823 protein-coding genes, 22 tRNA genes, 3 rRNA genes, 1 other RNA gene, 6 pseudogenes and 1 riboswitch (2 of these 856 cut by a window edge) are annotated in these 904,146 nt (G+C 66.5%); of the genes and pseudogenes, 487 read left to right on the top strand and 368 right to left on the bottom strand.

Annotated elements, in window-relative coordinates; translation table 11 throughout:
* On the bottom strand, window positions 1–1,384 hold the beginning of the coding sequence (locus ACPTTF_RS14530; RefSeq protein WP_423371552.1) for a transglycosylase domain-containing protein. Its footprint begins 1,724 nt before the window's first position; 1,384 of the gene's 3,108 nt are visible here — the first part of the coding sequence; the start codon lies at window positions 1,382–1,384; its stop codon lies off the left edge, out of view.
* A 420-nt stretch (window positions 1,385–1,804) separates the two neighbouring features.
* Between ACPTTF_RS14530 and ACPTTF_RS14525 the strand changes: the two genes are divergently transcribed.
* Window positions 1,805–2,197: an MAPEG family protein gene (locus ACPTTF_RS14525; protein WP_423371551.1), complete on the top strand. Its 393-nt coding sequence runs from the start codon at window positions 1,805–1,807 to the stop codon at window positions 2,195–2,197.
* A gap of 9 nt (window positions 2,198–2,206) precedes the next feature.
* On the opposite strand, the gene ACPTTF_RS14520 is transcribed toward ACPTTF_RS14525, so the two are convergent.
* Window positions 2,207–3,124, bottom strand: a complete 918-nt coding sequence (locus tag ACPTTF_RS14520; RefSeq protein WP_423371550.1) for a LysR substrate-binding domain-containing protein — start codon at window positions 3,122–3,124, stop codon at window positions 2,207–2,209.
* Window positions 3,125–3,323: 199 nt separating this feature from the next.
* Here ACPTTF_RS14520 and ACPTTF_RS14515 point away from each other — a divergent pair, with 199 nt between their 5' ends.
* From ACPTTF_RS14515 to ACPTTF_RS14500, 4 genes are all read left to right on the top strand, one after another.
* Complete coding sequence (locus ACPTTF_RS14515) at window positions 3,324–4,640, top strand: MFS transporter (RefSeq protein WP_423391165.1); 1,317 nt, start codon at window positions 3,324–3,326, stop codon at window positions 4,638–4,640.
* 51 nt (window positions 4,641–4,691) lie between these two features.
* The gene (locus ACPTTF_RS14510; protein ID WP_423371548.1) at window positions 4,692–6,164 is read left to right on the top strand and encodes an amidase; all 1,473 of its coding nucleotides are present in this window, start codon (window positions 4,692–4,694) and stop codon (window positions 6,162–6,164) included.
* A 116-nt stretch (window positions 6,165–6,280) separates the two neighbouring features.
* On the top strand, window positions 6,281–7,483 hold the full coding sequence (locus ACPTTF_RS14505) for a porin (RefSeq protein WP_423371547.1): 1,203 nt from the start codon (window positions 6,281–6,283) through the stop codon (window positions 7,481–7,483).
* A 138-nt stretch (window positions 7,484–7,621) separates the two neighbouring features.
* Window positions 7,622–7,906, top strand: a complete 285-nt coding sequence (locus ACPTTF_RS14500) for a PAAR domain-containing protein (protein WP_166963454.1) — start codon at window positions 7,622–7,624, stop codon at window positions 7,904–7,906.
* Window positions 7,907–7,964: 58 nt separating this feature from the next.
* On the opposite strand, the gene ACPTTF_RS14495 is transcribed toward ACPTTF_RS14500, so the two are convergent.
* Both ACPTTF_RS14495 and ACPTTF_RS14490 read right to left on the bottom strand, forming a co-directional pair.
* Window positions 7,965–8,276, bottom strand: coding sequence for a cupin domain-containing protein (locus ACPTTF_RS14495; protein ID WP_166963452.1), 312 nt, complete (start codon window positions 8,274–8,276; stop codon window positions 7,965–7,967).
* A 59-nt stretch (window positions 8,277–8,335) separates the two neighbouring features.
* Window positions 8,336–9,019 carry a DJ-1/PfpI family protein gene (locus ACPTTF_RS14490; RefSeq protein WP_423371546.1) on the bottom strand — a complete coding sequence of 228 codons (684 nt, stop codon included), beginning with the start codon at window positions 9,017–9,019 and terminating at the stop codon, window positions 8,336–8,338.
* Between the two features lie 117 nt (window positions 9,020–9,136).
* On the opposite strand from ACPTTF_RS14490, the gene ACPTTF_RS14485 reads away from it, so the two are divergent.
* The 3 genes from ACPTTF_RS14485 to ACPTTF_RS14475 all read left to right on the top strand — a co-directional run bounded on the left by ACPTTF_RS14485 (window position 9,137) and on the right by ACPTTF_RS14475 (window position 12,425).
* Window positions 9,137–10,108, top strand: a complete 972-nt coding sequence (locus ACPTTF_RS14485; protein WP_423371545.1) for a GlxA family transcriptional regulator — start codon at window positions 9,137–9,139, stop codon at window positions 10,106–10,108.
* Between the two features lie 181 nt (window positions 10,109–10,289).
* Complete coding sequence (locus ACPTTF_RS14480; RefSeq protein ID WP_166963446.1) at window positions 10,290–11,264, top strand: LysR family transcriptional regulator; 975 nt, start codon at window positions 10,290–10,292, stop codon at window positions 11,262–11,264.
* Between the two features lie 372 nt (window positions 11,265–11,636).
* Window positions 11,637–12,425 carry a hypothetical protein gene (locus tag ACPTTF_RS14475; protein ID WP_423371544.1) on the top strand — a complete coding sequence of 263 codons (789 nt, stop codon included), beginning with the start codon at window positions 11,637–11,639 and terminating at the stop codon, window positions 12,423–12,425.
* Between the two features lie 57 nt (window positions 12,426–12,482).
* On the opposite strand, the gene ACPTTF_RS14470 is transcribed toward ACPTTF_RS14475, so the two are convergent.
* Window positions 12,483–12,812, bottom strand: a complete 330-nt coding sequence (locus ACPTTF_RS14470; RefSeq protein WP_423371543.1) for a hypothetical protein — start codon at window positions 12,810–12,812, stop codon at window positions 12,483–12,485.
* Window positions 12,813–12,830: 18 nt separating this feature from the next.
* Window positions 12,831–13,205 (bottom strand): hypothetical protein, encoded by a 375-nt coding sequence (locus tag ACPTTF_RS14465; protein WP_423371542.1) that lies wholly within the window; start codon window positions 13,203–13,205, stop codon window positions 12,831–12,833.
* A 269-nt stretch (window positions 13,206–13,474) separates the two neighbouring features.
* On the opposite strand from ACPTTF_RS14465, the gene ACPTTF_RS14460 reads away from it, so the two are divergent.
* Together ACPTTF_RS14460 and ACPTTF_RS14455 are read left to right on the top strand one after the other, a co-directional pair.
* The gene (locus tag ACPTTF_RS14460) at window positions 13,475–13,852 is read left to right on the top strand and encodes a cytochrome c (RefSeq protein ID WP_423371541.1); all 378 of its coding nucleotides are present in this window, start codon (window positions 13,475–13,477) and stop codon (window positions 13,850–13,852) included.
* A gap of 88 nt (window positions 13,853–13,940) precedes the next feature.
* Window positions 13,941–14,179 (top strand): annotated as a pseudogene (locus ACPTTF_RS14455) (transposase); the annotation flags it as partial.
* Window positions 14,180–14,322: 143 nt separating this feature from the next.
* On the opposite strand, the gene ACPTTF_RS14450 reads toward ACPTTF_RS14455, so the two are convergent.
* A tRNA-Ser gene (locus ACPTTF_RS14450) sits at window positions 14,323–14,412 on the bottom strand.
* A gap of 150 nt (window positions 14,413–14,562) precedes the next feature.
* Between ACPTTF_RS14450 and ACPTTF_RS14445 the strand changes: the two genes are divergently transcribed.
* The 3 genes from ACPTTF_RS14445 to ACPTTF_RS14435 all read left to right on the top strand — a co-directional run bounded on the left by ACPTTF_RS14445 (window position 14,563) and on the right by ACPTTF_RS14435 (window position 18,364).
* A complete protein-coding gene (locus ACPTTF_RS14445; RefSeq protein ID WP_423371540.1) occupies window positions 14,563–15,711 on the top strand; it encodes an ImmA/IrrE family metallo-endopeptidase in 1,149 nt (382 codons plus the stop codon).
* On the top strand, window positions 15,698–16,180 hold the full coding sequence (locus ACPTTF_RS14440) for a DUF4411 family protein (RefSeq protein WP_423371539.1): 483 nt from the start codon (window positions 15,698–15,700) through the stop codon (window positions 16,178–16,180). The genes ACPTTF_RS14445 and ACPTTF_RS14440 overlap by 14 nt, the downstream gene beginning before the upstream one ends.
* A 333-nt stretch (window positions 16,181–16,513) precedes the next feature.
* Window positions 16,514–18,364, top strand: coding sequence for an ATP-binding protein (locus ACPTTF_RS14435; protein WP_423371538.1), 1,851 nt, complete (start codon window positions 16,514–16,516; stop codon window positions 18,362–18,364).
* 59 nt (window positions 18,365–18,423) lie between these two features.
* Here ACPTTF_RS14435 and ACPTTF_RS14430 read toward each other — a convergent pair whose 3' ends face one another.
* From ACPTTF_RS14430 to ACPTTF_RS14375, 12 genes and pseudogenes are all read right to left on the bottom strand, one after another.
* Window positions 18,424–18,639, bottom strand: a complete 216-nt coding sequence (locus ACPTTF_RS14430) for an antitoxin MazE-like protein (RefSeq protein ID WP_423371537.1) — start codon at window positions 18,637–18,639, stop codon at window positions 18,424–18,426.
* A gap of 38 nt (window positions 18,640–18,677) precedes the next feature.
* Window positions 18,678–18,902: pseudogene (locus tag ACPTTF_RS14425) on the bottom strand (conjugal transfer protein TraD); the annotation flags it as partial.
* A 156-nt stretch (window positions 18,903–19,058) separates the two neighbouring features.
* On the bottom strand, window positions 19,059–19,580 hold the full coding sequence (locus ACPTTF_RS14420) for a hypothetical protein (RefSeq protein WP_423371536.1): 522 nt from the start codon (window positions 19,578–19,580) through the stop codon (window positions 19,059–19,061).
* Window positions 19,581–19,620: 40 nt separating this feature from the next.
* Window positions 19,621–19,851, bottom strand: a complete 231-nt coding sequence (locus ACPTTF_RS14415) for a type I toxin-antitoxin system ptaRNA1 family toxin (RefSeq protein WP_057392195.1) — start codon at window positions 19,849–19,851, stop codon at window positions 19,621–19,623.
* 67 nt (window positions 19,852–19,918) lie between these two features.
* Window positions 19,919–21,370, bottom strand: coding sequence for a P-type conjugative transfer protein TrbL (gene trbL, locus ACPTTF_RS14410; protein WP_423391164.1), 1,452 nt, complete (start codon window positions 21,368–21,370; stop codon window positions 19,919–19,921).
* Window positions 21,367–21,555, bottom strand: a complete 189-nt coding sequence (locus ACPTTF_RS14405) for a hypothetical protein (RefSeq protein WP_081082787.1) — start codon at window positions 21,553–21,555, stop codon at window positions 21,367–21,369. The genes trbL and ACPTTF_RS14405 overlap by 4 nt, the downstream gene beginning before the upstream one ends.
* Window positions 21,556–21,565: 10 nt before the next feature.
* A complete protein-coding gene (gene trbJ / locus ACPTTF_RS14400; RefSeq protein WP_423371535.1) occupies window positions 21,566–22,342 on the bottom strand; it encodes a P-type conjugative transfer protein TrbJ in 777 nt (258 codons plus the stop codon).
* An 85-nt stretch (window positions 22,343–22,427) separates the two neighbouring features.
* Window positions 22,428–22,790, bottom strand: a complete 363-nt coding sequence (gene traJ / locus ACPTTF_RS14395) for a conjugal transfer transcriptional regulator TraJ (protein WP_038937626.1) — start codon at window positions 22,788–22,790, stop codon at window positions 22,428–22,430.
* Between the two features lie 329 nt (window positions 22,791–23,119).
* Window positions 23,120–23,359 (bottom strand): TraK family protein, encoded by a 240-nt coding sequence (locus tag ACPTTF_RS14390; protein ID WP_166658414.1) that lies wholly within the window; start codon window positions 23,357–23,359, stop codon window positions 23,120–23,122.
* Window positions 23,360–23,363: 4 nt separating this feature from the next.
* Window positions 23,364–23,600 (bottom strand): hypothetical protein, encoded by a 237-nt coding sequence (locus ACPTTF_RS14385; RefSeq protein WP_423371534.1) that lies wholly within the window; start codon window positions 23,598–23,600, stop codon window positions 23,364–23,366.
* 173 nt (window positions 23,601–23,773) lie between these two features.
* Window positions 23,774–24,388 carry a helix-turn-helix domain-containing protein gene (locus ACPTTF_RS14380; RefSeq protein WP_423371533.1) on the bottom strand — a complete coding sequence of 205 codons (615 nt, stop codon included), beginning with the start codon at window positions 24,386–24,388 and terminating at the stop codon, window positions 23,774–23,776.
* The gene (locus ACPTTF_RS14375; protein ID WP_026051425.1) at window positions 24,385–24,618 is read right to left on the bottom strand and encodes a hypothetical protein; all 234 of its coding nucleotides are present in this window, start codon (window positions 24,616–24,618) and stop codon (window positions 24,385–24,387) included. The genes ACPTTF_RS14380 and ACPTTF_RS14375 overlap by 4 nt, the downstream gene beginning before the upstream one ends.
* A 99-nt stretch (window positions 24,619–24,717) precedes the next feature.
* Between ACPTTF_RS14375 and ACPTTF_RS14370 the strand changes: the two genes are divergently transcribed.
* Entirely contained in the window at window positions 24,718–25,725 is a 1,008-nt protein-coding gene (locus ACPTTF_RS14370) for a hypothetical protein (protein ID WP_423371532.1), read from the top strand.
* Here ACPTTF_RS14370 and ACPTTF_RS14365 read toward each other — a convergent pair.
* From ACPTTF_RS14365 to ACPTTF_RS14345, 5 genes are all read right to left on the bottom strand, one after another.
* Window positions 25,672–26,718, bottom strand: coding sequence for a tyrosine-type recombinase/integrase (locus ACPTTF_RS14365; protein WP_423371531.1), 1,047 nt, complete (start codon window positions 26,716–26,718; stop codon window positions 25,672–25,674). The two genes, ACPTTF_RS14370 and ACPTTF_RS14365, sit on opposite strands and share 54 nt — an antisense overlap.
* A 144-nt stretch (window positions 26,719–26,862) precedes the next feature.
* A tRNA-Met gene (locus tag ACPTTF_RS14360) sits at window positions 26,863–26,939 on the bottom strand.
* Between the two features lie 158 nt (window positions 26,940–27,097).
* Entirely contained in the window at window positions 27,098–28,756 is a 1,659-nt protein-coding gene (locus ACPTTF_RS14355) for an MFS transporter (RefSeq protein WP_166963438.1), read from the bottom strand.
* Window positions 28,757–28,982: 226 nt separating this feature from the next.
* Window positions 28,983–30,530 (bottom strand): sensor histidine kinase, encoded by a 1,548-nt coding sequence (locus tag ACPTTF_RS14350; RefSeq protein WP_423371530.1) that lies wholly within the window; start codon window positions 30,528–30,530, stop codon window positions 28,983–28,985.
* A gap of 17 nt (window positions 30,531–30,547) precedes the next feature.
* On the bottom strand, window positions 30,548–31,276 hold the full coding sequence (locus tag ACPTTF_RS14345; RefSeq protein WP_166963434.1) for a response regulator transcription factor: 729 nt from the start codon (window positions 31,274–31,276) through the stop codon (window positions 30,548–30,550).
* Here ACPTTF_RS14345 and ACPTTF_RS14340 point away from each other — a divergent pair.
* From ACPTTF_RS14340 to ACPTTF_RS14295, 10 genes are all read left to right on the top strand, one after another.
* On the top strand, window positions 31,275–31,415 hold the full coding sequence (locus tag ACPTTF_RS14340; RefSeq protein WP_153488778.1) for a hypothetical protein: 141 nt from the start codon (window positions 31,275–31,277) through the stop codon (window positions 31,413–31,415). The two genes, ACPTTF_RS14345 and ACPTTF_RS14340, sit on opposite strands and share 2 nt — an antisense overlap.
* Before the next feature lie 50 nt (window positions 31,416–31,465).
* Window positions 31,466–32,539: a recombinase RecA gene (recA, locus tag ACPTTF_RS14335; RefSeq protein ID WP_166963432.1), complete on the top strand. Its 1,074-nt coding sequence runs from the start codon at window positions 31,466–31,468 to the stop codon at window positions 32,537–32,539.
* Window positions 32,539–33,405 (top strand): recombination regulator RecX, encoded by an 867-nt coding sequence (gene recX, locus ACPTTF_RS14330; protein ID WP_423371529.1) that lies wholly within the window; start codon window positions 32,539–32,541, stop codon window positions 33,403–33,405. The genes recA and recX overlap by 1 nt, the downstream gene beginning before the upstream one ends.
* 146 nt (window positions 33,406–33,551) lie before the next feature.
* Window positions 33,552–34,160, top strand: coding sequence for a DUF2889 domain-containing protein (locus ACPTTF_RS14325; RefSeq protein WP_423371890.1), 609 nt, complete (start codon window positions 33,552–33,554; stop codon window positions 34,158–34,160).
* Between the two features lie 68 nt (window positions 34,161–34,228).
* Window positions 34,229–35,395, top strand: coding sequence for an ADP-forming succinate--CoA ligase subunit beta (sucC, locus tag ACPTTF_RS14320; protein ID WP_014896152.1), 1,167 nt, complete (start codon window positions 34,229–34,231; stop codon window positions 35,393–35,395).
* A 69-nt stretch (window positions 35,396–35,464) separates the two neighbouring features.
* Window positions 35,465–36,346: a succinate--CoA ligase subunit alpha gene (gene sucD / locus ACPTTF_RS14315; protein ID WP_006477916.1), complete on the top strand. Its 882-nt coding sequence runs from the start codon at window positions 35,465–35,467 to the stop codon at window positions 36,344–36,346.
* Window positions 36,347–36,508: 162 nt separating this feature from the next.
* Window positions 36,509–37,213 (top strand): TerC family protein, encoded by a 705-nt coding sequence (locus tag ACPTTF_RS14310; protein ID WP_423371889.1) that lies wholly within the window; start codon window positions 36,509–36,511, stop codon window positions 37,211–37,213.
* Between the two features lie 97 nt (window positions 37,214–37,310).
* Window positions 37,311–37,907 (top strand): pilin, encoded by a 597-nt coding sequence (locus ACPTTF_RS14305; protein WP_423371528.1) that lies wholly within the window; start codon window positions 37,311–37,313, stop codon window positions 37,905–37,907.
* Between the two features lie 153 nt (window positions 37,908–38,060).
* The gene (locus tag ACPTTF_RS14300; RefSeq protein ID WP_166963424.1) at window positions 38,061–39,839 is read left to right on the top strand and encodes a PglL family O-oligosaccharyltransferase; all 1,779 of its coding nucleotides are present in this window, start codon (window positions 38,061–38,063) and stop codon (window positions 39,837–39,839) included.
* A 453-nt stretch (window positions 39,840–40,292) separates the two neighbouring features.
* Entirely contained in the window at window positions 40,293–40,643 is a 351-nt protein-coding gene (locus ACPTTF_RS14295; RefSeq protein ID WP_089426248.1) for a TonB family protein, read from the top strand.
* A 121-nt stretch (window positions 40,644–40,764) separates the two neighbouring features.
* Here ACPTTF_RS14295 and ACPTTF_RS14290 read toward each other — a convergent pair whose 3' ends face one another.
* Window positions 40,765–41,970: a hypothetical protein gene (locus tag ACPTTF_RS14290; protein WP_423371527.1), complete on the bottom strand. Its 1,206-nt coding sequence runs from the start codon at window positions 41,968–41,970 to the stop codon at window positions 40,765–40,767.
* A 91-nt stretch (window positions 41,971–42,061) separates the two neighbouring features.
* Entirely contained in the window at window positions 42,062–42,550 is a 489-nt protein-coding gene (gene moaC / locus ACPTTF_RS14285; RefSeq protein WP_166963420.1) for a cyclic pyranopterin monophosphate synthase MoaC, read from the bottom strand.
* A gap of 270 nt (window positions 42,551–42,820) precedes the next feature.
* Here moaC and ACPTTF_RS14280 point away from each other — a divergent pair, with 270 nt between their 5' ends.
* Window positions 42,821–44,515 carry a M48 family metalloprotease gene (locus ACPTTF_RS14280; RefSeq protein WP_423371526.1) on the top strand — a complete coding sequence of 565 codons (1,695 nt, stop codon included), beginning with the start codon at window positions 42,821–42,823 and terminating at the stop codon, window positions 44,513–44,515.
* A 28-nt stretch (window positions 44,516–44,543) separates the two neighbouring features.
* Here ACPTTF_RS14280 and ACPTTF_RS14275 read toward each other — a convergent pair whose 3' ends face one another.
* From ACPTTF_RS14275 to ACPTTF_RS14250, 6 genes are all read right to left on the bottom strand, one after another.
* Window positions 44,544–45,131 carry a DUF2946 family protein gene (locus ACPTTF_RS14275; RefSeq protein ID WP_423371525.1) on the bottom strand — a complete coding sequence of 196 codons (588 nt, stop codon included), beginning with the start codon at window positions 45,129–45,131 and terminating at the stop codon, window positions 44,544–44,546.
* A complete protein-coding gene (locus ACPTTF_RS14270) occupies window positions 45,124–46,161 on the bottom strand; it encodes a hydrolase (protein ID WP_166963414.1) in 1,038 nt (345 codons plus the stop codon). Before ACPTTF_RS14270 ends, ACPTTF_RS14275 begins: the two co-directional genes overlap by 8 nt.
* A gap of 33 nt (window positions 46,162–46,194) precedes the next feature.
* Window positions 46,195–46,641 carry a nuclear transport factor 2 family protein gene (locus ACPTTF_RS14265; RefSeq protein WP_006749968.1) on the bottom strand — a complete coding sequence of 149 codons (447 nt, stop codon included), beginning with the start codon at window positions 46,639–46,641 and terminating at the stop codon, window positions 46,195–46,197.
* 115 nt (window positions 46,642–46,756) lie between these two features.
* Window positions 46,757–47,794 carry a lipopolysaccharide heptosyltransferase II gene (gene waaF, locus ACPTTF_RS14260; protein WP_027785312.1) on the bottom strand — a complete coding sequence of 346 codons (1,038 nt, stop codon included), beginning with the start codon at window positions 47,792–47,794 and terminating at the stop codon, window positions 46,757–46,759.
* Between the two features lie 141 nt (window positions 47,795–47,935).
* Window positions 47,936–48,130 (bottom strand): zinc-finger domain-containing protein, encoded by a 195-nt coding sequence (locus tag ACPTTF_RS14255; protein ID WP_006749970.1) that lies wholly within the window; start codon window positions 48,128–48,130, stop codon window positions 47,936–47,938.
* Window positions 48,131–48,180: 50 nt separating this feature from the next.
* Window positions 48,181–49,104, bottom strand: a complete 924-nt coding sequence (locus ACPTTF_RS14250; RefSeq protein ID WP_011353071.1) for a branched-chain amino acid transaminase — start codon at window positions 49,102–49,104, stop codon at window positions 48,181–48,183.
* A 206-nt stretch (window positions 49,105–49,310) separates the two neighbouring features.
* Between ACPTTF_RS14250 and ACPTTF_RS14245 the strand changes: the two genes are divergently transcribed.
* From ACPTTF_RS14245 to ACPTTF_RS14235, 3 genes are all read left to right on the top strand, one after another.
* On the top strand, window positions 49,311–50,066 hold the full coding sequence (locus ACPTTF_RS14245; RefSeq protein WP_423371524.1) for an AzlC family ABC transporter permease: 756 nt from the start codon (window positions 49,311–49,313) through the stop codon (window positions 50,064–50,066).
* Window positions 50,063–50,386: an AzlD domain-containing protein gene (locus ACPTTF_RS14240; protein WP_059523415.1), complete on the top strand. Its 324-nt coding sequence runs from the start codon at window positions 50,063–50,065 to the stop codon at window positions 50,384–50,386. The genes ACPTTF_RS14245 and ACPTTF_RS14240 overlap by 4 nt, the downstream gene beginning before the upstream one ends.
* Before the next feature lie 279 nt (window positions 50,387–50,665).
* On the top strand, window positions 50,666–51,862 hold the full coding sequence (locus ACPTTF_RS14235) for a phosphoglycerate kinase (protein WP_027789226.1): 1,197 nt from the start codon (window positions 50,666–50,668) through the stop codon (window positions 51,860–51,862).
* A 157-nt stretch (window positions 51,863–52,019) separates the two neighbouring features.
* Here the strand turns inward: ACPTTF_RS14235 and ACPTTF_RS14230 are convergent, their stop codons facing one another.
* Window positions 52,020–52,148 (bottom strand): hypothetical protein, encoded by a 129-nt coding sequence (locus tag ACPTTF_RS14230; protein WP_021164118.1) that lies wholly within the window; start codon window positions 52,146–52,148, stop codon window positions 52,020–52,022.
* Here ACPTTF_RS14230 and pyk point away from each other — a divergent pair.
* The 6 genes from pyk to ACPTTF_RS14200 all read left to right on the top strand — a co-directional run bounded on the left by pyk (window position 52,147) and on the right by ACPTTF_RS14200 (window position 59,095).
* On the top strand, window positions 52,147–53,583 hold the full coding sequence (gene pyk / locus ACPTTF_RS14225) for a pyruvate kinase (protein ID WP_166963406.1): 1,437 nt from the start codon (window positions 52,147–52,149) through the stop codon (window positions 53,581–53,583). The genes ACPTTF_RS14230 and pyk overlap by 2 nt on opposite strands.
* Before the next feature lie 317 nt (window positions 53,584–53,900).
* Window positions 53,901–54,965 carry a class II fructose-bisphosphate aldolase gene (fba, locus tag ACPTTF_RS14220; RefSeq protein WP_047898922.1) on the top strand — a complete coding sequence of 355 codons (1,065 nt, stop codon included), beginning with the start codon at window positions 53,901–53,903 and terminating at the stop codon, window positions 54,963–54,965.
* 231 nt (window positions 54,966–55,196) lie between these two features.
* On the top strand, window positions 55,197–56,087 hold the full coding sequence (locus ACPTTF_RS14215) for a phosphoribosylaminoimidazolesuccinocarboxamide synthase (protein ID WP_166963404.1): 891 nt from the start codon (window positions 55,197–55,199) through the stop codon (window positions 56,085–56,087).
* A gap of 163 nt (window positions 56,088–56,250) precedes the next feature.
* Entirely contained in the window at window positions 56,251–56,772 is a 522-nt protein-coding gene (purE, locus tag ACPTTF_RS14210; protein WP_006477946.1) for a 5-(carboxyamino)imidazole ribonucleotide mutase, read from the top strand.
* 86 nt (window positions 56,773–56,858) lie between these two features.
* Window positions 56,859–58,055: a 5-(carboxyamino)imidazole ribonucleotide synthase gene (locus ACPTTF_RS14205; protein ID WP_166963402.1), complete on the top strand. Its 1,197-nt coding sequence runs from the start codon at window positions 56,859–56,861 to the stop codon at window positions 58,053–58,055.
* A gap of 11 nt (window positions 58,056–58,066) precedes the next feature.
* Window positions 58,067–59,095 carry an L-threonylcarbamoyladenylate synthase gene (locus ACPTTF_RS14200; RefSeq protein WP_423371523.1) on the top strand — a complete coding sequence of 343 codons (1,029 nt, stop codon included), beginning with the start codon at window positions 58,067–58,069 and terminating at the stop codon, window positions 59,093–59,095.
* A gap of 80 nt (window positions 59,096–59,175) precedes the next feature.
* Here the strand turns inward: ACPTTF_RS14200 and ACPTTF_RS14195 are convergent, their stop codons facing one another.
* From ACPTTF_RS14195 to dacB, 3 genes are all read right to left on the bottom strand, one after another.
* Window positions 59,176–60,306: an SGNH/GDSL hydrolase family protein gene (locus ACPTTF_RS14195; RefSeq protein WP_166963398.1), complete on the bottom strand. Its 1,131-nt coding sequence runs from the start codon at window positions 60,304–60,306 to the stop codon at window positions 59,176–59,178.
* A gap of 95 nt (window positions 60,307–60,401) precedes the next feature.
* Window positions 60,402–61,316, bottom strand: coding sequence for a sterol desaturase family protein (locus ACPTTF_RS14190; protein ID WP_423371522.1), 915 nt, complete (start codon window positions 61,314–61,316; stop codon window positions 60,402–60,404).
* A gap of 396 nt (window positions 61,317–61,712) precedes the next feature.
* Window positions 61,713–63,245: a D-alanyl-D-alanine carboxypeptidase/D-alanyl-D-alanine endopeptidase gene (dacB, locus tag ACPTTF_RS14185; protein ID WP_423371521.1), complete on the bottom strand. Its 1,533-nt coding sequence runs from the start codon at window positions 63,243–63,245 to the stop codon at window positions 61,713–61,715.
* Window positions 63,246–63,431: 186 nt separating this feature from the next.
* On the opposite strand from dacB, the gene ACPTTF_RS14180 reads away from it, so the two are divergent.
* The 6 genes from ACPTTF_RS14180 to ACPTTF_RS14155 all read left to right on the top strand — a co-directional run bounded on the left by ACPTTF_RS14180 (window position 63,432) and on the right by ACPTTF_RS14155 (window position 68,810).
* Window positions 63,432–64,094 carry a response regulator gene (locus tag ACPTTF_RS14180; RefSeq protein ID WP_039360640.1) on the top strand — a complete coding sequence of 221 codons (663 nt, stop codon included), beginning with the start codon at window positions 63,432–63,434 and terminating at the stop codon, window positions 64,092–64,094.
* A 3-nt stretch (window positions 64,095–64,097) separates the two neighbouring features.
* Window positions 64,098–65,444, top strand: a complete 1,347-nt coding sequence (locus ACPTTF_RS14175; protein WP_423371520.1) for an ATP-binding protein — start codon at window positions 64,098–64,100, stop codon at window positions 65,442–65,444.
* Between the two features lie 111 nt (window positions 65,445–65,555).
* The gene (locus tag ACPTTF_RS14170) at window positions 65,556–67,040 is read left to right on the top strand and encodes a DegQ family serine endoprotease (protein ID WP_166963390.1); all 1,485 of its coding nucleotides are present in this window, start codon (window positions 65,556–65,558) and stop codon (window positions 67,038–67,040) included.
* Window positions 67,041–67,144: 104 nt separating this feature from the next.
* The gene (locus ACPTTF_RS14165) at window positions 67,145–67,582 is read left to right on the top strand and encodes a carboxypeptidase-like regulatory domain-containing protein (protein ID WP_166963388.1); all 438 of its coding nucleotides are present in this window, start codon (window positions 67,145–67,147) and stop codon (window positions 67,580–67,582) included.
* A gap of 132 nt (window positions 67,583–67,714) precedes the next feature.
* On the top strand, window positions 67,715–68,074 hold the full coding sequence (locus ACPTTF_RS14160) for a DUF427 domain-containing protein (RefSeq protein WP_166963386.1): 360 nt from the start codon (window positions 67,715–67,717) through the stop codon (window positions 68,072–68,074).
* Window positions 68,075–68,102: 28 nt separating this feature from the next.
* Window positions 68,103–68,810 (top strand): CoxG family protein, encoded by a 708-nt coding sequence (locus ACPTTF_RS14155; protein ID WP_423371519.1) that lies wholly within the window; start codon window positions 68,103–68,105, stop codon window positions 68,808–68,810.
* 42 nt (window positions 68,811–68,852) lie between these two features.
* On the opposite strand, the gene ACPTTF_RS14150 is transcribed toward ACPTTF_RS14155, so the two are convergent.
* Window positions 68,853–69,869 (bottom strand): helix-turn-helix domain-containing protein, encoded by a 1,017-nt coding sequence (locus tag ACPTTF_RS14150; RefSeq protein ID WP_423371518.1) that lies wholly within the window; start codon window positions 69,867–69,869, stop codon window positions 68,853–68,855.
* A 152-nt stretch (window positions 69,870–70,021) separates the two neighbouring features.
* On the opposite strand from ACPTTF_RS14150, the gene ACPTTF_RS14145 reads away from it, so the two are divergent.
* The gene (locus ACPTTF_RS14145; protein WP_423371517.1) at window positions 70,022–70,699 is read left to right on the top strand and encodes a cysteine hydrolase family protein; all 678 of its coding nucleotides are present in this window, start codon (window positions 70,022–70,024) and stop codon (window positions 70,697–70,699) included.
* A gap of 94 nt (window positions 70,700–70,793) precedes the next feature.
* Here the strand turns inward: ACPTTF_RS14145 and ACPTTF_RS14140 are convergent, their stop codons facing one another.
* Window positions 70,794–71,435 carry a TetR family transcriptional regulator gene (locus ACPTTF_RS14140; protein ID WP_166963378.1) on the bottom strand — a complete coding sequence of 214 codons (642 nt, stop codon included), beginning with the start codon at window positions 71,433–71,435 and terminating at the stop codon, window positions 70,794–70,796.
* A gap of 402 nt (window positions 71,436–71,837) precedes the next feature.
* On the opposite strand from ACPTTF_RS14140, the gene ACPTTF_RS14135 reads away from it, so the two are divergent.
* Genes ACPTTF_RS14135 through ACPTTF_RS14125 form a run of 3 tightly spaced genes read left to right on the top strand, consistent with a single transcriptional unit; the run spans window position 71,838 to window position 77,854 of the window.
* Window positions 71,838–73,115, top strand: a complete 1,278-nt coding sequence (locus ACPTTF_RS14135; protein ID WP_423371516.1) for an efflux RND transporter periplasmic adaptor subunit — start codon at window positions 71,838–71,840, stop codon at window positions 73,113–73,115.
* 15 nt (window positions 73,116–73,130) lie between these two features.
* Window positions 73,131–76,331: an efflux RND transporter permease BpeB gene (gene bpeB / locus ACPTTF_RS14130; protein ID WP_423371515.1), complete on the top strand. Its 3,201-nt coding sequence runs from the start codon at window positions 73,131–73,133 to the stop codon at window positions 76,329–76,331.
* The gene (locus ACPTTF_RS14125; RefSeq protein ID WP_423371514.1) at window positions 76,331–77,854 is read left to right on the top strand and encodes an efflux transporter outer membrane subunit; all 1,524 of its coding nucleotides are present in this window, start codon (window positions 76,331–76,333) and stop codon (window positions 77,852–77,854) included. The genes bpeB and ACPTTF_RS14125 overlap by 1 nt, the downstream gene beginning before the upstream one ends.
* A 511-nt stretch (window positions 77,855–78,365) precedes the next feature.
* Here the strand turns inward: ACPTTF_RS14125 and ACPTTF_RS14120 are convergent.
* On the bottom strand, window positions 78,366–79,742 hold the full coding sequence (locus ACPTTF_RS14120; RefSeq protein ID WP_423371513.1) for a nucleobase:cation symporter-2 family protein: 1,377 nt from the start codon (window positions 79,740–79,742) through the stop codon (window positions 78,366–78,368).
* Between the two features lie 5 nt (window positions 79,743–79,747).
* Window positions 79,748–80,131 (bottom strand): hypothetical protein, encoded by a 384-nt coding sequence (locus tag ACPTTF_RS14115; protein WP_423371512.1) that lies wholly within the window; start codon window positions 80,129–80,131, stop codon window positions 79,748–79,750.
* Between the two features lie 50 nt (window positions 80,132–80,181).
* Between ACPTTF_RS14115 and ACPTTF_RS14110 the strand changes: the two genes are divergently transcribed.
* From ACPTTF_RS14110 to fghA, 3 genes are all read left to right on the top strand, one after another.
* A complete protein-coding gene (locus ACPTTF_RS14110) occupies window positions 80,182–81,663 on the top strand; it encodes a xylulokinase (protein ID WP_423371511.1) in 1,482 nt (493 codons plus the stop codon).
* 275 nt (window positions 81,664–81,938) lie between these two features.
* The gene (locus tag ACPTTF_RS14105) at window positions 81,939–83,045 is read left to right on the top strand and encodes an S-(hydroxymethyl)glutathione dehydrogenase/class III alcohol dehydrogenase (RefSeq protein WP_011353045.1); all 1,107 of its coding nucleotides are present in this window, start codon (window positions 81,939–81,941) and stop codon (window positions 83,043–83,045) included.
* A 16-nt stretch (window positions 83,046–83,061) separates the two neighbouring features.
* Window positions 83,062–83,910: an S-formylglutathione hydrolase gene (fghA, locus tag ACPTTF_RS14100; RefSeq protein WP_423371510.1), complete on the top strand. Its 849-nt coding sequence runs from the start codon at window positions 83,062–83,064 to the stop codon at window positions 83,908–83,910.
* 127 nt (window positions 83,911–84,037) lie between these two features.
* Here fghA and ACPTTF_RS14095 read toward each other — a convergent pair whose 3' ends face one another.
* From ACPTTF_RS14095 to ACPTTF_RS14080, 4 genes are read right to left on the bottom strand one after another with little or no spacing between them, the layout of a single operon-like run.
* Window positions 84,038–84,820 (bottom strand): metal ABC transporter permease, encoded by a 783-nt coding sequence (locus ACPTTF_RS14095; RefSeq protein ID WP_166963362.1) that lies wholly within the window; start codon window positions 84,818–84,820, stop codon window positions 84,038–84,040.
* Entirely contained in the window at window positions 84,813–85,706 is an 894-nt protein-coding gene (locus ACPTTF_RS14090) for an ABC transporter ATP-binding protein (protein WP_423371509.1), read from the bottom strand. Before ACPTTF_RS14090 ends, ACPTTF_RS14095 begins: the two co-directional genes overlap by 8 nt.
* A gap of 13 nt (window positions 85,707–85,719) precedes the next feature.
* On the bottom strand, window positions 85,720–86,640 hold the full coding sequence (locus ACPTTF_RS14085) for a metal ABC transporter solute-binding protein, Zn/Mn family (protein ID WP_423371508.1): 921 nt from the start codon (window positions 86,638–86,640) through the stop codon (window positions 85,720–85,722).
* Window positions 86,641–86,686: 46 nt separating this feature from the next.
* Entirely contained in the window at window positions 86,687–87,148 is a 462-nt protein-coding gene (locus tag ACPTTF_RS14080; RefSeq protein WP_011546084.1) for a Fur family transcriptional regulator, read from the bottom strand.
* 328 nt (window positions 87,149–87,476) lie between these two features.
* Here ACPTTF_RS14080 and ACPTTF_RS14075 point away from each other — a divergent pair, with 328 nt between their 5' ends.
* Window positions 87,477–88,253, top strand: a complete 777-nt coding sequence (locus ACPTTF_RS14075; RefSeq protein WP_423371507.1) for an L-iditol 2-dehydrogenase — start codon at window positions 87,477–87,479, stop codon at window positions 88,251–88,253.
* Between the two features lie 18 nt (window positions 88,254–88,271).
* Here ACPTTF_RS14075 and ACPTTF_RS14070 read toward each other — a convergent pair whose 3' ends face one another.
* Window positions 88,272–89,324, bottom strand: coding sequence for an RNA-guided endonuclease InsQ/TnpB family protein (locus tag ACPTTF_RS14070; protein WP_423371506.1), 1,053 nt, complete (start codon window positions 89,322–89,324; stop codon window positions 88,272–88,274).
* A 170-nt stretch (window positions 89,325–89,494) separates the two neighbouring features.
* Here ACPTTF_RS14070 and ACPTTF_RS14065 point away from each other — a divergent pair, with 170 nt between their 5' ends.
* The 7 genes from ACPTTF_RS14065 (at window position 89,495) to ACPTTF_RS14035 (ending at window position 96,957) form a co-directional block, all read left to right on the top strand.
* Window positions 89,495–90,451: a sugar kinase gene (locus ACPTTF_RS14065; protein WP_423371505.1), complete on the top strand. Its 957-nt coding sequence runs from the start codon at window positions 89,495–89,497 to the stop codon at window positions 90,449–90,451.
* A complete protein-coding gene (locus ACPTTF_RS14060; RefSeq protein ID WP_423371504.1) occupies window positions 90,439–91,800 on the top strand; it encodes a D-tagatose-bisphosphate aldolase, class II, non-catalytic subunit in 1,362 nt (453 codons plus the stop codon). The genes ACPTTF_RS14065 and ACPTTF_RS14060 overlap by 13 nt, the downstream gene beginning before the upstream one ends.
* Before the next feature lie 70 nt (window positions 91,801–91,870).
* Window positions 91,871–93,196 (top strand): ABC transporter substrate-binding protein, encoded by a 1,326-nt coding sequence (locus ACPTTF_RS14055; RefSeq protein WP_166963347.1) that lies wholly within the window; start codon window positions 91,871–91,873, stop codon window positions 93,194–93,196.
* A 113-nt stretch (window positions 93,197–93,309) separates the two neighbouring features.
* Window positions 93,310–94,257, top strand: coding sequence for a carbohydrate ABC transporter permease (locus tag ACPTTF_RS14050; RefSeq protein ID WP_166963345.1), 948 nt, complete (start codon window positions 93,310–93,312; stop codon window positions 94,255–94,257).
* Window positions 94,254–95,105: a carbohydrate ABC transporter permease gene (locus ACPTTF_RS14045; RefSeq protein ID WP_085041038.1), complete on the top strand. Its 852-nt coding sequence runs from the start codon at window positions 94,254–94,256 to the stop codon at window positions 95,103–95,105. The genes ACPTTF_RS14050 and ACPTTF_RS14045 overlap by 4 nt, the downstream gene beginning before the upstream one ends.
* Entirely contained in the window at window positions 95,102–95,785 is a 684-nt protein-coding gene (locus ACPTTF_RS14040; RefSeq protein WP_423371503.1) for an HAD family hydrolase, read from the top strand. The genes ACPTTF_RS14045 and ACPTTF_RS14040 overlap by 4 nt, the downstream gene beginning before the upstream one ends.
* Before the next feature lie 62 nt (window positions 95,786–95,847).
* Entirely contained in the window at window positions 95,848–96,957 is a 1,110-nt protein-coding gene (locus tag ACPTTF_RS14035; RefSeq protein ID WP_423371502.1) for an ABC transporter ATP-binding protein, read from the top strand.
* A 13-nt stretch (window positions 96,958–96,970) separates the two neighbouring features.
* Here ACPTTF_RS14035 and ACPTTF_RS14030 read toward each other — a convergent pair whose 3' ends face one another.
* Window positions 96,971–97,855, bottom strand: coding sequence for a LysR family transcriptional regulator (locus ACPTTF_RS14030; protein WP_423371501.1), 885 nt, complete (start codon window positions 97,853–97,855; stop codon window positions 96,971–96,973).
* A 114-nt stretch (window positions 97,856–97,969) separates the two neighbouring features.
* On the opposite strand from ACPTTF_RS14030, the gene ACPTTF_RS14025 reads away from it, so the two are divergent.
* The 5 genes from ACPTTF_RS14025 (at window position 97,970) to ACPTTF_RS14005 (ending at window position 104,210) form a co-directional block, all read left to right on the top strand.
* Window positions 97,970–99,166, top strand: coding sequence for a serine hydrolase domain-containing protein (locus ACPTTF_RS14025; protein WP_423371500.1), 1,197 nt, complete (start codon window positions 97,970–97,972; stop codon window positions 99,164–99,166).
* Window positions 99,163–100,374 carry an MFS transporter gene (locus ACPTTF_RS14020; protein ID WP_423371499.1) on the top strand — a complete coding sequence of 404 codons (1,212 nt, stop codon included), beginning with the start codon at window positions 99,163–99,165 and terminating at the stop codon, window positions 100,372–100,374. The genes ACPTTF_RS14025 and ACPTTF_RS14020 overlap by 4 nt, the downstream gene beginning before the upstream one ends.
* Window positions 100,375–100,886: 512 nt before the next feature.
* Entirely contained in the window at window positions 100,887–101,903 is a 1,017-nt protein-coding gene (locus ACPTTF_RS14015) for an L-tyrosine/L-tryptophan isonitrile synthase family protein (RefSeq protein WP_423371498.1), read from the top strand.
* Between the two features lie 100 nt (window positions 101,904–102,003).
* A complete protein-coding gene (locus ACPTTF_RS14010) occupies window positions 102,004–102,474 on the top strand; it encodes a protein tyrosine phosphatase family protein (RefSeq protein WP_423371497.1) in 471 nt (156 codons plus the stop codon).
* Window positions 102,471–104,210 (top strand): L-tyrosine/L-tryptophan isonitrile synthase family protein, encoded by a 1,740-nt coding sequence (locus tag ACPTTF_RS14005; RefSeq protein ID WP_423371496.1) that lies wholly within the window; start codon window positions 102,471–102,473, stop codon window positions 104,208–104,210. The genes ACPTTF_RS14010 and ACPTTF_RS14005 overlap by 4 nt, the downstream gene beginning before the upstream one ends.
* A 224-nt stretch (window positions 104,211–104,434) precedes the next feature.
* Here ACPTTF_RS14005 and ACPTTF_RS14000 read toward each other — a convergent pair whose 3' ends face one another.
* Window positions 104,435–105,913 (bottom strand): efflux transporter outer membrane subunit, encoded by a 1,479-nt coding sequence (locus ACPTTF_RS14000; RefSeq protein ID WP_423371495.1) that lies wholly within the window; start codon window positions 105,911–105,913, stop codon window positions 104,435–104,437.
* Between the two features lie 104 nt (window positions 105,914–106,017).
* Here ACPTTF_RS14000 and ACPTTF_RS13995 point away from each other — a divergent pair, with 104 nt between their 5' ends.
* From ACPTTF_RS13995 to ACPTTF_RS13980, 4 genes are all read left to right on the top strand, one after another.
* Window positions 106,018–106,635, top strand: coding sequence for a TetR/AcrR family transcriptional regulator (locus ACPTTF_RS13995; RefSeq protein WP_423371494.1), 618 nt, complete (start codon window positions 106,018–106,020; stop codon window positions 106,633–106,635).
* A gap of 80 nt (window positions 106,636–106,715) precedes the next feature.
* Window positions 106,716–107,807, top strand: coding sequence for an efflux RND transporter periplasmic adaptor subunit (locus ACPTTF_RS13990; RefSeq protein ID WP_407062445.1), 1,092 nt, complete (start codon window positions 106,716–106,718; stop codon window positions 107,805–107,807).
* The gene (locus ACPTTF_RS13985; protein WP_423371493.1) at window positions 107,804–110,920 is read left to right on the top strand and encodes an efflux RND transporter permease subunit; all 3,117 of its coding nucleotides are present in this window, start codon (window positions 107,804–107,806) and stop codon (window positions 110,918–110,920) included. Before ACPTTF_RS13990 ends, ACPTTF_RS13985 begins: the two co-directional genes overlap by 4 nt.
* Before the next feature lie 37 nt (window positions 110,921–110,957).
* Window positions 110,958–111,671, top strand: a complete 714-nt coding sequence (locus ACPTTF_RS13980) for a LuxR family transcriptional regulator (RefSeq protein ID WP_423391163.1) — start codon at window positions 110,958–110,960, stop codon at window positions 111,669–111,671.
* A gap of 75 nt (window positions 111,672–111,746) precedes the next feature.
* Here ACPTTF_RS13980 and ACPTTF_RS13975 read toward each other — a convergent pair whose 3' ends face one another.
* From ACPTTF_RS13975 to ACPTTF_RS13960, 4 genes are all read right to left on the bottom strand, one after another.
* Window positions 111,747–112,745 (bottom strand): sugar-binding transcriptional regulator, encoded by a 999-nt coding sequence (locus tag ACPTTF_RS13975; protein ID WP_166963318.1) that lies wholly within the window; start codon window positions 112,743–112,745, stop codon window positions 111,747–111,749.
* 56 nt (window positions 112,746–112,801) lie between these two features.
* Window positions 112,802–114,283 carry a xylulokinase gene (gene xylB / locus ACPTTF_RS13970; protein WP_423371491.1) on the bottom strand — a complete coding sequence of 494 codons (1,482 nt, stop codon included), beginning with the start codon at window positions 114,281–114,283 and terminating at the stop codon, window positions 112,802–112,804.
* Between the two features lie 83 nt (window positions 114,284–114,366).
* Entirely contained in the window at window positions 114,367–115,776 is a 1,410-nt protein-coding gene (gene dalD, locus ACPTTF_RS13965) for a D-arabinitol 4-dehydrogenase (protein ID WP_423371490.1), read from the bottom strand.
* A 164-nt stretch (window positions 115,777–115,940) separates the two neighbouring features.
* Window positions 115,941–116,852, bottom strand: a complete 912-nt coding sequence (locus ACPTTF_RS13960; protein ID WP_423371489.1) for a LysR family transcriptional regulator — start codon at window positions 116,850–116,852, stop codon at window positions 115,941–115,943.
* A 99-nt stretch (window positions 116,853–116,951) separates the two neighbouring features.
* Here ACPTTF_RS13960 and mdlC point away from each other — a divergent pair, with 99 nt between their 5' ends.
* The 4 genes from mdlC to ACPTTF_RS13940 all read left to right on the top strand — a co-directional run bounded on the left by mdlC (window position 116,952) and on the right by ACPTTF_RS13940 (window position 122,662).
* A complete protein-coding gene (gene mdlC, locus ACPTTF_RS13955) occupies window positions 116,952–118,559 on the top strand; it encodes a benzoylformate decarboxylase (RefSeq protein ID WP_423371488.1) in 1,608 nt (535 codons plus the stop codon).
* Window positions 118,560–118,588: 29 nt separating this feature from the next.
* Window positions 118,589–120,040, top strand: a complete 1,452-nt coding sequence (locus tag ACPTTF_RS13950; RefSeq protein ID WP_423371487.1) for an aldehyde dehydrogenase — start codon at window positions 118,589–118,591, stop codon at window positions 120,038–120,040.
* A gap of 14 nt (window positions 120,041–120,054) precedes the next feature.
* Window positions 120,055–120,999 (top strand): ketopantoate reductase family protein, encoded by a 945-nt coding sequence (locus ACPTTF_RS13945; protein WP_423371486.1) that lies wholly within the window; start codon window positions 120,055–120,057, stop codon window positions 120,997–120,999.
* Window positions 121,000–121,264: 265 nt separating this feature from the next.
* Window positions 121,265–122,662 carry an MFS transporter gene (locus tag ACPTTF_RS13940; RefSeq protein WP_423371485.1) on the top strand — a complete coding sequence of 466 codons (1,398 nt, stop codon included), beginning with the start codon at window positions 121,265–121,267 and terminating at the stop codon, window positions 122,660–122,662.
* 30 nt (window positions 122,663–122,692) lie between these two features.
* On the opposite strand, the gene kynA is transcribed toward ACPTTF_RS13940, so the two are convergent.
* The 3 genes from kynA to kynB form a co-directional block, all read right to left on the bottom strand.
* On the bottom strand, window positions 122,693–123,625 hold the full coding sequence (gene kynA, locus ACPTTF_RS13935; RefSeq protein WP_423371888.1) for a tryptophan 2,3-dioxygenase: 933 nt from the start codon (window positions 123,623–123,625) through the stop codon (window positions 122,693–122,695).
* An 89-nt stretch (window positions 123,626–123,714) separates the two neighbouring features.
* Complete coding sequence (kynU, locus tag ACPTTF_RS13930) at window positions 123,715–124,968, bottom strand: kynureninase (RefSeq protein ID WP_208102180.1); 1,254 nt, start codon at window positions 124,966–124,968, stop codon at window positions 123,715–123,717.
* 25 nt (window positions 124,969–124,993) lie between these two features.
* Window positions 124,994–125,635 carry an arylformamidase gene (gene kynB / locus ACPTTF_RS13925; protein WP_423371484.1) on the bottom strand — a complete coding sequence of 214 codons (642 nt, stop codon included), beginning with the start codon at window positions 125,633–125,635 and terminating at the stop codon, window positions 124,994–124,996.
* A gap of 130 nt (window positions 125,636–125,765) precedes the next feature.
* Between kynB and ACPTTF_RS13920 the strand changes: the two genes are divergently transcribed.
* A complete protein-coding gene (locus tag ACPTTF_RS13920) occupies window positions 125,766–126,266 on the top strand; it encodes an Lrp/AsnC family transcriptional regulator (protein WP_006477992.1) in 501 nt (166 codons plus the stop codon).
* Here the strand turns inward: ACPTTF_RS13920 and ACPTTF_RS13915 are convergent.
* The 3 genes from ACPTTF_RS13915 to ACPTTF_RS13905 all read right to left on the bottom strand — a co-directional run bounded on the left by ACPTTF_RS13915 (window position 126,253) and on the right by ACPTTF_RS13905 (window position 129,167).
* The gene (locus ACPTTF_RS13915) at window positions 126,253–126,762 is read right to left on the bottom strand and encodes a flavin reductase family protein (RefSeq protein ID WP_166963299.1); all 510 of its coding nucleotides are present in this window, start codon (window positions 126,760–126,762) and stop codon (window positions 126,253–126,255) included. The genes ACPTTF_RS13920 and ACPTTF_RS13915 overlap by 14 nt on opposite strands.
* A gap of 336 nt (window positions 126,763–127,098) precedes the next feature.
* Window positions 127,099–127,764: a hypothetical protein gene (locus ACPTTF_RS13910; protein ID WP_423371483.1), complete on the bottom strand. Its 666-nt coding sequence runs from the start codon at window positions 127,762–127,764 to the stop codon at window positions 127,099–127,101.
* Window positions 127,761–129,167, bottom strand: coding sequence for a selenium-binding protein SBP56-related protein (locus ACPTTF_RS13905; protein ID WP_423371482.1), 1,407 nt, complete (start codon window positions 129,165–129,167; stop codon window positions 127,761–127,763). The genes ACPTTF_RS13910 and ACPTTF_RS13905 overlap by 4 nt, the downstream gene beginning before the upstream one ends.
* A gap of 582 nt (window positions 129,168–129,749) precedes the next feature.
* On the opposite strand from ACPTTF_RS13905, the gene msrA reads away from it, so the two are divergent.
* Window positions 129,750–130,310, top strand: coding sequence for a peptide-methionine (S)-S-oxide reductase MsrA (gene msrA / locus ACPTTF_RS13900; protein ID WP_041492935.1), 561 nt, complete (start codon window positions 129,750–129,752; stop codon window positions 130,308–130,310).
* Window positions 130,311–130,344: 34 nt separating this feature from the next.
* On the opposite strand, the gene ACPTTF_RS13895 is transcribed toward msrA, so the two are convergent.
* The 3 genes from ACPTTF_RS13895 to pdxH form a co-directional block, all read right to left on the bottom strand.
* A complete protein-coding gene (locus ACPTTF_RS13895) occupies window positions 130,345–131,640 on the bottom strand; it encodes a DUF72 domain-containing protein (protein ID WP_423371481.1) in 1,296 nt (431 codons plus the stop codon).
* Between the two features lie 23 nt (window positions 131,641–131,663).
* A complete protein-coding gene (locus ACPTTF_RS13890; protein WP_166963291.1) occupies window positions 131,664–132,884 on the bottom strand; it encodes an SAM-dependent methyltransferase in 1,221 nt (406 codons plus the stop codon).
* Window positions 132,885–133,005: 121 nt separating this feature from the next.
* Window positions 133,006–133,650, bottom strand: a complete 645-nt coding sequence (gene pdxH / locus ACPTTF_RS13885; RefSeq protein WP_166963289.1) for a pyridoxamine 5'-phosphate oxidase — start codon at window positions 133,648–133,650, stop codon at window positions 133,006–133,008.
* 128 nt (window positions 133,651–133,778) lie between these two features.
* On the opposite strand from pdxH, the gene ACPTTF_RS13880 reads away from it, so the two are divergent.
* Entirely contained in the window at window positions 133,779–134,636 is an 858-nt protein-coding gene (locus ACPTTF_RS13880; protein WP_423371480.1) for a tRNA threonylcarbamoyladenosine dehydratase, read from the top strand.
* A gap of 105 nt (window positions 134,637–134,741) precedes the next feature.
* Here the strand turns inward: ACPTTF_RS13880 and trxA are convergent, their stop codons facing one another.
* Window positions 134,742–135,590, bottom strand: a complete 849-nt coding sequence (gene trxA / locus ACPTTF_RS13875) for a thioredoxin (RefSeq protein ID WP_423371479.1) — start codon at window positions 135,588–135,590, stop codon at window positions 134,742–134,744.
* A gap of 52 nt (window positions 135,591–135,642) precedes the next feature.
* Window positions 135,643–136,524, bottom strand: coding sequence for a pirin family protein (locus ACPTTF_RS13870; protein WP_423371478.1), 882 nt, complete (start codon window positions 136,522–136,524; stop codon window positions 135,643–135,645).
* A 262-nt stretch (window positions 136,525–136,786) separates the two neighbouring features.
* On the opposite strand from ACPTTF_RS13870, the gene ACPTTF_RS13865 reads away from it, so the two are divergent.
* Window positions 136,787–137,665, top strand: coding sequence for an EamA family transporter (locus tag ACPTTF_RS13865; RefSeq protein WP_208102182.1), 879 nt, complete (start codon window positions 136,787–136,789; stop codon window positions 137,663–137,665).
* Between the two features lie 69 nt (window positions 137,666–137,734).
* Here ACPTTF_RS13865 and ACPTTF_RS13860 read toward each other — a convergent pair whose 3' ends face one another.
* Entirely contained in the window at window positions 137,735–139,267 is a 1,533-nt protein-coding gene (locus ACPTTF_RS13860) for an N-acetylmuramoyl-L-alanine amidase (RefSeq protein ID WP_423371477.1), read from the bottom strand.
* Window positions 139,249–139,800 (bottom strand): tRNA (adenosine(37)-N6)-threonylcarbamoyltransferase complex ATPase subunit type 1 TsaE, encoded by a 552-nt coding sequence (gene tsaE, locus ACPTTF_RS13855; protein WP_166963277.1) that lies wholly within the window; start codon window positions 139,798–139,800, stop codon window positions 139,249–139,251. The genes ACPTTF_RS13860 and tsaE overlap by 19 nt, the downstream gene beginning before the upstream one ends.
* Before the next feature lie 17 nt (window positions 139,801–139,817).
* On the opposite strand from tsaE, the gene queG reads away from it, so the two are divergent.
* The 3 genes from queG (at window position 139,818) to xerD (ending at window position 142,535) form a co-directional block, all read left to right on the top strand.
* Entirely contained in the window at window positions 139,818–141,053 is a 1,236-nt protein-coding gene (queG, locus tag ACPTTF_RS13850) for a tRNA epoxyqueuosine(34) reductase QueG (protein WP_423371476.1), read from the top strand.
* A gap of 64 nt (window positions 141,054–141,117) precedes the next feature.
* Window positions 141,118–141,585, top strand: a complete 468-nt coding sequence (locus ACPTTF_RS13845) for a methylated-DNA--[protein]-cysteine S-methyltransferase (RefSeq protein WP_166963264.1) — start codon at window positions 141,118–141,120, stop codon at window positions 141,583–141,585.
* Window positions 141,585–142,535 carry a site-specific tyrosine recombinase XerD gene (gene xerD, locus ACPTTF_RS13840; RefSeq protein ID WP_423371474.1) on the top strand — a complete coding sequence of 317 codons (951 nt, stop codon included), beginning with the start codon at window positions 141,585–141,587 and terminating at the stop codon, window positions 142,533–142,535. The genes ACPTTF_RS13845 and xerD overlap by 1 nt, the downstream gene beginning before the upstream one ends.
* A gap of 48 nt (window positions 142,536–142,583) precedes the next feature.
* Here the strand turns inward: xerD and ACPTTF_RS13835 are convergent, their stop codons facing one another.
* On the bottom strand, window positions 142,584–144,146 hold the full coding sequence (locus tag ACPTTF_RS13835) for a class I adenylate-forming enzyme family protein (protein ID WP_423371473.1): 1,563 nt from the start codon (window positions 144,144–144,146) through the stop codon (window positions 142,584–142,586).
* 245 nt (window positions 144,147–144,391) lie between these two features.
* On the opposite strand from ACPTTF_RS13835, the gene ybaK reads away from it, so the two are divergent.
* Together ybaK and plsY are read left to right on the top strand one after the other, a co-directional pair.
* A complete protein-coding gene (ybaK, locus tag ACPTTF_RS13830) occupies window positions 144,392–144,883 on the top strand; it encodes a Cys-tRNA(Pro) deacylase (RefSeq protein WP_423371472.1) in 492 nt (163 codons plus the stop codon).
* A 114-nt stretch (window positions 144,884–144,997) separates the two neighbouring features.
* Window positions 144,998–145,636: a glycerol-3-phosphate 1-O-acyltransferase PlsY gene (gene plsY / locus ACPTTF_RS13825; protein ID WP_166963256.1), complete on the top strand. Its 639-nt coding sequence runs from the start codon at window positions 144,998–145,000 to the stop codon at window positions 145,634–145,636.
* Window positions 145,637–145,715: 79 nt separating this feature from the next.
* On the opposite strand, the gene ACPTTF_RS13820 is transcribed toward plsY, so the two are convergent.
* Window positions 145,716–146,201: a YajQ family cyclic di-GMP-binding protein gene (locus tag ACPTTF_RS13820; RefSeq protein ID WP_006482217.1), complete on the bottom strand. Its 486-nt coding sequence runs from the start codon at window positions 146,199–146,201 to the stop codon at window positions 145,716–145,718.
* Window positions 146,202–146,337: 136 nt separating this feature from the next.
* Between ACPTTF_RS13820 and murB the strand changes: the two genes are divergently transcribed.
* Window positions 146,338–147,387 carry a UDP-N-acetylmuramate dehydrogenase gene (gene murB / locus ACPTTF_RS13815; RefSeq protein ID WP_423371471.1) on the top strand — a complete coding sequence of 350 codons (1,050 nt, stop codon included), beginning with the start codon at window positions 146,338–146,340 and terminating at the stop codon, window positions 147,385–147,387.
* A gap of 90 nt (window positions 147,388–147,477) precedes the next feature.
* Here murB and argF read toward each other — a convergent pair whose 3' ends face one another.
* On the bottom strand, window positions 147,478–148,407 hold the full coding sequence (gene argF, locus ACPTTF_RS13810) for an ornithine carbamoyltransferase (RefSeq protein WP_166963252.1): 930 nt from the start codon (window positions 148,405–148,407) through the stop codon (window positions 147,478–147,480).
* A 413-nt stretch (window positions 148,408–148,820) separates the two neighbouring features.
* On the opposite strand from argF, the gene ACPTTF_RS13805 reads away from it, so the two are divergent.
* Window positions 148,821–149,141 carry a DUF3579 domain-containing protein gene (locus ACPTTF_RS13805; RefSeq protein ID WP_166963250.1) on the top strand — a complete coding sequence of 107 codons (321 nt, stop codon included), beginning with the start codon at window positions 148,821–148,823 and terminating at the stop codon, window positions 149,139–149,141.
* A gap of 156 nt (window positions 149,142–149,297) precedes the next feature.
* Here ACPTTF_RS13805 and rpsT read toward each other — a convergent pair whose 3' ends face one another.
* The gene (gene rpsT, locus ACPTTF_RS13800) at window positions 149,298–149,570 is read right to left on the bottom strand and encodes a 30S ribosomal protein S20 (RefSeq protein ID WP_047898858.1); all 273 of its coding nucleotides are present in this window, start codon (window positions 149,568–149,570) and stop codon (window positions 149,298–149,300) included.
* Window positions 149,571–149,874: 304 nt separating this feature from the next.
* On the opposite strand from rpsT, the gene murJ reads away from it, so the two are divergent.
* Both murJ and ACPTTF_RS13790 read left to right on the top strand, forming a co-directional pair.
* Window positions 149,875–151,425, top strand: coding sequence for a murein biosynthesis integral membrane protein MurJ (gene murJ / locus ACPTTF_RS13795; protein WP_423371470.1), 1,551 nt, complete (start codon window positions 149,875–149,877; stop codon window positions 151,423–151,425).
* 8 nt (window positions 151,426–151,433) lie between these two features.
* Window positions 151,434–152,276, top strand: coding sequence for a SirB1 family protein (locus ACPTTF_RS13790; RefSeq protein WP_166963246.1), 843 nt, complete (start codon window positions 151,434–151,436; stop codon window positions 152,274–152,276).
* A 66-nt stretch (window positions 152,277–152,342) separates the two neighbouring features.
* Here the strand turns inward: ACPTTF_RS13790 and ACPTTF_RS13785 are convergent, their stop codons facing one another.
* From ACPTTF_RS13785 to lpxK, 5 genes are all read right to left on the bottom strand, one after another.
* Entirely contained in the window at window positions 152,343–153,101 is a 759-nt protein-coding gene (locus ACPTTF_RS13785) for a 3-hydroxyacyl-CoA dehydrogenase (RefSeq protein WP_423371469.1), read from the bottom strand.
* A gap of 394 nt (window positions 153,102–153,495) precedes the next feature.
* Window positions 153,496–154,158, bottom strand: a complete 663-nt coding sequence (adk, locus tag ACPTTF_RS13780; RefSeq protein WP_011352990.1) for an adenylate kinase — start codon at window positions 154,156–154,158, stop codon at window positions 153,496–153,498.
* Between the two features lie 210 nt (window positions 154,159–154,368).
* The gene (kdsB, locus tag ACPTTF_RS13775; RefSeq protein WP_423371468.1) at window positions 154,369–155,160 is read right to left on the bottom strand and encodes a 3-deoxy-manno-octulosonate cytidylyltransferase; all 792 of its coding nucleotides are present in this window, start codon (window positions 155,158–155,160) and stop codon (window positions 154,369–154,371) included.
* A 111-nt stretch (window positions 155,161–155,271) separates the two neighbouring features.
* Window positions 155,272–155,466, bottom strand: a complete 195-nt coding sequence (locus tag ACPTTF_RS13770) for a Trm112 family protein (protein ID WP_010090898.1) — start codon at window positions 155,464–155,466, stop codon at window positions 155,272–155,274.
* Window positions 155,447–156,475: a tetraacyldisaccharide 4'-kinase gene (gene lpxK / locus ACPTTF_RS13765; protein ID WP_423371467.1), complete on the bottom strand. Its 1,029-nt coding sequence runs from the start codon at window positions 156,473–156,475 to the stop codon at window positions 155,447–155,449. Before lpxK ends, ACPTTF_RS13770 begins: the two co-directional genes overlap by 20 nt.
* A gap of 450 nt (window positions 156,476–156,925) precedes the next feature.
* On the opposite strand from lpxK, the gene xseA reads away from it, so the two are divergent.
* Together xseA and sodB are read left to right on the top strand one after the other, a co-directional pair.
* Window positions 156,926–158,308 (top strand): exodeoxyribonuclease VII large subunit, encoded by a 1,383-nt coding sequence (xseA, locus tag ACPTTF_RS13760; protein WP_423371466.1) that lies wholly within the window; start codon window positions 156,926–156,928, stop codon window positions 158,306–158,308.
* 226 nt (window positions 158,309–158,534) lie between these two features.
* Window positions 158,535–159,113: a superoxide dismutase [Fe] gene (gene sodB, locus ACPTTF_RS13755; RefSeq protein WP_011352986.1), complete on the top strand. Its 579-nt coding sequence runs from the start codon at window positions 158,535–158,537 to the stop codon at window positions 159,111–159,113.
* Between the two features lie 105 nt (window positions 159,114–159,218).
* Here the strand turns inward: sodB and chrA are convergent, their stop codons facing one another.
* Window positions 159,219–160,430 (bottom strand): chromate efflux transporter, encoded by a 1,212-nt coding sequence (gene chrA, locus ACPTTF_RS13750; RefSeq protein WP_423371465.1) that lies wholly within the window; start codon window positions 160,428–160,430, stop codon window positions 159,219–159,221.
* An 86-nt stretch (window positions 160,431–160,516) separates the two neighbouring features.
* Window positions 160,517–161,224 carry a Crp/Fnr family transcriptional regulator gene (locus tag ACPTTF_RS13745; protein WP_423371464.1) on the bottom strand — a complete coding sequence of 236 codons (708 nt, stop codon included), beginning with the start codon at window positions 161,222–161,224 and terminating at the stop codon, window positions 160,517–160,519.
* Between the two features lie 81 nt (window positions 161,225–161,305).
* Between ACPTTF_RS13745 and ACPTTF_RS13740 the strand changes: the two genes are divergently transcribed.
* From ACPTTF_RS13740 to ACPTTF_RS13730, 3 genes are all read left to right on the top strand, one after another.
* On the top strand, window positions 161,306–161,830 hold the full coding sequence (locus ACPTTF_RS13740; RefSeq protein WP_423371463.1) for a DUF962 domain-containing protein: 525 nt from the start codon (window positions 161,306–161,308) through the stop codon (window positions 161,828–161,830).
* Window positions 161,823–162,869: a 2-dehydropantoate 2-reductase gene (locus tag ACPTTF_RS13735; RefSeq protein WP_423371462.1), complete on the top strand. Its 1,047-nt coding sequence runs from the start codon at window positions 161,823–161,825 to the stop codon at window positions 162,867–162,869. Before ACPTTF_RS13740 ends, ACPTTF_RS13735 begins: the two co-directional genes overlap by 8 nt.
* Window positions 162,870–162,977: 108 nt before the next feature.
* A complete protein-coding gene (locus tag ACPTTF_RS13730; RefSeq protein WP_423371461.1) occupies window positions 162,978–163,583 on the top strand; it encodes a class I SAM-dependent methyltransferase in 606 nt (201 codons plus the stop codon).
* 19 nt (window positions 163,584–163,602) lie between these two features.
* Here the strand turns inward: ACPTTF_RS13730 and ACPTTF_RS13725 are convergent, their stop codons facing one another.
* Together ACPTTF_RS13725 and mdtD are read right to left on the bottom strand one after the other, a co-directional pair.
* Window positions 163,603–164,874, bottom strand: a complete 1,272-nt coding sequence (locus ACPTTF_RS13725; RefSeq protein ID WP_423371460.1) for an EAL domain-containing protein — start codon at window positions 164,872–164,874, stop codon at window positions 163,603–163,605.
* 179 nt (window positions 164,875–165,053) lie between these two features.
* Window positions 165,054–166,490, bottom strand: coding sequence for a multidrug transporter subunit MdtD (mdtD, locus tag ACPTTF_RS13720; RefSeq protein WP_423371459.1), 1,437 nt, complete (start codon window positions 166,488–166,490; stop codon window positions 165,054–165,056).
* A gap of 205 nt (window positions 166,491–166,695) precedes the next feature.
* Between mdtD and ACPTTF_RS13715 the strand changes: the two genes are divergently transcribed.
* Window positions 166,696–167,019, top strand: a complete 324-nt coding sequence (locus tag ACPTTF_RS13715) for a DUF2917 domain-containing protein (protein ID WP_423371458.1) — start codon at window positions 166,696–166,698, stop codon at window positions 167,017–167,019.
* Here the strand turns inward: ACPTTF_RS13715 and ACPTTF_RS13710 are convergent.
* Window positions 166,992–168,224: a citrate/2-methylcitrate synthase gene (locus ACPTTF_RS13710; protein ID WP_423371457.1), complete on the bottom strand. Its 1,233-nt coding sequence runs from the start codon at window positions 168,222–168,224 to the stop codon at window positions 166,992–166,994. The genes ACPTTF_RS13715 and ACPTTF_RS13710 overlap by 28 nt on opposite strands.
* A gap of 140 nt (window positions 168,225–168,364) precedes the next feature.
* Here ACPTTF_RS13710 and ACPTTF_RS13705 point away from each other — a divergent pair, with 140 nt between their 5' ends.
* Window positions 168,365–169,756, top strand: a complete 1,392-nt coding sequence (locus ACPTTF_RS13705; protein ID WP_423371456.1) for a CoA transferase — start codon at window positions 168,365–168,367, stop codon at window positions 169,754–169,756.
* 33 nt (window positions 169,757–169,789) lie between these two features.
* Here ACPTTF_RS13705 and ACPTTF_RS13700 read toward each other — a convergent pair whose 3' ends face one another.
* Window positions 169,790–170,536: a GntR family transcriptional regulator gene (locus ACPTTF_RS13700; protein WP_021156386.1), complete on the bottom strand. Its 747-nt coding sequence runs from the start codon at window positions 170,534–170,536 to the stop codon at window positions 169,790–169,792.
* Window positions 170,537–170,702: 166 nt separating this feature from the next.
* Here ACPTTF_RS13700 and ACPTTF_RS13695 point away from each other — a divergent pair, with 166 nt between their 5' ends.
* Entirely contained in the window at window positions 170,703–171,548 is an 846-nt protein-coding gene (locus ACPTTF_RS13695) for an aldo/keto reductase (protein WP_423371455.1), read from the top strand.
* Between the two features lie 27 nt (window positions 171,549–171,575).
* On the opposite strand, the gene ACPTTF_RS13690 is transcribed toward ACPTTF_RS13695, so the two are convergent.
* From ACPTTF_RS13690 to ACPTTF_RS13665, 6 genes are all read right to left on the bottom strand, one after another.
* Window positions 171,576–173,426 (bottom strand): hypothetical protein, encoded by a 1,851-nt coding sequence (locus ACPTTF_RS13690; RefSeq protein WP_423371887.1) that lies wholly within the window; start codon window positions 173,424–173,426, stop codon window positions 171,576–171,578.
* 289 nt (window positions 173,427–173,715) lie between these two features.
* Window positions 173,716–174,720: a HoxN/HupN/NixA family nickel/cobalt transporter gene (locus ACPTTF_RS13685; RefSeq protein ID WP_423371454.1), complete on the bottom strand. Its 1,005-nt coding sequence runs from the start codon at window positions 174,718–174,720 to the stop codon at window positions 173,716–173,718.
* Window positions 174,721–174,884: 164 nt separating this feature from the next.
* On the bottom strand, window positions 174,885–176,996 hold the full coding sequence (fusA, locus tag ACPTTF_RS13680) for an elongation factor G (protein WP_166961343.1): 2,112 nt from the start codon (window positions 176,994–176,996) through the stop codon (window positions 174,885–174,887).
* A 228-nt stretch (window positions 176,997–177,224) separates the two neighbouring features.
* Window positions 177,225–177,725 carry a DUF192 domain-containing protein gene (locus ACPTTF_RS13675; protein WP_423371453.1) on the bottom strand — a complete coding sequence of 167 codons (501 nt, stop codon included), beginning with the start codon at window positions 177,723–177,725 and terminating at the stop codon, window positions 177,225–177,227.
* Between the two features lie 160 nt (window positions 177,726–177,885).
* Window positions 177,886–178,101, bottom strand: coding sequence for a hypothetical protein (locus tag ACPTTF_RS13670; RefSeq protein ID WP_011352970.1), 216 nt, complete (start codon window positions 178,099–178,101; stop codon window positions 177,886–177,888).
* A 283-nt stretch (window positions 178,102–178,384) separates the two neighbouring features.
* Window positions 178,385–178,960 (bottom strand): pseudouridine synthase, encoded by a 576-nt coding sequence (locus ACPTTF_RS13665; protein ID WP_423371452.1) that lies wholly within the window; start codon window positions 178,958–178,960, stop codon window positions 178,385–178,387.
* 277 nt (window positions 178,961–179,237) lie between these two features.
* On the opposite strand from ACPTTF_RS13665, the gene icd reads away from it, so the two are divergent.
* Both icd and ACPTTF_RS13655 read left to right on the top strand, forming a co-directional pair.
* Window positions 179,238–180,494, top strand: coding sequence for an NADP-dependent isocitrate dehydrogenase (icd, locus tag ACPTTF_RS13660; RefSeq protein WP_006478026.1), 1,257 nt, complete (start codon window positions 179,238–179,240; stop codon window positions 180,492–180,494).
* A gap of 281 nt (window positions 180,495–180,775) precedes the next feature.
* Complete coding sequence (locus ACPTTF_RS13655; protein WP_423371451.1) at window positions 180,776–183,004, top strand: NADP-dependent isocitrate dehydrogenase; 2,229 nt, start codon at window positions 180,776–180,778, stop codon at window positions 183,002–183,004.
* A gap of 123 nt (window positions 183,005–183,127) precedes the next feature.
* Here ACPTTF_RS13655 and ACPTTF_RS13650 read toward each other — a convergent pair whose 3' ends face one another.
* Together ACPTTF_RS13650 and ACPTTF_RS13645 are read right to left on the bottom strand one after the other, a co-directional pair.
* Window positions 183,128–183,352 (bottom strand): hypothetical protein, encoded by a 225-nt coding sequence (locus tag ACPTTF_RS13650; RefSeq protein ID WP_043190017.1) that lies wholly within the window; start codon window positions 183,350–183,352, stop codon window positions 183,128–183,130.
* A 196-nt stretch (window positions 183,353–183,548) separates the two neighbouring features.
* Complete coding sequence (locus tag ACPTTF_RS13645; RefSeq protein WP_423371450.1) at window positions 183,549–183,941, bottom strand: hypothetical protein; 393 nt, start codon at window positions 183,939–183,941, stop codon at window positions 183,549–183,551.
* A 71-nt stretch (window positions 183,942–184,012) separates the two neighbouring features.
* On the opposite strand from ACPTTF_RS13645, the gene ACPTTF_RS13640 reads away from it, so the two are divergent.
* Window positions 184,013–185,620: a multicopper oxidase family protein gene (locus ACPTTF_RS13640; protein WP_423371449.1), complete on the top strand. Its 1,608-nt coding sequence runs from the start codon at window positions 184,013–184,015 to the stop codon at window positions 185,618–185,620.
* 181 nt (window positions 185,621–185,801) lie between these two features.
* Here the strand turns inward: ACPTTF_RS13640 and ACPTTF_RS13635 are convergent, their stop codons facing one another.
* Entirely contained in the window at window positions 185,802–186,005 is a 204-nt protein-coding gene (locus ACPTTF_RS13635; RefSeq protein ID WP_006478030.1) for a cold-shock protein, read from the bottom strand.
* A gap of 546 nt (window positions 186,006–186,551) precedes the next feature.
* On the opposite strand from ACPTTF_RS13635, the gene clpS reads away from it, so the two are divergent.
* From clpS to ACPTTF_RS13615, 4 genes are all read left to right on the top strand, one after another.
* Window positions 186,552–186,866 carry an ATP-dependent Clp protease adapter ClpS gene (clpS, locus tag ACPTTF_RS13630; protein WP_006398529.1) on the top strand — a complete coding sequence of 105 codons (315 nt, stop codon included), beginning with the start codon at window positions 186,552–186,554 and terminating at the stop codon, window positions 186,864–186,866.
* Window positions 186,863–189,163 (top strand): ATP-dependent Clp protease ATP-binding subunit ClpA, encoded by a 2,301-nt coding sequence (clpA, locus tag ACPTTF_RS13625; RefSeq protein ID WP_423371448.1) that lies wholly within the window; start codon window positions 186,863–186,865, stop codon window positions 189,161–189,163. The genes clpS and clpA overlap by 4 nt, the downstream gene beginning before the upstream one ends.
* A 103-nt stretch (window positions 189,164–189,266) precedes the next feature.
* Window positions 189,267–190,646 carry an amino acid permease gene (locus ACPTTF_RS13620; protein WP_423371447.1) on the top strand — a complete coding sequence of 460 codons (1,380 nt, stop codon included), beginning with the start codon at window positions 189,267–189,269 and terminating at the stop codon, window positions 190,644–190,646.
* 136 nt (window positions 190,647–190,782) lie between these two features.
* The gene (locus ACPTTF_RS13615) at window positions 190,783–191,553 is read left to right on the top strand and encodes a hypothetical protein (RefSeq protein ID WP_423371446.1); all 771 of its coding nucleotides are present in this window, start codon (window positions 190,783–190,785) and stop codon (window positions 191,551–191,553) included.
* A 51-nt stretch (window positions 191,554–191,604) separates the two neighbouring features.
* Here the strand turns inward: ACPTTF_RS13615 and dut are convergent, their stop codons facing one another.
* The 5 genes from dut to ACPTTF_RS13590 all read right to left on the bottom strand — a co-directional run bounded on the left by dut (window position 191,605) and on the right by ACPTTF_RS13590 (window position 197,821).
* Entirely contained in the window at window positions 191,605–192,051 is a 447-nt protein-coding gene (gene dut / locus ACPTTF_RS13610) for a dUTP diphosphatase (protein WP_059531700.1), read from the bottom strand.
* A gap of 55 nt (window positions 192,052–192,106) precedes the next feature.
* Window positions 192,107–193,318 (bottom strand): bifunctional phosphopantothenoylcysteine decarboxylase/phosphopantothenate--cysteine ligase CoaBC, encoded by a 1,212-nt coding sequence (coaBC, locus tag ACPTTF_RS13605; protein ID WP_166961319.1) that lies wholly within the window; start codon window positions 193,316–193,318, stop codon window positions 192,107–192,109.
* Window positions 193,319–193,385: 67 nt separating this feature from the next.
* On the bottom strand, window positions 193,386–193,886 hold the full coding sequence (gene lspA, locus ACPTTF_RS13600) for a signal peptidase II (protein ID WP_166961316.1): 501 nt from the start codon (window positions 193,884–193,886) through the stop codon (window positions 193,386–193,388).
* Between the two features lie 2 nt (window positions 193,887–193,888).
* Complete coding sequence (ileS, locus tag ACPTTF_RS13595) at window positions 193,889–196,726, bottom strand: isoleucine--tRNA ligase (RefSeq protein ID WP_423371445.1); 2,838 nt, start codon at window positions 196,724–196,726, stop codon at window positions 193,889–193,891.
* 102 nt (window positions 196,727–196,828) lie between these two features.
* Window positions 196,829–197,821 (bottom strand): bifunctional riboflavin kinase/FAD synthetase, encoded by a 993-nt coding sequence (locus ACPTTF_RS13590; RefSeq protein ID WP_166961310.1) that lies wholly within the window; start codon window positions 197,819–197,821, stop codon window positions 196,829–196,831.
* A 122-nt stretch (window positions 197,822–197,943) separates the two neighbouring features.
* Here ACPTTF_RS13590 and purN point away from each other — a divergent pair, with 122 nt between their 5' ends.
* The 6 genes from purN to nadC all read left to right on the top strand — a co-directional run bounded on the left by purN (window position 197,944) and on the right by nadC (window position 204,992).
* Window positions 197,944–198,606 (top strand): phosphoribosylglycinamide formyltransferase, encoded by a 663-nt coding sequence (gene purN, locus ACPTTF_RS13585; RefSeq protein WP_423371444.1) that lies wholly within the window; start codon window positions 197,944–197,946, stop codon window positions 198,604–198,606.
* Entirely contained in the window at window positions 198,603–199,868 is a 1,266-nt protein-coding gene (locus tag ACPTTF_RS13580; protein WP_166961304.1) for an RsmB/NOP family class I SAM-dependent RNA methyltransferase, read from the top strand. The genes purN and ACPTTF_RS13580 overlap by 4 nt, the downstream gene beginning before the upstream one ends.
* 18 nt (window positions 199,869–199,886) lie before the next feature.
* On the top strand, window positions 199,887–201,251 hold the full coding sequence (locus tag ACPTTF_RS13575; RefSeq protein ID WP_166961301.1) for a mechanosensitive ion channel family protein: 1,365 nt from the start codon (window positions 199,887–199,889) through the stop codon (window positions 201,249–201,251).
* A 221-nt stretch (window positions 201,252–201,472) separates the two neighbouring features.
* On the top strand, window positions 201,473–202,669 hold the full coding sequence (locus ACPTTF_RS13570) for a DesA family fatty acid desaturase (RefSeq protein ID WP_166961298.1): 1,197 nt from the start codon (window positions 201,473–201,475) through the stop codon (window positions 202,667–202,669).
* Window positions 202,670–202,974: 305 nt separating this feature from the next.
* On the top strand, window positions 202,975–204,111 hold the full coding sequence (gene nadA / locus ACPTTF_RS13565; protein WP_423371443.1) for a quinolinate synthase NadA: 1,137 nt from the start codon (window positions 202,975–202,977) through the stop codon (window positions 204,109–204,111).
* Entirely contained in the window at window positions 204,108–204,992 is an 885-nt protein-coding gene (gene nadC, locus ACPTTF_RS13560) for a carboxylating nicotinate-nucleotide diphosphorylase (protein WP_423371442.1), read from the top strand. Before nadA ends, nadC begins: the two co-directional genes overlap by 4 nt.
* Window positions 204,993–205,083: 91 nt before the next feature.
* On the opposite strand, the gene nadB is transcribed toward nadC, so the two are convergent.
* From nadB to radC, 4 genes are all read right to left on the bottom strand, one after another.
* The gene (gene nadB, locus ACPTTF_RS13555) at window positions 205,084–206,670 is read right to left on the bottom strand and encodes an L-aspartate oxidase (RefSeq protein WP_046544591.1); all 1,587 of its coding nucleotides are present in this window, start codon (window positions 206,668–206,670) and stop codon (window positions 205,084–205,086) included.
* A 160-nt stretch (window positions 206,671–206,830) separates the two neighbouring features.
* Window positions 206,831–206,998: a 50S ribosomal protein L33 gene (gene rpmG, locus ACPTTF_RS13550; RefSeq protein ID WP_006478046.1), complete on the bottom strand. Its 168-nt coding sequence runs from the start codon at window positions 206,996–206,998 to the stop codon at window positions 206,831–206,833.
* A gap of 17 nt (window positions 206,999–207,015) precedes the next feature.
* Window positions 207,016–207,249, bottom strand: coding sequence for a 50S ribosomal protein L28 (gene rpmB / locus ACPTTF_RS13545; protein ID WP_004186391.1), 234 nt, complete (start codon window positions 207,247–207,249; stop codon window positions 207,016–207,018).
* 237 nt (window positions 207,250–207,486) lie between these two features.
* Entirely contained in the window at window positions 207,487–208,260 is a 774-nt protein-coding gene (radC, locus tag ACPTTF_RS13540; RefSeq protein WP_166961289.1) for a RadC family protein, read from the bottom strand.
* 135 nt (window positions 208,261–208,395) lie between these two features.
* Between radC and ACPTTF_RS13535 the strand changes: the two genes are divergently transcribed.
* The 8 genes from ACPTTF_RS13535 to ACPTTF_RS13500 all read left to right on the top strand — a co-directional run bounded on the left by ACPTTF_RS13535 (window position 208,396) and on the right by ACPTTF_RS13500 (window position 215,596).
* The gene (locus tag ACPTTF_RS13535; RefSeq protein ID WP_046544593.1) at window positions 208,396–208,851 is read left to right on the top strand and encodes an FKBP-type peptidyl-prolyl cis-trans isomerase; all 456 of its coding nucleotides are present in this window, start codon (window positions 208,396–208,398) and stop codon (window positions 208,849–208,851) included.
* Window positions 208,852–208,853: 2 nt separating this feature from the next.
* Window positions 208,854–209,834 (top strand): 4-hydroxy-3-methylbut-2-enyl diphosphate reductase, encoded by a 981-nt coding sequence (gene ispH, locus ACPTTF_RS13530; RefSeq protein WP_011352949.1) that lies wholly within the window; start codon window positions 208,854–208,856, stop codon window positions 209,832–209,834.
* A 269-nt stretch (window positions 209,835–210,103) separates the two neighbouring features.
* A complete protein-coding gene (locus tag ACPTTF_RS13525) occupies window positions 210,104–210,781 on the top strand; it encodes an amino acid-binding protein (protein ID WP_423371441.1) in 678 nt (225 codons plus the stop codon).
* 213 nt (window positions 210,782–210,994) lie between these two features.
* On the top strand, window positions 210,995–211,945 hold the full coding sequence (locus tag ACPTTF_RS13520; RefSeq protein ID WP_006488946.1) for a branched-chain amino acid ABC transporter permease: 951 nt from the start codon (window positions 210,995–210,997) through the stop codon (window positions 211,943–211,945).
* A gap of 18 nt (window positions 211,946–211,963) precedes the next feature.
* The gene (locus ACPTTF_RS13515) at window positions 211,964–213,133 is read left to right on the top strand and encodes an ABC transporter permease subunit (protein WP_423371440.1); all 1,170 of its coding nucleotides are present in this window, start codon (window positions 211,964–211,966) and stop codon (window positions 213,131–213,133) included.
* Between the two features lie 24 nt (window positions 213,134–213,157).
* On the top strand, window positions 213,158–213,934 hold the full coding sequence (locus ACPTTF_RS13510) for an ABC transporter ATP-binding protein (RefSeq protein ID WP_011352945.1): 777 nt from the start codon (window positions 213,158–213,160) through the stop codon (window positions 213,932–213,934).
* Window positions 213,934–214,650 (top strand): ABC transporter ATP-binding protein, encoded by a 717-nt coding sequence (locus ACPTTF_RS13505; RefSeq protein WP_423371439.1) that lies wholly within the window; start codon window positions 213,934–213,936, stop codon window positions 214,648–214,650. Before ACPTTF_RS13510 ends, ACPTTF_RS13505 begins: the two co-directional genes overlap by 1 nt.
* A 274-nt stretch (window positions 214,651–214,924) precedes the next feature.
* A complete protein-coding gene (locus tag ACPTTF_RS13500; RefSeq protein ID WP_166961277.1) occupies window positions 214,925–215,596 on the top strand; it encodes a DUF2278 family protein in 672 nt (223 codons plus the stop codon).
* Between the two features lie 31 nt (window positions 215,597–215,627).
* Here the strand turns inward: ACPTTF_RS13500 and ACPTTF_RS13495 are convergent, their stop codons facing one another.
* From ACPTTF_RS13495 to ACPTTF_RS13485, 3 genes are all read right to left on the bottom strand, one after another.
* Window positions 215,628–216,083, bottom strand: a complete 456-nt coding sequence (locus tag ACPTTF_RS13495) for a GNAT family acetyltransferase (RefSeq protein ID WP_166961275.1) — start codon at window positions 216,081–216,083, stop codon at window positions 215,628–215,630.
* Window positions 216,084–216,096: 13 nt separating this feature from the next.
* A complete protein-coding gene (locus tag ACPTTF_RS13490) occupies window positions 216,097–217,281 on the bottom strand; it encodes an acetylornithine transaminase (RefSeq protein ID WP_166961273.1) in 1,185 nt (394 codons plus the stop codon).
* A gap of 293 nt (window positions 217,282–217,574) precedes the next feature.
* On the bottom strand, window positions 217,575–218,606 hold the full coding sequence (locus ACPTTF_RS13485) for a CDP-6-deoxy-delta-3,4-glucoseen reductase (RefSeq protein ID WP_166961271.1): 1,032 nt from the start codon (window positions 218,604–218,606) through the stop codon (window positions 217,575–217,577).
* A 107-nt stretch (window positions 218,607–218,713) separates the two neighbouring features.
* Between ACPTTF_RS13485 and ACPTTF_RS13480 the strand changes: the two genes are divergently transcribed.
* On the top strand, window positions 218,714–219,751 hold the full coding sequence (locus tag ACPTTF_RS13480) for an NAD-dependent epimerase/dehydratase family protein (RefSeq protein ID WP_423371438.1): 1,038 nt from the start codon (window positions 218,714–218,716) through the stop codon (window positions 219,749–219,751).
* Here the strand turns inward: ACPTTF_RS13480 and ACPTTF_RS13475 are convergent.
* Both ACPTTF_RS13475 and ACPTTF_RS13470 read right to left on the bottom strand, forming a co-directional pair.
* Window positions 219,734–219,922 carry a hypothetical protein gene (locus ACPTTF_RS13475; RefSeq protein ID WP_166961267.1) on the bottom strand — a complete coding sequence of 63 codons (189 nt, stop codon included), beginning with the start codon at window positions 219,920–219,922 and terminating at the stop codon, window positions 219,734–219,736. The genes ACPTTF_RS13480 and ACPTTF_RS13475 overlap by 18 nt on opposite strands.
* 106 nt (window positions 219,923–220,028) lie before the next feature.
* Window positions 220,029–220,745, bottom strand: a complete 717-nt coding sequence (locus ACPTTF_RS13470; RefSeq protein WP_423371437.1) for a pseudouridine synthase — start codon at window positions 220,743–220,745, stop codon at window positions 220,029–220,031.
* 114 nt (window positions 220,746–220,859) lie between these two features.
* Here ACPTTF_RS13470 and copC point away from each other — a divergent pair, with 114 nt between their 5' ends.
* The 4 genes from copC (at window position 220,860) to ACPTTF_RS13450 (ending at window position 223,886) form a co-directional block, all read left to right on the top strand.
* Window positions 220,860–221,234 carry a copper homeostasis periplasmic binding protein CopC gene (gene copC / locus ACPTTF_RS13465; RefSeq protein ID WP_423371436.1) on the top strand — a complete coding sequence of 125 codons (375 nt, stop codon included), beginning with the start codon at window positions 220,860–220,862 and terminating at the stop codon, window positions 221,232–221,234.
* Between the two features lie 63 nt (window positions 221,235–221,297).
* A complete protein-coding gene (locus ACPTTF_RS13460) occupies window positions 221,298–221,798 on the top strand; it encodes a DinB family protein (RefSeq protein WP_423371435.1) in 501 nt (166 codons plus the stop codon).
* A 179-nt stretch (window positions 221,799–221,977) separates the two neighbouring features.
* Entirely contained in the window at window positions 221,978–222,751 is a 774-nt protein-coding gene (locus tag ACPTTF_RS13455) for an SDR family oxidoreductase (protein WP_166961259.1), read from the top strand.
* Between the two features lie 187 nt (window positions 222,752–222,938).
* Window positions 222,939–223,886 carry a LysR family transcriptional regulator gene (locus ACPTTF_RS13450; RefSeq protein ID WP_423371434.1) on the top strand — a complete coding sequence of 316 codons (948 nt, stop codon included), beginning with the start codon at window positions 222,939–222,941 and terminating at the stop codon, window positions 223,884–223,886.
* A 41-nt stretch (window positions 223,887–223,927) separates the two neighbouring features.
* Here ACPTTF_RS13450 and ACPTTF_RS13445 read toward each other — a convergent pair whose 3' ends face one another.
* Window positions 223,928–224,824, bottom strand: a complete 897-nt coding sequence (locus ACPTTF_RS13445) for a LysR family transcriptional regulator (protein WP_423371886.1) — start codon at window positions 224,822–224,824, stop codon at window positions 223,928–223,930.
* Window positions 224,825–224,930: 106 nt separating this feature from the next.
* Here ACPTTF_RS13445 and ACPTTF_RS13440 point away from each other — a divergent pair, with 106 nt between their 5' ends.
* A complete protein-coding gene (locus ACPTTF_RS13440) occupies window positions 224,931–225,821 on the top strand; it encodes an alpha/beta fold hydrolase (protein ID WP_423371433.1) in 891 nt (296 codons plus the stop codon).
* Between the two features lie 30 nt (window positions 225,822–225,851).
* On the opposite strand, the gene ACPTTF_RS13435 is transcribed toward ACPTTF_RS13440, so the two are convergent.
* A complete protein-coding gene (locus tag ACPTTF_RS13435) occupies window positions 225,852–226,751 on the bottom strand; it encodes an SDR family oxidoreductase (RefSeq protein ID WP_423371432.1) in 900 nt (299 codons plus the stop codon).
* A 40-nt stretch (window positions 226,752–226,791) separates the two neighbouring features.
* A complete protein-coding gene (locus tag ACPTTF_RS13430) occupies window positions 226,792–227,529 on the bottom strand; it encodes an SDR family oxidoreductase (protein WP_423371431.1) in 738 nt (245 codons plus the stop codon).
* A 118-nt stretch (window positions 227,530–227,647) separates the two neighbouring features.
* On the opposite strand from ACPTTF_RS13430, the gene ACPTTF_RS13425 reads away from it, so the two are divergent.
* Window positions 227,648–228,550, top strand: a complete 903-nt coding sequence (locus tag ACPTTF_RS13425) for a LysR family transcriptional regulator (RefSeq protein ID WP_423371430.1) — start codon at window positions 227,648–227,650, stop codon at window positions 228,548–228,550.
* Between the two features lie 44 nt (window positions 228,551–228,594).
* Here the strand turns inward: ACPTTF_RS13425 and ACPTTF_RS13420 are convergent, their stop codons facing one another.
* From ACPTTF_RS13420 to ACPTTF_RS13405, 4 genes are all read right to left on the bottom strand, one after another.
* Entirely contained in the window at window positions 228,595–228,762 is a 168-nt protein-coding gene (locus ACPTTF_RS13420) for a hypothetical protein (protein WP_166961247.1), read from the bottom strand.
* Between the two features lie 148 nt (window positions 228,763–228,910).
* Window positions 228,911–228,995: transfer RNA gene (locus tag ACPTTF_RS13415), tRNA-Leu, on the bottom strand.
* A 96-nt stretch (window positions 228,996–229,091) separates the two neighbouring features.
* A complete protein-coding gene (locus ACPTTF_RS13410) occupies window positions 229,092–230,249 on the bottom strand; it encodes an ABC transporter substrate-binding protein (RefSeq protein WP_423371429.1) in 1,158 nt (385 codons plus the stop codon).
* Window positions 230,250–230,313: 64 nt separating this feature from the next.
* Window positions 230,314–231,255, bottom strand: a complete 942-nt coding sequence (locus ACPTTF_RS13405) for a CysB family HTH-type transcriptional regulator (RefSeq protein WP_166961243.1) — start codon at window positions 231,253–231,255, stop codon at window positions 230,314–230,316.
* Window positions 231,256–231,473: 218 nt separating this feature from the next.
* On the opposite strand from ACPTTF_RS13405, the gene ACPTTF_RS13400 reads away from it, so the two are divergent.
* The 6 genes from ACPTTF_RS13400 to cobA all read left to right on the top strand — a co-directional run bounded on the left by ACPTTF_RS13400 (window position 231,474) and on the right by cobA (window position 237,693).
* The gene (locus ACPTTF_RS13400) at window positions 231,474–233,153 is read left to right on the top strand and encodes a nitrite/sulfite reductase (RefSeq protein ID WP_423371428.1); all 1,680 of its coding nucleotides are present in this window, start codon (window positions 231,474–231,476) and stop codon (window positions 233,151–233,153) included.
* Between the two features lie 25 nt (window positions 233,154–233,178).
* Window positions 233,179–233,736 carry a DUF934 domain-containing protein gene (locus tag ACPTTF_RS13395; RefSeq protein WP_166961238.1) on the top strand — a complete coding sequence of 186 codons (558 nt, stop codon included), beginning with the start codon at window positions 233,179–233,181 and terminating at the stop codon, window positions 233,734–233,736.
* Window positions 233,733–234,479, top strand: a complete 747-nt coding sequence (locus tag ACPTTF_RS13390) for a phosphoadenylyl-sulfate reductase (RefSeq protein WP_423371427.1) — start codon at window positions 233,733–233,735, stop codon at window positions 234,477–234,479. Before ACPTTF_RS13395 ends, ACPTTF_RS13390 begins: the two co-directional genes overlap by 4 nt.
* A gap of 76 nt (window positions 234,480–234,555) precedes the next feature.
* Window positions 234,556–235,518: a sulfate adenylyltransferase subunit CysD gene (cysD, locus tag ACPTTF_RS13385; protein ID WP_166961232.1), complete on the top strand. Its 963-nt coding sequence runs from the start codon at window positions 234,556–234,558 to the stop codon at window positions 235,516–235,518.
* Window positions 235,519–235,540: 22 nt separating this feature from the next.
* Complete coding sequence (locus ACPTTF_RS13380; protein ID WP_166961229.1) at window positions 235,541–236,857, top strand: sulfate adenylyltransferase subunit 1; 1,317 nt, start codon at window positions 235,541–235,543, stop codon at window positions 236,855–236,857.
* Window positions 236,858–236,943: 86 nt separating this feature from the next.
* Complete coding sequence (gene cobA, locus ACPTTF_RS13375) at window positions 236,944–237,693, top strand: uroporphyrinogen-III C-methyltransferase (RefSeq protein ID WP_423371426.1); 750 nt, start codon at window positions 236,944–236,946, stop codon at window positions 237,691–237,693.
* Between the two features lie 81 nt (window positions 237,694–237,774).
* On the opposite strand, the gene ACPTTF_RS13370 is transcribed toward cobA, so the two are convergent.
* From ACPTTF_RS13370 to lptF, 3 genes are read right to left on the bottom strand one after another with little or no spacing between them, the layout of a single operon-like run.
* Window positions 237,775–238,155, bottom strand: coding sequence for a sirohydrochlorin chelatase (locus tag ACPTTF_RS13370; protein ID WP_423371425.1), 381 nt, complete (start codon window positions 238,153–238,155; stop codon window positions 237,775–237,777).
* A 27-nt stretch (window positions 238,156–238,182) separates the two neighbouring features.
* Window positions 238,183–239,331: an LPS export ABC transporter permease LptG gene (gene lptG, locus ACPTTF_RS13365; RefSeq protein ID WP_166961220.1), complete on the bottom strand. Its 1,149-nt coding sequence runs from the start codon at window positions 239,329–239,331 to the stop codon at window positions 238,183–238,185.
* A gap of 3 nt (window positions 239,332–239,334) precedes the next feature.
* A complete protein-coding gene (gene lptF, locus ACPTTF_RS13360) occupies window positions 239,335–240,426 on the bottom strand; it encodes an LPS export ABC transporter permease LptF (protein ID WP_166961217.1) in 1,092 nt (363 codons plus the stop codon).
* Window positions 240,427–240,548: 122 nt separating this feature from the next.
* Here lptF and ACPTTF_RS13355 point away from each other — a divergent pair, with 122 nt between their 5' ends.
* From ACPTTF_RS13355 to ACPTTF_RS13345, 3 genes are read left to right on the top strand one after another with little or no spacing between them, the layout of a single operon-like run.
* The gene (locus tag ACPTTF_RS13355) at window positions 240,549–242,060 is read left to right on the top strand and encodes a leucyl aminopeptidase (RefSeq protein WP_423371424.1); all 1,512 of its coding nucleotides are present in this window, start codon (window positions 240,549–240,551) and stop codon (window positions 242,058–242,060) included.
* A gap of 34 nt (window positions 242,061–242,094) precedes the next feature.
* A complete protein-coding gene (locus tag ACPTTF_RS13350; protein WP_176050655.1) occupies window positions 242,095–242,511 on the top strand; it encodes a DNA polymerase III subunit chi in 417 nt (138 codons plus the stop codon).
* A gap of 25 nt (window positions 242,512–242,536) precedes the next feature.
* Complete coding sequence (locus tag ACPTTF_RS13345) at window positions 242,537–243,298, top strand: DUF2486 family protein (RefSeq protein ID WP_423371423.1); 762 nt, start codon at window positions 242,537–242,539, stop codon at window positions 243,296–243,298.
* Window positions 243,299–243,427: 129 nt separating this feature from the next.
* Here ACPTTF_RS13345 and ACPTTF_RS13340 read toward each other — a convergent pair whose 3' ends face one another.
* Together ACPTTF_RS13340 and ilvD are read right to left on the bottom strand one after the other, a co-directional pair.
* The gene (locus ACPTTF_RS13340; RefSeq protein ID WP_423371422.1) at window positions 243,428–243,754 is read right to left on the bottom strand and encodes a c-type cytochrome; all 327 of its coding nucleotides are present in this window, start codon (window positions 243,752–243,754) and stop codon (window positions 243,428–243,430) included.
* A gap of 127 nt (window positions 243,755–243,881) precedes the next feature.
* Complete coding sequence (gene ilvD, locus ACPTTF_RS13335) at window positions 243,882–245,555, bottom strand: dihydroxy-acid dehydratase (RefSeq protein ID WP_166961205.1); 1,674 nt, start codon at window positions 245,553–245,555, stop codon at window positions 243,882–243,884.
* Window positions 245,556–245,690: 135 nt separating this feature from the next.
* On the opposite strand from ilvD, the gene ACPTTF_RS13330 reads away from it, so the two are divergent.
* Both ACPTTF_RS13330 and lgt read left to right on the top strand, forming a co-directional pair.
* Window positions 245,691–246,605 (top strand): LysR substrate-binding domain-containing protein, encoded by a 915-nt coding sequence (locus ACPTTF_RS13330; protein WP_423371421.1) that lies wholly within the window; start codon window positions 245,691–245,693, stop codon window positions 246,603–246,605.
* Window positions 246,606–246,694: 89 nt separating this feature from the next.
* A complete protein-coding gene (gene lgt, locus ACPTTF_RS13325) occupies window positions 246,695–247,585 on the top strand; it encodes a prolipoprotein diacylglyceryl transferase (RefSeq protein ID WP_166961199.1) in 891 nt (296 codons plus the stop codon).
* Window positions 247,586–247,695: 110 nt separating this feature from the next.
* Here lgt and ACPTTF_RS13320 read toward each other — a convergent pair whose 3' ends face one another.
* From ACPTTF_RS13320 to ACPTTF_RS13300, 5 genes are all read right to left on the bottom strand, one after another.
* The gene (locus tag ACPTTF_RS13320; protein WP_166961197.1) at window positions 247,696–248,436 is read right to left on the bottom strand and encodes an SIMPL domain-containing protein; all 741 of its coding nucleotides are present in this window, start codon (window positions 248,434–248,436) and stop codon (window positions 247,696–247,698) included.
* Between the two features lie 181 nt (window positions 248,437–248,617).
* Entirely contained in the window at window positions 248,618–249,079 is a 462-nt protein-coding gene (locus ACPTTF_RS13315) for an EVE domain-containing protein (protein WP_423371420.1), read from the bottom strand.
* A 71-nt stretch (window positions 249,080–249,150) separates the two neighbouring features.
* Window positions 249,151–249,332: non-coding RNA, 6S RNA (ssrS, locus tag ACPTTF_RS13310), on the bottom strand.
* Between the two features lie 81 nt (window positions 249,333–249,413).
* Window positions 249,414–249,728 carry a cell division protein ZapA gene (locus ACPTTF_RS13305; protein ID WP_006478091.1) on the bottom strand — a complete coding sequence of 105 codons (315 nt, stop codon included), beginning with the start codon at window positions 249,726–249,728 and terminating at the stop codon, window positions 249,414–249,416.
* Complete coding sequence (locus tag ACPTTF_RS13300) at window positions 249,725–250,075, bottom strand: ATPase (RefSeq protein WP_166961172.1); 351 nt, start codon at window positions 250,073–250,075, stop codon at window positions 249,725–249,727. Before ACPTTF_RS13300 ends, ACPTTF_RS13305 begins: the two co-directional genes overlap by 4 nt.
* Before the next feature lie 154 nt (window positions 250,076–250,229).
* Window positions 250,230–250,483: riboswitch (cobalamin riboswitch) on the top strand.
* Between the two features lie 283 nt (window positions 250,484–250,766).
* Between ACPTTF_RS13300 and ACPTTF_RS13295 the strand changes: the two genes are divergently transcribed.
* The 5 genes from ACPTTF_RS13295 to cobC are packed head-to-tail and all read left to right on the top strand — an operon-like array spanning window position 250,767 to window position 255,023.
* Window positions 250,767–251,765, top strand: coding sequence for a FecCD family ABC transporter permease (locus ACPTTF_RS13295; protein ID WP_423371419.1), 999 nt, complete (start codon window positions 250,767–250,769; stop codon window positions 251,763–251,765).
* Complete coding sequence (locus ACPTTF_RS13290) at window positions 251,762–252,577, top strand: ABC transporter ATP-binding protein (protein ID WP_166961162.1); 816 nt, start codon at window positions 251,762–251,764, stop codon at window positions 252,575–252,577. Before ACPTTF_RS13295 ends, ACPTTF_RS13290 begins: the two co-directional genes overlap by 4 nt.
* A 55-nt stretch (window positions 252,578–252,632) precedes the next feature.
* The gene (cobT, locus tag ACPTTF_RS13285) at window positions 252,633–253,688 is read left to right on the top strand and encodes a nicotinate-nucleotide--dimethylbenzimidazole phosphoribosyltransferase (protein ID WP_423371418.1); all 1,056 of its coding nucleotides are present in this window, start codon (window positions 252,633–252,635) and stop codon (window positions 253,686–253,688) included.
* The gene (locus tag ACPTTF_RS13280; RefSeq protein ID WP_166961372.1) at window positions 253,678–254,454 is read left to right on the top strand and encodes an adenosylcobinamide-GDP ribazoletransferase; all 777 of its coding nucleotides are present in this window, start codon (window positions 253,678–253,680) and stop codon (window positions 254,452–254,454) included. The genes cobT and ACPTTF_RS13280 overlap by 11 nt, the downstream gene beginning before the upstream one ends.
* A complete protein-coding gene (gene cobC, locus ACPTTF_RS13275; RefSeq protein WP_423371417.1) occupies window positions 254,439–255,023 on the top strand; it encodes an alpha-ribazole phosphatase in 585 nt (194 codons plus the stop codon). The genes ACPTTF_RS13280 and cobC overlap by 16 nt, the downstream gene beginning before the upstream one ends.
* A 103-nt stretch (window positions 255,024–255,126) precedes the next feature.
* Here the strand turns inward: cobC and ACPTTF_RS13270 are convergent, their stop codons facing one another.
* The 4 genes from ACPTTF_RS13270 to cobU are packed head-to-tail and all read right to left on the bottom strand — an operon-like array spanning window position 255,127 to window position 258,545.
* Window positions 255,127–256,044 (bottom strand): cobalamin-binding protein, encoded by a 918-nt coding sequence (locus ACPTTF_RS13270; protein WP_423371416.1) that lies wholly within the window; start codon window positions 256,042–256,044, stop codon window positions 255,127–255,129.
* A complete protein-coding gene (cobD, locus tag ACPTTF_RS13265; protein ID WP_423371415.1) occupies window positions 256,041–257,060 on the bottom strand; it encodes a threonine-phosphate decarboxylase CobD in 1,020 nt (339 codons plus the stop codon). Before cobD ends, ACPTTF_RS13270 begins: the two co-directional genes overlap by 4 nt.
* On the bottom strand, window positions 257,053–257,997 hold the full coding sequence (gene cbiB, locus ACPTTF_RS13260; RefSeq protein ID WP_423371414.1) for an adenosylcobinamide-phosphate synthase CbiB: 945 nt from the start codon (window positions 257,995–257,997) through the stop codon (window positions 257,053–257,055). The genes cobD and cbiB overlap by 8 nt, the downstream gene beginning before the upstream one ends.
* Window positions 257,991–258,545, bottom strand: a complete 555-nt coding sequence (gene cobU / locus ACPTTF_RS13255) for a bifunctional adenosylcobinamide kinase/adenosylcobinamide-phosphate guanylyltransferase (RefSeq protein WP_423371413.1) — start codon at window positions 258,543–258,545, stop codon at window positions 257,991–257,993. The genes cbiB and cobU overlap by 7 nt, the downstream gene beginning before the upstream one ends.
* 74 nt (window positions 258,546–258,619) lie before the next feature.
* Here cobU and ACPTTF_RS13250 point away from each other — a divergent pair, with 74 nt between their 5' ends.
* From ACPTTF_RS13250 to ACPTTF_RS13235, 4 genes are all read left to right on the top strand, one after another.
* Complete coding sequence (locus ACPTTF_RS13250) at window positions 258,620–260,122, top strand: cobyric acid synthase (RefSeq protein ID WP_423371412.1); 1,503 nt, start codon at window positions 258,620–258,622, stop codon at window positions 260,120–260,122.
* A gap of 94 nt (window positions 260,123–260,216) precedes the next feature.
* Window positions 260,217–260,354: a hypothetical protein gene (locus ACPTTF_RS13245; protein WP_166961138.1), complete on the top strand. Its 138-nt coding sequence runs from the start codon at window positions 260,217–260,219 to the stop codon at window positions 260,352–260,354.
* Between the two features lie 150 nt (window positions 260,355–260,504).
* Window positions 260,505–260,918 (top strand): DoxX family protein, encoded by a 414-nt coding sequence (locus ACPTTF_RS13240; RefSeq protein ID WP_423371411.1) that lies wholly within the window; start codon window positions 260,505–260,507, stop codon window positions 260,916–260,918.
* A 136-nt stretch (window positions 260,919–261,054) separates the two neighbouring features.
* The gene (locus ACPTTF_RS13235; protein WP_166961133.1) at window positions 261,055–261,723 is read left to right on the top strand and encodes a ParA family protein; all 669 of its coding nucleotides are present in this window, start codon (window positions 261,055–261,057) and stop codon (window positions 261,721–261,723) included.
* A 126-nt stretch (window positions 261,724–261,849) separates the two neighbouring features.
* Here the strand turns inward: ACPTTF_RS13235 and panD are convergent, their stop codons facing one another.
* From panD to ACPTTF_RS13215, 4 genes are all read right to left on the bottom strand, one after another.
* On the bottom strand, window positions 261,850–262,236 hold the full coding sequence (gene panD / locus ACPTTF_RS13230) for an aspartate 1-decarboxylase (protein WP_011545962.1): 387 nt from the start codon (window positions 262,234–262,236) through the stop codon (window positions 261,850–261,852).
* A gap of 45 nt (window positions 262,237–262,281) precedes the next feature.
* Window positions 262,282–263,121, bottom strand: coding sequence for a pantoate--beta-alanine ligase (gene panC / locus ACPTTF_RS13225; protein ID WP_166961130.1), 840 nt, complete (start codon window positions 263,119–263,121; stop codon window positions 262,282–262,284).
* A gap of 265 nt (window positions 263,122–263,386) precedes the next feature.
* Window positions 263,387–264,259: a segregation/condensation protein A gene (locus ACPTTF_RS13220; protein WP_166961127.1), complete on the bottom strand. Its 873-nt coding sequence runs from the start codon at window positions 264,257–264,259 to the stop codon at window positions 263,387–263,389.
* A gap of 4 nt (window positions 264,260–264,263) precedes the next feature.
* Window positions 264,264–264,452, bottom strand: coding sequence for a DUF3460 family protein (locus ACPTTF_RS13215; RefSeq protein WP_166961124.1), 189 nt, complete (start codon window positions 264,450–264,452; stop codon window positions 264,264–264,266).
* A 265-nt stretch (window positions 264,453–264,717) separates the two neighbouring features.
* Here ACPTTF_RS13215 and ACPTTF_RS13210 point away from each other — a divergent pair, with 265 nt between their 5' ends.
* Window positions 264,718–266,532, top strand: a complete 1,815-nt coding sequence (locus ACPTTF_RS13210; RefSeq protein WP_423371410.1) for an autotransporter assembly complex protein TamA — start codon at window positions 264,718–264,720, stop codon at window positions 266,530–266,532.
* Between the two features lie 25 nt (window positions 266,533–266,557).
* On the top strand, window positions 266,558–270,595 hold the full coding sequence (locus ACPTTF_RS13205; RefSeq protein WP_423371409.1) for a translocation/assembly module TamB domain-containing protein: 4,038 nt from the start codon (window positions 266,558–266,560) through the stop codon (window positions 270,593–270,595).
* 43 nt (window positions 270,596–270,638) lie between these two features.
* On the opposite strand, the gene ACPTTF_RS13200 is transcribed toward ACPTTF_RS13205, so the two are convergent.
* From ACPTTF_RS13200 to ACPTTF_RS13185, 4 genes are all read right to left on the bottom strand, one after another.
* Window positions 270,639–271,763 carry a DNA methyltransferase gene (locus ACPTTF_RS13200; RefSeq protein ID WP_423371408.1) on the bottom strand — a complete coding sequence of 375 codons (1,125 nt, stop codon included), beginning with the start codon at window positions 271,761–271,763 and terminating at the stop codon, window positions 270,639–270,641.
* Window positions 271,747–272,901: a hypothetical protein gene (locus tag ACPTTF_RS13195; RefSeq protein WP_423371407.1), complete on the bottom strand. Its 1,155-nt coding sequence runs from the start codon at window positions 272,899–272,901 to the stop codon at window positions 271,747–271,749. Before ACPTTF_RS13195 ends, ACPTTF_RS13200 begins: the two co-directional genes overlap by 17 nt.
* A gap of 292 nt (window positions 272,902–273,193) precedes the next feature.
* Window positions 273,194–275,350: a methionine--tRNA ligase gene (gene metG, locus ACPTTF_RS13190; protein ID WP_423371406.1), complete on the bottom strand. Its 2,157-nt coding sequence runs from the start codon at window positions 275,348–275,350 to the stop codon at window positions 273,194–273,196.
* A gap of 376 nt (window positions 275,351–275,726) precedes the next feature.
* On the bottom strand, window positions 275,727–276,371 hold the full coding sequence (locus ACPTTF_RS13185; protein WP_282505762.1) for an OmpA family protein: 645 nt from the start codon (window positions 276,369–276,371) through the stop codon (window positions 275,727–275,729).
* Window positions 276,372–276,719: 348 nt separating this feature from the next.
* On the opposite strand from ACPTTF_RS13185, the gene apbC reads away from it, so the two are divergent.
* The 5 genes from apbC to ACPTTF_RS13160 all read left to right on the top strand — a co-directional run bounded on the left by apbC (window position 276,720) and on the right by ACPTTF_RS13160 (window position 282,434).
* Window positions 276,720–277,811, top strand: coding sequence for an iron-sulfur cluster carrier protein ApbC (gene apbC / locus ACPTTF_RS13180; protein WP_166961103.1), 1,092 nt, complete (start codon window positions 276,720–276,722; stop codon window positions 277,809–277,811).
* 133 nt (window positions 277,812–277,944) lie between these two features.
* Window positions 277,945–278,481 (top strand): superoxide dismutase [Cu-Zn], encoded by a 537-nt coding sequence (sodC, locus tag ACPTTF_RS13175; protein ID WP_166961101.1) that lies wholly within the window; start codon window positions 277,945–277,947, stop codon window positions 278,479–278,481.
* Window positions 278,482–278,676: 195 nt separating this feature from the next.
* Entirely contained in the window at window positions 278,677–279,246 is a 570-nt protein-coding gene (gene dcd / locus ACPTTF_RS13170; RefSeq protein WP_047898759.1) for a dCTP deaminase, read from the top strand.
* A gap of 81 nt (window positions 279,247–279,327) precedes the next feature.
* Window positions 279,328–281,607 (top strand): arginine/lysine/ornithine decarboxylase, encoded by a 2,280-nt coding sequence (locus ACPTTF_RS13165; RefSeq protein ID WP_166961097.1) that lies wholly within the window; start codon window positions 279,328–279,330, stop codon window positions 281,605–281,607.
* Complete coding sequence (locus ACPTTF_RS13160; RefSeq protein ID WP_423371405.1) at window positions 281,607–282,434, top strand: lysozyme inhibitor LprI family protein; 828 nt, start codon at window positions 281,607–281,609, stop codon at window positions 282,432–282,434. Before ACPTTF_RS13165 ends, ACPTTF_RS13160 begins: the two co-directional genes overlap by 1 nt.
* Before the next feature lie 82 nt (window positions 282,435–282,516).
* On the opposite strand, the gene ACPTTF_RS13155 is transcribed toward ACPTTF_RS13160, so the two are convergent.
* The 3 genes from ACPTTF_RS13155 to ACPTTF_RS13145 form a co-directional block, all read right to left on the bottom strand.
* Entirely contained in the window at window positions 282,517–283,206 is a 690-nt protein-coding gene (locus ACPTTF_RS13155) for an HAD family hydrolase (protein WP_423371404.1), read from the bottom strand.
* Window positions 283,207–283,300: 94 nt separating this feature from the next.
* The gene (gene argH, locus ACPTTF_RS13150) at window positions 283,301–284,710 is read right to left on the bottom strand and encodes an argininosuccinate lyase (protein WP_122946021.1); all 1,410 of its coding nucleotides are present in this window, start codon (window positions 284,708–284,710) and stop codon (window positions 283,301–283,303) included.
* Window positions 284,711–284,848: 138 nt separating this feature from the next.
* A complete protein-coding gene (locus tag ACPTTF_RS13145; RefSeq protein ID WP_423371403.1) occupies window positions 284,849–285,664 on the bottom strand; it encodes a helix-turn-helix transcriptional regulator in 816 nt (271 codons plus the stop codon).
* Window positions 285,665–286,237: 573 nt separating this feature from the next.
* On the opposite strand from ACPTTF_RS13145, the gene ACPTTF_RS13140 reads away from it, so the two are divergent.
* Complete coding sequence (locus tag ACPTTF_RS13140; RefSeq protein ID WP_423371402.1) at window positions 286,238–286,990, top strand: class I SAM-dependent methyltransferase; 753 nt, start codon at window positions 286,238–286,240, stop codon at window positions 286,988–286,990.
* Between the two features lie 146 nt (window positions 286,991–287,136).
* Here ACPTTF_RS13140 and ppc read toward each other — a convergent pair whose 3' ends face one another.
* The gene (ppc, locus tag ACPTTF_RS13135) at window positions 287,137–290,163 is read right to left on the bottom strand and encodes a phosphoenolpyruvate carboxylase (RefSeq protein WP_423371401.1); all 3,027 of its coding nucleotides are present in this window, start codon (window positions 290,161–290,163) and stop codon (window positions 287,137–287,139) included.
* A 207-nt stretch (window positions 290,164–290,370) separates the two neighbouring features.
* Here ppc and hemC point away from each other — a divergent pair, with 207 nt between their 5' ends.
* From hemC to ACPTTF_RS13120, 3 genes are read left to right on the top strand one after another with little or no spacing between them, the layout of a single operon-like run.
* On the top strand, window positions 290,371–291,375 hold the full coding sequence (hemC, locus tag ACPTTF_RS13130; RefSeq protein WP_423371400.1) for a hydroxymethylbilane synthase: 1,005 nt from the start codon (window positions 290,371–290,373) through the stop codon (window positions 291,373–291,375).
* Window positions 291,375–293,345 (top strand): fused uroporphyrinogen-III synthase HemD/membrane protein HemX, encoded by a 1,971-nt coding sequence (gene hemDX, locus ACPTTF_RS13125; RefSeq protein WP_423371399.1) that lies wholly within the window; start codon window positions 291,375–291,377, stop codon window positions 293,343–293,345. The genes hemC and hemDX overlap by 1 nt, the downstream gene beginning before the upstream one ends.
* Before the next feature lie 2 nt (window positions 293,346–293,347).
* Window positions 293,348–294,535, top strand: a complete 1,188-nt coding sequence (locus tag ACPTTF_RS13120; protein ID WP_166961074.1) for a heme biosynthesis protein HemY — start codon at window positions 293,348–293,350, stop codon at window positions 294,533–294,535.
* A gap of 114 nt (window positions 294,536–294,649) precedes the next feature.
* On the opposite strand, the gene ACPTTF_RS13115 is transcribed toward ACPTTF_RS13120, so the two are convergent.
* The 5 genes from ACPTTF_RS13115 to ACPTTF_RS13095 all read right to left on the bottom strand — a co-directional run bounded on the left by ACPTTF_RS13115 (window position 294,650) and on the right by ACPTTF_RS13095 (window position 300,231).
* Window positions 294,650–295,876 carry an alpha/beta fold hydrolase gene (locus tag ACPTTF_RS13115; protein ID WP_423371398.1) on the bottom strand — a complete coding sequence of 409 codons (1,227 nt, stop codon included), beginning with the start codon at window positions 295,874–295,876 and terminating at the stop codon, window positions 294,650–294,652.
* Window positions 295,873–296,286, bottom strand: a complete 414-nt coding sequence (locus ACPTTF_RS13110; protein ID WP_423371397.1) for a helix-turn-helix domain-containing protein — start codon at window positions 296,284–296,286, stop codon at window positions 295,873–295,875. Before ACPTTF_RS13110 ends, ACPTTF_RS13115 begins: the two co-directional genes overlap by 4 nt.
* Before the next feature lie 225 nt (window positions 296,287–296,511).
* The gene (locus ACPTTF_RS13105) at window positions 296,512–297,816 is read right to left on the bottom strand and encodes an MFS transporter (protein ID WP_423371396.1); all 1,305 of its coding nucleotides are present in this window, start codon (window positions 297,814–297,816) and stop codon (window positions 296,512–296,514) included.
* Window positions 297,817–297,947: 131 nt separating this feature from the next.
* Window positions 297,948–298,706, bottom strand: coding sequence for an SDR family oxidoreductase (locus ACPTTF_RS13100; RefSeq protein WP_069248588.1), 759 nt, complete (start codon window positions 298,704–298,706; stop codon window positions 297,948–297,950).
* A gap of 85 nt (window positions 298,707–298,791) precedes the next feature.
* Entirely contained in the window at window positions 298,792–300,231 is a 1,440-nt protein-coding gene (locus tag ACPTTF_RS13095; protein WP_423371395.1) for an aldehyde dehydrogenase family protein, read from the bottom strand.
* Window positions 300,232–300,403: 172 nt separating this feature from the next.
* Between ACPTTF_RS13095 and ppa the strand changes: the two genes are divergently transcribed.
* On the top strand, window positions 300,404–300,931 hold the full coding sequence (ppa, locus tag ACPTTF_RS13090; RefSeq protein ID WP_011352863.1) for an inorganic diphosphatase: 528 nt from the start codon (window positions 300,404–300,406) through the stop codon (window positions 300,929–300,931).
* Window positions 300,932–300,985: 54 nt separating this feature from the next.
* Here ppa and ACPTTF_RS13085 read toward each other — a convergent pair whose 3' ends face one another.
* Together ACPTTF_RS13085 and ACPTTF_RS13080 are read right to left on the bottom strand one after the other, a co-directional pair.
* Complete coding sequence (locus tag ACPTTF_RS13085) at window positions 300,986–301,864, bottom strand: GIY-YIG nuclease family protein (RefSeq protein ID WP_423371394.1); 879 nt, start codon at window positions 301,862–301,864, stop codon at window positions 300,986–300,988.
* 101 nt (window positions 301,865–301,965) lie between these two features.
* Window positions 301,966–303,144, bottom strand: coding sequence for a GNAT family N-acetyltransferase (locus ACPTTF_RS13080; RefSeq protein WP_423371393.1), 1,179 nt, complete (start codon window positions 303,142–303,144; stop codon window positions 301,966–301,968).
* 110 nt (window positions 303,145–303,254) lie between these two features.
* Between ACPTTF_RS13080 and ACPTTF_RS13075 the strand changes: the two genes are divergently transcribed.
* On the top strand, window positions 303,255–304,955 hold the full coding sequence (locus ACPTTF_RS13075; RefSeq protein WP_423371392.1) for an NAD+ synthase: 1,701 nt from the start codon (window positions 303,255–303,257) through the stop codon (window positions 304,953–304,955).
* 83 nt (window positions 304,956–305,038) lie between these two features.
* Window positions 305,039–305,377 (top strand): P-II family nitrogen regulator, encoded by a 339-nt coding sequence (locus tag ACPTTF_RS13070; RefSeq protein WP_006398637.1) that lies wholly within the window; start codon window positions 305,039–305,041, stop codon window positions 305,375–305,377.
* Window positions 305,378–305,513: 136 nt separating this feature from the next.
* Here the strand turns inward: ACPTTF_RS13070 and ACPTTF_RS13065 are convergent, their stop codons facing one another.
* On the bottom strand, window positions 305,514–306,593 hold the full coding sequence (locus ACPTTF_RS13065) for a porin (RefSeq protein WP_166961047.1): 1,080 nt from the start codon (window positions 306,591–306,593) through the stop codon (window positions 305,514–305,516).
* Window positions 306,594–307,156: 563 nt separating this feature from the next.
* A complete protein-coding gene (locus ACPTTF_RS13060; RefSeq protein WP_166961044.1) occupies window positions 307,157–308,083 on the bottom strand; it encodes a LysR family transcriptional regulator in 927 nt (308 codons plus the stop codon).
* Between the two features lie 133 nt (window positions 308,084–308,216).
* Here ACPTTF_RS13060 and ACPTTF_RS13055 point away from each other — a divergent pair, with 133 nt between their 5' ends.
* Window positions 308,217–308,714: a GNAT family N-acetyltransferase gene (locus tag ACPTTF_RS13055; RefSeq protein ID WP_166961041.1), complete on the top strand. Its 498-nt coding sequence runs from the start codon at window positions 308,217–308,219 to the stop codon at window positions 308,712–308,714.
* A gap of 65 nt (window positions 308,715–308,779) precedes the next feature.
* Here the strand turns inward: ACPTTF_RS13055 and ACPTTF_RS13050 are convergent, their stop codons facing one another.
* The 4 genes from ACPTTF_RS13050 to ACPTTF_RS13035 form a co-directional block, all read right to left on the bottom strand.
* Window positions 308,780–309,559, bottom strand: a complete 780-nt coding sequence (locus ACPTTF_RS13050; RefSeq protein WP_423371391.1) for an ABC transporter ATP-binding protein — start codon at window positions 309,557–309,559, stop codon at window positions 308,780–308,782.
* Between the two features lie 18 nt (window positions 309,560–309,577).
* Window positions 309,578–310,291 (bottom strand): ABC transporter permease, encoded by a 714-nt coding sequence (locus ACPTTF_RS13045; protein WP_423371390.1) that lies wholly within the window; start codon window positions 310,289–310,291, stop codon window positions 309,578–309,580.
* Complete coding sequence (locus tag ACPTTF_RS13040; RefSeq protein WP_011352852.1) at window positions 310,288–310,977, bottom strand: ABC transporter permease; 690 nt, start codon at window positions 310,975–310,977, stop codon at window positions 310,288–310,290. Before ACPTTF_RS13040 ends, ACPTTF_RS13045 begins: the two co-directional genes overlap by 4 nt.
* Window positions 310,978–311,206: 229 nt before the next feature.
* On the bottom strand, window positions 311,207–311,989 hold the full coding sequence (locus tag ACPTTF_RS13035) for an ABC transporter substrate-binding protein (RefSeq protein WP_423371389.1): 783 nt from the start codon (window positions 311,987–311,989) through the stop codon (window positions 311,207–311,209).
* A 368-nt stretch (window positions 311,990–312,357) separates the two neighbouring features.
* Here ACPTTF_RS13035 and ACPTTF_RS13030 point away from each other — a divergent pair, with 368 nt between their 5' ends.
* On the top strand, window positions 312,358–313,053 hold the full coding sequence (locus tag ACPTTF_RS13030; protein ID WP_423371388.1) for a pirin family protein: 696 nt from the start codon (window positions 312,358–312,360) through the stop codon (window positions 313,051–313,053).
* Between the two features lie 69 nt (window positions 313,054–313,122).
* Here the strand turns inward: ACPTTF_RS13030 and ACPTTF_RS13025 are convergent, their stop codons facing one another.
* Window positions 313,123–313,674, bottom strand: coding sequence for a periplasmic heavy metal sensor (locus tag ACPTTF_RS13025; RefSeq protein ID WP_166961029.1), 552 nt, complete (start codon window positions 313,672–313,674; stop codon window positions 313,123–313,125).
* 224 nt (window positions 313,675–313,898) lie between these two features.
* Here ACPTTF_RS13025 and ACPTTF_RS13020 point away from each other — a divergent pair, with 224 nt between their 5' ends.
* Both ACPTTF_RS13020 and ACPTTF_RS13015 read left to right on the top strand, forming a co-directional pair.
* Window positions 313,899–314,624: a response regulator gene (locus ACPTTF_RS13020; protein WP_021158495.1), complete on the top strand. Its 726-nt coding sequence runs from the start codon at window positions 313,899–313,901 to the stop codon at window positions 314,622–314,624.
* Window positions 314,608–315,924 carry an ATP-binding protein gene (locus ACPTTF_RS13015; protein WP_423371387.1) on the top strand — a complete coding sequence of 439 codons (1,317 nt, stop codon included), beginning with the start codon at window positions 314,608–314,610 and terminating at the stop codon, window positions 315,922–315,924. The genes ACPTTF_RS13020 and ACPTTF_RS13015 overlap by 17 nt, the downstream gene beginning before the upstream one ends.
* 42 nt (window positions 315,925–315,966) lie before the next feature.
* Here ACPTTF_RS13015 and ACPTTF_RS13010 read toward each other — a convergent pair whose 3' ends face one another.
* The gene (locus tag ACPTTF_RS13010) at window positions 315,967–316,233 is read right to left on the bottom strand and encodes a hypothetical protein (protein ID WP_027786765.1); all 267 of its coding nucleotides are present in this window, start codon (window positions 316,231–316,233) and stop codon (window positions 315,967–315,969) included.
* Between the two features lie 509 nt (window positions 316,234–316,742).
* On the opposite strand from ACPTTF_RS13010, the gene ACPTTF_RS13005 reads away from it, so the two are divergent.
* The 3 genes from ACPTTF_RS13005 to ACPTTF_RS12995 all read left to right on the top strand — a co-directional run bounded on the left by ACPTTF_RS13005 (window position 316,743) and on the right by ACPTTF_RS12995 (window position 320,622).
* Window positions 316,743–318,500 (top strand): ABC transporter permease, encoded by a 1,758-nt coding sequence (locus ACPTTF_RS13005; RefSeq protein WP_423371386.1) that lies wholly within the window; start codon window positions 316,743–316,745, stop codon window positions 318,498–318,500.
* Between the two features lie 22 nt (window positions 318,501–318,522).
* Window positions 318,523–319,860: an AAA-associated domain-containing protein gene (locus ACPTTF_RS13000; RefSeq protein WP_166961023.1), complete on the top strand. Its 1,338-nt coding sequence runs from the start codon at window positions 318,523–318,525 to the stop codon at window positions 319,858–319,860.
* A 291-nt stretch (window positions 319,861–320,151) separates the two neighbouring features.
* Window positions 320,152–320,622 (top strand): hypothetical protein, encoded by a 471-nt coding sequence (locus ACPTTF_RS12995; protein WP_166961021.1) that lies wholly within the window; start codon window positions 320,152–320,154, stop codon window positions 320,620–320,622.
* Between the two features lie 122 nt (window positions 320,623–320,744).
* Here the strand turns inward: ACPTTF_RS12995 and ACPTTF_RS12990 are convergent, their stop codons facing one another.
* Together ACPTTF_RS12990 and ACPTTF_RS12985 are read right to left on the bottom strand one after the other, a co-directional pair.
* Window positions 320,745–321,239, bottom strand: a complete 495-nt coding sequence (locus ACPTTF_RS12990) for a hypothetical protein (RefSeq protein ID WP_166961018.1) — start codon at window positions 321,237–321,239, stop codon at window positions 320,745–320,747.
* Window positions 321,236–321,787: a hypothetical protein gene (locus ACPTTF_RS12985; protein ID WP_166961015.1), complete on the bottom strand. Its 552-nt coding sequence runs from the start codon at window positions 321,785–321,787 to the stop codon at window positions 321,236–321,238. Before ACPTTF_RS12985 ends, ACPTTF_RS12990 begins: the two co-directional genes overlap by 4 nt.
* Before the next feature lie 288 nt (window positions 321,788–322,075).
* Here ACPTTF_RS12985 and ACPTTF_RS12980 point away from each other — a divergent pair, with 288 nt between their 5' ends.
* From ACPTTF_RS12980 to ACPTTF_RS12970, 3 genes are all read left to right on the top strand, one after another.
* Window positions 322,076–322,273 (top strand): hypothetical protein, encoded by a 198-nt coding sequence (locus ACPTTF_RS12980; protein WP_423371385.1) that lies wholly within the window; start codon window positions 322,076–322,078, stop codon window positions 322,271–322,273.
* A 141-nt stretch (window positions 322,274–322,414) separates the two neighbouring features.
* On the top strand, window positions 322,415–323,836 hold the full coding sequence (gene otsA, locus ACPTTF_RS12975) for an alpha,alpha-trehalose-phosphate synthase (UDP-forming) (protein ID WP_423371384.1): 1,422 nt from the start codon (window positions 322,415–322,417) through the stop codon (window positions 323,834–323,836).
* Window positions 323,829–324,422, top strand: coding sequence for an AAA family ATPase (locus ACPTTF_RS12970; RefSeq protein WP_423371383.1), 594 nt, complete (start codon window positions 323,829–323,831; stop codon window positions 324,420–324,422). The genes otsA and ACPTTF_RS12970 overlap by 8 nt, the downstream gene beginning before the upstream one ends.
* A 33-nt stretch (window positions 324,423–324,455) precedes the next feature.
* On the opposite strand, the gene ACPTTF_RS12965 is transcribed toward ACPTTF_RS12970, so the two are convergent.
* Window positions 324,456–325,823 (bottom strand): MFS transporter, encoded by a 1,368-nt coding sequence (locus tag ACPTTF_RS12965; RefSeq protein WP_423371382.1) that lies wholly within the window; start codon window positions 325,821–325,823, stop codon window positions 324,456–324,458.
* 159 nt (window positions 325,824–325,982) lie between these two features.
* The gene (locus tag ACPTTF_RS12960; RefSeq protein ID WP_423371381.1) at window positions 325,983–326,363 is read right to left on the bottom strand and encodes a DUF5594 family protein; all 381 of its coding nucleotides are present in this window, start codon (window positions 326,361–326,363) and stop codon (window positions 325,983–325,985) included.
* A gap of 117 nt (window positions 326,364–326,480) precedes the next feature.
* Here ACPTTF_RS12960 and ACPTTF_RS12955 point away from each other — a divergent pair, with 117 nt between their 5' ends.
* On the top strand, window positions 326,481–326,882 hold the full coding sequence (locus tag ACPTTF_RS12955) for a hypothetical protein (protein ID WP_011352835.1): 402 nt from the start codon (window positions 326,481–326,483) through the stop codon (window positions 326,880–326,882).
* Window positions 326,883–327,062: 180 nt separating this feature from the next.
* On the opposite strand, the gene ACPTTF_RS12950 is transcribed toward ACPTTF_RS12955, so the two are convergent.
* The gene (locus ACPTTF_RS12950; RefSeq protein ID WP_034190701.1) at window positions 327,063–327,377 is read right to left on the bottom strand and encodes a hypothetical protein; all 315 of its coding nucleotides are present in this window, start codon (window positions 327,375–327,377) and stop codon (window positions 327,063–327,065) included.
* Window positions 327,378–327,520: 143 nt separating this feature from the next.
* Here ACPTTF_RS12950 and eco point away from each other — a divergent pair, with 143 nt between their 5' ends.
* Window positions 327,521–328,021 (top strand): serine protease inhibitor ecotin, encoded by a 501-nt coding sequence (gene eco / locus ACPTTF_RS12945; RefSeq protein WP_166961000.1) that lies wholly within the window; start codon window positions 327,521–327,523, stop codon window positions 328,019–328,021.
* 39 nt (window positions 328,022–328,060) lie between these two features.
* Here eco and ACPTTF_RS12940 read toward each other — a convergent pair whose 3' ends face one another.
* Window positions 328,061–328,675: a TetR/AcrR family transcriptional regulator gene (locus ACPTTF_RS12940; RefSeq protein ID WP_423371380.1), complete on the bottom strand. Its 615-nt coding sequence runs from the start codon at window positions 328,673–328,675 to the stop codon at window positions 328,061–328,063.
* A gap of 115 nt (window positions 328,676–328,790) precedes the next feature.
* On the opposite strand from ACPTTF_RS12940, the gene ACPTTF_RS12935 reads away from it, so the two are divergent.
* Window positions 328,791–329,531: an SDR family NAD(P)-dependent oxidoreductase gene (locus ACPTTF_RS12935; protein ID WP_423371379.1), complete on the top strand. Its 741-nt coding sequence runs from the start codon at window positions 328,791–328,793 to the stop codon at window positions 329,529–329,531.
* Window positions 329,532–329,574: 43 nt separating this feature from the next.
* On the opposite strand, the gene ACPTTF_RS12930 is transcribed toward ACPTTF_RS12935, so the two are convergent.
* The 8 genes and pseudogenes from ACPTTF_RS12930 to ACPTTF_RS12895 all read right to left on the bottom strand — a co-directional run bounded on the left by ACPTTF_RS12930 (window position 329,575) and on the right by ACPTTF_RS12895 (window position 335,770).
* The gene (locus ACPTTF_RS12930) at window positions 329,575–329,907 is read right to left on the bottom strand and encodes a hypothetical protein (RefSeq protein ID WP_423371378.1); all 333 of its coding nucleotides are present in this window, start codon (window positions 329,905–329,907) and stop codon (window positions 329,575–329,577) included.
* A gap of 212 nt (window positions 329,908–330,119) precedes the next feature.
* Window positions 330,120–330,196: transfer RNA gene (locus tag ACPTTF_RS12925), tRNA-Met, on the bottom strand.
* A 462-nt stretch (window positions 330,197–330,658) separates the two neighbouring features.
* Window positions 330,659–332,134, bottom strand: a complete 1,476-nt coding sequence (locus tag ACPTTF_RS12920; RefSeq protein ID WP_423371377.1) for a hypothetical protein — start codon at window positions 332,132–332,134, stop codon at window positions 330,659–330,661.
* Window positions 332,135–332,137: 3 nt separating this feature from the next.
* Entirely contained in the window at window positions 332,138–333,457 is a 1,320-nt protein-coding gene (locus tag ACPTTF_RS12915) for a tyrosine-protein kinase family protein (protein WP_423371376.1), read from the bottom strand.
* 820 nt (window positions 333,458–334,277) lie between these two features.
* A pseudogene (locus ACPTTF_RS12910) lies at window positions 334,278–334,785 on the bottom strand (DDE-type integrase/transposase/recombinase); the annotation flags it as partial.
* Between the two features lie 2 nt (window positions 334,786–334,787).
* Window positions 334,788–334,970 (bottom strand): phage integrase central domain-containing protein, encoded by a 183-nt coding sequence (locus tag ACPTTF_RS12905; RefSeq protein ID WP_423371885.1) that lies wholly within the window; start codon window positions 334,968–334,970, stop codon window positions 334,788–334,790.
* Between the two features lie 392 nt (window positions 334,971–335,362).
* Window positions 335,363–335,437, bottom strand: a tRNA-Arg gene (locus ACPTTF_RS12900).
* Between the two features lie 150 nt (window positions 335,438–335,587).
* Complete coding sequence (locus ACPTTF_RS12895; RefSeq protein WP_045567368.1) at window positions 335,588–335,770, bottom strand: rubredoxin; 183 nt, start codon at window positions 335,768–335,770, stop codon at window positions 335,588–335,590.
* Window positions 335,771–335,969: 199 nt separating this feature from the next.
* Here ACPTTF_RS12895 and ACPTTF_RS12890 point away from each other — a divergent pair, with 199 nt between their 5' ends.
* The 5 genes from ACPTTF_RS12890 to ACPTTF_RS12870 all read left to right on the top strand — a co-directional run bounded on the left by ACPTTF_RS12890 (window position 335,970) and on the right by ACPTTF_RS12870 (window position 343,860).
* Window positions 335,970–336,374, top strand: a complete 405-nt coding sequence (locus ACPTTF_RS12890) for a DUF4399 domain-containing protein (protein WP_166960952.1) — start codon at window positions 335,970–335,972, stop codon at window positions 336,372–336,374.
* Window positions 336,375–336,585: 211 nt separating this feature from the next.
* Window positions 336,586–338,535, top strand: coding sequence for an ATP-binding cassette domain-containing protein (locus ACPTTF_RS12885; RefSeq protein ID WP_423371375.1), 1,950 nt, complete (start codon window positions 336,586–336,588; stop codon window positions 338,533–338,535).
* A gap of 242 nt (window positions 338,536–338,777) precedes the next feature.
* Entirely contained in the window at window positions 338,778–340,760 is a 1,983-nt protein-coding gene (locus tag ACPTTF_RS12880; protein ID WP_423371374.1) for a DNA topoisomerase IV subunit B, read from the top strand.
* 69 nt (window positions 340,761–340,829) lie between these two features.
* A complete protein-coding gene (parC, locus tag ACPTTF_RS12875) occupies window positions 340,830–343,151 on the top strand; it encodes a DNA topoisomerase IV subunit A (RefSeq protein WP_423371373.1) in 2,322 nt (773 codons plus the stop codon).
* A gap of 250 nt (window positions 343,152–343,401) precedes the next feature.
* Complete coding sequence (locus ACPTTF_RS12870) at window positions 343,402–343,860, top strand: CopD family protein (RefSeq protein WP_011352817.1); 459 nt, start codon at window positions 343,402–343,404, stop codon at window positions 343,858–343,860.
* A 57-nt stretch (window positions 343,861–343,917) separates the two neighbouring features.
* On the opposite strand, the gene ACPTTF_RS12865 is transcribed toward ACPTTF_RS12870, so the two are convergent.
* Window positions 343,918–344,802: a LysR family transcriptional regulator gene (locus ACPTTF_RS12865; RefSeq protein ID WP_166960941.1), complete on the bottom strand. Its 885-nt coding sequence runs from the start codon at window positions 344,800–344,802 to the stop codon at window positions 343,918–343,920.
* 113 nt (window positions 344,803–344,915) lie between these two features.
* Between ACPTTF_RS12865 and ACPTTF_RS12860 the strand changes: the two genes are divergently transcribed.
* Window positions 344,916–345,362 carry a multidrug/biocide efflux PACE transporter gene (locus tag ACPTTF_RS12860; RefSeq protein WP_166960938.1) on the top strand — a complete coding sequence of 149 codons (447 nt, stop codon included), beginning with the start codon at window positions 344,916–344,918 and terminating at the stop codon, window positions 345,360–345,362.
* Window positions 345,363–345,419: 57 nt separating this feature from the next.
* Here the strand turns inward: ACPTTF_RS12860 and ACPTTF_RS12855 are convergent, their stop codons facing one another.
* The 7 genes from ACPTTF_RS12855 to ACPTTF_RS12825 all read right to left on the bottom strand — a co-directional run bounded on the left by ACPTTF_RS12855 (window position 345,420) and on the right by ACPTTF_RS12825 (window position 353,771).
* Entirely contained in the window at window positions 345,420–346,628 is a 1,209-nt protein-coding gene (locus ACPTTF_RS12855) for a chromate transporter (RefSeq protein WP_166961369.1), read from the bottom strand.
* 194 nt (window positions 346,629–346,822) lie between these two features.
* Entirely contained in the window at window positions 346,823–349,162 is a 2,340-nt protein-coding gene (locus tag ACPTTF_RS12850; protein ID WP_166960935.1) for a bifunctional diguanylate cyclase/phosphodiesterase, read from the bottom strand.
* A 218-nt stretch (window positions 349,163–349,380) separates the two neighbouring features.
* Window positions 349,381–350,265: a PhzF family phenazine biosynthesis protein gene (locus ACPTTF_RS12845; RefSeq protein ID WP_423371372.1), complete on the bottom strand. Its 885-nt coding sequence runs from the start codon at window positions 350,263–350,265 to the stop codon at window positions 349,381–349,383.
* 13 nt (window positions 350,266–350,278) lie between these two features.
* Window positions 350,279–350,737: a RidA family protein gene (locus ACPTTF_RS12840; RefSeq protein ID WP_006478174.1), complete on the bottom strand. Its 459-nt coding sequence runs from the start codon at window positions 350,735–350,737 to the stop codon at window positions 350,279–350,281.
* Between the two features lie 42 nt (window positions 350,738–350,779).
* Window positions 350,780–351,961: a PLP-dependent aminotransferase family protein gene (locus ACPTTF_RS12835; RefSeq protein ID WP_166960929.1), complete on the bottom strand. Its 1,182-nt coding sequence runs from the start codon at window positions 351,959–351,961 to the stop codon at window positions 350,780–350,782.
* A 152-nt stretch (window positions 351,962–352,113) separates the two neighbouring features.
* The gene (locus ACPTTF_RS12830; RefSeq protein WP_423371371.1) at window positions 352,114–353,022 is read right to left on the bottom strand and encodes a DMT family transporter; all 909 of its coding nucleotides are present in this window, start codon (window positions 353,020–353,022) and stop codon (window positions 352,114–352,116) included.
* A gap of 56 nt (window positions 353,023–353,078) precedes the next feature.
* Complete coding sequence (locus ACPTTF_RS12825; RefSeq protein ID WP_423371370.1) at window positions 353,079–353,771, bottom strand: VOC family protein; 693 nt, start codon at window positions 353,769–353,771, stop codon at window positions 353,079–353,081.
* A 229-nt stretch (window positions 353,772–354,000) separates the two neighbouring features.
* On the opposite strand from ACPTTF_RS12825, the gene ACPTTF_RS12820 reads away from it, so the two are divergent.
* From ACPTTF_RS12820 to ACPTTF_RS12805, 4 genes are all read left to right on the top strand, one after another.
* Window positions 354,001–355,461: a PLP-dependent aminotransferase family protein gene (locus ACPTTF_RS12820; RefSeq protein WP_166960920.1), complete on the top strand. Its 1,461-nt coding sequence runs from the start codon at window positions 354,001–354,003 to the stop codon at window positions 355,459–355,461.
* 158 nt (window positions 355,462–355,619) lie between these two features.
* Window positions 355,620–357,518, top strand: a complete 1,899-nt coding sequence (gene htpG, locus ACPTTF_RS12815) for a molecular chaperone HtpG (RefSeq protein WP_423371369.1) — start codon at window positions 355,620–355,622, stop codon at window positions 357,516–357,518.
* An 8-nt stretch (window positions 357,519–357,526) separates the two neighbouring features.
* Entirely contained in the window at window positions 357,527–358,126 is a 600-nt protein-coding gene (locus ACPTTF_RS12810; protein ID WP_423371884.1) for a chorismate--pyruvate lyase family protein, read from the top strand.
* On the top strand, window positions 358,126–358,602 hold the full coding sequence (locus ACPTTF_RS12805; protein WP_423371368.1) for a DNA-deoxyinosine glycosylase: 477 nt from the start codon (window positions 358,126–358,128) through the stop codon (window positions 358,600–358,602). Before ACPTTF_RS12810 ends, ACPTTF_RS12805 begins: the two co-directional genes overlap by 1 nt.
* Before the next feature lie 35 nt (window positions 358,603–358,637).
* Here the strand turns inward: ACPTTF_RS12805 and ACPTTF_RS12800 are convergent, their stop codons facing one another.
* From ACPTTF_RS12800 to ACPTTF_RS12785, 4 genes are all read right to left on the bottom strand, one after another.
* On the bottom strand, window positions 358,638–359,441 hold the full coding sequence (locus ACPTTF_RS12800) for a hypothetical protein (RefSeq protein WP_423371367.1): 804 nt from the start codon (window positions 359,439–359,441) through the stop codon (window positions 358,638–358,640).
* A 118-nt stretch (window positions 359,442–359,559) separates the two neighbouring features.
* Complete coding sequence (locus ACPTTF_RS12795; protein ID WP_166960909.1) at window positions 359,560–359,814, bottom strand: hypothetical protein; 255 nt, start codon at window positions 359,812–359,814, stop codon at window positions 359,560–359,562.
* Window positions 359,815–359,828: 14 nt separating this feature from the next.
* Window positions 359,829–360,137, bottom strand: coding sequence for a type II toxin-antitoxin system RelE/ParE family toxin (locus tag ACPTTF_RS12790; protein ID WP_423371366.1), 309 nt, complete (start codon window positions 360,135–360,137; stop codon window positions 359,829–359,831).
* On the bottom strand, window positions 360,134–360,412 hold the full coding sequence (locus tag ACPTTF_RS12785) for a YlcI/YnfO family protein (RefSeq protein WP_423371365.1): 279 nt from the start codon (window positions 360,410–360,412) through the stop codon (window positions 360,134–360,136). The genes ACPTTF_RS12790 and ACPTTF_RS12785 overlap by 4 nt, the downstream gene beginning before the upstream one ends.
* Before the next feature lie 170 nt (window positions 360,413–360,582).
* On the opposite strand from ACPTTF_RS12785, the gene ACPTTF_RS12780 reads away from it, so the two are divergent.
* The 4 genes from ACPTTF_RS12780 (at window position 360,583) to ACPTTF_RS12765 (ending at window position 364,450) form a co-directional block, all read left to right on the top strand.
* Window positions 360,583–361,500 carry a spermidine synthase gene (locus tag ACPTTF_RS12780; RefSeq protein ID WP_423371364.1) on the top strand — a complete coding sequence of 306 codons (918 nt, stop codon included), beginning with the start codon at window positions 360,583–360,585 and terminating at the stop codon, window positions 361,498–361,500.
* Between the two features lie 198 nt (window positions 361,501–361,698).
* Window positions 361,699–361,941 carry a DUF3311 domain-containing protein gene (locus ACPTTF_RS12775; protein WP_011657556.1) on the top strand — a complete coding sequence of 81 codons (243 nt, stop codon included), beginning with the start codon at window positions 361,699–361,701 and terminating at the stop codon, window positions 361,939–361,941.
* Window positions 361,938–363,488, top strand: coding sequence for a monocarboxylate uptake permease MctP (mctP, locus tag ACPTTF_RS12770; protein ID WP_166960900.1), 1,551 nt, complete (start codon window positions 361,938–361,940; stop codon window positions 363,486–363,488). Before ACPTTF_RS12775 ends, mctP begins: the two co-directional genes overlap by 4 nt.
* A gap of 431 nt (window positions 363,489–363,919) precedes the next feature.
* Window positions 363,920–364,450, top strand: a complete 531-nt coding sequence (locus tag ACPTTF_RS12765) for a hypothetical protein (RefSeq protein ID WP_423371363.1) — start codon at window positions 363,920–363,922, stop codon at window positions 364,448–364,450.
* A gap of 54 nt (window positions 364,451–364,504) precedes the next feature.
* Here the strand turns inward: ACPTTF_RS12765 and ACPTTF_RS12760 are convergent, their stop codons facing one another.
* The 5 genes from ACPTTF_RS12760 to ACPTTF_RS12740 all read right to left on the bottom strand — a co-directional run bounded on the left by ACPTTF_RS12760 (window position 364,505) and on the right by ACPTTF_RS12740 (window position 369,634).
* Window positions 364,505–364,960, bottom strand: coding sequence for a VOC family protein (locus tag ACPTTF_RS12760; protein ID WP_423371362.1), 456 nt, complete (start codon window positions 364,958–364,960; stop codon window positions 364,505–364,507).
* A 240-nt stretch (window positions 364,961–365,200) separates the two neighbouring features.
* Window positions 365,201–366,154 carry a transaldolase gene (gene tal / locus ACPTTF_RS12755; protein ID WP_423371361.1) on the bottom strand — a complete coding sequence of 318 codons (954 nt, stop codon included), beginning with the start codon at window positions 366,152–366,154 and terminating at the stop codon, window positions 365,201–365,203.
* A gap of 168 nt (window positions 366,155–366,322) precedes the next feature.
* Entirely contained in the window at window positions 366,323–367,534 is a 1,212-nt protein-coding gene (locus ACPTTF_RS12750; protein ID WP_166960890.1) for a benzoate/H(+) symporter BenE family transporter, read from the bottom strand.
* A 54-nt stretch (window positions 367,535–367,588) separates the two neighbouring features.
* Window positions 367,589–368,764 carry a vWA domain-containing protein gene (locus ACPTTF_RS12745; RefSeq protein ID WP_423371360.1) on the bottom strand — a complete coding sequence of 392 codons (1,176 nt, stop codon included), beginning with the start codon at window positions 368,762–368,764 and terminating at the stop codon, window positions 367,589–367,591.
* A 27-nt stretch (window positions 368,765–368,791) separates the two neighbouring features.
* Window positions 368,792–369,634 carry an AAA family ATPase gene (locus ACPTTF_RS12740; protein ID WP_048249424.1) on the bottom strand — a complete coding sequence of 281 codons (843 nt, stop codon included), beginning with the start codon at window positions 369,632–369,634 and terminating at the stop codon, window positions 368,792–368,794.
* Window positions 369,635–369,880: 246 nt separating this feature from the next.
* Here ACPTTF_RS12740 and ACPTTF_RS12735 point away from each other — a divergent pair, with 246 nt between their 5' ends.
* Together ACPTTF_RS12735 and ACPTTF_RS12730 are read left to right on the top strand one after the other, a co-directional pair.
* Window positions 369,881–370,240 (top strand): c-type cytochrome, encoded by a 360-nt coding sequence (locus ACPTTF_RS12735; protein ID WP_043189035.1) that lies wholly within the window; start codon window positions 369,881–369,883, stop codon window positions 370,238–370,240.
* Between the two features lie 39 nt (window positions 370,241–370,279).
* Complete coding sequence (locus ACPTTF_RS12730; RefSeq protein WP_011352792.1) at window positions 370,280–370,639, top strand: c-type cytochrome; 360 nt, start codon at window positions 370,280–370,282, stop codon at window positions 370,637–370,639.
* Between the two features lie 99 nt (window positions 370,640–370,738).
* On the opposite strand, the gene ACPTTF_RS12725 is transcribed toward ACPTTF_RS12730, so the two are convergent.
* A complete protein-coding gene (locus ACPTTF_RS12725; protein WP_011352791.1) occupies window positions 370,739–371,173 on the bottom strand; it encodes a DUF1841 family protein in 435 nt (144 codons plus the stop codon).
* A 339-nt stretch (window positions 371,174–371,512) separates the two neighbouring features.
* On the opposite strand from ACPTTF_RS12725, the gene ACPTTF_RS12720 reads away from it, so the two are divergent.
* On the top strand, window positions 371,513–372,442 hold the full coding sequence (locus ACPTTF_RS12720; RefSeq protein ID WP_423371359.1) for a DMT family transporter: 930 nt from the start codon (window positions 371,513–371,515) through the stop codon (window positions 372,440–372,442).
* 143 nt (window positions 372,443–372,585) lie between these two features.
* On the opposite strand, the gene nth is transcribed toward ACPTTF_RS12720, so the two are convergent.
* Window positions 372,586–373,230 (bottom strand): endonuclease III, encoded by a 645-nt coding sequence (gene nth / locus ACPTTF_RS12715; RefSeq protein ID WP_085041993.1) that lies wholly within the window; start codon window positions 373,228–373,230, stop codon window positions 372,586–372,588.
* Window positions 373,227–374,231 (bottom strand): electron transport complex subunit RsxB, encoded by a 1,005-nt coding sequence (gene rsxB, locus ACPTTF_RS12710; protein ID WP_423371883.1) that lies wholly within the window; start codon window positions 374,229–374,231, stop codon window positions 373,227–373,229. The genes nth and rsxB overlap by 4 nt, the downstream gene beginning before the upstream one ends.
* 156 nt (window positions 374,232–374,387) lie before the next feature.
* On the opposite strand from rsxB, the gene ACPTTF_RS12705 reads away from it, so the two are divergent.
* Window positions 374,388–375,020: a TetR family transcriptional regulator gene (locus ACPTTF_RS12705; protein WP_129512661.1), complete on the top strand. Its 633-nt coding sequence runs from the start codon at window positions 374,388–374,390 to the stop codon at window positions 375,018–375,020.
* An 88-nt stretch (window positions 375,021–375,108) separates the two neighbouring features.
* Here the strand turns inward: ACPTTF_RS12705 and ACPTTF_RS12700 are convergent, their stop codons facing one another.
* Complete coding sequence (locus ACPTTF_RS12700) at window positions 375,109–376,590, bottom strand: polyhydroxyalkanoate depolymerase (protein ID WP_423371358.1); 1,482 nt, start codon at window positions 376,588–376,590, stop codon at window positions 375,109–375,111.
* A gap of 317 nt (window positions 376,591–376,907) precedes the next feature.
* Window positions 376,908–378,737, bottom strand: a complete 1,830-nt coding sequence (locus tag ACPTTF_RS12695) for a glycoside hydrolase family 15 protein (RefSeq protein ID WP_423371357.1) — start codon at window positions 378,735–378,737, stop codon at window positions 376,908–376,910.
* Between the two features lie 166 nt (window positions 378,738–378,903).
* Between ACPTTF_RS12695 and ACPTTF_RS12690 the strand changes: the two genes are divergently transcribed.
* Window positions 378,904–380,148 (top strand): lactonase family protein, encoded by a 1,245-nt coding sequence (locus ACPTTF_RS12690; RefSeq protein WP_423371356.1) that lies wholly within the window; start codon window positions 378,904–378,906, stop codon window positions 380,146–380,148.
* 100 nt (window positions 380,149–380,248) lie between these two features.
* Here ACPTTF_RS12690 and ACPTTF_RS12685 read toward each other — a convergent pair whose 3' ends face one another.
* Complete coding sequence (locus ACPTTF_RS12685; protein ID WP_423371355.1) at window positions 380,249–385,183, bottom strand: DNA translocase FtsK; 4,935 nt, start codon at window positions 385,181–385,183, stop codon at window positions 380,249–380,251.
* Between the two features lie 177 nt (window positions 385,184–385,360).
* On the bottom strand, window positions 385,361–385,906 hold the full coding sequence (locus tag ACPTTF_RS12680; RefSeq protein ID WP_423371354.1) for an META domain-containing protein: 546 nt from the start codon (window positions 385,904–385,906) through the stop codon (window positions 385,361–385,363).
* 213 nt (window positions 385,907–386,119) lie between these two features.
* On the opposite strand from ACPTTF_RS12680, the gene purT reads away from it, so the two are divergent.
* The 4 genes from purT to ACPTTF_RS12660 all read left to right on the top strand — a co-directional run bounded on the left by purT (window position 386,120) and on the right by ACPTTF_RS12660 (window position 389,954).
* Window positions 386,120–387,334, top strand: a complete 1,215-nt coding sequence (gene purT / locus ACPTTF_RS12675) for a formate-dependent phosphoribosylglycinamide formyltransferase (RefSeq protein ID WP_423371353.1) — start codon at window positions 386,120–386,122, stop codon at window positions 387,332–387,334.
* Window positions 387,335–387,352: 18 nt separating this feature from the next.
* Window positions 387,353–387,538 (top strand): DUF6726 family protein, encoded by a 186-nt coding sequence (locus ACPTTF_RS12670; RefSeq protein WP_166960866.1) that lies wholly within the window; start codon window positions 387,353–387,355, stop codon window positions 387,536–387,538.
* An 80-nt stretch (window positions 387,539–387,618) separates the two neighbouring features.
* Window positions 387,619–387,999 carry an MliC family protein gene (locus tag ACPTTF_RS12665; protein ID WP_069257242.1) on the top strand — a complete coding sequence of 127 codons (381 nt, stop codon included), beginning with the start codon at window positions 387,619–387,621 and terminating at the stop codon, window positions 387,997–387,999.
* Between the two features lie 386 nt (window positions 388,000–388,385).
* Window positions 388,386–389,954: a DEAD/DEAH box helicase gene (locus tag ACPTTF_RS12660; protein ID WP_166960864.1), complete on the top strand. Its 1,569-nt coding sequence runs from the start codon at window positions 388,386–388,388 to the stop codon at window positions 389,952–389,954.
* Window positions 389,955–390,149: 195 nt separating this feature from the next.
* Here ACPTTF_RS12660 and gluQRS read toward each other — a convergent pair whose 3' ends face one another.
* On the bottom strand, window positions 390,150–391,043 hold the full coding sequence (gluQRS, locus tag ACPTTF_RS12655) for a tRNA glutamyl-Q(34) synthetase GluQRS (RefSeq protein ID WP_423371352.1): 894 nt from the start codon (window positions 391,041–391,043) through the stop codon (window positions 390,150–390,152).
* A gap of 22 nt (window positions 391,044–391,065) precedes the next feature.
* Window positions 391,066–391,920, bottom strand: coding sequence for a sulfurtransferase (locus ACPTTF_RS12650; protein WP_423371351.1), 855 nt, complete (start codon window positions 391,918–391,920; stop codon window positions 391,066–391,068).
* 215 nt (window positions 391,921–392,135) lie between these two features.
* On the opposite strand from ACPTTF_RS12650, the gene dnaE reads away from it, so the two are divergent.
* From dnaE to ACPTTF_RS12635, 3 genes are all read left to right on the top strand, one after another.
* On the top strand, window positions 392,136–395,669 hold the full coding sequence (dnaE, locus tag ACPTTF_RS12645; protein ID WP_423371350.1) for a DNA polymerase III subunit alpha: 3,534 nt from the start codon (window positions 392,136–392,138) through the stop codon (window positions 395,667–395,669).
* 307 nt (window positions 395,670–395,976) lie between these two features.
* A complete protein-coding gene (locus tag ACPTTF_RS12640) occupies window positions 395,977–397,068 on the top strand; it encodes a glycosyltransferase family 9 protein (protein WP_423371882.1) in 1,092 nt (363 codons plus the stop codon).
* 178 nt (window positions 397,069–397,246) lie between these two features.
* The gene (locus ACPTTF_RS12635) at window positions 397,247–398,425 is read left to right on the top strand and encodes a glycosyltransferase family 9 protein (protein WP_423371349.1); all 1,179 of its coding nucleotides are present in this window, start codon (window positions 397,247–397,249) and stop codon (window positions 398,423–398,425) included.
* Window positions 398,426–398,560: 135 nt separating this feature from the next.
* Here the strand turns inward: ACPTTF_RS12635 and ACPTTF_RS12630 are convergent, their stop codons facing one another.
* The 3 genes from ACPTTF_RS12630 to ACPTTF_RS12620 all read right to left on the bottom strand — a co-directional run bounded on the left by ACPTTF_RS12630 (window position 398,561) and on the right by ACPTTF_RS12620 (window position 401,718).
* A complete protein-coding gene (locus tag ACPTTF_RS12630; RefSeq protein ID WP_423371348.1) occupies window positions 398,561–399,841 on the bottom strand; it encodes an O-antigen ligase family protein in 1,281 nt (426 codons plus the stop codon).
* 161 nt (window positions 399,842–400,002) lie between these two features.
* The gene (locus ACPTTF_RS12625; protein WP_423371347.1) at window positions 400,003–400,845 is read right to left on the bottom strand and encodes a glycosyltransferase family 2 protein; all 843 of its coding nucleotides are present in this window, start codon (window positions 400,843–400,845) and stop codon (window positions 400,003–400,005) included.
* A gap of 120 nt (window positions 400,846–400,965) precedes the next feature.
* Entirely contained in the window at window positions 400,966–401,718 is a 753-nt protein-coding gene (locus ACPTTF_RS12620) for a glycosyltransferase family 2 protein (protein ID WP_423371346.1), read from the bottom strand.
* A gap of 225 nt (window positions 401,719–401,943) precedes the next feature.
* Here ACPTTF_RS12620 and msbA point away from each other — a divergent pair, with 225 nt between their 5' ends.
* Both msbA and ACPTTF_RS12610 read left to right on the top strand, forming a co-directional pair.
* A complete protein-coding gene (msbA, locus tag ACPTTF_RS12615) occupies window positions 401,944–403,695 on the top strand; it encodes a lipid A export permease/ATP-binding protein MsbA (RefSeq protein WP_423371345.1) in 1,752 nt (583 codons plus the stop codon).
* A 94-nt stretch (window positions 403,696–403,789) separates the two neighbouring features.
* The gene (locus ACPTTF_RS12610) at window positions 403,790–404,170 is read left to right on the top strand and encodes an RcnB family protein (protein WP_166960841.1); all 381 of its coding nucleotides are present in this window, start codon (window positions 403,790–403,792) and stop codon (window positions 404,168–404,170) included.
* Window positions 404,171–404,234: 64 nt separating this feature from the next.
* On the opposite strand, the gene ACPTTF_RS12605 is transcribed toward ACPTTF_RS12610, so the two are convergent.
* The 14 genes from ACPTTF_RS12605 to upp form a co-directional block, all read right to left on the bottom strand.
* Window positions 404,235–404,801 carry an FUSC family protein gene (locus ACPTTF_RS12605; protein WP_423371881.1) on the bottom strand — a complete coding sequence of 189 codons (567 nt, stop codon included), beginning with the start codon at window positions 404,799–404,801 and terminating at the stop codon, window positions 404,235–404,237.
* A gap of 41 nt (window positions 404,802–404,842) precedes the next feature.
* Window positions 404,843–406,102, bottom strand: coding sequence for an MFS transporter (locus ACPTTF_RS12600; protein WP_166960838.1), 1,260 nt, complete (start codon window positions 406,100–406,102; stop codon window positions 404,843–404,845).
* Window positions 406,099–407,061, bottom strand: coding sequence for a PRC-barrel domain-containing protein (locus ACPTTF_RS12595; RefSeq protein WP_423371344.1), 963 nt, complete (start codon window positions 407,059–407,061; stop codon window positions 406,099–406,101). Before ACPTTF_RS12595 ends, ACPTTF_RS12600 begins: the two co-directional genes overlap by 4 nt.
* A gap of 259 nt (window positions 407,062–407,320) precedes the next feature.
* The gene (locus ACPTTF_RS12590) at window positions 407,321–408,550 is read right to left on the bottom strand and encodes a collagen-like triple helix repeat-containing protein (RefSeq protein ID WP_423371343.1); all 1,230 of its coding nucleotides are present in this window, start codon (window positions 408,548–408,550) and stop codon (window positions 407,321–407,323) included.
* Between the two features lie 488 nt (window positions 408,551–409,038).
* Window positions 409,039–409,374 carry a YggL family protein gene (locus ACPTTF_RS12585; RefSeq protein WP_166960829.1) on the bottom strand — a complete coding sequence of 112 codons (336 nt, stop codon included), beginning with the start codon at window positions 409,372–409,374 and terminating at the stop codon, window positions 409,039–409,041.
* Between the two features lie 126 nt (window positions 409,375–409,500).
* Window positions 409,501–410,970, bottom strand: coding sequence for a ribonuclease G (gene rng, locus ACPTTF_RS12580; protein WP_166960759.1), 1,470 nt, complete (start codon window positions 410,968–410,970; stop codon window positions 409,501–409,503).
* An 8-nt stretch (window positions 410,971–410,978) separates the two neighbouring features.
* Window positions 410,979–411,611 (bottom strand): Maf family protein, encoded by a 633-nt coding sequence (locus ACPTTF_RS12575; RefSeq protein ID WP_423371880.1) that lies wholly within the window; start codon window positions 411,609–411,611, stop codon window positions 410,979–410,981.
* 51 nt (window positions 411,612–411,662) lie between these two features.
* A complete protein-coding gene (gene rlmH, locus ACPTTF_RS12570) occupies window positions 411,663–412,133 on the bottom strand; it encodes a 23S rRNA (pseudouridine(1915)-N(3))-methyltransferase RlmH (RefSeq protein WP_006484265.1) in 471 nt (156 codons plus the stop codon).
* Between the two features lie 25 nt (window positions 412,134–412,158).
* Complete coding sequence (rsfS, locus tag ACPTTF_RS12565) at window positions 412,159–412,605, bottom strand: ribosome silencing factor (RefSeq protein ID WP_027786832.1); 447 nt, start codon at window positions 412,603–412,605, stop codon at window positions 412,159–412,161.
* Window positions 412,606–412,609: 4 nt separating this feature from the next.
* Window positions 412,610–413,335 (bottom strand): nicotinate-nucleotide adenylyltransferase, encoded by a 726-nt coding sequence (locus tag ACPTTF_RS12560; RefSeq protein WP_423371342.1) that lies wholly within the window; start codon window positions 413,333–413,335, stop codon window positions 412,610–412,612.
* A gap of 12 nt (window positions 413,336–413,347) precedes the next feature.
* Complete coding sequence (gene hemF / locus ACPTTF_RS12555) at window positions 413,348–414,271, bottom strand: oxygen-dependent coproporphyrinogen oxidase (RefSeq protein WP_166960756.1); 924 nt, start codon at window positions 414,269–414,271, stop codon at window positions 413,348–413,350.
* Window positions 414,272–414,389: 118 nt separating this feature from the next.
* A complete protein-coding gene (gene purD / locus ACPTTF_RS12550; RefSeq protein ID WP_423371341.1) occupies window positions 414,390–415,667 on the bottom strand; it encodes a phosphoribosylamine--glycine ligase in 1,278 nt (425 codons plus the stop codon).
* A gap of 104 nt (window positions 415,668–415,771) precedes the next feature.
* On the bottom strand, window positions 415,772–416,500 hold the full coding sequence (locus ACPTTF_RS12545; protein ID WP_262535237.1) for a YebC/PmpR family DNA-binding transcriptional regulator: 729 nt from the start codon (window positions 416,498–416,500) through the stop codon (window positions 415,772–415,774).
* Window positions 416,501–416,718: 218 nt separating this feature from the next.
* Complete coding sequence (gene upp, locus ACPTTF_RS12540; protein WP_011352740.1) at window positions 416,719–417,369, bottom strand: uracil phosphoribosyltransferase; 651 nt, start codon at window positions 417,367–417,369, stop codon at window positions 416,719–416,721.
* 226 nt (window positions 417,370–417,595) lie between these two features.
* On the opposite strand from upp, the gene ACPTTF_RS12535 reads away from it, so the two are divergent.
* The 16 genes from ACPTTF_RS12535 (at window position 417,596) to ACPTTF_RS12460 (ending at window position 434,898) form a co-directional block, all read left to right on the top strand.
* The gene (locus tag ACPTTF_RS12535; protein WP_423371340.1) at window positions 417,596–418,375 is read left to right on the top strand and encodes an SDR family oxidoreductase; all 780 of its coding nucleotides are present in this window, start codon (window positions 417,596–417,598) and stop codon (window positions 418,373–418,375) included.
* Window positions 418,376–418,430: 55 nt separating this feature from the next.
* A complete protein-coding gene (locus tag ACPTTF_RS12530) occupies window positions 418,431–418,823 on the top strand; it encodes a methylglyoxal synthase (RefSeq protein WP_060172963.1) in 393 nt (130 codons plus the stop codon).
* Window positions 418,824–419,000: 177 nt separating this feature from the next.
* On the top strand, window positions 419,001–419,975 hold the full coding sequence (locus ACPTTF_RS12525) for a quinone oxidoreductase family protein (protein WP_423371339.1): 975 nt from the start codon (window positions 419,001–419,003) through the stop codon (window positions 419,973–419,975).
* 300 nt (window positions 419,976–420,275) lie between these two features.
* Entirely contained in the window at window positions 420,276–420,368 is a 93-nt protein-coding gene (gene kdpF / locus ACPTTF_RS12520; RefSeq protein ID WP_006752209.1) for a K(+)-transporting ATPase subunit F, read from the top strand.
* Window positions 420,365–422,170 (top strand): potassium-transporting ATPase subunit KdpA, encoded by a 1,806-nt coding sequence (gene kdpA, locus ACPTTF_RS12515; RefSeq protein ID WP_423371338.1) that lies wholly within the window; start codon window positions 420,365–420,367, stop codon window positions 422,168–422,170. The genes kdpF and kdpA overlap by 4 nt, the downstream gene beginning before the upstream one ends.
* A 54-nt stretch (window positions 422,171–422,224) precedes the next feature.
* Window positions 422,225–424,309, top strand: coding sequence for a potassium-transporting ATPase subunit KdpB (gene kdpB, locus ACPTTF_RS12510; RefSeq protein WP_423371337.1), 2,085 nt, complete (start codon window positions 422,225–422,227; stop codon window positions 424,307–424,309).
* A gap of 25 nt (window positions 424,310–424,334) precedes the next feature.
* Window positions 424,335–424,916 (top strand): potassium-transporting ATPase subunit KdpC, encoded by a 582-nt coding sequence (gene kdpC, locus ACPTTF_RS12505; RefSeq protein ID WP_423371336.1) that lies wholly within the window; start codon window positions 424,335–424,337, stop codon window positions 424,914–424,916.
* 157 nt (window positions 424,917–425,073) lie between these two features.
* Window positions 425,074–427,917, top strand: coding sequence for a DUF4118 domain-containing protein (locus tag ACPTTF_RS12500; protein ID WP_423371335.1), 2,844 nt, complete (start codon window positions 425,074–425,076; stop codon window positions 427,915–427,917).
* Window positions 427,910–428,608, top strand: coding sequence for a two-component system response regulator KdpE (gene kdpE / locus ACPTTF_RS12495; protein WP_048249307.1), 699 nt, complete (start codon window positions 427,910–427,912; stop codon window positions 428,606–428,608). The genes ACPTTF_RS12500 and kdpE overlap by 8 nt, the downstream gene beginning before the upstream one ends.
* 158 nt (window positions 428,609–428,766) lie before the next feature.
* Window positions 428,767–429,051 carry a putative hemolysin gene (locus ACPTTF_RS12490; RefSeq protein WP_166960731.1) on the top strand — a complete coding sequence of 95 codons (285 nt, stop codon included), beginning with the start codon at window positions 428,767–428,769 and terminating at the stop codon, window positions 429,049–429,051.
* A 162-nt stretch (window positions 429,052–429,213) separates the two neighbouring features.
* Window positions 429,214–429,534 (top strand): quaternary ammonium compound efflux SMR transporter SugE, encoded by a 321-nt coding sequence (sugE, locus tag ACPTTF_RS12485; RefSeq protein ID WP_021161112.1) that lies wholly within the window; start codon window positions 429,214–429,216, stop codon window positions 429,532–429,534.
* A 226-nt stretch (window positions 429,535–429,760) separates the two neighbouring features.
* The gene (locus ACPTTF_RS12480; protein WP_021161113.1) at window positions 429,761–430,378 is read left to right on the top strand and encodes a DUF4126 domain-containing protein; all 618 of its coding nucleotides are present in this window, start codon (window positions 429,761–429,763) and stop codon (window positions 430,376–430,378) included.
* Complete coding sequence (locus ACPTTF_RS12475) at window positions 430,375–432,990, top strand: ABC transporter permease (RefSeq protein WP_423371334.1); 2,616 nt, start codon at window positions 430,375–430,377, stop codon at window positions 432,988–432,990. Before ACPTTF_RS12480 ends, ACPTTF_RS12475 begins: the two co-directional genes overlap by 4 nt.
* A 43-nt stretch (window positions 432,991–433,033) precedes the next feature.
* Window positions 433,034–433,444 carry a group II truncated hemoglobin gene (locus tag ACPTTF_RS12470; protein WP_166960725.1) on the top strand — a complete coding sequence of 137 codons (411 nt, stop codon included), beginning with the start codon at window positions 433,034–433,036 and terminating at the stop codon, window positions 433,442–433,444.
* Between the two features lie 105 nt (window positions 433,445–433,549).
* On the top strand, window positions 433,550–434,281 hold the full coding sequence (locus ACPTTF_RS12465) for an alanyl-tRNA editing protein (protein WP_423371333.1): 732 nt from the start codon (window positions 433,550–433,552) through the stop codon (window positions 434,279–434,281).
* On the top strand, window positions 434,278–434,898 hold the full coding sequence (locus tag ACPTTF_RS12460; RefSeq protein ID WP_423371332.1) for a DUF924 family protein: 621 nt from the start codon (window positions 434,278–434,280) through the stop codon (window positions 434,896–434,898). Before ACPTTF_RS12465 ends, ACPTTF_RS12460 begins: the two co-directional genes overlap by 4 nt.
* Window positions 434,899–435,083: 185 nt before the next feature.
* Here ACPTTF_RS12460 and ACPTTF_RS12455 read toward each other — a convergent pair whose 3' ends face one another.
* The 11 genes from ACPTTF_RS12455 to ACPTTF_RS12405 all read right to left on the bottom strand — a co-directional run bounded on the left by ACPTTF_RS12455 (window position 435,084) and on the right by ACPTTF_RS12405 (window position 444,578).
* Complete coding sequence (locus ACPTTF_RS12455) at window positions 435,084–436,976, bottom strand: ArnT family glycosyltransferase (RefSeq protein ID WP_423371331.1); 1,893 nt, start codon at window positions 436,974–436,976, stop codon at window positions 435,084–435,086.
* A 229-nt stretch (window positions 436,977–437,205) separates the two neighbouring features.
* Window positions 437,206–437,967, bottom strand: a complete 762-nt coding sequence (locus ACPTTF_RS12450) for an SDR family oxidoreductase (RefSeq protein ID WP_423371330.1) — start codon at window positions 437,965–437,967, stop codon at window positions 437,206–437,208.
* A 22-nt stretch (window positions 437,968–437,989) separates the two neighbouring features.
* Window positions 437,990–438,571: a TIGR00730 family Rossman fold protein gene (locus ACPTTF_RS12445; RefSeq protein WP_166960709.1), complete on the bottom strand. Its 582-nt coding sequence runs from the start codon at window positions 438,569–438,571 to the stop codon at window positions 437,990–437,992.
* On the bottom strand, window positions 438,568–439,326 hold the full coding sequence (locus ACPTTF_RS12440; protein ID WP_423371329.1) for a TetR/AcrR family transcriptional regulator: 759 nt from the start codon (window positions 439,324–439,326) through the stop codon (window positions 438,568–438,570). Before ACPTTF_RS12440 ends, ACPTTF_RS12445 begins: the two co-directional genes overlap by 4 nt.
* Before the next feature lie 206 nt (window positions 439,327–439,532).
* Entirely contained in the window at window positions 439,533–440,069 is a 537-nt protein-coding gene (locus ACPTTF_RS12435) for a diacylglycerol kinase (protein ID WP_011352720.1), read from the bottom strand.
* Window positions 440,066–441,100: a glycosyltransferase family 4 protein gene (locus tag ACPTTF_RS12430; protein WP_166960703.1), complete on the bottom strand. Its 1,035-nt coding sequence runs from the start codon at window positions 441,098–441,100 to the stop codon at window positions 440,066–440,068. Before ACPTTF_RS12430 ends, ACPTTF_RS12435 begins: the two co-directional genes overlap by 4 nt.
* A 30-nt stretch (window positions 441,101–441,130) precedes the next feature.
* Window positions 441,131–442,069 (bottom strand): UDP-2,3-diacylglucosamine diphosphatase, encoded by a 939-nt coding sequence (locus tag ACPTTF_RS12425; RefSeq protein WP_423371328.1) that lies wholly within the window; start codon window positions 442,067–442,069, stop codon window positions 441,131–441,133.
* Between the two features lie 225 nt (window positions 442,070–442,294).
* Window positions 442,295–442,801, bottom strand: a complete 507-nt coding sequence (locus ACPTTF_RS12420; RefSeq protein WP_166960700.1) for an RDD family protein — start codon at window positions 442,799–442,801, stop codon at window positions 442,295–442,297.
* Between the two features lie 6 nt (window positions 442,802–442,807).
* Window positions 442,808–443,566: a DUF3106 domain-containing protein gene (locus ACPTTF_RS12415; protein ID WP_423371327.1), complete on the bottom strand. Its 759-nt coding sequence runs from the start codon at window positions 443,564–443,566 to the stop codon at window positions 442,808–442,810.
* A gap of 26 nt (window positions 443,567–443,592) precedes the next feature.
* The gene (locus tag ACPTTF_RS12410) at window positions 443,593–444,018 is read right to left on the bottom strand and encodes a DUF3619 family protein (protein ID WP_423371326.1); all 426 of its coding nucleotides are present in this window, start codon (window positions 444,016–444,018) and stop codon (window positions 443,593–443,595) included.
* Window positions 444,015–444,578, bottom strand: a complete 564-nt coding sequence (locus ACPTTF_RS12405; protein ID WP_166960692.1) for an RNA polymerase sigma factor — start codon at window positions 444,576–444,578, stop codon at window positions 444,015–444,017. Before ACPTTF_RS12405 ends, ACPTTF_RS12410 begins: the two co-directional genes overlap by 4 nt.
* Window positions 444,579–444,933: 355 nt before the next feature.
* Between ACPTTF_RS12405 and ACPTTF_RS12400 the strand changes: the two genes are divergently transcribed.
* From ACPTTF_RS12400 to ACPTTF_RS12375, 6 genes are all read left to right on the top strand, one after another.
* The gene (locus tag ACPTTF_RS12400; RefSeq protein WP_043188873.1) at window positions 444,934–446,697 is read left to right on the top strand and encodes an acetolactate synthase 3 catalytic subunit; all 1,764 of its coding nucleotides are present in this window, start codon (window positions 444,934–444,936) and stop codon (window positions 446,695–446,697) included.
* 112 nt (window positions 446,698–446,809) lie between these two features.
* On the top strand, window positions 446,810–447,301 hold the full coding sequence (gene ilvN, locus ACPTTF_RS12395) for an acetolactate synthase small subunit (RefSeq protein WP_011352712.1): 492 nt from the start codon (window positions 446,810–446,812) through the stop codon (window positions 447,299–447,301).
* A gap of 94 nt (window positions 447,302–447,395) precedes the next feature.
* Window positions 447,396–448,412: a ketol-acid reductoisomerase gene (ilvC, locus tag ACPTTF_RS12390; RefSeq protein WP_014896490.1), complete on the top strand. Its 1,017-nt coding sequence runs from the start codon at window positions 447,396–447,398 to the stop codon at window positions 448,410–448,412.
* 127 nt (window positions 448,413–448,539) lie between these two features.
* Window positions 448,540–449,184: a phosphatidylserine decarboxylase gene (locus tag ACPTTF_RS12385; protein WP_011352710.1), complete on the top strand. Its 645-nt coding sequence runs from the start codon at window positions 448,540–448,542 to the stop codon at window positions 449,182–449,184.
* Window positions 449,185–449,199: 15 nt separating this feature from the next.
* On the top strand, window positions 449,200–450,072 hold the full coding sequence (gene pssA / locus ACPTTF_RS12380) for a CDP-diacylglycerol--serine O-phosphatidyltransferase (RefSeq protein ID WP_423371325.1): 873 nt from the start codon (window positions 449,200–449,202) through the stop codon (window positions 450,070–450,072).
* A 314-nt stretch (window positions 450,073–450,386) separates the two neighbouring features.
* On the top strand, window positions 450,387–451,931 hold the full coding sequence (locus ACPTTF_RS12375) for a 2-isopropylmalate synthase (RefSeq protein WP_166960681.1): 1,545 nt from the start codon (window positions 450,387–450,389) through the stop codon (window positions 451,929–451,931).
* A 70-nt stretch (window positions 451,932–452,001) separates the two neighbouring features.
* On the opposite strand, the gene ACPTTF_RS12370 is transcribed toward ACPTTF_RS12375, so the two are convergent.
* From ACPTTF_RS12370 to ACPTTF_RS12360, 3 genes are all read right to left on the bottom strand, one after another.
* Window positions 452,002–453,552 (bottom strand): SulP family inorganic anion transporter, encoded by a 1,551-nt coding sequence (locus ACPTTF_RS12370; protein WP_423371324.1) that lies wholly within the window; start codon window positions 453,550–453,552, stop codon window positions 452,002–452,004.
* Between the two features lie 38 nt (window positions 453,553–453,590).
* A complete protein-coding gene (locus ACPTTF_RS12365) occupies window positions 453,591–454,232 on the bottom strand; it encodes a carbonic anhydrase (RefSeq protein ID WP_423371323.1) in 642 nt (213 codons plus the stop codon).
* Window positions 454,233–454,614: 382 nt separating this feature from the next.
* On the bottom strand, window positions 454,615–455,127 hold the full coding sequence (locus ACPTTF_RS12360; protein ID WP_122945904.1) for a hypothetical protein: 513 nt from the start codon (window positions 455,125–455,127) through the stop codon (window positions 454,615–454,617).
* Between the two features lie 169 nt (window positions 455,128–455,296).
* Here ACPTTF_RS12360 and ACPTTF_RS12355 point away from each other — a divergent pair, with 169 nt between their 5' ends.
* The 28 genes from ACPTTF_RS12355 (at window position 455,297) to ACPTTF_RS12220 (ending at window position 482,137) form a co-directional block, all read left to right on the top strand.
* Window positions 455,297–456,556: a branched-chain amino acid ABC transporter substrate-binding protein gene (locus ACPTTF_RS12355; protein ID WP_423371322.1), complete on the top strand. Its 1,260-nt coding sequence runs from the start codon at window positions 455,297–455,299 to the stop codon at window positions 456,554–456,556.
* 107 nt (window positions 456,557–456,663) lie between these two features.
* Window positions 456,664–456,933 carry a 30S ribosomal protein S15 gene (gene rpsO, locus ACPTTF_RS12350; protein WP_043188860.1) on the top strand — a complete coding sequence of 90 codons (270 nt, stop codon included), beginning with the start codon at window positions 456,664–456,666 and terminating at the stop codon, window positions 456,931–456,933.
* Window positions 456,934–457,223: 290 nt separating this feature from the next.
* Window positions 457,224–459,371 (top strand): polyribonucleotide nucleotidyltransferase, encoded by a 2,148-nt coding sequence (gene pnp / locus ACPTTF_RS12345; RefSeq protein ID WP_423371321.1) that lies wholly within the window; start codon window positions 457,224–457,226, stop codon window positions 459,369–459,371.
* Window positions 459,372–459,523: 152 nt separating this feature from the next.
* Complete coding sequence (locus tag ACPTTF_RS12340; protein ID WP_423371320.1) at window positions 459,524–460,543, top strand: NAD(P)H-quinone oxidoreductase; 1,020 nt, start codon at window positions 459,524–459,526, stop codon at window positions 460,541–460,543.
* 141 nt (window positions 460,544–460,684) lie between these two features.
* The gene (tpiA, locus tag ACPTTF_RS12335) at window positions 460,685–461,440 is read left to right on the top strand and encodes a triose-phosphate isomerase (protein ID WP_423371319.1); all 756 of its coding nucleotides are present in this window, start codon (window positions 460,685–460,687) and stop codon (window positions 461,438–461,440) included.
* Between the two features lie 72 nt (window positions 461,441–461,512).
* The gene (secG, locus tag ACPTTF_RS12330) at window positions 461,513–461,890 is read left to right on the top strand and encodes a preprotein translocase subunit SecG (RefSeq protein ID WP_166960657.1); all 378 of its coding nucleotides are present in this window, start codon (window positions 461,513–461,515) and stop codon (window positions 461,888–461,890) included.
* Window positions 461,891–462,002: 112 nt separating this feature from the next.
* Window positions 462,003–462,087 (top strand) — tRNA-Leu (locus ACPTTF_RS12325).
* Window positions 462,088–462,241: 154 nt separating this feature from the next.
* On the top strand, window positions 462,242–462,601 hold the full coding sequence (locus tag ACPTTF_RS12320; protein WP_006398798.1) for an NADH-quinone oxidoreductase subunit A: 360 nt from the start codon (window positions 462,242–462,244) through the stop codon (window positions 462,599–462,601).
* A 62-nt stretch (window positions 462,602–462,663) separates the two neighbouring features.
* Entirely contained in the window at window positions 462,664–463,143 is a 480-nt protein-coding gene (locus ACPTTF_RS12315; RefSeq protein WP_006398799.1) for a NuoB/complex I 20 kDa subunit family protein, read from the top strand.
* 21 nt (window positions 463,144–463,164) lie between these two features.
* Window positions 463,165–463,767, top strand: a complete 603-nt coding sequence (locus tag ACPTTF_RS12310) for an NADH-quinone oxidoreductase subunit C (protein WP_043188849.1) — start codon at window positions 463,165–463,167, stop codon at window positions 463,765–463,767.
* 9 nt (window positions 463,768–463,776) lie between these two features.
* The gene (locus ACPTTF_RS12305) at window positions 463,777–465,030 is read left to right on the top strand and encodes an NADH-quinone oxidoreductase subunit D (protein ID WP_043188847.1); all 1,254 of its coding nucleotides are present in this window, start codon (window positions 463,777–463,779) and stop codon (window positions 465,028–465,030) included.
* 172 nt (window positions 465,031–465,202) lie between these two features.
* Window positions 465,203–465,688, top strand: a complete 486-nt coding sequence (gene nuoE / locus ACPTTF_RS12300; protein WP_006750460.1) for an NADH-quinone oxidoreductase subunit NuoE — start codon at window positions 465,203–465,205, stop codon at window positions 465,686–465,688.
* Window positions 465,685–466,995 carry an NADH-quinone oxidoreductase subunit NuoF gene (gene nuoF / locus ACPTTF_RS12295; RefSeq protein WP_176050374.1) on the top strand — a complete coding sequence of 437 codons (1,311 nt, stop codon included), beginning with the start codon at window positions 465,685–465,687 and terminating at the stop codon, window positions 466,993–466,995. The genes nuoE and nuoF overlap by 4 nt, the downstream gene beginning before the upstream one ends.
* A gap of 82 nt (window positions 466,996–467,077) precedes the next feature.
* Complete coding sequence (gene nuoG, locus ACPTTF_RS12290; protein ID WP_423371318.1) at window positions 467,078–469,408, top strand: NADH-quinone oxidoreductase subunit NuoG; 2,331 nt, start codon at window positions 467,078–467,080, stop codon at window positions 469,406–469,408.
* Window positions 469,409–470,476 (top strand): NADH-quinone oxidoreductase subunit NuoH, encoded by a 1,068-nt coding sequence (gene nuoH, locus ACPTTF_RS12285; protein WP_166960648.1) that lies wholly within the window; start codon window positions 469,409–469,411, stop codon window positions 470,474–470,476.
* A gap of 10 nt (window positions 470,477–470,486) precedes the next feature.
* Window positions 470,487–470,975, top strand: coding sequence for an NADH-quinone oxidoreductase subunit NuoI (gene nuoI, locus ACPTTF_RS12280; protein WP_014896508.1), 489 nt, complete (start codon window positions 470,487–470,489; stop codon window positions 470,973–470,975).
* Window positions 470,976–471,087: 112 nt separating this feature from the next.
* Complete coding sequence (locus ACPTTF_RS12275) at window positions 471,088–471,738, top strand: NADH-quinone oxidoreductase subunit J (protein ID WP_166960645.1); 651 nt, start codon at window positions 471,088–471,090, stop codon at window positions 471,736–471,738.
* Window positions 471,739–471,756: 18 nt separating this feature from the next.
* The gene (gene nuoK / locus ACPTTF_RS12270; protein ID WP_006478272.1) at window positions 471,757–472,062 is read left to right on the top strand and encodes an NADH-quinone oxidoreductase subunit NuoK; all 306 of its coding nucleotides are present in this window, start codon (window positions 471,757–471,759) and stop codon (window positions 472,060–472,062) included.
* Between the two features lie 17 nt (window positions 472,063–472,079).
* Window positions 472,080–474,134 carry an NADH-quinone oxidoreductase subunit L gene (gene nuoL, locus ACPTTF_RS12265; RefSeq protein WP_423371317.1) on the top strand — a complete coding sequence of 685 codons (2,055 nt, stop codon included), beginning with the start codon at window positions 472,080–472,082 and terminating at the stop codon, window positions 474,132–474,134.
* Window positions 474,135–474,150: 16 nt separating this feature from the next.
* Window positions 474,151–475,641: an NADH-quinone oxidoreductase subunit M gene (locus tag ACPTTF_RS12260; RefSeq protein WP_166960639.1), complete on the top strand. Its 1,491-nt coding sequence runs from the start codon at window positions 474,151–474,153 to the stop codon at window positions 475,639–475,641.
* Window positions 475,642–475,677: 36 nt separating this feature from the next.
* Window positions 475,678–477,132 carry an NADH-quinone oxidoreductase subunit NuoN gene (nuoN, locus tag ACPTTF_RS12255; RefSeq protein WP_423371879.1) on the top strand — a complete coding sequence of 485 codons (1,455 nt, stop codon included), beginning with the start codon at window positions 475,678–475,680 and terminating at the stop codon, window positions 477,130–477,132.
* Window positions 477,132–477,428, top strand: a complete 297-nt coding sequence (locus ACPTTF_RS12250) for a DUF2818 family protein (RefSeq protein ID WP_423371316.1) — start codon at window positions 477,132–477,134, stop codon at window positions 477,426–477,428. The genes nuoN and ACPTTF_RS12250 overlap by 1 nt, the downstream gene beginning before the upstream one ends.
* A gap of 36 nt (window positions 477,429–477,464) precedes the next feature.
* Entirely contained in the window at window positions 477,465–478,055 is a 591-nt protein-coding gene (locus tag ACPTTF_RS12245; RefSeq protein WP_085042066.1) for an NUDIX domain-containing protein, read from the top strand.
* A gap of 136 nt (window positions 478,056–478,191) precedes the next feature.
* A complete protein-coding gene (locus tag ACPTTF_RS12240; protein ID WP_166960630.1) occupies window positions 478,192–478,614 on the top strand; it encodes a DUF1178 family protein in 423 nt (140 codons plus the stop codon).
* 201 nt (window positions 478,615–478,815) lie between these two features.
* Window positions 478,816–480,012, top strand: a complete 1,197-nt coding sequence (locus ACPTTF_RS12235; protein ID WP_423371315.1) for an acyl-CoA dehydrogenase family protein — start codon at window positions 478,816–478,818, stop codon at window positions 480,010–480,012.
* A gap of 19 nt (window positions 480,013–480,031) precedes the next feature.
* Entirely contained in the window at window positions 480,032–481,165 is a 1,134-nt protein-coding gene (locus ACPTTF_RS12230; RefSeq protein WP_423371314.1) for an acyl-CoA dehydrogenase family protein, read from the top strand.
* A gap of 37 nt (window positions 481,166–481,202) precedes the next feature.
* Window positions 481,203–481,664, top strand: a complete 462-nt coding sequence (locus ACPTTF_RS12225; RefSeq protein ID WP_166960621.1) for a MaoC/PaaZ C-terminal domain-containing protein — start codon at window positions 481,203–481,205, stop codon at window positions 481,662–481,664.
* The gene (locus tag ACPTTF_RS12220; protein ID WP_423371313.1) at window positions 481,661–482,137 is read left to right on the top strand and encodes a MaoC family dehydratase; all 477 of its coding nucleotides are present in this window, start codon (window positions 481,661–481,663) and stop codon (window positions 482,135–482,137) included. The genes ACPTTF_RS12225 and ACPTTF_RS12220 overlap by 4 nt, the downstream gene beginning before the upstream one ends.
* A 47-nt stretch (window positions 482,138–482,184) precedes the next feature.
* Here the strand turns inward: ACPTTF_RS12220 and ACPTTF_RS12215 are convergent, their stop codons facing one another.
* Both ACPTTF_RS12215 and ACPTTF_RS12210 read right to left on the bottom strand, forming a co-directional pair.
* Window positions 482,185–482,877: a glutathione binding-like protein gene (locus ACPTTF_RS12215; RefSeq protein WP_166960615.1), complete on the bottom strand. Its 693-nt coding sequence runs from the start codon at window positions 482,875–482,877 to the stop codon at window positions 482,185–482,187.
* Window positions 482,878–483,081: 204 nt separating this feature from the next.
* Window positions 483,082–483,873 carry an oxepin-CoA hydrolase, alternative type gene (locus ACPTTF_RS12210; RefSeq protein ID WP_423371312.1) on the bottom strand — a complete coding sequence of 264 codons (792 nt, stop codon included), beginning with the start codon at window positions 483,871–483,873 and terminating at the stop codon, window positions 483,082–483,084.
* 200 nt (window positions 483,874–484,073) lie between these two features.
* Between ACPTTF_RS12210 and ACPTTF_RS12205 the strand changes: the two genes are divergently transcribed.
* Window positions 484,074–484,730 (top strand): glutathione S-transferase, encoded by a 657-nt coding sequence (locus tag ACPTTF_RS12205; RefSeq protein ID WP_423371311.1) that lies wholly within the window; start codon window positions 484,074–484,076, stop codon window positions 484,728–484,730.
* A gap of 45 nt (window positions 484,731–484,775) precedes the next feature.
* Here ACPTTF_RS12205 and ACPTTF_RS12200 read toward each other — a convergent pair whose 3' ends face one another.
* Both ACPTTF_RS12200 and ACPTTF_RS12195 read right to left on the bottom strand, forming a co-directional pair.
* Window positions 484,776–485,948 carry a pyridoxal phosphate-dependent aminotransferase gene (locus ACPTTF_RS12200; RefSeq protein WP_423371310.1) on the bottom strand — a complete coding sequence of 391 codons (1,173 nt, stop codon included), beginning with the start codon at window positions 485,946–485,948 and terminating at the stop codon, window positions 484,776–484,778.
* 33 nt (window positions 485,949–485,981) lie between these two features.
* Window positions 485,982–486,461, bottom strand: a complete 480-nt coding sequence (locus tag ACPTTF_RS12195) for a putative toxin-antitoxin system toxin component, PIN family (protein WP_166960603.1) — start codon at window positions 486,459–486,461, stop codon at window positions 485,982–485,984.
* A 57-nt stretch (window positions 486,462–486,518) separates the two neighbouring features.
* Here ACPTTF_RS12195 and yaaA point away from each other — a divergent pair, with 57 nt between their 5' ends.
* Together yaaA and ACPTTF_RS12185 are read left to right on the top strand one after the other, a co-directional pair.
* Window positions 486,519–487,301: a peroxide stress protein YaaA gene (gene yaaA, locus ACPTTF_RS12190; protein ID WP_423371309.1), complete on the top strand. Its 783-nt coding sequence runs from the start codon at window positions 486,519–486,521 to the stop codon at window positions 487,299–487,301.
* Between the two features lie 88 nt (window positions 487,302–487,389).
* Window positions 487,390–488,544 (top strand): M14 family metallopeptidase, encoded by a 1,155-nt coding sequence (locus ACPTTF_RS12185; RefSeq protein WP_423371308.1) that lies wholly within the window; start codon window positions 487,390–487,392, stop codon window positions 488,542–488,544.
* 83 nt (window positions 488,545–488,627) lie between these two features.
* On the opposite strand, the gene ACPTTF_RS12180 is transcribed toward ACPTTF_RS12185, so the two are convergent.
* The 4 genes from ACPTTF_RS12180 to ACPTTF_RS12165 all read right to left on the bottom strand — a co-directional run bounded on the left by ACPTTF_RS12180 (window position 488,628) and on the right by ACPTTF_RS12165 (window position 492,435).
* Entirely contained in the window at window positions 488,628–489,281 is a 654-nt protein-coding gene (locus ACPTTF_RS12180; RefSeq protein WP_423371307.1) for a BspC domain-containing protein, read from the bottom strand.
* A gap of 139 nt (window positions 489,282–489,420) precedes the next feature.
* Complete coding sequence (locus ACPTTF_RS12175) at window positions 489,421–490,095, bottom strand: energy-coupling factor ABC transporter permease (RefSeq protein WP_423371306.1); 675 nt, start codon at window positions 490,093–490,095, stop codon at window positions 489,421–489,423.
* Window positions 490,096–490,170: 75 nt separating this feature from the next.
* The gene (locus ACPTTF_RS12170; RefSeq protein ID WP_166961347.1) at window positions 490,171–491,007 is read right to left on the bottom strand and encodes a LuxR C-terminal-related transcriptional regulator; all 837 of its coding nucleotides are present in this window, start codon (window positions 491,005–491,007) and stop codon (window positions 490,171–490,173) included.
* A 210-nt stretch (window positions 491,008–491,217) separates the two neighbouring features.
* Window positions 491,218–492,435, bottom strand: coding sequence for a DUF2863 family protein (locus ACPTTF_RS12165; protein ID WP_166960588.1), 1,218 nt, complete (start codon window positions 492,433–492,435; stop codon window positions 491,218–491,220).
* Window positions 492,436–493,002: 567 nt separating this feature from the next.
* Here ACPTTF_RS12165 and ACPTTF_RS12160 point away from each other — a divergent pair.
* The 8 genes from ACPTTF_RS12160 to ACPTTF_RS12125 all read left to right on the top strand — a co-directional run bounded on the left by ACPTTF_RS12160 (window position 493,003) and on the right by ACPTTF_RS12125 (window position 499,833).
* Window positions 493,003–494,535, top strand: a 16S ribosomal RNA gene (locus tag ACPTTF_RS12160).
* A gap of 62 nt (window positions 494,536–494,597) precedes the next feature.
* A tRNA-Ile gene (locus ACPTTF_RS12155) sits at window positions 494,598–494,674 on the top strand.
* Window positions 494,675–494,761: 87 nt separating this feature from the next.
* Window positions 494,762–494,837, top strand: a tRNA-Ala gene (locus ACPTTF_RS12150).
* 345 nt (window positions 494,838–495,182) lie between these two features.
* A 23S ribosomal RNA gene (locus tag ACPTTF_RS12145) occupies window positions 495,183–498,064 on the top strand.
* A 154-nt stretch (window positions 498,065–498,218) separates the two neighbouring features.
* Window positions 498,219–498,331: ribosomal RNA gene (gene rrf / locus ACPTTF_RS12140) — 5S ribosomal RNA — on the top strand.
* Together the 16S, 23S and 5S rRNA genes with 2 tRNA genes alongside form the textbook arrangement of a ribosomal RNA operon.
* A gap of 251 nt (window positions 498,332–498,582) precedes the next feature.
* Window positions 498,583–498,987 (top strand): Cu(I)-responsive transcriptional regulator, encoded by a 405-nt coding sequence (gene cueR / locus ACPTTF_RS12135; RefSeq protein WP_041493104.1) that lies wholly within the window; start codon window positions 498,583–498,585, stop codon window positions 498,985–498,987.
* A 216-nt stretch (window positions 498,988–499,203) separates the two neighbouring features.
* On the top strand, window positions 499,204–499,350 hold the full coding sequence (locus ACPTTF_RS12130) for a DUF3563 family protein (protein WP_006478295.1): 147 nt from the start codon (window positions 499,204–499,206) through the stop codon (window positions 499,348–499,350).
* Between the two features lie 114 nt (window positions 499,351–499,464).
* The gene (locus tag ACPTTF_RS12125) at window positions 499,465–499,833 is read left to right on the top strand and encodes a hypothetical protein (protein WP_208102085.1); all 369 of its coding nucleotides are present in this window, start codon (window positions 499,465–499,467) and stop codon (window positions 499,831–499,833) included.
* Between the two features lie 15 nt (window positions 499,834–499,848).
* On the opposite strand, the gene ACPTTF_RS12120 is transcribed toward ACPTTF_RS12125, so the two are convergent.
* Both ACPTTF_RS12120 and ACPTTF_RS12115 read right to left on the bottom strand, forming a co-directional pair.
* Window positions 499,849–500,694 (bottom strand): 23S rRNA (adenine(2030)-N(6))-methyltransferase RlmJ, encoded by an 846-nt coding sequence (locus ACPTTF_RS12120; RefSeq protein WP_423371305.1) that lies wholly within the window; start codon window positions 500,692–500,694, stop codon window positions 499,849–499,851.
* A gap of 112 nt (window positions 500,695–500,806) precedes the next feature.
* Window positions 500,807–501,778: a potassium channel beta subunit family protein gene (locus tag ACPTTF_RS12115; protein WP_423371304.1), complete on the bottom strand. Its 972-nt coding sequence runs from the start codon at window positions 501,776–501,778 to the stop codon at window positions 500,807–500,809.
* Between the two features lie 163 nt (window positions 501,779–501,941).
* Here ACPTTF_RS12115 and ACPTTF_RS12110 point away from each other — a divergent pair, with 163 nt between their 5' ends.
* Complete coding sequence (locus tag ACPTTF_RS12110; protein WP_423371303.1) at window positions 501,942–502,730, top strand: 3-hydroxybutyrate dehydrogenase; 789 nt, start codon at window positions 501,942–501,944, stop codon at window positions 502,728–502,730.
* A gap of 125 nt (window positions 502,731–502,855) precedes the next feature.
* On the opposite strand, the gene ACPTTF_RS12105 is transcribed toward ACPTTF_RS12110, so the two are convergent.
* A complete protein-coding gene (locus ACPTTF_RS12105; protein ID WP_423371302.1) occupies window positions 502,856–504,055 on the bottom strand; it encodes an amino acid aminotransferase in 1,200 nt (399 codons plus the stop codon).
* Between the two features lie 263 nt (window positions 504,056–504,318).
* Here ACPTTF_RS12105 and uvrB point away from each other — a divergent pair, with 263 nt between their 5' ends.
* The 5 genes from uvrB (at window position 504,319) to ACPTTF_RS12080 (ending at window position 509,864) form a co-directional block, all read left to right on the top strand.
* Complete coding sequence (gene uvrB / locus ACPTTF_RS12100) at window positions 504,319–506,409, top strand: excinuclease ABC subunit UvrB (protein WP_423371301.1); 2,091 nt, start codon at window positions 504,319–504,321, stop codon at window positions 506,407–506,409.
* Between the two features lie 220 nt (window positions 506,410–506,629).
* Window positions 506,630–507,181, top strand: a complete 552-nt coding sequence (locus tag ACPTTF_RS12095; RefSeq protein WP_011352665.1) for an iron transporter — start codon at window positions 506,630–506,632, stop codon at window positions 507,179–507,181.
* A 55-nt stretch (window positions 507,182–507,236) separates the two neighbouring features.
* Complete coding sequence (locus tag ACPTTF_RS12090; protein WP_021163416.1) at window positions 507,237–507,569, top strand: cupredoxin domain-containing protein; 333 nt, start codon at window positions 507,237–507,239, stop codon at window positions 507,567–507,569.
* Window positions 507,570–507,627: 58 nt separating this feature from the next.
* Window positions 507,628–508,470, top strand: a complete 843-nt coding sequence (locus ACPTTF_RS12085) for an FTR1 family iron permease (RefSeq protein WP_166960528.1) — start codon at window positions 507,628–507,630, stop codon at window positions 508,468–508,470.
* A complete protein-coding gene (locus ACPTTF_RS12080) occupies window positions 508,467–509,864 on the top strand; it encodes a 4Fe-4S binding protein (RefSeq protein ID WP_423371300.1) in 1,398 nt (465 codons plus the stop codon). Before ACPTTF_RS12085 ends, ACPTTF_RS12080 begins: the two co-directional genes overlap by 4 nt.
* 274 nt (window positions 509,865–510,138) lie before the next feature.
* On the opposite strand, the gene hemP is transcribed toward ACPTTF_RS12080, so the two are convergent.
* The 3 genes from hemP to ACPTTF_RS12065 form a co-directional block, all read right to left on the bottom strand.
* Window positions 510,139–510,384: a hemin uptake protein HemP gene (gene hemP / locus ACPTTF_RS12075; protein ID WP_021163412.1), complete on the bottom strand. Its 246-nt coding sequence runs from the start codon at window positions 510,382–510,384 to the stop codon at window positions 510,139–510,141.
* A 138-nt stretch (window positions 510,385–510,522) separates the two neighbouring features.
* A complete protein-coding gene (locus ACPTTF_RS12070; RefSeq protein WP_423371299.1) occupies window positions 510,523–511,005 on the bottom strand; it encodes an SRPBCC family protein in 483 nt (160 codons plus the stop codon).
* 99 nt (window positions 511,006–511,104) lie between these two features.
* On the bottom strand, window positions 511,105–511,977 hold the full coding sequence (locus tag ACPTTF_RS12065; RefSeq protein ID WP_166960519.1) for a pirin family protein: 873 nt from the start codon (window positions 511,975–511,977) through the stop codon (window positions 511,105–511,107).
* A gap of 122 nt (window positions 511,978–512,099) precedes the next feature.
* Here ACPTTF_RS12065 and ACPTTF_RS12060 point away from each other — a divergent pair, with 122 nt between their 5' ends.
* A complete protein-coding gene (locus ACPTTF_RS12060; RefSeq protein ID WP_166960516.1) occupies window positions 512,100–513,074 on the top strand; it encodes a LysR family transcriptional regulator in 975 nt (324 codons plus the stop codon).
* 368 nt (window positions 513,075–513,442) lie between these two features.
* Here ACPTTF_RS12060 and ACPTTF_RS12055 read toward each other — a convergent pair whose 3' ends face one another.
* The 9 genes from ACPTTF_RS12055 to ACPTTF_RS12015 form a co-directional block, all read right to left on the bottom strand.
* A complete protein-coding gene (locus ACPTTF_RS12055; RefSeq protein WP_021163407.1) occupies window positions 513,443–513,871 on the bottom strand; it encodes an ExbD/TolR family protein in 429 nt (142 codons plus the stop codon).
* Between the two features lie 13 nt (window positions 513,872–513,884).
* Window positions 513,885–514,616 (bottom strand): MotA/TolQ/ExbB proton channel family protein, encoded by a 732-nt coding sequence (locus tag ACPTTF_RS12050; protein WP_059528373.1) that lies wholly within the window; start codon window positions 514,614–514,616, stop codon window positions 513,885–513,887.
* Window positions 514,617–514,652: 36 nt separating this feature from the next.
* Window positions 514,653–515,384: an energy transducer TonB gene (locus ACPTTF_RS12045; protein WP_423371298.1), complete on the bottom strand. Its 732-nt coding sequence runs from the start codon at window positions 515,382–515,384 to the stop codon at window positions 514,653–514,655.
* Between the two features lie 217 nt (window positions 515,385–515,601).
* Window positions 515,602–515,838, bottom strand: coding sequence for a (2Fe-2S)-binding protein (locus ACPTTF_RS12040; protein ID WP_011352654.1), 237 nt, complete (start codon window positions 515,836–515,838; stop codon window positions 515,602–515,604).
* Between the two features lie 150 nt (window positions 515,839–515,988).
* The gene (gene murI, locus ACPTTF_RS12035; RefSeq protein ID WP_423371297.1) at window positions 515,989–516,849 is read right to left on the bottom strand and encodes a glutamate racemase; all 861 of its coding nucleotides are present in this window, start codon (window positions 516,847–516,849) and stop codon (window positions 515,989–515,991) included.
* A 39-nt stretch (window positions 516,850–516,888) separates the two neighbouring features.
* Window positions 516,889–517,365, bottom strand: a complete 477-nt coding sequence (bfr, locus tag ACPTTF_RS12030; RefSeq protein WP_011352652.1) for a bacterioferritin — start codon at window positions 517,363–517,365, stop codon at window positions 516,889–516,891.
* 194 nt (window positions 517,366–517,559) lie between these two features.
* Complete coding sequence (locus ACPTTF_RS12025) at window positions 517,560–519,083, bottom strand: fumarate hydratase (protein ID WP_122945864.1); 1,524 nt, start codon at window positions 519,081–519,083, stop codon at window positions 517,560–517,562.
* A gap of 35 nt (window positions 519,084–519,118) precedes the next feature.
* Entirely contained in the window at window positions 519,119–519,742 is a 624-nt protein-coding gene (locus tag ACPTTF_RS12020) for a TIGR00645 family protein (RefSeq protein ID WP_166960507.1), read from the bottom strand.
* A gap of 113 nt (window positions 519,743–519,855) precedes the next feature.
* The gene (locus ACPTTF_RS12015; protein ID WP_423371296.1) at window positions 519,856–520,749 is read right to left on the bottom strand and encodes a DMT family transporter; all 894 of its coding nucleotides are present in this window, start codon (window positions 520,747–520,749) and stop codon (window positions 519,856–519,858) included.
* 316 nt (window positions 520,750–521,065) lie between these two features.
* Here ACPTTF_RS12015 and acs point away from each other — a divergent pair, with 316 nt between their 5' ends.
* The 3 genes from acs (at window position 521,066) to ACPTTF_RS12000 (ending at window position 525,495) form a co-directional block, all read left to right on the top strand.
* Complete coding sequence (acs, locus tag ACPTTF_RS12010) at window positions 521,066–523,048, top strand: acetate--CoA ligase (protein ID WP_423371295.1); 1,983 nt, start codon at window positions 521,066–521,068, stop codon at window positions 523,046–523,048.
* 83 nt (window positions 523,049–523,131) lie between these two features.
* Entirely contained in the window at window positions 523,132–523,476 is a 345-nt protein-coding gene (locus tag ACPTTF_RS12005) for a DUF4212 domain-containing protein (protein ID WP_423371294.1), read from the top strand.
* Between the two features lie 3 nt (window positions 523,477–523,479).
* Complete coding sequence (locus ACPTTF_RS12000; RefSeq protein ID WP_423371293.1) at window positions 523,480–525,495, top strand: sodium:solute symporter family protein; 2,016 nt, start codon at window positions 523,480–523,482, stop codon at window positions 525,493–525,495.
* Between the two features lie 64 nt (window positions 525,496–525,559).
* Here ACPTTF_RS12000 and ACPTTF_RS11995 read toward each other — a convergent pair whose 3' ends face one another.
* Both ACPTTF_RS11995 and ACPTTF_RS11990 read right to left on the bottom strand, forming a co-directional pair.
* Window positions 525,560–526,213 (bottom strand): hypothetical protein, encoded by a 654-nt coding sequence (locus ACPTTF_RS11995; protein WP_423371292.1) that lies wholly within the window; start codon window positions 526,211–526,213, stop codon window positions 525,560–525,562.
* Between the two features lie 105 nt (window positions 526,214–526,318).
* On the bottom strand, window positions 526,319–526,927 hold the full coding sequence (locus ACPTTF_RS11990; protein ID WP_423371291.1) for a DUF2939 domain-containing protein: 609 nt from the start codon (window positions 526,925–526,927) through the stop codon (window positions 526,319–526,321).
* 127 nt (window positions 526,928–527,054) lie between these two features.
* Here ACPTTF_RS11990 and ACPTTF_RS11985 point away from each other — a divergent pair, with 127 nt between their 5' ends.
* Complete coding sequence (locus ACPTTF_RS11985) at window positions 527,055–527,297, top strand: hypothetical protein (RefSeq protein WP_423371290.1); 243 nt, start codon at window positions 527,055–527,057, stop codon at window positions 527,295–527,297.
* 35 nt (window positions 527,298–527,332) lie between these two features.
* Here the strand turns inward: ACPTTF_RS11985 and ACPTTF_RS11980 are convergent.
* Together ACPTTF_RS11980 and ACPTTF_RS11975 are read right to left on the bottom strand one after the other, a co-directional pair.
* A tRNA-Ser gene (locus ACPTTF_RS11980) sits at window positions 527,333–527,423 on the bottom strand.
* A gap of 57 nt (window positions 527,424–527,480) precedes the next feature.
* A complete protein-coding gene (locus ACPTTF_RS11975) occupies window positions 527,481–529,661 on the bottom strand; it encodes a TonB-dependent receptor (RefSeq protein ID WP_423371289.1) in 2,181 nt (726 codons plus the stop codon).
* A 347-nt stretch (window positions 529,662–530,008) separates the two neighbouring features.
* Here ACPTTF_RS11975 and ACPTTF_RS11970 point away from each other — a divergent pair, with 347 nt between their 5' ends.
* From ACPTTF_RS11970 to ACPTTF_RS11935, 8 genes are all read left to right on the top strand, one after another.
* Window positions 530,009–530,638, top strand: coding sequence for a LysE family translocator (locus ACPTTF_RS11970; protein ID WP_423371288.1), 630 nt, complete (start codon window positions 530,009–530,011; stop codon window positions 530,636–530,638).
* A gap of 45 nt (window positions 530,639–530,683) precedes the next feature.
* Entirely contained in the window at window positions 530,684–531,100 is a 417-nt protein-coding gene (locus ACPTTF_RS11965) for a hypothetical protein (protein WP_423371287.1), read from the top strand.
* Between the two features lie 353 nt (window positions 531,101–531,453).
* The gene (locus tag ACPTTF_RS11960) at window positions 531,454–532,545 is read left to right on the top strand and encodes a toxic anion resistance protein (RefSeq protein WP_423371286.1); all 1,092 of its coding nucleotides are present in this window, start codon (window positions 531,454–531,456) and stop codon (window positions 532,543–532,545) included.
* A 20-nt stretch (window positions 532,546–532,565) separates the two neighbouring features.
* Window positions 532,566–533,312: a VWA domain-containing protein gene (locus ACPTTF_RS11955; protein ID WP_166960463.1), complete on the top strand. Its 747-nt coding sequence runs from the start codon at window positions 532,566–532,568 to the stop codon at window positions 533,310–533,312.
* Between the two features lie 45 nt (window positions 533,313–533,357).
* A complete protein-coding gene (locus ACPTTF_RS11950; RefSeq protein ID WP_423371285.1) occupies window positions 533,358–534,374 on the top strand; it encodes a DUF475 domain-containing protein in 1,017 nt (338 codons plus the stop codon).
* A gap of 100 nt (window positions 534,375–534,474) precedes the next feature.
* The gene (locus ACPTTF_RS11945) at window positions 534,475–535,131 is read left to right on the top strand and encodes a TerD family protein (RefSeq protein WP_089450923.1); all 657 of its coding nucleotides are present in this window, start codon (window positions 534,475–534,477) and stop codon (window positions 535,129–535,131) included.
* Between the two features lie 51 nt (window positions 535,132–535,182).
* On the top strand, window positions 535,183–536,049 hold the full coding sequence (locus ACPTTF_RS11940; RefSeq protein WP_423371284.1) for a hypothetical protein: 867 nt from the start codon (window positions 535,183–535,185) through the stop codon (window positions 536,047–536,049).
* A 142-nt stretch (window positions 536,050–536,191) separates the two neighbouring features.
* Window positions 536,192–536,812, top strand: a complete 621-nt coding sequence (locus ACPTTF_RS11935; RefSeq protein ID WP_423371283.1) for an HAD family hydrolase — start codon at window positions 536,192–536,194, stop codon at window positions 536,810–536,812.
* 33 nt (window positions 536,813–536,845) lie between these two features.
* Here the strand turns inward: ACPTTF_RS11935 and ACPTTF_RS11930 are convergent, their stop codons facing one another.
* Window positions 536,846–537,955: a fatty acid desaturase gene (locus tag ACPTTF_RS11930; RefSeq protein WP_423371282.1), complete on the bottom strand. Its 1,110-nt coding sequence runs from the start codon at window positions 537,953–537,955 to the stop codon at window positions 536,846–536,848.
* 204 nt (window positions 537,956–538,159) lie between these two features.
* On the opposite strand from ACPTTF_RS11930, the gene ACPTTF_RS11925 reads away from it, so the two are divergent.
* Entirely contained in the window at window positions 538,160–539,197 is a 1,038-nt protein-coding gene (locus ACPTTF_RS11925) for an AraC family transcriptional regulator (protein WP_166960448.1), read from the top strand.
* A 61-nt stretch (window positions 539,198–539,258) separates the two neighbouring features.
* On the opposite strand, the gene ACPTTF_RS11920 is transcribed toward ACPTTF_RS11925, so the two are convergent.
* The 5 genes and pseudogenes from ACPTTF_RS11920 to cysD (ACPTTF_RS11900) all read right to left on the bottom strand — a co-directional run.
* On the bottom strand, window positions 539,259–540,305 hold the full coding sequence (locus ACPTTF_RS11920) for a lactonase family protein (protein ID WP_423371281.1): 1,047 nt from the start codon (window positions 540,303–540,305) through the stop codon (window positions 539,259–539,261).
* Complete coding sequence (locus ACPTTF_RS11915) at window positions 540,292–541,659, bottom strand: MFS transporter (RefSeq protein ID WP_423371280.1); 1,368 nt, start codon at window positions 541,657–541,659, stop codon at window positions 540,292–540,294. The genes ACPTTF_RS11920 and ACPTTF_RS11915 overlap by 14 nt, the downstream gene beginning before the upstream one ends.
* 298 nt (window positions 541,660–541,957) lie before the next feature.
* On the bottom strand, window positions 541,958–543,145 hold the full coding sequence (locus ACPTTF_RS11910) for a helix-turn-helix transcriptional regulator (RefSeq protein ID WP_166960439.1): 1,188 nt from the start codon (window positions 543,143–543,145) through the stop codon (window positions 541,958–541,960).
* Window positions 543,146–543,274: 129 nt separating this feature from the next.
* Window positions 543,275–545,191: a sulfate adenylyltransferase subunit CysN gene (gene cysN, locus ACPTTF_RS11905; RefSeq protein WP_423371279.1), complete on the bottom strand. Its 1,917-nt coding sequence runs from the start codon at window positions 545,189–545,191 to the stop codon at window positions 543,275–543,277.
* Window positions 545,191–546,111, bottom strand: a pseudogene (gene cysD / locus ACPTTF_RS11900) (sulfate adenylyltransferase subunit CysD); the annotation flags it as partial. The gene cysN and the pseudogene cysD (ACPTTF_RS11900), both read right to left, overlap by 1 nt.
* Before the next feature lie 190 nt (window positions 546,112–546,301).
* On the opposite strand from cysD (ACPTTF_RS11900), the gene ACPTTF_RS11895 reads away from it, so the two are divergent.
* From ACPTTF_RS11895 to ACPTTF_RS11880, 4 genes are read left to right on the top strand one after another with little or no spacing between them, the layout of a single operon-like run.
* Entirely contained in the window at window positions 546,302–547,411 is a 1,110-nt protein-coding gene (locus ACPTTF_RS11895; RefSeq protein WP_423371278.1) for a DUF1214 domain-containing protein, read from the top strand.
* Complete coding sequence (locus ACPTTF_RS11890; RefSeq protein WP_423371277.1) at window positions 547,408–548,601, top strand: sulfotransferase family protein; 1,194 nt, start codon at window positions 547,408–547,410, stop codon at window positions 548,599–548,601. Before ACPTTF_RS11895 ends, ACPTTF_RS11890 begins: the two co-directional genes overlap by 4 nt.
* 41 nt (window positions 548,602–548,642) lie before the next feature.
* On the top strand, window positions 548,643–549,434 hold the full coding sequence (locus tag ACPTTF_RS11885; protein WP_423371276.1) for an SDR family oxidoreductase: 792 nt from the start codon (window positions 548,643–548,645) through the stop codon (window positions 549,432–549,434).
* 17 nt (window positions 549,435–549,451) lie between these two features.
* A complete protein-coding gene (locus ACPTTF_RS11880; RefSeq protein ID WP_423371275.1) occupies window positions 549,452–550,432 on the top strand; it encodes an acetyltransferase in 981 nt (326 codons plus the stop codon).
* A gap of 75 nt (window positions 550,433–550,507) precedes the next feature.
* Here the strand turns inward: ACPTTF_RS11880 and ACPTTF_RS11875 are convergent, their stop codons facing one another.
* Together ACPTTF_RS11875 and ACPTTF_RS11870 are read right to left on the bottom strand one after the other, a co-directional pair.
* Window positions 550,508–550,960 (bottom strand): nuclear transport factor 2 family protein, encoded by a 453-nt coding sequence (locus tag ACPTTF_RS11875; protein ID WP_423371274.1) that lies wholly within the window; start codon window positions 550,958–550,960, stop codon window positions 550,508–550,510.
* Window positions 550,961–550,973: 13 nt separating this feature from the next.
* Complete coding sequence (locus tag ACPTTF_RS11870) at window positions 550,974–551,453, bottom strand: SRPBCC domain-containing protein (protein ID WP_166960415.1); 480 nt, start codon at window positions 551,451–551,453, stop codon at window positions 550,974–550,976.
* Window positions 551,454–551,794: 341 nt separating this feature from the next.
* On the opposite strand from ACPTTF_RS11870, the gene ACPTTF_RS11865 reads away from it, so the two are divergent.
* Window positions 551,795–553,273, top strand: coding sequence for a cryptochrome/photolyase family protein (locus ACPTTF_RS11865; RefSeq protein ID WP_423371273.1), 1,479 nt, complete (start codon window positions 551,795–551,797; stop codon window positions 553,271–553,273).
* A gap of 22 nt (window positions 553,274–553,295) precedes the next feature.
* On the opposite strand, the gene ACPTTF_RS11860 is transcribed toward ACPTTF_RS11865, so the two are convergent.
* The 3 genes from ACPTTF_RS11860 to ACPTTF_RS11850 form a co-directional block, all read right to left on the bottom strand.
* On the bottom strand, window positions 553,296–553,418 hold the full coding sequence (locus ACPTTF_RS11860; RefSeq protein ID WP_006478335.1) for a hypothetical protein: 123 nt from the start codon (window positions 553,416–553,418) through the stop codon (window positions 553,296–553,298).
* A complete protein-coding gene (locus ACPTTF_RS11855; protein ID WP_423371272.1) occupies window positions 553,409–554,641 on the bottom strand; it encodes an MFS transporter in 1,233 nt (410 codons plus the stop codon). Before ACPTTF_RS11855 ends, ACPTTF_RS11860 begins: the two co-directional genes overlap by 10 nt.
* Before the next feature lie 188 nt (window positions 554,642–554,829).
* Window positions 554,830–555,771, bottom strand: coding sequence for a LysR substrate-binding domain-containing protein (locus tag ACPTTF_RS11850; RefSeq protein ID WP_423371271.1), 942 nt, complete (start codon window positions 555,769–555,771; stop codon window positions 554,830–554,832).
* Window positions 555,772–556,211: 440 nt separating this feature from the next.
* Here ACPTTF_RS11850 and ACPTTF_RS11845 point away from each other — a divergent pair, with 440 nt between their 5' ends.
* Window positions 556,212–557,252 (top strand): alpha/beta fold hydrolase, encoded by a 1,041-nt coding sequence (locus ACPTTF_RS11845; RefSeq protein ID WP_423371270.1) that lies wholly within the window; start codon window positions 556,212–556,214, stop codon window positions 557,250–557,252.
* A gap of 183 nt (window positions 557,253–557,435) precedes the next feature.
* Window positions 557,436–558,197 (top strand): 4'-phosphopantetheinyl transferase family protein, encoded by a 762-nt coding sequence (locus ACPTTF_RS11840; RefSeq protein ID WP_423371269.1) that lies wholly within the window; start codon window positions 557,436–557,438, stop codon window positions 558,195–558,197.
* Between the two features lie 30 nt (window positions 558,198–558,227).
* On the opposite strand, the gene ACPTTF_RS11835 is transcribed toward ACPTTF_RS11840, so the two are convergent.
* On the bottom strand, window positions 558,228–559,148 hold the full coding sequence (locus ACPTTF_RS11835) for a glutamate/aspartate ABC transporter substrate-binding protein (RefSeq protein ID WP_423371268.1): 921 nt from the start codon (window positions 559,146–559,148) through the stop codon (window positions 558,228–558,230).
* 213 nt (window positions 559,149–559,361) lie between these two features.
* On the opposite strand from ACPTTF_RS11835, the gene hutH reads away from it, so the two are divergent.
* From hutH to ACPTTF_RS11780, 11 genes are all read left to right on the top strand, one after another.
* Entirely contained in the window at window positions 559,362–560,885 is a 1,524-nt protein-coding gene (gene hutH, locus ACPTTF_RS11830) for a histidine ammonia-lyase (protein ID WP_423371267.1), read from the top strand.
* Window positions 560,886–560,889: 4 nt separating this feature from the next.
* Entirely contained in the window at window positions 560,890–561,585 is a 696-nt protein-coding gene (hutC, locus tag ACPTTF_RS11825; protein ID WP_423371266.1) for a histidine utilization repressor, read from the top strand.
* 38 nt (window positions 561,586–561,623) lie between these two features.
* On the top strand, window positions 561,624–563,312 hold the full coding sequence (gene hutU, locus ACPTTF_RS11820; protein ID WP_166960392.1) for a urocanate hydratase: 1,689 nt from the start codon (window positions 561,624–561,626) through the stop codon (window positions 563,310–563,312).
* Between the two features lie 2 nt (window positions 563,313–563,314).
* Entirely contained in the window at window positions 563,315–563,938 is a 624-nt protein-coding gene (locus tag ACPTTF_RS11815; protein WP_423371265.1) for a HutD family protein, read from the top strand.
* Window positions 563,939–563,942: 4 nt separating this feature from the next.
* Entirely contained in the window at window positions 563,943–565,166 is a 1,224-nt protein-coding gene (gene hutI, locus ACPTTF_RS11810) for an imidazolonepropionase (RefSeq protein ID WP_423371264.1), read from the top strand.
* Between the two features lie 4 nt (window positions 565,167–565,170).
* Window positions 565,171–566,547 (top strand): formimidoylglutamate deiminase, encoded by a 1,377-nt coding sequence (locus ACPTTF_RS11805; RefSeq protein WP_423371263.1) that lies wholly within the window; start codon window positions 565,171–565,173, stop codon window positions 566,545–566,547.
* A gap of 59 nt (window positions 566,548–566,606) precedes the next feature.
* The gene (gene hutG / locus ACPTTF_RS11800) at window positions 566,607–567,404 is read left to right on the top strand and encodes an N-formylglutamate deformylase (RefSeq protein WP_423371262.1); all 798 of its coding nucleotides are present in this window, start codon (window positions 566,607–566,609) and stop codon (window positions 567,402–567,404) included.
* A gap of 363 nt (window positions 567,405–567,767) precedes the next feature.
* On the top strand, window positions 567,768–567,992 hold the full coding sequence (locus ACPTTF_RS11795) for a hypothetical protein (protein ID WP_166960379.1): 225 nt from the start codon (window positions 567,768–567,770) through the stop codon (window positions 567,990–567,992).
* 168 nt (window positions 567,993–568,160) lie between these two features.
* Window positions 568,161–568,967, top strand: a complete 807-nt coding sequence (locus ACPTTF_RS11790; protein WP_423371261.1) for a gamma-glutamyl-gamma-aminobutyrate hydrolase family protein — start codon at window positions 568,161–568,163, stop codon at window positions 568,965–568,967.
* Window positions 568,968–568,979: 12 nt separating this feature from the next.
* A complete protein-coding gene (locus ACPTTF_RS11785; protein WP_166960373.1) occupies window positions 568,980–570,317 on the top strand; it encodes a glutamine synthetase family protein in 1,338 nt (445 codons plus the stop codon).
* Window positions 570,318–570,345: 28 nt separating this feature from the next.
* On the top strand, window positions 570,346–571,740 hold the full coding sequence (locus ACPTTF_RS11780; RefSeq protein WP_423371260.1) for an aspartate aminotransferase family protein: 1,395 nt from the start codon (window positions 570,346–570,348) through the stop codon (window positions 571,738–571,740).
* Between the two features lie 22 nt (window positions 571,741–571,762).
* On the opposite strand, the gene cysC is transcribed toward ACPTTF_RS11780, so the two are convergent.
* The 3 genes from cysC to ACPTTF_RS11765 form a co-directional block, all read right to left on the bottom strand.
* Window positions 571,763–572,332 carry an adenylyl-sulfate kinase gene (cysC, locus tag ACPTTF_RS11775; protein ID WP_423371259.1) on the bottom strand — a complete coding sequence of 190 codons (570 nt, stop codon included), beginning with the start codon at window positions 572,330–572,332 and terminating at the stop codon, window positions 571,763–571,765.
* Between the two features lie 324 nt (window positions 572,333–572,656).
* Window positions 572,657–572,731: transfer RNA gene (locus tag ACPTTF_RS11770), tRNA-Val, on the bottom strand.
* A gap of 98 nt (window positions 572,732–572,829) precedes the next feature.
* Complete coding sequence (locus ACPTTF_RS11765) at window positions 572,830–573,732, bottom strand: LysR family transcriptional regulator (RefSeq protein ID WP_423371258.1); 903 nt, start codon at window positions 573,730–573,732, stop codon at window positions 572,830–572,832.
* Between the two features lie 173 nt (window positions 573,733–573,905).
* Between ACPTTF_RS11765 and ACPTTF_RS11760 the strand changes: the two genes are divergently transcribed.
* The 3 genes from ACPTTF_RS11760 to ACPTTF_RS11750 all read left to right on the top strand — a co-directional run bounded on the left by ACPTTF_RS11760 (window position 573,906) and on the right by ACPTTF_RS11750 (window position 578,446).
* Window positions 573,906–575,657 carry an acyl-CoA dehydrogenase family protein gene (locus ACPTTF_RS11760; protein WP_423371257.1) on the top strand — a complete coding sequence of 584 codons (1,752 nt, stop codon included), beginning with the start codon at window positions 573,906–573,908 and terminating at the stop codon, window positions 575,655–575,657.
* On the top strand, window positions 575,654–576,856 hold the full coding sequence (locus ACPTTF_RS11755) for a CaiB/BaiF CoA transferase family protein (protein ID WP_423371256.1): 1,203 nt from the start codon (window positions 575,654–575,656) through the stop codon (window positions 576,854–576,856). Before ACPTTF_RS11760 ends, ACPTTF_RS11755 begins: the two co-directional genes overlap by 4 nt.
* A gap of 171 nt (window positions 576,857–577,027) precedes the next feature.
* Window positions 577,028–578,446 carry an MFS transporter gene (locus ACPTTF_RS11750; protein WP_423371255.1) on the top strand — a complete coding sequence of 473 codons (1,419 nt, stop codon included), beginning with the start codon at window positions 577,028–577,030 and terminating at the stop codon, window positions 578,444–578,446.
* A gap of 139 nt (window positions 578,447–578,585) precedes the next feature.
* Here the strand turns inward: ACPTTF_RS11750 and ACPTTF_RS11745 are convergent, their stop codons facing one another.
* Both ACPTTF_RS11745 and argA read right to left on the bottom strand, forming a co-directional pair.
* Window positions 578,586–578,861 carry an oxidative damage protection protein gene (locus ACPTTF_RS11745; RefSeq protein WP_006478357.1) on the bottom strand — a complete coding sequence of 92 codons (276 nt, stop codon included), beginning with the start codon at window positions 578,859–578,861 and terminating at the stop codon, window positions 578,586–578,588.
* A 50-nt stretch (window positions 578,862–578,911) separates the two neighbouring features.
* Window positions 578,912–580,291, bottom strand: coding sequence for an amino-acid N-acetyltransferase (argA, locus tag ACPTTF_RS11740; protein WP_039364826.1), 1,380 nt, complete (start codon window positions 580,289–580,291; stop codon window positions 578,912–578,914).
* Between the two features lie 23 nt (window positions 580,292–580,314).
* Between argA and hrpA the strand changes: the two genes are divergently transcribed.
* The 5 genes from hrpA to ACPTTF_RS11715 all read left to right on the top strand — a co-directional run bounded on the left by hrpA (window position 580,315) and on the right by ACPTTF_RS11715 (window position 588,426).
* Complete coding sequence (hrpA, locus tag ACPTTF_RS11735; RefSeq protein ID WP_423371254.1) at window positions 580,315–584,514, top strand: ATP-dependent RNA helicase HrpA; 4,200 nt, start codon at window positions 580,315–580,317, stop codon at window positions 584,512–584,514.
* 180 nt (window positions 584,515–584,694) lie between these two features.
* Window positions 584,695–585,684 (top strand): beta-propeller fold lactonase family protein, encoded by a 990-nt coding sequence (locus ACPTTF_RS11730; protein WP_166960350.1) that lies wholly within the window; start codon window positions 584,695–584,697, stop codon window positions 585,682–585,684.
* Between the two features lie 16 nt (window positions 585,685–585,700).
* Window positions 585,701–586,675: a sterol desaturase family protein gene (locus ACPTTF_RS11725; protein WP_423371253.1), complete on the top strand. Its 975-nt coding sequence runs from the start codon at window positions 585,701–585,703 to the stop codon at window positions 586,673–586,675.
* Between the two features lie 111 nt (window positions 586,676–586,786).
* Complete coding sequence (locus ACPTTF_RS11720) at window positions 586,787–587,614, top strand: EI24 domain-containing protein (RefSeq protein ID WP_166960344.1); 828 nt, start codon at window positions 586,787–586,789, stop codon at window positions 587,612–587,614.
* Window positions 587,611–588,426 carry a competence/damage-inducible protein A gene (locus ACPTTF_RS11715; RefSeq protein ID WP_166960341.1) on the top strand — a complete coding sequence of 272 codons (816 nt, stop codon included), beginning with the start codon at window positions 587,611–587,613 and terminating at the stop codon, window positions 588,424–588,426. The genes ACPTTF_RS11720 and ACPTTF_RS11715 overlap by 4 nt, the downstream gene beginning before the upstream one ends.
* A gap of 115 nt (window positions 588,427–588,541) precedes the next feature.
* On the opposite strand, the gene ACPTTF_RS11710 is transcribed toward ACPTTF_RS11715, so the two are convergent.
* Window positions 588,542–589,006: a rhodanese-like domain-containing protein gene (locus ACPTTF_RS11710; RefSeq protein WP_085039235.1), complete on the bottom strand. Its 465-nt coding sequence runs from the start codon at window positions 589,004–589,006 to the stop codon at window positions 588,542–588,544.
* Window positions 589,007–589,411: 405 nt separating this feature from the next.
* On the opposite strand from ACPTTF_RS11710, the gene glnA reads away from it, so the two are divergent.
* From glnA to ACPTTF_RS11690, 4 genes are all read left to right on the top strand, one after another.
* Window positions 589,412–590,827: a type I glutamate--ammonia ligase gene (gene glnA / locus ACPTTF_RS11705; protein WP_129512515.1), complete on the top strand. Its 1,416-nt coding sequence runs from the start codon at window positions 589,412–589,414 to the stop codon at window positions 590,825–590,827.
* 160 nt (window positions 590,828–590,987) lie between these two features.
* Window positions 590,988–592,130 carry a nitrogen regulation protein NR(II) gene (gene glnL / locus ACPTTF_RS11700; protein WP_166960338.1) on the top strand — a complete coding sequence of 381 codons (1,143 nt, stop codon included), beginning with the start codon at window positions 590,988–590,990 and terminating at the stop codon, window positions 592,128–592,130.
* A 46-nt stretch (window positions 592,131–592,176) separates the two neighbouring features.
* Entirely contained in the window at window positions 592,177–593,709 is a 1,533-nt protein-coding gene (ntrC, locus tag ACPTTF_RS11695; RefSeq protein ID WP_423371252.1) for a nitrogen regulation protein NR(I), read from the top strand.
* Between the two features lie 90 nt (window positions 593,710–593,799).
* Window positions 593,800–595,908, top strand: a complete 2,109-nt coding sequence (locus tag ACPTTF_RS11690; RefSeq protein ID WP_423371251.1) for a prolyl oligopeptidase family serine peptidase — start codon at window positions 593,800–593,802, stop codon at window positions 595,906–595,908.
* Between the two features lie 21 nt (window positions 595,909–595,929).
* Here ACPTTF_RS11690 and xth read toward each other — a convergent pair whose 3' ends face one another.
* Window positions 595,930–596,706: an exodeoxyribonuclease III gene (gene xth, locus ACPTTF_RS11685; protein WP_423371250.1), complete on the bottom strand. Its 777-nt coding sequence runs from the start codon at window positions 596,704–596,706 to the stop codon at window positions 595,930–595,932.
* Window positions 596,707–596,889: 183 nt separating this feature from the next.
* Here xth and ACPTTF_RS11680 point away from each other — a divergent pair.
* The 9 genes and pseudogenes from ACPTTF_RS11680 (at window position 596,890) to ACPTTF_RS11640 (ending at window position 606,652) form a co-directional block, all read left to right on the top strand.
* Window positions 596,890–596,966: transfer RNA gene (locus ACPTTF_RS11680), tRNA-Met, on the top strand.
* Window positions 596,967–597,832: 866 nt separating this feature from the next.
* Entirely contained in the window at window positions 597,833–598,102 is a 270-nt protein-coding gene (locus tag ACPTTF_RS11675) for a hypothetical protein (protein ID WP_423391162.1), read from the top strand.
* A gap of 90 nt (window positions 598,103–598,192) precedes the next feature.
* Complete coding sequence (locus ACPTTF_RS11670; RefSeq protein WP_423371248.1) at window positions 598,193–598,762, top strand: hypothetical protein; 570 nt, start codon at window positions 598,193–598,195, stop codon at window positions 598,760–598,762.
* Between the two features lie 123 nt (window positions 598,763–598,885).
* The gene (locus ACPTTF_RS11665) at window positions 598,886–599,950 is read left to right on the top strand and encodes an acyltransferase family protein (RefSeq protein WP_423371247.1); all 1,065 of its coding nucleotides are present in this window, start codon (window positions 598,886–598,888) and stop codon (window positions 599,948–599,950) included.
* Between the two features lie 109 nt (window positions 599,951–600,059).
* Window positions 600,060–600,495, top strand: a pseudogene (locus tag ACPTTF_RS11660) (transposase); the annotation flags it as partial.
* A gap of 300 nt (window positions 600,496–600,795) precedes the next feature.
* A complete protein-coding gene (locus ACPTTF_RS11655) occupies window positions 600,796–601,314 on the top strand; it encodes a sigma-70 family RNA polymerase sigma factor (RefSeq protein WP_423371878.1) in 519 nt (172 codons plus the stop codon).
* Entirely contained in the window at window positions 601,311–602,276 is a 966-nt protein-coding gene (locus ACPTTF_RS11650) for a FecR domain-containing protein (protein WP_423371246.1), read from the top strand. The genes ACPTTF_RS11655 and ACPTTF_RS11650 overlap by 4 nt, the downstream gene beginning before the upstream one ends.
* Window positions 602,277–602,390: 114 nt before the next feature.
* Entirely contained in the window at window positions 602,391–604,862 is a 2,472-nt protein-coding gene (locus ACPTTF_RS11645) for a TonB-dependent siderophore receptor (RefSeq protein ID WP_423371245.1), read from the top strand.
* Between the two features lie 8 nt (window positions 604,863–604,870).
* Window positions 604,871–606,652 (top strand): alpha/beta hydrolase-fold protein, encoded by a 1,782-nt coding sequence (locus ACPTTF_RS11640; protein WP_423371244.1) that lies wholly within the window; start codon window positions 604,871–604,873, stop codon window positions 606,650–606,652.
* 163 nt (window positions 606,653–606,815) lie between these two features.
* Here ACPTTF_RS11640 and ACPTTF_RS11635 read toward each other — a convergent pair whose 3' ends face one another.
* Window positions 606,816–607,508: an aspartate/glutamate racemase family protein gene (locus ACPTTF_RS11635; RefSeq protein WP_423371243.1), complete on the bottom strand. Its 693-nt coding sequence runs from the start codon at window positions 607,506–607,508 to the stop codon at window positions 606,816–606,818.
* 137 nt (window positions 607,509–607,645) lie between these two features.
* On the opposite strand from ACPTTF_RS11635, the gene dinB reads away from it, so the two are divergent.
* Window positions 607,646–608,857: a DNA polymerase IV gene (gene dinB / locus ACPTTF_RS11630; protein ID WP_423371242.1), complete on the top strand. Its 1,212-nt coding sequence runs from the start codon at window positions 607,646–607,648 to the stop codon at window positions 608,855–608,857.
* 60 nt (window positions 608,858–608,917) lie between these two features.
* Here the strand turns inward: dinB and ACPTTF_RS11625 are convergent, their stop codons facing one another.
* From ACPTTF_RS11625 to fixL, 4 genes are all read right to left on the bottom strand, one after another.
* Entirely contained in the window at window positions 608,918–611,005 is a 2,088-nt protein-coding gene (locus ACPTTF_RS11625) for a M3 family metallopeptidase (protein WP_423371241.1), read from the bottom strand.
* Between the two features lie 232 nt (window positions 611,006–611,237).
* The gene (folD, locus tag ACPTTF_RS11620; protein ID WP_423371240.1) at window positions 611,238–612,098 is read right to left on the bottom strand and encodes a bifunctional methylenetetrahydrofolate dehydrogenase/methenyltetrahydrofolate cyclohydrolase FolD; all 861 of its coding nucleotides are present in this window, start codon (window positions 612,096–612,098) and stop codon (window positions 611,238–611,240) included.
* A 268-nt stretch (window positions 612,099–612,366) separates the two neighbouring features.
* Entirely contained in the window at window positions 612,367–613,005 is a 639-nt protein-coding gene (gene fixJ, locus ACPTTF_RS11615) for an oxygen response regulator transcription factor FixJ (protein ID WP_006493245.1), read from the bottom strand.
* On the bottom strand, window positions 613,002–615,518 hold the full coding sequence (fixL, locus tag ACPTTF_RS11610; protein ID WP_166960304.1) for an oxygen sensor histidine kinase FixL: 2,517 nt from the start codon (window positions 615,516–615,518) through the stop codon (window positions 613,002–613,004). Before fixL ends, fixJ begins: the two co-directional genes overlap by 4 nt.
* Before the next feature lie 273 nt (window positions 615,519–615,791).
* On the opposite strand from fixL, the gene aceE reads away from it, so the two are divergent.
* The 3 genes from aceE (at window position 615,792) to lpdA (ending at window position 622,237) form a co-directional block, all read left to right on the top strand.
* Window positions 615,792–618,488: a pyruvate dehydrogenase (acetyl-transferring), homodimeric type gene (gene aceE, locus ACPTTF_RS11605; RefSeq protein ID WP_423371239.1), complete on the top strand. Its 2,697-nt coding sequence runs from the start codon at window positions 615,792–615,794 to the stop codon at window positions 618,486–618,488.
* 68 nt (window positions 618,489–618,556) lie between these two features.
* Window positions 618,557–620,194 carry a dihydrolipoyllysine-residue acetyltransferase gene (aceF, locus tag ACPTTF_RS11600; protein ID WP_423371238.1) on the top strand — a complete coding sequence of 546 codons (1,638 nt, stop codon included), beginning with the start codon at window positions 618,557–618,559 and terminating at the stop codon, window positions 620,192–620,194.
* Between the two features lie 276 nt (window positions 620,195–620,470).
* The gene (gene lpdA, locus ACPTTF_RS11595; RefSeq protein ID WP_423371237.1) at window positions 620,471–622,237 is read left to right on the top strand and encodes a dihydrolipoyl dehydrogenase; all 1,767 of its coding nucleotides are present in this window, start codon (window positions 620,471–620,473) and stop codon (window positions 622,235–622,237) included.
* 152 nt (window positions 622,238–622,389) lie between these two features.
* Here lpdA and ACPTTF_RS11590 read toward each other — a convergent pair whose 3' ends face one another.
* Both ACPTTF_RS11590 and ACPTTF_RS11585 read right to left on the bottom strand, forming a co-directional pair.
* Entirely contained in the window at window positions 622,390–622,836 is a 447-nt protein-coding gene (locus ACPTTF_RS11590) for a hypothetical protein (protein WP_423371236.1), read from the bottom strand.
* A 164-nt stretch (window positions 622,837–623,000) separates the two neighbouring features.
* Window positions 623,001–623,567 carry a phasin family protein gene (locus tag ACPTTF_RS11585; RefSeq protein WP_048248776.1) on the bottom strand — a complete coding sequence of 189 codons (567 nt, stop codon included), beginning with the start codon at window positions 623,565–623,567 and terminating at the stop codon, window positions 623,001–623,003.
* A 654-nt stretch (window positions 623,568–624,221) separates the two neighbouring features.
* On the opposite strand from ACPTTF_RS11585, the gene pbpG reads away from it, so the two are divergent.
* The gene (gene pbpG / locus ACPTTF_RS11580) at window positions 624,222–625,388 is read left to right on the top strand and encodes a D-alanyl-D-alanine endopeptidase (RefSeq protein ID WP_423371235.1); all 1,167 of its coding nucleotides are present in this window, start codon (window positions 624,222–624,224) and stop codon (window positions 625,386–625,388) included.
* A gap of 102 nt (window positions 625,389–625,490) precedes the next feature.
* Here pbpG and ACPTTF_RS11575 read toward each other — a convergent pair whose 3' ends face one another.
* On the bottom strand, window positions 625,491–626,300 hold the full coding sequence (locus tag ACPTTF_RS11575; RefSeq protein ID WP_166960293.1) for an IclR family transcriptional regulator: 810 nt from the start codon (window positions 626,298–626,300) through the stop codon (window positions 625,491–625,493).
* Between the two features lie 183 nt (window positions 626,301–626,483).
* On the opposite strand from ACPTTF_RS11575, the gene ACPTTF_RS11570 reads away from it, so the two are divergent.
* From ACPTTF_RS11570 to iscX, 12 genes are all read left to right on the top strand, one after another.
* Window positions 626,484–627,206, top strand: coding sequence for a (Fe-S)-binding protein (locus ACPTTF_RS11570; protein ID WP_069248359.1), 723 nt, complete (start codon window positions 626,484–626,486; stop codon window positions 627,204–627,206).
* A 34-nt stretch (window positions 627,207–627,240) separates the two neighbouring features.
* A complete protein-coding gene (locus ACPTTF_RS11565; protein WP_423371234.1) occupies window positions 627,241–628,653 on the top strand; it encodes a lactate utilization protein B in 1,413 nt (470 codons plus the stop codon).
* Window positions 628,654–628,782: 129 nt separating this feature from the next.
* The gene (locus ACPTTF_RS11560) at window positions 628,783–629,010 is read left to right on the top strand and encodes a hypothetical protein (RefSeq protein WP_124455453.1); all 228 of its coding nucleotides are present in this window, start codon (window positions 628,783–628,785) and stop codon (window positions 629,008–629,010) included.
* Window positions 629,011–629,111: 101 nt separating this feature from the next.
* A complete protein-coding gene (locus tag ACPTTF_RS11555) occupies window positions 629,112–629,594 on the top strand; it encodes a low molecular weight protein-tyrosine-phosphatase (RefSeq protein ID WP_423371233.1) in 483 nt (160 codons plus the stop codon).
* 114 nt (window positions 629,595–629,708) lie between these two features.
* The gene (iscR, locus tag ACPTTF_RS11550) at window positions 629,709–630,248 is read left to right on the top strand and encodes a Fe-S cluster assembly transcriptional regulator IscR (RefSeq protein WP_009691731.1); all 540 of its coding nucleotides are present in this window, start codon (window positions 629,709–629,711) and stop codon (window positions 630,246–630,248) included.
* A 64-nt stretch (window positions 630,249–630,312) separates the two neighbouring features.
* Window positions 630,313–631,536 carry an IscS subfamily cysteine desulfurase gene (locus ACPTTF_RS11545; RefSeq protein ID WP_166960285.1) on the top strand — a complete coding sequence of 408 codons (1,224 nt, stop codon included), beginning with the start codon at window positions 630,313–630,315 and terminating at the stop codon, window positions 631,534–631,536.
* A 68-nt stretch (window positions 631,537–631,604) separates the two neighbouring features.
* On the top strand, window positions 631,605–632,012 hold the full coding sequence (gene iscU, locus ACPTTF_RS11540; protein ID WP_006481982.1) for a Fe-S cluster assembly scaffold IscU: 408 nt from the start codon (window positions 631,605–631,607) through the stop codon (window positions 632,010–632,012).
* A 65-nt stretch (window positions 632,013–632,077) separates the two neighbouring features.
* Window positions 632,078–632,401: an iron-sulfur cluster assembly protein IscA gene (gene iscA, locus ACPTTF_RS11535; protein ID WP_014896627.1), complete on the top strand. Its 324-nt coding sequence runs from the start codon at window positions 632,078–632,080 to the stop codon at window positions 632,399–632,401.
* Window positions 632,402–632,498: 97 nt separating this feature from the next.
* Window positions 632,499–633,026, top strand: coding sequence for a Fe-S protein assembly co-chaperone HscB (gene hscB, locus ACPTTF_RS11530; RefSeq protein ID WP_423371877.1), 528 nt, complete (start codon window positions 632,499–632,501; stop codon window positions 633,024–633,026).
* Window positions 633,027–633,080: 54 nt separating this feature from the next.
* Window positions 633,081–634,949 (top strand): Fe-S protein assembly chaperone HscA, encoded by a 1,869-nt coding sequence (gene hscA / locus ACPTTF_RS11525; RefSeq protein WP_423371232.1) that lies wholly within the window; start codon window positions 633,081–633,083, stop codon window positions 634,947–634,949.
* 88 nt (window positions 634,950–635,037) lie between these two features.
* Window positions 635,038–635,379, top strand: coding sequence for an ISC system 2Fe-2S type ferredoxin (gene fdx / locus ACPTTF_RS11520; RefSeq protein WP_011352558.1), 342 nt, complete (start codon window positions 635,038–635,040; stop codon window positions 635,377–635,379).
* A gap of 19 nt (window positions 635,380–635,398) precedes the next feature.
* On the top strand, window positions 635,399–635,608 hold the full coding sequence (iscX, locus tag ACPTTF_RS11515; protein ID WP_423371231.1) for a Fe-S cluster assembly protein IscX: 210 nt from the start codon (window positions 635,399–635,401) through the stop codon (window positions 635,606–635,608).
* Between the two features lie 141 nt (window positions 635,609–635,749).
* Here the strand turns inward: iscX and ACPTTF_RS11510 are convergent, their stop codons facing one another.
* The 5 genes from ACPTTF_RS11510 to ACPTTF_RS11490 form a co-directional block, all read right to left on the bottom strand.
* Complete coding sequence (locus tag ACPTTF_RS11510) at window positions 635,750–636,478, bottom strand: glycine zipper 2TM domain-containing protein (protein WP_166960278.1); 729 nt, start codon at window positions 636,476–636,478, stop codon at window positions 635,750–635,752.
* A gap of 348 nt (window positions 636,479–636,826) precedes the next feature.
* The gene (gene lysS, locus ACPTTF_RS11505; RefSeq protein ID WP_423371230.1) at window positions 636,827–638,353 is read right to left on the bottom strand and encodes a lysine--tRNA ligase; all 1,527 of its coding nucleotides are present in this window, start codon (window positions 638,351–638,353) and stop codon (window positions 636,827–636,829) included.
* 83 nt (window positions 638,354–638,436) lie between these two features.
* Window positions 638,437–639,541, bottom strand: a protein-coding gene (gene prfB, locus ACPTTF_RS11500) for a peptide chain release factor 2 (protein ID WP_111941483.1) whose coding sequence is annotated in 2 segments (ribosomal slippage) — window positions 638,437–639,459 and window positions 639,461–639,541 — 1,104 coding nt in all. Because the reading frame shifts where the segments join, the coding sequence is not laid out codon by codon here.
* 154 nt (window positions 639,542–639,695) lie between these two features.
* A complete protein-coding gene (gene recJ / locus ACPTTF_RS11495) occupies window positions 639,696–641,393 on the bottom strand; it encodes a single-stranded-DNA-specific exonuclease RecJ (protein WP_423371229.1) in 1,698 nt (565 codons plus the stop codon).
* A gap of 14 nt (window positions 641,394–641,407) precedes the next feature.
* The gene (locus ACPTTF_RS11490) at window positions 641,408–642,484 is read right to left on the bottom strand and encodes a regulator (protein WP_423371228.1); all 1,077 of its coding nucleotides are present in this window, start codon (window positions 642,482–642,484) and stop codon (window positions 641,408–641,410) included.
* Window positions 642,485–642,634: 150 nt separating this feature from the next.
* Here ACPTTF_RS11490 and ACPTTF_RS11485 point away from each other — a divergent pair, with 150 nt between their 5' ends.
* The 9 genes from ACPTTF_RS11485 (at window position 642,635) to ftsB (ending at window position 653,687) form a co-directional block, all read left to right on the top strand.
* Window positions 642,635–643,888, top strand: coding sequence for a lipoprotein-releasing ABC transporter permease subunit (locus tag ACPTTF_RS11485; protein ID WP_423371227.1), 1,254 nt, complete (start codon window positions 642,635–642,637; stop codon window positions 643,886–643,888).
* Complete coding sequence (gene lolD / locus ACPTTF_RS11480) at window positions 643,881–644,639, top strand: lipoprotein-releasing ABC transporter ATP-binding protein LolD (RefSeq protein WP_407062438.1); 759 nt, start codon at window positions 643,881–643,883, stop codon at window positions 644,637–644,639. The genes ACPTTF_RS11485 and lolD overlap by 8 nt, the downstream gene beginning before the upstream one ends.
* A gap of 68 nt (window positions 644,640–644,707) precedes the next feature.
* On the top strand, window positions 644,708–645,496 hold the full coding sequence (locus ACPTTF_RS11475) for a TatD family hydrolase (protein ID WP_423371226.1): 789 nt from the start codon (window positions 644,708–644,710) through the stop codon (window positions 645,494–645,496).
* 57 nt (window positions 645,497–645,553) lie between these two features.
* Window positions 645,554–648,037, top strand: coding sequence for a DNA internalization-related competence protein ComEC/Rec2 (locus ACPTTF_RS11470; RefSeq protein ID WP_423371225.1), 2,484 nt, complete (start codon window positions 645,554–645,556; stop codon window positions 648,035–648,037).
* A 217-nt stretch (window positions 648,038–648,254) separates the two neighbouring features.
* Complete coding sequence (locus tag ACPTTF_RS11465) at window positions 648,255–649,100, top strand: alpha/beta fold hydrolase (protein WP_166960254.1); 846 nt, start codon at window positions 648,255–648,257, stop codon at window positions 649,098–649,100.
* Between the two features lie 179 nt (window positions 649,101–649,279).
* Window positions 649,280–650,932, top strand: coding sequence for a CTP synthase (locus tag ACPTTF_RS11460; RefSeq protein WP_059233729.1), 1,653 nt, complete (start codon window positions 649,280–649,282; stop codon window positions 650,930–650,932).
* A gap of 3 nt (window positions 650,933–650,935) precedes the next feature.
* A complete protein-coding gene (kdsA, locus tag ACPTTF_RS11455) occupies window positions 650,936–651,790 on the top strand; it encodes a 3-deoxy-8-phosphooctulonate synthase (protein WP_047898480.1) in 855 nt (284 codons plus the stop codon).
* Between the two features lie 106 nt (window positions 651,791–651,896).
* Window positions 651,897–653,180 (top strand): phosphopyruvate hydratase, encoded by a 1,284-nt coding sequence (gene eno, locus ACPTTF_RS11450; protein ID WP_006751590.1) that lies wholly within the window; start codon window positions 651,897–651,899, stop codon window positions 653,178–653,180.
* Between the two features lie 81 nt (window positions 653,181–653,261).
* Window positions 653,262–653,687 (top strand): cell division protein FtsB, encoded by a 426-nt coding sequence (gene ftsB, locus ACPTTF_RS11445; RefSeq protein WP_166960251.1) that lies wholly within the window; start codon window positions 653,262–653,264, stop codon window positions 653,685–653,687.
* Between the two features lie 86 nt (window positions 653,688–653,773).
* On the opposite strand, the gene ACPTTF_RS11440 is transcribed toward ftsB, so the two are convergent.
* The 3 genes from ACPTTF_RS11440 to ACPTTF_RS11430 all read right to left on the bottom strand — a co-directional run bounded on the left by ACPTTF_RS11440 (window position 653,774) and on the right by ACPTTF_RS11430 (window position 655,765).
* Window positions 653,774–654,130, bottom strand: coding sequence for a hypothetical protein (locus tag ACPTTF_RS11440; RefSeq protein WP_166960248.1), 357 nt, complete (start codon window positions 654,128–654,130; stop codon window positions 653,774–653,776).
* Between the two features lie 134 nt (window positions 654,131–654,264).
* Window positions 654,265–655,215, bottom strand: coding sequence for an Hsp33 family molecular chaperone HslO (gene hslO, locus ACPTTF_RS11435; RefSeq protein WP_166960245.1), 951 nt, complete (start codon window positions 655,213–655,215; stop codon window positions 654,265–654,267).
* A 25-nt stretch (window positions 655,216–655,240) separates the two neighbouring features.
* Window positions 655,241–655,765 carry a gamma carbonic anhydrase family protein gene (locus ACPTTF_RS11430; protein WP_423371224.1) on the bottom strand — a complete coding sequence of 175 codons (525 nt, stop codon included), beginning with the start codon at window positions 655,763–655,765 and terminating at the stop codon, window positions 655,241–655,243.
* Between the two features lie 149 nt (window positions 655,766–655,914).
* Here ACPTTF_RS11430 and ACPTTF_RS11425 point away from each other — a divergent pair, with 149 nt between their 5' ends.
* The 10 genes from ACPTTF_RS11425 (at window position 655,915) to ACPTTF_RS11380 (ending at window position 664,992) form a co-directional block, all read left to right on the top strand.
* The gene (locus ACPTTF_RS11425) at window positions 655,915–656,772 is read left to right on the top strand and encodes a ferritin-like domain-containing protein (RefSeq protein ID WP_423371223.1); all 858 of its coding nucleotides are present in this window, start codon (window positions 655,915–655,917) and stop codon (window positions 656,770–656,772) included.
* A gap of 176 nt (window positions 656,773–656,948) precedes the next feature.
* Window positions 656,949–657,839 (top strand): alpha/beta fold hydrolase, encoded by an 891-nt coding sequence (locus ACPTTF_RS11420; RefSeq protein ID WP_423371222.1) that lies wholly within the window; start codon window positions 656,949–656,951, stop codon window positions 657,837–657,839.
* A gap of 91 nt (window positions 657,840–657,930) precedes the next feature.
* A complete protein-coding gene (locus ACPTTF_RS11415) occupies window positions 657,931–658,761 on the top strand; it encodes a 3',5'-nucleoside bisphosphate phosphatase (RefSeq protein ID WP_423371876.1) in 831 nt (276 codons plus the stop codon).
* 72 nt (window positions 658,762–658,833) lie between these two features.
* Complete coding sequence (locus ACPTTF_RS11410) at window positions 658,834–659,466, top strand: L-threonylcarbamoyladenylate synthase (RefSeq protein ID WP_166960230.1); 633 nt, start codon at window positions 658,834–658,836, stop codon at window positions 659,464–659,466.
* Window positions 659,467–659,515: 49 nt separating this feature from the next.
* Window positions 659,516–660,178 carry a site-2 protease family protein gene (locus ACPTTF_RS11405; protein WP_423371221.1) on the top strand — a complete coding sequence of 221 codons (663 nt, stop codon included), beginning with the start codon at window positions 659,516–659,518 and terminating at the stop codon, window positions 660,176–660,178.
* Window positions 660,179–660,186: 8 nt separating this feature from the next.
* Window positions 660,187–661,389: a tryptophan--tRNA ligase gene (locus ACPTTF_RS11400; protein WP_011352534.1), complete on the top strand. Its 1,203-nt coding sequence runs from the start codon at window positions 660,187–660,189 to the stop codon at window positions 661,387–661,389.
* A gap of 8 nt (window positions 661,390–661,397) precedes the next feature.
* Window positions 661,398–662,000, top strand: a complete 603-nt coding sequence (locus ACPTTF_RS11395) for a class I SAM-dependent methyltransferase (protein ID WP_423371220.1) — start codon at window positions 661,398–661,400, stop codon at window positions 661,998–662,000.
* A gap of 48 nt (window positions 662,001–662,048) precedes the next feature.
* The gene (dapA, locus tag ACPTTF_RS11390; RefSeq protein ID WP_166960221.1) at window positions 662,049–662,954 is read left to right on the top strand and encodes a 4-hydroxy-tetrahydrodipicolinate synthase; all 906 of its coding nucleotides are present in this window, start codon (window positions 662,049–662,051) and stop codon (window positions 662,952–662,954) included.
* Window positions 662,955–663,065: 111 nt separating this feature from the next.
* Window positions 663,066–664,211: an outer membrane protein assembly factor BamC gene (bamC, locus tag ACPTTF_RS11385; RefSeq protein WP_166960218.1), complete on the top strand. Its 1,146-nt coding sequence runs from the start codon at window positions 663,066–663,068 to the stop codon at window positions 664,209–664,211.
* 4 nt (window positions 664,212–664,215) lie between these two features.
* Window positions 664,216–664,992: an MBL fold metallo-hydrolase gene (locus tag ACPTTF_RS11380; protein WP_423371219.1), complete on the top strand. Its 777-nt coding sequence runs from the start codon at window positions 664,216–664,218 to the stop codon at window positions 664,990–664,992.
* Between the two features lie 306 nt (window positions 664,993–665,298).
* On the opposite strand, the gene ACPTTF_RS11375 is transcribed toward ACPTTF_RS11380, so the two are convergent.
* Together ACPTTF_RS11375 and ACPTTF_RS11370 are read right to left on the bottom strand one after the other, a co-directional pair.
* Complete coding sequence (locus ACPTTF_RS11375) at window positions 665,299–665,544, bottom strand: hypothetical protein (RefSeq protein WP_075122947.1); 246 nt, start codon at window positions 665,542–665,544, stop codon at window positions 665,299–665,301.
* 56 nt (window positions 665,545–665,600) lie between these two features.
* Complete coding sequence (locus ACPTTF_RS11370; protein ID WP_423371218.1) at window positions 665,601–666,821, bottom strand: JmjC domain-containing protein; 1,221 nt, start codon at window positions 666,819–666,821, stop codon at window positions 665,601–665,603.
* A gap of 32 nt (window positions 666,822–666,853) precedes the next feature.
* Here ACPTTF_RS11370 and ACPTTF_RS11365 point away from each other — a divergent pair, with 32 nt between their 5' ends.
* On the top strand, window positions 666,854–667,396 hold the full coding sequence (locus ACPTTF_RS11365) for an FKBP-type peptidyl-prolyl cis-trans isomerase (RefSeq protein ID WP_166960209.1): 543 nt from the start codon (window positions 666,854–666,856) through the stop codon (window positions 667,394–667,396).
* On the opposite strand, the gene ACPTTF_RS11360 is transcribed toward ACPTTF_RS11365, so the two are convergent.
* Together ACPTTF_RS11360 and mutS are read right to left on the bottom strand one after the other, a co-directional pair.
* Complete coding sequence (locus ACPTTF_RS11360) at window positions 667,376–668,647, bottom strand: hypothetical protein (RefSeq protein WP_423371875.1); 1,272 nt, start codon at window positions 668,645–668,647, stop codon at window positions 667,376–667,378. The two genes, ACPTTF_RS11365 and ACPTTF_RS11360, sit on opposite strands and share 21 nt — an antisense overlap.
* A complete protein-coding gene (mutS, locus tag ACPTTF_RS11355) occupies window positions 668,628–671,285 on the bottom strand; it encodes a DNA mismatch repair protein MutS (protein WP_423371217.1) in 2,658 nt (885 codons plus the stop codon). The genes ACPTTF_RS11360 and mutS overlap by 20 nt, the downstream gene beginning before the upstream one ends.
* 581 nt (window positions 671,286–671,866) lie before the next feature.
* On the opposite strand from mutS, the gene ACPTTF_RS11350 reads away from it, so the two are divergent.
* The 4 genes and pseudogenes from ACPTTF_RS11350 (at window position 671,867) to ACPTTF_RS11335 (ending at window position 673,503) form a co-directional block, all read left to right on the top strand.
* Window positions 671,867–672,151, top strand: coding sequence for a hypothetical protein (locus ACPTTF_RS11350; RefSeq protein WP_423371216.1), 285 nt, complete (start codon window positions 671,867–671,869; stop codon window positions 672,149–672,151).
* A gap of 47 nt (window positions 672,152–672,198) precedes the next feature.
* The gene (locus ACPTTF_RS11345; protein ID WP_166960200.1) at window positions 672,199–672,408 is read left to right on the top strand and encodes a hypothetical protein; all 210 of its coding nucleotides are present in this window, start codon (window positions 672,199–672,201) and stop codon (window positions 672,406–672,408) included.
* 33 nt (window positions 672,409–672,441) lie between these two features.
* The gene (gene rpsU, locus ACPTTF_RS11340) at window positions 672,442–672,654 is read left to right on the top strand and encodes a 30S ribosomal protein S21 (RefSeq protein WP_166960198.1); all 213 of its coding nucleotides are present in this window, start codon (window positions 672,442–672,444) and stop codon (window positions 672,652–672,654) included.
* 520 nt (window positions 672,655–673,174) lie between these two features.
* Window positions 673,175–673,503, top strand: a pseudogene (locus tag ACPTTF_RS11335) (hypothetical protein).
* A gap of 43 nt (window positions 673,504–673,546) precedes the next feature.
* Here ACPTTF_RS11335 and ACPTTF_RS11330 read toward each other — a convergent pair.
* Window positions 673,547–673,762 (bottom strand): hypothetical protein, encoded by a 216-nt coding sequence (locus ACPTTF_RS11330; protein ID WP_423371215.1) that lies wholly within the window; start codon window positions 673,760–673,762, stop codon window positions 673,547–673,549.
* 199 nt (window positions 673,763–673,961) lie between these two features.
* Here ACPTTF_RS11330 and ACPTTF_RS11325 point away from each other — a divergent pair, with 199 nt between their 5' ends.
* Window positions 673,962–674,246, top strand: a complete 285-nt coding sequence (locus ACPTTF_RS11325; RefSeq protein ID WP_166960565.1) for a hypothetical protein — start codon at window positions 673,962–673,964, stop codon at window positions 674,244–674,246.
* A 52-nt stretch (window positions 674,247–674,298) separates the two neighbouring features.
* Here ACPTTF_RS11325 and ACPTTF_RS11320 read toward each other — a convergent pair whose 3' ends face one another.
* On the bottom strand, window positions 674,299–674,559 hold the full coding sequence (locus ACPTTF_RS11320) for a hypothetical protein (RefSeq protein WP_423371214.1): 261 nt from the start codon (window positions 674,557–674,559) through the stop codon (window positions 674,299–674,301).
* A 1,056-nt stretch (window positions 674,560–675,615) separates the two neighbouring features.
* On the opposite strand from ACPTTF_RS11320, the gene ACPTTF_RS11315 reads away from it, so the two are divergent.
* On the top strand, window positions 675,616–676,311 hold the full coding sequence (locus tag ACPTTF_RS11315) for a methyltransferase family protein (RefSeq protein WP_423371213.1): 696 nt from the start codon (window positions 675,616–675,618) through the stop codon (window positions 676,309–676,311).
* A 116-nt stretch (window positions 676,312–676,427) separates the two neighbouring features.
* On the opposite strand, the gene ACPTTF_RS11310 is transcribed toward ACPTTF_RS11315, so the two are convergent.
* The 3 genes from ACPTTF_RS11310 to ACPTTF_RS11300 all read right to left on the bottom strand — a co-directional run bounded on the left by ACPTTF_RS11310 (window position 676,428) and on the right by ACPTTF_RS11300 (window position 679,173).
* The gene (locus tag ACPTTF_RS11310) at window positions 676,428–678,050 is read right to left on the bottom strand and encodes an NAD(P)/FAD-dependent oxidoreductase (RefSeq protein WP_423371212.1); all 1,623 of its coding nucleotides are present in this window, start codon (window positions 678,048–678,050) and stop codon (window positions 676,428–676,430) included.
* A 114-nt stretch (window positions 678,051–678,164) separates the two neighbouring features.
* A complete protein-coding gene (locus ACPTTF_RS11305; RefSeq protein WP_166960183.1) occupies window positions 678,165–678,350 on the bottom strand; it encodes a hypothetical protein in 186 nt (61 codons plus the stop codon).
* A gap of 19 nt (window positions 678,351–678,369) precedes the next feature.
* Window positions 678,370–679,173 (bottom strand): inositol monophosphatase family protein, encoded by an 804-nt coding sequence (locus ACPTTF_RS11300; RefSeq protein WP_423371211.1) that lies wholly within the window; start codon window positions 679,171–679,173, stop codon window positions 678,370–678,372.
* A gap of 279 nt (window positions 679,174–679,452) precedes the next feature.
* On the opposite strand from ACPTTF_RS11300, the gene ACPTTF_RS11295 reads away from it, so the two are divergent.
* Window positions 679,453–680,277, top strand: coding sequence for an RNA methyltransferase (locus ACPTTF_RS11295; RefSeq protein ID WP_423371210.1), 825 nt, complete (start codon window positions 679,453–679,455; stop codon window positions 680,275–680,277).
* A 308-nt stretch (window positions 680,278–680,585) separates the two neighbouring features.
* Window positions 680,586–681,359 carry a serine O-acetyltransferase gene (gene cysE, locus ACPTTF_RS11290; RefSeq protein ID WP_166960176.1) on the top strand — a complete coding sequence of 258 codons (774 nt, stop codon included), beginning with the start codon at window positions 680,586–680,588 and terminating at the stop codon, window positions 681,357–681,359.
* 46 nt (window positions 681,360–681,405) lie between these two features.
* Here cysE and ACPTTF_RS11285 read toward each other — a convergent pair whose 3' ends face one another.
* From ACPTTF_RS11285 to ACPTTF_RS11270, 4 genes are all read right to left on the bottom strand, one after another.
* Window positions 681,406–682,206, bottom strand: coding sequence for a UDP-2,3-diacylglucosamine diphosphatase (locus ACPTTF_RS11285; protein WP_176047393.1), 801 nt, complete (start codon window positions 682,204–682,206; stop codon window positions 681,406–681,408).
* A 23-nt stretch (window positions 682,207–682,229) separates the two neighbouring features.
* A complete protein-coding gene (locus ACPTTF_RS11280; RefSeq protein WP_128845247.1) occupies window positions 682,230–682,721 on the bottom strand; it encodes a peptidylprolyl isomerase in 492 nt (163 codons plus the stop codon).
* Between the two features lie 88 nt (window positions 682,722–682,809).
* The gene (locus ACPTTF_RS11275; RefSeq protein ID WP_011352517.1) at window positions 682,810–683,391 is read right to left on the bottom strand and encodes a peptidylprolyl isomerase; all 582 of its coding nucleotides are present in this window, start codon (window positions 683,389–683,391) and stop codon (window positions 682,810–682,812) included.
* 39 nt (window positions 683,392–683,430) lie between these two features.
* Window positions 683,431–684,153, bottom strand: a complete 723-nt coding sequence (locus ACPTTF_RS11270) for a tetratricopeptide repeat protein (RefSeq protein ID WP_166960170.1) — start codon at window positions 684,151–684,153, stop codon at window positions 683,431–683,433.
* Between the two features lie 234 nt (window positions 684,154–684,387).
* Between ACPTTF_RS11270 and cysS the strand changes: the two genes are divergently transcribed.
* From cysS to ACPTTF_RS11180, 18 genes are all read left to right on the top strand, one after another.
* A complete protein-coding gene (cysS, locus tag ACPTTF_RS11265) occupies window positions 684,388–685,785 on the top strand; it encodes a cysteine--tRNA ligase (protein ID WP_423371209.1) in 1,398 nt (465 codons plus the stop codon).
* A 43-nt stretch (window positions 685,786–685,828) separates the two neighbouring features.
* Complete coding sequence (locus tag ACPTTF_RS11260; RefSeq protein ID WP_166960164.1) at window positions 685,829–686,656, top strand: DNA-3-methyladenine glycosylase family protein; 828 nt, start codon at window positions 685,829–685,831, stop codon at window positions 686,654–686,656.
* A gap of 103 nt (window positions 686,657–686,759) precedes the next feature.
* On the top strand, window positions 686,760–687,731 hold the full coding sequence (locus tag ACPTTF_RS11255; protein WP_006478433.1) for an acetyl-CoA carboxylase carboxyltransferase subunit alpha: 972 nt from the start codon (window positions 686,760–686,762) through the stop codon (window positions 687,729–687,731).
* Window positions 687,732–687,777: 46 nt separating this feature from the next.
* Window positions 687,778–689,199, top strand: a complete 1,422-nt coding sequence (gene tilS / locus ACPTTF_RS11250; RefSeq protein WP_423371208.1) for a tRNA lysidine(34) synthetase TilS — start codon at window positions 687,778–687,780, stop codon at window positions 689,197–689,199.
* A gap of 342 nt (window positions 689,200–689,541) precedes the next feature.
* Window positions 689,542–690,795: an aspartate kinase gene (locus tag ACPTTF_RS11245; RefSeq protein ID WP_166960143.1), complete on the top strand. Its 1,254-nt coding sequence runs from the start codon at window positions 689,542–689,544 to the stop codon at window positions 690,793–690,795.
* A gap of 110 nt (window positions 690,796–690,905) precedes the next feature.
* A tRNA-Ser gene (locus tag ACPTTF_RS11240) sits at window positions 690,906–690,999 on the top strand.
* A 260-nt stretch (window positions 691,000–691,259) separates the two neighbouring features.
* Entirely contained in the window at window positions 691,260–691,535 is a 276-nt protein-coding gene (locus ACPTTF_RS11235; RefSeq protein ID WP_423371207.1) for a hypothetical protein, read from the top strand.
* A gap of 627 nt (window positions 691,536–692,162) precedes the next feature.
* Window positions 692,163–693,692, top strand: coding sequence for a complex I subunit 4 family protein (locus ACPTTF_RS11230; protein WP_423371206.1), 1,530 nt, complete (start codon window positions 692,163–692,165; stop codon window positions 693,690–693,692).
* Between the two features lie 270 nt (window positions 693,693–693,962).
* A complete protein-coding gene (gene cyoA, locus ACPTTF_RS11225) occupies window positions 693,963–694,850 on the top strand; it encodes a ubiquinol oxidase subunit II (protein WP_423371205.1) in 888 nt (295 codons plus the stop codon).
* Between the two features lie 3 nt (window positions 694,851–694,853).
* Window positions 694,854–696,860 (top strand): cytochrome o ubiquinol oxidase subunit I, encoded by a 2,007-nt coding sequence (gene cyoB / locus ACPTTF_RS11220; protein ID WP_166960131.1) that lies wholly within the window; start codon window positions 694,854–694,856, stop codon window positions 696,858–696,860.
* Window positions 696,860–697,468 carry a cytochrome o ubiquinol oxidase subunit III gene (gene cyoC, locus ACPTTF_RS11215; RefSeq protein WP_011352505.1) on the top strand — a complete coding sequence of 203 codons (609 nt, stop codon included), beginning with the start codon at window positions 696,860–696,862 and terminating at the stop codon, window positions 697,466–697,468. Before cyoB ends, cyoC begins: the two co-directional genes overlap by 1 nt.
* Entirely contained in the window at window positions 697,469–697,801 is a 333-nt protein-coding gene (gene cyoD, locus ACPTTF_RS11210) for a cytochrome o ubiquinol oxidase subunit IV (protein WP_011352504.1), read from the top strand. It begins immediately after the preceding gene.
* A 361-nt stretch (window positions 697,802–698,162) separates the two neighbouring features.
* Window positions 698,163–698,525 carry a hypothetical protein gene (locus ACPTTF_RS11205; protein WP_166960128.1) on the top strand — a complete coding sequence of 121 codons (363 nt, stop codon included), beginning with the start codon at window positions 698,163–698,165 and terminating at the stop codon, window positions 698,523–698,525.
* 141 nt (window positions 698,526–698,666) lie between these two features.
* Entirely contained in the window at window positions 698,667–700,538 is a 1,872-nt protein-coding gene (locus ACPTTF_RS11200; protein ID WP_423371204.1) for an extracellular solute-binding protein, read from the top strand.
* A gap of 50 nt (window positions 700,539–700,588) precedes the next feature.
* Complete coding sequence (locus ACPTTF_RS11195; RefSeq protein ID WP_042977074.1) at window positions 700,589–701,632, top strand: microcin C ABC transporter permease YejB; 1,044 nt, start codon at window positions 700,589–700,591, stop codon at window positions 701,630–701,632.
* A 48-nt stretch (window positions 701,633–701,680) separates the two neighbouring features.
* On the top strand, window positions 701,681–702,778 hold the full coding sequence (locus ACPTTF_RS11190) for an ABC transporter permease (protein WP_423371203.1): 1,098 nt from the start codon (window positions 701,681–701,683) through the stop codon (window positions 702,776–702,778).
* Window positions 702,775–704,397: an ABC transporter ATP-binding protein gene (locus ACPTTF_RS11185; RefSeq protein WP_423371202.1), complete on the top strand. Its 1,623-nt coding sequence runs from the start codon at window positions 702,775–702,777 to the stop codon at window positions 704,395–704,397. The genes ACPTTF_RS11190 and ACPTTF_RS11185 overlap by 4 nt, the downstream gene beginning before the upstream one ends.
* Before the next feature lie 128 nt (window positions 704,398–704,525).
* Window positions 704,526–705,200 carry a C40 family peptidase gene (locus ACPTTF_RS11180; protein WP_011352498.1) on the top strand — a complete coding sequence of 225 codons (675 nt, stop codon included), beginning with the start codon at window positions 704,526–704,528 and terminating at the stop codon, window positions 705,198–705,200.
* Between the two features lie 148 nt (window positions 705,201–705,348).
* On the opposite strand, the gene ACPTTF_RS11175 is transcribed toward ACPTTF_RS11180, so the two are convergent.
* The gene (locus tag ACPTTF_RS11175; RefSeq protein ID WP_423391161.1) at window positions 705,349–706,275 is read right to left on the bottom strand and encodes a patatin-like phospholipase family protein; all 927 of its coding nucleotides are present in this window, start codon (window positions 706,273–706,275) and stop codon (window positions 705,349–705,351) included.
* A gap of 280 nt (window positions 706,276–706,555) precedes the next feature.
* Between ACPTTF_RS11175 and gltX the strand changes: the two genes are divergently transcribed.
* From gltX to ACPTTF_RS11130, 9 genes are all read left to right on the top strand, one after another.
* Window positions 706,556–707,965: a glutamate--tRNA ligase gene (gltX, locus tag ACPTTF_RS11170; RefSeq protein WP_423371200.1), complete on the top strand. Its 1,410-nt coding sequence runs from the start codon at window positions 706,556–706,558 to the stop codon at window positions 707,963–707,965.
* Window positions 707,966–708,093: 128 nt separating this feature from the next.
* A tRNA-Ala gene (locus tag ACPTTF_RS11165) sits at window positions 708,094–708,169 on the top strand.
* Window positions 708,170–708,310: 141 nt separating this feature from the next.
* Window positions 708,311–708,386: transfer RNA gene (locus tag ACPTTF_RS11160), tRNA-Glu, on the top strand.
* Window positions 708,387–708,466: 80 nt separating this feature from the next.
* Window positions 708,467–708,543 (top strand) — tRNA-Asp (locus ACPTTF_RS11155).
* A 63-nt stretch (window positions 708,544–708,606) separates the two neighbouring features.
* A tRNA-Glu gene (locus tag ACPTTF_RS11150) sits at window positions 708,607–708,682 on the top strand.
* Between the two features lie 78 nt (window positions 708,683–708,760).
* Window positions 708,761–708,837, top strand: a tRNA-Asp gene (locus tag ACPTTF_RS11145).
* A gap of 66 nt (window positions 708,838–708,903) precedes the next feature.
* Window positions 708,904–708,979: transfer RNA gene (locus tag ACPTTF_RS11140), tRNA-Glu, on the top strand.
* Window positions 708,980–709,052: 73 nt separating this feature from the next.
* A tRNA-Asp gene (locus ACPTTF_RS11135) sits at window positions 709,053–709,129 on the top strand.
* Between the two features lie 353 nt (window positions 709,130–709,482).
* The gene (locus ACPTTF_RS11130; RefSeq protein WP_027787064.1) at window positions 709,483–709,947 is read left to right on the top strand and encodes a GNAT family N-acetyltransferase; all 465 of its coding nucleotides are present in this window, start codon (window positions 709,483–709,485) and stop codon (window positions 709,945–709,947) included.
* Between the two features lie 26 nt (window positions 709,948–709,973).
* Here the strand turns inward: ACPTTF_RS11130 and ACPTTF_RS11125 are convergent, their stop codons facing one another.
* Window positions 709,974–710,849: an AraC family transcriptional regulator gene (locus tag ACPTTF_RS11125; RefSeq protein ID WP_423371199.1), complete on the bottom strand. Its 876-nt coding sequence runs from the start codon at window positions 710,847–710,849 to the stop codon at window positions 709,974–709,976.
* A 268-nt stretch (window positions 710,850–711,117) separates the two neighbouring features.
* On the opposite strand from ACPTTF_RS11125, the gene ACPTTF_RS11120 reads away from it, so the two are divergent.
* The gene (locus ACPTTF_RS11120; protein ID WP_166960106.1) at window positions 711,118–711,531 is read left to right on the top strand and encodes a gamma-glutamylcyclotransferase family protein; all 414 of its coding nucleotides are present in this window, start codon (window positions 711,118–711,120) and stop codon (window positions 711,529–711,531) included.
* A 126-nt stretch (window positions 711,532–711,657) separates the two neighbouring features.
* On the opposite strand, the gene aceB is transcribed toward ACPTTF_RS11120, so the two are convergent.
* Window positions 711,658–713,250: a malate synthase A gene (aceB, locus tag ACPTTF_RS11115; protein ID WP_423371198.1), complete on the bottom strand. Its 1,593-nt coding sequence runs from the start codon at window positions 713,248–713,250 to the stop codon at window positions 711,658–711,660.
* A gap of 65 nt (window positions 713,251–713,315) precedes the next feature.
* Window positions 713,316–714,077, bottom strand: coding sequence for a haloacid dehalogenase type II (locus ACPTTF_RS11110; protein WP_166960100.1), 762 nt, complete (start codon window positions 714,075–714,077; stop codon window positions 713,316–713,318).
* Between the two features lie 154 nt (window positions 714,078–714,231).
* On the opposite strand from ACPTTF_RS11110, the gene ACPTTF_RS11105 reads away from it, so the two are divergent.
* A complete protein-coding gene (locus tag ACPTTF_RS11105; protein WP_423371197.1) occupies window positions 714,232–715,137 on the top strand; it encodes a LysR family transcriptional regulator in 906 nt (301 codons plus the stop codon).
* Between the two features lie 168 nt (window positions 715,138–715,305).
* The gene (locus ACPTTF_RS11100) at window positions 715,306–715,740 is read left to right on the top strand and encodes a universal stress protein (RefSeq protein ID WP_031399397.1); all 435 of its coding nucleotides are present in this window, start codon (window positions 715,306–715,308) and stop codon (window positions 715,738–715,740) included.
* A 187-nt stretch (window positions 715,741–715,927) separates the two neighbouring features.
* On the opposite strand, the gene aceA is transcribed toward ACPTTF_RS11100, so the two are convergent.
* From aceA to ACPTTF_RS11085, 3 genes are all read right to left on the bottom strand, one after another.
* A complete protein-coding gene (gene aceA, locus ACPTTF_RS11095) occupies window positions 715,928–717,235 on the bottom strand; it encodes an isocitrate lyase (RefSeq protein WP_423371196.1) in 1,308 nt (435 codons plus the stop codon).
* Window positions 717,236–717,632: 397 nt separating this feature from the next.
* Complete coding sequence (locus tag ACPTTF_RS11090; protein ID WP_166960091.1) at window positions 717,633–719,186, bottom strand: DEAD/DEAH box helicase; 1,554 nt, start codon at window positions 719,184–719,186, stop codon at window positions 717,633–717,635.
* A gap of 370 nt (window positions 719,187–719,556) precedes the next feature.
* On the bottom strand, window positions 719,557–719,826 hold the full coding sequence (locus ACPTTF_RS11085; protein WP_166960088.1) for an acyl-CoA-binding protein: 270 nt from the start codon (window positions 719,824–719,826) through the stop codon (window positions 719,557–719,559).
* Between the two features lie 147 nt (window positions 719,827–719,973).
* Here ACPTTF_RS11085 and tsaB point away from each other — a divergent pair, with 147 nt between their 5' ends.
* Genes tsaB through ACPTTF_RS11065 form a run of 4 tightly spaced genes read left to right on the top strand, consistent with a single transcriptional unit; the run spans window position 719,974 to window position 723,206 of the window.
* A complete protein-coding gene (tsaB, locus tag ACPTTF_RS11080) occupies window positions 719,974–720,741 on the top strand; it encodes a tRNA (adenosine(37)-N6)-threonylcarbamoyltransferase complex dimerization subunit type 1 TsaB (RefSeq protein ID WP_423371195.1) in 768 nt (255 codons plus the stop codon).
* Window positions 720,738–721,238, top strand: coding sequence for a ribosomal protein S18-alanine N-acetyltransferase (gene rimI, locus ACPTTF_RS11075; RefSeq protein WP_166960081.1), 501 nt, complete (start codon window positions 720,738–720,740; stop codon window positions 721,236–721,238). Before tsaB ends, rimI begins: the two co-directional genes overlap by 4 nt.
* Window positions 721,225–722,244 (top strand): uracil-DNA glycosylase family protein, encoded by a 1,020-nt coding sequence (locus tag ACPTTF_RS11070; protein ID WP_423371194.1) that lies wholly within the window; start codon window positions 721,225–721,227, stop codon window positions 722,242–722,244. Before rimI ends, ACPTTF_RS11070 begins: the two co-directional genes overlap by 14 nt.
* Window positions 722,241–723,206: a DUF1853 family protein gene (locus ACPTTF_RS11065; RefSeq protein ID WP_423371193.1), complete on the top strand. Its 966-nt coding sequence runs from the start codon at window positions 722,241–722,243 to the stop codon at window positions 723,204–723,206. Before ACPTTF_RS11070 ends, ACPTTF_RS11065 begins: the two co-directional genes overlap by 4 nt.
* Before the next feature lie 18 nt (window positions 723,207–723,224).
* Here ACPTTF_RS11065 and thiD read toward each other — a convergent pair whose 3' ends face one another.
* Together thiD and lplT are read right to left on the bottom strand one after the other, a co-directional pair.
* A complete protein-coding gene (gene thiD, locus ACPTTF_RS11060; RefSeq protein ID WP_423371192.1) occupies window positions 723,225–724,034 on the bottom strand; it encodes a bifunctional hydroxymethylpyrimidine kinase/phosphomethylpyrimidine kinase in 810 nt (269 codons plus the stop codon).
* Between the two features lie 58 nt (window positions 724,035–724,092).
* Window positions 724,093–725,400, bottom strand: coding sequence for a lysophospholipid transporter LplT (gene lplT, locus ACPTTF_RS11055; protein ID WP_166960072.1), 1,308 nt, complete (start codon window positions 725,398–725,400; stop codon window positions 724,093–724,095).
* Window positions 725,401–725,618: 218 nt separating this feature from the next.
* Here lplT and alr point away from each other — a divergent pair, with 218 nt between their 5' ends.
* From alr to ACPTTF_RS11040, 3 genes are all read left to right on the top strand, one after another.
* Window positions 725,619–726,689 (top strand): alanine racemase, encoded by a 1,071-nt coding sequence (gene alr, locus ACPTTF_RS11050; protein ID WP_166960069.1) that lies wholly within the window; start codon window positions 725,619–725,621, stop codon window positions 726,687–726,689.
* A gap of 11 nt (window positions 726,690–726,700) precedes the next feature.
* Entirely contained in the window at window positions 726,701–728,077 is a 1,377-nt protein-coding gene (gene radA, locus ACPTTF_RS11045) for a DNA repair protein RadA (RefSeq protein ID WP_166960066.1), read from the top strand.
* Window positions 728,078–728,223: 146 nt separating this feature from the next.
* Window positions 728,224–728,490, top strand: a complete 267-nt coding sequence (locus ACPTTF_RS11040) for a DUF2866 domain-containing protein (protein ID WP_011352477.1) — start codon at window positions 728,224–728,226, stop codon at window positions 728,488–728,490.
* A gap of 198 nt (window positions 728,491–728,688) precedes the next feature.
* On the opposite strand, the gene ACPTTF_RS11035 is transcribed toward ACPTTF_RS11040, so the two are convergent.
* Window positions 728,689–730,620, bottom strand: a complete 1,932-nt coding sequence (locus ACPTTF_RS11035) for an ATP-binding cassette domain-containing protein (protein WP_423371191.1) — start codon at window positions 730,618–730,620, stop codon at window positions 728,689–728,691.
* A 137-nt stretch (window positions 730,621–730,757) separates the two neighbouring features.
* On the opposite strand from ACPTTF_RS11035, the gene ACPTTF_RS11030 reads away from it, so the two are divergent.
* Window positions 730,758–731,237 (top strand): glutathione peroxidase, encoded by a 480-nt coding sequence (locus ACPTTF_RS11030; protein ID WP_423371190.1) that lies wholly within the window; start codon window positions 730,758–730,760, stop codon window positions 731,235–731,237.
* A gap of 63 nt (window positions 731,238–731,300) precedes the next feature.
* Here the strand turns inward: ACPTTF_RS11030 and cls are convergent, their stop codons facing one another.
* From cls to dapC, 6 genes are all read right to left on the bottom strand, one after another.
* Window positions 731,301–732,740, bottom strand: coding sequence for a cardiolipin synthase (gene cls, locus ACPTTF_RS11025; protein ID WP_423371189.1), 1,440 nt, complete (start codon window positions 732,738–732,740; stop codon window positions 731,301–731,303).
* Window positions 732,741–732,848: 108 nt separating this feature from the next.
* Window positions 732,849–733,757 carry a 50S ribosomal protein L3 N(5)-glutamine methyltransferase gene (prmB, locus tag ACPTTF_RS11020; RefSeq protein ID WP_423371188.1) on the bottom strand — a complete coding sequence of 303 codons (909 nt, stop codon included), beginning with the start codon at window positions 733,755–733,757 and terminating at the stop codon, window positions 732,849–732,851.
* An 11-nt stretch (window positions 733,758–733,768) separates the two neighbouring features.
* Window positions 733,769–734,908: a succinyl-diaminopimelate desuccinylase gene (gene dapE / locus ACPTTF_RS11015; RefSeq protein WP_423371187.1), complete on the bottom strand. Its 1,140-nt coding sequence runs from the start codon at window positions 734,906–734,908 to the stop codon at window positions 733,769–733,771.
* A gap of 90 nt (window positions 734,909–734,998) precedes the next feature.
* Window positions 734,999–735,367, bottom strand: a complete 369-nt coding sequence (locus ACPTTF_RS11010; protein ID WP_166960048.1) for an ArsC family reductase — start codon at window positions 735,365–735,367, stop codon at window positions 734,999–735,001.
* Entirely contained in the window at window positions 735,367–736,194 is an 828-nt protein-coding gene (gene dapD, locus ACPTTF_RS11005) for a 2,3,4,5-tetrahydropyridine-2,6-dicarboxylate N-succinyltransferase (protein ID WP_014896723.1), read from the bottom strand. The genes ACPTTF_RS11010 and dapD overlap by 1 nt, the downstream gene beginning before the upstream one ends.
* Before the next feature lie 48 nt (window positions 736,195–736,242).
* A complete protein-coding gene (gene dapC / locus ACPTTF_RS11000; protein ID WP_423371186.1) occupies window positions 736,243–737,475 on the bottom strand; it encodes a succinyldiaminopimelate transaminase in 1,233 nt (410 codons plus the stop codon).
* A gap of 159 nt (window positions 737,476–737,634) precedes the next feature.
* On the opposite strand from dapC, the gene ACPTTF_RS10995 reads away from it, so the two are divergent.
* From ACPTTF_RS10995 to def, 5 genes are all read left to right on the top strand, one after another.
* Complete coding sequence (locus ACPTTF_RS10995) at window positions 737,635–738,576, top strand: DMT family transporter (protein ID WP_423371185.1); 942 nt, start codon at window positions 737,635–737,637, stop codon at window positions 738,574–738,576.
* A gap of 139 nt (window positions 738,577–738,715) precedes the next feature.
* The gene (gene smc / locus ACPTTF_RS10990; RefSeq protein WP_423371184.1) at window positions 738,716–742,228 is read left to right on the top strand and encodes a chromosome segregation protein SMC; all 3,513 of its coding nucleotides are present in this window, start codon (window positions 738,716–738,718) and stop codon (window positions 742,226–742,228) included.
* A gap of 85 nt (window positions 742,229–742,313) precedes the next feature.
* Window positions 742,314–743,588: a cell division protein ZipA C-terminal FtsZ-binding domain-containing protein gene (locus tag ACPTTF_RS10985; RefSeq protein WP_423371183.1), complete on the top strand. Its 1,275-nt coding sequence runs from the start codon at window positions 742,314–742,316 to the stop codon at window positions 743,586–743,588.
* A 166-nt stretch (window positions 743,589–743,754) separates the two neighbouring features.
* Window positions 743,755–745,830, top strand: coding sequence for an NAD-dependent DNA ligase LigA (gene ligA / locus ACPTTF_RS10980; protein WP_423371182.1), 2,076 nt, complete (start codon window positions 743,755–743,757; stop codon window positions 745,828–745,830).
* Entirely contained in the window at window positions 745,827–746,360 is a 534-nt protein-coding gene (def, locus tag ACPTTF_RS10975; protein ID WP_423371181.1) for a peptide deformylase, read from the top strand. Before ligA ends, def begins: the two co-directional genes overlap by 4 nt.
* A gap of 87 nt (window positions 746,361–746,447) precedes the next feature.
* On the opposite strand, the gene ACPTTF_RS10970 is transcribed toward def, so the two are convergent.
* The 3 genes from ACPTTF_RS10970 to map are packed head-to-tail and all read right to left on the bottom strand — an operon-like array spanning window position 746,448 to window position 752,037.
* Window positions 746,448–748,583, bottom strand: a complete 2,136-nt coding sequence (locus tag ACPTTF_RS10970) for a pseudouridine synthase (RefSeq protein ID WP_423371180.1) — start codon at window positions 748,581–748,583, stop codon at window positions 746,448–746,450.
* A gap of 16 nt (window positions 748,584–748,599) precedes the next feature.
* Window positions 748,600–751,176, bottom strand: coding sequence for a [protein-PII] uridylyltransferase (locus tag ACPTTF_RS10965; protein WP_166960027.1), 2,577 nt, complete (start codon window positions 751,174–751,176; stop codon window positions 748,600–748,602).
* 45 nt (window positions 751,177–751,221) lie between these two features.
* The gene (map, locus tag ACPTTF_RS10960) at window positions 751,222–752,037 is read right to left on the bottom strand and encodes a type I methionyl aminopeptidase (protein ID WP_166960024.1); all 816 of its coding nucleotides are present in this window, start codon (window positions 752,035–752,037) and stop codon (window positions 751,222–751,224) included.
* A gap of 377 nt (window positions 752,038–752,414) precedes the next feature.
* Between map and rpsB the strand changes: the two genes are divergently transcribed.
* From rpsB to ACPTTF_RS10880, 16 genes are all read left to right on the top strand, one after another.
* Entirely contained in the window at window positions 752,415–753,155 is a 741-nt protein-coding gene (rpsB, locus tag ACPTTF_RS10955; RefSeq protein WP_011352461.1) for a 30S ribosomal protein S2, read from the top strand.
* 162 nt (window positions 753,156–753,317) lie between these two features.
* On the top strand, window positions 753,318–754,199 hold the full coding sequence (tsf, locus tag ACPTTF_RS10950; RefSeq protein ID WP_166960022.1) for a translation elongation factor Ts: 882 nt from the start codon (window positions 753,318–753,320) through the stop codon (window positions 754,197–754,199).
* 163 nt (window positions 754,200–754,362) lie between these two features.
* Complete coding sequence (gene pyrH / locus ACPTTF_RS10945; RefSeq protein ID WP_011352459.1) at window positions 754,363–755,076, top strand: UMP kinase; 714 nt, start codon at window positions 754,363–754,365, stop codon at window positions 755,074–755,076.
* 91 nt (window positions 755,077–755,167) lie between these two features.
* Complete coding sequence (gene frr, locus ACPTTF_RS10940; RefSeq protein ID WP_014896735.1) at window positions 755,168–755,728, top strand: ribosome recycling factor; 561 nt, start codon at window positions 755,168–755,170, stop codon at window positions 755,726–755,728.
* A gap of 49 nt (window positions 755,729–755,777) precedes the next feature.
* Window positions 755,778–756,560: a polyprenyl diphosphate synthase gene (uppS, locus tag ACPTTF_RS10935; RefSeq protein WP_423371179.1), complete on the top strand. Its 783-nt coding sequence runs from the start codon at window positions 755,778–755,780 to the stop codon at window positions 756,558–756,560.
* Entirely contained in the window at window positions 756,554–757,375 is an 822-nt protein-coding gene (locus ACPTTF_RS10930) for a phosphatidate cytidylyltransferase (protein ID WP_166960018.1), read from the top strand. Before uppS ends, ACPTTF_RS10930 begins: the two co-directional genes overlap by 7 nt.
* 15 nt (window positions 757,376–757,390) lie before the next feature.
* A complete protein-coding gene (locus ACPTTF_RS10925; RefSeq protein WP_423371178.1) occupies window positions 757,391–758,587 on the top strand; it encodes a 1-deoxy-D-xylulose-5-phosphate reductoisomerase in 1,197 nt (398 codons plus the stop codon).
* Window positions 758,588–758,598: 11 nt separating this feature from the next.
* Window positions 758,599–759,984 carry an RIP metalloprotease RseP gene (gene rseP, locus ACPTTF_RS10920; protein WP_423371177.1) on the top strand — a complete coding sequence of 462 codons (1,386 nt, stop codon included), beginning with the start codon at window positions 758,599–758,601 and terminating at the stop codon, window positions 759,982–759,984.
* 61 nt (window positions 759,985–760,045) lie between these two features.
* On the top strand, window positions 760,046–762,355 hold the full coding sequence (gene bamA / locus ACPTTF_RS10915) for an outer membrane protein assembly factor BamA (RefSeq protein WP_423371176.1): 2,310 nt from the start codon (window positions 760,046–760,048) through the stop codon (window positions 762,353–762,355).
* Between the two features lie 64 nt (window positions 762,356–762,419).
* Entirely contained in the window at window positions 762,420–762,917 is a 498-nt protein-coding gene (locus ACPTTF_RS10910) for an OmpH family outer membrane protein (protein WP_043190836.1), read from the top strand.
* Between the two features lie 16 nt (window positions 762,918–762,933).
* Window positions 762,934–764,013, top strand: coding sequence for a UDP-3-O-(3-hydroxymyristoyl)glucosamine N-acyltransferase (lpxD, locus tag ACPTTF_RS10905; protein ID WP_423371175.1), 1,080 nt, complete (start codon window positions 762,934–762,936; stop codon window positions 764,011–764,013).
* Between the two features lie 129 nt (window positions 764,014–764,142).
* The gene (fabZ, locus tag ACPTTF_RS10900) at window positions 764,143–764,610 is read left to right on the top strand and encodes a 3-hydroxyacyl-ACP dehydratase FabZ (RefSeq protein WP_166960010.1); all 468 of its coding nucleotides are present in this window, start codon (window positions 764,143–764,145) and stop codon (window positions 764,608–764,610) included.
* Window positions 764,611–764,668: 58 nt separating this feature from the next.
* Window positions 764,669–765,457: an acyl-ACP--UDP-N-acetylglucosamine O-acyltransferase gene (lpxA, locus tag ACPTTF_RS10895; RefSeq protein WP_166960008.1), complete on the top strand. Its 789-nt coding sequence runs from the start codon at window positions 764,669–764,671 to the stop codon at window positions 765,455–765,457.
* A 3-nt stretch (window positions 765,458–765,460) separates the two neighbouring features.
* A complete protein-coding gene (gene lpxB / locus ACPTTF_RS10890) occupies window positions 765,461–766,630 on the top strand; it encodes a lipid-A-disaccharide synthase (protein ID WP_166960006.1) in 1,170 nt (389 codons plus the stop codon).
* On the top strand, window positions 766,627–767,271 hold the full coding sequence (gene rnhB / locus ACPTTF_RS10885) for a ribonuclease HII (RefSeq protein WP_166960004.1): 645 nt from the start codon (window positions 766,627–766,629) through the stop codon (window positions 767,269–767,271). The genes lpxB and rnhB overlap by 4 nt, the downstream gene beginning before the upstream one ends.
* Complete coding sequence (locus ACPTTF_RS10880) at window positions 767,268–768,050, top strand: TrmH family RNA methyltransferase (protein WP_423371174.1); 783 nt, start codon at window positions 767,268–767,270, stop codon at window positions 768,048–768,050. Before rnhB ends, ACPTTF_RS10880 begins: the two co-directional genes overlap by 4 nt.
* A gap of 100 nt (window positions 768,051–768,150) precedes the next feature.
* On the opposite strand, the gene ppsR is transcribed toward ACPTTF_RS10880, so the two are convergent.
* Complete coding sequence (gene ppsR, locus ACPTTF_RS10875) at window positions 768,151–768,966, bottom strand: posphoenolpyruvate synthetase regulatory kinase/phosphorylase PpsR (protein ID WP_011352445.1); 816 nt, start codon at window positions 768,964–768,966, stop codon at window positions 768,151–768,153.
* A 376-nt stretch (window positions 768,967–769,342) separates the two neighbouring features.
* Here ppsR and ppsA point away from each other — a divergent pair, with 376 nt between their 5' ends.
* From ppsA to ACPTTF_RS10860, 3 genes are all read left to right on the top strand, one after another.
* Window positions 769,343–771,745 (top strand): phosphoenolpyruvate synthase, encoded by a 2,403-nt coding sequence (gene ppsA, locus ACPTTF_RS10870; RefSeq protein ID WP_166960000.1) that lies wholly within the window; start codon window positions 769,343–769,345, stop codon window positions 771,743–771,745.
* A gap of 204 nt (window positions 771,746–771,949) precedes the next feature.
* A complete protein-coding gene (locus ACPTTF_RS10865) occupies window positions 771,950–772,384 on the top strand; it encodes an NfeD family protein (protein ID WP_166959998.1) in 435 nt (144 codons plus the stop codon).
* Between the two features lie 33 nt (window positions 772,385–772,417).
* The gene (locus tag ACPTTF_RS10860) at window positions 772,418–773,353 is read left to right on the top strand and encodes an SPFH domain-containing protein (RefSeq protein ID WP_166959996.1); all 936 of its coding nucleotides are present in this window, start codon (window positions 772,418–772,420) and stop codon (window positions 773,351–773,353) included.
* 253 nt (window positions 773,354–773,606) lie between these two features.
* On the opposite strand, the gene smpB is transcribed toward ACPTTF_RS10860, so the two are convergent.
* On the bottom strand, window positions 773,607–774,053 hold the full coding sequence (gene smpB / locus ACPTTF_RS10855) for an SsrA-binding protein SmpB (protein WP_014896751.1): 447 nt from the start codon (window positions 774,051–774,053) through the stop codon (window positions 773,607–773,609).
* Window positions 774,054–774,151: 98 nt separating this feature from the next.
* On the opposite strand from smpB, the gene ACPTTF_RS10850 reads away from it, so the two are divergent.
* Window positions 774,152–774,589, top strand: coding sequence for a type II toxin-antitoxin system RatA family toxin (locus ACPTTF_RS10850; protein ID WP_048248602.1), 438 nt, complete (start codon window positions 774,152–774,154; stop codon window positions 774,587–774,589).
* A 4-nt stretch (window positions 774,590–774,593) separates the two neighbouring features.
* Window positions 774,594–774,917, top strand: a complete 324-nt coding sequence (locus tag ACPTTF_RS10845) for an RnfH family protein (RefSeq protein ID WP_423371173.1) — start codon at window positions 774,594–774,596, stop codon at window positions 774,915–774,917.
* 57 nt (window positions 774,918–774,974) lie between these two features.
* Here ACPTTF_RS10845 and ACPTTF_RS10840 read toward each other — a convergent pair whose 3' ends face one another.
* From ACPTTF_RS10840 to ACPTTF_RS10830, 3 genes are all read right to left on the bottom strand, one after another.
* Window positions 774,975–775,958 (bottom strand): DMT family transporter, encoded by a 984-nt coding sequence (locus tag ACPTTF_RS10840; protein ID WP_423371172.1) that lies wholly within the window; start codon window positions 775,956–775,958, stop codon window positions 774,975–774,977.
* 136 nt (window positions 775,959–776,094) lie between these two features.
* Window positions 776,095–776,781 carry a DUF5074 domain-containing protein gene (locus ACPTTF_RS10835; protein ID WP_423371874.1) on the bottom strand — a complete coding sequence of 229 codons (687 nt, stop codon included), beginning with the start codon at window positions 776,779–776,781 and terminating at the stop codon, window positions 776,095–776,097.
* 31 nt (window positions 776,782–776,812) lie between these two features.
* A complete protein-coding gene (locus ACPTTF_RS10830) occupies window positions 776,813–778,033 on the bottom strand; it encodes a helix-turn-helix domain-containing protein (RefSeq protein ID WP_423371171.1) in 1,221 nt (406 codons plus the stop codon).
* A gap of 114 nt (window positions 778,034–778,147) precedes the next feature.
* On the opposite strand from ACPTTF_RS10830, the gene ACPTTF_RS10825 reads away from it, so the two are divergent.
* From ACPTTF_RS10825 to ACPTTF_RS10800, 6 genes are all read left to right on the top strand, one after another.
* A complete protein-coding gene (locus ACPTTF_RS10825) occupies window positions 778,148–778,912 on the top strand; it encodes a DUF899 domain-containing protein (protein ID WP_423371170.1) in 765 nt (254 codons plus the stop codon).
* Between the two features lie 30 nt (window positions 778,913–778,942).
* On the top strand, window positions 778,943–779,749 hold the full coding sequence (locus ACPTTF_RS10820; RefSeq protein ID WP_423371169.1) for a DUF2182 domain-containing protein: 807 nt from the start codon (window positions 778,943–778,945) through the stop codon (window positions 779,747–779,749).
* 278 nt (window positions 779,750–780,027) lie between these two features.
* The gene (gene guaB, locus ACPTTF_RS10815) at window positions 780,028–781,488 is read left to right on the top strand and encodes an IMP dehydrogenase (RefSeq protein WP_166959983.1); all 1,461 of its coding nucleotides are present in this window, start codon (window positions 780,028–780,030) and stop codon (window positions 781,486–781,488) included.
* 6 nt (window positions 781,489–781,494) lie between these two features.
* Entirely contained in the window at window positions 781,495–782,106 is a 612-nt protein-coding gene (locus ACPTTF_RS10810) for a hypothetical protein (protein ID WP_423371168.1), read from the top strand.
* 116 nt (window positions 782,107–782,222) lie between these two features.
* Window positions 782,223–783,842, top strand: a complete 1,620-nt coding sequence (gene guaA / locus ACPTTF_RS10805; protein ID WP_423371167.1) for a glutamine-hydrolyzing GMP synthase — start codon at window positions 782,223–782,225, stop codon at window positions 783,840–783,842.
* A gap of 965 nt (window positions 783,843–784,807) precedes the next feature.
* A complete protein-coding gene (locus ACPTTF_RS10800) occupies window positions 784,808–786,163 on the top strand; it encodes a glycosyl hydrolase family 18 protein (protein ID WP_423371166.1) in 1,356 nt (451 codons plus the stop codon).
* Window positions 786,164–786,561: 398 nt separating this feature from the next.
* Here ACPTTF_RS10800 and ACPTTF_RS10795 read toward each other — a convergent pair whose 3' ends face one another.
* Both ACPTTF_RS10795 and ACPTTF_RS10790 read right to left on the bottom strand, forming a co-directional pair.
* Window positions 786,562–787,179, bottom strand: a complete 618-nt coding sequence (locus ACPTTF_RS10795) for a 3'-5' exonuclease (protein WP_166960553.1) — start codon at window positions 787,177–787,179, stop codon at window positions 786,562–786,564.
* A 235-nt stretch (window positions 787,180–787,414) separates the two neighbouring features.
* Window positions 787,415–788,080 carry a DJ-1/PfpI family protein gene (locus ACPTTF_RS10790; RefSeq protein ID WP_423371165.1) on the bottom strand — a complete coding sequence of 222 codons (666 nt, stop codon included), beginning with the start codon at window positions 788,078–788,080 and terminating at the stop codon, window positions 787,415–787,417.
* Between the two features lie 96 nt (window positions 788,081–788,176).
* Between ACPTTF_RS10790 and ACPTTF_RS10785 the strand changes: the two genes are divergently transcribed.
* Window positions 788,177–788,731 (top strand): TetR/AcrR family transcriptional regulator, encoded by a 555-nt coding sequence (locus tag ACPTTF_RS10785; RefSeq protein ID WP_423371164.1) that lies wholly within the window; start codon window positions 788,177–788,179, stop codon window positions 788,729–788,731.
* 130 nt (window positions 788,732–788,861) lie between these two features.
* Here the strand turns inward: ACPTTF_RS10785 and ACPTTF_RS10780 are convergent, their stop codons facing one another.
* The 8 genes from ACPTTF_RS10780 to ACPTTF_RS10745 all read right to left on the bottom strand — a co-directional run bounded on the left by ACPTTF_RS10780 (window position 788,862) and on the right by ACPTTF_RS10745 (window position 795,184).
* Window positions 788,862–789,326, bottom strand: a complete 465-nt coding sequence (locus tag ACPTTF_RS10780) for an acetyltransferase (protein ID WP_423371163.1) — start codon at window positions 789,324–789,326, stop codon at window positions 788,862–788,864.
* Window positions 789,327–789,430: 104 nt separating this feature from the next.
* Window positions 789,431–789,922 (bottom strand): NUDIX hydrolase, encoded by a 492-nt coding sequence (locus ACPTTF_RS10775; RefSeq protein ID WP_423371162.1) that lies wholly within the window; start codon window positions 789,920–789,922, stop codon window positions 789,431–789,433.
* A gap of 51 nt (window positions 789,923–789,973) precedes the next feature.
* Window positions 789,974–790,858: an NAD(P)-dependent oxidoreductase gene (locus tag ACPTTF_RS10770; RefSeq protein ID WP_423371161.1), complete on the bottom strand. Its 885-nt coding sequence runs from the start codon at window positions 790,856–790,858 to the stop codon at window positions 789,974–789,976.
* Window positions 790,859–790,955: 97 nt separating this feature from the next.
* Window positions 790,956–791,270, bottom strand: coding sequence for a gamma-butyrobetaine hydroxylase-like domain-containing protein (locus ACPTTF_RS10765; protein WP_423371160.1), 315 nt, complete (start codon window positions 791,268–791,270; stop codon window positions 790,956–790,958).
* Window positions 791,267–792,262 (bottom strand): HEAT repeat domain-containing protein, encoded by a 996-nt coding sequence (locus ACPTTF_RS10760; protein WP_166959951.1) that lies wholly within the window; start codon window positions 792,260–792,262, stop codon window positions 791,267–791,269. Before ACPTTF_RS10760 ends, ACPTTF_RS10765 begins: the two co-directional genes overlap by 4 nt.
* Before the next feature lie 158 nt (window positions 792,263–792,420).
* Complete coding sequence (locus tag ACPTTF_RS10755) at window positions 792,421–792,666, bottom strand: 4Fe-4S dicluster domain-containing protein (RefSeq protein WP_166959947.1); 246 nt, start codon at window positions 792,664–792,666, stop codon at window positions 792,421–792,423.
* 11 nt (window positions 792,667–792,677) lie between these two features.
* Window positions 792,678–794,417, bottom strand: coding sequence for a fumarate reductase/succinate dehydrogenase flavoprotein subunit (locus ACPTTF_RS10750; protein WP_423371159.1), 1,740 nt, complete (start codon window positions 794,415–794,417; stop codon window positions 792,678–792,680).
* Entirely contained in the window at window positions 794,414–795,184 is a 771-nt protein-coding gene (locus ACPTTF_RS10745) for a GntR family transcriptional regulator (protein WP_059694668.1), read from the bottom strand. The genes ACPTTF_RS10750 and ACPTTF_RS10745 overlap by 4 nt, the downstream gene beginning before the upstream one ends.
* Window positions 795,185–795,508: 324 nt before the next feature.
* On the opposite strand from ACPTTF_RS10745, the gene ACPTTF_RS10740 reads away from it, so the two are divergent.
* The 11 genes from ACPTTF_RS10740 to ACPTTF_RS10690 all read left to right on the top strand — a co-directional run bounded on the left by ACPTTF_RS10740 (window position 795,509) and on the right by ACPTTF_RS10690 (window position 805,681).
* Window positions 795,509–796,729, top strand: coding sequence for an MFS transporter (locus ACPTTF_RS10740; RefSeq protein WP_423371158.1), 1,221 nt, complete (start codon window positions 795,509–795,511; stop codon window positions 796,727–796,729).
* A gap of 277 nt (window positions 796,730–797,006) precedes the next feature.
* A complete protein-coding gene (locus ACPTTF_RS10735; RefSeq protein ID WP_423371157.1) occupies window positions 797,007–797,408 on the top strand; it encodes a DnaJ family domain-containing protein in 402 nt (133 codons plus the stop codon).
* Window positions 797,405–797,989: a tRNA adenosine(34) deaminase TadA gene (gene tadA, locus ACPTTF_RS10730; protein ID WP_091920961.1), complete on the top strand. Its 585-nt coding sequence runs from the start codon at window positions 797,405–797,407 to the stop codon at window positions 797,987–797,989. Before ACPTTF_RS10735 ends, tadA begins: the two co-directional genes overlap by 4 nt.
* A 99-nt stretch (window positions 797,990–798,088) precedes the next feature.
* Window positions 798,089–799,027 (top strand): muramoyltetrapeptide carboxypeptidase, encoded by a 939-nt coding sequence (gene ldcA / locus ACPTTF_RS10725; RefSeq protein WP_166959931.1) that lies wholly within the window; start codon window positions 798,089–798,091, stop codon window positions 799,025–799,027.
* Window positions 799,028–799,333: 306 nt separating this feature from the next.
* On the top strand, window positions 799,334–800,038 hold the full coding sequence (locus ACPTTF_RS10720) for a GntR family transcriptional regulator (RefSeq protein ID WP_423371156.1): 705 nt from the start codon (window positions 799,334–799,336) through the stop codon (window positions 800,036–800,038).
* 150 nt (window positions 800,039–800,188) lie between these two features.
* Window positions 800,189–801,673 (top strand): NCS1 family nucleobase:cation symporter-1, encoded by a 1,485-nt coding sequence (locus tag ACPTTF_RS10715; RefSeq protein ID WP_423371155.1) that lies wholly within the window; start codon window positions 800,189–800,191, stop codon window positions 801,671–801,673.
* Between the two features lie 10 nt (window positions 801,674–801,683).
* Complete coding sequence (locus tag ACPTTF_RS10710) at window positions 801,684–802,475, top strand: aspartate/glutamate racemase family protein (RefSeq protein ID WP_423371154.1); 792 nt, start codon at window positions 801,684–801,686, stop codon at window positions 802,473–802,475.
* A 149-nt stretch (window positions 802,476–802,624) separates the two neighbouring features.
* Window positions 802,625–803,578: an allantoinase PuuE gene (gene puuE / locus ACPTTF_RS10705; protein ID WP_166959919.1), complete on the top strand. Its 954-nt coding sequence runs from the start codon at window positions 802,625–802,627 to the stop codon at window positions 803,576–803,578.
* Entirely contained in the window at window positions 803,575–804,096 is a 522-nt protein-coding gene (uraD, locus tag ACPTTF_RS10700) for a 2-oxo-4-hydroxy-4-carboxy-5-ureidoimidazoline decarboxylase (protein WP_423371153.1), read from the top strand. The genes puuE and uraD overlap by 4 nt, the downstream gene beginning before the upstream one ends.
* A 62-nt stretch (window positions 804,097–804,158) precedes the next feature.
* Window positions 804,159–805,172, top strand: a complete 1,014-nt coding sequence (alc, locus tag ACPTTF_RS10695) for an allantoicase (protein ID WP_423371152.1) — start codon at window positions 804,159–804,161, stop codon at window positions 805,170–805,172.
* Window positions 805,169–805,681: an ureidoglycolate lyase gene (locus ACPTTF_RS10690; RefSeq protein WP_423371151.1), complete on the top strand. Its 513-nt coding sequence runs from the start codon at window positions 805,169–805,171 to the stop codon at window positions 805,679–805,681. The genes alc and ACPTTF_RS10690 overlap by 4 nt, the downstream gene beginning before the upstream one ends.
* Before the next feature lie 81 nt (window positions 805,682–805,762).
* Here ACPTTF_RS10690 and ACPTTF_RS10685 read toward each other — a convergent pair whose 3' ends face one another.
* Window positions 805,763–806,728, bottom strand: a complete 966-nt coding sequence (locus tag ACPTTF_RS10685) for a LysR substrate-binding domain-containing protein (RefSeq protein WP_423371150.1) — start codon at window positions 806,726–806,728, stop codon at window positions 805,763–805,765.
* Window positions 806,729–806,881: 153 nt separating this feature from the next.
* Here ACPTTF_RS10685 and ACPTTF_RS10680 point away from each other — a divergent pair, with 153 nt between their 5' ends.
* Entirely contained in the window at window positions 806,882–807,286 is a 405-nt protein-coding gene (locus ACPTTF_RS10680) for a RidA family protein (RefSeq protein ID WP_166959904.1), read from the top strand.
* A 26-nt stretch (window positions 807,287–807,312) separates the two neighbouring features.
* On the opposite strand, the gene ACPTTF_RS10675 is transcribed toward ACPTTF_RS10680, so the two are convergent.
* A complete protein-coding gene (locus tag ACPTTF_RS10675; RefSeq protein ID WP_423371149.1) occupies window positions 807,313–808,128 on the bottom strand; it encodes an aminotransferase class IV family protein in 816 nt (271 codons plus the stop codon).
* A 134-nt stretch (window positions 808,129–808,262) separates the two neighbouring features.
* On the opposite strand from ACPTTF_RS10675, the gene ACPTTF_RS10670 reads away from it, so the two are divergent.
* Together ACPTTF_RS10670 and ACPTTF_RS10665 are read left to right on the top strand one after the other, a co-directional pair.
* Complete coding sequence (locus ACPTTF_RS10670) at window positions 808,263–809,183, top strand: LysR substrate-binding domain-containing protein (RefSeq protein ID WP_166959898.1); 921 nt, start codon at window positions 808,263–808,265, stop codon at window positions 809,181–809,183.
* Window positions 809,184–809,255: 72 nt separating this feature from the next.
* Window positions 809,256–809,666, top strand: coding sequence for an ACT domain-containing protein (locus tag ACPTTF_RS10665; RefSeq protein ID WP_166959896.1), 411 nt, complete (start codon window positions 809,256–809,258; stop codon window positions 809,664–809,666).
* Between the two features lie 100 nt (window positions 809,667–809,766).
* Here ACPTTF_RS10665 and ACPTTF_RS10660 read toward each other — a convergent pair whose 3' ends face one another.
* Complete coding sequence (locus ACPTTF_RS10660; protein WP_423371148.1) at window positions 809,767–810,960, bottom strand: urate hydroxylase PuuD; 1,194 nt, start codon at window positions 810,958–810,960, stop codon at window positions 809,767–809,769.
* A gap of 52 nt (window positions 810,961–811,012) precedes the next feature.
* Window positions 811,013–811,366: a hydroxyisourate hydrolase gene (gene uraH / locus ACPTTF_RS10655; protein ID WP_166959890.1), complete on the bottom strand. Its 354-nt coding sequence runs from the start codon at window positions 811,364–811,366 to the stop codon at window positions 811,013–811,015.
* Window positions 811,367–811,878: 512 nt separating this feature from the next.
* On the opposite strand from uraH, the gene ACPTTF_RS10650 reads away from it, so the two are divergent.
* On the top strand, window positions 811,879–813,291 hold the full coding sequence (locus ACPTTF_RS10650; RefSeq protein ID WP_423371147.1) for an 8-oxoguanine deaminase: 1,413 nt from the start codon (window positions 811,879–811,881) through the stop codon (window positions 813,289–813,291).
* A gap of 152 nt (window positions 813,292–813,443) precedes the next feature.
* On the opposite strand, the gene ACPTTF_RS10645 is transcribed toward ACPTTF_RS10650, so the two are convergent.
* Both ACPTTF_RS10645 and ACPTTF_RS10640 read right to left on the bottom strand, forming a co-directional pair.
* Window positions 813,444–814,373 (bottom strand): LysR substrate-binding domain-containing protein, encoded by a 930-nt coding sequence (locus ACPTTF_RS10645; protein WP_006490213.1) that lies wholly within the window; start codon window positions 814,371–814,373, stop codon window positions 813,444–813,446.
* A gap of 221 nt (window positions 814,374–814,594) precedes the next feature.
* On the bottom strand, window positions 814,595–814,804 hold the full coding sequence (locus ACPTTF_RS10640; protein ID WP_006493215.1) for a dodecin: 210 nt from the start codon (window positions 814,802–814,804) through the stop codon (window positions 814,595–814,597).
* 135 nt (window positions 814,805–814,939) lie between these two features.
* Between ACPTTF_RS10640 and ACPTTF_RS10635 the strand changes: the two genes are divergently transcribed.
* Window positions 814,940–815,833 (top strand): NAD(P)-dependent oxidoreductase, encoded by an 894-nt coding sequence (locus tag ACPTTF_RS10635; RefSeq protein ID WP_423371146.1) that lies wholly within the window; start codon window positions 814,940–814,942, stop codon window positions 815,831–815,833.
* Between the two features lie 66 nt (window positions 815,834–815,899).
* Here the strand turns inward: ACPTTF_RS10635 and ACPTTF_RS10630 are convergent, their stop codons facing one another.
* The 4 genes from ACPTTF_RS10630 to ACPTTF_RS10615 form a co-directional block, all read right to left on the bottom strand.
* Window positions 815,900–816,346, bottom strand: a complete 447-nt coding sequence (locus ACPTTF_RS10630) for a hypothetical protein (RefSeq protein ID WP_027784713.1) — start codon at window positions 816,344–816,346, stop codon at window positions 815,900–815,902.
* A gap of 333 nt (window positions 816,347–816,679) precedes the next feature.
* Window positions 816,680–817,111 (bottom strand): large conductance mechanosensitive channel protein MscL, encoded by a 432-nt coding sequence (gene mscL, locus ACPTTF_RS10625; protein ID WP_039342842.1) that lies wholly within the window; start codon window positions 817,109–817,111, stop codon window positions 816,680–816,682.
* Window positions 817,112–817,354: 243 nt separating this feature from the next.
* Window positions 817,355–818,521: a tetratricopeptide repeat protein gene (locus ACPTTF_RS10620; protein ID WP_423371145.1), complete on the bottom strand. Its 1,167-nt coding sequence runs from the start codon at window positions 818,519–818,521 to the stop codon at window positions 817,355–817,357.
* Between the two features lie 90 nt (window positions 818,522–818,611).
* A complete protein-coding gene (locus ACPTTF_RS10615) occupies window positions 818,612–819,292 on the bottom strand; it encodes a PspA/IM30 family protein (protein WP_059687356.1) in 681 nt (226 codons plus the stop codon).
* Window positions 819,293–819,735: 443 nt separating this feature from the next.
* Between ACPTTF_RS10615 and ACPTTF_RS10610 the strand changes: the two genes are divergently transcribed.
* Window positions 819,736–822,249: a penicillin-binding protein 1A gene (locus tag ACPTTF_RS10610; protein ID WP_423371144.1), complete on the top strand. Its 2,514-nt coding sequence runs from the start codon at window positions 819,736–819,738 to the stop codon at window positions 822,247–822,249.
* Window positions 822,250–822,331: 82 nt separating this feature from the next.
* Here the strand turns inward: ACPTTF_RS10610 and ACPTTF_RS10605 are convergent, their stop codons facing one another.
* The 4 genes from ACPTTF_RS10605 to mfd all read right to left on the bottom strand — a co-directional run bounded on the left by ACPTTF_RS10605 (window position 822,332) and on the right by mfd (window position 828,824).
* On the bottom strand, window positions 822,332–822,859 hold the full coding sequence (locus ACPTTF_RS10605; RefSeq protein ID WP_423371143.1) for a DUF3574 domain-containing protein: 528 nt from the start codon (window positions 822,857–822,859) through the stop codon (window positions 822,332–822,334).
* A gap of 88 nt (window positions 822,860–822,947) precedes the next feature.
* Window positions 822,948–823,967 (bottom strand): threonine/serine dehydratase, encoded by a 1,020-nt coding sequence (locus tag ACPTTF_RS10600; protein ID WP_166959872.1) that lies wholly within the window; start codon window positions 823,965–823,967, stop codon window positions 822,948–822,950.
* Window positions 823,968–824,027: 60 nt separating this feature from the next.
* Entirely contained in the window at window positions 824,028–825,248 is a 1,221-nt protein-coding gene (gene argE, locus ACPTTF_RS10595; RefSeq protein WP_166959869.1) for an acetylornithine deacetylase, read from the bottom strand.
* A gap of 105 nt (window positions 825,249–825,353) precedes the next feature.
* Window positions 825,354–828,824: a transcription-repair coupling factor gene (gene mfd / locus ACPTTF_RS10590; RefSeq protein WP_423371142.1), complete on the bottom strand. Its 3,471-nt coding sequence runs from the start codon at window positions 828,822–828,824 to the stop codon at window positions 825,354–825,356.
* 107 nt (window positions 828,825–828,931) lie between these two features.
* On the opposite strand from mfd, the gene ispD reads away from it, so the two are divergent.
* Window positions 828,932–829,642 (top strand): 2-C-methyl-D-erythritol 4-phosphate cytidylyltransferase, encoded by a 711-nt coding sequence (gene ispD / locus ACPTTF_RS10585; RefSeq protein WP_166959863.1) that lies wholly within the window; start codon window positions 828,932–828,934, stop codon window positions 829,640–829,642.
* Window positions 829,643–829,670: 28 nt separating this feature from the next.
* Entirely contained in the window at window positions 829,671–830,156 is a 486-nt protein-coding gene (ispF, locus tag ACPTTF_RS10580) for a 2-C-methyl-D-erythritol 2,4-cyclodiphosphate synthase (protein WP_043188034.1), read from the top strand.
* 136 nt (window positions 830,157–830,292) lie between these two features.
* Here the strand turns inward: ispF and ACPTTF_RS10575 are convergent, their stop codons facing one another.
* The 4 genes from ACPTTF_RS10575 to ompR form a co-directional block, all read right to left on the bottom strand.
* Entirely contained in the window at window positions 830,293–830,820 is a 528-nt protein-coding gene (locus ACPTTF_RS10575; protein ID WP_011352388.1) for a carboxymuconolactone decarboxylase family protein, read from the bottom strand.
* 76 nt (window positions 830,821–830,896) lie between these two features.
* Complete coding sequence (locus ACPTTF_RS10570; RefSeq protein ID WP_048248514.1) at window positions 830,897–831,445, bottom strand: peroxiredoxin; 549 nt, start codon at window positions 831,443–831,445, stop codon at window positions 830,897–830,899.
* Between the two features lie 189 nt (window positions 831,446–831,634).
* Complete coding sequence (locus ACPTTF_RS10565; RefSeq protein ID WP_166959860.1) at window positions 831,635–832,996, bottom strand: ATP-binding protein; 1,362 nt, start codon at window positions 832,994–832,996, stop codon at window positions 831,635–831,637.
* A gap of 40 nt (window positions 832,997–833,036) precedes the next feature.
* A complete protein-coding gene (gene ompR, locus ACPTTF_RS10560) occupies window positions 833,037–833,771 on the bottom strand; it encodes a two-component system response regulator OmpR (protein ID WP_006478565.1) in 735 nt (244 codons plus the stop codon).
* Window positions 833,772–834,029: 258 nt separating this feature from the next.
* Here ompR and ACPTTF_RS10555 point away from each other — a divergent pair, with 258 nt between their 5' ends.
* The 3 genes from ACPTTF_RS10555 to ACPTTF_RS10545 all read left to right on the top strand — a co-directional run bounded on the left by ACPTTF_RS10555 (window position 834,030) and on the right by ACPTTF_RS10545 (window position 837,228).
* Window positions 834,030–834,308: a hypothetical protein gene (locus ACPTTF_RS10555; protein ID WP_166960550.1), complete on the top strand. Its 279-nt coding sequence runs from the start codon at window positions 834,030–834,032 to the stop codon at window positions 834,306–834,308.
* Between the two features lie 141 nt (window positions 834,309–834,449).
* Window positions 834,450–835,952 carry a DUF1800 domain-containing protein gene (locus ACPTTF_RS10550; protein ID WP_423371141.1) on the top strand — a complete coding sequence of 501 codons (1,503 nt, stop codon included), beginning with the start codon at window positions 834,450–834,452 and terminating at the stop codon, window positions 835,950–835,952.
* A gap of 67 nt (window positions 835,953–836,019) precedes the next feature.
* Window positions 836,020–837,228, top strand: a complete 1,209-nt coding sequence (locus tag ACPTTF_RS10545; RefSeq protein WP_423371140.1) for a DUF1501 domain-containing protein — start codon at window positions 836,020–836,022, stop codon at window positions 837,226–837,228.
* A 10-nt stretch (window positions 837,229–837,238) separates the two neighbouring features.
* Here ACPTTF_RS10545 and hpnD read toward each other — a convergent pair whose 3' ends face one another.
* The gene (gene hpnD / locus ACPTTF_RS10540) at window positions 837,239–838,072 is read right to left on the bottom strand and encodes a presqualene diphosphate synthase HpnD (RefSeq protein ID WP_166959853.1); all 834 of its coding nucleotides are present in this window, start codon (window positions 838,070–838,072) and stop codon (window positions 837,239–837,241) included.
* 235 nt (window positions 838,073–838,307) lie between these two features.
* Here hpnD and ACPTTF_RS10535 point away from each other — a divergent pair.
* Window positions 838,308–838,394, top strand: a tRNA-Leu gene (locus ACPTTF_RS10535).
* 192 nt (window positions 838,395–838,586) lie between these two features.
* On the top strand, window positions 838,587–838,892 hold the full coding sequence (locus ACPTTF_RS10530; protein ID WP_423371873.1) for a hypothetical protein: 306 nt from the start codon (window positions 838,587–838,589) through the stop codon (window positions 838,890–838,892).
* Window positions 838,893–838,997: 105 nt separating this feature from the next.
* Here ACPTTF_RS10530 and ACPTTF_RS10525 read toward each other — a convergent pair whose 3' ends face one another.
* The 4 genes from ACPTTF_RS10525 to ACPTTF_RS10510 all read right to left on the bottom strand — a co-directional run bounded on the left by ACPTTF_RS10525 (window position 838,998) and on the right by ACPTTF_RS10510 (window position 842,745).
* Window positions 838,998–839,228 (bottom strand): hypothetical protein, encoded by a 231-nt coding sequence (locus ACPTTF_RS10525; protein WP_166959851.1) that lies wholly within the window; start codon window positions 839,226–839,228, stop codon window positions 838,998–839,000.
* Between the two features lie 114 nt (window positions 839,229–839,342).
* Window positions 839,343–840,452 carry a class II histone deacetylase gene (locus ACPTTF_RS10520; RefSeq protein ID WP_423371139.1) on the bottom strand — a complete coding sequence of 370 codons (1,110 nt, stop codon included), beginning with the start codon at window positions 840,450–840,452 and terminating at the stop codon, window positions 839,343–839,345.
* Window positions 840,453–840,468: 16 nt separating this feature from the next.
* Window positions 840,469–841,677, bottom strand: coding sequence for an MFS transporter (locus tag ACPTTF_RS10515; protein ID WP_423371138.1), 1,209 nt, complete (start codon window positions 841,675–841,677; stop codon window positions 840,469–840,471).
* A gap of 21 nt (window positions 841,678–841,698) precedes the next feature.
* Window positions 841,699–842,745, bottom strand: a complete 1,047-nt coding sequence (locus tag ACPTTF_RS10510) for a porin (protein WP_423371137.1) — start codon at window positions 842,743–842,745, stop codon at window positions 841,699–841,701.
* Window positions 842,746–843,047: 302 nt separating this feature from the next.
* On the opposite strand from ACPTTF_RS10510, the gene ACPTTF_RS10505 reads away from it, so the two are divergent.
* A complete protein-coding gene (locus tag ACPTTF_RS10505; RefSeq protein ID WP_423371136.1) occupies window positions 843,048–844,193 on the top strand; it encodes a response regulator transcription factor in 1,146 nt (381 codons plus the stop codon).
* Between the two features lie 99 nt (window positions 844,194–844,292).
* A complete protein-coding gene (locus tag ACPTTF_RS10500) occupies window positions 844,293–845,291 on the top strand; it encodes a 2-dehydropantoate 2-reductase (RefSeq protein WP_423371135.1) in 999 nt (332 codons plus the stop codon).
* A 171-nt stretch (window positions 845,292–845,462) separates the two neighbouring features.
* Here the strand turns inward: ACPTTF_RS10500 and ACPTTF_RS10495 are convergent, their stop codons facing one another.
* Window positions 845,463–845,912: a MarR family winged helix-turn-helix transcriptional regulator gene (locus ACPTTF_RS10495; RefSeq protein ID WP_039367176.1), complete on the bottom strand. Its 450-nt coding sequence runs from the start codon at window positions 845,910–845,912 to the stop codon at window positions 845,463–845,465.
* Window positions 845,913–845,974: 62 nt separating this feature from the next.
* Window positions 845,975–847,120: a glycerate kinase gene (locus ACPTTF_RS10490; protein ID WP_423371134.1), complete on the bottom strand. Its 1,146-nt coding sequence runs from the start codon at window positions 847,118–847,120 to the stop codon at window positions 845,975–845,977.
* 387 nt (window positions 847,121–847,507) lie between these two features.
* Between ACPTTF_RS10490 and tig the strand changes: the two genes are divergently transcribed.
* The 7 genes from tig (at window position 847,508) to ACPTTF_RS10455 (ending at window position 856,165) form a co-directional block, all read left to right on the top strand.
* Window positions 847,508–848,854 carry a trigger factor gene (tig, locus tag ACPTTF_RS10485; RefSeq protein ID WP_166959834.1) on the top strand — a complete coding sequence of 449 codons (1,347 nt, stop codon included), beginning with the start codon at window positions 847,508–847,510 and terminating at the stop codon, window positions 848,852–848,854.
* A 140-nt stretch (window positions 848,855–848,994) separates the two neighbouring features.
* Entirely contained in the window at window positions 848,995–849,648 is a 654-nt protein-coding gene (gene clpP / locus ACPTTF_RS10480; RefSeq protein WP_010092137.1) for an ATP-dependent Clp endopeptidase proteolytic subunit ClpP, read from the top strand.
* A 164-nt stretch (window positions 849,649–849,812) separates the two neighbouring features.
* Complete coding sequence (clpX, locus tag ACPTTF_RS10475) at window positions 849,813–851,084, top strand: ATP-dependent Clp protease ATP-binding subunit ClpX (RefSeq protein WP_006489345.1); 1,272 nt, start codon at window positions 849,813–849,815, stop codon at window positions 851,082–851,084.
* Between the two features lie 197 nt (window positions 851,085–851,281).
* Complete coding sequence (gene lon, locus ACPTTF_RS10470) at window positions 851,282–853,705, top strand: endopeptidase La (RefSeq protein ID WP_039367161.1); 2,424 nt, start codon at window positions 851,282–851,284, stop codon at window positions 853,703–853,705.
* Between the two features lie 202 nt (window positions 853,706–853,907).
* A tRNA-Val gene (locus tag ACPTTF_RS10465) sits at window positions 853,908–853,983 on the top strand.
* A 23-nt stretch (window positions 853,984–854,006) separates the two neighbouring features.
* Window positions 854,007–854,083: transfer RNA gene (locus tag ACPTTF_RS10460), tRNA-Asp, on the top strand.
* A gap of 147 nt (window positions 854,084–854,230) precedes the next feature.
* On the top strand, window positions 854,231–856,165 hold the full coding sequence (locus ACPTTF_RS10455) for a SurA N-terminal domain-containing protein (protein WP_423371133.1): 1,935 nt from the start codon (window positions 854,231–854,233) through the stop codon (window positions 856,163–856,165).
* 70 nt (window positions 856,166–856,235) lie between these two features.
* Here the strand turns inward: ACPTTF_RS10455 and ACPTTF_RS10450 are convergent, their stop codons facing one another.
* Window positions 856,236–856,910, bottom strand: coding sequence for an arylesterase (locus ACPTTF_RS10450; protein ID WP_423371132.1), 675 nt, complete (start codon window positions 856,908–856,910; stop codon window positions 856,236–856,238).
* On the opposite strand from ACPTTF_RS10450, the gene ACPTTF_RS10445 reads away from it, so the two are divergent.
* On the top strand, window positions 856,909–857,622 hold the full coding sequence (locus ACPTTF_RS10445) for an ABC transporter ATP-binding protein (protein WP_423371131.1): 714 nt from the start codon (window positions 856,909–856,911) through the stop codon (window positions 857,620–857,622). The two genes, ACPTTF_RS10450 and ACPTTF_RS10445, sit on opposite strands and share 2 nt — an antisense overlap.
* A 67-nt stretch (window positions 857,623–857,689) precedes the next feature.
* On the opposite strand, the gene pgi is transcribed toward ACPTTF_RS10445, so the two are convergent.
* The 3 genes from pgi to ACPTTF_RS10430 form a co-directional block, all read right to left on the bottom strand.
* On the bottom strand, window positions 857,690–859,312 hold the full coding sequence (gene pgi / locus ACPTTF_RS10440; protein WP_423371130.1) for a glucose-6-phosphate isomerase: 1,623 nt from the start codon (window positions 859,310–859,312) through the stop codon (window positions 857,690–857,692).
* A 111-nt stretch (window positions 859,313–859,423) separates the two neighbouring features.
* Window positions 859,424–860,959: an NAD(P)H-hydrate dehydratase gene (locus ACPTTF_RS10435; RefSeq protein WP_423371129.1), complete on the bottom strand. Its 1,536-nt coding sequence runs from the start codon at window positions 860,957–860,959 to the stop codon at window positions 859,424–859,426.
* 53 nt (window positions 860,960–861,012) lie between these two features.
* Window positions 861,013–862,314 carry an FAD-dependent oxidoreductase gene (locus ACPTTF_RS10430; RefSeq protein WP_423371128.1) on the bottom strand — a complete coding sequence of 434 codons (1,302 nt, stop codon included), beginning with the start codon at window positions 862,312–862,314 and terminating at the stop codon, window positions 861,013–861,015.
* Window positions 862,315–862,803: 489 nt separating this feature from the next.
* On the opposite strand from ACPTTF_RS10430, the gene purL reads away from it, so the two are divergent.
* The 3 genes from purL (at window position 862,804) to ACPTTF_RS10415 (ending at window position 868,786) form a co-directional block, all read left to right on the top strand.
* Window positions 862,804–866,868, top strand: coding sequence for a phosphoribosylformylglycinamidine synthase (gene purL / locus ACPTTF_RS10425; protein ID WP_423371127.1), 4,065 nt, complete (start codon window positions 862,804–862,806; stop codon window positions 866,866–866,868).
* A 5-nt stretch (window positions 866,869–866,873) separates the two neighbouring features.
* The gene (locus ACPTTF_RS10420; protein WP_423371126.1) at window positions 866,874–867,419 is read left to right on the top strand and encodes a GNAT family N-acetyltransferase; all 546 of its coding nucleotides are present in this window, start codon (window positions 866,874–866,876) and stop codon (window positions 867,417–867,419) included.
* Window positions 867,420–867,565: 146 nt separating this feature from the next.
* A complete protein-coding gene (locus ACPTTF_RS10415; protein ID WP_423370796.1) occupies window positions 867,566–868,786 on the top strand; it encodes an ISL3 family transposase in 1,221 nt (406 codons plus the stop codon).
* Between the two features lie 116 nt (window positions 868,787–868,902).
* Here ACPTTF_RS10415 and ACPTTF_RS10410 read toward each other — a convergent pair whose 3' ends face one another.
* The 5 genes from ACPTTF_RS10410 to ACPTTF_RS10390 form a co-directional block, all read right to left on the bottom strand.
* Complete coding sequence (locus ACPTTF_RS10410; protein WP_069248208.1) at window positions 868,903–869,685, bottom strand: peptidylprolyl isomerase; 783 nt, start codon at window positions 869,683–869,685, stop codon at window positions 868,903–868,905.
* 18 nt (window positions 869,686–869,703) lie between these two features.
* Window positions 869,704–870,012: a BolA family protein gene (locus ACPTTF_RS10405; RefSeq protein WP_166965877.1), complete on the bottom strand. Its 309-nt coding sequence runs from the start codon at window positions 870,010–870,012 to the stop codon at window positions 869,704–869,706.
* A gap of 1 nt (window position 870,013) precedes the next feature.
* Window positions 870,014–870,544, bottom strand: a complete 531-nt coding sequence (locus ACPTTF_RS10400; RefSeq protein ID WP_166965875.1) for a septation protein A — start codon at window positions 870,542–870,544, stop codon at window positions 870,014–870,016.
* 157 nt (window positions 870,545–870,701) lie between these two features.
* The gene (gene msrB, locus ACPTTF_RS10395; RefSeq protein ID WP_423371125.1) at window positions 870,702–871,133 is read right to left on the bottom strand and encodes a peptide-methionine (R)-S-oxide reductase MsrB; all 432 of its coding nucleotides are present in this window, start codon (window positions 871,131–871,133) and stop codon (window positions 870,702–870,704) included.
* Window positions 871,134–871,178: 45 nt separating this feature from the next.
* Window positions 871,179–872,747: a protein adenylyltransferase SelO gene (locus ACPTTF_RS10390; RefSeq protein ID WP_423371124.1), complete on the bottom strand. Its 1,569-nt coding sequence runs from the start codon at window positions 872,745–872,747 to the stop codon at window positions 871,179–871,181.
* A 151-nt stretch (window positions 872,748–872,898) separates the two neighbouring features.
* On the opposite strand from ACPTTF_RS10390, the gene ACPTTF_RS10385 reads away from it, so the two are divergent.
* The 9 genes from ACPTTF_RS10385 (at window position 872,899) to ACPTTF_RS10345 (ending at window position 887,696) form a co-directional block, all read left to right on the top strand.
* The gene (locus ACPTTF_RS10385) at window positions 872,899–874,542 is read left to right on the top strand and encodes a 3-(methylthio)propionyl-CoA ligase (protein WP_166965871.1); all 1,644 of its coding nucleotides are present in this window, start codon (window positions 872,899–872,901) and stop codon (window positions 874,540–874,542) included.
* 189 nt (window positions 874,543–874,731) lie between these two features.
* A complete protein-coding gene (locus ACPTTF_RS10380) occupies window positions 874,732–876,816 on the top strand; it encodes a 3-hydroxyacyl-CoA dehydrogenase NAD-binding domain-containing protein (protein WP_423371123.1) in 2,085 nt (694 codons plus the stop codon).
* Window positions 876,817–876,856: 40 nt separating this feature from the next.
* Window positions 876,857–877,489: a bifunctional nicotinamidase/pyrazinamidase gene (gene pncA, locus ACPTTF_RS10375; protein WP_423371122.1), complete on the top strand. Its 633-nt coding sequence runs from the start codon at window positions 876,857–876,859 to the stop codon at window positions 877,487–877,489.
* Between the two features lie 51 nt (window positions 877,490–877,540).
* Window positions 877,541–878,719: an acetyl-CoA C-acyltransferase gene (locus tag ACPTTF_RS10370; protein WP_423371121.1), complete on the top strand. Its 1,179-nt coding sequence runs from the start codon at window positions 877,541–877,543 to the stop codon at window positions 878,717–878,719.
* A 261-nt stretch (window positions 878,720–878,980) separates the two neighbouring features.
* Window positions 878,981–880,381, top strand: coding sequence for a GGDEF domain-containing protein (locus tag ACPTTF_RS10365; RefSeq protein WP_166965865.1), 1,401 nt, complete (start codon window positions 878,981–878,983; stop codon window positions 880,379–880,381).
* Window positions 880,382–880,762: 381 nt separating this feature from the next.
* Window positions 880,763–883,471 carry a type VI secretion system Vgr family protein gene (locus ACPTTF_RS10360; RefSeq protein WP_423371120.1) on the top strand — a complete coding sequence of 903 codons (2,709 nt, stop codon included), beginning with the start codon at window positions 880,763–880,765 and terminating at the stop codon, window positions 883,469–883,471.
* Window positions 883,472–883,480: 9 nt separating this feature from the next.
* Window positions 883,481–885,580: a hypothetical protein gene (locus ACPTTF_RS10355; protein ID WP_423371119.1), complete on the top strand. Its 2,100-nt coding sequence runs from the start codon at window positions 883,481–883,483 to the stop codon at window positions 885,578–885,580.
* 44 nt (window positions 885,581–885,624) lie between these two features.
* Window positions 885,625–886,698 carry a formylglycine-generating enzyme family protein gene (locus ACPTTF_RS10350; RefSeq protein ID WP_423371118.1) on the top strand — a complete coding sequence of 358 codons (1,074 nt, stop codon included), beginning with the start codon at window positions 885,625–885,627 and terminating at the stop codon, window positions 886,696–886,698.
* A gap of 23 nt (window positions 886,699–886,721) precedes the next feature.
* Window positions 886,722–887,696, top strand: coding sequence for a DUF3592 domain-containing protein (locus ACPTTF_RS10345; protein WP_423371117.1), 975 nt, complete (start codon window positions 886,722–886,724; stop codon window positions 887,694–887,696).
* A gap of 124 nt (window positions 887,697–887,820) precedes the next feature.
* Here ACPTTF_RS10345 and ACPTTF_RS10340 read toward each other — a convergent pair whose 3' ends face one another.
* Together ACPTTF_RS10340 and ACPTTF_RS10335 are read right to left on the bottom strand one after the other, a co-directional pair.
* Window positions 887,821–889,962, bottom strand: coding sequence for a hypothetical protein (locus tag ACPTTF_RS10340; protein ID WP_423371116.1), 2,142 nt, complete (start codon window positions 889,960–889,962; stop codon window positions 887,821–887,823).
* 1,459 nt (window positions 889,963–891,421) lie between these two features.
* Window positions 891,422–891,715 (bottom strand): hypothetical protein, encoded by a 294-nt coding sequence (locus ACPTTF_RS10335; protein WP_166965861.1) that lies wholly within the window; start codon window positions 891,713–891,715, stop codon window positions 891,422–891,424.
* Window positions 891,716–892,012: 297 nt separating this feature from the next.
* Between ACPTTF_RS10335 and ACPTTF_RS10330 the strand changes: the two genes are divergently transcribed.
* The 5 genes from ACPTTF_RS10330 to ACPTTF_RS10310 all read left to right on the top strand — a co-directional run bounded on the left by ACPTTF_RS10330 (window position 892,013) and on the right by ACPTTF_RS10310 (window position 895,058).
* Window positions 892,013–892,489: a hypothetical protein gene (locus ACPTTF_RS10330; protein WP_423371872.1), complete on the top strand. Its 477-nt coding sequence runs from the start codon at window positions 892,013–892,015 to the stop codon at window positions 892,487–892,489.
* Window positions 892,490–892,633: 144 nt separating this feature from the next.
* Window positions 892,634–892,948 (top strand): Dabb family protein, encoded by a 315-nt coding sequence (locus ACPTTF_RS10325; RefSeq protein ID WP_027787175.1) that lies wholly within the window; start codon window positions 892,634–892,636, stop codon window positions 892,946–892,948.
* Window positions 892,945–893,424, top strand: coding sequence for a PaaI family thioesterase (locus tag ACPTTF_RS10320; RefSeq protein WP_011352338.1), 480 nt, complete (start codon window positions 892,945–892,947; stop codon window positions 893,422–893,424). The genes ACPTTF_RS10325 and ACPTTF_RS10320 overlap by 4 nt, the downstream gene beginning before the upstream one ends.
* Window positions 893,425–893,629: 205 nt before the next feature.
* Window positions 893,630–894,589, top strand: coding sequence for an alpha/beta hydrolase (locus tag ACPTTF_RS10315; RefSeq protein WP_423371115.1), 960 nt, complete (start codon window positions 893,630–893,632; stop codon window positions 894,587–894,589).
* A 28-nt stretch (window positions 894,590–894,617) separates the two neighbouring features.
* Window positions 894,618–895,058, top strand: coding sequence for a GNAT family N-acetyltransferase (locus ACPTTF_RS10310; RefSeq protein WP_423371114.1), 441 nt, complete (start codon window positions 894,618–894,620; stop codon window positions 895,056–895,058).
* Window positions 895,059–895,078: 20 nt separating this feature from the next.
* Here ACPTTF_RS10310 and ACPTTF_RS10305 read toward each other — a convergent pair whose 3' ends face one another.
* Together ACPTTF_RS10305 and ACPTTF_RS10300 are read right to left on the bottom strand one after the other, a co-directional pair.
* Window positions 895,079–895,924, bottom strand: coding sequence for an NRDE family protein (locus ACPTTF_RS10305; protein WP_301811136.1), 846 nt, complete (start codon window positions 895,922–895,924; stop codon window positions 895,079–895,081).
* A 76-nt stretch (window positions 895,925–896,000) separates the two neighbouring features.
* A complete protein-coding gene (locus ACPTTF_RS10300) occupies window positions 896,001–897,035 on the bottom strand; it encodes a YgfZ/GcvT domain-containing protein (protein WP_423371113.1) in 1,035 nt (344 codons plus the stop codon).
* A 77-nt stretch (window positions 897,036–897,112) separates the two neighbouring features.
* Here ACPTTF_RS10300 and mltG point away from each other — a divergent pair, with 77 nt between their 5' ends.
* From mltG to ACPTTF_RS10260, 8 genes are all read left to right on the top strand, one after another.
* Window positions 897,113–898,132 carry an endolytic transglycosylase MltG gene (gene mltG, locus ACPTTF_RS10295; RefSeq protein WP_423371112.1) on the top strand — a complete coding sequence of 340 codons (1,020 nt, stop codon included), beginning with the start codon at window positions 897,113–897,115 and terminating at the stop codon, window positions 898,130–898,132.
* On the top strand, window positions 898,132–898,752 hold the full coding sequence (gene tmk, locus ACPTTF_RS10290; RefSeq protein WP_423371111.1) for a dTMP kinase: 621 nt from the start codon (window positions 898,132–898,134) through the stop codon (window positions 898,750–898,752). The genes mltG and tmk overlap by 1 nt, the downstream gene beginning before the upstream one ends.
* Before the next feature lie 19 nt (window positions 898,753–898,771).
* Window positions 898,772–899,800, top strand: a complete 1,029-nt coding sequence (locus ACPTTF_RS10285) for a DNA polymerase III subunit delta' (protein WP_423371110.1) — start codon at window positions 898,772–898,774, stop codon at window positions 899,798–899,800.
* A gap of 141 nt (window positions 899,801–899,941) precedes the next feature.
* A complete protein-coding gene (locus tag ACPTTF_RS10280; RefSeq protein ID WP_166965847.1) occupies window positions 899,942–900,721 on the top strand; it encodes a TatD family hydrolase in 780 nt (259 codons plus the stop codon).
* A 43-nt stretch (window positions 900,722–900,764) separates the two neighbouring features.
* Window positions 900,765–901,475, top strand: coding sequence for an ankyrin repeat domain-containing protein (locus ACPTTF_RS10275; RefSeq protein WP_423371109.1), 711 nt, complete (start codon window positions 900,765–900,767; stop codon window positions 901,473–901,475).
* A 119-nt stretch (window positions 901,476–901,594) separates the two neighbouring features.
* Window positions 901,595–901,951, top strand: coding sequence for a Rap1a/Tai family immunity protein (locus ACPTTF_RS10270; RefSeq protein ID WP_059506076.1), 357 nt, complete (start codon window positions 901,595–901,597; stop codon window positions 901,949–901,951).
* Between the two features lie 87 nt (window positions 901,952–902,038).
* Window positions 902,039–903,211 carry a mechanosensitive ion channel family protein gene (locus ACPTTF_RS10265; protein ID WP_423371108.1) on the top strand — a complete coding sequence of 391 codons (1,173 nt, stop codon included), beginning with the start codon at window positions 902,039–902,041 and terminating at the stop codon, window positions 903,209–903,211.
* Between the two features lie 30 nt (window positions 903,212–903,241).
* Window positions 903,242–904,146: the 5' portion of an AAA family ATPase gene (locus ACPTTF_RS10260; RefSeq protein WP_423371107.1), read on the top strand. The gene runs 274 nt beyond the window's last position; the window shows 905 of its 1,179 coding nt (coding positions 1–905); its start codon is at window positions 903,242–903,244; the stop codon falls past the right edge of the window.

Raw genomic sequence — 904,146 nt, 5'->3', positions numbered from 1 at the left:
CGTCCTTCGGTGCAAGCATCTCGAAACCGTACAGGCCGGCTGCCTGCGCGCCGTCGCGCGTCGACGCCTGCGCGAGCCGTTGGGCGACGGCCTGCTGTACGCCGTTGTCGAGCGTGCTGGTCGCCTGCAGGTCGAACTGGTCGAGCTGGTACAGGTCGCTGATGCCCAGCGCCGACAGCAGCGACGCGCGCGCGGACGTCACGGCCTTGCGCGACACGAACGATTGCACGTGCGCGGCGGCCGGCGGCGCGCTGCGTTCGATCTGCGCGGCAAGCGCAGCGTCGCGCAACGCCGGAGAGATCACGCCACCGGTCGACAGCAGCCTCAGGTAGCTGTCGGTCAGCCGCTCCAGGGCCGGATAGCCGCGGTTGAGGAAGTACGACGGCGCGCGCTGCGCGATGATCAGCGACAGCACCTCGCGGAACGCCTTGCCCTGTTCGTCGACGTTGTCGCCGGTCGTCGGCGCGGACAGGATGCGGTTCACGTCGTTGAAGTCGCGGCCGTACCACGCGGCGAGACCGTCGCCGATGCCGGTGATCTCGCCGATGTGCGGCCGTGCGGCGAGCGGGACGGAATTCAGGTAGCGCACGACGATCGTGCGGCGCGCGAGCATCGTCTGCGGGCCGTTCAGGTACGCGCGCACCGACGCGGACGCGATCTGCCGCAGCTTCTCGGGCGGCGTCGCGGTGCGGCCCTCGGGCGAATGGCGGAACTTCTCGATCTGCGTGGCGAGCGTGCTGCCGCCCGGGCGCGCCTGGTGGCGGTTGACGACGTGCAGCGCCTGGTCGGCGAGCGCGCGGCTGAAGCGCCCCCAGTCGATCGCCGGGTTACGGTTCGGCTCGTTCGCGTCGAGCAGGTAGCGATCCTCGATGAACAGCAGCGAATCGGCGACCACGCGCGGCACCGTGTCGAAGTCGGCATAGACGCGCTGCGGGAACACGGTCGCGAACAGCGGCGCGCCGGTCGAGTCGAACAGCATCAGGCCCGCCTGGTCTTTCTCTTCGAACGGGAGGAACAACCCGCGATCGCCGAGCGACAGCATCCGCTGCGAATCGCGCGCCTGCTTGCTGACGACGAAGCCGCGCGCGAGCAGCCGCTCCTGGAATGCCGGAATCATCGCGTAGCCGAGGCGCTGGTCGTACGGGCCGTTCGCGGGGAAGCGGATGTGATCGCTCGGGCCCGTCTCGACCGTGTAGCCGACGTCGCGGGTGAGCTCGGACAGATAGTGCGCCTGCAGCCGGGAGGTTTCGATCTCGCTCTGCACGAGTCGCGCGACGATCGCCACGGCGATCAGCAGCGCGGCCAGCAAAGACCACTTGACCCACGTCCAGACCGATGCGGGACCGGTCACGCGCGGCAGGATACGATTCAGCGGCCGATTCATGGCGGCGTCTCCCTGAAGGCGCGGGCTCCGGCCGCACCCCATTAAGGATTAGTGTAGTCCTCCGCAGCGGGCTGCCAAGGGCGTTGACTACCGAGATGCGTCGACGCAACGTGCGTGCCTGTGACGCGCTGTAACCCGCGTTGCGTTGCGGCGGTGCATGCCGTCGCAGGGCAACGTTTGCGCGTTTCGTGCCGAGGCATCCGCGTGGCGGGCGTGTCGGCGGGCAGGCCCGGACGGCCGGGCAGGCGGGCAATGCACCGGTTTCGTGCGGTGCGGCGGAGCAACAATTGGGATCGGAACCCGACCGTAAAATTGTGTCCGGCGAACGGCGATGCTGCGGGTTTCCGTGATAGCCGCGCGAGCCGGCCACGGGTACGATCGCCGGATGTGCGGCGCATTTCCGCTTTTGCCGGGAGTCCCATGCCGATCCATCCCGTCGCGCTCGTTTGCACGGCCATCCTCGGCCTGCTGCTGTTCGGGCTCGGGCTCATCGTGTCCGTCACACGCTTTCGGTGCACCACCGGATCCGGGGGCGCGTCCGATCCGGCGAACGGGCTGCACAAGATCGTGCGCGCGCACGGCAACACGGCCGAATACGCGCCGTTTCTCGCGGTGCTGTTTCTCTATTTCGGCGCCCACGATCCGTCGCGTGCGATCCTGGCGCTGATCGTCGCGGCGACCGCGTGCCGCTGCCTGCTCGTCGTCGGATTGCTCGCGTGGCCGACGATGGCCAACCCGAATCCCGTGCGTTTCATCGGCGCGCTCGGCACCTATCTGTGCGGCGCCGCGCTGTGTATCGCGTTGTTCGTCTGAATGGCGGCGCTACCGCCATAGCAGCGTCGCGTGATCGTGCCGGCGCACGGCTTCGACGAAGCAGTGGATCAGGTAGTCGCAGGCAATCGTGTTCAGCGCATCGCGGCGCGTGAGCACGCCGACCGACACGGCCGGGATCGTTTCCTCCACGTCGATCGCGACCATCCGCTCGCGAATCCAGTCGACTTCCATGAAGCTCTTCGGCGCGCACGACACGGTGTCGGTGTGCACCGACAGCGAAAACGCCGCGCTGAACGACGTGCATTCGACGATCGGCTGCGGCGCCGGATAGCCGTGCGCGACGAACACGTCCTGCAGCAGCCGGCCGATGCTTTCAGGCGACGTGTTGAGGATCCACTGCGCGTCCTGCAACTGCGCGAGCGACGTGCAGTGACGCAGCGGATTGCTCGCGCGCGTCATCAGGATCAGTTCCGATTCGAGCAGCGGCCGGAACGTGAATTCCGGCGACAGCCGAGTCGCATCGACGATCGCGATCACGAAGTCGAGCGAGCCGTCGCGCAGCCGCGGCAGCGCCGTGTCGAGAAATCCTTCGCGCACGTCGAGGCGGATCGTCGGCATGCGCTGGCGGAACGCGTCGAGCGCGGCCGGCAGGAAGCCGAGCGACATCAGCGGCGTCAGCGCGCATGCGAGCGCACCTTCCTTGCCGCCCGACAGCTGGATCACGTCGTCGCGCGCGTGCTGCATCTCCGCAAGGATCAGCCGCGCGCGTGCATAGACGGCCTGCCCGAAACGCGTGAGCTGCGCGCCGCGCGCATTGCGCGTGACGAGCGGCACGCCGAGATCGAGTTCGAGTTCGCGGATCGCTTTCGTCAGCGCGGGCTGCGACAGGTGGATCGCGCGCGCGGCCGCGCGCAGGCTGCCATGTTCGGCGATGGCGGCAAGCGCCCGGAGCTGGTGGTGTTTCACGGCGAGGCGGGGCGCGGCGGCAGTGGCGACGTTCGTATCCTACACCGCGTTTCCGCATGGAAAGCACGCGATAACCGTGCGTTATCACGATCGAAAAATGTCGCTCCGGGCTGCGTATTTTGAATGCCTAGACTGCATGCGCAGGCCGTCGAACGGGCCGCGCACACGACACGCATAACCAGTACGGAGACACACCTTCATGAAGGCGCCCCGAGCGGACAGCATGTTCGGCGGGCATGTCGGCGACGTTGCCGCATCCCCGTCCAATCGTCAGCTGATTGTCGCGATCACGATCGGCAACGGCCTCGAATTCTTCGATCTCACCGTGTTCAGTTTCTTCGCGGTGCTGCTCGGCAAACTGTTCTTTCCCGCGGTCTCCGCGCAGCAGCAGTTGCTGATGTCGGTCGCGACCTTCGGCGTCGGCTTCATCGCGCGGCCGATCGGCGGTGTCGTGATCGGGCTCGTCGCCGACCGGTTCGGCCGCGTGCCCGCGATGAACCTCACGCTCGTCACGATGGCGATCGGCACCGGGATGATCGGCGTGCTGCCGACCTATGCGCAGATCGGTATCGCGGCGCCCGTGCTGGTCGTCGTCGCGCGGCTGCTGCAGGGCTTTTCGGCCGGCGGCGAGGTCGGCGTATCGACGTCGCTGCTCGCCGAGCGCGCGCCGGCCGGCGAACGCGGCTACTACACGAGCTGGCAGTTCGCGAGCCAGGGTGCCGCGGCGCTGGCCGGTTCGTTCGTCGGCTTCCTGCTGTCGTATTTCCTCGATACCGCGTCGCTCGAATCGTGGGGCTGGCGCGTGCCGTTCCTGCTGGGCGTGCTGATCGCGCCGATCGGCCTCTACCTGCGCGCACGCTTCAGCGCGATCGAGCAGCATGCGCCGGCCGCGGCCGCGCGGCGTTCGTCGGCGGTGCTGGGCACCGTGCTGCGGCGTGACGGCGGCGCCGTGCTGACCGCGCTCGGCCTCGTGGTCGGCGGCACGGCCGCGCACTTCATCGTGCTGTATTACATGTCGACGTACGCGATCAAGGTGCTGCACCTGCCGATGGACACCGCGCTGTGGTGCGGGATCCTGTCCGGCGTCGTGATGTTCGTCGCCGCGCCGGTCGGCGGGCGGCTGTCGGATCGCACCGGCAGCAAGCGCGTCGCGTTGTGGTCGCGCATCGCGCTGACCGTGCTGATCCTGCCGGGGTTCTGGCTGATGCGCGCGGTGCCGTCGATCGCGACGATGTACGCGGTCGTGATGCTGCTCGCCGCGCTGCACTCGATCAACGCCGGCGCGAACGGCGTGATCCTCGCCGAGCTGTTCCCGAAGAGCACGCGCGCCACCGCGCTGTCGATCGCGTATGCGGGCGGCGTGTCGATCTTCGGCGGCTTCGCGCAGTTCATCGTCACGTGGATGATCGGCGCGACCGGCAATCCGGCGGCGCCCGCGTGGTACGTGATCGTCTGCGGCGTGCTGTCGCTCGTCGCGCTCGCGTTCGCATCGGATCGCAGCGAACACGATGCGTGACCGCTGCCGCCGCCTTCCTTCCCGCTTTCCTTCCTCTTCGCCCCGAACCGTATGACCGCCACCGTTTCGCTATCGTCCCCGCCCGCCGACGTCATGGCCGGCGACCTGTGCGACCTGTCCGCCCGCACGATGCTCGACCTGCTGAAGACACGGCGGATCAGCGCGTGCGACCTGCTCGATGCGCATCTCGCACGGATCGCGACGGTCAACCCGCGCGTGAATGCGCTCGTGACCGTCATCGATCCCGACGTGCTGCGCGCCCGTGCGCGCGACATCGACGCCCGCTGGATGCGCGGCGAATGGCAGGGGCCGCTGCACGGGTTGCCGGTGTCGCAGAAGGATCTCACCGCGACGCGCGGCGTGCGCACGACCTACGGTTCGCCGTTGTTCGCCGATCACGTGCCGCTGCATGACGCGCTCGTCGTGCGCCGCTGCGCGAGCGCCGGCGCGCTGATGATCGGCAAGTCGAACACGCCCGAATTCGGCGCCGGGTCGCATACGTTCAACGACGTGTTCGGCGCGACGCGCAACCCGTGGGACCTGACGCGTTCCGCGGGCGGCAGCAGCGGCGGCGCGGCGGCCGCGCTCGCGTGCGGGATGAATCCGCTCGCGTGCGGCAGCGACATGGGCGGGTCGCTGCGCAACCCGGCCGCGTGGAACAACGTCGTCGGATTGCGGCCGTCGCCGGGCCGCGTGCCGCGCGCGCCCGACCTGAACGGCTGGACGACGCTCGGCGTCGACGGGCCGATGGCGCGCGACGTGGCCGATACCGCGTTGCTGCTGTCGGCGATCGCCGGGCCGAGCGGCGAGACCGCGACCGAACTCGCGGAACCGGGCGCGCGCTTCGCGCAGCCGCTCGAACGCGACTTCCGCGGCACGCGCATCGCGATGTCGCGCGGCCTGCCCGGCGTGCCGGTCGATCCGGAGATCGCGCGGGCGGTCGATGCGCAGGCGCGTGTGTTCGAGGCGCTCGGCTGCGAAGTCGAATTCGACGATCCCGATCTGTCGGACGCCGAGGACGTGTTCCGCATCGAGCGCGCGTGGATGATCGGCACGCTGGTCGACGGGTTCGACGATGCGCAGCGTGCGGCGCTGAAGCCCGAGATTCACGATGAATACCGGCTGCATCGGTCGCTGACGGCCGCCGATCTCGGCCGGATGTTCGTGCGCAAGACGCGGCTGTTCGAGCGGATGCGCGCGTTCATGCAGCGCTACGCGTTCTACGTGCTGCCCACGACACAGGTGATGCCGTTCGACGTCGACCTGCGCTCGCCTGCGCATGTGCAGGGGGCCGCGAGCACGTCATACATCGACTGGATGCGCGTGTGCTGGTACCTGTCGTCGACCGAGGCGCCGATCCTGTCGGTGCCGTGCGGCTTGGGCGCGACCGGTTTGCCGATCGGCATGCAGATCGTCGGCCGCTATCGCGACGACTGGGGCGTGCTGCAGTTCGGTCACGCGTACGAAGTCGCGGCCGGCCGCCGCTGGGCCCCGCCGGCGGTTGTCGCCGACGCGATGCGCTAGCCGTCTTCCCCGATTTACCCCTGACCGTTCCGGTTTGCTCCGGAGCAGGCCGCGCGCCTGCGGGGGACGCGCACGCCTGCGTTTTGCCATTCGACCCGCGCAATGGAGACCTTCCGATGAAAAAACGGCTGTTGGCAGGCGCGGGCGTCGCGCTGATCGCGGGTGCGGCGCACGCACAGAGCAGCGTGACGCTGTACGGCATTATCGACGAAGGGCTGACCTACACGAGCAACCTTGCGGTCGCCGGCCCGAACGGCACCGTGAGCGGCAAGCCGGCGTGGCGGATGCTCGGCGGCGTGCAGCAGGCGAGCCGCTGGGGGCTGCGTGGCGTCGAGGATCTCGGCGGCGGGCTGGCGGCCGTCTTCACGCTCGAGAACGGCTTCGACCCGAGCACCGGCAAGCTCGGGCAAGGCGGGCTGATGTTCGGCAAGAAGGCGTTCGTCGGGCTGTCGGGGCCGTTCGGCACCGTCACGCTCGGGCGCCAGTACGATACCAACGTCGACTTCCTCGGGCCGCTCGAGGCCGCCGCGCTGTTCGGCGGCTACATGGTTGCGCACCCCGGCGATCTCGACAACGTGAACAACGCGAACTCGACCAACAACGCGATCAAGTTCACCAGCAACGACTACGGCGGATTCCGTTTTGCAGCCATGTACGGTGTGGGCGGCATCGCGGGCGCGACGACACGCAACCAGGTGTGGTCGATGACGGCCGGCTACACGCGCGGGCCGCTCGTGGTCGCGGCCGGCTACCTGAATGCGCGCAACCCGAACGTGTCGTTCTTCGGCACGACCGGCAGCCCCGCGCCGGTCGTCGGCGGCGTGCCGGGCAACAACATGCTGTCGCCCGTGTATTCCGGCTATGCGTCGGCGCGCACGCTGCAGGTCGCGGCGGCGGGCGGCACCTACGCGTTCGGCGCGGTGACGCTCGGCGCGATGTATACGAACACGTCGTTCCGCGGGCTCGGCGACCTGTCGTCCGGGCCGAACCCCGGCGGCGTGTCCGGCAACGCGGTGTTCAACAACGTCGAGGCCAGCGTGCGCTACCAGTTCACGCCCTATCTGTTCGGCGGCATTGCGTACGACTACACGCGCGGCGGCGGCGTGGACGGCCGCGACGGCGCGACCTACCACCAGGTGGCGGCCGGGCTCGACTATTTCCTGTCGAAGCGCACCGACGTGTATGCGACCGCCGTCTTTCAGCGCGCATCGGGCACCGATTCGACGGGGCACGCGGCGGTTGCCGCGATCAACGGCCCCGGCGCGTCCGCGAACGACCGCCAGTTCGAGGCGCGGATCGGTATCCGGCACAAGTTCTGACGAGCGCGGCGATCGGCAGGCGGCGGCCGCGAGCGGTGATATGCTCGCGGCACGCCCGCGATCGACGGGCGGATTCCGATTGCCCGTGTGCGGCCGCGCTGCGGCGCTGCACGGCATTTCCGAGGGAAGAACCGACACATGAGCCGCAAATTCATTCTGAAGGGCGACACGACCGACCACGGCGGTGTCGTGCTCGACGGGATCGCCAATTCGTCGTTCGACGGACGCGAACTCGCCTATCTCGGCGCGCCGGTGTTCTGCGCCGCCTGCAAGTCGCCGGGCGTGATCGTGTCCGACGGCGGCGAGCGGACGATGACCGTGATGGGCAAGGTCGTCGCGCTCGAACACGACCTGTGCCAGTGCCTGTGCACGCCGCAGCCGAAGCTGATCGCGTCGCAGGCCACGGGGACGATCACCGGATGAAACCCGCCGCGCGGAGGCGCTTGCCGTCCGCGCGACCCCGGCGCATGGCCACCGGCCGTCAGACGCTGCCTGCGGTTTCGATCACGAGGATGCGTGCTTCGCCGAGCGGGTGCGCGACGTGCTCGGTGCCGGCCGCCGCGTGGAACACGTCACCCGTTTCGAGCACCGTCGCGTGCTCGACGCCTGCTTCGCGATAACGCATCTCGACGCGGCCGTCGAGCACCGCGAACACTTCCTCGTCGTCGTTCACGTGCCATCGATACGGCTGGTCGGTCCAGTGCAGGCGGACCGTGATGCCGTTCAGGTTCGCGATGTCGAGCGCGCCCCACGCGCGGTCCGCGGTGAACGTGGCGCTGCGGATGATGTTCATCGATGGGTTCTCCGGCGCGAATGCGCGTTGTCTTTCCGTCAATTTCCCCGTTCCCGCATTCAAAGCGACATCGCGCGCAGCGCTCGTTCGATTATCTCCTTGCGCTTCGCGAAGCCGGCCGCCGAGCGTTCGGTGACGCGCTCGACGACCGTTGCCGGCGCGGTGTCGGGCGAACCGGCGTCGAACGGCGGCGCGGGCGCGTATTCGAGCTGCAGCTGGATCGCCTGCGCTTCTTCTTCGCCGGCCAGTTCCGCGGCGATCGTCAATGCGAAGTCGATGCCGGCCGTGACGCCGCCTCCCGTGATCAGGTTGCCGTCGCGCACCACGCGCTCGCGCACCGGCACCGCGCCGAGCGGTTCGAGCAGCGCGTGGAACGCCCAGTGCGTCGTCGCGCGCCGCCCTCGCAGCAGGCCGGCTACGCCGAGCAGCAGCGCACCCGTGCAGACCGACGTCACGTAACGCGCGGCGGCAGCGCGCTGCTGCACGAAGGCGATCGTTTCGGCATCGAGCAGCAACTCGTTGATCCCGATGCCGCCCGGAATGCAGATCACGTCGAGCGGCGGGCAATCGTCGAACGTGCAGGTCGGCGCGAGCGCGAGCCCGCTGCTCGACGCGACGGTGTCGCGCGTCTTCCAGACCAGATGGACGGTTGCGCCGGGCAGCGACGCGAGCACATCGTGCGGGCCGGTGAGGTCGAGTTGCTGGACACCAGGAAACACGAGAAGGCCGATATGCAGGGTCATGCGAAGACTCCGGTTGGAAGGGGATCGCACCGTTGCCGGCACGGGATGGACAGATGAATTCTAGGCGCGTAGTGTTTGGCGAAATTGCCATATCACCCACGTTTTCAGCCAATCGCCATGCCTGCCGCCCCGCGTTCGATCTTGGTCCTCGCATTCCCTCGTGCACAGCTGCTCGACGTGTCGGGGCCGCTGCAGGTGTTTGCGTCCGTCAACGAGCTCGCGCTGGAGCGCGGCCAGCCGGCGCCGTATGCGCCGCGCGTCGTCGCGGCCGAGGCGGGGCCCGTCGAGACGTCGTCGGGTCTCGTCGTGATGGCCGAGTCGCTGCGCTCGGCAGCACGCCATCCCGATACGCTGATCGTCGCCGGCGGCAAGGGCGTGCATGCGGCATCCCGGGATGCGCGGCTGGTGCGCTGGGTGCGGCAGCAGGCGGCGTGCACACGGCGCGTGGCATCGGTCTGCACCGGCGCATTCCTGCTCGCCGAGGCCGGCCTGCTCGACGGGCGGCGCGCGGTCACGCACTGGGCGCGCTGCGACGAATTCGCGGCGCGCTATCCGAACGTGCGCGTCGAATCCGATCCGATCTTCATCCGCGAAGGTGCGCTGTGGACCTCGGCCGGCGTGACGGCCGGCATCGATCTCGCGCTCGCGCTGGTCGAGGAGGATCTGGGGCGGGCGGCCGCGCTCGACGTCGCGCGCGAACTCGTCGTGTTCCTGAAGCGCCCGGGCGGGCAGGCGCAGTTCAGCACGATGCTGTCGATGCAGCGCACCGACGACCGGTTCGGCGAACTGCATGCGTGGATGGCCGAGCACCTGACGGCCGACCTGTCGGTGCCCGCGCTGGCCGAGCGCGTAAGCATGAGCGAGCGCAGCTTCGTACGCCATTACCGCGCGGAAACCGGCCGCACGCCCGCGCGTGCGGTCGAGCAGATCCGCGTCGAGGCCGCGCAGCGCCTGCTCGGCGAAACGGCATGGCCCGTCAAGCGGATCGCCGCGCGTTGCGGCTTCGGCTCGGAAGAGACGCTGCGGCGCTGTTTCGTGCGCTTGCTGGGCGTGTCGCCGCAGGGGTATCGCGAGCGATTCGTGCGGTAATGCATGGCGAGCTGTCGTGATCGGGGCCGGAACGATCGCCGGGTGAGACTGAACGGAATTCGATCGCTTTCCAGTCCGAAATGCCGAAACTATTCAGGATCGGAGAACAATGGGTGGGGGCTTGTGCCGTGCCCGTCGCGCGCTCTATGCTGTTTCGTTGGCGATTCGAAGGGGGAGCAGCATGGACCGAATCCAGGCAATGGAAGTTTTTACCCGCGTGGTCGACGCGAACAGCTTCACACGCGCGGCTGACACGCTCGCGATGCCGCGCGCGTCGGTGACGACCATCATTCAGAACCTCGAGGCGCTGCTCGGCGTGCGCCTGATGCACCGGACGACGCGCAGGCTGTCGCTCACGCCGGAAGGCGCAGCGTACTACGAGCATTGCACGAAGATCATCACGGAGATCGCGGAGGCCGACGCGAGTTTCCAGACCGGCAACCGCAAGCCGAGCGGCGTGTTGCGTGTCCACATGCCGAGTTCGCTCGGGCGGCGCATCGTGCTGCCGTCGCTGTCGATTTTCCGGCAGCGCTACCCGGACATCACGCTCGAACTGGGGCTCTCCGACCGCTACGTGGATCCGGTCGAGGAGGGCATCGACTGCATGATCCGGGTCGGGCCGCTCGAGGATTCGTCGATGGTCGCGCGGCGGATCGGGATGCTGAAGCGCGTGACCTGTGCGTCGCCCGATTACCTGGCGCGTCACGGCGAGCCGCACGAGATTGCCGATCTCGCCGACCATCAAGCGGTGAATTTTCGTTCGAGCCACGGTGCGCGTGCGATTCCGTGGGTGTTCATGATCGACGGCAAGCCGTTCGAGGTGCGGATGAACGGTAGCGTCACGGTCAACGATTCGGATGCCTATGTGACGTGCGGGCTCGAAGGGTTCGGGATGATCCAGCCGACGCTGTTCATGGTGCTGCCGCACCTGCTCGACGGTTCGCTGGTCGAGGTGCTGCCGGACTGCAATCCGAAGCCGAAGCCGATTTCGATCGTCTATCCGCACAACCGGCACCTGTCGCAGAAGGTGCGCGTGTTCGCCGACTGGGTCGCGGAGGTGTTCGAGGCGACGCCGTCGCTGGAGGGCGGGGAGAACTGGCGGGGGCGGGTGGAGGCGCACGCGGCGAAGCTGCAGAGAGGCGCGGTGGCCGCGTGATGTAACGCATGGCGTGCGACGGACACGCCCGGCGGGCATGGGTGTACGAATCGAGGCGAGGACTGAATGCGATGGTGATGCCGCCGGGTACGGATGCGAAGCGCGTCGTGTCCGGCCGCGCGTGCCTGTCGACGCGTCGCAATGACTCGACGATCCCGCGTTTGACCGCCGTCCGTACTTCCTCGACATACCTTCCGCCCCGGCGATTTTGCCCGGAACGGTTGACCGCCTGACAAACCCGACAGTTATCTTTTGATCGACCGATTCGCTAAATTCGCGCAGCGGCTTTCCGCCTCGGGTGAAGAGCCGCGGCAAGGATGACTGCGGCCAGAAGAACGATTCACGATCACCGGGGGAACGATGTCGAAGTCCATGAAGATCATTCGGCGCCTGGCGTGCCTGACAGGCGCGCTGGCGCTCGGTGCATGTTCGAGCGAATGCAGCAACGTGTTTTCCAGCAGCCATTCAACGGCGTGCAATCTTGCGTGGGGCGCAGCGATCGTGGCCGTCGCGCCGGTTGCATTGGTGTCCAACGCGATCGACGATCACCGGCGAAACGCGCGCGACGAGGAAACCTGGAAGCAGTGGAAAGCGGGCGATCCGCCGGTCGTTGCGCAATGCGTGGTCGACTGTCAGCTGCCGTTGCGCGTGACTCAGTCCAAATCGGACGAGTTGCAGCAGCTTTTCGCACGCAGTCTCGACCAGATCATCGCGTGGTGGGGCGAGCACCCGACGCCCGGCCAGCTCCCGGTGGTGGCAGTGGCCTACAAATTCAAGGGGCAGCGCCTGATGGCGTCGGATCCCGCTGCGGCCGAGGCGTATCTGCGCAAGGCGGCCGAGATGGTGGCCGAGCCGGAAATGGCCGAAGGCCTCACATCGGACTATTTCCCGCCCGGCGTCGTATTCAACCGCAAGCCGTACTACGAGAAGGCGGCGCAGGAGATTCAGGAAAGCCTGATGATCCTGCGTTTCAAAAAGAACGGGGCGGGCGCCGACGATTTCAGGTGTCAGCCTGTTGCGGCATGGCCACCGAGTTACCCGGTGGAGCTGGACGGCGCTTGCCGTGACGCGTATCAGCGTCTTTACGATCCGGAGAACAAGACGTTTTCCTATACGTATCAGCGTATCGACAGCGTTTATGAGCCGGTTCAGTCGAAGTGATGCGCGCGTCTCGTCGCACGGGCGGCGTGCGCGATCGGCCGCGCGAGTCGCGCCCGATCAGAACGGCCGTATGCCGATGCGCGGATTCAGGCACGCGTAGACGAGGCTGACGGCGAGCAGCGCGAACAGCAGCGACGTGACGATGCGGGCGATCGTGCGTGTGCGTTCGATCCGGATGAAGAGCGTGCCGCCGACGAGCATCAGCGCCACGCTGGCGTAGAAGTTGTTGGCGAAATCGCCGAAGTCGCGTTCGACGAGGCTATCCGCGACGCTCATGTAGTCGTAGCTCAGCAGACGGCGCAACTGGTCGGGTGTCGACAGATTGGCGAACGTGCCGGCGACGGACACGAGCCCGATCAGAGTGACCAGCGTGGCGATGACGATCATGATGCGCCGCTTCATCGGTCAGCCCACGTTGTAGAACGCCTGGACCTGCGCGTTGACGAGCACGATCAGCATGACGAGGGCCCAGCCGAGCAGGAATGCGAAGCGCCTGCGGCTGCGATGGGCATCAAGTGCAACCAGCGCGGCTACAGCGTTGAGTGCGGCCAGCACCAGAACGTAGAAGCGGCTCGCGAACAGATCGGCCTCGGGGATCGCGCAGTCGATGCGATTGACCCAGTGATAGGTGATCGGCTTGAGGGCGAGGCCTTCGCCGATGACGGCAGGGTCGAGCAGGCGGGAAAGCGTCGGCGCGCCGGCGCCGGCATAGCAGAGCACGACGGCAGCCAGTGCGAGGGCGGCGATGCGCCATGTCTTGTCGGGAGTGGTCTGGATCATCGCGTGACGTCGGCCGTGTGCTGGACGGCGTCATTGTGCCTGCGAATCAGCAAGGTTTTTCCAATTTGACAAAAGATCCTTTCCCGTCAAAAATTCAGCCCGAAAAAGGCGGGCCGGTTTATAAAAAACGGACATGCGTGGATTCGCGTATTCGTCCCGACGGGTAACCCACCTGCAAGAACTTGAGATCGAAGATTCGAGGGCTGCCGTGGTAATTATCGCAGCACGAAACGCTGATTCAAGCTGATTCCATCGGGGGCACGGAGTGTATGAAGGCTAAAGGAAATTTCATCGTCGCGTTGATCGTGTTGTTTCTGGCGCCGTCCATGTCCTTTGCAGATGCTATCAATGGGGAGAGGATTTTTTTGAAGAGATGCGCGATGTGCCACGGAGCTGACATTAAAGGCACTGGGCCATTGGCTAACAAAAGCGCGCCTCCAACACCTGATCTCACCACGCCTGCGTTCAAGAAACGCCTGCTCGATTATCCGGGCGTCATTGTCTCATCCGTAATACTTCGTCCAAACGGAGATCTGATTCCGAAAACATTGCGAGAAAATGGTGTAAAGCTGCCCGCATTCACATGGACGGTTAAGGATTTTCGCGATCTGAATGAGTATATGGCTGGCGTAATCTTGAAGAAATGATTGACTGCATTGCTGTTCAAGCTTTCGCGATCATCTGGAAATTCGGAGCGAGAAATCAGTTGATCTGCTTTGGAAATCCTGGACACAAATGAGTGTTGGTGTTTCGTGGGCAATTTCCCCCGACAGGAACGGGAGCTTGGCGACGAAGCGCGAGCAATACTCGGTGAGGAGATCGTGGCAGCGCTCAAGCAGGCGAGGCAGGGTATGCCGGAGTCGGACTGGGATCGGTAACCGGGGATATCCGGACAGACGTATTACCGATGGAAGAAGCAGTACGCGGTGCTGGAGTCGAACCAGATACGTGTACTGAAGCAACGCCCGGACGAGCAGGGGTGTTTCACGGGTGCCTGCGCTTCCCGAACCGCCTCATACCTGAAACGTTCGCGCTGCTGGCGCCCGGCTCAGGAGAATTTCACGGCACGAAAAGCGGAAAAGCCCGGCAGATCAAAGATCTACCGGGCTTTCGCATTTGGTGGCGAATCAGGGATTCGAACCCCGGACCTGCGGATTATGATTCGGCGTGTGACGCGGTAAGTTACTGAAAACTAAGAGAATTCGACCGTAAACGACCGAAATCAAAAGTTGTTTGACGTCAGTAGTTTACCGTAATTTGGGCGGGGTTAGAAAAGCTGAGCTATGCACCGCTCATGCACTTCGGACAGGCGCCGGAAGCACAGCAAGCCGGCACCCCGCCGGTATAATGAACTGCTATGGAGCGCATACAGTCGATCAACCCCGAGCGGATAGCTTGGTGCTGTGCCGATCACGGCACAACACCAGGCGAACTCGCGTCCGCGGTCGGCATCTCGCCGGCGACAATGGAGCGCGTTCTGGCGGGGGCAGGGGGCTTGACGTTTCCTCAGCTCAGCAAGGTGGCGAGCTTCTTCGGCCGGGGGGCGCTCTTTTTCCTAGAGCCCGGGCCGGTCGATGAAGCTCAGGTACACACCGCGGCTTTCCGGACCTTGGCAAACCAAAAGCCGGAACTGACGCCTAGGCTGAAGGTGCTCATAGAACGTGTCGAGAGACAGCGCGAGATATATCTGAGCCTTCGTGAGGACCTGGACGACGCCAACTTGCCTCGGTTCGAGGAACCGGATCTTCCGCGCGACAACCCGGCAGAGGCAGCGAGAATTGCACGCCGGTGGCTGGGCCTTGGCGACGACAACACGTTTGACAGTTACAGGTCGGCAATAGAAGCGCGCGGTGTGCTGGTATTCCGTAGTAACGGATACAACGGTAAGTGGCAGATTGCCAAAGAGAGCCCAATTCTGGGCTTCAGCATCTACAGCCCTGACTGCCCCCTCATCGTTGTAAAGAAGCAGACCTACGAATCCCAGCAATCCTTCACGCTGATGCACGAGCTGGGGCACCTGCTGCTGCATCGGAGCAGCTCGATCGACGATGAGCGCGACATGCAGTCCCACCAAGGTAATGAGCGCGACGCGAACGCTTTCGCTGGTCACTTGCTTGTGCCTGCGGCGTTCTTGGCAAGGGTGGACGATCTGGGTCGCCCGCGACAAGTCGCTGAGTACGACGAGTGGCTTAAGCCACTGCGGCGAGAGTGGGGTGTCAGCACGGAGGTCATATTGCGCCGACTGCTTGATGCGGGTCGGCTGCCGCAGGAGCAATACGGTGCTTATCGACACTGGCGGACCGCTCAGCCTTCGCCCGAGCAAGATGGCGGTACTCGGATGTACCGTCATCGGGAGCCCTCGCATATTTTTGGCGACAGATTCGTGCGTACGGTACTGGATGCACTGAATGGCCGATACATCACGTTGGCAAAGGCGAGTCGGTATCTCGATGGCCTGAAGATCAACGACCTGCATCAATTGGAACGCTTCTATGCAGGTGTTTGACGCCTCTTCGATGATTTATGCTTGGGACAACTACCCCGTAGATCAATTTCCAGGACTGTGGACATGGATAGCGGCCGAGATCAACGCACGAAGGCTCATGATGTCTATCGTGGCTTACGGAGAGGTATGCGCAGGGACGCCGGACTGTGGTGATTGGCTTGTGACGGCCGGTCTTGAACGATTGGATGTTACGAACGAAATTGCACAGGATGCCATGCGCATCAAGGGGCTACTTGGGATTGTGGGCGATAACTATCACCCGAAGGGCGTGGGCGAGAACGATTTGTTGATCATTGCTACAGCTCGGGCCCACGGGAGAGAGCTGGTATCAAATGAGGCTCAACAAAACAATCCACCGGACGTGAATTCGAAACGAAAGATACCGTCCGTTTGTTCCATGCGTGAGGTTGCCGTACCTTGCATCGACTTCGTTCAATACATACGTCGATCGGGAGCGGTTTTCCGCTAAGTTTTGCTGGGGGCCGGCAAGGTGGGCTCGCGGTGCATCGTCTTCGGGTTGTTGACAGATGGGGGATTCTGAGCGCCTGTCGGCCGCCTGTGGCGACTCGTTGATGGGACGGGGGCTTGCACCGGCGATACGACTCAAAGCCTAATCCCCCAAGTGTCAATCACTCAGTCCAAGCGAGTGTGCGAACTAGGCTGGGGCACGCGTTGGCAAGGGGGACGTAGCTCGAAGGTCATGCGGCGAATATTTGGTTGACATATCGCGGTTGCGGTCGGGGCATCGATAAGAGCGGCGTTAACACGTATGTTTGCTGGACCACATTCCATCGGGGGCGGTGTGAAACTCTCAGCGGTGATTCTTGAAAATTTCCGTGGGTATGCTCAAAGTACTCGAATTGAGATCGACGATCTGACGGCGTTCATTGGTAAGAACGACGCGGGTAAGTCAACGATCCTCGAAGCACTCGAAATTTTCTTTAACGATGGCAAGCCAGAACGTGGTGACGCATGCGTGCATGGCGCTGGCACGATGATCCGCATCGGCTGCGCTTTCACCTGTTTGCCTGCCGAGATAGTTATCGACACTGCTGCACGCACTTCTCTCGCCACCGAACACTTGCTGAACGAAAAAGGCGAGCTGGAGATTTCCAAGGAGTGGGACTGTTCGGGAAAAACTCCGAAAGAGGCTGTCTTCGCGGTTGCTCTGCATCCGACCAATGCCGATGCGGCCGACTTGCTCACGCTCAAGAATACTGACCTGAAAGCCAGGGTCAAGAAGCTGGGCATAGATGAATCGACCGTAAATTTGACGGTGAATGGCAGCATGCGGCAAGCGATTCGCGATGCCTGTCAACCACTAGCCTTCGAGCGCCGGCTACTTCCGCTTGACAAGGAGGATGCCAAAAAGGTCTGGGAACAGCTCAAGCCGCAGCTTCCAATGTATGCGCTGTTCCGCTCGGATCGGCCGAGCCAGGACGGCGATGAGGAGGTTCAAAGCCCGCTTAAGTTCGCGATCACACAAGCGCTCAAGGAGATGGCAGACGATCTGAAGAAGATCGAGGATGCGGTGAGGCTCCGGGCAGAGGATGTTGCGAAGCGGACGCTGGAAAAACTGAATGAGATGGACGGTCGCCTGGCGAGCGAGCTTAAGCCGTTTTTCAAGACCGATCCTAAATGGGATGTATTCAAATTCGGTCTCGTGGGAGACAACGACATACCCATCAACAAGCGCGGGAGCGGCGTTCGCCGCCTCATTCTTCTGAACTTCTTTCGGGCTGAAGCGGAGAGGCGACGTACAGAAAAGGGGGCGCTGAGCGTCATCTATGCCATTGAGGAGCCGGAGACGTCGCAACACCCCGACAATCAGCGGCTGCTTGTTCAGGCGCTCAAAGAACTTGCTGTTGACGAAAACACGCAAGTCCTGGTCACGTCGCATACGCCGGGCTTGGCGGGGCTGCTGCCCAGCGATAGCCTGCGGTGCGTGCGCAAACAGGCCGATGGTACGGCGACCGTTGTTCATTGCACTGACGACGATCTGGCCACGATTGCGAACGAACTCGGCGTGTTACCTGATCGCCGAGTCCAAGCGCTGGTCTTCGTTGAAGGGACCAACGATATCGAGTTCCTTGAGCGCATCAGCTCGATGCTGAAACCAGGCATGGCTGATGTCGTCGATTTCGCCGGCGACAACCGCGTGGCGCTCGTCCCTCTCGGCGGGGGCTCGCTCAAACAATGGGTTGCCAAGCACTATCTGCGAAACCTGAACCTCCCGGAAGTTCATATCTATGATCGTGACGACGCCGTGCCGCCGAAGTATCAGGCGGAATGCGATACCGTCAACGCACGCACTGATGGATCTTGGGCGGTCGTAACGACGAAGCGGGAGCTTGAGAACTATTTGCATGCCGACGCTATCGCGGAAGGCATGAACGGTATCGTGGTCACGTATACCGATACCTGTGACGTTCCGTTAATCGTGGCGAAGTCCGTTCACGAATCGTCCGGTAGCACGAAGCCGTGGGCAGATGTGTTGGCTGACGCCAAGGAGCTGTCTGACAAGATCAATCGGGCAAAGAAGCGTCTCAACCGCGACGCTGCCGCGAAAATGACTGCGGCGAGGCTTGCAGAGGTCGACGCGGCTGGCGAGGTGTCGGGTTGGCTCAAAAGGATTCACGCGATGCTCGTTTAGCGGGCGGAAATCGCGCAATTGCCAGTCAACTTGCGCATTCGAGTTCGGCGCGTGCAAAGTCATTCCCAGCTTTCAATGAGGCCGCCAGCGGTTTCCCCGAAGCCAATAGCGTTGGCCTCGCCAGGGTCACCGTGCAGGTTATGGCACTGACGGCGGAGTGTGGCGGCGAACTCCGGCGAGTCGGTATCGAGTACCCGAAACCGTGCTGGCCTGTACCCGGCCGCATGCATCCGCTCTCGATAGCGCGCAATCTTGTTCGCCGGTTCCTTTGGCATGGTCCGCTTTCGTTGTACGCGACATGACTGTGGCACGTTCAACCTTCCGCCGCCTTGCGCGCTGCTGCCTGGGCTACCGTCTCACCGGGACGTAGGTCGAATAGTTCGCGAGCGTTGGTCTTCGTAATGAACAGGGGAACGTCAAGGCTAGGGCCTTCGTCGTCCAGGAAGGTTGGCTCTGGCGTATCAGCCAAGACGGTACCGCTTGAGATGGCAGCTTGCTCGCTCAAGGCATTTTCCATGAACGTGCCGGTCGTGTTCGCCGCCTTGTCGCTCGGCTCGGTAATGACATGGAGGTTCAATTTCTTCTCATTGCCGCTTTCGATCATAATCGCTCCAGCTCAGTTCAATGCATTGCCCAGTGTTGCGGAAGCCGGTAAGAATAATAATATTCCTATTATTCTTACCGGCTCGGCGCGCTACATGTCGGCTGAACGGTTCGCTCTAACTCGAAGGTCATTCGATGTAGCTCTCGGTAACGAGATGAAGTCGCGCTCGGCCATCGTCTCGTAGGTGCCTCGAAAGGGTAAGTAGACATCCACAACCCACGAATCAGCTTCTTTTCGCCCCGCAAAAGGGTGAAGAACTTCGCCATCTGGACGCTTGCGGTCAAATCGCAGAACCCCTTCGTGCGGGTACGGGTGTGCGTGCCGAATCTCCATCATCCGTATGACGACTTCGTGGGGAAAGCCGGGGTGCGCAGAAGTATGCGCGGCGTGGACCGCCGCACGAATCGATTCCTCGACGGCGAGGTAACAACGTGCAATATCCTCTTCATCGAACACCTCTTCTTTGGCAATATAGGGCGGCCCTTCATACCAGTGCGGATCGTCGTGGTCCAACCGGATCGCCAGGATGGTCCGCGCCCCAACATCGGTGCAACGCCACCACCCGGTGCAATCCATGAAGGTCAGGCCGATATGAAAGTCGGTGTGTTTCATGAAAACTCCTCGTGCCGATAGCATACCGCTCGCCCACTACTCAATGGGGCTGCAAGGTTTCGCGTACAGCAGCCATTGCCTCACTGAAATCCAGGCGCGTCGCTCGTCCAGTTTCGGCCTGGTAGAAAACGACCATGAACAAGTTCGCAACAGCCTCGGCCATTTTCGATAGCTCCCGAGCGGTGCGCTGGTCCATGAAGTCCAGGTCAGCGAGTTGCGTTGCGGCGTGATGGATAACTTGCTGCGCTTCGGTATTATGCGTAGTTGCCATGCTTCACCTCTCTAGCAGGTGTTGATACGTGGAAGTGCCGGCCGGTTGCCGCCGGTCGGTGCGCTTTCTAAGCATCGTCTTGCGTTGGGCGTTGCCTGTTCACGAACGCGGCTACCTCGTCGTTCGTGGTGGTGCCGGCCGTCGCATTTTGCTGACCCCCACCGAGACTGTCGCCGGCGAAACTCGGTCCGGTGTCGATGCCGGCGCCGCTCTTGCTCGAAATTGCCGATGCGATTTTGCCGCCCGTCGTCTGCGCGATTCGTTCCTTCGCGGTATCCGCGATGTTCGCGGCTTTGCCCTTGGCGATTTCGCCTGCACCCTTGGCGAGATTCCCACCCATGTCAGCCGCGAATCGACCGGCCGTGCTCATCGCCGATGCGAAGCCACCGCTGCCACTCGAACCACCAAGCGAAGCACCGCCCGAACCACCGCTGATAGCGCTCGAGCGGCCGCCGCCGTCCGAGAACATGCCGCGACCCTCGGCCATGTTCTGCTGCGCTGACTGAAACGCTGCCTTGAGCGCCGACGCCCCACCGGCCGCGCTTGTCGCGCCAGCCATCGCAGCAGAACCGACCGAAGCCGCCGCGCTCGCAGTCATGGCGGCTGCACCCATAACCGAACCAACCCCTACGCCACCTATGGACCCAGCGCCGCCAACCCCGACGATGCCTGCGATCCTCGGCGGCACCTTGTTCGTGAGATACATCAACACGAATGCGGCGATGAGCATGATCGCCATTTCCTTGAGGTCGATGCCGGCTCTCATGCTGGCGTAGTACTCGTTGATGAACGTTCTGCCGATGCCGATGAGCAGCAGCATCACCATCATCTCGGCACCGATCGCCAGGACATGCTTGTAGTAGCTGATTGCGATGTCCGACGTCCAGCGCGCCCCGCCAAAGCCGAGGAAGAACACTCCGCCGTAGATCATGATCCAGGCAGACACGAAGACCAGCAGCAGGTTCACACCGACAATCGTGAGAACAATCATCACGACCAACGCCATGAGAAGGCCTACCACGCTGTCCGTTGGCGACCAGACCGACGACTGATCGAACGCCTTGGTAAAGATGTCGTAGCCGATTTGCACGATACCTCCTGGCGTAAAATCGGTTGACTGGCCGATGGCCTTGGCACCGATCATCCACATCGACTTGACGATCGAGTCGGCAATCGCGGGGCCATTGAACAGAATCCACCAGAAGAAGCCGAGCACGGCGAAGAAGCGAACGATTTCGGCAAACGCCTCCTGAATGCCGGCGTTTCGCAACGCCATCATTCCGAAGGTCCACACCATGCTTATCAGCGCGAGGCCCCAAAAGAGCCACGATGCGTAATTGACCATGACGCTGCCCCACGCGCTGGCTGCGGCCTGGTATTTCCCCATCACCGAATCGACCACATCGGCATTCATCGGCGCGGCCGTCACAGTCGCCGAGTACGCGACGGCCATCAAGCCGAGCACTGAGAGTTTGCCGCCGTTGGAAAACATCGTTTTCATAGCGCTGTCCTTCGTCATTGATCGTTTTTCTGCGGTTGTGACGGCGTATCGCCCCATGACCAGTTTTTTGGAGACGGGATGACGATGTTGCTGCCATCATGCAGTTGTTTCGCTGCGGCAGCCCGCTGGGAATCGGTCTGGGTGCTCTTGTCATTGCAGCCTGCAAGGAGCCCGATCAGTGAGAGCGAGATAATGAATTTCATCGTCGCCCCCTTATTGAAAGCTCCAGTTTTTCGGTGTCGGGGTGGTGATGTTGCTGCCATCACGAAGCTGCTTTGCCGATGCTGCCTGCTGAGCCTCTCGATCTGCAATCACCTGTGCGCGGGTGGCGGCCGCTGTTGCCTGCGCTGTCAGCATGCCCCGGATTTGCAGGAGCTGGTTTGTCTGCGCGCTAGCGAGCTGGTTCGCAGCCTGCAGCGCCTGCATTTGTCCCTGCGCACTCGTCGCTTGTGACTGCAACTGGCGAAGATTCGCGGCGTCTGTCGCAAGCGTTTGTTGCTGCTGATCGACACCCTTCAATACGGCATCGTTCGCCTTTTTTTGCGCCTCAGAGCCGTTCGCTTGCGCATCAAGCAATGCTTGCCGCTGCGCGTCTGTGCAACCAGTCGAGGTGAAGCACGGCGACGAGCGGTAATAGGCCACGTCTTGGTAACGCGACAGATACCCGTCGATGCTCCCAGCTTGGTTCTTGTAGTAGTTCAGCGTGTCCTGTGCTTGTAGGAGCTTGCTGATGGTCTGGTTTGCCTGATCCCACACGTAGGCAGCCGGCGCGAGCGTGTTTTGCAGCATGTTTTGGTATTGCTGCAACTGCGTCTCGTACTGCTGAATCTGCTTCGTGACCGCCGCCACGTTTTGCATGGCACTGATCGTCGTTTGAACAACGTTCGTCGCGTCGATAACGGGGATGCCGGCGTGTACCGGGCCACCGAATGCTGCTGTGATTCCGATAGCCAGTGCCATCTTGATGGCGTGGCGCGTTGCTCTACGCATCTTGCTTCTCCTTCGGTTTGTGAGACGCCGCGCCGCGAACCGAACATCAGTAGCGATGGGATCCTCGTTTTAGCGGCTAAAAAATTCATCCGCGCACTATTCGACTCATGACAGCCCGCAATTCGTCCTGCGTGGCCTCGATCTTCGCCAGCAGGGCACGGATGGTCGCTGGCGTGAAGCTGGCCGTTCGCTCATCGTTCGTCAGCCAGAGCTTCAACAGGCCACCGAGGCGACCGAGGTCGCCATTGACTCGGGCCAAATCCTGCACCTGAACGAGATCAAGGATGCCGCGGACCTCATAGCCCACACCCACGTTGCGCAAGTAGGCGGCGATGCTCAAGCCGGTAGCCGCCGCATTGCGCTTTATTGCTGCCTCTTCGTCGGGCAAGACGGGCACGCGGAGGTGACGACCATGCTTGCGCGTTGTCATCTTTTTCTCGTCGTTCATCGCTTCTCCAAGCCGGTGTGAACCGGCACTGAGCGGCGGTAGCCGCTGCCTCGCAGAGCAGGATTCCCGTTGAGCGCCAAGGGCGCGAATAAGGGGAGTGAAGATAGATAGCCGGCTTGCCGGTTAGCTAACTTCACCTATCCTGCCCGGTATGCAACCGCTTCCGAAACGAAACCGGACCTTTCCACGATTGACATGCCGGTGTTGATTTGCCATTCCCCTTTCGATCAATCGAAAGAACAACGTGCGAATGCCACATTGGCCGAAAAAAGACCTGTTTTGTTCGACTCCAGGAAGGCAATGACCGAATGCAGCAAGGTTGCTGACCATTACCGAGCCACTTCCCGATTGCGCGTCAGCTCGTCGGCGTATCTGCGGAAAGCCTGGTAGCCGTAGCGGATGTGTCCTTCCTCCACCAGTGCCTCCCAGATGCTCATCAGCGAATGCCCGTCATCGATGGCTGCTTGAATTTCGGTGCGCATAAGAAGAAACGCTGCGCGGTTCCTTGCATTGCGACCAACGGCACGCCTCAGCGCTCTCTCCGCTATGCGCTCGGATAGTGTTTTCATGGCCTCAGACGGCATAACCGTGAGACGACAGAACATTGGCCATGCTGGCCCCTTCCCAGCTTCCCGGCCGACTGACTACCAGGCCGGCATCTTCAGCGAGCATGGCAAGAAGGCTCGCTCGGGTGAGACGGCCATGACTGCTATACCGGTCGATGGATTCATGGTGATCGTTGAGTAGCCCCACGAGCTCGTCGAGTTCGGTGGCCGTCTTGTCACTCACGGTGACGATGAGTCGTTTCATGTGCGTCCCTCAATTCAGGTTTCGCAGGTTGTCCACAGCACGCTGCTGGCTGCTGCATTTCTTGTTAAATAGATTTATCTATCTTGTTAGGGTGTCCGGCTGACACTGATTCGCGGCCAATCGGTATCTGCCGGACACCAATGTGGATATGTCAGGTGTCAGGCGGACACGTATCAGCCTGAGCTGTGTACAACTTCCTCCTGCCGTCGAGCCTCGATCTTCGTTCGCAGCGACATCAGGATGTCTCGCATGTCCTGCGGTAGGCAGGCGATGTCCTGAGCGTTGAACACGACGGCGTTGCCGCTCGCGTGCGTGACGTTGACCTGTAGCCGTTCGATTTGAACGATCCTTGATCCAGCGAAGTCACCTGAAACCAAGACGTTCTTCAGGTCGGCTGTCGCGGCCTGTACCGACGAGGGGAGGTAGTCCCATGTCGCCACGGCGGTTGGTCGACCGGCGCCGTCTTGAATGCAGACTTTCTCGCGCAGCCGATATTCGTTGCGCCGGCCGTCGCGGGTCTTGGTGATGTAACCGAATGCCTCAAGCGTCTTCAGCTCGCGGATCACTTGGCTGCGGCTGATGCCTGACTCCACAGAAATCGTGTCGATTGCCGGGAACGAGCGTCCGGTCTTGAAATTGGTGTGAGCCTTGATGACGAGATAGACCGTTACTGCATACGGTCCCATGCGAGCTATGTCGCCGGTTTCGATCATGGAGTGGAACACGTGGAACCACGTCGTCTCCGCGCGAAACAGGTCGCCTTGCTCGTGTATGACGTTGGCCTTCATGACTGCACCGAGAACTGCTCGTCGATCAGCTTCGCGATCGCTTCGGTGCGGAAGTAAATCCGGCGTCCTATATGAACCTTCGTCGCGTTGATGTGGCGTGCCCAATCGGCTCGCGACGTGCTCAAGCTGATGCGCAGGCCTTCCGGGCTGCGGTCGAGAATTTCCGCGAGCTGATCCAGCGTTAGCAATACGGAATATCGCTCCTTCAATGCGGCAAGCGTCGTTGTCACGGTAGCTCCGGGGACATCTGCAAGTTACGTTTGGTATCGCTAGTTTTCGCTGAACTCAGCTATATTGGGCGGTAAAAGAAATTCGCCGCGAGTCCGCCGATGCCCAAAGCCTTTTCCACTACGTTGAGTGCGGTGCCTGTCCGTCCAAGACGCGGACGGCCGCTTGGCTCGATCAAGGACGATCAGGCGCGCTTGCGCGACCGCATCCGCGTGGTCGCAACATTGAATGAGTTGCTGATGCGGGTCACCACCGTAGAGAATGCAAACCAGTTCGCGCGCTGGTTCGACGGGATTATGCGAAAGCAGCATCCGCTGCTTCCGTGGGAGACCGAGCAGTCAGGCAAGTGGCGCAAGAATTTCGCCGGCAGCGTCGCGCTGAATCCGGAGTCGATTGAGCACTTGCAGGAACTGTTTCCAGATAATCGCTACTACAGTGCCGTTGGTTCGTGTGGGCGAGAGCAGGAAACGAGAGTTGCGTATCCGGTAGAGCACGGATCTGTACCAATGCGTGTGCGTGAGCTTTACGATGCCGGCCGCGGTAGGTTGTGGGAGGCTCTTTGGGCGCACAGCGAGGCTTTGTCGAAGCTGTGGGAGATCTACCCCCCGAATAGTCTATGGGGGCCGAGCGACCGTTTTACCGATGTGCTCGCAGAGCTCTCGATGAAGCTATGGAGTGATTCGCGCTGCGGTGTGGAGATCGAGTTCGAAGACCTCGGGCGCGCAATCGTGCTTTACCGACTTGAGCTTGCCGGGATAGCCGGGAGTCCGGACGATGGCGTTGATGCATACCTGTTGGTCAGGCTTGCGATGGCGGAGCTGTCGCCGATGCTTCGATGTCTTGGCGTATGGGATGATCTCGCATCCTACCTAACCGAGATGGAGCATGACCGGGTTCGATTGCACCCGGAATATGCGGCCGTTATCGAGGCGAGATATTCGACCGGACAGCCGTTCGATGTGTATGCCTACGTCGAAAACCCGTTTCTTGCGATGCTGGATGCGATGCAAGGCGAGCCATGGCTGGCTCGCCACATGGAAGACTTGGCCGGATTGTCATCGTGTCGCGCAAAGCCCATCGAGCTTCGCAACAAGGTCTTCCGCTCGTAGGTGTGTATATCGCCGGAGCATCTGCATCGACTTGTGCCCGCTGATCGAGGCTACTTCCTGGTCGCTCAGGCCAGCTTCAACAAGCCGGCTAACGGCCTCGTGACGCAGATCATGAAAACGGAAATCGACCAGCCCTGTACGCTTCTTGATCCCGTTCCAGACTTTCGTGAACTGGTACGCGCGCCGTTTCTTGTCGCGGCCAGGCTCTCCGAAAAACACCAGGTCGGTGTCGATTGGCCGAATGGGGTTGGCGAGAGCGCTTTCCAGCACTGATGCCGCGACTTTGGTCAGCGGCACCGTGCGAGCAGCATTGTTCTTGGTGTCCGTCAGTCGTACGACGCGGCGCTCCAAATCGACCTGACCACGGCGTAGGCCAAGTATCTCGGATTGCCGCATGCCGGTTTCGATCGCCAGGCGCACGATCCATCCCAGCATCGGGTTGGTGTGCTCATCGACGGCTGCAAGCAAGGTGGCTTGTTCGCGGCCGGACAGACGCCGATTTCGCCCCTCGCCGGGCTTGGGCTTACGGATGTTCGAGACCGGGTTGAAGATCAACCCGATGTGCCATTCCTTGATCGCTACGTTGAATAGGTGGCCGAGCAGGGCGAGTTCGAGGCGGACAGTGTTGTTCGCCTTACCCTGAGCCAATCGGTCGTCTCGATACCGGCCCACGAGGTCCGGCGTGACCGCCGCAAGAGAATACTTGCCGAAGTGCTCCTTAAGCTCGCGAATGCGCGCGCCTTCGCGGCGCTGCGTGCTGGCTTTCTTGGTGGGGACGATTTCTCGCTCGTAGCGGTCGAGCGCATCGGCTACCGTGGTCTTTTCCGAGGGCGCGCGCTGGATGAACACGCCGCGTACCATCTCGTCCTCGGTGCGCCGCGCCCAATCCTCAGCATCACGCTTCGTGCGGAATGTCTTGGCGACGGTCGGCCAACCAACGCGCCGGATGGTTGCCTTCCACGTGCCAGAGGGGGTTTTTGTCAGTGCTGCCATGGTGCTCCTTCCGTGAGGTCTGCACCGCGTATTGCACCGAATTTGCACCGCGAGGGGCCGGTAAAAGAAAAGGGCTCGCAGCGAAGCCGCAGAGCCCTTAGTGAAAAAGCCCTGTAAATCAAAGATTTACAGGGCTTTCGCATTTGGTGGCGAATCAGGGATTCGAACCCCGGACCTGCGGATTATGATTCCGTCGCTCTAACCGACTGAGCTAATTCGCCGAAGAAATGAATTATGTAGATTGGCGGTCAGGCTGTCAACACCTTTTTTCATCTTCCGTGAAAAAAGGTGCCGGCGGCCCGTGCCGGCCTCGCCGCGGGGCGGGTTGCCGCTCACGGGAACCCGCGTCCGGCAGCAACCGCTAGCCCGCCCCTCGACCTCAATCCTGCGCGTAGATGTTCGAGTCCTTCGTCTCCTTGACGAACAGCAGGCCGATCACGAACGTGGCCAGCGCGATCACGATCGGATACCAGAGGCCCGAGTAGATGTCGCCCTTCGCCGCGACGATCGCGAACGCGGTGGCCGGCAGGAAGCCGCCGAACCAGCCGTTGCCGATGTGATAGGGCAGCGACATCGACGTGTAGCGGATTCGCGTCGGGAACATCTCGACCAGCATCGCGGCGATCGGGCCGTAGACCATCGTCACGTAGATCACGAGGATCGTCAGGATCACGATCGTCATCGGCCAGTTGAGTTGCGCCGGGTCCGCCTTGGCCGGATAGCCGGCCGCCTTCAGCGTCGACGCGAGCGTCTTGTCGAACGCCGCGCCCTGCGCCTTCGCGTCGGTCGCCTTGCCCTCGTAGGCCGGGATCACCGTGTCGCCCACCTTGATCTCGGCCATCGCGCCGGCCGGTGCCGCGACGTTCTCGTAGTTCAGGCCGGCCTTCGCGAGCGCGCTCTTCGCGATGTCGCACGAGTTCGTGAACTTCGATGTGCCCACCGGGTTGAACTGGAACGAGCAGGTGGCCGGGTCGGCGACGACGGAGATCGGTGCCTTCTGCGTCGCGAGTTCGAGCTGCGGATTCGCGTAGTGCGTGAGCGCCTTGAAGAGCGGGAAGTAGGTGAGTGCCGCGATCAGGCAGCCCGCGAGGATGATCGGCTTGCGGCCAATCTTGTCCGACAGCGAACCGAAGAACAGGAAGAACGGCGTGCCGATCAACAGCGCGATCGCGATCAGGATGTTCGCGCTCGCACCGTCCACCTTCAGCGTCTGCGTGAGGAAGAACAGCGCGTAGAACTGGCCCGTGTACCACACGACGGCCTGGCCGGCGGTCAGGCCGACGAGCGCGAGGATCACGATCTTCAGGTTCTTCCACTGGCCGAACGCTTCGGTCAGCGGCGCCTTCGACGTCTTGCCTTCCGCCTTGATGCGCAGGAATACCGGCGATTCGTTCAGCTGCATCCGGATCCACACCGACACCGCGAGCAGCAGGATCGACGCGACGAACGGCACGCGCCAGCCCCAGCTGCCGAACGCTTCCTCGCCGATGAACGTGCGCACGCCAAGGATCACGAGCAACGACAGGAACAGGCCTAGCGTGGCGGTCGTCTGGATCCACGCGGTGTAGAAGCCGCGGCGGTTGGCCGGCGCATGCTCGGCGACGTAGGTCGCCGCGCCGCCGTACTCGCCGCCGAGCGCGAGACCCTGCAACAGCCGCATCGCGATGAAGATCACGGGCGCGGCAATGCCGATCGACGCGTAGCCGGGCAGGAAGCCGACCACGAACGTCGAGATGCCCATGATCACGATCGTCACGAGGAACGTGTGCTTGCGGCCGACCATGTCGCCGAGCCGGCCGAACACGATCGCGCCGAACGGCCGCACCGCGAAACCGGCCGCGAAGCCGAGCAGCGTGAAGATGAAGGCGGCGGTCGGATTGACGCCGGAGAAGAAACTCTTGCTGATGTAGGCCGCGAGCGAGCCGGCCAGGTAAAAGTCGTACCACTCGAACACGGTGCCGAGCGACGACGCGAAGATCACCTTCTTCTCTTCGCCCGTCATCGGCGAGTGGGAAATTTGCCCGCCTAACGTTGCCATGAGTCGTCTCCAAGTCCCTTGATATAGGTGTGCGGCCGCCTTGGGTGGGCGGGCCTGTCGACGATTATTGGTACGGAAACTTACGGCGGACTGACTCGCGCGTGCAAAACGGCTGCACGTTAACCCGCGCCGAACTGGCCGCTTCGGGTGCTTATCGTGCGGGCAACGTCCGGTAAAACGCCGGTTTTGACGCGGTCGCGGCGTGCTGCGGCGGCGCGCGTCAGGGTTAATCCGGGGCGGTTTCGGTCAGCGGCAGGCTGACGCGCACGAGCGTGCCGGCGAGGCGCGGTGCGTGCTGGTAGACGTGATCGTCGAGCGTCAGCGTGCCGCCGTGCTGCGTGGCGATCTCGCGCACGATCGCGAGCCCGAGGCCGCTGCCGTCGCCTTCGCGGCCGAGGATCCGGTAGAAGCGCTCGACGACGCGCTCGCGTTCGGCGGCCGGGATGCCCGGCCCGGTGTCCTCGACTTCGAGATGCACGAACCGCGCCGCGGGCTCGGCGCGCACGCGCACCGTGATGCGGCCGCCGTCCGGCGTGTAGCGGATCGCGTTGTCGATCAGGTTGCCGAGCATCTCGCGCAGCATCACCGGATTGCCGTCGACGTCGAGCGGCGTGTCGTCCGGCGGGCCTTCGTAGCCGAGATCCATGCGTTTCGCGAGCGCGGCCTGCACCCAGTCGCGCACCGCGCGCCGCGCAAGCGCGGCGATCTCGACCGGCTCGAACGTCAGCCCGCTCGCGCGGTTCTCGGCGCGTGCCAGCGCGAGCAGCTGCGTGACGAGCCGAGCGGCCTGCTCGGAGCTCGTTGCGATCTGCTCGAGCGAGCGCTGCACGTCGGGCGGGACGGGGTGGCGCAGCGCGAACTCGGCCTGCGTGCGCAGGCCCGCGAGCGGCGTCTTCATCTGGTGGGCGGCGTCGGCGATGAAGCGCTTTTGCAGCGCCATGTTCTGTTCGAGGCGGGCGAGCAGGTCGTTGAACGACGTGACGAGCGGCTCGATCTCGGGCGGCGCGCGCTGCGCCTCGACCGGCGACAGGTCGTCGGGCCGCCGCGCGCGGATGTGCGCCTGCAGCGCGTTGAGAGGTGCGAGCCCGCGCGACAGCCCGAACCAGACCAGCAGGATCGCGAGCGGCAGGATCACGAACTGCGGCAGGATCACGCCCTTGATGATGTCGTTCGCGAGCGCGTTGCGCTTGTCCAGCGTTTCGCCGACCTGCACGAGCACGGGCTGCGTGCTGTCCGATTGCGGCAGCGCGACCGTCGTATACGCGACGCGCACGTCGTTGCCGCGCAGCAGGTCGTCGCGAAACATGACGACGCCTGGCGGCGGGCGGTCCTCGTCGCGCGGCAGCGGCATGTCGGCTTCGCCCGCGACCAGCTCGCCGCTTGTGCCGAGTACCTGGAAGTAAACACTGTCGACGTTGTCCGCGCGCAGGAAGTCACGCGTCTGTTCCGGCAGCGTCAGCTCGGCAACGCCGTTCACCGGATGGATCTGCCGCGCGAGCACGTACGCGTTGGTCTCGAGCGCGCGATCGAACGGGCCGTTTGCGATCGTCTTCGCGACGAGGTAGGTGACGGCGATGCTCATCGGCCACAGCAGCAGCAGCGGTGCGAGCATCCAGTCGAGGATCTCGCCGAACAGCGAGCGCGGGCGCGGTGCCTCGGGCGCGTCGGTTTCGTCGGGAGGCGCGAACGGGTTCTCGTAGCGCGCGTCGCGCGCCTCGTCGGCGGCCGACGACGGCGCGCCGGTTGGGTGGCGGGTAGGGGCCGGCGTGGCCATCGCGGCGACGCCCGGTTTCAGCGCAGCGGCGTGCCGGCCACCGCGGGCTGGGGCGCGGCCGTGTCGGCCGGCGCAGCGGGCGCGACCTTCTCGAGGCAGTAGCCGAGGCCGCGCACGGTCGAGATCCGTACGCCGCTGGGTTCGATCTTCTTGCGCAGCCGGTGCACGTAGACTTCGATCGCGTTGTTGCTGACTTCGTCGCCCCATTCGCACAGATGGTCGACGAGCTGCTCCTTCGACACGAGCCGGCCGATCCGCTGCAGCAGCACCTCGAGCAGGCCGAGCTCGCGCGCGGAGAGGTCGAGCACGCGATCGTTCGCATACGCGATGCGGCCGACCTGGTCGAACGCGAGCGAGCCGTGGCGCACGACGGTCGGGCCGCCGCCCGCACCGCGCCGGGTCAGCGCGCGCACGCGCGCCTCGAGCTCGTTGAGCGCGAACGGCTTGGCCATGTAGTCGTCGGCGCCGAGGTCGAGCCCCTTCACGCGCTCGTCGACGCTGTCGGCGGCGGTCAGGATCAGTACGGGGAGGTTGGAATTGCGGGCGCGCAGGCGCTTGAGCACGTCGAGCCCGGGCATTTTCGGGAGCCCGAGATCGAGGATCAGCAGGTCGAACGTCTGCATCGACAGCGCCGTATCGGCGTCGACGCCGCTCTTCACGTGGTCGACTGCATAGCCCGATTGGCGGAGTGACCGGGTGAGGCCGTCCGCGAGTATGCTGTCGTCTTCCGCGATGAGAATTCGCATGGTGCTGACCGATGGCCGGCAGGGCGTTCGCGCCGGCCGGCTGTCTCCGAAGTTATTCGTGTACAACGCAGCCTGCATTGCGGGCTTGCACAAAACACTGTTTTTTTATACAGTGTCTGCATTCGTGGGCGGCGCTTGAAAGCGGGCGCGCCTCTAACAGACGCTGCTCATCATAGCAAAGGACGATTCATGGAAGATAGCAAGAAGGGCTCCGGGATGACCGCCGAGAAGAGCAAGGCGCTGGCCGCCGCGCTTGCCCAGATCGAGAAGCAGTTCGGCAAGGGCTCGATCATGCGCATGGGCGACGGCGAGGCGGCGGAAGATATCCAGGTCGTCTCCACGGGTTCGCTGGGTCTCGATATCGCGCTTGGCGTCGGCGGCTTGCCGCGCGGCCGGGTGGTCGAGATCTACGGCCCGGAATCGTCCGGTAAAACCACGCTCACGCTGCAGGTCATCGCCGAACTGCAGAAGATTGGCGGCACGGCCGCGTTCATCGACGCCGAGCACGCGCTCGACGTTCAATACGCGGCGAAGCTCGGCGTGAACGTGCCGGAACTGCTGATCTCGCAGCCGGACACCGGCGAGCAGGCGCTGGAAATTACCGATGCGCTGGTGCGCTCGGGCTCGATCGACATGATCGTCATCGACTCGGTCGCGGCACTCGTGCCGAAGGCCGAAATCGAAGGCGAGATGGGTGATTCGCTGCCGGGTCTGCAGGCCCGCCTGATGTCGCAGGCGCTGCGCAAGCTGACCGGCACGATCAAGCGTACGAACTGCCTCGTGATCTTCATCAACCAGATCCGGATGAAGATCGGCGTGATGTTCGGCAATCCGGAAACCACGACGGGCGGCAATGCGCTGAAGTTCTATGCGTCGGTGCGTCTCGACATCCGCCGGATCGGCTCGATCAAGAAGAACGACGAGGTGATCGGCAACGAAACCCGCGTGAAGGTCGTCAAGAACAAGGTGTCGCCGCCGTTCCGCGAAGCGATCTTCGACATCCTGTACGGCGAAGGCATTTCGCGCCAGGGCGAGATCATCGATCTCGGCGTGCAGGCGAAGATCGTCGACAAGGCCGGCGCCTGGTACAGCTACAACGGCGAGAAGATCGGCCAGGGCAAGGACAACGCGCGTGAATTCCTGCGCGAGAATCCGGAAATCGCACGCGAGATCGAGAACCGCATTCGCGAATCGCTCGGCGTTGTTGCCATGCCGGATGGTGCAGGCCACAACGAAGCCGAGGCGATGGACGAAGAAGAGTGATGGTCGGGCGCCGAGGTCAGGCTGGCAAGCCGGAGGAGTGCGACACGCCCGAAACGGTGGGTCGCCCCGGCCGGCGAGCCGGATCCTCGGGCGCCGATCGGCGGGGCGCGGGCAGCCATGCCACGAACCGCACCGCGACGAGGGCATCCGACGATGCCCTCGTTTCGTTTGAGATAACCGCACCGGACGATCCGTTCGACGACGATGAATCGTTCGACTCGCACGACCGCTCCCGTCGTCGCGTGTCCGGTGTCAGTTTCCCGGGCGATCGCGCAGCCGATGCGTCGGCGCCGGCCAGGGAAGATGTCTACACGCGCAGCAGCCAGCATCCGCGCCGCACGCGTCGAGCGTCGGGCACTTCTGCCGGCACGTCTTCCGGTGACGCCGCCGCCGGTGAGCGCAAGTCGTCGAAGCCGCCGCGATCCTTGAAGGGACGTGCGCTCGGCTATCTGTCCAGGCGTGAATACAGCCGTGCGGAACTCGCGCGCAAGCTCGCTCCCTACGTCGGCGAAGACGAATCCGTCGAACCCGTGCTCGATGCGCTGGAACAGGAAGGCTGGCTGTCCAATGCGCGCTTTGCCGAGAGTCTCGTGCATCGCCGCGCGTCGCGTGTCGGCGTCGCACGCATCGTCAGCGAGCTGAAGCGGCATGCGGTTGGCGACACGCTCGTCGAGGAGGTGAACGCCCAGCTTCGCGAGACCGAATGGGCGCGTGCGCAGGCGGTCTGGCGCAAGAAATTCGGTGCACTGCCGCAAACGCCGGCCGAGCGCGCGAAGCAGGCGCGCTTTCTCGCCGCGCGCGGCTTCTCGAGCGCGACCATCGTGAAGTTGCTGAAGGTCGGCGACGATTTCCCGATCGACGACTGACCATGCCGATCGCGCGCGTGGCGCGCGATTTTGCTGCAACGCAACGGCTTCCGGACAGGCGGGAATACCCGCCGTCGCGTCAAAGTGTCTCAAATACCCAATATGCTAAAATCCGTGGGTTTTCCTCTTCGGCCTCAACCTCCAGCATGCCGCTATCCGAGCCCGTGCCCCGTCAGTTGCGACATCGACGCGCAATCCGAGCGGAAGCTTACGAGCGCGGCGACGGCTTGTGGGACATCGAAGCCTGCCTGACCGACCACAAGCCGCGCGATGTCGCGCTTGCGTCGGGCATCCGGCCCCAGGGCCTGCCGATCCACGAACTCTGGCTGCGCGTGACTATCGATCGTGACCTCAATGTCGTCGACGCGGAAGCGTCTTCGGAATGGGTTCCCTATCCCGGTCACTGTCAATCCGCCCCTCCTGCCTATCGGGCCCTCATCGGGCTCAATCTCTTCCGCAATTTCCGCCGCAACGCGAACCGGCTGCTCGCCGGCGTCGCAGGCTGTTCCCATCTCACCGAACTGTGCGCCGTGCTGCCGACGGCAGCGATCCAGGCGTTCGCCGGTGATGTATGGAACGTGCGCGAGGAGGGCGGCGAAGAGCCGGATCATGACGACGCACACGCCGAACCGCCTTTCCAGCTTGGCCGCTGCCGGGCGTTGCGGTTCGACGGCGAGGTCGTGCGGCAGTACTACCCGCGGTGGTATGGCCCGATTCGGCCGGATCTGCCCGGTGATGGCAGCACGAAGGAATGAACGGAAATCATTCGAAGAAGCGTCTAAAGCGACTTTTCATCCAACTCTCAGACTGAAGGGAATCACGCATGAAGATTCACGAGTACCAGGGTAAGGAAATCCTGCGGAAATTCGGAGTCGCGGTACCGCGCGGCAAGCCGGCGTTCTCGGTTGACGAGGCCGTCAAGGTGGCAGAAGAGCTCGGCGGCCCGGTATGGGTCGTGAAGGCTCAGATTCACGCGGGTGGCCGTGGCAAGGGCGGCGGCGTGAAGGTGGCGAAGTCGATCGAGCAGGTCCGCGAATACGCGAACCAGATCCTCGGCATGCAGCTCGTCACGCACCAGACCGGTCCGGAAGGCCAGAAGGTCAACCGTCTGATGGTCGAGGAAGGCGCCGACATCAAGCAGGAACTGTATGTCAGCCTCGTCGTCGATCGCGTGACGCAAAAGATCGTTCTGATGGGTTCGAGCGAAGGCGGCATGGACATCGAGGAAGTTGCCGAAAAGCACCCGGAACTGATCCACAAGGTCATCGTCGAGCCGTCGACGGGCCTGCTCGACGCGCAAGCTGACGACCTCGCCGCGAAGATCGGCGTGCCGGCTGCTTCGATCCCGCAAGCGCGCGCGATCCTGCAAGGCCTGTACAAGGCATTCTGGGAAACCGACGCATCGCTGGCTGAAATCAACCCGCTGAACGTCGCCGGCGACGGCAAGGTCATCGCACTCGACGCGAAGTTCAACTTCGACTCGAACGCGCTGTTCCGTCACCCGGAAATCGTCGCGTACCGCGATCTGGACGAAGAAGATCCGGCTGAAATCGAAGCGTCGAAGTTCGACCTCGCGTACATCTCGCTCGACGGCAACATCGGCTGTCTCGTGAACGGCGCAGGCCTCGCGATGGCAACGATGGACACCATCAAGCTGTTCGGCGGCGAGCCGGCGAACTTCCTGGACGTCGGCGGTGGCGCGACGACCGAGAAGGTCACGGAAGCGTTCAAGCTGATGCTGAAGAACCCGGACCTGAAGGCGATCCTCGTGAACATCTTCGGCGGCATCATGCGCTGCGACGTGATCGCGGAAGGCGTGATCGCCGGTTCGAAGGCCGTGAACCTGAACGTGCCGCTCGTCGTGCGCATGAAGGGCACGAACGAGGACCTCGGCAAGAAGATGCTGGCCGATTCGGGCCTGCCGATCATCTCGGCGGACAGCATGGAAGAAGCTGCGCAGAAGGTCGTCGCGGCTGCCGCAGGCAAGTAAGCGCGCGCTAATGAACACGCATGGCGGCGCGGTTCGCACGCGACGCCAATCGAACAGAGGTCAAAATACATGTCGATTCTGATCAACAAGGACACGAAGGTCATCACGCAGGGCATTACCGGCAAAACCGGTCAGTTCCATACGCGCGCCTGCCGTGAATACGCAAACGGCCGCGAAGCATTCGTCGCGGGCGTGAACCCGAAGAAGGCCGGCGAAGATTTCGAAGGCATTCCGATCTACGCGAGCGTCAAGGAAGCGAAGGCAGAAACCGGCGCGACCGTGTCGGTCATCTACGTTCCGCCGGCAGGCGCAGCTGCTGCGATCTGGGAAGCGGTCGAAGCCGATCTGGATCTCGCGATCTGCATCACGGAAGGCATTCCCGTCCGTGACATGATCGAAGTGAAGGACCGCATGCGTCGCGAAGGCCGCAAGACGCTGCTGCTCGGGCCGAACTGCCCGGGCACGATCACGCCGGACGAACTGAAGATCGGCATCATGCCGGGTCACATCCACCGCAAGGGCCGTATCGGCGTCGTGTCGCGTTCGGGCACGCTGACGTATGAAGCCGTTGCGCAGCTGACGGCACTGGGCCTCGGCCAGTCGTCGGCAGTCGGTATCGGCGGCGACCCGATCAACGGTCTGAAGCACATCGACGTGATGAAGATGTTCAACGACGATCCGGATACGGATGCGGTCGTGATGATCGGCGAAATCGGTGGTCCGGACGAAGCCAACGCGGCAGAGTGGATCAAGGACAACATGAAGAAGCCGGTCGTCGGCTTCATCGCTGGCGTCACGGCGCCTCCGGGCAAGCGCATGGGCCACGCCGGCGCGCTGATCTCGGGCGGTGCGGATACGGCCGAAGCGAAGCTGGAAATCATGGAAGCGTGCGGTATCACCGTCACGCGCAACCCGTCGGAAATGGGCCGTCTGCTGAAGAAGGCGCTGTAATATTTCCCCCTGGGTTCGTCCTGCAGAAAACGCCGGCTTTGCCGGCGTTTTTTGTTATGCTCGCGCAATGAATTCGTAAGCACCCACCGGACATGCGTCGTGCATGTGCCGGCGATGAACCAGGCCGCCCGCCAGGCCGCCACTGCCCTGCACATCACCCCCATGCTCGAATTCCTGACGTCGCTGCACTGGGGCGCCGTTCTCCAGATCATCATCATCGACATCCTGCTCGGCGGCGACAACGCGGTCGTGATCGCGCTCGCCTGCCGCAACCTGCCGGCAAACCAGCGACTGCGCGGCGTCATCTGGGGCACCGCGGGGGCGATCCTGCTGCGTGTCGCGCTGATCACGTTCGCGGTCGCGTTGCTCGACGTGCCGTTCCTGAAGCTCGGCGGCGGGTTGTTGCTGCTGTGGATCGGCATCAAGCTGATGGCGCCGGCCGCCGACGCGCACGACGACATCAAGCCGGCCAGCCGGCTGTGGGACGCCGTGAAGACGATCGTGATCGCCGATGCGGTGATGAGCCTCGACAACGTGATCGCGATCGCCGGCGCGGCCGAGCAGGCCGACCCGTCGCACCGGATCCCGCTCGTGATCTTCGGGCTCGTCGTCAGCGTGCCGATCATCGTGTGGGGCAGCACGCTGGTGCTGAAGCTGCTCGACCGTTTCCCGGTCATCGTGGCGCTCGGCGCCGGGCTGCTCGGCTGGATCGCGGGCGGGCTGATCGTGAACGACCCGGTCGGCGATCGCTGGCCGGTGCTCGATACGCCGCAGGTGCTCTACGGTGCGAGCATCGCGGGCGCGCTGTTCGTCGTGGCGATCGGTTACGCGCTCAGGCGGCGCAGCGGCGCACCGCGCGTGCACTGACGCTGGCCATCCGGCCGACTGCCGGATTCACGGCCCGCTGGCTACGATCGAGACGCCTGCCTTTACCGGCAGGCGTTTTTCGTTTCCGGAGCCTGCCATGTTCGAAGCCTTTTCCGTTTCCCTGTTCCGTCGCGTGGCCGCCGATCTGCGGCGCGCGAACCGGTCGTCGCCGCGCTGGCGGCCGGCCGGCTTCACGCTGATCGAACTGATGATCGTGCTGGCGATCGTCGGCGTGATCGCCGCCTATGCGATTCCTGCGTACCAGGATTACCTCGCGCGCTCGCGCGTCGGCGAGGGGCTCGCGCTTGCGTCGTCCGCGCGGCTGGCCGTCGCCGACAACGCCGCGAGCGGCGCGAGCCTCGACGGCGGCTATAGCCCGCCGGCCGCGACCCGCAACGTCGAATCCGTCGCGATCGACGGCGAGACCGGCCAGATCACGGTCGCTTTCACGACGCGCGTCGCCGCAGGCGGCGCCAATACGCTGGTGCTCGTGCCGTCCGCGCCCGACAAGGCCGACGCGCCCACCGCACGCGTGCCGCTCAAAAAGGGCGCGATGCAGGCCGGTGCGATCGCGTGGGAGTGCTTCGCCGCCGGCAAGAATGCGTCGTCGCTGCCGGCGCCGGGAGCCGGGCCGTTGCCGGGCGACGCCGCTACACTGCCGGCGAAATATGCACCGGCGGAGTGCCGCGCGTAGTACCGGCGGCGCAGCAGGGCGGCGCGGGCCGCATGCCGGCCGCCGCTTCAGTCGGCCGGGGTGGCCGCCCTGCGGCGGGTCGCGGCGCGAAGGCCCCGCACAGAGGGGAGAAAGTTTTGTATAGTGCGCCGGTTGCTGACATCCGGTTCGCTCATGCCTTCTACTTTTTCCCGTTCGTTGCCGCTCGTTGCGCTGGCTGTCGCCCTGATCGTGCCGTACGCGATCACGAATCACACGTATCCGATCCCGACTTTCTATTCCGAGTTTTCCGCACTGGTGCTGTATCTGCTGGTGGGGGTGTCCGTCGTGCTGCTCGCGAGCACGGGTCGCCCGGCCGAGCCGTTTGCCGCGCCGGCCGCGTTCGTCGCGCCGCTCGGGTTCGCCGTGGTGCTCATCGCGCAGGTCGCGCTGATCCCGCTCAAGGTGCCGTCGATGAACTGGCTTGCGGTCGGCTATCTTGCCGCCGCGCTGGTCGCGATGCAGGCCGGCTATGCGCTCGCGCGCGACGGGCTGGCCGAGGCCGTGTCACGGATGATGGCCGGCGCGCTGCTCGTCGGCGGCGTGTTCGCGGTCGGCACCCAGATCGTGCAGTTGTTCCACCTCGAGTCGGCGCTGTCGCCGTTCGTCGTGATGTACAACGTCGCGGTCGATCGCCGCCCGTACGGCAACATGGCGCAAGCGAACCACCTGGCCAGCTACATCGCGTTCGCGCTCGCGGGCGCGCTGTATCTCGTGCAGACGCGCCGGCTCGCGGTATGGGCGTGGTTCGCGCTGTCGATCGTGCTGTCGGTCGGTCTTGCGCTGACGGTGTCGCGCGGGCCGTGGCTGCAGGTCGCGGTGATGGTCGTCGCGGGCTTCTGGATGGCGTGGCTCGAATCGCGCCGCGCGCCGGGCAATGCGCGCGCATGGGCAATCCCGGTCGTGCTTGCGGTGGCGTTCATCGCGGTGAACGTCGCGGTACGCTGGGCCAACGTGCACTACCACCTGGGTCTCGCGGAATCCGCGGCCGACCGGATGCGTGACGCGGGGCAGATCGCGCCGCGCCTCGCGCTGTGGAAGTACGGGCTCGCGATGTTCCGCGAGCATCCGCTGCTCGGTGTCGGCTGGGGCGAGTTCCCGTCACACCAGTTCGCGCTGGTGCGTTCGCTCGGCGGTGTCGAGATCGCGAACAACTCGCACGACATCTTCATCGACCTGCTCGCGAAGTCCGGCCTCGTCGGCCTGGGCGTGCTCGTCGTCGCGCTCGTGACGTGGTTCGTGCGTGCGGTGCGCGCGCCGCAGTCGAGCATGCGCGTGTTCGGCTTCGCGCTGATCGGCATCCTGCTGATGCATGCGCTGGTCGAGTATCCGCAGCAGTACATGTTCTTCCTGTTGCCGGCGATGTTCGTGATCGGGCTGCTCGAAGTAAAGCCGCTGCGTATCCTGCCGGGGCGCGCAGCCTTCGGGCTGTTCGCGGTGCTTTCGGTCGGCGGCGTGCTGGCGGCGGTGCCCGTGCTGCGCGACTACCAGCGCGCGGAGGTGCTGTATTACGGCAGCAATCCGGCCGCGCAGTACCGCGATGCGCCGTCGTTGCTGTTCGGCGCCTGGGGCGAATACGGCGCGGCTACGCTGCTCCCGATTTCGGCGGACGACCTGCCGGCCAAGCTCGCCGCGCATGAGCGCGCGATCGCGCTGCTGCCCGGCGAGACGGTGCTGCGCCGCTATGCGGCGCTGCAGGCGCTGGCCGGCCGCGAAGCCGACGCGCTCGACACCGTCGCACGCCTGCATGTGTTTGCGAAGGAGTTGAAGGACTGGCCGCAACAACTGGCGGCGCTGTACAAGCTGTGCGATCAGCAGCCTGCACTGAAGCCGTTCAAGGCGGCGGTCGTCGCGAAATACGGCGAAGTTCCGGCCGATGCGGCCGACGACGAGGACGACGACGATTCGGATTGATACGCGCAGCGCCTGCCGGAACGGGGAATTCCGGCAGGTGCCGCGCCGTGAGGAAGCAGCGGTGCGCGCGGGGCGGAACCGCCCGGCGTGAACCGGGCGAATCGACCGTGTATCGATTACCTCGTGGATTGCGCGGATTCCGGCTGAAGGCGCGGCGATTCGCGTCAACCATTGTCAAATCGCCGCCGCTCGCCGGGCGGCGCGTGCACAATGCGCGAAAGCGCTCGCGTGCCGGCCCGTGCGAGGCAGGGGCTGGCGCGAACACCGGCAACACCGGGCCAACCGGGAAGTCCGTCAAGCAGGATCGCGGCCGAGCATCGATCGGCCGCGCGGCCGTAACGGGGCGCCGGTCCGATGGCCGCGGCGCAGTGTGACGCATGCGATGCGGTCGGGCGATGTTTCCCGGTGCGCGGCGCGTTCGTCCGGAACAGTGCTGAAGAACGATATTCGACCATGGCCATTCGCTCGACCTACCTGATCCTGCCCGCCGTCGCGATGCTGTTTTCCGGCTGCGCGATGCTGTCGTCATCGCAGGAAAGCAAGCTGACCTGCCACATTCCGCGTGCCGTCTATCCGGATACCGCGAAGCCGCTCACGCGCCCGGCGACCGTGCTCGTGCGCGCGCTGATGACGACGTCCGGCGAAGCGCAGAACGTCACCGTGACCACGAGCAGCCGCAATGCGGCGGCCGATCGCGCGGCCGTCGACGCGATGACGCACGCGACCTGCGTGCAGACGGGCGCGACCGCGAATCCGTTCCTGCTGACACAACCGTTCGTGTTCGAGCCGCAGCGCGGCCAGTGACGCGCGGGCGGCGCGGCCCGCACGCGGCCGTCCGTCCGGTTTCGTTTCCTGCCAGCCGCGTCGCTGTGCATGGCCGCCGAAGGTCGATGCACGCGGCCGTCGGGCCGCGCGTGCCCGGCGTTCAGTGCCGCGGCATCAGGTTCGCGCCGCGGCAAGCCGGCTCGGCCGCCGTGCTCAGCCCGAGCAGCGTGAACCCGTTGCGTTCCTGGCGAATCTGCGCATAGTGCCGCGCAACCGTTTCCCCGGTGTTGCCCGTCAGGTCGAGTTCGACCTGAAAGCGGTCCTTGCTGTCCGAGCAGCCACGCACCGGGCCGTACTCGAACCCGGTACCGGGCGCCTTGCGGGCCTTGTCGAACGCCTGCCGACCTTTCAGCGCGGCAGCCGCGGCGACGGGTTCGCTCCATTCGCGCGCCTGCGTATCGTCCACATTCAGCCATTCGTCGACGAAATCGCGGCCGTTGAGCGCGACAGGTTGTACGCGCTGCACGGTGCCGCCGTCGACGCGATAGCGGAAGACGCCGGGCCGCGTCATCACTTCGCTGTCCATCGAGCCGACCGTCGCACGCACCTCGAAGCCGTCGGGGCGCACCTTGAACCGGATCGGGTTTTCGTCGAGCACGTAGCTGTTCTCGGCATGGAACAGCACGTGCTGCGCGGCCGGGCCGTTGGCCGGTGCGACCACGTCCGCGGCGAACTGGCTCCAGCGCGACGCGCACCACGGCGTGCCGTGGACGACCGCAACCTGCCCGCCGGGCAGCGCCGAGAACCAGAAGCCGCCGCCGTACGCGCCGCCGATGTCCTTGTAGTCGTCGGCCTGCCAGCGCAGCACGCGCCGCCAGCCGCCGTTTTCCCATGCGTAAGCGGTCAGCAGGTTGTCGTCGCCGCATGCGATGTCGAAGCCGGCGCGCACGAAGAGCAACGGGCGCGACGTGCCGCCGCGTTCGACGTCGACGTCCGGATTGCGGCCGAACGCGGATTCGCCGTCTTTCGGCTGGACCGGCCGGGCCGGCACGCCGAGCGCGGCCGCAAGCGTGTGTTTCAGCGCGGCCGGGTCGACCTGTTCGTCACTGCATGCGAGCCGCGCATCGATCGCGCCGGCGAGCGCCTGCTTGTACGCACGCAGCGCGTCGCGCAGCGGCGGCGAAATGTCGACGCCGGCGCCGTCGCTCGGCGGATTGCGGACCTGCTGTACGCGGTGCTGCGCGTCGATGGCCGCGCGCGCGGCAGTGTCGGCGGCGGGGCAGGCGCCGGCGGCCGAAGCGGCGGCCGGCAGCAGCGAGAGCGCGCACAGCAGCGGCGCGGCGTATTTCAGCGTGCGGTTCTTCATCGGTAATGTGTTCTTCTGGCTTCTTATCGTTCGAACGGGGCATCGCTACGGCCGACGATGCCTCGTGAATGGCTGCTGTTGCCGCCGGCGGTCAACCCGCGACGTCTTCCGCCTTCCAGTCTCCGGACTTCCCGCCGCGTTTCTCGCGCACGCTCACGTCGGTGATCACCATCCCGCGATCGACGGCCTTGCACATGTCGTAGACGGTCAGCAGCCCGACCTGCACGGCGGTCAGCGCTTCCATCTCGACGCCGGTTCGTCCGAACGTTTCGACCTGCGCGACGCAGTGGACGCCCGGCAGCGTGTCGTCGAGTTCGAAATCGACGGCCACGCGCGTCAGCGCGAGCGGGTGACACAGCGGAATGAGGTCGGACGTGCGCTTGGCGCCCTGGATGGCCGCGATGCGTGCGACGCCGAGCACGTCACCTTTCTTGGCCTTGCCGTCGCGGATCAGCGCGAACGTGGCCGGCAGCATCCGGATCGTGCCGCGCGCGATCGCGATGCGTTGGGTTTCCTGCTTGCCGCCGACGTCGACCATGTGCGCATGGCCGGCGGCGTCGAAATGGGTGAGTCCTGACATGTCATGCTCCAGTGGAACGGCGTGCTCGCACGAGCACGTTCCTCGATTCTGCTTCGCGATCGGGCAGGGCGCTGAATCCGATCCCGGCTCCCGACCCGATGCTACGTTTCAACGGGCGCTTATCATAGCAGCGGCGTTCGCGTTGCCGGAGCGCAGATGGCACCGGCGTGGCACGGGACAGTCACCGTGGCGCCGGTACAATGACCCGAATATTCAGACCAAACGCCGCGATGCGCGCCCGGCGCGGGGCGGCGTCGCTTTCATCCTGCCATGCGTGTCAAACAGTTGCTTGCCGTGTCGCTGTCGGCGGCGCTCGCCTTGCCGCCGAGCGGCCATGCGCAGAGTGCGTCCGCACCGCCGCTCGAATCGGCGGCCGGCGGCGCCCGGTCGATTTCCACCGTGCCGTCCGGTATCGCGGCCGGCGTGTTCGGTACGTACGGCGGCGCGGAGAGCCGGTTCTCCGGTGCGGGCGGTGCATCGGCACCGGCCGCGAGCCTGCGCGCGCCGCTTCGCGCGCTCGAGTTGCCCGACCTCGGCGACGGCTCCGGCGGTTCACTGACGCCGCAGGCCGAGCGCCGGCTCGGCGAGCGGGTGATGCGCGAAGTGCGGCGCGATCCCGACTATCTCGACGACTGGCTCGTGCGCGACTACCTGAATGCGATGGCGGCGCGGCTCTCGGCCGCGGCGGCCGCGCGCTTCATCGGCGGCTACACGCCGGATTTCGACCTGTTCCCGGTGCGCGATCCGCAGATCAACGCGTTCTCGATGCCGGGCGGCTTCATCGGGATCAACAGCGGGCTCGTCGTCACGACGCAGACGGAGTCGGAACTCGCGTCGGTGGTCGGCCACGAGATGGGGCACGTGCTGCAGCGGCACATCGCGCGGATGATCGGCGCGAACGAGAAGACCGGCTATACGGCGCTCGCGACGATGCTGCTCGGCGTGCTGGCCGGCGTGCTCGCGAGAAGCGGCGATCTCGGCAGCGCGATCGCGGTGGGCGGGCAGGCGTACGCGGTGGACAACCAGCTGCGCTTCTCGCGCTCGGCCGAGCGCGAGGCCGATCGGGTCGGCTTCCAGTTGCTCGCAGGCGCGGGCTATGACCCGTACGGGATGCCGGGCTTCTTCGAGCGGCTCGACCGCGCGTCGATGGGCGATGCGGGCGTGCCGGCGTATGCGCGCACGCACCCGCTGACCGGCGAACGGATCGCCGACATGGAGGATCGCGCGCGCCGCGCGCCGTACCGGCAGCCGCGCCAGTCGCCCGAATACGGGTTCGTGCGCGCGCGGCTGCGGGTCCTGCAGAACCGCGCGCCGACCGACATCGCGGCCGAAGTGCGCCGGATGCAGTCCGAGATCGACGATCGCACGGCGCCGAACGTTGCGGCGAACTGGTACGGCATCGCGCTCGCGAACGCGCAGCTCGGCGAGTACGACGCGGCCGGCAAGGCGCTCGCGTCGGCACGCACGGCGTTCGATGCGCGCGAGCGGCGCGAGGACGATCCGGCGACGAGTTCGCCGAGCCTCGATGTGCTGGCCGCCGACCTCGCGCGCCGTGCGGGGCGGGCCGACGAGGCGGTGCGGCTCGCGGCGCTCGCGCAGCGGCGCTGGCCGGCGTCGCACGCGGCGATCGTCGTGCATCTCCAGGCACTGATCGCGGCGCGCCGTTTCGCCGACGCGCAGGCGCAGGCACGCGCGCAGGCGAAGGCCGACCCCGAGCAGCCGGACTGGTGGGACTATCTCGCGAAGGCGAGCGACGGCAAGGGCGACGTGCTGGCGCGGCGCCGCGCGCTCGCGGAGAAGCTTGCGCTCGACGGCGCATGGCCGTCGGCGATTCGCCAGCTGAAGGAAGCGCGCGACGCGAAGGACGTCTCGTTCTACGAGCAGTCGATGATCGGCGCGCGGCTGCTGGAATTCGAGGCGCGCTACAAGGAAGAGCGCGAAGACGAGAAGAACGGCCGCGGGTAGCGTCCGGCGCGGGCGAAGCCGCTGCAGGTCAGGTGCTGGCGCCGGCCGCGTCGCGAGCCTGTTGCGCCGGGCTGGCGACGTAGCCGAACCGCGCAGGCACGTCCGCGCAGACGATGCTGCCGAGCGGCAGCATGCGGCCGTCGCGCCAGCGCAGCACCGGCGGTGCGGCATCGAAATCCACGTGATCGGCGAACAGCCCGAGATCGTGATCGTGCAGCGCCGCGATGCGCGGCGCCGTGCCGGCCGCGCGAAACAGCACGCCGCCCGCGTCGTCGAGCCATGCTTCGTCCGGTTCGAACGGCGTGCCGGTCTGGTCGGTGAGCGCGAGTTGCCCGTCGCGTTCGGCGAGCCGGACGACCCACGGCGTATAGGCAAGCTCGACGTACACGCGCTGCGGCCCGTTCTGGAAGAACCACTGGCCCTGCGCGTCGCATTCGTAATTGCGGCCGATGAACGCGTTCAGCGCCGCATGCCGGATCGGCGAGCCGAGCTCGCCGGCCGCCTGGGCCGCGTCGTCGCGCAGCCGCCATTCGCCGCGCCGGTCGAGCAGCAGCCAGCCGGTACAGTGCGGCACGTTCGGCCATTTGGCGAGGGCCTGCCTGACGATGTCATCCATGGTCGACGAATTTGGAGCAATAGCCGAACACCCGCGCCGACAGCCAGTCGAGGCGGCCGGGGAACGGCCCGGTCATGAATCCCGCGTGTCCGCCGTCCGCGGGCTGGTCGAGCTCGACGGCCGGCGATACGTCGGCGGGGCCCGGCAGCGCGGACTCGGGCAGGAACGGGTCGTTGCGGGCGTTGAGGATCAGCGTCGGCACGTCGATCGCGGGCAGCAGCGGCCGTGTCGTCGCCTTCGTCCAGTAGTCGTCCGCGTTCGCGAAACCGTGCAGCGGCGCGGTCACGATCTCGTCGAAGTCGCGCATCGTCACGGCCTGCAGCATCGCTTCGCGGTCGAACAACCCCGGATACTGGTCGAGCTTCGCGAGCGCCTTGCGCTTGAGCGTCTTCAGGAAGCTGCGCGTGTAGACCATCGCGAACCCCTGAGACAGCGCGCGCCCGCCCGCGTGCACGTCGATCGGCGTCGAGATCGCGGCGGCCGCCCGCAGGATCGACGTGTCGCTGCGATGCTCGCCGAGCCAGCGCAGCAGCACGTTGCCGCCGAGCGACACGCCGGCCGCAACCAGCGGCCCGCGATGCTGCGCGGCGAGCCGGCGCAGGATCCAGTCGACTTCGGCGCTGTCGGCGAGATGGTAGAAGCGCGGCTGGCGGTTGATCTCGCCGCTGCAACTGCGGAAGTGCGGCACGACCGCGTGCCAGCCCTTCGCGCGCGCGGCGGCCATCATCGCGAGCGCGTAGTGCGAGCCGGAGCTGCCTTCGAGGCCGTGGAACAGCACGAACAGCGGCGCGTCGGGCGGCGGCGCCGCGCTGTCGAGATGCGCGACCCAGTCGAGATCGATGAAATCGTGGTCGGGGGTTTCCCATCGCTCTCGTCGGTAAGCGACGACCGGACGCCGTGCGAACAGCGCGGGCACGATGGTCTGGGCATGGCTGTTCGGCAGCCAGCGCGGTGCGCGATAGCGCGATGAATCGTCGTCGGGGGCCGGAGCCCCGGTCAGCGGCGAGGTGGGCGGAGAAGCCGTACTCATGATCGCCCCGCAAATGCGTTGCTTCTTTCTTCGTCAGTGCAGCGGACCCTGCCCGTGACGGATCTTCGCGGCGAATTGTCCGGCCGCCTGTTCGGGAATCGGGCTCGCGTGAATATGCGCGATGCGCCACTCGCCGCGTTCGTGAATCATCACGTACGTGGCGAAAACCATGTCGGGTTCGGCCGTCAGGTCGGCCTGCTGATGCGCCTCGGCAATCGTGTAGACGACGGTGCCGAGACTGTCGTATACGCGGATGTCGAGCGGCTCGATCGTCACGGGGCGCGTGGCGAGCCGGTTGGCGAGCCCGCTGCGGATCTGGTCGAGGCCATGCAGATGCTCGCCGTCCGCCCATACGCAGCTGGCGAAATCCTCGTCGATCCACAATCCCAGCAGCGCGTCGAGATTGGCATCGGCGACGGCCTGGTAGTAGGCATTCAGCGTATCGGCGGCGGCTTCGAAGAGGCGGGCAAAACGTGGCATCGGGGTTATCTCTCGCGCGCGTCGCGCGCCGTATTCAGCACGGCGGCCCGGATGGAGCCGCCGTACACCGGTGAATCGGATTGCCCGGCGCGTCGTGCGACGCTGCCGGCCAGGGTCAGCGCTGCCCGACGAGCATGCCGCGCAAATCGCCGAATACCTGCTCGGGACCGAGTTCGCGCAGGCACTTCAGGTGGCCGAGCGGGCACTCGCGTTCGAAGCAGGGACTGCATTCGAGATGAAGCCATTGTACCTTCGCCAGGTCCGACAGCGGAGGGGTGTGGCGCGGATCCGTCGAGCCGTACAGCGCGACGAGCGGCCGGCGCAGCGCGGCGGCGACGTGCATCAGCCCCGAATCGTTGGTGACCACCGCGTTCGCGCGCGCGATCAGCGCGCATGCCTCCGACAGCGATGTCTGCCCGCACAGGTTGCGCACGTTCGGTGCGTGGTCGGCGATCGCCTGCGCGGCCGCAGCATCTTTCTGCGAACCGAGCGCGACGATCTGCGTGTACGGGAACGACTGGTGGACGATCGTGGCGAGCGACGCGAAGTGTTCGGGCGGCCAGCGCTTGGCCGGGCCGTATTCCGCGCCGGGGCAGAACACGACGAGCGGCTTGCGCGTATCGAGATTGAAACGCGCGGACACGCGCGCCGTCTCGTTCAGGTCGGCGTCGAGGCGCGGCGCGGGCAGCGTCTTCATCGACTCGGGCAGCTTGGCGCCCGGCGCGTACGCGAGCGCCGCGTAGTGGGTTGTCATCGGCGGCCGCTCGCCCGACTTGGTCGGGTTCGCGTGCCGCACGTTCAGCAGCCCGTAGCGGTGCTCGCCCGTGTAGCCGATTCGCAGCGGGATGTTCGCGAGCCACGGGATCACCGCGGACTTCAGCGAGTTCGGCAGCACGTACGCCGCGTCGTAGCCGACGTCGCGCAGGTCGCTCGCGAGCTGCCAGCGGCGCAGCAGCTGCAGCTTGCCGTGCGCGAGATCGGTCGCGTAGACATCGTGGATCTCGGGCATCCGCTCGAGCACGGGCGCGACCCACGAGGGCGCGACGGCATCGATCGCGATGCGGGGATGGAGTTTCTTCAGCAGCGCAAAAAGCGGCTGCGCCATCAATGCGTCACCGATCCAGTTCGGTGCGATAACCAGCGCTCGACGCATCAGGTCGACTTCCGATGTCGTAATGAAGCACGGCGCCCAAGCGCCGCGTTCGGGTTGTCAGAATGGAGAAGGGCGGCGCGCCGGGGATCCGGCTGCGCCGCCTTTGCGGGTCGGCGGGCCTGCAAGCCCGGCCGCCGGAGCTCAGTGGCCCTTGACGACCTCGCCGTCGCGCAGCTTGTAGCGCGTGCCGCAGTACGGGCAGCGTGCTTCGCCGTGCGAGACGTCGATGAAGACGCGCGGATGCGCGCTCCAGCGCGCCATGGCCGGGTTCGGGCAGTACGCGGGAAGATCCTTCGCCGTCAGCTCGACCAGCGGCATTTCCTTGATTTCACTCATGAGACTTTCTCTTATCACTCTTTTGTGGGGCGGTCGGTGGCGCGGTGCGCTCAGACCTTCGTCAGCCAGTGCGCGTACTTCGCGTTCTTGCCCGACACGATATCGAAAAACGCCGACTGGAGCTTTTCCGTGACGGGGCCGCGCGCGCCGCTGCCGATCGTACGGTTGTCGAGCTCGCGGATCGGCGTGACTTCAGCGGCCGTGCCGGTGAAGAACGCTTCGTCGGCCGTGTAGACCTCGTCGCGCGTGATGCGCTTCTCGATGACCTCGATGCCGGCGTCCTTCGCGAGCGTGATGACCGTGTCGCGCGTGATGCCGTCGAGGCACGACGACAGGTCGGGCGTGTACAGCTTGCCGTTGTTCACGAGGAAGAAGTTCTCGCCGGAGCCTTCCGACACGTAGCCGTCGACGTCGAGCAGCAGCGCTTCGTCGTAGCCGTCGGCCGTTGCTTCCTGGTTCGCCAGGATCGAGTTCACGTACCAGCCCGACGCCTTCGCGCGCACCATCGATACGTTCACGTGGTGGCGCGTGAACGACGACGTCTTCACGCGGATGCCCTTCGCGAGGCCTTCCTCTCCGAGGTATGCGCCCCACGGCCATGCGGCGATCGCGACGTGGATCGTGTTGCCCTTCGCGGCCACGCCGAGCTTTTCCGAGCCGACCCAGATGATCGGGCGCAGGTAGCACGACTCGAGCTTGTTCTCGCGCACGACTTCGAGCTGCGCGGCTTCGAGCGTCTCCCGGTCGAACGGCACGTCCATCTGGAAGATCTTCGCCGAATTCAGCAGACGTTTCGTGTGCTCGTACAGGCGGAAGATCGCGGTGCTGCCGTCGGCCGACTTGTACGCGCGCACGCCCTCGAAGACACCCATGCCGTAGTGCAGCGTGTGGGTCAGGACGTGGATCTTGGCGTCGCGCCAGTCGATCAGCTTGCCGTCCATCCAGATCTTGCCGTCGCGGTCGGCCATTGACATAGGATTCTCCTGGGAAGCAGTGGTACAGCGGGTTGTATGCAGCGTTGAGCCGGAAAGACGCTTATTTTAGCGTCATTTGAAGGCGATCCGGTCGGTCGGCGCGGGGCCGGCGCTATAATCGCCCGGTACCGATTCCAATAACGACGGGTCGTACCGGCAGGAGGCGCCGGCGGCCCGACGAACCGCCCGCCGCGGCCCGCTTTCCCATGCTCGCTCGATTGTCCGCCACCGACCGCTTCGCGCTGATCCAGGGCGCGCGCGACTATTCCCCGACATTGATGGCGATCCTCTCCTGGGGGCTCGTCACCGGCATCGCGATGAGCAAGTCGGTCATGACGCTCGGGCAGGCGAGCGCGATGTCGATCTTCGTCTACGCGGGTTCGTCGCAGCTGGCGGTGCTGCCGCTCCTCGCGGCGAAGCTGCCGATCTGGACCATCCTGCTCACGGCCGCGATGGTCAACACGCGCTTCGTGATCTTCAGCGCCGGGCTTGCCCCCCATTTTTCCTACCTGCCGCTGTGGCGGCGTCTCGCGATCGGCTATTTCAACGGCGACGTCATCTACCTGCTGTTCCAGAAACAAGGTTTCGGGTACGGCCACGTGCCGGGCAAGGAAGCGTATTTCTGGGGGATGGCGCTCGCGAGCTGGGTGTCGTGGCAGGTGTCGTCGCTCGCCGGCATCCTGCTTGCGAGCTTCTTCCCCGCGAGCTGGGGGCTGGAGCTGGCCGGCACGCTCGCTTTGATCCCGATCATGGTGTCGGCCGTCGCGAACCGCTCGACGCTTGCGGCCGTCGCGGTCGCCGGCGTCGTGTCGCTGATCGCGTTCGACCTGCCGTACCGGCTCGCGCTGCCGCTCGCGGTGCTCGCCGCGCTCGCGGCCGGCTGCACGGCCGATTTCTTCGTCGAGCGGGCCGACTGGCGGCGCATCCGCACCGAAACCGTGCACGAAAAGGAAATCGAATGAGCGCGACGGAGATCTGGATCGTCATCATCGGGATGACGATCGTCACGGCCGTCACGCGCGCGCTGTTCCTGATCGGCGGCGAACGTACCGTGCTGCCCGAACGGGCGCAGCGCGCGCTGCGCTATGCGCCGGCCGCCGCGCTGGTCGCCGTCGTGCTGCCCGATGTGCTCGAAACGCCGGCCGGGCTGTCGTTCGCGCTGTCCAACCATCCGTTTTACGCGGCGCTCGCCGGTCTCGGCTGGTTCCTGTGGCGGCGCAGCATGCTCGGCACGATCGTCGTCGGGATGCTCGTGTTCACCGCACTGCGCCTGATCTTCTGATGGGCCGCCGCTGCGGTCCGCCGGGCGCCGCCCGCCCGTGCACCTGCATTGCTGCGTTGCGGCAATGTGTCCGTTGCCGCGTGCGATCCCAAATAGGCGGAATTCGCCGCCCGCGGGTCAGTCTGCCGGGTGGATCGGCTAGAATGCCCGTTCGAGATTTTTTACCCGTGCGCGTCATGCGAACCGCCAGCCACGGCCGCATCCGGCGCCCTTTCGCGGCAGCCCGCGCACGTCCCGCGTGAACCCCCTTTCCCCATCCACTACTTCAATTTGTCCAACATGAGCCAAGTCAAGCGTCTTACCGACCTGATCGCCGCCGGCCAGCTCGCCGGCAAGCGGGTGTTCATCCGCGCCGACCTGAACGTCCCGCAGGACGACCAGGGCAACATCACCGAAGACACGCGCGTGCGCGCGTCCGTGCCGGCCATCCAGGCCGCGCTCGACGCCGGCGCGGCCGTGATGGTCACGTCGCACCTGGGCCGCCCGACCGAAGGCGAATTCAAGCCGGAAGATTCGCTCGCGCCGGTCGCGAAGCGCCTCGCCGAGCTGCTCGGCCGTGACGTGCCGCTGGTGTCGAACTGGGTCGAGAACGGCGTGAACGTCGCGCCGGGCCAGGTCGTGCTGCTCGAGAACTGCCGCGTGAACAAGGGCGAGAAGAAGAATTCGGACGAGCTCGCGCAGAAGATGGCGAAGCTCTGCGACGTGTACGTGAACGACGCGTTCGGCACCGCGCACCGCGCGGAAGCGACCACCCACGGGATCGCGAAGTACGCGCCGGTCGCGTGCGCGGGCCCGCTGCTGGCCGCCGAACTCGACGCGCTCGGCAAGGCGCTCGGCAACCCGGCGCGCCCGCTGGTGGCGATCGTCGCGGGTTCGAAGGTGTCGACCAAGCTGACCATCCTGAAGTCGCTGGCCGGCAAGGTCGACCAGCTGATCGTCGGCGGCGGCATCGCCAACACGTTCATGCTCGCGGCCGGCCTGTCGATCGGCAAGTCGCTCGCGGAAGCCGACCTCGTCGCCGAAGCGAAGGCGATCATCGACGAAGCGCGCGAGCGCGGCGCGTCGGTGCCGATCCCGACCGACGTCGTGACGGCCAAGGAATTCTCGCCGACGGCCGTGGCCACGGTGAAGCAGGTCGCCGACATCGAAGCGGACGACATGATCCTCGACATCGGCCCCGATACGGCCAAGGCGCTCGCGAGCCAGCTCGAGAAGGCCGGCACGATCGTGTGGAACGGCCCGGTCGGCGTGTTCGAGTTCGACCAGTTCGGCAACGGCACCAAGACGCTCGCCGAAGCGATCGCCAAATCGTCCGCGTTCTCGATCGCGGGCGGCGGCGACACGCTCGCGGCCATCGCGAAGTACGGCATCCATGACCAGGTCAGCTACATCTCGACGGGCGGCGGCGCCTTCCTCGAGTTCCTCGAGGGGAAGAAGCTGCCGGCGGTGGAAGTGCTCGAAACGCGGGCGGCCTGAGCGTGGCGGCGCGCGCAGGGGTGACGAAGGCCGTGCGCTCCGCGAAAGCGGAGCAGCCGGCCGGCGCGGGCAAGCGCAAACGCGCGCCCGCGCGGGCGAACTCCGCCCCGCGCGCACCGGCGGCTGCCGGCGACGCGGCCGACCAGCACCACGAGATTCAGAACAAAGCGATGCCGGGCGCAAGCACCGGCACGCCCCCCGGAACGGCCGCCGCTGGGCCTGCCGCTTCCGGCTCTCGCAGCGTTTCACCCAGCGCATCCACCTTGATCCAGATGAGGAGTTTCATGCAGCGCGCCACCAAGATAGTCGCCACGATCGGCCCGGCTTCCAGTTCGCCGGAGATTCTGCTGCAGATGATGCAGGCGGGCCTCGACGTCGTGCGGCTCAATTTTTCGCACGGCACGGCCGACGATCACCGCCAGCGCGCCGAGATGGTGCGCGAGGCCGCCCGCAAGGTTGGCCGCGAGATCGCGATCATGGCCGACCTCCAGGGCCCGAAGATCCGCGTCGGCAAGTTCGAGAACGGCAAGACCACGCTCGTGCCGGGGCAGCCCTTCATCCTTGACGCTGCCTGCGAGCTCGGCAACGACGAGCGTGTCGGCCTCGACTACAAGGAACTGCCGCGCGACCTGCGCCCGGGCGACCTGCTGCTGCTGAACGACGGCCTGATCGTGCTGACCGTCGAGCGCGTGCTCGGCGACGAGATCCACACGACCGTCAAGGTGGGCGGCGAGCTGTCGAACAACAAGGGCATCAACCGCCAGGGCGGCGGCCTGTCGGCGCCGGCGCTGACCGCGAAGGACATGGAAGACATCCGCACCGCGATGTCGCTCGGCGCAGACCTCGTCGCGGTGTCGTTCCCGAAGAACGCGACCGACATGGAAATGGCGCGCCAGCTCGCGAATATCGCGGGCGCGCCGTACGGCATCAAGCCGAAGATGATCGCGAAGATCGAGCGCGCGGAAGCGATCCCGGCGCTGCAGAGCATCCTCGACGCATCCGACGGCATCATGGTCGCGCGCGGCGACCTCGCGGTGGAAGTGGGCAACGCGGCCGTGCCGGCGCTGCAGAAGCGGATGATCCGGATGGCGCGCGAGTCGAACAAGCTCGTGATCACCGCGACGCAGATGATGGAATCGATGATCTACGCACCGGTGCCGACCCGCGCGGAAGTGTCGGACGTCGCGAACGCGGTGCTCGACGGCACCGATGCGGTGATGCTGTCTGCCGAGACGGCCGCCGGCAAGTACCCGGTCGTCACGATCGAGACGATGGCGGCCGTGTGCGTCGAAGCGGAAAAGTCGGAACACGTCGAACTCGACAAGGATTTCCTCGACCGCACGTTCACCCGGATCGACCAGTCGATCGCGATGGGCGCGTTGTTCACCGCGTACCACCTGGGTGCGAAGGCGATCATCGCGCTGACCGAATCGGGCGCGACCGCGCTGTGGATGTCGCGTCACTACACGCACGTGCCGATCTTCGCGCTGACGCCGCGCGTCGGCAGCGAGCGCACGATGGCGCTGTACCGCAACGTGACGCCGCTGCACGTCGACTTCAACAGCGACCGCGACTCGGCGCTGCAGGCGGCGCTCGAGATCGTCGTCAAGCAGGGCTACGTGCAGCACGGCGACATGGTCGTGCTGACGGTCGGCGAGCCGATGGGGCAGGCGGGCGGCACCAACACGCTGAAGATCGTGCGGGTCGGCGAACACTATTGAGCGCCGACTGAGCATCGGGCCGGCCTGCGCGCCGGCAGCCCGGATCGGCTGAAAATTCGATCCGGCACCGTTTTTCACGCGAAAGCCGCGTGGGGTCCGAAGCCCCGCGCGGCTTTTTTTCTCTTTTTTGGCCGCATTGTGCCGTGCGAACGTAACAAATTGCGAGTCGGCGCCACGGGGCGGTCGGAATCGGAGGCGCTTCGCGATAAAATGCGGCTATTCGACGCTCAGCCGCGCCGCGCCACCCCGGATTCGAACGGGAGCGAGCGCCGCGCCGGCGTCAGGGCGCACCGGTTTTCATTCCAAGGAGTTCCACAATGCCTCTCGTATCAATGCGTCAATTGCTGGACCACGCGGCAGAGCACGGTTACGGCCTGCCGGCCTTCAACGTGAACAACCTGGAGCAGGTCCAGGCGATCATGGCGGCGGCGGACCAGGTCGGCGCGCCCGTGATCATGCAGGCATCGGCCGGCGCGCGTAAGTACGCGGGCGAGCCGTTCCTGCGCCACCTGATCGAAGCAGCAGTCGAGTCGTACCCGCACATCCCGGTCGTGATGCACCAGGATCACGGCCAGTCGCCGGCGGTCTGCATGGGCGCGATCCGCAGCGGCTTCACCAGCGTGATGATGGACGGTTCGCTCGAAGCCGACGGCAAGACGGTCGCGTCGTACGAGTACAACGTCGACGTATCGCGCAAGGTCGTCGAGATGGCGCACTCGATCGGTGTGACGGTCGAAGCCGAACTCGGCGTGCTCGGCTCGCTCGAGACGATGAAGGGCGACAAGGAAGACGGCCACGGCGCGGAAGGCACGATGACCCGCGAGCAGCTGCTGACCGATCCGGAGCAGGCCGCCGACTTCGTGAAGCTCACGCAGTGCGATGCACTCGCGATCGCGATCGGCACGTCGCATGGCGCGTACAAGTTCTCGAAGAAGCCGACGGGCGACATCCTGTCGATCCAGCGCATCAAGGAAATCCACGCGCGCATCCCGAACACCCACCTCGTGATGCACGGTTCGTCGTCGGTGCCGCAGGAACTGCTGGCCGAGATCCGCGAATTCGGCGGCGACATGAAGGAAACCTACGGCGTGCCGGTCGAGGAAATCCAGGAAGGCATCAAGCACGGCGTGCGCAAGATCAACATCGACACCGACCTGCGTCTCGCGATCACCGGTGCGATCCGTCGTTACCTGTTCGAGAACCCGGGCAAGTTCGATCCGCGCGACTACCTGAAGCCCGCACGTGAAGCGGCGAAGCAGGTCTGCGTCGACCGCTACCTCGCGTTCGGCTGCGAAGGCCAGGCCGGCAAGATCAAGCCGGTGTCGCTCGACAAGATCGCCGAGCAGTACAAGTCCGGCGCGCTCGCGCAGGTCGTGCGCTGAGACTGTAGTACGATTGCCCCGCCCGATTCTGCGATCGGGCAGGGTGGGCCGCCCGGCCGGATCTGATCCGGCCCCGGGCAGCCGCTCCGTCCGGCCGAACGAGGGCCGGCCGGCAACCGCCCGGGCGCTGCTGCCCGGCCGGTTCGCCGACGTATTGCAAGACCGCCGTTCCCGCCTGCCGCGGGGAACGGCGTTTCCCTTTTTGTTTGGCTCCTTATCTGCGAAAAGACGATGTCTACCCTCTACGAATCCACGCTCCGCTCGCTGCCGCTCCTCGGTCGCGGCAAGGTCCGCGATAACTACGCGGTCGGCAACGACAAGCTCCTGATCGTCACGACCGATCGCCTGTCGGCATTCGACGTGGTGATGGGCGAGCCGATTCCGAACAAGGGCCGCGTGCTGAACCAGATGGCGAACTTCTGGTTCGACAAGCTCGCGCACATCGTGCCGAACCACCTGACGGGCGACGCGCCCGAAGCGGTCGTCGCGGCCGACGAGGTCGAGCAGGTGAAGGGCCGCGGCGTGGTCGTCAAGCGCCTCGAGCCGATCATGATCGAAGCGGTCGTGCGCGGCTACCTGGCCGGCAGCGGCTGGAAGGAATACCAGGCGTCGGGCGCCGTGTGCGGCGTGCAGCTGCCGGAAGGCCTGCAGAACGCGCAGAAGCTGCCCGAGCCGATCTTCACGCCGGCCGCGAAGGCCGAGATGGGCGAGCACGACGAGAACATCACGTTCGAGGAAACCGAGCGCCGCATCGGCACCGAGCTGGCTGCAACGATCCGCGACATCTCGATCAAGCTGTACAAGGAAGCGGCCGACTACGCGGCGACGCGCGGCATCATCATCGCCGATACGAAGTTCGAATTCGGCCTCGACAACCACGGCCAGCTGTACCTGATGGACGAAGTGCTGACGGCCGATTCGTCGCGCTTCTGGCCGGCCGACCAGTATGAAGTCGGCACGAACCCGCCGTCGTTCGACAAGCAGTTCGTGCGCGACTGGCTCGAGACGCAGCCGTGGGGCAAGACGGCGCCGGCGCCGGCGCTGCCGGCCGACGTCGTCGAGAAGACGGCCGCGAAGTACCAGGAAGCGCTCGAGCGCATCACGGGCCAGTCGCTCGCCTGAGCGAGCTTTGCATGGGACCAGATGCGAAGCATGGGGCCGGAGTCAGTGCTGAAGCACTGACTCCGGCTGACACAAGTGCTTCAGCACCAACTCTGGTCGACCGCTTTGCATGGGACCAGAGTAAGTGCTGAAGCACCAACTCTGGTCGACAGGAACTGACGAAATGAGTGAAATCCAGACTGCCCACACGCACAGCGCGCCGCTCATCGGCGTGCTGATGGGTTCGAGTTCCGACTGGGACGTGATGAAGCACGCGGTCGCGATCCTGCAGGAATTCGGCGTACCGTACGAAGCGAAGGTCGTGTCCGCGCACCGGATGCCCGACGAGATGTTCGACTATGCGGAGAAGGCGCGCGAGCGCGGGCTGCGCGCGATCATCGCGGGCGCCGGCGGCGCCGCGCACCTGCCCGGCATGCTGGCCGCGAAAACCACGGTGCCGGTGCTCGGCGTGCCGGTCGCGAGCAAGTACCTGAAGGGTGTCGATTCGCTGCACTCGATCGTGCAGATGCCGAAGGGCGTGCCGGTCGCGACGTTCGCGATCGGCGAGGCCGGCGCCGCGAATGCCGCGCTGTTCGCGGTGTCGATCCTGTCCGGCAACTCGGTCGACTATGCGAACCGGCTCGCCGCGTTCCGCGTGCGCCAGAACGAAGCCGCGCACGCGATGGTGCTGCCGCCGCTGGAATGACGGCGCACCGGTGGCCGCACTGCCTTCCCGCGGCTGCCTGACCTCCCCACTGCGGCGGGCAGCGCCCGCCGCGACCGACCACTGACATGACCGCAACTCCTGATTTCGTTTCCCCGATCCTGCCCGGCGCGTGGCTGGGCATGGTCGGCGGTGGCCAGCTCGGCCGCATGTTCTGCTTTGCCGCCCAGTCGATGGGCTATCGCGTCGCCGTGCTCGATCCCGATCCGACGAGCCCCGCCGGCGCGGTCGCCGACCGCCACCTGCGCGCGGCGTATGACGACGAAGCCGCGCTCGCCGAACTGGCCGACCTGTGCGATGCGGTGTCGACGGAGTTCGAGAACGTGCCGGCCGCGAGCCTCGATTTCCTCGCGCGCACGACGTTCGTCGCGCCGGCCGGCCGCTGCGTCGCGGTCGCGCAGGACCGGATCGCGGAGAAGCGCTTCATCGAAGCGTCGGGCGTGCCCGTTGCGCCGCACGTCGTGATCGAATCGTCGGCGGCGCTCGCCGCGCTCGACGATGCCGCGCTCGACGCGGTGCTGCCGGGCATCCTGAAGACGGCGCGCCTCGGCTACGACGGCAAGGGCCAGGTGCGCGTGAGCACCGCGCAGGAAGCGCGCGATGCGCATGCGGCACTGAACGGCGTGCCGTGCGTGCTCGAGAAGCGCCTGCCGCTGAAATACGAAGTGTCGGCGCTGATCGCGCGCGGCGCGGACGGCCGCTCGGCCGCGTTCCCGCTCGCGCAGAACGCACACCACAACGGCATCCTCGCGCTGACGGTCGTGCCCGCGCCGGCCGCCGATGCCGCGCGCGTCGAAGAGGCGCAGCAGGCCGCCGTGCGGATCGCCGATACGCTCGGCTACGTCGGCGTGCTGTGCGTTGAATTCTTCGTGCTGGAAGACGGTTCGTTCGTCGCGAACGAGATGGCGCCGCGCCCGCACAACTCCGGCCACTACACGGTCGATGCGTGCGCAACGAGCCAGTTCGAGCAGCAGGTGCGCGCGATGACGCGCATGCCGCTCGGCAACCCGCGCCAGCATTCTCCGGCCGCGATGCTGAACATTCTCGGCGACGTGTGGTTCCCGAACGGTGCGGCGGCCGATGCCGTCACGCCGCCGTGGGACACGGTCGCCGCGATGCCGGCCGCGCACCTGCACCTGTACGGCAAGGAGGACGCGCGCGTTGGCCGCAAGATGGGCCACGTGAACTTCACGGCCGAAACGCGCGACGAAGCCGTTGCCGCGGCCACCGCGTGCGCGCAGCTGCTGCGCGTGCCGCTCGACTGAGGCGCGGGCCGATGTCCATCGATCTCCCGAACGCCGTGACGGCCGCGCAGATCGACGCGGCCGCCGCGTTGCTCGACGCGGGCCAGCTCGTCGCTTTTCCGACCGAAACCGTCTACGGGCTTGGCGGCGACGCCGCGAATCCCGAGGCCGTCGCGCGCATCTACGCGGCGAAGGGGCGGCCTGCGAATCATCCGGTGATCGTGCACCTGCCGCCGGGCGGCGATCCCGGTTACTGGGCCGACGATCTGCCGGCCGATGCGCAGGCATTGATCGATGCATTCTGGCCGGGCCCGCTGACGCTGATCCTGAAGCGTCATGCGCGCATTCCGGACGCCGTGAGCGGCGGCCAGGATTCGGTCGGGCTGCGCTGCCCGTCGCATCCGGTCGCGCAGTCGCTGCTGGCCGCGTTCAGCGCGCGGCGCGGCGGGCATGGTGGCGTGGCCGCGCCGTCCGCGAACCGGTTCGGCCATGTGAGCCCAACCACCGCACAGCACGTGCGCGACGAATTCGGCGACACCGTGCACGTGCTCGACGGCGGCGCGTCCGAAGTCGGCATCGAATCGACGATTCTCGACCTGTCGCGCGGTTTCCCGGCGCTGCTGCGCCCGGGCCACGTGACGCCGCAGCAGATCGCCGACGTGCTCGGCCGCGCGCCGAAGCTGCCGGACGGCAGCGACGCGACCGCGCCGCGCGCATCGGGCACGCTGAAAGCGCATTACGCACCGCGCACGCCGCTCGCGCTGCTGCCGTTCGATGCGCTCGAGCCGCTGCTCGCGGCCGCGCAGACCGACGGCGAACGCGTCGCGCTCGTCGCCCGTGCGTCGCGCGCGGGGCGCTGGGCGCAGGCCGACGGCGTGCATTTCGTCGCGGCGCCGGAAGATCCGCAGGCGTATGCGCGCGACCTGTACGGGATGCTGCGCGCGCTCGACCGCGCGCAAGTCGCGCGGATTCTCGTCGAGAAGCTGCCCGAGACCGTCGAATGGATCGCGGTCAACGATCGTCTCGGCCGCGCGGCGGCCGCGTTCGAAGCGCGCGACTGACGCTCATCGCAATTCAGGAATGAAAAACGCCCGACCGGCGAACCGGTCGGGCGTTTTTGTTTGGGCGCATGGCCGGCGGCTTACTTGCCGACGCCCGACTTCGCGATCTGCTGTTCGACGAACTGCGCGAACATTGCATGCAGGCGCGTCGTCGGGTGGACCGTGTCGGCGAACATGTAGGTTTGATCCGCGTTTGCGACCGTGTAGGTCTGCGGCGAGCAGAACAGCGACGAACCGAATGCGGTCGCGTTCGCGACGCCGTACTGCGTGGCAGCCTGGACCATTGCCTTCAGGTTGCACGCGGTGTCGGTGTTCGACACGCTGAAGCCGTTCGCCTTGTAGTTCGCGAGGATGCCGTCCTGCCACGTGAACGTATCGAGCAGCGCGTACTTGGTCGTGTCGACCTTGAGCGCCTGCAGCGTCGCGGCGAGCGTGCCGTTGAACAGCATCGACAGTTGCGTGAGGGTCGTCTGCGAACCGCCCTGGAGCGCGAGCGGCGTGCCGCCGATATCGGGCACGTTCGACACGAACACGTGCGTCGCGCCCGACGCGACGATCTGCTGCACGACACCCGCGAGCTGCTGCGCAGCGGCGCCGATGTTCTGCTGCAGCTGCGTCGGCGTGATCGCGCCGGCCTGCAGCGCGGCGACCTGGTAGAAGATGTCGTTCGCGCCACCGTTCAGCAGCACGATCTGGTTCGCGTTGAAGCTGCCATGCTGCTGCAGGTATTGCGTGAGCTGCGTCGCGATCGGCGTCGTGGTTGCCTGCGCGTAATCGGCGTTCGGCACGCTCGCGTCCGCATGGCCGATGCCCGGCTGCAGCGTCACGCGCGCGCCGCCCTGTGCGTAGCCGAGACCGCCGGTGGCCTGCAGCGGAATGCCGAACCCGCCCTGGTTCGCGGGCTGCAGCGTGTCGCCGTAGTACTGCGCGACGTTCTGCGTCCACACCTGGCCCGGGTTGGTCGTGAAGCGGCCGCCGCCGAAGCCGAGCTTGATCTGCGAGTAGGTGCCGGCGTCGGACAGGCTGTCGCCGAACGAGACGATCTGCATTTTCACGCCCGACGGCGGCGTGTTCGATGCGTTGTTGCTGTTGTTGTCGTCACCGCCGCCGCATGCGGCGAGCAGCGCGAGCGCGGCGCCGGCGATCGCGACTTGCGCGGTGCGCAGCATGCGCTGCCGGGTGCGGGAAGGTGCGTGTTGTTGTGTCTGCATCGTTCGATCTCCTCGTAGATATGGCCTGATGTGTTTCTCATCTGCCGCGTGCCTGCTCGGTTCCGGGCTGCGCGGCGGCCGTTGGCTGAAACGGTTTATTGGTCTCGCGCAGCCGCAAGCGGCACGGTGCGCGGATCGGGGTTCGCGGCCTCGGCAATCTGCGCATGATAAGCGCTCGCCCATTCGGGCGGGCCGAAAATCGCGCGCAGCTTGTTGCGCCAGCCGTTGACGCGCAACGCGTCGCCGGCCATCGATACCCACTCGTGGAACGTCGCGACGAGCGGGTTGTTCGAGCCGAGCCGTTCGACGATCCCGTACTGCGGCGGATCGTCGGGCGTTTCCTCGACATAGCTGCCGAACAGGCGATCCCAGATCACCAGGACGCCTGCGTAATTGCGGTCGATGTAGCGCGGATTGCGCGCATGGTGCGCGCGGTGGATCGATGGCGTGTTCAGCACGTATTCGAGCCAGCCGAGCTTGCCGATCGCCTGCGTGTGCACGAAGAACTGGAACGCGAGGTTGATCAGCACGATGCCGACGACCTGTTGCGGCGGAAAGCCGGCGAACGCGAGCGGCAGCCAGAACACCCACATTCCCGCGACGGGGTACATCAGGCTCTGGCGGAACGCGGTCGAGAAATTCATCCGCTCGGACGAGTGGTGCACGACGTGCGCGGCCCACAGCCAGCGCACGCGATGGCTCGCGCGATGGAACACGTAGTAGAGGAAATCCTGCGCGACGAACAGCACCGCGAACGACAGCCAGCCGTCGTGCCACGTGAACAGGCGGTAGTGCCGGTAGCAATACGCGTAGACGGGAATCACGAACAGCCACGCGATCTTGTCGGCGCCCTGGTGCATCAGCGCGAGCGCCGCGTTGCACAGCGTATCGCGCCACGCATAGACATGATCCTGCGCACGAGTGCGGGCGAGGTGCCAGGCCTCCCACGCGATGCAGAGCAGGAAGACGGGCGCCAGCGCGAGCAGAAGCAATTCGACGTCGAATCGCATGGGCGTGTCTCCTTCTTTCCCCTGCAAGCCTTGAGGCCGGGCGTATGGCCCGTTGTAGATATCGGTCAGGCCAACAGCCTACGCAATCGCCACGCGCTAGGCGAGGGGGCAGCGTAGAGGGTTCCCTCTGAGGACAGGGTTTCTACGGAAGCCGCGCGGCACGGGGCCGGGCGGTGTGGCCCTGTTTTATGGGCGCGATTGGCGCGCGGTGCGGCGCGCGCGGGTGGCGGCTGCCGTTTCAAACCGGGGAGGGCGGGATTCCGTGTGCGGAGGCGCTTGCAGACCGCCCCGGCTACCCGCCGGGGCGACCCGCTGCGCAGTGCGGCCGCGTGGCCGGCGCAAGTCGGCGCGAGCCGGCGGCCGGCGGTGCCGCACCATGCAGCGGTGCGCGGCTCGTCAGTGCGCGCCCGCGTAGATCCACTCGAGCAGCGTGTCGTGTGCGGCGCGTGCCCCTTCCGCGTGATCGTTGTTGATGAAGCTCACGACGATGTAGCTCTGGCCGTCGGCGCCGGCAACGTAGCCGGCGATCGCGCGCACGTCGCGCAGCGTGCCGGTCTTGATGTGCGCGTTGCCGAGCACGCCGGCGTTGGTGAGGCGGTTCTTCATCGTGCCGTCGATGCCCGCGATCGGCAGCGAATCGACGAAGGCCTGCGCGACGGGGCTCGCGTTCGCGGCCTGCAGCAGCGCGGCGAGCGACTGCGCGCTCACGTGTTCTTCGCGCGACAGGCCCGAGCCGTTTTCGAGCACGAGGTCGGGCATCGCGATGCCGTTCTTCTGCAGGAACGCCTGAATCACGCGGCTCGACTGTTCGGGCGTCGCCGGCGGCTTGCCGCCGACCGCGCCGATCGTCAGGAACAGGTTGCGCGCCATCACGTTGTTGCTGAACTTGTTGATGTCGTAGACGATGCTGCCGAGCACCGGGCTGTGATGCACGGCCAGGGGCCGCGCGGTGGTCGGCACCTTGCCTTCGCTCACGGGCCCCGTGATCGTGCCGCCGTCCTGCTGCCACAGCGCGAGGAAGCCGCGCGCGAAGAACGTCGTGTGATCGAGGATCGCGAGGTTGGTCGTGTGCGCGCCGCAGCGCAGCGGATAGTCGCCGGCGAACGATGCGGTCATGATCCCGCTGCCGGCCGTCAGCGTCGGGCGCGCGGCCGCGGCGGCCGCGCTGCACGAGCCGGTGCCTTCGACCAGCTGGTTGTCGATCGACAGGTCCGCGAGCGGCGGCAGCACGTCGACGGCCACCTTGCCGTCGTCGCCCGGCGTGACGGTGAACGTCACGGCCTTGAATGCGTACAGCAGCGGATCGGGGCCGACGTTGTACGGCGCGCTCGCATCGTCGTCGAACGAAGGGAGATCGCGCGTCGACGCCGCAAAGTAGCTCTTGTCGAGCACGAGGCCGCCGGCCACGCGCTTCACGCCGGCCTTGCGGAGCTTGTCGACGAGGTCGATCAGCTCTTCGGGCACGAGCTTCGGATCGCCGGTGCCCTTGATGTACAGGTTGCCCTGCAGCGTGCCGTCGGGGTCGATCGTGCCGTCCGAGTAGGCGGTCGTGCGCCAGCGGTAGTCGGGGCCGAGGATCGACAGGCCCGAGAAGGTCGTCACGAGCTTCATCGTCGATGCGGGCAGCATCGGCCGGCTCGCGTTCCACGCGATCAGCGGTTCCGGATCGCCGACGCGCTCGACGACGACGCTCATTGCCGACGCCGGCACCTTCGCGCGCTGCAGCGCGACGAGTACGGACGCCGGCAGGCCGGCCGCGCGCGCGGCCGGCGACACGACCGTGGTCTTGCGTGCTTCCTTGTGGGATTTCTTGCGGGCCTGCGCGGCAGGCGCGAAGGCGAGGGCGGTGCAGGTGGCGACGATGGCGGCCGCCCGCAGGCAGACGCGGGCGCGGGGGGCGAACCGGGTGGAAAGATCGGAAATCGGCATGAGCGAATACGGGAGAAGCACGACGTTCGGGCAGGGCGCGCGCGGCGCCAAAGCGCACATTGTAGAGACAAGTCCGGACAGCCCCCTTGCAATCCGCCTTTCTGTTGCATTGCACGGTGCCGCGCGCACGGTTCGCGGCGCTACAATGGTCGCCGTGTTTGACTCGCCCCATGGATGCCTGTCCCGATGCGGATACTGCTTGTCGAAGATGATCGAATGATTGCCGAAGGCGTGCGCAAGGCGCTGCGCTCGGACGGCTTTGCAGTCGACTGGGTGCAGGACGGCGACGCCGCACTGACGGCGCTCGGCGGCGAGACGTACGACCTGCTGCTGCTCGATCTCGGCCTGCCGAAGCGCGACGGCATCGACGTGCTGCGCACGCTGCGCGCGCGCGGGCTGGCGCTGCCGGTGCTGATCGTCACCGCGCGCGACGCGGTTGCCGATCGCGTGAAGGGCCTCGACGCGGGCGCCGACGACTACCTCGTCAAGCCGTTCGACCTCGACGAGCTCGGCGCGCGGATGCGTGCACTGATCCGTCGCCAGGCGGGGCGCAGCGAGTCGCTGATCCGCCACGGCGCGCTGACGCTCGATCCCGCTTCGCACCAGGTGACGCTCGACGGCGTGCCCGTCGCGTTGTCCGCGCGCGAGTTCGCGTTGCTCGAAGCGCTGCTCGCGCGGCCCGGCGCGGTGCTGTCGAAGAGCCAGCTCGAGGAGAAGATGTACGGCTGGGGCGAGGAGATCGGCAGCAACACGGTCGAGGTCTACATCCACGCGCTGCGCAAGAAGCTCGGCTCGGACCTGATCCGCAACGTGCGCGGGCTCGGCTACATGGTCGTCAAGGAAAGCTGACGCGTGAGGTCGATTCGTCATCAATTGCTGATCTGGCTGCTCGCGATCGTCGTCGCAGGCGTGGGCATCGCGGGCTGGCTCATCTACCGGCAGGCGCTCGCCGAGGCGAACGAGCTGTTCGACTACCAGTTGCAGGAAATCGCCGCGGCGCTGCCGTCCGAGCCGTTCTCGCAGGTGTTCGGCTCGCGCACCAACGGCGACGAAGGCATCGTCATCCAGATCTGGAACCGCAACGGCGTGCTGATGTATTTCTCGCATCCGCGTGCGCCGATCGCGCCGCGCGCGGAGCTCGGTTTCTCGACCGAGCGCACCGATCGCGGCGAATGGCGCGTGTACGGTGCGATCGTCGGCGACAACGTCGTGCAGCTCGCGCAGCCGCTGTCGGTGCGCAACCGGCTCGCGGCGAACGTCGCGCTGCGCACGCTGTGGCCGCTGATCGTGCTGCTGCCGTTCCTCGGCGCGGCCGTGTGGGTGATCGTCGGGCGCGGGCTCGCGCCGCTCGGCCGTGTGACGCGCGCGGTCGAGGCGCGCCGGCCGGAAGCGCTCGATCCGCTGCCCGATGCGCGCCTGCCGCTCGAGGTGCAGCCGCTCGTGCGGGCTTTGAACGGGCTGCTCGCGCGGCTGTCGGCCGCGCTCGACACGCAGAAGGCCTTCGTGGCCGATGCCGCGCACGAACTGCGCACGCCGCTCGCGGCCGTGCAGATCCAGGCGCAACTCGTCGCCCGCGCGAAGGACGACGCATCGCGCCGCGAGGCGGTCGCGGATCTTCAGGATGGCGTGTCGCGTGCGACGCGTCTCACGGAGCAACTGCTTGCGCTGGCACGCGCCGAACCCGATGGCGCGACGATGCGCGAGCCGGTCGACCTGCAGGCACTGCTCGTCGAATGCGTGGCCGCGCTTGCGCCGCTCGCGCAGCGGCGCGACATCGATCTCGGCTTCGAGGAGACGCGCGCGGCGAGCGTCGTCGCGGACGTCGGCGCGCTGCGCGTGATGTTCGGCAACCTGCTCGACAACGCGGTGAAATACACGCCGGACGGCGGCCGCATCGACGTGTCGCTGACCCGCGACGCGGCCGGCCGCGCGTGCGTGCAGATCGGCGACAGCGGGCCCGGCATCCCGGCCGACGAGCGTGAGCGCGTGTTCGACCGCTTCTATCGCGACAGCTCCGCGCGGGCGCGCACCGACGTGGCGGGCAGCGGGCTCGGGCTCGCGATCGTCAAGCGCGTGGCGGCGCAGCAGGGTGCGACGGTGTCGCTCGGCGACGCGGCCGCGGGCGGCCTGCTCGTCAGCGTCGTGTTCCGCGATGCCGAGATGCCGGTCGAGGCGCCGCAGCCGTCCGAATCCGTGTGAAGAACGCCGCCGAGCGGGCGCCGGCGGCCGCTTAAGCCCCGCTTAAGGCTGATTAAGCCTCCTTTAAGTCAGGGTCGTTACGCTGCGTCCTAACAAAGAGGAGGTCCTACGATGAACACCCGATTCCTTGCGCGCGGCGCCGTCGCGGTCGCCGTGGCGGCCGCCCTGTCCGCCGGTTATGTCGCCGGCACCCGCCGCGCCGATCCGCAGATCATCACGCCCGCGCAGGCTGCCGCACTGATGCCGGCCGAGGCGGCCGCCAAGACCGGCATCCCCGATTTCTCCGGGCTCGTCGAGACCTACGGCCCGGCGGTCGTGAACATCAGCGCGAAGCACGTCGTGAAGCAGGTGTCGCGGCGCGTGCAGCAGCCGCAGCTGCCGATCGACCCGAGCGACCCGTTCTACCAGTTCTTCAAGCATTTCTACGGCCAGGTGCCGGGCATGGGCGGCGACGCGCAGCCGGACGACCAGCCGAGCGCGAGCCTCGGTTCCGGGTTCGTCATCAGCTCCGACGGATACATCCTTACCAATGCGCACGTGATCGACGGCGCGAACGTCGTCACGGTCAAGCTGACCGACAAGCGCGAATACAAGGCGAAGGTCGTCGGCGCCGACAAGCAGTCCGACGTCGCGGTGCTGAAGATCGACGCGAGCGGCCTGCCGACCGTGAAGATCGGCGACCCGGCGCAGAGCAAGGTCGGCCAGTGGGTCGTCGCGATCGGTTCGCCGTACGGCTTCGACAACACGGTCACGTCGGGCATCATCAGCGCGAAGTCGCGCGCGCTGCCGGACGAGAACTACACGCCGTTCATCCAGACCGACGTGCCGGTGAACCCCGGTAACTCGGGCGGCCCGCTGTTCAATCTGCAGGGCGAGGTGATCGGCATCAACTCGATGATCTATTCGCAGACGGGCGGCTTCCAGGGCCTGTCGTTCGCGATCCCGATCAACGAGGCGATCAAGGTAAAGGACGAGCTCGTGAAGACGGGCCACGTGAGCCGCGGCCGCCTCGGCGTGGCAGTGCAGGGGCTGAACCAGACGCTCGCGAGCTCATTCGGACTGCAGAAGCCGGATGGCGCGCTCGTCAGCTCGGTCGATCCGAACGGCCCGGCTGCGAAGGCCGGCCTGCAGCCGGGTGACGTGATCCTGTCGGTCAACGGCTCGCCGGTTGCCGATTCGACGTCGCTGCCCGCGCAGATCGCGAACCTGAAGCCGGGCTCGAAGGCCGACCTGCAGATCTGGCGCGACAAGTCGAAGAAGTCGATCAGTGTGACGCTCGGCGCAATGGCCGACGCGAAGCTCGCGTCGAATGACGGCGGACCCGTCGAGCAGGGGCGCCTGGGCGTCGCGGTGCGTCCGCTGTCGCCGCAGGAGCGCAGCGCCGACAACCTGTCGCACGGCCTGATCGTGCAGCAGGCCGGCGGGCCGGCCGCCAACGCGGGCATCCAGCCCGGCGACGTGATCCTCGCGGTCAACGGCCGCCCGGTCACGAGCCCCGAGCAGTTGCGCGACGCGGTCAAGGGTGCGGGCAACAGTCTTGCTCTGCTGATCCAGCGCGATAATGCACAGATCTTCGTGCCGGTCGACCTGAGCTGACCGGCCACGGCCGACGGCCGGCCTGGCCGGCCGCGGCGGGCGCCGCCGAGGTTCGATCGCATGACGCAGCGCCCTGTATGTGTTCCGACCCCAAGGAGAGAGCCATGCAATATCTACGCAACGTGTCCCGATTTGCCGTCGCCGCGGCGCTGGCCGCCGGCCTCGCCGCCGGCGCGACCGGCGCGTACGCGCAGTCGGACGGCTTGCCCGCCGCGCGACAGCAAGGCGACGTCACCTTCGTGTCCGGCGGCGTCGGGCAGGACGAATCGACGGCGTTCCAGCGCAACGAGCCGAAATGGCCGATGGCGCTGCGTTTCACCGGCAAGGGCGGCGAGTTCCTGGCCGACGTTCATGTGCGGATCGTCGACGGCAAGGGCGACGAGGTGCTGAAGACCGACGCGCGCGGCCCGTACATGCTCGTGAAGGTGCCGCCGGGCCGCTATACGGTGCATGCGTCGTACCAGGGCAACGAGGAATCCCGTGCCGTCACGGTCGGCTCGAAGGGCGGCGCGAAGGCTGCGTTTCAGTGGAGCGCGCAGTAGCCCGCCGCGCGCGGCTCCGGCCGGGGGCGCGCATTCGGCTGCGGTTTCGCCCATAATGAAAGCCACGGCACCCGTGCCGTGGCTTTTTCGTTTCCTGAGCCCGGCTTGGCCGTGCCGCCCCAAGGAGAAACGATGTCCGACGCAGCCGACCCACGTCTCGAAATCGTGCCGAACCGTCATCGCGTGCGCGTGATCCATCGTGGCATCACGTACGCCGATTCGCACGGCGCGCTGACCGTGCGCGAAACGGGCCTGCCGGACACCCACTACCTGCCGCGCCGCGACGTCAACATGCGCCGGCTCGTGAAATCAGGTGTCACGTCGGCCTGTCCGTTCAGGGGCGAGGCCGTGCACTTCGACTTGCAGACGGAAGACGGCGTGATCGAGAACGCCGCATGGAGTTACGAGGAACCGAAGGCGGCTGCGTCGGCGCTCGCGCACTACGTCGCCTTCGACGCTGCACGGATCGACAGTCTCGTCGAGACGTCCTGATGCGGCGCACGTTCATCGGGGAGGCGTCATGGAACTGAACGACACGTTACGCATACCGGTCGCGCCGCCTGTCGTGCGGGAGGCGTTCGAGGATCTCGCGTTGCTGCGCGCGAGCTTCGACCATTGCGAATCCTTCGTGAAGCTTGCGGACGGCGAGTTCGCGCTGACGATCACGGTGCCGCTCGGCCCGCTGCGTGCCCGCTACGACGTGCGTGCGCATGCGGCCGCCGAGCAGGGCGACGCGGAAGGGCAGCCGCGCCGCGTGCTCAATTTCAAGGCGCGCGCCGATGGACTCGGCGCACTTCGCGGCCAGGTCGAACTCGTGCTGATGCCGGACGACGACGCGAACGCCACGCGCATCGAATACGTGGTCTGGGCGACGGCGAGCGGCCCGCTCACCGAGCTGCCGGGGCGGCAGATCGAAAATACGCTACGCGAATGGACCGACGATTTCTTCCGTGAATTCTGCGCGGTCGTACAGGCGAAGCACGGTCTCGCACCGAATCGCGCGCGCTCGGCTGCGCCGCGGCGCCAGCATGTGTTCCTGCGGCCGGCGTCTCTGGTGGCCGCGACGAAGCGTTCGCTGCCGTCGCACCTCGGCGGCGCGCTGACCGGGCGTGCGGCCAGCGCGCTCCCGCATCGTGGCTCCGGCACGGTGCCCGTCTGGGCGTGGGCCGCGATGATCGTCTTCGTCGCGCTGCTGCTTTACGCGGCGCGCTGGATCAACGGCGGCTGAGCGGCCGGCCGGTTCCGCTGCAAGGTCCGCCCGCCGCGCGCATTACCGCCCGGCATCGGCGCCGGCTCCGGCGCCGCGAAATTCCCTTCGATACGCCGACGGAGACGTGCCGAGCGCGCCCGCGAAATGCTGGCGCAGCGATACGCTCGACCCGTAGCCGGCCGCCTGCGCGATCGCATCGATCGATTGCCCGGTGGTTTCCAGCAGATGCTGCGCACGCGCGAGCCGCTCGGCCTGCAGCCACGCGGTGACGGTCGTGCCGGTTGCCTGGCGGAAGTGGCGCGTGAACGTGCGCCGGCTCATCAGCACGCGTTCGGCGAGCGAATCGACGCTGTGCGCGGCGTCGAGGTGCGCGCGCACCCAGTCGAGCAGGCCCGCGAGCCGTGCATCGCGCGGGTGCGCGGCGACCGGCTGCGGCACGTATTGCGCCTGCCCGCCCTGGCGGTGCGGCGGGATCACGAGGCGGCGCGCGATCTGGTTCGCGGCGTCCGAGCCGAAGCGCCGCCGCACGACGTGCAGGCAGCAGTCGAGCCCCGCGGCCGTGCCGGCCGACGTCATCAGGTTGCCGTCGTCCACGTACAGCACGTCCGGATCGAGCCTCACGCGCGGAAAGCGTTGCGCGAAGTCGTCGGCCCATGCCCAGTGCGTGGTGGCCGGGCGGCCGTCGAGCAGGCCGGCCGCGGCGAGCACGTAGGCGCCGAGGCACAGCCCGACGAGCTGCGCGCCACGCGCGGCGACGGCGCGGACGGCGTCGAGCAGCACGTCGGGCGGCGCTTCGTCCGGGTCGCGCCACGCCGGCACGATGACGATGTCCGCGTCGTCGAGCCCGTCGAGCCCGTATGGCGCGGTGATCGTGAAGCCGCCCGTCGTCGACAGCGGACCGCGCTCGGCCGAGCAGACGCGGAACTCGAACGCGGGCGAGGCGGCCGCGTCGCGTTCCTTGCCGAACACGACGGACGGCACCGACAGGTGGAACGGGCTGATGCCGTCGTACGCGATCACGGCAACGACGGTCGGAACGGGCGGGGTGGACCGGGTAGGCGAGGCGGCGGCGGGCATGGCGGGCTCCGGATAGGCGATGGCCCGATTTTATCGAAGAATGGCTATCGGGCCACTGTCCGCGTGAGCGATGCGCCCCGACAATGCATCGCATCGCGCCGCTCGCCGCCCCGTTCCGGGGCGGGGCCGCGCCTCCGGACCAGGAGCCCGCCATGTCGAACGCCGTCCCGCATTCCGTTTCCCGTTCCGCTTCCCGTCCGGCTTCCCGCCGCGCGCTGATCGTGATCGACGTTCAGAACGAGTACGTGACGGGCAACCTGCCGATCGAGTATCCACCGCTCGACGTGTCGCTGGCGAACATCGGCCGCGCGATCGATGCCGCGCATGCGGCCGGCGTGCCCGTGATCGTCGTCCAGCACGTCGCGCCTGCCGGCGCGCCGATCTTCGCGCCCGGCACCGACGGCGTCGCACTGCACGCGGTCGTCGCCGGCCGGCCGTACGCGCACCTGATCGAGAAGGCGCAGGCAAGCGCGTTTGCCGGGACCGATCTTGCTGCGTGGCTCGATGCACACGGGATCGACACGCTCGCGGTGGCCGGCTACATGACGCACAACTGCAATGCGTCGACGGTCTATCACGCGGCGCATGCGGGGCTGAATGTCGAGTACCTGGACGACGCGACGGGCGCGCTGCCATACGAGAACGAAGCCGGCGCGGCGAGCGCCGAGGAGATTCACCGCGCGTACACGGTGGTGTTCCAGTCGAATTTCGCGGCCGTGATATCCACCGATGCGTGGATCGCGGGACTGGCCGGTGCGCCGATGCCAAAGCGCGATTCGGTCGCCGCGTCGAACCGGCGGGCCCGCGCGCAGCGCGCGAAGGCGGCCTGAACCAGGCGGGGAGAAGCGGGCGCGGGCAGTGCGCTGGCGAGGTTGGCGCGCCGCCCGATGAAACGAAAACCGCGGGCGAACGCTCGCCGCGCGGTTATTCGCCGTCCTTCAGCATCGCCGGGCTGTAGCGCAGCATGTCGAAACAGCCGTCGACGAGCTTTTCCGCATGCTGCTCGGCGTCGATCTCGTCGGGCAGCATCAGCATGTCGCGCACGAAACCGCTGACGAGCGTGTGCAGCATCAGCGTCGCGCGCCACGTATCGAGTCGCTCGGGCAGCAGCTTGAGCCGCACCGCCCCCGCGAGGTCGGCGTCGATCGCGTGCAATGCCTCGCTCATCCCCGCGCGGTTGCGCTGCAGCAGCGGCTCCAGGTCCGCGACGTATTCGCACTTCATGAACAGGATGCTGAACACGCGGCGCAGCTGAGCGTCGCGCTGCACGCCGAGCAGGCACCAGATCAGGATCTGGCGGATCTTGTCGAGCGGATTGCCGCCCGGTGCGTCGAGCGGCATCCGCTTCAGCTCGTCGATCGGCAGAAACACGCGGTCGAACATCGCGTCGAACAGCTCGCTTTTATTCGCGAAGTGCCAGTAGATCGCGCCGCGCGTCACGCCGGCGTGCTGCGCGATGTCCGCGAGCGACGTGTGCGACACGCCCTTCTCGAAGAACACGTGTTCGGCGGCGTCGAGAATGCTGTTGCGCGTCTCGAGCGCCTCCTCCTTGGTACGTCTGACCATGTGCAGGCCTGATTGGATCGATCGTAGGTGAATATAGGGTCTGCAACCCTCGTCGCAGTCATATAGACTGGCTATGCTTGCGGCTGGTAACAATTCGTAAGACTGGACAGCCGGCGGCGCATAAACGGGCTTTTTACATACATTCATGAATGTATATACAATACCACCCTACGATCGAATGACCCAAGTGGCAATCAGTTAATATCCCACTCTGCTGATTCCCGCCAAAGTACCAGTCCGCAGTTGCGGGGCAACCTGTCGGCACGGAGGTTTCGTGCCGCTTGCTGTATCTAGCAGTCCAGTATTTCAGGTGTTCGATCTGCGCCGTGAGGCGCATCCGTGTTGCGCTCGCTCCGGTCGGGTGCGGCACTTATTCCATTGGTTATACACAGAGGTCGCTCCATGCGCGTCGAACGGGTTCCATACCGCTTAATCACTGTCGCGACGGCCGCCGTTTTCCTGGCCGCGTGCGGGAAAAAAGAATCGGCACCGCCGCCGCAAACGCCGGAAGTCGGCGTCGTCACCGTCCAGCCGCAAGCCGTACCGGTCTTCACCGACCTGCCGGGCCGCACCAGTGCGTTCCTCGTCGCGCAGGTGCGCGCGCGGGTCGACGGCATCGTGCTGCGCCGCGAATTCACCGAAGGCACCGACGTCAAGGCCGGTCAGCGCCTCTACAAGATCGATCCGGCGCCGTACGTTGCTGCGCTGAACAGCGCAAAGGCGACGCTCGCGAAGGCGCAGGCGAACCTCGTCACGCAGAACGCGCTGGTCGCACGCTACAAGGTGCTGGTGGCCGCGAACGCGGTCAGCAAGCAGGACTACGACAACGCGGTGGCCACGCAGGGCCAGGCCGCGGCGGACGTCGCGGCCGGCAAGGCAGCGGTCGATACCGCGCAGATCAACCTGGGCTATACCGATGTCGTTTCGCCGATCACCGGCCGCGTCGGCATTTCGCAGGTGACGCCGGGTGCATACGTGCAGGCGAGCCAGGCGACGCTGATGTCGACGGTACAACAGCTCGACCCGGTGTACGTGGACCTCACGCAGTCGAGCCTCGAAGGGCTGAAGCTGCGCCAGGACGTGCAGAGCGGTCGCCTGAAGACGTCTGGCCCGGGCGCGGCGAAGGTGTCGCTGATTCTGGAAGACGGCAAGACCTATTCGGAGGCCGGCAAGCTGCAGTTCTCGGACGTGACGGTCGACCAGACCACCGGCTCGGTGACGATCCGCGCGGTCTTCCCGAACCCGGGCCGCGTGCTGCTGCCGGGCATGTTCGTGCGTGCACGGATCGAGGAAGGCGTGAACGAGAACGCGTTCCTGGTGCCGCAGATCGGCGTGACGCATGACCAGAAGGGCCAGGCGATCGCGATGGTGGTGAACGCCAGCAACAAGGTCGAGCCGCGTCCGCTGAAGACGACGGGCATGCAGGGCCAGAACTGGGTCGTCGAAGGCGGTCTGGAAGCGGGCGATCACGTGATCGTGCAGGGCGTCGACAAGGTGCGCCCGGGTGCGACCGTGAAGACGGTCGCGGCGCAGCTCGCACCGGCGGCCGCTGCCGCTCCGGGTGCTGCTGCCGCCTCCGCCGCGCCGGCCGCTGCCGGTTCCGGCGCCGCTGCCGCTTCCGGTGCTGCCGCATCGGGTGCCGCGCCGGCGAGTGCTGCCGCTGCTTCGAGCGCGCAATAACAGGGAGCCTGTTTCATGGCAAAGTTTTTTATCGATCGCCCGATCTTCGCGTGGGTGATCGCCATCATCCTGATGCTGGCCGGGGTTGCAGCGATCTTCACGCTGCCGATCTCGCAGTATCCGACGATCGCACCGCCATCGATCCAGATCACGGCGAACTACCCGGGCGCTTCCGCGAAGACGGTGGAAGACACGGTGACGCAGGTGATCGAGCAGCAGATGAGCGGTCTCGACAACTTCCTGTACATGTCGTCGACGAGCGATGACTCGGGCAACGCGACGATCACGCTGACCTTCGCGCCGGGTACCAACGCCGACATCGCGCAGGTCCAGGTGCAGAACAAGCTGTCGCTCGCGACGCCGGTTCTGCCGCAGGTCGTGCAGCAGCTTGGTCTGTCGGTGACGAAGTCGAGCAGCAGCTTCCTGCTGGTGCTCGCCTTCAACTCCGAAGACGGCAGCATGAACAAGTACGACCTCGCGAACTTCGTGGCGTCGCACGTGAAGGATCCGATCAGCCGGTTGAACGGCGTCGGTACCGTCACGCTGTTCGGCTCGCAGTACGCGATGCGGATCTGGCTCGACCCGAACCGCCTGACGAACTATGGCCTCACGCCGGTCGACGTCAGCTCCGCGATCACCGCGCAGAACGTGCAGATTGCGGGCGGCCAGATCGGCGGCACGCCGGCTACGCCGGGCACCGTGCTGCAGGCGACGATCACCGAATCGACGCTGCTGCAGACGCCCGAGCAGTTCGGCAACATCCTGCTGAAGGTCAACCAGGACGGCTCGCAGGTTCGCCTGAAGGACGTCGCGCAGATCGGCCTCGGCGGCGAAAACTACAACTTCGACACGAAGTACAACGGTCAGCCGACCGCGGCACTCGGTATCCAGCTCGCGACCAACGCGAACGCCCTCGCGACCGCGAAGGCCGTGCGCGCGAAGATCGACGAACTGGCACCGTTCTTCCCGCACGGCCTCGTCGTGAAGTACCCGTACGACACGACGCCGTTCGTGAAGCTGTCGATCGAGGAAGTGGTCAAGACGCTGCTCGAAGGTATCGTGCTCGTGTTCCTCGTGATGTATCTGTTCCTGCAGAACCTGCGGGCGACGATCATCCCGACGATCGCGGTGCCGGTCGTGCTGCTCGGCACGTTCGCGATCATGTCGATGGTGGGCTTCTCGATCAACACGCTGTCGATGTTCGGCCTCGTGCTCGCGATCGGCCTGCTGGTGGACGATGCGATCGTGGTGGTGGAGAACGTCGAGCGGGTGATGGCGGAAGAGGGTCTGTCACCGAAGGAGGCGACCCGCAAGGCGATGGGCCAGATCACCGGCGCACTCGTCGGCGTGGCGCTCGTGCTGTCGGCGGTGTTCGTGCCGGTGGCGTTCTCCGGCGGGTCGGTCGGCGCAATCTATCGTCAGTTCTCGCTGACGATCGTGTCGGCGATGGTGCTGTCGGTGCTGGTCGCGTTGATTCTGACGCCGGCACTGTGCGCGACGATCCTCAAGCCGATCCCGCAAGGGCATCACGAAGAGAAGAAGGGCTTCTTCGGCTGGTTCAACCGCACGTTCAACAACAGCCGCGACAAGTACCACGTCGGCGTGCACCACGTGATCAAGCGCTCGGGCCGCTGGCTCATCATCTATCTGGTCGTGATCGTCGCGGTCGGGCTGCTGTTCGTGCGCCTGCCGAAGTCGTTCCTGCCCGATGAAGACCAGGGCCTGATGTTCGTGATCGTGCAGACGCCGTCGGGTTCGACGCAGGAAACGACCGCGAAGACGCTCGCGAACATTTCCGACTACCTGCTGAAGGACGAGAAGGAAATCGTCGAATCGGCGTTCACGGTCAACGGCTTCAGCTTCGCGGGCCGCGGCCAGAACTCCGGTCTCGTGTTCGTGCGCCTGAAGGACTACTCGCAACGTCAGCATGCGAACCAGAAGGTGCAGGCGCTGATCGGCCGGATGTTCGGGCGCTACGCGGGCTACAAGGACGCGATCGTGATCCCGTTCAACCCGCCGTCGATTCCTGAACTCGGTACCGCTGCCGGCTTCGACTTCGAGTTGACCGACAACGCGGGTCTTGGCCACGATGCGCTGATGGCCGCGCGTAACCAGCTGCTCGGGATGGCCTCGAAGGATCCGACGCTGCAGGGCGTGCGCCCGAACGGCCTGAACGATACGCCGCAGTACAAGGTCGACATCGACCGCGAGAAGGCGAATGCGCTCGGCGTCACGGCTTCTGCGATCGACCAGACGTTCTCGATCGCGTGGGCGTCGCAGTACGTGAACAACTTCCTCGACGTCGACGGCCGGATCAAGAAGGTCTACGTGCAGGCCGATGCGCCGTTCCGGATGACGCCGGAAGACATGAACATCTGGTACGTGCGCAACAGTTCGGGCGGGATGGTGCCGTTCAGCGCGTTCTCGACCGGTCACTGGACGTACGGTTCGCCGAAGCTCGAGCGCTACAACGGTGTATCGGCGATGGAAATCCAGGGTCAGGCCGCACCGGGCAAGTCGACGGGTCAGGCGATGACCGCGATGGAAGGGCTCGCGAAGAAGCTGCCGGTCGGTATCGGCTATTCGTGGACCGGCCTGTCGTTCCAGGAAATCCAGTCCGGTTCGCAGGCGCCGATCCTGTACGCGATCTCGATCCTCGTCGTGTTCCTGTGTCTGGCGGCGCTGTATGAAAGCTGGTCGATCCCGTTCTCGGTGATCATGGTGGTGCCGCTCGGCGTGATCGGCGCACTGCTCGCGGCAACGATGCGCGGTCTGGAAAACGACGTGTTCTTCCAGGTCGGCCTGCTGACTACCGTGGGCTTGTCGGCGAAGAACGCGATCTTGATCGTGGAGTTCGCGCGCGAACTGCAGCAGACGGAGAAGATGGGGCCGATCGAGGCCGCGCTGGAAGCGGCGCGCCTGCGGCTGCGTCCGATCCTGATGACGTCGCTCGCGTTCATTCTCGGCGTGATGCCGCTCGCGATCAGCAACGGCGCGGGTTCGGCGAGCCAGCACGCAATCGGTACGGGCGTGATCGGCGGGATGATCACGGCGACGTTCCTCGCGATCTTCATGATCCCGATGTTCTTCGTGAAGATCCGTGCGATCTTCAGCGGCGAGAAGGAAGACGTCGACGAGGCGCTGCGCCTGGCTCAGGAGCACTCGCACCACGAAGAGAAGCCGGGCAACGGCGACGAAGGCAACAAGGGACAGTGATGATGCAAAAACACGCTTTGACTGCAATCGCGGTCGCGCTCTTTGCCACGGGCTGCACGATGGCGCCGCATTACAAGCGGCCCGACGCGCCCGTCGCGCAGGCGTACCCGGCCGGCGGCGTCTACGCGACGCAGCCGGGCGCTGCCGGCGCGCGCAGCGCGAACGGCCAGGCGGCGACCGCCATCGGCTGGCGCGAGTTCTTCGTCGATCCGCGCCTGCAGCGGCTGATCGAGATCGCGCTGAAAAACAACCGCGACCTGCGCGTGTCGGTGCTGAACATCGAGGCGGCGCGCGCGCAGTACCAGATCACGCGCGCGGGCCTGTTCCCGACGCTGAACGGTACGGGTACGGGCAACATCCAGCGCTATCCGGCCGGCGTATCGACGACGCAGGCGCCGTTGATCTCGCGCGCCTACAACGTCGGGCTTTCCGCTTCGTGGGAACTCGACCTGTTCGGCCGCGTGCAGAGCCTGAAGGACCAGGCACTCGCGCAGTACCTGTCGACCGCGTACGCACGGCAGGCGTCGGAAATCTCGCTGGTGTCGTCGGTGGCTGACCAGTACCTGACGCTGCTGTCGACCGACGACCTGTTGCAGGTGACGGAGAACACGCTGAAGTCCGCCCAGGCGCAGTACGACCTGACGAAGCTGCAGTTCGACAACGGCACAGGTTCCGAGCTCGAGCTGCGTCAGGCGCAGACGGTGGTCGAGACGGCGCTCGCGAACCAGCAGCAACAGGCGCGTGCGCGTGCACAGGCGCTGAACTATCTGGTGCTGCTGATCGGCGAGCCGCTGCCGGACGACCTGCCGGCGGGCATGCCGCTCGACGCGCAGAACCTGCTGACGGATGTGCCGGCAGGCCTTCCGTCTGACCTGCTGACGCGTCGCCCCGACGTGATGCAGGCCGAGCAGACGCTGCTGGCTGCTAACGCGAACATCGGCGCGGCGCGCGCGGCGTTTTTCCCGAAGATCTCGCTGACGGCCGCGTTCGGCACCTCGAGCCCGACGCTGGGCGGCCTGTTCAAGGCCGGCACGGCGGCGTGGTCGTTTGCGCCGAGTATTGCGCTGCCGATCTTCGAGGGTGGGTCGAACATCGCGAACCTCGATCTCGCGCACGTGCAGAAGCGCATCGAGATCGCCAACTACGAGAAGGCGATCCAGTCGGCATTCCGCGAAGTGTCGGACGGCCTGGCCGCACGCGGCACGTACGACCAGCAGATCGCGGCGCTCGAGCGCAACGAGCACGCGCAGCAGCGCCGCTTCGACCTGTCGGACCTGCGTTACAAGAACGGTGTGGACAGCTACCTGTCGGTGCTGACCGCGCAGACTGACCTGTATTCGGCGCAGCAGACGCTGATCAGCGCGCGTCTGGCGCGCTGGACGAACCTGGTCGACCTGTATCGCGCACTGGGCGGCGGCTGGGTCCAGCGGGCCGGCGAGACGCCGCGCGCGCCGGATGCGCCGGTCGACTACGACAAGGCGGCCGCCCCTGCGCCTGCGTCGGTAGCAGCGACGAACGGGTAAGCGAAAGGAAGGGCTGGCGCGGCCTATCGCGCCTGTCCTTCGAACCGGCTGTATGCGGAAACGAAAACGCCACGGATGAAAGTCCGTGGCGTTTTCTTTTATGCGGCCGAGTCGCGCGAGATCACGACGGTTGGCGTGACGATGACTGCACCGGGCACCGGGCACCGGGCACCGGGCATCGGGCATCAGGCATCGGGCATCGGGCATCGGGCACCGGGCACCGGGCACCGGGCATCGGGCATCGGGCACCGGGCATCAGGCATCGGGCACCGGGCACCGGGCATCAGGCATCAGGCATCAGGCATCAGGCATCGGCAGCGTCCATCACGGCAGACAGGTCGCCCGACGCGGCCAAACGGCAGCCTGCATCGCGTCGCTGGCGGCCTGCCAGCGAGCACCCTGAGCGCGCACGCGGGCACTGCGCGTCGTCCGCCCCCCGCCAAGCAAAAACGCCACGGCATGCCGTGGCGTTGTTCGTTACCGCTTCGCGCCGTCGCCCGGCGCGTCGTGATCAGTGGTGCACGTCGGCCGGGCGGCCGTCGAAGTCATGTCCGGCGCGGCGGATGTCGCAGCGCGCGTCCTTTTCGCCTTTCACGCCGTTGAACACGATGTTCAGGATCACGGCCGTGGCCGATGCCAGCAGGATGCCGCTGTGCAGGATCGGTGCGAGCGCGGGCGGCAGCTTCGAGAAGAAGTGCGGCGACACGACCGGCACGAGGCCCATGCCGACGCTCACGGCGACGATGAACAGGTTGTGCGAGTTGTTCACGAAGTCGACCTTCGACAGCACCTTGATGCCGTTCGCGGCCACCATCCCGAACATCACGATGCCCGCACCGCCGAGCACGAACGGCGGCACCGATGCGACCACCTGCGCCATCTTCGGGAACAGGCCGAGCAGCACGAGGATCACGCCGCCCGTCGCACACACGAACCGGCTCTTCACGCCCGTCACGCCGATAAGGCCGACGTTCTGCGAGAACGACGTATGCGGGAACGAGTTGAAGATGCCGCCGATCAGCGTGCCGAGGCCGTCGACGCGCAGGCCGCGCACCAGGCGCTCCTGGTTGACCGGACGATCGACCATGTCGCCGACCGCGAGGAACATGCCGGTCGATTCGATGAACGTGACGAACATCACCGTGACCATCGTCACGATCGACAGCGGGTCGAAGTGCGGCAGGCCGAAGTGGAACGGCATCACGATGCCGACCCACGGTGCGTGCGCGACGCCGTCGGTATTCACGCGGCCGATCGCGAACGCGATCGCGAAGCCGGCGACGATGCCGAGCAGCACCGAGATGTTCGCGATGAAGCCGCGGCCGAACTTGTTGATCATCAGGATCAGCGTCAGCACGAGCAGCGACAGGCCGAGATAGACGGGGCTGCCGTACTCGGGGTTGCCGACGCCGCCGGCCGCCCAGTTGATGCCGACTTCCATCAACGACAGCCCGATCACCGCGATCACGGTGCCGACGACCACCGGCGGGAAGAACCGCAACAGCTTGCCGATCATCGGCGCGAGCACGATGCCGATGATGCCGGCCGCGATCGTCGAACCGAAGATGTCGAGAATGCCGAGGCCGGGGTTCGTGCCGATCGCGATCATCGGGCCGACTGCCGCGAACGTGCAGCCCATGATGACGGGCAGGCGGATCCCGAAGATCCACAGGCCCAGCGTCTGGATCAGCGTGGCGACGCCGCACGAAAACAGATCGGCGCTGATCAGGAACGCGATCTGGTCTTTCGGCAGCTTGAGTGCGGCGCCAACGATAAGCGGCACGGCGACAGCGCCGGCGTACATGACGAGGACGTGCTGGAGACCAAGCGTTACAAGCTTGCCGGTCGGCAGCACCTCATCGCACGGATGGACCGTGTTCGATTGCATCTGTCTCACTCCATGATCTTGTTTTCGGGGTGATACGAAGTTATGCGGAATGAATCCGCGCAACAAGAGCGCTGGGTACTATTCCGTTCTTTGCTGGTTCGATATGCCATTTCGGCATGAAACAGGGTGTCGATCATCGGGAAACTGCCGCAGGAGTGAGGTTTCCCGGTTTTATAGCCCTTCAAAATAGCGCTGGCCCCCGTGTCAAATATAGGCCGCTTTATGGTGTGTATCGGGCGGGTCGCATAGTGGCAAAAAGTGCCTGGGAAAAATCGTGCCGGGTTAACCCGCGAGCGGCCGCTTTCGCCGGCAAGGTGCAGCCGGGTGAAACCCGGCACGCAACTGCGTTTTCGGCCCGCCGCGGCGGCGGCAAAAAACGGGGCGCGCATCGCGATCCCGTTATCATCGACATCCGTTCATTCGAATTCACCGTCACGTCATGCGCCTGCTCGGAATCGACCTCGGCACCGGCTCCGTCAAACTCGTCACGCTCGATGCCGACGGCGTCGAGCGTGCGGTTGCGAGCGAACCCTATGCGTTGTCGTCGCCGCAGCCCGGCTGGGCCGAGATCGCGCCCGACACGTGGTGGCAGGCGCTCGTGCGCGCGGCCGCACGGCTGCCGGCCGACGAGCGTGCGCAGGTCGCAGCGATCGGGTTCTCGGGGCAGATGCACGGCGTCGTGTTGATCGACGCGGCCGGGCGGCCGGTGCGGCCCGCGCTGCTGTGGCCCGACACGCGCGCGGTGCGCGAAGCGGAAGCGGCCGGCTGGTCCGCAGCCGGAATGCCCGCAGCCGGATTGCCCGTCGCCGGAATGCCCGTCGCCCCGAACCCCGTTGCGCCCGGCATGGCCGGCCCGCTGTTGCGCTGGCTGGCCGCGCACGAACCCGATGCGCTGCACGCCGCGCGCTGGGCCGTGCAGCCGAAGGACTGGTTGCGCATCGCGCTGGGCGGCGACGTCGCGGCCGATCCGAGCGACGCGTGCGCGACCGCGCTCGCGACGCCTGACGGCGCATGGGATCTCGCATTGATTGACGCGCTCGGCCTGCCGACCGACCGGTTCGCATCGGTCCATCCGTCGACTGCGCGCTGCGGCACGCTCGGCACACTGGCTGCCGCGGCACTCGGCCTGCCGGCCGGCGTGCCGCTGGCGACGGGCGCGGCCGACACCGCATGTGCGGCACTCGGCAGCGGGCTCGCCGCCGCGGGCGATGCGCTGCTGACGACGGGCAGCGGCGGCCAGATCGTCGTGCTCGCGGATGCGCTGCCGCCCGCGCGACGTGGGCTGCATCGCTATCGCGCGGCGGCCGGCGGCGGCTATTACACGATGGCCGCGATGCAGAACGTCGGGCTCGCGCTCGAAGCCGTGCGCGGCTGGCTCGGCTACGCGCAGTGGGCCGATGCGTATGACGGTGCGTTTGCCCAGGCTGCGTCGGAACGCCTGTGCTTCCTGCCGTACCTGACGGGCGAGCGTTCGCCGTGGATGAACCCCGATGCGCGCGGCGGCTGGCTCGGCCTCGGGCTCGGCGACACGCGCGCCGCGATGATGCGTGCCGCGTTCGAAGGCGTCGCGTTCGCGTTGCGCGCCGGGCTCGATGCGATCCGCGACGCCGATCGCGGCGACCCGGTGACGATGCTGCGTCTCGCGGGTGGCGGCTCGGTCGATCCGCGTTGGCGCCAGTTGCTTGCCGACTCGCTGGGCGCGTCGCTCCACGCGATCGACTGCCCGAACGCCGCGACGCGCGGCGCCGCGTTGCTGGCGGGCGTCGCGATCGGGCACTGGCGCGAAGACGCGTTGCACGCGCTGGCGCCGGCCGCGTCGCCGGTTGCCGAGCCGCGCGAGGATCGCTTGCTGGCCGCGCGCCACGCGCGCTTCATCGACCTGTATGCGCGTACGGATGCATGGTTCACGACGGGCGTTTAAACTCGAACACTTGTTCTTTTGCGTCAGCGATGACGCATCGTGGCAAGCCGGCGACCGTTTGCCGCAAGCGATGCGCGGCCGGACCGGCCATCATGGCGAGCACGAGATTCTCTCGCCGAGCCGCGCGCGATGCCGCGCGGCTCGGTTTCGACAGCTTTGCATGGAACCCGGTGCGAAGCATTGGGCCGGCGTCGGCGCTGGCGCACCCACGCCGGCCGGCATGAGCGCTGACGAGCCAACCCGGGCAGACCTCACACACAGACAGGAGTCACACGATGAAGACGAAAGCAGCGATTGCATGGAAGGCGGGCGCGCCGCTGACGATCGAGGAAGTCGATCTGGAAGGGCCGCGCGCAGGCGAGGTGCTGATCGAGGTGAAGGCGACGGGCATCTGTCACACCGACTACTACACGCTGTCGGGCGCCGATCCGGAAGGGATCTTCCCGGCGATCCTCGGCCATGAGGGCGCGGGCGTCGTGGTCGACGTCGGCCCCGGCGTCGGCACCTTGCGCAAGGGCGATCACGTGATTCCGCTCTACACGCCCGAATGCCGCGAGTGCAAGTTCTGCCTGTCGCGCAAGACCAACCTGTGCCAGAAGATCCGCGCGACGCAGGGCAAGGGCCTGATGCCCGACGCGACGTCGCGCTTCTCGCTCGACGGCAAGCCGCTGTTCCACTACATGGGCACGTCGACGTTCTCGAACTACATCGTCGTGCCGGAAATCGCGGTCGCGAAGGTGCGCGAGGACGCGCCGTTCGACAAGATCTGCTACATCGGCTGCGGCGTGACGACGGGCGTCGGCGCGGTCGTGTACTCGGCGAAGGTCGAGGCCGGCGCGAACGTCGTCGTGTTCGGCCTCGGTGGCATCGGCCTGAACGTGATCCAGGGCGCGAAGATGGTCGGCGCGGACAAGATCATCGGCGTCGACATCAACCCGAAGCGCGTCGAGCTCGCGAAGAAGTTCGGGATGACGCACTTCATCAACCCGAACGAAGTCGAGAACGTGGTCGACCACATCGTGCAGCTGACCGACGGTGGCGCCGACTACTCGTTCGAATGCGTGGGCAACGTGAAGCTGATGCGCCAGGCGCTCGAGTGCACGCACAAGGGCTGGGGCCAGTCGTTCATCATCGGCGTGGCGGCAGCGGGCGAGGAAATCAGCACGCGTCCGTTCCAGCTGGTGACGGGCCGCGAGTGGAAGGGCTCGGCGTTCGGCGGTGCACGCGGTCGTACCGACGTGCCGAAGATCGTCGACTGGTACATGGAAGGCAAGATCAACATCGACGACCTGATCACGCACACGCTGCCGCTCGAGCGGATCAACGAAGGCTTCGACCTGATGAAGGCCGGCGAGTCGATCCGTTCGGTCGTGCTGTACTGACCGGGAGCGCACCGCGATGCTCGAACTCGTTTCCTCGCATGCGTGCCACGGCGGCGAGCAGCGTTTCTACCGTCACGATTCGGCGGCCATCGGCCTGCCGATGAAGTTCTCGGTGTACCTGCCGCCGCAGGCCGCGCACGGCCGCGTGCCGGCGCTGTTCTATCTCGCGGGGCTCACGTGCACCGACGAGACGTTCGCGATCAAGGCCGGCGCGCAGCAATACGCGGCGCAGCACGGCATCGCGCTCGTGATGCCCGACACGAGCCCGCGCGGCGCGGGCGTGCCGGGCGAGACCGATGCGTGGGACTTCGGCGTCGGCGCGGGCTTCTATGTCGACGCGACCGAAGCGCCGTGGTCCACGCATTACCGGATGGAGTCGTACGTGACGGGCGAGCTGCGCGAGCTCGTCGCGGCCGAACTGCCGATCGACGGCGCGCGGCTCGGGATCTTCGGGCACTCGATGGGCGGGCACGGCGCGCTGACGCTTGCGCTGCGCCATCCCGGGCTGTACCGGTCGGTATCGGCGTTCGCGCCGATCGCCGCGCCGACACGCTGCCCGTGGGGCGAGAAGGCGTTCTCGGGCTATCTCGGCGCCGATCGCGATGCATGGAAGGCACACGACGCGAGCGAACTCGTCGCGCGCGCCGATGCGCCGAAGTTCGCGGACGGCATCCTCGTCGATCAGGGCCTCGCGGATCAGTTCCTCGCGAACCAGCTCAACCCCGACGTGTTCGAAGCCGCATGCGCGAAGGCCGGCCAGCCGCTGACGCTGCGCCGCCATCCGGGCTACGACCACGGGTACTACTTCATCTCGACGTTCATCGCCGATCACCTCGCGCATCACGCGCGCGTGCTCGCACGATGAGCGGGAAGGGAAGCACGTAACGCACACGGCGCGCCGCACGATCGCAGGCGCATAAAAAACGCCGGCGCTGCCCTCGGGCATGCCGGCGTTTTTCATTTTCGTTGGGCGGCGCTCCGCTTCGCGCAGATCAGTCGCGCCGCAACAGGCTTGCGCCGTACACGAGCGCCGACAGCGCGGTGATCCAGAAGCTGGTCGGCCAGTCGGTGTGATACGCGAGCACGATGCCGAGCCACGCTTCGAACAACGCAAACAGCGCGGCGAGCAGCACACCGGTCGACAGCCGCGTCGTCACGTTCTGCGCGGCGGCAGCCGGCCCGACCAGCAGCGTGAACACCAGCAGCACGCCGACGATCTGCGTCGCCGCGGCTACGGCGAGCGCGCACACGGCGAGGAACAGCATCGACACCGTGCGCAGCGACACGCCCTTGGCTTCGGCCAGTTCGGGCTGCAGCGACGCGAACAGCAGCGGCCGCGCGATCAGCGCGAGCGCGAGCAGGCTCACCGCGCCGATGCCGGCGAGCACCGCGAGCGTGTCATGGCTCACCGCGAGCACGTTGCCGAACAGCAGCGCGGTGACCTGCGTCGCGAACGACGTGTAGAAATGCAGGAACAGCAGGCCGAAACCGAGCGCGCCCGACAGGATCACGCCGATCGCGACGTCGCGGCCCGCGAGCTTCTCGCCGAGCGCACCCATCCCGATCCCGGCCACGAGCGTGAAGCCGACCATCCCCCAGATCGGCGAGATGCCGAGCAGCACCGCACCCGTCGCGCCGGTGAAGCCGACGTGCGACAGCGCATGGCCGGCGAAGGTCTGCCCCCGCAGCACCAGGAAGTAGCCGACGATGCCCGCGAGCACCGCGACGATCCCCGACGCTGCGAAGGCGTTGATCATGAAGTCGTATTCAAACATCTTGCGAATGCCCGGGATGAGCGTGTCCGTGGTGGTGATGGCCGTGGCCGCCGCCACCGCCGCCGTGCGAGTGGCCGTCGTCGTCCTCGTGTTCGTGATCGTGCTTCTCGACCTCGACGTCGCCCGACATCACGAAGATCTTGCCGTTCACGCGCATTACGTCGATCGGTGAACCGTAGAGCCGCGACAGCACGGGCTTCGTGATCACCTCGTCGACGGTGCCGAGCGCCGCGACGCCATTGCCGAGATACAGCACGCGGTCGAGCGCATTCAGCAGCGGATTCAGTTCGTGCGCGGAGAACAGCACGGTGATGCCGAGCTCGCGCTGCACGTTGCGCACGAGCTCGACGACGCCGCGCTGGTGGTTCGGGTCGAGGCTGATCAGCGGCTCGTCGAGCAGCAGCAGCTTCGGGCTGCCGAGCAAGCATTGCGCGAGCAGCAGGCGCTGCCGCTCGCCGCCGGACAGTTCCGACAGCGGCCGGCGGGCAAGCGTCGGGCCGCCGACGAGATCGAGCACGCGGTCGACGTCGCGGCGCGTCGCCGCGTTCGTGTGCGGCAGCCCCCAGCGGTGGCCGTCGGCGGCCATCGCGACGAAGTCGTAGCCGCGCATCCGGCGGTTCGCGAGGCCGCTCCTGATCTGCGGCATGTAGCCGATCGACGCGTTGCCGCGCACGACCGGCACACCGCCGACGGACAGCGTGCCGGCCGACACCGGCACGAGGCCGAGCACCGCGCGCATCAGCGTCGTCTTGCCCGCGCCGTTCGGCCCGAGCACGCCGACGAATTCGCCGGGTTCGATCGAGAAGCTGACGTCGCGCAGGATCGTGCGTCCGCCCAGTTCGAGCGTGACGCGATCGACGGCGAGTGCGTGGGGAGTGGCAGTCATGTCGTTGCGTCGTTTATTTCTTGCCGGCAGCGAGCGCGGCGGCGAGCGCGTCGAGCTGGCCGGCCATCCACTGCTGGAAGGTCTTCCCGGCCGGCTGCGTCTCGGTGACGCTGACCGTCGGCACACCACCGTCGCGCGCGATCTTCAGCATGCGCTTGGTCATCGGTTCTTCGGCCTGGCTGTTGTAGATCAGCACGCGTACCTGCTTCTTGCGCAGGTCGTTCTCGAACGCGGCGACGTCCTGCGCGCTGGCTTCGGTGTCGTTCATCGTCGCGAGCTGGAAGCGCTGGTTGCGCATGTCGAGGCCGATCGCGTCCGACATGTAGCCGAACACCGGCTCGGTGGCCGTCACCGGCACGCCCTTGTACTGCGCGCGCAGCGCGGCGACCTTGTCGTCGACGGGCTTCAGCGATGCAACGAATTTCTGCAGGTTCGCATCGTATTCGGCCTTGTTCGCCGGATCGGCGCGACCGAGCTCGGCCGCGATCGCGCGCGCGGCGGCCGGCATCGTCGCCGGGTCGTACCACAGGTGCGGGTTGTCGCCGGCCTTCTTGCCGACCAGGTCGGCGACGACGATCGTCGCGCGCTTCGCCTGTTTCGACGCGCCGAGCAGCTTGCTCATCCAGGGATCGTAGTTGGCGCCGTTGTAGATCACGACCTGCGCGTGCTGGAGCGCGCGGGCCGTCTTCGGGCTCGCTTCGAACAGGTGTGGATCCTGGTCGGGATTGCTGAGGATGCTCGTCACCGCGACATGACTGCCACCGATCTGCGTCGCGACATCGCCGTAGAAATTCTCGGCGGCCACGACGTTGACGGTCGCGGCCTGCGCGAACGCGGGCGCCGCGAGCGACAGGGCGGCAGTGGAGATAGCGGCGGCGAGCCAGCGGGCAGGCGACAGGGCACGCCGCGGCGCGCGCTTCAGGGCAATGGACATGGAACTCCTCGTGGGAAGGGGCGGCGCGTGGCCGCGCGATTCGGCGTCAGCGTTGCGCGGGCTTGCGCTTGCAGTGCCCGCACAGGCCGCTCAGCTCGACGACCTGGTGGTGGACTTCGAAACCGTGCGCGGGCTCGCTCGCGGACAACTGCTTCGCGAGGTCGCCGCCGGGAATCTCGACGGTGTCGCCGCACGAATCGCAGATCAGGAACTGGCCTTCGTGCGGTACGCCGATCTCGCAGCACGCGAAGAACGCATTCTTCGATTCGATCCGGTGGATGAAGCCGTGCTCGACGAGGAAATCCAGCGCGCGATAAACGGTCGTGGGCGGTACGCGGCCGCGCTGCGGCTCGAGCTCGGCGAGCAGGTCGTACGCGCCGATCGGGCGCTGCGCGGCCAGCACGCGCTCGTAGACCTGACGGCGCAGCGGCGTCCACGCGAGCCCGTGCTCGGCGGCGAATGCGTCGGCCCGGGACAGCCGGGCGTCAATGGACGATGAGGTAGCCATGGCATGAAGCAGGGCGTGAAACAAAGTACGGCGATGATATAACGTATCGTCGCGCCGTGCAGCGCGAAATCTCCTTTCCGTCCTCGCTCCGTCCCCTTCATCGACTATCCGGCTGCGCCGCACCGCGCGCGCTGCGCCTTGCCGGACGTGCGCAGCGGCCCACCACGGTGTGCCGTTGTGCCGCAGCGCATCATAGAAAGCCGTTACGTCGCCTTGACAGCGCGAATCGCGTATCCGATCATTCGATCACCAACAGAGCAATTGATCGGTCGCAGAGCGTTCGCTCACCTCGTGACCGTCAACCAGCAGAACGAACCGGAGACAACCAGTGAGACTGGCAGACAAGGTCGCGATCCTGACGGGCGCCGCAAGCGGCATCGGCGAGGCAGTCGCGCAACGCTATCTGGACGAAGGCGCGCGCTGCGTGCTCGTCGACCTGAAACCGGCAGGCGGGTCGCTCGCTCGGCTCATCGAGGCGAACCCCGGCCGTGCGGTGGCCGTCACCGCGGACGTCACGCGCCGCGACGACATCGAGCGCATCGTCGCTACGGCGGTCGAGCGCTTCGGCGGCGTCGACATCCTGTTCAACAACGCGGCGCTGTTCGACATGCGCCCGATCCTCGACGAATCGTGGGACGTGTTCGACCGGCTGTTCGCGGTCAACGTGAAAGGGCTGTTCTTCCTGATGCAGGCCGTCGCGCAGCGGATGGTCGAGCAGGGGCGCGGCGGCAAGATCGTCAACATGTCGTCTCAGGCCGGGCGTCGCGGCGAGGCGCTCGTTTCGCACTACTGCGCGACCAAGGCCGCGGTGATCAGCTACACGCAATCGGCCGCGCTCGCGCTCGCGCCGCACCGGATCAACGTGAACGGCATCGCGCCGGGCGTCGTCGACACGCCGATGTGGGAGCAGGTCGATGCCCTCTTCGCGCGCTACGAGAACCGGCCGCTCGGCGAGAAGAAGCGGCTCGTGGGCGAAGCCGTGCCGCTCGGCCGCATGGGCGTGCCGGGCGACCTGACGGGTGCCGCGCTGTTCCTCGCGTCGTCCGACGCCGACTACGTTACCGCCCAGACGCTGAACGTCGACGGCGGCAACTGGATGAGCTGACTTGACGTCCTCCGCCGCCTAAAGGCGGCGGATTCCCACACCTGGCGATGCACGTCCGCATCGGAGAATGTTCAGCGCAGCGTTGGTATCACGATCATGCTCGACACCACAGTCACTGCAGGCCCACTCTCTTACTCGCAGTCCCGCGATACCTTTCGGCCGCGTCGTGCTGTCTTTCGACCCGCACGCCGAACAGGACTGGGTAGAACCGCTTTCGCCGACTTCCTCGTACGTGGCTCCGTGCGCGATCGCTTTGTAACGGAGCATGTTTCGGAAAGACGACCAGGATGCGTCGTAGACGCTCTTCGCCATTCTGGTTCTGGCGAGTTTGACGGCGGAGACATTGCCGACCGCGATGTAATCGAACCGCCGCACCAGATCGAGTGCGAGCTTGTGCTGGGAATCGGCACGGGCATTCGCAACCTTGGCGTGCAGCTTCGCAATATGCCGCTTGTGCTTGCGTGCACGCTGCGCCTTCGCCAGCCTTTCAGCCGCGCATCGGCCAAACCGATCATTGGGCAACTTTTCGCCGGTCGAAAGTGTAGCGAAATCTTTCAGGCCGAGATCGATGCCGACGCCGGAACGGATCGGGCGCGCTTGAACATCGGGCATCTCGATCACGATGTTGAGAAACCAGTTGCCACGCGCATCCTGCGCGAAGTTGGTGCCGTCTTTGATCTTGCCTTCGGGAAGCGGTCGACTGTTGAACACGCGGAAAGTGTTGCCGGCGAAACGGAACGCGTCGCCTTCACGCTTCAGGTCGCGCCCTTTCAACGGTACCCATCCAAGCGTTCTCTTGCCGCGATAGCGCAGGTAAGGGCGTCGGTGCTGGCTACGGGATTGTGCGTACTGCAAGCACGTTGCGTTGATCGTGCCGGAGTGAATGCCAAGCTCCTTGCTGCTGCCGCTCGTCAGTCCGTTCAGGTCGAAACCTGTTGGCCACTTCTTGCTCCACTTGAGCGCGTGCTTTTGCGTGTCGTTGCAGAAGTTCCAGACGTAGTTCACCGCACGGCTCTGCTGGTTCAGCAGGCCGTTGAGCGACTTCACCCGGTAGCGGTAGACAAGGATCATGCAAATGATCCTACCCCGTGGACGAAGCGGCCTGTCAAGCGCATATCGTTCCTTCTGGCCGCCGATAACAGTTTGTCGGAGCAACGGATGAAGTGGCATCCATGTTCGCCTCGATGGCCGCTGGCACAGGCTGAGGCCCTTTGCACGCCAGTCTCGGGAGGGCACGCCTGATGGCCGAGATCGTCGTTGCCGGCGAACTGCTCGCCGAATTCGTCGCCGCCGAGCGCGGCCAGGGTTTCGACACGCCGGGCCTGTTCGCCGGGCCGTTCCCGAGCGGCGCGCCGGCGATCTTCGCCGACCAGGCCGCGCGGCTCGGCGCGCGCGTCGCGTATGCGGGCTGCGTCGGCCGTGACGCGTTCGGCGATGCGATCGTTGCGCGGCTCGAGCGCGACGGTGTCGACGTCGCGCGCATCCGTCGCGTCGCGCGCCCGACCGGCACCGCGTTCGTCGCATATCGCGACGACGGCTCGCGCAGCTTCGTCTACAGTCTGTCCACCAGCGCGGCCGCGTGCGTCGAAGCGTCCGATGTCGATACCGCGATGTTCGACGGTTGCCGCTATTTTCATGTGATGGGCTCGTCGCTGACGAGCGAATCGGCGATCGCGGCCGTGCAGCGCGGCGTGATCGAGGCCGCGCGCGCCGGCGCGAAGGTGTCGTTCGATCCGAACGTGCGGCCCGAAATGCTGGGTTTTCGCCCGATGCGGGCAGCACTCGACGCGATGCTCGCCGCGTGCCACCTGTTCCTGCCGAGCGAAGCCGACCTGCCGTTCTTCTGCGGACCGCAGCCGGCCGAGCGCGCGATCGCGGGCCTGCTCGCGACGCATCCGCTGCTCGAGCGTGTCGTACTGAAACGCGGCGCGCAAGGCAGCGTCGCGTTCGACCGTGCGAACCGCGTCGAAGCGCCGGCCTTTCCGGTCGACGAAATCGACCCGACCGGCGCCGGCGACTGCTTCGGCGGCACGCTGGTCGCGAGCCTGGTCGCGGGCGTGCCGATCGATGTCGCGCTGCGCCGCGCGAACGCGGCGGGTGCGATCGCGGTCACGCGGCGCGGCCCGATGGAAGGCAACAGCAGCGCGGCCGAGATCGACCGCTTCCTGACCGAACGAGGTATCGCATGTCCGGCCTGACGACCTTCGCCGAACGTCCTCGCACCGCCCATGCGGACGCGGTGCTGCGGATGATCTTCGACGCGAACCGCGCTGACGCGCAGCGCGGCATCTATTCGATCTGCAGCGCGCACCGGCTCGTGCTGGAGGCCGCGTGCGAGGCGGCGCGCGCGGACGGCTCGCCGCTGCTGATCGAGGCGACCTGCAACCAGGTGAACCATCTCGGCGGCTATACGGGCATGACGCCTGCCGATTTCCGCCGCGACGTCGACGCGATCGCCGCGCGTTGCGGGCTCGCGCCGTCGGCACTCGTGCTCGGCGGCGATCACCTCGGCCCGAATCCGTGGCGGCATCGCCGCGCGGCCGATGCGATGCGCGAGGCGTGCGCGATGGTCGCCGCCTATGTGGAAGCCGGTTTCGAAAAAATCCACCTCGATGCGAGCATGGCGTGCGCGGATGATCCGGTGCGGCTCGACGATCGCACGATCGCCGTGCGCGCGGCCGAACTGTGCCGCGTGGCGGAAGACGCGGCGGCGCGCGCCGGCATGGCGCCCGTCTACGTGATCGGCACCGAGGTGCCGACGCCGGGCGGCGAAGTGAGCGGCAGCGCGAACGAAGGGGGCGATGCGGCAATCGCGCAGATCGCGGTCACGCGCAGCGACAGCATCGCGGCGACGCTCGATGCGCACCGCCATGCGTTCGCGACGGCCGGGCTCGACGATGCATGGACGCGCGTCGTCGCGATCGTCGCGCAGCCGGGCGTCGACTTCGACGATCGCCACGTGCTCGACTACGACAGCGCGAAGGCCGCGTCGCTCGGCGCGAGTATCCTGCAGACACCACGCCTCGTGTTCGAGGCGCATTCGACCGATTACCAGACCGAGGGCGCGCTCGCCGCGCTCGTGCGCGACCACTTCGCGGTGCTGAAGGTCGGCCCCGCGCTGACGTTCGCGCTGCGCGAGGCGCTGTTCGCGCTGACCTTCATCGAGGACGCGCTGACCGGCGACGTCGCGCAACGCTCGCGGTTGCGCGATGTGGTCGATGCCGCGATGCGCGCGCAGCCCGAGCACTGGGCGCCGTACTATCGCGGCGACGAATCCGAGCAGCGGCTCGCGCGCCAGTTCAGCTACAGCGACCGGATCCGCTACTACTGGCTGCAGCCGGCCGTCGCGGCCGCGGTCGAGCAACTGTTCGACAACCTCGCGCGGCAGCCGGTGCCGGAGACGCTCGTCGCGCAATGGTTGCCGGATGTATACGCGGCGTGCCGCGCGGGCGGCCTCGCAAAGGAGCCACGCGCGTGGGTGCGCCACCGGATACGCGACGTGATCGCGCACTATGCGCGCGCGTGCGGAATGCAGCGGCCGGCATGACGGGCCGCGAAGGAAACGACGCAACACGCAGTACCGAGACGACACTTCGAAAAAACACAGGAGACATGCCATGCAACGAAAGATGCTCGCCGCCGCCGCACGCCGCTGCGCCGGAGCCGCGCTCGCGACGGCCGCCTGCGCCGCGTCCGCCGGCACGCTGACGATCGCGACGCTGAACAATCCCGACATGATCGAGCTGAAGAAGCTGTCGCCGGCATTCGAGAAGGCGAACCCGGACATCAAGCTGAACTGGGTGATCCTCGAGGAAAACGTCCTGCGCCAGCGCGCGACGACCGACATCACGACCGGCAGCGGCCAGTTCGACGTGATGGCGATCGGCACCTACGAGACGCCGCAGTGGGGCAAGCGTGGCTGGCTCGCGCCGATGACGGGCCTGCCCGCCGACTACGACCTGAACGACATCGTGAAGACCGCACGCGACAGCCTGTCGTACAACGGCCAGCTGTACGCGCTGCCGTTCTACGTCGAGAGTTCGATGACGTTCTACCGCAAGGACCTGTTCGCGGCGAAGGGGCTGAAGATGCCCGACCAGCCGACCTACGACCAGATCGCCGAGTTCGCGGACAAGCTCACCGACAAGGCGAAGGGCACCTACGGAATCTGCCTGCGCGGCAAGGCCGGCTGGGGCGAGAACATGGCGTTCGTATCGACGGTGGTGAACACGTTCGGCGGGCGCTGGTTCGACGAGAACTGGAACGCGCAGCTCACGTCGCCCGAATGGAAGAAGGCGATCACGTTCTACGTGAACCTGCTGAAGAAGGACGGCCCGCCGGGAGCGAGCTCGAACGGCTTCAACGAGAACCTGACGCTCACCGCATCGGGCAAGTGCGCGATGTGGATCGACGCGACGGTCGCGGCCGGGATGCTCTATAACAAGCAGCAGTCGCAGGTGGCCGACAAGATCGGCTTCGCACCCGCGCCGGTCGCCGTCACGCCGAAGGGTTCGCACTGGCTGTGGGCGTGGGCGCTGGCCGTGCCGAAGACGTCGAAGCAGCAGGATGCCGCGCGCAAGTTCATCGCGTGGGCGACGTCGAAGCAGTACATCGAGATGGCCGGCAAGGACGAGGGCTGGGCGTCGGTGCCGCCGGGCACGCGCACGTCGACTTATCAGCGCCCCGAGTACAAGGCCGCCGCGCCGTTCTCGGACTTCGTGCTGAAGGCGATCGAGACGGCCGACCCGAACGATCCGTCGCTGAAGAAGGTGCCGTACACGGGCGTGCAGTACGTGGGGATTCCTGAATTCCAGTCGTTCGGTACGGTGGTCGGCCAGTCGATCGCGGGTGCGGTCGCGGGCCAGATGACGGTCGACCAGGCGCTCGCCGCCGGGCAGGCCGCCGCCGACCGCGCGGTACGGCAGGCCGGCTACAAGAAGTAACGCGCAAGAAGCCGTGCAGCCCGCACCGTGCGCCGTCGCGGACGGTGCGGGCCGGCGAAGCTGAAAGGCGGGCGGCCGTTCGTGCCCGCGCATCAACCGGAGGAACGCCGATCATGCGTCATTTACGTCTTCCCCTGAGCCACGCGCCGTCGGTCGGCGACGCGTCGTCGCCGCCTGGCGCGCCGCGCCCTGCGCGCGGCGGTGCGAGCTGGCTCGTGTCGCCGTCCGTCGCGGTGCTGCTGCTGTGGATGTCGATTCCGCTCGCGATGACGATCTGGTATTCGTTCTCGCGCTACAACCTGCTGAACCCGGACGTGAAGGGTTTCGCGGGCTTCGACAACTACCGCTTCCTCGCGACCGATCCGTCGTTCCTGCCCGCGATCTGGCACACGCTCGTGCTGATCGGAGCGGTGCTCGCGATCACGGTGGTCGGCGGCGTGCTGATGTCCGTGCTGTTCGACCGCAAGTTCTACGGGCAGGGCGTGGCACGCCTGCTCGCGATCGCACCGTTCTTCGTGATGCCGACGGTATCCGCGCTGATCTGGAAGAACATGATCCTGCACCCGGTGTACGGGCTCGTCGCGAACGCGATGCGCGCGCTCGGGATGACGCCGATCGACTGGTTCGCCGATTACCCGCTCACCGCCGTGATCATCATCGTCGCGTGGCAGTGGCTGCCGTTCGCGTTCCTGATCCTGTTCACCGCGATCCAGTCGCTCGACCAGGAGCAGAAGGAAGCCGCGCGCATCGACGGCGCGGGCCCGATCGCGATGTTCTTCTACATCACGCTGCCGCACCTGAAGCGCGCGATCGCGGTGGTCGTGATGATGGAGACGATCTTCCTGCTGTCGATCTTCGCGGAGATCTACACGACGACCGGTGGCGGCCCGGGTAATGCGACGACCAACCTGTCGTACCTGATCTACGCGCTCGGCCTGCAGCAGTTCGACGTCGGCCTCGCGTCCGCGGGCGGCATCATCGCCGTCGTGGTCGCGAACGTCGTGTCGTTCTTCCTCGTGCGGATGCTCGCGCGCAACCTGAAGGGAGAGTACGAGAAATGAGCGACCTGACCTTCGAAGGCCGGCGCGTGCCGGCCGTGTTCGACCTCGTGCGGCGCGCGCTGCCCGGCACGCTCGCGTGGCTGATCGCGCTCCTGCTGTTCTTCCCGATCTTCTGGATGGCGATCACCGCGTTCAAGACCGAGCAGCAGGCGTATGCGTCGACGCTGTTCTTCATGCCGACGCTCGACAGCTTCCGCGAGGTATTCGCGCGCAGCAACTACTTCGCGTTCGCATGGAATTCGGTGCTGATCTCGGCGGGCGTCACGGTGATCTCGCTGCTGTTCGCGGTGCCGGCCGCGTACGCGATGGCGTTCTTCCCGAACCACCGCACGCAGAAGGTGCTGCTGTGGATGCTGTCGACGAAGATGATGCCGTCGGTCGGCGTGCTCGTGCCGATCTACCTGCTGTGGAAGAACGCGGGGCTGCTCGACTCCGTGTCGGGCCTCGTGATCGTCTACACGCTGATCAACCTGCCGATCGCGGTGTGGATGACCTTCACGTACTTCAACGAGATCCCGAAGGACATCCTCGAAGCCGGGCGCATCGACGGCGCGTCGACGTGGCAGGAGATCGTCTACCTGCTGATGCCGATGGCGCTGCCGGGGCTCGCGTCCACCGCGCTGCTGCTCGTGATCCTGTCGTGGAACGAGGCGTTCTGGAGCATCAACCTGTCGAGCTCGAACGCGGCGCCGCTCACCGTATTCATCGCGTCGTACTCGAGCCCCGAAGGATTGTTCTGGGCGAAGCTGTCCGCAGCTTCCCTGCTGGCGGTCGCGCCGATCCTGATCGTCGGATGGCTGTCGCAGAAGCAGCTCGTGCGCGGGCTCACGTTCGGGGCCGTCAAATGACAGCGAACGTCCTGATCTGCGATTGCGACGGTGTGCTGATCGACAGCGAGGCCGTGGCGGCCGACGTGATCGTGCGCGAACTCGACGGCCGCTGGCCGGGCGTCGATGCGCGGCCGGCCGTGATGCCGTTGCTCGGGCTGCGCATCGAGCGCGTGCTGGCCGGTGCGGGCGAGGCGCTCGGGCGCACGTTGTCGGCCGACGATGTCGACGCGATCCGCCGCGCGGTCGAGGCGGCGGCCGTGAATGCGCCGATGGTCGACGGCATCGATGCGGCGCTGGACGCGATTCAATTGACGACGGCTTGCGCGAGCAACAGCTACCGCGCGTACGTCGAGGCGGCACTGGCACGCACGGGCCTCGCGCGCTTCTTCGGCGACCGGCTGTTCTGCGCGGATGCCGTCGCGCGGCCGAAGCCCGCGCCCGACGTGTATCTCGCGGCCGCGCGCACGCTCGGTGCGGCGCCCGCACAGTGCCTCGTCGTCGAGGACAGCGTGACCGGCATCACCGCGGCGGCCGCGGCCGGCATGACCGTGCTCGGCTTCGTCGGCGGCGGGCATGCGTCGGCCGCGCAGATCGACGCGCTGCGCGGGATCGGCGCGCGTCACGTATTCGACGACATGCACGAGCTGCCCGGTTACGTCGCGCGCTGGCAGGCGACCGGCGCGGTGCTGCCGAACTAGCAACCCCGAATGATGGCGCGCCGCGTACCGCGCGGCGCATCACGAACGAACGGAGACAGATCATGGCAAGCGTGCTCCTGCGCAACATCGCGAAGCGCTACGACGACACCGAAGTGCTGCGCAACGTGAACCTCGACATTGCCGACGGCGAATTTGTCGTGTTCGTCGGCCCGAGCGGCTGCGGAAAATCCACGCTGATGCGGATGATCGCGGGCCTCGAGGACATCTCGAACGGCGACCTGCTGATCGACGGCGCGAAGGTCAACGACGTGCCGAGCGCGAAGCGCGGCATCGCGATGGTGTTCCAGTCGTATGCGCTGTACCCGCACATGACGCTGTACGACAACATGGCGTTCGGCCTGAAGCTCGCGGGCGCGAAGAAGCCCGAGATCGACCAGGCGGTGAAGAACGCGGCGAAGATCCTGCACATCGATCACCTGCTCGACCGCAAGCCGAAGCAGCTGTCGGGCGGCCAGCGGCAGCGCGTCGCGATCGGCCGCGCGATCACGCGCAAGCCGAAGGTGTTCCTGTTCGACGAGCCGCTGTCGAACCTCGACGCGGCGCTGCGCGTGAAGATGCGGCTGGAGTTCGCGCGGCTGCACGACGAGCTGAAGACGACGATGATCTACGTGACGCACGACCAGGTCGAGGCGATGACGCTGGCGGACAAGATCGTCGTGCTGTCGGGCGGCGCGGTGCAGCAGGTCGGCACACCGAACGAGCTTTACCATGCGCCGGCGAATCAGTTCGTCGCCGGCTTCATCGGCTCGCCGAAGATGAACTTCCTGAAAGGTACGGTTGAATCGGTCGATGCCGGCGGCGTGCTCGTGCGTTTCGACAGCGGCGAGACGCAGCGCGTCGCGGTCGACGCGGCGGGGCTGCAGCGCGGTGCGGCGGTGACGGTCGGCGTGCGGCCCGAGCACCTGAAAGTCGAAGCGGCGGCCACCGGCGTGGCCGCGCGGACGATGGCCGTGGAGTCGCTCGGCGACTCCGCCTATCTGTATGCGGAGTCGGCCGTCGCGCCGGACGGGCTGATTGCGCGGATTCCGCCGCTCGATACGTACCGCACCGGCGAGGCGCTCCGCGTGCACGCGCAAGCCGAGCACTGCCACCTGTTCGACGAGCACGGGCAGGCGTTGCGCCGGCTGGGCGTGCACGCAAAGGCCGCATGACGGCCGGCCGCGGTCACAGCGGCAGGTGTGCGGCCATGTAATCGACGAACGCGCGCAGTTTCGGCGTCGGGTGGCGGCCCGACGGCCACAGCACGTAGGCCGGCGTGCAGCTCGCGACGTGTTCGTCGAGCACTGCGCGCAGCGTGCCGTCCTCGAGCGCCTCGCGCACGAAGAAGATGGGCAGGCACGCGATGCCGAGCCCGCGCAGCGCGAAGCACAGGCGCGCTTCGGCGCTGTTGCTGACCATCGTGACCGGCACCTCGGGCGGCATGCCCGCGCGTGGCACGCGCAACGGCCAGGTTTCGAGCTTGCCGCTGGTCGGGAAACGGTAGTGCAGGCAGCGGTGCTGCGCGAGATCGGCCGGCGTGCGTGGCGTGCCGTGCCGGTCGAGATAGCCGGGGGACGCGACGAGGTGCTGGCGGAAGTGGCCGAGCAGCCGCGACGACAGCCGTGAATCCGACGGCTGGCCGGTGCGCAGCACCGCGTCGAACCCTTCGTCGACGACGTCGACGAGCCGGTCGCTGAAATCGATGTCGAGCTCGATCTCCGGATACGCGGCCATGAAATCGGCGAGTACCGGCAGCAGCAGCGTGCCGATTGTCGGCAGGCTCACGCGCAAGCGCCCGCGCGGCGCTTCGGCGCTGTGCGTCAGTTCCTGCTCGGCCGCGTCGAGCTCGGCGATCACGCGCCGGCACCGTTCGAGAAAGCGCGTGCCTTCGGCGGTCAGCGTGATGCTGCGCGTGCTGCGGTGAAAGAGCCGCACGTTCAGGCGCGTCTCGAGCCGCGCGATGCGTTTGCCGATCGCCGAGGCCGATAGCCCGAGCGCACGGCCGGCCGCGACGAAACTGCGCGTTTCCGCGACCTGAACGAACACGACGAAGCCGCCGAGGTTTTCCATGCGAGTTTCCGATTGCGGACGCCAGCGTCCGGATTGTCCGGAACTCTACCCCGGTTTTTCTTCTGGCGTCGGCTCCCTACGATGAGCGCTCGTTCATTGTTGAGAGGTCACGTCATGTCATCCCTGCCTGTCACCGCTTTGCGCCTGGAACCGGACGTCGCGTTGCGCCACCGGCTCGACGACGCGCTCGATCGCGCGCTCGCCGACGAGCGCATCGTCGGCGCGGTCGTGCTGGTCGCGCAGGACGGCGAGCTGCGCTACGCACGCGCCGTCGGCCTTGCCGATCGCGAAGCCGGCACGCCGATGCGGGACGACGCGCTGTTCCGCCTGTCGTCGGTCACGAAGCCGGTCGTGGCGGCCGCCGCGATGCGGCTGGTCGCGGCGGGGCGCATCGCGCTCGACGAACCGGTTGTTCGCGCGTTGCCCGGGTTCCGCCCGACGTTGACCGACGGCACGCCTGCCGTCATCACGTTGCGTCATCTGCTGTCGCATACGGCCGGACTCGGCTACCGCTTCCTCGAAGCGGACGGCGACGGCCCGTATGCGCGCGCCGGCGTGTCGGACGGCATGGATCGCTCGGGTCTCTCGCTCGCCGAGAACCTGCGGCGCATTGCCAACGTGCCGCTGCAGTTCGCGCCGGGCACGTCATGGGGCTATTCACTCGCGATCGACGTGGTCGGCGCGCTGATCGAGGCGGTCGACGGGCGGCCGCTCGCCGACGCGGTGGCCGCGTTCGTCACGACCCCGCTCGGGATGACCGACACCGCGTTCGTCGCGCACGACGCCGCACGCTTCGCGACGCCTTACGTGAGCACGCCGGGCGCCCCGCGCCGGATGGCGGACGTCGATCTCGTGCCGGTGTTCGACGGCACGATCGGCATCCGCTTCGAGCCGGCGCGCGTGTTCGATGCCGATGCGTGGCCGTCGGGCGGCGCGGGAATGGTCGGCACCGCGCGCGATTGCGTGACGCTGCTCGACGCGCTGCGCACGGGCCGCGACGGCTGGCTCGAACGCGCATGGGCCGACGAGATGGCGCGCGTCCAGCCGGGGGCGAGCGAACTGCGGGATGCCCCCGGTTTCGGGTTCGGGCTCGGCTTTTCGGTGCTGCGCGATCCGGTGGCCGCGCAGTCGCCGGAGACGGTCGGCACCTGGCGCGGGGGCGGCGCGTACGGGCACACGTGGTTCGTCGACCGCGCAGCGGGGCTGACGGTCGTCGCGCTGACCAACACGCTGTACGCGGGCCTCGACGGGCGGATCGTGACCGCGGTGCGCGATGCGGTCTACGGCGTCGAAACCGGGAGCGCGGCATGAGCGACTGCACGTCGATCGATGACGAACTGGCCGTTCGACCGGTGCAGGCCGGCGCGCGCCTGCCGGTCGCGAACCTGCTGGCGCTCGCGATGGCGGGGTTCATCACGATTCTCACCGAGGCGTTGCCGGCCGGCCTGCTGCCGCTGATGAGCGCCGACCTGCGCGTGACCGAGGCGCTGATCGGCCAGCTCGTGACCGTGTATGCGCTCGGCTCGATCGTCGCGGCGATTCCGCTCGTCGCCGCGACGCGCGCGATGCGCCGGCGCAGCCTGCTGCTCGCAGCCTTGGCCGGCTTCGTCGTATCGAATGCGCTGACGGCTGTGTCGCCGTACTACGCGCTCACGCTCGCCGCGCGCTTCGTCGCCGGGATGGCGGCCGGGCTGCTGTGGGCGCTGCTGGCCGGCTACGCGAGCCGGATGGTCGATGCGTCGCTGCGTGGCCGTGCGATCGCGGTCGCGATGCTCGGTGCGCCGGTCGCGATGTCGATCGGCATTCCGGCCGGCACCGCACTCGGCGCGGCGCTCGGGTGGCGCGTCGCGTTCGCGGGTATCACGCTCGCGGCACTCGTGCTGATCGGCTGGATCCGTTGGCGCGTGCCCGATTATCCGGGGCAGCAGGCCGGCGGGCGCGAGCCGGTGCTCGGCGTGATGACGCTGCCCGGCGTGCGGCCGGTGCTGACCGTGATGTTCGCGTACGTGCTGGCGCACAACATGCTGTACACGTATGTCGCGCCGTTTCTCGCGGGCGTGCGGATGGGCGCTCAGGTCGATGCGGTGCTGCTCGTGTTCGGTATCGCGTCGCTGGTCGGCATCGCGCTGACGGGCGCCTGGATCGGCGCCGCGCAGCGCCGCCTGACGCTCGCCAGCATCGCGATGTTCGCCATTGCGGCGGCGATGCTCGGCGCCGGTTCCGGCATGGTGATCGTGTATGCGGGCGTCGCGCTGTGGGGGCTCGCGTTCGGCGGCGCGCCGACGCTGTTCCAGACGGCCACCGCGAACGCGGCGGGGGAGGCGGCCGATGTCGCGCAGTCGATGCTCGTGACGGTGTGGAACCTGGCGATCGCGGGTGGCGGCATCGCGGGCGGGATGCTGCTCGGCGCAACGGGCGCCGGCGCGATTCCGTGGGTGCTCGTCGTGTTGCTGGCGGCCGCGTGGGTCGGCGCGTGGCGTGCTCGCCGGCATGCGTTTCCGGCGCCGCGGGCCGCTTGAGCTTGCGGTGTGCAGGTGCGGGCGCGATTCGGGATGACCGAATGTCCGGCGCCGCCCTGGCGCGTAGCGCGTCTGTACCGCGCGCGGATAGCCGTGCCGTCGCCATCCTGTCGTGCGTCCCGCCGTTCCTGAACCCTGCCGCGCACTGCCGGTGTGCCGCCGGCTGACGACCCGTCCCAATCTACCCGATCGTTTCCCATCGACCGTCCGGCGCGATCGACGCTTGCGCGTCGCGCCGGGCGGGAACAATCGTGCTCAGTAGCACGTTTCCTTTTGACAAATCCTGCCCGAAAGGACAGCTATCGCGCGCGAAGCGTTTGCTTTGTAATTCCCCGGCGTTTGATTGACGAATTCGCTTATATCGCGTCCCGCACGCGAGGACGCGCCGCGTCAGGCCGATCGATCGTGCCAGTGCCAGCGCGATTTCAAAAATTACGAGGAGTGCAGCGGTTGCGCGACCGCCTGCCGATGCCGGGAAAAGCACATCCTCAGCCATTCACGAGAGGGCCGAAATGTCGTGCGATCTATACGAGACCCAAGCACGCGCGGTGGAGTGCGACGCGCTATCGATCGCCCGTGCGATCGTGCGCGAGGTGTTCAAGCTTCGCAAGCTGCATCCGACGGAAGACGGTCGACCCGGCGACGTCGAAGCCGAGATGGACTGGCATGTCGAGGCGATCCTGCCCATCGTTGCGAGCGATCGGCAGGTCAGGCTGATCCTGCCCGCGTTTCCGGGCAAGTCGCCGAACCGGATGAAGACGCTCGGGGTGTTGCCCGATCTCGCGGAGAAGCACGCGCTGAAGAACCTGGCCGCGTTGTGCACCCGTATCGGCACGATCTACAAGCCGGGCGTCAAGTTCGTCATCTGCTCGGACGGCTACTGTTTCTCGGACGTCGTCAGCATCGGCGACGATGAAGTCGCGCAATACCTGAAGAGCCTCGAAGAGCATGCGGCCGTCCATTTCGAAGGCAGCTTCGAGTTCTTCGACCTGAAAGGCCACTTCGGCTATCTCGACGACCTCACGTCGAAACGCGAGGAGTTGCTGATCGCATACAGCGATCCGGTCGAGCGGATCCGGCGGCAATGCCAGGACGATCCGGCGATGAGCGCGATGTATCGCGGCATCACGCGTTTCCTGTACGAAGATTCGCTCGGCATCGAGCGGTTCCGGACGTGGAGCAACACCGCGATCCAGAAAATGAGCCGCTGCAACGCGTATCGCGTGATCCAGCGCAGCAATGCGTGGAGCCGGCTGATCGAGGACGCGTTTCCGAACAGTCTGCGGCTGTCCATTCATCCGCAGTTCCGCATGTCGAAGAAGATCGGCATCCGCCTCGTCGACTGCGACGACGTGTGGCTCACGCCGTGGCATTCGGTGGCGGTGCGCGAGAACAACCGGATCGTGCTGAAGAAGCGCTCCGAGGTCGACGAGCGCAATTCGGTGCTGGTGTTCTCGGACGGCGTGCCCTGCCATTTCGTCCATCACCCGCATCTGTTCGCCGGTGCTGTCGAAGCCGTTTCTGCTTGAGCGGCGCGCTGCGTGTTCCACCCGATTGGCGTTCGTCGGCAGCCGCGTCGCACCACGGGCGCGGGCGACGAATGCGTTCCATCTGCAATGGAGGCACAACGTGAATCTTTCCGACATGCGCAACGCGAAATGGATCGATGCGCATACGCTGACGGCCGGCCAGCCGACCGAGGCGCAGTTCGCCGAGCTGGCACGGGACGGCGTGACGACGATCATCAATCTCGCACCGTTCGACACGCGCTACTCGATCGACGACGAGGAAGGCTGCGTGCGGCGCAACGGCATGCAGTATCACTTCCTGCCGGTCGATTTCAAGCAGCCCGCGCTGGAGGACTTCGATCGCTTCGCCGAGCTCTTCCGGCAAGCGGCAGGCGGCAGGACGCTCGTGCATTGCGCGGCAAACTATCGGGTCTCGGTGTTCGTGTCGCACTACAAGATGATGCATGACGGCTGGTCCGCCGGGCAGGCGGACGAATGGATCGCCGGCATCTGGAATACCGCGGAGTTTCCCGTCTGGCAAACCTTCATCCAGACGCTGCGTGCGAACCTGAGCACGCGCTGTGCGACATGAGCAGTGCAGCGACGGTGGCCGAATTTCGGCGCGCGTTCGGACAACTGTGCCGCAGCGGAGATGTCGACCGTTTGTCTGTTGCGCAGCGCGAAGCGCTTGATGCAGAAGTCGGCGCGTGCGTGACGCACGGACAGCCGATCCGGCTGACGTTGCCGGGTTTCCCGCTGAAGTCACCGGACCGGCACGGCAAGGTGCTTGGCAGGCTGCCCGACTGCGGCGAACAACTCGCGCTCGGTTATCTCGACGCGTTCTGCGAGACGGTGCGCGGGTTCTACCCGCCGGGATGCGTGGTCGACCTGTTCAGCGACGGGCTGACGTTCTTCGATCTGCTGGACGTGAGCCGGGCGGACGCGAATGCGTATCACCGCGCGCTGCGTGAGCTGATCGTGTCGCGCAACATCGTCTGGCATTCGTATGCGACGGTGGATCCGTCGTTCGATCGCGATGCGTCCGACGTCGACGCCGCGCTTGCGCCGTACTGGCCTGCCGACGACGACAAGCGTTGCGATGCCCGCAGCGAACGCGTCGGCGAGCTGACGGCATTGCTCGCCGGCGAACGGCAGATCGTGCTGGCCGACGCGGACACCGAGACGCGCGCGCGGCTTTCGCGGGCCGCGCAGCGGATGGCGGAGCGCGGCGTCGCGCTCGATGGCTTTCTCGATGCGAAGCTGCCTGCCGGCCTGCGGCTGACTGTCCATACGGCGCCGCCCGGGAGCAAAAAGATTCCGATCAGGTTGCATGCCGGGGGCGGCAATGGTGCGCTGCCCTGGCGCAACGTACTACTTCAAAAAAAGAATGGAGAATTTGCCATGCTGAGCAAATCGCAGGTCAATCAAACCGTCAACGCCGCGCTCGTCACGAAAGGCGGTGAACCATGGTATTTCGCGGAAGGCGACGATCCGGTCCTGAATCGCTGTGCGATCAGCGTCGTGCATCGCGACGACTTCGGCTTGCTGGTCGAGCCGAACGCCGACGAGGCCGGCCAGATCGATTGCTGCGCGCTGTCGAAGGATGCGCTCGCAACGATGCTGCGGCGTCACGGTTTCGTCGTGCTGCGTGGCTTCCGGGTCGACGACGAGGCTGCGCTCGTGAAGTTCACCGAGCAGTTCGGCCAGCTGTACGTGTGGCAGTTCGGGCCGGTGCACAAGGTGAAGCCCGAAGAAGACGCGAACGGCTACGTACATTCGTTCGAGGCGGTGCCGCTGCACTGGGACCTGAGCATGCTGCCGCTCACGCATCCGCTCGTGCAGCAGGACGAATACTTCTCCGCGAAGATGTTCGCGCTTTACTGCAAGACCGCGCCGAAGCGCGGCGAGGGCATGACGACGCTGGTCGATGCGCGTCGTATCGTCAGTCAGCTCGACGCTGGCACGCTGGCCGCGTGGGAGCAGACGAGTCTGACCTACGACACGAAAATGACCTACTTCGGCGGCGTGCCGCGGACGTTCCCGCTGATCGCCACGCATCCGGATACGGGCGAAAAGGTGCTGCGCTACCAGGAGGGCAGCGAGTCGACGCTGCAGCGTTTCGAAGTGAGCATCACGACGCCGGGCACCGTGCCCGATGACAGCGTGCAGCGGATCAATGCGCTCGCATACGCAAGCGAGTACCTTGTCGAGCACGACTGGGTGGACGGCGATATCGTGCTGGTCGACAACTACAGTGTGCTGCATGGCCGTCGTGCGATGTCGCGCGAATCGGCGGCGCGCGAGCTGTGGCGGGTGCAGGTGTATTGAGCGCGCTGTCGGGTGTCGGCCGGTCCGGCGTTTGCCGGCGGACCGGCTGGTTGCATCGTCGCCGGCCCGTCGTGACCGGCCGGCACGGTGGGCATCGGCACGAAAATGCCGCGGCGCAAGCCGCGGCATTCGTTTGTCGGTGCAGCGCACGCGGGACGCGCGCCTACGTCGTGCAGCTCGCGGGCGGTTCGAGCGCGCGGCACGTGACGACGCCGACGTCAGCGTCAGCGTGCCGAGACATTGAGTGGAGCATCGTTTTGCGCGTTCTGCGCGGCTTCCCAGCCGCCACCCAGTGCGCGGAACGATGCGATGGCCGCCCGGGCCGCCTCGGCCTGCGCCTGGGCTTTCGCATCGCGCGTCTGCAGCAGGTCGCTGTCGGCGTCGAGCACTTCGATGAGGCTCACGATACCGCTCTGGTACGCAGTGAACGACGTTTCCCGCGCGCGCGCCAGCGCGGTTTCACCCCGTGCGAGCGTATGCATCTGGGCCTCGCGCTTCACGAGTGCCGAAAACGCATCCTCGACGTCCTCAGAAGCGCGCAACGCCGCCTGCCGATAGGCGGCGAGTGCCTCGGAGGTCTGCCCGCGCGCAGCCGCGATCTGCGCATCGATGCGCCCGAAGTCGAACAGGCGCCAGCGCAGGCCGAGGATCCCTTGCGCTTGCGTTGCGCCATGCGTGAACAGGTCGCCGGATGCGGTGGCGGCCGTGCCGATCAGGCCGCTCAGCGACAGCTTCGGATAGTACTCGGCGATCGCTGCGCCGATGCGTGCATTCGCGGCCGCGAGTCGTCGCTCGGCGACGATCAGGTCGGGGCGGCGGCGCAGCAGGTCGCCCGGCGTGCCGGCATCCGCGAGACGCGGGGCGACCGGAATCGGCGCGGCCGTGTCCAGTTCGGGCCGATGGGTGCCGGGTTGCGCGCCGACCAGCACGTCGAGTGCGTTCTGCGCTGCGTCGAGCCCGGTTTCGAGCACCGGCACCGTGGCCTCGACCTGGGCCAGCGCGCCTTCCGCCTGGCGAACCTGCAATTCGGCCGCGACGCCATTGCGGTGCTGCATTTGCACGGTTGCCAGCAGGCGCCGGCGGGTGTCGACCTGCTGCCTTGCGACTGCGAGGCGCGCCTGCAGCCCGCGGATCGTCACATAGGTATCCGCGGTCTGCGCGGCGACGGCCAGCCGGGTGGCGACCGCGGCGGCCGCCGACGCCTCGTATTCGGCGCGCACGGCCTCGCGGCTGCGCCGCAACCCGCCGAACAGGTCGATTTCCCAGCTCGCGCCGACGTCACCCTCGTAATAGGCGGCATTGCGGGAGAAGCCGGGGGTCGAGTCGAGCAGCCGTCCGAGCGGCGTATCGACCGACTGGTAGACCTTCTGGCCCTGCGCGGTCACGCTGCCGCTCGGCAGCAGCGCCGCGGTGGCGGCGCCCAGCGCGGCGCGCGCCTGTGCGACGCGCGCGGTCGCCTGGGCGATGTCGAGGTTCTGTTGCAGCGCGAGATCGACGAAGCGCGTCATCAGCGGGTCGTCGAAGCCGGTCCACCACGCGCCGAGGTTCGCGACCGTCGTGACGGGGCGCTGTTCGACCGCGGCTTGCCCGATGAAGCGATCGGGTGCGGCCATGGCCGGCCGTTGGTAATCGGGGCCGACCGCGCAGCCGGCCAGCGCGCCGACGGCGAGGAACGATGCAAAAAATCGATGGGAAACCGGCATGACGACCCTTCAGGGTAGAGAATAGAGGCGATGTTTCGAGTGTGACCATTGTACGAATTGGTCACATGGTGTCAATCACGTCCTGATGTTCCAGATTTCCAACCATGACTGAAAGCGTGTCTCTCCCCGCAGGCCGGCGCGGCCCAGCGGACCACGCCGTCCGCGACCAGATCGTGAATGCGGCAAACGAACATTTCCGGCATTACGGGTACGGCAAGACGACGGTGTCCGATCTCGCCAAGGCGATCGGTTTCTCGAAGGCGTACATCTACAAGTTCTTCGATTCGAAGCGCGCGATCGGCGAAGCGATCTGCGCGACGAGCCTCGGCACGATCATGACGGCGGCGGACCAGGCGATCGCCGGTGCCGAGTCCGCGACCGACAGGCTGCGCGGGATGTTCCAGGCGATGACCGCCGCCTGCGTGGGGTTCTTCTTCACCGATCGCAAGCTGTACGACATTGCCGCGTATGCGATCGAGGAAGGCTGGCAGACCACGATCGAACACGACGAGAAGATCAGGGGCGCGATCGTGCGGATCGTCCGCGAAGGGCGGGAAAGCGGCGAATTCGAGCGCAAGACACCGCTCGACGAGACCTGCCGCGCGATCTTTCTCGTGCTGCAGCCGTTCGTGAATCCGGTGATGCTGCAGTACCACCTCGACCACGCTGAAGACGCGTCGAAGGCCGTCTGCAACCTGGTGTTGCGCAGTCTGTCGCCTTGACGTCATTTTGATTGTGACCATTGACGATATTGGTCACATGATTCACACTCGGGCCTCCTTCAGTCTGGAGATTGCCCATGTTGCTCATTCGCGCGGCCGCGCCGGCTGTTCTCGCCGCTTCGATTGCGTTCGGCCTCGTCGCTTGCGGTCCCGCGAAACAGGACGATCCGCGCGCGGCGATGCCGCTCGTCCGGACGGACATCGCGCGTGACGCGGGGGCCGTCGGCCGGACCTTCACGGGTACCGTCGTCGCGCGGGTGCAAAGCGACCTCGGTTTCCGCGTGCCGGGCAAGATTGTCGAGCGCCTGGTGGATGCCGGTCAGACCGTGCGTCGCGGGCAGCCGCTGATGCGGATCGACGCAACCGATCTGCAACTCGCGACGCGCGCCGAAGACGACGCCGTGGCGGCAGCGAAGGCACGCGCCAACCAGACTGCGGCCGATGAAATGCGCTACAGCGGGCTTGTTTCCGCCGGCGCGGTGTCGGCATCCGCGTACGACCAGATGCGGGCCGCCGCCGACACCGCGCGGGCGCAGCTTCGTGCCGCGCAGGCGCGTGCGGACGTCGCGCGCAACGCGGCAGGTTACGCGGTGCTGGTCGCCGATGCGGACGGTGTCGTGATGAGCACGCTCGGCGAGCCCGGACAAGTGGTGGCCGCGGGTCAGACGGTCGTGCGGCTCGCGCGTTCCGGCCCGCGTGAAGCGGTTGTCGACCTGCCCGAGACGTTCCGGCCCGCGCTCGGCTCCATGGGCCGCGCGATGCTGTACGGCGGCGCCGACCTGACGGGCGACGCTCGGCTGCGGCAACTTTCCGATGCGGCCAATCCGCAGACGCGGACATTCGAGGCGCGCTACGTGCTGGAGGGGCCGATCGCGCGCGCGCCGCTCGGCGCGACGGTGACGGTCAATGTGCCCGACGCGCGCGCCGCGACCGGCGACGCCGCAATGCGGGTGCCGCTCGCGGCTGTCTACGATCGCGGGAACGGCCCGGGCGTCTGGGTCGTCGATGGGGCGAAGCCGCGAGTGGTCTGGCGGCGCGTGCGGCTGGCCGCGATCGGCGACGAGACCGCCACGGTCGCGGAAGGGCTCAAGGCAGGCGAGCGCTTCGTCGCGCTCGGCGCGCACCTGCTGCACGACGGCGAGAGCGTGCGCATCGCGGGAGCGCAGCAATGAGCGGTTTCAATATTTCCGCGCTCGCGGTGCGCGAGCGCGCGGTCACGCTGTTCCTGATCGTCGCGGTATCCGTCGCCGGTGCGCTTGCGTTTCTCAAGCTCGGGCGCGCGGAGGATCCGGCATTTACCGTCAAGGAACTGGCCTTCATGACTGCGTGGCCCGGCGCGACTGCGCAGGAGATGCAGGACCAGGTCGCCGAACCGCTCGAGAAGCGGATGCAGGAGTTGAAGTGGTACGACCGCACGGAAACCTTTACGCGGCCGGGGCTCGCTTTCACGACCGTCACGCTGCGCGACGACACGCCACCGTCGGCGGTTCAGGAAGAGTTCTACCAGGCGCGCAAGAAGCTGGGCGACGAGGCGGCGAAGCTGCCGCAGGGCGTGGCCGGCCCGTTCGTCAACGACGAATACGCGGATGTGACGTTCGCGCTCTACGCGCTCAAGGCGCGCGGCGAGCCGCCGCGCGTGCTGGTGCGTGAGGCGGAAGCGCTGCGCCAGAGGCTGCTGCACGTGCCGGGCGTGAAAAAGATCGATATCGTCGGCGAGCGGCCCGAGCGCATTTTTGTCGAGTTCTCGTATGCACGGCTCGCGAATCTCGGCATGTCGCCGCGCGATATCTTTGCCGCGCTGAACGACCGGAATCTCGTGACGCCCGCCGGCTCGATCGACACGGCCGGGCCGCACGTGCTGATTCGCCTCGACGGCGCGTTCGACGATCTTCAGAAGATCCGCGACACGCCGATCGTCGCCGGCGGCCGCACGCTCAGGCTGTCCGACATCGCGGACGTCAAGCGCGGCTACGAGGATCCCGCCACCTTCCTGATCCGCAACCAGGGCGAGCCGGCGCTGCTGCTCGGCGTCGTGATGAAGGAGCGCTACAACGGCCTGCAGCTCGGCAAGGATCTCGACAAGGAGGTGGCGGCGATTTCGGCGGACATGCCGCTTGGCCTGTCGCTGACGAAAGTCACCGACCAGGCCGTCAACATCGAGGAAGCCTACGACGAGTTCATGCTGAAGTTCTTCGTCGCGCTGGCCGTCGTGATCACCGTGTGCCTGATCAGCCTCGGCTGGCGGGTGGGGATCGTCGTCGCGGCGGCCGTGCCGCTCACGCTCGCGGGTGTCTTCATCATCATGCTCGCGACCGGGCGCGATTTCGATCGCATCACGCTCGGCGCGCTGATCCTGTCGCTCGGGCTGCTCGTCGACGACGCGATCATCGTGATCGAGACCATGGTCGTGAAGATGGAGGAGGGGTTCGACCGCATCGCCGCCTCCACGTATGCGTGGAGCCACACGGCCGCGCCGATGCTCGCGGGCACGCTCGTGACCGCGATCGGGCTGATGCCGGTCGGCTTCGCGAAGTCGAGTGCCGGCGAATACGCGGGCAACATCTTCTGGGTCGTCGCCTTTGCGCTGCTGACGTCCTGGGTTGTCGCGGTCGCCTTCACGCCCTATCTTGGCGTCAAGCTGCTGCCGCGGATCCGGCCGGTCGCGGGCGGGCATGCTGCCGTCTACGATACGCGGGCCTATCGCCGGTTTCGTGCGTTGCTCGCGTGGACGGTCGCGCACAAGAAACGCGTCGTGTTCGCGGTCGTGGTTTCGTTTGCGGCCGCTGTGCTCGGCCTCGGTCTCGTCAAGCAGGAGTTCTTCCCGATCTCGAGTCGGCCGGAAGTGCTGGTAGAAGTGCGGATGAGCGAAGGAACCGGCATCGCCGCCACCAGCGCGGTGGTCGGCAAGGTGGAAGCATGGCTGCGCAAGCAGCCCGAGGCCCGGCTGGTCACGAGCTACATCGGCCAGGGCGCGCCGCGCTTCTTCATTGCGATGTCGCCCGAGCTGCCCGACCCGTCGTTCGCGAAGATTGTCGTGCTGACGCAGGACGAGAAGGCGCGCGAGGCGCTGAAGCTTAAGCTGCGCACCGCCGTCGCGCAGGGCCTCGCGCCCGACGCGCAGGTGCGCGCGACGCAGATCGTGTTCGGGCCGTATTCACCCTTTCCCGTCGCGTTTCGCGTGATGGGGCCCGACGAGGGCAAGGTCCGGGAGATCGCCGCGCAAGTCGAGCGTGTGATGCGTGCGAACCCGTCGATGCGGCAGGTGAACACCGACTGGGGGCCGCGCGTACCGACGATCCGCATCTCGCTCGATCAGGATCGGCTGCGCGCGATTGGCCTGAGCACGCACGATGCGTCGCAGCAGCTTCAGTTCCTGCTGACGGGCGCCCCTGTCACGCAGGTGCGCGAGGACATCCGTTCGGTCGAGGTGGTGGCGCGTAGCGCCGGCGCCGACCGGCTTGATCCGGCGAAACTCGGTGCGTTTACGCTGACGGGAAGCGCTGGCCAGAAGGTACCGCTCGACCAGCTCGGCGAGGTCGGGATTCGCATGGAAGACCCGATCTTGCGGCGTCGCGACCGCCTGACGACTATGACCGTGCGTGGCGATATCGGCGAGGAATTCCAGCCGCCCGAGATCTCGAACGAAATCATTCAGGCGATCCGGCCGATCGTCGCCGCGTTGCCGCCGGGGTACCGGATCGAGACAGGCGCGGCGCTCGAGGAAGCGAACAAGGCGAACGCCGCGCTCGCCGCCGTGTTTCCGATCATGCTGATCCTGATGATGATCGTCGTGATCTTCCAGGTGCGTTCGATCGCGGCGATGGCGATGGTGCTGTTGACGGCACCGCTCGCGCTGGTGGGTGTCGTGCCGATCCTGTTGCTGTTCCGTCAGCCGTTCGGGTTCAACGCAATCCTCGGGTTGATCGGTCTTGCCGGCATCATCATGCGCAACACGCTGATTCTGATCGGGCAGATCCATCAGAACGAAGCCGATGGCCTCGATCCGTACGACGCGATCATCGAAGCGACCGTGCAGCGTGCGCGCCCGGTGATCCTGACGGCGCTTGCGGCTGCGCTCGCCTTCATTCCGCTCACGTTCTCGGTGTTCTGGGGGGCGCTCGCGTTCACGCTGATCGGCGGTACGATCGGCGGCACTGCGTTGACGCTCGTGTTTCTCCCTGCCCTGTATGCGATCTGGTTCCGCATTGCTCCGAAGGCGACCGACGAAGCGGCGCACATGCCTCCCCCGGCATATCGGCGCGAAGAGACGTCCGTCAGTTCCTGACCGGGCACGTGCGAACCGGAAACAGGGAGGCGAGAAAATGACGAACAAATCGAGCGTGGGCTACGGGAACATGTTTTCCGAGCTGAATTCGGAATCGGAGCTGGTCGAGCGCATGACGTACGTGACGCGTGAGCTCGGCTTCGAGCATTTCTACTATGTGATGCGCATTCCACTGCCGATCTCGAACCCGAGGAGCTACATCTTTTCCGATTGTCCGGACACGTGGATCCGGAGCTACGTCGAGCGCGACGGCTTCAGGAGCGATCCGGCCGTGCAGCGCGGGTTGCGGGAAACCGTTCCGTTCCTGTGGTCGGCCGTCAGCGGGGAGGCGGCGGATTTCTGGGCCGATCCGTTGCAGCAGCGGTTTCGTCACGCGTGGAGCATGCCGCTGCGTGGGCAGTTCGGCACGATCGGCTTGCTGTCGCTGCTGAGGAAATCCGCGCCGATCCTCCAGGACGAACTCCTGTCCAAAGAGCCATACGTACTGTGGTTGACGACGCTGGCTCACCGGGCGATGACGCGTCTCGTCGTCTCCACGGCGATGCCCGAGGTGTGCCAGACGCTGACAGCGCGCGAGAAGGAGGTGCTGAAATGGACTGCGGCAGGCAAGACGTATGCCGATATCGGATTGATTCTGTCCATCTACGACCGGACCGCGAAGTTTCACCTGATGAACGTGATGCGCAAGCTTCGTGCGGCCAACAAGGCGGAGGCCGTCATGAAGGCCACGATGCTCGGGTTTATTCAGTGATGTCCGGTTCGTCCGGATGGGTCGGCGATCCGGTGTGCGGAGACCGCATGCGGTGACGCGAAGCCGGCACGCCGGCTACGCTTCCAGCGCCGCCCTCGCGCAGGTCTCGTCGGTGACGAGCCCCGACATCCAGCCGCCGCGCAATGCGGCGATCACCGCATCGCGTTTCTTCGGGCCGCCAGCGAACGCGATCGTCGGGCGCTTCGGCGGCGTGGCGAGCGACACGCTCGTCACGCGCGCGCCGGTCGACACGTCGATCAGCTTGCCTTGCGCGTCGATCGGCACGCCGAGCAGTTCGGCCACCGCGCCTAGCGCGGTCATCTCGTCGCGCTCCTGTTCGGTGATGAAGCCGTCTTCGTAGAGCGGGCAGTGCGGGCCGATGTTGCCGATCCCGACGAACGCGACGTCAGCCTTGCCCGACAGCGCCTCGACGATCCGGTACAGCCGGTGATTGCACCACTGCGCGCGCTCGGCGGCGCTGTCGGCGAACAACGGCGCGGGCAGCAGGAAGTGCTTGCTGCCGGTTTTCTCGGAGATGTACTGCGCGACGTCGTAGCGGTTCGACGAACCGTCGGCCGCGATCGCGCCGACCATCGACACGAGCCGGTGCTGCGGACGGTCGATCTGCGCGATCTGCGCGACCGCGGCCTTCAGCGTCCGGCCACTGCTGACCGCGATCACCATCGGCCGCGTTTCGTTCAGGTAGCGCTCCATCACCTGTGCGCCGGCGACCGAGAGCTTGCGGTCGATCGCGTCGGGCGCATCGGCATCGACGGGCACGACTTCGCACATCGCGAGGCCGTAGCGCTTCGACAGCTGCGCGCCGAGATCGAGACAGTCGGCGAGCTGGTGGTCGACGCGCACGCGAATCAGGTTCTTCTCGACCGCGAACGCGACGAGGCGCTGCGCGACCGGGCGCGACACCTGCAGCTTTTCCGCGATTTCGTTCTGCGTGTCGCCCGCAACGTAGTAGAGCCACGCGGCACGCGTGGCGAGATCGAGTTTTTCTGAGGACTTGGACACGATAGCGATTCGGTTCGGATCGGGGCCGGCCGGCGGGCCGCATGACGGCATCCACTGTACCGCATGTCGCACGCGCGGCAACGGCCGGCACGCGTGACATGCGGCGCTTACGCGAGCCGTGCGCGCGACGGTTCGTACAGCGGCCGCACGTGGCGGTACAGCGAGCGGAACGCATCGAGGCGTTCGCGCAGCAGCGCATGGCGGGCAGCATCCGGCGTGTATTCGGCCCGCACCGGCGGCTTGGCCAGCACCGCATGCGGATCGCCGCCGACAGCCAGCCAGCCGAGCCGCGCCGCGCCGAGCGCCGCGCCCGTTTCGCCACCGCCGTGCTGGCGCGTGCGCACGTTCAGCGCATCGGCGATCAGTTGCGCCCAGAACGCACTGCGCGCGCCGCCACCGATCAGCGACAGCTGGTCGGTTTCGACGCCGGCCGCATGCAGCGCGTCGAGACCGTCGGCGAGGCCGAGCGTCACGCCTTCGAGCACCGCGTAGCCGAGATGCGCGCGTTCGGTCGCATGCGTCATCCCGAAGAACACGCCCTGCGCATACGGATCGTTGTGCGGCGTGCGCTCGCCGGACAGGTAGGGCAGGAACAGCGGGGCCGTCGCGAGCGCGTCGGCGTCGAGCGCTTCGATTTCGGCGAGCAGCGCGGGCTCGTCGGTGCCCGTCAGCTTGCAGACCCAGCGCAGGCAGCTCGCGGCCGACAGCACGACGCTCATCAATTGCCAGCGATCGGGAATCGCATGGCAGAACGCATGCACGGCCGACGCGGGATTCGGCATGAAGCGGTCGCCGACCACGCTCAGCACGCCGGACGTGCCGAGCGACACGAAGCCGTCGCCTGCGTGGATCGCGCCGATGCCGAGCGCGCTCGTCGCGTTGTCGCCGCCGCCGCCGGCCACCACGACGGCCTCCGACAGCCCGAGTTCGCGTGCGATGTCCGCGCGCAGCGTGCCGGACGGCGCATTGCCTTCGACGATGCGGGGCATCTGGTCACGCGTCATCCCGCACGCGGCGAGCAGTGCGTCGGACCAGTCGCGGCGCGCGACGTCGAGCCACAGCGTGCCGGCGGCGTCGGACGGGTCGGACACCTTCGCGCCGGTCAGCCGGAACCGCAGGTAATCCTTCGGCATCAGCACGCAGGCGGTGGCCGCGAACACGTCGGGTTCGTGCTTCGCGACCCACAGCAGTTTCGGCGCGGTGAAGCCCGGCATCGCGAGATTGCCGGCCAGTGCATGGAGATCGGGCGCGCGTTCGGTGAGCAGCGCGCATTCGTCGGCGCTGCGCATGTCGTTCCACAGGATCGCGGGGCGCAGCACGCGGTCGTCGCGGCCGAGCAGCACGGCGCCGTGCATCTGTCCTGACAGGCCGATGCCGCGCACGACCGCGAACGCTTGCGGATGCCGTTCGCGCAATGCCGCGAGCGCGGCGAGCGTGCCTTGCCACCAGTCGTCCGGATGCTGTTCGGCCCAGCGCGGATGCGGCCGCGACACGGTGAACGGCGAGCCGGCGGTGCCGACGACCGTGCCGTCCGGGGCGAGCAGCAGCACCTTCACTTCCGAAGTGCCGAGGTCGATGCCGAGATACATGAGCGATCCGTTGCGTCAGTGGGGAGTCGCTACTTTAGCCGCGCGGCCGTGCGCGTGCCAAGGCAGGTTCGCCCGGATGCGCGTCAGCGCGCAGCGAGCCATGCATCGACCCGCGCGAGCCCGGCGCGCAGCGCCTCGAACAGTGCCGCGTTGCCGGCGAGCGAGCCCCACAGCGCGCGGCTTGCGCATAGTGCGACGACCGGGTCGTCGCCCCCCGGATGGCCGGCCCCGACGATCGCGCGCGCGGCGCTTTCGTCCATCACGCCGTCCTGGTACTCGTACGGCAAGGTGCCGCGCGCCCAGCGTTCGAGAAAGCGCAGGAACAGCGCGGGCAGCACGGCGGTGGCGACCGGCGCCGCGCCGCGTGCGAACGATTCGACGAGCGTCGGCGCGATGAAGCCGGGGATCTTCGAGAAGCCGTCGGCCGCGACGCGCTGGTTCGTGTCGAGCACGTACGGGTTGCCGAAGCGTTCGAGCACGACGTCGCGATAGCGCGCGAGATCGAGCGGGCTCGGCGTAAGGCACGGGATCACGTCCTGCGTCACGTAGTCGTGTGCGAAGCGCCGGATCGCCGCGTCGTGCGTGCCTTCGTGAATATAGGTGTGGCCCGCGAGCGTGCCGGCCCACGCGATGCAGCTGTGCGTCGCGTTGAGGATGCGGATCTTTGCTTCCTCGTACGGGTGCACGTCGTCGACGAGTTCGGCGCCGGCCAGCTCCCAGCGCGGCCGGCCGGCCGCGAAGCGGTCCTCGATCACCCACTGGATGAACGATTCGCCCATCACCGGGCAGGCGTCGTCGATGCCGGTGGCCGCGAGTACGCGCTCGCGCACGTCGGCGGTCGGGCGCGGCGTGATGCGGTCGACCATTGCGCTGGGTGTCGCGACGTTCGCATCGAACCACGCGAGCAGGTCGGTCTGCCCGCGTCGCTCGAGAAATTCGCGCATCCCCGCGCGAAAACGCGCGCCGTTGTTGCGCAGGTTGTCGCAGCTCTGCAGCGTGAGCGGGCCCGCGCCGCGCTTCATGCGTTCGGCGAGCAGCGCCGCGAGCGCGCCGTACAGCGTCGTGCGCGCGCCCTGCAGGTCGGCCGCGAGATCGGCGTTCGCGACGTCGAGCCGGTTGTGTTCGTCGAGATAATAGCCGCCTTCGGTGACGGTGAACGACACGATCCGACAGGCCGGATCGGCGCCGGCGTCGATCAGCGCGGCGAGGTCGTTCGACCACGGCAGCACGCGCGTGATCGCGCGGATTGTTTCGTACGCGCGTTCGCCCTGCGGCGTGACGGTTTCGAGCGTGTATTCGCCGTGCTGCACGGCGAGCGCGTCCATCGTCGTGCGCATGTCGTCGCGGATGTTGCCGACGGTCAGCGACCAGCGCTCGTCGGCCGGTACGGCCGCGTTCACGCGATGCAGATACCACGCCTGGTGCGCGCGGTGAAACGAGCCCGCGCCGATGTGCAGCAGCACGGGCGTGCGGGCGGAGGGCGATGCGCTCATCCGTTGTCTCCTGTTCGTGCCAGACTTTCCTGTCGAATACGATCATTTGCTCTTTATGTGAGCGAATGATCGTATTCGGGCGAGCGAAAGTCAAGGCGGGGAAACGGCATTTCGATGGTGCGCTGCGGCGGCGGTCGGGAAGGGCGGATGTGCGGGAAGTGCCGTCAGCGTCCTTCGCGTGTCAACGCGACAAGTTCTTCGAGCAGCTTGCCGGCCGGCCCCGGCAGGATGCCGTGGCGGCGCCGGAACGCGGTGAGCGTGCGAACCGCGACGACCTCGCGCATGGGCAGCGTGTCGATCGTGCCGGCGCGCTGCTCGGCGCCGTACATCGGCTCGGCCATCCAGCTCAGGAAACCGGCGTGCGCGACGAGGCTCTTCAGCGTCGTGACCGAGCGCGTCTCGACCGCGATGTCGGGCAGCGCCAGCCCGTGCGCGTCGAAGGTCGCGCGCATGTGGTCGAACGGCGCGGTGCCGCGCGGAGGAATCGCCCAGCGTGCGTGCAGCGTATCGGCGAGCGTCGGCGCGCGGCCGAGCGCGCGCAGCGGATGGTGCGGTGCCGCAACGATATGGCTGCGATCTTCCCAGCGGCACTCGAGAATGGCGACGATCTCGTCGGTGTCGGGCCCGTGTGCGGACAGCGCGAGATCGATCTCGTGTTTGTTCAGCCCTTCCGCGAGCCGGTCCCACACGCCTTCGATGATCTCGACGCGCAGGTTCGGCCAGCGGTCGAGCACGCGGCCCACTGCGACCGGCAGCACGAGGCTCGCGATGCTGCCCACCGCGCCGACCTTGATCGTGCCCTTCGCCAACCCGCGCATCGCGTCGAGCTCCTCCCGCGCGTGCTCGGCCTCGTGCTGCAGCAGCGTCGCGTGCGGCAGCAGCGCCTCGCCGAACGCGGTGAGCTGCACGCCCTTCGAGTGGCGTTCGAACAAGGGCGCACCGACCTGGTCCTCGAGCCGCTTCAGGATCCGGCTCAGCGCCGGCTGCGTCACATGCAGCGCGTCGGCGGCGCGGCCGAGGCTGCCGCACGCGACGATCGTCGTGAAGGCGCGCAATTGTCGGAGATCGAAAGTCATGCCGGTCTGTAATGGCTTTTCGCAGAAAATACAGTATCCGTGAATGGCTTGCGCTTCGATACTGTGGAAACCGCCAAGCCATTGAGGAGACAACCGAGCATGTCCGGCCATCCGCCCCCTTCCGCCGCATCGATCACCGTTCGCGATTCGGTCATCGACCTGCTTCGCCAGTTCGGCATCGACCGCGTGTTCGGCAATCCCGGCTCGACCGAGCTGCCGATGTTCCGCGATTTCCCGGACGATTTCCGTTACGTGCTCGGTTTGCAGGAAGCCGTCGTGGTCGGGATGGCTGACGGCCATGCGCAGGCCACCGGCAACGCGGCGGTCGTCAACCTGCATTCGGCGGCGGGCGTCGGCAACGCGATGGGCAATCTCTTCACCGCATTCAAGAACCGTACGCCGCTGATCGTCACCGCGGGCCAGCAGGCGCGCGCGATCCTGCCGTTCGATCCGTTCCTTGGCGCGACGCAGGCCGCCGAGCTGCCGAAGCCGTACGTGAAGTGGAGCATCGAGCCTGCGCGTGCGCAGGACGTGCCGGCCGCGATCGCGCGTGCATACCGCATCGCGATGCAGGAACCGCGCGGCCCCGTATTCGTGTCGATCCCGGTCGACGACTGGGACCAGCCGGCCGAACTGCTGCCGCGGCGCGAAGTCAGCAGCGTCGTGCGGCCCGATCCGGACGCGCTCGCGCGGCTCGGCGACGCGCTCGACGCCGCGCGGCGTCCCGCGTTCGTCGTTGGCGCGGCCGTCGATCGTGCCGGTGCGTGGGACGAAATCGTGCGGCTCGCCGAGCGGCACCGTGCGCGCGTGTACGTCGCGCCGATGTCGGGCCGCTGCAGTTTCCCCGAGGACCACCCGCTGTTTGCCGGCTTCCTGCCCGCGATCCGCGAGAAGATCGTCGCGCGGCTCGACGGGCACGATCTCGTGTTCGCGTTCGGCGCGCCTGCGTTCACCTATCACATCGAGGGCTTCGGCCCGCACGTGCCACCCGGCGCCGCGCTCGTGCAACTCGTCGACGATCCGGGCGTCGCCGCGTGGACGCCGTCGGGCGACGCGGTTGTCGGCAACCTGCGGCTTGCCGCGCGCGACTTGCTCTCGCGCCCGGCGCCGCCCGAGCGGCCGATGCCCGCGCCGCGCGCATCGCGTGCGCGCGTCGAACCGCCAGCCACCGGCGAGCGCATGTCGGCCGCGTTTGCGCTGCAGACCCTTGCCGACGTGCGCGACGCACACGACATCGTCGTCGAGGAAGCGCCTAGCGCGCGACCGGTGATGCAGGAACACCTGCCGTTCACGCGCAGCGGCACGTTCTACACGATGGACAGCGGCGGGCTCGGTTACGGGATGCCGGCCGCCGTCGGCGTCGCGCTCGCGCAGCCGGGCCGGCGCGTGATCGGGCTGATCGGCGACGGTTCGAGCCTGTATTCGATCCAGGCACTATGGAGCGCTGCCCAACTGAAGCTGCCGGTCACGTTCGTGATCCTGAACAACCGGCGCTACGCGGCGCTGCAGGATTTCGCGCCCGTGTTCGGCTTTGGTCCCGGCGACGCCGTGCAGGGCACCGATCTGCCCGACCTGGATTTCGTCGCGCTCGCGCAAGGGATGGGCTGCCGCGGCGTGCGCGTGACGGATGCCACGCACCTGCGCGACACCCTGACCGACGCGCTGCGCGCCGCGACGCCGGTCGTCGTCGAAGTCGAGATTGCGTGACGCGCGGTGCGCGTCCTCCCGGAGATTCCATGCAAACCGTATCGATGCTGATCGGCGGCGAACGCCGCCATTCGTCCAGCGGCGCGACCTTCGTGCGCCGCAACCCGCTCGACGGCGAAGTCGCGTCGGCCGCGCCCGCGTGCACCGTCGACGATGCGCGTGCGGCGGCCGACGCGGCCGCCCGCGCGTTTCCCGACTGGGCCGCGCTCGGCCCTGGCGCACGCCGCACGCTGTTGCTGAAGGCGGCCGCCGCGCTCGAAGCGAAGCACGACCAGTTCGTTGCCGCGATGGCGGCCGAGACGGGCGCATCCGCGCTGTGGGCCGGTTTCAACGTGCACCTTGCCGCGAGCGGGCTCGTCGAGGCCGCGTCGCTGACCACCCAGGTCGGCGGCGAGCTGATCCCGTCCGACGTGCCCGGTTCGCTCGCGATGGGCGTACGGCAGCCGGCGGGCGTCGTGCTCGGCATCGCGCCGTGGAACGCGCCGGTGATCCTCGCGACGCGCGCGCTCGCGCTGCCGCTCGCGTGCGGCAACACGGTCGTGCTGAAGGGCTCGGAGCTGTGCCCGGTCACGCACGGGCTGATCGTCGAGGCGCTGCAGGAGGCCGGGTTGCCGCCGGGCGTCGTCAATTTCGTGACGAACGCGCCCGAGGATGCGGGTGCCGTCGTCGATGCATTGATCGCGCATCCGGCCGTGCGCCGCGTCAATTTCACGGGCTCGACGCGTGTCGGCAGGATCGTCGCCGAAGCGTGCGCGCGCCACCTGAAACCGTCGGTGCTGGAGCTCGGCGGCAAGGCGCCGTTCGTCGTGCTCGACGATGCCGATCTGGACGCGGCGGTAGCGGCGGCCGCGTTCGGCGCGTTCGCGAATTCCGGGCAGATCTGCATGTCGACGGAGCGCATCGTCGTCGACGCGTCGATCGCTGATGCGTTCGTCGCGAAGCTCGCCGGCAAGGCCGCGTCGCTGCCGCTCGGCGATCCGCGCAACGGGCCCGTCGTGCTCGGTTCGCTGATCGACATGAAGGCGGTCGAGCGCTGCAACGCGCTGATTGACGATGCGCTCGCGCACGGCGCGACGCTCGTGTGCGGCGGCAAGACCGACAGCACGCTGTTCCCGGCCACGCTGCTCGACCATGTGACGCCGGCGATGCGCATCTACGCGGAAGAATCGTTCGGCCCGGTGAAGGGCATCGTGCGCGTCGACGGCGAGGACGCCGCGATCCGTTGCGCGAACGACAACGCGTTCGGGCTGTCGTCGGCCGTGTTCAGCCGCGACGTCGCGCGTGCGATGCGCGTCGCGGCACGCATCGAATCGGGCATCTGCCACATAAACGGTCCGACCGTGCACGACGAGGCGCAGATGCCGTTCGGCGGCGTGAAGGACAGCGGCTTCGGCCACTTCGGCGGCAAGGCCGGCATCGCGGCGTTCACCGACCTGCGCTGGATTACGGTGCAGACCGCACCGCGCCACTATCCGTTCTGACGAGGCCACTGAAGATGAGAATTGCGATTCTGGGCGCGGGCGCGATGGGCTCGCTGTTCGGCGCGCTGCTGGCCGAAAGCGGCGAGGCCGTCACGTTGATCGACGTGAACGACGCGCATCTCGATGCGATTCGCCGCGACGGGCTGCGTATCGACGACGATCGCGGTGAACGGCGCGTTCGTACGTTGCAGGCCGTGCGGCCGGAAGCCGCGAATGCGGATGCGGTCGCATCGGCCGATGCACCGTTCGACCTGCTGATCGTCTTCACGAAGTCGCTGCATACGCGCACCGCGCTCGACGGCGTGCGTGCGCTGCTGACGCCGCACACGCATGTGCTGACGCTGCAGAACGGACTCGGCAACGTCGAGACGCTGAGTCCGTTCGTGCCGCTCGAACGCATCCTGGTCGGCGTGACGACGTGGCCGGCCGACGCCGCGGGGCCCGCGCACGTGCGCTCGCACGGCGCGGGCACGATCCGCATGATGATGGCTGACGGCGTGGCACGCCCGTTCGCGACGGCCGTGGCCGATACGCTGTCGCGCGCAGGGCTCGCGTGCACGCTGGATGTCGACGTTTGGGCCGCGATCTGGGAGAAGGTCGCGTTCAACGCGGCGCTCAACACGCTGTGCGCGGCGACGGGCTGCACGGTCGACCAGCTCGGCAATCACCACGACGGGCCGCGGCTCGCGCTCGCGATCGCGGCCGAGGTGGCCGCCGTCGCCCGCGCGAAGGGGATCGCGGTAGACGGCGAACGCATCGCGCGCAACGTCGAGCATGCGATCCGCGAGCATCGCGGCCATCGCCCGTCGATGCTGCAGGACGTGCTTGCGGGCCGTCGCACGGAAATCGACGCGATCAGCGGCAAGGTCGTCGCGGCCGCGCGGGAAGCCGGTGTCGCGGTGCCGCATGCCGAGACGCTGCTCGCGCTCGTCCGGCTGATCGACGCACGGATCGACTGAGCATCAGGCCGGCGGCCGGCTTGCGCCGCACGACGAGACGGGTGCGTCGCGCGCAGGCGACGGCGCCGGATCGGGACGGGTTGGACGAGACACCGGGGCCGGCGCCGATGCGTTGACGCCGGCCGACTGCGCAGCACGAGATTCGGGCACGCGCCACCGCGCCAGCCCGGACAACCGGAGACACCATGAAAACCATCGAATGCCGTTGTCTTGCCGCGCGCTGCTCGCGCACGTTGCCGCCAGCATGCGGTGCACCGGAGGCCGCATGAGCACGCGCGACGGATTGCAGCCGCCGCCGGTCGACATCGGCACGACCCTCGACGACGGGCCGTTCACGGCGATGCAGCGTGGTGTGGTGCTGCTCTCCGCGCTCGCGATCGTGCTTGATGGCTTCGACGGCCAGCTGATCGGCTTCGCGATTCCGGTGCTGATCCGCGAATGGGGCATCACGCGCGGCGCATTCGCGCCAGCGGTGGCTGCCGGACTGATCGGGATGGGCATCGGCAGCGCGTGCGCGGGGATCGTCGCGGACCGCTTCGGCCGTCGCCAGGCCGTGATCGGCAGCGTGTTCCTGTTCGGCATCGCGACCTGCGCGATCGGTTTCGCACCGGACGTCACGGCGATCGCGGTGCTGCGTTTCTGTGCCGGGCTCGGGATCGGCGGTGCATTGCCGACCGCCACGACGATGACGGCCGAATACACGCCCGCGCGGCGCCGCACGATGATGGTGACCGCGACGATCGTCTGCGTGCCGCTCGGCGGGATGCTGGCCGGCCTGTTCGCGCACGAGGTGCTGCCGCGCTACGGCTGGCGCGGGCTGTTCTTCGCGGGCGGCGCGTTGCCGCTCGTGCTCGGCTTCGTGCTCGTGCGTGCGCTGCCCGAATCGCCGCGCTATCTTGTACGGCGCCCCGCGCGCTGGCCGGAACTTGGCGCGCTGCTCGCGCGGATGGAGCGGCCCGTTGCGCCGGGCACCGCATTTACCGACCTGAAGGACGCACGCGCGGCAGGCGGCCGCGGTGGCTTCGGCGCGCTGTTCGCGAGCGGTCAGGCGCGTGACACGATCGCGCTGTGGTGCGCCTTCTTCATGTGTCTGCTCGCCGTGTATGCGGCGTTCAGCTGGCTGCCGACGATGCTGGCCGCAAGCGGGCTGAGCGTGTCGGTCGCGGGTTCCGGGCTCACCGCGTACAACCTCGGCGGCGTGATCGGCGCGCTGCTGTGTGCGTGGGTGATCACGCATGCCGGGTCGCGCTGGCCGCTCGTGCTGTGCAGCATCGGCGGCGCGGCGAGTGCGGTGTGGCTGATGGGTGTCGATGCAAGCCGCCACACGGGCTGGCTGATCGTCGGGCTCGGCCTGCACGGGCTGTTCGTCAACGCGGTGCAGTCGACGATGTATGCGCTCTGTGCGTACATCTACCCGACCGCCGTGCGCGCAACGGGCACGGCAAGCGCGCTCGCGTTCGGCCGGCTCGGTGCGATCCTCAGTGCGTTCGCGGGCGCGATCGTGATCACCACGGGGGGCGCCACGGCCTATCTGACGATGCTGGCGATCGCGATGGGCGTTGTCTGCGTCGCGCTGCTCGTCGTGCGACGGCATATCCCGCGACTTTCACGAGCCGCGGTGCAGCCGCGCGAAGGGGAGGAACTGGCCCGCACGTCGTCGTGACGGCGGGCGGGCCCACGGGCGCGTGGCGCGTTACAGCGTGGTGCGCACGTGCCAGAGCTCGGGGAACAGCACGACGTCGAGCATCTTGCGCAGGTACGGCGCGCCGCTGGTGCCGCCCGTGCCCTGCTTGAAGCCGATGATGCGCTCGACGGTCGTCACGTGACGGAAGCGCCACTGGCGGAACGCATCCTCGAGATCGACGAGTTCCTCGGCCATCTCGTAGAGCTCCCAGTGCTGCTGCGGATGACGGTAGACCTCGAGCCACGCGGCCTCGACCGTTTCGTCGTGCTGCGTCGGTTGCGTCCAGTCACGCTCGAGCCGCGCTTGCGCGATCGGGAAGCCGCGCCGCGCGAGCAGGCGGACGACTTCGTCGTAGAACGACGGCGCTTCGAGCGTCGCGCGCACTTGTTCGAGGATGTCGGGCCGGTGCGCATGCGGCTGCAGCATCTGCACGTTCTTGTTGCCGAGCAGGAATTCGAGCTGGCGATACTGATACGACTGGAAGCCCGACGACTGCCCGAGATACGGCCGCATCGCCGAATACTCGGACGGCGTCATCGTCGACAGCACGCTCCACGCCTGCACGAGTTGCTCGAGGATCCGCGACACGCGCGCGAGCATCTTGAACGCGGGCGGCAGCGCGTCGGTGCGCACCGCGTCGAGCGCGCCGCGCAGCTCGAACAGCGCGAGCTTCATCCACAGCTCGCTCGTCTGATGCTGGATGATGAACAGCATCTCGTTGTGATCGGGCGACAGCGGATGCTGCGCATCGAGGATCGAATTCAGCGACAGGTAGTCGCCGTAGCTCATCGACTTCGAGAAATCGAGCTGCGCGTTGTGCCAGCCGGCTTCAGCGGCATCGCCGGGCACGTGCGGCGCTTCGTGCGCGGATTGTGCCGGTTGAGCGGCGCGTGCGCCCGAGAACGGGCAGCCCGCCGGCGCGTCGCCGCCGGGTGGCTGCATATGACCAGAATTCACGACTATCTCCAGATTTGAATGACGGGGCGCGGCGCGCAATCCGCGTGGTTGCGCGCCGCGCCGGGCAAGGCCGGTCAGGTCACCGCGCCGCGTTCGGCGAACTCGGGCGCCTTCCACGCGTCGGTGGCGAGGATGTCGCGCAGCGTCTCGACGGCGTCCCACACGTCGGCGAAGCGCACATAAAGCGGCGTGAAGCCGAAGCGCAGCACGTACGGCTCGCGGTAGTCGCCGATCACGCCGCGCGCGATCAGCGCCTGCATCACCTCGTAGCCGTGCGGATGCTCGAAGCTCGCCTGCGAGCCGCGCTGGTGATGCGCGCGCGGCGTCACGAGCTTCAGCGACAGGCCCGCGCAACGCGCTTCGACGAGCGCGATGAACGCATCGGTCAGCGCGAGCGACTTGCGGCGGATCGCCTGCATGTCGGTTTGCAGGAACACGTCGAGCCCGCATTCGACCATCGACATCGACACGATCGGCTGCGTGCCGCACAGGAAGCGCGCGATGCCCGGATCGGGCGCGAAGCCCGGCTGCATCGCGAACGGTGCGCGGTGGCCCCACCAGCCGGACAGTGGCTGCGAGAAGTGCGCATGATGGCGCTGCGGCACCCACACGAATGCAGGCGAACCGGGGCCGCCGTTCAGGTACTTGTACGTGCAGCCGACCGCGCCGTCCGCGCGCGCGCCGTTCAGGTCGACCGGCACCGCGCCGGCCGAGTGCGCGAGATCCCACAGCATCAGCGCGCCCGCGTCGTGCACGAGCTGCGTGACGGCCGGCATGTCGTGCATGTAGCCGGTGCGGTAGTTCACGTGCGTGATCATCGCGACGGCCGTGTCTGCGCCGAGCGCGCCGGGCAGGTCGGCCGGGTCGTCGATCAGGCGCAGTTCGTAGTCGCCGCCGAGCTGTTCGATCAGCCCCTGCGCGATATACAGGTCGGTCGGGAAGTTCGAGCGTTCCGACACGATCACGCGGCGCTCGGGCGCGCGCTCGGCCTGGTGGCGCACCATCGCCGACAGCAGCTTGAACAGGTTGATCGAGATGGTATCGGTGACGACCGTTTCGCCGGGGGCGCCGCCGATCAGCGTCGCGAGCTTGTCGCCGAGACGGCGCGGCAGCGCGAACCAGCCGGCCGTGTTCCAGCTGCGGATCAGGCCTTCGCCCCATTCGGCGGCGATCACCTGCTGCGCGCGGGCGGCCGACGCGCGCGGCTGTGCACCGAGCGAGTTGCCGTCGAGGTAGATCACGCCGTCGGGCAGGGAGAACTGGTCGCGCAGCGGGGCGAGCGGATCGTCGCGGTCGAGCGCGAGTGCGTCTTCACGGGTCTTGATCATGATGTGGGGTTGTCAGTCGGGGTAATCAGGAGGCACGCGCGGGCAGCGCGCGCAGCACCGCGCGCACGGGGCTCGCGTCGAGCGTCGCGAACTTCAGCGGCAGTGCAATCAGTTCGTAGTCGCCGGGCGGCACGTCGTCGAGCACGATGCCTTCGAGGATTGCCATCCGGTGCGCGCGCACACGGTGATGCGCATCCATCGTCTTCGATTCCTGCGGGTCGAGCGACGGCGTATCGATGCCGATCAGCTTCACACCGTGCGCGGCGAGCAGGTCGACGGTCTCGGGCGCGACTGCGCAGAAGTGGCTGTCCCACTGCTCGACGCTGGCGCGCGCATAGGTGCGCAGCAGTACGCGCGGCGGCACGCCGTCGAGCGCGGCCACGACATCGGCCGGTTGCACGACCGGCGAGGCGCCAATGCAATGGATCACGCGGCACGGGCCGAGGTAGGTATCGAGCGGTACGGCGCCGATCGGCGCGCCGTCGGCGTCGTAGTGCAGCGGCGCGTCGCAGTGCGCGCCGGTGTGCGGCGACAGCGTCAGGCGTGCGACGTTGACCGGCGAACCGGCCTCCATCCGCCACACGCGTTCGACGGAAACCGGCGTATCGCCCGGCCACACGGGGGTGGCTGGGCTGACGGGCGGCGAGATGTCCCAGAGGGTGTCCATGGCATGACGATTCGGTGAGTCGATGCTTCGAATGATAGGTGGACGCTCGCAGAAAGTGCTTGCGAAATAAACATGGACAATCCGCCGGATTGGCAGATAATTCGACTCAGAGGGAAAACGGGGACCATAAATGCACGCGATCACGCTCGATGCCACCGACTGCCGGATTCTGGCGGTACTGCAGGAAGAGGGCAGAATCAGCAATCTCGACCTGGCGGAACGGATTTCGCTTTCGCCATCCGCCTGCCTGCGCCGCATGCGCCTGCTCGAGGAGCAGGGCGTGATCGAGCACTATCGCGCGTGCCTGAGCCGCGAAAAGCTCGGCTTCGAGCTCGAGGCGTTCGTGCAGGTATCGATGCGCAACGAAGAAAATCAATGGCACGAGCGCTTCGCGGAAGCGCTGCGCGAATGGCCGGAGGTGGTCGGCGCGTTCGTCGTGACGGGCGAGAGCCACTATCTGCTGCGCGTGCTCGCGCACAACCTCAAGCACTATTCGGATTTCGTGCTGAACCGGCTCTACAAGGCGCCCGGGGTGATGGACATCCGTTCGAACATCGTGCTGCAGACGCTGAAGGACGAAGCCGGCGCGCCGGTCGGGCTGGCGCGCACGGGGGCGATCAAAGCGGTGTAAGGCCGTGGAAGCCGCCGCCGTGGAACACGAGCGGCGGCGTCGTGTCCGAGGCGGCGCGCACGCCGCAGCGTTCGACTTCGCCGACGAAGATCACGTGGTCGCCTTCGTCATAGCGGCTGCGGTTGTGGCATTCGAACCATGCCAGCGCGCCGTCGAGCACGGGCATCCCGGAGTTGCCGGCCGCATGCGCGATCCCTTCGAAGCGGTCGCCCTTGTAGGTCGAGAAGCGCTTGCACAGGTCGAGCTGCGATGCCGCGAGTACGTTCACCACATAGTGGCTGTTGCCGCGGAACACGGGCGTCGACGCCGATTTGTGCGCGAGGCTCCACAACACGAGCGGTGGATCGAGCGATACCGAGTTGAACGAGCTGGCGGTGATGCCGATCAGCTGCCCGGACGGCGCGCGCGTCGTGATCACCGTCACGCCCGTTGCGAACTGGCCGAGTGCTTGCCGGAAGGCGGCCGCGTCGAAATCCGGGGGATTGGCCTGGCTCATCGGGCAGCCATCCGGCACGAGACGGGCGGGCGCGGCGCGACGCGAGCATGACGGGCGCGGCGGACGAAAGGCGACAGGGCGGTCGAGTGGGAAGTGGTGCGCATCGCTCGATTTTAGCGGAATCGGGGCCGTCGGGCCCGGCCGGACGGTGCATTGCGGGGATAGGGTGACGTAGCGAACACTGCGGCGCGCGGCCGGGATCGCGATGGGGCGCGAGTCGGGGAGCCCGTTTTGTCGCGGTTTCGTGCCGGGTAGCGGGTTCAGTCACCTGCCGCTTCTCTGATCTACCAAACCGCGAAACAGCGAAACCGCGAAACCAAGCCACCGACTCCCTCGCTATCGCGCCGCCGCAAACCCGAGCGACAGCGCGCCCGTCACGATCAGGCTCGACGCCCACACCGCGTCGAGATTGAACCAGCTCCGCGACACGAACTTCAGCCCGAGATAGCGGTACACGAGCCACGCGAGCCCGCCGCCGGCGCCGATCATCGCGATCGCATGCACGGCCGCGACGACGAGCGCCATCCCGAGATGCGCATCGACGAGCGCGGCCGCCGCCCGGTGGCCGGCGTCCTGGTCGAGCCCGCAGAGCCCGAGGTAGATCGGCACCAGCATCAATCCCGCGCCATGCGCGATCGCGACCGCGAACGACCACAGGCCGAGCCGCGCGGGCGGGATCCGCGCGAGCGCACGCGGATGCCGGCGCCGGATCAGCAGCACGGCGCCGAAGCCGATTACGAGCGCGCTCGCGCCGATCCGGATCGCCGACTGCCAGGCGAGCAGTGCGGCGAGCAACCCGAACGGCAGCATCACCGCGAAGACCGCGAGCGCGTGGCCGAGCGCGAGATAGCCGAGCGCCGCGACGAGCGCGCCGCCGCGGCGCGTCATCAGCGCGTTCGACACCGCGAGCGGCCAGCCCATCGCGGGGTTGAGCCCGTGATACACCCCGCTCACGAGCACGGCCGCCCACAGCGCGAACTGGGCGTGAAGGCCGGCGTTCAACGCTTGACCGACGGATAGCAGAACGAGTCGGTCGAGCAGTCGCCGCCTTCGAGCCGGATCTGGTGCGCGCGATAGCCGTCGGGGAACTCGACCCAGTAGTCGTTGGCGAGCGTCAGCCCGCCTTCCGGCCCCACATGCGCGAGCACCTGCGCGCCCGGCACGCCATCCGGATAAAACTGGTCGTCCCACGTCGAATAGAGCGAGTTGGTCCAGTACACGCGCCGGCCGTCGCGGCTGATCTCGACCATCTGCGGGCCGCCCGCGAATGCGCGGCCGTTCGAGTGCGGCGCACGGCGCGCGATGCCGCCGATGCGGACCGACCCCGCGAGCACCGGGTTGTGCGGGTCCGATACGTCGTACTGGCGCATCTCGCCGGTGCCCCAGCACGACACGTAGAGGAAGCGGTCGTCGAGCGACAGGTCGATGTCGGTCACGAGCGGCGGCACGGCGCCGAACGATTTCAGCAGCGGCGGCAGTTCGTCGGCCGCGGCCGGCTCGGCCGGGATCGTCGCGGTCTTCTTCACATGGAATTTGCCGCCTTCGCGCCACCAGGTCCAGATCGAACCTTCGAGATTCGTCGTGTCGACGACGACGCCGACGAACCCGTATTCGCGCGCCGGGTCGTGCGCGGGCCGCACCTCGAGCGCCATCTGGTGCTGCGCACCGAGATCGATCGTCTGCACGTTGCGCCGCGCGCGCAGGTCCCAGAAATGCAGCCGGTGCCCGTATTTGTTCGCGAGCAGGTCCTCGGGCACGATCCCGTTCTCGAATTGCGGCGGCAGCGCCCATTCGCTCGACACCATGTAGTCGCGCGGCAGGTTCCACCAGAAGTCGTAATGCTTGTCCTGCGGGCCGCGGTCGATCTCCCAGCGGCCGAGCACGTCGAAGGTTTCGCAATCCATGATGAAGATGCCGGGCGCACCGTCGGTGCCGTCCTTGCCCGCACCGCCGAGCGTGCTCACGTAGATGCCCTCGGGCCCGCAGTGAACGGTATGCGGCCGCGAATAGCCGGTCTTCGCGAAGATCTCGTCGGGTTCGATGATCTTGTGGATGCGCGCCTGCGTCGGATGCGGTTTCGTGTCGATCACGTAGATGCGCGACGAGCGCAGGCCGGGGATGATCAGGAAGCGGCGTTCGAGGAACGCGTGCCCGGTCAGCGGCGACAACGACGACGAACAGGCATTCCAGCCGAAGTGGTGAAACTCGTCGCCGGTGTTCGGCATCGTCACCGTATGCACGATTTTTCCGTAGGTCGGCGAGCCGGGCTTCACGTCGATCACGGCGAGCGCGTCGGGTCTGGAAAAATCGGGGCTCAGCAACAACGTATAGGCAAACTCTTCCGCCGGCGCCTGCATCGCAAGCTCGGGCGAAGCGTGAAACGTCGGGTCTGGCCGCATGCTCATGGTGATGCCCTCTCGATGGTGTCGGATCATGGACGCACGGCCGTTCGTTGCGGGCGTGCGGGTCGGGGTTGCCGCACGGCGCGCATCACGCCGGCGGGAGCGATCGGCAGGCGGATGCACGCGTCGGCGACACGTGCGGCGCCGCGCATCAGATCGTGGAAGCGAATAAAGGCGGTGTACCGGATCGCCGCACGCGGGGTGAGACGGATGCACGACAAGGTGGTGGCGCAGTCGAAGCGGCGGCCCGCGACGCGGCGACGGCCGGGCGGGCGATGTGGGTGATTGCTGTTAAGGCATGCATATCGATGTTCCGGCAGATGATGTTTGCATCAGGGTCGGGCACGCATCGGGCGCCTTGCGCGGGACGACGGGTTGGCCGTCGCATTTGCGCGTGCCTAAGTGTAGACGAGAAAAGGGCGTGCCGGTCGCGTGCGGCACCTGTCCGAACGGCCAGGTTCGCACGCGAGTGAGATACTTGTCGGCGTGCCGCTGCGCCGCGCACCACGCGCGGGCAGCGGCGAGGCGTAACGACGGCGCCGGCGCATGCGTGCCGGCTGCCGACATCAACGAGGGACTGATTTCATGGTGAACGAGATGCTTGAAACCGCGACATTGGGAGGCGGGTGTTTCTGGTGCACGGAGGCGGTGTTTCTCGACGTCGACGGCGTGACGGCCGTCCAGTCGGGCTACGCGGGCGGCCATACGCGCAATCCCGGCTATCGCGACATCTGCGAAGGCGACACGGGCCATGCGGAAGTCGTCAACGTGACGTTCGATCCGGCGCGCATCGGCTATCGCGAGATCCTCGAGATCTTCTTCGCGACGCACGATCCGACCCAGTTGAACCGGCAGGGCAACGACGTCGGCACGCAGTACCGGTCGGTCGTGTTCACGCATTCGGACGCGCAGCGCGACACGGCGCTCGACGTGATCCGCGAGCTGGAACGCGAGCAGGTGTTCGGCCAGCCGATCGTCACGCAGGTCGTGCCGCTAGACGGCAACTACTGGCCGGCCGAGGATTATCACCAGAACTATTACGCGCGTAACCCGGGGCAGGGCTACTGCTCGGTCGTGATCGGGCCGAAGCTCGCGAAATTCCGGCAGAAGTTCTCGCACCGGCTGAAGTCGCTGCGCGGCGCGTAAGCGCGCGAACGGCGGGAACCGCCGCAACCGCGCGTCAGGCCGCCTCGTTGCGCCACTGCGCGCACGCGGCGGCGATCTCGCGCGCGAGCGCGATGCACGACAGCGGCGCGGAGCCTTCCGCCTTGTTGTTGATCGTGATGATCACCGGCTGCCCGGCCAGCGCATAGCGCGCGGCCAGTTCGGCGAGCGCCGAGCGCGTGGCCGGATCTTCGTCGACGAGCTTGTCGAACGGCTCGTATTTCGCTTTCGCCTGTTCGTACTTGAAGCCGCCGTGCAGGCTCCAGCGCACGATCAGCGGGCCCGGCGCGTCGCCGTCGAGCAGCGCGAGCGCGGCCGCCTGGCGCAGCGGGTCGGGCATCCGCGCATGCAGGCCGACGCAGTAGCGCACGCCGAGCGCGGCGAGTGCGCGGATGAAGCGCGGCGTGAGCAGGCTCGCGTCGCGAATCTCGATCGCATAGCGGGTGCCGTCGGCTTCCGGCGGCAGCGGCGGCAGCGCCGCGAAGAACGCGGCGAGGCGGTCGATCAGCGCGGCCGGCCGGGCGAGCAGCGAGTCGGGCAGCGGCGAGAACTGGAACACGAGCACGCCGGCTTTCCGGCCGAGCCCTTCGAGGCACGGCTGCACGAATTCGCGGGTGGCGAGCTGCGCGTCGAGGAAGGTCGGGTTCGGCCCCGACGGCTCGCCGCGCCGGCCGCGGACGACCGCGTCGGTCACCGATGCCGGTGCCTTCACGACGAAGCGGAAATCGTCGGGCACCTGCTGCGCGTAGCGCAGGTAGTCGGCGACGGACAGCGGGCCGTAGAACGACCGGTCGAGGCTCACGCTCCTCAACAGCGGATGCGCGCCGTATGCTTCGAGCCCTTCGCGCGACAGCTTGGTCTGCGCGAAATCGCCGTCGTAGACGATGCCGTCCCAGCCGGGGAAGTACCACGACGACGTGCCGAGCCGAACGTTCGGCGGCAGGCCGGCCGCTGCGTCGGCCACATCCGGCGCGATCGGCGCGGGCAGCACGCCGCGTCGGCGCCGGCCTTTCTTCGGCGGCGCGGCCGGCGGGGACGGTTCGTCCCACAGCAGGCCGGAAGCGGCAGGCGGTGTTTCGTCGGAGGAAGGGGCGCTGGTGCGGGTGCGCGGTGCCGGCTGCGCGTCGTCAGGCGCGTCCGGTTTCACGTGTTCGTCGGTGTTGGCGGGCAGGCCATCGTCCTCCGGCGACGCACGTGCAGCATCGGCCGGCACGCCGAACAGGTCGAATTGCCCGTCGGCGTGCGGCGCGTGCTCGTCGTCGTGCTGCTGTCGTTCGGGCGGCGTCTTGCGCCGCGTCCTGCCGTCACCCATGCATGCCCAGCGTGAAGCGCCGCCTAGCGCGGCAGCGCGTGTTCGTACATATAGCGCCGCGACCACGGCAGCGTTTTCGCGCTGCGCCCGGCCTTGCGGCACACGATCTGGAAGATCGACACGTCGTCGTGCTCGAACGCATACGCGCAGCCGGCGAGATACACGCGCCAGATGCGGAATTTCTCGTCGTCGACGAGTTGTCGCGCGGCTTCCGCCTTCGCCTCGAAGTTTTCCGTCCAGATGTCGAGCGTGCGCGCATAGTGCCGTCGCAGGCTTTCGACGTCAATCGCTTCCAGTCCGCCGCGCTGCGCGGCTTCCAGCGCGAGGCTGATGTGCGGCAGCTCGCCGTCCGGGAACACGTAGCGATCGATGAACTCGCCGCCACCGAGCGCCGTCTCGCCGCTTTCCGCATCGGTCGACGTGATCCCGTGGTTCATCGCGATGCCGTCGTCGGCAAGCAGGTCGTGGACCCGCGAGAAATAGAGCGGCAGGTTTTTGCGCCCGACGTGCTCGAACATCCCGACACTCGTGATGCGGTCGAACTGGCCGTCGATCTCGCGGTAATCCTGGAGCCGGATCTCGATCCTGTCCTCCAGCCCGGCGGCCTTCACGCGCGCGGTCGCGAGGTCGAACTGGTTTTGCGACAGCGTGACGCCCAGGCACTGCGCGCCGAACTTCTGCGCGGCGCGCAGCACGAGCGCCCCCCAGCCGCAGCCGATGTCGAGCAGGCGCTGGCCGGGCTGCAACTGGATCTTCGTCAGGATGTGGTCGATCTTCTTGATCTGCGCGGTGGCAAGATCCTCGTCGCCGTTCTCGAAGTAGGCGCACGAGTACACCATGTTCTCGTCGAGCCACAACTTGTAGAACTCGTTCGAGACGTCGTAGTGATACTGGATCGCCTTCCTGTCGGTGTTCTTCGTGTGGCTGAAGTAGCGCTTCACGCGCGCGAGCTTGCTCGCGCTCGTCACCGTGCTGCGAGCGAGCGAGTAGCCGATGTTGATGATGTCCGACACCTTGCCCTCGATGTCGATCTTGCCTTTCACGTACGCCTCGCCGAGATTGTCGAGGCTCGGTTCGAGCAAGAGCGGCAATGCCGACGCGCTGTTCACCTTCAGCGTGACCTGCGGCGCGCTGAAGGTGCCGAAATCGAGTTGATCGCCGTTCCACAGCACGAGGCGCGCCGGTATGTTCGCTTTCGCCCGTACTTCGTCCGCCCACTGTGCCAGCTTCTTTTCCCAGAACATTTGGATTCTCCGTTTGTTCGTTGAATCGAATACAGCCAAGTATCTTGACCGGCGCCCGTCGCTTGCGAGGCGGGCGCCCGGATGCAACACGAGACACGACCGGCATGCGCCGGCGCCGCGCTTACGGCGACAGGCGCGAGATCGACCAGCCCGGCGACGTGTCGACGTCGCGCGTATAGAGCAGGCGGTCGTGCAGCCGCGACGGGCGGCCCTGCCAGAACTCGATCGAGTCGGGCACGAGACGGTAGCCGCCCCAGTGGGGCGGGCGCGGCGGGTTGTCGCCGTAGCGTTCGCTGACGGCCTTTTCCTGCGCTTCGAGTGTCGCGCGGCTGTCGATCACGGCGCTCTGATCGGACGCCCATGCACCGATGCGCGAGCCGAGCGGGCGCGACGCGAAGTAGCGGTCGCTTTCCTCGGCGCTGGTTTTCTCGATCCGGCCTTCGATGCGCACCTGGCGCTCGAGCTCGATCCAGTAGAACAGCAGCGCTGCCTGCGGATGCACGGCGAGATCGTGCCCCTTGCGGCTTTCGTAATTGGTGAAGAAGACGAACCCGCGTTCGTCGACGCCCTTGATCAGCACGATGCGTGCCGACGGCCGGCCGTCGTCGCCGACGGTCGCGAGCGTCATCGTGTTCGGCTCGGGCAGCTTGGCGGCGAGCGCCTCCTTGAACCAGCGATCGAACTGGGCGAAGGGGTCGTGGGCGACATCGGCTTCGTCGAGCGAAGCACGTGAGTAATTGATGCGGAGATCGGCGAGAGTCGTCATGTTATGCAAACGCTTCAATCTGGAACCATTGTAGCCAACGCGTGAGAAACGTGCGTGCACAGTGGCGCGTGCGAGCGGGGAGTTCAGGCAAAATAGAGGGCTGCACGACTTACGATTTCCTTGCTGCCATGTCTGCCGCCGACACTGCCCCGCCCAGTTCCTCTGATCTTACCCCGACCCCGGAAATCCAGCTTGACGTGGATCGAGCGCGGCGTTTCGGCGGCGTCGCGCGGCTGTACGGCGCGCCGGCCGCCGCCGCGTTCGAGCGCGCGCACGTTGCGGTGGTCGGGATCGGCGGCGTCGGGTCGTGGGTGGCCGAGGCGCTCGCGCGCAACGCGGTCGGCACGCTGACGCTGATCGATCTCGACAACGTCGCGGAAAGCAATACGAACCGGCAGATCCACGCGCTCGACGGCAATTACGGCAAGCCGAAGGTCGACGCGATGGCCGAGCGGATCGCGCTGATCGATCCCGCGTGCCGGGTGAACCGGATCGAGGATTTCGTCGAGCCCGACAATTTCGACGCACTGCTCGGCGGCGGTTTCGACTACGTGATCGACGCGATCGACAGCGTGCGCACGAAGGTCGCGCTGATCGCGTGGTGTGTCGCGAAGCGTCAGCCGCTCGTCGTGGTCGGCGGCGCGGGCGGCCAGCTCGACCCGACGCGCATCCGGATCGACGATCTCGCGCTGACGATCCAGGATCCGCTGCTGTCGAAGGTGCGCGCGCAGTTGCGCAAGCAGCACGGCTTTCCGCGCGGGCCGAAGGCGCGTTTCAAGGTCAGCGCCGTGTATTCGGACGAGCCGCTGATCTATCCGGAAGCCGCCGCTTGCGACCTCGAGGACGGCGCCGAGCCGTCCGCGGCCGCGCACGTCGCGGGGCTCAACTGTGCAGGATTCGGTTCGAGCGTGTGCGTGACCGCGAGCTTCGGCTTCGCGGCCGCCGCGCATGCGCTGCGCGCGATCGCGGCGCAAGCCGCCGGCTGAGGCCGCGACGCGCGGGCGTCGACGCGATGTTGCGGCGCGTGATGTGCGTCACATGCCGTGCGGGGCTGCCCGCAGCCGGGCCGTTGCGGCCCGGCCGGTCGACCATCAGTTGAGCGCCATGCTCAGCCTGCGCCGCCACCCGGCGACGAGGTCCGGGCGATCGCCGGCCAGCTCGAACACCGAGATCATCGTGCGGCGGCCGAGATCGTCGCCGTACGCGCGGTCGCGCGTGACGATTTCCAGCAACTGCTCCAGTGCACCTTCATACGCCCGCCGCGCGATCAGGCTCTGCGCGAGATCGAAACGCGCGTCGAGATCGGCCGGGTTGGCCGCGATGCGCGCTTCGAGCGCGTCGGTCGGCGGCAGGTCGGCCGTGGCCTCGAGTGCGTCGAAACGGGTCTTGATCGCCTGGAAACGCGGGTCGCCGGCTTGCACGATCTGCGGCGACAGGCGTTCGGTTTCGGCGCGCGCCGCGTCGACCTGGTTGCTCGCGAGCAGCAGTTCGATCAGGTCGAGGCGTGCGTCGTCGAAGCCGGGGTTCAGTGCGAGCGCCGCCTCGAGGTGCGTGAGCGCGTCGTCGTAGCGCTCTTCGGCCATCGCGTACTGCGCGGCACGCCGCTCGGCTTCCTCGGGGGCCGGCAGCAGCCGGTCGAGAAAGGCGCGCAGCTGGCCTTCGGGCAGCACGCCGACGAACTGGTCGACGGGGCGCCCGTCGGCGAACGCGATCACGTGCGGGATGCTGCGGGTCTGGAAGTGCGCGGCGAGCTCCTGGTTCTCGTCGACGTTGACCTTCACGAGCTTCCAGCGGCCTTCGTAGTCGCCTTCGAGCTTTTCCAGCAGCGGGCCGAGCGTCTTGCAGGGGCCGCACCACGGCGCCCAGAAGTCGACCAGCACGGGTGCGTCCAGCGACGCCTCGATGACGTCTTTCTCGAATGTGGCAAGCGTGGTGTCCATGTCGTTCTCTTCCGTTCGAATGTCGTCAGGATGGGGGCGGTGCGCCCCTTTTTCAACGCGGCTTCGACTCGGGCAGCGGAATCCACTCGGTCTCGCCCGGCACCTTGCCCATTTCCTGGCGCGTCCATGCCGCTTTCGCGCGCTCGATCGCTTCGCGGCTGCTCGCGACGAAATTCCATTCGATGAAGCGCTCGCCGTCGATCTTGTCGCCGCCGAGCAGCATCGCGCGCGCGCCGCTGCCGCTCGTCAGCGTGACTGCGGCACCGGGCGCGAGCACGGCCATCTGCTCGGCCGGCACCGGCGTGCCGTCGATCGCGAGGTCGCCGTCGACCACGTAGACCGCGCGCTCCTCGTGAGACGCGTCGAGTTCGAGACGGCCGCCGGCCGCGAATTCGGCCGCGACATACAGCGTGCGCGAGAACGTCGTGACCGGCGAGCGCAGCCCGAACGCATCGCCGGCGATCACCGTCAGCGACACGCCGTCTTCGTTGCGCTTCGGCAGCGTGTCGGCTGCATGGTGCTCGAACGACGGCTCGGTCGTCTCGTGCGTGCGCGGCAGCGCGACCCAGGTCTGGATCCCGTGCACGGTGTGGCCGTTTTCGCGCTGCGCGTCGGGCGTGCGTTCGGAGTGGACGATCCCGCGGCCGGCCGTCATCCAGTTCACGTCGCCCGGCACGATCTCCTGCAGCGATCCGAGGCTGTCGCGGTGCAGGATCGCGCCGTCGAACAGGTAGGTGACGGTGGCGAGGCCGATATGCGGATGCGGGCGCACGTCGAGCCCCGTGCCGGGCGGCAGCGTGGCGGGCCCCATGTGATCGAAGAAGATGAACGGGCCGACGAGGCGTGCGGCGAGTGCGGGCAGCGTGCGGCGCACCTGCAGGTTGCCGATGTCGCGCACGTGCGGTTTCAGCAGGGCTTTGATCGGAGCGGTCATGGCGGATCCTGTGGGGCGGCGGGGGCGATGCCGGTCATTGTACTGGCCGTCCGCCGCCGATTCCATTCGCGCCGCGAGGGTATCGGGCCGGGTGCCGAAACCCGGTAGACTGACCGGCTTCTCGAGAAAACGCCGGGCCGCCCCGAGTTTTTTGCCCTGCAGGCAGTCCCTTTGGGGGATCGCCGCCTCGGGAGCCTGGCGCGAAGCGACCGGGCTCGAGAACACCTTCCACAACAATTCGACAATCGAGGAGACGCCGATGATGGCCCCGAAGGACTTGCTGCTTGCGCTGGTCGTGATCCTGGCGTGGGGCGTGAACTTCGTCGTGATCAAGGTCGGCCTGCACGGCATGCCGCCGATGCTGCTCGGCGCGCTGCGCTTCACGCTCGCGGCCGTGCCCGCGGTGTTCTTCGTGCGCCGGCCGCAGATTCCGTGGCGCTTGCTGGTGCTGTACGGCGCGACGATCCAGCTCGGCCAGTTCGTGTTCCTGTTCACCGGCATGTACGTCGGCATGCCGGCCGGCCTCGCGTCGCTCGTGCTGCAGTCGCAGGCATTCTTCACGCTCGTGTTCGCGATGCTGTTCCTCGGCGAGCGGCTGCGCATGCAGAACCTGTTCGGGCTCGCGATCGCCGCGGGCGGGCTCGTCGTGATCGCGGCGCAGGGCGGCCGCGCGATGACGCTCGCGGGCTTTCTGCTGACGATCTGTTCGGCGGCGATGTGGGCGTTCGGCAATATCGTCACGAAGAAGGTCGGCCGTGCGAACCTCGTGTCGCTCGTGGTGTGGGCAAGCCTCGTGCCGCCCGTGCCGTTCTTCCTGCTGTCGCTGTGGTTCGAAGGGCCGCAGCGGATCGCGGCCGCGCTCGCCGGGCTGAACGGTGCGTCGATCTTCGCGGTCGTCTATCTCGCGTTCGTCGCGACGCTGCTCGGCTACGGGCTGTGGAGCCGCCTGCTGTCGCGCTATCCGGCCGCGCAGGTCGCGCAATTCTCGCTGCTGGTGCCGATCGTCGGCCTGGCTTCCTCGGCGCTGCTGCTCGACGAGCATCTGACGCGCACGCAGCTGATCGGCACGGCGCTCGTGATGGGCGGGCTCGCGGTGAACGTCTTCGGCGGGAAACTGATGCGCCGCTTCGCGGCATCGTGACGCGCCGGCACGCACTGCGTGCCGGCGGCGGGGCGGGGCGGGGCGGGGCGGGGTGGCCGGGTACGGCCGTCAGGCCATCCGGTTCTTCGCGAGCGGCGGATTCGCGGAGAAATAGCGCTTGATGCCGCGGAAGATCGCGTCGGCCATCTGGTCGCGATAGCTGTCGTCGTTCAGCCGGTTCTCCTCTTCCGGGTTGCTGATGAACGCCGTCTCGACGAGGATCGACGGGATGTCGGGCGCCTTCAGCACCGCGAACCCGGCCTGCTCGACCGAGCCCTTGTGCAGCTTGTTGATGCCGCCGACTTCCTTCAGCACGTAGTTGCCGTAGCGCAGCGAATCGCGGATCTGCGCGGTCGTCGACATGTCGAACAGCGCGCGGTTCACGGCCGCGTCCGCCGTCTTGATGTTGATGCCGCCGATCAGGTCGGACGAATTTTCCTTGTTCGCCATCCAGCGCGCCGCCGCGCTCGTCGCGCCGTGGTCGGACAGCGCGAACACGGACGAGCCGCGCGCGGACGGCGTTGTGAACGCGTCCGCGTGGATCGACACGAAGAGATCCGCACCCACGCGGCGCGCTTTCTGCACGCGCACGTTCAGCGGCACGAAGAAGTCGGCGTCGCGCGTCATCATCGCGCGCATGTTCGGCGCGCCGTCGATCTTCGCGCGCAGCTTCTTCGCGATGTCGAGCGCGATGTGCTTCTCATACGTGCCGCCGCCGCCGATCGCGCCCGGATCCTCGCCGCCGTGGCCCGGATCGATCGCCACCGTCAGCAGGCGGACGGTGCCGCCCTTGCCGGATTTCGGTGCGGTGAACTTGTAGGTGTCGCCGTCGTCGTCGCTGTCGTCGCGGCGCGCGATGACGGGCGGCGGCTTGACGGCCGGCTTCGCGGGTGTCGAAGGCGTGCCGGCGGCGGGCGGCGTGTGCGGCGCGGCCGGCGTGTTCTGTGCGAATCGCTGGAAGAACGCGTCGCTGCCGTCGCCCGCGGCGGGCGGCGGCAGGGGCGTGCCCGGCCCGTTCAGCGCGGTCGGCGGCTGCATCTGCTGCGCGCGCGCGGTATCGTTGAGCGCCTGCTCCTTGCGTTCCGTCTGCGCGATCAGGTCGGTCAGCGGATCGGGCGCGACGGCCGGATACAGGTCGAACACGAGCCGGTACTTGTAGGTGCCGACGGGAGGCAGCGTGAACACCTGCGGCTTCACCGAACCTTTCAGGTCGAACACCATCCGCACGACGTGCGGCTGATATTGGCCGACGCGCACCGACTGGATCTGCGGGTCGTTCGGCGCGATCTTCGACACGAGGTCGCGCAGCGCCTGGTCGAGATCGAGGCCGCTCAGGTCGACGACGAGGCGGTCGGGACCCTGCAGCAGCTGTTGGGTATTCTGCAGCGGCTGGTCGGATTCGATCGTGACGCGCGTGTAATCGCGTGCGGGCCACACGCGCACGCCGAGCACCGACGACGCGTGCGCGAGACGCGGCGCGACGAGACCGAGCACCAGCGTCGACGCGCCCGCGCACAGGATCTGGCGACGCCGCCAGTTGTGCGTCGCGGTGGCCGCCGATTCGATCGAGCGGAACGGTTTGATCAACATCTTTCGAGACATGCCTTTCCTGAAGCGCTGTACGCCCGAACGGTGAGGGCGCGGCCGTCGCCATCCACGTCGAGCGAGAAAACCAGATCGGGTACGCCGAGCAGCGTGCCCGCCTGTTGTGGCCATTCGACGAGGCAGATCGCGCTGGAATTGAAATATTCGCGAAAGCCTGCATCGGACCATTCGGCCGGATCGTTGAAACGATACAGATCGAAGTGATAGACCTCGAGTTCCCCATCGTCGCGTTCGAGCGCGTACGGCTCGACGAGCGTATAGGTCGGGCTGCGCACGCGCCCCGTGTGGCCGAGGCCGCGCAGGATCGCGCGCACGAGGGACGTCTTGCCCGCGCCGAGATCGCCGACCAGCTGGATCTGCAGCCCGTCGAACGCATGCGCGCGGGCGAGATCGACGCGCGCTGCGTCGAGCGCGTGCGCGAAGCGGGTGCCGAAGGCCTCGGTCGCCGCTTCGTCGGCGAGCGCGATCACGCGCTCCGCGAACGGGGCAGGCAGCGTGATGGCATGAGGCGTATGGGACGTGGCTGGCATTCTCGTAAAATAGTGCGATGAACCGATTACCGGAACTCGCCGCATCCGACAGGCCTTCGACTCGTGCCGAAGGCGCGGCACCGTGCGCGCTCGACGATGCGGCGTTGACTGCGCTCGCCGCGCGCATCAGGGCGTGGGGGCGCGAATTGGGTTTCGGGGCGATCGGCATCAGCGATACCGATCTCTCGGATGCCGAAGCAGGCCTCGCCGCCTGGCTGGAAGCCGGCTACCACGGCGAAATGGATTATATGGCGAAACATGGGATGAAACGCGCGCGTCCGGCCGAACTTGTGGCCGGTACGCGACGCGTGATCTCCGCGCGGCTCGCCTATCTGCCGGCCGAAACGCTCGCTGCCGGCGCGCCCGACGATGAGCCGGGCGCGCTCGCGCCGCACGACTGGCGCGCGCGCGAACGCGCCCGGCTCGACGATCCGCAGGCGGCCGTCGTGTCGATCTATGCGCGCGGCCGCGACTATCACAAGGTGCTGCGCAACCGGCTGCAGACACTCGCCGAGCGCATCGAGCAAGAGATCGGCGCGTTCGGCTACCGCGTGTTCACCGATTCGGCGCCCGTGCTCGAGGTCGAGCTCGCGCAGAAGGCCGGCGTCGGCTGGCGCGGCAAGCACACGCTGCTGCTGCAGCGCGATGCGGGTTCGCTGTTCTTCCTCGGCGAGATCTACGTCGACGTTCCGTTGCCGACCGACGCGCACACGTCGCCGGACACCGCGCCCGAGACGCCCGGTGCGCATTGCGGCAGCTGTACGCGCTGCATCGGCGCGTGCCCGACCGGCGCGATCGTCGAGCCGTACCGCGTCGACGCGCGCCGCTGCATCTCGTACCTGACGATCGAACTGAAAGGCAGCATCCCCGAGCCGCTGCGGCCGATGATCGGCAATCGCGTGTACGGCTGCGACGATTGCCAGCTCGTGTGCCCGTGGAACAAGTTCGCGCAGGCCGCGCCCGTCGCCGATTTCGACGTGCGGCACGGCCTCGACCGCGCGACGCTGGTCGAGCTGTTTGCGTGGGATGCGGACACGTTCGATACGCGGATGCAGGGCAGTGCGATCCGGCGCATCGGCTACGAAAGCTGGCTGCGCAATCTCGCGGTCGGACTCGGTAATGCGCTGCGCGCGGCCGAGGGCCGGCTCGCGCCGCAGGCGCGCGACGCGATCGTCGCCGCGTTGCGCGCGCGGGCCGACGATCCGTCGCCGGTCGTGCGCGAGCATGTCGAATGGGCGCTGCGTTCCGCGTGAAGGCGGCGTACAGTGTCGTCGGCGCGCGGTGGTGCCGCGCGCATCCGTCGGTCAGGAGAGGGCCATGTTCAATGCAGTCATCGACGCACCGTTCGGCAAGGTCGGCGTCCGCACGGATGCCGCGGTGGTGCGCGAGATCGTCTATCTGCCCGAATCGGTGAAGTCGATCGATCCGGATTCGCCGCTCGCGAAGCGCGCGGTCAAGCAGATCGAACGTTATTTCGAGCGCGCGTCGGCGCGCTTCGACCTGCCGCTCGCCGAAGTCGGCAGCGCGTTCCAGCACCGCGTGTGGGACGTGATCAGCGATATCCCGCCCGGCACGGTGCTGACCTACGGGCAGGTCGCGAAGCGGATCGGCAGCGCGCCGCGCGCGGTCGGTCAGGCGTGCGGCGCGAACTATTTTCCGCTCGTGATCCCGTGCCATCGCGTCGTCGCGGCGGGCGGCCTCGGCGGCTTCGCGAACCACGACGACAACGGTTATTACCAGAAAGTGAAGCGCTGGCTGCTGGCGCACGAAGGCGTGCCGTACTGATGAGTGAATCGCTGATTTCCCCCGAAGCCGACGGCGATGCCGCCGCGGCGTCCCCCGCGCTGCTGGCGAGCCGCGCATCGATCGACGTGTTTTGCGATGCGCTGTGGCTCGAGCACGGGCTCGCACGCAACACGCTCGATGCTTACCGACGCGATCTGGTGCTGTTTTCCCAATGGCTGGCCGAGACGCACGACACGTCGCTCGATTCGGTCGACGAAGCGATGGTGACGGGCTACATTGCCGCGCGCAGCGACGGCAAGGCGACGTCGTCGAACCGGCGGCTGTCCGTGTTCCGGCGCTATTACGGCTGGGCCGTGCGTGAGCATCGCGCGAGCGCCGACCCGACGCTGCGGATCACGTCCGCGAAACAGGCCGCCCGGTTTCCGTCGACGTTGTCGGAGGCGCAGGTCGAGGCGCTGCTCGGCGCGCCCGACATCGGCACGCCGCTCGGCCTGCGCGATCGCACGATGCTCGAGCTGATGTATGCGAGCGGGTTGCGCGTGAGCGAACTCGTGACGCTGAAGACCGTCGAGGTGGGGCTCAACGAGGGCGTCGTGCGCGTAATGGGCAAGGGCTCGAAGGAACGGCTCGTGCCGTTCGGCGAAGTCGCGCACGGCTGGATCGAGCGCTATCTGCGCGAGGCGCGGCCGGCGCTGCTCGGCGCGCGCGCGGCCGACGCGCTGTTCGTGACCGCACGCGGCGACGGGATGACGCGCCAGCAGTTCTGGAACATCATCAAGCGTCACGCGCAGCACGCGGACGTACGCGCACACCTGTCGCCGCACACGCTGCGGCACGCGTTCGCGACGCACTTGCTGAATCACGGCGCCGACCTGCGCGTCGTGCAATTGCTGCTCGGTCACAGCGACATCTCGACCACGCAGATCTATACGCACGTCGCGCGCGAGCGGTTGAAGACGCTGCACGCGCAACACCATCCGCGCGGTTAGCGCACACTTCGCCGCACAGGCTCCGGCGGGCGCACCGGCCCGCCAGCGTCAGACCAGCTCGCGCAGCTTGTGCTTCAGCACCTTGCCCGTCGACGCGGCCGGCAGCGCGTCGAGGATGCGGATGTGTGCGGGGCGTTTGTAAGGCGCGAGCCGCTCCGCGCACCATGCGTGCAAGGCTGCTTCGCCCGCGGTCGCATTGGGCACCAGTTCGACGAACGCGAGCACTTCCTCGTTACCTTCGACCGCGCGGCCGATGACGGCCGCCTGCACGACGTCCGGATGCGCGTTCAGCACCTGCTCGACTTCGACCGGATAGACGTTGAAGCCCGACCGGATGATCAGCTCCTTGCTGCGGCCCGCGATCGTCACCGCGCCGTCCGCTTCCTGTCGCGCGAGATCGCCGGTGCTCAGCCAGCCGTCCGGCGACACGGCCGCGCGCGTGGCGTCCGCGTTGCGGTAGTAGCCGAGCATCACGTTCGGCCCGCGTACGCGGATTTCGCCGACTTCCCCGGGCGGCACGTCGGTGCCGTCCGGTGCGACGATCCGCATTTCCACACCGGGAATCGGCACGCCGACCGAGCTGTCGGCGCGTGGCGCGTCGAGCGGCGTCTGCGTGATCGTCGGGCTGCTTTCGGTCATCCCGTAGCCGTTGTGCAGCGGCACGCCGTACAGGCGCTCGACGCGTGCCTTCAGGTTCGCGTCGAGCGGCGAGCCGCCCGAATACGCGAAGCGCAGGCGCGGCGCGCGCCACGCGTGGCCGTGCGTGTGCAGGTGTTCGAGCAGCTTCGCGTGCATCGCGGGCACGCCCTGGAAGATCGTGACGCCTTCGTCGGCGAGCGCAACGCGCACGGCTTCCGGCGAGAAGCGCGGGGCGAGCCGCAGCGTCGCGCCAGCGTACAGGCTGCCGAGGCAGACCGACGCGAGCCCGTACACGTGCGACACGGGCAGCACCGTGTAGACGACGTCGTCAGGCGACACGCGGCGCAGCGTGCTCGACGTCGCCGCGATGAACAGCAGGTTGCGATGCGACAGCATCACGCCTTTCGGCGTGCCGGTCGTACCGGTCGTGTAGATCAGCGCCGCGCATTGCGCGGCGCCGTCGGCGGCAACCGGTTCGCCCGGCGCGCTCGCGTCGACGCGATACGACCACGCGCCGATGTCGACCGGCAGTGTGCCGGCAGGTGTCGCGCCGTGCCGCGAGGCATGCGTGCGCGCGTCGGGCGATGCGTCGGTGGTGAACGCGATCAGCTTCGGACGCGCGTGCGCGGCGATCGCGTCGAGTTCGCCGGCCGACAAGCGCGCGTTCGACACGAGCGCCCACGCGTCTAGGCGGGCGACCGCGAACAGCAGCACGATCTGCGCGACGCAGTTTTCGGCGACGATCATCACGCGGTCGCCGCCTTGCACGCCGAGGCTGGCGAGCAGCGCGGCCGCCGCATCGACGGCCTGCGACAGCTCGCCGTACGACAGGCGGCGCGCGTCCTCGATCAGCGCCGGATGCTCGGGCGCTTGCGCGGCCCGGCGTGCGGGCACGTCGGCGATGCGGCGAGGCAGCGCGGCGAGCAGCGCATCGACGTCGAGCGGCTCGGAAGAACGGGGGGACGAGGACATGGCGTCTCCAGAAAAGGGGCGGGCGGCGGCTGACGAGGTTGGCGAACGATCGTGCCATGACGGCGCGTGCGCCACAATCGGCCATTCGGGCAATAGCGCTTCGCGATGTCCGCAATGATGATGGACGGAATCGTTGCGGCGACGCAGCAGGCCGCCCGGCGGAAAACGGGCCGCGAGTATACCGTCGGCGCGGGCGCGAGGGCGCCATTGCGCGCCCGCCGGTCGTTCACCATTAAAATGCCGCCATGAGCAAATCCAGACACGTGTCCGAAACCCCTGCGACCCAGCTGTTGCGCCGCCACGGCGTTGTGTTCGGCGAGCATCCGTACGACTACGTCGAGCACGGCGGCACCGGCGAATCGGCGCGCCAACTCGGCGTCGACGAGCACAGCGTCGTGAAGACGCTCGTGATGGAAGATGAACAGGCGAAGCCGTTGATCGTGCTGATGCACGGCGACCGCATGGTATCGACGAAGAACCTCGCGCGGCAGATCGGCGCGAAGCGCGTCGAGCCGTGCAAGCCCGAGGTCGCGAACCGTCATTCGGGCTATCTCGTCGGCGGCACGTCGCCGTTCGGCACGCGCAAGACGATGCCCGTCTACGTCGAGGCGACGATCCTCGAGTTGCCGACGATCTACCTGAACGGCGGCCGTCGCGGCTACCTCGTCAGCCTCGCGCCGGCCGTGCTCACGTCGCTGCTCGGCGCGCAGCCCGTGCAGTGCGCGAGTGTCGACTGAGGGTTTCACCTTCGTGGCACCCCGCGCCCGTTCGGTAGAATGGGCGCCGTTTCGGCTTGCCGGCTTGCCGCGCAGCCGTCCCTTTACCGATACGTTGAAAGAAGAGTCCTCCGCATGCAGATCCTGCTCGCTGCCCTTGTTGCCTACCTGATCGGTTCGGTGTCGTTCGCCGTCGTCGTCAGTGGCGCGATGGGCCTGGCCGACCCGCGTTCGTACGGGTCGAAGAATCCCGGCGCGACCAACGTGCTGCGCAGCGGCAACAAGAAGGCCGCGATCCTGACGCTCGTCGGCGACGCGTTCAAGGGCTGGGTTGCCGTCTGGCTCGCCCGCCGCTTCGGCCTGCCCGACGTCGCGGTCGCATGGGTCGCGATCGCCGTGTTCCTCGGTCACCTGTATCCGGTGTTCTTCCGCTTCCAGGGCGGCAAGGGCGTCGCGACCGCGGCCGGCGTGCTGCTCGCCGTGCACCCGGTGCTCGGGCTCGCGACCGCGCTGACCTGGCTGATCGTCGCGTTCTTCTTCCGCTATTCGTCGCTCGCGGCGCTGGTGGCGGCCGTGTTCGCGCCGGTGTTCGACGTGTTCCTGTTCGGCACGGGCCACAACCCGGTCGCGTGGGCCGTGCTCGCGATGAGCGTGCTGCTCGTGTGGCGTCACCGCGGCAACATTTCGAAGCTGCTGGCGGGGCAGGAAAGCCGGATCGGTGACAAGAAGAAGGCGGCCGCGGACGGCGGCGCGCAGGGCGGCGGGAAAGCCTGAGAACGCGCAGCGCTTGCCGCATGCCGGGCGCACCGCGCGTGCGGGGCCCGGCAGGATGACGTGAAGGATCGTCTGGCGATCAGTCGCGGAAGTTGTTGAAGTCGAGCGGCGTGTCGGTCACGTCCTTGCGCAGCATCGCGATCGTGCTCTGCAGGTCGTCGCGCTTGGTGCCCGAGATGCGCACCGCGTCGCCCTGGATGCTCGCCTGTACCTTGATCTTGCTGTCCTTCACAAGCCGCACGATCTTCTTCGCGAGATCGCCGGTCACGCCCTTCTTCACGGTGACGATCTGCTTGACCTTGTCGCCGCCGATCTTCTCGACCTTGCCGTAGTCGAGGAAGCGCACGTCGACGTTGCGCTTGGCCAGCTTGCCGATCAGCACGTCCTTGACCTGGCCGAGCTTGAAATCGTCGTCGGCGAACAGCGTCAGCTCGCGCTCCTTCTGCTCGACGCGCGCGTCGGAGCCCTTGAAGTCGAAGCGTGTCGAAATTTCCTTGTTCGACTGCTCGATGGCGTTCTTTACTTCGATCATGTTCGCTTCGGAAACGACGTCGAACGATGGCATGGTTTTCTCCCTTGAGATGCGGGCACCCGGCTCGCGCGCAGGCACTCGCTATAATTGCGGACTGTTTGCCATTTTACCGATGCCCCTCCGTTTGCCCAAGGCCGGCCATGTGCCGCCCGGGCGGACGTGACCGCGAATGCCGATGCCTCCTGACGATTCCGCCCTGTCGCTGCTTCCCGACCATCCGCTCGCCGCGCACAACACGTTCGGCATCGCCGCGACCGCGCGCGTTGCCGCGCGCGTCACGCATGCGTCGCAATTCGAGGCGCTCCATCGCGACCCGCGCGTCGCGAACCTGCCACGGCTCGTGCTCGGCGGCGGCAGCAACGTCGTGTTCACGCGCGATTTCGACGGCGTCGTGCTGCTCGACGAGATCGCGGGCCGCCGCGTCGTGCGCGAGGAGGAGGACGCGTGGTACGTCGAGGCCGGCGGCGGCGAGAACTGGCACGCATTCGTCGCATGGACGCTCGAACACGGGATGCCGGGTCTCGAGAACCTCGCGCTGATTCCGGGCACCGTCGGCGCCGCGCCGATCCAGAACATCGGCGCATACGGCCTCGAGATGAAGGTGTATTTCGACTCGCTGGTCGCGGTCGAGCTGGCGACGGGGCGTAGCGAGCGCTTCGACGCCGCGCGCTGTGCGTTCGGCTATCGCGACAGCTTTTTCAAGCGGGAAGGGCGCGGCCGGTTCGCGATCGTATCGGTGACGTTCCGGCTGCCGAAGCAATGGGCGCCGCGGCTCGGCTACACGGACGTCACGCGCGAACTCGATGCCCGTGGCATCGCACCCGATGCGGCCGCGCCGCGTGACGTGTTCGATGCTGTCGTCGCGATCCGCCGCGCGAAGCTGCCCGATCCGCTTGTCCTCGGCAACGCGGGCAGTTTCTTCAAGAATCCGGTGATCGATGCCGCGCAATTCGATGCGCTGCGCGCCCGTACGCCCGAGGTCGTGTCGTATCCGCAGCCGGACGGGCAGGTCAAGCTCGCGGCCGGCTGGCTGATCGACCGCTGCGGCTGGAAGGGGCGCGCACTGGGCGCGGCGGCCGTGCACGACCGCCAGGCGCTCGTGCTCGTCAATCGCGGCGGTGCGACAGGCGCCGACGTGCTCGCGCTGGCGCAGGCGATCCAGGCCGACGTGCGCGCGCAATTCGGCGTCGAGCTCGAGCCGGAACCCGTCTGCCTGTAACGCGGATCTCGCCCCGCTGTTCGCGTGCCCAAACAAAAAGCGCCGATCGTCGATCGGCGCTTTTTTCATGGGTTGCCGGGTGCCGGCGCGTCAGTGCTTGAGGCGGCCGAGCAGCAGGAACTCCATCAACGCCTTCTGCACGTGCAGGCGGTTTTCCGCTTCATCCCAGACGACGCTCTGCGGGCCGTCGATCACGCCGGCCGTCACTTCCTCGCCGCGGTGCGCGGGCAGGCAGTGCATGAAGAGGGCGTCCGGGTTCGCGTGGCCCATCATTTCCTCGTCGACGCACCAGTCGGCGAATGCCTGCATGCGGGCCTCGTTCTCGGCCTCGAAGCCCATGCTCGTCCACACGTCGGTGGTGACGAGATCGGCACCCTTGCACGCTTCGTTCGGATCGTCGAACACCTCGTAGAACGGCGCGCTGCCGGGCGACACGAGCTTCATGTCGAGCGCGTAGCCGGGCGGCGTGGACAGGCGCAGCTTGAAGCCGAGGATCTGCGCGGCTTCGATCCACGTGTAGAGCATGTTGTTCGCGTCGCCGACCCACGCGACGGTCTTGCCGGCGATCGGGCCGCGGTGCTCGTAGTACGTGAAGATGTCGGCGAGCACCTGGCACGGGTGGTAGTCGTTCGTCAGGCCGTTGATCACCGGCACGCGGGAGTTCTCCGCGAAACGCTTGATGACCTCCTGCTCGAACGTGCGGATCATGATGATGTCGACCATCCGCGAGATGACCTGCGCGGAATCCTCGACGGGTTCGCCGCGGCCGAGCTGCGTGTCGCGCGTGCTCATGAAGACGGCGTGGCCGCCGAGCTGGAAGATCCCGGCCTCGAACGACAGGCGCGTGCGCGTCGAGCTCTTCTCGAAGATCATCGCGAGCGTGCGGTCGTGCAGCGGGTGATAGGTCTCGTAGTTCTTGAACTTGCGCTTCAGGATACCCGTGCGTTCGAGCACGTACTCGTAGTCTTCCAGCGAGAAATCCTTGAACTGCAGGTAGTGACGAATGGTTTTGGCGGTCATGAAGCGGGATACGGCGGGTTGCACCCGGCAGCAAGGCCGGACGGCGCCACCGTCGGGTGTGGATAACTCAAAGCAGCATAAAGGATTTTCTGTGCTTTGACGAGCCGCGGGGAGAAGCGGGGCGCGATCGCCGCGCGCGGCAGACGGTGCGGGAGGACGGGTGTCGGGACGACGCGCGATGGCGCGCTGCGGTATAATCCGAAAGTTTTCTCCAGCCCGGCAGGCAAGCCTCCTCGCGCTCTGCCGGACACAAGCCGTGCGCTGCACAAATCCGGTGCAGTCCACCGGCGGCGCGCATCGACGCCCCGTTTTCGGGATATCGGAATGCTTGCGCCGCCGTCCGTTTCAGCTTTGTGTTCGCGTATCCAGGCGCCGTTGCCTGGACATCGCCGGGCCGTCACTTGGGTAACCACATGGCTGAAACCCCTCCGACCGAATTCTTCATCCAGGGCATCACGAAAGACGGGAAAAAGTTTCGCCCGAGCGACTGGTCGGAACGTCTGGCCGGTGTGATGGCCTGCTTCGGGCCGGGGGCGAGCGGGCGGAACGCGCGTCTCAAGTATTCGCTCTATGTGCGTCCGACGATGCTCGGCGACCTGAAATGCGTGATCCTCGATTCCCGGCTGCGCGACGTCGAGCCGATGGCTTTCGATTTCGTGCTGAATTTCGCGAAGGACAACAACCTCGTCGTCACCGAGGCGTGCGAACTGCCGGACTACGACGCGAAGAAGTGATGCCGGTATGGGCGAGGGCGCTTGTCGCGCCCGCCCTGGCAAATGCCGTCGGCCCGCAGGATGCACGCCGGCGACAGACGACAAAAAAGCCCGCCTAGGCGGGCTTTTTTGCGATCGCAGGAAACAGGAGCGCCCGCGTGAGCGGGCGCACCGGATTTACGCTGCTGCCTGCAGACCCTTGACGGCTGCGGCCAGGCGGCTCTTGCTGCGAGCGGCCTTGTTCTTGTGAACGATCTTCTTGTCGGCGATCGTGTCGATCGTCTTCACGGCAGCCTTGAACAGATCGGCAGCCTTTGCGTGGTCGCCGGCTTCAACAGCCTTGCGAACCGACTTGATCGCGGTACGGAATTTCGAGCGCAGCGCCGAGTTGTGCGAGTTTGCCTTCGCGGCCTGGCGGGCGCGCTTGCGTGCTTGTGCGGAGTTAGCCATGACGGTTCCTTATCCTGTCCTGTTTCCAGAGCTTGGAGCCTGACGGCCAAGCGCTGCTTTTCGATCCGTCCCCTGAGAACGATTGCCCAGGGGCGCATAAAAAAACGGTGATTTTAACCGAGGCCGGGACATGAAAACGGCAGTTGCCGTGCATGTACGAGCCCAGAAACCGGAGATTATAGCAACAAAATCAAGCGAGTGGCAAGCTCGACGTGATTCCCGTCGGGATGGGCGCCGGCGGCGTGTGCGCTTTTCGGCATCGACCGCTGGCCGGGCCACGCAACGTCCGTATAATAAGCGCCCCATGAATCTATTCCGAGCCCTGCTGACGGTCAGCGGCTTCACGCTGCTGTCGCGCGTGACCGGACTGGCCCGCGAGACGCTGATCGCCCGTGCGTTCGGCGCCAGTCAATACACCGACGCGTTCTACGTCGCCTTCCGTATCCCGAACCTGCTGCGCCGCCTGTCCGCCGAGGGCGCGTTCTCGCAGGCGTTCGTGCCGATCCTCGCCGAGTTCAAGAACCAGCAGGGGCACGATGCGACAAAAGCGCTCGTCGACGCGATGTCGACCGTGCTGGCGTGGGCGCTTGCCGTGCTGTCGGTCCTCGGGATCTTCGGCGCGTCGTGGGTCGTGTTCGCGGTCGCGTCCGGCCTGCACACCGACGGGCAGGCGTTCCCGCTCGCGGTCACGATGACGCGGATCATGTTCCCGTACATCGTGTTCATTTCCCTGACGACGCTCGCGTCCGGCGTGCTGAACACATACAAGAGCTTCTCGCTGCCCGCGTTCGCGCCGGTGCTGCTGAACGTCGCGTTCATTGGCGCGGCCGTGTTCGTCGCGCCGCACCTGAAGGTGCCGGTGTTCGCGCTTGCATGGGCCGTCATCGTCGGCGGCGTGCTGCAGTTCCTCGTGCAGCTGCCGGGCCTGAAGAAGATCGACATGGTGCCGCTGATCGGCCTCAACCCGCTGCGCGCGCTGCGCCACCCGGGCGTGAAGCGCGTGCTCGCGAAGATGGTGCCCGCGACGTTCGCGGTGTCGGTCGCACAACTGTCGCTGATCATCAACACCAACATCGCGTCGCGGCTCGGGCAGGGCGCCGTGTCGTGGATCAACTACGCCGACCGCCTGATGGAATTCCCGACGGCGCTGCTCGGCGTCGCGCTCGGCACGATCCTGCTGCCGAGCCTGTCGAAGGCGCACGTCGACGCCGATTCGCACGAGTATTCGGCGCTGCTCGACTGGGGGTTGCGCGTCACGTTCCTGCTCGCGGCACCGAGCGCGCTCGCGCTGTTCTTCTTCGCGACGCCACTCACCGCGACCCTGTTCAACTATGGCAAGTTCGACGCGCATACCGTCACGATGGTCGCGCGCGCGCTCGCGACCTACGGGATCGGCCTCGTCGGCATCATCCTGATCAAGATCCTCGCGCCGGGCTTCTATGCGAAGCAGGACATCAAGACGCCCGTGAAGATCGCGATCGGCGTGCTGATCGTCACGCAGATCTCGAACTACGTGTTCGTGCCGCTGATCGGCCACGCGGGCCTGACGCTGAGCATCGGGGTCGGTGCGTGCCTGAACTCGCTGCTGCTGTTCATCGGGCTGCGCAAGCGCGGCATCTACCAGCCGTCGCCGGGCTGGCTGCGCTTCTTCATGCAGCTGATCGGCGCGACGCTCGTGCTCGCGGGCGTGATGCACTGGCTGTCGATCAGCTTCGACTGGACCGGGATGCGCGCGCAGCCGCTCGATCGCATCGCGCTGATGGCCGCGTGCCTCGTGCTGTTCGCTGCACTATATTTCGGTATGTTGTGGGTGATGGGCTTCAAATACGCTTACTTCAGAAGGCGCGCCAAGTGACGACCGCTATGACCCGCGTCCTCGACTACTTCAGCACGCTCGTGGCAGACGACGACAGCCTGCCTGTCACGGAGGCGGCGCTGTCGCTGGCGCAGGACGCGTATCCCGACCTCGACCTGCAGGGCACGCTGGCCGAACTCGACATGCTGGCGGCGCGGCTGCGCCGGCGGCTCACCGACGATGCGGACCTGAAGGGCCGCGTCGCCGCGCTGAACGACTTCTTCTTCCGCGAGCTCGGCTTCGCGTGCAATCACAACGATTACTACGACCCCGATAACAGCCACCTGAACGCCGTGCTGAAGCGGCGGCGCGGGATCCCGATTTCGCTATCGGTGCTGTACCTGGAACTCGCCGAGCAGATCGACGTGCCGGCGCGCGGCGTATCGTTCCCGGGCCATTTCCTGCTGCGCGTCACGCTGCCGGACGGCGACCTGATCATCGATCCGGCCAACGGCCATTCGCTGTCCGAAGCCGAGATGGTCGAGATGCTCGAGCCGTACGTCGCGCGTGCGGCCGGTGCGGTCGACAGCGCGTTGCGCGCGCTGCTGCAGCCGGCGACGAGCCGCGAGATCATCGCGCGGATGCTGCGTAACCTGAAGACGATCTATCTTCAGACGGAACGCTGGCAGCGACTGCTCGCGGTGCAGCAGCGGCTCGTGATCCTGTTGCCTGAGCATCTCGACGAAGTCCGCGACCGCGGTTTCGCGTATGCGCGGCTCGATTACCTGCGCCCCGCGCTCGAGGATCTCGAGCAGTATCTCGGCGAGCGGCCCGACGCGGACGACGCGACCGTCGTCGAATCGCAAGTGACCGAATTGCGGCAGCGGATGCAGCGCGACGGCGAGGACTGAGCCGCCGCCGTGCTGACGGAACCCTGAATGAAAAAACGCCCGCATCGCGGGCGTTTTTTTGCGCGCTTACTTCGGCTGCATCCGGATCGCGCCGTCGAGGCGGATCACTTCGCCGTTGAGCATCGGATTCTCGACGATCTGGCGCACCAGCAGCGCGTATTCGGCCGGTTTGCCGAGCCGCGGCGGGAACGGCACCATCGCGCCGAGCGCGTCCTGGACGTCCTGGGGCATGCCGAGCAGCATCGGGGTCTCGAACAGGCCGGGCGCGATCGTCATCACGCGGATGCCGCTGCGTGACAGGTCGCGCGCGATCGGCAGCGTCATGCCCGCGACGCCGGCTTTCGACGCCGCGTACGCGGCCTGGCCGATCTGCCCGTCGAAGGCGGCGACCGACGCGGTGCTGACGATCACGCCGCGCTCGCCTTCCGCGGTCGGCGCGGTGGCGGCCATCGCGGCGGCGGCGAGCCGGATCATGTTGAACGTGCCGACGAGGTTCACGTTGATCGTCTTCGCGAACACGTCGAGCGGATGCGCGCCGTCCTTGCCGACGGTCTTCGCGGCGGGCGCGATGCCGGCACAGTTCACGAGGCCGCGCAGCGTGCCCGTGCGCGTCGCCGCGTCGACGGCCGCCTGCGCGTCGGTCTCGCTCGACACGTCGCAGTGCACGAAGCTGCCGCCCAGCTCGGTTGCGAGCGCGGTGCCCGCCGAGTCGTTGAGGTCGGCGAGCACGACTGTGCCGCCTGCCTGCGCGAGCATCCGCGCCGTGCCGGCGCCGAGGCCCGATGCGCCGCCCGTGATCAGAAATACGTTGCCGCGAATTTCCATGACTGTCTCCGTGTCGACCGCCCTTGGCGCTTTAGCGCTTAGGGCGGTCCCATGCAAGGCGGTCGACCGCCCTTGGCGCTTTAGCGCTTAGGGCGGTCCCATGCAAGGCGGTCGATCGCCCTTGGCGCTTCAGCGCTTGGGGTGGTTCGATACAAAGCGGTCGACCGCCGTTGGCGCTTCAGCACAAGTTGCGCTTCCAGGGCTAAGCGGTTGCCTGGTTCGATGCCTCGTGATCGGTTGAAATGCGGGCACGCCGGTTGTTGGAGGCGCCCGCACTCGACCGATTGTACGGGGTGCCATCGCGCGGCGGCGAGATCAGGACGGCCACGCGAATTCCGCCTGCGCAAAAAAAAGCCGCCCGAAAGGGGCGGCTTGCGGGTGCGCGACGCGTTGCTTACTTCAGTGCGCCAAACGCGCGCTCGCGAATTTCCTCGACACTGCCGAGACCCGAGATCTTGCGATACTGCGGGGCCTTCAGGCCGTTTTCCTCGCCGCGCTGCGCCCAGTCGCCGTAGTACGTGATCAGCGGCTTGGTCTGCGCTTCGTACACTTCGAGACGCTTCTTGACGGTTTCTTCCTTGTCGTCGTCGCGCTGGATCAGCGGCTCGCCCGTCACGTCGTCGTGCCCTTCGACCTTCGGCGGGTTGAACTTGACGTGGTACGTGCGGCCCGATGCCGGGTGCGTGCGGCGGCCGCTCATGCGCTCGATGATTTCCGAGAACGGCACGTCGATCTCGAGCACGTAGTCGATCGCGACGCCGGCTTCCTTCATTGCATCAGCCTGCGCGATCGTGCGCGGGAAGCCGTCGAACAGATAGCCGTTCGCGCAGTCGGATTCTTTCAGGCGCTCTTTGACGAGGCCGATGATCAGCGCATCCGGCACGAGCTTGCCGGCGTCCATGTAGCCCTTCGCCTCGACGCCGAGCGGCGTGCCGGCCTTCACGGCCGCGCGCAGCATGTCGCCAGTCGAAATTTGCGGGATGCCGAACTTTTCCTTGATGAAGTTTGCCTGGGTGCCCTTTCCCGCGCCGGGCGCGCCCAACAGGATCAAACGCATGGTGATATCTCCAAGTATGTAGATTCGTGTGGCGAGACGCAAAAAATCGCCGGCGACGGTGTGCGCGGGGCTTGCCTGGCGCGCGGCGGATCGGTCTGATGCGGCGCGTCGGGTTGGGCGACGCGCGGCTGCCGGCAGGGCCGCGGGCGGGGTCAAGCGAGGACGCGCTGGTCGCGGACGGCTCGCACAATCGCCTGATTATGCCACGGGTTATTTTGAACCCGGCTGAAAAAGGGCCTGCACGCGTGCGAGATCGGCCGGCGTGTCGATTCCGGCTTCGGGCGCGGATTCGGTGATCAGCACGGCGATGCGCTCGCCGTGCCACAGCGCGCGCAACTGTTCGAGTTGCTCGGCCTGTTCGATCGGCGCCTGCGCGAGCGTCGGATACGTGCGCAGGAAACGCGCGCGATACGCGTAGAGGCCGATGTGCCGGTAGACCGGGAAAGCGGGCGCAGGCATGGCTGCGACGTCGGGCCAGTGCGGCTGGTATGCGTCCCGGCTCCATGGAATCGGCGCGCGCGAGAAGTACAGCGCGACGCTTTGAGCGTCGAGCGCGACCTTGACGACGTTCGGATTGAACACGTCGGCCGCGTCGTGGATCGGATGGGCCGCCGTCGCAATCGCGTAGGCCGGATGCGCGGCGAGGTGCGACGCTACGTCGCGCACGAGGACGGGGTCGATCAGCGGTTCGTCGCCCTGAACGTTGACGACGACGGTGTCGTCGCTCCACCCGAACGTCGCGGCGACTTCCGCGAGCCGGTCGGTGCCGGACGGATGGTCGGCGCGCGTCAGCACCGCTTCGAAGCCGTGATCGCGTGCCGCATCGAGCACGCTCTGCGCGTCGGACGCGACAAGCACCTGCTGCGCGCCCGCTTCGCGCGCACGCTCGGCGACGCGCACGACCATCGGCTTGCCGCCGAGATCGGCGAGCGGCTTGTTCGGGAGCCGCGTCGACGCGAGCCGGGCGGGAATGACGGCGATGAAGGGTTGCGGGTGAGTCATCGGGGAGGGCGGAGAAAAGAACGGAGCGGGCGGCGCGTCTGGCGCGGGTCGCCCGGCGGGGTTCGGCGCCGTGGCCGCGGACGGGCCGCGGCTCGGGCTTGGTCGGGCGGCTTAGCGGCCGGCCGGGTCGACCGGCGTGCCTTCGACGGTCTGGCGCGCTTCGTCGACCAGCATCACGGGGATGCCGTCGCGGATCGGGTAGGCGAGCTTGTCCGCGTTGCAGATCAGCTCCTGCGCGGCACGGTCATAGTGGAGCGGGCCTTTGCAGATAGGGCACACAAGGATTTCAAGCAGGCGAGCGTCCACGGAGTTTCTCCACAACGAGGGCAATGAGGCGAGGGTCGAGCGCGGCTTCGACGGGGACGACCCACAGTCGAGCGTCGCGCCAGGAAGCGCCCAATTTTACTGCATCCTTCTCGGTGATCAGGATCGCGTCGACGGCGTCGTCGACGAACGGATTGTCGGCGAACGCATAGTGGTCGGGCAGCGCGCGCGTCGCGGGCGCGAGACCGGCCGCGCGCAGCGTCGCGAAGAAGCGTTCCGGCGCACCGATGCCGGCCGCGGCGAGTACGCGCTCGTTCGCGAATTGCGACAGCGGGCGGCGCAGCGCGGGCTGGTCGAGGTGCCACGCGGCGCCCGGCGTGAGCGCGAGCGAATAGGTGTCGGGCCACGGCGGCAGCGCGCCGCTGTATGGATCGTTGACGAGCGTGGCGTCGCGGTGCCGCGACAGCGGCTCGCGCAGCGGGCCGGCCGGCAGCAGGAAGCCGTTGCCGCCGAGCCGGTGGTCGAACACGACGAGCTCGACCGTGCGCGCGAGGCGGTAGTGCTGCAGGCCGTCGTCGCTGACGATCACGTCGACGTCCGGATGCGCGGCGCGTAGCGCCTGCGCGGCCGCGACGCGATCCGGGCATACCCAGACGGGCGCACCGGTGCGGCGTGCGATCAGGAGCGGCTCGTCGCCGCCCGCGCTGGCGCGCGACGCGGGCGTGACGGCGGTCGGCGCCTTCACGTTCGCGCCGTAGCCGCGCGACACGATGCCGGGTGTGAAGCCGGCCGCCCGCAAAGCATCGACGAGTGCGATCACGGTCGGCGTCTTGCCGGTGCCGCCGACGGTCACGTTGCCGACCACGACGACGGGCACGCCGACGTCGACCGGCTTCTTCCAGCCCTGCGCGTAGGCAGTGCGCCGCAGCGCCGCGCACAAGCCGAACACGCACGCGAACGGCGTGAGCGCCCACGCAAGCGCGCCGCGGCGCTGCCATTCGCGCGTCAGGCGCGCTTCGAGCCGGGCGAGCGGGCCGTCGGGCGTGCTCATCGGGCCGGGCGCGGCAGGTCGTGCGCCGCGGCGTGGGACGGATTCGTCAAGGCGGATTCTCCGTTGGGCGGCGCATGCCGCGGGGTCTGCGGAAGGCGGCACTCTAGCGCGCCGCGGGCGGGCGCGGCAAGCGCGACCGGCCGACGCAACCCACGGGGCCGGATCGCGGCGGCTTGTGGATAACTCTGTGAAGAACTCCCCGTTCGATTGCGTCAAACGCCCGTGGGGTGGGCCTCGAATCGGATGAGAATCGTTTCGAAAGTTTTAAAAATGTATAAAAATCAATGTGTTATTGCAAATCGTCTGGATTTTTCCGCGGTTTTCGAGCGTTTTAGGCCGACGATTGCCAAAGTGTGGACACCTTCCGCGCGTCACGGCGCATGCGCCCGGCGCTGGACGTCGCGCGCGTGTCGGACTATCGTGTCGCCGCCAGCATTCATCCGACCGTCCATGCCTTCCGACTCCCCATTTGCCGCACCGGGCGCGACCCGCGGCGGCGACGAAGTGATCCCCGTCTCGGCGCTCAATCGTGCGATTTCGACGATGCTCGAGCGCTCGTTTCCGCTGCTGTGGATTTCGGGCGAAGTATCGAATTTCACGCGCGCCGCGAGCGGCCACTGGTATTTCTCGATCAAGGACCAGCAGGCGCAGATGCGCTGCGTGATGTTCCGCGGCCGTGCGCAATACGCGGAGTTCACGCCGCGCGAAGGCGACCGGATCGAGATACGCGCTGTCGTCACGATGTACGAGCCGCGCGGCGAAGTGCAGCTCAACGTCGAGGCCGTGCGACGCACCGGGCAGGGGCGCCTGTACGAGGCGTTCCTGCGGCTGAAGGCGCAGCTCGAGGGCGAGGGACTCTTCGCGCCCGAGCGCAAGCGGCCGCTGCCGGCCCACCCGCGCGCGATCGGCATCGTCACGTCGCTGCAGGCGGCCGCGCTGCGCGACGTGCTGACCACGCTCGCCCGCCGCGCGCCGCACATTCCGGTGATCGTCTATCCGGCGCCCGTGCAGGGTGCCGGTTCCGCCGAAAAGCTCGTCGCGGCCGTCGAGACCGCGAATGCGCGCCGCGAGGTCGACGTGCTGCTGGTCTGTCGCGGGGGCGGCTCGATCGAGGATCTGTGGTCGTTCAACGACGAGGCGCTGGCGCGCGCGATCGCGGCGAGCGAACTGCCGGTCGTCAGCGGCGTCGGGCACGAAACCGATTTCACGATCGCGGACTTCGCGGCCGACCTGCGCGCGCCGACGCCGACCGGCGCCGCCGAGCTCGCGAGCCCGCAGCGCGCACTGCTGCTGCGCGAGGTCGGCGAGCGCCAGCGTGCGCTCGCGCGCGGCATGGAACGCCGGCTGGAGCAACGCGCGCAGCAGCTCGACTGGCTTGCGCGCCGGCTGGTGAGCCCGGCCGAGCGGCTGCAGCGGCAGCGCACGCACGTCGAGCAGCTCGCCGTGCGGCTTGCCTCCGCGGCGTCGCGGCCGGTCCGTGATGCGCGCGCACGGTTCGCGCTCGCGCAGCTGCGCTGGCAGCGCGCGCGCCCCGATCCGTCGCAGGCGCGCCAGGCGCTCGCGGGGCTGTCGCAGCGTCTTGTGCTGGCATTGCAGCGCCGTCACGAACGCGACACGGCTCGCGTGTCAGCCTGTGCGGCAAGGCTCGAGGTGCTGAGCCCGCAGCGCACGCTCGAGCGCGGCTATGCGGCGCTGATCGATGCACAGACGGGCCGCGCGGTGCGCACGCCGAACGCGCTGAAGCCGCAGCGGCGCCTGACCGTGCATCTCGCCGAAGGCTCGGCCGACGTGTCGCTCGCGGATGTGCAGCCGCGGCTGACCGATACGATCTGACGTAACCGGCGCGAGCGCAGCGGAGGTCGCGCAACGGGCGAACCTCGCGCCGGAACGGATGCTGCGCAGTGTCGGCTCACCCCGCCGGACGATGCGCGAACATCGCTTTTCCGCATACCGCGGATAAATGGCCCGTGAGTTTGCGGGGTTATTCGGTCTCGCCTACAATCGGACGCTCGGCAGCATTCAACACAAGCCCCCCTACATACTCAACGAAGGAATCGCCATGGCTCATACGCTCCCGCCGCTCCCGTACGCTGAAGACGCACTCGCACCGACCATCTCGCTCGAGACGATCCAGTACCACTACGGCAAGCACCATCAGGCTTATGTGACGAACCTGAACAATCTGATCCCGGGCACGGAATTCGAAAACCTGTCGCTGGAAGAGATCGTGAAGAAGTCGTCGGGCGGCATCTTCAACAACGCCGCGCAAATCTGGAACCACACGTTCTTCTGGAACAGCCTGTCGCCGAACGGCGGCGGCGCACCGACGGGCGCGCTGGGCGACGCGATCAACGCGAAGTGGGGTTCGTACGACGCATTCAAGGAAGCGTTCACGAAGGCCGCAGTCGGCACGTTCGGCTCGGGCTGGGCATGGCTCGTGAAGAAGGCTGACGGTTCTCTCGACATCGTGTCGACGAGCAACGCAGCGACGCCGCTGACGACCGCCGACAAGGCGCTGCTGACGATCGACGTGTGGGAACACGCGTACTACATCGACTACCGCAACGCACGTCCGAAGTTCGTCGAAGCGTTCTGGAACATCGTGAACTGGGACTTCGCAGCGAAGAACTTCGCGTAAGGTCCGGCGCTTGCGCGCCGCCATGGCGCGCGGCACCCAGCAAAAAAGCCCTCGTTTCGAGGGCTTTTTGTTTTTGTCGCGGTGGAACGTGCCGCGCGTGCCCGGTCAGGCCAGGATGCCGAGCCCCCAGCCGAGCGCCGCGCTCGCGATCACGACGGCCCACGGCGGCACGCGCCAGAACACCAGCGCGACGAATGCGACGAGCGCGGCGGCCAGGTCGCGCGGCGCCATGATCGTGTCGGTCCAGACCGGATGATAGAGCGCGGCGAGCAGCAGCCCGACGACGGCCGCATTCACGCCGGCGAGCGCGGCCTGCATCCGCGTGCTGCGGCGCAGCCGCTCCCAGAACGGCGCGGTGCCGGCCACCAGCAGGAACGACGGCGCGAAGATCGACACCAGCGCGATCGTGCCGCCGAGCCAGCCGTTTGGCGCGGTGCGCAGCGACGCGCCGAGAAACGCCGAGAACGTGAACAGCGGCCCCGGCACGGCCTGCACGACGCCGTATCCGGCCAGGAACGCCGCATCGCCGACCCAGCCGGGCGCAACCACGGCCGCTTGCAGCAGCGGCAGCACCACGTGCCCGCCGCCGAACACGAGCGCGCCCGTACGGAAGAATGCATCGACGACGGCGAGCGTATCGGAGCGCAGCGCGTGGGCCGCGAACGGCAGTACGACGAGGAGCGCCGCGAACAGCGCGAGCCACAGCACGCCCGCGCGGGGCGACACGTGCAGCGGCAACGGATCGTGGGCGCCGCGCGCCGGCTGCGGCAGCAGCACGAGGCCGGCCAATCCGGCCGCGATGATCACTGCAACCTGTGTCCACGCGGCCGGCGCGAGCAGGGCGACGCAGGCGGCTGCGGCCATCAGCGTGACGCGGCGTGCATCCGGGCACAGCGTGCGTGCCATGCCCCACACGGCTTGCGCGATCACGGCGACCGACACGATGCGCAGCCCGTGCAGCGCGCCGGCTTCGATCGGCGCGCCGCTCGCGTGCACACCGAGCGCGAACAGCATCATCAGCAACGCCGACGGCAGCGTGAAGCCGAGCCACGCGGCGAACATTCCCAAGTAGCCGGCGCGCGCGAGGCCGATCGCCATCCCGACCTGGCTGCTCGCGGGCCCCGGCAGGAACTGGCACAGCCCGACGAGATCCGCATACGCGCGCTCGGTGAGCCAGGCGCGCCGCGTGACGAACTCGGTGCGGAAGTAGCCGAGATGTGCGACCGGGCCGCCGAACGACGTGAGGCCGAGCCGCAGGAATGCGATGAACACCGGCCAGGGATGGCGCGAGGGGGCGGAGGCGGTCGACGTGCTCAAGGCGGTGCGGGCGGATGAACGGACGAGCCGCCACGATAGCGCAACGCGGTGACGGCGGGGCGGCCGCGCAACGGTGGTGCCGGGGCTCAGCGCATGCCGTCGGGCAACCCGCTCGCGCGCCGCAGCGCGTCGACGTCGACGAGCTCGATCTCGCCGACGTGCAGCCGCACGACGCCGTCGGCCTGCAGCGCCTTCAGCAACTGGTTGGTGGTTTGCCGCGTCAGCGACAGCATTGCCGCGAGCTTTTCCTGCGACAGCCGGATGCGCGTGCGGCCGGCGCTGATCCCGCCGTAGCCGTCGGCGATCATCAGCAGGCGGGCGGCGAGCCGTTGCGCGGCCGGCATCACGCTCATCGATTCGACGGTCAGGAAGCTCAGGCGCAGCTTCTGCGCCATCAGCAGCGCGAATTGCCGCCAGTATTGCGGCGTCGCGTCGAGGATCGCGAGCAGCGCGGCCTGCGGGACGTGCAGCAGCAGCGCGTCGTCGAGTGCGATCGCGTCGTGCGTGCGCGGCTGGCCGTCGAACAGCGCGATTTCGCCGAACCAGGTGACGGGCTCGGCGACCGTCAGCAGCGCTTCCTTGCCCTGCGGGTCGACCGCACCTATGGTGAGTGAACCGGTCAGCACCGCGTACAGCCCGCACGGCGGGTCGCCGCGCCGGAACAGCGCGTGGCCCGCGGGCAGGCGGCGCAGCACCGCACCGGCAACCAAGTCCGCGCGCAACGCGGGCGGCAGCGCGGCGAACCACGGGTTCGCTTCGATCTGCGGCAGGTACGGGGCGAGCGGAGCAGGCATGGATACGCGATGTCGGGTAGCTGACAGAGGTTCTCGGGCGTGACGCGCATCATAGCGCTCAACAACCGACCAGGAGACGTGATGAAGACGCTCGAAGACCATCTTTCGCAATATGCGGCCTACCACCGTGACGCGCGCAACATCGCGACGCATCTGGTCGGGATCCCGATGATCGTATTCGCGGTCGAGGTGCTGCTGTCGCGACCGGTGCTCGGGATGCTGGCCGGCATCGCGCTGTCGCCGGCGCTGCTGCTCGCGGTCGCGTTCGTCGTGTTCTACCTGCGCCTCGACCTGCGGTTCGGGCTCGTGATGACCGCGCTGTTCGTGCTCGGCCTGTGGGCCGCGCAGTCGCTCGCGTTGCTGCCGACGACACAATGGCTTGCGGTCGGCATCGGCGCGTTCGTCGTCGGCTGGATCGTGCAGTTCGTCGGGCACTGGTTCGAAGGACGCAAGCCCGCCTTCGTCGACGATCTGGTCGGGCTGATGGTCGGGCCGCTGTTCGTCGTCGCCGAGGTCGCGTTCTTCGCGGGACTGCGCGGCGAAGTGCGCCGCGAAGTCGAGCGGCGCGCCGGCCCTGTGCACGGCGGCGCGCATTCGCATGTCTGACGCACCGGTCTGCGTGATTGGTGCGGGCACCGTCGGCTGCTATCTCGGCGGACGGCTCGCGGCGGCCGGCGCGAATGTCACGCTCGTCGGCCGCGCACGGATCGGCGACGCGATTCGTCTGCACGGGCTGACGCTGACCGACCAGCGCGGCTATCGCGCGACGCTCGCCCCGGCCGATGTCGTGTTCGAGACCGATCCGGCGGCGGCCGCGGCCGCGCGGCTCGTGCTCGTGGCGGTGAAATCGGCCGCAACGCGGGACACGGCCGCGCAGCTGGCCGGCGTGCTGCGGCCTGGCACGGTCGTGATCAGCTTCCAGAACGGCCTGCACAATGCCGACGTGCTGCGCAACGCGCTGCCGCAAGCGACCGTGCTGGCCGGCATGGTGCCGTTCAACGTGATCGAGCGCGGTCCCGGCGCCTTTCACCAGGGCTCGGCCGGCGTGCTCGCGGCCGAAGCGTCGCCCGCGCTGCAGCCGTTCGCCGGCGCGTTCGCGCGCGCCGGGCTGCCGCTCGCGCTGCATCGCGACATACCGGCCGTGCAGTGGGCGAAGCTGCTGCTCAACCTGAACAACGCGGTCAATGCGCTCGCGAACCTGCCGCTGCGCGACGAACTCGCGCAACGCGCGTACCGTCGCTGCGTCGCGCTGGCCCAGCGGGAGGCGCTGCACTGGCTGGCGCGGGCCGCGATTCGCCCGGCGCGGCTGACGCCGTTGCCGGCCGCCTGGATCCCTGCCGTGCTCGATCTGCCCGATGCGGCTTTCCGTGTGCTCGGCGGCCGGATGCTTGCGATCGACCCGCTTGCGCGTTCGTCGATGTCCGACGATCTTGCGGCGCGCCGCGCGACGGAAGTCGAGTGGATCAACGGTGAGATCGTGCGGCTGGCCGCGCGTTTCGGCGCACCGGCGCCTGTCAATGCGAGACTGTGCGCGCTTGTCCACGACGCCGAGGGCGCGGCCGTGCGCCCGGCATGGCGCGGCGACGCGCTGTGGGCCGAGCTGACCGCGCAGGTGCCACGCGCGGGCGACGTGCGGGCCGCGTAGCCCGGCGTCAGACGATCGCCTGTGCGGGCCTCGTGTGCGGCACCACAGGCCGGGCGCAACGGCTAAGATGCGGAGTGCGTCATACGACGCCTATGCGGAGCACTCACCATGGTGGATCGCCCGACGCTCGATGCGTACGACGCCCATGCCGCGCAATACGCGCAGGACTGGCTCGACCAGGCCGCACCCGACGACATGTACGCGCTGCTGGAGCAGCATTTCTCGCCGGGGCCGACCGCGGACGTCGGTTGCGGCGCGGGCCGCGATACGGCCTGGCTTGCGTCGCGCGGCTTCGACGTGCGTGGCTACGACGCGAGCGCCGCGCTGCTCGCCGAGGCGCGGCGGCACCATCCGGACCTGAGCTTCGAACTCGCCACGCTGCCGGCGCTGGCCGGCGTGCCATCCGGCGCGTTTCGTAACGTGCTGTGCGAAACGGTCGTCATGCATCTCGAACAGGCCGATGCGGCCGCCGCCGCCGCGCGGCTGGGCGATCTGCTGATGCCGGGCGGCACGTTGTACCTGAGCTGGCGGGTGGCCGGAAACGGCACGTTGCGCGACGAGCGCGGTCGCCTCTACACGGCACTGGATTCGGCGCGGATGCATGCGGCGCTCGGCGCCGGCGTGTACGTGCTCGACGAGCACGAAGTCGTCAGCGCCTCGTCCGGCAAGCGCGTACACCGGTTGATCGTCCGCAAGGCGGCCGGCGCCGCGTGAAGGCGGCGCGCGGTCGCACTTACTGGTTGAGCGCCGCTTCCCAGTTGATGTCGACGCAGAGCACCTGCATGCCGGTCGCGGCGGGTGCGGCGATCGACGCGGTCACGCACAGGTGCGCCTCGTTGATCGACAGGTAGGGCGGCGTCAGGTGCACGCGGCCCGGCGCGCGCATCGCGTCGATGAAGTACGGGCGCCGTTCCCAGCTCGCGCCTTCGGAGTGCAGCAGTGGCCGGAATCGCTTGGCGCGCTGCGATACGCTGCCGCGTGCAAGCACGTTGTCGCCGATCTGGCGCCCCGATGCATCGAGCAGGAAGCAGCGCGCGGTTTCGGGCAACCCGAGCACGGCGGCCGCCGCGTCGGTAAGCGATTCGCCCGCGACGAGCTTCCGGCTTGCTTCCTCGAGCGCGGCGACGTACGGCGCGAGCCGTTCCGCCTGCGTGCGTTCACGCTGCGCGACGCGCAGCCGCAGCGCGGCCGACAGCGTATCCATGCAGCCCGCGGCGGCCTGCGGCTGCACCGGTTCGACGCTCGGCCCCGCAAAGTACTGGCCCTGCACGAAATCGACGTCGCATTCCAGTGCGATCAGCGCGTCGCGCTCGGTCGCGAGCCCGCCCATCAGCACGAGCTGGCCGGATTCGTGCAGCAGCGACACGAGCCCCGGCAGCACGCGTTCGAGATGCGAGTGCTCGCTCGCCTGCGCGAGGATGCCGCGGTCGAGCGTGACGATGTCGGGATGCAGGTGCCACACGCGGTCGATGTTCGAATGCTTCGCGCCGAACCCGACCAGCGCGATCAGGAAGCCGGCCTTGCGCAGCCCGTCGACGATTGCCGCGTAGCGCGGTGTCTCGCCGCCCGCCTGTTCCGGCACCTCGAGCACCACGCGATGCGGAGGCAGCCCGAGCGCCTTCAGGTTCGCGAGCATGGCGTCGCTGTAGACGGTGTCCATCAGTGCGGCCGGATGCAGGCTCAGGAAGAGCCATTCGTCATGACTGTCGAACGCGTGGAAGTTGCCGAGATGCAGGGATTCGGCGAGCCGGCCGAGCTCGAGCAGGTCGCCGCGCCGCGCCGCCTGTGTGAACACCTCGTGCGACGCCACCTGGCGGCTTTCCTCGTCGTGCGCACGCAGCGACGCGTGATAACCGATCGCGCGGCGGTGCGACACCGAGAAAACGGGCTGGAACACGCTGAACACGGTGTAGCCGCCGTACAGCACGGTGCGCCGGTTCCCGTCGTCGCCGGCGACGGGGCGGGGCGGCTGAAAGCCGGGGGGATCGATTTCGATCATGCTCATGATGTCGGCCGAAGGAAGACTGCCAGTTTACCTAGAGAATAGGCGAGCAAGAAGCGTGCACGGCATCGTACCCCGTGCGGCGGCGCGTCGCGCTCGAGCCGCCGGGCATCGCCGGCGCATCGCGGGGCCGCGCTGCACCGCAATGGTGCGCGCCGACCCGGTTCGGCGCGCGCCGCGCGTCACGCGCGCTCGGACGGGTCGGTCTTGCGCGCGGTGCTGCGGATCTCGGGCGCGAGCTGCGCGAAGATCCACGCGGAAGCCGCCGTGATGATCCCGACGCAGATGAATGTCGCATGGAACGCCGGCAGCGTGTTGCTCGGCGTCACGGTGCGCAGCATGCCCGTGAACGTCGCGAGCAGCGCGCCCGCGACCGTGACGCCGAGGCTCATCGACAGCATCTGTACGAGCGAGAACAGGCTGTTGCCGCTGCTCGCGCCCCCCGTGCCGAGATCCTTCAGCGTCAGCGTGTTCATCGCGGTGAACTGCATCGAGTTGAAGCCGCCGAACAGCGCGAGATGCACGACCTTCACCCAGACGGGCACCGTGTCGCGCATCAGCGCGAAGCTCGCCATCATCACGCCGACCATGATCGTGTTCGCGAGCAGCACCTTGCGGTAGCCGTGTTGCGTGATCAGCCGCGTGATGATCCGCTTCGAGAACATCCCGGCCGCCGCCACCGGCAGCATCATCAGCCCGGCCTCGAACGCCGAGTAGCCGAGGCTCACCTGCAGCAGCAGCGGGATCAGGTACGGCATCGCGCCGCTGCCGATCCGCGCGAACAGGTTGCCGAGCAGCCCGACGCTGAACGTGTGGATCCTGAACAGCTCGAGCGAGAAGATCGGCTGCGGCGCGCGCACCGCATACAGCCCGTACGCGACGAAGCACGCAAGGCTCAGGATCAGCAGCACGAGCACGGCCGCGTGCTGCATCCCGAGATCGGCGAGGCCGTCGAGCGACAGCGAGATCGCCACCATGCCGATCGTCAGCAGCAGGTAGCCCTTCAGGTCGAAGCGGCCGACTGCCGGGTTGCGCGAATCGGGCATCGAATAGAAGGTCGCGACGCAGCCCGCGACGCCGACCGGCACGTTGATCAGGAAGATCCAGTGCCACGACGCGATCTTCACGAGCCAGCCGCCGAGCGTCGGCCCGATCAGCGGGCCGATCAGGCCGGGAATCGCGACGAACGACAGCGCGGGCAGGTAGCGTTCGGCCGGGAACGTGCGCAGCACCGCGAGCCGCCCGACCGGCAGCAGCATCGCGCCGCCGACCCCCTGCACGACGCGGAACGCGACGAGTTGCGTCAGCGTATGCGCGTTCGCGCACAGCAGCGAGCCGAGCGAGAACACCAGGATCGCGCTGAAGAACACGCGCCGCGTGCCGAAGGTATCGGCGAGCCAGCCGGACACCGGGATCATCACCGCCATCGTCAGCGAGTACGCGATCACGACCGACTGCATCCGCAGCGGCGACTCGCCGAGGCTCGCGGCCATCGACGGCAGCGCCGTGTTGACGATCGTCGAATCGAGCGTCTGCATGAAGAAGCCCGTCGCGACGAGCCACAGCATGACGGTAAGGTTCTTTTCGCCGGGAGCGGCGGCAGGTGGGCGCTGGAACATGGAGGCAGGGCGGTGGCGCGGGACAGCCGACATTGTAGGGAAAGCCGCCGCGCGGCGCAGGTTCGGCGCGAAGCCCGCCGGCGATACCTGTCCCAGTCCAGTGACCAGTACGGTTCGGTCAAAAGTGTCTGCAGGCGTATCTGTCCGTGTGCTGCCACTGTCCGAAATACTGGTGGCATCGAACTCGTGCGACCAGGAGGCTGCCATGCGCGAACTGCGACTCTACGTGATGGACGGCGACGAGCCGGCCGGGCGGTGGCGGATCGTCGATCGCACCGTGCTCGAGGTGGCCGAAGGCGAAGCGTGGGCGACCGTCGAAGGGCAGGCAGACGACCACTGGCTCGGCGCGGGCGATTCGCTGACGCTTTTGCCCGGCATGCGCGTGTGGGTCAGCGCGGGGCCGCCCGGCGCGACTTTCGCGTTCGGCCCGCTCGCGGTGCCGGCCACGCGTGCTGCGCACGTATGGTGGCGGCCGCTCGTCGCGTGGCGCGACGGTCGGCGTCACGCGGCCGCGTCGCTGCCGATGTAGCGCGCGCGGGGGCGGATCAGCTTGCCTTCCGCATGCTGTTCGAGCGCGTGCGCGATCCAGCCGGCCGTGCGGCCGGCCGCGAACAGGGTGAACGCTGCGCCATCCGGCAGCGCCAGCGCGCGTTCCAGCAACGCGAGCGCAAAATCGATCGCCGGGCGCAGGCCCGTCGCCGCTTCGACGCGCGCGATCAGCGCGCTGGCCGCGTGCAGCGCCGGACAGTCCGGCGCCGCTGCGTGCAGCGCGTCGAGCAGGGCCTTCGCGCGAGGATCACCGTCGGGGTAGAGCGGGTGTGCGAAGCCGGATAGCGCGGTGCGGCCGCCGTCCGCGCGCTCGTCGTGTGCGAGCCGCAGCGCGAGGTAGCGATCGAGATCGGCGGCGCGGGCCGCCTCGTCGAGCAGCGTGCCCGCGCGGAACATCTCGCCGCCGTGGCGCGGGCCCGACAGCGCCGCGAGCCCGCCGGCGATCGCGCCGAACAGGTGGGTGCCGGTCGACGCGATGCAGCGCACCGCGAAAGTCGAAGGATTCAGTTCGTGATCGGCGCTTAGCACCAGCGCGCGGCGCAGCAGGTCGATTTCGGCGGGCTGCCGCACGTGCCATGCAACCGCAAGCTGCTGGTGGAGGGGCGCGTTGCCCGGTGCGATGCCGGCGAGCGCGGCGGCCGCGACGCGCAGCAGCAGCGCAGCCGAATCGAGCTGCGCGTCGCGCCCCTGCGCCCACAGGCGCGGCAGCGACGCGGCCGCGGCAGGTAACAGCACCAGCGTGCGTTCGAGCGGCGCGAGATGCGCCCAGCGGCGCGCCCAGTCGTCCCACTGCGCGACGTCGAAACCGGACGACGCGAGCGACGCGGCGGCAAGCCGCGCGGGCGGACAGTCCCAGAGCCGCGCGGCCGTTTCTTCCAGCGTCGCGGCGTCGGCCAGCGCGATTGCGTCGGCGCCGCGGTAGCGCAGGCGGCCGCCGGCGATCTGCGTGATCCGCGATTCGAGCACCGGTACGCCCCAGTCGAGCGAGCGCTCGGCGACGCCGCCTGCGCGTTTCGCATCGGCGCGGCGGCGTGCGAGCAGGCGCACTTCGTCGGCGTCGTAGCGGCGGCGCTTGCTCGCACCGTCAGGCAGCGAGCGCAGCAGGCCGCGGCTCACGTACGCATAGAGCGTGCTTACGCCGACACCGAGGATGCCGGCGGCTTCCTGCGCGCTGAGGGATGTCATGCCGATCGCTCCCGGCGGGGCGCATGAAGCGCGGCCCCGCTACAACTATTCGTTATGTATTGATTCGTGCAATCAAGATTGATCGCGCCTGTCGCGAATTCTAGACTCGATTTCGTCTTCTCTACTGCACCCATCCCACCATGACACCCGAACTCGCATTGACCCATCTGTGGCGACTCGCGCACGGCGACTCCGAGGCCCTGACTCGCGTGACGCTGACCGGGCAGGACCCGACGCTGCCGTCGACGTTTCAGGTCGGCACGCTCGCCGCGGCGACGATCGCGGCAGCCGGCCTCGCAGCGGCCGAATGCCACCGGCTTCGCACGGGTGTGGCGCAGACGGTCGACGTGTCGGTGCGCGATGCACTCGTTGCGTTCCGCAGCGAACGCTACCTGCGCGTGGACGACGGCCCGCCGCCGGAGTTGCGTCATCCGGTGACGGGTTTCTTCGAGACGCGCGACGGGCGCTGGATTCAACTGCACGCGAACTTCGCGCATCACCTGCACGGAATACTCGACGTGCTCGGCTGCGGCCCGCAGCCGTCCGACGTCGCTGCGGCGATCCGCACATGGGACGGCGCAGCGCTCGATACCGCGCTGGCCGAGGCCGGCCTGTGCGCGGCGTTGATCAGAATGCCTGACGAATGGGCGGCGCACGAACAGGCGCGCGCGATCGCATCGCTGCCGTTGTTCGAGATCGAGCGGATCGGCGACGCGCCGGTCGAGCCGATCGGTCGCGGCGAAGCGAGCCAGCCGCTCGCCGGCGTGCGCGTGCTCGATCTCACTCGCATCATCGCGGGGCCGGTCGCGGGCCGCACGCTGGCGTCGCACGGTGCGCAGACGCTGCTCGTCAACGGCCCGCACCTGCCGAACATCGCGCCGCTCGTGATCGACAACGGACGCGGCAAGCGCTCGACGTGGATCGACCTGCGCGACGCGGCGGGCGTCGATACGTTGCACGCGCTCGCGCGCGACGCGGATGTGTTCCTGCAGTCGTACCGTCCCGGCGCGCTCGCGGCGCGCGGTTTCGCGCCGCAGATGCTGGCGGAACTGCGGCCGGGGATCGTCTGCGTATCGGTGTCCGCGTACGGGCACGCGGGGCCGTGGGCGCAGCGGCGCGGTTTCGACAGCCTCGTGCAGTCGGCGAGCGGGATCGCGTGGCAGGAGCAGCAGGCTGCGCACGCGAACCGGCCGCGCCACCTGCCGTGCCAGGCGCTCGATCACGCAACGGGGTATCTCGCGGCGTTCGGCGCGATGATCGCGCTCGCGCGTCGGGCGCGCGAAGGAGGGAGCTGGCACGTGCGGCTGTCGCTCGCGCAGACGGGCCGCTGGCTGCAGTCGTTCGGCGTCGTGCCGGACGGCTTGCGCGCACCCGATCTCGCGCTTGCCGACGTGCGCGACCGGATCGACCGTACGGTGTCGCCGTTCGGCGCGATCGACGCCGTGTGGCCGGCCGAACGCTTGTCGGCGACGCCGCCGTCGTTCGCGCGGCCGCCCGTGCCGCTCGGCACCGACGACGCGCGCTGGCTGTGAGCGCTGGCGACCGCCGCCGGCCGCGCACGTGCGTTACTTGCGCAGCTCGACGACGAAGTCGTAGTAGTCGTTGCGGCAGTAGGTATCGGTGAGCTCGATCGCGCGCTGGTCCGACGTATAGCCGATCCGCGTGATCAGCAGCAGCGCGTCGTGCGGCGCGATGCCCATCTGTTCGGCGATTTCGTCGGTCGCGTTGACCGCGCGGAAATGCTGCAGCGCGCGCACGATCGGCGTGCCGCGCGCCTCGAGATAGCTGTACAGCGACCCGCCGATCGCCTGCGGATCGGGAATCAGCGTCGCGGGGAACGTCGAGTTCTCGACGGCCATCACGATGCCGTCGGCGAGGCGCAGGCGCTTCAGGCGCGTGACCGATGCGGCCGGCGAAAGCCCGAGCTGGATCACTTCGTCGCGGTTTGCCGGCTGGATCTCACGCGCGATCCATTGCGAACTCGGCTTGAAGCCGCGCCGTTCGAGCATTTCGCTGAAGCTCGACAGCCGCGACAGCGGATCCTCGTAGCGCGGCTGGATGAAGTTGCCGGCGCCCTGCGTGCGGCGTATCAGGCCTTGCTCGACGAGCAACGCGATCGCCTTGCGCGCGGTGATGCGCGATACGCCGAGCGCATCGGACAGCACGCGTTCGGAGGGCAATGCCTCACCGGCCGTCCAGCGGTTGTCGTGGATCGCGTCGCCGAGCTTGCGGGCGAGCTGCAGGTAGAGCGGCGTGTCGTTGTCGGGGTCGGGGCGCAGGTCCTGCCAGCGGTCGTCCGTGGATGCCTTCATGGAGTGGGTATCGATCAGGTTGCGGCCATTCTAAGTCATCACGTGGCGCCGTTATAGCCGGTTTTCGCCGTGCAATAGGTGAATTGCGCGCCGATTGACTACACTGATGCGTCGTATTCCATGCCTGGGCCGCGGTGCGCGGCCACGAATCCGCAACGAGGAACGCATGACAGACACGATCGCCACGGTCGTCCTGCCGGACGGCGAGACGATTCCGAAGCTTGGCCTGGGCACGTGGGAAATGGGCGAGCGGCCGGCCCGGCGCGCGGACGAGATCGCCGCGCTGCGCGAAGGCGTCGCGCTCGGGATGACGCTGGTCGATACCGCCGAGATGTACGGCGACGGCGCGACCGAGGAACTGGTCGGCGAGGCGCTCGCGGGCCTGCGCGACGACGTGTTCCTCGTCAGCAAGGTGTATCCGCACCATGCGAGCCGGCGCGGCGTCGTTGCCGCGTGCGACGCGAGCCTCAAGCGCCTGCGTACCGATCGCCTCGACCTGTATCTGCTGCACTGGCGCGGCTCGGTGCCCCTCGATGAAACGGTCGAAGGCTTCGAAGCGCTGCAGCGCGCGGGCAAGATCCGTCACTGGGGTGTCAGCAACTTCGATACGGCCGACATGGTCGAACTCGTCGATGAAGCCGGTGGCGGCGCATGCGCGACCAACCAGATCCTCTACAACATCGCGCGGCGAGGCCCGGAATTCGACCTGCTGCCATGGCTTGCCGAGCACCGGATGCCGGCGATGGCCTACAGCCCGGTCGACCACGGACGGTTGCCGAAGCGCTCGCCGCTCGACGAGATCGCGCGACAGCGCGGGGTGTCGGTGATGCGCGTCGCGCTCGCTTGGGTGCTTGCGCAGCCGGGGGTTTTCGCGATCCCGAAGGCGTCGCGGATCGAGCACGTGCGCGACAACCGGGCCGCGCTCGATTTCATGTTCAGCGATGACGAGCGCGCGCAGCTTGACGCGTACTTTCGTCCGCCACGCAGCAAGCGCGCGCTCGAGATGCTCTGACGACACCCGGTCGGGCAACGCGGCAGGTCAGTGGTGGCCTCCGGACGATCCGCCGTTGCCGTGACCGCCGCCATTGCCGTTCCCGCTGCCATGGCCATTGCCGACACCGTTGGCCCCGCCATTGCCGGCGCCGCCGCTGCCGTTTCCATTGCCGTTGCCGCCGCCATTGCCGTGGCCACCGCTGCCGCCGGTAGCGCCGCCGTTACCCGAACCGCCGCCGCCACTACCGCCTTGGCCACTGTTGCCGCCAGCGCCACTTCCATTTCCATGACCGTTGCCGACGCCGTTGGCCCCGCCATTGCCGGCGCCGCCGCTGCCGTTTCCATTGCCGTTGCCGCCGCCATTGCCGTTGCCGCCGCTGCCGCCGGTAGCGCCGCCGTTACCCGAACCGCCGCCGCCACTACCGCCTTGGCCACCGTTGCCGCCAGCGCCACTTCCATGACCGTTGCCGACGCCGTTGGCCCCGCCATTGCCGGCGCCGCCGCTGCCGTTTCCATTGCCGTTGCCGCCGCCATTGCCGTGGCCACCGCTGCCGCCGGTACCGCCGCCGTTACCCGAACCGCCGCTGCCACTACCGCCTTGGCCACCGTTGCCGCCAGCGCCACCGCCATTGCCGCGACCGTTGCCGACGCCGTTGCCGTTTCCATTGCCGCTGCTGCCGCCATCACCGTGACCACCGTTGCCGTGGCTGCCGCCATCACCGTTGCCATGGCCACCGCCGTTGCCGTGGCTGCCGCCATCGCCGTCGCCATGGCCACCGCCGTTGCCGTGGCTGCCGCCGTCACCGTCGCCGTGGCCGCCGCCGTTACCGTGACCGCCGCCATCACCGTCACCATGGCCACCGCCGTTGCCGTGGCTGCCGCCGCCACCGTCGCCGTGGCCATTACCGTTGCCGTGACCGCCGCCATCGCCGTCGCCACCACCACCACCGCCATGGCCACCATGTCCGCCATGACCTCCACCACCCGACGAGCCGCCACCGGAAGAACCGCCACCGGAAGAACCGCCACCGGACGAACCGCCACCGGACGAACCGCCACCGGACGAACCGCCACCAGAAGAACCACCGCCGGAAGAACCGCCACCGGACGAACCACCACCGGACGAACCACCACCGGACGAACCGCCACCGGAAGAACCACCGCCGGACGAGCCGCCGCCGGACGAACCACCGCCGGACGAACCACCGCCGGACGAACCACCACCGGACGAACCACCACCGGAAGAACCACCACCGGACGAACCACCGCCGGACGAACCGCCACCGGAAGAACCACCGCCGGACGAGCCGCCGCCGGAAGAACCACCACCGGAAGAACCACCACCGGAAGAACCACCGCCGGACGAACCACCGCCGGACGAACCACCGCCCGAAGAGCCGCCCGACGAACCGCCGCCGGACGAACCACCACCCGAACCACCGCTGCCAGACGCATTGCCACCGCGGCCCGAGCCACCCGAACCGCTCGTGCCGCCGGATGTTCCGCTTGTCGTTCCGCCGACGCCGGCAGGTCCGACGGTACCGTTCCCGTTGTTGCCGCTGCCGCCGCTATTGCCATTTCCGCTGCCGCCGCTATTGCCATTTCCGCTACCGGGGCTGCCGCCGCTGCCACTGCCGCTAGCGCCTGCGCCATTACCGCCGACGCGTCCGCCCGCGAAGACGTGCACCGCGCACGCATCCGGATTGGCTGCGCACGGCGAAGCGTCGTCGACCTGCATCATGATGGTGTCCGCGCTGGCAGCTGCATCGGGCGCGGCGTCCGGTGCCGCATCTTGTGCGACGGCATACGAGCAGCAGCAAGCGAACGCGGCTGCGGCGAGCAAGGTTGCGCGATGGCACCGTCCCGTCTTGCGGAACGGTCGTTTCGTCTTGAGCATCATGGCCTCCCCATGCGCGCGATGCCTCGTCGCCGCGCGGCGATCTACGTGTGGTGCAGGGGGCCGGTAAATGTTCGTAGTCCTGTCGGTAGCCGATTGCCTTCGGTCCGGCGCTGGACACCAGCCGCGATTGCGGAACGGCATGCGGGCCCGCCGTGCGAAGCCCTATCTGCGAGATTCGTGCCACCGGCCGCTTGCGCCCGAGGCGCAAGGCGCGCGCAGTCGCACGACGGCGCATGCAACGTCGTTGGGGGAGTTTTGTTTCCGGATTGAAACGTCTGAGCTAAGTTCAGCGCGCAGGCGCATCGGCCGCGCGCTGCCAGCGGTGGAACAGGATCGATGCAATCCAGCAGACGAGGAACAGTGCGACGATGCCGTAGCCGATCGCGCCGAAGCGTTCGCCGAGCGCATCGAGCACGTCGCGCACGGGGCCCGTCAGCGACAGCTTGTCGGCCAGCAGGCCGGCCGCCTCGATCCCGCCGATCGCCAGCGCGACGGCCGCCGAGACGAACGTGATGCTCGCGTTGTAGAGCAGTTTGCGCTGCGGATCGTCCATCGCCCAGCCGTACGCGTGAATCATCAGCACGTTGTCGGTCGAGTCGATCAGCGTCATGCCGGCGGTGAAAAGCGCGGGAAACAGCATGACCGTGTAGACCGGCAGCCCCTGGCTCGCCTGCGCGGCAGCGATCGCAAGCAGGCCGATTTCGGTTGCAGTATCGAAACCTAACCCGAACAGCACGCCGACCGGATACATGTGCCAGCTCTTCGACACGAACCGGAACAGCGGACGCAGCAGCCGGGACACGAGCCCGGCAGGACGGTGCACATGCGCGGCGTCGTGCCCGTGCGTGCCGCGATAGCGCCGCCACACGTCGCGCAGGATCGCCAGGTTCACGCACGCGAGCACGAGCAGGAAGGTGGCCGACACCGCCGTGCCGATCGTGCCGCCGATCTCGCGGAACGCATCGAACCGGTCGCGCAGCGCGAATGCCGTCAGCGCGATGCCTAGCGTCGCGGCGATCACGATCGTCGAATGGCCGAGCGAGAAGAACAGGCCGACGCTCACCGGACGCTGGCCGTCCTGCATCAGCTTGCGCGTCGCGACGTCGATCGCGGCGATGTGATCGGCGTCGACCGCATGACGCAGCCCGAGCCCGTAAGCGATCGCCGCGGTGCCGAGCAGCAGAGGATGATCGCGCAACACGGCGAGCGCCCACAGCCAGACGGCGGCGTTCGCGGCGATCAGACCGGCATAGAGGATCAGCAGGCGGCGCAGGGCAGGGGTGGGCGGCATCGGGATGGTTCCATCTGACGAATCGCGATGCATTGTGGCACGCGAAAAAAATACCGGACGTGCCGGTCAAAATAGTCCGCGTGCACGGCGTGCAGGAATGAAAAAAGCCCGTCCGGAACCGGACGGGCCTTGCCTGCGTGCGGCAGCGCGAGATCGCGCCGCGCTTACTTCACTTTCGCGCTGATCACGCCTTCCGATACGTTGGCCGGCGTTTCCGCGTACTGCTTGAACTCCATCGTGTAGGTTGCGCGGCCCTGCGTGGCCGAACGCAGCGACGTCGAATAGCCGAACATCTCCGCGAGCGGCACCTCGGCGCGCACGAGCTTGCCGCCGCCACCGGCGATATCTTCCATCCCCTGCACGATGCCGCGCCGGCTCGACAGGTCGCCCATCACGTTGCCCATGAATTCCTCGGGCGTCTCGACCTCGACGGCCATCATCGGCTCGAGCAGCACGGGTTTCGCCTTGCGCATCGCTTCCTTGAACGCCATCGAGCCGGCCATCCGGAACGCGTTTTCGTTCGAGTCGACGTCGTGGTACGAGCCGAACGTCAGGTGCACCTTCACGTCGACGACCGGGTAGCCCGCGAGCACGCCGCTCTTCAGCGTTTCGGTGATGCCCTTGTCGACGGCCGGGATGAACTCGCGCGGAATCACGCCGCCCTTGATCTCGTCGAGGAACTCGTAGCCCTTGCCGGGGTTCGGCTCCAGCGTGATCACCGCATGGCCGTACTGGCCGCGGCCGCCCGACTGCTTGACGAACTTGCCCTCGACGTCGGACGCCGTCGTGCGCACCGTCTCGCGATACGCGACCTGCGGCTTGCCGACCGTCGCTTCGACGCCGAATTCGCGCTTCATCCGGTCGACCAGGATTTCGAGGTGGAGCTCGCCCATCCCCGAAATGATCGTCTGGCCGGACTCTTCGTCGGTCTGCACGCGGAACGACGGATCTTCCTGCGCGAGGCGGTTCAGCGCGAGGCCCATCTTTTCCTGGTCGGCCTTCGTCTTCGGCTCGACGGCCTGCGAGATCACCGGTTCCGGGAATTCCATCTTCTCGAGGATGATCGGCTTCGCCGGATCGCACAGCGTGTCGCCGGTGGTCGCTTCCTTCAGGCCGACGGCCGCCGCGATGTCGCCCGCGCGCACTTCCTTGATTTCCTTGCGCTCGTTCGCATGCATCTGCAGGATCCGGCCGAGCCGTTCCTTCTTGTCCTTGGTCGCGTTGAGCACCGTGTCGCCGGATTCGACGACACCCGAATACACGCGGAAGAAGATCAACTGGCCGACGAACGGGTCGGTCATGATCTTGAACGCGAGCGACGAGAACGGCTCGTCATCGCTCGGATGACGTTCCGCCGGCTTGTCCGGGTCGTGGAAGTCGTGGCCGAGGATCGCCGGCACGTCGACGGGCGACGGCAGGTAGTCGATCACCGCGTCGAGCATCGCCTGCACGCCCTTGTTCTTGAACGCGCTGCCGCACAGCATCGGCACGATCTCGTTCGCGACCGTGCGCTTGCGCAACGCGGCCTTGATTTCGTCCTCGGTCAGCGATTCATGGTCGTGCAGGTACTTCTCGAGCAGTTCCTCGCTCGCTTCCGCTGCGGCCTCGACCATCTTCTCGCGCCATTCGTGCGCGAGCTCGACGAGGTTCGCGGGGATCTCCTCGTACGTGAATTTCACGCCCTGGCTTTCGTCGTCCCACACGATCGCCTTCATCTTCACGAGATCGACGACGCCCTGGAAATGATCTTCCGCGCCGATCGGAATCTGGATCGGCACCGCGACGCCTTTCAGGCGCTCGCCGATCTGCCGCTGCACGCGGAAGAAATCGGCGCCGACGCGGTCCATCTTGTTGACGAACGCGATGCGCGGCACCTTGTACTTGTTGGCCTGGCGCCAGACGGTTTCGGATTGCGGCTGCACGCCGCCGACCGAGTCGTAGACCATGCACGCGCCGTCGAGCACGCGCATCGAGCGCTCGACTTCAATCGTGAAGTCGACGTGCCCGGGCGTGTCGATGATGTTGATCCGGTGTTCCGGATAGTTGCCGGCCATGCCCTTCCAGAAGGCCGTGGTCGCAGCCGACGTGATCGTGATGCCGCGTTCCTGCTCCTGCTCCATCCAGTCCATCGTGGCCGCGCCGTCGTGCACTTCACCGATCTTGTGGCTCACGCCGGTGTAAAACAGGATGCGCTCGGTCGTCGTGGTCTTGCCGGCATCGATGTGAGCGCTGATCCCGATATTGCGATAGCGCTCGATGGGGGTTTTGCGGGGCACGTGAACCTCCTTGGGTTCGGATCGTAAGCGGGCCGGCCGGGCCGGCCCGGGATGGACAAGCGAGATTTAAAGGATAGCGCTTGTCTGTGGCTTTTGCAGATGCGGGCAGCGTTTGCCGAATCAAGGCGGGCGCCGCCCGCGGCAGGCGAAAAAAAAGCCGGCGCGCAACAGGCGGCCGGCTTCGGTCGGTGCGCGGCGCGATGCGGGTCGGCGGCGCGGCGATGCCCGTTACTGGGCCTGAGGCAGGCCTTCGAGCTTCATGCCGGGCTTGATGCCCTTCGCCGCGAACCAGCCCTTGCTCATTTCGAGTGCATAGACGCCGTTGTTGCGCGGGCAGTGGTTGTCGGTCGTCTCGGCCTTCATCTCGTCGATGTCGGTGATCGTGCCGTCCGCACGGATGAATGCGATCGACAGCGGGATCAGCGTGTTCTTCATCCAGAAGCAGTGCACCGCGTTCTCGTTGAACACGAACAGCATGCCTTCGTTCGGCGCGAGCTGCGAACGGTACATCAGCCCCTGTTCGCGGTCGGGGTCGTTCGCGGCGACGGCCGCGTCGATCACGTACATGCCGGCGCGCAGCTTCACGCGCGGGAATTCGCTCGGCTGCTTGGCGCCGGGCGGCACTTGCGCGCTGGCGGCTTGCATGCCGACCGCGAGGACGGCGAGCGCGGCGGGAAACACGGCGGCGCGCGCAAGGCGGCCGAGCGACGAGCGCAGGGAGAATTGCACAGCAAGGCTCCTATCTGGAAAACAAGACCCGCATGGTACGCGATGCGTGCCGGCGGGCACACAAAAGAAAAAGGCAGATCGCCTTGCGGTGATCTGCCTTTCAACGCCGTAAGAACGGCAAGACTGCGTGTTCTTGACTGCGTTATTACAGCAAGCTTACTTAGTTCGAAGCAGCTGCCGGTGCTGCTGCGTCGCTTGCTGCAGCCTTCTTCGATGCCTTGTGGTGCTTCTTAGCTGCGTGGTGCTTCTTGGCAGCGTGCTTAGCCGGTGCCGAAGCAGCTTCAGCAGCAGCCGGAGCAGCTTCCGGAGCCGATGCTTGTGCGAAAGCAGCCGTTGCGAAGAGGCCAGCGACCAGAGCGGCGATCAGTTTGTTCATGTTGTGTTCCTCAGCTTTAGTTAATTAACCAAATGACCCGGCAATAGGAGTCATGTCGTCTAACGGTGCCATCCACCTTTCGGTTGACAGACGCTTCGAGAAATTTCTCATTGCGCTGCGGGCGCCGAATCGTATTCGATAAAAACGTCGCTTTTGTGACGCAAACACGGCTCGGCTGCCAATGCCGGATAGCTAAGGTTGGCATCTGCGTGGTTTAACGCGCGATCTTCGCAGGCGGTTGACGAAAAAGATGACGAAAAATTCGTACGTCCCGAATTCGTCATCAGGCGGGCGCGAAACCGTCCCACGGCGCGCGTGGCGGCAGTGCAATTGTTTCTCCCGGTGCAATGCCGAGCGCAAATATATCCAGTGCGCCGATGCCGACGCGCACCAGGCGCAACGTCGGGAAGCCGACGGCCGCCGTCATCCGGCGCACCTGCCGATTCTTGCCCTCGGTGATCGCGAGTTCGATCCACGTGGTCGGGATCGCGGCGCGGAAACGGATCGGCGGGTTGCGCGGCCACAGCGTATCGGGCGGTTCGATGAATTCGGCGCGGCATGGGCGCGTCACGTAGTCGCCGAGGTCGACGCCGCGCGCGAGCGCCTTCAGGTCGCCGGGGCCGGGCGCGCCCTCGACCTGCGCCCAGTAGCGCTTGACGAGCTTGTGGCGAGGCTCGGCGATGCGCGCCTGCAGCGCGCCGTCGTCGGTGAGCAGCAGCAACCCCTCGCTGTCCGCGTCCAGCCGGCCGGCCGCGTAGACGCCGGGCGTTTTTACCCAGTCGCCGAGTGACGGGCGCGTCTCGTGCGCGGAAAACTGGCAAATCGTGCCGAACGGCTTGTTGAGGGCGATCAGGTTCATGGCGGGGCGCCCACCCGGCGCGCCGCAGGAAGCGGGGGCGGGCGGTCTATGGCAAATGGCGGAATCTTAATGCATAATACGGAACGGCAAGTCCTCTGTCTTATATAAGACATAAGTGGGGTCTTGATACGCAGTGCTGCGCTTCGTGCCGAAGTGCCCGGTTGGGGCGCTAGAATAGCGGCTCGCTGTTGCCGTCACGGGGTGGCCATGCCGCGCCCCCGCCGCGCGCGCAGCTTCGACCAGCATCACCTGCTCAGCCACGTCACTGGAGTCGATCATGCCGTATCAGCACATCAAGGTTCCGGAAGGCGGTGACAAGATCACCGTCAACAAGGACTTCTCGCTCAACGTTTCCGATCAGCCGATCATTCCCTATATCGAAGGCGACGGTACGGGCTTCGATATCACGCCGGTCATGATCAAGGTCGTCGATGCGGCGGTCGCGCATGCCTACAAGGGCAAGCGCAAGATCCACTGGATGGAGATCTTCGCGGGCGAGAAGGCGACGAAGGTGTACGGCCCGGACGTGTGGCTCCCGGACGAAACGCTGCAGGTGCTCAAGGAATACGTGGTATCGATCAAGGGGCCGCTCACGACCCCGGTCGGCGGCGGCATCCGTTCGCTGAACGTCGCGCTGCGCCAGGAACTCGATCTCTACGTGTGTCTGCGCCCGGTCCAGTACTTCAAGGGCGTGCCGTCGCCGGTGCGCGAGCCGCAAAAGATCGACATGGTGATCTTCCGCGAGAACTCGGAAGACATCTACGCAGGCATCGAATGGGCCGCGGGCTCCGAGCAGGCGAAGAAGGTGATCAAGTTCCTGCAGGACGAGATGGGCGTGAAGAAGATCCGCTTCCCGGAAACCTCGGGGATCGGCGTCAAGCCCGTGTCGACCGAAGGCACCGAGCGTCTTGTGCGCAAGGCGATCCAGTACGCGATCGACAACGATCGCAAGTCGGTCACGCTGGTGCACAAGGGCAACATCATGAAGTTCACGGAAGGCCTGTTCCGTGATGCCGGCTACGCGCTTGCACAGAAGGAATTCGGCGGCGAGCTGATCGACGGCGGCCCGTGGATGCGCGTGAAGAACCCGAAGACGGGCAACGAGATCGTGATCAAGGATTCGATCGCCGACGCATTCCTGCAGCAGATCCTGCTGCGCCCGGCCGAATACGATGTCATCGCCACGCTGAACCTGAACGGCGACTACATCTCCGACGCGCTGGCCGCGCAGGTCGGCGGCATCGGGATCGCGCCGGGCGCGAACCTGTCGGATTCGGTCGCGATGTTCGAAGCAACGCATGGCACCGCGCCGAAGTACGCAGGCAAGGATTACGTGAACCCGGGTTCCGAGATCCTGTCGGCGGAAATGATGCTGCGCCACCTCGGCTGGACGGAAGCGGCCGACACGATCATCGCCGCGATGGAGAAGTCGATCCTGCAGAAGCGCGTCACGTACGACTTCGCGCGCCTGATGGAAGGTGCGACGCAGGTGTCGTGCTCGGGCTTCGGTGAAGTGCTGATCGAGAACATGTAAGACCCCTTCCGGGGTGGGCCGGCAGGTTGCCGGCCGCCCCGGCGCTGACTGCCGGCGCCGGAGCGTTTCGTGGATGGCAGGTTTGTTGGCAGGGCGGTCCGGCATGCGGGCCGCGGCGCTGCGATGCGGCCCGGAGGCCCTGCAAGGTAGAACATGACGGCCCTCGCAACACCACCGCCCGGCTGAGCCGGCGTGCCCCTTTCGCGACCGACCCGGTCGCTCCCCGCCGGTTACCGCCGGCGCTCCTCAGTCCAAAATTTTCACGTAGCAACGCATCGACCATGTCCACTTCGCCCAAGATCATCTACACCCTCACTGACGAAGCGCCCGCGCTCGCGACCTATTCGCTGCTGCCGATCGTCAAGGCCTTCACGCGCTCGTCCGGCGTCGCCGTCGAAACGCGCGACATCTCGCTCGCCGGCCGCATCATCGCGGCATTCGCAGACGTCCTGCCGCCCGAGCAGAAGGGTTCCGACGATCTGGCCGAGCTGGGCCAGCTCACGCTGAAGCCGGAAGCGAACATCATCAAGCTGCCGAACATCAGCGCATCGGTGCCGCAGCTGAAGGCCGCGATCGCCGAACTGCAGGCGCAGGGCTTCAAGCTGCCGGCCTACCCGGAAGATCCGTCGACGGACGAAGAGAAGGCGGTCAAGGCCCGCTACGACAAGATCAAGGGCAGCGCGGTGAACCCGGTGCTGCGCGAGGGCAACTCCGACCGCCGCGCGCCGCTGTCGGTCAAGAACTACGCACGCAAGCACCCGCACAAGATGGGCGCGTGGCAGGCCACGTCGAAGGCACACGTCGCGCACATGAGCGAAGGCGACTTCTACGGCAGCGAGAAGTCGGCGCTGATCGCCGATGCCGGCAGCGTGAAGATCGAACTCACGACGACCGACGGCGCGAAGAAGGTGCTGAAGGAAAAGACGGCCGTGAAGGCCGGTGAAGTCATCGACGCATCGGTGATGAGCCGCAATGCGCTGCGCAGCTTCATCGAAGCGCAGATCGCCGACGCGAAGGCGCAGGATGTGCTGTTCTCGGTGCACCTGAAGGCGACCATGATGAAGGTCTCGGACCCGATCCTGTTCGGTCACTTCGTGTCGGTGTTCTACCGCGACGCGCTCGCGAAGCACGCGGACGTGCTGGCGCAGGCAGGCTTCAACCCGAACAACGGGATCGGCGATCTGTACGCCCGCCTGAAGGACCTGCCGGCCGACACGCGCGAAGCGATCGAAGCCGACATCAAGGCCGAATACGCGGTGCGCCCGCGCCTTGCGATGGTCAACTCGGACAAGGGCATCACGAACCTGCACGTGCCGAGCGACGTGATCGTCGACGCGTCGATGCCGGCGATGATCCGAGATTCGGGCGGCATGTGGGGCCCGGACGGCGCTCTGTACGATGCGAAGGCCGTGATTCCGGACCGTTGCTACGCAGGCGTCTACCAGGCCGTGATCGAAGATTGCAAGCAGCACGGTGCGTTCGATCCGGTCACGATGGGCAGCGTGCCGAACGTCGGCCTGATGGCGCAGGCGGCCGAAGAATACGGTTCGCACGACAAGACGTTCCAGATCCCGGCCGATGGCGTCGTGCGCGTCACCGACGAAGCCGGCAACGTGCTGCTCGAGCATGCAGTGGAATCGGGCGACATCTGGCGCATGTGCCAGACGAAGGACGCACCGGTGCAGGACTGGGTCAAGCTCGCGGTCAACCGCGCGCGTGCGACCGGCGCACCGGCCGTGTTCTGGCTCGATCCGGCGCGTGCGCACGATGCGCAGATCATCGCGAAGGTCGAACGCTACCTGAAGGATCACGACACGAACGGCCTCGATATCCGCGTGTTGACGCCGGTCGAAGCGACGCGTTTCTCGCTCGAGCGCATCCGCGCGGGCAAGGACACGATCTCGGTCACGGGCAACGTGCTGCGCGACTACCTGACCGACCTGTTCCCGATCATGGAGCTCGGCACCAGCGCGAAGATGCTGTCGATCGTGCCGCTGATGGCCGGCGGCGGGATGTTCGAAACGGGTGCGGGCGGCTCGGCGCCGAAGCACGTGCAGCAGTTCGTCGAGGAAGGCTTCCTGCGCTGGGATTCGCTCGGCGAATTCCTCGCACTGGCTGCGTCGCTCGAACACCTCGGCAACGCGTACCAGAACCCGAAGGCGGTCGTGCTCGCGAAGACGCTCGACCAGGCGACCGGCAAGTTCCTGGACGAGAACAAGTCGCCGGCGCGCAAGGTCGGCGGCCTCGACAACCGCGGCAGCCACTTCTACCTGTGCCTGTACTGGGCGCAGGCGCTGGCCGAGCAGACCGAGGACGCCGCGCTGAAGGCGCAGTTCGAAGGTGTGGCGAAGGCATTGTCCGACAACGAAGCGCGCATCCTGGAAGAACTGGCGGCCGCGCAGGGCAAGGCGCAGGCGATCGGCGGCTACTACCGTCCGAACGTCGACCTGACGAGCCAGGCGATGCGCCCGAGCGCGACGCTGAACGGCATCGTCGACGCAGTCGCCTGACGCGGGCCGCGCAATCGCGCGAGCCAATGCGTGTGTCGACACGGCGCGGTTAGCCGTTCGCCGTCCGACACCCAATAAAAACGCCCCGGTCGCCCGGGGCGTTTTTCGTTGCAGGCTTGCCATTCAGACGTGAACGATTTCCCATTCGGCGATTTCGTGCGGCACTTCGAGCGTTGCCGTGTCGAGTTCGGACGGTTGCTCGCAGTCGCCGCGGGAGATGTGGTCGGCCGCCACTTCGGGGCACGAGAATGCACCGAGCAGGGCGTTGCCGAACGTCGCTTCCCAGCCACCGTTACCCGGCAGGATGTAGAACGACCCGAGCGCTGAACCAAAGCGAAATCCCTTCATTTCCGTTCTCCCTTTCTGATTACAAGCGATTCTGTTGTGCCGCTTGCCGGCTCGCCCGGCTGTGTCCCGACTGGCTGCTTGCGCCGGGTTCCGTATCGAACGTCGTGGCGAAGCGTCAGTGCATGGGACAAAGTCTACGTCCGCGACCCGGTCGGATGGTGCATGTAGAACGCCTTCACTAAACAAAAATTCTCGTTTAAAAACAAATAATTGCGATCGTCGTTTTGTATTGTGGAACGTTTTTCGGCATCGCGAAACGGGAAATTTGTGCCCTGCACCACGAATTTTTACAACGCAGAGACTTGTTCCACATCGTGAAAAATCGGCGGTTTTGCGAACCGGTGGCGCGACCGGCGCCGAACGGCAGGCGCCAGGCGACCGCCTGGACGCTGCAAGGGGCAGGGTTGAGTGGTGTTGCGGTCGCGAGCGAGGGGGCGTGCATCGTCGATCGACGATGCCGCTCGATGCGTGCCGAATCCGGTGGGGCGTTGTCGAGCCCTGCGGCGTATCGCCGCCCGGCCGGCGGCGAAGCGTCTCGATATGAGCCTGCGGTTATGATGACGCGGGCATCAGGATTTGCGTCGCGCATCGGCGCTTCAGCCGGCCGGCGCGGGCGTCGTGGCGGCTGCGCGACGCAGCATGGATAACGAGGAACGATTGATGATACGGAGAACCTTCCTGTCGCGCGCCATCGGTGCCGCGGCCGCGTCGCTGTTCGCGCGCGCCGCGTGGGCGCAGCATGCCGGTCACGCTGGCATGGCCGGCATGGACTCGATGGACGACATGTCGGGCATGTCGGGCATGCCAGGGATGGCGGGTCATGGGCAGCACGGCAAGTCCGCACCGGCCGCGCTCGCGGCCGCCGACGCGCTGCCGGCCGGCGCGCCGCTCGCGGCGCTGCGCACGCTCGCGAACGAAAGCCGCGAGCCCGGCATGTTCCGGGCTACGCTGGTCGCGCAGCCGGTGGCGCGACCGATGCTGCACGGTGCACGGCCGACCACGTTCTGGCAGTTCGGCGCGGGCACGCAGGGGCCGGTCGTGGGTCCACTGATCGACGTGCGCGAGGGCGACACGGTCGAGATCAAGTTCGTGAACAAGCTACCGCAGCCGTCGACGATCCACTGGCACGGCCTGCCGGTGCCGCCCGATCAGGACGGCAACCCGTCCGACCCCGTCGCGCCCGGCGCATCGCGCGTGTATCGCTTCACGCTGCCGAAGGGGAGTGCCGGCACCTACTGGTACCACCCGCATCCGCACATGATGACGGCCGAGCAGGTGTTTCGCGGGCTCGCCGGCCCGTTCGTCGTGCGCGCCGCGGACGATCCGCTGGCGGGCTGGCCCGAACGCAACCTGTTCGTGTCGGACCTGAAGCTTGCGCGCGACGGCACGATTGCACCGAACGACATGATGGACTGGATGAATGGCCGCGAGGGCCAGTTCGTGCTGGTCAACGGCGCGCGCCGGCCGCGGATCGACGTCGCGGGCGACGAGCGCTGGCGCGTGTGGAACGCGTGCAGCGCGCGCTACCTGCGCGTCGCGTTCGACGACGGCCGAGCGTTCGAGCACGCGGGCACCGACGGTGGGCTGTTCGATGCCCCGCGTCGCGTGACGTCGCTGCTGATCGCGCCGGGCGAGCGTGCGGAACTGCTGGTGCGCGCCGGCGACCGTGCGTCGCGCGCGGTGCTGCAGGCGGCCGAGTACGACCGCCGCAAGATGGCGATGTCACACGACGACGGTCACGGCAGCCTGCCGCCCGATCCGGCGCTGGCGCTGGCCGATGTCGCGTTTGCGCCCGCCGCCGCACGCGCATTGCCGGCCACGCTGCGCGCGGTGCCGCCGTTGGGCGAGCCGGTCGCGCACAAGACGGTCGCGTTCGGCGAGGAAATGGACATGGACGCGATGATGAAGGGCGCGGCGCACGGCCGACCGGCCGGCATGCGTTTCACGATCAACGGCGAAACCTACGCCGCGCACCGCGTGACATTGACGAGCCGCCGCGGCGACATCGAGCGCTGGGAGATTCGCAATACCACCGACATGGATCACCCGTTCCACCTGCATGGCACGCAGTTCCAGGTGATCGAGCGAGCGTCGGGCGGCGCGCGCTCGACCGAACCGTTCCGCGCATGGCGCGATACCGTGAACGTGCGCAGCGGCGAAACGGTGTCGATTCTCGTCACACAAGACATGCCCGGCGAGCGCATGTTTCATTGCCACATTCTCGAACACGAGGATCTCGGCATGATGGGCACGCTGAAGGTCGTGTAACGATGTGGTGAATATGTTTCACGCGCAGGACCGATAACCTATCTGCATGTGTGACAAGACAATATGTGTTCAATTATCGGGATTGAACGAAAAGGCCGGCCAATCGATTATCGATTGGCCGGCCTCAAAAAAAGAAACCCGGCGCAATGCGCCGGGTTTCTTCGTCCGATATCCGATGCCTTTATGCGGCCTGGATGTTCGACGCTTGCTTGCCCTTCGGTCCTTGAACGACGTCAAAGCTCACCTTCTGGCCTTCCTTCAGCGTCTTGAAGCCATTCATGGTGATAGCCGAGAAGTGCGCAAACAGATCCTCACCGCCCTCGTCGGGAGTGATGAAACCGAAGCCCTTCGCGTCGTTGAACCACTTAACGATACCAGTTGCCATTTTCCTACTTCCCCTGTCACACAGTCGCTGCTACTTACCACGAGCACGCTCGAAAAGCTAAACGACCGGAAAATGCAGTCGTTCCCCCCTCACAAGCTCACCTCGGCCTCTTTCATTTCGCCAACTGGCAAATTGAAAAAAGTGCCAGCTTGATTGTTGGCGCTCTTTATTGGAGTGTCAAGAGGAATTTTTAGACGTTTAGAGGGACGTTGTAAAGAACCCATTTTCAGGGTTTTTCCGGCTTTGCTTTGCAGCACGCGGCCAAGCGCGAGGACTTGAAAAGCAGCATAATCGGCTCATATACCAGGCTCGAGTGACACGCGTTCGAGTCGTGCCGGCTTGTGGGATACTGGATGCGGATACGACGTTCCGGTGCGGTTCCCCCTGACGGTTCGTGTTCCACGCCACGCGTGAAAGCCGGCACCGCAGCCGGCTTTCGTATGGCGCGAAGAAGATCGCGTGTTCCGGGATTCCGGGGAGGGCGCCGGCCGGTCGGTCGGGTAATGGCAGGATTGCGGGCCTGTCCGAGTTGTTTAGAATGGGTGTATGGCGATTATCCCGGACAAGCAGGACAGCACCGTCCTGGAACGCAAGCAGCAGAAGCTCAAGCCGCCTTCGATGTACAAGGTGGTGCTGCTGAACGACGACTTCACGCCGATGGAGTTCGTCGTGATGGTGGTCCAGGAGTATTTCAAGAAGGATCGCGAGACGGCCACGCAGATCATGCTGAAGGTCCATCGCGAAGGGCGAGGGGTTTGTGGGGTCTATACGCGGGACATCGCGTCGACCAAGGTTGAGCAAGTCGTTACCCATGCGCGGCAGGCCGGGCATCCGCTGCAGTGCGTGATGGAGGAAGCATGATTGCCCAGGAATTGGAAGTCAGCCTGCACATGGCGTTCATGGAAGCACGCCAGGCGCGCCATGAGTTCATTACGGTCGAGCATCTGCTGCTGGCCCTGCTGGATAATCCGACGGCAGCCGAGGTGTTGCGCGCGTGCGCGGCCAACATCGAGGACTTGCGTCAGAACCTGCGCAATTTCATCCACGACAACACACCTACCGTCCCGGGCACCGACGATGTCGATACCCAGCCGACGCTCGGTTTCCAGCGCGTGATTCAGCGCGCGATCATGCACGTCCAGTCGACGTCGAACGGCAAGAAGGAAGTCACCGGCGCGAACGTGCTGGTCGCGATCTTCGGCGAGAAGGATTCGCATGCCGTGTACTACCTGCAGCAGCAGGGCGTCACGCGCCTCGACGTCGTGAACTTCATTTCGCACGGCATCGCGAAGACCAACGGCGGCGAAGCCGCCAAGTCGGCCGACGCGAACGCGGAAAGCGAAGACGCGAATGCGCAGAAGGAAACGCCGCTCGCGCAATTCACGCAGAACCTGAACCAGATGGCGAAGGACGGCCGCATCGATCCGCTGATCGGTCGCGAGCCCGAGGTCGAGCGCGTGGTCCAGGTGCTGTGCCGTCGCCGCAAGAACAATCCGCTGCTCGTCGGCGAGGCCGGCGTCGGCAAGACCGCGATCGCGGAAGGGCTCGCCTATCGCATCACGCGTGGCGAAGTGCCGGACATCCTCGCGAACGCGCAGGTCTACTCGCTCGACATGGGCGCGCTGCTCGCGGGCACCAAGTACCGCGGCGATTTCGAGCAACGTCTCAAGACGGTGCTGAAGGAGCTCAAGGAGCGTCCGCATGCGATCCTGTTCATCGACGAAATCCACACGCTGATCGGCGCGGGCGCCGCGTCGGGCGGCACGCTCGATGCGTCGAATCTGCTGAAGCCGGCGCTGTCGTCGGGCACGCTCAAGTGCATCGGCGCGACCACGTTCACCGAATATCGCGGCATCTTCGAAAAGGATGCGGCGCTGTCGCGGCGCTTCCAGAAGGTTGACGTGAGCGAGCCGACCGTCGAGCAGACGGTTGCGATCCTGCGCGGCCTGAAGTCGCGCTTCGAGGAGCATCACGGCGTCAAGTATTCGTCGGGCGCACTGTCGGCCGCGGCGGAACTGTCGGCGCGCTTCATCACCGACCGTCACCTGCCGGACAAGGCGATCGACGTGATCGACGAGGCGGGCGCCGCCCAGCGCATCCTGCCGAAGTCGAAGCAGAAGAAGACGATCGGCAAGAGCGAGATCGAGGAAATCATCTCGAAGATCGCGCGTGTGCCGCCGCAGAGCGTTTCGCAGGACGATCGCAGCAAGCTGCAGACGCTCGACCGCGACCTGAAGAGCGTCGTGTTCGGCCAGGATCCGGCGATCGATGCGCTCGCGGCCTCGATCAAGATGGCGCGCGCGGGCCTCGGCAAGATGGACAAGCCGATCGGCGCGTTCCTGTTCTCCGGCCCGACGGGTGTCGGCAAGACCGAAGTGGCGCGCCAGCTCGCGTTCACGCTCGGCATCGAACTGATCCGTTTCGACATGTCGGAATACATGGAGCGTCACGCGGTGAGCCGCCTGATCGGCGCGCCGCCGGGCTATGTCGGGTTCGACCAGGGCGGCCTGCTGACCGAAGCCGTCACGAAGAAGCCGCACTGCGTGCTGCTGCTCGACGAAATCGAGAAGGCGCATCCGGACATCTACAACGTGCTGCTGCAGGTGATGGACCACGGCACGCTGACGGACAACAACGGCCGCAAGGCGGATTTCCGCAACGTCATCATCATCATGACGACGAACGCGGGCGCCGAGTCGATGCAGAAGGCGACGATCGGCTTCACGACGCGCCGCGAGACGGGCGACGAGATGACCGACATCAAGCGCCTGTTCACGCCGGAGTTCCGCAACCGCCTGGATTCGATCATCAGCTTCCGCTCGCTCGATGAGGAAATCATCATGCGGGTGGTCGACAAGTTCCTGATCCAGCTTGAGGAGCAACTGCACGAGAAGAAGGTCGACGCGCTCTTCACCGACGCGTTGCGCAAGCATCTCGCGAAGCACGGCTTCGATCCGCTGATGGGCGCGCGGCCGATGCAGCGGCTGATCCAGGACACGATCCGGCGCGCGCTGGCCGACGAGCTGCTGTTCGGCAAGCTCGTCAACGGCGGCCACGTGACGGTCGACGTCGACGAAAACGACAAGGTGCAGTTGTCGTTCGACAAGCTGGCGAATCCGCCGCACAAGCCGAACGAAGAGACGGTCGAAGTCGAGTAAGCGATAATTCGTTGTTCATGCGAACGGCGCGGGAAGTTCTCCGCGCCGTTTCGTTTTATCCGGCGCCGGCGGCGCAATGGTGGTGCAGGGGAGTGGTAACGCAGTGACACAACAACAACGGTCGTTCGACGATATCGTCGCGCGCGAACAAGGGTTGCGCCATGCGCTGACGTCGGGGCAGATGGCGATGATCGCGATCGGCGGCGCGATCGGCACGGGCCTGTTCCTCGGCAGCGGGTTCGCGATCGGGCTCGCCGGCCCGAGCGTGCTGGTCTCGTATGCGATCGGCGCGCTGATCGCGCTGCTGCTGATGGGCGCGCTCGCGGAAATGACGGTCGCGCATCCGACCGCCGGCTCGTTCGGCGCGTATGCCGAGCACTATGTCGGCCCGCTCGCGGGCTTCCTGGTGCGCTATGCGTACTGGTTCGCGGTGGTGTTCGCGATCGGCACCGAGATCAGCGCGATCGCCGTGTTCATGAAGTACTGGTTTCCGGCCGTGCCCGGCTGGTACTGGGTGATCGGCTTCTCCGCGCTGCTGATCGCCGTGAACCTTGCCAGCGTCACGCTGTACGGTTCGGTCGAATACGCGTTTTCGCTGCTGAAGATCGCGGCGATCGTCGTGTTCATCGTGCTCGGTGCGTATCTGGTCTGGTCCGCGCCGGCCGCATCGGGCATCGGTTTCGCGAACTACACCGCGCACGGCGGCTTCATGCCGAAGGGGCCGTGGGGCACCTGGGTCGCGGTGATCGTCGCGATCTTCAGCTACATGAGCATCGAAGCCGTCGCGATCGCAGCCGGCGAGGCGCGCGATCCGCAGCACGCGGTCACGCGCGCATTCCGCTCGACCGTGTTCCGGCTCGTGCTGTTCTACCTGCTGACGCTGTCGCTGATGCTCGCGATCGTGCCGTGGACCCAGGCCGGCACCGACGAAAGCCCGTTCGTGAAGGTGATGGCCGCGACCCACGTGCCGTACGCGGCAGGCGTGATCAACTTCGTGCTGCTGATCGCGGCGCTGTCGGCGATGAACAGCCAGCTTTACGTGACGACGCGGATGATGTTCAGCCTGTCGCGCGCACGGCTCGCGCCCGCGGTGTTCGGCCGGCTCGGCACGAACGGCGTGCCGCGCGCGGCGCTGTGGATCTCGACGAGCGGCGTCGCGGTGGCGGCCGTGCTGGTTGCGCTCGCGCCAGACACCGCGTTTACCGTGATGATGGCGATCGCGATGTTCGGTGCGCTGTTCACGTGGATGATGATCTTCGTCACGCACCTGCGCTTCCGCGCGCGGTATCACGGCCCCGCGCTCGCGTTCCGGATGTGGGGGCACCCGTTCGGCAGCTTGCTCGGTGCGGGGCTCGTCGCGGCGATCCTGTTCACGACCGCGTTTACGCGCGAATTCCGGATGACGATGGTGGTCGGCGTCGTGTTCGTCGTCTTGCTGACGCTCGCATACGCGCTGCATTACCGGCACGAACACGCACGCTGACCGCGCCGGCGTACCCCCGCACCGTTCTTCACGCCCGCTAAGGTTCCGTTAAGCCCGGGGCGACTACATTCGATCCTGTCTGCAAGGCGGGCCGGCATGCGCCGGCCCGCCGCTTTCCTGCAAAAAAGGGGTTCGAATGAACAAACTTCCCGAAATCACGCTCGCGTTCTGGATCATGAAGATCTGTGCGACGACGCTCGGCGAAACCGGCGGCGACCTGCTGTCGATGACGCTGAACGTCGGCTACGCAGTGAGCTCGATCTTGCTGTTCGGTTTCTTTCTCGTGACGCTGGGCGCGCAACTCAGGACGACACGCTATCGCCCGGCGATCTACTGGGCCGTGATCGTCGCGACGAGCACGGCCGGCACGACGATGTCCGATTTCATGGACCGCACGCTCGGCCTTGGCTATGCGGCCGGCTCGTCGATCCTCGTCGCGATCCTGCTGGCCATTTTCGCCGTGTGGCGCCTCAGCGGCGAATCGCTGTCGGTCGACCTGATCCGCACGCGCAAGGTCGAGTTGCTGTACTGGATCGCGATCCTGTTCTCGAACACGCTGGGCACCGCACTCGGCGACTTCCTCGCGGACAGCTCGGGGCTCGGCTTCGGCGGCGGCGCGCTGCTGATCGGCGGGCTGCTCGCGGTGATCGTGCTCGCGCACTATTTCACGCGGATCTCAGGCGTGCTGCTGTTCTGGGCCGCGTTCGTGCTCACGCGTCCGTTCGGTGCGACGGTCGGCGATCTGCTCACGAAGCCGGTTGCGAAGGGCGGCCTCGCGCTCGGCACGATCGGTTCGTCGGCCGTGCTGCTCGGCGTGCTGGTCGCACTGGTGATCTACGCGATCGTGGCCCAGGCGCGGCAGCGCGACCTGATGCCCGCGCGGATCGCGCAACCCGTCGAGGAATGACGGCGAAGGACAAGAAAAAGGGGCCGCGAGGCCCCTTTTTCATTGCGTCGTTCAGTGACGGCCGGTGCTGCCGAAGCCGCCCTCGCCACGATCGCTTTCCGCGAAGTCGTCGACGATGTTGAACTGTGCCTGCACGACCGGCACGATCACGAGCTGGGCGAGCCGTTCGAACGGATTCAGCACGAACTCGGTCTGGCCGCGATTCCACGTCGAGATCATCAGCTGGCCCTGGTAGTCGGAATCGATCAGGCCGACGAGGTTGCCGAGCACGATGCCGTGCTTGTGGCCGAGGCCCGAGCGCGGCAGGATCAGCGCCGCATAACCGGGATCGGCGAGATGGATCGCGAGGCCGGTCGGCACGAGCGTCGTTTCGCCCGGTTGCAGCGTGACCGGCGCATCGAGGCACGCGCGCAGGTCGAGGCCCGCGCTGCCGGTGGTCGCGTAGGCGGGCAGGTAGTCGCGCATGCGCGCGTCGAGAATCTTCAGGTCGAGTTTCATGCGGTCGTCGGATGAGGCGGGAAGGGCGCGGCAGCGACGGCCGCCGCGCGGGAGATCAGATCAGGCGGTTGTCGGGCAGGCGCTTCGCGATTTCCGCGACGAGCGTGTGCGCGAGTTCGTCCTTCGGTGCGCGCGGCAGGCGCGTGAGGCCGGCGGCCTCGAACAGCACGACTTCGTTGTCGTCGCGACCGAACGTCAGCGGGCCGAGGTTGCCGACCAGCAGCGGCACGTTCTTGCGCTTGCGCTTCTCGTCGCCGTGCACGTCGAGGTCGCCGCTTTCGGCCGCGAACCCGACGCAGTACGGCGGATCGGGCAGCGCCGCGACCGACGCGAGGATGTCGGGGTTCTCGACGAACGTGAGCGCCGGCATCTTGCGATCGGCCGTCTTCTTCATCTTGTGCTCGGCCGGCTGGGCGACGCGCCAGTCGGCGACCGCGGCCACCGCGATGAAGATGTCGGCGTTGTTCACGGCATGCATCACCGCGTCGTACATCTGCTGGGCGGTCTGCACGTCCTGGCGGTAGACACCCCACGGCGTGTCGAGCGCGACCGGCCCCGCGACGAGATGAACGTCGGCGCCGGCCTGCTGCGCGGCGCGCGCGAGCGCGAAGCCCATCTTGCCGCTCGAGCGGTTCGTGAGGCCACGCACGGGGTCGAGCGGTTCGAACGTCGGGCCGGCCGTGATCAGCACGCGCCGGTGCGCGAGCACCTTCGGAGCGAAGTGCGCGACGATCGCTTCATAGATCGCCTCGGGCTCGAGCATCCGGCCGTCGCCGACTTCGCCGCATGCCTGTGCGCCCGAATCCGGGCCGAGCACCGACACGCCGTCGGCGCGCAGTTGCGCGGCGTTGCGCTGCGTGGCCGGGTTCTGCCACATCTGGCGGTTCATCGCGGGGACGACGAGCAGCGGGCAATCGCGCGCGACGCACAGCGTCGACAACAGGTCGTCCGCGAACCCGTGCGCGAGCTTCGCGAGGAAATCCGTCGACGCGGGCGCGATCACGATCGCGTCGGCTTCGCGCGACAGGTCGATGTGCGCCATGTTGTTGTCGATGCGCGCGTCCCACTGGCTCGTGTAGACGGGCCGGCCGGACAGCGCCTGCATCGTGACGGGCGTGATGAACTGGGTAGCGGCTTCGGTCATCGCGACCTGCACGGTCGCGCCGGCCTTCACGAGCAGCCGCGTGAGCTCGGCGATCTTGTAGCAGGCGATGCCGCCCGTCAGGCCGAGAACGAGGTGTTTTCCTGCGAGTTCTGCGTGTGCCAACTCAGGCCTCCAAGGGTCAAACGGAACGGCCGGCGCGAAGCCGGCCGTCGACGCCGAGTATGCGCGCTTAGCGAGAGCCGCGCACGCGACGCAGTTCGTCGTAGATCAGCAGCACCGCGCCGACCGTGATCGCGGAATCGGCGAGGTTGAACGCCGGGAAGTGCCAGGCGCCGAGATGGAAATCGAGGAAGTCGATCACGTGGCCGTACACGAGCCGATCGATCACGTTGCCGAGTGCGCCGCCGAGGATCAGCGCGAGCGACACGCTGAACAGCCGCTGGTGGCCGTGGCGCTTCAACAGGAAGCAGATCACGAGCGTTGCGCCGATGCCGAGCGCGGTGAACGCCCAGCGCTGCCAGCCGCTCGCGGTCGACAGGAAGCCGAACGCGGCGCCGCGGTTGTAGACCAGCACGAGGTTGAAGAACGACGTCAGCGCATGCTGCGCGCCGTACACGAACGTTTTCAGGATCGCGATCTTCGACAGTTGATCGAACAGGATCACGATCAGCGAAATGCCGAGCCAGGGAGCAAGTGCGCCGCTGGCCGGTTTCGACAGGGTTTTCGCCATATTTAAGCAGCGCTCCGGATTTCGCCGTTTTCAAACAGGTTCGAGAAGCAGCGGCCGCACAGCGTCGGATGATCGGCGTGTGCACCGACATCTTCGCGGTAGTGCCAGCAGCGTTCGCACTTCTGGTACTTCGACGCGGCTACGTCGACGCTTTCCTGCGCTTCGTCGTCGACCTTGACGACCGTCGCGGCCGACGTGATCAGCACGAACTTGAGATCATCACCGAGGCTCGTGAGCGCGTCGTAGCGTGCGCCGCTCGCGTGCACGGCGACTTCGGCCTGCAGCGACGAACCGATGCGGTTCGCGGTGCGCGCTTCCTCGAGCGCCTTCGTCACGTTGCCGCGCACGTCACGCAGCAGCGCCCACTTCTCGATCAGCGCGGCCGAGCCGGCGACTTCCGGATACGCGTAGTAGGTTTCCGTGAAGATCGTGTCGCTGGACGGCTGGAACACCTTCCACGCTTCTTCCGCCGTGAACGACAGGAACGGCGCGAGCACGCGCAGCAGGCCGTGCGTCAGGTGGTACAGCGCCGTCTGCGCGGAGCGGCGTGCGCGCGAATCGGCCGCGCTCGTGTACAGGCGGTCCTTCAGCACGTCGAGGTAGAAGCCGCCCAGATCTTCCGAGCAGTACGTCTGCAGCTTCGCGACGACCGGGTGGAATTCGTACTTTTCGTAGTGGCCGAGCAGTTCCGTCTGCAGTTGCTGCGAGAACGCGACCGCATAGCGGTCGATCTCGAGCCATTCGTCGACGGGCACCGCGTGCTGCGCGAAGTCGAAGTCCGACAGGTTCGCGAGCAGGAAGCGCAGCGTGTTGCGGATGCGGCGATAGCCTTCGGTCACGCGCTTCAGGATTTCCTCGGAGATCGCGAGCTCGCCCGAATAGTCGGTCGATGCGATCCACAGGCGGATGATTTCCGCGCCGAGGCGGTTCGCGACTTCATGCGGATCGATGCCGTTGCCGAGCGACTTGCTCATCTTGCGGCCTTCGCCGTCGACCGTGAAGCCGTGCGTGAGCAGGCCCTTGTACGGCGCGCGGCCGTCGATCATCGACGCGGTCAGCAGTGACGAGTGGAACCAGCCGCGATGCTGGTCCGAGCCTTCGAGGTAGAGGTCGGCCGGGAATTGCAGCTGATCCTTGTGCGAGCCACGCAGCACGTGCCAGTGCGTCGTGCCCGAGTCGAACCACACGTCGAGCGTGTCGCGGTTCTTTTCGTACAGGTTCGCGTCGTCGCCGATCAGCTCGCGCGGGTCGAGCGTCTGCCACGCCTCGATGCCCGACTGCTCGACGCGCTTCGCGACTTCCTCGAGCAGCTCGAGCGTGCGCGGATGCAGCTCGCCGGTTTCCTTGTGCACGAAGAACGCCATCGGCACGCCCCACTGACGCTGGCGCGACAGCGTCCAGTCGGGACGGTTCGCGATCATGCTGAACAGGCGCTGCTTGCCCCACGACGGGTAGAACGCGGTCGCGTCGATGCCTTCGAGCGCCGTTTCGCGCAGCGTCTTGCTGCCGTCGCGCGGCGTCACGTCCATGCCGGCGAACCACTGCGACGTCGCGCGGTAGATGATCGGCGTCTTGTGGCGCCAGCAGTGCATGTAGCTGTGCGTGTACTTCTCGCTGCGCAGCAGCGAGCCGGCCGCGTTCAGCGCTTCGACAATCTTCGGGTTCGCGTCCCAGATCGACAGGCCGCCGAACAGCGGCAGCGATTCGATATAGCGGCCGTCGCCCATCACCGGGTTGATGAAGTCCGAGTCGGTCATCCCGTGCGCCTTGCAGGACATGAAGTCCTCGATGCCGTACGCGGGCGACGAGTGCACGACGCCGGTACCCGTGTCGGTCGTCACGTAGTCGCCGAGGTAGACGGGCGCGGTGCGCTTGTAGCCGGGGTGGGCCGATGCGAGCGGGTGGTGGAAGCGCAGGTTCGCGAGCTTCACGCCCGGCGCGGTCGCGACGACGCGGCCCGTCAGCTTGAACTCTTCCATGCACGCGGCCACGCGCTCTTCCGCGATGATCAGCAGCCCGCGCTCGGTGTCGACCAGCGCGTAGACGATTTCCGGATGGAGGTTCAGCGCCTGGTTCGCCGGGATCGTCCACGGCGTGGTGGTCCAGATCACGATGCCGCCCTCGGCGCGCGGCAGTGCCGGCAGGCCGAATGCCTGCGCGGTCTTTTCCGGTTCCGCGAACGCGAACATCACGTCGATCGTCGGATCGGTGCGGTCCTTGTATTCGACTTCCGCTTCGGCGAGCGCCGAGCCGCAGTCGAAGCACCAGTTCACCGGCTTCAGCCCGCGATACACATAGCCCTTCTCGATGATCTTGCCGAGCGCGCGGAGCTCTTCCGCCTCGTTGACGAAGTTCATCGTCTTGTACGGGTTGGCCCAGTCGCCGAGCACGCCGAGGCGCTTGAAGCCGACCTTCTGCTTCTCGATCTGCTCGGTCGCGTACGCGCGCGCCTTGCTCATCACTTCAGCCGCCGGCAGCGACTTGCCGAACTGCTTCTCGATCTGGATCTCGATCGGCATCCCGTGGCAATCCCAGCCGGGCACGTACGGCGCGTCGAAGCCGGCCATGTTGCGCGACTTGACGACGATGTCCTTCAGGATCTTGTTGACCGCGTGGCCGAGGTGGATGTCGCCGTTCGCATACGGGGGGCCGTCGTGCAGGATGAACTTCGGCCGGCCCTTGCTGGCTGCGCGGATCTTCTCGTAGAGGCCGCGCTCTTCCCATTCCTTGACCCACTGCGGCTCGCGCTTGGGCAGGTCGCCGCGCATCGGGAACGGCGTGTCGAGCAGGTTGACCGGATACTTGGCCTGCGGTTTCGAATCGGCTTTCTTGTTGCTCATGATGGGATCGCTATCTAAATCGGGAGACGCGCGAGCGTCGTGAATCGGGGATGCGCGCGAGTGAGCGGCGCGAGGGTGCGGCGCCAGGCGCCGCCGTCCGGATCAGCTAATTCGGTCGGTGGCCGACGTCGAGAAGCCCGTGGCGCGGCTGCCCGGCGCACGGTCGCGCTCGATGAAGTACGCGCGTGCATTCGCGACGTCCAGCGCGATCGCGCGCGACAGCGCCTCGAGATCGTCGAATTTCGCCTCGTCGCGCAGCTTCTTCAGGAATTCGACGCGGATGAGCTTGCCGTACGCATCGCCGTGCCAGTCGAGCAGGTGGACTTCGAGCAGCACGCGGCCGGAATCATCGACGGTCGGGCGCAGCCCGAGGCTCGCGACGCCCGGCAGCGGAGCGGGGCCGAGGCCATGCACCTGCACGACGAAGATGCCCGCGAGCGCCGGCCGCTTGTGTGCGATCGGCAGGTTCAGGGTCGGGAAGCCGAGGTCGCGGCCGAGCTTCAGCCCGTGCGCGACGTGCCCGCTGATCGCATAGCCGTGGCCGAGCGCTTGCGCGGCCGCGTCGAGATCGCCCGCGGCGAGCGCGGCGCGCACGCCCGAGCTGGAGATGCGCGTGCCGTCGCTGCCGGCCACCGTACCCATCTGCTCGACCTCGAAGCCGTACTGCTCGCCGGCCGCCTTCAGCGTGTCGAAGGTGCCCGCGCGTTTCGCGCCGTAGCAGAAATCGTCGCCGACCATCATCCAGCGCGTGTGCAGCCCGCCGACCAGCGTGCGTTCGACGAACGCCTGCGGCGACTGGCTCGCGAACGTGTGGTTGAAGTGCTCGACGACGACGCGATCGACGCCGTGGTCGCGCAGCGCTTCCAGCTTGTCGCGCAGCATCGCGATGCGCGGTGGCGCGCCGGCCGGGTTGAAGAATTCGCGCGGATGCGGCTCGAAGGTCATCACGCACACGGGCAGGCCGCGCGTGTCCGCTGCCGCGCGCACGCGCGCGAGCAGGGCCTGGTGACCGCGATGGACACCGTCGAAGTTGCCGATCGTCAGCGCGCACGGCGCGCGGCTCTCGGCGTTGGGCAGGCCGCGGAAGACTTTCACGATAGCGGATGCAGCGTCGGGGAATGGGCGGTGGGGTGCCGCAAAGCAGAAGATTATAAACGTTCGGGCGAGCCGGCGGCCGAGAAGGCGGGAAACGCGGGGGCGAATGGTAAAATTCGCGGATGAAAAAACTCGTGATCCTGATTTCCGGTCGCGGCAGCAACATGGAGGCCATCGTCCGCGCGTGCGCGCAGGAACGCTGGCCGGCCGAGATTGCCGCCGTGATCGCCAACCGGCCCGATGCGGCCGGGTTGGCTTTTGCCGCGTCGCACGGGGTGGCGACGGCGGTGGTCGACCACCGGTCGTTCGACGGCCGCGACAGCTTCGACGCGGCACTCGCCGCCGAGATCGACCGTTTCGCCCCCGATCTCGTCGTCCTCGCCGGCTTCATGCGCATCCTTACGCCGGCATTCGTCAGACGATACGAGGGCCGGCTGCTGAATGTCCACCCGTCGCTGCTGCCGAGCTTCAAGGGCATTCACACGCACCAGCAGGCGCTCGACGCGGGCGTCGCACTGCACGGCGTGACCGTTCACTTCGTGATTCCCGAACTCGACAGCGGCGCGATCGTCGCGCAGGGCGCGGTGCCCGTGTGCGCGGGCGACGACGCGGCCGCGCTCGCGCAGCGCGTGCTGACGGTCGAGCACGTGTTGTATCCGCGCGCGGTGCGCTGGTTCGTCGAGGGGCGCTTGCGCCTCGAGAACGGCCGTGCCGTCGTGGCGCCGGAAGAAGCACGCTGGATTTTCGCGGATCAACCGCATACCGAAACGAGTGAGGGTGTATGAAGCTGCACGGATTCCTGATTGGCCAGACCGAGACCTTGCTGGCCGAGGTGCTGAAGTTCGCCGGCCCCGCCGATGCGACGACGAGCCGGTTCTTCCGCGCGCACCCGAAGCTCGGGCATGCCGAGCGCGGCGTGATCGCCGAGGCTGTCTTCGCGGTGCTGCGCCGGAAGATGGAGTTTTCTCACCTGGCCGAAAGCGGCACGGGCACGCCCGCACGGCGCCTGACGCTGCTCGGCCTGATGCAGACGGCCGGCCGCAACGCGCTGAGGCCGTTTTTGTCCGACACCGAGTCCGCATGGCTCGAGCACGTGTCGAAGATCGATCCGGCGAGCCTGCCGGTGCGCGTGCGCACGAACCTGCCCGACTGGATTCACCAGGCGCTGTCGGCCCGTTTCGACGCCGAGGAGCTCGCGCAGCTCGCCGCCGCGCTGAACTACCCGGCGCCGCTCGACCTGCGTGCCAACGCGCAGAAGGCGACCCGCGACCAGGTGATCGACGCGCTGCGCGCGAACGGTATCGAGGCGGGCGCGATGCCGTTCGCGCCGTTCGGCGTGCGCGTCGTCGGCAAGCCGGCGCTGACGCGCCTGAAGCTGTTCGAGGAAGGCCAGATCGAGGTGCAGGACGAAGGCAGCCAGCTGTTGTGCTCGCTCGTCGCGCCGCGCCGTGGCGAGATGGTCGTCGATTTCTGCGCGGGCGCCGGCGGCAAGACGCTCGCGCTGGGCGCGATGATGCGCTCGACCGGGCGCCTCTATGCGTTCGACGTGTCGGAAAAGCGCCTCGCGAAGCTGAAGCCGCGCCTCGCACGCAGCGGGCTGTCGAACGTGAACCCGGTGCTGATCGACAGCGAGCACGACGCGAAGATCAAGCGGCTCGCCGGCAAGATCGACCGCGTGCTGGTCGACGCGCCGTGCAGCGGCCTCGGCACGCTGCGCCGCAATCCGGACCTGAAGTGGCGCCAGACGCGCACGGCGATCGACGAACTGACGCCGAAGCAGGCGTCGATCCTCGCGAGCGCCGCGCGCCTCGTGAAGAAGGGCGGCCGGCTCGTCTACGCGACCTGCAGCGTGCTCGACGCCGAGAACGAGCGGATCGTCGAACAGTTCCTGGCCGATCATCCGGAGTTCGTGCTGGTGCCGGCGCAGAAGGTGCTGGCCGACCAGCGCATCGAGCTGGAGATGGGCGACTACCTGTCGCTGTGGCCGCATCGTCACGCGACCGACGGCTTCTTCGCCGCGGTGCTCGAACGGCGCGCCGCGCAGTAACGGCGGGCCGGACGGACGATGGAAAATCTGCAGAGCCGCCTGCTGTCGCACCGGCTGGCATCGGTCATTCGTGATTTCCACCAGCCGGTGATGATCTGGCAGGCGGCGATCCTCATTGGCGCGCTGTGCTTCGCGTGGGTGGCCGCGCGCTTCGTGCACGGCCGGATCGATGCGCGCCGCCGGGCGGCCGGACGCGCGCCCGGCGCGGGCGCGCAAAGCCTGAAGCGCGCGTTGTTCCCGTTGTTCGGTGCCGTGTTCGTGGGCGGCGCGCAGCTCGCGTTCGACCCGTTCATGTCGACGTCGCTGCTGTCGCTCGCGCTCGTGCCGCTGTTCGGCATCGGGCTGATCTACGTGCTGTTCTTCTTCGCGCGGCGCGTGTTCGCGCGCGACGGCCACACGCATGCGTGGCTGTCGATCGTCGAGAAGATCGTGTCGACCGTCGTGTGGGCCGCGATGGTGCTGACCGTGCTCGGCATTCAGCGCGACGTGCTCGGCTGGCTCGACAGCGTGCAGTTCCGTGTCGCCAATGCACACCTCACGCTGCTGTCGGTGATCTCCGGCGCGCTGTGGGTGTGCGTGACGCTGATGGTCGCGATGTGGCTGGGCTCGGTGCTCGAGGATCGCCTCACGCGCGCGAGCACGCTCGACGCGAACCTGAAGGTCGTGCTGTCGCGGGTCGGCCGCGCGCTGCTCGTGTTCGCGGCGATCCTGATCGGGCTGTCGCTGGTCGGCATCGACGTGACGGTGCTCGGCGTGTTCGGCGGTGCGGTGGGTGTCGGTCTCGGTTTCGGGCTGCAGAAGATCGCGAGCAACTACGTGTCGGGTTTCATCATCCTGCTCGACCGCTCGCTGCGGCTCGGCGACGCGATCAGTGTCGGCGGGCTGCAGGGCATCGTCACGCAGATTCGCACGCGCTATACGGTCGTGCGCGGCCTCGACGGCAACGAGACGCTGATCCCGAACGAGAAGCTGATCACCGACGTCGTGCAGAATCAGTCGTCGTACCTGACGCGCGGCTATGCGAAGGTCGCGGTGCAGGTCGCGTACACGAGCGATGTCGAGCACGCGCTCGCGCTGCTCGCCGATGCGGCCAAGGGCGTGCCGCGCGTGCTGGCGGAGCCTGCTCCGACCCCCTATCTGGTGAGTTTCGGTGCGGACGGAATCGACCTGGAGCTCGGTTTCTGGATCGAGGATTCGGCGAAAGGCACGTCCGGCGTGCGTTCGACCGTCAACCGCAATATCTGGCGGCTGTTCAGCGAGCAGGGGATTTCGATTCCGTTCCCGCAGCGCGAAGTGCGCGTCGTCGGGTTGCCCGACGGTTTTCCCGCTGCGGGCGCGGCGGCCGGCAACGGCGCGGTGGACGGGCGCGCACCGGCTGCGTAGCGCTCGCCGGTCGTCAAACGTATCGACCCCGCGGTCAGAACCGGATCGCGGGCCATTCCAAGTCCGCCCATGGACTGCGCTTGTTGCGTCAGGGCAAGAAAATGTTCATTTTTTACAAAGACTTGGAACGGTTGAAGTAAAATTCTGGTCTACACGCGGTATGCTTTCATTTTTCTGACGCTTGGCGCGGGCCGGCGTCGCTCTCTTCACAGGTAACTGCCTTGTTGAATTCCCTGCTCGATTTTCTTTCCCACGGGCTCCTGCATTTTTCGTGGTGGCAGGTCGCGCTGTTCGCGCTCGCCGTCACGCACGTCACGATTATCGGCGTGACGGTCTACCTGCACCGCTGCCAGGCGCATCGCGCGCTCGAGTTGCATCCGATCGCGAGCCACTTCTTCCGCCTGTGGCTGTGGATGACGACCGGCATGCTGACGGGCCAGTGGGCCGCGATTCACCGCAAGCACCATGCGAAGTGCGAGACCGAGGAAGATCCGCACAGCCCGCAGACGCGCGGCATCTGGAAGGTGTTCCTCGAGGGCGCGGAACTGTATCGCGCGGAAGCGAAGAACGAAGAGACGATGCGCAAATTCGGCCACGGCACGCCGAACGACTGGGTCGAGCGCAATGTCTATTCGAAGTACCCGATTCTCGGCATCAGCATCATGATGGTGATCGACGTCGCGCTGTTCGGCGTGCTCGGCCTGACCGTGTGGGCCGTGCAGATGGTCTGGATTCCGTTCTGGGCGGCTGGCGTCGTCAACGGCTTCGGTCACTTCTGGGGCTATCGCAACTTCAACTCGGCCGACGCGAGCACGAACCTGTTCCCGTGGGGCATCGTGATCGGCGGCGAAGAGCTGCATAACAACCACCATACGTTCGCGACGTCGGCGAAGCTGTCGAACAAGTGGTACGAGTTCGACATCGGCTGGATGTACATCCGCATCATGTCGGCATTCGGTCTTGCGAAGGTGAAGAAGGTCGCGCCGACCCCGCGCCTGAACAAGCCGAAGACGGTACTCGACCAGGAAACGCTGCAGGCCGTGCTGTCGAACCGCTACGAAGTGATGGCGCGCTACGGCAAGGCCGTGAAGCGTGCGTATGCCCAGGAGCTCGCACACCTGAAGGAACTCGGCTCGAGCGAGAAGTACCAGCTGATGCGTGGCGCGCGCAAGTGGTTCCACAAGGATGCGGACGGCCTCGACGAGCCGCAGAAGAAGCTGCTGCCGGAAATCTTCGCGAACAGCCAGAAGCTGCAAACGTATTTCCAGCTCCGCCAGGATCTCGCCGCGATCTGGGATCGTTCGACCGCATCGCGCGAACAGCTTCTCGCGCAATTGCAGGATTGGTGCCATCGCGCAGAACAAAGCGGCATCAAGGCGCTGCAGGAATTTGCGACGCGCCTGCGCCGCTACGCCTGATTCGAAATCGATTAGAATCTAAGGACGTCAAAAACCCCGCGTTGGCGGGGTTTTTTATTTGGGCCGCCGGTTTTTGAAGGGTGACCGGCCGGGCCGGATTTTGTATGAGGCTTGGGGCAGCGGTGAATGGGTGCCCTGGGGCGAGCGCAGGGGATGAGGCTGGACGGAGCGCGAAAGCGCCGACGCTGGCCGACCGCGAAGCATGGGATCAGAGTAAGCGCTAAAGGGCTAACTCTGATCGACCGCGAAGCATGGGATCCAAGTAAGCGCTAAAGCGCTAACTTGGATCGACAGGAGATATGGAGATGCAATCGACGATCAAACCCGTCGAATACGATCGGCCCATCGCAGCAGGGACCGTGTGCGGCGTGGGGCAGGCATGGGCCAAGGTGCCCGACGCCCCGTCCGCCGAAGAACGCGCTGCACTGAAGGCGCGCATCAAGACGCTGCTCGTGCGTGAAAAGGCCGTGCTCGTCGCCCACTACTACGTGGATGCCGAACTGCAGGAGCTGGCTGACGAAACGGGCGGCTGTGTCGCCGATTCGCTCGAAATGGCCCGCTTCGGCCGCGATCACGACGCGCAGACGCTGGTCGTCGCCGGTGTGCGCTTCATGGGCGAAACCGCGAAGATCCTGAGTCCGAACAAGCGGATCCTGATGCCCGACCTCGATGCGACCTGCTCGCTCGACCTCGGCTGCCCGGTCGACGAATTCTCGGCGTTCTGCGATGCGCATCCCGATCGCACCGTCGTCGTCTACGCGAATACCAGCGCCGCCGTGAAGGCGCGCGCGGACTGGATGGTCACGTCGTCGATCGGCCTCGAGATCGTGGCCGACCTGCACGCGCGCGGCGAGAAGATCATCTGGGCGCCGGATCGCCATCTCGGCAGCTACATCCAGAAGAAAACCGGCGCGGACATGCTGCTGTGGCAAGGCTCGTGCCTCGTCCACGACGAATTCAAGGGCATCGAGCTCGACCTGCTGCGCGCCGAGTATCCGGACGCGAAAGTGCTCGTCCACCCCGAATCGCCGGAAAACGTCGTCGCGCAGGCAGATGTGGTCGGCTCGACCACGCAGCTGATCGACGCCGCCGTCAAGTTCGACGCGACGCGCTTCATCGTCGCGACCGATCTCGGCATCCTGCACAAGATGCAGCTTGCGGCGCCCGGCAAGACCTTCATCGCCGCACCGACGGCCGGCAACAGCGCAACCTGCAAGAGCTGCGCGCACTGCCCGTGGATGGCGATGAACGGCCTCGCGAACCTCGCCGACGTGCTCGAACGCGGTCACAACGAGATCTTCGTCGAGCCCGCGATCGGTGAGCGCGCACGCCTGCCGATCGACCGGATGCTCGCTTTCGCAGCGGCGCACAAGAAGCGCGTGCAGGCGAGCGGCGATCTGCAGCGCGACCAGCAACTGTTTGCGAACGTGGGGGCTGCATGACGAACGCAGCCGTATCCCCGCTGTTCGGCATCGTCCGCGAGCAATACGGCGCGGCATTCGACGACGCAATCGCGCGCAACGTGGCCGATGCGATCGCGGAAGACGTCGGCACGGGCGACCAGACCGGGCGGCTCGTACCGGCCGGCGGGCGTCGCCGCGCGCGCATCATCGTGCGCGAGGAGGCCGTGTTGTGCGGTGTGCCGTGGTTCGAGGCCGTGATCGCCCGGATCGATCCGGCGATCGTCGTGCAATGGCGCTATCGCGAAGGCGACCGGATGACGCCGGATTCGACCGTCTGCGAACTCGAAGGGCCGGCGCGCGCGCTGCTGACGGCCGAGCGCAACGGGCTGAACTTCCTGCAATTGCTGTCGGGTGTCGCGACCGCGACGCGTCGTTACGTCGATCGCGTCGAAGGCACGCGCACGAAGATCCTCGACACGCGCAAGACGCTGCCGGGCCTGCGGCTCGCGCAGAAGTACGCGGTGCGCGTCGGCGGCGGCGAGAACCAGCGTCTCGCGCTGTATGACGGCATCCTGATCAAGGAGAACCACATCGCAGCGGCGGGCGGTGTAGGCGAGGCGCTCGACGCGGCGTTCGCGCTGGAGTCGGGCGTGCCGGTGCAGGTCGAGGTCGAGACGCTCGCGCAACTCGATACCGCGCTCGCGCATCGCGCGCAGTCGGTGCTGCTCGACAACTTCACGCTCGACATGATGCGTGAAGCGGTGCGTGTCGCAGACGGCAAGGCCGTGCTCGAAGTGTCGGGCGGGGTCAATTTCGATACGGTGCGAGCATTCGCGGAAACGGGTGTCGACCGTATCTCGATCGGCGCGCTGACGAAGGACGTGCGCGCGACCGACTATTCGATGCGGATCGTCGACTGACCGAACGCCGTCGATCAGACGAAAAAGCCGTTGGCGCGCAAACGCCAACGGCTTTTTTCCTGTGCGACCGCAGCCGGGAAGGGCGTGCGGCTCAACGACGCGCGCGCGGTGTGAGCACGCTCGGCAGCGCCTTCGGCAGCGAATTCGGCCAGTCGCGGCTGTAGTGCAGCCCGCGGCTTTCGCGGCGTGAGTGTGCGCTTTTCACGATCAGTGTCGCCACGTCGACGAGGTTGCGCAGTTCGAGCAAGTCGCGCGTCACGCGGAAGTTCGCGTAGTACTCCTGGATCTCGTCGCGCAGCAGCGACAGCCGGTGCTTCGCGCGTTCGAGGCGCTTGTCGGTACGCACGATGCCGACGTAGTTCCACATCAGGCGGCGCAGCTCGTCCCAGTTGTGCGCAACGACGACTTCCTCGTCCGCATCCGACACGCGGCTTTCGTCCCACGCGGGCAGCGTGGCCGGCGTTTCGGCATCGAAGCCGGCCGCCTCGATCGCCTCGGCCGCCGCGCGGCCGATCACGAGACATTCGAGCAGCGAGTTGCTCGCGAGCCGGTTCGCGCCGTGGAGCCCCGTGTACGACGTTTCGCCGACCGCATACAGGCCCGCGAGATCGGTGCGCCCGGCGAGGTCGGTGACGACGCCGCCGCATGTGTAGTGTGCGGCCGGCACGACGGGAATCGGCTCTTTCGCGATGTCGATGCCGAATTCGAGGCAGCGCGCGTGGATCGTCGGGAAGTGTTCGCGCAGGAACGCTTCCGGCTGGTGGCTGATGTCGAGATACACGCAATCGATCCCGCGCTTCTTGATCTCGAAGTCGATCGCACGCGCGACGATGTCGCGCGGTGCGAGTTCGGCGCGCGGATCATGCGCGGGCATGAAGCGCGTACCATCGGGCAGCTTCAGCAGGCCGCCTTCGCCGCGCACGGCCTCCGAAATCAGGAACGACTTCGCATAGGGATGGAACAGGCAGGTCGGGTGGAACTGGATGAATTCCATGTTCGACACGCGGCAGCCCGCGCGCCACGCCATCGCGATGCCGTCGCCGGTCGCGGTGTCGGGGTTCGTCGTGTACAGGTAGACCTTGCCGGCGCCACCGGTTGCGAGCACCGTATGTGGTGCCTCGATCGTGATCGTCCGGTCGTTGTCGACGTCGAGCGCGTACAGGCCGTGACAGCGGCGGCCGGGCAGGCCGAGCCGGTCCGACGTGATCAGGTCGATCGCGTGGTGGTTTTCGAAGAACGTGATGTTCGGATGCTGGCGCGCACGTGCCGACAGCGTCGCGAGCACCGCATGGCCGGTCGCGTCGGCCGCGTGGATGATCCGGCGATGGCTGTGGCCACCCTCGCGCGTGAGGTGGAAGCCAAGCTCGGCGGCGTCGTCCTTCGTGAACGGCACGCCTTGCGAGATCAGCCATTCGATCGCTTCGCGACCGTGCTCGACGATGTAGCGCGTCGCGCCTTCGTCGCACAGCCCGCCACCGGCGACCAGCGTGTCGTCGACGTGGTTCTCGATGCTGTCCGCCGAATCGAGGACAGCCGCGATGCCGCCCTGCGCGTTATCGCTCGCGCCCTCCATCATCGACCGTTTCGCGATCAGCGCGACACGTCGCGTGCTGGCCAGGTTGAGTGCGACTGACAGCCCTGCCAGGCCGCTGCCGACGATCGCCACGTCGAATTTCATGCTGCATCTCCATCGTTACGCTTTTGATCTTGTGCGTTCCGGCGGCCGTGGCCGCGGAAAGGGGAGAGCATACCGCGTCGCGCCGGAGCGTGCGCGCAAAACAAAAAGCCCCGCATGTGCGGGGCTTTTTGGTCGCCGTCAGGCTGGCAGAAACCGGAGATTACTTGATCTTGGTTTCTTTGTATTCCACATGCTTGCGGACGACGGGATCGAACTTCTTGATCGCCATCTTTTCCGGCATGTTGCGCTTGTTCTTCGTGGTCGTGTAGAAGTGACCCGTACCAGCGGTCGACTCGAGCTTGATCTTGTCGCGTGCGCCTTTTGCCATGATTGTGCTCCTTGGGCTTAGGCTTCGCCGCGTGCGCGCAGGTCAGCGAGCACGGAATCGATGCCGTTCTTGTCGATCAGGCGCAGGCCGGCGTTCGAGACGCGCAGGCGCACCCAGCGGTTTTCACTCTCTACCCAGAACCGGCGGTTTTGCAGGTTCGGCAGGAAGCGACGCTTGGTCTTGTTGTTGGCGTGGGAAACGTTGTTGCCGCTCATCGGCGCTTTCCCAGTTACTTGGCATACGCGTGCCATGAGAGCACTCCTAATACGCTAAATTCGGGGTTCGATCGCCGATGAAGGTTCCATCGCACCGCCACGTGATCCATGGCTGCACTCAGAACGCCGAAGCCCTTACAGACAAGGCCCTTCGATGGCTAGAACTGGTTGGAAAAAAGACAGACGGCGATTCTAGCAGAAAAAGTTCAGAAAAATCAAACCTAATTTCGCTTCACCGTTGCGGCGCCCTCAGGCGGGCCGCAACCGCACAGTCTACAGCCATCCGGCCCGTGCGAACGAAAAAGTATCACTGGTGCCGATGACGACGTGATCGAGCAGTTGCACGTCGACGAGCGCGAGTGCGTCGTGCAGCACGCGGGTCAGGCGGCGATCTTCCGCGCTCGGCTGTACAGCACCCGACGGATGGTTGTGCGCGACGATCAGCGCAGCGGCGTTGTGCACCATCGCGCGGCGCACGATCTCGCGCGGGTAGACGGCCATGCGCGTCAGCGAGCCGCGCGTGATTTCCTCCGTTTCGATCAGGCCGTGGCGCGCGTCGAGGTAGACCGCGGCGAACACTTCGTACGGACGCGCGCCGATCTTCATCCGCAGATAGTCCTCGACCGCGCCGGGCGAATCGATATGCTTCTTCTCGTGCGCTTTCTCCTTCAGCACGCGCCGTGCGATCTCGGTGACCGCGACCAGCCGCGCGGAACGCGCGGGGCCGATGCCGGGATGCGCCTCGAAATCGTCGGTGCTTGCCTCGAGCAGCCCGCGCAACGTCCTGAACTGCCCGACCAGTGCGCGGGCGGTGACGAATACGTCGTGCCCGGGCTTGCCCGTGCCGAGCAGCAGGGCGATCAGTTCGTCGTCGGTCAGTGCAGCCGGCCCGCGCTCAAGCAATCGCTCGCGCGGCCGCTCGGGCCGCCAGTCGCCCGGGCGGCGCTTGCGCCGGTGGATCGGGAGGCCGCGGCCGGGCGGATCGGCCGGCAGATCGGCGGTGTCGCGGCACTCGACGGGCGGCGGGGCGAGGCAGGGTGACAGCATGCTTGGAACTCCATTGGCGGCGGGCGGTGTGCGCGACGTCGTCGCACTTTCCGCCTTGCGCGCTCAGGTGACTTACAATATTGGCTTTGCGCCGGGCCTTTCGGCCGTATCGGGCGCCGACTGAACGAGTAATTCATGAGCCTCATCGATCTATCCGAAGTGAAGCCCGGTTCCCACGTCACGTTGCATTACCGGCTGGCACTGGCCGACGGCGCCGACATCGTCAACACCTTCACCGACAAGCCGGCCACGCTGCTGCTCGGCGCGGGGCAACTGGCGCCGTCGCTGGAACAGATTCTGATCGGGCTCAGGGTCGGCGACCACTCGACTTTTCAGCTAGCGCCCGAGCAGGGGTTCGGTCCCCGCAATCCCGACATGCTCCAGCGCGTCACGCTGTCGACGCTGCGCGAGAACGGGATGGTCGGCGACGATTTCACGCCGGGCGAACTGATCGAGTTCAACGCGCCGGACGGCGGTCGATACGCGGGGGTGCTGAAGGAAGTCAGCGAGACCTCGGCGCTGTTCGACTTCAATCATCCGCTCGCGGGCCAGGCGCTCACGTTCGAAGTGAAAATCATCGGAATCCTGTAATCATGAGCACCACCGATACGCTGTCCGGGCAGACCGTCGCAGCCGACGCCGAAATCCTGCTGGCCCAGCCGCGCGGTTTCTGCGCGGGCGTCGATCGCGCGATCGAGATCGTCGAGCGCGCAATCGCGATGCATGGTGCGCCGATCTACGTTCGTCACGAGATCGTCCACAACAAGTACGTGGTCGAGGATCTGAAGAAGAAAGGCGCGATCTTCGTCGAGGAACTCGAGGAAGTGCCGGCCGGCAATACCGTGATCTTCAGCGCACACGGCGTGTCGAAGGCCGTGCGCGACGAGGCCGACGTGCGCGGGCTGCGCATTTACGACGCAACCTGCCCGCTCGTCACGAAGGTGCACGTCGAAGTGGCGAAGATGCGCCAGGACGGCGTCGACATCGTCATGATCGGGCACAAGGGTCACCCGGAAGTCGAAGGTACGATGGGTCAGGTCGAGCGCGGCATGCATCTCGTCGAGAGCGTCGAGGACGTGCAGAAGCTCGAGCTTGCCGATCCGGAACGCATCGCGCTCGTCACGCAGACGACGCTGTCCGTCGACGACGCAGCCGAGATCATCGGGGCGTTGAAGGCCAAGTATCCGAAGATTCGCGAGCCGAAGAAGCAGGACATCTGCTACGCGACGCAGAACCGCCAGGACGCAGTGAAGTTCATGGCGCCGCAGTGCGATGTCGTGATCGTCGTCGGCAGCCCGAACAGCTCGAATTCGAGCCGCCTGCGTGAAGTGGCCGAGAAGCGCGGTGTGGACGCGTACATGGTCGATGCACCCGACCAGATCGATCCGGCATGGGTCGCAGGCAAGCGCCGCATCGGCGTGACGGCCGGCGCGTCGGCGCCCGAAGTGCTCGCCCAGGCCGTGATCGCGCGTCTGCGCGAGCTCGGCGTGCGCAACGTCCGCGCGCTCGACGGCATCGAGGAAAACGTGTCGTTTCCGCTGCCGCGCGGGTTGAACCTGCCGCCCGCCGCCTGATTGACGCATCGCACTCGCGGAACACCGAAGCGCGCCTCCCGGCGCGCTTTTTTTTGCCTGTCGGAATTGTAATCGCAACCATTATTCGCGTTCATGGTGCAACCGGGTTGCTCTGCGCGTCCCCAAGCGTCTCTCAAAATTGGTTGCAATGCAGGAAAACCCCATCGAATCAGGATTATTGGCGTCCTATAAATGGAGTTACAATGCGCCCGTTTTCAGGCCGGAATGGCTTTGAGATCGGGTTTTGGCAAGGCGCGGGAGACCACTCAATGCATGTGAAGTTGGCTTACGCCATGTCCGTCGCCGCACCGGTTGCAATGCTTGCCGGCCGCAGCAAAAAGAGCGACGACGGGGCGGGGAGGGAGGCTGCGGTGTTCGTGGCACCGCCGGCCAGCGGCGTGCGCGTCGCCGGAGCCGGTCGTGCGGCATCCTTCGCGTGCCGCATCGCGCGATTGGGCAAGGACAAGGAAAACGGGGCACGTTTGGCGATCGAGGAAATCAACGCGCTTGGCCTGGCGAACGGCCGGGCAGCGGGCACGCAGGTTGCAACACAGCAGGCCGCCGGTCGTGGCGTGACAGCGACCGTGCGCGCCGATCGACGCAGGCCGGCCATGGTGCCCGGCGATGCGGGCAGCGTGCCGATGTCGCCGGCCCCCTTTCATTTCGATTCGACGAAACAGCGCGTTGCCGCGAGCAATGGTGTCGCGGCGCGCGGTCTGGTTCGTACGATGGATTTCGACGCAGTCCTGACGAATGTCGGGCGCGGCGCTCGCGGTGCCTTGCGAGGCAGCGCGACACGGAATCCGATCTGTCCGGGCGCGGGGCTTGCCTCGTACCGGGCGGGAAAAGGCACGGATGCCGGGCAACCGGACGATGGCCGTCTCGGCATGCTGCCCTACGACTTCAAGGAGGCCACGAACACCGTCCTCGACGTCGTGACGATTTAGCGACGGGACTCATGACGGCACCGGAGAACAGTGCGGTGCCGTTTTTGTATCCGCTCCGGCGGCAGGTTCGGCCGTACAGGCCGGGCGGCGCGCGCCGGGACGATCCACCCTTACCGGTATCGACTAGTACCCGCAGTGTCGCCGAGAAGGCGCGATTCCTCGCTTACCCGCGGGGCGCACCGTCCTCCGGCAGCACGGGCCAAGGAGCTTTAAATGGATATTTTCGTCCAGCAGGTTCTCAACGGGCTGGTGCTCGGCAGTGTCTACGCCATCATCGCGTTGGGCTACACGATGGTGTACGGCATTCTCGGCATCATCAACTTCGCGCATGGCGACGTGCTGATGATCGGCGCGATGGTCGCCCTGTCGGCCATCACCGTGCTGCAGAACCATTTCCCCGGACTCGGCAACGTTGCGACGCTGACGATCGGCCTGGGCATCGCCGCAGTCGTCTGTGCGTTCGTCGGCTTCACGATCGAACGGGTCGCATACCGGCCGCTGCGTCGCGCCCCGCGCCTCGCCCCGCTGATCACCGCGATCGGCGTGTCGATCCTGCTGCAAACCGCCGCGATGATCATCTGGTCGCGCAACCCGCTGCCGTTCCCGCAATTGCTGCCGACCGATCCGATCAACGTGATCAAGGCGACCGACACGACGCCCGGCGCCGTGATCTCGGTCACTGAAATCGTGATCATCGCGGTGGCGTTCATCGTGATGGGCGGCCTGCTGCTGCTCGTGCACAAGACCAAGCTCGGCCGCGCGATGCGCGCGATCGCCGAAAGCCCGAACACCGCGAGCCTGATGGGCGTGAACCCGAACTTCGTGATCTCCGCGACGTTCATGATCGGCTCCGCGCTCGCCGCGCTGGCCGGCGTGATGATTGCTTCCGAATACGGCAACGTGCACTTCTACATGGGCTTCATCCCCGGCATGAAGGCATTCACGGCCGCGGTGCTGGGCGGGATCGGCAACCTCGGCGGTGCGATGGTCGGCGGCGTGCTGCTCGGCCTGATCGAGCAGCTCGGGGCCGGCTACATCGGCAACCTTACGGGTGGCGTATTCGGCAGTAACTACCAGGACGTGTTCGCCTTCATCGTGCTGATCATCGTGCTGGTATTCCGTCCGTCCGGCCTCTTGGGCGAACGTGTCGCGGATCGCGCGTAACGGAAGGGAGCAAACAACATGACATCCATTCAACCGATCGAATCCTCGACGTCGCTCGTCGAAGAGCGCAACACCACCAAGACGATCATCATCGGCATCCTGACCGCTGCCTTCGTGATTGCCGCGCCGATCATCATCGGCTCGGCCGGCGGCAATTACTGGGTCCGTGTGCTCGACTTCGCGATGCTGTACGTGATGCTCGCGCTGGGCCTGAACGTGGTGGTCGGCTTCGCGGGCCTGCTCGACCTGGGCTACATCGCGTTCTACGCGGTGGGCGCGTACACGGCGGCATTGCTGAGCTCGCCGCACCTGAGCTCGCAGTTCGAGTGGATCGCGGCGATCGCGCCGAACGGCCTGCACGTGCCGTTCCTGATCATCGTGCCGATCGCGATGGCGCTGGCGGCGACCTTCGGGATCCTGCTCGGTGCGCCGACGCTGCGCCTGCGCGGCGACTACCTGGCGATCGTGACGCTCGGCTTCGGTGAAATCGTCCGGATCTTCATGAACAACCTCGACCGTCCGGTGAACATCACCAACGGCCCGAAGGGGATCACGGGCATCGATCCGGTGCACATCGGCGGCTTCAACCTGTCGCAGACGCACTCGCTGTTCGGCCTGCAGCTGCCGTCGGTCTACATGTATTACTACCTGTTCGTGCTGTGCTCGCTGCTGGTGATCTGGGTGTGTACGCGTCTGCAGCACTCGCGTATCGGCCGTGCATGGGCAGCGATCCGCGAGGACGAAATCGCCGCGAAGGCGATGGGTATCAACACCCGTAACGTGAAGCTGCTCGCGTTTGCGATGGGCGCATCGTTCGGCGGCCTGTCGGGCGCGATGTTCGGTTCGTTCCAGGGCTTCGTGTCGCCGGAATCGTTCACGTTCTGGGAATCGATCGTGGTGCTGGCGTGCGTGGTGCTCGGCGGCATGGGCCATATCCCGGGCGTGATCCTGGGCGCGGTGCTGCTCGCGATCTTCCCGGAATTCCTGCGCTCGACGATGAGCCCGCTGCAGCATGCGCTGTTCGGTCACGACATCGTCGATACGGAAGTGATCCGTCAGGCGCTGTACGGCCTCGCGATGGTGGTCATCATGCTGTATCGCTCGGAAGGCCTGTGGCCCGCGCCGAAGCATGAGGACAAGATCGCGAAACTGGCGAAGCGCGCCAGCAAGAAGCCGGTGCGCGCTTAACCTACGGACACAGGGGATATACACATGAGCGACAAGCAAATCCGACTGTCCGTCAAGGGCGTGAACAAGCGCTTCGGCGGGCTGCAGGCGCTGTCCGACGTCGGCCTCGAGATCAAGGAAGGCGAGATCTACGGGCTGATCGGCCCGAACGGCGCCGGCAAGACGACGTTCTTCAACGTGATCACGGGCCTTTATACGCCGGACTCCGGCGAGTTCAAGCTCGACGGCACGGAATACAAGCCGACGGCGGTGCATCAGGTCGCGAAGACGGGCATCGCGCGTACGTTCCAGAACATCCGCCTGTTCGGCGGGATGACGGCCCTCGAGAACGTGATGGTGGGCCGCCACGTGCGCACCAAGCACGGGCTGCTCGGCGCGGTGTTCCAGACGCCGGCCGAACGCCAGGAAGAGCGCGAGATCAAGGAACGTGCGATCGAGCTGCTCGAGTACGTCGGCGTGCTGCAATACGCGGACTACACGTCGCGCAACCTGTCGTACGGCCACCAGCGCCGTCTCGAGATCGCGCGGGCCCTGGCGACCGACCCGAAGCTGCTCGCGCTCGACGAGCCGGCGGCCGGGATGAACGCGACCGAGAAGGTCGAACTCACGCGCCTGCTCGACAAGATCCGCTCGGACGGCCGCACGATTCTCCTGATCGAGCACGACGTGAAGCTCGTGATGGGGCTGTGCAACCGGATGACGGTGCTCGATTACGGCAAGGTGATCGCCGAGGGTCTGCCGCAGGACGTGCAGAAGAATCCGAAGGTGATTGAGGCATATCTCGGCGCAGGGGTGCACTGATGGCAGCGGCAATGTTGAAAATCAAGGGCTTGCAGGTCAACTACGGCGGCATCCAGGCCGTCAAGGGCGTTGACATGGAAGTCCGTCAGGGCGAGCTCGTGACGCTGATCGGCGCGAACGGCGCAGGCAAGACCACGACGATGAAGGCGATCACGGGTCTGAAGGCGTATTCGGCAGGCGACATCGAGTACGACGGCAAGTCGATCAAGGGCGTGCCGTCGCACGAGCTGCTCAAGCGCGGCCTCGCGATGGTGCCGGAAGGCCGCGGGATCTTCGCGCGGATGTCGATCATCGAGAACATGCAGATGGGCGCGTACCTGCGCAACGACAACGACCAGATCAAGAAGGACGTCGAGCGGATGTTCGGCTTCTTCCCGCGCCTGAAGGAACGGGCGACGCAGCTCGCGGGCACGCTGTCGGGCGGCGAGCAGCAGATGCTGGCGATGTCGCGCGCGATCCTGTCGAAGCCGAAGCTGCTGTTGCTCGACGAACCGTCGATGGGGCTGTCGCCGATCATGGTCGAGAAGATCTTCGAAGTGGTGCGCGAAATCTCGAAGGAGGGCATCACGGTGCTGCTCGTCGAGCAGAACGCGCGCCTCGCGCTGCAGGCGGCCGACCGCGGCTACGTGATGGATTCGGGCACGGTCACGATGGAAGGCGATGCGAAGCAGATGCTCGACGATCCGAAGGTGCGTGCCGCGTATCTGGGTGAATGAGTGAGTGAATGAGCGGGCCCGGTGGCGCGCGACGGCAGATGCCGGGCGTGCCGCACACGGGCTTTCGAAAGGCTGTCACGGGATGCCGTGACAGCCTTTTTTTTCGTGTCCTGCGATTCGGGTCGAACTTGTGCGTGCGGGTGCGACTCCATTCGACTGTTGCGCCGCGTATGCGGCGCGGGAGCGATGGGGGCGGCCGCCCGAAGCCGGTCGCCTGCAAACCGACACACGGGCCGTGTAGCATCGGCGGCCCATCGGGACATGGAGAGCACGCATGAGTCTGGACTACGGTTTCGTGAAGGCGAAGGTGACATCGGTGGCGCAGCTGAAGGGCTCGCCGCACGGCAGCGAGATTCAATATCACATCCACCTGACGCTGGCGTTGCCGGGCGGCAACTGGGATGTCGCGATCAACGTCGGCACCAGCGACGCGGACGACTTGCTGAACTACAAGCTCGTCTACGATTTCCACCACCCGATCACGCAGACGCTCGCGGCCGCGGCCGAAGGCTATACGGACCTGACGGGGCAGGCGGCATTGCCCGCGCTCGACTACATGCGCAGCGACATCCTGAACGAAACGGGGGCGTGGCGCGCGAGCGCCGTGATGGACGGCACCGAGAATCCGGAGCCGATCCCGTCGCTGCTGCGGCTTGTGAGCGCCGCGCAGTCGCAGGGGCTCGACGTCGTCGTGTTCGGCCGCTCGTATGCCGAAGGCAACGGCATCCACGACACGCACATGAACCAGGGTTCGACCGGCTCGAACTACCTGCACCGCGCGGGCGACGACCACAACGACCACAACGACATCTGGCAGGACGGCGCGCTGATCGTGCGCGTGAGCGACACGCAGTGGGCCGCGTATTTCGCCGCGTTCGAGCAGCAGGCCGTGCCGACCGACGCGCTCGGCAATCCGCTGCCGGGCGCGGGGCCGATCACGCGCTGAGATCGCCGGCGGCCGGCTGCCGGCTTTCGCGTCATGCGGCCGGCAGCGTCTTGCCGAACGAGATGCGCTCCTCGACGCGGTAGCCTAGCGCCGCGTAGAAGCGGCACGCGTCGTCGTTGCCGGGCAGCACCTGCAGGTTGATCTTCAGGCAGCCGCGTGCGGCGAGCGCGCGTTCCGCATGCGCGATCAGTGCGCGGCCGATGCCGAGCCGCCGCGCGTCGTTCGATACGCCGAACGAGTAGAGCCAGCCGCGATGTCCGTCGAAACCCGCCATCAGCGTGCCGACGACGCGTGCGCCGCTAGTCGCGACGAAGAACAGCTCCGGCTGCGTCGCGAGCTTCAGCTCGATCGATCGCAGCGGATCGCGGTGCGGCGGCGCGCCGGCTTCGTCGTACTGCGGGAATGCGTCGCACCATACCGCGAGCACGGCTTCGGTGTCGGCGCGTTCGAACGGGCGGATTGCGACAGTATCGTTGGCGGCATCCATCGGCGGGCTCTCCTCAGAGCGTGTCGAGAACCGACCGCAGCATCGCCATCATCTGGTCGATTTCTTCGGTCGTCACGTTCAGTGCGGGCATGAAGCGCAGCAGGTTCGGCCGCGCGGCGTTCAGCAGCAGGCCGTCGGGCTGCATGTCGCGTGCCTTCTCGACGATCTGCGGGCCGATGTCCTTGCCGAGCAGCAGTGCGCGCAGCAGGCCTTCGCCGCGTTCGCCTTCGAAACCGCGCTCTTCCGACAGCTCGAGCAGCTTGCGCTTCAGGTATTCGCTGCGCGCACGCACGCCTTCGAGGAAACCCGGCGCGACGAGCTGCGAGATCACCGAATAGCCGACCGCCGTCATCAGCGGGTTGCCGTTGTACGTGCCGCCCTGGTCACCGGCCTCGAACACCGCGACGTCGGCCTTCGACAGCAGCGCGCCGAGCGGGGCGCCGCCGCCGATGCCTTTCGCGAGCGTCATGACGTCCGGCTCGATGCCCGACAGTTCGTATGCGAACAGCGTGCCCGCGCGGCCGCAGCCGCTTTGCACCTCGTCGACGATCAGCAGCAGGTTGTGCTGCTTCGTCAGCGCGCGCAGCGCCTGCATGAATTCACGCGTCGCCGGAATCACGCCGCCTTCACCCTGGATCGGCTCGAGCATCACCGCGACGGTCTTGTCGGTGATCAGCTTCTCGACCGAGTTGATGTCGTTCAGCTCGGCCTTCGGGAAGCCCGGCACCTGCGGCGCGTAGATCGTGTCCCAACCCGGCTTGCCGCTGGCCGACATCGTCGCGAGCGTGCGGCCGTGGAAGCTGTGGTCGAACGTGATGATCTCGTATGCGCCGTTCTTGAACTTGCGGCCCCACTTGCGCGCGAGCTTGATCGCGCCTTCGTTCGCTTCCGCGCCGCTGTTCGTGAAGAACACCTTGTCGAATACGCTGTGCTGCGTGAGCAGGCCGGCGAGCTTCGCCATCGGTTCGTTGTAGAACGCGGGCGACGGGTTCAGCAGCTTTTCCGCCTGCGTCTTCAGTGCTTCGACGATGCCGTCGTTGCAGTGGCCGAGGCTGTTGACGGCCCAGCCCTGGATGAAGTCCAGATAGCGCTTGCCCGTGTGATCGTAGAGCCACGAACCCTTGCCGTGCGTAAACACGATGTCGGGGCGGTTCGTGATGTACATCAGCGAGTCGATCGGATAATCGTTCAGGGGCATGGCAGCAGACTCCAGCGGACGTTGAAAGGGAAACAGGCAATAAAAAAGCCACGGAAGGCCGTGGCTGGTGGGTCGAACAGCTTGTGCGTAACCGGTGAAGCAGTGTGGGGGTTACGCGCGAGTCCGTGACGAGCCTGCGGCATCCGGGCGGAGCGGCGAGCGGCGACGTCGAAGGGCGGACAGGAAGCAGTTCATGTGCGCAAGCATAAGGCATCCCGCGCCCAACTGTAAACCGCCGCGATGCCACGGATGTGACATCGCGGTGCGCAACGCGGGACGCGGGTGCGCGGGTGTCAGACCGGATGCGCGAGATCGGCGGCGCTCGTGAACGAGTCGGCGTAGAACTCGTCAGCCGGGAGCGCGTGGTGCTGCGTGAAGTCGCGCTGCGCGGATTCGACCATCACCGGCGCGCCGCATGCGTACACCTGGTGGCCCGACAGATCGGGCAGGTCTTCGATCACCGCGCGATGGACGAAGCCCGTGCGGCCCGTCCACTGGTCGCCGGCGTCCGGCTCGGAGAGCACCGGCACGTACGTGAAGTTCGGGATCTCGCGTGCCCACTGCTCGGCGAGCTCGCCGAGGTAGATGTCCTTCTTGCGGCGCGCGCCCCAGTAGAGCGTCATCGGGCGGGTGATGCCCGTGTGCTTCACGTGCTCGATGATCGCCTTGATCGGCGCGAAGCCCGTGCCCGATGCGAGCAGCACGATCGGCTTGTCGGAATCCTCGCGCAGGAAGAACGTGCCGAGCGGGCCTTCGAAGCGCAGGATGTCGCGCTCCTTCATCGCGCCGAACACGTGGTCGGTGAACTTGCCGCCCGGCATGTGACGGATGTGCAGCTCGACCGGGCCTTCCTCGTGCGGCGCGTTCGCCATCGAGTAGCTGCGGCGCGAGCCGTCCTTCAGGATGAACTCGACGTACTGGCCCGCGAGATACTGCAGGCGTTCGTTGGCCGGCAACTGCAGCTTCACGACCATGACGTCGTCGGCCTTTCGTTCGAGCGCGGCGATCCGGCACGGCAGCTTCTTGACCTGCACGCCGTCGACGCCGGCGATTTCGCGCACGTCGATTTCGAGATCGCACTGCGCCTTCGAGCAGCACAGCAGCGCGAGGCCGCGCGTGCGCTCGTCGTTGGACAGCGCCGACGCGGCGTGCGGGCCCTGTTCGATCTGGCCCGACACGATCTGGCCCTTGCAGGAGCCGCACGCGCCGTTCTTGCAGCCGTACGGCAGATGGACGTTCTGGCGCAGCGCAGCCGCCAGCACGGTTTCGTCCGACTCGACCTGGAATTGCCGGCCGCTTTGCTTGAGAGTGACGTTGAATGCCATAGAACCAAACTAGAACAAAATGTGGGGACCGTGCCTGTCGAGCACGGCAGCTACAATGCAAGCCCGTTGCGCGTCGCGCAACGGTGGCTACTGATTTCGCAACCAACATGATCGCGACTCGAATCCTGCGCCGGCCGCGCGCACTGATCGTCGGCTGCGGCGACGTCGGCATGCGCTGCGTCGCGCAATGGCGCGACTCGCACCGCAACCTGCGGATCTTCGCGCTGACGAGCCACCCGGCCCGCCGCGACGAACTGCGCGCCGCGGGCGCGACGCCGATCGTCGGCGACCTCGATCGCCGGGCGACGCTCGGCCGCCTCGCGGGTCTGGCCCGCACGATCCTGCATCTCGCGCCGCCGCAGTCCGACGGCCGCGACGACCGGCGCACGCGTGCGCTGATCGCCGCAACGACCGTGCCTGCACGACGGCCACCGGTGCCGCCGGCATCGGCGGTCGGCCGGCTCCGAACGCTGCGCACCGCTACCCGACAGGCCGGCGCGCCCGTTCGGGCAGCGCGTATTGTACCCGACGGCCTTCGTGCGCCGAGGCTCGTCTACGCCAGTACGACGGGCGTATACGGCGACTGCGGTGGCGCACGCATCGACGAAACGCATCCGCTGCGCCCCGCGAATCCGCGGGCCTTCCGGCGGGTGTCGGCCGAGCGGCAACTGCGCGCGGCGACGGTGCGCGGCGTGCTGTCCGCGCGCATCGTGCGCATTCCGGGCATCTACGCGGCGAACCGTCTGCCGGTCGCTCGGCTTGAGCGCGGCACGCCGGCGCTCGAGCCGGCCGACGACGTCTACACGAACCACATCCACGCGGACGATCTCGCGGCGATCCTGCGCCGCGCGGCCGAACGCGGCAAGCCGGCGCGCGCCGTGCATGCGTCGGACGACAGCGAGCTGCGGATGGGGGAGTATTTCGACCGGGTTGCGCAGGCGCTCGGCCTGCCGAGGCCGCCACGCGTCAGCCGCGCGGACGCCGAGCGTCAGCTCGAACCGACACTGCTGTCGTTCATGCGCGAGTCGCGGCGCCTGTCCAACACACGGCTCAAGGCCGAATTGTGCGTGACGCTGCGGTATCCGACCGTAGACGATTTCCTTCAAACGCTCGCGCCGGGCAGCGCGTCAGGTCAGCGCCGGTAACGCCTCGATCAGCAGGAAGCAAAGCAGCGCGCCGATCAGCGCGCCAATCAGGTTCGGATGGTATTTGTGCTTCGCGTGCATCATGGCCAGCAGGCCGCCGATCACGACGACACCGATGACCGCGAACGCGATCATCACGGACGACAGTTCGAAAGAATGGTTGATGTTCATGGTATCTCCCCCTGCATCGCTGCTCTTGCAGCTTGTGATTTCAGTATAGCGGGGGAACATGCGGCCGAGACGCGGCCGGGCACCGAACGGTCGTGCGGATTTTCCCTTACAGGGTTTTGACGGGATTGCGGAGTGATGAAAGGTCGGCTTCGTCAAGCCAGCGCCACGCGCCCGGTGCGAGGTCGTCCGGCAGCGTGAAGCCGCCGATGCTTTCGCGGTGCAGCAACTCGACGCGATTGCTCGCTGCCGCCACCATGCGCTTGACCTGGTGGTATTTGCCTTCGAGGACGGTCAGCGCGAGCGCATGCGTGTCGCGCGCGTCGGCGGCGACGGCCGCGATCGGCTTCGGCTCACCGTGCAGCTGCACGCCGCTACGCAGCGCATTCAGCTGCACATCGTCGAGCGGGTGACGCACGGTCGCGACGTAGGTCTTCGGCACCTTGCGCTTCGGCGACGTGTACGCGTGCACGAACTGGCCGTCGTCGGACAGCAGCAGCAGGCCCGTCGTGTCCTGGTCGAGACGGCCGACGCACTGCACGCCACGCGCGACGAGCGGCGCGGGCAGCAGGCTGAATACGCTCGCGTGGTGTTGCGGGTCGCGCGAACACTCGTAGCCGGCCGGCTTGTTGAGCACGAGATACGCATGCGCGTGGAACGGCCACGTCGTATCGTCGACCGAGAACACGAGGCCATCGGTGTCGAACGCGGCGTCGGGGTCGGTCGCGCTGGCGCCCGCCACGGCGACGCGGCCTGCTTCGATCAGGCCGCGGCACTGGCGGCGCGAGCCGAAGCCCTGGGTGTAGAGAATGCTTTCGAGATCCATAGCGCGCGCATTCTATCAAGCGGCGGCCGAGGACCGGCATGAACGCGCATGCGCTGGTAAGCTGCCGGAACGCCGCGCAGGGTGCGGCGCCCGTTCATTCTTCACGGAAAGTCCATGCGTTTCGATTCATTCCCGTTCGGCCACCAGGCAGCCGCCCTCATCGTTGCCGCGACCGTCTCGTCGGCCGCGTTCGCGCACGCGCATCTCGCGAAGAGCGATCCAGCGGCAGGCGCGGCGGTGGCCGCCGCACCGGCTGCCGTCACCATCGACTTCACCGAGCCGCTGGAACCGGCATTCAGCTCGATCGTCGTCGTCGATGGCGACGGCAAGACGGTGTCGGACGGCCACGCGCGCATCGACGCGTCGAACCGCAAGCGGATGACGGTGCCGCTCACGGCAGTCGGCACCGGTGCCTATACGGTGAAATGGGTGGCCGTCGCGACCGACGGGCACCGCACGCAGGGTGCGTACGGCTTCAGCGTGAAGTGACGCAACGGCGGCAGCAGGCCCGTGCCAGGGCTGCGGTCGCCCCTATTCGACAGGAAGTCCCGCATGAATCCGACGACGCTCGACGCACTCGCCGATTTCCCCCGTCTGCTCGAAGCGCACTTCGCGGCCGTTCCCGACGGCTATGCACGCTGGACGCCCGACGATTGGGCCGGGATCCCGAGCGAGCACTTCTCGCCGCTCGGGCAGCTTTGCCACGTGCGCGACATCGAGACTGACGGTTATCACGTGCGGTTGCGGCGGATGCTCGACGAAGACCGGCCGCTGCTCGTGTCGATCGATGGCGACGCACTCGCGATCGAGCGCCGCTACAACGACGCGTATGCGTCCGACGTGCTCGCGGCGATCCGCGAAGCGCGGCGCGAGACGCTGGAGTTGCTGTCGCGCGTGACTCCCGAGCAGTTCGGGCGCACCGGCGAGTTCGACGGCTATGGTTCGCTGACTGTGCGCGGGCTCGTCCACTACCTGTGCAGCCACGACCAGCAGCATCTCGCTGGCATGCAGTGGCTGCTTGGCAAGATCGACGCGGAACTGTACGCCCGCTGAGCCGGCTGGCATGCGCTGCATCGGTGTCAGATTCCGGTGCTGTTGTCCGTACGGCAGGCAACATTACCTCGCTGCGATTGGATCGCTTTTCTGGATAATCCATCCAGCCGCGACCGGCTGACCGGCGCGTCGCGCGTGCCTACACTCCTAGCTTCGTTCAACGGAAAAAGGAGTCAACCGTGGCAACTCATACGCTCGCAGACAAGGTCGTCCTGATCGCAGGCGGCGCAAAGAATCTCGGCGGCCTGATCGCGCGGGACCTGGCGAGCCACGGCGCGAAGGCGGTGGCGATTCACTACAACAGCGCGGCGTCGCAGGCTCAGGCCGAGGAGACGGCCGCCGCAGTGCGCGCGGCCGGCGCGGAAGCTGCCACGTTCCAGGCCGACCTGACGACGGCCGCTGCGGTCGAGAAGCTGTTCGACGACGCGAAGCAGCGCTTCGGCAAGATCGACATCGCGATCAACACGGTCGGCAAGGTGCTGAAGAAGCCGTTCACCGAGATCAGCGAGGCCGAATACGACGACATGTTCGCGGTCAACAGCAAGTCGGCGTTCTTCTTCATCAAGGAAGCGGGGCGGCACCTCGAGGATCACGGCAAGCTCGTCACGCTCGTGACGTCGCTGCTTGGCGCGTTCACGCCGTTCTATGCGGCGTACGAAGGGTCGAAGGCGCCGGTCGAGCATTTCACGCGCGCGGCGTCGAAGGAATACGGCGCGCGCGGGATCTCGGTGACGGCCGTCGGGCCGGGTCCGATGGACACGCCGTTCTTCTATCCGGCCGAGGGTGCCGATGCGGTCGCGTATCACAAGACGGCGGCCGCGCTGTCGCCGTTCAGCAAGACGGGCCTGACCGACATCGAGGACGTCGTGCCGTTCATCCGCCATCTCGTCACCGACGGCTGGTGGATCACGGGCCAGACGATCCTGATCAACGGCGGCTATACGACCAAGTAACCTGCCCGGCAACGGGCCGCGCCGGCGGCTGTCGCGGGCGCGTGGCGCACCGCAATGGCGCGTTTGCGTGGACAATGGACGGGCGCGCGGCCCTGCAGCTGCGCGCCCGTTTTCTCTGTGCCGCCGGACCTTGCCGCGACGCGCGACAGCCGGCGGCGACGATCTTCCGAACCTACGTTCCCCGCCGATGGACAAGCTGGATCAGGTCAGAATCTTCCTGCAGGTTGCCGAGATGGGCAGCTTCATCAAGGCCGCGCACGCGCTTGACGTGCCGCGCGCGACCGTGTCGGCGGCCGTCCAGCAGCTCGAAACGGGGCTCGGCACGCGCCTCCTGCACCGCACGACGCGCCAGGTGCAGCTCACTGCCGACGGCGCGCTGCTGCTCGAACGCGGCCGGCGCCTGCTCGCGGAAGCCGACGAACTCGACCGCCTGTTCCGCCGCCGCGACCACGACGTGATCGGACGGCTGAACGTCGACGTGCCGAGCCGGATCGCGCGCCGCATGGTGGCGCCTGCGCTGCCGTCGCTGTTTCGCCGTTACCCGAAGCTGCAACTGTCGCTCGGCTCGACGGATCGTTCGATCGACCTGGTGCAGGAGGGCGTCGACTGCGCGATCCGCGTCGGGCGGCTCGCGGACAGCAGCCTCGTCGTGCGGCCGCTCGGGCAGTTCACGCTGATCAACTGCGCGAGCCCCGACTACCTGCGCGAAAGCGGCGTGCCCGAGCATCCGGACGCGCTCGCGCACGGACACTGGGCGATCGGTTATGCGTCGCCGACGACAGGACGCGAGCTCGACTGGGAATACTGCGCGGACGGCCAGAGGCACACACTCACGCTGCCGAGCCGCGTGATCGTCAACAACGCCGAAACCTATATCGCGAGCTGTATCGCCGGGATGGGGCTGATCCAGATTCCGCGCTTCGACGTCGAGCATCTGCTCGACAGCGGCGCACTCGTCGACGTGATGCCCGGCCACCGCGCCGCACCGATGGACGTGTCTGCCGTGTATCCGCACCGGCGCCATCGTTCGCGCCGGCTCAATGCGTTCGTCGAGTGGTTCGGCGAGCTGATGGCGAGTGCACTGACTAGGGGCGGGGAAGGCGGGGAAGGCGGCGAGGACGGAGAAGGCGACTGACCGACGCGCGCGGTTTGCGCCATGTGCGCGCCGCGCCAGTTTCAACCGGGCAGCGCCGCGAACTGGCGGCTGCGCCCGGTATCCCGCACCGCGTCGATCAATGCCGCACCCGCGCCGTCCGGTTTTGCCGCGAACGCATAGAAGCGCGCGGCCGGTAGCGCCGGCAGACCGTCTTGCGGCCCGCATTCGCGCAAGCCGTCGCGCAGCTGGCTGCGTGCCAGCGCGGTGACCGCGAAGCCGGCGAGCGCGGCCGACACGCAGCCGGCCATGCTGCTGCTCTCGAACAGCACGCGGAACGGTCGCAGCGCGGCGGCGAGTGCCGCGACGGCGGCTTCGCGATACACGCATGGCTGCGGAAACAGCGCGAGCGGCACTTCGCCGCCGGCGTCGAGCGCGCGGTCCGATGCGAACGCCCACACGAGCGGCTCTTCCCACAGCAGTTCGCCCGGTGTGTCGACCTGCCGGCACTGCTTGCCGAACACGACGTCGAGCCGGCCGAGCGTCTGCTCGCGCAGCAGCGACGCAGTGATGCCGACCTTCAACTCGATCGACGTGCGCGGGTGGCGGTCGCGAAACGTGCGCAGCACATGCGGCAGCCACGCGCCCGCGAAATCCTCCGACGCACCGACCCGCAGCGGCCCGTGCGCCGGCGCGCCGCGCAGCCTCGCGCGCACTTCGCGCTCCATGTCGACGATGTTGCGCGCGTACGCGTACAGCGTGTCGCCTGCCGGCGTGAGTGCGATACGGCGTGTCGTGCGCGCGAGCAGCACCGCGCCGGCCGCCTGTTCGAGCCGCTTGATGTGGCCGCTGACGGCGGAGGGTGTGAGCGCGAGACGTTCCGCGGCCGGAGCGAATCCGTGGCTGTCGACGACTTCGAGGAAGGTGCGCAGCAGCGTGATGTCGAGCGCGGTCGACGCGGGATCGGTCAGCGGTTCCATCAGTCGATTCAACGTGAAATTCAAAGAATGAATCATGATACTCCGTGAATCGTGATGAAATGCCGACCTACCATCGTGCGCTCAGGCTGACCCAACGGAGTACACGATGACGACCTATGCGCATGCGATGACCGCGTCGCTCGATATTGCCTATCTCGAATGGAACCCGCGCGGCGAGCGCGTGGCCGTGCTGCTGCACGGCTGGCCGGACAGTCCGGTCGGCTGGGAAGCGGTGGCAGCAGCGCTGGCGGCGCGCGGCTACCGCGTGCTGGTGCCCGCGCTGCGCGGTTTTGCGCCGACCCGTTTTCGCGACGCGTCCGTGCCGCGCAGCGGCGAGCTCGCGGCGCTCGGACGAGATGTGCTCGACTTCGTCGATGCGCTCGGTATCGAGCGGCCCGTGCTGGTCGGGCACGACTGGGGCACCCGGGCGGCCGCGAACGCGTGCGGGCTGCGCGATGACGCCGCATCGCATCTCGTGATGCTGTCGGTCGGGTACGGCACCAACGATCCCGGGCAGCCACTGTCGCTGCAGCAGGCGCGCAATTACTGGTATCACTGGTTCATGGCGACGCCGCGCGGCGAGCAGGCGTTGCGCGACGATCGCCGTGCGCTTGCCCGCTTGATGTGGGACACGTGGTCGCCGCCGGGCTGGTATCGCGACAGCGATTTCGAGGCGGCCGCCGCCGCGTTCGACGGGCCCGACTGGATCGACGTGGTCCTGCATTCGTACCGGCATCGCTGGGGATTCGCGCCGGGCACGCCGGCCTATGCCGACGACAATGCGCGACTGAATCCCGCGCCGGTGCTGGTGCTGCCGACGCTCGTGCTGCACGGCGGCGCGGATACCTGCAATCATCCGGACAGCTCGGCCGGGCGTGAGCGTTTCTTTACGGGACGCTACGCGCGGCAGGTGCTGGACGGTGTCGGTCACTTTCCGCAGCGCGAGGCGCCGGCGGCGGTCGCTGGTGCGATCCTCGGGTTCTGCGAGCAACGCTGACGCGCGCCGGCGTGCCCGGCGCGCAGCGGATCAACTGCCGACGCGGGCGGCGAGCAGGTCGGCGAGGCCGATGTTCCTGAACATCTCGCGGCGGATGCGATCGCCGACGCGGAACACTTCCTCCGCGCCGTCCTGCGACGGATCGACGAATACGCGGTACGGGCGCTTGCCGGCGGGTGCGGCGACGATGTCGGCAATTGCCGTCGCGACGGTGCCGGCATCGGCGTCCGCCGGTTCGAGCGCGGCGAGGCCCTGGAGCGCCTGCTCGGCGACGCCCGCATAGGGGCCGTCGTCGTAGGCGGCCTGCACGGTCGCATCGGCCGGCTTGCCCGCGTGGGCGAAGTGATTCGTGCCCTGGGTGAAGGCGCCCGGCACGACGATCGACGTTTCGATGCCCCAGCGGGCGAGTTCGGCTGCATAGGACACCGCGAGCGAATCCATCGCGGCTTTCGCGGCGAAGTAAGGGGCGAGGAACGGCGGCGTACCGCCGCGTGCGGACGATGACGACACCCAGACGAGCAGGCCGCGGCCCTGGCGGCGCAGGTGCGGCAGCGCCGCGCGGTTGACACGCTGGGTCGACACGACGTTGATGTCGTAGAGCCGGGCGATCTGCTCGGGCGTGAACGCTTCGGCCGGGCCGAACACCATGTGCCCGGCATTGTGGACGATGACGTCGAGGCGGCCGTTGTCCGCGATCACGCGATCGATGGCGGCATTGACGGACGCGTCGTCGCCGACGTCGAGCTCGACGGTGCGCAGGTCGACGCCGTGTTCCTGCGCATAGGCGGCGATGGCGGCGACGCGCGGCGCGTTGCGGCCGGTGCTTTCGCGCATCGACGCGTAGACGGCATGGCCGGCGCGGGCGAGCGCCTGGGCCGTCAGCAGGCCGAAGCCGCTGGACGCGCCCGTGACGAGAATGACTTCCTTCATGATCGATCTCCGGTAACGGGGGGGCGCGGCAGGCGGCCCGTCAGCACATGCCGCCGTTGGCGCGCAGGACCTGACCGTTGACCCATGCGCCGTCGGGGCCGGCGAGAAACGCGACGACGCTGGCGATGTCCGCGGGCTGGCCGAGCCGCTCCAGCGGGTTCATCTTCGCCATCCGGTCGACGAGTTCGGCGCTCTTGCCGTGCAGGAACAGCTCGGTCGCGACCGGCCCCGGCGCGACGGCGTTCACGCTGATGTTGCGGCCGCGCATCTCCTGCGCGAGCACCTGCGTCATGCCCTCGACGGCGGCCTTGGTCGCGATGTACACGCCGTAGGTCGGCAGGCGCATGCCGATCACGCTCGAGGTCAGGTTGACGATGCGGCCGCCGTCGCGCACGCGCTTCGCCGCCTCGCGGCTGACGTTGAACGCCCCCTTCAGGTTGATCGCGACGGTCTGGTCGAATGCTGCGTCGTCGAATTCGGCGAGGGGCGCGAGTTTCATCACGCCCGCGCTGTTGACGACCACGTCGATACGGCCGAATGCCTGCTCGGCCGCGTCGAACAGCGCGGCCACCGCCGCCGGATCGGCGACGTCCGCTTGTACCGCGACGGCGGTGCCGCCGTCGGCGACGATCGCGTCGACCACTTCCCGGGCCGGGCCGGCGCCGCCGGCATAGTTCACGACGACCCTGAAGCCGTCGCGGGCGAGACGGCGGGCGATTTCCGCGCCGATGCCGCGCGACGAGCCCGTGACGAGGGCGACCTGTTCCGATGTGCTCATGTCCTGCTCCCTGGTTCGTGAGTTGCCGTGCGATCCGGCGACAGGACTAATGTAGGCTTCCTCGGTCAATAAAAATAATGAATAATTAGCAGATCAAGAATGACTGAAAGTATGTCTAATGGCATTCGACAGCAGGCTTTTGAGCGGGATCGGCGTGCTCTCGGCGGTAATCGAGGCCGGCACTTTCGCGCGCGCCGGCGAGGCGATGGGGTTGACGCAGCCGGCGGTGAGCCGTGCGGTCGCCCGGCTGGAAGAGCGCGTCGGCATCCGGATCTTCAACCGCACGGCGCGCGCGATCACGCTGACCGACGAAGGCCGGCGTTTCTATGAGGCGGTCGCGCCGCTGCTGGCCGGCATCGAGGACGCGGCGATCGACGCCGGCCAGTCGAAGGCGCGTGTCAGGGGGCGGCTGCGCGTCAACGTCGACGCGACCTTTGGCCACTACGTGCTGGCGCCGAAGATGGCGGAGTTTCTCGACCGCTTCCCCGATCTGTCGGTCGAGATCAGCGTGCGCGACCGGATGGGCGACCTCGTCGCCGACGGGTTCGACGTGGCGGTGCGGTTCGGCATTCCGGAACCGTCGTCATATCGTGCGCGGCTGCTGCTGGAAACGCGCGTGCTCACCTGTGCGTCGGCGGCCTATGTCGCGCGTCACGGCGAACCGCGGCACCCGCGGGATCTTGCGAGCGGGCATCGCTGCGTGCTGATCCGCGATCCGGTGACGGGGCGGCCGTTCGAATGGGAGTTCCATCGCGGCAAGGAGGTGGTGCCGTTCGATGCCGCCGGCCGGCTGATGGTCAACGATACGGGCATGCTGCTCGGCGCATGCCTGGGCGGCGCGGGTGTCGCGCAGTTGCTGGAACTCTATGCGCGGGACATCCTGGCCGACGGGCGGCTGGTGCTGCTGTTGCCGGAATGGGCGGACGAGACGTTTCCGCTCTACGCGTATCACCACGCGTCGAATCTCGTTTCCGCGAAGGTGAGGGTGTTCCTCGACTTCGTTCGGGCGTTGATGGCCTGAGCACGGGCTTGAGTCGAAGTGCCGACGGCGGCCTTCCCGTCCATTCATTCGGTGCGATGCGGAATGCTGTCCGGGAACGGGTAGGGCGCGTGCGGGCCCGGCCAGTCGGGCACCGGCGGCGCGGTCAGTACGTCGCATCCGGCCAGCATGAACGACAGCGCCACGGCGAGCACGCGGCGGCAGAGCGGAGATGAAATCGTGCGCATGGACATGGCGTGCCTCCGTGCCGCGCATCCTCATAGTGCTTGGACTGCTGCGCGGGGGTACGCGTTGCGCGTGCGTGCGGCAAAAACAAAAACCCGCGAAGCGGCGAGCTTGCGCGGGTTTTGGGAGACGCAGCGCTTCACGCTGCGAGAATTCTGGTGCCCAGGGCCGGAATCGAACCGGCACGCCTTGCGGCGGGGGATTTTGAGTCCCCTGCGTCTACCAATTTCACCACCTGGGCTTGATCCTGGCCGCGCATGCGATGGTGCGCGGCGAAACGCGGATTATGTCCGAAATCCCGACGCCGGGCAAGCTGCCCGAATGCCGGTCGCGCACGTCACTGGCTCAGGTAGACGAACCGGCCCTGCTTGACGATTCCCATCACGCTCGCGCGCTGGTCGAGTCCCACATGATCCTTGTCGCTGGTATTGACGACGCCGTTCGGCACGACGAGTTCGTGCGCGTGTTCCAGCTCGCGCCGCAGCGCCGCGCGGAACGCGGGCGTGCCGGGCTGCGCGGCCTTCAGCGCGCGGCCGACCGCGTCGGCGAGGCGTGGGTAGACACCCGCCGCGTCGCCCGCGAACTGCGTGACCGTGCCGGCGCCGTACTTCGCCTCGTATGCGTCGACGAATGCGAGCGCGGCCTTGCGGGCCGGATGATCGGCCGGCAGCGTGCGCGCGACGACCACCGGCTGGGTCGGGAACAGCGTCCCGTCGACGTCCTTGCCGCCAAGCTTGATGAATTCCGGTGTCGCGATTCCGTGCGTCTGGTAGATCGGGCCCTTGTAGCCGCGTTCGATCAGCGTGCGCTGCGGCAGGACGGCCGGCGTGCCCGAGCCCGCGATCAGGATCGCGTCGGGCTTCGCCGCGATCAGCTTCAGCGCCTGGCCCGTGACGCTCGCGTCCGTGCGGTTGTAGCGCTCGGTCGCGACGACGCGGATCTTGCGCAGTTCCGCGAAGCGCGTGAACTCGTTCAGCCAGCTGTCGCCGTAGCTGTCCGCGAAGCCGATGAAGCCGACCGACTTCACGCCATGGTTCGCCATATAGCGCGTCATCACGTCGGCCATCGCGCGGTCGCTCTGCGCCATCTTGAACGCCCAGGTCCGTGCGCCTTCCTGCGGCTCGACGATCGCGCCGGAGCCGACCAGCGTGATCATCGGCGTCTGCCCGGCGGCCACCGCATCGAGTGCCGCGAGCGCGGCCGGCGTGATGTTCGGCCCGACCACGACGTCGACGTGATCCTCGTCGACCAGCTTGCGGATGTTGCGCACCGCGGTGCCCGGGTCGGACGCATCGTCGAGCACCGTCACCTGCACGGGCTGCCCGGCGATCGTCTTCGGCCACATCAGGATCGCGTTCTTGCTCGTGATGCCGATCGCGGCGGCCGGGCCGGTCGACGACAGGTCGACGCCGACCTTCAGGTCGGCATGCGCGGCCGCGCAGGTCAGCACGAGGGCGGCGCAGGCGGCGCGGCGCAACAGGGCGGAAAGCGTCATGCGGGAATCTCCGTCGGGCAGCAAAAAGGGGCGCGATGTGCGCCCCTTCGTTTATACACGCGGCTCAGAGCTCGTACGATTCGGCTTCACCCTTGAGCGCCTGTTCGATCAGCTTGCGGTTCAGCGTCGGCGACAGCAGTTCGACGAGCGTATACACATAGCTGCGCAGGTAGGCGCCCTGCTTGAGCGCGACGCGCGTCACGTTGCTGCCGAACAGGTGGCCGACCGGGATCAGCCGCAGGTTGCGGTCGCGTTCGGGATTGAACGCGATGTCGGCCATGATGCCGACGCCGAGGCCGAGTTCGACGTAGGTCTTGATCACGTCGGCGTCGATCGCCTCGAGCACGATGTCCGGCGACAGCCCGCGCAGCGCGAACGCGTGATTGATCTTCTTGCGGCCCGCGAACGCACCCTCGTATGTGATCAGCGGGTACTGCGCGAGATCGTCGAGCGTGATCGGCTTGCGTTCGAGCAGCGGGTGGTCGGCCGGCACGACGGCCGCGTGGTGCCACTGGAAGCAGGGCAGCGACACGAGTTCCTTGTAGTCGGAGATCGCCTCGGTCGCGATCGCGAGATCGGCCTGGTCGTGGATCACCATCTCGGCCACCTGCGTCGGGCTGCCCTGCAGGATCGACAGGTGCACTTTCGGGAAGCGCTTCTTGAATTCGGCGATCGCGGCCGGCAGCGAGTAGCGGGCCTGCGTGTGGGTCGCTGCGATGGTCAGGTTGCCCTGATCCTGTGCGGCATAATCTTTCCCGACCCTTTTAAGGCTTTCAACCTCCTGGAGAATCCGCTCGACCGACGCGAGGATGATCCTGCCCGGCTCGGTGAGCGAGCGCACGCGCTTGCCGTGCCGCGTGAAGATCTCCACGCCCAGCTCGTCCTCGAGTTCGATGATCGCCTTCGATACCCCCGGTTGCGACGTGTAGAGCGCCTTGGCGGCCTCGGTGAGGTTGAAATTCTGCCGGACGGCCTCGCGCACGAAGCGAAATTGGTGCAGGTTCATTTATAACCCTTCCGCATATCAACAGAATTTTTTAGTCGTTTGAAATATAAGGCGAGTTTATTACGATTCACCGGAGTTTTTCAAATATGGATATCTGTTTTCGTCATTAGCAATCCACCCGGCAGCGGATGCCGGCGACAGTGACGGTGGAACGGAGATTCGGGCGCGACGTGGCTAGGACGTCGCGCGGTCACCACGAAAACCCCTGGGGTCCCCGAATGTATCAGTACGACCAATACGACCAGACGATCGTCGACGAGCGTGTCGCGCAGTACCGCGATCAGGTGCGCCGCCGCCTGTCGGGCGAGTTGAGCGAAGAAGAATTCCGTCCGCTGCGCCTGCAGAACGGCCTGTACATGCAGCGCCACGCATACATGCACCGCATCGCGATTCCTTACGGCAACCTGCGCAGCGACCAGCTCCGGATGCTGGCGCGCATCGCCCGCGAACACGACCGCGGCTACGGTCACTTCTCGACCCGCTCGAACATCCAGTTCAACTGGATCGAGCTGGAAGACACGCCCGAGATCCTCGCGAAGCTCGCGTCGGTGCAGATGCACGGCATCCAGACTTCGGGCAACTGCATCCGCAACATCACGGCGGACCAGTTCGCCGGCGTTGCCCAGGACGAAGAGATCGATCCGCGTCCGTGGTCGGAAATCCTGCGCCAGTGGTCGACGTTCCATCCCGAATTCGCATGGCTGCCGCGCAAGTTCAAGATCGCGGTGTCGGGCTCGAAGGACGACCGCGCGGCCGTGCAGATTCACGACCTCGGCGTGTACCTGAAGAAGAACGCGCAGGGCGAAGTGGTCGCGAGCATCCTCGCGGGCGGCGGCCTCGGCCGCACGCCGATCATCGGCGCGGTGATCAAGGAAGACCTGCCGTGGCAGCACCTGCTGACCTACTGCGAAGCCGTGCTGCGCGTATACAACCGTTACGGCCGCCGCGACAACCTGTACAAGGCGCGCATCAAGATCCTCGTGAAGGCGCTGTCGCCCGCGAAGTTCGCGCAGCAGGTCGAGGAAGAGTGGCAGCACCTGAAGGACGGCCCGTCGACGCTCACGCAGGCGGAAGTCGATCGCGTGTCGCAATATTTCCAGCCGCCCGTCTACGAGAAGCTGGCCGACACCGACGCATCGTTCGAACAGCACCTGCTCGAAAACAAGGCATTCGCGCGCTGGGTCGAGCGTAATGTTGCGCCGCACAAGGTGGCCGGCTATGCGGCCGTCACGCTGTCGCTGAAGGATCACCGCGTGGCGCCGGGCGATGCGACCGACGCGCAGATGGAACTGGTGGCCGACTGGGCCGACGAATACTCGCTCGGCGAGCTGCGCGTGTCGCACGAGCAGAACCTGATTCTCGCGAACGTGAAGAAGCGCGACCTGTTCGCGGTGTGGGAAAAGGCGAAGGCGGCGAGTTTCGCGACGCCGAACATCGGCCTGCTGACCGACATCATTGCGTGCCCGGGCGGCGATTTCTGCTCGCTCGCGAACGCGAAGTCGATCCCGATCGCGCTGGCGATCCAGCAGCGTTTCGACGATCTGGACTATGTGTACGACCTCGGCGACCTGTCGCTGAACATTTCCGGTTGCATGAACTCGTGCGGTCACCACCACGTCGGCAACATCGGCATCCTCGGTGTCGACAAGGACGGCGCCGAGTGGTACCAGGTGTCGCTCGGCGGCGAGCAGGGCACGGGCCGGAACGGCGCGCGTCTCGGCCGCGTGATCGGGCCGTCGTTCTCGGCGGAAGAAGTGCCCGACGTGATCGCGAAGCTGATCGATACGTTCGTCGAATCGCGCATCGACGGCGAACGCTTCGTCGAAACGTACGACCGCATCGGCATCGCGCCGTTCAAGGAGCGCGTGTATGCGGCGCGCCAGGCAGTGAACGCGTAACCAACCGGGTACAAGGAATTAGCAGATGGCTTCGATTATCAAGAACCGCGCAGTGATCGACGATGCATGGCAGGTCGTGCGCGCGGCGGAAGACGGTGCACTGCCCGCGGTCGACGCGTTGCCGGCCGGCAAGGTGCTGGTGCCGTTCGCGTTGTGGCAGGCCGAGCGCGCGGCGCTCGTCGCCGCGAAGACGAAGGACGAGCTCGGCGTGTGGCTCGCCCCGGACAGCGAGCCGGCCGATCTCGTGGCCGACTTCGGCGCGATTTCGCTGATCGCGGTCGACTTCCCGCGCTTCGCGGACGGCCGCGGCTACAGCATCGCGCGCCTGTTGCGCGAGCGCCACGGCTGGACGGGCGAACTGCGCTCGATCGGCGACGTGCTGCGCGACCAGTTGCTGTACATGTCGCGTTGCGGCTTCGACGCGTTCGCGGTGCGCGCCGACAAGGACATCCACGACGCGCTGAATGCGTTCACGGAATTCACGCAGCGTTATCAGGGCGCGTTCGACCAGCCCGAACCGCTGTTCCGCCGCCGCGCCGCGACGGCCGACGTAGCGACGCCCGAAGCGAAGGTGAGCGCATGAGCGCCGCCGCCACCGCGCTGAGCCCGGAACTCGCCGCGAAGGTCGAGCGCCTCGACGCGCTGCTCGCGCAGATCGGTGCCCGTCACGAGAAGGTAAAGTTCGCGAGCAGCCTCGCGGCGGAAGACATGCTGCTGACGCATGCGATCCTGTCGAAGGGTGCGCGGATCGGCATCTTTTCGCTGAACACGGGCCGCCTGCACGCGGAAACGCTCGGCATGATCGACCGCGTGCGCGAGCGCTACGGCTACGAGATCGAGCAGTTCCATCCGCGGCAGGACGCAGTCGACCAGTACGTCGCCGAGCACGGCCTGAACGCGTTCTACGAGAGCGTCGAGCTGCGCAAGTCGTGCTGCCACATCCGCAAGGTCGAGCCGCTGAATCGCGCGCTCTCGGACGTCGGTGCATGGGTCACGGGTCAGCGCCGCGAGCAGTCGGTCACACGTGCCGAGCTGCACGAGGAAGAACAGGACGAAGCGCGCGGGATCGCGAAGTACAACCCGCTCGCCGACTGGACGGAAGCCGACGTGTGGGCGTACCTTAACGCGTTTGAGGTGCCGGTGAACCCGCTGCACGCACGCGGCTACCCGAGCATCGGCTGCGAGCCCTGTACGCGGGCGATCCGTCCCGGTGAGGACAGCCGCGCGGGCCGCTGGTGGTGGGAGTCGCGCGATACGAAGGAATGCGGCCTGCACATCACGATCACGCCGATTCCCGCGGAAGCCGTCGCCGGCGCCACGCACTGAAAGCCTGACAAGAAACTGAATATTGCGCCGCCTGCGACAGCGGGCGGCACGAACCCAGAAGAGAAGGACTGAAATCATGAGCACGACGCTCGAGCAATCCGCCTTTGCCCCGCCCGCCGGTGCTGACAACCGCATGGGCCACCTCGACTGGCTCGAAGCCGAGTCGATTCATATCCTGCGCGAACTGGTCGCCGAATGCAGCAAGCCGGCGCTGTTGTTCTCGGGCGGCAAGGATTCGGTCGTCGTGCTGCATCTGGCACTGAAGGCGTTCGGCCTCGGCGCGAACCGCAAGACGACGCTGCCGTTCCCGCTCGTGCACATCGACACGGGCCACAACTACGAAGAAGTGATCGACTTCCGCGATCGCCGCGCGCAAGAGCTCGGCGCCGAGCTGGTCGTCGGCCACGTCGAGGATTCGATCAAGCGCGGCACGGTCGTGCTGCGCCGCGAAACCGATTCGCGCAATGCCGCGCAGGCCGTCACGCTGCTCGAGACGATCGAACAGCACGGCTATACGGCGCTGATCGGCGGTGCGCGCCGTGACGAAGAGAAGGCACGTGCGAAGGAGCGCATTTTCTCGTTCCGCGACGAATTCGGCCAGTGGGATCCGAAGGCACAGCGCCCGGAACTGTGGAGCCTGTACAACGCCCGCCTGCACAAGGGCGAGCACCTGCGCGTGTTCCCGATCTCGAACTGGACCGAACTCGACGTGTGGCAGTACATCGCGCGCGAGAACCTCGAACTGCCGTCGATCTATTACGCGCACGAGCGCGAGATCGTGCGCCGCAACGGGCTGCTCGTGCCGGTCACGCCGCTCACGCCGATGCGTGAGGGTGAAACGAGCGAGCTCGCGCAGGTGCGCTTCCGCACGGTCGGCGATATTTCCTGCACGTGCCCGGTCGAGAGCGACGCGGACGACGTCGAGAAGATCATCGCCGAGACGGCGGTGACCGAGATCACCGAGCGCGGCGCGACCCGGATGGACGACCAGGCCTCCGAAGCCGCGATGGAACAGCGCAAGAAGCAAGGTTATTTCTGAAGCACACGAGGACATTCACATCATGAGCATCATCGAGAACACCGAAGACCTCGGCGTGCTGCGCTTCATCACCGCAGGCAGCGTCGACGACGGCAAGAGCACGCTGATCGGCCGCCTGCTGTACGACAGCAAGGCCGTGCTGTCCGACCAGCTGTCCGCGCTGTCGCGTGCGAAGAACAAGCGCACGGTCGGCGACGAGCTCGACCTCGCGCTGCTGACTGACGGTCTCGAAGCCGAGCGCGAGCAGGGCATCACGATCGACGTCGCGTACCGCTACTTCGCGACCGCGAAGCGCAAGTTCATCATCGCCGATACGCCGGGCCACGAGCAGTACACGCGCAACATGGTGACGGGCGCATCGACCGCGCACGCGGCGATCATCCTGGTCGACGCGACGCGCGTGACGGTCGAGAACGGTGTCGCCGACCTGCTGCCGCAGACCAAGCGCCACAGCGCAATCGTCAAGCTGCTCGCGCTGCAGCACGTGATCGTCGCGATCAACAAGATGGACCTCGTCGACTACAGCGAAGCGCGCTTCAACGAGATTCGCGACGCGTACGTCACGCTGGCGAAACAGCTCGGCCTCACCGACGTGCGCTTCGTGCCGGTGTCGGCGCTGAAGGGCGACAACATCGTCGGCGCGAGCGAGCGCATGCCGTGGTACGCAGGCGAGCCGCTCCTCGATGTGCTCGAGTCGCTGCCGGTCGAGACGCAGGCGCATGACGCGCTGCGCTTCCCGGTGCAGTGGGTCGCGCGCCAGGACGGCAGCTCGGCCGACGATTTCCGCGGCTACATGGGCCGTATCGAGTCGGGCGAAGTGAAGGTCGGCGACGAGATCGTCGTGCTGCCATCGAACCGCACGGCAACGATCGCCGAGATCGTCGCGCCGGTGCCGGGCGGCACCGCGTCCGTCGCGCACGCGTTCGCGGGCCAGGCCGTGACGATCCGCCTGGCGGAAGACGTCGACGTGTCGCGCGGCGACATGTTCGTCACGACCGCCGAGCCGGTCGAGCCGGCCAAGAAGCTCGAGGCCGACCTGTGCTGGTTCGACGAGACGCCGCTGTCGCCGCAGCGCAAGTACCTGCTGAAGCAGACCACGAGCACGGTGTTCGCGAAGATCGGCGCGGTCAAGCAGGTGCTCGACGTGCATACGCTGTCGCACGCGACCGACCGCCACGACCTGAAGATGAACGACATCGGCCGCGTCGCGCTGACGCTGCAGAAGCCGATCGTCTGCGATACGTACGATGCGCATCCGGGCACGGGCGCGTTCGTGCTGATCGACGAAGCGACGCACCACACGGTCGCCGCCGGCATGATCCGGGCGTTCTCGGCGTAATCGTCAATCTGCGCGGCAAACCGCGCCGCCACACGGCGGCGCGGGCCGTACGCAAACGTCCGCACGGACGAAGCGAAGCGACAAACATGGGCAAGGTGTATCTGATCGGAGCAGGGCCGGGCGCGGCGGACCTCATCACGGTGCGCGGCGCGCGCCTGCTCGCGCAGGCCGACGTCGTGCTGCACGACGCGCTCGTCGAGCCCGCGATGCTCGACTACGCGCCGAATGCGCGCCGGATCGCAGTCGGCAAGCGCTGCGGGCAGCGCTCGACCGCGCAGCATTTCATCAACAAGCAGATCATCGATGCGGCGCGCGAACATGCGTGCGTCGTGCGGCTGAAGGGCGGTGACCCGATGCTGTTCGGCCGCGCGGAAGAGGAGATGCGTGCGCTGGAAGCGGCCGGCATCGACTACGAGGTCGTGCCGGGCATCACCGCGGCGCTGGCCGGTGCGGCGACGCTGAAGCGGTCGCTGACGTTGCGCGGTGTGTCGCGCAGCGTCGCGTTCGCGACCCACAGCCGCGCGCCGGGCAGCGACGAGATCCGCGAAGCCGCGCGCGCCGACTCGATCGTCTACTACATGGGCCGCGACAGCGCGCCCGGCATCGCGCAGGAACTGATCGACGCAGGCCGTGCGCCGGCGACGCCCGTGGCGATCGTCGAGGCGTGCAGCACCACGCGCGAGCGCACGCTGACGCTGACGCTTGCGCAGATGGCGGCGGGCGACGCACAGGCGTGGCTCGATCCCGCGGAACCGAGCCTGCTGATGATCGGCGACGCGTTCGCCGAGCGCGCCGGTCAGGCGAAAGAGGGCGATTCGCTGCGAAATGCGGCCTGAGCGGGATCCGGCTGGAGTCTGAAACGAAAAAAGCGCTGGCTTAGGCCAGCGCTTTTTCTTTGTGTGCCGTGACTGTGCGGCTTACGCGCTGCCGATCTGGTCGATGCAGTAGCGGGCGATCGCGTCGAGCACGCCGTCGTCTTCGCCGACGGCCGTCGCGCAGCGGATCTCGATGCCGGGATGGGCGGCGCGGCATGCGTCGACGAGCTGCGGCAGATCGCGGCGGACATGGCCGCCCTGGCCGAAGAACACGGGCACCACGGTGATGCGCGAGCAGCCGGCCGCGACCTGCGCGGCGACGGCGTCGGCGAGCGACGGCGTCATCAGTTCGAGGAACGCGAGCGACACGTGCGGGGCAGGGGAGGCGGCGCCGCGCAGCCGCGTGGCGAGCCGCTCGAACGGCTCGGCCCAGCGCGGATCGCGGGCCCCGTGGCCGAACAGGACGATGCCGTGCGAACTCATGTCGAAGCCTCCGTCATGACGCGGCGCTCAGTGCCGGTCGACCCACTTGAGCGAGAACAGGCCGAGCGCGAGATAGATGAGGCCCGGTGTCGCAGCGGTGAGCGGCGCGGGCCACGCGCTCAGCGTGCCGATGTGCGAGAACAGCGTATTGAGCAACTGGAAGCTCATGCCGAGCATGATGCCGCCGAACACCTTCACGCCGACCACGCCCGCACGCGTGTGCAGGTACGCGAACGGCAGCGACAGCACGAGCATCACGAACACCGCGAACGGATACAGCAGCTTGCGCCACAGTGCGATGTCGTAGCGCTGCGTGTCCTGCTGGTTCTCGCGCAAGTGCTGGATGTAGCGGAACAGGTTGATGATCGACATGCGCTCCGGCGACACGAGCAGCACCGACAGGATCTGCGGTGTCAGGTCCGAACGCAGCCGGTATTCGGGCAGCGATACCTGCTGCGACCGGTACACGGGGTTCAGCGCGTCGGCCGGCTGGCCGCTGATCGGCTTGATCGGCGTCAGCTCGGTCTCGGTGACGCCTTTCAGCAGCCAGTGGCCGGGCGGCTCGTAGCGTCCCGTTTGCGCGATCCGCACGTTCTGCAGCTGGAATTTCGAATCGAATTCGTAGATGCGCACGTTGCTGATCGTCGAATCGGGCGACAGGCTGCCGACGTTGACGAAGCGCGTGACCTGCTCGCCGTTGTTGCGGGCCGCGAGCGTGTCCTTCACCCACACGCCCGACTGGAAGTTCGACGACACCGACGCGCCGAGGGCCTGCAGCCGCACGCGTTCGGACAATTGATCGGCGTACGGGCCGACGAATTCGCCGATCAGGTAGGTGACGATCACGAGCGGAATACCGATCTTCAGCAGCGAGCGCAGCGCCTGGTTGGTCGCGAGACCCGACACGCGAAAGATCGTGAATTCCGAGTTCGCGGCCATTTGTGCGAACACGTAGATCGCGCTGATCAGTGCGGCGACCGGGATGATCTCGTAGAAGCGCGACGGGGTCTGCAGCGCGACGCGCAGCACCGCGTAGCCGAACTTGTAGTTGCCGTGCCCGACCGAGTTCAGTTCGCTGATCAGGTCGAAGAAGAAGAACAGGCCCGAGAACGCGAACAGGATGAAGACGAACGTGATGTAGATCTGTCGCGCGAAGTACTTTTCATAGAGCCGCATCGATCATGCTCCCGAGCGGCCGAACAGCGCGCGTGTAAACAGCGGACGATTGCGCACGCGCAACCAGAAGATGACCGCGACGATCGCCGCGACGACCAGGTGCAGGCCGACCAGGCCGACGACGAACGACATCTTGCCCTGTTCGATCTGCGACTGCACGACGTTCAGCAGGTTCGAGTACGTGAGGTAGATCAGCACGGCCATCACGAGGTTGATCGTGCGGCTGCGGCGCGGGTTCTGGTACGACAGCGGGATGCCGAGCACCAGCAGGTTGATCGCGATCAGCGGCAGCCCGGCGCGCCACGCGAATTCCGCGAGGTTGTCGCGCGTCGGGTTGCGCAGCAGGTCGGGCGTCGACGTGCTGTTCGTGGTCGGCACGTTGGTGACCGGCGTGCTCGTGATCTTCACGCCGTAGCGCTCGAACTCCATGATCTTGAAGTTCGGCTGGCCGGGCGTGCCGTCGTAACGGCGGCCGTCTTCCAGGACGACGAAGCGGCTGCCGTCGTGCGTTTCCGTGTGACCCGTCTGCGACACGACCACGTTGACCTTGCCGTTCTCGGTCGACGTGACGAACACGTTCTGCACCTTGCTCTGGTCGGGCGTCATCTTCTCGATGAAGAACACGCGGTGGTTCGTGGCCGACTCGCGGAACTGGCCCGGTGCGAGCAGCGAGATTTCATCGCGCTGCTGGAAGCGCGCCTTGATCATCTTGCTTTGCTGGTTCGACCACGGCCAGCCGACGAACGCGAAGAACGCGATCAGCAGGATGATCGGCGTGGCAAACACGCCGATCGGCTTGATGAGGCGCGTGAGGCTCACGCCCGACGCGAGCCACACCACCATTTCGGAATCCCGGTACCACCGGGTCAGCACGAACAGGATCGATACGAACAGCGTGACGACGAGCATCACGGCGAGGTAGCCGATTACGGTCAGGCCGATCAGCACGAGCACGTCCCGCGGATCGATTTCACCGGACGCGGCATAGCCGACGATGCGGATCATCATCGTCGTGAGCATGATCGTGAGCAGCACCATGAACACGGCGCCAGCCGTATACGCAAGCTCGCGCTGGAGGGAGCGTTCGAAGATCATTCTTGATGAGAAGAGGGCGGGAGGCTGCGCACGCGTAGCGGAGCGCTCGCGCCGCCACGGGAAAAATAGCGGATAATTGCGGCTTTCATCCTTAGCCCAGATTTTATCCGAGGACAAGCGCGATGGACTTTAGCATAAAAGGCTGTGATTGGAGCAAAGGCGAGGCCAAGGGGTTCCTGACCGGGAAGTCCGACTGCATCGTGCTCGGCATCTTCGAGGCGCAGACGCTTTCGGGCGCGGCGCTCGACATCGACACGGCCACCAAGGGGCTGATTTCGCGCGTGGTGAAGGCCGGCGACATGGACGGCAAGCGCGGCAAGACGCTGTTCCTGCACGAAGTGTCGGGCATCGGCGCGTCGCGCGTGCTGCTCGTCGGCCTCGGCAAGCAGGATGCTTTCAACCAGAAAGCCTATAACGATGCAGTGACGTCCGCGTGGCGCGCGCTGCTGGCGACCAAGGTCGTCCAGGTCACGTTCACGCTCGCGCAACTGCCGGTCGACGAGCGCAGCTCCGACTGGGGCGTGCGTGCGGCGATTCTCGCGCTGCGCAACGAGACCTACCGCTTCACGCAGATGAAGAGCAAGCCGGAACCGGCGTCGCACACGCTCAAGCGCGTCGTGTTCAGCGTCGATCCGTCCGACGAAAAGGCCGCGAAGGTCGCGGTCAAGCAGGCCGTCGCGCTCGCGAACGGGATGGATCTCACCCGCGACCTCGGCAACCTGCCCGGTAACGTGTGCACGCCGACCTACCTCGGCAACACCGCGAAGAAGATCGCGAAGGATTGGGGCCTGAAGGCGGACGTGCTCGGGCTCAAGCAGATCCAGGCGCTGAAGATGGGCTCGTTCCTGTCGGTCGCGCGCGCGTCGGTCGAGCCGCCGCAGTTCATCGTGCTGCACTACCAGGGTGCCGCCGCGAAGGCCGCGCCGGTCGTGCTGGTCGGCAAGGGCATCACGTTCGACACGGGCGGCATCTCGCTGAAGCCGGGCGAGGGCATGGACGAGATGAAGTACGACATGTGCGGCGCCGGTTCGGTGCTCGGCACGATGCGCGCGGTCGCCGAGATGGGCCTGAAGATCAACGTCGTCGCGATCGTGCCGACCTGCGAGAACATGCCGGGCGGCAACGCGACGAAGCCGGGCGACATCGTCACCAGCATGAAGGGCCTGACGATCGAGGTGCTGAACACCGACGCCGAAGGCCGCCTGATCCTGTGCGACGCGCTCACGTATGCCGAGCGCTTCAAGCCGGCCGCCGTGATCGACGTTGCAACGCTGACGGGCGCCTGCGTGATCGCACTGGGCGGCCACAACAGCGGCCTGTTCTCGACGGACGACGCGCTCGCGGGCGAACTGCTCGACGCGTCGCGCGAGGCGAACGACCCGGCGTGGCGCATGCCGCTCGACGACGAGTACCAGGATCAGCTGAAGTCGAACTTCGCGGATCTCGCGAACATCGGCGGACGCCCGGCCGGCGCCGTGACGGCCGCGTGCTTCCTGTCGCGCTTCACCGACAGCTATCCGTGGGCCCACCTCGACATCGCGGGCACCGCATGGAAGGGCGGTGCGGCGAAGGGCGCGACGGGCCGTCCGGTGCCGTTGCTCGCGCAGTTCCTGATCGACCGCGCCGGCCAGTGATGGCGGTGTTGACGACGCTGCGGGTACGCGGGCAATGACGCGGATCGATTTCCACTCGAACGTCGGCGATTCGCTCGCGTACGCGTGCCGGCTGCTGCGCAAGGCCTACCAGGCCGGGCAGCCGGTCGTCGTGCTCGCCGAGCCCGCGCGCCTGCGCGCGCTCGACGAGCAGCTCTGGACGTTCTCGCCGCTCGATTTCATCCCGCATTGCGGTGTCGACAGCGAGCATGCAGCCGGCACGCCGATCGTGCTGGCCGCGGATCTCGATCGCGCACCGCATCATCACGTGCTGCTGAACCTCGGCGCTGCCGTGCCTGCGCAGTTCGCCCGCTTCGAGCGCCTGCTCGAAGTGGTCGGCAACGCGCCGGACGAGCTGGCCGCGGGCCGCGACCGCTACCGGTTCTACCGCGACCGCGGATACGCGCTGAACAACTACAAGCAGGGCAGCTAGCCGCAACCGTCGACGGAGTGTTGCCGTGACAGAAGCCGATTCATCCTCGATCCCGACCCTCACCGACGTGCTGGTGCCGGGCAAGCCGGTGCCGGCGCGTTCGCCCGCGCCCGACGCGCCGCAGCCGCCCGCCGGTGCGGCGATTCCGGTGCTCACCGACGTGGTCGCACCACACACCACGGGTGCTGCGCCGGCTGATTCCATGCCCGGCGCGCTCGATGCCGATTCCGTCGTGGTCGAACTCGTGCCGACGCCGTACGTGCCGGCAGTCGAATTGCCGGGCGACGAGGCGGTGGCTGGTGCTGCCGCGATGGGCGAGACCGATGCGCCGGCCGAACCCGGCGCCGCGGAACACGTGGTCGCCGAAGATTCGGTGGCGATGAGTGCGCCGCTGCGCTCGTCGCTGGCCGGCGACGATGTGCCGCAGCACGCGTTCACCGCGGTCGCGCACGAAGCGATCGGGCACGCGCGCGAAGCGCACATGCCGGAGGCCGCCGTAGCGGCCGCCGCGCCGCCGCCGGATGCGCAGGCAGCGGCCGGACTGACGCCGGAAGATGCACAGCACATTGCCGAGCGCCTGCGCAATCGGCTGACGAATTACCTGACCGGGGAAGGGCGCGACGCCATCGAGGCCCGCTGCCGCGACGCGCTGCATGAGCATTCGGCCTGGCTGGTCGGCCAGATCACGCGCGAAGTGGCGCTGGCACTGGAAACCGAGGTGATGGACTGGGTGCGTGACGCGGTCGACGAAGAGATCGCACGCCGCCGCACCGGCCATGCCGGTTGAGCGCGCGGCCGATCCGGTGAAAAACGGGGTGCGATTCCAGTAAGAGCCGGCGAAGCGGCCGGCGAGCTGCTGGTCAGCTGGGGCTGGCTCGCGCTGCCGGCAGAGGCTACCCCGCCCGGGGCGTCTGGATCAGCGCACCGACAGCACCCATTGCGCGAGTGTGTGGGCTTCGGTGTTCGTCAGTTGCGTATTGGCGGGCATCGGCACGCTGCCCCATACGCCGACGCTGCCTTTCACGATCGACTGGGCAAGGTAATCGACGGCGTCGCCGCGCGCCGCATACTTGCCGGCGATGTCGCGGAACGACGGGCCCATCAGCGGCTTGCTGATCGCGTGACAGGCCATGCAGTTCTTGCGCTGGGCAAGCGCGAGCCCGTCGGCCTGGTCGGCACGCGCAGCCGCCGCGCTGCCGATCAGCAGCGTGGCGAGCAGGACGCGCAATATCGAGTGTTTCATGCGGTTCTCCGCCGGCGGGGACGGCCGGCTTCATGACCCGCGCATTATAAAAGCAAAGGGAAAGCGCGTTTTGCGCGTTCCCCCGGCGGCCATGGTTATCGGGGTCGCATGCCGTGATACATCCGCGTCAACCGGTGACGGCACCCTGGTTCGCCGGGCCGGCGAGTGCCGCGAATTTCGCGAGCACGCCGCGCGTGTAGCGTGGCGCCGGTTGTTGCCACGCGGCGCGGCGGCGCGTGAGTTCCGCGTCGTCGACGTTCAGCTGCAGCAGCAGCCGGTGCGCATCGATCGTGATCGAGTCGCCTTCCTGTACGAGCGCGATCGTGCCGCCGACGAACGCCTCGGGCGCGACGTGGCCGACCACCATGCCCCAGGTCCCGCCCGAGAAGCGGCCGTCGGTGATGAAGCCGACCGATTCGCCGAGCCCCTTGCCGATGATCGCGGACGTCGGCGCGAGCATTTCCGGCATGCCGGGGCCGCCCTTCGGGCCGAGGTAGCGCAGCACGAGGATGTCGCCTGCGCGGATCCGGTCGCCGAGAATCGCATCCATCGCGCTTTGCTCGTCGTCGAACACGCGCGCCGGACCGGTGATGACCGGGTTCTTCAGGCCGGTGATCTTCGCGACCGCGCCGTCCTCGGCGAGATTGCCTTTCAGGATCGCAAGGTGGCCTTCCTTGTACAGCGCGCGGTCGATCGGGAAGATCACGTCCTGGTCGGCCCGCGGCACACCGGGCACGTCCTTCAGTTCGTCGGCGATCGTGCGGCCGGTGATCGTCATGCAGTCGCCGTGCAGCAGCCCTGCGTCGAGCAGGATCTTCAGCACCTGCGGAATCCCGCCGGCCCGATGCAGGTCGGTCGCGACGTACTTCCCCGACGGCTTCAGGTCGCAGATCACGGGCACGCGCTTGCGGATGCGCTCGAAGTCGTCGATCGTCCAGTCGACCTCGGCCGCGTGCGCGATCGCGAGGTAGTGCAGCACCGCATTGGTCGAGCCGCCGGTCGCCATGATCACCGACACCGCGTTCTCGATCGATTCCTTCGTGATGATGTCGCGCGGCTTCAGGTCGCGCTTCACGGCCTCGACGAGCACGCGCGCCGATTCGGCGGCCGAATCGACCTTCTCCTCGTCGGGGTTCGCCATCGTCGACGAGTACAGCAGCGACATCCCGAGCGCCTCGAACGACGAACTCATCGTGTTCGCGGTGTACATCCCGCCGCACGAACCCGACGTCGGGCATGCGTTCTGCTCGACCCCTTCGAAATCCTCCTGCGACATCCGGCCCGCGGTGAATTCGCCGACCGCCTCGAACGACGAGACGATCGTCAGGTCCCGGCCTTTCCAGTTACCGGGGCGGATCGTGCCGCCGTACACGTAGATGCCCGGCACGTTCAGGCGCGCGAGCGCGATCATCCCGCCCGGCATGTTCTTGTCGCAGCCGCCGACGACGACCACGCCGTCCATCCATTGCCCCTGCACGCAGGTCTCGATGCAGTCGGCGATCACCTCGCGCGACACGAGCGAGTACTTCATGCCTTCGGTGCCCATCGACATGCCGTCCGAAATCGTCGGCGTGCCGAAGATCTGCGGGTTCGCGCCGGCTGCCTTCACGGCCGCGACGGCCGCGTCCGACAGGCGCTGCAGGCCCGAATTGCACGGCGTGATCGTCGAATGGCCGTTCGCGATGCCGACCATCGGCTTGTCGAAATCGTCCTTCTGGTAGCCGAGTGCGTAATACATCGAGCGATTCGGCGATCGGGCCACGCCTTGCGTGATGTGCTTCGAGCGACGGTTGTAAGCCATGGGGGACTCCATCGTTGTCTGGGCTACGCCGGTGAGCGGCGCGCCGGTTCGGATCAATCAAGAATGGAGTTTCCGGATTGGGATGTCCAATATATTATTTGTCGCTTATTAAGTCGTTTTACGAATGAGAGAGGCATGGCCGATCCGACTCCCGACCTGCGCCAGTGGCGCTATTTCGCGACCGTCGCCGACGAGCGCCATTTCGGCCGCGCGGCCGAACGCCTGTCGATGACGCAACCGCCGCTGTCACAGGCGATCCGCGCGCTCGAGGACGCGCTCGGCGTCGCGTTGTTCGTGCGCACCAAGCGCTCGGTGGCGCTGACGGCGGTCGGGGCTGCGCTGTTGCCCGATGTGCGCCGGCTGCTTGCGTCGGCCGATGCGTTGCCGCCGCTTGCGCGACGGCTCGCGCGCGGCGAGGCCGGCTCGCTGTCGCTCGCGTTCGTGTCGACCGCCGATTACGGGCTGTTGCCTTCGCTGCTGCGTGCGTTCGGCGCGCGCTACCCGCAGGTGCGCCTGCAACTCGCGGAGGCGACGAGCGACGTGCAGATCGACGAACTCGTCGCCGGCCGCATCGACGCGGGGCTCGTCATTCCGCCCGTGCCGCCGCGCCACGCGGCCGGGCTGTCGTACCTGCCCGTCGTGCGCGAGCCGCTGGTGGTGGCGATGCCGGCGGCTGCGAGCGACGCGCCTGAAGACGAGCCCGTCCATCTCGCGGAGGTCGCCGCGTTGCCGCTCGTGATCTTTCCGCGTCGTTTGGCGCCCGGCTTTTATGACATCATTACGGGCTGCTACGGCGCGGCGGGGGAAACCCCGCGCATCGGCCAGGAGGCGATCCAGATGCAGACGATCGTCAGCCTCGTGTCGGCCGGCATGGGCGTCGCACTGGTGCCGCAATCGCTGCGTAACCTGCGGCGCACCGGCGTGGTCTACCGGCCGCTCGCCGGTCACGCGCCGGTCGTCGAGACGGGCCTCGTGTGGCGTACCGGTGACGTGAGCCCCGTGCTGGCCGGCTTCATCGACGTCGTGCGCGCGCAGGGTCTCGCCACGTGACGTGAACGATGCTGCGCCGGTGCCGTCCAACGCGCGGTGCTGCGCGTTTGCGACGGCCGTACCGCATTCGAAAACTTCTTCGCTAACCCATGATCATTCACCCGAATTTCGACCCCGTTGCGATCCATCTCGGGCCGCTGGCCGTGCGCTGGTACGGCCTCATGTATCTCGTCGGCTTCATCGCGGCGATCGTCGTCGGCCGGATCCGCCTGAAGCTGCCGCACGTCGCGGCGCAAGGCTGGACCGCGAAGGACATCGACGACATGATGTTCTACGGCGTGCTCGGCACCGTGCTCGGCGGCCGGCTCGGCTATGTGCTGTTCTACAAGGCCGATTTCTACCTCTCGCATCCGCTCGACGTGTTCAAGGTGTGGGAAGGCGGCATGTCGTTTCACGGCGGCTTCCTCGGCGTGACGCTCGCGATGGTGCTGTTCGCGTGGCAGCGCAAGCGCCACTGGCTGCAAGTCACCGATTTCGTCGCGCCGATGGTGCCGACGGGGCTCGCGGCCGGGCGGCTCGGCAACTTCATCAACGGCGAACTGTGGGGCCGCGTGACCGATCCGTCCGCACCGTGGGCAATGCTGTTCCCGGGTGCGATGCGCGACGATGCGGCATGGTTGCCGAAGCATCCGGAGCTCGTCGAGAAGTGGCATCTCGCCGACGTGTTCATGCAATACCAGATGCTGCCGCGCCATCCTTCGCAGCTCTATGAAATCGCGCTCGAAGGCATCGTGCTGTTCTTCGCGCTGTTCTTCTTCTCGCGCAAGTCGCGGCCGATGGGCGCCGTGTCCGCGCTGTTCCTGATCGGGTATGGCCTCGCACGCTTCACGGTCGAGTTCGCACGCGAACCCGACGACTTCCTCGGCCTGCTCGCGCTCGGCCTGTCGATGGGGCAATGGCTGTCGCTGCCGATGATCCTCGCGGGTATCGCGTTGATGGTCTGGGCGTATCGCCGTCGCGCGGCGAATGCCGCTGCGTGATGCGATGCCGATGCACGTGCGATCGGCGCGTGCATCGGCACACGCAGGGAAATGAAAAACGCCGGCCCGAGGGCCGGCGTTTTTCATTTCGGACTGCCGCGCGCCGCGCGTTACTTCATCTGCACGGAGCCGTTGACGGTGACCGACACGGTGGCCTTGCCGCCTTCGACCGCGATCGGTGCGCTCATCTTTGCGCTGTCCATCGGCGCCGCGGCCATCGCCATCATGCGCGGGTACGGCTGCACGTTGCGGCCGCCGCCGACGTTCACGTCGCGGATCGTGTAGCTGTTGTAACCGAATGCCTTCGCGGCTTCGTCCGCACGGGCGCGGAACGACTTGATTGCCTCGGTCGTCAGCTTCTGCTCGGCTGCGCGCTGCGCTTCGGGCGACAGCGAGAACTCGACGTTCGCGACCTGCATCAGGTTCGACAACTGGCCGGCCAGCTTCGACGCCGCGGCGAAATCGCGCGATTCGAGCGCGACCTCGGTGCGGCCGCGCCATGCGGAGATCTTGCCGTCGCGATCGGTGCTCGGATAGACGGAGAATGCGCCCGTGTGTGCCGTGACGCCCGATACGCCCTTCGCCTGCGACAGCGCTGCGTCGGCGCGCTGGTTCAATTGCGCGGTGAGGCTGCCCGGATCCTTGGCCTGCTGCTCGTAGAACAGCGTGATGTGGATGATGTCCTGCGGCACGTCGGCGCTGGCCTGTGACGACAGCGACAGCACGCCTGCCGGCTCCGGAAAGTGCGGGTTCGCGGTTTGCGCGTGCGCGGCGGGCGACGCGAGCGTCAGCGCGACGGGAACGGCGGCGGCAAGGGCGAGCGACAGCGCGAGTGCGGATTTCTTGGTCATTGTTGGACTCCTTGTGCGAGGGCGTGCACGCGGATCGCGCGTGCACGACGCGGGCGTACCGCGCGACGAAAAAACGACAGCCGGCTCGATCGAGCCGACAGCGGTTGCTTAGGCCGCGCGAAAGTGCCGCGAGTTCCGTGGCGGCGGCACGTACTGACCAGATTTGACCTTTGGCGTGCGCCTACTTCATCAGCTTTTCGGTGATGAACTTCCATTCGGCGCGCGTGACGGGCGTGATCGACAGCCGGTTGCCACGTGCGAGCACGCGCATGTCGGCGAGTTCGTCGTGTTCGCGCAGCGCGGCAAGCGGCACGAGCGGTGATTTTTTCACGTAGCGCACGTCGACGAGCAGCCAGCGCGGCGCTTCCTGGCTCGACTTCGAATCGTAATAGGGGCTTTTCGGATCGAACTGCGTGGGATCGGGGTAGGGCGTCGACGACACTTCGGCGAGGCCCGCGATGCCCGGCTCGGGGCAGCTCGAGTGATAGAACAGCACGCCGTCGCCGATCTTCATCGTGTCGCGCATGAAATTGCGCGCCTGATAATTGCGCACGCCCGTCCACGGCAGCGAGCGCTGCGGTGCGTTGGCGAGATCGTCGATGCTTGCTTCGTCCGGTTCGGACTTCATCAGCCAGTATTGCATGGATCGTGATCGACGCAGAAAGAGGCTGCTACAAAAGAAAACGGCATCGGGCTTCGCCCGATGCCGTTGGATAGGCCCCCGCCTTGGCCGCTAGGCCGGCATCCTGAACCTGAGGTTCAGAATTGGTCGCAGTTAGCAGCACTTCGGGTACATCAGACAGAGTGACGCGCGCGCCCGTGCTACAAATTTCCGCAACCGTGCACATGGCATTGGTTCAAGGAATATATGACCTTGGCGAACCAGGCAGGGAAGCTGACTGAACTGTGAATCGATGCGCCAATTTGACCACCGTTGATCGCCGAGATCAAGGGGAATCGACGTATCGATTAAAACGTTACTGCGTCTCGTGCTGTGCGAGCACCGCGCCGAGCTGTTCGTTCATCTGGTGCATTGTACGACGGATTTCCTCCGCCGGAAATGCTTCACCGTGCCGCACGCTCGTTTGCAGCCGCAGCAATTCGGAAGCGAGCGACAGCGCCGCCATCACGGCGATGCGATCGGTGCCGCGTACCGAGCTGTTCGAGCGGATTTTCGACATTTCGGCGTCGACACGCGCGACCGCTTCGAGCAGCGCCGCTTCGGTCTCGGCCGAACAGGCGAGCCGATAGGGCTGACCGAGAATCGAGACTTCGATCTGCTTGGTGCTCATGCATGTTCTCCGTGGCTGGCCGCGTCATCGCCATCCGTACGCGCCTGCCCATCCAGCAGGTCGAGCTGGTTGTCGGCTTGCTCCGCACTTTTCGAGCGCGGCAGCTTTTCGAGAATCGCGTTCAGCTTCACCTGGGCGTCGTCGATCTTTGCCGACAGTGTGTCGCGCTCGGCTGCGAGCGCATTGCGTTCGTCGCGCAGTTGCGCGAGTTCCGCGCGGACTGTGTCCGCGTCCGCGCGCAATTGCGCGACTTGCTCCTCGAGCGCGAGCCGTTCCGAGTGATAGCGCTTGTTCAGCGAAATCAGACGGCCAATATTTTGAGATAAGGTTTCGAGTTCGTTGAGCATTTGCTGCGTCCTCTAAAGACCCAGCATTTTAGCGCGGAATAACGCGCAAACCGACATCTGTAACGTTTCCAGTCGTAACACCCCTGCTTCTTGCCGCGAATCAGCGCGTCCCGTGCGTGCCCGGACGCTTCCTTGACGCTCGTGCGAGCGGCTCCTAAACTGGCGCCGCCTCGGTGCTCGCGCGTGGAACGCGCGGTTAAACGGGAAGCAGGGCGTGGGCTCCGCCAGGAAGCCGCCAACCTGCGCTGCCCCCGCAACGGTAAGCGGCCGCGTCGCATGACGCAGGCCGGCTCGGGCGCGTTTCGCATGCGGTTACCGCAGGCGGGCGCGGGCCACTGCGCGTTTTCGCGCGGGAAGGCGAGCCGGACCGCCGCCAGCCCGGATACCGGCCGAGGCGGGAAGCCCGCACGGGCTTCGTGACGCGCGGCCTGCGGGGAAGCAGGGTGCGCAATGCTTCACGGGATGGATCTTCGATGCCGACCCCAATCGTCGTCGGCGCCGATTTCTGCCATCTTGGTGACGTTTGCGAACGAGGCGAGCGCCGAAGGCCGCCGCGCACGTCGACCACCTGACCGACAAGGATCACGAGCTTGGGGATGCCTGCAACACGTCGCACTGTGCCGATGTCGCACCCGGCCGGCAGCAGTAGCGCGCCGATGCGCGCAGCGTCGTCCGTCGCGCGGAGGGCCGCATGAGCGCCGCGCGCGCCGCGGCGATCTGGGCCGCGCTGGCCGCCGTGGTCGCGTTGCTGTTCGTCGCGTCGCTGTCGATCGGCAGCGTGCCGATGTCGCCGTGGCAGGCGCTCGCGTCGCTCGTGCCGCATGGCGGCGACACATTGTTTTCCGATATCGTTCGCACGCTGCGTTTGCCGCGCGCACTCGCGGGCTTCGCGTGCGGCGCGCTGCTCGCGCTGGCCGGCGCACTGTTGCAGGTGTTGCTGCGCAACCCGCTTGCCGACCCGTACGTGCTCGGTGTGTCCGGCGGTGCGGCCGGTTTCGCGCTTGTCGCGATGATCGCGGGCGGCGCGTGGTGGCTCGTCGATGCGTCGGCGTTCGCGGGCTCGCTCGTGTCGGTCGCGCTCGTGCTCGGCCTCGCGCGCCGCGAGCTGTGGCGCGGCGAGTCGCGCGACGCGTCGCCGCGGCTGCTGCTCACGGGTGTCGTGATCGCGGCCGGGTGGGGCGCGCTCGTCACGCTGTTGCTGTCGCTCGCGCCCGATGCACGGCTGCGCGGGATCATCTTCTGGCTGACCGGCGACCTGAACGGCGTGACCGCGCCATGGTTCGCGTGGGGTGCGCTGCTGCTGGCCGCATGCATCGCACTGCCGGCCGCGCCGCAACTGAACGTGCTGCTGCGCGGCGATGCGACGGCGCTTGCGCTCGGCGTGCCCGTTGCGCGCCTGCGTGTGCGGATCTATCTCGTCGCGTCGCTGGCCGCCGCGGCCGCGGTGACGACGGCCGGCACGATCGGCTTCGTCGGCCTCGTCGTGCCCCATGCGCTGCGGCTTGCCTTCGGCAACGACCAGCGGATGCTGCTGCCGGCCGCGATGCTCGCGGGCGGCGGCGGCGTGATGGCGGCTGACCTGCTCGCACGCACCGCGATCGCGCCCGCGCAGTTGCCGGTCGGCGTGATGACTGCGTTGATCGGCGTGCCGGTGTTCCTGTGGATGTTGCTCAGGAGGCCGATGCGATGACCCATGCCGCATTGCACGCCACCGGCGGCGAGATGCGCTACGCGGCCGTCGACCTGACGCTGAAGGCCGGCGCGCGCACGCTGCTCGACGGCTTCACGCAGGCGTTCCGCCCGGGCGAGATCTGGTGCATCGCGGGGCCGAACGGTGCGGGCAAGACGACGCTGCTCGCGACGCTCGCGGGGTTGCAGACGCCGGCCGGCGGACGAGTCGAGATCGATGGCCGGCCGCTCGCCGCGTGGCAGCCGGCGCCGCTCGCGCAGCGCCGCGCGCTGATGCCGCAGCAACTGCACGACGCATTCAGCGCGACCGTGTTCGACACGGTGCTGCTCAACCGCTTTCCGTATCTCGGCGGCTGGGGCTGGGAGCGAGACGGCGACCGCGCGGCCGCGCGCGACGCGCTGGCGACCTTCGACCTGGCTGCGCTTGCGTCGCGCGACGTGCTGTCGTTGTCGGGCGGCGAGCGGCAGCGAGTCGCGCTGGCCGCGACGCTGTGCCAGGACGCGCCGTTGATGCTGCTCGACGAACCGCTCGCGCACCTCGACCTGCATCACCAGATCGATTGCCTGACCGCGCTGGCCGCGTGGCTCGACGCGGGCCCGCGCACGGTGCTGTTCTCGTGCCATGATCTGAATCTCGCGCGGCGTTTCGCGACGCATGCGCTGTTGCTCGACGGCCGCGGCCACGCGTGGGCCGGCCCCGTGCATGACGTGCTGACGCCCGAGCGCGCCAGCGATGCGTTCGGTTATCCGCTCGTGCTGATCCGCGAGAACGGCCGCGATGCGCTGCTGCCGGCGTGGCCCGAGCGACAATGACGTTTCCTTTTCCGATGCGCGGCGCATACCGCCGCGCCAACGACACGGCTCCTTGATGACGACCCCGACCCACTTCCCGCCCGCGATCGCGCCGCTCGACGACGCGCTGCGCAAGCGCCTGCAGCACGTAATCGACCACAAGACCAAGCCGCCCGGCAGCCTCGGCCAGCTCGAGGCGATCGCGCTGCAGATCGGCTTGATCCAGCACACCGAGCGGCCGGTCGTGCAGCGTCCCGTGACGATCGTGTTTGCCGGCGATCACGGGATTGCCGCCGAGGGCGTGAGTCCTTATCCGCAAGCGGTGACCGCGCAGATGGTCGCGAACTTCCTCGCCGGCGGCGCGGCAATCAACGCGTTCTCGGGCGTCGCGCAGAGCACGCTCGAGATCGTCGATGCGGGCGTCGCGTCGCCGCTGCCGCTGTCCGACCGGCTGGTGTCGCTGCCGGTCGCGCGCGGGACGCGCAACTTCGCGGCGGAGCCGGCGATGACGCGCGACGAGGCGATGACGGCGCTCGCGGCCGGCGCGGCGCGCGTGCGCCTGCATCGGTCGCTCGGCACGAACACGATCGGCTTCGGCGAGATGGGGATCGCGAACACGTCGTCGGCCGCGTGCCTGATGAGCCGCCTGCTCAGCGTGCCGATCGACGCCTGCGTCGGGCGCGGCACGGGCCTCGACGACCAGGGCCTCGCGCACAAGCGCGCGGTGCTCGGCCGTGCGCTCGTCAAGCACTCGCACGCGATTGCACCGCTCGACGTGCTCGCGACGTTCGGCGGCTTCGAGATCGCGATGATGACGGGCGCGTATCTCGCGGCCGCGAGCGAGCGGATGACGATCCTCGTCGACGGTTTCATCGCGACGGCCGCGCTGCTCGTCGCCGAGCGCATCGCGCCCGGCGTGCGCGACTACTGCGTGTTCTCGCATACGTCGCACGAGGCCGGGCACCGGCGCATGCTCGAGCATTTCGGCGCGAAGCCGCTGCTCGCGCTCGACCTGCGGCTCGGCGAAGGCACCGGCGCGGCGCTTGCGCTGCCGCTCGTGCGTGCGGCTGCTGCGTTCCTCACGGAAATGGCGAGCTTCGAATCCGCGGGTGTCGACAATCGTGACGCCTGATCGCGCGCGCGGCGTGCGAGCCGAACTGCGCTACTTCTTCGTCGCACTCGGCTACTTCACGCGCGTGCCCGTGCCGCGCACGATCGGCTACGCGGCCGGCGATCTCGACCAGGCCGCGCGTTATTTCCCGCTCGTCGGCGCATGCGTCGGCGCGTGGGGCGCGCTCGTGTATCTGGTCGCGCTGCGCGCGTTGCCCGTGTCGATCGCGGTCGGGCTGTCGATGGCCGCCACGCTGCTCGCAACGGGTGCCTTTCACGAGGACGGCCTGGCCGACAGTTGCGATGCGTTCGGCGGCGGCTATACGCGCGACGACGTGCTGCGCATCATGCACGACTCGCGGATCGGCACGTTCGGCGCGGTCGCGCTCGTGATCGCGCTCGGCGTGAAATGGCAGGCGCTTGCGTCCATGCTGCCGCTGCGTGCCGCATGGACGATGATCGCCGCGCACGCGGCGAGCCGCGCGGCGGCCGTGAGCTTGCTGATGACGCTCGACTACGTGCGGCCCGAAGGCAAGGCGAAACCGGTCGCGCAACGGATGGGGGCACGCGCGGCGTGCGTCGCCGCGCTGTTCGGATTGCCCTGGCTGTTCTGGCCCGACTGGCGCATGGGGGTCGCCGCATGCGTTGCGCTCGTGCTCGTGCGCGCGTGGGCAGCCCGCTATTTCGTGAAGCGGATCGGCGGTTATACGGGCGACTGCCTCGGCTTCACGCAACAACTGTGCGAACTGGCGATCTATCTCGTGGTGCTCGGGTGGACGTCGTCCTGATCCGTCATCCGTCCGTCGGCGTCGAGCCGGGCGTCTGTTATGGACGCAGCGACGTGCCGCTCGCCGCGCCGGCCGATGCGGGGGCGCATGCCGTGCGCGCGCATCTGTCGGCTCTCGGCGCGCCGCCGCCCGAACAGATCTGGACGAGCCCGCTGATGCGATGCGCGTCGGTTGCCGAACGGCTCGCGCAGGCATTCGATGTGCCGCTGCAACGCGATGCCGGCTGGCAGGAAATGGATTTCGGCGCGTGGGAAATGCAGCGCTGGGACGATATCGATCGCGCCGCGCTCGACGCGTGGGCGGCCGACCTGATGCATGCGTGCGCGCACGGCGGCGAAAGCGTCGCGCGGTTCGCTGCCCGGGTCGCACGGCAGGCCGATGCCGTGGCGCAGTTCGACCGACCGCAATGGGCCGTCACGCATGCGGGTGTGATCCGCGCGTTTGCATCGCATGTACTGCGCGTGCCGCTCGATACACTGTTGTCGCGGCCGGTGCCGACAGGGGGTGTCGTCTGGCTGCGGGCCGATGCCGCCACGCGAACGTGGGAAGTGGTGCACTGGGACGAATAGGCGCGCCGGCGTCCGCATGCGAACGACGCAGCGCGCGTTCGATCTGTGTCAAACACGGGCGCATCGGGCGCAGGTGCGCAATGCGCGCGCAAGTCTCCGGAAATCAGCGCACCGGCCGCCGTGCACGCGCGGCATCGAGATCCTCGCACAGCGCGGCCGCGCCCTGCGCGATCCGCGGCGACGGCCGCGTCAGCAGATCGCCGTCGATCGCGAACAGGTTGTTGCGCGCCACGGCCGTCAGCGCGGGCCACGTGCGCCAGCGCGCCAGGCTCGGCAGCGGTTCGTCCGTGCGCGATGCGCCTACGCCGGTCGTCACGATCGCCTCCGGATTCGCCGCGAGCACCGCTTCGTCGGTGACGGTCGGCACGAGCGGCTTGAGCGATGCGAACACGTTGCGGCCGCCGCACAGCTCGATCACGTCGTTGATCAGGTGCGCGCCGTTGAGCGTCATCAGCGGCCGGTCCCAGACCTGGAAGAACATCGTGACGGGCGCTCGCGCGGCATAACGTGCGCGCAGTGCCGCGATGTCGCGCGTATAGGCGGCCGCGGCCGTATCGGCAGCCGGTTGCGTGCCGAGCAGCGTGCCGAGCCGGCGCAGCGACGCCGCTACGTCGTCGAGATGCTTCGGTTCACTGAAGAACAGCGGGATATGCAGCGCGCGCAACGCGTCGGTCTGCCGCTCGGCATTGCCGTGCCGCCAGACGACGATCAGGTCGGGCTTCAGCGCCGCGATCCGCTCGAGGTCGAGCGCCTTGTTGTCGCCGACGCGCGGTATCGCTTGCGCGGCGGGCGGATAGTCGCTGTACGTGACCGTGCCGACGAGCTTCGCGCCGCCGCCGGCCGCGTAGACCAGCTCGGTCGCGTGGGGTGCGAGGCTGATCACGCGCTGCGCGGGCGCAGGCAGCGTGACGGTGTTGCCGGCGTCGTCGCGCGTCGTGACATCGGCATGGACAAGCGGCGCGTGAGCGAGTGCGGCCAGCATCGCGACCGGTGTCAGCCGGCGAAACATGCGCGCATTCATGCGGATTCCCGTTGCAGCAGCGGCACGCAGTGGGCGAGTGCGTCACCGAGGCGCTGCCATTCGGCTTCGCTGCCCGGCAGGCCGACGCGTGTGCTCGACGGTGCCGGGAAGTGCCGCGTCCAGATCCCGCGTGCCGCGAGTGCCGCATGCAGTGCCGCTGCCCGCGGGTCGTCGGTCCAGCTGAAGAGCGGCGTCGCACGGACTGCGAAGCCGTGCGCGCGCAGCAATGCTGCCAGCCGCTCGCCGTCGGCCGCGAGCCGCTCGCGGGCGGCGGCCTGCCATGCGCGATCGGCGAACGCCGCCGCGACCGCGTGGCGTGCCGGACCGCCGACCGTCCATGCGCCGAGCATGTCGCGCAGCGCGGCGATCTGGTCGGGGCACGCGAGCACGAAGCCTGCGCGGATGCCGGCGAGCCCGAAGAACTTGCCGACCGAGCGCAGCACGACGAGCCCCGGGCGATCGACCTGCGGCGCGAGCGATTGCGTCGCGCCCGTATCGGCGAACGCCTCGTCGACGATCAGCGTGCCGCCGCGCGCCGCCAGTTGCGCATGCCAGCCGAGCAGGCGCCCGGCCGGCACGAATTCGGCGGTGGGATTGTTCGGATTCCCGACGATGACGTGGCGCAACGTTGCAGGCAACGTATCCGTGCCGATGTCGAGCGCGACGACGCGATGGCCGTGGCGCGCGAAAGCGGGCGCATATTCGCCGTACGCGAGCGCCGCGACGCCGGCGTCGCCGGTCGGCAGCAACGCGGGCAATGCGCGGATTGCTGCCTGGCTGCCGGCAACCGGCAGCACGTGTGCGGGATCGGGCGCGTGGTAGTACTGCGCGGCGCAGGCCGCGAGGCCGTCGCCGTCGTCGGGCAGCCGGCGCCATGCGTCGGCCGGGACGGGGGGCACCGGATAGCCGACCGGATTGATGCCGGTCGACAGGTCGAGCCATGTGTCGTACGGAATGCCGTGGCGGCGTGCGGCTTCATGCAGGTTGCCGCCGTGCGCGATGTGGATGTCAGACATGATGGGTGGCCATGACGAGTGCGCCGCTCGCGACCAGCAGCGCGAGCCACAGGGCAAGCGTGCGCGTGACGAGCGACAACGCGGCGACGATGTGGATGGCGGTCGCCGTTGCGCCCGTGCCGAGCGCGGGACGATCCTCGATCTCGCCGTGATAGACGGCCGGGCCGCCGAGCTGCACGTTCAGGCTGCCGGCGCCGGCGGCCATCACCGGGCCTGCGTTCGGGCTGTCCCAGTGGCGCGCCTGCGTGCGCCAGCAGCGCCATGCGGCGGCCGTATCGCCGAGCAGCGCGTAGCTCGCGGCCGTGAGGCGCGCGGGAATCCAGTTGAGCGCGTCGTCGAGGCGCGCGGCGGCCCAGCCGAAGGTCAGGAAGCGCGGCGTGCGGTAGCCCCACATCGCGTCGAGCGTGTTCGCGAGCCGGAACAGCAGCGCGCCGGGGCCGCCTGCGACGACGAACCAGAACAGCGCGCCGAAGATCGCGTCGTTACCGTTCTCGAGCGCGGATTCGACGGCCGCACGCGACAGCGCGCCTTCGTCCGCGTCGCTCGTGTCGCGCGACACGATGCGCGCGGTCAGCGTGCGGGCGGCGCCGAGGTCATTCCGCAGCAGTGCCGCGGCGATCGGCGCGACGTGGTCAGTGAGGCTTTTCGCGCCGAGTGCGAACCACAGCAGGGCGATGTGCAGCGCGGCCGCGAACGGCCACGGCAGCACGGCCGCGAGCCATGCCGCGACGGCGACCGGCGGCACGACCGCCGCGATCCACGCGGCAACGCCGACCACGCGGCCGCGCCGGCCCGTGTTCAGCGCGCCTTCGATGCGCGCAGCGAGGCGGCCGAACGCGACGAGCGGATGCCAGCCGGCCGGTTCGCCGATCGCGCGGTCGATGATCGCGGCCACGACCGCGAACATCGCGACAACGGGCAGCGACAGCATCAGCATGACGGCGCTCCCGTCTTGAGGTCGAGCGGCAGCCCGGCGACGAGCAGCGTCACGCGCGTCGCGAGCGCGGCGACACGCTGGTTCAGGCGCCCGAGTTCGTCGACGTAGCGGCGCGTGACCGACCCGAGCGGCACGACGCCGAGCCCGATCTCGTTGCTGACGACGATCACCTTCGCGCGCGCGCCGCGCAACGCCTGCTCGAGCCGGTCGACCTGCGCCGCGTACTGCGCATCGTCGAGCGGTTCGCCGTCGGCCGGGCACAGCAGGTTCGTGAGCCACAGCGTCAGGCAGTCGACGAGCAGGCACGCGTGCGGATCGTCGAGCCGCGCGAGCGTGCCGGCGAGGTCGACGGGGGCGTCGGCGAAACCCCAGGCGGCCGGCCGGCGCGCACGATGGTGCGCGATGCGCTGCGCGAATTCGGCATCGGCGGCGGTCGCGGTCGCGATGTAGGTGACGGGGCGGCCGCTGTCGGCGGCGAGCTGCTCGGCGTAGGCGCTCTTGCCCGAGCGCGCGCCGCCGAGGACGAAGGTGAGGTCGTGCGGAATCATCGCGTGATTGTAACGGCGCGGGCATACCGGCGCGGGCGATAATGCGGCCTTTGCTTCGCAATGACCTTTACACGATGAATGCACCCGAGCCGCGGCCGCGCGGCACGCTGATGATCCAGGGCACGACGTCCGACGCGGGCAAGAGCACGCTGGTCGCGGGATTGTGCCGCCTCGCGCGCCGTGCGGGCGCGCGCGTTGCGCCGTTCAAGCCGCAGAACATGGCGCTCAACAGCGCGGTGACGGCCGACGGCGGCGAAATCGGCCGCGCGCAGGCGCTGCAGGCACTGGCCGCGGGCGTCGCGCCGCATACGGATTTCAACCCCGTGCTGCTGAAGCCGACGAGCGACCGCGGCGCGCAGGTGATCATTCACGGCAAGGCGCGCATGAACCTCGATGCGCGCGCGTATCACGACTACAAGCCGGTCGCGTTCGAAGCGGTGCTCGAGTCTTACGCGCGCCTGCGCGCCGGCTACGACACGGTGATCGTCGAGGGCGCGGGCAGCCCGGCCGAGATCAACCTGCGCGCCGGCGACATCGCGAACATGGGTTTTGCCGAACGCGTCGACTGCCCGGTCGTACTGGTCGCCGACATCGACCGCGGCGGCGTGTTCGCGCACCTGGTCGGCACGCTCGCGTGCCTGTCGGACAGCGAGCGCGCGCGCGTGCGTGGCTTCGTGATCAACCGCTTCCGCGGCGATGTCAAGCTGCTCGAACCGGGGCTCGACTGGCTGCGCGCGCAGACGGGCAAGCCGGTATTCGGCGTGCTGCCGTACCTGCACGGGCTGACGCTCGATGCCGAGGACATGCTGCCCGCACAGGCGCGCAGCGCCGCCGCACGCGGCGACGCCGGCGTGCTGCGCGTCGTCGTGCCCGCGCTGCCGCGCATCAGCAACCACACCGATTTCGATCCGCTGCGCGCGCATCCGCAGGTCGAGTTCACGTACTGGAAGAGCGGCCCGGTGCCGGACGCCGACCTGCTGATCCTGCCCGGTTCGAAGAGCGTGCAGCGCGATCTGGCATGGCTGCGCGACGCGGGCTGGGACACGCTGATCCGTCGCCACCTGCGTTACGGCGGCAAGGTGATCGGTATCTGCGGCGGGATGCAGATGCTCGGTCGCACGCTCGACGATCCGCTCGGTCTCGAAGGCGCACCCGGCAGCGTGCCGGGGCTCGGGCTGCTCGATTTCGACACGACGCTGCAGCGCGACAAGACGCTGAAGAACGTGACCGGGCAGCTCGCGCTGGCGGGCGGGGCCGCCGTGAGCGGCTACGAGATCCACATGGGCGACACGCATGGGCCCGCGCTCGCGGCGCCTGCGCTCGCGCTCGCAGCCGACGCCGCGCAGGGCGGCACGCGCCCGGACGGTGCGGTGTCCGCCGACGGCCAGATCCTCGCGACTTACGTGCACGGGCTGTTCGACTCGCCCGACGCATGCACGGCGCTGCTCGCGTGGGCCGGGCTCGACGGCGCGGAGCGCATCGACTATCCGGCGCTGCGCGAGGCATCGCTCGAGCGGCTCGCCGACACATTCGCCGACCATCTCGACCTCGACGCGCTGTACGCGGAATTCCGCTGACGCCCCAGTCGGGGCCCGATGCAACAGGCCTCGCATTTTTCGCCGGATCGCGTACAACACAGGTGGGCGGTGGTTCGTCCGGAGGAGTGCGGCGATGAAGGTTCGGTGGTGGTGGAGCGTGCTGCTGGCGGCGCTGCTGGGCGCGTCGGCTTATGCGCACGCGTGCGATTCGTACGGCGCGGGCGGCAGCCCGTCCGGCGCCGATTCGTCACAAGGCAAAAGCGGTTACTGAAGTTCGCATCGGGGCATGGTCGGTCATGCCCTTTTTTATGGCCTGATTCGTTCTTTTCGGGAATCAGTTAAAGCGGATTGGCGTGTTTATCGGCCAAATCGATTCGAATAGAGTGCGATCCATTCTCATCCACTCACGAAGGAATTTGCCATGAACCCCAATCGCCTCAACGATTTCGCCGCGACACTGCTGCGCGTCGCGCTCGGCGTGCTGCACCTCGCGCACGTCGCGCAGAAGGTGTTTGTCTTCACGCTGCCCGGCACCGCGCAGTTCTTCGCGTCGATCGGCCTGCCGGGCTGGCTCGCGTACCTGACGACGTTCGTCGAACTGGCCGGCGGCCTGGCGCTGCTCGCGGGCTTCCGTGTGCGCGTCGCCGCGCTCGTGCTGCTGCCGTTCATGCTCGGCGCAATCGCCGCGCATCTGCCGAACGGCTGGAGCTTCACGTCACCGAACGGCGGCTGGGAATATCCGGCGTTCTGGGCCGTCACGCTTGCCGTGCAGGCGCTGCTGGGCGGCGGCGCGTACGCGCTCGGCGCACGGGAGGCCGCGGTTCAGCGTGCGTAACGGGTAGCTCGGCGTCCGCGGTGCGGCGCAACCCGTTCCGGTGACACCCCGTTTGCCGATATCATCGCTCCCTGTATCCGCATTCGAGCGGCGCCTGCCATGCGGCGGGCGCCGCGCGGCTTTTTCGGGGGAATTCATGACGGTGATCGTGGTGGCGAATCCGAAGGGCGGCGTGGGGAAGAGCACGCTGTCCACCAATCTTGCCGGCTATTTCGCGGCGCAGGGCGCGTGGGTCGCGCTTGCCGACCTGGACCGGCAGCAATCCGCGCATGCGTGGCTCGACCTGCGGCCGGCCGGATTGCCGGCGATCGAGGCATGGGAACTCGACCCGGACGCGCCGACGAAGCCGCCGCGCGGCCTCGAATATGCGGTGATCGATACGCCGGCCGGCCTGCACGGCAACCGGCTCAACGTTGCGCTGCAATTGGCCGACAAGGTGATCGTGCCGCTGCAGCCGTCGCTGTTCGACATTCTGGCCACGCAGCAGTTTCTGGAGCGCCTCGCCGGCGAGAAGGCGGTGCGCAAGGGCAGCGTCGAGGTCGGGATCGTCGGGATGCGGGTCGATGCGCGCACGCGTTCGTCGGATCAGCTTCACCGGTTCGTCGAAGGGCTCGGCCTGCCGGTGCTCGGCTACGTGCGCGACACGCAGAACTACGTGCAGATCGCCGCGCACGGCCTCACGCTGTGGGACGTCGCGAAGAGCCGGGTCGAGAAGGATCTCGAACAGTGGCGGCCGATCGTCGAATGGGCCGAACGCCGCGCGCCGAAGGCAGAGAAGACGGAGAAGGCCGCCAAGGCGTCCTGATCGCGCGGCCGCCGGGCCGGTACGCGATGAAATGAGAAAGGGCCGGATCCCGCGGTACACGGAATCCGGCCCTTCGACCGCAGGCGGCGCAGCCGCTCCCGCGCGCCATGGCACGCGGGCGGCTGGTCAGGTCCAGTTCTGCGTCGGCACGTGGTCGCGATGGCCCTTGATCTTGTTGCCGTCGTCGATGAACACGAGCTTCGGCTTCCAGCCGGCCTGCAGCTCGGCTTCGTCGACCATCGCGAATGCCGCGATGATCACGAGGTCGCCGAGCTGCGCGCGACGCGCGGCCGAGCCGTTCAGCGAGATCATCCCGCTGCCGCGCTCACCCTTGATCGCGTACGTCGAGAAACGCTCGCCGTTGTTGATGTTCCAGATGTCGATCCGTTCGTTTTCGATGAGGCCCGCCGCTTCGAGCAGGTCTTCGTCGATCGCGCACGAGCCTTCGTAGTGCAGCTCGCAGTGCGTGACGGCCGCGCGGTGGATCTTCGATTTGAGCATGTGGCGCTGCATGGTGTCTCCGTGATGCGTCGTGAGAGGCGCGGGCGGGGCGGCCCGTCAGATTTCCAGGTTATCGATGAGGCGCGTCGCGCCGAGCTTCGCGGCCGCGAGCACGACGAGCGGCTCGCCGGCTTCGAGTTCGGCGGCGCTCGGTGCGATCAGGTTCGCGCGGCGGCGGATCGCAATGTAGTCGGGTGCCCAGCCGCGCTCGGCCAGGTGCGTGCGCGCGTGCTGCTCGAGCTTGCCGAGGTCGCGTTCGCCGCCGAGCACGCTGTCGCGCACGCGCTGCAGCGTTTTCGCGAGCTCGGGCGCTTCCTTGCGCTCGTCGGCCGTCAGGTAGCGGTTGCGCGACGACAGCGCGAGGCCGTCCTCGTCGCGCACGGTTTCGGCCGCGATGATCTCGACCGGCAGCGCGAGCTGCTGGCACATCCGGCGCACGATCATCAACTGCTGGTAATCCTTCTTGCCGAACACCGCGACGCGCGGCTGCACGCAGGACATCAGCTTCGTGACGACCGTGCACACGCCGGCGAAGAAGCCGGGCCGGAATTCACCCTCGAGAATCCCGCCGAGGTCATCCGGCGGCAGCACGCGGTATTCCTGCGGTTCCGGGTACATGTCGCGCTCGGTCGGCGCGAACAGCACGTAGACGTTTTCCTTCTGCAGCTTCTCGATATCGTCCTGGAGCGTGCGCGGATACTTGTCGAAATCCTCGTTCGGGCCGAATTGCAGCCGGTTGACGAAGATGCTCGCCACGACCGGGTCGCCGTGCTGGCGCGCGAGGCGCATCAGCGACAGGTGCCCTTCGTGCAGGTTGCCCATCGTCGGCACGAACGCCGTGCGGTTCTGTCCGCGCAACTGGTCGCGCAGTTCATGGATCGAGCTGATGACTTTCATGATCGGGTAGCGGGTTCCTCGCGCATGCGCGCGTTGGCGCCGCAGCGGCGGCGTCGGGGTCGAAGCGGAGAACGCCGGCGCGCGGGCGGCGCATCGGGCGTCGGCGGATTGTAGAGGATTTGGCCGCCAAACGCATCGAAAAAAGAACGATCGTTCACTTTTAAATCGGGCGTGCCGGCACCGGCCCACGCGGCCGCGTCGGGCTGCGGTGAGGCGGCAAGTGTGCCGGGATGAATCGGGAGAACGGGAAGGGCGGGCGCGGGCGTTACGCGGGCAGGTACGCGAGGCGCACGTAGATCGGCGCGAACGGTTCGGCCTGCGTGATCTCGAGGAGCGATTCGCGCGCGAGTTCGAGCATCGCGATGAAATTCACGACGACGACCGGCACGCCGCGCGACGTGTCGAACAGCTCGGCGAACTCCATGAAGCGCGCGTTCTGCAGCCGGCGCAGGATCAGGCTCATGTGTTCGCGCACCGACAGTTCCTCGCGGGAGATCTTGTGGTGCTGGACGAGCTTCGCGCGCTTGAGCACGTCGGCCCATGCGGCGCGCAGGTCGTCCGAATTCACGTCGGGGAAGCGCGGCGTGACGCTCTGCTCGATGTAGACGTCGGCGCGCAGGAAGTCGCGGCCGAGCTGCGGCAACCGGTCGATACGTTGTGCAGCGAGCTTCATCTGCTCATATTCGAGCAGGCGGCGCACGAGTTCGGCGCGCGGATCCTCGGCTTCCTCGCCGGTGTCGGCCTTCTTGACCGGCAGCAGCATCCGCGACTTGATCTCGATCAGCATCGCGGCCATCAGCAGGTACTCGGCTGCGAGCTCGAGGTTCGACGTGCGGATCTGGTCGACGTAGCCCAGATATTGCGCGGTGACCTGCGCCATCGGGATGTCGAGCACGTTGAAGTTCTGCTTGCGGATCAGGTAGAGCAGCAGGTCGAGCGGGCCTTCGAAGGTCTCGAGGAAGATCTCGAGCGCATCGGGCGGGATGTAGAGATCCTGCGGCAGCTTGAAGAGCGGCTCGCCGTACAGGCGAGCGAACGCCGCGACACCGTCGACCGTGTCGGGCGTCGAATCGGCGCCCGCGGGCGCGGCGATCGCGTCGTCCTGCCGGGCGGCGCTGGCCTCGTCGGCGGCGCTCACGTCGTCAGAAGTTCTGGTAGTAGACGTACGACGTTTGCTTCACGCGCGATTCCTGCTGCTCGTCGCGCTCGTCGAGGTCGATCGGCTGCTTGTCCCACAGCAGGGAACGGCCCTTGCGCTGCTCTTCCTCGAGCGTCGGCTTCTGCTGCTTGAGCTGGTTCAGGAACTGCGTGACATCGGACTGGTACGGCATGGCTGGTTTTCCGTTTCGGGCGGCGCACGATGCGCCGGATTCACGATGGCGGGATTTTACCGCATCGCGGGAACAGCCGGCGGCAATCGCGCGTCGAATCCGCGGGCCGGCGCGCAGCCGGTGCCCGCAAGCGCGCCGTCAGGCATGACGCCGCGGCCACGCTCGCGCGCGCAGCGGTTTACAAACATTAAGCTTTGACGCTGGCACGCTGTGGTCAAATACAGGGTTTTCCACAAAACCGTGACAACCGAGGGCGAGGTCATATTTGGCGGGGCAGTCGAACCATCAAGCACATCCGGCACATGACGCGGGCCCGCGCGTGGAACGCAATCGCGCCGGCGTCGCGGCCCGCGCCGCGCGAGCGACCCTCGCGGGTTGCCTGGCCGCGTGCTTCGCGCTGCCGGCCCACGCGAAGTACGACGTCGACATCGACGCGCCGCGCTCGGTTCGCAAGCTGCTCAAGACGCATCTCGACATCGCGCGCTTCGCGAAGCGCGACGACATCAGCGACGACCAGTTCGACTTCCTCGTGACGGCCACGCCGCAGCAGGTGCGCGACCTGACCGCGACAGCCGGCTATTTCTCGCCGGTCGTGCGCACCGACGTGCGCACGCGCGACGGCAAGCGCGACGTGCGCATCGCGGTCGATCCGGGCAAGCAGACCGTCGTGTCGAGCGTCGACCTGACGTTCAAGGGGCCCATCGGCACCGAGGATCCGAAGCAGGAAGCCGCGACCCGTTTCGCGTTTTCGCTGAAGCCGGGCGATCCGTTCACGCAATCCGACTGGGATGGCGCGAAGGGAGCGGCGCTCAGGCAACTGCAGTCGCGCCGCTATCTCGGCGCGAAGATCGCGTCGTCGGAGGCGCGCATCGACCCGCGCACGCAGCGCGCGACGCTCGCGGTCACGTTCGACAGCGGCCCGACCTTCACGATCGGCAAGGTCGACGTCGACGGTGTGCGCCGCTATCCGGAAAAGATCGTCACGAACGTCAATCCGTTGTCGGAAGGCGAGATCTACGACGTGCAGCGGATCACCGAATTGCAGCGGCAGTTGCAGAACACGCCGTACTACGCGAGCGTCGCGATCGACGTCGGCGACGATACGGCGAAGCCCGAGCGCACGCCCGTGCACGTGAAGGTCAGCGAGTTCCCGTACAACAACATCCGCGGCGGTGTCGGCTTTGCCACCGATACCGGGCCGCATGTGCAGGGCTCCTACACGTATCTCGACACGTTCGGCGCCGCGTGGCCGCTGACCGTGTCGGGCCGGCTCGACCAGATCCAGCAATACGGGCAGGTCCAGCTGTCGATGCCGCCGGGCGAGAAGGGGTGGACCAACAGCGTGCTCGCGTCGTACACGAACACCAACGTGTCGGATACGCGCATCTACAGCGCGCGGGTCGGCGTGCAGCGCACGCGCACGGGCCAGTTCATCGACTACACGTATTCGCTGATGTTTTACCAGGACCGGCTCGACCAGAACGGCGCAGGGCCGACCACGAGCCGCGCGCTGGTGCCGCAATGGGCGTGGACGCGCCGCAATGTCGACGATCCGCTGTTCCCGCGTTCGGGCAACCTGATCCACGCGGAGGCCGGCTTCGCGGTCAAGGGCGTGTTGACCGACCAGACCTTCGTCCGCGGCTACGCGCGTGGCCAGCAGTACCTGCCGGTCGGCAAGCGCGACCTGTTCGTGTTCCGCGCGGAGCTCGGCGGCGTGTTCACGGGCGGCGGCTCGACCGGCGTGCCGGCGTCGCTGCTGTTCCGCGCGGGCGGCTCGAACTCGGTGCGCGGCTACGGCTACCAGAGCATCGGCAACAGCGTCGACGGCTCCGTCCTGCCGACCAAGTACCTGATGACGGGCACCGCCGAATACCAGCACTGGTTCAACCGCGACTGGGGCGCCGCGACGTTCTTCGACATCGGCACGGCCACCGATGCGTGGGGCGAGCGCGTGTTCTACCCGGGTGTCGGCATCGGCGCGCGCTGGCGCAGCCCCGTCGGCCCGATCAACGTCGACGTCGCGTACGGGTTGCGCAACCATAGCGTGCGCCCGTACCTGACGCTCGGTATCGCTTTCTGAACGTACTGCTTCATCGACCAACCGCATGACGAAGGACCCGAACGACACGCCGCCGCCTCACGATCCGGATACGCCCGACGGCGCGCCCGACGCGCCGCCGCGCGCGCCGCGTCGCGGGCTCGTCGCGCGCATCGGGCGTGTCGTCGCGTGGACGCTCGCGACGGTCGTGCTGCTCGTCGTGCTGGCGGTCGGGCTCGTGCTGGCCGCAGTGACGACCGAGCACGGCACGCGGCTCGCGTGGCAGGTGGCGGAGCGGGTGCTCGGCACGCGGCTCGCGGGCACGCTCGAAGGTGGCTCGCTCGCGACCGGCGTGCGGTTGCGCGGGTTCGCCTGGACGAGCCCCGACGGTACCGGCACCGAAATCCGCATCGACCGGCTCGACGGCCGCTGGGCACTGACCCGCGCGCCGTGGCGGCTGTCCATCGCCTATCTTCGCGCCGGCACCATCGACGTGCGGATCGCGCCGGGGCCGTCGACGCCGAGTACGACGCCGCAGGACCTGAGCCTGCCGCTGCAGTTGCGGATCGACGACCTGCGCGTCGATCGCCTGGCGATCCACGACGGCGGCTCGACGACGCAGCTCGACCATCTCGCGCTGAACGGCCGCAGCGACGGCCGCCACCATGAACTCGTGCTCGACGGCGTCGATACGCCGTTCGGCGCGCTGACCGCGCGTGCGAAGCTCGACGGCGTGAAGCCGTTCGCGCTGACGGGGGAAGCCACATATGCGGGCAAGCTGTCCGACGAGCCGGTCGATGCGCGCGCTCGCGTGTCGGGCTCGCTCGAGGCGCTCGTCGCCGAAGTCGACGCGAGCGGGATGAAGCTGAACGGGCGAGCGCACGTCGAGGCCGCGCCGTTCGGCGCGGTGCCGCTCACGCGCGCGTCGCTCGCGTTCGATCACGTGAATCCGCAGGCGCTCGCGCCCGGCGCACCGGCCGCCGATCTCGCGGTGCGCGCCGAACTCGCGCCCGTGACCGCGCCGGCGGGCGCCGCGCCCGCGACCGGTTTCGCGGTGACGGGGCCGGTGTCGATCGTCAACGCGAAGCCGGGCACGCTCGGCGACCACCTGTTGCCGGTGATCGACGCGCACGCGAACGTGCATCTCGACGCGCACGCGCAGCGGATCGATGCACTCGCGCTGAAGCTGATCCGCGACGGCAGCGTGACGGGCAACGGCACGCTGGCGGGCGGCAAGGGCCGCTTCGACCTGAAGGTCGCGAACCTCGACCTGAACGCCTTCGTCGCCGAGCTGCGGCCGATGCGCCTCGCCGGCCCGCTCGGCGTGACGCTCGCGGGCGACGTGACGACCGTCGACTTCAACCTGAACGATCCCAAGCTCGCGCTCGGCGCACGCGCGAAGGTTGCGCTGACGCCGCAGCAGACCGTGCTGACCGACGCGCGCGTGACGGCGGACAAGGGCCGAATCGACCTGACGGGGGTGTTCCGCCACGATGCGCATTCGAGCTACGACGCGAAGGCGACGCTGACCGCATTCGATCCACTGCTGCTCGCCGCGATGAGCGCACCGAAGGCCGGCGGCAAGGCGGCCAAGGCGCCGGCCAAGCGCGGCGAGACGCGCGTGTCGGGCACGCTGACGGCGTCGGGCGCGTTCGCGCCACAGGTGTCGACGAAGGCGACCTTCAAGCTCGGCGACAGCCTGTACGACGGCGTGCCGCTGACCGGCGCCGGCGTCGTGCAGCTTGCCGGCTCGCGGATCCTGCCGAGCAACGCGACCCTGTCGATCGCGGGCAATCATGTCGACTTGCGCGGCAGCTTCGGTGCGCCCGGCGACCGGCTGCGCTTCGTCGTCGACGCGCCGCAGCTCGACCGGCTCGGCTTCGGCGTGGAAGGGCTCGTGCAGGCGCAGGGCGACCTGACCGGCAGCTTCGCGCACCCGAACGTGACGGCCACCTACAAGGCCGAGCACGTCGTCGTCGGCTCGAACCGGATCGGTGCCGCGCAGGGGCGCGCGGACATCCGCGACGGCGCGCACGGCGCGCTCGTGTTCACGGCCGACGCGACCGACATCGCGCTCGGCTCGCTGAAGCTGAAATCGCTGCGCGCGAACCTCGACGGCACGCGCGCGAAGCACACGCTCGACGCGTCGGCGCTCGGGACGGCCGGCGGCCGCGTGATCGACGTGACGCTCGCGGCGAACGGCGGCGTGGTCGAGAACCGCGACGGGATGCGCTGGGACGGCACCGTCACGCGTCTCGCGAACCGCGGCACGCCGGCCGTCGCGCTGCAGGCGCCGCTCACCGTGTCGGCCGGCGCCGGCCGCGTGACGCTCGGCGCGACGCGGCTCACGCTCGAAGGCGCGGCGATCGACCTGAAATCGTTCGTGTTCGATCACGGCCAGATGCGCTCGGCGGGTTCCGTGAGCGGCGCGTCGATTGCACGCTTCCTCGAAGTCCGCCAGGAGCTGACGGGCCAGCGGCCGCCGCTGCGGACCGACGTCGTGCTCGACGCCGACTGGGATTTCTCGCTCGGCGCGAACGCGACGGGCTACGTGCAGGTGAAGCGCCGCGGTGGCGACGTGACGATCGAGAGCGGGCGCGGCATCGCGTCGCTCGGGCTGACCGACTTGTCCGCGCGCGCGAGCTTTGCGCCCGGCAACCGGCTCAACGTGACGGCGCTCGCGAAGGCGAACCGGGTTGGCACGCTCGACGCGAATGTCACGGTGCCGTTCGCGCTGCGCGACGGCATGTTCGGCGTCGTCGACGACGGCGCGCTGTCGGGCCGCATCGACGCCGACATCCCGGCACTCAAGACGACCGGCAACCTGTTCGGCCCGAGCTACCTGCTCGGCGGGCGCGCGGCACTGAAGCTGTCGGTCGCCGGCACGCCGACGAAGCCGAACCTGTCGGGGATGCTGACGGGCGACGACCTGTCCGCGACGCTCATCGACCAGGGTGTGCAGCTGAAGGACGGCATCGTGCGCGTGAAGCTTGCGGAAAACCTCGTCGAATTCCAGCAGGTCGAGTTCCACGGCGGCGACGGGACGCTGCGGATGCTCGGCCGCGTGCGCCTCGACGGCGAGGCGCCCGACCTGACCGCGAGCATCGTCGCGGACAAGCTCGAGCTGTTTGCGGCGCCGGATCGCAAGCTGTCGTTGTCGGGCAAGGCGACGGTCGCGAACGACGGGCCGCGCGGCGCGCTGTCGATCGACGGCAAGTTCGTCGTTGACCGCGCGCTGTTCGACCTGCCCGAGGAGTCGGCGCCGCACCTGTCCGACGATGTCGTGGTCATGCAGCCGGACGGCACGGTGCGCGGCGAGACGCCGACGGGCACCGCGGTCGCGAAGCCGCAGCCGGCCGCGGACAAGCCGGCGCCGTCACTCGCGCCGCGCGCGAACATCGACATCGGTCTCGGCAACGACTTCCGCTTCAAGGGCCACGGCGCGGATCTCGGGCTGCGCGGCACGATCACCGTGATGAGTGCACCGGGCGTGCCGCTGCGCGCGGTCGGCAACGTGCGCGTGACCGAAGGATCGACGTACACGTCGTTCGGCCGCAAGCTCGCGATCGAGAACGGCTTCTTCACGTTCAACGGCCCCGTGTCGAACCCGGGCGTCAACATCCTTGCGATGCGACGCAACCAGGAGGTCGAGGCCGGCGTGCAGGTGACGGGCACGATCCAGTCGCTGACGGTCAAGCTCGTGTCGGAGCCGAACGTCACGGACAACGAAAAGCTGTCGTGGCTGCTGTTCGGGCACGGCACCGACCAGGGCAACAACGTCGGCCAGCAGGGGGCGATGACGGCGGCGCTCGGGCTGCTCGGCAGCGTGACCGGCAAGCGCGTCGCGCAGACCTTCGGTCTCGACGAGGTCTCGGTCGGCCGCAGCGAAGTCGGCCTGACCGATCCGCAGGTCGTGCTGGTGTCGAAGGCGATCAACGAGCGGTTCGTGCTGGGCTTCGAGCAGGGGCTGCAATCGGCGAGCAACGCGTTCAAGGCGACGATCAACCTGTCGCGCTTCTGGTCGGTGTCCGCCTACGGCGGCACGTTCCAGGGCGTCGACCTGAACTACACGCGGCGTTTCGACCGGTGGTTCGGGCAGCGGTGACGGGGGCGCGTCGCCAGTCGCGTGTCACTCGCGGCAGATGTTGTCATACCGGGTTCGCTGCCGCGTACATAGCGAATCCCTCGTGTGTATCGGCGACCGTGACGTCGACTTGCAGCAGCCGGCCGTACGCATCGATCCGCCGTGCGCGAAAGTAGTGGCGGTATCGCAACGCGGCGGCCGCGACCGGCGGCGTGATCCGGGAATTCCACGATTCGATCGAGAAGCCGCCGGCATCCATCCATTGCAGTAGTCGCGACACGTCCGCATCGTCGGGCGGCACGACGAGGTCGACGTCGTTCAGCGGCGCGGCGACATCGATGTTGCGCGTGCCGGTTGCGAGCCGGCGTGCGAAACCGCCGAACACGGCGAACGTGAAGCCGTCGCGTGTCAGTGCGGCAACGAGTGCGTGTGCCGCGTCGGCATCGCTGGCAAGCGGCGCCTTGCGACACACGAGCGCGTATTCATGCGTGCGATCGGACGGCCCGTTGCCGTGCGGCGCGGGGCCGTCCGGGCGTTCGTAGATCAGCACGCGCTCCTCGTGCAACACGAAGCGTTCGCCGAGCAGCCGCGCGACATCCCATGCGAGCGGCACGAACCGGCCGCCGAGCCGCAGGTTTTGCGCCATCGCGATACACCAGCCGCCCGGTTCGAGCAGCGCATGCACGCCCGCGAACACGTCGCGCATCCGCTCCAGATAAGGCGCGTAGTTCGCGGCGCCGTACAGCTGCCCGTCGGCAGGCTTGCCGGGCAACGCGTCGCAGCCGAAGTACGGCACGTTCGTCAGGCACAGCGTGAACGGGCCGCCTGCTCCGCGTGCGGCGGCCTGCGTCGCGGCGCGCGACAGGTCGCCGGCGAGCACCGGATGGCGGGCGGCTGTCGCGCCGACCCGCGCGAGCCGCTCGCGTGCGAACGCCGCGCGCTCCGGGTCAATCTCGACGCCGAGCGCGAGCGCATCGCAGTGCGCGGCTGCGACGAGCGTCGTGCCGAAGCCGCAGAACGGGTCGACGATCCACCCGCCGGGCGTCGCGTGGCTGCCGATGAACGGCGTCATCTGCTCGACCCAGCCGCAATCGCGCGCGGCGAACGAATCCCGTGCGCGCAGGTCGGCAGGCAGGGCCGTGTCGGCGGCCTCGCGGGTCAGGCGCAACCAGCTAGTCACGGCAGTCATCGTCGCTCCACAGGATGTCGCGCATCGGTTGCCAGCCGGCACACAGATTGCCGTTCGGATGGAAGACGAGTTTGTACACGGCGTCGCGCAGCTCGTGTTCACGCATTGCACCGTAGTCGGACGTCTCGAACACGACTTCGACACCGTCGCGATGCGCCCACCGCGCATTCCAGAAGTAGTAGCCGCCCGTCAGCGCAACCGGTTCGTACTGCGCGGAAAACACCGGATCCGCGATGCATGCAAGCAGCAGTGCATCGATCGCGATGCGCGCGCGGTCGATGTAGCGCCGCGTCGCGTTGTGCCGGTACGTATCGGGCAGTACCGAGAATTCGCGGAAGATCACCGCGCTGGCGCCGAGCGTGCGCGCACGTTCGAGGTAGCGCAGCACGTCTGTCGGCGTTTCGATGCCGCCGCGCTGCACGATACAGACGAGCTTGACCGGGAAGCGGGCACGCGCGGCCGTGAACGCGGCCTCGAATGCGGCGTCTCGCATCACGCGCTGACCGGCGCGAAAACGCATGATCGACTGGTTCACGTCGTCGCGATCGTGATGGCGCGACCATTCGAGCCACGACAACCCGAGATTCGCGAGCGCAGGCAGCAGGTGGCCGCCGTGCTCGACGAGGCCCGCGCCGTTCGTGTACAGCACGCTGCCGCCGACATCGGGGCCGTCGTCCCCGGCAGCACCAAGCGTTGCCGCGAGCGACAACAACCAGGCCGGATCGTCGGTGTTTTCGAGCCCCGACAGCGAGTACGACAGCGGCACGCCTTGCAGTGCGCGCAGCGCGCGGCCGAGCCGGTCGAAGTAGTCGGTTGGCGGGCGCAGGCTCGCCGCCATCGGGCCATGCGCGGTCGCGTCGACAAGTGTTTCCGAGCAGAAACGGCAGCGCGCGGAGCAGGGCTGCGCGGCCGCGTAGGGGGTGAAGGTGAGCGGCTGCGCGAAGCGGATCGTGCGCTTGCCGAGCGTGTGCGTGTGCCAGCGCGTGCGATCGTCGGTGGGCGGCTCGCGCAGCGCGAGCCACACAAAGCGGTCGGACAGCATGCCGAATGCGCGGCTGCGCGATATGAGCGGCGCGGCGCTGCCCGCATCGGCAATTGGCACGAGCGGAATCGTTGCCCGCGAGCGGGTATCACTCATGCGATGGGTAACGCGCGTCCGGCCGGCCGGAAGGGCATCGGGTGTGTTCTCATGTCGTCGTTCGGTGGGCAGACCCGGTGTTGACGGCCTGCGGCCGACAGTGTCCGCCGTGCGCCGCCACGGGCAGGCGCAATGTCACAGGATAGCCGAACCGCCCGGGGGCATCGTGCGGGTTCCCGGTCGAACGAACGAGAATGACACCCCCCGTTTATTCGCGATGCGCGATGAAAAAAGCCCCGCACGAATCGAATCGTGCGGGGCTTTTTTTCACGCAAGCGGCTGCGTGTGCGGCTTACTTCACGCGCATGCCGGGCTTCGCGCCGCTGTGCGGCTCGAGGATGTAGAGGCCCGGTTCCGCCTTCTCGTCGGTGGCCGACGCGGCGAGCACCATCCCTTCGGACAGGCCGAACTTCATCTTGCGCGGCGCGAGGTTCGCGACCATCACCGTCAGCTTGCCGACGAGCTGCTCGGGCTGGTACGCCGACTTGATGCCCGAGAACACGTTGCGGGTCTTTTCCTCGCCGACGTCGAGCGTGAGCTGCAGCAGCTTGTCCGAACCCTCGACGGCCTGGCACGCGACGATCTTCGCGATGCGCAGGTCGATCTTCGCGAAATCGTCGATCGAGATGGGTGCGTCGTCGGCGCCGTTCACGACCGCCTGCTTCGCGTTCGCCTTGGCGTTGTTCTTCGCGTCCTTCGCGGCGTTGGCGCTAGCGGCGGCCGCACCGGTAGCCTCGGCCTGCAGCGAATCGCGGTTCGCGGCGAGCAACGCCTCGATCTGCTTCGGGTCGACGCGCGTCATCAAGTGCTGGTACGCCTTGATCGGCTGTTCCGACGACAGCGGCTTCGCGGCATCGGCCCATGCGAGCGGCGCGATCCCGAAGAACGACTCGACGGCCACGGCCACGCGCGGCATCACCGGCTTCAGCGCGAGCGACAGCAGGCGGAAGGACTCGAGGCTCACGCTGCAGGTTTCGTGCAACGCGACCGCGTTGGCTGGATCCTTCGCGAGATCCCACGGCTTCGCGCCGTCGACGTACGCGTTCACTTCGTCCGCGAGCTCCATCGTCTGGCGCAGCGCGCGGCTGTATTCGCGTGCTTCGTAGTGCGCGGCGATCTGCGGAATCGCATCGCGCAGCTTCGCGACGAGTGGGTGGTTCATCGCGCTGTCCTGCACGCGGCCGTCGAAACGCTTGATCAGGAAGCCGGCCGCGCGGCTCGCGATGTTCACGTACTTGCCGACGAGGTCGCTGTTCACGCGCGCCTGGAAATCGTCGAGGTTCAGGTCGATGTCTTCCATCGTCGCGTTCAGCTTCGCGGCGAAGTAGTAGCGCAGCCATTCGGGGTTCAGGCCCGTGTCGATGTAGCTCTGCGCGGTGATGAACGTGCCGCGCGACTTCGACATCTTCGCGCCGTCGACCGTCAGGAAGCCGTGCGCGAATACGTTGGTCGGCGTGCGGTGGCCCGAGAACTCGAGCATCGCGGGCCAGAACAGCGTGTGGAAGTACAGGATGTCCTTGCCGATGAAGTGGTACTGCTCGGCCTTCGTGCCCGGGCGGATCCATGCATCGAAGTCGATGCCGTTGCGCTCGCACAGGTTCTTGAAGCTCGCGTAGTAGCCGACCGGCGCGTCGAGCCACACGTAGAAATACTTGCCGGGCGCGCCCGGGATCTCGAAGCCGAAGTACGGCGCGTCACGCGAGATGTCCCAGTCGGCGAGCTTGGCTTCGCCGGCGTCGCCGAGCCATTCGCGCATCTTGTTGGTCGCTTCGGGCTGCGCGAGGCCGCTCACCCATTCGCGCAGGAACGACTCGCAGCGCGGATCGGACAGGCGGAAGAAGTAGTGCTTCGACGTCTTGCGCACCGGCGTCGCGCCCGACACGACCGAATACGGGTTCAGCAGTTCGGTCGGCAGGTAGGTCGAGCCGCACACCTCGCAGTTGTCGCCGTATTGATCCTTCGCGTGGCACTTCGGGCACTCGCCCTTGATGAAGCGGTCCGGCAGGAACATTTCCTTGACGGGATCGTATGCCTGCTCGATCTCGCGCTCGGCGATGAAGCCGGCTTCCTGAAGCGCGAGGTAGATCTTCTCGCTCAGCACGCGGTTCTCGTCCGAATCGGTCGAGTAGAAGTTGTCGAACGACACGCCGAAGCTGTCGAAGTCGCGCTTGTGCTCGTTCCACACGCGGTCGATCAGCTGCTTCGGGGTCAGGCCTTCCTTCTCCGCGCGCAGCATGATCGGCGTGCCGTGCGTGTCGTCGGCGCCGATGTAGTAGACCTCATGGCCATGCATTCGCAGCGTCCGCACCCAGATGTCGGTCTGGATGTACTCGACCATGTGGCCGATGTGGATCTGCCCGTTGGCATAGGGCAGTGCGGACGTAACGAGGATCTGGCGGTCACCTTGCGGCGCCGCAGCCTGCACGGAAGTGAGGTCGGATGCGGACATAGGGTCTGTAGAGGAACGGCGGAAAAACGACGGGAAATTGCGATTCTAGCAGGGGCGCGCGGCAGCGACGCGGGCGGGCGCCGTTGACCGGGTGCTGGAACGGGCGGGGCCGCGCAAGCGGCGTACCCGACGGCGGGGTGCTGCGGTGCAGCACGAATTCTGCGGGCAAAAAAAACCGGGGCGGATACGGCCCCGGAGCAACAACGACAAGAGGAGAATGGTGACGCGCCGGCAACACCAGCCGCGTACCGTAAATACTGACCACGGCCCGCGACAGAAGTTCGAAAATATTTTCGATTTGTTACCGGCTCCGCCGGAAGCATTGTCCGGCAGCGCTGCGCGGGCGGCGGGCCCGCGCCTTCCCCTCGTCGTGCGCTTACTGCGCCTGCGCTGCGCGCAGGTAGATCTCGACGCGGCGGTTCTGTGCGCGGCCGGCTTCGGACGCGTTGTCCGCGATCGGGTTCGACGCACCCATGCCTTGCGCCGACAGGCGGCCGCCGTTCACGCCGCGCTGTGCCAGTGCGTTCACGACGCTTTGCGCGCGGTTCTGCGACAGCGTCTGGTTCAGCTGCGCCGAGCCCGTGCTGTCCGTGTAGCCGACGATCGATGCCGTCACTTGCGGGTTCTGGTTCAGCGTCGTCGCCAGGTCGTTCAGCAGCGGCGTGAAGGCCGGCGTGATCGCGTACTGGTTCGTCGCGAACGTCACCGAGCTCGGCACGTTCAGCTTCAGCGAGCCGTCCGGCTGCTCGGTCACTTGCGTACCCGTCTTGGCTGCCGACGGCGCAAGCTTGTTCTTGATCGCCTGCCAGTTGTAACCCGTCACGCCGCCGACCAGTGCGCCGACGCCCGCGCCGATCGCCGCGCCCTTGCCGCCGCCCGCCAGCGCGCCGATGCCCGCGCCCAGCGCCGCACCCGTGCCGGTACCGACGGCCGTGTTGTTGCCTTGCTGCGTGGCGCAGCCTGCCAGCAGCGCGCCGGCCAATGCGAAGACGGACAGGCGGGTCGCGATTTTCATGTTCATCTTGGATTCCTCTCTTGGTTGAACGAGTCGACAACGACGACAACAGTTACGGCTCCCCGCGCGGGCCGCCCGATAAAGGCGGGCAGGCCTGCGCTCGCGGCAGCCGCCGAGGCGGCCGCATGCCCTGTCCGTCAGCGTGGCTGTTGGGACAGTGCGACGCGTCAGCCTCTACAATATAGGCGGTTGGTGGCCGATTTGGCCCCATAGCATGCCGCACGCGAAGAGTGCGCCGGGTTGCGCGTTCGCGCAATGGCGTGCAACAGATTCTTTCACTTTTCCCGATTTTCGCAGCGTAATTTGATATTTTTTGACGTTTGCGCGCGAGAAAAACGTTTTCACGGAGTTTCAATGAGCATTGACCGGGCACAAGTCGACGCCGCTTTGGCGGCCGTCGTCGACCCCAATACCGGCCGTCCGTATGCGGCGAGCAAGGGCGTGCGCAACGTCGCGATCGACGGCGACGTCGTGGCGCTCGACGTGGTGCTCGGTTATCCCGCGCGCAGCCAGCACGACGATGTGCGCGCACGCGTCACCGCGGCGCTCCAGGCCGTGCCGGGCGTGCGCGATGCGCGCGTCGCCGTGTCGCAGGAAATCGTCGCGCACACGGTGCAGCGTGGCGTGAAACTGCTGCCGAACGTGAAGAACATCGTGGCGGTCGCGTCGGGCAAGGGCGGCGTCGGCAAGAGCACGACGGCCGTGAACCTCGCGCTCGCGCTCGCCGCCGAAGGCGCGTCGGTCGGCATCCTCGACGCCGACATCTACGGCCCGTCGCTGCCGACGATGCTTGGCATCCACGGCCAGCGCCCCGAATCGCCCGACAACCAGTCGATGAATCCGCTCGTCGGCCACGGGCTGCAGGCGAACTCGATCGGCTTCCTGATCGAGGAAGACAACCCGATGGTGTGGCGCGGCCCGATGGCGACCTCCGCGCTCGAGCAGTTGCTGCGCCAGACCAACTGGCGCGAGCTCGACTACCTGATCGTCGACATGCCGCCCGGCACCGGCGACATCCAGCTCACGCTCGCGCAGCGCGTGCCCGTCACCGGCGCGGTGATCGTCACGACGCCGCAGGACATCGCGCTGCTCGACGCGAAGAAGGGCCTGAAGATGTTCGAGAAGGTCGGGATTCCGATCCTCGGTATCGTCGAGAACATGAGCATCCACATCTGCTCGAACTGCGGCCACGAAGAGCACATCTTCGGCGCCGGCGGCGCCGAGCGGATGGCGAAGGATTACGACGTGAACGTGCTCGGCAGCCTGCCGCTCGACATCGCGATCCGCGAGCGCGCCGACAGCGGCACGCCGACGGTGGCGGCCGATCCGGACGGCGCGCTGGCGCGCCGCTACCGCGACATCGCGCGCGGCGTCGCGCTGGCGATTGCCGAGCGATCGCGCGACATGACGTCGAAGTTCCCGTCGATCGTTGTTCAAAATACGTAAAACCCTTGCGGGGCGGGCCCTTCCGCTGTTTACGGCGCCACGAGGCGCGGTATCATGGCGACTTTTCCCGGGTCCCTTTACCCGCCCGGCGCGGCCGTCGTGTCAAACGGCCGCCAGCCGGCATGAGGATCGAATGAAACAACGACATCACGGCGTGCGCGCCGGCCGCGCGCAGCGCGCGCTGCTGGCCGCCGCCGCGCTGGGCCTGCTGGCCGGCTGTACCTCCTTTTCCTCGTCGCACGAAAAACGGGCCGATGCACAACTGCAGCCGACGGTCGGCTCGCAGGCGCGCGGTGCGGTGACGTTCGTCGAGCGTCCGGACGGTGTGCAGGTCACCTACAACCTGGCCGGCCTCCCGCCGAACAGCGATCATGCGCTGCAGGTGCACGAACGCGGCGACTGCAACGCGGGCGACGGCTCGAGCGCCGGCCAGGTGTTCGCGCCGGCCGCCGACCGTCTGCGCGCGGGCGCCCGCGTCGCCGGCGATCTCGGCAACATCCATGCGGACGCGAACGGCGTCGCGGCCGGCTTCATCGTCGCACCCGATCTGGCCCTCGATGGCGTGCGCTCGGCGATGAACCGCGCGGCGCTGGTGCACCGCGACCCGAGCGATCCCGCATTTCCGCAGCATGGCGCGGGGCCCGCGCTGGCCTGCGGCGTGATCCGTTGACGGCCGCCGCGTGCGCCGGCCGATGATCGCGTAAAATGTCCGCCTTTCCCGGCCGCCGTCTCGTATCGGCGGCTTTCGTTTTCCGTCACGCAGCGTTTCCTGGCGCCCCGATATGAATCGACCCCCACGCTCACTTTGTTCGCTGCCCCCCGAGGGGGCGGTCAGCCTCCTTGGGGCGGCCCGGCGGAGGCCGACATGAGTATCAAGTCCGACAAATGGATTCGGCGCATGGCCGAAGAGCACAAGATGATCGAGCCGTTCATGCCCGATCAGGTTCGCGAGTCCGCGGACGGCCGCCGGATCGTCAGCTACGGCACGTCGAGCTACGGCTACGACATCCGCTGCGCAGACGAATTCAAGATCTTCACGAACATCAACTCGACGATCGTCGATCCGAAGAACTTCGACGAGGGTTCGTTTGTCGATTTCAAGGGCGACGTGTGCATCATCCCGCCGAACTCGTTCGCGCTGGCCCGCACCGTCGAATATTTCCGCATCCCGCGCACCGTGCTGACCGTCTGCCTCGGCAAGTCGACCTATGCGCGCTGCGGGATCATCGTCAACGTGACGCCGTTCGAACCCGAGTGGGAAGGCTACGTCACGCTGGAATTCTCGAACACCACGCCGTTGCCCGCGAAGATCTACGCGAACGAAGGCGTCGCGCAGGTGCTCTTCTTCGAGAGCGACGAAGTGTGCGACGTGTCGTACGCGGATCGCGGCGGCAAGTATCAGGGGCAGCGCGGTGTCACGCTGCCGAAAACCTGATCTGGTTGCATAACGTCTCACCAGTTTCCGGGTGACCGCTGCGCGTGACGCGCCGCGGTCGTTCTTTTTGGAGAATCGCCCATGAAGTTTCGTTTCCCCGTCGTCATCATCGACGAAGATTTCCGCTCCGAGAACATCTCGGGCTCCGGCATCCGGGCGTTGGCCGAAGCGATCGAGAAGGAGGGCGTCGAAGTCCTCGGTCTCACGAGCTACGGTGATCTGACGTCGTTCGCGCAGCAATCGAGCCGTGCGTCGTGCTTCATCCTGTCGATCGACGACGACGAACTCATGCTCGGCGAAACCGGCGCGGACGGCGAGCTGCCCGAGCTCGCGACCGCGATCATCGAGCTGCGCGCGTTCGTCACCGAAGTGCGCCGCCGCAACGCGGACATCCCGATCTTCCTGTACGGCGAGACGCGCACGTCGCGCCACCTGCCGAACGACATCCTGCGCGAGCTGCACGGCTTCATCCACATGTTCGAGGACACGCCGGAGTTCGTCGCGCGCCACATCATCCGCGAGGCGAAGGTCTATCTCGACTCGCTCGCGCCGCCGTTCTTCAAGGAACTGGTGAAGTACGCGGACGAAGGTTCGTACTCGTGGCACTGCCCGGGCCACTCGGGCGGCGTCGCGTTCCTGAAGAACCCGCTCGGCCAGATGTTCCACCAGTTCTTCGGCGAGAACATGCTGCGCGCGGACGTCTGCAACGCGGTGGACGAACTCGGCCAGCTGCTCGACCACACGGGCCCGGTCGCGGCGTCCGAGCGCAATGCGGCGCGCATCTTCAGCGCCGACCACCTGTTCTTCGTGACCAACGGCACGTCGACGTCGAACAAGATCGTCTGGCATGCGACGGTCGCCCCCGGCGACATCGTGCTGGTCGACCGCAACTGCCACAAGTCGATCCTGCACGCGATCACGATGACGGGCGCGATTCCGGTGTTCCTCACGCCGACGCGCAACCACTTCGGCATCATCGGGCCGATCCCGCGCGACGAATTCAAGCCGGAGAACATCCGCAAGAAGATCGAGGCGAACCCGTTCGCGCGCGAAGCGATGCGCCAGAACCCGGACATGAAGCCGCGCATCCTGACGATCACGCAGAGCACGTACGACGGCGTCGTCTACAACGTCGAGATGATCAAGGATCTGCTGGGCGACCTGCTCGACACGCTGCACTTCGACGAAGCGTGGCTGCCGCACGCGACCTTCCACGATTTCTATCGCGACATGCACGCGATCGGCGACGGCCGGCCGCGCACGGGCGCGCTCGTGTTCGCGACGCACTCGACGCACAAGCTGCTCGCGGGCATCTCGCAGGCATCGCAGATCGTCGTGCAGGATTCGGAGAACCGCACGTTCGACAAGCACCGCTTCAACGAGGCGTACCTGATGCACACGTCGACGAGCCCGCAGTACGCGATCATCGCGTCGTGCGACGTCGCGGCCGCGATGATGGAGCCGCCGGGCGGCACCGCGCTCGTCGAGGAATCGATTGCCGAGGCGATCGACTTCCGCCGCGCGATGCGCAAGGTCGACGCCGAATACGGCGACGATTGGTTCTTCAGCGTATGGGGCCCGGATGAGCTGTCGGAAGAAGGCATCGGTTCGCGCGAAGACTGGATGCTGAAGCCGAACGACCACTGGCACGGCTTCGGCCCGCTGGCGGAAGGCTTCAACATGCTCGACCCGATCAAGGCGACGATCATCACGCCGGGGCTCGACGTCGACGGCGAGTTCGGCGAGACGGGCATTCCGGCCGCGATCGTCACGAAGTACCTGGCCGAGCACGGGATCATCGTCGAGAAGACCGGCCTGTACTCGTTCTTCATCATGTTCACGATCGGTATCACGAAGGGCCGCTGGAACTCGATGGTGACCGAGCTGCAGCAGTTCAAGGACGACTACGACAACAACCAGCCGCTATGGCGCGTGCTGCCGGAATTCGTCGCGCAGCATCCGCGCTACGAGCGTGTCGGCCTGCGCGACCTGTGCGCGCAGATCCACGACGTGTACCGCGCGAACGACATCGCCCGCCTGACGACGGAGATGTACCTGTCGGACATGGAACCGGCGATGAAGCCGTCGGACGCGTTCGCGAAGCTCGCGCACCGTAAGATCGACCGCGTGCCGCTCGACGAACTCGAAGGCCGCGTGACGAGCATCCTGCTCACGCCGTACCCGCCGGGCATTCCGCTGCTGATCCCGGGCGAGCGCTTCAACAAGACGATCGTGAACTACCTGCGGTTTGCGCGCGACTTCAACGAACGCTTCCCGGGCTTCCACACCGACATCCACGGCCTCGTCGCGGAAGAGGTGAACGGCCGCGTCGAGTACTTCGTCGACTGCGTGCGCGACTGATGGCGACGCACGGACGAATCCAGGCGATGCGTGCGGCGGTGGCCGCGCTCGTCGTCTGGGCGGCAGGCGCGTCGGGGCTGGCAGGGTCGGGCGTCGCACACGCGGAAGTCGCGGCGGCCGACCCGATCGACGTCGCGATGCGGCAATGCCTCGCGCGACGCGACCGGTCTTCGCCGGCCGGCCAGATCCAGTGCATGGGCGAAGCGCAGCAGCAGTGGCAGGTCGTGATGGACGGCGCGTACCAGCGCCTGTTGAAGGATGCGCCGGCCGACGCGAAGCGCGGCTGGCAGGACAGCCAGCGCCATTGGCTCACGTGGCGCAAGGACGAAGTGCATCTGCTGAAGGCCGTGTACGACACCACGCGCGGCACGTCGTACGCGATGTCGAGTGCCGACCTGCAACTGCAGCCCGTGCGCGATCGCGCGCTGGCGCTGCGCGGCGCGGCCGATCGCTATGCACCGCCGCCCGCCGCCGTGCCGGTAGTGGCCACGAGCGGCGCGCAGGGTGGCGCGAGTGCGGCCCAGGGTGTGGCCAAACCGAACGGCAAGCCGGCGAACGCGCCGCGCGATCCGGCCGTGCGCCGCGTGCGGCCGTGTGAACAGGACGCCGCGTGCGAGCACGCGCTGTTCGACCTGAACCGCTATTACCAGAAGCTGCGCCGCAAGATGCCTGCGCATTCGGCCGCGACGCTCGTACGCGCGCAGCGCGCGTGGGTCGGGTTCCGCGATGCGACGGCGCCGCTCGTCGGCGAGGACGGCCGCGTCGACCTGATCGGCGCACGCATCGCGACGATGAAGCGGCTGTCGGAGACGGCCGGCAACAAGTAATCGCAATCGCGATGCCGGTGGTTCGGCGATAAGGCAAAACGGGCACCCGAAGGTGCCCGTTTTGCATTGAATGGCACGCGATCTAGGCGGGCCGTTGCGTATCGTTATCGTGCCCGCCGAACCACGAGGGCACGAGCGCGAGCGCATCGTCGAGCGATGCGAGCACGTGCAGGCTCAGCGCGACGATTTCGGGCGTCGGTGCTTTCAGATCGGGCACGGTGACGACCGAGGCGCCCGCGCCGGCGGCCGACTGCGCACCGAAGTCGCTGTCCTCGAACGCGACGCATGCGTGTGCCGGCACGCCGAGGCGTTCGGCCGCGAGCCGGTAGACGGCCGGGTCGGGCTTGCCGCGCGCGACTTCGTCGCCGCCCGCGATCGCGCGGAAGAACGGCAGCACGCCGACCGCGTCGAGCCGCGCGCGGATCACGTCGCGCGCGGACGACGACGCGACCGCGCACGGAATGCCGGCTTGCGCGAGCGCGTCGAGCAGAGCGAACGCGCCGGGCTTCAGCGGAAACTTCGGATGCGGTTCGGGTGCCGCGAGTTGCTCGCGCACGCGGGTGCGCACCGCGTCGAACGTATCGGGGTTGCCGATCAGCCGCGCCAGGATCACCTGGCCCTCGGCGAACGAGCGGCCGACGATCTGCAGGTAGTCGGTGGTGGTCAGCGTGACGCCGTGTGCATTCGACACGTCGATCCACGTGTTCATGATGGTCCGCTCGGAATCGACGAGCAGGCCGTCCATGTCGAAGAGCGCGGCGGAAAAGGTCATCGGCGGCATTCGGGAGGCGGGGCAGGCAATGGGCGGCGCGACGGCCGCCCGAATGAAAAACGGACGCCGATGGCGTCCGTCCGGAACAGCGGGCTTACTGGCCGAGCGCGGCGCGGGCAGCCTTGACCGCCGCACGCACCTGGTCGGGTGCGGTGCCGCCCGGGTGATTGCGGCTGGCGACCGAACCTTCGAGCGTCAGGTAGCCGAACACGTCTTCGCCGATCAGGTGCGCGACGTTCGGCAGATCCTGCTTCATCTCGTCGAGCGTCAGGTCGGCCAGGTCGATGCCACGGTCGTCGCAGATCTTCACTGCGTGCGCGACGGCTTCGTGCGCATCGCGGAACGGCAGGCCGCGCTTCACCAGGTAGTCGGCGAGGTCGGTGGCGGTCGAGAAGCCCTGCAGTGCGGCCGCGCGCATCGCGTCCGGCTTCACGGTGATGCCGGCCACCATCTCGGCGAAGATCCGCAGCGTGTCGGCGACGGTGTCGACCGTGTCGAACAGAGGTTCCTTGTCTTCCTGGTTGTCCTTGTTGTACGCGAGCGGCTGGCCTTTCATCAGCGTCAGCAGCGCCATCAGGTGGCCGTTCACGCGGCCCGTCTTGCCGCGCGCGAGCTCGGGCACGTCCGGGTTCTTCTTCTGCGGCATGATCGAGCTGCCGGTGCAGAAGCGGTCGGCGATGTCGATGAAGCCGACGCGCGGGCTCATCCACAGCACGAGCTCTTCGGAGAAGCGCGACACGTGCGTCATCACGAGTGCCGAAGCCGCCGTGAATTCGATCGCGAAGTCGCGATCCGACACCGCGTCGAGCGAATTCGCGCAGATACCGTCGAAGCCGAGCGTCTTCGCGACCGCGTGGCGGTCGATCGGGTAGCTCGTGCCCGCGAGCGCGGCCGCGCCGAGCGGCAGGCGGTTCACGCGGGTGCGGCAGTCGCGCATGCGTTCCGCGTCGCGCGAGAACATCTCGACGTACGCGAGCAGGTGGTGGCCGAACGTGACGGGCTGCGCGACCTGCAGGTGCGTGAAGCCCGGCATGATCGTGTCGGCGTTCTGTTCCGCGAGGTCGAGCAGCGCGCCGCGCAGGTCGTTCAGCAGGCCGCCGATGCGGTCGATCTCGCCGCGCAGCCACAGGCGGATGTCGGTCGCGACCTGGTCGTTGCGCGAGCGGCCCGTGTGCAGGCGCTTGCCGGCGTCACCGATCAGCGCGGTCAGACGCGCCTCGATGTTCAGGTGGACGTCTTCGAGGTCGAGCTGCCATTCGAATTCGCCGCGCTCGATTTCGCCCTTGATCTGCGCCATCCCGCGTTCGATCGCGGCCAGGTCGTCGGCGCTGATGATCTTCTGCGCGGCGAGCATGTTCGCGTGCGCGAGCGAGCCGGCGATGTCGACGAGCGCGAGACGCTTGTCGAAAAACACCGACGACGTGTAGCGCTTGACCAGCTCCGACATCGGTTCCGAGAAGCGGGCCGACCAGGCCTCGCCCTTTTTGTGCAGTTGGGACGTCATGGCGATTCTTCGAAGGGGATGTTGGGCGGCGTGCGCCGCCGAGGGAATCCCGCGATTCTAACATTCGCGGGCCTGCCCGCCGCGGCGCGCAGCCGTTCGCGGCGGGCCGCCGGCCGTGGCCGGCGCGGGCCGGCCCGTTCAGTCGCGCACGAGCACGACCAGCTTCAGGTCTTCGCGGTGCGCGGGCTTCAGCGTGATCTGCTGGTACACGAGGCGGCCGTCGGCCGGATGGTCGAATTCGCGCAGGCCGCCTTCGCGCTCGAACACGTCCTGTGATGCCCAGTACTGCGCGAACGCATCGCTCCCGGCGGTCAGCGCGTCGATCAGCGCGCGCGTGGGCGCGTCGGTCAGGTGACGGATCGAATCGGCGCGGAATTCGGCCGCGAGCCGCCGCGCGCGGGTTTCCCAGTCGACGATCAGCGTGCGCGCGGCCGGCGACATGAACGTGAAGCGCAACAGGTTGCGGTCGTGCTCGCCGTCGAGCCAGCCGGAAAAGAGCGCGGCGGCCGGTGCGTTCCATGCGAGTGCGTTCCATTGCCGGTCGAGCACGTACGCGGGCGTCGCGATTGCCGCGACGGTTGCGGCGAGTGTCGGGGGCAGGTCGCCGCCGGCGACGTCGGGCTCGGCCGGGTCGCGCTGCGCGGCCAGCTCGAACAGGTACGCGCGCTCGGCCTTCGACAGTTGCAGCGCGACGGCGATCCGCGCGAGCGCGTCGGCGGACGCGGAGACGGGGCGGCCCTGTTCGATCCACGTGTACCAGGTGGGGCTGACGCCGCAGAGCTGAGCGACTTCCTCGCGCCGCAGCCCCGGTGTGCGGCGGCGCGGGCCGGGCGGCAGGCCGACGGCCTGCGGCGACAGCCGCTCGCGGTGGGCGCGGATGAATTCGCCGAGCGCACGGGCGGGCGTGGCGTCGAGCGGCGGGACGGGGACGGGGGCGGAGGACGGCTGGTTCATGCGGAAACGGCGAAGTGGAAGCGGGGACACGGCAACGATCAGACAGGTGTATCGAATACCAGAATAACTGCTTAACTTGTACTGGTACAAGCGCAGGCCTATTGTAGCGGCTCAAGCGCTGGCAGGGGAGCGGGTGTCCTGAAAGATGCGTTGCAGGGGGCTGGAACAAGGGCCGGGGCGACTGTCGCACCGGTTTGGTTGGACAAGGCATGGGATCGCAGTAAGCGCTGAAGCGCGAACTGCGGTCGATCGCGCAGGGCATGGGATTGCGGCAAGCGCTGAAGTGCGAACGGCAGTCGACCGCACAAGGCATGGGACCGTAGTAAGCGCTGAAGCGCCAACTGCGGTCGACCGCACAAGGCATGGGATCGCAGTAAGCGCTGAATCGCGAACGGCAGTCGACTGCACAAGGCATGGGACCGTAGTAAGCGCTGAAGCGCCAACTGCGGTCGACCGCACAAGGCATGGGATCGCAGCAAGCGCTAAAGCGCCAACTGCGGTCGACCGCACAGGGCATGGGACCGCAGTAAGCGCTAAAGCGCTAACTGCGGTCGACACACAAAGGAGCGAACGATGAAACACCACGACCAGGTCGCCGACGCATTCGGCACCACCGCCGCCGCCTATCTGACGAGCACGGTCCACGCGACGGGCGCCGATCTGCAGACGCTCGCCGACGCGGTACGCGCGACGCCCGATGCCGCGGTGCTCGATCTCGGCTGCGGCGCCGGCCACGCGAGCTTCGCGGTCGCGCCGCACGTGCGCGACGTGGTCGCCTACGATCTCGCCGCGCAGATGCTCGCGACCGTCGACGCCGCCGCGCACGAGCGCGGGCTCGCGAACATCCGTACGCAGCAGGGCCCGGCCGAGAAACTGCCGTTCGATACAGCGACGTTCGACTGGGTCGTGAGCCGGATGAGCGCGCACCACTGGCACGACATGCGCGTGGCGCTCGCCGAAGTGCGCCGCGTGCTGAAACCGGGCGGCCGCGTGCTGATGATCGACATCGCCGGCAACGACCATCCGCTCCTCGATACGTACCTGCAGGCCGCAGAAGTGCTGCGCGACGCGTCGCACGTGCGCGACTACCGCGCGGACGAATGGCTCGCGATGTTCCGCGAGGCCGGCTTCGACGCGCACGTGCACAGCCGCTGGCGGCTGCCGATCGATTTCGATACGTGGGTCGCGCGCATCCGCACGCCGGCCGACAGCGTCACCGGCATTCGCGCGCTGTGGGCGCATGCGCCCGACGAGGTGCGTGGCTACTACGCGGTGCAGCCCGACGGTTCGTTCGAGCACGACGCGCTGCTGATCGACGCGCACTGAGCGTACTGAGCTTGCGGTGCGCTGGCACTGTTTCGTCGACGCATGCACGCATGAAAAAAACCGCGATACGCACACCGTGTGCACGGTGGCGTATCGCGGCTTTCACGACGCCGGCCGGCGTGGCATCCCGCCGCGCCGCATGCGGATCAGCCCGTGTTGCGCAGGCCGGCCGCGATCCCGTTGATTGTCAGGTGAATCCCGCGGCGTAGCCGCGCGTTCGTGTCACCCGCGCGGTGGCGCTTGATCAGCTCGACCTGCAGGTGGTTCAGCGGATCGAGATACGGGAAGCGGTTCTTGATCGAGCGCGCGAGCAGCGGGTTGGTCGCGAGGCGGCCTTCGTGCCCGGTGATTTCCGCCAGCGCCTGCGACGTGCGCTCCCATTCCGCGACAATCCGCTCGAACACGTGCTTGCGCAGCTTGCGGTCGGCGACCAGTTGCGCGTAGCGCGACGCGACCGCGAGGTCGGTCTTCGCGAGCACCATGTCCATGTTCGACAGCAGGTTCGAGAAGAACGGCCAGGTCTTGTTCATCTTCTTCAGCAGCGCGACGCGCTTCGTGCGTTCGGTGTCGTCCTGCGCGCCGTCGAGATACGCGCTCACCGCGCTGCCGAAGCCGTACCAGCCCGTCAGCAGCAGCCGGCACTGGCCCCACGAGAAGCCCCACGGAATCGCGCGCAGATCCTCGATCTTGCGCTGCTTCGGATCCTGCAGCTTGCGCGAGGCCGGGCGGCTCCCGATGTTCAGCTCGGCGATCTCGGTGATCGGCGTCGACGAGAAGAAATAGTCGGTGAAGCCCGGGGTTTCATAGACGAGCGCGCGGTACGCGGCCATCGCCGAATCGGACAGCGTCTGCATCGCGGCCTCGAACGCCGGCAGCTGCGCGGGCGCGTTGTTCTGCGGCAGGAGCGTCGCCTCGAGCGTCGCGGCGACGACCGTCTCGAGGTTCCGGCGGCCGATCTCCGGGTTCGCGAACTTGCTCGCGATCACCTCGCCTTGCTCGGTCAGGCGGATCTGGCCGTTCACGGTGCCCGGCGGCTGCGACAGGATCGCCTGGTAGGTCGGGCCGCCGCCGCGGCCGACCGTGCCGCCGCGGCCATGGAACAGCCGCAGCGTGATCTTGCGGTCGCGGAACAGGTCGACGAGCGCGAGTTCCGCACGGTACAGCTCCCAGTTCGACGTGAGGAAGCCGCCGTCCTTGTTGCTGTCCGAATAGCCGAGCATCACTTCCTGCTCGGCGCCCTGGTGCGCAATCAGCGCATCGACGCCCGGCAGTGCGAAGTATTCGCGCATGATGCGCGATGCGTCGCGCAGGTCGGGGATCGTCTCGAACAGCGGGATCACCATCAGGCTGTTCCGCACATTGCCGCCGGGCACGCCGAGCGTGCCTTCGAGCAGGCCCGTTTCCTTCTGGAGCAGCAGCACTTCGACGAGGTCGCTGACGGTTTCCGTATGCGAAATGATGTAGTTGCGCACCGCGCGAGCGCCGAATTGAGCGCGCACGTCGCGCGCCTTCTCGAACACGCCGAGCTCGCTTTGGGCGAGCGCCGAGTATTCGATGTACGGCGAGCGCAGCGGACGCGGATCGGCGAGTGCGGCGAGCAGCACGCGCAGCTTGTCTTCCTCGGCGAGCGCCGCGTAGTCGGCCTCGACGCCTGCGCGCGCGAACAGTTCGGCGACCACGGCTTCGTGGATGTCGGAGCTCTGGCGCAGGTCGATGCTCGCGAGATGGAAGCCGAACACTTCGGCCGCGCGCACGAGCGGCGCGAGGCGCGGCGCGGCGAGCGACGTGCCGTGGTGTTCGTCGAGCGACGCGGTCAGCACCTTCAGGTCGGCGACGAACGCTTCGGAATCCGCATACGGCACCGCGCGCACGGGCGGCGCGCCGCGGCCCGCGCTGCGCACGGGCACCGTGCCTTCGCCGAGGCGCACGCGTGCGCTTGCGGCGAGCCGCGTGTAGATGCCGATCAGCGCGCGACGATACGGCTCGTCGACGCGGTGCGGCGACTGGTCGGGGGACGCTGCCGCGAGCGCCTTCACGGCGTCGTTCGCACCGACGAGCAGGTTCGACACCGACAGTTCGGCGCCGAGCTTGTGCACCTGTTCCAGATAGTGCTCGAGGATCACCGCGGCCTGGCGGTTGATCGCTTCGTCGAGCGTGGGCGCGGTCACGTTCGGGTTGCCGTCGCGGTCGCCGCCGATCCAGCTGCCCATCTGGAAGAACGCGGGGACGCGCGCGGACAGGCCGTGCTCGGCGAGCGCGGCCTCGATGTCGCCGTACAGCGCGGGCAGTTCTTCGAGGAAGGTCGCGCGGTAGTACGACAGCGCGTTCTCGATTTCGTCGCCGACCGTCAGGCGCGCGTCGCGCAGCATGCGCGTCTGCCACAGCGTGGTGACGCGTGCACGCAGCATCGATTCGTTGTACTGGCGCTCACGGCCGGTCAGCTCCTGGTCGCGCTCGGCGAGCAGGCGCGCGATGTCGTGCTGCGCGTCGAGGATGCTCTTGCGCTGCACTTCGGTCGGGTGCGCGGTCAGCACCGGCACGATCAGCGCATCGTCGAAGAAGCGCTGCAGCAGGCGCTTCGACGCATTGCCGGTCGTTTTCAGTTGTTCGAGTGCGTACGCGACCGTGCCGGGCTGCGACGCGGAGCCGGCCAGTGCGTGGATGCGGCGGCGGCGGTTGTGGTGGCGGTCTTCCGCGATGTTCGCGAGATGCGAGAAATAGCTGAACGCGCGCACGACGCTCACCGTCTGCTCCGGCGTCAGTTTGCGCAGCTTCTTCTCGAGCGTCTGCGCGGCTTCGCTGTCGTCCTCGCGGCGGAACTTGACCGCGGTCTGGCGGATCGTCTCGACGACGTCGAACACGGTGTCGCCTTCCTGCTCGCGCACGACGTCGCCGAGCAGGCGGCCGAGAAAGCGGATGTCGTCGAACAGCGGGCCGTCCTTGTCGTCGCGCGTGCGGGTGCCGGACTTCGTCGCACCGGCCGTGCGGGCCGCGGTGCGGGCGGCCGGGCCGGCGGCCTTCGTCGTGCGTTTGGTCTGACGTATCGGGTCTTTCGGTTTCGTTGCCGTTTTCGCACGGCCGTTCGCGGCGGTGGCGACGGTGTCCGTCGAGGCGTCGGAGGAGGACAGGGCAGCATTGCGGCGCGCCGTACGCGCCGATCCGGAAGACTTCACGATGGGTTTCCTTGGGAAAGCTCGAGTCAAAAGGAACTGCGGAAACTGCGAAACTGCGGTCAAGCAACCAGCTACGTGCGGCACATCCGCACATCGGCGCCGCGACCCGCTCGACGGCAGGCCGGGCGCAGGCTCCGGGCCCGGGCGGGCGGGGGCGTGCGTGCTACCATTGTTCGATCTTCAATCCCGTCCTTCGATGTTCCAGCAATGAATTCCGAGACCCCTGCGGCCGGGCCGCAACAGGCACAGCCGCCCGCGACGTTGACGATTGCTTCGCGCGAGAGCCGCCTGGCGATGTGGCAAGCCGAACATGTGCGTGATGCGCTGCGCAAATTATATCCAGCTTGTGACGTGAAAATCCTCGGGATGACGACGCGCGGCGACCAGATTCTCGATCGCACGCTGTCGAAGGTCGGCGGCAAGGGCCTGTTCGTGAAGGAACTGGAGGCCGCGCTGGCCGACGGCCGCGCCGATCTCGCCGTGCATTCGCTGAAGGACGTGCCGATGGCGCTGCCGGAAGGCTTCTCGCTTGCCGCGATCATGGAGCGTGAAGACCCGCGCGATGCATTCGTGTCGAACGACTACGCGGCGCTCGACGCGCTGCCGGCCGGCGCCGTGGTCGGCACGTCGAGCCTGCGCCGTGAGGCGATGCTGCGCTCGCGCTACCCGCATCTGAACGTGCTGCCGCTGCGCGGCAATCTCGACACGCGCCTGTCGAAGCTCGATCGCGGCGATTACGCGGCGATCATCCTCGCGGCCGCCGGCCTGAAGCGCCTCGGCCTCGAAGCGCGGATCCGCGCGCTGCTCGACGTCGAGGCGAGCCCGCCCGCCGCGGGCCAGGGCGCGCTCGGCATCGAGATCGCCTCGCACCGCGACGACGTCGCCGCATGGCTCGCACCGCTGCACGACTCGCAGACCGCACTCGCGGTCGAGGCCGAGCGGATGGTGTCGCGCGCACTTGGCGGCAGCTGCGAGGTGCCGCTCGCCGCACACGCGGTATGGCGCGCGGGCGAACTGTACCTGACGGGCCGCGTGTCGACGACCGACGGCAAGCGCGTGCTGACAGCCGAAGAATGCGGGGCCGTCATGACCGTCGCCGATGCGCTCGCGCTCGGCCGTGCCGTGTCCGACGAACTCGAGGCGCAAGGCGCGCTCGAGATCGTCCAGGCGCTGCTCGCGGGCTCGCAGGCCGCCGGCAAGGGCGACGCCTGATGGCGGGCGGCGCGCGCGCGTTCACCGCTGTCCTGACGCGCCCGGACGGCCAGTCCGGCGCGCTCGCGTCGCAACTGGCCGAGGCCGGCTGCGACGTGCTCGAATTCCCGTTGATCGATATTGCGCCGGTCGACGATCCGGCGCCGCTCGACGCAGCCTTCGCGGCGCTTGCCGATTACGCGCTGGTGATTTTCGTGTCGCCGAACGCGATCGACCGCGCGCTCGCGCAGTACGGCGCGATCTGGCCGAACGCGCTGCCGGTCGGCGTGGTCGGGCCCGGCAGTGTCGCGGCGCTCGAGCGTCACGGCATCGCGGCGCCCGCGCATCGCGTGATCGCGCCGCAGGCGCCGGCCGACGGAGGCGTACCCCATTACGATTCCGAAAGCCTGTTCGCGAGCATCGAGGCCGCGTTCGGCGGCGCGCAGGCGCTGGCGGGCAAGCACGTACTGATCGTACGCGGCGACGGCGGGCGCGAATGGCTTGCCGACCGGCTGCGCGAGGCCGGCGCGGACGTCACGCTCGTCGCCGCGTACCGGCGCGTCGTGCCCGAGCCGCGCGTCGGCGCGTGGGAGCGCGTGCACGCGCTGCTCGACGGCGAACCGCATGCGTGGCTCGTCACGAGCTCGGAAGGTGTGCGCAACCTGCACGAACTCGCGCGGGCGCACCTGAACGATGCCGAGATCGACGCGCTGAAGCATGCGCCGCTCGTCACGCCGCATCCGCGGATCGAGCAGACCGCGCGCGCATTGGGTTTTGATAGGATTACGCTGACCGGCGCGGGCGATGAGCGCATCGTCCGCGCGTTTCGAACGATGGCCGACGAGGCCGTCCAACCGGCGACAGCCGCACCGGTGACTAAACGCATGACAGATACCAACGATTCCAAAAGCGTCGCTTCCCAGCCGGCCGCGGCCTCCGCACCGCCGTCCCGTCCCGCCTATATGGCGTCCGAACCGCCCGCGCGCCGTGGCGGCAGCGCGGTGCTGTGGTTCGTCGTCGTCGTGCTCGGCTGCGCGGCGGGCGTCGGCGGCTACGCGCTGAACCGCAAGATCGACCGGCTCGACGGCACGTTCGTGACGCGCCAGAAGGCGCTCGACGCGCAGACAGCCGAAACGCGGATGAAGACCGAGCAGGCGCTGGCGAGCACGCACCAGGTCGACACGCAGCTCGCGCAGCTCGACGGCAAGCTCGCCGACGCGCAGAGCGCGCAGCAGGCGTTGCAGCAGCAATACCAGGACCTGTCGCGCAACCGCGATGCGTGGATGCTCGAGGAAGTCGACCAGATGTTGTCGAGCGCGAGCCAGCAGCTTCAACTGACCGGCAACACGCAGCTCGCGCTGATCGCGTTGCAGAACGCCGATGCGCGCCTCGCGACCTCGCAGAGCGCGCAGGCCGTCACGGTGCGCAAGGCGCTCGCGCTGGACATCGAGAAGCTGAAGGCCGCACCGGCGGCCGATCTGACGGGCCTTGCGATCAAGCTCGACGATGCGATCGCGAAGATCGACGCGCTGCCGCTGTCCGGCGAGGCGATCGTCCCGCACGAAGCACCGAAGGCCGCGCCGGCCGATGCCGCGTCGTCGGCCGTGGCCGGCGAGCCGCGCTGGAAGGTGTGGTGGCACGACTTCTCGGCCGGTCTCGGCCAGCAGTTGAAGGGGCTCGTGCAGGTGCGCCGGATCGACAACGCGGACGCGATGCTCGCGTCACCCGACCAGGGCTACTTCGTGCGTGAGAACGTGAAGCTGCGCCTGCTGACCGCGCGCCTGTCGCTGCTCGCGCGCAACGACAGCGCGATGAAGGCCGACCTGCACGCCGCGCAGGCGTCGCTCGGGAAGTATTTCGACCAGGCATCGAAGGACACGCAGACCGTCGAGGATCTGCTCAAGCAGGTTGACGGCGCGTCGCTGACGGTCGCGGTGCCGAACCTGAACACGAGCCTGAACGCCGTTCAGCAGTTCAAGAGCCGGGGGTAACGATGACGCTTCGAGGAATCGTCTGGCTCGCGGTCCTGTTCGCGATCGCCGCTGCGCTCGCCACCGTTGGCCGTTTCGACGCGGGGCAGGTGCTGCTCGTCTATCCGCCGTACCGGATCGACGTGTCGCTGAACCTGTTCGTGATCGCCATCGTCGTGCTGTTCATCGTCGTGTATGCGCTGCTGCGCATCGTGCGCAACATCTGGCGCATGCCGCAGCGGGTCGCCGCGTATCGGGCGCGTTCGCGCAACGAGAAGGCGCAGGCATCGCTGCGCGACGCGATTGCGAACCTGTACGCGGGCCGCTTCTCGCGCGCGGAGAAGGCCGCGCGTGAAGCGCTGTCGGTCGACGCGAACCAGGGTGCGGCGAGTCTCGTCGCGGCGACTGCCGCGCACCGGATGCACGAGTACACGCGTCGCGACGACTGGCTGTCGAAGGTCGACGCGCCCGAATGGCAGGATGCACGGCTGCTCGCCGCGGCCGACATGCGCGCGGACGCGCGCGATGCCGACGGCGCGCTCGCCGCGCTGGCCGACCTGCAGGCGGGCGGCAAGCGTATCCATGCGCAGCAGGTCGCACTGCGCGCGCAGCAGCAGTTGAAGAACTGGGCCGAGGTACTGAAGCTTGCGAAGGCGCTCGAGAAGCGCGAGGCGCTGCATCCGGCAGCCGCCGTGCGGCTGCGCCAGCAGGCTGCGGAAAACCTGCTGCGCGAACGCCGGCACGACCCGGATGCGCTGCTCGAGGTGTGGCAGTCTCTGTCGGCGGTCGAGCGCCAGTCGCCGCGTCTCGCCGATCTCGCGGCCGATCTCCTCGTTCCGCTCGAGCGTCGCAACGAAGCGCGCCGCATCGTCGAGGACGCGCTTGCGCACAACTGGGATGCCCGCCTGCTGCGCCGTTACCCGGATACGGCCGGCGCCGATGCGCTGCCGCTGATCCAGAAGGCGGAAGGGTGGAAGAAGGATCACCCGGAGGACGCCGACCTGCTGTTCGCGCTCGGTCGCCTGTGCCAGCAGCAGCAACTGTGGGGCAAGGCGCAGTCGTTCCTCGAATCGGCGCTGAAGCTCGCCGATAACGAGGCGCTGAAGGTGCGTGCGCATCGTGCGCTCGCGCGCCTGTTCGAGCATCTCGGTGAAACCGACAAGGCCGCAAAGCACTACCGCGAAAGCGCGCTCGCGATCACCGTGGTCTGACGCGGGCGGTGTGGCTGCCTGCTGCAGGCGGCCCGCGAAATCCGCGTAAGAAAGCCCCGAATGCCGGAAGGCCGTCGGGGCTTTTTTGCGTCCAGGGTGAGCCTGGACGACACGTCATGCGCCGAGTTTGCGCAGCAGGTCGTCCTCGCTGGCGACGAACCACACCGACTGCCCGCGATTGGATTCGCGCACGAGTGCGCGGAACGCTTCGCTGCGCGAGAGCCAGTGCTCGATGTCGCCGACCACGCCGAGCCTGACGCCGTAGTTGACGAGCTTCTGCAGGACGGCGCCCGCGAGGCCGCTTTCGAGCCGATAGAAATCGTCGTGCAGCGCGTCCGCGGGCACCGCGACCCAGTCGGCTTCGTGCTCGTGCGCGAGGGCGACGAGGTCGAGTGCATCGCTTTCCCGCTGCACGCGAGCGGCGGAGGGATCACGGACCAGCACGCGGCTGCCGGCTGCCTGGACGATTCGGTGGTGCATGTCGATGGATTCCGTCGATGCGAGAAACGCGAGCACGCAGTCGCGCTGCCCGCGGATGAAGTGGGGCTGCTCGGGAAGAAACAGGACCTGCGCGTGCGGCACGAGACACGTCAGGCGATCACGCGTGTCTCGCGAATCGAGCATCACGTCGCGGCCGCCGACGATCGCGAGCGTGGGCGCCGACAGCGTGCGCAGCACGTTGTCGGGAAACACGGGGATCGGTTCGATACGCGGGCGAAACCCACGATCGACAGCACGCATCAGCGCGAGCGTGTCACGCTCGGCCGGCGTCGACGCAGGCGGCAGACGGCCGAGCACGCGCCGTCGCACGCATGCGCGCCCGGCATCGCCGAGCAGCAACAGCGGCAGCGCCCACCACAGAAACGGCTTCTGCCGGCCGATGCCGGACGGGCAGAGCAGCGCGAGCCGCGTCACGCGTGCCGGCCGCCGCAACGTGAAGTCGAGCGCCGTTCGCGCGCCGAGCGAGATGCCGACGAACGCGGCGCGCGGCACCTGCAGGCCGTCCAGCACGTCGTCGAGCCACTGCGCATGCGCGTCGCCCGCGAGCGGCGGCCGCGACGGCGCGCTCGGTCCCGCTTCGCCGATCACGTCGATCGCGTAGAGCCGGAAGTGCGCAGACCATGCGGCCGCGTAGTGCTGCCAGCTCGCCGCCGTCGTCTGCGCGCCGTGGATCAGCACGACCGGCGGCGCGTGTTCGGGGCCGCAGGCGATCACGTGCGTCGCGCCATGGCGCGTCTGCACCGTGACGCGTCGATGCCCGGCCGGCCAGTGCGACAGCGCGGCTTCGTAAGCCGCGCGAATGGCGCGTGCATGGTGCGGCGACCTGAAGATCGCGCTCATGTACCGCTTTGCTGCAGCAGCGCCTCGAGCGACGACATCAGCGCGGCCGTGTCGGCTGGCGTCGCGGCGACGATGATCTTGACCTGGCTCGCGGCGGGATCGAACGCGACGTCGATCCGCACGGAGTCGACGTACGACGTGCGGCCGGACGCCATCGCATGCAGCGATCGCGACAGGTACTGGTGCAGCGACTGCGACGCGTCCGGAATGTCGACGATGCTGGTGACGCGCACCACACGCGGCACGGGCGCGGCCGGCTCGGTTCGCGCGAACGCGGCGAGGTCGGTGTCGAGGATGCGGTAGGCGCGGCCGACCCGCGTTGCACGCAGCTTGCCCTCGCGAATGAAGCGCAGGACGGTCTTCGGGTGGAGGCGCAGGCGGGCGGCGGACTCTTCAACGGTATGGAGCATGATTGGCTCGCGGTGCTCAATATCTTCCATATTGTTCCATGAAATTCGGATCGATAGGGAAGATTGCGGAAATCATGGCATCAGCGCTAGCGGGATGCCGAGCCTGCATCGTCCGGGCGGCACCCACGTGGAAGCAGAAACGCCCCGCTGGCCGGAGCGGTTCCGGCCAGCGGGGCGTTTCGGGGGCGGATCATCCGCCGGCAGGGGGCGCCGATGCGCCCCGCATCATTTGTCGACCAGCCGCTTCGGCACCGACAGCGCGAGCAGCCCGCCGAGCACGAGGAACCCGGCGAGCACGACCATGCCCGAATCGTTGGCGCCCGTTGCCTGCTTGAGCCAGCCCATCATGTACGGGCTCAGGAAGCCGGCGAGGTTGCCGATCGAGTTGATCATCGCGATACCGGCCGCGGCCGCCGTACCGCCGAGGAACGCGGTCGGCAGGCTCCAGAACAGCGGCAGCGTGGTCAGGATGCCGATCGTCGCGAGCGTGAGGCCGAGCATCGCGAGCGCGGTCTGGTGCGCCCAGATCACCGACAGCACGAGCCCGAGCGCGCCGATCGCGGCCGGAATCGCGACGTGCCAGCGGCGTTCGCGGTGCCGGTCCGCGCTGCGTGCGATCAGGATCATCGCGACCACCGCGGCCGCATACGGAATCGCCGACAGCAGGCCGATCATGAACGTGTCGGTCACGCCGGTAGCCTTGATGATCGTCGGCAGCCAGAAGCCGACGCCGTAGAGCCCCATCACGAACGAGAAATAGATCAGCGCCATCAGCCACACGCGCGGGCTCGACATCACGGCGCCGAGCGGCAGGTCTTCCTTGGTCGCTTCCTCCGCGTCGACGTTGCGGGTGAGCAGCGCCTTTTCCTCGTCGGTCAGCCACTTCGCCTTCGCGATTCGCTCGTCGAGCTTGAAGAACACGAGCACGCCGACCAGCACCGACGGGATGCCTTCGAGCAGGAACAGCCATTGCCAGCCGTGCCACCCGCTCATGCCGTCGAACGCCTTCAGGATGAAGCCCGAGAGCGGTCCGCCGATCACGCCGGACAACGCGACGGCCGTCATGAAGAACGTCGTCATCCGGCCGCGCCGGTGCGCGGGATACCAGTAGGTGAGGTAGAGGATCACGCCGGGGAAGAAGCCTGCCTCGGCGACGCCGAGCAGGAAGCGCATCACGTAGAACATCGCGGGCGTCGTGACGAACATCGTCAGGATCGAGATCACGCCCCACGTCGCCATGATGCGTGCGATCCACACGCGCGCGCCGACCTTGTGCAGGATGATGTTGCTCGGCACTTCGAAGAGGAAATAGCCGAAGAAGAAGATCCCGGCGCCGAGCCCGTAGACGGTGTCGCTGAGGTTCAGGTCGCTCGCCATCTGCAGCTTCGCGAACCCGACGTTCACACGGTCGAGATAGGCGACCACGTAGCACAGCAGCAGAAGCGGCACGAGCCGCCACGACACCTTGCGATAGGTTGCTTCCTCGAATGCGCCGGACGAACCCGGCAGCGACTGCGTCGATGTTGCCATGTTGTCTCCTGGTTTTGTTGTTGACCGGAACCGGCGCATCGGCGGCCGATCCGGTTTCGTGCGAAGCAATGCGTGGATGTCGTGCCGGCCGGCGAGCCCGGGCGCGGCGCGACGGATGCGGCTAGATGCAGCTAGATGCAGCGCCCGCCGTCGACTTCGAGGCAGACGCCCGTGATGAACTCGGCCTCGTCGGATGCCAGGTACAGTGCCGCGTTCGCGATGTCCTGCGGCGTCGAGAAGCGGCCGAGCGGGATCGTCGCGAGGAAGCGGCTGCGGTTCTCGGGGGTATCCTCGCAGCCCATGAACTCGGTCATCAACGCGGTTTCGCCGAGCACGGGGTTGATGCAGTTCACGCGGATGCGGTCGGCACCGAGCTCGGCCGCGAGCGACTTGCTCGCGGTGATCATCGCGCCCTTCGTGCTGTTGTACCAGACGAGGCCCGGCCGCGGCCGCACGCCGGCCGTCGACGCGACGTTCACGAAGACGCCGCCGCCCTGTTCGCGGAAGTACGGAACGAAGGTCTGCACGCACCAGAACAGGCTCTTCATGTTGACCGCGTACACGCGGTCGAATTCGGCTTCCGTCACGTCGAGCACCGGCTTGTTGCGATGCGTGGTGCCCGCGTTGTTCACGACGATCTGCACCGCGTGGAAATCGTCGAGCGCGGCCTGCAGCAGCGCGTGCCAGTCGTCCTGCCGTGACACGTCGCCGGCCACCGCGATTGCCTTGCCGCCCGCGAGCGCGATCTCGCTCGCGACGCGCTCGGCTGCCGCGCCGTTCAGGTCGTTGACGACGACGTTCGCGCCTTCGCGCGCATACGTCTTCGCGATGCCTTCGCCGAACCCCGAGCCGCCGCCCGTGACGATTGCCGTCTTGCCGCTCAACCGCATGGTCTGTCTCCTGTGCTGGATATGAGTGTCGTCGTGCTTCGGCATGCGGCCGGTCGCTACCGGCCGCGTGTCGCGTGTCGCGTGTTCAGCCGTGCCGGATCGCGATCGTTTTCAGCGCGGTGAAGCCGTACAGCGCCTCGAAGCCTTTCTCGCGGCCATGCCCTGAATGGCCGACACCGCCGAACGGCAGCTCGACGCCGCCGCCCGCACCATAGTTGTTGATGAATACCTGGCCCGCCCGCAGGCGCCGGGCGAGACGCATCTGGCGTGCGCCGTCGCGCGTCCAGATGCCCGCGACGAGGCCGTACGGCGTGCCGTTCGCCAGCGCGACGGCTTCGTCTTCGTCGACGAACCGCATCGCGGCGAGCACGGGGCCGAACACTTCCTCCTGCGCGAGCCGGTGCGACGGCGGCACGTCGCGCAACAGCGCGGGCGCTTGATAGAAGCCGCTTTCGGGCGCGTCGGCGACGACCTGCCCGTGCGCGGCCATCGGAATGCCGTCGTGCTGCGCGTCGGACAGGAAATCCCACACGCGCTGCTGCTGCTTCGCGTTGATCAACGGGCCGCAGTCGAGATCGGCGCGGCTCGGGCCGACGCGCAGCCCGTTGAACGCGGTGGCGAGCCGCTCGACGAGCGGCTCGTACACCGCGCGCTCGATCAGCACGCGGCTGCCGGCCGAGCAGGTCTGCCCGCCGTTCTGCACGATCGCCGACACGAGCACGGGCAGCGCCGCTTCGAGATCGGCATCGGCGAACACGATCTGCGGCGACTTGCCGCCGAGTTCGAGCGTGACGGGTACGTGGTTCTCGGCCGCCATCTGCGTGACCAGCTTGCCGGTGGCCGGGGAACCGGTGAACGAGATGTGATCGATGCCGGGATGGCGCGCGAGCGCGGCACCCGCTTCATGGCCGTAGCCGGTGACGATGTTGAGCGCACCGGCCGGCAGCCCGGCCTCGGCGGCCAGCTCGGCGACGCGCAACAACGACAGGCACGCATCCTCGGCCGGCTTGACGACGCATGCGTTGCCGGCCGCGAGCGCGGCGCCGACGCTGCGCCCGAAGATCTGCATCGGGTAGTTCCACGGCACGATGTGGCCTGTGACGCCGTGCGGCTCGCGCACCGTCAGCACCGTGTAGCCTGCTTGATAGGGGAGGGTTTCGCCGTGCAGCTTGTCGGCGGCGCCCGCGTAGAACTCGAAGTAGCGCGCGAGCGCGGCGGCATCGGCGCGCGCTTGCTTCAGCGGCTTGCCGGTGTCGCGAGCCTCGATCGTCGCGAGTTCCTCGATGGAATCGGCCACGCGTGCCGACAGCCGCATCAGCACGCGGCCGCGCTCGGCGGCGCTTTTGGCGCCCCACGGGCCCGCGAATGCGTCGCGGGCCGCGGCGACCGCGCGCTCGATGTCGGGCGCCGTGCCGCGGGCGATCGTCGCGAACGGCTGGCCGTCGGAGGGATCGACGACCGCGATGGTTTCCAGTTGCGCAGGCAACGTCCATTCGCCCGCGATGAAGTGCTTCGCCTCTTCCATGCCTGCTCCTGTGGTTCGACGGCCGGACATCCGGAACGATTATCGCGCCGATCGTCATCCGGACGCCACCGGTCGATTGGCTATAATGGCGCATTCCGTTGGGGGACGCCTGCGGCGATGTATCGGCCGCGGCGCCCTGTCCCGAATTCCCATCGACCTACAGAGAGTGCTCATGAGCTTCAATCATGTTCCGGCCGGCAAGGACCTGCCGCAAGATTTCAACGTGATCATCGAGATTCCCGCGCAAAGCGACCCGGTGAAGTACGAGGCGGACAAGGAACTGGGCCTTCTCGTCGTCGACCGTTTCATCGGCACGGGCATGCGCTATCCGGTGAACTACGGCTACATCCCGCAGACGCTGTCGGGTGACGGCGATCCGGTCGACGTGCTGGTGATCACGCCGTTCCCGCTGCTGGCCGGCTCGATCGTGCGTTCGCGCGTGCTCGGCATGCTGCAGATGACCGACGAGTCGGGCGTCGACGCGAAGCTGGTCGCGGTGCCGCACGACAAGGTCTGCCCGATGACGGCCAACCTGAAGTCGATCGACGACGTGCCCGAGTACCTGAAGGACCAGATCAAGCACTTCTTCGAGCAATACAAGGCGCTCGAGAAGGGCAAGTGGGTGAAGGTCGAAGGCTGGGCCGGCATCGAAGCCGCGCACAAGGAAATCACCGACGGCGCAGCGAACTACAAGAAGTAAGCAACGTACCGGCCGATGGCCGGTTCGTGCGAAACGCAAACCGCGCGTGTCTCCTCAGGAGGCCGCGCGGTTTTGTTTTGTGCGCGGTTTGGCGCCTGGGGTGGCCTTCTTGTGTGCGCGTGCGCGGGCCGGGGCTGACTCGGGCAGGGCGGTGGCGTTCGGTGCGGTCCTCGCACGTTTCGCGCTCGTTGCACGGCGTGCGGCGGTGACGGGAGTCGCTGGGGTTTCGACTGTGTCGGTGGTGGCCTTTGTTGCCGATGCACGGCTGCGCGTCGGTGCGCAAGCAACGTCGGTGCGTGGCTTTGCGACGGACTGGCCGCCGGCTACCGGCGCTTTCTGCTTCGGTGTGGCCTTCATGGCCTTCGTGCCCGACTTGCCGCGCGACGCGGTCGTTTTCAACTTGGCAGCGTCGTCGGTCTTCGCACGCTTCGTGGCGGGCGTGGCCTTTGTCTTGGTGGGCGCCTGCCCGGCTTGTCCGCGTTTCGCGGTCTTTGCGGACGCGGATGCTTCCACGCCATTCCCGGCCTTCGCGGCTTTCTTGAGGGGCTTGTCCGTTTCGGCGGTCCGGGTCGCGATGTCGGCAGACTGCTCCTTGGCTTTTTTCCGCCCGCGCGTACCGGCCTTCAACCCGGCCGCATCGATGTTCCCGTCGATCGACGTCCCGGCCGGCAACACCGACTCGAGCGTTCGGATCCCGGCCGCCAGCTCGCGTTTCTGCGCGGCCGTGAGCCGCTTCACCCAGTACTCGGCACGCGATGCGATCGACCGGTCGGGCAGCGGAAACGACGCGAGCACCGCGCGCGGCTTGCGCGAGCGCGTGTAGCGCGCGCCCTTGCCGGAAGCATGCTCGTCGAAGCGCGCGGCGACGTCGGTCGTGATGCCCGTGTAGACGCTGTCGTCGGCGCATTCGATCAGATACAGAAACCAGGACATGGCAGGGCGGCGGGATGCGAAGCCGCCAGTGTCTCAGAAAACGCGTGCATCAACGCCAGCGGTCGCCGTGTCCGTCGCTCGAGCGGCTCGGCGTGCCGCCGCTACTCGGCGCTGCGCCTGAACGGATCGTGTTCGCGCAACTCGTCGACGTACGCGTGGATATGCTCGGTCTCGCGTTCGAGAAAGCGCGCGACGGCATCCGAGAACGCCGGGTGCGCGAGCCAGTGCGCGGAGTGCGTGACGGTCGGCAGGAAACCGCGCGCGAGTTTGTGTTCGCCCTGAGCGCCGCCTTCGAACGTATCGAGCCCGGCCTCGATGCAGAATTCGAGCAGCTGGTAGTACGCCGTTTCGAAATGCAGGCAGGGCACGTGCTCGAGCGCGCCCCAGTAGCGGCCGTACAGCGTGCCGCCGCCGTTTTCGCCGAGCCGGTAGACAGCGAGGGCGCTCGCGATCGGCTGGCCGTCGGCTTCCGCGATCACGAGCAGCAGGTTCTCGGGCATCGTCGCGCCGATCGTGCGGAAGAAATCGAGGTTCAGGTACGGGCTCGAATAGTGTTCGCGGTAGGTCTGCCGGTAGCAGCGCGAGAAGAAGCGCCAGTCGGCGTCGGTGATTTGATCGCCGGTCAGTCGCCGGAACGTCACACCCGCGTCGTGCACCTTGCGCCGCTCCGCACGGATGTTCTTGCGCTTCTTCTGCTCGAGCGTGCCGAGGAAATCGTCGAAGTGGCGATAGCCGTCGTTGAGCCAGTGGAACTGCACGCCTTCGCGCAGCATCATCCCCATCGATTCGAGGAGCGCGGCTTCGTCGCCGGTCGGAAACAGCACGTGCAGCGACGACACGTCGCTCTGTTCGGCGAATGCGAGCAGCGTGGCCGCGAGCCGGCGGCGCGCGTCGTCGTCGGCCGCGAGCAGGCGCGTGCCCTGCACGGGCGTGAACGGCACCGCGCACAGCAGCTTCGGGTAGTAGGGCAGGTCATTGCGCTGGTACGCGTCGGCCCAGGCCCAGTCGAATACATATTCGCCGTACGAATGCTGCTTCGCGTAGACGGGCGCGGCGGCCGCGAGGCGGCCGGTGCGCTCGTCGGTCAGCGTGACGAAGTGCGGCGACCAGCCGGTATCGTCGACCGCGCAGCGCGCGACGTGCAGCGCGTCGAGGAATTCGTGGCGCAGGAACGGCGTCGGCTGCGCGTCGCGGGCGAGCAGCGCGTTCCATTCGTCGGCCGGTACCTCCGCGGGGGACGACAGGATGCCCGTGCGATAATCGATGCGTTCGTGTTTCAAGCGTGAATCCGTACCGTTCTGTGTCGCCGGATGCGAAGGCCTGCGCGGCCCGCACCGGGACGATTTCGTCAGCCGTTCAGGGCGCGCCGCCGGGCTGCGCCGATCCCGCCATGAAGACCCGACTCGCTCTCGCCCAGATCAACGTCACCGTCGGCGATTTCGCCGGCAACGTCGCGCGGATCGTCGCGGCCGCGCGCGCCGCGCACAACGATGGTGCGCAGCTGATGGTCGCGCCCGAACTCGCGCTGTCCGGCTATCCGCCGGAAGACCTGCTGCTGCGCCCCGCGTTCTACGCGGCGGCGGCCGCTGCGCTCGATGCCCTGGCCGACGCGCTGAAGGCGTTCGACGGGCTCGCGGTGCTGGTCGGCCATCCGCTGCGCGGCGCGGGCGAAGGCGCGCCAGCCGTCGATGGTAATGCAAACCGCCCGATCGAGCGCGGTGTGCCGCCCACCGATACCTTCAACGCGGTATCGCTGATCGTCGGCGGCGAGATCGTCGGCACCTACCGCAAGCAGGATCTGCCGAACGCCGAGGTGTTCGACGAGAAGCGCTACTTCGCGACGGACGCCGAGCCGCTCGTGTTCGAGCTGAACGGCGTGAAATACGGCGTGATCATCTGCGAGGATGCATGGCATGCGTCGGCCGCGCAGATCGCGAAGGCGGCCGGCGCGCAGGTGCTGCTGATCCCGAACGGCTCGCCGTATCACATGAACAAGGAAGCGGTGCGCTTCGACATCCTGCGCGCGCGGATTCGCGAAACCGGGCTGCCGATGGTGTACGTGAACCTCGTCGGCGGCCAGGACGAACTCGTGTTCGACGGCGGCTCGTTCGTGCTCGACGCGCAGGGCGCGCTCGTCACGAAGATGCCGCAGTTCGACGAAGGCCAAGCGATCGTCGAATTCGACGGCGCGCGGCCGCTGCCGGGCGCGATCGCGCCCGAGTTGTCGACGGACGCACAGGTGTACCGCGCGCTCGTGACGGGCGTGCGCGATTACATCGGCAAGAACGGCTTTCCCGGCGCGCTGATCGGGCTGTCGGGCGGCGTCGATTCGGCGCTGGTGCTCGCTGTCGCATGCGATGCGCTCGGGCCGGAGCGCGTGCGCGCGGTGATGATGCCGTCACGCTTCACGGCTGACATCTCGACCACCGATGCGGCGGAAATGGCGCGGCGCGTCGGCGTGCGCTACGACGAGATCGCGATCGCGCCGATGTTCGACGCATTCCGCGCATCGCTCGCCGGCGAGTTCGCGGGCCGCGCGGAAGACGCGACGGAAGAGAACATCCAGGCGCGCATCCGCGGCACGCTGCTGATGGCGCTGTCGAACAAGTTCGGCTCGATCGTGCTGACGACCGGCAACAAGAGCGAGATGGCGGTCGGCTACTGTACGCTGTACGGCGACATGGCGGGCGGGTTCGCGGTGATCAAGGACATCGCGAAGACGCTCGTGTACCGGCTCTGCCGCTATCGCAACGAAACGGCCGACTACGCACTGCGCGACGTGATCCCCGAGCGGATCCTCACACGCGCGCCGTCGGCCGAACTGCGCGAGAACCAGACCGACCAGGACAGCCTGCCGCCGTACGACGTGCTCGACGCGATCATGCGGATGTACATGGAAGAGGATCGGCCGCTCGCCGAGATCGTCGCGGCCGGTTATGCGCAGGCCGATGTCGAGCGCGTGACGCGGCTCATCAAGATCAACGAATACAAGCGCCGTCAGGCGCCGATCGGTATCCGCGTCACGCATCGCGCATTCGGGCGCGACTGGCGCTACCCGATCACGTCACGTTTTACCGAACGTCTCGATTGAGCCGGGCTGGGCCGCATGCGGCTCGCAGGCTTACAATCGGGATCGCGATTTTTCATCCAAACGAGCATTGGGGGACAACCACCATGAAACGCATCACCGCCATCATCAAGCCGTTCAAGCTGGACGAAGTCCGCGAAGCGCTCGCCGAAGTGGGTCTCACGGGCCTGACCGTGACGGAAGTGAAGGGCTTTGGTCGCCAGAAGGGGCATACCGAGCTGTATCGCGGCGCCGAATACGTCGTCGATTTCCTGCCGAAGATGAAGATCGAAGTGGTCGTCGCGGAAGCGCAGGTCGATCAGGTTATCGACGCTGTGATCGGCGCCGCGCGTACCGGCAAGATCGGCGACGGCAAGATCTTCGTGTCGGACGTCGAGCGCGTGATCCGCATCCGCACCGGCGAAGAGAACGAAGCGGCCGTCTGAGCGCCACATTCGTCAGCGGACCGTTTCAGGCCCCGCCAATAAAAAACGGTGCGATACCCGGTTGGGTACCGCACCGATACGCGCCTCTCGCAGCAGCGTGGAAAGTGTTGTCGAATCGTTCCTTGACGGCGCCTGATCAGAACAGGTGCTGGATACCGGCGTAGACGCCGGTCTGGCTGCCGCCCGGATTCGGGTTGCCCGTCGACACGGCCGTACCGGCGCCGTTCGCGTTCAGGCCGAAGTTGGCGTTCTTGCTGTTGCGCACCGTCGCGACCTGCAGGTCGAACAGCGTGCGCTTCGAGATGTTGTACGAACCGCCGACCGTGTAGATGTTCGCGTTGCCGCCGCCGTGGTTCGCGTTCACGTGGTACGCGGCCGCGATCAGCGCCGCTGCCGGCGTTGCCTGCCACGTCACGCCGCCCCAGACCTGCTGGGTGCCGGTGACGCCGGCGTTCACTGCCGGGCCGCCGCTGCCGTCCGCGCGCGAGGCCTGGTAGGCCGCCTGAACCTTGAACTGGCCGAGGAACACGTTCACGCCCGCGAAGTATTCACGCGAGTAGTTGAACACGTCCGAGAAGCGGCCGTTGCTGTCGCGCGTTTCGTCGTAGATACCGCGCAACTGGAACAGCGAGTTCGTGTAGGTAACCTGGGCGCCCATTGCGCGCCCCGGTTGGCCGGCCGTCGTGTTGCCGTTGAAGCTGGTCGAGTTCGAGAACGAGAACTGGCCGTAGAAGTCGAGGCCGTAGAACTGCGGCGACTGGTACGACACGTTGTTGCTGGTCTTGTTCCAGTTGCGGCCGCGCACCAGCGATGCCGTCGACCAGGCCGACTGGCCGAACGGGTCGAAGTCCCACACGCCGTTGGCGATCGCGAGTTCGCGACCCAACAGCAGCGTACCGTAGCGGTCGTTGGAGATGCCGACCGTCGCATAACGATCCCAGATCGAGCCGCTGAAGCCGCCCGTCATCGTGTTGAACGCGCCTTCGAGGTGGAACAGGACCTTGTTGCCGCCGCCGATGTCTTCGGTGCCCTTCAAGCCCCACAGGCTCGTGCCCCAGTCACCGCTTTCCGCGCGCACTTGGTGGCCGTTTTGCAGGCCGTTCATGTACTCGATGCCGGCATCCAGGCGGCCGTACAGCGTGACGCTGCTCTGCGCGTGCGCCGTCACCACCCCAGCAGCCATCAGCGCGGCCGCGACCAAAGCTTTCTTCATCATCTCCTCCATACCCTGTCAAAAAGTCAACCCAGACTGCACGAGATGCCCGGAGCGCGAGCGCCGGGCAAAAGCGGGATAACCAGGGAGACCTCGTGCAGGGCCGGTAAGCGCAGCACGCGGGCAAGCAGACGGAAAACCGTTGAGCGGTCCCGCGCAGCCGGGTCGGCCTGCGGGGTCTCCTTGTAGTGTCGTGAAGCTAAACTACATTTCACGAACTTCGTTTTGCTACTTTGGTTACTAATTTAGCAAAAATACAATTTTGTGGCGATGGAAATCGTTGTTTGACTAACACCTGTCGTCAAATTGCCATGCAACACGGTGGGCAACAGGTGCGCCAAGGGTTTGCAATTAACGGAAAACCCTTGTCCCACAAGGGAGACACGACTTTCGCAAACAGGGGTCAAGGATTGCCACTATTGACGTTGCGGGGGGCGCGGGCGTAAGCGCCAGATATGAAGAATTAGTAAGTATTTCGTAATGAATGGTTGGCCACCGGACGTCGCCGGCCGGAGCCTGTAGCACCGGCCCGACAACGCGCAACGCGATGCAACGGCGCGCTTCGGTCAGGCCGGCTCCGGCCTTGCTTCGAGCAACTGCGCGCGAATCCAGCGATGCGCGTCGGTGCGCGCATGCTTCGCGTGCGAGTAGACCTTCACGGTGTAGCGCGGGATCTCGAACGGCGCCGGAAAGATGCGGATCGGCGCCGCGTGCCGCAGCGCCTGCGCGGCACGGTTCGGCACGGTCATCAGCAGCGCGGATTCCGCGATCACGAACGGCGCGGCCAGCACGGTCGGCAACTGCACGGCGACTTGCCGCGCGAGGCCGAGCCGGTCGAGCACATGGTCGACGACGCCGCGCGACTCGTTCCATGGCGTGACGACCACGTGGCGTGCCGCCAGGTACTGGTCGAGCGTCAGCCGCCGGTGGATGTCCGGATGCGCGGCGCTCGCGATCACGACGTAGTCGTCGGAGAACCAGTCGAAGTCCTCGATGCCCGGCGCGTCGGCCGCCGATTCCTCGTGGTAGCCGAGCGCGAAATCGATGCGGCCGGCCGCGAGTTCGTCGACGGAAATCTTCCGGTCGGAATGCACGACGCGGATCCGCAACCGCGGCGCGACATGCTGGATGCGCGCGAGAAACGCGGGCAGCACCGCGAATGCCGTGTAGTCGGTCGCCGCGAACACGAACGTGCGGTCGCTTTGCGCGGGATCGAAGCGGCGCGCGCGGGCGAGCCCCTTCGACATCGCGTCGAGCGCATCGCCGGCCCAGGTGGCGATGTCGTCGGCGCGCACGGTCGGCTGCATCTCGTTGCCGAGGCGCACGAACAGCGCGTCGCCGATCGCGTCGCGCAGCCGCGCGAGCGCGTGGCTCAATGCGGACGGGCTCAACGCGAGCTCGTGCGCGGCCGCCGCGACCGACCGGTGGCGGTACAGCGCGTCGAACACGAGCAACAGGTTCAGGTCGAGACGGCGCAGGTCGGGATGCATCATGTTCAGGTCCGGATGAAGAAACTGCACTTCCTGCAGGCATCGCGTGAACGTAGCATGACGGTCTGATTGGTGCCAGCGCGGCTGCGCGGCGCCGCTTTCCGTTTCAAGTCCGGGCCGGAGGAGGGCTCATCCCGTGCAAATCGACATTCGTTCCGCCACCGTCGCCGACGTGCCGCTGATCCTGCGTTTCATTACCGAACTGGCCGTCTACGAGAAGGCGGAGCACGAAGTGGTCGCGACGCCCGCGTCGCTCGAGCGCAGCCTGTTCGGCGACGGATCGCCGGCGCGCGCGCTGATCTGCGAGGTCGACGGCGAGCCGGCCGGCTTCGCCGTGTATTTCTTCTCGTATTCGACGTGGCTCGCCCGGCAGGGGCTGTATCTCGAGGACCTGTACGTGTCGCCGCGTTTTCGCGGCGCGGGCGCCGGGCTGCGACTGCTGAAGGCGCTCGCGCGGATCGCGGTCGAGTCGGGCTGCGGGCGTTTCGAGTGGAGCGTGCTCGACTGGAACGAGCCGGCGATCCGCTTCTACGAAAGCGTCGGCGCGGCGCCGCAGAGCGAATGGGTGCGTTACCGGCTCGCGGGCGACGAGCTGCGCGCGTTTGCCGACAGCGCGCCGGTGAGCGCCGCATGAACGCCACGTAAACGCAAAACGGGCGCCGCGCGGCGAACCGCGGGCGCCCGCTCGTGCGGCGAGCGTTACTTGAGGCTGCCGGACAGGAACCCGCGCAGGCGTTCGCTCTTCGGGTGGGCAAACACCTCGGACGGCACGCCTTCTTCCTCGACGCGGCCCTGGTGCAGGAACATCACGTGGTTCGACACGTTGCGCGCAAAGCCCATCTCGTGCGTGACGACGATCATCGTGCGGCCTTCCTCGGCGAGCTTCTGCATCACCTTCAGCACTTCGCCTACCAGCTCCGGGTCGAGTGCCGACGTCGGCTCGTCGAACAGCATCACGTCCGGATGCATCGCCAGCGCGCGCGCAATCGCGACACGCTGCTGCTGGCCGCCCGACAGGTGCGACGGATACTGCTTCTCGACGCGCGGCGCGAGGCCGACTTTCTCGAGATACGCGCGCGCGCGCTCCTCGGCTTCCTTCTTCGGGATGCCGAGCACGTTCACGGGCGCTTCCATCACGTTCTCGATCACGTTTATGTGCGACCAGAGATTGAAGTGCTGGAACACCATCGACAGCTTGGTACGCACGCGCTGCAGCTGCTTCGTATCGGCCGCGCGCAGCGCGCCCGACTTGTCGGGCGTCGTGCGCACTTCCTCGCCGTCGACGACGATGCGGCCCGCATTCGGCTGCTCGAGGAAGTTGATGCAGCGGAGCATCGTGCTCTTGCCGGAGCCGGACGAGCCGATCACGCTGATCACGTCGCCCGAGTTCGCCTTCAGCGACACGCCCTTGAGCACCTCGTTGTCGCCGTACCGCTTGTGCAGATCGTCGACGAAAAGCTTCTGAGTCTGGGAATTCATCAATAGTCCTGCGAAAACTTACTTGCCTTGCGGGCGCAGATACGCGAGCCAGCGACGCTCGGCCTGGCGGAACAGCCACACGAGCGTGAACGAGATCACGAGGTAGAGCAGGGCGGCGATGCCGAACGCATGGAACGACATGTAGGTCGCCGAGTTCACGTCGCGGGCGATCTTCAGGATGTCCGGCACGGTCGCGGTGAAGGCGACGGTGGTCGCGTGCAGCATCAGGATCACTTCGTTGCTGTACAGCGGCAGCGCGCGGCGCAGCGCCGACGGCAGGATCACGCGGCGATACATCGTGAACGGCGTCATCCCGTACGCGCGCGCGGCTTCGATTTCGCCGTACGACGTCGCCTTGATCGCGCCCGCGAAGATCTCGGTGGTGTACGCGCAGGTGTTCAGCGTGAACGCGAGCAGCGTGCAGTGCATCCCGTCGCGGAAGAACGCGTCGAGCATCGGCGTGCCGCGCACGGCCTGCAGGCTGTAGAGGCCCGTGTAGCAGAGCAGCAGCTGCACGTAGAGCGGCGTGCCGCGGAACACGTACGTGTAGAGCCACACGGCGCTCGACAGCCACTTCTTCTTCGACACCCGCGCGACCGCGAGCGGCACCGACAGGCAGAAGCCGAGGCCGATCGACACGACCAGCAGCCACAGCGTGATCGCGACGCCGGTGATGCGGTAGCCGTCGGTGTAGAGGTAGTTGCGCCAGTATTCTTGGATGAGGTCGATCATAGGTCAGCCTTGCGGACGCCGGTCGAGTAGCGCTTTTCGAGCCACATCAGCACGAAGTTCGAGATCGTCGTGATCGCGAGGTAGACGGCGCCCGCGATCAGCGTGAAGAAGAAGAACCGCAGCGTGCCCTTGCCGGCGTCCTGCGATGCCTTCACGACGTCGGCCAGGCCGATGATCGACACGAGCGCGGTCGACTTCACGAGCACCTGCCAGTTGTTGCCGATGCCCGGCAGCGCGAAGCGCATCATCTGCGGGAACATGATCCGCGTGAACACCTGCCAGTTCGTCATCCCGTACGCGCTGCCGGCCTCGAGCTGGCCGCGCGGCACCGACAGGAACGCGCCGCGGAACGTCTCGGTGAAGTACGCGCCGTAGATGAAGCCGAGCACGAGCACGCCCGCGAGGAACGGGTCGATGTCGATCTGGTCCCAGCCGAGCGCGTCGGTCGCCATGTTCAGCCAGATCTGCAGGCTGTAGAACAGCAGCAGCATCAGCACGAGGTCGGGTACGCCGCGGATCAGCGTGGTGTAGACGGTGCCGACGCCGCTCGTGAAGCGGTTGCGCGACAGCTTCGCGCCCGCGCCGAGCAGCCCCAGCAGGAACGACAGCGCAAGCGAAAGCACCGCCAGTTTGACGGTTTGCCAGGTGCCAGCGAGGATCAGCGGGCCGTAACCTTGTAGAAACATATGTGGTCCCTGGTGTGGTCCCTTAGGGCGCACGCGGTGCGCCGCGAAAGACGCGCCCGCCAAGCTGCGCGGAACGCCCCGTGCGTATCATGACCGTCCGCCCCGGCATCGGTGCCGGGCCAGCCCGTCGCGCGAGCGGCGGGCAAGGGGGCGGGCGGCGCGTGGTCGACTGCCTGTACTGCCCGGACACGGGGTCGCCCCCGCATCCGTCGTCTCTTCTTTTCGGCGCTCAGCGGGCCGAAGCCGAATAGACGCTGAACGCGAAATACTTGTGCGACAGCCGGTCGTACGTGCCGTCCTTGTGCATGTCGGCCAGCGCCTTGTTGATCTTGAGCTTCAGGTCCGTATCTTCCTTGCGCAGGCCGATCGCGGTGCCGTCGCCGATCGTCTTCGGATCCTTCACTTCCGGCCCGGCGAACGCGAAGCCCTTGCCGCGCGGCGTGCGCAGGAAGCCGTAGTCGGCCTGCAGCTCGTCCTGCAGCGTCGCGTCGAGGCGGCCCGAGCCGAGATCGGCATAGACCTGGTCCTGGTTCTGGTAAGGAATGATGGTCACGCCCTGCGGTTCCCAGTACGCCTTCGCGTAGGTTTCCTGTGTCGAGCCCTGCTCGACGCCGACGCGCTTGCCCTTCAGCGATGCGATCGTCGGCAGCAGCGGCGAGCCGGCCTTCGCGATCATGCGCGCCGGCGCGTCGTACACCTTGTCGGAGAAGTCGATCTGCTCGCGGCGCTTGTCCGTGACCGTCAGCGACGACACGATGACGTCGTACTTCTTCGCCTTCAGCGCCGGGATGACCCCGTCGAGATCCTGCGCCACCCACACGCATTTCACGTTGATTCGCTTGCAGATTTCCTTGGTGAGATCGACGTCGAAACCGACGATCTCGCCGCTCGGCGCGGTCGACTCGAACGGCGGGTAGCTGGCATCGACGCCGATCCGCACGGTCTTCCACTCCTTCGCGAAGGCGCTGCCCGCCACGAGGGCGAGGGCGGCGCACAGGGCGGCCTTCTTCATTTCCATCCTTCTGTTGCTGACTTTCCGGGAGCGCTCGCGGCCGGTCGGACCGGGCGTCGCGGCGTATTCTAGACGGCCAAAATTCGCCGATCGGCGCTCTGGCGATGGCGCCGCCGGAAGGGCGAACGCCAAAAGGCCGGTATTTTACCCGAACGCGATATCCGGAAAACGGCAATCCGGTGCGATCGATCGATTCTTCGACGCATTGATCCGGCTGTTGCGCTAATCGTCGTATTCGCAATGCGCATTGCGTTGATTGCATCCGCAGGTGCAACGATGCGGTGCGCAGGCGGTGGATTGTGGCGCGATTGGCACACTCATACAGTGACGGCATGCCAGAACAACGCATCTCACGGAGTGCCCGTTCCATGTTCCAGATCCGCCGTGCCGCCGATCGCGACCAGCGCAGCCATGGCTGGCACGAATTCCTTCACAGCTTTCCTTGTGCGTCCGGCCGGAGCGGGGCGCCGGGCTTCGGCGCGTTGCGCGAACTGAACGAGGAATGCATCGCGCCGACCCGCGGCTACGGGATGCGGCCGTACCGGGATGCGGAAATCGTCACCTGCGTGCTCGGCGGCGCGCTCGCGCATCGCGACAGCCTCGGCAACGGGGCAATCGTGCGTGCGGGCGGCGTGCAGCGCGTGAGCGCCGGCACCGGCGTCATGCTGAGCGAAACCAATGCGTCGTGTGACCAGCCGTTGCGCCTGCTGCGGATCTGGCTCGCGCCGGCCGGGTCGGGCGGCCGGCCCGGCTACGTGCAGACGCGCTTTGCCGACGACGAGAAGCGCGGGCGGCTGCGGCTCGTCGCGGCGCCGGACGGCGGCGGTGGCGCGCTGCCGCTCGGTGCGGACGCACGCATCTTCGCGGGGCTGATCGACGGCGACGAGGCGGCGGCATTCGATGTGCCGGCCGGGCGCCGCGCCTACGTGCACGTGGTGCGCGGCGACGTCGAGGTGAACGGCCGCGCGCTGGCCGCGGGTGACGGCGCGCGGATCGGCGGCGTAGACGCGGTGGCGTTCGCACGCGGCCGTGCGGCCGAGGTGCTGCTGTTCGACGTCGCCTGAAACGCAAAAGGGGACGCGGGCCGGTGCCCGCGTCCCCTTCGATGCCGCTCCGGGGAGCGGCCCGCCGGCTTACTGCGCCGGTGCCGACGCGGCCTTGGCCGCGCGATGCTGCTGCCAGCGCTCCTTCATCTTCTCGTGGCGCTGTTCCATCTTCGCGAACTGCTGCTTGAGCGCCGTGCTGACCGTGGTCTTCTGCTGGTCGTTCAGCCCGTTATAGAACGTGAGCCACGCGGCGGACGTCTGCTCGCGCAGTTGCGCGTTCTGCTGCTCGGCCTGCTGGCGCGCGGCGTGCATCGCGCTCAGGTCGAGGATCGGCTGGTTCTGCTGCGCCTTGAACTGCTCGCGCATCTGCTCGTGGCTCTTGCGCATCGCCTCACGGTTCTGCTTCATCGTGTTGATGGCCGTCTGCCATTGCTGTTCCTGCGACGCGTTGAGCTTCAACTGGTCGTGCAGTTTCATGATCACGCCGAACGGGCCGCCGTCGTGCCCGCCGTGCATCTGGTGGGCGCCGGGGCCGCCAGGAGGCGGCATGTCGTTGGGCTGCGCGGCGTGCGCGGTGCCGAATGCGAGAGCGAGCACAGTGGCGGCCGCGATGGCCACGCGGGAAGTCTTCTTATACATTTCAGAAACTCCTTGTATCCAAAGGGTCCGGCGATGCGGTGCCGGGAAGGCCGTGTACCGCATCCGGTAAGACGCAGGTTAGCGAGGCAGGCCGCCGCCGGTGTTACGTGGGGAGGTGGCCGGGTTACCGCGCATTACAGTTCCCTTGCGCCGTAACCCGCAGTAACCCTTTCGTCCCTTTGTTTCGTTCTTTGACTCCGCCCTCGCGCGGTAAACTTCGAGCCATGACTACCCAGATCCTCATCGTCGACGACGACCAAGAACTCCGAGACCTGCTGCGCGACTATCTCGTGCGCCAGGGGATGGAAGTGTCCGTGCTGCACGACGCGGCGACGCTCGAGAAGCGCCTCGAGCGCGAGCGGCCCGATCTGATCGTGCTGGACCTGATGATGCCGGGCGTCGACGGCCTGACCGCGCTGCGCCAGCTTCGCGCGGCCGGCGACGACATCCCCGTGATCATGCTGACCGCGCGTGCGGACGACGTCGACCGCATCGTCGGGCTCGAGCTCGGCGCGGACGACTACCTCGGCAAGCCGTTCAACCCGCGCGAGCTGCTCGCACGCGTGCAGGCCGTGCTGCGCCGCCGCCGCGCGACGCCGTCGGCGGCGGCGCCCGAACAGCGCGAGCCGTTCGGGTTCGGCCGCTTCGTGCTCGACTTCCAGGCGCGTACGCTGTCGGTCGACGGCAAGCCGGCCACGCTGTCGAGCAGCGAATTCGCGCTGCTGAAGATCTTCGTAAACCATGCGCTGCGCACGCTCACGCGCGAGCGGCTGCTCGAGCTGCTGCACGGGCCCGAGTACGACGGTACCGACCGCGGCATCGACGTGCAGGTGTGGCGCCTGCGCCGCATCCTCGAAACGGATCCGTCGACGCCGCGCTTCATCCAGACGGTTCGCGGGCGCGGCTATGTGTTCGTGCCCGACGGCGAGGCCCATGCGCAAACCCATTGATTCACTGTTCGGGCGGCTGGCGCTGCTCGTCGTCGGTGTCCTGCTCCTGTCGCACTTCGCGTGGTTTTTCGCGATGCGGCTCGAGCGCAGCCAGATGCAGACGCGCTACGCGGTCGAAGAGGCCGCGTTCCTGGTCGACGCCGTGCGCCAGCACGTCGAGCGCACGCCTGACCAGCCGTTGCCGTCGCGTGTGCGGCTCGTGACGCCGGGCAGCGCCGACGTGCCGAATGGCGACCCGTCGAGCCTGCCGGCGCCGCTCAAGCGGTTCCGCGACGACGTGAGCGAGCGGATGCCGCCCGGCACGCGCGTCGAGATCGGCGCGCCCGGCCATCCGCCGGTGCTGTGGGTGAAGGAGCCGACCGACCGCAACTGGATCGTGGTGCCGGTGCAGCCGCTGCGGCCGCCGCGCTCGCTCGACCGGATGCTGCTGTGGCTCGGCACGATCTTCTCGGCCGGCGTGATCGCCGCGCTGTTCGCCGCCTGGCAGTTGCAGCAGCCGTTGCGTTCGCTGGCGCGTGCGGTCGCGCGCTTCGGCCGCGGCCAGCCGGTGCCGCCGCTGCGCGAGCGCGGCCCGCGCGAGCTGCGCCAGCTCACGCACGGCTTCAACCAGATGGTGGAACAGGTGTCGCAGGCCGAGAGCGACCGTGCGGTGATGCTGGCGGGCGTGGCGCACGACCTGCGCACGCCGCTTGCGCGGATGCGGCTGCGGGCGGAAATGATGGACGACGTCCGGTTGCGCGACGGCGTCGTGCGCGACGTCGATTCGATGTCGCACATCGTCGATCAATTTCTGGTGTTTGCACACGGCGGCTCCGATCGCAGCGAACCGGTGCCGGTCGATCAGGCGTGCGAGCGGATTGCACGCAGCTATCGCGCGGTCGCGCCGAACGCGCCGACGGTCCAGACCCGGCTCGACGCCGATCCGGGCTTCCGCCTGCCGACGGCGACGCTCGACCGGATCCTGTCGAACCTGCTGGACAACGCGCATGCGTACGGTGCGCCGCCCGTGTTCGTCGAGACGGCACGCACGCCGACCGGCTACGTGTTGTCGGTCAGCGACAGCGGTGGCGGGATCGCACCACGCGACCTCGCGGCGGCTACGCGGCCGTTCGTGCGGCTCGACCCCGCGCGCGGCGGGAACGGCCACAGCGGGCTCGGGCTGGCGATCGTCGAGCGGCTCGTACTCAGGCTGGGCGGGGCGTGCGACATCGGCAACCGCCCCGAAGGCGGCCTGCGCGTCGCGATGACGTTCCCGTTCGAGGTCGTGCCGAAGGACGAACCTCACGCACAGGCCGCATAAGCGGCTGCGGCGCCAACCCGGCCGGGCTGGCGCCGCGCGGCATCATTCGCCGAACAGCGTGCCGAGCGTCTCGGCCGCGTTGCTGTCGATGGTGTTGTAGGTCACGCTGGTGGCCTCGAAGATGTAGACGGTCGTATACCGGCCGAGGCGCTCCAGGATTTCTTCCTGCAGCGATTCAGGCACGACGTTCATGTTCAGGTACCACGCCGTCGACGACAGCCGTGTCTGGAACGACCCATACTCCTGCATCAATTCGTAGAACGCGTCGGCATCCTGATCGCGGCAGACGATCACCAAGTTTCCTGCCATTCCCTTTCCTCCCGCTCGTCGATCGATCCTCAGGGCCTGTTGACATCGGGAACGCGCATGCGTCGCCATCAGAACGGCCGCAACAGGCCCGGAGGGCCAGCCCTGATCATACCCGCTTAGTCGTATCCGGCTGGTGACGCCCGACATGGTTTGCGCGAGCGTGCAGCTGGCGGGTTCCCGGCCGGGCCGGATCACGGCATAATTCGGGCCTGCATGCCCGCCGAAGGACTGCGGCCGGGCTGCGCGTACCGCGCACCCGCCATCCGCCCATGCGCCAGGCACGATCCGTGCGCCGCCTGAGCCGTTCCCGGACGGTTGTACCTGAAATACAGGTTGGTGTAGTGTCGTGCCGTCGCGGCCCGACTCGTCCGGGGCGCGGCAGCGCATGCACGCACGGCGCATCGCGCTCGCGCGCGATCGTCAGTCAATCGAATTACCGCACCCGTGCGCTTTGCCATGAATCAACATCGACTGCCGGCTTCGTTCGGCCTTACCGGGGAGGGCGCCTGATGGACGTCGGATTCTTCAATCCGAACCGGACTGCCAACGCGTCCGCGTGGCGCGTTCTGCCGAACCGGTGGGACTTCATCGCGTTTCCGCTGATCATCTGCCTGCTTGCGATGGCAATCGTCGGCTTCCACGAAACGATGGCGCCGATCGGTGTCCTGCAGACGCAGAAGATCTCGCTCGACCCGTCGAACCTGCCCGAATACGCGTTGCGCACCACGCTGCGGATGCTCGCCGCGATGGTCGCGTCGCTTGCGTTCACGCTCGTCTACGGCACGCTTGCCGCCAAAAGCCGGCGTGCCGGCATGGTGCTGATCCCGATCCTCGACATCCTGCAGTCGGTGCCGGTGCTCGGCTTCATCTCGTTTACGGTCACGTTCTTCCTCGCGCTGTTCCCGAGCCGCGTGCTCGGCGCCGAGCTCGCGGCGATCTTCGCGATCTTCACGAGCCAGGCGTGGAACATGACGTTCAGCTTCTACCAGTCGCTGCGCACGGTGCCGCGCGATCTCGACGAAGTGTCGCGGAGCTTCCACCTGACGTCCTGGCAGCGCTTCTGGAAGCTCGAGGTGCCGTTCTCGATGCCGGGGCTGATCTGGAACATGATGATGTCGATGTCGGGCGGCTGGTTCTTCGTCGTCGCGTCGGAAGCGATCACCGTCGGCAACCAGACCATCACGCTGCCGGGGATCGGTGCGTATCTCGCGCAGGCGATCTCGGACAAGAACCTCGGCGCGATCGGCTGGGTGATCCTCACGATGACGGTCGTGATCCTCGCATACGACCAGCTCCTGTTCCGCCCGCTCATCGCGTGGGCCGACAAGTTCCGGATGGAGAACACCGCGTCGGGCGATGCACCGCAATCCTGGCTGCTCGACCTCGTCCGCCGTACCCGCCTGATCCATCAACTGCTCGTGCCGGCCGGCTGGTTCTTTGCCAAGGCCGCGCGGATTCCGCTGCGCCTGCCGCTGTCCGGCGCGATGCGCTTCACGCTGCCGAAAGTCGAGAAGAAGGCGTCGCGCACGGTCGACATCGCGTGGGCCATTCTCGTGCTGATCGGCACGGCCTATATCGTGTGGCGCGTCATCAGCTTCGTGTCGACCGGCGTGACGATGCCCGAGGTCGGCCATGTGGTCGTGCTCGGGCTCATCACGCTGCTGCGCGTGGTCGTGCTGATCGCGATTGCGTCGGTGATCTGGGTGCCGATCGGCGTGTGGATCGGGCTGCGCCCCCGGCTCGCCGAGAAACTGCAGCCGCTCGCGCAGTTCCTCGCCGCGTTCCCGGCCAACCTGCTGTTCCCGGCGTTCGTGATCGTGATCGCGCGCTTCCACCTGAACCCCGATATCTGGCTGTCGCCGCTGATCGTGCTCGGCACGCAGTGGTATATCCTGTTCAACGTGATCGCCGGTGCGACGTCCTACCCGAACGACTATCGCGAAGCGGCGACGAACTTCCGCATCCGTGGCTGGCAGTGGTGGCGGCAGGCGATCCTGCCCGGCATCTTCCCGTACTACGTGACCGGTGCGATCACCGCATCGGGCGGCGCGTGGAACGCGAGCATCGTGTCGGAAGCCGTGCAGTGGGGCAATACCAAGATCGAGGCGCATGGCCTCGGTGCCTATATCGCGCAGACCACCGCCGCCGGCGATTTTCCGAAGATCATCCTGGGCATCGCCGTGATGTCCCTGTTCGTCACCCTGTTCAACCGCCTGCTGTGGCGTCCGCTGTATGCCTTCGCCGAAGCGAAGCTGCGGCTCGACTGAGACCGATTGAGAGCGAAACGCGATGCAAAATCCGAATGCTGTAAACGCCCCCGTCCAGACGAACCAGCCGCCGCGCCTCGGTGAGGAAATCCTGCGCGTCGATCACGTCTGTCGCGGCTTCAACAAGACGCAGGGCGAGCTGCTCGTGCTCGACGATGCGAACCTGTCGCTGCGCGAAGGCGAGATCGTCGGGCTGCTCGGCCGTTCCGGCTCGGGCAAGTCGACGCTGCTGCGCATCATTGCCGGCCTGATCGAGCCGACCGGCGGCGAAGTGACCTACCTCGGCAAGCCGCTGAGCGGCCCGGCCGAAGGCGTCGCGATGGTGTTCCAGACCTTCGCGCTGTTCCCGTGGCTCACCGTGCTGCAGAACGTGGAAGCCGGCCTCGAGGCGCTCGGCGTCGGCGCACGCGAGCGGCGCGAGCGTGCGCTCGCCGCGATCGACCTGATCGGTCTCGACGGTTTCGAAAACGCGTACCCGCGCGAGCTGTCGGGCGGCATGCGCCAGCGCGTGGGCTTTGCGCGTGCGCTCGTCGTCGATCCGACGATCCTGCTGATGGACGAGCCGTTTTCCGCGCTCGACGTGCTGACCGCCGAGACGCTGCGTACCGACCTGCTCGACCTGTGGACGCAGGGCCGCATGCCGATCAAGTCGGTGCTGATCGTCACGCACAACATCGAGGAAGCCGTGTTCATGTGCGACCGGATCCTCGTGCTGTCGTCGAACCCGGGCCGCGTGATCGCCGAAATCAAGGTGCCGTTCAAGCATCCGCGCAACCGGCTCGACCCGGCGTTCCGCAAGCTGGTCGACGACATCTACGCGAAGATGACGGCTCGCCAGACCGGCGAGGCGACGAAGAAGGGGCTGGAGCTCGGCAGCTGGCTGCCGCAGGTGTCGACCAACCTGATGGCCGGCCTGATCGAAACGCTCGCGATGGCGCCGTACCACGGCCGTGCGGACATGCCGGAAATCGCGCGCACGCTACACCTCGAGGTCGACGACCTGTTCCCGATCGCCGAAGTGCTGCAATACCTCGGCTTCGCGGACGTGCGGGAAGGGGACGTGTTCCTGACGCCGCCGGGGCGCGTGTTCGCCGAATTCGGCACGCAGGAGCGCAAGCTGATGTTCGCGGATCACCTGCTGAAGCACGTGCCGCTGGCCGCGCGGATCAAGAAGGTGCTGAACGAGCGCCCGGGCCATCGCGCGCCGCGTGTGCGCTTCGAGCAGGAGCTGGAGGATTCCCTGTCGGACGGTGCCGCCGAGGAAACGCTCGACGCGGTGATCGACTGGGGGCGTTACGGCGAGATCTTCTCGTACAACGACCAGACCGAGATTTTCAGTCTCGAGGACGTCGAGTCCTGAAGCCGGCGGGGCATTCGGGCCCACATCGACTGAATGCCGGTTTCGCGATTTCATTCGACCGCTTCGTGTCGATGCGAGCGCGGCTTGTCCCTGGCGCCGGCGACGGGCGCCCGGTTCGTTGGCAGAGCAAAAGGCACTGAGTCCGTCGCGGCCGGGACGTTTGCCGGTGACGCGCATCGCCGATGCGCTGACAGGCTGGCAGGCAAGTGCCGGAGGCTGGTGCAACGAATCCTGTCGATTGCAGGGCCGATTCGATGCCTTCGAACCTCGTCAGCGATCCAAAAGGTGCCCATGAGCGAGAAGACGGGGCTGTATGCGGTCGCCGCTGAACAGTACGATCTGGTGCTTGTATCCGTTCTCGATTCTCCACGCCCACAAGTGTTTCGTGCTCAGGTCGAACACCTCTATTCCACTGGAAAGGGCATTGCACCGGACCATCTCGGGGCTGAGCTCGAGTTCGTCGGCGGTCCGCCGACCTGGGGTAACGTACCGCTGCAGGTCGGGGAGCGTGCCCTCATGTTCGTCAGCGCACGATCCGGGTCGTTCGGCGAGTATCCGTGGCGCGGACACATGGTTCTTGAGGAAATCGCGGGCGGAACGTACACCAGGTTGCACATTCCGGAGATGTGGCTGAGGGATGATTTGCCGGTCGACGTCAGGGCCGCGGCGAGTCCGCATCCGACGAGGCGGAATGCGTCGATCGTCCGGTTCAGCGTGCTGGAGCGCTACCTGAGCGATCTGATCGGGAAAGCCGTCCGCTGAGCCGGATCGATTTTCCGGAATCCGGACGATGCATTGTCCGCCGCGATCAAGGGCAGGGTGATGTGGCGTCCCGCGCGAAGTCCGGGGCAGCGGGGTCTGCCCGCATGATGCGCACGGCCTCCTTACTGCAAATTCCCCCACCGATCGACCGCCGGTTCCGCCGACGCCCACTTCCAGTGCGTGCCTTGCTGGCACGCGTTCGCGAAATACCAGTCGGCCTTGTCGCCGTCCTTCACCGAAAACGCGAATTCCTTGCACAACGCGAGTGCCGACGAGTACGCGCGCGCGACGCGCACCTCGCCTTCGCCGTTTTCCAGCGGCAGCGTGTTCTTCACCTTCCACGGCTTCACTTCGCCGACGGCCAGGCTGCCGACTACCTTCGCGATCGCGTCCTGCTGGTTCTGATGGAGCTGCTTCATCGTGCGGTTGACGGCTTCGTCGGTCGCGGCCTGCACGGCAATCCCGACGCCGATGCCGACCGCCGGGTTCGCGGTGACGAGGCCCGTCGCGGCGCCGGCAAGCGCGCCGCTCGCCGCGCCGACCGACCCGCAGCCCGACAGCGTGGCCGCCGCCGCGCAAAGCGCGCCGATGGCCGCGATACGGATTGCGACGCTCATTGCAGCGCGCCCCAGCGTTCGGTCGCCGGTTCCGCCGACGCCCATTTCCACGCGGGGCCGTCGCGGCAGATCGTGGCGACGTAGAACGCGGATTGCGCGGCCTTGTCGGCTTTCGCGGGCGTGTCGACGGCGAACACGATTTCCTTGCAGTCGAGCGGGCCGACACTGATCATCCGGCTGACCGTCACGCGGCCCTGCTCGTCGTCCTCGATCGGGAACGAGTGGTGCGTCGACCACGGCGCGACGCCGCCTACGTCGAGCGGGCCGGCTGCCTTCGCGATCTGTTCCTGTGTGTAACGGTGTGCGACGCGCTGCGTGTACTGGACGCCCGCACGCGCGCCGGCGACGGCGCCGAGGCCGATGCCCGTCGCCGCGGCGGCGTTGTTGGTGACCTTGGAGGCGATCGCGGCGCCCGCGATACCGGCGCCGGCTGTCGCGCCCTCGCTGTACAGCGAGTTGCAGCCGGACAGCAGTGCGGCCGTGGCGATCGCGGCCAGCACGATGCGCGCCGAGATGGCCCGGCGCGGCGATTCGAAACGAATGTTCATCCCTGAGTGCAAGTCCTGTCTGGGTGAGCGGCAACGCATGCGCGCCCTCATGCCGCGTCATTGTTTCGCAATTGTCATAGGAAAACTGCAAAGCTTTGACAAATCGCCGGACGGCATGCCGCGCGCGTGCGCGCGGCGCTATTGTCGGACACGTGGATCGTGCGGGGTCGAAACGTTACAAATTGAAGGTAATTGTTACTTTGGCGTGCAAGGAAGCGACCTAGACTTTTCAGTTATGGAATGTTTCTACGACGGCCTCGGGCCGCGCCGCACATGAGACACCCGGCCATGCGCCGTTCGAAACGGTTTTCGCCCCGGCCGCCTGACGCAGCGGCGGACCGCCCGCGTCCGCAGACCGACGCGCCATCGGCACCGCCTGCCGGCGCGCCCGGCGAGACGCCGTCGGACGGCGATCACAACCAGGGCGGCGCCCGCCCGGAAGGGCTCGACTATCAGCGGGATCTCGGCCAGGAGCAGGACGCCTGATGTCGTTGCCGCCGTCTTCCGCCGCTGCCTTTCACACCTGCATTTCTCACGTCTGAATCGCCGCACGGTCGCTTTCGGGCAGCCGTGTCCGCCTTGGCGCGCGCCGCGCGCCAGCCAATCGAATCGAGGAGGGGAAGCCGCATGAGCAGATTGATCGTGGTATCGAACCGTGTCGCCGCCGGCGAGGACACGCGCCCGAGCGCCGGTGGCCTGGCGGTCGGCGTGATGGACGCGCTGAAGGAAACGGGCGGCGTCTGGTTCGGCTGGAACGGCGAGATCGTCGGCGCACCCGACACCGGGCCCGCGATCCAGCAGGACGGCAACGTCACCTACGCGACGGTCGGGCTGACCCGCCGTGACTACGACCAGTACTACCGCGGCTTCTCGAACGCGACGCTGTGGCCGGTGTTCCATTACCGCGGCGATCTCGCACGCTTCGACCGCCAGGAGTACGCGGGTTATCTGCGCGTGAACGCGATGCTTGCAAAGCAGCTCGCCGCATTGCTGCGCCCCGACGACCTGATCTGGGTGCACGACTATCACCTGCTGCCGTTCGCGCATTACCTGCGCGAGCTCGGCGTGACGAACCCGATCGGCTTCTTCCTGCACATTCCGTTTCCGTCGCCCGACATGCTGCGTCTCGTGCCGCCGCACGAGGAGCTCGTGAAGTTCATGTGCGCGTACGACGTCGCGGGCTTCCAGACCGAGGCAGACAAGCAGGCGTTTACCGACTACATCGAGCGGCGCGGGATCGGCGCGGCGAGCGACGACGGGATGCTGCATGCGCACGGTCGCGTCGTGAAGGTCGCCGCCTATCCGATCGGGGTCCATCCCGACGCGATCGCGCAAGCGGCCGTCCAGTACGGCGCGCGCAAGCCGGTGAAGATGCTGCGCGAGGCGCTCGACGGCCGCAAGCTGGTGATGAGCGTCGACCGCCTCGATTATTCGAAGGGGCTCGTCGAGCGCTTCCAGGCGTTCGAGCGGATGCTCGCGAACGCGCCGGGCTGGCAGGGGCGCGTGTCGCTCCTGCAGATCGCACCACCCACGCGTTCCGACGTGCAGACCTATCAGGACATTCGCGAAACGCTCGAAGGCGAGGCCGGCCGCATCAACGGCCGCTTCTCGCAGCTCGACTGGACACCGATCCAGTACCTGAACCGCAAGTACGAGCGCAACCTGCTGATGGCGTTCTTCCGGATGTCGCAGGTCGGCTACGTGACGCCGTTGCGCGACGGGATGAATCTCGTCGCGAAGGAGTACGTCGCGTCGCAGGATCCGGCCGATCCGGGCGTACTCGTGTTGTCGGAGTTCGCGGGCGCGGCGGCCGAACTGACCGGCGCGCTCCTCGTCAATCCGTACGACCTGTCGCAGATGGCCGAGGCGCTCGAGCGTGCGCTGTCGATGCCGCTCGCGGAGCGGCAGGCGCGTCATGAGGAAAACCTCGCGCGGCTGCGCGGGAACGACCTGTCGGTCTGGCGCGATACGTTCGTCGCCGACTTGCGCAGTGTCGCGGCCGCCGCGTCGGTCACGCGGCGCGCAGGCCGGCGGGTCGTGCATGCGTGAGATCGTACAGGGGCCCGGCGCGGAGGACGACGCGATCGACGACGCCACCCGCCGCTTCTTCGTCGTGACCGGTGGCCCGGGTTCGGGCAAGAGTACGTTGCTCGATGCGCTCGAGCACGCCGGTTACGCGCGCTCGCAGGAAGCCGGGCGCGGCGTGATCCGCGACCAGATGGCGATCGACGGTCAGGCGTTGCCGTGGCGCGACCCGGCCGCGTTTGCCGAGCTGATGCTGAGCTGGGAGATGCGCTCGTACGATCTCGCGCAGCATGCGCGCGGGCCCGTGTTCTTCGATCGTGGCGTGCCGGACGTGATCGGCTATCTGCGGCTGACGGGGCTGGCCGTGCCCGCGCATGCGGAGGCCGCGGCGCGCCGTTTCCGCTATCACCGGCGCGTGTTCATCGCGCCGCCGTGGCCGGACATCTATGCACAGGACACCGAGCGTCGGCAGGATTTCGCGGAAGCCTTGCGCACCTATGACGCGATGGTCGAGTGCTACACGTCATATGGCTACTGGCTGATCGAACTGCCGCGCGTGAGTGTGCAGGCGCGCGTGCGTTTCGTGATGGACGCGCTCGACGCCGAATGACGCGCGGCGATCTGCGTGCGGCGTTCGGCGGTGTCAGGTCGCCGCGCCCGGTCGCGGCGACGCGATGCGCAGCATGCTGACGACCGCGGCCACCGCCGCGAATGCCGCGGCGACATAGAGCGCAATCGTCGGCCCGCGATCGGGGACGAGCCCAAAAATCAACGCGACGAGCGCGGCGCCAAGCGTCTGGCCGGTCAGCCGCGCGGTGCTCAGCATGCCGCCCGCGCCACCGCTGCGTTCGCGCGGCGCCGACGACAGCATCGCGCGGTTGTTCGGCGACTGGAACAACCCGAAGCCTGCACCGCACAGCGCCATCCGCCACACGATGTCGACGGTGCCCGGGTGCGCGCCGATCGTCGCGAGCGACAGCAGCCCGGCCGCGAACAGTGCGAGCCCGATTCCACCGAGGATGCCTGCCGAATAGCGATCCGACAGCACGCCCGCGAGCGGCGCGGCGAACACGATCACGAGCGGCCACGGCGTCATGTAGAGGCCCGTCTCGACCTGCGAGAAGCCGAGCGAGTTCTGCAGCCAGAACGGCAGCGCGACGAACGCGAGCATCTGCGACGTGAACGAAGCCATCGACGTGTAGATCGACAGTGCGAACATCGGGATGCGCATCAGGTCGACGGGCAGCAGCGGCGCCGGTTGCGACAGCTGGCGCTTCACGAAGAAGTAGCCGACGACGAACGCGACGGCCAGCTCGGCCGCGACGTACGCATGGCCTTCACCGTGACCGAGCCCGTCGACCGCCGTGATCAGCAGCCCGAACACGCACGCGTTCATCAGTGCGCTCGGGAAATCGTACGGCGCATCGTGCAGCGGGTTGGATGGCAGCGCGCGCAGGCTGCCGATTACCGCGGCGATGCCGATCGGCACGTTGACCGCGAACAGCCACGGCCACGATGCGAACGACAGGATCGCGGATGCGACCGTCGGCCCGATCGCCGACGACAACGCCACCACCATCGCGTTGATCGACAGCCCGCGCCCGAGCATCGACGACGGGTAGATCATCCGCACGAGCGCCGCGTTCACGCTCATGATGCCGGCCGCGCCGAAACCCTGGATCACGCGCATCACGGCCAGCATCGGCAACGAGCCGGCGAGCGCGCAACCGAGCGACGCCGCGGTGAACAGCGCGAGCCCCGCGATATAGATGCGGCGATAGCCGATGCGCTCGCCGAGCGAGGCAAGCGGCAGCAGCGTGATCGTGACCGCGAGCTGGTACGCGTTGACGATCCAGATCGATCCGGCGTCGGACGCGTGCAGGTCGCGCGCGATCGTCGGCAGCGCGACGTTCGCGATGGCGCCATCGAGCACGGCGAGCGTGATGCCCAGTGCGACGCAGAGAATTGCCCAGTAGCGTTGTGGAAGCGGCAGGCCGACGTCGGCGTTCATGGCGGGAGCAAATGCGTGGTTGTCCGCGCGCCCGGTTGCCGGTTGCGTACACAACCATGCGCAAGGGTGGAGGCGGCGATGAGCGTCCCGGCCGGCGCAACTGCACCGGAGCGGGGCCGGTCGAGTGTATCACCGGGCCGCATGGCGCGACGCCGGCACTCAGCCTTCGAAGTCGAGGCCGCCGAGCCGCACGAGCGGGTCGGCCTGCGTGCGCGACAGGAGATCGATGTCGCGCGCGCCTTCCCATGCACCCAGCTTTTTCGGCAGTGCGGCCAGGTAGTGCTCGAAGCGCTGCCGGCCGTCCGGCTCCATCAGCCGCTCGATTTCGTCGGTGTCCCAGGTCAGTTCGAGGTTCAGCGGATGCTCGAAGCCGCTGACATGCTCGTGCGGCGCGCTGCGGATCTGCACGCGCGTCGGGTGCCCGTGGCCGCCATACGGGACGACGTCGGTCAGAACGTGATCGGTGAAGAAGGCTGCGATCGCGTGCGCGATGCGCGGGGCGAATTCGGTATCGAAACGGCGGGCGGTTTCGGGCTGCATGACGGCGTCTCCTGTATGCCGAAAATCGTAGCATGGCGGCGCCGCATTTCGGTGTGCGTGATAGCGGTAATCGCGCGTTACCACTTGCTGCATCTATTACGGCCGCGTGCCGCCACAATGCATCGCATCCAGTACCACTTCGCGTGGGAGTCCATCATGAAAAAAATTGCCGCAGTGTGTGTCCTCGCCGGTTCGCTTGCCGTGGCGGGTCCGGCGTCCGCGCATGGCCGCGACGGCGGCGCCGTCATCGGCGCATTGATCGGCGGCGCGGTGCTGGGCGCGATCGTGACGTCCGCGATGAATCCGCCCGTTGCCTATCAGGCGCCCGCATACCAGGCACCGGCCTATCAGCCGCCGACGTACTACCAGGCCCCCGCGTACCAGCAGCCTGCCTATCCGACCTACCAGCAGGCGCAGTACCAGGACGACGGCCCGAACTATTGCTACGACCGCTACCAGCGCGCGTATGTGTGCGGTGCGCCCGTATCGGGCGGCTACGCGCAACCGGCCGGCTGGTAAGCGGGCGGATGCGTGACGCGTGAACGGCCGGCGCCGCCGGCGTTCGCTTCGCCGCACCGGACGACAAAAGGCCCTCGCTTCATGCGAGGGCCTTTGTCTTTTGCGCGGCCGTCCGTTCGTCTGCGTGACGCGCTGGCCGTCGGTGGGCCGTGCGCGGATACAAACGGTTGCAAATGCGCGTCAGTGCCGATGGCCGCCGCCTCCGTCACCGCGCCCGCCGCCATCATTCCAGTCGCCGCGGCGTCCGCCGCGTCCCCAGCCATTGCCGCGGTTTCCACGATCGCCGTCCCAACGGTGGTAATCGCGCCGGCCGCGATCCCAGTCGCGCCCGCCGCCACCGCCCCAGATATTGACCGTGCCGTACACGGGGGACGGCGCGTATGCGTAGCCAGGATCGGAATAGTAGGGCTGCCCGTAGCCGTATCCGGCATCCGGGGCGACGACGCAGCCGGCCAGCAAGGTCGCGACGCCGGCGGCAGCAATGAGCTTCAGCATGATGTTCTCCGTTGGTTCCCCTATAAGTACCGCGCAAGGGGATTGCCAGCTGTTTGCAATTGTGTCGTCAAATTACAGCGCCGTAAGGTCGTGCGGCGAAAGTGTTAGCATCCGGGGCTCATTTGTTTTTCAGGAGTACATCGATGAAATTCGCGATCCGGGCCGCGCTGGCCGCCTTCTGCGTGACGACTGCCGCCGCCTGCGTGGCCGGGCCTGCATCGGCGCCCGCCGTGCCGGCCGAGTCGATCAAGATGTTTCCGCAGGCAGCCGCCGGCCAGCAGCGCGTCGTGATCGCGCTGCCCGCACTCGAGAACGAAGGCGATGCACGCGTCGAGCTGATGATCGGCAAGACGTTGCAGACCGACTGCAACCAGCAGTGGTTCGGCGGCGAGCTGAGCGCCGAGGACGTGAAGGGCTGGGGCTATACGTACTACCAGCTCACCGACGTGAAGGGGCCGGCATCGACGCTGATGGCGTGCCCGGGGCAGGCGCCGCAGCAACGGTTCGTGCAGGTACGCGGCGATGGTCAGCTCCTGCGCTACAACAGCCGCCTGCCGCTCGTCGTCTACGTGCCGGACGGTTTCGAGGTGCGCTATCGCGTGTGGCATGCGTCGAAGGACGTGCAGCACGCTGCAAAGCAGTAACCTGCCGGCGCGGCCGCGTGCGGCTGCGGCGTCCTGCCGCTACGCGCCGCCCGCGCCGACGAGCGCTGGCCACGCGGCCAGCGCAGCCATCGCGACGGCCTCCAGGTCGCGACGGCTCGCACCGTCGCGCGCCTGGATCGACATGCCCTGCTGGACCGTCACGTAGTACCGCGCGATCGCGTCGAGGTTTGCCTGTTTTGTGATCTCGCCGGTCGCGACACCTTGCCTGAGGCGCTCGCGCAGACTCTCGACCGTGCCCTCGCGCATCGCGATCAGCGTTTGCCGAACCGTATCGGAACGCTCGGCCGGGTGCAGCGCCGACAGCACGACCAGGCAGCCGGCCGGCTTCGACCGCCGCGTGAACACGCGTGCGGTATCCATCAGGTAGTTCCGCACGGCGTCGTGCGCGCTGCCGGCCTGCTCGACGCCCCCCCAGATTTCCTTTCCTTCCGTTGCGCGGTAGTGCTCGAGCGCCTGCCGGAACAACGCTTCCTTGCTGCCGAACGCCGCATACAGGCTCGGCGATGCGATGCCCATCGCGGCCGTCAGGTCGGTCATCGACGCGCCTTCGTAGCCGAGGCGCCAGAACACCTCCATCGCGCGTTCCAGCGCCGCTTCCTTGTCGAAGCTTCTCGGTCGGCCTCGTTCAGCCATTGCGTCCGTTCCTTCGTCGATATCTGTGTCGATCGATAAAATAAATCAATTGACTGTGCCGCGCAACTTCGCACATTCTGTGTCGGTCATTACATAAATGAGGAAAGGAACCGACATGAACCGACTTCAGGGCAAGCGTGCACTTATCACGGGCGGCAGCCGCGGCATCGGTGCGGCGATCGCGAAACGGCTGGCGGCCGATGGCGCGGACGTCGCGATTACCTACGAGAAATCGGCCGAGCGGGCGCAGGCCGTCGTTGCCGGCATCGAGGCGTTGGGCCGACGCGCCGTCGCGATCCAGGCCGACAGCGCCGATCCGGTGGCCGTGCGCGACGCGGTCGATCGTGCCGCCGAGGCGCTCGGCGGTCTCGACATCCTCGTCAACAACGCGGGTATTTTCCGGGCCGGCGCGCTGGCGGACCTCACACTCGACGATATCGACGCGACGCTGAACGTGAACGTGCGGGCGGTGATCGTCGCGTCGCAGGCGGCGGCGCGGCATCTCGGCGAGGGCGGGCGCATCGTGTCGACCGGCAGTTGCCTCGCGACGCGCGTGCCTGATGCGGGGATGAGCCTCTATGCGGCGAGCAAGGCCGCGCTGATCGGCTGGACGCAGGGGCTCGCGCGCGATCTGGGCCCGCGCGGCATCACGGTCAATATCGTGCATCCAGGGTCGACGGATACCGACATGAACCCGGCCGACGGCGAACATGCCGGTGCGCAGCGTTCGCGGATGGCGATTCCGCAGTACGGCAAGGCCGACGACGTCGCGGCGCTCGTCGCGTTCGTCGTCGGGCCGGAAGGGCGGTCGATCAACGGGACCGGGTTGACGATCGACGGCGGTGCGAACGCGTGATTGTTGGCGCCCGGTGTGAGTTGACCGGGCGGCGTTGCGTTCGCTATCGGCAGCCGAGCCGTTGATGCTCGGCTTCGAGATCGGCCCGCTTGTCGTAAGCGCGCAGTTCGTTGCGCGGCTTGCCGTCCGGGCCCATCCCGCGCACGACCTTCTGGCCGCGGTCGGGGGTGTGCGTCACGGCGTCTATGCCTGCGGCGAGTTCACGGCAACGTGAGTTGGGGGAGGCGTTTTCCAGGCGAGGTGCTGCTGCGTTCGTGATGTTGGCGATGCCGGGGCTGACATAGCGCTGCTTCGCGGGCGCGGTGATGGTGTCGGCTGCGTTCGCCGTGCCGGTCATCGCTGAAAGCGCGGCGAGTGCCGCGATCGCTCGAATCATTGCGGGAGTCCGGATGCTTGGGAAGGTTCGGAATTCTACGCAATCTCTGGCGTGAGGCCGTGGCGATCGGGCGGGATGCGATCGTGTGTCGCAGGGGATGCCGGCAGCTGAATGTTGCGCAATTCGGCGGCGATGCTGCCAGTCAGCGCACACGCAGCGGTGCATGCGGAAAGCAAAAAGCCCGCTTGCTTTCGCAGAGCGGGCTTCGGTATTGGTTGCGGGGGTAGGATTTGAACCTACGACCTTCGGGTTATGAGCCCGACGAGCTGCCAGACTGCTCCACCCCGCGGCGCGAAGTGTACTCGGGCTGATGTGGAGAGTCAAACGATCTTTGATTTAAGTCGATTGGAAGCCGCGATTCGCCTTCACCGGGTGCGACGATCTGGCGTGTGGGTTGACTGCTGGTGCTCGCCGGTCTGCTTCGACGTCAGGCGATTTTCGTCGCCGTCGTTGCGGTACTTGAGCGTGGGAAAGTGGATGAAACCATGAGGATGGCTGGTCCCGGCAGGACTTATGCTTTTGTGCTGGGAAAGGGGGCTATTGTCAAAAAAAGACCCCCAAAGAACCTCGTAGCGCGCGAGGCAATGAGGGGGCCAATTCGGATGTGTTCGTGTCTCAATCTACCGTGGTGTCACTGTGACTAGCAGGATCCCTTCTTGCGAACCCGTTCGGGCAATTGATGTGTGCCGCAACTCGGTCACCCCCTCCCTATTGCGTACTTTGGGACATTAACCTCGCGATGGTGCTAAGACTATCGCGGTGGACGAACCCCACCCATTCGGCGAATGCCAAAACCTACACGAAAAATATCTGGCATGTTGAGACGGCCATCTTCAGTGCGGTAAACCATTGCCAATTCGACTAGATCTTCGATCAGAGCTTCCGACGTACCCATTCTGAGAGGGTCAGTACCAAAGCGGCGCGGAGGCAGTTTTTCCGCGATTGCTGCGCGGAATCTTTCCATCCAAGTCCGCTTCCAGTGACTTGTAAGATCCTCGGCGAAGCACGGGACGGTCAGTCCACGAGCAGCTTCCAACAGCGGTCTGACCCAAGGATAGTCTTCAGAAATTTCGGCCACACGAATTTCCGAGGCCTTTGCCACGCCTTGTTGAATACCGCGAAAGTGCAAGGCACGATCATGTTCAGGCTCGTGTTCTTCGGTCCATTCAGCGGCCGCTCTAAACGCAAGTAGGAAACTCCGAGGGCTAAGGCGTCCGCGTGCATCCGCGAGATGCGTTGGGATCCACGTATAAACGTAGCCGCGCTTTGCTGATGTCCCCACCCACTCGCCGGTTACGGCTTCGATAATTGCGCGAGCCGGATGTTCGCCATACGTAAGTGTTCGAGGTAGCTGAAAGGTCTCCGAGTCGGCTGCCCATTCAACCTTCGCCCGTTTCGAAATCTCGGTGCGGAATACGTCACCGACGTCTGCTTCGTTTGCAAGATACATGAGGACAAGCGCGAACAAATCGCTCGGTCTCCACGTGAGCTCGACTCGATTTGCTCGAAGTTTCGAACTGTCAACGAAGTTCCAAACTTCTTCATCTTCCTCCATATCTGGCCGGAGAAATATTTTAAGCCGCAACGCACGACGCGATCGGCAATTTAATGCAAACTGCAGAAGTGATCGAAGATACCCGCGAACTTCTGTCCAATCACTTCCAATTCGATCTAGAGCATCAAAAATAACAAGCAGTGATCGCCCCTGATCTGCGAGTTCACGGTCGCATTGTGCGAGTAAATTAGCGCCCTCAGTACGATTGTCTGCGAACCACTGGACTGCCTCCTCCCAGCTTTCATCCTCGAACCCAGTGCGGTTCAATGCTCGAAGAGCATGCGAGAGCACAATCGTATGCCATACATCCGAGGGATCGATGCCGGCATTGGTCAAGTTCGAAAGTTCCATAGGAGTTGGAAACTCTTCCGAACTCGGATCAAGAGCAAATCCGATTGCGACGTCAGTTTTGAGAAGTTCTGGCAGACGGCCGGCACGAGCCACATAATTTCGATGCTCGGTACTGTTCAATACTGCCGTCCAATAGCTTTTGCCGGAGCCTCGCATACCCACAACAACACTGGAGCTCAATCCAAGAGCTTTGGCGTGAGATGCGGGCATGTATAGCGTGTTCCGATTCGGCGGGCGCAGAGACTCTTGCGACGTATCATCAATCCGAGTGAGCGCAAGTCGAATTTCATGTGCATCGAATCGGTATTTTGTCTCTTTCAATCTCTACTCCTGCAAATTCTCTGTACTGGTCGGCCAAAGACGTGCGCGGACACCATCAAAAAACTCGCCAAAAACACCTTGGATAAAGGCCCAGTCAGGCTTTGCGTTCGGCGACGTCAGCGAAAGAGAACGAACCGCTGGGTCAAAATTCACAAACAACGGATAGTGTGGTGCTTCGGCACTAAACCTGTCGAACACTTGCGGTTCGAAATCTCCGTTCCGACCAGCAGTCTCGTCATCATAAAACCGATTCCAGATATCATAGGACGCTTGAACCCATGCCCGCCGGGCGTCTTCTCGCGGCTCCGTCTGCGCGCCTATCATCTTCAACCTCCAGCGCAAGTCGTCGTCGTTGCCCATGCCCTGTTGCACGGATTTCGCCTTGCGGAGATGGTCAAAGAGCTGCCCATATGCCCACCAGTTCTGCGCGTCATTACGTGCGAAAAATAACGCTTCAGCTCCGAGGCGCGTCACTGCGGCCGAGCCGATGTCATGCAGCCCTGCTCTTGCATCGAGCAGAATTACATCGGGCGCAAAATCCAATGAAGCACCAACTGTAAGTAGCCTAGCGAGCCTGTCAGCAAGGCCAACCATTTCGCCAGCTTCGTCGACTGCCGGCATGTACACACGGCCGAGCTTGGATATGTAATTGTTGGTCGATTGACCATAAGCCGGAATAACGCTGATGATGCCGTCGGTATCCATGTCAATCGGACATCTCGAGACGCATTGCTCGAGTAGCGCTCGGTCGCCACGACCATTTAGATCTTCCGTCAGCCAATCGATGAGACCGAACTTCGGGAGTTCACTGGAAAGCATTGATCCAATACCCGGAGCTTCGAGGTCTAGGTCGATAACGAGGACGCGCTTTCCTTGACGCGACAAGTACCACGCAAACATAGCTAACGCCGTGCTCCGGCCCACGCCGCCTTTGACGCTAAACGCGACGGCGGTCGGTATTGGCGGAGTGAGCGTAAGTGGTTCGCGCAACCAGTCTTGGTTCGTCACCAAGCGATCGATAAGGTAGACACCGGCCATGCCTAATGCACCAACTTTATCGGGTGACTTAATAACATCGTCGGCGTCGATTAGGTCCGATTGCTTCAGGAGAACGCGGCGTAATCCGGGGCTATATTGTTCCAGATTTTCGTGTAACTTCTGCGCCAACGGATCCCACTCGTCGTCCCTCAGCGATGTGTCGGGAAGAATGACGACAATCGCTCCCGTGGTATCCCGAACGATGTAGGTTTCCGGCACGTGTTCACCAAACTTCTCGAGAAGTGCTGCCTTCGCAATTTCCAGTACATCATCGAACATGACCATCGTCAGTTTCCCCTTTGACCAACCACGTGTACCGCGGTTAGCAATCGTTTCGCGCTTAAGCGGTGCCGCTCGATGACATCGTCAGTCAGTTCTACCGTTCCCCAATACCGCTGTTCAATGGTCCAGTCGGAGAATGGGTTGCTATGCCGAAGTAGAGATGCAAGACCTGCCAGATGTCGTGGAATGGAGTTTATGGAAACCCTGTCCCACAGCTCATCGACGTGATGCCGAAAGGTGCCAGGGAGTTCCCCCGCTCTTTCATGGCCCGGTGGGCTTATGAGGGCTGTCTTGATCGCGCACTCGGCTGAGATTCCGTAAAGCTGGTCCGCGTTTTCCCGGCGCCCTTCTTTCATCAGAAGCTCGGCGTCCGCCCAGTGGCGCGCCCCAGCGCCTGCAAAGTCCTCTCCCACGTCGTGCCCCGATGTTTGATTTGATGGCCCGTATTTTATCGCGAACTCGTCAGAAGCCACATAGCGGAAAGGAAGGATCAGGCTGGTGTGTACCCGCGATGATGCTGAAAACGACGTCGATGCCGTCCCGGTTGGTCTAGTTTCGGGGAGGGTGCTGCTCTGACGTCGTTTGCGGCATCCGCCGATCCGGAGTTTTCTGCCCGCCGTGACGTCAATGCGGTATCGGATGAGGGGCTCGCGGAATCAAAGCACATGTCCGGATCAGCCGGCAGCATCTTTTGGCGTTGAACATCCTTTCGTATGGTGCGACATTCACCACAATGCCCCGGTGATTCGGATCGTCGATCTTTGTCGGTGCTGGCTGGTCTTCAATCGCTTTCCCGGACGGGTTCACTAGCCCGAATACGTTGCTCGACTGGCCGGCCACGTCGCCAGCGTGCCATCAATGTAGCGTCTGCAATCATCTTCGGGCGCATCGTGTCGCCTATCGACCAACCGATGATACGGCGTGAGTACAACTCCGTGATGGCGACGACAAACAGCCAGCCTTCGGCGGTCCATGTATAGGTGAAGTCTTCGCCCCATTTCTGATTCGGGGCATCGGTTTCAAACTGACGTTGCAGATGATTTGGTGCGATGTCACGGGCGGCCGAGGCCTCCAAGCTACTCGGCAACGACGTTGGCGCTAACGGGCTTTAAGTCCGGCCGACCGTATTAACCTGGTCAAACGATTCACGCAGCATCGTTCGCCGGCAGCACGCAAGTCATGCCAGATGCGTGGACTACAATATGTCTTATCGCTCAATTCGAAGCTTTCTCGAACCTGCGCGTAAGCCGGACATTTTCCTGTGCGCCGTTGCTGCCGAGCCATTCGTAGAAGCCGCTATGTGAGACCCCTAGCAGCCGGTACGTGGCCCGAATCAGCGCACCCCGAGCGCTTCGACTGCGCTGACGATCGCCAGCAGTTCGGGAGCGTCGATGCTCGCGATCGACCGGGCGCCGAGTCGAGGAAATATGTCGGCTTCAAGGCAGTTGATGACATTGCCTGCGTGAACCTCGGACCATCTACGGCACTGAGTCTCAAACCATTCGTATGCGACGATTTCGAACGAACTAGCGGCAGCCAGTTGCGCAGCACACTTGTCGGCTTTCTTTGTTTCGCTTGGGGCGATACCTGTAGCAAGCTATTCGCGCGCTATCGCGACAAGCGATACCTCCGGGTACGTGCCGAGAGCCAGGCTCTTTTCTTTGCCGTCGACGCGGTACTAAAACCCATCGCTGCCGTCGGCTGGTGTTATCAGTAGCAGTCCGCCGCGTCATAAAGCTTCTGTTGTTTCTCAGCGGGCTTGGCTGCGTGGACCGTGAGGTCGGTGAGCGCAATGTACTGGCGCCTCGGGGGTTGTTTACACCACTGGTGGACGCTTGCAACAAAACCCCGCACAGCCAAGCGTGATGGGGTTCTTGTAGCGAAGCTGGTGAAACTTTGGAGGATTCTTGGTCCCCCCGACAGGAATCGAACCTGTATCTAGCGCTTAGGAGGCGCTTGTTCTATCCATTGAACTACGGGGAGAGCCATGTCCGGGTGATCGCACGAAACAACGCGAACCGGAGGCAGTGTGGACAGCGCGCAGAGTATAGCAAACGCGCGGCGCGTCGGCGGGGCGGAATGCACACCAACGCGCGCGATCGCGCAATCAACCGCGATCAGAACATCGCGAAATCAGAAATCGACGACGACGAAATCGTCCTTGCCCACGTCGCACAGCGGGCAGCGCCAGTCGGCGGGAATGTCGGCGAAACGGGTGCCAGGTGCGATGCCTTCGTCGGGCAGTCCTTCCGCTTCGTTGTAGACCCACCCGCAAATCAGGCAGACCCAGCTCTGGTATTCGGTTACTTCGCTCATGTGACGCTCGGGAAAATGGAAATCCGGTGATGCCGTCCGCGACCTGGCCGGCGGACGAAAGGCGCAATGGTACCGGAATTTCGCCGAACGCCTGCGCAACGTCGTTTTAAACGTACGCATCGCGAACAATGCAACCGAAACGCATATGCCGTACGTGCGGTGTATGCTTCCCGGGCTGTCCAACCATAAGGAGAATGCGATGCTGAACAGAAAGTGGATCGCGAGTGCGGTATGCGTGGCGGCGATGGCCGTGTCGACGGTCGCGCGGGCCGAGGCGCGCGTGTATTTCGAAGCGCCGAGCGACGGCGCGACGGTGTCGAACCCGGTGCACGTGAAGTTCGGGCTCGAAGGGATGGAGCTTCGGCCTGCCGGCGACATGACGCCGGATACCGGCCATCATCACCTGCTGATCGACGGCCGACCGATTCCGAAGGGCGACGTGATTCCCGCGAGCGAACGTTCGCTGCACTTCGGCAAGGCACAGACCGAAACCGACATCAAGCTGCCGCCGGGCCAGCACACGCTGACGCTGCAGTTCGGTGACGGCGCGCACCGCTCGTACGGTCCCGAAATGAGCTCGACCATCTCCGTCAACGTCAAGTAAGCACGTATATCCGCGAGGGCGGCCAGGCCGTCCTCGTGACGGAGTGCGCCCGCGCCGGCGGGCTCGGGTGCCCGCCGCCCGCGCGCGGCACCCGACCTCCGGTAACCGCCGCGCGCGACCGGTCTTGCACCTTATCCGTCCGGCCATACCGGTGCCGGCGCCCGCGCCCGGTACAATGGGCGCTTCCGATTCCTCTCTTCGCCGTCTCCCCATGTCGCTCTATTCCATTACCGGCGCGCAGCTCGCGTTCGGTCACGTCGCGTTGCTCGATCACGCGGATTTCTCGCTGGAAGCCGGCGAGCGCGTCGGCTTGATCGGCCGCAACGGCGCGGGCAAGTCGTCGCTGCTGAAGATCGTCGCCGGTCTCGCGAAGCCCGACGACGGGCTGGTCACGCGCCAGCAGGAGCTCGTGACCGTCTATGTGCCGCAGGAGCCTGAATTCGAACCGGGCGCGACGGTGTTCGATGCAGTCGCATCGGGGCTCGCACACACGCGCGAATTGCTCGAAGAATACGATTCGATCGCGCACCGCCTCGCAGATATACCCGAAGGCGCCGAACACGATGCGCTGCTCGCGCGGATGAACGCGCTGCAGTCGTCGCTCGACGCGCACGACGCGTGGAGCTGGCGCACGCGCGTGTCGATGACGCTCGCGCAGATCGGCCTGGCGGACGTCGACGCGCCCGTCGACGCGCTGTCGGGCGGGATGCAGAAGCGTGTCGCGCTGGCGCGCGCGCTGGTGCTGCAGCCCGACGTGCTGCTGCTCGACGAACCGACCAACCACCTCGACTTCGACGGCATTCGCTGGCTGGAAGAGTTGCTCGTCACGCAGCGCGCGGGCCTGCTGTTCATCACGCACGATCGCGCGTTCCTCGACCGCGTCGCGACGCGTATCGTCGATCTCGACCGCGGCCGGCTGCTGTCGTACCCGGGCAATTTCTCCGCGTACCAGACGCGCAAGGCGCAGCAGCTCGAAGTCGAGCGCGTGGAAAACGAGAAGTTCGACAAGCTGCTCGCGCAGGAAGAAGTGTGGATCCGCAAGGGGGTCGAAGCGCGCCGCACGCGCAGCGTCGGCCGCATCGCGCGGCTCGTGCAGATGCGCAACGAGCGCGCGGACCGCCGCAACACGCTGGGCAACGTGAAGCTAGATGTCGCGCAGGGCGAGAAGTCCGGCAAGATCGTCGCGGAGCTGACCGACGTGACGAAGCGCTACGGCGGCCGCGCGGTTGTCGATCGTTTCTCGACGACGGTGATGCGCGGCGACAAGATCGGCTTCATCGGCCCGAACGGCGCTGGCAAGACGACGCTGCTCAAGCTGATTCTCGGCGAACTGAAGCCCGACGAAGGCACGGTGCGCATCGGCACCAACCTGCAGGTCGCCTATTTCGACCAGATGCGTGCGCAGCTCGACCAGGAAAAGAGTCTCGCGGATACGATCAGCCCCGGCAGCGAATGGGTCGAGATCGGCGGCGTGCGCAAGCACGTGATGAGCTATCTCGGCGATTTCCTGTTCGCGCCGGAACGCGCACGTTCGCCGGTGAAGTCGCTGTCGGGCGGCGAGCGCAACCGGTTGCTGCTCGCGCGCCTGTTCGCGCGTCCGGCCAACGTGCTGGTGCTCGACGAACCGACCAACGACCTCGACATCCAGACGCTCGAACTGCTCGAGGAACTGCTGGCCGACTACGACGGCACGGTGCTGCTCGTCAGCCACGATCGCGCGTTCCTCGACAACGTCGTGACGTCGGTGATCGCGGCCGAGGGCGACGGCAAGTGGCGCGAATATGTCGGCGGCTTCAGCGACTGGCAGATCCAGAGCGCGCGCGCGGATCAGCTCGCGCAGCAGGAAGCCGCGAAGCGCGCGGTCAAGGAGGCGGCACCTGTCAAGGAAGACACGGCGAAAAGCGCTGCGGGCCGCAACGCGCAACGCACGGTGAAGCTGTCGTTCAACGAGCAGCGCGAGCTCGATTCGCTGCCGGAGAAGATCGCCGCGCTCGAAGAGGAGCAGAAGACGATCAATGCCCGGCTCGAAGACGGTTCGATCTTCGCGAAGGATCCGCAGGAAGGCACGCGCCTGACCGAGCGGTTCGCGGCGATCGACGACGAATTGCTCGCCGCGCTCGAACGGTGGGAAACGCTCGAGGCGAAGCGCAAGCCCGCGTAATACGTGTGACGCGTCGCGCGGCCGGCGGCCGCTGCGCGCGATTCCGCGATTGGCGTGCCACGCGGAACCAGTAAAATACCGCGCGTCCCGGGCAGCGCAGCCAACGCCGCGCGCCCGCTTTCGGAGCAGTCCAAGCACACCGTTGTTTCGATTCGCTTTTTTACGGAACTCAACGTTTTGTCCACGACGTTATCCACACGAGGTGTGGACAACGTCCCGATGAATGACGAAATTCAGCGCCTATGTCTACGAAGAAACCCAGCGCGGCCTATAGCGAAGCATCGATCAAGGTGCTCAAGGGTCTCGAGCCGGTCAAGCAGCGGCCCGGCATGTACACCCGTACCGAAAATCCGCTGCACATCATCCAGGAAGTCATCGACAACGCGTCCGACGAGGCGCTCGGCGGCTACGGCAAGCAGATCACGGTCACGCTGCACGCCGACCAGTCGGTCTCGGTCGAGGACGACGGCCGCGGCATCCCGTTCGGCATGCACCCTGAAGAGGGCGTGCCGGTCGTCGAGATCGTGTTCACGCGCCTGCATGCGGGCGGCAAGTTCGACAAGGCCGCAGGCGGCGCCTACACGTTCTCCGGCGGCCTGCACGGCGTCGGCGTATCGGTGACGAATGCGCTCGCGACGCGCCTCGACGTGACGGTGTGGCGCGACGGCAAGATCGCGGAGCTCGGCTTTGCCGAAGGCGATGTGGTGAAGCCGCTCGTGACGCAGGGCGCGGGCCGCGGCGAGAAGAAATCCGGCACGCGCGTGCAGGTGTGGCCGAATACGAAGTACTTCGATTCGCCGAACCTGCCGCTCGGCGAGCTGCAGCGCCTGCTGCGCTCGAAGGCCGTGCTGTTGCCGGGCGTCGAGGTCGTGCTCGTCAACGAGAAGAGCGGCGAGCGCCAGACCTGGAAATATGAAGACGGCCTGCGCGGCTACCTGCTCGACGAAATGAACGGCAGCGAGCTGCTGATCCCGCTGTTCGAAGGCGAGCGTTTCGCCGATTCGCGTTCGGGCGACGACACCTTCGCCGAAGGCGAGGGCGCGTCGTGGGTCGTCGCATGGAGCGAGGAAGGTTCGCTCGTGCGCGAGTCGTACGTGAACCTGATCCCGACGCCGGCCGGCGGCACGCATGAATCCGGCCTGCGCGACGGTCTCTACCAGGCGGTGAAAAGCTTCGTCGAACTGCACAACCTGCAGCCGAAGGGCGTGAAGCTGCTCGCGGAAGACGTATTCGCGCGCGTGTCGTTCGTGCTGTCAGCGAAGGTGCTCGATCCGCAGTTCCAGGGGCAGATCAAGGAACGCCTGAACAGCCGCGACGCGGTGAAGCTCGTGTCGTCGTTCTCGCGTCCCGCGCTCGAACTGTGGCTGAACCAGCACGTCGAGCACGGCAAGAAGCTTGCCGAACTCGTGATCAAGCAGGCGCAGGCGCGCACGCGCGCAGGCCAGAAGGTCGAGAAGCGCAAGAGCTCGGGCGTCGCGGTGCTGCCCGGCAAGCTGACCGACTGCGAAACCGAGGACATTACGCGCAACGAACTGTTCCTCGTCGAGGGCGACTCGGCGGGCGGCTCCGCGAAGATGGGCCGCGACAAGGAATACCAGGCGATCCTGCCGCTGCGCGGCAAGGTGCTGAACACGTGGGAAACCGAGCGCGACCGCCTGTTCGCGAACAACGAGGTGCACGACATCTCGGTGGCGATCGGCGTCGATCCGCACAGCCCGGACGAAAGCGTCGACCTGTCGAACCTGCGCTACGGCAAGATCTGCATCCTGTCGGACGCGGACGTCGACGGCTCGCACATCCAGGTGCTGCTGCTCACGCTGTTCTTCAAGCATTTCCCGCAACTGATCGAGCGCGGCCACGTGTGCGTCGCGCGTCCGCCGCTGTTCCGCGTCGATGCGCCGGCGCGCGGCAAGAAGGCCGCGCAGAAGCTCTATGCGCTCGACGACGGCGAACTGGAAGCAATCCTCGACAAGCTGCGCAAGGACGGCGTGCGCGAGACCCAATGGAGCATCAGCCGCTTCAAGGGTCTCGGCGAAATGAGCGCCGAGCAGCTGTGGGATACCACGATGAACCCCGACACGCGCCGCCTGATGCCGGTGAAGCTCGGCGAGCTCGATTACGAGGCGACCGTCGCGCGCATGACGATGCTGATGGGCAAGGGCGAGGCAGCCGCGCGGCGCGGCTGGCTCGAGGAAAAGGGCAACGACGTCGAAGCGGACATTTAAGCCGGGAATCCGCGCGGCCGGGCATGACGCCCGGCCCGGCCTCACGCCACTTACGAATACGGAATTCAGATGGACGACAACACCTCCGATCTCTTTGCCGGCTCCGATGCGCCCGAGAGCGATGCGCTGACGCTCGGCAACTACGCGGAGCAGGCGTATCTCAGCTACGCGGTCAGCGTCGTGAAGAGCCGCGCGCTGCCCGACGTGTGCGACGGCCAGAAGCCGGTGCAGCGCCGGATCCTGTTCGCGATGAACGAAATGGGCCTCGGCCCGGACGCGAAGCCGGTGAAATCGGCGCGCGTGGTCGGCGACGTGCTTGGTAAATACCACCCGCACGGCGACCAGTCGGCGTACGACGCACTGGTGCGTCTCGCGCAGGATTTCTCGCTGCGCTACCCGCTGATCGACGGGCAGGGCAACTTCGGCTCGCGCGACGGCGACGGCGCGGCGGCGATGCGATACACCGAAGCGCGGCTCACGCCGATCGCGAAGCTGCTGCTCGACGAGATCGACCAGGGCACGGTCGACTTCATGCCGAACTACGACGGCTCGTTCGAGGAGCCGAAGACGCTGCCGAGCCGCATGCCGTTCGTGCTGCTGAACGGCGCGTCGGGCATCGCGGTCGGTCTCGCCACCGAAATCCCGTCGCACAACCTGCGCGAGGTCGCGGCGGCGGCGGTCACATTGATCCGCAATCCGAAGCTTACGCACGCGGAGCTGATGAACCTGATCCCCGGCCCGGATTTCCCGGGCGGCGGCCAGATCATCTCGAGCGACACCGAAATCGCGGCGGCCTATGAAACCGGCCGCGGCAGCCTGAAGGTGCGCGCGAAATGGAAGATCGAGGATCTCGCGCGCGGCCAGTGGCAGTTGGTCGTCACCGAGCTGCCGCCGAGCACGTCGGGCCAGAAGGTGCTCGAGGAAATCGAGGAACTGACGAACCCGAAGCTCAAGCTCGGCAAGAAGACGCTCACGCCCGAGCAACTGAACACGAAGAAGGCGATGCTCGACCTGCTCGACGCGGTGCGTGACGAGTCGGGCAAGGAAGCGGCGGTGCGGCTCGTGTTCGAGCCGAAGTCGCGCACGATCGACCAGACGGAATTCGTGAACACGCTGCTCGCGTACACGAGCCTCGAATCGAACGCGACGCTGAACCTCGTGATGATCGGCGCCGATGGCCGGCCGGGCCAGAAGGGCCTGCTGACGATCCTCGACGAATGGGTGAAGTTCCGCCAGCTGACGATGACGCGCCGTTGCCGCCATCGTCTCGCGAAGGTCGACGACCGCATCCACATCCTCGAAGGGCGGATGATCGTCTTCCTGAACATCGACGAGGTGATTCGCATCATCCGCGAGTCGGACGAGCCGAAGGCCGCGCTGATGAGCGCGTTCGGCCTCAGCGAACGGCAGGCGGAAGACATTCTCGAAATCCGGCTGCGCCAGCTCGCGCGGCTCGAGAAGATCAAGATCGAGAAGGAACTCGAAGCGCTGCGCGACGAGAAGGCGAAGCTCGAGGAACTGCTCGCGAACGAAAGCGCGATGAAGCGGCTGATGATCAAGGAGATCGAGGCCGACGCGAAGCAGTACGGCGACGATCGCCGCACGCTGATCCAGCAGGAAAAGCGCGCGACGTTCGAGGCGAAGGTGGTCGACGAGCCGGTGACGGTCGTCGTGTCGCAGAAGGGCTGGGTGCGTGCGCTGAAGGGCCACGGGCTCGACCCGGCCGGCTTCACGTTCAAGGCCGGCGATCATCTGTACGCGGCATTCCAGTGCCGCACGCCGGACCGCCTGATCGCGTGGGGCAGCAGCGGCCGCGTGTACTCGGTCGACGTGTCGGTGCTGCCGGGCGGGCGCGGCGACGGCGTGCCGGTCACGTCGCTGATCGAGCTCGAATCGGGCTCGCACCTGATGCACTACTACGCGGCGCCGGCCGACCAGCAACTGCTGCTCGCGTCGAGCAACGGCTTCGGCTTCCTCGCGAAGGTCGGCGACATGGTGAGCCGCGTGAAGGCCGGCAAGGCGTTCATGACGATCGATACGGGCGCGGTGCCGCTCGCGCCGATGCCCGTGCTGCCGAATGCGACGCAGGTCGCGTGCCTGTCGAGCGGCGGCCGCCTGCTGGTGTTCGGGATGGACGAGATGAAGACGCTGTCCGGCGGCGGTCGCGGCGTGATCCTGATGGCGCTCGACGACAAGGAAGCGCTGGTTCAGGCGCTTGCGATCGATCCTGCCGGCGTCGTGCTGATCGGCACCGGCCGCGGCGGCAAGGCGCAGGACGAGACGCTGTCGTATGCGGGGCTGGCGCCGCACATCGGCAAGCGCGCACGCAAGGGCCGCGCGCCGGAGACGAAGCTCAAGGTCGTCAACGAGCTGCGTCCGCTGCTCGGCTGACGCGCCGCACGATCGATCGTCCGGTTCGGCCGTGATCGAAGGCCGCACCTCCGCTTCGGCGGACGTGCGGCCTGTTCTTTTTGAGCGGGGATTCGGGTAAGCAAGCGTGGCGCTGTCACGCGGAACTTGCAAAATAGTGTGAAATCGCGCCTGGGGTCTGAACCGGGCGGCGACAATCCGGTCGAACGTCGCTCGATGCCGCGTACGACGCGGCCGTTCGCCGCACCCAACTCCTCACAGGATTGCCGTCATGTCCCATGCTGTCTCCGTCGCGCTGTTTCTTCATCTGCTGGCCGTCGCCGTGTGGGTGGGCGGGATGGTCTTCGCCAACTTCTGCCTGCGTCCGGCGCTGTCCGACCTGTCGCCGCAGCTTCGGTTGCCGCTGATCGAAGGCGTGTTCGGCCGCTTCTTCAACTGGGTATCGGGTTCCGTGATCGTGATCCTGCTGTCCGGTGGCTTCCTGCTCATGGAATTCGGCGGCGCGCACGCAACGTGGTCGCTGCACGCGATGGCCGGGCTCGGCGTCGTGATGATGCTGATCTTCGGGCATATCCGGTTCGCGCTGTTCCCGCGCATCCGTCGTGCGGTGCAGGCGCAGAAGTGGCCGGACGGCGCGCGCGCGGTGAATACGGTACGCCTGCTCGTCCTCGTGAATCTCGTGCTCGGCGTCGTCACGATCGGTGCGGCGGTGTTGTCGCGCGGCTTCTGACCTGACGGCCGTCGGCCGTTGGCCGGCACGCAGCCGCCGGCGCATCGGCCCGCGTCGCTACGCGGCCAGCATCGCATCGAGCAGCCATGAGCCAACCGGGCCGAGCGGCCGGTTGCGCGACCAGACCGCATCGACCCGCACGCGGCGCGGCCAGCCGCGCGCACGCAGTTCGCACAGGCGATCGCGCGCAAAGTGGTCGACCATCCAGCGCGGCAGCTCGGCCCAGCCGAACCCCTGCACGGCCATCTCCAGCAGCATCAGGTAGCTCGGCGCCAGCCAGTGCTGCGTGCCGACGACGATCCGGTCGTCGGTGCTGCGGCCTTCCGTTTTCACATAGGTATTGAGGCGCAGTTCGCGCACGTCGCGCAGCGCGGCGTGCGGCACGTCGGCGTCGCCATATTCGGCGAGCGCGTGCATGCGTCCGACGAACAGCCCGATCTCCGATTCCTCCGCGATCGTCGCCGCACCGATATCGGCCGGGTAGGCCGCGCGCGCGGCCATCAGCCCGAGCTGCGCGCGCCCCTGCTGGATCAGGTCGAGCACGTCGTCATGCTCGGCGATCTGGCATTCGAACTCGAGCGCCGGAAAGCGCCGTTCGAGCGCCGTCAACGTTTCCTCGTAGCGCTTCGACTGGTACGTATCGGACACGACGAGCGTCAGCCGCGCTTCCTCGCCGCCCGCGAGCCGCGCGGCCGTGCGGTCGATCGCCGCACCGGCCTCGAGTGCGCGCTGCACCTGCGGCAGCAGCGCGCGCCCGGCGTCGGTCAGCGTCGGCGCGCGCGTCGAGCGGTCGAACAACTGCACGCCGAGATCGATCTCGAGGTTCGCGATCGCCTCCGACACGGTCGACTGGCGCTTGCCGAGCTTGCGCGCGGCGGCCGTGAACGAGCCGAGCAGCGCGGCTTCGGCGAAGGCGAGCAGGGCTTCGGGGGCGTGGCGCATACGGTGTTCCTGGAGACGTTATATCGGTAAAACCGATGATATTAAACTGGATTCATGCGGTTTCGCCGATCAAAATGGCTGCCATGAACGAAGTAGACGAATCGGAGGGAATCATGAAACAGGTCAACAAAACGGTGACGGAACGGCTGCTGCATGCACTGACGTTCGAACTGGTCGCGATCGCGCTGTGCGCGCCGATCGGCGCGTGGCTCCTCGACATGCCGGTGTCGCACGTCGGTGTGCTGACGGTGATGGTGTCGCTGATCGCGATGGCGTGGAATATGGCGTTCAATACGCTGTTCGACCGCATCGAGCGACGCGCGGGGTTGTCGCGCACGCTCGGCATGCGGATCGCGCATGCGGCCTTGTTCGAGCTCGGCCTCATCGTGATGGTGGTGCCGGTGGCTGCGTGGTGGCTGAACGTGAGCCTCGTCGAGGCGCTGCTGCTCGACCTCGGCATCGTGCTGTTCTTCCTGCCTTACACGTTCTGCTTCAACCTGGCGTACGACGCGCTGCGCGCCCGCTGGATGGCGCGCCGGGTCGCGGTGCAGGCAGGTTGAGGACGGGCAGGACGGGCGAATGTCGGTCGAGTCTGGCGGGCCGGCGGCCGTTGCCCGTCAGCGCGCGGCGGCCCACAGCCACACGCCGCAGGCCACCGCGACCGTGCCGTACACGGCATAGACGGGCACCTTGAAGCGGGCGAAGCAAAGCGTCGCGAAGGCGCCCGTCAGCCAGTAAACGGGGTCGGCCGGTTCGCGGTGCAGGATCCTCACGACGGCGACGACGAGAAAACCCGTGGTCGCCGCGCGCAGCAGGCGCATCCCGTGCTCGAAGCGCGAATGGCGCTTGAGCCGGGACAGATGGGTTTGCGCAAACACGACGAGAAAGCCCGACGGAATGAACAGCGCGGCCGTCGCGAGCAGCGCGCCGACCCAGCCGTCGGTCAGGTAGCCGAGAAACGGCACGACGTTCAGCAGCGGCCCCGGCGCGACGGGGGACAGCGCAAATGCAAGCGTGAAGTCGTGATCGGAGATGCCCGTTGCCGGCGTGACGAACAGCGTCTTGAGCACGGGCAGCGCGGAAAAGCCGCCGCCGAACAGCGTCATGCCGGCGCCGGCGAGGCGCGGCCACAGCAGCGTCGCCTGGTAATCGCCGGGCAGCGGCATCGCGAACAGCGTGACGAGCACGCCGAGCAGCACGAGCAGGTTGCGGTCGCGGGTCGACAGCGTGAAATCGACCGCGTCGCGTTGCGGCGGCCCGGTCAGCCAGCCCGCCGCGAACGCAGCGAAAAGAATCCCGACGAAGGCGGCCGGATTATGCGCGAAAGCGAGCAGAATCGTCGACAGCGCGGCGATCAACTGTTCGCGCCTCGTGCGAGCGAGCGAGCGCACCTGCTTGACCCACGTGACGCCGATCAGCGCGGCGAGCACCATCCCGAAGTGATTGATCAGCATTGGCGCCGCCAGCGAGCGCACGAGCGGCGTGCGATAGAAGATCGCGAACAGCGTCATCAGGATGGAGAAAGGCAGCACGCTCGCGATGCCGGCGACCCATGCGCCGACGCGGCCGTGCAGGATTTGTCCGACCTGTACCGCCACGTTGCAGCCTACGGGGCCCGGCACGAGCCACGCAAGTGCGACGAGATCGCCGAATACGTGAGGCTCGATGCGCCGCAGCCGTTCCACGTAGTGGCGTTCGAGCTGCGCCATCATCGAGAGTCCGCCCCACGAGACTGCCGAAATGCTGGCGACGACCTTGAACAGGTCCCACAGGGACGCCTGTGCCTGTTCGACATCAGCGGTCGCTTCGATTTCGACGGTCGTCATGTTGGTGGTGGACACGGGGCCCGATCTCTCGCGTGTAGCCATGCCGGCGGCCCGCCGACACGTTGGCCCTCCTGATTGTCCGCCGCGCACCGTGACACAGCCATGCGCGAAAACGCTAGTTCATGACCTAAACAATCAGATCGGAAAACGAAACAATCACGGCGCACGCAACGCCCGCCACGCCTGCGGTGCGCTTACGCGCCGGTGCTGCCCGTCGCGCGGTGCGCGATCACGTTCGGCGAGTCGCCGCGCACGCCGAAGCGCGCGATCAGCGCGGGAATCGCGTCGGCCGGCACCGGTCGGGAGAACAGGAAGCCCTGCGCCTCGATCTCGCCGAGCGCGGACAGCCACGTGATCTGTTCCTCGGTTTCCGTACCTTCGACGACGACGGTCAGGCCGAGCGAGCGCGCGAGATGCACGATCGACGACACCATCACGCACACGCTGCGGTCGTTGGGGATCGCCTGCACGAACGAACGGTCGACCTTCAGCGTATCGACGGAGAAGCGGTGCAGGTACGACAGCGACGAATAACCGGTGCCGAAATCGTCGAGGGCGATCCGGATGCCGAGTTTCTTCAGTGCGACGATCTTCTCCGACACGAGTTCCGGATATTCCATCATCGCGGTTTCGGTGATCTCGATTTCGAGCCGGTTCGCGTCGATGCCGGTTTCCTGCAGCGTGCGCGAGATCGTCTCGATCAGGTCGCCGCGCCAGAACTGCACCGGCGAGATGTTGACCGCGAGCGTCAGCGTATCGTGGCCCTCGTCGCGCCAGCGCGCGATCTGCTCGCACGCGGTGCGGATCACGAAGTCGCCGATCGGCACGATCAGGCCCGTCGATTCGGCGATCGAAATGAATTCGTTCGCGGAGATGATCCCGTGCTCGGGGTGATCCCAGCGCGCGAGCGCCTCGAAGCCGGTGATATAGCGGTGCGTGAGGTCGATCTTCGGCTGGTACGCGAGGAACAACTGCCCCTCGGCGAGCGCGACGCGGAGTTGCTGTTCCCAGCGCATCAGGTGGTCGGCGCGGTGCGACAGGTGCGGCGCATAGAACTGGTAGCAGTTCTTGCCGGCGTCCTTCGCGCTGTACATCGCGAGATCGGCCTTCTTCAGCAGGTCGATCTCGCTTTCGTTCGCAACGCTGTGCAGCGCGATGCCGATGCTCGCATGCAGCACGAACGAGCTGCCGCGCACGTCGAACGGTTCGCCGAACATCCGGATGATCGCTTCCGCGAGCCGCACCGCGCGGCGCTCGACGTCGTCACCCTTCATCACGACGACGAACTCGTCGCCGCCGATGCGTGCGAGCGAGCCTTCGTCGCCGACCGCATCGGCAAGGCGCGACGCGGTCATCTGCAGCACGATGTCGCCGGCGTTGTGGCCGAGCGTGTCGTTGACGGTCTTGAAGTTGTCGAGATCGATGAACAGCAGGCCGAGCCGGGACAGGCTTGTCGGCATCGATACGTCGTTGCGCAGCCCGCGCAGCGTCGCATAGCGGTTCGCGAGGCCGGTGAGCAGGTCGTATTCGGCGAGCTGCGTCATCTCGCGCTCACGGCCGAGCAGCTTGCCGATCAGGCCCGTCGCGACACCGAAGAACGCGAGCATCGCGAGCGTGATGAAGCTCGTCATCAGCAGGTAGACGTTGCGCGTGTGGTAGTAGTCCGCGAATTCCTCGGTTTGCGACAGCCCGACCATCACCGCGAGCGGGTAGCCGTCGAGGTGGCGGTACGACACGATGCGCGTCACGCCGTCGATCGGGTCGATGATCGTGCCCGTCACGCGCTCGGCGATCGGGTAGACGCCCGACGCCGAAAACGCGCCGGGCGCGTTGCTGACCGAGCCCGTGCGTCGCGCGAGCACGGCGCCCGTATCGGACACGACCGCGATCACGCCTTCCTTGCCGATCGCCGCGTTGTTGTAGAAGTCGTTCGTGAAGTAGCTCGGGTCTTCCGACACGACGACGATGCCCGCGAAGCTGCCGTCCGGGTTGTTCAGGCGCCGCGTCATCTGCAGCGTCCAGTGGCTCGACACGCGGCCGAGCACGGGCTTGCTGATGAAGAGGCGGTCGTCGTTGTGCGAGAGGTGGACCTTGAAGTGCTCGCGGTCGGACAGGTTGATCGGCTGCGGATGGAGCTCGGCCGTGTTCGCGAACAGGATGCCCTTCGCGTTGACGAGCGACACCTGGATCAGCGTGTCGCTCGGCACGACGCCTTTCTCGACGGCGCTCGCGAGGTTGAAGCGCGCGGGCGACTTCTCGAATTCGAACTTGACGAAGCGGGTGATCTGGTCGACCTGGTGGATCGCCTTGACCGTATGCTGCTCGAGCGCGGAGGACAGGATCGCCGCGGAAGCCGCCGCTTCCTTGTATGCGCTGTCCTTTTCCACCGAGAGACGCGCGATGATCACGGCCCACAGCAGCGCGAGCGCCAGCATCCCGAGCAGCGGGATCGCAAATAGCGCACGCCGGCGCGATTTGCGCGGCGCGCGAAGCGGCCGGGTCGGCGGCGTGTGGTTGGACCGGGCGGAGCTCATCGAAGAGTGCGGCGTCCTGCTCGCGTGCGCCAGCCGTCTGGATGGCTGGCTATGGTTCGGGTTGTCCCGACGTCTGTTCGTTCGCGGGACACGCAACCATGGACAGACCTCCGAAACAACGGATTAGGCCCGATATTACTGGTTGGAACGTTTTTGCGATAGTTGGGCGAATCGTAGGGGGCGCCGGACGGGCCGGCGCCATCGCACATCGCGAAATGTCACACGGGTGACAGGAAGGTGCCGTCGACGACCGTGACGACATGGCCGCCGATCCATGGGGTGCCGTCTTCGGCATAGCTGACGAAGATGCGGCCGTCGCGGCCGATCGCCGTACCCTGGCGGGCTGTATACGACGGGCCGGGGCGGCGCTCCTGCCGCGTCAGCAGCCCGGCCAGCGCGGCGTTCGCGCTGCCGGTGACGGGATCCTCCCCGGGGGTGCCGAACTTGCCGCCCGTCATCAGGCAACGGATCTCGAACGTCGCGGGGCCGCCTTCGGCGTGCGGCGCGTAGGCGGCGAGGCCGTCCACGCCGTAGCGGCGGGTAAGCGCCTCCAGTGCGGCCGGATCGGGCGACAGGCCGATGCACGCGTCGGCCGACTTCAGCCGCACGACCAGCCACGGCGCGCCGTTGTCGACCGCGCACGGCTCGGCTTCCAGGTCGAGCGCGTCGCTGCGCAACGCGGCGGCGAGCACCGCGTAGTCCGAACGGTCGAGCGGCGTAACGCGGGGCGGTGGCGCGGCGAATGCCCAGCCGCCGGCCTGCTCGCGCAGCGCGACCCGGCCGACCCCGCACTGCTGGATCAGCCGGCCCGGCGTGCGCGGCTGCGCGCCGCTTTCCAGGAACGCATGCGCGGTGCCGAGCGTCGGGTGGCCGGCGAACGGCAGTTCGCCGCCCGTCGTAAAGATCCGTACGCGGTAGTCGGCTTCCGGATCGGTCGGCGTGCAGAGGAACGTGGTTTCCGACAGGTTCGTCCAGCGGGCGATCTCGAGCATGGCGTCGTCGTCGAGCGAATCGGCGTCGAACACCACGGCGAGCGCGTTGCCCTTGAACGGCACCGACGAGAACACGTCGACCTGCTTGAAGCGGACGAGACGGCCGGGCATCGCGCTGCGCCCGTTACGCAACTTCGGCGATCAGCTCGATCTCGACGCACGCGCCGAGCGGGATCTGCGCGACGCCGAAGGCCGAGCGCGCGTGCTTGCCGGCGTCGCCGAACACTTCCGCGATCAGTTCCGACGCGCCGTTCGTTACGACGTGCTGTTCGGTGAAGTCGAGCGTCGAGTTGACGAGGCTCATCAGCTTGACGATGCGCGTGACCTTGTTCAGGTCGCCGGTGTGCGCGTGCAGCGTCGCGAGCAGGTCGATCGCGATCGAGCGTGCGGCCGCCTTGCCGTCTTCCGTCTGCAGATCCGCACCGAGCTTGCCGGCCCAGACCTTGCCGTCCTTCTTCGCGATGTGGCCCGACAGGTAGACCGTATTGCCGCTTTGCGCGCTCATCACGTAGGCGGCGGCCGGTGCGCCGGCGGTCGGGAGCTCGATGCCGAGCGACTTCAGTTTGTCGTAGACGTTAGCCATGTGTTCGATTCCTCGTAGAGAGTCGTGACAGGAAAAAGGGGATCAGAGGCGCTCGCGCAGCAGCGTGCCGAGGCGCGCGACGCCTTCCTCGATCTTCTCGGGCGGCACCGTCACGAACGACAGGCGCAGCGTGTTCTGCTGTGCGTTGTCCGCGAAGAACGGCGCGCCCGGCACGAAGGCGACGTGGTTGTCGACGGCCGCGGCGAGCAGCTTCATGCTGTCGATCTGCGCGGGCAGGTTCACCCAGATGAACATCCCGCCTTCCGGCCGGTTCCACGTGACGCCTTCCGGCATGTGGCGCTCGAGCGCACCGAGCATCGCGTCGCACTGCGCGCTGTACAGCTCGCGGATCGACGGGATGTGCTCGTCGAGGAAACCGTCCTTGATCACCTCGTGCGCGATGCGCTGCGTGAGCGTCGGCGTGTGCAGGTCGGTGGCCTGCTTCGCCTGCACGAGCTTGAAGTGGAGTTCCTCGGGCGCAATGATGTAGCCGATCCGCAGGCCCGGCGCGAGCACCTTCGAGAACGTGCCGAGGTGCACGACGTGATCGGGTGCCATCGACAGCATCGTCGGCAGCGGCTCGCCGCGGTAGTTCAGCGCGCCGTAAGGATCGTCCTCCAGCACCGGGAACGGGCTCGACTGCGCGAACGCGGCGAGCGCGCGGCGGCGCTCGACGGGCATGCGGCGGCCGGTCGGGTTCTGGAAGTTCGGCTGCGCGTACAGCAGGCGCGCGCCTTGGGTGAGTTCGGGCGTGAGGCCTTCCGGCAACAGGCCCAACTCGTCGGTCGGCACCTGCACGTAGCGCGGCTCGTACAGCGAGAACGACTGCAGTGCGCCGAGGTAGGTCGGGGTTTCGACGAGGATCGGGCTGCCCGGATCGACGAGCGCCTTGCCGAGCAGGTCGAGCGCCTGCTGCGAGCCGGTCGTGATCAGTACCTGCGACACGCGCACGCTGTAGCGCTCGGCGATCCATTCGCGTAGCGGCAGGTAGCCTTCGGTCGCGCTGTACTGGAGCGCGGCGGCCGGCGCGTCGCGCAGCACGCGATCGGCGGCGGCGCGCATGCGCTCGGCCGGGAACGTCGCGGGGGCGGGCAGGCCGCCGGCGAACGAGATGACCTCGGGGCGTTCCGTGACCTTCAGGATTTCGCGGATCGCAGAGCTCGTCAGCTTGCGGGCGCGTTCGGAAAGCTGCCAGTGCGGCGGATGCAGGTCGCTCGGATTCATAGTCTCCTCGTTCGGATATCGTGGTCAGTCAAGAAAGGTCGTTCGGGCAAATCGCTTCGACGCTGCCGGGTGGGCACGCGCGAACGCGATCGAGCCTTCGCGGCCGGGTGGGCAAAACCGATCAGGCAAAACGTCCATTATGGCGCACCTGTTCAGCCGGCGCGAGCCGGTCGCGCGGCGGTGGCGACCGCCGAGCGGCGCCCGAGCACCACGGTGGCAATCACTGCGGCGGCGAACAGCCACGTCGACGACGTGACGGTTTCGCCGAACAGCAGGGCGGAAAAGGCGATCGTGAAGAAAATCTGCAGCAGTTGCACCTGGCCGACGCGCGCGATGCCGCCCATCGCGAGCCCCGCATACCACGCGAAAAAGCCGATGAATTGCGAAAAGAGGGTCACGTAGCCGAACGCGAGCCAGGTGCGCAGCGCGAGCGGGCCCGGATGCGCGGCGTGCTGCATCCAGGCGAGCCAGCCGACCGGCAGCACGAGGAACGGTGCGGACACGACGAGCGCCCAGCAGATCACCTGCCAGCCGCCGATCTGGCGCGCGAGGCGCGCGCCTTCCGCATAGCCGAGCGCGCCGATGCCGACCGCGACGAGCATCAGCGCGTCGCCTGCCTGCACGGTGCCGCCGCCGTCGCGCAGCGCGAACGCGATCACGAGCGCGCTGCCGGCCACCGCGCTGGCCCAGAACGCCTTCGACGGCCGCTCGTGCGACAGCCATGCCGCGTACAGCGCGACGAACAGCGGCTGGAGGCCGTTGACCACCGCACCGTGCGAGGCCGGTACCGATTTCATCGCCCACGCGGAAAACACCGGATACGCGATGATCACGCCGACCGACGTGATCGCGAGACTTTTCAGTTGCGCGCGGGTCGGCAGCGGCTCGCGGCGCCACCACAGCAGCAGGCCGGCCGGCACCGCGGCGGCGAGCGCACGGCCGAGCCCGTTGAGCAGCGGGTTGAGTTCGGACACGACGATGCGCGTCATCGGCAGCGTCAGGCTGAAGATCATCACGCCGATCAGGCCGAGCAGCATGCCCCGGGTTTCGCGCGAATTCATGAGGTGGGTGTCTCCGTGTTGCCAGTATTTTGGTGTAGTCGGGGGCGGCGGGGCGCTCAGCGCAGTGTGCGCACGCCCTGCGGCGTGTCGAATTCGGCGACGAGCGCGGGCGGGCCGTCGGCGGCTTCGAGGTCGAGCAGGTGGGCGGCGCCGAGCCAGTCGAGCTGCTCGCGGATCGCGTCCGCGCGCGGGTGGGCGCCCTTGAGCGCCTTCAGCGCGACGCCGTCGCCCGGCAGCGATTCGGCCGGGTGGTGCGCGCTGTCCCACTGGATCAGCGATGGCAGGAGGCCGTCGCCCGCGCCTTGCCATGCGGGAAACGTGCCGTCGTCGGGCACCGTCAGGCCCCAGCCCAGGTCACCGCGCCGCATCGCGACGACGGGCGGGATGCGGGCCGGATACTGGCTCTGCCACAGCGCGAGCTGGCGCGGACGGTCGACCCGCGCGACCCAGTGCGCGAGAAACGGGCCTTGAGCGAGCCGCGCGTGCATGGCCGAATCGTCGAGCCCGAACAGCCGCGCGCGCGGCGCCTGCGCGCCGTCGTTCGGCGCCGGCGCATCGGGGTCGATCGCGATCACCTCGAGATAGAGCCCGCCCCACGCGCCGAACAGCGCGTTGTGGGTCCGCATCAGCGGGTGGCGGCCGCCGCCGGCCGGTTCGATGCCGAGTGCATCGGCGACATGGCGTACGCCTTCGTCGAGCGTGCGCGCGGCGATCACGAGATGGTCGAGTGTCAGGGAGCGGGCTGGCATGAACGTCGGTCGGGAAGCGAAAGTGTCTGGTGGGCAGGCGATGCGCCGGGCGGTGGCCGAACCGGCCGGCGTACCGGCCGCGATGCAGGCCGGTGGGCGCGGCGCCAGGTGCGGCGTGGCCGGTACGGCGGCCGCACGGTCGCCATTCCGGTCAACTGTAATCGTCGCTACCGGCACAGTAACGGTACAATCGGCGCGATAGCCTTCGGTACAGTTGGAGCCCCCGCCCATGTCCACCGTTCCACTCGCCCAGATTCCCGTGCCGCACGACACGGCCACGCTCACGCTCGTCGACCAGCTTGTCCAGTGGGCGCGGCGGCGCATCGACGAACGCGTGTTCCGGCCCGGCATGCGAATGCCGTCGATCCGCAAGCTCGCGCTCGACAAGAGCGTGTCGCGCTTTACCGTCGTCGAGGCGTACGAGCGGCTCGTCGCACAGGGCTACCTCGACTCGCGGCGCGGCTCGGGCTTCTACGTGCGCGAGCGCACGGCCGCCGGCCCGCAGCCGGCCGACAGCGTCGCGCGCGTGGCCGAGGCCGCGCCGGTACACAACACGATCGACGTCGTCTGGCTGCTGCGCAACATGCTGCACACCGTCAGCCCGGAAAAGGGGCCGGGTCTCGGCTATTTGCCGGGCCGCTGGCTCGACGGCGAACTGATTACCGGTGCGCTGCGCGCGCTCGGGCGCCAGTCCGGCGCGCAGATGCTCGGCTTCGGCACCGCGCAGGGCTTCCTGCCGCTGCGCCAGCAACTGCAGACGCGCCTCGCCGAAGTGGAGATCGGCGTGAAGCCCGAACAGATCGTGCTGGTGTCGGGAATCACGCAGGCGATCGACCTGATCTCGCGGATCTACGTGAAGCCCGGTGATGCGGTGATCGTCGGCGATCCGGCCTGGTTCCAGATGTTCGGCCGCTTCGCGGCGCAGGGCGCGCAACTCGTCGGGATGCCGTACACGCCGGACGGCCCCGATCTCGACGCGCTCGAGACGCTCGTGCAGATGTGGCGGCCGAAGATGCTCGTGATCAATTCGGTGCTGCAGAACCCGACCGGCACGTCGCTGTCGGCCGCGCAGGCGTTCCGGATCCTGAAGCTCGCGGAGGCGTACGACTTCCTCGTCGTCGAGGACGACGTGTACGGCGACCTGTGCCCGCCGAGCTATCCGGCCACGCGCCTCGCGAGCCTCGACCAGTTGAAGCGCGTGATCTACCTCGGCAGCTATTCGAAGACCCTCGCGGCGAACCTGCGGGTCGGCTATGTCGCGTGCGCGCCGGAGATCGCGAAGGCGGTCACCGACCAGAAGATGCTGGTCGGGATGACGACGCCCGAGCTCAACGAGCGCGTGCTTTACAAGATCCTGACCGAAGGGCATTACCGGCGCCACGTCGAGCGGCTGCGCGCACGGCTCGACGGTGTGCGCGACAAGACTGCACGGATGCTCGAGCGCACGGGGCTCGGCCTCTTCACGATGCCGGCGGCCGGGATGTTCCTGTGGGCCGACACGGGCGTCGATTCGGACGCGCTCGCGGCGGTCGCGCACGAGGCCGGCTTTCTGCTGACGCCGGGCAGCCTGTTCTCGCCGCAGCAATCGCCGTCGACGTGGATGCGCTTCAATGTCGCGAACTGCGGCGATCCGGCGCTGCCGGGGCTGCTGTCGCGCTATATCGATTCGGCCGTGCGCCGCGCGTCGTGACCCGGCGCGGCACGCCGGCCCTTGAAATCGGGCGTGCGGTCCCCAGATACGCGCGCAAACCGCTTGCGCCAGGCGGTGGCCCTTCAGGGGCCGTCCGGCATCGCGCGCCGGCCGCCTGCGCCACACCTTTCAAGTTCAAGTAAGAGGAAACAGCATCCATGGCACATGAAACGATGAGCTTTCAGGCAGAGGTCAAGCAACTCCTCCACCTGATGATCCATTCGCTCTACAGCAACAAGGAAATCTTCCTGCGCGAACTGGTGTCGAACGCGTCCGACGCGGCCGACAAGCTGCGTTTCGAAGGGCTCGCGGACAACGCGCTGTACGAGAACGATCCGAACCTGCGCATTCGCATCGGCTACGACAAGGCCGCGCGCACGATCACGATCGACGACAACGGCATCGGCATGAGCCGCGACGAGGCGATCGCGAACCTCGGCACGATCGCGCGTTCGGGCACCAAGGAATTCTTCACGAAGCTGTCCGGCGACCAGCAGAAGGATGCGGCGCTGATCGGCCAGTTCGGCGTCGGTTTCTACTCGGGCTTCATCGTCGCTGACAAGATCACCGTCGAGACGCGCCGCGCGGGCCTGCCTGCGAGCGAAGCCGTGCGCTGGGAAAGCGCGGGCGAGGGCGACTTCACGATCGACGCGATCGAGCGCGCGCAGCGCGGCACGACGATCACGCTGCACCTGCGCGAAGGCGAGGACGAGCTGCTGTCGTCGCACCGCCTGCAGTCGATCGTCCAGAAGTACTCCGACCACATCGCGCTGCCGATCCTGATGCAGAAGGAAGAATGGGATCAGGAAAAGGGCGAGATGGTCCTGAAGGACGAGGACGAGACCGTCAACCAGGCGAGCGCGCTGTGGACACGTTCGAAGAGCGACGTCACCGACGAGCAGTACACGCAGTTCTACCAGCACATCGCGCACGACCACCAGGATCCGCTCACGTGGACGCATAACCGCGTCGAGGGCCGCAGCGAATACACGCAACTGCTGTTCGTGCCGTCGCACGCGCCGTTCGACATGTGGAACCGCGACTATCGCGGCGGCCTGAAGCTGTACGTGAAGCGCGTGTTCATCATGGATGACGCCGAACAGCTGCTGCCGCAATACCTGCGTTTCGTGAAGGGCGTCGTCGATTCGGCCGACCTGCCGCTGAACGTGTCGCGCGAAATCCTGCAGGAAAGCCGCGACGTGAAGGCGATCCGCGAAGGCGTGACCAAGCGCGCGCTGTCGATGCTCGAAGAGCTCGCGAACGCGGAAGAGGATGCCGGCAAGGAGAAGTACAAGACGTTCTGGGGCGCATTCGGCCAGGTGCTGAAGGAAGGCCTCGGCGAGGATCACGCGAACCGCGAGCGCATCGCGAAGCTGCTGCGCTTCGCGTCGACGCACGGCGACACCGATACGCAGGACGTGTCGCTCGCCGACTACGTGTCGCGCATGAAGCCCGAGCAGAGCAAGATCTACTACGTGACGGCCGACGCATGGCAGGCCGCGAAGAACAGCCCGCATCTCGAGGTGTTCCGCAAGAAGGGCGTCGAGGTGCTGTTGCTGACGGATCGCGTCGACGAATGGATGCTGTCGTTCCTGCAGGAGTTCGACGGCAAGCCGCTCGCGAGCGTGGCGCGCGGCGATCTCGACCTCGGCGAGCTGAACGACGAGGAAAAGAAGGCGCAGGAACAGGCGGGCGAAGCGATCAAGCCGGTCGTCGAGAAGATGAAGGAAGCGCTCGGCGACAAAGTGAAGGAAGTGCGCGTCACGTTCCGCCTGACCGATTCGCCGTCGTGCCTCGTCGCCGACGACAACGACATGAGCGGCTACCTGCAGCGGATGCTGAAGGCGGCCGGCCAGAACGCGCCGGCGATGCAGCCGATCCTCGAGATCAATCCCGAGCACGCGCTCGTGAAGCAACTGAAGGCCGACAGCGCCGATTTCGGTGACTGGGCCCATCTGTTGTTCGATCAGGCGCTGCTGGCCGAAGGCGGCATGCTCGACGATCCGGCGAGCTTCGTGAAGCGGACCAACGCGCTCCTGCTGTCGCGAGCCGCGTGAACGCGCGGTTGCGATTCGACGGCGGGCAGGCCGGCTGGCGCGAGACGCCGCGGCCTGGCTGCACGCTCGACCAGCGCGACTGGCTGACGCGCGGCGGATCGCTGACCGCGCACCTCGCGCGGCTCGGCCGCGTGAACGTGCGCGTGACGCGCGAGGCCGTCGACTGCCCGTGGTTCGACGAGCCGGACGCGGTCGCCAGTTCGCCGCGCGCGCCGATGTGGGTGCGCGAGGTGATCCTGTCGGTCGACGGCACGCCTTTTGTTGCCGCGCACAGCATCGCGCCGCTCGCGGCCAGCAAGGGCGTGTGGCAGGCGATGCGGCGCCTGCGCACGCGGCCGCTCGCGGAGCTGCTGTACAGCGATCCGCAGGTCGAGCGTTCGGCGCTCGTCAGCCGGCGCGTGATCGCCGGCCATCCGCTGTATGCACTGGCGACCCATGCGCTTGGCGCGGGCGTCCGGCCGCCGCACGCGTTCGCCGCGCGGCGTTCGGTGTTCCAGCGTCACGGCAAGCCGCTGATGGTGACCGAGTGCATGCTGCCGGCGCTGTGGCGTCATCTCGATGCGCACGGCGACGGGCCGCGCTCGGGCGGTCCGGGCGGAGGTGTGTGATGCTGCAGGGCTTCGGGCCGGTCGTCGGGCCGGATACGCACACGATGATCCTCGGCAGCTTTCCGGGCGAGGCGTCGCTCGACGCCGCGCAGTATTACGCGCATCCTCGCAATCAGTTCTGGCGATTGCTGGGGGCTGTGCTCGGCGAGCCGGCGCTTCATGAACTGCCGTACGATGCGCGGCTCATGTGCGTGCTGTCACACGGTATCGGTATCTGGGACGTTCTCGATGCGTGCCATCGTCAGGGTAGCCTCGATTCTGCGATCCGGAATGCGAAGCCGAACGACTTCGATTCGTTGCGGGAACATGCGCCGTTGCTGAAGCGCGTGTGCTTCAACGGCAAGACGGCAGGGCGGTTCGCCGATGTGATCGGCGAGGCCGGGTACGAGACGCTCGTGCTGCCTTCATCGAGCCCGGCGAATGCGATGCTGTCGTTCGAACAGAAACTGGTGCTTTGGCGCGCACTTCGCTCCTGAGGCGCGTTGGATGCCGAGTATTCGGTAAAGCGGTATCAGGTGGGCGGCAGCAGGTGCCTGGCGCCCGTGGCCGCGGCAATACGACTTTGTGCAGCGACGAGTTGGTCATCGGTGGTCGCCACCAGCCACAGACGTGCGTGCTCCTCGATCCGGCGGTTGTGGTCCTTCAACGGGCCCATCGCGGCAGCGGCCTTCCAGACCACCGGGCCGATTCGGCTACTTCTGCCCGACGGCGCGCCTACCAGCAGGCAGTAAGGTCCCAGCGGAAGCGATACGAACGGAAGTGCCGGACTGGCGATCACGCGCCAGTCGATGAAGGGTGTCTCGCTGATCAGCAGCGGCGTGGGCAAGCCGTAGAGCACACTGAAATCGTACAGCGCCAGCTGCTCTCGCATGCCGACGTAAATTCGCCGGATGTCGTCGACAACCGCCGCGCGGATCTCGTCCTCGAACATGGGTTCCTGAGCGTAGCGGGCAAATGCCTTTCGTGCCTCCCATTGATACGCGCTGAACAGGCCGATCTCCACGCAGTCCTGTACTGCGCGCTGAGCGTCCGCTACGGAACCGGCTTCCTCTGGCTTGCCCATCTGCGCAGCCCGCAAAAAGCGGGCAAGTCCCGCCTCGTGGATCGCAGGACCATCCGCAGATGCATCGTCGTCAGCGTTCTTGCCGAGAGGCGAGTAGATATATTTCTCGGCAGCGAAATGCGATTTCTTGCCTTCATCGAACTTGATTTCGCCATCGACGCAGTCCAGATAGCGAGTCCCGATTCGACCGTGCTCCCAAACCCAATTTTTCAGGAACGGACGTAGCGGATGCAGTTTGTCTTGATCGGCCATTGAAACCTCCAGGTTTCCCAGTATGCGCCATTCCTGCAACTCACCGCACACCCCGCAACGTCCGGTGCCCCTCGCTTCGGCATGAGGCGCGGGGACGGGCGGCCGTCGTGCCCGACGTTCAATCGTCCTTGCCCCATCTCCATTTGGGCTTCTCGCCCTTGATCCAGCACACCATGGTCAGCAGTGCGACCAGCGCCACGATGCACGCCCCGTATGCGACCGGCGAGCGTTGCGGCGGCACCAGCCACGCGCTCGCGATGATTCCGATCACGAACAGCAGCAGCACGATCCAGCCCTGCCACGCGACCGGCAATCCCCAGCCCCAGCCATAGCGTTTCGCAGGGAACCAGATTTTCTTGTCGTTCGAGGTCATGTGATTCCTCGTCGTCAGTGGTAGTCGCTTTCTCTATGGTGACGCACCGCGAGAATCGTCACAGTCCGGCTGTCATCGATCTCGACCAGTGCGACATAGCCTGATGCACCGAATGGAATGATCAATTCACGGAGAAACGGCATCGAAGGATGGACTTTACGGCAGGTGAACGGTGACGATTCGAGCGTGGCGATTCCGGAAGCAATGGCCGCCAAAGCGCGTTCAGCCCGTTCGACCTCCGAATCTTCGCGATCGACGACGAATTCATAAAGCCGGTCCAAATCATCCGATGCCGCGAGCGTGAAGCGAACCGTATACGTCATCGAGCGTGCCGCTTCCTGTCACGCAGTGTATCGAGCCGCCGACCCAGTCGTTCCAGAACCTCGGAAGAGGACACATATTCGCCAGTACGGCGGGCCTCGTCGCGCGACGCAAGGCCGCGTGCAATGAATTCGCTTTGGAGGCGGCGGCGTTCGATGCCTTCGCGGATCGATTGTTCGACGAAGCTAGACAGCGTTTCGCCTTCCTGAAGGACGCTTTCAGCGGCGTCGCGCAGCTCCGGTTCGACCCGAACGGATGGAAAAGTGGCGGTTTTCATCATTGGCCTTAATGCATCGCAATTGCGATGCATTATCGTCTACGCTGCCCGGAGGTGCAAGTCGGCCGATCGGCCAGGTGTCGCCGGCGCCCATTGTCGGCGGCTTCCGTCCCCGCACCAATGCTATCCTCTCGTCCGCTAAAACCAGCATCACCCAGCGAGATTCAATCATGACCCGACTGATCAAGCGCGCGTCCGCCGAGGCGCGCGCGTTCAAGAATGGCAAGCCGTCCTCCTACAACGGCTCCGAAAAACTCCAGCCGCCGCGCGTGAAGCGCCGCCCGGACATCGACGAACACGACGACGTGCCCGTGCTCGAAGCGCCGCGCAAGCCGCGCTTCGCGCCCGTCACGTTCTCGGAAGAGGGCGGCGTGCGCTTCCTGCACTTCGGTACCGAATGGGTGCAGGGCGCGATGCGGATCTCGAAGCCGCTGCATATCGAGCTCGAATACGCGCAGCAGATGATGGCGTGGCTGCTGTTCCTCGAAACGCCCGAGCGGATCGTCCAGCTCGGGCTCGGCACCGGCGCGCTGACCAAGTTCTCGCACCGCTTCCTCCCGCAAGCGAAGGTCGAGGCCGTCGAGCTGAACCCGGCCGTGATCGTCGCCGCACGCACGATGTTCGCGCTGCCGCCCGACGACGCACGTCTCGCCGTGCACGAAGCCGATGCATGGGATTTCGTCAACGATCCGGCCAACCGCGGCACGATGGGCGCGATCCAGATCGACCTGTACGACGCGACCGCGCGCGGCCCCGTGCTCGACAGCGTCGCGTTCTACCGCGCGGTGCGCGGCTGCCTCGCCGATGCGGGCATCGCGACGATCAACCTGTTCGGCGACCATCCGAGCTTCGTGCGCAACATGAAGCACCTGAACGCGGCGTTCGAAAATCGCGTGATCGCGCTGCCGGAAGTGCATGACGGCAACCGGATCGCGATCGCGTTCTCGGGTCCCGCGCTCGACGTGTCGTTCACCCAGCTCGATGCGCGTGCGAAGCTGATCGAGGACACGCTGAAGCTGCCCGCACGCAAGTGGGTGAAAGCCTTGAAAGAAACGACCGGCGCGCGCGACACCGCGTTCGCGATCTGACGCTTCATGCGCCGGCGGCATGCCGGTGCAACCACGCGACAAGGGGCGGATCACCTCGGGTTCGCCCCCGCTTGACCGCGTGCTCGCGGCTCCTATACTGGCGCGAAGCCAGGGGAGCCGCAGCCTACCCGTTTTGCGCTCCTCTCGGCGCCGTACCCGCTCAACAAGATCGATAACCGGGAAAGATGAGGAGACGTCATGGCTCACGATGCCGACGCCAACCGGGCCGCCAAGCGCTGGCTCTGGCTGCTGGTACTGCCGCTGATCGCGATGGTCTGGGTACCGTCGTACAGCAAGATCGAACCGCAATGGTTCGGTTTTCCGTTTTTCTACTGGTACCAGCTGCTGTGGGTCTTCATTAGCGCGGTGATCACCGCGTTCGTGTATTTCAAGACCAAGAACGCGTGGAAGGCGAGCGGCCCGCAGGGAGGTGCGCGATGAATCTCGGCGCAACCTTCGTCTTCGTCCTGCTGTTCATCGGCGTCACGATCATCGGTTTTCTCGCCGCGAACTGGCGGCGCGGCGATCTCGCCCATCTCGACGAATGGGGCCTCGGCGGACGCCGCTTCGGCACGATCGTCACGTGGTTCCTGCTCGGCGGCGACCTCTACACGGCCTACACGTTCGTCGCGGTGCCCGCGCTCGTGTTCGGCGCCGGCGCGATGGGCTTCTTCGCACTGCCATATACGATCCTGATCTATCCGTTCGCGTTCGTTGTGTTCCCGAAACTGTGGAGCATCGCGAAGCGGCACGGCTACGTGACGGCCGCCGACTTCGTCAACGCGCGCTACGGCAGCCGGATGCTCGCGCTCGCGATCGCGGTCACCGGCATTCTCGCGACGATGCCGTACATCGCGCTGCAGCTCGTCGGCATCGAAGTGGTGATCGGCGCGCTCGGCTTCGACACGACCGGCTTCGTCGGCGATCTGCCGCTGATCATCGCGTTCGCGATCCTCGCCGCGTACACGTACACGTCGGGCCTGCGCGCGCCCGCGATGATCGCGATCGTCAAGGACATCCTGATCTACATCACGATCGCGGCTGCCGTCATCGTGATCCCGGCGAAGCTCGGCGGCTTCGGGCACATCTTCGCGAGCGTACCGCCCGCGAAGCTGCTGCTGAAGGCACCCGACGCGATGAGCCTGAACGGCTACAGCGCGTACGCGACACTCGCGATCGGCTCGGCGCTCGCGCTGTTCCTGTACCCGCACTCGGTCACCGCGATCCTGTCGTCGTCGTCCGGCAACTCGATTCGCCGCAACATGGCGATGCTGCCCGCGTACTCGTTCGTGCTCGGCCTGCTCGCGCTGCTCGGCTACATGGCGCTCGCGTCGGGCGTGAAGGACATGCCGCAGTACGCGCCGTACTTCAAGGCGTTCGGCCCGAACTTCGCGGTGCCCGCGCTGTTCCTCGAGTATTTCCCGTCGTGGTTCGTCGGCGTCGCGTTCGCGGCGATCGGCATCGGCGCGCTGGTGCCGGCGGCCATCATGTCGATCGCGGCCGCGAACCTGTACACGCGCAACATTCATCGCGAGTTCGTGAACCGCAACATGTCGCACGAGCAGGAGACGCACGTCGCGAAGCTCGTGTCGCTGATCGTGAAGGTCGGCGCGGTCGCGTTCATCCTCGGGTTGCCGCTGACCTACGCGATCCAGCTGCAGCTGCTCGGCGGGATCTGGATCATCCAGACGCTGCCCGCGATCGTGCTCGGTCTCTATACGCGCGTGCTGGACCATCGCGGCCTGCTGGCCGGCTGGGCGGCCGGCATCGTGTGCGGCACGTGGATGGCGATCTCGTTGAAGCTGGCCGGATCGATCTTCACGATCCACCTGTTCGGTCTGGCGATTCCCGGCTACGCCGCCGTGTGGTCGCTGATCGTGAACCTGGTGGTGGCGGTGGCGGTGAGCGTGCTGGTGCGCGTGATGGGCATGGCGCATGCGGAGGATCGCACGCGGCCGGAGGACTATCTCGACGTCGTCGAGGGCTGATTCCCCCACTTTCTGTTGCAGTTTCGACACGACGCCCGCGACCCAAGTCGCGGGCGTTTTGCATGGTGCGCCGCGAACACCCCGTGTGGCCGTGCGTCCGTTTGCGCCGATCTCCAAGCGATTCTAGGGCGGCCGCGCCGTGGCGAAAATCGGTGCAAGACCGATTAGGTGGCGCGTGGTCCGCTTGCCAATAATGCGTCCCGCCCGGCTGTACCGGGTGATTCGATCTCCACACGATCCGATTATATGAGGGATGCAATGACGAAGATTTGGGTTCTGGTATTGGGCATGTGCTGCGTGGCGCTGGCCGGTTGTGTCAACGCGTACTACCGGTGAGGCGCACCATGAGAGTCCTGGTGATGTGGGCGCTCGTCGCGCCGGTCCTGCTCGCCGGTTGCGCGAACATGTACTACCGTTGACGGCGGGCCGCGATGAAAACGATCTTGTCGGCCGCCGTGCTGTGTGCGGCGCTCGCCGGCTGCATTTCGGTGTACGGCCCCGGGCAGCGATACGCGGCGCGCGATGCGCCGCCGGGAAAACACGATACGGCCGAAGGCGCGGCTGGCGCGTCCGAGTCGCCCGGCAGTGACGCCGCATCGCGCATCGTGATCGGCAATCGCAAGTACGACGAAGTGTGGGCGGCGGTTGCGCAGTTCTACGCGGACCACAAGCTGGCGGTGCGCGTCAGTGATCGCGACGCGGGGCTCGTTGCCGCTGCGTATGCCGATTATCCGAACGCGGGCAACTTTCTCGACTGTTCCGAACTGAAGCAGACGTCGAACCTGACGCACACGCTGAAGGTCGTCGCGCGCATCGACGAAGCGACGCAGGGCGTGACCGTGTCGATCGACGTCGCGGGCATGGTCGGCGTGGTCGCGGCCGGCAAGCAGAAGGGCGCGCGCGTCGCATGCCGTTCGAACGGCACGCTGGAGCAGGCGCTGACGGAGGTGCTGCGCAAGTAGCGGGCCCGCCCGGATCGTCGCGGCAGCGCGGCGTCCGGGCGGCACGCGCGTGAGTTACTGCCCCGCGCGTTGCGCGAGGTCTTCGCGCTGCGACAGGTCTTCGATGTTGACCATCCAGTGCACGCCGAAACGATCCTTTGCCATCCCGAAGCCGAGCGCCCAGAACGTCTTGCCGAACGGCATCGTCACTTCGCCGCCGTCGGCGAGCGCATTGAACAGCTTCTGGCCTTCCTCGACCGTCGCCGGGTTCAGCGACAGCGAATAGCCGGCGTGCGCGGCGCCTGCCGGCTGGCTGCAGTCGCCGTCCGAGCACATGATCATCGAGTCGCCGATCGTGAAGCTCGCGTGCATCACCTTGTCGGCCATCTCCGGCGTCATCGGGTAGTCGGGATTCGGCGGTGCGTCCTTGAAGTGCATCTTGAACATCGTCTTCGCACCGAGTGCCTTTTCGTAGAACTGAAGGGCTTCGTCGGCACGACCGTAGAACGTCAGGTACGGTTGAACTTGCATCGTTGTCTCCTGTGATGGGCCGGCCTGCGCATCTGCGCGGGTTCGGCGTCGTGCAAGACTGACTGGGAAAGGGTGCATCGGGAGGCGGCCGTCGCACCCGTGACGTGGATTGTAGTGCGCGTGCTTGACGATGGAATGAAAAATAAAAACGGCCGCGAACATGACGTTCGCGGCCGTGTGCGTCGTGCGTGCTGACGGCTGTTGTCAGTGTTGCTGACAGCCGCTGACGCGTGTCGCGGCTCAGCGCAGCGAGTCGATCAGCTTCTCGAGCTTCACCGCATCGGCGGCGAATACGCGGATGCCTTCAGCGAGCTTTTCGGTTGCCATCGCGTCGTCGTTCAGCTGGAAGCGGAACGCCGCCTCATCGATCGCGATCCGCGCGGCGGGCTTGTCCTGCAGCGCTTCCGGCGACAGCTTGCGCGTGACCGTCTCGTTGCTGTCCTGCAGCTTCCGCAGCAAATCGGGACTGATCGTCAGCAGGTCGCAGCCGGCGAGTTCGGTGATCTGGCTGGTGGTGCGGAAGCTCGCGCCCATCACTTCGGTGTTGTAGCCGAACGTCTTGTAGTACGTGTAGATGCGGCGCACCGACTGCACGCCCGGATCGTTCGCGCCACCGTCCTTCTCTTCATTCCACTCCGCGCCGGCCTGCTTCTTGTACCAGTCGTAGATGCGGCCGACGAACGGCGAGATCAGCTGCGCGCCGGCTTCCGCGCAGGCGGCGGCCTGCACGAGCGAGAAAAGCAGGGTCATGTTGCACTTGATCCCTTCCTTCTGCAGCACTTCGGCCGCGCGGATGCCTTCCCACGTCGACGCGAGCTTGATCAGGATGCGCTCGCGGCCGATACCGGCTGCTTCGTACAGCTTGATGAGCTCGCGGCCCTTGTCGATCGAGCGCTGGGTGTCGAACGACAGGCGCGCGTCGACCTCGGTCGACACGCGTCCCGGGATCAGCTTCAGGATCTCGGTGCCGAATGCGATCAGCAGTCGGTCGATGATGAAATCGGTGCTTTCGTTGCGATGATCGCGGACGGTTTTCTCGAGAATCGGCTTGTACGTGTCCTTCTGGACGGCCTTCAGGATCAGCGACGGGTTCGTGGTCGCGTCCCGCGGCTGGTATTGCGCAAGCTGCTGGAAATCGCCCGTGTCGGCGACGACGGTCGTGTACTGCTTCAGCTGGTCGAGTGCGGTAGTCATGGCGATTCGGAAGAAGGGCGCAAGGCGCCGGGTTCTCACGGGCCGCGCGAGCGCGGCGGCGAAGCGAAGCGGCGCCGGGCGCCGCCTCCGATCCGCTATTCTAGGCCCGATTCGTGTCGGGCACGTTCTGGTGTGTCCGATGGCCGCGGCGGCGGGCGCCGCGCCGCGTCACGCCGGGCGGCGTGCGTTCAGGATCACCTGCGTGACGATCCCCGCGACGAGCCCCCAGAATGCCGAGCCGATCGACAGCAGCGTGAGGCCCGACGCGGTGACCATGAACGTGACGAGCGCCGCTTCGCGCTGCTTCACGTCCTGCATCGCGTTCGCGAGGCCGCTCATGATCGAGCCGAACAGCGCGAGCGCGGCGACCGACACGACGAGCGCTTTCGGCAGCGCTGCGAACAACGCGGCGATCGTCGCGCCGAAGATCCCCGCGATCAGGTAGAACGTGCCGCACCACACGGCGGCCGTATAGCGCTTCGCGCGATCCTCGTGCGCTTCGGGGCCCGTGCAGATCGCGGCCGTGATCGCCGCGAGGTTGACGCCGTGCGAGCCGAACGGCGCGAGCAGCAGCGACGCGAGGCCGGTGGTCGCGATCAGCGGTGACGACGGGGTTTGATAACCGTCCGCGCGCAGCACCGCGATGCCCGGCACGTTCTGCGACGCCATCGCGACGACGAACAGCGGAATGCCGATGCTGACGATCGACGCGATCGAGAGCGCAGGCATCGTGAACACGGGCTTCGCGAACGCGATGTGAAAGCCGCTGAAGTCGAGCAGGCCGAGCCCGCCGGCGACTGCCGTGCCGACGATCAGCGTCGTGACGATCGCATAACGCGGCGCGAGCCGCTTGACGATCAGGTACGTGAAGAACATCGCGAGCACGAGCGCGGTCTGGAACTGCGCGGCGCGGAAGATCTCGATGCCGATCTCGAACAGGATGCCCGCGAGCAGGGCGGCGGCGATGCCGGCCGGAATCTTGCGCATCAGCGTGTCGAACAGCCCGCTCACGCCGACGGCCGTCAGCAGCACCGCGCAGACGACGAACGCACCGATCGCCTCGGGGTAGGGCACGCCGGGCAGCGACGCGATCAGCAGCGCGGCGCCGGGCGTCGACCACGCGACGACGACGGGCGCGCGAAAGCGCAGCGACAGGCCGATCGTCGTCAGTGCCATGCCGATCGACAGCGCCCAGATCCATGACGAGATTTGCGCATCGGTCAGGTGAGCGGCGCGGCCGGCCTGGAACATCAGCACGAGCGAGCTCGTGTAGCCCGTCATCATCGCGACGAAGCCGGCGACGAGTGCCGAGACGGAGGTATCGGCGAAAAAGCGGCGGCCGCCGGCGCGGCTGGCGCTCGCGGTGGGCGAGGGGTTCATGCTATCTCCGGGGGGAGGCCGCTCGGACGCGGCCTTCGTGTCTTGGTGGGGGCGTTACTTGCTGAGTGCGCGCATCGCGGCTTCGAGGCCCGCGAGCGTGAGCGGATACATGCGATGGCCGAGCAGGTCGCGGATCACCGCAACCGACTGCCGGTATTCCCATAGCCGCTCGGGCTCCGGGTTCAGCCACGCATGATGGGGGAACTGGTCGGCGAGGCGGCGCAGCCACACGGCGCCGGCTTCCGGGTTGTTGTATTCGACCGAGCCGCCGGGCTGCAGCACTTCGTACGGGCTCATCGTCGCGTCGCCGACGAAGATCAGCTTGTAGTCGGGCGTGAACTTGTGCAGCACGTCCCACGTCGCGGTGCGTTCCGAGTGGCGGCGGCGGTTGTTCTTCCACAGGTGGTCGTACACGCAGTTGTGGAAGTAGAAGAACTCGAGGTGCTTGAATTCGGCCTTCGCGGCCGAGAACAGCTCCTCGGTGCGCTTGATGTGATCGTCCATCGAGCCGCCGACGTCGAGCAGCATCAGCACTTTCACGTTGTTGTGGCGCTCGGGCACCATCCGCAGGTCGAGCCAGCCCGCGTTCGCGGCGGTGCTGCGGATCGTGCCGGGCAGGTCGAGCTCCTCGGCGGCACCTTCGCGCGCGAAGCGGCGCAGCCGCCGCAGCGCGACCTTGATGTTGCGCGTGCCGATCTCGACGGAATCGTCGTAGTCGCGGTACGCGCGTGCTTCCCACACCTTCACCGCGGTGCGGTTGCCGTTCGACGGGCCGCCGATGCGCACGCCTTCCGGGTTGAAGCCGCCGTGCCCGAACGGCGATGTGCCGCCGGTGCCGATCCACTTGTTGCCGCCTTCGTGGCGCTCCTTCTGCTCGTCGAGCAGTTCCTTCAGGCGCTCCATCAGCTTGTCGAGCCCGCCCATCGCCTCGATCTGCGCCTTCTCCTCCGGCGACAGCTCGCGCTCCAGGCGTTTTTCGAGCCAGTCGAGCGGGATGTCGAACGCTTCGGACGGCAGCGCGGACACACCGTGGAAATACGCGCCGAACGCCTGGTCGAACTTGTCGAAGTACTGCTCGTCCTTGACGAGCGTCATCCGCGCGAGGAAGTAGAACGCGTCGATCGACGGCGAGATCAGTCCGGCCTTCAGCGATTCGAGCAGCGTCAGGTATTCCTTTACCGAGACGGGCAGCTTGGCTGCGCGCAGCGCGTAGAAGAAATTGAGCAGCATGGCCGGGCCTTCGCGGGTGAGGGGGAATTACCGGTTGTGCCGGTTCATGTAGACGAGCCGTTCGAGCAGGCTCAGGTCCTGCTCGTTCTTCAGCAGCGCGCCCGCGAGCGGCGGCACGATCTGCTTCGCGTCCGCGCTGCGCAGCGCGTCGGCCGGGATGTTCTCGGCGAGCAGCAGCTTCAGCCAGTCGAGCAGCTCGGACGTCGACGGTTTCTTCTTCAGGCCCGATACGCCGCGCAATTCGAAGAAACTCTCGAGCGCCGCGCGCAGCAGTTCCTCGCGGATGTCCGGGAAATGGACCGCGACGATCTTCTGCATCGTCGACGGGTCGGGGAACTGGATGTAGTGGAAGAAGCAGCGGCGCAGGAACGCGTCGGGCAGTTCCTTCTCGTTGTTCGACGTGATGATGACGAGCGGGCGGTGCTTCGCACGGACCGTCTCCCGTGTTTCATACACGTGGAATTCCATCCGGTCGAGCTCGCGCAGCAGGTCGTTCGGGAATTCGATGTCGGCCTTGTCGATCTCGTCGATCAGCAGCACGCTCGGGTGCTCGGCGTCGAACGCCTGCCACAGCACGCCCTTGACGATGTAGTTCGAGATGTCCTTCACGCGCTCGTCGCCGAGCTGCGAATCGCGCAGCCGCGACACGGCATCGTATTCGTACAGGCCCTGCTGCGCCTTGGTGGTCGACTTGATGTGCCACTGCAGCAGCGGCATGTCGAGCGCGGCCGCCACTTCCTCGGCGAGCATGGTCTTGCCGGTGCCGGGCTCGCCCTTGATCAGCAGCGGGCGTTGCAGCGTCAGCGCGGCATTGACCGCGAGCTTCAGATCGTCGGTGGCGACGTAGTGCGAGGACCCTTCGAAACGCATGGCGGCGCTCTTCTCAATCGGGAAAAAAACCCAGTATAAGTCAGAAGGGCTGTGCGGTTGGGCCGCGCCCGCGTATCGTAGCGGGGCTGTGGCGGGGCGAACCGGGGCGCTTGGTGGACGCGTTCCCCGCCGACGCGGTACAATCTGGCCGTTTTTTTTGGCCTGCGTGGCGATCCGATAAGCAATAACGGCGCGGGCCGTTGCCGCTTTGGCGCCAGTTTCCCCTCAAGCTAGGTTACAAGAGCTATGAACAAATTCGTCGGCAAACACGTCGTTGTCGCAGCGCTCGTGGCGCTCGCGGGCAGCGCGCAGGCGGCCGGTGTGGTCGGCAACCCGAAGGACGGGGCGAGCAAGGCCGCCATGTGCATCGGTTGCCACGGCATCCAGGACTACCGCGCGGCGTACCCGGAGGTCTACCGGGTGCCTGTCCTCGGCGGCCAGAACCAGCAATACCTCGAGAACGCGCTGAAGGCCTACCGCAAGAAGGATCGTCACTTCCCGTCGATGAATGCGATCGCCGGTTCGCTGACGGACCAGGACATCGCGGATCTGTCGGCGTACTACGCCGCCCAGAAGGCCGACTCGAAGGACAACCCCTACAAGTAAGCGCGCGCCGCCGATCTCTCCGGCGGGACAGGAGCATTCATGAACAACGCATTCAAGACGGCGGCGGTTGCACTGGCGGCCGGCCTCGCGATCGGTACCGCACACGCGGCGGACACCACGAAGGGCAAGGAACTGGTCGAATCGCACAACTGCGCCGCCTGCCACGGCGCGCAGATGAACAAGCCGATCAACGCCGAATATCCGCGCCTCGCCGGCCAGCATGCCGACTACCTCGTGTGGGCGATGCGCCAGTACCAGATGGGCCTGACGAATCCGCTGCTCGGTCGCAACAACGCGATCATGCAGGCACAGGTGCAGAGCCTGTCGGTCAGCGACATGAAGGACATCGCGGCCTACATCGAGTCGCTGAAAGAGACCGATCTCGTGTTCAAGAAGTAAGCGCGACGGGCCCGGTGGGCCCGCGCAGCAAAAATACCCCGCCTCGGCGGGGTATTTTTTTGTCCGCACGCCGGCGCCCGTGGGCCACCGGGGCGGCGCTCAGTCGCGCGATGCGCGACGCAGGATGCGCTGCAGGTACGCGTCGGTATCGGGCGGCGTGCTCGTGCGCTGGGCTTCCCAGATCGTCTCGCCGAGGCATTCCATGATCACGTGCTGCGCGTCGTGGGTCGAGTCGAGCTTTGCCGCGAGCTTGTCGTGCGCGGCGCGGATGCCGGGCGGCTGGTCGATCGACAGCTGCTCGCTGATCGCGAGATGCATCGACAGGTGCAGGAACGGGTTCGTGCGACCTTCCTCGGGCGTGTACTCGCGCGCGGTGGCGCCATCGGCGTCGGCGAGTTCGTCGTGGTATTCGGGATGCTCGACGATCCAGTCGGCGGCCATCGCTTCCAGCGGCGTCAGGATCTCGCCGGCGCGCTGCTTGCGCCAGGTCTCGGTGAAAAAGCGACGCACTTCGTCGCGGCTTGGATTGAACATGGTGGGGAAACGTCGTGATTCGGACGGCGTGATGCCGCGTCGCGCATTGTACGCCGGGTCGGCGGGCGGCGCTGGCGGTGGCCGTGGCCCGGCGCGGTTCGCGTGGTTCGCGTGGTTCGCGGTGGCGAGGCAGTGCCGGGGCGATGCGCGGTGGTGAGGGCAGGGGCGGGGCAGCCGGACTGGCGGCTCGATGGTGGCTGGTTGCGGCCGGCGTGCGGCTCGGGTTGCAGCCATGTCGTGCCCGGGCCGGGGAACGGGTAAGCGCGGGCTAGGCTCGCCGCCGCCGCGCCGTTACACTCCGACGATTTCCGTCGCCACGCCGTTCGTGTCCGTTCCGTCATGACTGCCACCACCCGCCCGTCGTCCACCGCCCTGCAGGGCACGCTCTACGTCGCGCTGTCCGCCGCCGCGTTCGGCGCGATGGCGATCTTCGGCCGCTATGCGTATGCAGCCGGTGTGGACGTGCTCGGGCTGCTGATCGTGCGCTTCGCGATCGGCGGCGCGGTGCTCGCCGCGATCGCACGGCATCGCCGCGTCACATGGCCGCGCGGGCGCGCGCTCGCGCCGCTCGTGGCGATGGGCGCGCTCGGCTACGTCGGGCAGTCGTTCTGCTACTTCAGCGCGCTGCAACACGCGCAGGCGAGCCTTGTCGCGCTGCTGTTGTACCTGTATCCGGCCTTCGTCACGTTGCTCGCCGCGTGGTGGCTCGGCGAGCATCTCACGCGCGCGAAGGGCGTTGCCCTCGTGCTGTGCGTCGCGGGTTCGGCGCTGATGGTCGGCGGCGGGCATGGCGAGCCGCTCGGGATCGGGCTCGCGCTGGCTGCCGCGGTGATCTATTCGCTGTACATCGTCGGCGGCACGAAGGCGACGCGCGGTGTCGATCCGCTCGCGACCACCGCGATCATCTGCCTGTCGGCGACCGCGACGCTCGTGGCGATCGCCGTCGTGCGGACCGCGGCGTTCGGCGTGCCGCCGCGCTGGCCGGCGACAGCCGGCGGCTGGGCGTCGATGCTCGCGATCGCGCTCGTGTCGACGGTCGCGGCGATGATCGCATTCTTTGCCGGGCTCGAACGGCTCGGGGCCGCGCGTACGTCGATGCTGTCGACGCTCGAACCGGTCGTGACGGTCGCGCTTGCGGCGCTGCTGTTCGGCGAAGCGCTGTCGCCGCTGCAGTGGGCGGGCGGCGCGGCAATTCTGGCTGCCGTGCTGGCGCTGGTGCGCGCGGGCGGTGCGGCCGCCGACGATGCGACTGCCACGTCAAACGCATAGTCTGGAAGGGGAAAGCGGCGGCACGGGTGGCTGCGCGCGGTCCCGGCTGCGGCTTGCCGACAGAACAACGACCGGCGGGACGTGCATCGAGCGCCCGCCGCATGGGGCCGGACGGTCTGCAGCCGGTCACCCGCGGCTGGGCGTCACTCGTTGGGCGGCGGCGTCTTCGGCCTGAATTCGCACAGCGGCTCGATCGCACAGTGCCAGCATTCGGGCTTGCGGGCCTTGCACACGTAGCGCCCGTGCAGGATCAGCCAGTGATGCGCGTCCTGCAGGAATTCCTTCGGCGTGAACTTCTCGAGCGCCGCCTCGACCGCGCGCACGTCCTTGCCCGGCGCGAGCCCCGTGCGGTTCGCGACGCGGAAGATATGCGTGTCGACCGCGATCGTCGGTTGGCCGAACGCGGTGTTCAGCACGACGTTCGCGGTCTTGCGGCCGACGCCCGGCAGGCCTTCGAGCGCCTCGCGATCGGCCGGCACCTCGCCGTCGTAGCGCTCGAGCAGGATTCGGCACGTCGCGACCACGTTCTTCGCCTTGGTCCGGTACAGGCCGATCGTCTTGATGTACTCGGTGACGCCTTCTTCGCCGAGTGCGACGATTTGTCGCGGGGTGTTCGCGACCGGAAACATCTTCCGCATCGCCTTGTTGACCGAGACGTCGGTCGCCTGCGCGGACAGCATCACGGCGATCAGCAGCTCGAATGGCGTCGAGTATTCGAGCTCGGTGGTCGGATGCGGATTGAGGCTCTGCAGCGTTTCGTAGATCGCGTGTCGTTTGCTGGCGTTCATGGAGCGTTCTGGTCGGGCGGTGCGGACGGGCCGCCTGGGCCGTCGTTGCCTGCGTCGTTCTCGTCATCGTCGCCGCTCGCGGCCGCTGCTTCGGTGTCGCGTTGGGCCTGCTGTTCGGCGAGCCGCTTGCGGCGCGCCTCGGCCGCGTCGATCTGCGCCTGGACGGCCGCGCTCACGCCTTCGGTGTTCTGCGGCGCGGCACCTTGCCCGGACAGTTCTTCCTTCTTCTTGCGCGCACGTTCGAGCGCGGCGGCGATGATCGCGCGCTTCTTCGCTTCGGCGTCGTCTGCGGCCGGTGCGGTGGCCGGCGCGGCGGATGGCGTTCCCGCTTGTGCCGCGGCCGGCTTCGCGGCACTGGCCGCGCGGCGTGCGGCCGCGCGCGCTTCGGCGGCTTCGCGTTCGCGGCGCTGGCGCGCGAGCCGCAGGTCGTGGCGTTCGCGTGCGGCATCGGCCTGTTCCTGCGACCACGCGTCCCAGCCGGTGCGTTCGCCGGTCACCGGCAGCATCGCGATGCAGTCGACCGGGCAGGGCGGCACGCACAGGTCGCAACCCGTGCACAGCGACTCGATGATCGTGTGCATCTGCTTCGGCGCGCCGACGATTGCGTCGACCGGGCACGCCTGCATGCACAGCGTGCAGCCGATGCACAGGCTTTCGTCGATGAAGGCGACGGCGCGCGGATGCTCGCTGCCGTTGACGGGGTTCAGCGGAATCACCGGCTTGCCGAGCAGGCCTGCGAGGCGCGCGATGCCTTCGGCGCCGCCGGGCGGACACTGGTTGTAGTTCGCGTCGCCGGCGGCGATCGCCTCTGCATACGGTCGGCAGCCGTTATAGCCGCACTTCGTGCATTGCGTCTGGGGAAGCAGATCTTCGATGCGATCTGCAAGTGTTTTGGAGTCGGTCACGGTGACAACGGGCGCAGCGGCGCCGAATGGCTCTCGGCCGCGTCGGGCGCAGCCGGAAAGGTTTGCCAAAGCTCGATTATCGCCGATTTCCCGCATTGCGCTGGACGCCGTCTGTGCGCATAATCGAACCGCTTTTTTGCAGGGGCTCAGCAGGAGGGCGGCCGTTCGCGGCGCGCCCGTTCCAGGGCGGCCGGCGCCAAGGCGGTGGGGGTGCCGGTCCGGATCAAGCGGCTCACATAGCAAAACGCCACCATGAATCAGCCAAAAATCAAAAGAGATCCTGAAGGTACGCGCCGCCGCATCCTGATGGCGGCCGCCGAAGAGTTCGCGAGTGGAGGGCTGTTCGGCGCGCGCGTCGACCAGATCGCGCGGCGGGCCGAAACCAACGAGCGCATGCTCTATTACTACTTCGGCAGCAAGGAGCAGCTGTTTACGGCCGTGCTCGAACACGCGTTCTCCGCGCTGACCGAGGCCGAACGCGTGCTCGACCTCGACGGCGTCGCGCCGGTCGAAGCCGTCACGCGGCTCGCGCATTTCGTTTGGGACTACTACCGCGACCATCCGGAACTGCTCAGGCTCATCAACAACGAGAACCTGCACGAAGCGCGCTACCTGCACAAGTCGACGCGGATCCGCGAGATGATGTCGCCGATCGTCGCGAAGCTCGGCAACGTGCTGACGCGCGGCCAGAAGGCCGGGCTGTTCCGCACCGACGTCGATCCGCTGCGCTTCTACGTGACGCTGTCGGGGCTCGGCTACTACATCGTGTCGAACCGCTTCACGCTGGCCGCGACGCTCGGCCGCGATTTCACCGACACCGACGAGCGCGCCGAGATGGTCCGGATGAACACCGAGGTGCTGCTCGCGTATCTGCTGCGTCGCTGATGCGCTGACCGGGCAGAAGCGGCCGCCAGATGTAAAAACGCCGCCGTGCGCAGGCAACGGCGGCGTTGTTTCGTCGGAACGCGGTGCGTCAGGCGGCCTTGCGCGTGCGCACGGTCTTTGCGCGCTGGCTGCCGCCGGCGGCGCGTTTCGCAGCCGGTGCGGCCTTCGCGGGAGCCGGTGCGACTGCCTTGGCGGGGGCCTTCGCGCGCGTGCGCTTCGCCGCGGTGGCGCGCGTCGTTTCGGCGGGCGCGTCGCTGGCCGGCACGGCCGCGAGCGTCGTGGTCGCCGGCGCATCCGGGATATCCTTCGTCGCGCCGTGCTTCGGCTCCGGCGCATGCTCGCGGATGAAGTCGCGCAGTTGCGGATAGATGATCGTGCGCCAGCGGCGGCCCGAGAAAATCCCGTAGTGACCGCACTTCTCGGCGGTCAGGCTGCGGCGCTGGTCCTGCGGGATGCCCGTGCACAGCTCGTGCGCGACGTGCGTCTGGCCGCTGCCGGAGATGTCGTCGAGTTCGCCCTCGATCGTCATCAGCGCGGTGTGCCTGATGTCCTGCGGACGCACGCGCTCGCCTGTGACATCCCACGTACCCTCGGCCAGCCGGAATTCCTGGAACACGACGCGGATCGTCTCGAGGTAATACTCGGCGGCCATGTCGAGCACCGCGTTGTATTCGTCGTAGAAGCGGCGGTGCGCTTCGGCGTCGTCCTCGTCGCCGCGCAGCAGGCTCTGGTAGAAATCCCAGTGCGACTGTGCGTGCCGCTCCGGGTTCATCGCGACGAAGCCCGTATGCTGCAGGAAGCCCGGATACACTTGGCGGCCTTCGCCCGGATAGTTCGCGGGCACCGTGTGGATCACGTTGTTCTCGAACCACGCGGTCGAGTGCTGCGTCGCGAGCGAATTCACCGACGTCGGGCTGCGGCGCGCATCGATCGGGCCGCCCATCATCGTCATCGTGAGCGGCGTGTCCTCGCCGCGGCTCGCCATCAGCGAGATCGCCGCGAGCACCGGCACCGTCGGCTGGCACACCGAGATCACGTGCAGGTTGCGCGCGCCGATGTGACGGATGAACTCCTGGATATACGCGATGTAGTCGTGCAGGTGGAACGGGCCCGTCTCGACCGGCACCATCCGCGCGTCGATCCAGTCGGTGATGTAGACCTTGTGATCCTGCAGCAGCGTGCGCACGGTGTCGCGCAGCAGCGTTGAGTGGTGGCCCGACAGCGGCGCGCAGACCAGCACGACCGGCTCGTCCTTCAGTTGCGTGACGGCGTCGGCGTCGTCCGAATAGCGCTTGAAGCGCAGCAGCCGGCAGAACGGCTTCTCGACGATCGTCTGCTCGACGATCGGGATGTTGTGGCCGTCCTTGACGATCTGGTGAATGTTGAACTCGGGCTTCTCGTAATCCTTGCCGAGCCGGTACATCAGTTCGTACGCGGCGGCCATTCGCGTTGCGCCGGGCATCAGCGAGAACGGGCTGGACGGGTTGGCGAACGATTTGGACGCGGCCTGGGCCCAGGCCGTCAGCGGGCTCAGCATGGCGCGCTGGAATTCGTGCAGTTGGTAAAGCATGCAGACTACTCCCGCGTGGGGGACGGTGCGCAAGGGCGGCGTGGGGCGTCGCGGCGTGCCGTGGGGGTCAGCGGCCGGCCATGTTGCACTGCGGCCGGACAATCGCGTCGATCATATCGGACAACGATGGGTGGTGCAATGCAACATTTCCCCGATTTTTCATCAAGATTTTGCGATTTGACGTTCTCTCACGAAAACGCCGGGCCGCCCCAAGTTTTCCGCTCCGAAGGAAGTCCCCTTGGGGGATGACCCCCTCGGGAGGCTGGCGCGAAGCGACAGGTCCGGGGGCGCTCTAAACAAGCCGCTCGCGCCCCCGTTCAACGCCCCGTGGCGACGGCCGGCGCGGGCTGGCCGGCCGCGCGCGCCATCGCGTCCTCGTGGTGCATCAGGTTCATCGCGGTATGCACGAGCGCCACGTGGGAGAACGCCTGCGGGAAGTTGCCGACGAGCCGCCCGGCCACCGGGTCGTACTCTTCCGCGAGCAGCCCGAGGTCGTTCGACAGCGAGAGCAGCCGGCTGAACAGGCGGTGCGCGTCGTCGATCCGGCCCAGCAGCGCATAGTTGTCGACCAGCCAGAAGCTGCACGCGAGAAACGTGCCTTCGCCGGGCGGCAGGCCGTCGTCGTAGTCGGTCGTGCGGTAGCGCAGCACGAGCCCGTCGTGCAGTAATTCGCGCTCGATCGCTTCGACCGTGCCGACGATGCGCGGATCTTCCGGCGGCAGGAAGCCGAGCAGCGGCATCAGCAGCACGCTCGCGTCGAGCTCGTCGCTGCCGTAGCTCTGCGCGAACGCTTTTTTGCCTTCGTGCCACGCGTTGTTGCACACGTCCGCATGGATTTGCTCGCGCAGCGCGCGCCAGCGGTCGAGCGAGCCGGGCAGCCGGAACATTTCCGCCGACTTGATCGCGCGGTCGAACGCGACCCACGCCATCACCTTCGAGAACGTGAAATGGCGGCGGCCGCCGCGCGTTTCCCAGATGCCTTCGTCGGGTTCCTGCCAGATCTTCTCGAGATGGTCGAGCAGCGCACACTGCACCGACCAGACCGTGTCGTCGGCCTGCAGGCCGCCCACGCGCGCGAGGTGCAGCGCGGCCATCACCTCGCCGAACACGTCGAGCTGGAGCTGGTTCGCGGCGCCGTTGCCGATACGGACCGGCTTCGAGTCCTGATAGCCGGGCAGCCAGTCGAGCTCCATTTCCGGCAGCCGGCGTTCGCCGGCGATCCCGTACATGATCTGGATCTGCTCGGGCGAGCCAGCCATCACGCGGCCGAGCCACGAGCGCCACGCGCGCGCCTCGTCGTAGTGGCCGCCGCGCATCAGCGCGAGCAGCGTGATCGTCGCGTCGCGCAGCCAGCAGTAGCGGTAGTCCCAGTTGCGGTTGCCGCCGATCTTCTCGGGCAGCGACGTGGTCGGCGCCGCGACGATGCCGCCGGTCGGCTCGTACGCAAGCGCCTTCAGCGTGATCAGCGAACGGCGCACGGCGGCCGCGTAGCGGCCCTGCACCTGGCAGCGGCCCGACCATTCGAGCCAGTAGTTCTCGGTGCGCGCGAGCATCGACAGCGGATCGCGTGCGGGCGGCAGCCGCAGGTGCGACGCCGCATAGCCGAGCGAGAACGGCACGCGCTCGTCGGCGCTCACCGTGAATTCCGCGAGCGTATGGAGGTTTTCACCGGTGAGCGGCACCGGCGTGCGAAGCACGACGGTGTCAGGGCCCGCGATCGCCTTCATGCCGTCCTCGCGGGTCAGCTGCGTGACCCAAGGGACCGAGAAGCCGTAGTCGAAGCGCAACACGAGCTCCATGCGCATCTTCATCGTGCCGTGGCGGCCGATGACGATCCGCACCAGCTCCGACCAGCCGTTGCCGGGCGGCATGAAGTCGACCACGGTGACGGCACCGTCGGCGCTTTCGTAATCGGTTTCGAGAATCAGCGTGTCGCCGCGATAGCGGCGCGTCGTGTGCGTGATCGCGGCGTCGGCGGCCGGTGCGAGCAGCCAGCGGCCGTGCTCGGGCGTGCCGAGGAGCGCCGCGAAACAGGCGCCCGAATCGAAGCGGGGCCAGCACAGCCAGTCGACGGAGCCGTCTTTCGAGATCAGCGCGGCGGTATGGCCGTCGCCGACGAGGGCGTAGTCTTCGATCAGGGCAGGCATGGGCAGGCGATCCTTGGGTATTCGAGTTCACAATGCGGACGGCGGCGGCCAAGGCTTCACGCGCTGGCACCGAGCCCCGTATACTCGGCCGGGCGGCGGAGCGCATGAACGGCCGGCGTTTCGTCCTATCTCAACACTTGAAGCGACTCGATGCAAGGAGGATTCAATGCCCAACCGTTTACGCGAGCGTGACGCACGCGCTTCGACACGAGGGTTCCCGCTTAGGCTCGCTCACTGGATGAAAGGTTTCGCGATCGTGCTCTCTCTTTCCGCGACCCACGCATTTGCGCAGCAATCGCCCGCCCCGGCCGACGGCGTCTACAACCTGCTCGTCGGCACCTACACGGGCGGCGGCAGCGACGGGATTTATGTTTACCGCTTCGATACGAAAACCGGCAGCGTCGCGCCGGTGTCGTCGGCGAAGACCGTGAATCCGTCGTACCTGTTGCCGAGCCGCGACGGTCGCACCGTCTACGCGGTCAACGAACTGCCCGGCGACGACGGGCCGGCGTCGCAGCGCGGCGGCGTCAGCGCTTTCCGCTTCGATGCGAAGACGGGCGCACTGAGCTTCATCGACCGCGTGTCGTCGGAAGGGAACGATCCTTGCTATCTCGCGCTGTCGCCGGACGGCAAGACCCTCGTGACAGCCAATTACTCGGTCGCGAAGGATCCGGGCGGCAGCTTCGCGGTGTTTCCGCTGCGCGACGACGGCGCGGTCGGCCAGGCCGTGTTGACGGTGCACCACGAGGGCACGGGGCCCGTGAAGGGCCGCCAGGACGGCGCGCACGTGCATTCGACGGTGTTTTCGCCGGACGGCCATTACCTGTTCGTGCAGGATCTCGGCGCGGACAAGATCTACGGCTACCGCTACACGGTGGACGGCAGCCGCGGGCTGATCAGCCCGACCGACACGCGCTACACGCCGGTCAAGGCGGGCTCGGGCCCGCGTCACATGGTGTTCAGCGCCGACGGCCGCTACGCGTACGTGACGAGCGAGCTCAACGCGTCGGTCGAGGTGTTCGGCTACCACGACGGCAAGCTGACGCCGGTCGAGACCGTATCGATGACCGCGCCGGGCTTCAAGGGCAAGGTCGGCGGCGGCGCGATCCACCTGTCGCCGGACGGCCGCTTCCTGTACGTGAGCAACCGCGGCGATGCGAACGACCTGGTGATCTACGCGGTGAACCAGGACGACGGCCGGTTGAAGCACGTCGGCCGCCAGTCGAGCCTCGGCAAGACGCCGCGCGAGTTCCTGATCGACCCGACCGGCAAGTGGCTGATTGTGGGCAACCAGGACAGCGATACGTTCTACGTGTTCAGCCGCAATGTGGAAACGGGGCAGCTCGGCCCGAATCCGCAGAAGGTGGCGGTCGGCAAGCCGGTCGACTTCAAGCTGGTGCCGGTGCAGTAAAGGACAAAGGGCGCTGCCGATGCAGCGCCCTTTGCTTTCCGGGGCGGCCGGTTTCCCGGTGCGCCCGTATCCATCGACGGCGGCCGAGCGGCCGCCGCGTTCAGTCGGCCGCGGCCGGCACGAGCACCTCGCGGCTGCCGTTGATGCCCATCGGCGACACGAGCCCGGCCGCCTCCATCTGCTCGACGAGGCGTGCGGCGCGGTTGTAGCCGATGCGCAACTGCCGCTGCACCGACGAGATCGACGCGCGCCGCGTGCGCACGACGAACGCGACGGCTTCGTCGTACAGCGGATCGGCTTCCGCGTCCGGCGCATCGCCGAACAGGTCCTGCGTCGCGCCGTCGGCGGCCGGGCCGTCGAGGATCCCTTCCTCGTACTGCGGCTCGCCGAACTGCTTCAGGTACTCGACGATCCGGTGCACTTCCTCGTCGGCGACGAATGCGCCGTGCACGCGCTGCGGATAACCGGTGCCCGGTGGCAGGAACAGCATGTCGCCCATCCCGAGCAGCGACTCGGCGCCCATCTGGTCGAGAATCGTGCGCGAGTCGATCTTCGACGACACCTGGAACGCGACACGCGTCGGGATGTTCGCCTTGATCAGGCCCGTGATCACGTCGACGGACGGGCGCTGCGTCGCGAGGATCAGGTGGATGCCGGCCGCGCGCGCCTTCTGCGCGAGACGGGCGATCAGTTCCTCGATCTTCTTGCCGGCGACCATCATCAGGTCGGCCAGCTCGTCGATCACGACGACGATCAGCGGCAGCGTCGACAGCGGCTCGGGATCCTCGGGCGTCAGCGAGAACGGGTTGCCGATCTTCTTTTCTTTCGCTTCGGCGTCGCGGATCTTCTGGTTGAAGCCCGCGAGGTTGCGCACGCCGACGGCCGACATCAGCCGGTAGCGCTTTTCCATCTCGCCGACGCACCAGTTCAGCGCGTTCGCCGCGAGCTTCATGTCGGTGACGACCGGCGCGAGCAGGTGCGGGATGCCTTCGTAGACCGACAGCTCCAGCATCTTCGGGTCGATCATGATGAGCCGCACGTCCTCGGGTGTCGCCTTGTACAGCAGCGACAGGATCATTGCGTTGATCGCGACCGACTTGCCCGAGCCCGTCGTGCCCGCGACGAGCATGTGCGGCGCCTTCGCGAGATCGGTGACGATCGGGTGGCCGGTGATGTCCTTGCCCATCGCGATCGTCAGCTGCGAGGCCGAGTGCTGGTACTGGCGCGACTCGAGGATTTCCGACAGGCGGATCATCTGGCGCTTCGCGTTCGGCAGTTCGAGGCCCATGCAGGTCTTGCCGGGAATCGTCTCGACGACGCGGATCGACGTGAGGCCGAGGCCGCGCGACAGGTCCTTCATCAGCCCGACGATCTGGCTGCCCCGCACGCCGAGCGCGGGTTCGATCTCGAAGCGCGTGATCACGGGCCCGGCCGACGCGCCGACCACCGTCACCGGTACCTTGAATTCCTGGAGCCGCTGTTCGATGACCTGCGCTGTCTGCGCGAGGTGTTCGTCGGTGATCGTCTCGATGTCGCCGGATGCGGGTTCGAGCAGGTCGAGCGTCGGCAGTTCGACGTTGAACGACGCGGGCGCGTGGAATTCGAACGCGTTCGGGCGCGGCGGGCGGGCGGGGGTGTCGGGGGCCGGTGTGGCGGGTTCGGTCGCCGTGGCGGTGGTTGCTTCGGCCGGTGGTGCAACGGGAATTGCCGGTACGGTCGTGACCGCCGCCGGTGCGGACAGGCTCGCACCGGGGATGGTTGTTGCGGGTTGCGGTGCCGCGGCCGGGGGGGCTGCCGGTGTTGCGGAGACATTCGACACGGACCAGCTTGCCGGCGACGAGGCCGGGGCGGGCGGGGCCGAGAACGTCATGGCCCCGATTGCAGCAGGTGCGGAAGCGATCGACGGTGCCTGCGTGGTGGCGGTTGCCGCGAAGGACGGCAGCGAGCCGGCCGGAGTGGCAGGCGAGCCGGCGATCGGTTGCGCCGGAGTCGTGGCGGCGGGCGTGATCGGTGCGACTGTGCCGGAGAGCGGTGCAGTCGTGTCGGAAACCGCCGGCGGTACGGGCAGGCTTGCGGCTGGCTGCGGTGCGACCGTGCCGACTGTGCCGAATGTCGTACCCGTCGATGAGCTTGCCGGGTTGCCCTGAGACGTCGGGACGGGCGCGGAAGGCGGTGCAGTGATTGAGCCGGACACGACATTCACGGGCGTCGCGGTAGCGAGCGCCGGTGTGGCAGTCAGTGCTGGCGCCGGTGCGGTCGAACCGGATGTTGAAGCCGACGTGCCGGCCGGCGACGGCGTTACGGCGGGTGCAACGGATGACGCGGGTGTCGACGCGCGGGAGAGCGAACCGTAAGTCGTGCCCGTCCCGCTGACCGGGGCCGCCGACGTAACAGATGCAACGGTCGATGCCGATGCGGCCGACTGCGAAAGCGAAGCCGACGCAGCGCCGGTTACACCGATCGGGAATGTCGACGCGGCGGGTGCAGCGGTCGATGCCGATGCGGCCGACTGCGAAAGCGAAGCCGGCGCAGCACCGGTTACACCGATCGGGAATGCCGACGCGGCCGATGCAACGGTCGATGCCGATGCGGCCGGCTGAGAGAGCGCAGCTGGCGCAGCGCCAGTTACACCGATCGGGGATGTCGACGCGGCGGGTGCAACGGTCGTTGCCGATGCGGCCGGCTGCGAGAGCGAAGCCGACGCAGCACCGGTTACGCCGACCGGGGATGTTGGTGCGACGGATGCAATGGTCGATGCCGATGCAGGCGGTTGAGCAGGCGAACCGGATGCAGTGCCGGTCACGCGATCCAATGAAGCGGTAACGGTGACAGGCGCAATGCTCGAAGCGGATGCAGGGGCTTGCGCGGTCGAACCGTGGGCGGCGCCGACGAGCGGCGACGCAGCGGTAGCCGAAGCCGTTTGCGCGGCGGCAAACGGTTGAGCAGCGACCGGCGATTTCGGCATTTCCGCGGTGACGGTGGTATTCGTCTGCGCAGGTTGCGCCGCCGACGGTGCCCACGTCCATTTCGCTGCCGGCGCGGCGCCCAGAGTGCTTGCCGACAGCGGTGCAGCCGGTTCCGCCGCGTCCGGCTTGGCGGCTTCAAGTGCTGCACCCGACGCTGCACCCGATGCGGCCGGTGCCGACGCCGCCGCAAACGGCCTGGCTTCGGCACTTGCGCGCGGCGTTGTTTCGGCGATCGGCGAAGAGGGGAGGGCCGCGAACGGTGCGATGTTCCCCGCGGGTTTCACGTCGGCGTGCGTATCGGCGATGCCCTGCGGCACGCGGGCCGATGCCGTGCGATCGATTGCGGGAGCCGGTTGCGCCGTGTACTTGTCGCCGGAATCGATGGGTGCCGGCGGGTTGCTCGCGGCGATGTCGTGAACCGCCTCGGTCCTGGGTTGCTCGGCGGCAGCATCGGCCGGTTTGGATCCCGTCGCGTCCGTCGATGTTTCGGCGACCGGGTTCCAGGCGGATGCGTCGAACGCGGAAACCGGCTGGCTGGCGAGGTCTTCCCAAGGTGCGAGGTCGATGGGTGCGTCGAACGACGGTGCGGGCGTGATTCCCGACACCGGCGCGGCAGGTGCATCGCCGGCGTGCCGGATCTCGTCATCGGCGTGATGTGAAAACGCGGCATCGTCGATGCGGGTATTCGACAGCGCGTGCGGTGCGGCGTCGTCGAACGCCGCAGTGTCCGCATGGGCAACCGGTGCATGAACAGCGGGCACTGCCGGCATGAACGCGTCGAGCACGATCGGTGCGTTGTCGTCATACACCGGCGCCGCATCGCGTGGGAGCGAAACACGGGCGTCATGCGCCGCGAGGCCGTGGGCCGCATCGGCGATCCCGGTCGACGCGGCCGCCGATGCCGGCGCTGCAATGCCGGTTGCTGCCGCGGCCACACCGGCCACGGTAGCGGCTGCGGCCGCCGCATGCCCTGCGTCGGCCGACTGCGCACCGCCCAGCGATGCCCATTGCGCGGTACTTGCCTCGATCGAGCGCAGCGTGTCGTGTACGCTCGGCGCCGGCGCGATCGGCGCGGCGGGCTTTTCCGTCCATGCATAGAGCGGCGCACGCGCCGGCGTTTGCGGCGCCGGACGGCGTCGTGCCGTATCCGACGGCAGGCCGGCCGAACCTGCTCCTGCGACGGGGCGTACCGGCGGGCGCGGCGGCTGCGCGGCGGCTGGTCGCGGCGTAACCGTGGTACGCGGCGCCACCGGCTTCAACGCGGCGGTGGCCGGTCGCGCGGCAGTCGGCCGCGGGCGGACGGGTTCGAATCCGACAGGAAGCGGGGCCGGATCGGGGCGCGGGACCTGCGAATTCGCTGCTGCGCGCGCGAGGCTGGCGGTGCTGCCGGTCGTGGGCGGCGGCATCGCGCTGGCCGGGGGAATCGGCGCGGGCGGCGTCGGCATGCGCTGGGGTGCGGTCGGCTTCAACCAACCCGATGGCGCGACGGGTTCCACGTGAGGGCGCGGGGGCGTGCTGCTACGCGGTTTCGGCCGCGCCTGCGGGTCGGGTTTCCACAGCGTCGGGCGCGAATACCGGCCGTTCTGGCGCGGTGCCATCGAATTGACGGTATGCGCGGTGGTCGGCTGTACGACGTCGTCGTCGCGATGCAGCGCGCTGCGCGGCAGGTCGGCAATGCCGCGCGCATCGTCGTCACCGCCGTCGCGCGACAGCTTGACGCCGAACGACGTGTCGACCCAGGCGGCGAACTGCCGCCAGCCGATGCCGGTCAGCCACGGCAGCCCGGCGAAGAACAGCACGACCATCGCGACGGGCGTGCCGATCGGGCCGAGCACGTGGGCGAAGCCTGCCGAGAACGCATGGCCGAGCGCGTTCGTGTCGGGGCCCGACAGCGGGCTCGTCAGCGTGCAGCTCGCCACGAACACCGCGGCGAAGCCGAGCCACAGACGGATCGAGCCGCGGCCGGCGAGCCCGACGCCGCCAGGCAGCATCGTTTGCACGAGACGCCCGAGGAGAATGAGGAACCAGACGGCGGAAATGCCGAACCAGCCGAAGACAACCGTGTGCATGCTTTGAAACAGGAGTGGGGAGGGGCGCGCGGGGCGCGACCCGCCGAGTTTAACCGGCCGGCGAACAAGACTCTAACGCGGCGTGCATCCGATTCACGCCGCGCGACGCGTGTGCGCGGCACACGCGCGTGGCGCGCTACGCGAAGGCGGTCGGTCGGCCTTCGCGCGCGCCGTGCATCAGGGGCTCCGGTGCGTGAAGGTCAGCGTTGCGCCGGAAGCGGTCACGATCTGCAGTTGCTGCGGGTCGCGCATCTGCACGCCGGTCTTGTCGATGTGGGCGAGTGCGTCGAGGTACGCGGGTTCGAGCTGGCCGCCGAGCGTATTCGGGCAGGCCATCCGCGTGCCGGCGAGCGGCCCGAAGCTCAACAGGCCGTTCTTGATCGCGTAGGTGCCCATGTAGCGGTTGCAGCCCGAGAAGCCGCTGGCGCGCCGGATACCCGACTCGGTCGACAGCGCGAGCTTGATCGGCTCGCCGTTGTCGCCGTGCGGGATCGCGCGCTGCGTGCCGTCGGCGTTCAGCCAGCTGGTGAGTTCCCAGCTCGTGTCGTCGAGCAGCTGGACGGCGGCCGGGTTGTACGGATCGGGCGCGGGGGCGGCGGAATCGGGATGGGTCGGCATCGCGCAGGCGGCGAGAAGCGTGGCAAGCGTCAACGCGCAGAGCGGCGCGCGCAGCGGGCGAAGCAGGCGGGTGCGTGCGCGTGCGGCTGCGGACAGGTGGGACATGAGCCTCGTTCCTCATCGGATTCTGATCAAGGCGTAAGAGTAACGCACCCGCCCCGCGGCAGGCGAGTCGACACTTCGCGCGTGAAAACGTTCGCAGCCCGCTCGCGAGCGGCCCGCGGCCGGGCGCCGGCGCGGCGAAACGCGCCAAACCGGCGTCGTGGCGCGTGTTAACATCGGAGCCGTTTTCGTCCTCCACCAGAAGCGGGTAATCACATGCAGATCGGTCAGCGGCTCGGTACGCCGCTCTCACCCTCGGCCACGCGCGTCATGCTGCTCGGCGCCGGCGAACTCGGCAAGGAAGTCATCATCGCGTTGCAGCGGCTCGGCGTCGAAGTCGTCGCGGTCGACCGCTATCCGGACGCGCCGGGCCACCAGGTCGCGCATCGCGCGCACGTGATCGACATGACGGACGCCGCCGCGCTGCGGGCGATCGTCGAGGCCGAGCGCCCGCACCTGATCGTGCCCGAGATCGAGGCGATCGCGACCGATGCGCTCGCGGCGATCGAGGCGGCCGGCCTCGCCGAGGTGATCCCGACCGCGCGCGCGACGCAGCTCACGATGAATCGCGAAGGGATCCGCCGGCTCGCGGCCGAGGAGCTCGGCCTGCCGACGTCCCCGTATGCGTTCGCGGATTCGTTCGACGCGTTCAGCGCGGCCGTCGCGCAGATCGGCATGCCGTGCGTCGTGAAGCCCGTGATGTCGTCGTCGGGCAAGGGGCAGTCGGTCGTCAAGACCGAAGCGGACGTGAAGCCGGCGTGGGACTACGCGATGGCGGGCGGCCGCGTGAATCACGGCCGCGTGATCGTCGAAGGCTTCGTCGATTTCGACTACGAGATCACGCAGCTCACCGTGCGCGCGATCGATCCGGCGACGAACGCCACGCGTACCTACTTCTGCGAGCCGGTCGGCCACGTGCAGGTCGCGGGCGACTACGTCGAGTCGTGGCAGCCGCAGCCGATGAGTGCGGCGGCGCTCGAGAAGTCGCGCGAGATCGCGCACAAGGTCACCGAGGCGCTCGGCGGGCGCGGGATGTTCGGCGTCGAGCTGTTCGTGCGCGGCGATGACGTATGGTTCTCCGAGGTGAGCCCGCGGCCGCACGATACGGGCCTCGTCACGCTCGCGTCGCAGCGACAGTCGGAATTCGAGCTGCACGCGCGTGCGATTCTCGGGCTGCCGGTCGATCCGGCGCTCGGTACGCCGGCCGCGTCGGCGGTGATCTACGGCGGGCTCGACGAGCGCGGCATCGCGTTCGAAGGCGTGCGCGACGCGCTCGCGGTGCCGGGCGCCGACCTGCGCCTGTTCGGCAAACCGGAAAGTTTTGCGAAGCGGCGCATGGGCGTCGCGCTGGCCACCGGCGCGACCGTCGACGAAGCCCGCGACCGCGCGAAGCGCGCCGCCGCGGCCGTCCGGCCCGTGTCGGCCCGTTGACGGAACAAGGAGAGGGTGATGGCGCCGAGATGGCTGCGTATCGGAAAACTGGGTGTTGTGCTGGCGCTTGCCGCGAGTCTCGCGGGTTGCGGCGTCGCGGCCGCGCCGTGCCGGGTCGCATCGGCCGGGCTCAAGATCGTGCCGCTCGTCGGCCATCTCGCGGCCGCGCCGACCGACGCGTGTGCTGACGTCATCGATCCCTGACAGCGCGACCCGACGCGAAACCGACAATAACCGCGCGCCCCGCGAGGGCGCGTTTCCACCCGTCTCGTGAGAGGACCTGCATGATTCGTCAAACCCTCGCCGCGCTTGCGCTCGCCGGCACCGCCGTTTCTGTCGCGCACGCCGCGCAGCTGACCGTCGAAGAGATCGACGCGGATTCGCGCCAGTTCACCGTCTACCAGTGCGCGAACCAGAAGCAGCCCGTGCGCGTGTCGTACTGGCTCGCGGGCAACGGCCAGAGCTTCGCGCTCGTGCCGGTCAACGGGAAGCAGATGCTGTTCGTCGACACCGTGTCGGCGTCGGGCGCGCGCTACCAGGCCGGCCGCTATACGTGGTGGACGAAGGGCAAGGAAGCGACGCTGCGCGACGAGATCGCCGACCAGAATTCGCCGCCGCTGCTGGGCGACTGCGTACAGGTCGAGAAGAAAAAGAAGAAGGGCTGAGCGCCTGGCGGGAACGAGGATCGTGCCTGCCGGCGGCCGGCTCTTGGGCCTGACTGCCTGGCACGCTGGCTGGCGGCGCGCGATCGGACAAGACGATCCGGGATCGGACCCCTGAAGCTGCCCGCCGGCCGATCGGGATAGCCCGATCGGGCCTCCGTCGACCGCGCGGGGCTTGCCTGGGCCCCGCTGCGCCAACTGTCGTTGCGCCTGTTCGCGGCGTTGTCACGGACAGATGGCCGCGCAGTGCTACAATACGCCCCTTTCCGCCGGCATTCGCGCCGAACGGAGTCCGCACGGCCTGGCGTCCAGCGTTCGTATTGAACCGGTCCCAAGCGCCAGAGCGGCGCCGCGCGGCGCGCCGCGGCTCCGTCTATTTCCGAATTGTGATGAGCGCAGGCCCGGCTGGCCTGACGCACGATGTCCCCGCCGCGCCTTTTGAGCGAAACGCCACCATGTCCGATTCTGTCGCCAAGCCCGTCGACGCAACCTTCGACCAATTCGGCCTTGCCGCCGATATCCTGAAAGCCATTGCGGAGCAGGGCTATACGACGCCGACGCCGATCCAGGCGCAGGCCATTCCGGTCGTGCTCGCCGGCCGCGACGTCATGGGCGCCGCGCAAACGGGTACCGGCAAGACCGCGAGCTTCTCGCTGCCGATCATCCAGCGCCTGCTGCCGCAAGCCAACACGAGCGCGTCACCCGCGCGCCACCCGGTTCGTGCGCTGATCCTCACGCCGACCCGCGAACTCGCCGATCAGGTCGCCGCGAACGTGCACGCATATGCGAAGCACACGCCGCTGCGCAGCGCGGTCGTGTTCGGCGGCGTCGACATGAATCCGCAGTCGGCAGAGCTGCGCCGCGGCGTTGAGATCCTGATCGCGACGCCGGGCCGCCTGCTTGACCACGTGCAGCAGAAGACCGCGAACCTCGGCCAGGTGCAGATCCTCGTGCTCGACGAAGCCGACCGGATGCTCGACATGGGCTTCCTGCCCGATCTGCAGCGCATCCTGAACCTGCTGCCGAAGGAGCGTCAGACGCTGCTGTTTTCAGCCACGTTCTCGGGCGAAATCAAGAAGCTCGCATCGACCTATCTGCGCAATCCGCAGACGATCGAAGTCGCGCGCAGCAACTCGACGAACGCGAACGTCACGCAGATCGTCTACGACGTCGCAGAAGGCGACAAGCAGGCGGCCGTCGTGCAGTTGCTGCGCGATCGCGGGCTCAAGCAGGTAATCGTGTTCTGCAACAGCAAGATCGGCGCAAGCCGGCTTGCGCGCAATCTCGAGCGCGACGGCGTGGTCGCGTCGGCGATCCACGGCGACAAGACGCAGCTCGAGCGGATGCAGGCGCTCGATGCGTTCAAGCGCGGCGAGATCGAGGCGCTGGTCGCGACCGACGTGGCCGCGCGCGGCCTCGACATCGCCGAACTGCCCGCCGTGATCAACTTCGACCTGCCGTTCAGCGCGGAAGACTACGTGCACCGGATCGGCCGTACCGGCCGCGCGGGTGCGACGGGCGACGCGCTGTCGCTGTGCAGCCCGAACGAGCGCAAGCAACTCGCCGATATCGAGAAGCTGATCAAGCGTCCGCTCGAAGTGCAGACGCTCGCGCTCGACAAGCCGGCGCGCCAGCGTCACGACGAGCGCGGCGGTGACCGCGGAGAGCGGGGTGAGCGTGGTGAGCGAAGCGAGCGCGGTGGCGAACGTGGCAGCCGGCGCGATCGCGACGAGCATCGTGGCGCGTCGACGCATCGGTCGGCCGGTGCCGAGCGCGGTGGCCGTCCGCGTCGCCACGAAGCGCCTGTCGACGATTTCTTCCTGAAGCCGTATGAGCCGTCGGCGCAGGCGAAGCAGCACGATGCGGAGCCTGCTCAGCAGCCTGAAAAGAAGGGGCCGAAGCGCCAGGTCGCCGCGCTGCTCGGCGGGTTCGGGATGCCGCGCAAGCCGTCGGCGTAAGCCCGGCAGGCGTGGCTGGGGCGGCGCGCGAGCGCCGCCGGAAAAGCGGGTGCATGCGATGAAGCATGTGCCCGTTTTTTATTGGGACCGTGGTTCGATGGTGAAGCGGAAGAGGGCGCGGGGCGCCGGCGGCGAGCGATGCGAGCGGCACCCGGCGGGCGCCCGATCGCCGCGAAACCGGTGCGCTGCCGCGCGTTAGCCGGCCTGCGACCCGAAGCGCGTCGCCCACGCGGCCGTGGCGGCTGCGTAGAACGCATCGAGCGTCGTGCCTGCGAGCGTGCCGCCGGGCGCGAGGCCCAGATGCGCGGCGGCGGCCTGCAGCGCCGGTAGCGGATCGTCGCGGTCGAGCGCGGTCGCGCCCGTCTGCTTGCTGAGCTTTTCGCCGTTCGCATCGACGACGACGGGCACATGCAGGTATTGCGGGGTCGGCACACCGAGACAGTGTTGCAGGTGGATCTGGCGCGCGGTCGAATCGAGCAGGTCGGCGCCTCGCACGACGTGCGTGATGGCTGCATCGGCATCGTCGACGACGACCGCGAGCTGATAGGCCCATTGCCCGTCCGCGCGCTTCAGCACGAAATCGCCGACTTCGGTCGCGAGGTTCTGCGATTGCGTGTGCTGCCAGCGATCGTCGAACGTGACGATCGCGCCGTCGCCGTCCGGCACGCGCAGCCGCCACGCGCGCGCGGGCTTGCCGTACAGGCCGGTGCGGCACGTGCCCGGATACGCGAGCGTCGTGTGGCGCTCGTGCGCGGCGCGCAGCGAATCGGCGATTTCCTTGCGCGTGCAGCCGCACGGATAGACGAGCCCGGCCGCGACGAGCCGCTCGAGCGCGGCCGTGTAGGCCGCATCGCGCGTGCTTTGCCAGACGGGCGGCTCGTCGGGCGTCATGCCGAAATGCGCGAGCGTCGCGAGGATGTCGTCGGCCGCGCCGGGTACCGTGCGCGGGCCGTCGAGATCCTCGATGCGCACGAGCCACGCGCCGCCGTGCGCACGCGCGTCGAGCCAGCTCGCGAGTGCGCCGACCAGCGAGCCGAAGTGCAGCGGGCCGGTGGGCGACGGCGCGAAGCGGCCGCGATAGGCGCTCATCGGGGCGCGGGACAACGCGCGCTTACGCGGCGCTGGCTGCCGGTGCGCAGGCGGGGCACGACTTGCCGGGCACGTAGCTCGGCGATTGTTGCGCTTGCGGCGTGACGACCGCGCGGCACGCGAAGCACGTGACGTTCTCGGTGGGCTGGAGTTGCGGGTTCAGCGCGGTGCGGTAGTCGAACACGAAGCAGTCGCCGTGGTAGTGCGCGCCGCCGACTTCCTCGAAGTATTTCAGGATCCCGCCTTCGAGCTGGTATACGTTCTCGATGCCGATTTCCTTCATGTGGATCGCGGCCTTCTCGCAGCGGATGCCGCCCGTGCAGAACGACACGACCGTCTTGCCTTCGAGGTCGGCGCGGTTCGCGTCGATCACTTCCGGGAATTCGCTGAACTTGTCGATCCGGTAGTCGAGCGCGTCGTCGAATGTGCCGACGTCGACTTCGAATGCGTTGCGCGTGTCGAGCATCACGACCGGGCGGCCCGTGTCGTCGTGGCCGCGGTCGAGCCACGTCTTCAGCGTGCGCGCGTCGACGAACGGCGCGCGGCCGAGTTCCGGCTGGATCGCCGGCTTCTTCATCGTGATGATCTCGCGCTTCAGGCGCACGAGCATGCGGCGGAACGGCTGCGAGTCGGACAGGCTTTCCTTGAACTGCAGCGACGCGAATTTGCCGTCGAACAGCGGATCGTGGCGGATGTACGCGATGAACGCGTCGGTGGCTTCGCGCGTGCCGGCGATGAACAGGTTGATGCCTTCCGGCGCGAGCAGGATCGTGCCGCGCAGGTCGAGTTCGTTGCAGCGGGCGGTGACGAGCGGGCGCCATTGCTCGGTCGCGTCGAGCGACACGAAGTGGTAGGCGGCGAGGTTGACGATGGTCATGATGGTCCGACGGGAAACGGCCGCACGGCGGACCGCAAAAAAGGGTGCGAAGCCGGGGCGTTGATTCGAAAAACCGTATTATCCCGCAAACCGCGCTCGGGCCGGCATCCGGCCATTTGGCCAGTCACGTGACGTGCGCTCGCGCGCATCGGCCGAACGGCCGGCGCGGGGATTTTTTGGGCAGCCTGCGCGGCGGGGCGGCTACAATAGCGCCCATGTCAGATCCCCGCTTCGTCCATCTTCGCGTTCACTCCGAATTCTCGATTGCCGACGGCATCGTGCGCATTGACGACATCGTCAAGGCGGCGGCCGCAGACGGTCAGGGCGCGCTCGCGCTCACCGATCTCGGCAACGCATTCGGTCTCGTCCGTTTCTACCAGGAAGCCCGTGGCAAGGGCATCAAGCCGATCGCCGGCTGCGACGTCTGGATCGCCAATCCGGACGATCGCGACAAGCCGTCGCGGCTGCTGCTGCTCGTCAAGGACAAGGTCGGCTACCTGAATCTCTGCGAGCTGCTGTCGAAGGCGTGGCTCACGAACCAGTACCGCGGCCGTGCGGAACTCGACGCGAGCTGGCTCGACGGCGAGCTCGCGCAGGGGCTGCTCGCGCTGTCGGGCGCGCAACAGGGCGATATCGGGCTCGCGCTGGCCGCTGGCAACGAAGAAGCCGCGCGCCGTCACGCCGAGCGCTGGGCGAAGGTGTTCCCGGGCGGTTTCTACATCGAGCTGCAGCGTTACGGCCAGCCGGGCGCCGAGGCGTACATCCAGCAGGCGGCGACGCTCGCCGCGGCGCTGAAGCTGCCGGTCGTCGCGACGCACCCGACGCAGTTCATGACCGACGACGATTTCACCGCGCACGAGGCGCGCGTGTGTATCTCGGAAGGCGACATCCTCGCGAACCCGCGGCGCCAGAAGCGTTTCACGACCGACCAGTATTTCCGCACGCAGGACGATATGGCCGCGCTGTTCGCCGACCTGCCGTCGGCGATCGCGAACACGGTCGAAATCGCGAAGCGCTGCAACCTGAAACTCGAGCTCGGCAAGCCGAAACTGCCGCTGTTCCCGACGCCGGACGGCATGTCGCTCGACGACTATCTGGTCCAGCTGTCGAAGGAGGGGCTCGAGACCCGCCTCGCGCAGTTGTATCCGGCCGAAGCCGAACGTGACGCGCAGCGCGACACGTACTACAAGCGCCTTGAATTCGAGTGCGGGACCATCACGAAGATGGGCTTCCCGGGCTACTTCCTGATCGTTGCCGACTTCATCAACTGGGCGAAGAACAACGGCGTGCCGGTCGGCCCGGGCCGCGGCTCGGGCGCGGGTTCGCTGGTCGCGTACGCGCTCGGTATTACCGACCTCGACCCGCTGCGCTACAACCTGCTGTTCGAGCGATTCCTGAACCCGGAACGCGTGTCGATGCCCGACTTCGACATCGACTTCTGCCAGCACGGCCGCGATCGCGTGATCCAGTACGTGAAGGAAAAATACGGCGCGGACGCCGTGTCGCAGATCGCGACCTTCGGCACGATGGCCGCGAAGGCGGCCGTGCGCGACATCGGCCGCGTGCTCGACGTCGGTTACATGTTCACCGATGGCATCGCGAAGCTGATCCCGTTCAAGCCGGGCAAGCACGTGACGATCGCCGACGCGATGAAGGAGGAGCCGCAGCTTCAGGAGCGCTACGACCACGAGGACGAAGTGCACCAGCTGCTGGATCTCGCGCAGCGCGTCGAGGGCCTCACGCGTAACGTCGGGATGCACGCGGGCGGCGTGCTGATCGCGCCCGGCAAGCTGACCGATTTCTGCCCGCTGTACACGCAGGGCGACGACGGCGGTGTCGTCAGCCAGTACGACAAGGACGACGTCGAAGCCGTCGGCCTCGTGAAGTTCGACTTTCTGGGTCTCACGACGCTGACGATCCTCGACTGGGCCGAGCGCTACATCCGCCGCCTCGATCCTTCGAAGGCCGACTGGTCGCTCGCGCAGGTGCCGCTCGATGATCCCGCGTCGTTCCAGATCCTGAAGAAGGCCAACACGGTCGCCGTGTTCCAGCTGGAAAGCCGCGGGATGCAAGGCATGCTGAAGGATGCGCAGCCCGACCGTTTCGAGGACATCATCGCGCTCGTGTCGTTGTATCGTCCGGGCCCGATGGACCTGATCCCGAGCTTCTGCGCACGGAAGCACGGTCGCGAGAAGGTCGACTATCCGGATCCGCGCGTCGAACCCGTCCTGAAAGAGACCTACGGCATCATGGTCTATCAGGAGCAGGTGATGCAGATGGCGCAGATCATCGGCGGCTACTCGCTCGGCGGCGCGGACTTGCTGCGTCGCGCGATGGGCAAGAAGAAGCCCGAGGAGATGGCCAAGCACCGCGAGATCTTCGCCGAGGGCGCGGCGACGAACGGCCTCACGCGCGAGAAGTCCGACGAGATCTTCGACCTGATGGAGAAGTTCGCGGGCTACGGCTTCAACAAGTCGCACGCGGCCGCCTACGCACTGCTCGCGTATCACACCGCGTGGCTGAAGGCGCACCATCCGGCCGAATTCATGGCGGCCAACATGACGCTCGCGATGGACGACACCGACAAGGTGAAGATCCTGTACGACGATTGTGTCGTGAACAACCTCGCCGTGCTGCCGCCCGACATCAACCAGTCGCATTACCGCTTCGAACCGGTCGCCGAAGCCGACGGCAAGCGCTCGCGCACGATCCGCTACGGCCTCGGCGCGGTGAAGGGCAGCGGCCAGAACGCGATCGAGGAAATCCTGCGCGCCCGCGAGGAAAAGGCGTTCACCGACCTGTTCGACTTCTGCGAGCGGATCGACCGACGCGTCGTCAACCGCCGTACGGTCGAGGCGCTGATCCGCGCCGGCGCGTTCGATTCGCTGAATGCGAACCGCGCGCAGCTGATCGCGTCGGTGCCGCTGGCGATGGAAGCGGCCGACCAGGCCGAGGCGAATGCGATGCAGGCCGGCCTGTTCGACATGGGTGCCGAATCGCCGCACGCGCATGCGCTCGTCGACGAGCCCGCGTGGGACGACAAGCGCCGCCTGCAGGAAGAAAAGGGCGCGCTCGGCTTCTACCTGTCCGGCCACCTGTTCGACGCGTATCGCGACGAGGTGCGCCGCTTCGTGCGGCAGAAGGTCGGCGACCTGAAGGAAGGGCGCGACAAGCTCGTGGCCGGCATCATCGCGTCGCTTCGCACGCAGATGACCCAGCGCGGCAAGATGCTGATCGCGTTGCTCGACGATGGCTCGGGCCAGTGCGAGATCACGATCTTCAACGAGCAGTTCGAGGCGAACAAGGCGCTGTTCAAGGAAGACGAACTACTGATCGTGCAGGGGCAGGCGCGCAACGATGCGTTCACGGGCGGCATCCGTTTCACGACCGACACGGTGATGGATCTCGAACGCGCGCGCAGCCGTTATGCGCAGGCCGTGCGGCTGACGATGAACGGCAATGCCGACGCGGCCGAGCTGCGCCGCGTGCTCGAGCCGCACGTGTCGAAGGACGATCCCGCTGCCGCGGCTGCGGTCGAAGCGCCGGCACCGCGTGGCGGTGGGCGCGACGGCGGTCGCCGCCCGCAGGCGCCGCTGCCGAACGGGCTCGCGGTGCAGGTCCATTACAGCAACGCACGGGCACAAGGCGAAATGCGCCTCGGCGACGCATGGCGCGTGAAACCGAGCGACGTGCTGCTCGCGGAGCTGCGGGCGGCGTTCGACGGCAGCGTCGTCGAAATCACGTACTGACCGCGCCTGAGCCGGACGGCTGTCGCGCCATGCGGCCCGTCGCATCGCCCTCGTGCGGTGCGGCGGGCCGTTTTTGCATGTTCGCGCAAGCGGGTCTTGGGCTGGCCATCCGGACGCTATACAATCCGGCGCTAGCCGCACGAACGCGGCATCGCTCGCCGCTCGTCCGGCGGGTGGTGCCGGTATCGCGCGCATGAATGGGGTCCGATCCCTGCGGCGAACAGCGATATGCGACAAGGCCGTCCCGGGATCGGATGCCGAGGAATGGCCCGTCGCGACGACAAAAACTGACAGTCACCACATGACCATGGCCAATGGGAACCCGACGCAACGGATCCTCGTGATCCGGATTGATTTTCTGGGCGACATGCTGTGCACGACGGCGTTTCTCGGCGCGCTGAAGGAGCGCTGGCCCGGTGCGGAGCTGCATGTGGTCGCGAACCGTTACAACGCGGCGGCGCTGGCCGGAAACCCGGACGTGGACATGATCCACACCTATGTGTATAGCCGCCAATGCGAACGCAACGACCGTCCCGGGCGAATGCGCGCATTCTTCGACCGGCTGCGGCTCGTGCGTCGCCTGCGTCGCTTGCGGTTCGACCTCGTGGTCGTGCCGAACGGCGGCATGCATCGCAGCAGCATGCAGTTCGCGCGCCAGATCGGTGCGAAGGATTGCCGCTGGCACGATGCCGAGACCGAATTCGACGATCGCAAACCCGAGCATGTCGCGCAGCGGCCGATGTGCCACGAGGCGCTGTCGGGTTTCCGGCTCGTGCCCGAGCTCGGCTGCGCCGATCTCGACCGTCTCGAGTTGTCGGTTCATCCCGACCGCGCGCTGCAGGATGCGTGGTATCGGTTGCTCGGCGCGCCCACGAAACCGCGGGTCGGGCTGTTCGTGACGAACAAGGCGGCCGAGCGCCGCTGGCCCGCGGACCGCTGGCGCGACCTTGCCGAGCGGCTTGCGCCGTGCGCCGACGTGATCGTGTTTCGCGACCCGGTCGTCGGCCACGCCCCCGAGGACGATTCGTGGCGCGACGTGAGCGCGCGCCATGTCGCACCTTCCTCGGTCGCCGAACTGGTGGCGGCCGCGAGCCTGCTCGATGCGATCGTCTCGGCCGACAGCGCCCCCGTGCATCTCGCGTCGGCGCTCGGCGTCCCGGTCGCCGCGCTGTTCGAGGACCGTCCCGAGAAATACCTGCGCTGGCACCCTCTCGGTGTGCCGCACGTGATCCTGCGCGCCGGCGCGACCGTCGACGCGATCGATGTCGACGCGGTCGAGCGCGCGGTGCGTCACCTGTTGCCGCAGGCTGCCCTTCGCGACGAACCGTTGGCCGACGCAGCACACACGCGGCCCGTTACCGTTGCTGCAACGCCGACGATCCTGACGGTCGCTTCGTAACACCACGGGCATTGCAAGCACCGCGTACGGCACCGGCACGCGCTGCGCCTGCCGTGGTTCACGCCGCGAACGGGGCCGTATCGGGGCAGCTGAACGGCCGATTCGCCATGCCGCGCCGGCTGCTGCAAAATCCTGTACATTGCCAGCCTTGTTCAGCCAGCCGGATACACCGATCGCCGTGGCCCTGTTTTCTTCCGCCCGCCCGCCCAGAACCATCCTCGTAGCCGCGCCGCGCCGTATCGGCGACGTGCTGCTGACGACGCCGCTCGTCCGTTCACTGAAGGCCCGCTGGCCGGATGCGCAGATCGACATGCTGGTGTTTCGCGGCACCGAAGGCGTGCTCGAGCACAATCCGGACGTGCGGCGCGTGATCGTTGTCGCGCAGCGCGCGGGATTGCGCGAGCGGCTGCGCGACGCGCTGTCGATGTGGCGCCGCTACGATCTTGCGTGCGCGGCGCTGAGCTCCGACCGGCCGCGCTTCTACAGCTGGTTCGCGGGCCGCAAGCGGGTGGGCCTCGTCGATCCGAACCGCGTGACGTGGCTCACGCGGATGATGCTGAACGGGATCGCGATCAATCATCACGAATCCGCGCACACGGTCGTCAGTACGCTGGCACTCGCGCCGGTGATCGGCATCGAGCCGGTGTCGGAAGTCGTCGCGCCCGGCATCGGCGACGATCCGGCACGGCGGGCGCGCTTCGACGCGTGGCTCGCCGAGTCCCCGGCGATCCGCGACGGCAGGCCGCTGGTCGTGCTGCATCCTTATCCGATGTTCCGTTACAAGCAATGGCGGCTCGAGGGCTGGGTCGAGATGATCGGCTGGCTGCGCGAGCAGGGTTTCGCGGTCGCGCTGTCGGGCGGCCCGGCCGACAGCGAGCGCGAGTATGCGGAGCAGGTCGCAGCCGAAGCGGGCGGTGACGTGCTGAACCTGGTCGGACGCCTGACGTTCGGTGAAAGCGCCGAACTCGTACGGCGCGCACGGCTCTTCATCGGGCCCGACACCGGCGCGACACACGTCGCGGCCGCGACCGGCACCGACACGATCGCGCTGTTCGGTCCGTCCGACCCGGTGCGCTGGGGGCCATGGCCGCAGCACTGGCCGGCGACCGAGAATCCGTGGCCGCTGCGTGGCTCGGGGCGGCACGGCAACGTGTGGCTGCTGCAGGGGGAGGGCGATTGCGTGCCGTGCCGGCACGAGGGCTGCGAGCGCAAGGTCGACAGCCGCAGCGACTGCCTCGTCAATCTCGGTGCGCAGCGTGTGAAAGCCGCCGCGGCCGAGATGCTCGGGCTGAATCCGTCGGGCCCGGCTGAAGCCGTCGTCGATACGTCGCGGCTGCATCGCACCGGATCCGACTGACGCGCGGGAGGCGCGCGCTTTTCGCGGGTTGCCGGCGGCTTGATACGTAACGAGCCGCGCAGCCCGTTTCCTTCGAAGATAGCGAACTCCGCAGTGGCCGAAACCGGCCGGCCGCGGAGCGTATGTCGTTGCGCGTTACGCGCTGCGCCGGATCGCCGACGTCTCGCGCGGCAGCGCCTCGCCGCGCGAGCCGCAGCCGAGCAGGATGCCGGCCAGCAGCACGATCAGGTGCCCCTCGGCGAAATCGAGCAGCAGCGAATTCGCGAGACTGCCGATCGCGAAGATCGCGAGCCAGGCGAGCAGCAGATGCCGCGAGCGCGGGTCGAGCGCGCGGCTGCCGCGTGCGATCTGCACGATCAGGTTGATGAACAGCAGCAGGCCGAGCATACCGAGCTGCACGGCCATCAGCAGGTATTCGTTGTGCGGGTTCGACGTGAGCTGGCCTTCGGCGGCCGTCTTGCCGGCCGTGAGTTTCTCGAATTCGAATTCGAGGCCGCCCGCGCCATAGCCGATCACCGGGCGCTGGCGATACAGTTCGAGCCCCTTCTTGTACCACTCGAGTCGCAGCCCGGTCGACGTCGCCGCATCGCTTTGCCGATACTGCTGCACTTCCGACACGACCTTGACGAGCCGGCCGTTGTGAACCGTACACGCGGCGACCACCAGCGCGATGCCGGCCAGGACGAACACCCCGGCGACGAGCCCTGCGCGCAGCGCCGACCGGCGGCGCAGCAACAGCACGAAACGCACTGCGACGACGAAAATCAGCAGCAGCGCAATGACTTGCCCGGTGCGCCCCTGCAGCATCACGAATACGTTCACCAGCGACCACGCGGCGATGGCGGCGCAAGCGACACGCGACAGCGTCGTGCGGGCCGACAGCGCGAGATCGGCCGCCTGGTAGAACAGCAGCGCGCCGAACATGCCGGCGGCGATGTGGTTCTTGAACACCCACGCGCGTGACAGCGGCAGCTGAGTCGCATGCGCGGGCCCGATCGCGGTCAGTCCGAGATAGTTGGTCGTCGACAGCAACAGGATCACGCACAGCGTGCCGAACCAGCAGCGCTGCACGATCGGCGCCCAGTTCGAATGACGGAACGCGAGCACCGCGAAGGGCAGCAGCAGCAGCTTGTCGTATTTGGCGACCCAGTTCCACGCCTTGTCGTGCGGCGCAACCGTATAGGCGACGCTGACGGCCAGCGCGGCGAGGATCAGCAGTGCCGCGAGCGAAGCCTGGTCGGTGACGAACGAGCGCAGGTCGCGCCAGAATTCGGGAGAGATGACGAGCGCGGCGGCGAACAGCCCGCAGAACACGTTGGTCAGCGCGGTCGAGACCGGCACCATGCAGAGCGCGGCAACGGCGAAGGCGCGGGCGGCGGTCAGGCGCCGGGTGGCGGGAGCGGAAAACGAAAGCATCGGAACCTGTCGAATGGACGAATGCAACACGCGGGCACGTGCTGCGCGCCGCGCGTCCCTGCGGCATGGGCCGGGACGAACCGCGCAGTATACGCGAAGCCGGCCGCGTTTCCGTGTCGTTTCCGGGGCCTGATCAGACGTGTCCGATCACCCGCGCACATTCAGCTGAATGCGCGCTTGATCCGCGAGCGCAGCAGCGCGCGCTTCAGGCGTCCTTCGATGACCGGCGTGTCGAGCGCGACGCGCGTGCCGGCCGGTTCGCCGCGATGCAGGTAGTAGCGGTCGAACGTCGCTTGGGTCATGCCCCATTTGTTCAGGAACTGGCGGCGGCCGTCGTTCTTGACGATCTTGCCGGTGCTTTTCTGCTGGAAGTGGTAGACGAGGCTGTCGCCCACACCGAGGAAGATCCGGCAGCCGGCATCCCAGAATTTCATCGAGAAATCGTTGTCGCTGCTCATGCCGGGCGACAGTTCGCTGCTGTAGCCGCCGATCCGGTTCCACCAGTCGCGGTGCACGAGCGTCGGCGGCCAGGTCGAGCCGAGCCAGTCCGCGCGCGCGAGCTTCGGGGCCGCCGCGACGAGGCCCGCCGCGTCGAATTGTTCGGCGTCGCGGCCGAAATTGCTGACCACGACGCACGGGTTGCGCGTGTCGACCGGCTCGATCATCGTGCCCGACAGCATGAACAGGTCGGTCGGCATTTGTTCGATGCGGCGCACGAGCGCCGTGTCCCAGCCGGGGCAGCAGAACATGTCGTCGTTCATGTAGACGACGTAGTCGCGGGTCGCGCGCGCGGCGGCCCAGTTCACCGCGTGACAGATGCCGATGTTGGACGGCGACGCGGTGTGTTCGATGCCTTCGCTGCGCACCCAGTCGAGCGTACCGTCCGAGCCGTCGTTCACGTGCACGATGATCTGGTGATCGTACGCGGAGTGGCGGCGCAGGCTGTCGACGACGAGCTTGAGGTACGGCAGGTTGTTCCAGGTCGGAATGATGATGGAGAACATGGCGGTCGGATTCGGTGAGCGTCGTGGCGGGCGGCGCGCGGCGCCGCCTGTCGGGCGGGCACGCGCGGCGCGGGCAGGCCGGCATTGTAACGCCGCGCCGGTCGCGTGCCGGGCGGGTGCTCAGCGTGCCTGTTCGTGGCCGAGCTTCAGGAACCGGTAATACACGGTTTCCGCGTTGAACACGGCGATCATGAAGCCGGCGCGGCCGTCGAGGAAGCCGCGCCGCAGCACGTAGGTGCGCACGAACGCCCAGGCGCCGCGCGCGAGCGCCTTGCCGAAGCCGCCGCGCTGGCCGGCCGCGCGGCGCTGGCGCGCGCCGGCCGTCGAATACGCGTCGAGCTTGCGCACGACGGTTTCGAAATCCTCGTACGAGTAGTGCATCAGCTTGCCGGACAAGCGCTGCGCGGCGCCGTCGAACACGAGGCGCTCGTGCACGAGATCGTCCGAAAAGCGCGCGCAGCCGCGCCGGAACAGGCGCGGCACCCAGTCCGGATACCAGCCGCTGTGATGGATCCACTGGCCGCAGAAGCTCGACAGCCGGTCGACCGCATAGACCTGCGCAGCGGGTGCGCGGATCGTGTCGCGGATCGATTGCGCGAGTTCCGGGGTGACGACTTCGTCGGTATCGAGGGACAGGACCCAGTCGGTGTCGAGTGCATCGAGCGCGCGGTTCTTCTGCGGGCCGAAGCCCGGCCAGTCGCGCTCGACGGTCACGCGCGCGCCGTGCGCTTGCGCGATCGCGACGGTATCGTCGGTGCTGCCGCCGTCGATGACGACGACGTCGTCGGCGAACGACAGCGCGGCAAGGCACTGCGCAAGCCGCGCGGACGCGTTGAGGGCGATGAGGGCGACGCCGAGGGAGGGTTCAGCCATGAAATCGTCGGAAAGGCGGAGAAAACGGTGAGCGGCAGTATACCCGCGGCCCGGCCGCCGCCCGCGTCGGTCATGACCGTGCCGGCCGGGGCGGTACGGCTATAATGTTGAGCCCTTTTCGGCACCCGCCCGGTGGGGGCGATATCCCGGGCGGTCATGCGCCGGGCGCCGCTTTGCGGCTCAAGAAGGATTGCCTTGGAAACCCAGAACACTCTTCGCAAACCGATGGACAGCACCGGCACCTCGCCGGTCACGGTCCTCAAGCGCCTGTGGCCGTACATCCGGCCGCTGATCGGCATCGTGGTGCTTGCCGTGATGACGATGGGCGTCGTCGCGGCCACCGAGGCCGGTATCCCGGCGCTGCTCAAGCCGCTCCTCGATCACGGTTTCGGCGCGCATGGCAGCGACAGCGCGAAATGGTACGTGCCGATCGCGGTGATCGGCCTCGCGCTCGTGCGCGGCGTGTCGCAGTACACGTCGAATTACCTGCTCAACTACGTATCGAACCGCATCCTGCTACAACTGCGGCTCGAGATGTTCCAGCGGATGCTCCACACGAGCGCGTCGTTCTTCCAGCGCGAAACCGCGAGCACGGTGATCAATGCGATCGTGTTCGAGGTCAACCAGATCCTGTCGGTGCTGACGGGCGTGATGGTCACGCTCGTGCGCGATTCGCTGACGGTGATCTTCCTGCTCGGCTACCTGTTCTACCTGAACTGGCGGCTGACGCTGATCGTCGCGGTGATCCTGCCGGGCATCGGCTGGCTCGTCAGCAAGATCAACCGCCGCCTGCGCCGCCTGAACCGCGAGCACCAGACGCTGACCAACGAGCTGTCGTACATCGTCGAGGAGACGGTCGGCGGCTACAAGGTCGTCAAGGTGCACAACGGCGAAGCGTACGAGATGGACCGCTTCACGCAGATGAGCAAGCGCCTGCGCGGCTACGCGATGCGCATGACGGTTTCCGGCGGCCTCGCTCAGCCGCTCACGCAGTTCCTCGCGTCGATCGCGCTCGCGGTCGTGATCACGATCGCGGTCGTGCAGTCGTCGAACGACCAGACGACAGTCGGCGGCTTCGTCGCGTTCGTCACGTCGATGCTGCTGGTGATCTCGCCGCTCAAGCACCTGATCGACGTCAACCAGCCGCTGCAGCGCGGGATGACGGCCGCGGAGCTGATCTTCGGGCTGATCGACGAGCCGGCCGAACCGCAAGGCGGCGGCCGGCCGCTGCCGCAAGCGCGCGGCGAGATCGAATTCCGCAACGTGTCGTTCGACTATGGCGCGGCCGAGCGGCCGACGCTCGACCGCATCTCGTTCAAGGTCGCGCCCGGTGAAATGATTGCCCTCGCGGGCCCGTCCGGCAGCGGCAAGACGACGCTCGTGAACCTGCTGCCACGCTTCTTCGATCCGACCAACGGTGCGATCCTGGTCGACGGCGTGCCGGTTGCCGACTACGACCTCCACGCGCTGCGCGGCCAGATGGCGATGGTCAGCCAGGACGTCGTGCTGTTCAACGACACGATCGCCGCGAACGTCGCGTACGGGCAGACGCCCGACCGCGCGCGCGTGCAGGCCGCGCTCGAGGCCGCGAACCTCGCCGATGCGGTCGCCGCGATGCCCGACGGGCTCGACACGCTCGTCGGCGGCAACGGGATGCGGCTGTCCGGCGGCCAGCGCCAGCGGCTCGCGATCGCGCGCGCGATCTACAAGGACGCGCCGATCCTGATTCTCGACGAAGCGACGTCGGCGCTCGACTCGGAATCGGAGCGCCACGTGCAGGCCGCGCTCGAACGGCTGATGGAAGGCCGCACGACGCTCGTGATCGCGCACCGGCTGTCGACGATCGAGCGGGCGGACCGCATCCTCGTGCTCGAGGCCGGCAAGATCGTCGAAGAGGGCAGCCACGACGAATTGCTGCGCCACGGCGGCCTCTACGCGCACCTGCACCGGATCCAGTACCAGCAGCAGGCGGCGTAACGCGCGGTCATGCGGCCGCGCGTTACCGTGTGCTAGTCTTCATCGGGTAGTTCGAGTGGTTTCGTTCGACGTGACAACACGGAGGGAAGGCACAATGAAGAAGATGCACGGGATGATGCTGGCCGCGGTGATCGCGGCGGGTTTCGCCGCGCCGGCCGCGATGGCGCAGGACCACGACAACCACAACGACCAGGGCGACCACGGCATGCAGCGTGGCCACGGCCCGAAACGCCCGCCGCCCGGCCAGATGCGTCATGAGGACGACGTGCCGCCGCGCTGGGCCGACCAGCCGCGCCGCGAGTGGCACAAGGGCGACCGGCTTCCCCCCGAGTTCCGCGATCGCCAGTACGTGATCGACGACTGGCGCGGCTATCACCTGAGTGCGCCGCCGCGTGGCTATCAATGGGTCGGCGTCGGCGGGGATCACCTGCTGGTGCAGATCGGTTCCGGCATCGTGCTGCGGATCGGCGACTGACCTTGCCGATCGCCCGGCACGTATCGCGATGCCGCGATGCGCGCCGGGCAGCCGGTTCGCCGCGCTACTTTGCCGCTGCGCGGCGGAACCAGCGGCGCTCGATTTTCGACATCACCCAGCACACGGCCAGCGCACACACGGTGCCGAGCGCCACCTCACCGAGCCGCATCAGCGGAATGTCCCACAGCGGGCCGTTGCCCGGAAACAGCAGGACGATCGTCGCGGTTACGCCGCCGAGTCGTGCCGCGCTGCCGACGTTCAGGCACCAGCAGCAGACGATCACGACCGCGACGGTAATCGCATATGCAACGAGGCGGTCGCCGCCGAGCGCCGCGCCGGCGAAGCCGAGCACGCCGCCGACCATCGCGCCGATGAACTGGTCGCGCGACAGCGACATCGTGTCCGAGTAGTTGTGCTGCGTGACGGCGATCGCGGTGATCGCCGCCCACACGGCCTGCTCGGTGTGCAGCGCGTGGCCGATCACATAGGCGAGGCACGCGCCGCACACGGCCTGCAGCGCCATCAGCCCGCCTTGGGCGAGCCGTTCGCTGAATGACAGCCCCTTGAACAGATCGAAGATCGACTGCTGGATCTGCTGGCGGGCTTCGTTGAGTGTCCTGATCGTATTCATCATGCGTTGGCCAAGAAGCGGGTAATGGCGGCGCGCGGGCGTCAGTGCGCCTGTTCGGGCGACGCGGCGGCCGGTTCGTCGGCTGCCGCGTCGCCGTTCTCGACGCGCGTTTCGGGCATCACGAGCCAGACCAGCAGCACCGCCAGCGCACCGGCGCCGGCGAGCCCGAAGAAGCTGACGGCATTCCCGAAGTGATCGGCGACGTAGCCGGCCGCCGCGGTGCTGAGCGTCGCGCCGATCCCGGCCGCGAGCCCGAACAGCCCGATGCATAGGTTGTAGCGGCCCTTGCCGCCTGCGACGTCGGCCGCGATCAGCGGCAGCATCACGCCGAACACGGCCGCGCTGATGCCGTCGAGCATCTGCACCGGCACCAGCAGGTACGGGCTGCTCACGCCCGCGAACAGCAGCGCGCGCACCGGCAGTGCCGAGAAGCCGAGCAGCAGGATCGGCCGTCGGCCCCAGCGCTGCGCGGAGCGGCCGACCCACGGCGACAGCATCGCGACGATCGCCTGCGGCACGATGATGCACGCGGCGATCACGAGCTGCACGTTCTCGCCCATCCCGGCCGTGACTTCGCCGGCCGCGAGGTTCAGCATCGCCGCGTTCGACAGGTGGAACAGCACGACGCAGGCCGCGAAGATCAGCATCCGGCGGTCGCGCAGCAGTTCGACCAGTGTTTCGCGTTCGCCGGCTTCGTCGTGCTCGTCGGGTTTCGACGATTGCGGGATCACCTCGTGGGTCGGCTGGATCATCGCGAGCGCGAACAGCGCAGGCAGCGCCAGCACGGCGGTCAGCCAGAACACCGCGCGCGCGGAGAAGTATTCGCCGGTGAGCCCCATCAGGCCCGCGGCGACCGCGCTGCCGATCGACGCCCAGCGCGCGTTGCGGCCGAGCCGGTCGCCGAGATCGGCGCGGCCGACGAGCGAGAACGAGATCGCGGCCATCGCCGGCACGAGCATGCAGCTCGCGAAACCGTGGAACACTTCGGCGGCGATCACCGGCACGATGGTCGGGCTCGACGCGAGCAGCACCGCGGACAGGATGATGGCCGCGATCGCCCACGCGGCCGCGCCTTTCTTGTTCTTCAGCGCATCGACGGCCGCGCCGCCCGGCACCTGGCTGACCATCGCGCTGATCGTGCCGATCGACAGCACCATGCCGATCTCGCCCTGCGTCCACTTGTGCGACGCGAGGTAGGACGCGATGAACGGACCGAACCCTGTTTGAACGTTTGCAACGAAGAAGTTGAGCCAGTCGAGGGACCGGAGACTGCGAACGCTGACGGAATGCTTGATCGTCATCGGGTCGCACTCGCAGACGAAGCCGGCGCCGGGGCAACGGGCGGGAAGACCGCGACGATCGGCTTGTCGGTCGCGTAGGGCGGCGACGCCTTGATCTGTGCGTCGTTCAGGTCCAGCTGCGGGTGCAGCGCCTTGTCGCGCGTGACGAAGCGCAGTGCGCCCCAGCTCGCGGCGATCGAGCGACGGTCGGTATTGACGAGGCCGCCGAGGTCGAGCACGACAGCCTGCGGCTGCGCGGCGCGGTCGATCAGTACGTCGACGATGCGACCGATCTTCGTGCCGTTCGGGCGCTCGACATCGCTGTCGAGCATCGGCAGCCGTGTCGCGGGCGAGGCCGCGGCCGAGCCCGACAGCGGCACGGCCTTCGGCCGCGCGGCCGGCGGCAGGTCGCCCGACGGCACGTCGAGCACGATCGGCTCCTGTTTGCCGCCCGGCGTGAAGCGGAACACGTTCCACGGGAAGATGACCTTGCGGTCGCCGACGCCCATGAAGCCCTGCAGGTTGACGATCATCTCGCGCGGCTTGCCGCTCGCGTCGGTCACCATGTCGACCGCGCGGCCGATCACCTTGCCGTTGCGGCGCGCGACCTCGCTGTCGAGCAGCGCATGGATCTGGGTGCGGTCGAGCGGGCGCGTCGCGACGATCGGTGGCGGCGGTGGCGGTGGAGGCGTCGGTGTTTCGGGGCGTTGCACGGGTTTCGGCCGCGTCGCTTCGCGGTGCGGCTTCTTCGGCGCTTCCGGCGCCTCCGGATGCGTCGGCGCCGGCACGGGCGGCATCGTCAGCGGCTCGCCGGCGGTTTCCTCGACGTGCTCGACCAGCGCCTCGCTGATCGGCGCGGGCGGGTTCTGGACCGGCAGCAGCCCGCAGCCGGACAGCAGCACGGCGGCGGCGAGAATCAGGAAGACCGTCGAGGACGGTAACGACTTGCGGGATGCGGGAAACGGAAGTCCGCCGCTCATTGACACTCACTCCATGGGTCGGGGGCGGCCCTACGGCACGCGGCTGGCGATGGATGGCGGGTGCGGGCGGCGCACCACGCGAGGTGAGATTTTAACGTGTCTTGCTTTCAGGACCGATTTTGATGGCCGGTTGCAGGCGGACTGTGGGGAAAAGGTAGGGATCGGAGGTGGCGCGCGTGATGCCGGATGACGGCCGAGGATGCCGCTGCGGCGCCCGACCGTCGAGGATGACGATCCGGGCGCCGCCCGTGCCGGCTGCTTATTTGACCAGTGCGCCGAGCGTCGTCGTCACGGGTGCGAGCACGCCGCCGCCCGTCTTCGAGATCGCTCCGGTACCGGTGCTGCCCGTCAGCGCCGCGACGGGCGAGCCGCCGGCCGCGCCCGACACCGCTCCCGTCACAGTGCCGACCGCCGACGTGAGCGCGCCTGCCGGGTTGCTGCCGCCCGTCGTGCCGCCGAGTGCGCCCGTCGACAGGAGCACCGTGACCGGCGCGAGCGGATTCGTCGCGGCACCGCTGCCGCCGAGCAGCGTCGTGCCGGCCGTGGCCACCGTGTTGCCGGTTGCCGTCACCACATTGCCGACGCCGGTCGTGACCGGATTGCCGCCGGTCTTCGCGATCGTCGTGCCGGCGTTCGCGACACCGTTGCCGACCGTCGTCACGAGGTTAGTGAGCGGCGCGCCGAGCGGCGTGCTCGCTGCGACGGTTTGCGTGACCGACCCGACCGTCGTCGTGATCGGCGTGATCGCCGAACTGGCGGCGCCCGTGACCTGCGCGACGGGGCCGGTCGACAGCTGGGTGCCGAGCGTTGCACCGCCGCCCGCGATCGTATTGCCGAGCGTCGTGATCGCGCTGCCGACGGGCGACGTGACGGGGGCGAGCGGGGCTAGTGCCGAGCCGCTGGCGCCAAGACTCGACACGACACCGCCGGTCGCGGCGACCGCGTTGCCGAGGTTCGTGACGACGCCGCCCGTGCTCGCGACCGTCGTGCCGACCGGGTTCGACGTTGCGCCGAGCTGGCCGAGCCCCGCCCCGACGCCGTTGCCGAGCGTCGTGACGGCCGCGCCGGCGTCCTGCACGACGGTGCCGAGCCCCTGCGTGGTCGCCGCGTTCGTGCCCGGCAGCGACTGGCCGGCGATCACCGCGCCGGCGCCCGACACGGTGCCGCCCGCGGCCGTCACGATGTTGCTGGACGAATCGATCGTCTGGCCGAGCGCATTGGCCGAGGTGCCGGTGCCTGAGGTGCTGCCTGTACCGCTGGAGCCGCTGCCCGTGCTGCCGACGGTCGAGCCGGTTCCCGACCCGCTGCCGGAGCCGTTGCCCGTACCGCCGGTCGTGGCCGTCGTATCGCCCGAACCCGATCCGCCACCGCCGGTGCCCTGGCTCAGCGAGCCGGAGCCGCCGCACGCGGACAGCGACATCAGCGTCGCAACGCCCGCCGCGATCATGATCATTCGGAGTCCTGCTTGATGGGTGTTCGGCGTATTCATGTCATCCTCGTATCGATTGAAGGGGTGGGTCAGGCGGCCTTCGCGTGCGCCGGTTTTTCGTCGCCACGGTGGGGAAGCGGCTGGCGCATCGTTGGTTGTCTCCCTGATTGACCTGTCGCCGTGTCGCGTTTTCGCCTGTACCGGAAGCCGGAACACCTGTCGGGCGAGCGGTTTGCATTCTTTCGTATTGCTTGCCGATCGCGCCGGAAAACACCGGATTCCTGGCGATCAGAGTAGGTCTGCCGACAGGAGACGTCCTTTAACGATCGTTAAATTGAAGTAAGCGTCCGATTCACTGCCGGAATCGGGGTAATCACGGTCGACGCGGTGCGAATCGTGTGAGTCGGTGCCGGTCGCGCGGGTGTCGGGCGACGGGGAAGGGAGGGGGAGCGGGAGAGGGAGAGGAGGCAGTGCAGGCAGGCGCCGGCCCGGCCCGCCATGACGGCGAGCAGGGCCGGCGCTGCCCGATGCAGGGAGAAGCCGGAAAGTCAGGCGTCCGGATACCACGCATCGGTGAATTCGCTGACCTTGACGTCGGTCAGTTCCGGCCGTGCTGCCAGCCAGCCGCGTACGAGCTCGCGATCGGCGTCGGTCGTCGTGCCGCGCGGCGCGCCGGAGATCACGTAGGCGCCGATGCCTTCGTCCGCGGACGCGACGGTCAGCAGCCCGTTCGCTTCGACGAAGTCGATGAACGCATCGATCAGTTCGCCGCGTTCGAGGTCGGTCATCTCATTGCGGTAATGCGCGGTCGCGTTGAACGCGAGTTCCTGGAATTCGCCGATATGGAGTTTCTTGCGCTGACGGCGGTTGTGGCCTTGGCTCATGGTGTGTGGTGAGTGCGAAAAGGGTCAATGAAAGGGCGGCGGCGGGCGCTGACGCGGCATGCGCGAGCGGCCCGGGCGCCGCATCGAAGCGCCGCGCGGCGAAGCCGGCGGCGGATGGGAGGAGCCTTACATCAGCACGATATCGTACTGCTCCTGGCTCAGGTTCGATTCGACCTGCAGCGACACCGGCTTGCCGATGAAGTCGATCAGCATCGCGAGATGCTGCGATTCCTCGTCGAGGAACAGGTCGATCACCTGTTGCGCGGCGATCACGCGGAATTCGCGCGGGTTGAATTGCCGCGATTCGCGCAGGATCTCGCGCAGGATGTCGTAGCACACGGTGCGCGACGTCTTCACCTGGCCCTTGCCCTGGCAGGTGGGGCAAGGCTCGCACAGCACGTGCGCGAGCGATTCGCGCGTGCGCTTGCGCGTCATCTCGACGAGCCCGAGCTGCGAGAAGCCGTTGACCGTCACGCGCGTGCGGTCGCGCGACAGCGCCTTCTTCAGCTCGGACAGCACCGCGTCGCGATGCTCGGCGTTCTCCATGTCGATGAAGTCGATGATGATGATCCCGCCGAGGTTGCGCAGCCGCAGTTGCCGCGCGATCGTGTGCGCGGCCTCGAGGTTGGTCTTGAAGATCGTGTCGTCGAAGTTGCGCGCGCCGACGTAGCCGCCCGTGTTCACGTCGATCGTCGTCATCGCCTCGGTCTGGTCGATCATCAGGTAGCCGCCCGACTTCAGGTCGACGCGGCGCGACAGCGCGCGCTGGATTTCCGTCTCGATGTTGTACAGGTCGAACAGCGGCCGCTCGCCGGTGTAGTGATGCAGCTTCGGGGCCACGGCCGGCGTGAACTCGGACGCGAATTCCGCGAGGCGCTGATACGTCTCGCGCGAATCGACCTGGATGCGCGTCGTGTCGTCGTTCGAGAAATCGCGCAGCACGCGCTGCGCGAGATCGAGATCCTGGTACAGCAGGCTCGTCGCCGGCAGCCGCTGCGCAAGCCCGACGATCGTCGCCCACGTCTTGCGCAGGTACGTGACGTCGCCGGCCAGTTCGTCGGAGGTCGCATCCTCGGCGATCGTCCGCACGATGTAGCCGCCTTTCTCGTCCGGCGGGATCACGGCCGTCAGGCGCGCGCGCACGGCCTCGCGCTCGGCCTCGCTCTCGATCTTCTGCGAGATGCCGATATGCGGCTCCTGCGGCAGGTAGACGAGTGTGCGGCCCGCGATGCTGACCTGCGTCGACAGCCGCGCGCCCTTCGTGCCGATCGGATCCTTGATCACCTGGACCATCAGCGTCTGGCCCTCGAACACGATCTTCTCGATCGGCTGGTGCGGCGTGCCCGACTGCGGCTCGCCCGCGAGGCGCGGATGCCAGATGTCGGCGACGTGCAGGAATGCCGCGCGCTCGAGGCCGATGTCGATGAACGCCGACTGCATGCCGGGCAGCACGCGCACGACCTTGCCGAGATAGATGTTGCCGACCCGCCCGCGCGACAGCGTGCGCTCGACGTGAAGCTCCTGCACCGCGCCTTGCTGGACGAGTGCGACCCGCGTTTCCTGCGGCGTGAGGTTGATCAGGATTTCTTCGTTCATGGTGGGATTCAGAAGGCGACACGCGCGGCGCGCAACAGCGCCGCGGTCTCAAAAAGGGGCAGACCCATGATACCTGAATGGGAACCGTCGATTCGCTCGATGAATTCTGCCGCGCGCCCCTGGATCGCGTACGCGCCGGCCTTGCCGAATGGTTCGCCCGATTCGACGTAGCGCGCGTACGCGTCGCGCGACGCGGCCGCGAAGCGCACCGACGAGCGCGACAGCGCGGGCGGCAGCAGTTCGCCGTCGGCATCGATCACGGCGACGGCGGTCAGCACCGCGTGTTCGCGGCCCGCGAGGCGCGTCAGCATCGCGAGCGCGTCGCCGGTGTCGGCCGGCTTGCCGAGGATCGCGCCGTCGATCGTGACGGTCGTATCGGCGACCAGCACCGGCGCGGCCGGCTTGCCGCTCGCGACGAGGCGTGCACGCGCGGCTTCGGCCTTCGCGATGGTCACGCGCCGCACGTAGGCATCGGCGGCTTCACCGGGCAGTTCGGCCTCGAGCGCTTCGGCGTCCTCGTCGGGGCGCGGCAGCAGGAGTTCGAAGCGTACGCCGATCTGCTGCAGCAGCTCTTGGCGGCGCGGGCTTTGCGAAGCGAGGTAAAGGGTCGGGAAAAGCGCGGGGGACGTGCTCGACGGCATGGTGTCGTTATCTCGGTGAGCGCGCATGGCGCGCGTCTCGAGGACGACACGTCATGCGCGGTGGTAGGGGTGATTCTGCGTGATGCTCCACGCCCGGTAAAGCTGTTCGGCGAGCAGCACGCGCACCATCCCGTGCGGCAACGTCATGCTCGAGATGCGCAGCAGCACGTCGGCACGCGCTTTCAGTTCCGGATCGAGCCCGTCGGCACCGCCGATCACGAACGCGACGTCGCGGCCGTCCTGTTGCCAGCCGGGCAGCGCCTGCGCGAGCTGCATCGTGGTCCAGTCGCGGCCGCGCTCGTCGAGCGCGACGAGGCGCGCGCCCTTCGGCAACGCGGCCTCGATCTTCTGCCGCTCGGCCGCCATCACGCTTTCGGCGCTGCGGCCGCCCGAACGCAGTTCGGGCTTGATCTCGCGCAACTCGATGCGCAGTTCCGGCGGCATCCGCTTCGTGTATTCGTCGAAGCCGGATGCGATCCAGCCCGGCATCTTGTGGCCGACCGCAAGGATGAAAAGCTTCATCGGGAGACGCGTAACGACTCGGGGCTCAACGGCGGCGGGCGGCCGTCTTGCGCGCCGGGCGTGCGGGCGCGGCTTCTTCCTCGTCCTCGTCGCCTTCGCTGGCCGTGGCGAAGCCGTTCCCCTTGCCGCCGCCGAGCTTCATCCGCACGGGCTTGTCGCCCCAGATTTCCTCGAGGTTGTAGTACTGGCGCAGGGCCGGCTGCAGGATGTGCACGACCGCGTCGCCGCAGTCGACGAGCACCCATTCGCCGGTGTCTTCGCCTTCGGAGCTGACGATGTCGCCGCCGGCTTCCTTGACCTTGTCACGCACGCTCGACGCGAGGGCCTTGGTCTGGCGGTTGGAAGTGCCCGAAGCGACGACCACGCGGTCGAACAGTTCGGTCAGGTGGCTGGTGTTGAACACCTTGATGTCTTGCGCCTTGACGTCTTCGAGGGCGTCGACGATCACGCGCTGCAGTTTGCGAATATCCATGGAATCAGGTGTGGTAGAGGCGATGTTGAAGAATATAGGCCCATACGGCGGCCGGCACATGCTCGGCCGATGCGTCGGGCATTTGCGCGTGGCGCGCGATGCATTCGCGCAGGTGTGCGCGGATGTCGGTTGCGGCGATGTCGAACGAAAGGGTCGTATCGATCAGCAGGTGGCCTGCCGGCGTGGCCTTCAGCACGTCGGCGCCCGCCTGCCGCGCGGCGATTTCCTGCGCAACGTCCGGCGACGCCGTGCCCAGGTCGAAACCCGGGCGCGTCGACACGCAGATGTGCGCGTAGTCGAACAGCGTGCGCCAGTCGCGCCACGTGTCGAGGCGCACGAGCTGATCGGCGCCGATCAGCAGCGACAACGACGCGTCCGGGCCGATCCGCTCGCGCCAGCGCGCGAGCGTGTCGACCGTGTAGGTCGGGCCGGCGTGCTCGATCTCGTCGGTGGCGACGGTCACGGTCACGCCCGGCACGCACAGCGAGCCGGCCGCCGCGCGGGTCATCGCGAGCCGATGCTCGGCAGCCGACACGTCGCGCTTCTGGTACGGCTGCCCGGCGGGCAGCAGCACGAGTTCGGTCAGCCCGAGCAGCTCGGCGAACCGGCGCGCGAGCGCGAGATGGCCGTCGTGGATCGGGTCGAAAGTGCCGCCCAGCAGGCCGATACGGCGCGGCAGCGGGGCGGGGCGGGCGGTGGTGTCCAGAAACGCGTCCTTGTCTTGAAGCATCACGCGTGCGGGTCAGACCCAGTCGCGCGGGACGATGAAGTCGCTGTACAGGCGCGCTTCAGGCGTTCCCGGCTCGGGTTGCCAGTTATAGCGCCAGTTCGCGACCGGCGGCATCGACATCAGGATCGACTCGGTCCGGCCGCCGCTTTGCAGGCCGAACAGCGTGCCGCGGTCGAACACGAGGTTGAATTCGACGTAGCGGCCGCGGCGGTATGCCTGGAAGTCGCGCTCACGCTCGCCGTACGGCAGGTCGGCACGCAGCTCGACGATCGGCAGGTAGGCCTGCAGGAATGCGTCGCCGACGCTTTGCATCATGTCAAACGAGCGTTCGAAACCGGGCTCCGAGAAATCGTCGAAGAAGATCCCGCCGATGCCGCGCATCTCGTTGCGGTGCTTCAGGAAGAAATATTCGTCGCACCATTTCTTGAAGCGCGGGTAAAGCTCGACGCCGAACGGGTCGAGCGCGTCCTTGCAAGTCTGGTGGAAATGCCGCGCGTCGTCCTCGAAACCGTAAACCGGTGTCAGATCCATGCCGCCGCCGAACCAGAACACGGGCTCCTCGCCCGGTTTCGTCGCGATCAGCATCCGTACGTTCATGTGGACGGTCGGGCAGTACGGATTGCGCGGGTGCAGCACCAGCGACACGCCGAGCGCCTCGAAGCCACGGCCCGCGAGCTGCGGGCGGGCCGCGCTCGCCGACGGCGGCAGCGCGTCGCCCGCGACGTCGGAAAAGCCGATCCCCGCGCGTTCGAACACGCGGCCGCCTTCGAGAATCCGCGTGCAGCCGCCGCCGCGCAGGCGTTCGGCCGGCCCGCGCTGCCATGCGTCGGTCGCGAGCGGCGTGCCGTCGAGCGCGCCGAGCGCATCGGCGATGCGTGTCTGCAGGCCCTGGAGGTACGTGCGCACGCGCGCTACGTCGTAGGTTGAATCGGTCATGTCTGGACTGGGTGCCCCCGCCCGAAGCGGGGACCGTAAAAAAGGCATCTGCCGGGCATTCTATCGAACCCCGGCAGAGGGGCCGCCGCCGCGCGAGGGCGGGGCGGCGATTGCGACGTCAAGCGCTCTTGCGGTTGAGCGCGCGGAAGCCGATGTCGCGGCGGTACTGCATGCCTTCGAAATTGATCTGGTTGATCGTGTCGTACGCATGCTGCTGCGCTTCGCGCACCGAATCGGCGAGGCCGACCACGCACAGCACGCGGCCGCCGGACGTCGTCAGCTTGCCGCCGTCGAGCGTCGTGCCTGCATGGAACGTGACCGTCTGCTCGGTTTCGGCCGGGATCCCGTTGATGCGGTCGCCCTTGCGCGGCGCGTCCGGATAACCGTGCGCGGCCAGCACGACGCCGAGCGCGGTGCGGCGGTCCCAGTCGAGCTCGACCGTGTCGAGCGTGCCCGCGATCGCCTGCTCGACGATCTTCGAGAAATCGCTCTTCAGGCGCGCCATGATCGGCTGCGTTTCCGGGTCGCCCATCCGGCAGTTGAACTCGAGCGTACGCGGATTGCCTTCCTTGTCGATCATCAGGCCCGCATACAGGAAGCCCGTGAAGCGGATACCGTCCTTCTCCATCCCGCGCACGGTCGGCATGATGATCTCGCGCATCACGCGTGCGTGCATCTGCGGCGTGACGATCGGCGCGGGCGAATACGCGCCCATGCCGCCGGTGTTCGGGCCGCGGTCTTCGTCGAGCAGGCGCTTGTGGTCCTGGCTCGAAGCCAGTGCCAGTGCGTGCTTGCCGTCGACCATCACGATGAAGCTCGCTTCCTCGCCATCGAGGAATTCCTCGATCACGACGCGCGCGCCGGCGTCACCGAGCTTGTTGCCCGACAGCATCATGTCGACGGCTTGATGCGCTTCTTCCAGCGTCGTCGCGACGACCACACCCTTGCCGGCCGCGAGGCCGTCGGCCTTCACGACGATCGGTGCACCCTTCGCGTCGATGTACGCGTGCGCGGCGGCTACGTCGGAGAACGTTTCGTACTCGGCGGTCGGGATGCCGTGGCGCTTCATGAACGCCTTCGCGAAATCCTTCGAGCTCTCGAGCTGTGCGGCTTCGCGGGTCGGGCCGAAGACCTTCAGGCCGCGTGCGCGGAACAGGTTGACGATGCCGGCCGCGAGCGGCGCTTCCGGCCCGACGAGCGTGAACGCGACGCCTTCGCTTTCCGCGAAATCGGCGAGTTCGTCGAGCGCCGTGATGTCGACGTTCTTCAGACGCTCGTCCTGCGCCGTGCCGCCATTGCCGGGTGCGACGTAGACCATCTGGACGCGCGGCGACTGCGCGAGCTTCCACGCCAGCGCATGTTCGCGGCCGCCGGAACCGACGACGAGTAGTTTCATGGGATTCCCCGCAGACTAGAAAACAGGGCGGCCGGCACGCTCAGGCGCGCCGGCCGCGGATTCGATCGGGCCGCCGCCGCAACGGGTGCACGGCGGCCGGCATCTCATTCCTCGACGATGACGGCGTTCGTATACACGTCCTGCACGTCGTCGAGGTTCTCGAGCGCGTCCAGGAGCTTCTGCATCTTCGCCGCGTCGTCGCCGGTGAATTCGACTTCGTTCTGCGGCTTCATCGTCACTTCGGCGAGTTCGGCCTTGAAGCCGGCGGCTTCGAGCGCGTCCTTCACCGCCGAGAATGCCTGCCAGTCGCACAGCACTTCGATCGAGCCGTCGTCGTTCGTGTTCACGTCGTTCGCGCCGGCTTCGAGCGCGGCTTCCATCAGCGCGTCTTCCGACGTGCCCGGTGCGAACAGGAACTGGCCGACGTGATCGAACATGAACGCGACCGAGCCGTCGGTGCCCATGTTGCCGCCGAACTTCGAGAATGCGTGGCGAACTTCCGCGACCGTGCGGGTGCGGTTGTCGGTCAGCGTGTCGACGATGATCGCCGCGCCGCTGATGCCGTAGCCTTCGTAACGGATTTCTTCGTAGTTCGCGCCGTCCGCGCCGCCGACGCCGCGATCGATCGCGCGCTTGACGTTGTCCTTCGGCATGTTCGCGTCGGCCGCCTTGTCGACCGCGAGACGCAGGCGCGGGTTCGAGCTGACATCGCCGCCGCCGAGGCGCGCCGCGACCTGGATTTCCTTGATCAGGCGGGTCCAGATCTTGCCGCGCTTCGCGTCGGCCGCTGCCTTCTTATGCTTGATGTTGGCCCATTTCGAATGACCAGCCATACCTTTCTCCGTGCCCGGGCGCGCAGCGCGGGCGATTGTTTCAATGTGTCGTTGAATCGGCGGCCGTTTCGGCGGGCATGAAGCCGCGGGGCCGCGCGTGTCGAGTGGATCGAGATTTTATCACGCGGCGACCGCCGGATCGGGGCCGCCGCGCATGGCCGAACGGCCGGGCAGGCCGCCGCGAGCCGGGCCGCGCGCCGCGCGGCCGTGCCGGCGTGTCAGTTCTTGGTGCCGAACAGGCGGTCGCCCGCGTCGCCGAGGCCCGGCACGATGTACGCGTGCTCGTTCAGGTGCGAATCGAGCGACGCGACGAACAGCTTCACGTCGGGGTGCGCGTCCTGGAACACCTGCACGCCCTCGGGCGCGGCGACCAGCGCGACGAACATGATGTTCGCCGCCGGCACGTTGCGGCGTTTCAACACGTCGACCGCGTGCACGGCCGAGTAGCCGGTCGCGACCATCGGGTCGCACAGGATGAAGATGCGGTCTTCCAGATCCGGCAGGCGCACCAGGTATTCGACCGGGCGGTGGTCGTCGGCGCGGTACACGCCGATGTGGCCGACGCGCGCGGACGGCACCAGGTCGAGCAGGCCGTCCGACATCCCGATGCCCGCGCGCAGCACCGGCACGATCGCCAGTTTCTTGCCCGCGATCACCGGCGCGTCGACCTCGACGAGCGGGGTTTCGACCCGCTTGGTCGTGATCGGCAGGTTGCGGGTGATCTCGTAACCCATCAGCAGCGTGATTTCGCGCAGCAACTCGCGGAACGTGCGCGTGGACGTGTCCTTGTCGCGCATGTGCGTGAGCTTGTGCTGGATCAGCGGGTGATCGGTGATGAAGAGGTTCGGGAAACGGCTGTCCTGTTTCATGACGGGGGCGCCTTGGCGGCAAAAGAGGATCGGGGGCGGGGGCGGGCGCAAGCCGGCCGCGCGCTTATGCCCGCAATTTTACCAAGGCGCGCCGCATGATCCGGATAATATCGACGTCTCACGACAAACCGCGCGCCTGCGCCCGCCCGTTCGCCTGCCTGGCCCGCCCGTGGTCCAGGCAGGCGAACGGGCCGCGCCGGCGCGTGTCGCCACCAAGGAATCGACGATGGATCTCGGCATCGCAGGAAAGACCGCGCTCGTGTGCGCGGCAAGCAAGGGGCTCGGTCGCGGCTGCGCGCAAGCGCTGGCCGCCGAGGGCGTGAACCTCGTGATCGTCGCGCGCACGCGCGACACGCTGGAGGAAGCCGCGGAGGAGATCCGCGCCGGCGCGAACGTGTCGGTCACCGCGGTCGCCTGCGACATCACGACGCCGGACGGGCGCGCGGCCGCGCTCGCCGCGTGCCCGCAGCCGGACATTCTCGTGACGAATGCGGGCGGCCCGCCGCCCGGCGACTTCCGCGACTTCTCGCACGACGACTGGATCCGCGCACTCGAATCGAACATGCTCACGCCGATCGAGCTGATCCGCGCGACCCTCGACGGGATGATCGCGCGCGGCTTCGGCCGGATCGTCAACATCACGAGCTCGGCCGTGAAGGCGCCGATCGACGTGCTCGCGCTGTCGAACGGCGCGCGCTCGGGGTTGACCGGCTTCGTCGCGGGGCTGTCGCGCAAGGTCGCGGGGCAGGGCGTGACGATCAACAACCTGCTGCCCGGCCTGTTCGACACCGACCGGATCGCGACCACGCTCGCCGCTTCGGCGAAGGCGCAGGGCTTGACGCTCGACGAGATGCGCGCGCGGCGCACGAAGGACATCCCGGCCGGCCGCCTCGGCACGCGCGAGGAGTTCGGCGCGGCGTGCGCGTTCCTGTGCAGCGTGCATGCCGGCTACATCACCGGGCAGAACTGGCTGCTCGACGGCGGCGCGTATCCGGGCACGTTCTGACCTGCATCCGCCGAATCACGATCACGACAACCACCGAACGACGAAGGAACCGGAGATGAGCAAACCCCGCATCGCACTGATTGCGCACGACGCGAAGAAGGACGAGATCGTCGCGCTCGCGGGTCAATATCGCGAGACGCTGGCGCAATGCCGGCTGGTCGCGACCGGCACGACGGGCGGCCGCATCGCGGCGGCGCACGGGCTGGAGGTCGAGCGCAAGCTGTCGGGGCCGCTCGGCGGCGACCTGCAGATCGGCGCGGAACTGGCCGACGGCCGCGTCGACATCGTCGTATTCCTGCGCGACCCGATGACCGCGCAGCCGCACGACCCCGACATCACCGCGCTCGTGCGCGCGTGCGACGTGCACGACGTGCCGGTCGCGACCAACGTCGCGACGGCGCGGATGCTGCTCGACGATCTGGCGCGGAACATGCAGGACCGCTGCTAGGCCGCGGCGCGGCCCGATTGCCCCTGTTGCGGTCAGGGCCATGCACGGACGGCGGCGTCGGGCGAGAATCGTGCATCGCGACGCGCGCCTGCCGCCGGCTGTTGCCTGCATCGGTCGGCGCCGCGCGTTGGCGATCCGACCATTTCCCTGACCGATAGAGAGACAAGGAGCGAAACGATGCCGAAAGCAATCCGATACGACCAGCCGGGCGGCCCGGACGTGATGAAATGGGTCGATGTCGAGGTCGGCGAGCCGAAGGCGGGTGAAGTCCGCATCCGGCAGCACGCGGTCGGGCTCAACTACATCGACGTGTATTTCCGCACCGGCCTTTATCCGCAGCCGCTGCCCGGCGGCCTCGGGATGGAGGCGGCGGGCGAGGTGACGGCCGTCGGCGACGGCGTGACCGCGCTCAAGGCGGGCGACCGCGTCGCGTACGTCGGACAGCCGCCGGGTGCGTATGCGCAGGAGCGTGTGATGCCGGCCGAGCGGCTCGTGAAGCTGCCGGACGGCATCAGCTACGACGACGCGGCGTCGGTGATGCTGCAGGGTCTCACCGCGCACTACCTGCTGCGCCGCACGTATCCGGTGAAGGCTGGCGACACGATCCTGATCCACGCGGCGGCCGGCGGCGTCGGCCTGCTCGTGTGCCAGTGGGCGAAGGCGCTCGGCGCAACCGTGATCGGCACGGTCGGCTCCGACGAGAAAGCCGCGCTCGCGAAGGCGCACGGCTGCGACCATCCGGTCGTCTACACGCGCGAGAACTTCACGCAGCGCGTGAAGGAGATCACGAACGGCGCGGGCGTGCCGGTCGTCTACGACTCGATCGGCAAGGACACCTACATCGGCTCGCTCGACAGCCTCGCGCCGCTCGGGCTGTTCGTCAGCTTCGGCAATGCGTCGGGCCCGCTGCCGCCGATCGACTCGAAGGAGTTCTCGTCGCGCGGCTCGCTGTTCTTCACGCGGCCAACGCTGTTCTCGTACATCGCGAAGCGCGCCGATCTCGAATCCGCGGCCACCGAGCTGTTCGACGTGATCCTGTCGGGCAAGGTGAAGACCAGCATCAACCAGCGCTATCCGCTCGCGGAAGTCGGCCGCGCGCATGAAGATCTCGAAGCGCGCAAAACCACCGGATCGACGATCCTCGTTCCCTGACCCGTCCCACCGTGCCGGCGCCATGCCGGCACGCGCCTTCGCGGGTGGCGCTTCGACGCCGCCCGTCCCGCCCCCGAATCGCCCCCGCCCTCGCGTTTACACGTTTTTTATATCCGCCCCGATACCTTTGACCCGTCCTTTACGTGCGTTCCCATAAGGTTCTACTCGTCTCACTTCGATGACGGAGAACACAAAAATGGATGGGGTATTTATCGGCGCCCTGGTGCTTTTCACCGCGCTGATCCTCGGTTTGGTTGCCGGTTGCGACAAGCTCGTGCAATACGGTCGCGGGGGGCGAGCATGACCTGGATGCTTTGGCTGGCGGGCGCTTCGACGGCCCTGCTGTTCGCGTATCTCGTCTTTGCGCTGCTGCGCGCGGAGGACATCGAATGAACGCGAACAATCTCTTTCAGACGCTGCTTTTCATCGTCGTGCTGCTCGCGGCGGCCGTACCGGTCGCGCGCTACCTGTCGGCGGTGATGGACGGCAGTTCGCGCGTCGTGCGCGTGTTCGGGCCGCTCGAGCGCGCGCTGTACCGCATCGCCGGCGTCGACGCCGGCAGCGAGATGAACTGGAAGCAGTACGCGATCGCGACGATCGCGTTCAACGCGCTCGGCGCGCTGTTTCTCTATGGCCTGCTGCGCCTGCAGGGCTTCCTGCCCGGCAACCCGCAGCAATTCGGCGCGATGACGGTCGACGGCGCGTTCAACACGGCCGTCAGCTTCGTCACCAACACGAACTGGCAGGACTACACGCCCGAGCAGACCGTCAGCTACCTGACGCAGATGCTCGGCCTGACCGTGCAGAACTTCCTGTCGGCGGCAACCGGCATCGTCGTCGTGATCGCGCTGATTCGCGGCTTCGCACGTCATACCGCGCAGACGATCGGCAACTTCTGGGTCGACCTGACACGCGTGACGATGTACGTGCTCGTGCCGATGTCGGTGGTGATCGCCGCGCTGCTGATGAGCCAGGGCGTGATCCAGAACATGAAGGCGTACCAGGACGTGCCGGTGCTGCAGGCGAGCACCTATGCGGCGCCGAAGCTCGACGCGCAGGGCAACCCGGTGAAGGACGACAAGGGCAACGCGGTCACGGTGCCGACTCCGCTCACGAAGCAGACGCTCGCGATGGGCCCGGTCGCGTCGCAGGAAGCGATCAAGATGCTCGGCACCAACGGTGGCGGTTTCTTCAACGCGAACTCCGCGCATCCGTACGAGAACCCGACGCCGTTCGCGAACTTCCTGCAGATCTTCTCGATCCTGATCATCCCGGCCGCGCTGTGTCTCGTGTTCGGTCGCGTGATCGGCGATCGCCGGCAGGGTATCGCGGTGCTCGCGGCGATGACGGTCGCGTTCGTGATCGCGATCGGCGTCGAGGTAAATGCCGAGCAGGGCGGCAACCCGACGCTCGCCGCGCTGCACGTCGATCAGTCGACGAGCGCGCTGCAGCCGGGCGGCAACATGGAAGGCAAGGAAACGCGCTTCGGCATCGCGCAGACCGGCATCTTCACGGTCGCGACGACGGCCGCGTCGTGCGGCGCGGTCGACACGATGCACGATTCGCTGACGCCGCTCGGCGGTCTCGTGCCGATGCTGCTGATGCAGCTCGGCGAGGTGATCTACGGCGGGGTCGGCTCGGGTCTCTACGGGATGCTCGTGTTCGCGCTGCTCGCCGTGTTCGTCGCGGGCCTGATGATCGGCCGCACGCCGGAGTACGTCGGCAAGAAGATCGAAGCGTACGAGATGAAGATGGTGTCGATCGTCGTGCTGCTCACGCCGCTGCTCGTGCTGGTCGGCACGTCGATCGCCGTGCTCGCCGATGCGGGCAAGGCCGGCATCGCGAACCCGGGCCCGCACGGCTTCTCGGAAATCCTGTACGCGTTCAGCTCGGCCGCCAACAACAACGGCAGCGCGTTCGCGGGCCTGACGGTCGGCACGCCGTTCTACAACTGGATGACCGCGATCGCGATGTGGTTCGGCCGCTTCGGCACGATCGTGCCGGTGCTGGCGATCGCCGGTTCGCTGGCCGCGAAGAAGCGCATCGCGGTGACGAGCGGCACGCTGCCGACGCACGGTCCGCTGTTCGTCGTGCTGCTGCTCGGCACCGTGCTGCTGGTGGGCGCGCTGACCTACGTGCCGGCGCTTGCGCTCGGCCCGGGCGTCGAGCACCTGATGATGTGGCTGGGCGCGTGATGCGCGCCCGCATGGCGACACATTGAAAAGACTGAAGAGATTGAAGAGATCGCAATGACTCAACATTCCGCAACACGGTCCATGTTCGATCCGGCGCTGCTGCGCCCGGCGATCGTGGACTCGTTCAAGAAACTCACGCCGCGCACGCAGTTCCGCAACCCGGTGATGTTCTGCGTGTACGTCGGCAGCATCCTGACCACGATCCTGTGGATCGCGGCGCTCGCCGGCCAGGCCGAGGCGCCGTCGGGCTTCATCCTCGCGATCGCGCTGTGGCTGTGGTTCACGGTACTGTTCGCGAACTTCGCCGAAGCGCTCGCCGAAGGGCGCTCGAAGGCGCAGGCCGCATCGCTGCGCAGCGCGAAGAAAGACGTGACGGCGAAGAAGCTCAACGAGCCGCATCCGAAGTCGCCGATCCGCATCACGACCGCAACCGAGCTGCGCCGTGGCGACGTCGTGCTCGTCGAAGCCGGCGACGTGATCCCGGCCGACGGCGAGGTGGTCGATGGCGTCGCGTCGGTCGACGAATCGGCAATCACCGGCGAATCCGCGCCGGTGATCCGCGAGTCGGGCGGCGACTTCTCGTCGGTGACGGGCGGCACACGCGTGCTGTCCGACTGGATCGTCGTCAAGGTCACCGCGAACCCCGGCGAGGCGTTCCTCGACCGGATGATCGCGATGGTCGAGGGCGCCAAGCGCAAGAAGACGCCGAACGAGATCGCGCTGACGATCCTGCTCGTCGCGCTGACCATCGTGATGCTGCTCGCGACCGCGACGCTGCTGCCGTTCTCGATGTTCTCGGTCGAAGCGATGAAGGCCGGCCACGTCGTGACGATCACCGCACTCGTTGCGCTGCTCGTGTGCCTGATCCCGACGACGATCGGCGGCCTCTTGTCCGCGATCGGCGTGGCCGGGATGAGCCGGATGATGCAGGCGAACGTGATCGCGACGTCAGGTCGCGCGGTGGAAGCGGCCGGCGACGTCGACGTGCTGCTGCTCGACAAGACCGGCACGATCACGCTCGGCAACCGCCAGGCATCGACGTTCGTGCCGGCGCCGGGCGTGACCGAGGAAGCGCTGGCCGATGCCGCGCAGCTGTCGTCGCTCGCCGACGAAACGCCGGAAGGCCGCAGCATCGTGGTACTGGCCAAGGAACGTTTCAACATTCGCCAGCGCGACATGGCGCAGCTGCACGCGACGTTCATCGGCTTCTCCGCGCAGACGCGGATGAGCGGCGTCGACCTTCCGGGTCGCGAGATCCGCAAGGGCGCTGCCGATGCGATCCGCAACTACGTCGAGACGCACGGCAGCCGCTTCCCGGAAGAAGTGCGTCGCGCGGTCGACGAGGTCGCGCGCCGCGGCAGCACGCCGCTCGTCGTGGCCGACCTGCATGAAGGGGCGGCGCGCGTGCTCGGCGTGATCGAGCTGAAGGACATCGTGAAGGGCGGCATCAAGGAGCGCTTCGCGGAGCTGCGCAAGATGGGCATCAAGACCGTGATGGTGACGGGCGACAACCGGCTGACGGCCGCGGCGATCGCGGCGGAAGCGGGGGTCGACGATTTCCTCGCGGAAGCGACGCCGGAAACCAAGCTCGCGACGATCCGCGAGCACCAGGCGGCCGGCCGGCTCGTCGCGATGACGGGCGACGGCACGAACGACGCGCCGGCGCTCGCGCAGGCCGACGTGGCGGTGGCGATGAACACGGGCACGCAGGCCGCGAAGGAAGCGGGCAACATGGTCGACCTCGACTCGAACCCGACGAAGCTGATCGAGATCGTCGAGATCGGCAAGCAGATGCTGATGACGCGCGGTTCGCTGACGACCTTCTCGATCGCGAACGACATCGCGAAGTACTTCGCGATCATCCCGGCCGCGTTCGTGACCACCTATCCGCAGCTGCGCGTGCTCGACATCATGCACCTGACGTCGCCGGCCTCCGCGATCCTGTCGGCGGTGATCTTCAATGCACTGATCATCGTCGCGCTGATCCCGCTCGCGCTGAAGGGCGTCACGTACCGGCCGCTCGGCGCCGCGTCGCTCCTGCGCCGCAACCTGCTGGTGTACGGCCTCGGTGGCGTGCTGCTGCCGTTCCCGTTCATCAAGCTGATCGACATGACGCTCGCTGCACTCGGCTGGGCCTGAACCGGCCGCCATTGAAGGAAACATCATGAAAACGTTGATTCGCCCGCTCGTCGTGCTGTTTGTCGTCCTGACCGCCGTGACGGGTCTTGCTTACCCGGCCGTGATGACCGTGTTCGGCCAGGCCGTGTTCCCGTCGCAGGCGAACGGCAGCCTGATCGAGAAGGACGGCAAGGTGGTCGGCTCCGCGCTGATCGGCCAGCAGTTCGACGCGCCGAAATACTTCTGGGGCCGGCTGTCGGCCACCGCGCCGATGCCGTATAACGCGACCGGCTCCGGCGGCTCGAACCTCGGCCCGCTGAACCCGTCGCTCGCCGACCAGGTGAAGGGGCGCATCACCGCGCTGCGCGACGCCGGCACCGACATGTCGAAGCCCGTGCCGGTCGACCTCGTGACGGCATCGGCAAGCGGCCTCGATCCGGAGATCACGCCGGCCGCCGCCGCGTACCAGGTCGAGCGCGTCGCGAAGGCGCGCAACCTGGCGCCCGACGCGGTCGCGCAGCTCGTCGCCGCGAACACGGCCGGCCGCCAGTTCGGCGTGCTCGGCGAGGCGCGCGTGAACGTGCTGAAGCTGAACCTCGCGCTCGACGCGGCGCAGGCCGCGCACTGACCGGGCGCACGGCGCGGCAACCGGCGTCCGGTGCGGCCAGATCCGCGCCGGACGCACCATTTTCCCGACGGCGCATGCGCCGTCTTTGCCTTTTGCGGCGATTTGGAACAACAATGCTCGTACTCGCGCGCATCCGGGCGCTCCGCCTTCCTGACGCATGAACCGTCCAGATCCAGACCAACTCCTCGACAAGCTGCAGCGAGACGAAGAAAAGCAGCGCCGCGGCCAGCTCAAGATCTTCTTCGGCGCATCGGCCGGTGTCGGCAAGACCTACGCGATGCTGCAGGCCGCGCGCCAGCGCCTGCAGGAAGGCGTCGACGTCGTCGTCGGCATCGTCGAGACCCACGGTCGCAGCGAAACCGCCGCACTGCTCGGCGGCCTCGACGTGCTGCCGCTCGCGCGCATCGACTATCGCGGCCGCACGCTCGCCGAATTCGATCTCGACGGCGCGCTCGCGCGCCAGCCGCAACTGATCCTCGTCGACGAACTCGCGCATTCGAACGTGCAGGGCGCGCGGCACCTGAAGCGCTGGCAGGATGTGTACGAGCTGCTCGACGCGGGCATCGACGTGTATACGACCGTCAACGTCCAGCACCTCGAAAGCCTGAACGACGTGGTCGGCGCGATCACCGGCATCCGCGTGTGGGAGACCGTGCCCGACCGCGTGTTCGACGCGGCCGACGAAGTCACGCTCGTCGACCTGCCGGCCGAGGAACTGCTCGAGCGGATGCGCGACGGCAAGGTCTATCTCGCGCAGCAGGCCGAGCGCGCGGTGCGCAACTTCTTCCGCAAGGGCAACCTGATCGCGCTGCGCGAACTCGCGCTGCGACGCACGGCCGATCGCGTCGACGCGCAGATGCGCGAATACCGCGCCGACCGCTCGATCCAGCGCATCTGGCAGGCGCGCGAGCGGCTGCTCGTGTGCGTCGGGCCCGGCGCCGAGGCGCCGACGCTCGTGCGCGCGGCCGCACGGCTCGCCGCGAGCCTGAAGGCCGACTGGATTGCCGTGTATGTCGAGACGCCGCGCCTGCAGCGGCTGCCCGACGCGCAGCGGCAGCGCACGCTCGACGCGCTGAAGCTCGCGGCCGAGCTGGGCGCCGAGACGGCTACGCTGGCTGGCACCGACGCAGTCGCCGCGCTGATCGGCTATGCGAAGGTGCGCAACGTGTCGAAGATCGTCGCGGGCGGCTCGCCGAAGGTCGGGCTCATGCGCCGCTTCGCGCGGCCGTTCGGCGAGAAGCTCGCCGAGCGCGCGGGCGACGTCGACCTGATGCTGATCCGCGCGTCGGCGAGCGACGAGGCGCGCGCCGCGCCGCTCGACGCGCGTGCGCGCGACTGGCGCGACGCGTTCGCGCAGTTCGGCACGCATCGTTCGCCGCCGCGGCACTACGCGTACGCGGCCGCGATCTGCGCGGCGATCACGGTCGTCGCGAGCCTCGTGTCCGAGCGGCTCGACCTCACGAACCTCGTGATGCTGTACCTGCTCGGCGTCGTGTTCTCGGCCGTGCGGCTCGGGCGCGGCCCGGGCGTGCTGCAGTCGTTCCTGTCGGTGGCGGCGTTCGATTACTTCTTCGTGCCGCCGCGCATGTCGTTCTCGGTCAGCGACACGCAATACCTGCTGACCTTCTTCGGGATGCTGCTGACGTCGCTCGTGATCAGCCACCTGACGTCGACGCTGACGCGCCAGGCGAGCGTCGCGCAGCGCCGCGAGCGCCGCACCGGTGCGATCTACGCGATGGCGCGCGAGCTGGGCGCGGCGCTGACGACCGAGCAGATCGTCGAGATCGGCAGCCGCCACGTGGGCGAGGTGTTCCGCGCGCGCGTCGCGTTCCTGCTGCCCGACAGCGCGGACAAGGTGCGCCAGAAGATCGAGGAGCCCGACGCGGCCGTCACGCTGACGGGCGCCGATCTCGACAGCGACGTCGGCCAGTGGGTGTACGACCAGCAGAAGCCGGCCGGCCGCGGCACGGATACCTTGCCCGCGACGGTCGCGCTGTACCTGCCGCTGAAGGCGCCAATGCGCACGCGCGGCGTGCTCGCGGTCGCGTCACGCGAGCCGCGCGAGCTCGAGGTGCCCGAGCAGCAGCGGATGCTCGACGCATTCGCCGCGCAGATCGCGCTCGCGCTCGAACGCGTGCACTACGTCGAAATCGCGCGCGACGCGCTCGTCAACATGGAATCCGAGCGGCTGCGCAACTCGCTGCTGTCGGCGATCTCGCACGACCTGCGCACGCCGCTCACGACGATCGTCGGCTTCTCGTCGATGCTCGCGAACGGGCGCGCGGCCGCGCAGGGCGGCGACACCGCGGCGGCCGAACGCTTTGCGCAGCGCGAGGGCGAACTCGTCGACGCGATTCATGACGAGGCACTGCGGATGACGGGCATCGTCACGAACCTGCTCGACATGGCGCGGCTGCAGGCCGGCAGCCTGCAGCTCAAGCGCCAGTGGTCGCTGCTCGAGGAAACCGTCGGCGCCGCACTCGCCGCATGCAAGCGCGTGCTCGTGCGCCATCCCGCGCGCGTCGTGCTGCCGGCCGACCTGCCGCTCCTGCAGATGGACGCGGTGCTGATGGAACGCCTGTTCACCAACCTGTTTGAAAACGCGGCGAAGTACACACCGCCCGATGCGCCGCTCGACATCGGCGCCGAGCGCGTGACCGAAGACGGGCTGCCGTTCGTTCGCGTGCATGTCGACGATTACGGCGCGGGTTTGCCGGCCGGCATGGAAACGCGCATCTTCGACAAGTTCACGCGCGGCGAGAAGGAATCGGCGACGCCGGGCATCGGGCTTGGCCTTGCGATCTGCCGCGCGATCGTCGAGGCGCACGGCGGTAAAATCGGCGCGCTCAACCGCACCGCACCCGACGGCCATGTGACGGGCGCGCGCTTCTGGTTCACGCTGCCGGTCGAGACGCCGCCAGCCGCGCCTGCCGTGCCCGACGACGAACCCGATGTGCCGGGCGCATCGTCCCCATCCGAGTCATTGCCAGACCATGAGTGAACCCAGCCTGACCGTTGTCCTGATCGAGGACGAAAAGCAGATCCGCCGTTTCGTGCGCGCCGCGCTCGAAGAGGAGGACATCGCCGTGTTCGAGGCCGAGACGGGCAAACAGGGGCTGATCGACGCGGCGACGCGCAAGCCCGATCTCGTGATCGTCGACCTCGGCTTGCCCGATACCGACGGCCTCGACGTGATCCGCGAACTGCGCGGCTGGTCCGAGGTGCCGGTGATCGTACTGTCTGCGCGAACCCAGGAAGAAGAGAAGGTCGCGGCGCTCGACGCGGGCGCCGACGATTACCTCACCAAGCCGTTCGGTGTGTCCGAGCTGCGCGCACGGATTCGCGCGCAACTGCGTCGGCGCAACCAGGGCGGCGCGAACGAGTCGCCGAAGGTGAGCTTCGGCACCGTGATCGTGGATCTCGCGCTGCGCCAGGTTTGGCGCGACAACGAGATCGTGCACCTGACGCCGCTCGAATACCGGCTGCTCGCCACGCTCGTGCGGCACGCGGGACGCGTGCTCACGCACCGGCAGCTGCTGCGCGACGTGTGGGGGCCGTCGCATGTCGAAAGCCACCACTACCTGCGCATCTACATGGCGCACCTGCGCCAGAAGCTCGAGCGCGACCCGGCGCAGCCCGAGTACATCGTCACCGAGACGGGCGTCGGATACCGGCTCGTCGGCGCCGCATGACGGGGCCGGCCGGGCTGCCGCGGCGCACGTGCGCGTGACGTCGCGCGCCGGCAGGGTTGCGTCGGCGCGACAGTCGCGCGGCCTGCGCGCGCGGTGCACACCCGGCGCTCATTCCCCGTTATCCTGACCGTTCCGCGAACGAAAACGAGGAGCGTGCAATGTCCGTCCGTCTGGTCGTCATCTGTGCGCTGGCGCTTGCTGCGTCTGGCGCGTTCGCCCAACCGCTGCCGCCCGGGCAGCAACCGTCGTCGCCCCAGCAGGCGATGGCCAATCCCGCGTCGGTCAATTGCGCCAAGCTCGGCGGCCGCCACACGATCCGCAACCTGTCGAGCGGGCAGGTCGGAATGTGCGTGTTCAAGGACGGCCGCGTGTGCGAGGAGTGGGCGCTGTACCGCGACGACCGCTGCGTCGGCGGCGCCACGCCGAAGCGCGTATCGAACTGACCGAACTGACCGGGCCCGGCCGATCGCGCCCCCGATCGGCCGCCGGCCTGCCCCGCAGCCGGCGCGTCCGTAAGCATCTTGTTATACTCGGCGCCGCCCGGGGACGACCCCGGGCCATTCGCTTCAACGGGGACGGCCCCATCCGATACGGAGTACGTCGAGATGGCGTGGGTATGGTTGTTGATTGCCGGTTTGCTGGAAGTGGCCTGGGCGGCCGGCCTGAAATCGTCGGACGGCTTCACGAAGCTCGGTCCGTCGGTGTTTACGATCGTGACGGCGCTGGCCAGCTTCGGGCTGCTCGCGGTCGCGATGCGCCAGTTGCCGCTCGGCACCGCGTACGCGGTGTGGACGGGCATTGGCGCGGTCGGCGCGTTCGTGTTCGGCATCGTGATGATGGGCGAGGCGCTGACCGTCGCGCGCGTCGCGAGCGCCGCGCTGATCGTCGCGGGGCTGATCGGCCTCAAGCTGTCGTCGGCTGCCTGACGTCGGCATCCGGGCGTCGGCACCCGGGCGCATGTGTGCCCGGGATGTCGCGCTGCGGAATTGCGCCGGTCACTCGGATAGCCTGTCTATAATGGAACGCATTCGGGCCTGAATACCGTCGTGCTTCTCGCGGCACACGGTGCCGGTCGCCACGCGCCGCGCGGCCGGTCTGTCCGACCCGATCCGATCAATCGGCAAATCGCACGGAAAGTGCAAGGAGAGGGCGATGATCGAAGCCATTTCGCTCGGCGCGGGGCTCGCGTGGGCGAGCGGCCTGCGCCTGTACCTGACCGTGCTGATCGCCGGCCTGCTGGCGCGGTTCGGCTGGCTCCACCTGCCCGACACGTTGGCCGTCCTGATGTCGCCGTGGGTCATCGGCGCGGCGGCCGTGCTCACCGTCACCGAATTCCTGGCCGACAAGATCCCCGCGTTCGACTCGCTGTGGGATGCCGTGCACACCTTCATCCGCATCCCGGCCGGCGCCGTGCTCGCCGCCGGCGCGCTCGGCCATGCCGATCCGACCGTGCTCGCGGTCGCGGGGCTCGCCGGCGGCTCGCTCGCCGGTGCCGCGCACGTGGCGAAGGCCGGCACGCGCGCGCTGATCAACCTGTCTCCCGAACCGATTTCGAACTGGGTCGCATCGTCGACCGAGGATGGCCTCGTGGTCGGCGGGCTCGTGCTCGCGTTCTTCGTGCCGCTCGCCTTCCTCGTGCTGCTCGCCGCGTTCATCGCGGCTTCCGCGTGGGCGCTCCCGCGCCTGTGGCGTGGTGTCTCGGGCGGCTTTCGCGGCATGGCGAACCACATGGTGTCGCGGCTGAACTCGATCGGGGGGAAGCGCGATTGAAGGGGCAGCAACACGCGGCGCAGCCGCCGGCCGGGCAACCCGGCCATGAGGTACCCGCGCATGCCGGCCGCTTCGGCCTCGGCGACCTGATCCGCCAGGCCGCACGCATGACCGCGCGCGACTGGCGCGCGGGCGAGTTGACGCTGCTCGTCCTCGCATTGGTGCTCGCGGTCGCGGCGCTGACGAGTGTCGGCTTCCTCGCCGACCGGCTGCGCCAGGGGCTCGAGCGCGACGCGCGCCAGATGCTCGGCGCCGATTTCGTTGTGCGGGCCGATCGCCTCGTCGATCCGTCGTTCGACCGGCAGGCCCGCGCGCTTGGCCTGCGTACCGCGACGACCGCGATCTTCCCGAGCATGATCGCGTCCGCCACGGGCGGGCGGGCGACCGACGCGGCGCCCTCGCGCCTCGCGGCCGTGAAGGCCGTGTCGCCCGGGTATCCGTTGCGCGGCGCGGTGGACATCGTGCCGGCCGGCGCCACCGCCGTGCAGAAGGCGGCCGCGATACCTGCGCCCGGTACCGTGTGGGCCGATCCCGCGCTGCTCGATGCGCTGCACCTGAAGGCGGGCGATACGGTGCGCGTCGGGCTGCGTACGTTCAAGGTTGCCGCATCGATCTCCCGTGAACTCGATCGCGGGTTTTCGTTCGTCAATTTTTCGCCGCGGCTGATGATGCGCGCGGATGAACTCGCCGCGACGGGGCTCACGGGTTACGGCAGCCGTGTCACGTACCGGCTGCTGGTCGCCGGTGATCAGCCGGCCATCACGCGCTTCGAAGCGTATGCGCACGCACGCGTCGACGGCGGGAAACTGCGCGGCGTCGGTCTCGAATCGTTGCAGGAAGGCCAGCCGCAGGTGCGGCAGACGCTGGATCGCGCGCGCCACTTCCTGACGCTCGTCGCACTGCTCACCGCGCTGCTTGCGGCAGTCGCCATCGCGATGGCCGCGCAGCGCTACATGCGGCGCCACCTTGATGGCTGCGCGACGATGCGCTGTCTCGGCGTGAGCCGCCGCACGCTCGGCGCGTTGTTCGCGCTCGAATTCGCCGGCATCGGGATCGTATCCGGCGCCGCAGGCGCGGTGCTCGGCTACGGCGGCCACTGGGCGTTGCTGGCCGCGCTCGGCGGCCTGATCGACGTGGTGCTGCCGCCACCCACGCTGTGGCCGGCGCTGATCGGCGTGGGCGCTGCGCTCGTGCTGCTGCTCGGCTTCGCGCTGCCGCCGCTCGTGCCGCTCACGCGTGTGCCGCCGGTGCGGGTGCTGCGGCGCGAGTGGGGCGATGCGTCGCGCACCGCGTGGGCTGCGTATGCGATCGGCGTCGTGCTGTTCGCGGGGCTGCTGATCGTGGCCGCCGGCAACCTGAAGCTCGGGCTGATCGTCGCGGGCGGTTTCGCCGGCGCGCTGGTCGGTTTCGCGCTGATCGCACGGCTCGTGCTGTTCGCCGCCGCACGCGCGGTGCGCAATGCGCGCGTGGCCGCGGGCGTCGGCTGGCGTTACGCGCTCGCGTCGCTGCACCGGCGCGGCACGGCCAGCGCGCTGCAGATCACCGCGCTCGCGCTCGGCCTGATGTGCCTGCTGTTGATCGCGATCACGCGCAACGACCTCGTCGCGGGCTGGCGGCAGTCGACGCCGCCCGATGCGCCGAACCAGTTCCTGATCGACATCCAGCCCGACCAGCGCGCCGACGTCGCGGCCTACCTGACCGCGCACGGCGTGCGCGACGCAGTACCCGCGCCGATGGTGCGCGGCCGCCTCGTCGCGATCAACGGCAAGCCGGTGAACCCTGACGCGTACCCGTCCGACGAGGCGCGCCGGCTTGTCGACCGCGAGTTCAACCTGTCTTATACGACCGAGCTGCCGTCCGACAACCGGATCGTCGAAGGCGACTGGTTCGGCACCGCGGCCACGCCACAGATCTCGATCGAGGCCGGCCTCGCGAAGACGCTGAACGTGAAGCCTGGCGACGTGCTGCGCTTCGACGTGACGGGGCTGACGGTCGACGCGCCGATCACGAGCGTGCGCAAGCTCGACTGGGGCTCGTTCCGCGTCAATTTCTTCGTGCTGATGCCGCCGCCGGTGTTGAAGGATTTTCCGGCCGTGTACCTGACGAGCTTCCATTTGCCGGCATCGGACGCCGCGCTGCTCGATCCGTTGATCGCGCGCTACCCGAACCTGACCGCGATCGACGTCGCGCCGATCCTCGCGCAGTTGCAGCGGATGATGCTGCAGGTGGTCGGTGCGGTGCAGTTCCTGTTCGCGTTCACGCTCGCGGCCGGTGTGCTCGTGCTGTACACGGCGCTGGCCGGCTCGCGCGACGAGCGTGTGCGCGAGGCTGCGCTGCTGCGCGCGCTCGGCGCGTCGCGTGCGCAGGTCAATGCGGTGCAGCGCGCGGAATTCGTCGTGGTCGGCGCACTGGCCGGCGCGCTGGCGTCAGCGGGCGCGATCGCGGTCGGCTGGGTGCTCGCGTCGCGCGTGTTCGACTTCCAGCTCGCCGTCGATCCGTGGCTCGTGCCGGCCGGCATCGCGGCTGGCGCCGCGTGCGCCGGTGCGGCTGGCTGGCTGAGCCTGCATAATGTGTTGCGGCGCCCCGCGCTGCAGTCGCTGCGCGACGCATGAGCGTCGCCGGCGGCCCCGAAGATCCCGTTTTCCGACTATCCGTATGACCGATGTGAATGATGATGCGCCGTCGCAGCCGACGGCGTTCGAGCTCGTGGGCGGTGAAGCCCGCGTACGCGAAATGGTGGACCGCTTTTACGACCTGATGGACCTGGAGCCCGAGTTCGCGCAGATTCGCGCGGTGCACCCGCCGTCGCTCGACGGTTCGCGCGACAAGCTGTTCTGGTTCCTGTGCGGCTGGCTCGGCGGCCCCGACCACTACATCAGCCGGTTCGGCCATCCGCGGCTGCGCGCGCGGCACCTGCCGTTCCCGATCGCGTCGGTCGAACGCGACCAGTGGCTGCGCTGCATGGCGTGGGCGATGGAGGATGTCGGGCTGCCCGAACCGCTGCGCGAGCGGCTCATGCATTCGTTCTACGAAACGGCCGACTGGATGCGCAACCGGCCCGGTTGATCGACCGGTACGCCGCTGCCTGTGCGCGGGACGATCTGCGTCTGGGCGCGTGCGCCGCGCGGCGCGACACTGGCCGCTTTCCCCAATCGATACGAGGCTCGCCCGATGACGACACAAGCGCTGTTTCGCGAAGACGCGTACCTCACGCAATGCGACGCGGTCGTCCTGGCCGTCGGCGACGACGGCATCCGGCTCGACCGCACCGTGTTCTATCCGCTCGGCGGCGGCCAGGCCGGCGACACCGGCACGCTGACGCTGCCCGACGGCAGCACGATCGCGATTGCCGATACGCGCAAGGCAAAGTTCGACGGCGCGACGCCCGACGATGCCGTGCACGTGCCCGCACCCGGGCAGGAGGCGCGTGTCGCGGCGCTCGTGCCCGGCACGCGCGTCGCCGCGGAGATCGACTGGCTGCGCCGCTACCGCCACATGCGCCTGCATACCGCCGCGCACCTGATGTGCGCGGTGCTGCCGTACGCGGTCGACGGCTGCAGCGTGACGGCCGACTACGTGCGCCTCGATTTCGCGACGTCAGATTCGATCGACCGCGACGACGTCGAGCGGCGTCTCGCAGGCCTTGTTGTCGGTGCGCACCCGGTTACGACCGAATGGATCACCGACGACGAGATGGCCGAGCGGCCCGAACTCGTGCGCACGATGAGCGTGAAGCCGCCGATGGGCCTCGGCCGGGTGCGGCTGCTGCGCATCGAGCATGTCGACCTGCAGCCGTGCGGCGGCACGCATGTGCGCAACACGTCCGAAATCGGCGAGCTGCGGGTCGCGAAACTGGAAAAGAAGAGCGCGCGGACACGGCGCCTCGTACTGGAGTTTGCATGACGATTGAAGTCACCAGCAATGCGGGCGCAGCGACGCTCGATCCACAAGCGCGGGAGATTCTGGATTTCTGGTTCGGCGAGCCGGGCTCGGCCGAATTCGGGCAGGAACGCAAGGTGTGGTTCAACGGCGGCGCGGCGTTCGACGACGTGCTGCGCGCGCGCTACGGCGCGCTGCTCGACGCCGCCTGCGACGGCGCCTGCGATCACTGGGCCGACTCGCCGTCGGGTGCGCTGGCGTTGATCGTCGTGCTGGACCAGTTCTCGCGCAACATCCATCGCGGCACGCCGCGCGCGTTTGCCGCCGATCCGAAGGCGCTCGTGCTCGCGCGCCGTGTCGTCGCGGCCGGCTGGGACGTGCAGTTGCCGAGCGGTCATCACCGCGCGTTCGCGTATCTGCCGTTCGAGCACGACGAATCGGTCGAGAGCCAGCGCGAGGCCGTGCGCCTGTGCGCGGGCATCCGCGACGAGGCAGGGTGCGAGAGCTATCACCGCTTCGCGTTGCTGCACGCGGCCGTCGTCGAGCGCTTCGGCCGCTTTCCGCACCGGAACGCGATTCTCGGTCGTGCGTCGAGCGACGAGGAGACGGCGTTTCTTCGCGAGCCCGGTTCCTCGTTCTGAAGATCCGGGCAGTCGAGCGATAAGGGGAGGGGGCAGGCCCGCGGCGTCACACGGGCACCGTGTCGGCCGGGAGCGCCGGTTGGCGGCGCGCATTTCCCGGCGGCTGTTCGCGGATCAGGCGGTGGTGCTCACCGCTCCACGCCTGGCATGAGGGCAGGCCCGACGGCGCGCCGTGGCGCCGTGCATTACTGCAGGTGCTGCTCAGGCGTGCGCACGTAGACGCGCAGCAGTTCGTCGTTGTCGCCCGGGCGGGCGCCCGTCCAGAACAGTTTCCATTCGCTGCCGGGCGCCGGATCGACGGCCCGCACACCCTGGACGATCATCCAGGTGCAGCGCGTCGTCTTCGCGTCGTCGATCGGCGTGTGCTGGATGCCGGAGAAGTAGTACAGCATCGGCGCTTCCGATTCGCCGAGCCCGTGCAGGCTCGCCATGCAGTCGCCGTCGTTCCATTCGAGCGCGAGGTGCGCGTTCAGGTCGTCGAACACCGAGCGGTAGCTCTTCGCGACGTCGAGCCACGGCAGAAGCAGCGTGTAAATGAGCCCCCATGCGACGAGTGCGCCGGCGCCCCACGACAGCGCACCGCGCCAGAGGCCCGTCGCGCGCAGCTTCGGCAGCAGCGTCAGCCAGCCGACCGTCAGCGCGAGCGCGCCGATCACGAGCGCGGGTTCGATCGGCATCGTCCAGTCGAGCGGCAGCCAGCGGCCGAGTAGTGCGAGATCCGTGCGCGACGCGGCCGGATTGGCCATCACCGCCCAGATTGCCCATGCGAGCGCAGCGGCCGTGCCGAACAGGATGCGGCTCAGGTAATCCCACGCGAGATGCAGCCGGCGCGGCAGGCGTTCGATGGCCTGCGCGGCGACCAGCGCGAGCGGTGCGAAGAACGGCAGGATGTAGAGCTGGCGCGACGTTGCGGACACTTGCAACACGACGAGACCGATGCCGGCAAACATAACGGGCAGCGCCACGCGCGGCGTGCGCCAGTCGCGCCACACACCGCGCGCGAGCGCGACGATCGCGAGCGGCGCGACCGGGAAGCCGACGAGCAGGAACGCGCGAAGGATGAAGAACGGCTTGTCGTTTTCCGCGCCCAGTTCGGGAACGGAGAAGCCGAAGAAGCGGCCGACGTTGTTATCCCAGAACCACGTCATGAACAGCGTCTCGGAGCGCAGGAACAGCGCGATCGGCCAGATGAGCGCGAATGGCGCGAACACGAGCGCGGCGACGCCGAGCGAGCGCGCGAACGAGCGGGTGCGGCAGGCCGGATAGAGCACCAGCGTGCCGACGAGCGTGGCCGCGAACACGAGCGGCACGAACAGCCCCTTCGTCATCAGTGCAATGCCGACGCCCGCGCCGAAGATCGGCGCGGCCCAGCGGCCCGACGGCCGGACCGGCAGCCCGTGGCGCATCTGCTGCGCGCGCGCGACGTGCTGCATCACGAGCTCGAGCAGCCCGCTAAAGCCGATTGCCGTGCCGGCGAACAGCGCGACGTCGGTCATCATGTCGTGCACGTGCTTGATGACGACGAGCGTGCCCGCGCTCAACACGACGGGGCCGATCACGCGCAGGTCGAACCAGGAGTCCGCGCGGCTGGCGACGCGCGCCGCGCGCGCGATGAAGCCGAACGCGAGCGCGGCAAAAAGCGCGCTCGCGAGTCGCGCCGCGTCGTGCAGCGGCATTACGCGCTGCAGCAGCCATGCGAGGCTGGTCGCGACCCACGCGTAAAGCGGCGGCTTTTCCATGAACGGCAGGCCGGCATTGGTCGGTACGACGAAGTCGCCCGTCTCGAGCATGTGCTGGATGATGCCGAACGTGTAGGTTTCGTCCTGCTTCCACGGATCGTGACCGAGCACGCCCGGCAGCGCATACGCGCAGATCAGCGCAGCGACGAACAGCCATGCGCGCCAGCCGAGCAGGAGCGAGCGCTCGTGCGTCGTGCTGGTTGCTGCAGTCGAGGCGGCGACGGGCGTGCCGGCGGCGTCGAGCGTTGCCGTGAGGTCGGCGTCGGCGGTCGAGCGGGTGTGCTGAGCCGGAGCGGGCACAGACGTGCGTCGCCGGCTGGGCGCTGCGGTTCCAGGCATGGAAGGAATCTCGGGTCGAGTCGAGCCGGTCCGGCGGCATGGGCAGGACCGATTGGGGTCACATCAAGGGGTAGCGGACGGGCGTTTATGAGACCTGTCTGAATGTCCGCTAGTAGACCACGGAATTGTTACGGAGGTTTACCGATCGTGTCACGGAATTGTGGAGATTTGTGGTGCCGTAACGACGGATTGTTTCGGGCGGCGGCTTTTGATGCGCCGCTGTGCGGAATTACCGGCCGCCGCCGACGTCGAGCAGGGCGCCCGTCGTGTAAGAAGCCGCGTCGCCAAGCAGCCAGACGATCGCTTCGGCGATCTCCTGCGCTTCACCCGCGCGGCCAAGCGGCGTCGTTGCACCGAGGCGGGCCGCACGGCCCGGCTGGCCGCCGCTCGCGTGAATTTCGGTCTCGATCAGGCCGGGGCGTACCGCGTTGACGCGCACGCCGTGCGGGCCGAGTTCCTTCGCAAGGCCGATCGTCAGCGAGTCGACCGCGCCTTTCGAGCCCGCGTAGTCGACGTATTCGTTCGGCGCGCCGAGCCGGGAGGCGATCGACGATACGTTGACGATCGCGCCGCCGCGGCCGCCACGGTCGGTGGACAGCCGGCGCGCGGCTTCGCGCGCGCACAGGTACGCGCCGAGCACGTTGGTGTCGAACATCCGCCGCAGCCGGTCGGTCGGCATGTCGGCGAGCGGCATCGACGGCGCGACGATGCCCGCGTTGTTGACCAGCGCGTCGACGCGGCCGAATGCGGCCGTGACGGTGTCGAACATCGCGACGACGTCGGCTTCGTTCGCGACGTCGCCCGCGACGACGCACGCACGGCCGCCCGCGTCGCGGACGGCCTGCGCGGTGAGTTCGGCCGCCGCCGCGTCGCGCGCGTAGTTGATGCCGACGTCCCAGCCGCGCTCGGCCGCGAGCACGGCGGTTGCGCGGCCGATGCCACGGCTCGCGCCGGTGATGAGGACTGCCTTGCGGTCGGACGGTGCGGTCATTGCGTGCGGGTTCCGGTGACGGTTACTTGGCTGCGTCGGGCGCCCACTTGTCATGGACGGGCGGCTGGTAGCGACGCAGTCGCTCGATCAGTTCGACGGGTTCCGATTCGACGCACAGTGCGTCGAAATAGGCCGGACGCATGAAGCCCTCGTCGACGGTATGGCGCAGCAGCGCGATCAGCGGATCGTAGAACGAATCGATGTTGTAGAGCGCGACCGGCTTGCGGTGATAGCCGAGCTGCGCCCACGTGTAGACCTCGAAGAGTTCCTCGAGCGTGCCGGCGCCGCCGGGCATCGCGACGAACGCGTCCGAGAGGTCGGCCATCATCTTCTTGCGGTGGTGCATGTCGGGCACGACGTGCAGTTCCGACAGCCCCGTATGGCCGACTTCCTTGTCGACGAGCAGTTCGGGGATCACGCCGACCGCACGGCCGCCGACGGCCATCACTTCGTCGGCGATCACGCCCATCAACCCGACACGGCCGCCGCCGTAGACGAGCGTGAGGCCCGCATCGACGAGCGCGCGGCCGAATGCGCGCGCGGCGTCGGCATAGACGGGCCGCACGCCGGACGACGAGCCGCAGTAAACACAAACTGCCTTCATTGCTTGGAATCCTTGGCGGGGGCCTGCCCGGTGATGACGGGGCTGTCGGCCGGGCGCGGCGAGCCGTCGCGCGGCGGCAGGTAGTCGGTGAACTGGCGCTTCGGCAGCTTGCCCGAGACCAGATCGTCGAACAGCTGGCGCGAACGGCCGCGCAGGTACGGTGCCATCACGGAGATCACGTGCATGCTGACCTGGTGAAGTTCCTCGCGGATCGCGTCCTGGTCGTTGTATTTGCGCGGGTGCATCACGTACTGATACGACAGCCAGTACGTCGAGATCACGGCCATGTTGGTCGCGATGACTTCGATCTCGGCAGGCGTCGCGACCATTTCCGCGTCGGACACGAGCAGCTCGCACATGTCGCGCGCGAAGCGCACCTTGTGGCTGATGATCTGCTTGAAGTGCGTCTCGAGCGTGCGATTGCGCGCGAGCAGGTCGTTGAGGTCGCGATACAGGAACCGGTAGGTCCACATGAAATCGGCCATGTACTGCAGGTACGACCAGGTTTCGTCGATCGTCGGACGATGATCGTCGGGGAAGCGCAGCCGCCGTTCGATCTGTTGTTCGAACTGCGCGAAGATGCTGTTGATGATGTCGTCCTTGTTGCGGAAATGGTAGTACAGGTTGCCTGGACTGATTTCCATTTCCTCGGCGATCGTCGTGGTCGTGACGTTCGGCTCGCCGATCTCGTTGAAGAGTTTCAACGACAACTCGAGAATCCGTTCGCGGGTGCGGCGGGGAGGTTTCGCTTCCATGTCGTCCGGCCCTGTGTGTGCCGGACTGGCGGGCGCTGCAATCGATGCTGCGTGATTCGTCCGGCGCGGGTTGCTGTTCTATGTCTAGCGGACGATTATAAACCGGGGTTTCGCCACATCGGGCGCATTTCGTGTACGCGGCCCCGCGCGGCGCATGGTGCAGCGCCGCACGCGGGCGGTGCTGCGGGTGTGCGTCGGGCAGCCGTCTAGAAGCCGAGCCAGCGTGCGACGACCGGTCCGAGCACGAAGCCCCATGTCGTCACGCATGCGAACAGTGCGACCGTCACGGCGGCGCTGCCGAGGTCCTTCGCGCGCTTGGAGAGTTCGTGGCGTTCGAGCGAGATGCGGTCGATCGCGGCCTCGACGCTCGAATTCAGCAGCTCGACGATCAGCACGAGCAGCACCGACGCGATCAGCAGTGCGCGCGATGCGGCCGGCACCGGTGCGAACGCGCCGATCGGGAGCATCAGCGCGGCGAGCGTGAGTTCCTGGCGAAACGCGCTCTCCTCGCGGATCGCGACGCGAAAGCCGTTCAGCGAATGCTTGAGGGCGTACCAGGCGCGCGTGATGCCGCGGTGGCGCTTGTACGGGTTCGGCGGCAGCGGCGCCAGCCGATCGTCGGGGCCGAGCGGCTCGTGCGCGTGCACATCCGCGTCGGCGTGCGGCTCTTCCTCGTCGAACGGCCGGTGCCGTTGCGGCGTTGCGTCGGGGGGCGGGGTCTTGTCGTTCAGGTCTCGTTTCAAACGGCGGCACCTTCTGCTGGCGAGTACGAGGTCTTCGGCAGCGGCTTCAGATGCGACGCGAACTGCTCGGATGCCGCGCGCCACGAGAAGCGTTCGGCCCATGCGCGCGCCGTCGTGCGTTCGATCTTCAGCGCCTCGAGGCAGGCTTCCTGCAGGTCCTCGTGCATCACGCCGGCGTCGCCTTCGCCGAGCACGTCGATCGGGCCCGTCACGGGATACGCGGCAACCGGCGTGCCGCAGGCGAGCGCCTCGAGCAGCACGAGGCCGAACGTGTCGGTGCGACTCGGGAACACGAACACGTCGGCCGCAGCATACACCTTCGCGAGCTCGGCCTGTGACAGCACACCGAGATAGTTTGCCTCCGGATAGCGCGACTTCAGTTCCGCGAGCGCGGGGCCTTCGCCCGCGACCCACTTCGAGCCGGGCAGGTCGAGGCGCAGGAACGCCTCGACATTCTTCTCGATCGCGACGCGGCCTACATAAAGGAAGATCGGCCGCGCGGTATTGAGCACCTTCGATTCCATCGGCCGGAACACGTCGAGATCGACGCCGCGGGTCCACAGCACGACGTTCGTGAAGCCGAATTTCTCGAGGTCCTGCTTGACGACCGGCGTCGGTGCCATCACCGCGAGCGACGGGCCGTGGAACCAGTGCAGGAAGCGGTAGGTGGCCGACAGCGGGATGCCGAAGCGCGCCTGCACGTATTCCGGAAAGCGCGTGTGATACGCGGTCGTGTACGGCAGCTTGCGCGAACGCGCGTAGCGCCGCGCGGCGAGGCCGAGCGGGCCTTCTGTCGCGATGTGCAGCGCGTCGGGTGCGAACGCATCGATCCGCGCGCGCAGCTTGCGGTACGGCAGGATCGACAGGCGAATCTCGGGGTAGGTCGGGCAGGGTATTGTGCGAAATTCCAGCGGCGTCAGCAGTTCGACGCGGTGGCCGAGCGCGGTGAGTTCGCGCGACGTGCTCTTCAGCGTGCGCACGACGCCGTTGACCTGCGGTTCCCACGCGTCGGTGACGATCATGATCTTCATCGCGGCTTGTGTCCTGTAAGTACGGTTATGTCAGGCAGTGGCCTTGGCCTTGCGCGACGTGGTCTCCGACGGTGCGGTGCGCATCACCGTCCAGTAGACGATCTTCAGTTCGCCTTCCATCGTTTCGACGAGCGCGGACAGGCTTTCGACCCAGTCGCCGTCGTTGCAGTACAGCACGCCGTCGATATCGCGGATCTCCGCCTTGTGGATGTGACCGCATACGACGCCGTCGCAGCCGCGGCGGCGCGCCTCGTCGGTCATCACGGTTTCGAACTGCGAGATGAAGTTGACCGCGTTCTTGACCTGGTGCTTCAGGTACTGCGACAGCGACCAGTACTGGAAGCCGAGCCGGCTGCGGATCCGGTTGAACCAGCGGTTCAGCACGAGGATCAGCGTGTACAGCGTGTCGCCGAGGTACGCGAGCCATTTCGCGTGCTGGATCACGCCGTCGAACAGGTCGCCGTGCACGATCCACAAACGTTTGCCCGCGAGCGTCGTGTGGAACGCCTCGCCGCGCACCTGGATGTCGCCGAACGCGAGATCGCAGAACTGCCGCGCGCCTTCGTCGTGGTTGCCGGGGATGTAGACGACCTGCGTCCCCTTGCGGGCCTTGCGCAGGATCTTCTGCACGACGTCGTTGTGCGCCTGCGGCCAGTACCAGCCCTTCTTCAGCTGCCAGCCGTCGATGACGTCGCCGACGAGGTACAGGTACTCCGAATCGTTGTGGCGCAGGAAGTCGAGCAGGTACGGTGCCTGGCAACCGCTCGAGCCGAGGTGAATGTCGGACAGCCAGATGGTGCGGTAGCGATGGGCTGACGAGTCGGGGTCGTCATGCTGCGTGGCGTGCCCGGCAGGCGGCTCTTGTGACACCAGCCCGTCGGTTGCGGCAGAACCGGACAGGAAGGCGGTGGCGGCGCGGGCGCCGATGGGGTGACGGAACAGGGAGGTCGCGGACGTTTTCTGGCCCATGCATGACTCGCGCCGGTTGACATTACCGGCATTCCGCCATGCGGGCGTGACTGTGCCATGACAGTCACGAGACGTTCTTATTACGACCGCTGCAAGGTGTTTAGCAGTGAACGACGGGACGTTGTGTAACTTGCCGTACGGAACGTCCGGCGCTTGTCCGGCAAGGCTGTCGGGCCGGACGGGAGCCGCGTCGGCGAGGTGCTTTCGTCTGGTGAATGCGGCGCGTCAGCGTGGCATCGCGACGACGCGCGTGCGTGCGATCCGGTCGTGCGGAAACTGGCGGTCGGCATGCAGCCGGGCGGCGCCGGCCCACGCGACGATCCACGCGGCGGTGAGCGCGAGCGTGACGGGTACCGACAGGCCGAGGAGCGGATGCAGCGCGAGCGGCGGCAGGAACCACAGCCAGCCGAGTGCGTAGCGGACGAGCGCGTGGCCCGCGCTCAGCGGCCGGCCGCTCGACGATTCGAGCCGCAGCCGCCATGTCTTCATCGGCAGCGTCTGGCCGCCATGGGTCCAGAACCAGACGAAGTACGCGCCGACCACGAGCGTGATCCACGCGGCGAGCAGGTTGTGATGGACGAGGCCGTTGCGTTGCTGCATCGCGAGGCTGAACGCGAGCCCGGCGAAGAACACCACGCCGAACAGGAGCACGCCTTCGTAGAGCAGCGCGGCGAGACGCCGCCGCACGGACGGCGCGGCGGCCGGGGTTTCGGGGGCGCGGGCGTTCGCCACGGCCGCTCAGGAGCCCTTGAACAGCGAGGGTGCGTCGGCGGGCGACACCGGCGCCACGGCGGCCGGCGCGGATGCGGTGCCGGCCGTCGACGACGCGGGCACGGGCGGCGTGACGGCGGCCGAGACGGGTGCCGGCGCGGTGGCCGCGCCGCTTGCGGGGTGCTCGTGCGAATTGACGAGGCGGCGGACGTCACGGTCGGCGACGGTCGGCGGCGCGCTGACGACACTCGGCCGGCGGCGGCGCTCGGCGGCCGCGAGACGTTCCTTCTGCTCTTCGGGGAGTTGCTGGTACGCCTTCCAGGCGCGCTCGCGCGCCTGCGCGGAAAGCTCCTTCGCGCTCTGGTAATTCTCGCGCGCGACGCGGCGCTGCTCGGGTGTCATCCGCGCCCATTCGGTCATCCGGTCCTGCAGGCGCTTTTGATCATCGGGCGTCAATTTCGCGAAACGCGATGCGATCTTCAGCCATTTTCGCTTGCGCGCGTCGCTGAAGCCATCCCACTGGTCGGCGAACGGCGCGAGTGCCGCGTGTTGCGCCGGCGTGAGACGCGCCCACGACAGCGGGCCGGTAGCGGCCGGCAGCGGCAGGGGCAGTGGGGGCAGGTCGGTGCTCAACCCGGTCGCGGCCGATGCGGCCGTGGCAGGGCTGCTGGCCGCGGCGGTGGTCGTCGCGGGGGCCGGGTGGAATCGTGGATACGTGGCGACGTAGGAAACGGCGATCGCGATTACGCATCCGAAAAATACGGCCAGGCCGCGCTTCTGACTCACCCGTGCGATCCCCTCGTTATTGTCTGTTAGTGAGCGCGCGACAGATACGCGTTGAACCCGTGATCGAGATACGCGTTGAGCGGCAGGTCGTCGCTGAGCATCGCCGCGTCGATGTCGGCGAGCTCGGCGGTGCGCTGCATGTCTTCCCAGTAGGCGATGCCGACGAGCCCCGCGAGCAGCAGTGCCAGCGGCCACGCGCGCAGCAGGCGGCGCGCGAACGACGCCTGCGGGCGGCTCGCGGGCGCCATGCCGTACGCACCGGCCGCGCCGGCGAAGGCCGGCACGAACACCGGCACGGTCGCGGCTTCGGGCTTCTTGCGCGCGAGCGCAGCCCGGCGGGCGACGGCCAGACGGTCGGTGGTCGCGGCAGGCAGGTCGGCCGCGCGCTCGTCCAGCGCGCGGCGCACCTTCAGCGCGAATTCGTGTTCTCGATTTACGGGAGCGGAGCTCATAGCGTGATTCCTTTGGCCTTGAGCGCTTGCGCCAGGGTGTGGGTGGCTCGTGAGCAGTGCGTCTTGACGCTGCCCTCGGAGCACCCCATTGCGGCGGCAGTCTCGGCGACATCCATATCTTCCCAATAACGCATCAGGAACGCTTCCCGTTGACGCGCCGGAAGTTTCTGGATTTCTTCGTCGATCAGGGCCAGAACCTGCTCTCGTTCGAGGCGGTGCTCGCTGCTCTCGACGCCCGCGTTGTCGTTCGCGGATTCGAGTGTTTCGAGCGGGTCGAAGTCGTCGTCGTCGGTGTTGTTCAGCGACGAGAAGAGCGTGACCCACGTGTTGCGGACTTTCTGCCGGCGAAACCAGTCGTGGATCGCGTTCTGCAGGATTCGCTGAAAAAGCAGCGGCAATTCGGCCGCCGGCCGGTCGCCGTACTTCTCTGCAAGCTTGATCATCGCGTCCTGCACGATGTCGAGCGACGCATCGTCGTCACGCACGGCGTACGCAGCCTGCTTGAACGCGCGCCTTTCGACGCCCGCCAGAAAGTCGGCGAGTTCCTTGTCTGATGCCATTCCGTGAAGGTATGCGCTGCGGACCGCTGCGTGGTGTAAAAGGTCGAAAAATTTCGTAAAACCCGCGGATGCTATCAAATTTTCGTGCCGCTTGGCACCGGGTTGGGCGCCGCGCGTTGCGCGCGAGCCGCGGCGGCGGGGTGCCGGGCGGCGCCCATGATGCGCTGCGGGATATTTTGCTTGACGACCCATTCGCGACCCGCTATCGTCAATGATTCGCAACATGAAGTGATGGTCTCATTTGAGGCTGGCCCAAGAAGCCTGCCCTTCAAACTGGACGCGCCGCTTGAACCCGAGCCACAAGCCCGGCAGAGAGCACCCGATCAATTTTTTGCCGAAAATTCGAAAGGTCAAAATGAACATGCCCAGCGCGGAATTCTCCACGTCGGAACCCCTTTCCCCTCCCGATAGCGACTCCATCGGCGGCACCGTGCTCATGAAGGCACTGGCCGATGAAAACGTCGAATTCATCTGGGGCTACCCCGGCGGCTCGGTACTCTACATCTACGACGAGCTTTACAAGCAGGACAAGATTCAGCACGTGCTGGTGCGCCATGAACAGGCAGCCGTGCACGCAGCCGATGCGTATGCGCGTTCCACCGGCAATGTCGGCGTCTGCCTCGTGACGTCGGGCCCCGGCGTCACCAACGCGGTGACCGGCATCGCAACGGCGTACATGGATTCGATCCCGATGGTCGTGATCAGCGGCCAGGTGCCGACTGCCGCGATCGGCCAGGACGCTTTCCAGGAGTGCGACACCGTCGGCATCACGCGTCCGTGCGTGAAGCACAACTTCCTCGTGAAGGACGTGCGCGACCTCGCGGAAACCGTCAAGAAGGCGTTCTACATCGCCCGCACCGGCCGTCCGGGCCCCGTGCTGATCGACATCCCGAAGGACATCTCGAAGACGCCGTGCCAGTACGAGCCGGTCAAGAGCGTGTCGCTGCGTTCGTACAACCCGGTCACGAAGGGCCATTCGGGCCAGATCCGCAAGGCCGTGTCGCTGCTGTTGACGGCAAAGCGCCCGTACATCTACACGGGCGGCGGCATCATCCTCGCCGACGCGTCGCGCGAACTGAACCAGTTCGCGGATCTGCTCGGCTATCCGGTCACGAACACGCTGATGGGCCTTGGCGGCTATCGCGCATCGGACAAGAAATTCCTCGGCATGCTCGGCATGCACGGCACCTACGAAGCGAACATGGCGATGCAGCACTGCGACGTGCTGATCGCGATCGGTGCCCGCTTCGACGACCGCGTGATCGGCGATCCGGCGCACTTCGCGTCGCGTCCGCGCAAGATCATCCACATCGACATCGACCCGTCGTCGATCTCGAAGCGTGTGAAGGTCGACATCCCGATCGTCGGCGACGTGAAGGAAGTGCTGAAGGAGCTGATCGAGCAGCTGCAGACGGCCGAGCATGGCCCCGACACCGAGGCGCTCGCGCAATGGTGGAAGGACATCGAGGGCTGGCGCTCGAAGGACTGCCTGAAATACGACCGCGAAAGCGAGATCATCAAGCCGCAGTACGTGGTCGAGAAAGCGTGGGAGCTGACGGACGGCAATGCGTTCGTGTGCTCGGACGTCGGCCAGCACCAGATGTGGGCGGCGCAGTTCTACCGTTTCAACAAGCCGCGTCGCTGGATCAATTCCGGCGGCCTCGGCACCATGGGCTTCGGCCTGCCGGCAGCGATGGGCGTCAAGATGGCGCACCCGGACGACGACGTGCTGTGCATCACGGGCGAAGGCTCGATCCAGATGTGCATCCAGGAACTGTCGACCTGCCTGCAGTACGACACGCCCGTGAAGATCATTTCGCTGAACAACCGCTATCTCGGCATGGTTCGCCAGTGGCAGCAGATCGAATACAGCAAGCGCTATTCGCATTCGTACATGGATGCGCTGCCCGATTTCGTGAAGCTCGCCGAAGCGTACGGCCATGTCGGCATGCGGATCGAAAAGACTTCGGATGTGGAGCCGGCGCTGAAGGAAGCGCTGCGCCTGAAGGACCGCACCGTGTTTCTCGACTTCCAGACCGATCCGACCGAAAACGTCTGGCCGATGGTCCAGGCCGGCAAGGGCATCACCGAGATGCTGCTCGGATCGGAAGATCTGTAACGGCGCGACGCGCGCCTGAGCCCGATGCGGCCGCCTTCACGAAGGGCGGTGCGGCACGCGGCGGCGCGCGGCGCGAGTGAATCGACACGGACACATTCTGGAAGAAGCGAACATGAGACACATCATTTCCGTCCTGCTGGAGAACGAACCGGGCGCGCTGTCGCGCGTGGTCGGTCTGTTTTCCGCACGCGGCTACAACATCGAAACCTTGACGGTGGCGCCGACCGAAGACCAATCGCTGTCGCGGCTCACCATCGTTTCCATTGGCTCCGACGACGTGATCGAACAGATCACGAAGCATCTGAACCGCCTGATCGAGGTGGTGAAAGTGGTGGACCTGACCGACGGTGCACACATCGAACGCGAGCTGATGCTGATCAAGGTACGTGCAGTGGGCAAGGAGCGCGAAGAAATGAAGCGGATGGCGGACATTTTCCGCGGCCGCATCATCGACGTGACCGAAAAGACCTACACGATCGAATTGACGGGCGCGAGCGACAAGCTCGACGCATTCATCCAGGGGCTGGACGCGGGCGCGATCCTGGAGACCGTGCGCACCGGCAGCTCCGGCATCGGACGCGGCGAGCGCATCCTGAAGGTGTGATGCCGGCAGGCACGCCGGGTGCGCCGTCATGTCCCGGCCCGTAGTACTCCATCCGAACGAATTGTTGAATTTTTGAATTAGCGAAGGAACCATCATGAACGTTTTCTACGACAAAGACGCTGACCTCTCCCTCATCAAGGGCAAGCAAGTCACGATCATCGGCTACGGCTCGCAAGGCCATGCACACGCGCTGAACCTGAAGGACAGCGGCGTGAACGTGACGGTCGGCCTGCGCAAGGGCGGCGCGTCGTGGAGCAAGGCCGAAAACGCCGGCCTGTCGGTCAAGGAAGTCGCGGAAGCGGTGAAGGGCGCCGACGTCGTGATGATGCTGCTGCCGGACGAGCAGATCGCCGACGTGTACGCGAAGGAAGTGCACGAGAACATCAAGCAGGGCGCGGCGCTGGCATTCGCACACGGCTTCAACGTCCACTACGGCGCGGTGATCCCGCGCGCCGACCTCGACGTGATCATGATCGCGCCGAAGGCACCGGGCCACACCGTGCGCGGCACGTACTCGCAAGGTGGCGGCGTGCCGCACCTGATCGCGGTTGCGCAGAACAAGTCGGGCGCGGCACGCGACATCGCGCTGTCGTACGCTGCGGCGAACGGCGGCGGCCGTGCAGGCATCATCGAGACGAACTTCCGTGAAGAAACCGAAACCGACCTGTTCGGCGAGCAGGCCGTGCTGTGCGGCGGCACGGTCGAGCTGATCAAGGCTGGCTTCGAGACGCTGGTCGAGGCAGGTTACGCGCCGGAAATGGCGTACTTCGAGTGCCTGCACGAACTGAAGCTGATCGTCGATCTGATCTACGAAGGCGGCATCGCGAACATGAACTACTCGATCTCGAACAACGCCGAGTACGGCGAGTACGTGACGGGCCCGCGCGTCGTCACGGAAGAGACGAAGAAGGCGATGAAGCAGTGCCTGACCGACATCCAGACGGGCGAGTACGCGAAGAGCTTCATTCTCGAGAACAAGGCAGGCGCACCGACGCTGCAGTCGCGCCGTCGCCTGACGGCCGAGCACCAGATCGAACAGGTCGGTGCGAAGCTGCGTGCGATGATGCCGTGGATCGCGAAGAACAAGCTCGTCGACCAGACGAAGAACTAAGCACCGCGTGCTGTTCCGGCCCCTCGAATAGAGGGCCGGTACCAAAAAGCCGCCCGAAGGCAGCAGTGCCCCGGGCGGCTTTTGTTATGCTACGGGCTTTGCAATTCACCGAACACAGAACGAATCCATGAACTATCCTCATCCGATCATCGCGCGCGAAGGCTGGCCGTTTATCGCGATTGCAGCCGTCATCGCGTTGTTGATCCATGCCGTCGGGGGCTTCGGCTTCGCGTGGCCGTTCTGGCTGCTGCTCGTCTTCGTCGTCCAGTTCTTCCGTGATCCGCAGCGCCCGATCCCGGCGCAGCCGAACGCGGTGCTGTGCCCGGCCGACGGCCGCATCGTTGCGGTCGAGACCGCGCAGGACCCGTACGCGAACCGCGAGGCGCTGAAGATCAGCGTGTTCATGAATGTCTTCAACGTCCATTCGCAGCGTTCGCCGGTCGATGGCGCGATCTCGAAGGTCGAGTATTTCCCGGGCGCGTTCCTGAACGCGGCGATCGACAAGGCGTCGACCGAGAACGAGCGTAATGCGGTCGTGATCCAGACGGCGAGCGGCAAGACCGTTACCGCCGTGCAGATCGCCGGCCTCGTCGCCCGCCGGATTCTCTGCTACGTGCGCGCCGGCGAACCGCTGTCGCGCGGCCAGCGCTACGGTTTCATCCGCTTCGGCTCGCGCGTCGACGTGTACCTGCCGCTCGGCAGCCGCGCGAAGGTGTCGATCGGCGAGAAAGTCTACGCGTCGTCGACGATCCTCGCCGAACTCGAACAGTAAGCGGCGAGGCGCACGATGGCCGCATTCAAATCGCGTCGGCCGCGCAACGGCGCCGGCCAGACGCCACGCCCGTTCCGCCGCAACAAGGTGATGGCATCGGATCCGGTGCCCATCGAGAGCCGCCGCGCCGCGCGCCAGCGGTTCCTGAAGACGCGCGGCATCTACCTGCTGCCTAACGCGTTCACCACCGCCGCGCTGTTCTGCGGCTTCTTCGCGGTCGTGCAGGCGATGAACGTGCGCTTCGAGATCGCCGCGATCGCGATTTTCGTCGCGATGGTGCTCGACGGGATGGACGGGCGCGTCGCCCGCATGACGCATACGCAGAGCGCGTTCGGCGAGCAGTTCGACAGCCTGTCGGACATGGTGTCGTTCGGCGTCGCGCCCGCGCTCGTGATGTACGAGTGGGTGCTGAAGGATCTCGGCCGCTGGGGCTGGCTCGCCGCGTTCGTCTATTGCTCGGGCGCCGCGCTGCGCCTCGCGCGCTTCAACACGAACATCGGCGTCGTCGACAAGCGCTTCTTCCAGGGGCTGCCTAGCCCGGCCGCCGCCGCGCTGATCGCGGGCTTCGTGTGGCTCGCCACCGACAACCGCGTGCCGATGAAGCTCGGCTGGCTGCCGTGGGTCGCGTTTGTGCTGACGATCTACGCGGGCGTGACGATGGTGTCGAACGCGCCGTTCTACAGCGGCAAGGCGCTCGACGTGCGGCACCGCGTGCCGTTCGCGGCGATCCTGCTGGTCGTCGTCGCGTTCGTGCTCGTGTCGTCCGACCCACCGCTGATGCTGTTCTGCCTGTTCGTGCTGTACGGGCTGTCCGGCTACGTGTTCTGGGCCTACATGGCCATCCGCGGGCGCGCGAACCCGGCGCGCTCGTCGCAGCGCGACCACTGACGCGCGTTTTATGCCCGGAAACGGCGGCCTCGGGCCGCCGTTTTCATTTGTCCCTGGTTCGACCCGGGCCGCCGGAAACCCCGGGTGCCGTCCGATTGCGCACCCAACGGAATGCCGCTATAGTCTTCGGCATGACTGCATTTCCCCGCCTCTCCCTCCTTCTAGCCGGTGCGCCGCTACGCGCGCTAGCGTTGGCGCGCCTGCCGCGCTGACCGTTCTCGCCCCCCGTCAAGCTTCGTCTGTTGTTGAGCGTCGCCAGCGGTGGCGCGATCTCATTACGTTTGACTTCCGTATAAAGAGCCCTGGAGCCCCCCATGACAGACAAGCTGATCATTTTCGATACGACGTTGCGTGACGGCGAACAATCGCCCGGCGCGTCGATGACGAAGGAAGAGAAAATCCGCATCGCGAAGCATCTCGAGCGGATGAAGGTCGACGTGATCGAAGCCGGCTTCGCGGCCAGCTCGAACGGCGATTTCGACGCGATCCACACGATCGCCGGTCTCGTGAAGGACAGCACGATCTGCTCGCTGGCCCGTGCCAACGACAAGGACATCCAGCGCGCGGCCGACGCGCTGAAGCCGGCCGAGAGCTTCCGGATCCACACGTTCATCGCGACGTCGCCGCTGCACATGGAAAAGAAGCTGCGGATGACGCCCGACCAGGTGTTCGAGCAGGCGCGCCTCGCGGTGCGCTTCGCGCGCAAGTTCACCGACAACGTCGAATTCTCGCCGGAAGACGGCAGCCGCTCCGATCTGGATTTCCTCTGCCGCGTGCTGGAAGCCGTGATCGCGGAAGGCGCGACGACGATCAACATCGCCGACACGGTCGGCTACGGCGTGCCGGAGCTCTACGGCAACCTCGTGAAGACGCTGCGCGAACGCATTCCGAACTCGGACAAGGCGATTTTCTCGGTGCACTGCCATAACGACCTCGGGATGGCCGTCGCGAACTCGCTCGCCGGCGTGAAGATCGGCGGCGCGCGTCAGATCGAATGCACGATCAACGGTCTCGGCGAGCGCGCGGGCAACACGTCGCTCGAGGAAATCGTGATGGCCGTGAAGACGCGCAAGGACTATTTCGGCCTCGACGTCGGCATCGACACGACGCAGATCGTGCCGACGTCGAAGCTCGTGTCGCAGATCACCGGTTTCGTCGTGCAGCCGAACAAGGCGGTGGTCGGCGCGAACGCGTTCGCGCATGCGTCGGGCATCCACCAGGACGGCGTGCTGAAGGCGCGCGACACCTACGAGATCATGCGCGCGGAAGACGTGGGCTGGACCGCGAACAAGATCGTGCTCGGCAAGCTGTCGGGCCGTAACGCATTCAAGCAGCGTCTGCAGGAGCTCGGCGTGTCGCTCGACAGCGAAGGCGAACTGAACGCGGCGTTCATGCGTTTCAAGGATCTGGCCGACCGCAAGTCCGAGATCTTCGACGAGGACATCATCGCGATCGTGTCCGAGGAGTCGGCGCTCGCACATGAGCAGGAGCATTACAAGTTCGTGTCGCTGTCGCAGCACTCGGAAACGGGCGAGCAGCCGCACGCGAAGGTCGTGTTCGGGGTCGAGGGCAAGGAAGTGACCGGGGAGTCGCGCGGCAACGGTCCGGTCGATGCGACGTTCAATGCGATCGAGAGCGAAGTCGGCAGCGGTTCCGAGCTGCTGCTGTACTCGGTGAACGCGATCACGACCGGTACGCAGGCGCAGGGTGAAGTGACGGTCCGGCTGTCGAAGAGCGGGCGGATCGTCAACGGCGTCGGCACCGATCCGGACATCGTCGCCGCGTCCGCGAAGGCGTACATCTCCGCGCTGAACAAGCTGCATTCGAAGGACGACAAGCTCAACCCGCAGCGCTCATAAGCGCCGCGCGCTACGCATCACCGAAACGCCCCGCGCGGCCCTGCCGCCGGGGCGTTTTTTCATGCACCGCTCATTCGGCGGCCGGCGCGCGGAACATCCAGCGGCGGGCGGCCGGGCGGGGCGCCGGGCTGCGTCGGCGGAACTCGACCGTGATTCCGCGCCGCGGCGCATCGGTGACGAACGCGTCGAGCAGTTCGAGCACGTCGTGATCGATGTAGTCGGCGCGTGTCGCGTCGATGATCACTGCGGCCCGGTCCGGAATGTGCCGCAGGTGATGCTTGACCTGCACCTTGCCGAGAAACGATACGTCCTTGCGGAACGACAGCAGGTAGTGGTCGTCGTGCTGCGCGAGCGTGACAGGGCTTTTCAGGTTCGCGACGGCGACTGCCAGCACACTGCACGCGAGGCCGAGCGCGATGCCGAACAGCAGGTCGACCGCGAGCACGCCGGCGATCGTCGCGGCGAACGGCACGAACGCGGCCGGCCCCTGTTTCATCACCGAGCGGAACAGCGCCGGTTTCGCAAGCTTGAAGCCGGTGTGGATCAGGATCGCGGCCAGGCTCGCGAGCGGGATCAGGTTGATCAGGCCGGTGAGCGCGAACACGCTCGCGAGCAGCAGCATCCCGTGCACGATCGCCGACATCCGGCTTTGCGCGCCCGCGTTGACATTCACCGAGCTGCGCACGATCACCGACGTGATCGGCAGCCCGCCGAACGCACCCGCGACGAGATTGCCGACGCCCTGCGCCTTGAGCTCGCGGTCGGGCTGGGTCGGCCGGCGCTTCGGATCGATCTGCTCGACGGCTTCGAGGCTCAGCAGGGTCTCGAGGCTCGCGACGACTGCGAGCGTGATCGCGACGCGCCACACGTCCGGATTGACGAGCTGCGCGAAGTTCGGGCCGAGTTCCGCATGCTTGAGCGATGCCGCGAAGGCCGCGAACGATCCGAGTTCCGGCAGCGTCACGCGATGGGCGGCGCCCGGCGCAACGGCCGGCGCGACGAAGCCCAGCACGAGCGTCGCGCCGATCCCGAGCACGACGACCGCGAGCGGCGCCGGTACCGAGCGCACCAGCGCGAAGCGGCGCAGTGCAGGCGTGTCCCACGCGATCAGCAGCGCGAGCGACGCTAGCGCGATGGCCGTGGCGGCCCATGCAACCGGCAGGCCCGACCAGTTCGCAAACGATTGCGCGGCCGAGCCGCCGATACCGAACGCGAACGGAATCTGCTTCACGATCAGCAGCAGGCCGATCGCGGCGAGCATGCCCTTGATGACGGGTGACGGCACATAGGCGGCGAAGCGGCCGGCGCGCAGCATGCCGAACCCGAACTGCAGCACGCCGGACAGCAGCACCGCGAGCAGGAACGCGGAGAAGCTGCCGAGTTGTGCGATTCCTTCGACGACGATCACGACGAGGCCGGCGGCCGGCCCGCTGACGGACAGCGACGACCCGCTCAGCAGCGCGACGACGATGCCGCCGACGATGCCGGACACGAGCCCGGCAAACGGTTCGACGCCGGATGCATTGGCGATGCCGAGACACAGCGGCAGCGCGACGAGGAAAACGACGACGCCGGCGACGATGTCGCGCGGCAGGGTGGACAGGCGCTCGTTCAGTTTCATGGTTGGGGCGATTTCATTGGCTTTGGGGGCGGGGGATGTCAGCCGAGCGCGCCGGCCGTCGTGGCCTGCACGGGTTCGACGTCGACGGGCGGCGTGGTGTAGCCGGAATCGAGTTCCTGCAGGCGGCCGTCGGCGAGCGAAAAGATCCAGCCGTGCACGAGCGGCGGCCGTTCGCGGCCCCGCACGATCGGGGACGCGCGCAGCAGTCGTACCTGTTCGAGCACGTTGAGTTCGGCGAGGCGGTCGGCGGCGGCCGTGTCGTCGAGCCCGTCCAGCGCGTCGCGATGGCGCCGCGCGAGCGCGCACAGCGGCGCGATGCGGCGTGCGACGTGCGGCAGGTCGGACGGCGGCGGCAGCAGCGACGCGCGTACGCCGCCGCACCCGTAATGCCCGCACACGATCACGTGGTCGACCTGCAGCACACGCACCGCGTACTCGAGCACGCTGGCGGAGTTGTCGTCGTCGGGATGGAACAGGTTCGCGATGTTGCGATGGACGAACAACTCGCCGGGTGCGCAGTGTGTGATGGTTTCGGCCGGCACGCGGCTGTCGGCGCAGCCGATCCACAGCACACGCGGATTCTGGCCGCGCGCGAGCGCGTCGAAGAAGCCGGGCGTGTGTTCACGCGTTTCGCGGGCCCAGGCGATGTTGGCAACCAGCATGCTCTTGGGGCGATTCATGAGGACTCCTTTGTGATAAAGGCAAATGGATATCGGCGGTAATGACGCAATCGTATTCTTTCTAAATTGAAAGGTTGAATTTCGACTGATATTAGGGGTATGCCCTAGCGCTTCGGGGGTGTTGAAACAATTTGTTTCAAATTGGTTTGGCGTAGTGCATTGCATGCACCAATCCACTGCATGACATGCACCGCGCGTGCCTGTTTCCACGCGAAGGCCCGTATGACGGGGATGTCAGCGGATTGCCACCGGAATGTCATCGATCGGAAAAGATTTCCGTCGCATTTGCCGAATTAATAGGAAGACGGAAAAAATGAAATGGCCATTCACGCGGTGATTCGTGAATGGCCATTGTGAAAATTGCGCGTAAATGCGTAATCGGTCAGAACAGGTTGCGGCGATCGGGATCGTGCAGCGGGTCGGGCGTTTTTTGCGTGATGCGCAGAATGCCCTGCGGATCGAAGTAGAAGCTGTACATCATGTACCAGACGTTGTCCTCGAGATACCGGTAGGTCCACACCTCGCGCTTCATCAGCGGGAAGTAGGACGTCTCGACGGGGCGTCCGAAGTTGACGAGGACATCGGTCTTCGTCCATTTGCCGATCTCCGCGCGATAGAACTCGCTCGGTTGCAGGACCTGACGCACGTTGACGATCTTGTGGGCCGCGTCGACGTCGGCCGCGACGGTGATCTCGCCCATCGGCTGGGTCGGCCACATCAGGCGCTTGCCGCCGCCGGGCAGGTCGTAGATCTCGCGCGGCGGTCCCATGCGTGCGACGATCGCCGACTCGTCCTGGCCGGCCTGGTATTGCTGCCACGGTTGCGCGCAACCGGCCAGCAGCGCGGCGGCGCCGGCAAGCAGCACCGGCAGGCGCGCGGAAATGCGAATGCGCATGGGGATTCTCCAGAACACGGAAACAATTCCCGTTTTATCACGGACGGAGGGCGGCCGCGCATCGCTCGAAATAAATCGGTGCGGATCGCCGGCGCGGTTGCGCTTGCGGGCGGCAGGGGCGCCGGCCTATGATCCGCGCTTCTCGGGCAGATTGAAGGGCAGGTGGCCGATGCAGGGGTGGAAGCGATGCGCGCTCGTGTTGAGCGCGGGGTGGATGCTGGCGTCGTCGGCATTTGCCGGCGGCGAGCCGGTGCGGGTCGCGCTGATCGAAGGGATGTCTGGCCCGTTCGCGAATGCGGGCGCGGCGGTCGAGCGCAACCTGCGCTTCGGCGTCGAGCAGGTCAACGCCGCGGGCGGCGTGAAGCTGCGCGACGGCGCGCATCCGCTCGAACTCGTCGTGCTCGACAGCAAGGGCAGCCCGGAGGAGGCGCTCGTGCAGTTGCGCGCGGCCGCCGACAGGCATATCGGCTTCGTCGCGCAGGGCAACAGCTCGGCCGTGGCGGCCGCGCTCGTCGCGGCGCTCGACAAGCTGAATGCGCGCGATCCGGACAACCGGATGCTGTTCCTCAACTATTCGGCCGATGATCCGGCGCTGACCGGCGCGCGCTGCAGTTTCTGGCATTTCCGCTTCGATGCGCATGCGGGTATGCGGATGGCCGCGCTCGCGGACGTGATGGCGCGCGACCGCGCACTGCGCAAGGTCTACCTCCTGAACCAGGACTACAGCTTCGGCCACGACGTCAGTACGCTCGCACGGCAGGCGCTGGCCGCGCGGCGCCCGGACGTGACGATCGCCGGTGATGAATTCCACCCGATCGGCCGGATCAAGGATTTCTCGCCGTACATCGCGAAGATTCGCGCGAGCGGCGCCGACGCCGTCGTGACCGGCAACTGGGGCAACGACCTCACGCTGCTCGTGAAGGCGGCGCGCGAGCAGGGGCTGAATGCGAAGTTCTATACGTTCTATGGCAACAGCCTCGGCGCGCCGGCCGCACTTGGCGACGCCGGCGTGGGGCGGGTCGTGGCCGTGGCGGACTGGCACCCGAACGCGGGCGGCGTGAAATCCGATGCGTTCTACCGCGCGTTCCGGAACCGTTTTCCAGCTGCCCAGGACGACTATCCGGTGCGGCGGATGAGCCTGATGATCGAGATGCTGGCCGCCGCGATGAACCGCGCGGGTTCGGCCGACCCCGTCGCGGTCGCACGGGCGCTCGAAGGCCTGTCGTTCGACGACGGCTTCCATGCGTCGCGAATGCGCGCGCAGGATCATCAGTTGATCCAGCCCCTTTACGTGATGGAGATGGACAAGGCCGGCACGCCGGGCGTGCGCTTCGACAACGAGGGGTCGGGATACGGCTTCCGGACGGTGCTGGCGGTGCCGGCGCAGCGCACGGAGATGCCGTCGACATGCTCGATGACGCGCCCGTGACAGGGGGCGGTAAGAAAGGCGTGGAGTTGTGCTACAATGCCCGCCGGTTGTAAGTCACGGCACGGCCATTCTTCCGTGTCCGCCTGTTCAGTTAGAAAGGAAATCACATGTCTGTTGCAGATATCAAGAAGTCGGAAGTCGTTGCTCAGTTCGCCCGTGCTACCAACGACACGGGGTCGCCCGAAGTTCAGGTCGCACTGCTGACCGCACGTATCGTCGAACTGACGGGTCACTTCAAGACCCATGCGAAGGATCACCACAGCCGCCGCGGTCTGCTGCGCATGGTGAGCCGCCGCCGCAAGCTGCTCGACTACCTCAAGGGCAAGGATGCCGACCGTTACCGCGCGCTGATCGAGAAGCTGGGTCTGCGTAAGTAATCGAGGCGATTGCCGCCAGCAAGATGCCTGTGTCAGTCCGCTGATACAGGCATTTTGTTTTTGCGCGATGCGTAGCGTCACGCGCATCGCAGGCTGTCCGGCACGTTAGTGCGGGGCTGCCGCAACGACTGATACCGGGGCAGGATTTGTGTCATTCCAGCGCGTCGCTGTACGAGCGCCGCGCTGGAATGGCATAAAAAACACACCTTGCTCCGGGTGATTCGGTCGGGACGCCGCCGTGCCGGATGGCCGGCGCGGCGAATGAAATGCATGAATTCAAAGGAGCAACCATGTCCATGTTCAACAAGGTCGTGAAGGAATTCCAGTGGGGCCAGCACAAGGTGCGCCTCGAAACCGGTGAAGTCGCTCGCCAGGCGAGCGGTGCGGTGATCGTCGACGTCGAAGACACCGTCGTGCTGGCAACCGTCGTCGGCGCGAAGACGGCGAAGCCGGGCCAGGACTTCTTCCCGCTGACCGTCGATTACCTCGAAAAGACCTACTCGGCCGGCAAGATCCCGGGCGGTTTCTTCCGCCGCGAAGGCCGTCCGTCGGAGCATGAGACGCTGACGTCGCGCCTGATCGACCGTCCGCTGCGCCCGCTGTTCCCGGAAGGCTTCTACAACGAAGTCCAGGTCGTGATCCACGTGCTGTCCGTGAACCCGGAAATCCCGGCGGACATCCCCGCGCTGATCGGCGCATCGGCTGCGCTCGCCGTGTCGGGCCTGCCGTTCAACGGCCCGGTCGGTGCCGCGCGCGTCGCGTACATCGACAACGCCTACGTGCTGAACCCGACGCGTGACCAGATCAAGGCATCGAGCCTCGATCTCGTCGTGGCGGGTACGGAACGCGCGGTGCTGATGGTCGAATCGGAAGCCGACCAGCTGTCGGAAGAAGTGATGCTGGGCGCGGTGGTGTTCGGCCACGAGCAGATGCAAGTCGCGATCGACGCGATCCACGAACTGGTGCGCGAAGGCGGCAAGCCCGAGTGGGACTGGCAGCCGACGCCGAAGAACGAGGCGCTGATCGCACGCGTGACCGAACTGGCACAGAACGACCTGCTCGCCGCTTACCAGCTCCGTGACAAGCAGGCTCGCTCGACGAAGCTGAAGGAAGTCTACTCGGCGACCTCGGCGAAGCTCGAGGAAGACGCGCAGGCAGCCGGTACGGCAGCGGCCGACAAGGCCACCGTCGGCAACGTGCTGTTCGACATCGAGGCGAAGATCGTCCGTTCGCAGATCCTGAACGGCGAGCCGCGCATCGACGGCCGCGACACGCGCACCGTGCGCCCGATCGAGATCCGCACCGGCGTGCTGCCGCGTACCCACGGCTCGGCGCTGTTCACGCGCGGCGAAACGCAGGCGCTGGTCGTCGCGACGCTCGGCACGAAGGGTGACGAGCAGATCATCGACGCGCTCGAAGGCGAGTACCGCGAGCGCTTCATGCTCCACTACAACATGCCCCCGTTCGCGACCGGCGAAACGGGCCGCGTCGGCTCGCCGAAGCGCCGCGAAATCGGCCACGGCCGCCTCGCGAAGCGCGCGCTGGTCAAGTGCCTGCCGAGCGCTGACGAATTCGGCTACTCGATCCGCGTCGTGTCGGAAATCACCGAATCGAACGGTTCGTCGTCGATGGCGTCGGTGTGCGGCGGCTGCCTCGCGCTGATGGATGCCGGCGTGCCGATGAAGGCGCACGTCGCGGGCATCGCGATGGGCCTGATCCTCGAAGGCAACAAGTTCGCGGTGCTGACCGACATCCTCGGCGACGAAGATCACCTCGGCGACATGGACTTCAAGGTGGCCGGCACGGAGCAAGGCGTGACGGCGCTGCAGATGGACATCAAGATCCAGGGCATCACGAAGGAAATCATGCAGGTCGCGCTCGCGCAGGCGAAGGAAGGCCGCATGCACATCCTCGGCAAGATGACATCGGCAGTCTCGGGTGCGAACACGCAACTGTCGGAATTCGCGCCGCGCATGATCACGATCAAGATCAACCCGGAAAAGATCCGCGACGTGATCGGCAAGGGCGGTTCGGTGATCCGTGCGCTGACGGAAGAAACTGGCACGACCATCGACATCTCGGACGACGGCGTCGTGACGATCGCGAGCACGAACAGCGACGGCATGGCCGAAGCGAAGAAGCGCATCGAGAACATCACGGCAGAGATCGAAGTCGGCCAGGTGTACGAAGGCACGGTTCTGAAGCTGCTGGATTTCGGCGCGATCGTGAACCTGCTGCCGGGCAAGGATGGCCTGCTGCACATCTCGGAAATCGTCAACGAGCGTGTGAAGGACATCAACGACTACCTGAAGGAAGGCCAGCAAGTGAAGGTCAAGGTCATCCAGACGGACGAAAAGGGTCGCGTGCGTCTGTCGGCGAAGGCGCTGCTGAATGAAGCAGCGGCGGCGTCGCAGTCGGATACGCCGCCGCAGCAGTAAGCGGGCAGGCGGACCAACGGCCGGCAGTGCGAAAGCGTGCCGGCCGTTTTTTCTGTAGCATCGTTGTGCGGCGCAGCAGCGCCGGCAAGGCGCCCGTGCCGCGTGCGGGCGCACCATCCGATTCCGATCCTGATCCCGGAGCGACCCTCACCATGAAAGCCATCGAAATCACCGAATTCGGCGCCCCCGACGTGCTGAAGCTCGCGGAGCGTCCGCGCCCCGAACCGAAGCGCGGCGAAGTGCTGATCAAGGTGGCGGCTTCCGGCGTGAACCGGCCCGACGTGTTCCAGCGCAAGGGGGCTTATGCGCCGCCGCCGGGTGCGTCGGATCTGCCGGGCCTCGAGGTCGCAGGTGAGATCGTCGGCGGCGACCTGTCCGACGCCGCGCTGAACCCGTTCGGCCTGAAACTGGGCGATCGAGTGTGCGCGCTGCTCGCGGGCGGTGGTTATGCCGAGTACGCGGTGGCGCCGCTGCCGCAGTGCCTGCCGGTGCCTGACGGGCTCACCGATATCGAGGCCGCGTCGCTGCCCGAAACGTTTTTCACCGTGTGGAGCAACGTGTTCGACCGTGCGCAGCTCGGCGCGGGCGAGGGCGGCGAGCACGAGACGTTGCTCGTGCAGGGCGGCTCGAGCGGCATCGGCGTGACGGCGATCCAGATCGCGCATGCGCTCGGCTTTCGCGTGTTCGCGACGGCCGGCACTGCCGACAAGTGCCGCGCGTGCGAGGCGCTCGGCGCCGAACGCGCGATCAACTACAAGACGGAAGACTTCGTCGAGGTCGTGAAGTCGCTGACGCACGATCGCGGCGTCGACGTGATCCTCGACATGGTGGCGGGCTCGTACGTGCCGCGCGAACTGTCCGCGCTCGCGGATGGCGGCCGTCTCGTGCTGATTGCGCTGCTCGGCGGCGCGAAGGCCGACGTCAACCTGGGCGAGATCCTGCGTCGCCGGCTGACGATCACGGGTTCGACGCTGCGCCCGCGTCCGGTCGAGTTCAAGGCGCAGATCGCCGCGCAACTGAAGGCGCGCGTGTGGCCGCTGATTGCCGATGGCCGCATCAAGCCGGTGATCTATCGCGTATTGCCGGCTGCGGAAGCCGCGCAGGCGCACGCGCTGATGGAAAGCAGCGAGCACACCGGCAAGATCGTGCTCGATTGGGGTACGAACGCCTGACGGCCCGTGCGGCCGGGCTTGACATGCGCGGTTTGACCGGTTCAAGTCGCGCGCAGTAAAATCGCCGGTTTGCTTCGCCAGATCAAACCTGACGGCCGGTTTCCGGCGCGTTAATGACCAAGCGGTGACGAGACAGACACGATGTCGAAACAGAGAACTAAGCGTGTGATCGGCAACTGGAAGATGCACGGCCGGCTGGCCGGCAACCAGGTGTTGCTGAACGAAGTGGTGCAGGGCGTGGGCGCGGTAGCTGCCGAAACGTCGGTCGGTGTGTGCGTGCCGTTCCCGTATCTCGCGCAGGTTCAGGCGCAGCTCGACGGCGGCCGTGTCGCCTGCGGTGCGCAAGACGTATCGGCGCACGAGCAGGGTGCGTTCACCGGCGAAGTGGCGGCGGCGATGATCGCGGAGTTCGGTGCACGCTATGCGATCGTCGGTCACTCGGAGCGCCGCGCGTATCACGGCGAAAGCAACGAGACGGTCGCGGCGAAGACGCAGCGCGCGCTCGCGGCGGGGCTCACGCCGGTCGTGTGCGTCGGTGAGACGCTCGGCGAGCGCGAGTCGGGTGCGACCGAGCAGGTGGTCGGTGCGCAGCTCGACGCAGTGCTGGCCGTGCTGACGGCCGACGAGGCTGTGCGCATCGTCGTCGCGTACGAACCGGTCTGGGCGATCGGTACGGGCAAGAGCGCGACGTCGGCGCAGGCACAGGACGTGCACGCGTTCCTGCGTGCGCGTCTCGCGGCAAAGGGCGCGGCGGACGTGTCCGTGCTGTACGGCGGCAGCGTGAAGCCGGACAACGCGGAAGAGCTGTTTGCGCAGCCGGATATCGACGGTGGCCTGATCGGCGGCGCGTCGCTGAAGGCAGAGGATTTCCTGGCGATCTGCCGGGCCGCGCGCTGAGCGGTCTGCGATCGAATTGAACCATGACGGCGGCCGGTCGTTCCGGTCGCCCGATCCATTCGGGTGGGTGTGATGCTGTTATTCAAGACGCTGATTATTGTGGTGCAGGTGCTGTCTGCACTCGGTGTGATTGGTCTCGTGCTGCTGCAGCACGGCAAGGGTGCCGACATGGGCGCTGCATTCGGCAGCGGCGCGTCGGGCAGCCTGTTCGGTGCAACGGGCTCGGCGAACTTCCTGTCGCGTACGACGGGCATTCTCGCGACGATCTTCTTCATCGCGACGCTCGCGCTGACGTACCTCGGTTCGTACAAGTCGACGCCGTCGGCAGGCGTGCTGGGTGGGGTTGCGACCGCACCGGCATCGGCGCCTGCAGCGTCGGTACCGGCCGTCGCGGCATCCGCTGCCGCAGGTTCGGCCGCGAGCGCGCCGGGCCAGGACGTCCCGAAATAAAAAGTTAAATTTTTTGCGTTTGTGCGTTGAACAATTCTGGAAGTCGGGTTAGAATTTAATTCTTGAAGCGATTCGCGGGAAACAAGTAGTTACAACCCCGGTTGCATGCAGTGCCGACGTGGTGAAATTGGTAGACACGCTATCTTGAGGGGGTAGTGGCGAAAGCTGTGCGAGTTCGAGTCTCGCCGTCGGCACCAAAGTTACTCAATGCCAGCCGCTTCTAGTGGCTGGCATTTTTCATTTCTGGGGTGTGCTTGCGGTTGTCTTGCGATCGCCTGCACTCCGAAATGATTCCTTCCGCCGGATAGTGGTATTCTCCGGACGCTCAGAACCAACCGATAGAGGATTGCCTTGAACCTCGCAGCCTATTACCCCGTCTTGTTGTTCCTCCTCGTGGGCACTGGTTTAGGTATAGCGCTGGTCAGCATCGGCAAGCTCCTTGGTCCCAACAAGCCGGACGTCGAGAAGAACGCACCGTACGAGTGCGGCTTCGAAGCCTTTGAAGACGCCCGGATGAAATTCGACGTCCGGTATTACCTCGTCGCCATCCTGTTCATCATCTTCGATCTCGAAACCGCATTCCTGTTCCCGTGGGGCGTCGCGCTCCGGGATATCGGCTGGCCGGGTTTCATCGCAATGATGATTTTTCTGCTCGAATTCCTGCTGGGCTTTGCCTATATCTGGAAGAAAGGCGGCCTCGATTGGGAGTGATGGGTTAATCGCCGGTTTGCATGAGCGGCCACGCTCGGTCGCTCGTCTGGAGTGGAAAGCAAATGAGTATCGAAGGGGTCTTGAAGGAAGGGTTTGTCACCACGACGGCTGACAAGCTGATCAACTGGACGCGTACCGGCTCGCTGTGGCCGATGACGTTCGGGCTCGCGTGTTGCGCCGTCGAAATGATGCATGCGGGTGCGGCCCGTTACGACCTGGACCGGTTCGGCGTCGTGTTCCGCCCGAGCCCGCGTCAGTCGGACGTGATGATCGTCGCTGGCACGCTCTGCAACAAGATGGCGCCCGCGCTGCGCCGCGTGTACGACCAGATGGCCGAGCCGCGCTGGGTGATCTCGATGGGGTCGTGCGCGAACGGTGGTGGCTACTATCACTACTCGTACTCGGTGGTCCGCGGCTGCGACCGGATCGTGCCCGTCGACGTCTACGTGCCGGGCTGTCCGCCCACGGCCGAGGCGCTGGTCTACGGCGTGATCCAGCTTCAGGCGAAGATCCGCCGCACCAATACCATCGCCCGTCAATAAAGCCCCGAGCGTCCCCTCAATATGGCAAGCAAAATCGAGACCCTCAAGGCAAACCTCGAAGCCGCGCTCGGCGCGCGCGTGGTGAGCCTCACCGAAGCGATCGGTGAACTGACGCTCGTCGTGAAGGCGAGCGATTACCTCGAAGTCGCAAAGATGCTGCGCGACGATCCGAAGCTCCGTTTCGAGCAACTGATCGACCTCTGCGGCGTCGACTACCAGACCTTCGGCGACGGCGCCTACGACGGCCCGCGTTTCGCGGCCGTGTCGCACCTGCTGTCGGTCACGAACAACTGGCGTCTGCGCCTGCGCGCATTCGCACCGGACGACGACCTGCCGATCGTGGCATCGCTGGTCGACATCTGGACCTCCGCGAACTGGTACGAGCGTGAAGCGTTCGACCTGTACGGCATCGTGTTCGAAGGCCACCCCGACCTGCGCCGCATCCTCACCGACTACGGCTTCATCGGTCACCCGTTCCGCAAGGACTTCCCGGTGTCGGGCTATGTCGAAATGCGTTACGACCCGGAAGAGAAGCGGGTCGTGTACCAGCCGGTGACGATCGAGCCGCGCGAAATCACGCCGCGCGTGATCCGCGAGGATCGCTATGGCGGTCTGAAACATTAAGGGGGCGTCATGGCAGAAATCAAGAACTACACGCTCAACTTCGGCCCGCAGCACCCGGCAGCGCACGGCGTGCTGCGCCTCGTGCTCGAGCTTGACGGCGAAGTCATCCAGCGTGCCGATCCGCACATCGGCCTGCTGCACCGCGCGACGGAAAAGCTCGCGGAATCCAAAACTTTCATCCAGTCCGTGCCGTACATGGACCGTCTCGACTACGTGTCGATGATGGTCAACGAGCACGGCTACGTGCTCGCGATCGAAAAGCTGCTCGGCATCGAAGTGCCGGAGCGCGCGCAGTACATCCGCGTGTTGTTCGACGAGATCACGCGCGTGCTGAACCACCTGATGTGGATCGGCGCGCACGCACTCGACGTTGGCGCGATGGCCGTGTTCCTGTACGCCTTCCGCGAACGCGAAGACCTGATGGACGTGTACGAAGCGGTGTCCGGCGCCCGGATGCACGCGGCGTACTACCGTCCGGGCGGCGTCTACCGCGACCTGCCTGACGCAATGCCGCAATACAAGGCGTCGAAGATTCGCAACGAGAAGGCGCTCGCGAAGATGAACGAAGCGCGCAGCGGCTCGGTGCTCGACTTCATCGACGACTTCTTCACGCGCTTTCCGAAGTGCGTCGACGAGTACGAAACGCTGCTTACCGATAACCGGATCTGGAAGCAGCGTCTGGTCGGGATCGGCGTGGTCAGCCCGGAACGTGCGCTGCAGATGGGCCTGACGGGCCCGATGCTGCGCGGCTCGGGTATCGCGTGGGATCTGCGCAAGAAGCAGCCGTACGAAGTGTACGATCGCATGGATTTCGACGTGCCGGTCGGCGTGAACGGCGATTGCTACGACCGCTATCTGGTGCGCGTCGAAGAAATGCGCCAGTCGATCCGCATCGCGAAACAGTGTATTGAGTGGCTCCGCAAGAATCAGGGCCCGGTGATGACGGACAATCACAAGGTTGCACCGCCGTCGCGCGTCGGCATGAAGACCAACATGGAAGACTTGATTCACCACTTCAAGCTCTTCACCGAAGGTTTCCATGTGCCGGAAGGCGAAGCGTACGCGGCGGTCGAGCATCCGAAGGGTGAATTCGGCATCTACCTCGTGTCGGACGGTGCCAACAAGCCGTATCGCCTCAAGATTCGCGCACCGGGTTTCGCTCACCTGGCGTCGCTCGACGAAATGGCGCGCGGTCACATGATCGCCGACGCCGTCACGATCATCGGTACGCAGGACATCGTGTTCGGCGAAATCGATCGCTAATGGTTGCGCCGCCCGCGCGAGCGGGCGGTGAGCAGTCAGTCACACGCGTTGCGCGCTGAACCGGCGCGGCTTCGCAAGCTGTCAACAGAGTGAGCGCCAGGTCTGCCGTCCATGCACCCCAGTGTGCGGCAGGTTGTTCGTTCGGTAGGAATTGAAAGAGTCGTGTCTGAAAATGATCTCAGCTGAAGGCCTGAAGGAAATCGATCGAGCGTTGACGAAGTATCCCGCCGATCAGAAACAGTCCGCCGTGATGTCGGCGTTGGCCGTTGCTCAGGAAGAGCACGGCTGGCTGTCGCCCGAACTGATGCAGTTCGTCGCGGACTATCTCGGCATGCCGGCCGTTGCCGTGCAGGAAGTCGCGACGTTCTACACGATGTACGAGCTCAACCCGGTCGGCAAGCACAAGATCACGCTCTGTACGAACCTGCCGTGCCAGCTTGGCCCGGACGGTGGCGCGGAAGCGACTGCCGACTACCTGAAACAGAAGCTCGGCATCGGCTTCGGCGAGACCACGCCCGACGGCAAGTTCACGCTGAAGGAAGGCGAATGCATGGGCTCGTGCGGCGATGCGCCGGTGCTGCTGGTGAACAATCACAGAATGTGCAGCTTCATGAGCCGCGAGAAGATCGACCAGCTGCTTGAGGAGCTCTCGAAATGACGTCCCTCCACGACCGTCACATCAAACCGCTGATCCTCGCTGGTCTGAACGGCGAGAACTGGCATCTCGAAGATTACGTTGCGCGCGGCGGCTACAAGCAGCTGCGCCGCATTCTCGAAGAAAAGATTCCGCCCGAGCAGGTGATCGCCGACGTGAAGGCGTCGGGCCTGCGCGGCCGTGGCGGTGCGGGCTTCCCGACCGGCCTGAAGTGGAGCTTCATGCCGCGCCAGTTCCCGGGGCAGAAGTACCTCGTCTGCAACTCGGACGAAGGCGAGCCGGGCACGTTCAAGGATCGCGACATCCTGCGCTGGAACCCGCACGCGCTGATCGAAGGCATGGCCATCGGCGCGTACGCGATGGGCATCACCGTCGGCTACAACTACATCCACGGCGAAATCTTCGAAGTGTATCGACGCTTCGAAGCCGCGCTCGATGAAGCGCGCGCGGCCGGGTTCCTCGGCGACCACATCATGGGCTCGGAATTCTCGTTCGAGCTGCACGCGCACCACGGTTACGGCGCGTACATCTGCGGCGAGGAAACGGCGCTGCTCGAGTCGCTCGAAGGCAAGAAGGGCCAGCCGCGCTTCAAGCCGCCGTTCCCGGCGAGCTTCGGCGTGTACGGCAAGCCGACCACGATCAACAACACCGAGACGTTTGCCGCGGTGCCGTTCCTGCTGTCCATCGGGCCGCAGAATTACCTCGAGATCGGCAAGCCGAACAACGGCGGTACGAAGATCTTCTCGGTATCGGGCGACGTCGAGCGTCCGGGCAACTACGAAGTGCCGCTCGGCACGCCGTTCGCGACGCTGATGGAGCTCGCCGGCGGGATGCGCGGCGGCAAGAAGATCAAGGCCGTGATTCCTGGCGGGTCGTCGGCACCGGTGATCCCGGGCGACATCATGATGCAGACGGATCTCGACTACGATTCGATCGCGAAGGCCGGCTCGATGCTCGGTTCCGGCGCGGTGATCGTGATGGACGAGACGCGTTGCATGGTGCGCTCGCTGTTGCGCCTGTCGTACTTCTATTACGAGGAATCGTGCGGCCAGTGCACGCCGTGCCGTGAAGGCACCGGCTGGCTGTATCGCGTCGTGAACCGTATCGAGCACGGCGAAGGGCGCCAGGAAGATCTGGACCTGCTGAACTCGGTGGCCGAGAACATCATGGGCCGCACGATCTGTGCACTCGGCGATGCGGCGGCGATGCCGGTACGCGGGATGCTCAAGCACTACTGGGACGAATTCGCGTACCACGTCGAGCACAAGCACTGCATGGTCGGCGGCCACGCGCACGCGGCTGCGGCCTGAAGCGAACCCGGTTGCGGAATTTGAGCGCACGGTCGGGCGAAGGCGCGAACGGGCGGAAATAGGTTAAGGACCATTCACCATCATGGTTGAACTTGAAATAGACGGCAAGAAGGTCGAGGTGCCCGAAGGCAGCATGGTGATCCAGGCTGCGCACAAGGCGGATACGTACATTCCTCACTTCTGCTATCACAAGAAACTGTCGGTTGCGGCCAACTGCCGGATGTGTCTCGTCGAAGTCGAGAAGATGCCGAAGGCCGTGCCTGCCTGCGCGACCCCCGTGTCGGCCGGCATGATCGTCCATACGCAATCCGACAAGGCCGTGAAGGCGCAGCAGTCGGTGATGGAATTCCTCCTCATCAACCACCCGCTCGACTGCCCGATCTGCGATCAGGGCGGCGAATGCCAGCTGCAGGATCTGGCGGTCGGCTACGGCAAGTCGTCGTCGCGCTACTCGGAAGAGAAGCGCGTGGTGTTCCACAAGAACGTGGGCCCGCTGATCTCGATGGAAGAAATGTCGCGCTGCATCCACTGCACGCGCTGCGTCCGCTTCGGCCAGGAAATCGCCGGCGTGATGGAGTTCGGCATGCTGGGCCGCGGCGAGCACTCGGAAATCACGACGTTCGTCGGCAAGACGGTCGATTCCGAAATGTCGGGCAACATGATCGACCTGTGCCCGGTCGGCGCGCTGACCAGCAAGCCGTTCCGCTACAGCGCCCGTACGTGGGAACTGTCGCGCCGCAAGTCGGTGAGCCCACACGATTCCGTCGGCGCGAACCTCGTCGTGCAGGTGAAGAACAACCGCGTGATGCGCGTGCTGCCGTTCGAGAACGAAGCCATCAACGAATGCTGGATCTCCGACAAGGACCGCTTCTCGTACGAAGGCCTCAACAGCGAAGAGCGCCTGACGAAGCCGATGCTGAAGCAGGGCGGCCAGTGGATCGAAACCGACTGGCAGACCGCGCTCGAATACGTCGCGAAAGGCCTGAAGGGCATCGCCGAGGATCACGGCGCGAACGCGCTGGCGATGCTCGCGAGCGCGCACAGCACCGCTGAAGAGCTGTTCCTCGTGAAGCAGCTCGCCAACGAACTGAAGACGCCGAACGTCGATTTCCGTCTGCGTCAGCAGGATTTCTCGGCGCCGGCCCAGGGCGCACCGTGGCTCGGCATGCCGATCGCCGACCTGTCGAACGTGGACGCCGCGTTCGTTGTCGGTTCGTTCCTGCGCCGCGACCACCCGCTGTTTGCCGCCCGCCTGCGTCAGGCCGCGAAGAACGGTGCGAAGCTGCACTTCCTGCACGCGACCGGTGACGATGCACTGATCCCGACCGCGCAGCGCATCGTTGCCGCGCCGTCGGCATGGCTCGACCAACTGGCCGGCATCGCCGCGGCCGTCGCGCAACTGCGCGGCGTCGCGCTGCCCGACACGTTGGCAGGCGTTGCCGCATCGCCGGCCGCGCAGGCTGTCGCCCAGTCGCTCGCGAACGGCGAACGTCGCGCGGTGCTGCTCGGCAACGTCGCAGTTCGCCATCCGGAATTCGCGAAGCTGCACGCCGTTGCGCAGTGGATCGCCGACAACACCGGCGCCACGTTCGGTTTCCTGACGGAAGCGGCGAACACGGTCGGCGCGCACGTCGTCGGCGCGCTGCCGGGCGCAGGCGGCCTGAACGCACGCGAAGCGTTCGCGCAGCCGCGCAAGGGCTACGTGCTGCTGAACGTCGAGCCGGAATTCGACACCGCTGATCCGGCACAGGCACTGGCCGCGCTGAACCAGGCAGAAATGGTCGTCGTGATGTCGCCGTTCAAGCACGGCCTCGACTACGCCGACGTGCTGCTGCCGATCGCACCGTTCACGGAAACAGCCGGTACGTACGTGAACGCAGAAGGCACCGTGCAGAGCTTCAACGGCGTCGTGCGCCCGCTCGGCGATACGCGTCCGGGCTGGAAGGTGCTGCGCGTGCTCGGCAGCCTGCTCGGCCTGCTGAACTTCGAATACGAGACGTCGGAAGAAGTGCGTCTCGCGGCGCTCGGCGACGCCGGCGTCGCGGGCCGCCTGTCGAACCAGACGTCGGTCGCACCGGTGCGCGCCGCGGCGAACGCGGCGAACGGCGGTTTCGAGCGTCTGGCCGATGTGCCGATCTATCACGCCGACGCGCTCGTGCGCCGTGCAGGTGCGCTGCACCTGACGGCTGCTGCGAAGGCGGCGAATGCTGCAGCCCTGCCGGCCGCGCTGTTCGACAAGCTGGGCTTGAAGGAAGGCGACGCGGTGCGCGTGCGCCAGGGCGAGCGTGCGGTGCAGTTGCCGGCCGTGCGCGACGCGAATCTTGCGGAGACCGTCGTTCGCGTGTCGGCGGCGACGCCTGCCGGCGCAGCGCTCGGTAGCCTGTCCGGTGAACTGGTGGTGGAGAAGGCGTAAATGAGCTTGTTCGATACGATCAACGCGGGCGGGTCCCAGCTTCTCGGCTTCGCTTGGCCGACGGTGTGGGCAATCGTGCGCATCCTCGTCGTCTCCGTCGTCATCCTGCTGTGCGTCGCGTACCTGATTCTGTGGGAACGCAAGCTGATCGGCTGGATGCACGTGCGTCTCGGCCCGAACCGCGTCGGCCCCGGCGGCCTGCTGCAGCCGATCGCCGACGTGCTGAAGCTGCTGCTGAAGGAAGTCATTCAGCCGAGCGCCGCCAGCCGCTGGCTGTACCTGATCGCGCCGGTGATGACCGTCGTGCCGGCGTTTGCCGTGTGGGCCGTGATCCCGTTCCAGGCTCAGGCCGTGCTCGCGAACATCAACGCGGGCCTGCTGTACGCGATGGCGATCTCGTCGATCGGCGTGTACGCGGTGATCCTCGCGGGCTGGGCGTCGAACTCGAAGTACGCGTTCCTCGGCGCGATGCGCGCCGCGGCGCAGATGGTCTCGTACGAAATCTCGATGGGCTTCGCGCTGGTGCTCGTGCTGATGACGGCCGGCAGCCTGAACATGTCGGAAATCGTCAACTCGCAGCAGCATGGCTTCTTCGCGGGCCACGGCGTGAACTTCCTGTCGTGGAACTGGCTGCCGCTCCTGCCCGCGTTCGTCGTCTACTTCATCTCGGGCATCGCCGAAACGAACCGTCACCCGTTCGACGTGGTGGAAGGGGAGTCGGAAATCGTTGCCGGTCACATGATCGACTACTCGGGCATGGCGTTTGCGCTGTTCTTCCTCGCCGAGTACATCAACATGATCGTGATCTCGGCGCTGGCTGCGACGCTGTTCCTCGGCGGCTGGGATGCACCGTTCGAATTCCTGTCGTTCATCCCGGGCATCTTCTGGCTGGTGCTGAAGGTCTTCGCACTGCTGTCGGTATTCATCTGGGTCCGCGCGACGTTCCCGCGCTACCGTTACGACCAGATCATGCGTCTCGGCTGGAAGGTGTTCCTGCCCGTCACGGTGATCTGGGTGGTCGTGGTCGGCTGCTGGATGATGTCGCCGCTGAACATCTGGGTGAAGTAAGGACGAAATCATGACGGCTATCCAACACTTCTTTAAGACTTTCTTCCTGACCGAGCTGCTGAAGGGGCTCGCGCTGACCGGTCGTTACACGTTCAAGCGCAAGGTCACCGTGCAGTTCCCGGAAGAGAAGACCCCGATCTCGCCGCGTTTCCGCGGGCTGCATGCACTGCGCCGCTATGAAAACGGCGAAGAGCGCTGCATCGCGTGCAAGCTGTGCGAGGCCGTGTGCCCCGCGATGGCGATCACGATCGAATCGGAAACGCGCGCGGACAACACGCGCCGCACGACGCGCTACGACATCGACCTGACGAAGTGCATCTTCTGCGGTTTCTGCGAAGAAAGCTGCCCGGTCGATTCGATCGTCGAGACTCAGATTCTCGAGTACCACGGCGAAAAGCGCGGCGACCTGTATTTCACGAAGGAAATGCTGCTCGCGGTGGGCGATCGCTACGAGAAGGACATCGCCGCGGCGAAGGCTGCCGACGCGCCGTATCGTTGATTGTGTTTGCAGTGCCGGCCCGAAGCCAGGGCCGAGCCGCCGCGACGGGTGCGGCACGCGAGAGCGTCCCGCAAGCCGCGCCTGACTATGGCCTAACGATGAACCGGTAATCATGGAATTCACGACCGTACTGTTCTACATCTTCGCGCTGCTCCTGGTGGTATCAGGGCTGAAGGTGATCACTTCGCGCAACCCGGTGGCGTCTGCGCTTTTCCTTGTGCTGGCGTTCTTCAACGCCGCCGCGATCTGGATGCTGCTGGAAGCGGAGTTCCTCGCGATCCTGCTGGTGCTGGTCTATGTGGGCGCCGTGATGGTGCTGTTCCTGTTCGTCGTGATGATGCTGGACATCAACATCGACTACCTGCGCCGCGACTTCAAGCGCTTCGTTCCGATGGCGACCGTGGTCGGCGCGATCATCGTGATCGAAACCGCGCTGATCCTGTGGCGCGGCTACGGCGACACGCAGACGGTGCACGCGATGGCGACGGGCGAGATGGCCAACTGGTCGAACACGCGACTGATCGGCAAGGTGATCTACACCGACTACATCTTCGCGTTTGAAATCGCCGGCCTCGTGCTGCTGGTCGCGATCATTGCCGCAATCGGGCTGACCGAGCGCAAGGGCAAGGACAGCAAGCGCCAGCGCGTGTCGGATCAGGTCAAGGTGCAACGCAACGACCGCGTGCGCCTCGTGAAGATGGAAGCGGAAAAGCCGCAGCCGGAAGCGGCGCAGAGCGAAGCCGGTTCGGGCACCAACGGCTAAGCGGAGGAAAAGAAAACCATGCTGACTCTTGCTCACTACCTCGTGCTCGGCGCGATCCTCTTTGCGATCGCGATCGTCGGGATCTTCCTGAACCGCCGCAACGTCATCATCATCCTGATGTCGATTGAACTGATGCTGCTGGCGGTGAATACCAACTTCGTCGCGTTCTCGCACTACCTCGGCGATGTGCACGGCCAGATCTTCGTGTTCTTCGTGCTGACGGTCGCCGCAGCGGAAGCCGCGATCGGTCTCGCGATTCTGGTGACCCTGTTCCGTAAGCTCGACACGATCAATGTCGAGGATCTCGATCAGCTCAAAGGTTAATTTCAGGCTACGCTGTTATGTCAACGACACTCAATGAAAACCTGCTGCTGGCGATTCCGCTCGCTCCGCTGGCCGGCTCGCTGATTGCGGGGCTGTTCGGGAACGCAGTCGGGCGCAAGGGCGCACACCGGATCACGATCCTCGGCGTAATGATCGCGTTCCTCCTGTCGGCGAAAGTCTTCTTCGACGTGATGGGCGGCGCGAGCTTCAACGCGACCGTCTATGAATGGATGAACGTCGGCTCGCTGAAGCTCGAAGTCGGCTTCCTCGTCGATTCGCTGACCGCGATGATGATGGTCGTCGTGACCTTCGTCTCGCTGATGGTGCACATCTACACGATCGGCTACATGGCGGAAGAAGACGGCTACCAGCGCTTCTTCTCATACATCTCGCTGTTCACGTTCTCGATGCTGATGCTCGTGATGAGCAACAACTTCCTGCAGCTGTTCTTCGGCTGGGAAGCGGTGGGTCTGGTGTCGTACCTGCTGATCGGCTTCTACTTCACGCGTGAGAGCGCGATCTACGCGAACATGAAGGCGTTCCTCGTGAACCGCGTGGGCGACTTCGGCTTCCTGCTCGGCATCGGCCTGCTGCTCGCATTCGCCGGCTCGATGAACTACGGCGAAGTGTTCGCGAAGCGCGCGGAACTCGCGAGCCTGCACTTCCCGGGCACCGACTGGGGCCTGCTGACCGTGGCCTGTATCTGCCTGTTCATCGGCGCGATGGGTAAGTCGGCACAGTTCCCGCTGCACGTGTGGCTGCCGGACTCGATGGAAGGCCCGACCCCGATCTCGGCGCTGATTCACGCGGCGACGATGGTGACGGCCGGCATCTTCATGGTGTCGCGCATGTCGCCGCTGTTCGAGCTGTCGGACACCGCGCTGTCGTTCGTCACGGTGATCGGCGCGATCACGGCGCTGTTCATGGGCTTCCTCGGCATCATCCAGAACGACATCAAGCGGGTGGTCGCGTATTCGACGCTGTCGCAGCTCGGCTACATGACGGTCGCGCTCGGCGTGTCCGCGTACCCGGTCGCGTTGTTCCACCTGATGACGCACGCGTTCTTCAAGGCGCTGCTGTTCCTCGGCGCCGGCTCGGTCATCATGGGCATGCACCACGACCAGGACATCCGCAACATGGGCGGCCTGCGCAAGTACATGCCGATCACGTGGATCACGTCGCTCGTCGGTTCGCTCGCGCTGATCGGTACGCCGTTCTTCTCGGGCTTCTACTCGAAGGACTCGATCATCGACGCGGTGAAGCTGTCGCACCTGCCGGGTTCGGGCTTCGCCTACTTCGCGGTCGTCGCGAGCGTGTTCGTCACGGCGCTGTACTCGTTCCGCATGTATTTCCTGGTGTTCCACGGCGAAGAGCGCTTCCGCAAGCCGAAGCATCCGGAATCGCCGATGGGCATGGCGGCCGCGCACGGCCACGACGACCACGGTCATGGCCATGGTCATGACGACCACGCGCACGAGCCGCACGAGACCCCGTGGGTCGTGTGGGTGCCGCTCGTCCTGCTGGCGATCCCGTCGGTGATCATCGGTGCGATTGCGGTCGGCCCGATGCTGTTCGGCGACTTCTTCCAGCACGGCGTGGCATTCGACAAGGTGATCTTCATCGGTGAAAACCATCCGGCGCTGGCCGAGATGGCCGAGGAGTTCCACGGCTGGGTGGGCATGGGCCTGCACTCGGTGTCGGGCCTGCCGGTCTGGCTCGCGCTTGCCGGTGTCGTTGTCGCCTGGTTCCTGTACCTGAAGCGTCCGGATCTGCCGGCGTCGATCCGCCGCGCGTTCGGCCCGATCTACACGCTGCTGGACAACAAGTACTACATGGACAAGATCAACGAAGTGGTGTTCGCCCGTGGTTCGGTGGCGATCGGCCGCGGCCTGTGGAAGGAAGGTGACGTCGTCGTGATCGACGGCCTCGTCAACGGCAGCGCCCGGTTCATCGGCTGGTTCGCCGGCGTGATCCGCTTCCTCCAATCCGGTTACATCTATCACTACGCGTTCGCCATGATCATCGGCATGCTGGGGCTCCTGACCCTGTTTGTAACGCTCGGCGGCAAATAAGGCGGGGGACAACTTAATGCACGCTTTTCCGATTCTCAGTACCGCGATCTGGCTGCCGATCGTTTTCGGCCTCCTCGTGCTTGCGGTGGGTAATGACAAAAATCCGGGGACGGCCCGCTGGATCGCGCTGATCGGTTCGCTGCTCGGCCTCGCGGTCACGATCCCGCTGATCACGGGCTTCGATTCGAGCACGGCTGCGCTGCAGTTCGTCGAGAAGTCGACCTGGATCGAACGCTTCGACATCGCGTATCACCTCGGCGTCGACGGTATCTCGATGTGGTTCGTCGTGCTGACCGCGCTGATCACGGTGATCGTCGTGATCGCCGCATGGGAAGTGATCACCGAGAACGTCGCGCAGTACCTCGCGGCCTTCCTGATCCTGTCCGGGATCATGATCGGTGTGTTCTCGTCGGCCGACGGCCTGCTGTTCTACGTGTTCTTCGAAGCGACCCTGATCCCGATGTACATCATCATCGGCGTGTGGGGCGGCCCGAACCGCGTGTATGCGGCATTCAAGTTCTTCCTGTACACGCTCGCCGGTTCGCTGCTGATGCTGGTCGCGCTGATCTACCTGTACACGGAAACGCATTCGTTCGACCTCGCGACGTGGCAGAACGCCAAGATCGCGATGACGCCACAGATCCTGCTGTTCATCGCGTTCTTCCTCGCGTTCGCGGTGAAGGTGCCGATGTGGCCGGTACACACGTGGCTGCCGGACGCGCACGTGGAAGCGCCGACGGGCGGCTCGGTCGTGCTGGCTGCGATCATGCTGAAGCTCGGCGCCTACGGTTTCCTGCGCTTCTCGCTGCCGATCACGCCTGACGCGAGCCACTTCCTGGCACCGGTCGTGATCACGCTGTCGCTGATCGCGGTGATCTACATCGGCCTCGTCGCGATGGTGCAGGCCGACATGAAGAAGCTGGTCGCGTATTCGTCGATCGCGCACATGGGCTTCGTCACGCTCGGCTTCTTCATCTTCAACCAGCTCGGCGTCGAAGGCGCGATCATCCAGATGATCTCGCACGGCTTCGTGTCGGGCGCGATGTTCCTCTGCATCGGCGTGCTGTACGACCGCGTGCACTCGCGCCAGATCGCCGATTACGGTGGCGTCGTCAACGTGATGCCGAAGTTCGCGGCCTTCGCGATGCTGTTCTCGATGGCCAACTGCGGCCTGCCGGGTACGTCGGGTTTCGTCGGCGAGTTCATGGTGATTCTCGCGGCCGTCCAGTACAACTTCTGGATCGCATTCGGTGCGGCGTTCACGCTGATCCTCGGCGCGGCTTACACGCTGTGGATGTACAAGCGCGTGTACTTCGGTGCGGTCGCGAACGATCACGTTGCCAAGCTGAAGGACATCGGCCGTCGCGAATTCCTGATGCTGGGTGTGCTCGCCGCGTTCACGCTGCTGATGGGCCTGTATCCGAAGCCTTTCACCGACGTGATGCACGTTTCCGTGGAAAACCTCCTCTCCCATGTCGCGCAGTCCAAACTGCCGCTGGCGCAGTAATCGCGAGCGGAGGAACTCAAGATCATGAACGCTCCTATGAATGTCCTGTTGCCTGACGCGCTGGTGATGGCTGCCATCGTCGTCGCATGGCTGAACGACACCTTTACCGGTGCTTCCGGCCGCCGCCTGACCTATCTGATCGCGGTTGTTTCGTCGGTCGTAGCCGGCGTGTGGTTCGCGGTGCAGGCACTCGACCCGCAGCAGTACTACTTCTTCTCGAAGATGGTCGTCGTCGACTCGTTCGCGAGCACGATGAAGGCTGTCGTGTCGTTCGGTTTCGCGGTCTCGCTCGTCTATTCGCGCAAGTACCTCGAAGATCGCGACATGTTCCGCGGTGACGTGTTCCTGCTCGGCATGTTCTCGCTGCTCGGTCAGCTGGTCATGGTGTCGGGCAACAACTTCCTGACGCTGTACCTCGGTCTCGAACTGATGTCGTTGTCGTTGTACGCCGTCATCGCGCTGCGCCGCGATGCCGCGCAGTCGAGCGAAGCCGCGATGAAGTACTACGTGCTGGGCGCGCTCGCGTCGGGCTTCGTGCTGTACGGCATCTCGATGCTCTACGGCGCGACCGGCTCGCTCGAGCTGGGCGAGGTGTACAAGGCGGTTAGCGGCAACACTGACGCAGCCGTGCTGATGTTCGGCGTGGTCTTCATCGTCGCCGGTATCGCGTTCAAGCTCGGCGCCGTGCCGTTCCACATGTGGGTGCCGGACGTCTACCAGGGCGCACCGACCGCGATGACGCTGTTCGTCGGCGGCGGCCCGAAGGTTGCCGCGTTCGCGTGGGGCCTGCGCTTCCTGGTGATGGGCCTGCTGCCGCTCGCACAGAACTGGCAGACCGCGCTCGTGATCCTCGCCGCGCTGTCGCTGATCGTCGGCAACATCACCGGTATCGTCCAGCGCAACATCAAGCGGATGCTCGCGTACTCGGCGATCTCGAACATGGGCTTCGTGCTGCTCGGCCTGCTCGCGGGCATCGTGAAGGGCGACGCGACGGCACCGGCGAATGCCTACAGCTCGGCGATGTTCTACGCGATCGTCTACCTGATCACGACGCTCGGCTCGTTCGGCGTGGTGATGCTGCTCGCACGCCGCGATTTCGAAGCCGATACGATCGACGACTTCAAGGGCCTCAACAAGCGCAGCCCGGTGTTCGCGTTCGTGATGATGGTCATGATGTTCTCGCTGGCCGGCATCCCGCCGACCGTCGGCTTCTACGCGAAGCTCGCCGTGCTCGAGGCGACCGTCAACGCGGGCCTCACGTGGCTCGCCGTGCTGGCCGTGATCACGTCGCTGTTCGGCGCGTTCTACTACCTGCGCATCGTGAAGCTGATGTACTTCGATGCACCGCAGGATACGACGCCGATCTCGGGCGATTTCTGCAAGCGCACGATCCTCGTGCTGAACGGCCTCGCGGTCGTCGTGCTCGGCCTGATCCCGAGCCCGCTGCTGACGGCTTGCCTGCAGGCAATTCGTCACACGCTGCCGCTGTAATGTCGGCAGCCGGCTGGTTTATCGTGCTGTTGGCGCTCGTCTGCGCCAACCTGCCGTTCCTGAACCAACGCCTCTTCGCCGTCGTGCCGTTCGGCGCGGCGAAGAAGAGCGGGTGGGTGCGGATCGGCGAGCTGATCGTGCTGTACTTCATCGTCGGCGCGCTCGGCTTCTGGCTCGAGTCGCGCGCCGGCAACCGCTTCGAACAGGGCTGGCAGTTCTACGCGATCACGTTCAGTCTCTTCATCGTGTTCGCGTTCCCCGGCTTCACGTTCCAGTATCTCGTCAAACGACGCTGACGGCTCCGGCCGTCGCGCTCAATTTTGGAGCCGCCGATGGCCGAACTACCCAATCACGACGCCGCACTGACCGAAACCTGCCTCGAGAGCGAGGCGATTTTCGAAGGCGCGTTCCTCAAGCTCAAGCGCGACACCGTCCGCCTGCCGGATGGCAAGAAAGCCACGCGCGAATACGTCCAGCACCCGGGCGCGGTGATGGTGATCCCGCTGTTCGACGACGGTCGCGTGCTGATGGAAAGCCAGTTTCGCTACCCGATCGGCAAGGTGATGGCCGAGTTCCCGGCCGGCAAGCTCGACCCGAACGAAGGCGCGCTCGCCTGCGCGGTGCGCGAACTGCGCGAGGAAACGGGTTACACGGCACGCGAGTACGTGTTCCTGGCCCGGATTCACCCGATCATTTCCTATTCGACCGAATTCATCGACCTGTACCTCGCGCGTGGGTTGACGGCCGGCGAGCGCAAGCTCGATGAAGGCGAATTTCTCGAGACCTTCACCGCGACGCAGGCCGATCTGCAGGAATGGGTGCGCACGGGCCAGATTTCCGACGTGAAGACGATCATCGGCACGATGTGGCTCGATAAGGTGCTGTCCGGCACGTGGCCGCTCGGGCCGGTCCTGACGCCCTGAGTGCGGCGTCAGCGGCGGGTGGGGCGACGCGTTACAATCCGGTGACGCGACGCCTCCTCGTCGCGCGATCGGTATTTAGCACGATCGTTCACAAAACCGTTTTTTGCGCTACACTCGCCACACGCCCTGATTCAGCATGAAGGTCCTCGATTTACAGTGCCCGCACGGTCATCGGTTCGAAGGCTGGTTCGCTTCCGCCGATGAATTCGAAGCGCAGTTGTCCCGCAAGCTGGTCGAATGTCCGGTGTGCGGAACGACCGAGGTCAACCGTCTGCCGTCGGCGCCGCGCCTGAATCTGTCGGGTGCGACGCAGGCACAGCCGGCCGATCCGCGCGCAATGCAGGCGCAGGTGATGCGTGCGCTGCGCGAGGTGCTGGAGAAAACCGAGAATGTGGGCGAGCGCTTCGCCGAGGAAGCGCGGCGCATCCATTACAACGAGGCGCCGGCACGCAGCATTCGTGGCGTCACGACGCCCGAAGATGCGCAATCCCTGGCCGAAGAAGGCATCGAAGTGATGCCGCTGCCGATTCCTGCCGCGCTGAAAGAACCGCTGCAATAAGGTGTGCAGTGAGTCCTTGCCGGGCCGGACGGCTGCGGCAAGCCTTGCATGGGACCAGAGTCAGTGCTGACGCACCAACTCTGGTCGACCGCGAAGCATGGGACCAGAGTAAGCGCTAAAGCGCCAACTCTGGTCGACCGCGAAGCATGGGACCAGAGTAAGCGCTAAAGCGCCAACTCTGGTCGACAGGAGACACTGCGCATGGATCTGGATTATTCCCCCGCCGACGACGCGTTCCGCGTCGACGTCCGCGCCTGGCTCGAGGCCAACCTGCCTCACGCACTGCGCGCCAAAGTACTCGATCACAAACGACTCGACCGCGAGGATTTCGCGAGCTGGCACCGGCTACTCGGCCAGCGCGGCTGGTCCGCGCCCGCCTGGCCCGTCGAATACGGCGGCCCTGGCTGGAACGCGACGCAACGGCACATCTGGGATGAGGAGTGTGCGCGGATCGGTGCGCCGACCGTGCTGCCATTCGGCGTATCGATGGTCGCGCCGGTGTTGATGAAATACGGCAGCGAAGCGCAGAAACGGCATTACCTGCCGCGCATTCTCGACGGCTCGGACTGGTGGTGCCAGGGCTACTCGGAGCCGGGTTCGGGATCCGACCTCGCATCGTTGCGCACGCGCGCCGAGCGCCACGGCGATCACTACGTCGTCAATGGCCAGAAGACCTGGACGACGCTCGGCCAGTACGCCGACATGATGTTCTGCCTCGTGCGCACCGATCCGGCCGCGAAGAAACAGGAGGGCATCTCGTTCCTGTTGATCGACATGAAGACGCCCGGCATCACGGTGCGCCCGATCGTCATGCTCGACGAGGACCACGAGGTCAACGAGGTGTTCTTCGAGGACGTGAAGGTGCCGGTCGAGAATCTCGTCGGTGACGAGAATCGCGGCTGGACCTACGCGAAATACCTGCTTGGCCATGAGCGCACCGGCATCGCGCGCGTTGGCGCGTCGAAGCGCGAGCTCGCGTTCCTGAAGCGCGTGGCGTCGAACCAGCGCAAGAACGGCAAGCCGTTGCTCGCCGATCCCGTGTTCGCCGCAAAGGTCGCGGCGCTCGAGGTCGAGCTGATGGCGCTCGAAGTGACGGTGCTGCGCGTCGTCAGCCGCGAGACGAGCGGGAAGGGGCCGGGCCCCGAGGCGTCCATGCTGAAGATCAAGGGTACGGAAGTGCAGCAGGCGCTCACCGAGCTGATGGTCGACGCGATCGGCCCGCTCGCCGCACCGTTCGACATTCCGTTCCTCGAAGGCCAGCGCGAGCACAGCATCGCGGGCGACGACGATGCGGCGCCGCTGGCCGCGTACTACTTCAACTACCGGAAGACGTCGATCTACGGTGGTTCGAACGAGATCCAGAAGAACATCATCGCGCAGATGATTCTGGGGCTGTGATCAGGGAACGGAGACAACCATGGATTTCAGCTTTACTGATGAGCAGCAGCAGTTCGCCGACGCGTTGCGCCGTTATCTCGGCGAGCAATACGGCTTCGAAGCGCGTCAGGCAATCGTGCGCAGCGACGCGGGCGTGTCGGACAAGCAATGGAGCGCGTTCGCCGAACTGGGGTTGACCGCGCTGCCCGTGCCGGACGCACAGGGCGGCTTCGGCGGCGGCCCGGTCGACATGCTGGTCGTGATGCAGGAGCTCGGCCGTGCGCTCGTGATCGAGCCGTACTGGGCAACGGCGGTGGGCGTCGAGGCGCTGCGCATCGCGGGCTCCGGCGCCGGTGACGATGCCGCGCTGCTGGAGGCGGTCGCACAGGGGCAGAAACGTGTGGCGGTCGCGTTCCACGAGCCGCATGCGCGCTACGACCTGTTCGAACTCGACACGCATGCGCGCGAGCAGAGCGGCGCGTACCGGCTGACCGGCACGAAGTCGGTTGTTCAGCACGGCGCACAGGCGCATGCCTGGATCGTGCCTGCGCGCGTCGACAGCGGTGGCATCGGCCTCTTCGTCGTCGAACGGGATGCAGCGAATGTGAAGGTGGTCGACTACCGGACGATCGACGGCCAGCGTGCCGCGACGCTCGGCTTCAATGAAACGCCGGCACGACTGCTGACGGGCGGTGCACTTGACGCCGCGGCCCTCGAGCAAGTTGCGGATTACGCGACGTTCCTGTTATGTGCGGAAGCGGTCGGCACGCTCGACGAACTGAACCGCGCCACGGTCGAATACACGAAGACGCGCGAACAGTTCGGCGTGCCGATCGCGCGTTTCCAGGCGCTGCAGCACCGGATGGTTGACATGCTGATCCATGCCGAACAGGCACGTTCGCTGACCTACCTGGCTGCCGTACGTTACGCGAGCGGCGATGCCGATGCGCGGCGCAAGGCCGTGTCGGCCGCGAAAGCGCGTGTCGGCGCCGCCGCGCGCTTCGTCGGCCAGCAGGCCGTTCAACTGCATGGCGGCATGGGCGTGACCAACGAGGTCGCCGCTGCGCACCTGTTCAAGCGGCTGTCGATCATCGAGACGACGCTCGGCGACACCGATCATCATCTTGCGCGCATCGCGGCGCTGCCCGATTTCGCGCAGGCCGACGCGGCATGACGGCGACGCGCGAGCGCGCCAGACAAGGAGACACCTAGTGGGCATCAGTTACGAAGACCTGGTGGTCGGCAGCACCACCGAAGTGGGCCGTTACACGTTCGAACCCGACGACATCAAGGCGTTCGCACAACGCTACGACCCGCAGCCGTTCCATCTCGACGAAGAGGCCGGAAAGGCATCGCATTTCGGCGGGCTCGTCGCGAGCGGCTGGCACACGTGTTCGGTGTTCATGAGCCTGCTCATCAAGAAGCTCGGCCAGGATTCGACCAGCATGGGCTCGCCGGGCATCGACTCGATCCGCTGGCTCAAGCCGGTGAGGGCAGGCGACACGATCACGATGTACCAGAAGGTCCACGACAAGCGCGTGTCGGAGAGCAAGCCCGATCGCGGCATCGTATCGACGGAGTGGGTCGGCGTGAACGTCGCCGGCGAGACGGTGATCACCGTGCATACCAAGGTGATCTTCGGGCTGCGTCATCCGGGAGGCACGCACGCATGACCGACGTGACCTTGCCGCTGATCGCATCGGCACAAGCGTTGCAGGCGCGTGTCGGCACCGAGCCGCTTGCGAGCGGCTGGATCGCGATCGACCAGCATCGCGTCGACGGTTTTGCCGACGCGACCGGTGATCATCAATGGATTCACGTCGATCCCGAGCGGGCGCGCCGCGAGTCGCCGTTCGGCGGGCCGATCGCACACGGGTTCCTGACGCTGTCGTTGATTCCTGCGTTGATGACCGACGCGATGCGTTTCGAGCAGAAGATGGGCGTGAACTACGGACTGAACCGTGTGCGATTCCTGAAGCCGGTGCCGGTCGGCGCGCGTGTGCGTGCGCTGTTTGCGGTAAAGGAAACCGCCGAGGCCGCGCGGGACGGTGTGCAGGTGACGTGGTCGGTGACGATGCAGGTCGAGCGTCCCGATGCGCCGCTGCCGGTTTGCGCGGCGGAATTCATCACGCTGCATTACTTCTGAAGCGGGGAGCGGCATGCATGGATGCCGCTCCGTCCATCACTTGCTCGTCAGTGCTTCGCGTATTGCGTCGCGCCGAACAGCACCTCGCGTGCCTTGTCGTCCTGCAGCGCCTTGCGCATCGACGCGAGCACTTCGACTCCGCGCTGCACGGCCGGTCGTGCAGCGATCGTCTCGTACCAGCGCTTCACGTTCGGCAATTCATCGAGCACGATGCCCTGGTTCTGCCATGAGCGCGTCCACGGGAACGTCGCAATGTCCGCGATCGTGTACGCGTCGCCCGCGAGATATTCGGATTCGCCGAGACGCTTGTCCATCACGTTGTAAAGGCGCTTCGCCTCGTTCGTGTAGCGGTTGACCGCATACTCGATCTTCTCCGGCGCATACAGGCGGAAGTGGTGTGCCTGCCCGAGCATCGGGCCGACACCGCCCATCTGGAACATCAGCCATTCGAGCGTCGCATAGCGTGCGGCCGGATCGGTCGGCAGGAACTTGCCGGTCTTCTCCGCGAGGTAGATCAGGATCGCGCCCGATTCGAACAGCGAGATCGGCTTGCCGCCGGGGCCTTCCGGATCGACGATCGCGGGGATCTTGTTGTTCGGGCTGATCTTCAGGAATTCCGGCTTGAACTGGTCGCCTGCGCCGATATCGACCGGATGGGCACGATAGGCGAGGCCCGTTTCCTCGAGCATGATGTGCACCTTGTGGCCGTTCGGGGTCGCCCAGCTATAGACGTCGATCATCGTGAACTCCTTTGTTGCATGCGCGAAAACGGCGCCGGCAGCGCCGCGACAGGCGGTCATTAGAGCATGGATCGATACGGGCTGCTGGCGACGGAAATGTGCACGCCGATGCGTGTGCGCAGGCGTGCAAGGGATCGCCGATGAGGTCGCACGCAGCGCTTCCGGGCAGACGCGTTCAGGCAGTTCGAAAGCCGGTGCGGCGGATCAGCGCTTGTAGCGGGGTTGGCGTTTCTCGAGAAATGCGGTGATGCCTTCGAGCCCGTCGGCATGATGCAGCGACGCGACGAAATGATCGCGTTCGGTGCCGAGATGCGTGTCGAGCGGTTGCATCGTTGCGTCGTCGAGCAGCGACTTGATGCGCGTGAGCGCGTTCGGCGAGATGCCGGCGAGCGCATCGGCCCATGCCAGCGCGTCGGTCAGCGCCGCGCCCGGCACGGCGAGCCGGTTGACGACACCGAGCGTGTGCAGACGTTCGGCTGCGACGGGTTTGCCTTCGAACAGGATCTCGGCCGCGATCGCGCGCGGCAATGCGCGGGCGATGAACCACGAACCGCCCCCGTCAGGAGTCAGGCCGACACGCGCGTACGACATCACGAACTTCGCATCGTGCGCGGCGACGATCAGGTCGCACGCGAGCGCGAGCGAGAAGCCCGCACCGGCCGCGGCGCCTTCGACCGCCGCGATCACCGGCTTCGTCGAAGTGTGGATCGCCGTGACCCACGCGGCGAGCTGGTCGATGCTGTCGGCCTGATAGGACGGATCCTTCGAGCGATTGTCGAGCAGCCGGTTCAGGTTGCCGCCCGCGCAGAAGAAGCGATCGGCGCCGGTGAGCACGACGGCGCGAATCCCGGGATCGCGTTCGGCGGTGGCGAGTGCCTCGATGCCGGCCGCGTACATGTCGGGATGCAGCGCATTGCGTGCGCCGGGATTGGATAGCGTGAGGACGAGCGTCGAATCGCTCTCGGGCGGACGCGAGGCCAGCAGTTCAGCACTCATGCGAGCGTGTCTCCATCGGATGGCGGGGCTGCGGCGCCGCGCGCGTAGCACGCTGATGGGGCCGATGCCGTAGCGGATGTAATGTTGTCGTGACGAACGCAATACTTGCTTTAGACTAGCACGAACGTGCTTTTCAGCGCGACGAATCCCGAAGCGGCCGGCACCGTTGCGGCCGCGTTCCAGCAACGAAGGAGACTCCGATGCTACAGCTGTGCGGTATTCCGTTGTCCAACTATTACAACAAGGTGAAGTTCGTCCTGCTCGAGCACGACATTCCGTTCGAGGAGTCGGTGTGCGGATTGCCGATCAGCGATCCGGCCCAGCTCGCCGATTCGCCGCTCGGCAAGATTCCGTTCCTGAAGACCGAAGAAGGCGCATTGTTCGAGTCGCAGGTGATCATCGAATACCTGGCGGCGCGCTATCCCGAGAAAGGCATTTTCCCGGCGAACCCGTTTGCGGCCGCGAAAGTGCGCGAACTGGTCGAGACGCTCGAGCTGTATCTCGAATGGGTGGCGCGCGAGGTCTATACGGAAGCGTTTTTCGGCGGCAAGGTCAGCGACGGAATGAAGGCGCACGTCGAGAAGCGCCTGCCGCGCGCGATCGATGCGTTCAAGCAGTTGACGCAGTTTTCGCCGTATGTGCTCGGCGAGTCGTTCGGCCTCGCCGACATCGCCGCATGGGTCCATCTGCCGGTCATCGGGATGGCGACGAAGGCCATATTCGGACGCGATTTCCTGCTCGACGCCGGCATCGACTGGAAGGCGCACGCGAAGACGGTCGGCGAGCGTCCGGCCGCGCAGCGCGTGGCAACCGAGCGCAAGGCGTATATCGAAGCGACGAGCGTCGTTCGTTCGTAAGCGCGGTTCCTGCAGGGCGGCGTATGGCCGCCCCCCGTACGGGACTTACAGGCGGGCGAGCCGTTCGAGCGCGGCCGCGAGCGTGCTTTCCTGCTTGGCGAAGCAGAATCGGACGACGCCCGATTCGTGCGGCTCGTGATAGAACGCCGACACCGGAATGGCGGCCACGCCGATCTCCGACGTGAGCCACTTCGAGAATTCCGCTTCAGGCAGGTCGCTGATCGCCGAATAATCGACGCACTGGAAGTAGGTGCCCGTGCAGGGCAGCAGCTTGAAGCGTGTGTGCTCGAGGCCGGCCCGGAAGAAGTCGCGCTTCTTCTGGTAGAAGTCGGCAAGCGTCAGGTACGGCGCCGGGTCGCGCAGGTAGTCGGCGAGCCCGATCTGCATCGGCGTGTTCACCGTGAACACGTTGAACTGGTGGACCTTGCGGAATTCCGCGGTCAGCGCGGCAGGTGCCGCGACATAGCCGATCTTCCAGCCCGTCACGTGATAGGTCTTGCCGAAGCTCGACACGATGAAGCTGCGCGCGGCGAGTTCCGGATAGCGCGCGACGCTCTCGTGGCGCGCACCGTCATAGACCATGTGCTCGTAGACCTCGTCGGACAGGATCAGCACGTTGGTGCCACGCACGATTTCTTCGAGCTTGCGCATGTCCGCCTCGCGCCACACCGTACCCGTCGGGTTATGCGGCGTGTTGATCAGGATCATGCGCGTTTTCGGCGTGATTGCGGCCGCAAGACGGTCGAACGGAATCGCGTAGTCGGGCGCTTCCAGCGTGACGAACACGGGCTTGCCGCCCGCGAGTTCGATCGACGGCAGGTAGCTGTCGTAGGTCGGTTCGACGACGATCACTTCATCACCCGGATGCACCGTGCACAGGATCGCCGTCAGCAGCGCCTGCGTCGCGCCGGCCGTCACGGTAATTTCGGTCGCCGGATCGTAACGCCGGCCGTAGACCTGCGCGATCTTGTCTGCGATTGCATCGCGCAGCGGCGCGACACCGGCCATCGGCGGATACTGGTTGTGCCCGTTGCGCATCGCGGTGGCAACCGCATCGACGATGCGCGGATCGCAGTCGAAATCCGGAAAGCCCTGGCCGAGGTTCACGGCGCCTTTTTCTGCGGCAAGCGCGCTCATGACCGTGAAGATCGTCGTGCCGACGTTCGGCAGGCGCGAAGGGAAAACGGGAGTCGTGGGCATGTCTGAAGGAGCGTTCATCGATACGGTCGAAATCGGGTGGTGTTGCGTGCGTCAAGCCGGCGTGGCGTCGAGCGCGCAGGCTTCGGCAAAGGGGGCAGGTTGTGCGATCCGGAAGCCGAAGTCGCGTGCGGTGCGCTTCGCGAGCTTCAGCAGCGCACGGTCTTTCGACACGAGCCACTCGGCCTGGGCGGCGCGGGCGAGTTCAAGAAACTTCTGGTCGTCGCGGTCCTTGCACTTCGGCAGCGGCGGCGCGTCGGCGTCGACGGCCGGCGGCTCGACGAGGCTCGCCAGGCGGGCGACGGTCGCGAGCGCAGCCGCCTTGTCGACAGCGCGCGCCTGGAACTGCGGATAATCGAGCACATACTCGAGTTCGGTCAGGCAGCGGCCGTCGATCACGGCGGCAAGCGTGCCGCGTTCGAGCGCGGCCCGGATCGGGCGCGTAGCAGGGTCGTCGAATACGAGGATGTCGATCCAGACGTTCGAGTCGAGCACGACGCGATGTGCGGCATGCGGGGCGAGAGAGCGGGTCATTCGTTACAATCGGTGGTTTTCGTCTGACCGCAAGGCACGGCGTGCCAGCGAGCCTCTATGATAATCGTTCTCTCTCCAGCCAAATCCCTCGACTACGATACGCCCGCGCACGTCCAGTCTTACACGAAGCCTGCATTCGTCGACGACGCGTCCGAACTGATCGACGGCCTGCGCAAACTGTCGCCGCAGGACATCGCGACGCTGATGGATATCTCCGATCCGCTGGCGCGCCTGAATTTCCAGCGCTACGCGGACTGGTCGCCGACCTTTACGCCGGCCAACGCGAAGCAGGCCGTGCTCGCGTTCAACGGCGACGTATATGAAGGATTCGACGCCAAATCGCTGTCGTCCGCCGATCTCGACTACGCGCAGCAGCACGTGCGCGTGCTGTCGGGGCTGTACGGGCTGTTGCGTCCGCTCGATCTGCTGCAGCCGTACCGTCTCGAGATGGGGACCCGCTTCGCGAACGCGCGCGGCAAGGATCTGTACGCGTTCTGGGGCGATCGCATCACGCGCGCGCTGAACGAACAGCTCGAAACCCGCAGCGGCTCGGCGCGCGTGCTGGTCAACTGCGCGTCGACCGAATACTTCAAGTCGGTCAAGCCGAAACTGCTGGCCGCGCCCGTCATCACGCCGGTGTTCGAGGACTGGAAGGGCGGCCGCTACAAGATCATCAGCTTCCACGCGAAGCGTGCGCGCGGCCTGATGGCGCGTTTTATCGTCGAGAACCGTATTACCGACCCGAAGGCGCTGAAGGATTTCGCGACGGAAGGCTATGCGTTCGATGCGGCTGCGTCGAACGATTCGACTTACGTATATCGCCGGCGAGTCGGCGAGTGACCCAGCCGGCCGTTCACGAGACGGCTGGCGCATGCATGAGGCCGGGCAAGCGCTACACCGCCTGTTCCGGTCGACCAAGGAGAGACAGATGGCCGTTTCGATCACCAGCAATTTCGACGCAGGCGCAATCGACGTCGTGTCGTGCGACAGTCCCGATGCGATTCGGCTGCGCGTGCGCGGCGACAACCGCTCGGAATTCGCGCAATGGTTCTACTACCGCTTGACGGGCGCGCGCGGCGAGCGCTGCGTGATGACGTTCGAGAATGCCGCCGAATGCGCGTATCCGTCGGGCTGGCGCAATTACAGCGCGGTGGCGAGCTATGACCGGGTCGACTGGTTCCGCGTGCCGACGACGTTCGACGGCAAGACGATGACCATCGACCATACGCCGGAATTCGACAGCATCTACTACGCGTATTTCGAACCGTACTCGGAAGAGCGTCACGCGGCATTTCTCGGCGCGGTCCAGCAGTTGCCGCAGGCGAGCGTTGTCGAACTCGGTCGCACGGTCGAAGGTCGTCCGATGTCGCTGCTGACGCTCGGTACGCCGGAAGTCGACGGCGCGCCGAAGAAGAAGGTGTGGATCATCGCGCGCCAGCATCCCGGCGAGTCGATGGCCGAATGGTTCGTCGAAGGCCTCGTCAAGCGGCTGGCCGGATGGGGTGACTGGGCCGGTGATCCGGTCGCGCGCAAGCTCTACGATCGCGTGACGTTCCACATCGTCCCGAACATGAACCCGGACGGCAGCGTGCATGGCAACCTGCGCACCAATGCGGCGGGCGCGAACCTGAACCGCGAGTGGATGGCACCCGATGCCGAGCGCAGCCCCGAGGTGCTGGCCGTGCGCGATGCGATCCATGCGATCGGCTGCGACATGTTCTTCGACATTCACGGGGACGAGGATCTGCCGTACGTGTTCGTTGCCGGGTCGGAGATGCTGCCGAGCTTTACCGAGCAGCAAGGCAAGGAGCAGACCGCATTCATCGAGGCCTTCAAGGTTGCGAGCCCCGACTTCCAGACCGAGCACGGCTATGCGGCGAGCAAATACAAGGAGGACGCGCTCAAGCTCGCATCGAAGTACATCGGCCACCAGTTCGGCTGCCTGTCGCTGACGCTCGAGATGCCGTTCAAGGACAACGCGAACCTGCCCGACGAACGAGTCGGCTGGAACGGTGAGAGAAGCGCGGCGCTTGGCGCGGCGATGCTGGCGGCGATCCTGGTGCACGTCGACACGTTCGCGTAAGCGTAGCGTCGCCGTATGAAAAAAAGCCGGGGCATCTCAGGATGCCCCGGCTTTTTTGCTTCTGTCGAAGTCGCTTCGTCGTATCAGGACTTCTTCGCAGTCTTCTTCACGACCTTCTTCTGGCCGCTCGACTTTTTCGTTGCGACGGCTTTCTTGCCGCCGGTGCGGCCCGATGCCTTTGCCTTGACCTTGCCTCGGTGCGACTTGCCCTTGAATTTCTTCGTCGAGGACGTGGAGCGCTCGACGCGCGGCTTCAGCGGCGGAACCGGGTCGTTCCAGCTGAACGCGAGCATTTGCTGACCGACATAGCCGCATCGGAATTTCAGCGGCGTCGGGTCGCTGCCGTCGCTGTGGATGCCGAGTCCGTCGACAGTGACGATGTTGTCGACCTTCACGCGCTGCTTGCCCTGGTCGAACGAGTCGTTCCATGGCGTGATTGTCGCGTTGCCGCTGTCGAATGCGTTCGGCGCGAAGTCGACGCGGTCGAATGCCGACGACGTGCTGGCGATGAAGCTGCCGTGCGCCGCACAATCGGCGGCGAGCGGATCGGCGTGCATTTCGTTGACGAATTTGTTGATCAGTTCGGAGCGCTGGTCGAGCAGATCGGCGAATGCCGGTGTCGGAAGCGCAAGCGACAGGCCCGCAATACAGGCTGCCAGCTTGCCGAGCGCCCGGAAAATCCGGAGCGACGCAGGAGAGCTGTCCATCTGGTTATTGGTGAGGAGCGAATGAGACATCGGGCACGTATAGATGCCCGATGAAGAACCGGAGTTCAATCTTAGCGTAAAAAAGTTGTGCGGCAGTAGATGTCGCATTCTGCCGCACCGCGCGAGATGCTGCCGGAACGGGATGACGGCGCCGCCGCCAGAGGGCAATTCAGGCGCGCGGGCCGCCGAGGCGATAGCGCCGGACGTCGAAGGTCGTGACCCAGGCGGGGCGATAGACGGCGATGAGTGCCGTCGCCATGCCGGTGAACCACGCTTCGCCGAGTGCGAGCAGCGCAGTGTTCAGCAGATAGCCGGCCGGAATCACGACAGGCACGCCGTCCGCGAGCGCGAGCTGGACCCCGGCCGCGGCGGCGGCGACCGCGATGATCGCGACGGCCGGCGACAGGAATCCCTGGCCGGTGATGAACGACGCGAGATTGTGCGGCAACCATGCGAGTGCGGCGCGCTGCAGCAATGCCGACACGGCGACCGGCAGCGCGCCGTAGATCAGATAGGTCAGGCCAATGCCCTGCCAAGGCGCGTCGAAGATGATCGCGGCAACCGCCGTGATGGCGCCCATCGCGATCAGTGCGAGTGTCCAGTCGAACAGGGTGACGAGCAGCGTCGCGCCAAGCAGATGCATGACGATGCCATCTTCGAGCCACGCATTCGAGGCCCAGAGGACCGCAATGGCGGTGACGAGCGCGAGCCACACGTGCTGGAGCGTGGCGTCTTGCAGGCGAACGAAGGGACGATTCCAGATCGCGAGCGCGAGCAGGGCCACGGCGGCGATCCAGCCACCGATGCCAACCCAGAGCGGAAGCGGTGTGAAAAGAAAACCCATGCGTTCATATTACTCGTTGAGCATCAAAGGTGGGAATCCGCACACGCCGACCGTCGCAATATCGAGACTGTTGGGCTAGCGTTCGCGCCGGAACCGCGCGGGCGGCTCGGCGGCGATCGGCAGCTCCTGCGCGCTGTCGGTCGAGGCCGGCAACGGGTATGGGCGATCATTCCGTTGCGTACGCAGCGGAACCGGGCCGTGTTCGCCGATGGGCGGCTTGCGCGTGCGGTTGCGGTTCGCCAGCAGCACCTCGAGGTGGGGCGACAGCCAGCCGTTGTAGATCGCGACCGCGGCGGCGCGGTTGGCGGCACCGAGCTGCTGGAAGATGCTGGCGAGGTGGATCTTGACGGTGCCTTCGCTGATGCCGAGCGTACGGGCGATCATCTTGTTGGTGCTGCCCATGTGGACGAAGCGCATGATTTGCGCTTGTCGCGGCGACAAGAGGCCGCTCGGCGGCCGGCGGGGAAGCGACCCGGCGAGTGTCTGGAAATGGGCATCGTAACGCGCCGCAGCAGCGGACGGCAGCAGACGGAGCGCGATCGGTGGGATGTAGTGCCCGCCCAGCAGCACGATCTCGAGCGCACGCACGATCAGGTGCGGCCGCGTGGAATGCGGGATCACGCCGGCGACACCATAGTTGAAGAAGCGCTGGATGGCCTCCGGCGACGTTTCGTCGACCAGGACGGCGACGGGTGTCGGCGAGCACGCACTGCAGAGCGCCTGAAGTTCGCTGAGTCGGCCGACGTCGAGCCAGTCGATCGCGACGAGGTCGAAACGCTGGTTGCGCAGCAGCCTGCGCGCCTGGAAACTGTCGGACGCATCATTGATGCTGGCGTGACGGTCGATCTGTCGCAACAGGGCCTTCAGTCCGTCACGCCGCTCGGCGTCTGAATTGAGCATCAGGAACCGCATATTCAACCTCCGTAATGTGAGCCATTGATCTGCCGTCTGGCATGCCTTGGGTCTGATGATGACAAAGACCTTACACGATGTCTGCTTGGCTGAAAGGCTTAGGAAAAGTATGAAATTTCGGACGGCGGGATGGCGGACAAGAAAAAAGCCGCTCCGGCGGGAACCGTGAGCGGCTTCGGATGAGCAGGCCGTCAACGCCTGCTGTGCGGGTCAGTGGAAGTGCGGCTGAGCGGGTGACGCGTCTTCCGGCATTTCCGCGTGGACGATTTCGCCGAGCGGATCTGCGTAGAGCGGTACGCCGCAGTCATCACAGTATTCAGGTTCGAAGCGGCCCGCGTGCCGCCGGACGTCGGTTACGCCGCATTCCTTCAGCAGGCTCACGATTTCCTCGAGCGGCCCGTCGATCGGTGCTTCGCCTTCGAGCGTCGCGCTGTCGATCGACACGTCGCCGTTTTCACGACCGTAGAGCGGCCATACGACGCCGTAGATTACGTCGTTGCTGGCACGCCGCGTGAAGCCGACACGATACTCGTCGATACGGCGTTCGCCGAAGCCGGCGACCACCGCGCGCAGCTCTTGCGGTGCCGCACCAAGTGTGTCGAAAAGATAACGAATGGCGGTTCTCACCGTGTGCGGACGCACGCGTTCGTCCGCATCCCGGCAGGCCGAATAGTACGCGTCCGGAAGCAGGCATTCGAACTCGCAGCCGGGCAGGGCGATCGACAGGTTCGGGCCGCCCTGGGCCGTCCATTGCTCGAGGCACTGGCCACGTTCGATCCGGCTGCCGTTTTCTTCCTCCTGCCAGCGGAACAGCGCTGCGCCGGCGGGCGCGGCGACGACGGCGAGCAGGAAGCGCGGGTCGGCCAGGATCGGCGAGGTTTCAGGCAGGTCGCCGAAGCTGAGCTTGGGGGTGTGCTGGGTGATCGCTGCATGCGCGAGTTGCTGGGCCAGCCGGTAGGTCTCGACGTGATGTCGCGGCAACTGGTCGATGCTGTAGAGGAACGGGGCAAGCCCGACGAGGGTGCCGTTCGCAAGGACGTGAGCCTGCAGGTGCGTTCGCAGCGCGTCGGCAACGTCACCCTTGAGCGGGCCCGACGGAATCATGTAGCGCGTCCATGCGAGAACCGGGATGGCGACCAGCAGCGCGTCGAACGGTTGCCCGTCGTGCTCGATCACCATCGACTCGCTGTGCGTCTCGGCCATGTCGGCGAGCGCACCATAGGCGTCAGGATGATTCTGCTGAAGATGGTCGAGCGCTGCGTCGAGCGTGGTCTGGTTGCCGTTGCGGACAATCTTGGCGAGCAGCGCGTCGAGCTTCGCTTCCCAGAAGCGATCCTCGATGCGGCTGCCCGAGGCGAAGAGCGCAAGCGACAGACCGACAAGTTTGTCGGCATCGGGGGGGAGGCGTTTGGCGATTCGCTGGCGCATATTAAAGACGTATATAGAAAGAGGCGAAGAACCTCATATTCTAGTCCGTTCTTTGCACCATAAGCGGTCTCGTGCCGAGGCATGGCAGACCGGCCGAATTGCGGCTTTTGTAAAAAAGTTGCTTCAAACCCCTTGCGCAGTTCGAAGAGCGTGCCTACAATCACGCCTCTTTCGCGCTAACGGAAACGCGGCGCGGAAGAGGGAAGCAGGGTTGGCGGTGTGCTGCAGTCTGGAGCGCGCAACTGGCCTGGAAGTTGAACCCCGCAGTCGCAACGATGGTGTAAAAAAGTTGTTGACGAGCTGCGAAACACGGTTCATAATCTCGCTTCTCTGCTGCTGAAAACGCAGCGCTGCTGAGAAACACGAAGTTCCTCGCAGAAATGTTCTTTAAAAATTAACAGCCGATAAGTGTGGGCGCTTGATGGCAGCGAGCTGATCTTCGGATCAGATAGCGAAAGTATCAAGAGTCTCACACTAAAGTAAGTCAGGTTTATGAAGTGATTCATATTCCTGTCAGCTTTGAGTGAGCGACCGGTTCTTAACTGAACCGAAAACAGTAACAGGTTTAAACTGAAGAGTTTGATCCTGGCTCAGATTGAACGCTGGCGGCATGCCTTACACATGCAAGTCGAACGGCAGCACGGGTGCTTGCACCTGGTGGCGAGTGGCGAACGGGTGAGTAATACATCGGAACATGTCCTGTAGTGGGGGATAGCCCGGCGAAAGCCGGATTAATACCGCATACGATCTACGGATGAAAGCGGGGGACCTTCGGGCCTCGCGCTATAGGGTTGGCCGATGGCTGATTAGCTAGTTGGTGGGGTAAAGGCCTACCAAGGCGACGATCAGTAGCTGGTCTGAGAGGACGACCAGCCACACTGGGACTGAGACACGGCCCAGACTCCTACGGGAGGCAGCAGTGGGGAATTTTGGACAATGGGCGAAAGCCTGATCCAGCAATGCCGCGTGTGTGAAGAAGGCCTTCGGGTTGTAAAGCACTTTTGTCCGGAAAGAAATCCTTGGCTCTAATACAGCCGGGGGATGACGGTACCGGAAGAATAAGCACCGGCTAACTACGTGCCAGCAGCCGCGGTAATACGTAGGGTGCGAGCGTTAATCGGAATTACTGGGCGTAAAGCGTGCGCAGGCGGTTTGCTAAGACCGATGTGAAATCCCCGGGCTCAACCTGGGAACTGCATTGGTGACTGGCAGGCTAGAGTATGGCAGAGGGGGGTAGAATTCCACGTGTAGCAGTGAAATGCGTAGAGATGTGGAGGAATACCGATGGCGAAGGCAGCCCCCTGGGCCAATACTGACGCTCATGCACGAAAGCGTGGGGAGCAAACAGGATTAGATACCCTGGTAGTCCACGCCCTAAACGATGTCAACTAGTTGTTGGGGATTCATTTCCTTAGTAACGTAGCTAACGCGTGAAGTTGACCGCCTGGGGAGTACGGTCGCAAGATTAAAACTCAAAGGAATTGACGGGGACCCGCACAAGCGGTGGATGATGTGGATTAATTCGATGCAACGCGAAAAACCTTACCTACCCTTGACATGGTCGGAATCCTGCTGAGAGGTGGGAGTGCTCGAAAGAGAACCGGCGCACAGGTGCTGCATGGCTGTCGTCAGCTCGTGTCGTGAGATGTTGGGTTAAGTCCCGCAACGAGCGCAACCCTTGTCCTTAGTTGCTACGCAAGAGCACTCTAAGGAGACTGCCGGTGACAAACCGGAGGAAGGTGGGGATGACGTCAAGTCCTCATGGCCCTTATGGGTAGGGCTTCACACGTCATACAATGGTCGGAACAGAGGGTTGCCAACCCGCGAGGGGGAGCTAATCCCAGAAAACCGATCGTAGTCCGGATTGCACTCTGCAACTCGAGTGCATGAAGCTGGAATCGCTAGTAATCGCGGATCAGCATGCCGCGGTGAATACGTTCCCGGGTCTTGTACACACCGCCCGTCACACCATGGGAGTGGGTTTTACCAGAAGTGGCTAGTCTAACCGCAAGGAGGACGGTCACCACGGTAGGATTCATGACTGGGGTGAAGTCGTAACAAGGTAGCCGTATCGGAAGGTGCGGCTGGATCACCTCCTTTCCAGAGCTTCTCGCAAAATTGAGCGCTCACGCTTATCGGCTGTAAATTAAAGACAGACTCAGGGGTCTGTAGCTCAGTCGGTTAGAGCACCGTCTTGATAAGGCGGGGGTCGTTGGTTCGAATCCAACCAGACCCACCATTGTCTGACGTGTCGGTGATCGTTAGCGCTTTAGCGCTTACGAGTACCTCAAGCCGACCGGCTAACACCTGAGGATATTCTGTACATGGGGGCATAGCTCAGCTGGGAGAGCACCTGCTTTGCAAGCAGGGGGTCGTCGGTTCGATCCCGTCTGCCTCCACCAATCACCAACGCTAAGGGCTTGGTTCATACGATGAACCGAGAATTTTGCATTGGCGATTGAGCCAGTCAGAGTGATATGAGTAACACCATATCGGCTGTCGTTCTTTAACAATCTGGAAGAAGTAAGTAATTTGGATAGCGGAAGCGTCTTGAGATGGACGTGAAAACTATCCGGGTTGTGATTGTATCGATGTATCTCAAGATGATTCGAACTCTATGTTTGACTCAATTGGAATACGGCACAACGCGAGAACTCAACCTGTAGCGACTGTCGTCCCCTCGGGGATGGGGTCCTCGTAAGCGCTAAAGCGCTAACGATGACCGACATGAGACAGACTCGTTATAGGGTCAAGCGAACAAGTGCATGTGGTGGATGCCTTGGCGATCACAGGCGATGAAGGACGCGGTAGCCTGCGAAAAGCTACGGGGAGCTGGCAAACAAGCTTTGATCCGTAGATGTCCGAATGGGGAAACCCACTCCTTTTGGAGTATCCATGGCTGAATACATAGGCCATGCGAAGCGAACGCGGTGAACTGAAACATCTAAGTAACCGCAGGAAAAGAAATCAACCGAGATTCCCAAAGTAGTGGCGAGCGAAATGGGATGAGCCTTGTACTCTTTATTTGTATTGTTAGCCGAACGCTCTGGAAAGTGCGGCCATAGCGGGTGATAGCCCCGTAGGCGAAAACAGTATGAAAGAACTAAGTGTACGACAAGTAGGGCGGGACACGTGAAATCCTGTCTGAAGATGGGGGGACCATCCTCCAAGGCTAAATACTCGTGATCGACCGATAGTGAACCAGTACCGTGAGGGAAAGGCGAAAAGAACCCCGGGAGGGGAGTGAAATAGATCCTGAAACCGCATGCATACAAACAGTCGGAGCCTCGTAAGGGGTGACGGCGTACCTTTTGTATAATGGGTCAGCGACTTACGTTCAGTAGCAAGCTTAACCGTATAGGGCAGGCGTAGCGAAAGCGAGTCCGAATAGGGCGTTCAGTTGCTGGGCGTAGACCCGAAACCAAGTGATCTATCCATGGCCAGGATGAAGGTGCGGTAACACGTACTGGAGGTCCGAACCCACTAACGTTGAAAAGTTAGGGGATGAGCTGTGGATAGGGGTGAAAGGCTAAACAAACTTGGAAATAGCTGGTTCTCTCCGAAAACTATTTAGGTAGTGCCTCGTGTCTCACCTTCGGGGGTAGAGCACTGTCATGGTTGGGGGGTCTATTGCAGATTACCCCGCCATAGCAAACTCCGAATACCGAAGAGTGCAATCACGGGAGACAGACATCGGGTGCTAACGTCCGGTGTCAAGAGGGAAACAACCCAGACCGCCAGCTAAGGTCCCCAAATATAGCTAAGTGGGAAACGAAGTGGGAAGGCTAAAACAGTCAGGAGGTTGGCTTAGAAGCAGCCACCCTTTAAAGAAAGCGTAATAGCTCACTGATCGAGTCGTCCTGCGCGGAAGATGTAACGGGGCTAAGCTATATACCGAAGCTGCGGATGCGTGCTTTGCACGCATGGTAGGAGAGCGTTCTGTAAGCCTGCGAAGGTGTCTCGGAAGGGATGCTGGAGGTATCAGAAGTGCGAATGCTGACATGAGTAGCGATAAAGGGGGTGAAAGGCCCCCTCGCCGTAAGCCCAAGGTTTCCTACGCAACGTTCATCGGCGTAGGGTGAGTCGGCCCCTAAGGCGAGGCAGAAATGCGTAGCTGATGGGAAGCAGGTCAATATTCCTGCACCATTGTTAGATGCGATGGGGGGACGGATCGCGGAAGGTTGTCCGGGTGTTGGAAGTCCCGGTCGCTGCATTGGAGAAGGCACTTAGGCAAATCCGGGTGCGTAATTCAAGGGTGTGGCGCGAGCTCCTTAGGGAGCGAAGCAATTGGAAGTGGTTCCAAGAAAAGCCTCTAAGCTTCAGTCTAACGATGACCGTACCGCAAACCGACACAGGTGGGCGAGATGAGTATTCTAAGGCGCTTGAGAGAACTCGGGAGAAGGAACTCGGCAAATTGGTACCGTAACTTCGGGATAAGGTACGCCCTTGTAGCTTGATGCCCCTGCGGGCAAAGGGTGAAGGGGTTGCAATAAACTGGTGGCTGCGACTGTTTAATAAAAACACAGCACTCTGCAAACACGAAAGTGGACGTATAGGGTGTGACGCCTGCCCGGTGCCGGAAGATTAAATGATGGGGTGCAAGCTCTTGATTGAAGTCCCGGTAAACGGCGGCCGTAACTATAACGGTCCTAAGGTAGCGAAATTCCTTGTCGGGTAAGTTCCGACCTGCACGAATGGCGTAACGATGGCCACACTGTCTCCTCCCGAGACTCAGCGAAGTTGAAGTGTTTGTGATGATGCAATCTACCCGCGGCTAGACGGAAAGACCCCATGAACCTTTACTGTAGCTTTGCATTGGACTTTGAACCGATCTGTGTAGGATAGGTGGGAGGCTATGAAACCGGAACGCTAGTTTCGGTGGAGCCGTCCTTGAAATACCACCCTGGTTTGTTTGAGGTTCTAACCTTGGCCCGTGATCCGGGTCGGGGACAGTGCATGGTAGGCAGTTTGACTGGGGCGGTCTCCTCCCAAAGCGTAACGGAGGAGTACGAAGGTACGCTAGGTACGGTCGGAAATCGTGCTGATAGTGCAATGGCATAAGCGTGCTTAACTGCGAGACCGACAAGTCGAGCAGGTGCGAAAGCAGGTCATAGTGATCCGGTGGTTCTGTATGGAAGGGCCATCGCTCAACGGATAAAAGGTACTCTGGGGATAACAGGCTGATACCGCCCAAGAGTTCATATCGACGGCGGTGTTTGGCACCTCGATGTCGGCTCATCTCATCCTGGGGCTGTAGCCGGTCCCAAGGGTATGGCTGTTCGCCATTTAAAGAGGTACGTGAGCTGGGTTTAAAACGTCGTGAGACAGTTTGGTCCCTATCTGCCGTGGGCGTTGGATATTTGAAGGGGGCTGCTCCTAGTACGAGAGGACCGGAGTGGACGAACCTCTGGTGTACCGGTTGTCACGCCAGTGGCATCGCCGGGTAGCTATGTTCGGAAGAGATAACCGCTGAAAGCATCTAAGCGGGAAACTCGCCTTAAGATGAGATATCCCTGGGGACTAGATCCCCTTGAAGGGTCGTTCGAGACCAGGACGTTGATAGGTCAGGTGTGTAAGCGCAGTAATGCGTTCAGCTAACTGATACTAATTGCCCGTAAGGCTTGATCCTATAACAAGTCTGCCTTGTAGATCGGCGCCGTGCGACAGCACCGGCCGCAAGATCCAGAGCGACAAGTTGGATTCTCGTGTGTGATACACACAACCTAAATTACTGCTTCTTCCAAGATTGGTTGTGCTGCGAAGCAGCGCAACAACCCTCTTTGCCTGATGACCATAGCGAGTCGGTCCCACCCCTTCCCATCCCGAACAGGACCGTGAAACGACTCTACGCCGATGATAGTGCGGATTCCCGTGTGAAAGTAGGTAATCGTCAGGCTCCCTAAGCCAAGAACCCCCGCCCGAAAGGCGGGGGTTTTTGCATTTCGGCGGCAGAAATGCATGTGCCTTGGGGGAAAGCGCTCCACTCATCACGTCTCCCTGGCTCGCACGCCAGATCACTCACTTGCCATCCCGCAGTCAATCCTTCCCCGAAACGAAACCACGCGATTTGATACGATCGAAGTGCCGTCGGCGATTGCACTCGTCGACGCTCATGTTCGAAACCAGGGCTTGATGGAGAGGGCAGGAATGAATATCGGCGACGCGTCGCGCGAATCCGGAGTCAGCGCAAAAATGATCCGGTACTACGAACAGGTTGGCCTGCTTGCGCCGAGCAAACGTACCGACGCCGGCTACCGGATCTACGGCGCGGACGAAATCCATATCCTGCGCTTCATCCGTCAGGCGCGACGCCTTGGCTTTCTCGTCGAGGACATCCGCAAACTGCTGATGCTCTGGCAGGATCGTTCCCGCGCGAGCGCGGAAGTGAAGTCGATTGCACTCGAGCACGTGGCCGAACTCGACAAGCGGATCGCGGAGCTGAGCGACATGCGTGACACACTGGCCGATCTCGCTGCGCACTGTCATGGTGACGGGCGGCCCGAATGCCCGATTTTGGCGCGTCTGTCCGACCCCGTCGGCGAACCAAATTAGTGCGCATCCTCGGGGTCCGAAATGGGCCTCGATTTGATTCCCATAAAAATCAATGGGTTGCGCGGGATTTGCGGCCAGCTATTCCGAATTGGAATGGCTTCCATGCAAGTATTTCACTGGCATCTTGGTGCGCCATCGCTATAATTCGGGATAACCCTATACGGGAAATCCCTGAATCTCGATTCGCCAGGGGTCCCCCCTTCCTTGGAGAATGTCATGATCGCCTACATCGTCGAAAAGCTGAGCAACTGGTTCGAATCCGCAGAACGTGAACGCCGTGAGGCTTACCTCGCCACGTCGTCGGACATCGTCCAGCTCGAAAGCCGTATTCGCTCGCTCGAAACCAACGGCTACTCGCTGTAATCGGAGTCACCGTCAGGTGCCATGTGGCACCGAACGATAAGCAAGCCCCGTATTGACGGGGCTTTGTTTTTTTGTGCGCCGGATCTGGCGCAATCGTCAGTGCAGCGCTATGGTATGGACCTGCTTTTCATCCTGAAGGACACGATCATGCGTTTGCGTCTCGATGTGCGTCGCAGTGCCCGCGCGCGTCTCGTTCTTGGCGCGGTGGTGCTTGTCCATGGACTCGCGGCCGCTGCCGCGACATCGTCCAAGCCGTTGATTCTCGATACGCAACGCGGCATCCAGGATGGCAAGGGCGGGTTGGTGCTGCAGACGGCACCGTTGTCTTCCGAGCCGATCGTCGAGCCGGCAGGCATGCGGGCTCCGGCCGGGCAGGCGCCGAACACGTCGGTTCCGCTGTTCGTCGCGCCGTATATCAATGTCCCCGCGTGGGGTGGACAGCCAGCCAACCAGCCAAGGCTCGCACCCAGACCGCAGCCGTAACGCGCGGCCGCCCGGTCAGTTTCCGCGGTGCTCGATCTGGCAGCGGGCGCCGCTATCCTGTCCCAGCATCTCGACCAGATAGGGCAGTGCCTCGTTCATGCTCTGGGCGAGCGTATACGGCGGATTCAGAATGAACATCCCGCTGCCGTAGAGACCCAGTCCGTCAGTCGGCGGATTCGACACCGTCAGTGTCAGGTGCAGCCAGTTGTTCGGTTGCAGGCGCTTCAACTGCTCGGGAAAACGCTGCGATTCCGTCCGGGTCACCTGCGGGTACCAGACCGCATAGCAGCCCGTCGCGAAACGCTTCAGGCACTCCGTCACGCAAGTCACCGTGCGCGCGTAATCCTTCTTGTCCTCGTAGGACGGGTCGATCAGTACGAGTGCGCGTCGCGGTGGCGGCGGCAGCAGCGCCTTGACGCCTTCGAAGCCGTCTCCGGCAAAGATCATCGCGCGTCGCCCCGCATCGCGGAAATTGTGGCGCAGCACGTCGATTTCCGTCGTGTGCATTTCGAACAGTCGCATGCGGTCCTGCTCGCGCATCGATCGCCATGCGATGTACGGGGAGCCAGGGTAGAAGCGCAGTTCACCGTCGTCGTTCAGTGCGCGGACTTCATCCACATAGTCGCCCAGGGCTTCCGGCAGGTTCTTTTCGTTCCATAGCCGGGCGATGCCGGTGTCGAATTCTGACGTCTTTGCTGCGTAGCCGTCGCGCAGTGAATACACGCCGGCACCTGCATGCGTATCGATGTACCAGTACGACTTGTCTTTCTTGTTCAGGTAGCGCAGCAGCTGGACGACGACGGCGTGCTTGAGCACGTCCGCGTGGTTGCCTGCGTGAAAACCGTGACGATAACTGAGCATGGCGGGCTGCCTGAAACGAAAGGTGAATCGATGAAAGCGGTCGATCGTGCGCGGCCGTCAGGCCGGGCGCCGATGCGGGCCGCGTATTGTACGCGAGTGGCCGAGCATCGCCTTATTCATACGCATCGCCGACCACCTCCTCGATACGTTGCTTCACGTCCGGTGTCAGCTTCGCGGCAACGTCGAGCGCGCGCATGTTGTCGCCGATCTGCTCGATCCGCGACGCGCCGGTGATGACCGAGCTCACATGCGGATTCGCGAGCACCCACGCGATCGCGAGCTGGCCGGTGCTGCAGCCGAGCTCTGCGGCAATTTTGCCGAGCCGTTCGACGATGTCGTTGGCGGCCTGATCGGTCAGGCGGTCGCGCATCCAGTCGTAACCCTGTAACTGCGCGCGGCTGCCGGGCGGTACGCCGTTACGGTATTTGCCGGTGAGCAGGCCCGATGCCAGCGGGCTCCAGGTCGTGAGGCCAAGACCGTAGTCGTCGTAGAGCCGCGCATATTCCCGTTCGACCCGCGTGCGGTGGAACAGGTTGTACTGCGGCTGCTCGACGACCGGCTTGTGCAGGTGATGCCGTTCGGCGATCTCGCATGCGGCACGGATCTCGTCGGCGCTCCATTCCGACGTGCCCCAGTACAGCGCCTTGCCGCGCACGATCATGTCGCTCATTGCCCAGACGGTTTCCTCGATCGGCGTGTCCGGATCAGGGCGATGGCAATAGACGAGGTCGACATAGTCGAGCTGCAGCCGGCGCAGTGAGCCGTCGATGGCGTTCAGCAGGTATTTCCGGTTTAGCGTGTGATACTGGTTAGGCGCTTCGGCGAGCCCCCAGAAGAACTTCGTGGACACGATATAGCTGATGCGCGGCCAGTCGAGCGACTTGAGCGCGTGGCCCATGATTTCCTCGGATTTGCCGCCGGCGTAGACCTCGGCGTTGTCGAAGAAATTGACGCCTGCGTCGCGTGCCGCGGCAAGGCATTCGCGCGCGACCCGCTGGTCGACCTGGTTGCCGTACGTCACCCACGAACCGAGCGAAAGCTCGCTGATCTGCAGGCCGGAGCGGCCTAGCCGTCGATAGTGCATGCGAATCTCCTGCGTGACAGAACCGACCTTAAGCTTAGACGTTTTGCGCGCGAGCGGCGGGGCCGATCGTGCACAATGACGGCTGGCCCGCGGTACGATCGCGCGACGGTAGCGGATGCGGCGGGCGCTTGTTTTATCGATCCGACAACGGGAGGAGACGGACATGGCAGCAGATCTGAATGGCAAGACCGCAGTCGTCACGGGCGCTGCGAGCGGCATCGGCAAGGAAATCGCACTCGAGCTCGCGAAGGCGGGCGCGGCGGTCGCGATCGCCGACCTGAACCAGGACGGCGCGAACGCCGTTGCCGACGAGATCGTCAAGGCGGGTGGCAAGGCGATCGGCGTCGCGATGGACGTGACGAACGAGGAAGCCGTGAACAGCGGCATCGACAAGGTGGCCGAAACGTTCGGCTCGGTCGACATCCTCGTGTCGAACGCGGGCATCCAGATCGTCAACCCGATCGAGAACTACTCGTTCTCCGACTGGAAGAAGATGCAGGCGATCCACGTCGACGGCGCTTTCCTGACGACCAAGGCCGCGCTCAAGCACATGTACAAGGACGATCGCGGCGGTGTGGTGATCTACATGGGTTCGGTGCATTCGCACGAAGCGTCGCCGCTGAAGTCGGCATACGTGACGGCCAAGCACGGGCTGCTCGGCCTGGCGCGCGTGCTGGCGAAGGAAGGCGCGAAGCACAACGTGCGCTCGCACGTCGTGTGTCCGGGCTTCGTACGCACGCCGCTGGTGGACAAGCAGATTCCGGAGCAGGCGAAGGAGCTCGGGATCAGCGAAGACGAAGTCGTGAAGAAGGTAATGCTCGGCAACACGGTCGACGGCGTGTTCACGACCGTTCAGGACGTCGCGCAGACGGTGCTGTTCCTGTCGGCATTCCCGAGCGCGGCGCTCACGGGCCAGTCGTTTGTCGTCAGCCACGGCTGGTTCATGCAGTGATGCGGGTGTAGCCGCCATAGTCGCGCACCGACGGTCGGCATAAAAAAACGCGCTCCGGGGAGCGCGTTTTTCATTTCGGCAGGGTGGGGCGCAGCTGATGACGGCTGCCGCCCGCTCACGCCGCGTTACTTCAGGACGGCTGCGACTGCATTGGCGACCGCGTCGAGGTTGCGCGTGTTCAGCGCGGCGACGCAGATCCGGCCCGTGCCGACCGCGTAGATGCCGAACTCGTCGCGCAGGCGATCGACTTGCGCCGAGGTCAGGCCCGAATACGAGAACATCCCGCGCTGCGCGTTGATGAAGCTGAAGTCGCGATCGACGCCGCTTGCCTTCAGGCGCTCGACGAGACCGTTGCGCATCGCGCGGATGCGATCGCGCATTTCACCGAGTTCCTGCACCCACGAAGCGTGCAGTTCCGGCGATGCGAGCACCGCTGCGACCACGGCGCCGCCATGGGTCGGCGGGTTCGAGTAGTTCGTGCGGATCACGCGCTTCAGTTGCGACAGCACGCGCGTCGCTTCTTCCTTGCTCGACGTGATGATCGACAGTGCGCCGACGCGCTCGCCGTACAGCGAGAACGACTTCGAGAACGACGACGACACGAATGCGTTCAGGTCGGCCGAGGCAAACAGGCGCACGGCGGCGGCATCGGCCTCGATGTTCTCGCCGAAGCCTTGGTAGGCCATGTCGAGGAACGGCACGAGGTTGCGCGACTTCACGACGTCGACGACCTGTTGCCATTGCGCTTCGGTCAGGTCCACGCCCGTCGGGTTGTGGCAGCACGCGTGCAGCACGACGACCGTGCCTGCCGCGTAGCCGTTCAGTGCCGACAGCATGCCTTCGAAGTTCACGCCGTTGGTGGCAGCGTCGTAGTACGGGTACGCAACGACTTCGAAGCCGGCCGCTTCGAACAGCGCGCGGTGGTTTTCCCAGCTCGGATCGCTGATCGCGACCTTCACGTTCGGGTTCACGGTGCGCAGGAAATCGGCGCCGATCTTCAGCGCGCCCGTGCCGCCCAGTGCCTGGGCCGTGACCACACGGCCCGCTGCGATCAGCGGCGAATCGTTGCCGAGCAGCAGCTTTTGCACGGACGCATCGTAGGCGGCGATGCCGTCGATCGGCAGGTAGCCGCGCGGCAGGCCGGCCTCGACACGCACCTTCTCGGCTTCGCGAACCGCGCGCAGCAGCGGAATCTTGCCTTCTTCGTTCGTGTACACACCGACGCCGAGGTTGACCTTGGTCGGACGCGCATCGGCGTTGAAGGCTTCGTTCAGGCCCAGGATCGGGTCGCGGGGAGCAAGCTGGACAGCGGAGAAGAGCGACATGATGATTCGGCAGTTGTGAAAAGAGGGTCAGGCTTTCAACGGGCGGGGCGGGCGCGGCGGACCGCGCGCTGGCAGGCACGACGCCGGAAAGCGCAGCAGCCTGATATTGTAGCGAATTCGCGCTGGCGAGGGCGGCGTTTCGGCGGCGAAATTCGGCCGGGAATCGCGATTCCCGGCGGCCGGCGCGCGTCAGGAGCCGACAGCAGTCCGCCCGGCCGCGAAGCGCTAGAATGGCTCTTTTGCCCTCGCTCCGGCCGCATTCCATGTCCGAACATCATGCCGAAACCGGCGACGCGCTCGACGAATCGAAATTCGTGACCTTCGAAGGGTCGCCGTTCCAGCTGTACCAACCGTATTTGCCCGCAGGCGATCAGCCGACCGCGATCGACACGCTCGTCGAAGGGGTCGAGGACGGTCTCTCGTTCCAGACGCTGCTCGGCGTAACGGGCTCGGGCAAGACCTTCACGATGGCCAATACGATCGCGCGGCTCGGCCGCCCGGCGATCGTGTTCGCGCCGAACAAGACGCTTGCCGCGCAACTCTACTCGGAATTCCGGGAGTTCTTCCCGCGCAACGCGGTCGAGTATTTTGTCTCGTACTACGACTATTACCAGCCTGAAGCCTACGTGCCGCAGCGCGACCTGTTCATCGAAAAGGACTCGTCGATCAACGAGCACATCGAGCAGATGCGGCTGTCGGCGACGAAGAGCCTGATGGAGCGCCGCGACGTCGTGATCGTCGCGACGGTGTCGGCGATCTACGGTATCGGCAACCCGTCCGAATACCACCAGATGATCCTGACGTTGCGCGCCGGCGACAAGCTGGGGCAGCGCGACGTGATCGCGCGGCTGATTGCGATGCAGTACACGCGCAACGATCAGGACTTCCAGCGCGGCACGTTCCGCGTGCGCGGCGACACGATCGACATCTTCCCGGCCGAGCACGCTGAGCTGGCCGTGCGCGTCGAGCTGTTCGACGACGAGGTCGAGACGCTGCAACTGTTCGACCCGCTGACCGGCCGCGTGCGGCAGAAGATTCCGCGCTTCACCGTCTATCCGTCGTCGCACTACGTGACGCCGCGCGATACCGTGATGCGCGCGGTCGAGACGATCAAGGACGAGCTGCGCGAGCGGCTCGAGTATTTTCACAGCGACGGCAAGCTCGTCGAGGCGCAGCGCCTCGAGCAGCGTACGCGCTTCGATCTCGAGATGCTGCAGGAGCTCGGCTTCTGCAAGGGCATCGAGAACTACTCGCGGCATTTCTCGGGGGCGGAGCCCGGCGATCCTCCGCCGACGCTCGTCGACTACCTGCCGCCCGATGCGCTGATGCTGCTCGACGAATCGCACGTGCTGATCGGCCAGTTGAACGGCATGTACAACGGCGACCGCGCGCGCAAGGAAAACCTCGTCAACTACGGGTTTCGGCTGCCGTCGGCGCTGGACAACCGGCCGCTCAAGTTCCCCGAGTTCGAGCGCAAGATGCGCCAGGTCGTGTTCGTGTCGGCCACGCCGGCCGACTACGAGAAGCGCGTGACGGGGCAGATCGCCGAACAGGTCGTGCGACCGACCGGGCTCGTCGATCCGGAAATCGAAGTGCGCCCGGCAAGCTCGCAGGTCGACGACGTGCTGGCCGAGATCAACGCGCGCGTGAAGGCCGAGGAGCGCGTGCTGATCACCGTGCTGACGAAGCGCATGGCCGAGCAGCTCACCGAGTTTCTGGCCGATCACGGGGTCAAGGTGCGTTACCTGCACAGCGACATCGACACGGTCGAGCGCGTCGAAATCATTCGCGACCTGCGGCTCGGCACGTTCGACGTGCTGGTCGGGATCAACCTGCTGCGGGAAGGGCTCGACATTCCCGAGGTGTCGCTCGTCGCGATCCTCGACGCGGACAAGGAGGGCTTCCTGCGTGCGGAGCGCTCGCTGATCCAGACGATCGGCCGTGCCGCGCGGAACGTGAACGGCAAGGCGATCCTCTACGCGGACAACATGACCGAGTCGATGAAGCGCGCGATCGGCGAGACCGAGCGGCGCCGTGCGAAGCAGATCGCGTACAACGAGGAAATGGGCATCACGCCGCGCGGTGTCGTGAAGCGCATCAAGGACATCATCGACGGCGTCTACAACGCGGACGAGGCACGCGCCGAGCTGAAGGAAGCCCAGCAGCGTGCGAAATTCGAGGACATGTCGGAAAAGCAACTCGCCAAGGAAATCAAGCGCCTCGAGAAGCAGATGGCCGACTACGCGAAGAACCTCGAGTTCGAGAAGGCCGCCGCGACCCGCGACCAACTTGCGCTGCTGCGTGAGCGCGTATTCGGCGCGAACGTCGGCGATCACGTCAACGGCGGCCGGTAAATCTCTCCAAGCGTCACGGAAACCTCACGGTAACGAGCCTGTAAGCCTTGTCGGATCAGGGGTTTACACGGCTCCCCGTTTGTTCGGAAACAGGTTCGGTGCTAAACTTCGCAATTATTGAGAATTGTTCGCATTAACGTTATTCGTCGCGTTAGTGTTTTCAGCGGGCAGGCCTGACGGCCGGTCCGCATGGTTCCAGATCAAATAACAAGGAGTGTCCATGTTGGGTTCTTCGTTCATCCGCACGACGGTTGCGGTAGCGGCGGCGCTTGCCGCGATGTCGGCCTCGGCTGCCGAATATCCGATCGGCAAGCAGCAGATCCAGGGCGGCATGGAAATCGGCGCGGTGTACCTGCAGCCGATCACGATGGACCCGGAAGGGATGATGCGCAAGGCGTCGGATTCCGACATCCACCTCGAGGCCGACATCCATGCGGTCAAGAACAACCCGACGGGTTTCGCGGAAGGCGACTGGATGCCGTACCTGCAGGTCACGTACAAGCTGACGAAGCAGGGCGACGCGAAGTGGAAGGCTGAAGGCGACCTGATGGGCATGGTCGCGAGCGACGGTCCGCACTACGGCGACAACGTGAAGCTGAACGGCCCGGGCAAGTACCACCTGACGATGGTCGTCAAGCCGCCGATGCAGACGGGCCACATGGCGTTCGGTCGTCACATCGACAAGGAAACGGGCGTGGGCGCATGGTTCAAGCCCGTTACCCTCGAGTACGACTTCCCGTTCGCCGGTATCGGCAAGAAGGGCGGTTACTGATCGGTAGCATCACGGACGGCGCGCTTCGGCGCGCCGTCGGCGTAGAGAACCCAGAATGAAAATTCCCCAGAAAATCGTTGCCGCAGCCGCTGCGCTGTGGCTTGCCGGCGCAGCGTACGCTGCCGATCTGCCGACGTTCAAGCTCGAAATGGCGGACGGCAAGCTGACTCCCGCCCGCATCGAAGTGCCGGCCGGCCAGCGTTTCAAGATCGAGATCAAGAACACCGGCAAGGGTGCCGCCGAATTCGAGAGCGTGCAACTGCGCAAGGAGAAGGTGCTCGCGCCGGGTGCCGATTCGTTCGTGGTCGTCGCGCCGCTGTCGCCGGGCGAATACAAGTTTTTCGACGATTTCCACCAGCAGGCGCAGGGCGTGATCGTCGCGAAGTAACGCGTTTTATCTGCGCGCAGGCCCACCTGCCCGGTGTACTGCGCGTCAGGAGGTATCGATGGGTCAGATCTTGTTCATCGTCTGGCGAGAGAGCGTCGAAGCGCTGCTCGTCGTCGGCATTCTCTATGCATGGCTGAAAAACGGCGACGACGACGCGCGCCGCGGCCTGCCTTTTCTCTGGACCGGTGTCGGTGTCGGCCTGCTGATGGCCGTCGGCCTCGGCGCGGCGCTGGTCGGTTTCACCGAAGTGCTGTCCGGCGACGCGCAGGACTACTTCCAGACTGCCATGGTGCTGATCGCCTGCGTGCTGATCGTGCAGATGGTGCTGTGGATGCGCCGGCATGGCCGCACGCTGAAGCGCGACATGGAGCAATCGCTGCAGCAGAGCACGCGCGATTCGAACTGGTGGGGCGTCGCGGTGCTGGTCGCGCTGGCGATCGCGCGCGAAGGCAGCGAAACGGTGATCTTCCTGTACGGTCTCGGGTTCGGCCAGTCGGGCCACGTCGACGGCAGCCAGATGCTCGCGGTCGTGATCGGCCTCGGCCTTGCGTTCTTCACGTTCTATCTGCTGCAGCTCGGCGGCAAGTACTTCTCGTGGCGGCATTTCTTCCGCGTCACCGAAGTGATGCTGCTGTTCCTCGGCGCAGGCCTGTTCCAGACCGGCGTCGACAAGCTGATCGATAAGGAAATCCTGCCGCTCGGCATTTCGCAGGTGTGGGACACGTCCGCGATCCTCGATGATTCGGGCACGTTCGGCTCGCTCGTCGCGACGCTGACCGGCTATCGCGCACACCCGGCACTGACCAACCTGGTTGCCTATGCGGTGTACTGGGCGGTGGTCTGGCTGCTGATGAAGCGCGCGAGCCGTCGGCCGGCCGTCGCTGCAGGTCGCGCGGCATGAGCGTTGTCGCCGCAGCCAAGCCGGGCTGGCTCGCGCAGGCGGGCCAGTGGATGCAGCGCCACGGCGCGCTGATCCGCGGCATCCAGTGGGCCGTCGTCGCCGTCTATGCATTCCTGATCATCGTGCCGGCGGTGTTGCCGCTGCCGGACGACTCCGCGCACCTGTGGAGCAACCTCACGCTGATCGCGCAATTCACGTTCTGGGGCATCTGGTGGCCGTTCGTGCTGCTGTCGATGGTGATGCTCGGCCGTGTCTGGTGCGGCGTGCTGTGTCCGGAAGGCGCGCTCACCGAATACGCGAGCAAGTTCGGCCGCGGTGGCCCGATTCCGCGCTGGATACGGTGGGGCGGCTGGCCGTTCGTCGCATTCGGGCTCACGACGATCTACGGGCAGATGGTGAGCGTGTACCAGTACCCGCTCGCGGTGCTGTTCGTGCTCGGCGGCTCGACCGTCGGCGCGATCGTGATCGGCTTGCTGTACGGCCGCGAGAAGCGCGTGTGGTGCAAGTACCTGTGCCCGGTCAACGGCGTGTTCGGGCTGCTCGCACGGCTCGCGCCGATGCGCTACAAGGTCGACGAGGATGCATGGCGCCGTTCGTACAAGAACGGCGAGAATGGCCATCGCGTGATTCCGATCAACTGCGCGCCGCTCGTGCCGTTGCGCAACATGAAGGGCGCGTCGGACTGCCATATGTGCGGCCGCTGCAGCGGGCACCGCGACGCGATTTCGTTGTCGTTGCGCTCGCCGTCCGACGAAGTCGTGAACCTCGGCGCGCAAAAGGCGAACCCGTGGGACACCGCGCTGATCCTGTACGGCCTGCTCGGCGTCGCGATCGGTGCGTTTCACTGGACCGTCAGCCCGTGGTTCGTGCAGATCAAGCAATGGCTTGCGGGCTGGCTGATCGACCATGACATCACCTGGCCGCTCGAAACCAATGCACCGTGGTTCCTGCTCACGCATTACCCGGATCGCAACGACGTATTCTCCTGGCTCGACGGCGGGCTGGTCGTCAGCTACATCGTCGGCACGGGGCTCGTGTACGGCACGGCGCTGCTGGTGTTGCTGGCCGGTGCCACGCTGATGCTCGGCCGCTTCGATCGCGTGCGGCTGCATCACCTCGCGCAGGCGCTGATTCCGATCGCGGGAGCGGGCGTGTTCCTCGGGCTGTCCGCAACGACGCTGTCGTTGCTGCGCGCCGAGCACGTGCCGCTTGGCTGGGCGACCGATGTGCGCATCGCGATCCTGGTCGGCGCCAACGCGTGGAGTGCGTGGCTCGCGTGGAAGGTGACGGGGCGCTACGCGGCCTGGCCGCGTCGGCTTGCGGGATTCGCATGGTTCGCCGTCGGGCTTGCCGTCGTCGACAGTGCGTGGTGGTTGATGTTCTGGGGTTTCTGAAGCGGCTTGCGTGCCGCTTCGGCGGTCATGCATCGACGCGGTAACGAACTTCGGCGGCATGCTTCGCGCATTGGCCGCCCAAACAAAAAAGCGACACGTCGAAGGACGTGTCGCTTTTTTTCTTCCTTGTGCGAGAACCAAAAAAAGTGGCTTGGCTTGCTGCAACGGCTGCTTGAGTGTGTTTGCACGAAGGGGTCTAGATCTCGCGTGCAAGCCGTTACGCTGGCTAATGCCCAACACCTCTCAGGGAGGTGGTCCCCACAATACTCTGTCGTTACTTCGTCAGGATCAGTTTGCCCAGCCGTGTGGCGCGCAACTGATACGTCTCTCCGTTATGCGCGATGCTGACGTGGCTTTGGCCTTGCAGCAGCGCATCGCTGCTGACGACCCGCGTGCCTGCATCGCGGTTGCCGGCGGGCTTCGCCGGCGTGGTGACCGCTGCCGTCTTCTGACGGCTGCTGCCTGCGGTGCCGGTCGGGCGGCGCAAGGTCAGCGTGGTCGGGCGCATGGTGTCGGTCATTCGGTTGATCGGTGACTGTCGATACGATGGAATGAATTCTAAATGATAACTATTCCCATTTACAAAAACTCTTTATCGATCGAAATGGTGAACCTGATAGCTTGAATCAAAGGGGCGGCCCGCAGGCCGCCGCCGGGTTCAGTGCAGCGGATCGGGATCCTTGCGGCCTTGCGCGTACTCGCGAATCAGGCGGACCGTGTCGATATCCGACGTGCGGTACGCCTCCTTGACGATCCCGTGCGTCTGGCGCGCGTCTTCGCTGTCGTCGGTGACGACCAGCGTCGTGCAGTATTCGAAACGCAGGAACAGTTCGTGGTCGTCGCGTTCCTCGATCGTCATCGTCAGCGAGCCGCCGATCTCGCCGTCGGCCGCGAGGATGTCGTAGCGGACCTGCTGATTCGGCGTGAGCGTGACGTGGTCGCGCACGGTCGCGTGACCGTAGTGCAGTTCACGTTCGAGCGTCGTGTCCGTCCGTTCGCGGACGACACAGCTGTCGAGGCCTAGCACGAACAGCTGCGGCTGTTCGGCGCGCAGCACGAGACCTTCCCAGAGCTGGTCGCGGGTGAGGGTCGGCACGGCCGGATCGTCGGAGTTGATCTGGATCAGATGTTCGAAGTTCAAGGGGGCGGGTTCCTTCTGGTGGCGGGCGGCCACATGGTTCAAGAAGTCATTGTGACGCAAAACAGGCGGTTTCGCGGCACCTGCCCGCCCGTCCGGGCCTCATGCCTCGATACGGCCCATGCGACCCGTCTGGTAGTCGACGACCGCCTGCCTGATCTCTTCCTCGGTATTCATCACGAACGGGCCGTAGCGGACGATCGGCTCGTTGAGCGGTACGCCGCCGATCAGCAGCAGGTCGAGCGGCGTGTCGCCGGCGGCGAACGTGACCGTGTCGCCGTCGTCGCCGTACACGACCATGTGCCGTGCGTCGACGGCCTGCCTGTCGGGCCCGTAGAGGCCCGTTCCGTCGATCGGATAGGCGAACACGCGATAGCCTGCCGGGACGGGCTGCGTGACCGCTGCACCGGGCTGCAGCGTGAAATGCTGGTAGAGGATCGGCGTACGCGTCTCGATCGCCGCCTGGACACCGAATGCTTCGCCGGCGATGACGCGCACCGTCGCGCGGCCGTCAGGCGACGTTGCGCTCGGAATGCGATCGGCCGGGATCTCCTGGTAGCGCGGCGCGATCAGCTTGTCGCGGCGCGGCAGGTTGACCCACAGCTGGAAGCCGTGGGAGCGGCCGCCCGTCTGCGCGAATTCCGGATCCGGCATCTCGCTGTGCACGACGCCGGCGCCCGCCGTCATCCATTGCACGTCGCCCGGGCCGAGCGTGCCGGCATGGCCGGATGAGTCGCGATGGCGGAAGCGCCCGTCGAGTGCGTAGGTCACGGTCTCGAAGCCGCGATGCGGATGGTCGGGAGCGCCCTTGGCTTCGCCGGGCGCGTAGTCGACGGGGCCCATTTCGTCGAGCAGCAGGAACGGATCGAAATCCATCAGCAGCCGGGTCGGGAACGGGCGGTGAACCACGAAGCCGCCGCCTTCGGTCGTGCGAAGTGCGGGGTAGGTGCGGTCAAGCGAGCGAGCGGTCGTCATGCGGATACCCTCGAAATCATGGGAATAGCGTTATTTTTGAAACATAGCGCTATTATATTGGGCGTTTTACCGTTCGATTCGCGACGGTTCGCAATGGATTGTTCTGAAATTGGAACGATGAGATGAATATCGATGCACACAACCTGAACGACCTCATGTACTTTTCGCAGGTCGTCGAACATGGCGGTTTCTCGGCCGCGGAGCGCGTGCTGGGCATCTCGAAATCGCGCCTGTCGCGGCGCCTGACCGAACTCGAGGCGGCGCTCGGCGTGCGCCTGCTGCAGCGCTCCACACGCAAGCTCGCGCTGACCGAGGCGGGGGAACTGTTCTACCAGCATTGCCAGGCGATGCTGGCCGAAGCGCAGGCCGCGATGAACGCGGTCCAGCAGTTGCGCGCATCGCCGCGCGGCTCGGTGCGCGTGAGCGTTCCCGTGACGCTGTCGCAGACGATGCTGTCGCGCATCCTGCCCGAATTCCTGCGCCGCTATCCCGAGGTGAAGGTGCACGTTCGCGTGACCAATCGCGTGATCGACCTGTTCGAGGATTCGATCGACGTGGCGCTGCGCGTGCGCTCGGAGCCGCCGCAGAACGCGAATATCGTCGTGCGGCCGTTGTGGCGCACCGAGCAGATGCTGGTCGGCGCGCCGAGCCTGCTGAGCCAGAATGCGCCGCCGCTGGTGCCGGGTGACCTGAGCGGATTCGAAACGCTCGATACGCCGAGCGTCGACGGGCGGCACGTGTTCAACCTGATCGCGCCGGACGGCACGCGTCACGTGCACGAGCACGACCCGCGGCTGGTAACGGCCGACCTGATGACGATCCGAGAAGCCGTGCTCGATGGCCTCGGCATCGCGGCGCTGCCGGAGATGATGTACGGCAACGCGCTGCGCGCGGGGCAATTGTCGCCGGTGATGCCGGGCTGGACGCTGCCCGTGCCGCAACTGTACGCGGTATTCGTGTCGCGGCAGGGGATGCCGCCCGCGGTGCGTGCGTTCGTCGACTATCTGGTCGAGAAGCTCGATCACGGCGCCTACAAGGAGCCGGGGTGTCCGGAGCGTGCGAAGAAGGAAGCGGCGGCCGATGTTTCGGCGACCTGAACACGACGTGCACGGCGACGCAAATTTGTTTTGTCATTGAAGCGTCGCCTGCAATCGCAAGTTTCAATCGCCGGAACCTTGAATGCGCGAGCGTGCGGGCCTATATTGAAATCCCATTTCGTGAAGGAAGTTCTGAGCGAAATCAGGTGGCCGCATATATTGCGAGCCAGATAGGGCAGAACGCGCAGTCCGTGCAGACCACGGCAGAGTCGCATTTGCGTTGCTCGAGGCGCAACCGATACCGCCAAAGAGCCCGCCGCCCGAAGGCGCCCGCGTGCGCATGAAAAAAGGCCTTCATCTGGCGATGAAGGCCTTTTACTTTGTGTGCGACCGGCTAGGTGCGGCCGGCGCGTTGAATAGCGCGTGCGTTACTTCGCTTTCGCGGTCGGCTCGGTCACGAAGCCGAGCTTCGTCAGGCCGCCTGCCTGCGCATCCGACATCACTTCGGCGACGTGTTCGTAGGCCACCTTGCGATCCGCGCGCAAGTGCAACTCCGGCTGCGGCGTGCGTTTTGCCGCTTCCGCGATGCGTTCCTGCAATTGCTCGCGCGTGACCGTGTGGTCGTCCCACAGGATCGTGCCGTCGCCCTGGATCGCGACGTCGACCGTCTGCGGCTTCTCGTCGACGGGCTGGCTGCTGGCGTGCGGCAGGTCGATCTTCACCGCATGCTGCATCGCCGGGATCGTCACGAGGAAAATGATCAGGAGTACGAGCATGACGTCGACGAGCGGCGTCATGTTGATCTCGCTCATCACCGCATCGTCATCATCGTCGCTGAAACCGGTGTTCATTGCCATGGTTCACCCCGCCTCAGCTGGCGCGCGTCGCGAGACGCAGGCCGTCGCGCGTCGACGACGATGCGAGGCTCGCGCCCGTCACGAAATACGCGTGCAGGCCGTGCGCGAAGCGGCGCAGCTTGCTGACCACGCCCTTGTTCGCACGGGTGAGTGCGTTGTAGCCGAGCACGGCCGGGATCGCGACGAACAGGCCGAATGCGGTCATGATCAGCGATTCGCCGACCGGGCCCGCGACCTGGTCGATCGACGTCTGGCCGGATGCGCCGATCGCGAGCAGTGCGTGGTAGATCCCCCAGACCGTACCGAACAGGCCGACGAACGGCGCCGTGCTGCCGATCGACGCGAGGATTGCAAGACCGCTTTGCATGCGCGAGATGCCTTCGTCCATCGTGTCCTTCAGGCAGCGCGTGACCCAGTCCGACACGTCCATGCGGTCGTGCAGGTGCGGTTGCGTCTGGTGGTGGTGATCGGCGGCTTCCTTGCCCGACAGCGCGAGCGCGAGGAACGGGTTGTCGTTCGGCGTCGATGCGGCGAGCCCGAGCTTCTTGATGCCGTCGTCGAAATCGTCCGAATGCCAGAACGCCTGTTCGGCGTTCTTCGTCAGGCGGTTCAGGCGGATCACGTTCCAGCCCTTGATGACGATCACGATCCACGACAGGACCGACATCACGAGCAGCGTGATCGCGATGGCGCGCGTGACGAAATCACCTTGCGCCCAGACGTGCGCGATACCGTAGCTTTGCATTTTCTTGTTTCCTTTGAATCTACCGAATATGACGGGTTAGTCGTCGAGCGTGAAGTTGAAGGGCAGCGTATGGGCGGCGCGGATCGCCTGGCCGTTCTCGATATACGGCGGACAGGTGCTGGCGCGCGTCGCCTCGAGCGCGGCTTCGTCGAGACGCGGGTAGCCGCTGCTCTTCTGCAGCTGGACGCTTTCGATCTTGCCCGTCACGCCGATGATGAAGTGAACATAGGCCGTGCCCGTTTCACCGCGACGCTTCGACATCGTCGGATAGGCGGGCTTCACGAAATTGCAGCTGAGTGCCGATACGTTCTTCGGCGCGCTGACCTGCATCGTCTCGCGCGCCGGGCCGGGTGCCGCAGCCGGCGCAGCAGGAGCCGGCGCGGCGGGAGCCGGTGTCGGATCGACCGCTGCCGGCGCGGGCGTCGGCGACGGTGCCTGCGCGACCGGCTGAGGCGTCGTGATGGCTTTCTGCACCGGCTTCGGCTCGACCTTCGGCTTCACGCGAGGCGTGGGCTTGGGCGGCGCGGGCTGCTGCGCGGCCGACTGAACCGCGACCGGCTGGGCCGGGGGCGCGGCCGGAATGAGTTGCGCGGTGATCGACTGAACCTCGACCTCCTTCGGCGGCGGTGGCGCGTTGCGATGGAGCCAGGCGGCCGTCAGCATGATCGCGTGTGCGGCGAGCACACCGACCGCCGCGACGATCACTCGGGGATTCATACGTGGTGCAGCCGGCAAGACGCCGGCATGAGCGGAATGCGAAGCCTGCATGTTAGCTTGAAAGAACGATGTCGCACCCGGGGCGCGGCGGGTGAATCGGCATCACTTGCGGAAGATCAGCAGCGAGATGCAAACGGTGGTCACAAATCCGATCAGCAATTCCATGACAGGCTCCTTGGCAGGTAAGCCGCTGGCTCGCGCAGACGGTGGCTTGCTGACGGTCAAAACAAAAATGCGGCCTGGGCCGCATGTGCACGCTCGGCGCCGGTCAGGCAGCCTTGCGCTCGTAGAACGTGACCGGGATCGGGTGAGCGTGATGCTCGACACCGCACTGGCTCGCGCAGACGCCTTGTTCGGCCATGAGGTCGCGTACGGACTCCTCGCACTTGCCGCAGCACGTGGCCACGCCGAGCTCGAACTGGAGTTCATCGAAAGAGTTCACGCCCTCGGCGAGGGACGCGCGAATCTTGCGATCGGAAACAGACTTGCACACGCAGACGATCATGGTGAGTTGCGATAGCTAACGTTAATGCGAATTATTATCATTAATTTTGCGGGCGTTGACAAGCGTGGGTCGGGCTTTTTTTAAGGTCATCGGACCCTTGAAACGGCGGGGCGGTGCAGCGGCACGCGCAAGAGGGCGTGCCGGCCCTTGTCAGGCGGTCGCGCAGGCGCGCGCGTTCGGCGAGGAAATGGTGACGGATTCAACTGGGGCAGCGAGGCCGAGCAGCGTCGATGCGAGTACCTGCAACTGGCGGCCGTCGCTGGTCGAGCAGAAGCGGGGCGGCGCCGCGCGCGTGCCGGCCGGCGCGCGCAGGTTGCGCTCGTCGAGAATCCGCGCGAGCTGGCGCGCGATTGCGTCGCTGGTGTCGACGATCGTCAGTCGGTCGCCCACAAGGTCACGAATCGTTTCCGTGAAGAACGGGTAATGCGTGCAGCCGAGTACGAGCGTATCGGCGCCGTCGTCGAGCATCGGCTGCAGGTAGCTGTCGAGCAACGCGCGCAATGCGGGCGAATTCGTGTCGCCGCGCTCGATGGCCTCGACGAGCCCGTGGCCGGGCTGGCAGATGAAGCGGCGGCCGGCGCCGTAGCGGTCGAGCAGCGCCTGGAAGCGCGGACTGTTCAGCGTCGACTGCGTGGCGAGGACGCCCGCGACGCCGCTCGCGGACACGGCGGCGGCCGGCTTGATGCCCGGCTCGACGCCGACGAGCGGCATCGACAGGTGTTCGCGGATCGCGGCGATCGCGCGTGCGGTCGCGGTGTTGCAGGCGATGACGAGCGCTTTCGCCCCTTCGCGGGCCAGCCACTCGCCGATTGCCAGCGTGCGTTCCGTAATGAACGCCTCGTCGCGCGGACCATACGGCGCATGGTGCGAATCGGCGACGTAGATGAACGACTCGTCAGGCAGCTGCGCGCGCACGGCGCGCAGCACCGACAGGCCACCCAGCCCTGAATCGAAGATGCCGATGGGAGCGACGGTCGTGGCCGTCGCGGCGATAACGGAAGGTGTCGACATGAACGGGCTGGGGGCGATGGCGGGAAGGGCGGAGCGCGCTTACTCCGGCGAACCCATCATCGTTTGCTGGTAGTTCTGCAGGCCGACCTTGCCGATCAGGTCGATCTGCGTTTCCAGCCAGTCAATGTGCTCTTCGGTGTCGTCGAGGATCTTTTCGAAGATCTCGCGCGACACGTAGTCACGCACCGATTCGCAGTAGGCGATCGCTTCCTTGCAGGTGGACTGCGAGATCTGCTCGAGCTTCAGGTCGCACTTCAGGATCTCTTCGGTTTCCTCGCCGACGAGCAGCTTGTGCAGGTCCTGCAGGTTCGGCAGGCCGTCGAGCATGAATACGCGCTCGATCAGCCAGTCGGCGTGCTTCATTTCGCCGATCGACTCGTCGTACTCGTGCTTGCCGAGCTTCTCGAGGCCCCAGTGCTTGTACATGCGCGCATGCAGGAAGTACTGGTTGATCGCCGTGAGTTCGTTCTTCAACTGGGCGTTCAGATATTCGATGACTTTCTTGTCGCCTTGCATGGCTTGTTCCTTGTTCAGTGGGGCTTCAGAAACCGAAAGATAATCGCTCGTACGAGAAAAGCCAAGCCTCAAAGCCTTGTCGGGCCTGCCTTTTGCGTGTAATGAGAATCAGCCTCGAATAACCGGCCACACACAATAATGAGAACGAGAAGCAAAAAGGCCGGACTTGCGTCCGGCCTTTCGTTCGATCGCGCTTACGCGGCTGCGACCGGGATCTTGCCGATCTTCGCCTGCCACTCCTTCGGACCGGTCTGGTGCACCGACGTGCCCGACGAATCGACGGCCACCGTCACCGGCATGTCCTGCACGTCGAACTCGTAGATCGCTTCCATGCCGAGGTCTTCGAACGCGAGCACCTTCGCGCCGCGGATCGCCTTCGACACGAGGTAAGCGGCGCCGCCGACGGCCATCAGGTAGGCCGCCTTGTGCTTCTTGATCGCCTCGATCGCGACCGGGCCGCGCTCGGCCTTGCCGACCATCGAGATCAGGCCGGTTTGCGCGAGCATCGTCTCGGTGAACTTGTCCATGCGCGTGGCCGTCGTCGGGCCTGCCGGGCCGACCACTTCGTCGCGCACCGGATCGACCGGGCCGACGTAGTAGATCACGCGGTTGGTGAAGTCGACCGGCAGCTTCTCGCCCTTCGCGAGCATGTCGGCGATGCGCTTGTGCGCAGCGTCGCGGCCGGTGAGCATCTTGCCCGACAGCAGCAGCGTCTGGCCCGGCGCCCAGCTGGCGACTTCTTCCGGCGTCAGCGTGTTCAGGTCGACGCGCTTGCTGGTTTCCGTGTTCGGTTCCCACTGGACTTTCGGCCATGCGTCGAGCGACGGCGCTTCAAGCTTGGCCGGGCCCGAGCCGTCGAGCACGAAGTGCGCGTGGCGCGTGGCCGCGCAGTTCGGGATCAGCGCGACCGGCTTCGATGCCGCGTGCGTCGGTGCCGCCATGATCTTCACGTCGAGCACCGTTGCCAGGCCGCCGAGGCCCTGGGCGCCGATGCCGAGTGCGTTGACCTTCTCGTGCAGCTCGACACGCAGTTCCTCGACCCAGTCCTTCGGGCCGCGCGCGATGATTTCCTGGATGTCGATCGGCTCCATCAGCGATTCCTTCGCCATCAGCATCGCCTTCTCGGCAGTGCCGCCGATGCCGATCCCGAGCATGCCCGGCGGGCACCAGCCCGCGCCCATCGTCGGGACCGTCTTCAGCACCCAGTCGACGATCGAGTCGGACGGGTTCAGCATCACGAACTTCGACTTGTTCTCCGAGCCGCCGCCCTTCGCCGCGACCTGCACGTCGACCTTGTCGCCCGGCACGATCTCGTAATGGATCACGGCCGGCGTGTTGTCCTTCGTATTCTTGCGGGCGCCTTCCGGCGGGTTCACGATCGACGCGCGCAGCACGTTGTCCGGGTGCGTGTAACCGCGGCGCACGCCTTCGTTGATCATGTCGGTGAGGCCCATCGTCGCGCCGTCCCAGCGCACGTCCATGCCGACCTTCACGAAGATCGTCACGATGCCGGTGTCCTGGCAGATCGGGCGCTTGCCTTCCGCGCACATGCGGCTGTTCGTGAGGATCTGTGCGATCGCATCCTTCGCGGCCGGGCTTTCTTCCAGCTCGTACGCGCGGCCGAGGGCCTGGATGTAGTCGAGCGGATGGTAGTAGCTGATGTACTGCAGCGAATCCGCGATGCTCTGGATCAGGTCTTCCTGTTTGATGACGGTCATGGCTGAGACTCTGTGGGGACAGTGGGGGAATGCGTTTATGCGTTGACGGCTGCTTCGGCCGGCTTGCGGGGCTCGTTCGCTGCAGGCGCGTGCCCGTCGTGGGCGCGCGGCTCGTGGAAATGGGCCGGGTGCGTGTGCGTCGTCAGGCGGTCGACCCACGCCATCACGAGCGCCGACACCAGGAACGACACGTGGATGATCACCTGCCACATGATCGCGTGCATCGTGTGCTGGTCGGGGTTGATGAACGTCTTCAGCAGGTGGATCGACGAAATGCTGATCAGCGCCATCGACAGCTTGACCTTCAGCACACCCGCATTCACATGGTCGAGCCACTCGGGCTCGTCGGGGTGACCCTCGATGCCGAGGCGCGACACGAAGGTTTCGTAACCGCCGACGATCACCATGATCAGCAGGTTCGAGATCATCACCACGTCGATCAGGCCGAGCACCGCGAGCATCACGCTGATTTCGTCGAGGCTGGTCGCATGCGACAGCAGGTGCCAGACTTCCTTCAGGAACAGGAACACGTAGACGGCCTGCGCGACGATCAGGCCGAGGTAAAGCGGAACCTGGAGCCAGCGGCTCATGAAGATCAGCGCGGGAAGCGGGCGAAGCGGGCGACGGGCGGGGCGGCCGGGCGAATGCGGGGCGGACATGATGGCGGTGCGGGCGCGGTGCGCAGGTATCGGGGGTAATCTTGAAAAGGCGCGCTATTGTAACGCGTCGGCCGGCGCGACTGCAGTGACGCGCCGGCACTGCCAGGGACGGATCAGGAGGCGGCCGCGGGCACGCGTTTCACGCGCAGGCTCGCGAGCACGATACCGGTGACGACGCACGCGAGCGCGATGCCGTGGGCGAGCGTCGGGCGCTCGCCGAGGAACGCGATGCCATATGCGGCCGCGGCGACCGGCAGCACCGCGCTGAACACACCGGCGAGGCTGCCCGGCACGTGCCGGATGCCTTTCATCCACAGCCAGAACGAGAAGATGCTGGCCGACAGGCCGTACCAGGCGACGAGCGCCCAGGTGCCGGCCGGCACGCTCGCGTAATCGAAATGCCACATGGCCGTCGCGCCGAGCGGCAGCATCAGGCACAGGCCGAACAGGTGCGTGTAGGCGCAGATGTCGATCGGCGCGAGTGTCTGTGTGAGGCGGCGCGACAGGATCACGTAGATCGATTCGCAGCACACCGCGCCGAGGATCAGCAGGTTGCCGGTGAGCGACGACGCGCCGTGCCCGGCGGCGCTGCCGTTCGCGAGGTTGATCGTCACGACGCCGGCGATCGCGAGTGCGATCGACACGAGCGCACGGCCGTTCGGTTTTTCACGCAGGATCAGCCACGCGAACAGCGCGACGATCGCCGGGATCGTGCTGGTGATCACGCCGGCCGCGACCGCGCTCGTGCGCTGCACGCCGTTCAGCATCAGCAGCGTGAACATGAAGGTGCCGAAGAACGCCTGCAGGAACAGGTTCAGCCATTCGCCGCGTTTGACGGTGCGCATCTTCACCGGGCTGAACAGTGGCCACAGCACGGCGATCGCGATCACGAAGCGCAGCGTGGCGAGAATGGCGACGGGAACGAAGACGACGATCGATTTGCCGATACCGACATTGCTGCCGACGAACAGCATCGACAGAACGAGAAAGAAAGCGTAGCGATTCAAGCTGGAATCCGGAAGGCGAGTTCAGTTAGGATTGTAGGGTCGCGCTCGTTACAGCGTAAAGCTGCAAGCGCCGCCGCCCGCTGGGCGAAACGGCCGTGCCGCGTAAGTGACGGGTAAGTTGGAGCGCTTATTGTGGACACTGTCGGGTCGCCCGGTCGCCTTCGTGCGATGTGGTGCGGCGCAGCATCGCGCAGCGGCCTCCGGGCCGTGTGCGGGTGGTGGGTAGGAGACAGCGGCGCGCATGCGCCGGCCAAGACGCGCGGCGCGCACGATCGCGCCGCCATGCAGAGGATTCATGTTCACCAAGGGGTAGTCGATGTCTGCGATTGAATCGGTTCTTCACGAAACCCGCCAGTTTGCGCCGCCCGCGGCGCTCGAGCAGGCGGCGACCATTTCCGGCATGCCGGCCTATCGTGCGCTGGCTGCCGAGGCCGAGAACGATTACGAAGGATTCTGGGCGCGTCTCGCGCGCGAGGGTCTTGCGTGGCACAAGCCGTTCACGAAAGTGCTCGACGAGTCCAACGCGCCGTTCTACAAGTGGTTCGACGACGGCGAGCTGAACGCGTCGTACAACTGCCTTGACCGTCACGTCGAAGCCGGCAACGGCGAGCGCGTCGCGGTGATCTTCGAAGCCGACGACGGCACCGTCACGCGCGTCACCTATGCGGATCTCCTCGCGCGCGTGTCGCGTTTCGCGAATGCACTGAAGAAGCGCGGGGTCGGCAAGGGCGACCGCGTCGTCATCTATATCCCGATGTCGATCGAAGGCATCGTCGCGATGCAGGCCTGCGCGCGCATCGGCGCGACGCACTCGGTCGTGTTCGGCGGCTTCTCCGCGAAGTCGTTGAACGAGCGGCTCGTCGACGTTGGCGCGACGGCGCTCATCACCGCCGACGAGCAGGCGCGCGGCGGCAAGACGCTGCCGCTGAAGAGCATTGCGGACGAGGCGCTCGCGCTGGGCGGCTGTGAAGCCGTGAAGAGCGTGATCGTGTATCGCCGCACCGGCGGCAAGATCGACTGGCATGCCGACCGCGACCTGTGGATGCACGAACTGATGGACGGCGAGTCCGACACGTGCGAGCCGGAATGGGTCGGCGCCGAGCATCCGTTGTTCATCCTGTATACGTCGGGCTCGACCGGCAAGCCGAAGGGCGTGCAGCACAGCACCGGCGGCTACCTGCTGTGGGCCGCGCAGACGATGAAGTGGACCTTCGACTGGAAGCCCACCGACGTGTTCTGGTGCACGGCCGACATCGGCTGGGTCACCGGCCACACGTACATCACCTACGGCCCGCTCGCCTGCGGCGGCACGCAGGTCGTATTCGAAGGCGTGCCGACCTACCCGGATGCCGGCCGCTTCTGGAAGATGATCGGCGACCACAAGGTCACCGTGTTCTACACCGCGCCGACCGCGATCCGCTCGCTGATCAAGGCGGCCGAAGCCGACGACAAGGTGCATCCGAAGAGCCATGACCTGTCGAGCCTGCGCATCATCGGCACCGTCGGCGAGCCGATCAATCCGGAAGCGTGGATGTGGTATCACAAGCACGTCGGCCAGGAGCGCTGCCCGATCGTCGATACGTGGTGGCAGACCGAGACGGGCGGCCACATGATCACGCCGCTGCCGGGCGCGACGCCGACCGTGCCCGGTTCGTGCACGCTGCCGCTGCCGGGCATCATGGCCGCGGTGGTCGACGAAACCGGCCAGGACGTGCCGAACGGGCAGGGCGGCATTCTCGTCGTCAAGCGCCCGTGGCCGGCGATGATCCGCACGATCTGGGGCGACCCGGAACGCTTCAAGAAGAGCTACTACCCGGAAGAACTCGGCGGCACGCTGTATCTCGCCGGCGACGGCACGGTGCGCGACAAGGACACCGGCTACTTCACGATCATGGGCCGGATCGACGACGTGCTGAACGTGTCGGGCCACCGGCTCGGCACGATGGAAATCGAATCGGCGCTGGTCTCGCACGAGCTCGTGGCCGAGGCGGCCGTGGTCGGCCGTCCGGACGATACGACGGGTGAAGCGGTGGTCGCGTTCGTGGTGCTGAAGCGTTCGCGTCCGGAAGGCGAGGAAGCCGCGGCGCTCGCGAAGACGTTGCGTGACTGGGTCGGCAAGCAGATCGGGCCGATCGCGAAGCCGAAGGACATCCGCTTCGGCGACAACCTGCCGAAGACGCGCTCGGGCAAGATCATGCGGCGCCTGCTGCGCTCGCTCGCGAAGGGTGAAGCGATCACGCAGGATACGTCCACGCTCGAGAATCCGGCCATCCTCGAGCAGCTCACCGAAGTGCGCTGACCGTACCGGTTGCGCATTACGCGCACGAGCCCCTGCGCGGCAATCCCGATTGCCGGCGCAGGGGCTTTTTGTTACATAACGGGATGACCGTTCCGACCCGACCCGCGCCTGCCGCGCCACCGCCCGTTCCCGAGCCGCTCGCACGTGCCCACGCGCGTTACTGGCGCTTCAACGTCGCGCTGATCGCGGTGCTGATGGTGATCGGCTTCGCAGTGTCGTTCATCGTGCCGTTCTTCGGGCCCGCGCTCGCGGGCGTCCGCTTCGCCGGGTTCAGCCTGCCGTTCTACGTCGGCGCGCAGGGCGCGATTCTCGTGTATCTCGTGCTGATCGCCGTCTACATCGGGCTGATGCAACGTGCGGACCGCACGCTGCGCCGCGCGTACGACGATCATGCGGCGCACGCCGGTAACGTGAATGGCGGGCGCTGATTCATGCTGACGCATCGACTGATACGCGCGTATGCGCTCTACACGCTGGGGTTTCTCGGGTTCGTGCTGCTGATGTGGCGGATCGAGCGCGCGACCGGCTCCGGCGTCTGGATCGGCTACGTGTTCCTGTTCGTGCCGATCGCCGTGTATGCGGTGATCGGGCTGCTGTCGCGCACGTCCGATCTCGTCGAGTACTACGTGGCCGGGCGGCGCGTGCCGTCCGCGTTCAACGGGATGGCGACGGCCGCCGACTGGCTGTCGGCCGCGTCGTTCATCGGCCTGGCCGGCTCGCTTTATGCGACCGGCTACGACGCGCTCGCCTACGTGATGGGCTGGACGGGCGGGTTCTGCCTCGTCGCGTTCCTGCTTGCGCCGTATGTGCGCAAGCTCGCGCGCTACACGATTCCCGATTTTCTCGGCACGCGCTTTTCGAGCACGGCCGTGCGCGCGCTCGCGGCCGGCGCGGCGATCCTGTGTTCGTTCGTGTATCTGGTCGCGCAGATCCAGGGGATCGGCCTGATCGCGACGCGCTTCATCGGCGTCGATTTCGCGATCGGGATCTTCTGCGGGCTCGCGGGCATTCTCGTGTGCTCGTTTCTCGGCGGGATGCGCGCGGTCACATGGACACAGGTGGCGCAGTACATCATCCTGATCAGCGCGATCCTGATTCCGGTGTCGCTGATCGCGATGAAGATCGGGCTCGGCCCCGTGCCGCAGTTCAGCTACGGCAAGCTGATGGAGCGCGTCGCGGTGCGCGAGGCGCAGGTGCGCGATGCGCCCGACGAGCAGCAGGTGCGCGACGCGTATCGACGACAGGCCGCGGATATCCAGACGCGGCTCGACCGGCTGCCTTCGTCGTATGCGGATGCACGCCGGCATCTCGCCGACCAATTGGCCGACCTGCGGCGCCACAACGGGCCGCTGCGCGAGATCAGCCAGCGCGAGCGCGAGCTGGCCGACTTTCCGCGCGATCCGGCGGCGGCGCGTGTCGCGTGGACGCAGGCGCGTGACGATCTGCTGGCCCGTGCCGAGCCGCCCGTGCCGATGCACGAGCCGTTTCCCGCCGCGAGCGATGATGAACGCAAGCCACGCGAGCGGAATTTCCTCGCGCTGCTGCTGTGCCTGTCGCTCGGCACCGCGAGCCTGCCGCACATCCTGACGCGCTACAACACGACCACGTCGGTTGCGTCGGCACGGCGCTCGGTCGGGTGGACCCTGTTCTTCATCGCGCTGTTCTACCTGAGCGTGCCGGTGCTCGCGGTGCTGATCAAGTACGAGATCCTCGCGAACCTCGTCGGGCGGCCGTTCGCCGAATTGCCGGCGTGGGTCACGCAATGGCATCACTTCGAACCCGACCTGATCAGCGTCGTCGAGGTGATTCGCGACGGCATCGTGCACTGGTCGGAAATCCAGATGCAGCCGGACATGGTCGTGCTGGCCGCGCCGGAGATTGCCGGGCTGCCGTATGTCGTGTCGGGACTGATCGCGGCCGGTGCGCTTGCCGCGGCGCTGTCGACCGCGGACGGGCTGCTGCTGACGATCGCGAACGCGCTGTCGCACGACGTCTATTACTGCATGGTCGCGCCCGACGCGTCGAGCCAGCGGCGCGTGACGATCTCGAAGGTGCTGCTGCTCGGCGTCGCCCTGTTCGCGTCGTATGTCGCGTCGCTCAATACCGGGAAGATCCTGTTTCTCGTCGGCGCCGCGTTCTCGCTGGCGGCTTCGAGCTTCTTTCCGGTGCTGGTGCTCGGCGTGTTCTGGAAGCGCACGACGACGCGCGGTGCGATCGCCGGGATGGTGACGGGGTTGGCGGTGTGCGTGTATTACATCGTGTCGACCTATCCGTACTTCACGCAGCTGACGGGGTTCGCGGGGCGCACGTGGTTCGGAATCGAGCCGATCAGTTCGGGGGTGTTCGGGGTGCCGGCGGGGTTCGCGGTGGCGATCGTCGTGAGTTTGCTCGATGAAAAGCCGGATGACTATACGCGGGCGCTAGTGGATTACATCCGGCATCCGTGATGTGGGCGTCGTTCGGCATGCTCACGTGCCGGAAGCCGCCCGTACTGGCGCCGTGACGGGCGCGTCAGAGCGCGGAAATGCCGAGCTCGGCCCCTTTGGTCGTCTGCACCCGGCTGAAATCGCAGCTTCCGTCCGTCATGCCCTTGGCGTTCGGTATCGCGACGCAGACATACGCACGGATGCCATGCGGCAGTGCCACGTGTCGAAACTCGCCGACCTTGATCGTCGCGACCCGGTCAACGGCAAAGCGATCGTTGATCGGTGTCGCGCTCGACGGGATCGACATCGTCACTTCCGACGCGGCGGTCCCGGTTTGCGATTTCAGCGTCTGGCTGCTGCCGATATCTCCGTTGACCGAGAAGCGTATCGCCGCCTGTCCTTCGGACACGCGTTGAACCGTGACCGCGAGCGTCGGCATGGCAATTCCCGCCGCGCATTTGCCGGCAGCGCACTCGCGAACGGAAAGCAGCGTGCGAAATGGGGATGCAGGCTGACCGATGGCCGACAGGTCGGTCGACGATCCGCCGTCGCGCGCCGATTTCTCGAGCGGCGGGGGAGATGTCACCGCGACGGTGGTGCTGATCGACGCCGGCGAAAATGCCGTTGCGCAAGCTGACAGCATCGTCGCAGCGACAACCATCAGGGCGAACCGTGGACTAAATCGCATGGATCGGACTCGCGGAGTTGAAACCTCGGATATCGTCAGGAGAATACACATCTTTAGCGTGCGGTGTTCGGGGTTCGCTGTCCGCCGCACGCTCGGCCCGAACGGGGAAGCGGATCGGACGCGCCAGGGCGCCGGGGCCGGTCCGCTTCCGGGCGATCAGTTCGAACCGAACTTGTCGATCGGCACGTTGACTGCGCTCAGCTTCCAGGACCAGAGGCCGTCACGCTTGAAGATGAACGTCACCTCGTCGTCCGTTCCTTGTCGCGCAGTTGCGGTGACCGTCGACCAGTTCTTGTAGCCGACCGAATAGTCGGCCTTCGGCGTGCTGCTCGATGTTTGCGGCGTGGCGCCACCGTTGGACCCTGCATGCGCCGTTTCCGATGGTTCGGGAGCGGATGCCGGCACGCTGGCGTGCGCGGGTTTGGCCGCTCCCTGAGCCATCATGGTCATGACTCCCGCCGGCGTAACCATCGTGTCGATGGCCTGATTCACAAAGCCCATCGCCATCATCATTCCCAGGTCGGCGAATGAATTGCCTTTCATTTCGGGCGAATTCGCCATTTTCGCCTGCATCATGGCCATGAGTTGCGCACGCAGGCTTTCGCGCAACGATGGAAAGTCGACATGGGAAGAAAATGAGTCGGCGTCCTTGTCGGCAATGGCCGATCGCATCTGATGCATGGTGATGTATGGGCTCGCATAACTGGTTGCCACGCCTGCGGTTATTGCGATCCCGGCGACCGCCATCAGTGTTTTCCTTTTCATGGTCTCTACACGCGTTGATATCGTTTATCGGGAACGCAGTTTAACGGCCGCATTCCGGAAAATTTGAGTTGCCGACAATCCGAGGCGCGGGTACGCGATCGTTATTCCATTCCGACGGATGGATTGAATGGCGTTGTCGTCGCGTCGAAAAAACAATGAAGCGATGAAGCGTGCGTTGAATTGCAGGGCCGGCGCGCTCGTCCGATGCCTGACGGCGGAAATCGACGCGAAGCGCGTGATGGCGGGCGTGTCGGCGCAGCGGGCGTCCGGGGCAGGCGGGGGGGCGAATCGACGATGCAAGAACGCATCACGGGCGCCGTCAAGCGTCGGCATACCGACGATTGACGGGCGCTTTGGCGTGCAGAAATGAAAAACGGGCCGAGCGGCCCGTTTTTGCTGATGTCCTGGCGGAGAGAGGGGGATTCGAACCCCCGATAGGCGATTAACCTATACACGCTTTCCAGGCGTGCGACTTAAACCACTCATCCATCTCTCCGGAAGACCGAGAGTATAGCAAACTCTGGCGGCAACCCGCCACTCCCTTCCGCAATCGTCAAAAATCCGTCGTCATCGACAGCCACACCGACCGCGGATCGCCCTGCGTCAGGTACCCGCCGGTCGTCGACGACCAGTACGACTTGTTCGTGACATTGCGCACGGTCGCACGGAACGTCGTCTTCCTGCCGAACAGCTCCGTCGCGTAACGCGCACCGAGATCGTAGCGGTCCCATGCCGGGATCGACATCGTGTTCGCGACGTCCAGGTACTGCGGGCCCGTGTGGATCCAGCGCGCGGTCAGCGTGAGGCCGCGCAGCATCGGCACGTCGTATTCGGCGCCCGCGTTGAGCAGGAACGACGGCACGCCGATCGGCCGGTTGCCGTCGTTCGCGCCGCCCGCCGTGTTCTGCAGCGTCGCGTTGATGTACGTCGCGCCCGCGATCAGCCGCACGCCTTTCCACGGTTCGCCGTACACGGCCGTCTCGACGCCGCGGTGCCGCTGCGTGCCATTGGCGCCGAACAGGTTCGATACCGGATCGGTGTACGCCATCGGCTTCTCGATCTGGAACAGCGCGAGCGACGCGCCGACCTTGCTGGTGTCGTAGCGGATGCCGGCTTCGACCTGCTTCGACCGGAACGGCGACAGCGACTGGCCTGCATTGCGCGCGGTGTTCGGCGCGATTTCACCCTGCGCGAGCGCTTCGCTGCGGTTCGCGAAGATCGATACGTTCTGCCATGGCTTGACGACGAGACCGAACACGGGCGTCGTGATCGCGTCGCTGTACGTCGAAGACACCGCGCCCGTGTAGTCGAAATTGTCGACGGAGATCGACTGGCGGCGCGCGCCGATCGTGAACAGCACGCGGTCGCCGAGGAAGCCGAGCGTGTCGGACACCGCGACGCTGCGCAGCCAGGTCTTGGTGACCGTGCCCGGATCGCTCATGTCGCCGCCCGCATAGGCGGTCGGCGGGAATGCGACCGGCGCCGGATCGTAAAGCGTCGTCGGGAACGCGCCCGACATCGTGTACGCAGACTGGCTGTCGATGCGGATGAACGACGCGCCGGCCGTCACGAAGTGCGACACGGGGCCGGTGGTGAAGCGGCCGCGCACGCCGGCTTCGGCCGATTGGGCATCTTCCTTGTGCGGCACGCTCAGGCGCGAGCCGGTCGTGCCGGACGACGAGTAGGTCGGCGTGTAGTAGTCGCCGTGCTCGTTCGTATGCCGGGCACCGGCCGACACATACGCCGTCCACGCAGGCAGGAAATCGTATTCGGCGCGCACGATCCCGACCGTATCCTCGAGTTCGCTGAAGCTCCACGATTGCGCATAGTTGTGCGTCGCGGACGGCACGGCCGGCGCCTGGTTGCCGCCGATCAGCACGACGGGGCGGCCGTTGTCGATCCGCTCGCGCTGATACAGGAAGTCGCCGGACAGGCGCAGCTTGTCGCCGCGCCAGTCGAGCGACACGGCCGTCACGCTGTTGCGGTGGCGTTCGTCGTCGACGGCCGTGTCGCCGCCGCCGATCGACTGGTTCACGCGCACGCCGAACTGGCCGTCGCTGCCGAAGCGACGACCGATGTCGACGTGCGTGCCGATCGAGCCCGACACCGAGCCGTCGACGGTGACGCGTGTGAGCGGCTTGTCGTCCGCGCGCTTCAGTTGCAGGTTCACGCCGCCGCCGACGGCCGAACCGTTCGGCGATGCACCGCTCAGGAACGCATTCGCGCCCTTGAGCACGTCGACGCGTTCGACCGCATCGGTCTGGACGAGCTGTCGAGGCGTGACGCCGTACAAGCCGTTCAGCGAAACGTCGTCGCCGGCGAGCTGGAAGCCGCGGATGACGAATACCTGCGAGAAGTTGCCGTAGCCGGACGCGCTGCGCACGGCCGGATCGTTGTCGAGCACGTCGGCGAGGGTGCGTGCCTGCTGATCCTCGATCAGCTTCGACGTGTAGGTGGTCATGCTGAACGGCACGTCGCTCGACTTTTGCCGGCCGAGCACGCCGTAATCCGCACCGCGCGCGACCTGGCCGCCGGCGTAGGTCGGCGCGAGATCGCCGGGCAGCGGCTCGGCGGCGCCCGTCACGTTGATCGACGGCAGCACCGACGTGTCAGGCGCGACAGGGGCGGCGGGCGCGGCCTGCTGGGCCTGCGCGGGGGCGGCGAGCGCGCAGGTCAGCGCAATGCCGAAAGCAATCGGCGTGAGACGCCGGGCGGGTAACGAAAGTGTCGACATGGGACGCAAATCGGGTGTGGTCGGTAATCCATCCCAGGGCGGCAAGTCGGAATCCGGGCGGTGTGGTACGTCCGTGCTGTCGCGGACGGTTTTTTGTCGAGCGGCGGAGTCTAACGTAAACGAGAATCATTGTCGTTTACAAAAATGGCCGCTCACTATTCGGGATGGCGGGCGAGCGCCGTGCAGGATCGACGTCACATCGCCACCGAGCGGAGATCGGGGCGAACATGCGATCATGAATCGTTCGAATGCGTCGTCATGATTCGCGCGTGCCGGCAGCGCCCCACGTAGCGGAAGACGGCGATGCCATCCCGTTCGCAAGCTCCCTTCAGAAGGAACGCCACGCCATGTCGCTGTCCGCCTTGCTCGCTTTTGCCCTGATCCTCTCCGTCGGCGTCGCCACGCCCGGCCCGACGGTGTTGCTCGCCATGAGCAACGGCTCGCGGTACGGATTGCGTCACGCGATGGTCGGCATGCTGGGCGCCGTCACGGCCGATGTCGTGATGGTCGCGCTGGTCGGGTTCGGTCTCGGGATGCTGCTCGACGCGTCGGAAACGGCATTCGTCACGCTGAAGCTGGCCGGCGCCGCGTGGCTCGCCTATGTCGGCGTGCGGATGCTGCTCTCGTCCGGCGGCCGCGCTGCCTCGCAGGCACTCGATCATGCGATGCCCGATCGCCGGACCGCGTTCCTGAAGAGCTTTTTCGTCGCAATGAGCAACCCGAAGTACTACCTGTTCATGTCCGCGCTGCTGCCGCAGTTCGTCGACCGGTCGCACGCGATCGCGCCGCAGTACGCGATCCTCGCCGCGACGATCGTCGCGATCGACGTCGTCGGGATGACCGGCTACGCGCTGCTCGGCATGCATTCGGTACGCGTGTGGAAAGCGGCCGGGGAGAAGTGGCTGAACCGGGTCAGCGGGTCGCTGCTGCTGATGCTCGCGGGGTACGTTGCGCTGTATCGCAAGGCCGTGAACTGACGCGGCGATGCATCGGGAACAAGACCTTCGCCAACCGGCTCGGCGATGAAGCCGATCGAGCGCTTCACGCTCGAAACGCACGACGGTCCGTACGAAACGTGGCCGTCGCGCACCCATGTGCTCGTGAACGGCGTGCGTTCCGGCCTCACTGTTTCCGGCTATGTCCTGCTTCGCCAGTTCGAGACGCCGGCCGCGTATCTGCTCGTCACCGACTACGACTGCCTGTTCGAGGAGGCCGTCACGTTCACGCTCGTGTCGAAGGATCCATTAAGGGAACGCGCGCGGCGCACGGTCGGCGCGATGTATGCGTCGTGCCATCTGGACGACATGACGTGGGCCGACGACCGGCATTTCAGCGCGACGTTCGTCGGGTTCGACGGACGATGGGATTTTACGATTCGTGACCGATCGGTGCCGTTCATCCTGCCCAGGCTCGGGATGACTCGTGTGCAGGATCGCTAACGCGCGATCGCTGCCAGCGCGTGTCTTGCGCACGCGTGTACATGATCTGGAACCCGCCCAAACAGGCGGTTTCATTTCTCTTTCGCATTGATCTGACATGTAAGTTTCGACGCGTCGGAATCTTGCGCGGCCTACCTGCATGGCGGCAGGAAGGGCGACGGCCGGGCATTGCGCCTGCGTATCACATTACAAATTGAATGGAGATTGAAAGAATTCCTTCCCTTGACGCAAGGCGCTCGAGCCATTTATTGTCCGTCTGCCGCCCGTGAGAGAGCACGGCGGCAATCGCGGATGCGCGCCTCGCACGCATCACAACACGCAGCAGAAAGCAGAAAAGGAAACGTGGTAGCCACATGAAGCCGCTATTCGATGACAAGAACTCCGATGCGGTAAGCGTCCGTCCTTCCACTCCGTCTTCGTCACCCGTCGCCGTGCCCGCCGCCACCATCGCCGTGCCGGCAGCACGCCCGGCGGAGAATGTCCGCCTGATCACCGTCGACGAGATCGACCAGCTCGGCGCGACGCAGGGCACGCGGATCGCCGCTTTTTCCCAACAGATTCTCGCGAGCGTTCGCGCGTCGGATGCCGACCAGTTCGGCGACAAGCTCAACGAACTGATCGCGACCGCGAAGGGGCTCGATCCGCGCGGCGCCGACAAGGGCGGGCTGCTCACGCAGGTCACGCGGCTGTTTCGCTCGACCAAGGAGAAGCTGCTGTCGCAATACGAGTCGGTGAGCAAGCGGATGGACACGCTTGTCGTCGAGCTCGAGAGCCATGCGCAGCGCCAGAAGGCCGGCATCGACGAGCTCGAGCGGATGTACAACGACAACTACGCGCTGCACCAGGCGCTCGCGCAGTCGAAGGCGCACGGCGAAACGGCGCTCGCGACGCTGCGCGCGCATCTCGCGGCCGGCCAGCAGCCGGTGGACGACGCGTTCGCCGCACAACGCCTGCTCGACGTGAAGCGCACGGTCGACGCGCTCGAAAGCAAGCTCGACGACCTCGACCGCGCGATGCTGATGTCGAAGCAGCTCGCGCCGCAGATCCGGATGGAGCAGGACCAGAAACGCACGCTGACGTCGAAGTTCATGACGATCAAGACCGTGCTGATCCCCGCGTGGACCAATGCGTTCGCGCTCTACCTCGAGCAGCTCAGCACGAAGCGCGCGGCGGCGCTCGCGAACGCGACGTACGACGCGGCCGACGAGGCGATCCGCGCGCAGGCCGACCTGAACCGCCAGAACGCGCAGGAAGTCGCGAAGCTCGGCCAGCGCCCGGTGATCTCGACCGACACGTTCGAATACGCGCAGCAGCAGCTGTTCGGCGCATTCGACGACATCACGCAGATCATCGCCGACGGCAAGCGCCAGCGCGAGCAGGACGCGCCGCGCCTGCGCCAGCTCGAACAGGACCTGATCACCCGATTCGCTCCGAAGCACAACTGAGAGAACTGAGAGAACACCGCATGATTACGCTTGAGAAACGCGCGGCGAAGGTCGCGATCGTCCTCGAAAAACGCCAGATCCTGAAGCCGCCCGTCGTGCGCGTCGGCGCGGCGCTCGACATCTCCGGCTCCGCGAAGCCGCTTTACCAGTCGGGTGTGATCCAGGAGACGCACGACCGGATCCTCGGCATCGCACTGAAATTCGACGACAACGGCGAAGTCGACACGTGGACCTTCACCGAAGGCTACGACCGGCTGCCGACCGCGACGCCGGACAACTACGGCTCGTACATCTCCGACTACGTGCTCGAAGCGCGGATCGACAAGTGGGGCGGCACGCAGTACGCGCCGGTGATGAACGACATCGTCGACTTCTTCTTCCGCGCGCCGGAGCCGTCGCCGAAGCGCGAAGAGAAGCGCGGCTTCCTGAGCCGGCTGTTCGGCGGCGCGGACGAGACGCCCGCGCCGGCCGCCACCGCGCCGGTGAACGGCCATCTGCCCGCGTGGGTGCTGTTCGTCACCGACGGGCAGAACCCGAAGAACGACCGCAAGCGCGTGCGCCAGCTGCTGGCCGAGTCGCAGCACTACCCGCTGTACTGGTCGCTCGTCGGCGTCGGCGATCCGAGCGAATTCGGCTTCCTCGCGGAAGTCGCGGACGAGATGCCGAACGTCGGCTTCCTGCATCTCGAATCGCTCGAGATCAGCGACGAACAGATCTACGAACAGCTGATCACGCAGGAATTCTGCGACTGGGTACGCGCGAAGTAAGCGCGGCCCGCAGGCCATTTTTCTCGAAACTCGAAACCCCACATCATGTTGAAAGACTTCAAGATCCCGCTGTCGCTGACGGTGCTCGCGCTGGTCGCGGCGTATTTCCTCGGCGGCGTGAAGGACATGCTGATCGTCGCGGTCCTGTGCGTGCTCGAAATCTCGCTGTCGCTCGACAACGCGGTCGTCAACGCCTCCGTGCTCAAGAACTGGTCGGAGAAGTGGCGCAACCGCTTCATGGTGTTCGGCCTGCCGGTCGCCGTGTTCGGCATGCGGCTCGTGTTCCCGCTGCTGATCGTTGCCGTGATCGGCCACATCGGCATGTGGGATGCGCTGACGCTCGCGATCGAGTCGCCGGAGAAGTACGCGGCGATCCTGACCTCGGCGCATCACCAGGTGTCGGCATTCGGCGGCGCGTTCCTGCTGATGGTGTTCTTCAAGTTCATGCTCGACACCGAGAAGGACGAGCACTGGATCGGCTTCCTCGAAGGCCCGATGCGCCATCTCGGCCGGGTCACCGCTCTGGAAGTCGCGCTGACGCTCGCGATCGTGATCGTCGCGTCGTTCTACGTGCCGTCGGCGGAGCAGGTCGGCTTCCTGCTCGCGGGCGCGTTCGGCGTGATCGGCTTCGTGATCGCGCACGGCATCGGCGACCTGATCGGCGGTGAGGAAACGGGCACGCGCGTGGTGCGCGAAGGCGTTGCGGGTTTCATGTATCTCGAGGTGCTCGATTCGTCGTTCAGCTTCGACGGCGTGATCGGCGCATTCGCGCTGTCGAACAACATCTTCCTGATCGCGCTCGGCCTCGGCGTCGGCGCGGCCTATATCCGGGAGATGACGCTCGTGCTGCTGAAGAAGGGCACGCTCGCGCAGTATCGCTATCTCGAACACGGCGCGTTCTGGGCGATCGGTGCGCTCGCAACGATCATGTTCCTCGGCGTGAAGTTCGAGGTGCCCGAGGTCATCACGGGCCTGGTCGGCGCGGCGATGATCGCCGCGGCCGTGTGGTCGTCGATCGTCGTGCAGCGCAAGGAAGACCGCACTGCGGTGGCGGGCGAATAAGCACGCGTCACCTGCGGCACGAAAACCATCAACGAGGGGCCGCGCAGGGCGGCCCGGCATTGCCGCCGGCACAACGGCGGTTCCAGCAGAAGAGGTTCAGATGATCAATTTGTCGAAAGGCGGTCGCGTCAACCTGTCGAAGGAAGCGCCCGGCACGCAGAAATTCCGCATCGGTCTCGGTTGGGACGCGAACTCGACGGACACGGGTACGGATTTCGATCTCGATGTGTCGGTGTTTCTGTGCAAGTACGACGCGCAGAGCAACCCGAAGCTGATCTCGGATCAGCACTTCGTGTTCTACAACAGCGAAGTGCGCACGATGGAGCGCAAGGACACCTTCATCCAGCCGGGCGACGATTTCCCGAAGCGCGGGATGCCCGCGTCGAAGTGCCTGGGTGTCGTGCATAGCGGCGACAACCGCACGGGAAGCGGCGACGGTGACGACGAGGTGATCTTCATCGACGTGACGAAGCTCGCCGCGGACATCGAGGAAATCTCGGTGGTCGTGACGATCGACCAGGCCGAAGCGCGCCGCCAGAATTTCGGTCAGGTGCGCAACAGCTACATCCAGATCGCCGACGAGGTGTCGGGCGCAGTGATCGCGAAGTACGCGCTCGAGGAAGACTTCTCGATGGAGACGTCGGTGCAGGTCGGCAGCTTCTATCGCCGCGACGGCCACTTCATGTTCAAGGCGGTCGGCGCCGGCTACAACCGCGGCCTCGGCGATTTCGTGCGCGCGTACGGCGGCGCAGTCTGACTGGCGGCAGCCCGGCCGGCGGGACACCGCCGCGCCGGGCAGGAAGCAGCGATGACGAATCCGTCTGACGAGCCGAAGCGGCTCGAGTTCGATACGACGCCCGAGCGCCCGCCCGGGCGTCTTGCGTTCGACGCGCCGCCCGCGGCTGCGGCGCCGGGCGCGCGCGCGCCCGAGCGGCCGGCCCCGCAGGCGCTCGATTTCGGGCCGGCGCCCGACAAGGCCGTGCGCACGGCGCCGGCGGAGGCGGTCGGCCGCGCGGTGTTCGGCGAATCGAACCATCCGCAGCTCGAAGCGTGCTTCCGCGCCGCGCAGGCCAGCTTCCCGAATCTCTATCCCGACTACGCGCCGCGCATCGAGCGGCACATCCGGCAACTGGTGCCGCTCAAGCTCGCGACGGTCGCGACGATCGGCGACGGCGCGCTGGAGACGGCGGGCAACCTTGTCGAAGCCGTCGCTGCCACGACGCGCGAATTCAACGAACTCGGCGCGGCCGACATGATGGCCGGCATGCTCGCGCAGGCGACGCGCAAGGCCGGCATGTTCGAGCGCTGGTTCGGCGCGGCGACGGGTCATGTCGACTACCGTGCGGCGCTCGGTGCGCTCAAGCAGTCGCTCGGCTTCTTTCCGCGCCGCACCGAGGAACTCGCCGCGAAGGTCCGCCATGCGGAAGAGAACCTCGTGGTCGTGCTCGCGGCGCTGAGCGCGGTGTCGGACGTCGTGCGCGCACCGGATGACGCGGGCGTCGAGCGCACGCTGTTCGATCGTCGCAACATCGTCGGGCAGGCGGTGCAGCAGATCCGCATGCAACCCGCGCAATTGCGCGGGCTCGACGAGCGTGTGACCGATTTGCTGTCGCGTGCCGATCACCTGATGAACGTCGTGCTGCCGGCGGCGCTGGCGGCGCGGCCGCAGCGTTGAGCGAGCGGCACGAACGGTAGGAATGCGCGCGCTGCGGCGCATGCATTCGCTGTACCGGCCACGCCGCGTCGCTCCATTTCGCGTGGACCGGCGCGAGTCTGCTATCTTCCCGGGCATCTCATCGCTTTCCCGCCGATTCTCCATGACTGACCGCATCGTTGCCGCATTCGATTTCGACGGCACCATCACGACGACCGACAGCTTTCGCCATTTCGTCCGCTATGCGGTCGGCACGCCGCGCTTCGCCTGGGCCGGGCTCCGTGCACTGCCGTGGATCGTCGCGATGAAGGCCGGGCTGCTGTCGCGCGGCGATGCGAAAGCGAAGTTCGCGTCGTTCGCGTTCGGGCCGGTGCGCGAGGACGCGCTCGATGCGCAGGCGCGCACGTTCGTCGACACCTACCTGCCGGGCCTCGTGCGCCCGGAAATGCTCGAACGCATTCGTGAGCATCGGGCACGCGGGCACGAAGTCGTGCTGGTGAGCGCGTCGCCGTCGCTGTATCTGGAGAAGTGGGCGCAGACGGCCGGCTTCGATGCGGTGCTCGCGACGCGGCTCGCGTTCGAGCGCGGCACGTTTGCCGGTCGGCTCGACGGCGAAAACTGCTGGGGGCCGCAGAAGGTCGTGCGGCTGCGAGGGTGGTGGGGCAACCGGCCGCCGAAACAGTTGTTCGCGTACGGCGACAGCCGGGGCGACAAGGAAATGGCCGAGCTCGCGAACTGGTCGTGGATCCGCGGGCAAGGGCCGATGCCGCCGATCGGCGGCTGAGTCGGCGCGGCGCCGGCGTTTGCCGGTTTTACATCAAGCGTCGGCTTGCGCGTGGCGAGCGCGGCGCGCCGGACGATACACGCCCCAGCGATTCGCACGCGAGAACGTGCCGACGTCGTTGAAGCGCACGCCGACTTCACGTAGCGCCGCATGCGCGGTGCGCGCGGTCAGCTGGCGGATGTAGAACGGGTCGCGCACCACGAAGTGATGGATCGCATGCGTGCTGCCGAAGTTGAAGCAGAACAGCTGGAACGGCAGCATCCACCACGGGTTGAGCACCTGCGTCTGCTGGATCACGTTGCGCGAATCGATATCGCCGAAGTAATGCATGTTCGAGCTGACGAAGTTGATGCAGAAACTGCGCACGAAGTTCGGCCCGAGCCACACCACGGCCAGGAAATCGATCACGCTCATCACGCGTTCGACGATGGCCGGCACCGTCACCGGGTAGCCGAACGCATGCAGCGCGAACAGGCCGACGTGATAGACGATGAACGCATGCCACAGCACGTAATACACGTGACCGACCGGCATGTATGACGACACCTGCTCGACGCGCAACTGCAAGCGTTCGGCCGGATCCTGCACCGGTTGCGCGGCCACATACTGCTTCACCTTGCGGCGCATCGCGGCCGGCCGCAGCACGACGGCGAGCATGCCGTCCGCGATCATCAGCAGGCGCTTCACGCCCCAGCGCTCGCCGTTGGTGATGCCGAACTCCTCGAGATCCGATTCGCCGCCCGACACCTTGTGGTGATGCAGGTGCATGCACCGCCGCGTCCACGGGTTGATCGTGCCGGGCCGCGTGAGCCAGCACAGCGCCATCATCAGGTGATAGGCCCACGGCGTCTTCTTGAAGTACATCAGGTGGATCAGGTCGTGCTCGAGCTCGTGGATCAGCGACGTGACGAACGCGGCGAGCGGCAGCGCGACGTACCACGCGATCGCCCCGCGCGCGTACAGCCACGCGATCGCGAGCATCGCGCTCACCGAGACGGCCATCACGGTCGCGCCGACGAGGTTCTGGTTGTCGAGCAGCGGAAAGCGCGCGCGGATCGCGTCGCTCGCGGCGTTGACCTCGCGGCGGACGTACGCGACCTTGTCCGCGTCGTGGCGAAAGGCGGTTCGTGCGGGTTGGCTCATCGACCGGATTCCTGCGGAAAGAGTGGGGCGCAATGCCGATGTGACAAGCATAGGCGCGCACCGGACCGCCCGCGAGGGCCGCGAGTGCCAATGACGGTGTCATTTCGGGCCAGGATGGCCGGCCGGCGCGGCTAGAGTCTCGCCCCGGTGTCATTGCGGGCCAGCGGCGCTACAATCCGCCGAAACCGCTCCGGAGTCCGCCGCATGGCCCTGTCCGTCCCGGATGCCGCGCGCCAGTTGAACAAGGCGACGGTGTCGTCCGCGTATGCGCTGTTCATGCTGATGCTGGCCGAGGAGCGCGGCATCGACGGCGGCCGGATTCTCGCCGGCTCGGGTGTCGAGCGCGACCGGCTCGCGCAGCCCGATGCGCGCATCACGCCGCTGCAACAGGCGGCGATCGTGTTCAACCTGCTCGACGCGACGGACGATCCGTCGATCGCGATCGAGATCGGCCTGCGCAGCAGCCTGACGAAAGCGGGACTGATCGGCTTCGGGCTGATGAGCTGCGCGACGCTCGGCGAGGCGATTGCGCTCGGCATCCGCTACCTGCCGACGCGCGTGCCGTTCTTCTCGGTGCGGCTCGCGCGGCTCGACGGGACCGTCGACATCGACGTACTCGAAGCGTTTCCGCTCGGCCGGCTGCGGCAGTTCGCGGTCGAGAACTTCCTCGTCGAGACGGCGATCCTGTTCAATTCGCTGCTGTATCCGGTGCCGGGGCGCACGCTGCAGTCGCGCGCCGAACTCCATTTCGAATGGGCCGAGCCGCCGTGGTTCGAGCGTTATCGCGCGCGGCTGCCGCGCTGCCATTTCGACGCGCGCGCGAACCGCATCCGCTGCGACGCCGCGCTGCTCGACGAACCGATCGGCACCGCGAACGCGCATACCGCGCAGATGATCGTGCAGCAGTGCGAGGCCGAACTCGCGCGGCTCGGCTATGCGGAAAGCATCGTCGAGCGCGTGCGCAACCTGCTGATCTGCGGCGAGGTCGGCTATCCGGCGGTCGACGACGTCGCGCGCGAGCTGCATGTGTCCGCGCGTACGCTCAAGCGCAAGCTCGCCGAGTACGGCGCGACCTATTCGGCGCTGCTCGACGAGATCCGGTTGCGCGACGCGCTGCGGCTGCTCGAGGGGACGCGGCTGCCGGTAGACGAGATCGCCGCGCGCGTCGGCTATACGGATCGCGCGAACTTCACGCGTGCGTTCAAGCGCTGGACGGGTGTCGCGCCGAGCGAGCGGCGCTGAACGCGGGCGTGTACCGGCCTGCGTGGCGGGCCTGCCGATTCATGCCCCACGTGTCCCTTTCTCACACGATCGCGACCCAGTTCGCGCCGCGCCCGCCCGGCACGCGCGCGTGCGGCGACAGCGCGCCATCGTCCGGCGCGATCGCATACACCGACACGTACTCCGATTGTTCGCCGCAGGCGACGAGCCAGCGCCCCGACGGGTCGATCGCGAACCCGCGGGGCTGCGTCTCGGTGGCGCTCGCGTGCGCGGGTTCGAACGTGCCTTCTTCGGTGCGGCGATAGCAGAGCAGGCGGCTCGACGTGCGTTCGCTGACGTAGGCGAAACGCTCGTCGGGGCTCAAGTGCAGGTCGGCGGCCCAGACGGAAGGCTCGGTGGGCGCGGGTGGCCGCGCATGGCCTTGCGCGAGTGCGGCGACGGCCGGATGGCGTGCGCTCACGTGCGCATCGCCGAGCCGGCCGGTGTCGGGATCGCGCGCGAACGTGGCGAGCGTGGCCTGGAATTCGCTGACGACGACGAGCGTGCGGCCGTCATCCGCGAACTGCAGGTGACGCGGGCCGAAGCCGGCCGGCACGCGCGTTTCGCCGTGTTCGACCGCACGCAGGCCGGCCGCATCCTCGACGAGCGCGAAGCCGAACACGCGGTCCGAGCCGAGTGAGCTGACGTACGCGAAACGGTTGTCCGGCGACACGATCACCGAGTGCGCGTTCGCGATGCCGCCCGCGACCTGCAGCGGCGTGCCGTCGCCGTCGCGCACGCGCGCGGCGTCGTAGAGGCTGAGCGAATTCCCGCCGTACGACGCGCCGAGCAGCCAGCGGCCGCTGCGGTCGAGCGACAGGTACGCGTGGCTCGCGTCGATCGCGGTCGTGCCGATGCGCGCGAGCGCGCCCGTGACGGCGACGCGGAACGCGACGATCGTCGGCTGTTCGCCGCGCGTCGCGACGTAGAGCCGCGCGTGGTCGGCCTGCACGGCGATCGGCATCGCGACGTCGGCTGCGGGATAGCGGGCGAGCGGCGCGAGCGTGCCGTCGCCGGTGAGGGAGAACGTGGCGAGGTCGCCGTCGGCGGCATTCGAGACGACGACGGTCAGGCGGTCAGTGTTCGGCATGGCGGAGCATCGAAGCGTTCGTGAAGGATTCGTCGGCTGGCAGGCCGCGCGGCGGATCGCTGCGCCGGTGCGTGCGCGCGAACAGCGCGGCGACCGCGGCGACGAGCGAAGCGATCGCGAGCGCATACAGCCCACCCGTGATCGAACCCGTATGTTGCTTCAGATAGCCGAACGCCGTCGGCGCGACGAAGCCGCCGAGGTTGCCGACCGAGTTGATCAGCGCGATCACGGCCGCGGCCACGCGCGTGTCGAGATAGCCTTGCGGGATCGGCCAGAACAGCGACGACGCGGCCTTGAAGCCGAGCGCGGCGAAGCAGATCGACGCGAACGACCACACCGGATCGCGCGACGTCGACGCGAACAACCCGCACGCGGCGAGCACGAGCGCGCACGCGAGCCAGCGCTGCGGGTGCTTCCACTTCGACGACAGCACCGCGAAACCGTACATCGCGCCGATCGCGATCATCCACGGAATCGTGTTGTACAGGCCGACCTGGAAATCGGTGAGGCCGCCCATCTTGCGGATGATCGTCGGCAGCCAGAACGTGGCCGCGTAGATCGTCAGCTGGATCGAGAAATACAGGAAGCAGAACAGCATGATCTGCGGGTCGCGCAGCAGCGCGGTGGCGCGCACCGGCACGTTCGAGCGCACGTCGCGCGTCACGCGTTCCTCGTCGAGCGCGTTCTGCAGCGCCGTGCGTTCTTCGGCCGTGAGCCACGTGGCGTCACTGATGTGCGATTTCAGCAGCAGCCAGCTCGCGCCGCACAGCGCGACGGAGAACAGCCCTTCGATCAGGAACATCCATTGCCAGCCTTCGAGGCCGAAGCCGCGGATCGACAGCAGCGCGCCGGTCACGGGCCCGGACAGCACCGACGCGAACGCGGAGCCGCCGAGGAAGATCGCCATCGCCTTGCCGCGTTCCTGCGGCGGCAGCCATTGCGACAGGTACAGCACGACACCGGGGAAGAAACCGGCCTCGGCCACGCCGAGCAGGAAGCGCAGCGTGTAGAACGACGTGTCGTTCCACACGAACGCCATCGCGGCCGCGACGATGCCCCACGTCGCCATGATGCGGGCGAGCCACGCGCGGGCGCCGTAGCGCTGCATCAGCAGGTTCGACGGCACTTCGAACAGCGCGTAGCCGACGAAGAACAGCCCCGCGCCGAGCCCGTACGCGGCTGCGCCGATGCCGATTGACGCTTCGAGGTGGCGATCGACGAAGCCGACGTTCACGCGGTCGATGTAATTCGCGATGAACATGATCAGCACGAGCGGCAGCACATGCCACTTCACTTTCGAGACGGCGGACGCGAGCGGGTCGCGTCCGGGCAGGGCGGGCGAGGGCGGGTTCAAGCGTGTCTCCGATCTGGCGGCGGCGGACGGGGCGGTTGCTCGCGTCGGCGTCTGGGTGGCGGTTTGTGTAGTATGTCGTCGTATGACATGGTACGCCTGAGTGCCGAGGAAGACGTCGCGGGTTTACCCGAAAAATACCCAGATATTGGGGAATTTCATGAGGTGCGCGGGTGGTTCGTTCATGTCTGATGACGTATGACATGAAATGAGCATGCGCCAATCGCCGGGTAGCCGGTTGCGACCCGCGCGCGTGGGCGCAGCGGCCGGGTAGCGCGTCCGGCGGCTGCCGTCGCGGCCGCTACGCCATCGACACGACGCTGTTGAGCAGCGTCTTCACGAGCACGGCCTGCCGGGTCGCGCCCGTTTTCGCGAAGATGCCGCGCAGGTGCGCGCGCGCGGTGTTCTTCGTGATGCCCGTCGCGGCGGCCGCTTCGTCGAGCGTCAGCCCGTCGACGAGCAGCAGCGCGATCTCGGTTTCCATCGGCGTGAGCCGGAACAGCCGGTGCAGCATGTCGCGCGACGTCTGCGGCGACGACGCGGGGTCGCGCACGAACACCGCGACGGCCGGCCGGTGCTGGCGGTCCTCGGCGCCGCGGTAGGGCGCGAGCGGGCGCAGCAGCACGCTCAACGGCATCGCGCCGCCGGGGCGCGACAGCGTGGTGGCTTCGATGCGGGCGAGCGCGCCCGCGCGGAAATGCTCGAGCGCGGCCTGCAGCGCCTTCTGCAACCGGCGCTCGTCGAGCGGGCACGATGCGTGGAGCCGCTCCTGGCGCACGCACAGCCCGTCCTGCTGCTCGATCAGCCGCTCGGCGATGCGGTTGCGCTTGATCACGCGGCCGTCCTCGTCGACGATCGCGGTGCCGACATCGAGCCGGTCGACGGTGCCCGCGTACAGCGCACGTTCGGCATCGAGCACGTCGAACGCGGCGTGCAGTTCGACCGCGCGCTGCAGGTGCGGCAGCAGCGTCGCGACCTGCGCGCGTTCGGCCGCGTCGAAATCGCAGCCGCCGTGCGCGCGGCTCACGAAGAACGCGCATTCGACGCCGCGTTCGCCGCGCAGGTTCGCGCCGAGGATGTAGCGCAGGTCGAGCGGCTGCAGGTACTGCCGGTAGAAATCGTGCGCGCGCCACGCGGTTTCGCCGAACAGCCGGTCGGCCGTGAAGACCTGGCCGGGCGGATGGTCGAGAAACGGGCACAGCGCATAGAACTGCTCGCTGTACGACGGCTCGCCGGGCAGCAGCGGGCCGTGCGCCGACGCGTTGATGATGAGCCCGTGCCGTGCGCCGCCCGGATTGCGGAGCACCAGTGTCGTGAAGCTCGCGTCGAGCCGCACGCGGACCGCTTCGAGGAAGCCGGCCCACGGGGTCGCTTCCGACGGGCCCTGATAGACGAGCCCGAGCCACGCGCTGAGTTCGCGTGCCGTCCACGCCGCGTCGTCGAAACCGTCGTGCGCGGCCGGATCACCGGGTGCCAGCGCGATGGGCATGCTCGTGTTCTCCTGGATCGGGATGAAGGATTCCCGAACCAGCATACCGGCCGGCCGGCGGCCCGCGTCATCCGAACGGAGTAGGCGAGGAGGCAAGCGGGCAACCGTCAGGCTGCCCGCTTGCGGCGTTTACGCCGCGCGCTCGCGCAGCAGGTAAGCGACGATGCGGTCGGCTGCTTCCTCCGGCGACTCGGCCACCGTGTCGACGCGCAGTTCGGGCTGCGCGGGCGGCTCGTACGGCGAGTCGATGCCCGTGAAGTGCTTCAGCTCGCCGCGCCGCGCCTTCTTGTACAGGCCCTTCGGATCGCGTTCCTCGGCGACCGAGAGCGGCGTGTCGACGAACACTTCGACGAACTCGTCGGGGCCGACGAGCGCACGCGCCATCTCGCGTTCCGAGCGGAACGGCGAGATGAACGACACGAGCGTGATGAGCCCCGCGTCGAGCATCAGCCGCGCGACTTCCGCGACGCGCCGGATGTTCTCCACGCGATCGGCCTCGGTGAAGCCGAGATCGCGATTGAGCCCGTGCCGCACGTTGTCGCCGTCGAGCAGGTACGTGTGCTTGCCGAGCGCGTGCAGCCGCTTCTCGACGAGGTTCGCGATCGTCGATTTGCCTGCGCCGGACAACCCTGTCAGCCACACGATGCGCGGCGTCTGCGCCTTCTGCACGGCGCGCGCGGCGCGATCGACGTCGACCGCCTGCCAGTGCACGTTGTGCGCGCGGCGCAGCGCGAAGTGCAGCATCCCGGCGCCGACCGTGTCGTTGGTGAAGCGGTCGATCACGATGAAGCCGCCCGTGTGGCGGTTGCGGTCGTACGGATCGAATGCGACGGGCCGGTCGAAGCTCAGGTTGCACACGCCGATTTCGTTGAGCGCGAGCGTGCGCGCGGCGAGATGCTCGCGCGTGTTCACGTCGATCTTGTACTTCGGCGTCGCGCAGGTCGCGCCGACCGTCTGCGTGCCGAGCTTCACGAGATACGGGCGGCCGGGCAGCATCGGCTCGTCGTGCATCCACACGAGTGTCGCCTCGAACTGGTCGGCGACTTCCGGCGGTGCATCGGCGCGCGCGATCATGTCGCCGCGGCTGATGTCGATCTCGTCGGCGAGCGTGAGCGTCACCGCGTCGCCGGCGCGTGCGATGTCGCTTTCGCCGCTTTGCGTGATCACCGATGCGACACGGCTCTCCTTGCCGGACGGCAGCACGCGCACGCGCTCGCCGACGCGGATCTCGCCTGACGCGATGCTGCCCGCATAGCCGCGGAAGTTCAGGTGCGGGCGGTTGACCCACTGCACGGGCAGCCGGAACGGTTCGTCGCGCGTCACGCGCGCGGCGAGCGGCAGGTGGTCGAGATGCTGCATCAGCGACGCTCCGGCGTACCACGGCATCCGCGCGCTCGGCGCGATTACGTTGTCGCCGCGCAGCGCCGACATCGGGATGCTGACGATGTCGGCGAGCCCGAGTTCGGCCGCGAACGCGCGATAGTCGGCGTCGATGCGCTCGAACACGGCCTGGTCGTAGTCGACGAGATCCATCTTGTTGATCGCGAGCACGACGCGCTTGATGCCGATCAGCGCGACGAGATGGCTATGGCGGCGCGTCTGCGTGAGCACGCCCTTGCGCGCATCGATCAGGATCACCGCGAGATCGGCGGTCGACGCGCCGGTGATCATGTTGCGCGTGTACTGCTCGTGGCCGGGCGTATCGGCGACGATGAACTTGCGTCGTGCGGTCGCGAAGAAGCGGTACGCGACGTCGATCGTGATCCCTTGCTCGCGCTCGGCCGACAGGCCGTCGACGAGCAGCGCGAAATCGAGTTCGCCGCCCTGCGTGCCGACCTTCTTCGAATCGGCTTCGAGCTGCGTGAGCTGGTCGTCGAACAGCATGTTCGATTCGTACAGCAGGCGGCCGATCAGCGTGCTCTTGCCGTCGTCGACGCTGCCGCACGTGATGAAACGCAGCAGGTCCTGGGTTTGGGAGGCGTCGCCGGCGGACGCGGTAGCGGCGGGGCGCGCGAGCGTGTCGGTCGCGGTGAGTACGTGTGCCATCAGAAATATCCCTCCTGTTTCTTCTTTTCCATCGAACCGGCCGAATCGCTGTCGATCAGTCGTCCTTGCCGTTCGGACGTGCGCGTCTCGCGCATCTCCTGCAGGATGTCGTCGAGCGAGCTCGCATCACTGTCGATCGCGCCCGTCAGCGGATAGCAGCCGAGCGTGCGAAAGCGCACCTTGCGCATCTGCGGCACTTCGCCTTCGCGCAGCGGCAGGCGTTCGTCGTCGACCATGATCAGCGCGCCGTCGCGTTCGACGACGGGCCTTTCCTTCGCGTAGTAGAGCGGCACGATCGGAATGTCGTGAAGCTGGATGTATTGCCAGATGTCGAGCTCGGTCCAGTTCGAGATCGGGAACACGCGCAGGCTTTCGCCCTTGCGCTTGCGCGCGTTGTACAGCGACCAGAGCTCGGGCCGCTGGCGCTTCGGGTCCCAGCGGTGCTGTTCCGAGCGCAGCGACACGATGCGCTCCTTCGCGCGCGATTTCTCCTCGTCGCGGCGCGCGCCGCCGAACGCGGCATCGAAGCCGTAGTGATCGAGCGCCTGCTTGAGCCCCTGCGTCTTCCACACGTCGGTATGCACGGCCGAGCCGTGCGTGAACGGGTTGATGTCGCTCGCGACGCCCTCGGGGTTGATGTGTACGCGCAGGTCGAGGCCGAGGCGCGCGGCCGTTTCGTCGCGAAACGCGATCATCTCGCGGAATTTCCACGTCGTATCGACGTGCAGCAGCGGAAAGGGCGGCTTCGCCGGGTAGAACGCCTTCATCGCGAGATGCAGCATGACCGAGCTGTCCTTGCCGATCGAATACAGCATCACCGGGTTTTCGCTCTCGGCGACCACCTCGCGCATGATGTGGATGCTTTCGGCCTCCAGTCGCTCCAAGTGGGTCAACATCGTTCGTCTCCTTGTTTCATGCCGGCGCCGCGCGACATGTGCGGCGTTTCGTGCATGACGCCAACGGTATCGAGCGAGCGGCCTGCCGCTCTTCGTCCGGGTGGACTAAACCGGCATGCGGCGGCGGAGCGGATCTTTCCTTAGTCCACCCGGACGAAGAGGTGCGCGACGCCGGCGCTTAAGGTGAGCGCTCGACCATCGGCGGAGACGACACATGACGGACGACACACGTGCCACGCAATTGCTTTCGGGCCAGACCTGGGCCGATTTTTGCGACACCCTGAAACGCAGCGGACAACAGATCCTGCGCGCCGAAGCGCCGGACGATCCGCTGACACGCGCGGAAGGCTTCCGCTACCTGAGCCGGCTGATGCGTATCGCGCTCGAAATGCACGTCGAGTTCGCGGACGGCGCGTGGCCCGGCTTTTTCTCGCCGTCGCACGAGACCGCGAAGATCGGCGCGGACAATCCCGACAACCTGTACCAGTACGCGCGCCTCGACGGCCGCTGCGAATACCGCGTGACGGGGCGGCGCGGCACGGTCGCGTACCTGAGCTTCGGCACGCAGAAGGGCGGCTACGAAACCGACGGCAAGATGCTGCAGACGGGCTTTCTCGACGCGAAGCAGCTCGAGATCGCGCCGGACGGCAGCTTCGAGATCGTGCTGAGCGAGACGCCGCGCGCGGGCAACTGGGTGCGCATGGAGCCGGGCACGAACGCGCTGCTCGTGCGCCAGACCTTCCTCGACCGGCGCACGGAAACGCCTGCTCAACTGAAGATCGAGCGCATCGGCGCCGGCGATCGCCCGGCGCCGCTCGACCCGCTCGTGCTGCACGGCGGCCTCACGCGCGCCGCGCAATTCGTCGAGCAGACGTCGAAGCTGTTCGCGGACTGGGCCGCGAGCTACCGGTCGCACGTGAACGCGCTGCCGCCCGCCGACCAGGCGCTGTGCCAGTCGGTTGGCGGCGACCCGAACATCTACTACTACCACTCGTGCTGGGCGCTGGCCGCCGACGAGGCGCTCGTGATCGACGTCGATACGGTGCCCGACTGTGATTTCTGGAACGTGCAGCTCAACAACTACTGGATGGAGTCGCTCGACTACCGTCACTTCGACATCTGCGTGAACAAGCACAGCGCACGGCGCAATGCCGACGGTGGCGTGACGGTGGTCGTCGCGGCCGCGCGGCCGGGTGATGCGAACTGGCTCGATACGGCCGGGCATCGCACCGGCACGATCTGCTGGCGTTGGGTGGGCGCCGCGCAACCGGTGCATCCGCGCACGCGGGTCGTGAAGCTCGCCGCGCTGAAGGAGGCCGCATGAATGCGCCGCTCGATTCGATTCGCGCGCGGCTCGACGCGGACGGGCTGATCGCCGAGGCCGTGTCGCGCACGGGCGGGCTCACTGCATTCGGCGACGGGCCGTATCGCGAGGCGCTCGACGTGATGTGCGCGTCGCTGATCGACGAAGCGAAGCTGTCCGCACGCGGCGCGGAGATGATGCGCGAGAAGCTCGTCGGGCAACTCGTGAACCGGCTCGTCGTCGAGGATTACTTCCGGCGTCATCCGGAGATCGCGGACATCGCGATCGACGATCCGCTCGTGATCGTCGGCCTGCCGCGCACGGGTACGACGCTGCTGCAGCGGCTGCTGGCCGTCGATCCGCGCTTTCATACTGCCGCGTGGTGGGAAACGCGCTACCCGGCGCCACTCACCGGCGAGACGCTTGCCGAGCCGACCGTGCGCATTGCCCGCGCGCAGGCCGAAGTCGCGATGATGATCGATTGCATTCCGCAGATCCTGACGATCCATCCGCTCGATGCGATGCTTGCCGACGAGGAGTTCATGCTGATGGAGCACTCGTTCGTGTGCGCGATGGATTCGTACGCGAACGTGCCGCGCTACACGGCGTGGCTCGCGCGGCAGGATCTCACGCCGGTCTATACGTACCTGAAACGGATGCTGCAGTTCCTGCAGTGGCAGAAGGTGCAGCGCGGTGTTGCGCCGGCGCAGCGCTGGCTGCTGAAGACGCCGCAGCACCTGCATGCGCTCGACGTGCTGTGCCGCGTGTTTCCGCGCGCGCAGGTCGTGCTCACGCACCGCGATCCGGCGCAGACGATTCCGTCGATGGCGAGCATGGCGCACACGTTGTGGCAGATGTATGCCGACGATCCCGATCCGCTCGCCGTCGGCGCGCAGTGGAACGCGGGGATGGCGCGCGCGATCGGCGCGGCGATGGTGGCACGCGACGCGCTGCCGGCCGGCCGGTTTCTCGACGTGCGTTTCGAGGACACGGTGTCGAATCCGCTCGGCGTTGCCGAGGCCGTCTACGCGTTTGCCGGCGTGCCGCTCGATGCCGCGCAGCGCGCGGCGATGACCGACTGGATGGCGCGCAACGGTCGCGACAAGCGCGCCGCGCACGACTATTCGATCGCGCGCTTCGGCTTCACCGATGCGCAGCTCGCGCACGACTTCGCCGCGTATCGCGAGCGGCACCTGCGGGCGGCCGGCTGACGGCCGCACCCGCGAGACGAACGACAACCAGGAGACAACCCATGTTGCTGAAAGACAAGATCGTTGTAGTTTCAGGGATCGGGCCGGGGCTCGGCGTGAAGCTCGCCGTCGAGGCCGCGCGCGAAGGTGCACGCGGCGTGGTCGTCGCGGCGCGCACGATGGAGAAGCTCGACGACGCGGAGGCACGGATCGGCGCACTCGGCGTCGACTGCGACGTGCTGAAGGTGAAGACCGACATCACCGATCGCGCGCAATGCCGGCAACTCGCGACCGAGGCCGTCGAGCGCTTCGGCCGGATCGATGCACTCGTGAACAGCGCTTTCGTGCACGGCACGTTTCCCGAACCGGTGGCGGAGGCCGACCTCGACGGCTGGCGCGCGGTGTTCGACACCAACGTGTTCGGCACGATGGCGCTCACGCAGGAAGTCGTGCCGCACATGAAGCGGCGCAAGCGCGGGGCGATCGTGATGATCAACACGCAGGCGACCCGCAAGCCGTTTGCAGGGGAAGGCGGCTACGCTGTATCGAAGGGGGCGCTCGCAGTTGCGGCAAAATACCTGGCGCGCGAACTCGGCGTGCACGGCATTCGCGCGAACAGCATCCACATGGGGTGGATGTGGGGCGTGCCGACCCAGACGTATTTCCGGCAGGCGGCCGTCGAGTACGGGATGACGGAAGAGCAGATCATCGCGCCGATCGCATCGAACATCGCGCTCGCGAAGCTGCCGACCGACGACGATTGCGCGCGTGCGGCGCTGTTCCTCGCGTCGGACTACGCGAACGCGGTGACGGGCGCGACGCTCGACGCAAATGGCGGCGATTTCATGCCCTGACGATGGAGCAGAGGATCATGCAGGACAACCAAGACGAACAACACTTCTTTGCATTCAACGGCGATGCGGACGGCCTGTGCGCGCTTCAGCAACTGCGGCTCGCGGAGGGCGTGCACGGCACGCTCGTGACCGGTGTGAAACGCGACATCAAGCTGCTCGAGCGGATCGACGCACACGCGGGCGACATCGTCACCGTGCTCGACGTGTCGCACGACCAGAATCGCGATGCATGCGCGCGGCTGCTGCGCGACGGCGCGACGGTCCGCTACTTCGACCATCACTTCGCGGGCAAGCTGCCCGACGATCCGCGCTTCGACGCGCATATCGACACGTCGGCCGACGTCTGCACGAGCGCGATCGTGAACAGCTATCTCGGCGGCCGGCATGTGCGCTGGGCGATCGTCGCGGCATTCGGCGACGAGTTGCCGGCGCTCGGAGGCGCGCTTGCGCGCGAGCATGCGATCGACGAGGCGGAGCGCGACACGCTCGCCGAACTCGGCCTTTACCTGAACTACAACGCGTACGGCGAGTGTGTCGGCGATCTGCATTTCGACCCGGCGGCGCTTGCCGACGCGATGCTGCCATGCGTCGACCCGCTCGATTTCGTGCGCGAGACGGCCGTGTTTGCCGCACTGCGCGACGGCTACCGCGACGACATGGCTCGTGCGTGCGCACTTGCGCCGCTGCGTGAGGTGCCCGGCGCGACATTGGTCCGGATGCCTGATCATCCATGGGCGCGGCGCGCGACGGGCATGCTCGCGAACGAGCGGATGCGCAATGCGCCGCATGCGGCACTCGCGGTGCTGTCGCCGCGCGCGGACGGCGGGCTCGTCGTCAGCGTGCGCGTGCCCGATGGCCGGCCGCTCGGCGCCGACGAGTTCTGCCGCGGCTTTGCGACCGGAGGCGGGCGCAAGCGCGCGGGCGGTATCAACCATCTGCCGGAAGCCGAGTTCGACACGTTCGCCGAGCGATTCGAGGCGGCGTTCCGGCTCGATTGACGCAACGGCCTGAGATGCGCGCGCCGTGCAGCCATTGCACGGCGTGCGCATCGTGGCCGGTGCATGGTGGTCCGATCACCCGGTCGCGCCCGCGAGCACGGCCGGCACGTTGTGGCCGTAGCAGCGCTCCTCGACGCGCTCGGCGATGCGCCAGCCCAGCGCGGTACGCACGAACCGGTCGACGTACCACAGCCCGAGAAACATCACCTGCGTGCCGCCGTCCGGCAGCACGACCTCCATCGGATTGAAGCAGATCGTGCGGCCGCGCGCGGTGTCGCCATCGAGCCGGATCGACAGGTTGGCGACCATATGCTGGTACTGCGGAAACTGCGGCAGCACGGTGCGCAGCCACGCCTTCACGTCCGGATAGCAGCCGGCAATGCCACCCATCGCGCGGTAGTCGATTGCCGCGTCGGGCGTGAACACCGCGTCGAGCGCGTCGAAGTCGCGCGTGTCGATCGCGCTCGAATACGCGACGATCAGTTCGCGGATGTCGTGATGGTCGGACAGCGTTTGCAGATCGGGCATCGGCGGCTCCCGGTCACGCGCTTTTGCGCTTGCGTGCCGCATGCAGTGCTTCTGCGCGCTGCTTCACGTCGCGCGCGCACTGGTCGAAACCCTGTTTCACCCACGCACCGTGGTTCTGCATGATCGTGTCCGCGTTGATGCCGAGGAACTGGTCGGTCGTGAAATAGCGGCAGCGCTGCGCGTCGATCGCATCGATGTACTGGTCGCGGCGCGCGGCGTCCTTGTTGTCGTCGGTCGGGCGCTGCTCCCACGACAGCAGGCGTTCCGGTTCGCAGGCGACGAGGATCTCGCTGACGGGAATCACGGTCTCCGTGCCGGGAATACGCACCTGCATGTGCACGAAATCGCCGAGCTTGCCGGTCGTTTCGAAACCGACGCAAAACGTGTTCCATTCGCCGTAGCGGGGGAAGTCGGTCAGCACTTCCCAGACGACGGAGGCCGGTGCGTCGATGTCGACGGTGATCGAGGTGACGAGATTCGAGGGTTTGGTCATGGGGGTTTACCGGGTGAGGCTGCGCGCCCGGCTGGCCGGGCGCCGCAGCGGTCGGATAGGTCCGCGCCGGCATCGGCCGGCGCGCATGGCAGGGGCGGGATGGAACGCGCGGTGCCGGTAGCGGCCGGCAGGTGCCGCGCAGCGCACCCGACATCGAGCGTAGGCCGGCGCATGCGGCGAAGAATCGTCGGAATGGACTAAGGCGTTTCACCGGGGGGCAGCAGCGGGTACGACGGCCGTGACCGTCGACGGCATCGGCACGCGGGGGCGTCGAACGTCGACACCACGCAGCGCAACCGCGACAATACGGGTCTCTTCCTGCTTTCGTCATCGAGGTGCCCGTGCCCGCCAAGTCGTCCGTTGCTCCCGCGATCGTCTGGTTCCGCGACGATCTGCGCGTGACCGACCAGCCCGCGCTGACGCGCGCGGCGGCATCGGGCCGGCCGCTCGTGTGCGTATTCGTCGACGACACGGGTGCTGGCGCGGGGCGAGCGCTCGGCGGCGCGGCGCGCTGGTGGTTGCACGGGTCGCTGGCCGGGCTCGATGCGGCGCTTGCGCGTCATGGCGGACGCCTGCTGCTGTTGCGCGGCGACGCGCCGCGCGAGATCGAACGCGTCGTGCACGACACGGGTGCGCAAGCCGTGTACTGGAACCGTCGTTATGCGCAACCGCAGCGCGATGCCGACGCGGCGCTGAAGGCGTTGCTCAAGGCGCGCGGCGTCACGGTCGAGAGCAGCAACGGCAGCCTGCTGAACGAGCCGTGGGAGGTGCTGACGGGCAGCGGTGGGCCGTACCAGGTGTTCACTGCGTACTGGCGCGCGGCGCGCCGCGATCGTGCGGTCGTCGCGCCGCTGCCGGCGCCCGAACGGATCGGGTTTCATCCGTGGCAGAAGGCGGTGAGCGACCGCGCGCTGGCGCTCGACGCGCTGGCGTTGCGTTCGCCGGTGCCGGATTGGGCCGGCGGCCTGCGCGACGCGTGGCCCGCACCCGACGAAGACGGCGCGCACGCGCAGCTCGACGCGTTTCTGACGACATCGCTGGCCGATTACGCGGATGCGCGCGACCGTCCCGACCGGCCCGCGACGAGCCGGCTGTCGCCGTTCCTGCGCTTCGGCAACGTGTCGCCGCGACAGGTGTGGCACGCGGTGCAGGGTGCCGCGCAGGCGGGCGGCGCGGCGTGCGCGGCGGGCGCCGACAAGTTCCTGAGCGAACTCGGCTGGCGCGAATTCAGCTACATGCTGCTGTACCACTTTCCGGCACTCGCGACTGACAACTTCCGCACGCAGTTCGATGCGATGCGGTGGCGCGACGATCCCGCCGCGCTGCGTGCGTGGCAGCGCGGGCTGACCGGCTATCCGCTCGTCGATGCGGGCTTGCGCGAACTGTGGACGACCGGCTGGATGCACAACCGTGTGCGGATGGTCGTCGCGTCGTTCCTGATCAAGCATCTGCTGATCGACTGGCGCACGGGCGAAGCGTGGTTCTGGGACACGCTGGTCGACGCCGATCCCGCGAACAACGCGGCGAGCTGGCAGTGGGTGGCCGGCTGCGGCGCCGACGCCGCGCCGTATTTCCGCATCTTCAATCCGGTTGCGCAGGGGCGGAAGTTCGACCCGGACGGCGCGTACGTGCGACGCTGGGTGCCCGAGCTTGCCGGCCTCGACACCGCATCGATTCATGCGCCGTGGGAGGCTACGCCGCTGGAGCTCGACGCGGCGGGTGTGCGGCTCGGACTCGACTATCCGGAACCGCTCGTCGAGCATGCGGCCGCGCGTGCCCGCGCACTCGATGCGCTGGCGGCATTGCCGAAGCGCCGCTGACCGCCCGCATCGGGGCGCCGCGTCAATTGCAGAACGCGACGTGCTCGAGCAGCGCGTACGCGACGCCCGAATCGAAGTAGGCCGCGCCGCACCACGCGACGAACGCGAGCGTGCCGGCGGCCAGTGCCGCGCGGATCATGCCCATGCCGCGTTGCCCGATGCCGGACGCGCGACGCGCGCGTCGTTGATCGGCAGGTGCAGCAACGCCGCGAGTACGCCGAGCGCGATCGAGCCGATCCACAGCGGCATGTACGAATGGGTCGCGTCGTACACGAGCGCGCCGAGCCAGACACCGAAGAAGCTGCCGAGCTGGTGCCCGAAGAACACGAAGCCGAACAGCGTCGCGATGTAGCGCACGCCGAACACCTGAGAGATCACGCCGTTCGTCAGCGGCACGGTGCCGAGCCACGTGAACCCCATGACGGCCGCGAACACGTAGACGCTCGCGGGCGACAGCGGCGCGGCGACGAACACGGCCATCGTGAGCGCACGCACGAGGTACAGCACCGACAGCACGTACTTGCACCGCAGCAGCCCGCCGAGATGGCCGCACGCATAGGTGCCGGCCACGTTGGTCAGCGCGATCAGCGCGAGCGCGACGCTCGCGTGGCGTGCCGGCAACCCGTGGTCGAGCAGGTACGCCGGAAGATGCGTCGCGATGAAGGCGAGCTGGAAGCCGCACGCGAAGAAGCCCGCGTTCAGCAGCCAGAAGCCGCGATGCGCGAATGCCTCGCGCACGGCTTCGCCGATCGACTGGTCGGGGCCGGCGGCGGCGCCGGCAGCCTGCGGGGGCCGGTCGCGCAGCAGCACGGCGAGCGGCGCGAGCAGCGCCGCGACGAGCGCCAGCGCGATGAACGCATGCCGCCAGCCGATGCCGCCGATCAGCTTCTGCGCGACGGGCACCATGCAGAACTGGCCAAGCCCGCCGATCGCGCCCGCGACGCCGAGCGCCCAGCCGCGCCGGTCGGGCGGAAACAGGCGGCTCAGCGCGCCATAGATCGAGGCGAACGCCGAGCCCGACAGCGCGATGCCGATCACGAGCCCGGCGCCGACCGTGAACATGCCGGTCGTCGCCGCATGCGCCATCGTGACGAGCCCGGCCGCATAGAGCAGCATCCCGGCGACGATCACGCGCAGCGAGCCGAAGCGATCGGCGACCATGCCCGTGAACGGCTGTGCGACGCCCCAGATCAGGTTCTGCAGCGCCAGTGCGAGCCCGAATGCTTCGCGCGACCAGCCGTGGTCGAGCGACACCGGCGCGAGGAACAGGCCCTGCACGTGGCGGATGCCGAGCGCGGCGCCCATGATCAGGCCGCCGGCCAGTACGGGCAGCCAGCGGCGGCGGACTTCCTGCTCGATCGGGGTCATGCGTGTCTCCGGATGAAGGTGCGCGGCGAAACGACCGTGCTCGATCCGATTAGACGATCGGTACCGTTGCCGCTCAAGCGATCATTCGGTCAGGTTGGCATGCGTGCGGAGAATGCGACGAGGGGTGCTCGGGAGGGGGGCGGAAGCGTCCGGCCGCGGTCAGCGGCATTCGCCAAACCGGCTCCGGCCTACGCCGATGCCGGGTCGTGCGCACGCATCGCGGTATCGCATTCGGCTGCTTCGGCGAGCATCCAGTCGCGCACGTCGGCCACTTCGCGGCGCGGTGCCGGATCGTGCTGGAACAGCCAGTAGCCGTACGCCTCCGACAGCGCCTGCGTGTGCGGCCCGAGCACCGCGAGCCGCCCGTCCGCGAGCATCGGCGCGACGAGTGCGAGCCGCCCGAGCGCGATGCCCTGGCCGGCGATCGCGGCCTGGATCACCTGGTCGTACTGGTTGAAGCGCAGCACGCCTTTCGGGCGCGCGTCGCCGAGCCCGGCCGCGTGCAGGTGCGTGTGCCACTGCAATTGCGGCTGCGGCGGCCCGTCGAATTCGAGCAGTACGTGGCCGGCGATCGCGGCCGCGTTCGTGACGGGCCGCGCCGCGAGCGCGGGATGGGCGACCGGCACGACGATCTCGTCGAACAGGTGCAGCGCGCCGGCCGGCGCGCGGTCGCGCGGACAATAGCGGATGCCGAGGTCGATGCCTTCGGCGCGCAAATCGAGTACCTTGTCGTTCGCGGCGACGCGCAGGTCGATCTCCGGCAGGCGCGCCTGCAGCCGCCCGAGCCGCGGCAGCAACCACAGCGCGGTGACACCGATGCTCGCGGTGATCGTGACGGGCTGGCGCTCGCGCGCGGCGGCGAGCGATGCGACGGTGTCCTGCAGGCCGTGCAGCGCCGCATCCGCGACCCGAAACAGCCGCTCGCCTTCCGGCGTGAACGCGATCTTCCGGTAGCCGCGCTGCAGCAGCGCGACGCCGAGATGCGCTTCGAGCGCGTGCACCTGGCGGCTGACCGCCGATTGCGTGACGCACAGGTCCTGCGCGGCGAGCGTGATGCTCATGCGGCGGCCGACGGCGACGAAACCGCGGACGAGGTCGAGCGACGGGAGACGGACGAGCGGCGTTGACATGCGCATGACTCATGCGAACGGAGCAGCAAGATTGGTTGAGAACGCGGGGCGCGTCAAGTTCAATGGAGGCTGGAGCGGGCTCGGGCGGCGAAGCATGGGGCTGGAGCAGGCGACGGGGCGTTGACGCCCTGGTCGAGTGCGAAGCATGGGCTCGGGCAAGCACCGAGGCGCCACCCCGAATCGAACGTGAAGTAGGGGGGCTGAGGAAGCGCCAAAGCGCTAACTCGGGCCGACCGCGAAGCACGGGATGCGAGTAAGCGCTAAAGCGCCAACCCGGATCGACCGCGAAGCATGGGACCCGAGTAAGCGCCAAAGCGCCAACTCGGACCGACCGCGAAGCATGGGGTCCGAGTAAGCGCCAAAGCGCCAACTCGGACCGACCGCGAAGCATGGGGTCCGAGTAAGCGCTAAAGCGCTAACTCGGACCGACAGGAGACACGATGACGATTTCGAACGAAGGCAGCGGAACGACGCAGGGCAGCCGCGCGGCGGGCGCATTGCCACCCGAGCCCGTGACGCTGCGCGCGGCCGACGGCTATGAATTGCGTGGCCACGTATGGCGCCATCGCGGCGGCAGTGTCGCGCGGCCCGTGACGGTCATCAATTGCGCGACGTCGGTGCGTTGCGACTACTACTTTCGTTTCGCGGCCTGGCTGTTCTCACAGGGGCGCGACGTGCTCGTCTACGACTATCGCGGCATCGGCGGGTCGCGCCCGGCGCAGCTCGCGAAGCTGCGCGCGAACTGGCTCGACTGGGGGCGGCTCGATTGCGAAGCCGCGCTGCAATACGCTCGCGACGCGTTTCCAGGCCAGCCGATCGACGTCGTCGCGCACAGCATCGGCGGGTTCGCGCTCGGGCTCGCGGCATCGAACGGTCACGTGCGGCATGCGGTGACGGTCGGCGCGCAGTACGCTTACTGGCGCGATTACCTGCCGGCCGAACGGCGGCGCATGTGGTGGAAGTGGCACGTTGCGATGCCGGTGCTCGCGACCGTGTTCGGCTACGTGCCCGCGAAGCAGCTCGGCTGGATGGAGGACACGCCGCGCGGCGTCGCGTTGTCGTGGGTGCGCTCGCAGGCGCGCTTCGAGGATGGCTATACGAGCGGCCCGCTCGCTGAACCCGCCGCGAGCCGCGCCGCGTTGCCCGCACGCTTCGCGGGGCTGTCGGCGCCGATGCTCGCGATCGGCCTCGACGACGACGGGTTCGGCACGGTCGAAGCGATCGAGCGGCTGGTCGGCTACTACACGGGCAGCGACGTCACGCATCTGCGGATCGGGCCGGCCGACATCGGCGTCGATGCGATCGGCCATTTCGCGTTTTTCCACAGCCGCTTCACCGACACGCTGTGGCCGCTTGCGTTGTACTGGCTGCAGCACGGCGTGCTGCCGGCCGATGCGCCGGGCCGCGTGCGCGCGCTTCACCCGGCGTCGCGCGGGCGGGCAGCGGGCAGCGGCGTGCCGGGCGTCGCCGCGAACGGGTGATGCACGGCGGCTGCCCGATGCGTCGCAGGCATCGCGTGCTGCCGTGCGCGGCCTTCGCATGCCGCTCATGAAGCCGCTCCGGTTCGATGCGGCCGCGGCGATCCGCACACCCGCCGGCTCGTACGCCGGCGCGATCGATTAACATCGGGCGTTCCCTTTCACAGCACAGGCTGCCGCGCATCGATGTCCATTCCGTCCGATTCCGCTTCTCCGGCCGACACCCCCCGCGCGTGGCGCGTGCACGCGCTCGATGTGCCGCCCGCCGCAGCCCGCGCGGGTGTGCGGGTCGTGCGCATCGATTTCGACTGGAGCATCCCGCTCGCCTCGCCGGCCTATGCGGCACTGAGCGATGACGAGCGCGCGCGTGCCGCGCGCTTCATGCGTCACGAGGATGCGGTACGCAGTGCCGCGACGCGTGCCGCGCTGCGCGACGTGCTCGGCGCGGCCCTCGGTGTCGCGCCGAGCACGGTCGCGATCGTCGTCGACGAATCGGGGCGGCCGTCGCCGGCCCCCGCGCATCGGACGGAACTCGATTTCAACGTGTCGCATGCAGGCGCCCACGCGTTGCTCGCGTGGGCGCCCGCGGGCCGCGTCGGCGTCGATATCGAGTGTTGTGACCGCGCGGCCGACTGGCGTGCGCTGACGCGCGAAGTCTGCGCGCCCGCCGAGGCCGCCTGGCTCGACAGCACGTCGCCCGCCGCGCGCGCGGCGGCGTTCATGCGCGTGTGGTCGGCGAAGGAAGCGCTGCTCAAGGCGCTTGGCACCGGCATCGTCGGCGGGTTGCGTGCGTTCGCGGTCGTGCCGCCGCGCGATGCGGCGACACCCGCGACGACGATCGTCGACCCGACCGCGCCGGCGGCCGGCGTCGCGGCGTTCGATGCCGCGTGGCTCGATGCGGCGCCCGGCTACGCGGCGTGCGTCGCGTGGACGCGCACGCGCACATAGCGCAGGTCACCGCACGTCAACCGGCGTCGCTCATTCGAGCGGCGCGTCGTTCGGCGCCGCGTAGCGCGCCTTGATCACGTCGCTCATCGGGAAGTCGAACGCGAGCCCCTTCGGCGGCACCGGCTTCAGGAACCACCTGTCGTACAGCGCGTCGATCTCGCCGCGCTTCATCAACTGCACGAGCACGCCGTCCACGAGCGCCTTGAACTGCGGATCGTCCTTGCGCAGCATGAATCCGTAGGCTTCCGACGACTGCGGCGTGCCGACGATCTGCCAGTCGGCCGGCTTCGCGGCGAGCTGGCGCACGCCCGCGAGCAGCACGTCGTCCATCATGTACGCGGCCGCGCGGCCCGATTCGAGCGTGAGGCGTCCTTCGCCGTAGTCCTTCGCGCTGATGATCTGCATGTTCATCTTCTTTTCCTCGTTCATCCTGCGCAGCAGGCGCTCGGACGTCGTGCCCTGGTTCGTCACGACCGTCTTGCCGGTGAGGTCGGGGAAGTCGCGGATGCCCGAGCTCGTGCGCGTGAGCAGGCGCGTCGTCGCGACGAAGAAGGTGGTCGAGAACGCAACCTGCGCGTGACGCGCGGCGAGGTTCGTGGTGACGCCGCATTCGAGATCGACGGTGCCGTTCTGCACGAGCGGGATGCGGTTCTGCGACGTGACGGGGATGAAGCGCACCTGCAGGTCGGGCTTGCCGACGCGCGCCTTCACGGCGGCAATCACGCGGTCGCACAGGTCCTGCGAGAAACCGATGACCTTGCCGTTCGCGTCGACGTAGGAGAACGGCACCGACGTTTCGCGGTGGCCGATCGAGATCAGGTTGCCCTGCCGGATCTTCTCGAGCGTGCCCGAGAGCGGCTCCGCGGCGAACGGGGCGCCGCATGCGAGGGCGCATGCGGCGGCGAGCAGGCCGCGGCCGAGCAGGGCGGTGAAACGGGGCGGGAAGTGCATGACGGTCTCCGTGGCGAATGGTGATCCGTATGTTGCCAAAGACAAAATAATTGCAACATATGTTAATAACCGGATCCCGCCAACCGATCCGGCGGGCCCCATCGGGCATCAGGGAAACTCCCAAGTCGAAATCGGTGAAAAACGGGTTGTCTAGACAAGTTCAGGTGGCTACACTTCAAACCACTCCGAACTTGTCTAGACAGGATTGCTCACATGATTACGTTGACCCCCGGCCACCTGACCCTCCCGCAACTGCGCCAGATCGCACGCGAATCCGTGCAGCTGACGCTCGACCCGGCCAGCTTCGCGAAGATCGACGCCGGCGCGAAGGCCGTCGCCGACATCGCCGCGAAGGGCGAGCCGGCCTACGGCATCAACACGGGCTTCGGCCGCCTGGCCAGCACGCACATCCCGCACGACCAGCTCGAACTGCTGCAGAAGAACCTCGTGCTGTCGCACGCGGTCGGCGTCGGCGAGCCGATGGCGCGCTCGTCGGTGCGCCTCCTGATGGCGCTGAAGCTGTCGAGCCTCGGCCGCGGCCACTCGGGCATCCGTCGCGAAGTGATGGACGCGCTGATCACGCTGTTCAACGCAGACGTGCTGCCGCTGATCCCGGTGAAGGGCTCGGTCGGCGCATCGGGCGACCTCGCGCCGCTCGCGCACATGTCGGCCGTGCTGCTGGGCGTCGGCGAAGTGTTCATCCGTGGCGAGCGCGCAAGCGCAGTCGACGGTCTGCGCGTCGCGGGCCTCGTGCCGCTGACGCTGCAGGCGAAGGAAGGCCTCGCACTGCTGAACGGCACGCAGGCATCCACCGCGCTGGCGCTCGACAACATGTTCTCGATCGAAGACCTGTACCGCACCGCGCTGGTCGCGGGTGCGCTGTCGGTCGACGCGGCTGCCGGCTCGGTGAAGCCGTTCGACGCCCGCATTCATGAACTGCGCGGCCATCAAGGCCAGATCGACGCGGCAGCGTCGTATCGCGACCTGCTCGAAGGCTCGCCGATCAACCAGTCGCACCGCGATTGCGACAAGGTGCAGGACCCGTACAGCCTGCGCTGCCAGCCGCAGGTGATGGGCGCGTGCCTGGACCAGATGCGCCATGCAGCCGACGTGCTGCTGATCGAAGCGAACGCCGTATCGGACAACCCGCTGATCTTCCCGGATACCGGTGAAGTGCTGTCGGGCGGCAACTTCCACGCGGAACCCGTCGCGTTCGCGGCCGACAACCTCGCACTGGCCGCAGCTGAAATCGGTGCGCTGGCCGAGCGCCGCATCGCGCTGCTGATCGACGCGACGCTGTCGGGCCTGCCCCCGTTCCTCGTGCGGGATGGCGGCGTGAACTCGGGCTTCATGATCGCCCACGTGACGGCTGCCGCGCTCGCATCGGAAAACAAGACGCTCGCGCACCCGGCGTCGGTCGACTCGCTGCCGACTTCCGCGAACCAGGAAGACCACGTGTCGATGGCGACGTTCGCCGCGCGCAAGCTCGCCGACATCGCGGACAACACGAAGCACATCCTCGCGATCGAACTGCTGGCTGCCGCACAAGGCGTCGACCTGCGCGCGCCGTACCACACGAGCCCGAAGCTGGCGCCCGCGATGGAAACGATCCGCGGCAAGGTTGCGCACTACGAGCTCGACCACTACTTCGCACCGGACATCGCAGCGATCGCGAAGCTCGTCGGCGAGCGCGCGTTCGCGAAGATCGCGCCGTTCTCGTTCGCATCGGAACAGTAAGCCCATGAGCGCGCCGGTCTACCAGGAGATCAAGGATTTCATCCTGGGCCGCATCCACGCAGGCGAGTGGGAGGAGGGCGACCAGGTGCCGTCCGAGAACGAGCTGGCGCGCGAATTCAAGGTGGCGCGCATGACCGTCAACCGCGCGCTGCGCGAGTTGACGGCCGAGCAGGTGCTCACGCGCATGAAGGGCGCGGGCACCTACGTCGCGCGGCCGAAGTACGAGTCGACGCTGGTGGCGATCCGCAGCATCTCGGAGGAGGTCGGCGCGCGCGGGCACGCGTATCACGCCAGCGTGCTCGGCCTCGACACGATCCGCGCCGACGAGGCGCTCGCCGACGAGATGCAGGTGGCGGTGCGCACGAAGCTGTTTCACTCGCAGGTGCTGCACTTCGAGAACGACGAGCCGGTGCAGCTCGAAGAACGGTGGGTGAATCCGGCGGTCGCGCCGGATTACGCCGGGCAGGATTTCACGAACACGACGCCGAACCTGTACCTGATGCGCGCGGCTCCGCTGCAGCGCGTCGAGTACCGGATCGAAGCGGCGGCCCCGGCGCCGGAGCGGCGCGAGCAGCTGCGGATGGACGACGTCGAGCCGTGTCTGGTTTTACATCGGCGCACCTGGTCGCAGGGCGTCGTCGCCTCGGTGGCGAATCTGTGGCATCCCGGCAGCCGTTATCGCTTCACCGGGCATTTCTGATTCCTATTTGATATTCATTTCCCTCGGGAGCAGTCGTCATGAACCATCCGAAACACATCGATCCCCGTCTCGATCCGACGCGCACGATCCGCGCGCCGCGCGGCAGCGAGAAAGTCTGCAAGACCTGGCTGGCCGAAGCGGCCTACCGGATGATCCAGAACAACCTCGACCCGGAAGTCGCCGAGCATCCGCATGCGCTCGTCGTGTACGGCGGCATCGGCCGCGCGGCGCGCAACTGGGAATGCTACGACCAGATCCTCGCGTCGCTGAAGGATCTCGAAGAGAACGAGACGCTGCTGATCCAGTCGGGCAAGCCGGTCGGTGTGTTCCGCACGCACAAGGATGCACCGCGCGTGCTGCTGGCGAATTCGAACCTCGTGCCGCACTGGGCGAACTGGGACCACTTCCACGAGCTCGACCGCAAGGGCCTGATGATGTATGGCCAGATGACGGCCGGCAGCTGGATCTACATCGGCAGCCAGGGCATCGTGCAGGGCACCTATGAAACGTTCTTCTCGGTCGCGAACCAGCACTTCAACGGCGATCCGTCGGGCCGCTGGATCCTGACGGGCGGCCTGGGCGGCATGGGCGGCGCGCAGCCGCTGGCCGCGACGATGGCCGGCTTCTCGATGATCGCGGTCGAATGCGACGAGACGCGTATCGACTTCCGCCTGAAGACGCGCTATGTCGACAAGAAGGCGACGACGCTCGACGAAGCGCTCGGCATGATCGAGGAAGCGAAGCGCACGGGCAAGCCGGTGTCGATCGGCCTGCTCGGCAACGCGGCCGACGTGTTCCCGGAACTCGTCAAGCGCGGCATCACGCCGGATTGCGTGACCGACCAGACGAGCGCGCACGACCCGATCAACGGCTACCTGCCGCAAGGCTGGACCGTCGCGCAATGGCGCGAAGCGCAGAAGGTCGATCCGCAGAGCATCGTGAAGGTCGCGAAGCAGTCGATGGCCGTCCAGGTGCAGGCGATGCTGGATCTGCAGGAGCGTGGCGCGGCAACGCTCGACTACGGCAACAACATCCGCCAGATGGCGCTGGAAATGGGTGTCGAGAACGCGTTCGACTTCCCGGGCTTCGTGCCGGCGTACATCCGCCCGCTGTTCTGCGAAGGCAAGGGTCCGTTCCGCTGGGTCGCGCTGTCGGGCGATCCGGAAGACATCTACAAGACCGACCAGAAGGTGAAGGAGCTGATCCCCGACGATCCGCACCTGCACAACTGGCTCGACATGGCGCGTGAGCGCATCGCGTTCCAGGGCCTGCCGGCACGGATCTGCTGGGTCGGCGTGAAGGATCGCTATCGCCTCGGCCAGGCGTTCAACGAGATGGTCAAGAACGGCGAACTGAAAGCCCCGATCGTGATCGGCCGCGACCACCTCGACACGGGTTCGGTCGCGAGCCCGAACCGCGAGACGGAATCGATGAAGGACGGTTCGGACGCCGTGAGCGACTGGCCGCTGCTGAACGCCCTGCTGAACACCGCAGGCGGCGCATCGTGGGTGTCGCTGCACCATGGCGGCGGTGTCGGCATGGGCTTCTCGCAGCACTCGGGCGTCGTGATCGTCGCCGACGGTACCGCCGAAGCGCACGAGCGCCTCGGCCGCGTGCTGCTGAACGACCCGGCGACGGGCGTGATGCGCCATGCGGATGCCGGCTACGAACTCGCGCAGCAGACGGCCCGCGAAGCCGGCCTGAAGCTGCCGATGCTCGGCCGCTGAGCATGACGGCGCTCGACCAGGCGCCGGTGAACGCGACGCTGGCCGCCGCGCTGATCCGCGCAGCGGATCTCGTCGCGTCGCCATGGAAGAACGGCGGCGGCGTGACGCGCGAAATCGGCGCGTTCCCCCCGGGCGCCGCGCTCGACGCGTTCGCGTGGCGCGTGAGCGTCGCGGACGTCGGCACGGCCGGGCCGTTCTCGCGTTTCGACGGAATCGACCGCACGCTCGTGCTGCTGTCCGGCGCGGGCATGACGCTCGCCGAGGAAGGCGGCGCACGCCACGTGCTCGACGCACCTTTGACCCGCGCGGATTTCGCGGGCGAGGCGGCGATCGACGCGACGCTGCACGACGGCGCGACGCGCGACTTCAACCTGATGACGCGTCGCTCGGCCGCGCGCGGCACGCTCGACGTGTGGCGCGCGGGCGTGCACCGCATCGGGCACGCCGATACCGTGCTGCTGCATTGCGCGGCCGGCGAGGCCGCCGTTGAAATCGACGGCACGCACTACACACTGCAAGAAATGGACACGTTGCGGCTCGATGGGCCGCGGCGTGCGTTTGACGTCGTCGTGAGCGGTAGCGGCGCGTTGCTCGCCGTGTCGCTCGCCATCGGCGAACGAGACTGAACGCATGAAACCGACTGTCTGGCATCACCTGAGGCTGTGTCCGCACGGCCATCCTGACGAGACGATCGACGACGCCGCGATCGCCGTCGACGAAACCGGCACGATCGCCTGGCTCGGCGCGATGTCCGCGCTGCCGCACGGTTATGCCCACTGGCAGCGCGAGGATCTGCATGGCGCGTGGGTGACGCCTGGCCTCGTCGACTGCCATACGCACCTCGTGTACGGCGGCACGCGTGCCGACGAATTCGCGCAGCGCCTCGCGGGCGTCAGCTACGAGGAAATCGCACGGCAGGGCGGCGGGATTGTGTCGACGGTGCGCGCGACACGCGCGGCCGACGAGACGACGCTGTTCGTGCAGGCCGCCGCGCGGCTGCAGCCGCTGCTCGCCGAAGGCGTGACCGCGATCGAGATCAAGTCGGGCTACGGGCTCGACCTCGCGAGCGAACGCAAGATGCTGCGCGTCGCGCGCCAGCTCGGCGAGCGTTTTCCGGTCACGGTCTACACGACCTTCCTCGGCGCGCACGCGTTGCCGCCGGAATACGCGGGCCGCGCGGACGAATACATCGACGAAGTGTGCGACCGGATGCTGCCGGCACTGGCCGACGAAGGGCTCGTCGACGCGGTCGACGTGTTCTGCGAACGCATCGGCTTTTCGCTCGCCCAGACCGAGCGCGTGTTCGAAGCCGCGACACGACGCGGGCTGCCCGTGAAGCTGCATGCGGAGCAACTGTCGAACGCGGGCGGCACGGCGCTCGCCGCGCGTTATCGCGCGCTGTCTGCCGACCACCTCGAATTTCTCGACGAAGCCGGCATCGAGGCGATGAAGGCGGCCGGCACGGTCGCCGTGCTGCTGCCCGGCGCGTACTACTTCATTCGCGAGACGCAACTGCCGCCGATCGAGCTGCTGCGCAAGCACGGCGTGCCGATCGCACTCGCGACCGATCACAACCCCGGCACGTCGCCGCTCGAATCGCTGCTGCTGACGTTGAACATGGGCTGCACGTTGTTCCGCATGACGGTGCCCGAAGTGCTGCAGGGCGTGACGCGCCATGCGGCCGCGGCGCTCGGCCGCGCGGATCGCCACGGCGCGCTCGAGGTCGGTCGCCAGGCCGACTTCGCCGCCTGGTCGGTCAGCTCGCTGGCGGAGCTCGCCTACTGGATCGGCCGGCCTCTGTGCGAGCAGGTCGTACGCGGCGGCACGACCGTGTTTCGCCGGATCAATGGATAGCCTTATGACCGACACCCTGTTGTTCGCTGACCATGCGTACCTGCCCGATGGCTGGCGCCGTAACGTGTTGCTGCGCTGGGACGCGGCCGGCACGCTGACCGGCGTGACGCCCGACACCGATGCCCCGGCAGGCGTCACGCGTGCGGCCGGGCCGGTGCTGCCCGGCATGCCGAACCTGCATTCGCACGCGTTCCAGCGCGCGATGGCGGGGCTCACCGAATACCGCGCGAATCCGGCCGACAGCTTCTGGAGCTGGCGCGACCTGATGTACCGCTTCGCGCTGAAGATCACGCCTGACGCGCTCGCCGCGATCGCGCGCTGGCTGTATGTCGAGATGCTCAAGTGCGGCTACACGTCGGTGTGCGAATTCCACTACGTGCATCACACGCAGGACGGCTCGCGTTATCCGCAGATCGCGGAACTCGGCACGCGCGTGATCGACGCCGCGCGCGAGGCCGGCATCGGCATCACGATGCTGCCGGTGTCGTACCAGTTCGCCGGCTTCGGCAACAAGCCGCCGCGCGACGACCAGCGCCGCTTCATCAACACACCCGATGGCCTGCTCGAGCTGCTCGACGCGATGCGTCGCGTGGCACCGGAGCACGGCGGGCTGCGCTACGGCGTTGCACCGCACTCGCTGCGGGCGGTATCCGAGAACGGGTTGCGCGTGCTGCTCGAGGGGCTGCCCGACGATGCGCCCGTGCATATCCATATCGCCGAGCAGACGGCCGAAGTCGACGACTGCGTGCGTGCGTACGGCGCACGCCCCGTACAATGGCTGCTCGATCGCTTCGACGTCGATGCACGCTGGTGTCTCGTGCATGCGACGCATGTCGACGCGGCCGAAACGGCAGCGCTCGCGAAGCGTCGCGCGGTCGCCGGCCTGTGCCTGACGACCGAAGCGAACCTTGGCGACGGCGTGTTCCCGGCCGTCGACTATCTCGCGCAGGGTGGCGTGATCGGCGTCGGCTCGGACAGCCACGCATCGGTCGAATGGCGTTCCGAGCTGCGCCTGCTGGAATACGGGCAACGGCTCGTGCATCGCGCGCGCAACGTGCTGGCGAGCGACACGCAGGCGCATGTCGCCGATCGCCTGTTCGACGCGTCGCTCGCGGGCGGCGCGCAGGCCAGCGGGCGGCGTGTCGGTGCGCTGCGCGAAGGGTGCCGCGCCGACTGGCTCGTGCTCGATCCCGATCATCCGGCGATCGCCGAACACGACAGCACGTCGTGGTTGTCGGGTATCGTGTTCGCGGAGCACGGCGAGACGCCGGTGCTCGACGTCTACACGGGCGGCGAGCGCGTCGTGAGCGGCCGCCGCCATCGCGACGAAGCCGTCGCGTATGCCGACTACCGCGCCGCGCTGGCGCAACTGCTGCGCTGATGCGCGCAACCGGCGCACGCCGCATGCGTGCGCCGGCAGACCTTTAACGGTGATGCGACATGACTGAACAACCGGCTGTATTCACGCTGAAGCAGGGCACGCTGCCGCTGCTGATCTCGATCCCGCACGCAGGCACGCACATCCCCGACGACATCGCCGCGACGATGACCGCCGACGCGCGGTTCGTCGACGATTGCGACTGGCATCTCGAACGGCTGTACGGATTCGCGGCCGGCCTCGGCGCATCGATCCTCGTACCGTCGCATGCGCGTTACGTCGTCGACCTGAACCGTCCGCCCGACAACGAGAACCTGTACCCGGGGCAGGACACGACGGGGCTCGTGCCGGTCGATACGTTCGACAAGGCGCCGCTGTATCCGGCGAACGCGCTGCCCGGCAACGACGAGATCATGCGTCGCCGCGATCGCTACTGGCTGCCGTATCACGACGCGCTGCAACGCGAGGTCGCGCGCCTGAAGCGCGAGCATGGCCGCGTGCTCGTGTGGGAAGCGCATTCGATCCGCTCGCACGTGCCGCGCTTCTTCGACGGCCGCCTGCCGGATTTCAACTTCGGCACGTCGAGCGGCACGAGTGCCGCGCCGGGTCTGGCAGAAGCGCTGGCCGCGCGCGTGCTCGAACATGGCGGCTATACGGCCGTCGCGAACGGGCGCTTCAAGGGCGGCTACATCACGCGTCACTATGGCGTGCCGGATACCGGCGTCGAGGCTGTGCAGCTCGAACTCTCGCAGATCACCTACATGGAAGAGACGCGTCCTTACGCGTATGACGAAACGCGTGCGGCGCGGATTGTGCCGCTATTGCAGACGCTCGTCGAAACCGCGCTCGCGCATCGCTGAACACGGGCCGCACGGATGCGGCAGCGCGGCGGAGCAGGTGCATCGCAGCCCGCCGGCACGCAGCGTGCCGCACCGATGCGACGCACAACACGGCATCGATCCACACGATCGATGCCGTTTTTTCGTCTGGCTTTCGTCTGATCGATGCCGTCATCGGCACCTGAAAATTTGACGCAATTTTTAGGTGATATAAGCTGAATGTCAGGAAGTCGTCACGCGCGCATCGGCGGCGGGCCATCGATCGTGGCCGCGTCGCGCCGGAATTCGCTGCGAGACACCTTGCCGACGTGTCGCCGCGCGGCGTTGCCGCATGCGCTTGATCGCGACACGTGTCCTGCATTCATCCGTCAGTCGAGTACGATCGTGAAAGCCGCCAGCCCTTCGATACGCCGGACGCGAAGTCCGTCGGCGGGCGCGCCGCCTCAGGCCGGGCCGATCCGGCATGCTGATCGCGGCACGCGTGCCGCCGCTTTACGCGAGCCTCGTTTCTTCGCCATTTCCCATCGCGGCCTGCGCCGCTTCAATCTCGTGGCCGCGCACGTGTTCAGCGCGGTGCAGTGCGACGGCAGCGCATCGTTGTTGCCCTAGCGTCCTTTTCCGCTTCCGTTCCGGGTTGCATCGCCTGTTGCCGCATCGTTCGCGCGGCAGGATCGCGCATGGGCATGCGCCGCGCTGTGGTGCGCGCGTGCGGCGCCGGCGCGAACCTTCATCGTCCCGTGTGCGAACGTGTCGCGCACGATTGCCGGAGAGTCACCCATGCGTGCGCGCCCGATCGTAGCCGTTACCGCCGACCGTATCCTGCGCGGTGCGCATCCGAACCACACGGCGGGGGAGAAGTACCTGGCCGCGCTCGTCGACGGTGCCGGTGCGCTGGCATTCGTGCTGCCCGCGCTCGGCGCGCGCCAGCCGGCCGATGCGATCGTCGCGGCGGTCGACGGGTTGCTGTTGACCGGCAGTCATTCGAACGTCGAGCCGCATCATTACGGCGGTGCCGCGAGCACGCCCGACACGCTGCACGATCCCGCGCGCGACGCGACCGCGCTGCCGCTGATCCGCGCGGCGATCGAAGCGGGCGTGCCCGTGCTCGCGATCTGTCGCGGCATGCAGGAGCTGAACGTCGCCTACGGCGGCACGCTGCATCAGCGGCTGCATGCGACGGCCGGCTTCGACGATCACCGCGAGCGGCCGGCCGATCCGCTCGAGCGGCAGTACGGCCCTGCGCACGTCGTGCAGTTCGCATCGGGCGGCCTGCTGCAGCGGGTCGCACGTGGCGCGCGGGAGGCGACGGTCAATTCGCTGCACGACCAGGGCATCGCGCAGCTCGGCGCGGGGCTCGTCGTCGAAGCCAGCGCGCCGGACGGACTGGTCGAGGCCGTCAGCGTGCGCGGCGCGCGCGCGTTCGCGCTCGGCGTGCAGTGGCATCCAGAATGGCGCTACGCGGAACAGCCGCTGTCGCGCGACATCTTCGCGGCATTCGGTGCGGCCTGCCGCACGCGCATGACGCATCGCATTCATGCAGCCGGTGGCGCAATGCCGTCGCCGGCCGCATCCGACGTCGACTGATAGAGGCCGATCATGCAACCCGAACTGAGCGAATTCCTGCGACAGCACCGCATCACCGAAGTCGAGGCGATCATCCCCGACATGGCCGGCATTGCGCGCGGCAAGATCATCCCGCGCAACAAGTTCGAATCCGGCGAATCGATGCGCCTGCCGCAGGCCGTGATGGTGCAGACCGTCACCGGCGACTACCCGGAGGACGGCACGCTGACCGGCGTGACCGATCCCGACATGGTGTGCGTGCCCGATCCGTCGACGATCTGCCTGATTCCGTGGGCGGTCGATCCGACCGCGCAGGTGATCCACGACTGCGTGCACTTCGACGGCTCGCCGGTCGAGATCTCGCCGCGCTACGTGCTGCGACGCGTGCTCGACCTGTACAAGGCGAAAGGCTGGCAGCCGGTCGTTGCGCCCGAGCTCGAGTTCTATCTCGTCGACATGAACGCCGATCCCGATCTGCCGCTGCGTCCGCCGGTCGGCCGCACCGGGCGCGCGGAGACCGGCCGGCAGTCGTATTCGATCGAGGCCGTGAACGAGTTCGATTCGCTGTTCGAGGACATCTACGAATACTGCGAGATGCAGGGGCTCGATATCGAGACGCTGATCCACGAGGTCGGCGCCGCGCAGATGGAGATCAACTTCGTACACGGCGATGCGCTGTCGCTGGCCGACCAGGTGTTCCTGTTCAAGCGCACGGTGCGCGAGGCGGCGCTGCGCCACAACATGTACGCGACCTTCATGGCGAAGCCGATGCAGGACGAGCCGGGCTCGGCGATGCACATCCACCAGAGCCTCGCCGACGCACGCACGGGGCGCAACCTGTTCTCCGACGAAGACGGTGCCGTGTCGCCGATGTTCCACAGCTATCTCGCCGGGCTGCAGAAGTACACGCCCGCGCTGATGCCGATCTTCGCGCCGTACATCAACTCGTATCGCCGCCTGTCGCGCTTCATGGCCGCGCCGATCAATGTGCAGTGGGGCTACGACAACCGGACGGTCGGCTTCCGCATCCCGCAGTCGGGCCCGTCGGCGCGCCGCATCGAGAACCGGATTCCGGGCGTCGACTGCAATCCGTACCTCGCGTTCGCGGCGACGCTCGCCGCCGGCTATCTCGGCTTGTCGCAGCAGCTCGCACCGACCGAGCCGATCGCGTCGGACGGCTACAACCTGCCGTATCAGCTGCCGCGCAACCTCGAGGAGGGCATCTCGCTGATGGCGGCCAGCACGCCGCTGGCCGGCATTCTCGGCGACAAGTTCGTGAAGGCGTACCTGGCGCTGAAGGACACCGAATACGAAGCGTTCTTCCGCGTGATCAGCTCGTGGGAACGCAGGCATCTGCTGCTGCACGTCTGAGCGTGCGGCACGGTTATCCGGAGGAAACATGACCGATCGAAACGAAGCCTTCTCACCGCATTCGACCGCCGAATACCGCGCGCTCGATGCCGCCCACCACATCCACCCGTTCTCTGACATGGGCGCGCTGAACCGCGCAGGCAGCCGCGTGATCGTGAAGGCCGACGGCGTCTACCTGTGGGACTCGGACGGCAACAAGATCATCGACGGGATGGCCGGCTTGTGGTGCGTGAACGTCGGCTACGGCTGCAAGGCACTCGCCGACGCCGCGTATCGCCAGCTGCAGGAACTGCCGTTCTACAACACGTTCTTCAAGACCACGCACCCGCCGGTGATCGAACTCTCCGCGATGCTCGCGGAAGTCACGCCGGAAGGCTTCAACCACTTCTTCTACTGCAACAGCGGCTCGGAAGGCAACGACACCGTGCTGCGCCTCGTGCACCAGTACTGGCGCGTGCAGGGCCAGCCGCAGAAGAAGTTCGTGATCTCGCGCAAGAACGGCTATCACGGCTCGACGATCGCGGGCGGCACGCTCGGCGGGATGGGCTACATGCACGAGCAGATGCCGTCGAAGGTCGAGCACATCGTGCACATCGACCAGCCGTATTTCTTCGGCGAAGCGGCGGCCGGCGAAACGCCCGAGGCATTCGGCCTTGCCCGCGCGCAGCAACTCGAAGCGAAGATCCTCGAACTCGGCGCGGAGAACGTCGCGGCATTCATCGGCGAGCCGTTCCAGGGCGCGGGCGGCGTGATCTTCCCGCCGTCGACGTACTGGCCGGAAATCCAGCGGATCTGCCGCAAGTACGACATCCTGCTCGTCGCCGACGAAGTGATCGGCGGCTTCGGGCGCACCGGCGAATGGTTCGCACACCAGCACTTCGGCTTCGAGCCCGACCTGATCACGATGGCGAAGGGCCTCACGTCGGGCTACGTGCCGATGGGGGCGGTCGGCATTCACGAACGCGTGGCGCGGCCGATCATCGACAACGGCGAATTCAACCACGGCCTCACGTACTCCGGCCACCCGGTCGCCGCGGCCGTCGCGGTCGCGAACCTGAAGCTGCTGCGCGACGAAGGGATCGTCAGGCGCGTGAAGAACGACATCGGGCCGTACTTCCAGCGCCGGCTGCGCGATGCGCTGGCCGACCATCCGATCGTCGGGGAGATTGCGGGAGCGGGGCTGGTCGCGGGCGTTCAGCTTACGCGCGACCGGAACCGGCGCGAGCGGTTCGGTGCGAACGTCGATATCGGGACGATCTGCCGCGACTTCTGCTTCAACGGCAACCTGATCATGCGTGCGACCGGCGACCGGATGCTGCTGTCGCCGCCGCTCGTGATTCGCGAGGCGGAGGTCGACGAGATCGTCGACAAGGCGAAGCGTGCGTTCGATGCGACGGCTCAGCGGGTGGGGCATTCCGCATGAGCCGCCGTCGCGCCCGCCGTGACTACACGTGGGCGTAGCGTTGCAGATCGAATTCGATGATGCGCGCGACGCAAGCCGCGATGCTCGTCGTTCCGGTATCGAGGACGAGATCGGCGCTGACGGGTGCTTCGTATGGATCCGAGATGCCGGTGAACTGGCGGGTCTGGCCGGTGATTGCCTTTGCATACAAACGCTTCGGATCCCGCGCGGAGCACGTCTCGATGTCGGTCTGCAGGTAGATTTCCACGAAGCGCTCGCGGCCGATGATGTCTCGTGCGAGTTGCCGGTCCGCGGCGTAAGGGGAGATCAGCGCAACGATTACCGTGATGCCCTGGGCGTTCAGCAGCTTCGCTATTTCGGCCGTGCGTCGACAGTTCTCCGCGCGGTCTTCGCGTTTGAAGCCGAGATCGGGCGACACACCCGCGCGGAGTTCGTCGCCGTCGAGCATGCAGACGGGGATCTGGTGTTCGCGAAGGTGGGCAGCGACCTGGCGCGAAAGTGTGGATTTGCCGGCGCCGCTCAGGCCGGTCAACCACAAGGTATGTGACGTGGACAGTGTCATGGCTGCATCGGAACGGTGCGCACGGGTCACGCCATGCGTGATCCTGTGACTGGAACGGGAGCCGACGCTGCCTCGGTCGGCCGTTATTGTTGGGCGATTCTATTCAGCCGCTATCTGGCAGATGTTACGGATTGGTTACCGTGCATTACGCATACCGGGTCGCGAGAGTTGGCGGTGCGCGTTGCGGGGCCGAGTGTTCCCGAGTGTTCGAGACGCAGGGGATGTGCGAGGGGCGATGAACGGCGGCCGGCATGCGTTGGCGGCTCGGCGCCGAGTCGGACGGGGCAGCAATGGCGTGGCGCGAAGCCAAAACGAAAAGGGCCTGCGTCGTGAGACGCAGGCCCTTGAATTCTTTGGTGGGCGGTACTGGGATCGAACCAGTGACCCCTGCCGTGTGAAGGCAGTGCTCTACCGCTGAGCTAACCGCCCAAAGAAGCTGAAATTATGTCAGTGCTTTGAGGGTCTGTAAAGCACTTTCTGCAAATATTTTTCAGATACCCGCAAATACCTGCGAGCCGGCCGTGCACTCAGCCCGCGAGTGCGGGCAGCGCGTCGATCGACGTGCGCACGTAGTCGGCGAAGCGCAGCGCAACCGGTTCGGCCGCGCCGCTGCGCTTCAGTGCGAGCGTGCGCGATTCGAGCGACGCATCCTTCAGCGGCCGGAACGCGAGCCGGTCGCTCTTCACCTGCTGCAGCACACGCGGCACGAGCGCGATACCCATCCCGAACTCGATCATCGACAGGATCGTCTGCCACAGCCGTGCCTCGTGGCGAATCAGCGGGCTGAAGCCGGCGTTCACGCATTGCGCGATGATCAGGTCGTGATAGTGCGGCGCCGCTTCGCGCGGGAACAGGATGAACGGTTCGGCGGCCAGTGCGGCGAGCGCCACCTGCCTGCGCCGCGCGAGCGGATGCGCGGCCGGCAGGCAGCACACGAACGGCTCCGCATAGACGGGCACCGATTCGACCTCGGGCGGGAAGTGGCCCCAGTGCGCGTAGCCGAGATCGATCTGGCCGCGCTGGATCGCCTGCACTTGCGCCTGGGTGTTCATTTCGCTCAGCACGACCTCGACGCCCGGGTAGTCGGCCTCGAAGCGCTGTACGGCATCGGGCAGCCCGCGATACAGCATCGAATGAACGAAGCCGATCCGCAGCCGGCCCGCGAGACCGGACGCGGAGCGCACCGTCAGGCGTTCGGCCTCGGCCGCCTGCAGCAGCAGCCGGCGCGCTTCGCCGAGCAGCACCTCGCCCGCGTTGGTCAGCGCGACGGTCTTGTTGGTGCGCGAGAACAGCTGCACGCCGAGCGTGTCCTCGAACTTGCGGATATCGAAACTCAGCGCCGGCTGCGAGATGAACAGGCGCTTCGCCGCGCGCCCGAAATGCAGCTCCTCGGCGACCGCCACGAAGTAGCGCAACTGCCTCAGTTCCATGGTGTCTCCTCGCGGCGTCGGCATCGATAAGCGATATCTATCGTACCGGATAAATCCTGTATTGGACGCTTATCGATCGCGCGCCTACGCTCTGCGGAAGGCTTTGCGCGGGACTGGCCGGGCGCCGCAGCGGCGCCTCCAGCCGACGTGCAGGCAACCCAGGAGACGCACGCATGAACGACACCGCACGCACGCCGGACGCCGGCGCATCCAACATCCCCGACAGCCGGGGCATCAATTTCTTCACAGTCGATCCCGACCTCGGCGCGTTGCTGAAGCTGCATCTCGGCGACGCGCACTATGCAGCGTTGGAGCCGCGGCTGCGCGCGCTCGGCGCACGCGTGTCGGGCGAGCTCGACGAATGGGCGTCGCGCGCGGACAAGCACCCGCCCGTGCTCGAGCACCGCAACCGGCGCGGCGAGGCCGTGCAGCGGATCGACAAGGATCCCGCGTACGTCGCGCTCGAACGCGTTGCATATGCGGAGCTCGGGCTCGCGTCGCTGAGCCACGGGCCGGAATCCGTGCCGCCGCTCGTCAAGTACGCGCTGACGTTCCTGTTCGTGCAGGCGGAATTCGGGCTGTGCTGCCCGGTCAGCATGACCGATTCGCTGACGCGTACGCTGCGCCGTTTCGGCGATCAGGCGCTCGTCGCGCGCTACCTGCCGATGCTTGCGTCGCACGATTTCGACACGCTGTACCAGGGCGCGATGTTCATGACCGAGCAGGCGGCGGGTTCCGACGTCGGCCGGATCGCCACGCGGGCGACGCGCGAGACGGACGCGCACGGCGAGACCGTCTGGCGCCTGACCGGCGACAAGTGGTTCTGCTCGAACGCGGACGCCGATCTCGCGATGGTGCTCGCGCGGCCCGACGGCGCGCCGGACGGCATCAAGGGCCTTGCGCTGTTCCTGCTGCCGAAGACACTGCCGGACGGCACGCGCAACCGCTACCGGATCGTGCGCCTGAAGGACAAGCTCGGCAGCCGGTCGATGGCGAGCGGCGAGATCGCACTCGAAGGTGCGCAGGCCTGGCTGATCGGCGAAATCGGCCGCGGCTTTCACCAGATGGCCGACATGATCAACATGTCGCGGCTGTCGAACGGTGTGCGCGCGGCGGGGCTGATGCGGCGCGCGCTGAACGAGGCGCTGCACGTCGCCGCGCACCGCGAGGCCTTCGGTCGCAAGCTGATCGAGATGCCGCTGATGCAGCGCCAGTTGCTGAAGATGCTGCTGCCGGCCGAGGCCGCGCGCGCGATGTTCATGCAGATCGCGCTGCTGCTGCCGCAGGCGGATGCGGGCGACGAGCAGGCCGCGCGCTGCGTGCGGATCCTGACGCCGTTGATCAAGTTCCGCGCGTGCCGCGATGCGCGGCGCGTGACGGGCGACGCGATGGAAGTGCGCGGCGGCACCGGCTACATCGAGGAGTGGAGCGACGCGCGTATCGTGCGCGATGCGCATCTCGGCTCGATCTGGGAAGGCACGAGCAACATCGTCGCGCTCGACGTCGCGCGGGCCGCGCAGCGCGAGCAGGCGCTCGACGCGCTGCGTACGTTTCTGGGCGACCGCCTCGGCGCGGCGCCGCTGCCCGACGCGAGCCGCGCGGCGCTGCGGCGCATCCTCGCGCGCGCCTGCGACGCGCTCGCGCGGGTCGCGGCGGAAGGTGACGACGCGCGCGTGCGGCAGGCCGCATCCGCGCTGTACTACGCAAGCGCGGCCGTGCTGATGGCGTGCGAGGGTGCGCGGCTCGCGCCGGATTTCCGGCGTCTCGCGCTCGCGCACCTGGTCGTGCGCCACAAGCTGCTGCCGGTCGATCCGCTTGCGCCGCCATCGCGCGACGACGAATCCGCCGCCTACGACGCGCTGCTGCGCGGCACGCCGATCGCGCTCGATACCGCGCTCGACCTGCTGCCGGAGGTCGAACGATGACCGCTTCGCGTGGCGCACTGGACGGCCTGAAGGTCGTCGACCTGAGCCGCGTGCTCGGCGGCCCGTACTGCACGCAGGCGCTCGCCGACCACGGCGCGACGGTGATCAAGATCGAGCCGCCGGACGGCGACGAGACGCGCGGCTGGGGGCCGCCGTTCCTCGGCGATACCGCGTGGTATTTCATGGGCGTCAACCGCAACAAGGAAGGGCTCGCGCTCGACCTGTCGCGCGACGAGGGGCGGGCGATCCTGTGGCGCCTGCTCGAAGAGGCCGACGTGCTCGTCGAGAACTTCAAGCCCGGCACGCTCGCGCGTTGGGGGATGGATTACGCACGCGACCTGCAACCGCGCTTCCCGCGGCTGATCCACTGCGCGGTGACGGGCTTCGGCGAAGGGGGCCCGCTCGGCGGGCTGCCCGGCTACGACGCGGTGATCCAGGCGATGGCGGGGCTGATGAGCGTCAACGGTGAGCGCGACGGCGATGCGACGCGTATCGGCCTGCCGATCGTCGACATGGTCACGGGCCTCAATGCGCTCGCGGGCATCCTGCTGGCGCTCGCGGAGCGCGAGAAGAGCGGGCGCGGGCAGTCGATCGACATCGCGCTGTACGACTGCGGCGTGTCGCTGCTGCATCCGCACCTGCCGAACTTCTTCGGTTCAGCGCGCGTGCCGGAGCGCAGCGGCAACGCGCATCCGAACATCGCACCGTACGACAGCTACCGCACGGCGACCGTGCCGATCTTCCTCGCGATCGGCAACGACCGCCAGTTCGCGCGGCTCGTCGCGCATCTCGGCGTGCCGGCGCTCGCGGGCGATCCACGCTTCGTCGACAACCGCAACCGCTGCGCGCACCGTCCCGAGCTGAAGGCCGAACTGGAAGCACGGCTCGCCGAGCACGCATGCGAGCCGCTCGCGCGCGACCTGATGGCGGCCGGCGTGCCGTGCGGGCCGGTGCGAACGGTGGCCGACGTCGCGCACGATCCGCATGCGCTGCACCGGAACCTGTTCGTCGAGATCGGCGCGTATCGCGGCACGGCGTCGCCGGTGAAGCTGTCGCGCACGCCGGCCACCTATCGTTCGCCGCCGCCCGCGCTGGGCGGCGACACGCGCGCGGTGCTCGATCGCCTCGGCGTCGATCCCGCGCTTCAGCAGCAACTGCTCGAGGCCGGTGTTCTGAGGGCGGCGCCCGACCAGACGTGACCGGCCGACGGGGCCCGCAGGCGAGCATGACGGGCCGGCAGGCCGCAACGAAAAGCAGCGCAACACAGGGCAACGCAACCTGAAGCAACATCGCCGGCCGGCGGCGTAAAGCCGGTCACCCGGAAAAGGCGCGCGACAGTCGCGCCACCGATCACAGACATGGAGACATCGATGAGCCGTCTGCAATCCCCGTCCGCCGCTCAGCCGCAGCCGCGGCCCGGCCGCGCCGCCTTCGCGGCGTTCGTCGGCACCACGATCGAGTGGTACGACTTCTACATTTACGGCACCGCCGCGGCGCTCGTGTTCGGCAAGGTGTTCTTTTCGAGCACGATGGATCCCGGCGTCGCGACGCTGCTCGCGTTCGTCACGTTCTGGGCCGGCTTCGCCGCGCGGCCGCTCGGCGGCATCGTGTTCGGGCATCTCGGCGATCGTGTCGGCCGCAAGACCGCGCTCGTGATCACGCTGGTGATGATGGGGCTGGCGACGACCGGCATCGGCCTGTTGCCCGGCTACGCGCAGATCGGCGTATGGGCGCCGGCCGGCCTCGTCGTGCTGCGCGTACTGCAGGGCATCGCGGTCGGCGGCGAGTGGGGCGGCGCGGTGCTGATCGCGAGCGAGAACGCGCCGAAGCATCGCAGCATCCTGTATGCGGCGTTCGCGCAGCAGGGTTCGCCCACCGGCAACTTGCTGGCCACGGCCGCGTTCTTCGCGCTGAGCGCGCTGCCGACTCCCTCGTTCCTGATGTGGGGCTGGCGCATTCCGTTCCTGCTGTCGGCCGTGCTCGTGATCATCGGCATGGTGATCCGGCTGAAGCTCGAGGAGTCGGCCGACATGCAGCGCGTGCTCGCGCGCAAGCGCACTGTGAAGCTGCCGCTGCGCGACGTCGTGCGCGATCACTGGGTCGTCGTGCTGCTCGCGGCCGGCACGCTGCCGGTGATCAACGTCACGTACTTCCGCAGCACGTTCGCGCTGTCGTGGGCGACGAAGGAGCTCGGCTACGCGCAGGGCACGTTCCTCGGCATCCTGTCGATCTCGCTCGTCGTGCAGTTCCTGCTGCAGCCGGTCGGCGCGTGGTTCGTGTCAAAGGTCGACATGCGCCGCGCGATGTGCTGGATCCTGATTCCGGAAATCGTGCTGATGCCGGTGATGTTCCATGCGCTCGCGACGCGGTCGTACTGGGTGGCCGTCGCCGGCATGTGCATCTCGACGATTCCGTCGGCGATGTTCTATGGCGCGGTCGGCGGCGTGCTCGCGCGGGTGTTCCCGGCGAACATCCGCTACACGGGCCTGTCGCTCGCGTATCAACTGAGCGCGCTCGTCGTCGGCGGCGGTACGCCCGTGCTCGCGCAGGCGATCCTCAATGCGACCGGCAGCATCGTCGGCGTCGCGGTCGCATCGGGGCTTTACGCGTTCGTGTCGCTCGTCTGCATGCTGGCGCTGCTGAATCGCACCGGGTATCGCGCGGACGAACTGTCGACGGCCGAACGCAGCGACGCGGCCGAATGGGGCACCGAAGGCGGCAGCGCGGAATCCGCGGCTGACGGGAATGCACAGCCGGGCGAGGGCGGCGCGCTGAAGCCGGCCGGCTGAGCGGCACGCAACGCTGTCGCGCGGGAGGCCGGAACGTACCGGATGCGTATCGCCAAAAGAAAACGGCACCGTGCGAAACACGGTGCCGTCTTTCCCGGAGCACGCGGCCGGCAGGCTGCCGGCCGCGTGCGTCGCGTCATCAGCCTTCCGTCGGCGGCACGTAGCCGGACGCCTGGTCCGCACCGTCGCCGAAGAAGTACTTTTCCGTCTGCTTCATCAGGTACTGGCGCGCGCGCGGGTCGGCCATGTTCAGGCGGTTCTCGTTGATCAGCATCGTCTGCTGCTTGAGCCAGCCCTGCCACGCTTCCTTCGAGACGCTCTCGTAAATGCGCTTGCCGAGTTCGCCCGGCAGCGGCGGGAAATCGAGGCCTTCGGCTTCCTTGCCGAGCTTCGCGCATTGAATCATTCGAGCCATCGTGTACTTCTCCTGTAATCGAACTGGGGGGAGGGCAGTCGTGCCTGCGCTCAGAGCTGCTTCATCAGCACGAGCGACTTGCGCTGCCAGTTATAGAGTTTGCGGCGGTCTTCCGGCAGGTCGTCGACGCTGACCTTGACGAAGCCGCGCTTGAGGAACCAGTGCTCGGTGCGCGTCGTGAGCACGAAGATGTGCGTGAGGCCGCGCGCGCGGGCGCGCTGCTCGATGCGCTTGAGCAGGCGTTCGCCGTCGCCCGAGCCCTGCGCTTCCGGCGCGACCGTCAGGCACGCCATCTCGCCGATCTTCTCCTGCTGGTACGGATACAGCGCCGCGCAGCCGAACAGCACGCCATCGTGCTCGATCACCGAGAAGTGGTCGATGTCGCGTTCGATCTGGTGGCGGCCGCGCCGCACCAGCGTGCCGTCCGACTCGAGCGGCTCGATCAGCGACAGGATGCCGCCGACGTCGTCCGGCGTCGCCTCGCGCAGGCTTTCGAGGTTCTCGTACGAGATCATCGTGCCGACGCCATCGTGCAGGAACAGTTCGAGCAGCATGCTGCCGTCGAGCGACTGCGGGATCAGGTGGGCACGGGTCACGCCGCCGCGGCACGCGCGGATCGAGTGCTTCAGGAAGAACGCGTCGTCGCCCTGGACGTTGCCGGAATCGAGCAGCTCAGCGGCGGCGTCGAGCGACATTTCGCGCACCAGCTCGCCTTCGTCGTCGACGATGCCGGGCGCTTCGGTCAGGAAGATGATCTTGTCGGCGCGCAGCGCGATCGCGGCGGCCGACGCGACGTCTTCCATCGACAGGTTGAACGCTTCGCCGGTCGGCGAGAAGCCGAGCGGCGACAGCAGCACGAGCTTGCGGCTCGCGAGCGAATGACGGATCGATTCGGCGTCGATCTTGCGCACGATGCCCGTATGCGCGAAATCGACCCCGTCGAGAATCCCCACCGGCCGCGCGGTCACGAAGTTGCCCGACACGACGCTGATGTGCGCGTGCGCCATCGGCGAGTTCGGCAGACCCTGGCTGATCGCGGCCTCGATGTCGAGACGCACTTCACCGGCCGCTTCCTTCGCGGATTCGAGCGCGCGCGCATCGGTGATGCGCAGGCCGTGCGAAAACTCGGATTCGACACCATGCAGGCTCAGCTGCTCCTCGACCTGCGGGCGCGAGCCGTGCACCAGCACGATCTGGATACCCATCGCCTGCAGCAGCGCGATGTCGGACACGAGCGCGTTCAGGAGCCCCTGCTGCACCACCTCGCCGCCAAACCCCACGACGAACGTGCTGTTGCGGAACTTGTGGATATAGGGCGCGACGGAGCGCATCCAGTCGACGAACTGCGCGTGACTGGCGGCCGAGTCGTCGGCGGCCGGCGGCGTCGTGGCGCCGGTCTGGGCGGGGGGGAGGTCGGTTTGGGAATTCATGGGCGGGATTATAATGCGCCCCCATGTCGAATGTTTCTAAAAGTCCCGCGCCGACGCGGGCCAATACGCCGTCGGCCCGGCACCCGGATGGTGCGGCCGATGCACGCGAGCAGCAGGGCCAGCCGCCGCGCCAGCAGCAGGACAAGCCGGCGGGCACGCCGGCACACGCGCCGCGCGGTGACGAACGGCGCGGCGATGCGCGCCAGCCGGCCGCGAAGGGCGCACCGCAGGCAACGGGCGAGCGCCCCCCGCGTCGCGAGCGTGCGCCGCGCGCCATCGTCGCGCCGAACCCCGTCCCGCCGATCACGTACCCCGAAAGCCTGCCCGTGTCGGGCAAGCGCGACGAAATCGCGCGCGCGATCGCCGGTCATCAGGTTGTCATCGTCTGCGGCGAAACCGGCTCGGGCAAGACCACGCAGCTGCCGAAGATCTGTCTCGATCTCGGCCGCGGCCTCGGTGCCGGCGGCACGGGCCTGATCGGCCATACGCAGCCGCGCCGGCTCGCCGCGTCGTCGACCGGCCGCCGGATCGCCGAGGAGCTCGGCACGCCGTTCGGCGAGGTGGTCGGCTACAAGGTGCGGTTCACCGACAATCTCGCGCCGGGCGCGTCCGTGAAGCTGATGACGGACGGCATCCTGCTCGCCGAGACGCAGACCGACCCGCTGCTGAAGGCGTACGACACGCTGATCATCGACGAGGCGCACGAGCGCAGCCTGAACATCGACTTCCTGCTCGGCTACCTGAAGGAAATCCTGCCGCGGCGCCCGGACCTGAAGCTGATCGTCACGTCCGCGACGATCGACGCCGACCGCTTCGCGCGCCATTTCGGCACCGACGAGCGCCCGGCGCCCGTGATCGAGGTGAGCGGGCGGCTGTATCCGGTCGAGATGCGCTACCGCCCGGTGGCCGAGGATCGCCCGGCCGTGAAGAACGCCGAAGGCACGGGCGGCCGCGACCGCGTGAAGACCGCGCGCGAAGCCGAGCGCGACCTGATGGACGCGATCGTCGACGCGGTCGACGAGCTGTGCCGCGAAGGCCCCGGCGACGTGCTGGTGTTCCTGCCCGGCGAGCGCGAGATTCGCGAGGCGGCCGAGGCGCTGCGCAAGCACCATCCGCCGCACACCGAGATCCTGCCGCTGTTCGCGCGGCTCTCGGCCACCGACCAGGACAAGGTGTTCAAGGCGTCGAATGCGCGCCGGATCGTGCTCGCGACCAACGTGGCGGAAACCTCGCTGACGGTGCCGGGCATCCGCTACGTGGTCGACACGGGCCTCGCGCGCGTGAAGCGCTATTCGTACCGGAACAAGGTCGAGCAGCTGCAGGTCGAGTCGATCTCGCAGGCGGCCGCGAACCAGCGCGCGGGCCGTTGCGGCCGCGTGGCCGACGGTATCTGCATCCGCTTGTACGAGGAAAGCGACTACCAGGCGCGCGCGCGCTTCACCGATCCGGAAATCCTGCGCTCATCGCTTGCGTCGGTGATCCTGCGGATGAAGTCGCTGCACCTGACGGCGATCGAATCGTTCCCGTTCCTCGAACCGCCGCCCGGCCGCGCGATCGCGGACGGCTATCAATTGCTCAACGAACTCGGCGCGGTCGACGACGACAACGCGCTGACGCCGCTCGGCCGCGAACTCGCGCGACTGCCGCTCGACCCGCGGGTCGGCCGGATGATTCTGGCCGCACGCGACCAGCAGTCGCTGCGCGAGGTGCTGATCATCGCGAGCGCACTGTCCGTGCAGGACCCGCGCGACCGGCCGATCGAGGCGCAGGAGCAGGCCGACCAGGCGCACCGCCGGTTTGCCGACGAGCGTTCCGAATTCCTGCAGTGGCTGAAGATCTGGGCGTGGTTCGAAGAGGCGGTTGCGCACAAGAAGTCGAACCGCCAGCTCATCGACGCATGCCGGCAGAACTTCCTGTCGCACCTGCGGCTGCGCGAGTGGCGCGACGTCCATTCGCAGCTGCTGACCGTCGTGCGTGAGCACGGCTGGCGGCTCAACGAAACCGAGGCGACTTACGAGCAGGTCCATCTGGCCCTGTTGACCGGGCTGCTCGGCAACCTCGGCATGAAGGCCGACGACGATCCGCACTATCTCGGCGCGCGCGGGATCAAGTTCTACCTGTGGCCGGGCTCCGTGCTCGCGAAGAAGGCCGGCCGCTGGGTGATGGCGGCCGAGCTCGTCGAGACGAGCCGGTTGTACGCGCGCTGCCTCGCGAAGATCGAGCCCGAATGGGTCGAGAAGATCGGCGCGCACCTGCTGAAGAAATCGCTGTCGGAGCCGCACTGGGAAAAGCGCCCGGCGCAGGTCAGCGCGTTCGAGCGCGCGACGCTGTACGGGCTGCCGATCTACCACCGCCGGCGCGTCGCGTTCGGCAAGCAGGATCCGGCGCGTGCGCGCGAGCTGTTCATTCGCGGCGCGCTCGTCGAAGGCGAGTTCGACACGAAGCTGCCGTTCTTCGCGCACAACCGCAAGCTGCTCGCCGATATCGAGCAGCTCGAGCACAAGTCGCGCCGGCAGGACGTGCTCGTCGACGACGAGCTGATCTACGCGTACTACGACCAGGCGATCCCGGAAGGCATCCACACGGGTGCCGCATTCGAGCGCTGGTATCGCGACGAGGTGAAGAAGGGCGGCCAGCCGGAGGGCAAGCAGCGGCTGCTGTACCTGTCGCGCGACGACCTGATGCGCCACGAGGCGGCCGGCGTGACGACCGAGCTGTTCCCGAAGCGCGCGACGATGGCCGGCGTCGAGATGGCGCTCACGTATCACTTCGAGCCCGGCACGCCGCGCGACGGCGTGACGCTCGCGGTGCCGCTGTACGCACTGAACCAGGTCGACGCGCGCCGCTGCGAGTGGCTCGTGCCGGGGATGCTGAAGGAAAAGGTGCAGTTGCTGCTGAAGTCGCTGCCGCAGAAGCTGCGCCGGCACTGCGTGCCGCTGCCCGAGTACGCGGCCGGCTTCGTCGAACGGATGGGCCGCGAGCGCTTCGGCGCGGGCGGGCTCGTCGAGGCGCTGATCGCCGACGTGCGCGGCGAGACGCAAATCGCGATGAAGACGGCCGACTTCAAGCTCGAGACGCTGCCCGCGCACCTGTTCATGAACTTCAAGGTGATCGACGAGCACGGCCGCCAGCTCGCAATGGGGCGCAATCTCGCGCAGCTTCGCCAGGAGCTGGGCGCGCAGGCGCAGCAGCAGTTCCAGAAGATCGCGGCGGCGTCGACGATCGCGACGGGCGGCGATGCCGATGCAGGTCAGCCGGTCGGCCAGGCGCCGGCGGCGCCCGCCACTGCCGGCACCGCCGGTCGCGGCGCGAAGGCCGGCAAGGGCGCGGCGCCGCAGACGTCCGCTCCGGCGGAAGCCGGCGCGACCGCGCTGTACGAGAACCTGACGACGTGGAATTTCGGCAAGCTACCCGAGCTGCTGGAGATCCGCCGGCGCGGCCAGACGCTCTACGGCTACCCGGCGCTCGTCGATCGCGGCACGCATTGCGACGTCGAGGTGTTCGATTCTCCGGAGGAGGCCGCGCGCATCCACCGGGCCGGCCTGCGGCGGCTGTTCGCGCTGCAGCTGAAGGAGCCGATCAAGTTCCTCGAGAAGAACCTGCCGGGCTTGCGCGAGATGGCGATGCAGTACATGTCGCTCGGCACGCAGGACGAGTTGCGCGACCAGCTTATCGACACGGCGCTCGACCGCGCGTGCCTGCAGGATCCGCTGCCCGACGACGATGCGAGCTTCCACGCGCGCCGCGACGAGGGCCGCAGCCGCCTGAACCTGCTCGCGCAGGAAATCGCGCGGCTGGTCGGGCAGATCCTGGCCGAATACGCGGGGCTCGTGAAGAAGCTCGCTCAGGCGAAGCCGTTCGCGCAGGCATATGCGGACCTGCAGCAGCAGCTCGCCGCGCTGGTCGGCAAGCGTTTCGTGATCGACACGCCCTACGCGCAACTGGCGCACTTCCCGCGCTACCTGAAGGGCATCGCGCTGCGGATCGACAAGCTGAAGGCCGATCCGGCGCGCGACGCGAAGCAGTCCGGCGACCTGTTGCCGCTCGCCCAGCAGTACCAGCGCGCGGTGTCGCAGCGCGGCGGCGTCGTGGATCCGCGGCTCGCGGAATTCCGCTGGCTGCTCGAGGAATTGCGGATTTCGCTGTTCGCTCAGGAACTGCGCACGCCGATGCCTGTCTCTGTCAAGCGTCTGCACAAGGTCTGGGAGTCGATGCAGCGCTAGCGCAACATCGGCTTCCCGGCCCCGCACCGGCGGCTGGCCCCGGCCGGCCGCGCGGCGCTTGCCGCGCCGGCCAGCCGGGCCGCCGCCGCGTGCGTCGAAGTGGCGCAATGCCGGCTTCCGTCAACCGGCCGGGCCGGTTGAACGTTTTACAATGACGGTTGTTCCACGACGTGAGTCTTCATGCGCACTTTCCTTTCCCTCGGCCGCACGCTCGCGCTGGCCGCCGCCGTGCTGGCGCCCGCCGCCCACGCGAATAACGTGATCATCCTCAATTCGGCCGAAGCGACGCTTTCCCTGATCGACCAGCAGACCCGCCAGGTCATCGGCACGATGCCGACCGGCAAGGAACCGCACCACTTGATGGCGACGCCCGATAATTCGTCGCTGATCGTTGCAAATTCGGTCTCGAACAGCCTGATGTTCCTCGATCCGAAGACGGGCAAGCTGCAGCGCACCGTCGAGGGGATCGACGATCCGTACCAGCTCGGCTTCTCGCCCGATCGCAAGTGGTTCGCGGCCGCCGGCCTGCGCCTCGATCGCGTCGACATCTACGGCTACGACGGCCGCGACCTGAAGCTCGTGAAGCGCGTGCCGCTCGAAGTGATGCCGAGCCACCTCGCGTTCACGAAGGACAGCAAGACGGTGCTCGTGTCGCTGCAGGTGTCCGGCGAGATCGCGGCGATCGATCTGCCGACGCAGACGGTCAAGTGGAAGATGAAGGTCGGCAAGGTGCCGGCCGGCCTGTGGCTCACGCCGGACGACAAATACCTGCTCGTCGGCATGACGGGCGCGGATTACGTCGCGGTGGTCGACTGGCGCAACCAGAAGGTCGTCAAGCAGATCTACACCGGCAAGGGCGCGCACAACTTCCGTTCGCTCGCCGACGGCACGCACGTCGCCGTGACGAACCGGGTCGCGAACACGATCAGCATCATCGACGAGAACACGCTCACCAACGTCGGCGACATCACCGGCCTGCTTCCGGGCCCGGACGACATGGAGCTGTCCGCCGACAAGAAGACGCTGTGGGTGACGTTCCGCTTCGCGAAGAAGGTCGGGATCATCGACCTCGCGTCGCGCAAGCTGGTGCAGACGATCGCCGTCGGCCGTTCGCCGCACGGGATCTACTTCTACGACCGCGCGCCGTGGCGCGCCGCGAACGGCGCGTGACGGGCGGGGGCGAACGATGCTGCACCTGATCGATGCGTTCGTGTCGGACATCCAGACCTGGCTGTACGTCGACGTCGTGCAACCGCTCCTCTTCAAGTTCAACCTGATGGACTATGACGAGGACACCTACGACGCGCTGTACTGGGTGATCGTCGGCGCGCTGCAGATGGTGCTGATGTTCGTGCTGCTGCGCCCGTTCGAGGCGCTGCTGCCCGTCGAGCGCTGGACGAACCGCCGTGCCGTGCGGGTCGACGTGATCTACACCGCGATCGCGAAGCTCGGCATCTACTCGCTGTTCTTCTTCTTCGCGCTGCAGCCGGTGTTCGACAACTTCCAGGCGTGGCTGCGCCTGCACGGCGTCGCGAACGTCAACCTCGACTACCTGTGGCCGGGCGTGACCTCGAAGCCGATCGTCGCGTTCGCGATCTATCTCGTCGTGCTCGATTTCGCCGGCTACTGGTATCACCGCTGGCAGCACAAGTTCGGCATCTGGTGGGAGCTGCACGCGGTGCATCACAGCCAGCGCCAGATGTCGCTGTGGTGCGACGACCGCAACCACGTGCTCGACGACGTGATCCAGTCGTGCTTCTTCGCGGCGATCGCGCTTGTGATCGGCGTGACGCCGTCGCAGTTCGTCGTGCTGACTGCGTTCACCAACTTCATGCAGAGCATTCAGCACACGAATGCGCGGCTGTCGTTCGGCTGGCTCGGCGAGCGCCTGTTCGTGAGCCCGATCTTCCACCGGCGCCACCACGCGGTCGGCTACGGGCACGAAGGCACGAAGTACGGCTGCAACTTCGGCGTGCTGTTCCCGTGGTGGGACATGATGTTCGGCACCGCGTCGTGGAACCGCACGGTCGAGCCGACCGGCATCCGCGACCAGGTCGAGGGCGTGTCCTACGGCGAAGGCTTCTGGTCGCAGCACGGCCTCGCGTTCGTGCGGATCTTCCGGCGCCTGTTCCCCGCCAAGCGCGGTGCGGCATCGGCCTGATCCGGCCTTTCCCACGTTGAGCGGCTCTCCCACGCGGCCCGCATGTGCTTTGGCGCATGCGGGCCGCGTGGTTTATCCTTTCCCCGTTTTTCTCTGTCGATACAGGCTCGCATGAACGACTTGCTGCGCTCTTTCGTCCGGGCGCTCGCCAGCGCGCTGCACCCGCGCATGCTGTGGCTCACCCTGATGCCGTTCGTCGTCTCGGCGCTGCTCTGGGGTGCCGTGCTGTGGTTCTCGTGGCAGACGCTGCTGGATATCGCGCGCGGCGCGCTCGACGGCTTCGTGCTGACGGCCATGCTGTATCGCGCGTTCGACGCGATCGGCATGTCGCAGCTGCATGCGGTCGTCGCGCCGTTCGTGGTCGTGTCGCTCGCGATCCCGCTGATCGTACTGACGGTGCTGCTGCTGATCGCGACGATCTCGATGCCGGTCGTGATCAAGCACCTGTCGAACCGGCAGTTCGCGGCGCTCGAGTCGAAGCGGGGCGGCACCTTCTTCGGCAGCGCGTTCAATTCGCTCGGCGCGGCGCTCGTCGGCGTCGTGCTGCTGGTCGTCACGATCCCGCTGTGGCTGATTCCGCCGTTCTTCGCGCTGCTGCCGCCCGTGATCTGGGGCTGGCTCACGTACCGCGTGATGACCTACGACGCGCTCGCGCTGCACGCGAGCCGCGACGAGCGCCGGGCGCTCGTGCGCCAGCACCGCTGGCCGCTGATCGGCATCGGCGTCGCGACCGGGCTGCTCGGCACCGTGCCGACCTTCGTGTGGGTATCGTCGGTCTGGATGATGGTGCTGTTCCCGTTCGTCGCGGCGGCCATGATCTGGGTTTACGCTTTCATCCTCGTCTTCTCGGCGCTGTGGTTCGGGCATTACTGCCTGCGCGCGCTGGAGGACCTGCGTGCGAGTTCGCGCGCCACCGCAATCGACATGGGGCAGGCATGAGCATCGGCATCATCATCATCGGCGACGAAATCCTTTCGGGACGCCGGCAGGACAAGCATCTGGCGAAGGTCATCGAGCTGCTCGGCGCGCGCGGCCTCGCGCTCGACTGGGCCGAATACGTCGGCGACGATCCGGCGCGCATCACGGCGACCCTCGCCCGCGCGATCGCGTCGGGCGACATCGTGTTCTCGACGGGCGGGATCGGCGCAACGCCGGACGACCACACGCGCCAGTGCGCGGCCGCCGCGCTCGGCGTGACGCTCGAGCTGCATCCGGAAGCGAAGGTGCTGATTTCGGAGCGGATCCGCGAAACGCACGCCGATCCGGCCACGCCGGTCGACTTCGAGTCGCCGGAGAACCAGCACCGCTTCAACATGGGTGTGTTCCCGGTGGGCGCGACGATCATCCCGAACGGCTACAACCGGATTCCCGGTTTCTCGGTCGGCGACCTGCACTTCGTGCCGGGCTTCCCGGTGATGGCGTGGCCGATGATCGAATGGGTGCTCGATACGAAGTACGCGCATCTGCATCATGCGACGCCGCACGCGGAGCGTTCGCTGTACGTGTTCGAGCTGCCGGAATCGACGCTCACGCCGCTGATGGAGCGCATCGAGCGCGATTTCCCGGGCGTGCGCGTGTTCAGCCTGCCGAGCGTGGGCGATACGGAGCGCGGCGGGATCTATGCGCGCCGTCACATCGACCTCGGCGTGAAGGGCGAGCCGGAAGCGGTCGCGGCCGCGTACGTGAAGCTGCGCGAAGGCGTGCACCTGCTCGGCGGCGACGTCGTCGAACCCGAGACGCCGCGCGCCTGAGCGGCCCGCCAACCGGCGGCACAAAAACCACGGGCCGCGCAACGCGGCCCGTCATCGGCATGTCATCGCCCGGCTCGACGATGAGGTTGTCGTCACCGGCGGAAGCGGCGCGCCGTCAGGCGCCGATCCACGGCAGTTTCCGGAAGCACCAGCCGTCGACCGTCTTGCGGTGGCCTTCGGCGTCCTTCGCGCCCTCGAAGCCTTCGAGCAGGTCGAACGCCTTCGTGAAGCCGGCCTGCGTGGAGGCGACCGCGGCGAGCTTCGAGCGCGCGGCGCTGCGGCACAGGAACAGGATCGGTGTATCGGCCGGGAGGGCCGCCTTCAGTTCGTTGACGAATTCGGCGTTCGGCACGCCGCCCGGGTAGCGCGTCCATTCGAGGTGCAGGTACTGGCCGTCGCCGACCAGCGGGCGGCCGATCCAGTCGAGTTCGGCGCGGGTGCGCACGTCGACGAGGCGCGCCGACGGATCGAGCTGCAGCAGCTCGAAGGCTTCGGCCGGCAGCAGCGCCCCGGCGTAGTTGAGCGCGCCTTGGGCGCGGCGTTCGTCGGCCTTCGTGTAAAGCTGGTCGAGCGTACTCATGGCAGGGAGTCTCCTATCGGTCAAACGAACATTCTAGCGCGGCGTCGCGGCACGGATGGCCGTGTGGGGTACGGTGCGCGCACCACACACGCGTTCACCAAAAAAGTGCAGAATGGCGCGCATGCACCAGAATGATTCCGTGACCGCGGTGCGTTGCGACGATTGCACCATGGCGGTGCCATCGACCGGCGAGCGGTGCGAAGCCGAGCCCCGGAATCGCGCAGCCCGGCCCCGGCGCGGCGAGCGCCGGCGCGATTCGCGCCAATCTTGCGCACAGGTGGCACGGAAGCTGCTTTATAGAATTCGGTCGAATCGGGGCGCGCTGCGCCAAAGCAAGATCCCGATCAGCTCGATAAACGAGGCGGTTCCCAGTCCGCCAGAATTGTTCAATCAGGAGAAGAGGTTATGAGTAAAACCGTCGCCGACGTCATGCAACTCGTGAAGGACGAGGACTGCAAGTTTGTCGATTTCCGCTTCACGGACACGCGCGGCAAGGAACAGCACGTGTCGGTGCCGGTTTCGGCGTTCGACGAAGACAAGTTCGAAAGCGGCCATGCATTCGACGGTTCGTCGATCGCGGGCTGGAAGGGTATCGAGGCGTCGGACATGCTGCTCATGCCGGACCCGAACGCAGCCTTCATCGACCCGTTCTATGAAGAGTCGACCCTCGTGCTGACCTGCGACGTGGTCGAGCCGGCCGACGGCAAGGGCTACGAGCGCGACCCGCGATCGCTCGCGAAGCGCGGCGAAGCGTACCTGAAGAGCACGGGCATCGGCGACACGGCCTACTTCGGTCCGGAACCGGAATTCTTCATTTTCGACTCGGTCCAGTGGAACACGGACATGTCGGGCTGCTTCGTGAAGATCAACTCGGAAGAAGCGCCGTGGTCGGCAGGCAAGGAATTCGAAGGCGGCAACACGGGCCACCGTCCGGGCACGAAGGGCGGCTACTTCCCGGTCGCGCCGGTCGACACGTTCCAGGACATGCGTTCGGAAATGTGCCTGCTGCTCGAACAGCTCGGCATCCCGGTCGAAGTGCACCACCACGAAGTGGCGGGCCAGGGCCAGAACGAAATCGGCACGAAGTTCTCGACGCTGGTCGAGCGCGCCGACTGGACGCAATGGTCGAAGTACATCATCCATAACGTCGCGCACTCGTACGGCAAGACGGCGACGTTCATGCCGAAGCCGGTCGTCGGCGACAACGGTTCGGGCATGCACGTTCACCAGTCGATCTGGAAGGACGGCCAGAACCTGTTCGCGGGCAACGGCTACGCCGGCCTGTCGGAACTGGCGCTGTTCTACATCGGCGGCATCATCAAGCACGCTCGCGCGCTGAACGCGATCACGAACCCGACGACGAACTCGTACAAGCGTCTGGTCCCGCACTTCGAAGCACCGGTCAAGCTCGCTTACTCGGCGCGCAACCGTTCGGCATCGATCCGCATTCCGCACGTGTCGAACCCGAAGGGCCGCCGTATCGAAACGCGCTTCCCGGATCCGATGGCGAACCCGTACCTGTGCTTCACGGCGCTGATGATGGCCGGCCTCGACGGGATCCAGAACAAGATCCATCCGGGCGAAGCAGCGGACAAGAACCTGTACGACCTGCCGCCGGAAGAGGATGCAAAGATCCCGACCGTCTGCGCGGGCCTCGACCAGGCACTCGAAGCGCTCGACAAGGATCGCGAGTTCCTGACGCGCGGCGGCGTGTTCACGGACGGCATGCTGGACGCGTACCTCGCGCTGAAGGAGCAGGAGCTGGCGAAGTTCCGCATGACGACGCACCCGATCGAGTTCGAGATGTACTACTCGCTGTAATCGGCGATGGCGCTTCGATTCAGCGCCGTTTTGCCGGTTCGTTCCCGTCGCGCGGTTGGCGGCGGGGGCGGCGGAGTCTGAAAGGGGCGGCGTCCAGCCGTCCCTTTTTTGTTCCGGTGATTTTCCTTTTCTGGCCCGTTGAGGCGCGACAAGCACGCAGATGGTTCTGAAGAATCTGATCAAGGCGAAAACGGGGCAGCCCGAGCGACTGACGGACGACGAGCGGCTCGCACGCTCGGGCCTGCTGGCGGGGCTGGAAGCGCTGCCGACGGTCGTGATCGTGCTCGACCGCAAGACGCTGCGGATCGCGTTCGCGAACCCGTCCGCGGAGGCGATGCTCGACATCTCGCGCCGGCAGCTCGCGCAGCGGCCGTGGGGCGAGATCTTTCCGAACGCGAACGAGCTGGCGTCGACGATCACCGCGATCGGCGAGGAACGCTTTCACGCGACGCACCTCGATACCGTGCTCGACCGGCCCGGCCGCGAACCGCTGCACGTGCATGCGATCGTCGGCTTCCTCGAGACCTCGCCCGATTTCGTGCTCGTCGAGCTGTTCGAGAACGAACGTCAGTCGCGCACCGATCGCGAGGAGCGCATCCACGACCTGACCGCGGTCAACAAGCAGTTGATCCGCAACCTCGCGCACGAGATCAAGAACCCGCTCGGCGGCATTCGCGGCGCAGCCCAGCTGCTCGAATTCGAGCTCGGCGAGCGTGAGCGCGGCGAGTTGCGCGAATACACGCAGGTGATCATCAAGGAGTCCGACCGCCTGCAAACGCTCGTCGACCGGTTACTGGAGCCGCACCGGCATCCGCACATCGTCGGCGACGTGAACATTCATGAAGTATGCGAACGCGTGCGCGCGGTGATGCTCGCGGAATTCCCGCGCGGGCTCACGATCGAGCGCGACTACGACGTGAGCGTGCCGGACCTGCGCGGCGACAAGGAGCAACTGATCCAGGCGCTGCTCAACATCGTACGCAACGCCGCACAGGCGCTGCGCGAACGGATCGCGCAGGGCGACGCGAAGATCGAGCTGCGCACGCGCATCGCGCGCAAGGTGACGATCGCGAAGCGCCTGTACCGGCTGGCACTGGACTTGCACGTGATCGACAACGGGCCCGGCATCCCGGAAGAAATCCGCGACCGGATCTTCTACCCGCTCGTGTCCGGGCGCGACGATGGCAGCGGTCTCGGCCTGACGCTCGCGCAGACGTTCGTGCAGCAGCATGACGGGATGATCGAGGTCGAAAGCCGGCCCGGACGTACCGAATTTCAGATCCTGCTGCCGCTCGACCATTGAGCGGCGGCATGGCGATTCACCAGATTCACCAATATCTGACCGACCTATGAAGCCGATCTGGATAGTAGACGACGACCAATCGATCCGCTGGGTGCTTGAAAAGGCGCTCGCCCGGGACAGCTTCGCGACGAAGAGCTTCGCGAACGTGCGTGATGCGCTGGCCGCGCTCGACCACGAGACACCGCAGGTGCTCGTATCCGACATCCGGATGCCGGGCGGCTCGGGCCTCGAGTTGCTGCAGGCGATGCATGAGCGCCTGCCGGGCCTGCCTGTCATCATCATGACGGCGTTCTCCGATCTCGACAGCGCCGTCGCGGCGTTCCAGGGCGGCGCGTTCGAATATCTCGCGAAGCCGTTCGACGTCGACAAGGCGGTCGAGCTGATCCGCCGCGCCGTCGAGGAAAGCCTGCGTGGCGGCGCGCCGCAGGACGAGCGCGTGGCCGAGGCGCCCGAGATGCTCGGCCAGGCGCCCGCGATGCAGGACATGTTCCGCGCGATCGGCCGCCTGTCGCATTCGGCCGCGACCGTGCTGATCACCGGCGAATCGGGCACCGGCAAGGAGCTCGTCGCGCGTGCGCTGCACCGTCACAGCCCGCGTGCGAACGGGCCGTTTATCGCGCTGAACACCGCGGCGATTCCGAAGGACCTGCTCGAATCCGAGCTGTTCGGCCATGAGCGCGGCGCGTTCACCGGCGCGCAGACCACACGGCAGGGCCGCTTCGAGCAGGCCGAGAACGGTACGCTGTTCCTCGATGAAATCGGCGACATGCCGTTCGACCTGCAGACGCGCCTGTTGCGCGTGCTGTCGGACGGGCAGTTCTATCGGGTCGGCGGCCACAACCCGCTGCGCGCGAACGTGCGCGTGATCGCCGCGACGCACCAGAATCTCGAATCGCGCGTGCGCCAGGGGCTGTTCCGCGAGGACCTTTACCACCGGCTCAACGTGATCCGGCTGCGCCTGCCGCCGCTGCGCGAACGCAGCGAGGACATCGCGCTGCTCACGCGCCACTTCCTGCAGAAGAGCGCGCGCGATCTCGGCGTCGAGCCGAAGCGCGTGTCCGACGAGGCGCTGGCTTACCTCACGTCGCTCGCGTTTCCCGGCAACGTGCGTCAGCTCGAGAACCTCGCGAACTGGCTGACCGTGATGGCGCCCGCGCAGACGGTCGAGATCAAGGACCTGCCGCCCGACCTCGTGCCGGCCGGTGCGCCGGTCGTCACCGCGGGCGACGGTGTGGACGCACACGTCGGCGGCGGCGATGCGGCGCTCTCGGCATCGCTGACCGGTGCGGCACCGGTGGCGTCCGCGCCGGTGGCGTCCGCGCCTGTCGCGGCCGCGCCGAACGGCAGCGCGCCGGCCGGCTATCCGCTGTGGGAGCACGGCCTGCGCACCGAGGTTGCACGGCTGTTGCGCGAGAACTCGGCCGACGTGATGGACGAACTCGCACGCCGCTTCGAGGCGGCCGTGATTCGCGAGGCGCTCGACTTCACGCGCGGCCGCAAGGTCGAGGCCGCGGAGCGGCTCGGCATCGGCCGCAACACGATCACGCGCAAGATCCAGGAACTCCATCTGGAGCCCTGAGCACGATTTCGCGGCATGCGCGGGCATCGCGCGTGCCGCGATCGGACATAATCGCGGTTTGCACGCCGTTTGCCATTCCGCCGATCCTCAATGTCCGATTCCTTCCGCTGGCCCGCCGGGGCCGACCCGTTCCGTTTCCTCGAATCGCTCGACAGCAAGCGCGCCCGCACGTGGGTCGACGAGCAGAATGCGCGCACGCGCGCCGCGCTGCGTGACGACGACGCGTATCGCGCGCTGACGGCGCGTCTCGCCAAAGCGTACCTGCCGCGCGAACGCCCGGTGATCCCAACCCGCTGGCGCGACTGGGCCTACGACCTGTGGCAGGACGATCTCCATCCGAAGGGGCTGTGGCGCCGCACGCGCTGGGATGACTGGCGTGCGGGCCGGCCGGCGTGGGAAACGCTGCTCGACGTCGACGCGCTCGGCGCGGAGGAGGGCGAGTCGTGGGTGTTCGAGCAGGACGCGATCCTGTATCCGGACGGCGATCGCGCGCTGCTGTCGCTGTCGCCGGGCGGTGCCGACGCGGTCGTCGTGCGTGAATTCGATCTCGTCGAACGTCGTTTCGTCGAGGGCGGCTTCACGATCGACGAGCCGGGGCATCACACGGTCGGCTGGATCGATCGCGATACCGTCTACGTGAGCTGGGATCGCGGCGAAGCGCATGCAACCGCGGCCGGCTATCCGTATGAAGCGCGGCGCTGGGTGCGCGGCACGGCGCTTGCCGATGCGCCCGTCGTCTTCCGCGGCGAACCCGACGACATCAGCGCGGGTGCGGGGTTCGATCCGATCGACAACCGCCACGTCGCGTGGCGCAGCGTCGACTTCTTCGACGCGCATGCGTACCGGCTGACCGACGCGGGCGAATGGGCGCGCTACGACGTGCCGACCCATGTCGAGGTCGGGTTCTGGGAAGGCTGGCTCGTGCTGGAGCCGCGCCTCGACTGGGATTGCGATGGCGTGCGCCACGCGGGCGGCTCGCTGCTGGCGATCCGCGAGCAGGCGTTCCTGGCCGGGTCGCGCGAACTCACGACGCTGTTCGCGCCGCAACCGTCGACCTCCGCGTGCACGTGGACGCACACGCGCACGACGCTGATCGCGAGCTGGCTCGACGACGTGCACAACCGCACGATGCTGTGGCAGCCGCGGCAGGCCGACGATGGCACGTGGACGTGGGACGCGCGGCCGTTCGACTGGCCGGGCGACGCGCAGATCGACGTCGAGCCCGTCGAGTCGACGCTGAACGACGAGATTTACGTGGACGTCGACACCTATCTCGATCCGCCCGAATGCTGGCTGGCCGATCTTGCCGACCGTGCGGACGATGCGTCGTCGCGCCGCGTGCTGCTCGACCGGCCGCCGGTGCAGTTCGACGCGGCGGGGCTCGTCGTGCGCCGCGCGAGTGCGCGTTCGCAAGACGGCACGATGGTGCCGTACACGCTGATCGGGCCGCGCGATGCACTCGACGTGACCGACGGCGCTGCGCGTGTCGCGCGGCCGTGCCTGCTGTCCGGCTATGGCGGTTTTGCGATCCCGAACCTGCCGGGCTACAGCGACGCGTTCGGCATCGGGTGGCTCGAGCGCGGCGGCGTGATGGCGTTCGCGCACATCCGCGGCGGTGGCGAGTTCGGGCCGCGCTGGCACGTCGACGCGCAGCGCGAACACCGCCAGCGCTCGTTCGACGATTTCATCGCGGTGGCCGAGGACCTGGCCGCGACCGGCGTGACGAGTGCCGCGCAGCTCGGTATCGAGGGCGGCAGCAACGGCGGGCTGCTGGTCGCCGCGTGCATGGTGCAGCGCCCGGAGTTGTTCGGCGCGGTGCTCTGCCGCGTGCCGCTGCTCGACATGCGGCGTTATCCGAAGCTGCACGCGGGCGCCGCGTGGCTCGACGAGTATGGCGACCCGGACGATCCGCACGAAGGTGCGGCGCTGGCCGCGTACTCGCCGTATCACCGCGTGCGCGAAGGCGTCGCATATCCGCCGCTGCTGCTGACGACGTCGACGCGCGACGACCGTGTGCATCCCGCGCATGCGCGCAAGATGGCCGCACGCATGCATGCGCTCGGTCACGAACGGGTGTGGTACTGGGAGAACACCGACGGCGGCCACGGCAGCGCCGACGATCTGGAACGCGCGGAAGCCGACGCGGCGGAATTCGGGTTCCTGTGGGCCCATCTCGGGCCGGCGCCCGCGCGTCGCTGAACGCGCGGGCGGATTGGACGATCAGCCGACGACCGCGACGACGGGCGTGTGGTCGGACGGCTGTTCCCACGTGCGCGGCGTGCGATCGACCTCGCACGACGTGCAGGTCTCGGCGAGCGCCGGCGACAGCAGGATGTGGTCGATGCGCAGCCCCGCGTTGCGGCGGAAGCCCATCATCCGGTAGTCCCACCACGTGAAGGTCTTCTCCGGCTGTTCGAAGCGGCGGAACGCATCGACGAAGCCGAGTTCGATCAGCTGCGCGAAGTGCGCGCGCTCCTGCGGCGACACGAGGTTCTGGCCTTCCCATTTCGCCGGGTCGTGCACGTCGCGGTCTTCCGGCGCGATGTTGTAGTCGCCGAGTAGCGCGAGCTTCGGGTAGCGCTGCAGCTCGGTGCGCAGCCACGCCTGCAGCGCGTCGAGCCATTGCATCTTGTAGGCAAACTTGTCGGAGTCGGGCGCCTGGCCGTTCGGGAAATACGCGGACACGATGCGCACGCCGTCGACCGTCGCGGCGACCACGCGCTGCTGCGGATCGTCGAAGCCGGGGATGTTGCGCACGACGTCCGCTTCGTCGACCGACAGCGTGTCACGCGCGAGGATCGCGACGCCGTTGTAGGTCTTCTGGCCCGTGAACCAGCTGCGGTAGCCGGCAGCCTCGAGATCGGCGCGCGGGAATTTCTCGTCCGGCAGCTTCAGTTCCTGCAGGCACAGCACGTCGGTGCCGCTTTGCGCGAGCCAGTCGAGCACGTGCTGCTTGCGGACGTTGAGCGAGTTGACGTTCCAGGTGGCGATTTTCATGAACGGGAGTGTGCGTGCGGGGTGAATGCGAAGGCCGCCATCTTACCGCGAGCACGCGGCGCGAACGCGCCTGTCGTACGGGGCGAGGGCAGTGCCTCGCACCGCTGTCACGGTGGACGGAGAAGAAATTGTGACAAAAGTGTTGACGTGAGTACTCCCTCACCCTATAATTTATTTCTCTGACGCGGGGTGGAGCAGTCTGGCAGCTCGTCGGGCTCATAACCCGAAGGTCGTAGGTTCAAATCCTACCCCCGCAACCAGCTTCAAGCGAAAGCCCTGATTTCACTAAGAAATCAGGGCTTTTTGCCATTCCGGGTGGCGCTGCACCATGGCCGCCCGAGAGCACCCGCAACCAAACGCGCGCTTCGGCCCATCCTCGCACCGGGTTCCCCGGGTTCTACGTCTCCCGGCATGGTGCCTTCTACTGGCGTGAGCGCAACCGCTGGCGGAGCCTTCGCACCAAGGATCCGCGCGAGGCGTCGCTGTTTGCGATGGCACGGGTTCGCCATTGGCGTCGACCTGCTTTGTTGTAACTCGATACACGAGGCAGCCTGGTGGGGCGGGTTGCCCTTCTCCGGCACTCTATCGACCCGAAGCCGTGTCGTCGCTCAACCGTGCGACCAGGGGCGCACGGCACCCATGCACGCCGGTTGCAGACATGCCAGAACCTGCCATCCCGGGTTGGTAGCCCACGGATGAGCAGGACGAAAACATGGCCTGCAACGCAAAGCCCACGCCGACCACATTGTTGGACGGGTTTGAACCGTCCAACAATGTGGTGATGGTTCATCGTTCAGATCGACCATCGCAAGGCCGTAGCGAAAGCGAAGGCCGTAAGCGTGGTCGCGGGAGCGAACACACGATCACGGACGCACTCCGTGATAGCGAAGCCAGCGCCAGACGACCCGCCGAAGGTGATAACACGCCTGGACAATGCACGCCGCCCGGCAGACGCAAAACATACTGAACACCAAGGAGGCGCGTAATGGGGCGCCAGCCACGATCGCGAAGTATCGCCGTGCCTACGAAAACCTGCGGGCCGAAGGGATCCCGGTGCTGGACAAGGCGACGACACTGAATCACTACGATGTCTTGCGGACGGCGTCGCACCACTGCATGGAAACCGATGTGCGTGCGCGCCGCGACGGAGGCGCAACGTTTGATCGTTGAGGCGAGGCGGCTGGCGGTGGAGATGGACGTGCAGTTTCGCCAGGATGACCGTAAGACCTGGAAAAACAAGGCCACCGCGATGTGGACGGCCGGCTTGTCGATCGTGTCGAGGTCGAAGCGCGACACGATCGCACCGCACCCGTCGATGGCGGTCACGGCCCTGCAGACCGCGGGCAGCATGGCGCAAAGGTCGCGGAACGCCACGCCTAACGGTTGGCGGTGCTGACGGTGTTTGGGGGGCGGCCGCAGAATTGAAACGCAGCATTGAGATTTCGGTGGTGACCGAGCCGAAGGCCGCAGCCTTTTCCCGGCCGACTTGGTCAAGGGCGCGAAGGTCAACGACAAACGCGGCCAGCCGGTGCGCAAGTTGGCAGTGCCGATCGACAACACCGCCGCAAGCGGGCTTGCGGCGCTGGTTCAGGAGCGCGGCGGGCTGGTGGTGTCGATGACGGACGTGGATCACCGGAACCTGAATCGTGCGCTGAAACCGTCGAGTCTGTCGATCTACTCGATCCGCCACGCGGTCGGCAGCGAACTCAAACGACAGGTACAGGCCGATCCGGGCAAGGCAGAAAAGGCGGCGACGTTCATGGGGCATTCGAGCACACGTAGCCTGGCGAGTTGCGGACGAAGCAGGCACGCCCACGGCGGTTGGAAGTTCTGGGCGCGGGCGGAGCGTGCGGTGCGCAGCGTGCCCACGACCCACCGGCAGAGGGAGGTTGTTCGGCAAAAGAATAAGGAGGCACGGAAAGCCGCCGCTGCCGGTGTGACGATCGCTAGCGCGATCGTCACACGGATCCCCAAACCTGGGGAGCTATCGCTCCCGATCCCCAAGCCCGCCGGGCTGAAGCCACCACGCGGGCCGAAGCCGACGTGGAAACACTGATTGCCTCAGGCGAGGAAACGGCCTCACGGCATCCTTTTAAGGGCTGTATCATGCTGATCAAGGCAGATACAGCCTCGTGGAATACGGGCCACGTGATTAGAAACGATAAAATCAAGGTTAGAAGTGACACACAACGAGAATAATTTCGATTTTTTAAGGCTTTTGGCGGCATCAATGGTTTTTGTTAGTCATCAGCATGCATTGATGGGCCAGCCTGAGATTGATGTCGGCCTAGGTGGGTTTTTCGGACTCGGGGGTTTGGGTGTTTGCATCTTTTTTGTCATCAGCGGCTATCTGGTTACCCAAAGCTGGATGCGTGATCCGAATGTGTTCAGATTCTCGGTAAAGCGCATTTTGCGCATATGGCCCGGATTATTCGTTGTAACCTGCATTGCTGCATTGATAGTTGGGCCAATTACTTCTACCCTCGGCGCAGCAGATTATTTTTCCGCGCCAGAATTCCTGGAGTATTTTAAAGTCCTTCGTTTGACTGGGGTCAGCTATAATTTGCCAGGAGTGTTTTCAAGCAACCCATTTCCCAAGGCGGTAAATGGTTCGCTGTGGACAATTCCCCTGGAAGTTCATTGGTATCTGATACTTGCGATTGCCGGGGCCATCGGAGCGCTTCGCTGGCGCTGGATTGCGCTGCTTGGCATTATCGGGCTTGCTGTTTATCATTTTGGTATCTATCGCGGCGAGACGAACCCTGATCGAAACTGGTCGCGAGAGTATGGCTTGTTCTTCTGTTTTGGCGTGTTGCTTCAACTGTTTAATGATTGGTGGGGGCGGCGCCGAATTTTCGTGGTCGCAAGCGCATTTATTCTGGGTGGATGCCTTTTCGTGACTGGTTGGCATGTGCTGGGGGTAATGATTGCTATGCCATTTTTTATTATTTCAGTAGGGGAGTCGTCCACTCCGGTGCTGCGTAAATTTGGGCGATTTGGCGATATTTCGTACGGAGTATATATTTATGCGTTTATGGTGCAGCAAACGCTGATATGGATATTTGGAGTGTCTGGTTCATTTTTTCTTCACTTGTCCGCAACGATTGTCGTGACTTTTGCTTGCGCATGGTTGTCTTGGCACTGCATCGAGAAGCGCGCGCTGTCCTTAAAGCCATTTTTGATTTCGACGGGCGGCGGCATGGGTCGAGGCTTTCAACTCATGCGGAAATTGGCTTCTAAATAGGAATCCCAGGCACTGTATAGGCCGGATTGCCTATCATGTAGGCGTCGGAGTTATCCGTCATTTTTCTGGGCGGGATATTTCATGAGAGGTAAAAATCATGGAGATGCCGATGAAGAAGAAACGACGAACGGTAGCGTCCCAGGCAACGGCCCGCGGCCCGCGGGCCGCTGCCTGAACTGCCCAAGGAACTGCTGGATCAGTTGGTCAAGAGGCCGATGACGCCGGCCGAGGTGCAGGATCTGATGTTGGCGTTCAACAAGGTGGTCATTGAACGCGCAATGGGTGCCGAGATGAATCTGCATCCGGGGTACCCACCGGGTCAACCCAAGCCGGCTGGCCAGGCCAACGAGCGCAAAGACGCCAGCGGCAAGATGGTCATTACCAAGCGTAGCCCGGTCCGAGTCGAGGTCCCCCGCGACCGCGACGGCAGCTTCGAGCCAATCCTGATTCCCAAGCACGCGGGCCGTTTCACCGGTTTCGATGAACGCATCATCGCGATGTGCGAGAGCGGTATGAGCGTGCGCGAGATTCAGGCGTTTCTGGCTTGGCCTACTTGCCTGAAACCTGCAACCATCCGGGGCATGCCAGCGTAATCAAGGCTTCCGGCCGGGTTTGGAGTGACGCTCCTACCCCCGCAACCAAGCACACCAGAGGATATGCAGCGCAAGTGACCGATGCGCGCTTCGTCGACAAGAACCCGGCTTCATACCGGTTTTTTGATTTCCGGCCTCGGAAACTCGCTGCCGGCCGGATTCCCGCTTGCCAGTCCCGCCTCTTGTCTCATAAAATTAATGAGAATCATTATCATTAATGGGGCGCTGCGCGACCAGGCAGCGTCGGGGAACATGGGCGTCATCGACAGTCATGCGCAGCGGGGCTTCCGTGCGCTCTACAACGATCATCACGGCTGGCTGCGCGGCTGGCTGCGCAAGAAGCTCGGCAATGCGTGCGACGCGGCCGATCTCGCACATGACACCTATCTGCGCGTGCTCGCGTCCGGCACGACGCCTCAACCCGACGATTCGCGCCGCTATCTGACCCAGATCGCGAACGGCCTCGTGATCGATCTGTATCGCCGGCGGCACATCGAATCCGCCTATCTCGACACGGTGCGGCATTTGCCCGAACCCGATACCCCGTCTCCCGAAACGCGCGCGCTCGTGATCGAGGCGCTGTGTGAAATCGACGCGATGCTCGATCGCCTGCCCGCCAATGCGCGCACGGCGCTGCTGCTGTGCAAGCTCGACGGGCTGACCTATCGCGAGATTGCGGTGCGGCTCGGCGTATCGGTGTCGTCGGTCGAGAAGTATGTCGCCTCCGCGCTGCGCGCGTGCTACTCGGCGCTCTACGGGAGCGCGTCGTGAGCGGGTGGAAGGGCGATACATTGCCCGAGGCCGTCGTGGAGCAGGCGATCGGCTGGCTTGCCCGCCTGTGGTCGGGCGACGCGACCGACGACGACCGGCGCCGCTGCGCGGCCTGGCGTGCCGAGCATCCCGACCATGAGCGTGCGTGGCAGCGGCTTGCCGGCATCGACGCGAAACTCGGCAGCGTACCGGCCGATACGGCGCTCGGCGTCCTGCTTGAACAGCCGCCCCGGCCCGCACGCCGGCGCGCGATGCGCGCGCTCGGCTGGGCGATCACGCTCGGTGGTGCGAGCTACGGCGTGCGCAGTACGCGCCTGTGGCAATCGGCCACCTCCGACTATGCGAGCGGGATCGGCGAAGTGCGCGACGTTACGCTCGCGGACGGCACGCGCGTATGGCTCGACACGGAGAGTGCGATCGACGTGCGTTTCGACGAACGTGAGCGGCGCATCGTGCTCGAGCGTGGCGCGGTCCATGTCGAGACCGCGCACGACGCGGCGGGGCGGCCGTTGCGCGTCGAGATGCGGCAGGGAGTTGCGCGTGCGCTCGGCACGCGCTTCACGGTGTCGGACGAAGGCGCGCGCGCACGCGTCGACGTGTTCGACGGTGCGGTCGAGATCCGGCCGGCTCGCGCAGCCGATCGCGTGCTGCGGCTCGAGGCGGGCAAGGCCGTGCGTTTCGATGCGGACGGCTTCGCAGCGCGAGAGCCCGCCGATGCGCGCGCGAACGCATGGACGCAGGGCCGGCTGATCGCCGAACGCATGCGCGTCGATGCGTGGTGCGCCGAACTTGCACGCTACCGACCTGGCGTCCTGCGCTGCGATCCGTCGCTCGCGCGGCTGTCGGTGTCGGGCGTGTTCTCGCTGACCGACACCGATCGCGCGCTCGACGGCCTGCGGGCTGCGTTACCGGTCGAGGTCGTCTACCGCACGCGCTACTGGGTCACCGTCGTCCCGCGCTGAACGCCGGCGCAGCGTCATCAGAAAAAATTTCACGAGACGATTGAGGGTTTCGGCGGTTCGTTCGGAATACACGATGCACCTTCGCAACATTCCGAACCCAAAGGATTCTTCATCATGGCGTTCCGCCGGTTTTCCCCGTCTGCAGCCTCCCGTCCCGCCAACCGGCTCGCGCGCCGTCGTGTCGCGTCGCGCGCGTTCGAACCGGCGCTTGCCGCCGCGCTGGTGCTTGCCATGCCGATCGGCGCGCAAGCGCAGCCCGACGATCCGCCGTCGCGCGTCGATACCGACGAGCGGCGCGCGTATGCGATTCCGGCCGGCGCACTCGACGTCGTGCTGAATCGCTACGCGGTGGCGGCGGGCGTCGAACTGGCGAGCGACGCGGCACTCACGGCGCATCTCGCGAGCGACGGGCTGAACGGTCGCATGGGTATCGCGGAAGGTTTCGCGCGCCTCCTGGCGCCGCACGGCCTCGAGGCCGTGCGTACCGGCGGCGGTTACCTCGTGCAGCGCCGCGCGTCGGCCGTGCCGGCCGCAGCGGGCGCAGGCGCGACGCTGCCGGCGATCGTCGTGAACGCGCGTGCGGATGCGCTGCCCGAGGCGTACACCGGCGGGCAGGTCGCGCGCGGGGGCCGGCTCGGCATGCTCGGCAACGCCGATTTCATGGATGCGCCGTTCAACATCACGAGCTACACATCGGCGCTGATCGAGAACCAGCAGGCCGGTACCGTCGCCGACGTGCTGGAGAACGATCCGTCGGTGCGCTTCACGACGTCGACCGGCCACATCGTCGAGAACTATACGATCCGCGGCTTCAACGTGATCGCCGACGATCTCGCGTTCAACGGGATGTACGGGCTTGCGCCGTACGGCCACTCGCCCACCGAATTCATCGAGCGGATCGAAGTGCTGAAAGGGCCGAACGCGCTGCTGAACGGCATCTCGCCGAGCGGCGGCGTCGGCGGTGCGATCAACCTCGTCCCGAAGCGTGCGGGCGATACGCCGCTCGCGCGCCTCACCACCGACTACATCTCGGACGGCCAGTTCGGCGTGCATGCGGATCTCGGCCGGCGCTTCGGTGACAGGAACCAGGTCGGCATCCGCATGAACGGTGCGTATCGCGACGGTCGTACGACGATGGACGGACAGGGCAAGAAACGCGAGTTCGCGTCGCTCGCGTTCGACGTGAAGGGCGAGCGCGCGCGTTTCTCGCTCGATGCCTATACGGACACCGAACGCTTCGACAACGGCAGCCCGTGGATGGCGTCGTTCGCCAGCCAGGTCGTGAGCCCGCCGTCGCCAGGCACGAACCTGCTGCGCGGCGCATGGGGCAAGCTCGACAACCAGGCCGTCGTCGCGCGCGGCGAACTCGACCTGACCGACCGGATCACCGCATACGCGGGGATCGGCGGCCTCGGCTATCGCTACTCGGGTTTCATCAACGGGACGCGGGCCGGCGCGATCCAGCCGAACGGCAACTATCGAGCGGTGACGTACAACCAGAACGGCTATACCGACACGACGTCGATCGAGGCCGGCGCCCGCGCCCGGTTTCGCACGGGGCCCGTCAGCCATCAGGTGTCGCTCGGCGTGACGTCGCTGCAGATCGAGTCCGGCACGATCAACCGGACGAGTGCGACGTTCGCGTCGAACATCTACGCGCCGATCGATCCGCCGCTCGCGCCGTCGCCGGGCCCGGCGCCGAAGACGTCGGAGGCCGCGCTGACGAGCGTCGCGCTGGCAGATACGCTGTCGTTCGCACGCGATCGCGTGCAGCTCACGCTCGGCGTGCGCAGCCAGCGCGTCCACGCGAAGACCTATGCGGCCGCGACGGGGCTGAAGACCGCGGACTACGACGAAACCGCGCTGACGCCCGCGTTCGCGCTCGTCGTCAGGCCGTTCGGGCCGGACGTGTCGCTGTATGCGAACTATGTCGAGGGGCTGACCCAGGGCGACACCGTGTCCGACGTCACCGCGAAGAACTACGGCCAGATGTTCGCGCCGTACAAGAGCAAGCAGGTCGAGGTCGGCGCGAAATGGGAGACCGAAACCTTCGCGAACACGCTGTCGCTGTTCCAGATCACGAAGCCGAGCATGCTGAAGGACGCCGCGACCAACCTGTACAGCGCCGACGGCGAGCAGCGTAACCGCGGCGTCGAATGGAACGTGTTCGGCCAGGTGGTGCCGCGGCTGCGCGTGCTGGGCGGGCTCGCCTACACGCAGGCGCTGCTGACGCACACGGCCGGCGGCGTTTATGACGGCAACACGGCGTACGGCGTGCCGAAATGGACGGCGAACCTCGGCCTCGAATGGGATACGCCGTGGGTGCGGGGGCTGACGCTGTCCGGCCGCGCGGTGGCGACGAGCGCGCAGTTCGTCAACTCGACGAACACGCAGCGCATCCCCGGCTGGACCCGGTTCGATCTGGGGGCACGTTATGCGACGCAGGTCGCCGGCAAGACTGTCGTGCTGCGCGGCGCCGTCGAGAACGTCGCGAACCGCACGTTCTGGGCCGGCACGTTCAACGACGGCTTCGTCACGCAGAATGCGCCGCGCACCTTCAAGGTGTCGGCCACCATCGACTTTTGAGGCGCACGATGATGATCCTCCGGAAATGGGCCACGCGCATGGCGTGTGCGTGGCGTGTCGGCGTGGCGCTGGCGGCGATCGGCATGTCGACCGCGCACGCGGAACGCGCGGTCGCGACGGGCGAGGGGGTGACGGGCCATGTTGCGCGCGAGCAGGCGGCGCACCTGCTCGCGCTCGATGCCGGGACGTTCGTCCAGGGCCGCCTCGATGGCGCGGCCGCGAATCTCGATCTCGCGACGGGCGATGGCCGGCATCTGCGGCAGCTCGTGACGGCCGACGGGCAGTCGCGTGATTTCATGTTCGTTGCGCCGGCGGACGGCGAATACGCGTTGCAGGTGTCGGCGCCCGGGGCCGGCATGCTGTCGCCCGACGGCCGCCAAGCCTACCGGCTCGCGATCGTGAATCGCGTGCCGCGTGCGCAGCAGCGTGCACCCGTGCCCGCCATCGCGAGCCCGCGCGTCGCGAAGCTTGTCGCCGAACTCGCGGCGGGCGGCACGACCGACGCGTTCTGGCACGAGGTGGCGGCAAGCGGCGCGCCGCTCGTCGAGCCGGCGCCCGCGCAGCCGGCGCGCACCGACGCAACGATCGCGCGCGGCCTGAACCCGCCCGACGAAGCGACACGGCTCGTCACGTTCCTGTGGCGCGGCGCGCGGGACAATGTGCGGCTGCTCGGCAGTCCGTCGGGCGAGCACGACTCGCTGCGGCACCTGCCGGGCAGCGACGTCTGGTATCGCAGCTACGTGGTGCCGGCCGCGACGCGCATCAGCTACCTGCTCGCCCCCGACGTGCCGGAACTCGATCTCGACGACGGCGCGCGGCGCCGCGCGATTCTCGCGACCGCGCAGCGCGATCCGCTCAATCCGCGCACGTTCATGAATCCCGAGCCGGATCCCTTCCAGGGAAAGTCGGTGCTCGAGTTGCGCGACGCCCCGCCGCAGCCGTGGATTGCAATGCGCACAAACGTGCCGGCCGGCACGCTGACCGCTTACCGGTTCGCCAGCGCCGCGCTCGGCAATACCCGCGACGTGTACCTGTATCGACCGGCCGGCTACCGTGCGGACGATCCGTCGCGCGCGCTCGTCGTGGTGTTCGACGCACACGCGTACGTCGAGACGGTACCGACGCCGACGATCCTCGACAACCTGATCGCGGAGGGGCGCGTGCCGCGCACCGCGGCGCTCATCGTCGGCAATCCGGACAGCGCGACGCGCGGCCGGGAACTGCCGCCGAATCCCGCGTTCGCGCGCTTTCTTGCCGAAGAGTTGATGCCGTGGGCGCGTCGCGAGGGCGTGAGCGCACCGGCGGCGCGCACCGTGATAGCGGGGTCGAGCTACGGCGGGCTCGCGTCGGCCTATGCGGCGCTGCGTCACCCGGAGCTGTTCGGCAACGTGCTGAGCCAGTCGGGTTCGTTCTGGTGGGCGCCCGCGCAGGGCGATGCGCGCACGCGTACCGCCGAGTGGCTGACACGCGAGTACGCGGTGCGCGAGCGGTTACCCGTGCGCTTCTATCTGGAGAGCGGTCGCTTCGAGGACGGCAAGGGGCCGGCCGGCATCGGCACGACGAGTCGTCACTTGCGCGACGTGCTGCAGGCGAAAGGCTATGCGGTGCGCTATGCGTCGACGGCGAGCGGCCACGACTATTTGCACTGGCGCGGGTCGCTCGCGTGTGGTCTGGTCGCGTTGATCGGTTCACCGGGGCAGGGTGAAAGGGCGCCATTCGACGCCGCGTGCCCGTTCGAGCGGCCAGGCGAGCCGATCGAAGCGTCAGGCGCGACGGCCGAAGCGTCCTGACGGGGCGGCGGATGCGGTGCGAACCGCTGCAGCGGTGCCGTTGTTCATTCGTGCCGGCACCTGCCCGGCTGCTGGCCGTTCGTACGGTGGATCGGTAGAGGCGAGCGGCCGGTCGTGCCGGTACGCGTTCGCGTGATCGGCAGCATCGCAGTGGCGGGGCCAGTCAGCGCGCCGCCCACTCCACCGCCGCCTTCGCATGTAGCGCGGTCGTATCGAACACCGGCAGCGGCGAGTCGTGCTCGCCGATCAGCAGCGTGATCTCCGTGCAGCCGAGGATCACGGCCTGCGCGCCTTGCTGCGCGAGTTTTTCGATGATCGTCACGTACGTCGCGCGCGATTCCGGCGAGATGATGCCGTGGCACAGCTCGTCGTAGATGATCCGGTGCACGTCGTCGCGCCCGCGTTCGTCCGGCACGAGCACCTCCATTCCGAACTTGCCGCGTAACCGCTCCGCGTAGAACGGTAGCTCCATCGTGTAGCGCGTGCCGAGCAGCGCGACGCGCTCGACGCCCGTATCGCGCAGCGCGGTGCCGGTCGGATCGGCGATGTGCAGGAACGGCAGCGTCACCGCGGCTTCGATCGCATCGCATACGCGATGCATCGTATTGGTCGTCAGCACGACGAGGTCGGCGCCGGCCGCTTCGAGCTGCTGTGCGGCGCCGGCCATCCGCTCGCCGAGTGCCGCCCAGTCGTGCGAGCGCTGCAGCGCTTCGATCTCCGCGAAATCGACCGTGACCAGCACGCTCTTCGCGTTGTGATGCCCGCCGTGCAGCGCCTTCGAATGGCGATTGATCATCCGATAGTACTCGGCCGACGATTCCCAGCTCATTCCGCCGATCAATCCGATCGTCTTCATCCGTCACCTTTGCGTTTCGTGTATTGCGGCAGACGAGTATAGGCGCCGCGGCCCGCGCCCCGCCGGTACGATCCGCGCAAAGCGGGCCGGTACGGCGCCGCCAGGCCTGGCCGCACGCGACAGTTGAAACCGGCACTGTGTTTTTGTACAGTATCGGCACCGTGAACCCGACCATCATTCCGCCTGCCGATCCGCACGTGCCGCCGCCTGGCGACGCGCTGCCGCGCATGCGCAAGATCATTCACTGCGACTGCGACTGTTTCTACGCATCGGTCGAGATGCGAGACGACCCGTCGCTGCGCAACCGGCCACTCGCGGTCGGCGGCCGGCCCGACCAGCGCGGCGTGATCGCGACCTGCAACTACGAGGCGCGGCGCTACGGCGTGCATTCGGCGATGTCGTCGGCGCTGGCGATGCGCAAGTGCCCGGACCTGCTGATCCTGCCGACCGCGATGGACAAGTACCGCGCGGCGTCGCGGCAGATCATGGCGATCTATCGCGACTACACGCCCGACGTCGAGCCGCTGTCGCTCGACGAGGCGTATCTCGACGTCAGCGGGTCGGAGCGGTGCCAGGGCAGTGCGACGCTGATTGCACGGGAGATCCGCCAGCGCGTGTACGACACGGTCGGCGTGACCGTGTCGGCCGGCGTCGCGCCGAACAAGTTCATCGCGAAGATCGCGTCCGACTGGAACAAGCCCGACGGGCTGTTCGTCGTGCGGCCGCACCAGATCGACGCGTTCGTCGCGGCGCTGCCGGTGCGCAAGCTGCACGGCGTCGGCAAGGTGACGGCCACGCGGCTCGACCGGCTCGGCATCCAGACCTGCGCGCAGTTGCGCGACTGGCCGCTGATCGACCTGCACCGTGAATTCGGCGCATTCGGGCGGCGGCTGTACGAACTGTCGCGCGGGATCGACGAGCGGCCCGTGCAGGCCGACCAGGAGCGCAAGTCGGTCAGCGTCGAGACGACCTACGTCACCGATCTGACGACGCTCGAACAGTGCGCGGAGGAAATCCGCCGCCTCGTCGTGCAACTCGATGCGCGAATCGCACGGGCGGGCGCCGCGCGGTCGATCCGCAAGCTGTACGTGAAGATTCGCTTCGCCGATTTCCAGCGCACGACGGTCGAGTGCGTGGCCGACGCGACGCATGCGGACACGGCCGTCACGCTGCTCGCGAAGGGGCTGCAACGGCGTGCGCAGGCGGTACGGCTGCTCGGCGTCGGCGTGCGCATCGACGAGGATACCGCCGAGCGCCACGGGCAATTCTCGCTGTTCGACGACGAAGCCGGGCACGCGGGCCATGCCGACAACGCGGGCGACGCAGCCGACGAAACCCCGGCGCCATGAAAAAAGGCACCGCCGCAGCGGTGCCTTTCGATGCAGCCGGACGAACCGGACAGCGCGCGCTCAATGCGCGGGCGCGGCCATCCCGTTGTGGCGCAGCAGCGCATCGATCTGCGGCTCGCGGCCGCGGAACGCCTTGAACGAGTCCATCGCCGGGCGGCTGCCGCCGACCTCGAGGATTTCACGGCGATAGCGCGTACCGGTTGCCGCGTCGAGCACGCTGCCGCTCGCGGCAGCCGCTTCCTCGAACGCCGCGTACGCATCGGCCGACAGCACCTCGGCCCACTTGTAGCTGTAGTAGCCGGCCGCGTAGCCGCCCGCGAAGATGTGGCTGAACGTGTTCGGCCAGCGCGAGAACGCGGCTTGCGGGATCACGTGATAGCGTTCGTTGATCTCGCGCGCGAATGCGGTCACGCCGGTGGCGCCCGCCGGGTCGAAGTCGACGTGCAGCAGCATGTCGAACATCGAGAACACGATCTGGCGCAGCGTGCCGAGCCCGCTCTGGAAGTTCTTCGCGGCGATCATCTTGTCGAACAGCTCGCGCGGCAGCGCGGCGCCCGTGTCGACGTGCGACGACATCGACGACAGCACGTCCCATTCCCAGCAGAAGTTTTCCATGAACTGCGACGGCAGCTCGACGGCATCCCATTCGACGCCGTTGATGCCCGACACGCCGAGCTCGTCGACGCGCGTGAGCATGTGGTGCAGCCCGTGGCCGAATTCATGGAACAGCGTGATGACTTCGTCGTGCGTGAAGCACGCGGGCTTGCCGCCGATCGGCGCCGAGAAGTTGCAGGTGAGATAGGCGACGGGCGTTTGCACGCTGTTGCCGCGCTTCGCGCGCGAACGCGCGTCGTCCATCCACGCGCCGCCGCGCTTGCCTTCGCGCGCGTACAGGTCGAGATAGAACTGCGCGACGAGCGAGCCGTCGCGGTTCTCGACGCGGAAGAAACGCACGTCCTTGTGCCACACCGGCGCATCGTCCGGCTTGATCTGCACGCCGAACAGCGCCTCGGTGACGGTGAACAGGCCCTTCAGCGCGGCCGGCTCCGGGAAGTACTGCTTGACCTCGTTTTCCGAGAACGCGTAGCGTTGCTGGCGCAGCTTCTCCGCCGCGTACGCGACGTCCCACGGCGCGAGTTCGGCGAGGCCGAGTTCCTTCGCGGCGAACGTGCGCAGTTCGTCCCAGTCCTTGTCCGCATGCGGGCGCGCGCGCGTCGCGAGATCCTCGAGGAACGCGATCACCTGCTGCGGCGATTCGGCCATCTTCGGCGCGAGCGACACTTCGGCGAAGTTGCGGTAGCCGAGCATCTGCGCCTCTTCGCGGCGCAGCTTCAGCGCATCGGCGACGATCGCCGTGTTGTCCCATTCGACCTTGCCGTCGCCGTACTGCGGCCCGAGTTCCGACGCGCGCGTCGCATAGGCGCGGTAGAGCGTCTCGCGCAGCGCGCGGTTGTCGGCATATTGCAGCACCGGGAAGTACGACGGGAAGTGCAGCGTGAATTTCCAGCCGTCCTTGCCGTCCTTTTGCGCGGCTTCACGGGCGGCCTCGATCGCGTCGCCGGGCAGGCCGGCCAGTTCGGCGTCGTCCTGCACGAAGTACGCGTACGCGTTGGTCGCGTCGAGCACGTGATCGGAGAATGCCTTCGACAGTGCGGCCTGCTGTTCCTGCAGTTCGGCGAAGCGCGGCTTCTGGTCCTCGGGCAGCTCGGCGCCCGACAGGCGGAAATCGCGCAGTGCGTTGTCGAGGATCTTCTTGCGTTCGGTGGACAGCGTTGCGTATTCGGCGCTCGCGGCGATCGCCTTGTACTTCTCGTACAGCGCGAGGTTCTGGCCGACGCTCGACCAGAATTCGGTCACGCGCGGCAGGTTCTCGCCGTAGGCGGCCCGCAGTTCGGGCGTATCGGCGACCGCGTTCAGATGGCCGACGATGCCCCAGGCGCGACCGAGCGGCTCCGTCGCGTGCTCGACCGTCTCGACGATTTCTGCCCAGGTTGCCGGCGTCGCAGCGGCGCTTGCCGTTTCGACCGCGCGGTTGGCGGCATCGAGCAGCGTGTCGAGCGCGGGCGTCACGTGTTCCGGGCGGATCTCGCCGAAGCGGGGCAGGCCCGAGAAGTCGAGAAGCGGGTTGGTGTTGGCGCTGGCGGACATAAGACTCCCTGTCTGTTGCCGGATGAACCGGAGTGAAAAGGGTAAGGCGCGCAAAGCAACGCGGCGCCCGATATCGACATTATTGGGGCGCATCGCGCGCTTTCCAATCGTTAGTTTCTAACGAGGCGATTGACGCGGGGTCGAATGCGGGGCGTCGGGAGGCGCGGCCGGCGCGATGCGGCCGGCGAGGCACCGGCACGCGGAACCGCGTGCCGGCTGAACGGGCAGGGGGTCAGGCGGTTGCGTCGGCGGCGCGCTCGGCCGCTTCGATCGTGTTGATCAGCAGCATCGTGATGGTCATCGGGCCGACGCCGCCCGGCACCGGCGTGATGTGGCCGGCCACTTCCTTCACGCCCGCGAAGTCGACGTCGCCGCACAGCTTGCCCGCATCGTCGCGGTTCATGCCGACGTCGATCACCGTCGCGCCGGGTTTCACCATGTCGGCGGTCAGGATGTTGCGCTTGCCGACCGCGGCGACCACGACGTCGGCCTGCCGCGTGTGCGCGGCGAGGTCGCGGGTCTTGCTGTGGCAGATCGTCACGGTCGCGCCGGCGTCGAGCAGCATCATCGCCATCGGCTTGCCGACGATGTTCGAGCGGCCGATCACGACCGCGTTCACGCCCTGCAGCGGGATGTCGTGTGCCTCGAACATCTTCATCACGCCGTACGGCGTGCACGGGCGGAACAGCGGCTTGCCGGTCATCAGCGCGCCGGCGTTCGCGATGTGGAAGCCGTCGACGTCCTTCTCCGGCGCGATTGCCTCGATCACCTTGTGGCTGTCGATGTGCGCGGGCAGCGGCAGCTGGACGAGGATGCCGTGGATCTTCGGGTCGCGGTTCAGCTCGTCGATGCGTGCGAGCAGGTCGGCTTCCGACAGCGTGGCCGGGTACGCATCCTTCAGCGAGAAGAAACCGTTGTCCTCGCACGCCTTGATCTTGTTGCGCACGTAGACTTCGCTCGCCGGGTTGGCGCCGACGAGGATCACCGCGAGACCGGGCTGGTGGCCACGTGCGGTCAGGGCGGCGGCGCGTTCGGCGGCCTGTGCGCGCAGAGTCTTCGAAAGGGCGTTGCCGTCGATGAGGAGGGCTGTCATGGTGGTGGTCCTGCCGGGAAGTTGGAATGCGGGCGTGCGACGCACGAAGCGCCGCAGCAAAGCACGCAATTATACCGGTCGCTTGCTGTCGTCCGACAGCGAATGAGCGGGAAGCGTCACGGCCGCGGCGCTCGCACGCCGGGAGGAAAGGAAAGGCCGCCGCCGCGCGAGTGGGCCGCATCGCGCGGGGCGGCCGGAACAGGCCGTTACGTCATGGGCGGAAGCGCCCCGCGACCGGGCGGGCAGTGCCGCCGCGGCCGGCACGCGCTCAGGCCTGCTTCTTCGACAGCGCGAGGCGCAGCAGGTCGGCCACCGTGTTGACGTTGAGCTTTTCCATGATGTTCGCGCGGTGCGCTTCGACCGTCTTGATGCTGATGCCGAGATCGTCGGCGATCTGCTTGTTCAGGCGGCCTGCGATGATCCGTTCGAGCACCTGTTGCTCGCGCGCGGTCAGCTTCGACAGGCGTTCGCTCGCGGCACGTTGTTCCTGGACGCTCTTGCTTTCGCTTCGGGCCTTGTCGAGCATCCGCTCGACGAGCTTGCGCAGCTCGGCTTCGTCGAACGGTTTCTCGATAAAGTCCATCGCACCCTTTTTCATCGTCGAGACAGCCATCGGCACGTCGCCGTGACCCGTGACGAAGATGATCGGCAGCGCGGCATTGTCGGCGATCAGGCGTTCCTGCAGTTCGAGACCGCTCATGCCCGACATCCGCACATCGAGGATCAGACATGCGATCTGGCCGGCCTGCTGCGCCGGCTGATACGCATCGAGGAATTGCTCGGCGCTCGAGAAGCATTGCACGCGATAGCCGTTCGCCTCCAGCAGCCAGCGCAGCGAGTCCCGTACGGCCTCGTCGTCGTCGACGACGAAGACGGTTTCCTGAGTGGTGGTGACAGGGCTATTCATAGTTCTCCCGTAACGGTGTGTGATGCCGATGCCTCGCGCCCCCCTCGGCCGAGATCAGCGGGTTCCCCAATGGGCAGGCTGCAGTGGAACGTCGCGCCGGAAATGCGGCCATCCGGCTCGACGTTATTGACCACCCACAGACGCCCCCGATGCGATTCGATGATCGAACGGCAGATGTTCAGCCCCATGCCCATGCCATCGGACTTGGTGCTGTAAAACGGTTCGAACAGGCGCTCGGCGGTCGCTTCGTCGACGCCCGGGCCCTGGTCGATCACGCGGATGTCGACGAATCCCGCATCGATGTCGGCGACGACGCGGATCACGCCGTCCGCCGACGCCGGCTTCACGTCGGCCATCGCCTCGGCCGCGTTCTTCATCAGGTTCATCAGCACCTGCTCGATCAGCACGGGGTCGACATAAATAATAGGCATTCTTGCGAGGATTTCCGTGACGATCCGGATCCTGCGCTTCCTGGCCTCGATTTCGGCGAGCCCGACCGCGTCGGCGACGATGTCCGCAACCCGCGCCGGCTGGCGCTTCGGCTCGCTGCGCTTCACGAATTCGCGGATCCGCTTGACGATCATCCCCGCGCGCAGCGCCTGCTGCGCGGTCTTTTCCAGCGCGGGCTGCAGCGTCTCCGGCGTGCCGCGGCCGCTCTTGACGAGTGCGAGCGTGCCCGAGCAGTAGTTGTTGATCGCGGCGAGCGGCTGGTTCAATTCGTGAGCAATCGACGACGCCATTTCACCCATCGTCATCAATCGGCTCGTGAACTGCAGCTTCTCTTCCTGCTGGTGCGCGAGTTCCTGCGCCTTCTTGCGGGTCGTGATGTCGGTCGCGATCTGCATCTGCGCGAGGTGGCCGTCCACCCACTGGATGTACTGGCGGCGCACTTCGAACCATTTCTGGATGCTCTCGACGTACACCTCCTGCGCGTCCGCCGTGCTGCTCGTCAGCGCGGCGGCCGGCAGGCCCGCGAACGCATCGACCATGTCGATCGAGTCGGACGATGCCTGTGCGCGGTCGAAGCCGCCGCCCGACAGTTCGAGATGGCCGTCCGGGCGGATGCCAAACAGGTGGCGGTAGTAGCGGTTCGCGAACAGCAGCTCGGCCTCGTCGGCGGCCAGCACCGACACCGCGGCATCGAGGCTTTCGAGCACCGTCGTGAAGCGCTCGTGCGCGGCCGCGAGTTCCTCGCGCGCGCGCTTCGGCTCGGTGATGTCGGTCATCGACGACATCCAGCCGGTCTGGCGGCCGGAGCTGTCGATCAGCGGCGACACATACAGGCGCGCATGGAACAGCGTGCCGTTCTTGCGCCGCACGCGCAGCTCGAAGCCCGAGCTCGGTGCCTTGCCGCGCAGCGTCATGTCGAGCTGGCGCTGCATTTCCGGGTAAGCGTCGCGCGGCCAGTACGGGAACGGCGCGACCTTGCCGACGAGGTCGGTTTCGTCCCAGCCCGTCATCCGGCAGAACGCGGGGTTCACGTGCGTGATGCGGCCGTGCATATCGAGCACGCGCATGCCGATCAGTACCGAGTTTTCCATCGCGCGGCGGAAGAACGCTTCGGCGTACAGCGCCTGCTGCGCCTCGAAGCGCTGGCGCGTGTGCTTCCACAGGCTCCAGAGGCTCCACAGCACGAAGCACGACAGGCCCGCCACGAGCCACACGAGCGTGTTGTTGGTCAGGTTGGTGAGCTGCGGGAACGCGTACACGCGCACGGTCAGCCCCTGGCCGGGCGGATCGAGCGGCAGGTCGTAATGCGAGTCGCGCGGCAGGCGCGGGCGCGTCGACGTGGACGACAGCTCGCGGTTGTTCGCGTCGGTGATCGAGATCTTGTACTTCGACGACAGTTCCTGCGGGATGTCGTGCTTCAGGATGCCTTCGACCGAGAACACCGCGGCGATCGAGCCGAGGTACTCGCGGTCGCCGCGCATCACGGGCGTCTGCAGCGTGATGAAGCCGTTGCCGAAGTCGTCGTAGATCAGCGGCGAATAGGCCTGGCGGCGCGTGCCGCGCGCTTCGTCGTAGGCGCCGCGCACGGCGTCCTGCATCTGCGCTTCGCCGGGCTTCGCGAGCCGCTGGCCGAGCAGCGGCGGATGCACGGTCGGCCAGCGCTGCACGCCGGGCGACGTGTACCAGTTCAGGTAGAGGATTTCCGGATGCGTTTGCATCACGTCAGCGACGGCCATCTGGAACGCGTTCTGGTCGAGGCGGCCGGACGCGAGATCGCGCGACAGCGCCTGAAGCTGTTCCTGCGCGCCCGTCATCGACAGGCGGATCTGCTGCTGGGCCCACGCGACGTTACGGAAGAGGGTGTCTTCCTGCTGCTGCTGTTCGCGGCGATTGAGGCTCCACAGAATGAGGCTCATCACCACCAGGAACACCAGGATCGACAGCAGGGGCGTCAGCAAATAGGAATTGGACCACCACGGTCCGTGGTGCCAACGGGACGGCTGCGACTCCGCCGGCGGGCCCGACGGTCGCGCCGAGCGTGCGAAAAGCCGATCGGTCAACATGGCAGGATTGTAGCGCAGCGCAATACATGGAAAACCTATACCGGATATGTTGAACGGAAACGGATTTGTTCCGCCGCGGCGTGCCGGAGAGCCCCGAAATATGGGTGCAGCGCAGCAATATTTCGTATTGCGAGAAAAGATCTCACAATTCGAAAATTTTGTTGCGCAGGCCCGCGCACGCTCATTACAATCCGCTGGAGCTTGCCCGCAGCCGGTCGCGTCGCGTCGTCTGCACGAGAGCGATCCTCACATTCCAGGACCCAGGAGACGAGAATGTCCGCTGTACCGAACGAAGTGATGAAATATGTCGCCGCCGAACGTGACGACGACCCGCAAGAAACCGTCGAGTGGCTGGAGTCGCTCGATGGCGTGATCTCCTCCGTGGGCACCGGCCGCGCGCATTACCTGATCGAAAAGCAGATCGAGTTCGCCCGCATGCACGGCGAACACCTGCCGTTCTCCGCCAATACCCCGTACATCAACACGATCCCGGTCGGCGCCCAGGCGAAGATCCCGGGCGACCAGGACCTCGAGCACCGCATCCGTTCGTACACGCGCTGGAACGCGCTGGCGATGGTGCTGCGTGCAGGCAAGGACACGAACGTCGGCGGCCACATCGCATCGTTCGCGTCGGCCGCGACGCTCTATGACGTCGGCTACAACCACTTCTGGCACGCAGCGTCGGAGCAGCACGGCGGCGATCTCGTGTTCGTGCAGGGCCACTCGTCGCCGGGCGTCTACTCGCGCGCGTTCCTGCTCGGCCGCCTGAAGGAAGAGCAGCTCGACAACTTCCGCCAGGAAGTCGACGGCAACGGTATTTCGTCGTACCCGCACCCGTGGCTGATGCCGGACTTCTGGCAGTTTCCGACCGTGTCGATGGGCCTCGGCCCGATCATGGCGATCTACCAGGCGCGCTTCATGAAGTACCTGGAGGCGCGCGGCATCACGAAGACGGAAGGCCGCAAGGTGTGGGCATTCCTCGGCGACGGCGAGACGGATGAACCGGAATCGCTCGGCGCGATCGGGATGGCGAGCCGCGAGAAGCTCGACAACCTCGTGTTCGTGATCAACTGCAACCTGCAGCGTCTCGACGGCCCGGTGCGCGGCAACGGCAAGATCATCCAGGAACTCGAATCGGAGTTCCGCGGCGCCGGCTGGAACGTGATCAAGGTCATCTGGGGCAGCCGCTGGGATGCGCTGTTCGCGCGCGACAAGTCGGGCGCGCTGATGCGCCGCATGATGGATGTCGTCGACGGCGAATACCAGACGTACAAGTCGGAGTCGGGCGCGTTCGTGCGCGAGCACTTCTTCAACACGCCTGAACTGAAGGCGCTCGTCGCCGACTGGTCGGACGACGACATCTGGGCGCTGAACCGCGGCGGCCATGATCCGCACAAGATCTACGCAGCGTTCCACGAAGCCAGCAACACGAAGGGCGCGCCGACCGTCATCCTCGCGAAGACCATCAAGGGCTACGGGATGGGCGAGTCGGGTCAGGCGATGAACATCACGCACCAGCAGAAGAAGCTGCCGGTCGAGCAACTGAAGAAGTTCCGCGACCAGTTCCGCCTGCCGATCACCGACGAACAGATCGCCGACGTGCCGTATCTCAAGTTCGAGGAAGGCTCGAAGGAACTCGAATACATGCGCAAGCAGCGCATGGACCTCGGCGGCTACCTGCCGCACCGCCGCGAGAAGGCGACGTCGCTGCCGGTGCCGGCGCTCGATGCATTCGAGCCGCTGCTGAAGGGCACGGGCGAAGGGCGCGAGATCTCGACGACGATGGCGTTCGTGCGGATCCTGAACATCCTGCTGAAGGACAAGGCGCTCGGCAAGCGCGTCGTGCCGATCGTCCCGGACGAATCGCGTACGTTCGGCATGGAAGGCCTGTTCCGCCAGATCGGTATCTGGAACCAGCAGGGCCAGAAGTACGTGCCGGAAGATTCCGACCAGCTGATGTTCTACAAGGAATCGGAAACCGGCCAGATCCTGCAGGAAGGCATCAACGAAGCGGGCGGCATGTGCGACTGGATCGCGGCGGCGACGTCGTACTCGACGCACGGCGAGATCATGGTGCCGTTCTACATCTTCTATTCGATGTTCGGCTTCCAGCGGATCGGCGATCTCGCATGGGCCGCAGGCGACATGCGTTCGCGCGGCTTCCTGCTCGGCGGTACCGCGGGCCGCACGACGCTGAACGGCGAAGGTCTGCAGCACGAAGACGGCCACTCGCTCCTGTGGGCGGCATCGGTGCCGAACTGCGTGAGCTACGACCCGACGTTCGGCTATGAACTCGCGGTGATCATCCAGGATGGCCTGCGCCGCATGGTGCAAGACCAGGAAGACGTGTACTACTACGTCACGGTGATGAACGAGAACTACGAGCACCCGGCGATTCCGCAGGGCGAGCACGTGGCGGCCGACATCATCAAGGGCATGTACGCGTTCAAGAAGGCCGACGCCGACAAGAAGGCGCCGCGCGTCCAGCTGCTCGGCGCGGGCACGATCTTCAACGAAGTGATCGCTGCCGCCGAACTGCTGAAGAACGACTGGGGCGTCGCTGCCGACCTGTGGAGCGTGCCGAGCTTCACCGAGTTGGCGCGCGAAGGCCATCAGGTCGAGCGCTGGAACCTGCTCCATCCGACCGAAGAGCGTCGTCTGTCGCACGTGCAGAAGTGCCTGAAGGACACGCAGGGCCCGGTCATCGCGTCGACCGACTACGTCCGTGCGCTGGTCGACCAGATCCGCGGCCAGATCGATCGCCGCTTCGTCGTGCTGGGCACCGACGGTTTCGGCCGCTCGGATACCCGCGAGAAGCTGCGTCACTTCTTCGAAGTCGACCGTCACTGGGTCACCGTCGCCGCGCTCAACGCGCTGGCCGACGAGGGCACGATCGAGCGCAAGGTGGTCGCGGACGCGATCGCCAAGTACAACCTCGATCCGTCGAAGCCCAACCCGATGACCGTTTAACGCACACGCCGTGTGATGCCGCGCGCCGCTCCCGCGAGGAGCGCGCGTGGCCATGGAGACAGAAACAGATGAGTCAAGCGATCGAAGTGAAGGTGCCGGATATCGGCGATTACAAGGACGTGCCGGTGATCGAGATCGGCGTGAAGGTCGGCGACACGGTCGAGCCCGAGCAGTCGCTCGTCACGCTCGAGTCCGACAAGGCGACGATGGACGTCCCGAGCCCGGTAGGCGGTGTCGTGAAGGAAATCAAGGTCAAGGTGGGCGATTCCGTGTCGGAAGGCTCGCTGATCATCCTGCTCGAAGGCGGCGCCGCGGCGCAGGCCAATGGCGCGGCTGCGCCGGCCGCAGCACCGGCTCCGGCGGCAGCGCCCGCGCCGGCCGCGGCGGCACCGGCTGCCGCACCGGCAGCAGCCGGCGGCACGCTCGAAGTGAAGGTGCCCGACATCGGCGACTACAAGGACGTTCCGGTCATCGAGATCGGCGTGAAGGTCGGCGACACGGTCGAGAAGGAACAGTCGCTCGTCACGCTCGAGTCGGACAAGGCGACGATGGACGTGCCGAGCCCGGCCGCCGGCGTCGTGAAGGAAATCAAGGTGAAGGTGGGCGATTCGGTGTCGGAAGGCACGCTGATCGTGCTGCTCGAAGCCGCAGGTGCAGCGGCTGCCGCGCCGCAGGCGAGCGCGCCGGCTCCGGCCGCTGCAGCGCCTGCCCCGGCACCCGCGAAGGCCGCGCCGGCACCGGCTGCCGCTGCGCCGGCTCCGGCCGCAGCGCCGTCGGGCGAATACCGCGCCAGCCACGCGTCGCCGTCGGTGCGCAAGTTCGCGCGCGAACTCGGCGTCGAAGTCGCACGCGTGCAGGGCTCGGGTCCGAAGGGCCGCATTACGAAGGAAGACGTCACGGGCTTCGTGAAGGGCGTGATGACGGGCCAGCGCGCGGCACCGGTCGCGGCAGCCGCGCCGGCAGGCGGCGGCGAGCTGAACCTGCTGCCGTGGCCGAAGGTCGACTTCTCGAAGTTCGGCCCGTTCGAGGCGAAGCCGCTGTCGCGTATCAAGAAGATCTCGGGCGCGAACCTGCATCGCAACTGGGTGATGATCCCGCACGTCACGAACAACGACGAAGCGGACATCACCGAGCTCGAGGCGCTGCGCGTGCAGTTGAACAAGGAGCACGAAAAGGCGGGCGTGAAGTTCACGATGCTCGCATTCGTGATCAAGGCGGTCGTCGCCGCGCTGAAGAAGTTCCCGACCTTCAACGCGAGCCTCGACGGCGACAACCTGGTGTTCAAGCAGTACTACCACGTCGGTTTTGCCGCGGACACGCCGAATGGCCTCGTCGTGCCGGTGATCCGCGATGCGGACAAGAAGGGCCTCGTCGATATCGCGAAGGAAATGGCCGAGCTGTCGAAGGCCGCACGCGACGGCAAGCTGAAGCCGGACCAGATGCAGGGCGGTTGCTTCTCGATCTCGTCGCTCGGCGGGATCGGCGGCACGAACTTCACGCCGATCATCAACGCGCCGGAAGTGGCGATCCTCGGGTTGTCGCGCGGCCAGATGAAGCCGGTGTGGGACGGCAAGCAATTCGTGCCGCGTCTGACGCTGCCGCTGTCGCTGTCGTATGACCATCGCGTGATCGATGGCGCGGAAGCCGCGCGGTTCAATGCGTATCTCGGCGCGTTGCTCGCGGATTTCCGTCGCATCATTCTTTGATGAGCGGGGAGTGGCTCGCGGGGGCGTGGGTTTTTTGTCGGTGATCCGCGCCTCGTCGTTGAACCTGTTTTGCTAACGGTCTATTAGCGTCGCCCCTGCGCGGGGCGGCGGTCACTTTTCTTTGTCTTCCAAAGAAAAGTAACCAAAAGAAAGGCGCGTCCTTGGGCGGACGGCAAAGGTGGTTCTGCCCAGCGTCGCGTTCTTTTGCCAGGCCGTAGCGGGTTCTTCCGCGGGTTTCTCCCTCTCTGTCTGCAGTCAATCAAGAAGGGGACAGTAATGAGTCTCATCGAAGTCAAGGTTCCGGATATCGGCGATTTCAGCGGCGTCGATGTCATCGAAGTCAACGTACAACCGGGCGACGTGATCGAAAAAGAGCAGACGCTCATCACGCTCGAATCGGACAAAGCCTCCATGGAAGTGCCCAGCGACGTCGCCGGCACCGTCAAGGAAATCAAAGTCAAAGCCGGCGAGAAAGTCTCGCAAGGCACCGTCATCGCCATCGTCGAAGCAGCGGCTGGCGCGGCTGCGCCCGCGAAAGCTCCCGAAGCGCCGAAGCCCGCAGCAGCTGCGCCGGCACCGGCCGCAGCCACTCCGGCACCCGCGCCGCAAGCCGGCAGCTACGCAGGCGCCGCCGACATCGAATGCGACATGCTCGTGCTCGGCGCCGGCCCCGGCGGCTACTCGGCCGCGTTCCGCGCTGCCGACCTCGGCATGAAGACGGTGCTCGTCGAACGCTACTCGACGCTCGGTGGCGTGTGCCTGAACGTGGGCTGCATCCCGTCGAAAGCACTGCTGCATACGTCGCTCGTCGTCGAAGAAGCCGCGGCGCTCGCGTCGCACGGCATCACGTTCGGCAAGCCGGAAGTCGATCTCGACAAGCTGCGCGACTTCAAGGGCGGTGTCGTCAAGAAGCTGACGACGGGCCTCGCCGGCATGGCCAAGGCACGCAAGGTCGAAGTGGTCACCGGCGTCGGCGCATTCGTCGATCCGTTCCACATGGAAGTGCAGGGCGAAAACGGCAAGAAGGTCGTCAAGTTCAAGCAGGCGATCATCGCTGCGGGCTCGCAGGCCGTGAAGCTGCCGTTCATGCCGGAAGACCCGCGCGTCGTCGATTCGACCGGCGCACTCGAACTGCGCCAGTTGCCCAAGCGCATGCTCGTGATCGGCGGCGGCATCATCGGCCTCGAAATGGCAACGGTGTACTCGACGCTCGGCGCCGAGATCGACGTCGTCGAAATGATGGACGGCCTGATGATGGGCGCGGATCGCGATCTCGTGAAGGTCTGGGAAAAGTACAACGCGAAGCGCTTCGGCAACGTGATGCTGAAGACCAAGACGGTCGGCGCGGAAGCGAAGGAAGACGGCATCTACGTGAAGTTCGAGGGCGAGAAGGCGCCGGCGGAAGCGCAGCGCTACGACCTCGTGCTCGTCGCGGTGGGTCGCAGCCCGAACGGCAAGAAGATCGGTGCCGACAAGGCCGGCGTCGCGGTCACGGATCGCGGCTTCATCGACGTCGACAAGCAGATGCGCACGAACGTCCCGCACATCTTCGCGATCGGCGACGTCGTCGGCCAGCCGATGCTCGCGCACAAGGCCGTGCATGAAGGCCACGTCGCAGCGGAAGCCGCGCACGGCGAAAAGGCGTACTTCGACGCACTGCAGATCCCGTCGGTGGCGTACACCGATCCGGAAGTGGCGTGGGCAGGCAAGACGGAAGACCAGTGCAAGGCCGAAGGCATCAAGTACGGCAAGGCCGTGTTCCCGTGGGCCGCATCGGGCCGCGCGATCGCAAACGGCCGCGACGAAGGCTTCACGAAGCTGATCTTCGACGAGGAAACCCATCGCGTGATCGGCGGCGCGATCGTCGGCCTGAACGCAGGCGACCTGATCAGCGAAGTGTGCCTCGCCGTCGAGATGGGCGCGGACGCGGAAGACATCGGCAAGACGATCCATCCGCACCCGACGCTCGGCGAATCGGTCGGCATGGCCGCCGAGTTGTACGAAGGCGTCTGTACGGACCTGCCGCCGCAACGCAAGAAGTAACGTGCTGGCACGGCTGGCCAGGTGCCGGTCATGAGAAACGCCGCCGCTCGGGAAACCCGAGCGGCGGCGTTTTTTTATTGATGCGCAGCCAGGGCCGGGCGGGGCAGCCTATGCCGAAGGCGCGGTACCGCGCACACGCAGAGCGGCGGGATCTACTTCGCCGCCCTGACAAATTGCGGGGTGGTGCCGAGTTTTTCGCCGAGTTGCTTCATGAACGCGTGCAATTCATCGCGTGGCGCGGCAGCGCCGTGCGGCGGGGGCGTCTCGCCCATCGTGACATTGATCCAGAGGTAGGACTTGTTCGGATTCGATTTCGCAGGTGTCACCACGATCATGTAGCGGTAATGGCTGGTTTTATCCTCTCCCGCGATCACGTGTTCCTCGGAAATACCCACCATTCCGTTCTTCGCCAGCAATGCCTGGGCCGCGTCCACTATGCCGGCAAACGGTAGCTCGAACGCATACATTTCCATCGACTCTGGCGTTTCTGCCTGTTGAGGCGTCGCGTTGGGTGGCGCGGCCGCGACCAAACCGGGTAGCGCAAGCGTCGCGACGGAAAGGGCGGTGGCGACGGTGATGGATCCGAGCGTTCTGAACATCAATGAAATGAAGGCGAAACGTACTTCTTGTTGATTTGATTGCCCCCTGATGCCGCGTAACGGAAGACGGCAATGACCCGCAGGGACCGTCGCCGGATCGCGTGTTCCGGCACCAGAAACGAAAAAGCCGCGCTGTGCGCGGCTCTTTCAGGAGCAGGGGACGCTTACGCGGCCGGCTTGCTCGTACGACGTGCGGCAGCGGCGGTGGCAGCCTTCGTTGCGACGGCAGCCGCAGCGTTGAAGTTCGTTTCAGCGATTTCGACGGCTTGCTTCGCTGCCTTCTGAACCGTTTCGTACGTGGTGTTCGCAGCGTTCAGTGCCGACTTCAGCGCGGCGACAGCCGTTTCCGAACCGGCCGGGGCGTTCTTCGCGACGTTGTCGACGAGTGCCTGGACCTTCTTGTTCTGCTCTTCGAATTGCGCTTCAGCAACCTTCGCGAATTCGGCTTGCGTCGACGACGCGATTTCGTACAGGTGACGGCCGTACGACAGCACCTTTTCCGCGACCGGCTGCGACAGGCTCGCTTGCAGCGCGATCAGTTCCTGTGCGTCCTTCACCGACAGCAGGCGCTGTGCGTTTTCCTGGCCTTCGGCCAGCGTCGACTTCACGACCTGCAGGTTGAGTTCGATCAGCTTTTCGACGCCTTCGAATGCCTTGGTCGTCAGACCGAACAGGCTTTCGAGGTTGGCTTTCTGTGCGGCGGCGATTTGCTCGGGGGTCAGCAAGGACATGTCCAGCTCCTGAAAAGCGATCGCGTCGATCGCTGGGTAAAGGGCACTACGACGGGGAACCTCGGATGCGCGTGCTTTGTGCAACGCAGCAATGAAGCCTATTTTAGGGCAGAGAAAACCGTTGTCAAGTATTTTTTGTGCGTTGCACAATCGCGACAAATTATCGATAAAACAACGAGTTATCGTGGCCGTTCGGAATCGGTTTCACGTGCGGTCCCAGATGGTGCGCACGGCGGCGGGGCAGGCGCGGCGCACCATGATCATGCACAGGTAAACCTGACAGGCCTGTGGAACGTTATCCTTCTGTTCCTGTCGAAAAACGCGCCGTTTCGATGTGCGTCCCGTGGCGACCTGCCGCCGCCACGGCCGAGACTGGCTCCCCAGGCACCCCGAGCGCCGGATACGTAGTTTCCCCGCTTTAAATCGCCTCCGAAGTGACGTTATCTCAATTAACCGTGTGGTAATCGGGAGACGGGTACTGTCGGGCAGCGTATCCCATGAATTTTTTCGATGGGAGCGGGAGGGTTCATTGGTCAGAGGTTGGCCGACCCTTACATTCCGGTTTAACGACGATCGGTAAGTGCCTAATATTGCTCTTTTTTTCAGCTTTAACTACACTTGCGGAAACCTCCCGCCCGCTTTGTCCAGACCCCAATGAAAGCCGAATCGTTTTCACCGCGCAGATTGTTGCAGAGCATGACGCTCGGCACGGCTGTGTCGGTCGCAGTCGCCTTGCTGGCGACCACCGCGGCCGTCGCGCCCGCTGACGCCTTTGCCGCCACTGCGAAGACCCAACAAGCCGCCAAGAAAAAGGCTGTCGCTCCTGCTTCGTCCGCGAAGAAGAAGTCGGCCAAGGCCGCCTCCGACAAATCCGCCAAGGTCGCCGCAGCCGACGCGCCGCGCGCGAAGGCTTCGCGCAAGCGCGTGACGCTCGCGTCGAACGTGCATGGCGGCCATCACGGCGCAGTTCGCAAGGTCGCGTTCCAGCCGCGCCGGCCGACGGTCGGCCAGGCCTTCGGCCTGCACGACACGCCCGACGCGCTCGCGCTGCGATCGAGCGTCGCGTATGTCGTCGACCAGAATTCGGGCGAGCCGCTGTTCGACAAGAATTCGCACGCCGTCGTGCCGATCGCGTCGATCTCGAAGCTGATGACTGCGATGGTCGTGCTCGACTCGAAGTCGCCGATGACCGACCAGATCGAAGTCACCGACGAAGATCGCGACTACGAGAAGGGCACGGGCTCGCGCCTGTCGGTCGGCTCGGTGCTGTCGCGTGAAGACATGCTGCACATCGCGCTGATGGCGTCGGAAAACCGCGCGGCCGCTGCGCTGTCGCGTTACTACCCGGGCGGCCGTCCGGCGTTCATCGCGGCGATGAACGCGAAGGCGAAGTCGCTTGGCATGGCCGATACGCACTTCGAGAATTCGACCGGCCTGTCGAGCTCGAACGTATCGAGCGCGCGCGATCTGGTGAAGATGGTCAATGCGGCGTACCAGTACCCGATGATCCGTCAGTTCTCGACCGATCGCAGCTACGAGGTGTACACGGGCAAGCGCAACCTCGCCTACAACAGCACGAACGCGCTGATCCGCGGCAACGGCTCGTGGGACATCGGCCTGCAGAAGACGGGCTTCATCAACGAAGCGGGTGAATGCCTCGTGATGCAGGCAACGATCCATGGCCGGCCGATGGTGATGGTGCTGCTCGATTCGTTCGGCAAGTATTCGCGTTTCGCCGACGCGGCACGCCTGCGCAACTGGCTCGACGCCGGCGGCGGCGAGCGCCTGACGGCAGCCAACACGCCGAATGGCGGGACCTGATCGCGTTTGCGGCGGTTCGCCGTCGTGCCGATCGGTCACAAGAAAAAGCCCCGCAATCGCGGGGCTTTTTCGTTCGGGAGAAGCGAGGCCGGTGAGGGCGGCTCATGCCTGCCGCTGCAACCCGTCCGCATCCTTCGCGGGCGCCGGCCGGTAGCCGAGCGATTCCGAAATGGTGAGGGCCGTACGGCTCAACTGGCCGAGCCACGCATCCTGCAGACGATCGGCCGGCGCCGACAGCGACAGGCCCGCGACGAGTTTGCCCGAATCGTCGTAGATGCCGGCCGCGATACAGCGCACGCCGAGTTCCAGTTCCTCGTTGTCGCGTGCGCACGATTGCTGGCGCACGATCGTCAGCTCGCGCTCGAGCTTCGCGATGTCGGTGATGCTGTTCTGCGTATGGCCGGACAGCCCCGTGCGCGTCGCATAGGCGCGCACGCGCGATGTTTCGTCGGCCGCGAGGAACAGCTTGCCGACCGACGTGAGGTGCAGCGGCGCGCGGCCGCCGATCGCACGGACGACCTGCATCCCGGAACGCTCCGAATAGGCGCGCTCGATGTAGACGATCTCGTCGCCCTGACGCACCGACAGGTTCACGGTCTGCCCGGTGAGGCGGTGCAGCTCGCGCATCGGCATCAGCGCCGCGTCGCGTACCGACAGGCGCGCCTTTACGAGGTTGCCGAGCTCGAGCAGCCGCATGCCGAGGCGATACGTGCCGGGATCGGAGCGGTCGACGAGACGGCAGGTCACCATGTCGTTGAGGATGCGGTGCGCGGTCGACGGGTGCAGCTCCGTCCGCTGCGCAAGTTCCTTCAGGCTGACAGGGTCGCTGTGCGCGGCGAGCGCGTCCAGCAACCGCATCATGCGTTCGATCACCTGGATCGACGTTTTTGAATCCGGGGTGGATTGGCTCATGTCGGGGGAGAAATCGGTTGACGCGTCAAGCGAGGTTGCAACGATTGTATCTCGTATCGTGAAAAAAGCGAACGCCGTTCGAGGAAGTCCTCGTTTCGCGCAGCCCGGGCTTGTGCGCTAGCCGGCGTTGGTCTTGCCGGCCAAACGGCGGATAATGAGAGCCGTTTTCTCGAAGGAGCACGTATGCGAGTCGGTTTGTTCGTGACCTGCCTGGTCGATCTGATGCGCCCCGAAATCGGTTTTTCGGCGCTCAAGCTGATTCGCGACGCCGGCTACGAGGTGATCGTGCCGCCCGCGCAGACCTGCTGCGGCCAGCCGGCCTACAACTCGGGCGACCGCGCGCTCGCCCGCGATCTCGCGGAAAAGACATTGCGCGAGTTCGAGCAGTTCGATTACGTCGTCGCGCCGTCGGGTTCATGCGGCGGAATGATCCGCGCGCACTACGGCGACCTGTTCCGCGACGACCCCGAGCTGATGGGGCGCTACACGCGGTTCCAGCAGAAGGTCTACGAACTGACCGATTTCCTGGCGAATGTCGCGAAGGTATCGCTCGCGCCGGGTGAATTCACGGGGCCCGTCACCTATCACGATTCATGCTCGGGCCTGCGCGAACTCGGCGTGAAGGCGCAGCCGCGCGCGCTGCTCGCGCAGCGCGGCATCGCGGTCACCGAGATGAAGGACTGCGAGCACTGCTGCGGCTTCGGCGGTACGTTTGCGGTCAAGTACGGCGACATTTCGGCGGCCATCGCGGACGAAAAATGCGCGAATGTGCGCGCGTCGGGCACGGGTGCCGTCGTACTCGGCGATCTCGGCTGCATGCTGAACATCGAAGGGCGGTTGCGCCGCACCGGCGACCGCGACACCCGCGTGCTGCACGTCGCGCAGGTGCTGGCGGGCGACGTCTGACGCCCGGTTCCGCTCACTTTTCCCCGATACCGCGATGCAAGTCCAATCGATGCATTTCAAGGCGCGCGCCGGCCAGAAGCTGGCTGACCAGCGCCTGCAGCAGAATCTGAAGAAGCTGTCGACCAAGTTCGTGTCCGCGCGCGCCGACGCGATGACCGCGATCGACTTCCAGGCCACGCGGGCCGCGCTGAAGGCGCGCCGCAATCGCGCGCTGGAGAACCTCGACGTGTGGCTCGAGGCCTTCGAGCGTGAGGCGACGCGGCGCGGCACCACTGTGCTGTTCGCCGAAACGACCGCGGACGCCGCGCGGCTCGTGGCCGACATCGCGCGCCGTCACGACGTGAAGAAGGTCATCAAGACCAAGTCGATGGTGTCCGAGGAAATGCGCCTGAACGCGGTGCTCGCGGAAATGGGCGTGCAGTCGATCGAGACGGATCTCGGCGAATACATCCTGCAGATCAACGACAACGAGCCGCCGAGTCACATCATTGCGCCCGTCGTGCACAAGGACAAGGACGAGATCGCCGACCTGTTCGCGCGCACGCATCACCGCGAGCGGCTCACCGAGATTCCGGACATGACGCGCGAGGCGCGCGAGGTGCTGCGCCCGCATTTCATGTCGGCCGACATGGGCGTGACGGGCGGCAACTTCGTGATCGCCGAGACCGGTTCGGTCGCGATCGTGACGAACGAAGGGAACGAGGGGATGTGCACGGTGATGCCGCGCGTGCATGTGGCGGTGACGGGCATCGAGAAGGTGCTGCCGACGCTCGAGGATCTCGCGACCGCGATGCGCCTGCTGCCTCGTTCCGCAACGGGGCAGAAGACGTCGAACTATTTCTCGCTGCTGACCGGGCCGCGCGGGCCGGACGACGAGGATGGCCCCGAGCACAACTACGTGGTGCTCGTCGACGGCGGCCGCACGGGGCTGATCGGCGGCGAGTTCCAGGAGATGCTGCGCTGCATCCGCTGCGGCGCATGCATGAACCATTGCCCGGTTTACCAGAAGGTCGGCGGCCATGCGTACGGCTGGGTCTACCCGGGGCCGATGGGGTCCGTGCTGACGCCGAGCTACGTCGGGCTCGAGCGCGCGCTCGACCTGCCGCAGGCTGCGACGCTCTGCGGCGAATGCGACAGCGTGTGTCCGGCCGGGATCCCGTTGTCGAACCTGTTGCGCACGCTGCGCGAGAAGCAGGTCGAGCGGCACCTGCGGCCGTGGCGCGAGCGGGCGGCGCTCGCCGCATGGGGCTTCGTCGCGCGGCGGCCGATGCTGTATGCGCTGACGACCAAGCTCGCCGTACGCGTCCTCGAGCGGCTGGGCGGCAACGGCGGCACGCTGCGGCGCCTGCCGATGATGGGCGGCTGGATGGATACGCGCGACATGCCGACACCGACCGGGCGCACATTCCGCGAACTGTACGCGGCCTCGCAAAGCCACCTCGGCTGACGACTGTTCATCCGGCGACAACAGTGCGTTCGCTATTTGTATATTTATCTCGATAGGTGCGGTCTATAGAATCCTGTCTGTAGTCCCCGGAATTGGGTTTCGGGGTACGAGGTCAAGGAGGTCCGCATCATGAGAAAGACAATATCGATGTACTGGCCGCTGGCAATTGTCGTTCCGCTGGCTGCGGCTGCCTATCTGCATGCGATGGCCGATGCGCCGTCGCGTGGCCCGCTGGCGGTGCACCAGGCGTCTGCCGAACTGGCGCGTGCGGTGTCGTTCGGGCTGGTCGGCGATGCGGCGAAGCCGCTGCCGGCAGCGGCCGGCGACGTTGTGCTCGCCGCACCGAAGGCGCTGTAATGCACGGCGCCGTCGCTTTGCGCGGCGGCGCGATTTCGGCCGCCTTTGTATAATGGCGTGCTGTTCTCCAACGCGGTCCGCCGCGGCTTTCCGATAGTGCGATGACCCGCGTTTCGATCTGCTTCGTCTGTCTCGGCAACATCTGCCGTTCGCCCACCGCGGAAGGCGTGATGCGTCGCCAGGTCGACGCGGCCGCGCTGGCCGACCGGATCGCGATCGATTCGGCCGGCACGGGCGACTGGCATGTCGGCGAGCCACCCGATACGCGTGCGCAGGCTGCCGCTCGTGGCCGTGGCTACGACCTGTCGGCGCTGCGCGCCCGACAGGTGAGCGCGGCGGATTTCGAGCGTTTCGACCTGCTGCTTGCGATGGACGAGGCGAATCTCGCGGAGTTGCGCCGCCGCTGTCCGCCGCAGCATCACGACAAGGTGCGCCTGCTGATGGAGTTCGCGCCGGATTCGGCCGAAACCGAAGTGGCCGATCCCTATTTCGGCGGCGCGCAGGGCTTCGAGCAGGTGCTCGATCAGGTCGAGCGCGCGTGTGCGGGCCTGCTGGAGACGCTCCGGGCCCGCACGGAGCGCTGATCGCGCGGTATTCAGCGGTCTGCGAATACCCTTTCAAAAGCATGGATACTTGACTAAATTCGTCAAATATTTATACTTGACCAAAATCGTCAAGATTGCAGTCCCCTAGACACCATGAGACTCACCACCAAAGGCCGTTTCGCCGTCACGGCGATGATTGACTTGGCACTGCGCCAGGAGCAGGGCCCGGTGACGCTTGCAGGCATCAGCCAGCGCCAGCGGATTTCGCTCTCGTATCTCGAACAGCTGTTCGGCAAGCTGCGCAGGCATGAAATCGTCGAATCCGTGCGCGGCCCGGGCGGCGGCTACAACCTCGCGCGTCGCGCGCAGGATGTCACCGTTGCCGACATCATCATCGCGGTCGATGAACCGCTCGACGCCACGCAGTGCGGCGGCAAAGGCACGTGCGACGGCTCGAAGCAGCCCGACGGCCATTGCATGACGCACGAGCTGTGGTCGACGCTGAACCAGAAGATGGTCGAATACCTCGATTCGGTGTCGCTGCAGGATCTCGTCGATCAGCAGCGCGCTCGCGAGGGCGCACCTGCGGTGCTGCGCGACCGGCGCACGCCGGAGCCCGTCGCGGCGCCGGCCGAGCCGGTGCGGACGATGCCGCTCGGCCCCAATTCGGTGTTCAACATCGCGAGTTCGTGAGCGCGAAAGCGCCGCCATACCCCATAACGCACATAGTCCCTGCACAGAATTCCCGGAGCGACAGATGACCCAAGACACTCTCCACCTGCCCATCTACATGGATTACAGCGCGACGACGCCCGTCGATCCGCGCGTGGTCGACAAGATGGTGCCGTACCTGCGCGAGCAGTTCGGCAACCCGGCGTCGCGCAGCCACGCGTATGGCTGGGACGCGGAGCGTGCGGTCGAGGAAGCGCGCGAGAACGTGGCCGCGCTCGTGAACGCGGATCCGCGCGAGATCATCTGGACGTCCGGTGCAACGGAATCGGACAACCTCGCGATCAAGGGTGCCGCGAACTTCTACAAGGGCAAGGGCAAGCACATCATCACGGTGAAGACCGAGCACAAGGCCGTGCTCGATACCTGCCGCGAGCTCGAGCGCGACGGTTTCGAAGTCACCTACCTCGACGTGAAGGATGACGGCCTGATCGACCTCGACGTGTTCAAGGCCGCGCTGCGTCCGGACACGATCCTCGTGTCGGTGATGCACGTGAACAACGAGATCGGCGTGATCCAGGACATCGAGACGATCGGTGAAATCTGCCGCGAAAAGGGCATCGTGTTCCACGTCGACGCCGCACAGTCGACCGGCAAGGTCCAGATCGACCTCGCGAAGCTGAAGGTCGACCTGATGTCGTTCTCGGCGCACAAGACCTACGGCCCGAAGGGCATCGGCGCGCTGTACGTGCGCCGCAAGCCGCGTGTGCGCATCGAAGCGCAGATGCACGGCGGTGGCCACGAGCGCGGGATGCGTTCGGGCACGCTGGCGACGCACCAGATCGTCGGCATGGGCGAGGCGTTCCGCATCGCACGCGAAGAAATGGCGACGGAAAACGAGCGCGTTCGCATGCTGCGCGACAAGCTGCTGCGCGGCCTGTCGCAGATCGAGGAAACGTACGTGAACGGCGACATGGAGCGCCGTGTCCCGCACAACCTCAACATCAGTTTCAACTTCGTCGAAGGCGAGTCGCTGATCATGGCGATCAAGGACGTCGCGGTGTCGTCGGGCTCCGCATGTACGTCGGCGTCGCTGGAGCCGTCGTACGTGCTGCGTGCGCTCGGCCGCAACGACGAGCTGGCACACAGCTCGATCCGCTTCACGGTCGGCCGCTTCACGACGGAGCAGGAAGTCGACTTCGTGATCAACCTGCTGAACAGCAAGATCGCGAAGCTGCGCGAACTGTCGCCGCTCTGGGAAATGCACCAGGAAGGCATCGATCTGTCGACGATCGAATGGGCCGCACACTGAGCGCCGGATTGAACATACCCGCGGGCGGATTCGCGCACGCAGACGTAACGAGTCAAGGAGTCTGAGTCATGTCTTACAGCAACAAGGTTCTGGATCACTACGAAAACCCGCGCAACGTCGGTTCGTTCGCGAAGGACGACGACACGGTCGGCACGGGCATGGTCGGCGCGCCGGCCTGCGGCGACGTGATGAAGCTGCAGATCCGCGTCGGCGCGGACGGCGTGATCGAAGACGCGAAGTTCAAGACCTACGGTTGCGGTTCGGCGATCGCGTCGAGCTCGCTCGTCACCGAGTGGGTGAAGGGCAAGACGCTCGACGAAGCCCTGTCGATCAAGAACACGCAGATCGCCGAAGAACTCGCGCTGCCGCCGGTGAAGATTCACTGCTCGATCCTCGCGGAAGACGCGATCAAGGCAGCCGTGGCCGACTACAAGAAGCGCCACGACACCAAGGAAGGCGATCAGGCAGCAGCCTGAGCGGCATCGAGCGGCTAGAGAAGGAAACGCGGCGGGCCCCGGTGGCGCGCCGCGGCAAGGACATCATGGCAATTACACTGACCGAAAAAGCAGCACAGCACGTCCAGAAATACCTCGTCCGTCGCGGCAAGGGTGTGGGCCTGCGGCTTGGCGTTCGCACGACCGGGTGCTCGGGGCTCGCGTACAAGCTCGAGTATGTCGACGAGCTGGCTCCCGAGGATCAGGTGTTCGAGAGCCATGGGGTGAAGGTCATCGTCGACCCGAAGAGCCTTGCGTACATCGACGGCACCGAGCTCGACTTCGCACGCGAAGGCCTGAACGAAGGGTTCAAGTTCAACAACCCGAACGTGAAGGACGAGTGCGGCTGCGGCGAATCGTTCCGCGTGTGACAGCGCGGATCTCCGCGCGATGCGGGCAAGAGGCGGCACGGGCCGCCTTTTTAATGTGCGGCGTTTGCCGCGCGACGAACCGGAATTGAACGCGACGATGGTCTCGCTGAAAGACAGCCACTTCGACCTGTTTCACCTGCCGGCGCAATTCGCGCTCGACGAGACTGTGCTCGACGCCGCCTATCGGACGGTGCAGACGCAGGTGCATCCGGACCGCTTCGCGGCGGCCGGCGATGCGCAGAAGCGCATCGCGATGCAATGGGCCACCCGCGCGAACGAGGCATACCGCACGCTGCGCGATCCGCTGAAGCGTGCGTCGTATCTGCTGTCGCTGCGCGGTGTCGACATCGGCGCGGAAAACAACACCGCGATGGAGCCCGCGTTCCTGATGCAGCAGATGGAGTGGCGCGAGGGCATCGAGGATGCCGCGGCCGCCCGCAACGTCGACGCGCTCGACGCGCTGCTCGCCGAGTTGCGCGAAGAGCGGCGCTTGCGTGTGGAGCGCCTCGGCACGCTGCTCGACAGCGGCGCCGATCAGGCGGCCGCCGAGGCCGTGCGTCAGCTGATGTTCATCGAACGGGTCGCGTCGGAAGTGGGCGCGCAGATCGAGCGCCTCGAAACTTAACCGCGTGCCTTGCGGCACGCGCAGCAAACGGGCCGAGCGCCCGAACGAACCAAGATGGCTTTACTGCAAATTTCCGAACCGGGCATGGCGCCGGCGCCGCATCAGCGGCGGCTCGCCGTCGGGATCGATCTCGGCACGACGAACTCGCTCGTCGCGGCCGTGCGCAACAGTGTGCCCGAAGTCCTGCCGGACGAAGCGGGCCGTGTGCTGCTGCCGTCGGTGGTCCGCTATCTCGAGAAGGGCGGCCGACGCATCGGCCAAGAGGCGAAAGAGCAGGCGGCGAGCGATCCGCGCAATACGATCGTGTCGGTCAAGCGCTTCATGGGCCGCGGCAAGGCCGAGGTCGAAGGCGCCGCGAACGCACCGTACGAATTCGTCGATGCGCCGGGCATGGTGCAGATCCGTACCATCGACGGCGTGAAGAGCCCGGTCGAAGTGTCGGCCGAGATTCTCGCGACGCTGCGCTATCGCGCGGAAGATTCGCTTGGCGACGACCTGGTCGGCGCGGTGATCACGGTGCCCGCGTATTTCGACGAAGCACAACGCCAGGCGACCAAGGATGCCGCACGCCTCGCGGGTCTCAACGTGCTGCGCCTGCTGAACGAACCGACCGCTGCGGCGATTGCCTACGGTCTCGACAACGGGGCCGAAGGCCTCTACGCGGTGTACGACCTCGGCGGCGGCACGTTCGACCTGTCGATCCTGAAGCTGACGAAGGGCGTGTTCGAAGTGCTGGCCGCGGGCGGCGATTCCGCACTCGGCGGCGACGATTTCGACCATGCGCTGTTCAGCCACGTGCTCGCGCAGGCCGGCATCGATGCGAAGACGCTCGCGCCCGAAGACGTGCGCCTGCTGCTCGACCGTGTGCGCGTGCTGAAGGAAGCGCTGTCGTCCGCGCCGCAGGCGTCGCTTGACGTCACGCTGTCGGGTGGCGCGCACCTCGTGCAGACGATCTCGCACGACACGTTCGCGTCACTCGTCGAGCCGCTCGTGCAGCGCACGCTCACGCCGACCCGCAAGGCGCTGCGCGACGCGCAGGTCACGGCGGCCGACATCAAGGGTGTCGTGCTCGTCGGCGGCGCGACGCGCATGCCGGTGATTCGCGACGCGGTCGCGAAACATTTCGGCCAGCCGCCGCTCGTGAACCTCGATCCGGACCAGGTCGTCGCGCTCGGCGCGGCGATCCAGGCCGACCTGCTCGCAGGCAATCGCGGCACCGGTGACGACTGGCTGCTGCTCGACGTGATTCCGCTGTCGCTCGGTGTCGAGACGATGGGCGGCCTCGTCGAAAAGATCATTCCGCGCAACTCGACGATTCCGATCGCGCGCGCGCAGGAATTCACGACCTTCAAGGACGGCCAGACTGCGATGGCGATCCACGTCGTGCAGGGCGAGCGCGAGCTCGTCGCCGATTGCCGGTCGCTCGCGCGCTTCGAACTGCGCGGCATTCCGCCGATGACGGCCGGCGCCGCGCGCATTCGCGTGACCTACCAGGTCGACGCGGACGGCCTGCTGTCGGTGTTCGCCCGCGAGCAGCTGTCGGGCGTCGAGGCGTCGGTCGTCGTGAAGCCGTCGTACGGCCTTGCCGACGACGACATCGCGAAGATGCTCGAGGACAGCTTCAAGACGGCCGAAATCGACATGCGCGCACGCGCGCTGCGCGAAGCGCAGGTCGAGGCCGAGCGGATGCTCGAGGCGACGCAGGCTGCGCTGGCGGCCGACGGCGAACTGCTCGACGCGGACGAGCGCACGCAGGTCGACACGTTGGCCGCGGCACTGCGCGCGGTGGCGCAGGGCGACGATACGAACGCGATCGAAGCGGCGACCAAGGCGCTGGCCGACGGCACCGACGAATTCGCTGCGCGCCGGATGGACAAGAGCATCAAGCGCGCGTTGTCGGGCCGCCGGCTCGACGAGATCTGAACTCACGAACTGCGCATCGGCCGGTAACGGCCCGCGCGATATTGAACCGTGCGGCGCCCGGCGCCGCACCCTGACTGACGGAACGGACATGCCTCAACTGGTGGTGCTACCTCACGTCGAACTGTGCCCGGATGGCGCAGTGATCGACGCGACGCCCGGCAAGAGTATCTGCGACAACCTGCTCGAACACGGAATCGAGATCGAGCATGCATGCGAGAAGTCGTGCGCGTGCACGACGTGCCACGTGGTGATCCGCGAAGGCTTCAACGATCTGACGCCGTCCGAGGAGGACGAGGACGATCTGCTGGACAAGGCGTGGGGCCTCGAGCCGACGTCGCGCCTGTCGTGCCAGGCGATCGTGAAGGAAGATTCGGACCTGGTGGTCGAGATTCCGAAGTACTCGATCAACCACGCGAAGGAAAACCACTGACAGGAACCGGAGGCAGGCGATGAAATGGACCGATTCGCGTGAAATAGCGATTGCGCTGGCGGACAAGTACCCGGACATCGACCCGCAGCGGATCAACTTCGTCGACCTGCGCCAGTGGGTGCTCGAACTCGACGGCTTCAACGACGATCCGACGCACTCCGGCGAGAAGATCCTCGAAGCGATCCAGGCCCACTGGATCGACGAGTCGGACTTCGACGACGAGGACTGAACCCCGCATGCGCCGCAACGGCGCAGACGGCCGGTCATGAAAAAACGGCTCGTGAGCAAATCGCTCACGAGCCGTTTTCATTTTCAGGCCGATTCATCAAGCCCGTTCCGCGTACGTGACGCGGGCAGGGGAATCACGCGATCACGCGCCGACCAGCGTGCCGTTCTCGATCCGCACGCGCTGGCCCTGGCCGAACGGCGGCGGGTTGTGGTACGTGAACGTGCGCGTCGCGCCGCTCTCCATCTGCACTTGCACCTGATAGTCGGTTTCCGCGCGCACCTGCTTCTCGACCTGGTTGCCGGCGAGACCGCCGCCCAGCGCGCCGATGATCGTCATCGCGGTGCGGCCGTTGCCGTGGCCGAACTGGTTGCCGAGCAGGCCGCCGGCTGCAGCGCCGCCCACGGCGCCGATCCCCGAACTCTGGCCCGGCGTGCGCGTCTGCGAGATCGCGACGACCGTGCCGCAGCTCTGGCAGTAGGTCTGGGCCGGCGCCGACGGCTGCTGCGCGTATTGCGGCGGCTGCGGTGCCGTCGTATGACGGCGGTGCGGTGCAGCCGGGCGCGGCGCGGGCTTCGGCTCGGCCTGCGCGACGGCAGCCTTCTGCTGCGCAGCGGCTTGTTCGGCCGCCTGCTGCTGGGCCTGTGCGGCCAGCGCGGCGCTGGCGGCTGCGGCCGTATCGACGGCCGGCTGCGAGGCGATCAGCGCGGCCTGGGTCTGGCCGTTCTGTTCGTTGCTGCTGCTGGCCTTCGGGAACACGCCGGTGATCGCTGCCGTTGCCGCGAGGCTGGCGACGATGACGGCGCCGGCGGCGGTGGCGATGAGCGGGTGGAGGCGTTGCTTTTGCGGCGTGGTCTGATTCTGGTTGTCCATTTTTTTCTCCGATGTCGATCCGGATCGGCACTGTGGCGCCGGGCCGGATCCCACGCTGCGGGTTCGAGCAGATCTGGCGTTCCTGCGCCTGATTCTGGTCCCGTGGTCATACGTGGTGACGCAACAGGAGTGTCATCCACCGGCGCGCGGCGAACCGTATCAAGGTGTAACGAATTGCAGCAGGGCGCAGGCAGCCATGACAGGGAAAACCCGGAGAAGGCAGGCGCGGCGAGGGAATAAAACGGGGATAGATCGAAAGCCGGCGAACGTCGGCTGGCGGGACTTACGCGTCGTTACAAAGCTGACGCGTGCGCGCCGCGGGGCGCGGCGCACACGCGGGTGCGGCGATCAGTCTTCGCGGCGCAGGTGGGGGAACAGCAGCACGTCGCGGATCGTCGGGCTGTCGGTCAGCAGCATCACGAGACGGTCGATCCCGATCCCGCAGCCGCCGGTCGGGGGCATCCCGTACTCGAGCGCACGGATGTAGTCGGCGTCGAAGAACATCGCTTCCTCGTCGCCTGCATCCTTCTGCTCGACCTGCTTCTTGAAGCGCGCAGCCTGGTCTTCAGGATCGTTCAGCTCCGAGAAGCCGTTCGCGATTTCGCGGCCGGTCATGAACAGCTCAAAGCGCTCGGTGATGCCCGGCACCGTATCCGATGCGCGTGCGAGCGGCGACACTTCAACCGGGTAATCGATGATGAAGGTCGGCTCCCACAGCTGCGCTTCGGCCGTTTCCTCGAACAGCGCGAGCTGCAGCGCGCCGATGCCCGCGTTCAGGAACGCGGGCTGCGACACGTCGACGCCGAAGCGCTTCAGTTCGGTGCGCAGGAACGCGTCGTCCGACAGCTGGCCGGCGGTGTAGCCCGGTGCGTACTTCTGGATCGCCTGCGTGATCGTCAGGCGATGGAACGGCTTCGCGAGGTCGAGCTCGCGGCCTTGATACTGGATCGTCGCGGTGCCGAGCGCATCGATCGCCGCCTGGCGGATCAGTTGCTCGGTGAAGTCCATCAGCCAGCGGTAGTCGGTGTACGCGGCGTAGAACTCCATCATCGTGAATTCCGGGTTGTGACGCGGCGACACGCCTTCATTCCGGAAATTGCGGTTGATTTCGAACACGCGCTCGAAGCCGCCGACGATCAGGCGCTTCAGGTACAGTTCCGGCGCGATGCGCAGGAACATCTGCATGTCGAGCGCATTGTGATGCGTGACGAACGGCTTCGCCGCCGCGCCGCCCGGGATCGGGTGCAGCATCGGCGTTTCGACTTCCATGAACTCGGCGTTGTCCATGAACTTGCGGATCGACGCGATCGTCTTGGTGCGGGCACGGAACGTGTCGCGCGTTTCCGGCGTGACGATCAGGTCGACGTAGCGCTGGCGGTAGCGCATTTCCTGGTCGGACAGGCCGTGGAACTTGTCCGGCAGCGGACGCAGTGCCTTCGACAGCAGGCGCAGTTCCTTGCACTGGACCGACAGCTCGCCCTTGTTGGTGCGGAACAGCACGCCGCGCGCGGCGACGATGTCGCCGAGGTCCCACTTCTTGAATGCGTCGTAGGTTTCCGCGCCGACGTCGTTCGGTGTCACGAAGAACTGGATCTGGCCCGAACCGTCCTGCACCGTCGCGAAGCTCGCCTTGCCCATCACGCGCTTGAGCATCATGCGGCCGGCCACCGACACCTCGACCGGGTTCGCTTCGAGCGCGGCCTTGTCCGAGTCGGCGAATTTCGCCTGCAGGTCGGCTGCGTGGTGCTCGGGCCGGAAATCGTTCGGGTAGGCGACGCCTTGCTCGCGCAGGGCGCGCAGCTTCTCGCGGCGCTCGGCGATGATCTGGTTTTCGTCCGCCGTGACGGCGGGCTGCGTTTGGGTCGGTTCGGTCATGATGGTCGGAATTCGGAGTGGGTGCGGCAACGCAAACGGGAAGGGCAAGGGTGGCGCGACCTGGCCAGGCCGCGCCGCGGCGCTTACACGCCCTGTTTGAGGCTCGCGCTGATGAAGTCGTCGAGGTCGCCGTCGAGGACAGCCCTCGTGTTGCTCATTTCGACGTTCGTGCGCAGGTCCTTCACGCGGCTCTGGTCGAGCACGTACGAACGGATCTGATGGCCCCAGCCCACATCGGTCTTGCTCGATTCGAGCTTGTCCTGTTCGGCCTGGCGCTTGCGCATCTCGACTTCGTACAGGCGCGACTTCAGCATTGCCATCGCTTCGGCGCGGTTGCGGTGCTGCGAGCGGTCGTTCTGGCACTGCACGACGATACCGGTCGGCATGTGCGTGATCCGCACCGCGGAGTCGGTCTTGTTGATGTGCTGACCGCCCGCGCCCGATGCGCGGTACGTGTCGATGCGCAGGTCGGCCGGGTTGATCTCGACTTCGATCGAGTCGTCGATTTCCGGATAGACGAACACCGACGAGAACGACGTGTGGCGGCCGCCCGACGAGTCGAACGGCGACTTGCGCACGAGGCGGTGGATGCCCGTTTCGGTGCGCAGGAAGCCGTATGCGTATTCGCCCGAGACCTTGACCGTCGCGTTCTTGATGCCGGCGACGTCGCCGTCGGACTCTTCGAGCACCTCGGCCTTGAAGCCCTTGCGTTCGCAGTAGCGCAGGTACTGGCGCAGCAGCATCGATGCCCAGTCGCACGCTTCGGTGCCGCCGGCGCCGGCCTGGATGTCGATGAAGCAGTTGTTCGGGTCGGCCGGGTTCGAGAACATCCGGCGGAACTCGATGTCGCCGACGCGCGCTTCGAGCTTCGCGGCGTCTTCCTCCGACGCGACGAGGGTGTCCTCGTCGCCTTCCTCGCGGGCCAGCTCGAACAGGTCGAGCGCGTCGCGCAGGTCGCCATCAAGCGCGGTGAGGGTCGTGACGACGCCCTCGAGCAGCTTCTTCTCGCGACCGAGCGCCTGGGCGTTCTTCGAATCGTTCCAGACGTTCGGGTCTTCGAGTTCCTTGTTGACTTCGGTCAGACGCGCAGCTTTGGCGTCGTAGTCAAAGATACCCCCGAAGCTCGCCCGCGCGGTTGCGCAGGTCGAGCAGGGAGCTTTCGATCGCGTTGAGACGTTCCGCTTCCATGATCGTTCGCTATTCTTGCTTCGTAAAAAAGCGGAATTATAGCCGATCGGCAGGGTTGCCCGGTGACGCAAACGGTGCATGCACGTGTACCGCGGCCCCGTCCGGCGCGGCGTGCATGCAGGGGCGGGCATGGCAGCGGGCCGGGTGGCCCCGCTCAGCCGGCTGCGTGCTCGACGATCAGCTGGACGCGCGTGACGCCGTTCCACGTGTCGGCGACGAGGCGGTATGCGACCAGTGCGCTCTCCGGCAGCGGCTCGGTGTGGTTGAACCAGATCGCGTTGAAGCGCTGCCGGCCGCGCGCCAGCTGCAGCTTCAGATGTTTTTCCTTCACGAGCGACTGGGACACGACGTCGAATTCGCCCGAGAAAAGCGGGGCCGGAAAACCTTGCCCCCACACGGCCTCGTCGAGCAGCCCGACAAACTGCGGCGTGAAGTACGCGTCCTCGAGTTCGCCGTCGGTCTCGATCACACGGGCGAGCGCGTCGTCGGACAGCCATTCGCGCGCGACGGCCTCGAACGCGGCCGCGAAGCGCGGCACATTCTCGGTGTCGAGCGTGAGGCCAGCTGCCATCGCGTGGCCGCCGAATGCGACGATCAGGTCCGGTTCGCGTTTCGACACGAGGTCGAGCGCGTCGCGCAGGTGGAAGCCGGGAATCGAGCGTCCCGACCCCTTGACCCGCTTGCCTTCGTCGTCCGCGTGCGCGAACGTGAACGACGGGCGGTGGAATTTTTCCTTGAGCCGGCCGGCGACGATGCCGATCACGCCCTGATGCCACTCGGGATTGAAGAGGGTGATCGTGCACGCGTCGGCCGGATCGACGTCGGCGAGATCGGCCAGCGCCTGCTGCTGCATGCCGGCTTCGATCTCGCGGCGTTCGCGGTTCATCACGTCGAGCTGCTGCGCGAGGTCCCATGCGCGGCCGATGTCGTCGGTGATCAGGCACTCGATGCCGAGCGACATGTCGGAGAGCCGCCCGGCGGCGTTCAGGCGTGGGCCGAGGCCGAAGCCGAGGTCGAAGCCCGATGCCGTGCGCGCCTCGCGCGCGGCGGCGCGGAACAGCGCGGCGATGCCCGGCTGCATGCGGCCGTTGCGGATGCGCTGCAGCCCCTGCGCGACGAGCACGCGGTTGTTGCCGTCGAGTCGCACGACGTCGGCGACGGTGCCGAGCGCGACGAGGTCAAGCAGGCCGTCGAGGCGCGGCTCGGCTTCCTTGCTCGCAAAGGCGCCGCGGCGGCGCAGCTCGGCACGCAGCGCGAGCAGCACGTAGAACATCACGCCGACCCCGGCGAGGTGCTTGCTCGGGAACGCGCAGCCGGGCTGGTTAGGGTTGACGATCGCGCGCGCAGCGGGCAGCGCGTCGCCGGGCAGGTGGTGGTCGGTCACGAGCACGTCGATGTTGCGCGCGTTTGCGGCTTCGACGCCCGCGACGCTGGCGATCCCGTTGTCGACGGTGATCAGCAGGTCGGGCTTGCGCGCGGCGGCGAGTTCGACGATCTCGGGCGTGAGGCCGTAGCCGTATTCGAAGCGGTTCGGCACCAGGTAGTCGATCTGTGCGCCGAACATCCGCAGGCCGCGCACCGCGACCGCGCACGCGGTCGCGCCGTCGCAGTCGTAGTCCGCGACGACGAGCAGGCGCCGCTTGTCGGCGATCGCGTCGGCAAGCAGCGACGCCGCGTCGGCGCAGCCTTTCAGCTCGGTGGGCGGGACGAGCCGCGCAAGCGCGGTCTCGATATCGACGGGGGACTGCACGCCGCGCGACGCATACAGGCGCGCGAGGACGGGGTGCAGGCCGTGGCGCGCGAGCACTTCTGCGTCGGCGGGCGCGACGGGGCGGGTAACGATCCGGGTCATTCGGGGTCTGCTGGTTATTCGAACAGGGAGGCGAGCGCACGGCGGCGCCAGAACTTGCGCAGGTCGCCGCGCGTCGCGTGCAGCGTCACGGAGCTCGTATCGCCGCACAGCGTGAAATCGACGCTCGCGAGCTCGCCGGACTGCAGCGCGGCGAGGGTCGGCGCGAACCAGTCGCGCTCGAGCACGGCGAGTCCGTCGTGCCAGCGCGCCCAGTCCTGCTCGATGAACGGGGTGGTCAGTGCCGGCAGTTCGACGAGCGTCGCACCGTCGGCGGCTGACAGTGCGCCGAATGCAGAGGGCGGGGCTGCGGCGTCGATCTGTGCGGCGCGCGCAAGGCCGAGCGCTGCCGGCGACGCGGACAGCACGCGCGCGAACGGCTTGCCGACCGGCTTCAGCGTGCCCTGCGCATGAAACCAGATCGAATTGACGGCCGGCAGGCCGCGCGCGTCGCGAGCCTCGTTGACCGGATGCTGGAACCATGCCATCTGCACTTCGTTCTGCAGCTTCATCCACATCCGCGAGCGCTCTCCCGTATGGGCCTCGTGCGGCAGCCAGATTTCGATGTTGCGGCCGCTCGCGCGCAGCGGCGCGGCGCCCGCGAGCCGGGAGAGCTGATCGCTCGACAGGTACCAGCGGGCGGGATTCGGCGCGTCGAGCCGCACGCCGAGTTCTTCGATCAGCGGCCGCGCCACCGCGAGCAGCGCCGCCGCGTCGCCGTCGTCGAGCGCGAGCGCGGCTGGATCGACCAGCACCAGGTGATCGTGCGCGATTTCGACGTGGACGGGCTCGACGCAGGCCCACGCGTGCGCGCCGGGGTCGCCGCCGTCCGCCAGCAGCATGTAGGGCGCGAGCGGCGCCTCGTCCGCGGCGTTGCCCTGGGTTGCGCCGAACTGGCGGGCCAGCCAGCGCTCGTGCGGCAGCGTGCGCTGGAAGTCCTCGCCGGCCACGCGCTCGACGAGGCTCGCGCGGGCGAGCAACTTTTCGAGCGCGGGGCTGTCCAGCGTGTGCAGGGATGAGGCCGCATCGGCCGCCGACGGCAGCGCGAACGGAACGAGAAAATGGAGGCGTCGGTCGTGCATGATGGTGCGCATTGTATGGCAAACTGCGCGCGTGATCGGGCCGGCTGACGGCCCGTTCGCGTCCGGCGGCCGTTTTTCGACCGTGCCCGGGCCGGTGGCCGCCACCGGGCGGCGGTCCGGCCGCGGGGCGCCTCCCCGCCGTAACCAGCAGAAAGGATTCGCTTGAAACTTCCGTACGAATGGCAGATCGGCTGGCGCTACACGCGCGCCGGCAAACGCACGACCGGTAACGGCTTCATTTCCTTCATCGCGCTCGTGTCGATGCTCGGGATCGCGCTCGGTGTTGCGGCGCTGATCGTCGTGCTGTCGGTGATGAACGGCTTCCAGAAGGAAGTGCGCGACCGCATGCTGTCGGTGCTCGCACACGTCGAGGTGTTCTCGCCGACGGGCTCGATGCCCGACTGGCAACTGACCGCGCAGGAAGCGCGCCGCAATCCGTCGGTGATCGGCGCCGCGCCGTATGTCGACGCGCAGGCGCTGCTTACCCGCCAGGACGCGGTGAGCGGTGTGATGCTGCGCGGCGTCGAGCCAACGCTCGAGCCGCAGGTGTCGGACATCGGCAAGGACATGAAGGCGGGCCAGCTCGCCGCGCTCGTGCCGGGCCAGTTCGGCATCGTGCTCGGCGATGCGCTCGCCGGCAATCTCGGCGTGACGGTCGGCGACAAGGTCACGCTGGTCGCGCCGGAAGGGTCGATCACGCCGGCCGGCATGATGCCGCGGCTGAAGCAGTTCACGGTCGTCGGCGTGTTCGAGTCCGGGCACTACGAATACGACAGCACGCTCGCGATGATCAACATCCGCGATGCCGAGGCGCTGTTCCGGATGAGCGCGCCGACCGGTGTGCGGCTGCGGCTGAAGGACATGCAGAAGGCGCCGGACGTGGCGGTCGAGCTGTCGCATACGCTGTCGGGCAGCCTGTACATCCGCGACTGGACCCAGCAGAACAAGACGTGGTTCTCGGCCGTGCAGATCGAGAAGCGGATGATGTTCGTCATCCTCACGCTGATCATCGCGGTGGCCGCGTTCAACCTCGTGTCGTCGCTCGTGATGACGGTGACCAACAAGCAGGCCGACATCGCGATCCTGCGCACGCTCGGCGCGCAGCCGGGGTCGATCATGAAGATCTTCGTCGTGCAGGGCGTGACGATCGGCTTCGTCGGCACGGCGTCGGGCGTCGCGCTCGGCTGCCTGATCGCGTGGAGCATCCCGTGGCTGATCCCGATGATCGAGCACCTGTTCGGCGTGCAGTTCCTGCCGCCGTCCGTGTACTTCATCAGCGAGCTGCCGTCAGAACTCGTCGCGAGCGACGTGATCCGGATCGGCCTGATCGCGTTCGCGCTGTCGGCTGTCGCGACGCTCTATCCGAGCTGGCGCGGGGCGAAGGTGAAGCCGGCGGAGGCGCTCCGCTATGAATGATCGCGCGACCGCATTCGCGGATTCACGACAACACAACAGACAGGATTCGGCAGGTATGCAGGAATACGTGCTTCAGGCGCGCGGGATCACGAAGGCGTTCGTGCAGGGCGGCTTCAACGTTCAGGTGCTCAATAACACCGAGCTGACGGTGCGGCGCGGCGAGAAGCTTGCGGTCGTCGGCGCGTCGGGATCGGGCAAGAGCACGCTGCTGCACGTGCTGGGCGGGCTCGACGAGCCGAGCGCGGGCGAGGTGTCGCTGCTCGGCAAGCCGTTCACGCAACTCGCCGAGCGCGAGCGCAACGAATTGCGCAACCGTGCGCTCGGCTTCGTCTACCAGTTCCATCATCTGCTGCCCGAGTTCACCGCGCTCGACAACGTCGCGATGCCGCTGCGCATCCGCCGGATGACGACCGAGGCCGCGCGTGCCGAGGCGCAGACGATGCTCGAGCGCGTCGGTCTCGGCCCGCGGGCGAAGCACCGGCCGGGCGAGCTGTCGGGGGGCGAGCGGCAGCGCGTCGCGATCGCGCGCGCGCTGGTCACGAAGCCCGCGTGCGTGCTCGCCGACGAGCCGACCGGCAACCTCGACGGCACGACGGCCGATACGGTGTTCAACCTGATGCTCGAACTGTCCGCGACGCTCGAAACGAGCTTCGTGATCGTCACGCACGATCCCGATCTCGCCGCGCGCTGCGACCGCATCATGCGGTTGCGCGACGGCGTGCTGCACGAGGAGCCGGCGCTGCCGGTGTGAACGAACGCCTTTCGCGACGTGCCGGAATCACCCTGACCGGCGCGGCGCAAGGGTGCAGGAATGCCGCCATGTGGATCGATACGCACTGCCATCTCGATGCCGCCGAGTTCGACGCCGACCGCGACGCGGTCGTTCAGGCGGCGCGCGCGGCCGGCGTGTCGCGCATCGTGATCCCGAGCGTCGGGCGCGACAACTTCACGACGGTGCGCGAGCTTGCGCAACGCACGCCGGGCGCGGTCTATGCGCTCGGCATCCATCCGATGTATACGCCGCGCGCACGCGACGAGGATCTCGACCTGCTGCGCATGGAAATCGAGGCGAGCCTCGACGATCCGCGCTTCGTCGCGATCGGCGAGATCGGCCTCGATTATTTCGTGCCGGGGCTCGATGAAGCACGGCAGCAGTTCTTCTACCAGGGGCAGCTCAAGCTGGCGCGCGAATTCGACCTGCCCGTGCTGTGCCACGTGCGCAAATCGCAGGATCGCGTGCTGGCCGGGCTGCGCCGATTCGACGTGCGGCGCGGCATCGCGCATGCGTTCAACGGCAGTTTCCAGCAGGCCGAAGCGTATCTCGCGCATGGGCTGCATCTCGGCTTCGGCGGCAACGTGACGTTCACGCGCGCGCTGCAGATCCGCCGGCTCGCGGCGCAACTGCCGCTCGATGCGATCGTCGTCGAGACGGACGCGCCCGACATTGCGCCTGAATGGGCATACAAATCCCGCAACACGCCCGACCAGGTGCCGCGCATCGGCGAAGTGCTCGCCGAACTGCGCGGGATCGACGCCGGCGCGCTCTCCCTATGCACTTCGGCTAACGCGCTCGCCGCGCTGCCGCGACTCGCTCTTTCGTCCGCATAATCGTTGCCGGAAGGCACCGCATTCGCAATGGCGGTGCCGGGTCGACGAGGAGGGGCGATGCGCGTGTGGTGGATCGCGTTCGCGCTCGGCGTGGTCGTGCTGCAGCGGCAGGCGGCGCTGCCGGGTGCGTTCGCATGGATGATCGGTGCGGCCGTACTCGCGGGCTGCGTGGTGCCGTGCGCGTGGTACATGCGCCGCCGGCGCACGCGCATGACCGTCGCGTTCGGATGGATGCTTTGTGCGCTCGCGGCCGGCGTCGCCGGATTCGGCTACGCGGCCGCGCGGGCCGAATGGCGGCTGGGCGACAGCCTGCCCGTCGAGTGGGAAGGGCGCGACATCGTCGTCACCGGCGTGATTCGGGGGCTGCCCGTGGTCGACGAGACAGGCGCGCGGCTGCTGTTCGCGGTCGAGTCGAACGACGCGAGGCTGGCCCGCTTCCCACCGTTGATCCGGTTGTCGTGGCGCGCGTATGGCGCAGCCGCGACACGCGACGCGCTGCCCGATCTGCGCGCCGCACAGCGCTGGCGTTTCGTCGTGCGCCTGAAGCGCCCGCATGCCGAGGCCAATCCCGGCGTGCGCGACAGCGAGGCGGCGTGGCTTGCCGCAGGCATTCGCGCCATCGGTTATGTCAGCGCGCCCCGGCGGGCGGTATTGCTCGATGCGCGTGCATCGGGATGGCGTGCATCGATCGATCGGCTGCGCGACACGCTGCGCTCGCGTATCGGCGAGACGCTTGGCGGCGACGCCGGCCATCGCGGCATCGTCGCCGCGCTCGCGATCGGCGACCAGTCGGGCATTGGCGACGACGACTGGCGCGTGCTGCGCAGCACGGGCACGAGCCACCTGGTCGCGATCTCCGGTCTGCATGTCGGGCTCGTCGGCGCGATCGCGGGCGGCCTCGTGTCGATGGTCTGGCGCCGCCTGCGCTGGCGCGCCCGGGCCGTGACGCTCGTGTTGCCGGCGCCGTACGCGGCCGCGCTCGCCGCGCTGGCGGCAGCGGCCGGCTATGCGGCACTCGCCGGCTTCAACGTGCCGGCGCAGCGCGCGTGGTGGATGATCGCGGTCGGCGGCGTTGCGTATCTGGCCGGGCGCAGCGTACCGACTTCCGCGGTGCTGTGCTTGGCGCTCGGCGGTGTGCTGCTTGCCGATCCGTGGGCCGTGCTGTCGGCCGGGTTCTGGCTGTCGTTCGGGGCGGTCGCCGTGATCCTGCTGGCCGTTGCCGGCTGGCGTGCCGTGCGCGAGGCCAATGCGCAAGGTGAGGAGGGCGACGGCACGGCCGGCTTGTCGAGCCGGATGCGTGCGTGGGGGGCACGCGCCGGGCGCCGTATCGCCGAGGCCACGCGCGTGCAGTACGCGGTGACGATCGGTCTCGCGCCGCTGACGGCCGCATGGTTCGCGCAGATATCCCTGTCGGGCCCGTTCGGCAATGCGTTCGCGATTCCCTGGGTCAGCTCGGTCGTGACACCGGTCGTACTGGCCGGCATCGCGCTGCCCGCGCCGTTCGATGCGTATGCGTTCCGGCTTGCGCACGCGGCGCTCGAACCGATGATGACGTTGCTCGGACACCTCGCCGACTGGCCGGCCGGCGTGTTCTGGCTGCGCATGCCCGACTGGCCGGTCCTGGTGCTGGCCTGCGTGGGCGTCGCGTGGGCGTTGATGCCGCGCGGCTGGCCGCTGCGCTGGGCGGCGCCGCTCACGTGGCTGCCGCTGGTCGCACCGGCAGCCGATGCGCCGCCGCCGGGCGGTTTCCGGCTGACCGTGCTCGACGTCGGGCAGGGCGCGTCGGTGCTGGTGGAGACCGCGCGCCGAACCTTGCTGTTCGACGCGGGACCGGGAGCGGAGTCGACGCATGCCGGGGCGCGGATCGTCGCGCCGGCATTGCGGGCTCGCGGCATCGCGGTGATCGATTCGCTCGTGCTCAGTCACGCGCATGCCGATCACGCGGGCGGCGCATCGGCCGTCTATGCGGCAGTCGACGTGCGCCAGCTGCTAGCGGGCATTCCGCCGAAGAGCGGGCTGTGGCGCGATGCGACGGCCGCTGGCGTCGCCGACCGGCTGCCGTGTACGGCAGGGCAGCGCTGGACCTGGGACGGCGTCGTGTTCACGATGCTCTGGCCATCGGGCGGCCCGGGCACGGGTTCGTCGAACGGGCAATCGTGCGTGCTGCGCATCGACGCGGGCGGCACCTCCGCGTTGCTGACGGGCGACATCGAAGCGTCCGCCGAGCGCCAGCTCGTGGGCACCGCGCGCGACGCGCTGGCCGCGCAGATCCTGGTCGTTCCGCACCATGGCAGTCGTACGTCGTCGGTCGAGCCTTTCCTCGATTCGGTCGGGCCGCGCGTCGCGGTATTTCCTGTAGGCTATCGCAATCGTTTCGGGCATCCGCACCGGGCGGTTCTCGCGCGTTACGAGGCGCGCGGAATTCCGCTGCCGCGCACCGATCGCGACGGCGCCGTGCGGTTCGACGTCGCGCCGGCCGACGGCGGGTTTGCCTTCGAGCGTCATCGCGATGTTCAGCGACGGTACTGGATGGACCGGTGATCGCGGCGAGGGCTGGCGTAGCAAGAAAGAAGGCCCGGGACCCGCGCACAATGCGCAAGCATGGGCGCGGAGCAAGTGCAGCAGCACTCGCTCCGGTCGACCGCGAAGCATGAGACCGGACTAGCCGCTAATGCGCCAACTCCGGGTCGACCGCGAAGCATGGGACCGGACTAAGCGCTAAAGCGCCAAGTCCGGTCGACAAAGGAGACATCGGCATTTGAAGGACATCCTCCATTTCTCGCATGCGAACGGCTTTCCGGCATCGACGTATCGCACGATCTTCGCCGAACTGGCCGATGACTACGAGCTGCGCTACATCGAACGGATCGGCCACGACCGTCGCTACCCGGTGACGCGCGACTGGCCGCACCTCGTCGAGCAGCTGCTCGACGACATCGGCAGCCGCTACGAGCGTCCCGTCTGGCTCGTCGGCCATTCGCTCGGCGGCTACCTGTCGCTGATGGCTGCGTTGAAGAAGCCTCAATGGGTGCGCGGCGTCGTGATGATCGATTCGCCGATCATCGCGGGCTGGCGCGCCGGCGCATTGCGAGCGAGCCAGTGGGCGGGGCTCGACGAGCGGCTGTCGCCGGCCGCCGCGACGCGCAACCGGCGCACGCGCTGGGTGAGCCGCGACGACGTCTGGCGGCACTTCCGTGAGAAACCGGCGTTCGCCCGCTGGGATGAACGGATGCTGGCCGATTACATCGACTACGGGATCCCGCAGGCCGGTGCCGACGGCGAGCGAGCGCTTGCGTTCGACCGGCAGGTCGAATACCTGATCTACCGGACATTGCCGCACACGCTCGGCCCCAGGCTCGCGCACGGCGCGCCGGTGCCGCTTGGTTTTCTCGCCGGCACGCGTTCTCGCGAAGTGCGCCAGGTCGGGCTCGATGCGACGCGCCGCGCGGCGCGCGGCCGTGTCGAATGGCTGGAAGGCAGCCACCTGTTCCCGATGGAACGGCCGCTCGAGACTGCCCGCGCATTGCAGCGGATGCTGAATTCGCTGAAGGCGGCCGAGGGCGATGCGTCGCAGGGCGGTGCCCCGCTCGCGAAGCGCGCCTGACGCCTGGTTGGGTGGCCGGGACGCACCGCCGGCACGCCCGGCTGGCCGACCGGCGGGTGGCGCAGCCCCGGCGCACACGACTGGTGCGGGGCGGCGCGAAAGGGCACGATCATCGCGTCAGTTGCTGAGAAAAGGGCGGCCTTTACGGTATAATCCGTTTTTCCCGCGAGCATCCAGCGATGACCAAATATGTTTTCGTCACCGGCGGCGTAGTTTCTTCCCTTGGCAAGGGTATTGCCGCCGCTTCCCTCGCCGCGATCCTCGAATCGCGCGGTCTGAAAGTCACCCTCCTCAAACTCGATCCCTACATCAACGTCGACCCCGGCACGATGAGCCCGTTCCAGCACGGCGAAGTGTTCGTGACGGAAGATGGAGCGGAGACGGACCTCGACCTCGGCCACTATGAGCGCTTCATCAGCACGAAGATGCGCAAGGCCAACAACTTCACGACCGGCCAGATCTACGAATCGGTGATCCGTAAGGAACGCCGTGGCGACTATCTCGGCAAGACCGTGCAGGTCATTCCGCACATCACGAACGAAATCCAGGCGTTCATCGAACGCGGGGCCGCGTCGGCCACCTGCGGCGAACCGGATGTCGCGATCGTCGAGATCGGCGGCACGGTGGGCGACATCGAATCGCTGCCGTTCCTCGAAGCCGCGCGCCAGATGAGCCTGCGCCTCGGCCGCAACAGCGCGTGCTTCGTGCACCTGACGCTCGTGCCGTACGTCGCGACGGCCGGCGAGCTGAAGACGAAGCCGACCCAGCACAGCGTGCAGAAGCTGCGCGAGATCGGCATCCTGCCGCACGTGCTGCTGTGCCGTGCGGACCGCCGCATCCCGGACGACGAATCGAAGAAGATCTCGATGTTCTCGAACGTGCCGGAAGATGCCGTGATCTCGGTGTGGGATGCCGACAGCATCTACAAGATTCCGCAGATGCTCCACGATCAGGGCCTCGACCGCATCATCTGCGAGGAACTGAAGTTGTCGCCGAAGGACGCCGACCTGAGCATGTGGTCTGCGCTTGTCGAGAAGCTCGAGAACCCGAAGCACGAAGTGACGATCGGCATGGTCGGCAAGTACGTCGACCTGACCGAATCGTACAAGTCGCTGATCGAGGCGCTGCGCCACGCATCGCTGCACACGTCGACCAAGGTCAACATCGAGTACATCGACTCGGAAGAGATCGAGGCGAACGGTGTCGACAGCCTGAAGCATCTCGACGCCGTGCTGGTGCCGGGTGGTTTCGGCCGTCGCGGCACGGAAGGCAAGATCGCGGCGATCCGCTATGCGCGCGAAGCCAAGGTGCCGTATCTCGGCATCTGCCTCGGCATGCAGCTCGCGGTGATCGAATTCGCGCGCGACGTCGTCGGCCTGAAGCAGGCGAACAGCACGGAATTCGAGCCGGACACGCCGGAACGCGTGGTCGCGCTGATCACCGAGTGGTATGACCGCGACGGCAAGGTCGAGACGCGCACCGAGGAATCCGACCTTGGCGGCACGATGCGCCTCGGTTCGCAGCGCTGCCCGATCAAGCCCGGCACGATGGCGGAAGAAATCTATGGCAAGGACGTGAACGAACGCCATCGCCACCGTTATGAAGTCAATAACCGCTTCGTGCCCCAGCTCGAAGCCGGCGGCCTTATCATCAGCGCCCGTACCCCGAGCGAAGATCTGCCGGAAATGATGGAGCTGCCGCGTTCGATGCACCCGTGGTTCGTCGGCGTCCAGTTCCACCCGGAATTCACGTCCACGCCGCGTGACGGTCATCCCCTCTTCAAGTCGTTCGTCGAAGCCGCGCTCGCCAACAAGCAAGCGCGCGGAGTGTAAAGCATGAAGCTGTGCGATTTCGAGGTCGGTCTCGACAAGCCTTTCTTCCTGATCGCGGGTACCTGCGTCGTCGAATCGGAGCAAATGACGATCGACACGGCGGGCCGCCTGAAGGAGATCTGCGAGAAGCTGAACGTTCCGTTCATCTACAAGTCGTCCTACGACAAGGCGAACCGCAGCTCGGGCAAGTCGTTCCGTGGCCTCGGAATGGACGAAGGCCTGCGGATCCTGTCCGAGGTGAAGCGCCAGCTCGGCCTGCCGGTGCTGACCGACGTGCATTCGATCGACGAGATCGAGCAGGTCGCGTCGGTCGTCGACGTGCTGCAGACGCCGGCGTTCCTGTGTCGCCAGACCGATTTCATCCATGCGTGCGCGCGCTCGGGCAAGCCCGTCAATATCAAGAAGGGCCAGTTCCTCGCGCCGCACGACATGAAGAACGTGATCGACAAGGCGCGCGACGCGGCACGTGAAGCGGGGCTGTCGGAAGACCGCTTCATGGCGTGCGAGCGCGGCGTCTCGTTCGGCTACAACAATCTCGTGTCGGACATGCGTTCGCTCGCGATCATGCGCGAGACGAACGCGCCGGTCGTGTTCGACGCGACCCACTCGGTGCAGTTGCCGGGCGGGCAGGGCACGAGCTCGGGCGGCCAGCGAGAATTCGTGCCGGTGCTCGCGCGTGCGGCGGTCGCGACGGGTGTCGCGGGCCTCTTCATGGAAACGCACCCGAATCCGGCGGAAGCGAAGTCGGATGGCCCGAACGCGGTGCCGCTGAACCGGATGGGTGCGCTGCTGGAGACGCTCGTCACGCTCGACCAGGCGGTGAAGCGCAATCCGTTCCTGGAAAACGATTTCAATTAAAGATCGAATGAACCTTGCGATGGCTTCGCGCGTCTGTAGCGAAAGCGGTTCCGGCGCGCGCGCCATCGCAGTTTGAAGAATCCATCGTCATTCTCAGAGGAAACCCATGAGTGCCATCGTAGATATCATCGGCCGCGAGATTCTGGATTCGCGCGGCAACCCCACCGTCGAATGCGACGTGCTGCTCGAATCGGGCACGATGGGCCGCGCGGCGGTGCCGTCGGGCGCGTCCACCGGCTCGCGTGAAGCGATCGAACTGCGCGACGGCGAAGCCGGCCGCTACAACGGCAAGGGCGTGCTGAAGGCAGTCGAGCACATCAACACCGAAATCTCCGAAGCCATCATGGGCCTCGACGCGTCGGAACAGGCGTTCCTCGACAAGACGCTGCTCGAGCTGGACGGCACCGACAACAAGTCGCGCCTCGGCGCGAACGCGATGCTGGCCGTGTCGATGGCCGTCGCGAAGGCTGCCGCCGAAGAGGCCGGCCTGCCGCTGTACCGCTACTTCGGCGGCTCGGGCGCGATGCAACTGCCGGTGCCGATGATGAACATCGTCAACGGCGGCGCGCACGCGAACAACAGCCTCGACATCCAGGAATTCATGATCGTCCCGGTCAGCCAGCCGACGTTCCGTGAAGCCCTGCGTTGCGGCGCGGAAGTGTTCCACGCACTGAAGAAGATCCTGAGCGACCGCGGCATGAGCACGGCGGTCGGCGACGAAGGCGGCTTCGCGCCGAACTTCGGCAGCAACGACGAATGCCTGTCGACGATCCTGCAGGCGATCGAGAAGGCCGGCTACCGTGCGGGCGAAGACGTGCTGCTCGCGCTCGACTGCGCGGCATCCGAGTTCTATCACGACGGCAAGTACCAGCTCGCGGGTGAAGGCCTGCAACTGTCGTCGGCCGAATTCACCGACTACCTCGCGACGCTCGCCGACAAGTTCCCGATCGTGTCGATCGAGGACGGCATGCACGAAAGCGACTGGGAAGGCTGGAAGCTGCTGACCGAGCGCCTTGGCAAGAAGGTGCAGCTGGTCGGCGACGACCTGTTCGTCACGAACACGCGCATCCTGAAGGAAGGCATCGAGAAGGGCATCGCGAACTCGATCCTCATCAAGATCAACCAGATCGGTACGCTGACCGAAACGTTCGCGGCAATCGAAATGGCGAAGCGCGCAGGCTACACGGCCGTGATCTCGCACCGCTCGGGCGAAACGGAAGATTCGACGATCGCGGATATCGCGGTTGGCCTGAATGCCGGTCAGATCAAGACGGGTTCGCTGTCGCGCAGCGACCGTATCTCGAAGTACAACCAGCTGCTGCGCATCGAGGAAGATCTCGGCGACATCGCGAGCTACCCGGGTAAATCGGCTTTCTATAATCTGCGCTAACGCGCTACTATCGGGTTCGTCATATCGACGCCGCTCTGTGCATGTGCGCGGAGCGGCGCTTCTTATATCTGCGGTTCTTACATGCGGCTTGTCACTGTCGTCCTGATTGCCTTGCTGGCGCTCATTCAGTACCCCCTATGGTGGGGACACGGCGGCTGGCTGCGGGTGCATGAATTGCGTCAGCAGCTCGACGACCAGCTCCAGAAGAACGCGGACGAGAAGCTGCGCAACGAGCGCACCGCAGGCGAAGTGCAGGATCTGCAGGGCGGCACCGCGGCCATCGAGGAGCGCGCGCGCTACGAGATGGGCATGGTGAAGGACGGCGAGGTATTCGTGCAGTTCGTGTCGCCGAATGCGCCGGCCGTGCCGCTGAACAACACGCCGTCGAATACGTCGACGCGCGGCGCCGTGTCCGCGGCGCCAGTGCGCGTCGTGCCGAATCCGCAGTCGATCGCGAAACCATCGCGGCATCATGGCGGTGACAAGGGCAAGGTCGCGCATCACTGACCACGGCCGCTCGAATCCATTGAAAAAGCGCGGGAAATACCGCGCTTTTTTATTTCATGCCAGTCGTCAATCGATCGATTGACCGCTCACCACCACCATCCCGGGTAGCCGTAGCTGACACCCGTTCCCCAGCGATTTCCCCATCCGCCGTAGTACCCGCCGTAGACGGTCACGGGCGGTGGCGAGTAGTACGCCCACGCGCGTGCGGCTGCCTCGGCTGCGATGGCGCTGTTCTGTTCGCGCAGCACCTGCTGGTCGATCTCGTCGTAGCGCTTGCGTTCGGCGCTCGACAGCGCGGGCGGCTGGCCGCCCGATGCGCCCGGCTCGGGCAGGCGGCTCAGGATCGTGGACGTCGGCGGCGGCATCGCGCAGCCGGCGAGCGCGAGCGTGCCGGCGGCGACGCTCGTCAGGATGAGGGTGCGAAACGGGCGGAGGCGATTCATGTGTTTCTCCTGCAGCGCGCCGACGGCGGGAAGTGGCGTGCACCGAAGGCCGAGCCTCCGGTGCCTGAGCCGTGCGTGCGACGCTCGTGCGTCATTATGCGCCCGTGCCCGGATGGCGGGCACGAGCACGCCGCTCAGTGACGCTGGTCGGTCGCGGGCGCGATACCGGTCTCGACACCGGGTGCCGCGAACAGCTGCGCGACGTCGACGGGATCGAACTCGTAGCGCTGGTTGCAGAACTCGCAGTGGATCTCGACGTGGCCACGCTCGACGATCACGCTGTCGACTTCGTCGTGACCCAGCATGCGCAGCATCGCGCCGACCTTCTCGCGCGAGCACGAGCACTGGAAGCGCGTGCCGGCCGGTTCGAAGTGCTGCACGTTTTCCTGCCAGAACAGCCGGCGGAACACGACTTCCGGTTCGACCTCGAGCAGTTCCTTGGCCGACAGCGTGCCGCCGAGCGTGCAGACGCGCTCCCACGTATCGATATCGGTTTCGGCGTTGCGCGGCACGATGCCGCCGTCGCCCGGCAGCTTCTGCAGCAGCATGCCGACCGCACGGTCGCGATCGGCCGCGAGCCACAGCCGCGTATCGAGCTGCTCCGAGTGATGCATGTAGTGCTCGAGTACCTGCGATACGGACTCGAGCGGACCGTCGACGCCGTTCAGCGGCACGATGCCCTGGTACGGCTGCTGGCCCGGCAGCTTGTCGGTCGGGTCTAGCGTGATCACACAACGGCCGTGGCCGCTCGCATTGACGAGCGACGCGAAGCTCGTGTCGTCGCCGATCGTCTGGGCGGCGTCGCCGGCGAACTTCGCGGTGGCCCGCATCGACAGATCCGAACTGCACTGGACGACCAGCATCTGGACCGGCCCGTCGCCGAAGATCTGCATGATCAGGGTGCCGTTGAATTTCAGGTTCGCGGACAGCAGCGCGCACGCGGCCATCATCTCGCCGAGCACCGTGCGCACGGGGGCAGGGTAGTCGCGGCGGGCGAGCACTTCCTGCCACGTATTGCGCAGCGAAACGATCTCGCCGCGCACGGGCGCCGCATTGAACATGAATTTCTGTAACTGGTCGCTCACTCTTCTTCCTTGAAATCCGTGCGAATCACCCGATCCGCACGAGTTGCTCCTTGAAATGCGCACGCCGCTCGACGTACGTCTTCGCGTTTGCGCGCAGCCGCGCGATGTCTTCAGCCGACAGCTCGCGCACGACTTTCGCCGGTGCGCCGAGAATCAGCGAATTGTCCGGGAACGTCTTGCCTTCCGTCACGACCGCGCCGGCACCAACCAGACAGTTGCGGCCGATCACCGCTCCATTCAAGACCACCGCCTGAATACCGATCAGCGAACCTTCGCCGATCGTGCAGCCGTGGAGCATGGCCTGGTGCCCGATCGTCACGTTTTCGGCAATCGTCAGCGGAAAGCCGGGGTCCGTATGCAGTACCGCGCCTTCCTGGACGTTGCTGCCGGCGCCGACGGTAATCGGCTCGTTGTCGCCGCGAATCGTCGCGCCGAACCAGACGCTCGCGTTCTCCTCGAGCACGACCTTGCCGATGATGGCCGCCGTGTCGGCGACGAATACGCTTTCGTGGATCGTCGGGGCCGTATCGCCCAGCTTGTAGATCGTCACGGAGTCTCCTTGTCTCTTCGATGATGGGCGCCGGTAGAATGGCGCGTCTGGTTTGCCCGGTGCATTCGCGTTGCGCCGCGGAACAATCGCATATTGTAAACCGTCGCGTGCGTGCGCTCCCGCGATGCGCACGCAGGGTGCCCCCGTTTATGAACATGGAGTCTTCTTCTTTCGGCAATGCGTCTGACTGCGTGCGCCGCGCCGCGCTTGCCGCGCTGCGTGATGCCGAACCCGCGGCCAAGGCCGCCCAGGTGCGCTCGCTCCACGATGCGCTGCGGGCCGGGCAGGCGGCGATCGCTCCGTTGCTCGAATTGCCCGAGCCGGCCGATCTGCCCGGGCGCCCGGCGCGCCCGCCGCTCGTCGAGCCGCGCCAGCTCGAGCGACGCAGCATGCGTTCGCCCGAAGGGCGCGCCGTGCTGCTGCACGTGCTTGCCCATATCGAGTTCAATGCGATCAACCTGGCGCTCGACGCGGTCTGGCGCTTCGCGGGCCTGCCGGACGCGTTCTACTCGGACTGGCTGAAGGTGGCGGCCGAGGAGGCCTATCACTTCACGCTGCTGTCCGACCGCCTGGCGGCATTCGGGCATGCGTACGGCGATTTTCCCGCCCACAACGGCCTGTGGGAGATGTGCGAGCGAACCAAGGGCGATGTGCTTGCGCGCATGGCGCTCGTGCCGCGCACGCTCGAGGCCCGCGGGCTCGACGCATCGCCGCCGATCCGCGCGCGGCTCGTACAGGCGGGCGACGATGCGTCGGCCGCGATCCTCGACGTGATCCTGCGCGACGAAATCGGCCATGTCGCGATCGGCAACCGCTGGTTCCGGTACCTGTGCGACGAAGCCGGCCGCGATCCCGTGCCGACCTACCGGCAGCTCGCCGAGCAATACCATGCGCCGCGGCTGCGTGGCCCGTTCAATTTCGATGCACGCCGCGATGCCGGATTCGAACAGGCCGAACTCGACGAACTGGCCGCGCAGGATGGGGCGGACGGCAACGCGCCACGCTAGCCGGCTCGCGTTCGGCTGCGTTTCGACAGCGGCCCGCCGTCCCCGGCACCCGGCAGATGGCGCTTCCCGGCGGGCCCTTGCGCACGGGTGCTGCTAGAGCGTCGCCTCGACTGCCGGACACCAGAAAGAAGGCGTCGCCGCTATAATCGAACGACCATTCTTTTTTGGCGGCTGCAATGAGTGCCTCGAGTTCTGTTTCCGATTTCGTCACGGTGCGCGGCGTCCAGCTGCATGTCCGGCGCTGGGGCCGGCCCGATGCGCCGACGCTGTTCATGCTGCACGGCTGGATGGATGTCGCGGCGTCATTCCAGTTCGTCGTCGATGCACTCGCGGGCGACTGGCAGGTGATCGCGCCCGATGCGCGCGGTTTCGGGCTGTCCGACTGGCCGGTCGCGCGGCAGGGCGGCGGCCACTACTGGTTCCACGAATACCTGGGCGACCTCGATGCGCTCGTCGACCACTATGCGCCGACCGGCGAAGTCAACCTGGTCGGGCACAGCATGGGCGCGAACGTCGTGTGCCTGTATGCCGGCGCCCGGCCGGAGCGCGTGCGGCGCGTGGTCGATCTCGAGGGTTTCGGGCTCGCGCCCGCGCGCTCCGAGCAGGCACCGCGCCGGCTGCGCGGCTGGCTGGACGAGTTGCGCGAACCGCCCGCGCTGCGTCCTTATGCGTCACTCGACGACGTGGCGGCGCGCCTGACCAGGACCAATCCGCGGCTGGATCCGCGCCGTGCCGCGTTCCTCGCCGCGCACTGGTCGAAGCGCGGCGACGACGGCCTCTACCACCTGCTGGCCGACCCCGCGCACAAGATGCCTGGCCCGCTGCTGTACCGGCTCGACGAAGTGATGGCCACCTGGGCGCAGGTGCGCGCGAAGGTGCTGCACGTCGAAGCCGTCAATTCGCCGACGCTGGCACACATCGCCGGCGACATCCCGCTGCCGGAATTCAAGGCGCGTTTCAACGCGTTCCCCGACTGGCGCGAGAAGCTCGTCGAGGATGCCGGCCACATGGTGCATCACGACCAGCCCGAGCAGATCGCGGCGCTGATCGAGGCGTTCTGCGCGTAAGCCGCGCGGCGGCAGCAGTGGCAGCGGCGGGGCAGGCGGGCGGCGCATTGCCGCGTTGCAGTAGAATGAAGCCTTACCTGCCATGCCGACAATGAACGCCGATCTCCACTGCCATTCGAATGTTTCCGACGGGTTGCTGTCGCCTGCCGACGTCGCGCGCCGCGCCCATGCCGGCGGCGTGACCCTGTGGGCCTTGACCGACCACGACGAGATCGGCGGCCAGGCGGCGGCGCGCGGCGAGGCGGAAGCGCTCGGCATGCGCTACCTGAGCGGCGTCGAGATTTCGGTCACGTGGGCGTCGCGCACCGTGCACATCGTCGGCCTGAATGTCGATCCCGCGAATCCGGCGCTCGTCGACGGCCTGTACCGCACGCGCCACGGCCGCGCGGCGCGCGCAGTGGCGATCGGCGAGCAGCTCGCCACGCTCGGCATTCCGGATGCGTACGAAGGCGCGCTGAAGTATGTATCGAATCCCGACCTGATCTCGCGTACGCATTTCGCCCGGTTTCTCGTCGAGAACGGCCACGCCACCTCGACGTCCGACGTGTTCGATCGCATGCTCGGCGACGGCAAGCCCGGGTTCGTCCCGCACCGCTGGGCGACGCTGCCCGACGCCGTCGCGTGGATTCGTGCGGCCGGCGGCGAAGCCGTGGTCGCACATCCGGGCCGTTACCGCTATACGTCCGTCGAATTCGACGCGTTCTTCGGCGAGTTCATCGATCTCGGCGGCCGCGCGATCGAGGTCGTGACGGGCAGCCACACGCCCGATCAGTACCGCGAATACGCGGACGTCGCGCGCCGCTTCGGCTTCGAAGCGTCGCGCGGTTCGGATTTCCATGCGCCAGGCGAGGGCCGTGTCGAGCTCGGCAGCCTGCCGCCGTTGCCGCCCGACCTGACACCGGTCTGGGAGCGCTGGCTCTGACGCCTGGCGGCGGCCTGCCGTCCGCGTAGCCGCCGGCGCGCGTATCCGACTTTTCCCCCTTTACGTACCCCCATGTCCCAGTTCTTCAGGATTCATCCGGATAATCCGCAGCCGCGCCTGATCAAGCAGGCCGTGGAGATCGTCAGCAAGGGCGGCGTGATTGCGATGCCGACCGATTCGAGCTATGCGCTCGCGTGCCATCTCGACGACAAGGACGCGGTCGAGCGGGTGCGCCGGATTCGCGGCCTCGACGAGAAGCAGCACCTGTCGCTGCTCGTGCGCGACCTGTCGGAGCTCGCCAACTTCGCGATGGTCGACAACCGCCAGTACCGCCAGATCAAGTCGGTGACGCCCGGCCCGTACGTCTTCATCCTGCAGGCGACGAAGGAGGTGCCGCGCCGGCTGTCGCACCCGTCGCGCAAGACGATCGGGTTGCGCGTGCCCGATCACGCGATCACGCTCGCGTTGCTGGAATCGCTCGGCCAGCCGCTGCTCGGCACGACGCTGATCCTGCCGCCGGACGACGAGCCGCTCAACGATCCCGAAGACATTCGTGAGCGGCTCGAGAAACAGGTCGACCTCGTGATCGACGGTGGCGCGTGCCCCCGCGAGCCGTCGACGGTGATCGACCTGACCGGCGACGAGCCCGAGCTCGTGCGCGCGGGGCGCGGCGCGCTCGAGCCGTTCGGACTCTCGGCGGCGTAAGCGCGCCGTTCCATTTTTTGCGCGAGTGCGCTTGTTACAATAACGCGATATGGATGCTTCCCTGATACAGACCATCGCCGTCTACGCGCTGCCCGTGATCTTCGCGATCACGTTGCACGAGGCCGCGCACGGCTACGCCGCCCGCCTGCTCGGCGACAACACCGCCTACATGATGGGGCGCGTGTCGTTCAACCCGATGCGTCACATCGATCCGCTCGGCACGATCGCGATTCCGCTCGCGATGTATTTCCTGACGGGCGGCGCGTTCCTGTTCGGCTATGCGAAGCCGGTGCCGGTATCGTTCGGCAACCTGCGCAATCCGCGCTGGGGCAGCCTGTGGGTAGCGCTCGCGGGGCCGGCCTGCAACTTCGTGCAGGCGCTGATCTGGGGCGTGCTGACCCTCGTGCTGCCCGCTGTCGGCATCGACGAGCCGTTCTTCACGCGGATGGCGTTTGCCGGCGTCAGCGCGAACCTCGTGCTCGGCGTGCTGAACCTGTTTCCGCTGCCGCCGCTCGACGGCGGCCGCATCCTGGCGGCGCTGCTGCCGACGAAGCAATCGATCGCGCTGTCGCGCATCGAGCCGTACGGTTTCATCATCGTCCTCGTGCTGGTCTCGACGGGCGTGCTGACGAACTTCTGGCTGCGCCCGCTCGTCAACGTCGGCTACGCCGTCCTGAGCGCCATCCTGTCCCCATTCGCCTCGCTTTTCTAACGACAATCATGTTCCCTGAACGTATTTTCTCCGGCATGCGACCCACCGGGTCGCTGCACCTCGGTCATTACCACGGCGTGCTGAAAAACTGGGTGAAGCTGCAGTCCGAGTACCCGTGCTTCTTCTGCGTCGTCGACTGGCATGCGCTGACGACGCACTACGAGACTCCCGAGGTCATCGAGAAGAACGTGTGGGACGTGCTGATCGACTGGCTTGCGTCCGGCATCGATCCGGCGCAGGCGACGCTGTTCATCCAGAGCAAGGTGCCCGAGCATGCCGAACTCGCGCTGCTGCTCGGCATGAGCACGCCGCTCGGCTGGCTCGAACGCGTGCCGACCTACAAGGAGCAGATGGAGAAGCTGAAGGACAAGGATCTGTCGACCTACGGCTTCCTCGGTTACCCGGTGCTGATGGCGGCCGACATCCTGCTGTATCGCGGCTCGCTCGTGCCGGTCGGCGAAGACCAGGTGCCGCACGTCGAGATGACGCGCGAGATTGCGCGCCGCTTCAACTATCTGTATGGCCGCGAGCCGGGCTTCGAGGAGAAGGCGCTCGATGCCGCGAAGAAACTCGGCGGCAAGCGCGCGAAGCTCTATCACGAGCTGCGCAATGCATACCAGCAGGAGGGCGACGACGAGGCGCTCGAACAGGCGCGCGCGATGCTGCAGGAATCGCAGAGCCTGTCGATGAGCGACCGCGAGCGCCTGTTCGGCTATCTCGAAGGCGCGCGCAAGATCATCCTCGTCGAGCCGCAGGCGCTCCTCACCGAAGCATCGCGGATGCCGGGCCTCGACGGACAGAAGATGTCCAAGTCGTACGGCAACACGATCGGCCTGCGTGAAGACGCCGAGACGATCACGAAGAAGGTCCGCACGATGCCGACCGATCCCGCGCGCGTGCGCCGCACCGATCCGGGCGATCCGGACAAGTGCCCGGTGTGGCAGCTGCACCAGGTCTATACGGACGAAGCGACGCACGACTGGGTGCAGAAGGGCTGTCGTTCGGCGGGCATCGGCTGCCTCGATTGCAAGCAGCCGGTCGTCGAAGGCATCCTGCGCGAGCAGCAGCCGATGCTCGAGCGTGCGCAGAAGTACATGGACGATCCGTCGCTGCTGCGTGCGATCGTCGCGGACGGTTGCGACAAGGCGCGCAAGTACGCGACGGAAACGATGCGCGACGTGCGCGACGCGATGGGCCTGTCGTACAACTGATCGACCGCATGAGCACATCCGTCATCGCCGCCGCGGGCGGCCACGTCGCCCAGGCCGAGCCGTCGCGCTGGGTCGCGCAATGGTCGCGGCTCGTGCCGGCAGGCGGCGCGGTGCTGGATGTCGCCGCGGGCGGCGGCCGCCATGCGCGCTGGTTCGCGTCGCACGGGCATCCGGTCGTCGCACTCGACCGCGACCCGGTCGCGCTGGCCGCGTTGCGTGCGATTCCGGGCGTCGACGCCCGTGAGGCCGATCTCGAAGGTGCACCGTGGCCATTGCCGGCCGGCGAGCAGTTTTCGGCGGTGATCGTCACCCATTATCTGCATCGTCCGCTCTGGCCCCATCTGCTCGATGCGGTGGCGCCGGGCGGCGTGCTTATCTACGAAACCTTCGCGCAAGGAAACGAAACGGTCGGTAAACCGTCCAACCCCGCGTTCCTGCTCGCCCCGGGCGAGCTGCTGGACGCCGTACACGGCCGCCTGCGGGTGGTCGCATACGAGGACGGGTTCATCGCCGCGCCGCGCGAGGCATTCGTCCAGCGTCTCTGCGCAGTGCGCGAGGGCGCGACCCCGAAGGCGGGGGCGGGAATTCCACGTTACGAACTGCCCGGCTAATCCGCTACAATCTCAACGTTTACCGGTACATAATCTCAATCGCGTTTCATGGCTAACGGCACCCAAGACGGCATTCAAATCCGCGGCAGCATCCCCGCGATCGTCACCCCGATGCTCGAAGACGGCAGTCTCGACCTGCCGGCGTTTCGCAAACTGATCGACTGGCACATCGCGGAAGGCACCGATGCGCTCGTCGTGGTCGGTACGAGCGGCGAGTCGGCAACGCTCAACGTCGAAGAGCACATCCTGATGATCCGCACGGCGGTCGAGCATGCGGCGAAACGCATCCCGATCATCGCGGGCGCGGGCGGCAACTCGACCGCCGAGGCGATCGAGCTGACGAAACACGCGAAGGCTGTCGGTGCGGACGCGACGCTGCAGGTCGTGCCGTACTACAACAAGCCGACGCAGGAAGGCATGTACCGTCACTTCAAGACGATCGCCGAAGCGGTCGACCTGCCGGTGATCCTGTACAACGTGCCGGGCCGCACGGTCGCGGACATGGCGAACGAAACGACGCTGCGCCTCGCGGAAGTGCCGGGCATCATCGGCGTGAAGGAAGCGACCGGCAACATCGATCGCGCCGCGCACCTGATCAAGGCCGCACCGAAGCATTTCGCGATCTACAGCGGCGACGATCCGACCGCGATTGCGCTGATGCTGCTCGGCGGCCACGGCAACATCTCGGTGACGGCGAACGTCGCACCGCGCGCGATGAGCGAACTGTGCCGCGCGGCGCTGGCCGGCGACGTACAGACTGCTCGCGAGCTGCATATGAAGCTGCTGTCGCTGCACAAGAACCTGTTCATCGAGGCGAACCCGATTCCGGTGAAGTGGGCGCTGCAGGCGATGGGCAAGATGCAGGGCGGCATCCGGCTGCCGCTCACGGCGCTCGACGAGCGCTGCCACGATGCCGTGCGTTCGGCCCTCGTCGAGGCCGGCGTTCTCGCCTGATGCCGAGGCGGCCGCGTCCTGCGGCCGCCGGCTCGAACCCTGATCAACCCGCACCGGCCGGCTCCGTCCGGCGCCGCTCCTGACGAGCGTTCTAGCAAGACGAAGGATTTCATGAAACGTTTCGCCATTTCCTCTCGCGCCATCCAGCTGTCGGTGGTGGCGCTGGCGCTGGGCGCGCTCGCTGGCTGCGATACGCTGAACGACTACCTGGCCCCCGACCGGGTCAACTACAAGAACACCGGTTCGGCGCCGCCACTCGCGGTGCCGAGCGACCTGAAGCCCGTGCCGACGACGCAGCAGTTCGTCGCACCGCCGACCAACGCCGGGCTCGGCACGCTGCCGCCGCGGGTCACGACGCAGGCTGGCAACGCGACCGACGGCATCCCGAGCGCGCAGGATCCGCTCGGCATGCACATCGAGCGCGACGGCGATCGCCGCTGGCTCGTCGTCGATGGCCGGACGCCCGAGCAGCTGTGGCCGATCCTGAAGGAGTTCTGGCAGGAGAACGGTTTCTCGCTGAAGACCGATGCGCCGTCGACGGGCATCATGGCCACCGACTGGGCCGAAAACCGCGCGAACATTCCCGACGACTGGTTCCGCCGCACGATCGGCAAGGTCATCGATTTCGCGTACTCGTCCGGCACGCGCGATCGCTTCCGTACGCTCGTGAACCGCACGTCGGACGGCAACACCGACATCTCGATCACGCACAGCGCGATGGAAGAAATGATGGTCGGCCCGCAGGGCGGCACGTCGTCGCGCTGGGAGGAGCGTCCGCGCAACCCGGTGCTCGAAGCGGTATTCCTGTCGAAGCTGATGCAGAAGTTCGGCCTGACCGATGCGCAGGCGAAGCAACTGCTGACCGATGCGCACCCCGCGACGGCGCCGGCGCAGGTCAGCGACACGAGCAGCGGCGCGGCAACGCTGCAGCTGGCCGAGTCGTTCGACCGCGCGTGGCTGCGAGTGGGCCTGGCGCTCGACCGGACCAACTTCACGGTCGACAATCGCGACCGCGAGAAGGGCGTGTACACCGTGCGCTATGCGAATTCGATGGAAGAGCTGAAGCGTGACGGCCTGTTTGGCAAGCTGTTCTACGGCGGCCCGGTGGCCGCGAAGCCGGGCAGGGAATTCCTGGTCAACGTGCGCGCGCAAGGCAGCGGCGGCACGCAAGTCGCGGTAATCGGCGCAAACGGCCAGGTCGACAACTCGTCGGACGCGCAGCGGATCATTTCGCTGCTCCACGCGCAGCTGAACTGAGCGCGTGCGATTCGCCAGCCTCGGAAGCGGCAGCGAAGGCAACGCGCTGGTCGTCGAGGCCTCGAGCGGCACGACGACCACCCGCGTGCTGCTCGACTGCGGCTTTTCCGCCAAGGAGGTCGAGCGTCGGCTCGGCCGTCTGAATCTCTGCATCGGCGATCTCGATGCGATCCTCATTACCCACGAACACAGCGACCACGTCGGCAGTGCGCTGACGCTCGCCCGACGGGCATCGCTGCCGCTCTACATGAGCTGGGGCACCGCACGCGCGGTCGGCGCGGATGAGGCCGATGTCGATCTCCACGTGCTGTGGGGCGACGAGACGGCCGCGATACGCGATCTGGCCGTGATGCCCTATACGGTCCCTCACGACGCGCGCGAACCGCTCCAGTTCGTCTTTATGGACGGCTGTAGCCGGCTCGGCGTCCTGACGGACGTCGGAATGGCCACGCCGCACATCACGGACGTCCTGAGTGGTTGCGACGCGCTGGTGCTCGAATCCAACCATGACACCGCGATGCTGGCCGGAAGTCGCTATCCGCAGTCGCTGAAGGCGCGCATCGGCGGCAACCACGGCCACCTGAGCAACGACGCGGCGGCGGCCATCCTCGCGTCGCTTGAACGCAGCCGCCTCCAGCACCTGGTCGGGGCGCACCTGAGCCAGCAGAACAACCTGCCGGAACTGGTCCGCCAGGCGTTTGGCGGGGTACTGGGGACGAACGGGGAAGACGTGATCGTGGCCACGCAGGACGCGGGCTTCGACTGGCTGGCGCTCGGATGAGCGGGGCAAGGCCGCGGTGGCGGCCCGGTGCGACTGCCGGGCGACAGGCGCAGAAACGGCAGACGTAAAAAAACCGGCCCTCGGGCCGGTTTTTTTTCAGCTGACGCTGAGGCTTACTGGCTTGCGCCCGAAGCCGGAGCAGCCGTCGCTGCCGAAGCAGCCGACGCCACTGCAGCAGCAGCGTCGCTCGCAGCAGCCGTTGCCGACGAAGCAGCAGCCGAAGCGTCGCTCGCTGCACCAGCAACTGCCGAAGCAGCCGTCGAAGCAGCAGCAGCCGCGTCGCTTGCAGCCGACGAAGCAGCTTGATCAGCGCTCTTGTTGCAAGCAGCCAGTGCAACAGCAGCCAACAGGGAAGCTACGAGGAGGGATTTCTTCATGATCACGTCCTTTTATGGTTAAAGGTAAGCAACAGCGCGAAACAATACCGGTAATGTGCTCCAACACCGACCTGGGCCGCTGGTGGAGATGCACTTCTAGAGCGTGAATCTTCCCTACGGCTTGGGCGGAAATTATATGCACTTTCCTATCGACCGTCGACAAATGCGGGGTCAATACGTTGTCTTTCCCATACAGAATTTGATCCGTACGGGCATACGGGGCGACTCACACTAATTCCGGCCACCGACCCGTATCCAGCCCGCACGATACCACTCGTGCAATAAAGCTGTCATCGAGGGAGCCCGGGATAGTGTTACAAACCGTTTCGCCTCCATCAGGCGTTGATCGGCCAGTTCGGGCAGCCATTCGCTGGCCTGCTCGAGCGGTCCTTCCTCGCCATTAATGAAGTACGAGCGCGCGTTATACATCAATGCGGCCCTTCTGTCGAGACACACGCCACGACGTGACGCTTGCGTGACGAACGCGGACTCGGACAGCGGGCGCGCGGGCGGGTCGAAAACGACGTTCGGCTTGGGCTCGCTCAGGTAGCAGCCGAGGAACTCGGCGACGTCGCGCTTGCGCCAGCGAATCGCGTCGACGATCTCGGCAACGCGCTCGACCATCGCCGGAGGCAGTTGCGCGGGCGTATCGACGGCCGGCTGCTTCGGATCGCGGTAGAGGTCGTCGCCGCCCCCTTCACGCAGGCCGCCACGCTCCGCGAGATAGTACAGGAACTGTGCGCCCAGCTCGCCTGCGGACGGAGCCCGGAAACCGATCGAGCAGGTCATGCATTCGCCTTCGGCCACGCCGTCGTGCGCGATGTGCGGCGGCAGGTACAACATGTCGCCGGGTTCCAGCACCCATTCGTCGCTCGGCTCGAAGTTTTCGAGGATCTTCAGCGGCACGTCCGGCTGCAGCGACAGGTCCTTCTGCGCACCGACGCGCCAGCGGCGCCGGCCTTCGACCTGTAGCAGGAATACGTCATATGAGTCGAAGTGCGGGCCGACGCCGCCGCCGTCCGTCGCATACGAGATCATCAGGTCGTCCAGGCGCGCGTCGGGGATGAAGCGGAAGCGGTCGAGCAGCGCGCGTGCCGCATCGACATGCAGGTCGAGCCCCTGCACGAGCAGGGACCAGGCCTTGCGTGTGACGGCAGGCAGCGAGCCGGGCTCGAACGGGCCATGAGCCAGTTGCCACTTGTTACGAAAATGGGTGATCAACCGCGATTCCGCGTCATAGTCCGCGGCGAGCTCGAACAGCGCGTCGCGCGAGACCGGCGACGCGACGCCGGGGATCGCCTGTCGGATCAGGAGCGGCTTCTTCTGCCAGTAGCCGCGCATGAATTGCGCCGGCGTAAGACCGCCGAGCAGCTGTGTGGGAAGATCGGAAGGCGGCGCGCCGAGCGGGGCGGCAGCGGCATCCCGCGGTACGGCTTGAGACCGGTTGCGCATCGTATAATGAGACTTGTATTTGGGAGAATTGGATGAAAATCGCAAAAAACACCGTCGTGTCGGTCACTTACAAGCTGTCGGATGCACAGGGCAATCTGATCGAGGAAAGCGACGAGCCGATGGTCTATCTGCACGGCGGCTATGATGGCACGTTCCCCAAGATCGAGGAACAGCTCGACGGCCACGAGCCAGGCTACCAGGCGCAGGTTCAGCTCGAGCCGCAGGACGCGTTCGGCGACTACGATCCCGAACTCGTGAAGATCGAGCCGCGCGATCGCTTTCCCGAGCCGCTCGAAGTGGGCATGCAGTTCGAAGGCACGCCGGAAGACGGCGACGAGGAAGTCGATTCGCTGATCTACACGGTCACCGACGTCGCCGAAGACAAGGTCGTGCTCGACGGCAACCACCCGCTGGCAGGCATGGCGCTGCGTTTCGCGCTCACCGTGAAGGACGTTCGCGAAGCAACCGAAGACGAAATCGAGCATGAGCACGCGCATGGCGCGGAAGGGCTCGAGATCGTCGACGAGGACGAAGACGAAGACGGCGAAGCGCCGTCAGGGCGCACCTTGCACTGAGCTCGCAGGCAGGCCGGGTGCCGACCCCGATGCAGGGGCCGGCGCCGGCCACGACGCGCCGCCCGGTGCGGCGCCGTCGCCCTGCAGTGGCGGTGCGACCGACGACGAGTCGGGCAGCGCCGGCAATGCAGGGATTTCCGGCATCTGCGGCAACGGCACGTCGTCACGCGGCACGAGCGGCAGCGCGGGCGGCACGGGCAGGTTCTTCGGCACCTCCTGCAGGCTCACGTTGAAGATTGTCTGCCGTGACGGCGACACGCTCACCTTGACCCACTGATTCGCCGGATGGCGCGGTCCGATCGCGACGCGCGTCACGTTACCTACCAGTTCACCGTCGTCTGTACGCAGCGGGCGGTCGATCAGAAAGCCGTTCGCAAGCGGTTCGCCGCTCGCGTGCATCACGAGTATCGGGCCGCGGAACGTCGCCGCTGCCTTCACCAGCGTTCGTTTCAACTCACGGAAGCCGTCGCGCACGCGCGGCCGGTTGAAACGCAGCCACGCGAAGCGTTCCGCGCGTTCATAGCGTTCGAACTGCGGATCGCCTTCGAACATCACCACCATCGCGCGCGCCTCGCGCCGCTTAGCGTATTCGGCCGCGTGGTCGATCCAGAAACCGTTCGCGATGATGCGATCCTCGAATTCGCCGTTGCGCCCGCCGGCCGTCAGGTAGTGGTTGTTCGGCGCCGGCGCGTTGAGCGCGACGTAGACGATGTCGTCGCGCATCCAGCGTGCGTTCTCCCGATACGGCCGGAACCGTGCGACTTCGCTTTCCCGCGTGATTTGCAGCGCGCCGGGGTCGGGCAGTGCGGAATCGGCGAGCAGCGTCTGCCGCAGGAAGTCGAGCCGCTCGACCGGATCGTAGCCGCCGCCGGCCGCGGTGTTGCAGGTTGCCCAGTCGTCGTGACCGGGAATGAACACGAGCGGCACGCGTGCCGCATCCAGGATCGCGCCGCGCTGCGAATACAGTGCATCGCGGCACGCCTCCTTCGAACCCTTGAGATCGCCCGCATAGACGACGAACGCGAGATTGCGCTCGCGCGCGATTGCATCTAGCAGCCGCTGGGCGGCCGGCTCGTCCGCGGGGGCGTTGATCACGCCCGACACGACCGCGAACGAGTAGGGCGCGGTGCTGCGCTTCGGCGGTGCGGCCAGCGCGGCGGCCTGTGCGAGCGCGAGCACGGCCGCGACGAGCGTGGCGGCGGTGCGAGCCGGCAGGCCGCGCGGGATGCGCTTACGCGTGCCCGTCGGCATCGTGCGACCGGACCAGCGTGCGCAGTTCGTACAGCAGGTCGAGCGCTTCACGCGGCTTGAGATCGTCGGGATCGATGTCGCGCAGTTTTTCGAGCGCTGGGTGCGGCGTGTCGGGCAGCGCCGGCGCGTCCGCGCATTCGAGATCGTCGACGGCCACCGGCGGCGCGCTGAACAGGTCGAGTTGCGGGGTGTGCTGCGACGCCGACTGCTGTTCGAGATACGCGAGGTGCTTGCGCGCGGCGCGGATCACGGGCGCGGGAACACCTGCGAGTTGCGCGACCTGCAGGCCGTAGCTCTGGTTGGCCGGGCCTTCGTTGACCGCGTGCAGGAACACGATGCCGTGGCCGTGCTCGACGGCCGACAGATGGACGTTGGCCGCCTGCGGAAATTCGGCCGGCAGTTGCGTCAGCTCGAAGTAGTGCGTCGCGAACAGTGTGTAGCACGCGTTGTGCGCCAGCAGGTGGCGCGCGATGGCCCACGCGAGCGCGAGGCCGTCGAACGTCGACGTGCCGCGGCCGATCTCGTCCATCAGCACGAGGCTTTGCGGCGTCGCGTCGTTGAGGATCGCCGCGGCTTCGGTCATCTCGACCATGAAGGTCGAGCGGCCGCCCGCGAGATCGTCCGCCGCGCCGATGCGCGTGAAGATCCGGTCGATCGGGCCGAAGCAGGCCGACTTGGCCGGCACGTAGCTGCCGACATAAGCCATCAGCGCGATCAACGCAGTCTGCCGCATGAACGTCGATTTACCGCCCATGTTCGGGCCGGTGATCAGCAGCAGCTTGCGCTCGGTGCCGAAGCGGCAGTCGTTCGCGATGAACTGTTCGACCTGCGCTTCGACGACCGGGTGGCGGCCCTGCTCGATTTCGATGCCGATTTCGTCGGTGAAGGCCGGCGCGACCCAGTCGAGCGCGCGGGCGCGTTCGGCGAATGCGGCGAGCAGGTCGAGTTCGGCGAGTGCCGATGCGACACGCTGGCACTCGGGGATGAACGGCAGCAGTGCCTGCAGCACCGTGTCGTACAGCGCGCGTTCGCGCGCCAGTGCGCGTTCCTGTGCGGAAAGCGCCTTGTCCTCGAAAGTCTTCAGTTCGGGCGTGATGTAGCGCTCGGCGTTTTTCAACGTCTGGCGCCGGCGGTAGTCGTCGGGCACCTTGTCGGTCTGGCCGCGCGTGACCTCGATGTAGAAGCCGTGCACCTTGTTGTATTCGACGCGCAGGTTCGCGATGCCGGTGCGCGCGCGCTCGCGCGCCTCGAGATCGATCAGGAACTGCCCGCAGTTCTCCGAGATGTCGCGCAGCTCGTCGAGCTCGGCGTCGTAGCCGCGCGCGATCACGCCGCCGTCGCGGACCATCGCGGCCGGCTCGGGTGCAATCGCACTCGTCAGCAGGTCGAGGCATTCGGCGGGCGGCGCGAGTGCTGCGTCGACGCGGGTGAGTGCGTCCGCGTTCGCGACGATCGCGCTGATGCGATCACGCAGTGCCGGAAGGGCGGCGAACGTGTCGCGCAGGCTCGACAGGTCGCGCGGGCGCGCGGACAACAGTGCGAGGCGCCCGGTGATCCGTTCGACGTCGGCGATCTGGCGCAGCGCGCTGCGCAGCGCATCGAGGCTGGCGTCTGCCGGCGCATCGAGCAGCGCGCCGATCGCCTGCTGGCGCGACTGTGCGGCGACCGACGCGCGCGGCGGGTGATGCAGCCAGTGGCGCAGTAGGCGGCTGCCCATCGTCGTGCAGCAGGTGTCGAGCAGCGAATACAGGGTCGGCGACTCGGTGCCGCGCAATGTCTCGGTCAGTTCGAGGTTGCGGCGCGTGGCGGGATCGAGCCCGATGTACTCGGTTTCGTTTTCGACCTTCAGGCTGCGCACGTGCCGCAACTGCTGGCCCTGCGTGGCTGCTGCGTAGAGCAGCAGCGCGCCGGCCGCGCCGCACGCGCTCGTCAACGAATGCGCGCCGAACCCGTCGAGGCTCGCGACATCGAGCTGGTCGCACAGGCGCTGCGTGCCCGACGCGATGTCGAAGTGCCATGCCGGCACGCGTTTGCTTGCGCCCGCGCCTGCCGGCAGGGCATCGGTTGCGCCGTCCGGCGTCAGGATCTCGGCCGGCCGGATGCGCTCGAGCGCGGCAGCGAGCTGCTCGGGTTCGATTTCGGCGAGCCGCAGCGCGCCGCTTGCGAGGTTCAGCCACGCGAGGCCGATATTGACTGCGACGCCACGCTTGTTGTGGCCCGTGCACATCGCGAGCAGGTAAACGTCGTTCTTGTCGGACAGCAGCGCTGCATCGGTCAGCGTGCCGGGCGTGACGACGCGCACGACCTTGCGCTCGACGGGGCCCTTCGATGTAGCCGGATCGCCGATCTGCTCGCAGATCGCGACCGATTCGCCCATCTTCACGAGCTTGGCCAGATACTGCTCGACCGCGTGATGCGGTACGCCGGCCATCTTGATCGGCGTACCGGCCGATGCGCCGCGTTGCGTGAGGGTCAGGTCGAGCAGGCGTGCGGCCTTTTCTGCGTCTTCGAAGAACAGCTCGTAGAAGTCGCCCATCCGGTAGAAGACAAGCGTGTCGGGATGGTCGGCCTTGATGCGCAGGTACTGCTGCATCATCGGAGTGTGGCCGGCGAAGGCGTCGGGCGACAGCGTGGTCATAGGTCAGGCATGAAGTTGTTGCTTGGGTTGCCCGAGTTTACCAGTGGCCCGACCGGGACTGCTCGAAGTTCGCCATCCGGCCAGTTGTCGGCGATCGCGACCGACCGCTGGCGGCCTCGATTCGACACTTGACCTGGCTGCATGGATTGTCGGCAACCCGAAGCAGGGCGAGCGCGTGCTTGACGTTTATTGACGACGGCGATCGGCATGTTCAGCGCGTCGGCTGCAATCGGCGCGGCCTTCATCTGGTCAACAAGTCGCGTCGTAAGCATCTCGGTGAACGAGGGCTCGACGGCATACGGTGTGCCGCAGGCACGGTGCTGCGAGACAATTCGTCAACGGCCTCGTCGCGGTCGAAATAAGATGGGCGCCCGATCGACGATGCGCGTATGATGGTTTCGTTCGAGCACCCGTTTTCTGTTTGACCGCTCGCCCTCCACCTGCCACCGTGTTGCGTCGCGCATTTCCTCGCTCGCAACGTTTTTGCCCCTTTCACCCCGCCCGTCGCGCCATGCATCAGGTGATGCTGGCTGTATACGCTCGTCCTGCGAGTCGCCGCAATCGAACGCCAGGAGTTCATTATGAGCATGCACATCTATCGTGGATTCGAGATCTATCCACTGATTTACCCGCACGTGCCTGCGTTGGATGGCTGCCCGCATAACTACGATGCCGGCTTCGACGCAGCAGTCAAGATTTGTCTTCGCGGCACCGCCGACACGCTGACGCAGAGCCAGACTTTCAGGCTTCTCGACGACAGCCCGTTCGATTCCGCCGGTGACGCACGTCGTGCGTCACTGCGCTATGCCGAGAGCGTCATTGACGATAATCGCGAAAAACAGGGCTTCTTTTCAAACGTCCTCTAACGCGACTCGCGATGGCAACGTGACTTACCAGCAATTGGGAGGACGAAATGATCGTCGACGAGCTTCTTGATCTGATCCGGCGGTGCAGGATCACTCGGAGCGACGCTGTCCTGCCCGCTGGAATGACCGATTCTGCGCTATGCCATCAACAAGAGCTGCAAATGTTCGCAGCCGTGAGAGCACTTTCAATCGGAGCCGGGTATTCGGAGTTCGAATCCGACGAGATAGCGAGCACCGTCATGACACGGCTCGGCTAGTTTTCCCGTCAAACGTTTTCAAACAGGAGTTACATGACAACCGTCACACTGAAGATCAACGAACCAATCGATGTCGCGCTGCGGCGATTCCGGCGCAGTATTGAAAAGACCGGGTTGATTCGGGAGTTGCGCAGTCGCACCAGCTACGAAAAGCCCACGACGGAGCGCAAGCGGAAAAAGGCCAGTGCCGTTGCAAGGCAGCGCTTACGGGCGAAGCGCATGTTGCCTCCCCGCAAAATGTACTAGATGAACATCGCGCACAACGTGCTGGCCGAGGGGCCCCCTGGCGTCGCCATCTAGATCCCCGGCACGAGGTAGGGCGGCCGGACGACGCAGGCAGCATGCTGGCCGCCGCCTCGCAGCGGCAAGAAGGATGATTGGTCCACCCGTCGCGCCGTGCAGCAAGTCAGGATGAAAATCATAATCAGAAGGCGGCAAGCATGAGCTGGTACTGCGATGTGGAACGCGAATTAGCCCAAATCAGACGATCAATCGGGCTGCTTGAGCAAGCGCAACACGCCTTCATCAACAGATCGACTGTGAACGATCCCGCGTATTGGAGAGTCAAGCTCGACAAGCTTCGCACACAATCCAGGCGAGACAAGGTCCTGGGGCTCCAGGTGGACGAGCTTTGGGCCCGCCTCGAACGCATTCAGGATTCGCGCTGCCGAAAGTAGGAACCTGCTCCTTCACCCTCGTCTTTTTCAGGGTGCGCGCGCATGGCAGGGACAGTCCAAGGGGGGCATTCGAACTTCGCAGCAACATCGTGATTGACGCTAACCCAAGCAACACGTTTCGACACCTTCCACTCTCGCCCGAGCAAGACGCGGAAATCCGGCGCTATATAAAGAAGAGGGAGCAGAAGGGCGAACAAAGGGACACCCCTGAGTTGGCGATGATGCTCGGAGACATGCTTTCCCCTCCGCCAAGCGACGATGAAAAGCTAGAGGCTACCGTTGAAGAGGCGAAACTGGCCTGCGAACATGCTTTGGCTTCGATCGACGAAGCCATGGAATCTGTGTCCGCAAGTGAAGAACGACTGCTGCGATGGAAGCCGAGGAAATGAAGCGCCCCAGGGTGTTAACGCATCCATGATGCCCGAAGTTCAAGCCACAGTTGCGCCACCTCCCTTTTGCCTTCAGCCAGGTTGAGCGGCCAGCCATCCCTGCGCCCATTGCGTCGCGTACGCAATCGCATCATCGCGCGCATCGAAACCATCCAGATCGCCGCTGGAATGCACCTCTCTGTCACCTCCGTCCAGCAGCGTCGTGGTAATTCTTGCATGTGCGATGTACTCTCCATCAGCTTTTCGGGGCGTTGGATCGATTCGGAATCCTGTCGTATCGAAGAGCATTTGCTCCTCCCTGTTTGGTTGTCGCGAGCGAGGCTGCTGCGGGAGCCTCGCGAGCATAAGCTTCCGCCATCGAGAAGTGCCGCGCTCCGACCAGCTTCACCATCCCGCCGTGGTCGCGCGCCACTCGAGTCAATAACGTCATCGGCAACGCGAACTGTTGGACCTCGTAGCGATGACAACGGAAGAAACAGCTCTGCTCATGAAAATTGACCACCGTTCGATACCCTACTACCTGATCCTTCGCGGTGGCTGGTCGACTTATGTACTAAATGCGGACCGTGTCGTTCTTCGTCGAGAAGCAAGCCCACTGTTGCGTGCCTTTGCGCGAACTCACGGCGAATTTGCAAGTATTGACGGTGTCGTATGGAACACCTTCTCCGATGCAGAAGGCCTTTCGGTGATCGAGCGACGGGAGACACGGTGCTATGCGCTGGTCAAGGGAACTGAAACCGAGCACCAGTTGCGATTGTTGACGACCCTCTGACGTCAATGCGCGGGCGAGTCTTGTACGGTTTGACGAACGGGCAAGCTGAAGTTCAGTGCGCCCAGCGCTGACCACGCCGCTCAATCGCCGCCACGACAACATTGAGTACGTGACGGGCAACACCCTCATCAGCCATGCCGGCATCAAAGTACTGGCGAACGTTCATGATTTTTGACTGATGGGAACCGTCGTCGTTATCCACGACGAAAATACTGGCCATTCCAGCATCAGCCATCAAGACAACGTGGACAGTCTTGCCGCACACGATCGTTTGCATGTTTGAGGAAGCCATCGTCGTGTCCGGTTGGGCCATTGGGGTCTCAAGTATGCTCGCCGGCAGTCGGGCAAATTCGCCTATATCCACCACGTTTCCAGGCGATTCATGGGCAATTCGTACTCCGTGAGTGTCTTTGACTTATGCAACTGCCATCTCCGAAGCATTGAATTGAGCGGATCGTGATTTCGATGAGCCCTGTGCCATTTCGGGAACTTGTGAACGCTTCGACATTGAAGCGAATGTTTGGCGCATGGCATGCGAGGAAGTGGCCGTCGACTCATGGAGCTATCCATGACGAAAGTGTCCCGTGCCGGACAGTGTCGTTGCAGCATGCCGTGACGGGATGGAAGGCTGCGTTCGCGTTGCTCCGAGGGCAGTTCGATTCGATCACGTCGCGCTGCTTCAGTCGGAGTACACGCACTGGACTCCTCTCTCGTCCGCGCCGAAGGATTAGCTGCAGCGTCGCAATGCGACGTTGCCGGTTACGGCGTAGCTTGCGGCATAGCTTTACTGTAAAGCCCTGTCTGGCGTGGCGCGGGTACTGCGGCATCATCGGGGTGTGGCCGGCAAAGACGTCGGGCGACAGCATGGCCATAGGTCAGGCGTGAAGTTGCCGCTTTGGTTGCCCGAGTTTGCCAGTCGCTTCCATGTGCGCGCGCGAAGTTCGCCGTTCGGCCAGGTGTGGACGATCGCGCGAACCCTCGCGTGCTGACGGGGCCCCGCATATCAGAGCGTGTGTTCGGACGTCGGACAGAGTGCCGCGCCTTCGAATCTCGCTGCGCAGCGCCGTCGTTCGGTTTCGATCATGGCCACTGGGTCTGCGGCTGTCATTCGGCCCTTTTTTTGCAAGGGATACAAGCCACCCATTACCGCGGATCGCAGACGATTTCGTCCGCCTGGACAGCGCCACGAACGGTGAAACGTTTGGCAGGCCGCTTAATCCAGTTACACAGCCTTTATATTTGCCCAGGCTCTCGGGACTTATACCAATCAACCTCGCAAAACTGAAACTTAGGCGAGTTTCAATCGAGGGAGCGTGCTAGTCTGAACCGGCAATATAAATAAAAACGCAATAAGCTACGGGGCACAAACATGAAGCAGGCCATACAGGATGCGGGGGGCGTGTGCGCGCAAAGTACCCTGGTGCCGCACGTTACAGCGGTCGCGGATGAGTCGGAGCGGATCAGCCTGATCGAGCTTTGCGCTCGCGTGTCTTCAGTGACCGTGCTGGGCGTATTTGCTTGGCTGATTTATACGCCGTGGCGATTGGACCCGAGCCGGATCACGTTGATCCTGCTGCTGGTTTCCGCAGTACTGACCGTCGGCATGTCGGCTTTTGCGAAATTGCCGAAACGGCGTGACTGGCATCCCGTCGCCGTGTGCTTTTCTCTGGGCGGTTCGTTCTACTGCCTGACCTATCAGCTGACCGCCAGTACACAACTGATTCCGGAGTGGGCGGGGGGCGCCTGGCAAATTTGCGGGATTGCGTGGCAACTGTTCGCGAAACTGTCGCTCGGGCGCTCGTTCGGTTTGCTGCCAGCCAATCGCGGGGTCGTCTCGACCGGTGCGTACCGGTTCATGCGTCACCCGATCTATGCCGGTTATCTGTTGTCCGAAATCGGTTTCCTGCTTGCAAACTTCAGTACGCGAAACTTGCTCATGATCGGTATCTGGATGCTGTTGCAGATCGGTCGAATCAGCATGGAAGAGCGGGTGCTGTCGGAAGACGCCGATTATCGTGCGTACAAAGCGAAGGTTCGGTACCGGCTAATTCCCGGCGTGTGTTGACGGGAATGCCGAAAGCGCGCCATGGCTGAGCGTCGATGAAGCACATTGGGCGGCGGACATGCAAAGGTCGGCGTACTCAGGTCACGGACCTTCGCACGCCGACTTTGTCCGGCTGGTCAGGACGTGCGTCCCGACGTCATGCTGAGGGCGACTGCTTGCGCGACTTCGATACCGTCGATCGCCGCCGAATAGATGCCGCCCGCATACCCGGCGCCTTCGCCGGCCGGATACAGGCCATTCACATTCATGCTCTGGTAGTCGTCCTTGCGTCGAATCCGGATCGGTGACGAAGTGCGCGTCTCCACGCCGGTGAGCACCGCATCGTGCATCGCGAAGCCGGCGATCTTCTTGTCGATCTCGGGCAGGGCTTCGCGGATGGCTTCGATCACGTAATCCGGCAGCGCGGTGCTGAGGTCGGTCGGATTCACGCCAGGCTTGTACGACGGCTCGACGGAACCCAGCGACGTCGACGGCCGGCCTGCGATGAAATCGCCGACCAGCTGGCCCGGCGCGCGGTAATCGCCGCCGCCGAGTTCGAACGCGCGCTCTTCCCATTTGCGCTGGAACGCGATGCCCGCCAGCGGGCCGCCGGGATAGTCGTCCGGCGTGATGCCGACGACGATGCCCGCATTCGCGTTGCGCTCGGCGCGCGAGTACTGGCTCATGCCGTTGGTGACGACGCGGCCCGGCTCGGAGGTCGCTGCGACCACCGTGCCGCCCGGACACATGCAGAAGCTGTAGACGGCCCGGCCGTTATTGGCGTGGTGAACCACCTTGTAGTCGGCCGCACCGAGCTGCTTGTGGCCCGCGAACTTGCCGAAGCGACTGCGATCGATCAGCCCCTGCGGATGTTCGATGCGAAAACCCAGCGAGAACGGCTTGGCTTCGACATAGACGCCGCGATCGTGCAGCATCTGGAAGGTGTCGCGCGCGCTGTGGCCCACGGCCAGCACCACGTGGTCGCACCGCAGCGTCTCCCCGTTCGAGAGCGTCAGCGAGCGCACCTTGCCCTGATCGATCTCGATGTCGTCGACCCGCGTTTCGAAACGCACTTCACCACCCAGTTCGTGGATGGACGCACGCATTTTTTCCACCATGCTGACGAGGCGGAACGTGCCGATGTGCGGCCGGCTCAGATACAGGATGTCTTCCGGTGCACCGGCCTTGACGAATTCGTCCAGCACCTTGCGGCCATAGTGGTTGGGATCCTTGATCTGGCTGTACAGCTTGCCGTCGGAAAACGTCCCGGCCCCGCCTTCGCCGAACTGCACGTTGGATTCGGGGTTGAGCACGCTCTTGCGCCACAGGCCGAAGGTGTCCTTGGTGCGCTCGCGCACGGCCTTGCCGCGTTCGAGGATGATGGGGCGAAAACCCATTTGCGCGAGGATCAGCCCCGCGAACAGGCCGCACGGCCCCATGCCGATCACGACCGGGCGCAGGAAATCGGCGTGCTCGGGCGCCTTCGTGACGAAGTGGTACGCCATGTCGGGCGTCACGCCGCAATGCGGTTTGCCGGCCATGCGCTCGAGCGCGGCCGCTTCGTCCTTGACCTCGAGATCGACGATATACGTGAGCTTGATGTCCGAACGCTTGCGCGCATCGTGCGCGCGGCGGAACACGGTGTAACGGAGGAGCTCGTCCGCCGCCACGCCAAGCTCGGCGAGGCGCGCGCGAATGGCGGCCTCGAGTGCGCTTTCGGGGTGGTCGAGGGGGAGTTTAATTTCGCTTAGCCGTAACATGGGGACTCGGATGCGATTGCCACGGCGTCGTGGCGATGTTGATACAGGTGGGGCCGGTATGTCGGCGGCGGCGTTGTTCGTCGCGCGGGCCTGCCGGACGCAAACCATTCATTGTCATTGCGGGAAAAGCAGGGCGAGCAGCAGTACGCCGACCCGCCCGGACAACTCAGGCAACTTCAGGATAGGCGCACGAAGCGCCCCTTGTGCACGGAAGATTGTCGCGCCTCCCGGGTAATCGGGAGGCGAACGGCGCGCGATCGTGACGATGCCCGCGAGCGGTTTGCGCAAAAGCCGCGCCATGCGGGCGCGGCTCGGGCTTTTACTCCGCTGCCGGGTGGACTCGGCTGTAACGATTCAGGATCGGGATCATCTGCGCGTAGATCTTCGGGTTCGCAGCGACGATCTCATGGCGATGCAGGAAATCGGCGTCGCCCGTGTAGTTGCCGACGAGGCCGCCGGCCTCGGTGATCAGCAGGCTGCCCGCAGCCATGTCCCACACGTTGATGCCTTGCTCGAAGAACGCGTCGAGGCGGCCGGCCGCGACGTTCGCGAGATCGAGCGCGGCCGCGCCCGGACGGCGCAGGCCCGTGCAGGCCTGCGTCATTTCGATGAAGAGGCGCGCGTATGCATCGAGGCCGTCCTTTTCGCGGAACGGGAAGCCCGTGCCGACCAGTGCGTCCGACAGGCGGTCGCGGCGGCCGACGCGGATGCGGCGGTCGTTCAGGTACGCACCGCGGCCGCGGGTGGCCGTGAACAGGTCGTTCTTGTTCGGGTCGTAGACGACAGCCTGCGTGACGACGCCCTTGTGCTCTAGTGCGATCGACACGCAGTAGTACGGGAAGCCGTGGATGAAGTTGGTCGTGCCGTCGAGCGGATCGATGATCCACTTGAATTCGGATTCGTTCTCCGATTCGCCCGATTCCTCGGCGAGGATCGCGTGGTCGGGGTAGGCGGTCTTCAGCGTCTCGATGATCGCGTCTTCGGCGGCCTTGTCCACTTCGGTGACGAAGTCGTTCTGCTGCTTCTTGCGGATCTCGATCAGGTCGAGATCGAGGGACGCGCGATTGATGATCTGTCCGGCGCGGCGCGCAGCCTTGACAGCAATGTTGAGCATGGGATGCATGAGCCTGGATCCTGTAGCCGGCGGCACGGGCCGCCACGAAGTGGAACAACCGCCCGCACGGCGCAAGCGTGGCAGGCGAGGTGAGACGCGAATTGACAAAGAACGGGGTACGACCCGCGCCGCACGGTGTGCGGCGCGTAAAGGCATGATTTTACCCGATTTTTGGCGGTTTCAGGCGACCGGAGTACGGGGAAACCCCCACTATCCGTCCGGACGAGTGGGTTTGCTGCGGCGATGGCGATACCATACTGCCATTCTGATGAACCGAGTCGTATCGTAGTGGAAACCCCGCAGATCACCGCCGCGCCGTCCGAGCCGGGCGCGGCCTCGTCCCGGCCGCCATCTGGCGGCTTCACGTCTACCCGTTTCGTGCTCGTCGAGCCGAGCCATCCCGGCAATGTCGGGGCAGCCGCCCGCGCGCTGAAGACGATGGGCTTCTCGCGTCTCGTGCTGGTTGCACCGCGTGTGCCGCACGTCCAGAGCGATCCCGAGGCGATCGCGATGGCCAGCGGCGCGGACGACGTCCTCGCGTCCGCGCATGTCGTGCCGACGCTCGGCGACGCGTTGTCCGGCGTTCACTGGTCGATCGCGCTGACCGCGCGCACGCGCGAATACGGGCCGCCGCGTCTCGCACCGCGTGCGGCCGCCACGCAGGCGTGCGCACAGGTCGGCACGGGCGACATCGCGCTCGTGTTCGGCAACGAGCGTACGGGCCTCGCGAACGAGCACGTCGAGCAGTGCAGCGCGCTGGCGCACATCCCGGCGAACCCGGCCTACAGTTCGCTGAATCTCGCGCAGGCGGTGCAGGTGCTCGCGTACGAGCTGCGCGTCGCGTTTCTCGAGCAGGCGAGCGAGCCGTTGGCGCAACCGTCGGCCGAAGTCGGCACGCTTGCGCAGAGCGACGAAATCGAGCGGATGTACGTGCACCTCGAGAACGCGCTGATCGCGCTCGATTTCCTCGATCCGCGCAACCCGAAGAAGCTGATGCCGCGGTTGCGGCGCCTGTTCGCGCGCACGGGCCTCGAGCGCGAGGAGGTCAACATCCTGCGTGGCGTCGCGAAGCACATCCTGCTGAAATCGGGCAAGCCGGGCGACGACGCGTAATCGGCCAGCGCACCGGCTGCCGGCTGCCGGATGCCTCGGCACCCGGGGGCAGTCGTCTCGCCGGGCCGGTGCTACGTCGGCCGCCGGAAGCGCCGCGCCGGATCGCCCGGCCCGGTCGACCATCCCGCAAACTCAGCAGCAGCAAGCGTTCCGCCCGAATACCCGCGCCGGCTGCGGGGTGAACGCGCGGGCTCGTGCGGCCGTGCGCGACTCGCCCTACAATCGCCGGACGTCATAAGCAAATTACCCGGCGCGATAACGGCCGGGCATTGCCGGCGATGCGCGCCGGCCTTTTCCCAGACCACATCATGTTCACGAGACTGCGCGAAGACGTTGCAACGATTCGCGAGCGGGATCCCGCCGCTCGCAGTGCGTGGGAAGTGCTGACCTGTTATCCGGGGCTGCATGCGCTCGTGCTGCATCGTTTCGCGCACGCATGCTGGCGCGTGAAGCGCTACTGGCTCGCGCGTTTCGCGTCACAGGCCGGCCGGTTCCTGACGGGCATCGAAATCCACCCCGGCGCGACGATCGGCCGGCGCGTGTTCATCGACCACGGCATGGGTGTCGTGATCGGCGAGACGGCGATCATCGGCGACGACTGCACGATCTATCAGGGCGTGACGCTGGGCGGCACGTCGCTTACGCGCGGCGCGAAGCGCCACCCGACGCTCGAAGCCGGCGTGATCGTCGGCGCGGGCGCGAAGGTGCTCGGCGGTTTCACGGTCGGGGCGGGGGCGAAGATCGGCTCGAACGCGGTCGTCGTGAAGCCGGTGCCGGCAGGCGGCACGGCGGTCGGCAATCCGGCGCGCATCGTGATGCCCGCGCAGCCGAAGCCGCAGCCCGAGCGCGCGGCATTCTGCGCGTACGGGATCACGCCGAACGCCGACGATCCGATGTCGCTCGCGATCCACGGCCTGATCGATCACGCGGCGAAGGAAAGCCGGCGTGTCGACGAGATCGTCGCGGCGCTCGAACAGCTCGGTACGCATCTGGAAACGCTGCAGGGCGCCGATGCGGCGCGCCTCGACTTGCGCAGGCTATCGGCGGTGCTGGAAGGAAAGACGGTCGAACGCCAGATGTAACGAACGCGATGCGTGCCGACGGCCGCCGGTCAGCGCGACGGCGGCGTCAGTCGAGCGGCATCGCGTGGATGCCTTCCGCGTCGACGCGCAGGTAGCCGCCGCGCGGCGCGCCGTGATCGAGATCCCAGTCGGGCAGCACCCAGCGGATGCCGCCCGGTTCCAGGTGGCGCGCGGGGCGATGCGTGTGGCCGTGAATGATTACGCTCGCGCGGCTCTTCCGGAACAGGGCGGCCACGCCTTCACGCGTGACATCGTAGATGGCCGAAGCAGGGCGCATCCGGCCCGCTTCGCTGTTCGAGCGCATGCGCTGCGCGAGCGCGCGGCGCCAGCGGAACGGCCACGCGAGAAACAGCCATTGCGCGACGCGGTTGCGCGCGAAGCGGCGGAACACCTGGTAGCCGCGGTCGGCCGTGCATTGCGCGTCGCCGTGCGCGAGCACGATGCGCTGGCCGAAGGCCATGATCAGCGATGGATCGGGCAGCAGCATCGCGCCGGCTGCCTTCATGAAGCGCCGGCCGAGCAGGAAATCTCGGTTGCCGTGCATCACGTAGAGCGCGATCCCGCGCTCGGAGAACGTGTGCATCAGCGCGGCCATGCGGGCCGCGAACGGATCGTCGTCGAGGATGTCGTCGCCGATCCAGTATTCGAAAAGATCACCGAGGATGAACACCGAGTCGGCGCTGTCGGCGGTGTATTTCACGAAATGCTCGAACGCGGCGACCGTCTTCGGAATCGCTTCGCTCAGATGCAGATCGGAGAGAAACAGGAACGGGCGTGCGGCTTGCGCGTACTCGCGCTCGCCCGGCACGCCCGCGGAGACGCTTCGCGGCGGACTCTCCTGCAACATCGAAGTGTCTCCGTAACCGTGCGTCAGACCACGACGGCCTTTTCGATCACGACGTCGTCGGCCGGCACGTCCTGGTGGAACCCAGCGTTGCCCGTCTTGACACCCTTGATCTTGTCGACCACGTCCTGGCCTTCGACGACCTTGCCGAACACCGCGTAGCCCCAGCCCTGCGGCGTCGGCGACGAGTGGTTCAGGAAGTCGTTGTCGTTCACGTTGATGAAGAACTGGGCGGTGGCCGAGTGCGGATCGTTCGTGCGTGCCATCGCGACCGTGTAGTTGTCGTTCTTCAGGCCGTTGTTCGCCTCGTTGTCGATCGGCGCGTCGGTCGGCTTCTGCTTCAGGCCCGGCTCGAAGCCGCCGCCCTGGATCATGAAGCCGTTGATCACGCGATGGAACACGGTGCCGTCGTAGTGGCCCTTCTTCACGTAGTTCAGGAAGTTCTCGACCGACTTCGGTGCCTTTTCGGCGTCGAGCTCGAGCTTGATCACGCCGTGGTTCGTATGCAGTTCAACCATGATGAATTCCTTCGGTGAGGCGGTTTAAATGGCACGCGGCCGGTCGTGCGACGCGGCCGCGTGAGTCGCCGGACGTGCCGGCAGGTTCTTACTTCGAGACGATGCTGGCCGATTCGATCACGATCGGCTGCGCGGGCACGTCCTGCATCGGGCCGCGCGAGGTCGTCGCGACGCCTTCGATCTTCTTCACGACGTCGAGGCCCGACACGACCTTGCCGAACACCGCATAGCCGTTGCCGTCCGGGTTCGGGTAGTCGAGGCCGCTGTTGTCGACCGTGTTGATGAAGAACTGCGCGGTGGCCGAGTTCGGGTCGCTCGTACGCGCCATCGCGATCGTGCCCGTCAGGTTCTTCAGACCATTGCGGCTTTCCAGCGGGATCGGCGCGCGGGTCGGCTTCTCCTCGAAGTTGGTCTTGTAGCCGCCGCCCTGGATCATGAAGCCCTTGATCACCCGATGGAAGATCGTGCCGTTGTACTGGCCGGCCTTCACGTAATCGAGGAAGTTGGCCACCGACTTCGGCGCCTTCTCCGGGTAGAGCTCGACGCGGATGTCGCCCTGCGAGGTCTTCAGCTGCACGACGGGGTGCGCGGTAGCCGATTGTGCGAACGCAGGTGCGGTCGCGGTCGCGAGAAGGGCGGCGCCGCCAAGCGCCAGCAACAGACGTTTCATTGCGATCCTCAGGTTGGGAGGGAAAGAAGGCCGCGCCGCTTATTGCGACGGCGCGACGTACGGCGCCGCCAGTGCGCCCGACGGACCGCTGAACTGGAACGTCGGCGACATCGGCAGCGTGGTGGTGCTCACGTTCGAGGCTGCGCGGTTGGTGTAATCGCGCGTGGCCGGTGCGGCCGCGCGGGCGTTCGGCGCGGCCTTCGGCGGCGACACGATCTTCTGGAGATCGGCCAGGCGCTGGGCGGTCGCGCCGCTCGTGCGGCCGAGCGATTGCGCACGCTTGTACGATTCGGCCGCGAGGCGCAGGTAAAGGTCGCCGAGGTTCTCGTACGCGAGGGAGTAGCTCGGGTTCGATTGGGTCGCCGTGACGAGCGCGGTGCGCGCTTCGTCGTATCGGCCATGCTTCGCGTAAAGCGCCGCAAGGTTGTTGTACGGCTCGGGCAGCTCGGGGTACGCCTGCGTGATCGCGACGAACTGCTGGATCGCGTCGTCGTCGCGGTTCAGGCGGGCCAGCACGGTGCCGCGCTTGAACTGCGCCTGCACGTCGTGCGGGTTCGACGCGATGCGCGCGTCGAGCTGCGCGAGCGCCTGCTTCCACTGCTTGCCGGCGATCGACGTGTCGATTTCGGGGGTGCCGTCGGCGGTGGCCGGGGCCTTCTGCGCATGCGCCGCGGGGGCCGCGAACAGCGTCAGCGCGACGCCCATGACGGTGGTCGCAACGAGGGTCGCAGCGCTCGGCGCGCGGCCGCGATGAGGTTTCATAGGCGTAAATCGGAATGTTATACTCCGAGCCATTCTAACAAAACGTCTGCGCGTTCCGGCGAGCCGCAGGCAGTCTTTCTTAGCCTCTCGTGGCCGTCACCGCTGTGCTTGCAGCCTGACCGCCCCATGTGATAGCGAGGACGCTCGGCCTGGTGCCGCAGCAGATGGTCCGTCCGTTTCGCATGCTGGGCGAGCTTCGCCAGGGCGGTTTCCTTCGGCTCACGGTTCATCTCTATGGAATCACTGCGCATCTACAACACGCTCGCGCGTGACAAGCAAGTTTTCGTGCCGCGCCAGTCCGGCGAAGTGCGGATGTACGTATGCGGAATCACCGTCTACGACTATTGTCACGTGGGCCACGCGCGCATGCTGGTCGTGTTCGACCTCGTCCAGCGCTGGTTGCGTGCGATCGGTTACCGGGTCACGTATGTGCGCAACATCACCGACATCGACGACAAGATCATCCGCCGCGCAGTCGAGAACGGCGAGACGATCAAGTCGCTGACCGACCGGTTCATCGGCGCGATGCACGACGATGAAAGCGCGCTCGGCATCCAGCGGCCCGACATCGAGCCGCGCGCGACCGCGTTCATTCCGCAGATGCTCGGCATGATCGAGACGCTCGAGACGAACGGCTACGCGTACCAGGCGGCCGACGGCGACGTCAATTACTCGGTGCGCAAGTTCGCGAACTACGGGAAGCTGTCGGGCAAGTCACTCGACGATCTTCGCGCGGGCGAGCGCGTTGCCGCGAACGACGCGAAGGAAGATCCGCTCGACTTCGTGCTGTGGAAACGGGCGAAGCCGGAAGATCCGGAAGGCGCGTCGTGGGCGTCCAGGTACGGGATGGGCCGCCCGGGCTGGCACATCGAGTGCTCGGCGATGGGCTGCACGCTGCTCGGCGAGCATTTCGACATCCACGGCGGCGGGCAGGATCTGCAATTCCCGCACCATGAGAACGAGATCGCGCAGAGCGAAGGCGCGACCGGCCAGACGTTCGTCAATTACTGGATGCACAACGGCTTCGTGCAGGTCGACAACGAGAAGATGTCGAAATCGCTCGGCAACTTCTTCACGATCCGCGAAGTGCTGGAGCGCTACGACGCGGAAGTCATGCGCTTCTTCATCGTGCGCACGCACTACCGTTCGCCGCTCAATTACAGCGACGTGCATCTCGACGATGCGCGCGCGTCGCTCACGCGCCTCTACACCGCGCTGAAGGATGTCGAGGCCGACATGCTCGCGCTCGACTGGAACGAGCCGCACGCACAGCGTTTCGCGGCTGCGATGAACGACGACTTCAACACGCCGGTCGCGGTGGCAACGTTGTTCGAGCTGGCGGGCGAGGTGAATCGCACGCGCGACGCATCGCTCGCGCGGCAACTGAAACAGCTGGCGGGCCTGCTCGGCCTGCTGGGCCGCGAACCGCGCGCGTTCCTGCAGCAGGCGTCGGGCGCTGCGCAGGCGGGCGGGCTCGCCCCCGACGAGATCGAAGCGAAGATCGCCGCGCGCGTCGCGGCGAAGCAAGCGAAGGACTATGCCGAAGCGGACCGGATCCGGGCAGAACTGCTCGAGACCGGTATCGCACTTGAAGACAAACCGGGCGGATCGACCGAATGGCGTCGCGTATGAGCGCGGTGCGTTCCACTGACCGATCCGTCAGGTAGGAGGCAAGATGGCAACGGCTAGAAAAGCGCCGGTCAGGCGCGCGACCCCGGTCGCCGCGCGTCCGGCAGCCAAGCGCGTGCCGCCGGCGAAGACGGACGCGACGCGCGCCGTGCCGAACGGCGCGCTCAACGGTCATGCGCAGCCGGCGGCCGTGCAGCCGGCCGCCGACGCGGCCCGCAAGGCACGTGCGTCCGAAGCGGACGGCGAGGAGGTCGTCGTGCGTCCTGCTTACTGGGATAAGGCATGCGCCGACCTCGTCAAGCGCGACCGGATCCTGAAGAAACTGATTCCAAAGTTCGGTCCCGCGCATCTCGTGAAGCGCGGCGACCCGTTCGTCACGCTCGCGCGCTCGGTCGTCGGCCAGCAGATTTCGGTGCCGTCCGCGCAGTCGCTGTGGGCACGCATCGGGGATGCCTGTCCGAAACTCGCGCCGCAGCCGGTCATCCGGCTCGGCGCGGACAAGCTGATCGCGTGCGGGCTGTCGAAGCGTAAGACGGAATACATCCTCGATCTCGCGCAGCATTTCGTGTCGGGCGCGCTGCACGTCGACAAATGGACGTCGATGGACGACGAGGACGTGATCGCGGAACTCACGCAGATCCGCGGCATCAGCCGCTGGACGGCCGAGATGTTCCTGATCTTCAACCTGTCGCGGCCGGATGTCCTGCCGCTCGACGACCCGGGCCTGATCCGCGCGATCAGCGTCAATTACTTCAGCGGGGAACCCGTCACGCGCAGCGAGGCGCGCGAGGTCGCGGCCAACTGGGAGCCGTGGCGCACCGTTGCGACCTGGTACATGTGGCGCAGCCTCGATGCGCCCGACGCCGACGCCTGAGTAGCGGCTATCGGGTTTTAAACATCAATAGTTGAGAGCCGGTTTTGAGCGTCGCCCGCGCGGGTAGAATACGCGCTGCCGCAAGACCCAAGGATTCGAACACATGAAGACCACGTTTCTGGATTTCGAACAGCCGATCGCCGAACTCGAGGCCAAGATCGAAGAGCTGCGATTCGTGCAGGACGACTCGGCTGTCGACATTTCGGAAGAAATCGAGCGGCTGTCGAAGAAAAGCCAGCAACTGACGAAAGACCTCTACGCGAACCTGTCGCCGTGGCAGGTTTCGCAGATCGCGCGGCATCCGCAGCGTCCGTACACGCTCGATTACGTTGCGGAACTGTTTACCGATTTTCACGAACTGCACGGCGACCGTGCATTCGCGGACGACCTGTCGATCGTCGGCGGTCTCGCGCGCTTCGGCGGCCATCCGTGCATGGTGATCGGTCACCAGAAGGGCCGCGACACGAAGGAACGCGCCGCGCGCAACTTCGGGATGCCGCGTCCGGAAGGCTATCGCAAGGCCGAACGCCTGATGCGTCTCGCCGAAAAGTTCGGGCTGCCGATCTTCACGTTCGTCGACACGCCGGGCGCGTACCCGGGCATCGGCGCGGAAGAGCGTGGCCAGTCGGAAGCGATCGGCCGCAACCTGTACGTGATGGCCGAGCTGAAGACGCCGATCATCACGACGGTGATCGGCGAGGGCGGTTCGGGCGGCGCGCTGGCGATCGCCGTGGCCGACACCGTGATGATGCTGCAGTTCTCGACCTACTCGGTGATCTCGCCGGAAGGCTGCGCGTCGATCCTGTGGAAGAGCGCCGCGAAGGCGCCGGAAGCCGCGGAAGCGCTGGGCCTGACCGCGCACCGCCTGAAGGCGCTCGGCCTGATCGACAAGATCATCAACGAGCCGCTCGGCGGCGCGCATCGCGATCCGAAGGGCATGGCTGCGCTGCTGCGCCGTGCGCTCGCCGATTCGCTGCGCCAGTTCCAGGGCATGAGCATCGATGCGCTGCGCGAGCGCCGCTTCGAACGCCTGATGGCCTACGGCAAGTTCAAGGAAACGACGCCGGGCGCATGACCGGCCGCGTGCTCAATACGCGCGCCGCTGCGCGCGCGTTCCTCTCGTGATCCCACCGACCGAATTCTCCGCCGACCGCGTCGTCCTCGACGCGGTCGGCGTTGCGCTTTCCGGCATGCCGCCCGATGCGCGCATTGCGATCGCCTATAGCGGCGGCCTCGACTCGACGGTGCTGCTCGACGCGGCCGTGCGTGTCGCGGGCGCGTCGCGTTGCGTCGCGCTGCACGTGCATCACGGGCTGAGTGCGAACGCCGACGCGTGGGTTGCGCATGCCGAGGCGAGCGCGACCGGGCTCGGCGTCGCATTCGAATCGATGCGCGTCGACGTGCCGCGCGACAGCGGCCTCGGCGTCGAGGCGACGGCGCGCGAGCGGCGCTATGCGGCGCTCGACGAGATGTGCGAACACCACGGCGCGACCGCGCTGTGGCTCGCGCAGCATGCGGACGACCAGGCCGAAACCGTGTTGCTGCAGTTGTTGCGCGGTGCGGGGATCGCCGGGCTTGCCGCGATGGCGCCGCGTTACCGCCCTGACGGCGTGAGCGTCGAGCGCGTGCGCCCGCTGCTGCGACTGTTGCGCGCGCAACTCGAGCGCTATGCGGAGCAGCACGACCTGGCATGGATCGATGACGAATCGAACAGCGATACGCGCTATGCGCGCAATGCGCTGCGCATCGATGTGCTGCCGGTGCTGGCCGTGCATTTTCCGGGCTTTCGTGACGCGCTGGGCCGCGCGGCCCAGCATGCAGCCGCCGCCCAGCGGCTGCTCGACGACCTGGCCGAACTCGACTTCGCCGTTGCCGCGCGCGATGACGGGCATGCGCTGTCGCGCGATGCACTGGTCGCGTTCGACGATACGCGCGGCGCGAACCTGCTGCGCTTCTGGATGCGCCGGCTCGGTTTGCCGGGCGCGTCAGCCGCCCGGCTCGCCAACATGATGCGGCAGCTGCGAGCCGCACACGACGCCCATGCGTTGCGCGTCGATCACGCGGGGCAATGCCTGCGGCTTTATCGCGATGTCATCTACTGGGAAGCGGGCGACAGCAGCGAACCGGCCGATGACGGCACCGGGACACCGCATCCGGAATCGGTGCTCGCGTGGGACGGGCAGGAAGTCTGGCACCTGCCGGGATGGCGCGGTACGTTCGTGTTCGCGCCGGCCGACGCGGGAGGCGCCGATGCGGTGCCGGAGGCGCTGCTGCGCGCCGCGCGGCTGGCGGTGCGCGCCCGTGCGGGCGGCGAGCGGATGCGTACGTCGCCGGGCGGGCCGGGCCGCACGCTGAAGAACCTGTTCCAGGAGCGCGGCGTGCCGGCTTGGCAGCGCGACGTGCCGCTGCTGTTCGTCGGCGACCGGCTGATCTATGTGCCGCGCCTCGGCGTGAACCGCGATGTCGGCTTGTCCGTGGGCGGGGCGTCCGGCGACGGCATGTGGCGCCGGATCGAGTGGCGTCCGGACCTGCAGATCGCTTGATGGCGACAGGCCGCTGGCGGCGCGACAGCGCGCGCATTTTCACCATTTGGTAAACAGCGCCGGAACGGCCCTGGACGCGGCGAGCGGCTTGTCAAGCGGGCCTCTATCGGGTACGCTCGGTCGTTTGCTCGGCTCGATTTTTGAGCGATTTGTGCAGGTTTTCCGCGTGACGTACCCGGTTTGCGCGGCCTGATCGGCCTTCCGGGCAAAATCCGTCACGCTTGCGCGTTGCGTCCCAGCCGTCCCCCTCGTCGTCCGTCCACAGCCACAAGCCGCGTGACCGAACGGCTACGCGGCCTGTCCAGCGCGCCCGTGCGGTTTCTCCTCCAGTTCAGAACGACAATGGCACTCATCGTACACAAATACGGCGGCACTTCGATGGGCTCGGTCGAGCGCATCAAGAACGTCGCGAAACGCGTCGCAAAATGGCATCAGGCCGGGCACCAGATGGTGGTCGTGCCTTCGGCGATGTCCGGCGAAACCAACCGTCTGCTCGGTCTCGCGAAAGAGATTTCGAGCCAGCCGAGCCCGCGCGAGCTCGACATGATCGCGTCGACCGGCGAGCAGGTCAGCGTCGGCCTGCTGTCGATCGCGTTGCAGGAAATCGGCGTCGAGGCCGTGAGCTACGCGGGCTGGCAAGTGCCGATCAAGACCGACAGCGCGTTCACGAAAGCGCGCATTCACTCGATCGACGACGAGCGCGTGAAGGCCGATCTGAATGCAGGCAAGGTCGTGATCATCACGGGTTTCCAGGGCGTCGATCCGGACGGTCACATCACGACGCTGGGCCGTGGCGGCTCGGATACGTCGGCGGTGGCGGTCGCGGCTGCGCTGGGTGCCGAAGAGTGCCTGATTTATACGGACGTCGACGGCGTCTACACGACCGATCCGCGCGTTGTCGAAGAGGCGCGACGCCTCGATCGCGTGACGTTCGAGGAAATGCTGGAAATGGCCAGCCTCGGCTCGAAGGTCCTGCAGATCCGCTCGGTCGAATTCGCCGGCAAATTCCAGGTGAAGACGCGCGTGCTGTCGAGCCTGACCGATCCGCTGATTGCGCTCGACGAAGAAATGCGCTCGGGCACCCTGATTACTTTTGAAGAAGACGAGACCATGGAAAAGGCAGTCATTTCCGGCATCGCGTTCCAGCGCGACGAAGCACGCATTGCGGTGATGGGCGTGCCCGACAAGCCGGGCATCGCGTATCAGATCCTCGGCCCGGTCGCGGATGCGAACGTCGACGTCGACATGATCATCCAGAACCAGAGCGTCCAGGGCAAGACCGACTTCACGTTCACGGTCGGCCGTGGCGACTACCAGAAGGCGATGGACATCCTCACCAACCAGGTGAAGGGCCATGTGAGTGCCGAGCAGGTGCAGGGCGACCCGAAGGTGTCGAAGGTGTCGGTGGTCGGCGTCGGCATGCGTTCGCACGTGGGCGTCGCGAGCAAGATGTTCCGCACGCTGTCGGAAGAGGGCATCAACATCCAGATGATCTCGACGTCCGAAATCAAGATTTCGGTGCTGATCGACGAGAAATACATGGAGCTGGCCGTCCGCGCGCTGCACAAGGCATTTGAACTCGACCAGGCATCGTGAATTTTTCGTGATGCATTGAAGAAAATGCATCACGGAAATTGACGTGCGGTTCGAAACCCTATATTATTTCGTTCTCGTCGCACTGCCTCCCTGGTGCGAGCGAAAGTTTGGGAGACGTGGCCGAGAGGTCGAAGGCACTCCCCTGCTAAGGGAGCATCTGGGCCAAAACCTGGATCGAGGGTTCGAATCCCTCCGTCTCCGCCAAAAGCGGTGACAAAGCCCCGCAAGTTCTCGGACTTGCGGGGCTTTTTCTTTTTCCGGCCCGTCGAGCGCTGGACGCGTGATGCGGCTGGATCTCATCCGCGGGCGGATTCGGGCGGGGCAGGCACTGATTCAGTGAGTGTTCGGCTCGAGCGGCGATAGTGCGCTATAGGTCGCGTATCGTCCGGCGCGATTCGAGGTGATGCTCTTCACAAGCCTGCGTTCCGTTCCGGCTGTCTTCCCTCATCGACCCGTCGACCGACTTGTCGACAACCCACACTCGTTACTCGCGGCTGCGCGGCTACCGTCATGCGACGATCTACGGCATACGCGGTGATTGCGAGCGCCTGCAGATCCTGCTCAAGTACCACGCGATCGTCGCGCAGCTCGTCGCGTTGGAGCAGGGCGCATTGCTGCTCTTGCTCGATCCGTTCTCCGTAGCGCTTGACCCGCGCGCGCTGCACGATGTCGCGCATGGCCGCGGTGCGATTCTCACGATGCAGACGTTGAGGCTGGCACTGACGGCCGTAGCGGCATGATCGACACGCGCCATATCGTCGATGCGATGACGCACGCGTCGTCGCCGGTTGATGCCACGCGTGGCAGCCGCTTTGTCCATGTTCCCGCGCAACCCATCCCCTGTTGCGCGGTGACGATGCGCATATGAGACCGCCTGAGCCACCAGCGATCTCGGTCGGGAGCATGAGGGGCGAGGGCGGCGCGGCCATTCGCTCGATCCGCGTCGAGTAAAGCTCGGCGAAATATAAATGAAAGGATTGTTGTAAGGATTTGGGGCGATGTGGGGGCTGTCTTGCAAGGCACCAATAAGCTCGTTCCGACCCTCAGAAACGGCAGACAGACGTCAAAAATGCGGCGCCGCGTCGATTTTCGCGACCTGTCCCATCGGGTAATACAAAAAATTACCAATAAAAATCAGTTAGATAGAGCGGTTGATGAAATTGATGCTCTGCTGCGCTGCAGAAAATAATCAATCGCCTTATGCTGGTTAACCCGATTGCGTTTGAGCGGCATCAAGCTTTCCCGTGATGCCGCTTTACATTTTGCCAACATTGGCGATTCACGAAATCTATCTGTCGATTTGATTTCGTTCCTTTCGTCTCGCCTGTCCCCGATGCAGTGCGCGACTTCATCAAGGCCTTGTTGACATGCATGATTTCCCCTTCCTGAGCCTGGCCATCTGGGCTCCGATCCTGTTCGGCGCATGCCTGTTGCGCGCCGGTTCCGACCATCATCCACGTCGAACGCGGCTGATCGCGCTCGTCGGTGCGCTGGTGGGGCTTGCGGCGGTCGTTCCGTTGGTCGCCGGTTTCGATGCGCACTCGGCTGCGATGCAGTTCGTCGAAAGCCGCAACTGGCTGGCAGCATTCAATTCCGGATGGCGGGTCGGCATCGACGGCGCGTCGCTGTGGCTCGTCGTGCTGACCGCGTTCACGACGCTCGTGGTGGTGGTGGCATCGTGGGAGTCGATCACAGTGCGCGTCGCGCAGTATTACGCGTCGTTCCTGATCCTGTCGGGGCTGATGGTCGGCGTGTTCGTCGCACAGGACGGGCTGCTGTTCTTCATCTTCTTCGAGGCGACGCTGATTCCGCTTTACCTGCTGATCGGAACGTGGGGGCGCGAGCGTCGCGTGTATGCGGCCGTGAAGTTCTTCTTCATCTCGTTCGCCGGCTCGCTGTTGCTGCTGATGGCGATGCTGTACCTGTACGCGCAGTCGCATACGTTCGACATGGCCGTGTGGCGCACGCTGCAGCTCGGCTTCGCGCCGCAGTTGCTGGTGTTCCTCGGCTTCTTTGCCGCATTCGCGGTCAAGGTGCCGATGTGGCCGGTCCACACGTGGCTGAGCGACGTCTACACCGACGGCCCGACGGGCGCGGCGCTGATGCTCGCGATGCTCAAGCTCGGCGGCTACGGGTTCCTGCGCTTCGCGCTGCCGGTCACGCCCGACGCGAGCCACTTCTTCGCGCCGGCCGTGATCGCGCTGTCGCTGTTCGCGATCGTCTATGCGAGCCTGATCGCGCTCGCCCAGACCGATCTCGGCAAGCTGCTCGCGTATTCGACGGTCGCGCACATGGGGATCGTCACGCTCGGGCTGTTCCTGTTCAACCGGATCGGCGTCGAAGGCGCGATCGTGCAGCTCGTGTCGTACGGCTTCGTCGCGGGCGCGATGCTGTTGTGCGTGAACGTGCTCGTCGATCGCACGAAGCAGCGCGAGATTGCCGCGTACGGCGGCGTCGCGGGCGTGATGCCGCGTTTCGCGACCTTCACGGTGCTGTTCGCGATGGCCAACGTCGGCCTGCCGGGCACGTCGGGCTTCGTCGGCGAGTTCATGGTCATCATGGGTGCGATCCGCTTCAACTTCTGGATCGGCGCGATCGCGGCACTGACGCTGATCCTCAGTGCGTCGTACACGCTGTGGATGCTCAAGCGCGTCGTGTTCGGCAAGGTCGCGAGCCAGGGGATCGCGAAGCTCGCCGACCTGAACCGTCGCGAGATCGTGATGTTCGCGTCGCTCGCACTGGTCGTGCTGGCAGTCGGCATCGATCCGAAGCCGTTCACCGACGCGATCGATCCGACCGTCGGAAGGCTGATCGAAGACGCGAGCCATTCGAAGCTGCCGGCAGGGGACGGCCCTGCGCAGCCGCAGCCGTCGTACATGGCATCGACGCGCGGCTGATCGCGGCACGTCGCGCGAGCGGGGCATATCGCACGGTAGTGCAGTCGTTGCATACACATCGATCTCGGTCCGGCGCAGGCAGCGCCGGGCCCGCTTTCGGCTGCGTGAAATTGCCCCGCGACAATGTGTCTCACAGCAGATTCTGCAATGATGATTTTCCGCATTAGCTGGTTTTTCATCGCACTCGCGCGACGTATGATTCGGCCACTTTCGTGGATCGAATGCGCATCGGGCATACGCAAACGGATTCAATGACCCTCGGGCGGTGTGATGAAAAGAAAAGCTTCAAAAGGCGGGGCGGCGCTGATGTCGATCGGCGCGGCCTTGAGCCTGTCAGGCTGTAATTTAGATGTACTAAATCCGAAAGGAAGCGTGGGTGCTGCCGAAAAAGCGCTGATCGCGACGTCCACCTGGGCGATGCTGATCGTCGTCGTGCCGGTGATCCTGCTCACGCTGTGGTTCGCGTGGCGTTACCGCGCATCGAACCGCAACGCCACCTACGCGCCGAACTGGTCGCACTCGACCGCGATCGAGGTCGTGATCTGGACGGTGCCGACGCTGATCATCCTGTTCCTCGGCGTGCTCACGTGGAAGACCACGCACGAGCTCGACCCGTACAAGCCGCTCGAGTCGTCGGTGAAGCCGATCGATGTCGAGGTCGTCGCGCTCGACTGGAAGTGGCTGTTCATCTATCCGGAACTCGGCATCGCGTCGGTGAACCAGCTCGCGATTCCCGTCGGCACACCGGTGAACTTCCGCATCACGTCGGATTCGGTGATGAACTCGTTCTTCATCCCGCAGCTCGGCGGCCAGGTCTACGCAATGGCCGGCATGCAGACGCGCCTGCACCTGATCGCCGACGAAGCCGGCGACTACGCAGGCACGTCCGCCAACTTCAGCGGCCGCGGCTTCTCTGACATGAAGTTCCGCACGCTCGCCGAGCCGCGCGAACAGTTCGATGCATGGGTGCAGAAGGTGAAGGCATCGCCGGACCGGCTCGACGCGACCGTGTACGGCACCGTCGCCCAGCCGACCGAGAAGGAGCCCGTGCGCTACTTCTCGTCGGTCGATCCGCGGCTCTTCCACAACATCATCGCGAAATACAACGATGGCCACGTCCTTGACCTGAAGGACGCCGCCTGCGGCACGAAGGGGTAACGCATGTTCGGCAAACTCACACTATCGGCGATCCCGTTCGATCAGCCCATCATCATGGTGGCCGGCGCCTTCATGGGGCTGGCCGTGCTGGGCATTCTCGCCGCGCTGACGATCACCGGCCGCTGGAAATGGCTGTGGACGGAATGGCTGACGACGGTCGACCACAAGAGACTCGGCGTGATGTACATCATCGTCGCGCTGATCATGCTGCTGCGCGGCTTCGCCGACGCGATCATGATGCGCATGCAGCTCGCGCTCTCGTACAACGCGCCCGGCTACCTGCCGCCGCATCACTATGACCAGATCTTCACGGCACACGGCGTGATCATGATCTTCTTCATGGCGATGGTGTTCATGGTCGGCCTGATGAACCTGGTCGTGCCGCTGCAGATCGGCGCGCGCGACGTCGCATTCCCGTTCATCAACTCGCTCTCCTTCTGGATGACGGCGGTGAGCGCGATCCTGATCAACGTGTCGCTCGTGATCGGCGAATTCGCGCAGACGGGCTGGCTCGCGTATCCGCCGCTGTCGGAGCTGCAGTTCAGTCCGGGGGTAGGGGTCGACTACTACCTGTGGGCGCTGCAGATATCGGGCGTCGGCACGCTGCTGACCGGCGTGAACTTCTTCGTGACGATCATCAAGATGCGCGCGCCGGGCATGACGCTGATGAAGATGCCGGTGTTCACGTGGACCGCGCTCTGCACGAACGTGCTGATCATGGCGTCGTTCCCGATCCTGACCGCGACGCTCGCGCTGCTCGGCCTCGACCGTTACCTCGGCATGCACTTCTTCACGAATGAAGCCGGCGGCAACGCGATGCTGTACCTGAACCTGATCTGGGCATGGGGTCACCCGGAGGTGTACATCCTGATCCTGCCGGCGTTCGGGATCTTCTCGGAAGTCATCGCGACGTTCGCGAAGAAGCCGCTGTTCGGCTACAAGACGATGGTGTACGCGACCTGCGCGATCATGGTGCTGTCGTTCCTCGTGTGGCTGCACCACTTCTTCACGATGGGCTCGGGTGCGAACGTGAACGCGTTCTTCGGCATCATGACGATGATCATCGCGATCCCGACCGGCGTGAAGGTGTTCAACTGGCTGTTCACGATGTATCGCGGCCGGATCGAATTCACGACGCCCGTGCTGTGGACGATCGGCTTCATGGTCACGTTCACGATCGGCGGGATGACCGGCGTGATGATGGCGATTCCCGGCGCGGACTTCGTGCTGCACAACAGCCTGTTCCTGATCGCGCACTTCCACAACGTGATCATCGGCGGCGTGCTGTTCGGTTATCTCGCGGGCTTCAACTACTGGTTCCCGAAGGCGTTCGGCTTCAAGCTGAACGAGAAGCTCGGCAAGGCCGCGTTCTGGTTCTGGCAGGTCGGCTTCTATGTCGCATTCGTGCCGCTCTACGTGCTCGGCTTCATGGGCATGACGCGCCGCCTGAACCACTACGACAACCCGGCATGGCATCCGTGGCTGCTGGTCGCCGCGTTCGGCGCCGTGCTGATCGCGATCGGCATTGCGTGCCAGCTGCTGCAACTGGTGGTCAGCATCCGCAACCGCAACCTGCCGGCGTATCGCGACACGACGGGCGATCCGTGGGGCGGCCGCACGCTGGAGTGGGCGACCTCGTCGCCGCCGGCCGACTACAACTTCGCGGTGATCCCGCAGGTGCGCACGCTCGACGCGTATGCGGACATGAAGGCACGCGGCGAAGGCCGGCCGAACCCGGCGTCGTTCCGCGACATCCACATGCCGTCGAATACCTGCGCGGGCCTCGTGGTGGCGATCTTCAGCCTGGTGCTCGGCTTCGCGCTGGTGTGGCACATCTGGTGGATGGCGATCGGCGGGCTCGTCGGGATCGTCGCGACGCTCGTGATCTACAGCTCGCGCGATAACGACGGTTATTACATTCCTGCGTCGACGGTGCGCAAGACCGAAGACAAGCAGCCGACGAAGCGCGTGGCCGCGCACGTCGATGACGTGGAACTGGAGGCCAACTGATGTTGCAGAAAACCTTGAGTGCAACCCTGCTCGAGCACGACGACCATCCGCCGTCGCATTCGGTGTTCGGGTTCTGGCTGTACCTGATGACCGACTGCGTGATCTTTGCGGCGCTGTTCGCGACGTTCGCGGTGCTCGGCCAGCAGCATGCGGGCGGGCCGACCGCGAAAGACCTGTTCGACATTCCGGGCGTCGCGGTGGAAACCGCCGCGCTGCTGCTGTCGAGCATCACGTACGGGTTCGCGATGCTCGCTGCGTACAAGCAGCGGCGTGGCGCGCTGCTGGCGTGGCTCGCGGTGACGTTCGTGCTCGGCGCGGCGTTTCTCGTGATGGAACTGCGCGAGTTCTCGCATCTGATCGCGGAAGGCGCGGGCCCGCAGCGCAGCGCGTTCCTGTCGGCGTTCTTCACGCTGGTCGGCACGCACGGGCTGCACGTGACGGCCGGGCTGCTGTGGATGATCGTGCTCGCCGGGCAGATCGTGTTCCGTGGCGGCGACCTGACCGATCGCGACCTGCGACGCCTGACGTGCCTGAGCCTCTTCTGGCACTTCCTCGACATCGTGTGGATCTGCGTGTTTTCCTTTGTCTATCTCGCGAGCGTGATCTAAATGGCCCATTCGCATTCGTCTCAACTCGAAGAAGGGCACGGCAGTGTCGGCGGCTACGTCGCCGGTTTCATCCTGTCGGTGCTGCTCACCGCCGCGTCGTTCGGCCTCGTGATGGGCGGCGTGCTGTCGCCGCACGCGTCGCTGATCGCGCTGGCCGTGCTCGCGTTCGTGCAGATCGTCGTGCACCTCGTGTACTTCCTGCACATGAACGGCTCGTCGGGCCAGCGCTGGAACGTGATGGCGTTCAGCTACACGGTGCTGACCGCGGCGATCCTGATCGTCGGCACGCTGTGGGTGATGCACAACGTCAGCATGAACATGATGTCGCGCTGAGCGGCATCGCGGCGCGGTGCGTCGATCGGAAAAGCGGCACGAAGGTGCCGTTTTTTTTCGTCCGCGAGAAGAGGCGCATCGCCGTCGCGGACGCGCACAGGCGGGTGCTTCGGCCCGCGAGGGCGGCATCGGGGGACACAGGCTGTATGATTCGGCGCGCGCACATCGCCGGCGCGAACACCGACCGGCAAAGGCGGAAGGGGGCCCGGACGCCTTCGTCGGGCCGTCGATTGTTACAAGACGTTAGCGCAAGCTTGTCGTTGCGATGCCGCGCATCAGTTCTTACAAACTTGAAATATGCGGTGGCGACGCTTGCCGTTATAGTCGAATCACACATCAAACAACCCCCAAAGAGGAATCCATGAAGACCTTGCGTATTGCCTCGCTCTTGACCGGTATGACGGCCTTGCTCGTGTCGGGCGCAGCAATGGCGGGAGTCAATGTCGGGATCAATCTCGGCGTTCCGGCACCGGTCTACGTCGCGCCCGCACCCGTGTATGCGCCGCCTCCGCCGCCGGTCATCTATCAGCCTGCGCCGGTCTACGCGCCGGCACCTGTCTACGCGCCGGCGCCGGCCATCATCATCGGCTGGCACGGCGACCGCTACTGGGACGGCCGTCGCTACTGGGGCCGTGACGAGTGGTACCGCCGCCATGGTCGCGGCTGGGGCGGCGATCGCGATCGCGGCCACTGGGATAACGGCCGCCACAACGGCTGGCACTGATCGGCGCGGCGCGCCCGCTGGATGCGCGCCCGCGATCCGCTCGTGAAGAAACCGCCCGCGTGGCGGTTTTCTTTTGGCTCACAGGCTTGAATGGGTAGAATCGTCCCTCGTTACTACCCTCATTCGACCGACAGGGCCTCTATGACGAAGGGTTCGCCCCGGGCCGCCGCCGCGTGTGTCTGCCGTGCCGTGCGGGCTGCCGGCCGTACGGCCGCGGTGTTCGCGCTGCAGGCGGTGCTGGCCGCGAGCGCGGCGCACGCGGCGTACGCCATTGCGCAGTACGGCGAGCCGAAGTATCCGCCGGGCTTCAAGCATTTCGACTACGTCAACCCCGACGCGCCGAAGGGCGGCACGCTCGTGCTCGCGAACCCGAACCGGCTGACATCGTTCGACAAGTTCAACCCGTTCACGATGCGCGGCAATCCTGCGCCGGGCATCGACATGCTGTTCGAGAGCCTCGCGACCGGCAGCTCGGACGAACCGGCATCCGCTTACGGGCTGCTGGCCGACGACATCGACGTCGCGCCGGATCGCCGTTCGGTCACGTTCCACCTGAATCCGCGCGCGCGCTTTTCCAATGGCGACCCGGTCACGGCGGACGACGTCAAGTTTTCGTTCGACACACTGAAGAGCAAGCAGGCCGCGCCGCAGTTCGGCGCGTATTTCGCGGAAATCACGAAGGCCGTGGTCGTCGATCCTGCCACCGTGCGTTTCGAGTTCCGCAGCGCGAATCGCGAACTGCCGCTGATCGCCGGCGGCGTGCCGGTGTTTTCGCGCAAGTGGGGATTGCGCGCGGACGGCTCGCGCATCCCGTTCGACCAGCTCGCGTTCGAGCAGCCGATCGGCAGCGGCCCGTACCTGATCGAGCGCTACGACAACGGCCGGACGATCACTTACCGGCGAAACCCGGCGTACTGGGGCGCCGACCTGCCGGTCCGGGTGGGCACCAACAACTTCGAGCGGATCGTCTACAAGCTGTACGGCGACGGCGTCGCGCGGCTCGAGGCGTTCAAGGCCGGCGAATACGATGTGCTCGTCGAGTACATCGCGCGCAACTGGACGCGCCGCGACGTCGGCAAGCGTTTCGACAGCGGCGAGCTCGTCAAGCGCGAATTCCGCCAGCATAACGGCGCCGGCATGCAGGGCTTCTTCATGAACCTGCGCCGGCCGCTATTTCGCGACGTGCGCGTGCGCCAGGCACTCGACCTTGCGTTCGACTTCGAATGGCTGAACCGCCAGTTGTTCTACAGCGCCTACACGCGCCTGGACAGCTACTTTGCCGACACCGACCTGCAGGCGACCGGCACGCCCGGCCCCGGCGAGCTGAAGTTGTTGGAGCCGCTGCGCGCGCAGCTCGATCCGGCCGTGTTCGGCCCGATGGTCACGCAGCCGGACACGAACCCGCCGGGCTCGCTGCGCGCGAACCTGCTGAAGGCGCGCGCGCTGCTCGCGCAGGCCGGCTGGACCTATCGCGACGGTGCGCTGCGCGATGCGAAGGGCGAGCCGTTCACGTTCGAGATCCTCGACGATTCGGGCGCGTCGATGGAGGGGATCGTGGCTGCGTACCAGCGCAATCTGGCGAAGCTCGGCATCGACGCACGTTTTCGCACGGCCGATTTCGCGCTGCTGCAAAAGCGCCTCGACGCGTTCGACTACGACATGACGACGATCCGCCTGCCGGGCGTGCAGGTGCCAGGTGCAGAGCAATACTCGCGTTACGCCAGCAAGTTCGCCGACGAGCCGGGCTCCGACAACTTCATCGGGTTGAAGTCGCCAGCCGTCGACGCGCTGCTGCACGCACTCGGCACCGCGCAGTCGCGCGACGAGCTGCTCGACGCGACGCACGCGCTCGACCGCGTGCTGATGCACGGCTACTACGCGGTCCCGCAGTGGTACAGCACGACGCACCGGATCGCGTACAAGCGCACGCTTGCCTATCCGCAGACACTGCCGCTGTACTATTCGGCCGAGGGCTGGGTCGTGTCGACCTGGTGGGCGAAGCCCGATCACTGAGCCCGCCGCCCCTACGTCCAACCCCGCCTACCGATCGCGAGTCGACGCCCATGTGGAGCTACATCCTCAAACGCCTGCTGCTGATGATCCCGACGCTCATCGGCGTGCTGACCCTCACGTTCGCGGTGATCCAGTTCGTGCCGGGCGGCCCCGTCGAACAGGCCGTGCAGGAATTGCGCAAGGGCGCGACTGAGCAGGGCGCGGTGCCGTTCGGAATGCGCGCGCACACCGGCGTCGACGCGCAGCAGCTCGCGCAACTGAAGGCGCTGTACGGTTTCGACAAACCGCCGCTCGAACGCTACTGGCTGATGCTGAAGCGCTTCGCGCGCTTCGATCTCGGCGACAGCTACTTCCGCCACCAGAGCGTGTGGTCGCTGGTCGTGCAGAAGCTGCCCGTGTCGATCAGCATCGGGCTGTGGACGTTCTTCCTCACGTACCTGATATCGGTGCCGCTCGGCATCGCGAAGGCGGTGCGCAACGGTTCGCCGTTCGACGTCGCGACGAGTCTCGTCGTGCTGGTCGGCTATGCGATTCCGGGCTTCGTGCTCGGCGTGCTGCTGCTCGTGCTGTTCGGCGGCGGCTCGTTCTGGCAGCTTTTCCCGCTGCGCGGGCTCACGTCGGACAACTTCGCCCAGCTGTCGCTCGTCGGCAAGGTGCTCGATTACCTGTGGCATATCGCGCTGCCGATCACGGCCTCGGTCGTCGGCAGCTTCGCGGTCGTCACGATGCTCACGAAGAATGCGTTCCTCGACCAGATCCGCCGGCAATACGTGCTGACCGCGCGCGCGAAGGGGCTCTCCGAGCGCAGCGTGCTGTGGAAGCACGTGTTCCGCAACGCGATGCTGCCGTTGATCGTCGGCTTCCCGGCCGCGTTCATCGGCGCGTTCTTCACGGGCAGCCTGCTGATCGAGACGCTGTTCTCGCTCGACGGCCTCGGGCTGCTGTCGTACGAATCGGTCGTGCGGCGCGACTATCCGGTCGTGCTCGGCACGCTGTACCTGTTCACGCTGATCGGGCTCGCGACCAAGCTGATTTCCGATCTCTGCTATGTGTGGGTCGATCCGCGCATTCAATTCGACACCCTGGAGCGCTGACATGAAACCGTCCGTCTGCATGCCCGGCGTCACCGGGCGAGGTGCGCGATGAACCGGGCCGTCGTGTCGTCCCGCATCGACGCGGCGCGCGCCCGCGTGTCGCCGTCGCCCGCGCGCCGCGTATGGCAGCGCTTCAGGCAGCAGCGCCTCGGCTACTGGAGCTTCGTGATCTTCGTCGTCGCGTTCGCCGCGAGCGTTGCGGCGCCGCTGTGGTCGAACGACAAGCCGCTCGTCGTGCGTTACGACGGCCAGTACTATTTCCCGCTGTTCCATGCGTATCCGGAGACGACCTTCGGCGGCGATTTCCCGACGCCGGCCGACTATCTCGATCCGTACGTGCGCAAGCGGCTCGAGGCGCCCGGCAACTTCGTGGTCTACCCGCCGAACCGTTACTACTACGACACGCTGAACTACTTCTCGAACGTGCCGAACCCCGCGCCGCCGTCGCGCGCGAACTGGCTCGGCACCGACGCGCAGGGGCGCGACCTGCTCGCGCGGCTCGTGTACGGGTTCCGCGTATCGGTCGAGTTCGGGCTGATCCTGACCGTGATCGGCACGCTGCTCGGGATCGCCGCAGGCGCCGTGCAGGGCTTCTTCGGCGGGCGCATCGACATCGTCGGGCAGCGTCTGATCGAGATCTGGAGTTCGCTGCCGGAGCTGTACCTGCTGATCATCTTCGCGTCGATCTTCGAGCCGAGTTTCCTATTGTTGATCGTGCTGCTGTCGCTGTTCGGCTGGATCGGGCTCGCCGACTACGTCCGCGCGGAATTCCTGCGCAACCGAACGCAGGACTACGTGCGCGCGGCGCGCGCGATGGGGCTCACGAACGGGCAGATCATCTGGCGCCATGTGCTGCCGAACAGTCTCACGCCGGTGATCACGTTCCTGCCGTTCCGGATGAGTGGGTCGATCCTCGCGCTCACGAGCCTCGATTTCCTCGGGCTCGGCGTGCCGCCGCCGACCCCGAGCCTCGGTGAGCTGCTCGCGCAGGGCAAGGGCAATCTCGACGCATGGTGGATCTCGTTGTCGACCTTCGGCGTGCTGGTCGCGACGCTGCTGCTGCTGACCTTCATGGGCGACGCGCTGCGCAACGCGCTCGATACGCGGATCGCCGATTCGGTGCGCGCGGCGGGAGGCCAGCGATGAGCGAGCCGGTCGTATCGACGCAGCATGAGCCGCTGTTGGCGCTCGAGCATCTGCACGTGCGCTTCGGCGACACGGTTGCGGTGGACGACGTGACGCTCGAGATCGGCCGCGGCGAGCGCGTCGCGCTGGTCGGCGAGTCGGGTTCCGGCAAGAGCGTGACCGCGTTGTCGATCCTGCGGCTGCTGCGCGACGCCGACGTGAGCGGCGCGATCCGCTTCGCGGGGCAGGACCTGGCTGGCAAGAGCGAGCGCGAGATGCGCGGGCTGCGCGGCTCGGACATCGCGATGATCTTCCAGGAGCCGATGACGGCGCTCAACCCGCTGTATACGATCGGCGTGCAGATCGGCGAGACGATCGTGCTGCACGACGGCGTATCGGCGGTCGAGGCGCGCAAGCGCGCGATCGCTCTGCTTGCCCGCACGGGCATCGCGGAGCCGGAGAGGCGTGTCGACAGCTATCCTCACCAGTTGTCGGGCGGCCAGCGGCAGCGCGCGATGATCGCGATGGCGCTGGCGTGCCGGCCGCGGCTGCTGCTCGCCGACGAGCCGACCACCGCGCTCGACGTGACGATCCGCGCGCAGATCGTCGACTTGCTGCTGGAACTGCAGCGCGAGGAAGCGGAAAAGCGCGGGATGGCGATCCTGCTGATCACGCACGACCTGAATCTCGTGCGGCACTTTGCGGATCGCGTCGCGGTGATGGAGCACGGCCGGCTCGTCGAGAGCGGGCCCGTCGAGCGGATCTTCGCGGAACCCGAGCACCCGTATACGCAGCGGCTGCTGAACAGCCGGCCGCAGCGCGCGGTCGAGCCGGTGATGCCGATCGCACCCGTCGTGCTCGATGCACACCACGTGAGCGTGCAGTTCGCGCGCAAGCGGCCGGGCATCGCGGGCTGGTTCGGCTCGGTGCCCGTGACGGCCGTCGCGGACGTGTCGGTGTCGGTGCGGCAGGGCGAGACGCTCGGCATCGTCGGTGAATCGGGATCCGGGAAGTCGACGCTCGCGATGGCGCTGCTCGGCCTGCAAAAGACGGTCGGCGGCACGATCGAATTCCAGGGGCGCGCGCTGTCGACCTATCGCGGTCGCGAACAGACCGCGCTGCGCTCGAACATGCAGGTAGTCTTTCAGGATCCGTTCAGTTCACTTTCACCGCGTCACACGATCGAGCGGATCGTCGGCGAGGGGCTCGAACTGCACCGCCCGGACATGGCGCCCGATGCGCGTCGCGCGAAGTCGCTCTCGGTGCTGCGCGAAGTCGGCCTCGACCGCACGGTGTTGCACCGTTATCCGCACGAATTCTCGGGCGGGCAGCGCCAGCGGATCGCGATCGCGCGCGCGTTGGTGCTGGAGCCGCGCATCCTGATCCTCGACGAGCCGACGTCCGCGCTCGACGTGTCGATCCAGCAGCAGGTGCTGAAGCTGCTCGCGAATTTGCAACAGAAATACAACCTCGGCTATGTATTCATCAGCCATGACCTGGAGGTGATCGGGGCGATGGCGCACCGCGTCGCGGTGATGCAGGACGGGGCCGTCGTCGAGTCGGGAGAGGTGGCCGACATCTTCACCAAACCGTCACATCCTTACACACAAAAGCTGTTGAAAGCGGTCTGGAAAGCGTGATAGGCCGCCAATGGTCTGACCATCTCGATTGTATTTATTAATTTGTTTTGACAAACGATTACGCGCTGGCTAGTATCGACCGAAATTTTCCGCCAATCAGCTGATTTTTAAGCACATTCCATCGACCAATGCAGCATCGATCCCTGACCCAGGCATGCGCGCGCACCATCGCCGGGCTGTTCATCGGCGCCCTGTTTGCAGCAGCTCCCGGCGCGTTCGCCGACGAAGTCAGCAGTTTTAACCAGAATGTCACGAATTCGACGCAGAACGCGTCGAATTCCTCCCTCCAGCAGACCAGCGCGCAGCCGTCGAGCGGCGGCGCGAAGTCGTTCCTCGCCGGCATGGCCGGCAAGGCGGGCGACGTCGTCGTCGGCGCGCTGAACATGATCGGCGTGCGCTATCGCTGGGGCGGCAACTCGCCGGATTCGGGCCTCGACTGCAGCGGCTTCGTCCGCTACGTGTTCCAGGACACCCTTGGCATGTCGCTGCCGCGCCGTGCGGAAGAGATGAGCCGCGTCGGCGAGAAGGTGAGCATGAGCAACCTCAAGCCGGGCGATCTCGTGTTCTTCAACACGATGCGCCGCACGTTCTCGCATGTCGGCATCTATATCGGCGACAACAAGTTCGTGCACTCGCCGTCGACGGGCAGCACCATCCGCGTCGACGATCTCGATAGCGGCTACTGGGAAAAGCGTTTCACCGGCGCGCGCCGGCTTGAATCGGAGTTCCCGATGAAGCCGGAAGATCTGCGCCAGCGCGTGCGCGCAACGATTGGCGACGATTCGGCGAACGGCAACAACTGACGTTCGGCGGCCAGTCCGGCCGGATCGAAAAAAACCCTGTCACCGAAAGGCGGCAGGGTTTTTTGTTTTGGGGCGGTGCAAACGGTGAGCCGGCAGGCGTCCCGTCGCTTGCGGGCCAGCGGCGTGGGCCGGCCCGCGCATCGCGTGCTTACGCGGCAGCCACGCCGCGCGCCGCCGCGAGCTTGCGCTGCAGTTCCGGCATGATGCGCGCGACGGCTTCTTCGCCCGCAAGGATGGCCGCGTTGCGCTGGTTGAAGTCGCTGCCGCCCATGGCCGCGAGGTTCGGGCGGATCACGACGTCCGCGTACTTGTCGAGCTCGTAGGTCTTGATCGTCTGGCCCATGATCGTGAAGGTCTGCAGCAGCATCTCGATCGGGTTGTTGGTTGCCGCGCCGTCCGGCCGGGCCGAGATGTCGACCGCGATCACGAAGCTCGCGCCCATCTTGCGTGCGTACGATGCGGGCACGGGGCTTACGAGGCCGCCGTCGACATATTCGCGGCTGCCGATCTTCACCGGTTCGAATACCGACGGCACGCTGCACGACGCGCGCACCGCGAGCCCGGTGTTGCCCTGCTGGAACAGGATCGGCTGACCGCTCTGCAGATCGGTCGCGACGATGCCGAGCGGCTTCGCCATCTTCTCGATCGGCCGGTTGTTGAGCGTCTTGTTCAGGAAGTTCTGAAGCGCCACGCCTTGCAGCAGCCCGCGCGAGCGGAATGGCAGCGCCCAGTCGCTGATCGCCGCCTGGTCCATGTCGAGTGCGATCTTGTTGATCTGCAGTGCGCTCATGCCCGATGCATAGAGTGCGCCGACCACCGAGCCCGCGCTCGTACCCGCGACGATTTCGACCGGGATGCCGCGCGCCTCGAGCGCCTTCAGCACGCCGATGTGCGAGAAGCCGCGCGCGGCGCCGCCGCCGAGCGCGATGCCGATCTTCACGGGCTTCTCGTGCGGCTGTGTGGAGCCGGATGCATTGTCCGGGCGGGATTTGTCGCCGAACGACGTGCAGGCAGCGAGGCTGGCGGACGCGGCGGCGATCGTGAAGTGGCGGCGCGACAGGCGAGGGGACGACATCGAATGGTTCTCCGGCGGCTTGGCGGCGGGTTACACGGCCCGCGGCGGCGATAGGTTCCGAGCAGCCGCGCGGCGGGTTCCGTGCGGCCGGTGCCGCGCCGGCTGGCGGCCGCGGCGCGCACATCATAAAGCAAGCGGCGCCCTTGGCGCGATGTGTGGCGCGAGTATAATTCCGGCTTCTTTCCCGTTCCGGGCGCGGCCGGCCCCGTTGCTGTCCGGGCTGCCGCCGTCGATCCCGCGTCGAATCATTCATGCGCCCCAGGCGTTCGAGTTACCGTTTATGACCCGTCCTGTCCGTACCCGCTTCGCGCCGAGTCCCACCGGCTTCATTCACCTCGGCAACATCCGCTCCGCGCTCTATCCGTGGGCGTTCGCCCGAAAGATGGAAGGCACGTTCGTGCTGCGCATCGAGGATACCGACGTCGAGCGCTCGTCGCAGGAAGCGGTCGATGCGATCCTCGAAGGGATGCAATGGCTCGGCCTGGATTTCGACGAAGGCCCGATCTACCAGATGCAGCGGATGGACCGCTATCGCGACGTGCTCGCGCAGATGCTCGAGAAGGGCCTCGCGTACCCGTGCTACATGTCGGCCGAGGAGCTCGACGCGCTGCGCGAACGCCAGCGCGAGGCCGGCCTGAAGCCGCGCTACGACGGTACGTGGCGTCCGGAGCCCGGCAAGGTGCTGCCGGAGCCGCCGGCTGGCGTGAAGCCGGTGCTGCGCTTCCGCAATCCGCTGGCGGGTACGGTCGTGTGGGAGGACGCCGTGAAGGGGCGTGTCGAGATTTCGAACGAGGAGCTCGACGACCTCGTGATCGCGCGCCCGGACGGCACGCCGATCTACAACTTCTGCGTGGTGGTGGACGACATGGACATGGGCATCACGCACGTGATCCGTGGCGACGACCACGTGAACAACACGCCGCGCCAGATCAACATCCTGAATGCGCTCGGCGGCGAAGCGCCCGTCTACGCACACCTGCCGACCGTGCTGAACGAGCAGGGCGAGAAGATGAGCAAGCGGCATGGCGCGATGAGCGTGATGGCGTATCGCGACGCGGGCTTCCTGCCTGAGGCCGTCGTCAACTATCTCGCGCGCCTCGGCTGGTCGCACGGCGACGCCGAGATCTTCTCGCGCGAGCAGTTCGTCGAATGGTTCGATCTCGAGCATCTCGGCAAGTCGCCCGCGCAGTACGACCACAGCAAGCTGAGCTGGCTGAACGCGCATTACATCAAGGAAGCGGACAACGCGCGCCTCGCCGAACTCGCGAAGCCGTTCCTCGACGCGCTCGGCATCGACGACGCGGCGCTCGCGACGGGCCCGGCGCTCGATGCGGTGGTCGGCTTGATGAAGGATCGCGCGACGACGGTGAAGGAGATCGCGGAAGGCGCGACGATGTTCTACCGTGTGCCGGCACCGGAAGCCGATGCGATCGCGCAGCACGTGACCGATGCGGTGCGGCCGGCGCTGGCCGATCTCGCCGCCGCGCTGAAGGCGGCCGACTGGACGAAGGAAGCGGTGTCCGCTGCGCTGAAGGCGACGCTCGCCACGCACAAGCTGAAGATGCCGCAGCTCGCGATGCCGGTGCGCCTGCTGGTGGCGGGCACCACGCATACGCCGTCGATCGACGCGGTGCTCGTGCTGTTCGGTCGTGACGTCGTGGTGTCGCGCATCGAGGGCGCGCTCGCCTGAGGTTCGTGCGTCGCTGAAGCTGTCTGCGCGTGAGTGCGCGGCAGCTTCGCAAAATATTTCGCGCGAATCGCAAAAAGGGTATTTACAAGATCAAAGTAGGTCCATATAATCTCATTTCTGTTCTGCAAGGGGGTATAGCTCAGCTGGGAGAGCGCTTGCATGGCATGCAAGAGGTCAGCGGTTCGATCCCGCTTACCTCCACCATCAGAACAAACTGGATTGATTTGCGAAGCAGCAGTGGTAGTAATAAATGCTTCACAAAATGATTCAAAGCAGTTAGAATTCCGGCCTTCGCTGTTGATTGAAAAGTGAATAGCGAAAGTCAGACAGATCTGAAAAGATTTTGTCCCCTTCGTCTAGAGGCCTAGGACATCACCCTTTCACGGTGAGTACAGGGGTTCGAATCCCCTAGGGGACGCCAGATTCAGCGGCGTTTCGTAGCAATGTCGCAACGCTTGCAGGAACGTAACCGACGTCCTGCAGGTGAGGGTAAAGAAAGCTGGAGCGGTAGTTCAGTCGGTTAGAATACCGGCCTGTCACGCCGGGGGTCGCGGGTTCGAGTCCCGTCCGCTCCGCCAGAACGAAGCCCGTTCAAGACGTTTTTGAGCGGGCTTTTGTATTAAAGATGTAGGCAGTACGTTGTCCCCTTCGTCTAGAGGCCTAGGACATCACCCTTTCACGGTGAGTACAGGGGTTCGAATCCCCTAGGGGACGCCAGATTCAGCGGCGTTTCATGGAAGTGCCGCAACGCATGCAGGAGCGTGACAAGGTCCTGCGGGCGAGGTAAAGAAAGCTGGAGCGGTAGTTCAGTTGGTTAGAATACCGGCCTGTCACGCCGGGGGTCGCGGGTTCGAGCCCCGTCCGCTCCGCCAGAACGAAGCCCGTTCAAAGAACGTTTTTTGAACGGGCTTTTGCATTAAGGATGTAAGCAGTACGTTGTCCCCTTCGTCTAGAGGCCTAGGACATCACCCTTTCACGGTGAGTACAGGGGTTCGAATCCCCTAGGGGACGCCAGATTTCGGCGTCGTTCGAACAAACGATGCGCCGGCAGGAAGTAACCGACGCCTGCCAGGCAAGCAGCAAGACTGGAGCGGTAGTTCAGTTGGTTAGAATACCGGCCTGTCACGCCGGGGGTCGCGGGTTCGAGTCCCGTCCGCTCCGCCAGAAAATGAAGAAGCCCGCCTCGTGCGGGCTTTTTCATTTGCATTTCCGGTTGCGCCCGCTGGCGGGCGCGTGACTGAGGAGCGGAGGAAGCCGCCTGCGCGGCTTCCGGCGGGACTCGAAGGGATGCGCGTGCACGCGCATCCGCGGCCTGCAGGATGTAGGCGAGTCCCGTCCACTCCGCCAGAAAATGAAGAAGCCCGCCTGGTGCGGGCTTTTTCATTTGTGTTCCCGGTCGTGCCCGCTGGCGGCACGTAACCTCCGGTCATCCGGCGTCGAACCGCTACGAGAAATCCGCGATTGCATCCGCACGCGACTGCGCTATCGTGGCGGGATGCGTTCTTGACCCCTGCGCGATGCTCGATCCGACCGACCTGCGACTCCTGTATCAGCTCCGGCCCGCGGAGGCTGGCGATTTTCCGTTTGCCGAAGCGCTGACGCACGGCAACATGGGCGGCTACTACAAGCGCCATGGGCTTGTGTGGCGCAGCGACCTGTTCTACGCGAGCTGGCGCGAATCCGAGAACTTCATCCTCGAGGCCGACGGCGAGCGCATCGGAGTGCTGCGCGTGACCGAGGAGGGCGACTCGCTGCACATCCGCGACGTACAGATCGCGGCCGGTCATCGCGGGCAGGGCGCCGGCACCTACATGCTCGACATGTCGCACCGCTGGGCGCGTGCGCGCGGGCTGCACGAACTGCAACTGCGCGTGTTCGTCGACAATCCTGCCGCGCGTCTTTATTTGCGCATGGGTTATCAGGTTGCCGGGTCGCGGCTCGCGCAACTTGGCTCGATTCGCCACATGGTGCGGCCGGTCTGAAGGCCCGATGACCCGGAACGAGACATTCAGCGGACAGCGCCGATTGCGTCGTCGTCCGGGTTTTCGTCGTCCGCGAGGCTGCCTTCCGGGCCGCGGTGCTCGTAGCCGCGCAGCATGAACGCGCGAGGGCTTTGACCGAATGCCCGGCGGAACATCGCCGAAAAGGCGCTCTGGCTCTGGTAGCCGAGTTCGCGCGCGATATGCGACAGCGGGCGCCCCTGGTTCAGCAACGGAATGGCTCGTGCCAGCAGTGCCTGCTGACGCCACTGCGAGAAGCTCACGCCCAGTTCCTGCTTGAAGAGCCGCGAAATCGTGCGCGTACTCGCACCGACCTCGCTTGCCCAATGTTCGAGCGACTCCGCGTGCGCCGGATGCGCGAGTACCGATTCGCACAGCATGCGCAGCCGTTTTTCGTCGGGCATCGGCACCGCGAGCGGCAGCGGTTCGGCATGACTCAGCTCGTCGAGCACGAGCCCGCACAGCAGGCGCTCGCGCGCGGTGCTCAGGTCGCGCGCGTCGAGTGCGACGATCAGTTCGCGCAGGAGCCCCGTCACTTCGACGACGCGGCACGCGTCAAGCCCTTCCGGCACGATCGACTCGTCGATATACAGCGTGCGCAAGAACGCCTCTTCGACGATCACGACCTCGTGCGTCACGTGCGGCGGTACCCAGATCGCGCGGGACGGCGGCACCATCCATGTCGTGCCGGTTGTCGCGACGCGCAGCACGCCGCGCGATGCGTACGCGAGCTGTGCCCACGCATGCGTATGCAGCGGGATGCGATACCCGGTATTGACCTGCCTCGCGCGCACGCGCATCGGATGGACAGCGGTCGGTGCGAATTCGGGCGGAATGTCGATGACGTACGGGTTCGTAACGTCGGCTTGGAACGGCGGATTCATGGACGATTCGGGCAGCGCGGCGGCGATGCCGTTATTGTAGAAGGCGCCGCGAAAGCGCATGCGGCGGTTTGTCGGGCGATCATGCCGCGTTCAAATGAACTTTGTGTTGGGGCCCGGCGATTTCGGGACTGCACCGGGGCTGGGCGCGCTTGCCGGTTCGAACCATCGGGCCGGTATCGTGGTCTATCGATGCGCGGGCGATTTCGCACGAATCGCGCGCGAATCGCGCACGAACACGGCAACATACGAATCAAAGAGGAGAACCACGATGCGTTACGTATTCGTCTATGGCACCTTGAGAAACGGGGAGGCCAACGACATCGGCCACGCGGCCGCCAGGCACGGGATCGCCGCGCCGACGCTGCTCGGCGCCGCCGCGCTGCCGGGCGAACTGTACGATTTCGGTACGTATCCGGGGATGATTGCCGGGTCGGCCGGCAAGTCGCTGGTCTGGGGCGACGTCTACGAGGTCGACGACCTGCTCGTTCCGGTGCTCGACGAGATCGAGCGCGTCTATCCGGGCGTCGACTCGCTGTTCAAGCCGGAAGACGTGACCGTCGAGCTCGGCGGCCGGCAGTACGCCTGCCTTTACTATCCGGTCGCCGCGCACGCGACAGCCGGGCGCCCGCGCATTGCATCGGGCGACTGGGTTCAGCACCGGCGCGAGCGGGAAGCCGTCTGACCGGTTGCGCGGCAGCCGCTCCCGCCGCAAAGGAAAAAGCGCCCCGAGGGGCGCTTTTGTTTATGCCGTCATCGCATGCGACCGGCGCCGACGCAGGGTCGGCCCCGATCGAGGCGAGCGGCTTCGTCAGATTTCCTCGTACAGCGGCAGCGTCAGGAATTCAGTGAAGCCTTCCGACGTCGACATCTGCTCGAAGATCGCCGCGGCGCGCTCGTACGGCTGCGTGTTGCCGCCGACCGACCGCTTCACGTTGTCGAGTTCGGTCTTCGAGAATTCCCGCACGAGTTCGGCCGTGACCTTGCGGCCGTCGTCGAGCACGCCCTTCGGCGAGCGGATCCATTGCCACACCTGCGAACGGGAAATCTCGGCCGTGGCCGCATCTTCCATCAGGTTGTGGATCGGTACGCAGCCGTTGCCGTCGAGCCATGCGCCGAGGTAGTGGATGCCGACGTTGATGTTGTTGCGCAGGCCGGCTTCGGTGATCGGCGCTTCAGGCTGGAAGTCGAGCAGGTTCTTGCCTTCGACCTGCACGTCGTCGCGCTGCTTCGCGATCTGGTTCGGCTTGTCGCCGAGCACCTTGACGAACTCTTCCATCGCGATCGGCACGAGGCCCGGGTGCGCCACCCAGCCGCCGTCGTAGCCGTCGGTCGCGTCACGGGCCTTGTCCGAGCGCACGCCGCCCATCGCCTTGTCGTTCGCTTCCGGATCGTTCTTGATCGGAATCAGCGCAGCCATCCCGCCGATCGCCGGCGCGTTGCGCTTGTGGCAGGTCTTCAGCAGCAGCAGCGCGTACGCGCGCATGAACGGCACCGTCATCGTGATCTTCGAACGCTCGGCCAGGCAGAAGTCGCGGTCGTTCTTGAACTTCTTGATGGCCGAGAAGATGTAGTCCCAGCGGCCGGCGTTCAGGCCGGAGCTGTGTTCGCGCAGTTCGTACAGGATTTCGTCCATCTCGAACGCGGCGAGGATCGTCTCGATCAGCACCGTCGCGCGGATCGTGCCGCGCGGCACGCCGACGGCTTCCTGCGCGGCGACGAAGATGTCGTTCCACAGCCGTGCCTCGAGATGGCTTTCCATCTTCGGCAGGTAGAAGTACGGGCCCGAGCCGCGCGCGAGCAGTTCCTTCGCGTTGTGGAACAGGAACAGCGCGAAATCGAAGATGCCGCCGGACACGCGCTGGCCGTCGACCGTCACGTGCTTCTCGTCGAGGTGCCAGCCGCGCGGACGCACGATCAGCGTCGCGACCTTGTCGTTCAGCTGGTAGGACTTGCCGTTCTGCTCGAGCGAGATCGTGCGGCGCACCGCGTCTTTCAGGTTGATCTGGCCGTCGATCTGGTTCGTCCAGCTCGGCGCGTTCGAATCCTCGAAGTCCGTCATGTACGAATCGGCGCCCGAGTTCAGCGCGTTGATGATCATCTTGCGCTCGACGGGGCCCGTGATCTCGACGCGGCGGCATTGCAGGTCGGCCGGCAGCGGCGCGACCTTCCAGTCGCCTTCGCGGATCGCCTTCGTCTCGGCCAGGAAGTCGGGGCGCTCGCCCGCGTCGAGGCGTTTCGTGCGCTCGACGCGCGCCTGCAGCAGCGTCTGGCGGCGCGGTTCGAACGTGCGGTGCAGCGCCGCGACGAGTGCGAGCGCTTCGGGCGTCAGGATTGCTTCGTAACCCGGCTTGATTTCGCCGGTGATCGTCATGCCTTGCGGCAGCGTGATCGGGGTGCTCATGAGTCTCATCTCCTTGGTCGGTCAGTTGCGGTTTCGGTGAAGGGGGAAGGCGGCAGCTGCAAGCGTCATGCACCCGGGCCGGGGCGCGTGCGGTTTGCGGGTCTGCCGGACGGAGCCGGGGTGGCGAGGAATGCGAGCAGGTCGGCCATGCTGGTGCCGGTGCCGTCGGGCGGCGCGCCGAGTTCCTCGGCGGGCGCGCCCGTGCGGTTGAGCCAGAACGTCGTGTAGCCGAACCAGACGGCGCCGGCGACATCCCACGCGTTCGACGACACGAACACGATGCCGCGCCGGTTCGGTCCGAACGCGGCGGTGCCGAGCGCGTAGGCGGCCGGACTCGGCTTGTACGCGCGCACGGTGTCGGCCGACAGCACGCGATCGAACAGCCCGGACATGCCGGCGCTCTTGATCGCGATGTCGAGCATCTGCGGCGTGCCGTTCGACAGGATCGCGAGCGGCGGGCGCGGGTCGAGCGCGCGCAGCTTGCGCAGCGCGGGCACCGTATCGGGATAGGTGGACAGGCAAGCGTATTCGTCCATCAGCCGCTTCTCGGCCGCGCTGTTCAGCGCGAGCCCGAGCCGGCGCGCGGCGAACCGCAGCGCATCGAGCGTGATGTCGCGGAACGGGCGATAGCGAGCCCCGGCCGGATCGGCGAGCGTGCGTAGCTGCGAGTATTCGATTTGCTTGCGTCGCCACAACTGCGACAACCGTTCGCCGTGACCGGGAAACATTTGTTCCGCCGCGGCCAGGACCGCACGCACGTCGAACAACGTGCCGAATGCGTCGAAGAGGATTGCGTCGGGAGTGGAGAGTGTCGTTGTGGCCGACATAGCCTTGCGCTCCAGTTTCAGAGGTCAGGTGAATTCTATTCGTGATCGTATTCGCTAAAAAAGACGCTAAACATCACTTGATCTTTTACTTTCATATACCTAATCTTGAGCGGTTTAAGCTATTTGAAGGGCGGCAGCGCCGCCCCTGCGAGTCATGGACCGGTTCAAGCAGATCGAAACATTCGCTGCGGTCGCGGCGAAGGGCAGCCTGTCGGCGGCCGCGCATGCGGAAGGCGTCGCACCGGCGATCATCGGCCGCCGCCTCGACGCGCTCGAGGAGCGGCTCGGCGTCAAGCTGCTGGTGCGCACGACGCGCAAGCTCACGCTGACGTTCGAAGGCTCGGCGTTCCTCGAGGATTGCCAGCGGATCATCAACGACATGCAGAACGCGGAGGCGAGCGTGTCCGCCGGCGGTGTCAAGGCGAGCGGCCACTTGCGCATTTCCGCGCCGGCCGGCTTCGGCCGACGGCACGTCGCGCCGCTCGTGCCCGAATTCAGCGTCGGGCATCCGGATGTATCGGTCACGCTCGACCTGTCCGACCGCATGGTCGACCTCGTCAACGAGGGGTTCGATTGCGCGGTACGGCTCGGCGAGCTGCCCGACTCGTCGCTCGTGTCGCTGAAGCTCGGCGAGAATCGCCGCGTATGCGTCGCGGCTCCCGCGTACCTCGTACGGCGCGGCACGCCGGCTACGCTCGCGGAACTGGCGCGGCACAACTGCCTCGCGCTCGCGGCAAACGCGAACCAGCAACGCGGCTGGGCGTTCCAGGAGGACGACACGGTCGTGTCGATCCGCGTGAACGGCACGATGGAATGCTCGGACGGCGCGGTGCTGCACGAGTGGTGCCTCGCCGGTCATGGCCTGGCGTGGCGCTCGTGGTGGGAGGTCGGGGAGGACATCGCGGCCGGCCGGCTCGTGAGCGTGCTCGACGCATTCGCTGCTCCGCCGATCGGCATCCACGCGGTGTTCCCGCAACGCCGGCATCTGCCGCTGCGCGTGCGGCTGTTTCTCGATTACCTGAAGCACACCTACGAGCGGCCAGGATATTGGGGCGAGTAGCCGTATCGGGCCGCGCCCGCCCGCGCGTTTCCGATATGAGGGCGAACCCGCTGCCGGGGCCGGTCGGGCGGTTTCGCGCACTACACTCGTAGGAGGCATGTCCGACGCGTCGCGGCCGGCCCGGATGGGATCGCGGCGTGCGGCGTGCACTTGACGAAGGAGGGCGCGATGTTCCGGCACATCCTCGTTCCAACCGACGGCTCCGAACTGTCGCAGAAGGCGATCGACGGCGCGATCGACCTCGCTCGGGCGGTCGGTGCGCGCGTCACGGCCTACGCGTGCCTGCCGCAGTACCCGTACTCGCCGTTTTCCGAAGTGATCATCGAGCCGCCTGCCGATTTCCGGGCGCGCAGCGAGCGCGAGGCGCGCGCGCACCTCGACGAGGTCGAATCGGCGGCGAAGGCGGCCGGCGTCGACTGCGACACCTGGACGAGCGTGCATCCGTCGCCGTATCTCGGCATCATCGAGGCGGCCGAACGCGGCGGCTGCGACGTGATCTTCATGGCGTCCCACGGACGCCGCGGGCTCGGCAGCTTGCTGATCGGCAGCGAAACGCAGCGCGTGCTGACCCATACGAAAATTCCGGTGATCGTCTATCGGTAGGGCGGCGCCCTGGAAAAAGGGCGCGCCGGACGGAGCCGGCGCGCGTCGTTGCTGGCGGCCCGCAGGCCGCGCGGCCGGTCGCGCGATCGGTATCGCGCGCCTGCCGTCTCCTCCCTGATTTTTGTTCGGTGGCCGATGCCGCGCCGTCGTCAGACGGGGCGGGCATCGACATGACGCCAGGCGCGGGTTACGCGACCTTCTTGCCGTCGAAGAACTGCTCGTCTTCGGTCGAGCCGTGCAGTGCGGTCGTCGACGCTTCGCGCTCGACCGTCTGCGTCACCGCGTCGAAGTAGCCGGTGCCGACTTCGCGCTGGTGCTTGACGGCCGTGAAGCCCTTGTCCGCTGCCGCGAACTCGGCCTGCTGCAGTTCGACGAAGGCGCTCATCTGCGTGCGGGCATAGCCGTGCGCGAGGTTGAACATCGAGTAGTTCAGCGCATGGAAGCCGGCCAGCGTGATGAACTGGAACTTGTAGCCCATCGCGCCGAGTTCCTTCTGGAACTTCGCGATCGTCGCGTCGTCGAGGTTCTTCTTCCAGTTGAACGACGGCGAGCAGTTGTACGACAGCAGCTTGCCCGGGAACTGCTTGTGGATCGCTTCCGCGAACTTCTTCGCGTACTCGAGATCCGGCTTGCCCGTTTCGCACCAGACCAGGTCGGCGTACGGCGCGTAGGCGAGACCGCGCGAGATCGCCTGCTCGATGCCCGGCTTCGTGCGGAAGAAGCCTTCCACCGTGCGCTCGCCCGTCAGGAACGGCTTGTCGTTCTCGTCGACGTCGGACGTGATCAGGTCGGCCGCTTCCGCGTCGGTGCGGGCGACCAGCACGGTCGGCGTGCCCATCACGTCGGCCGCGAGACGCGCTGCCGACAGCTTCGCGACGGCTTCACGGGTCGGCACGAGCACCTTGCCGCCCATGTGGCCGCACTTCTTCACCGACGCGAGCTGGTCCTCGAAGTGGACGCCCGATGCGCCGGCTTCGATCATCGCCTTCATCAGTTCGAACGCGTTCAGCACGCCGCCGAAACCGGCTTCCGCGTCAGCGACGATCGGGGCGAAGAAATCGACATAGCCTTCATCGCCCGGGTTCTTGCCCTCCGACCACTGGATCTGGTCGGCGCGCGTCAGCGTGTTGTTGATGCGCTTCACGACGAGCGGCACCGAGTTTGCCGGGTACAGCGACTGGTCCGGGTACATTTCGCCCGCGACGTTCGCGTCGCCCGCCACTTGCCAACCGGACAGGTAGATGGCCTTCAGGCCGGCCTTCACCTGCTGCATCGCCTGGTTGCCGGTCAGTGCGCCGAGTGCGTTGACGAACGGCTCGTTGTTGATGAGGCTCCACAGTTTTTCCGCGCCGCGCCTGGCGAGCGTGTGCTCGATCGGGATCGAACCACGCAGGCGGACCACGTCATCAGCCGAATAGCTGCGCTTGATGCCCTTCCAGCGCGGATCGGTTTCCCATTGCTGTTGCAGTTCCTGTGCCTGTTGCTGACGCGACATGATGAGCTCCTTGATGCGGTGCGATGCCTGATGGGTTGAATCTGACGGTGGTGAGGCGGTTCTCGAAGCCGGGAGCGGTACATTCCGGTTCGTGAGGTCTTGTATAAGAGTCTAGGCAAATCGACCGGAGCGGGACAGGGGGCTTTTTGAGGCGGGGATAAAATTTTTAGTTGTTTTAAATCAGTATCTTGAAATTTAAATTTCAAGATGAGAAATGCTTTTTCCCATCCCGCAATCGCTCGGGTTGTGCCACGCAACATGATTTTTTACGACACAAAAAAATTTTCCGCATCGTGAAATGTGGGGCGGGGCGAAAAAAAACCGGCGCAGGTGCGCCGGTTGGCTGGATGGGTGGGGCCCATCCGTGGGGCGGCGGCGAGGCGCCGCCCTTGCGTGCTTACGACGCGGAGTTGCTGCGACGCGGGCCGCCGCTGCGCTGACCGTCGCGACGCGGGCCGCCGTCACGGCTGCCACCCGGCTTGCCGCTCCAGCCGCCGCCATTGCCGCCGCCGTAGCTGCGGCCGTTACCGTTGCCGTTACCGCCATAGCCGCCGCCCGGCTTGCCGCCGAAACGTCGACCACCGCCGTTACCGCCGCCCGGACGGCCGCGGCCGCCGTTGCCGCCGTTACGCGGGGGCGCCTTGCGCGGCTCGAAACCTTCGATCACGTTGACCGGCAGCGGCGAGCGCACGAAGCGCTCGATGCGCTTGAGCGCGCCTTGCTCGGCGTGGTGCACGAGGCTCACTGCCGTGCCCGAACGACCTGCACGGCCGGTACGGCCGATACGGTGCACGTAGTCTTCCGCGAACTTCGGCAGGTCGTAGTTGAACACGTGCGTGATGCCCGGGATGTCGATGCCGCGTGCCGCGACGTCGGTGGCCACCAGCACGCGCACGCGGCGCTCGCGCAGCGCACGGATCGTGCGGTTACGCGCGCCTTGCGGCAGGTCGCCGTGCAGCGCAGCCGATTCGAAGCCTGCGTCGGCGAGACGGCCGGCGAGCTGGTCGGCGTCGATCTTGGTCGCCGTGAAGATGATCGCCTGGTCGAGCGCGTCGTCGCGCAGCAGGTGATCGAGCAGGCGATCCTTGTGGTCGCGGTCGTCGACGTAGTGCACGGTCTGCGCGATGTTGGCGCGCGACTCGAGGCGCTGCTGGATCTCGATGCGTTCCGGATCCTTCAGCAGGCGGCCCGTCAGCGAACCGATCTTGCCGTCGAGCGTGGCCGAGAACAGCATCGTCTGGCGCGACTCGGGCGTGGCGGCGACGATCGTCTCGATGTCTTCGATGAAGCCCATGTCCAGCATGCGGTCGGCTTCGTCGAGCACGAGCATCTTCAGTTCGGACAGGTCGATACGGCCGCGCTCGAGGTGATCGAGCAGACGGCCCGGCGTGGCGACCAGGATTTCCGGGTTCTTCGCGAGCAGCATCAGCTGCTGGCCGTAGGCGACGCCGCCGAGGATGCTGACCGTGCGCAGGCGCTTCAGGTGCTTGCCGTAGGTCGATGCGGCCGTGGTGACCTGCATCGCGAGTTCACGGGTCGGCGTCAGCACGAGCAGGCCCGGGCGCGCGACGGGTTGCGGGCGGCGCGCACGGCGGTCGCCCTGGTTCGGTTCACGCGGCGCGCGCGGTTGCTGCGCCAGCGTCTTCTGGAGCTGCGCGAAACGTTCGATCGCGGGCAGCATGAATGCGGCGGTCTTGCCCGAACCGGTCGGGCTCGACACCAGCAGGTCGCGGCCGGCGATGCCGGCCGGAATCGCGCGCTGCTGGACCGGCGTCGGCTTCACGTAGCCGGCGGCCTCCAGCGCGGAGACGATCTCCGGCGACAACCCGAGCGACGCGAAGCTCGGCTCGTCCGACGCCGGTTCGACCGCGGCCGGTGCGGCGGCGTCGTCGAGACCGAGCGCCTGGTCGGCGATCGCGTTGAGCGGGCTGGAGTTGATGCTCGAAGTCATAACAATCCTTGAAACACAGTGGGTGAAACGTCGGCGCCAATCGCGCATACCCAAGTCGTCGGATTCAGCGAGCAAATCGGGAAACGGGTGCAATCCGCCGAACCGTCGGCGGATGAGGCATTAGAAGCTGTTTTGGGTGCGGCGCGCTTCAGGAGCGGGGCCGCCAGCCTGATAAGTGACGACCGCGAAGGTCGAAGCAGGAGGGGACAGGTTCTAAACCGGATTGGAGCTTAACGCTACGAGGCGTCAGGCCGGACGGCTTGCGAGCCGAGCGCGGGAGGTGACGCAGGCAGCATTATAAAGCGATTTGCTGCGCTGCGCCACTGATTTGATTGCCTATTGCGGCCGGGGGCGGCCGGAGGCTATTCGGTCAGGAAGCCGTGCCGTTCTTCAGCGATTCGACGAGCTCGATGTACTGCTGCCTTGCCGCATCCTGCGACGTGCCCTTCAGTGCATCCCATGCGTCGTACTTGTATTTGCCGACGATGTCGGTGAAGCCCGGCTTGTCGCCATGGGCGTCGCCGTCGGTCGCCTGTTTGAAGAGCGCGTACAGGCGCAGCAGGGTCAGGTTGCCCGGCCGTTCCGTCAGTTGCTTGACGTCGATCTGGGCCTGGTCGAATTGGGCGGTGAGTTCGCTCATCGGGTGTCTCCGTAAGGGTTTCAGGTCGGGCGATCTTAACAAGCGGACCGCCGCGCGGGGTCGAGCGATCCTTCCAAACCGCTGCCGGGCCCGCGCGTGCGCACGGATCGGGCCCGATCGCCCGTGGGAGCGGGGTGCCGCATTACAATGTCGCCCATGACGCAAACAGTGCTCCTCGCCATCGATACGTCGACCGAATACTGCTCGGTCGCGCTGCTGCGCTCGGCCCACGCCGATGACGCCGTTTCCACCCCGCAAACCTGGGTCCGCCACGAGCTGACGGGCGCCGTGTCGAGCACGCGCGTGCTGCCGGCAATCCAGGAACTCTTCGCCGAATCGGGGCTGACGCTCGCCGATTGCGACGCGATCGCGTTCGGCGCGGGCCCCGGCTCGTTCACGGGCCTGCGCACCGCGACGGGCATCACCCAGGGTCTCGCATTCGGGCGCGGGCTGCCGGTCGTCCCGATCGGCACGCTGCTCGCGTGCGCCGAGCACGCGCGGTTGCGCGCGCCCGGCACGACCCGTGTGCTTGTCGCGCTGGATGCACGGATGGACGAAGCCTACTGGGCGGACTTCGCGTGGGACGACAGCGCGGGCGACTGGCTCACGCTGCATCCGGCTTCGCTCGATGCACCGGGTGCCGTCGGCGTGCCCGATACGCCGTTCACGCTCGCGGGCAATGCGGCCGCCGCGTTCGGCGCGCAGTTGCCGGCCGCGACGCACGCAGCCGTGATCGACGGTGACGCGATGCCGCACGCGCTGGCGGTCGCCCATGCGGCGCTGCGCGCGTTCCGTGCCGGCCGCGCGGTGCCGGCCGATCAGGCCGCGCCGGAGTACGTGCGTGACAAGGTTGCACAGACGACCGCCGAACGCGTCGCGGCACGCGCCGCGCAGACGGGCGGAGCGAAGGGATGACGGGTGTACTGCTGAGCGACCGCTATCTGGCGCCGATGACGGACGCCGATCTCGACGAGGTCGTCGCGATCGAGCACGTCGCGTACGAGTTCCCGTGGAGCCGCGGCAACTTCGAGGATTCGTTGCGCAACGGCTATCTGGGCGTGTGCCTGCGGCACGTGACGGGTTCGCTGATCGGCTATTGCGTGCTGATGCCCGTGGTCGACGAGATGCACCTGCTGAACCTGTGCGTCGCACCGGCTGCACAGCGTGCGGGTGCGGGCCTTGCGCTGCTGCGCGAGGCCGTGCGCATTTCGCGTGCGGAGCGGCTCGACGGCGTGCTGCTCGAGGTGCGGCCGTCCAATCCGCGCGCGGTCCAGCTGTACGAGCGTTTCGGCTTCGTGACGATCGGCCGGCGCAAGAATTACTACCCGGCGAAGCATCACAGCCGGGAGGACGCGATCGTGATGCGTCTGACGCTGAACAAGGATGAAGGGGACGCGCATGGCATGGGCTGAAGCGGCGCTCGAGGAAATGGGCCTCGCGCAGATCTGGGTACGGCGCGGGCAAGGCGCGGATGAAGGCACGGCGGCCGAAGCACCCGCCGCGGCGCAAACAGGTGCGGTCGCCGCACCTGCCGTCGTGGCCGAGCGGCCTGCGCGCACCGCGCGTACGCCGGTGCAAGACGAGGCGCCGCCGGCAGTGGCGCGGAACGTCGATGTTCCGCCGGCTCGCGAGCCTGTCGCCGCTGCGCACCGCGTCGACGACGGCGATCGCGCGCCTGTACGGGGTACGCCGGTCGCCTCGACCGACACGATGCCGCCGCTGGACGATGCTCCGCCTGCCGGAGCCGACGATTTCGCGTGGTTCGATGCGGCGCCGCCGGGCGATCCCGCGCCGGCGGGCCCGTTGCGGCGCGCTGAAACCCCGGTTGCAACACTCGACTGGGACGCGCTGGCTGCGCGCGTGGCCGACTGCACGCTCTGCCGGCTGTGTGAGAAGCGGACCAACACCGTGTTCGGGGTCGGCGACCGCGAAGCGGACTGGATGCTGATCGGCGAAGCGCCGGGCGAGAACGAGGACAAACAGGGCGAGCCGTTCGTGGGCCAGGCCGGCAAGCTGCTCGACAACATGCTGCAGTCGCTGTCGCTCAAGCGCGGCGACAACGTGTACATCGCGAACGTGATCAAGTGTCGCCCGCCCGGCAACCGCAACCCGGAGCCGGACGAGGTTGCGAGCTGCGAGCCTTATCTGCAGCGCCAGGTCGCGCTCGTGAAGCCGAAGCTGATCGTCGCGCTCGGCCGCTTCGCCGCGCAGACCTTGCTGAAGACGGATGCGAGCATTGCGTCGCTGCGCGGCCGCGTGCATGAGTACGAAGGCGTGCCGGTGATCGTGACCTATCACCCGGCGTACCTGTTGCGTAGCCTGCAGGACAAGTCGAAGGCGTGGGCCGACCTGTGCCTCGCACGCGACGCGTTCCGGCGCGCGGAAGGTGCCGACGCGAACGGGCCGGCTGGACAATGACGGCCGGCGTGGCGTGCGCATTCGTCGATACGCTGCATGACGCCGCGGTTCGCGATCTGGGCTGGTTGCTTGCCAGCCCGAGCCTGCTCACGGCGGTACCGGGCGCGCCGCTTGCGCGCCCGTGGCCGGATGCGGCCGGACAGTCGGCCGTCGAAGCCTGGCTCGCCACGCTCGATGCGCAGCCCGAGCCGCTGCATCGCTCGCTCGACGGGCTCCGGCCCACCCGGCTCGGCCGCTACGCCGAATGCCTGCTCGAATATTTCCTGGCGCACGGCCCGTCGCTGCGGCTCATCGCGGCCAATCTCCCGCTGCGCAGCAATGGCAAGACGCTCGGCGAAGTCGATTTTCTCGTCGATGCGCCGGGCGGGCAGCGCCTGCACTGGGAACTCGCGGTGAAGTGCTATTTGTGCGCGCCGGTACGCGCCGGTGCGTCGCTTGCCGACTTCGTTGGCCCCAATCTCGTCGACCGGTTCGACCGCAAGCGCCGCCGGCTGCTCGATCACCAGTTGCGGCTCGGCGAACACGACGGGTTTGCGCGGCTCGGCTTCGGCGCGCCGTCCGACGCGCAGATGTTCATCAAGGGCTGGCTGTTCTATCCGCATGGCGTGCCGTTGCCGCCGGTGTCCGCCGAAATCGCGCCGGATCACCCGCGCGGTTTCTGGCTGACGCACGCGCAGTGGCCGGCGTGGGCGGCCGCGCAGCATGCCGGCGCCGCATGGAGTGTGTTGCCGAGGCTGGCGTGGCTTGCGCCGCGACGTGCCGCCGCCGATACCGGATTCGAACCCGAACCGCTGGCGGCCGCTTGGGAACTGCCGCCCGTGTTGACGACGCGCGAGGCCCCTGCGCTGATCGGCGTTCATGAAAAGGGCAGTGACGGCACGTGGCGCGAACGGGCGCGCGGCTTTGTCGTGCCGGACGACTGGCCGGTGCGCGCCCAGGCGTTCGCGGCGCAGGATCACTGACGCCGCGTCAGCCGGCGCTCACCACCAGCGATGGAAGTGATGGACAGGGCCGACGCCGTGGCCGACGTCGAGGCGGCCGCTCGCGGCGATTGCGCCGGTCAGGTAGGTCTTGGCTTCGCGCACTGCGCTTTCGAGGTCGGGCTGCTGCGGCAGCAGCGCGGCGATTGCCGACGACAGCGTGCAGCCGGTGCCGTGCGTGTTGCTGACCGGCAAGCGCACGCCGTCGAGCCGCACGGTGCGCGTCGCTTCGACGAGCCAGTCGGGGCTCGCGGACGCGTCGGGCAGGTGGCCGCCTTTCATCAGCACGGCGCGCGCGCCCGCCTGTAACAAGGCCCGGCCTTGCCGGACCATGTCGTCTTCCGTGGTTGCGGGCACATCGTTCAGCAGCGCGGCCGCTTCGGGCAGGTTCGGCGTCACGACCGTCGCGAGCGGCAGCAGCGCATCGCGCAGCGCGTCGACGGCATCGGGCGCGAGCAGCGCATGCGAGCTCTTCGAGATCATCACCGTGTCGAGCACGACGAAGCGTGGCGCATAGCGCCGCAGTGCGTCGGCGACCGCGTGCACGATCGCTGCATTCGCGAGCATCCCGATCTTGACCGCATCGATGCGGATATCACCGAACACCGCGTCGAGTTGCGCGGTCACGAACGCCGCGTCCGGCGCATGCACGCCCGTTACGCCGCGGGTGTTCTGCGCGGTCAACGCGGTGATCGCGCTGGCGCCATATGAGCCAAGCGCGGAAAAGGTCTTCAGGTCGGCCTGGATGCCTGCGCCGCCGCCCGAATCGGAGCCGGCGATCGTCAGGATGTTGGGTATCGGGTGCGTCATGATGGCAACGCGCCGGTACGAAGACCGGCGCCGGCGGACGGAAACGGGAAGTGTAGCGTCAGTGCCGCGATTCGCCGATCAGCGCGACCGAGTCGAACTGGCGCTGGTTCGCCTGGTGGCGGCGCATCACGAGCCACATGGTCAGGCAGACGAACGTGCCGAACAGCACGATCACGACGCCGACCGGCACGTCGAGCCACACGAGCACCGCATACAGGCACAGCATTACGAGCACCGACAGGTTCTCGTTGAAGTTCTGCACCGCGATCGAGTGGCCGGCCGACAGCAGCACGTGGCCGCGATGCTGCAGCAGCGCGTTCATCGGCACGACGAAGTAGCCGGACAGCGCGCCGACGCACATCAGGAAGATGTACGCGATGATCAGGTACACGGGCATGCGCAGGTGGCCGAAGTGCACGGCCCAGTGCGGCGGGAACAGATCGCGCGTATAGAACGCCATCAGCATCACCGCGATGCCCATGATGATGCCGACGGGCAGCACGGACAGCGACTTCTTCAGCGGGATCCGCGCCGCGGCGGCGATCGCACCGGCCGCGACGCCGACCGCGACCACGGCCTGCAGGATCGCGCCTTCCGACAGCGACATGCCGAGCGATACTTCAGCCCACTTCAGCACGATGAATTGCAGCGTCGCACCCGCGCCCCAGAACAGCGTCGTGACCGCCAGCGAGATCTGGCCGAGCTTGTCGCGCCACAGCACCATGAAGCAATCGGCGAAATCGGTGAGGAGCTTGACCGGGCCGCGTTCCTGCTTCGGGTAGCGGGCACCCGTATCGGGAATGCGCAGGTTGAACAGCGCGGCGATCACGTAGATCGCCATGATGATCGCCATCGCCGCTTCGGCGGGCGTGCCGATCCAGGCGGGTGTATGCGCGATCACGTGCGACGCGATGTGCGGGCTGATCAGCGCACCGCCGAGCACGGTGCCGAGGATGATCGAGCTGACGGTCGTGCCTTCGATCCAGCCGTTCGCGGCGACCAGCCGATCGGCCGGCAGCAGCTCGGTGAGAATGCCGTATTTCGCGGGCGAGTAGGCCGCCGCGCCGAAGCCGACGATCCCGTACGCGATCAGCGGGTGGGCGCCGAACAGCATGATCATGCAGCCGACCACCTTGATCGAGTTGGTGATGAACATCACGCGGCCCTTCGGGCGCGAATCCGCGAACGCACCGACATACGCCGCCAGCACCACGTACGACAACACGAAGAACAGCTTCAGCAGCGGTGTCATCCAGTTGGGGGCGTGGAGGTCTTTCAGCAGGGCGATGGCGGCGATGAGGAGCGCATTGTCGGCCAGCGACGAGAAAAACTGCGCGGCCATGATGGTGTAAAAACCTTTTTTCATCTGATGCGATGCTTTCGTCGCTGCGGCAGGGCCGCGTAGGCCGCCTGGTATGCGATCGGCTTATTCCGTTCGAAATGGGTTGTGCGCACGGCTTTATAACATGAAAATACGCCAATTCGGACTAGCAAGATTCCCCGATCGTTCCGCAAATTGTCGGCTTCAGTGCTCAAAAGGCGCGGTAAGCTGATGATTCGCAAGCGTCTTTACGTAAATTTCCCATGCCGCGCCCGATCTCCGCCACCATCCACACCGCCGCTCTCGCGAACAATCTCTCCGTCGTCCGCCGCTTTGCCGGCCCGTCCAAGGTCTGGGCGGTCGTCAAGGCGAACGCGTACGGCCACGGCCTCGCCCGTGCGTTTCCGGGCCTGCGCGGCACCGACGGCTTTGGCCTGCTCGACCTCGACGAGGCCGTCAAGCTGCGCGAACTCGGCTGGGCCGGCCCGATCCTGCTGCTCGAAGGGTTCTTCCGCTCGACCGACATCGACGTGATCGACCGCTACAGCCTGACGACGACCGTCCACAACGACGAGCAGATGCGGATGCTGGAAACGGCGCGGCTGTCGAAGCCCGTCAACGTGCAGCTCAAGATGAACAGCGGGATGAACCGGCTCGGCTACGTGCCGGAAAAATACCGCGCCGCGTGGGAGCGCGCCCGCGCGTGCCCCGGTATCGGCCAGATCACGTTGATGACCCATTTTTCGGATGCGGACAACGAGCGCGGCGTCGCCGAGCAGCTCGCGACGTTCGAGCGCGGCGCGGAAAGCATCGCCGGCGCGCGCAGTCTCGCGAACTCCGCAGCCGTGCTGTGGCATCCGGACACGCACTTCGACTGGGTGCGGCCGGGGATCGTGCTGTACGGCGCGTCGCCGTCCGGGCTGTCGTCCGACATTGCCGACACGGGGCTGAAGCCCGCGATGACGCTCGCGTCCGAGCTGATTGCGGTGCAAACGATCGCGAAGGGCCAGGCGATCGGCTATGGCTCGACGTTCTCCGCACAGTCGCAGATGAGGGTTGGCGTCGTCGCGTGCGGTTACGCGGACGGCTATCCGCGCGTCGCGCCCGAAGGCACGCCCGTGATCGTCGACGGTATCCGCACGCGGATCGTCGGCCGGGTGTCGATGGACATGATTACCGTCGACCTGACGCCGTGTCCGCAGGCCGGCGTCGGCGCGCGCGTCGAGCTGTGGGGCAACACGCTGTCGATCGACGACGTCGCCCGCCATTGCGGCACGATCGGGTACGAGCTGATGTGTGCAGTCGCCGGCCGCGTGCCCGTGCGCGCGGAATAAGGGCGTTGCGCGTGGCCAAACAGAAAACCGTATACGTCTGCAGCGAGTGCGGCGGACAGACCCCGAAGTGGCAGGGGCAATGCCCGTCGTGCCAGGCCTGGAACACGCTGGTCGAATCGATCCCTGAGGCGCCGTCGGCCCATCGTTTCCAGTCGCTCGCGAAGCGGGCGCCCGTCCAGCGTCTCGTCGACATCGAAGCCGCCGACGTGCCGCGCTTCTCCACCGGCATCGGCGAATTCGACCGCGTGCTCGGCGGCGGGCTGGTCCCGGGCGGCGTCGTGCTGATCGGCGGCGATCCCGGCATCGGCAAGTCGACGCTGCTGCTGCAGTCGCTTGCAGACATCGCGAGCGAGCGGCGCGCGCTCTATATCAGCGGCGAGGAATCGGCCGCGCAGATCGCGTTGCGCGCGCAACGGCTTGCGCTGCTCGACGGCGGTGCGCCGGCGGACGAACTGAAGCTGCTCGCCGAGATTCAGCTCGAGAAGATCCAGGCCGCGATCGACACGGAACGGCCGGACGTGGCCGTCATCGACTCGATCCAGACCGTCTACTCGGAGGCGCTGACGTCGGCGCCCGGCTCGGTTGCGCAGGTGCGCGAGTGTGCGGCGCAGCTCACGCGCATCGCGAAGCAGTCGGGCACCGCGATCATCATGGTCGGGCACGTGACGAAGGAGGGCAATCTGGCCGGCCCGCGCGTGCTCGAGCACATCGTCGACACGGTGCTGTATTTTGAAGGCGACACGCATTCGTCGTTCCGGCTCGTGCGCGCGTTCAAGAACCGCTTCGGTGCGGTCAACGAGCTTGGCGTGTTCGCGATGACCGAGCGCGGGCTGCGCGGCGTCGCGAATCCGTCCGCGCTGTTCCTGTCGCAACATGAGCAGGTCGTGCCCGGCTCGTGCGTGCTCGTCACGCAGGAAGGCACGCGCCCGCTGCTCGTCGAAGTCCAGGCGCTCGTCGACACCGCGCACGTGCCGAACCCGCGCCGGCTCGCGGTCGGCCTCGAACAGAACCGGCTCGCGATGCTGCTCGCGGTGCTGCACCGTCATGCGGGCATCGCGTGCTTCGACCAGGACGTGTTCCTCAACGCGGTGGGCGGCGTGAAGATCACCGAGCCGGCCGCCGACCTCGCTGTGCTGCTCGCAATCCATTCGTCGATGCGCAACAAGGCGCTGCCGAAGGGGCTGATCGTGTTCGGCGAAGTGGGGCTGGCGGGCGAGATCCGGCCGTCGCCGCGCGGGCAGGAGCGGCTGCGCGAGGCCGCGAAGCTCGGTTTCACGTCCGCGCTGATTCCGAAGGCGAATGCGCCGAAGCAGCCGATCGAAGGACTGAACGTGATGGCCGTCGATCGGCTCGAGCAGGCGATCGACCGCGTGCGCGATCTCGAGTGACCGGCCGCACAGGCACGCGGGCCGTGCCTGCCGGCGATCTGTCGCGTAATTCACTGTAAAGAAGATGTAGGGTTCTGTAACCCGCCGGACATCGCTTTTCCCTATCCTTTGCCGGATTGTCGAACCGCGCAATGCGAAGGGATCCTATGTTGAAATCGTATGGGGAAGCGCCGAGCGGAAGCCTTTACAACCTGCGTGGCTGCCGCGTGTCGGAGCCGATTCGCCAACCCTGGGGCGGTGGGTGCCGAATCGTCGAATGGATCGACGAAGAAGGGCGCCTCGCGCGCAAGGTCGTGTCCGAGGACGTGACGGAAGCGGAAGTCGCCGCGGCGATCAGGCGGCCGACCGAAGGGCGCCGGCACCTGATGGGCGACGACGAGCAGATGCCGCGCGACACGTTGCCGCGACGCTGAGCCGGCGGCTTGGCGAGTGGCCGGCGAACCGAGTGACGACGGTCATGAATGAACAGGCCGGGCCCATGTGCTCGGCCTTATCGTATCCGGGCCCGCAAAGGGCCAGATGGCCTGTCGAGGCTCCGTGATACCAGGGTGCCGCGGCGCCGAGGCAGCCGGCGCGCCTGGCTGGCGTGTCGGCCTGCGCCGCGACAGCGGTCAGCCGATCTGCTCGAGTTCTTCCTGGGCGGCGAGCCAGTCGGCCTCGACCGTCTCGAGGCGCGTGTTGACGTCCCCGAGCTTGCGGATCGCATCGGTCAGCTCCGTCTTGCGCTCGGCTTCGTAGCTCGCCGGATCGGCGACGAACGTGTCGAGGCGCGCCTTCTCCGCGTGCAGCGTCTCCATTTCCTTTTCGAGCTTCGTGATGCGCGACTGCAGCGGCTTCTTCAACACCGAAAGGCGCTGCCGCTCCTCGGCGGCCTGACGCTTCTGGTCCCGGCGGTTGGCCGCGGCGCCCGCGCCCGACGCAGCCGCGCTGTCCGCCTTCGCGGCGGCGCGCTGCTCGGCCGCGTGCTGCAGCAGCCAGTCGCGGTAGTCGTCGAGGTCGCCGTCGAACGGCTGCAGCCGGTGCTTCGCGACCAGCATGAACTGGTCGGTCGTCGCGCGCAGCAGGTGGCGGTCGTGCGAGACGAGGATCAGCGTGCCTTCGAACTGCGCGAGCGCCATCGTCAGCGCATGGCGCGTTTCGAGGTCGAGGTGGTTGGTCGGTTCGTCGAGCAGCAGCAGGTTCGGCTTCTGCCAGATGATCAGCGCGAGCGCGAGGCGTGCCTTTTCACCACCTGAAAACGGCCCGACCGGGCTGGTTGCCATATCGCCCGAGAAATTGAAGCCGCCGAGGAAGTCGCGCAGCTCCTGTTCGCGCGTGTCGGGCGCGAGCCGCCCCAGATGCGCAAGCGGCGAATCGTCTTCGCGCAGCGTCTCGAGCTGGTGCTGTGCGAAATAGCCGATCGTCAGCCCCTTGCCGTCGCGGACGTGCCCCGACAGCGGCGCGAGCGTGCCGGCCAGCGTCTTGATCAGCGTCGACTTGCCCTGGCCATTCGCGCCGAGCAGGCCGATGCGCTGGCCGTTCTGGATCGACAGCGCGACGCGCTCGACGATCGGGATCTCCGCTCCGCCGTCGGCATGGTAGCCGCAGCGGACGTCTTCCATCACCATCATCGGGTTCGGCGCCGCGTCGGGCGTGCGGAATTCGAACGTGAACGGCGACGCGATGTGCGCAGGCGCGATCAGCTCCATCTTCTCGAGCGCCTTCATCCGGCTCTGCGCCTGCTTGGCCTTGGTCGCCTTGGCCTTGAAGCGGTCGACGAAGCTCTGCAGGTGCTCGATCGTCTTCTGCTGCTTTTCGTAGGCGTTTTGCTGCAGCGCGAGTTGCTGCGCGCGCAGCACCTCGAACTGCGAGTAGTTGCCGCCGTAGCGTTTCACCTGGCGGTTTTCCAGGTGCAGCGTGACGTTACAGATCGAATCGAGGAATTCGCGGTCGTGCGAAATCACGACGAGCGTGCCGGGGTAGCGGTGCAGCCAGTCTTCGAGCCAGACGATCGCGTCGAGGTCGAGGTGGTTCGTCGGTTCGTCGAGCAGCAGCAGGTCGGAGCGGCACATCAGCGCCTGCGCGAGATTCAGGCGCATGCGCCAGCCGCCGGAGAAGCTGGCGACGGATTCGCGCGTTTGCGCGAGCGTGAAGCCGAGACCGAGCAGCAGCGCCTCGGCACGGGCAGGCGCGGTGTAGCCGTCGGCGTCGGCGAATGCCGCGTGCGCGTGGGCTTCGGCGGCGCCGTCATGCGCGGCGGATGCGGCGGCGATGCGCGCCTCGATCTCGCGCAGCGCGGCGTCGCCGTCGAGCGTGTAGTCGAGCGCCGAGCGGTCGACGGCGGGCGTTTCCTGCGACACATGGGCGATCCGCCACGACGGCGGCATCGAGAAGTCGCCGCCGTCCGAGTGCAGCTCGCCACGCAGGACCGAGAACAGCGTCGACTTGCCGGCGCCGTTCGCGCCGATCAGGCCGGCTTTCTCGCCGGGATTGAGTACGAAGGAGGTCGACTCGAACAGCGGCTTGGTGCCGCGCGCAAGGCTGAACTGATTGAAACGGATCACGGCGGAAATGACTGGCCAAAACCGCTATTCTAGACTGCGCGCCGCTTGCGCCGGGCATTGGCTGTTCGGCAGATGCCGCAATGGGGCAATTTCGCCTAGACTCCACGTCGATCCGGTTTCGTTAAAAGGAGTGCCCGATGTCCACCCTGTATTCGTTCAGCGCTGAGACGCTCGCTGGCGCGCCGGCCTCGCTCGACGCGTATCGCGGCAAGGTGCTGCTGATCGTCAACACTGCGAGCGAGTGTGGTTTCACGCCGCAGTACGCGGGCCTGCAGAAGCTGTACGACCAGTACGCGGCGCGCGGTTTCTTCGTGCTCGGCTTCCCGTGCAACCAGTTCGGCAAGCAGGAGCCCGGCGACGCCACGCAGATCGGCGCGTTCTGCGAGCGCAATTACGGCGTCACGTTCCCGATGTTCGCGAAGATCGACGTGAAGGGCGACCATGCGCATCCGCTGTACCGCCACCTGACCGACGAGGCGCCCGGCATTCTCGGCCTCAAGGCGATCAAGTGGAATTTCACGAAATTCCTGATCGATCGCGAAGGGCGCATCGTCAAGCGCTATGCGCCGTCCACCAAGCCGGACGAAATCGCCGCGGATATCGACAAGCTGCTGTGACGGCTGCCGGCGGCGTTTGCGGCTCCGGTGCGGATCGCACGTGCGTCGCCGCGGCCCCGGCCGTTAGAGGATCGGAGCGAACAGCCGGGCGACGTGCATCGCGATGCGCCGCCAGGCAGGCGACCGGTGGTATTCGTTCGCATCGACCTCGTACGCCTGCGCGAAGTCGGCATCGAGCATCGTCTCGACCTCGTCGGCGAATGTGCGGTCGACGGTCAGCACCATGATCTCGAAATTGAGGCGGAACGAGCGGTTGTCGAGGTTCGCGCTGCCGATCGCCGCCGCGATGCGGTCGATCAGTACGACCTTCTGGTGCAGGAAGCCGGGCCGGTAGCGGAACACCTTGACGCCCGCATCGACCAGGTCGCGCGCGTACAGCTTCGACGCTTCGAATACTACGTAGTGATCGCGCCGGCTCGGGATCAGGATGCGCACGTCGACGCCGCGCATCACGGCGAGCTTCAGCGCGGAGATCACGGCTTCGTCGGGGACGAGGTACGGCGAGGTGATCCAGACCCGCTCGCGCGCGGCGTTGATCGCCTCGACGAAGAACAGCGAGCCTGTTTCCTGCTTGTCGGCCGGCCCCATCGGCACAACGAGGCAATGCATGTTGTCGCCGGGCTGAGCGGGCGGCGGCAGCGCGAGCGGCGGCAGCTTCTGCGTCGCCCAGTGCCAGTCTTCGGCGAACACGTACTGGATGCTCGCGACCACCGGGCCGCGTATCTCGATGTGCGTGTCGCGCCACGGCGACAGGCGCGGCTTCGCGCCGAGATATTCGACGCCGACGTTGTGGCCGCCGACGAACGCGCGATTGCCGTCGACGACGACGATCTTGCGGTGGTTGCGGAAGTTGAGCTGGAAGCGGTTGACGAACTTCCGGTTGGTCGCGAACGGATGAACCTCGACGCCGCCCCGGCGCAATGTGTCGACGTAGCTGTGCGGGAGGTCGAAGCTGCCGATGCTGTCGTACAGCAGGCAGCAGCGCACGCCGGCTGCCGCGCGCGCGAGCAGCGAGTCGCGCAGCATCCGGCCGAGCGCATCGTCGCGCACGATGAAGAACTGCACCACCACGTAATCGCGTGCGGCGTCGATTGCGGCCAGGATCGCCGAGAACGTCGCATCGCCGTTCACGAGCGTGCGCACCGAATTGCCGCCGAGGAACGGCATGCCGCCGAGCCGCGTGAGCGCGAGCACCGCGGCCTGGCCGATTGCGTCGGCGGCCGGCCCGTCGGTCGCGTCGGTGCTGAGCCAGGGCGAGCGGGGTGTGTGCATGCGCAACATTTCCAGCTCGTGGCGCCGGGCGTCGACGTAGCCGGAGAACTTGCTGCGACCGAGGAACAGGTATGGAATGAGCGTCAGGTACGGCATGGCCGCGAGCGAGACGGCCCACGCGATCGCGCCTTGCGACGTGCGCGTGTTCATGATCGCGTGGCACGCCGCGACGATCCCGAGCACGTGGATGGTCAGGATCAGGGTGCCGAGATGTAGCCAGTCGAGGGTCATGGGCGCGTGACGGACTCCTGAGGTCGCGCGGCCGGGTGGCCGCCTACGCGCATCTTACCCAACCGTGCGGCGCAACGGTGTACCGCACGGTGGGCAAGCTGGAAAGGCTCAGGCCTTGCGCGGCAGGTCCGACGCCTGGATCAGGAACACGGCGTCGTCGCCCGCGCTGGTGGGCAGCCACGTGAGTTCGAGCCCGCCGAACGCGGCTTCGACGTTTTCGCGCTCGTTGCCGATCTCGACGACGAGCACGCCGTCGTCGTGCAGCCAGCGATGGGCTTCGGCGACGATGCGTCGCACGATGTCCATCCCGTCATCGCCACCCGCGAGCGCCATCTCCGGCTCGTGCTGGTACTCGGGCGGCAGTGCGGCCATCGACGACGCGTTCACGTACGGCGGGTTCGTCAGGATCACGTCATAGCGCGCGTCCGGGTCGGCGCGGAACGCGGGCAGCGGCGCGTAGAGGTCGCCGCGGTGCAGCGAAACGCGGTCTTCGAGGCCGTAGTCGCGCACGTTGATCTCGGCGACTTCGAGTGCCTTGTCGGACAGGTCGACCGCGTCGATCTCGGCATTCGGGAACGCGCTCGCCGCGAGGATCGCGAGGCAGCCGGAGCCCGTGCACAGCTCGAGCACCGCGCCGACCTGTTCGGGATCGGCGACGTACGGCTGCAGCCCGTCGTCGAGCAGTTCGCCGATGAAGGAGCGCGGCACGATCACGCGTTCGTCGACGTAGAAGCGGTGGCCGTGCATCCAGGCTTCATGCGTGAGGTACGCGGCCGGCACGCGGTCGGTCGCGCGCCGTTCGATCACCGCGAGCACGGCCGCGATTTCGTCGGGAAGCAGGCGCGCGTCGAGGAACGGCTCGAGCGTGTCGAGCGGCAGTTCGAGCGTGCGCAGCACGAGGTAGGCGGCTTCGTCGTACGCATTGTCCGAGCCGTGGCCGAACGCGAGCTTCGCCTTCGAGAAGCGCGTGACCGCGTAGCGCAGCAGGTCGCGAACAGTTGCAAAAGGTGTCGTCATGCGAGGCTCCATCAGGCGATCAGTTGTTCGAGCACGCGGCGGTACACGTTCTTCAGTGGATCGATGAAACGCACTTCGATGTGCTCGTCGATCTTGTGGATGCTGCCGTTCGGCGGGCCGAACTCGATCACCTGCGGGCAGATGCGCGCGATGAAACGGCCGTCCGACGTGCCGCCCGTCGTCGACAGCTCGGTCGTGATGCCGGTCTCGGTGCGGATCGCATTCTCCAGCGCGCCCGACAGCTCGCCGCGCGGCGTGAGGAACGGCAGGCCGCTCACCGACCACTTCAGCGTGTATTCGAGGCCGTGCTTGTCGAGGATCGCGTGCACGCGCGCCTGCAGGCCCTCGACCGTGCTGGCGGTCGAGAAACGGAAGTTGAACTGCAGGTCGGCGTGGCCGGGAATCACGTTGGTCGCGCCGGTGCCGGCGTGCAGGTTCGACACCTGCCAGGTGGTCGGCGGGAAATACTCGTTGCCTTCGTCCCACTGCTCGGCGGCGAGCTCGGCGAGCGCCGGCGCGAGCAGGTGGATCGGGTTCTTCGCGAGGTGCGGATACGCGATGTGACCCTGTACGCCCTTGACGACCAGTTCACCCGACATCGAGCCGCGGCGGCCGTTCTTGACGACGTCGCCGAGCGCGTTGGTCGACGTCGGCTCGCCGACGATGCAGTAGTCCATGCGTTCGCCGCGCGCTTCGAGCAGCTCGACGACCTTCACGGTGCCGTCGGTGGCGGGGCCTTCCTCGTCGCTCGTGATCAGGAACGCGATCGTGCCGCGGTGGCCGGGATGGGCCGCGACGAACTCCTCGGACGCGACGACGAACGCCGCGAGCGATGTCTTCATGTCGGCCGCGCCGCGGCCGTACAGCTTGCCGTCTCGATGGGCGGGGACGAACGGCGGCGAGCTCCACTGCTCGAGCGGGCCGGTCGGCACGACGTCGGTGTGGCCCGCGAAGGCGAGCAGCTTGCCGTCGCGGCCGTCGGCGCCGCGCTTGACGGCCCACAGGTTGGTCACGCCGTGCGACGCGATGGTCTCGCATTCGAAGCCGAGCGCGGCGAGGCGCTCGGTCATGATCTGTTGGCAATGCTGGTCGTCGGGCGTCACGGACGCGCGGGCGATCAGCTGTTCGGTAAGGGCTAGGGTGGCGGACATGGTTCGGACCACTTTCGATAAAAAATGCCGGCGCGGTGGCCGGCAGCGACTAGACGTCGAGCTGCGCCGACAGGCGCAGCGCGGGCGGCCCTATGCGGCAAACAACGCCGCGTATTGATCGGCCGCGAAGCCGAGTGATTTCACCCGGCCGTTGACCACCAGCACGGGGCGCTTGATGACCGACGGCTTGTGGATCATCAGCGCGACCGCGCCGGCCTTCGTTTCGGCGGCCGCCTTCATCGCGTCGTCCAGGCCGCGCCACGTCGTGCCGCGCTTGTTCACGAGCGCGTCGAGCGACACGTCCTTCAGCCAGTCTTCAAGCAGCGGCACGCTGACGCCGAGCTTCTTGAAATCGTGGAACTCGAATTCAACGCCGTGATCGTCGAGCCACACGCGGGCCTTCTTCACGGTGTCGCAGTTCGGAATGCCGTAGACGACCACGGTGTGCGGCTTCGCCATCAGTCGCCTCGCAGCAGCTCGTTCAGGCCGACCTTCGCGCGGGTCTTCGCGTCGACCTTCTTGACGATCACCGCGCAGTACAGGCTGTGCGAGCCGTCCTTCGACGGCAGGTTGCCGGCGACGACGACCGAGCCGGCCGGGATGCGGCCGTAGCTGACTTCGCCCGTCTCACGATCGTAGATCTTCGTGCTTTGGCCGAGGTACACGCCCATCGAGATCACCGAGTTTTCCTCGACGATCACGCCTTCGACGACTTCCGAGCGCGCGCCGATGAAGCAGTTGTCTTCGATGATGACCGGGTTCGCCTGCAGCGGCTCGAGCACACCGCCGATGCCGACGCCGCCCGACAGGTGCACGTTCTTGCCGATCTGCGCGCACGAACCGACCGTGGCCCACGTGTCGACCATCGTGCCTTCGTCGACGTACGCGCCGATGTTGGTGTACGACGGCATCAGCACGACGTTCTTCGCGATGAACGAGCCGCGGCGCGCGATGGCCGGCGGGACGACGCGGAAGCCGCCTGCGGCGAAATCCTCAGCCGTGTAGTTCGCGAACTTCGACGGCACCTTGTCGTAGAACTGCGAGTAGCCGCCGGCGGGCATCGGCGCGTTGTCCTCCAGGCGGAACGACAGCAGCACGGCCTTCTTCAGCCACTGGTGCACGGTCCAGTTGCCGTCGATCTTCTCGGCAACGCGCAGCGCGCCTTTGTCGAGCTGCTCGATCGCGTGCGCGACGGCTTCGCGGACGTCGGCCGGTGCGGCCTTCGGCGACAGCTCGGCGCGGTTGTCCCAGGCGGTATCGATGATTTGCTGAAGTTGTTGCGACATGTTCGTTTTCGCAGGAGATGGATGGAATTGATCGGATGGACGATTGGATTACCGCGCGAGAGAGCGGCAGAAATCGACGATGCGTTGCGCGCCCTCGACGCATTCGGGGGTGCCCGCGACGAGCGCGATCCGGATGAAATCGCGGCCCGGGTTCGTGCCGTGCGCATCGCGCGCCAGGTACGAGCCGGGCAGAACCGTCACATTATAGTCGGCGTACAGGCGGCGGGCGAACTCGGTGTCCGACAGCCCGGTGCGCGACACGTTGGCCCACAGGTAGAACGCCGCGTCGGGCAGTTTCACGTCGATCACGCTGGCGAGCATCGGCGTGACGGTATTGAACTTCTGCAGGTACAGCGCGCGGTTCTCGCGCACGTGCGCCTCGTCGTTCCACGCGGCGATGCTCGCGTGCTGCCAGACCGGCGACAGCGCGGCACCGTGGTACGTGCGGTACAGCAGGAATTTCTTCAGCAGCGCCGCGTCGCCGGCGACGAAGCCCGAACGCATGCCCGGCACGTTCGAGCGCTTCGACAGGCTCGACAGCATCACGAGCCGCTCGAAGCTGCGGCCGAGGCGGTGCGCGGCCTCGAGGCCGCCGAGCGGCGGCGCCGCTTCGTCGAAATAGATTTCCGAATAGCACTCGTCGGACGCGATCACGAAACCGTGGCGGTCGGACAGCGCGAACAGCTCGCGCCAGTCGTCGAGCGTCAGCACGGCGCCCGTCGGGTTGCCCGGCGAGCACACGTACAGCAGCTGCGTGCGCGCCCAGACTTCGTCGGGCACGGACGCGTAGTCGCACGCGAAGTTGCGGGCCGGATCGCTGTTTGCGAAATAGGGTTCGGCACCGGCCAGCAGCGCCGCACCCTCGTAAATTTGATAGAAAGGATTCGGACAGAGTACGATCGCTTTCTCGCCCGATTCGGACGGGCGTGCGTCGATCACCGTCTGGGCGAGCGAGAACAGCGCCTCGCGCGATCCCGACACGGGCAGCACCTGCGTGGCCGGATCGATGGCCGGCAGCCCGTAGCGGCGCTCGAGCCAGTGCGCGATCGACGTGCGCAGCGCGTCCGAGCCGGCGGTGGCCGGGTACGACGCGAGACCGTCGAGCGCGGCCACCACGGCGTCGCGGATCAGCGCCGGGGTCGCATGTTTGGGCTCGCCGATGCCGAAGCTGATCGGTTTGAGGGCGCCGGAGGGCGTCACGTCCTTGAACAGGGCGCGCAGCTTTTCGAAGGGATAGGGCTGGAGCGAGTCGAGTCGAGGGTTCACGGGCGAAGCGGCCATCGCGGCCGGTTGGAGCGAAAGAAGCGGCGGGCGTGCCGCGCGGCTGCGAACGGGCGCCGCGGGCGCACGGGTCGCAACGGACGATTATAGCGTGACGGAATGCGGTCACGGCCTGCCGGAACGGCGGCCGGGCCGGTCGAATAAAGGGTATCGAACCAAATGAATAACGCGGTACGCGGCAGCCTGCCGACGCTGGCCATCCTGATCGGCGCATCGGTATGGGGCCTGATCTGGTATCCGCTGCGGATCCTTGCATCGCTCGGCGTGACGGGCACACTGGCGAGCGCGCTGACGAGCTTCGTCGCGTTCCTGTTCGTGATCGTCGCGCGGCACCGCACGATCGCGACGCTGCGCTGGCACTGGGTGCTGCCCGGCATCGCGGTGACGGCCGGCGTGACGAACCTCGGGTTCGTGTGGGGCACGATCCACGGCGAGGTGCTGCGCGTGATGCTGCTGTTCTACCTGACCCCCGCGTGGACCGCGATCTACGCGCACTTCCTGCTGCGCGAGCGGCTGACCTGGGCCGGCGCGGGGCTCGCGGCGCTGTCGATCGGCGGCGCGATGCTGATGCTGTGGTCGCCGACGCTCGGCTTGCCGCTGCCGGCCAGCCCGGCCGAGTGGGCCGGCCTCGCTGCCGGGCTGAGCTTCGCGATGAGCAACGTGCTCGTGATCAAGGCAAGCCGCGAGCTACCGGAGATGCGCGCGGAGATGCGCACCGCGACGCTGTTCGGCGGCGCGGCCGTGTTCGGCGCGATCGCGTCGCTGTTCGAGGGGCTGCCGGCCGCGCCGGCGGGCGGCCCGCTCGGCGTCGCCGCGCTGATCATCGTCGCGATCGGCGTGACGATGGCGTCGAACAACCTGCTCGTGCAGTACGGGCTCGCGCGCGTGCCGGCGAACCGGGCGTCGATCATCATGCTGTTCGAGATCGTGATCACCGCGCTGTCGGCGTGGGTGTTCGCGAACGAGCTGCCGACCGCGCGCGAGTGGGCGGGCGGCGCGTGCATCGTGCTCGCGACGCTGCTGTCGAGCCGGGTCCATCGTGCCGCGCCCGCACCGGACAAACCCGGCGACGGTCGGGACGGCGCACGCGCGATGGTATGATGGAAGCCGTTTGCGGGGCCCAACGCTGTATGCGCGCGGCCCCGCTTTTGAATTCCGGGGCGCGTCGCGCGCATGGGCCGTCTGGCCTCGCGCAGTGCGGCTCCGTCCGTTTCACACCTTCTTCACATCCGATACCGCCGTGCGTCTGAGCTCGATCAAACTCGCTGGCTTCAAATCCTTTGTCGATCCCACGCATTTCCAGGTTCCGGGCCAGCTTGTCGGCGTGGTGGGCCCGAACGGGTGCGGCAAGTCCAACATCATCGACGCCGTGCGCTGGGTGCTCGGCGAGTCGCGCGCTTCCGAGCTGCGCGGCGAGTCGATGCAGGACGTGATCTTCAACGGCTCGACCGCCCGCAAGCCCGGCAGCCGGGCCAGCGTCGAACTGATCTTCGACAACTCCGACGGCCGCGCGGCCGGCCAGTGGGGCCAGTACGGCGAGATCGCCGTGAAGCGCGTGCTCACGCGCGACGGCACGTCGAGTTACTACATCAACAACCTGCCGGCGCGTCGCCGCGACATCCAGGACATCTTCCTCGGCACCGGCCTCGGGCCGCGTGCGTACGCGATCATCGGGCAGGGCATGATCGCGCGGATCATCGAGGCGAAGCCGGAAGAGCTGCGCGTGTTCCTCGAGGAAGCCGCAGGCGTGTCGAAGTACAAGGAGCGCCGCCGCGAGACCGAGAACCGCCTGCACGACACGCGCGAGAACCTGACGCGCGTCGAGGACATCGTCCGCGAACTCGGCGCGAACCTCGAGAAGCTCGAGGCGCAGGCGGTCGTTGCGACCAAATACAAGGATCTCGTCGCCGACGGCGAGGAGAAGCAGCGCCTGTTGTGGCTGCTGCGCAAGAACGAGGCTGCAGGCGAGCAGCAGAAGCAGCAGCGCGCGATCGAACAGGCGCAGATCGACCTCGAGGCGCAGACGGCGAAGCTGCGTGAAGTCGAAGCGCAGCTCGAGACGCTGCGCGTCGCGCATTACGCGGCGAGCGACGCGATGCAGGGCGCGCAGGGCTCGCTCTACGAGGCGAATGCCGAAGTGAGCCGCCTCGAAGCCGAGATCAAGTTCATCGTCGAATCGCGCAATCGCGTGCAGGCGCAGATCGCCGCGCTGAATGCGCAGCGCGAGCAATGGCGCGCGCAGGCCGAGAAGGCGCAGGACGAGCTCGAGGAAGCCGAGGAAGCGCGCGCGATGGCCGACGAGAAGGCCGCGCTCGCCGAAGACAACGCCGCCGCGAAGCACGACGCGCTGCCGGCGCTCGAAGCGAAATGGCGCGACGCTCAGGCGCAGCTCAACGACGAGCGTGCGCGGATCGCGCAGACCGAACAGTCGCTGAAGCTCGAAGCCGCGCACCAGCGCAACGCCGACCAGCAGCTTCAGCAGCTTCAGCAGCGCCATGAGCGCTTGAAGAGCGAAGCGGGCGGGCTCGACGCGCCGGACGAGGCCCAGCTCGAGGAGCTGCGCATGCAGCTGGCCGAGCAGGAAGAGATCCTTGCCGAAGCGCAGGCGCGCCTCACCGACGCGCAGGAGACGGTGCCGCGCCTCGACGGCGAACGTCGTGCCGCGCAGGAGCGCGTGCAGGCCGAGGCCGCGCAGATCCACCAGCTCGAGGCGCGTCTCGCCGCGCTGAAGCAGCTGCAGGAAAACGTGCAGACCGAAGGCAAGGTGCAGCCGTGGCTCGACAAGCACGAGCTCGGCGCGCTGCCGCGCCTGTGGAAGAAGCTGCACGTCGAGGCCGGCTGGGAAGCGGCGCTCGAGGCCGTGCTGCGCGAGCGCCTCGCCGCGCTCGAAGTGTCGAATCTCGACTGGGTGAAGGCATTCGCCACCGATGCACCGCCTGCGAAGCTCGCGTTCTATGCGCCGCCCGCGGCCGGCGAAGCGCCCGTGGCCGTGGCCGGCCTGCGTCCGGTGCTGTCGCTCGTGCGCATCGACGATGCGGGCATCCGCGCGGTGCTGAACGACTGGCTCGGCAACGTGTATGTCGCCGACGACGTCGCGCAGGCGCTCGCGACGCGCACGCAGCTGCCGGCAGGTGGTGCGTTCGTCGTCAAGGCCGGTCATATCGTCACGCGCGTCGGCGTGCAGCTCTATGCCGCCGATTCGGAACAGGCCGGGATGCTGGCCCGCCAGCAGGAAATCGAAAACCTGACGCGCCAGGTGCGTGCGCAGGCGCTGCTCGCCGACGAGGCGCGCACGGCCGCCGTGCGCGCGGAAGCCGCGCACACGCAGGCCACGCAGGCGCTCGGCGACGTGCGCGCACAGGCCGAGCGTGCGACGCAGCGCGTGCACGCGCTGCAGATGGACGTGCTGAAGCTCGCGCAGGCGCACGAACGTTACACGCAGCGCAGCACGCAGATCCGCGAGGAACTCGAGGAAATCGGCGCGCAGATCGAGGAGCAGCGCGCGATGCGCGCGGAATCGGAAGCGAATTTCGAGCGTTTCGACGGCGAACTCGCGGAACTGCAGGCGCGCTTCGAGGACAACCAGCTCGCATTTGAAGCGCTCGACGAGTCGCTGACGCAGGCGCGTCAGGAAGCGCGCGACCTGGAGCGCGGCGCGAACGACGCGCGCTTCGCCGCGCGCAATGCGGTGACCCGGATCGACGAGCTCAAGCGCAGCATCCAGGTGGCGCACGAACAGAGCGAGCGGGTTGCCGGATCGCTGGAAGACGCGCGTGCCGAGCTCGAGACGATCAACGAGCAGACCGCGCACACGGGCCTGCAGGACGCGCTCGAGATTCGTGCGGTGAAGGAAGAGGCGCTGCAGGCCGCGCGGATCGAGCTCGACGACCTGACCGCGAAGCTGCGCGCGTCGGACGAGCAGCGGCTCGTCGCCGAGCGCTCGCTGCAGCCGCTGCGCGACCGCATTACCGAATTGCAGTTGAAGGAGCAGGCTGCGCGCCTGGCGGTCGAGCAGTTCGCCGAGCAGCTCACGACGGCCGAGGTTGACGAGGCCGCGCTGTCCGAGAAGCTGACGCCGGATCTGAAGCCGTCGTACCTGCAGGGCGAAGTCACGCGCCTGAACAACGCGATCAACGCGCTCGGCCCGGTGAACATGGCCGCGCTCGACGAGCTGAAGGCCGCGAGCGAGCGCAAGGTGTTCCTCGATGCGCAGTCGGCCGACCTGATCGACGCGATCACGACGCTCGAGGACGCGATCCACAAGATCGACCAGGAAACCCGCACGCTGCTGCAGGGCACCTTCGACGAGGTCAACCGCCACTTCAGCGACCTGTTCCCGCGTCTGTTCGGCGGCGGCCAGGCGAAGCTGATCATGACGGGCGACGAGATCCTCGATGCCGGCGTGCAGGTGATGGCGCAGCCGCCCGGCAAGAAGAACGCGACGATTCACCTGCTGTCGGGCGGCGAGAAGGCGCTGACCGCGACCGCGCTGGTGTTCGCGATGTTCCAGCTGAATCCGGCGCCGTTCTGTCTGCTCGACGAGGTCGACGCGCCGCTCGACGACGCGAACACCGAGCGTTTCGCGAATCTCGTGCGCGCGATGTCCAACAAGACGCAGTTCCTGTTCATCTCGCACAACAAGATCGCGATGGAGATGGCGCAGCAGCTGATCGGCGTGACGATGCAGGAGCAGGGCGTGTCGCGGATCGTCGCGGTGGACATGGAAACCGCCGCGGGTTTTGCCCAGAATTGACGTTTGACGAAACCGGACCGCGTTCGCGCGGCGCATGGGCGCCCGTTCGCGGTTCCGACGAACAAGAATTGCTGATGGAGCGTGCATGGACGAGTTGACACTCGGTTTGATCGGCGCGGGCGCCGTCGTGGTAGGCGGCGTCGTGGTCTACAACGCATGGCAGGGCGCGAAGGTACGGCGCAGGATGCCGCGCCCGATGCCGGAGGAAGCGGCCGAGGCGATGAGCCGCCCCGACCGAGACGAAGAACTGCCGTTCATCGAGCCGGTGCGTCAGCCGGTGCGGCGCGAGCCCGCAGCACCGGCTGCAGCGGCCGCCACGCAGGCGGAAGTCGCGCGCGTCGAGCCGACCTTCGGCGGTGCAGCGCCTGCCGACATGCCGGCCGATCTGCAGGCCGAGGCAACCGGCGTCGACATGCCGGCCGAGGCGGTCGAGCCGGTTGCCGGCGAAGCCGCCGTGCCGGCCTCCGCGCACGAAGCGCCTGTTGAATCGGCCGAGCCGGTCGAACCCGTGCTGCCGGCCGCGACGACGATTTCGTCGGCGCCGCCGGCGATCGTCGACCGCCGGATCGACTGCATCGTGCCGATCCGCCTCGCCGGGCTGCTGCCGGGCGACAAGATCCTGCCGGCCGCGCAGCGGCTGCGCCGTGCGGGCAGCAAGCCCGTGCATATCGAAGGCAAGCCGGAGGGCGGCCAGTGGGAGTTGCTGCAGAACGGCGTGCGCTACGAGGAACTGCGCGCGGCCGCGCAGCTCGCGAACCGCAGCGGCGCGCTCAACGAGCTCGAGTTCTCCGAATTCGTGACGGGCGTCCAGCAGTTCGCCGACGCGATCGACGGCGCGCCGGAATTCCCGGACATGATGGAAACGGTCGCGATGGCGCGCGAGCTCGATGCGTTTGCCGCGCAATGCGACGCACAGCTGTCGATCAACGTGATGTCGGACGGCGCGCCCTGGTCGGCGAACTACGTGCAGGCGGTCGCGTCGCAGGACGGGCTGCTGCTGTCGCGCGACGGCACGCGTTTCGTGAAGCTCGATGCGAAGCAGAACCCCGTGTTCATGCTGCAGTTCGGCGATACGAACTTCCTGCGTGACGACCTCACGTACAAGGGCGGCAACATGATCACGCTGGTGCTCGACGTGCCGGTTGCCGAAGAGGACATCCTGCCGTTCCGGCTGATGTGCGATTACGCGAAGTCGCTGTCCGAACGGATCGGCGCACGTGTGGTCGACGATTCGCGCCGGCCGCTGCCGGAATCGACACTCGTCGCGATCGACCAGCAACTGATGAAGCTGTACGCGAAGCTCGAGGAAGCCGGCATCCCGGCCGGTTCGCCCATCACGCGCCGCCTCTTCAGTCAGTAACGCGAACACACGAGCGGCGGGCTTTGCAGCCGCCGTTCGTCGCTGCGGCGCACACCTCGCTGTTTGCGCTGCAGCACGCGTATCGGGTGCGCATTGCACGCCCCGCCGCGACGGCAAACTGAGATAATCGGGCATCCGATTTTCTCAGAACGAATCTGCCGCCAGCATGGCCCGAACCCAAGCCGAACCGCCAGCCAGCCAGCCCGACGCGCGTGCCGCGTGGCTGCGCGACCAACTCGAGCGGGCGAACTACGCCTATTACGTGCTCGACCAGCCGGATCTGCCTGACGCCGAATACGACCGGCTGTTCCGCGAACTGCAGCAGCTTGAAACCGATCATCCCGAACTCGTGACGCCCGATTCGCCGACGCAGCGCGTGGGTGGCGAGGCGGCTGGCGGCTTCACGCCGGTCGTCCATGACGCGCCGATGCTGTCGCTGAACAACGGCTTCGCCGACGAGGACATCGTCGCGTTCGACAAGCGCATCGCCGATGCGCTCGACAAGACGACCGATCTCGCCGGCTCGGTGACGGAGCCGGTCGACTATGCGTGCGAACTGAAGTTCGACGGTCTCGCGATCTCGTTGCGTTACGAGCAGGGCGTATTCGTGCAGGCGTCGACGCGCGGCGACGGCACGACCGGCGAGGACGTGACCGAGAACGTGCGCACGATCCGCTCGATTCCGCTGAAGCTGAAGGGCAACAACGTGCCGGCCGTGCTCGACGTGCGCGGGGAGGTGCTGATGTTCAAGCGCGATTTCGCACGCCTGAACGAACGCCAGCGCGCGGCCGAGCAGCGCGAATTCGCGAACCCGCGCAACGCGGCAGCCGGCAGCCTGCGCCAGCTCGACTCGAAGATCACCGCGCAGCGTCCGCTGTCGTTCTTCGCATACGGGATCGGCGTGCTCGACGGGATGCCGCCGCCCGATACGCACAGCGCGCTGCTCGACTGGTACGAGTCGCTCGGCCTGCCCGTGAACCGCGAGCGCGCGGTCGTGCAGGGCGCCGAGGGCTTGCTCGACTTCTTCCGCAAGGTCGGCGAGAAGCGCGACTCGCTGCCTTACGACATCGACGGTGTGGTGTACAAGGTCAACCGGCGCGACGAGCAGGAGCGGCTCGGCTTCGTGTCGCGCGCGCCGCGCTTCGCACTCGCGCACAAGTTTCCCGCGCAGGAAGCGCTGACGAAGCTCGTCGCGATCGACGTGCAGGTCGGCCGCACCGGCGCGATCACGCCGGTCGCGCGCCTCGAGCCCGTGTTCGTCGGCGGCGCAACCGTGACCAACGCGACGCTGCACAACGAGGACGAGGTGCGCCGCAAGGACATCCGGATCGGCGATACCGTGATTGTGCGCCGCGCGGGCGACGTGATTCCCGAGGTGGTCGGTGCGTTGCTCGACCGTCGCCCGGCCGATGCGGCCGAATTCGTGATGCCGACCGAATGCCCGGTGTGCGGCTCGAAGATCGAGCGCCTGCCGGACGAGGCGATCGCGCGCTGCACCGGCGGCCTGTTCTGCCCGGCGCAGCGCAAGCAGGCACTGTGGCACTTCGCGCAGCGCCGCGCGCTCGACATCGACGGGCTCGGCGAGAAGATCATCGACCAGCTCGTCGAGCTGAATCTCGTGCGCACGCCGGCCGACCTGTTCAATCTCGGTTTCGCGACGCTCGCCGAGCTCGACCGTTTCGCGGAGAAGTCCGCACAGAATCTGCTCGATTCGCTCGAGAAGGCGAAGCACACGACGCTCGCGCGTTTCATCTACGGGCTCGGCATCCGTCACGTGGGCGAATCGACCGCGAAGGATCTCGCGAAGCATTTCGGCTCGCTGACGCCGATCATGGACGCGTCGATCGAGGAGCTGCTCGAAGTCAACGACGTCGGGCCGATCGTCGCCGAATCGCTCCACCAGTTTTTCGCGGAAGAGCACAACCGGACCGTGATCGAGCAGTTGCGTGCACCGGGCAAGGTGACGTGGCCGGAAGGACCGCCCGCGCCGAAGGCGCCGCAGGGCGTGCTGGCCGGCAAGACGGTCGTGCTGACGGGCACGCTGCCGACGCTCACGCGCGATGCCGCGAAGGAAATGCTCGAAGCGGCCGGCGCGAAAGTGGCCGGTTCGGTATCGAAGAAGACGGATTACGTGGTCGCGGGCGCCGAAGCCGGCAGCAAGCTCGTGAAGGCCGAGGAACTCGGCATCCCCGTGCTGGACGAAGACGGCCTGCACCAACTCCTGGAGGGCAATACGCCATGATTCGCGAGATCCTGAAGATGGGCGATCCGCGCCTGCTCGAAGTCGCCAAGCCGGTCGAGCGGTTCGATACACCCGAACTGCACGAGATCGTCGCGGACATGTTCGAGACGATGCACCATGCGAACGGCGCCGGCCTGGCCGCGCCGCAGATCGGCATCGGGCTGCAGCTCATCATCTTCGGCTTCGGCAACAACAACCGCTACCCGGATGCGCCGCCGGTGCCCGAGACCGTGCTGATCAACCCGAAGGTCGAGTACATGCCGCCGGACATGGAAGAGGGCTGGGAAGGCTGCCTGTCGGTGCCGGGCATGCGCGGCGTGGTCAGCCGCTACGCGAAGGTGCGCTACAGCGGCTTCGACCAGTTCGGCGCGAAGATCGATCGTGTTGCCGACGGTTTTCACGCACGCGTTGTCCAGCACGAATACGATCACCTGATCGGCAAGCTGTATCCGATGCGGATCACCGACTTCACGCGCTTCGGCTTCACGGAAGTGCTGTTCCCGGGGCTCGATCCGGCTTCCGACGACTGATCCCGCTGCTTTCCCGGTTGCTCGTAGACAAGAAAAAGCCCGCTTGCGCGGGCTTTTTCATTGCATGGCGCACGGGTGTGCCTGCGGTCAGAACGTCTCGTCGGCCGACAGATAGCGCCATTGGCCCTGCGGCAGCGCGCCGAGCATCACGCGGCCCATGCGCACGCGCTTCAGGCCGATCACGTCGAGGCCGACCAGTTCGCACATGCGGCGGATCTGGCGCTTCTTGCCTTCGCGCAGCACGAAGCGCAGCTGTTCGCCGTTCTGCCAGCTCACCATCGCGGGCTTCAGCGCGACGCCGTCGAGCTCGAGGCCGTGGCGCAGCTGCGCGAGTGACTCCGCCGGGAAGTGCTGGTCGATGTCGATGAGTCGCTCGCCAAAGCGCACGCGCACCAGGTACTCCTTGTCGATGTCCGACTGCTCGCCGATCAGCTGCTTCGCGACCACGCCGTTCTGCGTCAGCACGAGCAGGCCGGTGGAGTCGATGTCGAGCCGGCCGGCCGGCGCGAGCGCGTGCAGGTGCTGCGGCGAGAAGCGTACCGGCGAATGGTCGCCGCTCCAGCGGTTCGCGCGCGTGATCAGCACGGCCGCCGGCTCGTAGCCGTCTTCCGCCTGGCCCGACACATAACCGACCGGCTTGTGCAGCAGGATCGTCACCTGCGCGGCTTGCGCGGCGCTCGCCCGTTCGTCGATCTCGATTTTCTGGTCGGCGCGGACCTTGGTGCCGAGCGTGTCGATGCGTTCGCCATCGACGAGCACCCAACCCTTTTCGATCCATTCGTCGGCTTCGCGGCGCGAGCACATGCCGAGCTCGGACATCCGCTTCGACAGGCGCATCAGGCCCGTTTCGTCGCCGTAGTCGACGTCGGCCGCAGCGCGCTTGACCGGTTGCGCGGTCTTGACCGCACCGAACGAGCGGCGTTCGCCGTCGCGTGCGGGGCGAGCCGGGCGGTCGCCGAAGCTGCGCTTTGCGCCTTCGCCGGCTGCCTTGTCGCGATAGGACGGGCGCTTGCCTTCGTCAGCGCCTGCGCGGCGCGGACGGGCGTCGTCGTCGTTGCGGCGCGGCGGGCGATCGGACGACGTGCGGCGGTCGCCGAAGCTGCGTTTTGCGCCTTCGCCGGATGCGTTGTCACGATACGGCGGGCGTGCGCCGCCTTCGCCACCCGCGCGACGCGGACGTGCGTCGTCATCACGACGCGGCGGACGATCGGACGACGTGCGGCGGTCGCCGAAGCCGCGCTTCGCGCCTTCGCCGGATGCATTGTCGCGGTACGGCGCGCGTGCGCCACCTTCGCCACCCGCGCGACGCGGACGTGCGTCGTCATCACGGCGCGGCGGACGATCCGACGACGTGCGGCGGTCGCCGAAGCCGCGCTTCGCGCCTTCGCCGGATGCATTGTCACGGTACGGCGGGCGTGCGCCGCCTTCGCCACCTGCGCGGCGCGGACGTGCGTCGTCATCACGGCGGGGCGGACGGTCGGACGACGTGCGACGGTCGCCGAAACTGCGCTTTGCACCTTCGCCGGATGCGTTGTCGCGATACGGCGCACGTGCGCCACCTTCGCCACCTGCGCGGCGCGGACGTGCGTCGTCATCACGGCGGGGCGGACGATCCGACGACGTACGGCGGTCGCCGAAGCTGCGCTTTGCACCTTCGCCGGATGCGTTGTCGCGATACGGCGCGCGTGCACCGCCTTCACCACCCGCGCGGCGCGGACGTGCGTCGTCATCACGGCGGGGCGGACGGTCGGACGACGTGCGGCGGTCGCCGAAACTGCGCTTTGCACCTTCGCCGGATGCGTTGTCGCGATACGGCGCGCGTGTACCGCCTTCGCCACCTGCGCGACGCGGACGTGCATCATCATCGCGGCGCGGCGGGCGATCGGACGACGTGCGACGGTCGCCGAAACTGCGCTTCGCCCCTTCGCCGGCCGCGTTGTCGCGATAGGGCGCGCGCGTGCCGCGTTCGGCACCGCCGTCACGCGGCGCACGCTTGGCCGGTGCGCGATCCGCGCCCGGGCGCTCGGCGCCTGCCGCGCCGCGCGGCTTGAACGAGCGTTCGCCGGCGGCTGCCGGGGCAGCCTTCTTCGGGCGGGCCGGCTTGTCCCCGGCGGGCGGCGCAGCGGGACGCACCGCCTTGCGGGCGACGAGGCTGCCGGAGCGGACAGGGGCGCGGGTCGGCGACGCCGGCTTCGGATTCTTGACGGTTAGTTTGGTGCGCATAAACGCTGGAATTCACTCAGACTGCGATCGCTCGCAGCAATTCGGTTTCGAGCTGGATCTGCAGGCGGTTGTCGGACAAGCCGGCGCCCGCGAGCAGGAAGATATCCTCGACGCGTTCGCCGAGCGTATTGATCCGCGCCGCGTGGACGCCGATCCGATGCTCGGCGAGTACGCGCGCGATCGAATAGAGAAGGCCCGGCCGGTCGTTGGCCGACACGGACAGGATGTAGTACTGGCCGCGCTCGTCGGCCCGCAGGTCGACGCGCGGCGTGATCGGAAACGTCCGGGACAGCCTCGACAGGCGGCCCTTGGACGGTTCCGGCAGCGGTGCGGTTTCGGCGAGCCGCGTCGCGAGCTGCTGTTCGACGAGATTCGCGATGTCGCGGTACCGCACGTCACGTTCGGTCTGCGTGACGATGAAGTTGTCGAGCGCATAGCCGTGGCGCGTCGTGCTGACGCGCGCGTCGAGCACCGACAGCCCGTTGCGGTCGAAATACGCACAGATGCCCGCGAACAGGTCGGGGCGGTCCTTCACGTACACGAGCACCTGCAGCGCGTCGCCGATCGGCGACGGCCGCGCGCGGACGATCGCGGTTTCGGCGTTCACGTGCCGGTACAGCACGCGTGTCTGCCACGCGATGTCGGCCGCGTCGTGACGCAGGAAGAAGCCGACATCGAGCTGATCCCACAGCGCGCGGTGCGCGTCGTCGGGCACGGTCTCGAGGCGCAGCAGCGCGAGCGCCTGCTCCTGTCGCGACTTCAGCTCCGAATGCGCGTCGGGGTTGGCGCCGCCGAGCACCGCGAGCGTGATGCGGTACAGGTCCTCGAGCAGCTTGCCTTTCCACGTGTTCCACACCTTCGGGCTCGTGCCGCGGATATCGGCGACGGTCAGCAGGTACAGCGCGGTGAGGTAGCGTTCGTTGCCGACGACTTCGGCAAAGCGCTTGATGACTTCGGGGTCGCTCGTGTCCTGCTTCTGCGCGACCTGGCTCATCGTCAGGTGATGCTGGACGAGCCATACGATCAGCGACGCGTCGTCGCCGGCGATGCCGTGCTCGCGGCAGAAGCGCCGCGCATCGGCCATCCCGAGCGTCGAGTGGTCGCCACCGCGGCCCTTCGCGATGTCGTGGAACAGCGCCGCGACATACAGCACCCACGGGCGCTCGAAGTTGCCGATCAACTGGCTGCAGAACGGATATTCGTGCGCGTGCTCGGCCACCGCGAAGCGGCGGATGTTGCGCAGGACCATCAGGATGTGCTGGTCGACCGTATACACGTGGTACAGGTCGTGCTGCATCTGTCCGACGATACGGCGGAAATTCAACAGATACCGGCCGAGCACGCTCGTCTGGTTCATCAGCCGGAACGCGTGCGTGATGCCTTCGGGCTGCTGCAGGATCCGCATGAACGTGTCGCGGTTCTGCGGATCGCGGCGCCACGCGTTGTTCATGATCTCGCGCGAGTTGTACAGCGCGCGCAGCGTGCGGGCGGACAGGCCCTTCACGCCGCGGGTCGTCTCGTACAGCAGGAACGCTTCGAGGATCGCGTCGGGATGGCGTTCGAATACGCCGTCGTCGACGATCTCGAGCATGCCCTGCTTCTCGACGAAGCGGTCGGGCGACAGCACGCGCGTGATGCCGCTCGTCGCGGGGAACAGCTGCGCCTCGATGTTCTGGATCAGGATCGTCGCGAGCTGCGTGACGGCTTTCGCGGCCCAGTAGTAGCGGCGCATCAACTGCTCGCTCGCGCGCTTGGCCTGCGTCGGCTGGTAGCCGAAGCTCTCGGCAGCCTGCGTCTGCAGGTCGAACACGAGCATGTCCTGGCGGCGGCCGGCGATCACGTGCAGCCGCGCGCGCAGCGTCTTCAGGAAACCTTCGTTGCGGCGCAGCTCGCGCGCTTCGCGATCGGTGATGAGGCCGCGCGTGTCGAGTTCGCGCCAGCTGCTGCCGAACCCCGCCGCGCGCGCGATCCACAGGATCGTCTGCAGGTCGCGCAGCCCACCGGGGCTTTCCTTCACGTTCGGCTCGAGGCTGTACGGCGTGTCCTGGAACTTCGCGTGGCGCTGGCGCATCTCGAGCACCTTCGCAGTGAAGAACGCACGGGCGTCGAGCGCCTCGTGGTAGCGCACCGTGAAGCGCTCGAACAGCGCGGTGCTGCCGACGATGCGGCGCGCTTCCAGCAGCGAGGTCTGCACCGTGACGTCCTGCGACGCCTCCTCGATGCACTGCGCGACCGTGCGCACGCTGCTGCCGATCTCGAGGCCGAGATCCCATGCCATCCCGATGAAGCGCTCGATGCGCGCGTCGAGCGCCGGGTCGTGCGCATCGGGCAGCAGCACGAGGATGTCGACGTCGGAATAGGGCGCGAGCTCGCCACGCCCATAGCCGCCGACGGCGACGAGCGCGAGCGTCGCGGGCAGCCCGCAGTCGTCCCATACGCGCTTCAGCGCTTCGTCGGTGAGTTTCGACAGTGCGTGCATCAACGATGCGACGTTCGCCGCGCGGCGAAAGCGCTCGAGCATCTCCGTCTTGGCGGCCTTGAATTCGGCGCGCCGCGACAGCGCGTCGGGCGAGGGGGCGGCGTGAGCACTCATGGGCGGCCGTTCAGGTGCGGGCGGGGCGGGCTGGCGCGACGGCGCTCAGACTGCTGCGGCCGGTTGCGCGAATACTGGGCGCGCCGGCGTGCCGGCCGACACGGTCAGCACGTCGTAGCCGGTTTCGGTGACGAGCACCGTGTGCTCCCACTGCGCCGACAGGCTGCGGTCGCGCGTCTTGACCGTCCACTGGTCGGGCATCGTGCGGATGTCGCGCTTGCCGGCGTTGATCATCGGCTCGATCGTGAAGATCATCCCGGCCTTCAGTTCGATGCCGGTGCCCGGACGGCCGTAGTGGACGACCTGCGGATCCTCGTGGAACACCGTACCGATGCCGTGGCCGCAGTATTCGCGCACGACGCTGTAGCCCTGTGCTTCCGCGTGCTTCTGGATCGCGTAGCCGATGTCGCCGAGGTGCGCGCCGGGCTTGACCTGGTCGATGCCGAGCCACATGCACTCGTAGGTGGTCTGCACGAGGCGCTTCGCGAGGATCGAACCGTCGCCGACGATGAACATCCGGCTGGTGTCGCCGAAATAGCCGTTCTTGATCACGGTGATGTCGATGTTCAGCGCATCGCCGTTCTTGATCACCTTCTCGCCGGGAATGCCGTGGCAGATCACGTCGTTGACCGAAATGCAGGTGGCCTTGGGGTACGGCGGATAGCCGGGCGGCTGGTAGTTCAGCGGCGCGGGGATCGTGCCCTGTTCGTTGAGCATGAACTCGTGACAGAGGCGGTCGAGTTCGGCGGTCGTGACGCCCGCGACGACGTGCGGCGTGATGAAGTCGAGCACTTCGCTCGCGAGACGGCAGGCGACGCGCATCTCGGCGATATCGTGTTCGTTTTTGAGCGTAATAGTCATCGAGGTATGCCTGGAATGCGGTGAATTGACGGATTATCGCACCTTCTGGCAGGCGTCGCAGCCCCTGCCGGCGGTGCGGGTGCGGGTTTTCGCGGATTGTCCGGCGGGCTGCCGCGCGGCAAGCGAAAGTGGTGAGCGACTTGAGAGCGGACAAATCGGCGTGCTATACTCTTTGGCTAAGTCGACATCCAAATGCCGAGTTTGTCCCATTCTGGGGCGGCATCGCGGTGAAAGGCTTACGGCACGGGCGTTTTGCACGTGTCGAATCGCAAGCCGGCGCAACCAGGGTGCCGGCCGCGCGGAATCGGTGCCTTTCGGGCAGATCCGCGCGGCGGTACGGCAGCCGGCTTAAGACCCAACCCTCGTGGAGAATTTACATGGCAGTTACGATGCGCCAAATGCTGGAAGCGGGTGTCCACTTCGGTCACCAGACGCGCTTCTGGAACCCGAAGATGGCTCCGTTCATTTTCGGTCACCGCAACAAGATTCACATCATCAACCTCGAAAAGACGCTGCCGATGTTCACGGACGCACAGAAGTACGTGCGCCAGCTGGCAGCGAACCGCGGCACGATCCTGTTCGTCGGCACGAAGCGTCAATCGCGTGACACGATCGCCCAGGAAGCGCAGCGCGCAGGCATGCCGTACGTCAACGCACGCTGGCTCGGCGGCATGATGACCAACTTCAAGACGCTGAAGGTGTCGATCAAGCGCCTGAAGGACATGGAAGCAGCTGTCGAATCGGGCGAAACCGAGAAGATGAGCAAGAAGGAAGCGCTGCTGTTCGAACGCGAAATCGCCAAGCTGCAGAAGTCGATCGGCGGCGTGAAGGACATGGGCGGCATTCCGGACGCAATCTTCGTCGTCGACGTCGGCTACCACAAGATCGCCGTCACCGAAGCGAACAAGCTGGGCGTGCCGGTCATCGCCGTGGTCGATACGAACCACTCGCCGGAAGGTGTGGATTACGTGATCCCGGGTAACGACGACTCGAGCAAGGCAGTCGCGCTGTACGCTGAAGGCGTGGCCGACGCGATCCTCGAAGGCCGTGCGAACGCGGTCAACGAAGTGGTCCAGGCCGCACGCGGCGACGACGAGTACGTCGAGGAAAACGCGTAACTGGCCCCGAGCCGGCGCAAAAAGGGGGCTCTCAACAGGCCCCCTTTTTTTAAGCTTGTGCGCCGGACCTGATCGCGCCGAATCGGCGCGGGTCCGGAAACGAATCTCGGCCGTTCGCGTCCAAGCGGGCGGCGTTGTGAATACAGACTCAAGGAGCGAATGATGGCGGCAATTACCGCAAGCATGGTGGCAGAACTGCGCGCAAAGACCGACGCACCGATGATGGAGTGCAAGAAGGCGCTGACGGAAGCCGACGGCGATCTGGCCAAGGCTGAAGAGCTGCTGCGCGTCAAGCTCGGCAACAAGGCGAGCAAGGCGGCATCGCGCGTGACGGCCGAAGGCGTCGTCGCATCGTTCGTCGGCGGCAACGCAGGCGCGCTGGTCGAGCTGAACTGCGAAACCGACTTCGTCGCGAAGAACGACGACTTCCTCGCGTTCTCGAAGACGGTTGCAGAACTCGTCGCGACGCAAAACCCGGCCGACGTGGCTGCGCTGTCGGCGCTGCCGCTCGACGGCTCGACGGTCGACGCAGTGCGTCTGGCACTGGTCGGCAAGATCGGCGAGAACGTGTCGATCCGCCGTTTCGTCCGCTTCGAAACCGCGAACAAGATCGCAACGTACCTGCACGGCGCGCGTATCGGCGTGATCGTCGAGTACACGGGCGCGGAAGAGCAGGTCGGCAAGGACGTCGCGATGCACATCGCGGCAATGAAGCCGGTCGCGCTGTCGTCGGCCGACGTGCCGGCGGAACTGATCGAAACGGAACGCCGCGTGGCCGAGCAGAAGGCCGCGGAATCGGGCAAGCCGGCTGAAATCGTCGCGAAGATGGTCGACGGTAGCGTCCAGAAGTACCTGAAGGAAGTGTCGCTGCTGAACCAGACGTTCGTGAAGAACGACAAGCAGACGATCGAACAGATGCTGAAGGCAGCGAATGCGGCAGTGCAGAAGTTCGCGCTGTTCGTCGTCGGCGAAGGCATCGAGAAGCGCCAGGACGACTTCGCCGCCGAAGTGGCCGCGCAAGTCGCAGCAGCAAAGCAGCAGTAAGCCGTAAGCAGTCAGGCAGTATCCGCGGCGGGCGTCCGTTCCGCCGCGGTCGGCGCCGCCGCCGGCCGGCCGGGAAACCCGGTCCGACCGCCGGCGCTTGCCCGAATCAGTATTTCGCCCCTACAGTTCGTGGTTGTCATCCTCTCGTCGCTCGGAAGCCCCTATGTCCAATGCCTATAAACGCGTCCTTCTCAAACTCTCCGGCGAAGCGCTGATGGGCGACGATGCCTTCGGCATCAATCGCGCGACGATCGAACGGATGGTGGCCGATATCGCCGAAGTCGTGCGTCTCGGTACGCAGCTCGCGGTCGTGATCGGTGGCGGTAATATTTTCCGCGGTGTCGCGGGTGGCGCGGCCGGCATGGACCGCGCGACGGCCGACTACATGGGGATGCTCGCGACGATGATGAACGCGCTGGCGCTGCAGGACGCGATGCGCCACGCCGGCATCGAGGCACGCGTGCAGTCCGCGCTGCGGATGGACCAGGTCGTCGAGCCGTATATCCGGCCCCGCGCGATCCGTCAGCTCGAGGAAGGCCGCGTCGTGATCTTCGCGGCCGGTACGGGCAACCCGTTCTTCACGACGGACACGGCTGCCGCACTGCGCGGTTCGGAAGTGGGCGCGGAAGTCGTGCTGAAGGCGACCAAGGTCGATGGCGTATATTCTGCCGATCCGAAGAAGGATCCGTCGGCCACGCGCTACACGACGATCACGTTCGACGAGGCGATCAGCCGCAACCTGCAGGTGATGGACGCGACGGCCTTTGCGCTGTGCCGCGACCAGAAGCTGCCGATTCGTGTTTTTTCGATCAACAAGCCGGGCGCGCTCAAGCGCATCGTGCTGGGCGAGGACGAAGGTACGCTCGTCCACGTGTAAACTCCCGCGGATGCGGGTCGTCGGCCCTGGCGTGCGTGGCGCGCCGGGCAGTGCCCGCGTTTTTTGAAGGTTTGAAGGTTCGGAGGTTGAAATGAGTGTCGCTGATACCAAGAAGGGCGTCGAGCAGAAGATGCTGCGCTCGATCGATGCATTCAAGAGCGATCTGGCGAAGATCCGTACGGGCCGTGCGCACACCGGCATGCTCGATCACGTGCAGGTCGACTACTACGGGTCGATGGTGCCGATCTCGCAGGTTGCCAACATGACGCTCGTCGACGCGCGCACGATCGGTGTGCAGCCGTGGGAAAAGCCGATGGTCGCGAAGGTCGAGAAGGCCATTCGTGAAGCCGATCTCGGCCTGAATCCGGCAACGTCCGGCGACCTGATCCGCGTGCCGATGCCCGCGCTGACGGAAGAGCGCCGCCGCGAGCTGACCAAGGTCGTCAAGAGCGAAGGCGAAACGGCCAAGGTCGCGATCCGCAACCTGCGCCGCGACGCGAACGAAGCGCTCAAGAAGCTCGTGAAGGACAAGGAAATCTCGGAAGACGACGAGCGCCGTGCGAGCGACGACGTGCAGAAGCTGACCGACAAGCACGTTGCCGAAATCGACAAGCTCGTGCAGAGCAAGGAAGCCGAGATCATGACGGTCTGACGACCGTCCTCGCGCGCCGCCTTCTTCCCGCATTACTGTCTCAACGGCCATGACCTATACCAGCTCTACCGTTCGCGTGCCTGACGTCGGCGTCGTGCCGCGTCACATCGCGATCATCATGGACGGCAACGGCCGTTGGGCGACCGAACGCCGCTTGCCGCGCGTCGCGGGGCATACCCGCGGCGTCGATGCCGTCCGGGCGGTGGTCGAAGGCTGCGCGCGTGCCGGCGTCGAATACCTGACGCTGTTCGCGTTCAGTTCGGAGAACTGGCGCCGGCCGAACGACGAAGTGTCGTTCCTGATGCGGCTCTTCATCACCGCGCTCGAGCGCGAGGTCGGCAAGCTCCATGCGAACGGGATCCGCCTGCGTGTCGTCGGCGATCTCGACCGCTTCGAGCCGCGCATCCGCGAACTGATTCGCCGCGCCGAAACCAAGACGGCGCGCAATACCCGTCTTACGCTTACCATCGCGGCCAACTACGGCGGCCGGTGGGACATCCTGCAGGCGACGAAGAAGCTCGTCGAGCAGGCCGTGCGCGAGGGGCGCGAGGTCGAAGTGACCGAGGACGCGTTCGCGCCGCACCTGGCGATGGCCTATGCGCCGGAGCCCGATCTTTTCATCCGTACCGGTGGCGAGCAGCGCGTCAGCAACTTCCTGCTGTGGCAACTCGCGTACGCCGAGTTCTATTTCACCGACAAATACTGGCCGGATTTCGATGGCGCGGCACTGGCCGACGCCATGGCGTCGTATACGGAGCGCGAGCGCCGTTTCGGCCGCACGAGCGCACAGCTCGAACCGCAATCGCAGAACGCCGACTCCTTTTCATGCTGAAAACCCGTGTGATCACGGCGATCGTGATGCTGGCGGTATTGCTGCCGGTGACGCTGTTCGCGCCGCTCAACGCGTTCGGCGCGCTGATCGGCGTCGTGCTCGTGTTCGCCGCGTGGGAATGGGCGCGCCTGCTCAAGCTCGGCGGCTTCGGTCCGGTCATTTATGCAGTCGTCGCGGCGCTTGCGCTCGCGGCAACGGCGCCGCTCGGCGTCGATGCCGCTTCGTCCCGTCCCCTTTTCATGGCAGCCGGCGTGTTCTGGCTGCTGGTCGGCCCGTTCGCGCTGCGGCGCAAGCCTGAACTCGCGGGCGGCGTATGGCGGCCGTTCCTGCTGGCGGCCGGCCTCGTGGTCTTTGCAGCCTGCTGGCACGCGCTCGTCGCGGCGCGCGCGCGGGGTGTGCCGTTCGTGCTGTCGCTGCTTCTGGTCGTCTGGCTGGCCGATATCGGCGCATACTTCGCGGGCAAGGCTTTCGGAAAGCGTAAACTGGCCATCACGATCAGCCCCGGCAAGAGCTGGGAAGGCGCGATCGGTGGCTGGCTCGCCGTGATGGTCGTCGCCGGTGTCGCGATGGCCGCGCATGCGTTCGAGCCGACCCTGTTTTCCGCGTTCGCCGTGCGCTACGGGATGCCCGGCGCATGGGCCGCACTGACGCTGCTGGTCGCGTACAGCGTGATCGGCGACCTGTTCGAGTCGCTGTTGAAGCGGCAGGCGGGCGTGAAGGATTCGAGCGGACTGCTGCCTGGCCATGGCGGCGTGCTCGACCGTGTCGACGCGTTGCTTCCGGTGCTGCCGCTCGCGATGCTGCTGCTTGGTTAAACCACTATTTCTGTTATGCAAAAACGTCTGACATTGCTCGGTTCCACGGGCTCGATCGGAGACAGCACGCTCGACGTGGTCGCGCGCCATCCCGAGCGCTTCTCGGTCTACGCGCTGACCGCGCACCGCAACGGCGACAAGCTGGTCGAGCAATGCCTGCGCTTCGCGCCTGAAGTGGCGGTGGTCGGCGACGCCGCGACCGCCGCGCACGTCGACGCGAAACTGCGCGCGGCGGGCAGCAAGACGACCGTGCTGCACGGGCCGCAGGCGCTCGTCGACGTGTCGAAGAGCGACGGTTGCGACACGGTGGTCGCGGCGATCGTCGGCGCGGCGGGCCTCGCGCCGAGCCTCGCCGCTGCGCGCGCAGGCAAGCGCATCCTGCTCGCGAACAAGGAAGCGCTGGTGATGTCGGGCGCGATCTTCATGGATGCCGTGCGCGACCATGGCGCGATCCTGCTGCCGGTCGACAGCGAACACAACGCGATCTTCCAGTGTATGCCGCGCGATGCGGCCGAGCACGGCGGGATCTCGAAGATCATCCTGACCGCGTCGGGCGGCCCGTTCCGCACGCGCGAGCCGGCCACGCTCGTCGACGTGACGCCGGACGAGGCGTGCAAGCACCCGAACTGGGTGATGGGCCGCAAGATCTCGGTCGATTCCGCGACGATGATGAACAAGGGCCTCGAGGTGATCGAGGCGCACTGGATCTTCGGGCTGCCGGGCGACCGGATCGACGTGCTGATTCATCCGCAGAGCGTGATCCATTCGCTCGTGTCGTATCGCGACGGCTCGGTGCTCGCACAGCTCGGCAACCCCGACATGCGCACGCCGATCGCGCACGCGCTCGCGTTCCCCGAGCGCGTCGACGCGGGCGTCGATCAGCTCGACCTCGCGCAGATCGCCCAGCTGTCGTTCGAGCAGCCCGATTACGCGCGCTTCCCGTGCCTCGCGCTCGCGCTGAAGGCGCTGGAGGAAGGCGGCATCGCGAGCGCCGCATTGAACGCGGCGAACGAAGTGGCGGTCGAAGCGTTTCTCGAGCGCCGCATCGGCTTCATGGCGATTGCGGCGACGGTCGACACCGTGCTCAGCACGCTGCCGAACCGCGCGCCCAACGGGCTCGAAGACGTCCTGGCGGCGGATGCCGAGGCACGCCGCCTCGCCGCCGAAATCATTGCCAAAGCGCCTGCGCCTCGCGTGGAGCGTACTGTCTGAATGGGGTGCTCATGAACGTGCTGGTCGAACTGATCGCGTTTGCGGTGGCGATCGGGGTGCTGGTCGTCGTGCATGAGTACGGACATTATCGCGTCGCGCGCTGGTGCGGCGTGAAGGTGCTGCGTTTCTCGATCGGCTTCGGCCAGCCCATCGCGCGCTGGGTCAGCCGCAGGACGGGCACCGAGTGGACGCTGTCCGTGCTGCCGCTCGGCGGCTACGTGAAGATGCTCGACGAGCGCGATTCCGGCCCCGGCATTCCGCCCGAGGAGCTTGGCCAGGCGTTCAATCGACAGTCGGTCTACAAGCGCATTGCGATCGTCGCGGCCGGGCCGATTGCGAACTTCCTGTTGGCAATCGTGCTGTTTTCCGTCGTATTTGCCACCGGCGTGACCGAGCCGGCCGCGATCGTCGCGCCGCCGGCCGCCGGCACGGCGGCGGCGCGCGCGGGCTTCGACGGCGGCGAGACGATCGTGTCGATCCGCAACGTGCGCACCGGCGACGCGCAGGGCGGCGAGTCCGAGCCGGTACGATCGTGGTCGGACCTGCGCTGGAAGCTGCTGGCGGCCGCGTTCGATCACAGCGAGATCGTGCTCGGCGCACGCGACGGCAACACGACGTTCGATTTCCGCGTCGACCTCCGCAACGTTCCCGAAACCCAGCTCGACGACGATTTCATGGCCCATCTGGGCTTCGAGACCGGTGGCGGCACGCTGTCGGTCGCATCGGTGCAGCCCGGCAGCGCAGCGGAGCAGGCGGGCCTGAAGTCCGGCGACAAGCTGGTCGCGCTCGACGGCAAGCCGATCGGCGGTGCGTCGCGCTTCATCGATTTCGTGAAACACCATGCGGGCAAGCCGCTCGACCTGCAGATCGAGCGCGACGGCGCCGCGCAGACGGTGTCGATCGTGCCGCAGATGCAGCGCGACGATGAATCGGGGCAGCAGGTCGGCCGGATCGGCGCGGCGCTGTCGATGCATGCGCCGTCCGTCGACGTGCGTTACGGGCCGATCGAGAGCCTGCGGCTCGGCGCGCACCGCACGTGGGACATCTCCGTGTATTCGCTGCGGATGTTCGGGCGCATGATCACGGGCAACGCGTCGCTGAAGAACCTGTCCGGCCCCGTGACGATTGCCGACTACGCGGGCAAGAGCGCGCGACTCGGTCCGTCCGCGTTCCTGTCGTTCCTCGCCCTTGTCAGCATTAGCCTTGGCGTCCTGAACTTGTTGCCGATTCCCGTTTTGGACGGGGGGCATCTGTTATATTATGCGGTTGAAGCCGCGACCGGGAAAGCCGTCTCGGAGCGCTGGCAGCTGATTCTGCAAAGAGCCGGGTTGATCTGCATCGTCGCGTTGTCGGCGATCGCGCTGTTCAACGATCTGGCTCGGTTAATCCATTTCTGAAGCGTCAGGCGGCGGCCGCTGGGCAGCCGCCTGATTTGATGCAGCTAAATATTGGGGATGCATGTTGTTCAAACCTCATCGCTTTGTACCTAAGACAGTTGCAGCGGCCGCGCTCGCCGCGCACGGCCTCGCGGCGCATGCAGCGGCACCGTTCGTGGTGCAAGACATCAAGATCGAGGGGCTGCAGCGCGTCGAAGCGGGTTCGGTGTTCGCCTACCTGCCGATCAAGCAGGGCGATACCTTCACGGACGACAAGGCATCCGAAGCAATCCGCGCGCTGTACGCGACGGGCTTTTTCAACGACGTACGCATCGCCACGCAGGGCAACGTCGTCATCGTGCAGGTGCAGGAGCGTCCGGCCATCGCGTCGATCGACTTCACCGGCACGAAGGAATTCGACAAGGACAACCTGACGAAGGCGCTGCGCGCGGTCGGCCTTGCCGACGGCCGCTATTACGACAAGGCGCTTGTCGACAAGGCGGAGCAGGAGCTCAAGCGCCAGTACCTCACGCGCGGCTTCTACGCGGCCGAGGTCAAGACGACGGTCACGCCGGTCGACGCGAACCGCGTGTCGATCCTGTTCGCGGTGGCCGAAGGCCCGAGCGCGAAGATCCGCCAGATCAACTTCATCGGCAACAAGGCGTTCAAGACCAGCACGCTGCGCGACGAGATGCAGCTGTCGACGCCGAACTGGTTCTCGTGGTACACGAAGAACGACCTGTACTCGAAGGAAAAGCTGACGGGCGACCTCGAGGCCGTGCGCTCGTACTACCTGAACCGCGGTTATCTCGAGTTCAACATCGATTCGACCCAGGTGTCGATCTCGCCCGACAAGAAGGACATGTACCTGACGGTCACGCTGCACGAAGGCGAGCCGTACACGATCTCGGGCATCAAGCTGTCGGGCAACCTGCTCGATCGCGAGGCCGAACTCAACAAGCTGATCAAGATCAAGCCGGGCGACCGCTTCTCGGCCGAAAAGCTGCAGCAGACCACCAAGTCGATCGTCGACAAGCTCGGTGAATACGGCTACGCATTCGCGACCGTCAACGCCCAGCCGGACATCGACCAGGCGAACCACAAGGTGAACCTGAACCTCGTCGTCGATCCGAGCCGCCGCGTGTACGTGCGCCGCATCAACGTCGTCGGCAACACGCGCACGCGCGACGAAGTGGTGCGCCGCGAAATGCGCCAGCTCGAAAGCTCGTGGTTCGATTCGAACCGCCTCGCGCTGTCGAAGGATCGCGTGAACCGTCTCGGCTACTTCACCAACGTCGACGTGACGACGGTGCCGGTCGACGGCACGAACGACCAGGTCGACGTGAACGTGAAGGTCGACGAAAAGCCGACCGGCGCGATCACGCTGGGTGCCGGCTTCTCGTCGACGGACAAGGTCGTGCTGTCGGCTGGCGTGTCGCAGGACAACGTGTTCGGTTCGGGTACCAGCCTGTCGGTGAACGTCAACACCGCGAAGAGCTACCGCACGCTGACCGTCACGCAGGTCGACCCGTACTTCACGGTCGACGGCATCAAGCGGATCACGGACGTCTACTACCGCACGTACCAGCCGCTCTACTATTCGACGAGCTCGAGCTTCCGGATCATCAGCGCGGGCGGCAACCTGAAGTTCGGCATCCCGTTCTCGGAAGTCGACACCGTCTACTTCGGCGCGGGCTTCGAGCAGAACCGTCTCGACGTCGATTCGAACACGCCGCAGAGCTACCAGGATTACGTGAACCAGTTCGGCCGCGTGTCGAACACGGTGCCGCTGACGGTCGCGTGGTCGCGTGACGCGCGTGACAGCGCGCTGATTCCGAGCCGCGGCTACTTCACGCAGGCGAACATGGAGTACGGCGTGCCGGTCGGCAAGATCCAGTACTACAAGGCCGACCTGCAGGCGCAGTACTACTATTCGTTCTCGCGCGGCTTCATCCTGGGCATGAACCTGCAGGGCGGCTACGGTAACGGTATCGGCAACCCGTACCCGATCTTCAAGAACTACTACGCGGGCGGTATCGGCTCCGTGCGTGGCTACGAGCCGAGCTCGCTGGGCCCGCGCGACACGAAGACGAACGACCCGATCGGCGGTTCGAAGATGGTCGTCGGCAACATCGAACTGACGTTCCCGCTGCCGGGCACGGGTTACGACCGCACGCTGCGCGTGTTCACGTTCCTCGACGGCGGTAACGTGTGGGGCAACGCGCCGGGCGGCACGAGTACGGGCGCCAACGGCCTGCGTTACGGCTACGGCGTGGGTCTCGCGTGGATCTCGCCGATCGGCCCGCTCAAGCTGAGCCTCGGCTTCCCGCTGCAGAAGCACGAAGGCGATCAGTACCAGAAATTCCAGTTCCAGATCGGGACGGCGTTCTGACCGAACGCATGACAACAGCAACGAGAGGGTAATTTTGCTAACCGGTAAGTTTTCGAAACGAGTGATGTGCGCGCTGACCGTTGCGCTGGCCTTGGGCGCTGCGACGGTACACGCACAGGACGTCGCCCGCATCGCGGCGGTCAATTCGGATCGGATCCTGCGCGAGTCGGCGCCCGCGAAGGCGGCGCAGACGAAGCTCGAAGCCGAGTTCGCGAAGCGTGACAAGGATCTGCAGGATCTGGCGGCGCGCCTGAAATCGATGTCCGATTCGCTGGACAAGAACGGCGCGTCGCTGTCGGCGGCCGACCGCGCGCAGAAGCAGCGCGATCTCGCCCAGCTCGATACCGACTTCCAGCGCAAGCAGCGCGAGTTCCGCGAGGACCTGAACCAGCGCCGCAACGAGGAGCTGGCGGCCGTGCTCGAGAGGGCGAACAAGGTCATCAAGCAGATCGCCGAGCAGCAGAATTACGACCTGATCGTGCAGGAAGCCGTGTACGTCAGCCCGCGCATCGACATCACCGACAAGGTGCTCAAGGCGCTCGCGTCCGGCTCGACGAACTGAACGGAGCAGACGACGAATGGCATTGACGCTTGAGGAACTCGTAAAGCGGTTCGGCGGCGAGATCGCCGGCGACGCACAGTGCAAGGTGAGCGGGCTCGCACCGCTCGACCAGGCTGGCCCGCAGCAACTCGCGTTCCTCGCGAATCCGAAGTACCTGTCGCAGGTCGAGTCGACCCGCGCCGGCGCGGTGCTGATCGCGCCGAAGGATCTGGAAAAGCTGGGCGCGGCCGCTACTGGTCGCAATTTCATTGTCACGCCGAATCCGTACGCGTACTTCGCACGCGTTGCGCAGATGTTCATCGATCTGGCCACGCCGCAGCGTGCCGCCGGCGTGCATCCGAGCGCGACGATCGATCCGGCCGCACAGGTCGCCGCGAGCGCGGTGATCGGCCCGCACGTGACGGTCGAGGCCGGTGCGGTGATCGAAGACGGCGTGCAGCTCGACGCGAACGTATTCATCGGCCGCGGCACGACGATCGGCGCGGGCTCGCACCTGTATCCGAACGCGTCGGTGTACCACGGCTGCAAGGTCGGCCCGCGCGCGATCATCCATGCGGGCGCCGTGATCGGCTCCGACGGCTTCGGCTTCGCACCGGATTTCGTCGGTGACGGCGACGCGCGTACCGGCAGCTGGGTCAAGATCCCGCAGGTCGGCGGCGTATCGATCGGCCCGGACGTCGAGATCGGCGCGAACACGACGATCGACCGCGGTGCGATGGCGGATACCGTCATCGACGAATGCGTGAAGATCGACAACCAGGTGCAGATCGCCCACAACTGCCGGATCGGCGCCTACACGGTGATCGCCGGCAAGGCGGGCATCGCGGGCAGCACGACGATCGGCCGCCACTGCATGATCGGCGGCGCGGCCGGGATCGCCGGCCACGTGACGCTCGGCGACTATGTCATCATCACCGCGAATTCGGGCGTGTCGAAGTCGCTGCCGAAGGCCGGCATCTATACCAGCGCGTTCCCGGCCGTCGACCACGGCGAATGGAACAAGAGCGCCGCGCTCGTGCGCAACCTCGACAAGCTGCGCGAGCGCATCAAGGCGCTCGAAGCCGCGCTCGCCGCCCAGGGCGGCACGCACGCCTGAGCGCATCATGCGAGATCTCGAACCGGGCACGGCCAGCGCAACCGGCCCGGTTTGCCAGACAGGGCCGCACGGCGGCCCGCTTCAGCCTTTGCATCACCACCGCGCAGCCTCTGCGTGAGACGAACCATCATGAGCACTGAAAAAATCAATCTCGACATCCACAAGATCCTCACGCTGCTGCCGCATCGCTACCCGATTCTGCTCGTCGATCGCGTGCTCGAACTCGAGCCGCACAAGGGAATCAAAGCGCTGAAGAACGTGTCGATCAACGAGCCGTTCTTCCAGGGGCATTTCCCGAAGCGGCCGGTGATGCCGGGCGTGCTGATCCTCGAGGCACTCGCGCAGGCCGCGGCGCTGCTGACCTTCTCGGAAGAGCAGCCGAAGGATCCGGAGAACACGCTGTACTACTTCGTCGGGATCGACGGCGCGCGCTTCAAGCGTCCGGTCGAGCCGGGCGACCAGCTGATTCTGAACGTGACGTTCGAACGCTACATCCGCGGCATCTGGAAGTTCAAGGCGGTGGCGGAAGTGGACGGCAAGGTGGCGGCGGAAGCCGAACTGATGTGCACGGTCAAGACGACCGACGCGGCGCCCTGAGCGACGCGGCACGCACAGGCAACGCAACGCGACACATCACATCGAGAGGCAACGGCGCATGACCAGGATTCATCCCACCGCGATTGTCGAACCGGGCGCGCAGATCGACGAATCGGTCGAGATCGGCCCGTACGCGATCGTCGGTCCGCATGTCACGATCGGCGCGCGCACGACGATCGGTTCGCACAGCGTGATCGAAGGCCATACGACGCTCGGCGAGGACAACCGCATCGGCCATTACGCGTCGGTCGGCGGTCGTCCGCAGGACATGAAGTACAAGGACGAGCCGACGAAGCTCGTGATCGGCAACCGCAACACGATCCGCGAATTCACGACGATCCACACGGGCACCGTGCAGGACGTCGGCGTGACGACGCTCGGCGACGACAACTGGATCATGGCCTATGTGCACATCGGCCATGACTGCACCGTCGGCAGCCACGTGATCCTGTCGAGCAACGCACAGATGGCCGGCCACGTCGAGATCGGCGACTGGGCGATCGTCGGGGGGATGTCGGGCGTCCACCAGTTCGTGCGCATCGGCGCGCACTCGATGCTCGGTGGTGCTTCGGCGCTCGTGCAGGACATTCCGCCGTTCGTGATCGCGGCGGGCAACAAGGCAGAGCCTCACGGGATCAACGTCGAAGGGTTGCGCCGGCGCGGTTTCTCGCCCGACGCGATCTCCGCGCTGCGCAGCGCTTACCGCCTGCTGTACAAGAACGGTCTGTCGTTCGAGGAAGCGAAGGTGCAGCTGCGCGAGCTCGCGGAAGCGGGCGGCGACGGCGACGCGGCGGTCAAGGCGTTCGTCGAATTCATCGACGCGTCGCAACGCGGCATCATCCGCTAAGCGATGCCGCTTCCGACCACACAGCTCCGGCTTGCGATGGCGGCCGGCGAACCGTCGGGCGACCTGCTCGGGGCATCGCTGCTCGGCGGGCTGCGCGAGCGGCTGCCCGAATCGGCCCAGTTCTACGGGATCGGCGGGCAGCGGATGATCGCGCAGGGCTTCGACTCGCACTGGCAGATGGACAAGCTGACCGTGCGCGGTTATGTCGAGGCGCTGGGCCAGATCCCCGAGATCCTGCGGATTCGTGGTGAGCTCAAACGCCAGTTGCTCGCCGAGCGGCCGGACGCGTTCATCGGCATCGACGCGCCCGACTTCAACTTCAACGTCGAACAAGCGGCCCGCGACGCAGGTATCCCGTCGATCCACTTCGTGTGCCCGTCGATCTGGGCATGGCGCGGCGGCCGGATCAAGAAGATCGCGAAATCCGTCGATCACATGCTGTGCCTGTTCCCGTTCGAACCGGCGATTCTCGACAAGGCAGGCATCGCGTCGACCTATGTCGGCCATCCGCTGGCCGACGAGATCCCGCTCGAACCCGATACGCACGGTGCGCGCATCGCGCTCGGATTGCCGGCCGACGGCCCGGTGATCGCGGTGCTCCCGGGCAGCCGGCGCTCGGAAATCGCGCTGATCGGCCCGACGTTCTTTGCGGCGATGGCGCTGATGCAGCAGCGCGAGCCCGGTGTGCGGTTCGTGATGCCGGCGGCGACGCCCGCGCTGCGCGCGCTGCTGCAGCCGCTCGTCGATGCGCATCCGCAGCTCGCGCTGACGCTCACCGACGGCCGCTCGCAGGTCGCGATGACGGCGGCCGACGCGATCCTCGTGAAGAGCGGTACGGTCACGCTGGAAGCCGCGCTGCTGAAGAAGCCGATGGTGATCTCGTACAAGGTGCCCTGGCTGACCGGGCAGATCATGCGCCGGCAGGGTTACCTGCCGTACGTCGGCTTGCCGAATATCCTGGCGGGGCGTTTCGTCGTGCCCGAGCTGCTGCAGCATTTCGCGACGCCCGAGGCGCTCGCCGATGCGACGCTCACGCAGCTGCGCGACGACGCGAACCGCCGCACGCTCACCGAAGTATTTACCGAAATGCATCTTTCGCTGCGGCAGAACACGGCCGCGAAGGCCGCCGAAGCGGTCGTGCGCGTGCTCGAACATCGCAAGGGGCGCGCATGACCGCAGTACGTGCATCACGCCGCCGCGCGTCGAGCGACGAGCAGGGCGGCTTCGACTTCAGCCGCCCTGACGAGATCGTCTGCGGTGTCGACGAAGCGGGCCGCGGCCCGCTCGCGGGGCCGGTGGTGGCCGCCGCGGTGATCCTCGATCCGGCGCAGCCGATCGACGGGCTCGACGATTCGAAGGCGCTGTCCGCGAAGAAGCGTGACGCGCTGTACGACCTGATCGTTGCACGTTCGCGCGCGTACTGCGTCGCATCGGCGAGCGTCGACGAAATCGATACGCTGAACATCCTGCACGCGACGATGCTCGCGATGAAGCGGGCCGTCGAGGGCCTGTCGGTCCTGCCGACGCTCGCGCAGATCGACGGCAACCGCTGCCCGACGCTGGCGGTGCGTGCCGAGGCGATCGTCAGCGGCGACGCGCTGGTGCCGAGCATCTCGGCCGCGTCGATCCTCGCGAAGGTCACGCGCGATCGCATGCTCGTCGACCTGCACGCGCGTTTCCCGGTGTACGGCTTCAACGTGCATGCGGGCTACGGCACCGCGAAACACCTTGCCGCACTGCGCGAGCATGGCCCGTGCGAAGCGCATCGGCGCTCGTTCGCGCCGGTTCGTGCGGCACTCGACCTGATTCGATGAAAAGCATTACTTCCCGCGACAATCCGCTGTACAAGCGCCTGAAGGCGCTCGCGGGCTCGACGTCCCATCAGCGCCGCGGCGGCCAGGCGCTGCTCGAAGGATTCCATCTCGCGAGCGCGTACCTCGATACGGGCGCAACGCCGGAGCTGTGCGTGGCGACCGAAGGCGCGCTCGGCCACGCCGAAGCGCAGGCGATCGTCGCACGGGTGAACGCGCAGCGGATCGTCACGCTGCCCGACGCACTGTTCGGGCAGTTGTCGAACGTCGTCAACGGCGTCGGTTTCCTGCTGCTCGTCGACCGGCCCGAACAACCGCTGCCCGCTCGCGTCACGCATACGTCGGTCGTGCTCGACGGCGTGCAGGATGCCGGCAACGTCGGCTCGATCCTGCGCAGCGCGGCGGCGGCCGGCGTGCGCCACGTGTTCTGTGCGCCGGGAACGGCGTATGCATGGTCGTCGAAGGTGCTGCGCTCGGGCATGGGTGCGCATTTCCTGCTGTCGATCCATGAGGACGTCGACGCTGCCGCGCTCGCCGAACGCCTCGACGTGCCGGTTGCACTGACCGACTCGCACGGCGCGCAGGCGGTCTACGATTGCGACCTGTCGGGGCCGGTTGTGTGGGTGTTCGGCAACGAGGGCGCCGGCGTGTCGGCGTTCTGGCGCAACGCGGCCACGCATCGCGTGACGATCCCCCAGCCGGGCGGGATGGAGTCGCTGAACGTCGCAGCGGCGGCGGCGGTGTGCCTGTTCGAGCAGGTACGTCAGCAGCGGAGTGCGTGACGCCGCGCATGCGCATTTCCCGCCCCATGAAAGAAGGCCGCGTTCGACGCGGCCTTTTTGTTTCCGGCGGGCGGCCAGGCGGCCGCCAGCGCGCAGGCGCTCAGTACGACTGCCGGTCGAGACGGATTTCTTGCAGGATCGTCGTCGCGATTTCCTCGATCGATTTGTGCGTCGACGACAGCCACTTGATCCCTTCGCGACGCATCATCGCCTCGGCCTCGTTGATCTCGTAACGGCAGTTCTCGGGCGCAGCATACTTGCTGCCCGGTCGGCGCTCGTTGCGGATCTCCGACAGGCGTTGCGGGTCGATCGACAGCCCGAACAGCTTCTCGCTATACGCGGCGAGCGCCGACGGCAGCTTGCCGCGCTCGAAATCTTCCGGAATCAGCGGATAGTTTGCTGCCTTCACGCCGTACTGCATCGCGAGATACAGGCTCGTCGGCGTCTTGCCGCTGCGCGACACGCCGACGAGGATCACGTCGGCTTCCGACAGGTTGCGGTTCGACTGGCCGTCGTCGTGCGCGAGTGAGAAGTTGATCGCCTCGATCCGGGTCTTGTATTCCTCGGTGTCGGCGTTCTGGTGACCGCGGCCCATCGCGTGGCTCGATTTCAGCTCCAGCTCCTGCTCGAGCGGTTCGACGAAGCGCTGGAACATGTCGAGCACGAGCGCGTTCGAGCGTTTGACGATGTCGTTCGACTCGCTGTCGACGAGCGTCGTGAACACGATCGCGCGGCGGCCGTCGTGTACGGCGGCCTCGTTGATCTTCTCGACGGTCGCATAGGCCTTGTCGAGCGAGTCGACGAACGGCACGCGCACGAGACGGAATTTCTGGTCGAACTGGGAGAGGATCGAGTGCGCGAAGGTTTCGGCAGTGATCCCGGTGCCGTCGGAGACGATGAATACGGTAGGCAGCATGAATCTGAGCGTCGAGCGTGAAGGGCGGTTGCGCGGGCGGCTGGAGGTTCGCCTCCAGACGCAGTGACAAGGTCGCGCCACATCCGGCAGCCGGCACGGTAGAATAGCGGCAACCTGTTGGATAAGCAATTGCGGGGGCAGGGCGCGAACGGCGCCCCAGGCTTTGCCGCTCGATTCCAAAATTCCCGGCAAGTGTGGCGATTTGTCTGCAAATATCGCCCTTCTGCCGGGATTTTTGCAAATCGGGTCGGAATATTTTTCGCCGCTGCGATTGTTTATCTAACAGGTTGCGCAAGACGCGCCGCGCCTTTTTGCAAGCGCCCGCGTCCGAGCCCACTTGCGCAATCGAGCATTTTTTTCACACTTAGGGGCTTGTATGACTAACGCAGCAAACGTCGCAAAGGACCAGGCGTATGTAATTCCGTTCGAGCAGTTGCGGATGACCGATGTGGAGATCGTGGGCGGCAAGAATGCGTCGCTCGGCGAGATGATCAGCCAGCTTTCCGAAGCAGGCGTTCGCGTACCCACCGGTTTCGCCACGACCGCGCTCGCGTTCCGCGATTTCCTCACGCACAACGACCTGACTGATCGTATTGCCAAGCGTCTCGAGTCCCTCGACATCGACGACGTGAAGGCGCTTGCCGAAGCCGGTGCCGAAATCCGCAAGTGGATCGTCGACGCGCCGATGCAGGCACGTCTCGAACAGGAGATTCGCGAGCAGTTCGAAATCCTGAAGAACGGCTCGCCGGCCGAGCTGTCGTTTGCCGTGCGTTCGTCCGCGACCGCGGAAGACCTGCCCGACGCATCGTTCGCCGGCCAGCAGGAGTCGTACCTGAACGTCGTCGGCATCGAAGACGTGCTCGACCGCATGAAGCACGTGTTCGCGTCGCTGTACAACGACCGCGCGATCTCGTACCGCGTGCACAAGGGCTTCACGCACGCCGAAGTCGCGCTGTCGGCCGGTGTGCAGCGCATGGTCCGCTCGGACGTCGGCGCCGCCGGCGTGATGTTCACGATCGACACCGAATCGGGCTTCAAGGACGCCGTGTTCATCACGTCGAGCTACGGCCTGGGCGAAACCGTCGTGCAGGGCGCCGTGAACCCGGACGAGTTCTACGTGTTCAAGACGACGCTCGCACAGGACAAGTACCCGATCATCCGCCGCTCGATCGGCTCGAAGCTGATCAAGATGGAGTTCACGCAGCCGGGCGAGCCGGGCCGCGTGAAGACGGTCGACGTGCCGCACGAGCAGCGCAACCGCTACTCGATCACCGACGAAGACGTGATCGAGCTGGCGAAGTACGCGGTCATCATCGAGAAGCACTACCAGCGTCCGATGGACATCGAGTGGGGCAAGGACGGCCGCGACGGCAAGATCTTCATCCTGCAGGCGCGTCCGGAAACGGTGAAGAGCCAGGCGACCGGCAAGGCCGAGCAGCGCTTCAAGCTGAAGGGCCAGTCGCAGGTGCTCGCGACGGGCCGTGCGATCGGCCAGAAGATCGGTGCGGGCCCCGTGCGCGTGATCCAGGATCCTTCGGAAATGGAACGCGTGCAGCCGGGCGACGTGCTGGTGGCCGACATGACCGACCCGAACTGGGAGCCGGTGATGAAGCGTGCGGCCGCGATCGTCACGAACCGTGGCGGCCGGACCTGCCACGCGGCGATCATCGCGCGTGAACTCGGCGTGCCGGCAGTCGTCGGTTGCGGCGATGCGACCGACATCCTGAAGGACGGCGCGCTCGTCACGGTATCGTGCGCGGAAGGCGACGAAGGCAAGATCTACGACGGCCTGCTCGAGACGGAAGTCACGGAAGTGCAGCGCGGCGAACTGCCGGAAATCCCGGTCAAGATCATGATGAACGTCGGCAACCCGCAGCTCGCGTTCGACTTCTCGCAACTGCCGAACGGCGGCGTGGGTCTTGCGCGTCTCGAGTTCATCATCAACAACAACATCGGCGTTCACCCGAAGGCGATCCTCGAGTACCCGAACATCGACCAGGACCTGAAGAAGGCCGTCGAGAGCGTCGCGCGCGGTCACGCATCGCCGCGCCAGTTCTACGTCGACAAGCTGACCGAAGGTGTCGCGACGATCGCGGCGGCGTTCTATCCGAAGCCCGTGATCGTGCGTCTGTCCGACTTCAAGTCGAACGAGTACAAGAAGCTGATCGGCGGTTCGCGTTACGAGCCGGACGAGGAAAACCCGATGCTGGGTTTCCGCGGCGCATCGCGCTACATCGCTGAAGACTTCGCGCAGGCGTTCGAGATGGAGTGCCGTGCACTGAAGCGCGTGCGCGACGAGATGGGCCTGACCAACGTCGAGATCATGGTGCCGTTCGTGCGTACCGTGAAGCAGGCGGAGCGCGTCGTCGGCCTGCTCGAGAAGTTCGGCCTGAAGCGCGGCGAAAACGGCCTGCGCCTCGTGATGATGTGCGAAGTCCCGACCAACGCGATCCTCGCCGAAGAGTTCCTGGAACACTTCGACGGTTTCTCGATCGGCTCGAACGACCTCACGCAGCTCACGCTCGGCCTCGACCGCGACTCGGGCATGGAACTGCTGGCGGCCGACTTCGACGAACGCGATCCGGCCGTCAAGTTCCTGCTGAAGCGCGCGATCGATACCTGCCGCAAGATGGGCAAGTACGTCGGCATCTGCGGCCAGGGCCCGTCCGATCACCCGGACTTCGCGCAATGGCTGACCGACGAAGGCATCGTGTCGATCTCGCTGAACCCGGACACGATCATCGATACGTGGCAGGCGCTCGCCGCCAACCGGAAGTAACGGTCGGTGATGCCGCTTCGGCGAAAGCGCGGTGCAGTCGCGCTTTCGTTGAAGGCAAAATGCAAGGTTCGTGTTATAAACACCCCGGTACACACCGGGGTGTTTTTGTTTGTCGGTACGTAACGTGCCGGCCCGGGCGTGCTGGTCGCCTCCGCTCGCGGCAGCGAATATAGTGAGTACAGGGGCGTTTTTCTGGAGGCCAAAATGATGTCGGGGCATCTGTTCTGGTGGGTCGCGGTGGGCGTGCTGGTCGTGGCCGAACTGCTGACGGGCACGTTCTACCTGCTGATGATCGCGCTCGGCTTTCTCGCGGGCGGCTTGCTGCAACTGGCCGGTTTCGCGCCGCACGTGCAGTTCGGCGCGGCGGCCGCGGTCGCGATCGTCGCGATGATCGTATTGCGGCGTTCGGGGCTCGGCCGCAAGCAGAAGCGCGACACGTCGACGAATCCCGACGTCAATCTCGACATCGGCTCGACCGTCACGGTCGACGCGTGGCGTGACGGCCGCGCGCGCGTGCAGTATCGCGGCGCCGACTGGGATGTCGAGCTTGCGAACGGCGAGCGCGACGATGCGCGCGTGTATCAGGTGAGTGCCGTGCGCGGCAATTGTCTCGTGGTCGTGGCGAAACTCGCGGGCTGATCGTCCGCCGATACAACAAGGAGGGAATACTTCATGGATTCGCTGATCATCTGGGTTGTCCTGCTCGTCATCGCGATCGTGATCGTGTCGAAGACGGTGAAGATCGTGCCGCAGCAGCATGCATGGGTGCTCGAGCGCTTCGGGCGCTATCACGCGACGCTGTCGCCCGGTCTGAACATCGTGCTGCCGTTCGTCGATCGCATCGCGTACCGGCACATCCTGAAGGAAATCCCGCTCGACGTGCCTAGCCAGATCTGCATCACACGTGACAACACGCAGCTTCAGGTCGACGGCGTGCTGTATTTCCAGGTGATGGACCCGATGAAGGCGTCGTACGGGTCGAGCAACTTCGTGCTCGCGATCACGCAGTTGTCGCAGACAATGCTGCGCTCGGTGATCGGCAAGCTGGAACTCGACAAGACGTTCGAGGAACGCGACTTCATCAACCACAGCATCGTGTCGGCGCTTGACGAGGCCGCGTCGAACTGGGGCGTGAAGGTGCTGCGCTACGAGATCAAGGACCTGACGCCGCCGAAGGAAATCCTGCACGCGATGCAGGCGCAGATCACCGCGGAGCGCGAGAAGCGTGCGTTGATCGCCGCATCCGAGGGCCGCAAGCAGGAACAGATCAACCTCGCGTCGGGTGCGCGTGAAGCGGCCATCCAGAAGTCCGAGGGCGAGCGGCAGGCCGCGATCAACCAGGCGCAGGGCGAGGCCGCCGCGATTCTTGCCGTGGCCGAGGCGAACGCGCAGGCGATCCAGAAGATCGCGAACGCGATGCAGTCGCAGGGCGGGATGGACGCGGTGAACCTGAAGGTCGCCGAGCAGTACGTCGGCGCGTTCGCGAATCTCGCGAAGCAGGGCAACACGCTGATCGTGCCGTCGAACCTGTCGGATCTCGGCAGTGCGATCGCATCGGCGATGTCGATCGTCAAACACGCGTCGCCGGCTGCGGGCGGGAAGGGCTGAGCCGGACGGATGCGATCCCGCAGGCGGCCGCCCATTTGCGGTCCGCCTGCGGCGAATCGTCGCGCAGCCGGGCCGGTTCGGGTGACGCTTGCGGGATGCCGCCGGCGTGTATCTTCAGCCGAAACAGGCGGCGTTGCGTGTGGAATCCCGCCGGCAGGCTCCGCCCGTCGATCGGTATCGACGATTCATGCAGTCCAAAACGACACGGCCCGCTTCGAGCGGGCCGTGTCGTTTGCGAAGCGCGTCGTGTGCTTCAGGTGCCGGCGCGCATGATGCGTGCCTTTTCGCGTTCCCAGTCGCGCTTCTTCTCGGTTTCGCGCTTGTCGTGCAACTTCTTGCCCTTCGCGAGCGCGATGTCGCACTTCACGCGACCGCCCTTGTAGTGGAAGTTCAGCGGCACGAGCGTGTAGCCACGCTGCTCGACCTTGCCGATCAGTTTCTTGATTTCCTCGCGGTGCAGCAGCAGCTTGCGCGTGCGAACCGGGTCGGGCGTGATGTGCGTCGAGGCTTCGGGCAGCGGGCTGATATGGGTACCGATCAGGAAGATTTCGCCGCTCTTCACGACGACATAACCTTCCCGGATCTGGCCGCGCCCGGCGCGCAGCGCCTTGACTTCCCAGCCCTCGAGCACGAGCCCCGCCTCGTAGCGTTCCTCGATGTGATAATCGAAGTGCGCTTTCCTGTTGTCGATGATGCTCATGAAAGGATCGGGCCAACTCGTTTAAAATCACGATTTTAGCAAAGCAGGGCGGGAATCGCCCGGCTTGCGTTCCCACTTTAAGCGATGCCGCGCGATTTATGGCAGATGTCCAGAAAACCGTATTGATCCGTCACTCGGCGGAACAGATGTTCGACCTCGTCACCGACGTGGCCGACTACCCCAATTTCCTGCCCTGGTGCGGCGGCGTCGAGATTCGCCGTCAGGACGAGAGCGGGATGGAAGCGCGCATCGATATCAACTTCAAGGGCATCAAGCAGCATTTCGCGACGCGCAATACGCAGGAGCGCCCGACGCGGATCGACATGGAGTTCACGGACGGCCCGTTCAAGAAGTTCACGGGCACGTGGCGCTTCACGGCGCTGCGTGCCGATGCGTGCAAGATTGAATTCGCGCTGCACTACGAGTTCTCGAGCATCCTGCTCGAGAAGATCATCGGGCCGGTGTTCAGCCACATCGCGAACACGTTCGTCGATTCGTTCGTGAAGCGCGCCGACCAGCGCTACGGGAAGGGGTGACGCGATGTTGTCGATCGAAGTCTGCTACGCGCTGCCGGATCGCCAGACGCTGATTCCGCTGTCGCTGCCCGAAGGGGCGACGGTTCGTTCGGCGATCGATGTGAGCGGCGTGCTTGCGCTACACCCGGAAATCGATCTCGCGAACGCGAAGACGGGTGTGTACGGCAAGCTTGCGCCGCTCGACGCGCCGCTCGCCAACCACGACCGCGTCGAGATCTACCGCCCGTTGATCGTCGATCCGAAGCTCGCGCGCCAGCGGCGCGTCGACAAGTCGCGGCGCGGCGGCTCCATCGAGGGTCGCAAATGGATGCACAAGGACGCGCGCTGACGCGGATCGATCCGCGACTTTCGCCCCTCCCATTCGTCTGACCAAACGTCGCGGCGCTCAGTGGGCCGCGGCGTTTGCGTTTGCCGGCGCGTTTCCTGGCGTACCGCCGCCGGCGGGCGTGTTGTCGTGCCGCCGCACCGATCCGTAGACACCCGCGAGCAACAGCACCAGCGCGGCGATTTCGAGCGCATGCGGCATCCGCCGGTCGTATACGAACGCATAAAGCATCGCGAATACGGTTTCGAACACGATCAGCTGGCCCGACAGCGTGAGCGGCAGCCGCTTCGACGCGGCATTCCACAGCCCGTTGCCCAGCCACGACGCACCGACCGCGAGCACGAGGTTCAGGAGCCAGAACAACTGCCAGCGCGACGCGGGCACCGCGGCCTGCACCGAGCCGGCCGGCAGCGCGAGGATCGCGATCCAGACGAGCCCGCCGATCAGGCCCGTCACGACACCCCACAGCACCGACCACTCGTTGCCGCCGAAATGATGATGGCGCTGCAGATAGCGTGCGTTCGCGACCGCATACCAGGTCCAGCTCGCGAGCGCGCCCGCCGCGCAGGCGATGCCGGCGAGCTTCTGGCCGAGCGTGGTCGCATGCGCGGCCTCGGACGTGAACAGGTCGATGTTGATGCAGACGATGCCCGCGATCACCAGCGCGAGCGGGGCGGCGAGCCGGCGCAGCGGCACGGCGCCGTGGTCGCCGAGGCCCGCGAGCGTCACCGTGACGGGCAGCACGCCGACGATCAGGGAGCTGGGTGCGATGCCGATCAGGTGCACCGCGCCGGACAGCAGCATGTAGTACGCGACGTTGCCGACGACGGCGAGCCTGACCAGCGCGACGAGATCCTCGCGGGTCAGCCGCGCGAGCAGCGAGCGGGCGGCCGGCAGCGCGGCTGCGAGCGACACGAGGCCGTACATTGCATAGCGGCCGGCGCTCAGCAACAGCGGCGAGAAATCGGTCAGCAGCCGCGGAACGAGAAACACCATGCCCCACAGGGCGCCTGCCAGGACACCATAAATCACACCGCGCTGCATCGACCGCTCCGAACACATGACTGACGAGCGCGCATCTTAGCGACGCCGTCGCGGCGTCGTCTTGTTCATTCCTGCACTCGGCGCAGGGCGGTGCCTTGGCGTGCAGCGCGCAGGAGCGATCCCGGCAGGCGGCCGATCAATCGTCAGCCGGATCGGGCGTCGCTCCCGCACTGTCGCCCGGCGCCCGCACCTGCGCGGGCCGGCGCACGGTGCGCAACGTGCCGCTGTTGCCGCCGCCGCAGTAGAAGCGGTCGTGGCCGTCGGATTCGAGCCCCGATACGCCGACGCCGGCGGGCATGTCGATCTGCTCGAGTACCCGGCCCGTGCGCGGATCGATGTGCCGCAGGTCGGCCTGGTCGGCTTCCCAGGTGCCGTGCCAAAGCTCGCCGTCGACCCACGTCACGCCGGTGACGAAGCGGTTCGATTCGATCGTGCGCAGCACCGCGCCCGATTGCGGATCCACCTGATGAATCTTGCGTTCGCGGTACTGGCCGACCCACAGCGTGCCTTCGGCCCATGCCAGCCCCGAATCGCCGCCGCCGCCGGGCGCGGGAATCGTCGCAAGCACGCGACCCGATTCGGGATCGATCTTCTCGATGCGGTCCTCGACGATCTGGTACAGGTGGCGGCCGTCGAACGCCGTGCCCGCATGCGCGGCGACGTCGATCGAGCGGACGGTCGTGCCACGCTCCGGGTCGAGCGCATTCAGCTTGTCGCCGGACGCGTACCACACGTACTTCCCGTCGAACGTGACGCCGTGTACGCCGTCGACGCCGGGAAACGGGCCGTATTCGCGAAGGATCTCTGCACTGGAGCGTTTCATGTTCGTCACCTCGTCGTTCGGTGAGGTCATCCTAATCTCCCGGCAGCGGGGCAGGGAGTAACAAGGTCGTCGCGAAACCGGGCAGCGGCGGCGTCATCCAGCGGCGCGCGCGGCCGCGGCCGAGCGCCTGGACCTTGTCCGCTTCGGCGAGCGCGTCGAGCGCGCGCTGCACGGTGCGTTGGCTCGCGCCGAGAGCCAGCGCCAGCGCGGAGCTCGACCATGCTTCGCCATCGGCGAGGAGCGCGAGCACGGCCGCGTGGCGATCGTCGACCGGGCGCGCCAGGACGACGGTCTCGCGTACGCCGAGCGGCTCGAGCGCAAAGCCGCGCGGCGTCGCGACGACGTTGGCAAGCGGCCGCAGCACCGCACGCAGCCGGCCGATCTCGACGCGCAGCCGCGCGCGATGCGATTCGTCCGCGTGTTTCGCGCGGAACGCGGCGGCCACGAGCGCGTTGCGCGACACGTCGGCCGGCCATGCTTCGCCGAGCGCGCGGGCGAGCACGAACAGCACGGGCCGCCGCGCAAGCGACACGGTCGTGCGCGCGTCGCGCACCGTGTGGCGGCACGCATCGACGACGAGCGCGTTCGACGCGAACAGCGTCTCGACTTCGTCGAGCTGCACGAGCCTTGATGTGCCGCGCGCGATGAGGCGCGCCGCCGGTGCGTCGAGTACGCGTGCCGCAGTGTCGACCTCGGCCGTCAGTGCGGCGATGCCGGCGTCGCGGGCGGCTGCGTGCGCACGGGCGAGCGCCGCGCGTGCCACGTGCGTACGGATGCGGCGCATCGCGATGCCGGCCGCGATCAGTTCATGGGCGGCGCGCGACGCGGCTGGCAGCGGCGCGGGATCGAGATGCGCGAGCAGTTGCTCGGCATCGTCGATATGGCCGATCAGCAGCAGCCGGCGTACGCCGAGATAGCGTGCATGCGCGGCGTTCGCGCGGTCGCCGTGCGCGTCGAGCGTTGCGCAGGCCGTATCGAGCGCGCGCGTCGGCCAGCGCAGGTCGCGCGACGCGAGTGCGATCTCGGCTTCCGCGACGACGCAGCGCGCCCGTGCAACGGCTTCCTTCGCGCCGAATGCACGGGCGGCACCGCGCACGAGGGCTCGCGCGCGTTCGAAATCGCCGAGCTGCGCCATCGCGATGCCGCGCAGCGCGAGCGCCGGCGCATCGTCGCGCAGCGCGACGCGGTTCAGCGCGCCGAGCGCGTCACCGGCCGCGAGCGCGCGCGCGGCCGCGGTGATCAGCGAATCCATCCGAATCCCGACACACTTGTCACTCCCTCCGGTCCGATGCCCGCCACTAATCTAGCACCACGCACACGGCACTGTCCGCCGTGCCCGGATACCCATCGGAAGGAGGAACCCGCAATGACGACCCATCTCACCGGAACGCGCGACGAATGGCTGGCCGAGCGCCGCGCACTGCTCGATGCCGAAAAGGCGCTGACGCGGCAAAGCGACGAACTCGCACGGCGGCGCCAGGCGCTGCCCTGGGTGCGCGTCGACAAGATCTACCGGTTCGACACCGAAGACGGGCAGGCGACGCTCGACGACCTGTTTCGCGGCCGTTCGCAACTGCTCGTCTATCACTTCATGTTCGGCCCCGACTACAAGGCCGGCTGCCCGTCGTGCTCGGCGCTCGCCGATGGTTTCGACGGCTTCGCCGTGCACCTGGCGAACCACGACGTGACGCTCGCGGCGGTGTCGCGTGCGCCGCTCGCGAAGCTGCTCGCTTACCGCGAGCGGATGGGGTGGACCTTCCCGTGGGCATCGTCGGCCGGCAGCGATTTCAACTTCGACTTCAATGTGTCGTTCACCGAAACGCAGCAGCGCGCGGGCGACGTCGAGTACAACTACGCGCGGGCCGGTCACGCGATGGACATGGATCCGCCGCCGGCACCCGTCGTGCAGTTCGCGGCGACCTGCGGCACCGACGCGCTCACGTACTCGCTCGACCGGCCGGGGATGAGCGCGTTCGTGCGCGAGGATGGCGTCGTCTATCACACGTACTCGACCTACGCGCGCGGGCTCGACGGGCTGTGGGGGATGTACCAGTGGCTCGATCGCGCGCCGCGCGGGCGCAACGAGGCCGGCCCGTGGTGGCGCCGTCACGACGAGTACGCGCGCGGTTGAGCGCAAGCCGGCGACGGGCGGGAGCGCGCGATGGCGCAGTCGGCAACCGGCGGGGCAGGCCCTGATCCGAGGGCATTCGGGGCCGCATTCGCGGCCGTGTTCGCCGTCGCCGTGACGGCGGCACTGGCGCAGCACGCGTCGATGGCCGCGATGGGCAGTGAACCGATGGCCGGCGGCTGGATGGCTTCGGCCGCATGGCAGCAGCCGTGCGGCCGAAGCACCGTCCGCGCATTCGCGGCGTTCGCCGGAATGTGGGGCGCGATGACCGTGGCGATGATGCTGCCGGTGCTGGCGCCGATGCTCTGGCGATACCGGCAGAGCATCGGCCCGATGGCCACGGCGCGTTCCGCCTGGCTCGTCGTCGTCGCGGGCGTCGGATATTTCGCGGTGTGGATGGCGCTCGGGGCGCTCGTGTTTCCGGTTGGCGCCGCGCTGACGGCCGCCGCCGCACGGCTCCCGGCGCTTGCCCGCGCGCTGCCGTTCGCGGCCGGCGCGGTCGTGTCGGTTGCGGGCATGCTGCAATTCTTCGCGTGGAAGGCGAGGCGGCTGGCGTGCTGCCGGCATACGGCACGCGACGCACACCGGTCGTCGGCAGTTGCCGGTGTGGCATGGCGGCACGGCGTGCGGGCCGCCATGCACTGCAGCGCCTGTTGCGGGAACCTGATGGCGATCGCGCTGGCGGCCGGCATGATGGACCTGCGCGTGATGGCCGCCGTGACGGTCGCGATTGCCGCCGAGCGTCTCGCGCCGCCCGGCGGGCGTGTTGCGCGGATCGTCGGTTGCGTGGCGGTCGGCGGCGGCATCGCGATGATCGTGCGTGCGGCCGGACTGCTATAACACAGGGTAGGCAGGCCGAGTCGACACGTTGCCGGGCCTTGCTTCACCGTGGCCGCTTCGGCCGCGTGACCCGTTCGCAACAGGCCGATGGGCCGCGTTGCCGCCCGTTGCGCGAATGGCTCGATGCAGCGGTGAAACGAAAGGCGATCGAAAACGAACCGAACCGCGATCCGAACGATTCGGCCCCCGAACGGCTGAAACCGGCTAAGCCGTTGTTCGTGTTGTGAAAATTCGCAGCGCTTCGCGTATAATTCGCTTTTGCGCCCATAGGATTTGCCATGCGTCTGATCCAAAAAGCACTCACTTTCGATGACGTGCTCCTCGTTCCCGCCTTCTCCGACGTTCTCCCGCGCGACACCAGCCTCAAGACCAAGCTGACCCGCAACATCTCCCTGAACATGCCGCTCGTGTCCGCCGCGATGGACACGGTCACCGAAGGTCGCCTCGCGATCGCGATGGCACAGCAGGGTGGCGTCGGTATCGTCCACAAGAACCTCACGCCGGCCGAGCAGGCCCGCGAGGTCGCGAAGGTCAAGCGTTTCGAGTCGGGCGTCGTTCGCGATCCGATCACGGTGCCGCCGCAAATGAAGGTGCGCGACGTGATCGCGCTGTCGCGCCAGCATGGCATCTCGGGTTTCCCGGTCGTCGAAGGCCCGCAGCTCGTCGGTATCGTCACGAACCGCGACCTGCGTTTCGAAACGCGCCTCGATGAGCCGGTCAAGTCGATCATGACGCCGCGCGAGCGCCTCGTCACGGTCAAGGAAGGCACGCCGCTCGCCGAAGCGAAGGCGCTGATGCACAGCCACCGCCTCGAGCGCGTGCTGGTCGTCAACGACGCGTTCGAACTGCGCGGCCTGATGACCGTCAAGGACATCACGAAGCAGACCGAGCACCCGGACGCGTGCAAGGACGAACACGGCAAGCTGCGTGCAGGCGCGGCGGTCGGCGTCGGCGCGGACAACGAAGAGCGCGTCGAGCTGCTGGTGCAGGCCGGCGTCGACGTGATCGTCGTCGATACCGCGCACGGCCACAGCAAGGGCGTGCTCGAGCGCGTTCGCTGGGTCAAGCAGAACTTCCCGCACGTCGAGGTGATCGGCGGCAACATCGCGACGGCTGCCGCCGCGAAGGCGCTCGTCGAGTACGGCGCGGACGCAGTCAAGGTCGGTATCGGCCCGGGCTCGATCTGCACGACGCGGATCGTCGCCGGTGTCGGCGTGCCGCAGATCAGCGCGATCTCGAACGTCGCGGAAGCCCTGAAGGGCACCGGCGTGCCGTGCATTGCCGACGGTGGCGTGCGCTTCTCGGGCGACGTGTCGAAGGCCCTCGCGGCCGGCGCGAACGCGGTGATGATGGGCAGCATGTTCGCGGGCACCGAAGAGGCGCCGGGCGACGTGTTCCTGTTTCAGGGCCGCCAGTACAAGTCGTACCGCGGCATGGGTTCGGTCGGTGCGATGAAGGACGGCGCGGCGGACCGCTACTTCCAGGACAACTCGGCGAACATCGACAAGCTCGTACCGGAAGGCATCGAAGGCCGCGTCGCGTACAAGGGTTCGGTCAACGCGATCCTGTTCCAGCTGGTCGGTGGTGTGCGCGCGAGCATGGGCTACTGCGGCTGCCGCACGATCGACGAGCTGCACGACAAGGCAGAATTCGTCCAGATCACCGCGGCGGGCATGCGCGAGTCGCACGTGCACGACGTGCAGATCACGAAGGAAGCACCGAACTACCACGTGGACTGATCGCCGATGAAACCGCTGCTGCGAGCCGTGCTGATTATCGATGCCGTGCTGCTGCTGGCGTTCGGCGTGCTGTTCGTGCTGACGCCCTGGCAGTCGCTCTTCAACGCGCTGCAGCTTGCGAACGTCCAGCCGGCGATGCTCGGCCAGGCGTTCGGCATCGCGTTGCTCGGGCTCGCGTGGCTCGCGTTTCATGCAGCGTTCAACGGGGATCTCACGGCGCCGGTTGCGCGCTCGGTCGGCCATGTGTACTGGCTGACCGGTGCGCTGACGATCGTCTGGTCGATCGGCACCGGCAGCGGTCCCGCGCTCGCAGCCGCCGGCAGGGTGCTGTCGGCCGTGGCCGGCGTTGCGCTGATCGTCCTCGGCCTTGGCGGCGTTCGGCTCGCATCGGCCGTGCGCCGGCGCGAAAAAGCGCAGGCGCTCGAGGCGCGCGCGCCGGCGCAGCGTCCGGACGAGCCGGCGATGGCGCAAGCGTCGCCGTCAGCGCCGCAGCGTGTCGAACCCGTTGTCAGCCGTCCCGCGGCACCGTCGCCGTCCGCCGCAAAGTCACCGGCCGCATCCGGCCCATCGTCGTCAGGCACCGTCGCACTCGACGAGCGCCCGCCGATGCAGGATTGACCGGCCATGCGTCGCGCGTGCTGCCTTCCGCCCGACGCCGCTGTCCATGCTATTGACGCAGCGCATGATGCAAATGATGCGCTGCTTTTCTTATTCTCTTCATCCCGTCCGCAGCCATGCACGACAAAATCCTGATTCTCGACTTCGGTTCGCAAGTCACCCAACTGATCGCGCGCCGCGTGCGTGAAGCGCACGTCTACTGCGAAATCCATCCGAACGATGTGTCCGACGACTTCGTCCGCGAATTCGCGCCGAAGGCGGTGATCCTGTCGGGCAGCCACGCGAGCACGTACGAAGACCACCAGCTGCGCGCGCCGCAGGCCGTGTGGGATCTCGGCGTGCCGGTGCTCGGCATCTGCTATGGCATGCAGACGATGGCCGTGCAGCTCGGCGGCAAGGTCGAGTGGAGCGACCACCGCGAATTCGGTTACGCGGAAATGCGCGCGCACGGCCATACGCGCCTGCTCGACGGCATCGAGGATTTCAAGACGGACGAAGGCCACGGGATGCTGAAGGTCTGGATGAGCCACGGCGACAAGGTTGCCGAGCTGCCGCCGGGCTTCGCGCTGATGGCGTCGACGCCGAGCTGCCCGATCGCCGGCATGGCCGACGAGGCACGCGGGTACTACGCGGTGCAGTTCCATCCGGAAGTTACGCACACGCTGAAGGGCCGCCAGATCATCGAGCGCTTCGTGCTGCAGATCGCCGGCGCGAAGCCCGACTGGATCATGAAGAATCACATCGAGGAAGCCGTCGCGAAGATCCGTGAGCAAGTCGGTGACGAGGAAGTGATTCTCGGCCTGTCGGGCGGTGTCGATTCGAGCGTCGCGGCCGCGCTGATCCATCGCGCGATCGGCGACCAGCTCACCTGCGTGTTCGTCGACCATGGCCTGCTGCGCCTGAACGAAGGCAAGACGGTGCTCGACATGTTCGAGGGCCGCCTGCATGCGAAGGTCGTGCACGTCGACGCAGCCGATCAGTTCCTCGGCCACCTGGCCGGCGTGACCGATCCGGAAGCGAAGCGCAAGATCATCGGCCGCGAGTTCGTCGAGGTGTTCCAGGCCGAGGCGAAGAAGCTGTCGAAGGCGAAGTGGCTCGCGCAGGGCACGATCTATCCGGACGTGGTCGAATCGGGCGGCACGAAGACGAAGAAGGCGACGACGATCAAGAGCCACCACAACGTCGGCGGCCTGCCGGAAACGCTCGGCCTGAAGCTGCTCGAGCCGCTGCGCGACCTGTTCAAGGACGAAGTGCGCGAACTGGGCGTCGCGCTCGGCCTGCCGCCGGAGATGGTGTACCGCCATCCGTTCCCGGGCCCGGGCCTCGGCGTGCGGATTCTCGGCGAAGTGAAGCGCGAGTTCGCGGACCTGCTGCGCCGCGCTGACGCGATCTTCATCGAGGAATTGCGCAACACGACCGCGACCGCGCAGGATGCGGCTGCCGGCCTGTGCGGCGAAGCCGATGTCGGCAAGAGCTGGTACGACCTGACGAGCCAGGCGTTCGCGGTGTTCCTGCCGGTCAAGTCGGTGGGCGTGATGGGGGATGGCCGCACGTACGACTACGTGACGTCGCTGCGCGCCGTGCAGACGACCGATTTCATGACCGCCCACTGGGCGCACTTGCCGTACGCGCTGCTCGGTCGTGCGTCGAACCGGATCATCAACGAGGTGCGCGGGATCAACCGGGTCGTGTACGACATCTCGGGCAAGCCGCCGGCGACGATCGAGTGGGAGTGAGTGGTAAAACGTTCCTCTTGAAATCAATGGCTTACGCAGTACCTTGCGGGATTTTCGTTGCGATCCCCATGGTTGTAAGCCGTTGATCTAGAAGCGAACTTTAGACGATTCCGGAGACCGCCCGCCGCGTGTGCGCCGCAAAATGACGGTGGAGCGGGCGGTATGTACCGAATGCATGATTGCGACTCGATAATCTACCGGCAACGTGATTCGGTCGTGGCAGTAAAACTCCTTCCAAAATGCCGGGCGTGGTGCGGGTTTGCGGGCACATCGAGGGCTCGTGGTTGGCAGCGGTAAAAGCTTTACCAATCACGAGAACGAGAAAAGCAGCTCACTGAATTCACACTCCGCAACTTCAAACCCCGTACAGCCCTGTACAAGATCGCTGACCGCGACGGCATATATGTCGCAGTATCTCTGGCGTTCACCATTTCCTTTTTTGATACGATCGCCTCATTATTGAGCGGCGAGAAACGATGACAATCGGCCGCAATGGCCGAGGGTGTATTTCGCTGGCGTTGGCGCGGGAAAAACCGCTGGATGCCCGGCGTACCGTCCGTGAAGACAGGTGCCTGGCCGTGGCGAAGCAGAGGAAAAAGCAGCGGCGCGTCGTGACGAAGACCTTTGGTGAATGTGTCGGCAGCCGGCGTAATGGAGCCGGAATGGCGGATCCGAAAGTACATTGTTGCGCTCGATAGGGTTTTTGCCGTCGAATTGGTGTCGCGTGTTTTTCCAAAGAATCGATATTATTTTTGCGCAGTTCGGAAGGTTTTGTCTTTCGCCATTTCCTATACTGATCTTCAGCAACGTGGAACGCCTCAGTTCATTGCGTGGCTGTGTCGTCTCTGGGCGTGACCGCATTGCTGATGCGCCACGGTCAATTGGCCGTGGTATTTGGTGGCCTTCTACTGTAGTTGCAGCGTCGCGCGCCACCGCCCAAAAACGCTACGTCACAGGAAAGAAAAATGGCAAACCTACAAAACGGCATCAATGCGTGGATTTTCTTGAACGAAGACGAACCGCCACAAACCAACTACAACAGTCCCGAAAGTTGCTATCAATCGCTCGTCGATTGCAAGGTTTACGACAGTGCAAGTTTTCTTGGCATTGCTTTTTTTGAAGTCATTCCCGCCGCGCAGGGTTCCACGATCCAAATCGGCAACTCATCTCATCCGGGTGGCCTGACTAATCAGGATTATTTGAATTTTGTGCTCCGCGATGCGCGTCAGGTCAATCCCGGAATAAAATTTCTGGCCACAATGGTGTATTCCGGTGCCAATACCTTGGCGGCGGTTTTTTCAGGGGGTGGGGATCCGCAAACGCAGGCAAGTAACTTTGCAAATAATCTGGTGGCATATCTTAAAGATAATGGAATGAATGGCTTGGACATCGATTGGGAGGGCGATGTTTCCGAGAAAATGACGCGATCGCAGTTTCAGATCCTGTTTTCTGCAATTCGCAATGAATTTGATCGGCAGCCCGTGAAATATTATCTGTCATTCACGCCCGCGTGGCCCACCGACACGACTGATTATTCTACAGTCAATAGCAAATTCGATTTTGTCTCGCCGCAATTCTATGACGGCACGCCTCTATCAGCGTTCCTCGATGCCGGAATATCGCCGTCCAGGATTGGCTATGGGGCTCAGTTTGAGCCAGGAAATGCAGCCCCCAATGCTAGCGCGCAACAGGTGTGGAGCATGGTTTCGGAAGGTTTTTCTTTCGGGAGCGCGCTATATGACTATCAAGATATTTTTGTCTGGCGCTTCAATTCTGGAAACTTCCAGTTCGAGCAAGCGCAGTTCATGATTCTCGATCAACTCGGCAATCCACCCTCCAGCAACATCTTCGACGACACGCCGATTGTCAACGCAGCGGGCAATCCCAACCTTACCCAGATGACGATCCGATCAGGCGACGTGCTCAACGCGATTCAGGCTGTCAATACCGGGACGGGGCCCTATAACACCGGCACCCAGGGAACGGGAACCGGAATATTTACCTTGTTGCAACACGGCGGAAACAGTGGGGGTGCGCAAACCTTCAATATCCCGCTTAATGATCCGATCGTGTCCATTTCCGGCTACACGGGCGTGTGGTATGGCTGGCAATGTGTTTTGCAACTGTCGTTGACCGGGAAAAGCGGGGTCACTTATGGCCCATTCGGCAGTATGGCCGGCTCAGCCACCCAGAATCGATTTGTACAGCCGGCTCCAGCCGGGCAAAGCGTGGTTGGCTTTAGTGGATCGACGGTGACGGTTCCGCTGGCAGGGGGCAGCCAGACGGCAATCATTGCAACGTTGAACGCCGTTTTTGCCTAAGACGCCTGAAACGATTTTTCAGTACCTGCGGCAATGATCGCCCAAGGCCATGCGACCGCATGGCCTTTTTTCAGTTCGTGTCGGGCCGCGTGCGTCGGCTCAAGTTACTGAAGTGCCAAACGCATGGCCGCGCCGGCTTCCGGTTCTTCCGATGGCGCAAGCCGTGTTTGCCACGCAAAGCCGACCGGCGAAGCATCGGCGGAATTGTCTGCGGCTTGGTGAGGGCGGCTCATTGCACGCGGGCCGTGGTCGTCAATAATTCGTCAAGAACCGGCCTGGCGATTGCCAAGCCGTTTTGCGTTAACGCAGTGCCTGAATCATGAAACGTCGTGCGGCATGCGAGATGCGGCGATTCGCTGTGCGCCTGATGGCGATCGCCTGCGGTGGTCGACCGATTCTCACGCGTGCGAGCCCGCGAGCGAACGCAAGTACAGCGGCACTTTCGCCTTCGCCGTCGCCTGGACGCGTGCCATGAGCGCGTGATCGATGCGATCCAGCCCGTAAGTCCGCGCAATGTCGTGCTGCAACCGGCACCACAGGTGACCGGCCATCTCGGCATCGACCATCGCCCGGTGCGCACGGCCCGACTTGGGCAACCGCAGCATATCCACCAGGCTCGACAGGCGGTGACTCTGGGCATCCGGGTAGATACGTCGCGCCACGAGCATCGTGCAGGCAAAGGCATGCTCGGCCGTCATGCCGAGCAGCCCGAGTTCCGCCTGCCAGAACCGTTTGTCGAAACCGGCGTTGTGGGCCACGACCGCATGCTTGCCGACGAACGCCGCCGCTTCCTTCATGACTTTCGATGCCGGGGGTGCCGATGCGATCATCTCGTTCGTAATGCCGGTCAGCGCGACGACATCCGACGGGATGCGCCTGCCCGCATTCATCAGACTCTGGAAACGGTCGACGACTTGTCCGTCCCGCAGGAGGATGACGGCGATTTCGGTCGCACGGTCGCCCAGGTTCGGCGAAAGTCCGGTTGTTTCGAAGTCCAGTACCGCAACGGTTTGCATGGTCGAATCCTGTTGCTACACGCGGTGTCGTTCAGAGAGGCCGAGAGGTTAGCATCTTCAGGCCCGCGACAGACTCGTTCAGCCCGGGAAACGACCATGCGTGCGGCGCAAGCCGACCCGATCGATGACACCGATCGCCCGCGAATGCGTCCCGATCCGCCGTTGGCTAGGCAGGACGCACGACGCTGCAACAGGGTGCTGGCTGCCTATTATCGGCAGCCCGTCTATCCGAGCGTCATGCCGCAAGCCCGTTTTTGTCTTCGACGATCCGGATCGGGCCTGTGGCTTGTCCCGCACCCTGCCTGATGCTGAACGCGATCAGTTCTTCGTAAATCTCCCGTTGCCCGGCAGGCAGCACGGGCAGCAGCGTCTCGCGCCGCTTGTCCGCATCGAACATCGCTTCCACCAGCCATCCGGTCAGATAGAGCGACGCAAGGCATCCGCCCGCGGTCGCGACGTTGCCGTGACACACCAGCGGCTGATCCATCGCTTGCAGATCGAGTGCCTGCAAACCCGTCCGCGCTTCAGGGTGCGTCGTGGCGCGGCGCTGGGGCAGCAGCCCGAGCCGTTCGAGGATGAAGGCGCCGGCGCAGATCGACCCGACAAGCTGGCGTTCGGGATCGAGATCGAACGACTGCAGGAAATCCGGATCGGCGAGCGCGGCCGGTACGCCTTCCTTGCCGCTCGAAAACAGGATCGCGTCGGCGCGATTGGCGTTGGTGAGCGGGCCGTGGGTCGGGATGGCCAGGCCATGGGCGGAATGCAGCACCGGCTGCGCACCCAGGATCCGGACGCGCCAGTCCTTGTTGTTGCGACCGAGAATGTCCCACATCAGGAACAGGTCGATGTCGGTGAACCGGTCGAATGCGACGAGCGCGATGTCTTTCAAGGCGGACTCCATGCGTAGTGGCACGCTGCCGGATGCGGCGGCGGCCGTGATAGAGTTCGCAGCCTATCTGTCCATGCCGCACCATACACAGCCTGTATGGCGATGACGATGAGCACACTGACGCGAAACAACTGGATTGCCGCGGGCTTCGACGCCCTCGACGGGGAAGGGTATGCGGGCATTTCGGCCGAAAGCCTTGCGCGACGGCTGAACGTGACCCGCGGATCGTTCTATCACCACTTCCGTAATCGCGAGGACTTCGTCTCGACCTTGCTGACCGCGTGGGAGGATGACTACACCGCGCGCATGCTTGCGTATGCGGCCGAGGGCCGCGGTGCCGGCGACACGCTGGCGCGCTACCTGCGCATTGCCGCCGAGAAACGGCCCGGGCGAGAAATCGCGATCCGCGCCTGGGCGTTGCACGATCCGCTGGTCGCGGAATTCCAGCAGCGCGTCGACGCGGCGCGGCTAGCGTTTGCGATCGAGACGTCGCGCCGGCTGGTGCGCACGTCGGGCGAGGCCGAGATCGTCGGGCAGGCCGTGCACTTGTGCCTGATCGGCGGACAACAGGCCGGGCTGCGGCGCGATGCCGACCGGTTCAACGGTTTCATGCAGCGCGCTTTTTCAATCGTCGAACGCGTGCTGCCGATGCGTCGCGCGTGACGCGCCACGTGGCACGCGTATCGGTGCGCGTGCTGCATGCGTGGCGCGGACTCGATAACGCGCAGCTGCATTCGCGCGCCCGACGCGTGTGCCGCGGAGGGCGGCGCGGTACCCCACGCCAGCCAGGGGGTTATGCGTGCCGCGGCGAGGACGACGTTGCCGCGCGATAGCGCAGGTGGATCAGCGGATAGGCCCGCCCTTGTCCATCGAGCGCCGAGCGCCCGCAGCGCTCGAAGCCGAGCCGTTCATAGAATCCCGTTGCCAATTCGTTCTGCTCGTTGACGTCGGTCGACAGGTCGGGGTGACGCCGGAGTGCCGCTTCCACGAGCAGGCGCCCGACACCTGCGCCATGGTGAGCCGGATCGACGAACAGGGCTTCCATGTGACTGCCGTCGAGCAGCATGAAGCCGATCGCGCGGTCGGCCTCGTCGACGGCGAGATCAAGCGGCGCACCGGGCAGGAATGCGACCACGTCGGATTCGATCGCGCGGCGGTCGTCGTCGCTCAGGAAGTGATGCGTGGCGTCGACCGCGTCGCGCCAGATATCCAGCACGCGTGTGCCGTCGGCCTCGGTGGATTTGCGAATGCTGATCATGGTTTGACCTGTTTTGATGGGTAGTTTGAAGGTCGGCGGGCAGCCGACACCGTCATGGCCCCGATCGGGCCGCTCGCAAGGGGCGCGGGAAAGACGGCGTTGTTTCAGGTAATGGCCGGACGCGGTGCGTCGCCGAGGGCGGCCGCACGCTCGATCGTGCGTCGCGCGACGTCGCGAACGCCGGCGCTCATCGGCAAATCATCGCGGTCGAGTTCGGCGAGATCGAACCAGCGCGCGTCGAGCGCATCGTCGCCGGCAGCAGGCGTGCCGCGCAGCCATGTGCACAGCACCGCGACCATGACGAAATGCTGGCGCACGTTGCCGCCGGCATCGTAATCGAAGGCATCCAGCGCGGTAAAGGTGTCGCGTGCTTCTACGTCGACGGTCGTCTCTTCAGCGATCTCGCGCACGATCGCGTTCGCAATCGATTCCCCTGCTTCGATCTTGCCGCCGGGAAAGCCCCAGCAGCCCGCATCGGGCGGATTGGCGCGGCGTACCAGCAGCACGTCGCGTTCTCGCAGGACGATGCCGATCACGGCGGGAATGGGGCGTACGGAGGCGATGACGCTGGTCGGGGAGCGGGGCGAATCGGACATGAGGGGTCTACGTGCGGGCGTGTTCGAGGGGGGCGGGCGGCCGGTGACGATTCACCGCGCGTCGTGCGTGCGTTGCTCGATCGCGCGGATCACGGCGACCATGTCGTCCGCGCCATGTCCGGCCCGCTCGGTCTCGCCGTAAAGCGCGTGGCAGATGTCGAGCAGCGGCGACGCGATGCCGATGTCGCGCGCGGATTCGGCGACGAGGCGCGCATTCTTCAGCACGTCGGTGATCGCGGCCTGCACCGAGAAATCCGCGGCGACGAGTTTGCCGAGCTTCACGCGCGACACGTCGCTCGCCATCGGGCCCGCATTCAGCACGTCGGCGAAGCGGGCGAGATCGATACCTTGGCGTTGTGCGAAATGCGTGGCTTCGGTCAGGCCGGTGACCATCGTGATCAGGAACAGGTTCACGGCGAGCTTCATCGTCAGCGCCGACGGTACGTCGCCGCATACGAAGCTGTCGCGGCACAGCGGCTTCACGAGCGTGCGAACGGCGTCGACGTCGTCCGGCGCGCCGGCGAGCATCACGACGAGTTGACCGGCTTCGGCCGGCTTGCGTGACCCCGACACCGGCGCTTCGACGTAACGGCCCGACGCGGCAGCGATTTCATCGGCCAGTGCGCGCGAATACCTGGGTGCGTTCGTGCCCATGTTCACGATGGTGCGTCCGCCGACACGGGCGGCGAAACCGGGCGTGCCGCGCGCGAGAACGGCGTCGATCGCCGCGTCGTTCGCGAGCATCAGGATCACGGTCGGGCAGGCGGCGAATACGTCATCGGCGTGCTCGGCCACGCGTGCGCCGGCGTCGCGCAACGCATCGTCGCTGCCGTGCGACCGGCTCCATACGACGAGCGGTGTGCCGGCCCGCGCGAGATTGAGTGCCATCGGCGTGCCCATCACGCCGAGGCCGATGAATCCGACTGCGGTTTGCATGTTGTGGCTCCCACGGTGGGTGGAGACGATCGTGGGCGTCAGTATCGCAGCGTTTCCGCACACCTGTCATGTCGTCCGCGCACGCGCGGGAGTCACGTCACGGCCGCGCCGTCATGTCCGCCGTATCCGCCGTATCCGCCATATCCGCCAGATACGGCCACGGATAGATGCCGCGCGCATGACCGTCGCCGAACCGGGCGCGGATGCCGTAGCCGGCTGGCTCGAGGCTGTCCAGCGTCAGGTCGGGCCGCGCATCGACACGACCGCCGTCGAGCCGGATCCTTCGGCATTCCGCACACGGGCAATCGCCGCGCAACCGCGCATAGCCGATGCGTTGCGTGCGGCCGTCCGGCCAGCGGAGTGTCAACGTGCGTGCCGGGTGATCGAGTGCGATTTCGGTCGGGGAGATCATCGCGACGCCTCGTCGATTTGCCGGATCGCGATTCGCACGGCCTTGCGTACTTCCGGATCATGATCCTCCAGCGCGTGGGTCAGCGCGGGCAACGTCGTGCGGTCGCGCAATTCACCGAGCGCAAGCGCGGCTTCCTTGCGCAGGTTGCTGATCGCATGCGACAGCAGCGCGACGACGGCCGGCGCCGCGGCCGCATCGCGCAGTTGCCCGAGCGAGCGCGCGGCACGCAGGCGTACCTGCCAGTAGTCGTCGTCGAGCGCGGCGACGAGCGGTTCGCGCGCGGCCGTGACACGCAACTTGCCGAGCGTCGTGGCCGTTTCCTCGCGCACCTGCCATTCGCGGTCGCGCAGCGCGGCAAACAGTGCGTCGATGGTGGCCGCATCGTCGGGTGCCGCGAACCCGATCGCGCCGACCGCGGCGCGTCGCACGTCCGCTGCGGCATCGGTGGTCGCGATGCGCGCGAGCGGCGGCAGCGCACGCGGATCCCTGAGCCAGCCGAGCACCGCCACGGCTTCGGCGCGCACGGCAGCGTGTTCGGCGTCGAGCGCGTGCAGCGCCGGCGCGAACGCGTCGGGGTCGCGCAACTCGCGCAATCCGCGCAGCACGGCGCGGCGCACGAACGGCTCGGGCCGGGCGGCCCATCGACACAGTACGGCACCCGATGCCGGGTCCTTCAGTTCGGACAGGCTCTGCGCGGCGGCGGCGCGTACACCTTCGTCCGGATCGAGCAATGCACCGCACAGTGCGTCGACGACGTCGGGCTGTTCCCATGCGCCGAGCACGCGCGCAGCCTCGCTGCGTACGTCGGCCGACGGATCGTCGCACAGTGCCGCAACGAATGACGGCACCAGATCGGACTCCTCGAGATCGGCAAGCTCGAGCAGTGCGATGCGGCGCACGGATGCGTCGGGCGCGGCGAGGCGGAGGGCGAGTGCGGCACGATCCGGATCGTGCGTGCCGGGCAGCGGGGTGGTGGAAAAGAAAGCGGTCATGGGCAAAAATCGGTTCGGTGAAAGAGCTGCTGCTCACGGAGCGCGGCGCATGGACGGCGCGGTATGGCGACGCGAACCTGGCGAACGCCGGCCCGGCCGTCACGTCGTCGATGCGCGGCCCGCGCGCGCGGCACGACGACGATCGGCCGCGCGCTCGCTCAGCGCAGCAGGTAAGGGATGTCGACCTTGACCGCGCCGGTCGGGCAGTCGCGCTCGCACGGCATGCAGTACCAGCATTCGTCGAACTGCATGTAGGCCTTGCCTTTGGTCAAGTCGATCGCGAGCAGGTCGAGCGGGCACACGTCGACGCAGACGGTGCAACCCTTGTCGGCGATGCAGCGTTCCTCGTCGATCGTCACGGGCGCGCTGCTGCGCAGGAAGATGTCGTGCGGGGTATGGGGCACGGTAGGGCTCCTCAGAGGGCGGCAGCGAGTGCGGCCGGTTCGCGGATGCGCAGGTTCGTGTAGGCGTCGCGATCGTCGTCCGCAAGCGGCACGACGTACGGTTCGACGGGCCGCTTCTCGCTGCGCATCGCGCCGTCGGCGTCCTTGCGCAGCCAGGTGTGGCAGAACCATTCGGCGTCGTTGCGATGCGGAAAGTCGACGCGATGGTGGTACAGCCCCCAGCGGCTCTCGGTGCGGAACAGCGACGCGCGCGCGGCCATTTCCGCGCAGTCGCGGATCGCGCGCACCTCGGCGGCGCGCATCAGTTCGTGCGGATGGCTGGCCTTTATATCTTCGATATCCTCAGTAATGGCATCAAAGCGTTGCAGCCCGATTTCCATTTTGCGTGTCACTTTCGGCGGTTGAAGATAGTCGTTCACCATGCGGCGCAGCTTGTACTCGACCTGCGCCGGTGCCAGGCCGCGCTCGCGCAACAGCGGCGCAAGCACACGGGTGCGTTCGGCGGCGACCTGTTCGTCGTCCACCGGCGCATGCTCGCGGCCTGCCACGTAGTCGGCCGCGTTCTGCCCGGCAAACCAGCCGTACGTAAATGCGCCGAGCATGTAGTTGTGCGGGACGGCCGCCATGTCTCCGGCCGCGTAGAGCCCGGGCACGGTCGTCTCCGCGCGGGCGTTCACGTATACGCCGGATGCGCTGTGGCCGCTGCAGAAACCGATCTCGGAGATGTGCATCTCGACCATCTGGCTGCGGTAGTCGGTGCCGCGCCCCGCATGGAAGCGGCCGCGACTCGGCCGTTCGTTCGTATGCAGGATCTGCTCGATGGTCTGGATCGTTTCTTCCGCGAGATGATCGAGCTTGAGGAACACGGGGCCGTTGCCGCTCTGCAGTTCCTGGTAGAACTCCCACATCATCTGGCCGCTCCAGTAATCGCATTCGATGAAGCGTTCGCCCTTGCCGTTCGCGGTGAAGCCGCCGAGCGGGCCCGTCACGTACGCGCATGCGGGGCCGTTGTAGTCCTTGATCAGCGGATTGATCTGGAAACATTCGAGATTCGCGAGCGCGGCGCCGGCGTGATAAGCCATCGCGTAGCCGTCGCCGGCGTTGGTCGGGTTCTCGTACGTGCCCATCAGGTAGCCCGAGGCCGGCAGGCCGAGGCGGCCGGCCGCGCCGCAGCAGAGAATCACGGCTTTCGCGCGGATCACGTGGAACTCGGCCGTGCGGCAGTCGAAGCCGAGTACGCCGCTCGCGTGGCCCTGCGCATCGGTCAGCACGCGCGTCACGACGATCCGGTTGGTGATCGCGATGCGTGCGCGCTTCAGTTGCCGGTACAGCACCTTCTTGATGTCGTGCCCCTCCGGCATCGGCAGCACGTACGAGCCCATGTGGTGGACCTTCTTCACCGCGTAGTCGCCGGTGCCGTCCTTCTCGAACTTCACGCCCCAGCGGTCGAGCTGCTCGATCGTCGCGAAGCTGTGCGCCGCATACGCGTGCACGGCTTCCTGGTCGACGATCCCGTCGTTGGCGATCGTGATCTCTCGCGTGTATTGCTCGGGCGTCGCATGCCCGGGAATCACCGCGTTGTTCAGGCCGTCCATCCCCATCGAGATCGCGCCGCTGCGTTTCACGTTGGCTTTTTCGAGCAGCAGCACGCGCAGGGACGGGTCGCGCTCCTTCGCCTTGATCGCTGCCATCGGGCCGGCCGTGCCGCCGCCGACCACGACGATGTCGTATTCGAGTACATGGGTAGTCATCGCTGTTTCCTTGCAGGTTTGCGCGGCTTTTGCCGGTCGATGCGCAGCCGGTACTGGAAGGCGTCGCCGCGAAAGTACAGGTATTCGTAGTCGATCGGCGCGCCCGACGCGTCATGCGTGAGGCGCTCGATGCGCAGCACGGGGCTGCTTTCCTCGACGTGCAGCGCATCGACGATCTCGTCGTCGGCGAGGATCGCGTCGATCGACACGTCGGCATGGCCGAGCGGGATGCCGCAGTCGTTTTCCAGGACCAGGAAGATGTCGCGGGTCGCGAGATCGGCACCCGCGAGGCGCTTGCCGAGTGCTTCCGGCACCCAGGTCTGTTCGAGCGACACGGGCTCGCGATTCAGCAGCCGCACGCGGTGAATCTCGACGAGCGGCGCGCCTTCGGGCACGTTCAGCTTTGTCGCGAGATGGCGGTCGGCCTTGACGGTGCGGACACTGCGCACCTGGTTGACGATCTCGTAGCCCATCGACGACATCGCCTCGGCGAAGCCCTGCAGCGACGTCACATTCTGGAACGCCTTCGGCTTCGACACGAAGGTGCCCTTGCCGTGCAGCTTGAACAGCAGTCCTTCCTTCTGCAGATCGCCGAGCGCCTGGCGCACCGTGATCCGGCTGACGCCGAACGCCGCGCAGAGTTCGTGCTCGGAAGGCATCCGGCTGTGCGGCGCATAGGTGCCGTCGAGAATACGCGCACGCAGCGTGTCCTTGATCTGCACGTAGAGCGGGGCCGCCGACAGCGGCACGACGTTGGGTGAGGTCATCGGTCAACTTGTTATGACAAGATCGCTCGAGTGTAGTCAGCGCGATGGCGCGTCCCAACCAACCATTTCTGATTTCGACTTTCCGATTCCGGAAAAGCACGGCGGCAGGGGCCGGACCGAACGGACGATCCGGCATGCGGTGTCGGCGCGGTCCGCCCGTTGCGGGCGGAGTGAAGCGGCGGACAATCAGGAAATTCACCGGCGCGTGTGCCGTGCATGTCGATTTCCCGTTGCGTCGCGCGTCGTATCCATGTCGACCGGGCATGGCGCCACGCGGGTGGCGCCCGGTTACCGAGGATTGGCGTAACGAAAAGGAGGCATCCCATGCAGGATTCCCGATATCGCTGGGTCATCGTCGCTGCGGGTGGCTTGATGGGCTGCATCGCCGTCGGCGCGATGTTTTCGCTGCCGGTTTTCCTGCGCGCCATCGCGCGCGACACGGGCTGGTCGATGACCGGCATTTCCGGCGCGATGACGCTCGGCTTCATCGCGATGGCCTTCGCGAGCATGGGGTGGGGCAGCCTGTCGGACCGCATCGGCACGCGCCCGGTCGTCATCATGGGTGCCGTTCTGTTGCCGGCAAGCCTGGCGCTGGCGAGCCGCGCGCCGTCGCTGCTCGTGTTCCAGCTGACGTTCGGCCTCGCCGTCGGCGGCGCGACGGCTGCGATATTCGCGCCGATGATGGCGTGCGTGACGGGCTGGTTCGACACGCACCGCAGCCTGGCGGTGTCGCTCGTGTCGGCCGGCATGGGGATGGCGCCGATGACGATGGCCCCGCTGGCCGCGTGGCTCGTGTCGGTGCGTGACTGGCGCACGTCGATGCTGCTGATGGCGGCGCTGGCGGCCGTCGTGATGGTTCCGGTGTCGGTGCTGGTGCGCCGGGCGCCCGCGCTCGACGGTGCGCATGCGGCCCCGGCAGCCGCTGCGCCAGCCGGCGAGCCTGGGGCGATGTCGGTCGCGCACGCGCTGCGTTCGCCGCAGTTCATCGTGCTGCTGCTGACCAATTTCTTCTGTTGCGCGACGCATTCGGGGCCGATCTTCCATACGGTCAGCTACGCGGTGACGTGCGGGATCCCGTTGATCGTCGCGGTGTCGATCTACAGCGTCGAAGGGCTCGCCGGCATGGGCGGCCGGATCGCGTTCGGGATCCTGGGCGACCGCATCGGCGCGAAGCGCATGCTGGTGGCCGGGCTGCTCGCGCAGGCGCTGGGCGCGCTCGGGTACGCCTTCGTGCGCACGCTCGACGGCTTCTACGCGGTCGCGACCTTGTTCGGCTTCATCTATGCGGGCGTGATGCCGCTGTATTCGGTACTCGCGCGCGAGAACTTCCCGCTGCGGATGATGGGCACCGTGATCGGCGGCTGTGCGATGGCCGGCAGCCTCGGGATGGCCGCGGGCCCCGTGGCCGGCGGCCTGATCGTCGACACGTTCGGCAGCTATGGCTGGTTGTACGTCGGTTCGTTCGCGATCGGCGTCGGCGCGTTCCTGATGGCGATGATGTTCCGCCCGTTTGCGAAAGCGCGACCGGAAACCGTGGCCGCGTGACCCGGCGCCGGAAGCGGGGCGGCTTGCATTGCACCGGATCGGCGCGGTTCGGCCCGCGTTGCCACCGATAAAACAGGGCCCGACACCGCGTGCGTTTGCGGGTACGTGGGCGGCCCGCAGCCCGCTGCGGCGCAGCAGGGCGGCAAATGATGCCGATCGGCGCGCATGCGCAGCGATTCGGCCCCTAAAAATACAATATCGAGCATATATTCGAAGGGCCTGTCATACCCGCGTCACCCTGCTAGAATTCGGCCTGCCGCATTGTTCCGATTGACTGATGAGATTGCTTGACGCCCTGGTCGAACAACGTATTGCCGCCGCCGCCGCGCGGGGCGAGTTCGACGATTTGCCGGGTACCGGCGCGCCGCTGGCGCTGGATGACGACCTGCTCGTGCCCGAGGAGGTGCGGGTGGCCAACCGTATCCTGAAGAATGCGGGCTTCGTGCCGCCGGCCGTCGAGCAATTGCGCGCGTTGCGCAACCTGCATGACGAAGTGCAGGCGGTCAGCGACCGTGCCGCGCGGTGCCGGCTGCAGGCGAAGATCCTCGCGCTCGATATGGCACTGGAATCGCTGCGCGGCGGCCCGATGGTGATGCCGCGCGACTACTGCCGGCGCATCGCGGAGCGCCTGTGCGAGCGCGGGCTCGATGAAGTGCCCGCCGAAGCGGGGCCGATGTGACGTCCGACGCGCTGCACGACGCAGCCCGGCCGGCCGCCGAACCCGCCGCCGATTCTCCCGTTCCCGAAGCCGCGCCCGTATCGGCGCGCGACCTGCATTTCATGCGTCTCGCGCAGGCCGCCGCCGAAGAGGCGCGCGCGGCCGGCGAGGTGCCGGTCGGTGCGGTGCTCGTGCGCGGCGACGAAGTGATCGCACGCGGCTTCAACCATCCGATCGGCGGGCACGACCCGTCGGCCCATGCGGAAATGGCCGCGCTGCGCATGGCCGCGCAGCATCTGCAGAATTACCGGATGCCCGGCTGCGAGCTGTACGTGACGCTCGAGCCGTGCCTGATGTGCGCGGGCGCGATCATGCATGCGCGCATCGCGCGGGTCGTCTACGGCGCCGCCGATCCGAAGACGGGCGCCTGCGGCAGCGTGATCGACGCGTTCGCGAACCCGCAGCTGAACCACCATACCGAAGTGACCGGCGGGGTGCTCGCCGACGAGTGCGGCGCCGCGCTGAAGTCGTTCTTCGCCGAGCGCCGTCGCGCGTTGCGCGAAGCACGGCTGGCCCGCGACGCCGAATCCGGCGCGTCATAGGCGCGCCCGCTGCCCGGCGCGCGCCGGGTGCGCACGGCTTCGTGAACCGGAGACGGTTCGGACCCTCTAAGCAGGTTTGACGACCCGACACCTTTCGCCATGTCCTTCCAGCCCGCCGCGTCCTACACCATCCGACTGCTTGCGCCGTCCGGCTATCCGCACGACCCCGACGCGATCAATCGTGCGCTCGAGCGCCTCAGCACCGCACAGCACCGCATCGAGAACATCGAAGCGACGCAGCGGCGTTTCCAGCGGTTCGGCGGCACCGACGGCGAGCGGGCAGGCGACCTGAACCGCCTCGCCGATCCCGAGCGGCCGCTGCCGGACATCGCGCTGGCGGTGCGCGGCGGCTACGGTGCCGCGCGCATCCTGCACGGGCTCGACTACCGCGGGCTCGAACGCAGGCTGCGCGACCAGCCGGTCGCGCTCGTCGGGCACAGCGACTTCACGGCACTCCAGCTCGCGCTGTATGCGAAGGCGCGCATCAAGACCTTCGGCGGCCCGATGCTGTCCGCCGACTTCGGCGCGGAAACGCCGAGCGATTTCACGATGCAGCACTTCTGGCAGACGCTGACGCAGCCGACCACGACGATCATCGCCGAAGCGCCGCAGGTGCAGACCGTGAACGTGACGGGCACGCTGTGGGGCGGCAACCTCGCGATCCTCACGTCGCTCGTCGGCACGCCGTACATGCCCGACATCGAAGGCGGGATCCTGTTCATCGAGGACGTCAACGAGCAGCCGTTCCGGATCGAACGGATGATCTATCAACTGCACCTGTCGGGGCTGCTCGCGCGCCAGCAGGCGCTCGTGCTCGGCCAGTTCACCGGCGCGCGGCCGTTCGAGTACGACAACGGCTACGACATGCAGGCGATGATCGACCAGGTGCGTGAGGTGGTGGGGATTCCGGTCGTCACGGGGCTCCAGTTCGGCCATGTGCCCGACCTGCTGACGCTGCCGTTCGGCGCGCAGGCGCAACTGGTCGCGAATGCGCACGGTTTCCGGCTCACGCTGTCGGACTATCCGCACCTCGGCTGAGGCGGAGCGATCGATCGAAAGGCGGTTTTTCCGCCTTTTTCTTTATGTGAGTGCGCAACTAACGGTCACATTTTCTCGTCGACTTCAGCGGGATGGTCGCCGAGCTTTGCACCAGTTTTGTCAACAAAATGGCCTGGAGGGTATACGACGAGAATGGCCTCTGTCGTGCGCCTCAGCCTTGCCGTGCATGGATTCGACGCATCGTGCACCGAACCGGGTCGCATTGATGCACGTCGATTGTGCGCAATGCAGGAAAAGAATTGTTGACAATCTTTATGTCCGCCCTAGGATGAGGATCATCACGCGATGCCGATCATGAACGAGCCCGAATCCCACCCGTCCGGCGCAGCCGGTCCCGAAGCGATCGCCGAGCGGATCCGCACGGCGATCCTCGAGCATCGGCTCGCGCCCGGCGCGAAGCTGACGGAGGCGCAGCTCTGCGACGTGTTCGACGTGAAGCGCGGGACGATCCGCCAGGCGCTCGCGCAGCTCGCGACCGACAAGCTCGTCGATCTCGAGCCGAACCGCGGCGCGTTCGTCGCGAGCCCGACGCTGCAGGACGTGCACGAGGTGTTCGAGATGCGCCGGATCATCGAGCTCGCCGTAGTCGAGCGGCTCGCGACTGGGCCCGGCGCGAAGCGTCTGAAGGGGGTCGCCGCGCTGATCGACAAGGAGCGCAAGGCGTTCGAGCGGCACGACTTCGCGGCGTGGATCCGCCTGTCGGGCGAATTCCATACGGCGCTCGCCACGCTGATGGGCAATGCGACGCTCAGCGAGTGCCTCGAAGGGCTCGTCGCACGCTCGACGCTGATGTCCGCGTTGTACGAATCGCACGGGCGCAGCCCGTGCTCGTGCGACGACCACGACGAGATCCTCGCCGCGCTGGAGGCGGGCGATCCGAAGCGGGCGGTGACGCTGATGGCGCACCACCTGCAGCATGTCGAACTGAAGATGCTGGACCGGCCCGCACAGGGGCAGGTCGATTTGCGCGAAGTGTTCGGCGGCGCCTGAGCGGCGACGCGAACCCGGCCGCGCGCCACAAGAACGAGCGAAATGCAGGCCCGCGGTGTTTGCCGCGGGCCGCTGGTCCGACTCCGGGCGTCGATCCGGAGCGATATCGATGACGGTGGAGCGGCCGCCCGGCCGCGTCAAGGAGAAGTCATGGCTCAGTTCAGTGTGGCGCACGAGAGCGCCTATCCGGCGGAAGAAGGCGGCGAGGGCGGCGAACCGGCGCTGCCGAATGGTTACAGCGAACGTCTGTACAACGAAGATTTGGCACCCCTGAAAAATCAGACATGGGGTTCGTACAACATCTTCGCGTTCTGGATGTCGGATGTACACAGCGTCGGCGGCTACGTGTTCGCAGGCAGCCTGTTCGCGCTCGGGCTGACGAGCTGGCAGGTGCTGCTCGCGCTGATCGTCGGGATCGGCCTCGTGAACGTGCTGTGCAACCTGATCGCACGGCCGAGCCAGCAAATCGGCGTGCCGTATCCGGTCGCGTGCCGCGCGACGTTCGGCGTGCTCGGCGCGAACGTGCCGGCCGTGATCCGCGGGCTGATCGCGATCGCGTGGTACGGCATCCAGACGTATCTCGCGTCGAGCGCGCTCGTGATCGTCGTGCTGAAATTCTTCCCGCAATGGCTGCCTTACGCGGACGTCCATCGCTACGGCTTCCTCGGGCTGTCGGCGGTCGGTTGGGCCGGTTTCATGCTGCTGTGGGTGCTCCAGGCGTTCGTGTTCTGGAACGGGATGGAGACGATCAAGAAGTTCATCGACTTTGCGGGCCCGGCCGTCTACGTCGTGATGTTCATCCTCGCCGGCTACATGGTGTGGCGCGCGGGCTGGCGCAACATCGGCATCAACCTCGGCGGCGTCAAGTATCACGGTGCGGAAGTGATCCCGGTGATGATCACGGCCGTGTCGCTGGTCGTGTCGTACTTCTCCGGGCCGATGCTCAATTTCGGCGACTTCTCGCGCTATTGCCGCTCGTTCGGCGAAGTGAAGCGCGGCAATTTCTGGGGGTTGCCGGTCAACTTCCTCGCGTTCTCGCTCGTCACGGTGATCACGACGGCAGCGACGTTGCCCGTGTTCGGCGAACTCATCACCGATCCCGTCGAGACGGTCGGCCGCATCGACCATCCGACCGCGGTGATCCTCGGTGCGCTCACGTTCACGATCGCGACGATCGGCATCAACATCGTCGCGAACTTCGTGTCGCCCGCGTTCGACTTCTCGAACGTCGCGCCGCGCCTGATCAGCTGGCGCGCGGGCGGGATGCTCGCGGCCGTCGCGTCGATCTTCATCACGCCGTGGAACCTGTTCAACAACCCGGCCGTGATCCACTACACGCTCGACGTGCTCGGCGCGTTCATCGGCCCGCTGTACGGCGTGCTGATTGCGGACTTCTACCTCGTCAAGCGCGGCAGGCTCGTGCGCGACGACCTGTACACGATGTCGGAAAGCGGGTCGTACTGGTACACGGGCGGCGTGAACCGACGCGCGCTCGCAGCGCTCCTGCCGGCCGCAGTGATCGCGGTCGTGTGCGTGATGGTGCCGGGCTGGCAGGGCGTCGCGAACTTCTCGTGGTTCATCGGCGCGGGGCTCGGCTTCGTGTTCTACCGGCTGCTCGTGAGCAGGAAGGCCTGAGGAGCGTGCGATGAAGATCCGACTGATCAATCCCAATACGACGCAGCGGATGACCGATGCGATGGGTCGCTGCGCGCGCGAGGTCGCGGCCGCCGGCACGGAGATCGTGGCGGTGAGCCCGCCGATGGGGCCGCCGTCGATCGAAGGGTATTACGACGAGGCGCTCGCGACGCCGGGGCTGCTTGCCGAGATCGCGCAGGGCGAGCGCGACGGCTGCGACGCATACGTGATCGCGTGCTTCGGCGATCCGGGCCTTTATGCTGCGCGCGAGCTCGCGCGCGGGCCGGTGATCGGCATTGCCGAGGCCGCGATGCATGCGGCGAGCGTGCTCGCGCCGGGCTTCTCGGTCGTCACGACGCTCGCGCGCACCTGCGGGATGGCCTGGCACCTCGCGGAGCGCTACGGGATGAAGCGGTTCTGCCGCAACGTGCGCGCGACCGACGTCGCCGTGCTCGAACTCGACCGGCCGGGCTCGGCCGCGCGCCGGATCATCGTCGACGAATGCCGGCGCGCGCTCGACGAGGACGGCGCCGACGCGATCGTGCTGGGTTGTGCAGGGATGGCCGAGTTCGCGCACGAGATCGAGCAGCAGATCGGCGCGCCGGTGGTCGAAGGCGTCACGGCGGCCGTCAAATGGGCCGAGGCGCTCGTCGCGCTGCGCCTCGCGACGGCGAAGCGCGGCGACTACGCGCGGCCGCTGCCGAAGCGCTACGACGGCGCGTTCGCCAGCTTCAGCCCGCCGGGCGGGGATGAGGCAGAATCGGACCCGAATTTGCCGCAACCGCACATACACACCGTCTGACACGCACTATCTGCGCCGCTGTATGGGCGCGTATGGGCGTTTTCGCTACACTGGGCCGTCATCGCATCGGCTTGCGCAGCCGGCCCCCGGCACCCGCGCGGTCGATGCGAGCCCATTATTTCAGCGAGCTTTCGTCGCACTTCGAACCCATGTCACTCGATCCCAACTATCCTCGCGACCTGATCGGCTACGGCCGCCATCCCGTTCAGGCGAACTGGCCGGGGCGCGCCCGCGTCGCCGTGCAATTCGTGCTGAACTACGAGGAGGGCGGCGAGAACTGCGTGCTGCACGGCGATCCGGGCTCCGAGCAGTTCCTGTCCGAAATCGTCGGTGCGGCCGCGTATCCCGACCGCCACATGAGCATGGAGTCGATCTACGAATACGGTTCGCGGGCCGGCGTATGGCGCATCCTGCGCGAATTCGAGAAGCGCGGGATGCCGCTGACGGTATTCGGCGTCGGCATGGCGATCGAACGCCACCCGGACCTCGCGCGCGCGTTCGTCGAGCTGGGCCATGAAATCGCGTGCCACGGCTGGCGCTGGATCCACTACCAGAGCATGTCGCCGGAACTCGAGGCCGAGCACATGCGCCTCGGGATGGAAGCGATCGAGCGCGTGACGGGCGAGCGCCCGCTCGGCTGGTACACCGGCCGCGACAGTCCCAATACGCACCGCCTCGTCGCGGAATACGGCGGTTTCCTGTACGACTCCGACAACTACGGCGACGACCTGCCGTTCTGGATGGACGTCGCAGTGTCGGGCGGCAAGACGTCGCCGCAGCTGATCGTGCCGTACACGCTCGACACGAACGACATGCGCTTCGCGACGCCGCAGGGCTTCAACACCGGCGATCACTTCTTCGACTACCTGCGCGACGCATTCGACGTGCTGTACGCGGAGGGCGACGAAGCGCCGAAGATGCTGTCGATCGGCATGCACTGCCGGTTGCTCGGCCGGCCGGGCCGGTTCCGCGGGCTGCAGCGTTTCCTCGATCACATCGAGAAGCACGATCGCGTATGGGTGACGCGCCGTGTCGATATCGCGCGTCACTGGCGTGAACATCATCCGTATCAGCCCAATCATCAGAACGAAGGGAAAGCATGAAGGCGATGCGCTACACGTTGAATCAACTGAATACGATGGCGCCGAGCGCATTTGTCGCGGCGCTGTCGGGGATCTTCGAACATTCGCCGTGGGTGGCCGAGGTCGCTGCGGGCAAGCGCCCGTTCGCGAGCATCGACGCGTTGCACGAGACGATGTCGGGTGCAGTGGAAACGGGCGGCGAAGTGCGCCAGCTCGCGCTGATCAACGCTCACCCGGAGCTGGCCGGCAAGGCTGCCGTGCGCGGCGAGCTGACGGCCGAGTCGACGCGCGAGCAGAGCGGCGCGGGCCTCGACCAGTGCACGCAGGACGAGTTCGACAAGCTGCTGACGCTGAACCGCACGTATCGCGAGAAGTTCGGCTTCCCGTTCATCCTCGCGGTGCGCGGTTATGACCGGCACGGCATCATCGCGAACTTCGAGTCGCGCGTGAATCATTCGCGCACCGAGGAACTGCGCGCGAGCCTCGACCAGATCTACCGGATCGCACGCTTCCGCCTCGACGACCTGATCGACGCCTGACACCGCAATACGGCCTGCTGCGTCGCAGCGGCCTGATCGCCTCACTGAAACAAGGAAACATCATGGCTGTTCCGCTTCTCGATCCCAACGCACCCGACTTCACGCGGCGCTACGTGAACCTTGCCGACCCGCGTCTCGGTGCGCAGGCGCTCGAAGCCAGCGACGATTTTTTCGCGCCGAAGGACCGGATGCTGAACCCCGAGCCGGCCGTCTTCATCCCCGGCAAGTACGACGACCACGGCAAGTGGATGGACGGCTGGGAAACGCGCCGCAAGCGCACGACGGGCTACGACTGGTGCATCGTCAAGCTCGCGCGCCCGGGCGTGATCAAGGGCTTCGACATCGACACGAGCCACTTCACCGGCAACTTCCCGCCGGCCGCGTCGATCGAGGCCGCGTTCGTGGCCGACGGCGCGCCGACGCATGCGACCGAGTGGGTCGAGATCGTGCCGTCGACGACGCTGCAGGGCAACAGCCATCACTATGTTGAAGCGAGTGACGCGCGTGCCTTCACGCACCTGCGTGTGAACATCTACCCGGATGGCGGCATTGCACGCCTGCGCGTGTACGGCCAGCCGCAGCTCGATTGGGCCGGCGCGAGCGCGACCGAGCAGTTCGATCTCGCGGCGATGGAAAACGGCGGTTACGTGGTGGCCGCGAACAACCAGCACTTCGGCGTCGCGTCGAACCTGCTGCTGCCGGGCCGCGGCGTGAACATGGGCGACGGCTGGGAAACCCGCCGCCGCCGCGAACCGGGCAACGACTGGGCGATCATCGCGCTCGCGCAGCCGGGCGTGATCCGCAAGATCGAAGTCGACACGGCGTTCTTCAAGGGCAACTACCCGGATCGCTGCTCGATCCAGGCCGCGTATGTCTCGGGCGGCACGGACAGCTCGCTGATCACGCAGTCGATGTTCTGGCCCGAGCTGCTCGGCGAACAGAAGCTGCAGATGGACAAGCAGCACTACTTCGAACAAGGCATCGCGTCGCTCGGCCCTGTCACGCACGTGCGACTGAACATCATTCCGGACGGCGGCGTGTCGCGCCTGCGCTTGTGGGGGACGCTCGACAAATGAAGACGCTTGCCATCGAACCGCTGACCAAGGAAGCGTTCGCGCCGTTCGGCGACGTGATCGAAACGGAAGGGGCGAAGCAGATCCCGATCAACCTCGGCACCACGATCCGCTTTCACGATCTCGCGAAAGTCGACGTGACCGATGAAGACGGCCGCACGCTCGTCAACCTGTTCCGCGGCCAGCCGCGTACGCTGCCGTTCGAAGTGAAGATGCTGGAGCGGCACCCGCTCGGCAGCCAGGCCTTCGTGCCGCTGAACCACCAGCCGTATCTCGTCGTCGTGGCACCCGCGGGCGATCTCGATCCGGCAAAGATCCGCGCGTTCGTGACGAGCGGGTGGCAGGGCGTCAATTACGCGAAGGGCGTGTGGCATCACCCGCTGATCGCGCTCGGTGGCGTCAGCGACTTCATCGTCGTCGACCGCGGCGGCGACGGCCTGAACCTGAACGAGCAGGACCTGCAGGAATCGCTGTGGCTCACCGACGAGGCGCTGACCGCGCTGACGGCTTGAGTCACCGGCGTTTCAGCCAGCGTCCGTCGAAACCCGCGCATGATGCGCGGGTTTTTTTATGCGCGGCCCGCTCCGCGCGCGTCAGGTCGCCGCGGTTTTGCGCGCGCTGCGCGAACCGTGGTTGCCGCGGCGCCGGTTCGTGACCGGCGCATGCCGCGCCATCAGCTCGGCGACCCAGTCGATGAAGACGCGCAGCTTCGCACTGACGTGCCGGTTCGGCGGAAACGCGACGTACATCGGCATCGGTTCGAGCTGCCATCGTTCGAACAGCGGCACCAGTTCGCCGCGTGCGCGATACGCGTCGGCCATGTAGTCGGGCAGCCACAGAATGCCCAGCCCGGCGAGGCCGGCCTCGAGGTACGCATTGCCGTCGTCGACCGCCAGCACGTAGCGCCCGCGCACGGTGATCTGCTCGCCGTCGCATGCCATCGCAAACGGCAACGCCTTGCCGGTGCGCGCCCACAGGAACCCGACGATCCGGTGATGGGTGTCCTCCAGCTCGTCCGGATGCGCCGGCGTGCCGGCGCGCGCGAGATAGGCCGGCGACGCGTACACGCCGAGCCGCAGGTCGCCGACCTGCCGCGCGACGAGCGAGCGGTCGGTCGGTTCGCCGCCGCGCACGACGCAGTCGACGTTCTCGCCGATCACGTCCACGACGCGGTCGCTCACGCCCATGTCGAGCTGGATGTCCGGATAGCGCGCATGGAACGCGGGCAGCGCGGGGATCAGGATCAGGCGCGCGAACGGGCTCGGCACGTCCACGCGCAGCCGCCCGCGGGGCGATGCGGATGCAACTGACAGGCTCGTTTCGGCGTCGTCCATGTCGGCCAGCAGCCGCACCACGCGGTCGTAGTACGCGGCGCCGTCGGCCGTGACGACGACCTTGCGCGTCGTGCGGTTGAACAGCTTCACGCGCAGCCGCGCTTCCAGCTGCTGCACCAGTTGCGTGACGGTGGTGCGGCTCATGTGCAGCGTCTCGGCGGCCTTCGTGAAGCTGCCGGCTTCCACCACGCGGGCGAACGCCTGCATTGCGTCGAATCGATCCATCAGGTCAGGGCTCCGCGTCGGTCGGACATTGTTTGGAGAGCGCAAACAGTGTTGGACAAGGTTGCCGGTTTATCCGCCGCGCAACGGTCCATAAAGTGCTTTCCATCGTTGATACAGGGGCGGTTTTGCCCCGCAAACTGATGGAGGTGTTGAATGGCAAAGCGTAGCGTAGTTTTTCCGCCCGGTCGCCAGGCGCTGTATGACCGCAACCGCTATTCGCCGGCAGTGCGCTCGAACGGTTTCCTGTTCGTGTCCGGGCAGGTCGGCAGCCGCGAGGACGGCTCGCCCGAGCCGGAACTGGGCGCGCAGGTCCGCCGCGCGTTCGACAACCTGAATGCGGTGCTGCGCGCGGCCGGCTGCACGTTCGACGACGTCGTCGACGTGACGGTGTTCCTCGTCGATCCCGAAGCGACGTTCGAGCGGATCTGGGAGATCGTCCCTGAATACTGGGGCGACGCACCGCATCCGACGTTGACCGCCGTCGGCGTGACCTGGCTGTACGGCTTCCAGTTCGAGATCAAGGCGATCGCGCGGCTGCCGGAGGCGGTCGACGGGTGAGCCGTGCCCGACACGGGGCCCGCGCGTCACGGCGCGACGGGCACCTCCTGTTCATGCGCGCGATGCAGCAGGGCCACGAATGACGACGAGTCCGGCAGCGAGGCCGTGCCGAACCGGCGCACGGCGATTCCCGGCGTCCACGAATTCATCACGACGGCGCCGGCCATCGACGGCAGGTCGGCCGGCGTCAGTTCGCGATCGTGCTGCGCGACGCCCAGGCGCGCCAGTTGCCGGCGCGCGATGCGCATCGTGACGCCGCCGAGCATGCCCGCCACCGGCCACACGACCGCGTCGCCGATCCAGAACGCCAGATTCCAGATCGAGCCTTCGCTGATGCGCCCGTGGCGATCGACGAATGCCGCATCGTCGAAACCCTGCGCGATCGCGCGGCGCAGGAAGTGCGTCTTTGCGACTTCGCCGACGTGCTTGATGTCCGGTAGCACGCGCTCGTATTCGAACAGCGCGAGATCGAGCGGGCCCGCCGGCCCCGACGACGGCGCCGCGGTGCGGACCAGCACGTCGAGCGCTTCGTCATCGCGCGGCGCGATGAATTCACCCGTGGTCGCATGCACGGTCGCCGTCAGCGACAGCGCCGACGGCGCGCGATCGAGCGCGGTGCGCAGGAGCGCGCGAATCCGGTCGTCGGGCAGCGCCTGGCCGAACAGCGCGTTCGACGCATCGCGTAGCCGCGTGAGATGCAGGTCGAGGCCGCGCACGCGGCCGTCGCGCACCTGCATCGCGGTGAAATGCGCATGGCCCGCGAACGCGAGCGCGGCGAGTGCGTCCGCGGTGGCGGCTACGCCGTTGAGCTGGACGACGGAAGGGAACGGGGTAACGGTCATCGGCGGATCTCCGGGTTCGGTCGCGAGCGCGGGGCGGCTCGCAGTACCTTCAAGAAAACCTATTGTTTGCGGATTGATGACGTCTTGAAAAACGAGTAGTTTTGGAACGGTCATCAAATCCGGTTTGAAGATCGATGGAACGCATGTGGCCCGGTACGCGCGCGCTGAGGACGTTCGATGCGGCGGCGCGGCACCTGAATTTCTCGCGGGCGGCCGACGAGGTCGGGCTGACGCCGGCGGCCGTCAGTCACCAGATCAAGGAGATCGAGGCGCAACTCGCCATGGACCTGTTCGTGCGCACGAGCCGCAGCATCCGGCTGACGCCGGCCGGTGTCGTGCTGGCTGCCGCGGCCGCCGATGCGCTGGCGGGCCTGCAGCGCGCGACGGCTCGGGCCCGGCGCATCGCGCGGGAGCAGACGGAGTTGCGCGTGTCGCTCGGCGCGCGTTTTGCGACGCACTGGCTGCTGCCGCGCCTGCCGCGTTTCAGGGCCGCGCATCCGGCGTTAGAGCTGACATTCGACATCACCGACCGGTTGCGCGATTTCGACGACGACGACGTCGATGTCGCGATCCGCTTCGGCACCGGGCGCTATCGCGACACGTGCGCTCGGCGCCTGTTCGATACGTCGGTCGTCGCGGTCTGCAGCCCGGCCTTGCTGTCGGCCGGGCCGCCGTTGCGCAAGCCGCGCGATCTGCTGCGCCACACGCTCTGCCACGTTGACTGCGAAGTCGATGGCGTCACGTGGCCGCGGTGGTCGGCGTGGATGACCGCGGCCGGCGTCGACGGTTTCGACGACAGCCGGTGTGTGTCGTTTCCGGATTCGAGCCACGTCGTGCAGGCCGTGACGGACGGCACGGCGGTCGGTCTTGCGGAGCCGCACATGATCGCGCGCGATCTCGCGGAAGGGCGCGTCGTGCAGCTGTTCGACGTGAACGTCGAGGTGGCACCGGGCCTTGCGTATCACGTCGTGTATCCGGAGCGCACGCAGGACGATCCGCGCATCGTCGCATTGCGCGACTGGCTCGCGGACGAAGTCGCGACGATGCGTGCGTAGCGGCGGCGCCGGCGCATGCTATCGTGCCCGCATCTCCACCGCACGATGCCCGGTTCCGGGCGTGTTCTTCCGATGAGCCAACCTGAAAACGACCTCGCGATCCTGCTGAGCACGATGCAGCCCGAACTGCACCCGGGCGCGTTCGCCTTCGTCTCGCTGCCGATCGATGCAGACGTATCGTTATCCGAAGCAATCGCGACGTTCCGCGAAGCGGAGGGATTGACGGTCGTCGTCGACGAGCAGACGGCAGCACGTCGCGGCTGGCCCGTGTTGTTCCGTGCCGCCTGGATCACGCTGACCGTGCATTCCGACCTGGCGGCCGTCGGCCTCACGGCGGCGTTCGCGCGGGCACTCGGCGCGGCCGGCATCAGCTGCAATGTGATGGCGGCCGCGTACCACGATCACATCTTCGTGCCGTTCGACGACGGCCCGCGCGCACTCGATGCGCTCGTCGCGCTCCAGCGCGACGCGATGCGCGGCTGACGCGCGAAGGGCATTCGGGGCACGCAAAAAAAACGGGCCCGTCACCGGGCCCGCGAACGGAGAGGATTGCGCCAGGCATTCGCACCCGGCGCACGGCGGCTTACTTGTTCGCGCCACCCTCGAACCAGGCGGCGAGCTTCATCCGCTCGTCGTCGGTCATGTGCGTGACGTTGCCGATCGGCATCGCCTTCAGGCGCACGGCCTGTTCGTAGATACGCTGCGCGTTCTTCGACACTTCGTCCGGCGTGTCGAACATCACGCCCGCGGGGGCGCTGCCCATCAGCGTCGGCTTCGACGAGTGGCACTCGACGCAGCGTTGCTGCAGGACCGGCATGATGTCGTTGATCACGATCTTCGGTGCGTTGGCCGCTTGCGCTTCCGGCGCGACCGGCTTCGGCATCGTCCACACCAGCGCGCCCGACAGCAGTGCGACGCCACCGATCGGCAGGTACCACAGCTGCTTGCCGCGGTGACGCATCACGAAGAACTGGCGGATCAGCGCGCCAGCCAGCATGATCATCACGAGCACGACCCAGTTGAACTTGTTCGTGTAGGTCATCGCATAGTGGTTCGACAGCATCGCGAACACCACCGGCAGCGTGAAGTACGTGTTGTGCACCGAGCGCTGCTTGCCGCGCTTGCCGTAGATCGGGTTCGGTTCTTCGCCCTTGAGCATCTTGTCGACCATCTTGCGCTGGCCGGGGATGATCACGAAGAACACGTTCGCGGACATGATCGTCGCGAGCATCGCGCCGACGATCAGGTACGCGGCACGGCCCGCGAAGATATGGCACGCGAGGTAGGCGGCCGCGACCACGTAGATGCCGACGCAGATGCCGAGCACGCGATCGTTGGTGCCGAGGACGCGGCACAGCGAGTCGTAGACGATCCAGCCGGCCGCGAGGAAGCCGAGTGCCGAAGCGACGGCAACCACCGGGCCCATGTCGAGCACGCTCTTGTCGATCAGGTAGGTGTTCGGCGCGAGCAGGTAGAGCACGAAGAACAGCGAGAAGCCCGACAGCCAGGTCGTGTACGACGGCCACTTCGACCAGTGCAGGTCATCCGGCATTTCCGGCGGGGCGACCGTGTACTTCTGCATGTTGTAGAAACCGCCGCCGTGGACGTGCCACAGCTCGCCGAACACACCGCGCTTGCGCTGGTTCGGGTCGGTCGGCGGTTTCAGGCTGTTGTCGAGCGCGACGAAATAGAACGACTCGCCGATCCACGCAATGGCGACGATGACGTGCAGCCATCGCAGCGCGAGGTTCAGCCAGTCGGTGATGAAGCCTTCCATGAAACTCCTCCAGACTCAAATCGTTTGTTTGATGTGGGCGCTGATTCGAATGTCAGCTGCCGCGATAGGTGCTGTACGACCACGGCGACACGAGCAGCGGCACGTGGTAGTGCGAAGCGGTGTCGGCGATGCCGAAGCGGAGTACGACGCGGTCGACGAAACGGGGTTCGGGCACCTTCACGCCGATCGACGCGAAGTAGTCGCCGGCATGGAACACGAGTTCGTATTCGCCGGCGGCGAGCGCGGCGCCTTCGAGCAGGGGTTCGTCGCAGCGGCCGTCGCTATTGGTCAGCACGGTCTTGATCGCGCGGCGCGATTCGCCGTCCAGCGCGTAGAGGTCGACCTTGATTGCGGCGCCGGGACGACCGTGCGCCGTATCGAGTACGTGGGTAGTGAGCTTTCCCATTCGCAATTGTCCTTGTGTGAATGCGAGGTTCGGCGGCGACTCGATCCATTGACTGTGCGGCGGATCGAGGCTCCACGTCACGTGGCTACATACCCGTCGGCGAGATTGAAGCGAGCGCCGTGCAGGCATTGTAAAAAGGTTCCCCGCGCAAATACGGGCGCGATATCAAAGATAATGCGCCGCGCATGAGCGGCTGTCGACGGCCCGCCGGATACGGCTTTGAGCGTACGTTTCGGGTGCGCCGCGGGCCTGCGCGCGGCGTACCATATCGAAACCGTGAAACGCGGTATTCCGGATCGCGCATTGTGTGCGGCGCGCGCTTGGGCGATCCTCCCGCCGTGCGCGTCGGCCTGTGGCCCGCGCGTACCCCGAAGACGGCGAGCACGCCGGGTAACCGGGCCAGGGCGTTCGAACGGACGCAGGCACCGGAGCGTGCCGCGATTCAGCGTTCGAACGGCTGTGTGACCGCCTCCAGGATTCAGACCCTGGGGGCAGACCGACGCGGAGAACGCATGAACCCCGAGCAGCACGCTGGCGCACGCGCGCCGAACCCTTCCTCATCCCGCCCGAAAACCCTGCTGGTCAAGCACGCCGACGTGCTCGTGACCATGGACGACACGCGCCGCGAATTGCGCGACGCGGGGCTCTACATCGAAGACAACCGGATCGTCGCGGTCGGCCCGACCGCCGAGCTGCCCGACACGGCCGACGAAGTGCTCGACCTGCGCGGCCACCTCGTGATCCCGGGGCTCGTGAACACGCACCATCACATGTACCAGAGCCTCACGCGCGCGGTGCCCGCGGCGCAGAACGCCGAGCTGTTCGGCTGGCTCACGAACCTGTACCGGATCTGGGCGCACCTGACGCCCGAGATGATCGAGGTGTCGACGCTCACCGCGATGGCCGAGCTGCTGCAGTCGGGCTGCACGACGTCGAGCGACCACCTGTACATCTACCCGAACGGCAGCCGCCTCGACGACAGCATCGGCGCCGCGCAGCGGATCGGCATGCGCTTTCACGCGAGCCGCGGCTCGATGAGCGTCGGCCAGCGTGACGGCGGGCTGCCGCCCGATTCGGTCGTCGAGCGCGAGCCCGAGATCCTGCGCGACACGCAGCGCCTGATCGAGACCTATCACGACGAAGGCCGTTACGCGATGCTGCGCGTGGTCGTCGCGCCGTGCTCGCCGTTCTCGGTGAGCCGCGAGCTGATGCGCGACGCGGCCGTGCTCGCGCGCGAATACGGTGTGTCGCTGCACACGCACCTCGCGGAGAACGTCAACGACATCGCCTACAGCCGCGAGAAGTTCGGGATGACGCCCGCCGAATATGCGGAAGATCTCGGCTGGGTCGGCCACGACGTGTGGCATGCGCACTGCGTGCAGCTCGACGATGCGGGCATCAGCCTGTTCGCGCGCACCGGCACGGGCGTTGCGCACTGTCCGTGCTCGAACATGCGGCTCGCGTCGGGCATCGCGCCGGTGAAGAAGATGCGTCTCGCGGGCGTGCCGGTCGGCCTGGGCGTCGACGGCTCGGCATCGAACGACGGCGCGCAGATGGTCGCGGAAGTGCGGCAGGCGCTGCTGCTGCAACGGGTCGGTTTCGGGCCCGATGCAATGACCGCGCGCGAAGCGCTCGAGATCGCGACGCTCGGCGGCGCGAAGGTGCTGAACCGCGACGATATCGGCGCGCTGAAGCCCGGCATGGCCGCCGACTTCGCCGCGTTCGACCTGCGCCAGCCGCTGTTCGCGGGTGCGCTGCACGATCCGGTCGCGGCGCTCGTGTTCTGCGCGCCGTCGCAGACGGCGTACACGGTGGTGAACGGGAAGGTGGTGGTGCGGGAAGGGCGGCTGGCCACGCTCGATCTGCCGCCTGTCATCGCGCGTCATAACGCGCTTGCGCAGACACTCGTGGAGGCGTCGCGCTGACGCGTCGAGGTGGAGATTGCGCCGCGCGCCGCACCGCGGGTGCGCGGCGGCCGAGGCTGCGGCCGGGATACGTCACACCGGGCCACACGAGGCCACACGAGGCCACGCCAGCCACCCCGCAACGGCGTGGCCGGCGCGCGCGTCGTGCGCGCTTACGGCTCGATCAGCGTGCGGGTGGCTTCGGCGACGAGGCTGCGCAGCCAGCGCACTTCGTCGGAGTAGTGGCAGCGCTCGTGCCACAGCTGGTAGTACTGCATCGGCGGGAAGTCGAGCGGCGCCGGCACGACCGACAGCGGCAGGAACTTCGCGTAGTGATCGGCGAACAGGCGCGTCGTCGTGAAGATCAGGTCGGACTTCACGAGCACGTACGGCGCAAGGTTGAAATACGGCAGCGTGACGACCACGTGACGCTTGAGCCGTTCGCGCGCGAGATGCACGTCGATCGCGCCGCGCTGGCCGACCGAGTACGGCGTCGGCGCGAGATGCGGCGCGTTCAGGTACTGGTCGAGCGTGAGCCCGCCGCGTTTTGCGAACGGGTGCGTGTTGCTCATCAGGCAGACGATTTCGTCGACGAACAGGTTCGACAGGTGCAGCTGCTCGGGCGGTTCGGGCCAGTTGCCGACGACGATGTCGAGCTTGCCGTCTTCCAGCGCGAGCTCGTAGTCGAACGCGGGGCCGAGCGAATGAAACTCGAGCGTCGCATTCGGCGCGGCCTGGCGGAAGCGCTCGACGACGGTCGGCACGAACAGCACGTTCAGGTAGTCGGGGCAGCCGATCCGGTAGCAGCGGATCGACGTGGCCGGGTCGAAGTTGTGCTGCTGGAACTTGATCCGCTCGATTTCACGCAGTGCGTTCTGCACGGGCTCGAGCAGGCGCAGCCCGTATTCGGTCGGCACCATGCCGGATTTGCCGCGCACCAGCAGCGGATCGCCGGTGATGTCGCGCAGGCGTCGCAGCGCGGCGCTGATCGCCGGTTGCGACTGGTTCAGTTTGACGGCCGCGCGCGTGACGCTGCGCTCCATCAACAAGGTGTGCAAGACGCGCAAGAGGTACGTGTCGATCGCCTCGCGTTGCTGACTCATGATATCTCCGGTTTATATGGCTGGGCTGATCGAGGGGTAGGTGGGGTATATCGTTTTTAATATGAAGCGCGGCCAGCGTCAAGAGATGGATACCCGCAGGCGTCCGCCGGCCGGGCCGTGACAAGGGGCTCGAACGGGGGGCGATGAGAAGCGCGTGGCGCCGCGCGGACACGCGTTGAGCGGATCCGGATCGAGGCGCGGCGTGGGATGCGACGGGCGCGTCAGTCGTCGATGCGCATGCCGACCTTCAGCGTCACCTGCCAGTGAACGACCTGGTCGCCTTCGATGTGGCCGCGCGTTTCGGTCACCTGGAACCAGTGCAGGTTGTGCAGCGTCTTGCCGGCTTTCGAGATCGCATTGCGGATGGCGTCGTCGCTCGATTGCCGCGACGAACCGGTCAGCTCGATCATCTTGTACACGTGGTCGCTCATGATGCGCTCCCTGGGATATCGGTTTGGATTGCCGGTGCAAGCCGTGGTCCCGAAGCGGCGCCGCGCGTGCCCGGCTTCTTGAGTGATAGGTATGATGGGCGGCAAGTTCAACCCATATCGGAGACGAGGAACATCGTGGAAGTCGGATTTTGCGGACCGGGATTGATGGGCGCGCCGATGATTCGGCATTTGCTGGCGGCCGGGCATCGGGTCAGCGTGTGGAATCGCTCGCGCGACAAGGCCGAGGCGCTCGTGAAGGACGGCGCGCAAGTGGCCGGCACGCCGCGCGAACTGGCGGAGCGCGTCGATACGGTATTCGTGTGCGTGCTCGACGGCCGCGCGGTGGGCGACGTGGTGTTCGGCGAGCACGGGCTGTTGTCCGGCGACGCCGCTGCGCGTCGCCTGCAACGCATCGTCGATCATTCGAGCATCCCGCCTGCCGCGACGCGTGATTACGCGGCGCGCGCGGCCGCACTCGGCGTCGGCTGGATCGATGCGCCGGTATCGGGCGGCGTGCCCGGCGCGCAGGCCGGCACGCTCGCGGTGATGGCCGGCGGCCACGCGGCCGATCTCGACACGGTGCGGCCGCTGATCGACACGTACGCGTCGCGCATCACGCACATGGGCGACGCGGGCGCGGGGCAGACGGCGAAGCTGTGCAACCAGGCGATCGTCACCGCGACGGTGACCGCGATTGCCGAGGCCGTCGGTCTCGCGCAGGCGAGCGGCATCGATGCCGCTCGGCTGGCCGAAGCACTGGCCGGCGGCTGGGCCGATTCGGTGCTGCTGCAGACGTTCGTGCCGCGCATGACGTCGGGTGGTCACGCACCGATCGGTGCGCTCAGCACGTTCCAGAAGGACGTCGATGCGATCGCCGACGCGGCGCGCGACACGGGCGCGGTGATGCCTGTATCGGCTACCGTGCAGCAGGTGCTGCGCTTGGGCGCCGCGCAAGGGCTCGCCGGCGCCGATTTCGCCGCGTTCATCGACATCGTAAGGCCCGGCAACGGGCGTCAGCAGGCGTCGTGACGGGCACGCGGGGCGCGTGAATGGCAGATGGGCCGCCCGGAGGCGGCCCATCGAATGGCAGGCGGATCAGCCGAGAGAGCGGGGTGTCGTGTCGCCGGCGTTCTGGCGGCCGAGCCCGCCGCGCAGGCTCGCTTTCGTGCCTGCACCAAACTCGGGCAGGATGCGCGCACGTGCACGGCTGGCGAACACGAGGAAGCCGAAGCCGTTCGCTTCGTACCAGTACCCGCCGTTCTCGAGGCCATCGAGCGGCTGCTCGAGCGCGTTGGCGATCGATTCGATGCAGCGCTTGCGCAGCTCGGCGATGGCCGGATAGGGCGGCTGGGCGCCGCGCACGCTGCACAGGAGCACGTCGAGACCGGGCAGCACATGCGCGTACAGGACAGGTTCGTCCTGCGCACGGGCGCGGGCAATCTTGGTGTCGAGCTGGGCAAACGGTTTCGAGTGGCGCAATACCGCGAGGAATGACTCCTGGCCATCCTGCTGGGCACGCCGACGTTTTTTCGGGAAGGACATAAACACTCGCCTCAAAAACAATTGCAAGAAATGCGGCACTTTCATGCGACCCACTCCCGGCTATGTACGCCGCATGTCGATCCTTTATAGCACACGAAAATGCTGCCTTCGTGCAGTACGACGATCAATGTCTCCCGTCGACCTGCTCGCCATGATCGACACAGCCAGCGTCTTGGCGCCCGTACTGTCGTTTAGTCTCCATCATAGACCTGCTTTTCCCGCGCGTGCATTCGCCCGTCACAAAAAAGTGAGATGGACCGCATCCGGCGGCGCATCGCGCGCGCAATAAAAAGGCCCGCACGGGGCGGGCCTGGCAGGCGGGGCGCTCGGCGATCAGCGCTGCTTCAGCGAATCGCGGATCTCGCGCAGCAGCACCGTGTCTTCCGGCGTCGCGGCCGGCGCGGCGTCTTCCGGCTTGCGCAGCTTGTTGATGAATTTCACCATCAGGAAAATGATGAACGCCAGGATGACGAAATTGATCGCCACGGTGATGAACGAGCCATAGCCGAACGCGGCGACACCCGCGGCCTGCAGGTCCTTGAACGAATCGGGATTACCCTTGAACGTCGGGGGGATGGTGCCGAGCAGAACGAACTTGTTCGAGAAATCCAGACCGCCCGTCAGCACGCCGATGACCGGCATGATGAGGTCTTTCACGACCGAGTCGACGATCTTCGAGAACGCGCCGCCGATGATCACGCCGACGGCGAGATCCATGACGTTGCCCTTGACGGCGAACTCCTTGAATTCCTTGATGATGCTCATGAGCGGCTTTCTCCTGGTGGGGGCGAGGGGAGGCGTGCCGCGACGCGCAGGGATGCAGAGCGTCGAATGAGGGTCGGTGGCACGCCGATGGCCGCATGATAGCGAACGCTCCCCATTGCCGGTAGCCCATCTTGAAATGATTGACAAATCCGCGCGTCGGCGCGGCCGGCCATCCAGGGGAGCGTGGCGTGCGTCGCAGCGCGTCGCGGGTGTGCCGCAGGTGTGTTGACGCGCTGCGTAGTGTCAGGAGTTGTCGTCGGTCCAGCCGTCGTCGTTGCTGCCGAGATCCATGCCGCCACCGCCGCCGTTGCCGTCGCTCCAGTTCGACGCATCGCCGCGGCCGAGGTCGAAACCCGGGTCGTTCTCCTGCCGGCGGCGCTCGCCGTCGACGATCACGTCGCGTTCCACCACGCGTTCGCGGCCGCCCGACATCGCCTCGCCGAGCAATACGCCGGTCAGCAGCCCGCCCATACCGCCACCGAAACCGCCGCCGCCTTGCTGGATCACGACGGGCGGTTGCTGTTGCGGGTAGGGCTGCGGCGGATACGGCTGGCCCGGTGCGCCCGTCATGCGATCGGCTTCCTGCGCATACACGGAGCCGCTGCCGTTGGCCGGTGCAGCGGGTTGAGCGGCCGGGTCGGGACGGCCTTCGACGCGTGCCTTCACGCTCGCATGGCGCTGTTCGAGTTCATCGATGCGATACGGCGGTACCGGATTCTTGCCGTTCGACAACGCTTCGACGAGTGTGCGCGCGTCGGTCTCGATCGCTTCGATTTCACCGATGAGCGCCGCGGCGCCGGCCGCCGTCGACAGCTTCGCGTCGAGTTTCAGCGGACGGATGTCGTTCAGCACGTCGGTCGCGCGCTTGAGCTGCGTGCGGCGTTCGTCGTCGGCGCGGCCGTCGTCGGCCGTGCGCGCGCGCCGCAGCGTCCAGCGCAGCACCAGCGCGATCACCGCGACGATCAGCCCGAGGCCGATCCACATGCCGGTCGACGGGCCGTGTTTTTCGGCCGGCGCGACGGCGGGTGCGAGCGACGATTGCAGCGTGCCGGCCTGCGTGGCTGACGGCGCGTTGCCGCTCACGCGCGCGGCGTCGGCGCGGATGCGCGACTCCGTCTGCGCGAAGCGCGACGCGTCGGTGAACTTCAGTTGCGGATCGAGCGACTTCGCGCGCTGCAGTTGCGCGAGTGCGTCGGATGCGCGGCCCTCGCGGTCCAGCACCTGCGCATACAGGTAGCGCGCGTGCGCGTTGTTCGGATGGGCGTCGATGACTTGCGACAGCTGCGTGTCGGCTTGTTGCCAGTTGCGTTGCGCGATCGACTGCTCGACCTGCTGCAGCGACGGGACCGCAAACGCGGCGGACGACAGCAACATCAGCGAGAGGCCGAGTGCGGCGAGAGATTTCTTCATGGTCGAACCGGGCGCGGGCGCCCGTCTCCTGACGATCGGTTCGCGCCGCGCGCCCGGGACGGGCGGCGGCGCGGTTGCCCGCAGTTGCCGTTACTGCGCGGGCGTGTCGAGCTGCTTCTTCAGCGCGGCGAGGCGATCCTCGACCGACGGGCCCTTGTTCAGCGCGGCGAGCTTGTCCTCGAGCGCCTTGCCGCTCGACGTGTCGGCGGAATTGAGGCGCGCGTCCGAGCGTGCGTTCTGCAACGCGACCTTGTCCTCGAGCTTCTGGAAGTCCTCGGACAGGTTCTTGCCGCCGATGCCGCCCAACGCGCTTGCCGCGACGTCCTTCGCCTGCGCGATTTCCTGCTTGGCCTGCAGGATGTTCGAGCGTGCATTCAGGTCGTTGCGGCGCTGACGCATGTCGGCGATCTGCCCCTTCAGCTTGTCGACGGACGGCTCGAGCGTCGACAACTCGGCCGCGAGCGCGTCACGCTCGGCTTCCGCGTTCGACTGTGCGCCGAGCGCCTCGCGTGCGAGTGCCTCGTCGCCGGCCTGCAGCGCGCGCTTCGCGCCGTCCTCGTACTTCTTCACCTTGTCGTCGGCCGCATCGCGCTTGCTGCGCTGGGTCGCGACCTGTGCCTCGATCTCGATCAGCGAATTCTCGGCACGGCCGATGCTGTCGTCGAGCTCCCGCACGATCTGCCGTGCGTCGCGCGACGGATCCTGTACCGAATCGGCCGCATCGTTCAGCAGGCCTTTGATCGTGCGCGAAACAGAGTCGAAAAGCGACATGAAATCCTCCGTGGTTGAAAGGTGCCGCGTGACCGCGGCAGTGCCCGTAGCGAGCCGGTTCCGACCCGCATGAGCCGGCGGATATTACACCACCGGTTCACTTAAATACGGCTTAAACGCGCGAGTTCAAGCGGCTTGCGCATCAGGATGTCGAACCTTTCGCGATTGAAAGAAAATCGGCTGTGCGCGCCATGTTGCGTGTCCATGATAGGCAGAGGATGCCGACAATACGTTCCTCAAATCACGGCATTGAGGGAATTTTTACAAAAAATCGCGAAGGCACCCGGTCGATTTCATTAAAATGCGCTGTCACGTCGCGGGAACGGATCGCCGCGCGGCGGGGTCTGTCGACGTGACAGCCGCATCACGCCTTACCCGCTCTGATTCATTCGCTTGCATTTCCGCATGCGTCCGAGGGTGCCACGTACGCCCGCCATTCCGACATGCCAATTATCAAACGACCGCCTTCTTCTTCCGACAGGAACGAACCCCACTACACGCTGCGCCGTTCGCCCTCCGGAGCCTATTACCCCGATGACGACGATCGCGACGACGACCGCCGCACCCAGCGCAGCGGCGGCGGGCGCCGTCGCTCGTTCGGCTCGCGTGTCGTGCTGTGGTTCGCCGGCCTGTTCGTGACGCTGGCAATCGTCGGCGCGCTGATCGTCGGCTACGCGCTCGTCGTGATGGCACCGCAACTGCCGTCGCTCGATGCGCTGACCAACTACCAGCCGAAGGTGCCGCTGCGCGTGTTCACGGCCGATCACGTTTTGATCGGCGAGTTCGGCGAAGAGCGCCGCAGCCTCGTGCGCTTCCAGGATATTCCCGACGTGATGAAGAAGGCCGTGCTCGCGATCGAGGACTACCGCTTCTACGAGCACGGCGGCGTCGACTTCCTCGGCATCCTGCGAGCGGGCGTCGCCGACCTGATGCACGGCGGCGCGCGCCAGGGCGCGAGCACGATCACGATGCAGGTCGCGCGCAACTTCTTCCTGTCGAGCGAGAAGACCTACACGCGCAAGATTTACGAAATGCTGCTCGCGTACAAGATCGAGAGGGCCCTGACGAAGGACCAGATTCTCGAGCTGTACATGAACCAGATCTATCTCGGCCAGCGCTCGTACGGCTTTGCGGCCGCCGCGCGCGTGTACTTCGGCAAGGACCTGAAGGACATCACGCTTGCGGAAGCGGCGATGCTCGCGGGGCTGCCGAAGGCGCCGTCCGCCTATAACCCGGTCGTCAATCCGAAGCGCGCGAAGGTGCGCCAGGAATACATCCTGAAGCGCATGCTCGAGGTCGGCTACATCACGCAGCCGCAGTACGACGAGGCCGTGAAGGAAGAGATCCACGTGCGCACGCCGGGCAACCAGTACGCGGTGCACGGCGAGTACGTCGCCGAGATGGTGCGGCAGATGATGTACCAGCAGTACAAGGACGAAACCTATACGCGCGGGCTGACCGTCACGACGACGATCAACTCGGCCGACCAGGAAGCCGCGTACCAGGCCGTGCGTCGCGGCATTCTCGACTACGAGCGCCGCCACGGCTATCGCGGGCCGGAAGCGTCGATCCAGCTGCCCGCGGCCGGCGACGACCGCGACGAGGCGATCGACGACGCGCTCGCCGATCACCCGGACAACGGCGACCTGCAGTCGGCGGTCGTGCTGTCGGCGTCGCCGAACGCGGTCGAGGTGCAGTTCGTCGGCGGCGCGACCACGACGATCGGCCCGGCCGGGCTGCGCTTCGTGGCGGGCGCGCTCGGGCCCCGCGCGAACGATACGCTGCGCGTCAAGCCGGGCTCGGTCGTGCGCGTGCTGAAGGACGGCAAGACGGGCTGGCAGGTCGTGCAGCTGCCGCAGGTCGAAGGCGCGCTTGTCGCGATTGCGCCGCAGGATGGCGCGATCCGCTCGCTCGTCGGCGGCTTCGACTTCAACAAGAGCAAGTTCAACCACGTGACGCAGGCATGGCGGCAGCCGGGCTCGTCGTTCAAGCCGTTCATCTACTCGGCGTCGCTCGACAAGGGCATGGGGCCGGCGACGATGATCAACGACGCGCCGCTGTATTTCCCGCCGAGCGTGCCGGGCGGCACCGCATGGGAGCCGAAGGACGACGACCAGCCTGACGGCCCGATGACGATGCGCACCGGCCTGCAGCGTTCGAAGAACCTCGTGTCGATCCGGATCCTCGCGTCGATCGGGACGCAGTATGCGCAGCAGTACGTGACGCAGCGCTTCGGCTTCGATCCCGCGAAGACGCCGCCTTACCTGCCGATGGCGCTCGGCGCGGGCCTCGTGACGCCGCTGCAGCTCGCGACCGGCTATGCGGTGTTCGCGAACGGCGGCTACAAGGTCGATCCGTACCTGATCGCCGAGGTCGACGATGCACGCGGCCAGCCGCTGCAGAAGTCGCAGCCGGCGCTCGCGGGCAGCACGGCGCCGCGCACGATCGAAGGCCGCAACGCATACGTGATGAACAGCCTGCTGCATTCGGTCGCGACGGCCGGCACGGGCGCGGGCACCAACGCACTGGGCCGCGGTGACCTGCAGGGCAAGACTGGTACGACGAACGACGCGAAGGACGGCTGGTTCGCCGGCTACCAGCAATCGCTCGTCGCGGTTGCGTGGATGGGCTTCGACCAGCCGAAGAGCCTCGGCAGCCGCGAATTCGGCGCACAGCTCGCGTTGCCGATCTGGGTGAACTACATGCGCACCGCGCTGAACGGCGTGCCGGAGCAGCAGATGCCGATGCCTGACGGCCTGACCTCGCTCGACGGCGAGCTGTACTACGCCGATCGCACGCCGGGCAACGGCTTCGTCGCGAACGTCGACATCAACCCGGCCGAGAACGCGATCAGCGCGAACGACGCACTCGGCTCGGCCGGTGCGGCAGGGCTTGCGCCGCCGCCCGTCACGCCGCAGGAGAAGCAGCAGATCATGGACATGTTCGAGAACAAGTAAGCGGGATACTGCTGTTCATGCATGCGACGGGCGCCTTCGGGCGCCCGTTTTATTTACGGGACCGACAGCGGAAGAGGCGGAATCAGAACGATGCGCAGGCCGGCACGACCGTCATGCCGACCGATTGCTGATGAAACCGCTCCATGTAGGCCTTGCGGATTGCGGCGAGCCGCACGTGCGTGTCGGGCGTATCGTCGGCGACGATACGGATCACGAAGCTGTCTTCGCGCGTGATCCCGCCGCTTGCCCGGTCGCGCCACTGGCCGTGGGTGTCCCAGTAGGTGAGGCCGTCGGGGAAGCGCGGCGTGACCGTGTCGGCGAGGAACGCCGCACGTTCCGCATCGGTGACGGGGCCGCGCCCGGCGATGTCGCGCCCGAACAGCAGGTCGGCCTGCAGCATGCGGTTCTCGCCCGGCTGCGTGCAGGCCGACGCCGCGCCGACGACCGGCGAGGGCTGTGCCGCGCAACCGGCGAGCAGCGCGATCGCGACGCCGCCGATCACGGGCGCCGCGCGGCGCCACCAGGTCGCGGTGCGTGCGGCTGGCGGCCGCAGTTGCCCATTTCGCGTCGATCGACCTCCGTGCGCGCAAAACGCTGCGCGCTCAACCACTTGCGTGCTTGTCCGGCGGGTTATCAACAGGGCTGTCAACATAATCTGGGGATAACCCTAGGTTGATTCGCTGAGGCCCGTCGCGCGGTCAGTGCTGCAGTTTCGCGTGCGCGAGATGCATGCCGAGCGTGCCCGGGTCGGTATTCGTGCCCGACAGCAGCACGCCGACGCGCTTGCCCTGCAGCGTTTCGCGCAGCGGCCCGAGCAGCGCGGCGAGGGCGGCCGCGCACGCCGGTTCGACCGACAGTTTCAGTTGCGAGAACAGGAACAGCATCGCGGCACGCAGCGCGTCGTCGGACACGGTGACGATGCGGTCGACGTGGCGCCGGCACAGCTGGTAGCTGTATTCCTCGGTATGCGGCGCCATCAGCGAATCGGCGATCGTCTGCATCGCGCTCATCTTGATCGTGTGATTCGCCGCGAAGCTGCGGCTCATCGCGTCGGCGCCTTCCGGCTCGACGCCGTATACATGCACGCGCGGATTCGCGAGCCGCAGCGCGGTCGCCATGCCGGCCGCGAGCCCGCCGCCGCCGATCGGCACGATCACCGCATCGAGGTCGGGGGTCTGCGTCGCCCATTCGTAGCCGAGCGTCGCGGTGCCGAGGATCGTGTGATAGCCGTTGAACGGATGGATGAAGAAGCGGCCTTCCTCGGCCTCGATCCGCCGGACGAGATCGAACGCCTGCGATGCGCTGCCCGCGAGCACGACTTCCGCGCCGTACTGCTTGCACTGCGCGATGCGTGTCGGGCTCGCTGTATGGAACATCACGACCTTCGCGCTGCTGCCGAGTCGCATCGCTGCATACGCGACGGCCGCCGCGTGATTGCCGGCCGACACGCAGGTGACGCCGGCGTTCTTGCGCGCCTCGTCGAGCGCGAGCAGGTGCGTGAATGCGCCGCGCACCTTGAAGCTGCCGCTCACCTGCAGCAGTTCGAACTTGAAGTTGACGTGCGTGCCCTCGAGGGACGGCAGGTCGGCGCGTTCGAACACGGGCGTGCGCGCGACCCAGGGCGACAGCGCGAAATGCTGCGCGGCGATGTCGTCGAGCGTCGGGATCGGCTCGCCGTCGATCGTCGTATGGGCGGTGCCGTGTTGTTCAGTCGACATGACGTGGCGGGTGGCGGAGTGGGCCGGCCCGCACACGCGGGCCGGCGTGGCGGGAGGCAGTCAGTGCGCGTCGACCGACATGCTGCGGATGAACTTGCGCAGGAACTGTTCGCAGCCGGCGAGCTGCGCGAGCTCGACATATTCGTTCGGCTTGTGCGCCTGCTCGATGTTGCCGGGCCCGCAGACGACGCTCGGGATGCCCGCGCGTGCGAACAGGCCGGCTTCGGTGCCGTATGCGACCTTGCGCTTGTCCTGGTCGGCCGTCAGCGCGCGCACGAGCTGCGTGATCGCGGCCTGTTCGGTTGCGTCGAGGCCGGGCGCCGCGGCGATCTTCGAGAACTCGATCGCGGCATTCGGATGCTCGCGCAACATCTGCGGCAGCAGCGTTTCCTGCGCATACGCTTCGATGCGCGTGAAGATCTGCTCGGGATCGAGCGTCGGCAGGTTGCGGAACTCGAAGTCGAAGCGGCATTCTGCCGGCACCGTGTTGATCGCGTTGCCGCCCTGGATCGTGCTCGTCTGCGCGGTGGTGAACGGCACGTCGTACAGCTCGTCGAACGGGCCTTCGGCGCGGAAGCGGTCGGCGATGTCGCGGATATGGCAGATGAGGCGCGCCGCATATTCGATCGCGTTGAGCCCCTTCGGCGTCAGCGACGAATGCGCCGCGTGGCCGCGCACGCAGCAGCGGTACGCGTTGATGCCCTTGTGCGCGATGATCGGCCGCATGCTGGTCGGCTCGCCGACGATGCAGCCCGACGGTTGCACGCCGCGCTTGACGAGATCGGCGATCATCAGCGGCGCGCCGGCGCAGCCGATTTCCTCGTCGTAGGACAGCGCGAAATGGATCGGCTTAGCGAGCTTCGTCGCCTGCATCTCGGGCAGCAGCGCGAGCGCGGTGCCGATGAAGCCCTTCATGTCGCAGGTGCCGCGGCCGTACAGGCGGCCGTCGCGGATTTCCGGCGCGAACGGGTTGCTGTCCCATTGCTGGCCGTCGACCGGCACCACGTCGGTATGCCCCGACAGCACGATGCCGCCGTTCGTCGAGCCGTCGTGCGCGGGCACGGTCGCGAACAGGTTCGCCCAGCCTTCGCGCGGATCGTGCGTGATCGTCGACGCGATGCCTTTCGCGGCGAGCGCGTCGCGCACCGTTTCGATCAGGCCGAGGTTCGGCACGCGGCTCGTCGTGTCCATCGACACCAGTTGCTTGATCCAGGGCAGGCTGACGAGCGGCGCGTCGCCTTGGGTTGCGGCGGACGGCGCCGTCGCGTCGAGAGTGGACATGGCAAAACTCCGTCTGATGAATGCGAAAATCATACTCAAAAACGCGCCGGCCCGCCTTCGTCGGGCGCGATGCGGTGCAGCAACGTCGCGCCCGTCAGTATCGCGTCAGCGCGCCGCGGTGGCCGCACCCTGTTTCGGAGCCAGCGCGCGCAGCGTTTCCTTGATCGTCGACACGCGGATCGCGAGATCGGGCGAGCGGGTCTCGATGCGCAGCTTGTCCTGGCCCGCGAGCTTGATGTGCCGGTGCTTCTGCACCATCTCGATGATCCGCATCGGATCGATCGGCGGGTTCGGCTCGAACTGCAGCCCGATCGCGACCTCGCTGGCATCGATCTTCACGATGCCGAGCGGCTTCGCGGCGATCCGCAACCGGTGCGTCTCGACGAGCGCGTGCGCCTGCGGCGGCAGCTTGCCGAAGCGGTCGATCAGCTCTTCCTGGATGCCGTCGATCGCGTCGCCATGCTCGCAGTTCGCGAGACGCTTGTACAGCGACAGCCGCTCCTGCACGTCCGCGCAGTAGTCGGCCGGCAGGATCGCCGGCGCATGCAGGTTGATTTCCGTCGTCGCGGCGAGCGGGGCGGTGAGGTCGGGCTCCTTGCCGTTTTTCAGCGCCTTCACCGCGTCGTTCAGCATGTCCGTATAAAGCTGGAAGCCGATCTCGTGGATTTCGCCCGATTGCTTGTCGCCGAGCACTTCGCCGGTGCCGCGGATCTCGAGGTCGTGCATCGCGAGATAGAAGCCCGAACCGAGCTCCTCCATCTGCTGGATCGCTTCCAGCCGGCGCTGGGCCTGCTTGGTCAGCGCCTGCGGATCGTGGACCAGCAGGTACGCATACGCCTGGTGATGCGAGCGGCCGACGCGGCCGCGCAGCTGGTGGAGCTGCGCGAGGCCGAACTTGTCCGAGCGGTGCATGATGATCGTGTTCGCGCTCGGCACGTCGATGCCGGTCTCGATGATGGTCGTGCACAGCAGCACGTTCGCGCGCTGCGCGACGAAATCGCGCATCACCCGTTCGAGCTCGCGTTCATGCATCTGGCCGTGCGCGATCACGATGCGCGCCTCGGGCACGAGCGCCTCGAGCTTTGCCTTGCGGTTCTCGATCGTCTCGACTTCGTTGTGCAGGAAGTACACCTGGCCGCCGCGCTTCAGCTCGCGCAGCATCGCCTCGCGGATCACGCTTTCTTCCTCGCGGCGCACGAAGGTCTTGATCGCGAGCCGCTTCTGCGGCGCGGTTGCAATGACCGAGAAATCGCGCAAGCCCTCGAGCGCCATCCCGAGCGTGCGCGGAATCGGCGTCGCGGTGAGCGTCAGCACGTCGACTTCCGCGCGCAGCGCCTTCAGCGCTTCCTTCTGGCGCACGCCGAAGCGGTGTTCCTCGTCGATGATCACGAGGCCGAGGCGCTTGAAGTGCACGTCCGACGACAGCAGCTTGTGCGTGCCGATCACGATGTCGACGGTGCCTTCGTTGATCTGCGCGATCGCCGCGTTCACTTCCTTCGTGGTCTTGAAGCGCGACAGCTCGACGATCCGCACCGGCCAGTCCGCGAAGCGGTCGGCGAAGGTCTGCGTGTGCTGCTCGGCGAGCAGCGTGGTCGGCGACAGCAGCGCGACCTGCTTGCCGCCCAGCACCGCGATGAACGCGGCGCGCAGCGCGACCTCGGTCTTGCCGAAGCCGACGTCGCCGCACACGAGGCGGTCCATCGGCTTGCCGCTCGTCATGTCGCCGATCACGGCCGCGATGGCTGCCGCCTGGTCGGGCGTTTCCTCGAAGCCGAAGCTTTCGGCGAACTTCACGTAGTCGCGCGGATCGAGCGAGAACGCGTGGCCTTCGCGGGCCGCGCGGCGCGCGTACAGGTTCAGCAGTTCGGCGGCCGTGTCGCGGATCTGCTGCGCGGCCTTGCGCTTCGCGCGCTCCCACTGGCCGGAACCGAGTGCGTGCAGCGGCGCGCTGTCGGGATCGGCGCCGCTGTAGCGCGAGATCACGTGCAATTGCGCGACGGGCACGTAGAGCTTGCTGTCGCCCGAGTATTCGAGATGCAGGAATTCGGTCTCGCCTTCGCCGAGATCCATCGACACGAGGCCCATGTAGCGGCCGATGCCGTGCTGCGCGTGGACGACCGGGTCGCCGACCTTCAGCTCCGACAGGTCGCGCACCATCGCGTCGACGTTGCTGGCCTGTTCCTGCCGGCGGCGGCCCGCGCGGCGGCCGAGCGCGCCGTAGAGCTCGGTTTCGGTGACGACCGCATAGCCTTCGCCCGGCACCGCGAAGCCGTTCGCGAGCGGCGAGACGCCGAGCGCGAAGCGTTCGTCGCTCTCGAGCCAGCCCGCGAAGTGGTCGTTCGACGCGGGGCGCAGATGGTGTTCGGCGAGCAGTTGCAGGATCGTCTCGCGACGGCCGGCCGATTCGACGGTCAGCAGGACACGCTTGCCGGACGATTCGACGAACGTGCGCAGCGACGCGAGCGGATCGTCGGCATGTCGATCGACGGACAGCTCGGGCAGCGCCGTCGCCCAGCCGCCGGCCGGCTGCGCGGGTAGCGCGACGCGTGCGAACGGCTTCGCGAACGCGAAGAAATCCTCGTCGGACAGGAACAGGCGCTGCGGCTCGAGGATCGGCCGCTCGCGATCGTGCGCGAGGAACGCATGGCGCTGCTTCGTATCGGCCGTGAAGCGGCGGATCGACGCCTCGAGATCGCCGGCGAACACGAGGTGCGCATCCTGCGGCAGGTAGTGGAACAGCGTGGCGGTTTCGTCGAAGAACAGCGGCAGGTAATACTCGATGCCGGCCGACGGCACGCCGTTGCCGATGTCCTTGTAGATCGGCGCGCGGCTCGGGTCGCCTTCGAAGGTCTCGCGCCAGCGGCTGCGGAAGGCCGTGCGCGCGGCTTCGTCGAACGGGAACTCGCGGCCGGGCAGCAGGCGCACGTCGCGCACCGGGTAGAGGCTGCGCTGCGTGTCGGGGTCGAACGCACGGATCGAGTCGACCTGGTCGTCGAACAGGTCGATCCGGTACGGCAGCGGCGAGCCCATCGGGTACAGGTCGATCAGCGAGCCGCGTACGCAGTATTCACCGGGCCGCACGACCTGGCTCACGTGCTCGTAGCCGGCCAGCGTGAGCTGCGCCTTCAGCTTCGCTTCGTCGAGCCGCTCGCCCTGCGCGAACGCGAACGTGTACGCGGCCATGAACGACGCGGGCGGCATCCGGTACAGCGCGGTGGTCGCGGGCACGAGCAGGATGTCGCAGCGGCCTTCGCCGAGATCGTGCAGCGTCGCGAGACGCTCCGACACGAGATCCTGGTGCGGCGAGAACGTGTCGTACGGCAGCGTTTCCCAGTCCGGCAGCAGGCGCACGCGGGCGTCGGGCGAGAAGTAGCGGATTTCCTGCGAGAGCCGCTGCGCGTCGACTGCGTTCGCGCAGATCACCGCGAGGAGCGGCACGTCCTGGCGGTTGTCGGCGAGATAACGGGCGATGGCGAGCGCGTCGGCGGAACCATGCGTGCCGTCGAAGGCGAAACGCTGGCCGGGCTTGACGCGGGCAACGGGCGAGGCGAACGGGGTGGAAGCGTTATCTGGCATAGGGACGACAGGGGTGGCGTGCACGGGCGCATCGCGGTGCGCGGGTCGAGACGAAAGACCTATTATAAAATCCGCTTCTCGATTTCATCTTTCCGGCGTTTCCTTTCGTGACTCCCCGACTTTTCGCCCTGATTCCCTGTGCCGGCACGGGCAGCCGTTCCGGCTCGGCCGTGCCGAAGCAATACCGCACGCTGGCCGGCCGCGCGCTGCTGCACTACACGCTCGCCGCGTTCGACGCGTGCAGCGAATTCGCGCAGACGCTCGTCGTCGTCGCGCCCGACGATTCCCATTTCGATGCACGCCGCTTCGCGGGCCTGCGCTTCGCCGTGCGCCGCTGCGGCGGCGGCTCGCGCCAGGCGTCGGTGCTGAACGGGCTGCTCGAGCTGGCCGAATTCGGCGCGACCGACCACGACTGGGTGCTGGTGCACGACGCCGCGCGCCCGGGCATCACGCCGGAACTGATCCGCACGCTCGTCGCGACGCTGAAGGACGATCCGGTCGGCGGCATCGTCGCGCTGCCGGTCGCCGATACGTTGAAGCGGGTGCCGGCCGGCGGCGACGCGATCGCTCGCACCGAGTCGCGCGACGCGCTGTGGCAGGCGCAGACGCCGCAGATGTTCCGCATCGGCATGCTGCGCGAGGCGATCCTGCGCGCGCAGCGCGAAGGGCACGACCTGACCGACGAAGCGAGCGCGATCGAATGGGCCGGCCATACGCCGCGCGTCGTGCAGGGCAGCCTGCGCAATTTCAAGGTCACATACCCGGAAGATTTCGCGCTCGCGGAAGCGATCCTCGCGCGTCCCGCGAACGCTTCCTGACTTTCACCCCCTCTCAATCGGAACACGCATGGATTTCAGAATCGGACAAGGCTACGACGTGCACCAGCTCGTCGAGGGGCGCCCCCTCATCATCGGCGGCGTGACGATTCCGTACGAACGCGGCCTGCTCGGCCACTCGGACGCGGACGTGCTCCTGCACGCGATTACCGACGCGCTGTTCGGCGCGGCGGCGCTCGGCGACATCGGCCGCCATTTCTCCGACACGGACGCGGCATTCAAGGGCGCCGACAGCCGCGTGCTGCTGCGCGAGTGCGTTGCACGTATCAAGGCGGCCGGCTTCACGATCCAGAACGTCGACAGCACCGTGATCGCCCAGGCGCCGAAGCTGGCACCGCATATCGACGGGATGCGCGCGAACATCGCGGCCGATCTCGGGCTGCCGCTCGATCGCGTGAACGTGAAGGCGAAGACCAACGAGAAGCTCGGCTATCTCGGCCGCGGCGAAGGCATCGAGGCGCAGGCCGCCGCGTTGCTGGTGAAGCAGGGCGGCTGATGGCTGCTCGTGGCGGCGCGTGGTTCGCGCCGCACGCCGTCCCGCGGAAATGAAAAATGCCACGCATCAGCGTGGCATTTTCGTTTGAAGCGGGCGTCGCTGCCGGCATCGCTGCCGGCGCGCGTGGCGCAACCGCTTATTCGCCTTCTGCGGCGATGACTTGCGCGGCGGCGTTGATCACCGATGCGATACGGCCGACGTCGCGCAGCTGCGTGACGGTCATCCCTTGCTCGTTCTTCAGCAGCGCATAGTGCGACTTCACGCAGAAGTGGCACTTGCCGACGATCGACGCAGCGAGCGCGTACATCTCGAACTTGCGCTTGTCGACGCCGCCGTGCGTGGCATACGCACCCATCCGCAGCTCGGCGCGCTGCGTCTTCAGGTCGGCGTCGTCGGCCATCTCGACATACGGATACCAGGTGTTGTTCATCCCCATCAGCGCGGCCGCCGTCAGCACGGCGTTCGTCTCTTCGGGCGACAGCACGCCGGCTTCGCGGATCGTCTTGATGAGCACCGTGCTCTTCGCCGCGATCGCCGCCGCCAGCGCGACGCCGACCGCGTCGGTGCCTTCGAGCGACGAGCGCGAGATCGTGCCGTCGAGGTTCAGGCGAATGTCCTTCGCGTAGTCGGGGATACGTGCCTTAATCGAGTCGATGAATTCCATTGATATCTCCTATGGGTTGGCCGTTAAAAAAGCCCGCAGGCAGGACGTGCGCCGCGGGCTTCGTGCATCGATGCGCTTACAGCGTTGCGCCGCCGACTGCACGGTTGCACGGGCACAGTTCGTCCGTTTGCAGGCCGTCCAGAATTCGCAGGACTTCTGCCGGGCTACGGCCGACGTTCAGGTTGTTCACCGAAACGTGCTGGATCGTGTTGTCCGGATCGATGATGAACGTTGCACGCAGGGCCACGCCGGCTTCCTTGTCGCGCACGCCGAGCTGGTCGATCAGCTCGCCCTTGACGTCGCCGAACGCGTAGTGGTTCAGCTTGTCGAGGTCCTTGTGCTCACGGCGCCATGCGAGCTTGACGAATTCGTTGTCCGAGCTGCCGCCCAGCAGGATGGCATCGCGCTCTTCGAACTGCTTCGTGAGCTTTGCGAATTCGACGATTTCCGTCGGGCACACGAACGTGAAATCCTTCGGGTAGAAGTAGATGATCTTCCACTTGCCCGGGAACGACGCTTCGGTGACGGTCTCGAATGCCGACTGGCCGTTTTCTTCGTGATGGTTGAAGCCCGGCTTCGCGGCCACGACGGTGAAAGCTTCGAGTTTATCGCCCACGGTTTTCATGCGGATACTCCTGTATGAGTTGGGAAGAAGACTGAGTCAAGCTACCTCGGTGCTGCAACGATGGTGTGACAGCATGGCCGAGACTGTATCACTATTAGTAAAGCGCTTCAATAGATTTTGACTAACGATCTTCATAGTTTTTTTCAACCGGATCGATAGTGTGTAGGGCGGCAAGCGTGCGCGAGCGCGTCACGCGGTCGCACGTGCCTTGCCGGCGCCGGGGAATTCGAGCGTGACTTCGAGGCCCGCTTCGGGGCTGCGGTTGCGCAGGCGCAGTGCACCGCGATAGCGGCCGACAAGGCGCAGCACGATCGCCATCCCGAGGCCGGTGCCGTCCGCCTTGGTGCGGGCGGTGTCGACGCGGTAGAACGGCCGCATCACGAGCGGCAGTTGATCCTCGGGGATGCCGGGGCCTTCGTCGCTGACCGACAGCTCGACGCGCGCGTGCGTCACGCGCGTCTCGAGCGTGATGCGCGACACGCCGTCCTGCTTGCTCTGGCCATACTTGCGCGCGTTCTCGACGAGGTTGCCGATCACGCGGCGCATGTCGGTCTCGTCGGCTTCGATCACCGCGCTCGGCGCGAGCCGCGTGCGAATCTCGACGCCATCTTCGCCCGACACGCGCGCGGCGACTTCGTGCGCGATCGACGACAGGTCGACGGGCTCCGGTTTGCGTTGCGACGGGCGCGCGTAGTCGATGAAGGCCGCGATGATGCGGTCCATCTGCTCGATGTCGTCGACCATCGCGTCCTTGGTCGCCTGGTCGGACGGACTCATCTCGGTTTCGAGGCGCAGCCGCGCGAGCGGCGTGCGCAGGTCGTGCGAGATGCCCGCGAGCATCAGCGCGCGATCGGCCTCGAGCTGTTCGAGGTCGCGCACCATCTGGTTGAAGCTGCGGTTGGTGTCGGCCGCGACGCCCATCCCGCGCTCGGGCAGCGGGTCGGGCGCCTGGCCCGAACCGACCTGGCGTGCGACGAGCGCGAGCCGCGAGAACGGCCGGTTCACGAGGCTGGTGATGAACGCGGAGCCGAACAGCGACAACGCGAGCGCGAATAGCCCCCAGCCGGCCCACTGCAGGCCCGTGACGTTGTCGAGCTGGTCGCGGTCGAGCGCGACCCAGTAATCGTCGTCGTCGATCTTGAAGCTGATCCACACGCCGGGAATGTCGTTGACCGACTGTGCGATCACGGTATCGTCGCCAAGGCGGCTGCGGATGTCGTGTTCGATCAGGCGGTTCAGCGATTCGTCGGGCTGCAGCTTGAACTTGTCGGTCTTCTCGCGCGGGTAAACGCGCACGCCCTCGTTGCTCTCGAGATCCTGCAGCAGCGCACGCCGCAGATCGGGATCGGAATAGAGCAGGGCGGTACGCGTGAGCTTCACGATCGCGACGAGCTGCAGCGCGACGCGCTGCGCACGCGGCTCGCGCTCGATCACGCGAAAGCTCTGGAACCACGCGGCGAGACTGACCGAGATCAGCAGCGCGATCAGCAGGAAGGTGCGCCAGAACAGCCCGCCGAACGCGAGCTGCAGGAGGCGCCGGTCAATACGCATGGGACGGGCCGTGGGCGGGCGAAACCGGAAAGGAAAAAGATCAGGCGGCGCCGTCCGGGATGAACACGTAGCCGAGGCCCCAGACGGTCTGGATGAAACGCGGGCTGCCCGGATCCGGTTCGATCAGCTTGCGCAGGCGCGAAATCTGCACGTCGAGGCTACGGTCGAATACTTCGTATTCGCGGCCGCGCGCGAGTTCCATCAGCTTCTCGCGCGACAGCGGCTGGCGCGGGTGACGCGCGAACACCTTCAACACCGAGAATTCGCCGGTCGTCAGCGGAATTTCCTGGCCGGACTTCGTCAGCGTGCGCGTCGCGAGGTTCAGCGAGAACTCGCCGAACTCGAACACCTCGGTGGTTTCCGACGGCGCGCCCGGCAGTTCGGCCGGCGCCTGGCGGCGCAGCACCGCATGAATGCGCGCAACGAGTTCGCGCGGGTTGAACGGCTTCGGCAGGTAATCGTCGGCGCCCATCTCGAGGCCGACGATGCGATCCACATCCTCGCCCTTCGCGGTGAGCATGATGATCGGTGTGCGGTCGTTGCTGCCGCGCAGGCGGCGGCAGATCGACAGGCCGTCTTCGCCCGGGAGCATCAGGTCGAGCACGAGCAGGTCGAAACGCTCGCGGACCCAGAGCTTGTTCATTGCGGTCGCGTTTTCCGCGACGTAGACATTGAAACCCTGCTCGCCGAGATAGCGGCGCAGCAGATCGCGCAAGCGCGGGTCGTCGTCGACGACGAGAATCTTGGAGGGGTTTTTCGTTTCCATGATCGGCATCTTATCGCGAATGGGAATTGACGCACGGCCGCGTATTTTCGTGCGTTACAGTCGGTTACAAAATTTACCCGTAGTGTCGCGCGGAGTAAAGGCAGGCTATAGAGATTCCTTTACTCGAAGCCGAAATTCGGTAGATACTCCCCTGCACTCCATCTTTCATCTTTGCACACCCGAATTCCGCAGGGTTTTTCAAGTACCAGAGGTAACCGGTTGCCGCGTGACGAAGGGAACAAATCGACCAAAGAAGCGAGGACGGTCATGCGATCTGCCCGGATTGCACTGATGCTGACGATCGCGCTCGCCGGTCCGTATGCGTCGAACTTCGCGTATGCGCAGCGCCCCGAGCAGGGCGCATCGTCGCGCAAGCTGCCGCGCGCCAAAGCGCCGCAGCCCGATCGTGCCTCCGAGATGGCGGTCCGTTCTGCCGTGCCTCCCGATTTCGAGCAGCGCCGCCGCGACGGGCACATGACGCCCGAGGAACGCCACCTTTTGCGCCAGCACATCGAAGACGCCGTTCGCGAGCTGTACAAGCGCTGACGCGCCGTCTTTCGCCCCGCGGGATATCGCCGCGATACACCGCGCGGAAAAGATTCGTAGCAATTTTTCCGTCAACTTTCCCCTGCCGATTGCCGTTGTACCGGCATCCGCACCGCTGGTGCGTTCCGGGAGTCCATGACGATGAAAGCGAACGTTGCCGTACCGGCGCCGTCGCCCGCTATGCAGTCGCCGCTCGACGCCGACGATGCGCTGTTTTTCCTGAGCCGTACCGGGTTTTCTCCCGCGCCCGCCGATGTTGCACGCATCGTCGGCATGACACGCGCGCAGGTCGTGGCCGACACGCTCGGCAGCGTTCGCCGCGACCCCGTCACGACGTGGCCCGACTGGATCGCCGAGCTGCCGCCGACGCGCGCACAACGCCAGGCGCTGACCCCCGACATGCGACGCGACGAGCAGCGCGAACGCAATGTCCGCTACGATGCGCTGCGCGCGGTCTGGGTCAACGAGATGATCGTCACGCCGTCGCCGCTGACCGAGCGCATGACGCTGTTCTGGCACGGACACTTCACGTCGGGGCAGGACAAGGTGCCTTATCCGCAGACGATGGCTGCGCAGAACGCGCTGTTTCGCCGCGAGGCGCTCGGCAACTTCGGCGTGCTGCTGCACGCGGTCGCGAAGGATCCGGCGATGCTTCAGTATCTCGACGGCGCGAGCAATCGCAAGGGCCGCCCGAACGAGAACTTCGCGCGCGAGGTGATGGAGCTGTTCACGCTCGGCGAAGGGCATTACACCCAATACGACGTGACCGAAGCCGCGCGCGCGATGACGGGCTGGACGGTCGATCCCGATACGCTGCGCTTCGAGGTGCGGCCGGAATTGCACGATGCGGGCGACAAGACGATCCTCGGCGAAACGGGGCCGTTCGACGGCGACGACTTTCTCGACATCCTGCTGAAGCGGCCCGGCACCGCGCGTTTCATCGCCGGCAAGCTGTGGCGCGAGTTCGTGTCGGATACGCCCGATCCGGGCGCGCTCGATGCGGTGGCCGAGCGGTTTCGCTCGACCGGCTACGACATTCGCGCGGCGCTCGCCGCGCTGTGGTCGACCGACGCATTCTGGGATCCGCGCAATCGTGGCGTGCTCGTCAAGTCGCCGGCGGAATTCGTCGTCGGCTCGGTGCGGCTGTTCGACGTGTCGTACGGCGATCCGCAGATGCTCGCGAACACCGTGCGCACGCTCGGGCAGAACCTGTTCTACCCGCCGAACGTGAAGGGCTGGCCGGGCGGCGCGCTGTGGATCAACAGCACCACGCTGCTTGCGCGCAAGCAGTTCGTCGAGCAACTGTTCCGCGCGACGGAGACGGCCGGCATGCACCCGCCGGCGCATGCGATGGTGCCGCCGCAGAGTGTTCGCGCGCACGCGATGCCGGTGGTCGATACGGCGTCCGCTGCCGGCATGCGCGCGGCGCCTGCCAAGCCCGCGCGCGGCGGCCTGCGATTCGACCTCGAACGCTGGCTTGCGCAATATCGCGCGCGGCCGCAGGCGATCGCGGGTTTGTCGACCGAGCTTCAGTTGCAGCACGCGGTGCTGCAGCTTTCGCCGGTCGCGGCGATCGACACGGATTCGACCGGCAGCGCGTATCTCGAGGCGCTGCTGATGGATCCGGCCTATCAACTGAAATGATTCGAACGACGATGAAGCGGGGAGCCGGTGCGGCAAAGGTGCCGGGCGGCGAACCAAAGGATGCGCGATGAACCGACGTGATTTTCTGACCCTGACGGGTGCTGCGGCCGCGGCCGGCGTGTCGATGTGGCAGGCGCCTGCGATGGCCGCGACCGGGCGGCAGCCGGCGGCCGGGTATGCGAACGTGCTGATCCTCGTCGAGCTGAAGGGCGGCAATGACGGCCTCAACACGGTGGTGCCGTATGCGGACCCGCTGTACTACCAGTTCCGGCGCAGCATCGGCATCAAGCGCGAGCAGGTGCTGCAACTCGACGCGCACACGGGGTTGCATCCGTCGCTCGCGCCGCTGATGCCGCTGTGGCGCGACGGGCAGGTCGCGGTCGTGCAGGGCGTCGGCTATCCGCAGCCGAACCTGTCGCATTTCCGCTCGATCGAGATCTGGGATACCGCGTCGCGCTCGGACCAGTACCTGCACGAAGGCTGGCTCACGCGCACGTTCGCGCAGGCGCCGGTGCCGCCCGGGTTCGCGGCGGACGGCGTCGTGCTCGGCAGCGCCGAGATGGGGCCGCTCGCGAACGGCGCGCGCGCGATCGCGCTCGTCAATCCCGCGCAGTTCATCCGTGCGGCCCGGCTCGCCGAGCCGTCGTCGCTACGCGAACAGAACCCCGCGCTCGCACACATCATCGACGTCGAGAACGATATCGTGAAGGCGGCCGACCGGCTGCGCCCGCGCGGCGGGATGCGTGAATTCCGGACGGCCTTTCCGGCCGGTGCGTTCGGCACGTCGGTCAAGACCGCGATGCAGGTGCTGGCCGCGTGCGAGGCGTCCGGGCCCGGTGCGCAGGATGGTGTCGCGGTGCTGCGCCTGACGCTCAACGGGTTCGACACACACCAGAACCAGCCGGGGCAGCAGGCCGCGCTGCTCAAGCAGTTCGCGGAAGGGATGAGCGCGATGCGCGGCGCGTTGATCGAACTCGGGCGCTGGAACCAGACGCTCGTGATGACGTATGCGGAATTCGGGCGGCGCGTGCGGGAGAACCAGAGCAACGGCACCGATCACGGCACGGCGGCGCCGCATTTCGTGATGGGCGGGCGCGTGGCCGGCGGGCTTTACGGTGCGCCGCCGGCGCTCGGGCGGCTCGACGGCAACGGCAACCTGCCGGTCGCAGTCGATTTCCGCCAACTCTATGCGACCGTGCTCGGGCCGTGGTGGGGGCTCGATGCGACACGCGTGCTGCAGCAGCGCTTCGACACGCTGCCGTTGCTGAAGGCGTGATGCGCGGCGATCAGCGCCGGCGTGCGGCGCGCCACGCGATCCACAGTTTGCGGATCGGCGTCAGCGCGATGCGCTGGTGCAGCACCTGGTAGCCGTCACGCTCGATTTCGTCGAGCAGCGAGCTGGCCAGTGCGATCTGCGCGCGCAGCGTGCGCTGGGTGCGGCGTTCGGATGCAGGGATCGCCGCTTCGGCGGCCGCGAGCGCTTCGCGCGCCCGTGCCGTCTGGAATTGCAGCAGCTCGGTGAACGCCGGGCTGTAGCGACGGTTCAGCAGGTCGGCCGCCGTCACGTTGTAGCGCTGCAGCTCGTCGATTGGCAGGTAGATGCGGCCGTGGCGCGCGTCTTTGCCGAGTTCCTGCACGAACTGCGCGAGCATCAGCGCGCGGCCGGCGTCCGCGGCCCACGGCTGCGGGTCGGCCGGGTTGGCGGCGCCGGCGCGCGCGACCAGCGACGCGAACGTGCTGCCGGTCTGCGCGACGTAACGCTGCAGGTTCGCGAAATCGAGGTAGCGCGCCTGTTCGAGATCCATCCCGTAACCGTTGACGAGCATGCGCAATGCATCGGCCTCGGCGGCGATCGCCGGATGATGCTGCGCGAGCGCCTTCGTAACAGGGTGCGACGGCTGCCCGTCGGCCAGCGCCGCGAGTTCCTTGTGCCACCACGCGAGCTTCGTGTGTCCGACGGTTGGGTCGCTGGTTTCCTTGACGGTTTCCTCGAGTTCGCGGCGCAACGCGAACAGCGCGGTCAGGCGTGGCTGCGTGGCGAGCGGCGCCTGACGCAGCGCGTAGTAGACGCTGGAGCCCGCGGGGGCGGCCTTTTGCTGACAGTATTCGTCGAAGTTCACGGGCGGAATCGTGTGGGGGCGGGTTCGGGGGACGCGCGGCGGCGCGGTGCCGAAACGTCGAGCGCGGCATTCTAGCACCGCTGCACGACGGGTGCCGGCGGGGCGAGACAACGCCGCACGGATCGGGTAGAATCTCGCGCTCGCCTGATCGGGCGTGCCGGTTCCAGGCTGGCGCGATGTCCCGGGCGCGCGGAAACGCATCTTGCGTGCCGCGTAGTCAGGCGACAGGAAATGCGCGTGAGTGGCGAAATTGGTAGACGCACCAGGTTTAGGTCCTGACGCCCGCAAGGGTGTGCCGGTTCGAGTCCGGCCTCACGCACCAGAAGTCGAATGCGCCTCCGTCTCGGGCCATTCATAAAAAGCGCTGTCGGTCGATTGGCCGCAGCGCTTTTTTGTTGATGCCTGTTTTGTTCGCCGACGTGCGGCCCGCACGGGCACACCCTGAAATTCGGCCGCGTGTAATATCGTGATCGCGATCGAATACACGAAGTACAACAACATCGAGGGGCCACCGATGCAAAACACCGTACGCCTCTCGATTTCCGTTCTGGCGCTGATGCTGACCGCGCCGGCATTTGCCAATACGCCTGCCGACAACATCGCATGGAGCGCCAAGCCCGTGCAGACGGTTGCATCGTCGTCGGCGTGCTCCGCGTACTCGGGGCGGGTGATGTCTAGCGGCCAGTCGCTGGCGACCGGAAGCGGGCTGGAAGCGCTCGGCGCGTCGCTGGCTAACGCCGCGCTGGGCGCCGCCCTGGGCGCCGTCGTCGGCAGATATCAGGGCGCAGCCCCCAATCCGTGTCCGCGTCCCGGCCTGTGACCGGCCTGCAAACGAATCGCGGGGCTCGCCGCTTCATCTGAAGCAAGCCCAATACCAAGCGCCGCGCGTCACCTGACCCGCGGCGCTTCGTCGTTTCTGGCGCGCCTATTCCCAGAAACTCCGGATCGCGACCGCCACGATCACCGGCACCGAGAACACCAGCGGAATCGCGAAATACTGCGCTTCGCGATCGACGACCCAGCTATAGATCACCCACGCCGCGCCGATCGCGAACGTGATGAGGCCGACCGTCACGGCGGCGATGTTCAGGACCAGCTTCGAAGGCTGGCGGCGCGCCTTGGTATTGTCGTCGTTATCGCGCGGGGACGATTTCATCGGAAGAGTGCGGCTTCGGGCCGGAACGGGGATAAAAGCACAGGAAACCCCATCCGCTCCGATCGCGCAAGAGGGCCGGCCCCGGCCGGCCCCCGCCGCGTCTGTCAGCGCGCCTTACAACCCGAACGACGCCGCCAGTTCGTCCAGCAGTCCGCGCTGGAACGTGACGAACCGCTCGCCCGGCTGCTGCGCGATCGCGAGGTCGAGCATCGGATCGGCGACGTCGGTGCGAATGCCGGCCAGTTCCTCGACGATCGCGAGCCCGCAGAACGGCACGTACGCCTCCGAATAGCCGCCTTCGTGAACGATCACGAGCCGCCCGCCGCAATGGCGTTGCGCAGCCTCCTTCACCGCACGCGTCATGAACCGGTAGCTGTCGGTATGCAACTGCATGCGCGCGAGCGGATCGACCGCGCTCGCATCGAGGCCGCTGGCGACGACGATCAGCTCGGGCCGGAAATGCTCCAGCGCCGGCAGCACGATCCGCTCGAACGCGTAGCGATACGCATCGTCGCCGCTGCCCGCGAGCAGCGGCACGTTCAGGTTCGCGCCGACGCCCGCGCCTTCGCCGCGATCGTCCGCGCCGCTATAGCCGGGCGGGAAACAGCGGTCCTGGTGCAGCGAGATCGTCAGCGTGTCCGGATCGTCGTAATAGATCGACTGCGTGCCGTTGCCGTGATGCACGTCCCAGTCGATTACGGCGACGCGCTCGATGCCGTGGTTCGCGCGTGCGGCCTCGATCGCGATCGGGATGTTCGCCAGCATGCAGAAGCCCATCGGGCGATCGCGCAGGCAGTGGTGGCCGGGCGGCCGCGACAGCGAGAATGCATTGGCCGCGCGCTCGCCGACCACCGAATCGACGGCGGCGATCGCAAGGCCGGCAGACAGCGCGGCGATCTCGTAGCTGCCCTTGCCGAACGGCGCGAGATCGCCGAGGTCGCCGCCATTCGCGTCGCTGAGCGTGCGGAACGCGTCGAGATAGTGCGCGGGGTGAATGCGCAGCAGGTCGGCGGTCGATGCCGGTTCGGCACCGCGCAGGTCGAGCTGCGCGGCCAGGCCCGAGGCCTGCACGAGGGACAGGAAGCGGCGTTTCGAATCGGGCGATTCCGCGTAGCCCGCGCTCGACGGCGGCTGGACCCAGCCGCCGACCGGGAAGAACAGCGCATGCGTGCCGCCGGTGTGCCAGAAAGTGCGTTCGTCGGTGAAGAAGGCAGTGCGATTCATGGATGTGCGTGACCTGTCACGGTTGGGAGGAAACGGAAGGGCGCGTGCGGCGGTCGATGTGGCGCAGCGCGGCGAACGACAGGATCGCGACGGCCGTCGCGATCGTGAACAACGCATGCATCGTGCCGCCGGCGTCGAGCATCAGCCCGGCGAGCAGCGGGCCGGCAGCGAGGCCGGCGCCGATCACGAAATTGAGCGTGGCCACGAGGCGGCCCGACGTGTCGATCTGCGCGACGGTCGCGAGGATGAACGGCAGGACGAAGGTCCACGCGAACTTGAATGCGAAGATCGCCGCGCTGTAGCCGCCGGTTTTCCGCATCACGGCGAGCGCAACGAGCGACGCCGCAAGCAGCGCGTAACCGGCCGCGAGCATCGCGCGCCGCGCGAGCCGGCCGCCCGCGCACGACGCGAGCGCCGCACCGGCGATGCCCATCACGCTCGCGATCGCGAGCACGTTGCCGGTCGACTGCGGATCGAACCCGGCTTCGGACGCGGCACGGCTTGCGAACGTCCACACGCTGCCGATCGCGAGATAGAACGTCAGCACCGCGCCGATCGCGAGCACGATGAAGCTTTGCGGTGTTTGCGCCGCTGCGCCGCGCGCGTTTTGCGCGGGTGCGGTTCGCGCGCCCAGCGATGACGGAAAGCCGCGCGACAGCGGCGAGGCGAGCAGCGCGAGCGCGGCGAGCGCGACATACAGCGCGCGCAGCCCGAATGCCGCGAACACATGCGGCAGCGCGAACAGGCCGATCGCGCCCGCAATCAACTGGCCGACGACCCACAGGCCGTACACGCGGTCACTGTTCTCGCTCGTTGCGGCACTTGTCATGCAGAGCACCATCAGCGAACCGCCGCCGAGCGCGGTGACGGCGCGCAGCGCGAGCAGGGCGGCGAAGCCCGGCATCCACAGTGCGGTCAGCAGGTTGCCCGCGCCGAACAGCGCGATAGCGAACGCCGCGACACGGCGCGCGTCGATCCGGCCGAGCCACAGGTACGACGGCACGGTCGCGAGGCTGAACGCGCCGAGTTCGACGAAGAAGTAGGTGCCGATCTGCGACGCGGACAGCCCGAGTTGCGTCGCGAGCTGGCCGGCGACCGCGGGTGCCACGAGCAGCAACAGCGGCGTGATGGCCGCGAACACGACGAGCGCGACGAGCGTCGAGCGCGCGAAGGTCGATGCGCGGCCGTCGGGCGGGAGTACGGCATCCGGGGACAGGGTTTTCATGGCGGGATCTCGTTTGGGGAGTCAGAACAGGTGGTACATGCCGACCATCGCGCCGAACTGCGATGCGCCCGCGAGCGGCGTCGGATCGTATTCGTAGACGGTTTGTGAGCTCTGGCCGCTGTTGCGCGCGTAGCCGAGGTTCACGTAGGCGACGGAGCGTTTCGACAGCGCGTACGTGGTGCTCGCGATGAACAGCGTCGGGTGGCCGATTGCCGGCGTGCGCGAGTCGGTGTGGTAGACGCCCGCGTTCAGGCCGATCCCGTTCGGTGTCAGGTAGCGGGCACCGCCCCAGACGATCGTGCGCGCGGCGTCGAGGTCGCCGGTCAGGCGTTCGACACCTGCATAGACGGTGAGCGGCAGCGCGGCGAACGCATAGCGCGCGGCGAGCGTGCCGAGTTCGCGGCGGCGTGCCGACGTGTCGTCGGCCGCCGATAGATCGCCGTGCGCCTGATGCAGCACCGCGCTGACCGACAGGCCGTTGCTCGTGTACTGGCCGCCGAGTTCGAGCACGCGTCCGGCACGCGTATTGCCCGCAACGCCGGACGTCGCGGCAAGCGCTTCGACGTCGAAGCCGGCGAACGTCGGCGACTGGTACTTGACCGAGTGGTCGATGAAGTTCGCGTTCATCGGCACGATGACGCCCTGGCCGCTGTACGACGCGTACCAGAGCGGGTCGTAGAACAGCGTCTTGTCGAACAGCACGCTGAACTGCCGGCCGAGCGTGACGGTGCCGACAGGCCCCGCGATGCCGACGTACGCGCCTCGGAAGAACGCGTAGCCGGGAGCGGTCGCGGTGCCGTCGTTGAGGTTGAGGCCCTGTTCGAGCTTGAACAGCGCACGCCAGCCGCCGCCGAGATCCTCGTTGCCCTTCAGCCCGATCTGCGAAGGCAGGATGCCGTAGTTCTGCAACTGCACGGCCGAGTGGCGCCCGTCGGCATGCGTCAGGTATTGCACGCCGGCGTCGAGCGCGCCGTACAGCGTGAGGGTCGACTGCGCGTGCGCGGCGGCGCTGCACGCGACAAGCGTCGCGGCGGCCGCGGCCGTGCGGATGAAGCGGGGTTTCGTCACGTGGGGTTCTCCATACCGTCCTGCATCGGTTTGTCGTTGGTGTTGTCGCGACGCAGTGTCCGCAGCGGGAAAACCTTCGAACAGTCGTACAGATGAACGGTGTGGAAAACCCGCGGTGCGCGGCATGTACGTGACGCGCTGGCGTCGCGCGGCGTGCTGCGGAGCAGCAACGTGCCGTGCACCGTTCAAATGGATGGGGCTGGCGCCCGTTCCGGCACCGTGGCCCGTCAAAAAAGCCGATCGCTATAATCGGCCGGTGTCGTTGCGCACGTCAGCAGCCCGATCGGGCAGGGGAGCGGAAGGTGAGGATCACGACGGATATCGGGCAGGATCTCGAAGCGCTGCGGGACGTGCCGGCAGCCATCGTGCTCGACGAGTTCGCCTGGCCGCCGCTGCCGTCCCGGCGCGCCGATTTCAACGGTGTCACGCGCGGCGACGCATCGCAGCGCGAACTCGGGCTGATGCTGCTCGACCTGTACGCGGTTGCCGCGCGGTCCGGCATCGGCGAATTCGAATATCGCTTCTTTTCGCTGCTGCAGGCGCTCATTCCGTTCGACGCTGCATGGACCGGCGTCGCGACCCATGTGCCGACCGGCCCGGTGATGCACAACAGCTTCCTGTACCGCCTGCCGCACGCGTTCTTCAGCGACTGGAAGCGTGTGCGCGATTGCGACCCGCTCGCGCATCGCACGCTGCGCGGCGCGCACGGCCACGCGGTGCGGTTGTCGGTCGTCGAGCCGGGGCTCGATGCCCGGTTTCGCGACTGGTGCGTGAAGTACGGGCTCGCGCAACTGATGTGCGTGTGCACGCTCGATCGCCGTTTCGGCCTGACGACGTTCATGTCGATCTACCGCCAGGGCCTGAATCGCCCGTTCAGCGACGACGATGCGCGCCGTTTCGAGGAAGTGATTCCGCATCTCGCGGCGGCGCTGACGATCAATCGCGCCGCGCAGCTCACGCGCGAGCGCGGCGATACGGTTGCACCGGCGGCGCGCGCACTGTGCGACAACTTCGGCGTGCTCCACCACGCCGATCACGGCTTCGACGACGTGCTGCGCACCGAATGGCCGGCATGGGCCGGTGCGCGCGTGCCGGAGCCGCTCGTTGCGCACCTGCGGCGCCAGGCGGGCCAGCCGTTCGTCGGCGATGCGTTGCGGATCCAGTGTGTGCCGGTTGCGGGGCTGTTCCAGATCGAGGCGCGGCCGCGCTCGCTGCTCGACCGCCTGAGCCCGCGCGAGCTCGCGGCGATCCGTTATTACGGTGCCGGGCGCTCGCACAAGGAAGTCGCGCAACAGATGGCGATTTCGCCGACGACCGTACGCCACTACCTGCGCTGCGCGTACCGCAAGCTCGGCATGCATGACAAGAGCCAGATCGCCGGCGTGCTCGGCGCGACGGGCGGCGCGGCTGATGACGAACCGGTGGAGGCCGGTGGCGAGCCACGCTGAAGCGGACGAACACCGTGCGTGGCACGCGGTCGCGCGAATGGTTGTGTCCGCAACCATTGAGCGTTATGCTCGTCGGCTTCCAGGAGACGGAATTCCATCATGAACGACACGAATTCAGGGTCGGTGCGCGCGGCGGTGGTCGGGGTCGGCGCGATCGGCGGATTGCTCGCGGCCGCGCTGTCGCGGGCCGGCATGACCGTGAGCGCGTACGCGCGCGGCGCGACGCTCGATGCGCTGAATGCGCACGGCGTGCGCGTGATCGACGAGGCGGGCGCGACGTCGTCGGTTCCGGTGCGAGCGAGCGACGATGCGGCCGCGCTCGGCGTGCAGGACTACGTGGTGATCGCGCTGAAGGCACAGGCGCTGCCGGCGCTGGCCGCGCGCATTGCACCGCTGGTCGGGCCGGACACCGTGATCGTCGCGGCGATGAACGGGCTGCCGTGGTGGTTCACGCACGGGCTCGAAGGGGCGCTCGACGGCGTGCCGCTCGATGCGGTCGACCCGGCCGGCACGGTGTCGGCGGCGTTGCCGCCCGCCCAGGCGATCGGCTGCGTCGTTCACCTGTCGTCGAGTACCGACGCGCCGGGCATCGTGCGCCGCGGGCGTGGCAACCGGCTGATCGTCGGTGCGCCCGATGCGCGGCTCGACACGGCCACCGCCCGGTTCGCCGCGGCGCTCGCGGCGGGCGGTTTCGACGTCGAGTCGACGCCGGCGATCCGGGCCGAGATCTGGACGAAGCTGTGGGGCAACATGAACATGAATCCGCTGAGCGCGCTGACGGGCTCGACGGCCGAGCAACTGCTCGACGATCCGTTCACGCAGGATCTCGCGCTGCGGATGATGGAGGAGGCGGCCGCGATCGGCGCGAAGCTCGGCCTGTCGACGGGGATGAGCGGGCCCGAGCGGATCGCGGTCACCCGCAAGCTCGGTGCGTTCAAGACGTCGATGCTGCAGGATTTCGAAGCGGGGCGCGCGCTCGAGATCGGGCCGATCCTCGGCGTGTTTCCCGAACTCGGGCGCAAGCTCGGCGTGCCGACCCCGTATTGTGACGCGGTGCTCGGGCTGCTGCGCCAGCGCGCGACGAACAGCGGGCTGTAGCGCCGGCGGGGCCGCTGCATGCGCGATGTCGGTGAGGGCGGAGCGCTGCAATCCGGTTGCAGCGCGCGGCGCATGACGCAAGGCGGGCCGCCCGCGTCGCCGGTGAGGCGATCGGGGCGGCCCGCCGAATTCATCTGATCAATGCGACAGGCGCCGTGCCCGTGTTGCCGCTCAGTCGTCCCGCTCGGTCGCGTGCGCGACGACCTTGTCGAGCAGCCGTTCGAATGTCTGGCGTTCGCTGTCGGACAGGCATGCGAGCAAGCCGTCGTTCCACTTGCGCACGATCGGCATGATCTTGCGATGCAGCGCGCGGCCGTCGGCGGTCAGCGCGATCAACACGATCCGGCCATCTTCCTCGCTTGCGCTGCGTTCGAGCAGCCCCTGACGCAGCAGCGCCTCGGCCGCCCGGCTCGCCTGGCTCTTGTCGAGATTGGTGTGGCGCGCGAGATCCATGATCGAGAACGGGCCGAAGGCGCCGACGGCGGCGATCACGCGCGCCTCGGGCAGCGAGATGTCGAGCTTGTGCCGGTACACCTCGCCGATCCCGCGGTCGGATCGCTTCGTGAGCGCGTGGAGGCGATAGGTCAGAAACTGATCGAGCCCGGCTTGACGGCCTTTCATGTCGAATCCTGAAGAAAAAGGGCGGGCCCGATTGTTCCTGTATCGCGCGCTCGGGTCAACGGTCAGTGTGCGCCGTACTTCAGGCGTGTCAATTGCTCCGCTTCGTTCGCGAGCAGATTGGCTGCGTCGCGGATCGCGACGTCGAGCGTGATCGGCCCGGGAGCCGGCGAGAAGCAGCCGGAAAAATGTTCGGACAGGCGCGGCAGCGCGGCCGGGTCGACCGCGCCGGACAGCAGCGACGCGGGTACGCCCGCGGCTTGCGCGTGGCGGCACGCGATGAACGGCGCCTTGCCGTGCAGCGTCTGTACGTCGGAGCGGCCTTCGCCGGTGATCAGCCAGTCGGCGCCGGCGAGCGCCGCGTCGAGCCCGACCTGCCGCGCGACCACTTCGGCACCCGCTTCGAACTGCGCGCCGAGCATGTGCAGCGCGAAACCGAGACCGCCCGCGGCACCGGCGCCCGGCAGGTCGCGGCTGCGACGGTCGAGCGCGGCTTCGAGCAGATCGGCGAAGTGGGCGAGCGCGGCGTCGAGGGTCGCAACGTGCTCGGGCGTCACGCCCTTTTGCGGGCCGAACACGGCGGTTGCGCCGTGCGTGCCCGTCAGCGGATTGTCGACGTCGGACATGCCGATGAATTCGGTTTCCTTCAGGCGCGCGTCGAGCCCCGACGCGTCGATGCGCGCGATGTCTGCGAGCCGCGACGGTACGGGCTCGACGGGCTGGCCGCCCGCATCGAAGCATTGCAGGCCGAGGCCCGCGAGCAGCCCGGCGCCTGCATCGTTGGTGCTGCTGCCACCCAGCGCGACGAAGAAGCGGCGCACGCCTTCGTCGAGCAGCGTGCGGATCGCCTCGCCCATTCCGCGCGTGCTGCGCGCGTCGACCGGCACGCTCATGCCGACCGGATCCGTAATGCCGACGATCTCGGCCGTTTCGACGATCGCGGTGCACGCGTCGATCACGCCGACCGCCGCGTCGCGTGCCGCGAGCGACGCACCGGCCACCCGCAGCGCGCGCCGCGAGCCGCCGCCCGCCAGCATCGCGTCGAGCGTGCCTTCGCCGCCGTCGGCCATCGGGCAGCAGCGCACGACGGCGTCGGGCCGGGCGCGGCGGATGCCGGTGGCGATCGCGTCCGCGACCTGCTCGGCGGAAAGCGAGCCTTTGAACGAATCGGGCGCGATGACGACGACAGGCGCGGACGGGTGTTGCGGCATGGTGTCTCCGGAAGGCGTGATTGGTGTGACGAATATTGGGGGCGACGGCGGCGCACCCTCATTCGGAGCTTACAGGATGGCGGGCACGTGGTGGATACGGCGTGCGGCATAGCGGCGATCCGCGCGCACGGCCGTGCAAAGGGCTGCCGACACGGCGCAGACGCACGCGCGTCGTGCCGATCTGGCGTGTGTGAGGAAAATTGTTTGCTAGAATAGTCGATTCTTCCGGCCAAAGCCGTGCTCCGAGCCGCTTGCGCTAGCCATTCGGCGCGTGCAGGGATGGCGTGGCGCTCCGGCGCGGCGAGTGTATGTGACGCACATCACGCCGCAGGCAGGCACGGCAAGGAAAACCCGATTCGCTCGAATAATTTTAGGACGATTGAAGCCATGGCTAACGTTGTTGAGAACCTCGGCAAGCTTGAACGCCGCGTGACGATTTCCCTGCCGAAAGACACCGTGCAGAAGGAAATCGACGCCCGTATCCATAAACTCGCGAAGACCGTGCGCATGCCGGGTTTCCGCCCGGGCAAGGTGCCGGTGAAGATGGTCGCGCAACAATACGCGGGCCAGGTCGAGGCGGAAGTGCTGAGCGACAAGATCGGCCAGGAATTCTTCACGATCAGCCGCGCGGAAAACCTGCGCGTCGCCGGCCAGCCGAGCTTCGAGCCGAAGCAGGAGCAGGCTGAAGATGCATACGCGTTCGACGCGACGTTCGAGGTCTACCCGGAAGTCAAGATCGGCGATCTGGCGACGGCTGAAGTCGAGCGCTCGACCACGTCGATCGGCGACGCCGAAATCGATCGCACGCTCGACATCCTGCGCAAGCAGCGCGTGCACTTCCACGCACGTGGCGAAGCCGGCGAGCACGGCGACGGCGGCGCGGATACCGCAGCCAAGGACGGCGACCGCGTGACGGTCGACTTCGTCGGCAAGATCGACGACGTCGCGTTCCAGGGCGGCACGGCCGAAGATTTCCCGTTCGTGCTCGGCGAAGGCCGCATGCTGCCGGAATTCGAAACCGCGGCGCTGGGCCTGAAGGTCGGCGAAGCACGCACGTTCGACTTGAAGTTCCCGGACGACTACCACGGCAAGGACGTGGCCGGCAAGACGGCCCAGTTCACGGTCACGATGAAGAAGATCGAGTGGCCGCACCTGCCGGAAATCGACGGTGAATTCGCGAAGTCGCTCGGCATCGAAGACGGCGATCTCACGAAGATGCGCGGCGAGATCAAGGAAAACCTCGAGCGTGAAGCGAAGCGCCGCACGCAATCGATCGTCAAGAACCAGGTGATGGACGCGCTGCTGAAGATCTCCGAACTCGACGTGCCGAAGGCGCTGATCGAGCAGGACCAGCAACGCCTCGTCGAAATGGCTCGCCAGGATCTGGCGCAGCGTGGCGTGCCGAACGCGAAGGATGCACCGATCCCGGCCGAGATGTTCACCGAGCAGGCAGAACGCCGCGTGAAGCTGGGCCTCGTGCTGGCCGAGCTCGTGAAGTCGAACAGCCTCGAAGCGAAGCCGGAACAGATCCGCGCGGAAGTCGACGAGTTCGCGAAGAGCTACGAAGACCCGAAGGAAGTGGTCCGCTGGTATTATTCGAACCAGCAGCGCCTCGCCGAGATGGAAGCGTTCGTCGTTGAAAGCAACGTCGTCGATTTCGTGCTGGGCAAGGCGAAGGTGACGGACAAGGAAGTGAGCTTCGAAGCACTCGCGAGCGCATCGGCGCAAGCGTAAGTGTTGCTCTAGCGGCGTGCCGGCTGTCGGAGCGACGGCCCGCACGCCGTTTTTACGTCAAGCGCACGGTTGCCATTAATATGGCGATTGAGCGGGCGGCTTCCTTCCGTTCAATTTTCCATTCGAACAAGGTTCATTGAATGATCACTCGCGCTGAATTGCTGGACATGCTTGCTTCGAACGCGCCGCAAGGTTTCGAGGCGCAAGCGCTGGGGCTGGTGCCGATCGTCGTCGAAACGAGCGGCCGCGGCGAGCGTTCGTACGATATCTATTCGCGTCTCCTGAAGGAGCGCCTGGTGTTCATGGTCGGCGAAGTGAACGACCAGACCGCCAACCTCGTGGTCGCGCAGCTGCTGTTCCTCGAGAGCGAGAATCCCGACAAGGACATCAGCCTGTACATCAACAGCCCGGGCGGGTCGGTATCGGCCGGGATGGCGATCTACGACACGATGCAGTTCATCAAGCCGGACGTGTCGACGCTGTGCATGGGCCTCGCGGCCAGCATGGGCGCGTTCCTGCTCGCGTCGGGCGCGAAGGGCAAGCGTTTCGCGCTGCCGAACTCGCGCGTGATGATTCACCAGCCGCTCGGCGGCGCACGCGGCCAGGCATCCGACATCGAGATCCAGGCGCGCGAAATCCTCTACCTGAAGGAGCGGCTGAACCAGTTGCTCGCGCAGCACACGGGCCAGGACGTCGAGCGCATCGCGCGCGACACCGACCGTGATAACTTCATGTCGAGCGAAGATGCGAAGGCGTACGGGCTGATCGATCAGGTGCTGTTGAAGCGCCCGTGAACTTAAGTGGGGTGCCGCCCCGATTCGCGCGGCACCCTTGCGATGTTCCGCACGCCCAGAGCATCTGCGGCAAGCGCATCCGGCCGGCTCCGGTCGCGCCCTAGGCGCGGCGTCCGGAGCATTCGGCGTATCATGTCATTTACCTGTCCGGAGGCTCTACATTCATGGCGGACAAAAAAGGTTCGAACAGCGAGAAGCTGTTGTATTGCTCGTTTTGCGGAAAGAGCCAGCATGAGGTGAAAAAACTCATCGCGGGCCCGTCGGTGTTCATCTGCGATGAATGTATCGACCTCTGCAACGAAATCATTCGCGACGAGGCGGCTGCCGCCGGCGTCGAGGCCAGCCTGTCCCGGTCGGATCTGCCGAGCCCGCAGGAAATTCGCGACATCCTCGATCAGTACGTGATCGGCCAGGAGCGCGCGAAGAAGATCCTCGCGGTGGCCGTGTACAACCACTACAAGCGCCTGAAGCATCTCGACAAGAAGGACGACGTCGAGCTGTCGAAGAGCAACATCCTGCTGATCGGCCCGACGGGCTCCGGCAAGACGCTGCTCGCGCAGACGCTTGCGCGGTTGCTCAACGTGCCGTTCGTGATCGCCGACGCGACGACGCTGACCGAAGCCGGCTACGTCGGCGAGGACGTCGAGAACATCATCCAGAAGCTGTTGCAGAACTGCAACTACGAGGTCGACAAGGCCCAGCGCGGGATCGTCTACATCGACGAAATCGACAAGATCAGCCGCAAGTCGGACAACCCGTCGATCACGCGCGACGTGTCGGGCGAGGGCGTCCAGCAGGCACTGCTGAAGCTCGTCGAGGGCACGATGGCGTCGGTGCCGCCGCAGGGTGGCCGCAAGCACCCGAACCAGGATTTCATCCAGGTCGACACGACCAACATCCTGTTCATCTGCGGCGGTGCGTTCGACGGCCTCGAAAAGGTGATCACCGATCGTACCGAGAAAACCGGTATCGGCTTCGGTGCGACGGTCAAGAGCAAGCAGGAGCGTGACGCGGGCGAAGTGCTGCGTGAAACGGAACCGGAAGACCTGATCAAATTCGGTCTGATCCCCGAATTGATCGGCCGCCTGCCGGTGGTCGCGACGCTCGGCAAGCTCGATGAAGCGGCGCTGATGAAGATCCTGGTCGAGCCGAAGAATGCGCTCGTCAAGCAGTATCACAAGCTGTTCGCGATGGAGCGCGTCGAGCTGGAGATCCGGCCGGGCGCGCTGCAGGCAGTCGCCCGCAAGGCGATCCGCCGCAAGACCGGCGCGCGCGGTTTGCGTTCGATCATCGAACAGGCGCTGCTCGACGTGATGTACGAGCTGCCGACGATGAAAGGGGTCAGCAAAGTCATCATCGACGAGAACGTCATCGATGGCGACGGCAAGCCATTGCTGATCTACGAGGACACGCCGAAGGTGGCGGGTTCGAACTGACCGGCTTGCCGACGATGTTCTGCGAAAAAGGCCGTTCATGAGACCGTGGGCGGCTTTTTTTCGTTTATCTTGTGGGTAACTCTGACTCGAAACGCGGTGGTTACTTTCTTACCGAATATTTCCCGCACTTGAAGGCTTGCAATTCGTTGTGGCGGCCTCAATTACCGAACAATTGATTCCACTCATGGGGAAATGAAATGTCAGGCACCCAACTTCTCCCGCCGGAACGCATCACGCTCCCGCTGCTGCCGCTGCGGGATGTCGTCGTTTTCCCGCACATGGTGATTCCGCTCTTCGTGGGCCGGCCGAAATCGATCAAGGCCCTCGAAGCAGCGATGGAAGGCGGCAAGCACATCATGCTCGTCGCCCAGAAAACCGCGGCCAAGGACGAACCGACCGAAAAGGACATGTACGAGGTCGGTTGTATCGCCAACATCCTGCAGATGCTGAAGCTGCCGGACGGCACCGTGAAGGTGCTCGTCGAGGGCTTGCAGCGCGCGAAGGCGTTGTCGATCGAAGAGCAGGAAACGCAATTCTCCTGCGACGTGATGCCGCTCGAGCCCGATCATGCCGACAGTGCTGAAACGGAAGCGCTGCGCCGCGCGATCGTGTCGCAGTTCGACCAGTACGTGAAGCTGAACAAGAAGATCCCGCCGGAAATCCTCACGTCGCTGTCGGGTATCGACGAAGCAGGCCGCCTCGCCGACATGATCGCCGAGCGCCTGCCGCTGAAGCTCGACCAGAAGCAGCACATCCTCGAGATGTTCCCGGTCATCGAGCGCCTCGAGCACCTGCTCGCGCAGCTCGAAGCCGAGATCGACATCCTGCAGGTTGAAAAGCGCATCCGCGGGCGCGTGAAGCGCCAGATGGAAAAGAGCCAGCGCGAGTACTACCTGAACGAACAGGTCAAGGCGATCCAGAAGGAACTGGGCGAAGGCGAAGAGGGTGCCGATCTCGAGGAACTCGAGAAGCGCATCAACGCCGCGCGCATGCCGAAGGAAGCGAAGAAGAAGGCCGACGCCGAGCTGAAGAAGCTGAAGCTGATGTCGCCGATGTCGGCGGAAGCCACCGTCGTGCGCAACTACATCGACACGCTGATCGGCTTGCCGTGGCGCAAGAAGAGCAAGGTCAACAACGACTTGTCGAATGCCGAGCAGGTGCTCGACGAGGATCACTTCGGCCTCGAGAAGGTGAAGGAACGCATCCTCGAGTATCTCGCGGTGCAACAGCGCGTGGACAAGGTCAAGGCGCCGATCCTGTGCCTCGTCGGGCCCCCGGGCGTCGGCAAGACCTCGCTCGGCCAGTCGATCGCCCGTGCGACGAACCGCAAGTTCGTCCGGATGGCGCTCGGCGGCGTGCGTGACGAAGCCGAGATCCGCGGCCACCGTCGCACGTACATCGGTTCGATGCCGGGCAAGATCCTGCAGAGCCTGACGAAGGTCGGCGTGCGCAATCCGCTCTTCCTGCTCGACGAAGTCGACAAGATGGGCATGGATTTCCGCGGCGATCCGTCGTCGGCGCTGCTCGAAGTGCTCGATCCGGAACAGAACCACACGTTCGCCGACCACTACATCGAAGTCGACTTCGACCTGTCGGACGTGATGTTCGTCGCGACGTCGAACTCGCTGAACATCCCGCCGCCGCTGCTCGACCGGATGGAAGTGATCCGTCTGTCGGGCTACACGGAAGACGAGAAGGTCAGCATTGCCCAGCGTTACCTGCTGCCGAAGCAGAAGAAGAACAACGGGCTGAAGGAAGGCGAGATCGAAGTCACCGAGCAGGCGATCCGCGACATCATCCGCTACTACACGCGCGAAGCCGGTGTGCGTTCGCTCGAGCGGGAAGTGTCGAAGATCTGCCGCAAGGTCGTGAAGATGCTGCTGCTGAAGAAGGCATCGGGCGCGATCAAGGTCGACGGCGAGAACCTCGATACCTTCCTCGGCGTGCGCAAGTACGACTTCGGCCTCGCGGCGAAGGAAAACCAGGTCGGTCAGGTGACAGGCCTCGCGTGGACGGAAGTCGGTGGCGATCTGCTGACGATCGAAGCTGCGGTGATGCCGGGCAAGGGCAACGTGATCCGCACGGGTTCGCTCGGCGACGTGATGAAGGAGTCGGTCGAGGCCGCACGTTCGGTCGTGCGCTCGCGTTCGCGGCGTCTGGGCATCAAGGACGAGGCGTTCGAGAAGCAGGACATCCACATCCACGTGCCGGAAGGTGCGACGCCGAAGGACGGTCCGTCCGCGGGCGGTGCGATGACGACCGCGCTGGTATCGGTGCTGACGGGTATCCCGGTGCGTGCCGATGTCGCGATGACGGGCGAAATCACGCTGCGCGGTGAAGTCCTGCCGATCGGCGGCCTGAAGGAGAAGTTGCTCGCAGCGCATCGCGGTGGCATCAAGCTCGTGCTGATCCCGGAAGAGAACGTGAAGGATCTCGCCGAGATTCCGGACAACGTGAAGAACGCGATCGAGATCGTGCCGGTCCGCTGGATCGACAAGGTGCTGGAACTCGCGCTCGAGCGTTCGCCGACCCCGCTGCCGCCGGAAGAAGAGGCGAAGGCGGCGGCACCGGTCGCCGATGCGGCGAAGGATGCCGGCTCGACGGAATTCGTCAAGCACTAAGCATTAGGACGCCGTCTGTTCTGACGGTTGTTCACGAAACCCGCGGCGTGGCCGCGGGTTTTTTTATATGTATCGGAATCGTGCGCGCGCGTTAAAAAAATTCACGCCAGGGCTTTGCAAAATGATCGGGGATGAATTAAACTTGCGGGCTCGCTGGTTGTTGATGCCGAAACGCAGATCGCAGCCAGAACGAATCGGAAACGGGTGCTTAGCTCAGCTGGTAGAGCGGCGCCCTTACAAGGCGTAGGTCGGGGGTTCGAACCCCTCAGCACCCACCAGTTTCCTGATTCAGCCAGACCAAGGAGCGGTAGTTCAGTCGGTTAGAATACCGGCCTGTCACGCCGGGGGTCGCGGGTTCGAGTCCCGTCCGCTCCGCCAAACAAAACGAAAGTGCCCGCCTTGTGCGGGCATTTTCGTTTGTGCGCCCGGTTGTGGCATTGCGCTCGACCGCGGCACGTCTGCTTTTCTCCCGTCTCACCCCGTATGTTGTAATATCGGTCGTTTTGTCCAATTTTCCCGTCACGCATGCTCGATTTCTTCCGTAATCACCAGCGCCTGATGATGGCGCTCCTGCTCCTGATCGTGTTGCCGGGGCTGGGTTTCGTCGGGATCCAAGGCTTCCGCGGCTTCTTCGACGATAGTGCGAACGTCGCGGCAGTCAACGGGCACAAGATCACGCGGGTCGAATTCGACGGCGCGTTCCGCCAGCAGATCGACCAGGCGCGTCAGGCGCTCGGCGGGCAGTTCGACGTCAAGATGTTCGATACGCCCGAGCACCGCAAGCAGGTGCTCGACGGCCTGATCCAGCAACGCGTGCTGGCAGACGAGACCCAACGCCTGCACCTGACCGCATCCGACAACGCCGTGCGCGACGCGCTGATGAGCGACCCGATGATCGCGTCGCTGAAGAAGCCGGACGGTTCGATCGACGTCGAGCGCTACGCGCAACTGCTGTCGTTCCAGGGGATGACGCCCGAGCAATACCAGGAGCGCGTGCGCTACAGCCTCTCGCTGCAGCAGATTCCGGCCAGCATCGTGTCGAGCGCGTTCACACCGAAGAGCCTCGCGCAACGCCTGTCCGAACTCGCTGCACAGCAGCGCGAAGTGCAGGCGCTCGTACTGAAGACGAGCGACTTCGCAGCGAAGGTCCAGCCGACCGACGCGCAGCTCACCGCGTACTATGACGCGCACAAGCAGAGCTTCGCGACGCCGGAGACCGCGACGATCCAGTACCTCGTGTATTCGCCGGCCGCAGCGGCCGCGAGCGCGCAGCCGACGGATGCGGACATCAAGAAGTTCTACGACGACAACCCGACGCACTTCCGCACCGAAGCACAGGTTCGCGTGAGCCACATCTTCATCGCCGCGGCGGGCAGCGCAAGCGCGGCCGACAAGGCTGCGGCGAAGACGAAGGCCGAGCAACTGCTTGCCGACGTGAAGGCGCACCCGGACCAGTTCGCGCAGATCGCGCAGAAGGACTCGCAGGATGCACCGTCGGCCGCGAAGGGCGGCGACCTCGGCTTCATCACGCGCGGCTCGACGGCGGGCGGCAAGGCGTTCGACGATGCCGCGTTCGCGCTCAAGCAAGGCGACGTGAGCGGTGTCGTGCAGTCGGATCTGGGCTTCCACATCCTGAGGGCGACGGAAGTGAAGCCGGCGGCCGTCAAGCCGTTCGCTGACGTGAAGGACCAGATCGCAGTCGACCTGAAGCAGCAGTACGCATCGAAGGCGTTCACGGACAACGCGGAAGGCTTCACGTCCACCGTCTACGAAAAGGCGAAGACGCTGCAGCCGGCCGCGGACAAGTACAAGCTGACGATCCAGACGACCACCGTCACGCCGACGCCGAATCCGCAGTTGCCGCCGACGAGCCCGCTGAACAATCCGAAGTTCCTGGCCGCCGTGTTCGCAAACGACTCGGTGAAGAGCCAGAACAACACGCAGGCGATCGACGTCGGCAACAACACGCTGATCTCGGCGCGCGTGACCGACTACAAGCCGGCTGCCGTGCCCGTGCTCGACGCGATCAAGGACGTCGTGCGCCAGAAGGTGGTCGCCGAGCAGGCCGCGGAACTCGCGAAGAAGGATGGCGCGGCGAAGCTCGCCGAGTTGCAGAAGTCGAAGTCGGCCGACGGGTTCGCGGCCGCGCAGAAGGTATCTCGTACACAGTCGCAGGGCCTGACGCCGGCTGCGCTGAGCGCCGTCTACAAGGTCGACGCAAAGACGCTGCCGGCCTATGTCGGTGTCGATCTCGGCGCGGACGGCTATGCGATCTACCGCGTGAACGCGGTGATCGCGGGTTCGGCGGTCGATCCGCAGCAACTGGCGGCCGCGCAGCAGCAGATGGCGCAGGTCGACGCGCAGAGCGAAGGCGAAGCGTATCTTGCCGCGCTGCGCGATCGCTCGAAGGTGAAGCTGTACGGCTCGACGGCCGGCCAGTCGCAGGACGGCGACAACTGAGCGTCGTTTCGCACACAACAAAAAGCCCCGCTTCGTGCGGGGCTTTTTGTTTTCTGGCGGGGCGTCGGCGTCAGCCGCGCGGCTTGCCGAGCAGCGGTTTCAGCGCCGGCCAGACGTTGTCGAGCAGAATGCCCTGCGCCTGCTGCGTGGGATGCATCTGGTCGGACTGGAACATCTCGGGCTTGTTCTCGATGCCGGCCAGCAGGAACGGTACGAGCGGCACGCCGAGATCCTTCGACAATCGCGTATAGACGGTGTGGAACTTCTGCGTGTAGTCGGGGCCGTAGTTGGGCGGCACGTACATGCCGACCAGCACGACCCTGGCCTGCGCCTGCCGCGCACCGGCGATGATGTCGCGCAGGTTCTGTTCGGTCGTTGCGAGCGGCACGCCGCGCAGCGCGTCGTTCGAACCGAGTTCGACGACGACGATCGACGGCTTGAGCCGCTGCAGCACCGCGGGCAGCCGCGCGCGGCCGCCGCTCGTGGTGTCGCCGCTGACGCTGGCGTTCGCGACGCTATAATCGATTCGCTCGGTCGTGAGCCGTTGCCGCAGCAACGCCACCCAGCCGGTGTCGCGCGGCAGCCCGTATTCGGCCGACAGGCTGTCGCCGAGCACGACAATCACGGGCTGGCCCGGTGTCGCGGCCGGCGGCGTCGCGGCGCGTGCCGGCACGGTGGCGGCCAGCAGGGTACCCAGCAGCGCGGCGGCCGCCGCGCGTCTTTTCCAGCGAAATGTCGTGTCCATGTTCAAGATTACCGATCCGATCATCGAAGTCCATGACGTGTGCAAGCGGGTCGCCGACGCAACCGGCGAGCTGACGATCCTCGACGGCATCACGTTCGCCGTGCGGCCGGGCAGCAGCCTCGCGATCGTCGGCGCGTCGGGGTCGGGTAAATCGACGCTGCTCGGCCTGCTTGCGGGGTTGGACAGCGCAACGAGCGGCACGGTTCGCCTGCTCGGTCGCGCGCTCGACCAGCTCGACGAGGATGCGCGCGCGGCGCTGCGCAACGGCGCGGTCGGGTTCGTGTTCCAGTCGTTCCAGTTGATGCCGCACCTGACCGCGCTCGAGAACGTGATGCTGCCGCTCGAGCTGCAGGGTGGCATCAGTGCGCGCGATGCAGCCGATCGCGCCCGGGCGCTGCTTGTGCAGGTCGGCCTCGGCGAGCGCACCGCACATTATCCGAAGCTGTTGTCCGGGGGCGAGCAGCAGCGCGTCGCGCTTGCGCGCGCATTCGTCACCCGCCCGGCGATCCTCTTCGCCGACGAGCCGACCGGCAGCCTCGATGCGGCCACGGGCCATGCGGTCATCGACCTGATGTTCGAACTGAACCGCACGCACGGTGCAACGCTTGTGCTCGTCACGCACGACGTCGAACTCGCACGCCGCTGCGCGACGACGGTGACGCTCGATGCCGGGCGCATCGTCGAGCCGCACGCGGTGCAGCGCAACGCCTGAATTTCGTGCCGGCCGCGCAGCGTGAGCCGAGCGGCCGGCATGGGCATGACGCCGTTGCGTCAGTGCTTCAACGCTTCAGCGCCGCCCGGGCGCGCTCGATCAGCGCGGTGGTCGACGAGTCGTGCTTCGCCGGATCGACCGACTCGGCCGACAGGTCGGCTTCCACGACCTTGCCGAGAATCTTGCCGAGCTCGACGCCCCACTGGTCGAACGGATTGATGTCCCACACCGTTGCCTGCACGAGCACCTTGTGTTCATACAGCGCGATCAGCGCGCCGAGCGTACGCGGCGTCAGCGCATCGACGAGCAGCGTCGTCGTCGGGCGGTTGCCCGGGAACGTCAGGTGCGGCGCGAGCGCCTCCTTGCCGGGCCCGGCGACCTTGCGGGCTTCTTCGAGCGTGCGGCCGAGCATCAGTGCCTCGCTTTGCGCGAAGCAGTTCGCGAGGAGCTTCGGATGATGGCTCGCGAGCGGATGCTCGGGCGTCAGCACCGCGATGAAGTCGATCGGTACGATCGTCGGCCCCTGGTGCAGCATCTGGAAGAATGCATGCTGGCCGTTGGTGCCCGGCTCGCCCCACGTGACGGCCGACGTCGGGTAGTCGACGAAGGTGCCGTCCAGGCGCGCGGATTTGCCGTTGCTCTCCATTTCGAGTTGCTGCAGGTACGACGGCAGGTAGTGCAGCGCTTCCGAATACGGCGCGACGAGATAGCTCTGCGAGCCGAAGAAATTCCGGTACCAGATGCCGATCAGGCCGAGCAGCACGGGCAGGTTGCGCTCGAGCGGCGCCTCGCGGAAATGACGGTCCATGTCGTTCGCGCCGGCCAGCAGCTCGTCGAACTGCTCGGGGCCGATCGCGATCATGATCGACAGCCCGACCGCCGACCACAGCGAATAGCGGCCGCCGACCCAGTCCCACATTTCGAACACGTTGTCCGCCGCGATGCCGAACTTCACGACTTCGGCCGGATTCGCCGACACGCCGACGAAGTGCTTTGCAAGCGCGTCCTCGGGGCAGCCGCGCACGATGAACCAGTCGCGCAGCGAGCGTGCGTTCGTCATCGTCTCGAGCGTCGTGAAAGTCTTCGACACGATGATCGCGAGCGTTTCCTCGGGATCGACCTGTTCGAGCACGCGCGCGAGATCGGCGCCGTCGACGTTCGACACGAAGTGCGTGGAGATTTCAGGCGTCGCGACGTGATGCAGCGCGTGCACGACCATCTTCGGCCCGAGATCGGAGCCGCCGATGCCGATGTTGATCACGTGGCGGATGCGTTTGCCGGTGTAGCCCGTCCAGGTGCCGCTGCGCACGGCGCGCGCAAACGTCGCCATTTTCGCGCGCTCGGCACTCACCTGCGCGTGGAACGGCGCTTGCGGATCGGTCGCGCGCAGCGCGGTGTGTAGCGCGGCGCGGCCTTCGGTCGGGTTGACGATCTCACCGGCGAACATCGCATCGCGGCGTGCTTCGACACCCGCGTCGCGTGCGAGCTGGACGAGCAGGCGCAGCGTTTCGTCGTTGACGCGGTTCTTCGAGAAATCGGCCGCGAGACCGCCGCCCGGAATCGTGAAACGTTCGGCGCGGGTCGGCGCGCGGTCGTTTTCCGGCGCGAACCAGTCGCGCAGCCGGGCGTGGCGGATCTGTTCGAAGTGGGATTGAAGGGCAGTCCAGGCGGGGAGCGAATTCAGCGTCATGGCGGTTCGAGTGAAGCGTGAATCGGGAGGAATGCCGCGCCGGCTCATCGGGATCGGAAGGCCGGCGGACGAGAGGGCCCGCCGTGCGGCGGGGCAGTCAGTATAGCGGCGTTACGTGTCGGCGCGCGGCGACGGATAAAAAAGGCGATTGATCAGCGTGCGCACCATCGGTGCGAGTTCGCCGGCCGTGAGTCCGGCCGGGCCGATGCCGTTCGCGGTCAGCGTGTCGGCCGCGAGCCCGTGCAGGTAGACGCCCGCGAGCGCCGCTTCGTATGGCGCGACGCGCTGCGCGAGCAACGCGCCGATCAGGCCGCCGAGCACGTCGCCGGTGCCGCCCGTGGCGAGCGCCGCGTTGCCGGTGGGATTGATCGTCACTCGGCCGTCGGGCGCCGCAATCACCGTGCCCGAGCCTTTCAGCACGACGATGGCCGCATAACGCGAAGCGAGCGCCTGCGCGGCTGCGATGCGGTCGCGCTGAATCGTTGCCGTGTCGCAGCCGAGCAGCCGTGCGGCTTCGAGCGGATGCGGCGTCAGCACGCACGGATTGCCGTGTGCGGCGACGGCGGCCGCGAGATCCGCATGCGTCGCGACGAGGTTCAGCGCGTCGGCATCGAGCAGCGTCGCGGCGTCGTGCGCGAGCACGTCGCGCACGAGCGTTGCCGCGGCCTCGCGCGTACCGAGCCCGCAGCCGGCGGCGATCGCGGTCATTGCGCCGAGGTCGAGGGTGTCGGCTGCGTGCAGCATCAGTTCGGGGAAGGGTGGGTCGTACGGCGGTGCGCCGGTGCCGAGAAAGCCGACGTGCACCTTGCCGGCACCTGTGAACAGCGCGGCGCGTGCAGCCAGGATCGGCGCGCCGCACATGCCGGTGTCGCCGCCGAGGACAGCGAGGCTGCCGTACGTGCCCTTGTGCGACGAGAATGCCCGCGCGGGGAGCGCCGCGGCGAACCGCGCGGGCGCATTCAGCACGATGGCCGGTGCGGCGCGCGGCGCGACGTCGAGCGGCGCGATGTCGATCTCGCCGGCGAGGTCGCGGCCGTCGCCCGTGTAGAGGCCCGGCTTCGCGCCGATGAAGGTGAGCGTGTGGGTGGCCGCGACGGCGACGCCCGCGCCGACGATCCGGCCGGTATCGCTGTCGAGCCCGCTCGGCACGTCGAGTGCGAGCACGCGACCGCCGTTGCGTGCATGCGCGGCGATGCGAGTGGCCTGCTCGGCGAACGCGCCGTCGAGCGCGCGGCCGAGACCGATGCCGAACAATCCGTCGACGACCCACGCGTATTCGTCCAGCGATGCGGGCGGCGTGGCCGACAGCGGGACGCCGGCTGCGCGTGCGAGGCCGAGCGCCCATTGCGCGTCGTCCGGTTTGACTGGTACCGGCATCCACGCCTGCGTCGCGACACCGAGCTGCTGGAGATGCGCGGCGGCCACCAGTGCATCGCCGCCGTTGTTGCCGGGGCCGACCGCGAACCAGACGGGGCGGTCATCTCCGGCGACGCGCTCGGACAGCCAGTGCGCGGCGGCGGCGCCCGCGCGACCCATCAGCGTGTGCGGCGGCAGTGCCGCGGTGGCGTCGGCTTCGGCTGCGCGCAGGTCGGCGACGCGCAGCAGTGCGATCGGATCGGAATCGGGAAGCGGGCGGGTAACGGTCATCGCGGGATCGTGGCAGCTGGCAAGGATGCCGCCACGGGACGGGCCCGCGGCGGTCAGGTCGTGAAGCGGCCGGCGCCGAGCGCGGCGAGCGTGTCGGCGGGCCACTGCCGGGCGTCGCCGCCCAGGTAGTCGGTCACCACTTTAGCAGACCCGCATGCGAGCCCCCAGCCGGTCGGCCCATGCCCGAAATTGACGAACACGCGCGGATGCGGGGTCGGACCCACGACGGGCAGGCCGTCCGGCGACAGCAGCTGCATGCCTTGCCACGACAGCGCGGCCGAGATTTTGGCGGCGCCGGGTACCCAGTCGTGGACGGCCTGGCCGAGCAGTGCGAGCGCGGTCTCGGACAGAGGCTCGGCGAGCGGTTTCGCGGTGTCGGCGAGGCTCTGCAGCACGGCGCCGCCGCCGATGCGCAGCCGCTGATGGGTGCGCGTGATCGAGATCCGCTTGATCGAATCGACGACGCTCAGGTGCGGCGCATGTTCTTCGTACGCGACCGGCGCGGTGAGCGTGTGGACGCGCACCGGGTGCAGCGGCATACGCCAGCCGAGCCGGTCGAGCAGCGGCAGGCTGCCGGCGCCGGCGGCGACCACGATTGCATCGGCGGAAATCACGTCGACCTCGCGTGCGTTCGACGCGTGGCGGTCGCCGGGCGGGACGAGCTCGACCGCGGCGCGGCCGGTGTCGACGCGGATCGCGGCGACTTCCGCGCCGAAGCGGAACTGCACGCCGTGCTCGTCGAGCGTCTGCTTGACCAGTTTCGCGAACAGCGGGCAATTCCCGGTGCGCTCGGTTTCGAGCAGCACGCCGCCGGCGAAGCCGGGCTCGGCCGGCACCGAAGGCTCGAGCACCGCGCATTCTTCGGCGGAGAGCAGGCGGTACGGCTGGTCGAGCGTGCGCAGCAGGTCGAGCGCGGGCTGCATCGCTTCCCAGTCGCGCGGATCGCGCACGACGTGCAGGATGCCGGGCTTCTGCTCGAATTCAAGTTCGAGGCGCGTCTCGATATCGGCGAGCGTATCGCGCGATGCGTCGATCAGCGGGCGCAGCCGCGCGTACTGCGCGGCGAACGCGTCGGGCTCGCGCAGCGTGCCGAGCTGCTTGACGAAGCGTCGCACGCCGCCGTTGAAGCCGGGTTTGTAGACGATGCCGCTGTCGCGCGGCTGGCGCTGGCGCATGAAGGTCGGGCCGAACCAGACGTCGAGCGGGCTCGGCAGCAGCGCGCCGCCGTCGCCGTAGGTCGCACCCTGCGCGACGGTCGCGTGACGTTCGACCACGCACACGCGATGGCCGGCCGCGCGCAACTGGTAGGCGGTGGCGACGCCGCTGATTCCGCCGCCGATGACGATGACATCCATGGATTGCTTCGATGACGGGCGGCGCGCAGGCGCCGCCCGGTGAGAATTCGCTGAGGGCCCGGGCCCGGTGAACCCGGAATGATAGCGCCAAAATCGCGGGAACCGGCGCCGGGCGAGCACGGACCGAACCGCCGAACCGCCGAACCGCCGAACCGCCGAACCGCCGAACCGCCGAACCGCCGAACCGCCGAACCGCCGAACCGCCGAACCGCCGAACCGCCGAGCCACGCCCGCCGCCCGCCGCCCCGCCGAACCACGCCCGCCGCCCGCCGCCCGCCGCCCGCCGGCTGCCGCCCGCCGGCTGCCGCGCCCGCGCCCGCACGAGGCGGCCCGGAGAGCGGCCCGTGCGCGATGCGCATCGCGGCACCGTCGCGGTGCATGCGGGCTGCCGATCGGCCGGTCTTGGGCGACCGACTTCCGGGTATAATTACGGCCTTCCTTTCGCCCCACGTCGCCATCTCGCGCGACTCATCGACGTCAGTCCAGCCCATGGCTCACTTCTCGTGTTTTCCCGGCGCTTCGGCCCTCTCCGATTTCCGTCAAACCCGTCTGCTCGACACGCTCAGGCAAATCGACGCCAACATCGTCGCGCTGCGCGGGCAGTTCCTGCACTTCGTCAACGCGGCCGAGCCGCTGTCGGCCGACGACAGCGCGCGCATCGACGCGCTGATGCACTACGGCGCGCCGTTCGAGCCGGCCGCCGAGAAGGGCACGGCCGAGACCTTCGTCGTGCTGCCGCGCTTCGGCACGGTCTCGCCGTGGGCGAGCAAGGCGACCGATATCGCACAGCACTGCGGCCTCACGCACGTGCGCCGCATCGAGCGCGGCGTCGAATTCACGGTCACGCTGAAGTCGGGCCTGCTCGGCGGCAAGAAGGCACTGTCGGACGACGCGCGCGCGGCCGTCGTGGCCGCGCTGCATGACCGGATGACCGAAAGCGTGGTCGCGGCGCGCGACGACGCGAAGCACCTGTTCGACGAGCTGCCGGCCAAGCCGCTCGCGAGCGTCGACGTGCTGGGCGTCGGCCGCGGCGCGCTCGAGCGCGCGAACGTCGAGCTGGGCCTCGCGCTCGCCGATGACGAGATCGATTACCTGGTCGACGCGTTCCGCAAGCTCGAACGCAACCCGACCGACGTCGAGCTGATGATGTTCGCGCAGGCGAACAGCGAGCACTGCCGCCACAAGATCTTCAACGCGCAGTGGACGATCGACGGCGAAGCGCAGGACATGTCGCTGTTCGCGATGATCCGCAACACCGAAAAGCTGAACCCGCAGGGCACGATCGTCGCGTATTCGGACAACTCGTCGATCATGGTCGGCGCCGAAGCCGAGCGCTGGTTCCCGCGCAACGCGGGTGCGGCCGGCGAGCCGGGCGAGCGCTACGGCCGCCATACCGAGCTCACGCACACGCTGATGAAGGTCGAGACGCACAACCACCCGACGGCGATCTCGCCGTTCCCGGGGGCGGCGACCGGCGCGGGCGGCGAGATCCGCGACGAAGGCGCGACGGGCCGCGGCGCGCGTCCGAAGGCCGGCCTGACGGGCTTCACCGTGTCGAACCTCGACCTGCCGGACGCCCGCCAGTCGTGGGAAAACGCACGTGACGCAGCGCAGCCGGTCGGCGAGCGCAACCCGAACGACGCGCATGGCCCGTACGGCCGCCCGGACCGCATCGCATCGCCGCTGCAGATCATGATCGACGGCCCGCTCGGCGGCGCCGCGTTCAACAACGAATTCGGCCGTCCGAACCTCGGCGGCTATTTCCGTGTGTACGAGCAGAACGTCGGCGGGAAGGTGCACGGCTATCACAAGCCGATCATGATCGCGGGTGGCCTCGGCAATATCGCCGATCAACACACGCACAAGCACGACGTGCCGGCAGGCTCGCTGCTGATCCAGATCGGCGGCCCCGGCATGCGGATCGGGATGGGCGGCGGCGCCGCGAGCTCGATGGCGACCGGCGCGAACACGGCCGAACTCGACTTCGACTCGGTGCAGCGCGGCAACCCTGAAATCGAGCGTCGCGCGCAGGAAGTGATCAACGGCTGCTGGCAGCTCGGCGCGGAAAACCCGATCCTGAGCATTCACGACGTCGGCGCGGGCGGCCTGTCGAACGCGTTCCCCGAGATCGTCGACGGTGCGGGCAAGGGCGCGCGCTTCGAGCTGCGCAAGGTCGCGCTCGAGGAATCGGGCCTGTCGCCGCGCGAAATCTGGTCGAACGAGGCGCAAGAGCGCTACGTGCTGGCGATCGCGCCGGCCGACCTGCCGCGCTTCGAGGCGATCTGCGTACGTGAGCGCTGCCCGTTCGCGGTGGTCGGTGTCGCGACCGACGAACGCCAGCTGAAGCTCGTCGACGACGAAGCGACGGGCGCCGACGAATACCCGGTCGACATGCCGATGGAAGTGCTGCTCGGCAAGCCGCCGCGCATGCATCGCGACGTCACGCGCGTGGCGACCGAGCGCGCGCCGGTCGACGTGACGGGCATCGCGCTGTCGGAAGTCGCGGTCGACGTGCTGAAGCACCCGACGGTCGGCAGCAAGTCGTTCCTGATCACGATCGGCGACCGTTCGGTCGGCGGCACGTCGGTGCGCGACCAGATGGTCGGCCCGTGGCAGGTGCCCGTGGCCGACTGCGCGGTCACCGCGCTCGACTACGCGGGCTTCAAGGGCGAGGCGATGACGATGGCCGAGCGCACGCCGCTTGCGGTGATCGACGCGCCGGCGTCGGGCCGCATGTCGGTCGGCGAGGCGATCACGAACATCGCGAGCGCGCCGATCGCGTCGCTCGACAAGCTGAAGCTGTCGGCGAACTGGATGGCCGCGTGCGGCACGGCCGGCGAGGACGCCGCGCTGTTCGACACGGTCAAGGCGATCGGCATGGAGCTGTGCCCGGCACTCGGGATCGGCATCCCGGTCGGCAAGGATTCGCTGTCGATGAAGACGAAGTGGGACGAGCAGGGCGTCGCGAAGGAAGTGGTGTCGCCGGTGTCGCTGATCATCTCCGCGTTCGCGCCGGTCGAGGACGTGCGTCGCCACCTGACGCCGCAACTGCGCCGTGTTGCCGACGCAGGCGACAGCGTGCTGATCGCGATCGATCTCGGCCGCGGCAAGAACCGGATGGGCGGCAGCATCTTCGCGCAGGTCACGCAGCAGGTCGGCGACACGACGCCGGACGTCGATGATGCGGAAGACCTGAAGCGTTTCTTCAACGCGATCCAGTCGCTCAATGCGCGGGACTTGCTGCTCGCCTACCACGACCGCTCGGACGGCGGCCTGTGGGCGACGGTGTGCGAAATGGCGTTCGCGGGCCACGCGGGCGTGTCGCTGAACGTCGACATGCTGACGCTCGACCCGAATCACGAATCCGACTACGGCGACGCGAAGGACTGGGCGAAGCAGACGAGCGGCCGTCGCGAAGATCGCACGCTGCGCGCGCTGTTCTCCGAGGAACTGGGCGCCGTCGTGCAGGTGCGTGCGACCGACCGTGACGCGGTGCTCGGCGCGCTGCGCGAGTTCGGCCTGTCGGCGTGCTCGCACGTGATCGGCTCGGTCAACGACCGCGACGTGATCGAGGTGTACCGCGACGCGAAGAAGATCTTCGACGCACCGCGTACCGAACTCCATCGCGCGTGGAGCGAAGTGAGCTGGCGCATCGCGCGCCTGCGCGACAACCCCGCATGCGCGGATGCCGAATACGACGCGCTGCTCGACGCAGCCGATCCGGGCCTCTCGCCGGTGCTGAGCTTCGATCCGGCCGACGACATTGCCGCGCCGTTCATCGCGACGGGCGCACGGCCGCGCGTCGCGATCCTGCGCGAGCAGGGCGTGAACTCGCATCTGGAAACGGCCTATGCATTCGACCGCGCGGGCTTCGATGCACACGACGTGCACATGAGCGACCTGCTCGCCGGCCGCGCGAATCTTGCCGATTTCGCGGGTGCGGTTGCATGCGGCGGCTTCTCGTACGGCGACGTGCTCGGCGCGGGCGAAGGCTGGGCGAAGACGATCCGCTTCAACGCGAATCTCGCCGACATGTTCTCGGCGTTCTTCGCGCGTCCCGACACGTTCGCGCTCGGCATCTGCAACGGCTGCCAGATGCTGTCGAGCATCTCGTCGATGATCCCGGGTGCGGAAGCCTGGCCGAAGTTCACGCGCAACAAGTCCGAGCAGTTCGAGGCACGTTTCTCGTTCGTCGAAGTCGAGAAATCGCCGTCGATCTTCTTCGCCGGGATGGAAGGCTCGCGGATTCCGGTCGCGGTCGCGCACGGCGAAGGCTACGCAGACTTCTCGCAGCAGGGTGACATCGATCGTGTCGCGGTCGCGATGCGTTTCGTCGACCACCGCGGCGAAGCGACCGAGCGTTATCCGTTCAACCCGAACGGCTCGCCGGCCGGCATCACGTCGGTCACGACGGCCGACGGCCGCTTCTCGGTGCTGATGCCGCACATGGAGCGCGTGCACCGCACGGTCGCGATGAGCTGGCACCCGGAAAGCTGGGGTGAAGCGAGCCCGTGGATGCGTGTGTTCCGCAACGCGCGCCGCTGGATCGGTTGATCCCGATGATGTTCGACCCGAACGCGCCGGTCGAGGTCGTCACGCTGCGCGACGAGCGCGCCGGCGATGTCGACGCGATCGGCCGCGTGATCGTCGCCGCGTTCGCGGGCGAGCCGGAAGGCGGGCAGTTCGAACGGCGGATCGTCGACACGCTGCGTGCCGACGGTACGTTGAGCGTATCGCTCGTCGCGGAACGCGACGGCCGCGTGATCGGGCACGTTGCGTTCTCGCCGGTGTCGATCGGCGGCGAGCCGTCCGGCAGCCAGGGCTGGTACGGGCTGGCGCCGCTCGCGGTGCTGCCCGACTGCCAGCGGCAGAGCATCGGCGCGGGGCTGGTGCGCACGGGGCTTGACGCGTTGCGCCGGCTCGGCGCGCGCGGCTGTGTCCTGCTCGGGGAACCCGCGTACTACACGCGTTTCGGCTTTGCGCCGTCCGGCGACATCGTGTTCCCTGGCGTGCCGCCCGAGTATTTCCTTGCGCTGTCGCTCGACGACTCGGCGCCGCGGCCGTCGGGTGACGTTCGCTATCACGACGTGTTCTATCCCGCGTAGCGCAGGTTTGCGGCGCGCGTCGATCCGGCACACATGAAGGCCGCTCTTCGGAGCGGCTTTTTCTTGGTTCATCGCAGGAAACCGTGGAGCCTTGGAGAGCGATTGCGTAACCTGATGCCTGACTTTATGGAGGTCAGGAGGAAGAATTGCTCGATCGCAAGGCACTTCAGGCACTGGGTTGCTGGACAGGCTATCGGCTGGAGCGGGTGGAGTGGCCGGCGGGTGAAAGGCGCACGCTGTCGCTGTACTTGAAGCCGGTCAGCAAGGTCATGTACTGCGAGCAATGCGGAGCGCGTTGCCAGCAGATTCATGAAACGACGGTGCGGCGCGTGCGCGATCTGCCGCTGTTCGAGTATCGGGTGGTACTGCATGTCCCTCGTCGCCGAGTCTGGTGCGAACGCTGCGGCGGGCCGAGGCTGGAGAAGCTGGACTGGCTGGGCCGCTACCAGCGAGTGACGGAGCGATTCGCCAAGGCCTGCGAGAGGCTGCTGCAAGCGGCCAGCGTGCAGGCGGTAGCCGCCTTCTACGACCTGGGCTGGCATACGGTCAAATCGATCGACAAGATGCGCTTGCGCGCACGCGTGGCCGAGCCGGACTGGTCGACGATCCGCTATCTGGCGATGGACGAGTTCGCGCTACATAAAGGCCATCGCTACGCCACGGTGGTGGTCGATCCGATCGGCCGGCAAGTGCTCTGGATCGGACAGGGGCGCTCTCGCGAGACGGCCAGGGCCTTCTTCGAACAACTTCCCGCGGGCGTCGCCGAGCGCATCGAAGCGGTCGCGATCGACATGACCACGGCCTACGAGCTGGAGATCAAGGCGCAGTGTCCGCAAGCCGAGGTGGTCTACGACTTGTTCCACGTCGTCGCCAAGTACGGGCGCGAAGTCATCGATCGGGTACGGGTGGATCAGGCCAATCAGCTACGCCATGATCGGCCGGCCCGGAAGGTTCTGAAGTCCAGTCGATGGCTGCTGCTGCGCAACCGCCGTAACCTGAAGCAGGAACAGGCCGTGCATCTGAAGGAACTGCTGGCCGCCAATCAGCCGTTGCTGTGCGTCTACGTGCTACGCGACGAACTCAAGCGGCTCTGGTTCTACCAAAAGCCAGCTTGGGCGCAAAAAGCCTGGGAGCAATGGATCGAGCAAGCCCGGCAAAGCGGGATCGCGGCGCTGCAACTGTTTGCTCAGCGCTTGCAGGGTTACTGGCACGGAATCCTGGCACGTTGCCGACACCCACTCAATACCAGCGTCGTCGAAGGTATCAACAACACCATCAAGGTCATCAAGCGTCGAGCTTACGGGTACCGCGACGAGGAATACTTCTTCCTCAAGATCCGCGCCGCGTTCCCCGGTAATCCTCGATGAACCTTTTTCTTTGGGCGCACCGCAGCGCATCGTGATGCGCCGGCAGTCAGCCTGCGGGCAATAAAAAAGCCGCTCCGGAGAGCGGCCTTTCGATGTGCGTGCAGCGTGCGCCGGCGTTACTTGACCGTTGCCTGTTGGCGCAGGCCTTCCTCGAATGCCTGCAGCTTCTGCTGCACGAGTTGCTGCGCGATCTGCGCCTTCACCTGCTCGAGCGGCGGCGGAGCGATGTCGCGAATGTCGTCGACGCGGATGATGTGCCAGCCGAACTGCGTCTTCACCGGCGTGTCGGTCATCTGGCCTTTCTGCAGCTTCTGCGCGGCCGCCGCGAATTCCGGCACGTACGCCTTCGGGTCGGACCAGTCGAGATCGCCGCCGTTCTTGCCCGAACCCGGATCCTTCGAGTACTGCTTCGCGAGATCCTCGAACTTCGCGCCGGCCTTGATCTTCGCGATCAGGTCCTTCGCCTGCTGCTCGTCGCTGACGAGGATGTGGTGCAGGTGGTATTCGCGGTTGCCGCCGGCGCCCTTGACGAGGTCGTCGTAGCGCGCCTTCACTTCGGCGTCGGTCGGCTGGTTCTTCTTCAGGAAGCTCTCGATCATCGAGCGCAGCACGACGGTCTGCTGCGCGACGGCGACCTGTGCCTTCACGTCCGGACGGTTCGGGATGCCTTCACGGATCGCTTCCTGCATCAGGATTTCGCGGTTCACGAGTTCCTGGCGCACGGCCTGCTGCAGTTGCGGGCTGTCGGTCTGGCCTTGCTGGACGAGCTGAGCAACCATCGCATCGGCGCGCGACTTCGGAATCGGCGTGCCGTTGACGACGGCGATATTCTGGGCAAATGCCGGTGCCGCTGCGAAAGCAGCCGCCGCGACCCACAGGCGGGGGGATTTGAGGATCATCGGGAATTCCTAATGAGACTAGATTGAAGATTCGTTGAATTCTTCGGGCGTGTAAGCCACGATCGCGAGCGCGTGAATGCCGCGCTGCATCGCATCAGCGAGCGCATCATACACCAGCCGGTGCCGCGCGACGCGCGGCTTGCCCGCGAAGGCGGCCGACACGATCGTGACCGTGAAGTGGCCGCCGGAGGCCGCGCCGGCGTGGCCCGCGTGCTGCGCGCTGTCGTCGCGCACGGTGAGCGACAGCGGTGCGAGCGATGCGGTGAGGCGCGCTTCGATCAGCGCGATGCGTTCGTCGGGCGACGCGTGGAGAAAGGCGTCCGTCATGTCACTCGTCCTTCAGGTATTTCGTGAGCCACAGGCTTTGCAGGATGATGAACACGACCATCGCGCCGGTCGTGCCGAACAGCTTGAAGTTCACCCATTGCGATTCGGTGAAGTTGTGCACCACGTACAGGTTCGCGACGCCGAGCACCGCGAAGAACAGCGCCCAGGCGACGTTCAGCTTGTCCCACACGGGAGTCGGCAGCGTGAGCTGCTTGCCCATCATCTTCTCGATCAGGTTCTTGCTGAACGCATAACGCGCGGCGAGCAACCCGATCGCAAACAACCAGTACAGCACAGTCGGTTTCCATTGAATGAATTTCTCGTCATGCAGGACGAGGGTGGCGCCACCGAACACGACGATCACGCCGAGGCTGACCCACAGCATCGTGTCGACCTTCCGGTGCCGGAAGGCGACCCAGGCGACCTGGGCCAGCGTCGCGACGATCGCGACGGCGGTGGCGGTAAAGATGCCCCAGACCTTGAAGGCGGCAAAAAACAGGATGATCGGAAACAGATCGAACAGGAATTTCATGGCGCTCGCAGCTGCGTGAAAGGCCGCGTGCGCGGCCTTTCACCGTTGTAGGGACCCGCCAGGCACCGCCGTCGCGGATCGGGGGCGGCCAGCCCGAGGGTAGCCGCCCGGCGAGGGTCGCCCCCGAGGGTCGCCCCGCCGATCCGCCCGGCGCCGCTCATTCGTTTTCGGGTCGGGACTCGAAGTTTAACGCAGCCGAATTGATGCAGTAGCGCAAACCGGTCTGGTCGCGCGGGCCGTCCTCGAAGACGTGGCCGAGATGCGCGCCGCAGTGGTTGCAGCGGACCTCGACGCGCACCATCCCGTGCGAGTAGTCGACCTTTTCGTCGATCACCTCGCCGTTGAGCGGCTTGAAGTAGCTGGGCCATCCGCAGCCCGAGTGGAATTTGGAGCCGGATTCGAACAGCGGCGTGCTGCAGACGACGCATTTGTAGATGCCGGCATCTTCGGTGTCGGTGTATTCGCCGGTGAACGCACGTTCGGTTGCCGCGTGCTGCGTGACTTCGTACTGCATCGGCGTGAGCCGCTGGCGCAGCTCGGCATCGTCCTTCTGGTACGGGAAGGTCTTGTCGTCGGAATCGTGGGACATGTGGGGTTCTCCTGATCGGTCGGTCGATACGCGCGGGTTGCGGGCTCAGGACGAGCAGCTCACTTCGAGCGACCCGGCCCAGTCGGGCGGCAACGCCGCGTACGCTTCATGCTCGGGTTGTTCGTCGAACGGGCGGCGCAGGATCTGCGCGAGCCGCTCGACTTCCGAAAAATCCTTTTCCTTCGCGCGCCGGATCGCGACTTCGGCCAGATGGTTGCGCAATACGTATTTCGGGTTCGCGCGATTCATCGCGGCCGCGCGTGCCGCGTCGTCGCGCGTTTCCTCGGACAGCCGCGCGCGGTAGAGGTTCGCCCACGCATCGAATGCGTCGCGGTCGATGAACAGGTCGCGCACGGGCGCGTCGCGGCTCGCGTCGTGCTTCGAGATCTGCGCGAGGCGGCGGAACGTCAGCGTGAAATCCGCGTGGCTCGCGTGCATCGTCTCGAGCAGCTTGTTGGCGAGGTCGGCATCGTTCTCGCGTTCGAGCTCGAGGCCGAGCTTCGCGCGCATCGCGCGTTCGAGCGCGGGGCCGAAACGTTCCGGGAACTTCGCGAGCACGGCCTGCGCATCGTCCACCGCACGCTCGGCGCGCGCATCGTCGTCGGCGATGCCGTGCTGCAGCCCGATCAGCGGCAGCAGCGCCTGGGCGAGGCAGTAGCAGTTCCAGTGCGCGATGCGCGGCTGCATCCGGTACGCATAGCGGCCGCTGTTGTCCGAGTGGTTGCAGATGTGATTCGCGTCGAACGCATCGACGAAGCCGAACGGGCCGTAGTCGATCGTCACGCCGAGGATCGACATGTTGTCGGTGTTCATCACGCCGTGGCAGAAGCCGACGGCCTGCCACTGCGCGACGAGGTCGGCCGTGCGCAGCGTCGCGGCTTCGAGCAGCGCGAGGTACGGATCGTCGGCGCGGCGGCAATCCGGATAGAAGCGGTCAATTACGTGATCGGCGAGCTGGCGCAGCAGGTCGAGGCGATCGTTCGAGAAGAAGTGCTCGAAGTGGCCGAAGCGCACGAAGCTTTCCGACACGCGCGTGACGACGGCCGACGTCTCGATCTCCTCGCGCACCACCGGCTGGTCGGAACCGATCACCGTCAGTGCGCGCGTGGTCGGGATGCCGAGGTGATGCATCGCTTCCGAGCACAGGAATTCGCGGATCGACGAGCGCAGCACCGCGCGGCCGTCTCCCATTCGCGAATACGGCGTGCGGCCGCTGCCTTTCAGCTGCAACTCGTAGCGGCGGCCGTCCGAGCCGGTGCGCTCGCCGATCGTCAGCGCGCGGCCGTCGCCGAGCTGGCCCGCCCACACGCCGAACTGGTGGCCGGAATACACCGATGCGTACGGCATCGCGTTCGCGGGCCAGTCGCGCGTCGGGTTGCCGGCGAACAGCTCGGCGAAGCCGGGCTGCGCGGCGATCGACGGCGGCAGGTCGAGCAGTTGCGCGACTTCGCCGGAAAAGCCGACGACGTACGGCGCGGCCAGCGGCGCGGCCGGCAGCCGCGTATGAAACGCGTCGCCGAGCGTGACGAACGCGCCAACGGCGGGCGCGCCGAGCGTGGCGGCGAGGTCGGGGAGGGTGTCAGCCGTATCGGCTGCGCTTCGGGAAAACGACATGTTGAGCGCCTCTGGGTAAGCCGATATTGTAAGGCGGCGCCGCGCCGCCCGCATGGTGGCCCGCGCGCTATGCGCCACGCCCGTCCGGGGCCGCTGACGGGCGCGCCGCAGAGGCTGGTCGCCGATTCGCATCCTCACGGAGAACAAGACGATGGGTAAGCCGTTGCTGGGCCAGATGATGGACATGCCATTGCTGGTGTCCTCGCTGATTTCTCATGCCGCGCGGCACGCCGGCGACACGGAGATCGTGTCGAGGCGCGTGGAAGGCGATCTGCATCGCTACACGTACCGCGACTGCGAACGCCGCGCGAAGCAGCTGGCGCAGGCGCTCGCGCGGCTCGGCGTCGAAACCGGCGATCGCGTCGGCACGCTGGCGTGGAACGGCTACCGGCATCTGGAGGCGTACTACGGCATCGGCGGGATGGGCGCCGTATGCCACACGATCAACCCGCGCCTGTTCCCCGAGCAGATCGCGTACATCGTCAATCACGCGGAAGACCGCTACGTCTTCTTCGACATCAATTTCGCGCCGCTCGTCGACGCCATCGCGCCGCAGTGCCCGAACGTGAAGGGCTGGGTCGCGATGACCGATGCCGCGCACCTGCCGTCGGGCACGACGCCGTACCTCTGCTACGAAACGCTCGTCGAAGCGGAGGACGGCCGCTACGACTGGCCGCGCCTCGACGAGCAGCAGGCGTCGGGTCTCTGCTACACGTCGGGCACGACCGGCAACCCGAAGGGCGTGCTCTATTCGCACCGCTCGACCGTGCTGCACGCGTACGGCGCTGCGCTGCCCGACGCGATGAATCTCTCCGCGATGGACGCCGTGCTGCCCGTCGTGCCGATGTTCCACGTCAATGCGTGGGGGCTGCCGTATGCCGTGCCGCTCACGGGCGGCAAGCTCGTGCTGCCCGGCAAGGATCTCGACGGGAAATCGCTGTACGAGCTGATGGAAGCCGAGCGCGTGACGTTCTCCGCGGGCGTGCCGACCGTGTGGCTCGGCCTGCTGAACTACATGCGCGAGGCCGGCGTGCGCTTCTCGACGCTGAACCGCACGGTGATCGGCGGTTCCGCGTGCCCGCCCGCGATGCTGCGCACCTTCGAGGACGAATACGGCGTGCGCGTGATCCATGCGTGGGGGATGACCGAACTGTCGCCGCTCGGCACGCTCGCGAAGCTCAACTGGGCGCAGTCGCAGCGGCCGCTCGACGCGCAGCGCAAGCTGCTCGAGAAGCAGGGGCGCGTGATCTGCGGCGTCGACATGCGCATCGTCGGCGAGGACGGCCACGAGCTGCCGTGGGACGGCGTCGCGTTCGGCGAACTGCAGGTGCGCGGCCCGTGGGTGATCGACCACTACTTTCGCGGCGATACGTCGCCGCTGTCGGACGGCTGGTTCCCGACCGGCGACGTCGCGACGATCGACCCCGACGGCTTCCTGCAGATCACCGACCGCAGCAAGGACGTGATCAAGTCGGGCGGCGAGTGGATCAGTTCGATCGACATCGAGAACGTCGCGATCGCGCACCCGGGCGTGGCCGAGGCCGCCTGCATCGCCTGCGCGCATCCGAAATGGACCGAGCGCCCGCTGCTCGTCGTGGTGCGGCGCGAAGGGGCGAACCTGAATCGCGACGCGCTGCTCGCGTTCTACGAAGGCAAGGTCGCGAAATGGTGGATTCCCGACGACGTCGTGTTCGTCGATTCGCTGCCGCACACCGCGACCGGCAAGCTGCAGAAGCTGAAGCTGCGCGAGACGTTCCGCGATTACGTGTTGCCGACGGCGGTCGGCGAGCCGTAACGTCGGCGCCCGAGCCGGAAGCGGCTCGCAAAGCGGTCGCCCGATCCGTCCCCGGATCGGGAACAAAATTCAAATTGAACGATCGTGCTTTTTCGTTGTATGCTGCCTCAGTTCATCCGGACATGCGGCTGTTCGACCGCGCACAATGAAGCGCAGCCACCCCGGCGCGCGATGCATGGAGGCAGGCAGATGGCAGTGGATTACTCGACTCGCGACGGCGTGGCCGTCCTTACGCTCAACAATCCGCCCGTCAACGGGCTCGGCCTGTCGACCCGTCAGGGCGTCATGGACGCGCTCGATCGCGCCGCGCAGGACCCGTCGGTCACGGCCATCGTGCTGACCGGCGCGGGACGCGCATTCTCGGGCGGCGCCGACATCACCGAATTCAATACGCCGAAGGCGCTGCAGGAGCCGACGCTGCACACCGTGATCCGCGCGGTGGAGGCGAGCGCGAAGCCCGTCGTCGCGGCGCTGCACAGCGTCGTGATGGGCGGCGGCCTCGAGCTCGCGCTCGGCGCGCACTACCGTATCGCGGCACCCGGTGCGCAGGTCGCGCTGCCCGAAGTGAAGCTCGGCCTGCTGCCGGGCGCCGGCGGCACGCAGCGCCTGCCGCGCGCGGTGGGGCTCGAAACCGCGTTGAACATGATCGTGTCGGGCGCGCCCGTGCCGTCGGAGCAACTCGCGAAGAGCGGGCTGTTCGACGAGATGGCAGACGGCGACCTGCTCGACGCGGCTGTCGCGTTCGCGCGCAAGGTGGGGGCGCAGAAGGGGCCGTATCCGCGCGTGCGCGATCGCAAGATCGTCCACGCGAACGCCGCGGGCTTCATCCAGTTCGCGCGCAATTCCGCGCAGGCCGCCGCGCCGAATTTCCCCGCGCCGCACAAGTGCATCGACGCGATCGAGGCCGGCGTGCTGCACGGCTTCGACAAGGGCAGCATTGCCGAGCGCGAGGGTTTCGTCGCGCTGATGATGACGCCGGAAAGTCGCGCGCTGCGGCACGCGTTCTTCGGTGAGCGTGCGGCGAGCAAGATTCCCGACGTGCCGGCCGATACGCCGCTGCGCGAGATTCGCCGCGTCGGCGTGATCGGCGCGGGCACGATGGGCGGCGGGATCGCGATGAACTTCATCAACGCGGGCCTCCCCGTCACGCTGCTCGAGACGAAGCAGGACGCGCTCGAGCGCGGCATCGCGACAATCCGCAAGAACTACGACGCGCAGGTGAAGAAGGGCAAGCTCACGCAAGAGAAGCTCGACGCGCGCATGGCGCTGATCGCGCCGACGCTGTCCTATGACGACCTGAAGGATGCCGACCTGATCGTCGAAGCCGTGTTCGAGGAACTCGGCGTGAAGGAGCAGGTGTTCAGGAAGCTCGACGAAGTCGCGAAGCCGGGTGCGATCCTCGCGTCGAACACGTCGACGCTCGACGTCGACAAGATCGCGGCGTTCACGAAGCGCCCGCAGGACGTCGTCGGCATGCACTTCTTCAGCCCGGCGAACGTGATGAAGCTGCTCGAGGTCGTGCGCGGCGCGCAGACCGCGAAGGACGTGCTCGCCACCGTGATGGCGGTGGCGAAGAAGATCCGCAAGACGGCGGTCGTGTCGGGCGTGTGTGACGGCTTCATCGGCAACCGGATGATCGAGCAGTACATCCGCCAGGCGCTGTTCATGCTCGAGGAAGGCGCGCTGCCCGCGCAGGTCGATCGCGCGATCGAGAAGTTCGGTTTCGCGATGGGGCCGTTCCGGATGAGCGACCTCGCCGGCAACGACATCGGCTGGGCGATCCGCAAGCGCCGTTATGTCGAGAAACCCGATCTGCAGTACTCGAAGATCGCCGACCGCCTGTGCGAACAGGGGCGCTTCGGCCAGAAGACGGGCGCCGGCTGGTACGACTACGTGCCGGGCGAGCGCAAGGCAAAGCCGTCGTCGCTCGTCGACGAGATGGTCGTCGCGTATTCGAAGGAGCGCGGCGTCGAGCGGCGCAAGATCGGCGACGACGAGATCGTCGAGCGGCTCGTGTTCGCGCTCGTCAACGAAGGCGCGAAGATCCTCGAGGAGAAAATCGCGTCGAAGGCGTCCGACATCGACATGGTCTACCTGACAGGCTATGGCTTCCCGCTGTGGCGCGGCGGCCCGATGCTGTACGCGGACGTGGTCGGCCTCTACAACGTCGAGCGTGCGATTCGCCGCTACGCGGCCGCGCCGAACGGCGACGCATGGCAGCTCGCGCCGTCGATCGCGGAACTCGCGAAGGCCGGCCGCGGGTTCAACGGCTGACGCGCCGGATCGCGGCGCGACGAACACCCGGAGAAACGCAATGAAACGCACCGACGACGTCCTGCTCGTGATCGACGTGCAATACGACTTCATGCCGGGCGGCGCGCTCGCGGTGCCCGACGGCGACGCAGTCGTGCCGGTGATCAACGCGCTGGCGCAACGCTTCGACCAGGTCGTGCTGACGCAGGACTGGCACCCGCGCGAGCACGTGTCGTTCGCGGCGAACCATCCGGGCCGCGAACCGTTCTCCACGCTCGCGCTGCCGTACGGCGAGCAGGTGCTGTGGCCCGTGCACTGCGTGCAGGACACCGAGGGCGCGGCGCTGCATCGCGACCTCGACATCCCGCATGCGCGGCTCGTCATCCGCAAGGGCGGCGACGCGCAGGTCGACAGCTATTCCGCATTCGTCGAAGCCGACCGCACGATGCGCACGGGGCTCGCGGGTTATCTGCGCGAGCTCGGCGCGAAGCGCGTGTGGTGCTGCGGGCTCGCGACCGACTATTGCGTTGCGTGGTCGGCACTCGATGCGCGTGCGGCCGGTTTCGAAGCCGCGGTGATCAACGATGCGTGCCGCGCGATCGACCTGAACGGGTCGCTCGCCCACGCATGGCAGCAGATGCAGGCAGCGGGCGTCGCCCATGTGACGTCCGCGGGCGCGCGCCCGGCGGCGTAGCGCATTCCCCCATCCGATTCAGGACATGAAGCAGGACCGAAGGAGACTCGCATGACCGAAGCCGTAATCGTATCGACCGCCCGCACGCCGCTGGCGAAATCCTGGCGCGGTGCTTTCAACATGACGCACGGCGCGACGCTCGGCGGCCACGTGGTCGCGGCCGCGCTCGAACGCGCGAAGCTCGACCCCGCGCGCGTCGAGGACGTGATCATGGGTTGCGCGAACCCCGAAGGCGCGACCGGCGCGAACATCGCGCGGCAGATCGCGTTGCGCGCAGGGTTGCCCGTGAGCGTGCCGGGGATGACGGTGAACCGTTTCTGCTCGTCGGGGCTGCAGACCATCGCGCTGGCCGCGCAGCGGATCATCGCGGGCGAAGGCGAGGTGTATGTCGCAGGCGGCGTCGAATCGATCTCGTGCGTGCAGAACGAGATGAACCACCACATGATCCAGGAAGGCTGGCTCGTCCAGCACAAGCCCGAAATCTACTGGAACATGCTCCAGACGGCCGAGAACGTCGCGAAGCGCTACGGAATCTCGAAGGAGCGGCAGGACGAATACGGCGTGCGGTCGCAGCTGCGTGCCGCGGCCGCGCAGGAAGCCGGTCTTTTCCGCGACGAGATCGTGCCGATCACCGTGCTCGCGGGCATCGCCGACAAGGCGACGGGCCGCCTGTTCACGAAGGAAGTGACGGTATCGGCCGACGAAGGCATCCGCCCCGACACGACGCTCGAAGGCGTGTCGAAGATCCGGTCGGCCGTGCCGGGCGGCGTGATCACTGCCGGCAACGCGAGCCAGTTCTCGGACGGCGCGTCGGCCTGCGTCGTGATGAGCGCCGACGCCGCGCAGCGCGAAGGGCTGCAGCCGCTCGGCGTATTCCGCGGTTTCGCGGTGGCCGGCTGCGAGCCGGACGAGATGGGCATCGGCCCCGTGTTCGCGGTGCCCAAGCTGCTGAAGCAGGCAGGGCTGAAGGTCGACGATATCGGCCTGTGGGAACTGAACGAAGCGTTCGCGGTGCAGGTGCTGTATTGCCGCGACACGCTCGGGATTCCTGAAGATCGCCTGAACGTGAACGGCGGCGCGATCGCGGTCGGCCATCCGTACGGCGTGTCGGGCGCACGCCTGACGGGCCATGCGCTGATCGAAGGCAAGCGGCGCGGCGTGAAGTACGTGGTCGTCACGATGTGCATCGGCGGCGGGCAGGGCGCGGCCGGCCTGTTCGAAATCCTCTGATCTTTGGCAGGCAGCGGCCGCGGTTTCGCTTCGGCGAGGCAGGCGGCCGCGATGTGAATCGGTGCGACTGAGCCGCCATTCGAAACAATCGGGAAGCAAAAGGCGTGCGCCGGGCAATGCCGTTTCCCCTTACTTGTCAAACGAATTGCCCCACCTATACTTGCTCTGACATTTGCCTTTCGGCACGATGGGCCGGATCGTGTGTCGCGCGATCCGTGCCGCGAAGGTTCGAACCAACGCAGCAGACCGACCGGGGACCGAATGAGTACGACCTATGCAGCAGGGGAACCGCCGCGCGTCGTCAGCGCGGCCGCGAGGCTCTACGCGAAATGCCTGCTGGTCGGATTCGCGTTGCTGCCCGCCTATCTGATCGCCTATCTGTGGTTCTTCAGCGACCCGCACGTCGTGTACGAGAGCCACGTGTTCCATGAAATCGCGATCGCGGCCGCGACCCTCGAGGGCGCGTTCGTCACCTACGTGACGTGGGTGTGCTACCGGTCGTCCGGCGAACCGCTGCTGCGCTGGCTGACACTTGGCTTTCTCGGTTTCGCGATGATCTATGCGCTGCACGGTGCCTTCACCGGGATGGCGCATCACAATATCTGGCTGTTCCTGCTGTACGGGCCCGCGTCGCGGCTCGTGATGTCGATCCTGCTGCTCACGGGCCTGCTGTCCTATTCCCGTCCGCCGGACCGCCTCGACAAGCGCACGAGCGTGCGCACATGGCTGCCGTGGATCGTGTTCTTCGTGATCGTCAACGTCGTGGTGGCGTACATCGCGTATTCGCCGGTCGCGGGCGCGCTGGGCACGCGGCTGTCGATGGAAGGTGGCGCGCTCGTGTTCTCGCTGCTGAACGTCGCCGTGCTGCTCGCGCGGCGGATCCGCTCGCCGCTGATGGTGATCTACGGCGTGTCGATCATGGCGTTCGCGCTGTCGTCGCTCGCGTTCATTCTCGGCAAGCCGTGGAATCACATGTGGTGGCTCGCGCACGCGATTTTCGCGGGCGGCTTCTTCCTGCTCAGCTACGGTGTCGTGCAGGCGCTGCAGACGACGCGCTCCTTCTCGGCGATCTACAGCCAGGAAGACCTGATGAGCCGGCTGTCGGAGTCGATGGCGCGCACCGAGAGCGCGCTGCAGGAGCTGCGGCGCACGAACCAGAAGCTCGAATACATGGCCGCGACCGATCCGATGACGGGTGCGTCGAACCGGCGGCAGTTCATCGCGCAGGTCGAGCGCGAGATGGTGCGGGCCGAGCGCGACGGCACGCCGTTCTGCCTGCTCGCACTCGATCTCGACAATTTCAAGAACATCAACGATGCGTACGGGCACCAGATCGGCGACGAGGTGCTGCGCGGCGTCGTGCGCCAGTGCCTCGACGCGATCCGGCCGGCCGGCGGGCTCGCGCGGGTCGGCGGCGAGGAGTTCATGGCGCTGTTGCCGGACATGCCGCTCGAAGGCGCGCGGATGACGGCCGAGCGCGTGCGCTCGTCGATCGCGAGCTCGCCGTTCGGGCTCGATTTCAAGCGCGTGCAGGTGACGGTCAGTGTCGGTGTCGCGCAATACGGGGTCGATGGAAGTACGGTCGATGCGTTGCTGAGGGTGGTCGACGAGCGGCTGTACCAGGCGAAGCGGGAAGGGCGGAACCGGGTGGTGTCGCGGTGAAGGGATGCTCGGCGTCCTGATGGACAGTGCGTGTTCGACCGATCGAATGCCGTGATTGCCGTGCTGCGTACAGTGGTTGCAACGCCTGAAGCCGATAGTCGGCCAAAATCTTTCACATGCATTTCGATAAATTGGCATCGAATCGGATCTCGGGATGCGCTTGCATATCGACAAGTAAATTTTCCCGTCTCTTGTTAATGTCAGGCAATATCCATTTCGCGACTGGAAATAATTTCCGAATTGGGCGTGGGTGAACCGCCTCGAAGTACTTAAGACTTTGAAATATTAATGAAATGCCGCCGCTATAATGCCCGATCCGAATTAATCCATTAAAATCCGTGCGCGCCGCTCTGGCGCTAAACGGAATGGAGTAAAAATAAAATGGGGGCGGCGGACATTGTCGATCAGCTTCGATCCGGATTTCTTCAGAACGAGCGGCTGGTCAGGATAGATACGCCATTGGGCGACAACGCATTGCTGGTGCAGCGTGTCGTCGGGCAAAGCAGGGTAGGACGCGACTACGGCTTCGTTGTGGATGTGGCGTCCCTGAACGAATCGATTGAGCTGAAAAACCTGATCGCCCAGCCGGTGACGCTCTGGCTGCAGCAATCCGACAAGTCCTACAGGCCGATGCACGGTTATGTGCATACCGCGCGGCGACTCGGTTCTGACGGTGGGGTGACAAGCTACCAGTTGGAGTTTGCGTCTTGGTTGCACTTCCTGCGGTTTCGCAAGGACGCGCGCATCTGGCAGGACACGACGGTTGATGACATCATCAGCCAGGTGTTCAACCAGCATCCGCAGGCAACGGGCGCTTTTCGTTTCGCGTTGAGTAAACCTGCGCATCCCCGATCGTTTTGTGTGCAGTACGAGGACGACTGGAATTTCGTCTGCCGCCTGATGGAAGCCGAAGGCTGGTTCGGTTTCTTCGAGCAATCCGACGACGGAAAGGCGCACACGTTGGTCGTGACCGACGATCTCTACACGTTTCAGTCGCTGCCCCTCGCCACGGTCGAGTTTTATCGCGCAGGCGCGAATAGCGAAACGAATGCGCTGGTCCAGTGGGCCGCGACGAGAATGCTGCAGAGCGCATCGATTGCGACCAGTACCTTCGACTACAAATCTCCGCGGGAACGCAAGGTCACCGACATTCCTGCGATGCCCAACCAGGGCGAACTGCCTTCGCAGACCGAGGTGTACGAATACACGGGCGCGTACTCGTACCAGAAGCAGGATCGCGGGGATGCGCTGTCGAAAATCCGGATGGAGGAGTTTGAGTCGCGCGCCAAGCGTTTTCATGGCGTCGGCGGGTTGCGCAGCGTCGATGCTGGGCGCTGGTTCGAATTGACCGATCATCCGGACCACCATGCGGACAGCCGGGAGAACCGGCAGTTTGCGGTGCTGGCGGTGGAATGGGCGATTGAAAACAACTTGCCGGTATCGGCTGGCACGGTGGAATTTCCGCACAGCCTGCAAGCCAGGATGGCTGTGATGCGCGGGCGTTTCGGCGTGGCTCCGTCGGAATCGCGAATCGATGCTGGCGGTGCCAGCACCGGCTTTTTCGTGACGACGATCGAGGCACAACGCCGCACGATGCCTTTCCGCAGCCCTTTCGATCATGCCAAACCGGTCATGCCCACACAGACGGCTACTGTCGTGGGGCCGTCCGGCGAAGAGATATATACCGACAAGTTCAATCGCGTGAAGGTGCGCATGCACTGGGATCGCCTGAACAGCGGCGACGAGAACGCGTCCTGCTGGGTGCGGGTTTCCTATCCGAATGCCGGCGAAAACTGGGGCGGCGTATTTGTTCCCCGCGTCGGTCAGGAAGTCGTGATTACGTATGTGGACGGCGATCCGGATCGGCCGCTGGTGACCGGCCGGGTTTACAACAGTGCCTGTGCGCCGCAGTGGCACACGGAGGGCAAGCTTTCCGGCTTCAAATCGAAGGAGTACAAGGGCTCGGGATATAACCAGCTCGTGCTCGACGACTCGTCCGGTCAAAATCGCGTTCACCTGTACAGCTCGCAAACATCGGCACAACTGAATCTCGGGTATCTGGTCGAGCAACGCGACAATGATCGCGGCTCGTATCGCGGAACAGGGTTCGAACTGGCGACCGATACGTACGGTGCGATCCGTAGCGGCAAAGGGCTGTATATCAGCACGTTCGGGCGGCCGGGCGCGAGCGCAGAGCAACTCGACGTCACCGAGGCGCGCGGGCAACTGTCGGCTGGCGGGCAACTGCTCGCCGCGACGTCGGATGCGGCCAAGCAGCACGGTGCCGCCAGCATGGATGCCGTCGATTCTCTGAAGACCTTTACCGCGGCCACGCAAACGGCGCGAAGCGGTGCATCGCCTGACGGACTGGGTCCTTTGGCGGCCGGCGGCGCCGGTTCGGCAAACGAATTCAGCGATCCCGTGCTGCTGCTCGCGTCACCCAAGGGTGTCGGCGTGACCACGCCGACGAGCGTTCATGTCCACGCGGGCGAGAACACCACGATGTCTGCCGGCAAGGACGTCAACATTGCCGTCGGCAAGGGATTCGTGATGAACGCCGTCGAGCGTGTGAGCCTGCTCGCGTACAAATTTGGGATGAAGCTGATCGCAGCGCGCGGCAAGCTCGAGATCCAGGCGCAGCAAGACGGCATGGACCTGATTGCGGCCAAGGGCATCCAGGTGACGTCGACGAGCGATTCAATCAGGATCAGTGCGCAGAAGGACATTCTGCTGACGGCTGGCGGCGCGTATATCCGGTTGAGTGGCGGCAATATCGAAATCCACGCGCCGGGGGCGGTAGACATCAAGGGCGACCAGCATTCGTTTTCCGGTCCGACGCGCTACGACGGTAAGGCGCCGCCGCTGCCCAAAAGCATCGTCAACGATGAGCAGTTCGTGCTCAAGGACGAGGCGAGCGGCAAGATCATGCCATTCGCGCCGTATCGAATCGAGGGAGACAGCGGCGAAGTGCTTGCGCGTGGCATCACGGATGCGGAAGGGAAAACCGTGCGTGTCTTTACGGGCACCCGAGCGCATGGACTGAAGATGTTCCACGAAGGCGACGATGCGCCGGATACGACGACGACTTGATAACCAGAAATGACACAACAGACATTGGCCGGAACCGGCGCATCGAATCCCCAGGAAGGCAGCCACGCACCCGCACAAGGCAAACAGGGGCCGCTTTATTTCTTTCGGCCCTTTACACCCGAGTTGCTCGTGTGCCCGGCGGAGTCGGTCGAGACGCTTGCCCAGGAAATTGCGTTGATGAATCGTGTGTCGGAGGATCTCATCGTCGCGCGGCAGGAACTCGGGCTGGCGCATGCGAACTGGCTCGCCCAGCAGGACAATACAGCGTTGCAACCCCACCTCGAAGCGGCGCTGAAGACCGCAGCAAAGAAAGAGGAGGCGGCTACCGCAAAAGCGCATGAGGCGCTTGCGGAAACACCCGCGTTCAACAAGGACGGTGTGTGGGAGTTGATGCCGCTGATCAAGCGAGGTGCCGGCGGCGAGCGATTCAGTGCGCAGCAGTTTGTTTATGTGCGGTCCAACAAGATCATCCCGGTTTTCAAGCGGATCAAGCTCGATACGGACAAGCCGCAGATGAAGTCGTTTCTGGTCAAGGATCCGGCGACCGGCAAGCGGAAGATTGACCACGAAAAGGTGAACGACGCACTCAAGGAGGCGCTTCACAAATACACGTTGCACGAGTGGAAAACGCCGCCTTGGGGGAAGGAATGGGCACCGGAATTTGCGGAGTCGTTCAACAAGTGGGCACAGTACAAGACGACCGAGCATGAAGGGGAGATGGCCGAATTCTCCGCGGGTACGCAGATCCTACGATTTTTTGCCGGGGCTGGTATGAGCGCGAAGGCGGAGAACTCCTTTAAGACATTCGATGACGCGTTGCATTTGCGCGGCGAAATCGCGGTGTCCGGAAAGGCAAAGGGAGAGGTCGGCGGCAATCTCGCGTCCGGCAAACTGGAGGCGATATTTTATCTGCCGTCGAAGCAGGGCATGAAGCTGTGGATTCCCACGCCGACGGAGCAAAAAGGCGGCGGTTTCACCTGGGACAGCAAGCCCGAGGCGGAGCTGGGTTTCTTCCGCCTTTATGTCAAGTGTGGTGCGGAAGCGTCGTGCGGCGGCAGTTTGCTTGCCGAAGTCGGCCTCGAATTCAAGCTGGGGCGCGGCAACGTCCAGCAGTTCAAGGGTTCGCCCGCCAAGCCGAACGTTCCGGCATTGCTGCAACCGAGAATGGACGTGACCAAGTTCGACGCGAAGGCCGATGGCGGGGGCGATCTCAAGGCATTTGTCGGTGTCGAGGCGGAGGGATCGGTCGAAGGCGCGTTCGACTGGCGTCGCCCGGGTGCGAAGAAGGACGACTGGAAGAAATTCGCGTCGGTGAAGCCGGGCGCAAGTGCACAGGGCGGTGCTGGCGTGCAGGCGGCTTTCCACATCACGTACGACGAGGGCAAGTTCCGTGTGCTCGCGAAGCTGGGTGCCTGCCTGGGCCTCGGCCTGAAGGGGGAGGTAGAAGCGGTTGTCGATGTCGTCGAAATCGCCGAATTTGCGTGGTGGGCGAAGACGCAGGTGGCCTATGCAGGCGACAAGAACATCAAGTACTTTGAAACCCAGGCGTTCAAGACCTTCGTGGCGATGTATACGCTCGTGCTGGCGAAGGGGAAAAAGCTCGAAGACATGGCGAAGTATCTCGGACGCACGCTTGGCGATCTCACTTCCGAACTCACGAGCTATATCGCATCGTCGCCGAGACAATTCATCGAGGCCATCAGAAACGCGAACGACACGTTGCTGAACGGGCTGGCCGAGGTGAAAGGCTATATCGTTTATGCGCTGCAGCGGATCGGCGACAATCTGGACGATCTTCGTCGCGACGCAGCCGATGCGATCGAACGCGTTCTCCTGTCGGCACAGATCTCGAATGAACTGTCGAACGTCTACCAGAACGTGTCGCCCAACATCTGCGAACGCGGCGATGCGCAACTTGCCCGAAATGCGATCGGCAGTTTGATCGGGATGGGGCTGGTCGCGACGATCGAGGGCGGCAAGCGAAAGGAGCCGGCGCCGGGCTACCGGTTCGAGTTCAGCAATACGCACGAATACGCGATGCAGGTCGGAACGAATGTTGCGTGGCTCGATTCCGTGCCGACGGCCGGGAGCGGTACCATGGCGGCCTGACGTCGCATGGCTGAGCAAGTACGGGAATGGTGAGGTCGAGATTGATGAGTGATGTGCGGAAGATGATGCAAAAAAAAACGAACCGGCTGCTGATCGGCGGCGCGTTGTTGTTGTCGTCAGCTGCGATGGCCGCGAACGACGCGAATGCGCCGCCGGACAAAGCGCGCTTGATTCGGGAGATCACGACACCGTCTCCGCAGAAGGATGTGTGGGAGCACATCAGCGTGGCCGTCCAATGGACCTTTGGAAAGGTGCACGACGACACGATCAGGATTCTCCAGGATTACTTCCGTTCGTTGCCGGCGCCGACCGAGTCGGAACTGGCTGATTTCCGCAGCGCAATCAACAAGGAGTGGATTGTCGTCAAGGGCGGCACATTCCTGATGGGCGATTTCGGTCCGGAGAAATCCGTGGAGAAGGTGCCGTATTCGGCCAACCAGGGCGCTGCACCGGCGCACGACGTGACGCTCGACGGCTATTCGATTCTCAAGCATCGGGTGACGTATTCGGCGTATGACCTCTATACGCGCGCCAATCATTTGCCGCCGATCATGACCGACACGGGCTTCAATTTTCAGTTCCGTTTCCCCGATTTTCCCGCCGGCGGGGTGACATGGCAGCAGGCCCGCAATTTCTGCACGTGGCTGGGCAAGGAACTGAACGAGCCGGTGGATCTGCCGACCGAAGCGCAGTGGGAGTACGCGGCGCGCTCGCGCGGCGAGCTCTGGGTCATTCCTAGCAAGGCGGTACCGGTCGTCGATGGCAAATACGGCCTGACGGACCTGGACGACACCATCGCCCGAATGGGGCAGGGCAAGAGTTCGATGCCGGAGGTCAGTCGTCCCGTCGGCACCTATGGCGACAACGACATCGGCATGTCGGACGTATTCGGCTACGGGCGCGAGTGGACGTACGACTGGTTCGACAAAAATTACTACAACCACAGCCCGAAAGCGGATCCACGCGGGCCGGCAACCGGCACATTGCGCAGCGTGCGCAACGGCACGGACAGCCGTGTAAGGCTCGTGATCGATCGCCGGGGCGAGCAACCCGACAAGAAGGACGTCGAACTCGGCTTTCGTTGCGTGCTGAACCAGGCCGCGCCGACGGGGCAGTAATGCCGGGCCGCAAGGACATTCGCGTGGATGAAAAGACGCACGCTTCACCGCACAAGCGTATCAACGTGTTCCTGCTGGTCGGGCTGGCGCTGTTGGCATGCGCGGCCGTCTGGGCCTATGCGTCGATCACGGCTACCCACCGGATGACAGCCGCAGAAGCCGTCGTCGTCGGCTTTTCGCACGATGGCTACGACACCGGTCACTATCGGACGGTCTACCAGTTCGTGACGGCAAGCGGCGAGGTCGTCAAGGTGACGGGGCAGCTTGCATCGACGTCACCAGGCGCGGACCCGGGCGACAAGGCCCGGCTCTATTACGATCCTGCGCATCCGGCAGACGGCGTCATTTTCGCCGGGTTGTTCGAACGATGGTTCGGCGTGGGGATCCTGACCATCCTCGGCGTCGTGTTCGCAGGCATCGGTAGGGTGTTCCAGTCGGGTGGTCCGTCGTCGCCAGAGCATGCGCAGTATGCCGGGCCGATAGCCACGCCTGAATCCGGGAGCGAATCCGAGCCGCAGTCCGAAGAGATGAACCCGCTGGCCGGCCTCGCGCTCGTCGTCGGGCTGCCGCTGTTGCTCGGCGGCAGTGCGCTGGGCGGCGCGGGCGCACTTTACTGGCACGCGCAACAGCAGATTCGGGATTACGTTCCTGCGACGGGGCAGGTCGTCGAGATGGCCGAACGCAAACGCAGTGGACGGGAGGCCGGCAGCCAGTATTCGGCGATCGTCACGTTCAAGACGGAAACCGGCCGGACCGTGACCTTCGCGCAAGGTTCGTCGTCGACCGGCAACACGCTGAACAGCGGAGATTCTGTCCGCGTGCTCTACGATCCCCGCAATCCCGACCGCGCGGTCGTGCGCAGTTTCGGCGAGCAGTGGGGCGCGATCCTGATCCTGTGCGCGATCGGATTGCCGTTTGTCGCGGTCGGCGCGGGCTTCGGCGGGCGCATTGCGCTGGATGCGTTGCGCAATCTGCGGGCGAAGCGCAACGACCACTGAGCGACGAAGCCGGGTTGCGCCCCGGTACGCAGCACCGATCCGGTATGCAGATGTCGCGTACCGGGGCCCCGGACGGAGAGCGCACGGGGTGCGTGCTTCATCGGTGCAGCGCTTGCCGCTTCAGTCAGCGTGACGCCAACGCTGCCGCATCCTTCGACTGAGTGTCCTGCATCCGCGGTGACGCCTGCCACCAGTACTTGCCCGCGCGCTGCTGCGGATCGCGGGTCGCGAGATACGTCGTACTCCAGAGCTGCGCCGCGTTCGCCTCGGTGGCGTCCGCGCTGCGCGTGCCGAATGCATCGGTCTGGTACTTGCCGTTCACGTAGGACCACGTCCACATCTCCGACGTCCGCATGTCGCGTCCGTTCGAGATCACCTGCCAGATCGTTTGCCGCGCCTGCGTGAGCAGTGTGCGTGTCGCGGCCGACAGGTCCTGGCGCGCGAGCTGGCGATCCAGCCCGGCCACCCACATCGCCTGCTGCCACGACCAGATCACCGTGCCGTGATACGCGGAGCTCGTGAATTTCGGCCATAGCGCCTGGTTCGCATATGCCGGGTTCGCGATCAGCATGCCGGCATCGGTCACGAGCCCGGTCGGGAACGGCCGCGTGACGTCGGTGACGATCCGCTGGAGCTGGTCGTCCGGTGGCGTGCCGAACAGCAACGCGAAGCCGCCGTCCGAATTCATCACCGGAATCGGATTGCCCTGCTGATCGAGCGACAGCGCGTAGAAGGCCAGCGGTGCGCTTGGCGCGGCACCGGCCGGCACGCCGGCGGCCGGCGCATAGGCCGACACGTCGGTGGTCGCCTGCGCGGCCGGCACGCTGACCTGGAACAGTGGCGGCGCCTGCGTTTCCCACGTGGTCGCTTCGTTTGCCGTGTTGGCGAGCGTCGCGCGCTGCCCGGCATCGAGGTACGGATCGAGCAGGCCATGCGCGAGGAACGCGTTCGCCGCGCGTAGCGCGGCCGGCACGAGCACCGCGTTCACATCGTACGGGTAGACCCCGCCGCCGAGCCCGTCGGTGCTGTCGCGCCAGTTGCCGACGATCTCGCCGGGCCGCAGGTGGATCAGGTTCGCGACCGACGGCTGCTGCGCGAACGGCTGCGCGGTCGTCGCGACGTGCAGCAGGTTGACGACCAGGCGGCTGCCGTTGGTCTGCCCGTCGCTGCCGCGCTGCGCGAGATACGCAGCCGCACGCGCCTGGCCGCGCGTATCGTCGATCAGCCACGCTGCCGCGATCGGCGCGAGCAGGTAGTCACTGTCGATCATCTTGTAGTCGTAGGTCGGCGTCGGATCGTTCGGTTTCCCGTTCTTCTGGTTGTCGACCAGCGCGAATTCGCCGATGCCTTCCTCGTGCGCGACCTTGCCGTCGACCGACAGGCGGCTCAGCACCGACGACAGGCCGGCCTCGATTGCCGCGGGTTCGAGCACGGGCATCAGCATGCGGACCGAGATCAGCGTGTCGCGGCCGAAGTAGGTGTCGTACTGCCACGAGCCGGCCAGCAGCTTGTCGTTGAAGCTCAGGAATTCGAGCACGTTCTGGCTCACCGGATCGGGGTTCACTGACGGCGCGAGCAGGTCGGCACGCGTGATCGGCGACAACGGCGTCTCGCCCGACAGCGCATCGACATGCAGCCGCAGCGTGTGCGAGCCCGCCGGTGCACTCAGGACGAGCTTGCCGCCCGCTGCCGGAGCGATGCTGCCGCCGTCGCGCAGCGTGATGCGCAGCGAATAGCCGGGCGCGCCGTCGATCCGGTCGCGTTGCCATTGCGCGGCGCTGCCCTGGACCGTCGGCGCGGTGAGGATCTGCTGCGGAATCGTTGCACCGCCGTTGAAGTCGCGCAGGAAGCGCACGTTGCTGAGCACGCCCTGGCGGATCGTCAGCGTGCTGGTGTCCACCGACACGTCGGCGCCGATGCCGTACAGCGGGCGACCGTGCGTGTCGGGTGCCGACAGCGCGGACGGCGGCGTGTCGAGGCTCCAGTTCACCGGCTGGGCGGTGTCGTCGAACCACAGCCCCGTGCCGCTGTTGCCGGCGGGGAAGACCACGAGCAGGCGCGGCTTCGTCGACGAGCGCACCAGCAGGTGCGCGGCGACCTTGTCCTGCCGATAGAACGCGTTGATCTGGCCGCCGGTGTCCATGCGGAACGACAGCGCGGCGTTGTTCGACGACGGGCTGCTCGATTTGACATCGTCGTCGTTGCAGGCTGTGAGCAGGCCGGCACAGATGAATCCGAGACACAGCGACTTCGCAAGGCGATGCATGTTGATGTCCCTCCTGATGACTGGCGATTTTTATCGGAATGGTTGAATGAACGGATCTGATGTCCGTTTCGTTCCGTGCTGCGGGCATTCGGGTGAATGCCTGGCGTAAATCGGGCAGTGTTGCTTCTGTAGCAATCGAATTGAACGGAAAATAAGGGGATTGCTGATAAATGACGAAAACCGAAATGACAGAGGGCGTCGCCCGTGGTGAGGCACGGGGAAAGTCAATGCGGACGGCCTTCGCGCGGGCGAACGGTGGCTCGTGTACGGCGGGAGAAAATGAAACGTAAGCCGTCGTAGGGGATTTTAAATTTACGGGAAAGTCGAAGTCAATAATCTTTTATAGGTTTTATGATATTCGATTTAAATGAAGTGGCAATTATTGCCTGTTGAATCGGTAAAGTGTGCGATTTAATGGAAGTCGGCAATGGAATTCGGGTGTTCGGCGACGAAATGATTGCAATGACGTCTCATTCCGGAAATTGATGCCGGACAGGAAATGAATCGTCGCGTTTGTGCCGGTTGTTGTCGGGCAAGCCGTGTTCCTGTGATTTAACCGAAGCCGAGCGCCGCGCCGGGCTGGAAGTGCGATCCGGATTACTGGCTCCGTGGTCGACGTTTGCGCGATCGGTGCTGCTTCGGGCCTAAGCCGCGCGATTGTTTCATCGGAGCCGTCAGTTACGCGTGTTGCGCGGAAATACGGTGCGACGACAGCGGTCAAGACTGGCAAGCTGATCCTGCTGCCGCGCGGCGGCGGCAACAGCGCAAGCGGCAAGCCGGTGCCTGCGGTGACGTTCATGTACGTCCCGCTGATCGCCTACGACATCGGTTTTCCAGACCGCGCGCGCTTCGCGGCCGTTCGCTCGAAGGCCACGACCGTAAGTCAGCGAAGAAGACCGATCTCACGATCCCGAATCCGGACGCACAGTCAGGTGCGTCCACAGTGCATATCGGACGCCACGCGTTCGCCAGTCCGGAAGCCGCGAAAGAGGGTGCAAAGTCGCAATTGGAGACGCTCAATCGGCATATGTCGTCGAGCCGCCTCACGATGTGCGGCCAAGCCGATCTGTCGATCGAAAAGACGATCGCGCTGAAGGGGGCAGGATCGGTGTAGAGGATGAGTATCCGATCGAGCCGGTCGAACCACGCTCGTGTCGCGTGGATGGATCACGGTCGTTACGTTCACCAGAGGGGCGAACGGGAAGGTGACGGTCGGACACCGGAAGAAGCAGGACAACAGGATGGATCACATCGTTCCGAGGCCGGATTGGCACTCAGTAAATGATTTGTGTCCTCTCCGCTAGAAACTTCTCTAGGGAACCGTTCTGAGCATCATCGACGGCGCGTTCAAGGTTTTTTCTCATATGCTCCGGCCCTTACTCGATTTTTCGCGACACATTCGCTAGCTGGTTCGTAGCGAATCCTCGATAAGGGCCGGTGCGACATGATTTATAAATGGCTAATTACCAACCGCGACGAACGCAAAGCTTCTGTTTTGAAGGCTGCCTGAATTATTGCCGGTGTTGACTTGACAGGAATTCTTGTTGACGAACGGGAAGGCTACGCCGTCGGAATTGGCCTGTCCTGTTTCGTTGAAGTTGTTTTGCGACCCGACAATTCCAGGGAGTGCCGAGAATCCGGGGCTGAAAGAGATCGAATATTTTCCGGAGCTGACGTTCTCGACGGTGAAATCCCCGCTGCCGTTGAGAATGGAGCCGTTTTTGTCGATGGTGCCCCAAACGATACGAGCCATTATTTCCTCCGGTGTGGTCAATGTAGGTAACGTGCCATATTGGGATGGCTTGGGCCAAGGCGATCAATGCATTGGGAGTGCGAAAGAATTGCATTTGGATCGTATTGGAGTTTCGATGGTAGGTCTTGATTGTATGAAAGTAAACCGCTGGTTAAGGGAGATTTAATTGCGTGAATGTATTAATTTGGTTTTCTTTTTTGGGGATTGTTTTGTATTTTGATTGATCAATAAATTGAAGGTAATGTGACTTCTGTTAAATATTCCGGATTCGTCCGGGGTGGCTCGGGCGATTTGTTTATGGGGGCGGATGTAAGACCACGAAAAGACCATTCTGGAGCTGATCATCATGGGGGGCTGACCGGTGTCGCGAAGGAACTGGCGCGCAGGGGGCAACTGACGATTTCGCTCGTCGCCGGCCGGGCAACGCTCGGATCGTCGACGTCGACGGTGACCGGGATTGTGCTGCGTCAGATTCCGGATCTGCAGCCGATTGCGCTACTCGGTCTTGGGAGCGTGATCGACTCGACGAAAATTGCTACTGCGTCGGTGAGTGAGTCCGAGGATCGTCCAACGGGCCATCAGGCACGCATCGTTATCTGTGACGTAAGCGGAAAGAATCCTGTCGCCAGAGCCTGGGACCTGACAGCCGGACCTCAAAGATACGATCCATTGGCGTCGGTAAGTTTGGTAGGCTTGTCGCCTGCCTTCGCTTGTCGGATCTTGACGTCGGCAAGTGGCACGGTGAAAGGGTGGGTATCGTCTTTGGCGGATTGAAATGATGCCCGCTTCAATACCTGCTTTTTTCTCGGTTGGACATGACATCCGACGAACTTAAGCGAACGGTGGCAGGGCACGGGATGCCCGGCTGGCAAGGATTCTAGGAAAATAGCGGCACCAAGACGAACCGGAGCGAACGAAGTGATCAGACATATTGTGATGTGGAAGTTGAAAGAATCGGCCGAAGGCGCGACGCGCGCGCAGAACGCGCTGAAGCTGAAGGAAAAGCTCGAAGGCTGCCGCGACCTCGTGCCGGGCACCCTGCAAATCGACGTCGGCGTGGCAACGCCCGGCCTCGACGCGACCGCCGACATCGTGCTCGTGTCCGATTTCGCGGACAAGGCCGCGCTCGATGCCTACCAGGTGCACCCGGTTCACCAGGAAGTGAAGAAATTCGTCGTCGCGGTGGCTGAATCGCGCGAATGCGTCGACTACATCGTCGACAGCGCACGATGAGCGACGCGGCAACTCCGACGGACGGCCCGTCGATCGAAAGCCCGTTCGTCGACCTGCTCGGCGTGCAGCTCGTGTCCGCGAAGGACGGTGCGAGCGAGCTCGTGCTGCCGCTCGAAGAGCGGCACATGAACACGTGGAGCATCGCGCACGGCGGCGTGACGATGACGCTCGCGGACATCGCACTCGCGATGGCCGCGCGCAGCCTGACCGACGACGGCGTCGGCGTGGTGACGGTCGAGATGAAGGTGAACTTCATGCAGCCGGGGCGCGGCGAGTTGCGCGCTTACGGGCGCGTGATGCATCGCTCGACGACGATGGCCTACTGCGAAGGCGAAGTGCGCGACAGCGACGGCAATTTCGTCGCGAAGGCGCTCGGCACGTTCAAGTACATGCGGCGGCTCGCGGTGGGCCGCGACATCAAGCGGCAACGCTCGCGCACGGCGCCGGACGCCCAGCCCGGCCCGAGCGACGCGTAAGCGCCGGAACGCACGGCCCTGCCTCGTTATTGGCAGGGCCGTTTTGTTTTGCGGGGCGCTTGTGTACGCCACGCCGAACGCGTTCACGGCAGGCCGAAGGGGGCCGGGATTTCGACGCGCGAAGCGCGCCACGCCTGCGCGACGAGGGCATGGCATCATGTGACGCTTGTCCGTTCACGGCGCCGCACCGGCGCCGTCCTAGCCGATGCCGCTGAATCCGAAGATCGCCCAGGTGCTCGACATGATCGAGCGCGCGAAACGTCCGTCCTACCACCACCAGACGCCGCAGCAGGCGCGCGCCGCGTACGAGAAGAGCGCGCCGATCCTCGACGTCGCACCGGCGCCGATGCATTCGGTCGAGGAATGTGTCGTCCCGACGCGCGATGGCCGCACGATCGGCGCGCGGCTGTACCTGCCGGTCGCGCCGAGCCTCGCGGAGCCGCTGCCCGCGCTCGTGTATTACCACGGTGGCGGTTTCACGGTCGGCAGCGTCGAGACGCACGACGCGCTGTGCCGGATGTTCGCGCACGATGCGCAGTGCGCGGTGCTGTCGGTCGGCTACCGGCTCGCGCCGGAACACCGGTTTCCGACCGCGGTGAACGACGCCGATGACGCGTTGCAATGGCTGCATCGCGAGGCCGCCACGTTCGGCATCGACGCCGCACGGCTGGCCGTCGGCGGCGATAGCGCGGGCGGCACGCTTGCGACCGTCTGCGCGGTGCTCGCACGCGATGCGGGCATTCGCCTGACGCTGCAGATGCTGATATACCCGGGCGTGACCGGCTACCAGGGCACCGAATCGCACGCACGGCTCGCGAACGGCTATTTGCTGACGCAGGACACGATCCAGTGGTTCTTCACGCAATACGTGCGCGATCGGGCGGATCGCGACGACTGGCGTTTCGCACCGCTCGACGGCACGCACGACGCGCCGTCGTTCGCGGGCGTCGCGCCGGCGTGGATCGCGACGGCCGAATACGATCCGCTGAGCGACGAGGGCGCCGCGTATGCGGAGAAGTTGCGTGAGGCGGGCAACGCGGTCACGCTGGTCTGCTATCCGGGGATGATCCACGAATTCTTCAAGATGGGCGGCTACGTGCCCGAGGTGCGGGCCGCGCATGCTGACGCCGTCGCGGCGCTGAAGGCCGCATTCGACGACGTTTGACGGCGTACGCGCCGCATGGAGGGCTGCGATGACGGACGGCGTGGTGGAAACGGGCGACTGGACGGTATTGGGCGGCGACGCCGCGCGGATCCGCGACGCGGTGTTCGTGCGTGAGCAGCAGATTCCGCCGGAATGGGAGCTCGACGACGACGATCCGCTGTCGCTACATGCGGTGGCGTACCGGGTCGATGCCGCGACCGGCGTACGCCGCGCGGTCGCGACGGGGCGGCTGCTGCCGTCCGGCACGATCGGCCGCGTCGCGGTGCTGGCCGACGCACGCGGGCAGGGTGTCGGGTCAGCCGTGCTGGACGCGCTGCTGGATGCGGCGCGGCGCCGCGGCGAAATCGTCGTGCGGCTCTACGCACAGGATTCGGCCGTGTCGTTCTACTTGCGGCACGGCTTCGCGGCGGTCGGTGAACCGTTCGTCGAAGCCGGCGTGCCGCACGTCGAGATGGTGCGTGCGCCGTAGTACGGCGCACGCTCGCGCGCTCAGCGCGGCGGCGTAGCGTCGAGGTCGAACGTGAATGCGCGCTCGAACGTGCCCGGGCGGACGGTGCGGTGCGAGCCGTCGTCGTCGCAGCGTTCCTTGATCTCGACCGTGAGCCGCACGCCTTCCTTCATCGTGACGCGCAGCGCGGTCGTGCCGCGCGTGCCGTATTCGGGTGTCTCGATGAATGCGGCCGACAGCGCACGCTCGCGCTCGATCGGAATGCCCGTGTGCGGCAGCGCATCGTCGTCCGCGACATGCGGATCGCGCATCAGCGCGATCAGTTCGTCGAGCGACGGGGTCGGATTGTCGGTGAGCAGCGTGCCGAGCTCCGCGCGCTTGCGCACCACTTTCGGCCAGGGTGTATCGAGCCGTGCATTCGACAGCGCATGCACGCCGGGCGCGATCGCGACGGGTGCGGCTACACCGCTTTCGCCCTCGGGCGCGCGATTGCAGAACCACGCGAGTTCGCGTCGCCTCCAGTCGCCGACGAGCAGATTGAAGCCGTTGTAGACGGCCGCATGCTCGGCCAACTGCCCGAGATAGTCGAGCGGCGCAACGGACGGGCCGCCGAGGAAATCGGACACGAGCTTGCCGCGGGTCGGCGCGCCGGCTCGGATGTCGAACGGCGCGCGGTAGTTCGTCAACGCGGCGAAACGGCCGTCGCGCGATACGCCGAGCCACGTGCCGCCCGCTTCGAGATCGCGGCCGGCCAGTACGCCCGGGACATCTTCCCACCACGAGAGCGGCGCGCTCGTGCGGCGAAAGAACTCGTCGCGGTTGGCGGTGAGGGTAAAGACGGGACCGGCGGCGGCATCGGGCTGCCAGTCGAAGGCAATCAGACACATCGGGCGAATCTCTCGCAGGAAACATCGGGCGCCGGCTGCGACTCGCGAGCCGGCACGCGAACGGGTTGTCAGTGCGTCACGCTTCCGTCGGCCAGGCGTACGGCAGCGTATCGAATGCGAGCACCGGGCCGTCGGCCGAACCGAGGTGCACCGTGCCGTTGTCGAGCGCGGCGAGCTTGATTTCGACGAGCGCGTCGACGCCGCCGGCGGGCGCGGCCGCCGCGTTGACGATCATCCCGCACGGCTGACCGGGATCGTCGCTGTGGAACAGCTCGACGCCGGCATGCACGGTATCGGTCTCGCCGGCGACGTGCGCGAGCGCCGTGCGGCGCTTGATCGTGCCGCGGTACTGGCTGCGTGCGACGATTTCCTGGCCCGGGTAGCACCCCTTGCGAAAGTTAACGCCGCCGATCACGTCGAAGTTGACCATCTGCGGCACGAACTGTTCGACGGCAGGCTGCGTGATGCGCGGTTCGCCCGCGCGGATGTCGAGCCAGTCCCATACGGCCGGCGACACCACCGGCAGCGTAGCGCCTAGCGCGGCGATGCGCGCGTCGACTTCCGCACGCGGGCCGATCCACAGATAGCGCTTGCGACCGGCCGCATCGGGCACGCGGATCAGCGTCCCGGCCGGGCCGTCGACCTTCACGTGCACGCCGTCCGGCAGCGCGTCGAAGATGCCCGACAGCGCGTCGCGCACGTCGCCCGCGAAGCCGACCACCGCGAGCGCGTCGCTCGCATCCGTCAGTTTCGCCTTCGCACGCAGCACGAACATCGACAGCCGCTTCTGCACGGCGGGCTGCACGTCCTTCGATATCAGCAGGCGCACGCCGTGGCCGGCGCGCCACGTGAGGAACGACCCGAGGAGGCGACCTTTCGGCGAGCAATAGCCGGACAGCCGCGCGCTCGCGGCGTCGAGATGCTCGATGTCGTTGGTGAGCTGGCTGTGCAGGAACGTCGCGGCGTCGTCGCCGGCCACGTCGATCACGCCGAACTGCGGCAGCGGCATGCAGGCGCCCGGCGCGTCGAAATCAGCGGCCAACGGGCGGGGGAAAACGGGGAGCGAGGCAGATGCGGCCTGGGCAGCCGGTGAAGCGAACGGTGTGCTCATGGAATGAGGGAACAGTCAACCCTGACTTTGACGAAGGCGAGCAAGTATTATATGGGTCTTACCTGAGTCACGTTTCCATGTCCCTACTGAAGAAATGCGCCGCGACGATCGTGGCGCTGGCCGTCGTTGTGGCCGCTGCCGGCGCGGGCGGCGGGTATTACTGGGCAACCCGGCCGCTGTTGCTGGGTTCCGCATCGCTCGACGTCACGATCAAGCCGCGCAGCACCGTGAAGAGCGTCGCGTTGCAGCTCAAGCGCGGCGGCGTGCCGGTCGAGCCGTTCGGCTTCGTCGCGATGACGCGCGTGCTCGGGCTGTCGAGCCGGCTCAAGTCCGGCAACTACGAATTCAAGACCGGCATCACGCCTTACGAGGTCCTGCAGAAGATCGCGCGCGGCGACGTGAACGAGTATGTCGCGACGGTCATCGAAGGCTGGACCTTCAAGCGGATGCGCGCGGAACTCGACGCGAACCCCGACCTTGCGCACTCTACGGCCGGCATGAGCGACGCCGAGCTGCTGCGCGCGATCGGCGCGTCGGACAACGCGGTGCAGCGCGGCAGCGGCGAGGGGCTGTTCTTCCCCGATACCTACCTGTTCGACAAGGGCACGAGCGACCTGAACATCTACCGGCGCGCGTACCATCTGATGCAGACGCGTCTCGACGAGGCCTGGGCCGCACGCGTGCCGGGCCTGCCGTACAAGACGCCTTACGAAGCGCTGACGATCGCGTCGATCGTCGAAAAGGAAACGGGCCATGCGGCCGATCGCGCGTTCGTCGCGGCCGTGTTCGCGAACCGGTTGCGCATCGGCATGCCGCTGCAGACCGATCCGTCGGTGATCTACGGGCTCGGCGATGCGTACGACGGCCGCCTGCGCAAGCGCGACCTGCAGGCCGACACTCCTTACAATACCTACACCCGACGCGGGCTGCCGCCGACGCCGATCGCGTTGCCGGGCGTTGCCGCGCTGCAGGCGGCGATCAATCCGGCACCGACGAGCGCGCTCTATTTCGTCGCGAAAGGCGATGGCACGAGCGTGTTCTCGGACACGCTCGGCGACCACAACAAGGCCGTGGACAAGTACATACGAGGTCAATAATGGCGAGCGGTAAATTCATCACGTTCGAAGGCATCGACGGGGCGGGGAAGACCACCCACCTGCAATGGTTCTGCGAGCGCCTCCAGGGCAAGCTGGCCGCGGCCGGCCGGCAGGTCGTCGTCACCCGCGAACCGGGCGGCACGCAGCTCGGCGAGACACTGCGCGAGATCCTGCTGAACCAGCCGATGGATCTCGAGACGGAAGCGCTGCTGATGTTCGCCGCGCGTCGCGAGCATCTCGCGCTCGTGATCGAGCCGGCACTCGCGCGCGGCGACTGGGTCGTGTCCGATCGCTTCACCGATGCGACGTTCGCGTACCAGGGCGGCGGCCGCGGGCTGCCGCGTGACAAGCTCGAGACGCTCGAGCGCTGGGTGCAGGGCGGCTTCCAGCCCGACCTGACCGTGCTGTTCGACGTTGCGCCGCAGGTCGCGAGCGAGCGGCGCGGCGCCGCGCGCATGCCCGACAAGTTCGAAAGCGAGTCCGACGCGTTCTTTGCGCGCACGCGCGGCGAATACCTGCGGCGTGCGGAAGAAGCGCCGCACCGCTTCGCGATCGTTGACGCGACGCAGTCGATTCCCGAGATCCGCCAGCAGCTCGAGCGCGTGCTCGCCGCGCTGTAATTCGCAAGGAACGCACCACATGATCTATCCGTGGCAGACCGACGACTGGAACCGCCTGCAGCAACTGCGTGCGCAATGGCCGCACGCGCTGCTGCTGCATGGCCAGGCCGGGATCGGCAAGCTGCAGTTCGCGCAGCATCTCGCGCAGGGCTTCCTGTGCGAATCGCCGCAGCCGAACGGCGAGCCTTGCGGCACCTGCGCGGCCTGCACGTGGTTCTCGCAGGGCAACCATCCGGATTACCGGATCGTGCTGCCCGAGGCGCTGGCGGGCGAGGCGCCGGGCGCCGCGGACGACGCGAAAGCGGCCGACGCGGACGAAGGCGGCAAGAAGACGCGTGCGCCGAGCAAGGAGATCAAGATCGAGCAGGTGCGCGCGCTGCTCGACTTCTGCGGGGTCGGTTCGCACCGCGGCGGCGCGCGCGTCGTCGTGCTGTATCCGGCCGAGGCGCTCAACGTCGCCGCGTCGAACGCGCTGCTGAAAACGCTCGAGGAGCCGCCGTCCGGCGTTGTGTTCCTGCTCGTGTCGGCACGCATCGACCGCCTGCTGCCGACGATCATCAGCCGTTGCCGGCAGTGGCCGATGACGGTGCCGGCGCCCGACGCGGCCGAGGCCTGGCTCGCGGCGCAGGGCGTCGAGCATGCGAGCGCGCTGCTCGCCGAGGTCGGCGGCGCGCCGCTCGCCGCGCTGGCGCTCGCGAGCGACGAGAACCGCCCGCTGCGCGACTACACGCTCGGGCAGCTCGCGGCCGGTGCGGGATGCGACCCGTTCGCGTGCGGCGAGACGCTGCAGAAGCTGCCGGTGCCGCTGGTGCTCGGCTGGCTGCAGCGCTGGCTGTACGACCTGCTCGCGCAGCGGATGGCGGGCGCGCCGCGCTACTTCCCGATGCACGCGGCGGCGCTCGCGCGCTGCGCGGAAGCGGTCGATGCGAACGCGTTCGCGCGCTTCATGAAGGCCGTGACGCGGCAGCGGACGGTCGAGAACCATCCGCTCAACGCGCGGCTCGTATTCGAGGAATTGTTTCTCGGCTACCGGGAAATATTCGCGTGATCCGACATTGTTTCTCGTGGGTTGCGAAACGATGACCGGCTCGCGCCGCGACGCGACCGTGGCCGGCCGGCCCGCGAACGCCGCCCGTTGCCGCATGCCGGCGTGCGCATGAGCGCACGCCTTACGTATTCAGGAAACACGATGTTCGTCGACTCTCACTGCCACATCAATTTCAAGGGGCTGGCCGACCGCCTGCCGGCCGTTCTCGAGAACATGCGCGAGCACGACGTCACGCACGCGCTGTGCGTGTCCGTCGATTTCGAGACGCTGCCGGAGGTCATTGCGATCGCGGACGCGCACGACAACGTCTATGCGTCGGTCGGCGTGCATCCCGATCACGAGGACGCGCGCGAGCCGACCCTCGCGGAGCTCGTCGAGCTGGCCGCGCACCCGAAAGTCGTCGCGATCGGCGAAACGGGCCTCGACTACTACCGTCTCGAGGGCCGCTCGATCGCCGACATGGAATGGCAGCGCGAACGCTTTCGCACGCACATCCGTGCGGCGACCGCGACGATGAAGCCGCTGATCATTCACACGCGCTCGTCGTCGGAGGACACGCTGCGGATCATGGCCGAGGAGCGCGCGGACGTGCCGGGCGGCGTGATGCACTGCTTCACCGAGCCGTGGCCGGTGGCCGAGCAGGCGCTCGCGCAGAACTTCCATATCTCGCTGTCGGGCATCGTCACGTTCAAGAACGCGACCGACGTGCAGGATGTCGCGCGGCGCGTGCCGCTCGACCGGCTGCTGATCGAGACCGACTCGCCGTACCTTGCGCCGGTGCCGTATCGCGGCAAGCCGAATGAACCTGCGTACGTCAGCCATGTCGGACGCTTTATCGCGTCCGAGCGCGGGATCGCCGTCGAGGCACTGGCCGACGCGACGACGCAGAATTTTTTCCGGCTGTTCAAGATCGCCCGCTAACGACGTGCGCGCAGCCGACAACCCAGGGAAGGAGCCCACAACAATGACGAAGCCGATCAACCATCTGCCGAAACGCGCACTCGTTGCCGCCGCGCTCGTCGCGAGCGGCCTGTTCGCGGCAGCCGGCGCGCATGCCGAATCGCTCGACGCGATCGTCAAGGCCGTCAAGTTCGACGACATCGCCGACATCGGCAAGCAGCTCAAGAGCGGCAAGCTCGACCCGAACACGATCGCGCCGAATGGCGACCCGCTGATCGTGATCGCCGCGCGCGAGAAGTCCGACAAGGTCGCGGCGGCACTTGCCGCAACGCCGAACGTCGACCTCGAGAAGGAAGACAAGGCCGGCGAAACCGCGCTGATGCTTGCGTCGCTGAACGGCGACCTCGGCCTCGCCAAGGTGCTGATCGACAAGGGCGCGGAAGTCAGCAAGAAGGGCTGGGCGCCGCTGCACTACGCGGCCACCAACGGTCAGGACGCGGTCGTGAAGCTGCTGCTCGACCACGACGCGTATATCGATACCGCATCGCCGAACGGCACGACGCCGCTGATGATGGCCGCACGCGGCAACCATGCGTCGACGGTGACGCTGCTGCTCGACCAGGGCGCCGATCCGCAGGTGAAGAACCAGCTCGGCATCACCGCGCTCGAATTCGCGAAGCACTACAACGCGCCGGACGCGATCGAGATCCTGAGCAAGCGGACGACGCGCGTCGGGGCGTCGACGCCGGGCGATGCGCAAAAGAGTGCAAAATGACGGTTTTCGGTGCGGCAGACGGTGCCCGCCCGGCCGGATTCCGGCCGGAGCAGGGTGTCCCGGCGCCGCGCCGGCCAAGGCAGCAGGCGGTCTCGGGCCGCATTGACATAAGGAACACCATGTTGCGCGCAATGTTTTGTGCCGCGGCGTTTGCCGTGCCGTTGTCGGCGGCGGCTTTCACGGGCGCGGATCTCGACCGGCTGTGCGCGAAGACGGACGTCAAGTCGCGGGCGTCGTGCGCGGCCTACATCGAAGGTGCCGCCGACGGCGTCTACAACACCATCGATGCGATCGGCGGCACGACGGGGCCGCGGGTCGGCCAGTATTTCTGCCTGCCGCCCGACATCCGGGCGCAGCAGATGACCGACGCGGTGCGCAAGTACATCGCGGAAAATCCGAAACTGGCCGACTACAACGCGAGCACCGCGGTGTCGCTCGGTCTCGGCAAGGCGTTTCCCTGCAGGAGCGGCAGCTGATCTGACGCCGTGTCCGGGCACGCGCGGCCCGGACGTCGCCGACGCATCCAGGACGAGGCGTGCGCGCCTCATCACCCACGGGCGCCGATGATTTCAATCGAGGAACTGCAGCGCATCACCGATGCGCCGTTACATTCGTGGCTCGGCACGCTGGCCGTGTCGGTCATCGTCGTACTCGTCGTCGCGATCGTGCACCGTCTCGGCGCACGCATCGTCAAGCGCATCGCACAGCCGTATCCGTTGATGAGCGCGATCCTGCGCTACATCGACAGGCCGTCGCTCGTCGTGCTCGCGCTGCTGACGCTCGAATTCCTGTGGGTCCAGACCGACGACGGCATGTCGTTCGTGCGCGGCATGCGCACGGCGGCGGCGGTCGGCTCCATCGTGTCGCTCACGTGGCTGCTGGTGCGGCTCGCGGCGGGCGTCGGCGACGCCATCATCCAGGCGCATCCGATCGATACGGCCGACAACCTCCAGGCCCGGCGCATCCATACGCAGGCCAGGGTGCTCGTGCGGACCGTGATGGTGCTGATCGTGATCATCGGCACCGGTGCCGCGCTGATGACGTTCCCGAACGTGCGCCAGGTCGGCGCGAGCCTGCTGGCGTCGGCCGGCGTCGCGGGCCTGGTTGCCGGTATCGCCGCGCGGCCGGTGCTCGGCAACCTGATTGCCGGGCTGCAGATCGCGCTCACGCAGCCGATCCGGCTCGACGATGTGGTCGTGATCCAGGGCGAGTGGGGACGCATCGAGGAAATCACCGGTTCGTTCGTGTCGGTGCGGCTCTGGGACCAGCGGCGCCTCGTCGTGCCGCTGCAATGGATCATCGAGAATCCGTTCACGAACTGGACGCGCAGCAGCTCGGAGATCATCGGCACGGTCTACCTGTCGGTCGATTACCGCACGCCGCTCGCGCCGCTGCGCGAGGAGCTCGCGCGGCTCGTCCACGCGGCGCCCGAGTGGGACGGCCGCGTGCAGGTGCTGCAGGTGACCGACGCGACGGAGCGCACGATGCAGTTGCGCGCGCTCGTCAGCGCGGCCGATTCGTCGTCGTGCTGGGACCTGCGCTGTCGCGTGCGCGAAGGGTTGATCGCCTACCTGCAGGACCGCTATCCGCAATGCCTGCCGCGCAGCCGGACGGAACTGTATCCGCATGATGCTGCACCGGACGCACCGAATCCCGAACGGCCGCATGCGCGGCCGCCTGCCGCCAGTACGGCGGCCAACACCGCAGCCGATCCGCAGGCCAACGAAGGCCGCTGAAAGCGGCCCGCATATCTGCCCGCCACCGTCATGACCGCGCTGAAAACGCTCGCCATCGCCAATTACCGCTCGCTGCGCGAGCTGATCGTGCCGCTCGCGGCGCTCAACGTCGTCACAGGGCCGAACGGCAGCGGCAAGTCGAGCGTGTACCGCGCCCTGCGGCTGCTCGCCGACACCGCGCAGGGGCGCGTGATCCCGTCGCTTGCCCGAGAGGGCGGGTTGCCGTCGACGCTGTGGGCCGGCCCCGAGCGCTTCTCGCGGGCAATGCTGGATGGCGACACGCCGGTGACCGGCACGGTGCGCAAGGGGCCCGTGAGCCTGAAGCTCGGCTTCGCGTGCGACGATTTCGGTTACGCGATCGATCTCGGCTTGCCGGTGAAGAACGACGCGTCGATGTTCCGGCTCGATCCGGTGGTCAAGCGCGAATGCATCTGGGGCGGCGCGCTGCCGCGCCCGTCGACACTGCTGGTCGACCGGCAGGGCGCGCAGATCCGCGCGCGTACCGCGTCGGGCGACTGGCGGACGATTCCGCAACCGGTCGCCAGTTTCGACAGCATGATGACCGAGTTCGCCGATCCGACCGGTGCGCCGGAAATGATCGCGGTGCGCGAACGGATCCGCTCGTGGCGCTTCTACGACCATTTCCGGACCGATGCGCAGGCGCCGGCGCGACAGTCGCACATCGGCACCCATACGCCGGTGCTCGCGGACGACGGCGCCGACCTGGCCGCCGCACTGCAGACGATCCGCGAAATCGGCGACGGCGCGGCACTCGATGCGGCGATCGACGACGCATTTCCCGGTGCGTCGGTCGAGATCGACAATCCGGGCGGCCGTGGCCGCTTCGACGTACTGATGCGCCAGCCGGGGCTGCTGCGGCCGCTCGCGGCGGCCGAGTTGTCGGACGGCACGCTGCGCTACCTGCTGCTCGCGGC

Origin of the sequence: Burkholderia crassaminum, assembly GCF_964265005.1 — a bacterium.
In the GTDB taxonomy this organism is placed as follows: Bacteria; Pseudomonadota; Gammaproteobacteria; order Burkholderiales; family Burkholderiaceae; genus Burkholderia.
Note: the sequence above shows the minus strand (reverse complement) of the source record. Positions and strands in the feature narration are given on the sequence as shown.

Coding starts and splice junctions, on each gene's coding strand:
- ACPTTF_RS12130 (WP_006478295.1), top strand. CDS start 499,204: ATGATCGCCTACATCGTCGAAAAGCTGAGCAACTGGTTCGAATCCGCA.
- ACPTTF_RS12480 (WP_021161113.1), top strand. CDS start 429,761: ATGATCGAAGCCATTTCGCTCGGCGCGGGGCTCGCGTGGGCGAGCGGC.
- ACPTTF_RS12970 (WP_423371383.1), top strand. CDS start 323,829: ATGCGTGAGATCGTACAGGGGCCCGGCGCGGAGGACGACGCGATCGAC.
- ACPTTF_RS14165 (WP_166963388.1), top strand. CDS start 67,145: ATGCAATATCTACGCAACGTGTCCCGATTTGCCGTCGCCGCGGCGCTG.
- ACPTTF_RS12205 (WP_423371311.1), top strand. CDS start 484,074: ATGCTACAGCTGTGCGGTATTCCGTTGTCCAACTATTACAACAAGGTG.
- ACPTTF_RS10400 (WP_166965875.1), bottom strand. CDS start 870,544: ATGAAATTCCTGTTCGATCTGTTTCCGATCATCCTGTTTTTTGCCGCC.
- lgt (WP_166961199.1), top strand. CDS start 246,695: ATGATCATTCACCCGAATTTCGACCCCGTTGCGATCCATCTCGGGCCG.
- ACPTTF_RS10445 (WP_423371131.1), top strand. CDS start 856,909: ATGTTCAAGATTACCGATCCGATCATCGAAGTCCATGACGTGTGCAAG.
- ACPTTF_RS10350 (WP_423371118.1), top strand. CDS start 885,625: ATGAGTGATGTGCGGAAGATGATGCAAAAAAAAACGAACCGGCTGCTG.
- lpxA (WP_166960008.1), top strand. CDS start 764,669: ATGACCAGGATTCATCCCACCGCGATTGTCGAACCGGGCGCGCAGATC.
- ACPTTF_RS12870 (WP_011352817.1), top strand. CDS start 343,402: ATGTCCCATGCTGTCTCCGTCGCGCTGTTTCTTCATCTGCTGGCCGTC.
- ACPTTF_RS10685 (WP_423371150.1), bottom strand. CDS start 806,728: ATGGATCGATTCGACGCAATGCAGGCGTTCGCCCGCGTGGTGGAAGCC.
- cyoA (WP_423371205.1), top strand. CDS start 693,963: ATGAAAAGAAAAGCTTCAAAAGGCGGGGCGGCGCTGATGTCGATCGGC.
- ACPTTF_RS11425 (WP_423371223.1), top strand. CDS start 655,915: ATGAACATGGAGTCTTCTTCTTTCGGCAATGCGTCTGACTGCGTGCGC.
- ACPTTF_RS12115 (WP_423371304.1), bottom strand. CDS start 501,778: ATGCACTATCGACGGCTAGGCCGCTCCGGCCTGCAGATCAGCGAGCTT.
- ACPTTF_RS14440 (WP_423371539.1), top strand. CDS start 15,698: ATGCAGGTGTTTGACGCCTCTTCGATGATTTATGCTTGGGACAACTAC.
- ACPTTF_RS11785 (WP_166960373.1), top strand. CDS start 568,980: ATGCAACCCGAACTGAGCGAATTCCTGCGACAGCACCGCATCACCGAA.
- ACPTTF_RS10455 (WP_423371133.1), top strand. CDS start 854,231: ATGCTCGATTTCTTCCGTAATCACCAGCGCCTGATGATGGCGCTCCTG.
- dapD (WP_014896723.1), bottom strand. CDS start 736,194: ATGTCGCAACAACTTCAGCAAATCATCGATACCGCCTGGGACAACCGC.
- ACPTTF_RS14495 (WP_166963452.1), bottom strand. CDS start 8,276: ATGAACATCATCCGCAGCGCCACGTTCACCGCGGACCGCGCGTGGGGC.
- cyoC (WP_011352505.1), top strand. CDS start 696,860: ATGTTGCAGAAAACCTTGAGTGCAACCCTGCTCGAGCACGACGACCAT.
- murI (WP_423371297.1), bottom strand. CDS start 516,849: ATGTCGACACCTTCCGTTATCGCCGCGACGGCCACGACCGTCGCTCCC.
- ACPTTF_RS12760 (WP_423371362.1), bottom strand. CDS start 364,960: ATGCAAGTTCAACCGTACCTGACGTTCTACGGTCGTGCCGACGAAGCC.
- dapC (WP_423371186.1), bottom strand. CDS start 737,475: ATGGCCGCTTCGCCCGTGAACCCTCGACTCGACTCGCTCCAGCCCTAT.
- cysN (WP_423371279.1), bottom strand. CDS start 545,191: ATGGCACACGTACTCACCGCGACCGACACGCTCGCGCGCCCCGCCGCT.
- ACPTTF_RS10860 (WP_166959996.1), top strand. CDS start 772,418: ATGGATTCGCTGATCATCTGGGTTGTCCTGCTCGTCATCGCGATCGTG.
- ACPTTF_RS13495 (WP_166961275.1), bottom strand. CDS start 216,083: ATGGATGCCGCCAACGATACTGTCGCAATCCGCCCGTTCGAACGCGCC.
- ACPTTF_RS11870 (WP_166960415.1), bottom strand. CDS start 551,453: ATGACCAAACCCTCGAATCTCGTCACCTCGATCACCGTCGACATCGAC.
- ACPTTF_RS11180 (WP_011352498.1), top strand. CDS start 704,526: ATGCAGCATCGATCCCTGACCCAGGCATGCGCGCGCACCATCGCCGGG.
- rimI (WP_166960081.1), top strand. CDS start 720,738: ATGACGGGTGTACTGCTGAGCGACCGCTATCTGGCGCCGATGACGGAC.
- ACPTTF_RS11675 (WP_423391162.1), top strand. CDS start 597,833: ATGTGCGTGCGCGCCGCGACGGAGGCGCAACGTTTGATCGTTGAGGCG.
- ACPTTF_RS14065 (WP_423371505.1), top strand. CDS start 89,495: ATGGCCGAGATCGTCGTTGCCGGCGAACTGCTCGCCGAATTCGTCGCC.
- ACPTTF_RS10610 (WP_423371144.1), top strand. CDS start 819,736: ATGCCAATTATCAAACGACCGCCTTCTTCTTCCGACAGGAACGAACCC.
- ACPTTF_RS12215 (WP_166960615.1), bottom strand. CDS start 482,877: ATGATCGACGTCTATAGCTGGGCGACCCCGAACGGCCACAAGGTGCAC.
- ACPTTF_RS10710 (WP_423371154.1), top strand. CDS start 801,684: ATGAAGATCCGACTGATCAATCCCAATACGACGCAGCGGATGACCGAT.
- ACPTTF_RS10390 (WP_423371124.1), bottom strand. CDS start 872,747: ATGTCGTTTTCCCGAAGCGCAGCCGATACGGCTGACACCCTCCCCGAC.
- ACPTTF_RS12630 (WP_423371348.1), bottom strand. CDS start 399,841: ATGCTTTCGTTTTCCGCTCCCGCCACCCGGCGCCTGACCGCCGCCCGC.
- uppS (WP_423371179.1), top strand. CDS start 755,778: ATGACCTATACCAGCTCTACCGTTCGCGTGCCTGACGTCGGCGTCGTG.
- rpsU (WP_166960198.1), top strand. CDS start 672,442: ATGACAACCGTCACACTGAAGATCAACGAACCAATCGATGTCGCGCTG.
- ACPTTF_RS14340 (WP_153488778.1), top strand. CDS start 31,275: ATGGTGCTGACCGATGGCCGGCAGGGCGTTCGCGCCGGCCGGCTGTCT.
- murB (WP_423371471.1), top strand. CDS start 146,338: ATGCCGATGCCTCCTGACGATTCCGCCCTGTCGCTGCTTCCCGACCAT.
- tpiA (WP_423371319.1), top strand. CDS start 460,685: ATGTCGAAACAGAGAACTAAGCGTGTGATCGGCAACTGGAAGATGCAC.
- ACPTTF_RS11945 (WP_089450923.1), top strand. CDS start 534,475: ATGATCAATTTGTCGAAAGGCGGTCGCGTCAACCTGTCGAAGGAAGCG.
- ACPTTF_RS12165 (WP_166960588.1), bottom strand. CDS start 492,435: ATGCGCCAGCGAATCGCCAAACGCCTCCCCCCCGATGCCGACAAACTT.
- ACPTTF_RS14035 (WP_423371502.1), top strand. CDS start 95,848: ATGGCAAGCGTGCTCCTGCGCAACATCGCGAAGCGCTACGACGACACC.
- ACPTTF_RS10690 (WP_423371151.1), top strand. CDS start 805,169: ATGAAGACGCTTGCCATCGAACCGCTGACCAAGGAAGCGTTCGCGCCG.
- bpeB (WP_423371515.1), top strand. CDS start 73,131: ATGGCAAAGTTTTTTATCGATCGCCCGATCTTCGCGTGGGTGATCGCC.
- ACPTTF_RS10620 (WP_423371145.1), bottom strand. CDS start 818,521: ATGAAGAAATCTCTCGCCGCACTCGGCCTCTCGCTGATGTTGCTGTCG.
- ACPTTF_RS11030 (WP_423371190.1), top strand. CDS start 730,758: ATGTCCACCCTGTATTCGTTCAGCGCTGAGACGCTCGCTGGCGCGCCG.
- ACPTTF_RS10530 (WP_423371873.1), top strand. CDS start 838,587: ATGCAAAACACCGTACGCCTCTCGATTTCCGTTCTGGCGCTGATGCTG.
- ACPTTF_RS14090 (WP_423371509.1), bottom strand. CDS start 85,706: ATGACTGCCACTCCCCACGCACTCGCCGTCGATCGCGTCACGCTCGAA.
- secG (WP_166960657.1), top strand. CDS start 461,513: ATGCTGTTATTCAAGACGCTGATTATTGTGGTGCAGGTGCTGTCTGCA.
- ACPTTF_RS13120 (WP_166961074.1), top strand. CDS start 293,348: ATGACGCTTCGAGGAATCGTCTGGCTCGCGGTCCTGTTCGCGATCGCC.
- ACPTTF_RS11410 (WP_166960230.1), top strand. CDS start 658,834: ATGTCCCAGTTCTTCAGGATTCATCCGGATAATCCGCAGCCGCGCCTG.
- ACPTTF_RS12955 (WP_011352835.1), top strand. CDS start 326,481: ATGCATCGCATCCAGTACCACTTCGCGTGGGAGTCCATCATGAAAAAA.
- ACPTTF_RS14325 (WP_423371890.1), top strand. CDS start 33,552: ATGCCGCTATCCGAGCCCGTGCCCCGTCAGTTGCGACATCGACGCGCA.
- waaF (WP_027785312.1), bottom strand. CDS start 47,794: ATGCGTCGAGCGCTGGTTATCGCACCGAACTGGATCGGTGACGCATTG.
- plsY (WP_166963256.1), top strand. CDS start 144,998: ATGCAGATCCTGCTCGCTGCCCTTGTTGCCTACCTGATCGGTTCGGTG.
- kdpB (WP_423371337.1), top strand. CDS start 422,225: ATGACTCAACATTCCGCAACACGGTCCATGTTCGATCCGGCGCTGCTG.
- ACPTTF_RS13505 (WP_423371439.1), top strand. CDS start 213,934: ATGGCAGCGGCAATGTTGAAAATCAAGGGCTTGCAGGTCAACTACGGC.
- ACPTTF_RS12600 (WP_166960838.1), bottom strand. CDS start 406,102: ATGACGATCAAGCATTCCGTCAGCGTTCGCAGTCTCCGGTCCCTCGAC.
- cbiB (WP_423371414.1), bottom strand. CDS start 257,997: ATGCTGATGCTGTCGCTGCCCGTTGTCGCGATGTTCGCGGTCGTGGCC.
- ACPTTF_RS13380 (WP_166961229.1), top strand. CDS start 235,541: ATGAGCATCATCGAGAACACCGAAGACCTCGGCGTGCTGCGCTTCATC.
- ACPTTF_RS11575 (WP_166960293.1), bottom strand. CDS start 626,300: ATGAGCCAATCCACCCCGGATTCAAAAACGTCGATCCAGGTGATCGAA.
- ACPTTF_RS12670 (WP_166960866.1), top strand. CDS start 387,353: ATGGCGCCGAGATGGCTGCGTATCGGAAAACTGGGTGTTGTGCTGGCG.
- ACPTTF_RS12185 (WP_423371308.1), top strand. CDS start 487,390: ATGGCCGTTTCGATCACCAGCAATTTCGACGCAGGCGCAATCGACGTC.
- ACPTTF_RS12315 (WP_006398799.1), top strand. CDS start 462,664: ATGAGTATCGAAGGGGTCTTGAAGGAAGGGTTTGTCACCACGACGGCT.
- ACPTTF_RS12740 (WP_048249424.1), bottom strand. CDS start 369,634: ATGCGTTTCGAAGGGTCCTCGCACTACGTCGCCACCGACGATCTGAAG.
- hemDX (WP_423371399.1), top strand. CDS start 291,375: ATGGCGGGCGGCGCGCGCGCGTTCACCGCTGTCCTGACGCGCCCGGAC.
- ACPTTF_RS13030 (WP_423371388.1), top strand. CDS start 312,358: ATGTTCCAGATCCGCCGTGCCGCCGATCGCGACCAGCGCAGCCATGGC.
- ACPTTF_RS13515 (WP_423371440.1), top strand. CDS start 211,964: ATGACATCCATTCAACCGATCGAATCCTCGACGTCGCTCGTCGAAGAG.
- lptG (WP_166961220.1), bottom strand. CDS start 239,331: ATGCGGCTCTATGAAAAGTACTTCGCGCGACAGATCTACATCACGTTC.
- ACPTTF_RS11420 (WP_423371222.1), top strand. CDS start 656,949: ATGAGTGCCTCGAGTTCTGTTTCCGATTTCGTCACGGTGCGCGGCGTC.
- tig (WP_166959834.1), top strand. CDS start 847,508: ATGGCTAACGTTGTTGAGAACCTCGGCAAGCTTGAACGCCGCGTGACG.
- ACPTTF_RS13575 (WP_166961301.1), top strand. CDS start 199,887: ATGGAAAATCTGCAGAGCCGCCTGCTGTCGCACCGGCTGGCATCGGTC.
- ACPTTF_RS11935 (WP_423371283.1), top strand. CDS start 536,192: ATGACTGACCGCATCGTTGCCGCATTCGATTTCGACGGCACCATCACG.
- ACPTTF_RS11120 (WP_166960106.1), top strand. CDS start 711,118: ATGCGTTACGTATTCGTCTATGGCACCTTGAGAAACGGGGAGGCCAAC.
- ACPTTF_RS14290 (WP_423371527.1), bottom strand. CDS start 41,970: ATGAAGAACCGCACGCTGAAATACGCCGCGCCGCTGCTGTGCGCGCTC.
- ACPTTF_RS13945 (WP_423371486.1), top strand. CDS start 120,055: ATGAGAATTGCGATTCTGGGCGCGGGCGCGATGGGCTCGCTGTTCGGC.
- ACPTTF_RS13865 (WP_208102182.1), top strand. CDS start 136,787: ATGGCCCCGAAGGACTTGCTGCTTGCGCTGGTCGTGATCCTGGCGTGG.
- ACPTTF_RS12665 (WP_069257242.1), top strand. CDS start 387,619: ATGATTCGTCAAACCCTCGCCGCGCTTGCGCTCGCCGGCACCGCCGTT.
- ACPTTF_RS11840 (WP_423371269.1), top strand. CDS start 557,436: ATGTCCATTCCGTCCGATTCCGCTTCTCCGGCCGACACCCCCCGCGCG.
- ACPTTF_RS12080 (WP_423371300.1), top strand. CDS start 508,467: ATGAGCGTTGTCGCCGCAGCCAAGCCGGGCTGGCTCGCGCAGGCGGGC.
- ACPTTF_RS12535 (WP_423371340.1), top strand. CDS start 417,596: ATGGATCTCGGCATCGCAGGAAAGACCGCGCTCGTGTGCGCGGCAAGC.
- ACPTTF_RS13070 (WP_006398637.1), top strand. CDS start 305,039: ATGAAACGCATCACCGCCATCATCAAGCCGTTCAAGCTGGACGAAGTC.
- ACPTTF_RS11990 (WP_423371291.1), bottom strand. CDS start 526,927: ATGAAAAGGAAAACACTGATGGCGGTCGCCGGGATCGCAATAACCGCA.
- ACPTTF_RS13790 (WP_166963246.1), top strand. CDS start 151,434: ATGACCCGCGTCCTCGACTACTTCAGCACGCTCGTGGCAGACGACGAC.
- ACPTTF_RS11110 (WP_166960100.1), bottom strand. CDS start 714,077: ATGTCGGCCACAACGACACTCTCCACTCCCGACGCAATCCTCTTCGAC.
- ACPTTF_RS13420 (WP_166961247.1), bottom strand. CDS start 228,762: ATGTCCATGCGCACGATTTCATCTCCGCTCTGCCGCCGCGTGCTCGCC.
- rlmH (WP_006484265.1), bottom strand. CDS start 412,133: ATGAAGCTTTTCATCCTTGCGGTCGGCCACAAGATGCCGGGCTGGATC.
- bamA (WP_423371176.1), top strand. CDS start 760,046: ATGTTGTTCAAACCTCATCGCTTTGTACCTAAGACAGTTGCAGCGGCC.
- ACPTTF_RS12640 (WP_423371882.1), top strand. CDS start 395,977: ATGGCCAATGGGAACCCGACGCAACGGATCCTCGTGATCCGGATTGAT.
- ACPTTF_RS14120 (WP_423371513.1), bottom strand. CDS start 79,742: ATGCAATCGAACACGGTCCATCCGTGCGATGAGGTGCTGCCGACCGGC.
- ACPTTF_RS13410 (WP_423371429.1), bottom strand. CDS start 230,249: ATGACGCTTTCCGCCCTGTTGCGCCGCGCCGCCTGCGCCGCCCTCGTG.
- def (WP_423371181.1), top strand. CDS start 745,827: ATGATTCGCGAGATCCTGAAGATGGGCGATCCGCGCCTGCTCGAAGTC.
- ACPTTF_RS12820 (WP_166960920.1), top strand. CDS start 354,001: ATGTCCACCGTTCCACTCGCCCAGATTCCCGTGCCGCACGACACGGCC.
- ACPTTF_RS13295 (WP_423371419.1), top strand. CDS start 250,767: ATGAGCGCCGCGCGCGCCGCGGCGATCTGGGCCGCGCTGGCCGCCGTG.
- ACPTTF_RS10845 (WP_423371173.1), top strand. CDS start 774,594: ATGTTGTCGATCGAAGTCTGCTACGCGCTGCCGGATCGCCAGACGCTG.
- ACPTTF_RS14005 (WP_423371496.1), top strand. CDS start 102,471: ATGAGCAGTGCAGCGACGGTGGCCGAATTTCGGCGCGCGTTCGGACAA.
- sodC (WP_166961101.1), top strand. CDS start 277,945: ATGAAACAACGACATCACGGCGTGCGCGCCGGCCGCGCGCAGCGCGCG.
- ACPTTF_RS10715 (WP_423371155.1), top strand. CDS start 800,189: ATGGCTCAGTTCAGTGTGGCGCACGAGAGCGCCTATCCGGCGGAAGAA.
- ACPTTF_RS10355 (WP_423371119.1), top strand. CDS start 883,481: ATGACACAACAGACATTGGCCGGAACCGGCGCATCGAATCCCCAGGAA.
- ntrC (WP_423371252.1), top strand. CDS start 592,177: ATGAAGCCGATCTGGATAGTAGACGACGACCAATCGATCCGCTGGGTG.
- ACPTTF_RS14145 (WP_423371517.1), top strand. CDS start 70,022: ATGTCGAACGCCGTCCCGCATTCCGTTTCCCGTTCCGCTTCCCGTCCG.
- mfd (WP_423371142.1), bottom strand. CDS start 828,824: ATGCCAGATAACGCTTCCACCCCGTTCGCCTCGCCCGTTGCCCGCGTC.
- hutI (WP_423371264.1), top strand. CDS start 563,943: ATGAAACCGACTGTCTGGCATCACCTGAGGCTGTGTCCGCACGGCCAT.
- ACPTTF_RS12245 (WP_085042066.1), top strand. CDS start 477,465: ATGGCCGAACTACCCAATCACGACGCCGCACTGACCGAAACCTGCCTC.
- ACPTTF_RS13205 (WP_423371409.1), top strand. CDS start 266,558: ATGACGAAGGACCCGAACGACACGCCGCCGCCTCACGATCCGGATACG.
- ACPTTF_RS11960 (WP_423371286.1), top strand. CDS start 531,454: ATGAAGCCGCTATTCGATGACAAGAACTCCGATGCGGTAAGCGTCCGT.
- ybaK (WP_423371472.1), top strand. CDS start 144,392: ATGAGCAAATCCAGACACGTGTCCGAAACCCCTGCGACCCAGCTGTTG.
- ACPTTF_RS11395 (WP_423371220.1), top strand. CDS start 661,398: ATGAGCACATCCGTCATCGCCGCCGCGGGCGGCCACGTCGCCCAGGCC.
- iscU (WP_006481982.1), top strand. CDS start 631,605: ATGTCTTACAGCAACAAGGTTCTGGATCACTACGAAAACCCGCGCAAC.
- ACPTTF_RS13350 (WP_176050655.1), top strand. CDS start 242,095: ATGACGCGGATCGATTTCCACTCGAACGTCGGCGATTCGCTCGCGTAC.
- rseP (WP_423371177.1), top strand. CDS start 758,599: ATGAACGTGCTGGTCGAACTGATCGCGTTTGCGGTGGCGATCGGGGTG.
- dut (WP_059531700.1), bottom strand. CDS start 192,051: ATGAAACTCGACCTGAAGATTCTCGACGCGCGCATGCGCGACTACCTG.
- ACPTTF_RS13020 (WP_021158495.1), top strand. CDS start 313,899: ATGACTACCCAGATCCTCATCGTCGACGACGACCAAGAACTCCGAGAC.
- ACPTTF_RS11315 (WP_423371213.1), top strand. CDS start 675,616: ATGAAGCAGGCCATACAGGATGCGGGGGGCGTGTGCGCGCAAAGTACC.
- ACPTTF_RS14070 (WP_423371506.1), bottom strand. CDS start 89,324: ATGATCCTTGTCTACCGCTACCGGGTGAAGTCGCTCAACGGCCTGCTG.
- ACPTTF_RS10575 (WP_011352388.1), bottom strand. CDS start 830,820: ATGGAATTCATCGACTCGATTAAGGCACGTATCCCCGACTACGCGAAG.
- ACPTTF_RS12530 (WP_060172963.1), top strand. CDS start 418,431: ATGAGCAAACCCCGCATCGCACTGATTGCGCACGACGCGAAGAAGGAC.
- ACPTTF_RS11765 (WP_423371258.1), bottom strand. CDS start 573,732: ATGGAACTGAGGCAGTTGCGCTACTTCGTGGCGGTCGCCGAGGAGCTG.
- ACPTTF_RS14155 (WP_423371519.1), top strand. CDS start 68,103: ATGGAACTGAACGACACGTTACGCATACCGGTCGCGCCGCCTGTCGTG.
- ACPTTF_RS13470 (WP_423371437.1), bottom strand. CDS start 220,745: ATGGATCTCGAAAGCATTCTCTACACCCAGGGCTTCGGCTCGCGCCGC.
- ACPTTF_RS14135 (WP_423371516.1), top strand. CDS start 71,838: ATGCGCGTCGAACGGGTTCCATACCGCTTAATCACTGTCGCGACGGCC.
- ACPTTF_RS11930 (WP_423371282.1), bottom strand. CDS start 537,955: ATGAGCCAACCCGCACGAACCGCCTTTCGCCACGACGCGGACAAGGTC.
- ACPTTF_RS13485 (WP_166961271.1), bottom strand. CDS start 218,606: ATGGCATTCAACGTCACTCTCAAGCAAAGCGGCCGGCAATTCCAGGTC.
- ACPTTF_RS12995 (WP_166961021.1), top strand. CDS start 320,152: ATGAGCGAGAAGACGGGGCTGTATGCGGTCGCCGCTGAACAGTACGAT.
- frr (WP_014896735.1), top strand. CDS start 755,168: ATGAGTGTCGCTGATACCAAGAAGGGCGTCGAGCAGAAGATGCTGCGC.
- ACPTTF_RS12745 (WP_423371360.1), bottom strand. CDS start 368,764: ATGCTGCTCAATTTCTTCTACGCGCTGCGCGCAGCCAAGCTGCCCGTC.
- mdlC (WP_423371488.1), top strand. CDS start 116,952: ATGTCCGGCCATCCGCCCCCTTCCGCCGCATCGATCACCGTTCGCGAT.
- ACPTTF_RS14015 (WP_423371498.1), top strand. CDS start 100,887: ATGTCGTGCGATCTATACGAGACCCAAGCACGCGCGGTGGAGTGCGAC.
- ACPTTF_RS12005 (WP_423371294.1), top strand. CDS start 523,132: ATGACCGTTCCGACCCGACCCGCGCCTGCCGCGCCACCGCCCGTTCCC.
- ACPTTF_RS10645 (WP_006490213.1), bottom strand. CDS start 814,373: ATGAGTCAGCAACGCGAGGCGATCGACACGTACCTCTTGCGCGTCTTG.
- ACPTTF_RS12855 (WP_166961369.1), bottom strand. CDS start 346,628: ATGACGACCGTCGAAATCGAAGCGACCGCTGATGTCGAACAGGCACAG.
- pyrH (WP_011352459.1), top strand. CDS start 754,363: ATGTCCAATGCCTATAAACGCGTCCTTCTCAAACTCTCCGGCGAAGCG.
- ACPTTF_RS12765 (WP_423371363.1), top strand. CDS start 363,920: ATGAAAACGATCTTGTCGGCCGCCGTGCTGTGTGCGGCGCTCGCCGGC.
- ACPTTF_RS10555 (WP_166960550.1), top strand. CDS start 834,030: ATGCGATCTGCCCGGATTGCACTGATGCTGACGATCGCGCTCGCCGGT.
- hutG (WP_423371262.1), top strand. CDS start 566,607: ATGACTGAACAACCGGCTGTATTCACGCTGAAGCAGGGCACGCTGCCG.
- ACPTTF_RS11855 (WP_423371272.1), bottom strand. CDS start 554,641: ATGACCCCGATCGAGCAGGAAGTCCGCCGCCGCTGGCTGCCCGTACTG.
- ACPTTF_RS13655 (WP_423371451.1), top strand. CDS start 180,776: ATGTCCACTTCGCCCAAGATCATCTACACCCTCACTGACGAAGCGCCC.
- ACPTTF_RS14235 (WP_027789226.1), top strand. CDS start 50,666: ATGAGCCAAGTCAAGCGTCTTACCGACCTGATCGCCGCCGGCCAGCTC.
- ACPTTF_RS13155 (WP_423371404.1), bottom strand. CDS start 283,206: ATGACCTTTTCCGCCGCGCTCTTCGACATGGACGGCCTGCTCGTCGAT.
- ACPTTF_RS10780 (WP_423371163.1), bottom strand. CDS start 789,326: ATGATCAGCATTCGCAAATCCACCGAGGCCGACGGCACACGCGTGCTG.
- nuoE (WP_006750460.1), top strand. CDS start 465,203: ATGATCTCAGCTGAAGGCCTGAAGGAAATCGATCGAGCGTTGACGAAG.
- ACPTTF_RS11805 (WP_423371263.1), top strand. CDS start 565,171: ATGACCGACACCCTGTTGTTCGCTGACCATGCGTACCTGCCCGATGGC.
- ACPTTF_RS12125 (WP_208102085.1), top strand. CDS start 499,465: ATGGACCTGCTTTTCATCCTGAAGGACACGATCATGCGTTTGCGTCTC.
- ACPTTF_RS11985 (WP_423371290.1), top strand. CDS start 527,055: ATGGCGTTGTCGTCGCGTCGAAAAAACAATGAAGCGATGAAGCGTGCG.
- ACPTTF_RS10770 (WP_423371161.1), bottom strand. CDS start 790,858: ATGCAAACCGCAGTCGGATTCATCGGCCTCGGCGTGATGGGCACGCCG.
- ACPTTF_RS10565 (WP_166959860.1), bottom strand. CDS start 832,996: ATGCGTATTGACCGGCGCCTCCTGCAGCTCGCGTTCGGCGGGCTGTTC.
- dcd (WP_047898759.1), top strand. CDS start 278,677: ATGAGTATCAAGTCCGACAAATGGATTCGGCGCATGGCCGAAGAGCAC.
- ACPTTF_RS10315 (WP_423371115.1), top strand. CDS start 893,630: ATGCCGCTGAATCCGAAGATCGCCCAGGTGCTCGACATGATCGAGCGC.
- ACPTTF_RS11720 (WP_166960344.1), top strand. CDS start 586,787: ATGAACGACTTGCTGCGCTCTTTCGTCCGGGCGCTCGCCAGCGCGCTG.
- ACPTTF_RS12275 (WP_166960645.1), top strand. CDS start 471,088: ATGGAATTCACGACCGTACTGTTCTACATCTTCGCGCTGCTCCTGGTG.
- ACPTTF_RS12410 (WP_423371326.1), bottom strand. CDS start 444,018: ATGAGCTCCGCTCCCGTAAATCGAGAACACGAATTCGCGCTGAAGGTG.
- ACPTTF_RS11260 (WP_166960164.1), top strand. CDS start 685,829: ATGGCAACGGCTAGAAAAGCGCCGGTCAGGCGCGCGACCCCGGTCGCC.
- pncA (WP_423371122.1), top strand. CDS start 876,857: ATGAAACGCACCGACGACGTCCTGCTCGTGATCGACGTGCAATACGAC.
- ACPTTF_RS10800 (WP_423371166.1), top strand. CDS start 784,808: ATGGCAAACCTACAAAACGGCATCAATGCGTGGATTTTCTTGAACGAA.
- ACPTTF_RS12445 (WP_166960709.1), bottom strand. CDS start 438,571: ATGAAGGCAGTTTGTGTTTACTGCGGCTCGTCGTCCGGCGTGCGGCCC.
- purN (WP_423371444.1), top strand. CDS start 197,944: ATGAAAAAACTCGTGATCCTGATTTCCGGTCGCGGCAGCAACATGGAG.
- ACPTTF_RS11920 (WP_423371281.1), bottom strand. CDS start 540,305: ATGCCGAACACTGACCGCCTGACCGTCGTCGTCTCGAATGCCGCCGAC.
- ACPTTF_RS12575 (WP_423371880.1), bottom strand. CDS start 411,611: ATGCCGTCGAGCACGTCCCCCGCGCTTTTCCCGACCCTTTACCTCGCT.
- tal (WP_423371361.1), bottom strand. CDS start 366,154: ATGACTACCGCACTCGACCAGCTGAAGCAGTACACGACCGTCGTCGCC.
- ACPTTF_RS12735 (WP_043189035.1), top strand. CDS start 369,881: ATGAACAAATTCGTCGGCAAACACGTCGTTGTCGCAGCGCTCGTGGCG.
- guaA (WP_423371167.1), top strand. CDS start 782,223: ATGCACGACAAAATCCTGATTCTCGACTTCGGTTCGCAAGTCACCCAA.
- ppa (WP_011352863.1), top strand. CDS start 300,404: ATGAGCTTCAATCATGTTCCGGCCGGCAAGGACCTGCCGCAAGATTTC.
- ACPTTF_RS14265 (WP_006749968.1), bottom strand. CDS start 46,641: ATGCCACGTTTTGCCCGCCTCTTCGAAGCCGCCGCCGATACGCTGAAT.
- ompR (WP_006478565.1), bottom strand. CDS start 833,771: ATGCCGATCATGGAAACGAAAAACCCCTCCAAGATTCTCGTCGTCGAC.
- ACPTTF_RS11255 (WP_006478433.1), top strand. CDS start 686,760: ATGAAGACCACGTTTCTGGATTTCGAACAGCCGATCGCCGAACTCGAG.
- iscA (WP_014896627.1), top strand. CDS start 632,078: ATGGCAATTACACTGACCGAAAAAGCAGCACAGCACGTCCAGAAATAC.
- nuoF (WP_176050374.1), top strand. CDS start 465,685: ATGACGTCCCTCCACGACCGTCACATCAAACCGCTGATCCTCGCTGGT.
- ACPTTF_RS10835 (WP_423371874.1), bottom strand. CDS start 776,781: ATGAAACGCTCCAGTGCAGAGATCCTTCGCGAATACGGCCCGTTTCCC.
- ACPTTF_RS11640 (WP_423371244.1), top strand. CDS start 604,871: ATGATGATCCTCCGGAAATGGGCCACGCGCATGGCGTGTGCGTGGCGT.
- ACPTTF_RS10600 (WP_166959872.1), bottom strand. CDS start 823,967: ATGTCGACTGAACAACACGGCACCGCCCATACGACGATCGACGGCGAG.
- lpxB (WP_166960006.1), top strand. CDS start 765,461: ATGCCGCTTCCGACCACACAGCTCCGGCTTGCGATGGCGGCCGGCGAA.
- ACPTTF_RS11100 (WP_031399397.1), top strand. CDS start 715,306: ATGTTCCGGCACATCCTCGTTCCAACCGACGGCTCCGAACTGTCGCAG.
- ACPTTF_RS13460 (WP_423371435.1), top strand. CDS start 221,298: ATGAATCCGACGACGCTCGACGCACTCGCCGATTTCCCCCGTCTGCTC.
- ACPTTF_RS14345 (WP_166963434.1), bottom strand. CDS start 31,276: ATGCGAATTCTCATCGCGGAAGACGACAGCATACTCGCGGACGGCCTC.
- ACPTTF_RS13000 (WP_166961023.1), top strand. CDS start 318,523: ATGCAAAATCCGAATGCTGTAAACGCCCCCGTCCAGACGAACCAGCCG.
- ACPTTF_RS12800 (WP_423371367.1), bottom strand. CDS start 359,441: ATGGCCGATCAAGACAAACTGCATCCGCTACGTCCGTTCCTGAAAAAT.
- uraH (WP_166959890.1), bottom strand. CDS start 811,366: ATGGGAAAGCTCACTACCCACGTACTCGATACGGCGCACGGTCGTCCC.
- guaB (WP_166959983.1), top strand. CDS start 780,028: ATGCGTCTGATCCAAAAAGCACTCACTTTCGATGACGTGCTCCTCGTT.
- ACPTTF_RS13095 (WP_423371395.1), bottom strand. CDS start 300,231: ATGGAAGAGGCGAAGCACTTCATCGCGGGCGAATGGACGTTGCCTGCG.
- nth (WP_085041993.1), bottom strand. CDS start 373,230: ATGAACGCCAGCAAACGACACGCGATCTACGAAACGCTGCAGAGCCTC.
- ACPTTF_RS14505 (WP_423371547.1), top strand. CDS start 6,281: ATGAAAAAACGGCTGTTGGCAGGCGCGGGCGTCGCGCTGATCGCGGGT.
- ilvC (WP_014896490.1), top strand. CDS start 447,396: ATGAACGTTTTCTACGACAAAGACGCTGACCTCTCCCTCATCAAGGGC.
- ACPTTF_RS13355 (WP_423371424.1), top strand. CDS start 240,549: ATGGACTTTAGCATAAAAGGCTGTGATTGGAGCAAAGGCGAGGCCAAG.
- ACPTTF_RS10380 (WP_423371123.1), top strand. CDS start 874,732: ATGGCAGTGGATTACTCGACTCGCGACGGCGTGGCCGTCCTTACGCTC.
- rsxB (WP_423371883.1), bottom strand. CDS start 374,231: ATGCGGGAAATCGGCGATAATCGAGCTTTGGCAAACCTTTCCGGCTGC.
- iscX (WP_423371231.1), top strand. CDS start 635,399: ATGAAATGGACCGATTCGCGTGAAATAGCGATTGCGCTGGCGGACAAG.
- ACPTTF_RS10760 (WP_166959951.1), bottom strand. CDS start 792,262: ATGACCGCTTTCTTTTCCACCACCCCGCTGCCCGGCACGCACGATCCG.
- lspA (WP_166961316.1), bottom strand. CDS start 193,886: ATGGCGAAAACCCTGTCGAAACCGGCCAGCGGCGCACTTGCTCCCTGG.
- ACPTTF_RS13340 (WP_423371422.1), bottom strand. CDS start 243,754: ATGAAACACTCGATATTGCGCGTCCTGCTCGCCACGCTGCTGATCGGC.
- ACPTTF_RS11345 (WP_166960200.1), top strand. CDS start 672,199: ATGATCGTCGACGAGCTTCTTGATCTGATCCGGCGGTGCAGGATCACT.
- pyk (WP_166963406.1), top strand. CDS start 52,147: ATGCAGCGCGCCACCAAGATAGTCGCCACGATCGGCCCGGCTTCCAGT.
- parC (WP_423371373.1), top strand. CDS start 340,830: ATGGACGACAACACCTCCGATCTCTTTGCCGGCTCCGATGCGCCCGAG.
- metG (WP_423371406.1), bottom strand. CDS start 275,350: ATGTCCGCATCCGACCTCACTTCCGTGCAGGCTGCGGCGCCGCAAGGT.
- ACPTTF_RS11415 (WP_423371876.1), top strand. CDS start 657,931: ATGAACGCCGATCTCCACTGCCATTCGAATGTTTCCGACGGGTTGCTG.
- ACPTTF_RS11910 (WP_166960439.1), bottom strand. CDS start 543,145: ATGCCCATCGCGCTGGCACCCGGTGATCCGGCCGCGCACGACGGTTTC.
- ACPTTF_RS13290 (WP_166961162.1), top strand. CDS start 251,762: ATGACCCATGCCGCATTGCACGCCACCGGCGGCGAGATGCGCTACGCG.
- alc (WP_423371152.1), top strand. CDS start 804,159: ATGGCTGTTCCGCTTCTCGATCCCAACGCACCCGACTTCACGCGGCGC.
- ACPTTF_RS14215 (WP_166963404.1), top strand. CDS start 55,197: ATGTCTACCCTCTACGAATCCACGCTCCGCTCGCTGCCGCTCCTCGGT.
- ACPTTF_RS12235 (WP_423371315.1), top strand. CDS start 478,816: ATGGATCTGGATTATTCCCCCGCCGACGACGCGTTCCGCGTCGACGTC.
- tsf (WP_166960022.1), top strand. CDS start 753,318: ATGGCGGCAATTACCGCAAGCATGGTGGCAGAACTGCGCGCAAAGACC.
- cyoB (WP_166960131.1), top strand. CDS start 694,854: ATGTTCGGCAAACTCACACTATCGGCGATCCCGTTCGATCAGCCCATC.
- ACPTTF_RS14255 (WP_006749970.1), bottom strand. CDS start 48,130: ATGAGTGAAATCAAGGAAATGCCGCTGGTCGAGCTGACGGCGAAGGAT.
- ACPTTF_RS12375 (WP_166960681.1), top strand. CDS start 450,387: ATGACAGACAAGCTGATCATTTTCGATACGACGTTGCGTGACGGCGAA.
- ACPTTF_RS12960 (WP_423371381.1), bottom strand. CDS start 326,363: ATGCAGCCCGAAACCGCCCGCCGTTTCGATACCGAATTCGCCCCGCGC.
- ACPTTF_RS12835 (WP_166960929.1), bottom strand. CDS start 351,961: ATGAATCCGAGCGACCTGCATCCGCCGCACTGGCAGCTTTCCGAACGC.
- ACPTTF_RS13065 (WP_166961047.1), bottom strand. CDS start 306,593: ATGATGAAGAAAGCTTTGGTCGCGGCCGCGCTGATGGCTGCTGGGGTG.
- ACPTTF_RS14240 (WP_059523415.1), top strand. CDS start 50,063: ATGAGCGCGACGGAGATCTGGATCGTCATCATCGGGATGACGATCGTC.
- tsaE (WP_166963277.1), bottom strand. CDS start 139,800: ATGCCAGCCACGTCCCATACGCCTCATGCCATCACGCTGCCTGCCCCG.
- ACPTTF_RS12305 (WP_043188847.1), top strand. CDS start 463,777: ATGGCAGAAATCAAGAACTACACGCTCAACTTCGGCCCGCAGCACCCG.
- ACPTTF_RS12525 (WP_423371339.1), top strand. CDS start 419,001: ATGCCGAAAGCAATCCGATACGACCAGCCGGGCGGCCCGGACGTGATG.
- ACPTTF_RS12775 (WP_011657556.1), top strand. CDS start 361,699: ATGGCTCACGATGCCGACGCCAACCGGGCCGCCAAGCGCTGGCTCTGG.
- ACPTTF_RS12120 (WP_423371305.1), bottom strand. CDS start 500,694: ATGCTCAGTTATCGTCACGGTTTTCACGCAGGCAACCACGCGGACGTG.
- ACPTTF_RS12000 (WP_423371293.1), top strand. CDS start 523,480: ATGCTGACGCATCGACTGATACGCGCGTATGCGCTCTACACGCTGGGG.
- rpsB (WP_011352461.1), top strand. CDS start 752,415: ATGGCAGTTACGATGCGCCAAATGCTGGAAGCGGGTGTCCACTTCGGT.
- ACPTTF_RS10340 (WP_423371116.1), bottom strand. CDS start 889,962: ATGCATCGCCTTGCGAAGTCGCTGTGTCTCGGATTCATCTGTGCCGGC.
- ACPTTF_RS12620 (WP_423371346.1), bottom strand. CDS start 401,718: ATGGCTGAACCCTCCCTCGGCGTCGCCCTCATCGCCCTCAACGCGTCC.
- pnp (WP_423371321.1), top strand. CDS start 457,224: ATGTCCATGTTCAACAAGGTCGTGAAGGAATTCCAGTGGGGCCAGCAC.
- ACPTTF_RS14380 (WP_423371533.1), bottom strand. CDS start 24,388: ATGAAGGCCAACGTCATACACGAGCAAGGCGACCTGTTTCGCGCGGAG.
- ACPTTF_RS11310 (WP_423371212.1), bottom strand. CDS start 678,050: ATGTTACGGCTAAGCGAAATTAAACTCCCCCTCGACCACCCCGAAAGC.
- murJ (WP_423371470.1), top strand. CDS start 149,875: ATGAATCTATTCCGAGCCCTGCTGACGGTCAGCGGCTTCACGCTGCTG.
- hemF (WP_166960756.1), bottom strand. CDS start 414,271: ATGACCGATTCAACCTACGACGTAGCGCGCGTGCGCACGTACCTCCAG.
- ACPTTF_RS10930 (WP_166960018.1), top strand. CDS start 756,554: ATGCTGAAAACCCGTGTGATCACGGCGATCGTGATGCTGGCGGTATTG.
- ACPTTF_RS12360 (WP_122945904.1), bottom strand. CDS start 455,127: ATGCGCATTCGCATTTCCGCGCGCCTGCCGGTGCTGCTTGCCGGCGCC.
- ACPTTF_RS12680 (WP_423371354.1), bottom strand. CDS start 385,906: ATGTCCCACCTGTCCGCAGCCGCACGCGCACGCACCCGCCTGCTTCGC.
- ACPTTF_RS13045 (WP_423371390.1), bottom strand. CDS start 310,291: ATGATCGACCTCATCCAAGAATACTGGCGCAACTACCTCTACACCGAC.
- panC (WP_166961130.1), bottom strand. CDS start 263,121: ATGAAAGTCATCAGCTCGATCCATGAACTGCGCGACCAGTTGCGCGGA.
- msbA (WP_423371345.1), top strand. CDS start 401,944: ATGGACAGCACCGGCACCTCGCCGGTCACGGTCCTCAAGCGCCTGTGG.
- ACPTTF_RS11625 (WP_423371241.1), bottom strand. CDS start 611,005: ATGTCCGCCAGCGCCAACACCAACCCGCTTCTCGACTTCTCGGGCCTG.
- ACPTTF_RS11305 (WP_166960183.1), bottom strand. CDS start 678,350: ATGGCGCGGCTTTTGCGCAAACCGCTCGCGGGCATCGTCACGATCGCG.
- htpG (WP_423371369.1), top strand. CDS start 355,620: ATGGCACATGAAACGATGAGCTTTCAGGCAGAGGTCAAGCAACTCCTC.
- ACPTTF_RS11070 (WP_423371194.1), top strand. CDS start 721,225: ATGGCATGGGCTGAAGCGGCGCTCGAGGAAATGGGCCTCGCGCAGATC.
- ACPTTF_RS10970 (WP_423371180.1), bottom strand. CDS start 748,583: ATGCGCACCAAACTAACCGTCAAGAATCCGAAGCCGGCGTCGCCGACC.
- ACPTTF_RS14275 (WP_423371525.1), bottom strand. CDS start 45,131: ATGGATGACATCGTCAGGCAGGCCCTCGCCAAATGGCCGAACGTGCCG.
- ACPTTF_RS14420 (WP_423371536.1), bottom strand. CDS start 19,580: ATGAAACACACCGACTTTCATATCGGCCTGACCTTCATGGATTGCACC.
- ACPTTF_RS12890 (WP_166960952.1), top strand. CDS start 335,970: ATGCTGAACAGAAAGTGGATCGCGAGTGCGGTATGCGTGGCGGCGATG.
- ACPTTF_RS11635 (WP_423371243.1), bottom strand. CDS start 607,508: ATGAAGACGATCGGATTGATCGGCGGAATGAGCTGGGAATCGTCGGCC.
- ACPTTF_RS12025 (WP_122945864.1), bottom strand. CDS start 519,083: ATGACCGTCATCAAACAGGAAGACCTGATCCAGAGCATCGCGGATTCG.
- ACPTTF_RS10675 (WP_423371149.1), bottom strand. CDS start 808,128: ATGACCGTTACCCCGTTCCCTTCCGTCGTCCAGCTCAACGGCGTAGCC.
- fba (WP_047898922.1), top strand. CDS start 53,901: ATGCCTCTCGTATCAATGCGTCAATTGCTGGACCACGCGGCAGAGCAC.
- ACPTTF_RS12690 (WP_423371356.1), top strand. CDS start 378,904: ATGCCCAACCGTTTACGCGAGCGTGACGCACGCGCTTCGACACGAGGG.
- ACPTTF_RS14355 (WP_166963438.1), bottom strand. CDS start 28,756: ATGGCAACGTTAGGCGGGCAAATTTCCCACTCGCCGATGACGGGCGAA.
- ACPTTF_RS14150 (WP_423371518.1), bottom strand. CDS start 69,869: ATGCCCGCCGCCGCCTCGCCTACCCGGTCCACCCCGCCCGTTCCGACC.
- ACPTTF_RS13105 (WP_423371396.1), bottom strand. CDS start 297,816: ATGGCAACATCGACGCAGTCGCTGCCGGGTTCGTCCGGCGCATTCGAG.
- ACPTTF_RS11570 (WP_069248359.1), top strand. CDS start 626,484: ATGCGAGTCGGTTTGTTCGTGACCTGCCTGGTCGATCTGATGCGCCCC.
- rpsO (WP_043188860.1), top strand. CDS start 456,664: ATGTCTGTTGCAGATATCAAGAAGTCGGAAGTCGTTGCTCAGTTCGCC.
- fghA (WP_423371510.1), top strand. CDS start 83,062: ATGCTCGAACTCGTTTCCTCGCATGCGTGCCACGGCGGCGAGCAGCGT.
- cls (WP_423371189.1), bottom strand. CDS start 732,740: ATGACCCTCGACTGGCTACATCTCGGCACCCTGATCCTGACCATCCAC.
- ACPTTF_RS10405 (WP_166965877.1), bottom strand. CDS start 870,012: ATGACGGACGCCTTTCTCCACGCGTCGCCCGACGAACGCATCGCGCTG.
- ACPTTF_RS14405 (WP_081082787.1), bottom strand. CDS start 21,555: ATGAAATTCATTATCTCGCTCTCACTGATCGGGCTCCTTGCAGGCTGC.
- xth (WP_423371250.1), bottom strand. CDS start 596,706: ATGAAAATCGCCACCTGGAACGTCAACTCGCTCAACGTCCGCAAGCAG.
- ACPTTF_RS11715 (WP_166960341.1), top strand. CDS start 587,611: ATGAGCATCGGCATCATCATCATCGGCGACGAAATCCTTTCGGGACGC.
- trbJ (WP_423371535.1), bottom strand. CDS start 22,342: ATGCGTAGAGCAACGCGCCACGCCATCAAGATGGCACTGGCTATCGGA.
- ACPTTF_RS12705 (WP_129512661.1), top strand. CDS start 374,388: ATGAATCAGCCAAAAATCAAAAGAGATCCTGAAGGTACGCGCCGCCGC.
- panD (WP_011545962.1), bottom strand. CDS start 262,236: ATGCAGCGCCACATGCTCAAATCGAAGATCCACCGCGCGGCCGTCACG.
- cobA (WP_423371426.1), top strand. CDS start 236,944: ATGGGCAAGGTGTATCTGATCGGAGCAGGGCCGGGCGCGGCGGACCTC.
- ACPTTF_RS11320 (WP_423371214.1), bottom strand. CDS start 674,559: ATGGCCCAACCGGACACGACGATGGCTTCCTCAAACATGCAAACGATC.
- ACPTTF_RS11105 (WP_423371197.1), top strand. CDS start 714,232: ATGGACCGGTTCAAGCAGATCGAAACATTCGCTGCGGTCGCGGCGAAG.
- ACPTTF_RS11010 (WP_166960048.1), bottom strand. CDS start 735,367: ATGGCGAAGCCGCACACCGTGGTCGTCTACGGCATTCCGAACTGCGAC.
- ACPTTF_RS13510 (WP_011352945.1), top strand. CDS start 213,158: ATGAGCGACAAGCAAATCCGACTGTCCGTCAAGGGCGTGAACAAGCGC.
- ACPTTF_RS13185 (WP_282505762.1), bottom strand. CDS start 276,371: ATGAACATGAAAATCGCGACCCGCCTGTCCGTCTTCGCATTGGCCGGC.
- nuoK (WP_006478272.1), top strand. CDS start 471,757: ATGCTGACTCTTGCTCACTACCTCGTGCTCGGCGCGATCCTCTTTGCG.
- ACPTTF_RS12045 (WP_423371298.1), bottom strand. CDS start 515,384: ATGCAGGCTTCGCATTCCGCTCATGCCGGCGTCTTGCCGGCTGCACCA.
- ACPTTF_RS11205 (WP_166960128.1), top strand. CDS start 698,163: ATGAAGACCTTGCGTATTGCCTCGCTCTTGACCGGTATGACGGCCTTG.
- ACPTTF_RS13740 (WP_423371463.1), top strand. CDS start 161,306: ATGAAGACGCTCGAAGACCATCTTTCGCAATATGCGGCCTACCACCGT.
- hrpA (WP_423371254.1), top strand. CDS start 580,315: ATGTCGAATGTTTCTAAAAGTCCCGCGCCGACGCGGGCCAATACGCCG.
- ACPTTF_RS10850 (WP_048248602.1), top strand. CDS start 774,152: ATGGCAGATGTCCAGAAAACCGTATTGATCCGTCACTCGGCGGAACAG.
- ACPTTF_RS13010 (WP_027786765.1), bottom strand. CDS start 316,233: ATGGCAGGAAACTTGGTGATCGTCTGCCGCGATCAGGATGCCGACGCG.
- ACPTTF_RS12355 (WP_423371322.1), top strand. CDS start 455,297: ATGCAGGGGTGGAAGCGATGCGCGCTCGTGTTGAGCGCGGGGTGGATG.
- ACPTTF_RS11300 (WP_423371211.1), bottom strand. CDS start 679,173: ATGCATCCCATGCTCAACATTGCTGTCAAGGCTGCGCGCCGCGCCGGA.
- nadA (WP_423371443.1), top strand. CDS start 202,975: ATGCAATCGACGATCAAACCCGTCGAATACGATCGGCCCATCGCAGCA.
- ACPTTF_RS12950 (WP_034190701.1), bottom strand. CDS start 327,377: ATGCTGAAGCTCATTGCTGCCGCCGGCGTCGCGACCTTGCTGGCCGGC.
- ACPTTF_RS12500 (WP_423371335.1), top strand. CDS start 425,074: ATGAACCGTCCAGATCCAGACCAACTCCTCGACAAGCTGCAGCGAGAC.
- cobU (WP_423371413.1), bottom strand. CDS start 258,545: ATGATTCCGCACGACCTCACCTTCGTCCTCGGCGGCGCGCGCTCGGGC.
- eno (WP_006751590.1), top strand. CDS start 651,897: ATGAGTGCCATCGTAGATATCATCGGCCGCGAGATTCTGGATTCGCGC.
- ACPTTF_RS12845 (WP_423371372.1), bottom strand. CDS start 350,265: ATGCCCGGCCGTCTCGTCCGCTTCAAGCAGGTCGACGTGTTCTCGTCG.
- iscR (WP_009691731.1), top strand. CDS start 629,709: ATGAGACTCACCACCAAAGGCCGTTTCGCCGTCACGGCGATGATTGAC.
- purT (WP_423371353.1), top strand. CDS start 386,120: ATGCAGATCGGTCAGCGGCTCGGTACGCCGCTCTCACCCTCGGCCACG.
- ACPTTF_RS13895 (WP_423371481.1), bottom strand. CDS start 131,640: ATGGGTGACGGCAGGACGCGGCGCAAGACGCCGCCCGAACGACAGCAG.
- ACPTTF_RS11590 (WP_423371236.1), bottom strand. CDS start 622,836: ATGTTCAGAACGCTCGGATCCATCACCGTCGCCACCGCCCTTTCCGTC.
- ACPTTF_RS10500 (WP_423371135.1), top strand. CDS start 844,293: ATGAACGACACGAATTCAGGGTCGGTGCGCGCGGCGGTGGTCGGGGTC.
- ACPTTF_RS12795 (WP_166960909.1), bottom strand. CDS start 359,814: ATGACCTCGAACGACAAGAAAATCTGGTTCCCTGCGAAACGCTATGGC.
- folD (WP_423371240.1), bottom strand. CDS start 612,098: ATGACAGCCCTCCTCATCGACGGCAACGCCCTTTCGAAGACTCTGCGC.
- ACPTTF_RS12935 (WP_423371379.1), top strand. CDS start 328,791: ATGAACCGACTTCAGGGCAAGCGTGCACTTATCACGGGCGGCAGCCGC.
- ACPTTF_RS13915 (WP_166963299.1), bottom strand. CDS start 126,762: ATGAGCCAGGCCAATCCCCCGGATTTCGACGCGGCCGCCTTCCGGCAA.
- xylB (WP_423371491.1), bottom strand. CDS start 114,283: ATGTATCTCGGCATCGACCTCGGCACTTCGGAAGTGAAGGTGCTGCTG.
- lpdA (WP_423371237.1), top strand. CDS start 620,471: ATGAGTCTCATCGAAGTCAAGGTTCCGGATATCGGCGATTTCAGCGGC.
- ACPTTF_RS13040 (WP_011352852.1), bottom strand. CDS start 310,977: ATGTTTCTACAAGGTTACGGCCCGCTGATCCTCGCTGGCACCTGGCAA.
- ACPTTF_RS13315 (WP_423371420.1), bottom strand. CDS start 249,079: ATGCAATACTGGCTGATGAAGTCCGAACCGGACGAAGCAAGCATCGAC.
- ACPTTF_RS12595 (WP_423371344.1), bottom strand. CDS start 407,061: ATGAGCGGCGGACTTCCGTTTCCCGCATCCCGCAAGTCGTTACCGTCC.
- sugE (WP_021161112.1), top strand. CDS start 429,214: ATGGCGTGGGTATGGTTGTTGATTGCCGGTTTGCTGGAAGTGGCCTGG.
- ACPTTF_RS10525 (WP_166959851.1), bottom strand. CDS start 839,228: ATGAAATCGTCCCCGCGCGATAACGACGACAATACCAAGGCGCGCCGC.
- ACPTTF_RS13640 (WP_423371449.1), top strand. CDS start 184,013: ATGATACGGAGAACCTTCCTGTCGCGCGCCATCGGTGCCGCGGCCGCG.
- ACPTTF_RS12730 (WP_011352792.1), top strand. CDS start 370,280: ATGAACAACGCATTCAAGACGGCGGCGGTTGCACTGGCGGCCGGCCTC.
- ACPTTF_RS14480 (WP_166963446.1), top strand. CDS start 10,290: ATGGACCGAATCCAGGCAATGGAAGTTTTTACCCGCGTGGTCGACGCG.
- ACPTTF_RS12980 (WP_423371385.1), top strand. CDS start 322,076: ATGCGCCGTTCGAAACGGTTTTCGCCCCGGCCGCCTGACGCAGCGGCG.
- mdtD (WP_423371459.1), bottom strand. CDS start 166,490: ATGTTCCAGCGCCCACCTGCCGCCGCTCCCGGCGAAAAGAACCTTACC.
- ACPTTF_RS14460 (WP_423371541.1), top strand. CDS start 13,475: ATGAAGGCTAAAGGAAATTTCATCGTCGCGTTGATCGTGTTGTTTCTG.
- aceA (WP_423371196.1), bottom strand. CDS start 717,235: ATGTCGCGTCAGCAACAGGCACAGGAACTGCAACAGCAATGGGAAACC.
- ACPTTF_RS10545 (WP_423371140.1), top strand. CDS start 836,020: ATGAACCGACGTGATTTTCTGACCCTGACGGGTGCTGCGGCCGCGGCC.
- ACPTTF_RS13860 (WP_423371477.1), bottom strand. CDS start 139,267: ATGTCTCGAAAGATGTTGATCAAACCGTTCCGCTCGATCGAATCGGCG.
- ACPTTF_RS12440 (WP_423371329.1), bottom strand. CDS start 439,326: ATGGAAGCGAAACCTCCCCGCCGCACCCGCGAACGGATTCTCGAGTTG.
- ACPTTF_RS14000 (WP_423371495.1), bottom strand. CDS start 105,913: ATGCCGGTTTCCCATCGATTTTTTGCATCGTTCCTCGCCGTCGGCGCG.
- sodB (WP_011352986.1), top strand. CDS start 158,535: ATGGCTCATACGCTCCCGCCGCTCCCGTACGCTGAAGACGCACTCGCA.
- ACPTTF_RS11545 (WP_166960285.1), top strand. CDS start 630,313: ATGACCCAAGACACTCTCCACCTGCCCATCTACATGGATTACAGCGCG.
- ACPTTF_RS12885 (WP_423371375.1), top strand. CDS start 336,586: ATGTCGCTCTATTCCATTACCGGCGCGCAGCTCGCGTTCGGTCACGTC.
- ACPTTF_RS12700 (WP_423371358.1), bottom strand. CDS start 376,590: ATGCTTTACCAACTGCACGAATTCCAGCGCGCCATGCTGAGCCCGCTG.
- ACPTTF_RS10965 (WP_166960027.1), bottom strand. CDS start 751,176: ATGAGTGCTCACGCCGCCCCCTCGCCCGACGCGCTGTCGCGGCGCGCC.
- hutH (WP_423371267.1), top strand. CDS start 559,362: ATGATTACGTTGACCCCCGGCCACCTGACCCTCCCGCAACTGCGCCAG.
- dalD (WP_423371490.1), bottom strand. CDS start 115,776: ATGAGCGCATCGCCCTCCGCCCGCACGCCCGTGCTGCTGCACATCGGC.
- mltG (WP_423371112.1), top strand. CDS start 897,113: ATGTCCCTACTGAAGAAATGCGCCGCGACGATCGTGGCGCTGGCCGTC.
- ACPTTF_RS13405 (WP_166961243.1), bottom strand. CDS start 231,255: ATGAACCTGCACCAATTTCGCTTCGTGCGCGAGGCCGTCCGGCAGAAT.
- ACPTTF_RS12660 (WP_166960864.1), top strand. CDS start 388,386: ATGAGCGCAGGCCCGGCTGGCCTGACGCACGATGTCCCCGCCGCGCCT.
- ACPTTF_RS11185 (WP_423371202.1), top strand. CDS start 702,775: ATGAGCGAGCCGGTCGTATCGACGCAGCATGAGCCGCTGTTGGCGCTC.
- hscB (WP_423371877.1), top strand. CDS start 632,499: ATGGTCTCGCTGAAAGACAGCCACTTCGACCTGTTTCACCTGCCGGCG.
- ACPTTF_RS11690 (WP_423371251.1), top strand. CDS start 593,800: ATGTCCGATTCCTTCCGCTGGCCCGCCGGGGCCGACCCGTTCCGTTTC.
- ACPTTF_RS11885 (WP_423371276.1), top strand. CDS start 548,643: ATGTTGCTGAAAGACAAGATCGTTGTAGTTTCAGGGATCGGGCCGGGG.
- ACPTTF_RS14305 (WP_423371528.1), top strand. CDS start 37,311: ATGTTCGAAGCCTTTTCCGTTTCCCTGTTCCGTCGCGTGGCCGCCGAT.
- ACPTTF_RS12880 (WP_423371374.1), top strand. CDS start 338,778: ATGTCTACGAAGAAACCCAGCGCGGCCTATAGCGAAGCATCGATCAAG.
- ACPTTF_RS10320 (WP_011352338.1), top strand. CDS start 892,945: ATGAGCGACGCGGCAACTCCGACGGACGGCCCGTCGATCGAAAGCCCG.
- lolD (WP_407062438.1), top strand. CDS start 643,881: ATGAATGATCGCGCGACCGCATTCGCGGATTCACGACAACACAACAGA.
- ACPTTF_RS11405 (WP_423371221.1), top strand. CDS start 659,516: ATGGATGCTTCCCTGATACAGACCATCGCCGTCTACGCGCTGCCCGTG.
- ACPTTF_RS11725 (WP_423371253.1), top strand. CDS start 585,701: ATGCTGCACCTGATCGATGCGTTCGTGTCGGACATCCAGACCTGGCTG.
- ACPTTF_RS13035 (WP_423371389.1), bottom strand. CDS start 311,989: ATGAAGAAGGCCGCCCTGTGCGCCGCCCTCGCCCTCGTGGCGGGCAGC.
- lpxK (WP_423371467.1), bottom strand. CDS start 156,475: ATGAGCACGCCCGACGGCCCGCTCGCCCGGCTCGAAGCGCGCCTGACG.
- ACPTTF_RS14060 (WP_423371504.1), top strand. CDS start 90,439: ATGTCCGGCCTGACGACCTTCGCCGAACGTCCTCGCACCGCCCATGCG.
- ACPTTF_RS13320 (WP_166961197.1), bottom strand. CDS start 248,436: ATGACCAAGAAATCCGCACTCGCGCTGTCGCTCGCCCTTGCCGCCGCC.
- ACPTTF_RS11815 (WP_423371265.1), top strand. CDS start 563,315: ATGACGGCGCTCGACCAGGCGCCGGTGAACGCGACGCTGGCCGCCGCG.
- tsaB (WP_423371195.1), top strand. CDS start 719,974: ATGTCGCCCATGACGCAAACAGTGCTCCTCGCCATCGATACGTCGACC.
- ACPTTF_RS13235 (WP_166961133.1), top strand. CDS start 261,055: ATGACGGTGATCGTGGTGGCGAATCCGAAGGGCGGCGTGGGGAAGAGC.
- ACPTTF_RS12720 (WP_423371359.1), top strand. CDS start 371,513: ATGACTGCCACCACCCGCCCGTCGTCCACCGCCCTGCAGGGCACGCTC.
- ACPTTF_RS12310 (WP_043188849.1), top strand. CDS start 463,165: ATGGCAAGCAAAATCGAGACCCTCAAGGCAAACCTCGAAGCCGCGCTC.
- ACPTTF_RS13100 (WP_069248588.1), bottom strand. CDS start 298,706: ATGCGGTTGAGCGGCAAGACGGCAATCGTCACGGGCGGCGGCTCGGGG.
- ACPTTF_RS13215 (WP_166961124.1), bottom strand. CDS start 264,452: ATGCCGTACCAGTCCGATGTCACGCAGTTCCTGAACCAGCTCAAGCAG.
- ACPTTF_RS11365 (WP_166960209.1), top strand. CDS start 666,854: ATGAAAATCGCAAAAAACACCGTCGTGTCGGTCACTTACAAGCTGTCG.
- dapA (WP_166960221.1), top strand. CDS start 662,049: ATGGCTAACGGCACCCAAGACGGCATTCAAATCCGCGGCAGCATCCCC.
- ACPTTF_RS14025 (WP_423371500.1), top strand. CDS start 97,970: ATGTCATCCCTGCCTGTCACCGCTTTGCGCCTGGAACCGGACGTCGCG.
- ACPTTF_RS13705 (WP_423371456.1), top strand. CDS start 168,365: ATGACACCCGAACTCGCATTGACCCATCTGTGGCGACTCGCGCACGGC.
- acs (WP_423371295.1), top strand. CDS start 521,066: ATGTCTGCGATTGAATCGGTTCTTCACGAAACCCGCCAGTTTGCGCCG.
- ACPTTF_RS12240 (WP_166960630.1), top strand. CDS start 478,192: ATGAAGGTCCTCGATTTACAGTGCCCGCACGGTCATCGGTTCGAAGGC.
- adk (WP_011352990.1), bottom strand. CDS start 154,158: ATGCGTTTGATCCTGTTGGGCGCGCCCGGCGCGGGAAAGGGCACCCAG.
- ACPTTF_RS12095 (WP_011352665.1), top strand. CDS start 506,630: ATGTTGGGTTCTTCGTTCATCCGCACGACGGTTGCGGTAGCGGCGGCG.
- copC (WP_423371436.1), top strand. CDS start 220,860: ATGCGTTTCGATTCATTCCCGTTCGGCCACCAGGCAGCCGCCCTCATC.
- ACPTTF_RS13425 (WP_423371430.1), top strand. CDS start 227,648: ATGGCATTCGACAGCAGGCTTTTGAGCGGGATCGGCGTGCTCTCGGCG.
- ACPTTF_RS13430 (WP_423371431.1), bottom strand. CDS start 227,529: ATGAGCACATCGGAACAGGTCGCCCTCGTCACGGGCTCGTCGCGCGGC.
- ACPTTF_RS14445 (WP_423371540.1), top strand. CDS start 14,563: ATGGAGCGCATACAGTCGATCAACCCCGAGCGGATAGCTTGGTGCTGT.
- ACPTTF_RS14485 (WP_423371545.1), top strand. CDS start 9,137: ATGCCTGCCGCCCCGCGTTCGATCTTGGTCCTCGCATTCCCTCGTGCA.
- ACPTTF_RS12805 (WP_423371368.1), top strand. CDS start 358,126: ATGCTGCAGGGCTTCGGGCCGGTCGTCGGGCCGGATACGCACACGATG.
- ACPTTF_RS11845 (WP_423371270.1), top strand. CDS start 556,212: ATGACGATTTCGAACGAAGGCAGCGGAACGACGCAGGGCAGCCGCGCG.
- ACPTTF_RS13435 (WP_423371432.1), bottom strand. CDS start 226,751: ATGAAGGAAGTCATTCTCGTCACGGGCGCGTCCAGCGGCTTCGGCCTG.
- ACPTTF_RS14105 (WP_011353045.1), top strand. CDS start 81,939: ATGAAGACGAAAGCAGCGATTGCATGGAAGGCGGGCGCGCCGCTGACG.
- nadB (WP_046544591.1), bottom strand. CDS start 206,670: ATGAAATTCGACGTGGCGATCGTCGGCAGCGGCCTGGCAGGGCTGTCA.
- ACPTTF_RS13115 (WP_423371398.1), bottom strand. CDS start 295,876: ATGAGCGCGATCTTCAGGTCGCCGCACCATGCACGCGCCATTCGCGCG.
- ACPTTF_RS14310 (WP_423371889.1), top strand. CDS start 36,509: ATGCTCGAATTCCTGACGTCGCTGCACTGGGGCGCCGTTCTCCAGATC.
- kynA (WP_423371888.1), bottom strand. CDS start 123,625: ATGCAGCCACCCGGCGGCGACGCGCCGGCGGGCTGCCCGTTCTCGGGC.
- ACPTTF_RS11470 (WP_423371225.1), top strand. CDS start 645,554: ATGCGCGTGTGGTGGATCGCGTTCGCGCTCGGCGTGGTCGTGCTGCAG.
- ACPTTF_RS12385 (WP_011352710.1), top strand. CDS start 448,540: ATGAACTATCCTCATCCGATCATCGCGCGCGAAGGCTGGCCGTTTATC.
- ppsA (WP_166960000.1), top strand. CDS start 769,343: ATGACTAACGCAGCAAACGTCGCAAAGGACCAGGCGTATGTAATTCCG.
- ACPTTF_RS13450 (WP_423371434.1), top strand. CDS start 222,939: ATGGACAAGCTGGATCAGGTCAGAATCTTCCTGCAGGTTGCCGAGATG.
- ACPTTF_RS10820 (WP_423371169.1), top strand. CDS start 778,943: ATGGCGCAGTCGGCAACCGGCGGGGCAGGCCCTGATCCGAGGGCATTC.
- clpP (WP_010092137.1), top strand. CDS start 848,995: ATGATCACTCGCGCTGAATTGCTGGACATGCTTGCTTCGAACGCGCCG.
- trbL (WP_423391164.1), bottom strand. CDS start 21,370: ATGACGAAGGACAGCGCTATGAAAACGATGTTTTCCAACGGCGGCAAA.
- ACPTTF_RS13745 (WP_423371464.1), bottom strand. CDS start 161,224: ATGCCTGCTCCGCTCGCCCCGTACCTGCCGCAGATCGAAGCGAACCCG.
- ACPTTF_RS10305 (WP_301811136.1), bottom strand. CDS start 895,924: ATGTGTCTGATTGCCTTCGACTGGCAGCCCGATGCCGCCGCCGGTCCC.
- ACPTTF_RS10280 (WP_166965847.1), top strand. CDS start 899,942: ATGTTCGTCGACTCTCACTGCCACATCAATTTCAAGGGGCTGGCCGAC.
- ACPTTF_RS10830 (WP_423371171.1), bottom strand. CDS start 778,033: ATGGATTCGCTGATCACCGCGGCCGCGCGCGCGCTCGCGGCCGGTGAC.
- kdsB (WP_423371468.1), bottom strand. CDS start 155,160: ATGACTCACCCGCAACCCTTCATCGCCGTCATTCCCGCCCGGCTCGCG.
- ACPTTF_RS12830 (WP_423371371.1), bottom strand. CDS start 353,022: ATGAATTCGCGCGAAACCCGGGGCATGCTGCTCGGCCTGATCGGCGTG.
- recA (WP_166963432.1), top strand. CDS start 31,466: ATGGAAGATAGCAAGAAGGGCTCCGGGATGACCGCCGAGAAGAGCAAG.
- ACPTTF_RS10310 (WP_423371114.1), top strand. CDS start 894,618: ATGACGGACGGCGTGGTGGAAACGGGCGACTGGACGGTATTGGGCGGC.
- ACPTTF_RS12400 (WP_043188873.1), top strand. CDS start 444,934: ATGAACATGCCCAGCGCGGAATTCTCCACGTCGGAACCCCTTTCCCCT.
- ACPTTF_RS10520 (WP_423371139.1), bottom strand. CDS start 840,452: ATGAATCGCACTGCCTTCTTCACCGACGAACGCACTTTCTGGCACACC.
- purE (WP_006477946.1), top strand. CDS start 56,251: ATGAGTGAAATCCAGACTGCCCACACGCACAGCGCGCCGCTCATCGGC.
- ACPTTF_RS14140 (WP_166963378.1), bottom strand. CDS start 71,435: ATGGTCAGACGTACCAAGGAGGAGGCGCTCGAGACGCGCAACAGCATT.
- ACPTTF_RS12965 (WP_423371382.1), bottom strand. CDS start 325,823: ATGAACGCCGACGTCGGCCTGCCGCTTCCACAACGCTACTGGGCAATT.
- ACPTTF_RS12200 (WP_423371310.1), bottom strand. CDS start 485,948: ATGAACGCTCCTTCAGACATGCCCACGACTCCCGTTTTCCCTTCGCGC.
- ACPTTF_RS11790 (WP_423371261.1), top strand. CDS start 568,161: ATGCGTGCGCGCCCGATCGTAGCCGTTACCGCCGACCGTATCCTGCGC.
- ACPTTF_RS13085 (WP_423371394.1), bottom strand. CDS start 301,864: ATGTCCTGGTTTCTGTATCTGATCGAATGCGCCGACGACAGCGTCTAC.
- ACPTTF_RS11245 (WP_166960143.1), top strand. CDS start 689,542: ATGGCACTCATCGTACACAAATACGGCGGCACTTCGATGGGCTCGGTC.
- ACPTTF_RS12455 (WP_423371331.1), bottom strand. CDS start 436,976: ATGCCTGGAACCGCAGCGCCCAGCCGGCGACGCACGTCTGTGCCCGCT.
- ACPTTF_RS12990 (WP_166961018.1), bottom strand. CDS start 321,239: ATGAGCGTCGCAATCCGTATCGCGGCCATCGGCGCGCTTTGCGCGGCG.
- ACPTTF_RS12210 (WP_423371312.1), bottom strand. CDS start 483,873: ATGAGTGCTGAACTGCTGGCCTCGCGTCCGCCCGAGAGCGATTCGACG.
- ACPTTF_RS13330 (WP_423371421.1), top strand. CDS start 245,691: ATGGCCGATCCGACTCCCGACCTGCGCCAGTGGCGCTATTTCGCGACC.
- uraD (WP_423371153.1), top strand. CDS start 803,575: ATGAAGGCGATGCGCTACACGTTGAATCAACTGAATACGATGGCGCCG.
- ACPTTF_RS10335 (WP_166965861.1), bottom strand. CDS start 891,715: ATGGCTCGTATCGTTTGGGGCACCATCGACAAAAACGGCTCCATTCTC.
- ACPTTF_RS14030 (WP_423371501.1), bottom strand. CDS start 97,855: ATGGAAAACCTCGGCGGCTTCGTCGTGTTCGTTCAGGTCGCGGAAACG.
- ACPTTF_RS11195 (WP_042977074.1), top strand. CDS start 700,589: ATGTGGAGCTACATCCTCAAACGCCTGCTGCTGATGATCCCGACGCTC.
- ACPTTF_RS13245 (WP_166961138.1), top strand. CDS start 260,217: ATGAAGGTTCGGTGGTGGTGGAGCGTGCTGCTGGCGGCGCTGCTGGGC.
- aceF (WP_423371238.1), top strand. CDS start 618,557: ATGAGTCAAGCGATCGAAGTGAAGGTGCCGGATATCGGCGATTACAAG.
- ACPTTF_RS11490 (WP_423371228.1), bottom strand. CDS start 642,484: ATGCGCACCATCATGCACGACCGACGCCTCCATTTTCTCGTTCCGTTC.
- ACPTTF_RS12430 (WP_166960703.1), bottom strand. CDS start 441,100: ATGAAGATCATGATCGTCACCGACGCGTGGGAACCGCAGGTCAACGGC.
- ACPTTF_RS14160 (WP_166963386.1), top strand. CDS start 67,715: ATGTCCGACGCAGCCGACCCACGTCTCGAAATCGTGCCGAACCGTCAT.
- ACPTTF_RS13940 (WP_423371485.1), top strand. CDS start 121,265: ATGAGCACGCGCGACGGATTGCAGCCGCCGCCGGTCGACATCGGCACG.
- mutS (WP_423371217.1), bottom strand. CDS start 671,285: ATGACCACGCTGTCGCCCGACGCCTTCGCCGGCCACACTCCGATGATG.
- ACPTTF_RS14125 (WP_423371514.1), top strand. CDS start 76,331: ATGATGCAAAAACACGCTTTGACTGCAATCGCGGTCGCGCTCTTTGCC.
- ACPTTF_RS13845 (WP_166963264.1), top strand. CDS start 141,118: ATGTTCAATGCAGTCATCGACGCACCGTTCGGCAAGGTCGGCGTCCGC.
- lpxD (WP_423371175.1), top strand. CDS start 762,934: ATGGCATTGACGCTTGAGGAACTCGTAAAGCGGTTCGGCGGCGAGATC.
- ACPTTF_RS14020 (WP_423371499.1), top strand. CDS start 99,163: ATGAGCGACTGCACGTCGATCGATGACGAACTGGCCGTTCGACCGGTG.
- ACPTTF_RS12065 (WP_166960519.1), bottom strand. CDS start 511,977: ATGACGACCGCTCGCTCGCTTGACCGCACCTACCCCGCACTTCGCACG.
- ilvD (WP_166961205.1), bottom strand. CDS start 245,555: ATGGCTTACAACCGTCGCTCGAAGCACATCACGCAAGGCGTGGCCCGA.
- ACPTTF_RS13520 (WP_006488946.1), top strand. CDS start 210,995: ATGGATATTTTCGTCCAGCAGGTTCTCAACGGGCTGGTGCTCGGCAGT.
- ACPTTF_RS10995 (WP_423371185.1), top strand. CDS start 737,635: ATGAATAACGCGGTACGCGGCAGCCTGCCGACGCTGGCCATCCTGATC.
- ACPTTF_RS11460 (WP_059233729.1), top strand. CDS start 649,280: ATGACCAAATATGTTTTCGTCACCGGCGGCGTAGTTTCTTCCCTTGGC.
- ACPTTF_RS12585 (WP_166960829.1), bottom strand. CDS start 409,374: ATGAGCCAAGGCCACAACCGCCGTCAGCGCAAGAAACTCCATATCGGC.
- ACPTTF_RS12625 (WP_423371347.1), bottom strand. CDS start 400,845: ATGTTCTCCATCATCATTCCGACCTGGAACAACCTGCCGTACCTCAAG.
- trxA (WP_423371479.1), bottom strand. CDS start 135,590: ATGGACACCACGCTTGCCACATTCGAGAAAGACGTCATCGAGGCGTCG.
- ACPTTF_RS14050 (WP_166963345.1), top strand. CDS start 93,310: ATGCGTCATTTACGTCTTCCCCTGAGCCACGCGCCGTCGGTCGGCGAC.
- ACPTTF_RS13300 (WP_166961172.1), bottom strand. CDS start 250,075: ATGCTCAACGAACTCGAAACCTTATCTCAAAATATTGGCCGTCTGATT.
- ACPTTF_RS14250 (WP_011353071.1), bottom strand. CDS start 49,104: ATGTCAATGGCCGACCGCGACGGCAAGATCTGGATGGACGGCAAGCTG.
- cysS (WP_423371209.1), top strand. CDS start 684,388: ATGGAATCACTGCGCATCTACAACACGCTCGCGCGTGACAAGCAAGTT.
- ACPTTF_RS13060 (WP_166961044.1), bottom strand. CDS start 308,083: ATGATGCATCCCGACCTGCGCCGTCTCGACCTGAACCTGTTGCTCGTG.
- ACPTTF_RS13395 (WP_166961238.1), top strand. CDS start 233,179: ATGGCTTCGATTATCAAGAACCGCGCAGTGATCGACGATGCATGGCAG.
- ACPTTF_RS14045 (WP_085041038.1), top strand. CDS start 94,254: ATGAGCGACCTGACCTTCGAAGGCCGGCGCGTGCCGGCCGTGTTCGAC.
- ACPTTF_RS10300 (WP_423371113.1), bottom strand. CDS start 897,035: ATGAGCACACCGTTCGCTTCACCGGCTGCCCAGGCCGCATCTGCCTCG.
- ACPTTF_RS10360 (WP_423371120.1), top strand. CDS start 880,763: ATGGGGGCGGCGGACATTGTCGATCAGCTTCGATCCGGATTTCTTCAG.
- ACPTTF_RS10430 (WP_423371128.1), bottom strand. CDS start 862,314: ATGGATGTCATCGTCATCGGCGGCGGAATCAGCGGCGTCGCCACCGCC.
- ACPTTF_RS13805 (WP_166963250.1), top strand. CDS start 148,821: ATGGCTGAAACCCCTCCGACCGAATTCTTCATCCAGGGCATCACGAAA.
- ACPTTF_RS10810 (WP_423371168.1), top strand. CDS start 781,495: ATGAAACCGCTGCTGCGAGCCGTGCTGATTATCGATGCCGTGCTGCTG.
- ACPTTF_RS12685 (WP_423371355.1), bottom strand. CDS start 385,183: ATGCACACGGTTGTCTTCGGCTGGTTCGGCATTTCCGCCGTCTGGTTC.
- rpsT (WP_047898858.1), bottom strand. CDS start 149,570: ATGGCTAACTCCGCACAAGCACGCAAGCGCGCCCGCCAGGCCGCGAAG.
- dacB (WP_423371521.1), bottom strand. CDS start 63,245: ATGCCGATTTCCGATCTTTCCACCCGGTTCGCCCCCCGCGCCCGCGTC.
- gluQRS (WP_423371352.1), bottom strand. CDS start 391,043: ATGAGCGCCTATCGCGGCCGCTTCGCGCCGTCGCCCACCGGCCCGCTG.
- clpX (WP_006489345.1), top strand. CDS start 849,813: ATGGCGGACAAAAAAGGTTCGAACAGCGAGAAGCTGTTGTATTGCTCG.
- ACPTTF_RS12840 (WP_006478174.1), bottom strand. CDS start 350,737: ATGGCTAACGTCTACGACAAACTGAAGTCGCTCGGCATCGAGCTCCCG.
- ACPTTF_RS10750 (WP_423371159.1), bottom strand. CDS start 794,417: ATGACTACCCATGTACTCGAATACGACATCGTCGTGGTCGGCGGCGGC.
- ACPTTF_RS13715 (WP_423371458.1), top strand. CDS start 166,696: ATGCGCGAACTGCGACTCTACGTGATGGACGGCGACGAGCCGGCCGGG.
- kynU (WP_208102180.1), bottom strand. CDS start 124,968: ATGATCAAGACCCGTGAAGACGCACTCGCGCTCGACCGCGACGATCCG.
- ACPTTF_RS10550 (WP_423371141.1), top strand. CDS start 834,450: ATGAAAGCGAACGTTGCCGTACCGGCGCCGTCGCCCGCTATGCAGTCG.
- ACPTTF_RS11555 (WP_423371233.1), top strand. CDS start 629,112: ATGACCCGCGTTTCGATCTGCTTCGTCTGTCTCGGCAACATCTGCCGT.
- ACPTTF_RS10570 (WP_048248514.1), bottom strand. CDS start 831,445: ATGAAAACCGTGGGCGATAAACTCGAAGCTTTCACCGTCGTGGCCGCG.
- ACPTTF_RS11270 (WP_166960170.1), bottom strand. CDS start 684,153: ATGAAACCTCATCGCGGCCGCGCGCCGAGCGCTGCGACCCTCGTTGCG.
- ACPTTF_RS12450 (WP_423371330.1), bottom strand. CDS start 437,967: ATGACCGCACCGTCCGACCGCAAGGCAGTCCTCATCACCGGCGCGAGC.
- ACPTTF_RS11125 (WP_423371199.1), bottom strand. CDS start 710,849: ATGAATCCGCCGTTCCAAGCCGACGTTACGAACCCGTACGTCATCGAC.
- ACPTTF_RS11925 (WP_166960448.1), top strand. CDS start 538,160: ATGGCCCTGTCCGTCCCGGATGCCGCGCGCCAGTTGAACAAGGCGACG.
- recX (WP_423371529.1), top strand. CDS start 32,539: ATGGTCGGGCGCCGAGGTCAGGCTGGCAAGCCGGAGGAGTGCGACACG.
- ACPTTF_RS13110 (WP_423371397.1), bottom strand. CDS start 296,286: ATGCTCCATACCGTTGAAGAGTCCGCCGCCCGCCTGCGCCTCCACCCG.
- ACPTTF_RS12105 (WP_423371302.1), bottom strand. CDS start 504,055: ATGTCGCTCTTCTCCGCTGTCCAGCTTGCTCCCCGCGACCCGATCCTG.
- map (WP_166960024.1), bottom strand. CDS start 752,037: ATGACTATTACGCTCAAAAACGAACACGATATCGCCGAGATGCGCGTC.
- ACPTTF_RS13890 (WP_166963291.1), bottom strand. CDS start 132,884: ATGTTCTGGGAAAAGAAGCTGGCACAGTGGGCGGACGAAGTACGGGCG.
- ldcA (WP_166959931.1), top strand. CDS start 798,089: ATGTCCTTCCAGCCCGCCGCGTCCTACACCATCCGACTGCTTGCGCCG.
- ACPTTF_RS14095 (WP_166963362.1), bottom strand. CDS start 84,820: ATGTTTGAATACGACTTCATGATCAACGCCTTCGCAGCGTCGGGGATC.
- ACPTTF_RS14080 (WP_011546084.1), bottom strand. CDS start 87,148: ATGGCTACCTCATCGTCCATTGACGCCCGGCTGTCCCGGGCCGACGCA.
- ACPTTF_RS10765 (WP_423371160.1), bottom strand. CDS start 791,270: ATGATCTCCCCGACCGAAATCGCACTCGATCACCCGGCACGCACGTTG.
- ACPTTF_RS13665 (WP_423371452.1), bottom strand. CDS start 178,960: ATGAACCTGATCGCCCTCAACAAGCCGTTCGGCACGATTTGCCAGTTT.
- ACPTTF_RS12490 (WP_166960731.1), top strand. CDS start 428,767: ATGTCCGTCCGTCTGGTCGTCATCTGTGCGCTGGCGCTTGCTGCGTCT.
- ACPTTF_RS12050 (WP_059528373.1), bottom strand. CDS start 514,616: ATGCAAAGCTACGGTATCGCGCACGTCTGGGCGCAAGGTGATTTCGTC.
- ACPTTF_RS14465 (WP_423371542.1), bottom strand. CDS start 13,205: ATGATCCAGACCACTCCCGACAAGACATGGCGCATCGCCGCCCTCGCA.
- ACPTTF_RS12340 (WP_423371320.1), top strand. CDS start 459,524: ATGAAAGCCATCGAAATCACCGAATTCGGCGCCCCCGACGTGCTGAAG.
- ACPTTF_RS14115 (WP_423371512.1), bottom strand. CDS start 80,131: ATGCGCGCCCCGTTTTTTGCCGCCGCCGCGGCGGGCCGAAAACGCAGT.
- kdpA (WP_423371338.1), top strand. CDS start 420,365: ATGAACGCGAACAATCTCTTTCAGACGCTGCTTTTCATCGTCGTGCTG.
- ACPTTF_RS12040 (WP_011352654.1), bottom strand. CDS start 515,838: ATGATCGTCTGCGTGTGCAAGTCTGTTTCCGATCGCAAGATTCGCGCG.
- msrB (WP_423371125.1), bottom strand. CDS start 871,133: ATGTCCCACGATTCCGACGACAAGACCTTCCCGTACCAGAAGGACGAT.
- hemP (WP_021163412.1), bottom strand. CDS start 510,384: ATGACCGACACCATGCGCCCGACCACGCTGACCTTGCGCCGCCCGACC.
- ACPTTF_RS10785 (WP_423371164.1), top strand. CDS start 788,177: ATGAGCACACTGACGCGAAACAACTGGATTGCCGCGGGCTTCGACGCC.
- ACPTTF_RS11955 (WP_166960463.1), top strand. CDS start 532,566: ATGATTACGCTTGAGAAACGCGCGGCGAAGGTCGCGATCGTCCTCGAA.
- hutC (WP_423371266.1), top strand. CDS start 560,890: ATGAGCGCGCCGGTCTACCAGGAGATCAAGGATTTCATCCTGGGCCGC.
- ACPTTF_RS13835 (WP_423371473.1), bottom strand. CDS start 144,146: ATGTCCTCGTCCCCCCGTTCTTCCGAGCCGCTCGACGTCGATGCGCTG.
- nuoH (WP_166960648.1), top strand. CDS start 469,409: ATGAGCTTGTTCGATACGATCAACGCGGGCGGGTCCCAGCTTCTCGGC.
- ACPTTF_RS13690 (WP_423371887.1), bottom strand. CDS start 173,426: ATGCTCAAGACGAAACGACCGTTCCGCAAGACGGGACGGTGCCATCGC.
- ACPTTF_RS13025 (WP_166961029.1), bottom strand. CDS start 313,674: ATGTATAAGAAGACTTCCCGCGTGGCCATCGCGGCCGCCACTGTGCTC.
- ACPTTF_RS12785 (WP_423371365.1), bottom strand. CDS start 360,412: ATGAAAACCGCCACTTTTCCATCCGTTCGGGTCGAACCGGAGCTGCGC.
- ACPTTF_RS11970 (WP_423371288.1), top strand. CDS start 530,009: ATGTCGCTGTCCGCCTTGCTCGCTTTTGCCCTGATCCTCTCCGTCGGC.
- ACPTTF_RS12940 (WP_423371380.1), bottom strand. CDS start 328,675: ATGGCTGAACGAGGCCGACCGAGAAGCTTCGACAAGGAAGCGGCGCTG.
- ACPTTF_RS11565 (WP_423371234.1), top strand. CDS start 627,241: ATGCAAGTCCAATCGATGCATTTCAAGGCGCGCGCCGGCCAGAAGCTG.
- ACPTTF_RS13535 (WP_046544593.1), top strand. CDS start 208,396: ATGAGCCTCATCGATCTATCCGAAGTGAAGCCCGGTTCCCACGTCACG.
- ACPTTF_RS11950 (WP_423371285.1), top strand. CDS start 533,358: ATGTTGAAAGACTTCAAGATCCCGCTGTCGCTGACGGTGCTCGCGCTG.
- ACPTTF_RS10630 (WP_027784713.1), bottom strand. CDS start 816,346: ATGTCCTTCCCGAAAAAACGTCGGCGTGCCCAGCAGGATGGCCAGGAG.
- ACPTTF_RS13015 (WP_423371387.1), top strand. CDS start 314,608: ATGCGCAAACCCATTGATTCACTGTTCGGGCGGCTGGCGCTGCTCGTC.
- xerD (WP_423371474.1), top strand. CDS start 141,585: ATGAGTGAATCGCTGATTTCCCCCGAAGCCGACGGCGATGCCGCCGCG.
- ligA (WP_423371182.1), top strand. CDS start 743,755: ATGGCCCGAACCCAAGCCGAACCGCCAGCCAGCCAGCCCGACGCGCGT.
- ACPTTF_RS14270 (WP_166963414.1), bottom strand. CDS start 46,161: ATGAGTACGGCTTCTCCGCCCACCTCGCCGCTGACCGGGGCTCCGGCC.
- recJ (WP_423371229.1), bottom strand. CDS start 641,393: ATGACCCGGATCGTTACCCGCCCCGTCGCGCCCGCCGACGCAGAAGTG.
- eco (WP_166961000.1), top strand. CDS start 327,521: ATGAAATTCGCGATCCGGGCCGCGCTGGCCGCCTTCTGCGTGACGACT.
- ACPTTF_RS13525 (WP_423371441.1), top strand. CDS start 210,104: ATGCATGTGAAGTTGGCTTACGCCATGTCCGTCGCCGCACCGGTTGCA.
- ACPTTF_RS12060 (WP_166960516.1), top strand. CDS start 512,100: ATGAATATCGATGCACACAACCTGAACGACCTCATGTACTTTTCGCAG.
- ACPTTF_RS13500 (WP_166961277.1), top strand. CDS start 214,925: ATGAGTCTGGACTACGGTTTCGTGAAGGCGAAGGTGACATCGGTGGCG.
- lysS (WP_423371230.1), bottom strand. CDS start 638,353: ATGACCGAACCGACCCAAACGCAGCCCGCCGTCACGGCGGACGAAAAC.
- sucC (WP_014896152.1), top strand. CDS start 34,229: ATGAAGATTCACGAGTACCAGGGTAAGGAAATCCTGCGGAAATTCGGA.
- ACPTTF_RS11285 (WP_176047393.1), bottom strand. CDS start 682,206: ATGTTGCAGGAGAGTCCGCCGCGAAGCGTCTCCGCGGGCGTGCCGGGC.
- ACPTTF_RS13390 (WP_423371427.1), top strand. CDS start 233,733: ATGAGCGCCGCCGCCACCGCGCTGAGCCCGGAACTCGCCGCGAAGGTC.
- ACPTTF_RS11040 (WP_011352477.1), top strand. CDS start 728,224: ATGTTGAAATCGTATGGGGAAGCGCCGAGCGGAAGCCTTTACAACCTG.
- ACPTTF_RS10670 (WP_166959898.1), top strand. CDS start 808,263: ATGGAACGCATGTGGCCCGGTACGCGCGCGCTGAGGACGTTCGATGCG.
- ACPTTF_RS11755 (WP_423371256.1), top strand. CDS start 575,654: ATGACCGCTTCGCGTGGCGCACTGGACGGCCTGAAGGTCGTCGACCTG.
- ACPTTF_RS13165 (WP_166961097.1), top strand. CDS start 279,328: ATGAAGTTTCGTTTCCCCGTCGTCATCATCGACGAAGATTTCCGCTCC.
- fdx (WP_011352558.1), top strand. CDS start 635,038: ATGCCTCAACTGGTGGTGCTACCTCACGTCGAACTGTGCCCGGATGGC.
- ACPTTF_RS14370 (WP_423371532.1), top strand. CDS start 24,718: ATGCCCAAAGCCTTTTCCACTACGTTGAGTGCGGTGCCTGTCCGTCCA.
- argH (WP_122946021.1), bottom strand. CDS start 284,710: ATGACGTCCCAACTGCACAAAAAGGGCGAGGCCTGGTCGGCCCGCTTC.
- ACPTTF_RS10490 (WP_423371134.1), bottom strand. CDS start 847,120: ATGCCGCAACACCCGTCCGCGCCTGTCGTCGTCATCGCGCCCGATTCG.
- ACPTTF_RS10680 (WP_166959904.1), top strand. CDS start 806,882: ATGGCAAAGCGTAGCGTAGTTTTTCCGCCCGGTCGCCAGGCGCTGTAT.
- ACPTTF_RS11750 (WP_423371255.1), top strand. CDS start 577,028: ATGAGCCGTCTGCAATCCCCGTCCGCCGCTCAGCCGCAGCCGCGGCCC.
- ACPTTF_RS12365 (WP_423371323.1), bottom strand. CDS start 454,232: ATGAATCGCCCCAAGAGCATGCTGGTTGCCAACATCGCCTGGGCCCGC.
- ACPTTF_RS12825 (WP_423371370.1), bottom strand. CDS start 353,771: ATGCCAGCCCGCTCCCTGACACTCGACCATCTCGTGATCGCCGCGCGC.
- ACPTTF_RS10825 (WP_423371170.1), top strand. CDS start 778,148: ATGACGACCCATCTCACCGGAACGCGCGACGAATGGCTGGCCGAGCGC.
- bamC (WP_166960218.1), top strand. CDS start 663,066: ATGAAACGTTTCGCCATTTCCTCTCGCGCCATCCAGCTGTCGGTGGTG.
- ACPTTF_RS10795 (WP_166960553.1), bottom strand. CDS start 787,179: ATGCAAACCGTTGCGGTACTGGACTTCGAAACAACCGGACTTTCGCCG.
- ACPTTF_RS14110 (WP_423371511.1), top strand. CDS start 80,182: ATGCGCCTGCTCGGAATCGACCTCGGCACCGGCTCCGTCAAACTCGTC.
- ACPTTF_RS10665 (WP_166959896.1), top strand. CDS start 809,256: ATGAGCCAACCTGAAAACGACCTCGCGATCCTGCTGAGCACGATGCAG.
- ACPTTF_RS10650 (WP_423371147.1), top strand. CDS start 811,879: ATGAACCCCGAGCAGCACGCTGGCGCACGCGCGCCGAACCCTTCCTCA.
- ACPTTF_RS14415 (WP_057392195.1), bottom strand. CDS start 19,851: ATGGCAACTACGCATAATACCGAAGCGCAGCAAGTTATCCATCACGCC.
- ACPTTF_RS12790 (WP_423371366.1), bottom strand. CDS start 360,137: ATGACGTATACGGTTCGCTTCACGCTCGCGGCATCGGATGATTTGGAC.
- ACPTTF_RS13005 (WP_423371386.1), top strand. CDS start 316,743: ATGGACGTCGGATTCTTCAATCCGAACCGGACTGCCAACGCGTCCGCG.
- ACPTTF_RS13695 (WP_423371455.1), top strand. CDS start 170,703: ATGACAGACACGATCGCCACGGTCGTCCTGCCGGACGGCGAGACGATT.
- ACPTTF_RS11190 (WP_423371203.1), top strand. CDS start 701,681: ATGAACCGGGCCGTCGTGTCGTCCCGCATCGACGCGGCGCGCGCCCGC.
- ACPTTF_RS13975 (WP_166963318.1), bottom strand. CDS start 112,745: ATGCCGTCATGCGGCCCGCCGGCCGGCCCCGATCCGAACCGAATCGCT.
- dnaE (WP_423371350.1), top strand. CDS start 392,136: ATGTCAGATCCCCGCTTCGTCCATCTTCGCGTTCACTCCGAATTCTCG.
- moaC (WP_166963420.1), bottom strand. CDS start 42,550: ATGTCAGGACTCACCCATTTCGACGCCGCCGGCCATGCGCACATGGTC.
- ACPTTF_RS13685 (WP_423371454.1), bottom strand. CDS start 174,720: ATGCCGCCCACCCCTGCCCTGCGCCGCCTGCTGATCCTCTATGCCGGT.
- ACPTTF_RS11975 (WP_423371289.1), bottom strand. CDS start 529,661: ATGTCGACACTTTCGTTACCCGCCCGGCGTCTCACGCCGATTGCTTTC.
- ACPTTF_RS13950 (WP_423371487.1), top strand. CDS start 118,589: ATGCAAACCGTATCGATGCTGATCGGCGGCGAACGCCGCCATTCGTCC.
- ftsB (WP_166960251.1), top strand. CDS start 653,262: ATGCGGCTTGTCACTGTCGTCCTGATTGCCTTGCTGGCGCTCATTCAG.
- ACPTTF_RS11510 (WP_166960278.1), bottom strand. CDS start 636,478: ATGGACAACCAGAATCAGACCACGCCGCAAAAGCAACGCCTCCACCCG.
- ACPTTF_RS10865 (WP_166959998.1), top strand. CDS start 771,950: ATGATGTCGGGGCATCTGTTCTGGTGGGTCGCGGTGGGCGTGCTGGTC.
- ACPTTF_RS10270 (WP_059506076.1), top strand. CDS start 901,595: ATGTTGCGCGCAATGTTTTGTGCCGCGGCGTTTGCCGTGCCGTTGTCG.
- hscA (WP_423371232.1), top strand. CDS start 633,081: ATGGCTTTACTGCAAATTTCCGAACCGGGCATGGCGCCGGCGCCGCAT.
- ACPTTF_RS13250 (WP_423371412.1), top strand. CDS start 258,620: ATGAATGCACCCGAGCCGCGGCCGCGCGGCACGCTGATGATCCAGGGC.
- cyoD (WP_011352504.1), top strand. CDS start 697,469: ATGGCCCATTCGCATTCGTCTCAACTCGAAGAAGGGCACGGCAGTGTC.
- ACPTTF_RS11200 (WP_423371204.1), top strand. CDS start 698,667: ATGACGAAGGGTTCGCCCCGGGCCGCCGCCGCGTGTGTCTGCCGTGCC.
- kdpF (WP_006752209.1), top strand. CDS start 420,276: ATGACCTGGATGCTTTGGCTGGCGGGCGCTTCGACGGCCCTGCTGTTC.
- ACPTTF_RS11330 (WP_423371215.1), bottom strand. CDS start 673,762: ATGCTCTTCGATACGACAGGATTCCGAATCGATCCAACGCCCCGAAAA.
- ACPTTF_RS13370 (WP_423371425.1), bottom strand. CDS start 238,155: ATGAGTTCGCACGGCATCGTCCTGTTCGGCCACGGGGCCCGCGATCCG.
- ACPTTF_RS13140 (WP_423371402.1), top strand. CDS start 286,238: ATGAAACACCACGACCAGGTCGCCGACGCATTCGGCACCACCGCCGCC.
- ACPTTF_RS11370 (WP_423371218.1), bottom strand. CDS start 666,821: ATGCGCAACCGGTCTCAAGCCGTACCGCGGGATGCCGCTGCCGCCCCG.
- ACPTTF_RS12985 (WP_166961015.1), bottom strand. CDS start 321,787: ATGAACATTCGTTTCGAATCGCCGCGCCGGGCCATCTCGGCGCGCATC.
- ACPTTF_RS14040 (WP_423371503.1), top strand. CDS start 95,102: ATGACAGCGAACGTCCTGATCTGCGATTGCGACGGTGTGCTGATCGAC.
- otsA (WP_423371384.1), top strand. CDS start 322,415: ATGAGCAGATTGATCGTGGTATCGAACCGTGTCGCCGCCGGCGAGGAC.
- ACPTTF_RS10435 (WP_423371129.1), bottom strand. CDS start 860,959: ATGACCGTTACCCGCCCGCTTCCCGATTCCGATCCGATCGCACTGCTG.
- ACPTTF_RS10385 (WP_166965871.1), top strand. CDS start 872,899: ATGGGTAAGCCGTTGCTGGGCCAGATGATGGACATGCCATTGCTGGTG.
- ACPTTF_RS13700 (WP_021156386.1), bottom strand. CDS start 170,536: ATGAAGGCATCCACGGACGACCGCTGGCAGGACCTGCGCCCCGACCCC.
- ACPTTF_RS11065 (WP_423371193.1), top strand. CDS start 722,241: ATGACGGCCGGCGTGGCGTGCGCATTCGTCGATACGCTGCATGACGCC.
- mctP (WP_166960900.1), top strand. CDS start 361,938: ATGAATCTCGGCGCAACCTTCGTCTTCGTCCTGCTGTTCATCGGCGTC.
- ACPTTF_RS10660 (WP_423371148.1), bottom strand. CDS start 810,960: ATGGAAGGCTTCATCACCGACTGGCTGAACCTCGCGCTGCGATGGCTG.
- ACPTTF_RS12110 (WP_423371303.1), top strand. CDS start 501,942: ATGGCAGCAGATCTGAATGGCAAGACCGCAGTCGTCACGGGCGCTGCG.
- ACPTTF_RS10410 (WP_069248208.1), bottom strand. CDS start 869,685: ATGATCCTCAAATCCCCCCGCCTGTGGGTCGCGGCGGCTGCTTTCGCA.
- ACPTTF_RS11175 (WP_423391161.1), bottom strand. CDS start 706,275: ATGTCGTCCCCTCGCCTGTCGCGCCGCCACTTCACGATCGCCGCCGCG.
- ACPTTF_RS14245 (WP_423371524.1), top strand. CDS start 49,311: ATGCTCGCTCGATTGTCCGCCACCGACCGCTTCGCGCTGATCCAGGGC.
- ACPTTF_RS14470 (WP_423371543.1), bottom strand. CDS start 12,812: ATGATCGTCATCGCCACGCTGGTCACTCTGATCGGGCTCGTGTCCGTC.
- ACPTTF_RS12470 (WP_166960725.1), top strand. CDS start 433,034: ATGACCGATGTGAATGATGATGCGCCGTCGCAGCCGACGGCGTTCGAG.
- ACPTTF_RS13635 (WP_006478030.1), bottom strand. CDS start 186,005: ATGGCAACTGGTATCGTTAAGTGGTTCAACGACGCGAAGGGCTTCGGT.
- ACPTTF_RS11440 (WP_166960248.1), bottom strand. CDS start 654,130: ATGAATCGCCTCCGCCCGTTTCGCACCCTCATCCTGACGAGCGTCGCC.
- ACPTTF_RS13650 (WP_043190017.1), bottom strand. CDS start 183,352: ATGAAGGGATTTCGCTTTGGTTCAGCGCTCGGGTCGTTCTACATCCTG.
- ACPTTF_RS12725 (WP_011352791.1), bottom strand. CDS start 371,173: ATGTTCAATCCAAGCCGCGACGAAGTGCGTCGCTTTTTCACCGAGACC.
- hemC (WP_423371400.1), top strand. CDS start 290,371: ATGAATTCCGAGACCCCTGCGGCCGGGCCGCAACAGGCACAGCCGCCC.
- ACPTTF_RS11780 (WP_423371260.1), top strand. CDS start 570,346: ATGACCGATCGAAACGAAGCCTTCTCACCGCATTCGACCGCCGAATAC.
- ACPTTF_RS10720 (WP_423371156.1), top strand. CDS start 799,334: ATGCCGATCATGAACGAGCCCGAATCCCACCCGTCCGGCGCAGCCGGT.
- ACPTTF_RS11325 (WP_166960565.1), top strand. CDS start 673,962: ATGAAAATTGACCACCGTTCGATACCCTACTACCTGATCCTTCGCGGT.
- ACPTTF_RS13145 (WP_423371403.1), bottom strand. CDS start 285,664: ATGAACCAGCCGTCCTCCGCCCCCGTCCCCGTCCCGCCGCTCGACGCC.
- ACPTTF_RS11275 (WP_011352517.1), bottom strand. CDS start 683,391: ATGAAACGTCTGTTGCTGGCGCTTGGCGGCGCCGCCCTTCTCGCGACC.
- argF (WP_166963252.1), bottom strand. CDS start 148,407: ATGACCGCCAAAACCATTCGTCACTACCTGCAGTTCAAGGATTTCTCG.
- ACPTTF_RS11850 (WP_423371271.1), bottom strand. CDS start 555,771: ATGTCAACGCCGCTCGTCCGTCTCCCGTCGCTCGACCTCGTCCGCGGT.
- ACPTTF_RS11350 (WP_423371216.1), top strand. CDS start 671,867: ATGAGCATGCACATCTATCGTGGATTCGAGATCTATCCACTGATTTAC.
- glnA (WP_129512515.1), top strand. CDS start 589,412: ATGAGTAAAACCGTCGCCGACGTCATGCAACTCGTGAAGGACGAGGAC.
- ACPTTF_RS12915 (WP_423371376.1), bottom strand. CDS start 333,457: ATGGTCATGTTCGATGATGTACTGGAAATTGCGAAGGCAGCACTTCTC.
- ACPTTF_RS10450 (WP_423371132.1), bottom strand. CDS start 856,910: ATGGACACGACATTTCGCTGGAAAAGACGCGCGGCGGCCGCCGCGCTG.
- ACPTTF_RS13445 (WP_423371886.1), bottom strand. CDS start 224,824: ATGGAACCGCTGACCGATCCCGCGTCGACCGCGCTCGACATCACGCTG.
- ACPTTF_RS11400 (WP_011352534.1), top strand. CDS start 660,187: ATGTTCCCTGAACGTATTTTCTCCGGCATGCGACCCACCGGGTCGCTG.
- ACPTTF_RS11560 (WP_124455453.1), top strand. CDS start 628,783: ATGAGAAAGACAATATCGATGTACTGGCCGCTGGCAATTGTCGTTCCG.
- puuE (WP_166959919.1), top strand. CDS start 802,625: ATGTCACTCGATCCCAACTATCCTCGCGACCTGATCGGCTACGGCCGC.
- ACPTTF_RS14385 (WP_423371534.1), bottom strand. CDS start 23,600: ATGAAACGACTCATCGTCACCGTGAGTGACAAGACGGCCACCGAACTC.
- lplT (WP_166960072.1), bottom strand. CDS start 725,400: ATGAAAAAAGGTTTTTACACCATCATGGCCGCGCAGTTTTTCTCGTCG.
- glnL (WP_166960338.1), top strand. CDS start 590,988: ATGGTTCTGAAGAATCTGATCAAGGCGAAAACGGGGCAGCCCGAGCGA.
- rpmG (WP_006478046.1), bottom strand. CDS start 206,998: ATGGCAAAAGGCGCACGCGACAAGATCAAGCTCGAGTCGACCGCTGGT.
- ACPTTF_RS14190 (WP_423371522.1), bottom strand. CDS start 61,316: ATGCGATTCGACGTCGAATTGCTTCTGCTCGCGCTGGCGCCCGTCTTC.
- aceE (WP_423371239.1), top strand. CDS start 615,792: ATGTCCGCTGTACCGAACGAAGTGATGAAATATGTCGCCGCCGAACGT.
- ACPTTF_RS10365 (WP_166965865.1), top strand. CDS start 878,981: ATGAGTACGACCTATGCAGCAGGGGAACCGCCGCGCGTCGTCAGCGCG.
- ACPTTF_RS12405 (WP_166960692.1), bottom strand. CDS start 444,578: ATGGCATCAGACAAGGAACTCGCCGACTTTCTGGCGGGCGTCGAAAGG.
- fabZ (WP_166960010.1), top strand. CDS start 764,143: ATGAGCACTGAAAAAATCAATCTCGACATCCACAAGATCCTCACGCTG.
- ACPTTF_RS12055 (WP_021163407.1), bottom strand. CDS start 513,871: ATGGCAATGAACACCGGTTTCAGCGACGATGATGACGATGCGGTGATG.
- ACPTTF_RS10420 (WP_423371126.1), top strand. CDS start 866,874: ATGATGTTCGACCCGAACGCGCCGGTCGAGGTCGTCACGCTGCGCGAC.
- ACPTTF_RS10640 (WP_006493215.1), bottom strand. CDS start 814,804: ATGAGCGACCACGTGTACAAGATGATCGAGCTGACCGGTTCGTCGCGG.
- ACPTTF_RS13785 (WP_423371469.1), bottom strand. CDS start 153,101: ATGGAAATTCGCGGCAACGTATTTCTGATCACGGGCGGCGCATCGGGC.
- ACPTTF_RS13985 (WP_423371493.1), top strand. CDS start 107,804: ATGAGCGGTTTCAATATTTCCGCGCTCGCGGTGCGCGAGCGCGCGGTC.
- ACPTTF_RS10285 (WP_423371110.1), top strand. CDS start 898,772: ATGATCTATCCGTGGCAGACCGACGACTGGAACCGCCTGCAGCAACTG.
- ACPTTF_RS12085 (WP_166960528.1), top strand. CDS start 507,628: ATGGGTCAGATCTTGTTCATCGTCTGGCGAGAGAGCGTCGAAGCGCTG.
- ACPTTF_RS11995 (WP_423371292.1), bottom strand. CDS start 526,213: ATGTGTATTCTCCTGACGATATCCGAGGTTTCAACTCCGCGAGTCCGA.
- ACPTTF_RS10985 (WP_423371183.1), top strand. CDS start 742,314: ATGGACGAGTTGACACTCGGTTTGATCGGCGCGGGCGCCGTCGTGGTA.
- ACPTTF_RS14350 (WP_423371530.1), bottom strand. CDS start 30,530: ATGGCCACGCCGGCCCCTACCCGCCACCCAACCGGCGCGCCGTCGTCG.
- ACPTTF_RS14055 (WP_166963347.1), top strand. CDS start 91,871: ATGCAACGAAAGATGCTCGCCGCCGCCGCACGCCGCTGCGCCGGAGCC.
- ACPTTF_RS11475 (WP_423371226.1), top strand. CDS start 644,708: ATGTGGATCGATACGCACTGCCATCTCGATGCCGCCGAGTTCGACGCC.
- cobD (WP_423371415.1), bottom strand. CDS start 257,060: ATGTCTGACATCCACATCGCGCACGGCGGCAACCTGCATGAAGCCGCA.
- ACPTTF_RS13240 (WP_423371411.1), top strand. CDS start 260,505: ATGAACCCCAATCGCCTCAACGATTTCGCCGCGACACTGCTGCGCGTC.
- ACPTTF_RS12545 (WP_262535237.1), bottom strand. CDS start 416,500: ATGGCTGGTCATTCGAAATGGGCCAACATCAAGCATAAGAAGGCAGCG.
- ACPTTF_RS12610 (WP_166960841.1), top strand. CDS start 403,790: ATGAAGAAGATGCACGGGATGATGCTGGCCGCGGTGATCGCGGCGGGT.
- ACPTTF_RS13920 (WP_006477992.1), top strand. CDS start 125,766: ATGCACGCGATCACGCTCGATGCCACCGACTGCCGGATTCTGGCGGTA.
- ACPTTF_RS13400 (WP_423371428.1), top strand. CDS start 231,474: ATGTATCAGTACGACCAATACGACCAGACGATCGTCGACGAGCGTGTC.
- ACPTTF_RS14365 (WP_423371531.1), bottom strand. CDS start 26,718: ATGGCAGCACTGACAAAAACCCCCTCTGGCACGTGGAAGGCAACCATC.
- kdpC (WP_423371336.1), top strand. CDS start 424,335: ATGAAAACGTTGATTCGCCCGCTCGTCGTGCTGTTTGTCGTCCTGACC.
- fixJ (WP_006493245.1), bottom strand. CDS start 613,005: ATGAATAGCCCTGTCACCACCACTCAGGAAACCGTCTTCGTCGTCGAC.
- ACPTTF_RS10745 (WP_059694668.1), bottom strand. CDS start 795,184: ATGACCTCACCCAACGTCGTGCCGCTGTCGGCGGCCCCGCTCTACGTG.
- ACPTTF_RS10615 (WP_059687356.1), bottom strand. CDS start 819,292: ATGTCGCTTTTCGACTCTGTTTCGCGCACGATCAAAGGCCTGCTGAAC.
- ACPTTF_RS11280 (WP_128845247.1), bottom strand. CDS start 682,721: ATGGTTGAACTGCATACGAACCACGGCGTGATCAAGCTCGAGCTCGAC.
- ACPTTF_RS13270 (WP_423371416.1), bottom strand. CDS start 256,044: ATGAATGCGCGCATGTTTCGCCGGCTGACACCGGTCGCGATGCTGGCC.
- pgi (WP_423371130.1), bottom strand. CDS start 859,312: ATGACGCTGAATTCGCTCCCCGCCTGGACTGCCCTTCAATCCCACTTC.
- ACPTTF_RS12175 (WP_423371306.1), bottom strand. CDS start 490,095: ATGGGTTTTCTTTTCACACCGCTTCCGCTCTGGGTTGGCATCGGTGGC.
- ACPTTF_RS13440 (WP_423371433.1), top strand. CDS start 224,931: ATGACGACCTATGCGCATGCGATGACCGCGTCGCTCGATATTGCCTAT.
- xseA (WP_423371466.1), top strand. CDS start 156,926: ATGCCTTCCGACTCCCCATTTGCCGCACCGGGCGCGACCCGCGGCGGC.
- uvrB (WP_423371301.1), top strand. CDS start 504,319: ATGTCCGAACATCATGCCGAAACCGGCGACGCGCTCGACGAATCGAAA.
- cueR (WP_041493104.1), top strand. CDS start 498,583: ATGAATATCGGCGACGCGTCGCGCGAATCCGGAGTCAGCGCAAAAATG.
- rng (WP_166960759.1), bottom strand. CDS start 410,970: ATGAACGAAGAAATCCTGATCAACCTCACGCCGCAGGAAACGCGGGTC.
- prmB (WP_423371188.1), bottom strand. CDS start 733,757: ATGACGACACCTTTTGCAACTGTTCGCGACCTGCTGCGCTACGCGGTC.
- ACPTTF_RS14490 (WP_423371546.1), bottom strand. CDS start 9,019: ATGACCCTGCATATCGGCCTTCTCGTGTTTCCTGGTGTCCAGCAACTC.
- upp (WP_011352740.1), bottom strand. CDS start 417,369: ATGAAACAGGACAGCCGTTTCCCGAACCTCTTCATCACCGATCACCCG.
- cysD (WP_166961232.1), top strand. CDS start 234,556: ATGAGCACGACGCTCGAGCAATCCGCCTTTGCCCCGCCCGCCGGTGCT.
- ACPTTF_RS11880 (WP_423371275.1), top strand. CDS start 549,452: ATGCAGGACAACCAAGACGAACAACACTTCTTTGCATTCAACGGCGAT.
- ACPTTF_RS12180 (WP_423371307.1), bottom strand. CDS start 489,281: ATGTCTCATTCGCTCCTCACCAATAACCAGATGGACAGCTCTCCTGCG.
- tmk (WP_423371111.1), top strand. CDS start 898,132: ATGGCGAGCGGTAAATTCATCACGTTCGAAGGCATCGACGGGGCGGGG.
- ACPTTF_RS10840 (WP_423371172.1), bottom strand. CDS start 775,958: ATGCAGCGCGGTGTGATTTATGGTGTCCTGGCAGGCGCCCTGTGGGGC.
- ACPTTF_RS12560 (WP_423371342.1), bottom strand. CDS start 413,335: ATGCTTCAAGACAAGGACGCGTTTCTGGACACCACCGCCCGCCCCGCC.
- ACPTTF_RS13980 (WP_423391163.1), top strand. CDS start 110,958: ATGACGAACAAATCGAGCGTGGGCTACGGGAACATGTTTTCCGAGCTG.
- sucD (WP_006477916.1), top strand. CDS start 35,465: ATGTCGATTCTGATCAACAAGGACACGAAGGTCATCACGCAGGGCATT.
- ACPTTF_RS13960 (WP_423371489.1), bottom strand. CDS start 116,852: ATGACTTTCGATCTCCGACAATTGCGCGCCTTCACGACGATCGTCGCG.
- ACPTTF_RS12865 (WP_166960941.1), bottom strand. CDS start 344,802: ATGCGCCACGCCCCCGAAGCCCTGCTCGCCTTCGCCGAAGCCGCGCTG.
- traJ (WP_038937626.1), bottom strand. CDS start 22,790: ATGAACGACGAGAAAAAGATGACAACGCGCAAGCATGGTCGTCACCTC.
- ACPTTF_RS12220 (WP_423371313.1), top strand. CDS start 481,661: ATGACCGACGTGACCTTGCCGCTGATCGCATCGGCACAAGCGTTGCAG.
- msrA (WP_041492935.1), top strand. CDS start 129,750: ATGGTGAACGAGATGCTTGAAACCGCGACATTGGGAGGCGGGTGTTTC.
- ACPTTF_RS11130 (WP_027787064.1), top strand. CDS start 709,483: ATGCTCGATCCGACCGACCTGCGACTCCTGTATCAGCTCCGGCCCGCG.
- ACPTTF_RS13995 (WP_423371494.1), top strand. CDS start 106,018: ATGACTGAAAGCGTGTCTCTCCCCGCAGGCCGGCGCGGCCCAGCGGAC.
- clpS (WP_006398529.1), top strand. CDS start 186,552: ATGGCGATTATCCCGGACAAGCAGGACAGCACCGTCCTGGAACGCAAG.
- ACPTTF_RS13880 (WP_423371480.1), top strand. CDS start 133,779: ATGTCTGCCGCCGACACTGCCCCGCCCAGTTCCTCTGATCTTACCCCG.
- ACPTTF_RS12930 (WP_423371378.1), bottom strand. CDS start 329,907: ATGATTCGAGCGATCGCGGCACTCGCCGCGCTTTCAGCGATGACCGGC.
- ACPTTF_RS14085 (WP_423371508.1), bottom strand. CDS start 86,640: ATGTCCATTGCCCTGAAGCGCGCGCCGCGGCGTGCCCTGTCGCCTGCC.
- ACPTTF_RS11895 (WP_423371278.1), top strand. CDS start 546,302: ATGACGGACGACACACGTGCCACGCAATTGCTTTCGGGCCAGACCTGG.
- kynB (WP_423371484.1), bottom strand. CDS start 125,635: ATGGACACCCTCTGGGACATCTCGCCGCCCGTCAGCCCAGCCACCCCC.
- ACPTTF_RS14200 (WP_423371523.1), top strand. CDS start 58,067: ATGTCCATCGATCTCCCGAACGCCGTGACGGCCGCGCAGATCGACGCG.
- ACPTTF_RS14205 (WP_166963402.1), top strand. CDS start 56,859: ATGACCGCAACTCCTGATTTCGTTTCCCCGATCCTGCCCGGCGCGTGG.
- ACPTTF_RS11090 (WP_166960091.1), bottom strand. CDS start 719,186: ATGACTTCGAGCATCAACTCCAGCCCGCTCAACGCGATCGCCGACCAG.
- ACPTTF_RS13075 (WP_423371392.1), top strand. CDS start 303,255: ATGAAGACCCGACTCGCTCTCGCCCAGATCAACGTCACCGTCGGCGAT.
- ACPTTF_RS13870 (WP_423371478.1), bottom strand. CDS start 136,524: ATGACCGCTCCGATCAAAGCCCTGCTGAAACCGCACGTGCGCGACATC.
- ACPTTF_RS11710 (WP_085039235.1), bottom strand. CDS start 589,006: ATGAGTACGCTCGACCAGCTTTACACGAAGGCCGACGAACGCCGCGCC.
- ACPTTF_RS12590 (WP_423371343.1), bottom strand. CDS start 408,550: ATGAATACGCCGAACACCCATCAAGCAGGACTCCGAATGATCATGATC.
- ACPTTF_RS11645 (WP_423371245.1), top strand. CDS start 602,391: ATGGCGTTCCGCCGGTTTTCCCCGTCTGCAGCCTCCCGTCCCGCCAAC.
- rnhB (WP_166960004.1), top strand. CDS start 766,627: ATGACCGCAGTACGTGCATCACGCCGCCGCGCGTCGAGCGACGAGCAG.
- pbpG (WP_423371235.1), top strand. CDS start 624,222: ATGAAAGCCGAATCGTTTTCACCGCGCAGATTGTTGCAGAGCATGACG.
- argE (WP_166959869.1), bottom strand. CDS start 825,248: ATGTCCACTCTCGACGCGACGGCGCCGTCCGCCGCAACCCAAGGCGAC.
- ileS (WP_423371445.1), bottom strand. CDS start 196,726: ATGAGCAACAAGAAAGCCGATTCGAAACCGCAGGCCAAGTATCCGGTC.
- ACPTTF_RS12860 (WP_166960938.1), top strand. CDS start 344,916: ATGAAACAGGTCAACAAAACGGTGACGGAACGGCTGCTGCATGCACTG.
- ACPTTF_RS14515 (WP_423391165.1), top strand. CDS start 3,324: ATGAAGGCGCCCCGAGCGGACAGCATGTTCGGCGGGCATGTCGGCGAC.
- ACPTTF_RS12195 (WP_166960603.1), bottom strand. CDS start 486,461: ATGACCCGCTCTCTCGCCCCGCATGCCGCACATCGCGTCGTGCTCGAC.
- ACPTTF_RS12460 (WP_423371332.1), top strand. CDS start 434,278: ATGACGATTGAAGTCACCAGCAATGCGGGCGCAGCGACGCTCGATCCA.
- ACPTTF_RS11230 (WP_423371206.1), top strand. CDS start 692,163: ATGCATGATTTCCCCTTCCTGAGCCTGGCCATCTGGGCTCCGATCCTG.
- clpA (WP_423371448.1), top strand. CDS start 186,863: ATGATTGCCCAGGAATTGGAAGTCAGCCTGCACATGGCGTTCATGGAA.
- ACPTTF_RS13200 (WP_423371408.1), bottom strand. CDS start 271,763: ATGACTGCCGTGACTAGCTGGTTGCGCCTGACCCGCGAGGCCGCCGAC.
- ACPTTF_RS13160 (WP_423371405.1), top strand. CDS start 281,607: ATGGCGACGCACGGACGAATCCAGGCGATGCGTGCGGCGGTGGCCGCG.
- ACPTTF_RS12230 (WP_423371314.1), top strand. CDS start 480,032: ATGGATTTCAGCTTTACTGATGAGCAGCAGCAGTTCGCCGACGCGTTG.
- nadC (WP_423371442.1), top strand. CDS start 204,108: ATGACGAACGCAGCCGTATCCCCGCTGTTCGGCATCGTCCGCGAGCAA.
- ACPTTF_RS14230 (WP_021164118.1), bottom strand. CDS start 52,148: ATGAAACTCCTCATCTGGATCAAGGTGGATGCGCTGGGTGAAACGCTG.
- argA (WP_039364826.1), bottom strand. CDS start 580,291: ATGAATTCCCAAACCGACCTCCCCCCCGCCCAGACCGGCGCCACGACG.
- bfr (WP_011352652.1), bottom strand. CDS start 517,365: ATGCAAGGCGACAAGAAAGTCATCGAATATCTGAACGCCCAGTTGAAG.
- ACPTTF_RS11875 (WP_423371274.1), bottom strand. CDS start 550,960: ATGCCCGATCTGCAAACGCTGTCCGACCATCACGACATCCGCGAACTG.
- thiD (WP_423371192.1), bottom strand. CDS start 724,034: ATGACGCACCCGATACCCAACATCCTGACGATCGCCGGCTCCGATTCG.
- ACPTTF_RS12260 (WP_166960639.1), top strand. CDS start 474,151: ATGCACGCTTTTCCGATTCTCAGTACCGCGATCTGGCTGCCGATCGTT.
- mscL (WP_039342842.1), bottom strand. CDS start 817,111: ATGAGCATCATCAAGGAATTCAAGGAGTTCGCCGTCAAGGGCAACGTC.
- ACPTTF_RS14510 (WP_423371548.1), top strand. CDS start 4,692: ATGACCGCCACCGTTTCGCTATCGTCCCCGCCCGCCGACGTCATGGCC.
- ispH (WP_011352949.1), top strand. CDS start 208,854: ATGAGCACCACCGATACGCTGTCCGGGCAGACCGTCGCAGCCGACGCC.
- ACPTTF_RS12020 (WP_166960507.1), bottom strand. CDS start 519,742: ATGTCCGCCCCGCATTCGCCCGGCCGCCCCGCCCGTCGCCCGCTTCGC.
- ACPTTF_RS13305 (WP_006478091.1), bottom strand. CDS start 249,728: ATGAGCACCAAGCAGATCGAAGTCTCGATTCTCGGTCAGCCCTATCGG.
- ACPTTF_RS14525 (WP_423371551.1), top strand. CDS start 1,805: ATGCCGATCCATCCCGTCGCGCTCGTTTGCACGGCCATCCTCGGCCTG.
- ACPTTF_RS11655 (WP_423371878.1), top strand. CDS start 600,796: ATGGGCGTCATCGACAGTCATGCGCAGCGGGGCTTCCGTGCGCTCTAC.
- ACPTTF_RS10910 (WP_043190836.1), top strand. CDS start 762,420: ATGTGCGCGCTGACCGTTGCGCTGGCCTTGGGCGCTGCGACGGTACAC.
- ACPTTF_RS10740 (WP_423371158.1), top strand. CDS start 795,509: ATGCAGGATTCCCGATATCGCTGGGTCATCGTCGCTGCGGGTGGCTTG.
- ACPTTF_RS13710 (WP_423371457.1), bottom strand. CDS start 168,224: ATGACATCCCTCAGCGCGCAGGAAGCCGCCGGCATCCTCGGTGTCGGC.
- ilvN (WP_011352712.1), top strand. CDS start 446,810: ATGAGACACATCATTTCCGTCCTGCTGGAGAACGAACCGGGCGCGCTG.
- ACPTTF_RS13580 (WP_166961304.1), top strand. CDS start 198,603: ATGAAGCTGCACGGATTCCTGATTGGCCAGACCGAGACCTTGCTGGCC.
- ACPTTF_RS13475 (WP_166961267.1), bottom strand. CDS start 219,922: ATGAACATCAACCATTCTTTCGAACTGTCGTCCGTGATGATCGCGTTC.
- ACPTTF_RS10495 (WP_039367176.1), bottom strand. CDS start 845,912: ATGAAAGGCCGTCAAGCCGGGCTCGATCAGTTTCTGACCTATCGCCTC.
- ACPTTF_RS12650 (WP_423371351.1), bottom strand. CDS start 391,920: ATGACCATCGTCAACCTCGCCGCCTACCACTTCGTGTCGCTCGACGCG.
- ACPTTF_RS11890 (WP_423371277.1), top strand. CDS start 547,408: ATGAATGCGCCGCTCGATTCGATTCGCGCGCGGCTCGACGCGGACGGG.
- nuoL (WP_423371317.1), top strand. CDS start 472,080: ATGTCAACGACACTCAATGAAAACCTGCTGCTGGCGATTCCGCTCGCT.
- aceB (WP_423371198.1), bottom strand. CDS start 713,250: ATGAGCACCCCGATCACGCTGCCGCAAGGCATGACGATCACCGGCGAA.
- pssA (WP_423371325.1), top strand. CDS start 449,200: ATGGCCGCATTCAAATCGCGTCGGCCGCGCAACGGCGCCGGCCAGACG.
- cobT (WP_423371418.1), top strand. CDS start 252,633: ATGACGACCCCGACCCACTTCCCGCCCGCGATCGCGCCGCTCGACGAC.
- ACPTTF_RS14195 (WP_166963398.1), bottom strand. CDS start 60,306: ATGCAGACACAACAACACGCACCTTCCCGCACCCGGCAGCGCATGCTG.
- ACPTTF_RS10925 (WP_423371178.1), top strand. CDS start 757,391: ATGCAAAAACGTCTGACATTGCTCGGTTCCACGGGCTCGATCGGAGAC.
- ACPTTF_RS11940 (WP_423371284.1), top strand. CDS start 535,183: ATGACGAATCCGTCTGACGAGCCGAAGCGGCTCGAGTTCGATACGACG.
- ACPTTF_RS10275 (WP_423371109.1), top strand. CDS start 900,765: ATGACGAAGCCGATCAACCATCTGCCGAAACGCGCACTCGTTGCCGCC.
- ACPTTF_RS12780 (WP_423371364.1), top strand. CDS start 360,583: ATGACCCGACTGATCAAGCGCGCGTCCGCCGAGGCGCGCGCGTTCAAG.
- ACPTTF_RS12695 (WP_423371357.1), bottom strand. CDS start 378,737: ATGCCTGCCCTGATCGAAGACTACGCCCTCGTCGGCGACGGCCATACC.
- ACPTTF_RS13905 (WP_423371482.1), bottom strand. CDS start 129,167: ATGAGCATGCGGCCAGACCCGACGTTTCACGCTTCGCCCGAGCTTGCG.
- ACPTTF_RS14430 (WP_423371537.1), bottom strand. CDS start 18,639: ATGCCAAAGGAACCGGCGAACAAGATTGCGCGCTATCGAGAGCGGATG.
- gltX (WP_423371200.1), top strand. CDS start 706,556: ATGACCCGTCCTGTCCGTACCCGCTTCGCGCCGAGTCCCACCGGCTTC.
- ACPTTF_RS13735 (WP_423371462.1), top strand. CDS start 161,823: ATGTCTGACGCACCGGTCTGCGTGATTGGTGCGGGCACCGTCGGCTGC.
- ACPTTF_RS13490 (WP_166961273.1), bottom strand. CDS start 217,281: ATGCCCCTGAACGATTATCCGATCGACTCGCTGATGTACATCACGAAC.
- ACPTTF_RS13615 (WP_423371446.1), top strand. CDS start 190,783: ATGAACAAACTTCCCGAAATCACGCTCGCGTTCTGGATCATGAAGATC.
- ACPTTF_RS12605 (WP_423371881.1), bottom strand. CDS start 404,801: ATGAATACGATCAGGACACTCAACGAAGCCCGCCAGCAGATCCAGCAG.
- purL (WP_423371127.1), top strand. CDS start 862,804: ATGGCTCACTTCTCGTGTTTTCCCGGCGCTTCGGCCCTCTCCGATTTC.
- ACPTTF_RS10775 (WP_423371162.1), bottom strand. CDS start 789,922: ATGTCCGATTCGCCCCGCTCCCCGACCAGCGTCATCGCCTCCGTACGC.
- ACPTTF_RS12170 (WP_166961347.1), bottom strand. CDS start 491,007: ATGCGGTTCCTGATGCTCAATTCAGACGCCGAGCGGCGTGACGGACTG.
- kdsA (WP_047898480.1), top strand. CDS start 650,936: ATGAAGCTGTGCGATTTCGAGGTCGGTCTCGACAAGCCTTTCTTCCTG.
- ACPTTF_RS13730 (WP_423371461.1), top strand. CDS start 162,978: ATGGTGGATCGCCCGACGCTCGATGCGTACGACGCCCATGCCGCGCAA.
- ACPTTF_RS10880 (WP_423371174.1), top strand. CDS start 767,268: ATGAAAAGCATTACTTCCCGCGACAATCCGCTGTACAAGCGCCTGAAG.
- ACPTTF_RS13480 (WP_423371438.1), top strand. CDS start 218,714: ATGATCGCGACTCGAATCCTGCGCCGGCCGCGCGCACTGATCGTCGGC.
- ACPTTF_RS10790 (WP_423371165.1), bottom strand. CDS start 788,080: ATGGAGTCCGCCTTGAAAGACATCGCGCTCGTCGCATTCGACCGGTTC.
- ACPTTF_RS14180 (WP_039360640.1), top strand. CDS start 63,432: ATGCGGATACTGCTTGTCGAAGATGATCGAATGATTGCCGAAGGCGTG.
- ACPTTF_RS13195 (WP_423371407.1), bottom strand. CDS start 272,901: ATGAGTGATACCCGCTCGCGGGCAACGATTCCGCTCGTGCCAATTGCC.
- ACPTTF_RS12465 (WP_423371333.1), top strand. CDS start 433,550: ATGACGACACAAGCGCTGTTTCGCGAAGACGCGTACCTCACGCAATGC.
- ACPTTF_RS12250 (WP_423371316.1), top strand. CDS start 477,132: ATGTCGGCAGCCGGCTGGTTTATCGTGCTGTTGGCGCTCGTCTGCGCC.
- ACPTTF_RS14170 (WP_166963390.1), top strand. CDS start 65,556: ATGAACACCCGATTCCTTGCGCGCGGCGCCGTCGCGGTCGCCGTGGCG.
- lon (WP_039367161.1), top strand. CDS start 851,282: ATGTCAGGCACCCAACTTCTCCCGCCGGAACGCATCACGCTCCCGCTG.
- ACPTTF_RS14300 (WP_166963424.1), top strand. CDS start 38,061: ATGCCTTCTACTTTTTCCCGTTCGTTGCCGCTCGTTGCGCTGGCTGTC.
- queG (WP_423371476.1), top strand. CDS start 139,818: ATGAACCGATTACCGGAACTCGCCGCATCCGACAGGCCTTCGACTCGT.
- kdpE (WP_048249307.1), top strand. CDS start 427,910: ATGAGTGAACCCAGCCTGACCGTTGTCCTGATCGAGGACGAAAAGCAG.
- ACPTTF_RS14390 (WP_166658414.1), bottom strand. CDS start 23,359: ATGAAAACACTATCCGAGCGCATAGCGGAGAGAGCGCTGAGGCGTGCC.
- ACPTTF_RS10370 (WP_423371121.1), top strand. CDS start 877,541: ATGACCGAAGCCGTAATCGTATCGACCGCCCGCACGCCGCTGGCGAAA.
- cysE (WP_166960176.1), top strand. CDS start 680,586: ATGTTCACGAGACTGCGCGAAGACGTTGCAACGATTCGCGAGCGGGAT.
- nuoI (WP_014896508.1), top strand. CDS start 470,487: ATGACGGCTATCCAACACTTCTTTAAGACTTTCTTCCTGACCGAGCTG.
- lptF (WP_166961217.1), bottom strand. CDS start 240,426: ATGATCTTCGAACGCTCCCTCCAGCGCGAGCTTGCGTATACGGCTGGC.
- ACPTTF_RS12090 (WP_021163416.1), top strand. CDS start 507,237: ATGAAAATTCCCCAGAAAATCGTTGCCGCAGCCGCTGCGCTGTGGCTT.
- ACPTTF_RS11835 (WP_423371268.1), bottom strand. CDS start 559,148: ATGCACTTCCCGCCCCGTTTCACCGCCCTGCTCGGCCGCGGCCTGCTC.
- smpB (WP_014896751.1), bottom strand. CDS start 774,053: ATGAGCATCATCGACAACAGGAAAGCGCACTTCGATTATCACATCGAG.
- ACPTTF_RS11585 (WP_048248776.1), bottom strand. CDS start 623,567: ATGTCCTTGCTGACCCCCGAGCAAATCGCCGCCGCACAGAAAGCCAAC.
- ACPTTF_RS11730 (WP_166960350.1), top strand. CDS start 584,695: ATGCGCACTTTCCTTTCCCTCGGCCGCACGCTCGCGCTGGCCGCCGCC.
- ACPTTF_RS13820 (WP_006482217.1), bottom strand. CDS start 146,201: ATGCCATCGTTCGACGTCGTTTCCGAAGCGAACATGATCGAAGTAAAG.
- ACPTTF_RS12850 (WP_166960935.1), bottom strand. CDS start 349,162: ATGAGCTCCGCCCGGTCCAACCACACGCCGCCGACCCGGCCGCTTCGC.
- ACPTTF_RS10515 (WP_423371138.1), bottom strand. CDS start 841,677: ATGAAAACCCTGTCCCCGGATGCCGTACTCCCGCCCGACGGCCGCGCA.
- ACPTTF_RS14295 (WP_089426248.1), top strand. CDS start 40,293: ATGGCCATTCGCTCGACCTACCTGATCCTGCCCGCCGTCGCGATGCTG.
- ppsR (WP_011352445.1), bottom strand. CDS start 768,966: ATGCTGCCTACCGTATTCATCGTCTCCGACGGCACCGGGATCACTGCC.
- ACPTTF_RS11965 (WP_423371287.1), top strand. CDS start 530,684: ATGAAGCCGATCGAGCGCTTCACGCTCGAAACGCACGACGGTCCGTAC.
- fixL (WP_166960304.1), bottom strand. CDS start 615,518: ATGTTGACCGATCGGCTTTTCGCACGCTCGGCGCGACCGTCGGGCCCG.
- ACPTTF_RS10265 (WP_423371108.1), top strand. CDS start 902,039: ATGATTTCAATCGAGGAACTGCAGCGCATCACCGATGCGCCGTTACAT.
- rsfS (WP_027786832.1), bottom strand. CDS start 412,605: ATGGATATTCGCAAACTGCAGCGCGTGATCGTCGACGCCCTCGAAGAC.
- ACPTTF_RS12895 (WP_045567368.1), bottom strand. CDS start 335,770: ATGAGCGAAGTAACCGAATACCAGAGCTGGGTCTGCCTGATTTGCGGG.
- ACPTTF_RS10330 (WP_423371872.1), top strand. CDS start 892,013: ATGGGGGCGGATGTAAGACCACGAAAAGACCATTCTGGAGCTGATCAT.
- dapE (WP_423371187.1), bottom strand. CDS start 734,908: ATGTCCGCCACCCTAGCCCTTACCGAACAGCTGATCGCCCGCGCGTCC.
- ispF (WP_043188034.1), top strand. CDS start 829,671: ATGGATTTCAGAATCGGACAAGGCTACGACGTGCACCAGCTCGTCGAG.
- ACPTTF_RS13645 (WP_423371450.1), bottom strand. CDS start 183,941: ATGCGCGACGCAAATCCTGATGCCCGCGTCATCATAACCGCAGGCTCA.
- nuoN (WP_423371879.1), top strand. CDS start 475,678: ATGAATGTCCTGTTGCCTGACGCGCTGGTGATGGCTGCCATCGTCGTC.
- ACPTTF_RS11745 (WP_006478357.1), bottom strand. CDS start 578,861: ATGGCTCGAATGATTCAATGCGCGAAGCTCGGCAAGGAAGCCGAAGGC.
- ACPTTF_RS11760 (WP_423371257.1), top strand. CDS start 573,906: ATGAACGACACCGCACGCACGCCGGACGCCGGCGCATCCAACATCCCC.
- hutU (WP_166960392.1), top strand. CDS start 561,624: ATGAACCATCCGAAACACATCGATCCCCGTCTCGATCCGACGCGCACG.
- ACPTTF_RS11085 (WP_166960088.1), bottom strand. CDS start 719,826: ATGAGCGAACTCACCGCCCAATTCGACCAGGCCCAGATCGACGTCAAG.
- yaaA (WP_423371309.1), top strand. CDS start 486,519: ATGATAATCGTTCTCTCTCCAGCCAAATCCCTCGACTACGATACGCCC.
- ACPTTF_RS13725 (WP_423371460.1), bottom strand. CDS start 164,874: ATGAGCATGATCGAAATCGATCCCCCCGGCTTTCAGCCGCCCCGCCCC.
- pdxH (WP_166963289.1), bottom strand. CDS start 133,650: ATGACGACTCTCGCCGATCTCCGCATCAATTACTCACGTGCTTCGCTC.
- ACPTTF_RS11860 (WP_006478335.1), bottom strand. CDS start 553,418: ATGGGCATGATCCGCGCGGCACTGGCCGCCGGCACGCTCGCGTTCGTC.
- ACPTTF_RS12425 (WP_423371328.1), bottom strand. CDS start 442,069: ATGGGCCAGAAAACGTCCGCGACCTCCCTGTTCCGTCACCCCATCGGC.
- ACPTTF_RS10735 (WP_423371157.1), top strand. CDS start 797,007: ATGAGATTGCTTGACGCCCTGGTCGAACAACGTATTGCCGCCGCCGCC.
- ACPTTF_RS13050 (WP_423371391.1), bottom strand. CDS start 309,559: ATGAATTCCCAGACTCAGAAGCTTTTCGTCGACGATCTGCACAAGCGG.
- ACPTTF_RS14475 (WP_423371544.1), top strand. CDS start 11,637: ATGAAGATCATTCGGCGCCTGGCGTGCCTGACAGGCGCGCTGGCGCTC.
- purD (WP_423371341.1), bottom strand. CDS start 415,667: ATGAAACTACTCGTCGTCGGTTCCGGCGGCCGCGAACATGCGCTGGCG.
- apbC (WP_166961103.1), top strand. CDS start 276,720: ATGAGCATTGACCGGGCACAAGTCGACGCCGCTTTGGCGGCCGTCGTC.
- radC (WP_166961289.1), bottom strand. CDS start 208,260: ATGCTGTCACCCTGCCTCGCCCCGCCGCCCGTCGAGTGCCGCGACACC.
- rpmB (WP_004186391.1), bottom strand. CDS start 207,249: ATGGCACGCGTATGCCAAGTAACTGGGAAAGCGCCGATGAGCGGCAAC.
- nuoG (WP_423371318.1), top strand. CDS start 467,078: ATGGTTGAACTTGAAATAGACGGCAAGAAGGTCGAGGTGCCCGAAGGC.
- icd (WP_006478026.1), top strand. CDS start 179,238: ATGCCGTATCAGCACATCAAGGTTCCGGAAGGCGGTGACAAGATCACC.
- alr (WP_166960069.1), top strand. CDS start 725,619: ATGCCGCGCCCGATCTCCGCCACCATCCACACCGCCGCTCTCGCGAAC.
- ACPTTF_RS11360 (WP_423371875.1), bottom strand. CDS start 668,647: ATGCCGACGGGCACGCGTAAGCGCATCCCGCGCGGCCTGCCGGCTCGC.
- ACPTTF_RS12370 (WP_423371324.1), bottom strand. CDS start 453,552: ATGAAACTGAACGAGCGCCTGTCCACCCTGCCGCGCGACATCGTCGCC.
- ACPTTF_RS14280 (WP_423371526.1), top strand. CDS start 42,821: ATGCGTGTCAAACAGTTGCTTGCCGTGTCGCTGTCGGCGGCGCTCGCC.
- ACPTTF_RS13670 (WP_011352970.1), bottom strand. CDS start 178,101: ATGAACAAACTGATCGCCGCTCTGGTCGCTGGCCTCTTCGCAACGGCT.
- ACPTTF_RS14500 (WP_166963454.1), top strand. CDS start 7,622: ATGAGCCGCAAATTCATTCTGAAGGGCGACACGACCGACCACGGCGGT.
- ACPTTF_RS12750 (WP_166960890.1), bottom strand. CDS start 367,534: ATGAACCCCTCGCCCACCGCGAGCGCCAGCCGCGCCGGCGGCCGCCGC.